Here is a 903,009-nt window from a genome sequence, read left to right on the forward strand (position 1 = left end):
TTCTTGGGGATGAAGGCGGTCGTCGGGAGCATGCGCCGCGCCGGTGGTGGCTCGATCGTCAACACCTCGTCCACAGCTGGGCTGATCGGGTCAGCGAACGGCATCGCGTACAACGCGTCGAAGTTCGCGGTCCGGGGGATGAGCAAGGCGGCTGCGGCCGAGCTTGCCGGGGACGGCATTCGCGTGAACTCCGTTCACCCAGGCTTCGTCGCCACCGATATGACTGCGGGCGCCACCAATAGCTCAGTGGAGGCCGGCAGTCTCCTGCGGCGCTTTGCAAACCCGGCCGAGGTGAGTCGCCTGGTGGTCTTCCTGGCGTCCGACGAGTCGAGCTACTGCACCGGCGCCGAGTTCATCGTCGACGGCGGGCGCAGCGCCGTCTGAGAAGAGGGCCGGCCGCCACGGATCGGCCCGCTGAGAAAGGGAGTATGCGGTGAGCCGTCTGGCTGGGAAGGTTGCCATCGTCACGGGCGCGGCTCGAGGTATGGGCGCCGAGCATGCCCGTCAGTTCGTGAAGGAAGGCGCGCGGGTCGTCCTCACCGATGTCTTGGGGGAGGGCGCGGCGGTTGCCGCGGAGTTGGGGGACAACGCCCTGTTCCTAGAGCAGGACGTGACCAATGGTGCTCGGTGGGGCGAGGTCGTGGAAGCCGCCGAGGACGCGTTCGGCCCGGTGAACGTGCTGGTCAACAACGCCGGCATCGGTCACGCGGCTCCGCTCGGCGACATCACCGAAGCCGACTATCGGCGGGTGATTGACATCAATCAGGTGTCGGTGTTCATGGGGATGAAGGCGGTCGTCGGGAGCATGCGCCGCGCCGCTGGCGGCTCGATCGTCAACATCTCCTCCACCGCGGGGCTCTACGGCGCACCGAACGGCATGGCCTACTGCGCCTCGAAGTTCGCGGTCCGGGGGATGAGCAAGGCCGCCGCCGCAGAGCTGGCCGGTGACGGGATCCGGGTCAACTCGGTGCATCCCGGGCTCGTCCGCACAGCCATGACCGATGCTTTCCTAACCCCGGAGGTCGCGGCAGGCACCCCCTTGCAGCGCTTCGGGGAGCCTGCCGAGCTCAGCCACATGGTGGTGTTCCTGGCCTCAGACGAGTCGAGCTACTGCACAGGTGCGGAGTTCATCGTCGACGGCGGCCGCAGCGCGATCTGACCGCGCGGTGCGTGGTGTTGCCAACGAATCGGATGTTGATCGAAAGGATGTGATCGGTGTGGGTCGTCTGACCGGAAAGGTCGCGATCGTCACAGGCGCGGCTCGGGGCATGGGAGCTGAACATGCCCGCCAGTTCGTCAAGGAAGGCGCCAAGGTCGTACTGACCGACGTGCTGGAGGCGGAGGGTCTGGCCGTGGCCGCGGAACTGGGTGAGGACGCCGTGTTCGTGCCGCACGATGTGACCGATGGTGCCCGGTGGGACGAGGTGGTCGCAACGGCTGAGGCGAGGTTCGGCCCCGTCAGCGTGCTGGTCAACAACGCCGGCATCGGCGGCACAGCGCCAATCGACGAGGTGACGGAGGAGTCATACCGCCGAACCATCGACATCAATCAGGTGTCGGTGTTCTTGGGCATGAAGGCGGTGCTGGGCAGCTTGCGCCGCGCGGGCGGCGGCTCCATCGTCAACATCTCCTCGTCTGCTGGCATCGTGGGCGGAGCGAACGCGGTCGCCTACTGTGCCTCGAAGTTTGCGGTGCGGGGGATGAGCAAGGCAGCCGCAGCGGAGCTGGCTGGCGACGGAATCCGGGTCAACTCGGTTCACCCGGGGCCAATCCGCACGCCCATGACAGCCAAGTGGGCAGCCGGTCAAGAGTCGGGAGCCCCTTTGAACAGGTTCGCCGAGTCGGTAGAGGTGAGTCACCTGGTCGTTTTCCTGGCATCGGATGAGGCGAGTTATTGCACCGGAGCGGAGTTTGTGGTCGATGGTGGGTGGAGTGCGGTCTGATTGGAGCCGAATCGGAAGGCAGTCCCACGAACGGGTTGTGCACCGCGTGGTGCCACCGGCATCGATCGTCGGGGAGCCGCAGCAGCGCCGGGTCCGCGACCAGAAGCATTTGGCCGCGAGGTCCGCGCCCAGTGAACCTCGCGGCCCTTTCGCCGGCGACCCGTACGACCGGGACGGCCAGTTCGACGACGTTGGCCGTCGTGTAGCAGGGGTTGTCCGGCGCGAGTTTGTGGGCCTACAACAGGCCCTGATGCGCGGGGCTGAGCGGAAGGCAGGGACCGGGCTCAGCTCAGTCTCGCTCCACCGATCCACGGCCTGTCGAGCGGCACCAGAGCGTCCGACGGCAAGGGCACGTGGCGCGGATCGGTGAAGCGTCTGAGACACCGCTGGCGAGCGTGCGCTCCCGCACGGACGCGATCGTGGGTTGGCGGGTGAGCTCGCCGAAGTCGACGTCGACGCTGTGCTCGGCGAGGGGTAGGTGGTGGGGCATCAACGCCGTGCTGCTGCTCGCGACCGGGGAGAACCTGACGGGCGCAGAGGGGGTACTCGGCATGCGGGGTGGCCACCGCCGATACCCGCGGCAGTGAACGGGGTTCGCCGGCCTGACAGCCTGCGGCCTGTCGAGCGTCCGGCTCGTCACCAGCGACGCCTCACTCCGGGCTTGGTCGAGGCAATCGGGGCGAACCAGTCCGGCGCCAGTTGGTAGCGCTGCCGCGCTCCCTACGCGTACAAGCTCATGGGCGGGGGAGGGTAGCCCAGACGATGTGGCCGGCTCAAGGCGACGCTGCACGGCGTTGTGAACCGGCCCGACGTCACCGCGGCCCGGCCCCAGTTCGGCCTGCTGTTCGACTACGTCGACCGAAAGCTGCTCGACGTACTCACCCAACTCGACCGTGTCCGTGCGGAGCCTGTTGTCGTACACCGCGTTGCAGAAGGAGTTCTGGACCCAGATCTGGTCCAACAAGACCCCGAGCGGCTCAGCAAGGAGATCCGCCGCCGCTCCCCTACGCGGTGGCAACCCTCTCCTCCCCAACCGTGAGCGCGACCGTCGTCCAGGGGGATTCTGCGCCGCTGCCGAACAAGGAGCACCTAATCGTGCGTTCGACAAGTTGCCTGATCGATCGTATAGTGACGCTCATCACTGAGCTGGTCTTGGCAAGGTGCTCGTGCCAGTTGAACTTGAGGAGAGTGCTTGCGATGGGTAGAGGATTGAGGCGCCGAATTCTGGGGGTTGGGGTTGCCTTTGCGCTAGCACTCGTTGCCGCAGGCTGCGGCTCCGACGACGGTGGAGGCAGCGGTGCCAACACGGGTTCGTGGCTCGACGATTTCGAGCCCATGACTCTCACGCACAGCAACAACACGACCGGAAAGGACGCAACGAGTCTGGGACTGATCGCGATGTTCGAGTACATCGAGGAGCAGACAGACGGCAAGATCAAGGTAGACAGCTACTGGTCCAACTCACTGATGGGGCCCGAGGAGCACCTGAAGGCGTTGGAGAGCGGCGTGGTCGACATCGCTCCCGTGGTCGCTTCGTTCGCGCCCCAGGAGGTGCCTGTCTTCAACTACACCAGCGAACTGGCGAGTCTGGTCAGTCCCAACTTTCCCTTCGGGCAGTTCCAGGGCAATGGCGCACTCCTCGAGTTCGTCACCTCGAACGAAGCCGTGACGGCGGAGTTCGAGCAGCACAACATCTTGCCGGTCGCGAACGGGTCGGCGCCGAGCAGCAGCCTGCTGTGCAAAGACCCCATCGAAAGTGCGGACGACCTGAAGGGCCTCCGGGTGCGGACCCCAGGACCCACCTTCACCGAGGCGTTCGAGGCGCTGGGCATGGTTCCGGTAACGCTGGCCTACGCAGAGCTCTACGAAGGCCTACAGCGCGGGGTGATCGACTGCGTGCCCTACCACGCGCCGTACCTCATCACCTTCGGCCTATGGGAGATCGCGGACTACTTCTATCCGGTCAACCTCCCGGGCATTGGCGGGTCGACGGTGGCGATGAACTTGGACAGGTGGAACAGTCTGCCGGTCGAGGCCCAGCGCATCTTCGCCGAAGGCGCCAAGATCTACGTCACCAAGCAGCTTGAGGTGTGGAACCAGGAGTACGCCACGTTCGCGACCGATGGACCGTCGAAGAATGGGATCATCTTCGGTGATCCGACTCCCATCAACGAGGCGCTGGACGCTCACTTCGACGAGTGGAACGCGGGCCTAGCCGAGCGTGCCCCCGACGGGGTCGACGACCCGCAAGGCGTCATTGACGACTTCGTCGCTACGGCCGACCGGTGGAGCGAAGTCGTCACCGGGTTCGGCTTCGAGGACGCGCCCGCAGCCGAAGGTGAGGGTGAGCAGTCCTACGTTGATGCCACAACGTTCGATCTCGCCAAGTTCCACGACGCGCTTGTGCTGGGGTGGGAGCCGCAGTAGACCGCGAAACGACCCGTGGCTCCTGGCGCGGGGATCGCCGGCCACGGCGATCCCCGCAGCGCAGAGCGGAGGTCGCGACCGCACGGCCGCCGCACACACAACCGGACAACGCAGGAGTAGTCTGTGAGCGAGAGCAGGACTGACCATCACAGCCCAGAGGCTGGCTTGACAGCGGATGCCGCTGGATCAGTGACACGACCGGGATGGGTTCGTGTCCTGGCAGCCGTCTCGACCAGCCTAGCGGTGCTAGCGGCCGTGGCCTGCATCGCCCTGATGATCCAGATCATCGTGGATGTGGTCGGGCGGACGCTCTTCAACCATCCGATGGTCGGGACGCTGGAGGTGACCCAGAACTGGTGGATGGTAACCATTGTCTTCGGCGCCATGGGATACACCCAGCTGCGCGGTGAGCACGTCCGGGCTACGGTGATTCCCGAACTGTTAAGCCCGAACTGGCAGCGAGCAACTGAGGTCTTCAGCCTCGTCTTGTTCTTCCTGCTCGCCCTCATGTTCGCTTACTACAGTTGGAACACGGCGGCGGCGAGCTACGAGTTGCGCGAACTCGCGGCCGGAGGGCCAGAGTGGATCCTGGTCTGGCCCTTCAAGTTCCTGATGCCCGTCGGATTCGCTGCGCTTGCACTCCAGTGCCTGACGACGATTCACGACGTGGCGCGGGGCGGCCCCGGCGAGTCCGGCGGTGACTTTATCTGAGGCCCGCCCGGTAGCGATTCGACCCAACGTCGCGCCCGATGCGGCAGCGACGCGACAGTTCGGGGCGGATGGTCAGGCACCTCATCCCGCAAGTGAGCAACGAAGACAGGACACCGACGATGGCAGAGACTGCCAGCCAAGCGACGGAGCAGGCGGAAGAGACCCACGGCATCGCTTCTGAGGTCGATGCTGGCGGCCCGCCCTCACCCCGAAATGCCCGCATCACGCGAGAGCGGATCGGTTTGGCCTTGCTCGCCCTCGCGCTAGGAGCCGCCACAGTTCTCGCCGTGCTCATCCTCTTCGCGCCCCTCTCAAGGCAGGATATCGGAGCACTCGTGCTCACGCAGACTGTCCTGCTCATGATGGCCGGCGTGCACGTCGCCGTCGCTATGGGAGTGCCGGCCGTTCTCGGGCTCTGGGCTATGGGTGGTTGGCGTGTGATCGAGTTCGCGTTCGAATCCATCCCGCACTCGAGTTCGGCGAGTTGGACGCTGAGCGTCATCCCAATGTTCATTCTCATGGGAATGGTCCTAGTTCACACCGGTATCGCCGCCATGATCTTCGACGCTGCCAAGCAGTGGATTGGCGGCCTGCCTGGAGGCCTAGGCGTCGCGACTGTCTTTGCAGGGGCTGGGATGTCTGCCGCCAGCGGCAGCACGCTCGGCGTGGCGTACGCAACGAGTCGGGTCGGTATCCCCGAGATGCTGCGCGCCGGCTATGCGCCGCGACTTGCGGTGGGCACTGTGACGATGGCTGGCGTGTTGAAGATGCTCATCCCGCCGAGCCTTACTGTCGTCATCTATGCGGGAATAGCGCAGACGCCGGTTGGCCCGCAACTATTGGCCGGCCTCGTGCCTGGGACCATTCTCGCGCTCCTCTTCGCAGTGCTCATCGTGGTGCGGGCGCGTATCAATCCCGAGCTCGCCCCGCGCGCCGATACCTCGCAATTCACCTGGTCGACACGACTGCTCGCACTGGCCCGGCTGTGGCCGGTCTACTTGCTGGCGTTCATCATCGTCGGAGGCATCTACTCTGGTGTCGCCACGACCACCGAGTCAGGCGCCGTCGCCGCGCTGGCAACCATCCTCATCGGCGCTTGGTTTGGGCGGCGCGATGGCCTCAAGAACTACCTGCGGCAGTTAGGCGAGGCCCTCATGAGCACGGTCGCCGCGGTAGCGGCGATCATGTTCCTCATCATGAGCGTCACGTTGTTGACGTTCACGATCTCCATGAGCGGCGTTGTCCAGAAGGCGTCGATGTGGGTCATCGACATTGGGCTCGACGCCACGCCATTCCTCCTCATTCTCGTCGTGATGTATGTCGTCATGGGAATGCTCATGGACGAGTTGGCGATGATGCTCCTCACCGTTCCCATCCTCATCCCCGTACTCGAGCAGCTCGACATCGATCTGATCTGGTTCGGGGTCTTCCTCGTGCTCCTGTGCGAGATCGGGATGGTCGTGCCTCCCGTCGGAATGTTGTCCTTCATCATCCACGGAATCGCGCAACGACCCGAGGTGAACTTGGGCCAGGCAATCTCGCTGATGGACGTATTCCGGGGCGTGTTCTGGTTCGTCATCGTCGCCATCGGGCTCGTCGTCACCCTCATCTTCGTTCCCGATCTCGCTCTCTGGCTTCCCGGGCTCATGGACAATTGAGGGCAATGCCTGAGCAGAGCAACTGGCGTTTTACTGAACGATCGATTAGTCTCAGGCGGTGCTCGACAGTATGAGTCAGACGGAACCGCAGAATGCGCCGATCGGGAGCATTCAAGACGTTTCGCTCACCGAGTTGCTCGATCTTGAGCGGCTTGACGACGGCCTCTTCCGCGGAACCGTGGTCTATGAAGAGCCGTTCAACCTCTATGGTGGCCAGGCCGCTGCTCAGGCGCTCATGGCGGCAGGCCTCACGGTGAAGACGGATCGCGCACCGCACTCCCTGCACGGCTACTTCTTGAGGCCCGGGGACCCATCGAGGCCGATCGTGTTCAAGGTTGAGTCCGACCACGATGGAAATTCCTACTCGGCGCGACGAGTGGTTGCCCTGCAGCGTGGCGAAGTGATTTTCAGCCTTGCCGCTTCGTTCCATCGGCCGGAGGTTGGCAAGGACCACCAAGTCGCACAGCTCCCGACCAGCATCCGGCCAGCTGAGGCCCCTTCGGGCGAGATCAAGCGGCTGGCGTCCTATGAGGTGCGCGTCCCGCCACAGCCGTTCCCCCAAACCCGCGTCTCGACGCGGGTATGGGCCAGATGCACCGCAGACCTACCCGACGCGCCGCTGTGGCATGCAGCTGCGCTCACCTACCTCTCGGACATCCGGACGGGATTGGCACCCCTGGAGGACGGCACCTTCCAGTCGATGAGCAGCCTCGACCACGCGGTCTGGTTCCATCGGCCGGCGCGGGCCGACTCCTGGATCTTGATGGACCTCACGCCCCAAACCACGGCGGGGGGCCGCGGCATGTACACCGGAACGCTGAGCTCACCAAACGGCGTCCTATGGGCGAGCCTCGTGCAGGAGGCGTTGTTCCGACGAGCGCGCACAACCCCGAAAGGACTCGAATGACAAGGATGACAAGGCTCGGACTCACCGTGCCCTTCGACCGCCGACCGCTCGCCGACCAGCAGAGTCTGCTCGAAGATGTCGTGGCCAGTGGATACACCGACCTGTGGTCGGCGGAGGCATCAGGAGCCGACGGTCTGACTCCACTGGCGGCCGCCGCGGTCAGCCATCCCTCGCTCCGGCTCGGTACTGCCATCCTGCCCGCCTATACCCGCAGCCCCGCCCTCATGGCCATGTCCGCTGCCTCCCTGGCTGACCTGGCGCGCAGCGAGGTGGCGATTGGCATTGGCACGAGCTCGAATGTGATTGTCGAGCAGTGGAACGGGGTCGAATTCCGAAATCCCGTCCAGCGTGTGCGCGATGTCGTGACCTTCGTGCGCCGGGCACTCACCGGGGAGCGGGTGGACATGACGTGCGACAGCTTCACCATCAGCGGCTTCCGTCTGGAACGCGTGCCAGCGCAGCAGCCACGGCTCCTCATCGCCGCCCTCCGCCCGGGGATGCTGCGATTGGCAGGGAGCGTGGGCGATGGCGCTATCACCAATTGGCTGGCACCCGGCGACGTGAAGCAGGTGTCCAAGACCGTTCGTGAGGTGAACGCCGATGCCGAGCTCGTGGCCCGGATCTTCGTCATCCCCAGTGAGGACGCTGCAGCAGTGCGAGCGACGGCTAAACGGGCTATTGCTGCCTACCTGAATGTGCCCGTGTACGCCGAGTTCCATCGCTGGCTTGGTCGTGCTGAGCAGTTGGAGCCTATGTGGGCAGCGTGGCAGGCGGGTGACCGCAGGGCCGCTCTTGATGCCATCCCCGACTCGTTGGTCGACGAGCTTTTTGCCTACGGCAGCATCTCCGAGATCGTCGCGAAGATCCGCGACTACGTTGACCAAGGCGTTGACACTCCGGCCCTGGCGTTCATGCCGCCGGAAGGCGAGTCATCCGTCCCCGACAGCGCGGTCGCTCAGATTGGGCGCGCCTACTTTTCCTGACGGCCCCTGTCTGTGTGCCAGAGTGCCCGGCAATCGTGGAGACCCAGCAGGGGTGTGGCGCGATCAGGGATCGACGAAGTCGGGTCGACGCTTCGCGAATCTGGCCGCGACGGCCTCGACCTGGTTGGGGCTGCCGATCAAGGTCGCGATCTCTTGCTGTTCGGCGGCGAAGCCGGAGTCCGTGTCGGCATGGCCCGCGAGACCGAGCAGACGTTTGGCGGCGCGGATGGCGTGAGGGCTCTGGCAAGCGATCGTTCGTGCCAGTTCCTCAGCGGCCGCAAGGGGGTCTTCGTCGACTCGAGTCGCGAGCCCGATGCGGACGGCTTCTTCGCCGTTGACCACCTTGCTGGTGTAGATGAGCTCCGCGGCGGTGTCGGGTCCGACCAGGCGCGGGAGCACCTGGGTGCCCGTCATGTCCGGAATCAGGCCCCACCCGACTTCGAGTGCACCGAGCCTCGCGTCGGGGTGGACGACGCGAATATCGGCGCCCAGGGCTATCTGCAATCCTCCTCCGAGGGCGTTGCCGCGGACGGCAGCGATCACAGGCACCGGGATCTCCGACCAGACGTAGGCCGCCCGCTGGCCCCGCGCCTTGGCGGGCCCGGCGGAGGGCAGAAGCTTCGAAGAGGTGTCGAGGTCCCCGCTCCGCATGGCGGAGAACGAGTCGAAGTCAAGGCCGGCGCAGAAGTCAGGCCCCTCCCCGCTGAGCACTACTGCGCGCACGCTGCTGTCGTCTTTGAGCGACTCGCCGACGACCACGAGAGTCTCGAACATCAAGGAGTCCAGTGCGTTGCGCTTCTCGGGCCTGTTCAACGCAACGGTCGCGATGCCGTCGTGCTGCGACACATGGACCCTGTCGGTGGCGTCCGTCACGTCCTGCCCTTCCCATCCGGTCGACTTAGTGACACCCTAGCCGAACGATCGATAAGGAGATACACAGGTGGACTTCGAACTGCCGGCCGACCTGGTCGCCAAGCTGACCCAACTCGACGCGTTCATCGAGCGGGAGATCGTCTCGCTGCAAGCGCAGGACGACAACGAGCGCTTCTTCGACCACCGCCGCGAGTGGGCCCGCACCGACTTCGAGAACGGTGGCGTAGCGCGACCTGAGTGGACTGAGCTGTTGTGGGAGATGCGCCGTCGTGCCGATTCTGCAGGCTGGTTGCGCTACGCGCTCCCCAACGACGTCGGTGGTCAAGACGGCACCAACCTCGACATGGCGGTGATCCGTGAGCACCTCGCACGCAAGGGTCTGGGGCTGCACAACGATCTGCAGACTGAGTCGTCGGTGGTGGGCAACTTCCCCGTCATTCACATGCTTCTGGCTTTCGGCTCAGCCGAGCAGAAGGAAGAGTTTCTCGAACCGCTGCTGGTAGGGGCGAAGCGTGTCGGGTTCGGGCTCACCGAGCCGGATCATGGCTCGGATGCGACCTGGATGGAGACGACCGCGGTCCAGCAGGGCAGTGACTGGGTCATCAGTGGGGCCAAGCGGTTCAACTCCGGCATGAACCACGCGACGCACGACATCGTGTTCGCGCGCACCAGCGGCAACCCTGGTGACGCGCGCGGCATCACGGCATTCTTCGTACCGGCACAGGCGCCCGGACTGAATGTCGAGTTCAACTGGTGGACGTTCAACATGCCGACGGACGCCTCAGAGGTCACCCTCAAGGACGTGCGCGTGCCTGGTACGGCCGTGTTCGGTGAGGTCGGCGAGGGTCTGCTGGTCGCGCAGACCTTCGTGCACGAGAACCGGATCCGTCAAGCTGCCTCCGGCGTGGGCGCCGGCCAGTACTGCGTCGACCGCAGCGTCGAGTACGCGCGGAACCGGCTGAGCTTCGGTCGGGCGCTCGCGACTCACCAGGCAATCCAGTGGCCGCTCGTCGAACTCCAAACAGAGGCCGAGATGCTGCGCTGGCTGGTTCGCAAGACCGCTTATGACTTGGACCGCGCGACCCAGCTGGAGCTGAGCGACAAGGTCTCGATGTGCAACTACCGCGCCAACCGATTCGTGTGCGAGGCCGCCGACAGGGCGATCCAGGTCCACGGCGGGATCGGCTACACCCGTCACATGCCGTTCGAGCACATCTACCGCCACCATCGGCGCTACCGCATCACCGAAGGCTCTGAGGAGATCCAGATGCGGCGCGTCGCCGCCCGGCTCTTCGGGTTCGGCGGATCGCCGACCACGGGCGCCGGCAAAGCCACGGGCTTGCCACGGACTCTGGGCTGATCATGAAGACTGTTGGAATCTCGAGGAGGAGACCTCAATGTTGAGCAACAGGGTGGCGCTGGTCACCGGAGGGAGCCGCGGGCTGGGCAAGGTGGTTGTCGAGGCCTTCGCAGCGAACGGCGCAGACGTGGTGATCGCCAGCCGCAAACTCGACAACTGCGAGGAGCTTGCCTCCTCCATCCGTGAAACCTACGGCCGCAGGGCTCTTGCCGTTGCCTGCAATGTCGGTGAATGGGACGACTGCGACCGCCTCGTCGACGCTGCGTACGCGGAGTTCGGCCACGTCGACGTACTGGTGAACAACGCCGGCCTATCGCCGCTCTACCCCAGTCTGGACCAGGTCAGCGAGGAGCTCTTCGACAAGGTCATCGGGATCAACCTCAAAGGACCGTTCCGGCTCAGCGCCTTGGTCGGAAAGCGGATGGTGGAAGGCGATGGTGGATCGATCATCAACATCAGCTCGCTGGCGGCCGTGCGCGCTGAGCCGACCGCGCTCCCGTACGCCGCGGCCAAGGCCGGCCTGAACAACATCACGCTCGGCTTTGCCCGAGCGCTCGGCCCGAAGGTGCGCGTCAACGCGATCCAGTGCGGTCCCTTCCTCACCGACATCTCCCACGCTTGGACAGACGAGATCCTCGAGCGTGTTGCGAACAACCGGCTCCTCGCACGCGCAGGCGAGCCCGAGGACATCGTCGGAGCCGCCCTCTACTTCGCCAGCAGCGCCTCGGCCTTCTGCACCGGTGCCATACTCCCTCTCGACGGGGGCACGAAGTGACTCGCGCAGTCCCCACGGCGTCGGAGCAACCGCGACCGTGAACAGATCTTGGAGATTCCAATGGCGGGCCTCGAAGGAGCCGTTGTCCGTCGAGGACGTCCGGAAGCGGGCACGTCGCCGCTTGCCTGACATGGCCTGGGCCTACATCGACGGTGGTGCCGACGACTTGGCAACGGTGAGGGCGAACGTCAATGCCTTCGACGCTTGGACGCTCGCGCCTCGCGTGCTCACAGGTAAGACCGCATCGGACCTCTCGGTCGCTATCCCGGGCGCCACCCTGGGGTTCCCGCTGCATATCGCACCAACCGGCCTGTCGGGACTCGCGGACTGGCGAGGCGAGCCTGCGATCGCGCGCGCCGCTGAGCGTGCCGGCACGGTCTCGGTGCTGAGCACCGCCGCCAGCTACACGCCCGAAGAGTTCGCTTCCTCGTGTCAGCCGCGTCACTTCTTCCAGCTCTATCCACAGCGAGTCGGGAGCGACGACGAGCGATCAGCGAGTCGGCGCTTGGTCGACCGTGCGGGTGCCGCGGGCTTCCAGGCGCTGGTGGTGACGGTCGATGTACCGACCTACGGCAACCGAGAATGGGAGCGGCGAGCCGGGGTGGGCTCGCCGCCCACCTTCACCCCCCGCCGCATGCTCAACGCCGCGCGACACCCGTCCTGGACGTACGCAATGGCGCGGCATGGCCGGATCTCCGCCCGCCTCTTCGTCGAGCACGGTGGTCTCGCAGCTGCAGTGAGGTCAGCCGCCGCGACCCAGGGGCTGTTCCGCGGCTTCGAGTGGTCGGACCTGGACTGGATCCGCGAGACATGGCCGGGTCCGCTGTACGTCAAAGGAGTGCTGCGATCCGACGACGCGGTCCGAGCACGCGACCGCGGCGCAGACGCAGTGATCGTGTCCAACCACGGGGGACGGCAACTCGACGGGGCGATCACCGCGCCTGCCGCCCTTCCGGGCATCGTCGAGGCGGTAGGGCGGGACTTCCCTGTCTTGGTCGATGGCGGCATCCGCAGGGGAACAGATGTGGTCAAGGCGCTATGCCTCGGCGCCCGAGCGGTGGGGATAGGCCGGCCGGCCGTCTACGGCCTGGCCGCGGGTGGACAGGAAGGCGTCGAGCATGTACTGCGGCTGCTTCGAGCTGAAGTCGAACGGGCGATGACACTGCTGGGCGCTGCCTCGCTTGCCGACCTCGGACCCGACCTGCTCGTGCGCGCAGACCTCGCGGAGCGTGAACGTGTCTCCCACTGAGTTGATCCTTGTCCCCCATGAGGGATACGCGCTCCACCGTCTCCCCGCACGGTACGAGTGGGCCTTCTGGACGACCATCGATAGAGAAGCCGACGGAGACCGCGTGCGGTTCGCCGCGACCGACCAGAGCGTGTATAAGGGAGTGCGCCCCGACTGGCGCCTGCTGCCCGGCCTCAAGGCGCTCCAACTACCGAGCCTGGGCTCTGAGTACCTCCGCGACCTGCCCACGCAGACAGCTGTCTACAACGCGGCGGGAGTTGTTGAGGACACCACGGCCGAGACCTGCCTGCTCGGAATTCTCGCGTCTCTGCGCGCATACGGCCGGCACGCCGCACAGATCAGGTCGGGTGCGTTCATACCCGGCTGGGTAGATCGTCCCGACTCTTGGGCCGACGAAGTGCGTGGCCTGTGGGGCAAGCACGTCGCCCTCCTTGGATACGGCGGCGTTGGCAAGGCGATCGCGCGCCGGCTGCGTGCCTTCGACGCCATGATCGACCCTTACGCGCGCTCGGCGCGGGTCGAGGACGGCGTGGTGGTCAGGCACCTGGCAGAGCTCCGGCCGCGACTCTCCTCCTACGACATCGTGGTGATCGCCCTTCCCGGTGCGCCGTCGACCATGCGACTGGTTGATCGCGACTTCCTCACAGCCATGAAGGAACACGCGCTGCTCTCCAATGTCGGCCGAGGCGCCGTCATCGACACCGACGCCCTGGTAGACGCCCTCCGCGCGGGCCGCATCGCTGCCGCTCTCGATGTCACAGATCCCGAACCGTTGCCACCGGGGCACCCGCTCTTCAACGCACCGAACCTCGTGCTCACCCCGCATGTTGGAGGAAACTCGGACTCCATTCCCCAGCGGCTTCTTGACCTGGTCGTGCGACAGATCGATGCCTTCGTCACGGGCGGCGAACTCACCAATCGCGTCCACCGGGCTTGAGCCTCCGGACGTATCCAACCCGTGACCCGACCAGTCCTTGACAGTGCTGTGACGGGTCCCACATAGTAGGCAAATCGATCGATCGTTCAGGACTCGGAGAGCGCCCGATCGCATGCGGAGGTGACTCCACTGCCGCGAAGCGGCGGCCTCACATGAGGCAGCAGCAGTTGCTAATCAGCGATCACAATGATCGATCACAATCATCCCGAAGGAGACCGGTTCGTGAAGACGCGAGTGGCGCAGAGGGCCAGGTTCATGGCTGTCGCAGGCGCATCACTGCTAGCAGCAACGACGCTGGCAGCATGTGGCGGCGACGACGAGGCTGGCAGCGCCGGCAGTTGTGGAGATACCGGAACCGCCGCCACGGGAGACCCGGTGAAGGTGGTCGTCATCATCGACGAGGATGCCGCGGGTCTGTCGCAGCAGCCGGGAGTCCACGCGGGTGCCGAGGCCCGCGTGTGCCGGATCAACGAAGAGGAGAACGGTCTGGGTGGTTCCGGCCGTCCGATCGAACTCGTCTTCTGCAAGACCGAACTGGACCCGAACGTCGCGGTCAACTGCGCCAAGGAAGCTGTCGACGACCCGGACGTGGTCGCTCTCGCTGCCACCAACGTCGGCATCGGGGACCTCGGTACCGTCGCCGAGGACGCCGGTCTGGCCAACATTCCCGCAATCGCCTACACCGACAACGACCGTACCCTGTCCAACGTCTTCCCCGTCAGCTCTGGCGTTCAGGCATCGCAGGGCGGCCGCGCGGCGATGGCCTACCTCGATCACCCCGACGCCAAGACGATCAACTTCGCCGCCGTACAGACGGCCAACAGCCAGGCCGCCGCTGAGCTCGCAACCGATGTGATCGAGTCACACGGCGGTCCGGCGATCAGCAAGCTCGTTCAGGTGCCACTGACGGCCACTGATGTCACCGCACAGGTGCGAGCTGTCAGCGACGGTGCTGACGTTGCGATCCTGTCGCTGCTTTCAGCTACCACCCAGCAGGCGCTGCTGGTGCGGGACCAACTCGGCATCGACGTGCCGTTTTACACCTCGGGCCTGGCCCTTCCCAACGACGCGATCACCAACCTCGGTGCGGCCGCGGAGGGCACGCCGCTGGCCATGATGCACCCGACCGACGATGTGGACGTGCCGGGGAACAAGGCCTACCTCGAGGACCTCGACGCGATCGGTGAATCGGGCGAGTCCGGTGACAACACCAAGGCATCCTGGCTCTCGCTCGACCTGCTGAATGTTGCCACCCAGGGGCTGGAGACCATCGACCGCACCACTGTGCTGGAGGCGCTCAAGAAGGTGAGCTCTTACGACGGCGGCGGCCTGACTCCGCCCCTTGACTTCACCAAGCCGGGTCCGGACCCGAAGTACCCAGCCCTGAAGACCATGAGCTACTTCCCGGCGATCGTCGAGGACGGAAAGGTCGTCGCTGGACGCACCAAGGAATACGAGCCGATCTTCGGCACGAACTAAACAGGCCCTCTCGAACGATTCTGCACGAGCGGAGTAAATGGTGGAGATCCTGAGCTACGCCCTGCTCGGCCTCGGCGCTGGCGGCGCGTATGTCGTCGCCGCGCTGGGGCTAGTCCAGGTCTACCGAGGCTCTGGCGTCCTGAACCTGGCGCACGGCGCGATTGCATATGCCTCGGCGACGCTGTACGTATTCTTGACAGCCAAGCAGGAGTGGCCCATGGCGCTGGCCGCCGTGGTGTCGGTGCTGCTTGCATTGGTAATCGGCGTGCTGGTGCAGCTTCTCGTGATGCATCCGCTGCGGACCGCCCCCGCGCTGGTCAAGATGATGGCAACGTTGGGGGTGCTCGCCATCGTCCAGCAGGGCATGCTTCTGACCTTCGGGGAGGAGATCTCGAGAATCGTCGTGCCGTCGTTCTATCCACGGGGTGCGCTGAGTATCGGAGACAGCCTGCAGATCCCGTACGACCGGCTGATCTTGGTGGGCTTGGCGATCCTGCTGGCCGCGGCACTGGCGGTGCTGCAGCGCCGAACCCGGCTGGGTCTGGCGACCACGGCGGTAGCGGAGAGCCCGGTCGTGGCGGGATCGTTCGGGATCGCGTCTGGCAGTGTGGCGGTCGCCAACTGGGCGGTGGGCGCCGCCCTGGCGGGCCTGGCAGGCGTGATGCTCGCTCCCATCGTCAATGTCGTTCCTCAGGCGACGTTCATCCTCCTGATCATCCCGGCTCTCGCGGCGGCCATGATCGGGCGATTCGAGTCCTACCTGTGGACGACCATCGGTGGGCTCGGGCTTGGGATAGGACAGGCGCTCGTGACCCGATACCAGTCCGACATCCTCCCGCCGAGCCTGGCCAGTGGCTGGTCGGATGCCGTCCCGCTGGCAGTCATCATCACGGTGCTGATGCTGCGCGGTTCGGCCTTCCCTGTGCGGGGCGAGTTGGCAACACGGATGCCGATGCTGGGTCGCCGCACGATCGGGATCGTGCCATTGCTCGGCCTCATCGTCGTGGGGTGCGCCGGGGTGATGTTGCTGAGCGGCAGCCTCGCCACTGGTGTAACCCGTTCGGCGGCAATGGCGCTGGTCGGTCTGTCGTTGGTGGTGCTGACCGGTCTAGCCGGCCAGACATCGCTTGCGCAGATGGTGATCGCCGGCCTCGGCGCATTGGAGGCGGCCCGGATCAGCTATGCGTTCGGATGGCCGTTCTTGGTCGTGGTGGTGCTCGGCGTCATCGCAGGCACACTGACCGGTGCTGTGTTCGCCGCGCCGGCGCTGCGGACGCGCGGACCGGTGCTGGCGATCGCCACCATCGGTCTGGCGGTTGCGTTCGAGAACGTTGTGCTCGTGAACGGGTGGTTCACCGTGGACGGCTACAGCGGTACGCCCATCGAGATGCCAGCCATCGGCCCCCTGGCGATCGACGGCGTGAATCATCCGCAGCGGTACGCGGCGTTCACACTGGTTGTGTTGGCGCTGGCCGCCTACGCGGTGGCTAATGTTCGGGGTGGACGAACGGGCCGGCGGTTGATCGCTATGCGCAGCAGCGAGCGAGCCGCGTCCGCAGTTGGGATCTCCCTGCCGCAGATGAAGTTCATCGCGTTCTGTATCTCCTCCGCTCTGGCGTCGCTAGGCGGTATCCTGATCGCCTTCTCGAGTTCTACTGCGACCTACACCCGGTTCACGCTGGTGGAGTCGCTGAACGTGGTGATGTTCACCTTGATCGGCGGTGTCGGGTACGTGCTCGGCGCTGTGGTCGGTGGCTTGATGGCCCCCAACGGCATCATCACTGTCATCTTCAGCGATGTGAGTGTTCTGGAGCGGATCTTGGTGATCGCGTCCGGGTTCTTCCTGATCTTGACGTTGGCGCTGAACCCGCATGGTCTGGTGGCCGCGGCTGACATCAAGCGATCGCGTGGCAACAAGCCGCGCCGTAAGCAGCCTCGTCGGGTGGTGCCTGCGCGTGCCGGTCGCTCGGGGGAGGAGCTGGCAATCAGTGACCTGACCGTACGCTACGGACCGGTGACTGCGGTCAAGAACCTCTCGCTGGTGGTCCGGCCGGGCGAGGTCGTCGGTCTGGTCGGACCCAATGGCGCGGGCAAGACGACGGCGCTGGATGCGATCACAGGCTTCCTGTCGCCGGCATCGGGTTCGGTACGCTTGGGAGAGCGTGACCTGACACGGATGTCTGTGCACCAGCGGGCCGGTCGGGGGATGGGCAGGTCGTTCCAAACAGTCGAGGCATTCAATGACCTCACGGTGGCCGAGAACCTGGCGGTGGCTGGCAACCGCGTCTCCTGGAAGGACTGGGTCCTGGATCCGCTCTACCACCGGTCGATCGAGCTGGATGAGCGCATCCACGACGAAGCGATCGCGCTGGGGGTGGACTTGGACGTCATGCCCGATGAGCTCAGTCAGGGCCATCAGCGTCTGCTGGGCGTGCTTCGTGCCCTCGCCTTGGAGCCGTCAGTGCTGCTGCTCGATGAGCCCGCTGCCGGCTTGGACACCAGCGAGACCGAGAGCCTGGGACGGGTGTTGCGTCAGGTGGTCGAGCAGCGGGGGATCGGAATCTTGCTGGTCGAGCACGACATGAGCCTGGTCGCGGCAGTGTGCGACCGCGTTGTCGCTCTGGACTTCGGCGCCACGATCGTCAGCGCACCGACAACCGAAGCGCTGGCCGACCCGATTCTGCGTGCCGCCTACCTGGGCGACCTCGAGTCCGATGAGGTCGAGGAAGTAGCTGCCGCTCAAGCGGGAGGAGGAGCACAGTGACTGTGACAACCACCCACGCTCTGTCCGCTCGGGGACTGACCGCCGGATACGGCGCCATCGACGTGCTCCACGGGATCGACCTGCACGTCGATCCCGGCGAACTGGTTGTGATCCTCGGCGCCAACGGCGCGGGGAAGACAACGACCCTGGCCGCACTGGCGGGGGTCATGGCATCGCGTGGGGATGTCGAGTACTTCGGGAAAGCCACGAAGGCACCCTTGCACGTTCGCGCCAAGAGCGGTTTGGCCTACCTTCCCGACTCGCGCGGCATCGTCAGAGCGTTGACAGTGCGTGACAACCTCCGCTTGGCCAAAGTCGACCCGGACGCTGCCTACGCGATCAGCCCCGAACTCGCGGCGCTGCAAGGCCGCCTCGCTGGCCACCTGTCGGGGGGCGAGCAGCAAATCCTGGCACTGACCCGTGCGATGGTCGGCAAGCCGAGACTGGTTCTGGCCGACGAGGTCTCCTTCGGCCTCGCACCGATCGTCGTCAAGCGGATGTTGTCCATGGCCCGCCAGGCTGCCGAAGCGGGCAGCGCGGTCCTGCTAGTGGAGCAGTTCGCGGCACAGGCATTGGCCGTCGCCGACCGAGCCTATGTCCTCCAACACGGCAGGGTAGTGATCGAAGGAGATGCCGCGACCCTCGCGGCGGACCTCGGCGCGGTCGAAGCAAGTTACCTGGGCGTGACGCCCAACCGACCCGATGAGACCGCTAACCACGCGGGAGTGGAGACAACCGGATGAGCATGGTCACTGTGGTCCTGGAGCTGGAGTTCAAAGAGGAAGCGTTGGACGCGGCGCGTGCCCGCATGGAGCAGTCTCTCGCCGTCACCCGCGGCTTTGACGGGTGCTCCGGCGTCGAGGTACTGATCGACGCCGACAACGAGGCTCGATGGATGATCATTGAGAGGTGGGAGTCGGCAAGCCACGATGCCGCGTACATGGCCTTCCGTGCCAGCCAGGGTGCCTCCGACCTACCGCCGCTGCTGGCAACGAAGCCACGTCGCGCCTACTACCGGAACGAGTGATACTTCTCGGCACGTCGACCCGACCGGAACTTGGCGGGGTTGTCGAACGATCGTTAAACGACTAGACTTTCCATCGGTTCGCCTCCTGTGCGTGCCGCGACGAGGAGCGTGAGAGCCCTGTCGCCAGGGTTCGAGGAAGAGAGCGAGTGTGACTGTGGTCAACGGCCGAGTGGCGATCGTGACGGGCGCTGGACGGGGGATAGGCGCCGCCACTGCGGTGCGCCTGGCGCAAGACGGCTTCTCCGTCGGTCTGCTGGATCTCGACGACACGGCAGCAAAGAACGTCGTTGAGGCTATCGAAGCATCCGGGGGCCGCGCCTTGGCAGTTCCGGCAAATGTGGCCGATGAGGCCGCGGTGACTGCGGCGGTTGAGCAGGTCGCCGTCGAACTTGGCCCCCCGGTTGTGCTAGTGAACAACGCCGGCGTCACACGGGACAACCTGTTGTTCAAGATGTCGCGAGACGACTGGGACACGGTGATGAATGTGCATCTGCGCGGTGCCTTCCTGATGTCGCGGGCCGTCCAGAAGCACATGGTCGACAGCGGTTGGGGGCGGATCGTCAACCTGTCCTCGACATCAGCGCTGGGCAATCGGGGACAAGTCAACTACTCCGCGGCTAAGGCCGGCTTGCAGGGGTTTACGAAGTCACTGGCCCTTGAGCTCGGCAAGTTCGGAGTGACAGCGAACGCCATCGCTCCGGGCTTCATCCAGACAGAGATGACCAGGATCACTGCCGAACGGATGGGAATCTCGTTCGAGGACTTCGTCGAGCGCGCCGCCGCCGCCGCCGCTGTCGGCCGAGCCGGGGTCCCAGAGGACATCGCCAACGTCGTCTCCTTCCTGGTGAGCGAGGGCGCAGGCTTCGTATCGGGGCAGGTCATCTACGTCGCGGGCGGACCCAAGGCATAGGCGGCGTTCGCCCCACGCTGAGCGACGGCCAGACCGTCTGAAAGGAACATGCACACCATGTGGAGCTTTGAGAACAATCCCGAGTGGCAGCCCGAGTTGGACTGGATCGAAACCTTCATGCGCGAGAAGGTCCAGCCCCTCGATTACGTCCTGGGTCCGACATCTGACTTCAAGAACCCCGATTTCATCCAACTGGTGCGCCCGCTCCAGGCCGAGGTGAAGGCCCGCGGGCTGTGGGCGTGCCACCTCGGCCCCGAGCTCGGCGGACAAGGTTTCGGCCAGCTCAAGCTCGCACTGATGAACGAGAAGTTCGGCATGTCCCGCTTCGGACCCGTCGTTTTCGGAGCCCAGGCACCCGACAGCGGCAATTCGGAAATCCTCGCCCACTTCGCCACCCCCGAGCAGAAGGACAAGTACCTCACCCCGCTGCTCGCCCAAGAGATCAAGTCCTGCTTCTCGATGACCGAGCCGCAAGGCGGCGCCGACCCCACCGCCTTCACCACGCTCGCGGTGCGCGACGGCGACGAATGGGTGATCAACGGCGAGAAGTGGTTCGCCTCGCACGCCGAGCATGCCGACTTCTACATCATGATGGTCGTCACCGACCCCGACGCCGCCAGCCCGTACGACAAGGCGTCGATGTTCATCATCGACGCGGGCACACCAGGCCTCGAGCTTGTGCGCAACTACGGCTTCTACGGCGAGGTCGCCCCTGACCACGCACACATGCGCCTGACCGATGTCCGGGTTCCGCACTCGGCGATGCTGGGAGAGCAGGGCAAGGCCTTCGCGATCGCCCAGACACGCCTCGGCGGTGGCCGACTGCACCACGCGATGCGCACCGTCGCTCAGGCCCAGCGCGCCTTCGAGATGATGTGCGAGCGGGTCCTGTCCCGCACGACCGCAGGAGAGTCGCTCGCGGCGAAGCAGATGGTGCAGGAGAAGATCGCCGACAGTTGGGTGCAGCTGAGGCAGTTCCGGCTACTCGTCTTGGAGACAGCCTGGCTCTTCGACCAAGGCACCGACAAGGGAGCGATTCGTAGGAACATCTCGGCGGTGAAGATGCAGATGCCGACGGTCCTGCACGACATCGCCGCAAGGGCGCTGCACCTGCACGGCTCCCTCGGAATCAGTACCGAGATGCCCTTCGCGGGCTGGGTCGTGAACTCCTTCCACGTCGGCTTGGCCGATGGGCCGACCGAAGTACACAAGATGGTCGTCGCCAAGTCCGTTCTCAAGGACTTTAAGGGGTACGACGGACACTTCCCGTCCTACATTCGCTACGAGCAGGAGCGACAGGCCCACGAGCTCTACGGCATCGAGGACTAGCGTGTCCTTCGGTAGTGAGGATCAGATCGCCGGTGCGGTCGACCTAGATTCGCTCAGCGTGTGGATGGACCGGGAGGGCCTGGGAGCCGGCGCCATTAGCGACGTCCAGCTTCTCGCGGGTGGCACACAGAACATTCTGGTGCGTTTCCGCCGAGGTGACCTCGATGTCGTGCTCCGCCGCGGACCGCGCCACCCCCGTCCCGAGACGAACAAGACCCTCCAGCGGGAGATCCGGGTGCTCGGGGCGCTCGCCTCGACCGATGTTCCGCACCCCCGCTTGATCCGCGGCTGCCTCGACCAGGATGTGCTCGGGGGGGCCGTCTTCTACCTCATGGAGCCCATCGAGGGCGTGAACCCAGCGGTGGAGGTTCCGCCGGCAGTCGCTGCCGACCAGGCCCTCCAACGCAGGCTCGGGTTCTCCGCGGTCGACGCTGCCGCGTCACTTGCGAGCGTCGACTATGAGGCGGTCGGCCTCGGTGACTTCGGCCGGCCCGAAGGCTTCCTGGAGCGTCAGGTGCCTCGTTGGATGGATCAGTTGGCCTCCTACGAGAAGTTCGAGGGCTGGGGTGGGCCCGACATCGGCGACGTCGAGGGCTTGGCGCGATGGCTTGACCTGAATCGCCCGCCCCAAGGGCGGCCCGGCATCATGCATGGCGACTTCCACTTCGCCAACCTCATGGTGAACCCGTTGGGCGACGTGGTGGGGATCGTGGACTGGGAGCTCGCCACGGTCGGAGATCCGTTGCTTGACCTTGCCTGGCTCATCATGTCGGTGCCAGATCCCGATCACCCCGGTCCACTCGCACAGACGCTCGGGCGACTCACCGGCCTGCCGACCCAGTCCGAGTTGGCAGCGAGGTATGCCGAGCGGACCGGCCGCAGCGTCGAGCATCTTCAGTGGTACATCGCGCTGGCCGGCTTCAAGCTGGCCATCATCATCGAGGGGACGTGGGCGCGAGCCTGCGCTGGACTCGCGCCGCGACCGGTCGGAGAGGCCCTCCACGCCCGCGCAGGCAAGTTGATCCAGCGCGCCCTTGAGACAGCAACAAGCCAGTGAGGAGCCAAGCCTGTGATCAGCACACGTTTCACCCAGGCATTCGGTGTCGACCACCCCGTCGTCTGCGGAGGAATGACCGGAGCCGGTACCGCGGAACTCATCTCCGCGGTGGCCAACGCAGGGGCGCTCGGATTCCTCACCGCACTCACCCAGCCCTCCCCTGAAGCGCTCGCAGCAGAGATCGGCCGCACACGGAACCTGACCGACCGACCCTTTGGGGTCAACCTGACGATCCTGCCCACTATCAAGCCAGTTCCCTACGACGAATACCGTGCTGCGATCATCGATTCCGGCGTCAGAATCGTGGAAACCGCCGGGTCGAGCCCGGAGCCGCACATGCCCGACTTCAAGGCCGCCGGCGTCAAAGTGATCCACAAGGCCACCAGCGTCCGGCACTCGCTGTCTGCCGAACGGCATGGCGTCGACGCCATCAGCATCGACGGATTCGAATGCGCCGGGCACCCAGGGGAGGACGACATTCCAGGCCTGGTCCTGATCCCCGCCGCAGCCCGCCGCCTCTCGGTACCCCTCATCGCCTCCGGCGGTATCGCCTCCGGCCGCGGACTTGCCGCCGCACTTGCGCTCGGCGCCGACGCCGTCAACATGGGCACACGGTTTCTCGCAACTACCGAGGCACCTGTCCACGACAATGTCAAGAGGCAGCTCGTGGCCAACACCGAACTCGACACGATCCTCGTGCTTCGCGAGTTCAACAACACCGTCCGCGTGGCGCGCAACAGCATTTCGGAGAAGATCGCGGAAATCTCGCGGCGCCCCGGCGCGACGTTCACCGACGTCGCCGACCTCGCTTCAGGTGTCCGGAGTCGTACCAATGTCCTGGGAAACGGAGACATGGAAGGCGGCGTCTGGACCGCAGGTCAGTCCCAAGGCCTCATCGATTCGGTCGAGACCTGCGCGCACGTCATCGAGGCTGTGGTGACTGAGGCAGAGTCCGTCATGAGCGAACGCCTGCCCTCCCTCGTCAGGGGTTAGGTGCACACCCGTGGTCGACGAGCACAAGGTCCTGCAAGCCCACCTCCCCGACCTACCCAACCTGCGCGACCTCGGCGGTCTGCGCACGGTCGACGGCGCCGCTACCGTGCATCGGCGTCTGTATCGGAGTGCGACCCCCTTCTACCTGGACGACCCGCAAGCGGCGTACTTGGTCGGTGATGTCGGTCTTCGGGTCCGCATAGACCTGCGGGGTGAGAAGGAGATTCTCACCGCGACGAGCCAGCCACTCAGCGGCCTCGAGCAGAGCGTGCTCAACGCCCCGATCGTCGCCGGTGGAACGCGCCTGGACGTCATAGAGCACCCCGTTGAGGCGATGCTCACCCACTACTTGTCTTATCTCGAGCATGCACAGGAAAGCTTCGCTCGCATCGTTGACTCATTGGCCTCGCCGACCAACGCGCCGGCGCTCATCCACTGCACCTTGGGCAAGGACCGGACCGGCGTCGTGGTTGCAGTCATTCTGTCAGCCGTGGGCGTTGTCGACGACGATGTCGTGGCCGACTACATGCGCACCGGCGGAGAGAACGACGCGCTCCTCACGCGCCTTCGCCAGCTTCCCGCATACCAGCGCAGGATCGACACTCTCCCGGCAGAGGCTTTGGGAGTGTCGCCCGAGACGATGACAAGGTTCCTGGCGGAGATGAGGCGCAGATACGGCAGCGCGGCGCACTACCTGGGGCGCATCGGCGTCGATGCCCCAACCTTGAAGGCACTGCAATCACAGTTAGTCGCGACCGGGCAGCCCGGCGCTCACCTCGATGGGAGTACGGCATGAGCGCCGACCAGAGTGCAGACGTACGCGACGTCATCATCATCGGATCGGGGCCCGCGGGCTACACCGCGGCGATCTATGCCGCCCGGGCGCAGCTCTCCCCGCTCGTCTTCGAGGGCTCGGTGACTGCCGGCGGCGCGTTGATGAACACCACCGAGGTCGAGAACTTCCCCGGCTTCCAGAACGGCATCGTCGGCCCCGCGCTCATGGACGAGATGCGCGCCCAGGCCGAGCGGTTCGGCGCCGAGCTGGTCCGCGACGACGTGGTCGCGGTGTCGCTCACGGGCGACATCAAGGAGGTCACGACCGCGGACAACGGCGTGCACCGCGCCCACGCGGTCATCCTCGCCACCGGCTCGGGCTACAAGAAGCTCGGCCTGCCCGACGAGGACCGCCTGTCGGGCCACGGCGTGAGCTGGTGCGCGACCTGCGACGGCTTCTTCTTCCGCAACCAGGCGATCGCCGTGGTCGGCGGCGGCGACTCCGCGATCGAGGAGGCCACCTTCCTCACTCGCTTCGGCGAGTCGGTGAACCTCCTGGTCCGCCGCGACACCCTGCGGGCGAGCAAGATCATGCAGGAGCGCGCGTTCGCCGACCCCAAGCTCAACATCATCTGGAACACCTCCGTCGCCGCCATCAACGGCGCGGACAAGGTGGAGAACCTCACCCTGCGGGACACCGTGACCGGGGAGGAGTCGACCCTGGAGGCGACCGGACTGTTCGTCGCGATCGGCCACGAGCCCCGCTCGGAGCTCCTGACCGGGCAGGTCGACCTCGACGAGAACGGCTACGTCGTGGTGGAGCACCCCTCCACGCGCACCAACCTCACCGGCGTCTTCGCCTGCGGGGACCTGGTCGACCACCACTACCGCCAGGCCATCACCGCCGCCGGCTCCGGCTGCGCCGCGGCTCTGGACGCCGAGCGCTACCTCGCCGTCCTCGGCCACCTCCCCGCAACAGACGAGGCGGCTTCTGCGAACCGATCTTCGCTGGACGAGCAGGCCCTGGGCGTGACCTCTCCCGGTTCGGCGCTGCTGTGAACCTAGGACCGGGGACTAGCCGTTGTGCCCGCTGGCTGTCGGTCGGTCGGCGAGTCTGCCGTCTCGCTTGCCAAGGCGTGGCCACCCTGACTCCAGGAGCGGCCCTTGCCGGCGCCACGATATTCGGCGGGGAGCAAGCGCTGCCGATCCTCTTCGGTCCCGACCAGACTCAACGCTCCGTGACCGCATCACCTGCGAGAACACTCGACGCCGAGGTCCGCGGGCACCTTGCGAAGGAGGTCAGCGAGGGGGTTCGGTCGATCGAGGCTTACCTTCGAGCCAACGTGCTTGCCGACGGCGATCGGTAGTCGTCGGAAGCGATCAGCAGTGGCACCCGGTGCTCGCTGACTCAGAACTCTGCATTACGCAACGGCAGGCAGAGAGTGCGAGCACCTCGTGCCTGGCGGTCCGAGCATGCGCGAATCCCGGCTACTTGCCAACAACTCCCGAGCGGCGTGCAGCCAGGAACAGGGCCAGCGCCCCGGCGGTCCCTGAGTAGGCGGCCCCTGGGCCTCCCCGCCCATGTTTGAGTCAGAACGCGGGTTCCTCATACGTTGTCGCACGTGCTGCGGGGAACGGAGTCGGCGACCGCGTAGCCGAGGACAGGGTCAGATTCAGCGTCTGTTGGAGAGCAGCGCGCTGTAGCGGGGTTGCTGAGCCTGGCTATGGGACCGGCTGGCGTTGGGAGGTTCACCAGGTCGGTCAACGTGGTTTCCAGCCTGGAGCGCCGACCTACACGGACCGGCCCGTCACAGTGTCGGGGGTGGGCATCGACGAGGTTGCTGTTGCCGCGCAGCGGTTCACGTGTCAATGGCCATGTTGCGGTCCCCACTGGTGGCCAACTAGAAGTCCCCACCCCTCGCTGAGTTTCAGCTGGTCTTGAGTCGGGTTCCTCCGTTCGCTCGGGCCTGTCTCATTCGGTAGGAGTCGCCGTCGGTGACGACGGTGTGGCAGTGGTGCAGGAGCCGGTCGAGCATGCTGACTGCGGTGGTGTGCTCGGGCAGGAACCTGCCCCAGGACTCGAACGGCCAGTGCGATGCGACGCCGAGCGAGCGTCTCTCGTAGGCGGCCGCGACGAACCGGAACAGCAACTGTGCGCCGGTGTCGTCCAATGGTGCGAAGCCGAGCTCGTCGACGAGTACGAGGTCGTGGCGCAGCAGGGTGTCGATGACTTTCCCGACCGAGTTGTCGGCCAGTCCTCGGTAGAGGGTCTCGACGAGGTCGGCGGCGGTGAAGTACCGCACCCGGTGCCCGTGCTCGACCGCGGCGATGCCCAGAGCGATGAGCGTGTGGGACTTGCCGGTGCCGGCCGGGCCGATCAGGCACACGTTCTCGGCCGCGCGGATCCACTCCAACGACGAGAGGTAGTCGAAGGTGGCGGGTGGGATCGAGGACGCTGCCACGTCGAACTCCTCGAGCGTCTTGGTCACAGGGAACGCGGCTTGCCGCAGCCTGGTCCGGGCATTGGACGCCTCTCGTGAGGCGATCTCGGCCTCGATGAGGGTGCGCAGGAACTCCTCTGGCTTCCACCGTTGGGTCTTGGCGGTGACCAGCAGCTCAGGTGCCAGTCGGCGCATCGCGGCCATCTTCAACCGCTTCAATCCCTCGTTCAGGTCAGCGGGCAGCGGCGGTGGCGTCGTCGCGGTCACGACACCTCACCCCCATCCGTCCCATCGATCCGGTAGGCATCCAGCGACCTGGTCGGGACGGTGGGAAGGGTCATCACCAGCGCCTGCCCGGCCGGCGTGGGCCGGGGTGCGTGGCCGTTGGTGGCCAGGATCGACCGGACGTCGTCGGCACGCCATCGTCCGAACGCGACGGCCCGCTCGAGTGCCGCGATCAGCGGCTCGCTGCCGTGCGCGGCGCCCAGGGTTAGCACCTCGGCGATCTCGCTGCCCAGCTTGGTCACACCCGCGGCGGCGGCACCGACCAGGAACTGCTCGGCGACCGGACCCAACGCGAGGAACTCCCGCTCGGCCGGCGTCCGCGGTCGGGCGCCACGGTGCGGTGTGGCCGGCCGGGGACGGTCGTAGTGCGCGTCGTCGATGCTGACCTCGCCCGGTGCGACCAGCGCGTGTTCGGCGTGGACCTCACCGGTGACCGGCTCGATGACCCGCAGCACCCGGTCCCGCTCGTCGACCAGCACCGTGACGATGGTGCCGATCAGCCGGTTCGGGACCGAGTAGCGGGCCGACCCGAACCGGATGCAGGACAGCTTGTCGACCTTCCGGGTGATCGGTGTGGGGCCGACCTCGAGTCGCAGTGACGGCAGGTCGCCGAGCAGGTCTCGCTCGGTGGCCAGTCGCTCCGCCGGGACCGCGTGGATCTCACTGTGACGACGCCCGTTGACCTCGACACCCCACGCTCGTGCCCGCTCGTTGAGCCCGGCATAGCCGCCAGCCCACGGATCCCCCTCGAGCTCCAACGGCGTGAGGAGGTCGTCCTTGGCGTAGCCGACCAGGTTCTCCACGATGCCCTTCGATTCGGGGTCCGCGGCGTGGCAGAAGTCGGGCCGGAACCGGTAGTGGCTGGCGAACCGGACGTAGTCAGGTGCCGGCACCACCACGTTCGCGACCACGTTGCCCTTCAGGCACGCCATCCGGTCGGCCAGCACGAGGGTCGGGACACCGCCGAGCTCCTCGAAGCACTGCGCCAACAGGCCCAGTGTGGTGGCCTGCTGCTCGTCGGGGGCGAAGCGGACGAACCGGTAGCGCGACCAGGCCAGCACCGCGCAGAACACATGGGTCCGACGTCCCGCGACCAGCTCGGTGCCCCAGTCGATCGCCAGCACCTCGCCCGGCGTCCAGATCGCCGGACGCCGCCCAGCGGCACGGGCCTGCCCGATGCGCCACTGACTCTTGGCGTCGGCCACCAGACGTCGGAAGTTGCGATCCGACCCCTCATAGCCAGCAGCGCGGGCGGCCGGCAGCAGCCTCTTCGCGCTGATCTTCGCCGCAGTGTCGTTGACCTTCTCGGCGACCAACTGCGCGACCGAGTCGTAGTTGCGACCACGCTCGACTCGCAGGGCTGGGAGCTCGCCGCGGCTGCTGGCCTGGTGGGCCTCGATGACCCGCCGAACTGTCTTGTGGGTCGTGCCGCACATCGCGGCCGCTCCTCGGTAGCTGCCCACCTCGCGGTAGGCCGAAATGATGTCCATCCGTTCACTCTCGTTCTTCAATGGAGACCCCTGCGTGGTGACGACGGCTGACTAGGCATCACCACCGTCGCCACGCAGGGCCTCACGAGCTGTCACGACACGCGAAGAACGAGGAGTGAGGACTTCTACATGGCCACCACCGGGGACCCGGCATGGCCACCAGCGGGGACCGCTACCTGGCCACCAGTGGGGACTTTTTCATGGCCACGGACATCACGGCGCAGCGCCTTCCCCAGGTTGTGGGTGACCTCATCGGTGGCTTGGGCAGAGAAGGAAGACCCCGACATCGGTGGCAGGGAAGGTCTGCGGAAGGTCGGCTACTCCAAGGAACGCAGGGTCGACCCCAGGTCGTGGTCGGGTTGCTGGTCGACCGGTGCGGGTTCCCCCTCGGGGTCGGCTGCTTCGAGGGCAACAAGACCGAGACGCTCACGATGATCCCGATCGTCAAGCAATTCCAAGAACGCCACGACCTGTCCGACATGGTCGTGGTCGCCGATGCCGGGATGCTGTCCGCGACCAACCTGAGGGAGCTGGATGAGGCGCACCTGCGGTTCATCGTCGGGTCCCGGGTGACCAAGGCGCCGGTCGACCTGGAATCCCACTTCCGCTGGCACGGCGATGCGTTCACCGACGGGCAAAATCCTCGACACCATCATTCCGATGAACCGCTGGGTCATCGAGAACGACTCGAAGAAGAAGCGCGAACCCGTGCGGGATCCCGAGCAGCATCCCGAGTCCTGGCGTGCGGTGTGGGCGTACTCGGCGAAACGCCCTGCTGACGGCACGAACCGCCCCGGCATGTCCGGAGACTCTGGACTCGCCGGGATGCTTCTACGTCTCCTGGGGTCAGCGGCTCCGGCCCGGATGCTGGCTCGGTGCTTGTTGTTGGGGTTGGCGATCGGCGTTGCGTCGTCCGAGGCTCGGCCAGGGCTCGATGACTTCGGCTGGCGGGGTCATGGCCAGTGCGTCCCGCAGCTGGGCGCGGTTGCTGGTGGAGAGGACTCGTGGGTCCTCGGTGATGGTGGGCTGGTGACCGGCGAGCGCGGTGAGGGCGCGCACGGCGGGCCCGTCGCGGCGGATGCGGCCGTAGATGGGCTGGTCGATGGTGCCGCGTCGCGCGACCCTCAGTGCGGTGGTCTTGCGGCCGGCCTCGCGGCGTAGCGCGGCGGCCCACGTGCCCAGCGCTGTTTCGGTGGCGGTGAGCAGGTCGCGGGCCTGGTGATCGCTGAGGTCACCGATGTATCCCTTCTTGACGGCGACGCTGATCTCTTGCTGCTGGTCCCGCACGAGGGGATGGAGGCGTGGGCCGGTGGCGTCGTGCAGCCCACGAGTGGCATAGAGGGCGTCGTCGAGCAGATCGTGCAGGTGCTCTTCCCGACGCAGCTCGGGTTGGAGATGGGGAGCGTCGGCGAATCTTGTGTGGAGCCGGGCAAGGAGGTTGACCTGGTTGTGGGCGACCGCCAGCGCGGTCTGAGCCGCCCCGCGAAATTCGGACAGTGAATTTCGGTGGTTGATTACGCGGCGCTATGCGCTGCGTACCAAGCTTCTTCGACCTCGTTCGGGGTGCGGTAACCGACCGCAGAGTGAAGCCTTCTGGCGTTATACCGTAGTTCGATATAGCGGGTAATGTCAAACCGAGCAGCATCGCGAGTGGGGTACGAGGTCCGGTGAACTCGCTCGTTCTTCAGGGTCGAGTTGAACGATTCCGCCCAAGCATTGTCATAACAGATCCCGGTGCGCCCAACGGACCGCAATATCCCGAGCCGTGTGGCGTGTTTCGCGTATTCGTCCGACGTGTATTGAGTGCCGCGATCGGTGTGCATGATGGTAATTCCGGGACGGATATGACCATTGCGTGCAGCCATATCCAACGCGGCGGTGACCAACTCGGTGCGCATGTGGTCGGCCATCGCGTAGCCCACGACCTTCTTGGTGAAGCAGTCCAGCACGGTCGCCAGGTACAACCATCCCTGCCAGGTGCGGATGTAGGTGATGTCGCCGACGAGCTTGGAAGCTGGCGCCGCAGCGGTGAAGTCGCGTCGGACGAGGTCGGGAGTCTCGCCGGCGTCGCCGGCAATCGTCGTGACCGGACGCCATGGACGGGGCTGGCAGGCCACCAGACCGAGCTCGCGCATGATCGAACGGACTGTCTCGTCATCAACGTCGTGACCCCACCGCAGCAGGTCGGCATGGACCCGTCGGTAGCCGTAGGTCTCATCAGACTCGGTGAACGAGAACCGGACCAGCACGGCAAGCTCGGCCCTTCGCACCGCCCGCGCCGACGGCGGCCTGGTCTTCCACGAGTGGTACCCCGATCGGGACACACCCGCCCAGCGGCACATCGAGATCAGCGGATAGTTGCCCTCTTCGGATTCGATGAACGCGTACTTCACGCTCACCGGTGCTTCTTCGCGAAGAAGGCCGTTGCTTTTCCCAAGAACTCGTTCTCAGCGCGCAACTCACGCACCTCGGCCTCGAGCGCCTTCAAACGGGCACGCTCCGAAACCGACAACTCCGCCTCCGGAACTGGATGCGCCTTCTTGTACGCGTTCACCCAGTTACGCAGCGTCTGCTCGACAACCCCGTTCTCGCGGGCCACCACAGCGATCGGCTGTGAAGTCCTGATCACTTCCTGGACACACGCGTCCTTGAACTCCTGAGAATACTTCTTCGCAGCCAACGGAATATTGCCTTTCAGTCAATCCCAAGAATTCTATCTTGGGGCCAACTGTCCGAGAAGCGCGGAGCGTGTCAGTCGCGGCAGAGAGCCGGTGGGGTAGTTGCAGATTGCGGTGCGCCATCGGGTGCAGGAAGGACTCCAGGGTGCGCTGGCCAGCGGCGAGGTCGGCGGGGACCTGCACCAGATGCACGGCCTGGTCGAACTCCGGCGGCCGGGTCGGTGGGGCGAAGGAGAGGTCGAGGCTCTGGTGGTCGCCCGACCACTGCGCGAGCCGTCCGATGGAGGAGGCGACGAGCCGAGCAGTGGCCACATCGGCCGGGGAGCCGTCGTCGGGGACCCGATGGTCGTCGAGGGCACCGGCGCTGAGTAGCCGCTGGTCGAGGACGGCGATGGCCTCGACGACCTGCGCGGTGTCGCCGGCCAGTGCGGCGTGCGCGGGCATGGCCGTGCGCCATGGCCGGGCCTCGGCGGTGTTGAGCACGTGGTTGGCCGCGAGGGTCTCGCGGGCCGCGTTGACCCACAGACGCGCCACGGGGTCGGAGGTGCCGGTCAGGGCGTCGCTGGGGGCCATGCGCTGTTCGGTCGGCATGCGGGGGAGCCGCTCGAGCACGTAGGCCAGCTCGATGAGTGGCTGGCGTTGCAGGGCATCGAACCTGACCGGCGTGGATGCCGCGGGGTCGGTGTTCTTGACCTGGACGGAGAACTGGTTCCACAGCCGGTCCTTCAGGGCGCCGATCACGATGTCGCGGCTGGTGAGGATGATCGGCTGCGCCGCGGGGTCGGGGGAGTGCGCCGGCCCCCGGAGTAGCCCGGTGAGCGCTTGGGCTGCCCACTCGGCGCTGTCGCCGTAGGACGGCCCGTGCTGCGACCCGCCCACCGATGGCGAGGTGGTCATTGGTGTCGCCTGGCTTCGGTGAGGAGGTCGCGGACCCGGATGACACGCAGGGTCGTGGCCAGGTCGGCAGCATCGGTCAGGAGCCGTCCGAGCAGTCCGGTCAACGCCTCGTAGGCACGCTCGGCGTCGGTGAATTCAGGAGCGGGGGACAGGACGGCAGGGGTGTGCAGCCCGCAGTCGGTGAGCTCGATGAACGCTTCGGAGAGGAGCAGGCGTGCCGGGCGGGCGATCTGGAGGTCGACGCCGGCGGCGGCGAGGTCCTCCAGCAGCACGTAGGTCTCGGCGAAGCCCGAGCTCTCGGCAAGGGACGGGGTTGAAGAGGTGGTGAACATGGTGGCTGCCTCCTGATGAGTGCGGTCGGAACTGGTCGTTGACACGAACTTGGCACCGAGAGTGGGCCGGGCGCCCGGATGCGCGCTGAAGCTGTGGAGAACCTGCCTCTGCGGCGATCCTTCGGGCAGAAGACGGCACGTGCTCATCACGCTGTGCCTCCCGCCCCACTCAGCGTCCCGGGCTGGCCGGTGTGGAAGGAGTGGGCGTACTGGGGGACCACGCCTGCTGCTCGCGGGAGGTGCCGTGTCGGGCAAGGACGACCATCTCCTCGGCCACTGCAGCGGTGCGGCGCGCTGTGCTGCCGGCTCGGTCCACAACGGTCTCCACCAGGGCGGTGGCCTCGTCGGCTCGGTGCAACTGCCCGCCGGCGGTATGCGCGGCTCGCTCGACCATGCGCGGCTCGATCTCGCGGGAGCCTGACAGGGCGGCGATGGTCATCTCCTGGCACGCCGCGCGGGCGTCGGCAGCGTGACGTCCGATCGTCTCGGCCGCCGGCCGGGCCAGGTCGACCAGCTCGCTGAGCACCGCGATCCTGGGCCGCAGCTGGGCGAGGCTCTGTGTGGTCTGGGGGTCACTGGCGGCCACGGGGTCACCGGCCAGATCGTGGACGCACCGCTCGGTGTCCACGAGCGCGTCACTGGCGCGACCCAGGTGAACGACGAGTTCGGCACCTACCTCGTCGATGGCGGAGCACCGCTTCTTCAGCCGGGTCAGATGGTCGATGGCTGCCTCCATGTGAAGCGGATTCTCACCTGACCTGGCGGCGTCCTCCTCGGCATCGGCGAGCACGGTGAGCGCAGACCGGGTGAGGTCTCGCAGCTCATCGACGTCGGCGCGGGCCTGCCGCAGTGAGTGCTCGGCGGCGAAGATCGCGCTGGTCGCATCAAGGGCTGTCTGCGCGGTCATCAGCGCCCTCCGGCCCGTGGGGAGTTGTCGGTTCTGCGGCCAGAGCCGGGGAGGATCTGGCACAGCTCATCGAGTCCGCTCAGCAGTTGCTCCAGACGCTCACGGATCTCGGCCACGGAATCAGGACTCGGCCTGGTGCCGGTTGTGCAGGCGGGGTTCATGGCTGGCTGTCCTTCGGGGTTCGGACGCGGTTCGCCTACCTAGGGCGAGCGCACGACCGCTGGGGATCAGCACGCCCTGGGCAGGTCCGTCAGGGGCCTGGCGGATTCGGGTCCACAGGCTCCGCGTCGGCTCAAGAACGTGCCGCGTCGACTTCAGGGCCCACCAAGGCCCGCCCCTGGCCGGGATGTGCCGAAAAGTGCCAGGACTTTCGGGGGGACGTGCCGCTGACCAGCGGAAACGTCCCGTGACGCAGCCCTGTCCGTCCACGTCCCCCCACCTCTGGGGACGCCGTGACGGACAGTCCGTAGGACCCCTGAGAGCGACCTTTCCGACGTGCTCGATCACGACGGAAGGAAGCGCAGAGATGAACATCGGACAGATCCTCGGCCTGGACGAGGACAGTGAACTGCTGGAGCTGGCAGGCGAACGCTGGGCCACCTGGACACGGGAGCATCCACCGCTGCGGGTGGTCGACGACTTCGCCGACCTGCGCGGCTGGCTCAGGGTCGTCGATCGTCAAGCAGCCGACGCCGTACTGCTGCCCTTGGCGATGCTCGCTGCCCCCGACGGCGGCGACGACATCGCCGCCGCAGCCGCGTTGGTCAAGTGCCTGCTGCCCGGGGCATGCGCCGAGGCCGGACGACTCAGTGACCTACTCGCCCAGGGCCAGATCCCCGGCGCCGATCTCGGGCCGCGCACCGGACTGGTCAACGAGCTGATCGCCTCCCAGCTGTGGATCGAGGTCCGCAGCTTCCCGTGGCGGCGGCTGCGGAAGGTGACCGCGAACATCCTGGTCAACACCCGGGTCGGGGTGCTGCGCGAGCTCGGCGACAACGCCCAGCTCTGGCGTACCGACCGAGCCTGGGCCAACACCAGCCTGCTCGATGACCTGGCTGGCAGCAGCGGTGACGGGCACACGCCGGGTCCGAGCATCGACCCCGCCGTGGTCGCCGCGGGGAGCCTGCTGGGCGCGGCGCCGCATTCGGAGCTCCTCGGCGACCCCGCCGTCGTGGTGACCGAGCAGACCTCACGCGATGAGCTGGTGGACCTGCTGGCGTGGGCGTGCGAGCACGAGGTGATCAGCGACGAGGACCGCGCGCTGCTGCTGTGCCTGGTCGCTGAGGCCGCCAAGGTCGAGACCAGCCGCACCAGCCGAGGCCGCGGCGGCCTAACCGGCAACGAGCTCTCCACCCGCGTCGCGCCGAAGGTCGGCGTCTCCGAGGCCACCGTGCGTCGCCGCACCTCCAAGACCATCCGCGCCCTGGCCGCCGCAGCCCCGACGAGGTTCGCCGGCCATGACTGATTCGCCGCAGCTGATCCTCAGCACCACCTCACCTGCCCTAGGCACCCGAAGGCGGTGAGAACCATGCAGCACACCATCGAAGACACCAGGTCTGCGGCGCACGAGCGCAGCGCCCACGCGACCACCCGGTCAGGCGTTCGGCCGGCGGTATCGGTCGACGAGCTCAAGCGGGCCTGGCACGCCGTGCAGGCCGGCCAGTTCCGCCGTCCCACCACGACCGCACCCAGAGCGACGAAGTCGCGCAGTGGCGCAGCGGCCGAGTTGGAGTGGGAGCCCGATCCCGGCGAGCATGTGGTCGCCCTGCTCGGTGCCACCGGCTCGGCCGGCACCAGCACGGTCGCGCTGGCACTGGCCCTGGCGACCGAGCGTCCCGCACGGGTCGTGGAATGCGGCCCCGCCATCGCCTCGGGCCTGGCCGCGGCCAGCACTGCCGAACTCGGCCTGCACACCAGCGGCTGGCGCCAGGGCAAGCGCGACGACGTCCTGATCGAGCGCACCAGCGAACTCGCCGCCGGCCCGGCTGAGGTCCCGCTCCCCAGCCCGTGCGGACCCCACCAGCTGACTCTGCTCGACATCGGCTGGGAGGCCAGCCAAGTGCTGATCGGGCCGAGCTGGATCACTACCACCATCGGCGAGGCCCCGGCGCTGGTGCTGGTCACCACCGCGACCTTCGGCGGCTTCCGGCGCCTCGACGCTCTGGCCGGACTCCTCCTGCAGAGCCACCCGTCGCTGAGGCACCGGGTGCACCTGGCCGTGATCGGCCCACCGCGCAAGAAGTGGCCGCGAGGACTCGAGCACACCGGCGGCACCCCACTACGCGACCTGCTGGCGGCAGAGCGCGTCGTGGAGATCCCCCGCGACCGCGACCTCGCCACCAACGGCCTGGACTCACGGCCCCTGCCTCCGGCCGTGCTCGCCGCTGCCGCCCGGCTGCTGCCCCTGATCGAGCCCGGCCATCACCCGGCACGCCCCACCGCCGACACCACCAACCAGCAGGTCACGGAATCGGGGCGCGTCTCGGGCGACCCCGCAGAGAGGAACCCATCATGGAGTCACTGAGCAACTCGGCGATGATCATCGCCGCCCAGGTCTGCCCCAAGGCGCCACCTGGCGCGGCCGGGCCGGTCAACGAGATCACCGGCTACGTCCTGTGGGGCGTCATCATCCTCTTCGGGCTCGGCATCGTGATCGGCATCGGCGCGGTCATCGGCGGCCGGATCTTCTCCATGCCCCATGCCTCCAAGGTCGGCGTGATCTCCATCGTGGTGGTCTTCGTGGCCGCGATCGGCTACCTGGTCCTGCCCGGCATGCTCAACGGCATCCTCGGCAAGGGCTGCATCTGACATGCGCTCTGCGACTACTGCCCGCAAGGACACGAAGGCCACCAACGCCAGGACTGGCCCCACCGGCGGCACGGGGAGCGTGGGTGCGGAGTGGGATCGTCGCCGGCTGCTGGTCATCTTGGTCGCCGCCGTGCTGGTTGCAGCGCTCCTCCTCGCCGGCCTGGCCCACGGGATCTACCTGGCCATCACCGGTGTCAAGGACCAGCACAGTCCTAGCGACGCCGGGCTCACCGTGCTCAGTGACCCGCCAATCGCCGACCGGGCGCCGACCGGCACAGCTCGTGGTGCCGCCTACCGCGACCAGATCGCCGCCGCGCCGATGCTGGAGGTGAACCAGCAGGCGATGTTCCCCGCCGACCCGGCAACCGCCACCGTTCCCGGGATCGCGGTTCCCGGCGGCCTGGCGCCGGGGCCGGCCCAGATCCAGTCCGGCTTCCCCCACACTCCCGCAGGGGCGATCGGACAGCTCGCACAGGTTGACGTGGCGGTCCTGCAGGCGATGAGCCTGCCGACCGCGCACGAGGTCTACCAGGCTTGGGCGCTGCCCGGCGGCATCGGCGCCGAGGGTTGGTGGATCAGCCAGAGCGTGACCGGGTTCTTGTCCAGCGCCTCGATGGGGGAGGTCCTCGATGCCGGCGCGTGGGTCGAGGCCGAACCGGCCGCTGCGTTGGTCAAGGGCGCAGACGGCCCGGACTGGGTCACGGCCTGCGTGCTGCTCAAGATCACCGCGACCTACCGACAAGAGGCCCAGGTCGCTTTCGGTCACTGCGAGCGGATGCAGTGGGTCGGCGGCCGCTGGATGATCGCCCCCGGTCTGCCCCCGGCACCGGCTCCCTCGACGTGGCCAGGAACCGACGCCGCCAACCGGGCCGGCTGGCAGCCATGGATCACAGCCCATGACCACACCGAGGACCAGGGCGAGGACCAGGGCGAGGACCAGGGCGATGACCAGGGCGATGACCAGGGCGATGAGTAGGGCGATGAGTAGTCCCAGGAGTGGCTACGGATCTACCCGCCGGTCGTCACGTCCCGCGCTGGTCGCGGCGATCTGCGGAGTCGCGGTCCTGTTCGGCATCGCGATCTGGCTGCTGGGCGGCGAGGACCCCAAGCCCACGAGCCCCGGCGCCGAAGCCGGCGGGGTGCCCTCTGCGGGCGCAAGCACGACCGGCGAGGGACCCGAGATCAGCCAGGACGTACCGGCGGTTCCAGGCTCCGAAGGGGTGGCGCTGCCCGAGGGCAGCGAGGTCACCGAGGGCTACCCGAGCGGGTTCCCGGCCTCCGACCTGGGGCCGGTGGCAGCACAGGCGGCGATCGCCCGGGCCCAGCTCGGCTTCGACTACGACCAGGCCGTCCAGGTCGCCGGCATCTATGCCGCACCCGAGGCCAGGGGAGTGCTCGAGGATCGTGCTCGGGCCGCTGTCGCGCTGCGCCGCGGACAGGCCGGTGTGCCCGAGCAGGGCGAGGTGCCCAGCCCGGCCTCCTACGCGCTGACCCCGATTGCGTTCACGGTCGAGAAGCTCGACAGCGGCCACTACGCGGTGAACCTGCTCAGCTACGTCTCCCTGACCGGCGTCGGCGGCGCGACCAAGGACTTCCTCTACGCCGGCACCCAGCTCTTCGACTGGACCGGAGACGAGGCGGACGGTGACTGGAAGGTCGTCCAGGGAACCCAGGCAGACCTCGACCACCTGATCACCGCCGGCCAGCCGCCGGCGGTGGCGCCCGGGACCCCGGAGTACGACCAGGCGGGCTGGATCGCCATCGGCGGTGAGCAGCAGTGAACCGAGTCTTGAATCACCTCCGCCCGCGCACGCTTCGGTTCCGGCTGACCCCCCTGCCTCTTCTGCCTGTCCTGCTGATGACCCTGCTGTTGGCCGTACTGCTCGGCACAGTGGCCGCACCCGGTGCCTCCGCTGCCAGCAGCAGCCCGCTCGCAGTGAGCACACCCGGTCAGGTATTGGGCCAGGTGTCGGTTCGGCACGGCCTTACCAGCGGTGTCACGAAGGCGACCACGGGGTTCAACGCTCGTGCTGGCCTCGCCAAGGACATGGCCCCTACCGCACTTCGGGGCGGTCTTGGGGAAGGGCTGCCGAGCGGGATTCCAGGGGTGGACGGATGCGGCCTGCTGGACGCCTTGTGCGACGTGGCTGGTGACCTGATCGGCCTGCCGGGACTCCCCGGGCTGCCCGGCCTGGGCGGACTGCTGAGCTTGGGCAACACCATCCCCGGCCTACCTGGCATCTCCAACCCGTTCGCCGCGCTGGGCGAGATCGTCGCCAAGGCTGCGGCCGATGCCTGGACCGCGGCGATGCTGGCGATCTGGCAGGCCGGCCTCTACGTGCTGAGGATCGTGCTCTCCTTCTCCGAGCTGTTCCTGACCCCTGACCTGAGCCCCGACGGCCCCGGGCGCGACGTCTACGCCTACGCCTTGTGGCTGGCCCTGGCACTGGTGGCGATCATGACGCTGATCCAGCTCGGCGCCGCCGCGTTCAAACGCGAGGGCAAGACGCTGGCCCGGGCGCTGATCGGCTCGGGCCAGTTCGTCGTGGTCTGCGCCTGCTGGTTCCTCTACTGCGCCACCGTCATCACCGCCTGCGCCGCCTTGACCAAGGCACTGATGAAGGCACTGCTCAAGGTCAACACCTGGCCAGACTTCGACCCCCTGGGCGGCATCAGCGTCCAGAGCCTGTCCGACGGCGTCGTGGCCACCGTGCTCGGTCTCCTCGGGCTGGTGCTGTGGATCGCTGCGATCGGGCACATCCTGGTCTACTTCGCCCGCGCCGCAGCCCTGCTGATCCTCACCGCCACGGGGCCGCTCGCGGCCGCCGGCCTGGTCTCCGACGCGGGCCGGTCGTGGTTCTGGAAGTCACTGAGGTGGTTCCATGCCGCCGCCTTCACCCCGGTGCTGATGGTGCTCGTGCTGGGCATCGGCATCCAGATGTCCAACGGCGTGGCCGCCCACCTGGCCGACGACACCGCCAAGTCCATCGGCACCGCCCTGCCCGCGGTGATGCTGATCTGCGTCAGCGTCGTCGCACCCCTGGCGCTGTTCAAACTGTTGGCCTTCGTCGACCCCGGTACCCCCTCGGGCGCCAGTTTCCGCCAGGGCATGGCCTTCCAGGGCGGGCTCCAAGGTCTCCTGGCCGGCGGCAGCAGCGGCGGTGGGTCGGCGGCAGCCTCGGCCAGCGACTCTCACGGCCGCTCCGCAGGCGAGCAGGGAGCCGAGGATTCCACCAGCAGCCGCTTCAGCGGCGCCTCCCAAGGGATGCTGGGCAAGCTCGGCCCCGTCGGGGCCGGTCTGGCAGCCGGGCTTGGCGCCCTCCAGAGCGCCGGCTCCAAGGCGACCTCCCTGGTCTCCGATGAGGCCAATCAGGCCGGGGTGGGTCACCACACCTACGGCCCAGACTTCTCCGCCGCCCGCGCGCGCAAGGGCAACACCAGCCGACCCGGCCACCCCCGCTCGGAGGACGGCGACGACGCCGGCAATTCAGGCGAGGACGGCGACGGTGACGGCGGTACGCCCACCGCGCCGATGCCTCCGCTGCCGCCTAGCCCCGACTTGTCGACAACCACCTCGGCACCACCCACCCCGCCTTCCCCGACCCCGGACCAGTCGAGCTCACCGAGCGGCGGTGACCCAGGCGGCCACTCAGGCGGAGGCCAGGGGCGTCCGCCAGCCGGGGGAGCTAAGAGGTTCCGCCAATAGGTATTGAGCGGTGAGGGCGTGTCGGTCACGCAGGACAGGCACGAGCCTCGGTAACAGAAGGGGTGTCTGACGCCACTTCTCTTCCCCGAGGTGCTCGTGCCTGCCCTGCCATCTTTCATCATCGAACCGCTGTGGGACCAGTTCGCCGCGCTGATCCCTGAACCCATCGACGCTCATCCCCTTGGGTGTCACCGACCGCGTATCGCGGACCGGGTTGTGTTCGACAAGCTGGTCCAGATCGCGGTGCTCGGCGCCGCCTACGACCGCATCGCCGACACCACGTGCTCGGCCACCACGATCCGTCGGCGCCGTGATGAGTGGATCGAGGTCGGGATCTTCAAGACGCTGGAGCAGATCTGTCTGGACGCCTACGACCAGATCGTCGGTCTGGACCTCTGCGATGTCACGGTCGACGGGTGCATCGTGAAGGCTCCCTGTGGTGGCGAGGCAGCGGGCAGATCCCCGGTAGATCGCGGGAAACAGGGAACCAAGCGGTCCCTGTTGGTGGAAGCTGCCGGCATCCCGCTGGGGTGTGTCGTCGCGGGCGCGCACCGCAACGACTCACCGCTCCTGCGCCCCACCTTGGAGCACCTGGGCCGCTTCGACCTGGGTTTCGGTGATGGGCTGCCCGACGACATCACGGTCCACCTCGACGCTGGCTACGACAGCCGCAAGACCCGCGACCTGCTCGACGAGCTCGGCTGCGAGGGCGTGATCAGTAAGAAGGGCTTCCCGCTCCAAGCCGGTGCCCGGTGGGTCGTGGAGCGGACCAACTCCTGGCACAACCGCGGGTTCAAGAAGCTCGCCATCTGCACCGAGCGTCGCACCCAGGTGATCGAGGCCTTCATCGCGCTGGCCAACGCCGCGATCATCATCCGACGACTCGTCCGCCAGGCCTGGATCACCCACCGCTGGGACGGTCGACCAGCACGACAACCATGACCTATTGGCGGAACCTCTAAGCCGCCGACCGGCGGTGGGGGAGGAGCCGGCGGAGCGGGCGGTGCCGGTGCCGGGGGTGCCGGTGCCGCGGGCGCGGTGCCACCCGTGGCGTGAGCACCCACCTGCCTCATCAGAGCTTTCAGCAGGAACCCCGCAAGAGGACCCGGAGCAGAGCCCTCCGGGGCAAGGACCGGATCAGGACGTGAGCAAGTGAGAGGACCGAGCGCATGGCGACGACGTATGCCGACTACTCCAAGGACCGGATCGGGTGGTTCTTCGGGATCTCCGGTGCCCAGCTCGCGATCGTGGCGGTCGGGGTCCTTCCGGTGCTGTGGGCGATGCGTGAGGGCGCCTGGGTCTCGGCGCTGCTGCTGGCGGCGATCTGGCTGGCCGTCTTCTTGGTGACGGTCGTCCCGGTCCGTGGTCGCTCGGCGACCGGCTGGATGATCGCCGCGACCGCCTACGCACTGGGCGGTCTGACCGGCTGGACCGCCTTCCGGTCCAAGGCCTCGGCGGGCCGGGTCGAGGATCTCGACGTGCCGGACCTGCCCGGCGTGCTGCAAGGAGTCCAGATCCACGACGGCCCTCCGCACGGATCGAACCTGCAGCGCGTCGCGATCATCGCCGACCACGCCACCAAGACCTGGGCGGTGACCGCCGCGATCGTCCATCCGGGCATCGGGATGGTCGACGCCGAGGCCCGGCACCGCTACGGCCAGGCTCTGACCGAGCTGATCGACGTCGCGGGACGGACCGAGAAGATCGATGAGCTCATCTTCGTGGTCCGTACCGTCCCCGAGGACGGCGCCGAACGCGACCTGTGGGTGAGCAGTCACCGCCGCCCTGCTGCTCCGCCGCTGGCCGAGCGGATCAACGCCGACCTCGCCCGGGGCCTGACCCAGGCATCAGTACGCACCGAGCAGTTCCTCACCATCGTGGTCCCCGAGACCCGCATTGCCCGCTCGGCCAAGGAGTCCGGCGGCGGCCTGGAAGGCCGCGCCCGCGAGATGTACCTGCTCATGGGCGAGATCGAGGCCCAGCTGCGCGGCCCGATGGGCATGACCTCGGTGTCCTGGCTGACCTCACCCGAGCTCGCCCTGGCCTGCCGCACCGGCTTCGCTCCCGGCGACCGGGCCGGCATCGTCGAGGCCCTGGCCCTGCGCGACCGCACCCCGGACGCCGAACCGCCGATCAACGCCCGCGTGCCGTGGGCAATGGCCGGCCCCTCGGGCGCCGACCCGCTGGTGCGCCACTACAGCCACGACGCCTGGAACTCGGTCAGCTCCACCATCAAACTCCCCGCCACCGGCGCCGTCATGGGAGCCCTGGCCCCGATCCTGACCCCGAGCGAGGCCGGCGAGCGACGCTCCTTCGCCGTGGCCTACCCGATCGTGCCCGCCTCCAAGGCCGACCGGGCCTCGGGCAACGCCGAATGGGCAGCCGACACCGCCGAGGCCCTGCGCGGCCGCCTCGGGATGAAGATGCGCGCCAAGCAGCGTCAAGACGCCGCGAAGGCCCGCGGCATGGACTACAAGCTCGCCAGGGGCAACTACCTGATCCGCCCCTACGGGGTGTGCACCGTGACCGTGCCCAAGACCCTGCGGATCGCCGAGTTCGGCCGGCGCCTCGACGTCTCGGTCCGCCGCGCCGGATTCTCCCCGCTGCGACTGGACCTGGCCCAAGACACCGCCTTCGCCGCCACCGCCGTGCCTCTGGGCATCGGCCTGACTCGCACCGGAGACGCCTGATGACCAGCCCGCGCCGCACCGGCCGGCGACGTGGTCGGGACATGACGGCACTGCTGGCCGACTTCGGCCACGACCTCCCGCGCTCGCCGGCCCCGCTCCCGCCGGTCAAGGAGCCGAAGCTGTTCAGGTACGCGCCGCGCCGCGGCACCGCCCACCGCGGTCGCGGGTGGGCGGCTGCCACCGCCCCGGTGGTGGCGTACCGGATGACCACCGACCAGGCGCCGGTCTACTGGCCCTTCATCTCCGCGCCCGCGCTGCCGCCGACCGGGGCACAGATGGGCGTCGACCAGCTCTCCGGCGGCTCCTTCTACTGCGACCCGTTCGGCTGGGTGCTGCGCGACGACGTCCCGGTCACGAACCCCAACATCTTTCAGTTCGCCAAGCCCGGCACCGGCAAGGCCGGCACCACCAAGGCCTTCTGCACCCGGATGATGCCGTTTGGCTACAAGACCCTGGTCCTGGGCGATCCCAAGGACGAGTACGAGTCCCTGTGCCGCGCCCACGGCGTGGAGCCCATCGTGATCGGCCCCGGCATGGGCGCCCGGATCAACCCGCTGACCATGGGGCCACTCGGACACGGCTGGGAGACCCTGCCCGCCGATGAGGCCCGCCAACGCGCCACGATCATCTTCGCTCACTGGCTCACCCTCATCCGTGGCCTGGTCGGCTCCATGAAGGTCGGCCACCAGCACGTCCCCTTCGGGCCCGATGAGGCCGACGTGGTCCGCAACGCCCTGCAGATCCTCACCGGCTACGCAGCCGGCGACACCCACTTGCGTGAGACCACCATCCCGCAACTGTGGCACCTGCTGCACAACCCCACCGCGGACCTCATCGCCGCGTGCGAGTACGGCTCGACCAGGCAGTTCCTCGACGAGACAAGGCTCTTGCGCAACGCGCTGGGCCAGCTCGTCACCGGCACCCTCGCCGGATTGTTCGACGACCACACCAACATCGCCATCGACTGGCGTGCCCCGATCCAATCGTTGAGTTTGTCCCGTCTCGACGACCTCGGCGACGAGGCAGTCGGCATCGCGCTGCTGTGCCTGAACTCCTGGGGCCGTGGCCTGCGCGAGATTGCGGAGCCCGGTGACCTGCGGATCGTGGTCCGCGACGAGGTGTGGAAGCAGATGCGTCTCGGCGTGACCGCGGTGATGAGCTTCGATGCCGACCTGAGGCTCTCCCGCGGCATGGCCGGCAGGGGCGGTGACATTCAGTTCGCCAACTGCCACAAGCCCTCCGATCTGCTCTCGGTCGGCGACGCCGACTCCCAGGCCGCCGACATCGCCAAGGACCTCCTCGAGCTCGCCGACATCAAGATCCTCGGCGGCCAGAAGCCCAAGGTCGCCCGCGAGCTGGACTCCATGCTCGGCCTGGGCCAGATCGCCCAAGACCTCGTCACCGGCTGGGCCATGCAGGACAAGGGCCGAGCCCTGTGGTGCGTAGGCGACTCCGTCTACAAAGTCGCCACCGTCCTCCACCCGATCGAGAAGCAGCTCTACTACACCAACGAGGCCCTCGAGGCAGCCTTGTGAATGTTCCCCGGAAATCTGACGGATCGTCAGCGAGCGTGAACCTGCACATCGGCCAGGACGGTCGCGGGGTGGGCCCGACGTGAAGAAGATTCTCCTGCTCGGCCTGCCGGTCGTGATGGTGATCGCCGGCATCCCGATCTTCGCGCTGCTGGCGATCACCACCTTGACCACCCAGGCGGCCGCCAACTGCCACGCCCCTACCTACCAAGCACAGGGCACCGGCACAGGCCCGAGTCGGGGAGCTGGTCTTGGTGCCATCGACGGACCTGTCGGAGGGCCGGTCACGGGCAGGATCGGGCTGGCCCAGGCGAACATCCCGAACCGGTCGGGGCTGGAGGGTCTGCGCTCCTCCATGCCCAAGGTGCTCTCCACCGACCCGGACTTCGTCACGCTCAACGAGATCGGTGGACGCAGCCTCACCCAGATCGAGGCCGCGGCCCCCGGCTACACCGCCTTCCGAGGCCCTCGCGAACCCGGCCCCGGCGGAGAGCAGTCCCTCGGCAACGCCGTGCTGTGGAAGAACGCAGCATGGGACAAGAAGAACGCCGGCCAGATCAAGATCGTCGAGGACGACAAGACCTACTACCAGGGCCGCAAGGTCACCTGGGACCGGTTCGCCACCTGGGTCCTGCTGCAACGCAAGAGCGACGACGCCGTGGTCTCGGTCATCGCCGTGCACCACATGACCAACCCCCACAAGATCCAGCGCCAGCACGGCAACCCACCACTGACCCGACCTGAGCAGTACGGAGCAGGGATGGACACCCTGCTTCAACTACGCGACGCCCTGGCCGAGCACGGGCCGGTCCTGATCGCCGGGGACATGAACACCCACGCCTCCTACACGAACCTGGAGTGGGCCGCGGCAGCGAAGATGAAAGCAGCCGGCTACGCCTGGGCCAATCACTCGGTCGACTTCGTCTTCTTTCCCCGCCACCAAGGCGTGCGACTGGCGAAGTCATGGACCGGCACGATGGCCTCAGACCACCAGTGGGTCGCCGCCCGCCTGACCATGAACGGCGCCGGACCCACCACCACGACCAGCACTCGCTCCGCCGCCACAACCACGGGCTCCACGACCGCGGGCGCCACAACGGGCAAGGCAGCGGCGCCGGCCCGTGCTGCCACCGCCTCCTCAGCCGGTGCGCGCGGCCGGCTGATGCAACTGCGGTTCGCCGAGGGCTACCCGACCATCACCGCCGAGCAGGCCGACAACGCGATCACCATCGCCCAAGTCTCCCGTGACCTCGGCGTACCGCGCCGAGGACTGCAGATCGCCCTGGCCACAGCTATCCAGGAATCCAAGCTCGTCAACCTGCCGGGCGGTGATCGCGACTCCATCGGCCTGTTCCAGCAACGCCCCTCCACCGGATGGGGGAGCCGTGCCCAGATCAGCGATCCGATGCTGGCCACCCGGGCGTTCTACGGCCGCGCCGACCACACCAACAACACCGGCCTGCTCGACATCGACGGCTGGCAGAGCCTCCCGCTGACCCAGGCCGCACAACAGGTCCAACGCTCCGGGTTCCCCAACGCCTACACCCAATGGGAGCAGGTCGCCGCCGACATGACCGACCTCCTCGGCGGCGACCTGCCCGAAGGTCCTGGAGACGCTGGTACGACCGGACAGTGCGCCGACGACGGGGCACCGGTCACGCTGGCGACCTTCAATATCCTCGGCGCCAGCCACACCGACGGTAAGCCCGGCACCGGCCTGGGCGGCGGGGAGAACAAGGACATGCCCGCCTGGGACGTTCGCCTACCCAAGGCGATGACCCTGTTGGAGACCTCCGGCGTCACGATCGCCGGTCTTCAGGAGGTCCACCCGCCCCAGAGCAAGGCCCTGGAACGCGACTACGCCGACCGGTGGGGGATGTACCCGACCAACAACCTGCAGAACAAGGTGGTCTGGGACCGCGCAGCCTGGACGATGACGGACGCCCGGCTCGTCGACATCCCTTACTTCGGTGACGCTGAGACCCCGATGCCGCTGGTCCAGCTCACCTCCACCACCACCAATCAGGTGCTGTGGGTCTGGAGCATCCACAACCCGATCGGCGCCAAGAAGCACCGCGTCGAGGCCCTGCGTCGCCAACTGGCGACCATGACCGACCTGAGGAGCACCGGCGCACCGGTGGTCATCGTGGGCGACTTCAACGACGCCAGCGACGGCAAGGACGCCTCCCACTGCGTGCTGGCGCCGGTCCTGGACAACGCGTTCGGCGGATCGAGTGATCCGTGTCGCCGGCCCAAGGCCGGCGCTGCGGTCGACCACATCTACGGCGCCAACCTCACCTGGGCCTCGGCCCGCGTCGACGGCTCGACCCGGGACAAGAAGATCAGCGACCACCCCTTGGTCGTCGCGACGACCGCCGGTGCTGCCAGCAGCTGTCCCGCCACCGGACTCGCGGCGGAGAAGGGCCTCACCCCGGACGCGGTGCTGGTGCTGCGCTCGATCGACGCTCGCTTCGGCACCCACACCTACCACGGCCTTGGGGAGCGAGCGAACAACGCCGGCTCGGACCACGCGACCGGCCGCGCGGTCGACATCATGATCAAGGACTGGCAGAAGCAGTCTGGGGTCGACCACGGTGACCGCATTGCCGCCTGGGTCCGCTCCAACGCCCGCGAGCTCGGCGTCACCTACGTGATCTGGCGGGCCAAGATCTGGTCGACCGGCGACAAGGACTGGCGCCCCTACTCCCATCCATCCGGGGCCACCGATCCGACCAACATGCATATGGACCACGTCCACGTCAGCGTCGCCGGCACCAAGGGAACCCTCGACTGCGGTGCGGCCGCCGGGAAGGTCGTCTACCCCGTCCCGGCCGCCTACAGAGGCAAGGACGCACACAACTGGCACGCCACCGGTCCGAACTGGAGCAGCTGGCACACCGGCACCGACTTCGGCGCCCCGTGTGGCACCGCGGTCTATGCCGCCCACGCCGGGACCATCGAGATCGACACCAGCCAAGGCTGGGCAGGCCCCTGGCTGGTCAAGGTCACCACCGGCCCCTCCTCGCTGACCACCTGGTACGCCCACATGCAACGCGTCGAGGTCAGCCGCGGTCAGAAGGTCACGCCCGGACAGCGGATCGGCCAGGTCGGTGACCGCGGCAACACCGAGGGATGCCACCTTCACTTCGAGGTCCATCTGAAGAACGGCTCCATCTACGGGCCGGACAACACGAATCCCTCGACTTGGCTCGCTCAGAACGCCACCGTCCCGTGACCGCCGAGGCCCTCGGTTTCTCCCTAGGTCCTGAGACCGAGGAGGTAGGCAGTGCAACGACAGCGCAGACCGGACCGCGTCGGCGGGGCTGGGAGCTCGCAGTCGGGATCGTCGTCATTCTGGCCCCTGGCGAAGGGGGGAGCAGGTAAGTGACAACCACACCTGGGAACGATCCCTCGACCGGAGCCCCGATCGGCACCGACCTCGGGCCCATCTCCCTAGCACGGGCGCGTCGAACCCTCTTCGTAGGGAGCCAGGTCCAGGTCGTCTACCTGCGTCCGCCGTTGAATGCCGAGCTGCCCGACCCCGACGTCCGCACCGTCACCAAGCAGACGGCCTACGAAATGATCAGCACCCGCGATGGAACCGGACGCGGTGTGCATCTGGAGTGGAAGAAGCAGCAGGCTGAGATCGACACATCGGGCAACATCGTGATCAGCGACGAGACCGGCGTCCCCTACGTCGCCTACCGCCCGCTCAGCCAGGGCGCCTCTGCGATCCCCTCACCGCTTGTGAGAGTGCCGGCGGTCGAAGCCATTGCCGCCGCGAAGAGCTCTGAGGACCCAGCGACCCTCGACCAGCTGGCACGACATGGCAAGGTCGCCGTGCGCTTGGCGGCGGCACAGAACCCGAGCCTCACACCAGAGACCCTCGACGTTCTGGCCAGCGACCAGGAGGTGCGAGTACGCCGACTGGTCGCGCACAACCCGCTGACCCCCGCGGAGGCCCTGGACCGGCTCGCGAACGACCCCGACGACGCACCCGCGCTGACCGACACCAAGGTGAGCTGGTTCGTCGCACACAATCCCAGCACCCGGCCCCAGACCCTGGACCGCCTCGCCGACCATCCGGATACCGCGGTCAAGGCACAGGTCGCCGACCACACGAACACCTCGGCCGAGACGCTGCGCCGTCTGGCGAACATGCCCTCACCGATCTACAACGGGTTCCGGCAGCACATCGGCGGCAACCCCCACACCCCGCCAGATGTCCTGGACAGACTCGCCCAGACCGACGGCTTCACCCAGATGCAGGTAGCGAACAACCCGGCAACCGCTGCTGCCACTCTGATCCGGCTCGCCGAGTCCCAGACGCCGGACGTGCGCTCGAAGGTCGGGGCGAACACGTCGACGCCCCTCGAGGTCCTGGTCCACCTCGCGGGAGACTCGAACCGGTATGTGCGTGCCGGTGTCGCGAGGAACCCCTGGTCCCCGGCCGCGGTCCTTGCCGCCCTGTCGCAGGACACCGACCCCAGCGTCCGAGCCCAGACAGCCGCGAACCCCAGCACTGACGCAGACAGCTTGAACCGCCTAGCCACCGACTCCGACACCGACGTCCGGCGCCGACTCGCAACAAACCCAAGCCTCCCGGCGCCGGCCGCTCGGGTGCTGGCAGCGGACGCAGACGTCCTGGTGATCTCCCGGCTGGAGAGGAATCCCGCCGCGAGTGACCTCGCTCTCGGCGAAGAGACGACGAGCCTCGTCGACGAGGCCCCGTCTCCGGGCGAGGCGGCAGAGCGGCTGCAACAGTCTCAGCGTCTCGGACGACCAGAAGCTCCGGTGCATCCCTCGAACGTCGCACCGCACCGCTCGGCCCCCTAGCGAGCGACATAGCGCCCGGTCCAGCCCGTGACGTGTAGCGCCGCCAGCCTCACCCCCGGCGATCCGCTCGACGGGACACGGCTCGACCAGAACGCCAGCCGCAGCTGATCGATGCAAACCAACTGCGGTCGGCCTGGGCGGCTGATCGCCTGAGCATGACGTGACGCCCTAGGTGGAGGTACGAGGCCGCGAGAAGAGGGTCGGGAGGCGACGGCGGGCATGCAGCGTGAACGACGCAGAGATCCCTATCCGTGGAGCTGGGAGATCCCGGCCGCGCTCACCCCCGGCGTAGCGATCGTGGTCGTGGCCGGTGTCCAGCTGGGACGGTCGGTGGCCAACCTGATAGCGGGCGCTGGCTGGACCTGGCCCGTCCCCGACACCGGCGGTGAGACCGGCTTGGTCTCCTCACCGATCGGTGCCGCGTTCTGGACCAGTCTGCCGGGCATCCTCGCCGGTGATGCCGGAGCCGGCCTGCCCGATGGTGCAACGAACGACCTTGCCGGCCCCGGTCTGCTCTGGACGACACTCGGTGTGAGCGAGGCGGTGTTGGTGGCCCTGGCCTGCTGGGCCGCGATCAGTGCTTACCTGCGCTGGGGACCGGGGCGGATGCGGGGCATGGCCACCGCAGCCGAGGCCGAGAAGCTGCTGGGCGTGACCCGGTTGCGCAAGGTCGCCGGGCTCGTCCGCCCCGACCTGCACGGTGGACACGGTGTGTCGACTCCAGTGCATCGGACCGCGGGCTACCCCGAGACCGAGCCCTCGGGTAGCCAGATCGGCCGGGGACTGAGCAGTCCCTGGATTCGCGACAGGCGCGGGCGATGAGGCTGCGCTTCGACCCCGCAGATGTCGGTTGGCGTGTCGGCCGGGCCCACGAGCCGCGCGGCCACGACCTGTGGGTGCCGTGGGACCGCACCGCCGGCGTGATCGGGCCACAGGGGTCGGGGAAGACCCTGGACCTGCTCACGCCGGCGTTGCTCGGCGCACCGGGCGCGGCGTTGGTGACCTTGACCAAGGTTGAGGACCTGCTGTTGAGCCTGACCGAGCGCTCCACCGGCGAGCGGCCGTGTGTGGTCCTCGACCCGTTCGGCCTAGCCCACGGTGTTGCCACCGAGCTCGTGTGGGACCCGATCGCGGGGTGTGTAGACCCCAAGATCGCCGAACGCAGGGCCAAGGCCTTCACCGCCGGCACGGTCAAGGGGGCGATCCACGGCGGCACGGGCGACGACGCGGCGCGCTTCTATGCCGCCGAGGCGTCCAAGGTCATGCAGGCCTACTTCCACGCTGCCGCGTTGAGCGGCAAGTCCCTCGACGACGTGCTCCGGTGGGTGGCCAACCCCCAGGCGGCGACCGACCCCGGCGAGATCCTGCGCCGCCATCCCCATGCCGCACCCTTCTGGCACGGCCTGCTGCATGGCGCCTTGAGCGGTGATGACCGCACGGCGGGGAACACGATCACCACCGTCCAGCAGGCCATGAGCCTCTTCTTCCAAGCCGACATCCGCCGCCGCTGCATCCCGTCACCGGGCAGGGCAGGCACCGACCTGTCCGAGGTGATCCGTCGGGGCGGCACGATCTACCTGCTGGGCCGCGAGGACCCCTACGCCAGTGCCAGTCCGTTGATGACCGCGGTCGCCGAGCATGTGCTCGACACCGGCCTGGTGCTGGCCAACAACTCACCGTGGGGCGGACGGCTGTGCCCACCACTGCTCTCGGTTCTCGACGAGCTGCCCTCGACCGCGCCGCTGCCCACGCTGCGCACCCGGATGTCCAACGAGCGCGCCCTGGGACTGTCGTTCATCTGGGCGGCCCAAACCAGGCCGCAGCTGACCAGCATCTTCGGCGAGCACGAGGCCAGGGCGCTGCTGGGCCTGACCAACGTCCTGGTCATGTTCGGCGGCTCCAAGGACGTGGCCTTCAACCAGGAGATCTCCGATCTCCTCGGCACTGTCCGCATCGCGCGGCACTCCTATCAGTCCGGCTCGATGGGTGGGCGCACCACGTCGGGCGACGACATTCCGATCCTGCGCCCCGAGGAGGTCCGCCAGCTTCCCGAACGCCAGGCACTGGTGGTCGCGGAGAACGGCAAGCCGATCATCGCCAAGCTCACGCGCTGCGTCGAGGGCAAGGCCGGCGAGCAGCTCCTGGGCCAGCAGCGAGCCCTCCGTGAACGGCTCACCGCCGACCGGGACATGGTCGTCACCACCGAGGCCCGCACGAGCGCCGCGGTCGTCGAAGCACGACGCCTGGGCCTGATCGAGGACGCCCGCCCAGTTGCCCACCGCGTCGGGGAGGACTGATCGCGATGCCCGCACCACAGGCCACCCGTGCTCCGCATCCGATGATCTATCCGTTTCCGGTCCCCGGGGCGCAGGTCCGGCTGGCCTACCGTGAGCTCCACCTCGCGGTGAACGGGAGTGATGAGCAGAAGAAGCAGATCGGGAACCCCGCTCTCCTGCCGCGACCCTGGGACCCGGCCACCTGCCTGGACCCCGAGCTGCGCTACCAGGTGTGGGCCTGGCTCGAGGACGTCGTGGTCTGGCTCAACCACGAGTACACCTGGGACGTGGGCGCGATGATCCCGACCTGCTGGCCCGCCCATCCTCACCTGGTCCACGAGGTCGCGGTCGTGGCCGACCAACGAAGACGGGCCGGTCTGGCGATGACCAGCGACGCGCTCGAAGAGTGGCATCGCTACTGCCTGCCCGCCGTCATCGACCGCCTCGGCACCCGCCTCAAGGCACACTGCGACGATGACCACGTGCCGTGGCCAGGCCGCAGCCGACACAGCCAGCACATCTCCGAACGCGACACCACCCGTCGCACGGACCTCTATGCCGCCGACCTCGACGCCCTCCCGCGCCGCGGCCGCACCCAGCAGGCGCCCGCTCCGCCGCGGCTCGGTCTGGTCGACCTGGAGACCGGGGAGATCACCACCGAGTTCGCCGGTCCCAACGAGCCCGGGAATCCCGAACGGCAAGGTGAGGACGATGAGTAAGCCCGGCCCCGACCGGCCCGGCGAGCACACCGACACGATGCGCGCCGCCGAGCGAGCAACAGCGATCAGACGGGCCCAACGCGCCCTCACCGCACTGGCCGACCATCCCGACACCACCCGAGCCCAGCTCGGCGCAGCACGAGACCAGCTCAACGACTGCTACCGGCTCGCCGACCCCGACGCCGTATGGGCAGCCGTCGAAGCCATCGAGGCCATCGCCGCCGAGGTCTACGGAGCACCCGGCGACGACGAGCCCGCCCCCCGAGCAGTCGGCCGATGGGTCTCACCCCGCGGGCGGTCCCGTCCGGCCAAACCCCGGCGTCCCCGCCACGTGCGCTGGTCCTAGCCCGGCTACCCGTGGTGAGCACGGCTGAGCTGACGTTCGAGGTGCTGGGTCAGTAACACGGCCGACTCCACCGTCAGCACCAGCCTCGGCCCGAGGTCCTCCGCTGGCTCGATGCGCAGCCACTCCAGCCGCTGGCCCACAGCGCTTACCCGCACGATGGTCAACGTCGTTGCCTCCGTGGCCGTCGGGACCGCGGCCTGCTCCGTGGAGGCCAAGACGTCGAGCCACGACGGCTCGCTTCGGTGATAGCAATCCTCCGGGTGGTCACTGGGGTGATGCTCAGAGGCGCACCACGCAGGGCAGTCATCGGTACGCCACGTCAGAGTCGGAACATTCATCGCTACCTCCTGCATCGGGGACGAAGGTGACCTCGACTGTTTGCCCGTCACAGGGTGTCGAGGAGTCGGTCGAGGCTGGCGATGAGTCGCCGGGCGCTCTCCGTGCTGATGGCAATCGTGCGCCCGGGCGGCTCGGAGGTGAGGTGGACCCAGGTGTCCGCGCCCACACCGCGGGTCGAGGCGCCCACGACCAGTTCGGTCGATGTTAGGGGACCGCCGCTGCCGTGTTGCTGGACGACGGGCACCGTCACCAGGGACGAGTCGTGCCAGCGCTCATCGGGGGGATCGTCGGGCGAGTGGGTCTTCGTGCACCAGGTCGGGCAGGGCGGCGCCTGCCACCACTGGTGAGTGTCGTCGATCATTCACACCACCTCCATAAGCGGATATTGATACTATCCGCTAGATGCGATGGCCGCGCAAGACCCGACAATGGAGGGGTGCGCGCGCTGAGCATGGACCTGCCGCCCGACGTCGCTGCTGCGGTCGAGGCCTTCGGCGTGCCGGCGCGAGTGGCGATCCTACGGTTCGTCTCGGCTCAGGAGTGGGTCACGCGAAGCGCCGTGGCGACAGCGCTCGGCATCCACCCCAAGACCGCCCAGCTGAACCTCGCGGCCCTGACCGAGCTCGGCGTGCTGGCGACCACGCCCGCCCGCTCGGTCGCTCGATCCGGCCAACGGGTCACCTACCGTGCTCGTCCGGAGCGCATACGCGAACTCCAGGCAGCACTCAGCTCCTACATCGAGGCTAGCTGAACCCGGCTGAGCGCTGCTGCTCGCGGCACCCTTGGCGGGAACCGGCTACAGCGTAGGTGGTTCGGACAGCTCGCTGGCCCGCCCGCCGATCCGCACTCCGAGGTCCTCGAGCTCATCGAGCAGGTCGCTGGCGCCCCAGATCTGGTTGCGCGTCCTGGTGGTCAACGGGCGAATCACTCCGGCCCCCGCAAGCCGGTCGATCGCACGGTAGGTGGCCGCCGTCGACAGGCCCAGCCGGGACTCGAGGTCCTCGGCGGTGAAGACTGGCACGGACGGCAACGAGGTCAGGGCCGTGGCGGGCGCGCTGCCCGCGCGTGGACGCCCGGCCAGCTCGTGCCACTGGTCGGGCATCGCCGCGACCCGGGTGCTGGTGGTCAGCGCCTCCTGAGAGGCGACGATCGCGGAGCGGGCGAAGGCGTGGACGATGGGTCCCGCATCACCGGTCCGATACTGGTTGAGCGTGTCGAAGTAGTAGTCGCGCCGGGCGACCAGAGCCGAGGCGATCGGCACGACGACATGTCGGGCCACGCCGCGCTGCCGGATGACCGCGGCGGCCAGGGCGCGGCCGATCCTTCCGTTGCCGTCGGTGAAGGGGTGGATCGACTCGAACTGCGCGTGCGCGATCGCGGCTTGAGCGATGACGGACAGGTCCGTGCGGTTGGCGAACGCCACCAGGTCGGCCATCAGTCCCGGCACGTCGGCCGGAGGGGGAGGGACATAGAGGGCGTTGCGAGGTGAGTGGTTGGACCCGCCGATCCAGTTCTGCATCTCGCGCCAGCGGCCCGCGTGCTCCTTCTCCGAGGGGTCCTCGGCCATAAGTCGTCGGTGTGCCCCGGTGATCCGCTCGACGTCGACCGGACCTTCCAAGAGCTGATCCATCGCCCCGGAGGCGGCCACCATCGAGCTAGCCGAGGAGTTCGCTCTCACCCCGTGCAACGCCCGCGCGAAGTCCTCGATGCTGGCCTCCTCGTGCTCGATCTTGGAGGAGGCCACCGATTCTGCGCGCAACAGCAGGGTCGCCAGCGGCCGCAGGTGCTCCCCACTGACCTCATCGAGCCGCGCCACCACCCGCAGCGCCTCGTCACACTCGGCCAGCAGGTCGTTGGGAACGCCCGGGTCCAGCTGGGCGATGGCGGGCGGAACTGCAACCACGACATCGCGCAGCGTTCGGTCCTCGACGCTCCCACCGCGATGGGTCTGCCGCCACGCCACCTCGCGGTAATCGTGGGGCGGCACCACGACATGCAGGCGTGCCGACCAACGAGCCCGTGGGCCCTCACTCAACTGACAACACCTCCCGCATAAGTCTCGGTTGACCACTGTAACTGAGAATAACGGCAGGCGTGTTCTCAGATGCGAGTCGGAGTGACTCGCTTCTGAAGCTGGAGCCCACCCCTTGACGAGAGATCGAACAAGTGTGCGACTGATGTCTATGGGTCCGACGGGTGAGGCTGAATGGATGAGGGGATACGCAGATGGAAGGGCACAGTGTCGTCTCGCGCTGGGGCTTGATGTGGCCCGCCGGCGCTTGCTCGCGACGGCCTCACCTGCCTACGAGAGCGGATGGGATTGGGCGGTCTTCGACTACGCGAACGGTCTTAGCCTCGATCCGTGGATCGACTCGGGGTTCGCGACATGGGTTGCGGCGGGCCTGGACGTGAAAGTGCCTCCTGGCTGGGAGAATCGTGATTGCTGAAGTCGCGAGTCGCTCGAGCCGAAGAGGCACTGGAAGTGAAACTACATCAAGAGTGGTCCCGAGCCACGCCGGTCTTCGATGAAGACCACCTCGTGTCGCATGCCGGACTGGTGCCGGTGATGGCGTTGGCCGAGCAGTCCGGACTCTCCGGGCTCCTCGCCGACCGGGTGTCGATCAAGTCCTCGCTCGTCCGCTCGGCTGGGGTGAACCCGGCGGGGAAGATCGCCACGATCATCGCGGGCATGGCCGTGGGCGCCGAGTGCATCGAGGACCTCGACATCGTCCGCGCCGGCGGGATGAAGGAACTGTTCGGCGGGGTCTACGCACCAGCGACGCTGGGCCAGTTCCTCCGCTCGTTCACCCACGGACATGTCTCCCAACTCGCCTCGGTCGCGCGCTCGCACCTGGTGAACCTGGTCGCGTCCACCGAGCTGCTGGACGGGGTCGGTGAGCAGGCGTTCATCGACATCGACTCGCTGTTGCGCCCGGTCTACGGCTACCAGAAGCAAGGAGCGAGTTACGGCCATGCCAAGATCGCGGGCCGCGCGTTGCTCCGCAAGGGTCTCTCGCCGCTGGTCACCACGATCAGCACCCCCACCAGCGCTCCTGTCGTGGCCGGTGTACGGCTACGAGCCGGGAAAGCAGGATCGGGCAAAGCAGCCGCATCCATGGTCGAAGAAGCGATCCGGACTGCCCGCGCCTGCGGCGCCGGAACGAGCACCGGAACGAGCACCGGAACGAGCACCGGAACGAGCACCGGAACGAGCACCGGAACGAGCACCGGGAAGATTCTGGTGCGGGGCGACTCCGCGTACGGCAGCAGTGCCGTGGTCAACGCCTGCATCAACGCCGGTGTGGAGTTCTCGGTCGTGCTCAGACACAACGACGCTGTTGCCGCCGCGATCTCCCGGATCCCCGACGATGCGTGGCAACCGGTGCACTATCCCGGCGCCGTGGCCGATCCCGACACCGGTGAGCTGATCTCCGATGCCGAGGTCGCCGAGACCTCCTACACCGCGTTCGCACAGAACAACCCGGTCACCGCACGGCTCATCGTGCGGCGGGTGCGCGACAAGACCAACCTCGATGCCGGCCTCGAGGAGTTGTTCCCGCTCTGGCGGCATCACCCGTTCTTCACCAACAACACCGAGCCCGTGACGGCCGCGGACATCACCCACCGTCGTCACGCGGTCATCGAGACCGTCTTCGCTGACCTGATCGACGGACCGTTCGCGCACATGCCCTCAGGCAGGTTCGCCGCGAACCACGCCTGGACCCTGTGCGCGGCCATGGCCTACAACCTGCTCCGCGCGACCGACACCCTGGCCCCACGCACCCGCAACACCGCTGGACAGAACATCCCGATCCCCGCTCGAGGCACGACCCTGCGGCGTCAGATCATCAACGTCCCAGCTCGCCTAACCAGGCCGCAGCGCCGCCCCGTCCTGCACCTGCCCGCACATTGGCCCTGGGCCGAGCGCTGGCTCCAGACATGGGACCGCGTCTTCGACACCGCCCACGGACCACCGATCACCACCTGAGCGATCCACCAGCCGCAAGGCACGACCCGAGGAACCCCGACAGTGGAAGAGCTGGGCAGACCAGCACCACACCCCTGCCCAACTGCCGCCGCCCAACCCAACCGCGTCAGCCACCACCTACCCCGACTCACCCGCCGAGTCGATCCACGGATCGAGGCTTAGGCACGAGCCCGTCGAGCGGGGAGCCTAGCCATGCCGAGCAGACCGCTCTCCTTTGAGAGGAGTGCTCTCATCGGGCTCGAGGCCAGCCCCTACCGCATGATCGCCGAGGGCGCCACGGACGAGGAGATCGTCGCGGCGCTCGTCGAAGAGGCCAGCCAGTACCCCAAGCGCACCAAGCGGGAGATCAGGCTCTATGGCCGGGGAACACCGAAGCTGCGAGCCGACCTGATCTCGATTGCGCTCGGCTCGACCCTGTGTCCGTGGCCATGAAAAAGTCCCCACTGGTGGCCAGGTCAAGGTCCCCACTGGTGGCCAGATAGAAGTCCCCACTCTTCGCGTGTCGTAGCCGACGTGAGGGCCCTGCGTGGTGACGGTGGCGGTGCCAACCAGTCACCGAGCACCACGCAGGGGCTTCCATTGAAGAACGCGAAGGAACGAATGGACGTGATTGCCGCCTACCGAGACGTAGGCACCTACCGGGGAGCCGCAGAGATCTGCGGCACGACCCATAAGACGGTGAAGCGGATCATCACCGCGCACGAGCTGGCCAGCCAGGGTGGGAGTCCGCAGGTGCGGGCGCCGCGAGCCAGGAACTACGACGGGGTCGCCGACCTGGTCGCGGAGAGTGTGAAGAAGACCGCGGGGAAGATCAGCGCGAAGCGGCTACTGCCGGCGGCGCGCGCTGCCGGCTATGCGGGGTCGGACCGCAACTTCCGGCGGCTGGTCGCCCAGGCCAAGAGCGAGTGGCGACGGGGTCATGCCCGTGCCGGTGGCCGGCGTCCGGCGGTGTGGTCGCCGGGTGAGGTCCTCGCGATCGACTGGGGCGAGGAGATCATCGGCGGGCGGAAGGTCCACGTGTTCTGTGCTGTGCTGGCGTGGTCACGGTTCCGGTTCGTCCGGTTCGCCGCCGATGAGCAGCAGGCCACGACGCTGGGGATGTTGGCGGAGTGCTTCGAGGTTCTCGGCGGGGTCCCGAAGGTCGTGCTGGCCGACCGGATGGGGTGCCTGAAGGGAGGGGTGGTCGCGAACGTCGTCGTGCCTGCACCGGACTACGTCCGGTTCGCGACCCACTACCGGTTCCGGCCCGACTTCTGTCATGGCGCGGACCCGGAGTCCAAGGGCATCGTGGAGAACCTGGTCGGCTACGCCAAGGACGACCTGCTGGTCCCGCTCGAGCTCGACCCTGTTCTTGGCGAGGACCCGTGGGCTGAGGGCATCGCGGGGCTCAACGCCCGCGCCGTGGCGTGGTGTGAGGAGGTGAATGGTCGTTGCCATAGCGAGATCCACGCGATCCCGGCCGAGCGGCTCGACACGGAGCGGGAGCTGCTCGGTGAGTTGCCGTCGCTGCGGCTGGAGGTCGGTTCGAAGCCGATCACCCGCAAGGTCGACAAGCTGTCCTGCATCCGGTTCGCCTCAGCGCGCTACTCGGTCCCGAACCGGCTGATCGGGGCCACGGTCACGGTGCTGGTCGACGAGCGGGACCGGGTGCTGCGAGTGGTCGAGCCGGTCACCGGCGAGGTCCACGCCGAACACCAGTTGGTGGCGCCGGGCGAGACCTCGGTCGTCGATGCCCACTACGACCGGCCACGCCCGGACACTCCGCGTCGCGGAGCACGCCCCAAGACGGTAGTCGAGCGGGAGTTCCTGGAGTTGGGGCCAGTCGCCGAGGCGTTCCTGACCGGCGCCGCGGCCGCGGGTGTGACCAAGCTGGGCAGCGAGATCGCCGAGATCCTCACCCTGGCCGCCGCCCATGGCACCGAACCACTGCTGGCCGCACTCGAACGGGCGGTCGCGTTCGGGCGGTGGCGTTCGGGCGGTGGCGTGCCGACGACGTCCGTTCGATCCTGGCCACCAACGGCCACGCACCCCGGCCGACCGCCGCGGGGCAGGCGCTGGTGATGACCCTGCCCACGGTGCCCACACGGTCGCTGGACGCCTACCGGATCGACGGGACGGATGGGGGTGAGGTGTCGTGACCGCGTCGACCCCACCACCGCTGCCGACGGACCTGAACGAGGGATTGAAGCGGTTGAAGATGGCCGCGATGCGCCGGCTGGCACCCGAGCTGCTGGTCACCGCGAAGACCCAACGGTGGAAGCCCGAGGAGTTCCTCCGCACCCTCATCGAGGCCGAGATCGCCTCGCGTGAGGAGTCCAACGTCCGCACCAGGATGCGGCAAGCAGCCTTCCCTGTGAGGAAGACGCTCGAGGAGTTCGACGTCGCAGCGTCCTCGATCCCACCAGCGACGTTCGACTACCTCTCCTCGTTGGAGTGGATCCGCGCAGCCGAGAACGTGTGCATGATCGGCCCGGCCGGCACCGGGAAGTCCCACACCCTCATCGCACTCGGCATCGCCGCCGTCGAGCACGGTCATCGGGTCCGGTACTTCACCGCCGCCGAGCTCGTCGAGACCCTCTACCGCGGGCTGGCCGACAACAGCGTCGGAAAGCTCATCGAGACCCTGCTGCGCAACGACCTCGTCCTCGTCGACGAGCTCGGGTTCGCGCCCCTGGACGACACCGGCGCCCAGTTGCTGTTCCGGTTCGTCGCAGCCGCCTACGAACGCAGGTCGCTCGGCATCGCGTCCCACTGGCCCTTCGAGTCCTGGGGACGGTTCCTGCCCGAGCACACCACCGCGGTCAGCATGCTCGACCGGCTCCTGCACCACTGCCACACCGTCGTCACCGACGGCGACTCCTACCGCATGCGACAGGCCCGAGCGAAGGGAGGAACCCGACTCACGACCAGCTGAACCCCGAGCGAAGGGTGGGGACCTTTAGTTGGCCACCAGCGGGGACCTCAACTTGGCCATTGACACCGATGCGGTTCTCGACGGGGTCGTTGCGAAGTCTCCGTGCTCACGTCGAACCTCGCCAGACGCTGGCAAGCAACGTCCCTTCGTCTGCACCACAGCGCAACTGTGGGCACTGCACGATGCAATGCCCGAGCACCTACGAGCGGCCATCCTGACGGGTGCCTTCCTCGGCACGCGGGATGCCGATGTATGCGGCCTACTGGTGAGCGATCTGGACTTCATGCGCGGTGTCTGGCAGCCGTTGGCGCAGTACCCGGGCGAGCCGCTCAAGACTGACAACTCGACCACGCCGGTCCCGTTCCCTCAGTCGCTGGCGCTCCGACTCGCAGCCCATATCGAGGCGTACCCCACTACCGGGCCGAGCAAGGAGAAGAAGTGGCTCTTCTCGAACCTGTGGGGCCAGCAGCTCACTCCGTGGACTCTGCAGCGGGCCATCCGGGCAGCGCGGACCAAGGTGCGAGGTCTGCCCGAAGACTTCCGTTACCACGATCTTCGGCACTACTTCGCTTCCATGCTGATCGCCTCGGGCGCCGATGTGAAGGTCGTCCAGGCGCGCCTGCGCCACGCCTCGGCCTTCACGACCTTGGTGACCTACTCGCACCTGTGGCCCGGCAGCGACGAGACCACCAAGGCTGCAGTGGATGCCATCCTCTCGGCGCGTGTGGCCGAGCTCGAGAGCGACCAGGACGACCAGGAAACCGGGGGAGCTGAGTAGGCAACTGAGGCGAGTCGAGCGGGTCTCTCTGGCTGGAGTGGTCGCTGGGGCAGCACCCACACCCGTAGGTAGCCGAGGTCGACGATCCGAAGGGAGTCAGGGCATGGATGAGGTCATCGCCGGCGGCAGCCGGCTCCGGACGCTGGAACCGGCGCCGCCACGGGCTGCGGCGGGAGTGCTGCGGGGGAGATCCGCATGATGTTCGCGGCAGACCCCGACGAGTCCGGCCGTGAGTCTGATCGGCTGGCCCGGGTCGTGTTGACCAAGTGCACCGAGGCAGGAGACTCGCACATCGCTGCGCTGGTCGACGAGCTCGGCGCCGTACCCGTGGTCGACCTCATCGGTGACGGCCTCCCGGGTGGAGCATGGAACGCACGCCATGCGCAGTCGGTCAACGAGGTCGACCCGGCGCTTGAGCTTGAACGAGCCGGGCGAGAAGGCATCCGGCTTATCGTGCCCGGTGATCCGGAGTGGCCCCGGCAGGTCGCCGGCCTACAGCGGTGCTCGCCGCAGCATGAACGCGGAGGAATGCCCATCGGCCTGTGGGTCCGGGGTGAGGGCTCGCTCGCGGAGACAACGGCCTCCGCCGTCGCGATCGTCGGTTCCCGGGCAGCCACCCCGTACGGGATGGAGCAAGCACGTTCCCTCAGCGCCGACCTCGCCACACACCGGGTGACGATCGTCAGCGGGGCAGCCTATGGCATTGATCAGGCGGCACACCGCGGCGCACTCGCCACCGGAGGTACCACGGTCGCAGTCCTGCCTTGCGGCGTCGACCGCGCCTACCCGGCGGCCCATGCCGCACTCCTGACCGCCATTGCCGAACACGGCCTGGTGGTGTCTGAGTATCCTCCCGGTGCGGCTCCCACACGGGAACGGTTCCTGGCACGCAATCGGCTCACCGCCGCGTTGAGCGAGGGAACGGTCGTGGTCGAGGCAGCCCCGCGAAGCGGGGCGCTGACCACGGCGCGATGGAGTGGCGAGCTGAACCGACCCGTGATGGCCGTCCCCGGTCCCGTCAGCAGCATCACCTCGGAGGGCGCACATCACTTGGTTCGCGCCGGTCAAGCCACCATGGTGACCCGAGCCGAGAACGTCCTCGAGGATCTCGGCGCTATCCCGGCGGCTGGGGAAGCCGGGGTCGATGCCGAGAGTCGTACCACGCACCGGCGCCCGCCACCCGAGCGCACGGCAACGCCAGGCCAGACCCAGCGACAAGCCTCACCGCCGCGATGACCAGGGAGGCAAGCCACGGGGACAAGGCGCGCCGGCACCCCGGCCGTCGCCGGCCAGCCCCCACGCAGGGCAAAGGCCCGGTGAGAGTCCGAATGACTTCCCACCGGCCCTTCTTTCCGTCTGCTCCTGAGGACAGATTGAGGACCGGGGACCTGCTCACACGGTGTTTGCGCAGGTCAGAGGCCCTCTACGTCCTAGATGTCGTAATAGAGCTCGAACTCGTGCGGGTGCGGCCGCAGCTGCACCGGTGCGATCTCGTTCTCGCGCTTGTACGACGTCCACGTCTCGATCAGGTCGGGCGTGAAGACGTTGCCGACGGTGAGGAAGTCGTGGTCGGCTTCGAGTGCCTCGAGCACGGCGCCGAGGGAGGTCGGGACCTGGGCGATCTCGGCCATCTCGTCCGGCGGGAGCTCGTAGATGTCCTTGTCGACAGGGGCGGGCGGCTCGGTCTTGTTCTGGATGCCGTCGAGGCCGGCGAGCATCAGGGCCGAGAAGGCGAGGTAGGGGTTCGCCGACGGGTCGGGGAAGCGGGCCTCGACGCGCTTGGCCTTGGGGTTGCTGCCGGTGATCGGGATGCGGATCGAGGCGGAGCGGTTGCGTGAGGAGTAGACCAGCGAGATCGGGGCCTCGTAGCCGGGAACCAGGCGGTGGAAGGAGTTCACGGTCGGGTTGGTGAACGCGAGCAGCGCCGGGGCGTGGTCGAGGATGCCGCCGATGTACCAGCGGGCGAGGTCCGAGAGGCCGCCGTACCCGGTCTCGTCGTAGAACAGCGGCGAGCCGTCCTTCCACAGCGAGGAGTGGACGTGCATGCCCGAGCCGTTGTCGCCGAAGATCGGCTTCGGCATGAAGGTGACCGACTTGCCCTGCTCCCAGGCGGTGTTCTTGATGAGGTACTTGAACTTCATCACGTCGTCCGCGGCCTTGAGCAGCGTGTCGAAGCGGTAGTTGATCTCGGCCTGGCCGGCGGTGCCGACCTCGTGGTGGGCGCGTTCGACCTGGAGGCCGCAGGCCTCGAGGTTCTTGACCATGTCGGCGCGCAGGTCGCTGTAGTGGTCGTACGGCTCGACGGGGAAGTAGCCGCCCTTGAGGCGGGTCTTGTAGCCCTTGTTCTGTCCGTCGTCCTTGCCGGAGTTCCACCAGCCCTCGACGGAGTCGATGTGGTAGTAGCCCTCGTTGACGCCGGTGGAGTAGCGCACGTTGTCGAAGATGTAGAACTCGGCCTCGGGCGCGAAGAAGGCGGTGTCGGCGATGCCGGTGGACGCCAGGTAGGCGAGCGCCTTCTTGGCGATGTTGCGCGGGTCGCGCGAGTAAGCCTCGCCTGTGATCGGGTCGTGGATGAAGAAGTTGACGTTGAGGGTCTTCGACTTCCGGAAGGGGTCGATGTACGCCGTGGTCGGGTCGGGGAACAGCGACATGTCCGACTCGTTGATCGCCTGGAAGCCGCGGATCGAGGAGCCGTCGAAGCCCAGGCCGTCGTCGAAGACGGACTGGTCGAAGGACGAGGCCGGCACGGTGAAGTGCTGCATCACACCGGGCAGGTCGCAGAAACGGACGTCGATCATCTCGACGCCCTCGTCCTTGATGTACTTGAGCAGCTCTTCGCTGTTGTTGAACATTCGGTCCTCCTCGGCTGCGGCGCCGCGGCCCAGCCATCGGTTCAGCCTATGGCGATCGGGGCACCGGTACGGCGATGTGGCCGGCACCCGCTCCCGGCAACCTACCGAATCACCTGTTGCGGTCGCAGTACCGCCTTGTTTCGTCCGTGTTAACAACGCGCCCATGCCGAACTGCCCCGACCCTCGGCGGGGGCGGGGCAGCTCGGGGAGGGTCCGGTCAGCGGATGAAGAGCATCTCCTGGTACGTCGGCAGCGACCACAGGTCGTCGGCGACGACGGCCTCGAGCGCGTCGGCGGCCTCGCGGACCGCGAGCATCGCGGGCAGGACGTCGTCGCGGTAGCGGGCCGCCTCCTCGAGGCCGTGGTGCTTCGCGGCGCCGGCCTGGGCGGCGACCAGGCCCGCGATGCCGGTGCGCAGCGCGGTCACCAGCTCGGTGACGGCGAGCAGGTCGGTGGTGTCGGAGTCGACGCCGGCCGCCTTGAGTGACGCGACGTTCGTGGCGAGCTCGGTCTGGTAGCGCACGGCGGCCGGGAGGATCGTCGTACGCGCGATCTCCTCCGTCAGGTTCGCCTCGACGTTGATGGTCATGACGTACTGCTCGACGCCCACCTCGAAGCGCGACTCGAGCTCGGCCTCGCTGAAGACGCCGTACGTCGAGAACAGCTTCTTGGCCTCTGGCGTCTGGTACTCCGGCAGCGCGTCGACCGTCGTGCGCAGGTTCTTCAGCCCCCGCTGCGCGGCCTCGGCGTGCCACTCCTCGGAGTAGCCGTTGCCGTTGAAGACGACCGCGCCGTGGTTCTCGACGACCTTCGCGAGGACCGACTGGACGGCGTCGTTGAACTCGGTGCCGGCCCTGACGGCGGCCTCCAGCTCGGTGGCCAGGTAGTCGAGCGCCTCGGCCATGATCGTGTTGATCACGACCATCGGCGCGGCGACGGTCTGGTTCGAGCCGGCGGCGCGGAACTCGAATCGGTTGCCGGTGAAGGCCATCGGCGAGGTGCGGTTGCGGTCGCCGGCGTCCTTGGTCAGGTCGGGCAGCGTGTCGACGCCGACGGACAGGACCCCCTTCTGCTTCGACGAGGTGGCGCCACCCTTGGCGATCTGCTCGAAGACGTCCTGGAGCTGGTCGCCGAGGAAGATCGAGATGATCGCCGGCGGGGCCTCGTTGGCGCCCAGGCGGTGGTCGTTGCCGGCGCTTGCGATCGAGAGTCGCAGCAGGCCGCCGTACAGGTGGACGGCCCGGATGACCGCGGCGCAGAACACGAGGAACTGCGCGTTGTCGTGGGGGTTGTCGCCGGGGTTGAGGAAGTTGCCCTGGAGCTCGTTGCCGAACGAGAAGTTGACGTGCTTGCCGGAGCCGTTGACGCCCGCGAACGGCTTCTCGTGGAAGAGGCACTCGAAGCCGTGGGTCTTCGCAACTGACTTGAACGTCGACATGATCAGCTGCTGGTGGTCCGAGGCGAGGTTGGCGCGCTCGAACACCGGCGCGATCTCGAACTGGCCCGGCGCGACCTCGTTGTGACGGGTCTTCGCCGGCACGCCGAGCTTGAACAGGGCGCGCTCGGTGTCGTGCATGAAGCCCAGCACCCGCTCCGGGATGGCGCCGAAGTAGTGGTCGTCGAACTCCTGGCCCTTCGGCGGCTTCGCCCCGAACAGGGTGCGGCCCGCGTTGAGCAGGTCGGGACGGGAGTGTACGAAGGACGAGTCGACGAGGAAGTACTCCTGCTCAGGACCGCAGTACGACACCACGTTGTCGATCTTCTCGTGCCCGAAGAGCGCCAGGATCCGCTGAGCCTGCTCCGACATGGCGTTCTGCGAGCGCAGCAGCGGGGTCTTGTGGTCGAGCGCCTCTCCGGTCATCGAGACGAAGATGGTCGGGATGCACAGGGTGTTGCCGTTGGGGTTCTCGAGGATGTACGCGGGCGACTGCACGTCCCAGCCGGTGTACCCGCGCGCCTCGAAGGTCGCCCGGATGCCGCCGTTGGGGAAGGAGCTGGCGTCCGGCTCGCCCTGAACCAGGGTCTTGCCGGAGAACTCCCAGACCGCCGTACCGTCGCCGACCGGCTCCATGAACGAGTCGTGCTTCTCGGCGGTGAGGCCGGTGAGCGGGTAGAAGACGTGGGCGTAGTGCGTGACGCCCTTCTCCATCGCCCAGTCCTTCATCGCCGAGGCGACGATGTCGGCCACGGCCGGGTCGAGCTTCTCGCCGCGCTGGATGGTCGCGGCGACCGACTTGAACACCGACTTCGGCAGGCGCTTCTGCATCACCGAGAGGGAGAAGACGTTCTCGCCGTAGATGGCGCCCGTCTTCTCGTCGACGTCGAAGAACGCCGCCGGCGCCTCGTTCGCCTCGATGGTGCGGATCGCGCCCAAGCGGGTCGGGTTCGAAGTCATGTGGAAACTCCCAGGTGGTCTCAGCAGATGCCATCGCACAGGCGACGTAACGGTGACCGTAGGGCGTCCAGATTTCGCAGGGTTGCCCTCATGTTTCGGGCGTGTAACAGGTTGCCCGAGGGCCTTCGCTAGCGTTGGGGGGTGATCGAGAACGCATCGTGGGGTCGCCGGATCCTCGCCCTGCTCGTGGACTGGCTGCTGAGCACCCTGGTCGTCATCGTGATCTTCGGGCTCGACGAGTACTCCGAGCCCGGCTCCTTCGCCTCCGGCGCGGTCCTCATCGTCTTCGTCGTCGAGTCCGGGCTGCTCACCTGGCTCGGCGGCGGCTCGGCCGGCAAGCTGCTGACCGGGCTGTGCGTCGTCCCCGCCGACGGGCACCTGCGCCGCCTCAGCCCGATCAAGGCCATCGGCCGGCAGGTCCTGGTCGCCCTCGTGATCCCGCCGCTGGTGTTCCGCCCCGACGGACGTGGCTTGCACGATCTCTTCGCCGGTACCTCGACCGTCACCTTCGCGACGTTGCGCACGCTGACCAAGTAGGTCAGTAGCCGACGAGCTTGGGTTTGGCCTCGATGGCACGAAGGGGCTGGCCGGTGCCGTCGATGGTGACAGTGCCTGGGATCGCCTGCCAGCCCCCGTCACCGACCCGGTAGCGCCCGGTGTAGGTCGTGGACAGGCTGGGCTGGTAGTCGCCCTTGCGCTGGTAGTTGTGGGTGATGGTGAGGTCCGGGTAGGCGGCCCCCGGCTTGGTCGTGCTGGTCGACTCGCCGTCGCCGAAGTGCCAGGTGAAGCTGGCCGGGGTGGCCTCGAGGGTCACGGGTTGGTCGAGGAGGGTGACGGTCGTGCTGATCGGGGTCGTGCTGGTCGTGTAGAAGTTGGTCTTGAAGTTGACCAGGGTCAGTCCGTCGGGTGGCTGGATGACGAGGGTGCCGGCGGGGAGCTTGAGCTCGGCGAAGGCCTTCTGGACGTCGGCGACGGTGAGTGTGGGCTGCTGGTCATCGGCGTTGCAGAAGACCGCCGCGTCGGTGCCGACCACTGGAGTGGCCCCGGGACATGCGGCTTGACCGATGGTGATGTGAGGACCGGCAGGAATCTGGCCTGTCGGTTGTTGCGGGCCACCTGGCGGCGGAGTATGTGACTTCGTCCCAGTGGCGAAGAGCCCACCTGTTGTGGTCCCCGCCGCGACATCTGGATCGTTGTCCGCGGCTGCGGGCGCGACCATCAGAACGAACAAAAACGTGACCAGTGCGAAAGTCATCCTCATTGTGGCTCCAAGACGTCAGTGCGCCAGGCGCCGTCGAGCCAGATCAGGTAGCTCAAGTACTCGGTGGTGCCAGGCGTCATGATCTCGCGGCTCCCGTCACCATGGACGATCGTCTGCTCCGCGTTGCGGACGTTGTAGCGCGCTTCGATGCCCTGGAGCGACTTGTCCGCAGCCTCAACCTGCTTGATCTGGGTGACGGTCAGTTCGTATTCGCCGCCTTCGGCCCGGCCACCGCTGCTGTACAGGTCGTCGACTATTGCGATGCCTTTGTCGCAGCCCTCGCAGGTCTTGCCCGACACCGCCCGCAGCGCCTTCACATCCCCTGTGACCTGCGCGTAGTTGATCAACTCCCAGTAGTACTCGATGAACGCCCGAGCTCCCGCCTCGCTCGCCTCCGTCGCTGCCCCGGGCAGCTCCGGCTCTACCGGCTCCACGGCATCCGAGGTGGGCGCCTCCATCGTTTCGGTGGGACTCCACGACGACGTCGGATCAGTCGGCGACGGTTCGTCGTCACTGCACCCGCCCAAGAGCAGCACCACGGTCGCCGCGACGGCGGCGGTGCGGATCGTCGTACCCATGGGTCCTCCCGAGATGTGCAAGCGCCCGGACCGGGGACGCGTGGTGACGCTATCCCGATCCGGGCGCTTGCGCCACTGAGAGGTGGCGAGCTGTGGAAAGCCGTTCAGCGGCCGCGCAGGTTGCCGCGCATCCCCTTCATCGACGTCGGCACCGGGCCGCGGGGCAGCGGGACCTTCGGGCGCTGGGCGTCGAGGGCGCGAAGGCGCTGGCGCAGCTCGGTGATCTCGGCGGGCTTGACCTGGCGGCCGAGCTTCTGGACGTGGCGGACCAGCTTGTTGAGCGGGACCTGGCCCTCGTCCTTGCCCACGAGGACGTCATGCACGGGGTAGTCACCGGCGACCCGCTCGTGCTTCCGGTGCTCGCTGGCCATCAGCGCCTTGAGGCGCGCGGGATTGCCCTCGCCGACGAGAACGATCCCGGGCGGGCCGACGACGCGGTGGACCATGTCCTGCTGCTTGGTGAACCCGACGACCTCCTCGATCACCCAGCCGCGTCGCAGCATGGTGAGCGCGCGGGCGGCGGCGCCGAGCTGGCCGTCGAGGCGCGCGAACGCCGCCTTCTGCGCACGGCGACCGAACACGATCATCACGGCGAGCAGGCCGATGAGGAAGGTCGCGATCCCGCCGAGGATCCAGCTGAAGACCGAGTTGTTGTGGGGGAGCACCAGCCGGAACAGCGCTAGGCCGAGGCCGCCGAACACCAGGAACGAGCCGAGCATCCACCAACGGATGGCCGGATCGACCTCCCGCGACATCTTGTAGGTCTCGAGGATCTGCCGGCGGCGGCTCAGCGTGGACGGATCGACAGGCGTGTTCGACATGGGGTGCTGCGGTCTCCTCAGGCGGAACGGCGGACGTCAGGCAGTCGCTTCGGCGCGCGCGTCACGCGCGGCCATCGCCTGACGATACAGACGACCCGCCCGGTACGACGAACGCACGAGCGGTCCGGACAGGACGCCCGCGAAGCCGATCTCCTCGGCCTCGGTGGCGAGCTCGACGAACTCCTGAGGCTTGACCCACCGTTCGACGGGGTGGTGCCGGGCCGAGGGTCGGAGGTACTGGGTGATGGTGACCAGCTCGCAGCCGGCGTCATACAGGTCCCGCAGTGCGACGGAGACCTCCTCGCGGGTCTCGCCCATGCCGAGGATGAGGTTGGACTTGGTGACCAGTCCGAAGGCCCGGGCGGCGGTGAGGACGTCGAGGGAGCGTTCGTAGCGGAACGCGGGGCGGATCCGTTTGAAGATCCGCGGCACGGTCTCGAGGTTGTGGGCCAGGACCTCGGGGCGGGACTCGAAGACCTGGGCCAGCAGGTCGGGTACGCCGTTGAAGTCGGGCACCAGGTTCTCGACGCCGGTGTCGGGGTTGAGGTCGTGGATGGCGCGTACGGTCTCGGCGTAGAGCCAGGCGCCGCCGTCGGGGAGGTCGTCGCGGGCGACGCCGGTGATGGTGGCGTACTTGAGGCCCATGGTCTGGACCGACTCGGCGACGCGTCGGGGCTCGTCGCGGTCGAGGGGTTGGGGCTTGCCGGTGTCGATCTGGCAGAAGTCGCAGCGGCGGGTGCATTGGTCGCCGCCGATGAGGAAGGTGGCCTCCTTGTCTTCCCAGCATTCGAAGATGTTGGGGCAGCCGGCTTCTTGGCACACGGTGTGGAGTCCTTCGGACTTCACGAGTTTTTGTAGGGCGGTGTATTCGGGTCCCATCTTCGCGCGGGTCTTGATCCACGACGGCTTGCGCTCGATCGGGGTCTCCGCGTTGCGGACCTCCAGGCGGAGGAGCTTGCGCCCCTCGGGTGTCGCACTCACCCGCTCAGCCTACTCGGGGATAGCTGACGACCGGCACCGCCACCTTGGCCGGGTCGGGCCGCGGCTCGTAGTCGGGGGTGGCGACGTAGTCCTTCCACTCCAGGAGCTCGGCCAGGTGCCGTCGTACCGAGTCGACGACCTCGCGCACTGGTACGTCGCGCCCGAGCTCGGCGCTCAGCGACGTGACACCCGCGTCGGCGATGCCGCAGGGCACGAAACGGTCGTACCAGCCCAGGTCGACATCGCAGTTGAGCGCGAAGCCGTGCATCGCCACGCCCTTGCGGACCCGGATCCCGATCGCGGCGATCTTGCGCTCGCCGCCCCTCTCGTCGGCCTTGAGCCACACACCGGTACGACCGGGGATCCGCGCGGTCGTCACCCCGAACTCGGCGCAGACCGCGATGATCGCCTCTTCGAGGCGGCGGACGTAGTCGACGACCTTGACGTGATCGGGCAGCCGGACGATGGGGTAGCCGACCAGCTGGCCGGGGCCGTGGAAGGTGATCTTGCCACCGCGGTCGACCTCGATGACCGGTGCGCCGCCGGGGTCGGCGGGGCGCTCGTGGGCCTCGGTACGGCGGCTGGCGGTGAAGACCGGGGGATGTTCGACGAGGAGCACGGTGTCGGTCACCTCGCCGGCCACGACCTGCGCGTGCAGCTCGCGCTGGAGGTCCCACGCCGTGACGTAGTCGATGAAGTCCGGTCCGAGTCCGTCCTCGCGGAAGGTCAGCGTCACGCCGTCGAGCCTACTCGGGGACCTGTGGATGAACGGACCCACCTGTCGGAGGTCCGGTCCAAGATCGTTCCCATGCTGATCTCGGGCCCTCGGGCCGTCCTTCTCGGAACCGCCGCGGTGGTCCTCACGGTCCTCGCCGTGGTCGTCGGCCTGGTGCTGCGTGCCGAGACCCCCTCCCCATCCCGTACGACGACCGCCACGCCGCGAGCCGTCCTCGCTCCGGCCGCGGGGCGGGTCGGCGTGGCTCGCGCCGTCGGCTCGCTGGCGGTGCTCCGCGATTGGGATCGCTCCCGGGCGCGGGCCTGGGCGGACGGGGATCTAGCGGCGCTCCGGGCCCTCTACACGCGCGGATCGCCGGTAGGGGCACGCGACGTGGCGATGCTGCGGGCGTGGGTGCGCCGGGGGCTGCGGGTCGAGGGCATGACCATGCAGGTCCACGCCGTCGAGCTGCGGCGCCGCACCGACCGACGGATCGTGCTCGTCGTGACCGATCGGCTCGCGGGCGCCGTCGGCGTGCGGCCGAGGTCCGGGGAACGGCTGGCGCTGCCTCGCGACGGACCCTCGACCCGGCGCCTGGTGTTCGTCAAGCCCGGCGACGCGTGGCTGCTCGCGTCGGCTCAGGCCGCGGAGCCGCGGAGCCCGGTCGCGAGCACCGACCCGACGTCCGGGTCGGCGAACCCGTAGCCGAGGTCGAGCAGCGCTGCCGCACGAAGGTTCAGCGAGGCGAGCACCTCGTCGGCCATCGGTCCGGCAGCCAGCCGGATCGCGGCCGCGGGCGCCGGCAGCACGGCTGGGCGTCGGACCAGCCTGGCCAGCGCCCGGGTGAACTCGGCGTTGGTCGGTGTGTTCGGCGCACACACGTTGACCGGACCCGACGCCGTCGGGTGCTCGATGAGAAACGCGACGGCGCCGACCCAGTCGCGCAGAGAGATGAGGGGGTAGTACTGATGACCGTTGCCCAGGCGACCGCCGAGACCGGCGAGGAACTGGAGACGCTGCTGACGCAGCGGCGGGTTGCGGCGGTCCTGCACGGGAGCGGTGCGCAGCAATACGACGCGCGCGCCGGCCCCGCTCGCCGGCCGAGCGGCCGCTTCCCACTCGCGGGCCACGCGGGTGAGCAGGGCGTGGCCGCGGGTGTCGGAGGACTCGGTCAGCTCGGCGGTCCCGTGATCGCCGTACCAGCTGACGCCGGAGGCGTTGACCAGCGTCGGCGGAGTCGGGGCCGCGGCGATCGTGGTCGCAAGCAGCCCGGTGGTCGTCCGTCGGCTGGCGAGGACCTCACGCGCCCACTTCTTGGAGTGGGGGTTGCCGATCAACGGTGAGCCGGCCAGGTTGACGACGACGTCGGCGGCCTGGACCAGGTCGCTGTCGACGACGCCGCCCTGCGGGTCCCAGCGGGACTCGTCCGGCCCCGGGTCGCGCCGGACCAGTCGCGTCACCCGGTGCCCCCGGTCGAGCAGCTCGCGGACGAGATGCTGACCGAGGAAACCGGAGGCCCCGGCGACCACGACGTGCATGGGGGCGTTCCTCAGACCTCGAACTGACCGGCCTCGAGGCGCTTCTTCAAGTCACGCAGGAAGCGACCGGCGTCGGCGCCGTCGACCACACGGTGGTCGTAGGTGAGCGCGAAGTAGACCATGTGGCGCACGGCGATCGTCTCGCCGAGGTCCTCGTCGTCGATCACCACGGGCCGCTTCACGACCGCGCCGGGGCCGAGAATGGCGACCTGTGGCTGGTTGATGATCGGGGTGTCCCACAGCGCACCGAAGCTGCCGAGGTTGGTGATGGTGAAGGTGCCGCCGGAGAGCTCGTCGGGACCGATCTTGTTGGTCCGGGTGCGCTCGGCGACGTCGGCGATCTTCTTGGCGAGGCCGGAGATCGACAGGTCGCCGGCGTCCTTGACGACCGGGGTCAGCAGGCCCTTGTCGGTGTCGACGGCGAACGCGACGTTCTCGCGGTCGTAGTAGGTGATCTCGCCCTTCTCGGTGTCGAGGTTGGCGTTGAGGGCCGGGTGCTGCTTGAGGGTGTCGATGGCCGCCTTGGTGAAGAACGGCAGGTACGTCAGCTTGACACCCTCTCGCGCCAGGAACTCCGCCTTCACGCTCTCGCGCAGCCGGGCGATGTTGGTGACGTCGATCTCGACCACCTGGGTGAGCTGCGCCGAGACGTGCAGCGACTCCACCATCCGCTCGGCGATGATCTTGCGCAGCCGGCTGACCTTGACGGTCTGGCCGCGCAGCGGCGACGGCGCGACCGACGCGGCGGCGGCCGTGGGTGCTGCCGCCGGAGCGGCCGGGGCAGGGGCCTTCGGCGCGGCGGCCTCGAGGACGTCCTGCTTGCGGATCCGACCGCCCACACCGGATCCGGTGACCTGGGCGAGGTCGACCCCGTGCTGGGCGGCGAGCTTGCGGACCAGCGGGGTCACGTAGCCGGGGCCGTCACCCGCCTCGGCTGCCGGAGCCGGAGCTGCCGGAGCCGGAGCGGCCGGAGCCGGAGCTGCCGGAGCCGGAGCTGCCGGAGCCGGAGCTGCCGGAGCCGGAGCGGCCGGAGCCGGAGCGGCCGGAGCGGGAGTGGGCTCAGCTGGAGCGGGAGTGGGAGTGGGCTCAGCCGGAGCGGCCGGTGCCTCAGCAGCGGGAGCGGGCTCCTCCGGCGCAGCGGGAGCAGGGGCAGCAGGGGCAGCGGCGGCCGGAGCACCCGACCCGATGATCGCGAGCTCGGCGCCGACCTCCACCGTCTCGTCCTCGGCGGCCTTGATCTCGAGCAGCGTGCCGGCGACCGGGGAGGGGATCTCGGTGTCTACCTTGTCGGTGGAGACCTCGAGCAGCGGCTCGTCGACGGCGACGGCGTCGCCGACCTGCTTGAGCCAGCGGGTGACGGTGCCCTCGGTGACCGACTCGCCCAGGGCGGGCAGGGTGACGGCGGTGCCCTCGGCGGAGCCCGACGCGGCGGGCTCGGGAGCGGCCGGGGCTGCCGGCGTTTCCGGGGCGGCGGGGGGCGCCGGAGCCTCGGCAGCCGGAGCCGGCTCGGCCGGAGCGGCCTCTGCGGCCGGAGCCGCGGGAGTCTCGGCGGCCGGAGCCTCGCCCGCGTCGCCGACGACGGCCAGGACGGCGCCGACCTCGACCGTGTCGTCCTCGTTCGCGCGGATCTCGACCAGCGTGCCGGCGACGGGGGACGGGATCTCCGTGTCCACCTTGTCGGTGCTGACCTCGAGCAGCGGCTCGTCGATCGCGATCTGGTCGCCGACCTGCTTGAGCCAGCGAGTGACAGTGCCTTCGGTGACGGACTCACCGAGCGCGGGGAGAGTGACTTCGGTCGCCATGGGGCTCATCCTTGCACCACGAGCGAGCCAACTCGCAACGGCCCACCCACGGTTCGGGCAAACTGGAACCATGGGTTTGTTCGACCGGTTCCGAGGGCGCTCGAAGGTACGCACGAGTAACCCCGCACGGGATGCTGCGCGTACCGGTTCCACACGCGTGCGCGCGTCCGACCGCGCCGACGAGGAGCACCTGCGTACTTGGCTCCAGGAGCGCCGTGGTGTCGAGGGGTTCGTCGAGCCGCGCACCGCCGTCAGTGAGATCACCTTGCTGCTCGTGGCCCACGACGGGGAGTGGACCCGGCGCCGGGTCCCGTCGATCAACTGGGCCCACGACTTCTGCAACCGCCACCAGGTCCCGTCGTACGACGCCGCGGTGGTCGGTGTGCCGCAGCGGATGCGGGACTACAACTCCCGGGTCAGGCAGGCCCAGAAGCAGCGGGAGAAGCAGCGGGACCAGCAGTCGCGCGACTCCTGAGGTACTCCAGCAGGGTCGCCACGCCGTAGCCGGTCGCCCCGGTCGTGAGATGTCCCGCCGGGCCGCCCTTGTTGAAGGTGGGGCCGGCGATGTCGAGGTGCGCCCACGGCAGGCCCCCGGTGAACTCACGCAGGAACGCTGCGGCGAACAGGCCGCCGCCCCAGCGGATGCCGTCGTACTGCGCGAGGTCGGCGACGGTCGAGCTGTGGATCCGGCCGTCCATGAACTCCGGGATCGGCATCGGCCAGCCGTCCTCACCGGCCGTGGCGCCCGCGGCGAGGACGGCGGCGACGACGTCGTCGTCGCCCATGACGCCGGCCATCTTGTCGCCGAGCGCCATCACCATGTGCCCGGTGAGGGTGGCGATGTCGAGGATGACGTCCGGCGCGGCCTCGACGGCGCGGCCCAGCGCGTCGGCGAGCACGAGCCGGCCCTCGGCGTCGGTGTTGGTGACCTCGACGGTGGTCCCGTCGTACGTCGTCAGCACGTCGCCGGGGCGCATCGACGCGGCGCCGACCATGTTCTCGGCGAGCGCGGCGTAGGCGGAGATCCGCACCGGCAGGCCGAGGCGGGCGGCGGCGAGGGTCGCCTGGACGACGGCGGCGGCGCCGGCCATGTCCTCCTTCATGGTGGCCATGGACGCGGCGGGCTTGATCCACAGCCCGCCGGAGTCGAAGGTGATCCCCTTGCCGACCAGCGCGACATGGGCGACGGCGTCCTTGGGGGCGTAGCTCAGCTCGACCAGCCTCGGGGGCGCGGCCGAGCCGGCGCCGACGCCGAGCAGGCCACCGCAACCGAGCTCGCCGAGGCGGTCCTCGTCGAGGACCTCGACCTTGACCTTGGCGACACCCTTCGCCAGCCCCTTGTTGGTGGACCTCACGACCGCGGCGATGGCGTCGGCGAAGGCCGGCGGGGTCAGGTCCCCCGGGGGCGTGTTCACCCAGTCGCGGGCGCCCACGACGGCGTCGACCAGGACCTGGGCGGGCTCGACGGCCGCCGCGACCTCGGTACGACGCGCCGCGGGCGTCAGCACCACGACCTCGGCCGGCGTGGTCGGGGTCGCGGGCTTGCTCTTGTAGGTGGTGAAGGCGTACCCGCCCAGCCGGTAGCCCTCGACGACCGCGCGCACCAGCTGCGGCGTGTCGGCGGGCAGCGCCAGCGCGACCGAGGCCGCGTTGGTGACGGCGCGGGCGGCGTTGCCGGCGGCGCGGCGTACCGCGGCGGCGTCGGGCTCGGCGCCGAGGCCGACCAGCACCAGCAGGGGCGAGGCGATGGCGCCACCGGTCGGCACCTTGGCGACCTCGCCGAGCGCGCCCTTCGCGCCGACGGTGGCGAGCAGGCCGGCGAGCTTGCGGCCGTAGGCCGCGGCCACGTCGTCGGCACCGGGCGCCAGCCTCCCGTCGGGCAGCACCCCGACGACGACCGCTTCGGCGCGGGTCTTGGCGGGGCTGGCCGTGCGGAGGGCGAAGGTCGTCACCGCCGAAGGATATCCAGCGATAGATTGCCGACCATGGCCGACGTGACCCCGTCCCCGCTGACCAGCCCCCTGCACGACCGGCACGAGGCGCTGGGCGCCAAGTTCTCGGAGTTCGGCGGCTGGCTGATGCCGCTGGAGTACCCCACCGGCGTGGTGAGGGAGCACACCGCGGTCCGCGACGGCGTCGGGATCTTCGACGTCAGCCACCTCGGCAAGCTCGTCGTCCGCGGCCCCGGCGCGGTGGAGTTCCTCAATGCCACGCTCACCAACGACCTGCGCCGGATCGGGCCGGGCCGGGCGCAGTACAGCCTGGTCGTCGACGACGCGACCGGCGGGATCGTCGACGACGTGTTCACCTACTACCGTGACGACGACCACGTGCTGGTCGTCCCGAACGCGGCCAACAACGACGAGGTACGACGCCGCCTGCTCGCCGCCGCGCCGGAGGGCGTGGAGGTGCTGGACCACCACCGCGACTACGTCGTGCTGGCGGTCCAGGGGACCAGGTCCGACGAGGTCGTGGCGGGCGTGGGCCTGCCGGTCGGCCACGACTACCTGAGCTTCGTCGAGGCGCCCTTCGCGGGCGAGCAGGTCGTGGTCTGCCGCACCGGCTACACCGGCGAGCGCGGCTACGAGCTGATCGCGCCGTCCGAGGCCGCCCCGGCGCTGTGGGACGCGCTGATGGCGGCCGGCGAGCCGTACGGCCTGGTCCCGGCCGGGCTCGGCGCCCGCGACACGCTGCGCACCGAGATGGGCTACCCGCTCCACGGCCAGGACATCTCGCCGGCCATCACCCCCAACGAGGCCCGCCTGGGCTGGGCCGTCGGCTGGAAGAAGCCGGCGTTCTGGGGCCGCGACAAGCTGCTCGCCGAGCGCGAGGAGGGCCCGCGCCGCAAGCTGGTCGGCCTGGTCTCGACCGGCCGGGCCATCCCGCGACCCCACATGAGCGTGCGGCTGCTGCGCGACGTGCCGCTCGGCGAGGTCACCTCCGGCACCTTCTCGCCGACGATGAGGAAGGGCATCGCCCTGGCCCTGGTCTCGACCGTGGTCGACGACGACGCGGAGGTGATGGTCGACGTGCGCGGACGACCCGAGGTCTTCCAGATCACCAAGCCGCCGTTCGTGCAGCCCTCCGTGCGAGAGTCGTGACCATGAGCCTTCCCGAGCAGCCCGCGCCGTACCGCCCCACCGCCCCGGCCGAGAACCCCTGGCACTGGCGTCTCGAGGACGCGTCCGGCGCCGAGGTGACGCTGAGCGGCGCCGACGCGCAGGAGTACGCCGAGGTCGCGTTCCCCAACCAGGGCGATGCCGAGTCGTGGATCGGCGAGACCTGGGGCGCGCTCGCCGACCTGGGGGTCACCCACGTGACGCTCTTCGAGGTCGACCGCGAGGTGTACGGCCCGATGTCCCTCAGCGCGTGACGCCCTGGATCTCGACATGAGCACCCACGACTTCCGCCAGGTCGACGTCTTCACCGCGGAGCCGCTGCTCGGCAACCCGGTGGCGGTCGTGCACGGCGCCGACGAGATGACGGATGAGGAGATGCAGCGGTTCGCGCGCTGGACCAACCTCAGCGAGACCACCTTCCTGCTGGGGCCCACCGACCCGGGCGCCGACTACCGGCTGCGGATCTTCACGACCGAGACCGAGCTGCCGTTCGCCGGCCACCCGACCCTGGGCTCGGCGCACGCCTGGCTCGAACACGGCGGCGTGCCGGCGGGGGAGCGGATCGTGCAGCAGTGCGGGGTCGGCCTGGTCGAGCTGCGCCGTGGCGGCGGCCGGCTCGCGTTCGCGGCCCCCGACCTGCTCCGCTCGGGACCGGTCGAGGACGCGCTCGCCGACGAGATCGCGGCCGCGCTCGGCGTCGCGCGCGCCGACCTCCTGGACCTGGCGTGGGCCGACAACGGCCCGGGCTGGGTCGGCGTCCGGCTCGCGAGCGCGGCGGCCGTGCTCGCGCTCAACCCCGACCACGCCCGGCTCCCCGTCGACGTCGGCGTGGTCGGCCCGCACCCCGAGGGCGCCGAGTGCGCGGTCGAGGTGCGCGCGTTCGTGCCCCACGCCGCCGGCATCGCCGAGGACCCGGTGACCGGATCGCTGAACGCCTCGCTCGCGCAGTGGCTCACCCGCGACGGCACCCTCCCGCCGTCGTACGTCGCCGCACAGGGCACCGCCATCGGCCGGCGCGGCCGGATCTTCGTCGACACCGACGACACCGGCACGATCTGGGTCGGCGGCGACACCCGGACGACCATTCACGGGACGCTCACCCGCTGAGCATCGTCCGCCGACTAGCCTGACCACGTGCGCGCGTACCTCGACCTCGTCCAACGCATCCTCGACGAGGGCACCGAGAAGGGCGACCGCACCGGCACCGGCACGCTCAGCGTGTTCGGGCACCAGATGCGCTTCGACCTCACCGCGGGCTTCCCGCTGGTGACCACGAAGAAGATCCACACCCGCTCCGTCTTCGGCGAGCTGCTGTGGTTCCTGCGCGGCGACACCAACGTCCGCTGGCTGCAGGAGCGCGGCATCTCCATCTGGGACGAGTGGGCCGACGAGAACGGCGACCTCGGCCCCGTCTACGGCGCCCAGTGGCGCTCCTGGCCCACCCCCGACGGGGGCCACATCGACCAGCTCGCCCAGGTGATCGCGCAGATCCGGGCCAATCCCGACAGCCGCCGCCACATCGTCTCGGCGTGGAACCCCAGCCAGGTCGACGACATGGCGCTGCCGCCGTGCCACAGCCTGTTCCAGTTCTATGTGGCCGAGGGCCGGCTCAGCTGCCAGCTCTACCAGCGCTCGGCCGACGTCTTCCTCGGCGTGCCGTTCAACATCGCGTCGTACGCCCTGCTCACCCACATGGTCGCCCAGGTGGCCGGTCTCGGGGTCGGTGACTTCGTCCACACCCTGGGCGACGCGCACCTCTACTCCAACCACCTCGAGCAGGCCCGGCTCCAGCTCACCCGCGAGCCGCGGCCGTCGCCCACGCTGGTGCTCGACCCCGCGGTGAGCGAGATCGACGCCTTCGAGCTCGAGGACATCACCGTCGAGGGCTACGACCCGCACCCCGTGATCAAGGCGCCGATCGCCGTATGAGCACACCCGCCGGGCGGCGGGTCACCATGGTGGCCGCCGTCGCCGAGAACGGTGTCATCGGCGCCGACGCGAACATCCCGTGGAAGATCTCCGAGGACTTCGCGCACTTCAAGGCCACCACGACGGGCCACGTGCTCGTCATGGGCCGCACCACCCACGAGGGCATCGGTCGCCCCCTGCCCGGCCGGACGACGATCGTGCTCACCCGCGACCCGTCGTACGCCGCCGAGGGGGTGGAGGTCGCGCATTCGATCGCCGACGCCCTCGCGCTCGCCGACCGGCTCCTCGACGGGCAGCCCGCCGACCGGCAGGTGATGATCGGTGGGGGAGCGGCGGTCTACGCCGCAGCGATGCCGTACGCCGACGAGCAGATCCTCTCCGAGATCCCGCTCTCGCCCGCGGGAGACACCCACTACCCCGAGTTCGGCGAGAAGCGCTGGCGCGAGGTGCGGCGCGAGCCGCGCGACGGCTTCACCATTGTCTGGTGGGAGCGTGTCTTCGCGTGTGGCGGCGCCTGAGAGGGTAGGGACATGGAGCTCCGTGTCTTCACCGAACCGCAGCAGGGCGCGACGTACGACGACCTGCTGGCCGTCGCCCTCGAGGCCGAGAGGCTCGGCTTCGGCGCCTTCTTCCGCAGTGACCACTACCTCCACATGAGCGGCGACGGCCTGCCCGGCTCCACCGACGCCTGGACGACGTTGGCCGGCCTGGCCCGCGACACCACCACCATCCGGCTCGGGACGCTGATGACCAGCGCCACCTTCCGCCACCCCGGCGTGCTCGCCATCCAGGTCGCCCAGGTCGACGAGATGAGCGGCGGGAGGATCGAGCTCGGCCTCGGCGCGGGTTGGTTCGCGCAGGAGCACGCGGCGTACGGCATCCCGTTCCCCGACACCCGCCAGCGCTTCGAGCGGTACGCCGAGCAGCTCGCCCTCATCACCGGCCTGTGGACCACGCCGGTCGGCGACCGGTTCGCGTTCGACGGCGCGCACTACCGCCTCGAGGACAGTCCGGCGCTGCCGAAGCCGGTGCAGACCGGCGGCCACCGCGGCGGCGTGCCGCTGCTGGTGGGCGGGCTCGGCAAGAGGCGTACGCCGGCCCTGGCCGCGGCGTACGCCGACGAGTTCAACCTGCCGTTCGTCGACGAGGAGACCACCGCGGCCCAGTTCGGCCGGGTCCGTGCCGCGGCCGAGGAGATCGGCCGCGACCCCGAGACGATCACGTGGTCGAACGCGCTCGTGCTGTGCGTCGGCCAGGACGAGGCAGAGCTCGCCCGCCGCGCCGCCGTCATCGGCCGCGAGGTCGACGAGCTGCGGGCCAACGGGCTGGGCGGCACGCCGGACGAGGTGATCGCGAAGATCAGGCGCTACGAGGCGCTGGGCGCCCAGCGGATCTACCTGCAGACCCTGGACCTGGCCGACCTCGACCAGCTGCGTCTGGTCGCGGCGGAGGTCATGCCCCACGTGTGAGCGGGTGCCGGAGTGAGGGGAAACCGGCGAGGGGCGATAGCCTTGACCCATGACTTCTGCACCCTTCGGCACCATGCTGACCGCGATGGTCACGCCGTTCCTCGAGGACGGCTCGGTCGACCTGGACGGGGTGCAGAAGGTCGCCAGGCACCTCGTCGACCACGGCAACGACGGCATCGTCGTCTCCGGCACGACCGGTGAGTCCCCGACCACCACCGGCGCCGAGGACGGCGAGACGCTCGCCGCGGTCAAGGACGCGGTCGGTGACCGCGCCAAGGTGGTCGCCGGGGTCGGCACCAACGACACGCGCCACTCCGTCGAGCTCGCCAAGCAGGCCGAGAAGGTCGGCGCCGACGGGCTGCTGCTGGTCACGCCGTACTACAACAAGCCCAGCCAGCCCGGCGTGCTCAACCACTTCCGTCAGGTGGTCGACGCGACCGCCGTGCCCGTGATGCTCTACGACGTCCCGGGCCGCACCGGCACCAAGATCGCGCTCGAGACCTACGCCGCGGCCCGGCAGTGGGACAGCGTCGTCGCGGTCAAGGACGCCACCGGCGACCTGTCCCGCACCGCCCGGCTGGTCGACCTCGGCTACGCCGTCTACTCCGGCGACGACGTCAACACCCTGGGCTATCTCGCCTACGGCGCGACCGGTCTGGTCTCGGTCGTCGGCCACGTCGCGGGCAGCCAGCTGCGCGCGATGATCGACGCCTTCCGTGCCGGCGACCACGCCGAGGCACTGCGCATCCACACCGCCCTGGTCCCCGCCTTCGAGGCGATCATGGGCGTGGCCAACTACGGCGCCACGACCGCCAAGGGCGCGCTGGAGCTGATCGGGGTGCTCGACAACCGCCTGGTCCGGCCCCCGTTGCTGGAGCTCGGCGACGCCGAGGTCGCCGACCTCCGCACGGGCCTCGCCGCGGCGGGCCTGCTCTGATGAGCCACCCGCACCCCGAGCTGTCCACGCCGCCGAAGCTGCCCAAGGGCGGTCTGCGCGTCATCCCGCTGGGCGGCCTCGGCGAGGTCGGCCGCAACATGACCGTCTTCGAGTACGACGGCCGGCTGCTCATCGTCGACTGCGGTGTGCTCTTCCCCGACGACCACCAGCCGGGCGTCGACCTGATCCTGCCCGACTTCGCGGCCATCCGGGACCGGCTCGACAAGGTCGAGGCGCTGGTGCTGACCCACGGGCACGAGGACCACATCGGCGCGACGCCGTACCTGCTGCGCGAGCGACAGGACATCCCGCTCGTCGGCTCGCAGCTGACCCTCGCGCTGGTCAACTCCAAGCTGCGCGAGCACCGGCTGCGCCAGACGCCCTTCTACACGGTCAAGGAGGGCGACCGGATCTCGTTCGGTCCCTTCGACCTGGAGTTCGTGGCGGTCAACCACTCGATCCCCGACGCGCTCGCGGTCGCGATCCGCACCGGCGCCGGCATGGCGCTCCACACCGGCGACTTCAAGATGGACCAGCTGCCGCTCGACGGCCGGATCACCGACCTGCGGGCGTTCGCCCGGCTCGGGGAGGAGGGCGTCGACCTCTTCCTCACCGACTCCACCAACGCCGAGGTGCCGGGCTTCACCACGGCCGAGCGCAAGATCACCCCGGTCCTGGAGCAGGCCTTCGCCGAGTCGAAGCAGCGGATCATCGTCGCCTGCTTCGCCTCCCACGTGCATCGGGTCCAGCAGGTGCTCGACGCGGCGGTCAAGCACAACCGCAAGGTCGCCTACGTCGGCCGCTCGATGGTCCGCAACATGGCCATCGCCCGCGACCTGGGCTACCTCACCATCCCGCCGGGCGTGATGGTCGAGGCCAAGGAGCTCGCCGAGCTCGCCCCCGAGCGCCAGGTCCTGATCTCGACCGGCTCGCAGGGCGAGCCGCTCAGCGCGCTGGCCCGGATCGCCCAGCGCACCCACAACTTCGTCCACCTCGAGGAGGGCGACACCGTCGTCCTCGCCTCGAGCCTGATCCCCGGCAACGAGAACGCCGTCTACCGGGTCATCAACGGCCTGGCCCGGCTCGGTGCCCGCGTCGTCCACAAGGGCAACGCGCTGGTCCACGTCTCCGGCCACGCCAGCGCCGGCGAGCTGCTCTACTGCTACAACATCGTCAAGCCGCGCAACGTGCTGCCGGTCCACGGCGAGGTCCGCCACATGCTCGCCAACGGCGACCTGGCCAGGCAGACCGGCGTCGAGAACGTCGTCTACGCCGAGGACGGCGTGGTCGTCGACCTGGTCGACGGTGTCGCCTCCGTGGTCGGCAAGGTCGAGTGCGGCTACGTCTTCGTCGACGGCCAGTCGGTCGGCGACGTCACCGAGTCCGAGCTCAAGGACCGCCGGATCCTCGGCGAGGAGGGCTTCATCTCGGTGATCGTGGTCGTCGACTCGGTGGCCGGCAAGGTCTCCGCCGGCCCCGAGATCCACGCCCGCGGCCACGCCTGGGCCGATTCGGACTTCGAGCCGATCAAGCAGCCGATCGTCGACGCCGTCAACCGCTCGCTCAGCGAGGGCACCACCGACACCTACCAGCTGCAGCAGAACGTGCGCCGTACCATCGGGCGCTGGGTCAGCGGCACCCACAAGCGCCGCCCGATGATCATCCCGGTGGTCGTCGAGGCCTGATCTCGCGCCCGTAGGAATCACCGCTTAAGAGGTGATTCCTGCACTTACTGACCGTTGCAACGGTCGGTAAGTGCAGGGATACCCGCTGAAGCGGGTATCCCTGCACCCCCTGGTCCACCCCTACTGCTTGCCCTTCAGCTTGATCGTGACCTTCTGCGAGAAGGGCGCGACCGTGGCGTCGCCGGGGTAGCTCACGGTTGCCTTGACCTTGCGCTTCCCCTTCTTCCACAGCTTCTTGAGCTGCTTCTTGGCCTTGACCGTCAGCACGCCGTTGACGACGGTTCCGGTGTAGGTCTTGCCCTTGATCGTGACCGTCACCGTGCCGGTGGGCGCGGTGCCGACGACCTTCATCGTGACTGTGCCCTTCTTGGCCTTGGCCGTCGGCAGCACGGCGGCGGTCCCGGGCGTCGGCGGCGTGACGACGGGCGCGGTGCAGATGCTCAGCGCGACGTTGTCGATGTACCAGCCGTCGATGCCGTTGCAGCCGTCCATGCCGAAGTCGAACCGGAACTGGACGGTGTCACCGGGCTGGGCGATGTCGGCGAGGTCGATGGTCGAGGAGCCCCAGGCGCCGGTGGGCTCGCCACCGTCGGTGCCGGTGAACGCCGTCTGGCCCTCCATCGGGTTGGTGTTGCCGCCGGACGCCGTCTCCAGCCGGCCGCCCGGGGCGTTGTAGAGCCACGCCGTGTCCGGGACCAGGTCGTACGGCGACCCGTTGACGCTCACCTTGACGTTGCCACCGTCGAACTCCACCTCCGTGGCCACGTAGTGGTCGAAGGAGAGCCGCGGCAGCTCGCCGTCGGGCACGGTCAACGTCGGTGTCGCCACGCTCACCCGCGACGAGTAGTCCTCGTTGTCGTTGTTGCAGCTGCCGTAGTTGCCGTCGTCGCCCTTGTCGTTGAAGTAGAGCACCGACGGGCCGCCCTTGTGCGGCGTACCGCCCTCGGTGACCAGCGGGAGCTGGTTGGTGACGGTCGGGTCGAAGTGGGCGTGGAGCGCGTCCACGGACGTGGTCCACGAGGCGGGCAGACCGGACTCGAAGCCCTCCGACCACAGGCTCTTGGTCACCGTGCCCTCACCGCAGCCGATCGTGCCCTTCTTGAACATCGGCCGGAAGTTGCACTGCACCGGCTCGACCCGCAGCTCCGTGGCGTCCGCCACCGCCGCGACCTGTTGGCAGTCGGCCGCGGTGATCGCCGGGAGCGCACCGCCGTCGGCCTCGCCGCCGCCGGTCTCGCTGGTGCCCACGGCGAGCTTCTTGAGCGTGGTCAGCCCGGTCAGGTCGGCGCAGGACGACTCGAGACCGTCGGCCAGCTCGGCGAAGCCGGACGTCGAGGTCAGGTAGTTCGTCTGGGTGTGCCAGAAGATGTTCGCCGCCTTGTCCAGCCCGATGCCCTCGACCGGCACGCCGTTGTAGGTCCCTCCGTCGACGAGCAGGGCGTAGGTGTGGTTGACCACGCCGGAGTTGGTGTGGACGCCGCCGCTGTCGCCCGTGTCGCAGTAGTACTCCTCGTCGCTCAGCTTGGCCGGGTCGCCGTAGCAGTTCGGGTTCCACATGTCGCGGATCGCGCCGCCGAACGCGGGGTCGCCCTCGCCGGAGAGCCAGCGGTAGGAGTCGATGATCCCGCCGGGGGAGTCCGCCGGGCCGACGTCGATGGTCACCGGCTCGTCGACCGACTTGATCGCGGTGCCTGAGTCACCGTCGATCTGGGCGGCCGGGAGAGTGAAGGTGGCACCCGGCATGTCCCACGGGTCGTAGGCGGGGTCGCCGCCGACGATGATGCCCACGGCGCCTGCATCGACCGCGTTGGCGTCGAGGCCCTCGTAGTACTCGGCGAGGCTGTCGGCGTCACACTCGGTAGTGAGGTTCTCGTCGACATAGACCCAGTTGCCGTCGATGTCGTCGGCGTTGGTGAACGGCGAGCAGCCATCGGTCGGCAGGTCGTCGTGCGGCAGGTCCGAGGCATCCTGGCCCACGACGAGGGTCACCTCGGTCGGGGCAGTCGGGAAGGCTGGGCCGCCGGACGCCTTGACGGCGACGCAGTCGCCGGCGATCTCCTCGGGAGCCACGATCGAGATCGCGATGCCGATGCTGTACTTCGAGCAGTCACCGACGGCTCGCACGACGTCGGGCGCCTCGTTGTAGCGGTCGTTGAGCATGTCGACCGTCTCGCCCCAGATGTCCGAGTACGCCTCGTTCATCGCGCCCGGCTGCCACTGGTAGAGCAGGCCGGAGGTCTTCTCGGTGTAGGCGTGACCCCACTCGTGCGCCACGGTGTCGTCGGAGGAGACGCCCGAGCAGTAGTTGGTCGAGATGCCGTTCCAGTTGGCGTTGGGGCACTGGATCGAGGGGTCGTTGTTGACCGTGATCATCTTCGCGCCGGCGCCGTCGTAGGAGTCGCGGCCGAAGGAGTTCTTGAAGAACCAGTAGGCCTCGCCGGTGCCCTGCACCTCGTTCTGCTGGTCCTCGTCGAGGTCGTCACCGGTACGGCTCACCGGCCAGTCGTCACCCTCCACCCAGATCGGGGGGCTGCTGATGGACTCCTCGTGAAGCTCGCGGTCGAGGTCGTGGGCGATCATGGAGTACCGGTTGACCGGCTTGCCCGTGGCCGCGTCCAGGACCACGGTCTCGCGGACCTGCTTGGCGTCGGTCACCTCGACCACCCAGGCGAGCAGGTTGCGACCCTCGACGCCCTGGATGGCGCCCATCCGGTAGATCGAGAGGTCGGCCTTCGACGCCGTCAGGTCACCGCTGACCTTGGCCGCGTCGCGGCCACCGGCGGGCCCGGCCTTGACCAGCTTCTTCGCCTTGGCGACCGCGGCCGCCTCGTCGAGCGCCGGCGTCGTCGCGACGTTGATGCCGGGGGCGACGTAGCCACCGACGGAGGTCAGGTCGCCCTGGCGGTCGACGTGCGCGCGCAGCTTGCTCGCGAAGACGGGCAGACCCCGGTAGGTCTGGGTGAAGTCGACGGTGTAGCCGGCCGGGGACTCGCTGACCGTTCCCGGGCTCAGCTCCATGCCCGAGCCGCCGAAGGCACGGCCGTACTTCTTCACGTAGGCCGTCGCCTTCTCGGCCGCGCCGGCCGCGGATCTGGCCGCCTTGGTCGACGGGAACAGGTCGTCGGTCGCGCGGATGAAGCTCGTCCGCTCAGTGGCGGGAGAATTGGTGACGGTGACCTTGCCGGCCGCCTCGTCGCGCATCTCCTGGACCACCGAGGGGTCCGGCGGGGCCGCCTCGACGGCTGTCGACGGGACGACCGCGAGGGCCGCTCCGACGAGGGAGAGTCCGACGCCCTTCCTCAGGGCGTCTGCCAGGTTGAGTCTCACGAATGTTCTCCTCGAGATAGAACGCGCCGTCGGCAGGTCGAGGTGAGGATCTGCTCCTCGGCACTTCTCGGCACCCTAGGGGGCCAGAATGTGGAGGGTCCAGAGGTGCAGCGCAAAGTCTTCGTCGAGATGATGTTGGAACCGGAGAACCTTCAGGCTCGCACCGACACGCGCCCCTGTGGTCCCTGGGACTGGAGTGACGATCGCCTAGGTTTGGTGTCATGGCGACCCGTACGTCTTCCCCGCCGGCGTCGCGCAGCAGGACCAGCTCTTCCTCCCGCTCGGGCGTGAAGAAGACAGCCAGCTCGCGTACCCGGAGTACGACCACCAAGAAGCGCCCGCCGGCCAAGAAGTCGGCGGCGAAGCGGCCTGCCCCGCGGGCGGTGCGCAGCGGCCCCGGACCGGTGCTGCGCGCCTTCACCGCGCTCGGCAGGGGAGTGGTCGCCCTGTGGCTCGCCTTCGCCCACGGCATCGGCGCGGTCACCCGCGGCGTGGGCCACGGCGCCCGCGACATCGACCCCGAGCAGCGTCGCGACGGATTCGGGCTGCTCCTGGTCGCGGTCGCCCTGATCATCACCGGCGCGGTCTGGTTCGAGGTGCCCGGCGGCGTCATGGACTTCACCCGCGCCGCCGTGTCCGGCTCGGTCGGCAAGATCGGCTGGCTGGTGCCGCTGCTCGTCCTGGCCGCCGGCTGGCGGGTCATGCGCGACCCGGTCGGCAACGGTCCGGCCGGACGCCAGGTGATCGGCTGGACCGCGCTGTCCTTCGGCCTGCTCGGCATCGTCCACATCGCCAACGGCAGCCCCGAGCCGGTCCAGGGCGACACCATGCCGCTGCGCGACGGCGGCGGCGCGGTCGGGTACGTCGTGTCCGCCCTGCTGCTCGACCTGCTCCGGGCGCCGGCGGTCGTCGTACCGCTGCTGGCGCTGCTCGCCGTCTTCGGCGTGCTCGTCATCACGGGCACGCCGCTGTACCGGGTGCCCGACCGGCTGCGCGAGATCGGCGACCTGCTCCTCGGCCGTCACCACGACGAGGATGCCGCGCCGCTCAGCATCGACGACACCTTCGAGCGGATGGGCGACCCGGCGTACGACTCCCCGGTGCTGGCCGAGCCGAAGCGGCGGCGCCGCAAGAAGGACGAGGAGCCGAGCCCGGCCGAGGAGTCGATGGAGCTGCTCGCGCCTATCGACGCGCCCCTCGCCGAGGCCGAGCCGGTCGACCCGGAGGCGGGCTCCAACGCCCTCATCGCGCGCCGGCTGGCCCAGTCCGCGACCACCGACGACGAGACCGGCGAGCTCGAGCCGCCGCCGCACGCCGACCTGCCGCAGCGCGTCGAGCAGCTGGCGCTGTCCGGCGACATCGTCTACACGCTGCCCGACGCCAGCGCGCTCAAGCCGGGCGACCCGCACCGCGCCCGGTCCAAGGCCAGCGACGACGTCGTCAGTCGGCTGCAGGGCGTCCTCGACGAGTTCAACGTCGACGCCCAGGTCACCGGCTACACCCGCGGCCCGACGGTCACCCGCTACGAGATCGAGCTCGGCACGGGCGTGAAGGTCGAGAAGATCCTCGGCGTCCAGCGCAACATCTCCTACGCCGTCGGCTCTGAGGACGTGCGGATCCTCAGCCCGATCCCCGGCAAGTCCGCGGTCGGCGTCGAGATCCCCAACACCGACAAGGAGATCGTCTCCCTCGGCGACGTGCTCCGCTCCAACGTCGCGCGCAACGACCACCACCCGTTGGTGGCCGGTCTCGGCAAGGACGTCGAGGGCGGCTTCGTCGTCGCCAACCTCGCGAAGATGCCGCACCTGCTCGTCGCGGGCGCCACCGGTTCGGGAAAGTCGAGCTTCATCAACTCGATGATCACCTCGGTGCTGATGCGCTCGACGCCCGACGAGGTACGGATGATCATGGTCGACCCCAAGCGGGTCGAGCTGAACGCCTACGAGGGCGTGCCGCACCTGATCACGCCGATCATCACCAACCCGAAGAAGGCCGCCGAGGCGCTCGAGTGGGTCTGCCGCGAGATGGACATGAGGTACGACGACCTCGCCAACTTCGGCTTCCGACACATCAACGACTTCAACAAGGCCGTCCGCGAGGGCAAGGTCGAGGTGCCGCCGGGCAGCGAGCGCACGCTGACGCCGTACCCGTACCTGCTGGTGATCGTCGACGAGCTCGCCGACCTGATGATGGTCGCCCCGCGCGACGTCGAGGGCTCGATCGTGCGGATCACCCAGCTCGCCCGTGCCGCCGGCATCCACCTGGTGCTCGCGACCCAGCGCCCCTCGGTCGACGTCGTGACCGGCCTGATCAAGGCGAACGTCCCGTCCCGGCTGGCGTTCGCGACCTCCAGCCTCGCCGACAGCCGGGTCATCCTCGACACCCCGGGTGCGGAGAAGCTGGTCGGTCAGGGTGACGGCCTGTTCTTGCCGATGGGCGCCTCGAAGCCGATCCGGGTGCAGGGCTCGTGGGTCAGCGAGCCCGAGATCCACCAGGTCGTCAAGCACTGCAAGGGCCAGCTCGAGCCGAGCTACCGCGAGGACGTCACCGCGCCCGCGGCCTCCAACAAGGTGCTCGACGACGACATCGGCGACGACATGGACCTGGTCGTCCAGGCGATCGAGCTCGTGGTCTCCACGCAGTTCGGGTCCACCTCGATGCTGCAGCGCAAGCTCCGCGTCGGCTTCGCGAAGGCCGGCCGGCTGATGGACATCCTCGAGAGCCGCGGCGTGGTCGGCCCCAGCGAGGGGTCCAAGGCCCGCGACGTCCTGGTCAAGCCCGACGAGATCGATGCCGTGATCATGACCATCCAGGGCGAGGGGTGAGGGAGATGACCGAGACCGTGAGCCAGCCGTCCGCGCCGCAGATCGAGGTCCGCCGCACTGTCGCGCTGTCGGCCACCGTCGGCGGCTTCGCCGGCCTGCTCGCGATCGCGTTCGGGGTGCGCGCCTTCAGCAGCGGCAGCGCCCTGGACTGGCTGGCCTTCGGCGTACTGGCGCTGGTCGCCGTCGCCCACGTCGCGGCCCTCGTCGACGGCCGGGCGCCGCTGCTGGTCGCCGACGACCACGGCGTGCGGCTGCGCCACGGCGCCGAGTGGCGCGGCATCGCCTGGCCCGAGATCGACTGCCTCGAGCACCTCCCGCGCCGCGGCCTGGTCCGCGACGGGCACATCCTCGTCGACGGGTACGACGACCAGCAGCTCGTCGTACCGCTCACGTTGGCGACGCGCGTGGTCGGCGTCGACTCCGGCTCGCTGAGCGACGCGCTCGCCGACCTCGCCGCCGGCCGTGCCGACGTCGTGGAGGTGGTGCCGGGCATGGCCGACGACGACGCCGCGCCGCGGCCCGGATCGGTGCCGAGCCTGAGCGAGCTGTACGCCGAGGACGAGCCCGCCGCCCCCGAGGAGCGCCGCGGCATCGCGGCCCGGGTGGCTGCCGGCCTGAGCGGCCGCACGGCCCCCGTCGAGGCCGTCGAGGCCGACTTCGAGGACACCGGCGAGGTGATCCTCGCCGCGGACACCGAGTCCACCGACGAGCTCGCGGCCGTACCCGCGGACGTCGAGGACGACGCGCCCGCCCCCGACCGGCCGACCACCCTCGCCGCCCGGGTCGAGCTGGACCGCCCGACCCTGGTCCGGGCATCCGTCGTGGACGAGGTCGCCGAGGTCGGCGCGACCGGCGACGTCACCGTCGTCCTCGACGACCTGGCCGTGCGCCCGGCCGCCCAGCCGGTGATCGGCCCGGAGCTGAGCGCGGCCCGTGACCGGCTCCGGCTCACCATCGACCAGCTCTCCGAGCGGACCCGGATCCGGCCCCACGTCATCGAGGCGATCGAGGTCGACGACTTCGCCCCGTGCGGCGGCGACTTCTACGCCCGCGGCCACCTGCGCACCCTCGCGCGGGTCCTCGGCATCGACGCTGGCCCCCTCGTGGCGTCGTACGACGAGACCTACGCCGACGCCCCGGTCGACCCGCGCCGCGTGTTCGAGGCCGAGCTCGCGACCGGCGCCGGCGGCTCGATCCGCAGCACCCGCGGCGGCCGCAACTGGTCGGTGCTCATCGCCGCGGTGATGGGCGCGGTGCTCATCTGGTCGGTGGCCAAGCTGGTCATGGGCGGTCCCGCGCCGGTCGGCGACACGCCCGTGCTCAACCAGAGCGGCGGCATCTCCAAGGCCGCCGCCGCCAAGGGTGACCCGATCAGGCTGACCCTGGTCGCGGCCGGCGGGGGAGCCCAGCTGGTCATCCGCGACGCGGCCGGCGAGATCGTCTTCGACGGCAACCTGGCCTTCGGCCAGACCTCCGAGCTCAAGGTGGTGCCGCCGGTGCGGATCTGGAGCTCCGACGGCTCGGTGACCTACGCGATCGGCGACAAGAAGCCGCAGGCGCTCGGCGACACCGGCGCCGAGGTCTCCAAGACGCTCGTGGCCCCCTGAACCGGCCGAGTCCGACGACACCACCGAGGAATGCCGGCGGGCCACCGTCCGCCGGTATTCTCGACCGGACATGACCAGCACACCCACGAACCCCGTCTCGGTCGCGCTGCTCACCCTCGGGTGCGCGCGCAACGACGTCGACTCCGAGGAGCTGGCCGGCCGCCTCGCCGCGGACGGCTTCACGCTCGTCGACGACCCGGAGGACGCCGACACGGTCGTGGTCAACACCTGCGGCTTCGTCGACGCGGCCAAGAAGGACTCGATCGACACCCTGCTCGCGGCCGCCGACCTCAAGTCCACCGCTGATCACGGGGGCCGCGTCCAGGCGGTCGTGGCGGTGGGCTGCCTGGCCGAGCGGTACGGCGAGGAGCTCGCCGACTCGCTGCCCGAGGCCGACGCCGTGCTGGGCTTCGACGACTACCAGGACATCTCGGGGCGGCTGCGCTCGATCCTCGCCGGCGAGCGGCCGCATCCCCACGCCCCGCGCGACCGGCGGCTGCTGTTGCCGATCAGCCCCGCCGAGCGGCAGGCCGTCGTGGAGACGCCGGCCGCCGACGTCGACATCGCGATCCCCGGCCGCTCCGCGATCCGGCGCCGACTCGACGGCGGCCCGATGGCCCCGCTCAAGCTGGCCAGCGGCTGCGACCGGCGCTGCACCTTCTGCGCGATCCCCATGTTCCGCGGCTCCTTCGTCAGCCGCCGCCCCTCCGACGTGCTGCAGGAGGCCCACTGGCTGGCCGAGCAGGGCGTCAAGGAGCTCTTCCTCGTCTCGGAGAACTCCACCTCCTACGGCAAGGACCTCGGCGACCTCGGCCTGCTCGAGACGCTGCTGCCCGAGCTCGTGGCGGTCGACGGCATCGAGCGGGTCCGGGTGTCCTACCTGCAGCCTGCCGAGACCCGCCCCGGACTGGTTCGCGCGATCGCGTGTACGCCCGGCGTGGCGCCGTACTACGACCTGTCGTTCCAGCACGCCAGCGCCACGGTGCTGCGCCGGATGCGCCGCTTCGGAGACCCGGAGAGCTTCCTCGGCCTGCTCGACCAGGTCCGCGGGCACGCACCGGAGGCCGGTGTCCGGTCGAACGTGATCGTCGGGTTCCCCGGGGAGAGCGAGGAGGAGTTCCAGACGCTGTGCGACTTCCTGGTCGCCGCGCGGATGGACGTGACCGGCGTGTTCGGCTACTCCGACGAGGACGGCACCGAGGCCGAGAGGCTGGCCGGCAAGCTGGACGACGACGAGATCGACGCTCGCGTGCGGCACCTCAACGACCTGGTCTCCGAGCTCACCGCGCAGCGCGCCGAGGAGCGGATCGGCAGCACCGTCGAGGTATTGGTCGAGGAGTTGGACCCCGACGGCACCGGCGACGGCACCGTCGAGGGCCGCGCCGCCCAGCAGGGGCCCGAGGTCGACGGCACCACCCGGATACACGGCGTACCGGATGCGCGGGTGGGCGACCTCGTGCGCGCCGTCGTCGTCGCCTCCGACGGCGTCGACCTGATCGCCGAACCGGCAGGAGGAGCCTCATGAGCGAGACCAGCACCGCACCGGCCAAGCCGAGCAACTGGAACCTCCCCAACGCGCTGACCACGCTGCGGATCATCCTGGTGCCGTTCTACGGCTGGGCGCTGCTCACCGACGGCGGCGACTCGATCACCTGGCGCACCGTCGCCTGGGCGATCTTCTTCGTCGCGATGGTCACCGACAAGATCGACGGCGACATCGCCCGCGCCCGCAACCTGATCACCGACTTCGGCAAGATCGCCGACCCGATCGCCGACAAGGCGATCACCGGCATGGCCTTCATCGGCCTGTCGATCATCATGGACACCTGGTGGATGTGGACGATCACGATCGTCGTGCTGGTCCGGGAGTGGGCGGTGACCCTGCTGCGCCTCTCGGTCCTCAAGTCGGTCGTCATCGCCGCCGCCCAGAGCGGAAAGTGGAAGACCGCCGCCCAGGCCCTCGCCCTCGGCTTCCTCACTCTGCCGCTGCTCGAGGTCGGCGACGAGGTGGGCTGGCTCGACGTCCCCGGTGAGGTGGTCTACGCCGGCGCGATCGCCCTGCTCCTCGTCGCCTTCGTGCTGACGATCTGGTCCGGCTACGAGTTCTTCCGCGACGTCTGGAAGCAGCGCCACTCGATCCGCAAGCCGTCCGCCGGCTGATCCGTCGCTGAGATCGTGCGGTCGGGTGGACCGCAAGGGCAAGATCTGACGGCTGGGCGTTGCCTTTTCGTCACTTGATTTTCCTCAGGCTCTTGCCAGGGTGGCCGGCACCCGGCCTAGGTTAAGGAGCCTTCCCCCCGTTCTCGCCGGCATCTCTCGGGCGCGCGTGATCGGCTGTCCCTGCCGCTTTGACGACCTCGGAAGTAGCTCATGCGTTCAGTGAAACAGCTCTTTTTCGGCTCTCTCGGCGCAGCGCTCGCCGTGACCGGCCTCACCGCACTGCAGGCCACGCCGGCCCACGCGAATCCGGGAGGCACCGGCCTGGTGATCTCCGAGGTCTACGGCGCGGGCGGCTTCGCCGCCAGCGGCGAGCTGCCGCCGTCGGCCTTCACCCACGACTTCGTCGAGCTCTACAACCCGACCGGGACGGCCGTCGACGTGACCGGCTGGGCCGTCTTCTACGGCAGCCCGACGCGCAACTCCGGCGCCACGATCAGCAACAAGGTCGAGCTGACCGGCTCGGTCCCAGCCCACGGGCACTACCTGGTCCAGGGCGGGGGCAACGTCGCCAACGGCGCACCGATGCCGGCGGCCGATGTCAGCGGTGGCCTGAACATGGGGTCCGCGTCCGGACTGGTCATCCTCAGCGACCAGACCGCCAACCTGGCCCTGCCGACCGGTGACATCACGAACGCGACGGGGGTCATCGACGCCGTCGGCTATGGCACCGCCAACACCTTCGAGGGCGCGGCCCAGGGAACGGCCCTCTCCGGCACCGCCGCGGCGCAGCGCGGCGCGACCGGCGCCGACACCGACACCAACAGCGCCGACCTCACCGTCGGCGAGCCCACGCCGACCAACAGCCACGAGAACGCGGTCCAGCCGCTCGAGGCCGCGTCCCAGGGCGAGGTGACCGGCTACGACGGCGTGGCACTGACCCAGGTCAACCTGTCCGCGACGGGCGGTCTCGCGCCGTACACGTGGGCGATCACGGAGGGCACGCTGCCCACCGGCGTGACGCTGAGCGCCGCCGGCGCACTGACCGGTACGCCGAGCGGTGTCGGCTCGTTCCCGGTGACCGCCACGGTCACCGACAGCACGGCGGGCACGCCCGCCACCGACACGGTCGCCTTCACGCTCACTGTCGCCGCTGCGCCCTCGACCCTGACGATCGCCGAGATCCAGGGCACGGGCGCCGCCTCGCCCAAGGTGGGGCAGGTCGTCACCACCACGGGCGTGGTGACGGCGATGTACCGGGACCCGTCGTTCGCCGACTCCAGCTTCGACGGCATGTACATCCAGACCGGTGGCACCGGCGGCGCCAGCGACACCACGCCGGGGGCCTCCGACGCGATCTTCGTGTACGGCCCCAACGCGATGCCCGCCGGCGTGGCGATCGGTGACTCGGTCGAGGTGACCGGTCCGGTGAGCGAGGCCTTCGACGCCCTCACCGAGATCACGCCCGGCGCCGGCGGAGTCGTGGAGCTCGCCGAGCCGCTCCCCGCGGTGACGCCCCTCGCGATCGCCTACCCCACGACCGAGGCGGACCGCGAGGCCCAGGAGGGCATGCTCCTCGCGCCGACGGACGACTTCACGGTCACCAACTCCTACAACATCAACACCTTCGGCGAGATCGGGCTGGCGACGGGCGAGCGCCCCCTGCGGCAGCCGACCGAGCACGCGGCCGACACGGACACCGCCGCCCTCGACGAGATCAAGGCCGACAACGCCGCCCGCGCCGTGGCCCTCGACGACGGCACCTCGCTCAACTACATGACCAACGCCGCCGCCAAGAACCAGCCGCTGCCCTGGTTGACCACGACCAACGCGGTCCGGGTGGGCGCCGCGGTGACGCTGACCGGACCGGTCGTGCTCGACTACCGCAACAGCACCTGGAAGTTCCAGCCCATCTCGCCGATCTACGACGACGGCGCGGCCACGGCGACCTTCGAGGACACCCGGGCCGGGAACCTGGCGCCGGGCGCGGTCGGTGGTGACCTGAAGATCGCGACGTTCAACGTCCTCAACTACTTCAACACCACGGGCCAGGCGTACGACGCGCTCCCCAGCACCGGCTGCGACTTCTACAACGATCGTGCCGGCAACCCGATCGCGGTCAACCGCTGCGGAACCCCGGCCGCGAGCAACGGCAACGGTCCCCGCGGTGCGGCGACCGACGTCAGCCTGGCGCGTCAGCAGGCGAAGATCGTGACCGCCATCAACGCGCTGAACGCCGACGTGGTCGGCCTCCAGGAGGTCGAGAACTCGCTCAAGCTGATCGGCGAGACCGACCGCGACGACGCGCTGCGCTCGCTGGTGACGGCGCTCAACGACGCGGCCGGCTCCCAGGTGTGGAAGTTCGTCCACAGCCCGGGCGAGGCCACCCTCGCCGGAGCGGTGGCCGAGCAGGACGTGATCCGGCCGGCGTTCATCTACCGGGCGGCCAGTGTCGAGACGGTCGGCAGCTCCGACATCCTCTTCGGCACGACCGAGTTCGCCAACGCCCGCGAGCCGCTGGCCCAGGCGTTCAAGGCCAAGGGCGCGCTCGACAGCGACGCGTTCGCCGTGATCCTCAACCACTTCAAGTCGAAGGGCGACAGCGACCCGGCGGCGACCGGCGACAACGCCAACGACGCCGACACCGGTGCCTTCAACGGCGACCGGACCCGGCAGGCGTACCGGCTGCGTCAGTTCGCGGACGACTTCGCCGCCGAACGGGGCATCGACGCGGTCTTCCTCGCGGGCGACTTCAACTCCTACTCCCAGGAGGACCCGATCCGGGTCCTGACCAAGCGCGGCTACCACCTCGTCGACTCCACCCTGGACCCCGAGGAGGAGAGCTACTCCTTCTCCGGCCTGTCGGGATCGCTCGACCACGTGCTCGCCAACGACGCCGCGCTGGCGATGGTGACCGGCGCGGACGTGTGGGACATCAACGCGGCCGAGTCGCCGGCGTACCAGTACAGCCGCTACAACTACAACGTCACCGACCTGTGGCAGCCGGACCTCCCGTTCGCGGCGTCCGACCACAACCCGGAGGTCATCGGCATCGACGTCCCGGACGTCGGTGGACCGTTCAAGCGGGTGCAGGTGCTGGGCACCAACGACTTCCACGGCCGGATCCTGCCCTCCGGCGGCGACAGCGCCGGTGCGTCGGTGCTGTCGGGCGCGGTGAAGTCGCTGCGGGCCGACAACCCGAACACGGTGTTCGCGGCGGCCGGCGACCTCGTCGGCGCGTCGACGTTCGAGTCCTTCATCCAGGACGACAACCCGACCATCGACGCCCTGAACAAGGCCGGTCTCGATGTCTCGGCGGCGGGCAACCACGAGTTCGACCGCGGGTACGCCGACTTCGTCGACCGGATCCAGGACCGGGCGAACTGGACCTACATCGCGGCCAACGTCGAGGAGCCGGCCGGCCAGCCCGACAAGCTCGCCGAGACCTGGACCAAGACCGTCGACGGCGTGAAGATCGGCTTCGTCGGGGCGGTCACCGAGGACCTGCCGTCGCTGGTCAGCCCGGCAGGCATCCAGGGCGTCACCGTGACCGACATCGTCGACGCGACCAACGCCGCCGCCGCGAAGCTCAAGAAGAACGGCGCCGACCTGGTCATCCTGCTGGTGCATGAGGGCTCGCCGACGACCGACTGCTCCTCGCCGAGCTTCACCGACCCGTCGACCGTGTGGGGCAACATCACCCAGAACACCTCGGCCGACGTGGACGCGATCATCTCGGGGCACACCCACCTGCTCTACAACTGCTCCTACACCGTCGACGAGTGGGCGAGCGAGGGCCGCGACGTGACGAAGCGCCCGGTCGTCTCCGCCGGTCAGTACGGCCAGAACCTCAACCAGCTGGTCTTCACCTATGCCGGTGACGACCTGGTGGCCGTCGCGCAGGACGTGATCGGCATCGCCGGCACCGGATACCCGAGCGACCCGAAGGTCGACCCGATCGTCGACTCCGCCGTCGCCCAGGCCGACGTGCTCGGGGCCGCCGTACTCGGTCAGATCGAGGGCCCGTTCAATCGCGCCAAGCTGCAGAACGGCACGACCGAGAACCGTGGTGGCGAGTCGACGCTCGGCAACCTGGTCGCGGAGGTGCAGCGGTGGGCCACCGAGCAGCCGGAGTCCGGCAGCGCCCAGATCGCCTTCATGAACCCCGGGGGTCTGCGCCAGGACATGACGGGCACCGGGAGCGGCAGCCCACGGGACCTGACCTACAAGCAGGCAGCGGTCGTGCAGCCCTTCGCCAACACGCTGGTCAACATGCAGTTGACCGGAGCGCAGATCGAGACCGTGCTCGAGCAGCAGTGGCAGCGCACCTCGGCGGGCGCCGTACCGTCCCGGCCGTTCCTCCGGCTGGGGGTCTCGAGCGGGTTCACCTACACCTACGTCGAGACCCCGGTGACGGTGAACGGCACGGCCACCTTCCAGGGCGAGGTGACCGGCATGTGGCTCGACGGGGTCCCGATCGACGCCGCCCAGGTCTACTCGGTGACGGTCAACTCGTTCCTCGCCTCCGGCGGTGACAACTTCTTCGAGCTGGCCAACGGCGCGAGCAAGAAGGACACCGGGAAGATCGACCTGCAGGCGATGGTCGACTACATGGCCGCCAAGGCATCCGGTGCGGCGCTGCCGGTCGACGCCAGCCAGCACGCCGTCGAGGTGGCCTTCCCCGCCGATGCGCCGGCGTCCTACGCCCCGGGCAGCCACGTGCAGTTCGCTGTGGGGTCGTGGGCGATGTCCACCGCGGCCGACGCCACGGACGCCGAGGTGCAGGTGCGCCTCGGCGACCAGGTCCTCGGCAGCGCGCCGGTCGACAACACCATCGGGGACGAGGTCTACGACCAGTACGGAACGGCCGCGGTCGACGTGGTCCTCCCGGCTACGACGCCGGGCGGGGCTGCCACGCTGACCCTGGTCGGCGCGCAGACCGGCACCGAGGTGAGGGTCCCGATCGCGGTGACCGGCGGTGGGGTCGTCACCCCACCCGCGCAGCCGCAGGCCGTGGTGCTCGCCGTCAAGGTCAAGCCGAAGAAGGTCGTCGTCGGCAAGACGAAGGCCAAGGTCGTCGTCACGGCACTCGACGCCGCGGGCGCGCCGGTCAGTGGGACGGTGAGGATCAAGGTCAAGGGTCAGAAGGCCAAGACCGTGACCCTGGTCGCCGGCAAGGCCAAGCTCAAGCTCAAGAAGTTCACCTCGACCGGCGCCCAGCGGGTCAAGGTCACCTTCCCGGGCACCGCGACGCACCTGCCGAACAAGACGGTGACCACCTTCTGGGTGGTGCGGCGCTGATCGGACACGCCTGAGCTGGCCGAGGGCCTCGGTCGGTGCCCCGTGACACGATGCGGTCATGGAGTCACCGGCCGAGGCCCTCGTCCATGCCCTGCGCGACGCGGGGGCCAGCGTCGCGACGGCCGAGTCGCTCACGGGTGGGCAGTTGGCGGCGCGGCTGACCGCCGTCCCCGGATCCTCGGTGGTGTACGCCGGCGGCGTGGTCAGCTACCAGACCCACATCAAGGTCGAGGTGCTCGGCGTACCGCAGGACGTCGTCGACGGCGCCGGCGTCGTGTCGGCCGAGTGCGCCGAGGCGATGGCCGCCGGGGCCCGCCGGCTGCTCGGGACGGCGTACGCCGTGAGCACGACCGGGGTGGCCGGCCCCGACCGGCAGGAGGGCAAGCCGGTCGGCACCGTCTTCGTCGGCGTCGCCGGTCCCGGCGGCACCCGTGCGCTGGCCCTCGAGCTGTCCGGGGACCGCGCCCGGATCCAGGCCGCGACCGTCGAGGCGGCCCTGTCCGCTCTCGCCGAGGAGCTGGCCGCGCCGCGCTCAAGGGCCGGTCAGCCAGCGGAAGATCCAGGGCTCGGGTAGCGTTGGGTCCACGACCCGACCACCCACCCCCCAACCCACGGAGAGGAGTTCGCGATGGTTCTGTTTCGCCGATCGCTCGGTGACATCCTGCGGAGTCGGCGCGCCGAGCTCGGACTGACCCTCCGTGAGGTCTCCGGGGCGGCCCGGGTGAGCCTGGGCTACATCTCGGAGATCGAGCGCGGCCAGAAGGAGGCGTCCTCCGAGTTGCTGGCCTCGCTGTGCGACGCGCTGGAGATGCCGCTGTCCGATGTGCTGCGCGAGGTCGCCGACGCGGTGGCCCTCGAGGAGGCCGCGGCCCTGGTGGCCGCCGCGCCCACCCCGATCACGCCGCGCCGGGCCCCCGTGGTCGCCTCCGCCGCCTGAGTCGCGCAGCCAGCTCTGTCGTCCAGCCTCGCGTCAGGTCGGCCGGTTCAGCGGCGCGCCATCGCCTCCAGCCGGGCGATCCGGTCCGCCATCGGCGGGTGGGTCGAGAACATCCGCTGCACGTCCGCGGCGCGGAACGGGTTGGCGATCATCATGTGACTGGCGTTCTGTAGCTGCGGTGTGGGCGCCAGGGGAGCGCGGGCCGTGCCCGTCTCCAGCTTGCGCAGCGCCGAGGCGAGGGCCAGCGGGTCGTCGGTGAGGCGGGCGCCGTCCTGGTCGGCGTCGTACTCTCGGGTGCGGCTGATCGCCATCTGGATCACCGCGGCCGCGAACGGCGCGAGCAGGGCGGTGCCGATCATCACCAGCGGGTTGGGCCGCTCGTCGTTGCTGCCGCCGCCGAAGATCGAGGAGAACGCCAGGAACTGGGCGACCGAGCTGATCACGCCCGCCACGGCGGCCGCGACCGAGCCGGTCAGGATGTCGCGGTTGTAGACGTGCATCAGCTCGTGGCCGAGCACGCCGCGCAGCTCGCGCTCGTCGAGCAGGCCCAAGATGCCCTCGGTGCAGCACACGGCGGCGTGCTGCGGGCTGCGACCGGTCGCGAACGCGTTCGGAGCCTGGGTCGGAGAGACGTACAGCGCCGGCATCGGCTGCCCGGCGCGCTCCGAGAGCTCGCGCACGATCCGGTACATCGCCGGCTGCTGCGCCTGCGAGACCGGGTAGGCGTGCATCGCCTTGATGGCGAGCTTGTCGGAGTTCCAGTAGCCGTAGGCCGTGGTGCCGACACCGATGAGCGCGAAGATCCAGATGAACGCCGAGCTCCCGGTGGCCGCGGCGATCAGTCCGCCGACGGCGAGCAGCAGCGCGAAGATGGCGCCGAACAGGCCGGCGGTCTTGAGGCCGTTGAAGTGGCGGTGCATGCCTGGTCAACGAACGGCGGTGGGTGGGACGTTCCGGCTCCTCGAGGAGACCCGGGTCACGCGATCGGCTGGCAGCGCGGGCACCAGTACGTCGTGCGCTCCCGGCCGGGCTCACCGACCGGGCCGGCCTCGATCGTGGTGCGACAGCGCAGGCACGGCCGGCGCTGGCGCCGGTAGACCCACACCGGGTTGCGTCGGTCGCCGGTGGTCAACGGCTGGCCGTGCTCGAGCCCGGAGCGCAGCAGCAGCCGGGCGCGGCGCAGCAGTCGCAGCGGGTCGGCGACCGCGCCGACCGGGGACCGGGGGTGGAGGCCCTGGACGAAGCAGACCTCGGACATCCAGATGGTGCCGAGCCCGGCCACGACCCGCTGGTCGAGCAGGGTGGTGCCGAGGGCCCGGCCGGGGCTGGCGGTGAGCCGGGCCAGCGCGTCGGCCTCGTCGTCGGCGGTCCAGGCGCCGAGCAGGTCGGGTCCGAGGTGCCCGATCACCTCCGCCTCCTCGGCGCTCGGCAGCAGCTCGACCAGGCCGAGCAGGAAGCCGACCGCCTCGGCCCGCTCGGTCGTCAGCACCACGCGGGCGTCGGCCGCGGGGCCGGGCCAGCGCGCGCCGGGCGCGACCACCCGCCAGCTGCCCTCCATCTTGAGGTGGGTGTGCAGGGTGAGCCGGACGCCGTCGGGCATCGTCAGCCGGGTCAGCAGGTGCTTGCCGTGGGTGGCGGTCCGCGCGACCGTGGCGCCGGTGAGGTCGGTCGTGGCGAGCCGGGGGACCCGGAGGTCGGAGCCGGTGAGCACCTGGCCGGCCAGCGCCCGGTCCAGCCGGTCGGCGGTACGGCGGACCGCGTCTCCCTCAGGCACGACCCGCCTCAGGCCCGGACCCGGAGCCCGCGGGGCGTGGCGACGAACCCGGCGGCCGCGAGCGCGTCGCGCAGCGGTCCGCCGCTGCCGAGCAGCGCCGTGCCGTCCGCCCTCTCGACGGTCAGCTGGCCGAGCGTGCCCCGGCGCACGGCCGTCGAGAGGGCCTCGGCTGCCGGGGCGAGCAGGTCGGGCTCCTCGGTCCAGGTGAGCAGGGTGCGCCCGCCGCGCTCGACGTAGAGCACCAGCGCCCCGTCGACCAGGACCACGAGTGCGCCGGCCTTGCGGCCCGGGCGGTGTCCGACGCCGTCCTGCTCGCGTTCGGAGGCCGGCCACGGCAGCGCCGCGCCGTAGGGATTGGCCGGGTCGGTGGCGGCCAGGGCGGCGGCGACCGGCTTGGCGTCGAGGCCCTCGCCGACCGGGGTGGTGAAGGAGCGGAGCCGGTCGACCGCGCCGGCGGTGCCGAACTGGGCGGCGCCGAGGCCCTCGACGAAGTACCCGCGGCGACAGCGGCCGGCGTCCTCGAACGCGCTGAGCACCTTGTAGACCGCCGCGAAGCCCCCGGGCACCCGCTCGTTGACGACCGCGCCGCGGGTCACCACGCCGTGGCGCTCGAGGAGCTGCTCGGCGGCGGCATGGGCGCGCCGGGTCGAGTCGGTGTCGATCGGGGGCAGCAGCGCCCAGCGCCCGGCGGTCTCGGGAGGTCCGGTGCGGGCGACCCGGCCAGGGCGAGCGGGGGCGCGTCGGGTGCGGTGGGCAGCCCGACCGGAGCGGGTCAGCGCGCGCACGGGGGTGAGTGTGTCGTTGGTGAGATGGCCGCTCCACACCAGTGCCCACAGCGCGGCGCTGAGCGTGTCGTCGCTCGGAATCTCGGTCCCTGAGGAGGCGAGGGACGAGCCGTCTCGACGGGCGCCGGCGTCGACGCAGCCGCGGGCGACCTGGTCGGCGACCTGCCGGAAGAACCAGGCGCCGCCGGGCGCCAGCACGTCCAGCACCCGCTGGTGGAGCGGGTCCTCGACCGGCCCCGGCACGGGCAGGGTCAGCTGGGCCCGGTCGGCCAGGTGGAGCGAGACCCAGCCGTCGCTGCCGGGCAGCGCGCCGTGCCCGGCCCAGACCACCTCGCCGGTCGCGGTCAGCTCGTCGAGCATGGCCGGCTCGTAGTCGCGCACCCGGGCCGGCAGCACTAGTGACTCGAGCGCACTCGCCGGCATCGGCGCTCCGGCGAGCTGCTCGATGGCGTGGAGCAGCCCGTCGACGCCGCGCGGCCCCCGTCCGGTGGTGATCTGATGCCACGCGGTCGAGAACCGGGCCAGCGTGGCCGGCTCGACCGGCTCGATCTCGTGACGCAGCCGGGCCAGCGACCGGCGCCGCAGCCGGCGCAGCACCTCGACGTCGCACCACTCCTCGCCCGCCGAGGAGTCGAGCACCGGCACCGGCCGGAACTCGCCCGACAGGACCCGTCCTTGCGCCTCCAACCGCTGGAGGGTGTGGCGCACGACGGCCACGCCGAGGCCGAGCCGGGCCGCCACCTGCTCGACGGTGAACGGCCCGTGGGTGCGGGCGTAGCGCCCCACCAGGTCGGCGAGCGGGTCGTCGACCGGCTCGGTGAAGGCGGTGGGTGTGCCGGGTGGGGCTGGGATGCCGAGGCCGTCGCGCAGCCGGGCGACGTCCTCGACGACGGCCCACGCGTCGCCGTAGGCCATCCGGACCTCGACCACCCGTCGGGCGGCGACCAGGTCCGCCAGCCAGTCGGCCACCGGTGCGTCCTCGCGGGCGCGGGTGGCGACCTCGGCGGCCGTGAGCGGCCCGAGCAGACGGAGCAGGTCGACGAGGCCTTCGGCGTCGCGGGCACGACGCTCGGGGACGGTGCGTTGGAGCTCGGCCTCGACCTCGGCCAGCACGTCGGGGTCGAGCAGCTCGCGCAGCTCGGCGCGACCGAGCAGCTCGGCCAGCAGGCCCTGGTCGAGGGTGAGCGCCGCGGCCCGGCGCTCGGCCAGGGGCGAGTCGCCCTCGTAGACGAACTGGGCGACGTAGCCGAACATCAGCGTGCGCGAGTACGGCGACGGCTGGGTCGTCTCGACCTCGGTGACGGTGACCTCGCGCTGGTCGACTCGGCGCAGCAGGGCGGTCAGGCCGGGCAGGTCGTAGACGTCGTTGAGCACCTCGCGGACCGTCTCGAGCACGATCGGGAACGCGGGGTAGCGGGCGGCGACCTCGAGCAGCGCGGCCGCCCGCTGGCGCTGCTGCCACAGTGGGGAGCGGCGGCCGGGGTCGCGGCGGGGGAGCAGCAGAGCGCGGGCGGCGCACTCGCGGAACCGAGCGGCGAAGAGCGCCGAGCCCCCGACCTCGCGGGTGACGATCTCCTCGATCTCGTCGGGCTCGAACGCGATCAGGTCGGCCCCGGGTGCTTCGGCGTCGGTGTCGGGGATCCGGATCACGATGCCGTCGTCGGCGGCCAGCGCTTGGCCGTCGACGCCGTAGCGCTCGCGCAGCCGGGCGTTGATCGCCAGCGCCCAGGGTGCGTGGACGGCGGTGCCGTAGGGGGAGTGGACGGCCAGCCGCCAGTCGCCGAGCTCGTCGCGGAACCGCTCCACGAGAACCGTGGTGTCGCTGGGCAGCACCTGGGTGGCCTCGACCTGCTCGCGGAGGTAGCCGACCAGGTTGGCGGCGGCGTTCTCATCGAGCCCGACCTCCCGGGCGCGGGCCTCGGCGGTCGCGTCGGGCAGCGCGGCGAGCTCGCGCGTGAAGGCGCCGATCGCCTCGCCGAGCTCGGTCGGGCGGCCCGTGGTGTCGCCCTTCCAGAACGGCAGCCGGCCGGGCACGCCCGGCGCCGGCGTGACGATCACCCGGTCGTGGGTGATGTCCTCGATCCGCCAGCTGGTCGCGCCGAGCGCGAACACGTCACCGACCCGGCTCTCGTAGACCATCTCCTCGTCGAGCTCGCCGACGCGTCTGTTGCCCTTCCCCGATGTCGCCGTGTCGCCCGCGAGGAAGACGCCGTAGAGCCCGCGGTCGGGGATGGTGCCGCCGCTGGTGACCGCGAGCCGCTGGGCGCCGGGGCGCCCGCTGACCAGGCCGGTGACCCGGTCCCAGGTGATCCGGGGGCGCAGCTCGGCGAACTCGTCGGAGGGGTAGCGCCCGGCGAGCAGGTCGAGCACCGCGTCGTACGCCGGCCGGGGCAGGTGGGCGTAGGGCGCGCTGCGCCGGACCAGCGTGAACAGCTCGTCGACGTCCCACTCGTCGACGGCGGTGGCGGCGACGACCTGCTGGGCGAGCACGTCGAGCGGGTTGGCCGGGACCCGCAGCGCCTCGATCCCGCCGGTGCGCATCCGGGCGACCGCGACGGCCGCCGGCGCGAGGTCGCCGCGGTGCTGGGGGAAGAACACGCCGGCCGAGGTCTCGCCGACCTGGTGGCCGGCACGGCCCACTCGTTGCAGCGCGCTCGCGACACTGGGCGGGGAGGCGATCTGGAGGACCAGGTCCACAGCGCCCATGTCGATGCCGAGCTCGAGGCTGCTCGTGGCGACCACCGCCGGCAGCCGTCCGGACTTGAGGTCGTCCTCGACCAGGGCGCGCTGCTCCTTGGAGACCGAGCCGTGGTGGGTGCGGGCCAGCACCGGTGGCGCCCCCGCGGCCGCACCCGACTGGGCCATGACCTGCGCGGGCGGGGTGATCCCCTCGGTGGTCAGCTCGGCGGCGATCTCGTTGAGGCGCGCGGTCAGCCGCTCCGCCGTACGTCGACCGTTGGTGAACACGATCGTCGAGCGGTGCTCGCCGATCAGCTCGGCGACCCGCTGCTCGACGTGGGGCCAGATGCTCGCCCGCGCGGGCGTGGCGGTCGGGTCGTCGTCCTCGATCACCTGGCCGAGCTCGGTCATGTCCTCGACCGGGACCTCCACCCGCAGGTCCCACTCCTTGTGGGTCGGCGGCGCCACGATCTCGACGGCGGCGGTGCCGCCGAGGAAGCGGGCGACCTCCTCGGTCGGCCGCACCGTCGCGGACAGCCCGACCCGTTGGGCGGGCGTGTGGAGCAGCGCGTCGAGCCGCTCCAGGCTGAGCGCGAGGTGGGCGCCGCGCTTGGTGCCGGCCACGGCGTGGACCTCGTCGACGATCACCGTCTCGATCCCGCGCAGCGTCTCGCGGGCCTGGCTGGTGAGGATGAGGAAGAGCGACTCCGGCGTCGTGATCAGCACGTCGGGTGGCCGGGTCGCGAGCCGACGGCGCTCGTTGGCGGGGGTGTCGCCGGAGCGGATGCCGACGCCGACCTCGGGCAGCGGCTGCCCGGGGTGGAGCCGTTCCGCGGTCTGGCGGATGCCGGTCAGCGGCGCCCGGAGGTTGCGCTCGACGTCGACCGCCAGCGCCTTGAGCGGGGAGACGTAGAGGACGCGGGTGCGGTGCAGCTTGTCGGCGGGCGGTGGCGTGGTGAGCAGCCGGTCGAGACCGGCGAGGAAGGCGCTGAGGGTCTTGCCCGACCCCGTGGGCGCGACGACGAGGGTGTGCTGGCCGCGCGCGATCGCGTCCCAGGCGCCCGCCTGGGCGGCGGTGGGCTCGGCGAAGGCGGCGCGGAACCAGGCGCGCGTCGCCTCGCTGAAGCGGGCCAGGGGATCGTCCATTCCGTCATCTTCGCGCACACCACCGACACGACCGCCACCATGGGCGGGTGGCTGTGGAGGAGGGAGCCCGGCGACCCCTACCTGACCGCTACGGCGGCCGCCCGCCCGTCCGCGACGAAATCGAGTGGGGTCAAACGACCTCGGTTGTGGGCGACGCCACGCCGCCGCCGTTGGCGGTGGCCGGGACGTGCCGCTCGAGCACCAGGGCCATGAGGGCGATGGCGGCGCAGCCGGCCACCATGACGGCGACGTACGCCGCCGCGAGATCGTGCTGGAGCAGGAACCCGGCGACCACCGGACCGGCGATCGCGCCGCCCTGGAAGGCCGCGGCGGTGATCGCGTTGTAGCGCCCGCGGGTGTGGTCGGTCGCGAGGTCGTTGGCCATGGCCGGCACCGTCGGCTGGAGCAGGGTCTCGCCGAGGGCGAAGACCGCCATGTAGGCGAGCACGCCGGCGATCGCGAGGCCGCCGCCCGGGACGACGCCGGCCGCGCCGAGCAGCCCCCACGCCACGGCCCAGATCGCCGCCATCACGACCATCACCCGCGTTCGCAGATGCCGCTTGATCCGGTTGAGCACCGAGAACTGCAGCACCACGATGACCACCGTGTTGACCGCGAACGCCAGGCCGACCGTGCGCGTCGACACCTCGGCGGCCTGCCGCGCGAAGCCCGGGAACCCGGCCTCGTGCTGGCCGTAGCCGATGAAGGTGCCGACGAAGGTGAGCAGGGTCAGCCAGCGCACGGCCGGCTGCCGGAGGATCGCGAGATAGCCGACTGCGGCCGGGATGGAGTCGTCCTCGGGGGCGCTCGCGCGGCCGTGGACGTGGCGCAGCGGGCCGAGCAGCAGCGCGAGCGGGACCAGTCCGGTGAGCGCGTCGCCGACGAAGATCGCGGTGAAGGTGCCCGGCCGGTCGACATCGGCGAGCAGCCCGCCGACCACGCCGCCGACGCCGATGCCGAGGTTGACCAGGGCGAAGTTGATCCCGAAGTACTGTTGGCGCAGCTCGCCGCTCACCACCGCCGCGATCAGCGCGTTGAATGCCGGCCACGAGACGCCGAAGTTGAAGCCGACCAGCACCAGCGCCGCGGCCGCGACCGCCGGCGTGGTCGCGAAGGCGAGGGTCAGGTTGCCGGCGATCATGGCCGCCAGGCCGACGAGCAGCACCGCGCGGGCGCCGTACCGGTCGACGAGGGCGCCGCCGGGACCGGTCACCAGGAAGCCGACGATCGCGATCAGCGCCATCAGGGTGCCGGACAGGCCGAGCGTGAAGCCGCGGACCTCGTGCAGATAGATCAGCGTGAACGGCAGGGTCAGGCCGCGGCCCAGGGTCTGGATCGCGACCGTCGACAGCAGCCAGCGGCCCTCGGCGGGCAGGGCTGCCCAGAACGACCTCACGTGGCCGGCAGGGACGCGGCGTACGACGCCCCGCGGTGGACCCACGCGGCCAGCGCCTCGTCGGTGGCGAGGTCGGCGAGGTCGACACGCAGCCAGCCGCTCATCGACCGGCCCCGCATCTCCATCGGGTGGGCCGGCGTCGTGGCCACCAGCTCCTCGCCCTCGACCGGGTCGACGCGCACCATCAGGCCGCCCTGTCCGCTGGCCGCGACGGCCATGTTGCCGGCGACCATGAAGCCCAGTCCACCGAACATCTTCCTCTCGGTCAGCTCGCACCCGGCCGCGCCCGGCTCCTCCGCGAGGAGGTCACGGAGCCGCCCGGCCAGCTCTTCGTCGTACGCCATGGGACGAGGCTAGAACCGGCCGCCGACGGTGGACCAGCCGATTACGGGCACCTTCGCGCCGTCTCGCCCGCCCTGCCGCACATCTCGTCCAGCGGCGCCGGCCCCCTCCGCCATCGCCCGGCCCGCTCGCCGCCCGGCCTCGGTGAGCCGGGCGGGCAGGCGGGGCGAGGGCGGCGGACCTCTCGTGGTGCAGAAACCTGCACCCCGAGCACCCCGCCGCCTCAGCCCCGCGCCATCGGCGGCGAGACGACGCTCGCGTCGCCGCGGCGGTACAGCAGCGCCCGCCGCCCGCCCGCCTCGGTCGCCTCGCCCCGCACGTCGGTGGGTACGACGAACCCGTCGGTGCCGAGCACCTTGCGGCGGAAGTTGCCGAGGTCGGGCGGGGTGCCCCAGACCGCGGCGTACACCCGGCGCAGCTCGGGAAGCGTGAACGGCTCGGCGACGAACTCGGTGGCGAGGGTGGTGTACTCCAGCTTGGCTCGGACCCGCTCGCGGGCGTCGAGCAGGATCTGGCGGTGGTCGAAGGCGAGCGTCGGGCCGTCGTCTCCCTCGAGCAGATCGTCGACCACCCACCAGCGGGCGTCGGCCGCGTTGGTGCCGGCCTGTGGCTCCGGCAGGTCGGGGGCCAGGGCGACGTGGGCGATCGACACGACGCGCTGGCGGGGGTCGCGGTCGGGTGCGGAGTAGGTCCGCAGCTGCTCGAGATGCCCGGGGAACCGCTCGACCCCGGTCTCCTCGCGCAGCTCACGCCAGGCGGCCTGCTCGGCGTCCTCGTCGGACTCGACGAAGCCCCCCGGCAGCGCCCACGAGCCGGTGAAGGGCTCCTCGCCGCGCTCGACCAGCAGCACGGCGAGCGCGCCGTCGCGGATGGTGAACACGGCCAGGTCGACCGCGACCGCGAACGGCGGGTGCTCGGTGGGGGACGTCATCGGGCCACCTCCACGCCGGCCGCGGCCAACTCCTCGAGCGCCGCCTTCGACGAGTCCGGGGCGACACCGGCGTGCAGGCCGTCGAGGAGCCGGACCCGGAAGCCCGCCCGCACGGCGTCGAGCGCGGTGGCGCGCACGCAGTAGTCCGTGGCGATGCCGGTGACGTCGACCTCGGTGACGCCGGCGTCCCGCAACACCTCGGCCAGTCGCGCTCCGTCCGACGCCACGCCCTCGAAGGCGGAGTACGCGGGCTCGCCCATGCCCTTCACGACGTGGTGGGTGACGGCCGAGGTCACCAGCTCGGGGGCGTACTCCGAGCCGGCGTCGCCCTGCACGCAGTGCACCGGCCAGGTGGTGACGAAGTCCGGCTCCTCGCCGGGGGCGTGGAAATGGCCGCCGTTGGTCTCGCCCGCGTGGTGCCAGTCGCGGGAGGCCGCGACCACGGCGTACTCGCCGGCGTGGGCGGCGAGGTGCTCGCTGATCCGACCGGCGACCTCGCGGCCGCCGGCGACGCCGAGCGAGCCGCCCTCGACGAAGTCGTTCTGGACGTCGACGACGACCAGAGCCCGGATGCTGTCCATGGCTGTCTCCTCTCGAAGCGTGGTGGTGAGGTACGCCGGACCGGCGGCGACCGTGCGCGCGTCGGCCGGCAGGGTGGCCAGGGTCGCGGCCGCGAACGCGCGGACCTCGCTGAGCGTGGGTCGGTGGACGACCTCGCCGCCGCGGATCAGCGGGACCTGGACCGGTCGGGCGCCGGGGCGAGGTGGGGGAGCGTCCTGGGCGGTGAACCACTCGGCGAGCAGGATGCCGCTGCCGTCGTACTCGCGGAAGGCCTGCTTGCGTCCGCCCACCGAGCCCTTGTCCTTGGACTTCTTGGCGACCGAGCGCAGTGGCTCGCCCGGGGCGTCGGCGATCGCGACCAGCTTGTAGACCATGCTCGCGGTGGGGTGGCCGGAGCCGGTGGCGACGCGGGTGCCGACGCCGTACCCGTCGATGGGGGCGTCGGCCAGCGCGGTGATCACGAACTCGTCCAGGTCGCTGGTCACGACGATCCGCGTCGAGGTCGCGCCCAGCGAGTCGAGCAGCACCCGCGCCTTGTGGGACTCCTCGGCCAGGTCGCCGGAGTCGATGCGGACCGCGCCGAGGTCGGTGCCGGCGACCTGGACGGCGGTGCGGATGCCCTCGGCGATGTCGTAGGTGTCGACGAGCAGCGTCGTGCCGACGCCCAGGGCCTCGACCTGGCTGCGGAAGGCGTCGGCCTCGGTGTCGTGGGCCAGGGTGAAGGCGTGCGCGGCGGTGCCGGCGGTGGGTACGCCGAAGCGGAGCCCCGCCGCGAGGTTGCTCGTCGTCGCGAAGCCCGCCAGGTAGGCGGCCCGCGCGGTTGCGACCGCCGCCTCCTCGTGGGTGCGCCGCCCGCCCATCTCGATGATCGGTCGGCCGCCGGCCGCGTCGACCATCCGCGCGGCCGCGCTGGCGATCGCCGTGTCGTGGTTGAGGATGCTCAGTGCCAGTGTCTCGAGCAGCAGGCACTCGCCGAGCGTGCCGGTGACGGTGAGGATCGGGCTGCCGGGGAAGTAGAGGTCGCCCTCGCGGTAGCCGTCGACGTCGCCGGAGAACCGGAAGTCCGCCAGCCAGCGGGCGGTCTCGGCGCCGACGACGCCCTGCTCCCGCAGCCAGGCGAGCTCGTCGGCGTCGTAGGTGAAGTGCTCGATCGCGTCCAGCAGCCGGCCCAGTCCGGCGAGCATCCCGTAGCGCCGGCCCTCGGGCAGTCGACGGGCGAACGCCTCGAACACCGCCGGGCGCCCGGCGCTGCCGTCGCGCACGAAGGCGTCGAGCATGGTGAGCTCGTAGCGGTCGGTGAGCAGTCCGGTCCGGTCCATCACAGCTCCTCGGTGTTGTAGTCATTATGACTATAACGCGGTGGTCTAGCGTTCACCAGCATGGCGGGTGCCTCTGATGCCTACGAACGGCACCTCGCCGAGCACGAGCGCGACCGGCGCCGGGCCCAGGGCTCGTTCTACACCCCGCCCGATCTCGTCGCCTGGATCCTCGACCGCGCGCTGCCCGGTGCTGCCGCGGTGCTCGATCCCGCCTGCGGGACCGGGCACTTCCTCGTCGCCGCTGCGGAGCGCCTGGGCGTCCGCGCGGTGCATGGCTCCGACCTCGACCCCGAGGCGGTGCGGATCGCCCGTGAGCGGCTGCAGGCGCTGGATCCCACCGTCTCGGCCGCCGAGATCCAGAGCAGGGTGGTCGTCGCGGACGGGCTGGTCGCCTGGGAGGGCGCCACCTTCGACGCCGTGGTCGGCAACCCGCCGTTCCTCGGGCAGCTGCGCCGCCGCTCCGCAGGGCGGAGCGAGTCGCACCGCCGCGGACTGGGCGCCTACACCGACACCAGTGCGGTGTTCCTGCGCCGGGCGCTCGACCTCGTCGTCCCGGGCGGCACGGTCGCGCTGGTCCAGCCCCTCTCCGTCCTCGCTGCCCGCGACGCCGGCCCGGTTCGCGCCGCGGTCGCCGAGCGCGGGGCCGTGACCGACCTGTGGTGCAGCGAGCGGCCGGTGTTCGACGGGACGCCGGTGCTGACCTGCGTCCCGGTCGTACGGATCGGCGCCGAGCCGGCCACCGACCCCGACGGCTGGGGCACCCTCGCCGCGCCCGGCTTCGGCATCCCTGCCGTCACCCCGTCCGGCTCCGGCACGCTCGGCGACCTCGCCACCTGCACCGCCGACTTCCGCGACCAGTACTACGGCCTCGCGCCCTTCGTCCACGACCACCTTCCCGGCGGCATCCCGCTCGTCACCACCGGCCTGATCGACCCCGCCGAGCTGCGCTGGGGGAGCGTGCCGACCCGCTTCGCCCGCCAGCGGTACGACGCTCCGTCCGTCGACCTCGCCGCCCTGCGTGCCGCCGGTGTCCTCGCCGGGTGGGCCGACACGCGGCTGGTGCCGAAGCTGCTGGTCGCCGGGCAGGGCCGGGTGATCGAGGCGGTCGCCGACGAGGAGGGCGCCTGGCTGCCGTCGGTGCCGGTCGTGAGCGTCGTGCCCCACGACCGGGCGGACCTGTGGCGGCTGCTGGCCGTGCTGCTGGCGCCACCGGTCGTCGCTCACGCCGCCGCCCGCTACCTCGGCACCGGGCTGACCCCCGGCTCGGTCAAGGTCAGCGCCCGCCAGCTCGGCGGGCTGCCGCTGCCGGGCGACGCCGACGCGTGGCGCGCGGGCGCCCGGCTCGCCGAGGCCGCCCAGGGCGGTGACGCGGCCGAGCGCGCGTCGTACCTCACCGAGGTGGCCGAGGTGATGACGACGGCCTACGGCCTGCCGGCCGACCACGAGGTGGTCGGCTGGTGGCTCGAGCGCCAGCGGCGCGCCCCGGCCGGTGTCGATGATTCCGGTCGGCGCGGCCGGTCCACCTCGGCATGAGCGCGTTTCTGGCCAACGGAGTCGAGCTGTTCGCGGGCATCTGCGTGCGAGACCACGCCCGGGCCCGGCCGTGGTACGAGGCCCTGCTGGGCGGGCCGCCGTCCTTCATGGCCCATGAGAGGGAGTCTGTGTGGGAGTTGGCGCCGCACCGGTGGTTGGTCGTCGAGGAGCGCCCGGAGCGGGCGGGGTTCGCCACCCAGACGCTGTTCGTCGCCGACCTCGACACCCGGGTGGCCGCCATCGCCGCGCGCGGCCTCGAGCCGGCCGCCCGAGAGGTGTACGGCGACGGGGCGCGCAAGGTGGTCTATCGGGACCCGGACGGCAACGAGGTCGGCTTCGGGGGTGGTCCCGGACCACTGGTGGACCACTAGGGAGTGGCTCCTTATTCGCGAAGCCAGATCGTGATGGCGCGGAGCACGACGCCGCCTCTGTAGACGGTGGCGAGCTTGTCGTAACGGGTGGCGATGCCGCGCCATTGCTTGTGGTCGTTGAAGGACCGCTCGACCACGTTGCGTCGCTTGTAGGTGATCGGATCGAAGGCGGGCGGGCGGCCACCTGCTGAGCCGCGGCGGTGGCGATGCCTGATCTCGTCGGCTCGTTGCGGGATCACGGTCTTGACCCGCTTGTTCCGCAAGATCGCGCGGTTCGCTCGCGAGGAGTAGGCCTTGTCGCCGATCAGGGCGTCGGGTCGTGTTCGCGGCCGGCCAGGTCCGATCCGCTCCACGGCGAGGTCGGCCAGCAAGAACTTCAGCATCGGAGCGTCGCCGGCCTGGCCGGCGGTCAGCCCGATCACCAGCGGCCGTTTGCGGCCGTCGACGAGTTGGTGGATCTTGGTCGACAACCCGCCCCGGGAGCGTCCGATCGCGTGATCGGGAGGCTCGTGGGCGGGGTCCGTGGCTGAATTCTTGTAGTTCGACTCAGCCCCCTGTGAGGCCGGCCGGACGCTCCTCGCGCGACAACGTCGTGGCGTGCTGGTGGGCCCGGTTGATCGTGGCGTCCACCGAAACAGTCCAGTCGACCTCGCCGGCGGCGTCGGCCTCGGCGATCAAGTGGGCATGGATACGGTCCCAGGTGCCGTCCTTGCTGAAACGACGGTGTCGCTTCGACACGGTCTGGTGCGGGCCAAAGCACTCGGGAAGATCGCGCCAACTGATCCCGGTCCGCAGCCGGTAGATGATCCCCTCGATCACTTGGCGATGGTCGCGGAAAGGGCGACCACGCTGCCCGTCCGAGGACGGCATCAACGGCTCGATCCGACTCCACTGAGCATCGGTGAGCACTGCAAGACGCGACATGTACGCAGCAAATCAGTCTTGCACCCCTGGATTAAGGAGCCGCGCCCTAGCGCAGTGACGTGCAGAGAACCTCGGGCTCGGTGACCAGCGGGTACGCCGCCGGCGGGGTTGGCAGGCCGCCGGGATTCTCCACGCGGTAGAACATCCAGAACCGGTCGAGGTTCGGGAGGCTGAACCTCACGGTCCGGGACTCGTCCTTCCCGTAGGTCCCGGAGAACACCGTCCGGTTCTCCCACCCGCTGCGCCAGATCTCGATGGTCGCCCGGCCGTCGGGAGCCGACCTGCCTGCGATACCGAACCGTGCCCGCAGGGCGATGCACTCATGGTGGACATGGAACTTGATGTAGCCGGTCTCGGGCACGGGGTCGGCGACGTAGCCGTCCTTCCGTCGCTCCCAACCGGTGTTCTGGAACACGCGTGCCTTCGCCAGGTCACGCCACGCATAGACGGCGACGCGCACCTTGGTCGACCTCGTGCGGGGGCCGTCGGTGCTCACCACGCGGTATTCGCGGACGACGGCCTTCGTCGTCCTGTCCTTCAGGCTGTAGGTCCCGTCGCGCTTCACCGTGGCGGTGCTCTGTGTCTTCCACGCCGAGCCCGTCCGCCTCTGCTGCAGCGAGACCCGGGTGATCTTCGCGCCCGTGACCGTGCCGGTGATGAGCACCCTCTTCCCGCGCCTCACCTGGGTGCTCCTGGCGAGGATCGTGATCGCCGGCTCGGTCGCGACCGTGCGGACCGTGCGGATGGCGAGTTCCGTGGATGTGGAGACGGCCGGCGTCGCCAGGGTGAGGGCGGCGGTGAGCAGCAGTGTCGACGTTCCCGCGCTCAGCAGTCGCATGAGGGGCTCCGTTCGGGAGAGGTCGGTAGGGACTGGAAGTCTCCTTGCTTTTCATCGATCCCGCGACCCGCGTCCCGCAAACACCGGCCTACCGTCCGCGCAGCCGCCGGCTGAGCAGCCCGGCGGTGGCGACCACCGCGCTCGCCAGCCGCTCGCGCTGGCGCTGGTCCAGGTCCTCGGTCGGGTAGGTGATCGCCACGCCGGCGACGGGCATCTCGTTGTGGTCGAGTACGGCGGCCGCGACGCTCGCCATCCCCTCGGTCACCTCGCTGTCCTCGACCGCGAAGCCGCGCTGGCGGGTCTCGGAGAGGACCGAGCGCAGGGCGGTGGGTGAGGTGGGGCCGACGCCGGTGCGGTCCACGAACGACGCCCGGTCGGGATAGAGGGCGCGGACCTGGCTGGGCGGCAGCCGCGCGAGGATGGCGCGGCCGCTGGCGGTCAGGTGGGAGGGCAGGCGGACGCCGACGTCGGTGATCAGGGGCGGCCGGCCGGGGGCGCGCTCCTCGACGACGTAGAGCACGTCGCGACCGTGGGGGACCGCGAGGTGGGCGCTGTGGCCGGTGCGGTCGACGAGGCTCGCGAGTGGGCGGCGGGCCAGGCGCTGCAGCGGGGCCTGGCGTGCGTAGCCGGACCCGACCTCGAACGCCGCGACCCCCAGGCCGTAGCGCCGGTCGTCGGCCAGGTGGACGACGAACCCCTCGTCGGCCATCGCCTGGAGCAGGTGGTACGTCGTGGACCGCGGGATCCCGAGCTCGCGGGCGATGCGCTCGACGGGGACCGGCTCGGGTTGGCCGGCGAGGAAGCGCAGGACCCGCAGGGCCCGGGTCGCGGCGGGTACCTGGGCCATCGGGCAGCTCCTTGACACTCGGTCGGCCGAGGTAGGGAGTCTCGGATCTGAGACCCATCATGACGCTCGACCCTGGCGGGCGCCAGCCCCGGGGCACAAGATCGTGACATGGAGAGAGTGACGGTGGGAACGGGCGCGGTCTCGTTCGACGACGTGGTCGCGGTCGCCCGTGGTGGCGCCGGTGTGGTGCTCAGTGACGAGGCCCTCGCGGCCATCGACAAGGCGCGAGCGGTCATCGAGGACCTCGCCGCGTCCCCGACGCCCCACTACGGCGTCTCCACCGGGTTCGGCGCCCTCGCCACCCGCCACATCGCCCCCGAGCTGCGTGCCCAGCTCCAGCGCTCGCTGGTCCGCTCGCACGCCGCCGGCAGCGGCCCCGAGGTCGAGCGCGAGGTCGTGCGCGGCCTGATGCTGCTGCGGCTCTCGACCCTCGCGACCGGCCACACCGGCGTACGACGGGAGACCGCCGAGCTGCTCGCCGCGCTGCTGACCCACGGCATCACCCCCGTGGTCCACGAGTACGGCTCGCTCGGCTGCTCCGGCGACCTGGCGCCCCTCGCGCATTGCGCGCTCGCGCTGATGGGCGAGGGCCCGGTCCGCACCGCCGACGGCGAGCTCACCGACGCCGCCACCGCGCTCGCCGCGGCCGGCCTGACGCCGGTCGAGCTGCAGGAGAAGGAGGGGCTGGCGCTGATCAACGGCACCGACGGCATGCTCGGCATGCTGGTGCTCGCGATCCACGACCTGACCGACCTGCTCAAGGTCGCCGACATCTCGGCGGCCATGTCGGTCGAGGGCCAGCTCGGCACCGACCGGGTCTTCGCCCCCGAGCTGCAGGCAATCCGCCCGCACCCCGGCCAGGCGGCGTCCGCCGCCAACCTCACCGCGCTGCTGCGCGACTCCGGCGTCGTCGCCTCCCACCGCGGCCCCGACTGCAACCGGGTCCAGGACGCGTACTCGCTGCGCTGCTCGCCCCAGGTCCACGGTGGCGTCCGCGACACAGTCGCCCACGCGGCGTCCGTCGCGTCGCGCGAGCTGGCCTCGGCGGTCGACAACCCCGTCGTCCTCGCCGACGAGCGCCGAGTGGAGTCGAACGGAAACTTCCACGGGGCGCCGGTCGCCTATGTGCTCGACTTCCTCGCGATCGTCACCGCCGACCTCGCCTCGATCGCGGAGCGGCGTACCGACCGCTTCCTCGACAAGGCCCGCAACCACGGACTCCCGCCGTTCCTCGCCGACGACCCGGGCGTCGACTCGGGTCTGATGATCGCGCAGTACACCCAGGCCGCGATCGTCTCCGAGCTCAAGCGCCTCGCCAACCCGGCGTCGGTCGACTCCATCCCGAGCAGTGCGATGCAGGAGGACCACGTCTCGATGGGCTGGTCGTCCGCGCGCAAGCTGCGCCGGGCCGTCGACGGCCTGACCCGGGTGCTCGCCATCGAGCTGATGACCGCCGCCCGCGCGCTGAACCTGCGTGCCCCCCTCGAGTCGAGCCCCGCCACCGGCGCCGTCGTGGACCTGCTCCGCGGCGCCGGCGTCGGCGGCCCCGGCACCGACCGCTTCCTCGCCCCCGAGATCGACACCGCCTACCAGCTCGTCGCCGACCGGTCCGTGACCACGGCCGTCGCGAGCGTGATCGGAGAACTCGCATGACCACCCAGCAGGACAACCCGCGCCTCCCCGTCCACGCCGCCACCGGCACCGAGCTCACCGCCAAGAGCTGGCAGACCGAGGCGCCGCTGCGGATGCTGATGAACAACCTCGACCCCGAGAACGCCGAGCGTCCCGAGGATCTCGTCGTCTACGGCGGCACCGGCAAGGCCGCCCGCAGCTGGGAGGCGTACGACGCGCTCGTGCGCACCCTGCGCGACCTCGAGGACGACGAGACCATGCTGGTCCAGAGCGGCAAGCCGGTCGGCGTGTGGAAGACCAACACGTGGGCCCCCCGCGTGCTCATCGCCAACTCCAACCTGGTCGGCGACTGGGCCAACTGGGAGGAGTTCCGTCGGCTCGAGGAGCTCGGCCTGACCATGTACGGCCAGATGACGGCCGGATCGTGGATCTACATCGGCACCCAGGGCATCCTGCAGGGCACCTTCGAGACCTTCGCCGCGGTCGCCGACAAGCGCTTCGGCGGCACCCTGGCCGGCACCATCACGCTGACCGCCGGCCTCGGCGGCATGGGCGGCGCCCAGCCGCTCGCCGTGACCATGAACGACGGCGTCGCGATCTGCGTCGACGTCGACGAGTCCCGCATCCAGCGCCGGATCGAGCACCGCTACCTCGACGTCCGGGCCGACGACCTCGACCACGCGCTGCGGCTGGCGATCGAGGCGCGCGACGAGCGCCGGCCGCTCTCGATCGGTCTGCTCGGCAACGCCGCCGAGGTGTTCCCGAAGCTGCTGGAGACGAGGGCGCCGATCGACATCGTCACCGACCAGACGTCCGCGCACGACCCGTTGTCGTACCTCCCCGTCGGCGTGCCCTTCGACGAGTGGCACCAGGCCGCCCAGCGTGACCCGGAGGGCTTCACCAAGGACGCGCAGGCGTCGATGGCCGCGCACGTGCGGGCGATGGTGGAGTTCCAGGACGCCGGTGCCGAGGTCTTCGACTACGGCAACTCGATCCGCGACGAGGCCAGGAAGGGCGGCTACGAGCGGGCGTTCGAGTTCCCCGGCTTCGTGCCGGCCTACATCCGACCGCTGTTCTGCGAGGGCAAGGGCCCCTTCCGCTGGGCCGCGCTCTCCGGCGACCCGGCCGACATCGCCGCCACCGATCGCGCCATCCTGGAGCTCTTCCCTGAGAACGAGCGGCTCCACAAGTGGATCGGCATGGCGCAGGAGCGGGTCCACTACCAGGGCCTGCCGGCGCGGATCTGCTGGCTCGGCTACCAGGAGCGCCACCTGGCGGGCCTGAAGTTCAACGAGATGGTCAAGAGCGGCGAGCTCAAGGCGCCGATCGTGATCGGCCGCGACCACCTCGACTGCGGGTCGGTGGCGTCGCCGTACCGCGAGACCGAGGCGATGCTCGACGGCTCCGACGCGATCGCCGACTGGCCGCTGCTCAACGCGATGACGGCCGTCGCCTCGGGCGCCACCTGGGTGTCGCTGCACCACGGCGGCGGCGTCGGGATGGGTCGCTCGATCCACTCCGGCCAGGTCTGTGTCGCCGACGGCACCGAGCTCGCGGCTGCGAAGATCGAGGCCGTGCTGACCAACGACCCGGGCATGGGCGTCATCCGCCACGTCGATGCGGGCTACCCGCGCGCGATCGAGGTCGCCGCCGAGCGTGGCGTCCGGATCCCCATGCAGGAGGGCTGAACCCGTGACCCAGGTTGCCGACTTCGAGCAGATGTGGCGCGACCTCGTGCCCGTCGGACGCTCGGCGTCCTCCGGCGGCTATTTCCGCCAACCCTGGCACTCCGCCGAGCTCGAGCTGCGGGCCTGGTTCCGCGAGGCCGCGCTCGCGCGCGGGCTGGAGGTCGAGGAGGACCCGTTCGGCAACCTGGTCGCGTGGTGGGGACCGGCCGGTCCCTCGGTCCTGACCGGCTCCCACCTCGACTCCGTCCTCGACGGCGGCGCCTACGACGGCCCGCTCGGTGTCGTCTCCTCGTTCGCGGCGCTCGACCTGATGCGCTCGCGCGGGCTCACCCCCGCCCGGCGCCTCGGTGTCGCCGCGTTCGTCGAGGAGGAGGGCTCCCGCTTCGGCCGGGCATGTCTCGGCTCCCGGCTCGCCGTGGGCGCGACGACATGGGACGTGGCGCGCGAGCTCACCGACCGCGACGGCGTCCGGCTCGGTGACGTCATCGAGGGTGGGGAGTCGAGCCTGCTCGACGGCGTCGAAACGTACGTCGAGCTGCACGTCGAGCAGGGCCGCGGGCTCATCGAGCTCGACGCGCCGGTCGGCGTCCACAGTGCGATCTGGCCGCACGGCCGCTACCGCTACGACATCGCGGGCCGCGCCGACCACGCCGGCACCACCCGGATGGAGGACCGCGCCGACCCGATGCTCACCTACGCGATGACCGCGCTCGCGGCCAACAAGCAGGCCCGGCTCTCCGGGCAGCGGGCGACCTTCGGCCGGATCGACGTCCGGCCCAACGGCACCAACGCCGTGCCCTCCCACGTCACCGCGTGGCTCGACGCCCGCGCCGAGTCCGACGACGCGCTGGCCGCGCTGGTGGCCGCCGTCGAGAAGCAGGCCGTGGAGCGCGCGGACCGTGACGGCACCACCGTCACCGTGACGCCCGAGTCGGTCAGCGGCGAGGTCGCCTTCGACGTCGCGCTCCGGGACTCGCTGGTCGCCCGGCTCGGCGGGGTTCCGGTGCTGCCCACGCAAGCCGGGCACGACGCCGGGATCCTCCAGGACGCCGGCATCCCCACGGCGATGCTCTTCGTCCGCAACCCCTCGGGCGTCTCGCACTCGCCGTACGAGTCCGCCGAGACGGCCGACTGCCTGGCCGGCGTGCAGGCGCTGGCCGACGCGCTCACCGGCCTGGTCGGCCCATGACCGCCTACCTACTGGAGCGGGCGTGGGTCGGCGGCCGGGTCCGCGACACCGTCCGGGTCGAGGTCGAGCACGGCCGGATCACCTCCGTCGAGCCCGACGCGACCCGCACCGGCGTCCCCCTGCGGGGACTGACCCTGCCGGGGCTCGCCAACACCCACAGCCACGCCTTCCATCGGGCGCTGCGCGGGCGCACCCAGACCGACCGCGGCACCTTCTGGACCTGGCGCGAGCAGATGTACGCCGTCGCCGGGCGCCTCGACCCCGACACCTACTACGAGCTGGCCAAGGCGACCTACGCCGAGATGGCGGCGGCCGGCTACACCTCGGTAGGGGAGTTCCACTACCTCCACCACCAGGCCGACGGGACGCCGTACGACGACGCCAACGCGATGGGCAACGCGCTCCTCGCCGCGGCCCGCGACGCCGGCATCCGGATCACCCTGCTCGACACGCTCTACCTGTCGAGCGGCTTCGGCGCCGCGCCCGAGGGCGTCCAGCGCCGCTTCTCCGACGGCACCGCGGAGGCCTGGCACGAGCGCGTCTCCGCACTCGCCCCGCTGACCGGCGCCGCCTCCCTGATCGGTGTCGCCGCCCACTCGGTGCGCGCGGTCCCCGCCGACGCGCTCAAGGCGTTCACCCCCTACGTCGAGGACGGCGTGCCGGTCCATGTCCACCTGTCCGAGCAGGTCAAGGAGAACGCCGACTGCGTCGCCGCCCACGGCGTCACGCCGACCCGGCTGCTCGCCGAACACGGCTTCCTCGGCCCGATGACCAGTGCCGTCCACGCCACGCACCTGACCGACGAGGACGTCAGGCTGCTCGGCGAGGCGCGGGCGTTCGCGTCCTTCTGCCCGACCACCGAGCGCGACCTCGGTGACGGCATCGGCCCGGCGCGAGCGCTGCAGGAGGCCGGTTCGGTGCTCACCCTCGGATCCGACAGCCACGCGGTCATCGACGCGTTCGAGGAGATGCGGGCGGTCGAGCTGGACGAGCGGCTCGCCACTCGGGCGCGCGGTCACTGGACCGCGGTCGAGCTGCTCCGGGCCGGTACCGCCGACGGCCACCGCAGCCTCGGCTTCGCCGACGCCGGCGACATCGCCGTCGGTCAGCGCGCCGACCTCGTCACCCTCGACCTCGCGTCCCCCCGCACCGCCGGCACCGGCGGCGACGTGTACACCGCCGTCTTCGCCGCGAGTGGCGCCGACGTCACGCACGTGCTCGTCGACGGCAAGGTCGTCTTCGAAGGAGACCACGGCCAGGTCGGCCGCGACCTCGCCGACGTCATCGGAAGGATCTGGGCGTGAGCCTGCTCATCACCAACATCAGCGAGCTGGTGACCAACGACCCCGCGGCCGCCGAGTCAGGCGATCTGCTCGGCGTCCGCACCGACGCGGCCGTCGTCCTCGCCGACGGCGTCGTCGAGTGGGTCGGCGCCGCGGCCGCCGCGCCCGCCGCCGACGAGGTCTTCGACGCGCAGGGCCGCGCCGTGCTGCCCGGCTTCGTCGACAGCCACAGCCACCTGGTGTTCGCCGGCGACCGGGCCCTGGAGTTCCAGGCCCGGATGGCGGGGGAGTCGTACGCCGCCGGAGGCATCCGCACCACCGTCGCCGCGACCCGCGCCGCCTCCGACGACCAGCTCGCCGCCGGCGTGGCGCGCCACGTCGCCGAGATGCGCCGCCAGGGCACGACCACGCTCGAGATCAAGTCCGGCTACGGACTCTCGGTCGCCGACGAGGCCCGCTCGCTGCGCGTGGCCCGCGAGTTCACCGACGAGACGACCTTCCTCGGCGCGCACGTCGTGGCGCCGGAGTACGCCGACGACCCGGCCGCGTACGTCGACCTGGTCACCGGTCCGATGCTCGCGGCGGCCGCTCCGCACGCCCGCTGGATCGACGTGTTCTGCGAGCGCGGTGCCTTCGACGAGGACCAGGCCCGCACGATCCTCGCGGCCGGTGCCGCCGCCGGCCTGAGGGGCCGGCTCCACGCCAACCAGCTCGGTGCGGGTCCCGGCGTACGTCTCGCCGCGGAGCTCGGCCTCACCGCCGTCGACCACTGCACCTATCTCACCGACGACGACGTCCACGCGCTGCGCGACGCCGGCACCGTCGCCACCCTGCTGCCCGGCGTCGAGTTCAGCACCCGCCACCCGTACCCCTCGGGCCGACGACTCGTCGACGCCGGTGTCACCGTCGCGATCGCCAGCGACTGCAACCCAGGCTCCTGCTACACGAGCTCGCTGCTGTTCTGCATTGCGCTCGCCGTCCGGGAGATGGGGATGACGCCCGCCGAGGCCGTCTGGGCCGCCACGGCCGGTGGCGCCGCCGCGCTCGGCCGTACCGACGTCGGCCGCGTCGTCCCCGGCGCCCGCGCCGACCTGGCCCTGCTCGACGCGCCCACCCACGTCCACCTCGCCTACCGGCCGGGCGTGCCGCTCGTGGCGCGCACCTGGAGCGGCTGACTCTTCTAAGGTGGGGGCGTGAGCCGCCGACGCGCGACCTGGCTGGCGATCGGGGGCGTCCTGGTCGTCGTACTCGTGGCGGCCCTGGCGCTCTTCCAACCCTGGCTGCTGTTCGTCGACACGACGGCCGACGAGGGCGACGACCCCGCTGCCGTCGTCGGTACGGCGTCCGGCGGGCTCGCCGACACCGCCGTGCCCTCGGCGTCGGGCGACGAGCGGACCCGGGTCGTGCTCGTCTCAGCCGACTTCATCGACGCCGAGCACGGCACGACCGGCCGCGCGACCGTCTATCGCCGCAGCGACGGCAGCCGGTTCCTGCGGATCGAGGACCTCGACACCTCCAACGGTCCCGACCTCCACGTGTGGCTCAGCGACCAGCCGAGCGGCGGGTCCTGCGGCGGGTGTCGGGACTCCTGGAGCAGCTACGACGACGACGCCCACGTCGACCTGGGCGAGCTGAAGGGCAACCAGGGCAGCCAGAACTACGAGATACCCGACGACGCCGACCTGTCCGCGATGCGCTCGGTCGTCATCTGGTGCGACCGGTTCAACGTCGCCTTCGGAACCGCGCCCCTCACCTGACCCGCGGCGCGTCCGGCTACCGTGCGGGCATGGACCTGCCCGAGGACCACGCCCACGCGGCGATGCCGAGCGCGCGGCGTGACCGGTCGGTCGTCGTCGACGGCTGGTTCGCCAGCCACGCCGACGCCGGCACGCCGGGCCCGCACCTGCGGCTGCGCGCCTCCGACTTCGAGGACCTCGTCATCCGCACCGACCAGGTCCCGATGCTGTGCGTCCTCCTCCAGACGGTCGCGGAGCGCATCGACGCGCGGTGGGCGGCCGAGGGAGAGGCGGCGACGCCGGCGATCCTGGCCGCGCCCGATCCCCAGGACCCCGCCGTGGAGCGGGCGACCGCTCTCGACCGGCTCCGGTTCGCCGCGGCCGTCGGCGAGCGTGTCGACGAGGTGCTCGCGCTGATCCGCGCGGCCGACAGCACCGACGAGGCCGTCGATGCCGTCGCGGCCCTCCTCGAGGTCGACCGGCCCAGGCGCTGGTCCGGCTCGCCCGGTTCAACCTCCTCGGCCTGACCCGGCCGGCCACCGAGCGTCGCTGGCAGTTGATCGACGGCGATTGACCGGATCCCCGCTCGTAGCGGGGGCTTCCGGGCCCCGAGGATGGTCGCGTGACGAACGAGACGACCGCCGAGATCACTCCCGACACCAAGGACTGGACCTGGGTGCTCGACCGAGCGTGCCCCGACTGCGGGTTCGACTCCGCCGTTGTCGACCGGGTCGGGTTCGGCGACGTCATCCGCGACAACGCGGACTTCTGGGTCTCCGTGCTCGAGGACCCGCGGGCCGGCCGGCGACCGGCGCCCGCGGTCTGGTCGCCCACCGAGTACGCCTGCCACGTCCGCGACGTCCACGGCGTCTTCCTCGGGCGCGTCGAGCAGCTGCTCGCCGAGGACGACCCGCGGTTCGCGAACTGGGACCAGGACGAGACCGCCGTCGCGCAGAGGTACGACGAGCAGCGGGCCGCGGCCGTCGTACCGGACCTGGTGGCAGCGGCCGACGCGGTCGCCGACGCCTACGACCGGGTGCCCGACGACGCGTGGGGCCGCCCCGGCCGGCGCAGCGATGGCAGCGTCTTCACCGTCGAGACCCTCGGCCGCTACCACCTGCACGACCTGGTGCACCACCGCTGGGACGTCCGGTGGATCATGGCGGAGTGAGGCACACCGAGTTCTGGGCACGCATGGACCGCAACCTCGGCGCGGCCTACGCGCGGGTGTGGGCCGACAGCTTCGTGATCGGCGCTCTCGACCACCGCACCCCGAGCGAGGCCCTCGCCGCCGGCGTCTCGCCGAAGGAGGTCTGGCGCGCGGTCTGGGAGGTGCGCGAGCTCCCGGAGAGCGAGCGGTGAGCGGGCTGGCCGAGCCCGACCTGGTCCTCGGCGGGGTGCAGCGCCGCACCGTCCGCGTCCTGGTCCTCACGCAGGCGGTCGGCGCGGTCGGCATCACCATCGGCATCGCCACCGCGTCGCTGCTCGCCCGCGACCTGTCGGGTGCGGAGTCGATGGCGGGACTGGCGCAGACCGCGCAGGTGCTCGGCGCCGCGGTCATCTCGTTCCTGCTGGCGCCGCTGATGGCACGCCGTGGGCGTCGTACGGGACTGATGACGGGGTACGTCCTCGGGGCGGTCGGCGCCGTCACCGCCGTGCTGGCGGGTGTGGCCGGGTCGATGTTGCTGCTGCTCGTCGGCGCGACGATGCTCGGCGCGACCACCTCGGCCAACAACGCGGCGCGGTACGCCGCCACCGACCTCGCCACCGACGACAATCGCGCGCGCTCGCTGTCCCTCGTCGTCTGGGCGACCACGATCGGCGCCGTCGCGGGGCCCAACCTCACCGGTCCGGCGGGATCCTTCGCCGACGTCGTCGGCATCCCGGAGCTGACCGGCCCCTTCGCGATCGGCGCGATCGGCATGCTCACCGCCGCCATCGTGGTAGGGGTGCTGCTGCGTCCCGATCCGCTGCTGACCGCGCAGGAGGCGGCCTCGCGCGCGGCCGCACCAGGCGTCGTGCGGACGGGATCGTCGTGGAGCCGGGCCGCCGCCACCGTGCGCGAGCGCCCGATCCTCGGCTACGCCATCGCCGGACTCGCGCTCACCCACGCCACGATGGTCGGTGTGATGGTGATGACACCGCTGCACATGGAGCACGGCGGGTCCGGGCTCGAGGTCATCGGCGTCGTCATCAGCGTCCACGTGCTCGGCATGTTCGCCTTCTCGCCGCTCGTCGGCATGCTCGCCGACCGGGTCGGCCGCCCGCCGGTGCTGGCTGCCGGGGGAGTCGTGCTGCTCGCCGCGCTGCTGCTCTGCGCCTCGGCTCCCAGCGGGATGTCGTGGGAGGTGACCGCCGGGCTGTTCCTGCTCGGCGTCGGCTGGTCGCTGGTCATGGTGTCGGCGTCCACGCTAGTCGCCGAGCACGCTCCGCTCGACGTACGCACCGACGTGCAGGGCGTCTCCGACCTCGTCATGGGCCTGACCGCCGCCGCTGCCGGCGCGGTCGCGGGCGTCGTCGTCGGCGGTGCGGGCTACCCCGCGCTGGCGCTGGGCAGCCTGCTTCTCGTCGTCGGCGTGCTCGGCTGCGCCGCCCGGGCCGTCGCGGAGTCGCGCGCCGCCGCGACACGCCGACTCGCCTGACCTGACTTCGAACACCTGTTCGGCTAGGTTGGTCCCACGGCAGCGGCCGGATCGATCGGGTCCCTCGGCTGTCCACAGGTACGACGTACGGCCGGATTGTCCACACCCACGACACGACTGACCAGGTTCTGTCGGGACCCCGCCCTAGCGTCGCCTTCGTACCTGGCCCACCACGACACGAAGGACTGAGGACCATGGCTGGAGACGACCGGCAGAAGGCGCTCGAGACCGCTCTGCTCAACATCGAGAAGCAGTACGGCAAGGGGTCGGTGATGCGGCTCGGCGACGACTCGCGCGCTCCCCTGGACGTGATCCCGACAGGCTCGATCGCGCTCGACGTGGCGCTCGGCATCGGCGGCCTCCCGCGGGGCCGCGTGGTGGAGATCTACGGCCCGGAGTCCAGCGGTAAGACCACGGTCTCGCTGCACGCCGTCGCCAGTGCCCAGGCCGCCGGCGGCATCGTGGCCTTCATCGACGCCGAGCACGCGCTCGACCCCGAGTACGCCAAGGCCCTGGGCGTCGACACCGACGCCCTCCTGGTCTCGCAGCCCGACTCCGGTGAGCAGGCCCTCGAGATCGCCGACATGCTGATCCGCTCCGGCGCCCTCGACCTGATCGTCATCGACTCCGTCGCCGCGCTCGTGCCCCGCGCCGAGATCGAGGGCGAGATGGGTGACAGCCACGTCGGTCTCCAGGCCCGCCTCATGTCGCAGGCCCTCCGCAAGATGACCGGTGCCCTCAACCAGTCCAAGACGACCGCCATCTTCATCAACCAGCTGCGCGAGAAGATCGGCGTCATGTTCGGCTCGCCCGAGACCACCACCGGTGGTCGCGCGCTGAAGTTCTACTCCTCGGTGCGCCTCGACGTGCGCCGCATCGAGACCCTCAAGGACGGCACCGACATGGTCGGCAACCGGACCCGGGTCAAGGTCGTCAAGAACAAGGTCGCCCCGCCGTTCAAGCAGGCCGAGTTCGACATCATGTACGGCAAGGGCATCTCCCGCGAGGGCAGCCTGATCGACGTCGGCGTCGAGGCCGGCCTGATCCGCAAGGCCGGCGCCTGGTACACCTACGAGGGCGACCAGCTCGGCCAGGGCAAGGAGAACGCCCGCACCTTCCTCAAGGACAACCCCGACCTGGCCAACGAGTTGGAGAAGAAGATCCTCGAGAAGCTCGGCGTCACCCCCACCGTCGACGGCGACGTCAACGACCTCTCCGACGAGCCCATCGGCGTCGACTCCTTCTGACGCGATCGGGTTCCGTAGGTTCCGCCTTCGCGTGGCGGCAACACGGCGGCACGACGGGAACGGCGAAGGCGGCGCCGGCACCCGCCCGAGCCACCATGACCACGAGGAGGCGACCGATGCGCAACGAGGAACCCCCCGAGGGCGACGGCTGGACCGAGGACGCCGACCCCGAGTCCGTCGCGCGCAAGATCCTCCTCGACCAGCTCAGCCTCAAGGCCCGCAGCCGCCACGAGCTCGAGGACCGGCTGGCCCGGCGCAACGTCCCGGCCGAGGTGGTGACCCGCCTGCTCGACCGCTTCGAGGAGGTCGGCCTGGTCGATGACGAGGCCTTCGCCCGCGCCTGGGTGGAGGGCCGGCAGCGCAGCCGCGGCCTGGCCCGCACCGCCTTGGCGGCCGAGCTGCGCCGCAAGGGCGTGGCCGACGAGACCACGAAGACGGTGCTGGCCGAGGTCGACCCGGACGACGAGGCGCAGACGGCGGCGGTGCTGGTCCGCAAGAGGCTGCGGGGCATGCGCGGTCTCGACCCGCAGGTCGCGACCCGGCGCCTGGTCGCGATGCTGGCTCGCAAGGGCTACGGGCCGGGGGTGGCCTACGCCGTCGTGCGACGCGAGCTCGGGGCAGCGGCGGAGCTGGACGACGCCGATGCACAATGGGCGCGTGACGACTGACGCGGCGCCGGCGCTCGAGCGCGAGATCTTGACCTACGACCTGTTCGGCACCGCGGTGCGCGACCTGGCACAGCAGGTCGTCGACGACGGCTTCGAGCCGGACATCGTGCTGGCGATCGCCCGGGGCGGGCTCGGGCTGGCGATGGGCCTGGGGTACGCGCTGGACGTGAAGAACCTGTCGGCGGTCAACGTCGAGTTCTACACCGGCGTCGACGAGCGCCTCGACGTGCCCATGATGCTGCCGCCGACGCCGGCCGCGATCGACCTGACCGGCATGAAGGTGCTCATCGCCGACGACGTCGCCGACACCGGCAAGACGCTCGAGGTGGTGCGCGACTTCTTCGCCGACCACGTGGCGGAGGCGCGGACGGCGGTGGTCTACGAGAAGCCGTGGACGGTGATCCGCCCGGAGTACGTCTGGCGTCGTACCGAGGCCTGGATCGACTTCCCCTGGTCGTCGACGCCACCCTTGGTCGACCGTCGCGGCGGGCAGGCGCACTGACATGGGCTTCCCTCTCTCCGACCTGACCTCCGCGCTGCGCGTCGCGCCGGGCCCGATCGCCCTGGGTGAGATCGACACCGACGCCGCCCCCGGCTTCGACGGCGACAAGAAGGACGGCGAGGCGGCGCTGGCCGACCTCGGGCCGGACCTGGCCGAGCTGCAGGAGCGGCTGTTCGCCGACGGCAAGTCAGGCGGTCGGCGCAGCATCCTGCTGGTGCTGCAGGGCATGGACACCTCCGGCAAGGGCGGCACGCTGCGCTCGACGGTCGGCCTGGTCGACCCGCAGGGCGTGCGGATCACCTCGTTCAAGGCGCCGACGCCAGAGGAGCGCGCCCACGACTTCCTGTGGCGGATCACCAAGGCGCTCCCGCCGGTGGGCCTGATCGGCGTGTTCGACCGCTCCCACTACGAGGACGTCCTGATCGCGCGCGTGCGCGGGCTCGCGCCGCCGGAGGAGATCGAGCGGCGCTACGACGCCATCAACGCCTGGGAGGCCGAGCTCGCCGCCGAGGGCACCACGATCATCAAGTGCATGCTGCACATCTCGGCGGCCGAGCAGAAGGAGCGCCTGCTGGCGCGGCTCGACGACGAGACCAAGCACTGGAAGTACAACCCGGGCGACGTCGACGAGCGGGAGCTGTGGCCGGCCTACCAGGAGGCATACGAGATCGCGATCGCGCGCACCAGCACCGACGTCGCGCCGTGGCACGTGATCCCGGCCGACAAGAAGTGGTACCGGAACCTGGCGATCGGCGCCCTGCTCCACGACGCGCTGCAGGCCTTCGACCTGGGTTGGCCGAAGGCCGACTTCGACGTGGCGCACGAGAGGCAGCGGCTCCTCGACGAGTCGGCGCTGTGACCGGCGGGCGGATGGAGCAGGTCAAGGTCACCCGGTACGTCACGCCGCTGCGCGAGGGCGGCAGCCTGCCCGGCATCGTGGAGGCCGACGACCTCGGCACCTACGTCTGCAAGTTCCGCGGCGCCGGCCAGGGCACGCGGGTGCTGGTGGCCGAGGTGGTGGTCGCGGGGATCGCCCGGCTGCTCGACGTACCCACGCCCGACCAGGTGGTGCTCGACCTCGACCCGCAGATCGCGCGCTACGAGGCCGACGAGGAGGTGCAGGACCTGATCAACGCCAGCACCGGTCTCAACCTCGGCATCGACTTCCTGCCCGGCTCCTTCGGCTACGACCCGACGACCGGTCCGGACGCCGACCTGGCCGGACGCGTGCTCTGGCTCGACGCCTTCACCACGAACGTCGACCGCAGCTGGCGCAACCCCAACCTGCTGGTCTGGCGAGGCACCCTGCAGGCGATCGACCATGGTGCGTCGCTGTACTTCCACCACTCGTGGTCCGGCGGCCCTGGCGACCCGGCGCGCTTCGCGGCGCAGCCGTACGACGCCTCCGAGCACATCCTGCGTGGTTTCGCAGCGCAGGCGGTGACCCAGGACGCCCACCTCGCGGCCCGGCTGACCGACGCGTCGCTGGCCGAGGTGCTGGCCGAGGTGTGCGACGACTGGCTGGAGCCGGTCCCGGGCGCGGAGACGCCCGAGCTGCTCCGCGAGCGCTACGTCGCCTTCCTGACCGCCCGCCGCGACGGCGGCCGGGCCTGGCTCCCGGCGCCGGAGCTGGCGTCGTGAAGCCGTACCAGTACGTCACCCTGCGCTGCGTCCCGCGCGTCGAGCGCGAGGAGTTCGTCAACGTGGGCGTGGTTCTCCACTGCCCGGCCGAGGACTACCTCGGCGTCCGCTCATCGGTGGACCCCGAGCGGATCCGTGCCCTCGACGCCGAGGTCGACGTGGCGGCGGTCCGGACCGCGCTCGACGCGGTCGAGCGGGTGTGCCGCGGCGAGGCCCATGCGGGCTTCGGCGTGGGCGTGCGCGCGACGGCGTACGGCTCCCGCACCCAGAAGGACGACGCCGGCACCCGTTTCGGGTTCCTGAAGGCGCCGAGGAGCACGGTGCTCCAGCCCGGCCCGGTCCACGGCGGCGTCACCGCCGACCCGGCCCGGACGCTCGAGCATCTCCTGGAGCAGCTGGTCCTCTAGCGCGACCCGGCGCAAATCAACCCTGGAATGACGTCGACCCGGCGCAAAGCGAACTTCTTCGGGAGTTCGCTTTGCGCCGGGTCGACGACGTCTACGGGGCAGTTTGCGCCGGGTCGGCTCAGACCGGAACCAGCTCGACCGCGCCGACGGCGTACCGGGCGAGGATGGTGCGGGCGATCTCCGGGTGGGCGCCGAGCGGCTCGGACACGGCGACGGCACCGGCTTCGAGGGCCAGCTCGGCGGCCCGGTCGACCAGGTTGCCGGGCGCCAGGAACAGCGAGGCGACGGCGATGTGGCGGCGGCCCTCGGCGCGGAAGGCGCGCACGGCCTCGCCGGTGGCCGGGGGAGCGCTGGTGGCGTACGCCGCGGTGACGGGCAGCTTGTGGTGCGCGCCCCACAGCCGGGCGAGCCGGGCGACGGCCTGGTTGGCCAGCGGATCGGAGGTGCCGGCGGCGGCGAGGACCAGCGCGTCGAGCTCACGGACCCGGGCGGCGCGCAGCGCCTCGCGGAGCCGCTCGTCGAGCACCTCGAGGAAGCGCGCCTCGAGACCGAGCACGTCGGTAGCGCGGATCTGCAGACCCGGGTGGCGTGTCGTCGCCTCGGCGATCACCTCGGGTACGTCGACCCGGGCGTGGAAGGCCTCGACCAGCAGCAGCGGTACGACGACGATCTCGTCGTACCCCGCCTTCACCAGCCGGTCCACGACGGTGTGGAAGCTCGGCTTGGCGAGGTCGAGGAACGCCTTCTCGATGCGCAGGTCGGGACGCAACGCCTTCGTCGCGTCGACGAGCGCGGAAACGGTGGCGGCCGAGCGCGGGTCGCGGCTGCCGTGGGCAAGGGCGATGAGTGCCGGAGCGGTCATCGTCGGTTCCCTCCCTCTTCGAAGGTGCGGTCCTCCGGGATGCGGGCGGTCATGAGTGGATCCCGCATTCGGTCTTGTTGGTGCCGGCCCAACGGCCGCTGCGCGGGTCCTCGCCGGGGGCGACCCGGCGGGTGCAGGGCGCGCAGCCGATGGACGGGTAGCCGTCGTAGACGAGCGGGTTGACGAGCACGCCGTTCTCGGCGATGTAGCGCTCGACCTGCTCGTCGCTCCACCGGGCGATGGGGGACACCTTGACCTTCTGCTTCTTGGCGTCCCAGCCGATCACCGGTGCGATCACCCGGTTGTGGGTCTCGGCCCGGCGCAGGCCGGTGGCCCACGCGTCGTACCCGGCCAGCGAGTCGGCCAGCGGCTTGACCTTGCGCAGGGCGCAGCACAGGTCGGGGTCGCGCTTGTAGAGCTCGGGGCCGTACTCGGCGTCCTGCTCGGCGACCGACTGGCTCGGGGTGATCGAGATCAGGTTGACCTTCATGGTGGCCGCGACGGCGTCACGGGTCCCGACGGTCTCGACGAAGTGGTAGCCGGTGTCGAGGAAGACGACGTCGACGCCGGGGACGACCTTCTCGGCGAGGTGCGCCAGGACGGCGTCGCCCATCGAGGAGGTGATGCAGAACCGGTCGCCGAAGGTGGCGGCGGCCCACTCGATGATGACCTCGGCGGGGGCCAGCTCGAGCTCGGCGCCCCAGTGGGACACGAGCTCGCGCAGCTCCTCGGGGGAGCGGCCCGCGGTGTGCGACCCGCGGAACTCGCGGGCGGCACGAGTGGTGGCGGTCGTCATGACGCACCCCCCTCTCTGGATGAACTGGTTCCGGGCGGGGTCCGGGGGACCACGCCCAGCATCTTCAGCTGGAACGCGCGCAGGCACGAGCGGCACTCCCACGCCCCGTGGCCCGCCTCGTGGGGCCACAGGTCCTCACCGCCGCAGTAGGGGCAGTGGAAGGGCTGTGCTCGCTCGGACATGGTGCGGAGTCGATCAGGCCGTCGCCAGCGACTTGTCGCCGCGCAGCAGGTCCTCGTCGGTGCGCGCCACCCACTGGGCGAAGCTCTCCTGGGGACCCTCGCGGTCGACGAGGTAGTTCGACACGATGGTCGTGACGTAGTCGTCGAGGCCCTTGCTGGTCACCTTGTGGGCGCGCAGCTTCTTGCCGATCGTGGTGTGCAGACCGATGCCGCCGCCCAGGTGGACCTGGAAGCCCTCGACCTGGTTGCCGTCGTCGTCGAGCACCAGCTGGCCCTTGAGGCCGATGTCGGCGATCTGGGTGCGGGCGCAGGCGTTCGGGCAGCCGTTGACGTTGATGCTGATCGGGGTGTCGAGGTCCGGGAAGCGCTTCTCCAGCTCGCCCACCAGATCGATCGCGCGCTGCTTGGTGTCGACGATCGCCAGCTTGCAGAACTCGATGCCGGTGCAGGCCATCGTCGAGCGACGCCAGTGCGACGGCTTGGCCGAGAAGCCGATCGCGTCGAGGTCGGCGACGATCGCGTCGACCTGCTCGGGAGCGACCCCCAGCACGACGACCTTCTGGTACGCCGTGAGCCGGGCACCGGCGACGCCGTACTTCTCGACGATGTCACCGAGGGCGGTCAGCGCCTCGCCGTTGATCCGACCGACGGTCGGCGTGATGCCGATGTAGAAGCTGCCGTCCTTCTGCTCGTGGATCCCGATGTGGTCGCCGTTGTGGGTGGCGTAGGCGGGCGACTCGTTGCGGACCAGCTTGTGCCCGAGGTACTCGTTCTCGAGGACCTCGCGGAACTTGTCGGCGCCCCAGTCGGCGACGAGGAACTTCAGCCGGGCGCGCGAGCGCAGCCGGCGGTAGCCGTAGTCGCGGAAGATCGAGACCACGCCCTCCCAGGCGTCGGCGACCTCGTCGAGCGGGATCCACACGCCGAGGCGGGTGGCCAGCATCGGGTTGGTCGACAGGCCGCCGCCGACCCACAGGTCGAAGCCGGGACCGTGCTCGGGGTGGACCACGCCGACGAAGGACACGTCGTTGATCTCGGGCGCGGCGTCCAGGCTCGGGTGCCCGGAGATCGAGGTCTTGAACTTGCGGGGCAGGTTCGAGTAGTCGGGGTTGCCGATGTAGCGCCGGCGGATCTCGTCGAGGGCGGGGGTGCCGTCGATGATCTCGTCCTTGGCGACGCCGGCGACCGGCGAGCCCAGGAAGCCGCGGGGGCAGTCGCCGCACGCCTCGAGGGTGTCGAGCCCGACGGCGGCCAGCCGCTCCCAGATCTCGGGCACGTTGGCGATGTCGATCCAGTGGTACTGGATGTTCTGCCGGTCGGTGATGTCGGCGGTGCTGCGGGCGAAGTCGGTGGAGATGCCCCCGAGGGTGCGCAGCGCGTCGGCGCCGAGCAGCTTGCCGTCGGAGCGGACCCGCATCATGAAGAAGCGGTCGTCGAGCTCCTCCTCCTCCATCGAGCCGGTCTTGCCGCCGTCGATGCCGGGCTTGCGCTGGGTGTAGAGACCCATCCAACGGAACCTGCCGCGCAGGTCGGCGGGGTCGATGGAGTCGAAGCCGCGCTTGGAGTAGATGAACCGGATCCGGTTCTCGACGTTGAGCGGGTCGTCGTCCTTCTTGGACTGCTCGTTCTTGTTCAGCGGCTCGGAGTAGCCGAACGACCACTGACCCTCGGCACGACGGGGGCGCGGGACGTCGGTGTGACGGGGCGGCTGGGACTGGAAGCGCAGGTCAGGCATGCGGAGAGGAGGTCCTTCGCTGATGGGCGCCCGGCGGTGAGGGGGCGCGGCTCGGGTGGATGCGGCGGCGACGTCAGCGGGGCCAACACATCATGCTGCGCGTGCGCCCGAAGTCCACGTGGCGTCGAACCACGAGGTGCGCATGAGTGGCAGCAGTGACCATGTCAACGAGTCTCATCCCTCGGACGCCCGGTCCACAAATCTGAATCTCATTATCTGGATGCCATTCTCATTATGCGGACAGATCGACCCGTCTGCCCCGAGGGTTCGGGCCGCGCCTGCGACGCATGTCACACCAGGCGCTGCCTGCCAGCGCGCCAGCGCACCCGCGGCACTACGCTGTGCGCCATGAGCGACAACTCCCTCGACGCCGGCCTTGTCAGCAGCGCCTACAACCAGGCCCTGGAGGTCATCGCCTCCGTCGAGCCGCGCATCGCGGACGCGACCCGCCAGGAGCTCGCCGACCAGCGGGCGTCGCTCAAGCTGATCGCGAGCGAGAACTACGCCTCGCCGGCCGTGCTGCTCACCATGGGCACCTGGTTCAGCGACAAGTACGCCGAGGGCACGGTCGGGCACCGCTTCTATGCCGGCTGCCAGAACGTCGACACCGTCGAGTCGCTCGCCGCCGAGCACGCCCGCGAGCTGTTCGGCGCCGAGTACGCCTACGTCCAGCCGCACTCCGGCATCGACGCCAACCTGACGGCGTACTGGGCGATCCTCGCCCACCGCGTGGAGGGCCCGTGGCTGCAGGACGCCGGCGTGAAGAACATGAACGACCTCTCCGACGCCGACTGGGAGAGACTGCGCCACGAGCTCGGCAACCAGCGTCTGCTCGGCATGAGCCTCGACACCGGCGGCCACCTCACCCACGGCTTCCGCCCGAACATCAGCGGCAAGATGTTCCACCAGCAGCAGTACGGCACCGACCCCGCGACCGGGCTGATCGACTACGACGCCCTGCGTGCCAAGGCCCAGGAGTTCAAGCCGCTCATCCTGGTCGCCGGCTACTCGGCGTACCCGCGGAGGGTGAACTTCGCCAAGATGCGCGAGATCGCCGACGAGGTCGGCGCCACCTTGATGGTCGACATGGCGCACTTCGCCGGACTGGTCGCGGGCAAGGTCTTCACCGGCGACGAGGATCCGGTCCCGCACGCCCACGTCGTCACCAGCACCTCGCACAAGTCGCTGCGCGGCCCGCGCGGTGGCTTCATCCTGGCGACCGAGGAGTACGCCCCGAGCGTCGACCGCGGCTGCCCGATGGTGCTCGGCGGCCCGCTCTCGCACGTGATGGCCGCGAAGGCCGTCGCCTTCGCCGAGGCCCGCACGCCCGACTTCCAGACCTACGCCCAGGCGGTCGCCGACAACGCGAAGTCGCTCGCCGAGGGCCTGCAGATCCGCGGCACCAAGCTGGTCACCGACGGCACCGACAACCACCTCGTGCTGCTCGACGTGTCCTCCTTCGGACTGACCGGGCGACAGGCCGAGTCGGCGCTGCTCGACGCCGGCGTGGTCACCAACCGCAACTCGGTGCCGGCCGACCCCAACGGGGCCTGGTACACCTCCGGCATCCGGGTCGGCACCCCCGCGCTCACCAGCCGCGGCTTCGGTGCATCCGAGTTCGACGCGGTCGCCGACCTGATCGTCGAGGTCCTCACGAGCACCACGCCCGGCACGACGTCGGCAGGCGCGCCGTCGAAGGCGTCGTACGTGCTCGCCGACGGGGTGGCCGACAAGGTCCGCGCGGCGTCGGCGGAGCTGCTCGACAAGCACCCGCTGTACCCGGGTCTCGACCTGGCCTGACCCACCGGGTGGGTCAGCGCCAGGAGTAGCTGACCTCGGGACGCCCGCCGCCCGCGCCGTACCTCAGGCCGCGGGCGGCGAGCCCCTGGTCGGCGAGATGCTCGAGGTAGCGCCGCGCGGTGACCCGCGAGCTGCCGACGGCCGCCGCGACCTCGCTCGCGGACAGGTCGCCGTCGGCCTCGCGGAGCGCGGCGGTGACCGTGCGCAGGGTCTCGGCGCTCATCCCCTTGGGCAGCGGCGCGGTGGCGCTCGGGCGCAGCGAGCCGAGCAGCCGGTCGACCTCGTCCTGCACCACCTCGGCGGGGGCGGCGTCGAGCTCGGCCCGGTAGGCGGCGTACTGCTCGAGCTTGGCGCGGAAGGTCGCGAACGTGAACGGCTTGAGCAGGTAGAGCACGACCCCCTGACCGACCGCCTGGCGCACCACCTGGGTGTCGCGGGCGGCGGTCACCGCGATGATGTCGCACAGGTGGCCGGCGCCGCGCAGGCCGGCCAGCAACCCGAGGCCGTGGGTGTCGGGCAGGTTCATGTCGAGCAGCACCAGGTCGACGGGGGAGCCGTCGTTGCGGGCGGCGTCGAGCGCGCGGACCGCCTCGCGGGCCGAGCGGGCGATGCCGGCGAGCGCGAATCCCGGCACCCGGGCGACGTACGACGCGTGCGCCTCGGCCGCCAGCTCCTCGTCCTCGACGACGAGCACCCGCACGGTCACGAGACCGCGTCCGGGTGCAGCGAGACGGTGAACTCCGCGCCGCCGAGTGAGGAGCGGCCGACCACGACGTCGCCGCCGTGCTTGCGCGCGACCTGGACCACGAGCGCCAGGCCGAGGCCGCGGCCGGTGCCAGGCTCGGCCTTGGTGGTCCAGCCGCGGTCGAGCGCCCGCTCGGCCGCCGCCGCGTCGAGACCCGGGCCGCTGTCGCCGACCCGGACGACGAGCGGCCCGGCGTCCCCCTCGAAGGTGACCGCGACCCGGCGCGGGTCGGAGAGGGCGACCGCGTCGAAGGCGTTGTCGACCAGGTTGCCGACGACGGTGACCAGGTCGCGGGCGGGGATGGTGGTGCCGGCGGGGACGGTGCCGGTGATGGTGAGGTCGATGCCGCGCTCGGCGCCCTCGGCGGTCTTGCCGAGCAGCAGCGCGGCCAGGACCGGGTCCTCGACGGCGCCGACGACCTGGTCGGTGAGCAGCTGGGCGACGTGCAGCTCGGACGTCGCGAACTCGACCGCGTCGTCGGGGCGGCCCATCTCGATCAGGGAGACCACGGTGTGCAGCCGGTTGGCGGATTCGTGGTTCTGCGAGCGCAGCGACTCGGTGAGCCGTCGGACGACCTCGAGCTCGCCGGTGACCGAGCGGAGCTCGGTGTGGTCGCGCAGAGTGACGACGGAGCCGACGTCGCGGCCGTCCCAGCGGGCCGGGGCCGCGGAGACGACGAGCATCCGCTCGCCCGCGAGATAGAGGTCGTCGGACTCGGCGGTGCGGCCGCGCGCGGCGGCGACCAGGCCCGGCGCGAGGCCGAGCTCCTCGACGGGCTGTCCGACGACGTCGTCGGGAAGGGCGAGCAGCCGCCGGGCCTCGTCGTTGATCAGCTGGACCCGGCCCGTCCCGTCGAGGAGCAGCAGTCCCTCGCGGACGGAGTGCAGGACGGCCGAGTAGTACTCGTACATCCGGGCCAGCTCCTGCTCGCCCATCCCGTGGGTGACCCGGTGCAGCCGCCGGCCGAGCAGCCCGGCGCCGGTGAGGCCGAGCAGCAGCACGAGCAGGCCGCAGAGCACCACGATCGTCACGTCGCGGCGCAGCCCGCGGTTGATGTCGCTGACGGTGATGCCGACCGACACCAGCGCCACCACCCGGCCGTCCTCCTCGACGGGTACGACGGAGCGCACCGATGGGCCGAGCGTGCCGGTGTACTGCTGGGTGAAGACGCTGCCCTCGGGCGCGTCGCCGAGGTCGCCGACGAACCTCCCGCCGATCTGGGCCGGGTCGGGGTGGGTGTAGCGGGTCCGGTCCAGACCCATGACCACGACGAAGTCGGTGTCGGTGTCGCGCCGGACCTGCTCGGCCCACGGCTGCAGCTCGGCGGTCGGGTCCGGGCCGCGCAGCGCCTCGCGGACGGCGGGGGAGTCGGCCACGGTCTGCGCCACGGCCACCGCGCGCTGGGTCGCCCGGCTGCGGGAGTCGCGCCGGGCGTCGTACGACGCCATCGCGATGCCGACCACGACGAGCAGGAGCACGGTGCCGACCTGCAGCACCAGCACCTGGCGGGCGACCGGGCGGTCGCGGAGCAGGCGGGGTCGGGGCACGTCGTCATTCTCGCCCAGGCGAGGGCCGTTGATGTGACCTGCGCCACGAACACAACGAACACAACGGTGACGGTCGTCACGACCGGTCGCAGAGTGGCGGAGAACCCCGACCCAGCGACATCCGGAGGAACCATGACCAGCACGGCGCGCGGCGCGCGGACGCACTACCTCTACCTGGCGGTGATCGGCGCGGTGCTGCTCGGCATCGCCACCGGCCTGCTGTTCCCGGCCTTCGCGGTCGAGCTCAAGCCGCTCGGCGAGGGCTTCGTGAACCTGATCAAGATGATGATCCAGCCGGTCATCTTCTGCACCATCGTGCTCGGTGTCGGCTCCGTGGCCAGTGCCGCGAAGGTGGGCCGCGTCGGTGGTCTCGCGCTCGGCTACTTCCTGGTGATGTCGACGGTGGCGCTGTCGATCGGCATGCTGGTCGGCAACCTGCTGCAGCCCGGCGACGGCCTGCACCTGACCGCCGAGGCCGCGGCCACCGCGCAGGAGAAGGCGGCCGAGGGACACGCCGACACCACGGCGTTCCTGCTCGGCATCATCCCGACCTCGATGTTCAGCGCGCTCACCAGCGGGAGCGTGCTGCAGACCCTGCTGGTCGCGTTGCTCGTCGGGTTCGCGCTGCAGCGGATGGGCGCCACCAGTGCGCCGATCATCACCGCTGTCGGCCACCTGCAGCGTTTGGTGTTCCGGCTGCTGGCGATGATCATGTGGGCCGCTCCGGTCGGCGCGTTCGGCGCGATGGCCGCCGTCACCGGGCAGGGCGGCGTGGACGCGCTGAAGAGCCTGGCCGTGCTGATGGTCGGCTTCTACCTCACCTGCGTGCTGTTCGTCGTCGTCGTCCTCGGCGCCCTGCTCAAGGTCATCACCGGCATCAACATCTTCGCGCTGCTGCGCTACCTGGGCCGCGAGTTCCTGCTGATCCTCGCCACCTCGTCGTCGGAGTCCGCGCTGCCCCGGGCGATCGCCAAGCTGGAGCACGCCGGCGTCGACAAGACCACCGTGGGCGTCGTCGTGCCGACGGGCTACTCGTTCAACCTCGATGGCACCGCGATCTACCTGACCATGGCCTCGATCTTCATCGCCGAGGCCCTCGGCACGCCGCTCGCACTGGGCGAGCAGGTCTCGCTGCTGCTGTTCATGATGATCGCCGCGAAGGGCGCGGCCGGCGTCACCGGCTCCGGCATGGCCGTGCTGGCCGGCGGCCTGCAGTCGCACCGGCCCGAGCTGGTCGACGGCGTCGGCCTGATCGTCGGCATCGACCGGTTCATGTCCGAGGCCCGGGCGCTGACCAACTTCGCCGGCAACGCCGTCGGCACCGTCCTGGTCGGACACTGGACCGGCAGCCTCGACCGCGCCCGGCTGGACCGGGTGCTCGCCGGCGCCGACCCGTTCGACGAGACCACGATGATCGACGACCATGTCGCGCCGGAGCCCGAGCCGGAGCGGGTGCCCCTGCCGGTCTGATCCGGAAGATCGAGGCGGTGGCCGGGCGGATCCCCGGGGCAGGGCCGGCCGCCGGATAGCGTGAGGCCCATGGCGGCGGACTCGGGCACCCAGGTCGGGGCGCCGTGGCTCCGCCGCCTCGCCCGCCTGCTGTGGCGCCTGGTCGTGACCACGGTGGGCTCGTGCCTGCGGTACCGCGTCACCGGGCTGGCCGCCGAGGCGGCCTTCTTCGCCGTCGTGTCGGTCCCGCCGCTGATCTTCGCCCTCGCCGGCGGCGTCGGCTACGTCACCGAGCACTTCACCGCGGCCCAGATCGACGACGTACGCCGCGCCGTCGTCGACCTGTTCTCGCGGTTCCTGACCGACACGGCCGTCAACAAGGTGATCAAGCCGACCATGAACGACGTGCTGCGCGGTGGCCGGTTCGACGTGATCTCGCTCGGGTTCGTGCTCGCGCTCTGGTCCGGCTCGCGGGCCCTCAACGTCTTCGTCGACGCCATCACGATCATGCACGGGCTCGGCGGGCACCGGGGGATCGTGCGCACCCGGGTGCTCTCGTTCGTGCTCTACATCCTGGCCGTGATCTCCGGCGCGATCACGCTGCCGCTCGTGGTCGCCGGCCCCAAGCTGGTCCGCTCGTGGCTGCCCAACCGGGCCGAGTTCCTCATGCAGTTCTACTGGCCGCTGATCATCGTGATGTGCGTGTGCTTCCTCGCCACCCTCTACCACCTCTCGGTGCCGGTGCGGACCAGCTGGAGCTTCAACCTGCCGGGCGCGGTGTTCTCTCTGTCGACCTGGATCGTCGGGTCCTACCTGCTGCGCTGGGTGCTCACCGTGACCGCCGAGGACTCCCACTCCATCTACGGGCCGCTCGCCGCGCCGATCGCGATCCTGGTCTGGCTCTACATCGCGGCGCTGGCGGTGCTGATCGGCGCCGGCGTCAACGCCGCCTTCGACGAGGTGTTCCCCCAGGAGACGACGCAACGGGCGCGCCGCGAGCTGCTGGACCGCCTGTTGCGTCGTACGCCGGACCCGGTGGAGTAGGTTCCGGCCGTGGGCGTGCTGAGCGGAGGACCGGCGGAGACCCCCTTGACGGGGAAGGTCGCACTGCCCGAGCGGATCCGCTCCCCGTGGTGGCAGCTGGGGCGCCGGCTGCTGCTCGCCCTCGGCATCCTCGTCGGCACCGTGCTGCTGGTCTACTTCGACCGGGAGGGCTACCGCGACACCGGCGACGCGACCGCGGCCGACCCCAACGGCACCATCTCCCTGGTCGACTCGCTCTACTACACGACCGTCACCCTGAGCACGACCGGGTACGGCGACATCTCGCCGATCAGCGACGGCGCCCGGCTGGTCAACGCGTTCATCATCACCCCGGCCCGCATCGGCTTCCTGGTGCTGTTGATCGGCACCACGCTCGAGGTGCTCGCGCAGCGCAGCCGCGAGCTCTTCCGGATCTCTCGTTGGAGGAAGAACATGGGACACCACGTCGTGGTGATCGGCTACGGCACCAAGGGCCGCAGCGCCGTCGAGACGCTCGTCGGCAACGGACTGGACCGCGAGCGCGTCGTGGTGGTCGACCCGAGCCCGGTCGCGTTGGCGGACGCGCACGCCGACCAGCTCGCGGTCGTCACCGGCGACGCCACCCGCCGCGGGGTCCTCCAGCGCGCCGGCGTCGCGGAGGCCGATCAGGTCATCATCACCACCGGCCGTGACGACTCCAACGTGCTCGCCGCCCTGACGGTCCGGCAGCTCAACCCCGACGCCTGGATCGTCGCCGCCGTCAGCGAGCAGGAGAACGCGCCGCTGATGCGCCAGTCCGGCGCCGACTCGGTGATCACCTCCTCCGACGCGGTCGGCCGTCTGCTCGGCCTCTCCACCCTCTCGCCCACGCTCGGCACGGTGATGGAGGACCTGCTCACCTACGGCGAGGGGCTGGAGGTCGCCGAGCGCGAGCTGCTGGTCAACGAGGTCGGCATGCCGCCCCAGTCCCTGCCCGACCAGGTGATCGCGGTGATCCGCGACGAGAAGGTGTACCGCTACTTCGACCCGGTGGTGACCCTGCTCGCCCGCGGGGACCGGCTGGTCGTCGTACGTCCGGCCAAGGAGCTGCCCTGGGCGCCGCGCCCCGGCACCCACGACGAGGACTTCGCCGCCGACGAGGACTGACCCGTCCGGGGTTGCCCCGCGCAGATCGGGTACTGCGCGTGCGAAGTCCGTATCCGAGGAGGAGGCACCCATGCACCGCAAGAGCACGGCCGAACAGCTGAGGGACGACCTGCGCGACCTCGTCGACGCCGTCGTGCCCGACGTCGAGTCCGCCGTCCACACCGTGGCGGAGAAGACCCCACCCCTACTGCACCAGGGGCGCGCCATCGCGGCCGAGAAGGGCGCCCAGGCGGCTACGTCACTCGCCGGCCGGATCCCCGACCAGGTCCGTGACCGGCTGCCCGACCAGGTCACGGACCGCCTGCCGGCGCAGCCGCGACGTCGGGGACGGGTGCTGCTCGTCGTCGGCGCCCTCGGGCTGCTGGGAGCGGCGGTCGCGGTGCTCGCGCGACGCGGCCAGCTCACGCACGCGGGCGGCCCGGCGTCGTATCCGAGGGCGGTGGCGGAGGACCTCGATCCCACCGACCCGCCGGCCGAGCCGAGGATCGACGGCACCCAGCTCTGACTCCCGGAGGTCATCCGGCGTCATCTCGCCGATTTCGCCACATGTGGCGGTCGCGGCCACTACTCTCGGTCCCGGTTCCCAACCACAGCGTGCCCGACGAACCCCACACTCGCCGGGCACCAGGTGCCCTGTCCGGCCATGCCGGGCAGGGCGCTGCTGGTCGTGGCCGCGACCGCTGGGTAAAGCCTTCGGGAAGTGTGCTCCGGACGCCCTGGGACGGTCCTAGGGTGAGCCAGGACCAGGCGAGTCTCGGGATCGGCCCGGTCGCGACGACGAAGGGATCCGCGCATGTCGATCGTGCGACGTCCGCAGCTCGGCGCTGGCCCCTGCGTCCCCCGCTCCCCGGCTCGTGGCTGTTCCCTGCATCGGGCCGGCCGTGGTGAGGCATCCCCACTCTGCCTGACCACGGGCGGGTGCTCGCCGGGAGACCGCTGAGCGCCTGCCGGACCCGGCTACCCGGGTGTCTGCTCCGTCGCGGGAAGAGCGCACCCGCGACGGAGCAGATGACGCACTTTGGCCGCGGGCCCGATGACGGTCCCGTGGACACCGAGACCCGGACCAACCGCACGGGCGACCGCGACGTCGTCGTGGACCTGACCCGCGACTGCGCGGCCTTCGTGGCCGGTCGCGGCGACGGCCTGCTCCACGTCTTCGTCCCGCACGCGACCTGCGGGCTCGCGACGAGGTCCGGTTCAGCTTCCTGGTCGGGTGAGGTGGGCTACCGGTCGAGCCCGAGCAGCCCGGCCTCGTGCTCGCGCCAGGCCGCGGCGGCCCGTCGCGTGAGGGGGCCGGGGGCCGGCAGCTCACGGTCGTCCCAGCGATGCACACCCTGCACGTCGCGGGTCGTCGAGACCAGGAAGACCTCGTCGGCCCCCGCCGCCACCTCGATCGGCTCATCGACCTCGCGCGCCCCGAACCACTCCAGCACCAGGGCCCGGGTCACTCCGCCGAGGCAGCCACTGGCCAGCGTCGGCGTGCGCACCTGGCCATCGACCACGTAGAAGACGTTGGTCCCCGTCCCCTCGCACAGGTTCCCCGCCAGGTTGGCGAAGATCGCCTCGCTCGCCCCCTTCTCCCGCGCCGCCGCCAGGGCGACCACGTTCTCGGCGTACGACGTCGTCTTCAGCCCCGCCAGCGGTCCCCGCTCGTTGCGCGGCCACGGCACCGTGACCACCGCGGTCGTCTCCGGCGCCGGATCCATCGGGGCCGCCACCACGATCGCCGTCAGCGGGTCGTCACCACGCCCACTGCCCAGCGGCGCATTGCCGCCCGTGACGGTGATCCGCAGCCGACCCAGCGGCAGCGCGTCACCCTCGAGGACGGCGGCCACGCCGCGTCGTACCTCATCGATGTCGAGGCCCACCAGCCCCAGACCCGCCGCCGACCGCTCGAGCCGGTCGAGGTGGCGCTGCAGCGCGAACGGCTGCCCGCCGACGACCTTGACCGCCTCGAACACCGCGTCGCCGACGGTGAGTCCGTGATCGGTCACCGGCACCGCCGGCGCCGTCGGGTCGGACAGGACTCGGCCGTTGATCCACACGCGCATGGAGCCAGCGTAGAAGGGGGCGGACAACGACCGCGCGGGCGTCGACATGCCGGCGGTGGACCCCGTTTTGGCGCGGTTCACGCAATCGGCTACTGTTCTCAACGCACCGCAGGGCGGGCCGAGAGGCAAGCAAGGCAGTGCGATGCGGACGTAGCTCAGTTGGTAGAGCGCAACCTTGCCAAGGTTGAGGTCGCGAGTTCGAGCCTCGTCGTCCGCTCGGAGTGGTCAGACCCACTGCCTGACCAGGCCAGTGTGTGGGGCCGCCGCGGTGGGTTGGCCGAGAGGCGAGGCAACGGACTGCAAATCCGTGTACACGGGTTCAAATCCCGTACCCACCTCACAGACAACTCCACAGGGGCGATTGGCGCAGCGGTAGCGCGCTTCCTTGACACGGAAGAGGTCACTGGTTCAAACCCAGTATCGCCCACCAGATAACCGCAGGTCAGAGGCCCTCTCGGGGGTCTCTTTCCGTTTTCGGGAAAAAAACGGGATCGAAGCGCTGTGTTCGTGGCACCTCCGGATCCCGTGCGATTCACCCGCGCTCGCATCCTGGCCTGCCGATTCGAGAACTGGGATGCACTGAGGGAGATGAGCAACCTCGTCTCCCTGGAGGTCATCGACTGGCACGCCGCGACCCTGGATGCCCTGCGCCCTCTCAAGCGACTCGAACAGTGGAAGATCACGCACCTGCCCAAGATCACGAGCATCGAACCTCTGGCCGAACTCGTCTCGTTGCGCCGCCTGGTCCTGGAGACCATCCCGAGCTGGGACTCGTCCGGCAAGGTCACCCAGGTCGAGTCGCTCCGTTCAACGCAGTGGTTCCCAATGAGTACATGGGTGTCTGAACGACGAGGGCAGGGCGGAGATCCTCGATCCGGATCGACCTGCTGGCTGAACCACTGCTCACGGGGTGGAGTTCGTCGAGGTACCCGGCCAGTACGGACTGCACCTGTTCTGGCTCGCCCGCCAACTGTGGCGGCTGGATCCAGAACGAGCGTTCGCGACCGTTCTGTTTCCCGGGCCTCACCACGACTGGCCCGTGCCGCATCAGCAGGACCACCTCGGCGACCGCACAGACCGGGCGCGAGCCACGGACCGGAGGCGTCCGATCCAGAAATCACCGGCCCACCTGGCGCGCTCATCCGACTCCGCCCCAGCGAGCGCGCCAGACATCTGCAGCAGACGCAGCACGGTGGTGAGGATGAGCCCATCGGCTGAGCGCCATACGAAAGCGGCTACGCGCCGACGCTGAGGGCAAATACTTCGCCGTGGTCCTCGGCGTCGACGGCATCACGCTCGCCCGGAGGCAGTACGAACTGGATCTGCGCGCCGAGCGCGTCGGCGAGCTTGATGAGGGTCGGGGCGGTCGGCGCGATCTGTCCCCGCTCGATGCGGCTGATGTCCGCTTGCGCGATTCCACTCAGCTCCGCTAGGTCCGACTGGCGAAGGTTGCGTGCCTTGCGGGCGGAGTAGATGACATGGCCGAAGGCGTAGGCAACACGGAAGACGCGCTCAGCCTCGCGCCCCTCTGCGCTCTGGTCGGCACGGCGCTCGCGCGCGTACCCGGAGAACTTCTTAGCCATGGTGACTCCTCTCGTCGACCAGTGTATGGGTGATAGCCCATACGAACAATGCTTGCGTCAGCGTCTGCGTCGTGACTTGTCGCGCGGCTGCGCCTTCGCCTGACTCGCTTGGGTGATACGCCACGCGCGAAGCCTCTTGCGCGCTTCCTCGATTTCCTTGTCCTGGCGCCGCGGGCTGTCGTCGCTGCCCTTGTCGTAGCCGTGAAGCAAGAGGATGACCTTCTGCCCGTGGAAGTGTACGAACAGGCGGAGCAGGATCTTCGCGGGCTTCGTCGGCTTGCTGGCTCCCGAGTTGGTGTAGAGGGCCTTGATGGTTGCTGCGTCATGCCTGACCCGGAACTCGTGAAGACCTTCACCGAGGGCCTTCAACCAAGGCGTGCTGGCGAGTGCGACGCCGTCCTTCTCGAGGATCTCCTCGATCGCAGTCGCCAGCGCCTCGAACTCGACTCGCCAAGATCACCCATCCAGACCTCAACGGGACGCCGGCCATCGGCGTCCTCGTAGAACTCGGCGGTCCACGTGCTCACTCGGCCACCGTGCCATTCGGCTCCGACACGAGCGCGGAGAGACGTCGCGCGATCTCGGCGCCACGATCCGCGGCGACGTGCCGGTAGCGCATCGCAGCGCCCGGCGTGGAATGACCAAGGCGACCCATCAACTCGGCAAGCGTCGCCCCAGTCTGGGCGGCAAGCACTGCGCCGGTGTGGTTCTTCAGGTGCGCCTTCACGACTGGGACCAGGTGCGGTGGGATGGCGACATCGCGGACGCCGGCGTCGGACTTGGGCGACCCGTCGACGAATGTCCCGCCGACCCGGACCACGCCGCGGGTGATCGAGACCCGGTTGGCGCGAAGGTCGATGTCGCTGCGGCGCAACTCAGCCAGCTCGCCGAACCGCATCGCACACCAGGCGGCGAGCAGCGCCATCAGCTTGTAGCGATCAGGCAGCGCCCCGACGATCGACTCCAGTTCCTGGAGCGACGCGGGTCGGACCTTGTGCGCACGTTTGACATTGCCGGCGCCCCGGATGTGCGCTGGGTTGTACGTAATCAACGGCTTCGGCGTCGCCGCGGCAGCGGACCCGAGGATGGTGCGCAGCAGGCTGTAGGCCTGCGCCCGGATCGTCTCCCCGGCGATTGGTGAGCCAGGCAACGGCGTCCTTCCTGGCTTCGAAGGTCGTCGGTGCTCGGAGGAGCCGACCATCGGGACCGGTGTAGGCAGATCAGGGGCGGTTTCGCGTCAGCGGGCCGCGGCGTCGACCACGCTCAACGAGACTCCCTCGCCGAGCCGGTACGGGTTGGTGGCCAGCAGCGCGCCGAGCACCCGCCGCATCCGCGAGATCTCGGCCCGCACGGTCACCTGGCGCTCGCTGTCGCCGTACAGCGCCTGGCTGAGCCGGCCCGCCGACACCCCGGCGGGGCCGGCGGTGGCGATGGCGGCGAGCAGCTCGGCATGGCGTGGGGTGAGGGCCACCCGCCAGGGGGAGTCGCCGCCGCGGACCTCGAGGGTGGCGGGGGAGGCGCCCAGGTCCAGGCGGGCCACCAGGGTCTGCGACGAGGTCGAGGGCCGGATCAGCCAGCCGCCGCGCAGGCGTTCGGGCAGGCACAGCCCGAGACCCGGTACGGCGAGCGCCCGGTCGGGTCGAGGGGTCTCCACCCGATCGCGTACGGCGACGCCGTGGTGGGCCGCGACCCAGCCGTGGTCGTCGACCACGAGCAGCGGACCGTTGGCGCCGGAGAGCAGCGGCTCGGCAGTACGCCGCAGCTGGTCGAGGCGCTCCTCGTGGTGGCGCCACAGCCGGGCCTCGGCGAGCCGGACCGACGCGGTGACCAGCGCCTCGATCGCGGGATGCAGGCTCAGTGCGGGTCCACTGACGTCGACGATGCCGAGGAGGGAGCCGTCGATCGGGTCGTGGATGGGGGAGGCGGTGCAGTACCAGGGCACCTGCGCGTTCTCGAAGTGCTCGGCCGAGAAGAGCTGCACTGGCGCGGCCTCGGCGAGCGCGGTGCCGATCGCGTTGGTGCCGACGCTCGCCTCGGTCCAGGTCGCGCCGTCGGTGAACCCGAGCCCGTCGGCCTGTCGCTTGACGCGCGGGGACCCACTGCGCCACAGCACCACGCCGTCGGCGTCGGTGACCACGACCAGGTAGTTCGACGCATCGGCGGCGCTGAGCAGCAGCTCGCGGATCTCGTCGATGACCAATGCCAGGCGCGAGGTGCGCCGGCGCTCCTCGACCTCGGCGGGTGTGAGCGGGTCGCGGCCGTTGCGCCCGTCCGGGTCGATCCCGAGGTTGAGCACCCGGGTCCATGACCGCGCGACGACGGCCCGCGGCCGCTCGGGCGGCGCGGAGCCGGAGAGCACCGCGTCGTGGATCCGGACCAGGTCGCGGGCCCGCATCGCGAGGTCGTGCGTGGCCATGGCACCACCGTAGGCCGTCCAGTGTGATCGAGGCCACATGCAACAACGTGCAACGGTTCCCGGGACGAGGCTCGTGGCGGTCGACTTCTCGGCATGACCCAGCTCGACGACCGGCCCGTCACCACGGCCGACACCGACCCCGCCACCGCCTGGTTCGCGGCCTTCGAGGACGCCCTCACCGCCCGCGACATCGACCGCGCCGCCGGTCTGTTCGCCGCGACCAGCTTCTGGCGCGACCTGATCGCCTTCTCCTGGAACCTCACCACCGTCGAGAACCCCGACGGTGTCGCCGACCTGCTCGCCGCGACCCTGGACCGGGTCGATCCGCGCGGCTTCCGGCTCACCGAGCCGGCCGACACCGCCGACGGCGTCACCACCGCCTGGTTCGAGTTCGAGACGTCCGTGGGCCGCGGCCGCGGTCTGCTCCGGGTCGTCGACGAGGACGGCCCGAAGGCGTGGACGTTCCTCACCACCCTCTACGAGCTCACGGGGCACGAGGAGGCCAAGGGCGTACGACGTCCGATGGGCGCCGAGCACGGCGCCACCAAGGAGCGGGTGACCTGGCTGGAGAGGCGCCAGGCCGAGGACGCCGCCCTCGGCGTCGACACCCAGCCCTACGTGCTCGTCGTGGGCGGCGGCCAGGGCGGCATCGCCCTCGGCGCGCGGCTGCGTCAGCTCGGCGTACCGGCGCTCGTCATCGACAAGCACCCGCGCCCCGGCGACCAGTGGCGCAACCGCTACAAGTCGCTGTGCCTGCACGACCCGGTCTGGTACGACCACCTGCCCTACCTCAAGTTCCCCGACAACTGGCCGGTCTTCGCACCCAAGGACAAGGTCGGCGACTGGCTGGAGTTCTACACGCGGGTGATGGAGGTGCCGTACTGGTCGAACACGGTCGCCACCTCGGCCGCCTACGACGAGAGCGCGGGGGAGTGGACCGTCCACCTCGAGCGCGAGGGCAGGCCGCTGGTCCTCAAGCCGACCCATCTGGTGATGGCGACCGGCATGTCGGGCAAGGCCAACGTGCCGTCGTACCCGGGGGCCGAGGTCTTCCAGGGCGAGCAGCACCACTCCTCGCAGCACCCCGGACCGGACGCGTACGCCGGAAAGCGGGTCGTCGTCATCGGCAGCAACAACTCGGCCTTCGACATCTGCGGGGCCCTGTGGGAGACCGGCGCCGACGTGACCATGGTGCAGCGCTCCTCGACGCACATCGTCAAGAGCGACACCCTGATGGACATCGGCCTCGGCGACCTCTACTCCGAGCGGGCCCTCGAGGCCGGCATGACCACGGAGAAGGCCGACCTGGTCTTCGCGTCGCTGCCGTACAAGATCATGCACGAGTTCCAGATCCCGCTGTACGACAAGATGCGCGAGCGAGACAAGGACTTCTACGACCGGATGACCGCCGCCGGGTTCGACCTCGACTGGGGCGACGACGGGTCGGGCCTGTTCATGAAGTACCTGCGCCGCGGCTCGGGCTACTACATCGACGTCGGCGCCGCCGAGCTGGTGGCGAGCGGCGACGTCAAGCTGGCGCACGGCCAGGTCGACCACCTGACCGAGACGGCCGTCGTCCTGGCCGACGGGACGGAGCTGCCCGCCGACCTCGTCGTCTACGCCACCGGCTACGGCTCGATGAACGGCTGGGCCGCGGACCTGATCAGCCAGGAGGTCGCCGACCGGGTGGGCAAAGTGTGGGGTCTGGGCTCGGACACCACCAAGGACCCCGGCCCGTGGGAGGGCGAGCAGCGCAACATGTGGAAGCCGACCCAGCAGCAGAACCTCTGGTTCCACGGCGGCAACCTGCACCAGTCGCGTCACTACTCCCTCTACCTGGCGCTGCAGCTCAAGGCGCGACACGTCGGCATCGACACCCCCGTGCATCGGCTGCAGGAGGTCCACCACCTCGGCTGAGGTCCCCGATGTGAACCGCGGTCGCGAGATGCGTTAGAGTCTCCGACCGCGGTTCCTATCGGTCCGCGTCCGGGCGATTGGCGCAGTGGTAGCGCGCTTCGTTCACACCGAAGAGGTCACTGGTTCGAACCCAGTATCGCCCACCGGACACCCGAGAGCCGCGCTCACCGAGCGCGGCTCTTCTCGTTGCGGCGGGGCTCAGGCGTCCGCGGCCGCGTCCTTCTCCGTGGCGTCACCGGCGGTGCTCAGCCGGCCGCCGGTGTCCTCCAGGTGGGCGCGGACGAACCAGTGGAAGAGCTCGAGCTGCTCGGTCTGGGAGATGAACATGTCCTGGGTGACCAGGTCGAGCTCGTCGAGCTCCTGGATGCCGTCGCGGTACGTCGAGATGACGCCCTGGTAGACGACGTCGAGGGCGGCGAGGTGCTGCTGGGTGGTGGCGCGGCCGATGTCGTAGTCGTCCCACGGCCGGCGCTCGACGAGGCCGCCGGGCGTGCCCTGGGGCGAGCCGCCGAGGGTGGCGATCCGCTCGGCGAGGGCGTCGGCGAAGCCGCGGACCGTGTCGACCTGGGGGTCGAGCATCTCGTGGACGGCGATGAAGTGCGGGCCGACCACGTTCCAATGCACGTGCTTGAGCGTGAGGTGCAGGTCGGTGCAGGCGTCGAGGCGGCTCTGGAGGAGCTCGACGACGCGGACGGCCGCCTTCTCGTCGAGGCCGGGCGTGGTGAAGTGCAGGGTCTGGTTACGGGCCATGCCCTGTTCAGTACGCCGTCCCGGCCGGATCACACGGGTCCGGAGAACTGCCGCGCGGCAGGCGCGGTCCGCTCGGTACGATCGGGACCCGGCGCGCCGACCGGTCACGCCGACAGTCACGATCCACTCGAGGGAGTCCTTCCGTGCCCGACATCAAGGTCGCCGTACTCAGTCCTGACGCGCGCCAGGAGGAGACGGTCACCACGGGCACGAAGGCCTGGGAGCTGTTCCGCGACGACGCCGACGTCATCGCCGCCCGGGTCGGCGGCGTGCTCAAGGACCTGTCCTACGAGCTGGTCGACGGCGACGAGGTCGAGGGCGTGGCGATCGACAGCCCCGACGGTCTCGACATCCTGCGCCACTCCACCGCCCACGTCCTGGCACAGGCCGTGCAGCAGGTCTTCCCCGAGGCGAAGCTCGGCATCGGCCCGCCGATCCAGGACGGCTTCTACTACGACTTCGACGTCGAGACCCCGTTCGTGCCGGAGGACCTCGCGAAGCTCGAGACCACGATGCGCAAGATCGTCAAGGAGAACCAGCGCTTCGAGCGCCGGGTCACCAGCGACGAGGACGCCCTGGTCGAGCTGGCCGACGAGCCGTACAAGGTCGAGCTGATCGGGCTCAAGGGCAGCGCGGGCGAGGCCGCCGAGGGAGCGTCCGCCGAGGTCGGCGCCGGCGAGCTCACCATCTACGACAACCTCAACCGCAACGGCGAGGTCGCCTGGAAGGACCTGTGCCGGGGCCCGCACCTGCCGACCACCAAGCGGATCCCCGCGTTCAAGCTGATGCGCAGCGCGGCGGCGTACTGGCGCGGCGACGAGAAGAACAAGCAGCTGCAGCGCATCTACGGCACCGCCTGGCCGAGCAAGGACGACCTCGACGCCCACCTGCACCGGCTGGAGGAGGCCGAGCGCCGCGACCACCGCAAGCTCGGGCGCGAGCTGGACCTGTTCTCGTTCCCCGACGAGATCGGCTCCGGCCTGCCAGTCTTCCACCCCAAGGGCGGTGTGATCAAGCGGGCGATGGAGGACTACGTCCGCGAGCGCCACATCGCCGAGGGCTTCGAGTACGTCGGCACGCCCCACATCGCCAAGGAGGGGCTGTTCTACACCTCCGGGCACCTGCCGTACTACGGCGAGGGGATGTACCCGGCCCTCGACGTCGACGGCATGGAGTACCGCCTCAAGGCGATGAACTGCCCGATGCACAACCTGATCTACCGCTCCCGGCAGCGCTCCTACCGCGAGCTGCCGCTGCGCCTGTTCGAGTTCGGCCACGTCTACCGGCACGAGAAGTCCGGCGTGATCCACGGCCTGACCCGCGTACGCGGCTTCGCCCAGGACGACTCGCACTCCTACGTCACCCCGGAGCAGGCGCCGGCCGAGGTCGAGCACCTGCTCGACTTCATGCTCTCGCTCCTGCGCGACTTCGGGATCGACGACTTCTACCTCGAGCTGTCGACTCGCGACGAGTCCAAGGACAAGTTCATCGGCTCCGACGAGGACTGGGCGAAGGCGACCCAGGTGCTCGAGGACGTCGCCCGCGCGACCGGGCTCGAGCTGGTCCCCGACCCGGGCGGCGCGGCGTACTACGGCCCGAAGATCTCGGTGCAGGCCAAGGACGCGATCGGCCGCACCTGGCAGATGGGGACCGTCCAGTACGACTTCAACCAGCCCTCGGCCGACCGCTTCAACCTCGAGTACGTCGCCGCGGACGGCAGCCGTCAGCAGCCGGTGATGATCCACTCGGCCAAGTTCGGCTCGATCGAGCGGTTCATGGGCGTCCTCGTCGAGCACTACGCCGGCGCCTTCCCTCCGTGGCTCGCCCCGGTCCAGGTCCAGGGCATCCCGATCGCCGAGCGGCACGTCGACTACCTCCACGAGGTGGCCGCCGAGCTGAAGAAGCACGGGATCCGGGTCGAGGTCGACGAGTCCGACGACCGGATGCAGAAGAAGATCCGCAACGCCCAGCTGCAGAAGGTGCCGTTCATGGTCATCGCCGGTGACCAGGACGTCGAGGCCGGGGCGGTCAGCTTCCGCTACCGCGACGGGCGCCAGGACAACGGCGTGCCGATCGCCGAGGCCGTCGCCCGGGTCGTGGCGGCGGTCGACGCGCGCGAGCAGGTCTGAGCCATGGGCGGCGGCGGTCGCCGGGTGGCGCTCGCCTGCGCCACCACGGCGTTGGCCGGCGTACTCACGGGCTGCGGCGGATCCACGCCCACGGGTGCGCCCCCGCGCCCGCCCGTCACCACACCGACCGCCACCGAGACCGCGGTCGACGGCGCTCCCGCCGGTGACGCGGGCGATCCCGGGGCCGACGCGAGCGACCTGGCCAAGCTGGCCGAGGAGGCCGCCCGCAACGCCGGCCAGGGCCCGACGAGCGACATCGCCCCGCGCGACGGCGAGGTGCTCGGCGGCGACGTGAGCTGGCCGCAGTGCCCGCCCGGGACGGGCATCCCCGAGAAGCAGGGCAAGGGGCTGCCGATGCCGCTGCCCGAGGCCCAGTACGTCGTCCTCGGGCTCACCAACGGCCCCGGCTTCACGCCCAACCCGTGCCTCGCCGACCAGGTCGCGTGGGCCAGGGACAACGACGTGCTGGTCTCGGTGTACGCCGTGTCGAGCTACCCGAGCGCGGCCACGCTGAAGAGGTACGGCGCCGACGGGCCCTACGAGGCGACCGACCGGCTGGGGAGGCTGCGCAACGTCGGCTACCAGCAGGCCCGGTTCAACATCGGCACGATGGGCCAGGTCGGCGTGGTCAGCCCGATCGTGTGGATCGACATCGAGCCGGTGCCGAACTTCGACTGGAGCGCGGACCTGAAGGAGAACGCCGCGGTGATCGAGGGCGTCGCGCGCGGCTACACCGACGCCGGCTTCGCGATCGGCGTCTACTCCACGCCGGCTCTCTACCGCCGCGTCGTCGGCGACCTGAGCCTCGGTGGCGTCCCCGAGTGGCGCGCCGCCGGTCAGACCTCCCGCGCGGAGGCGCTCAACCGGTGCGGAGCCGACTGGTCGATCCAGGGCGGCACCGCCGTCATGGGACAGTGGGTGGCGCAGGAGCGCGACCTGAACCTGACCTGTCCGGGGATCGCGGCCGACCTCGGCCGCTGGTTCCACCGGTTCGCGTGAGGGTGAGCGGCAGCGTGGACGTGGGGCGACGTGAGAGGGTTCGGCAATGACCTCGGAGAGTGCGGAGACCGAGCCGCTCGACGGGCGTCGGCGGCGCTGGCAGGAGCACAACCAGGTGCGCCGTCAGGTGATCATCGACGCGGCGATCGCCGTCCTCGAGCGCCAGGCGCCGGGTGAGGAGGTCCAGGTCCAGGCCGTCGCCGACCAGGCGGGCATGAGCCGAACCGTCATCTACCGCCACTTCGAGGACCGCTCCGACCTCGACCGCGCCGTCCAGCGGGCGATCTGCGAGCAGGTCGGCAACCAGCTGCTCCCCGCCCTGTCGTACGACGGCACGCCGGACCAGATCATCCACCGCATCGTCGGCAACTTCATCCGCTGGGCCGAGGCGCACCCCACCCTGTACTGGTTCGCCGAGCGCGACCTGGCCGGCTGGGGCCCGAGCCCGCTCAGCCAGGCCGTCCAGCAGGTCGCCGAGGGCATCGAGGGGATCATGGCGATCGTCGTCGCGGCGCTCGGCGTCGAGCTCACCGACGACGACCGCGCCGCCCTCGACCCGTGGGTGTTCGGCATGATCGGCGCCGTCTTCGCCGCGGTCCGCCGCTGGCTGGAGCGTGACGTCCGCGAGCCCGGGATCGAGGCCTGCATCGCGATCCTGTCCGAGTCGATCTGGCTGCAGATCAACGGCATGGCGCTCTCGCGCGGCCTCAATCTGCCCGACCTCCCGGTCGCCGAGCTGCTCCAGGCGCTCGGTCCGGCCGACTCCGACACCGGCTCCGAGGGCGGCGCATGACCCCCGTCACCGGTCCCGACGGGCTCGACCGGCTGTGGACGCCGCACCGGATGGCCTATGTCCGCGGCGAGGCCGACCCGGCCGAGGAGCCGACCCACGCCGACCCACGCCCGACCTGCCCGTTCTGCCGGATCACCCCCGACCCGGCAGCCTCCACCGACGACGAGCTCGTCGTGTTCCGCGGGCGCACGGCGTACGTCGTGCTCAACCTGTACCCCTACAACCCCGGCCACCTGATGGTGCTGCCCTACCGTCACGTCGCCGACTACCTCGACCTCACCGACGAGGAGACCGACGAGGTCACCGCGCTGACCAAGACGGCGCTGCGCACCATCCGCGCGGTCTCGCAGCCGCACGCCTTCAACGTCGGGCTCAACCTCGGCGGCGCCGCGGGCGGGTCGCTGTCGGGGCACCTGCACCAGCACGTCGTGCCGCGGTGGTCGGGTGATGCGAACTTCATGACCGTGATCGGCGGCACGAAGACGCTGCCCCAGCTGCTGGGGGACACCCGGGATCTGCTCGCCGGCGCCTGGCCCGCGACGGGCTCAGGGTAGGTTCTCGACCCGTGTTGGAGCGCTTCAAGGAGTTCTGGGCCGGGACCGTGCTGCATCCGGTGGTGCGGCTGTTCATCCGGCTGGGCATCAGCCCCGACGCGGTGACCCTGGTCGGCACGCTCGGCGTCAGCGCCGGAGCCCTGATCTTCTTCCCGCAGGGCGAGCTGCTCATCGGCGTCTTGTTCATCACCGCCTTCGTGTTCAGCGACCTGATCGACGGCCGGATGGCCCGCGAGACCGGCCGGGTCTCGAAGTTCGGCGCCTTCTGGGACTCCACCCTCGACCGGATCGGCGACGGCGCGATCTTCGGCGGCCTCGCGCTCTACTTCGCCGGCACCGGCAAGGACCAGGGCGACAGCTACCTCTACCTCTGCGTGACCCTGTGGTGCCTGGTGATGGGCTCGGTCACCTCGTATGCCCGGGCCCGCGCGGAGTCCCTCGGCATGGACGCCAAGGGCGGCCTGGCCGAGCGGGCCGACCGGCTGGTCTCGATCCTCGTGATGACCGGCCTGGGGGCGCTGTTCGACCTCCCGATCCTGATGTACGTCACCTTGTGGGCCCTGGCCCTGGCGAGCACCTACACGGTCGTCTTCCGGGTGCTGAAGGTACGTCGCCAGGCACTCGCGTCCGAAGGCCAGCCCCCCGCGTAGCGGAGCCGGCCGCCGCCGTACGATTGGTCACATGAGCGAGCAGCAGGAGCACGGCACCACCCGGGTCAAGCGCGGCATGGCCGAGATGCTCAAGGGTGGCGTCATCATGGACGTGGTGACCCCGGAGCAGGCGAAGATCGCCGAGGACGCCGGCGCGGTGGCCGTGATGGCGTTGGAGCGGGTCCCCGCGGACATCCGGGCCCAGGGCGGGGTGTCGCGGATGAGCGACCCCGACATGATCGACGGCATCATCGCCACGGTCTCGATCCCGGTGATGGCCAAGGCCCGGATCGGGCACTTCGCCGAGGCCCAGGTGCTGCAGTCGCTGGGTGTGGACTACATCGACGAGTCCGAGGTGCTGACCCCGGCCGACTACGCCAACCACATCGACAAGTGGGCGTTCACGGTGCCGTTCGTGTGTGGTGCGACCAACCTGGGTGAGGCGCTGCGCCGGATCACCGAGGGCGCGGCGATGATCCGCTCCAAGGGCGAGGCGGGCACGGGTGACGTGTCCAACGCGGTGACCCACATGCGCACCATCCGCGCCGAGATCCGCCGGTTGGGCTCGCTGGCCGACGACGAGCTGTACGTCGCGGCGAAGGAGCTCCAGGCGCCCTACGACCTGGTCGTCGAGGTCGCCCGCACCGGCAAGCTGCCGGTGGTGCTGTTCACCGCGGGTGGGATCGCGACCCCGGCGGATGCGGCGATGATGATGCAGCTGGGTGCCGAGGGCGTGTTCGTCGGCTCCGGCATCTTCAAGTCCGGCAACCCGGCCCAGCGGGCCGAGGCGATCGTGAAGGCCACGACCTTCCACGACGACCCCGACGTCGTGGCGAAGGTGTCGCGGGGGCTGGGCGAGGCCATGGTCGGCATCAACGTCGAGGAGATCCCCCAGCCCCACCGGTTGGCCGAGCGCGGCTGGTGACGCGGCGCTCCATCGGCGTCTTCGCGCTGCAAGGTGACGTGCGCGAGCACCTCCAGACCCTCACGGCGCTGGGGGCCGACGCGTTCGCCGTACGACGCCCGGCCGAGCTCGAGCGCTGCGACGGCCTCGTGCTCCCCGGCGGGGAGTCGACCACCATGGCCAAGCTGGCGCGGACCTTCGAGCTGCTCGAGCCGCTGCGCGCGCGGGTCCGCGACGGCATGCCGACCTTCGGCACCTGCGCCGGGATGATCCTGCTGGCCGACCGGATCGAGGGCGGCACCGCCGACCAGGAGACGATCGGCGGGCTCGACGTGACCGTGCGGCGCAACGCCTTCGGCCGCCAGGTCGACTCCTTCGAGGCGGACCTGCCCTTCGCCGGGCTGGCCGACCCGGTGCATGCCGTCTTCATCCGCGCGCCCTGGGTCGAGCGGACCGGCCCCGACGTCGAGGTGCTGGCCGAGGCCCAGGGCCACCCGGTCGCCGTACGGCAGGGACACCTGATGGCGACCTCCTTCCACCCGGAGGTCGACGGCGACGGCCGGGTACACCGGGTGTTCCTCGACCTCGTCGGGTAGGTCAGCCGTCGTCAGCGGCGTCGTCGCCGCGACGACGCCGTGGCCCGCCGTCGTCGGCGCGTGCGCCACCAGTGGGTCGACGGAGTGCGTGGCCTGACGGTCGTCGCGGTGGTGCCCTTCCACGCCGAGCCGGTCGCCGGGCCGACGTGCTGTTCGTGTGGCCACGGGTAGACTCCACGGCCGGCACCGAGCAGAGCGGTGCGCCGGTTCCCTCTTAGGCACCGGCGCTGCCTAAGAAAACGACACTGTGACCAAGAGGGACGGGTATGTCTGGCCACTCCAAGTGGGCGACCACGAAGCACAAGAAGGCCGTGATCGACGCCAAGCGCGGCAAGCTCTTCGCGAAGCTGATCAAGAACATCGAGATCGCCGCGAAGATGGGTGGCCCTGACCCCTCCGGCAACCCCACGCTCTTCGACGCCATCCAGAAGGCGAAGAAGCAGTCGGTGCCCAACAAGAACATCGACTCCGCGGTCAAGCGCGGCGGCGGCCTCGAGGGCGGCGGCGTCGACTACGAGACCATCATGTACGAGGTCTACGGTCCCCAGGGCGTCGCGCTCCTCGTCGAGTGCCTCACCGACAACCGCAACCGGGCCGCGATGGAGGTCCGCACGGCGGTCACCCGCAACGGCGGCACCATGGCCGACCCCGGCTCGGTCTCGCGGCTGTTCACCCGCAAGGGCGTGGTCGTGGTCGCCAAGAGCCAGGAGGCCAAGCAGGTCTCCGAGGACGACCTGCTCGAGGCGACGCTCGACGCCGGCGCCGAGGACGTCAACGACCTGGGCGAGAGCTTCGAGGTCCAGTCCGAGGCCACCGACGTCGTCGCGGTCCGCACGGCGCTGCAGGACGCCGGCATCGACTATGACTCGGCCGAGGTCCAGTTCGTCGCGACCATGGACATCCCCGTCGCCGACCCCACCGCCGCCGGCAAGGTGTTCAAGCTGGTCGACGCCGTCGACGACCTCGACGACGTGCAGAACGTGTTCACCAACGCCGACATCCCCGACGAGATCCTCGACCAGCTCGAGGACTGATCAGTCGTCCGGGCGTGTCTTTCCGTGCTGACCACGGAAAGCGTCTACCTTGGGTCCGAACACATGTTCGGACGAAAGGTGCTGACGTGCGCGTGCTCGGGATCGACCCGGGGCTGACCCGCTGCGGCCTCGGCGTGGTCGAGGGCTCGATCGGGCGCCCGCTGGCGCTGGTCGACGTGAGCGTGATCCGTACGTCGAGCGACCTGGCCATCCCGGAGCGGCTGGTGACCATCGAGCGGGGCATCGACGCCCGGCTCGACGAGTACCGGCCCGACGCGGTCGCGATCGAGCGGATCTTCGCCCGCTCCGACGTCAGCACGATCATGGGCACCGCCCAGGCTGCCGGCATCGCCATGGTGTGCGCCGCGCGGCGCGGGCTGCCGGTCGCGCTGCACACCCCGAGTGAGGTCAAGGCGGCCGTGTCCGGCAACGGCCGCGCCGACAAGGCCCAGGTCGGCTCCATGGTGGCCCGGATCCTGCGCCTCGACGCTCCACCGAAGCCCGCCGACGCCGCCGACGCCCTCGCCCTGGCCATCACCCACATCTGGCGCGGGGGCTCCCAGGCCCGGATCGATGCGGCCCTGGCGGCTGCAGGAAAGAGGACGCGATGATCGCCTTCGTCCGCGGCCAGGTGGCCGCCCTGACCCTCACCAGTGCCGTCGTCGAGGTCGGGGGGGTCGGCCTGGAGCTGATGTGTACCCCCGGCACCCTCGCCCAGTTGCGCACCGGTGCCTCGGCCACGCTGCCGACCAGCATGATCGTGCGCGAGGACTCGCTGACCCTCTACGGCTTCGCCGACGAGGAGGAGAAGACGATCTTCGAGCTCGTCCAGACCGCCTCCGGCGTGGGGCCCAAGCTCGCCCAGGCGATCGTGGCGGTGCTCTCGCCCGACGGCGTGCGCAACGCGATCGCCTCCGACGACGTGCGCACCCTCACCAGGGTCCCCGGCATCGGCCAGAAGGGCGCGCAGCGGATCATCCTCGAGCTCAAGGACCGCATCGGCGTGGCCCCCGGCACGACGAGCACCGGCTCGGTGGCCGACGGGGCCTGGCGCGACCAGGTCCACCAGGGCCTGGTCGGCCTCGGCTACAACGCCAAGGACGCCGACAAGGCCGTCGACGCGGTCGCCGGCGAGGCGGGGGCGGCGCCCGACGTACGTGCGCTGCTGAGGGCCGCGCTGCGCTCCTTGTCGAAGGCCTGAAAGGCTGCGTAGATGCCCTTCCACGAGGACGACCTGGAGGCGGCGGAGGACGTCCACCTCCGCTCGCTGACCGCCGCCGAGGCCGAGGGCGACGAGCGGGCGGTCGAGGCCGCCCTGCGTCCGCGCAGCCTCGACGAGGTGGTCGGCCAGGCCCGGGTCCGCGACCAGCTCGGCCTGGTGCTCGAGGCCGCGCGGCAGCGGGGGCGGGCGCCCGACCACGTGCTGCTGTCGGGTCCGCCGGGACTCGGCAAGACCACGCTGGCGATGATCATCTCCCACGAGATGAACGCGCCGCTGCGGATCACCAGCGGCCCGGCGATCACCCACGCCGGCGACCTCGCGGCGATCCTGTCCGGGCTCAACGAGGGCGAGGTGCTCTTCGTCGACGAGATCCACCGGATGTCGCGGCCGGCCGAGGAGATGCTCTACCTCGCGATGGAGGACTTCCGGGTCGACGTCGTGATCGGCAAGGGACCCGGCGCGACCGCGATCCCGCTCGAGCTGCCGCCGTTCACCCTGGTCGGCGCCACCACCCGGGCCGGGCTGTTGCCGGGACCGCTGCGCGACCGGTTCGGGTTCACCGCCCACCTCGAGTTCTACGAGCCCGACGAGCTGGACCGGATCGTGCGGCGCTCCGCCGACCTGCTCGGCGTCGACCTCGCCTCCGACGGCTCCTCCGAGATCGCCGGCCGCTCACGGGGCACGCCCCGCATCGCCAACCGGCTGCTGCGCCGGGTGCGCGACTATGCCCAGGTCCGCGCGGACGGCGTGGTCACCCGCCCGGTGGCCCAGGCGGCGCTCGACCTGTACGAGGTCGACGAGCTCGGCCTCGACCGTCTCGACCGGGCGGTCCTCGAGGCGCTGTGCCGCCGCTTCGGCGGGGGACCGGTCGGTGTCTCGACGCTCGCCGTCGCGGTGGGCGAGGAGCGCGAGACCGTCGAGGAGGTCGCCGAGCCGTTCCTGGTCCGCAACGGCTTCCTCGCCCGCACCCCCCGCGGCCGGATCGCGACCCCGGCCGCGTGGAGCCATCTCGGGCTCGCCCCGCCCGCGCTGCCCTACGACGCCGTGGGGCCCACCCTCTTCGAGGACTGACCCCGGTTATCCACACCGAATCCGCCGTCGATCCGTGTCGTGCCAGGGTCCGTGGCTACACTGACCGGCGGTCCCGGGGACGGCTTCGTCCTGCGGTGTCCGTCCGTGCCCTTTGGAGAGGTTTGTCTGTGAAAGACGCTGCGTCCCTGCTGCCGATCGTGGCGATCGCGGCCATCTTCTGGCTGCTGATCATCCGCCCCGCCTCGCGCCAGCGCAAGCAGGCTGCCTCGCTGCAGGCGGGCCTGAGAGTCGGTGACGACGTGATGCTGACCTCCGGCATCTTCGGCACCATCACGGGAGAGGCGGACGACCACCTCGAGGTCGAGCTCGCCCCCGGCATCGTGATCCGGGTGGTGCGGGGCGCGGTCGCGTCCGTGCGCCGCGACGCCGAGCCGGAGACCTCCGATGACCTGACCGACCGTCCCGACGACGAAGAGGAGCGCTGAGCATGGCATCCCGCCGTCCGCGCCCTGGGCGCCACCTGATCGTCTTCTTCCTCGGCCTGGCCGTGCTCTACGGTCTCACCGCGCTCTCGCAGGCCGGCGTGAAGGACCCCGACACCCCCTGGCGCCCCGCGCTCGGGCTCGACCTCCAGGGCGGCACCCGGATCACGCTGACCGCCGAGAAGGCTCCGTCGAAGGAGAACCTCGACGAGGCGCGCCGGATCATCGACCAGCGCGTCAACGGCTCCGGTGTCGCCGAGGCCGCGGTCACCACCCAGGGCGGCCGCAACATCGTGGTCGAGGTCCCGGGCAAGACCAAGAACCGCAACCAGCTCGAGGAGACGGTCAAGCGCCAGGCGCAGCTGCGCTTCCGCCTGGTGGCGTGCTCCGACGTACGCCCGGCCTCCTGCGACACCGGCGCCGGCACCGGAGGCATGGGTCTGGGCCGAGCGCCGCTCTCGCTCGCCGAGGACGACCCGACCGACGCTCCCACCGACGCCGCGACGGAGACCCCGACCGACGGCGCCACGGACACCCCGACCGACGCCCCGACCGGCACGCCCACCGACGGCGCGACCGAGACCCCGACCGCGGGCGACCCGGGCGGCGACGGCAAGGCATGGACCGTCAAGGACGACATCGCCTGGTCCCGCAGCCCCGACCAGGCCGCGATCGCGCTGTTCAACAGCTACACCTGTGACGCCAAGGGCGTGGTCGTCGACGCCGAGGGCAAGCCCGCCGAGCAGGTCGACGACCCCGACCGGCCGCTCGTGGCGTGCTCGACGCCCGACAGGGACAACGGTGTCATCAAGTTCCTGCTGAGCCGCTCGGTCGTCGAGGGAACCGAGCTCGACGACGCCAGCGCCCAGACTCCGCAGAACGGCGTCGGCTGGGTCGTCGCCATCGAGATGGGCAACAGCAAGGACCGCGCCCACCCGAAGGGCTCCGCCGGCGCCTCCTCGGACTTCGAGGCCGTCTCGCGGGCCTTCGCCGGCACCGACGAGCAGTTCGCGGTCGTCCTCGACGGCCAGGTGCTGACCTACCCGGTGATGAACAGCGTCATCACCGACGGCCGCTCGCAGATCGAGGGCGACTTCACCGAGCAGGAGGCGCTCGACCTCGCCAACAGCCTCAAGTTCGGCGCGCTGCCGATCAAGTTCAACGACAAGCAGACCTCGGTCGAGGAGATCGGCCCGTCCCTGGCCGGAAACCAGCTCTCCGCCGGTCTGACCGCGGGCGCCATCGGCCTGGTCCTGGTGATGCTCTACTGCCTCTTCTACTACCGAGGCCTGGGCCTGGTGGTCGTCAGCTCGCTGTTCGTGGCGGCGGCGATCACGTACGCGTTGGTGCTGCTGCTGAGCAAGACCGCCGGCTTCACGCTGACCCTGCCCGGCATCGCCGGCCTGGTCATCGCGGTCGGCATCACCGCGGACTCGTTCGTCATCTTCTTCGAACGCATCCGAGACGAGATGCGCGAGGGCAAGTCGATGCGGGTCGCGGTCGAGACCGGCTGGGCCCGCGCCCGGGTCACCCGGGTCGCGGCCAACACGGTCCAGATCCTCTCGGCGCTGGTGCTCTACATCTTCGCCACCGGCGCGGTGAAGGGCTTCGGCTTCGCGCTCGGTCTCACCACGCTCATCGACCTCGCGGTGCTGTTCTGGTTCACCAAGCCGATGGTGTCCTGGCTCGCGCAGTTCAAGGCGTTCAACTCCGGGCACAAGCTGTCCGGCCTCAGCAAGGAGACGCTGGGCATGGACATCACGCCCTCCCGCCCTCGTCGTACCGCCGTCGCCGGAGGTGACGCCTGATGGGCAAGATGTCCCGCCTGGGCAACGAGCTGTACCAGGGCCGCAAGTCGATCGACTTCATCGCCAAGCCGTGGCTCTTCTACGCCATCTCCGGCTTCCTGGTCGCCGCCGCGGTGCTGGTGCTGTTCCTCAAGCCGCTCAACATGGGCGTCGAGTTCACCGGCGGCACGACGGTGTCGGTCCCGGTCGGCTCCGGCAACGCCACCCAGTCGACGGCCGACGACCTGCGCACGAAGGTCGCGGACTCGGGGATCCAGAACGCCGAGAACCCCACCGTCACCACCGAGGGCGACTCCTCCCTGGTGATCCAGGTCGAGAACCTCAGCGAGAAGCAGCGCGGCGAGATCTCGGCGCTGGTCCACGAGGAGTTCCCGAGCGTCGACGAGGGCGACCTGTCCGTTCAGGACATCGGCCCCAGCTGGGGCCAGGAGGTCGCCAAGCGCGCCGGGATCGGCGTCGCGATCTTCCTGCTGCTCGTGGTCCTGTTCATCTGGGGCTACTTCCGCGAGTGGCGGATGTCGGTCGCCGCGCTCATCGCGCTGATCCACGACGTCATGCTGACCGTCGGCGTCTACGCGCTGTCCGGCTTCCAGGTGACGCCCGCCGCGGTCACCGGTGTGCTCGCGATCCTCGGCTTCTCGCTCTACGACACCGTCGTCGTGTTCGACAAGATCAAGGAGAACACCACCGTTCTCCGCAAGAACACCCAGTCGTACGCCGACGCGGCCAACCTCGCGGTCAACCAGACCCTGGTGCGCTCGATCAACACCTCGATCGTCGCGCTCATCCCGATCGGCGCGATCCTCTACGTCTCCGCCGTCCAGCTGGGCGCCAGCTCGCTGCAGGACCTCGCGCTCGCGCAGTTCGTCGGCATGGGCGTCGGCGTCTACTCCTCGGTCATGCTCGCCCCCCGGGTGCTGGTCCACCTGAAGATGCAGGAGACCGAGATGCAGATCCAGGCGCGCCGGGCCAAGGCCAAGCAGCGCGCCCTCGCCGACCGCTACGCCTCGGTGCCCGTCGGCACCGACGACGACGCGCCGCTCCCCGGTCGCCGCCTCGACGACCCCGACGCGATCCCGGACGAGCTCCTCGAGGAGGAGTTCGAGTTCGAGGTCGAGGAGGACCCGGCCCCGCGTCGTACCGCTCCCAGCGCCGATGCCCTCGGCAAGGGCCGCGTGGTCCCCAGCAGCAGCCGGCCGGTCAACGAGAGCGGCAGCTCGGGCCGCAAGCAGCCGGTGCGCCAGGCGCGGTCCAAGCGCGGCAAGAAGTAGCGCGGTGACCGTCCGCGAGCGCGCGGCCGACGCCTTGGCCCGGCTGGTCCGCGACATCGCGGACTTCCCGGAGCCGGGCATCGTCTTCAAGGACATCACGCCGCTGCTGGCCGACCCGGCCGGCTTCGCCGCGGTCGTCGAGGCGATCGCGGAGATCGGGCGCGACGAGAGCGGCGCGGTCGTCGTCGACAAGGTCGTCGGCATGGAGGCCCGTGGGTTCATCCTCGCGGCTCCGGTCGCGCTGGCGCTCGGTGTGGGCTTCGCCCCGGTCCGCAAGGCCGGCAAGCTGCCGTACTCCACCCACCGCGTGGACTACGCCCTCGAGTACGGCGAGGCGGTGCTCGAGCTGCATCAGGACGCCGTCACGCCGGGGGAGCGGGTGCTGCTCGTCGACGACGTGCTCGCCACCGGCGGCACCGCCGGCGCCACCTGTGAGCTGGTGCGGCGCTGCGGCGCGGAGCCGGTCGGCTTCGCCGTCCTGATGGAGCTGGGCTTCCTCGAGGGCCGCTCGGCTCTCGGCGACGTCGCGGTGCATGCCCTGCAGACCGTCTGAGGCCGACACGAGTGGCCCGCCCACGGGCGACTCGGGTTCCGCGCCGCACTACTAGACTGGCGCCATGACCGAGGAGCGCACGACGCCACGGGTGCCGACGGCGCCCGCCCCGGTCGCCAGCGAGCCCGGCGGCGGGCGCGGTGTCCGCGCCCGCCTGGCCCGGATGGGCAGCCGCAGCCAGGTCTCGAGCCCGGTCCTCGAGCCGCTCTTCCGTGCGGTCCGCACCAACCACCCCAAGGCTGATCTTCAGCTGCTGGAGCGCGCCTATCTCACCGCCGAACGGCTGCACGCCGAGCAGAAGCGCAAGAGCGGCGACCCGTACATCACCCACCCGCTCGCGGTGACCACGATCCTCGCCGGCATCGGCATGACCGAGCCGACGCTGGTGGCCGCGCTGCTGCACGACACGGTCGAGGACACGCCGTACACCCTGGAGGAGTGTCGCCGCGACTTCGGTGACGAGGTCGCGCTGCTCGTCGACGGCGTGACCAAGCTCGACAAGGTCGTCTACGGCGACTCGGCCAACGCCGAGACGATCCGCAAGATGATCGTCGCGATGTCGCGCGACATCCGGGTGCTGGTCATCAAGCTCGCCGACCGGCTCCACAACATGCGCACGCTGCGCTTCGTCAAGCAGTCCACGCAGGAGCGCAAGGCCCGCGAGACGCTCGACATCTACGCCCCGCTGGCCCACCGGCTCGGCATGAACACGATCAAGTGGGAGCTCGAGGACCTCGCCTTCGCGACCCTGCACCCCAAGATCTACGACGAGATCGTGCGCCTGGTCGCCGAGCGCGCGCCGTCACGCGACTCGTTCCTCGCCGAGGTCATCTCCCAGGTCGAGAAGGACCTGCGCGAGGCGAAGATCAAGGCGACCGTCACCGGCCGGCCGAAGCACTACTACTCGATCTACCAGAAGATGATCGTCGGTGGCCGCGACTTCTCCGACATCTACGACCTCGTCGGCATCCGCATCCTCGTCGAGGAGGACCGCGACTGCTACGGCGTCCTCGGCGTGCTGCACTCGCGCTGGAACCCGGTCCTGGGCCGGTTCAAGGACTACGTCGCGATGCCGAAGTTCAACATGTACCAGTCGCTGCACACCTCGGTCATCGGCCCGCAGGGCAAGCCGGTGGAGATGCAGATCCGCACCTTCGCCATGCACCGCCGCGCGGAGTACGGCGTCGCGGCGCACTGGAAGTACAAGGAGGACGGGCGCGCCGGCCACGACACCGATCAACGAGGCCCCGGCGGCCCCATTCCTTCTGGGGACGACATGAGCTGGGTGCGCCAGCTGCTCGACTGGCAGAGCGAGGTCGAGGACCCCGGCGAGTTCCTGGAGTCGCTGCGCTTCGAGATCAACCAGGCCGAGACCTACGTGTTCACCCCCCGCGGCGACGTGATCGCGCTGCCGTCCGGCTCCACCCCGGTCGACTTCGCGTACGCCGTCCACACCGAGGTCGGCAACCGCACCATCGGCGCCCGCGTCAACGGCCGCCTCGTCCCCCTCGAGTCGACGCTCGAGAACGGCGACGTGGTCGAGGTCTTCACCTCCAAGGCCGAGGGCGCCGGCCCGTCGCGGGACTGGCTGAGCTTCGTGAAGTCCCCGCGCGCCCGCTCCAAGATCCGCCAGTGGTTCACCAAGGAGCGCCGCGAGGAGGCCATCGAGCGCGGCAAGGACGAGATCGCCAAGCTGATGCGCAAGGAGGGCCTGCCTCTCAAGCGACTGCTGTCCCACGACTCGCTCACCCTGGTCGCCACCGCGTTCCGGCTCACCGACGTCACCGCGCTCTACGCCGCCGTCGGCGAGGGGAACCTCGGTGCGCAGACCGTCGTACGCAAGGTGATCGAGCTGCACGGCGGCGACGAGGGCGCCCAGGAGGACCTGGCCGAGGCGGTCACCATCACCGGGCGCCGCGGTCGCCCCCGCCGTGCCACGAGCGGCGACGCCGGCGTGATCGTCACCGGCTCACCCGACGTATGGGTCAAGCTCGCCAAGTGCTGCACCCCCGTCCCGCCCGACGCGATCCTCGGCTTCGTCACCAAGGGCGGCGGAGTCTCGGTCCACCGCAAGGACTGCACCAACGCCGCCAGCCTGCTCGCCCAGCCCGAGAAGCTCGTCGACGTCGAGTGGGCGCCCACCGGCCAGTCGACCTTCCTGGTCAACATCCAGGTCGAGGCCCTCGACCGCTCCCGGCTGCTCTCCGACATCACCATGGTGCTCTCGGACGCCCACGTGAACATCCTGTCGGCCAACCTCACCACCTCCCGGGACCGGACGGCGAAGTCGCGCTTCACCTTCGAGATGGCCGACGCCAAGCACCTCGACACCGTCCTCAACGCGGTCCGCTCCGTCCCCGGCGTCTTCGACGCGTACCGCGTCACCCAGTAGTCGCGGGTGCGGGTTTCCCCGCTGAGGCGGGTATCCCCGCGCTTCCGGCCTGTTGCAACGGGCAGGAAGCGTAAGGACAAGTCAGGGAGTGGAGCACTGGCCGCGAAGCTATCCACAGCCGAAGAACCTGTCCGTCCCAACCGCACGAATTGCGGGCAGGGTGGGACGCATGATGTTGGCGAGCGACGATCCACGGCTGCTTCCCGTCCACCTGCGGCGAGAGCTACTGATGACGGGTCACAACGACCGTTCGCTTGCCCGAGACCTTCGAAGTGGCGCCCGTGAACGACCTCGTCGGGGCGCCTATGTCGACGGACCGGCCTGGCGAGCGTTGACTCCGGACCAGCAGTACGCCGTGCGGTGCCGCGCGGCGTACCAGCAGGCGAACACAGGGGTCGTGCTCAGCCACGTCTCTGCGTTGCCGTTTCACGACGGCCCGCTGTGGGGCTTCGACCTCTCGGACGTGCATCTGACGCGCGCGGACGGGTTCTCCGGGCGGCGTGAGGCCGGCGTGAGGCGTCACTGCGGACTCCTCGAGGAGGGTGACGTGGTCGAGACCAACGGCATCTTGATCACCTCGGCGGCCCGCTCGGTTCTCGAGGCATGCCTCGTGGGCTCGGTGGAGTCGGGCGTGGTTGTTGCCAACCACCTACTCCACAGCGGAGCTGTCACGGCCGGCCAACTGCGCGCACGCTACGAGCGCTCGATGGACCATTGGCCCGACTCGCTCGGAACCGAACTGGTCCTGCGCTTGGCAGACCCGCGATTGGAATCGGTCGGAGAGTCCCGGCTGTTCTATCTGTTCTTCCGACGGCACCTCCCGCTGCCCGTGCCTCAGTACGAGGTGTACGACGGCGACGTGTTGGTGGCACGTCTCGACTTCGCCTTGCCCGATCTCGGCGTCTGGATCGAGTTCGACGGGCGGGTGAAGTACGAGCGGCATCTCCGCTCCGGAGAGTCGACGGTGGACGCGGTGTTGCGCGAGAAGCGCCGCGAGGAGGTCGTGGCGGAGCTGACCGGCTGGCGGTGCCTGCGAGTCACGTGGGCCGATCTTGCTGATCCGGCTGCCTTGGAGCGCCGCATCCGGCGGTTGATCGACGCGTGTCGAACCGCTGGCCGCCCTGGGCGGTACTCGGCCTGACAGGCGAGCGGGCGACTTCCTGACCACTACAGGCACTTCCTGACCGTTGCAGCAGTCAGGAAGTGCAGGGATACCCGCTGGAGCGGGTATCCCTGCAGACGGCCTCAGCTGAAGTCGGCCGACGCCTTCTTGGCCATCTCCAGGAACGACCGCCGTCCCTCGAGGTTCTCCTCCAGCTCACGGACCTTCTTCTCGTCCCCACGCGAGCGGGCGGCGTCGAGCTTGGCCTCGGTCTCGGCGATGGCGGCCTCGAGCTTGGAGACCATGTCGTCGGCGCGGGCCGACTTCTCGGGGTCGGTACGACGCCACTGGTCGTCCTCGGCGCGGCGCAGGACCTGCTCGACGGCGCGCATCCGGCCCTCGAGGTCCTTGATCCGGTCACGGGGCACCTTGCCGGCCTCGTCCCACTTGTCGGCGACGACGCGGAAGGCCGTCTTCGCGGCGGCGAGGTCTCCGGACGACTCCAGGGCGGCGGCGATGGCCTCGGCCTCGACCAGCAGCCCCTCCTTGACGACGGCGTTCGCGGCGAACTCCGTGTCGAGGGCGGCGTTGGCGGCGTCGCGGGCACCGAAGAAGGTGTCCTGGGCGCCGCGGAAGCGACGCCAGAGCTCGTCGTCGACGGCCTTGGGGGCCGGGCCCGCGGCCTTCCAGTCGCGCATCAGGTCGCGGTAGCGGCCGGAGGTCGGACCCCACTCGGTCGAGGAGGACAGCGCCTCGGCCTCGACGACCAGGCGCTCCTTGACGACCCGCGCGCCCTCGCGCTTCTCGTCCTGCTCGGCGAAGTGCGACTTGCGCGCCTTGGTGTACGCCGAGCGCGCGGAGGAGAACCGGCGCCACAGCTCGTCGTCGGCGGCCTTGTCGATGCGGGGGAGCTTCTTCCACTCCTCGAGGAGCTCGCGCAGCCGGTTGGCGCCGTTGCGCCAGTCGCGCCCGCCGGCGATCTTCTCGGCCTCACCGGCGAGGCGTTCCTTCTCGGCGCGCGCGTCGGCGACCCGCTGGGCCTTGGCGGCGCGGCGGGCGTCGCGCTGGGTGGCGATGACCGGGCCGAGCTCGTCGAGCTTGCGCACCAGGGCGGCGATGTCTCCGACCGCGTGGACGTCGACGAGCTGCTCGCGCACGAGCTTGACCGACGCTGTCGCCTCCTCGGGCGAGAGCACGCCGGTCAGCACCCGTTGGTGGAGCAGGTCCACCTCGAGCGAGAGGTTGTCGTACCGCTTGGTGTAGAAGGCCAGGGCCTCCTCGGGTGTCGCGTCGGGCATCTGCCCGACCGCCCGCTCGCCATCGGTCGTCTTCACGTAGACGGTGCCGTCGTCGTCGACGCGGCCCCAGTCGGAGGTAGTCACAGTGGCCCATGCTAATCAAAGCCCCAGCCCTCGATAGGCTGGCCCGGTGCTGATCGCCGCTTTCCCTGCCGGACCGTGGGGTACCAACTGCTATGTCGCGGCCACGGCACCCGGTGCCGAGTGCGTGGTCGTCGACCCCGGCAAGGATGCCGCGGCCGGTGTCGCCGAGGTCGTCCGCGAGCACCGGCTCAAGCCCGTGGCCGTGCTGCTGACCCATGGTCACATCGACCACATGTGGTCGGTGACCCCCGTCGCCGGCGCGTACGACGCCACCGCGTGGATCCACCCGCACGACCGACACCTGCTCGCCGACCCGATGGCCGGCATCTCACGCGAGTCGGCCGGGATGCTGCTCGGGGGCGACTACGAGTTCACCGAGCCCGACGACGTGGCCGAGCTCGCCGACGGCGCCAGCCTGGAGCTGGCCGGCCTGAGGTTCCTCGTCGACCACACGCCCGGCCACACCGAGGGCTCGGTCACCTTCCGTACGCCGTGGGATCAGGGGCCGGACATCTCCGAGGTGATGTTCTCCGGGGACCTGCTCTTCCAGGGCTCGATCGGCCGCACCGACCTGCCCGGGGGCGACCACGCGAAGATGCTCGCCTCGCTGAGCGCCAAGGTGCTGCCGCTGGCCGACGACGTCGCCGTGCTGCCCGGCCACGGCGAGCAGACCTCGATCGGCCGCGAGCGCGCCACCAACCCGTTCCTGCTCGACCTCCTCGACGCGGGCGCCGCCGGTCGAGCTACCCGAGGACTGTGATCCCTGATGGCCAAGCCGACCCCGCTCAGCGGGTTCCCCGAGCTGCTCCCCGCCCAGCGCTACGTCGAGCAGCAGGTCGTCGCGAGCCTCGCGCGCACCTTCGAGCTGCACGGGTTCGCCAACGTCGAGACCCGGGCCGTCGAGCCGCTCGACCAGCTCCTTCGCAAGGGCGACACCTCGAAGGAGGTCTACGTCCTGCGCCGCCTCCAGGAGGGCGATGAGGGCAAGGACAAGGGGATCGGGCTGCACTTCGACCTGACCGTCCCGTTCGCGCGCTACGTCCTCGAGAACGCCGGCAGGCTGGAGTTCCCGTTCCGCCGCTACCAGATCCAGAAGGTGTGGCGCGGCGAGCGGCCCCAGGAGGGCCGGTTCCGCGAGTTCACCCAGGCCGACATCGACATCGTGGGGCGCGACACGCTGCCCTTCCACCACGACGTCGAGGTCGCCCGGGTGATGCTGGAGGCGCTGGCCGGGCTGACCTTCCTGCCCGGCTTCCGGCTCCAGGCCAACAACCGCAAGCTGATCCAGGGCTTCTACGCCGGCCTCGGGCTCGACGCGAATGCCATCGACGAGGTGATGCGCCTGGTCGACAAGCTCGACAAGCTGGCGCCCGAGAGGGTCCGGGAGCTGCTCCTGGCCGAGGCCGGCGTCAGCGAGGAGCAGGCCGACCAGGCGCTCGCCCTCGCGACGATCCGGACCACCGACGACTCCTTCGTCGACCAGGTCAGGGCCCTCGGCGTCGAGAGCGAGCTGCTCGACGAGGGCCTCGACGAGCTCGCCACGCTGGTCCGGGCCTGCGCCCCGCTCGCCACCGGCCGCACCCGGATCGAGGCCGACCTCTCGATCGCCCGCGGCCTCGACTACTACACCGGCACGGTCTTCGAGACCCGTCTCGACGGCTACGAGTCGCTCGGGTCGATCTGCTCCGGCGGTCGGTACGACGCCCTCGCCTCCGACGGCCGCACGACGTACCCGGGGGTCGGCATCTCGCTCGGCCTGAGCCGGGTGCTGGTGCCGCTCGTGCAGCGCGGCGTGCTCGCCGCCGACCGCTCGGTGCCGAGCGTGGTCCTGGTCGCGGTCACCGCCGAGGAGACCCGCGCCGAGGCCGACGCCGTCGCGAGCGCGCTGCGGGCCCGCGCCATCTCGTGCGAGGTCGCGCCGAGCGCGGCCAGGTTCGGCAAGCAGATCCGCCACGCGGAGCGCCGCGGCATCCCCTACGTCTGGTTCCCGGACCAGGGCGAGGTGAAGGACATCCGCGACGGGAACCAGGTCGCGGCCGATCCCGCGACCTGGCAGCCTCCTACCCACGACCTGCGACCGCAGGTCCTCACCACCGATGAAGAGGAATCCAAGTGACCCGCACCCTCCCGATGAGGACGCACCGTGCCGGCACCCTGCGTGCCGAGCACGTCGGCCAGAACGTCACCCTTGCCGGGTGGGTGGCCAACCGGCGCGATCACGGCGGCGTGGCCTTCATCGACCTGCGCGACGCCAGCGGTGTGGTCCAGGTGGTCATCCGCGACGAGCAGGTGGCCCACAGTCTGCGCGCGGAGTACTGCCTCAAGGTCACCGGCGAGGTCGTCGCGCGCCTCGAGGGCAACACCAACCCGAACCTCCCCACGGGCGCGATCGAGGTCGTCGCGAGCGACGTCGAGGTGCTCAGTGCGGCCGCGCCGCTGCCGTTCCCGATCAGCGACCACGTCGACGTGGGGGAGGAGGTGCGCCTCAAGCACCGCTACCTCGACCTGCGCCGCAGTGCGCCGGGCGACACGATCCGGCTGCGCAGCCGGGTCAACAAGGCCGCCCGCGGCGTGCTCGACGCCCACGACTTCGTGGAGATCGAGACGCCGACGCTGACCCGCAGCACGCCCGAGGGGGCCCGTGACTTCCTGGTCCCGGCCCGCCTGCAGCCCGGCAGCTGGTACGCCCTGCCGCAGAGCCCGCAGCTGTTCAAGCAGCTGCTGATGGTCGCCGGCATGGAGCGCTACTACCAGATCGCGCGCTGCTACCGCGACGAGGACTTCCGCGCCGACCGCCAGCCGGAGTTCACCCAGCTCGACGTCGAGATGAGCTTCGTGACCCAAGACGACGTGATCGCGTTGGGCGAGCAGATCGTCGTCGCGCTGTGGAAGCTGATCGGCTACGACATCCCGCTGCCCCTGCCGCGGATGACCTACGCCGAGGCGATGGCCCGCTACGGCTCCGACAAGCCCGACCTGCGGATGGGCCTGGAGCTGGTGGAGTGCACCGACTACTTCAAGGACACCCCGTTCCGGGTCTTCCAGGCGCCCTACGTCGGCGCCGTGGTGATGCCGGGCGGCGCCAGCCAGCCCCGCAAGCAGCTGGACGCCTGGCAGGAGTGGGCCAAGCAGCGCGGCGCGCGCGGCCTGGCCTACGTCCTGGTCACCGACGACGGCGAGCTCGGCGGCCCGGTCGCCAAGAACCTCTCCGACCAGGAGCGGGCCGGCCTGGCCGCCCATGTCGGCGCCCAGCCGGGCGACTGCGTCTTCTTCGCCGCCGGAGCCGTCAAGAGCAGCCGCGCCCTCCTGGGCGCCGCGCGCCTCGAGATCGGCCGCCGCGGCGGGCTCCTCGACGAGAGCGCGTGGAGCTTCCTGTGGGTCGTCGACGCGCCGCTGTTCGAGCCGGCCGACGAGGCCACCGCGGCCGGTGACGTCGCGGTCGGTGGGGGAGCGTGGACCGCGGTCCACCACGCCTTCACCAGCCCGCAGGACCTCGAGTCCTTCGACACCGACCCCGGCAGCGCGCTGGCGTGGGCCTACGACATCGTGTGCAACGGCAACGAGATCGGCGGCGGGTCGATCCGTATCCACCGCGAGGACATCCAGAAGCGGGTCTTCGAGGTGATGGGGATCGGCGAGGCCGAGGCCGAGGAGAAGTTCGGCTTCCTGCTCGAGGCGTTCAAGTACGGCGCGCCCCCGCACGGCGGCATCGCGTTCGGCTGGGACCGGGTGGTCGCGCTGCTGGCCGGCACGGACTCCATCCGCGACGTGATCGCGTTCCCGAAGACGGGCGGCGGCTACGACCCGCTCACCGCGGCACCGGCGCCGATCACGCCGGAGCAGCGGAAGGAAGCCGGTGTGGACGCCCGTCCGGCGGAGGAAGACAAGGCCTGAGGCCTGTCCGCCGGACGGTTTGCCGGGGGTCGAGACCAAACCGTTACCGCGTCGCTATCGCCTTGACGCACCAGGTGCGCCTAGTGTCGCGGACGGTGCGTGGCCATGGTGGCCCGCGTCGCATCCGTGACTCACGGCGACGAGGTGAAGATGACGATCCCGGGCTCCGAACTGGAGGTCCACGAGACCGACGCCCCGGTCGGGGACGACTCCGTCGTGTCGGTGGCCGGCCGGTCCCCGACGCAGCTGGCCATCGCCCGGTTCCGGGCCGACAAGCTGTCGATGATCTCGTTCTCGGTGACGGTCTTCATCATCCTGTGCGCGATCGCGGCGCCGATCCTGGTGGCCGTGGGCGTCTTGCACCCCAACGAGTTCCACCAGGAGCTGCTCTCCGACGACGGCGTGGCTCCGGCCGGCCGCTTCGGCGGCATCAGCTGGTCCCACCCGTTCGGCGTCGACCCGGGGGCGGGGCGCGACCTGCTCGCCCGGCTGATGCTGGCGATCACCTCGTCGCTGACGATCGCGCTGACCGGCACCATCTTGACCGTGATCATCGGCTCGGTGCTCGGCATCGTCGCCGGCTTCTCGGGCGGCTTCGTCGACGCCGTGATCGGCCGGATCATCGACCTGACGCTGTCGTTCCCGCAGACGCTGATGCTGCTGGCGCTGTCCGGCCCGGTGGTGTTGATGTTCCGCAAGCAGATCGCGGATCTTCCAGGTCTCGGCTTCTTCCACAGCGCGGACCTGTCCAACGGCTTCTACGTGATCCTCATCCTGGCCGTCTTCGGCTGGCCGCCGGTGGCCCGTGTCGTGCGCGGCCAGGTGCTCTCCATCCGTGAGCGCGAGTTCATCGAGGCCGCGCGTCTGCTGGGCGCCTCACGGCGCCGGCTGTACTTCAAGGAGGTGCTGCCCAACGTCTGGGCGCCCGTCCTGGTCTACGTCACGCTGCTCGTGCCGGCCTACATCTCGGCCGAGGCGGCGTTCAACTTCCTCGGGGTCGGCATCAAGCCGCCGACGCCGACGTTGGGCAACATCCTCGGCGACTCGGTCAGCTACACCAGCGCCGACCCGATGTACTTCTTCCTGCCCGGCGCCCTGCTCGCCCTCATCGTCGTGGCGTTCAACCTCGTTGGCGACGGCGCCCGCGATGCGCTCGATCCCAAGTCACATCGATAACACAAGGACCCGGTGCTCCGCCGAACACGGGACCCGGAGCACCGCGGCGTCGGCCGAGCCGGCGTCACTACCGAAAAGGAGATAGTTGGATGGCCTTCAAGAAGCCATTGGCTGCCGTGGCCGCCACGGCGCTCGCGGCGACACTCGCCGCGTGCGGCGGTGGCAGTGACGACGGCGACAACAGCGGGAGCAGTGGAGGCAAGGCCGAGAAGGGTGGCAACGCCATCTTCCTGGTCGGCGTCCGCAACGTCGAGCACTGGGACCCCCAGCGCATGTACATCGGTCGTGACCTCAACAACGCGGGCCGGCTGTTCTACCGCAGCCTGGTGGCGCTGCCCGCCTCCGACGACCCGGTCGAGGGCACCACGCCGATCGCCGACCTCGCGACCGACACCGGCACCACCACCGACGGTGGCAAGTCCTGGAGCTTCACCGTCAGGGACGGCGTGAAGTGGGAGGACGGCAAGGACATCACGTGTGAGGACTTCAAGTACGGCGCGTCGCGCAACTTCGCGACCGACGTGATCATCGGTGGTCCCGCCAACTACCTGTTCACCTACCTGGACATCCCCACCGGCGACGACGAGCTGCCGCAGTACAAGGGCCCGTACACCAAGAAGGGCCAGGACCTCTACGACAAGGCCGTGACCTGCGACGGCAAGACGATCACGTACCGCTTCAAGAAGGCGTGGCCGGACTTCCCGAACTCGATCGCCCAGCTGCGGTACATGGACCCGTACCGCGAGGACCTCGACAAGGGTGACGCGAACAACTTCACGATCATCTCCAACGGTCCCTACAAGCTCGACGGCGCCTGGAAGGAGGGCACCGGCGGCAAGTTCGTCCGCAACGAGAACTGGGACGCGTCGACCGACCCGATCCGCAAGGCCTACCCGGACACCTGGGACTTCCGCGAGGGTGACACCGACGAGGCGATCTACGAGCAGCTGCTCGCCGACTCCGGTGACGCGCAGTACTCCGTGACCGAGCGTCGTCTCCCGCCGGCGCTGTTCAGCCGCAAGGACGAGGCGGGCGACCGCTACACGCACGTCGAGTCGCCGTACGTCGACTACGTGCTGCCGAACTTCAACTCGGAGGTCTTCAAGGACGCCAACTGCCGCGAGGCGCTGAAGCTCGCGACCGACCGCGCCGCCTGGATCAAGGCCGGCGGTGGCCCGGAGTACTTCAAGCAGGCCGACTCGGTCGTCAACCCGGGTGTGCCCGGCTACAAGCCCAACCCGGCGTTCGACGCCATGGGCGAGTCCGGTGACGTCGACGCCGCCAAGGCCGCGCTCGACAAGTGCGCCGCCCCGAAGCCGGTGAAGATCAAGTTCACCTACTCGGGTGGCACGCCCACCTCCGACAAGCAGGCCTCCGCGCTGAAGGCCGGCTGGGACAAGGCCGGCTTCGACACCGAGCTGGACCCGCTGGAGGACACCTACTACTCCGTGATCCAGAAGCCGGACGCCGACTTCGACGTCACCTGGGGCGGCTGGGGCGCTGACTGGGCCTCGGTCGGCACCGTCATCCCGCCGCTGTTCGACAGCCGGATCAACATCACGCCCGACTCGAACGGCAACGACTACGGCAACTACAAGGGTGGCCCGGAGGTCAACCAGCTGATCGACGACGCCTACGCCGAGCCGGACCTCGACGCTGCCGCCACCAAGTGGGCCGCGGTCGACGCCAAGCTGGGTGCGGACGTCGCCTACATCCCGCTGGAGATCACGCTGTTCAACTTCGTGCATGGAGGCAAGATCACCGGTTACGCCAACAACGTCTCGGTGAACGGCTACGCCGACCTCGCCGTGCTCGGCGTGGAGAAGTGATTCTCCGCTAACCACAAGACAGTCGGGGGTCGCCCCCAGGGCGGCCCCCGACTGTCGGTGCCCACCGGCCGTCTCCTCCCACACCGAGGTCCCCTGTGCTCGCGTACGTCATCCGCCGGCTCTTCGCCGGCGTGATCATGCTCATCGTGATGAGCATCGTCACCTTCGCCCTGTTCTTCGCCTCCCCGATCGACGAGGCGTCCTTCATCTGCGGCAAGAACTGCTCGGCCGCGCAGAAGAAGCAGACCTCCGCCGCGATGGGCTACGACGACCCGTTCGCCGAGCAGTGGTGGAAGTTCGCCAAGGGCGTGGTCAACGGCCGCGACTACCCCGACGACCCGAAGCTGCGCGAGACCGCCCCGGACACGATCGTCCACTGCGACGCGCCCTGCCTGGGCTACTCCCGCGAGCGCGGCGACACGGTCACCAACCTGATCAAGGACACCTTCCCGGTCTCCTTCTCCCTCGCGGTCGCCGCCTTCATCTTGTGGATGGTCGGGGGCATCGTCCTCGGCGTCACAGCGGCCCTGAAGAAGGGCACCATCGTCGACCGCGGTCTGGTCGGCCTGTCCCTGATCGCCTACGCCTTCCCGACGTTCTTCGTCGGTCTCGTGCTCTACAAGTTCGTGGCGATCAAGTGGGGGCTCACCGACATCCCGCGCTACACCTCGATCGCCGACGGCGGCGTCGGCGGCTGGCTGTCCAGCCTGACCCTGCCCGCGATCACCCTCGCCGTGTTCTTCATGGCCGCCTACGTCCGGATGACGCGCTCCTACGTGATCGAGTCGTTCCAGGAGGACTACGTGCGCACGGCCCGGTCCAAGGGCCTGCCCGAGCGCACCGTGACCTACAAGCACGCCCTGCGTGCGGCTCTCACCCCGATCGTCACCATGGCGGGCCTCGACTTCGCCGGCCTGATGGGCGGCGCGATCATCACCGAGTCGGTCTTCAACTACCCCGGCATGGGCAAGCTGGCCGTACGCGCGAGCTCGGACTTCGACCTGCCGACCACCGTCGGGCTGGTCCTGCTGCTGGCGAGCTTCGTCATCGTGGCCAACATCATCGTGGACCTGCTGTACGCCGTCATCGACCCGCGCGTGCGGTTGGGCTGAGAGGAGCTCCCCGAATGTCCACCACCTCCCCGTCCGCCTCCATCACGACGGACACGGCCACCGGCCCGCTCCTCTCCGTGCGTGAGCTGCAGGTCCACTTCCCGACCCAGGACGGCCTGGTCAAGGCCGTCAACGGCCTCACCTTCGATCTCGACCGGGGCAAGACGCTCGGCATCGTCGGCGAGTCGGGATCCGGCAAGTCGGTCTCGAGCATGGCGATCATGGGCCTGCACCGCGGCACGAACGCGAGGCTCGACGGCGAGATCGTCCTCGACGGCGTCAACCTCCTCGACATCGGCGCCGAGGAGATGCGCAAGAAGCGCGGACGCGAGGTCTCGATGATCTTCCAGGACCCGCTCTCGGCGATGCACCCCTACTACACGGTCGGCAACCAGATCGGCGAGGCGTACCGGGTCCACCACGACGTGTCCCGCAAGGTGGCCAAGCAGCGCGCGATCGAGATGCTCGACCGGGTCGGCATCCCCAACCCCGACAAGCGCGTCAACGACTACCCGCACCAGTTCTCCGGCGGCATGCGGCAGCGCGCCATGATCGCGATGGGGCTGATCAACGACCCCAACCTGCTCATCGCCGACGAGCCCACCACGGCGCTCGACGTGACGGTCCAGGCCCAGATCCTCGACCTGTTGCAGGACCTGCAGCGCGAGTTCAACTCGGCGGTCATCATCATCACCCACGACCTCGGCGTCGTGGCGGAGATGGCCGACGACGTGCTCGTGATGTACGCCGGCCGGGCGGTCGAGTACGGCCCGTGCAAGGAGATCCTCACCCACCCGGAGATGCCCTACACCTGGGGGCTGCTCTCCAGCGTGCCGGACCTCACCGGTGACACGGACGCGCGGCTGGTCCCGATCCCCGGCAACCCGCCGAGCCTGCTCAACCCGCCCTCCGGCTGCGCCTTCCACCCGCGGTGCCCCCACCGCGACAAGGTGCCCGGCGACCTGTGCCGCACCGAGCTGCCGTTGCTCGTCCCCGGTCAGCGTGGCGCGGCGCACACCAAGCGCTGCCACCTGCCCAACCCCGACGCGATCTACGCGGCCGAGATGCTTCCGGTCATCGCACCGGACCTGGCCGAGGAGCTGTGATGACGAACGAGACGATCACCCCGGGCCACGGCGCGTCGGTCGCGCCCGCTGACGCGAAGCCGATCCTCGAGGTCGACCAGCTGCGGATGTACTTCCCGGTCAAGTCGCCCGGCCTGATCCGCCGTACCGTCGGCCAGGTCCAGGCCGTCGACGGCGTCTCCTTCCAGGTCGCCGAGGCCACCTCGCTCGGCCTGGTCGGCGAGTCGGGCTGCGGCAAGTCGACGACCGGGCGGCTGATCACCCGGCTCTACAAGCCGACCGCGGGCGCGATCCGGTTCGAGGGCCAGGACATCGCGCAGGCGAACGCAGCGGAGCTCAAGCCGCTGCGCCGCGAGATCCAGATGATCTTCCAGGACCCCTACACCTCGCTGAACCCGCGCCAGACGGTCGGCTCGATCGTCGGGGCGCCGCTGGCGATCCACAAGGTCCTGCCCAAGGACAAGGTGCTGCCGCGGGTCCAGGAGCTGCTCGAGATCGTCGGCCTCAACCCGGAGCACTACAACCGCTACCCCCACGAGTTCTCCGGCGGCCAGCGTCAGCGCATCGGCATCGCCCGGGCGCTGACCCTGCAGCCCAAGCTGCTGGTCGCCGACGAGCCGGTCTCGGCGCTGGACGTCTCGATCCAGGCGCAGGTCATCAACCTGCTCCAGGACATCCAGAACGAGTTCGGCGTCGCGTTCCTCTTCATCGCCCACGACCTCGCCATCGTCCGGCACTTCTGCCCGGAGATCGCGGTCATGTACCTCGGCAAGATCGTCGAGATCGGCGACCGCGACTCGATCTACAACAACGCCCACCACCCCTACACCCAGGCACTCCTGTCGGCCGTCCCCGACGTCAAGCAGGCTGCCACGGGGGGCCGCATCGAGCGGATCCGGCTGCAGGGCGACGTACCGAGCCCGATCGACCCGCCCTCGGGCTGCCGGTTCCGCACCCGCTGCCCGATCGCCCAGGAGATCTGCGCCCGGCACGAGCCGCCGCTGCTCCAGATCGGCCGCAAGCACAAGGTGGCCTGCCACTTCCCGGGGCGCCTCGGCCAGGCGCCTCACGAGCCGCTGACCGCCGGCCTGCTCGGCGTCGACGCCGAGGGCCGGCCCGACCCGGGCGCCAGCCCGAGCACGGACCTGGTCGAGCAGCCCGGGTACGCCGACACCTGGTTCGACCTCGACAACAAGTCGATCGGCCGCGCGTAGTCGGCTGTTCATCGAGTAGCCTCGAGCGCTGGCGAGCGGCGTAGCGAGACGCCTCACCAGCGGGCGCTGGCGCTTCCGTAGGCTTCGTACCGTGGATGACGAGCCCCAGCTGTTCGACACCCCCGGGTCCCGGGGGGCGGCCTCGGGCGGCTCGCTGGCCGACGCCACCCACGCCTCGGCGCCGCTGGCGGTGCGGATGCGTCCGCGCACGCTCGAGGAGCTGGTCGGGCAGGAGCAGCTGCGGGCCCCCGGCTCGCCGCTGCGGCAGCTGGTCGAGGGCGACCAGTCGCTCTCGCTGCTGCTGTGGGGTCCGCCGGGCACCGGGAAGACCACGATCGCCTCGATCATCAGCCAGCAGACCGGCCGGCGCTTCGTCGAGGTCTCGGCGGTCTCCGCCGGGGTCAAGGAGGTCCGGGCGGCGATCGACTCCGCGCGGCGTCAGCTGGTGGCCACGGGGGAGGAGACGGTCCTCTTCGTCGACGAGGTCCACCGGTTCAGCAAGGCGCAGCAGGACGCGCTGCTGCCGGGCGTGGAGAACCGGTGGGTCACCCTGGTCGCCGCGACCACCGAGAACCCCTCGTTCAGCGTGATCTCGCCGCTGCTCTCGCGCAGCCTGCTGCTGCGCCTGCAGTCGCTGACCGACGACGACATCGCGGCCGTGCTCGACCTGGCGGTCGCCGACGAACGCGGCCTCGGCGGCGACCTGGTGCTCGACGAGGCCGCCCGCGACCACATCGTCCGTCTGGCCGGCGGCGACGCCCGCCGCTCGCTGACCTACCTCGAGGCCGCGGCCGGCGCCGCCCGCAGCAAGGGGGTCTCGACAGGATCGACCACCAAACCGGTGATCGACGTCGAGACCGCCGAGACGGCCGCCGACCAGGCGGCGGTGCGCTACGACCGCGACGGCGACCAGCACTACGACGTCGTCAGCGCCTTCATCAAGTCGGTCCGGGGCTCCGACGCCGACGCCGCGTTGCACTACCTCGCCCGGATGATCGAGGCGGGAGAGGACCCGCGCTTCATCACCCGGCGACTGATGATCCTGGCCAGCGAGGACATCGGGCTGGCCGACCCGACCGCGCTGACCACCGCGGTGGCCGCCGCCCAGGTGGTCCAGCTGATCGGCATGCCCGAGGCCCAGCTCACCTTGGCGCACGCCACCATCGCGCTCGCGGTGGCGCCGAAGTCCAACGCCGTGACCACGGCGATCGGGGCCGCGATCGGCGACGTGCGGGCCGGCAAGATCGGCCAGGTCCCGCCCCACCTGCGCGACGCGCACTACTCCGGTGCCAAGGATCTGGGCCACGGCGTCGGCTACGTCTACAGCCACGACGCGCCCTTCGGGGTCGCCGAGCAGCAGTACGCGCCCGACGTGGTCCTCGACGCGGCCTACTACCGCCCGACCGAGCACGGCGCCGAGGCGGCGGTCAAGCAGCGGTGGGAGCGGGTACGCCGCCTCATCCGCGGCAAGTAGGCTACTTCGTCGTGACCTCCGACATCGCCGTCCCGACCTGGCTGGTCGTGGTGACCCTCGTCGCCGTCGTGGCGCTCGCGGTCGCGGCGTACCGGCTGTCCCGGGCCGTGCGCCGGGCGCGCAGCCACACCGAGGCGCTGCTGGAGGCGGCGGCCCAGGACGCCGAGGCGCTGCGCGAGCAGCTGGCCGGCATCGAGACCGAGCTGCGGGCCAGGCAGGAGTCCACACGGCGCCGCGAGCGGACACCGGTCGCGGTGGTGGACGACCGGGAGTACGTCATCACCGACCTCGGCCAGGAGCACGGCCCCCGGGTCCCCGCGCGCGTCGTACCCGCGCCGATGTTCGCCGACATCGTGCTGCGCGAGAGCGTGATCAAGACCGCGGCGCTCGCCGCGGGGCTGCGCCGGGCGCTCTCGCCCGAGGTCCGCAACCGGATCCGGTTCGAGATGAGGCGCGAGGTCAAGCGCTCGCGCAAGGAGCGCCGGCTGATGCTCAAGGCGGCGCGCCGCGACCTGGAGACGCGTCACCGAGCGACCCTGCGCCCCGACGTGGAGGTGTCGTCGTGAGGGCGGGGGTCTGGTTCGCGGCCGGTGCGGCCGCCGGTGTCTACGGCATGGTCCGGGTCCGCCGCCTCGCCGAGGCGTTCACCCCCGACGGCATGCGGGACCGGATCGGCGCCGCGGTCCTCGGCGCCCGGCTGTTCGGCGAGGAGGTCGCCCGGGGCCAGGCCGCGGCCGAGATCCACCTGCGCCAGCGCTTCGACGGCGCGGACGCCGGTCCGCCCCAGCTCATCAATCCCACCACCACACCCAGCAGAGAAGGCACCCGTTGAGCGAGCAGTACCTGAGCAGCGCGGAGATCCGCAACCGGTTCCTCGCCCACTTCGAGGGGCGCGGCCACACCGTCGTACCGTCGGCGTCGCTGCTGCTCGATGACCCCAACCTGCTCTTCGTCAACGCCGGCATGGTGCCGTTCAAGCCCTACTTCCTGGGCCAGGAGACGCCGCCGTTCCAGCGGGCGACCAGCGTGCAGAAGTGCGTGCGGACCCTCGACATCGAGGAGGTCGGCAAGACCACCCGGCACGGCACGTTCTTCCAGATGAACGGCAACTTCTCCTTCGGTGACTACTTCAAGCAGGGCGCCGTCCAGTACGCCTGGGAGCTGATCACCAACGCCCAGGCCGACGGCGGCTTCGGCTTCGACCCCGAGCGGATCTGGGTCACCGTGCTGCCCGAGGACGACGAGGCGCGCGACGCCTGGAAGCGGATCGCGGGCCTGCCCGACGAGCGGATCCAGCCGCGCGGGCTCAAGGACAACTACTGGAACATGGGCGTCCCCGGTCCCGGCGGCCCGTGCAGCGAGATCTACATCGACCGCGGCCCCGAGTTCGGCCCCGACGGCGGCCCCGAGGCCGACGAGGACCGGTTCCTGGAGATCTGGAACCTGGTCTTCATGCAGGAGGAGCTCAGCGCCGTCCGCGCGAAGGACGACTTCGACATCGCGGGCCCGCTGCCGAGCAAGAACATCGACACCGGCATGGGCCTGGAGCGGGTCGCGTACCTGCTCCAGGGCAAGCACAACATGTACGAGATCGACACGGTCTTCCCCGTGATCGAGAAGGCCATGGAGCTCTCCGGCAAGAAGTACGGCGCACCCGGTGGCGACGCTCACGTCGACGACGTCCGCTTCCGGGTCGTCGCCGATCACGTCCGCAGCTCGCTGATGCTCATCGGCGACGGCGTGACCCCCGGCAACGAGGGCCGCGGCTACGTGCTGCGCCGCCTGTTGCGCCGCGCGGTGCGCAACATGCGCCTGCTCGGCTACCAGGACCCCTCGCTGCCCGAGCTGCTGCCGGTCTCCCGCGACAAGATGGGGGAGAGCTATCCCGAGCTGGTCTCCGGCTGGGACCGGATCGCCCAGGTGGCCTACGCGGAGGAGGAGGCGTTCCGCAAGACGCTCCAGGCAGGCACCCAGATCTTCGACCTGGCCGCGGGCGACGTGAGGCAGTCCGGCGCCACCACCATCCCCGGTGACAAGGCGTTCGCGCTCCACGACACCTACGGCTTCCCGATCGACCTGACCCTCGAGATGGCCGCCGAGGCGGGTCTGAGCGTCGACGAGCCGGGCTTCCGGCAGCTGATGGCCGAGCAGCGCGAGCGGGCCAAGGCCGACGCGCGCGCCAAGAAGGGCCAGCACGCCGACACCGGCGTCTACCGCGCCATCCTCGACGCCAACGGCCCGACCGAGTGGCTGGCCTACGAGACGCTCGAGACCGAGTCCCGGCCGTTGGCACTGCTGCGCGAGGGGGCCGCGGTCGGCAGCCTCGGCAACGGCGAGATCGGCGAGCTGGTCCTCGACCGCACTCCGTTCTACGCCGAGTCGGGCGGCCAGGTCGCCGACGCCGGCATCATCGAGTTCGAGGGCGGCGCGCTCGAGGTGCTCGACGTCCAGCGCCCGGTCCGCGGGCTGGTGGTCCACCAGGTCCGCGTCGTCGACGGCGAGCTGCCCGCCGACGCGTCGGTGCTGCACGCGAAGGTCGACCCGCAGTGGCGCATCGGCGCCCGCCAGGCGCACTCCGGCACCCACGTCATCCACGCCGCGCTGCGCGAGGTGCTCGGCCCCACGGCGCTGCAGTCCGGCTCCTACAACCGGCCCGGATACCTGCGTCTCGACTTCGGCTGGCTCAGCGCGCTCTCGTCCGAGCAGGTCCACGACATCGAGCAGGTCGCCAACAACGCGTTGCGCGCGGACCTTCCGGTCGGGTGGCAGTACATGACGCTGAGCGAGGCCAAGGACTGGGGCGCGCTGGCCCTCTTCGGCGAGACGTACGACGACACCAAGGTCCGCGTCGTCGAGATCGGCGGCCCGTGGTCGCGCGAGCTCTGCGGTGGCACGCACGTCGACCACTCCAGCCAGATCGGCACCATCGTGGTGACCGGCGAGGCCAGCGTCGGCTCCGGCAACCGCCGCATCGAGGCGCTCACCGGAGTCGAGGGCTTCTCCTATCTCGCCAGGGAGCGGGACGTGGTCGGCCAGCTCTCCACCCTGCTCAAGACCCAGCCCGGCGACATCGTCGGCCGGGTGGGCGATCTGATGGACCGCCTCAAGCACACGGAGAAGGAGATCGACAGGATCCGCCTCGCCCAGCTGCTCTCCGGCGGGGCCGCGCTCGCCGAGGGTGCGAGCGACGTCAACGGCGTGCGCCTGGTCGCCCAGCGGCTCGACGGCGCCGCGGGCGGCGACGTGCGCACCCTCGCGACCGACGTCCGGGCCCGGCTCGCCGGCGACGCCCCGGCGGCCGTCGTGCTGATCGGCGCGGCCGACGGCAAGGCGGCGATCGTGGCCGCGCTCAACGACGCGGCCCAGGCCCGCGGCCTCGCGGCCGGCGACCTGGTCCGCGCGGCGGCGCCCTTCCTCGACGGCAAGGGCGGCGGCAAGGCCGACCTGGCGCAGGGCGGTGGCACCGACGTGTCCCGGATCGACGAGGCCCTGGCTGCCGTGACCGCGGCGGTCGCGTCGGCGTGAGACACGGCGTCCGCCTCGGCGTCGACCCGGGCGACGCCCGGATCGGCGTCGCTCGCAGCGACCCGTCCGGCGTGCTCGCCACGCCGGTCGAGACGGTGCGCCGAGGCAAGGGCGACCTGCGCCGGATCCACCAGATCCTCGCCGAGGAGAACGCCGTCGAGGTCGTGATGGGGCTGCCCCGCTCGCTCGGCGGCGGGGAGGGGCCGGCGGCCCTCAAGACCCGCGAGTTCGCCGTACGGCTCGCGCGTCGGATCGACCCCGTCCCGGTGCGCCTGGTCGACGAGCGACTCACCACGGTGACGGCTGAGGCTATGCTGCGCGACCAGCGCAAGGGAGCGAAGCGCCGAGCCGTGGTCGACCAGGTCGCGGCCGTCGTCATCCTCCAGCAGGCGCTGGATGCAGAACGCGCGACCGGCACCCCTGCGGGGGAGCTGGTGAGCCCCACGCACGAGGAGACGCATGACTGAGCCGCTGCCCGAGCAGGTCGAGGACACAGGTCACGACCTGCTCCCCGGTACGTCGGCCGGCGGCCGGCGGCGGGCGGAGAGGCGTCGTCGGGGCGGGTGCCTGCCGATGCTGCTCGTCGTGGTGCTGTTCTGCGGCATCGTCGCCTGGTTCGCGCGCGGCGCGATCTCGGACGTGAAGGACATGTTCGCCGGGCCCGAGGACTTCGCCGGGCCGGGCAGCGGCGAGGTCACCTTCGTCATCGACCCCGGCCAGTCGGTCTCCTCGATGGGTGCCGAGCTCGAGGACCTCGGCGTCGTCGCCTCCTCGGAGGCCTTCGTGGATGCCGCGGCCAAGGACGGCCGGTCCACCAAGATCCAGGCCGGCACCTACCTGCTCAAGAGCGAGATGAAGGCCGCCGACGTCGTCGCGATCCTGGTCGACCCCTCGCAGATCGCGCAGGACACGGTGACCATCCCCGAGGGCAAGCGCACCTCCGACATCGTCAAGATCCTGGCCAAGAACACCGACTTCAAGGCCAAGCAGTTCCAGGCGGTGCTGGCCGACCCGGCCGCCCTCGGCCTGCCCGCCTCCGCGGCCGGCAACCCGGAGGGCTACCTGTTCCCGGCGACGTACACGATCACCCCGACCGACACCCCGCAGTCGATCCTGGCCGCGATGGTCGCCAAGGGGCAGTCGGTCATGGAGGACCTCGACCTCGATGCCCAGGCGCAGGACGTCGGCCTGACGGCCCACGAGGTGCTCACCGTCGCGAGCATGCTGGAGTTCGAGGCCAACCGCACCGAGGACTACCCGAAGGTCGCCCGCGCGATCTACAACCGGCTCGAACGGGGCATGGCGTTGCAGTCGGACGCCACGGTCGCGTACGCCAACGGGCTCTCCGGCGAGGTGTGGACCACCTCGACGCAGCGCGACATCGACTCGCCGTACAACACCTATGCCCGCACCGGCCTGCCGCCGGGCCCGATCGGCAACCCGGGCGAGGCGACCATCGACGCCGCGCTGCACCCGGCCGACGGACCGTGGCTGTACTGGGTCGTGGTCAACCTGAAGACCGGCGAGACCGTCTTCTCGACGACCCTGGCCGAGCACAACGCCGCCACCGAGCGGCTGCGTGAGTACTGCAAGACCTCCGACGCCTGCTGATGGTCGTCTGATGCGCTGCGCGGTCCTGGGCGACCCGATCGCCCACTCGCTCTCGCCCGCCCTGCACGGCGCCGGGTACGCCGCGCTCGGCATCGACGCGACGTACGACGCCGTCCGAGTGCCCGCCGGTGGACTGGCCGGCTTCGTGGCCGGCCTCGGTCCCGAGTGGCGCGGCCTGTCCGTGACCGCGCCGCTCAAGCGGGAGGCGCTGGCGCTGGCCGAGGAGGTCTCCGAGCTCGCCGTGCTGGCGGGCGGCGCCAACACCCTGGTTCGCCGGGGGAAGGGCTGGTTCGCCGACAACACCGACGTGCCGGGTGCGGCGGCGGCGATCCGGGAGCGCTTCACCGGGACCCTGTCGGTCGCCACGATCCTCGGCGGCGGGGCGACGGCCGCGAGCGTCGGGCTCGCCCTCGTGGACCTGGGGATCGGCGCGATCACCGTCGCGGCCCGCAACCCCGCCAACGCGGCCGAGGCGGTCGAGGCGATCCGCCGCCACCCCGCGGCGCCGTCGGTCGACGTCGTATCACTCGGCGCCGTTGGTGCGGGCGGTGACGTCGTGGTGTCGACCGTGCCCGTCGGTGCCCAGACGCCCGAGCTGGTCGGGCGCGTGCTCCCGGCGGATGTGGTGTTCGAGGTGACCTACAACGAGTGGCCCACGCCCCTGGTCGCGGCTGCCCTGCACACGGGGGCCACTGTCGTCTCCGGCCTGGACCTGCTCATCCACCAGGCGGTGCTCCAGTTCGGCATGTTCACTGGGCAGGACGGGCCACTCGACGCCATGCGCTCGGCGGGCGAAGCGGCGCTCGCGGCTCGGTAGGTTTCGGCCATGGAATGGGTGCCGGCACTGGTCGGCGTGTTGATCGGCGCGGCGAGCGGGCTGCTCGTCCCCACCCTGATCGCGCTGTGCCCCGAGCCGGAGCACGACCCGGCCGAGAACCCGGAGGACTACCCGGACCATGTCCCGTTCGCCGAGCTCGCCGCCCGGCCCGGCCTGCGGCTGCGCAGCGCCGTCGGGTGCGGGCTCGCGGGCGGCGTGCTGGGTCTGGTGATCGGGTGGGGCTGGGCGCTGCTGTGGCTGCTCGCCCTGGTCCCGGTGTGCTGTGCGCTGACCGTGATCGACTATGTCACCTGGTACCTCCCGTCCCGCCTGATCCGCCCCTCCTGGCTCGGTGCCGGGCTCCTGGTCGGCGTGGTCGCGCTGATCGTCGGCGAGCCGCGGGTGGCGCTGTGGGGGCTGATCGGGTTCGTCGGGCTGGGCGGCTACTACGGGCTGATGAGGCTGATCAGCCCACGCGCCATGGCCGGCGGCGACGTGCGCCTCGGCGCGCTGCTCGGCATCGCGCTCGGCCCCTTCGGCGCCGGTGTCCTGGTCGTGTCCGTCGTGGCGGCCGCGGTCCTCGGCGTCGTGGGGATGGTGCCGCTGCGGCGCCGTGGCACGATGATCGGCCGGCGGGTGCCGTACGGGCCGTTCCTCGTGCTGGGTGGGTTGGTCGCTGTCGTCGTGGGACAGGTCCTCGGCGGCTGAACCCACCGTGGGAGACTGGTGCCCATGTTGCGCTGGCTGACCGCGGGGGAGTCCCACGGCCCCTCCCTGGTCGCGATCCTCGAGGGCCTGCCGGCCCACGTCGAGGTCACGACCGATGACATCTCCGACTCGCTCGCCCGTCGTCGTCTCGGCTACGGCCGCGGCGCCCGGATGAAGTTCGAGGCCGACGAGGTCACCATCACCGGCGGCGTCCGGCACGGTCGCACCCAGGGCGGCCCGGTCGCGATCCAGGTCGGCAACACCGAGTGGCCGAAGTGGGAGACGGTGATGGCGGCGGACCCCGTCGACCCCGCCGTGCTCGAGGCGCAGGCCCGCAACGCCCCGCTCACCCGCCCGCGGCCCGGCCACGCCGACCTCGCGGGCATGCAGAAGTACGACTTCGCCGACGCCCGCCCGATCCTGGAGCGCGCCTCCGCGCGCGAGACCGCGGCCCGGGTGGCGCTGGGCCGGGTGGCCAGCAACTTCCTCGAGCAGGCCACGGGCGCGCGGATCGTCAGCCACGTGCTCGAGATCGGCGGCGTCCGTACGCCGTCGCGCGAGCTCCCGACGCCCGACGACGTCGTCCACCTCGACGCCGACCCGGTGCGCTGCCTCGACGCCGACGGCTCCAAGCTCATGGTCGAGCGGATCGACCAGGCCCACAAGGACGGCGACACCCTCGGCGGCGTCGTCGAGGTCGTGGTCCACGGCCTGCCGCCGGGCCTCGGCTCCCACGTCCACTGGGACCGCCGCCTCGACGCGCGCCTGGCCGGCGCGCTGATGGGCATCCAGGCGATCAAGGGCGTGGAGGTCGGCGACGGCTTCGAGCTCGCCGCGACGCCGGGCTCGCTCGCGCACGACGAGATCGTCCCGACCGAGGAGGGCCTGCGCCGGGTGTCGGGTCGCTCCGGCGGCACCGAGGGCGGCATGACCACCGGCGAGATCCTCCGCGTCCGCGCGGCGATGAAGCCGATCGCGACCGTCCCGCGGGCGCTGCGCACGGTCGACCTCGCCACCGGCGAGGAGGCGGTCGCCCACCACCAGCGCTCCGACGTCTGCGCGGTCCCCGCATCCGGCATCGTCGCCGAGGCGATGGTCGCGCTGGTGCTCGCCGAGGCGGTGCTGGAGAAGTTCGGCGGCGACTCCGTGCAGGAGACCCGGCGCAACGTGCAGTCGTACCTCGACACCCTGCGGTTCAAGTGACGGGACCGCGTGCGGTCCTGATCGGCACCATGGGCGCCGGCAAGACCACCGTCGGCCGGTTGCTGGCCGAGCGGCTCGGCGTCGACTTCGCCGACACCGACGAGCTGATCGAGGCCCAGCACGGCAAGTCCGTCCAGGACATCTTCGTCGAGGACGGCGAGGCGAGCTTCCGGGCGCTCGAGCGGGTCGCGGTCGCGCAGGCGCTGGCCGACCACGACGGCGTGCTGTCCCTGGGCGGCGGCGCGGTCCTCGACCCGGCCACGCGGGCGCTGCTCGCCGACCACCGGGTCGTGTTCCTGCGTGTCGGTCTCTCCGACGCCGTCAAGCGGGTCGGACTGGGCTCCGGGCGCCCGCTGCTGCTCGGCAACGTGCGCGCCCGGGTCAAGCAGCTCCTCGACGAGCGCGCCCCGGTCTACGCCGGCCTGGCCCGGATCACCGTCGACACCGACGGGCGCGAGCCCGTCGAGATCACCGCCGAGATCGTCACCGCCCTCCAGGGAGATGCCGCGTGAGCGAGCCCACCGTGATCCCGGTGCCCACCGCGGCGCCGTACGACGTCGTGGTCGGCCACGGCGTCCTCGACCGCCTCCGTGGCCTGCTGCCCACCGGCGTCCAGCGGGTCGCGGTGATCACGCCCGAGTCGCTGGAGGATCTGCTGGAGCCGTTCGCGGACCTGCTCGACGGCCTCGACGTGATCGTGCTCCAGGTGCCCGACGGCGAGGAGGCGAAGGGCTGGGAGGTCGCCGCGGCCTGCTGGGAGTCGCTCGGCGAGGAAGGCTTCACCCGCTCCGACGCCGTGGTCACGCTCGGCGGCGGCGCGACCACGGACCTCGGCGGGTTCGTCGCGGCCACCTGGCTGCGCGGCGTCGCGGTCGTCCACGTCCCCACCACGGTGCTCGCGATGGTCGACGCCGCCGTCGGTGGCAAGACCGGGATCAACACGCCGGCCGGCAAGAACCTGGTCGGCTCCTTCCACGAGCCGGCCGGCGTCCTGTGCGACCTGGCGCTGCTCGACACGCTGCCGCGCGCCGAGCTCGTCGCCGGCCTCGGCGAGGTCGTCAAGTGCGGCTTCATCGCCGACCCGCGGATCCTCGAGCTGGTGGAGCAGACCGATCCCGACACGCTGACCCCCCACTCGCCGGTGCTGCGCGAGCTCGTCGAGCGCGCGATCCGGGTCAAGGCCGCGGTCGTCGCCGGTGACCTCAAGGAGACCGGGGGAGTCGACGGTCACCCCGGCCGCGAGGTCCTCAACTACGGTCACACCCTGGCCCACGCGATCGAGAAGGCCACCGACTACTCGATCCGGCACGGCGAGGCGGTCGCGATCGGGTGCGTCTTCGTCGCCGAGCTCGCGGCCCGGGCCGGAGGGTTGGCGCCCGACGTCGTCGCGCGCCACCGCGCCGCCTTCGGCCGGGTCGGGCTGCCGACCTCGTGGAGTGGCGCCGACTTCGACACCCTGCTCGCCACCATGCGCGTCGACAAGAAGGCCCGCGGCAACCAGCTGCGCTTCGTCGTGCTGGCCGACCTCGCCCGGCCCGTCGTGCTGGCCGGGCCGGCGGAGGACGACCTGCGCGCGGCGTACGACGCGCTGTCGGGAGGTGCCGCATGACCCGGGTCCCTGAGGAGATCGCGCAGCGATCGTCTCGCAGGGTCCTGGTGCTCAACGGCCCCAACCTCGGGCGCCTGGGTCGTCGCCAGCCCGAGATCTACGGTCACACCACCCACGCGGAGCTCGCCCAGCTGTGCGTCGGCTGGGGCCGCGACCTGGGGCTCGAGGTCGAGGTGCGCCAGACCAACCACGAGGGCGAGCTGCTCGACTGGCTCAACGGCGCGGCCGACGACGACATCCCCGTGGTACTCAACGCCGCCGCCTGGACCCACTACTCGCTCGCGATCTACGACGCCTGCGCCCAGCTGAGCGCACCCCTGGTGGAGGTCCACATCTCCGAGCCCAAGGAGCGTCCCGAGGAGTTCCGGCACACCTCGTACGTCGAGCCGTACGCCGCGACCACCGTCTCCGGGAAGGGCATCGACGGCTACCGGCAGGCACTCGAATTCATCGCAGCCCGGGGTGCCCACTAGAATCGAGTGCTGGCCCTGTGCTTGGGGCCTCGATCTTTGGACATCTCGACAGAAGGCTGGCGCATGGCAACCACGAACGACCTCAAGAACGGCATGGTGCTGAACCTGGAGGGCCAGCTCTGGCAGGTGGTCGAGTTCCAGCACGTGAAGCCGGGCAAGGGACCCGCGTTCGTCCGCACCAAGCTCAAGCACGTCGAGTCCGGCAAGAACGTCGACAAGACCTTCAACGCCGGCACCAAGGTCGAGACCGCCACGGTCGACCGCCGCTCGTTCCAGTACCTCTACAACGACGGCACCAACTTCGTCTTCATGGACGTGCAGGACTACGACCAGCTCGAGGTCGATCCCGCCATCGTCGGCACCGCCGCGGGCTTCCTCCTGGAGAACCAGGAGGTCATCTTGGCCACCAACGAGGGCCGTGTGCTCTTCATCGAGATGCCGGCCTCGGTCGAGCTCGTCGTGTCCTACACCGAGCCCGGCGTCGTCGGTGACTCCGCCACCGGCCGCACCAAGCCCGCCACGCTCGAGACCGGCGCCGAGATCCAGGTCCCGCTGTTCATCGAGCAGGGCGAGAGGATCAAGGTCGACACCCGCGAGGGCGGCTCCTACCTGAGCCGTGTGAAGGGCTGATGGGAGCCCGGACCAAGGCTCGCAAGCGCGCCCTCGACGTCCTGTACGCCGCCGACCTGCGCGGCGAGACGGGCGCCGAGGCGCTCGCGCGGGTGATCGCCGAGGGCGAGCCCCCGGCGAACCCCTACACCTCCGAGCTGGTGCGCGGCGTCAGCGAGCGCTGCGCGCGGATCGACGAGGTGCTCGAGGAGTTCTCCACCGACTGGAGCCTGGCCCGGATGCCGGCGGTCGACCGCAACGTGCTCCGGATCGGTGTCTGGGAGCTGCTGTGGGCCGACGACGTCCCCGACACCGTCGCCGTGACCGAGGCCATGGGCCTGGTCCGCGAGCTGTCGACCGACGACTCGCCGGCGTTCGTCAACGGCGTGCTCGGCGCGATCCAGCGCAAGAAGGCGACGCTGGTCTGACGACCACCCTCGTGCCAGTGTGGGGGCCATGCCGGACACGCTGGACGCCCTGGAAGCCGACGTCGTCGTCATCGGGCTCGGGCCCGGCGGTGAGCACCTCGCCGCGTCGCTCGCCCGAGCCGGGCTCGCCGTGGTCGGGGTGGACCGACGCCTCGTCGGCGGCGAGTGCCCCTACTTCGGGTGCATCCCGTCGAAGATGATGATCCGCGCCGCCGACGCGCTCGCCGAGGCGCGCCGGGTGGCCGCCCTGGCCGGTACCGCGGACGTCCACGCGGACTGGGCGGTGGTCGCCGACCGGATCCGCGACGAGGCCACCGACGACTGGGACGACACCGTCGCGGTCGAGCGGCTGGAGCAGGCCGGCGCGCGGTTCGTGCGCGGGCACGGCCGGCTCGCCGGGCCCGGCCGGGTCGTGGTGGCCACCGCTGATGGCGAGGTCGCCGTCAGCGCTCGACGGGGCGTGGTGCTCAACACCGGCACCGAGCCGGCCGTCCCGCCGATCGAGGGCCTCGCCGACACGCCGTACTGGACCAACCGGGACGCCGTCCGGCTGCGCGAGCTGCCGTCCTCGCTGGTCGTGCTCGGCGGCGGCGCCATCGGATGCGAGCTGGCGCAGGCCTTCTCGCGGTTCGGGGTCGAGGTCACCGTCGTCGAGGCCGGCGAGCGGATCCTCGGTCCGGAGGAGCCCGAGGCCAGTGGTGTCGTGGCCGCGGCCCTCGGCGCGGAGGGGATCGCCGTCCGGGCCGGGGTGGGCGTCACCGCGGTCAGCCATGAGGGCGCGTTCAGCATCGGCCTCGCGGACGGTACGTCGATCGGCGCCCAGGCGCTGCTGGTCGCCGCGGGGCGTCGTACCAATCTCGGCGACGTGGGCCTCGACACCGTCGGGCTCGACGCCGGCGCACGGGTGATCGACGTCGACGAGCGGATGCGGGTCGCGGGCGCCGAGGGCCTGTGGGCGATCGGCGACATCACCGGCGAGGGCGCCTTCACCCACATGTCGATGTACCAGGCGAACGTCGCGATCCGCGACCTCACCGGCGAGGACGGACCGTGGGCCGACTACCGCGCCGTCTCGCGTGCCACCTTCACCGACCCGGAGGTCGGCTCGGTCGGGATGACCGAGGATCAGGCTCGGCAGGCGGGCATCCGCGTGGGCGTCGGCACCGCTCCGCTGCCCGAGTCCAGCCGGGGCTGGCTGCACAAGATCGGCAACGACGGGCTGGTCAAGGTGGTCGTCGACCTCGACCGCGGCGTCCTGGTCGGCGCGACCGCCGTCGGACCGGCCGGTGGCGAGATCATCGGGATGCTGGTGACCGCGGTGCATGCCGAGGTGCCGCTCGTGACACTGCGCGGGATGCACTTCGCCTACCCGACCTTCCACCGGGTCATCGAGACCGCGCTGTCGGCCGTGTCCTGACCGCGGCGCCGCCGGGGTAGGTTGGCGGGCGAGCGCTGCCTATCTCGGAGGTACCCGTGAGTCACTCGTCGACCGACCCCCTCTTCGACCCGCTGACCGACCCGCTCGGGCCGCCGCCCGTCGGACCGCCGCCGTCGCCGGGTCCGCCGCCGGCAGCTCCTCCTGCCGCACCCCCTTCGGTCGTGCCTCCTCCGGTCGCGCCTCCTCCGCCCCCGGCCGCTCCGCCGGTCGCCGTACCTGTGCCGGAGCCACGGCGTTTCATGACCGCCACCGACTTCCTCGACCGCCGCGACCGAGAGACCACGGCCGGGCCGGCGACGTGGGGCTGGCGCGGGCGGGTGCGCCGCTGGAGCGGTGGGCTGGTGAAGCCGGCGATGGGGGCGGCCGAGCGGTCCTACGAGGCCGACCGCGCCGCGATCCAGAAGGACTTCGACGGCCCGCGGACCATCGCCTTCGTCAACCCGAAGGGCGGCGCGGCCAAGACGACCGGGGTACTGGCGGCCGGCTACACCTTCGGCACGGTGCGCGGCGGCGGCGTCGTGGCGTGGGACAACAACGAGACGCGCGGCACCTTGGGGATGCGCGGCGCGCGCGGCTCGCACCGCAACACCACGCGCGAGCTGCTCGAGGACCTCGGCCGGTTCAAGGACGTCTACCAGTCGCGGATCGGCGACCTGGGCGCGTTCGTGCGCTCCCAGGGCGACGCGCACTTCGACGTCCTCGCCTCCGACGAGCGGCCTGACGTCACCGGCGTCATCCATGCCGACGACTTCGCCGAGGTCCATGCGCTGCTCGAGCGCTTCTACCGGGTGCTGCTGGTCGACACCGGCAACAACCTGAGGGCCGAGAACTGGCTGGCGGCGGCCGGCGCCGCCGACCTCCTCGTCGTCACCAGCACGGTCCGCGAGGACACCGGCTACAGCGGTCTGTGGATGCTCGACGCGCTGCAGGACGCCGGCCACGAGAACCTCAAGTACAAGACCATCACCGTGCTCTCGGACCCGAGCCCGCAGGTCGACGCGGCGCTCGCGCGCGACCTGGTGCAGGTCTACGAGCAGCGCACCCGCGGCGTCTACCGTGTGCCCTACGACCCGGCGCTGGTCTCCGGCTCGGTCGTGCCCTACGCCCAGCTCTCCGCCGACACCCGGCGGTCGTGGTTGCGGGCGTGTGCGGCGATGGCGACGGCGTTGTGAGAGGTCGGGTCAGTCCTGGGTGAATCCCTGCTGCCAGGCGGTCGCATGGATCCGCGTGGTGTTGAAGTCGCGCAGCCTGGCCACGAACGGCTCGATGGCCGCAGCCGCATAGTGGTGGGCTGGCCAGCACGCATGAAGGGGAAGCGTCAGGGGCGTGGCTGACGACTGGATCAGGAGTGGGTGTGCCCCGAACCGGGGTAGGTCGGTGACCACGGCGACCCCGAACTGGGCCGAGGCCAGCGACAGCGAGACGCGGCTGTTCATCGGCGCCACGCGCTGTTCTCGGTGTCGAAGTCGCTTCTGGGCACCGCGGCCGGAGAGCTGGTGGGCGACGGCACGGTGGATCTCGCCGCCCGGGTGTCGGACTACGTTCCCGAGCTGAGTGCCTCCGGGTTCGAGACGGCGACCGTCCGGGACCTCCTCGACATGAGGGTGTCCCTCCGGTTCAGCCACGACTACGTCGATCCGGGGTCGCAGGTGCATCAGATGGACCGTGCCGCCGGCTGGCGGCCGCGTCGAGACCAGGACCCGCGTGGCGTGCGCGACTTCCTGACGCGCGTGCGTGGCGACGGTCGTCACGGGGAGCGCTTCTTCTACTGTTCGGCCACGACCGACGTGCTGGCGTGGGTCCTCGAGCGAGCCAGCGGCTCCAGCTACGTGGACCTGATCTCGCAGCGGCTCTGGTCACGCATCGGCGCCGAGCACGACGCCGTCGTGACCGTGGACGAACGAGGTGTGCCCTACGCGTGCGCCGGCGTGAGCGCGACCGCTCGTGACCTCGCCCGGTTCGGGCGCTCCATGCTCGAGAGCGGTGCCAGCTCGGGACGGCGTGTCGTGCCGTCGCCCTGGCTGGGCGACATCCACGACGGCGATCCGTCGACCGGTCTCGACGACGAGATCGGCCGCGAGTTCAGGAGCCACTACGCCCGCGGCACCTACCGCAACCAGTGGTGGGTCACCGGCGATCACAGCGGCAGCTCCTTCGCCCTCGGGATCCACGGCCAGTGCCTCTGGCTCGATCCCACGCGCGACCTCGTGGTCGTCAAGCTCTCCAGCCTGCCCCAGCCGCGCATGCGTCCGGGCGAGCACGCCACTGCGCTGGCCGGCATCGCCGATGCCGTCGCTCCTTCCTCCACCCGCCATCATGAGAAGCACTGAGGTCAACCATGTCGAACAGAAGTGAGCTGCCGCCGACCGTGGAGACCCGGTCGATCGAGCACGTGCCGGAGAGCGAGCGACACGGGCGACCGTGGCACCTGGCGACCATCTGGTTCATGGCCAATGCGCACATCGCGACACTGGCGGTGGGCCTCATCGGTCCGTTGATCGGTGCGAACTTCCTCACCTCCGCGGCCGGCATCGTGAGCGGGGTCCTCTTCGGGACGTTCTTCATGGCGTTCCACTCCGCGCAGGGACCTCGGCTGGGCCTGCCGCAGATGATCCAGTCCCGCGCCCAGTTCGGCTACCTGGGAGTGATGCTCCCCATGGCGCTGGTCGTCGTCATGGTCTTGGGATTCAACGTCTTCAACCTCAAGATCTTCGGTCAGGCACTGTCGATGACCACGGCTGCCTCCGACCGAGTGGGGTACGTGCTGGCCGCGGCCGGGGCTTTGACTCTGGCGAGCGTCGGCTATCGGTGGATCCACGCCGCCGAGAGGTACATGTCGTTCCTCTTCATCGCGCTGTTCGCTCTCCTGACGCTGGGGGCAGCCACCGGTCTCGACCTTCCGGCAGGCTCCTACGAGTCCGTCGCGTGGACGCCGTTCCTGGTGATGTTCGGCATCTCGGCGGGATACCAGCTCGCCTGGGCACCGTACGTGTCCGACTACTCACGCTACCTGCCGGTCGATGTCGGGCACCGCGCGCCGCTGTGGTGGTCCTACCTCGGGTCGGCGGCCGGAGCCGTCTGGCTGATGCTGCTCGGCGCCTATCTCGGTGCCTCAGCGCCCGGCGGCTCCCTCGAGGGCGTGCGCCTGGCCGGGGACCAGCTCTTCAGCGGCTTCGGCGGTATCGCCCTCTTCGTGGCGCTTCTCGGGCTGGTCGGGGTCTGCACCATCAACCTGTACACCGGAAGCCTGACGCTGCTGTCGATGGCCGACGGGATTGCGCGGGTGGGCACGCGGCCGGGCCTGCGGGTCGTCGTGATGCTGGCGGCCAGCGCCGCGGTCCTCGCCGCTGCCTTCGCCAGCTCGGACGATTTCCTGCTGGACTTCCACAACTTCCTCCTGATGCTGCTGTACACGATGATCCCGTGGACCGCCGTCAACCTGACCGACTACTACCTGGTGCGCCGCGGCCACTACGACCTCGCGGGCCTGACCGACCCGTCTGGGCCGTACGGCAACTGGAAGGTGAGCGGTCTGGCGGCGTACGTCGCGGGCTTCGCGGCGTCCATCCCGTTCTTCAGCGTTCCGGGCCTGTACGTGGGACCGGTGGCCGAGCGGCTGGGTGAGGCGGACGTCGCCATGTTCGTCGGCCTCCCGGTCTCGGCGGCGGTGTACCTCGCGTCCGCGGCGATGCGACGGCGCTCCGGCCCGGATCGTCGGTACGGCGGCGGGTACCTCGCAGAGGTCAGCAACCGACGACGAGAGGAGCCCCTGATGGGTCTCGACGACAAGCTGAGCAACAAGGCCGAGGAGATGACCGGCAAGGCCAAGGAGGCGGTGGGCAAGGCCACCGACGACGAGGACCTGGAGAACGAGGGCAAGCTCGACAAGGCCAAGGGCAGCCTGAAGCAGGCCGGCGAGAAGGTGAAGGACGCCTTCAAGTAGGCCGGATGTGCCTCTCCGGGCCCGGCGTGGCGCGAGCCACGCCGGGCCCGGTTCGCGTCGGTGCAGACCCGGTTTGTAAGGTAGGTCCGCAGCAACATCCTTTAACGATCCGTCCTGTGAGGCGGAGAAGGAGGTTCCGTCAGTCGTGCCTGCACAGCAGACCCCGGACACGCCCGTCAGCACGGGTCGCGTCGTCCTCGACGCCGGCGACATCAGCCGGGCGTTGACCCGCATCTCCCACGAGATCCTCGAGCGCAACAAGGGCGCCGAGGATCTTCTTCTTCTCGGCCTCCACACCCGCGGCGTCCCGCTCGCGCGGCGCTTGGCCGAGAACATCGCAGCCGTCGAGGGTACGACGGTCGCCACCGGCGAGCTCGACGTGACGATGTACCGCGACGACCTGCGCTCCAACCCGACCCGCGCGCCGCACCGCACCCAGGTGCCGGCCGGCGGCATCGACGCGAAGACGGTCGTCCTGGTCGACGACGTGCTCTACTCGGGCCGCACGATCCGCGCGGCGCTGGACGCGCTCTCGGACCTGGGCCGGCCCGCCGTCGTACGGCTGGCGGTGCTGGTGGACCGCGGGCACCGCGAGCTGCCGATCCGCGCCGACCACGTCGGCAAGAACCTGCCGACCGCGCGCAGCGAGCGGGTGAGCCTGCGGCTGGTCGAGACCGACGGTGAGGACGAGGTGCGGATCAAGTGAACAAGCACCTCCTCAGCATCGACGACCTGGGCATCGACGACATCGAGCAGATCCTCACGACCGCCGCGGAGATGCACGACGTGCAGAAGCGCCAGGTCAAGAAGCTGCCCGCGCTGCGTGGCCGCACTGTCATCAACCTCTTCTTCGAGGACTCCACCCGCACCCGCTCCAGCTTCGAGATCGCCGGCAAGTGGCTCTCGGCCGACGTGATCAACCTGTCGGCGAAGGGCAGCAGCGCGAGCAAGGGGGAGTCCCTGCGCGACACCGTGCTGACCGTGACCGCGATGGGCATCGACGGCCTGGTGGTGCGCCACGGCGCCAGCGGCGCGGCCGAGCAGATCAGCCGGTGGATCGACGTACCGGTGATCAACGCCGGCGACGGCACCCACGAGCACCCCACCCAGGCGCTGCTCGACGGCTACACCCTCTCCCGCCGGCTCGGCACCCTCGAGGGCAAGCACGTCGCGATCGTCGGCGACCTGACCCACAGCCGGGTCTTCCGCAGCAACGTCAAGAGCCTCACCAAGCTCGGCGCGAGCGTCACCGCCGTCGCGCCGCCCACGCTGATGCCCTCGGGCGTGGGGGACTGGTCGAAGGCCGCGGGCTTCTCTGTGTCGTACGACCTCGACGAGGTGCTGCCGCAGGCGGATGCCGTGATGATGCTCCGCGTCCAGCGGGAGCGGATGAGCGGTGGGTTCTTCCCGACGGCGCGCGAGTACACCGTCGGCTACGGCCTGACCCGCGACCGGCTCGCGCTGCTGAAGCCGGGTACGCCGATCCTGCATCCCGGCCCGATGAACCGCGGCCTGGAGATCTCCCCGGACGCCGCCGACGCCGCCGACAGCCTGGTCCTCGACCAGGTCTCCGCGGGCGTCGCGGTCCGGATGTCCGTGCTGTACCACCTGCTCGCCGGCGAGGAGACCAGCGCATGAGCATCCTGATCAAGGGCGCCACCCTGCCCGACGGCACGACGAGCGACGTCCTCGTCGAGGACGGCGCCATCGCCGAGCTGGGCACGATCACCACCAAGGCCGAGCGCACCATCGACGCCGACGGCCTGCGTCTGCTGCCCGGCCTGGTGGACCTGCACACCCACCTGCGCGAGCCCGGCCGCGAGGACGCCGAGACGGTGCTCACCGGCTCGCGCGCCGCCGCGGTCGGCGGCTACACCGCGGTGCTGGCGATGGCCAACACCCACCCGGTGACCGACACCGCCGAGGCCGCCGAGCGGGTCCTCGACCTCGGCCGAGCCGCCGGTCTGGTCGACGTCCAGCCGGTCGGCGCGGTCACCAAGGGGCTGGCCGGCGAGGAGCTCGCCGAGCTCGGCCTGATGGCCCGTTCGCGCGCGAAGGTGCGCGTCTTCTCCGACGACGGCAAGTGCGTCCACGACGCGCGGGTGATGCGGCGGGCGCTGGAGTACGTGAAGGCGTTCGGCGGCGTGGTCAGCCAGCACAGCCAGGACCCGGCGCTCGCCGGCCCGACGGCCTGCTGCCACGAGGGTGAGCTGTCCGGTCGGCTCGGCCTGCCCGGCTGGCCCGGTGTCGCCGAGGAGGTCATCGTCGCGCGCGACGTGATGCTGGCCCGCCACACCGGCAGCCGGGTCCACGTCGCGCACGTCTCCACCGCGGGCTCGGTCGAGGTGATCCGCTGGGCGAAGGCGCAATCGATCGACGTGACCGCCGAGGTCACGCCCCACCACCTGCTGCTCACCACCGAGCTGCTGAGCGGCTACGACCCGACGTTCAAGGTGAACCCGCCGCTGCGTCCCGACGAGGACGTGCGGGCGCTGCGCGAGGCGCTCGCCGACGGCACCATCGACGCCGTCGCCACCGACCACGCGCCGCACGCGCGCCACGACAAGGAGCACGCCTTCGTCGACGCCGCCTTCGGGATGCTCGGCCTGGAGACCGCGCTGCCGGTCCTCACCACGGTGATGGTGGAGAACGGCCTGCTCGACTGGGCCGGCGTGGCCCGGGTGATGAGCACCAGCCCCGCCCGGATCGCCGGGCTGGGCGACCACGGCCGCCCCATCGCCGTCGGGGAGCCCGCCAACCTGACCCTGGTCGACCCGGCGGCGCAGGTCGTCGTCGACCGCGCGGCCAGCGTCTCGCTGAGCCGCAACAACCCCTGGCACGACCGCAAGCTGACCGGCAAGGTGATCGCCACGCTGCTGCGCGGCACGCCGACCGTCCTGGAAGGAGCGCTCGCATGAGCACACCCGCCCTGCTCGTCCTCGAGGACGGCCGCACGTTCCACGGCGAGGCCTACGGCGCCGAGGGGGAGACCTTCGGCGAGGCCGTCTTCAACACCGGCATGACCGGCTACCAGGAGACGCTGACCGACCCGTCGTACCACCGCCAGGTCGTCGTGATGACGGCTCCCCACATCGGCAACACCGGCGTCAACGACGAGGACCCGGAGTCGAAGCGGATCTGGGTCGCCGGGTACGTCGTGCGCGAGCCCGCCCGGGTCCCGAGCAACTGGCGCTCCCGGCGCAGCCTCGACGACGAGCTGAAGGCGCAGGACGTCGTCGGCATCTCCGGCATCGACACCCGCGCGCTCACCCGCCACCTGCGCGAGCGCGGCGCGATGCGGGTCGGCATCTCCACCGTCGAGACCGACCCGGAGGCCCTCCTCGCCAAGGTCAAGGCGTCCGCCGAGATGGCCGGCGCCAACCTGTCCGAGGCCGTCTCCACCAGCGAGGCGTACGTCGTGCCGGCCCAGGGGGAGAAGAGGTTCACCGTGGCCGCGCTCGACCTCGGCATCAAGGACATGACGCCCCAGCGGATGAGCGAGCGCGGCATCGAGGTCCACGTGCTGCCCGCCACCGCGACCATCGACGAGGTGCTCGCGGTCGAGCCGGACGGCCTGTTCTTCTCCAACGGGCCCGGCGACCCGGCGGCGACCACCGGCCAGGTCGAGCTGCTCCAGGCCGCGCTGAGCAGGGACCTGCCCTACTTCGGCATCTGCTTCGGCAACCAGCTCTTCGGCCGCGCGCTCGGCTTCGGCACCTACAAGCTGAAGTACGGCCACCGTGGGATCAACCAGCCGGTGATGGACCTGACCACCCGCAAGGTCGAGGTCACCGCCCACAACCACGGGTTCGCGGTCGACGCTCCCGTCGGTGAGTCCACCGCGACGCCGTACGGCGTCGCGACGGTCAGCCACGTGTGTCTCAACGACGACGTGGTCGAAGGCCTGGAGCTGCGCGACGCGGCCGGGAGGCTCAAGAGCTTCTCGGTCCAGTACCACCCGGAGGCCGCCGCCGGCCCGCACGACGCGGCGTACCTCTTCGACCGCTTCCTGTCGCTGATGGAGCGCAGCGAGGAACGAGCGGAGCGACTGAAGCGACCATCGAGCACAGTGCTCCTGGAGCAGGAAGGCACGAACTGATGCCGAAGCGCGAAGACATCAAGTCCGTCCTGGTCATCGGCTCCGGCCCGATCGTCATCGGCCAGGCCTGCGAGTTCGACTACTCCGGCACCCAGGCCTGCCGCGTGCTCAAGGAGGAGGGCCTGCGGGTCATCCTGATCAACTCCAACCCGGCCACGATCATGACCGACCCGGAGTTCGCCGACGCGACCTACGTCGAGCCGATCACCCCGGAGTTCGTCGAGAAGGTCATCGCCAAGGAGCGCCCCGACGCGATCCTGCCGACCCTCGGCGGCCAGACCGCCCTCAACGCGGCCATCGCCGCCCACGAGAGCGGCGTCCTGGCCCGGTACGGCGTCGAGATGATCGGCGCCAGCTTCGAGGCGATCCACCGCGGCGAGAACCGCGAGCTGTTCAACGCCATCGTCGAGAAGGTCGGCGGCGAGGTCGCCCGCTCCTTCGTGTGCCACACGATGGACGAGGTCGAGAAGGCCGCCGGCGAGCTGGGCTTCCCGGTCGTGGTGCGCCCGTCCTTCACGATGGGCGGCCTCGGCTCCGGCATCGCCTACGACGAGGCCGACATGCACCGCATCGCCGGCGCCGGCCTCTCCGCCAGCCCCACCACCGAGGTGCTGATCGAGGAGTCGATCATCGGCTGGAAGGAGTACGAGCTGGAGGTGATGCGCGACAAGGCCGACAACGTCGTGATCATCTGCTCCATCGAGAACTTCGACCCGATGGGCGTCCACACCGGCGACTCGATCACGGTCGCGCCGGCGATGACCTTGACCGACCGCGAGTACCAGCACCTGCGCGACCTCGCGATCGGCATCATCCGCGAGGTCGGCGTCGACACCGGCGGCTGCAACATCCAGTACGCCGTGAACCCCGCCGACGGCCGGGTGATCGTGATCGAGATGAACCCCCGCGTCTCGCGCTCCTCCGCGCTCGCCTCGAAGGCGACCGGCTTCCCGATCGCCAAGATCGCCGCGAAGGTCGCCGTCGGCTACACCCTCGACGAGATCCCCAACGACATCACGAAGGAGACGCCGGCCTCCTTCGAGCCGAGCCTCGACTACGTCGTGGTGAAGGTGCCGCGGTTCGCGTTCGAGAAGTTCCCGACCGCCGACCCGACGCTGACCACCCACATGAAGTCGGTCGGCGAGGCGATGGCCATCGGCCGCAGCTTCACCGAGGCCCTCAACAAGGCGCTGCGCTCGCTGGAGAACAAGCACGCGCCCTTCGACTGGGCGTCGCCGCTGGGCGACAGGGCCGCGCTGCTCGAGGCCGTGAAGGTGCCGCACGACGGCCGGCTGCAGAAGGTGATGCAGGCGATCCGCGCCGGTGCCACCCAGGACGAGGTCCACGCCGCGACGAAGATCGACCCGTGGTTCGTCGACCAGCTGTTCTTGATCGACGAGGTCGCCCAGCAGGTCGCCGCGACCGAGTCCCTGGACGCTGGTGCGCTCCGCCTCGCGAAGCGCCACGGCCTCTCCGACGCCCAGATCGCCGCTCTGCGCTCGACTGGTGGGGCGAGCCTGCAGGAGTCCGAGGTCCGCATCGCCCGGCAGACGCTCGGTGTCCGGCCGGTCTTCAAGACCGTCGACACCTGCGCCGCCGAGTTCGCCGCGGCCACGCCGTACTACTACTCCTCCTACGACGAGGAGACCGAGGTCCAGCCGCGGGCCGAGGGCAAGCAGGCCGTGATCATCCTCGGCTCGGGCCCGAACCGGATCGGCCAGGGCATCGAGTTCGACTACTCGTGCGTCCACGCCAGCCTCGCGCTGGCCGAGGCCGGCTACGAGACGATCATGGTCAACTGCAACCCCGAGACGGTCTCGACCGACTACGACACCTCCGACCGGCTCTACTTCGAGCCGCTCACGCTGGAGGACGTGCTCGAGATCTACGAGGCGGAGAAGGCCGCCGGCCCGATCGCGGGCGTCATCGCGACCCTCGGCGGCCAGACGCCGCTCGGTCTCGCCCAGGGCCTGCAGGACGCCGGCGTCCCGATCGTCGGCACCAGCCCCGAGGCGATCGACCTCGCCGAGGAGCGCGGCGCCTTCGGCCGGGTGCTCGCCGACGCCGGCCTCGTCGCGCCCAAGCACGGCACCGCGGTGTCGTACGACGACGCGCAGGCCATCGCCCACGAGATCGGCTACCCGGTGCTGGTGCGGCCGTCGTACGTCCTCGGCGGACGCGGCATGCAGATCGTCTACAGCGACCAGGCGCTCGAGGCCTACATCAACGCCGCGACCGAGATCAGCCCCGACCGCCCGGTCCTGGTCGACCGGTTCATCGACGACGCGGTCGAGATCGACGTCGACGCGCTCTACGACGGCACCGACCTCTTCCTCGGCGGCGTGATGGAGCACATCGAGGAGGCCGGCATCCACTCCGGCGACTCCTCGTGCGCGCTGCCGCCGATCACCCTCGGCAACGCCGAGATCGCCCGGATCCGCGAGGCCACCACGGCCATCGCGAAGGGTGTCGGGGTGCGCGGTCTGATCAACATCCAGTTCGCGCTGGGCGCCGACGTGCTCTACGTGATCGAGGCCAACCCGCGCGCCTCGCGCACCGTCCCGTTCGTCTCCAAGGCGACCGGGACCCAGCTGGCCAAGGCGGCCGCCCGGCTGATGCTGGGGGAGTCGATCGCCGAGCTGCGCGCCGCCGGCGTGCTCCCCGCCGAGGGCGACGGCGGCACGCTGCCCGCCGACTCGCCGATCGCGGTCAAGGAGGCGGTGCTGCCGTTCAACCGGTTCCGCACCAAGGACGGCCAGTTCGTCGACACCGTGCTCGGCCCGGAGATGAAGTCGACCGGCGAGGTGATGGGCTTCGACGCCGACTTCGGGACCGCGTTCAGCAAGTCGCAGGCCGCGGCGTACGGCCCGCTGCCGACGTCCGGCAAGGTGTTCATCTCGATCGCCGACCGCGACAAGCGGACCATGGTGTTCCCGGCCCGGGTGCTCGTCGACTACGGCTTCGAGATCCTCGCCACCCAGGGCACCGCCGAGGTGCTGCGCCGCAACGGCGTCCAGGCCACCGTCGTGCGCAAGCACTTCGAGGGCAAGGGGCCCAACGGCGAGCCCACCGTCGTCGACATGATCCTGGCCGGCGACATCGACCTGATCGTCAACACCCCGCACGGCTCGACCGGCGGCGGCGACTCCCGCATCGACGGCTACGAGATCCGCTCGTCCGCCGTGCTGACCGGTACGCCGTGCATCACCACCGTGCAGGGCCTGGCCGCCGCGGTCCAGGGGATCGCCGCGGTCCGGGGCGGCGAGATCGGCGTGCGCTCCCTGCAGGAGTGGAACGCCGCCGCCGAGGCGGCCCGGTGACGCTCTACGACAAGGTCTTCGAGCACGTCCTGGTCAAGATGGACGCCGAGCGGGCGCACCACCTGACCTACGACGCGCTGCGGGCCGGCGGCCCGGTGCTGTCCCGCGTGCCGATCCCCGGGGCCGCGCCGGTGCGGGCGATGGGCCTCACCTTCCCGAACCGGCTGGGCCTCGCGCCCGGCTTCGACAAGAACGCCCGGGTCTACGACCGGATGGGCGCCTTCGGCTTCGGGCACGTCGAGATCGGCACCGTCACCGCGCTGGCCCAGCCCGGCAACCCGCGCCCGCGCCTGTTCCGGCTGCCGCAGGACCGCGCGATCGTCAACCGGATGGGCTTCAACAACGACGGAGCGACCGCGGTCGCGGCCCGGCTGGCGAAGCGGAAGCGCACGTCCGGTGGGCTGGTGCTGGGCGTCAACATCGGCAAGTCCAAGGTCGTCCCCGACGACGACCAGGCCGCGGTCGAGGCCGACTACGAGACCTCGACCCGGCTGCTCGCCCCCCACGCCGACTACCTCGTGGTCAACGTCAGCTCGCCCAACACCCCCGGGCTGCGCAACCTGCAGGCGGTCGAGAAGCTCGCCCCGCTGCTGGCCCACGTGCGTCGTACCGCCGACGAGGTGACCTCCGCGCCGCTGCCGCTGCTGGTCAAGATCGCGCCCGACCTGTCCGACGACGACGTGCATGCCGTCGCCGACATGGCGCTCGACCTCCGCCTCGCCGGGATCATCGCGACCAACACCACGATCTCCCGCGAGGGCCTGCGCACACCCGCCGCGAAGGTCGAGGAGATCGGTGCCGGCGGCCTGTCCGGGGCGCCGCTCACCGAGCGCTCCACCGAGGTGCTGCGGCTGCTGCGCGGTCGGGTCGGTCCCGAGGTGACCCTGATCGGCGTCGGCGGGATCGGCACAGCCGAGCAGGCCCGGGAGCGGGTCGCGGCCGGCGCGGACCTGGTGCAGGCCTACAGCGCGCTGATCTACGGTGGACCGACGTGGCCGCGCCGGATCTTGAGAGGCCTGTGAGATGAGCTTCGGGGACTACCAGATCGAGCTCTACCTCGGTGCGCTCGGCGGAGTGCTCCCCGCTCACCCGTTCGACTACGCCGACCTGGAGGCCCGGGCGCTGGCCGCGCTGCCGCCCGAGCTGCGCACCTACGTCGCAGGGGGAGCCGGTGACGAGGCGACCCAGCGCGCCAACGTAGCGGCGTTCGAGCGGTACGCGGTCGTGCCGCGGATGCTCCGCGCGCCGGCCGAGCGAGACCTCTCGGTCGAGCTGTTCGGCCGTACGCTCACCAGCCCGCTGCTGCTCGCACCGGTCGGGGTGGTCGGCATCTGCACGCCCGACCAGCACGGCGACGTCCACGCCGCCGAGGTGGCGGCGGCGACCGGCGTACCGCTCATCGGCTCCACGCTGATGAGCGATCCGCTCGAGCAGGTCGCCGCCGCGGCCGGTGAGGCGGGGAAGTGGTTCCAGCTCTACACCCCGAAGAACCGTGACCTCGCCGCGAGCCTGGTCGGCCGTGCTGAGAAGGCGGGCTACGAGGCGATCGTGGTCACCCTCGACACCTGGGTGCCCGGCTGGCGGCCGCGCGACCTGGCGAGTGGGAACTTCCCGCAGCTGCGCGGCAAGGCGCTGGCCAACTACACCTCGGATCCCGTGTTCCAGCAGATGACCGGCCCGAACCCCGACCCCGGCACCGTCGTGATGACCTGGGTCGGCACCTTCGGGCACCCCGTCACCTGGGACGACCTGCCTTGGCTGCGGTCGCTGACCGACCTGCCGATCGTGCTGAAGGGGATCTGCCACCCCGACGACGCGCGCCGGGCGCTCGACGAGGGCGCCGACGGCATCTACTGCTCCAACCACGGCGGCCGGCAGGCCAACGGCGGGGGAGCGGCGCTCGACTGGCTGCCCGACGTCGTCACCGCGGTCGACGGCCGGGCGCCGGTGGTCTTCGACTCCGGGGTCCGCACCGGCGCCGACGTCGTCAAGGCGCTCGCCCTCGGTGCCGACGCGGTCGCGATCGGCCGGCCCTACGTCTACGCCCTCGCCCTCGGCGGCGTACCCGGCGCGGTCCACCAGATCCGTGCCCTGCAGGCCGAGGCCGACCTGATCATGGCCGTCGACGGCTATCCCACCCTGGCCGACCTCGGCCCCGAGGCCCTGCGGAGGCTCTCATGACGTTCGGCGCCCGCCTGCACGCCGCGATGGCGGACCGCGGTCCCTTCTGCGTCGGCATCGACCCCCACGCGAGTCTGCTCCAGGCCTGGGGGTACGACGACGACGTCGCCGGGCTCGAGCGGTTCGCCCTGGGCGCGGTGGCGGCGGTCGCGCCGTACTGCAGCATCGTCAAGCCGCAGTCCGCCTTCTACGAGCGCTTCGGCAGCCGCGGCGTCGCCGTGCTGGAGCGGGTGATCGCCGAGTCCCGCGCCGCCGGCGCGCTGGTGCTGCTCGACATCAAGCGCGGCGACATCGGCTCCACCTCCCAGGCCTACGCCGACGCGTACCTCGACCCTGCCTCGCCCCTCGCCTCCGACGCGGTCACGGTCAGCCCGTTCCTCGGCTTCGGCTCGCTGCAGCCCTTCGTCGACACCGCCGTGAAGTTCGACGCCGGCCTGTTCGTGCTGGCCGCCACGTCCAACAAGGAGGGCCCCGAGGTCCAGGAGGCCGTCACCGGCGGCCGCAGTGTGTCGGGCACCATGCTCGAGCACCTGCGCCGCCTCAACGCCGACGCGACCCCGCTCGGCTCCTTCGGTGCCGTCGTCGGCGCCACCCTCGAGGACGACCGCGGCCTCGACCTGGCGTTCAACGGCCCGATCCTCGCCCCCGGGTACGGCGAGCAGGGCGGCACCACCGCCGACGTCCGCCGGATCTTCGGGGCGAGTGCCGGCAACGTGCTGGCCAGCTCCTCGCGCGGCGTGCTGCGGCTCGGCCCCGACGTCGCGGCGATGCGCGACGTCGTGCTGCGCACCAACGACGAGCTGCGCGCCCTGCGGGGCTGAGCGTGCGCCGTACCCTGCTCGTCGCGGCGGCCGTCCTGGCCGCGGTCGTGGTCTTCCTGCTGGTCCGCGGCAGGGGCGAGGACGACGCGTTCGCGGCGTACTGCTCCGCGGTCGCCGACCACCGCGAGGAGGTCGGCGCCGCGCTCGGTGCAGGTCCGACCACCGGCCTGCTGCGCGCGCTGCCCAGCTTCGAGGCGCTGGCGGACATGTCGCCCGACGACATCGCGGGGGACTGGAGGCTCGTCGTCGAGCGGATCACCGCGTTGAAGAAGGCGCTCGACGCCGCCGAGGTCGACCCGGCGACGTACAGCTTCGACCAGCCGCCCGACGGCCTGCCCGCCGCCGACAAGTCGGCGATCGACGCCGCCGCGGCAGCGCTGGGCGCGGCGGACACCGCCACCGCGCTGGCGCATGTCGAGCAGCAGGCGCGCGATGTCTGCAAGACGCCGCTGAGCATGTAGGAGAGCAGGCCGCCCCGCATTGCCCGTCACGTCCGGCAATGGCTAGATTGACGCTGCTGCCCCCGTTGACCGAAGGACATCTCTCTCGTGGCCCTGCCCCCGCTCACCCCCGAACAGCGCCAGGCTGCCCTCGAGAAGGCCGCCGCCGCCCGCCGGGAGCGGGCCGAGGTCAAGAACCGGCTCAAGAACTCCGGCGCCTCCATCCAGGACGTGCTTCAGCAGGGCCAGGTCAACGAGGTCATCGGCAAGATGAAGGTGCTCGACCTGCTGCAGTCGGTGCCCGGCCTCGGCAAGGTGCGCGCCCGCCAGGTCATGGAGCGGCTCGGGATCGCGGAGTCGCGCCGCGTGCGCGGGCTCGGGGCCAAGCAGGTCGCCGCGCTCGAGCGCGAGTTCGCCCCCGAGGCATGAGGACCCTGTGACGGCGAAGCTCTTCGTGCTCGCCGGACCCACCGCGGTCGGCAAGGGCACCGTCGCTGCTGCGATGCGCGAGCAGCACCCCGAGATCTACCTGTCCGTCTCGGCCACCACACGTCGGCCGCGGCCGGGCGAGGTCGACGGCGTCCACTACCACTTCGTGTCCGCCGAGGAGTTCGACCGCCTGGTCGCCGAGGGCCAGATGCTGGAGTGGGCCGTCGTCCACGGCGTCAACCGGTACGGCACCCCGCGCGGTCCCGTCGACGAGGCCCTGGCGGCCGGCCGGCCCGCGCTGCTCGAGATCGACCTCCAGGGCGCCCGCCAGGTGCGGGAGTCCGCGCCGGACGCCGTGTTCGTCTTCCTCAAGCCCCCGTCGTGGGACGAGCTGGTCCGCCGGCTGGTCGGTCGCGGCACCGAGGACGAGGAGGAGCGGGAGCGCCGGCTGGCGACCGCGCGCGAGGAGCTCGCCGCCGAGGAGGAGTTCGACGTGACGATCGTCAACCGCGAAGTTCATGCTGCCGTCGAGGAGTTGGTATGCTTAATGGTTGATTCCGCCCACAACCAGTGAGGACCTACGTGTCTGCACCGAACATCGCCGCCGAGGGTGTCACCAACCCCCCGATCGACGACCTGCTGTCCAAGACCGACAGCAAGTACAAGCTGGTCCTCTACAGCGCCAAGCGCGCCCGGCAGATCAACGCCTACTACTCCCAGCTGGGCGAGGGCCTGCTCGAGTACGTCGGTCCGCTCGTGGAGACCCACGTGCAGGAGAAGCCCCTCTCGATCGCGCTGCGCGAGATCAACGAGGACCTGCTGACCTGCGAGGACATCGACCCGGCCGAGCTCGCTGCCGAGCAGGCCGCCGCGGCCGAGGCCCCGTCCGCCGCCGCCGAGTGATCTGACGATCGCCATGTCCCGGCCCAGCGCGGTCCCTGAGGAGGTCGCGCAGCGACCGTCTCGAAGGGTGGTGCTCGGCGTCGCGGGTGGCATCGCCGCCTACAAGGCGTGCGAGCTGCTGCGACGGCTCACCGAGTCCGGCCACGACGTGAGCGTCGTACCGACCGCGGCGGCACTGGAGTTCGTCGGCGCGCCCACCTGGGCCGCGCTGTCGGGCAAGCCGGTGTCCGCCGAGGTCTGGGACGGCGTCCACGACGTGCCCCACGTCCGGCTGGGGCAGACGGCCGACCTGGTCGTCGTCGCGCCGGCGACGGCCGACCTGCTGGCCAAGGCCGCCCACGGGCTGGCCGACGACCTGCTCACCAACACCCTGCTCACCGCGCGCTGCCCGGTGGTGCTCGCCCCGGCGATGCACACCGAGATGTGGGAGCACCCGGCCACCGCCGCCAACGTCGCCACGCTGCGCTCACGCGGCGTGATCGTCATCGAGCCCGCCGAGGGCCGGCTCACCGGCGCCGACACCGGCAAGGGCCGGCTGCCCGAGCCGGCCGAGATCTTCGAGATCGCCCGCGACGTGCTGGCCCGCTCCGTGGATGCCGGCGCCCTCGACCTGGCCGGACGCCACGTCGTCGTCTCCGCCGGCGGCACCCGCGAGCGGCTCGACCCGGTCCGCTTCCTCGGCAACCGCTCCTCGGGTCGCCAGGGCTACGCCCTCGCCCGCGCCGCCGTCGCCCGCGGCGCCGAGGTCACCCTCGTCGCCGCCAACGTCGACCTGCCCGACCCGGCCGGCGTCAAGGTGGTGCGCGTCGAGTCGACCGCCGAGTTGCGCGACGCCGTGGTCGGCGCGACGGCCGGCGCCGACGCCGTCGTGATGGCCGCCGCGCCCGCCGACTTCCGCCCGACCGAGCTGTCGGACGTGAAGATCAAGAAGGCCGACGACGGATCGGCTCCGTCGATCACGCTGCAGCAGAATCCCGACATCCTCAAGGAGATCTCGACGCACCGGGCCCGACCGGAGGCCGTGATCGTCGGGTTCGCCGCCGAGACCGGCGACGCCACCGGCAGCGTGCTCGACCTGGCCCGAGCCAAGCTGGCCCGCAAGGGCTGTGACCTGCTCGTCGTCAACGACGTGAGCGGGGGAGCGGTCTTCGGGAGCATCGACAACGAAGCGGTGATCCTCGGTGCCGACGGGTCCGCGGTCGACGTACCGCACGGCTCGAAGGCAGCCCTCGCCCACCTGATCTGGGACCAGGTCGTCTCACGACTCTCCTGAGACTGCCCGGCATCACCTCGACCGGCCCGTATCGTTGGACCACCGCCCACCCCGCCCCCCAGCCAGGAGTTCTCCCCACCATGACCGGACGTCTGTTCACGTCGGAGTCGGTGACCGAGGGTCACCCGGACAAGATCGCCGACCAGATCAGCGACACCGTGCTCGACTACCTGATCGAGCACGACCCCAAGAGCCGGGTCGCCGTCGAGACGCTGCTCACCACCGGCCTGGTCGTCGTGGCCGGCGAGGTGACCACCGAGGCGTACGCCCCGGTCGCCCAGCTGGTGCGTGAGAAGATCCTCGAGATCGGCTACGACTCGTCGGACAAGGGCTTCGACGGCAACTCCTGCGGCGTGCAGGTCGCGATCGGCGCGCAGTCGCCCGACATCGCGCAGGGTGTCGACACCGCCGAGGACGTGCGCCTCGGCGGCTCGTCCGACGAGCTCGACAAGCAGGGCGCGGGCGACCAGGGCCTGATGTTCGGCTACGCCTGCGACGACACCCCCGAGCTGTTCCCGCTGCCGATCAAGATCGCGCAGACCCTCGCGGAGAAGCTCACCGAGGTCCGCAAGGACGGCACGCTGGCCTACCTCCGGCCCGACGGCAAGACCCAGGTCACCATCGAGTACGACGAGGACGACCGCGCGGTCCGCGTCGACACCGTCGTGCTGTCCACGCAGCACGCCGAGGACGTCACCCAGGAGCAGCTCAAGGCCGACATCACGGCGCACGTCATCGAGCCGGTCCTCGAGCAGTTCAAGACCAGCGTCCCGTTCGACGGCTACAAGCTGCACATCAACCCGACCGGCAAGTTCGTCGTCGGCGGCCCGATGGGCGACGCCGGCCTGACCGGCCGCAAGATCATCGTCGACACCTACGGCGGCATGGCCCGCCACGGTGGCGGCGCGTTCTCCGGCAAGGATCCGTCCAAGGTCGACCGCTCCGCCGCCTACGCCATGCGCTGGGTCGCCAAGAACATCGTCGCCGCAGGCCTGGCGCGTCGTGCCGAGGTCCAGGTCGCCTACGCCATCGGCGTCGCCAAGCCGGTCGGCGTCTTCGTGGAGACCTTCGGCACCGGCGTCGTCGCGGACGAGAAGATCCAGGAGGCCGTGCTCGAGGTCTTCGACCTGCGCCCCGCCGCCATCCTGCGCGACCTCGATCTGCGCCGGCCGATCTACGCCAAGACGGCCGCCTACGGCCACTTCGGTCGTGAGCTGCCCGAGTTCACCTGGGAGCGCACCGACCGCGCCGACGCCCTCAAGGCCGCCGCGGGCATCTGATTTCACCGACCCGGCTCAAACTGGCCCGGGAATTGCGCCGACCCGGCGCGAAAGTGACACTTTCGCGCCGGGTCGGCCTGGTTTGAGGAGCCTGTTTGCGGCGGGTCGGCGATGGGTCGGATGTCGCTGGTAGAACTGCCGCCATGACCCCCACTCCCGACGAGCCGGCGCTGGAGCTGCCCGGTCTCGTCCGGGACCGGGTCGCCGAGGGGCGGGCCAAGGCGGCGGCGACCAGGGCGCGGCGGGTGGCCGAGGCCGAGATCGCCGAGGTGGACCCGGTGGCGCGGGTGGTGCTCGACCTGCCGCTGGCCCATCTCGACCGCACCTTCGACTACGCCGTGCCCGCCGCGATGACCGACGGCGCGGTGGCCGGCACCCGGGTCAAGGTCCGCTTCGGCGGCCAGGACGTCGACGGGTTCGTCCTCGCCCGGGCGGCGGCGTCCGACCACGACGGCCGGCTGGCGCCGCTGCGGCGACTCGTCAGCGCCGAGCCGGTGCTCAGCCCCGCGGTGGCGGCGCTGTGCGAGCGGGTGGCCGAGAGGTACGCCGGGGTGAGCGCCGACGTACGCCGCCTGGGGGTCCCGCCGCGGCATGCCACGACCGAGAGGGAGCAGACGCCGCCGGAGCCGCCCCTGGCCTACGACGGCGCCGCGGCCGAGCGTGCCTGGGCCGCCTACCCGGCGGCGGCGTCGTTCCTGGCCCACCTGCGTGAGGGTCACCCACCCCGCGCGGTGTGGTCGGCCGGACCCGGCGAGGACTGGCCCGACCTCCTGGCCCACCTGGCCGGTGCGGGGCTCGCCGCGGGCCGGGGGAGCGTGGTGTGCCTGCCCGACCACCGCGACGTCGCCCGCCTCGACGCCGCGCTCACCGCGCTGCTCGGCGAGGGGCACCACGTCGCGCTGCACGCCGACCCCGGCCCGGCCGCCCGCTACCGGGAGTTCCTCGCGGTGGCCCGGGGCGAGCGACGGATCGTGGTCGGCACCCGCTCCGCGGCGTTCGCCCCGGTGCGCGACCTCGGCCTGGTCGTGGTGTGGGACGACGGCGACGACCTGCACGCCGAGCCGCGGGCGCCGTACCCCCACGTGCGGGAGGTGCTGCTGCTGCGTGCCGAGCAGGAGCGCACCGCCGCGCTGGTCGGCGGCTTCGCCCGCACCGTCGAGGCGCAGCACCTGCTGCGCACCGGCTGGGCGCGGGAGATCGCGCTGCCGCGCGCCACGGTCCGGGAGCGAGCCCTGATCGGCGTGAGCGGGGCCAGCGACATCGCGCTCGACCGCGACCCGACCGCGGGTGCGGCCCGGGTGCCGAAGGAGGCCCACGACGCGCTGCGCTGGGGGCTGGAGCGGGGGCCGGTGCTGGTGCAGACGCCGCGGGCGGGCTACGCCCTCCGGCTGGCCTGCGAGCGCTGTCGTACGCCGGCCCGCTGTCAGGCCTGCGCCGGACCGCTCGAGCTCACCGGCCCGACCACGCCACCACGGTGCCGCTGGTGCGCGACCGAGGCGCCGGCGTGGTCCTGCCCGGAGTGCGGCGCCACCGGCCTGCGGGCGCCGGTCGTCGGCGACGCCCGCACCGCCGACGAGCTCGGCCGCAGCTTCCCCAAGGTGGCGGTCGTGTCGTCCTCGGGCGACAAGATCCGCTCGCAGGTCGGTCCGGAGCCGCGGATCGTGGTCGCCACGCCCGGGGCGGAGCCGGTCGCGGAGGGCGGGTACGCCGTCGTCGTGCTGCTCGACACCTGGTGGGCGCTGGGCCGCGACACTCTGCGCGCACCCGAGGAGGCGCTGCGTCGGTGGTGCAATGCGGTCGGCCTGGTCGGCCGCGGCGGTCGGGCGCTCGCGGTGGGGGACCCGGGGGTCCCCGCGCTGCAGGCGCTGGTGCGCTGGGACGCGGCCGGGTTCGCCGCCCGTGAGGCGGAGGAGCGGCGCGAGGCCCGGCTGCCCCCCGCCGCCCGGATCGCCACGGTCACCGGACCACCGGGTGCTCTCGACGACCTGCGGGCGCTGCTCGACCTGCCTGCGGCGACCGAGGTGCTCGGACCGGTCCCGACCCGCGACCCGGAGACGGAGCGACTGGTGCTGCGCGTGCCGCGCGCCGACGGGGTCGCGCTGGCTCGGGCGCTGGGGGAGGCGCAGCGGCTGCGCTCGGCGCGCAAGCTGGAGCCGGTGCGGATCCAGGTGGACCCCTGGGAACTCTGAGCCCGCGATGGGCAGCCACTAGGCTGACGCGGTGGCGATCCGACCCATCCGACTCTTCGGCGACCCCGTCCTGCGCAAGCCCGCGATCGAGGTCGTCCACTTCGACGCCGAGCTGCGCCAGCTGGTCACCGACCTGACCGACACCATGCTCGACGCGCCCGGCGCCGGCCTGGCCGCGCCCCAGATCGGTGTGGGCCTGCGGGTGTTCACCTGGTACGTCGACGGCGAGGTCGGGCACCTCGTCAACCCGAGCCTGCGGTTGTCGGACGAGACCCAGGACGGCCCCGAGGGCTGCCTGTCGCTGCCCGAGCTGACCTACGACTGCCTGCGCGCGCTGTCCGTGGTCGCGAGCGGCTTCGACATGCAGGGCGAGCCGGTGACGATCGAGGGCTCCGACCTGCTCGCGCGGGCGATCCAGCACGAGACCGATCACCTCGACGGGATCCTGTTCATCGACCGGCTCGACGACGCGGGCCGCAAGGCCGCGATGAGGGAGATCCGCGAGTCGGAGTGGTTCGGCCTGGACAAGCCGACGATCAGGGTCTCCCCGCATGCGACGGGAGGCTTCGGTCGATGAGGGTGGTCTTCGCCGGCACCCCCGAGGTCGCCGTCCCTGCGCTCGACGCGGTCGCCGCGTCCGGCCACGAGCTGGTCGGCGTCGTCACCCGTCCCGACGCGCCTGCCGGCCGCGGCCGCAAGCTGACGCCGAGCCCGGTGGCGCAGCGAGCCGAGGAGCTCGGCGTACCCGTGCTCAAGCCGGCGCATCCGCGCGACCCCGAGTTCCAAGACGCGCTGAAGGCGCTGGAGCCGGACTGCTGCCCCGTGGTGGCGTACGGCGCCCTCATCCCGCGCAGTGCCCTCGACATCCCGGTCCACGGCTGGGTCAACCTGCACTTCTCGGTGCTGCCGGCCTGGCGCGGCGCGGCGCCGGTGCAGCACTCGATCTGGGGTGGCGACGAGTACACCGGCGCCACCACCTTCCGCATCGTCGAGGCGCTCGACGCCGGCCCGACCTTCGGTGTGATGACCGAGCGGATCCGGCCCACCGACACCGCCGGCGACCTGCTCGGCCGACTGGCCGAGGGCGGCGCGAGCCTGCTGGTCGCCACCCTCGACGGCATCGCCGACGGCTCCCTCGAGGCCCGTGAGCAGCCGGCCGACGGGATCAGCCTGGCGCCGAAGATCAGCGTCGACGACGCCCGGGTGGACTGGAAGGAGCCGGCGGTCGGCGTCGACCGCAGGATCCGTGCCTGCACCCCCGGCCCCGGCGCCTGGACCATCCTCGACGGCGAGCGGGTCAAGCTCGGCCGGGTCGAGATCGTCACCGGCGGTCCCTCGCTCGCGCCGGGCTCGATCCAGGTGGGCAAGAACGAGGTCCTGGTCGGTACGGCGACCGACCCGGTCCGGCTCACCGAGGTGAAGGCGTTCGGGAAGAGGCAGATGGGAGCGGCCGACTGGGCGCGCGGCGTACGACTGCCGGAGACCGCGGCCTTTGAGTAGGCAGCGGCGCCGGGCGGTCGACCCGGCCCGGCTGGCGGCCTTCGAGGTGCTGAAGGCGGTGCGGGTCGACGACGGCTACACCAACCTGCTGCTCCCCGCGGCCCTCGCCCGGCACGGCCTGACCGGCCGCGACGCCGCCTTCACCACCGAGCTGGCCTCAGGCACGATCCGTCGGCAGGGCACCTACGACGCCGTGCTGGCCGCGTGCATCGACCGGCCGCTGCGCAAGGTCGAGGCGAAGGTGCTCGACGCGCTGCGGCTGGGCGTCCATCAGCTGCTCGCGATGCGGGTCCCGACCCACGCCGCGATCGACACGACGGTGACGCTGGTGCGCGAGCAGGCGAGCCAGGGTGCGGCCGGGTTCAGCAACGCCGTGCTGCGCAAGGTGGCCGCCCGGGACCTGCCGACCTGGCTCGCCGAGATCGCACCGGACGATCTGGCACTCGCCCACAGCCACCCGGCCTGGGTGGTCGACGAGCTGCGCCGCGCGCTCGGCGACCGCGACGACGAGCTGCCCGCGCTGCTGGCCGCCGACAACGACACGCCGAGGGTCACCCTGGTCGCCCGGCCGGGCCTGGCGTCGCGCGAGGAGCTCCCCGGTACGCCGACCCCGTACTCGCCGTACGGCGTCGTGCTGGACGGCGGCGACCCCGCGGGCATCGCGGCGGTGGCCGAGGGTCGCGCCGGGGTTCAGGACGAGGGCTCCCAGCTGGTCGCGCTGGCCCTGGCCGGAGCGCCGGTCGAGGGCCGCGACGAGCGCTGGGTCGACCTGTGCGCGGGGCCGGGCGGCAAGGCGTCGCTCCTCGCGGCGCTGGCCGCCGGGCGGGGAGCGAGCCTGACCGGCGTGGAGCTGCACCACCACCGGGCTCGGCTGGTCGCGCGGGCCGCCGCGTCGAGTGGCGGCCTGGCCGGCGTCGTGCGGGCCGACGCCACCCGCGCGCCGTTCGGCGACGCGAGCGCCGACCGGATCCTGCTCGACGCGCCCTGCACCGGGCTCGGCGCCCTGCGTCGCCGTCCCGAGGCCCGCTGGCGACGTCGCCCCGCCGACGTGACCGAGCTGGCCGGCCTGCAGCGGGCCATGCTGGCCGAGGCGGTCCGGGTGCTGCGGCCCGGTGGCGCGCTGCTGTACGCGACCTGCTCGCCGGTGCTCGCCGAGACCGCCGACGTCGTCACCGCGGCGCTGGCGGCCGACCCGGGGCTGCGGCTCGACGACGTGACCGCCGCGCTGCCCGCCGTACCGGACGCGGAGGGGCCGCTGCCCGGCACGGTCCAGCTCTGGCCGCACCGGCACGGCACCGACGCGATGTTCCTCGCGCTGCTGCGCCGGGATTGATCCCGGAATAGCCGAGAGTGGTTGACGGTTCAACCACCTGTGACATCTGCCAAGAAGATCGGGTTCCTCTCGTTCGGCCACTGGACGCCGAGCCCGCACTCCCAGACCCGGACCGCCGCGGACACCCTGGTGCAGTCCATCGACCTCGCCGTCGCGGCGGAGGAGCTGGGCGCGGACGGCGCGTACTTCCGGGTCCACCACTTCGCCCGCCAGCTCGCGAGCCCGTTCCCGCTGCTCGCGGCCATCGGTGCCCGCACCAGCCGGATCGAGATCGGCACGGGTGTCATCGACATGCGCTACGAGAACCCGATGTACATGGTCGAGGACGCGAGCGCCGCCGATCTCATCTCCGGCGGGCGGCTGCAGCTCGGCATCTCCCGCGGATCACCGGAGCAGGTCGTCGACGGCTGGCGGTACTTCGGCTACGCGCCCGCCGAGGGCGAGACCGAGGCCGACATGGCGCGCCGGCACACCGAGGTGTTCCTGGAGGCGCTGCGCGGTGAGGGCTTCGCCGAGCCGAGCCCGCGCCCGATGTTCGCCAACCCGCCCGGCCTGCTCCGCCTCGAGCCGCACTCCGAGGGCCTGCGTGACCGGATCTGGTGGGGCGCCGCCTCCAACGGCACCGCCCGCTGGGCCGCCGAGCTCGGCATGAACCTGATGAGCTCCACGCTCAAGGAGGACGAGAGCGGCCAGCCGTTCCACGTCCAGCAGGCCGAGCAGATCCGGGTCTTCCGCGAGGCCTGGGCGTCGGCCGGGCGCGCGGGTGAGCCGCGGGTCTCGGTCAGCCGGTCGATCTTCCCGCTCGTCTCCGACGAGGACCGGATGTACTTCGGCGGCCGTCCCGACGACGACCAGGTCGGCCAGATCGACAACATGCGCGCGATCTTCGGTCGCTCGTACGCCGCCGAGCCGGACCAGCTGATCGAGCAGCTGCGCGGCGACGAGGCCATCGCCGAGGCGGACACGCTGCTTCTCACCGTCCCCAACCAGCTCGGCGTCGACTACAACGCACACGTGCTCGAGTCGATCCTCACCCACGTCGCGCCGGAGCTGGGCTGGCGCTGACCTGCGCCAGGTGCTCACTCGACCCAGACCAGTCCCTTGCCGAGCTCCTGGACCTCGGCGTCGGCGGTGCCCCGGCCGCCCTGGACGCTGATGAAGATCCCGTCGTGGACCTCGGTCACGTAGACGCCCGGCTCGGCGCCCTTGTCGGGGGACGAGAGCCACTCGTCGCGCTCGGCTGCGTCGCGGATCACCAGGCTGGCCACGCCGCCGTCGTCGGCGGCGCAGGCGGCCTTGTCGTCGATCAGGAACCACTCACAGGTCCAGCCGGACGGCACGGTGACCGGCGCCTCGTCGAGCCGGCCGAGCATGCCGAGGGCGTCCGCGTCGGCCATGGAGACGGCGACGGTGATCCCGGGCCAGTCCTCGCTCAGCGTGCCGAAGCCGTCGGACCACCACGCCTCGATCCGGTCGGTGGGCCCGGAGACGACGGCGACGAAACCGCTGCCGGCGCCGGGCAGCGTGCTCGCGCCCAGCTCGTAGAGGCCGTCCTCGTCGGACCGGATGGTCGCGACGAGGCCGTCGCCGAGGTCGAGCACCTGGCCGACCTGCAGCCCGGCGACAGGAGCGGTCGTGGGGGCCGTGGCGACCGAGCGGTCCCGCGCCGCCGTACCGCCGCCCGACAGGACGCCTGCCGCCACCGAGACGCCGGCGACCACGGCCACGCCGGCCACGGCGCCGGAGAAGGCGAGGCGCCGACGCCGGCGCAGCCGCTCCCCGGAGGCCAGGGAGGTCGCCGCGAGGTGCTCGAGGTCGGGGCGCTCGTCGCGCAGCCGCTCGCGCAGCGCCGCGGCGATGAGGGGGTCGAGGGAGTCGAGATCGGTCATGGGTGGGTCCTCTCGGAGATCGGGTCGATCAGGGGGCGCAGCCGCAGCAGGGCGCGGCGGGCGCGGGTGCGCACCGCCGACTCGCTGATCCCGAGGCCGGCGGCGGTGTCGGCGACGCTGTGGTCCTCCCAGTAGCGGAGCACCACGACGGCGCGGTCGAGCGGGGCGAGGCCGGCCAGCGCGGCGAGCAGGTCGACTCGCAGGTCCGGGTCGGGACCGGTCTCCGGCGGGCCCAGGTCGGCGTCGGTGAGGTCGCTCGGCCGCTCGCCGCTGCGGCGCAGCCGCCGGTGCGACAGGAAGGTGTTGAGCAGCGTCGTACGGGCGTACGCCATCGGGCTGTCCGTCGTGCGCACCCGCCGCCAGCGAACGAAGACCTTGGCGTAGGTCGCCTGGGTGAGGTCCTCCGCAAGGTGATGGTCGCCCGTCAGCAGCATCGCCGCATGGTGGAGCTGGGTGCCGGTCTCGCGCACGAACGCGGAGAACTCCTCGGCCTGCCGGTCTGCCTTCACACCCACCTGACGCTCCAGACCCCGGGCCGCGTGACAGGTCAGACCAGCACGTGGCGCGGGTAGCCCCGCGCGTCGAGCCGGTCGAAGTCCACCCGCTCACGATAGGCCCCGTCTAGGTTGGTCGGATGCAGCCCTGGCAGCAGCGGACGACCCGGATCGCGTACGAGAACCCGTGGATCCGGGTCCGCGAGGACGAGGTGGTCCGTCCCGACGGCAGCGAGGGCATCTACGGTGTCGTGGAGGTGCGCAACCCGGCGGTGTTCGTCGTGCCGCTCACCGAGGACGACGAGGTCGTGCTCGTCGAGATCGACCGCTACACGACCGGTGAGCGGGCGTCGCTCGAGCTGCCGGCGGGCGGGTCCGACGGCGAGGATCCGCTCGTGGCCGCGCAGCGCGAGCTGCGCGAGGAGACCGGGCTGGTCGCCGAGCAGTGGCAGGAGATCGGCCGGATGAACGCGCTGATCGGCGTCGCGCATGCGCCGGAGGTGGTCTACCTCGCCCGCGGCCTGCGGCACGTCGGCGACGACGCCATGCTCGAGGACGGCATCCGCGCCGTTCACCGGGTGCCCCTCGCCGACCTGCTCGCCCGGGTCGGCCGCGGCGAGATCGCCGACGGCGAGAGCCTGGCCTGCCTGCTGCTCGCGTTGGTCGCCCTGGGCCGGGTCGGCTGACGGTACCCTCGCGCCATGGCGTCCCCCGCGGTCGAGATCGAGGTCGAGAGCCGCGTGGTCCGGGTGAGCAACCCGGACCGGGTCTACTTCCCCGAGATCGGCGCCACGAAGCTCGACCTCGTCGAGTACTACCTCGCCGTCGGCGAGGGGATCGTCAATGCCCTGTGGGAGCGCCCGTGCATGCTGCACCGGTTCCCGAAGGGCCTCGACGGGGACAAGGTGCATCAGAAGCGGCTCCCTGCCGGCGCGCCCGACTGGGTCGAGACGGTGCAGCTGTTCTTCCCGCGCTGGAAGCGCACCGCCGACGAGCTGTGCGTGACCGAGCTGGCCTCGGTGATCTGGGCGGTGCAGATGTCGACCGTCGAGTTCCACCCGTGGAACAGCCGCCGCGGCGCCACCGAGATGCCCGACGAGTGGCGGATCGACCTCGACCCGGGCCCGGCCTCGACGTACGACGACGTCCGCAGGGTCGCCCACGTGGCCCACGAGGTGCTCGACGAGCTCGGCGCCGTCGGCTATCCCAAGACCAGCGGCAGCAAGGGCCTGCACGTCTACGTGCGGATCAGGCCCGAGCACGACCACAAGGGCGTACGTCGCGCCGCGCTCGCCTTCGCCCGCGAGGTCGAGCGGCGGGCTCCCGAGCTGGTCACCACGACCTGGTGGAAGAAGGACCGCGACCCGGCGGCGGTGTTCGTCGACTACAACCAGAACGCGCGCGACCACACCATCGCGGCGGCGTACTCCGTGCGCGGCCTGCCCGACGCCCGGGTGTCGACCCCGATCCGCTGGGACGAGGTCGACGACGCCGACCCGCGCGAGTTCACCATCCGCACGGTCCCCGCGCGGTTCGCCGAGCTCGGCGACCTGCATCACGACATCGACGACCACGTCTTCGACATCAGCCCGCTGCTGGAGTGGGCCGAGCGCGACGCGACCGGCGACGAGGAGGAGCCCGATGACTGACCTCCACGGCCCGGCGCTCGATGCCGCACCCGGACAGACGACGATGGGCGACGCCGCCACGGTGCTGCCGGGCGTGGTCGCGATCGGTCAGGCGCTGAGCTGACCCGGTCGGTCGGCGCTCAGGCCGCTGTCGGCGGTGTCCTCGGGCTCGGCGTCGCCGTCGCGCCCGTCACCGTCCACGGCTCCCGGGTCGGGCATCGTCTCGCGCTCGACGGCCCGTTTGCGGGCCTCACTGTTCATCATGGGCATCGGGTGCCTCCCCCCAAGAGGTGCTGGTCCTCCCATGATCGACCCATCTCGGCCAGAGGCAAGGGATATCCGCGCGAGCCGCGGGGATCGGGCTCAGGGGCGCCGCCGCCTCGATCAGGCCCGACGTACCGCACGTCCTAGACTGGCCGCCCGTGGGCCACATCCAGATCACTCCGTCGATCCTCAACTCCGACTTCGCCCGACTCGGTGAGGAGGTCGCCCGGATCCCGGGCGCCGACTGGGTGCATGTCGACGTCATGGACAACCACTTCGTCCCGAACCTGACCTTCGGGCCGGCGATGGTCGAGGCGCTGGCCCGGGTGAGCCCGGCGCCGCTCGACGCGCACCTGATGATCGAGGACGCCGACCGCAACGCACCGGCGTACGTCGAGGCCGGCTGTGGCTCGGTCACCTTCCACGTCGAGGCGGCGAAGGCCCCGGTGCGGCTCGCGCGCGAGATCCGGGCGGCCGGCGCGCGGGCGTCGATGGCGCTCAAGCCGGCGACCCCGATCGAGCCCTACGAGGACCTGCTCCCCGAGCTCGACATGGTCCTGATCATGACCGTCGAGCCCGGCTTCGGCGGCCAGCGGTTCCTCGACCTGTGCCTGCCCAAGATCCGCCGTGCCCGCGCGCTGATGGAGCGGCACGGCCTCCAGACCTGGCTGCAGGTCGACGGCGGCGTCTCGCTGGAGACCATCGAGCGCTGCGCGGAGGCGGGCGCCGACGTGTTCGTCGCCGGCTCGGCGGTCTACTCGGCCGAGGACCCCGACGCGATGGTCGCCGCGCTGCGCGCCCAGGCCGAGAGCGCGGCGTCCCAGCGACGCTAGATCTCGGGCGGCGCGCCGACCTCGAGCGCCACGTCGGGCCGGTTGCCCTCGACCCAGGCGAGCACCTGCTGCAGCGCACCCAGCGCCTCCGGTCCGACCACGACGCTCAGCGCCGCGGCCGACGGTGTGATCGCGAAGGCGTGGGCCAGGTCGGCGCTGATCCCCGGGGTGCCGCTCACGGTGACGTCGCCGTCGTGGCGGGCGACGAAGCGCAGCACCGGCAGATGGCGGGCCTCCTCGACGTACGGCGGCACGATCTGCCACCAGCGCACCTCGACCAGGGCGACGTCGGGCCAGGCGAGCAGGGCCGCGACGTCGGCGCCGCGCACGGTGACGCCGACGCCGTCGAGCTGCACGTCGGTCGCATGGCGCAGGCGCGCGCGGCGTCCGGCGAGGCGATAGCCGCCCCAGCCGAGGATCACCAGCCCGGCGAGGGCGAGCATCACCGCATCGAGGCGGTCGAGCGACTCCAGACCCCGGCCGAGGATCGCGACGAGGGGAGCGACGATCAGCACGCCGCCGACGGCGAGTGCGACGAAGGCGATGAGCGGGCGGCCGCCCGCGGGGGCGGGCAGGCGGACTTCCATGCCCCGGACCCTAGCCGTGGGTCCAGACTCAGCTCTCCAGCGCCGCGTCCAGCGTGATCGGAACGGCGCTCAGTGCCTTGCTCACCGGGCAGCCGACCTTGGCCGCGCCCGCGGCGGCGTCGAAGCCCGCGGCGTCGAGCCCCTCGACCTCGGCGCGCACGGTCAGCACGATCCCGGCGATCTGGAAGCCGCCGGCCGGGTCCGGGCCGAGGGTGACGGCGGCGGTGACGTCGAGCGCGATCGGCGTACCGCCGGCCTGGGCGATCTCGTTCGACAGCGACATGGCGTAGCAGGCCGAGTGTGCGGCGCCGATCAGCTCCTCGGGGCTGGTGGTGCCGTCGGCGTCGTCGGCGGCGCGCTTCGGGAAGGAGACGTCGAAGGTGCCGGCGCCCGAGGAGGTCAGCTCGACCTGGCCGGTGCCGTCCTGCAGGCCGCCGTTCCAGGCGGTGCGTCCGGTGCGAGTGGGCATGGAGAACACCTTTCGTCGGGGTTGTCGGTTTCCCAAGGTATGTCGGGAAACCTGCACTTCCCAGCTCGAATTTGGACTGGGAAGCGTCGGGCTGGCTGCATCCCTTGAGAAACCGACGCCCGGCGCTACCCCACTGACAGCACGCAGTCCGCGAGCACCGGCGACCCGTCCCGCTCGCCGCCCGCGATGCTCGCCGAGCCGATGATCGAGGAGCCCTCCCGCCAGCCCGCGACCCGGATCGTCTCGCCCGGGAACACGACGCCGGCGAACCGCCCGGTGAAGCCGCCGACCTGGGTGGCGTCGCCGCCGAGCAGGCCGTCGGTGAGCTCGCGCAGCACGATGCCGTAGGAGCACAGTCCGTGCAGGATCGGGGCGGGGAAGCCGGCGCCCTTCGCGAAGCCGGGGTCGGCGTGCAGGGGGTTGCGGTCGCCGCACAGGCGGTAGAGCAGGGCCTGGTGCGGAGTCACGGCGTACGACGACACGTGGTCCGCGTCCCGGTCGGGCACCATGACCGGGGCAGCAGCGCCCCGGTCGCCGCCCCAGCCTCCCTCGCCTCGCACGTAGATCGACGAGCGCACCCGCCACAGCTCCTCGCCGGAGCCGTCCGCGCCGGCGGTGGCGACGCCCTCCTGCCAGATCACCGCGGCCTTGCCCTTGTCCCAGACATCGGTGATCGAGGTCCGCACGGTCGCGGTGCCGGACGTGGGCAGTGGCCCGGACACGGAGATGGACTGCGAGCCGTGGACCACCTGGGCCAGGTTGATGTCGCACCCGGGCAGGTCGAGCGGCGGCGGGTCGGTCTCGTGGAAGGTCGGGGCGACGACGCCGAAGGAGGGCAGCACCTGCAGTGCCGCGTCGTCGAGGGTGTAGCGCAGCGCGGCGGGGGACAGGTTGTCCCCGGGCCGCGAGCCCGCGCCGATGCCGAGGTGGTAGAGCAGGACGTCGGACTCGGTCCACGAGAAGGTGCGGGCGCCGAGGTCGGCGCCGATCGCGATGGACGGGTCAATCGGCATGGGCGATGTCCTCTGCGGCGAGATATCCGAACACGATGGCTGGCCCGATCGTGCCACCCGGGCCGGGATAGGTGTTGCCCATGACGGCCGACGAGACGTTGCCGGCGGCGTACAGGCCGGGGATCACCGAGCCGTCCTCGCGCAGCACCCGCGCCCGCTCGTCGGTGACCAGGCCGCCTTTGGTGCCGAGGTCGCCGGGGACGATCTTCACGGCGTAGAAGGGGCTCCTCTCGATCGGCGCGAGCGAGCAGTTCGGCTTCACGGTCGGGTCGGAGTAGTACTTGTCGTACGCCGACTCGCCGCGGTGGAAGTCCTCGTCGACGCCGGAGCGGGCGAAGCCGTTGAACCGCGCCACCGTCGCGTCGAGCGAGCCCTCGGGCAGGCCGACTCGAGCGGCCAGCGCGGCGAGCGTGTCGGCCCGGACGATCACGCCCTCCTTGTACCAACGCCCCGGGAACGGCTGCCGCCCGGGGACCCCGGCGAAGAGGTAGTGGTTGCGGTAGGTCTGGTCGAAGACCAGGTACGACGGCACGTGGTCGACGCCGGTGGCCTGCCCCCGGTAGATCTCGTGGGTGGCCTCGACGTAGGGGAGGGCCTCGTTCATGTAGCGCGCGCCCGCGGAGTTCACGATGATCGAGCCGGGCAGGTTGCGCTCGGCCAGGCAGAACCATGCGCGGCCGGGGAGCGGGATGGTCGGTCCCCACCAGGCGTCGTCGAGCAGGTCGGTGGCGGCACCGGCCGCCGTACCGGCGAGCAGGCCGGCGCCGGTGTTGGACGCGGCACCGGTCGACCATGCCGACGAGGTCGGCTGGGGGAGGAACTTCTCGCGCAGTTCCTGGCTGTGCTCGAAGCCGCCGGAGCCGAGGATCACGCCGCGCCGCGCCCGGATCTCGCGCCGCTGCCCGGCGGACTCCACGACCACGCCGACCACCCGGTCGTCCTCGACGAGCAGGTCGAGCAGCGCGGTGTCGTACGCGACGGGCACCCCGGCGTCGACCAGGCCCTTGCGCAGGCCGATGGCGATCGCGTTGCCCATCGCGAACATCCGCTTGCCGGTGAGGATCGCCAGCAGCCGCTTGACCATCACCTTGACCATGGTCAGCGGGCCGCGCAGGGTGCGCAGACCGAGGCTGATCTTGCGGAAGTCGGCCTGGGTGACGATCAGGTTGGCCGGCGCCTTGGTGTACGGCGGGTGCAGCCGGTCGAGCTCGTCGCCGAGAAAGCGGGCGTCCATCGGCACGGGTTCGACGCTGCGCCCGCGCGCTCGCCCACCCGGCTGCTCGGGCAGGTAGTCGGCGTACTCGGGGACCCAGGTGAACCGCAGCGGGGTCTGCTCGCGCAGGAAGTCGAGGACCTCGGGACCGCGGTCGAGGTAGGTGTCGCGGCGCGCCTTCGGCACGACGTCGCCGACGATCGAGTCGAGGTAGGTCCTCGCGGCCTCGTGGTCGTCCGGGTCGACCTGGCCGGCCGCCCGGAGCGCGTAGTTGCCGGGGATCCATACGCCGCCGCCCGAGCGGGCGGTGGAGCCGCCGAAGTGTCCGCTCTTCTCGACCAGGACGGTGTCGAGACCCTGGTGGGCAGCGGCGAGCGCGGCCGACATGCCGGCGCCACCGGCGCCGACCACGACGACGTCGTAGGAGTCCTTCATGGCAAAACTGTAACAGGTTCTAGTTCACGGCCGGGGTGGACGGGGTTTCGACTCCTGTCCTACGGGCACCTGCCGAAGAGCATCATTCGTCCACGACTCCGTCTGGGAGAGATACATGAAGAAGCTGAATGCACTCGGGTGCGCCTTCGCGGCGACGCTCGTCGTCGGTACGGCGGCACCGGCCCTGGCGGCGGATCTCGTCGGCACGCCGAAGAAGGACAAGATCGTCGGCACCGCCGACGCCGACCGGATCCTCGGCATGGGTGGCAACGACAAGCTCTGGGGCGGCGAGGGCAACGACCGCATCGAGGGCGGGCCGGGCAAGGACAAGATCCACGGCGGCAACGGCAACGACTACCCGCTGCTCGGCGGCGACGGCAACGACAAGATCTTCGGCGAGGGCGGCAACGACAGCATCGAGGGCGGTCTGGGCAACGACAAGATCAACACCGGCGACGGAGCCGACTCCGCCAGCGGCGGCGCGGGCAACGACAAGATCCGTGCCGGCAACGGCGACCCGACCCAGGTCGACGCCGACCAGGGCGGCTATCGCGGCAGCTACCTCAGCGGCGACGAGGGCAGGGACAAGCTGTGGGGCGGCTTCGGCAACGACGACCTCTACGGTGGCGACGACAACGACAAGCTGAGCGGCTCGGAGGGGCAGGACTACCTCGGCGGCGGCCAGGGCAACGACAAGCTCCTCGCCGGCGGCGGCAACGACAGCCTCTACGGCGACACCGGCGACGACAAGCTCAAGGGCGGCCCGGGCAACGACAACCTCTCCGGCGGTCCGGGCAAGGACAAGATCATCGGCGGTGCCGGTGACGACCGGTTCTGGGAGGAGGCCGGCGAGGGCGACCTGATCAAGGGCGGTGCCGGCAACGACCTGCTCGGCGACCCCGAGGGTGGCTACCTGCACGGCGAGGTCAAGGCCTTCGGTGGCGCCGGCGACGACACCATCGTGATCGCCGACCCGGTCGAGGGGACGGTCGTCAAGCCCGGTCCCGGCAACGACAAGGTGTACGTGAAGAACGCCTACAAGGGGATGCGGATCAGCTGCGGCCCCGGCCTCGACACGATCTACTTCAACGTCAAGGTCAAGAAGGTCAAGACCAAGGGCTGCGAGACCGTCGTCTACGGCAAGGACGCCTTCCACTGGGACGCCGAGGGCGCCCAGGACGTCTGGTGGCGCCACATCGCGCGCTGAGCTCAGGCTGAGCGACACGCGGGGCGTCGGGCCTTCGGGCCCGGCGCCCCGTCCACGCGCCGGGTCGTCCGGGATGGGGCCGCGCGGGCTGGGTAGGTTGACGGGGCGCCGGGCGCTCGTCGTCCCGGCGCGAGCAGATCCTCTCGCTATGTCTTGGGAGTTCACATGAGGAAGATCAATGCGGTGGGATGCGCCCTCGCGGCCACCCTCGCGCTCGGGGCGAGCGCTCCTGCTGTCGCGTCGGACCTCGCCGGCACGCCGAAGGGGGACAAGATCGTCGGCACTCCCGGCGACGACCAGATCCTGGGGCTCGGCGGCAAGGACCGGCTGTGGGGCGGGGACGGCAACGACCGGATCGAGGGCGGTCTCGGCAACGACCGGATCTACGGCGGCAACGGCAATGACTACCTGCTGCTCGGCGGTGGGGGCAACGACCGCATCCACGGCGAGGGTGGTGCCGACGTCATCTACGGCGGCCTCGGCAACGACCGGATCGACACCGGCGACGGCGCCGACGAGGCCCACGGCGGCGAGGGCAACGACCGGATGCGGTCGGGCAACGGCGACCCGACCCGGGTGCTCACCAACTACCTCGGTGTCGTCGTCGGGTACGAGGGCGCTGACCTGTACGGCGACTCCGGCCGCGACCGGCTCGTCGGCGGGACCGGCAACGACTCCCTCTACGGTGGCGCCGACGACGACCGGATCAGGGGCGGCGCCGGGGCCGACTACCTCGTGGGCGGCACGGGGGACGACCGACTGGTCGGCGGCGGCGGCAACGACTCGCTGGTCGACGACGACGACATCGAGGGCACCGGCGGCGGGGACGACCGGCTCAAGGGCGGCGCCGGTGACGACTCGTTCCAGCTCAGCGCGGGTCGCGACCGGGCCGTCGGCGGCGTCGGCAACGACCGCTTCGAGTCGGTGCATGAGGGCGAGGGCGACCTGATGAAGGGTGGCGCCGGCAACGACACCTTCGGCTACTACAGCAAGACGCAGTACGGCGAGTACGTCTCGGTGCTGACCGGCCTGTTCAGGGCGCTCGGCGGCGCCGGCGACGACATCTTCTACGTCGGCGACCTCGCGCCCGGCGCCGTGGTCAGGCCCGGGGCGGGCAATGACACGGTGTACGTCAAGAACCCGGTCAAGGGGATGCGCCTGTCCTGCGGCAAGGGGGCCGACACCGTCTACTTCAACATCAAGGTGAAGAAGGTCCGGACCAAGGGCTGCGAGAACGTGGTCTACGGCAGCGACCCGTTCCACTTCGACCCCGACGGCACGGTCGGCCTGCGCGGCTGACGCCCGCACGAGAATCCTGGGAGAGCAGATGAGGAAGACCAACGTGGTGGGCTGCGCGCTCGTGGCCAGCCTGGCGACCGGGCTCGCCGCGCCTGCCGTGGCGCAGGACTTCGTGGGCACGCCGAAGGGGAACAGGATCGTCGGCACCCCCGCCGCCGATCGGGTCCTGGCGCTGGGCGGCAGGGACCGGGTCTGGGGCGGCGACGGCGACGACCGGATCGAGGGCGGCGCCGGCAGCGACCGCCTGTTCGGCGGGAACGGCGCCGACCAGGTCTCCGGCGGGGCGGGCAACGACCGGCTGTTCGGCGAGGCCGGCGCCGACTACCTCGAGGGCGGGACCGGCAACGACCGGATCGACACCGGCGACGGGCGGGACCAGGCCTGGGGCGGAGCCGGCGATGACCGGATCCGGGCCGGCAACGGCGACCCGACCATCGTCGACGACGACCGTCCGGGCTACCGCGGCGCGGGCTTGGCCGGCGACGCGGGCAGGGACCGGCTGACCGGCGGCGCAGGGAACGACGAGCTGAGCGGCGGCGCCGGCAACGACCGGCTCAAGGGCGGTCTCGGCAACGACGTGGTCGTGGGCGGTGACGATGACGACCGGGCGCTCGGCGGCGTCGGCGACGACGTGGTCGATGGCCAGGCCGGGGACGACAAGGTCAAGGGCGGTCCCGGCAACGACCTGGTCGTCGGCGGTGCGGGGCGCGACCGGATCCTCGGCGGTCCCGGCGACGACAGCCTGCGCAACGGCATCGACTCCGACTTCGACTGGCGCTACTTCAGCTACGGCGACTCCCGACTGGTCGCCGGCGAGGGCGACGTCCTCAAGGGCGGGCCCGGCAACGACGCCTTCGGCGACGACGAGCCGGGCGCCCTGCTGACCGGCCTGTTCAAGGCGCTCGGCGGTGCGGGTGACGACACGATGTGGCTCGGCGACCTCGACACCCGCTCCGTGATCAAGGGCGGGGCCGGCAACGACACGTTCTACGTCAAGGACCCGGCTCGGGGCCTGCGGATCAGCTGCGGCGCCGGCGTCGACACCGTCTACTTCAACGTGAGGGCGAAGAAGGTGCGCACCCGGGGCTGCGAGAGCGTGCAGTACGGCGCCACGCCGTTCTACTACGACCCGGGCGCCGCGCACCCGGTGTGGTGGCGCGCGATCGTCGACTGATCGTCGACTGATCGCGGCCGATCGCCAGCGACTCCCGCCACGGGGCGTCGGACCCGCCGGTCCGGCGCCCCGCTCGCGTCGAGGGCCTCCGCTTGTGCCAAAAGTAGAACCTGTTCTAATCTGGTGGGGCACAGACTGTCGCAGACACAGGAGCTCCCATGAACCAGGACTTCGCCCCCGAGGTGACCGCCGTCCTCGACGGCGTGCGTGACCTTCTCCCGACGATCCGCGAGCGGGCCGAGGAGGGCGAGCGCCTCCGGGTGATCCCGGACGCCTCGATCAAGGAGCTCGAGGAGACCGGCTTCTTCCGGCTGCTCCAGCCGAAGCGGTACGGCGGCATCGAGGCCGACCCGGTCGCCTTCTACACCGCGGTGCGCGACATCGCCTCGGCCGACGGCGCCACCGGCTGGGTCTCCAGCGTGGTCGGCGTCCATCCCTGGCAGGTCGCCCTGTTCGCCGACGAGGCGCAGCAGGCCGTGTGGGGCGACGACCAGGGCGTGCGGCTGTCGTCGTCGTACGCCCCGACCGGCAAGGCCGTCATCACCAAGGGCGGCTTCACGCTGTCCGGGAAGTGGAGCTTCTCGTCCGGCTGCGACCACTGCAGCTGGGTCCTGCTGGGCGGCCTGGTGTTCAACGAGGAGGGCCAGGTCGTCGACTTCCGCACCTTCTTGGTGCCGCGGGAGAAGTACCAGGTCGTCGACGTCTGGAATGTCGTCGGCCTGCGCGGCACCGGCTCCAACGACATCGTGGTCGAGGAGACCTTCATCCCCGAGGCGTTCACCCTCTCGATGGGGGAGACCGGCGCCTGCCGCGGCCCGGGCCAGGCGGTCAACACCAGCGACCTCTACAAGCTGCCGTTCCACTCGATCTTCACCTCGACCATCGCGACGCCGATCATCGGCATGGCGCGGGGCGCGTACGCCGAGCACGTCGAGATGCAGCAGAAGCGGGTGCGCGCGGCGTACCTCGGCGAGAAGGCGTCCCTCGACCCGTTCGCCGCGGTCCGGATCGCCCGCGCCTCCTCGGAGATCGACGCCGCCTGGGCGCTGCTGATCAACAACATCCGCGAGGAGCAGGCCCACGTCGCGAAGGGCGAGCAGATCCCGCTCGAGCTGCGACTGCGGGTGCGTCGCGACCAGGTGCTCGGCACCGCCCGCGCGATCGAGGCGATCGACACGCTCTTCGAGGCCTCCGGCGGCCGGGCGCTCGCGGAGGGCACCTACCTCCAGCGCGCCTGGCGCGACGCCCACGCCGGCCGGGTCCACGCCGCCAACGACCCCGAGCGCGCGCTGCAGATGTACGGCGGCCAGCAGTTCGGCCACAAGGTCGACCCGGGGATGTACTGATGAGCGACGTCACCAAGGAGACGACCCGCCGTACCGCCCAGGTCAAGACCGAGGCGACCGGCGAGATCACCCTCAACTACTACGAGGCGGGGGAGGGCGCCGGGCTGCCGCTGGTGATGCTGCACGGCGGCGGCCCCGGCGCCTCGTCCTGGTCGAACTTCGGTCCGGCTCTCGAGGGCTTCGCCGCGCACTACCGCACGATCCTGGTCGACCAGCCGGGCTTCGGCGGGTCCGACAAGCCGCCGGTGGTCGGCAACTTCTACCGGTTCGCGGCCGACGCGGTCGTCGCGCTGCTCGACCAGCTCGGCATCGAGAAGGTGCATCTGCTCGGCAACAGCCTCGGCGGCGGTACGGCGATGCGGCTTGCGCTGACCTACCCGGACCGGGTGGGCCGGCTGGTCCTGATGGGGCCGGGCGGGCTCTCGCTGAACCTCTTCCACGCCGACCCGACCGAGGGCGTGCAGCGGCTGATGGACTTCGGCGCCGACCCCAGCCGTGAGTCGCTGCGCGCCTTCATCTCCAGCATGGTCGTCAACCAGGCGCTGGTCACCGACGAGCTGGTCGAGGAGCGCTTCGCCGACGCGACCGCGCCCGGCGCGCAGGACGCGATGCGGTCGATGGGCATGTCGTTCTGGAACCCGGAGACCGCCGAGGACGGCATGCTCTGGCGCGAGGCGCACCGCCTGCGCAAGCACACCCTGCTCACCTGGGGGCGCGAGGACCGGGTCAACCCGCTCGACGGCGCGTTCGTGGCGCTCAAGCTGATCCCGAAGGCCCAGCTGCACGTCTTCCCGAACTGCGGTCACTGGGCGCAGATCGAGGCCGCCGACGAGTTCCGCGAGATCACGGTCAACTTCCTCAACCGTCACAAGGAGCGCTCCTGATGTCGATCGACATCAAGTCCATGGGCTACATCCGGGTCGCCAGCACCGACCTCGCCGCCTGGCGGACCTTCGCCGGCAAGGTCCTCGGCCTGGCCGAGGGGCGCGGCCCGAACCCCGAGCACCAGTACTGGCGCATCGACGAGGTCTCCGCCCGCGTCGTCGTGTTCCCCTCCGACGTCGACCAGCTGGACTGCACCGGTTGGGAGCTCGCCGACCACCAGGCGCTGCAGGCCGCCCGTGAGCACCTGCAGAAGGCCGGGGTGGAGATCGAGGAGGGCACGAAGGAGGAGCTCGACGAGCGCCGGGTGCAGGAGCTGGTCCGGTTCCGCGACCCGTGGGACAACGTCTTCGAGCTGTTCCACGGCATCACCTACGAGGCGCGGCCTGTCGTCACGCCGTACGCCGCCACCTTCGTCACCGGCGAGCAGGGCATGGGCCACATCGTGGTGCCGGTGCTCGACGACGTCGAGGCGCTGCGGTTCTACACCGACGTGCTCGGCTTCCGGCTGCGCGACTCGATGAGCATGCCGGGCGAGTTCGTCGGCAAGGAGGCGGGCAGCAAGGTCTGGTTGCGCTTCCTCGGCGTCAACCCGCGGCACCACTCGCTGGCGTTCTTGCCGATGCCGAACCCGAGCAAGTGCGTCCACGTGATGCTCGAGGTCGACAAGCTCGACCACGTGGGCCGCGCGCTGGAGCGGGTCCGCAAGCACGGCGCGCCGCTGTCCGCGACCCTGGGCCGACACATGAACGACGAGATGATCTCGTTCTACGTGAGATCGCCCGGGGGCTTCGACGTCGAGTTCGGCACCGAGGGGATGACGGTGGACGACGCCCGCTGGGTGGCCCGCGAGTCGACCGCCGTCTCGTACTGGGGCCACGTGTTCGGCGGGCAGTGAGTGGTCACTAACGTGAGTGACGTGAGCGAGATCCCCGAGGGCATCAGCCCCGACGCCCGGGAGACCTGGCCGCACCCCGAGCTGATCCAGTCCTGGCTCGGGGACGCGGAGGTCGACTTCGAGCTGCGCCCCGGCGAGGAGGTCGCGGTCCACGACGACCCGGAGGCCCAGGCGGCGGCGCGCCGGTTCCGCGACACGCTCGGGTGCTTCGCGTCGGGGATCACCGTGATCACCACGATGAGCGGCGACGAGCCGGTCGGCATGACCTGCCAGTCGTTCTCCAGCGTCTCGCTCGACCCACCGCTGATCACCTTCATCCCGGCGCGCAGCTCGCGTGCGTGGCCGGCGATCCAGCGCTCCGGCCGCTTCTGCGTCAACGTCCTCGCCGCAGACCAGGAACAGGTCTCCGGCCAGATGGCGACCAAGGGCGTCGACAAGTTCGCCGGGATCTCGTGGCAGCCCGCCGCGGCGACCGGCTCACCCGTCATCGAGGGCACCCTGGCCCACCTCGACTGCACCATCCACGCCGTCTACGAGGGCGGCGACCACTTCATCGTGGTCGGCCGGGTCGAGCACCTCGAGGCGCACCCTCACGACGCCGCGGTCACCGAGCCGCTGCTCTACTTCCGGGGCCGGTACCGCACCACCGGCTCGTGACCCGGCCCGGCTCCGGGCGTTGAGTCCTTGTTCGAGTACGACGAGCCGGTCTGGGGGGATCGATGAGGATGCGCGGGCCACTCGGCGTGCTGGTGGTGGCCGCGATCCTGCTCGCCACCAGCCTGTCGGGCACCGCGACCGCGGCTCCGGCCGGCCCGGGCGAACCGGTGGCGCCCGCCGTCGACGCGCGCCCGGTGCCACACACCGGCGTCCGCGACTTCTGGACGCCGAGGCGGATGCGCGAGGCCGTCCCGCTCGACCTCGACCCCTCCGGCGACCGGGTCCCGGGCCCGGGACCGGCGGTGGCCGGACGAGCCGCCGCGCCGAGCGGGCTGCGCAGCACCGGCAAGCTGTTCTTCAGCGACTCCGGCGGCACCGCCGTGTGCTCGGCATCATCGGTCAACACGCCCGAGCGCAACCTGGTCATCACCGCGGGGCACTGCGTCCACGGACTGCGGCTCGGCTGCGCGGTGCTGTGCGGCGCGCGGCACTACTACGGCAACTTCCTGTTCGTGCCCGGCTACGACCACGGGACCGCGCCCTACGGCAGCTGGGTGGGCGTCCAGGTCGTGGCACAGCCGACCTGGGTCGGATCCGAGGACGAGACGCACGACCAGGCGCTGATCCAGGTGGCACCCCAGGGCGGCGCGAACCTGGTGGACGTGGTCGGCGGCAACGGGCTGGCCTGGAACTACCCGGGGCGCGAGGACGGGGTACGCGTCGTCGGGTGGCCCGCCCAGGTGCCGTACGACGGCGAGAGCCGGCAGGAGTGCGGTGGGTCGACGCTGGCGTCGCAGTACACCTCCACCCCGGGCGACGCCCAGATCGCGTGCCCGATGACCGGGGGTGCCAGCGGCGGCCCGTGGTTCCTGCGGATGGCCAGCGCCGACACCGGGTTCATCTTCGCGGTGACCTCGCGTCGGCCCAAGGACGGCACCCCGGTCCTGTTCGCGGTGCCCTTCGACTCCTCGATCGAGACGCTGCTCGCCGCCGCTCGGGTCTCCGCCCGCCCGGTGGCCGCGCGGCCGGCGGCGCGGGCGGCGGCCCGGCCGAAGCGCCGGCTGCGGCTGGTCGCCACGGCCGCCTCGGTCGGCTACGGCGAGTCCTATCAGCTGGTCGCCGAGACCCGTCGGGTGCGCCGGATCGTGCTCCAGGTGCGGGCCGCCCCGGGCACGCCCTGGCAACGGGTCGCGCGCGCCCGGGTGCGAGCCGGAGTCAGGGTCTTCACGCAGGCGCCGCCGCCCGGCACCCGCTGGTACCGGGTCAAGGAGCGGGGCACCAAGCGGCACAGCAAGCCGGTCGCGGTGAGCGTCGGCGCCTGCCCGCTGCCCCTGGACCGAGCTCCGAGCGTGGTCGCCGCGGTCCGCTGCACCAGCCCCGTCGGCTGATCAGAGCTCGACGGCGGCCCGGTGCCGGTGTGGCGCGCCGTAGAGCTGGCCGAGCGCGTGTGCCCGCTTGAACACCAGGTGGGCGTCGTGCTCCCAGGTGATCGCGATGCCGCCGTGCAGCTGGACGCACTCGCCGGCAGCCAGGGTCGCTGTCTCGAGGGCGTACGACGACGCGGAGTGGGTCAGGAAGGCCGCCTCGGCCGGGTCCGACTCCGGGTCCGCGAGCGCGTACGACGCCGCCCAGCTCGCCGAGCGCGCCATCTCGACCCGCGCCAGCACGTCGGCCATCCGGTGCTTGAGGGCCTGGAAGGAGCCGATCGGGCGGCCGAACTGGACCCGCTCCCCGAGGTAGGCGACCGTCATCCGCAGCGCCCGCTCGGACAGGCCCACGGCGAGGGCCGCCGTGGCCGCGGCGCCGACGAGCCCGGCCCGGGCGCGGGCGGCGGCGCCGTCACCGATCACGGTCAGCTCGGCCCCGGTGAGGTCGAGCCGGGCGAGCCGGACGCTCTGGTCCATCGACTCCGCCCAGGTCGCGGTCGCGCCGGTCACCTCCACCAGGTCGGCGCCCCGAACGGCGAGCACCACCGCGGCCCGGTCGCCGTCGAGCACCGGTCCGTCGTCGAGCGCGACCGTGGCGATCTCGCCGGCGGCGAGCCGGGGGAGCAGGCGCCGCTTGGCCTCCTCGGTGCCGCCGGCCAGGAGTGCCTCGGTGGCGACCGTGGTGGCGAGCAGCGGGCTCGGCGCGATGGTGCGACCGAGCTCCTCCAGGACGACCGCGGTCTCGAAGAAGGAGGCTCCGACGCCGTCGTACGCCTCGGGGACGGCGAGCGCCGCCACGCCGATCTGCTCGCACAGGGTCGCCCAGAGCGCCTCGTCGTACCCGCTGGGGGAGGTCGACGCGGCGCGGACCGCGGCCGAGTCGGCGCGCTTGTCGAGCAGTCCGCGGACCGTCGCCGCGAGCTCGGCCTGCTCCTCGCTGAGCTCGAACCTCATCTGGTGCTCCGCAGCGTCGCGAGGATCCGGGCGCGGTGCTCGGCGGGCGTGCCCCAGGCCGTGACCAGCGCTCGGATCTTGGTGAGCCACACGCTGAGGTCGAACTCCTGCGTGTAGCCGATCGCGCCGTGGACCTGCAGGCCGGTGCGGGAGGCGAGGTACGCCGCGTCGGCGCAGCCGACCTTGGCCGCCGAGACCGCACGCGGCGTCGGCTCGATCGCGGCGCCGTAGACCAGCGGACGGGCGAAGTCGAGCGCGATCCGCACGTCCGCGAGCTGGTGCTTGACGGCCTGGTAGGAGCCGATCTCGCGGCCGAACTGCCGGCGCTGCTTGACGTAGGTGACCGCGTCGGCCAGCACCCGCTCGCCGGCGCCGAGGAGCTGCGCCGCGGTGGCGAGGACGGCGAGGTCGTACGCCGCGGCGAGGTCGCCGTGCTCGACGGCCTCACCCGGGGTGACGTCGAAGAGGTGCCGGGTGCGGTCGACGGAGGTCAGCCGGGCGCCGGCGGTGGCGGTGTGCAGCGCGTCGTCGACGACGGCGTACACCTCGTCGGCGACGTCGGCATCCAGTGCGCGCGGCATGGCGACGGTGGCGATGGACTCGACCTCGCGGCCGAGCGCGAGCGGCAGGTAGGCGGCCGCCTCGGCCCACGGACCCGGCACGGCGTGCCGGCCGAGAGCCTCGAACGCGACGCAGACCTCGACCGGGGAGGCCTCCGTGGCCAGCATGGTCACGCCCTGCTCGGCCAGCCGCTGCCACAGCTTCAGGCCGGGGGCGTGGTCGCCCTCGGCCCAGGCGCGGGCGGCGGCGACCGGGTCCGCCGCGGCGAGCAGCGACTCGAGGGACGCGGCGAAGTCCCGCTGGTCGGTGGTGAGCTCGAACCTCATCGCTGGGCTCCCTTCGGCTCGCGCGGGAGTCCCAGGATCCGCTCGGCGATGATGTTGCGCTGGATCTCGTTGGTGCCGGCGTAGATCGGGCCGGACAGCGAGAAGGTGTAGCCGTCGAGCCACCGCGACTCCAGCTCGGCGTCGGGGCCGAGCAGGTCGAGGGCGGTCTCGTGGAGGGCGATGTCGAGCTCGCTCCACCAGACCTTGTTGACCGAGCCCGCCGCGCCGACGTCGCCGCCATCGCGCAGCCTCGTCACCGTGCCCCAGGTGTAGAGGCGGTAGGCCTCGGCCCTGAGCCAGGCGTCGACGACCCGGTCGGCGACGCGCGGGTCCGGGCGCTCGTCGTACAGCGCCACGAGGCGGTCGGCGGCGGCGGTGAACCGGCCGGGGGAGCGCAGCGACAGGCCGCGCTCGTTGCCCGCGGTGCTCATCGCGACCCGCCAGCCGTCGCCGGGCGCACCGACGACGTCGGCGTCGGGGACGAAGACGTCGTCGAAGAAGACCTCGGCGAAGCCGGCCTCGCCGTCGAGCTGCGCGATCGGCCGGACGCTCACGCCGTCGGCGTCGAGCGGGAACAGGAAGTAGGTCAGCCCCGCGTGCTTCTGGGCCTCCGGGTCGCTGCGGAACAGGCCGAAGCCCCACTGGGCCAGAGCCGCGCGAGAGCACCAGATCTTCTGGCCGTTGAGCACCCAGCCGCCGCGCTCGTCGTCGCGACGCGCCGTGGACGTGAGCGAGGCGAGGTCGGAGCCGGCCTCGGGCTCGCTCCAGCACTGCGCCCAGACCCGCTCGCCGGTCGCCATCGACGGCAGGAAGCGGTCCCGCTGCTCAGGCGTGCCGTGCTCGAAGATGATCGGCGCGAGCAGGAAGATCCCGTTCTGCGACACCCGCAGGGGAGCGCCGGCGCGGTAGTACTCCTCCTCGAAGACGACCCACTCCACGAGGGACGCCTCGCGGCCGTGGTACTCCGTCGGCCACGACACGACCGACCAGCGGTCGGCCGCGAGCTTCGCCTCCCAGGCCTGGTGCAGGACGAAGCCCTCCGCGGTGTCCAGCGAGGGAAGCGGCTCGGCCGGCACATGGGCGGCCAGCCAGGCCCGGGCCTCGGCCTGGAAGGCCAGCTCGGACTCGCTCAGTTCGAGATCCATGTCAGTCGGTGTTCCTCATCGGCGTGGAGGTCGTCACAGTCGAAATGTAGGCCCCGGCGCTGCCCGAACCAAGCATTTGCTTGGTAGACTAGCAGCCATGAACCTCACCGAGGGGCCCGAGGACCGTGCGTTCCGCGCCGAGATCCGGGAGTGGCTCGGCGACCACCTGAGCGGCGAGTGGTCGGCGCTGCGCGGACTCGGCGGTCCCGGCCGTGAGCACGAGGCCCACGACGAGCGCCTGGCCTGGAACCGCCACCTCGCCGAGCACGGCTGGACCGCCGTCGGCTGGCCGACCGAGCACGGCGGCCGCGGGCTGTCGCTGTGGCAGCAGGTGATCTTCCACGAGGAGTACGCGCGGTCCGACGCGCCCGCCGGCGTCAACCATCTGGGCGAGCAGCTGCTCGGCCCGACCCTGATCGCGTTCGGCACGCCCGAGCAGCAGCAGCGCTTCCTGCCCGAGATCGTCGGCGTGCGCGAGCTGTGGGCGCAGGGCTACTCCGAGCCCGGCGCCGGCTCCGACCTGGCCAACGTGCAGACCCGCGCCGGGCTCGACGAGTCCACCGGCGAGTGGGTGATCGACGGGCAGAAGGTGTGGACCTCACTGGCCCACCTCTCCGACTGGTGCTTCGTCGTGGTCCGCACCTCGCCGGGCTCGGTGCGACACCAGGGGCTCTCGTTCCTGCTGGTGCCGCTGCGCCAGGACGGCGTCGAGGTCCGGCCGATCGAGCAGCTCACCAGCGGCTCGGAGTTCAACGAGGTCTTCTTCACCGGTGCCCGCACCGCCGGGGACCTGGTCGTCGGCGAGCCCGGCCAGGGCTGGGGCGTCGCGATGGGCCTGCTCGGCTTCGAGCGCGGCGTCTCGACGCTCGGCCAGACCGTCGGCTTCGCCCGTGAGCTCGACAGTGTCGTCGCGCGGGCCAAGGAGAACGGCTCGATCGACGATCCCGTGCTCCGCGACCGGCTTGCCGCCCTCAAGACCGAGCTCGCCGTGATCCGCAGCTTCGCGCTGCGCGCGCTCGCGCTCGTCGAGGGTGGGCAGGACTCGGCCGCCGGAGGCGGCGCGGGCTCGATCTTCAAGCTGGCCTGGGCGAACTGGCACCGCACCCTCGGCGAGGTGGCCATGGACGTCGCCGGGCCCGAGGGCCTGCTCGCGCGCGGCGGGTCGTCGTACGACCTCGACGACCACCAGCGTCTCTTCCTCTTCTCGCGGGCCGACACGATCTACGGCGGCAGCGACGAGATCCAGCGAAACATCCTCGCCGAGCGCGTGCTCGGCCTTCCCCGCGAACCCAAGGGAGCCTGAACCTCATGACCGCGATGCGACCGGAGCAGTCCACCCCCGACTACGTCCCGGGCCACGACCTGCTCGCCGGCAAGGTGGTCGTCGTGACCGCGGCGGCGGGTGCCGGGATCGGGGCGGCCGTCGTCCGCCGGGCGCTGGAGGAGGGCGCCAGGGCCGTCGTCTTCAGCGACACCCACGAGCGGCGGCTCGCCGAGGCCGAGGAGGCGCTCGCCACGGAGTTCGGCGCCGACCGGGTGCGTCAGCTGGTCTGCGACGTGACGAAGGAGGCCGACGTCACCGCCCTCCTCGACGCCGCCGAGGAGGTCGGCGGCGTCGACGTGATGATCAACAACGCCGGCCTGGGCGGCACCGACTCGATCCTCGAGGTCACCGACGAGACCTGGAACCGGGTCATCGACATCACCCTGACCGGAACCATGCGGGCCACGCGCGCGGTCGGCCGGCGGTTCGTCGCCGCGGGCAAGAAGGGCGTCATCGTCAACAACGCCTCCGTCATCGGCTGGCGCGCCCAGGAGGGCCAGGCTCACTATGCGGCGGCGAAGGCCGGCGTGATGGCGCTGACCCGCTGCTCGGCGCTCGACCTCGCGCCCCACGGCATCCGGGTCAACGCGGTCTCGCCCTCGCTGGCCATGCACCCGTTCCTGGAGAAGGTGACCTCCCCCGAGCTGCTCGTCGAGCTCAAGCAGCGCGAGGCGTTCGGCCGCGCCGCCGCCCCGTGGGAGGTGGCCAACGTGATGGTGTTCCTCGCCAGCGACTACTCGTCGTACCTCACGGGCGAGGTCATCTCCGTCAGCAGCCAGCACGCCTGATCCCTCACCCCCCTACGCTCTCTCAGCAAGGAGTCCTGTCATGGCCGAGGCCTATCTCGTCGACGCGGTCCGCACCGCCGTGGGCAAGCGCGGCGGGGCGCTCGCCGGCGTCCACTCCGCCGACCTCGGCGCCCACGCGCTGGCCGCCCTCGTCGAGCGCACCGGCATCGACCCGGGCGCGGTCGACGACGTCATCCTCGGCTGCTGCGACACCATCGGCTCGCAGGCCGGCGACATCGCCCGTACGGCGTGGCTCGTCGCGGGCCTGCCCGACCACGTCCCCGGCGTGACCATCGACCGGCAGTGCGGCTCCTCGCAGCAGGCGGTCCACTTCGCCGCCCAGGGGGTGATGTCCGGCACGCAGGACCTCGTCGTCGCCGGTGGCGTGCAGAACATGAGCGCCATCCCGATCTCGGCCGCCATGCTCGCCGGCCAGCAGTACGGCTTCACCACGCCCTTCGCCGAGTCGCCCGGCTGGCTCAAGCGGTACGGCGACCAGGAGGTCAGCCAGTTCCGCTCCGCGGAGATGATCGCGGAGAGGTGGGACATCTCGCGCGAGGACATGGAGCGCTTCGCACTGTCCTCGCACGAGCGGGCCCGCGCCGCGATCGACGCCGGCCGGTTCGCGAGCCAGATCGCGCCGTACCAGCTCGAGGACGGCACCGTCTTCGACACCGACCAGTGCCCGCGTGACACCTCGCTGGAGAAGATGGCCGGCCTCGAGCCGCTCGCCCCCGGCGGCCGGATCACCGCCGGCGTCGCCTCGCAGATCTGCGACGGCTCCGCCGCGATCCTGGTCGCCTCCGAGCAGGCGGTCCGCGACCACGGGCTCACCCCGCGGGCCCGGATCGTGCATCTCTCGGTGCGCGGTGACGACCCGGTCTGGATGCTCACCGGCCCGATCCCGGCGACCAAGCACGCGCTCGCGAAGTCCGGCCTGAGCATCGACGACATCGACGTGTTCGAGTGCAACGAGGCCTTCGCGTCGGTCGCGCTGGCCTGGATGAAGGAGACCGGCGCGCCCCACGAGAAGGTCAACGTCAACGGCGGCGGCATCGCGCTGGGCCACCCGATCGGCGCCACCGGCGCCCGCCTGATGACCACGCTGCTCAACGAGCTCGAGCGCACCGGAGGGCGCTACGGCCTGCAGACCATGTGCGAGGGCGGCGGCCAGGCCAACGTCACCGTCATCGAGCGGCTCGGCTGATCTCGCCGGCCGCCGGGGTCAGCGGCGGCGCCGGCGGCGCTCGGTCTCGAACACCAGGCGCCTGATCCGGTCGCCGTGCATGGCCGGGTCGACGAAGGTGATCGCGACACCGAGGCCGCCGCTGGCGAACCGGATGTGGCGCACCACCCGTGCCGCCTGGACCAGGTTGTCGCCGTCGACCCGCACCGTGGCCTCCACGCTGGTGCCGACGGGCGGCGGCTCGATACGGACGGTCGCCATCAGGCCGCCCTCGCTGACGTCGACGACCACACCGAGCAGCTCGACCTGGTCGGCCCGGTCGGCCTGGTCGTCGTCGTCGGGGGTCCAGCGGAGCAGCACCGGCATCGAGATCCGGGCGCGGAAGTAGGCGCGCTGCTGCAGCCGGGCGACCGGTGAGCTCGGGCGGAGCAGCCACACGTCGCCGTACGCCCGGCGCCCGGGACGGGTGCTCACCGGGCACTCCATCCGCCCGAGCGGGTAGGTCCAGGCCAAGGTGACGTCGAAGTGGTGCTCGCGCGGGTCCAGCCCGCTCGGGCAGGCGACGACCAGCGTCGTGGAGCCGTCCGGCTGCGGCTCGAGGTCGAGAACCCGGGTCTCCAGCGCCAGCGGCTCACCGGCCGTGGGGCGCAGCGTGAGCGCGACCGTCTGCAGCACTCCGGGATGCACGTCCGGCGGTACGTCGCGTGCCGTCTGCTGCATGTCGTCCCGATCGGCAGCAGGGCCGCCGAGCTGAGGGACTCAGAGCACCGTCCACCAGATGCCGACGATGCCGGGGACCAGGCCGAGCAGCAGCCAGGGCGACTTCCAGGAGCGCCCGTTGATGACCAGCGTGGCCGCGATGCCGCCGACCATGAAGGCGGCCGCGATCACGTTGAGCCCGATCCGGGCATCGAGCCGGTCCTGCGCCACGTGGTCGGCGGCGATCACGAAGCCCACGGACAGGTGGAGGATGGTGGTGACCACCAGCACCGACACGACCCGGCGCTGCACCCGCTGGAGGCGCTCGACGTCCTTCGGGTCCGGTGCCTTGCGCGGTGCGTCGGGGTCCATCAGGTGACGCCGCCGGGGTGCTGCGGCGCCCTCGCCGGTGGTCGGCCGCGACGTCTGGTTCATGCCTCCAGGATATCCAGTGGCACCGGCGGGCCCGGCACCGGATGCTGCTGCCATGGAGCTCCGGTCCTTCGGTGCCGACGACCTCGAGGACGTCGCCGCCTGGACGGCGCTGGTCAACGCGATCAGCGAGGTCGACCCGCCCTGGGAGCGGCGCCACACGCCGGCACTGGGTGCCGCGCGGCGTGCATCCCCGCTGTGACGCAGGCTAGCGGCCTGTCGCGGACGGCCGGCGACGACGGCCCGGGCCGTCGTCGTACGGATCCGCCCGGTGCGGTCACGGCTGGTTGCAGAGGTACGTCAGGGCCTGGTCGACCTGGGAACGCTCGGCCGTGGCCTTGCGGTTCTTGCGCTTCAGCTTCCTGACGCGCTTGTCCTTGTCGGCCTTCTTGGCCCTCTTGATCTTCTTCTTCAGCTTGGTCATCTTCTTGGTCAGCGTGTCGGACCGGTCCTGGAGCTGGACGTGCTCCGGCGACCCCACGCACCCACCCGGCGCCGAGGCGACCCAGCCGACATTGCCCCACGTGGTGCAGTTGTTGGTGGGATCGTCGTAGGTGAAGCGGCCGATCATCCGGCCCGGATCGATGGATCCGTCGATCTCGAGTGCGTTCACCTGCTCGAGACCGGGGGACATGTTCGAGAAGAACAGGGAGTCGTCCTCGTAGCCCGCAGGTGTGCTGATGGGAATCGGACCGTTGAGGGTGTAGCTGTAGGTGGTGCCGGCGCACGCGGAAGCGGCCGGGAAGACCGCGTCGGTGACGCTGAACCGGCTGATCGACCGGCCGTCGGCCGAGACGGTGACCTCGACGCGCCCGGCGCCCGGGGGGCTGTCGTACAGCACCTTGCCCGGCAGCGGGTAGCCCACGTAGGTGACTCCTGCTTGGGCGTACGTCGGCCCCGGCAGCAGCGCGGCCTCGGTGGCCTCAGCGCGCACCGGGGTGGCCACCGCGAGGGACGCCAGTGCCAGCGCCGCCGTGGCGGCGGACGCGACGAACACGTGGCCCGACTTCTTGCCTGTACGGATCATGGCCATACCCTCAGCTGTCGGTGAGTGAGCTGAGCCGCACGCTAGCCCCCCGTCCGGCCCGCACGCAGCCGATCGGCAGAACTCGCTGCCTGACGGGGTCAGTGCGGAGAGCTCGATCTCGGCGATGTCGAGCCAGGACCCGTGTTCGGAGGTGAGCTGTTGCCGCGACGCGCCCTAGGAGTAGCGGTGGCTCTTCGCGGCGTGCCCGCGCTCGCGCGTGCAGGTGCGGCCGCTCATGTTGCGGTGGCCGCACAGGCCGTCGTCGGCGTCGTCGTCCGGTGCGGCCGACGCGGCGGGGGCGAGCGGCGCTGCGCTCGCCGGCTTCGCACGCTTCGCCGCCGGGTCGGGCCGGCCGGCGCGGGCCTGGGTCTCGGCGTACCGGGCTTCGCGCATCGCGCGCACTGCGTCCATCTTGCTCATCGGCGACTCACGTGACCGACCCTAGGGGAGCGGTCCGACAGTTCCCACGGGGGGCCGGGCGAGGGGCACGCGCTCGGGCACGAGGGCACGTCGAGTTCACCCGACGTACGACGACGCCCGCCTCAGCGCCGCGGCCGCCTCGGCCACGATCCGCTCGATCAGCTCCTCGCACGACGGCAGGTCGTCGATCACGCCGACCACCTGACCGCTGGCCAAGACGCCGGCCGAGGTGTCGCCCTCGACCAGGCCGGCGCGCAGCATGGTGGGGGTGTTGGCGGCGAGCGCCAGCTGGCCGAGGGTGCGCCCCTGGGCCTTCTTCATGGCCCGCCCGTCCTTGAGCAGCTGGACCCACGACATCTCGGAGGACCTCTTGAACTCCAGCGTCCGCCGGGCGGTCGGGCCGAGCCGGCGCACCGCGGAGGTCTCCTCGAGCGACTCGACGAGGTCGGTGCGCAGCATCCGGTGCGGCATGCCGTCGACCTTGCTGGTGACGACGGTGTCGGAGAGCCCCTTGGACAGGTAGAGCTCCTTGACCGCCTGCGGGACCGCGGAGTCGCGGGTCAGCAGGAAGCGGGTGCCCATGCCGACGCCGGCGGCGCCGTACGACAGGGCCGCGGCGAGGCCGCGGCCGTCGAAGAAGCCACCCGCGGCGATGACCGGTATGTCGACGGCGTCGAGGACGGTCGGGAGCAGCAGGGTCGTCGGGATGGCGCCGGTGTGGCCGCCGCCCTCGCCGCCCTGGACCATGACCGCGTCGGCGCCCCAGCCGGCGACCTTCCTGGCGTGCTTGGCCGCGCCGATGGACGGCATCACGACGATGTCGTGCTCCTTGAGCCTGGCGATCAGCTCCGGCTTGGGGGCCAGGGCGAAGGACGCGACCTTCACGCCGTGGTCGATGAGCAGCCGGCAGCGGTCGGCGGCGTCACCGGCGTCGGCACGCAGGTTGACGCCGAACGGTCTGTCGGTGCGGCCCTTGACCTCGATGATCGCCTGCTCCAGCTCGGCGAAGGTCATCGTCGCGGACGCGAGGATGCCGAGGCCGCCGGCGTTGGCGGTGCCGGATACCAGGCGCGGGCCGGAGACCCAGCCCATGCCGGTCTGCACGACCGGGTGCGGTACGCCGACCAGGTCGGTGAACGGGGTGCGGATCTGCTGGTCAGTCATGGGGGATCTCCTTGAAGCGAAGGCCCCTCGGGTCCAGCATCTCGCGGATGAGGAGCAGCTCCTCGGACGACGGCTCGCGGGTCGTCGCGACATCGGCCGGGACCTCGAGCGCGAACCCGGTCGCGTCGACGACCTCGTCGACGGTGACGCCCGGATGCACCGAGCGGAGCCGCACCGTGTCGTCCGTGCCGCCCAGGTCGAAGACCGCGAGGTTGCTGACGATGCGGTGGATGTCGTTGAAGCGGGACGCGGCGGGACCGGCCTCGCGGGCCCGGCGCGGGCCGACGCCCGACACCGTGTCGACGCGCTCGACGAAGACCCGGGGGGAGTGCCGCGGAACCCAGTACGACGTCCGGTGGCCGACCGTGTTGCCGGGAGCGCCGCGGGAGCCGAGCAGCTGGCGCTTCGGCTGCGCGAACGGGCCGATCGCGGAGATGTTCTGGTTGCCCTCCCGGTCGACCTGGGTGGCACCCATCATCACGTGCCGGCGACCGTAGGCGATCACGTCGAACACGCGCCGGAACGGGATCCAGCCCTCGACGACGTCCGCGCCGCCCAGCGGCGGGGTGCCGCCCAGGAGGACCGACTCGCCGTCGCTGATCACCAGGTCGGGGTTGGATGTCAGCTTGGCCAGCCGGACGCCGAGCGTGGGCAGCAGGCCCATCGGACTGGCGAAGATCTCGCCGTCCTCGCTGAAGGCGTCCGCGATCGCGGTGGCGCACACGTCGGCGCGCGTGAGGTCGTTGTCGCTCATCGGGCGCTCTGCGCTCGCTGCGCTCGCGCCGCTCCCGCGCTCGCGGCCAGCGCCGCTGAGCTCGTTCCTCGCTCCGTCGCTGCCGCTCACTTGGTCGCCTCCTCGGTGAAGGCACGGACCGCGGCCTGGTAGGCCACCTCGTCCCCGGCCAGGAAGCGGTCGTGGAACGCCTGCCAGTCCTCGTCGGAGCCGGACGCCGCCGCGGCGTACGCCCGCTGGAACCTCTCGTCGCGCTCGTAGTCGGGTGTGCAGGTGGAGAAGTGCGCACCGTTGGGGGTCTCGACGACGCCGGTGACCATCATCCGGCTGAGCAGCAGCCGCTGGACGGGCGCCTCGACGGTGAGGCCGGCGGTGTCGACGACCCGCTCGGTGCTCACGTAGGTCTTGTCGGCGGCCATCGCGAACAGGTCGTCGAAGTACGGGTCCGGCCCGAGGTAGGACGCGTTGCCGTGCCTGTCGGCGCGGTTGAGGTGGACCAGCGCGGCGTCCAGCCGGAGCGCGGGGACGGCGACCAGCTCCTCGGGACCGTGGCCCTCGTCGTACGGGCTGGTGACGGTCCTGATCCAGGGGTTGTTGACCAGGACGTCGGAGCCCAGGCCGGCGCGCATCGGCAGGAACGGCAGCCGCTGGGCCGCGGCCTTGAGCCCGGTCTGGAACATGCCCTCGTCGAGCTCGACGATCTCCGGGATCGACGCGGCCTGGCGGGCACGCTGGAAGTTCGGCTCGAGCGGGACCGTGTCGAGCGAGACGAACGCATAGACCAGCCTGCGGATCTTGCCGGCGCGGGCGAGCAGGCCCACGTCGGCGCCGCCCCAGCTGACGATCGCCAGGTCGGTGAGGTCGGAGTTGTAGATCGCGCGGACCAGCGCCATCGGCTTGCGCCGCGGGCCCCAGCCGCCGATGCCGATGGTCATCCCGCTCTCGAGGGAGCCGACCACCTCGGCGATGGTCATCTGCTTGTCCCGTGGCTTGCGGCTCACTGCTTGCTCTTCTCCGTTCCCGCGAACTCGTCGCGGAGCTCGTCGCTGACGCCCATCAGGTTCAGCTCGAAGGTGAACCCCTGCTCCCAGCGGTAGGACTTGTTGACGTCGATCGGGTCGATCCCGTTGAGTGCCTCCTTGGCGGCCCGGATCACCCGCGTGTCCTTGGCGGCGATCTCGCCGGCGACCTTGAGCGCGGCGTCGTCGAGCTGGTCGCGGGGGACCACCTCGAGGACGGAGCCGAACCGGACCAGGTCGCTCGCGGGGATGGTGCGCGCGGTGAAGTAGAGGGCGCGCATCAGGTGCTGGGGGACCAGGCGCGCCATGTGGGTGGCGGCACCGAGAGCGCCCTGGTCGACCTCGGGCACGCCGAAGTAGGCGTCGTCGCTGGCGACCACGACGTCGGCGTTGCCGACCAGTCCCACGCCGCCGCCGACGCAGAAGCCGTTGACCGCCGCCACGACCGGGACCGAGCACTCGTAGACGGCCTTGAAGGCGGCGAAGCAGCCCTTGTTCGCGCCGAGGAGGGCGTCGAAGCCGGTGGTGCTCTGCATCTCCTTGATGTCGACGCCCGCGTTGAAGCCCTTGCCCTCCGCGCGGAGCACGACGACCTTGGTCGCCAGGTCGGCACCGGCCTCGTCGAGGGCGGCGGCCACGTCGAACCAGCCCTGGACGGTGAGGGCGTTGACCGGGGGCGCGTTCATCGTGATGACGCGGATCCCGTCGGGCCGCAGCTCGCTGGTGACTGTCATGCCGGCATGCTACCAAGCATTTGCTTGGTATCGTGTCGTCTGTCCCGAGTTCGGGTGGACGAACCGACGTCGCAGAGGAGACCGAAGTGAGCAGGTTGCTGGAGGGCCGGGTCGCGATCGTGACCGGCGCCGGACGGGGCATCGGACGCGCCCACGCGCTGGAGCTGGCGCGCCACGGCGCGAAGGTGGTCGTCAACGACTTCGGCGTGTCGGCCGCGGGCGAGGGCACCGACGAGTCGCCCGCCCACCAGGTCGTCGCCGAGATCGAGACGATGGGCGGAGAGGCCGTGGTCAACGGCGCCGACGTCGCCGACTTCGCCGCCGCCGAGGCTCTCGTCCAGCAGGCGATCGACGCCTTCGGTGGCCTCGACATCCTGGTCAACAACGCGGGCTTCCTGCGCGACCGGATGCTGGTCAACACCAGCGAGGAGGAGTGGGACGCCGTCGTCCGGGTCCACCTCAAGGGCCACTTCGCCCCGCTGCGCCACGCCGGCGCCTACTGGCGGACCGAGGCCAAGGAGGGCCGCCGGCGCGCGGCGCGCGTGATCAACACCTCGTCCGGTGCCGGCCTGCAGGGCTCGCTCGGTCAGGCGACGTACTCCGCCGCGAAGGCGGGCATCGCCGGCATGACGCTGGTCGCCGCCGTCGAGATGGGCCGGTACGGCGTCACCGTCAACGCGATCGCCCCGGTCGCCAGGACCCGGATGACCGAGGGGGCCTTCGACACCTCCGCGATGGCCCTGCCCGAGGACAACTCGCCCGTCGTGGCGTGGCTGGCCTCCGCGGAGGCCGGTGACGTGACCGGTCGGGTCATCGAGATCGACGGCTCGGTGATCACGGTCGAGAACGGCTGGACGCACGGCCCCTCGCGCGACAACGGTGCGCGCTGGGAGGCGGAGAGAGTCGGTCCCGCCCTCCGGGGTCTGCTCGGCGAGGCGCCGACGCCGGAGCCGGTGTACGGCACCGCCTGAGGTGCCAGTTTCGCCGGCCGGCCGGCGAAGCTCCCGACCAGCGCAGACCAGTGCGGGCGCCACTTGCTTTGTTCGAACATCTGTTCGAACATGGGCCGATGAGCACCCGCCCCCTCGAGATCGACGACCCGCGGGCGGTCGTCGACCGGCTGCGCGGCCGGATCGCTGCCCTCGAGGGCGGTCCGGCCCGGCTGCCGGTGCCGGTCGAGCCCATGCTCGCCGGGCTGGTCCGGCTGCGCACGGGTGGGGTGTACGGCGTCGACTCCGCGACCCTCGGCCTGGCGCTGGCGGCCGGCGCCTCGCAGGCCGGGGAATGGGTGGGGTTCGCGGGCTGGGACGACTTCGGCGCCGAGGCTGCCCAGCAGCGTGGGATCGTGCTCGGCCGCACGGTCCTGGTGCCCACGCCCGGGGAGCACTGGCTCGAGGTGACCGCGGCCCTGGTCGACGTGCTCAAGGTGGTGGTGCTGCGCCCGCCCGGTGGCGTCGACGCCACGTCCGCCTCGCTGCTCGAGGCCCGGCTGCGCGCCCGGTCGGCGGTGCTGGTCGTCCAGGGGGAGTGGCCGCGCTGTGAGGCCCGGCTCAGCGCCGAGCGGGTCGCGTGGGAGGGCATCGGCCACGGTCACGGGCGGCTGCGAGAACGCCGGGCCACCCTCGTCGCGCGCGGTGGCGGGCGAGTGCCGGTGCGGGCGGAGGTGGTGCTGTGACGCGGACGATGGTGCTCTGGTGCCCCGACTGGTCGGTGACCGCGGCGTTGCTCGAGTGCGCCGACGGGCTGCCCGACGACGCCCCACGCCCCGACGTGGCGGCCCCGGCCGTCGTGCTGGCCAACAACAAGGTGGTGGCCAGCAATGCCGCCGCCCGCGCCGAGGGCGTACGACACGGCCACCGGCGCCGTGACGCCCAGGCGCGCTGTCCCGAGGTGGTGCTGCTCGACGCCAATGCCGACCGTGACGCCCGGTGGTTCGAGCCGGTGCTGGCGATGGTCGAGACGGTGCGGCCGGGGGTGGCGCCGCTGCAGCCCGGGCTGCTCGCCGTCCCCGCCCCGGGGCGCTACTTCGCCCGGCGCAGGCTCGGCGGCCGGATCGCCGACCAGATCGACGGCGAGGAGGCCGCGGCCGCGGTCCTCGCCGAGCACCTCGTGGCGGCGGGGGTGTGGGACAGCCGGTTCGGTGCGGCCGACGACCTCTACACCGCCGAGCGGGCCGCGCGCGAGGCGCCGCCGCAGGCCTGTCTCTCGATCCCCTCGGGGTCCTCGGCGGAGTTCCTGCGCGGCCTGCCGGTCACCGTGCTCGCCGACGACGGGCCGGAGGGCGCCGAGCTCGCCGACCTGCTGCGCAGGCTGGGGCTGGCGCTGCTCGGCGACTTCGCCCGGCTCGGGGCCGGTGAGGTCGCCAACCGGTTCGGCAGCTACGGCACTGACGTGTGGCGGCGGGTGCAGGCCCGGGAGGTGACCCGGCTCGCCTCGCGCACCCCACCGCCCGAGCTGGCCCGCGAGATCGCCTTCGAGCCCCCGCTCGACTCCGCCGAGGCGGTCACCTTCAGCGTCCGCACCACCGCTGAGCGCTTCGTCGCCGGCCTGGCCGAGCGCCAGCTGGTGGCGACCTCGGTGCGGATCGAGGCGGAGTTCGAGGAGGGGGTCTCCGCCCGGACCTGGCTGCACCCCCGCTGCTTCGGCTCCCGTGACCTCGTCGACCGGGTCCACTGGCAGCTCCAGGCCGGGATGACGGCCTCGGGGCTACGCAGCCGCAAGACCACCGGCGAGCCGATCACCTCCGCGGTCACTCTCGTCCGCTTCCTGCCCGACGTCGTCGAGCCCGCCGGGGACCACGCCGACGGGCTGTGGGGCGGGGGTGCCGAGGAGCAGGTGGTGCGCGGCGTCGCCCGGGTCCAGGCGATGGTCGGGTACGACGCCGTCCGGGTCCCCGTGCTCCAGGGCGGGCGCGGTGCCGCCGACCGCCAGTCGCTGGTGCCCTGGGGCGAACGGCCGATCGGGCTGCGCCCGGTCGATCGGCCCTGGCCCGGCCGGATCCCGGGGCCTGCGCCGAGCCGGGTGTTCGCCGCGCCGCTCGCGGCCGAGGTCGTCGACGAGGCGGGCGTCTCCATCGCGGTCACCTCGCGCGGGCTGGTGACCGGCGCGCCCGGGCGGATCCGGGTCGGGCGGCACTGGTGCCCGGTCGCCTCGTGGGCGGGGCCGTGGCCGGTCGACGAGGGCTGGTGGCTGGCGTCGTCCGGCTCGGCCGGTCCGGAGGAGCCGTCCTGCGGACCGGGGCGGGCCGCCCGGTTCCAGGTGGTCGGCGTCGACGGTCGGGCCTGGCTGCTGTGCTGGCGCGAGCTCGGCGGCTGGGAGGTGGAGGCCGCCTATGACTGAGGCGCTGGATATCCGGGAGGGTGCCGCCTACCCTGCTGGAGGGAGGTGGCGACGTCTGGAGGAAGTCATGGGACGGACCGGGAAGCCGGCTGACCTCGTCGGGCGCAACCTGCGTGCGCTGCACGGTGCGCTCGAGCACAGCGTGACGATCCAGATGACCCGACTGCAGAGCCTGATGGACGACCTCGTCGCCCGTGGCTCCCTGACCCGGGCCGAGGCCGACAACCTGCTCGGCCAGCTGGTCAGCACCGGCAAGGCCTACTCCCAGGCGCTGCTGCAGGTGCTCGACACCGTGCGCCAGCCGCCGAGGCTGCCCGTCCCGAAGCTGCCGATCCCGCCCCAGCTGCGTCCCGGCCGCCGGCGCGCCGACCTCGCCCCGGCTCCCGCGACCGCCGTACCCGACAACGTCGAGTCCCTCGTCGTCCCCGACCTCGCGACCCTCACCGTCGCGCAGGTCAAGCCCCGGCTGGCCGGTCTCGGTCCTGACGACCTGCGGCGGGTCCGCGAGCGTGAGATCGCCGGCAAGAGCCGCAAGGGCGTGCTCGGTGAGATCGACCGGCTGTTGAAGGGTTAGTGGTCGTCCCCGGAAGTTCTCCAGACGGCCCCGTTCTGGCCCGCCTGTAACGGATCCGCGAGCCGCTCCGCTGTGAGGGAGGGAAGATCTTCGGGACATCAGGAGTGTGGGAATCGTGCAGTTGGCATGGGCTCGGTCGGTCGTCAGTACGACGCGGGGGCTGGTGGCGATGGCGGTCGCGGTGCTGCTCGCGGCGGCTCTGCTGGTCGCCGGGCCGGACCGCACCGAGGCGGCGGGCGCGAACGCGGCGGCAGTGAGGCGCGCCCCGAACCCGGCGTACGTCGTGACGCCGGGCATCGTGTTCAACCACCCGTTCCGCAGCACGAAGAAGAAGACCAAGATCCAGCGCAAGATCATCAAGACCGTCAAGAACGTCCCGGCGGGGGAGACGATCCGGCTGATGACGTGGAACTTCGACTCGCCCAAGCTGGTGCGCAAGTTCATCAAGGCACACCAGCGCGGCGTCTCGGTGCAGATCATCATGGCCCGCGGGCTCGCGAAGTCGCAGGGACCCGGTCGCTCGTACCCGACCCTGCGCAACGCGCTGAAGAAGGGCAACGCGGACCGGCCGAAGGCGCTGCGCAGCTGGATCCGCACCTGTGCCTCGACCTGTCGCGGCAAGGGCGGCGCGATGCACGACAAGCTGATGCTGGTGAGCCGCTCGGGCGCGACCAGCTGGATCGCGATGCAGGGGTCCGGCAACTTCACCGGCGCCGCGGCGGTGCAGCAGTTCAACGACTGGACCACCATCACCGAGAACCAGCCGCTCTACGACGGCTGGATGGCGATGTGGAAGCAGGCGAAGAAGGACAAGGTGGCCAAGGTGCTGCGGTTCACGGTGCCCAGCACCACCACTCCGGGCTCGACCATCACGACGATGTTCGCGCCCCACAAGAAGAAGACCGACCCGGCGCTGAAGGTGCTCAACCAGGTCCAGTGCACCGGCGCGACCAACGTCCCGGGCGGTCGGACCAAGGTGCGGATCGCGAACGCGGTCTGGGGTGACGCGCGGGGGGTGAAGGTCGCTCGCAAGGTGCGCGCCCTGGCCAACGCGGGTTGCGACGTCCACATCGTCTTCATGATGATGCCGCTCAAGATCCGCAACATCCTGCGCGGCCTGCCGGCGAAGCAGATGGTCTACATCACCGGCGCGACGGCCAACAAGTTCAAGGACCGCTACGTCCACCTGAAGGGCCTGTCGGTGCAGGGCAACGTCGCCGGCCGTCCTGACGGCAACGCGGTGCTGTCCAGCAGCGAGAACTGGACCCAGCTCGGCTGGCACTCCGACGAGCAGAACGTCATCTTCTGGAACGACGCCGCGCTGGCGGCGAAGTACGCCGACTGGGTGGACCTGATCTATCGGCAGGCACCGCGCAATCTCAACAACTACGTGAACTCCGCCGACCCGAACGGCCGGATCGTGCCGGGAACCGAGTTCCTCGCTCCGAAGGACTACCCGTTCACGGAGCTCGAGCTCGACTGAGCCACGTCCCAGCGGTTGGCGATCAGCTTGAAGCTGGGCGTGTCGTCGAGCGAGGTCATCGCCTCGTAGATGCGCTCGTACTGCGTCGACGCGATCCGCCACACCCCGTCCGGGTCGCGGCGGTAGGTGTCGAGGTAGTAGCCGCCGCCGCGGATCTGGACCTGGAAGTCCGGCACGATCACCGTGTCCTCGAACGCCCACGACCCGGTCGCGGTGTCGCTGTCGACATCGATCTCGGGGTGGTTGGCGATGTGAACGGTGATGACGCCGGGGCCGAGGTTCTTGGTCATGTAGGCGACGACCGCATCCCGACTGTCGAAGTGCAGCGGCTCGCCCATCGCCTGCGTGCCGTACCGCGCGCGGACGTCCTCGGCGAGGCAGTCGGCGTACTCGTCCCACTGCTTCAGGTCGAGGGTGCGGAAGTAGCGGTGCTTGAGGCGCTTGATCTCCTCGATCGCGACAAGGTCCATGACCGCACTCTAGAACGTGTTCTAGGTGTGAGCCACTCGCTAGGTTGACCCGGTGAGCGACGCGCTGGATGACGGACCCTTCTTCCACGGCACGAAGGCCGACCTGCGCGTGGGGGACCTGCTCACCGCGGGCTTCCGGTCCAACTACCGGCCCGAGGTCGTGATGAACCACGTCTACTTCACCGCGCTCCCCGACGGTGCGGGCCTGGCCGCCGAGCTCGCTCCCGGCGACGCGGAGCCCCGGGTGTACGCCGTGGAGCCGACCGGGGCGTTCGAGAACGACCCGAACGTCACCGACAAGAAGTTCCCCGGCAACCCCACCCGGTCCTACCGCAGCCGGGATCCGCTGAGGGTGGTCGGCGAGGTGCATGACTGGACGCGACTGACGCCCGAGGCGCTCCAGGGGTGGCGGGACCGGCTGGCGCAGCTGCGCGACAGCGAGCGGGGCGAGATCATCAACTGACCGGTGGCGCCCGACTCAGGTGCCGTCGTACGCCGCCTCCAGCTGCCCCACGTCGATCTTGCCCATCGTCAGCATCGCCCGGCACACCCGCTGGTTGGCCTCGCTGGTGTAGTCGCCGCTGAGGTCCTCGAGCTCGACGGGCACGACCTGCCAGGAGACGCCGTACCTGTCCTTGCACCAGCCGCACGCGCCGGGCTCGCCGCCGTCGGCGGTGAGGAGGTCCCAGTAGTGGTCGACCTCGGCCTGGCCCTGGACGCGGAGGTAGAAGGAGAAGGCCTCGTCGAGGTGGAACTCCGGGCCGGCGTTGAGGCCGATGACCTCGTGGCCGGCGACGGTGAACTCGACGACCTCGGCGACGGAGGTGCCGGGCTCGGTCCACGCGGTGACGACGCGGCCGACGGACGAGCCGGGGATGTGCTCGGCGTAGAACCGAGCGGCCTCGACGGCCTTGTCGTTGCCGAACCACAGGTGGGTGCGTACCGAAACCATGGTGATCTCCTCGTGAGGACCCTCCGGGCGAGGGTCGCTGCCAGGATCGACCGGGCGGCGGTCCGAGAGTCATCGGCTCAGGGTGCGGTCGGCCGCAGGGATCTCGGAGGCGAAAGGTCCTGCGGCAGGCCCTGTGGAGAAATTGCGTTCGAACACCTGTTCGACTAGAGTGGACTCATGGACGCACCCCTCACCGCTGCCGAGGTCCGGTCGTACGCCGACCGGCTGCTGGCGTCGCGCCGTGAGGGATCGACTGCGGAGCAGGTCGACCTCATCGCTGCGCTCGAGGAGCTGAAGTCGGCGTCCTGTGCGGTCCAGGCCGAGATGGCGGTGACCTTCGACGCCCAGCGCCGGGCCGAGCAGGCGAGAGCGGGGATCCCGGCCAGCAGGCAGGGGCGGGGGATCGCGGCCGAGCTCGGGCTCGCTCGGCGTGAGTCACCCCATCGCGGCCAGTCCCTGCTCGGCCTGGCGAAGATCCTCGTTGCCGAGATGCCGCACACCCTGGCGCGGCTCCGCGACGGTTCGCTCAACGAGTTCCGCGCAACGCTGCTGGCGCGGGAGACCGGCTGCCTGAGCGCCGAGCAGCGTGCCTTCGTCGACGAGGAGCTGTGCGCCGACCCGCGCGCCTTCGACGGCGTCGGCACCCGTGAGCTTCTGGGTCGGGTACGACGGATGGCCGCCGAGCTCGATCCTGCCGCCGTCGCGCGCCGGGCGCGCAAGGCCGAGGCCGACCGCAATGTCACCATCCGCCCGGCGCCGGACACGATGGCCTACCTGACCGGGCTGATGCCGGTCGCGCAGGCAGTCGCGGTCTATGCGGCCCTGCGCAAGGAGGCGACGAGTGCCCGGGCGGCGGGCGACCCGCGATCGGTCGGCCAGCTGATGTCCGACCTGCTGCTGGCCAAGGTCACCGGGCTGCCCGACACCGGCGACGAGGACCAGGCGCCCGCCGTGCCGATCACGATCAACCTGACCATGTCCGAGGAGACCCTGGCCGGTGGTCACGCACCTGCGGTCCTGTCCGGTGAAGGAGCTCAGGGCGAGGTGATCCCCGCCGAGGTGGCCCGTCACCTGGCCGGGCGGACGTACGAGACGGGAGCAGCGGCCTGGTTCCGTCGGCTCTACCGCAACCCCCTCGGACAGCTGGTGGCGATGACCAGCCGGCAGAGGTTCTTTCCCGAAGGTCTCGCCGAGCTCCTCGCCCTGCAGGGGCTGGGGATCTGCGCGAGCCCCTACTGCGACGCCCCGGTGCGACACGCCGACCACGTCGTGCCCGTCGACGAGGGCGGTGCGACCAGCGTCGCCAACGGCCAGGGACTGTGCGAGGCCTGCAACCACGCCAAGCAGGCTCCGGGATGGCGACAACAGGTGGTCTCGCACCCACGTGAACGCACCGCGGTCGAGACCGTCACACCGACGGGCCACCGCTACCTCGCGACCGCGCCCGCCCCACCCGGGTGGCGAGAGCCACGCTTCGTGCGGGTCGGACCCGGCCGCTACGAGCTCGTCGCCTGAGCCACGCCATGGGCTGGAACAACCCACCGGTCCCGTGGCGCGAGCTCGAGCGGGGGCTCTCCGGGCGCGCGTCGGGGCTCGAGGCGCCGGTGTCACGCAGGAAGCGACCGCGAGACGAGCCCGAGCGGGTCGTCAGGCCGGACCGCGCGACGCCGTACGCCGAGCTCCACTGTCACAGTCACTTCAGCTTCCTCGACGGCGCCAGCTCGCCCGGCGACCTGATCAGGGAGGCGGTGCGACTCGGCCTCGACGGGCTGGCACTGACCGATCACGACGGCTTCGCGGGGGCACCGCTGTTCGCGGAGGCCGGCACCGACTACGGCCTGGCCACGGTGTACGGCGCCGAGCTGACCCTCGACGTGCATCGCGCCCAGAACGGCGTCGCCGATCCCGAGGGCACTCACCTGCTGGTCCTCGCGCGCGGAGTGGAGGGCTACCACCGGCTGTCGGGGGCGATCACCGAGGCGGGGCTGCGGGCGCCGGAGAAGGGCAGTCCCGCCCACGACCTCGACGAGCTCGCCGAGCAGGGGCGCGGGCACTGGGTGGTGCTGACCGGGTGCCGCAAGGGAGCGGTGCGCCAGGCCCTCGCCCACGGGGGGCCGGCCGCGGCCGTCCGGGCGCTCGACGAGCTGACCGACCGGTTCGGTCGTGAGCACGTCGTCGTGGAGCTGATGGCCAGCGACCATCCCGGTGGCGAGGAGGTCAACGACCTGCTGGCCCGGATCGCCGACGACCGGCGAGTGCCGGTCGTGGCCACGGGCAACGTCCACTTCGCGGTCCCCGGGAAGCGGCGGCTGGCAGCGGCGATGGCGGCGGTGCGGGCCCGGCGCAGCATCGCCGAGCTCGACGGCTGGCTCGACCTGTCCGGTGGCGCGCACCTGCGCAGCGGGGAGGAGATGCTGCGGCGCTTCGCCCATCGTCCGGACGCGGTGTACCGCTCCGTCGTCCTCGCGGGGGAGCTGGCCTTCGACCTGCGCAAGGCCTCGCCACGGCTGCCGAAGCAGGGCATCCCGGAGGGGCTGACGCCGGCCGCGCACCTGCGCGACCTGGTGGAGAAGGGCTTCGCCCGGCGCTATGGAGGCAAGGACTGGGAGGCCGAGGCGCGGGAGCGGATCGAGAGGGAGATGGAGGTGATCCTCGAGAAGGACTTCGCCGGCTACTTCATCATCGTCCACGACATCGTCGCCTTCGCCCGCGAGGAGAGGATCCTGTGTCAGGGCCGGGGGTCGGCGGCCAGCTCCGCGGTCTGCTATGCGCTCGGCATCACCGCCATCGACTCGGTCGAGTACAACCTGCCCTTCGAGCGGTTCATCTCCGCCCACCGCGAGGAGGAGCCGGACATCGACGTCGACTTCGACTCCGAGCGGCGCGAGGAGGTGATCCAGTGGGTCTACGACACCTACGGCCGGCGCAACGCCGCCCAGGTGTGCAACGTGATCAGCTACCGGCCGCGGATGGCGATCCGCGACGCGGCCAAGGCGCTGGGCTACTCCCAGGGCCAGCAGGACGCCTGGTCCAAGCAGGTCGACGGCTGGGGCCGGGAGATCGACGCGGAGGTCGGCCTACCGGCGCAGGTGCGGTCGCTGGCCGAGGAGCTGATGGGGGCACCCCGCCACCTCGGCATCCACTCCGGCGGGATGGTGCTCACCGAGCGTCCCATCGGCGAGGTCTGCCCGATCGAGAAGGCCCGGATGGACAAGCGGACCGTGCTGCAGTGGGACAAGGACGGCTGCGAGTCGATGGGCCTGGTCAAGTTCGACCTGCTCGGTCTCGGCATGCTCGGCGCCCTCGACCACATGATCCGGCTGGTCGAGGAGCACCTCGGGGAGCGCTGGGAGCTCGACACCATCCCGAAGGAGGAGCCGGCGGTCTACGAGATGCTCGGGCGCGCCGACTCGATCGGCGTCTTCCAGGTCGAGTCCCGCGCCCAGATCGGCACCTTGCCGCGGCTGCGCCCCCGCAAGTTCTACGAGCTGGCCATCGAGATCGCGCTGATCCGGCCGGGGCCGATCCAAGGCGGCGCCGTCCACCCGTACATCCGGCGCAAGACCGAGCGGGAGACGGACTGGGAGTACGACCACCCGTCGCTGGAGCCGATCTTGGAGCGGACGCTCGGCGTACCCCTGTTCCAGGAGCAGCTGATGCAGATGGCCAAGACGCTCGGTGACTGCACCGCCGACGAGGCCGACCTGCTGCGCCGGGCGATGGGCTCCAAGCGCGGGATCGAGCGGATCGAGAGGGTCAAGGACAAGCTCTACAAGGGGATGCGGAAGCGCGGGATCACCGGCAAGAAGGCGGACGCGATCTATCTCCGGATCCTCTCCTTCGCCGACTTCGGGTTCGCCGAGTCCCACGCCCTCAGCTTCGCGCTGCTCGTCTACGCCTCGTCGTGGTTCAAGCTCCACTATCCGGCGGCCTTCCTGGCCGGGCTGCTGCGCAACCAGCCGATGGGCTTCTACTCGCCCCAGTCCCTGGTCGCCGACGCCCGGCGCCATGGTGTCGTCGTGCTTCGCCCCGACCTCTTCCACTCGGCGGCGCAGGCCGGTCTCGAGCCCTGCTCGCCGTCCGGGACCGACCCGCTCAGGGAAGACGACGCGCTGGCCGTGCGCCTCGGGCTCGACGAGGTGAAGGGGATCGGGAAGCAGGTCGCGGCTCGGATCGTCGCCGAGCGCGACCAGGCGCCGTACGCCGACATCCCTGATCTCTCCCGTCGCGCCGGACTGACCCGTGCCCAGGTCGAGGCACTCGCCACGGCCGGCGCCCTCGACGGCTTCGGGGGCGACCGGCGCCAGGCGCTGTGGATGTCGGGGTTCATCGAGAGCAGGGGGCAGCTGCCGGGAAGCACACCGGCACCGGCTGCTCCGCTGCTCCCGGAGATGTCCGCGTGGGAGGTCACGTTGGCCGATCTCTGGGCGACCCGCATCTCCACCGACCTCCATCCGATGGCGCACTTTCGCGAGACCCTGGCACGTCTGGGGATCCACGCCATCGGCGGCATGGAGAGCGTCGAGGCGAGGCGACGCATCCATGTGGCGGGCCTGATCACGCACCGGCAACGGCCTGGTACGGCCGGAGGCATCACCTTCCTCAACCTCGAGGACGAGACGGGGATGCTCAACGTCGTCTGCTCCGAAGGGGTGATGAAGGCGCACAAGACGGCGGCAAGGAACAAGATCGCCGTCGTGATCCGCGGTCTCGTCGAGCGCCAGGACGGCGTCACCAACCTGGTCGCGGACCGGGTCGAGCCGCTCGACGTCGTCCTGCCCGGTGCGGGCGCCGCGCTGCAGGCGCGGCAGTCGTCACGAGACTTCCGGTGAGGCCGATTCGGGAGAGTCCGACGGCCTGCGGTAGTGTTCCGTTCGCCTCGGAAGGTGATCCTGAACGGGGCATCGGGCTGTAGCGCAGCTTGGTAGCGCATCTGACTGGGGGTCAGAGGGTCGCAGGTTCAAATCCTGTCAGCCCGACCGAAGAGAACGGCTCCGACCAGCGAAGACGCGGGTCGGAGCCGTTCCACGTCAGGACGATCCGGCAGCACGCCGATGCGGCGGATGTCGCGACGCGGGCTGCGACCCGTCGTATCCTTGGACCCTCTCGGGACCCCCACCCCCCATTTGTTGAAGGCTGCTCGAGACATGCTCCCCTCTGCCGCCCTGCTTCGCGTCCTCTCGATCGAGTACGGGAACTGGTGAGACCGATGCGATTCACCGACATCGTCGACTGGTACGAGGGTCGGCTCGACCCGGTGGCCGCACAGAGGGTCCAACAGGCGCTCGACGCGGGTGACGAGCGGACCTGGAACGCGGTGCGGTGGCTGCAGGGGTTCAACGCGGCCGCGGCGTCGCTCCAGCTCTCGTCCCCGCCGCCGATCGTGCGGCAGAACCTGCGCCAGGCCTTCCGCGACTGGGCGGCATCCCGGCCGGTCGAGCGCACCTCGCCGCGCTGCGTGGTCGCCGCGCTGGTCTTCGACAGCCGGCAGGGCCCGGCCCGCACCGGCACCCGCTCCGGCGCCGACGAGGCCTTCCACCTCGCCTTCGGCAGCGACGACGTCGACGTCATGCTCGACGTGACCCCGCTGGGTGAGGACCGGGTCCGGGTCGAGGGACAGGTGCTTCCGGCCGACACCGAGGCCTCACCGGTCTTCGAGGCCACCGTCGTCGCCGGCGGCGAGACCTTCCGGACGGTGGAGGGCGACCGGCTCGGCCGGTTCTCCTTCGCGTCGGTCCCCGACGACCTCGCCGAGCTGGTGGCGCAGAACCACGAGCTGCGGATCAGCGTCCGGCTGCAACCCCAGCCGTGACCCCGATCTCGACCCCGATCGACACGCCCCGCCGGACCCGCTGAACTTTCTCACGTCCGCACGGATCTTTTGGAGCCGACCGGCGCACTGGTGTGTCGACAAGGCCGGTCCGCGACCGGCAGGGCGGGTGCGAGGTAGAGGTGACTGGTGGGCGCTGAGCAGATCCGCTGGAGTTCCGGCTCCGAGGCGACGCGCGGGCTGCGGGACGCACTGCAGGCGGCCGTGCTGCCGCTCGGGCTGCCCGGCAGCGCGCCGGTGCGCGAGCGTCGCGAGATCCTGCTCCACCAGCTCGACGACTACCTGCTGCCGCGCCTGGCCGAGCCCGACCGTCCTCTGCTGATCGTGGTCGGCGGGCCGACGGGCGTCGGCAAGTCGACCATCGTCAACACGCTGGTGGGGGAGCGGGTCACCCAGTCCGGGCTGATCCGGCCCACGACCCGCTCGCCCGTCCTCATCCACCACCCCGACGACGCCGCGTGGTTCGCCCACGACGGGATCCTCGCCGCCTTCGACCGGGTCGACCATGCCACCGACGACCCCCACGTCCTTCAGCTGGTGTCGACCACGGCGGTGCCGCGCGGCACGGCACTGCTCGACGCGCCCGACTTCGACTCGATCGACGACGCCAACCGGCGACTCGCCACCCGGCTGCTCGCGGCGGCCGACATGTGGCTCTTCGTCACCTCCGCGAACCGCTATGCCGACCAGGTCCCGTGGCACCAGCTCGACGTCGCGCGCCAGCGCGACACGCCCCTGATGGTGGTCCTCAACCGGATCCAGCCCGAGGACCTCGAGGTCGTCTCGACCGATCTGGTCCGCCAGCTCGACCGGCGCGGCATCGGCCGCGGCAAGGTCGTGGTCGTCGAGCACGGCCGGATCGAGGACGGCCTGCTGCGGACCGACCAGGTCGACGCCATCCGCGGCGCGATCGAGGAGCTCTCGGACGCGCCCTGGATCCGCCGCGAGATCGCCGCCCAGTGCGTGGCCGGCGCGCTCCGCGAGGCGGGCAAGATCGCCGGCCAGGTGGCGACGGCGGCCGACGAGCAGGTGCGCGCGATCGGCGAGCTGCTCCGCGTCGCCGACCAGACGTACGACGCCGCGCAGACCGCCCTGGTCCGCGCCGCCACCGACGGCTCGGTGCTGCGCGGGACCCTGCTGGCACGCTGGCAGGACCTGGTCGGCACCGACGAGCGGCTCTCGACCGCCGAGCTCATGCAGCGGGTCCGCGACCGCGGGGTCGCCGTCGCTCCCGAGCAGCTGGACGCGATCGAGCTCGCGCTGGACCTGGCGCTGGAGGCGCTCGTGCTCGAGCACGCCGAGCGGACCGCCGACGCGACCGGTCGCGAGCTGCGCGCGACGCCGTACGGCGCGCCGCTGCTGGACTGGTCCGACGACGACCTCACCCGGCCCGGCCGGACGCTCGCGTCCCGCAGCCGGTCCGCCGTGGCCGCCTGGCGCCGGGCCCTCGGGAGCGGCGCCGCCGGTGCCGACCCGAACGGGACGGCCGCCCGGCTGCTGTCGGTCGCCCTGGCCGTCGGCGCGCTGACCGGGCCCGGCTCGGTCGCCGCGGCACGCAGCAGCCTGGACGCGATGCTCCACGGCCTGATGGCGCTCGAGCGCGACCGCTACCTGCAGCCCGTCATGACCTGGGGGCTCACGCCCGACGCGCCCCGGCGCCTGCGCGCGGCGCGGAGCGCGATCGAGCAGATCGGCGCACGACCGATGGAGAGGAAGGTGCCGGCATGACCGGTGGACTGGGTGCCGTGTTCCGGGACGCGCCCGCGTCGTTGGTGCGCCGCGACTCGTCGCTCGAGCGCCGGCTCGACGGCCTGCGGACGGCGGTGAAGGAGGCGCGCGGCCGGCTCGACGACTCCCTGCTCGACGAGATCGAGGCGACCGCGGCCCGCGCGGACGGCCGTCTGGGCCTGTCCGGGCGGCACACCGTGGTCGCCATCGCCGGCGCGACCGGCTCGGGCAAGTCGACCACCTTCAACGCGCTCGCCGGCGTGCCGCTCTCCGAGTCCAGCGCCCAGCGACCCACGACCGCCGTGGCCAAGGCCCTGGTCTGGGGCGAGCCCGACGACGAGGTGCGCGACCTGCTCGCCTGGCTCGGCGTGCCGGCCATCAACCAGCACTTCCGCTCGACGCTGCTCGAGTCGCCGCCACGCGGGATCCTGCCCGAGGGCCTGATCCTGCTCGACCTGCCCGACCACGACTCGGTCGAGACCGCCCACCACCGCGAGGCGGAGCGGGTCATCCAGCTGGCCGACGCGATGATCTGGGTGGTCGACCCGCAGAAGTACGCCGACGCGGCGATCCACCAGCGCTTCCTGCGTCCCCTGGCCGGGCACCGCGCGGTCACGATGGTCGTCATGAACCAGGTCGACACCGTCGCCGAGGACGAGCGGGCCGGACTGCTGCGCGACCTGCGCAAGGTGCTGGTGGCCGACGGCATGCGGGACCCGCGGGTGCTCGGCATCAGCGCGCGCCGCGGCGTCGGGGTCGACGAGCTGCGCGCCGCGGTCCGCCGCCGCGTCGAGGACAACCAGCACGCCGAGGAGCGGATGGCAGCCGATGTCGCCGCCGCCGCGACCACGCTCGCCCGCGCCGCCGGTGACGCGCCGCGCACCGTCCCGGACGTGTGGGTCGACGACCTGGTCCGCCGGGTCACCGACGCCGGGGGCGTCCCCGGGGCCGCGGCCCGGATCGAGCGGGTCGAGCCTCGCGACCGCACCGAGGTCCGGGTCGGCCCGGTCGACGGTGCGGCCGTGAGCGCGGCGGTCCGCTCGTTCGCCGACCAGGTCGCGCGCGACCTCACCGACGTCTGGGGGGCGCCGGTGAGGTCGGCCGCGACCGGGCAGCTGCCCAGGCTCACCGAGCGGCTCGACGCCGAGCTCGGCGCGATCCGCCCCGGGCCCGGCTCGGCCGCCGGCCGGGGCAGCCTCGCCGCGGCGGCCACGGCGGCGCTCGTGGCGCTGGCCGGCGCGGGCATACTCGCCGCGAGTGGCCGGCCGGCCATCGCGGGCGTGCTCGCGGTGCTGGCGGTGCTGATCGGAGTCGGTGGCCGGCTCGCCGCCCGCTCGGCGCTCCGGCGCCGCGCGGTCGAGGACGGCCGGGCGGTGAGCGCCGAGTGCGAGCGGGTGATCGGCCGCGTCGTGCGTGCGCACGTCGTCGATCCGGTGCAGGCCGAGCTCGCGTCGTACCACCGGTTCCGGGCGGGGCTCGACGCCGCGGATGTGACCCGCACGACACGCTGAGCGGCGTTTCGCGAACGGGGGTATCAGGTGTGAGAACGCCGGAGCCGAATGTCGTGACGGGGCGTCCGAGCACCCGTTGGATCGAACGTCGGAGTGGGGGCTCGGGGCCCGTTTCCGCGAGACACCCACCAGACGTCGGACGTGTGACCCACGACCCGACGCCTCGACCGAAGTGAAGGACCATGGCCATCCCCTCCTATGGCGTACCCGCCGCTCCTGAGAACGACGACCCGGACGCCCCCGTGGCCAAGGTCATCCCGCTGCGAACGCTGCGGCGTCCGACGGAGGCCGAGCCGACCGACGCCGAGCTGCTCGAGCGCTGCCGGCAACGGGACCCGGAGGCGTGGGATCTGCTCGTCGGGCGCTACGAGCGGCTGGTCTACTCCGTCGCCCGGCGCAACGGCCTCTCGGCCGACGACGCCGCCGACATCACGCAGGGGACCTTCCTGACCCTGATCGACTCGCTCGACCGGATCAAGGACGAGGAGCGCCTCGCGTCGTGGCTGATGACGGTGACCCGCCGTCAGTCCTGGCGGGTGCGCAACCTCAGCCGCCGCGACGTGCAGCTCGAGGTCGCGCCCGAGGAGGTCGACGAGTCCCAGGAGGACTGGGCCTCGACCCTGGCGCTCCACGACGCGCTCGCCGAGCTCGGCGGGACCTGCAAGGACCTGCTCGAGGCGCTGTACCTCGACCCCGAGTCGCCCAGCTACGCCGAGATCGCGCAGCGCTTCGGGCGCTCCATCGGCGGCATCGGCCCGCTGCGGGGACGCTGCCTGGAGAAGCTGCGCGGCATCCTGACCGAGGAAGGTGCCTGGTGAGCCGCCGGACGTCGTTCACCGAGATCGTCGACTGGATCGAGGGACGCCTGCCCGCCGAGCGCGCCCGGACCGTCGCCGAAGCCGTCGGCCGCGACGACCAGGCCGCCGAGGCCGCGGCCTGGGTCGAGGAGTTCCTCGCGACCGCCGGCCGCCTCAAGCTGGAGGCGCCGCCGACCGACGTGCGCGACCGGCTGCGCGGCATGTTCCGCGAGCCCGCGAACTTCCCGGCCGACCAGGGCTGGAGTCGCGCCCGGCTCCTCTACGACACCCGTGGGGCCCAGGTCGCCGGGGTGCGCGGGGCCGACGGTCCCGGGCAGTCGCACCTCGCCTTCGAGAGCGACGCCGGCCGGTTCGTGCTGGAGGCCGGGCCCGAGTCCGACGGTCACCTGGAGCTGCGCGGGCTGCTGCTCGCGGAGCGGAACCCGGTGGCTGCCGAGGTCACCCTGCTCGAGGACGGCGTCGTACGCCGCCGCGCCGTCTCGACGGCCGACGGCCGCTTCGAGTTCGCCGAGGTCCCGGTGTCGGTCGACGAGCTGCGGATCGCCGTCGACGGCGTCCGGGTCGCGGCACCGCTCGAGCTGACCAGATCCTGACGTGAACCGCACGGACGAGGTGACCCGCCTGCTCGACGAGGCGGAGCGGATCCAGCACCAGGACCTGCCCCGGTGCGCCGAGATGCTCGACAAGATCGCCGGGCTGCTCGCCGGCCACGACGATCCGGCGAGCCGGGCCCGCCTGGGGCTGCTGCGCGGCGAACTCGAGCTCGACCGCGGCAGCCTGATCGGTGCCATCACCGCCTTCCAGCTCGCCCGGATGGACTGGCTCGCGGCCGGCCGGGCGCTCGAGGCACGGGAGGCCATGCTGGGGCGGACCGCCGTCATGCTGGCGGCGGGGGAGTACGCCGACGTCGTGCTCGTCGTCGGCCGGATCCTCACCGGCATCGAGCGGGGCAGCGCCGGCGACGAGGAGATCGCCACCCGGCTGCACGTCCGCGCCCACCAGCAGCTCGGCTCCGCGCACGCCGCGGTCGGCGACCTCGCCGCCGCCGTACGCCACTTCGATCTCGCCGACGACCTCGCCCGCCGGATCGGCGATCGGCACTCGGTCGCCAAGATCGGGCTCCAGCGGGGCCGGGTGCTCGTGGCCGACGGCCTGGTCCACCGGGCCCTCGACGTGCTCTGCGACGCCCGGCGCGAGCTGCTCCGCGAAGGAGCCACCCTCGACGCCGCGAAGGCCGTGATCCCGATCGCCGAGGCCCTCGCCGCCGCCGGAACGCCGGTCTCGGCGATGGAGCTGCTGGAGCGGATCGCGCCCACGCTCGAGGCCCAGGGCGTCGGGCTGGCCGAGCGTGACCGGGTCCTGGCCGAGGCGCTGCTCAGCGCGGGACTCGCGGAGGAGGCCCTCAGCAAGGGCGCCTCCGCGCGTGACGCGTTCCGCGACTCCGGGCGGATCGCCGACCTCGGTCGCACCGAGCTGGTCTGCGCGGCGGCCGCCCTGCGGCTGGGACGCACCGACGCCGCCGAGCGCGCACTCGACGCGGCGGAGCGGCTCAGCGAGGAGTGCGGCGACGTCGTGACCCGCGACGAGGCGCGGCTGCTGCTCACCCGCATCGCCCATCTCGAGGGCAACCAGGCCACCGTCGGCCTGCGACTGGCCCGGATCCAGGGCGACGACACCACGCTCGAGGTGAACCGGGTCCGAGCGATGGTGCTGGCGGCCTGGGTCGCGACCGACCCGTACGACGCAGAGGTGCGGATCGCGCGTGCCTCCGCCGAGGTCGACCGGCTCGCGCGACCCGAGCTGCGCATGGAGCTGCGCCTGGCGCGGGCCCGCTTCCTGCGGCGTGCCGGCCGGTCCAGCGACGCGGCCGACGAGCTCCGGGCGGCGTGCGCCATGCAGCCGCTGCTCGCCCAGCGACCGCGCGCGACGTCGAGCCGCGGCGGCCTGCTCGCCGAGGCGAGCGACGAGCTGATCGACCTGCTCGTCGCCGACGGTCGGCACTCGACGGTGATCGAGGCCTGGCAGCGGGTCCGCGCGTCGAAGGCCTCGGCGTTCTCGACGCTGCGTGAGCACACGGCCGGCTGGCACGTCGACGACGCCGCCGGCGCGATCGCCGACACCGACGACCTGATCGACGCGGCGCGCAGCCGGACCACCGATCGGGGACGGGCCGACGCGCCCGACCTGCCGGCGGTTCCGGAGGGCCCCGCCGTCGACTACTACGTCATCGGCAACGACGTCATCGCCTTCGTGATCCGCGAAGCCCAGGTCTTCGTGCGCAGGCTGACCGGGATCAGCTCGGAGACGGCGCGGCTGGTGGACGGGTGGCGTCACGAGTGCCACATGGTCGCGGCGCTCGGCGCCACCGGCCCGACCTCCTCGCGACTGGACGCGCTCTACGAGGTGCTGGTCGCGCCGCTCGCCGACCTGCTCAGCGACATCGAGGTCGAGCCGCTCTCGGTCGCCGGTCACCGGCACCTGCTCGGAGTGCCCTTCGACGCGATGCTCGACGTCGGCGCGCCCTGGCGCGAGCGATTCGCACCCGCGCCGGACCTGGTCGAGGAGCCGTTCGAGGCATCCGTCACCGGCACGTCGGTGCTGGTGCTCGCGCTGCCCGACGACGACGCCCCGGAGATCGCGGCGGAGGCGGAGATGATCGCCACCGTCCTCCCCGACGCCGAGGTCCACCGCGGCGACGCCGCCACCTCGAAGGTGCTCGCCGAGCGCGTGGTGGACGCGGACGTCGTCCACCTCGCGACCCACGGGCGCTTCCACGCCGGCAACCCGCTCTTCTCCGCGCTGCGGCTGGCCGACGGCTGGCTGACGGCCGCCGAGCTGGTCGAGGGCGGCTTCGCGATGCACGACCGGGTCGTGGTGCTCAGCGCCTGCGGCTCCGGTCGTGCTGCCGGGAACCTGGTCAGGCCGATCGGCCTGGCCTGGGCCTGCCTGAACGCCGGTGCCGCCGGCGTCGTCGCCTCCCTGTGGGTGGTCGACGACGCGGTCACCGTCGAGCTGATGACGGAGTTCTACCGCCACCTGGCTGCCGGCGCGGCGCCTCGGCACGCGCTGGGCATGGCTCGCCGGCGGGTCGCGGCGGCGTACCCGCATCCGTACTACTGGGCCGCCTTCCGCTACTTCACGCCGGCGTCGTAGCCCGGCGCATGCACGCCCAGGTCGTGGTAGCACGGGTGGCAGCGGCAGGTCGGCTCGGTGGCCGGGGGCGTCGTCCTCACCCCCCACCAGTGCGCCGCGGGGTCCGCTCTGATCCATCGGACGTCGGCCCCGCGAGGTGACCTGGGCCACGCCCCGGGAAAATCTAGCCTCACCGGGATCAGGGCGCCCGGCTCGCGGCACCAGTGCGAGGTGAGCATGCAGCAAGCGCCGAGGACCGTTCGTGCCGACGTCCTGCAGGACTGGCGGGCCAACCGGTCCGACCATCGCGGCCGGCTGGTCATGGCCGCCTTCCGGCTGGCCCATCTGGCCAGCCGGAGGAGGTACGGCGCGGGGCGGCTCCCCGCGACGGCGTACGGCCTGCTCTACCGGGTCGTCGTCGAGTGGGTGCTCGGCATCGAGATCCCGTGGAAGACCTCGATCGGGCCCGAGGCCCGGCTGCGGCACGGTGTCGGTCTGGTCATCAACGACCACTCGGTGATCGGGGCGCGGGTGCTGCTGCGCCACGGGGTGACGATCGGCAACTCCTCTCCGGGCGGCGCCTGCCCGGTGATCGGCGACGACGTCGAGATCGGTGCCGGTGCGGTCGTGATCGGGGGCATCACCGTCGGCGACGGGGCCAGGATCGGCGCCAACGCCGTCGTGACCAAGGACGTGCCGGCGGGAGCGGTCGCGGTCGGCAACCCGATGCGCCTGCTGTGAGCGGTCTGCGAGATCGGTGAAAGAAATCCGCGATCACTGGATCAGGACCGGCGCGGGGACGCACTGGTGAGGGGACACCACCCCCCAGCAGAAGGCCCGACCCACCGATGAACGTGCGCATGCACCCCTCCAGCCAGGCGCCCAGCCGGCCGGACGGATCGGTGCGCTCGGCCGCCGACCTGCCCACCTGGCCGGTCGCGGTGCTGTTCGGCGGGCTGCCGCTGTGGTGGGTCAGCGGCGTGCTGGACGTCGTGACCATCCCGTTCGCGCTGCTGATGGCCTGGCTGCTGACCCGCGCCGACGGCGTCCGGGTGCCGCGGGGGTTCGGCTGGTGGCTGCTCTACTGCGCCTGGGCGCTTGCGTCGGTCGTGATGCTCGACCGGGCCGCCGGGATCGTGCTCTTCGGCTACCGCTGGCTGCTGTGCGTGGCGGCCGGCGTGATCTTCGCCTACGTCTTCAACGCCCGCGCCACGCTGACCTCGCGCTACCTCTCGGGCACGCTGACCCTCTGGTTCCTCTACGTCACGCTCGGCGGCTACCTCGGGCTGGCGCTCCCGACCGGGTCGCTGCGCACCCCGGCCAGCCACCTGCTGCCGGGGGCCGCGCGCGCCAATGAGCTGATCGGCCAGATGACCGTGCGGCCGTTCGCGCAATACAACCCCAACGGCTTCCTCGAGGTGTCGCCGCGGCCCACCGCGCCCTTCCTCTACACCAACAACTGGGGCAGCGTCTACTCGCTGCTCGCACCGTTCGTGGTCGTCTACCTGCTGCACACCTGGCGCACCCGCCGCGGTGCCGCGGTCGCCGTCCTCCTCCTCGTCTCGACGATCCCGGCCTTCCTCACCCTCAACCGCGGCATGTTCATCAGCCTCGGCATCGCGGTGACCTACCTGGCCGTCCGGGCCGCGCTGGCCCGCAAGCTGCGGATCGTCGCCGTGGTCGCGCTGACCGCGGTGCTGGGCGTCGTGCTGTTCAACGTGCTGCCCGTCAGCGAGCGGATGGGGCTGCGGCTCAACGAGGAGGCCGAGGGGACCAGCAACACCGCCCGGATCTCGCTCTACGAGCAGTCGGCGGCCGCGGTCATGTCCTCCCCGCTGCTCGGTCACGCGACGCCGATCCCGTCGGCCAACCCCGAGGAGCCGAGCGTCGGCACCCAGGGCCAGCTGTGGATGCTGCTCGTCTCCCACGGGCCGGTCGCGGCGCTCGCGTGGGTCACCTTCTTCCTCGCGATGTACGCCCGGGGTCGCCGCCGCGGCGACCCGATAGGCGTCGCGGCCTGCACCACGCTCCTCGTCGGCACCGTCCAGCTGCTCTTCTACGGCATGTTGCCCTACGGCCTGCCGCTGCTCATGGTCGCCGCCGCCGTCGCGGCCCGCGGTCGTGAGCTCCCCGCCACCACCGAAGGAGACCTTCCATGATCGCGACGGCCTGGCCCCGCGTCGGCGTGGTGATCCCCACGCGCAACCGTCCCGAGCTGCTCCGCCGGGCGATCGCCTCGGTCGCCGCGCAGGACTACCCGGGCGTCGTGGAGACCGTCGTGGTGTTCGACGGCACGACGCCCGACGCCGACCTGGCGTCGTACGACAGCGCTCGGCCGGTCCGCGTCGTCGCCAACGACCGCACCGCGGGGCTGTCGGGCGCCCGCAACACGGGGATCGTGGCCCTCGACACCGAGTACGTCGCGTTCTGCGACGACGACGACCACTGGCTGCCGTCGAAGGTGGGGCGCCAGGTCGCGCGCGCCGAGCAGCCGGACCGTCCCGAGATGGTGACCTGCTCGATCACCGTCGACTACGACGGCACCCGCACCGACCGCTTCGCGGGGACCGACACGGTCACCCACGCCGAGCTCACGCGGTCGATCTACGCGATGCTGCACTCGTCGTGCTTCTTCTTCGACCGCCGCGTGCTGGTCGAGGAGATCGGCCTGATCAACGAGGAGCTGCCGCAGAGCCAGCTCGAGGACTGGGACATCAAGCTGCGCGCCGCCCAACGCCGCCCGATCGCTCACATCGACGAGCCGCTGACGGTGGTGCAGTGGGGCCGGACCTCGATGTTCGCGCGTCGCTGGGACTCCAAGAACGCCGCCCTGCGGGCGATCCTGCAGCTGCACCCGGCGATCGCCGACGACACCCGGGGCGCCGCGCGCGTCTACGGCCAGCTCGCCTTCGGCACGGCCGCGGCCGGTGAGCGCGCCGAGTCGTGGCAGTGGATCCGGCGCACGGTCCGCACCGATCCGCGTCAGTGGCGGGCCGCCGTCGCGCTGGCGGTCCTGCCCCACCCGCCCAATGCGGAGCGCGTGCTCAACACGCTGCACCGGTTCGGGAGGGGCGTGTGAGCACGCCGACTCGCCACGACCCCGACACCTCGACCCCGACCGCCTCCAGCAGACAAGGAACCCGGACAGTGAGCGCAGACCTGCAATCCACGGTGGAGATGGGACGCCTCGTCCTGCTCCTCCGGCGCCGCTGGGCGGTGGTGGCGCTGGTGACGGCCGGGCTGATCGCCGCCGCCTGCCTGTGGCTGGTGGTCGCGCCGAGCTCGGCGACCGCGTCGACCCAGGTCAACGTCAACGTGATCTCGACCGACCCGTTCGCGGCCCAGCGCACCTCCTCGGACCTGATCGACGCGGCGACCGAGCGGCAGATCGTGCTGTCCTCCGAGGTGATGGACCGGGCGGCGGCCGATCTGGGCAAGGGCACCACGGCCGGCTCCGTGCGCGGCGGTCTCGACGCCCAGATGGTCACCGGCTCCACCGTGATGCGGATCAGCTGGACCGGCGCGAGCCCGCGCCACGCGCAGGCCGTAGCCGACGCGGTCGCCACGGAGTACCTCGCCTACCGCGGCGAGCAGGCCGCCGCCCGCCAGCAGGACGCCCTCGAGCCGCTCCTCGCCCGCCGCGACGCGCTCACCGCGCAGCTGCAGCAGACCGAGGACGGTCGGACCGCGATCCTCAGCGAGCTCAACCTGGTCCTCAGCCAGATCACCAAGGTCTCCGGCCTGGCGACCTCCGGCGGCACCGTCCTGGTGAAGGCCGCTGACGCCACTCCGACCACCGGCACCAAGGCGTCGACGCTGCTGCTCGGCGCCGGCGTGCTCGGTCTGATCCTCGGCGCGGTCGCGGTCGTGCTCGACGACATGGTGCGCCGCCGGGTCTACGACGGCGGCGACGTCGCGGCCGGCAACGGAGGTCCACTGCTCGCCCGGCTGCAGGCGCGCGGCATGGCCGAGCTCGACGACCCGACCGACGCCGACGCCCTGCGCTCGGTCTGGCACCGGCTGCGGATCCAGATCGCCGACGACATCCCGGTGATCTTGGTGATCGGGGCGTCCGTCGGCGCGCCGGTCACCGAGGTGGCCCGGGCGCTCGAGCTGGCGGCGGCCGCCGTCGACGACGCGAGCCCGCAGGTGTCGCGCCGGGTGCGCGCGCTGGCCGTGCCCGCCGAGGAGGGCTACGCCGTGGCGCTCTCGCTCGCACCGCGCGCGACGGTCGTCGTCCTCGTGGCCGAGGACGGGCGGACCACCGTGCGGTCCCTGGCCACCCTGGCCGACCACCTGCGCGCCGTGGGCGTCGAGCCCGCCGGCACCATGGTGGCGCACCGGCTCGGCGAGGCCACCGCCTCCGCGGAGCCGGCCCCGGCCGCCCCGGCGCCTCAGAGCGCCCCGGCCGCCGAGCTGCGAACAGAGGACGCACGATGAGCATGCTCGCCGAGCGTCGCGAGGCCGCGCCGCGCTGGATGAAGGACGTCGCCAACCTGACCACCCGCGGCTACGCCCTCGGGACGTCGGGCGCACGACCGGGGCCGGACTTCCTGGTCGTCGGCACGAAGCGTGGCGGCACGACCTCGCTGTACAACTACCTCCAGCAGCACCCGTCCCTGCTCGGGCTGTTCCCGCAGCCCCGGGGCCGCAAGAGCACCGACCACTTCTTCGCCTCGGGGCAGCGCAGCGACCGCTGGTACCGCTCGCACTTCCACACCCAGGCCTACCGGGCGCGCGTCGCACGTCGCGAGGGCGAGCGGCCGCTCGGCGGCGAGGCGTCGCCCTACTACCTGTGGGACCCGAGGATCGCCCGGCGGGTGCATGCGGCCTACCCGCAGGTCAAGGCGATCGCCCTGGTCCGCGACCCCGTCGAGCGGGCCTGGTCCCACTACCAGGAGCGCACCGAGAACGGCGTGGAGCCACTCGCCTTCGCCGACGCCCTGATCGCGGAGGAGTCCCGCACGGCCGGTGAGCTGGAGCGGATGCTCGCGGACCCGGCCTACCACAGCACGGCGCACGACTGGTACGCCTACCGTGCCCGCGGCGTCTACCTGCCCCAGCTGCGGAACTGGCTCTCGGTGTTCCCGGCCGAGCAGCTGCTGGTGCTGCGCAGCGAGGACATGTACGACGACGTGCAGTCGGTCTTCGACCGGATCTGCGCCTTCCTCGGGGTCCGGGAGTTCGCGCTGCCCGACGTGCGAGCGCGCAACGCCAGTCGCACCAAGTCCTCGGTGCCGGAGCCGTGCCGCCGCGAGCTGGCCGAGTTCTTCGAGCCCCACAACCGCGCCCTCGAGGAGTTCCTCGGCCGCGACCTGGGCTGGACCACGCCGGGTTCGCTGCGGTGAGCGGCCTTCATCCTCAGCCCGGATCCACCGACCTGGGCGCGCTCGCGCACCTCGTCGAGCAGCTGTGGGCGCCGGCGTTCGCCACGGGCGACCTGCGCCTCGAGCTCGGCCGGGGCGCGACCCCGGGCTGGGAGGACGTCGAGACCTACCGGGCGCTGCCGTCGATCGCGGCCGCGACCATGCTGCTGCCCGCCGCGGACCGCCGGGTGCTGGCCGGCTCGCTGCTCAACTTCCGGCGGCTCCGCGACGCCCGCACCCAGGTCCAGCGCCGAGTGCTCGGCTCGGTGGTGGGCGGCGGCCTGCCGCTGCCGTTCCCGCACGTCCGGGTGCAGGCACGCGCCGGCGCCGACCGGGTGCCGCTGCTGACCGAGCAGGTCGCGGCCGACCTCGGGCTGCCGCGCGTGCATGCGTCGATCGGGGTGCGCACCGGCTCCAACCGCAAGGCGACGCTGCAGCTCGTCGACGACACCGGCGCGGCCGTGGGCTTCGTCAAGCTCGCCTGGGACCGGGCCAGCACCGAGGCCGTGGCCCGGGAGGCCGCGGCCCTGGGCGAGCTCGACGGCGGCGCCGGCGGGGTCCGGGCGCCGCGCCTGCTGGCGCGGGGGACCTGGCTGGAGCGGCCCTACCTGGTGACCGCGCCGCTGCCGGCGGCAAGCCGCCGCCCGGACCCCGCCCGGCTGCCCAGCGCGGAGGAGATCTTCGCGCTGTGCCCGGTCGAGCGCCGCGACCGGGCCGGCCGGACCACCCAGCTCAACGACCTGCGAGACCGGCTCGACGCGCTGCGCGACGCCGGGGCCGACATCGAGCTGGTCGACGCCGTCACCGACCTGCTGCTGCGGATCGCCGACGTCGAGGTGCCGGTGGCGGCCCGCTGGCACGGCGACCTCACCGCCTGGAACACCGCCCGCGACGAGCAGGACCGGCTGTGGTGCTGGGACTGGGAGTCGTCCGAGGCCGACGCGGTGGCCGGGCTGGACGCGATCCACTGGGTCGCCGGCGGCGCGACGCTGACGGGTAGCCGCTACGACGGCGCGCTGCTCGACACCGCGCTCGCCGAGGCCCGGCCCGCGCTCACCGCCGCCGGTCACTCGCGGGACACGGCGCTCGTCGTGCCACTGCTCTATGTCGCCACGCTCGTCGAGCGCGCCGTCTCGCTGGCCGCCGGGAACGGTCGCTGGGACGACGCCTGGCTGCGTCGCGACGAGGCGGTCGCGCTCGTCGCCCACGCCCGCTCGCTGGCGCCGGAACGGGCCGGGGCCGATGTCGGCCGTTGAGACCACCCGACCGGAGGTCGGCGCCGAGCTCCGCTCGGCCGCCCGCGGCGGCGTGGTCACCGTGGCCGGCGCGGCCACCAGCACCGCGATGGGCTTCGTGCTCACGATGGTCCTGGCCCGGCAGTTCGGCGCCACCGGCGCCGGCGTCGTCCAACAGGTGATCGCGGTCGCGACCCTGGCCCTGGCCCTCGGTCGGGTCGGGACCGACACCACCGCGGTCTGGCTGCTGCCGCGGCTGCGGACCCAGCAGCCGGCCCACCTCCGCGCGGCCTGCGCGACCCTGCTGGTCGTCGCCGCCCTCGGCGGTACCGCCGTGGCGCTCGTGTGGCTCGCCGTCGACACGCTCGGCGGCGGAGCGGTCCTGGGCGATGCCCGGGTCGACGACGGGTTCTCCGCGGTCGCCTGGGCGCTGCCCTTCGGTGCCGTGATGATGACCGCGCTCGCGGCGACCCGCGGCTTCGGCGGCGTGCTGCCGTTCAACCTGATCGGCAACATCGCCGTCCCGGGTCTGCGTCCGCTCATCGTGATCGTGATCGGCGCACTCGGCGGCTCAGCCGTCGCCGCCGCCACCGGGTGGGCGGTCGTCCTGGTCCCGGGCGCCGTCCTCGCGGTGCTGGTGCTCGCTCGTCGTCTGCGCGGCGCCGAGCGCGCGCTCGGCACGCCCGGCACCGCGCGACCGCCCCGGGCGCTCGTGCGCCAGATCTTCGGCTTCGGGCTGCCGCGCACGGTCTCGACGCTGCTCGAGCAGGCGCTCGGCTGGCTCGACGTCGTCCTCGTCGGCATCCTGCTCGGGCCGGCGGCCGCCGGTGTGTACGGCGTCGCGTCCCGCTTCGTCGCGGGCGGCCTGGTCATGATGACCGCGCTGCGCATCGTGGTCGCCCCGCAGTTCAGCGCCCGGCTCGCGGCCGGTGAGAACGCCGAGGCCGGGCGGCTGTACGCGATCACCTCGACCTGGATCGTCTTCTTCGGCGTGCCGGTCTACGTGTTGCTCGCCTGCTTCGCCCCCTTCGTGCTCTCCATCCCCGGCCCCGAGTTCGCCAGCGGCCGCATCGCGATGGTCGTCCTCTGCGTCGGCGGTGTCGCGCTGCTCGCCGCCGGCAATCTGCAGTCGCTGCTGCTGATGACCGGCCGCAGCGGCCGGGCCCTGGTCAACAAGGTCGTCGTCGTCGCCACCAGCATCGGCTGCAACCTGCTCCTCATCCCGGCCTGGGGGATCGCCGGCGCCGCCGCCACCTGGGCGCTGTGCTGGATCCTCGACGGCCTGCTGTCGGCGGTCCAGGTCAGCCGGCTGACGGGGATCCGTCCCTCGGCCGGCCGGATCGCGATGGGGGTGGGTGCCGGCGCGGCCGTCGCCGGCCCCGCGGCGCTGGTCGGCATCGCGGTCGGCGGGCAGTCGCTCGCCGGCTTCGGCGTCGCGCTGCTGCTCACCGGCGTCGGCATCGTCGTCGCCGCGCGAGTGGGCCGCGGCTTCTTGCACCTCGACCAGTTCTCGGGCATCGTGCGCCGGCGCAGCGGGCGGTCAGGAGGGTGACGGCGAGGAGGACGGAGAGGCGATGCCGTCCCGTCACGCGCTCCTCCGCACCCAGGTGCGCATCGAGTCGACGAGCAGCGTCGACCGGCCGCCGGACCAGTCGTCGCCGAGCCGGGGCTGGCCGCCCCAGCCGCCGACCTGGAGGTTGATCCGCAGGTTCCAGCGCTTGCCGGCGTCGTAGTAGTCCTCATACCAGCTGGGGGAGCCCGCGCAGAAGGCCGAGGTGACCTTGCCGTCGATCCACATCACGATCAGGCCGGGAGTCTTGCGGATGACGTAGTCGTGCCAGCCGGTGCCGGTGCGGTCGCCGAGTCCGGCGAGGTCGAAGCGGCGGGCGGAGACCTGGTGGCGGGCGCCGTAGGCGGTGTGGATGCTCTGGCTGATCCGGGCGGGCTCGCCGGGCCGGCGGGTGGTCTCGGCGAGGTCGATCTCGCCGCCGCTGCGGTCGGTGGGGCGCAGCCACAGCGGCGCGGCCCACAGGCCCTGGCGGGAGGGCGCCTTGGCCCGGATGCTGACCTGGAACGTCGTGGGGAGCGAGTAGCGGCCGTTGGTGTCGACGAACCCGGAGGTGAAGCTCCGTCCGCCCGCGGACTCCTGGCGAGCGGTGATCGCGAGCCGGCCGCGACGGGTGGAGACGTTGCGCCCGAGCAGGTACGACGACTCGTGGTCGAGTCGGGTCCGGTCGCGGACGTTCCAGATCTCGGGTCGGAGCCGGTCGAAGCCCTCGTTGAGGTCGGTGCGCCACTTCGCGGACCTCCTCGGCAGGTCGACGCGGAGGGTCGAGCGCGAGCGGCCGAGCAGGCAGCCGCGGCTGGCGGCGGGGACCTGCTGCAGGTCGGCGAGGGTGAGCGGGCCCGAGGGCGTCGGCGCGGCGCTGGGCGTGGGCGCGGCGGCGCCGTGCGCCGCCGCGTCGGAGCCTTCGAGGCCCTCGAGGCCCTCGAGGCCCTCGGAGCGCAGACCCGCGTCGTCGAGCCGCACCACGACCACGGCGACCGAGAGCACGGCCACCAGCGCCAGCCCGAGCCACACCCGGCGGCGGCGACGGGGAGGGGCGGGCATCGGCCGGAGTCCCTCCCATGTCGGAGCCGGGGTCAGCGAGGTCATCCCGCGCCGGTCGCGAGTGCCTGCAGCCGGAACGTGATGTCCGGGGTCGCTCGGTAGTTGAGATGCGTCTCGACGGCGATCTCGTTCGCCCCCGGACGCAGCAGCGCCAACGGTACCTCGACCACGACCGGATCCGCCTGCGCCACGGCATCGCGGATGGCCGCGGTGGCATAGGTGGTGGAGGTCAGCGGACCCGCGGGCAGGTTCTTGCGGGCGACCTCGACGCCGTTGACATAGACCGCCGCACCGTCGTTGGCGACCGCTATCAGCTTCAGCGAGGCCAGCGCCGAGGGGTCGGCGACCTCGACGGTGTGCCGGAAGTAGGCGGCGAGCGGGCGCTCCTGGGTGGTCGCGAAGGTGTCGATCGGGGTCGCGATCGAGGTGGTGCCCCAGCCCAGGGTGGCGGAGCCGGTGGACCAGGCACTGTCGTCGAACTCCGGTTGTGCCCAGCCCTCGCCGGGCGCCGCGGCCCGGTACCACCAGGACCAGGCGGCGTCGACCGGGACCAGCTCGCTGACCTGGGCGACGGTGAGCACCGGCGTGCTCGCCGAGACGTTCCCGGCGCGATCGGCGGCACGGACGAAGTAGCGGGCGGTGCCGTCGTAGGGAAGCGTGACGGTGGTGGCGGTCGTGGTCGCGATCGGGCGGTCGCCGCGCAGCACCTGGTAGCGCACCGCGCTGGGGTCGCTGCTCGCGTCCCAGCCGAGGGTCACCGTGTCGCTGGTCTGGCCGACGACGCGCAGGTTGCCGGGCCGGGAGGGCGCGGTGACGTCGCGCGGACTGAACCGGGCGAACCCGCCCGAGGGGTCCTTGGCGCTGCGTGCGGAGGAGGCGGTGACGAGGTCGCCGCCCATCCAGACCCGGCCGTTGGAGTCGGCCGTGATCGCCCAGATGCCGCTGCCGATCCGCGACTTGAAGGTGGGCGTGAAGCCGGGGATCCGCTCACCGGTGGCGGCGTCGAAGGCTCCGGCCCAGTGGATGGTGTCGGCCTGGCTCCACGGGCTGGAGTTCAGCGGCCACGTGACCGCGTCGGTGTAGGAGTTGGAGTTGCAGTGGCACCCGGCGTACATGACGTCGCCGTTGCGGCCGAAGGCCTGCAGGTCGCCGTGCGGGTCGAAGATGGTGGTCTTCTGTCGCGCGAAGGTCGTGGGCGAGAAGCCGAACATGCTGTGCTCCGAGCCGCCGACCCAGATCTGGCCGGGGCCGGTCGCGACCGCGCGCTGGTAGTCGTTGCTGCTGCTCCAGGTCGGGTTCCAGGCCGGGGTGGCCAGCGAGCCCGTGCCGGCCACCAGCACGGCCGCCGCGCGCCGCGCGGCGACGGTGCCGCCCTTGGCCTGGGAGAAGAACCCGACCGCGTAGACCTGCGCGGAGTTCTCCGACCCGGCGACGCTGGCCACGGTCCCGTTGAGCTCGGGGTTCCAGCCGGCGACGGCCGAGCCGTCGGCGACCCGCAGCAGGCCGAGGTTGCGCATATAGGCCCAGTTCGACTGGCTGCCGCCCTTGAGGTGGGTGAAGCCGCCGCCGACGACCAGGTTGTCGCCGACCACGGCGAGCGAGCGCACGGACGCGACGCCGCCGGTGAGGCGGTTCTCGACCTCCGTCGACCAGCCGGTCGCGGTCTCGCCGGTCAGCGGGTCGAGCGCGACGATCGCCGTGGCCGGCGCTCCGTTCACCCGGCTGAACAGGCCACCGGCCACGATCCGGCCGTCGGGCAGGGTGGCCAGGGTGCGGATCTGCTGGTCGAAGGTGGGACGGAACGACGAGATCCACTCGCCGGTCGCGACGTCGAAGGCGGCCAGGTAGGGCTGCTCCCACTGGCTGCCGTCGTCGGCCGTGACATAGCGGAAGTTGCCCGCGACGAACATCCGGTTGCCGGACTGGGTGAAGGCCTGGACCTCGACGTCGCCCTCGGCCGAGGCCGGCGACGCGACGCCGGTGACGCCCCAGTTGAGCGAGTCGGCCAGCGAGGCGGCCTGCGCCGGCTGCGTGACGGCTGCCGTGCCGGTGTCGGGGATCGCGGTGAACGCGGTCGAGGTGACGTGAGGGCGCAGGTAGACCTGGGTCACCGGCAGGGCGCTGCCGCCGTTGGTGGGGGAGTAGAGGTAGGCCGAGTTCGCGCTGGACCCGATCGCCTTGGTGCCGTAGCCGAAGCCGTAGTTCCATCCGGTGATCTCGCGACTGCGGGTGTCGACCCACGTCCAGGTGCTGTCGGTGCCGAAGGTGTTGCTCGTGCCGCCGGTCCTGGTCGTGCCGGCGATCGTGTACGACGTCAGCGGATGCACGGCGTCGAAGCTCCACACCCACCGGTCGCGCTTGGCCAGCTTGAAGCGGGTCTCCTGCCAGCTCGAGCCGGCGTTGTTGGCCGCGCGGCGCAGCCGGATGCCGTCGCCGAGCGCGTCGACCCGGCCGCCGTCGAGCAGCTGGTCGATCGTCGTGCTCGCCATCTGGTGGACGTCCTGGCCGCCGGCGTACCCCGGGTCGAGCAGACCCGCGTCGGCGTTGCGGCCGTCGTAGTCGGTGGTCCACCCGTTGCGGCCCTTGCCGACCAGCACCCAGCCGCCGCCGTCGGTCGTCTGGTCGCAGTAGGCCTGCATCGGCTCGGCCATGGCGGGGGTGAGCAGCCAGTAGGCGCCGCTCGGGGCGCTGGACCGCTTCTGCTTGATCTCCCAGCAGGAGCCGGCTGCGGTCTCGGGCGCATTGCCGAGCTGGGCGGGTGCGATCGTCTGGCTCGCCACCGAGACTGCTGCCGCGGCGGAGGTCGGGTCACCGAGCCCGACGAGGCCGGCGCCGAGGGCGAGGGTGCTGAGGATCGCGGCAGGGACGCGAAGGTTGGGCAACGGGGGATCCTGACGTGTCGGGCATGGGAAGGTGTGGCCCATGCGGGGACGAGTCTGCTCGGCGCGGGCGCTCGAGGTCCTCAGCAACTTTGTTGAAGAAGAGACGGGGGCACGGTGAGACAGGTCACATCGCGAGTCGGGCTGGTGCTGGTGACGGTGGTCCTGGCGGCGGGCTGCTCGGGCGGCGAGGATCCGGGCGGAAGCGCTGCCTCGAGTGCGCCGGCCGAGGGAACCGACGCGACCCCGAGCGGCGGCGCCACCCCGGGCGGCCCCTCGAGCGGTCCGCCCTCCGCAGGCCCCCAGGTCCGCGGCAAGGGCGTGCCGGCCGCGACCGCGTCGGAGGCGACGGACACGGTGGGCAAGGCGATCATCTCGCTGAACGACGCCTTGGGCACTCCGGCCGAGGCGTCCTCGATCCTCGACGACGCGGTCGTCACCGGCGCGGCCCGCGAGGCGCTGCTGGCCCAGGCCGCCGAGTACGAGGAGAACGGCTGGACGGTGAGCGGCCAGCCGAGCATCGTGCGCACGGTCGTGCGGGGGCAGGGCACCCGGGTCCGGGTCAAGGCCTGCGTCGACCAGTCGGCGGTGGTGGTCACCGACGGTGCCGGCAACCGTCTGCCGACCGGCACGGGTGCGGCGCGGACCTGGATGATCTTCACCCTGGTCCAGGCCGGCTCCGGCTGGCAGGTGGTCGAGCAGACCTTCCCGGCGGACCCGGACTGCTGATCGGGAGGCTCAGGCGACGTGCGGCATGGCCAGCGGCGCGCCGTCGAGGACCCGCCCGCTGCGCCGGATGACCCTGAGCGCGGCCGCCTCCAGGAGGTGCTCCAGCGCCAGCTCGCCCGGCTCCGGTACGGCGACCACGAGCCCGCGCTCGGCCAGGCCCTGGACCATCCGCACCTGGTGGTCGTCGACGTGCTCGCCGTGCTCGGCACGCCGCGGCAGCACCACGGGGACCTTGCCCGCGTCGAGCGCGGTGAGGATCGAGCCCGCGCCGCCGTGGGTGATCACCACGTCGGCGGCCCGCATCGAGGTCGTCATCTGCTTGGCGGTGAGCCACTGGTTGCGCTCGGCGCCGTCGCTGCCGAGCGTCTCGCCGACCTGCCAGGTGACCTCGACGCCGGCGGGGACCGCGGCGACGATGGCGTCCACCGCGCGGGGGAAGGGGAAGTGCTCGCTGCCGAGGGCGACCATGGCGCTGCGCAGCGACACCTCCTCGAGGTCGTCGGCCAGCTCGAAGGCGCTGAAGGCGTCGAGGCCGTGCTCCCAGGGAGCGGGCCAGCCCGGCTGGGGGGCCAGCAGCCGCGCCTTCGGCAGCATCGCGGCCAGCCGACCGGTGACCGAGGGGCTGTCCATCCGGGCCACGGACTCGACGTACAGGATCGGTGTGCGCAGCAGCGCGGCGGCCAGCAGGTGCGGCGTCGACTGGGCGGCGCCGGTCGAGACGACGACGCAGGGCCGCAGCCGGCGGTGCAGCGCGACGGCGAAGCGCAGGTTGCGCAGGGCCTTGAGGTACTCGCCGGAGCGGACGAGCGGCGACCACGTGACGCTCTCGCGAGCCAGGCGCTCGTCGGTCTGGATGTGCCGCGGCACGACCCAGTGCCGGCCCGCCCGCGGGACCTCGAGCGCGTCGACGACGAACTCGAGCTCGTTGAAGTGACCACCGACCGACGACGTCAGCAGGACCGGCCCCTGCCGGTGGGCACGGTCCGGGCGGACCAGGTCGGGTGCAGTCGTGGCCATGCTCCGAAGCAACCCCAGCAGGGCGCCGCGGTGGTGCTGGATGGGAAACCTTCAACAATCTTGCCGAAAGCGATGGATCAGACGCCGCAGATTCCTGCACTGGAGAGGGGAGCACCGGGAGCCCGGGGCTCGGTGAGACCAGCTCGACAGTGAGGAACCACGATGACGACACGCCAGGCCCCGCCGCGTCCAGCACCGCACGCGAGGCCCGCCCGTCATCTCGGGCACGTCGCCGCCGACGCGCAGGTCCGCCGCTACCAGGCGCAGCTGCACGAGATCAACGCCACCGTCGCCGGCCTCGCGTCGGCCGCCGAGCTGTTGCCGATGCTGCCGGCCGGGGAGCGCGACCGCTTCGAGGCGATGATGCTCAGCGAGCTGCGCCGCCTCCAGCGGGTGGTCGCCGGCGAGCCCGAGACCACCGGGGGCGAGATCGCGGTCGACGAGGTCGTCGCGCCCCTGGTCGCCGCCCACACCGCCCGCGCCCGCCGGGTCCGGTGGCACGGCTCCGGCCTGCACGCGGCCGGCAGCGCCGACGTGCTGAGCGAGGCGGTCAACGTGCTCCTCGACAACGCCGCCCACCACGGCGCGGCCGACGACATCCGGGTCGAGGCCCGCCAGCAGGCCGACCGGGTCGAGCTGCGGGTCCGCGACAGCGGCCCCGGCGTCCCGCCCGAGCTGCGTGCCGGCCTCTTCGGCTGGGGCCGGCAGCGCGAGGGCTCGACCGGACAGGGCATCGGCCTGGCCGTGGCCCGCGGCCGGCTGCGCGAGTGGAACGCCGACCTGCGCCTCGAGGACGTGGCGCCGACCACCTTCGTCATCGACCTGCCAGGCGCGTGCCGGTGAGCGCGGTCGGCACCGTGGAGCGCCGGGTCGCGATCCTCGACGACCACGAGCTGCTCGCCGAGTCGCTCGAGATCGCCCTCTCCGTCCACGGGTACGACGTGCGCCGGGTTCCCGTCCCGGCCGACGGCGGTGCGCCGCGGACCCTGGTGGACGCGCTGGTGCGGCTGCGCCCGCGGGTGCTGCTGCTCGACCTCGACCTCGGCAGCTTCGGCGACGGCGTCTCGCTGATCGCTCCGCTGCGCGAGGCCGGGGTGCGGGTCGTCGTACTGACGGGGGAGATGGACCGGGCCCGCTGGGGCCGGGCCCTCGCCGAGGGCGCGCACACCGTGCTGTCCAAGGCGAGCGCGCTGATCGAGGTGATCTCGACGGTGCGCCGGGTCGACGACGGCCACGCCGTGCTGACCCCGCAGGCGCGGGCCGAGCTCGTCGCGGCCTGGCGCGACCGGGTCGCCGAGCGCGGCGCCGACGAGGTCCGGCTGGCGCGGCTCAGCCCCCGCGAGGCCCGCGTCCTGGCCCTGCTGATGAAGGGCATGCACGTGCGTGACATCGCGACCGACCGCGTGGTCTCCGAGGCCACGATCCGCTCCCAGGTCCACGCCATCTTGACCAAGCTCGACGTGTCGTCGCAGCTGGCCGCCGTGAGCCTCGCGCACCGCAGCGACTGGCGCCCGCCGGCGCATGCGTAGCCCGATTCCGAGAAATCTCGGCGCGGGTGGATCAACCCGCGCCGCAGCCCGCACTGGAGAGGTGTCAGGTCGTTCGACCCCACCTCGCGGGCGACCTGACACCCCATCCATGACCGACACAGGGAGCAACTCCGTTGGCCAACCCGACTGATGACGCCGCCACGAACGCCGGCGACCCCGCGCCGGCCGAGAGGCCGAGCTGGCCGGCGTTCATCCCGCACCGCGAGATCGACGGCCTGCTCGAGCGCGTCGAGAACGCCGCGAGCCTGGAGCCGGCCGAGGCGGCGCGCCTGCTGCGCATGATCTCCAAGGAGGCGCAGCGGCTGCGCGCCATGGCGCTGCGGATGACCACGGAGAAGCTCGCGCAGGCCGACCGGGAGGCCAGCGGGATCCTCAGCGAGGCGCTCAACCACGCCGACTCGATGCGGAGCATCGGGCTCGCGACGCTCAACTCCCGGCTCGACGAGGCGGACCAGCTGATGGCGACGGTCCGCGAGGCCTTCCGCCTGGAGCTGCGCGCCACCGATCTCAAGGACGCCTGACCGGCGCCCTCGCTGACACCACCCGACGACCCCCTTCCCCTGGAGGAACCCGATGTTCAACCGCACGCGCAACCAGAGCGGACAGCAGTCCGCGATCGCCTCGGCCTTCGACGACGTGCTCGCCGAGCTCGGCTCGAAGTCCGAGGAGCCGGCTGCCGCCGATCTCCCCGAGACCACCGAGACCGCCGAGACCGTCGAGTCCACCCCGGCGGCGTCCGCGCCTGCCCCCTCGGTGACCGACCGGATCACCGAGCACGCCGACACCCTGCGCGCGACCCGCGACGCCCAGCACAAGGCCGAGGAGATGCTGGCCCTGGCCGCCACGGCGCGCAGCGAGGCGACCGACCAGGCCGAGCAGATCGTGCTCGAGGCCAAGACGGCCGCCGAGCAGGTCCGCGCCGCGGCCGACGAGGAGGCTGAGCGCACCCGCCGCGAGGCCGTCGACTGGGTCAAGGAGCAGCGCACCCGGGTCGAGAGCGCGACCGCGCTGCTGACCCGCAACGCCGAGCGCGACGCCGAGAACATCCGCACCGAGGCGATGCGCTCGGCGATGATCGAGGCCGAGCAGACCGCGCGCCTGTACGTCGGCGAGGCCGCCGCCCGCGGTGCCCGCGACGCCGAGGAGATCCGGGGCACCGCCCGGGAGGTGCTGCACCGCGCCGCCGAGCTCGGCGCCGACCTGCAGTCCTCCCTCGGCGAGCTGGTCCAGGTGCTCCAGCTGGCCACCGGCGCGGTCAGCGACCAGCTGCGGGCGATCGACGACCTGCTCGACGAGGTGCGCCGCGACTCGTCCCCCGCCGCGCCCGCCGCGCCCGAGCCGCAGGCCGAGGAGCCCGCCGCGGCGGCCGAGAGGGACCAGCCCGACGACGAGGCCGACCAGACCGAGAAGGCCGAGAAGGCCGAGAGGACCGGGGCGGAGGAGTCGGCCGACGGCTCCCGCACCCTCGGCGCGATCTTCCGCGACCAGGCGAGCTGACCGCTCTCCGCGCGCTTCCCCGCCACCGCACGACCCCGTACTTCCAGTGAGGACCAGCAATGACCACGACTCACCTTGACCCCACCGACCAGTCCTCGGTGTCGTCGGTGGCCCGAGGCGGCTTCCGGGCGCTCGGCGCCCTGATCTGGCGCCGTCGCTGGGTCGTCCTGCTGGTCTTCGCCATCGTCATCAACGCGGTGGCGGCCGGTCTGGTGATCGCTCCGCGGGAGTACACCGCCTCGGCCCGCGTGGCCGCGACGCCGCCCGCGACCGCGACCACGGGCTCGCCGGCCAGCTACACCGACCTGCTCGGCACCGTCGCGGACGTCGCCCGGTCCCGCCCACTCCTCGAGGACGTCGCCGCCAAGGTCTCGCACCGCTCGGTCGCCCAGCTGCGCGACGAGGTCGAGGGCAAGGTCATCCCCGGGACGGTCATCATCCAGGTCTCGGTCCACGACACCGACCCGGACCGGGCCGCCGAGATCGCGAACCTGGTCGTCGCGGCGCTGCCCGAGCACGACCCGAGCAGCGGCTCCTTCGAGTTCAAGGTGACCGAGGACGCCGTCGCGCCCGACCGGTTCAGCTCGCCGAACGTGCCCCTGACCGCGCTCGCCGGCGTGCTCCTCTCGCTCCTGCTCGCCATCGCGGCCGCGGCCGTCGTCGACCGGCTGTTCCGCACCGTCACCGACGTCGAGGAGGTGGGCGAGATCACCCAGACCGCCGTGCTCGGCGTCATCCCGAGGCCCGACGACCTCGACAGCGTGCCGGCCATCGAGCCGCGCGCCGACGAGTTCCAGGCGCTGCGGGCGCTGCGGATCGCGATCGAGTTCGCCAGCGTCGAGGACCCGAGCCGCCTGCTCGTGGTGTCCTCGGCCAGCACCACCGAGCCCGACGCGGGCTGGCTCGAGGTCAACGTCGCCGCCGCGCTCGCCGACGTGGGCCACCGGGTCCTGGTCATCAACGCCGACCGCGACGCCAAGGTCCACCCCGCGCTGGAGAACCCCGGTGAGCCCGGCCTGTACGACGTGCTCGCAGGCTCGTGCGACCTGCGCGACGTCGTCATCGACGGCCCGGCGCCGCGCATCGACGTGCTGCCGCTCGGCCAGGCCCACCTGGCCGCGCCCAGCCTGCTCGAGATGCGCTTTCGCGGGATGCTCGACGACACCGAGGGCCTCTACGACGTGGTGATCGTCCACGCCGCCTCCGTCGCGAGCTCCGAGGACGCCCGGATCATGGCGATCCACGGCGCGATGGTGCTCACCGTGCCCTCCGGCCGGGTCCACCCGCGCTCGGTCCAACGCGCCGTCGAGCACCTGCGCACGATCCGGCTCCGGGTCCTCGGCACCGTCCTCGTCGGCGCGCGTCCCGGTCGCCGCAGGCGTCGCCCCCGCTCGTGACCTCTCGGACCGACATCCCCGAGGAGGGGCATCGATGAGTACCACCGCCCAGGCTCCCCCCGACCGGTCGGAGCACCCCGAGACCTTCGCCGGCATGGACGGCTTCCTGGCCCATCTCGAGTACGCCCTCACCGTCGACCCCGACGAGGCCCCGCAGGTCCTGCGCTCGCTGGCCGACCATGCCCGCAGGGTGCGTGGCAGCACCTTCCACCGGACCACCGAGATGCTCGACGAGGGCAGCCGTGAGGCCGACCGGATCGTGGCCCGGTCGACCGCCCACGCGGCGCAGATCCTGCGCTCGGGGCTGGTCGCGCTCGACAGCCGGGTCGATGAGGCCGAGCAGCTCGGCGCCGCCGCCCGCGCGGCCGTCGAGGTCGAGCTGCGGGCCGGCCGGCTCGCCCCCGAGACCACGCGATGAGCGCCCAGCAGAGCTCGCCGGAGCTGGTCGGCCTCACCGCCGCGCCCGTCCCGCCCGTCCCGCCCGTCTCGAGCGACCAGGGCGAGGTGCCGTTCTTCGAGGTGCAGCGGCACAACCGCCTCCGCGGCGCCACGGAGGCGGTCGCCGCCGCGTCGCTGCTCCTGATGCTGCTGCCCGTGGTGACCCTGATCGCCGTACTCGTGGTCGGCACCAGCCGGGGGCCGCTGCTGTTTCGGCAGCAGCGGGTCGGCCACGGTGGCCGGGTGTTCGAGGTGCTCAAGTTCCGCACCATGTACGCCGACGCCGAGGCCCGCGCCGCCGAGGTGTTCGCCCAGCACAACGACGGCTCCGGCCCGTTGACCAAGCTGCGGGTCGATCCACGGGTCACACCGGTCGGGCACTGGCTGCGCCGGCTCTCCCTCGACGAGCTGCCCCAGCTGTGGAATGTCGTCAACGGCACCATGGCACTGGTCGGCCCGCGCCCGAACACCCCGACGGAGGTCGCCCGGTTCGCGCCCACCGAGCACCGCCGCCACGCGGTGCGGCCCGGCATGACCGGCCTGGCCCAGATCAACGGGCGCAGCGACCTGGACTGGGACGAGGCGATCCTCCTCGACCTCGAGTACGTCGACCACCGCTCCTTGCGGATGGACCTGCGCATCCTGCTGCGCACCCTGCCGGCCGTGTTCGGCGGCCGCGGAGCCTACTGAGATGCGGGTGCTGCACGTCGTCGAGGCCCTCGGCGGGGGAGTGCTGAGCTCGGTGCTCAGCATGGTCGACGCCACCTCCGACATCGAGCACCACCTGGCGATCTGGCACCGCCGCGACCACGCCGACACCGGCGACCAGCGGGCGGCCTTCGCCGGCGTCCACGATCTGCCCGGCCCGCCGCACCGCGCCGCCCGCTCCCTGCGCGAGCGGGTCGCCGAGCTGGCGCCGGACCTGGTCCACGCGCACTCGTCGTACGCCGGGGTGCTGGCCCGCTCCTCCGACCTCGGCGCCGCGGTCGCCTACAGCCCGCACTGCTTCGCCTTCGAGCGCACCGACCTGGGCACGGTGAGCCGGGCGGCGCTTCGCGAGGTCGAGCGGTCGCTGGTGCGGCGTACCGACGTCCTGGTGGCGTGCTCGCCCCACGAGGGAGCCCTCGCGGCCGAGCTGGGCTTCCGGCGGGTGGTGACCGTCCCGAACCGAGCCCTCCGGCCACCCGACGTGCGGGTCCGCCGCGGCGAGCCCTTCCAGGTGGTCGCGGTCGGCCGGGTCACCGGGCAGAAGGACTGGCGGCACCTGATCGAGGTCAAGCGCGAGGCCGACCGCCAGGCCGCCGTCGCGGGCTCCGGCCCGCTGCGCTGGGCGTGGCTGGGCAGCGGTGACGCCGACGGCGAGGCCGCGTTGCGCGCGGCGGGCGTCGCGGTGTCGGGCTGGCTGCCGCGCACCGACGTCGTGGCACGCCTCGGCGCCTCGCACGCCTACCTGCACACGGCGGCCTGGGAGGGCGCACCGGTCAGCATCCTCGAGGCCGCGGCGGTCGGCCTGCCGATCGTGGCGCGGGCGATCCCGCCGCTGGTCAGCGACGACGTCCCCGGCCTGGAGCCGACCGTGGAGGGGCTGGCCGAGCGGCTGCTCGACCTGCGCGATCCGCTCGCCTGGACCCGGGCGCACCGCCGGTCGCTGGCGTTCTCCGCCGAGCACTCGGTGTCGGTCCAGCGCTACCGCCTCCACGCCGCCTATCGGCACGTGCCGGCCACCGCTCGCCCGGAGATTCGTCGGGCCCGGATGGATCAGGACCGGCTCCCCGACGCACTGGTGCGGTGAAGGCAGGCCCCGACGGGGGTCATCCCCCCTGACCAGAGCGGAGCACGACGATGACGCAGGCTCTCGATCCCGCGGCCGTGCCCGGGACCGATCTGTCGCAGCGGCTCCGGGTCACCGTGGTCCAGCAGGGCGGTGTCCTGGGCGGGGCCGAGCGCTGGCAGCTCGCGCTCGCCGAGGCGACCGACCGCCTGGACCTCGACGTGATCGCGCTCGGCGGCGGCCCCACCGCCGAGACCTGGCAGCGTCGCGGCGTCCGCGTGTCCACCGTGCGCTCGGAGCGGCGGGCCGCGCGGATCCCGCGGCTCGCCGCGCGGGTGGGCGCGGTACTGCGCTCCTCAGGGCCCGACGTCGTCGTCGCCCACGGGGTGAAGGCGGCGCTCGCCACCGCGCCGGCAGCTCGGGTCCACGGCATCCCCGTCGTCTGGGTGCGCCACGACGGCTCCTTCGCCGGTTGGCCGACCGCCCTCCTGGACCGGGCCACCGACGGGCAGATCGCCACCGGTGCCTGGCTCCTCGAGGGACGCCGGCTGAGCAGGTCCCTGCTGCTCAACCCGCCCCGGACCACCGGCCACCTGACCCGTGAGGAGGCCCGCATCGCGCTCGGCCTCGACGTCCCCCGTGGTCGGCTGGTCGCCGCGATGGGCACACGGATCGTCCACGGCAAGGGCATCGACGACGCCGTCCGGGCGCTCGCCGATCCCGCCACCGCCGCGTGGGATCTCGCGATCGCCGGCATCCACGACCCCGACGACCCCGGCGAGCAGGACCGGCTGACCGCGCTGGCGGCCGAGCTCGGCGTGGGGGAGCGGGTCCGCTTCCTCGGTGAGGTGCCGGGCTTCGGGCGCCTGGCCCGGGCCTTCGACGCCGTCCTGGTCCTCACCAAGCCCACCGAGGCCATGCCCTGGCATCGCGAGGCCTTCGGCATGGCCGCCTTCGAGGCGCTCACCGCCGGGGTGCCCGTCGTGGTCACCCCGCCGCTGGGCGCGATGGCCCAGGAGGGCGGCGTCGAGGTCCGGCCCGGCGCGCCGGCCGACGTCGCCGCTGCCCTGCGGGCGCTCGCGGACCCCGACACCCGTGCCCGACGCGGTACGACGGGCGCGCGGATCGCCGCGGCGTACCCCGACGCCCCGAGCGCGGCGAGCGCGCTCGTCGACTTCCTCGCCGCCCTCGCCCATCGTCCCGGCGTCGGCCTGACCTCGAACAGGCCCGCGATCAGCGTGGTCACGACGGTGCTCGACGACGAGGCCGCCGCCAAGGAGCTGCTGTCGGCGCTGGTGCCCCAGCTGGGTCCCCACGACGAGGTCGTCGTGGTCGACGGCGGCTCCACCGACGAGACCGTCGGCGTCGTGCGCGCCTTCGCCGCGTTCGACGACCGGATCCGCCTGCTCGTCGCGCCGGGCGCCGGGATCTCCCAGGGCCGCAACATCGGAATCCGCGCGGCCACCCACGACCGGATCGCCTGCACCGACGCGGGCTGCGTGCCCGCCCCGGGCTGGCTCGCCGCCTTCCGGCGCGCCTTCGCGCGGCACCCCGAGGTCGACCTGTGGACCGGCACCTACCGGGTCGAGGCGCGCCACCCCTGGGAGCACGCCCTCGCCGCCGTCGGCTACCCGAGCGTCGAGGAGCTGGCCCGACCGACGCTGCTCGCCCGCACCTACGGCCGCCTGTTCGGGCGCGCGTTCGACGCGTCCATGCCCACCGGGCGCTCGGTGGCCTTCGCCCGGGTCGCCTGGGCGGGCGTCGGCGGGTTCCCCGAGCACCTGCAGACCGGCGAGGACGTCCTGTTCGGCCGCAGCATCGTCGCCTCCGGTGGCACCGCCCGGATGGCGCGCGACGCCGAGGTGAGCTGGGCGCAGCGGCCGACCTTCCGCGCCAACCTGACCATGTACCGCCGCTACGGCGAGGGCAGCGGCAACTCGCTCGACCCCCGCCTCCTCGGTCGCGACCTCGCGCGGGTCGCCGCCTACACCGCGGCCGCGGGCATCGCGGTCCGGGGCTCGACGAGCGCGCGGGCGGCCGCCGGCGCCGGGCTGGCGGCGTACCTCTCCCTTCCGCTCGCCCGGGCCCTGCGGGGACCCGATCCGGTCCGCTCGGTCCCGTTGGTGCCGCTCGTCGCGGCGGCCCGCGACCTGGTCAAGGCGTACGGCGCGCTGTCGGCGGCCGTGCGGCGGGGGGACCGTTCGCGATGACGCCTCCGGCCCGCCTCCCGGTGCCCGCGCTGGCGGTCGTCGCCGCCCTCGCGGTGCTGCCGTTCGGCGGTGCCTTCTCGGTCGGGCTGAGCGTCGCCTTCGTCGCGATGAGCCTGCCGGCCGCGATCGCTGCCTGGCTCCTGATCACCGACCAGCGCCCGGTGCCGGCGTCGCTGCTGCTGCTGGGCCTGGCCCTGGGGATCGTGACCAGCGTGGTCGCGGCCGCCGGCGGAGTGAACCCGGCTGACGCGATCACCCGGGTCGTCATCGCCTGCATCGGCCTCGGCTACGCCGTCGGCCTGGTCATGGCCTACCGGCCCGGCTTCGAGCGCGGTGGCCTCGACCTGCTGGTCGTGATGGGCGGCTGTGTGGGTGCCGACGCGCTCCTCGGCGCGGGCGCGCTGCAGGCGGCCGCCGGGGGCTGGGTCGTCGACGGCCGGCTGACCGGTCCGTTCGCGCAGCCCAACGAGCTCGGCATCTTCTGCGCGGGACTGCTGCCCGTGGCGGTGACCTGTCTGGTGAGCGCCGGGTCGCGGGCGCGGACCGCCGTCCTGGCCGTGGCCACCTCCTGCATCGTCTCGGCCTGGGTGCTGAGCATGTCCCGCGGCGCCTGGATCGGCGGGAGCGTCGCACTGGTCTGCCTCGCCGTCGGGGTCCCGCGGACCCGTCGGCTGCTGCGGCGGGCGGGAGCGGCGGCGGTCGCCGTGTGCGCGCTGGCGCTCGTCCTGCCCCCGAGCCTCCCCCTGCTCGGCATCCTCGGCACCAGGCTGCGCTCGATGGGCGACACCGGAGCCAACGAGTACGACGCCCGGCCGCTGATCTGGGGCGAGGCGTGGCGGCAGATCTCGGACCGCCCGTGGCTCGGGGTCGGCCCCGACGGCTACCGGGTGGCCGCGACCGACTCCGTCAGCACCGTCTCGGCGTACGGCGCCGACCATGCCCACGACCTCTATCTCACCGTGCTGGTCGAGCGCGGTGTGCTCGGCATGAGCGCCGGGATCATCGTCCTGGCCGGCTGCCTGCTCGCCGCCCGGCGCCACCTGCTCTCCCGAGCCGGCGCCGACGAGGAGTCCGCGGTCCTCTCGGCCCGCAGCCTGGCCGTGCTGGCCGGGCTGCTGGCGATCGCGGTCCACGGGGTGTTCGACATGCCGCTGTGGAACCCGATCGTCTACGGACTCACCTGGACCCTCCTCGGCATGGCCGTGCTGGCCGAGACCGTGCCGCTCGTCCGCGCCGTCCCCACCCCCAAGCAAGAAGCGAGGACCACCCCATGACCACCGCAGGACAGGCCCAGCGACAGCGCGAGCGCTGGCGACACATCGGCATCCTGGTCGGTGGGCTCACGCTGGCGGTCGCCTTCGGGATCCAGCTGATCCTGCTGATCCCGACGACCTACACCGCCACCAGCGCGGTCGCGCTGCGTCCGCTCTCCGCGGACGTCCCGGCCGACACCGTCGAGATGCTGGCCCACGAGTACGGCGTCTCGCTCAGCTCCGCGGAGACCGCCGACCTCGCCCGCGCCGCCTCGGGCCGGGGGGCCGGCTCCAGCGACGCGGACGTGTCGGTGAGCACCGTGCAGGACCCGGGCACCGCCACGCTGCGGATCGTCGTCTCCTCGACCAGCCGCACAGCGGCCATCGAGGCGGCCAACGAGCTCGCGTCGTACGCCGTCGCGCAGGGCGACGACGACACCACCACCCACGTGGTGCCGGTGGTCGAGGCGGGCGTCGCCGGCGTGACCTCGGTGCCCCCGCGCAAGCTCTACATCGCCGCCCTGCTCTGTCTCGCGGCGCTCGTGCTCGCGGGCGGGCTGTACCGGATCCGGGAGCGGACATGAGGATCCGGCCGCCGGCCCGGGTGCTCATGTACCACGGCGTCGACCACCTGGCCCGGGAGCGCGACCCCCACGGCATGTTCGTGACCCCCGCCAACTTCCGCGCCCAGATGGAGCATCTGCTCGACGCCGGCTTCGTCCCGGTGACCGAGCCGGCCTATCTCGCCGCGCTGGCGGGCGCCCCGCTTCCGCGCAAGGCGGTGCTGATCACCTTCGACGACGGCTACCAGGGTGTGGGGGAGCACGCCGCGCCGATCTTGGAGGCCCTCGGGATCCCCAGCGTCCTCTACGTCCCGGTCGACCTGCTGGGCGGCCGGGCCGAGTGGCTGGACGAGGGGCTGCGCTACCCGCTGCTGTCGGCGGAGGAGGTGCGGGAGCTCCGTGCCCGGGGGATGGCGATCGGGGCCCACGGCCTCGACCACGCCGACCTGACCCGGATGGACGACGCCGCGCTGCGTCACCAGGCCCGCGAGACCCGCACGGCCCTGGCCGACCTGCTCGGCGAGGAGGTCGCGAGCTTCGCGTTCCCCTTCGGCGCGCACGACGAGAGGGTGCGGGCCGCGGTCGAGGCGGCCGGCTACCGGGCGGCGTTCTCCGTCCACGAGCCCGCGGGCCGCTTCGGCATCCAGCGCGTCGACGTCAACGCCACCGACACCCTGCGCACGCTGCGGGTCAAGCTGCACGGCCTCTACCCGGCGGCGCGGCGCACCTCGCGGCACGTGCCGCGCGCCCGGCGCCTGGTCCACGACCTCCTCGGCAGCGCGTACGACGCGCCGGGCGCCGCCGTCGGCACCGGCCGGCTCGAGGCGGCGACATCATGAGACGGCTGCTGCGCCGTGCGCTCGTCGTGCTCGCCGTCGTCGTGCTGTGGGTCGCCGGCACCCTGGTCCTGCAGTGGACCACGGCGCAGTCCGCCGACCGCGCGGCCGCGCCCCGGCCGGCTGCCGCGCCCCGTGCCCAGCCCGCGGAGCCGACACCGACACCCGCCGCCGCTCCCGATCCCGAGCTGGGCGTGCAGCTCTCCGCTCACCACCGCCCCGGCCCCGGCTACGCCCGCAAGGTGCTGGCCCGCCTGGCGAGGTCGGGTGCGGGCTGGGTCCGGGTCGACGTCGGCTGGGCGACCCTCCAGCCGACCCGCTCGGGTCCCTTCGAGCGGTGGTACGCCGAGCTGATCGACGACGTGCTGGCGAGCGCGCGCGACCACGACCTGCGGGTGATCCTCGAGTTCTGGCAGACCCCGAGCTGGACCAGCCCCAACGGGAGCCTGTACGCCCCGCCCAGCGACCCCCGCGCCTACGCGCGCGCCATCGGCCGCGCCGCCCAGCGGTGGGGCCACCTCGTGGACGCCTGGGAGATCTGGAACGAGCCGAACTTCGAGGGCTTCTTCGAGGGCGCCGACCCGCAGACCTACACGGACCTGCTCTGCGCGGCCTATCCCGCCGTCACGGAGTACGACGACGCGCCGGTCCTCTTCGGCGGCATCATGTACAACGACGCGCCGTGGCTCACCCGGGCCTACGAGGCCGGCGCCGCGGGCTGCTTCGACGCCGTGGCGGTCCATCCCTACATCGGGCCCAGCGACGCGGCGCCCGAGACCGCGTCGGTCGGCGCGGTCTGGCGGCTCACCAGCACCCCCATGCTCCACGACGTCATGGAGCAGTGGGGCGACGGCGGCAAGCAGATCTGGATCACCGAGCTCGGCTGGTCGACCGGCACCGAGAACGACGGCAACGCCTGGGACCGTCCGGTCTCGGTCCCGCAGCAGGCCGACTTCCTGCGCCGGGCCGTGCGGCTGGTCCGCACCGAGTACCCCTATGTCGGCCCGATCATCTGGTACCGCGACGTCGACGGGTCGAGCAGCCGCTACCAGGACGGGTTCGGGCTGATGCGCGCCGACCTGACGGCCAAGCCCGCGCTGCGGGCCTTCGAGGCCGCCGTCCGCGGAGACTGAGTCTGCCCCGGGCTCCGAGCGTTCTGGCCCTCCTGGCGCCCCATCGTCAGGAGGGCCAGAACTTTTCCAGCTCGATGGATCACCGGGGCGCCCTGCGCGCACTGGTGAGATGCCATGGTCGAGTCCGGACGTTCCCGCGCGCCCTCCCCGGGGGAGGGCCCTCTCGGCCTGCCCGGCCCCGCCGAGGGACCGGTCGAGCAGATCACCGGCTGGGACCAGGGCCTGGCCTACGTCGAGACGGTCCTGGCCCAGCTGGTCGCCGACCGCACCGAGGCCGCCGACCTGATCCGGGCCGCCGCCCGGGTCGCCGCCGTCGACGAGGCGCACGCGCGGGCGCTGGCGCACGTCGTCGGCGAGGCGGTCCGCGCGGCGCTGCAGGCCGACACGGACCGGGCCGCCGCGCGACTCGAGGTCGCCGAGCGGATCCGGGAGGTGCTGTCGCTGCGCGCCGTCGCCGCCGAGGTACACGAGCGACTCACCGACGCGCTCACCGCCGTGCGGTCCGGCGAGCGCGAGCTCGCCGAGGTGCTCCCCGAGGGGAGCAGGTCATGACCGCCGTCGTCACCGCGGAGCCCACGGTGAGCGCCGTGGCGGGTTCCGGCTGGCTCGGGCTCGGCGCCGTCGCGGCCAAGACCTGCCAGACCGCGGTGCTGCTGGTGTTCGCCGCCGTCCTGGCCCCCGACGAGTTCGGCATCGTCTCGCTGGCGGCCGTGCTGCTGAACGTCTGCGTGGTCGTCGCGGACCTCGGCACGAGCACGGCGCTGGTCCCGTTCCGCGGCGACGCCGAGCGCGCCGCCCGCAGCGCCCTGTCCCTCGCCCTCGCGCTGTCGCTCGCCCTGGTCGCCGTGGTGTGGACCGCGGCGCCCTGGCTGGCCACGACCCTGCAGATCGGCGACCAGGGCGCCGCGGTGCTGCGCGGTGTCGTGCTCTGCCTCCCGTTCGCGGCCGCGTCCGGGGTCAGCGCCGAGCTGCTGCGCCGCTCCCTCGACTTCCGGCGCCGGGTCCTCCCCGACATCGGCGGCAATGTCGTCGGGGCCCTCGTCACGGTCGCCGCGCTCGCGGCCGGCCAGGGCGTCTCCGCCCTCGTGATGGGCCAGCTCACGCAGGCGGTGCTGATCCTCGTCCTGTTCTGGGCGCTGCGCCGTCCGGTGCTCCCGGGCTGGTCCGGCGGCGACGTCCGGGCGCTGCTCGCCTTCGGCGGAGGTTGGGCCGGCAGCGGCCTGCTGACGCTGCTGATCCTCAACCTCGACTTCCTCCTCGTCGCGCATCGACTCGGCGCTCACGATGTCGGCACCTACTCGATGGCGTTCCGGCTCGCCTACATGCCCTACCTGCTCATCGCGATGGTGATCGGCGGCAGCCTGTTCGCCCACCTCAGCCGGATGCGCGGCGCCGCCGTGGGCCGCGCCGCCGTCGACGCGGCGATCCTGGTCCAGGCCCTCGTGGTGCCGCTGTACGCCGGCCTGCTGGTCCTCGCCCCCGGCCTGACCCTGCTCGGGGAGCAGTGGGCGCCGGCCGTTCCCGCGCTGCGGTGGCTCGCCGTCTACGGTCTCGCGCTGAGCGCGCTCGAGGTGCTGGTCGTGGTGCTCAAGGCCGCGGGCCGGACGACCGACGTCCTGGTGCTGACCGCGCTCCATCTCCTCCTCGTGCTCGTCCTGCTGCTCCTGGTGGTGGACCGTGGCATCACCGCCGTCGCCGCCGCGCAGGTCGTGGCCGTGGCGCTGACCGTCCTCGCCGCCGGGGTCCTGGTCGCCCACCGGGTCCCCACGATCGCGTGGCGCGGCCTCGCCGGCGGACTGCTCCCGGTGAGCGCCGGCGGTCTCGTGCTCGGGCTGACCGCTCTCGGCGTCGGCACCCTCGTGCCGGTGGCGCGCGGCTCGCTGATCGGCGTCCTGGCGGCGGGCTCGGCGTCCCTGGCCGGCTACCTGGTGACGGTCGTGGTCCTCGACCCGGCCGACCGCACGGGCCTGGCCCGCACGCTGCGGCTGCGCCGGGCGCCGCGCCGGGTCGGTGCCACCCTGGTCCTGGCCGCGGGCGTCGCGCTGTGTCTCGGCACCGCCGCCCTGGCCGTGCTGGCGCCGGTCCCCGTGCTCGCGGCGCTGGCCGGGGGTGCGGTGGTCGCCGCGGCGGCGTACCGCCTCGAGTGGGCGGCCCTACTCCTGGTGGTCGCGGAGCCGTTCGGCGACCTGCTGCGCGAGGTCCATCCGGCGGCGGTCAAGGCGGTCGGCCTGCTCCTGTTCGGCTCCTGGCTGCTGCGGCTGCTCGCCGGGGCCCGGTCGTCGCTGCCCCGGCACCCGGCCGGCGGCGCGCTCGGCGTCGTCGTGCTGGCGCTGCTCGCGTCGTTCGTGGTGCGCGGCATGGATCTCGCGGTCGGTCTCGACCACGCGGTCAGCTACGCGTCGTACGCGCTGGTCGTGGTGGCGCTCGTCGACGCCGTGCGCGGCGGACGGCCGGGTGCCGAGGCGGTGGCCCGGCGCCTGGTCATCTGCTTCTTCCTGTCCTGTACCGCGGCCGGCGCGGTCGCGACCCTCGGCTTCCTCACGACGGGCGGTCGCGCCGCCGGCCCGCTGGAGGACGCGAACGACCTGGCCTTCTTCCTCGTGGCCGCGCTGCCGTTCGCGTTCGTGCTCGCCCACCGGCGCTCGCCGGCGGCGGTGGCCGGCGCGACCGGCTGCGCCGCGATCCTGGTCGTGGCGACCTGCGCGACGTTCTCCCGGGGAGCCCTGCTGGCGATCGTGGTCATGCTGCTCGCCGCGCTGGCCCTGCGGACGCTGCGACCGACCACCGTCGTGGGCGTCGCGCTCGCCGCGTCGATCGCGCTCGGACTGCTGTGGGCGACCCACGCCGATGTCGTCGCGCGCAGCATCGCCGAGAAGGAGCACGTCGCCGCCGCCAACGTCGACTCCCGCTACACCACCTGGACCATGGCCGCCGAGATGACGGCCGACAGCCCGCTGCTCGGCCAGGGGCCCGGCGGCTTCGCGGCGGCGACGCCCGGGTACGTCCCCGGCGACGTCGGCGCCGTACCGCAGACGGTCGTCCACAACATGTACCTCGACGTCGCCTCCGAGCTGGGCCTGCTCGGGCTGGCAGCCTTCCTCGCCCTGCTGGCGTACGCCGTCCGGGGCGCCGCCCGTGCCCGGCGCGTCACCGAGCGGCGGCTGCTGGCCGACGCCGTCCTCGTAGCGTTCGCCGGCACCCTCACCGCGGCCTGCTTCTTGAGCGAGCAGTTCTACCTGCCGATCTGGCTGCTCATCGCCCTCGGCGTCGCCCTCGACCCCGGCTCCTCCGCTCCCGAGAGGCGGACCTGAGCATGCGCGTCCTCCAGCTGATCACCCAGGACCGCGGCGGCCCGGTCGACCACGCCGTCGACGTGGCCGCCGAGCTCGCCCGGCAGGGTCACGACAGCCATCTGGTCAGCCCGCCCGGCCCCCATCTCGCCCCGCTGGCGGCCCGGGGCGTGACGGTCCACGTCGCCGGCATCGACCGGGCCGCCGACCTGCGCGGCGCGCGGGACGTGAGCCGGATCGTCGCCGCGGTCGCCCCCGACGTCATGCACCTGCAGGACCGCCGCGCCGGGCTGGTCGGGCGCGCCCTCGCCGGAGCGCGCTCGCTGCCGTCGGTCTACACGCTGCACGGCGTGCCCGACCAGCTGGCCGGCCTGGTGCCCGGCAACCTCCCGATCGCCGCGACGCGGCGGCGCGACCGGCTGCGCTACCTCCGTCTCGAGGGCCTGCTCGCGCGTGCCCCGCGCTCCGCGGTGGTCACGCCCTGCCGGGCGCTGGCGGCCTACGCCCGCGACCACGTCGGCATCGCCGGGGCGCGCGTCCACACCGTCCCCAACGGCGTCGGCCGGACCTGGCTCGACCAGCCCGCGCGCCCGGCGGTGGCGCCCGCCGCGGTCCGGGTCACGTGGCTCGGTCTGATGCAGCCCGTCAAACGGGTACCCGACCTGGTCGCCGCGGTCGACCGAGTACCCGGCGTCCGGCTCCGGCTGGTCGGCGACGGCCCCGAGCGAGCGCGGGTCGAGGCGGCCGTCGCCCGCGCCGGCCACCCGGAGCGGGTCTCGTTCGCCGGCTTCCACGACGACCCCGCGGCCGTGCTGCGCGACGCCGACATCGTGGCGCTGCCCTCCGCCGCGGAGGCCTGTCCGATGGCCCTGCTCCAGGCGATGGCCCTGGGTGTCCCGGTCCTTGCCACCCGCGTCGGCGGCGTCCCCGAGGTGGTCCGCGACGGGCTGGACGGCGTGCTCGTCAAGCCCGGCGACGTCGACCAGCTCGCCCGCGCCCTCGCCGACCTCGCCGGGGACGCCGACCTCCGTCGCCGGCTCGGCGCGCAGGCCCGCCAGCGGGTCCACGACCACTATCTGGTCGACCGCACCACCCGGGCGCTGGTCGACGTCTACCAGGGCGTGGCCGGATGAGGATCCTGACCGTCATCCCCGAGCTCGGCGCCGGCGGTGCCGAGGTCGTCGCCGTGACCCTGGCCCGGGCCGCGGCCGAGGACGGGCACCAGGCCCGGATCGCCAGCGCTCCCGGGTTCCGGGTCGCGGAGGTCCGGGCCGCCGGCATCGCGCACACCGCCCTGCCCTCGGTCGGGCGGCGCCCCTGGGCCCTGGCCCGCACGGTCGCCCGGCTGCGCGGACTCCCGGTGCCCGACCTGGTCCACGCCCACAACCCGAAGGCCGCGCTGCTGTGCCGCCTCGCCTTCGGGCGCCGGGTGCCGCTCCTCGTCACGCTGCACGGCGTCGCCGACCACGAGCTCGGCGCCGCCGCCCGGATCCTGCGCCGGGCCGCGGACCACGTCGTCGTGGTCTCCCCGCACCTGCGCGAGCAGCTGACCGGCCGGGGCTTCCCACCGGGCCGGGTCACGGTCGTCCCCAACGGCGTGGACCGGCTGCCGCCGTACCCGCGGCTCCGGGCGCGCGCCGAGCTCGGCATCGACCCCGACGAGGTCGTGGCCCTGTGCCCGGCCCGGCTGGTCGACCAGAAGCGCCACGACCTGCTGATCGAGGCCTGGGCCGCGCTGGAGCGACCGCCCCTGCTGCTCCTCGCCGGCGACGGTCCCAACCGGTCCGGCATCGCCGCGGCCGTCGCCCGGCGCGGCCTGGGCGACCGGGTCCGGATGCTCGGGGAGCGCTCCGACATGCCACGCCTGCTCGGCGCGAGCGACCTGCTCGCCCTGGCCACCGACTGGGAGGGCCTGCCGATCGCGGTGCTCGAGGCGCTGGGCGCCGGCCTGCCGGTCGTGGCCTCCGACGTGCCCGGCATCACCCACCAGTTCGGGGCCGCGGTCCATGCCGTCGCGCCGGGCTCTGCCGCCGAGCTCGCCGCCGGGCTGCGGGACGTGCTGGCCGACCCGGCGCTTCGCGCCCGGCTGTCGACCGCCGCCACCGCGCTCTTCGACCAGCGCTTCGGCGCGGACCCGATGATCGCCCGCTACCGCGACCTCCATCTCACCATGACCGGGAGTCCGGTCCGGATCCCCACCACGACGGGAGTTTCACCATGAGTCCCAGCAGGAACCGCCAGAGCCGCTGGCTGCTCTACCTCGGCGCCGGCTGCATCGCGACGGGGCTGGTCACCGGGCCGCTGCTCATGTCGGGCGTCATCGGCGGCGACGGAGGCTCCGACGGCGACAGCCCGCGGCCCGCGGCTCCCGCCGTACCCGCGACGCCGACCGACGGGGGAGCCACCGCCGGCACGGCCGGCGTGGGTCCCGAGATCGTGTCCTGGGGCCAGGAGGGCCGCCAGCTCGCCGTCGTCTTGCGCAACGACTCCGACCAGGTCCTCGACGAGGCCCGGGTGCGGATCACCGGCCGCAATGCCGCGGGGCGTGCGGTCGTGGCGACGGCCGGCCCCGAGAACGACGTGTGCTGCACGGTGTTCGGCCTGCCGCCGGGCGAGGAGTTCGCCGTCTACGCCCCGATCGACCCGGCCGCGGCCGAGATCACCGACGTCGCCGTCGAGTACGTCTCCACCGACTTCCGCGCGGTGCTCCCCGAGGAGGGCCGGGTCGTGGCGAGCAAGGGCAGGCTCCGGCGCAGCGCCGACAACACCGTCGTGACCGCCACGCTGAGCGCCGAGGGCCCGGTCGGCGACCACGTCGCGGCCCAGGCGATCCTGGTCGACGCCGAGGGCAACCTCGCCCAGGTGATCTCGGGGCGCTACTGGTGCTACGAGCCCGGGACCCGGCGCCGGATCCGGCTCGAGCTCTACCGTCCGGTGCCCGCGGGCCTGCGCCTCGACAAGGTGATCGCCCACTCCATCCCCGACGGCGTGCCCCACGGCTCGAAGGGCCGGTGCTGACCGGTGGAGGTGCTCGTCACCGGTGGCGCCGGCTACATCGGCAGCACGGTCGTCTCCGCGCTCCTCGACGCCGGGCACCAGCCGGTCATCCTCGACGACCTGTCCTCGGGCCGCGAGGAGTTCGTCCGCGGCCTGCCGTTCCACCGCGGTGACATCGCGGACCGCGAGCTGGTGCGGGCCGTGCTCGCGGCCCACCCCGGCCTCCGGTCCGTGGTGCACTGCGCGGCCCGGGTCGTCGTACCCGAGTCGGTGGCCGACCCGGTCGGCTACTACCGCACCAACGTCTCCGGCACCCTGGACCTCGTCGCCGCCCTGGCCGAGGAGGGCGTGACCGACCTGGTGTTCAGCAGCTCGGCCGCGGTCTACGCCGCCGGCGACGACCCCGGCGTCGACGAGACCGCCCCGCTGGGTCCGGGCAGCCCCTACGCTCGCACCAAGGCCATGATGGAGGCGATCCTCGCCGACGTCAGCGCGGTGACCGGTCTGCGCAGCCTGGCGCTGCGCTACTTCAACCCGATGGGGGCCGATCCGGCTCTGCGCACCGGCCCCCAGCAGGCGGTGCCCCAGCACGTCCTCGGGCGACTGGTGGAGTGCAGCCGCCGGGGCGAGGCCTTCCATCTCACCGGCGTGGACTACCCGACGCCCGACGGGACCGGCATCCGCGACTACGTCCACGTGTGGGACCTGGCCCGAGCTCACGTCGCCGCCGTCGAGCAGTTCGACCGCGCGCTCGACGGGCGCCGGCACCAGGCGATCAACCTCGGCACCGGCCGCGGCACCAGCGTCCGGCAGCTGGTCGACGTCTTCGCCGCGGTCACGCACCGGTGCGTCGAGGTCCTCGAGGCGCCCCGCCGGGACGGCGATGCCGTCGGCGCCTACGCCCGGTGCGAGCGAGCCGCCGAGCTGCTCGACTGGAAGGCCGAGCTGGACCTCGCGGCCGGCGTCCGCGACGCGCTGGCATGGTCGGCCCGGCGGGCCGAGCTGCTGCCCGACCTCGCGGAGACCGGGCGATGAGCACGCGTCTGCTCGACGAGCTGCGTGCCAACCCGGCGCTGGTGGTCGACGAGGCCACCCGGACCGCGGACCGGGTGCGGATCCTGCGCGAGGTCGAGGGCCGGCTGTGGGCGACGGCGAACGGGATCCCGACCGCCGAGACGGTCGCGGTGGGCCGCTCCGGCGCCTGGCTGGTCAGCCGTCGCCTCGATGACCGGCCCGGCGTGAGCCTGGCCTACCTGCAGGCGGCGCTCGAGGTCGCCCAGCGGATCCAGCAGGCCCCGTGGCCGCGGCTGGAGCCGGTGGCCGACGCCTGGAGGGCGCCGCGGTCCGCGGCACTCGCCAACGCCGCGCGGATGCTGACCGGACGGGTCAGTCCTCGGGAGTACGTCGCGACCCGCGCCGCCGCGCAGGGCCTGCCCCGCACGGCGATGATCCACAACGACTTCCACCGCAACAACGTGCTCGACCAGGGTGCCGGCGCGGGCGTCGCGGTGATCGACTGGGAGTACCTCACGCCCGGACCGCCGCACCGCGACTTCCTCCAGCTGCTCGTCAACGTGCGCGACGATCACCTCGCCCACGACGGCTGGGAGCTGCTGCTGCGCTCCGTCCCGCGCGCCGAGCATCCCATCATCGCCCGGCAGTTCCCCTGGCTCGCACTGCGCACCTACGCCTCGCAGCTCAGTGCCACCGAGCCGGACCGCGACGCCGACCAGCGTGCCCACAACCGGCGGCGCTGGCACCAGGCCAAGGAGTGGTCGGCATGTCTTTCCTGACCGCGCCGCGGACCTGGACCGCCCGGGTCGCCCTGGCCGATGCGGCCCGGGCCCGGATCCGGGACCTGGCCGGGTACGTCGACGCGCGCAGCACGGCGTACTGCACGACGGCAGCCTGGCTCGCCGCCGCCGCGGCACACCTGCCCGGCGAGCCGGTCGTGCTCACCGTCGGCCCCGACGACGACTCCGTCGCGGGACTGGTCGCCCTCAGCCGGTCGCGGCGCCGGGGGATCTGGCGCATCGAGCTGCTCGGCGGCGAGCTCAACGACTACGGGCAGCTCCACCACGACGGCGAGGAGGCCGGCCTCGCCCTGACGGGCGCCCTCGTGGACTGGGTGGAGCGCGAGCACGCCGCCTGGTCCCTCGACCTCGCGCAGCTCCCGGAGGACGACCCCGTGGTCGCGGCCCTGGCCGCCCGCCTGCCGCGGGCGCGGATCGAGCCGGGCCCTCCGATCCCGCAGATCAGCGGCATCGGCAGCGACTACGTCGTCAGCCGCAACCGGCGCCGCAAGGCCAACAACGCCCTGAACCGGATCGCGGCCGACGGGCGCCACGCCGAGCAGCTCGTGGTCCGCGACCCCGACAGCCTCGAGCGCTGGCTGCCCGTCGTGATCGACGTACGGCGCCGGCGCGACCACGCCTGCGGTCGGCGCAGCCACCTCGACGACCCCGCGGTCCGCGCCTTCCACGAGACCTTCGTGCGCGACCTGTGCGCCGCGGGCGCACTCACCCTCGACCTGCTCCTCGTCGACGGCACGGTGGCCGGCTACGGCATGGTCGTCGAGGAGCCCGGCGTCCACCGTGTGTTCGACGGCCGCGTCGCCGACGGGCTGGAGCACTATCGGGGCGCCGTCGTCTGCGACCTCGCGGCGACCGCGCGCGCCTCCGCCGACCCGAGCGTGACGACCTTCGACTGGCTGCGCGGGCGCACCGACGGCAAGTTCGGCAACCACGAGGTCCGGCGGGTCGGCGTCGTCGCGACGTCCGGGGCGGCCCTCGAACGGCTGGAGCGGTGGGAGCGCAGCGCCCGCACCCGGCTCAAGGCCGCGCTGCCCACCGCCGCACGGCGCAGGATCGTCGAGCGATGAGCAGCACCACGACGGCCCCGCCGGACTCGAGCCTGCGCCGCACCGGCACGACGGTCGCGGCGCTCGCGGCGTCCGAGCTGCTCGGCAAGGTCGCCACCTTCGTGATGTTCCTCCTGCTGGCCCGCATCCTCGGGCTGGCGGAGTTCGGCGTGCTGTCGCTGGGCTTCGGGCTCGGCCTGCTGCTCGCCGTGCTGTCGTCGTCGGGCCTCGACTCCCGGCTGATCCAGCTCGGCAGCGCGCAGCCCGAGCTGCTGGACCGCTGCTACGGAGCGCTGGTCGCGATCCGGGTGGTGCTCAGCGCGGCGATCACGGTGGTCACCGGTGGGATCCTGCTGCTCACGATGCCGGTCACCGAGGCGGTGACGGTCGGCCTGATCGTGGTCGCCTGCCTGGCCGACACCTTCATCGACGCCTCCCGGGGCTGCTGCGGCGCGCGCCAACAGCAGCACCTGTCCGCGGTGGTCCTGGTCATCCAGCGGTTCCTCTCGCTGGCCCTGGTGGCCGGCGCCCTGGTCGTGGCGCCGCGCGCCGAGGTGGCCGCCCTCGCCTACCTCGGCGGCACCCTCGGGGGCGTGGTCGCCATGCACCTCGCCGCGCGGCGCGCCGGGGTGCGGCTGCGGCTGCAGGGGAGCCGGCCGCAGGTCCGGCAGCTGCTCCAGGCCGTGCCCGTGATGGGTCTCAACGCCTTCGCCTCGATGGGCCTGTTCCGCATCGACACGGCCCTCGTCGGCGTCATGCTCGGCACCACCGCGGTCGGTGTCTACGCCGCCAACTACCGGATCTTCGAGACGGTGACCTTCGTGACCTGGACCCTGTCCCGCGGGGTCGTCCCCGTGATGGCCAGCCGGCCCCACGACCTGGCCCACGTACGACGCTGGGGACAGCTGTCGATGCTGGCCATGCTGACGGTCTACCTGCCCTACGGCGTGCTGATGGCGCTGCGCGGCGACGACATCGTCACCGCTCTCCTCGGCGCCGAGTACGCCGACCCCGGGCTGCTCGTCGCCCTCGCCCTCGCCCCGGCGTTCTTCGGCATCGCGCACCAGTGCGCGTCCTTGCTGCTCGCGCTGCGCCCGGACCCCATGGTGCTCGTCGCGAGCGTCGTCGCGCTGGTGGCCAATGTCGGCCTCAACCTGGTGCTCATCCCGTGGTGGGGCCTGATGGGCGCCGCGGTCGCCACCACCGTCTCGTTCGCGATCCAGGCCGGGGTGCTCCTGGTCGTCGTCCATCGGCGGATCGGCTCGGTCGTCCCGCGCCGGCACCTGCTCGGCATCGGTGTCGGGTGCGCGGCTGCGGCCTGGTGCTCGACGGTCCCGCCCCTGCTGCTCGCGGTGCTGGCCGCCGGGGCGGCGTACCTGATCGCGACGGCGGTGGTGAGCCTGGCCGCCGACCCGGCGCTGCGTCGGGAGACTCAGAGGTTGCGGCGCCACTGACGCAGGCACCACGCCATGCACACCGCCCAGGCGGCCACGACGAGCAGGTCGTCGAGGTGGACGCCGTGGGTGGCGCTCAGGCTCACGACGATCGGGCCCGAGAGTCGTGAGCTGCCGGCCAGCGCCTGGACGCTGATCGCGCTGATGAGAACGGCGAGCAGGGCCAGCTGCGTGCGTTGCGACATGGTCGGGTCATCGTAGTTCGGGCCCGCCGCGGCCCCGCCGAGCGCCCCGGGTGATGTCAGATCCGATATCGCCGCTCGTGAAATGCACACGAGTGTTGGCGCCACCGGGCATGGTTGACGGCGCACCGGTCCGCAGATGTGGCCGGCTGAGGGGGACGCACGGCATGTGGGGGATCGTCGCGTCGTTCGAACGACGGGCGGACGGCGACGCGGAGCTGTTGGACACGTGGTGGCGGGCGGCCGGCCGGCTCGGCGCCCGCCGGGTGGCGGCGGTGCCGATGGCACGCACCGTGCTGGCCAACTCCCTCGCGATCGTCCACTTCGGCGAGGTGTCCGACATCGAGCACCTCGCGCAGCTGATGCGCCAGCTCGGCGGGCGGGAGGTCGCGCAGCTCCAGGACGACGCGCTGAGCGTGGTCGACGGGCCGGACCGCACGCTGACCACGGCGCTGACCCGCGCCCTCGGCGAGCGGGCCTGGGGTCTGTCCCCGACCTCCGCCGGCGCCCTCGACCTCGCAGACCGCCCCGAGCTGGTCCAGGTGTGCTCCACCGCGATGACGTGGTTGATGACCGTCGGGGTCGCGGACCCCGCGCTGCCCCAGGTGGCCGGCCGGGAGGACGTGCTCGCCCTCTTCCGGGCCGGTGGCGTGCTCCAGTGGCGCGCGTTCGTCGCGGCCGCGATGGCGGCACCGTGGTCCGGAGCCGTCGACGACCTTCTCGCGATGCTCGACCCGGAGCTGCATGCCGCCGAGATGCGCGCGTTGCGCGCGGTCAGCGACCTGGTCCGCCGCATCGTCGAGGACGACGAGCGCTCGGCCGTCGCCGCCCACATCCGCAACGCCATCGCCGAGACCGGCCTCACCCAGCGGGAGTTCGCCGCCCTGATCGGGACCTCGTCGTCGCGGCTGTCGACATACGCGACCGGCGCGGTGACGCCGTCGGCGGCGATGCTGCTGCGCATCAACCGGGCGGCCCGGCGCGCACGCCGGGGTGAGGCTGTCGACTGAGGGCGCTCGGATTTTCTTTACCAACTCTTCGTGAGAATCGCGTCATGAACCGGCCCCTGGTCCGTCCAGGTGGATGTCGGCTCCGGTCGGCGCCCCCCTGTGGACCTCCCAGAAGGCGACTCAGCGATGACCCTCTCCCCAGACCTGCCCCGTGCGCTCCCGACCCGCCCGCTGCTGGACGACCTGGTCGACAGCCTGCGTGAGCGCGAGGCGGAGGTGGCACGGCGATCGTCGGCGGCCTGGGAGCGGTGGCACCGCTGGGAGACCGAGCGCGGCAACGGCAGTGGACCGACGCACTTCAGCGCGGTCCTGGCGAGCTTCGTCGCGCTGGCGGTGCTCGACGACGCCGCGGACGTCGGCCGGGTCGCCGACCTCGGCCGCGAGCTGGGGCACGAGCGCGTGGCGTCACTCCAGCACCGCGCCAGCCGGCTCGTCGACACCGACGTCGACCGTCCCCTGACCACGGCTGTCGTCCACCGACTGCTGGCCCACGACTGCAGCCGTGACCTCGGGCGCGCCCTGGTCTTCGCCGACATCGACGTCGACGCCGCGCCCCGGATCGGGCTGGACGCCGTCCGGGCGGCGCTGGTCGCGTTCGGCCGGGGCGGATCGGTCGTCGAGGGCCGCCACGCGCTCGGGCTGATCGCGGCCGAGCCATGGGGTCCCCACGCGCAGGGCCTCGTCGACCGGGCCGACGAGAGCGACCGGGAGCTCGTGGCCACCCTGCTCACCTGGTGTCGCGAATGGCGCACCGACCACGACCGCCGGCTGGTCGGGCGGCAGGTCCAGCGGCTGGTGGCGCTGAGCGGGGTGACCCAGCGCCAGTTCGCCGCGCGGATCGGCACCTCGCCCTCCCGACTGTCGAGCTACGTGACCGGCTCGGTCACGCCCTCGGCGACCCTGCTGCTGCGGATGCAGCGCTCCGCCCGCGCCTTCCAGCACGAGCTGACCGGGGCCGCGCCCGTGCGGGTGTGAGGCCGGCCGCGACCGGTCGCGCCGGGACCTGGCCTGAATCCAGGCGCTACGACAGGTACCAGTCCGGCAGCGGCCCGGGCGCCAGGTCCGTGTCGTCGCCGGGGCGGGTGAGGGTGAGCACCGCCCGGACGATCTCGGGGCGGTCGTGGAGCGCGTCGGCGATCGCGCCGAGGCGCTCGGCGACGTCCGACTCGGGTGCGTCGCCGACCAGGTCGACGGCGGCGACGAGGAAGATCCGGTCCGCGCCGACCCACTCCATGTGCAGGTAGCTGATCCGCGCGATCTCGGGGTGCTCCAGCAGTGCGTGCAGCGCCATGTTGCGCGCGAGCGGCGTGACCGCCTCGCCGGTGAGGAAGTCCATGTTGCGGCGGATCAGGAAGAGCGCCACCACCCCGAGGAGCACCCCGACCAGGATCGAGCCGAGCGCGTCCCAGATCGGGTCGCCGGTGAGCTGGTGGAGCAGGATGCCGACGAAGGCGACGGCCAGGCCGACCAGAGCGGCGAAGTCCTCGGCGAAGACCGCGCGCAGCATCGGGTTCGAGGTGATCGTGAGGTAGCGCAGCGGGTGCAGCCGACGCGGTACGGCGGCGTCCCGGGCCTGACTCAGTGCCTGGAGGAAGGAGGTCCCCTCGAGCACGAAGGCGAGGCCGAGCACGGCGTACGCCCAGGTGTACGCCGGCGCCTCCTCCTCGGCGTGCAGCGACTGGACGCCGTGCCAGATCGACACCGCGGAGCCGACCGCGAACAGGCCGAACGCCGCGAACATGGACCACACGTAGCCGACCCGGCCGTAGCCGAGGGAGTGCTCGTCGTCGGGCGGCCGGGCGGCCTTGCGCTCGCCGACGAGCAGGAACACCTCGTTGCCGGTGTCGGCCCACGAGTGGGCGGCCTCGGCGGTCATCGACGCGGAGCCGGTGAGGCCGGCGGCCACGGACTTCGCGACGGCGATCAGCGCGTTCGCGGTGAGCGCGACGAGAACCGTCACCAGGCTCTCGCCGCCGGCCGACTCCTCGGTGGTCCTCACCCGGCCCATTGTGCTGGCTCAGTCCATGCTGCGCGGGTCATGGCGCGAACTCGCGCGGCGCGTCCCTGCGGGATCGGTACCCGATGCGCACCGCGGCAGTAGTGTGCGTACATGGACCGTCGGATCTTCGGGATCGAGAACGAGTACGGCGTCACGTGCACGTTTCGCGGACAGCGGCGGCTCAGCCCCGACGAGGTCGCGCGCTACCTGTTCCGCAAGGTCGTGAGCTGGGGCCGATCGAGCAACGTCTTCTTGCGCAACGGCGCCCGGCTCTATCTCGATGTCGGCAGCCACCCCGAGTACGCCACGCCGGAGTGCGACGACATCGCCGAGCTGGTGACGCACGACAAGGCGGGGGAGCGGGTCCTCGAGGGACTGCTGCTGGACGCCGAGCAGCGGCTGCACGACGAGGGCATCGCGGGCGAGATCTACCTGTTCAAGAACAACACCGACTCGGCCGGCAACTCCTACGGCTGCCACGAGAACTACCTCGTCAGCCGGGCCGGCGAGTTCAGCAGGCTGGCCGACGTCCTCATCCCGTTCCTGGTGACGCGGCAGATCGTCGTGGGGGCCGGCAAGGTCACCCAGACGCCGAGGGGCACGAGCTACTCGGTGAGCCAGCGCGCCGAGCACATCTGGGAGGGCGTCAGCAGCGCGACCACCCGCAGCCGGCCGATCATCAACACCCGCGACGAGCCGCACGCCGACGCCGAGAAGTACCGCCGCCTGCATGTCATCGTCGGGGACTCGAACATGAGCGAGACGACGACGATGCTCAAGGTCGCCTCCTGCGACCTGGTGCTGCGGATGATCGAGGAGGGCGTGGTGATGCGCGACCTCACCATGGAGAACCCGATCCGGGCGATCCGGGAGATCTCCCACGACATGAGCGGCCGGCGCAAGATCCGCCTGGCCAACGGCCGCGAGGCGAGCGCCCTCGACATCCAGGGCGAGTACCTCGCCAAGGCCCGCGACTTCGTCGACCGCCGCGGCATCTCGACCCCGGTCCTCGAGCGGGCCCTCGACCTGTGGGAGCGCGGCCTGAAGGCCGTCGAGTCCGATGACCTCAGCCTGGTCGACCGGGAGATCGACTGGGTGATCAAGTGGAAGCTGATCGACCGCTACCGCGCCAAGCACGGCATCCCGCTCAGCCACCCCCGCGTCGCCCAGCTCGACCTGGCCTACCACGACATCCACCGGGGCCGCGGCCTCTACTACCTGCTGGAGAAGCGGGGCGCCGTGGCGCGGGTGACCAGCGACCTCAAGATCTTCGAGGCCAAGTCGGTCCCGCCGCAGAACACCCGCGCCCGCCTGCGCGGCGAGTTCATCCGCCGCGCCCAGGAGCGCCGCCGCGACTTCACCGTCGACTGGGTCCATCTCAAGCTCAACGACCAGGCTCAGCGCACGGTCCTGTGCAAGGACCCGTTCCGGGCCCACGACGAGCGGGTGCAGCGCCTGATCGACGGCATGTGACACCCGCCTTCGTGTACTCGGTAGGGTTTGCGCGTGCTGATGCGCCTGCGACGTCCTTCGATGCTCCTCCTCTCGACCCTCCTGCCCGCGAGCCTCGCGCTCGCGGCGTGCGGCGGGTCGGACTCCGACCAGGCCAAGGGCCTCGACGCCGTCACGATCAGTGGCCAGGTCGGCGAGTCGCCGAAGCTGGACTGGACGTCGATCATGACGGCCGGGAAGCCGGTCACGAAGGTGCTCACCGAGGGTGACGGCGCGGCGCTGAAGAAGGGCGACGTGGTCCGGGTGGAGTTCACGCTGGCCGACGGCTGGACCCACAAGGTCCCGTTCGACAGCTACGCCGCCGAGTCGCTCAGCACGCTGGTCAAGGTCGGCGCGGAGAAGGAGCCGCAGACCCTCACCGACCTGCTCTCCCTCGGCTTCGCCGACCAGATCAAGGCCGGCCAGAAGGTCGGCAGCCGGATCGCGGTGACCGTCGGCAGCGACGTCGCCTTCGGCGGCTACCTCGGCAGCCAGGCCGCCAGCCTCCTCGCGGGCCTCGACATCGGCAACGAGGACGGCCTGCTGTTCGTGGCCGACATCGCCCAGATCGCCGGCCCCGAGGGCAGCGAGGAGGCGGCTCCCGCCTGGGCGCCGAAGATCGTGGAGGACGCCGGCCTGCCGGCCGGCCTCGACTTCACGGGCGTGCCCAAGCCGAGCGGTGACCTGAGGGTCGCGACGCTGACCAAGGGCACCGGCCCGGTGGTCGCCAAGGGCCAGACCATCCTGGTCAGCTACCTCGGCCAGATCCCGGGCGCCGAGAAGCCGTTCGACGCCAGCTACGCCGACGGCCGCGGCCTGGAGGCCGTCGTCGGCGGCAAGGGCGCGTCCGTGGTCAAGGGCTGGTCCAAGGCTCTCGTGGGGCTTCCCGTCGGGAGCCGGGTGATGATCGAGATCCCGCCGAAGCTCGGGTACGGCGACAAGGCCCAGGGCGACGACATCCCCGCCAACTCGACGCTGTACTTCGTCGTCGACATCCTCGACGCCGCCGACACCCCGCCGGAGCCTGAGCCGGAGCCGAGCACCGACGCCAGCCCGACCGACGGCGCCACCGACCCCAGCGCCGAGCCGAGCACGGATGCCAGCCCCGAAGAGTGAGCGTCTCCTCAACCTGCTGATCATGCTCCTGGTGCAGCGCCGGCCGATCGCCAAGGAGCGGATCCGCGAGCTGCTGTACCCGGACTCGCGCCCGGACGCCTTCGAGAAGATGTTCGAGCGCGACAAGGACGAGCTGCGCAGTCTCGGCGTACCCGTCGAGGTCGCGACGATCGACCCGCTCTTCGAGGACGAGGTCGGGTACCGCATCCCGCCGGAGGCGTTCGCGCTCCCCGACGTCGAGCTCACCCCCGAGGAGGCCGCCGTCGTCGGCATCGCCTCCCGGGTGTGGCAGCACGCCACCATGGCCCAGGCGACCACCGACGCCGTCCGCAAGCTCACGGCGGCCGGCATCGACGTCGACCTCGACGCCCTCGAGATCGCCCGGCCGCTGCTGACCGCCGAGGAGCCGGCGTTCGAGAGATGCTGGGTCGCGGTCTGCGAGCGCACCGCCATCGAGTTCGACTACCAGCGGCCCGACGCCGACGCCCCGATGCGGCGCCGGGTCCAGCCGTGGGGCGTCGTGCGCTACTCGGGGCGCTGGTACCTCGTCGGGTACGACGCCGACCGCGCCGCCGAGCGTGTCTTCCGGCTGTCCCGGGTCCACGGGGAGGTCGCGCTGGTCGGCCCGGCCGGGGCCTACGACGTCCCGCCGGAGACCGACGTACGCGAGATCGCCCGCCGGATGGCGCCGCCGGTGCCGAGCACGACCGCCGTGCTCCTCGTCCGGGAGGGTGCCGGCCACGGCCTGCGCCGCGCGGCCCAGCGGGTCGAGGTCGGCGTCGCCGGGCCCGACGACCGCACCGCGTGGGACCGCGTCGTCCTCGTGCGCCCCACCCAGGGGCTCGCCGACGAGGTGCTCTCGCACGGACCCGATGTGGTCCTGCTCGAGCCTGCCGCCACGCGCGAGCAGGTCGTCGCGCGGCTCGCCCAGGTGGTGCGATGACCCGCACCCCGGCGCCCGGAGCCCGCGACCAGGTCGCGCGGCTGCTGACCCTGGTGCCGTTCCTCCACCATCGCGACGGGGTCCGGCTGGAGGAGGCGGCCCAGCTCCTCGGTACGACGCCGAAACAGGTCGTGCAGGACCTCAGGGTGCTGTTCATGTGCGGCCTGCCCGGGGGGATGCCGGACGACCTGATCGACGTCGACCTCGACGCCATCGTGACCGAGGAGGGCAGCCCGGTCAGCGAGGGCGTGATCCGGGTCGAGAACGCCGACTACCTGGCACGGCCGCTGCGGCTGAGCGCGACCGAGGCCTCCGCGATGATCGTCGCGCTCCGGATGCTGCGCGACACGGCGCCGACCGGCGCCAGCCCCGAGCTGGTCGACCGGGTCCTGGCCAAGCTCGAGGCGGCCGCCGGCGCGCCCCACGTCGAGATCACCCCGTCGCCGCGAGACGCCCAGCAGGTCGTCGCCGCCCAGCTCACCGCCCTCGTCGACGAGGCGGTGACGAGCGGGCGGCAGCTGCGGCTGCTGTACTTCGTGCCGTCGCGCGACGAGGAGTCGGAGCGGGTGGTGGACCCCTACGGCGTGGTCACGCACGGCGTGTTCTCCTACCTCGACGCCCACTGCCACCGTGCCGGGGACGATCGGCTGTTCCGCCTCGACCGGATCACCAAGGCCGAGCTGCTCCCGACGGCCAGGCAGGCCCCACCGCGAGGACCGCGCGACCTCAGCGACGGCCTGTTCACCGACGACGCGGTCCCGGACGCGACGGTGGTGACGCTGCGTCTCGAGCCACCGGCGCGGTGGGCCACCGACTACTACCCGGTCCGCGACGTGCGCGTCCACGACGACGGATCGGCCGACGTCGACCTGGTCGTGGTCGACCGGCGCTGGCTGACCCGACTGCTGCTGCGGCTCGCGCCGCACGCCAGCGTCGTCCAGCCCACCGAGCTCACCGGCATCCTCACCGCTCGCGCACAGGAGACCCTCAGCCTGTATCGCTGAGGGCAGCGTAGGATGGACGCGTCAGCACAACCCCGACGATCGAGAGTTGGTCCCCGCCGATGTTTCCCCTGATCGGAATGCCCCAGGGAGCCGAGTGGCTCGTCATCCTGGCGATCGTGGTGCTGGTCTTCGGCGCCGCCAAGCTCCCGGACCTGGCCCGCGGCACGGGTCAGGCGCTGCGGATCTTCAAGGCCGAGACGAAGGGGCTGCGCGACGACGAGGACGAGAAGAAGCCCACGCCGCCGGCCGCCGAGCTGCCTGCCGCCGAGGCGCCTCGGCTCGATGACGTGGCCGAGGGCGAGATCGTCGAGGACCGCCGCGAGAACAACGCCTGACCTTGGCGTTCACGGGTCTTCTCAAGCTCTTCATCGGAAAGCCCGTCCATCCCGTCGGTGACGACGGGCGGATGGCGCTGTCCGACCATCTCCGGGAGCTGCGCGCGCGCATCCTCAAGGCGGGCTTCGCGGTCCTGCTGGCGTTCATCGTCGCGCTGTTCTTCTTCGGCCCGCTCTTCGATCTGGTCTGGGAGCCGTACCGCTCGGCGCAGGAGACGTTGCCGGAGGGCTCCAGCCTCGGCACCAGCTCCGGCCCGGCAGCCGGCTTCCTGCTGCACCTCAAGCTCTGCGGCCTGGCCGGACTGATCGGCTCGAGCCCGGTCTGGCTCTACCAGATCTGGGCGTTCATCGTCCCCGGCCTGCACCCGAGCGAGAAGCGCTGGACCGGCATCTTCGCGGTCATCGCCGGACCGCTCTTCCTCGTCGGCGTGGTGCTGGGCTACGTCACCTTGCCAAAGGGCCTGGAGATCCTGATCGGCCTCAACCCCGACGGCCTGACCAACCTGGTCGACTTCGACGACTACCTCACGTTCTTCAGCCGCACCCTGCTCGGCTTCGGCATCGCCTTCGAGATCCCGATCTTCGTGGTGCTGCTCAACATGGCCGGCATCCTCAAGGGCAAGACCCTCGGCGCGCACCGGCCCTGGATGATCGTCGGGACCTTCCTCTTCGCCGCCGTGATGACGCCGTCGGGTGACCCGTTCACGATGACCTTCATGGCCGCGCCCATGGTGGTGCTCTTCCTCGTCTCGGAGGTCATCGCCCGCCTCAACGACCGCCGCCGCGCCGGCAGGACCATCAACGCGGGTCTCTCGCCCGACGAGGCCAGCCCGCTGGACCTGTGACCCGGCGCTAGCCTTCACCCGTGCCCCGCGCGATCGTCTTGACCAACCCCACCTCGGGGAAGGGGCGCGGCGCCCGGATGCGCGACGAGGCGCTGCCGCGGTTCCACGGCGCCGGCTGGCGTACGACGGCCCTCACCGGCCGCGACGCCGACGAGGCCCTCGACCTGGCCCGGGTCGCCGCGGCCGAGGAGCCGGACGTGCTGGTCGTCTGCGGCGGCGACGGGATGGTCAACCTGGCGATCCAGGCGGTGGCCGGCACCCACGTCCCGCTGGGGATCCTGCCCGCCGGGACCGGCAACGACTTCGCCCGCTACTTCGACCTGCCGCGCGGCGACGGGGCCGCGGCCGCCGTACGGATCATCCACGGCGTCCCCCGGACCGTCGACCTGGCGCGGATCGGCGAGCGGTACTTCGGCGGCGTGCTCGCCGCCGGCTTCGACGCGGTCGTCAACGAGCGCGCCAACCGGATGCGCTGGCCCAAGGGGCAGATGCGCTACAACCTCGCCACCGTCGCGGAGCTGCGGACCTTCCGGCCGCTGCGCTACCTCCTGGAGCTCGACGGCACGGAGCGACAGGTGGACGCGATGCTGGTCGCGGTCGGCAACGGTCCGTCCTTCGGCGGCGGGCTGCGCATCACCCACGGTGCCGAGCTCGACGACGGCCTGCTCGACGTGGTGCTGATCAAGCCGGTCAGCCGGGTCGAGCTGCTCCGGACCTTCCCCAAGCTCTTCGACGGGAGTCACGTGACCCATCCGCAGTACGAGCGCCACCGGGTACGACGGGTGACCGTCGCCTGCTCCGGCATCGTCGGGTACGCCGACGGCGAGCGCTTCGGCCCGCTGCCCCTGACCGTCGAGTGCGTGCCCGCCGCGCTGCAGGTGATCTCATGAGTGAGCACGACGAGGACCTCAGCCCGGCGCAGCGCTACGCGTCGTACCGCAAGGACCGGGGGCACCCCGTCTTCCGGGACTTCGCCGCCGGCTACTCCTTCCCGCTCGACGACTTCCAGGTCGAGGGCTGCAAGGCGGTCGAGGACGGGGACGGCGTGCTCGTCGCCGCGCCCACCGGCGCCGGCAAGACGGTGGTGGGGGAGTTCGCGGTCCATCTGGCCCTGGAGACCGGGCGCAAGTGCTTCTACACGACGCCGATCAAGGCGCTGTCGAACCAGAAGTACGCCGACCTGGCCGCCCGCTACGGCAAGGACAAGGTCGGCCTGCTGACCGGCGACACGACCGTCAACGGTGAGGCTCCGGTGGTCGTGATGACGACCGAGGTGCTGCGCAACATGCTCTACGCGCGCTCCCGCACCCTGGTCGGGCTCGGCTTCGTGGTGATGGACGAGGTGCACTACCTCGCCGATCGCTCCCGCGGCGCTGTCTGGGAGGAGGTGATCATCCACCTGCCCGAGTCGGTGTCGGTGATCTCCCTGTCGGCGACGGTCTCGAACGCCGAGGAGTTCGGCGAGTGGCTGGAGACGGTGCGCGGCTCGACCCGCACCATCGTCGCCGAGCGGCGCCCGGTGCCGCTGTTCCAGCACGTGATGGTGGGCCGGCGGCTGCTGGACCTGTTCGCCTCCACCGACGTCGACGCCGCCGCGGGCTTCGTCCGCGAGGGCGCGCCGGTCAACGACGAGCTGGTGAAGCTGGCCCGCGACGACTGGGCCTCGACCCGGCTCAAGGGCCACCGCCAGCCCCGCGGCTCGCGCCAGGGTGGGCCCGGCAGTCGCAACGTCGGCAACGGCCGCCGGATCTGGATCCCCGGGCGCCTCGACGTCGTCGAGCGGCTCCGGCGCGACAACCTGCTCCCGGCCATCGACTTCATCTTCAGCCGCGCCGGCTGCGACGCCGCCGTGCAGCAGTGCCTCGACGCCAACCTGCGACTGACCTCGCCGGAGGAGCGCGACGAGGCGATCGCGTACGTCGAGCGCACCCTCGGTGGGCTGCCGTCCGACGACCTGCACGTGCTCGGCTACCACGACTTCCTCGACGCGGCCTCGCGCGGCGTCGCGGCCCACCACGCCGGGATGCTGCCCGCGTTCAAGGAGTGCGTGGAGGAGCTCTACCTGCGCGGCCTGGTGAAGATCGTGTTCGCGACCGAGACCCTCGCGCTCGGCATCAACATGCCCGCGCGCACCGTGGTGCTGGAGAAGCTGAGCAAGTGGAACGGCGAGACCCACGCCGACATCACGCCGGGGGAGTACACCCAGCTCACCGGCCGCGCCGGGCGCCGCGGGCTCGACGTCGAGGGCCACGCGGTCGTGCTCTGGCAGCCGGGGATGAACCCGCGCGAGCTCGCCGGCCTCGCCTCGACGCGGACCTACCCGCTGCGGAGCAGCTTCCGGCCGTCCTACAACATGGCGGTCAACCTGGTCCACGCCTACGGCCGTCATCAGGCCCGGGAGCTGCTCGAGCAGTCCTTCGCCCAGTTCCAGGCCGACCGCGCCGTCGTCGGACTGGCCCGCCAGCTGCGCAAGGCCGAGGACGCGCTGGCCGGGTACGCCGAGGCGGCGCAGTGCCACCTCGGCGACTTCATGGAGTACTCCGGCCTGCGCCGCAGGATCTCCGAGCTGGAGAAGGAGTCCAGCAAGGTGCGCCGGCAGGACCGCCGCGGCGAGGCGATGGCCTCCCTCGAGAGGCTCCGGCCCGGCGACGTGATCGTCGTACCCGTCGGGAAGTTCGCGGGCCCGGCCGTCGTCGTCGACCCCGGCCTGTCCGAGCACGGCCACCGCCCGCTGGTGATCACCGCCGAGCGGCAGGGCCGCCGGCTCGCGATGATGGACTTCCCGACGCCGGTCGAGCCGGTCGCCCGGATCAAGCTGCCCAAGCGGGTCGACGCCCGCAACCCGCAGCAGCGCAAGGACATCGCCCAGGCGGTGCGAGAGGCGGTGCGGGCGCTGCCGCTGTCGGTCAGCCGTCCGCGCGCCGAGCGCGGCCCGGTGGACGAGGACGTCGCCCGCCAGATCCAGGCGCTGCGCGCGCAGGTGCGCGAGCACCCCTGCCACGGCTGCGCCGAGCGCGAGGACCACGCCCGCTGGGCCGAGCGCTACGCCAAGCTCCAGAAGGACGCCGGGCTGCTCTCGCAGCGCATCGAGCGGCGCACCAACACCGTCGCGCGGACCTTCGACCGGGTCTGCGAGGTGCTCGAGGCGCTCGACTACCTGCGCGAGGACGAGGTCACCGAGCGCGGCCGCGGCCTGATGCGGATCTACTCCGAGCTCGACCTGGTCGCCGCCGAGTCGCTGCGCACCGGCCTGTGGGACGACCTGTCCGCCTCCCAGCTCGGCGCCGTGCTGTCCGCGCTGGTCTACGAGGCCCGCCGCCCCGAGGACGGCCCGGCCCCGGTGCCCGGCGGCGCCATCGCGGTGACCATCGAGGCGATGACCCGGCTGTGGGGCGAGCTCGAGCGCCTCGAGCGCGAGCACCGACTCGACTTCCTGCGCAAGCCGGACGCCGGCTTCGCATGGACGGCGTGGCGCTGGGCCGAGGGCCAGGAGCTCGACGAGATCATCACCCGCAACGACCAGACCGCGGGCGACTTCGTGCGCCAGATGAAGCAGCTCATCGACTTCGCCGGCCAGATCGCCGACGCCGCCGCCGGCACGCCGGTCCGCGACACCGCGCGCCAACTGGTCAAGCTGCTGCGGCGCGGGATCGTGGCCACCGAGTGACGCTCCTCGCCGTGCCCTGAGGCGCTGCCCCGGCGCGGCTCGCGGCTCAGCTGGCCGTCGTGGCGGCCAGCACCCCGGTGAGCCGCTCGACGGGCGAGCTCAGCGACCACCGTTCGACCAGGGCCGCGAGCCCGTCCGGGTCGACCGGCGTGCGCGGCAGCGCGAGGTGCTCGCGCGGCAGGTCGATGTCGCGAGCGACCGCGACCACCCGCGGCGCCACGGCGAGGTAGGCGGCGGCGTCGCGGATCTTGGCGCGCGGCCCCGGCCCGAGGTCGCTGGCGGGGTCCTCGACGGCGGCGAGGATGCCGGCCAGGTCGTCGTACTTCTGGAGCATCGAGGCCGCCGTCTTCTCGCCGACGCCCTTGACGCCGGGCAGCCCGTCGGAGGCGTCGCCGCGCAGGGTGGCGAAGTCGGCGTACTGGTCGGCGCGCACGCCGTACTTGTCGAGCACCCAGGCCTCGTCGACCCGCTCGTGCCGGCCGACCCCCTTGCCGACGTAGAGCACGCGGACGGCGGCCGCGTCGTCGACGAGCTGGAACAGGTCGCGGTCGCCGGTGACCACGTCGACCGGCATCCCGGCCCCGGTGGCGAGGGTGCCGATGACGTCGTCGGCCTCGTAGCCCGGCGCCCCGACGACGGCGATGCCGAAGGCGTCGAGCACGTCGCGGATCACCGGGACCTGCAGCTCGAGGGGGTCGGGGACCTCCTCGACGTCGGGGGCGCCGGCGACCTCCTCGACCACGCGGTGCGCCTTGTACGTCGCGATCAGGTCGACGCGCCACTGCGGCCGCCAGTCGTCGTCCCAGCAGCAGACCAGGTGGGTCGGCCGGTACTGCTCGGTCAACTGGGAGATGTAGCCCAGCAGGCCGCGCACCGCGTTCACATTGGTGCCGTCCGGCGCGAGGATCTCCGGGGAGCCGAAGTAGGCCCGGAAGTACAGGCTGGCCGTATCGAGGAGTAGAAGGCGCTCAGTCATCGAGGTGCAGCCTATTAGGGTGAGCCCCGTGAGTCAGAGTGGCAACCCAGCGGTCGAGGCGACGGACCGGCAGATCCTGGAGCTCCTGGCCAAGGACGGACGGATGTCGTACACCGACCTCGGGCGGGCCACGGGACTGTCCACCTCGGCGGTGCATCAGCGGGTCAAGCGCCTCGAGCAGCGCGGCCTGATCCTCGGGTACGGCGCGACGGTCAACTACGCCGAGATCGGCGTCCCGCTGACCTCCTTCATCGCGATCCGCCCGATCGACCCGTCCCAGCCCGACGACTGCCCGGAGCGGTTGGTCGGCATTCCCGAGATCGAGTCTTGCTGGTCGGTCGCGGGGGAGGAGTCCTACCTCCTCAAGGTCCGCACCACCACGCCCGTCGAGCTCGAGCTGCTGCTCGGCCGGATCCGCTCCGCGGCCAACGTCTCGACCCGTACGACCATCGTGCTCTCGACCTACTACGAGAACCGTCCCGTCGGTCACTGATCCGGCTGAGCGCGCCGCCACGGCGTGTCGCGTCGCGACACGCCGTCGATCGGCGGATTTATCGGGGGATTCTGCGGTTCCGGCGGGCCCTGCTGACCTGCGAGAACGCATATCACCGCAGGTCAGGCGACGGTTGACAGGAGAGGTAAGGGTCACCAGAGTGTGGTGACGTTCGCTCGTGCAGGTCGTGGCCGGCGGACCGGCGTCCGAGTGGCCGTATGTCGGCGGAGTAGCACCAGCTCCGCACGGGACGGTTCGCGGAGGTCGGTTCGCTCCTCGAGAGCGAGCCGGAAGGACCCGGGTCTCCCTAGACAACGTCGCGTGCGTCGGCAGCCAGTCGGGAGCCGGGACGGTCCGAAGGTGGCCCGGGTCCTTCCGCCGCCTGCAGAGCGCCGTAGGCTCTCGCCGTGGTGCAGCGCCCCCTTCTTCCTGCTGTCGGCCTGGCAGCCGTCGGCGGCGTGCTGCTCACCGCCTCCTTCGAGCCGGTCGCCGTGCCCTGGCTGCTGCCGCTGGGCGTGGCCTGCTACGCCCTCGCGACCCGCGGTCTGGCCCCACGCCGCTCCGGCCTGGTGGGCCTGGTGTTCGGGGTGGCCTTCTACTTCAGCCACATCTCCTGGATGAAGGACTCGATCGGCGCCGACGCCTGGCTCGCGCTGGCGAGCGTGGAGGCCCTCTTCTACGGCCTGCTCGGCCTGGTCGTGCCGCTGCTGCGCCGACTGCCGGCCTGGCCGCTGTGGCTGGCCGCCGCCTGGACCGCGATGGAGACCGTGCGCAGCGGCTGGCCGTTCAGCGGGATGCCGTGGGGCCGGCTGGCGTTCGCGGCGATCGACACCCCCACCGCCCCCGCGGTGGCGTACGTCGGGATGACCGGCCTCTCCTTCCTGCTGGCCCTGTCCGGCTTCTGCCTGGCCCGGCTCGCCGAGGCGGCGCTGGCCGGCGAGCGCCGCCGGCTGTGGGCCGCGGCGGCGGTCGGCGTGCTGGCGGTCCTGGTGACACCCGCCGTGGTGCCGTACGACGTCCCCGAGACCGGCTCCACCACCGTGGCCGTCGTCCAGGGCGACGTCCCCGGCCCGGGCAACGACATCCTCTGGGACCACCTCGGCGTCACGCGCAACCACGTCGACGCGACCGTGCGCCTGGCCGCCGACGTCGACGCGGGGCGGGTGCCGCGGCCGGACTTCGTGCTCTGGCCGGAGAACTCCACCGCCGTCGACCCGTTCGAGCCGGGTGAGGTCAACACCGGGATCCGCGAGGCCGTCGCCGCCGTCCGGGTGCCCGTCGTGGTCGGCGGGATCGTCGACGGCGGGCCGAAGTACGTGCTCAACCAGGGCATCGTGTGGGACCCGGAGACCGGGCCGGGGGACCGCTACACCAAGCACCATCCGGTGCCCTACGGCGAGTACATCCCGTTCCGCGACATCTGGAACCCGACGTTCGGCCAGCTCGCCCTCATCACCCGGGACATGAGGAGCGGCACCCGCACCGAGCCGCTGCGAGTGGCCGGCGCGAAGGTCGGTGACGCGATCTGCTTCGACGTGGCCTACGACGACGTGATGCCCCCGCAGGTGCGCGACGGCGCCGAGCTGCTCACGGTGCAGACCAGCAACGCCAGCTTCATCTTCACCCACCAGATCGAGCAGCAGTTCGCGATCACCCGGCTGCGGGCGATCGAGGCCGGTCGCTGGCTGGCGGTCGCCTCGACGAACGGGCAGAGCGGCGTGATCGCACCCGACGGCAGCGTCGTGGCCTCGGCGCGGCCGCGGACCACGAGCGTGCTCGTGGAGAGGGTAGGGCTCAGCACCGCCCTCACCCCGGCGATGCGGCTGGGCTCCTGGCCGTCACGGATGTTCACCCTGCTGACGCTCGGTGCTCTCGTGTCAGGTGCCGTGACGTACCGTCGAGGGAGACAGTTCGACGGTCCCCGACAGGAGGCTGTGACCGGCGAGCCGACTGCCGATTCCCCGACCCCGAGTGAGGCACCCGTTGTCTGAGCAGCACTCCACCCTGGGCCGCACGGTGATGGTCGTCCCGACCTACGACGAGGCCGCCAACATCGCGTGGATCGTCGAGCGCGTCCGTACCGCGCAGCCGCACGTCGACGTCCTCGTCGTCGACGACGGCTCGCCCGACGGCACCGGCGCGATCGCCGACGGCCTCGCCCGGACCGACCCGCAGGTCCACGTCCTGCACCGCACCGCCAAGGGCGGCCTGGGGGCGGCGTACCTCGCCGGCTTCGCGTGGGCCCTCGACGCCGGCTACGACGTGATCGGCGAGATGGACGCCGACGGCTCCCACCAGCCCGAGCAGCTGCAGCGGCTGCTCACCGGGCTGCGCGACGCCGACCTGGTCATCGGGTCGCGGTGGATCCCCGGCGGCTCGGTCGTGAACTGGCCCTGGCAGCGCGAGCTGCTCTCGCGCGGCGGCAACCTCTACGTCCGGATGCTGCTCGGCATCCGGGTGCGCGACGCGACCGCCGGCTTCCGGCTGTTCCGCCGCTCCACGCTGGAGCGGATCCGCCTCGACGAGGTGCGCTCCACCGGCTACGTCTTCCAGACCGACCTGGTCACCCGGACCCTGCAGGCCGGGCTGGTCGTGCGCGAGGTCCCGATCGAGTTCGTCGAGCGGGTCCGCGGCGAGTCCAAGATGAGCGGTCAGGTCGCCCTGGAGTCGCTCAAGCGGATCACCTGGTGGGGCCTGCAGCAGCGCTGGCAGCGACTGAAGGCCCCCGCGACGTCGACGAGGGAGCTGCAGCGCAGCACCCGATGAGAGGCAGGACGCAGTGAGCAGGAGGAGCATGCGGAGCCGGCGCGCGGCAGCGCTGCTGTTCCTCGTCTTCGTGGTGATGCCGATCCTCGAGATCGTCGTGCTCATCGAGGTCGGTCAGGTGATCGGCCCGTGGTGGACGATCCTGCTCCTCGTCCTCGACAGCCTCCTCGGCGCCTGGCTGATGAAGCGCGAGGGCCGGCGCGCCTGGCTGGCGCTGCGTGAGCGGGCCGAGACCGGCCGGATGCCCCACAAGGAGCTCGCCGACGGCGCGCTCGTGATGCTCGGCGGCGCCTTCCTGCTCAGCCCGGGCTTCGTCTCCGACGTGCTCGGCCTGCTGCTGATCCTGCCCGTCACCCGGCCGCTGTTCCGCGGCCTGCTGGTGTCGTACGCCGGGCGCCAGGTCGCGCGGCGCGCAAATGTCACTCGCCCCGGACCGACCGTGGTCCGGGGCGAGGTCATCGACGAGCAGTAGTCGAGCCGGTCAGGCCTTCGCCGGCTTCTTCTTGCGGGCGTTGGCGCGGTGCAGGTGCGCCGGACCGATCTCGCCGCCGCGGAGCAGCTCCAGACGCTCGGTGAGGATCTCCTCCAGCTCCTTCTCGGAGCGGCGCTCGAGCAGCATGTCCCAGTGCGTGCGCTGGGGCTTCTCGGCCTTCACCTCACGCTCGATGCCGGCGGTCGACTCGGCCTCCAGCCCGCAGCGCGGGCACTCCCAGACGGCAGGCACCTCGGCCTCGATGGACATGGTGATCTCGAACTCGTGGCCCTGGGGACACTTGTAGCCGACCTGCTGCCGGGCTGCGAACTCGATACCCCGCTCGTCCTCGAAGGACTGGCCCCCCAGTCGGGCACCGCGCAGTGTGCGCTCAGCCATCAGACTTCACCTCCCATGTTTCGTCTATCCACTCAACGCTACCCAGCGGGAAAAGGTTCCAACCCGGATCGGACCAGACCAGGACCCTGGTCCAGACCAGTCGGGACCCGGGGCCCACCTCAGATGACCGCGGGTCGGGCGTTGCCTGCCTGGCGGATGCCCCGCTCGGTGTCGACCCGGAGCAGCAGCAGGCCGCCGAGGACGAAGAAGGCGATGAGCGCGAAGATCGCGGGCCGGTAGGAGTCGGTGAGCTGGTAGACGAGGCCGAAGGTGAGGGTGCCGAACCACGAGGTGCCGCGGTCCATGGCGTGGTAGAGGCTGAAGTACTCCGCCTCCTTGCCGCGCGGGATGAACAGCGAGAAGTACGACCGGGCCAGCGCCTGGGTGCCGCCCAGCACGATGCCGATGGCGACGCCGAGCACCAAGAACGGCACCAGCTGCCCCTCGGGCACGACGAGCGCGACACTCACGATGCCCATCCACCCGACGATGCCGGCCAGGATCACCCTCTTGGCGCCGTAGCGGGCCGCCGCCCGGCCGAACCCGACGGCACCGAACATCGCCACGAACTGCACGAGCAGGTAGGTGCCGAGCACCGTGCCCTCGCCGAAGTCGAGCTCCTCGATGCCGAAGGTCGACGCCGAGGCGATCACGGTCTGGATGCCGTCGTTGAAGAACAGGTAGGCGAGCAGGAAGGTGAGCGCGACGGGATAGTTGCGCAGGTCCTTGAGGGTGGCGCCCAGCTGGCCGAACGAGCGGCCCAGCAGGCCGCCCCCGACGTCCACCACGGCGACCGGCTGGTGCTTCTTGATGCCGCGCCACGGGATGACCATGAAGGCCGCCCACCACACGGCCGCCGAGAGCAGGGAGAGGCGGACCGCCATCTCCTTGTCGAGGCCGAGCGCGTCGTGGAAGGTCACGACGGCGAAGTTCACGGCGAGCAGCAGCCCGCCGCCGGCGTACCCGTAGGCCCAGCCGACCGACGAGGTGCGATCGCGCTCGGCCTCGGTGGAGATCAGCGGCAGGATCGAGTCGCTGACCACGATCGCCGCTCCGCTCGCGAGGTTGGCGACCATGAACGCGATGCTGCCGAACAGCCAGCTCTCGCCGCTCATGAAGAACAGCAGGGCGGCGGCCGCCGCGCCGAGCCAGGACAGGCCGACCAGCAGGTCCGGCTTGCGCTCGGTGCGATCGGCCAGAGCACCGATGATCGGGAAGATGAGCGCGCTGAGCAGCGTCGAGAAGGTGATGACGTACGACGGCAGCGAGCCCGGCGCGATGGAGAGCCCGAGCACGTGCAGCCGGCCGTGCTCGCCCACGGCGTTCTCGGCCACCGAGATCAGGTACGGCGCGAAGAGCACGCCCGCCACGGTGGTCTGGAACGCGGACGCGGCCCAGTCGGTGAAGTACCACGCCCGCTGCTCGCGTGCGCGGTTGAGCGGCCCCAGGTCCGCGATGCTCATGTCGTCCCTCCCCGCGCGGACCACCACTGGCCGCGTCCCTGGAGGACATCCTTGAGCAGATCGGTACGGTCCGTGAAGAGCCCGTCGACACCGCGGTCGAGCAGGGCGGTCATCTCGGCCGGATCGTCGATGGTCCACACGTGGACCTGGTGGCCCGCGGCGTGGGCGCGCCGGACGAAGCCCGGCGTGGTGACGGTGAGCCCGCGCTGTCGGTGGGGGACCTGGAAGGCCGCGAAGCCGCTGCCCGCGAGCAGCCGGGCCAGCCGGGTGCTGGGGGAGAGCCGGAAGGCCACGATCTGCCACGGGTCGGCCGCGGTCGGGACGCGACCGTCGGTCAGCGCCCGGAACCGGCGGATCCGCCCGCGCGAGAACGACGCCACCAAGAGCCGGTCCCATAGGTCGCGCTCGCGCACCAGCCGGGCCAGGGCGTCGACCGCGCCGTCGGACTTGAGGTCGATGTTGAACCGCGCCGCCGGGAAGGCCTCGAGCAGCTCGACCAGCGTCGGGACCTGCTCGCGCCCGCCGATCCGGGCCCGCCGTACCTCGGCCAGGGTGAGGTCGCGGACCGCTCCCCGCTGGTCGGTGACCCGATCCAGCACCTCGTCGTGGAAGGCCAGCAGCACGCCGTCGGCGGTCAGGTGGACATCGGTCTCGAGGTAGTCGTAGCCGAGCGCGGCGGCGTGCCGGAACGCGGCGAGGGTGTTCTCGAGGCCCTCGATCTCGGGGTGGTAGGCGCCGCCGCGGTGGGCGAAGGCCAGCACCCGGCCGGACTGGAGGTACATCCTCAGATGTCGCGGAAGGTCTCGATCTCGGCGCCGAGCGAGCTGAGCCGCTCGGCCAGGTCCTCGTAGCCCCGATGGATGACGTAGGTGCTGCGCAGCACCGAGGTGCCCTTGCTGGCGAGCATCGCGAGCAGGACGACGACCGCCGGGCGCAGCGCGGGCGGGCAGATCAGCTCGGTGCCGGTCCACGACGTCGGACCTTCGATCTGCACCCGGTGGGGGTCGAGCAGGGTGACCCGGCCACCGAGCTTGTTGAGCTCGGTGAGGTAGATCGCCCGGTTGTCGTAGACCCAGTCGTGCAGGTACGTCGTGCCCTCGGCCACCGCCGCGATCACCGCGAAGAACGGCAGGTTGTCGATGTTGAGGCCGGGGAACGGCATCGGGTGGATCTTGTCGCCGGGCGCGACCAGGTCGGAGGGGTGCGTGGTGATGTCGACCAGCCGGGTGCGGCCGTTGGCGGCGAGGTACTCCTCGGACAGGTCGTAGCGGAAGCCCATCCCCTCGAGCACCGCGAGCTCGATCTCGAGGAACTCGATCGGCGCGCGCCGTACGGTGATCTCCGAGCGGGTCACGATCGCGGCGGCCAGCAGCGACATGGCCTCGATCGGGTCCTCGCTGGGGGAGTAGTCGACGTCGACGTCGATGGACTCGCGGCCGGTCACCGTGAGCGTGGTCGTGCCGATGCCCTCGACCTCGACCCCGAGCGCCTGCAGGTAGAAGCAGAGGTCCTGGACCATGTAGTTGGACGAGGCGTTGCGGATCACGGTCGTGCCCGGATGCAGGGCGGCGGCCATGAGGGCGTTCTCGGTCACCGTGTCGCCGCGCTCGGTGAGCACGATCGGGCGGGCGGGGACGATCGCCCGGTTGAGCTGGGCGTGGTACCAGCCGTCGGTCGCCTTCACCTCCAGGCCGAAGGGCCGCAGCGCCGACATGTGCGGCTCGACGGTGCGGGTGCCGAGGTTGCAGCCGCCGGCGTACGGCAGCTCGAAGGTGTCGGTGCGGTGCAGCAGCGGGCCGAGGAACATGATGACCGAGCGAGTACGGCGCGCGGCCTCCTCGTCGATCCGGGTCAGGTCGAGATCCTTGGGCGGGACGATCTCGAGGTCGTTGTCGGCGTTGATCCACCGGGTCTGCACGCCGATGCTGTCGAGCACCTCCAGCAGCCGGTTGACCTCCTCGATCCGGGCCACCTTGCGCAGGGTGGTGCGCCCCCGGTTGAGCAGCGAGGCGCACAGCAGCGCGACACCGGCGTTCTTGGAGGTCTTGACGTCGATGCTGCCCGAGAGCGTGGTGGGGCCCTTGACCCGCAGGTGGGTGGGGCCGGCGCCGAGCGCGACGATCTCGGAGTCGAGGGCGGCCCCGATCCGCGCCAGCATCTCCAGGGACAGGTTCTGGTGTCCCTTCTCGATCCGGTTGATCGCGCTCTGGCTGGTGCCGAGGCGTTCGGCGAGCTGGGCCTGGGTCAGGCCACGGTGCTTGCGGGCGTCGCGGATGAGGTTGCCGATCCGGCCCTTGTAGTCCTCGTGGGACGGGTCCAAGGTCATGCCACGACGGTAACTCACATGTGAGATAACGCAAGACGCCACGACGATCTGGAAGGATCCTCCCATGCGTGCCACGACCATCCACGGCGCCCGGGACATCCGGGTCGACGAGGTGCCCGACCCGACCGTGCGCAAGCCCACGGACGCCATCGTCCGGGTGAGCGCGGGCTGCATCTGCGGCTCCGACCTGTGGCCGTACCGCGGCGAGAACCCGATCCGGCCCGGCACCACGATCGGCCACGAGTGCATCGGCGTCGTGGAGGAGATCGGCAGCGAGGTGCGCGAGGTGCGGGTCGGCGACTTCGTGGTCGTCCCGTTCTGCCACTGCGACAACACCTGCGCCCACTGCCGCAACGGCGCCCAGTCGGTCTGCACGAACCTCGGCTTCACGGCGAGCGGCCAGGCCGAGTACACCCGGGTCAACCAGGCCGACGGCAGCCTGGTCCGCACCGGCGGCGTCCCCGACGCCGAGCTGGTGCCGTCGCTGCTCGCCCTGTCCGACGTGATGCCGACCGGCTGGCACGCCGCCGTGTCGGCCGGCGTGAAGGCCGGCGACACGGTCGTCGTGGTCGGCGACGGCGCGGTCGGGCTCTGCGGTGTCCTGGCCGCCTCGGTCATGGGCGCCGAGCGGGTGATCGCGATGTCACGTCACGAGCCCCGCCAGGTGGTGGCCCGCTCGTTCGGCGCCACCCACGTCATCGCGGCCCGCGGTGAGGAGGCCGTGGCCGAGGTGCTCGAGCTGACCGGCGGAGTCGGCGTCGACGCGGCGCTGGAGTGCGTCGGCACGGACGACGCGATGACCACCGCGATCGAGGTCACCCGCCCCGGTGGCGGCGTCGGCTTCGTCGGGGCGCCCCACGGCGTCGAGCTGTCCGCGCGCCGGCTCTTCGACAAGAACGTCGGCCTCCGCGGCGGCATGGCGCCGGTGCGCCGCTACCTGCCCGAGCTGCTCCCCATGGTGCTCGAGCGCCGGATCGACCCGGGCCGGGTGTTCGACCTGACCCTGCCGCTCGAGCAGTCGCCGGACGGCTACCGCGCGATGGACGAGCGCCGCGCGATCAAGGTACTGCTGCAGCCCTGAGCGGCGGCCAGGTGGCCCGGGTCCCGGTGCCGGCTCAGGCGACCGACCGGCCCCGCGGCTCGGGAGCGGCCGCGGCCTGGGCCCGGCGGCCCGTTCGGCCGGCGACGAAGACGACACCGAACAGGGCGCCGATGGCGAGCACGAACAGCAGCACGAGCGCCAGCAGGACGACGATGGCGAGGAGACTCATGAGGCCCACCCTCGCATGGCCTAGGTCACAGCCCAAGGGTGATGCGGGTCACATCTACGTCGAGGCGAGGATGAGCACGGCGGGCAGCCCGACCGCGAGCACGAGCACGGCGACCAGGATCAGCACGAGAGCCAGCAGCCCGGGGGAGCGCTGTCGCCGGAAGCCGATCGCGCCCTTGAGGAAGGTCAGCGCGGGCGCGGCGTAGTAGACGTCGACGACCTGGCCCGGCCCGACCTGGAACTGCTGGGCCGCCTGCCCGTAGGTCCACATCCACTGGGCGTGTCCGGACACGGTGTGGACGCCCGGCGGCACCGGATAGACGTTCTCGCCGTAGCGCGCCGGCACCGGCCAGCCGTTGATCTGCACGCTCGGCGTGATCATGCTCAGCATCCGGTTGCCCTGCAGGTGCAGGCGGAGGTGGCCGGGCGGCGGGGGAGGCGGCTGGCTCATGGGCACCGACCCTATGCGCGACCGACCAGGTCCGTGAGCGCCGCCCAGGCGGCCGCGCCGAGCCGGCGGTCGGCGTGCTCGGTGCCGCCGCGCCGCATCCTCTGACCCGCCACCACGACCTCCTCGCCGGGCAGCACGGCCCGGTGCCCGGCCTCGGCGTCCGCGACGAGCGCGGTCGGGCGGCCGTGCCGGGCACGACGGAGCACGATCTCCTCGGCCTGCTCCCGCGCGGGCCAGACCTGGTCGTCGTCGCCCGCCACCAGGACCACCTCGGGGATCCGCTCCACGGGCAGGGTCGCGGCCGCCACCTCCTCCGGCGCGGCGGCCCGCGAGCGGGCATAGAGGTCGCGGTACGCGGGCGGGTCGGTCGGCGGCTCCCACGGGACGAAGCGCACGAAGGGCACCGGGGTGCCGTCCAGTGTCCAGTGGGAGGTCTGTCGCCCGTCGTCGGTGACGCCGGCCCAGACCACGTCGGACGGCGCGAACGCCGCCACCCCGTCGACCGGCGCGCCGGTGAGCGAGGCGGTCGCGAGGGCGGCCTCGGCGCCGAAGGAGAGGCCGACGAGCAGTACCCGGTCGCACTCCGCGGCGAGCGCCTCGGCTCGGGCCGCGAAGGTCTCCAGCGGGATCTCCCATGGGCCGTCGTGCTGCCCCGGACCGCCGAACCAGCGGATCGACTCCGCCAGCACGCCCTGCTCGGCGAGCACCCGGGCCCGCTGCTCGTCGACCCGGCCACTGGAGCCGCCGAGCACCAGGGCTCCCACTCCGAGAGGGTCGTCAGGCTCCCAGCGGACGCCGACGGGTGCGGACAGCTCGATCCGGCGGGCCATGGACGCGACCCTACTCACTGCCGTGGCCGCCGTCCGGTTTGCGAAGATGGTGCCGTGGCGATCGATCCGGAGCGGCTGCGCACCCTCACCCTGCTGCGGCGGGTGCGGGACCGGATCGACCGGGAGTACGCCCGTCCGCTCGACGTGGAGGCGCTGGCCCGCGACGTCCACCTGTCGGCCGGACACCTGAGCCGGGAGTTCAAGCGGGCGTACGGCGAGCCGCCGTACTCCTACCTGATGACCCGCCGGATCGAGCGGGCGATGGCGCTGCTGCGCCGCGGCGACCTCAGCGTCACCGACGTCTGCTTCGCGGTGGGCTTCACCTCCCTCGGCACGTTCAGCACCCGGTTCACCGAGCTGGTGGGCGTGCCGCCGAGCGCCTATCGCGACGACATGCCGCCGCCCGAGGAGGGCGTGGCCGAGCCGCCGTCGTGCGTGACGAAGAAGGTGACCCGGCCGGTGCGGCGCGGTGGCGCGCAGACCAGCCCGGACCTGCCTGCGTCATCGGTCAGGAATCGAGAAGCCCCGCGCTTCGAGTCGCCGTTAGCGTGAGCGGCATGGACATCAGCATTCAGCACAGCTTCCTCCCGCAGACCGACCCCGAGGCGTCGCTGGCCTTCTACCGCGACGTGCTGGGCTTCGAGATCCTCAACGACGTCGGCTACGGCGAGATGCGGTGGATCACCGTCGCCCCCAAGGGCGCAGCCGGCCCCTCGCTCGTGCTCGCCCCGCCCGCCGCCGACCCCGGCATCACCGAGGACGAGAAGCGCGTCATCGCCGAGATGATGGCCAAGGGCACCTACGCCACCATCGTGCTGCGCACGGACGACCTCGACGCGACCTTCGAGCGGATCCAGGCCACCGGCGCCGAGGTGATCCAGGAGCCGATCGACCAGCCGTACGGCGTGCGCGACTGCGCGTTCCGCGACCCGGCGGGCAACCACGTCCGCATCAACCAGGCAGGCTGAGCCCGGGCCGGCTCAGGTCACGATCACCAGCCGCTGGGTGGCGCGGGTCATCGCGACGTACCTGTCGACGGCGCCCTCGATCCCGGTGCCGAGGCGGTCCGGCTCGACCAGGACGACGAGGTCGAACTCGAGCCCCTTCGCATGCTCGGGGCTCAGCGAGCGGATCCGGGCGGTGGCGGAGAAGTCCAGGGCGCCGATGACGCAGGCGACGCCCTCGGCGTGGCTCCGCTCCCACTCGGCCAGGATCGCGTCGAGCTCGGCGCGGCCGACCCACTCGACGGGGACACCGGTGCTGCGGACCGACGTCGGCACGTTGGCGTCGGGGAGCACCTGCCTGATCACCGGCTCCGCGGCCGCCATCACCTCGGCGGGCGTGCGGTAGTTGATGGTGAGCGTGGCGAGGTCGATGTCGTGCAGTCCGGCGCGCTCGAGCCGCTCGGTCCACGACTCGGCGAAGCCGTGTCGGGCCTGAGCGCGGTCGCCGACGACGGTGAGGCTGCGTGACGGGCAGCGGCGCAGGAGCATCTGCCACTCGGCGTCGGTGAGCTCCTGGGCCTCGTCGACGATCACGTGGGCGAAGGGGCCGGCGTACCGGTCCGGGGCGTGCTGCTCGTCGGGCGCCAGCGCGCCGCGCAGATCGGCGCCGCGGAGCATCGACATGATCATCATGTCGGAGTCGTCGGTCGCGATCAGGTGGTCGACGACGCGGTCCATCTCCGCCCTCTCCCGGGCCGCGGTGGCCTCGCTCCGCCTCCTCTCGCGCGCCGTGTCGGGGTCGCCGAGGCGGGCCCGGGCGGCGTCGAGGAGCGGCAGGTCGGCGGTCGTCCAGACCTGGGGGCCGTTGCGCCGCAGCGCGCGCACCTGGTCGGGGGAGAGCCAGGGAGCGCAGTGCCGCAGGTACGCCGGCACCTCCCACAGGTCGCCGACCAGGTCGCTCGCCGCCAGCATCGGCCACGCTCTGGTGACGGCGTCGACCAGCCCGTCGTTGCGGCGCAACGAGCGACGCAGCTGCTCCTCGGTCGCATCGACGTCGTCGTGCTTGTCGACGAGGATGTCGAGCAGCGCCTCCCAGACCTGGTCGCGTGCCTCGTTGTGGGGCGTGCCCGGGTCGGGCGCGCCGAACGCCTCGGCCCAGTCGCTCGGGCTCAGCCATGCCTGCGACCACTCGGTCTCGACGACCATGCCCTCGCTCGGCGGCTCCTCGTAGAGCCGGACGGCGGGCTCGACCGCTCCCACCATCGCGGCGTCCGCCTTGAGGCGGGCCACCTCGGGATCGCGCTCCTCGGTCGCTGTCCGACCTTCGTCGACGAGGTCACGCAGGGTGCAGGTGCGCACGCCCTCCTCGCCGAGGCTGGGCAGCACGTCGGCGACGTACGCGAGATAGGGCTCGTGGGGTCCGACGAAGAGCACACCGCCGCGGCCCGGGCCGAGCCGCGGGTCGGCGTAGAGGAGATAGGCCGCGCGGTGCAGGGCGACCACGGTCTTGCCGGTGCCGGGACCGCCGTCGACGACGAGGGTGCCGCGCGAGTCGGCCCGGATGATCGCGTCCTGGTCGGCCTGGATCGTGGCGAGCACGTCGCGCATCCGCTCCGAGCGGCTGCTGCCGAGGCTGGCCACGAAGGCGGACTGGTCGTCGAGCGCGGCGCCACCCGCGGCCAGGCCGGCGGGGCTGAACACCTCGTCCCAGTAGTCGGTGACCCGGCCCTTGGTCCATCGGTAGCGGCGGCGGCTGGCCAGGCCCATCGGGTGGGCATGGGTGGCGCCGAAGAAGGGCTCGGCGGCGGGGGAGCGCCAGTCCACCAGCAGCCGGAGGCCGTCGGCGTCGGTCAGCCCGAACCGGCCGACGTACACCGTCTCGCCGTCGGTGCTCACCATCCGGCCCAGACACAGGTCGAGCCGGTAGCGGCGCAGCGCCCTGAGCCGGGCGCCGAGGCGATGCACCTCGAGGTCGCGGTCCATCGCCTCCTGGCCGGTGCCGCCCGGCTGGCGTCGTACGTCGGCCAGACGGTCCTCGAGGTCGGCGACGTTCTGCTCGAGGCTGGCCTCGACGGCGGCGAAGTGGGCCCGGTCGGCGGCGACGAGCGCCGGGTCGGCCTTGGCGGGGTGGTCGTGCAGGTCGAACGCGTCGGTCAAATCCTCAGCTCCCATGGGGTCTTGGGGTTGTCTCCGCTCGGCGGAGACCGGGATTCTGCCCGCTCCCGGGGGCCTTGCCGCAAGCCCCCCTGTGCGCTATATGTTGATAAGGGAGGGGAGATGTCGGAGCCGCCCGGTAGAACCGTGACCATGAGCAGACACCTCCAGATCACCTTCGACTGCCACGACCCGCGGGCGCTCTCGACCTTCTGGCGCGAGGTCCTCGACTACGTCATCCCCGGGCCACCGGGCGTGCCTCTCGCCGCGGGTGAGGACCCGCTGGCCGCATGGGACGTCTTCCTCGAACAGGTGGGGGTCCCACCCGCAGAGCGCAACGCCCGGTCGGCGATCGAGGACCCCGCCGGCGTCGGCCCCCGGGTCTTCTTCCAACAGGTCCCGGAGGACAAGGTCGTCAAGAACCGGGTTCACCTCGACGTCAGAGCGGCGCCGGGGCTGGCGGGAGCGGAGCGGATGGCGGCGCTCGAGGCGGAGTGCGAGCGACTGGTCGGTCTGGGCGGGCGTCGGCTCGAGCGACACGAGCCGGCGCCGCCGATGGCCGGCGGACACATCGTGATGGCGGATCCGGAGGGCAATGAGTTCTGCCTCGACTAGGGGTGTCTCCCCAATCGCCGCCGTCGCGACCGGCGGCCGATCTGGTAAAGCGGCGGAGCGATGTCGTGCCGGATCGCCCTTCGAGCGACCCGATAGCGTCGGCGCATGGAGCGACGACTGGCGGTGGTGACGGGCGGCAGCCGGGGGATCGGTGCGACCACGGCTCGGATGCTGGCCGCGTCGGGCTGGAGCGTGCTGCTGACCTACCGCTCGGAGCGCGCCGCGGCCGAAGCGGTCGTGGCCGACTGCGCCGCAGCCGGCGCGTGGGCCGAGGCGGCGCGGCTCGACGTCGGCGACGAGGCCGCCGTCGAGCGGGTCTTCCGGGCACTGCCGGCTGAGGCGGGTCCGCTGCGGGGACTGGTCAACAATGCCGGGATCGTGGCGCCGACCTCCCGCGTCGCCGACCTGTCCGCCGAGAGGGTGCGCCGGGTGCTGGCGGTCAACGTGCTCGGGACCCTGCTGTGCGCCCGCGAGGCCGTGCGGCTGATGGCGCAGCCGTCCGGCCCCGGGGGAGCGATCGTGAACGTGTCGTCGCGGGCCGCGGAGCTGGGGTCACCGGGGGAGTACGTCGACTACGCCGCCTCGAAGGCCGCCGTCGACACGATCACCCGCGGCCTGGCGCTCGAGGTGGCCGAGCAGGGGATCCGGGTCAACAGCGTGCGGCTGGGGCTGGTCGAGACCGAGATCCACGCCCGCAACGGCGAGCCGGGGCGCCTGGAGCGGGTCGCGCCGTCGGTGCCGATGGGACGTCCCGGCACGCCCGCCGAGGCCGCGGCGGCGATCTGCTGGCTGCTCGACGACGGGGCGTCGTACACGACGGGCGCGGTGCTCGACGTGTCCGGCGGGCGCTGACCGGGACCGGCGGCCGGACCTCACCCGACGGGCGCCACGCTGACCTTGGTTCCGAGTATCTGCCCCGTGGCGTCGCGGAAGGTCAGGGTCACCTGGCGTACGCCGACCGCCTCCGGCAGCGCTGCGCCGTAGCCGTGGGAGTCGGGCCGCACGGGCAGGGTGCGGTCGACCCCGGCCGCCTGGACGCGGACCTGGGTGGCGGTGGGCCACGGCGAGACGCCGTAGACGAGCGGCTCACTGTCGGTGAAGTAGCCGCCCAGCTGCTCGGGTGAGGTGAGCTCCTGGGGCGGCACGTCGTCGCCGGCCCAGATCTCGCCGCCGCACCCGTACTCGAGCTCCTGCTTCGTCGGCGCCCCGATGCCGTCCCAGACGCCGTCGCTCATCGCGTAACAGACCTTCCCGCTCGACGAGGTCGCCAGCCAGAACGCGAAGACACCGTGGTCGGTGTCGAACTGGGCGACCAGTGCCGGCTCGTCGAGCTCGCCGAGCCCGTTCCCGGTGGTGTTGGGCTGGCGGGCGAAGTCCTTGATCACGCTCGACACGACCTCGGTCGGCCCGCCGATCGCCACGGCCGTCGCGGTGCCGATGGTGGACAGGGCCAGGCCGAGCCCGATCGCGGTCCGCCGCCGGGTCCGCCGGCGTCGTACCTGGTCGTGGGCAGTGACGGCGCGCTCCTCGGCGAGGATCCGCGCGAGAGTCGCCTCGACCCAGACCGGGTCGAGCGGCGGGGGAGTCGGGGCAAGTGCGGTGACGAGGTCCGTGGTCATCGGAGTCCACCTTCGGTGAGAGGTCGGTTGCGGGCGGCGGTGCGGGGGTCCGCCGGCAGGTCGGGTGCGCTGAGCGCCGCGCGGGCGCGGTGGGCGCGGACCCGGAAGGTCCCGGGCCGGACGCCGAGAACAGCGGCGGCGGCGTCGGGCGAGAGTCCGTCCCAAGCCACGAGCAGCAGCGCCTCGCGCTGGCTCTCCGGCAGGGCTGCCAACGCCTCGAGCGCGGCCATCCGCTCGGTCGCGAGCATCGCCGCGTCCCGCTCCGGCCGGGCCGCCCCGTCGAGCAGGGCGAGCCGGTCGGTGAGCGCCGTACGACGACGGGCCGAGCGCCGGCTGTTGCCGATCACCTTGCGAGCCGTCGCGATCAGCCACCCGATCGGCGGGTCCGGCACGTCTCCCCAGCGCCGCCAGGCCTGCACGAAAGTGTCGGCCACGATGTCCTGCACGTCGTCGGTGGCTACGTGCCGGCGCACGTAGGCGGCGACGCGCGGGCCGTCACGGCGCCATGCCTCGCTGAACTCGGCTTCCTCGGAAGTACTCATGTCCTCGTAGTGTCCGGCTCGGTGCCGGTGTTACACCCGACCGTGTCGTCGCCATGATCGCGATCCGCGCCATGCCACCATCCTGACTGTGCGCAACGAGCAGCGGATCCCCACCCGAACCCCCGAGTCCCGCGCGTTCGCTGAGCGCGTTGCCGTCGTCATGGACCTCACCGCCCGCCTCAACGCCCTGCCGTTCACCGACCTTGGCGAGCGCCGCCGGCTCCTCACCCAGATCCTCGGCCCCGACCTCCCCGCCGACCTCACGATCCTGCCGCCGTTCTACTGCGACCACGGCCTCGCCGCGTCCTTCGGCGAGCGCGTGTTCATCAACCAGGGCTGCTACTTCCTCGACCTCGGCGGCATCACCATCGGCAGCCGCGTCCTCATCGGCCCCCACGTCACCCTCAGCACCGCCGGCCACCCCGTCGCGCCCGCCGAGCGCTTCGACTTCCTCACCCACGCTCCGATCACCATCGAGGATGACGTCTGGATCGGCGCCGGCGCGACCATCACCCCCGGCGTCACCATCGGCCGCGGCTCGGTCGTCGGCGCCGGCACCACGGTGGCGGCCGACGTACCGCCGATGTGCGTGGTCACCGGGACCAGTGTCGTCGTACGCAAGGTGCTGGGGGAGTAGACCTCGGCGTGGCAGGCTGCTGGGCATGAGCGACAGGTCCGCGGAGGCAACCACCCATCCGGAGTCCGGCCTGGCGGACGACGCCTTCGCGCCTCGCTGGGCCGACGACGACCGTCCGCGGATCCCGCGCGTGGCCGGCGAGCGTGAGGCGCTCACGGCGTACCTGGACTACTACCGGGCGACCGTGGAGATGAAGTGCCGCGGGCTGACCGCAGAGCAGGCGCGGACGAGGTCCATGCCGCCCTCGACGATGTCGCTCCACGGGTTGGTCCGCCACCTGGCCGGGTGCGAGCGCTGGTGGTTCCAGCAGAACTTCGAGCGCCGCGAGGTGCCGTACCTCTTCTTCACCGAGGAGAATCCGTCGCTCGACTTCGACCTGCCCACGGACGCGGACTTCGCCGCCGACCTGGCGACCTGGCGCGACGAGTGCGCCGTCTCCCGCGAGATCGTCGCCGCCCATGAGCTCGACGACACCGCGCGCCCGCTGGACTGGCATGAGGACGTCGACCTGCGCTGGCTGGTGCTCCGGATGATCACCGAGTACGCCCAGCACTGCGGACACGCAGACCTGCTTCGTGAGGGCGTCGACGGGAGGACCGGAACCTGAGCGAGCTGGGCCCTGGGCCGGTGACTACGCCTTGCTCGCCACCATCAGGTAGGTCTGCGCCTTCAGGTCGAACGTGTTCCAGCGCCGGTCTTGAACACCTCCCGGATTTCTGGTCATACTTATGACTATGAATGAAACGCTGTCGATCGCAGAAGCGAAGGCGCATCTCTCCGAACTGGTCGGCCGCGTCGACCGACAGCACGAGCGGGTCACCGTCACCGTGCATGGGCGCCCGTCCGCAGTTCTGCTTTCCCCTGACGACCTCGAAGCTCTCGAGGAGACGATCGCAGTCCTGTCGGACGAGGCAGCGGTACGACAGTTGGCAGCCTCTGACGCCGAGCTTGCGCGCGGTGAGGGGGAGTCCGAGCAGAACCTGGCTGACGCCATGCGCCGTCGCGGACATGTTGCGTGACGGCGGAGCGCTTCGAGCTCATCATCTCGCCGACCGCGCGACGACAACTGACCGAAAGACTTCCTGAGTCAGTCGCGTTCGCAGCTTATGACTTCATCGTCGGGCCATTGCTCGACAACCCTCACAGAGTCGGAAAGCAGCTGCGTCCACCACTTGAGGATCGCCACAGTGCTCGGCGCGGCACCTATCGCGTGATCTATCGGATCGATGACGGACGGCGCCGAGTGACGGTCGTCGGCGTCGTGCATAGATCTGCCGCCTACCGATGATCCAAGGCCCACGCCGCCGCAGTTCCGGGCCCGCGGCCGCAGCGGCCGCGCCGATGGCGACCTGCCCCCCGGTTGCCGGCGAGCACGTGTGCGGTCGTGACGGCTGTGGTCGTGTTGCGGCGTCGGCGTTCGTCGAGGCTAATCTGCTGCGATACGCCATGAACACGCCGACACCGGGGCGACGTCTCGGAAGCCATCTGCGCGCTGATGACCTGCGGGAACGGTGCGATCGTCCCGAAGCGGGAGTTCTCGCACGTAATGCAACTCCCGATACTTGAGTGCCGATAAGTGACACAGAGTTCCGCGTTATGTTCGCACCGCTGCAAGCGGAACTGCTGAGAGCGGCGGAAACAGGTGCGATCGAGGGATTCCTCACTCAAATGCGGGCAAACGCAGCCAAACGCGACAACCGTAGTTGTCGCTTCCGAGACGGGAAACGGCGCACGGGGCGACAACTTGAGTTGTCGCTACAGCGGTCCCGGACGTAGGCCGATGGGCGCTCGGACATGAGTACCGAGCATGGATCACACGCAAGGCAGTTGGCGCGGCGACTCGCCGGAGTCCTCGACCGCATGGCGACCGGCCCTGAGCGGCCAATCGCCCATCTGGAGGGGGTCCGCCACGTGCGCGAACTCCTCGAACTGGTAGAGCAGGGCCTCATCACGGCAGCACTGACCGAGGGTCACGACTTCGGGGCCGTTGGACGCGCTCTCGGCATCTCCAGACAGGGCGCGAGGAAGCGCTACCAAGGCCGGCAGCTGCCCGACGACCCGTTCGACCGCTGGATCGCGCTACAGAAACGACAGCAGGGCAGACACAAGCCACGCCGCAAGGCAGCCTGAACCCTCTAGAACGGCCCCGGAGCACCGATCCGGGGCCGTTTCGGCGTCCGAGAGGGCGCCCGGGGAGCGCGGTGGAGCCGCGCCTTGGTCCCCTGCGAATAGTTCTCCCGCATTGCTGCTCGTGGGCCGCCCGCGTCAACGAAAGTCGGCGCCGAGGCATTTCGTTGAAGTCGACCTCAACGAAAGTCGAGCGCGGCCTATTTCGTTGGATAGCGAGCGCAATTCAACGAAAGTCCGTGGTTGCGACAACTGGGGTTGTCGATTTTCAACGAATTATTGACTTCTGGAATTCGGGGCCGCGAGGGTTCTGTCAGCCGGTGAACTACATCGGCGTAATTCGGAAGGGTGGTGATCGGCCATGGGTGTGGTGATCACGGGTGATGTGCTGGGGGAGCGCTCTCGGTCGGGGACGTTCGATGACGGCAAGGGCTGGTCGGTCCGGGAACTGCTGGTGCTCGACGGTCTGGAGACGGTCTCGGTTCGTCTGGAGGACTATTTCGGGGAGGTTCCGGCTCGCGGTGAGCGGGTGGCGATCGACTGCGAGTTCCGCTCGGGCAAGTTCCGGGGGCGCGTCCGCCTTCCTGCTGTCGAGGCTGCGTTGGCTGCGCCTGCTGGCAAGTAGTCGGGTGTCGTCGTGCGGGTGCTGTGGTCGGTGCTGCGGGGTGCCGCGTGCCTGACCTTCTGCGCCTTGCTCGTGCTGCTGGTGCCGTCCTCCGCTTGGTCGGCTACCGGCGCGCATGGGTCGTCGGTGCCGTCACGACTGTCGTCGGATCACTGTGGTACTTCGGGCGATGAGCCGCCCGGCGAGGAGCCGCACGTGTGCGTGCCGGGGCCTACGGAGACGGCGACGGTGACCGTCACGGAGACGGTTGTTGAGCAGGGTGAGGCGACGTGCGGGAGCGGCGATCTTCCGGCGTGTCGTGTTGATCTTCCGCCAGGTACCGAAGCGTGGGCGCTTCTGGCTGGCGGGCTCACTGTGGCGCTTCTCGGGGCGCTGCTGGTGACCACCTGGGGGTCCTCGGGTGATTGAGAACGTATGGCTGCTCTTGGTCCAGGCGCTCGTGATTGTGCGGGCGTGGCAGCTGCTGCTCCATCTGGCGAGGGGATGACGTGGAATCAGTGGAACTGATCCTCGAATGCCTCGTCGGGGGGCTCTCTGTCGGGCTGCTGGGTGCCTTGATCAAGGGAAGGGGGTGAATGACGCATGAGTGCTCCGACTCCGACGAGCATCGTGAGCGATGCCGTTGACGGCCTCGGTGACGACCTGCTCACCATCGCGGGTGTGGGTCTCGGCATCGGTGCCGTGATCTTCGCGGTCCGCAAGGGCTGGAAGGTCGTCAAGGGCTTCATCGGCTGACCGACGCGTAGCGGGTCAGTGGCGGGCCGGTGCGTCCTTCTCGGGGGGATGTACCGGCCCGGTCGCTGTCTCGGCTGCGATTCGGCAGTCAGAACACGGGCGCGACTTGCCCCACGCAAACGCTGTCATTGCTGCGGCGATCACTCCGAGAGGCCCCGGCAATACGAGGGCAAACGCGGCGATGACGAGAACGGAGAGGACCGCATGCGTAGTTGGGGATCTCATGGTTGAGCACGTTAGCGGTCGGGTGCTGCTTCGGCTGCTGGTTGTCGTGCTCGCCGGGACTTTGGTCCTTGCCGGTCCGGTCGGGAGGGCATCTGCCGAAGGCGGTGTTGTCGTTGGCCCTACAGTTGGGCAAGCGCATTTCGAGAAGTGGTCCAGATTCAATGTCACGGGCTGGGAGTGCGACCTAGTCGCGTATTGGTCAACGGACGAGACCGGCGGGAACTTTATCCGCGGAAGTTATTCGTGTCGGACCGGGTATGCGCAGGGTGATCTGCACATTGATATTGACGTCGATCCTGAGCCGATACCGGGGCAGCCTGATTGCGCTGGGCGAACCGTCATTGTGGGTTCAAAGAATATCGATGAGGCTGATGAGCGTGCTGGTGCTTTCGGTCCGGTGTTCGTTGGTGAGAACTGCGGACCCGTGACGCAGGCGTGCTTCGTACGGCTCTCAGGCGGTGGAATTGCGGATGGGTGGAGTAACGAGAGCGAGCGCAACTGCGTTGGTTTCGAGCTGGGTGCTCCACCGACGATCGATCCGCCTGTCGAGGCGCCGGGCGGTTGTCCTGTTGGGCGTCCCGCTGATGTCGCGGTCGGGCCGTGGGTGGAGCAGCCGTATCCGGGTTCCACGTGGCAGGACTGGGGCCACTATGACGTGACGGTGACGTGGGATGGGCCGGGAGTCGGCAGTCCGTCGAGTGGCGACGTTCGGTTCTATCTGTTGGTCAGGCCCGCGGCGTCGGGTTTCATCGGCTGGGGTACCACGTATCCCACGCAGACTGTCAACGCGTATACGAGTTCGTTGGAGGGCTCTCTAGTCCGGTTACAGCAGTCCAAGTTTGCGACCGGTGGCATGTTGTCGAGCCCGATGACGTTCCAGTTCGGATCGAAGGGCACGAACAATCACACCACTCCGGTGGGTCCGCCTGGCCAGGTCGTCGGGTTCGGTATCGCGTTCGGCGATGTCAACGGGGGGCTTGCTGATTATCAGGTGCCCGTTCTCGGCACGTTGGATTCGAATACGACGTACCGGGCCGGTTATACGAGCGGCGCGGCCTGTCACTGGTACTGGGGTGCCAAGGTTGTCACCTCCGGTAGTCCTTCGGCGGACCCGATTAGTCCTGTTCCCGGGCCGCCTGGCGAGGAAGTTGACCCGCCTGTTGTGCATGTGGGTCCGCCCGGGTCTTGTCCTCCGGAGGCTTCGGTCTGCGTTGAGCAGGATCCGCTCCCTGGCCCGCCGTCGTCGGTGCCGGACCCGGAGAGCGAGTCCTGTGAGTTTTCGATCACTGACCCGTCCACGTGGGGCGGTCAAGTGATCTGTGCGATCGTTTGGCTCGGCAAGCGTCTCCTTGGGATGTTGGGTGACCTGCTCGACGGCATCGCCGGTCTTGTGGGGGCTCTGCTATCGGGCCTTCTCAACCTCCTTCAAACGCTGTTCGTGCCGAACGGTGACTTGTTGTCGGCGCGTATTGAGGGGATCAAGGATGCGCTGACGGATGGTCCGGTGGGGGATTGGACTGGGGCGTTTGAGGGCGCGTTCGGGTTGTCTGGGTCTCCTGGGGGTTGTGAGGGTCCGGCGGTGGATCTGACGGCGCTTGGTGTGCCGAATGTCGAGGAGATTCGGCCCTTCGCGGCGTGCTCGGGCAAGGCTGCTGATGCTGCTGGGATCGTGCGGATGGTCGCGTCGGTAGGTATCGGCATCACCGGGGGTATGGCGATCGCGCGGATGGTGCTCGCTGCCCTGGGTATCCGGGTCGGGGCGCCGGGCGCTGGTCGGGGTGGTGACGGCGGATGATCTTGGACGCGATCTTCGCGGTGGTGCTCGGGGTGATCGAGCTCGTGATCAGTCTGTTCACGACGCTGGTGCCTGCGGTGCCGGGCTGGTTCGTGACCGCGCTCGGTCAGGTCGACGGGCTCATGGGGTACGTGTGGGCGCTCGACACGTGGCTGCCTGTCGGGCTGCTGCTGACGATCGCGGCTGCTGTCGCTGCGGCCTGGGCGGTCGCCGTGGTGATCGGCGGGATCCGGTGGGTCGTCTCCTACTTCCTCGGCGGCGGGGGTACGACGTGACGCCGGACTGGGTGGCGGAGTGGATGGTCGGCCTCGCTGTGCTGGGCGTGACGTTCATCGCGGGGTGCTGGTGGGGGCTGTGGCTGGCGGCGACCCGGTGGGCGCGGATGGAGCGGTTCGCGACGTGGGCGCATGACGCGCAGATGCGTTTGAACGAGGTCGATTACGAGATGAGGGGTGTGAAGCGGTGAGCATGCTGACGGTGGGTCTGATCGGCGGGTGGCTGGTCACGGGGCTCTGTGACTGGTTCGCGACGCGGAAGGCCGTGAGGCGGGCGTACGAGCGGGGCTGTGACGACGCGATTCGGCAGGTGTCGGCGTGGTAGCGGTGCTCGTGGTCGTCGGCCTCGTCGTGGGGCTCTTCGTCGCTCGGTCGCGCCGCAAGGCAACCCTGGCTGGCCTCAACGGGGAGCGGCCTACGTTCCATGTCGAACCGCCTTCTCGGCGGGTCGCGAAGCGGAAGCACGAAGCATTGTGAGGCGGGATCCGGGGCCAGGGTGTGCCTGGGAGTGTCCGACCCATGGGCGGGAGTACCTGTGCGTGATCGAGCGCGGGCATGTCCGGTGTCCTCCCTGCGGGGCCTGGTGCTGCTCGGGGAAGGGAGACGAGTGATGGACCTGACGTACGTGTGCCCGGCCTGCGGCTGGTGTCAGGAGCCTCACCCGGACTACGGGTGGCAGCCGCACGACGCGCGCGCCGTCGAGGTGCACCGTGAGCAGTTGTGCCCGGGTTGGAAGGAGCGCTGATGTTCGCTAACGAGCGGAAGCGGGCGATTCGTCGTGGGTGGCCGATCATGGGGTATGTCGGGCCGAATGGGTCGGGCAAGTCGGCGGCGATGGTCTGGGACACGTTGCCGTCGTTGCTCGCTGGTCGTCCGGTGCTGGCGACTGTGCGTCTGCTGGATTTCGAGCGGCCTCGGGAGTGCGAGGGCTGTGACGAGTCTGGGCATGAGATCCCGGTGTACGAGCCGGTGCCGTGTCCTGAGGGGATGACGGTCGCTGACTGGGTCCGCGCAACGACGTTGGACGAGCGGCGGCGGTTGGTGGGCTACCGGGTCCACGGTGCGGCGCACCCGTTGTACGTGCCGCTGACCGACTGGGGACAGGTCCTCGACGGTCGCGGGATGGATGTCCTGATGGACGAGGTCACGGGTGTGGGGTCGTCGCGTGAGTCGATGTCGATGCCCGCGCCGGTGGCGAACATGCTTGTGCAGCTGCGGCGTCGCGACATGGTGTTGCGGTGGTCGTCGCCGGCGTGGGCGCGGGCGGACAAGATCATTCGTGAGTGCTCGCAGGCGGTGACGTACTGCACCGGGCATCTGCCGAAGAGGTCGGGTGATTCGGACCGGATGTGGCGGCAGCGGAGGCTCTATCGGTGGCGGACGTTCGATGCCACGGTGTTCGAAGACTTCACCGCTGGGAAGCGGGATCAACTCGACACGATGCTGGGGGACTGGCATTGGGGTCCGTCCTCGGGTGTGTTCGATGCGTACGACACGTTCGATGCGGTGTCGACGATCGGCACGGTGACTGAGGGCGGGACTTGCTATCGGTGTGGTGGTCGTCGTCGGGCTCCGTCGTGCTCGTGCCCGGATCATCGTGGTGAGGCTCGGGGTGCCGGGTCGGGCAGGGGGAGCGGTGGGGTCCCCGCGGAGCGGGGTGCCGCGTCCCTGCCCGGTCCCGGTCTCGATGGTCACGCGGGTGGTGGGGCAAAGCACCGGGCTGGTCTCGACGTGCTCGCGACCGCGTCAACGAATGTTGACGGCTGAGCGGTCGGCGGACGGGTCACGCGGGTGGGTTGGTCACTGGGTCTGTCCCTTGTTCATGCTGCTCTTGGTGCGTTTCGTCGGTGTCGATCGGCGGTGGGCGCCGGATCGGCAGGATGGGCCGCAGTAGCGCGGCGGTCGGCCTTTGGCGTGTTGTACGAGTTGGGCTCCGCAGTAGGCGCACAGTCCGGGGTCGATCGCCGCGACCGGGGTTTCGTACGGGGCTCCGTCCTCGCGGGTTCGTCGTCGTGCGCCGGCCATTACTGGTCCTCCTGGCGGTCGTGTCGCTGGAGACGGCGACCGACTTCCAGTGACAGGGCGATGACGACAGCGCACGTGAGGATGAGGGCCAGGTATGCGACGGCTAGTGTCACGAGGAGCGCGATGGGCGCGCTTGTCATCACAGGTCCCTGACGGCTTCGGCGTTGTTGACCTGGGCGCGGATCTTGTGGAGTCGCGAGGCGAGTACGTCGGTCGACTCGACGCCCTCGCGTCTCCCGCCGACGATCCCGGCGTGCTCGACGTGGGCGGCGATGTCGTCGCAGGTCTCGCAGTCCTCGAGGTCGCATCCTCGTGCGGCATGCAACGCGCGGACGGTCTGGGCGAACGCACGCACGCCGTCGTTCGGCAGGGCCGCGCAGGTCTCGCATCGGCAGATACGGGGGGCGGTGAACACGATGGGCTGGGAGTCGATCATCGTTCACGCCTCCTGTCCGTAGATGGTGCGCTCGGCGTCTCCCAGGCGGGCGATGATGACGGCGAGCACGGCGAGGTCGTCGTACTCGCTGAGCCGGTCGAGGGCCTTGATTGCGTCCTTGGCGTCGGTGTTGCCGACTGTGTCGAGCCATGCGGCGGTGTCGCGGATGGTCTTCAGTGCGGCGGCGGTGCGGGCGTCGGTGGGGATCTTCATGGTGTTTCTCCTGGTGCTGTGATCGGTGCCCTGGTCCGGTTGGCCGGGGCGGCTGACCATCCGCGGAGCTTGCGGAGCGGGTGGCCTGCCGCGAGGCGCAGCGATCACGGCCCGTGGAGGCTCGCGATCAAGGGAGAATTCCCGGAGGCATCGGCAGAGACCGGGCGAGCAAGGTCGAGGCGTCCGACAGCCGGTTGTGCTGGCGCTGGTCCCTACGCGGGTCAGTGGGCCGGAGGGACGCGAAGCGCCCTTGATCGTGAGTGGGCCGTGATAGCGGAAGGCGGGTGGCCTACGGCGGTTCAGGTCTATGGGGCTGGTGCCGGATCGGCCCGCAGGGTCGATAGGCGTGTCGGTCCCACACTCGGCTTGCCGGGTCCGGTTGGGTGGTGCCCGTGACTTCCCCGGCCCTCGACGTGCCCATGACGGCGCGCCAGGTCGAGCGGATCGAGGAGCGGGCCGCGCAGGCTCTCTCTGATGAGAAGTACGTGACCCGGCGCGGTGCCCGTTACGCGGCCTTGCGGACCATCTGGCGCGTCTCTGAGGTCACTCGTCTCGCGACCTGCCGCCGGGTAGGTACCGGCGACGGGATCGAGGTCCGAGTCAAGGGCACGCCCGGTCAGCCTGGTGCGCGGGCCGCGATCGCCGGTATCCAGACCTGCGGATCGGTGTGGGCCTGCCCTGTCTGCTCGGAGATCGTCAACGCTGACCGTCAGGCCGATATCGACGCTGCCGGTAGTGCGTGGCTGGAGGCCGGGAACTCGATCTCGTTCGTGACCTTGACGCTGCGTCATCGGACCTGTGGCCGGGGGACCGGCTGCGAGTTCCGGGAGGTCTCCAAGCGCGGGCGCGTCCTGTTCCGGGAGTGCATGGTCCACGGCCTCGCGGCGTTGTGGGATGACCTGTCGGGCGCGTGGGCTGATGTGACGGGTGGCCGGTCGTGGCACGGGTCGCCGGTCAAGCGGCTCGGTGCTCGGGCGGCGAAGGTGATGACCGATGGTCTGCACAATCACCGGGCGATGGGCGTCACGATGGATGACTGCGGCGGCATCTGCTCGCAGCCGGTCCACGGGCCGCGCACTGCGGACGCGGCCGGGTTCGCCGCGCATCACTCGATCGTGGGTTATGTCAGGCTGGCGGAGGTCAAGCACGGTCGCAACGGCTGGCACCCGCACCTGCACGTGCTGGTGTTCCACCACGGGAAGACCACCGACGCGGACCGGGAACGACTCCGTGGCGACCTGTTCTCGGAGTGGTCGGCGGCACTGGAGGCACGGGGTCGCTCGGCGGTCGAGCACGACGCTGAGGGCAACGCGGTCTCGATCGACGTTCGCCCGGTCGAGTCGGCGGCGTACATCGCGGACTACATGACGAAGACTGGGTACCAGCCGAACGTGACGGCGATGCGCGCGGCAGCGTTTGAGGTCACCGGCTCGCACGCGAAGACGGCTGGCAAGGGCGGCATGACGCCGTTCCAGATCCTCGCCGGGATCGTCTCGCATGAAGCGAACGTGACCGTGCTACCTGACGGTGAGACCTGGGTGGACAAGCGCACCGGCCAGCTGCTCACTGAAGACGAGGTCGAGACGTCCACGCGCAACCTGCTGCGCTGGCGCGAGTGGGAGCACGCCTCGGCTGGTCGCCGTCAACTGACGTGGTCCCACGGACTGAGGGCGCTGCTCGGCCTTGGTGCCGAGGAATCAGACGAGTCGGTCGTTGACAATCACGCCCTCGGCGGGGAACCTGTGGACCTAGGGTGCGAACTGCCGATAAGTGACATTATGACATTGTGCAGAAGAACGAGACCCGCTTTCTGGCGCTTCACCTGTGGCCCCCGCGCCCGTTCGCCGGCTCGCAGCACACCTGACCTCCGAACACCGTCGACGTGGTCGACGCGGCGATCGGTGCTGCCGCTCAGTTCTGTCAGCGCCATCCTGAGCGATCCGCCCACGAAACGATCCCGGCAAGAACGCGTTCGGTGATCTCGTCGGCCGGCGAGATCACGGCAAACTGACATAACGTCACCCACAACCGAGGCGATGCCCGGACCGCGGACGCCGTCTGCGGCGCGACCGACGAGAGGATCGCCTCGACCTCGGCCACAGGTGAGTTCCAGCCCGTTCACCTACTGCCCGACCCGGCCGTCGACGCACTCGCGCAGCAGGTCCGCGTGTCCGCAGTGCCGGGCGTACTCCTCGACCCGATGCACCATCAGGTCCCGTACGACGACCTGGGCGCGTCCCAGCGTCGACGACAGGTCGCCGACACCGGCGAGCACCGCGTCGGTGGCGGCCTGCTCGCGCGCCAGGTCGGCCCAGGCCGCGTCGACGACCTCGACCTCACCGACGGCGCCGTCGAAGTCGCCGTCAGGCTCGCCGTACAGGCCGGGCAGTGCCGGGCCGTCGGTGACCCAGTTGTGCCAGTCGCGCTCGACCTCGGCGAGGTGGCGGACCAGGCCGAGCAGCGACATGGTCGACGGTGGGACCGAGCGGCGAGCGAGCTGGGTGGGGTCGAGGCCCTCGCACTTGAGACGGAGGGTGAGGCGGTAGTGGTGGAGATAGTCCTCAAGGGTGGCCCGCTCCCCCTCGGCGGCCGGGCCGTCGCTCTCGCGAGGATCGTCGGCGGCGTCGAGCCACATGTCCGGGTGGACGGTGGCCTGGGTCCAGCGGGTGGTCACGGCCGGATCCAGCCCCGGCGCAGGCCCTCGTCGACGAGCAGTCCGGTGACCTCGCCCAGGGAGGTGGATGCGGCGACGACGCCGGCCTCGCGGGCGCGGACGGTGGCCTCGGAGGCGCCGGCCATGCCCCAGGTGCCGCCGCCGTTGAGCCAGTTCAGCAACATCGGCTCGAGGCGGTCCATCGCCTTGCCGAACCGGGCCTCGGGGGTGGCGGCGGACTCGAACTCGTCCCACAGCGCCCGCATCGAGGCGGCCTGGTCGGGCGGCAGCAGGCCGAACAGCCGTTCGGCGGCCGCGAGCTCGCGCTCCTGCTGGTCGTCGGCGGCGCCGGGGACGAACACCGGACTGTCCCCCGCGTAGATCTCGACCAGGTCGTGGACGACGACGAGCTTGACCGCGTGGCCGACGTCGATCGGCTCGTCGGCGTACTCCGCGAGCAGGACGACCATCAGCGCGAGGTGCCAGGAGTGCTCGGCGTCGTTCTCGCGACGGTCCGCGGCGGCGAGGGGCGAGGCACGCAGGACGGTCTTGAGCTTGTCGGCCTCGGCGAGGAACCTCAGCTGAGCGGCCAGGCGATCGGGTACGCCGGCCGGGAGGGGCTGGCGGTCGATGAGCAGGGCGTCGTCGTCCATGTCCCCCACCCTGCCACGGTCCGGTCTCAGAGCTCGACGTCGGCGAAGTGCTCGACCACCGGGAAGGGCTCGTAGAAGCGATGCAGCAGACCGCGCCACGTGCCGTACTCGGCCGAGCCTCGGAAGCCGACGGTGTGGTCCTCGAGCGTGTCCCACTCGACCAGCAGCAGGTAGTGGCTGGGCGTCTCGAGCGAGCGACGAAGCGCGAGGCTGCGGAACCCGGGCATGGCGGAGATGATCGACCTCGCCTGGCCGAACGCCTTCTCGAAGTCGGTCTCCTGGCCGGGTCGGACGGGCAGGACGGCGTGCTCGAGGATCATGGCCCGATCCTGTCAGCCGACCCGCGGCACCGCCTGCTCGACCAGCGCGCTCGCCCACCGCTCGGGATCGTCGGCGGGCGGCATCAGGGCGGCCAGCGAGATCCCGAGGCCGGCGTACTCCTCCATCTCGCGGGCGAACCGGTCCGGTTCGGCGACCGGGTCGCCGAACCACAAGACGGTCTTGCGGATCTCGTCGTAGTCCCGGCCCACGTCGTCGCAGTGGCGGCGCAGCACGTCGAGCTTGGCGGCCACGCCGGCGGGTCCCTCGCCGGTGAAGAGGTTGCACGCGTCGCCGTACTGCGCAACCAGGCGCAAGGTCTTGCGCTCCCCCGACCCGCCGATCAGGATCGGCACCCGGCCGCGCGCGGGCTGCGGAACGCTGATCGTCTCGGCCAGGCGGTAGTGGGCGCCCTCGAACGGACCGTCGTCGTCGCTCCACATCTGGCGACAGATCCGCAGGGTCTCCTCCAGCCGCTCGAAGCGCTCGGCGACCGGCGGGTACGGCACACCGAGGCCGGCATGCTCGCGCTCGTACCAGGCGGCTCCGATCCCGAGCCAGGCCCGCCCACCCGAGAGCACGTCGAGGGTGGTCGCGATCTTGGCGAGCAGGCCCGGGTGGCGGTAGGTCACCCCGGTCACGAGCAGGCCGAGCTCGATCCGCTCGGTGCGACCGGCCAGGAAGCCGAGTGTCGTGTAGCCCTCCAGCATCGGCTCGGCGGGTCCGCCCGAGACCTCCATCTGGAAGTAGTGGTCCATCACCGTGAACAGGGCGATCCCGCCCTGGTCGGCGATCTGTGCGGTGCCGGCGAGCCGCTCGGCAAGGCGGCGGTCCCACTCGGGGTGGCTGAAGCTCGCGTAGTGGATACCCAGGTCCATGCCGCCAACCTACGCCCGGACACCCCGCCGGCGGGCTCAGGTTCGCTGCGTACCATGCGCCCCATGCGCTCTCGCCTGCTCGCCGGAGTCCCGGCCCTGCTGCTCCTCGCGTCGCTGTCCGCCTGCGGCGACGACTCCTCCGACTCCTCCGCCTCCGACCCCGAGCAGGCCGAGACGACCACGCCGTCGGCCGCCGCGACCACCACCGCGGGTGCGCCGGACGCCGCCGGCCAGTGCGACTGGGAGCAGGACGGCGAGGCCGCCCGGAAGGTCGACCTCCCCCCGACCACCCCCGAGTACACCGGCGACGTCACGGCGGTGCTGACCACCTCGATCGGCAAGCTGACCGCGACCCTCGACGCGACGAAGGCCCCCTGCACCGTCGAGTCGTTCGCCTCGCTCGCGAAGCAGGGCTACTTCGACGACACCTCCTGCCACCGCCAGGGCAACGACCCGGGCTTCGAGTTCCTGCAGTGCGGCGACCCGTACTTCGACCCGACGGCCGCCGACGCCGACCCGAGCACGGGCACCGGCGGTCCGGGATACACCATCCCCGACGAGGTCGACGGCACCGAGACCTACCCGGCCGGCACCCTCGCCATGGCCAACACCGGCCAGCCCCACAGCGGCGGCGGCCAGTTCTTCATCGTCTTCGGCGACTCCCAGTTCCCGCCCGACTACACGGTGTGGGGCCACCTCGACGCCGCGTCCCTGAAGACGCTGACGAAGGCCACCGCCAGCGGCAACGACGGCTACTGGGCACAGAGCGGCGGCGGGCGGCCGAACACCCCGGTCACCTTCGAGAGCATCAAGGTCGGCTGAGCCGGGCTCAACCCGCGGTCAGCGCGACCGATCGCTCCCACAGCGCCCGGGCCAGCGCCTCGTCGTCGGCCTTGCGCGACATCCGGGCCGGCGCCGGCCAGCCCCACAGCTCGGTGCGCCCGTGCGGACCGACGTAGCTGCCGCCGGCGACGTCCATGGTCGCGGCGTAGACGATGCACAGTGCGCCGCGCCAGGCGGGCATGCCGACCAGCTTCTGTCCGTAGTGGCCGATCGCGGTGACGACAGGATGGCCGGAGCCGCTGGTGATCGCCGTGGCGGAGGCACCGGGGTGGGCGGCGACGGCCCGGACCGGTGAGCCCTCGGCGCGCAGCCGGCGGTCGAGCTCGCGCATGAGGAGCAGGTCGGCGAGCTTCGAGTCGCCGTACGCCTGGAAGGGGCGGTAGGGACGGCGCTGCCAGCCGAGGTCGTCGAGGTCGATGCGACCCGAGCGGTGCTCGCGCGAGCTGACCACGACGACGCGGTCGGTCAGCAACGGCAGCAGCAGCCGGGTCAGCAGGAAGTGACCGAGGTAGTTGGTGGCGAAGTGCAGCTCCACGCCCTGCGGCGTCACGGCGTGCGGTACGCCGAGCACGCCGGCGTTGTTGACCAGGACGTCGACCGGCCGGCCGTCCTCCACGAGCCCGGCCGCGAAGGCGCGCACCGAGTCGAGCGAGCTCACGTCGACCTGGCGCACCTCGACCCGCCCCTTGTCATGGCCGGGCACGGTCCGCGCCGCGGCCGAGGCCTTCGCGACGCTGCGGCAGGCCATCACGATCTCGGCGCCGCGGGAACCGAGGATGCGGGCGGTCTCGAGCCCGAGGCCTCCGTTCGAACCGGTGATGACGAACCGCCGGCCCCGCTGGGGCGGCACCTGGGTCCACGCACGCATGGCCCGAACCCTCCCACATCCTCGCTGCAGCCGGTTGAGTTCTAGGCTGGCCGGATGAGCCTGACCCGCGCCGAAGCCGAGCACCGCGCGAGCGTGCTCACCGTGACGTCGTACGACGTCGAGCTGGACCTCGCGCGCAGCGAGGAGACCTTCGGGTCGGTGACCACGATCCGGTTCCGCAGCGAGCGGGCGCAGACCTTCGTGGACGTGAAGCCACGGGCGCTGCACGTCGTCCGGCTCGACGGTCAGTCGCTCGACGTCGACGACGTGAAGGACGGCCGGGTCCCCCTCGACCTCACCGCCGGTGAGCACGAGCTGGTGGTCGAGGCGACTATGGGCTTCCGCAACGACGGCGAGGGCCTGCACCGCTCGGTCGACCCGGCCGACGGCGAGGCCTACGTCTACGGCATGTCCTTCATGGACGCGGCGCCCTCGGTGTTCACGTGCTTCGACCAGCCCGACCTCAAGGCGCCCTACTCGATGCGGGTCACCGCGCCCGCCGACTGGCTGGTCGTCGGAAACGCCCCCGCGGTCGATGCGGGCTCCGACGGTGCCACGAGGCAGTGGACGCTCGGCCCGACGCCCCCGCTGGCGACGTACTTCGTCACGCTGGTCGCCGGTCCGTACCACCTGATCCGCGACGAGCACGACGGCATCCCGTTGGGGCTCAGTGCGCGGCAGAGCCTCGCCGCGACGCTGGACCGTGAGGCCGACGAGCTGTTCACGCTGACCCGGCAGTCGTTCGACGAGCTGCACCGGCTGTTCGGGGTGCGCTACCCGTTCGGCGACTACCACCAGGCGTTCGTGCCCGAGTTCAACGCGGGCGCGATGGAGAACCCCGGTTGCGTCACGATCCGCGACCCACTGCTCTTCGAGGGCAGCAGCACGCGCGCCGACCGCAGCTTCCGCGCCGCGCTGGTCGCCCACGAGATGGCGCACCAGTGGTTCGGCAACATCGTCACCCCGACGTGGTGGGACGACCTGTGGCTCAACGAGTCCTTCGCCGAGTACATGGGCTACCGGGTCATCGCCGACGCGACGGAGTACGCCGACGGCTGGCTGCACCAGTCCTACGCCCGCCGCACGTGGGGCATCACCGCGGACCAGCGCCCGACCACGCACCCGGTCGCCGGCAACGCCGCACCGGACGCCCTCTCGGCGCTGCAGAACTTCGACGGCATCTCCTACGCCCGCGGCTCCAACGTGCTGCGCCAGCTGGCCCACCGGCTGGGCGACGAGGCCTTCCTCGGCGGCGTGCGCGAGCACTTCGCCCTCCACCGGTTCGGCAACGCGACCATGCACGACCTGTTCGCGAGCTGGGAGCGGGCCGCAGGCGGCGCCAGCCTCGACGGCTTCGTGAAGGACTGGCTGCTCACCCCCGGCGCGGATCGGCTCGACGTCGACCGCGCGGCCGGGGTCGTGCGGCGTACCTCTCCCCCGGCGCATCCCGCCGAGCGTCGCCACGAGCTGGTCGTGGCCACCCATGGCCCGGACGGGTGGACCCAGCGGCCGATCGTCGTCGACGGCCCCGCGACGCCGTTCGAGGCCGGCGACGCCCCGGTGCTGCTCGACGCGACCGAGACCACCTGGGCGGTCAGCCCGCCGGACGCGCTGACGATGGCGGCGCTGCCCGCGCTCGCGCCGGCGATGACCGACCCACAGCTGCGCGCGACCATGTGGAACAGCGTCCGGCTCGGCCTGTTCGAGGGGGCGCTCTCCCCCGCCGACGTGGCCGAGCTGCTCGCCACCGCGCCGCCCGTCGAGGACACCGCCGACGGAGTCCGCAACCTGCTGCCGTGGGTGCTGGAGACGGTGCTCCCGATCGCGCCGGCCGGGACGACGGAGCGGTTCCATGCCGCCGTACGCCGGGCGGCCGAGGCCGCGGAGGCCGGCTCGGAGCTCCAGCTGTCGGCGTTCCGGGCCACCGTGCTGTCGGCTGCCGAGGCCGGTGAGCTGGAGCGCTGGGCGTGCGGCGAGGACCTGCCCGAGGGGATCGATGGCGACAGCGACCTGCGCTGGAAGGCCCGGCGCCGGCTCGCGGAGCTGGGCGCGACCGACCGGGCCACGCTCGACGCCGCGCTCGAGGCCGAGCGCAGCGGCGCGGCCACCGTCCACCACGCGCGGGCGGTGTCGTCGCTGCCCACGACGGAGGCCAAGGAGTTCGCCTGGGCGCGGGCCACCGGCGAGGTCTCGGTCCCCAACTACGAGGTCAAGGCCGCCGGCAACGGCCTCTGGCAGGCCGGGCAGCTCGACGTCACCGCGCCCTTCGCGGCCGCCTACTTCGACCAGCTCGCCATCATCGTCGGCGCCCACCAGGGCTGGGTGCAGGGCGAGGTCGTCGAGGCGTACTTCCCGATCACCCACCTCGACGACGCGACCGCGGCCGCGGCCGTGGCAGCGCTGGAGCAGGACCTCCCCGGTGCCGTACGCCGGCGGCTGACCGACCGGCTCGACGAGCTGCGGCGGCGCCGGGCCGTGCTGTGACCGGGGTGAGGGCGCGGCGCCCAGGTCCCACGACCCGGCTGCGGGTCCAGGAGCACCGCGGCGACGACACACGACGGCACGAGGACCGGGTGCTCACCGAGGAGCCGCTCGAGATCCGGCTCGCGTGGCCCGGCGGGCCGGCACGACGGGTGTGGACCACGCTGCGCACGCCCGGGCACGACTTCGAGCTGGCCGCCGGCTGGGTGCATCACGAGGGCCTCGGGCGGGCCGCCGGGGTCGCCTACTGCACCGACGTCGAGCTGCGCCCCGAGCAGGAGTTCAACGTCGTCACGGTCACCCTCGAGACCGTCCCGACCCGGGTGCCGAGCCAGCTCGACGCACTCAGCGCCGGATCAGCCGCGTGCGGCGTGTGCGGCACCGACGAGGTCGACGAGGTGCTCGCCCGCCGGCCCGCGCCGCCCTGGTCCGGTCCGCTCCCCTCCCCCGAGCTGGTCCGGCGCCTGCCCGACCTGATGCGGCCCCAGCAGCGGCTCTTCGAGCGGACGGGCAGCGCCCACGCGGCCGGATTGTTCACCGCCGACGGCACCCTGGTCGCCACACGCGAGGACGTGGGGCGGCACAACGCCGTCGACAAGGTGGTCGGGGCGCGGCTCCTGGCCGGCGCTCCGCCGGCCGAGGCGGTCCTGGTCATCAGCGGGCGGGCCGGCTTCGAGCTGGTGCAGAAGGCCGTCGCCAGCGGCATCGGCACCCTGGTCGCGGTCGGCGCGCCCACGGGGCTGTCGGTCCGGCTGGCCGAGGCCGGCGGGCTCGCGCTCTACGGCTGGACCAAGGGCGACCGGACCGTCCGATACGCCTGATCCGGCGTGCCCCGAGGGGTTCTGTCGGGCCCTCCTGTTTGACTGAGTCCATGGCCATCCTCCTCGCTCTCCTCGTCGGTCTCCTGCTCGGTGCGGGTGTCGGCTGGATGGTGCGCCACGCCACGACCCCGACCATCCCTCAGGGCGAGGCTCCCGAGGTCGTGGCGGCTCGTCACGATGCGGTCGTCGCAGGCCTGCGCGCCGATCACGAGACCGCGCTGGCCGCGCTGCGCCATGACGTCCAGCGGGCCCAGCTCCAGGGCGAGTCCCGCACGGCCGAGGCCCGCGCTGAGGAGGCGGCCGCCCGGGCCGCCGTGCAGGCCGAGCTGACCGGCGCGCTGGCCACGGTCGACGAGCTGCGCGACGCCGTCGACGACGCCCGGGCGCGCTACCGCGCCCTCGTCGAGCAGCAGCGCCAGGCCCAGCAGGAGCGTGAGCGCGGCGAGTCCGGCCAGACCCAGGTCCTCAAGACGCTCACCCCGGTCGTCGAGCACCTCCGCTCGATGCAGCAGAAGGTCGACGAGCTCGAGAAGGCCCGGGTGCGCCAGCACACCGAGCTCGCCACCCAGATCCAGCACACCCAACGCTCCGTCGAGGACTCCCGCAAGGCCGCCGACACCCTCGCCTCGGTCCTCAAGAACAACGCCGTCCGCGGTGCCTGGGGCGAGACCCAGCTGCGCACCCTCGTCGAGACCGCCGGCCTGCTGAACCGGGTCGACTTCGAGCTGCAGCACTCCGTCGAGGCCGACTCCGGCGCCCGCCGCCCCGACATGGTGATCAACCTGCCCGGCGGCAAGCAGATGGCGATCGACGCCAAGGCTCCCTACAACGCGTTCATGGGCGCCCAGCGCGAGGGCCTCGAGCCCGAGGCGCGTCAGCGCCTGCTCGACGACCACGCCCGCAAGGTCCGCGGCCACGTCGACGTCCTCGCCCAGAAGGGGTACTGGACCGGCCTCGCCGTCAGCCCCGAGTTCACCGTCGCCTTCATCCCCAACGAGCAGCTGCTCAACGCCGCCCTCGAGGTCGATCCGTCGCTCATGGAGCACGCCTTCAAGCAGGGCATCGTCCTGGCCACCCCGACCAACCTGTGGGGCATGCTCAAGACCGTCGCCTTCACCTGGAAGCAGGAGGCGCTCACCGAGGACGCCCAGGTGCTCTTCGAGCTCGGCCAGGTGCTCTACCGCCGCATCCTCAGGCTCTCCGAGCACGTCGACAAGCTCGGCCGCTCGATCCAGCGCAGCGTGAAGGACTTCAACAGCTTCACCGGCTCCCTCGAGCGCTCCGTCCTGCCCGCCGCCCGCAAGCTCAACGCCGCCGACCCGGTCGCCACCATCCCCGCCCCGAGCGAGATCGAGGAGACGCCCAAGGCGCTCACGTCGGGCGAGTTCGCCGCCCTCGCCGACCTCGACCGCGAGGAGCTCACCTTCGACTTCGACGTGGCCGTCGACGCCGAGATCGTGGACGACGCGCAGGCCGGCTGAGGACCTGCCTCCACGACCGTCCGTCCGCGCGACACCGGGGCCGGCCGTCCCTCCGGCCGCCGCAGGCGCCGGACGGGACACCCCGCGCGGCGATGTCGGGGTGCCGTCGGCGTGTGCAGGACATGCGGTGCCCGAAGCTGAGAGGCGCCGACGGCGGGGTCCTCGCTTCGAGCCGTGCGGGGTGTCTCGGTAGGTGCCGGAGGCGGCCGGAGGGACGGCCTCAGGCGGTGGCGGCCGGAGGGACGGCCTCAGGCGGTGGCGGCCGGAGGGACGGCCTCAGGCGGTGCCGCGCGGCTCCACCCCGCCGGACAGGTCGACGGTGCGGCGGGCGTTGGCGAGCGAGGTGACCGTGGCGGTGCCGATCGTCCCGGTGCTGTCGAACACCTCCGCGGCGCCGACCGCGATCCCGTCGGCTGCCATGTGGTCGGTGGCACGCAGTCCGAGCCGGGTGCTGTCCGGGAGCCGGCACAGCGCCAGGTCGATGTCGGTGTTGATGTGCTCGACGCCGCGGCTGCCCCAGTTGGTGACCATGCTGGTGGCGTCGGCGATCGAGGCGACGGCCTGGAACGGCGTGCAGTCCTCGCCCTGCACGATGGGGATCGCGGTCTGCCAGGTCTGGTGCCGGCCGGCGTTCTGGTGGTCGCCGAAGTCGTCGGACCACGCGGCCGCGCTGGCGAACCAGGGCACATGGTGCTCGCCGGGCTCGGGCAGCAGATCGGTGGGCGGCGGGGTGGGCCGCTGCCCCGGTGCCGTCCAGACCTCGCCGGCGACGTCGGTCGAGGGGGCGAGGAAGGTCGCGCCGGCACGGGCGACGATCTCGCCCTCCTGCTCGACGACGGCATCGAGCAGCACCAGCCGCGGGCCCTCGCGGACGATCCGGGCCGACGCGGTGGTGGTGATCATCCGGGCGGGACGGAACAGGTCGACGTGGTACCGCGCGGGCACCAGTCCGCCCCGGCCGGCGTCGGTGACGGCATGCTCGAGTGCCCGGGCGAGCAGGCCGCTCACGGCGACGCCGTGCATCTGGTCGTCGCGCCACAGGCTCTGCGCGAGCGGCAGCGGGTCGAAGCCGGCGGTGGACTGCTGGAACCAGGCGAACTGGAACGCGTTCTCGTTCACGGGGAGCATCATGCCCCCTCAGGTCACAGCCGCGGAGCAGGACCCCCGGGGATCGGCGCCCGTGGGTCGTACGGCGTGCGCGTCCAGATGAACGTGGCGCACTCCAGATGCCCGACGGTGCCGTCCGCGCGGCGCACGACACGGAGGGTCTCGCCGCGGTGGTAGCCCGCAAGGCCGCGGAACCCGTCGCCGGCGGGCTCGAAGCGCTCCTCGGTCTCCCCGGAGCGCAGGTCGTGCATCCGCAGCTCACCGTCGGCCCACTCGATGCCGAAGCCGGTGTTGCCCCAGAACCAGACCCCGAGCACCTCCGTGACGAGCTCGGGGACCGGCCGCGGCGACGGCCGCCACGGCATCACCGTCCCGGACGCGGGCCCCGGCTCGGCGGCGAGGAGCAGCCCCGGTACCCGCTCGGCGCCGAGGCCGGTGGTGGCGTCGGTGAGGGCCACCACGGCGTCGCGGGTCGACCGGTCGACGAACAGCGAGGCCATGAAGCCGGGCATGGAGCCGGTGTGACCGACCAGGGTGCGGCCGTCGACGGAGAGCAGCCGCAGCCCGAGTCCGTACGCCTCGGCGGGAGTGGCGCGCTCGGCCATCTCGGCGAGCGTCGCCGCGGCGAGCACCTCGGGGTGCCCGGTGACGAGGAAGTCCGCCCACCGCAGCAGGTCGCCGACGGTGCTCCACAGCTGTCCGGCCGGCGCCATCGCGCCGGTGTCGGAGTGCGGCTCGGCGGACAGGGTGTGGGCGAAGTGGTCGACGCTGCGGCCGGGCGCGTGGTCGTCCGGCGGGTGGTACGACGTCGCGCTCATCCCGAGCGGCTCGAGCAGCCGCGACCGCACGACCGACCACCACGACGCGTCCCGCAGCCGGGCGACCGCCTCGCCGAGGAGGGCGAAGCCGAGGTTGGAGTAGTGGTAGCACTCCCCTGCCGCGGCGACCCGACCGGAGCCGTCGTTGGCGGCGAGCAGGTCGGAGACGGAGCCGCCGTCGACGCGCTCCCACCACGCGCCGGCGGGCTCGCTCTGCAGGCCCGCGGTGTGGGCGAGCAGCTCACCCACCGTGGCCGAGCCGTAGCCGCCGGGCACGAACCGTCCGATCGGGTCGTCGAGCCCGAGCCTCCCCTCGTCACGGAGCTGGAGCACCAGCACCGCGGTGAGGGTCTTGGTGATCGACCCGATCCGGTACGACGACGCGCTGGTCACCTCACGCCCCGCCAGCACGCTCACCCAGCCCTGCCACACCGGCGTGCCGCCGCGGGCGACTGCTGCCGAGACGGAGGGCAGCCGGCCCGCGGCCTGCAGCGACGCCAGCGCGTCGTCGTACGAGGTCACTCGACGTAGGCGTCCATCGGCGGGCACGCGCAGACCAGGTTGCGGTCGCCGTAGGCCTGGTCGATGCGGGCGACCGGGGGCCAGTACTTGTCGGGCGAGATGCCTGCCGGGAAGACGGCCACCTCGCGGGAGTAGGAGCGGTCCCAGTCGCCGACGAGCGCGCGGGCGGTGTGGGGCGCGTGGTGCAGCGGCGAGTCGTCGACCGCCCACTCCCCCGAGCCGACCTTGTCGATCTCGCCCTTGATCGCGATCATCGCGTCGCAGAACCGGTCCAGCTCGGCCAGGTCCTCGGACTCGGTGGGCTCGACCATGAGCGTGCCGGCGACCGGGAAGGACATGGTCGGGGCGTGGAAGCCGTAGTCGACGAGCCGCTTGGCGACGTCGTCGACCGAGACGCCGGTCTCGGCGGTGATCGGGCGCAGGTCGAGGATGCACTCGTGGGCGACCAGGCCGGACTCGCCGCGGTAGAGAACCGGGAAGTGCTCGCCGAGACGGGCGGCGACGTAGTTGGCCGAGAGCACCGCGACGGCGGTCGCGCGGGTCAGGCCCGCGCCGCCCATCATCCGGATGTAGGCCCACGAGATGGGCAGGATGCCGGCGGAGCCGAACGGCGCCGCGCTGATCGCGCCGGTGCCCTCACGCCGAGTGGCGTCGGGGTGCAGCGGGTGCGTGGGCAGGTACGGCGCCAGGTGGGCGCGCACCGCGACCGGGCCGACGCCGGGGCCACCGCCGCCGTGGGGGATGCAGAACGTCTTGTGCAGGTTGAGGTGCGAGACGTCGCCGCCGAACCTGCCAGGGGCGGCGTAGCCGAGCAGCGCGTTGAAGTTCGCCCCGTCGATGTAGACCTGGCCGCCGTGCTCGTGGACCAGGTCGCACAGCTCGGTGATGGTCTCCTCGTAGACGCCGTGGGTCGAGGGGTAGGTGACCATGATCGCGGCGAGCGTCTCGGCGTGCTGCTCGCACTTCGCGCGCAGGTCGGCGAGATCGACGGTGCCGTCGTCGGCGGCCTTGACCACCACGACCTTCATGCCGGCCATCACCGCGGAGGCCGGGTTGGTGCCATGGGCCGAGGACGGGATCAGGCAGACGTCGCGCTGGCCCTGGCCGTTGGCCCGGTGGTAGTTGCGGATGGCGAGCATGCCGGCGTACTCGCCCTGGGCGCCGGCGTTGGGCTGGATCGAGACCCGGTCGTAGCCGGTCACCTCGGCGAGCCAGCCCTCGAGCTGGTCGATCAGCTGTCGATAGCCGTCGGCGTCCGCGGCCGGCGCGAACGGGTGCAGGTTGGCGAACCCGGCCAGCGAGATCGGCTCCATCTCGGTGGTCGCGTTGAGCTTCATCGTGCAGGAGCCGAGCGGGATCATGCCGCGGTCGAGCGCGTAGTCGCGATTCGAGAGCCGCGCCAGGTAGCGCAGCATCGAGGTCTCGTTGTGATGGGTGTTGAACACCGGGTGGGTGAGGAACCCGGTGGTGCGCTCGAGGTCCTCGGGCAGCCCCGCGTCCCCCTCCGCCGACACGGCGGACACGCCGAAGGCGCCGAGCACGGCGACCAGGGTGGCCTCCCCCGCGGTCTCGCCGAAGGCGACGGCGACCGTGTCGGCGTCGACGATGCGCAGGTGGATCGACGCCTCGCGGGCGGCGGCCACGACGGCCTCCGCGCGCCCCGGCACCCGGACGGTGAGGGTGTCGAAGAAGGAGTCGTTGACGACCTCGACGCCCGCGGCCGCGAGCGAGGCGGCGGCGCGGCGGGCCAGGTCGTGGATGTCCCCTGCGATCGCTCGCAGTCCCTCGGGACCGTGGTAGACGGCGTACATGCCCGCGGTGACGGCGAGCAGAACCTGGGCGGTGCAGATGTTGGACGTCGCCTTGTCGCGGCGGATGTGCTGCTCGCGGGTCTGCAGTGCCAGACGGTACGCCGGACGGCCCTCCGCGTCGACCGAGACGCCGACCAGGCGCCCGGGCAGCTGGCGCTCGAGACCCTCGCGCACCGCCATGAAGCCGGCGTGCGGGCCGCCGTAGAACAGCGGGACGCCGAGGCGCTGGGCCGAGCCGACGACGACGTCGGCGCCGAGGGTGCCGGGGGCCTCGAGCAGGGTGAGCGCGAGCAGGTCGGCCGCGACGACGGCCAGGCCGCCGCGCTCGTGGACGGCGTCGACGAGCGGCTTCAGGTCGGCGACCCGGCCGGAGGCGCCCGGGTACTGGACCAGCACTCCGCAGACGTCGCCGTCGGGCAGCCCCGCGGAGAGGTCGGCGACCAGGATCTCGATGCCGAGGCCCTCGCAACGGGTGGCGACCACGTCGATGGTCTGCGGCAGCGCGTCGGCGTCGACGACGAACGGGCCGTGCGCCTTCGCCCCCTTGTTCCTGGGGAGTGCGCGGTGCGCCAGGGCCACGGCCTCAGCCGCGGCGGTGCCCTCGTCGAGCAGCGACGACCCGGCGGTGTGGAGGCCCGTCAGGTCCGCGACCATGGTCTGGAAGTTGATGAGGGCCTCGAGCCGGCCCTGGGAGATCTCCGGCTGGTAGGGCGTGTAGGCGGTGTACCAGCTCGGGTCCTCGAGCACGTTGCGCCGGATCACCGCCGGGGTCACGGTGGCGTGGTAGCCCAGACCGATCATCGACTCACCGGGGACGTTCGCGCCGGCCAGCGCCCGCAGCTCGGCCGCGGCCGTCTCCTCGTCGACGCCGGCGGGCAGTCCCAGCGGGTCGGTGGACCGGATCGACTTCGGGACGGCCGCGTCCATCAGCGCATCGAGGGAGGCGTGGCCGAGACGGTCGAGCATGGTCTCGACCTGGGTGTCGTCCGGGCCGATGTGACGGGTGACGAAGGGGGCGCTCATGGCTAGGCGTGCTCCTGGGGTGGGGTCGACATCGATCGAGCCCTCCCCCTCTGTCAGCGCATCACTGCACCTTCAGAGTCGCCTGCTCCACACGGTCCTGGCGCCTGAGAGGTTCCGGGGAGGGATTGCCCCTTCGGCGCAGGCACGGGACCTGACTCTCCCGTGCGGCATCAACAGCGGCTACAGCCTACAGGTACGACGACCCGTCAGCCGACGTTGCGCGCCGCACGACGGGCGGCGAGCTCGTCTCCGGTGATCGGCGTGGCCGGGGCCGACTCGTTGGCGTGCTCGCTCGGGAGCTCGGCCAGCGTGCCCTCGATCTCGCGCCACACACCGCCGATCGCGATGCCGAACACGCCCTGTCCGCCCTGCAGCAGGTCGATGACCTCGTCGTTGCTCGTGCATTCGTAGACCGAGGCGCCGTCGCTCATCAAGGTGACCTGGGTGAGGTCGTCGGTGCCGCGCTCGCGCAGGTGGCTGACCGCGGTGCGGATGTTCTGCAGCGAGATGCCGGCATCGAGGAGCCGCTTGATGATCTTGAGGATCAAGATGTCGCGGAAGCTGTAGAGACGCTGCGAGCCGGAGCCCTTGGCTCCGCGCACGCTCGGCTCGATCAGGCCGGTGCGGGCCCAGTAGTCGAGCTGGCGGTAGGTGATGCCGGCGGCGTTGCAGGCGGTGGGGCCGCGGTAGCCGAGGTCGCTCGGCAGAGGCGAGACGTCATCGGTGAACAGCAGACCCTGCTCCTGCGCGGCAGCGGTCGCCGCGGTCACGTCCTGGCCGACCTTCTCGGGCTGCTGCTCGTTCACGGATCCTCCAGGTCGGGCGCTTCAGGCAAGGGGGGATTGCACTGCTGTCATTTCGACTCTCTCACGGTACGGCCGGGGTGTCGGGCCGGTCAAAGACGTGACCGGGCGTGTCGCCGAAAACCCTCACCCTGAGGCTGAGACTCACCCCTCGGCGCCGAAGTCCTCGGGCGAGACGTGGTCGAGGAACTCGCGGAACGCCTCGACCTCGTCCTCCTCCTCGGCCGGCGCGGCGAGCCCGGCCTCGGCGAGTACGTCGTCGGAGCAGTAGATGGTCGTGCCGGTGCGCAGCGCGAGCGCGATCGAGTCGGAGGGTCGGGCGCTGACCTCGACGCCGGAGGCGAAGACCAGGGTCGCGTAGAAGACGTTGTCGCGCACGTCGGTGATCCGGACCTCGCTCAGCTCGTTCCCGGTCGCGGTGAGCACGTCCTTCATCAGGTCGTGGGTCAACGGCCGCGGGGGGACGACGCCCTGCTGCGCGAAGGCGATCGCCGTCGCCTCCACGGCGCCGATCCAGATCGGCAGGTAGCGCTCACCGCCCACCTCCCGCAGCAGCACGATCGGCTGGTTGGAGGGCATCTCCACCCGGACACCCATCACGTCGACCTCGCGCATGCGTCCAGCCTACTGCGTCGGGGGTGCGGACTCAGATGCGGCGCAGGCCCGCCTTCACCAAGGTGGCGTGCAGTCGCACCGACAGCGCGGCGATCTCGCTGACCGCCTCCTCGGCACGCGCGCTCGCCCCGGCGTCGCGGCCCTTGCGGGGCGTGACGACCTGCTGAATCAGCCCGACCTCGCGATCGGCGGCGGAGCGGAAGGCGCGCAGGTGTCGCGGCTCGATGCCGTAGTCGGCCAGCTCGCGCGCGGTCTGGGCGATCACCAGCGCGTCGGTGTCGTAGTGCCCGGTCGGCGACGGGCTGATCAGCGCGAAGGACTCGAGCTGCGCGAGCAGGTCCTCGTCGATCTCGGCGACCTTGACCAGCTCCTTGCGCGAGAGCCGCAGCCGGTCGGTGCGGCGGAACGACTCGGGCGCGGGCAGCCCGTCGGCCCCGAGCGCGACGGTCGGCACGGTCGGGACGACCGGCTCCGGCTCCGGCGGGGTCAGGCCCCGGTCGATGGCGTCGAGATGCTCGCCGATCACCTTGAGCGGCAGGTAGTGGTCGCGCTGCATCCGCAGGATGTAGCGCAGCCGCTCGATGTCGGCCTCGGAGAACTTGCGGTAGCCCGCGGGCGTGCGCTCCGGCTTCACGAGCCCCTCGGCCTCGAGGAAGCGGATCTTGGGGATGCTGATGTCCTCGAAGTCGGCGCGCAGTCGGTCGAGCACCTGGCCGATGTTGAGCCGTGGCTCCCGCTCGCCCCGAGCGACGGCAGCAGTCATCCTGCGACCGTCCTCAGACGCTCTCGTGGCCCGCGAAGAAGACCAGTCGGTACTTGCCGACCTGGACCTCGTCGCTGTCCTTGAGCTGGACCTTCTCGATCCGGTCGCGGTTGACGTAGGTGCCGTTGAGGCTGCCGGCGTCCTCGACCGTGAAGCTGTCGCCGTCGCGACGGAAGACCGCGTGCCGGCGAGAGACGGTGACGTCGTCGAGGAAGATGCCGCTCTCCGGGTGGCGACCGGCGCTGACCTCGTCGGCGTCGAGCAGGAACCGGCTGCCCGAGCCCGGTCCCTTCTGGACGACGAGCAGCGCGTGGCCGACCGGCAGCGCGTCGACGGCCGCGGCGTCGACCGGGCTCAGGGCCCGGTCGGACGTCTCGACGCCGGCGGCTCCGCCGCCGAACTGGATCGTCGCCGTGGCGTCGGTCACAGGCGCCGGCTCAGGGGCGACCAGGCGGTTCCCGCACTGCGAGCAGAAGCGGGCGTCATCGGGGTTCTGCCGACCACAGGCGGTGCAGAACGGCATCAGTTGCTCCTCACGGTGGGTCTGCTACGAACCTACCGGATCAGTTGTCGAGCTGGGCCTCATATGCGGCAGCGTCGAGCAGCCCCTCGAGGGCGCCGGCGTCGGCGGGGACGACCTCGAAGAGCCAGCCCGCGCCGTACGGGTCGTTGTTGACCAGCTCGGGCGTGGCGTCGAGCGCCTCGTTGACGGCGACGACCTCGCCGCTCACCGGGGCGTAGACGTCGCTGACGGACTTGGTCGACTCGAGCTCGCCGCAGGACTCACCGGCGGTGACGGCGGCACCTACCTCCGGGAGCGAGACGTAGACGATGTCGCCGAGGGCGTCCTGGGCGTAGTCGGTGATCCCGACCCGCACCGAGCCGGCGCTCTCGCCCGGCTGCCGCAGCCACTCGTGCTCGACGGTGTACTTCAGGTCCGCGGGGTTCGTCATGGCCCGAAGGCTACTGCCCCTGGTCCGGAACGGCATACGAAGGCTCGTCGCGTCGCACCACGGACTCGATGTCCACCGTGCGCAGCTGCTGGACGGCCACCACGGCGCCGTCCTCCTCGAGCTGCTTCTTGGGGCCGAGCGCGAAGGTCATCGCGTTGGCCAGGGCGCCCGGCTCGCCGATCGCCACCACGACGTACGGCGCCTCGATCCGCTCCCCGTCGACGACGAACCCGCCGTCGGACTCCGTGAACGAGGTCTGCGCCACGACCCGCACGGCGCCGTTGATCTCGATCGCCTCGGCACCGACGGTGCGCAGCTCCTGGATGGTGTCGAGCAGGGAGCCGAGCCGCACCCGGCCGTCCTGCTCCTCGATGGTGACCCGCAGGCCCGGGCCGGTGACCGGTACCAGGCCGGCCAGGATGTTGAGGTCGTCGACCTCGGCGTCGGCCTGGTCGATGGCGGTCTGCCGCTTCGAGGAATCGTCGCGCAGTCCGCCGGCGACCTCCTCGAGCCGGTCGATCTCGGTCTCGGTCCGCTGGCGGGTCCCGGCGAGGCCGTTGAGCAGGTCGATCAGCTCCTGCTCGCGCAGGCCGGCATAGGTGTCGTCGGTGCCGGCGGTGCGCACCTGGGTCACGGCGCCGAAGCCGAGCAGGGCCAGCAGCGCCGCGGCGACCAGCTGCCGGCGCGAGGGGCGCAGCAGCGCCGCCCGGAGCCGGTCGACGGGACCCTGGTCGACGGGGCTCCGCTCGGCGTCCTGGTCAGGCATGGAAGATGTGCCTGCGGATGGCGGCGACGTTGGTGAAGATCCGGATGCCGAGGACGACGATGACGCCGGTCGAGAGCTGGCCGCCGACGCCGAGCCGGTCGCCGAGGTAGACGATGCCGGCGGCGATCACGACGTTGCTGAGGAACGAGACGACGAAGACCTTGTCGTCGAAGATCCCGTCGAGGTAGGCGCGCAGCGCGCCGAAGACGGCGTCGAGGGCGGCGACCACCGCGATCGGGAGGTACGGCTCGATCGTGCGCGGCACGTCGGGCTGGAACACGAAGCCGAGGACGACGCCCACCACGAGTCCGAGAACCGCGATCACGGCCCGTCACCTCCCTGCTGCCCCTGGGGCTTGGTCTGCTTCTGCTCGGCCGACCGTAGCCGCTGCAGCGCGCCGGGCGCGGCAGGCAGATGCAGGTCGTCCACATTGTCCATCTTCTGCTCGAAGCCGTACTGCCGGGCCAGGTTCAAGAACCGCAGCCCGGCCTGGCTGTCGGCGAACCCGGACGCGAGGCTCTGGCGCTCGCCGATGGCGAGCACCGTGAACGGCGGCGCCACCCCGACGCCGTTCACCTCGATCGCCTCGCCGACGTTGGTGATCCCGCCGTGGGCGTTGAGCCGCTGGCCGTTGACGGAGATCGCCTCGGCGCCGGCCTCCCACAGCCCGTCGACGAGCAGGGCGAGGTCGGAGGCGCGCAGCTGCTCCTCGGCGCCGGCGTACGGCGGGTCGTCGACGGTGACCCGGACGCCGGGGCCGGTCACCGGGCCGAACCCGGTCAGCGCGGCGAGCCGGGTGCGCCTGGCCTGGAGGTCGCTGTAGCGCGTCCCGAGCGAGCGCAGCGCGTCCTCGGCCGCGGCGTTGGCCGCCCGCAGCTCGGCCAGCTCGTTCTGCATCCGGCGCACAGTGGCGCGCCGGGACTCGATCCGCTCGATCAGGCTGGCCCGGCTCGCGTCGTCGACGTCGGCGTTCTGGGAGGTCTGCACGGCGGCCACGGTCACCAGCATCGCGAACAGGCCGACCACGACGACGACCGCGACCCGGTAGCCGCGGCGGGGGGCGGCCTCGGTCCGGGCCGCGCCCGCCTTGGACGCCGCGACCTGGTAGTCGCGGTCCAGTGCCTCCTGCGTGATCAGGGTCAGCAGGGGCGTTCGAGACCGGTCGAGGGTGTCAGGCATGGGTGCGTCGCTCGGTCGTCGCGAGCAGCCTGCGCACCTGCCAGGCGTAGAGCACGCCGGCCCACCAGTACAGCCCGATCCCCCACAGTGCGAAGGCCCACCCGAACACCTGGGCCAGGGTCGCGAACCGCCCGTCGCCGTCGCCGAGCAGGAGCAGCGGGAAGGCGTAGAGCAGGTTGAAGGTGGCGGCCTTGCCGAGGAAGTGGACCGGGAGCGCGCTGTAGCCGCGGGTGCGCAGCAGCGGCACCAGGCCCCACAGCAGCAGGTCACGCAGCGGCAGCGAGAGCGCGACCCACCACGGGATGATGTCGCGCATCGCGAGCCCGACGACGACGGCGAGGATGTAGAGCCGGTCGGCGATCGGGTCGAGCAGCCGGCCGAGCTCGGAGGTCTGGTTCAGCTTGCGGGCCAGCCAGCCGTCGAGGAAGTCGGTGACGCCGGAGACCATGAGGACGACGAGGGCCAGCACGTCGGCCTCCGGGCCGAGCACCAGCCACAGGAACAGCGGGACGCCCAGCAGCCGCAGCAGGCTGATCAGGTTGGGCAGCGTCAGCACGGTCACGATGATGACTCCTCCGAGTGCGCCGCGTCGCGGATCTCCCCGACGAGCTCCTCGATCACGTCCTCGAGGGCGGCCACGCCGAGCGTCGTGCCGACCGGGTCGACGACCCGGGCCATGTGGGCGCCGCGGCGCTGGAGGACCTCGAGCGCGTCGTGCAGCAGGGTCTCCTCGGTGACCGTCGCGAACGGCCGGATCCAGCGGTCGGCCACGGGGCGCTCGCGGCGCTCCTCGTCGGGCTCGAGCACGTCCTTGATGTGGAGGTAGCCGAGCAGGTCGAGCTCCTCGCCCGCGGCGACGACCGGGAACCGGCTGAAGCCGGTGGCCGCGCACAGCGCCTCGACGTCGGCGCCGGTGGAGCCGCGGACCACGGTGGCCAGCGAGTCGGGTCGCATCATGACCTCGGCGACGGTCTTCTCGGTGAAGCCGAGCGCGCCGGAGAGCCGGTCGTACTCGTCCTCGGCCAGCAGGCCCTCGCCGTGGGACTCCTCGACCAGCGCGGCGACCTCCTCGCGCGTGAAGGTGCTGCCGATCTCGTCCTTGGGCTCGATCCGCAGCAGCCGCAAGATGCCGTTGGCGATCGCGTTGATCGAGGCGATGATCGGCCGCAGCACGGTCACGATGCCGAGCATCGGCGGGCCCAGGATCAGCGCCGCCCGGTCGGGGCCGGCGATCGCGATGTTCTTCGGCACCATCTCGCCGAGCACGACATGGAGGAAGACCACGATCGTCATCGCGATCACGAACGCGACCGGGTGCAGCCAGTCCTCAGGCACGTGCAGCTCGTGGAAGACCGGCTCGATCAGGTGCGCGAGCGCCGGCTCGCCGACCGCGCCGAGACCGAGCGAGCAGATCGTGATGCCCAGCTGGGCGCCCGCCATCATCTCCGAGACCCGCTCCATGGCGGTCATCGTGATCCGCGCCATCCGGGAGCCGGCCTGCGCGCGTGGCTCGATCTGGCTGCGGCGCGCGGAGATGAGCGCGAACTCCGCGCCGACGAAGAAGGCGTTGGCGGCCAGCAGCACGACCGCGAGCAGCACGCCGCCGAGGTCACCCATCGGTCGCGACCTCCTCGACGCGCAGCGAGATCCGGTCGACCCGCAGGCCGTCCATGTGGTCGACGCTCAGCACGGCCTGCCGGTCCGGCTCGTCGTCGTCCTCCCCCGCCGTCGGCAGCGGTACGACGACCGCGTCACCCGGCTGCGGGATCCGGCCGAGCAGCTTGAGCACGAGCCCCGCCACCGTGTCGTAGTCCTCGCTCTCGGGCAGCTCGATCCCGGTGAGGTCCTCGACCTCGTCGGGGCGCAGCAGGCCGGAGAGCGACCAGGTGCCGTCACGGCGCAGCCGGCCACGGCTGCCGAGCCGGTCGTGCTCGTCGGCGATGTCGCCGACGATCTCCTCGATGACGTCCTCGAGGGTGACGATGCCGGCGTGGTCGCCGTACTCGTCGAGGACGATGGCCATCTGGAAGCCGTCGGCGCGCAGCAGCGCGAGCAGCGGGTCGAGGCGCAGCGAGTCGGGCACCAGGATCGGCTTGGCCATCAGGTGCTTGACCTTGGTGGTGGCCCGCTCGTGGAGCGGCAGCGCGACGGCGTTCTTGACGTGGACGGTGCCGACGACGGCGTCGGTGTCGTCGAGGACGGGGAAGCGGGAGTTGCCGGACTCGCGGGCCAGCGTGATCACCGCGCTCGCGCGGTCGTTGGCGTCGAGCGAGCGGGTCCGCACCCGCGGCGTCATGATCTCGCCGGCGCTGCGGGTGCCGAACTCGACGGAGCGCTCCATCAGCTCGGCGGTGTCGGCATCGAGCGTGCCCTCGTCGGCGGAGTGCTGGATCAGCGAGGCCAGCTCGGTGGAGCTGCGGGCGGAGCGCAGCTCCTCCTGGGGCTCCACGCCGAGGCGGCGCACGATCGCGTTGGCGCTGCCGTTGAGCACCTTGATCGGGCCGCGGCACACGGCGGTGAAGGCGCGCATGGGACGCTGGGTCAGCCGGGCGGTGGTCAGCGGCAGCGCGATGGCGACGTTCTTGGGGACCAGCTCGCCGATCAGCATCGTCAGCAACGTGCTGAGGGTCAGGCCGAGCGCGACGCCGACGGGGCGGACCGCGCTCTCCGCGACGCCCGCGGACGCCAGCGGCCCGCGCAGCAGCTCGGCTATCGCGGGCTCGGCGAGGAAGCCGATGGCCAGGTTGGTGATGGTGATGCCGACCTGGGCTCCGGAGAGCTGGGTCGACAGGGAGCGCAGCGCCTTCTGCAGGCCGACGGCCGACGCGTCGCCGCCGGCGGCGGCCCGGTCGACCTGGCCGCGGTCGACGGTGACGAAGGCGAACTCGGCCGCGACGAACAGGCCGCACGCGAACACCAGGAGGATGGCGAGTCCCAGCAACAGCCAGGCGGTCATCGGGTTCTGCGGCTCCTGCCCACGGTTCGGTACCAGTCGATCGGCTCTGGGCCGCCCACCCTACCGGGTGGCGGGCAGCTCCTCGCCCACCCGCGCCCAGCTGCCGTCGGCCTCGAGCCGGCGGATCAGCCGGGCCGGCACGCCGCCGACGACGGCGTGGTCGGGCACCTCGCCGCGGACCACGGAGCCGGCGGCGACCACGGCGTTGCGCCCGATGGTGGTGCCGGGCAGGATCATCGCGCCGTGTCCGATCCAGGTGCCGGAGCCGATGGACACCGGCTGGTGGGTGCCGAACTGCAGCCCGACCGGGACGTCGGGGTCGGCGTAGCCGTGGCTGGCGTCGGAGACGAAGACGTCCTGCCCGAACCACACGTCGTCGCCGATCGAGATCGACTCGTGGGCGGTGATCGTGATCCGGGCGCCGAGGACGCAGCGCTCGCCGATCACCAGGCCGCGCTCGGGCAGCACCTCCTGGGTAGGCCCGTAGCCGACGCTGAGGGTGGCGTACTTGCCGATCAGCGTGTCCCGTCCCACGTGGATGGCACGCGCGTTGACGACGTCGGCGAGGGGGAAGGCCAGGCACGCGCCGGGGCCGAACGTCGCGAAGGTCTCGGCCAGGGCGGAGTCGGGCGAGACGTCGCCCATCCGCTCGGCCCACCGCCAGGCGGAGTGGACGGAGCGGTTCACGAGGCGGCGGAGCGGGCGCCGGAGATCGAGCACCGGCAGAGGTTACCGAAACGCAACATCCGAGCGGGTCGCCACGTTCGTCGACCGAACGTTCGTAGCCGTAGTATCTGGCAGTGCAGAAGCCCCACGTCATCGCCTACTTCGCCGACGACCCGACCCGGGTCTACCAGCTCCTCCAGTGGCTCCCGGTGCTGGAACGGCTCGATGACACCCATCCCGTGGGCATCGTGACCCGCGACCCGCAGACCCACTCCGTGGTCGAGGAGCGCACCTGGCTGCCGGTCCATCTCGCGCCGGGCTTCGCCGACCTCGCGGCGACGTACGACGAGCTGGACGCCAAGGTCGTCGTCTACTGCAACAACTCGATGCTCAACTTCAACTCGCTGCTCGACGGGCGGATGCTGCACGTCCACATCAACCACGGGGAGAGCGACAAGCAGTCGATGGTGTCGAACAACGCCAAGTCCTACGACCGGGTGTTCGTGGCCGGCGAGGCCGCCGTGCAGCGGCACCGGGCGGCGTTGATGGAGCTCGACGAGCAGCTGCTGGTGCGTGTCGGCCGGCCGCAGCTGGACCTGCGCCCCGCTCCGCTGCTGCCCGCGAGCGAGCGTCGTACCGTCCTCTACGCACCCACCTGGGAGGGCGACGCGGACTACAACGCCTACACCTCGGTCGACGTGTTCGGCGCCGACATCGTGCGCTCGATCCTGGCCGTGCCCGACGTCCGGCTCGTCTACAAGCCGCACCCCAAGGTCACGACCAGCCTGACGCCCGCGATCCGCGAGGCGCACCAGGCGATCCTCGAGCTGGTCGAGCGGGCCGCGGAGCGCGAGCCGGAGGCCGGGCACGCGGCGATCTGGCAGGGCGACATCCTGGCGGTGTTCCCCGGCTGCGACGCGATGGTCACCGACGTCTCCTCGGTCGGCCTGGACTGGCTCTACCTGCAGACCGACAAGCCGATCCTGATCACCGACCGGCACCACGACGCCGAGCGGCTGCGCCACGAGGTGCCGGTCAGCCGCTGCGCGGACGTCATCGACACCGACGGCCTGCCCGGCCTGACCGAGCTGCTCGCCGACCGGCTCGAGCACGACGAGCACCGGATGGCCCGCGCGGCCATGCGCCACCACTACTTCGACGACAACGGTGTCGGCGACAGCACGGTGCGCTTCGTCGAGGCGCTCACCGAGCTCGTGGAGCTGCGTGACCGGCTCCAGGGCGAGCTGCAGACCGGGCCGGTCGGTTCTGTCGGGGCCGCCTGACAGGCTGGGGTCCATGCCCGACACCCCCGAGGTCTACGCCGCCGAGGACCTGTTCGCCGGCTGGCTCGACGAGGCGTCCCGCGCCCCGGGCGAGCCGCTGCGGGTCCAGGTCGGCTCCGCGCTGCAGTCCTTCGAGCCCGAGACGGAGCCGCGGTTCACCGATCCGGCCCACGTCCAGGAGTTCGTCGACCGGGTGCTGGGCCATCTGGTCGCCACCGGGAGCCGCTACGACGACGGCGCCGGCCTGGACCTCGCCGGGGTGCCGGTCGTGGTGCGGGCGCGCCGGGGCCACACCCGCGCCCACTACGAGTACGACGAGCTGCCCACCCGCGGCGTGATGGCGATCCCGCCCCGCGAGGTCGGCGGCGCCTGGTCGCTGCGCGCCGCCGTGGTGCTCCACGAGGTCGCCCACCACCTGGCCGGGGCGCTCGGGCACGGGCCGGAGTTCCGCACGACCTACCTCCGGCTGCTCGAGGACGTCGGCCTGCCGGTGCTGGCCGACCTGCTCCACACCGCCTACCGGCTGCACGGCCTCGACACCGGCGTCGACGGCGAGGACCGCACCCTGCTGCGGATCGGCCGGCTGCTGCGCCAGGCCGAGCGCACGTCCAACGCCGCCGAGCGCGAGGCCTTCTTCGCGAAGGCCCAGTCGCTCGCCACCCGCCACCAGATCGCCCTCGCGGTCGCCCGGGCCACGGCCGGCGCCGAGGAGAGGCGGGAGGAGCCGACCTGGGAGACGGTGCTGATCGGTGAGACCGGCAAGCGCTCGCTGGCCCGCTACGTCCGGCTGATCTTGGAGGTCGCACGCGCCAACGACGTCCGGGTGGCGATCTACACGAGCAACACGCGGGTCACGCTCTACGGCTTCCCCTCCGACATCGCGGTGGTCCAGGCGCTCTACGCCACGCTGGTCACCCAGATGGTCGCCGACGGCGACGCCCACCTGCGCTCGGGTGCCCACAAGGCCGACCAGCGCGAGGTGTGGAACGCCCGGCGCCGACGCTGGGAGCTCAAGCCCGTGCATGGCGCCACCGCCCGGGCGGCGTTCTACGAGGCCTGGGCCGACCACGTCGGCGAGCGGCTGGCCGCCGCCCGCGCCGCCGCCCGCGCCGCGGCGGTCGCGGCCGACGCGCCGGTCGCCGAGGGGCCGACGTCGACCGAGCTCGCGATCCGGGCCCGGGAGGTCGAGATCGTCGACTACTTCGGCCGGATGCAGCGCGACCACGGCATCCGCGGCACCTGGAAGGGCACCGCCCACGCCGGTCACGCCGCCCCGGGCTCCCGCGACGCCGGCACGCGCGCCGCCGCGCGGGCCAGCCTCGGCACCGAACGGGCGATCACGGGCCGAGGCTGAGCCGGGGCTGCTTGCGGGAGGACCGGGCCGGCCGCTACAGCGGCGGAGCGACCGGCGGCTCGCCGGAGGGCGGCTCGCCGGTGGTGGGGCTCTCGAGCGGCGCGACGTTGCCGGACACCTGGTCGGTGGGGTCGCTCGGGTCGTCCGTGCTCGCCCCGGAGGCGCCGGCTCCGGGAGCGCCGTCGTCGGGCAGCGGGGCGGCGTGCTCGGGGGTGCCTCGCGGGCCGAGGAGCTCGGCGACCCGGGCGGGGCGCAGGCGGGAGAACTTCCGCGGCTGGGAACGGGTCCGGTCGAGGACGGCGACCTCGAGATCCTCGACGGGGATCACCCGGTCGTCGTCACCGGTGTGCCCGAGGGCGGCGACGGCCACCGAGAGCGCCGCGTCCAGCGTCGCGCCCGGCGTGTAGTGCTCGGTGAGGTACGCCGCGACGGTCTCGCTGTCGCCGCCCATCACCGCGAACCCGTGCTCGTCGGCGACTCGGCCCTCGTAGGTGAGCCGGTAGATCTGGTCGTCGGCGGCCGTGGCGCCGACCTCGGCCACGAAGATCTCGACCTCGTAGGGCTTCTCGCCGCCGGAGGAGAAGATGGTGCCGAGGGTCTGGGCGTAGGCGTTGGCCAGCCCGCGGCCGGTGACGTCGCGGCGGTCGTAGGCGTAGCCGCGCATGTCGGCGAGCCGGACCCCGGCGATGCGGAGGTTCTCGAACTCGTTGTAGCGGCCGACGGCGGCGAACGCGAGCCGGTCGTAGAGCTCGGAGACCTTGTGCAGGGCCTGCGAGGGGTTCTCGGTGACGAGGAGGACGCCGTCGGCGTACTGCACCGCGGCCAGGGACCGGCCGCGGGCGATGCCCTTGCGGGCGAAGTCCGCCCGGTCCTTCATCAGCTGCTCGGGCGAGACGTAGAACGGGGTGCTCATCTCAGGCCTCCTCCCCCGCGCCGGGCAGGGGTGCGAGCGGTCCGTCGGGGCGGTCGAAGCGGGCGCCCACGACCTGGTCGGCGAGGGCGCCGATGGTGGTCTCGTCGAGCTGGACGGCGCCGTCGGCGGTGACGACCCACACGATCGGGAAGATCCGCCGGGTCAGGTCGGGACCGCCGGTCGCGGAGTCGTCGTCGGCGGCGTCGTACAGGGCCTGCAGGCAGACCCGGACGGCGTCGTCGGACGACAGGTCGTCGCGATAGAGCTTCTTCAGCGCGCCGCGGGCGAACAGCGAGCCCGAGCCGACCGTGAAGAAGGAGGCCTCCTCGTGGCGCCCGCCCGTGACGTCGTAGCCGAAGATCCGGCCGATGCCGCTGTCGAGGTCGAAGCCCGCGAACATGGGGACGACGGCCAGGCCCTGCATCGCCATGCCGAGGTTGGCGCGGATCAGCGCGGAGAGGCGGTTGGCCTTGCCGTCGAGGGAGAGGATCGAGCCCTCGATCTTCTCGTAGTGCTCGAGCTCGACCTGGAACAGCCGGACCATCTCGACCGCGAGACCGGCGGTGCCGGCGATGCCGACCACGGAGTACTCGTCGGCCGGGAACACCTTCTGGATGTCGCGCTGGGCGATCACGTTGCCCATCGTCGCGCGCCGGTCGCCGGCCATCACCAGGCCGCCGGGGAAGGTGACCGCGACGATGGTGGTGCCGTGGGGAGCGAGCTCGGCGGCGCTGCCGGCGGGCAGCGAGCGCCGGGCCGGCAGCAGGTCGGGGGCGTTCTCGGCCAGGAAGTCGCTGAAGGAGGAGGTCCCGGGGCGCAGGAAGGAGCCCGGGATGCGCGCGTCGCTCATTCGCCGCCCTTCTGGATGAACGACTTCACGAAGTCCTCGGCGTTGGTCTCCAAGACGTCGTCGATCTCGTCGAGGATCGCGTCGACGTCGTCGTCGAGGGCCTCCTTGCGCTCGGCCACGTCGGACTCGGGAGCGACCTCCGTCGTCTCCTCCGCCTCGTCGGACCTGCGCGGCTGCTTCTGCTCCTGGGCCATGACACCAGCCTAGCCACTCAACGGCTGAGCGCGCGGACCAACTCCTCAGCAGTGGCACAACGGTCGATCAGCTCGCCGACGTGGGCCTTGCTGCCGCGCAGCGGGTCGATGGTCGGCACCCGCTGCAGCGACTCGCGTCCGGGCAGGTCGAAGATCACCGAGTCCCACGAGGCGGCGGCGATATCGGGGGCGTACTTCTCCAGACAGCGGCCGCGGAAGTACGCGCGGGTCTCGGCGGGCGGGTTCGTCATCGCCGAGTCGACCTCGGCGTCGGTCAGCAGCCGCTGGATCCGGCCGGCGCCGACGAGACGGTGGTAGAGCCCCTTCTCGGGCCGGATGTCGGAGTACTGGTAGTCGATCAGCTGGAGCTTCGCGTCGTCCCAGGCCAGGCCGTCGCGGGAGCGGTACTGCTCGATCAGCTTCAGCTTCGCGACCCAGTCGAGCTGGTCGGCCAGCGACATCGGGTCGGACTCCAGGCGGGCGAGGACGTCCTCCCAGCGCGCGAGCACGTCGACCGTCTGGGGGTCGGCGTCGGCGCCGTAGCGGTCCTCGACGTACTTCTTGGCCAGGTCGAGGTACTCCAGCTGGAGCTGGATGCCGGTCAGCTTGCGGCCGTCGGCCATGGTCACGGTACGACGCAGCGAAGGGTCATGGGAGACGGCGCGCAGCGCCGCGACCGGTGTGTCGACGACCAGGTCGCGGGTGATGAACCGGTCCTCGATCATCGCGAGGACCAGCGAGGTGGTGCCGACCTTGAGGTAGGTCGCGATCTCGGACAGGTTGGCGTCGCCGATGATGACGTGCAGCCGCCGGTAGCGCTCCGGGTCGGCGTGGGGCTCGTCGCGGGTGTTGATGATCGGCCGCTTGAGGGTCGTCTCCAGCCCGACCTCGACCTCGAAGAAGTCGGCGCGCTGGCTGATCTGGTAGCCGTGGTCGCGCCCGTCCTGTCCCTTGCCGACCCGGCCGGCGCCGCAGAACACCTGGCGGCTGACGAAGAAGGGCGTCAGGTGCCGGACGATGTCGGCGAAGGGGGTCGAGCGGCGCATCAGGTAGTTCTCGTGCGCGCCGTACGACGCACCCTTGTTGTCGGTGTTGTTCTTGTAGAGCACGATCGCCGGGTTGCCGGGCAGCTGCTGGGCGCGCCGGGCGGCGTCGAGCATGACCTGCTCCCCCGCCTTGTCCCACCGCACGATGTCGAGCGGGGTGACGACCTCGGGCGTGGAGTACTCCGGGTGCGCGTGGTCGACGTAGAGCCGGGCGCCGTTGGTGAGGATGACGTTGGCGAGGCCGAGGTCCTCGTCGGTGAGCTGGGTCGGGTCCGCGATCTGGCGCGACATGTCGAAGCCCCGCGCGTCGCGCAGCGGCGACTCCTCCTCGAAGTCCCAGCGCGCCCGGCGCGCCCGCACGGTCGCCGTCGCATAGGCGTTGACGACCTGCGACGAGGCCACCATCGGGTTGGCGGTCGGCTGGCCCTGGACCGAGATGCCGTACTCCACCTCGGTGCCCATCACGCGGCGCACGCTCATGCCACCCAGCCTACGGGTACGCACGACGCCCCGGCACGGGTCCGTGCCGGGGCGTCGTGCGTCAGAGCGGGCTCAGCGGCTCTTCGCGACCTTGACGGCGGCGGTGACGCCGAGCGCGACGAGGGCGACGATGATGAGCTTCTTCATGGGATGGCTCCTTCAGGAGTCGGCGGGTGGTCGGGACCATCATGACAAGCCCGTGGGAATCCGCACAGGGCGACGCGCGGCGCGGGCGTCGAGCCGGACCCCGCCGGTCCCGGGCCCGACGGTGCTGCTGTACGCCCACCACGACGTGCAGCCGACCGGTGAGGCCGGCGCGTGGACCAGCCCGCCGTTCGAGGCGACGCGGCGCGGCGAGCGGCTCTTCGGCCGGGGCGCCGCCGACGACAAGGCCGGCATCGGCGTCCACCTGGCCGCGCTGGCCGTGCTCGGCCGCGAGCTGGGCTGCAACGTCCGGATCCTGGTCGAGGGCGAGGAGGAGATCGGCTCCCCCAGCCTCCCCCAGCTCCTGGTCGAGCACCGGGACGCGCTGGCCGCCGACGTCGTCGTGGTCGCCGACTCGGTCAACTGGGCCGTCGGCACGCCCTCGCTCACCACGTCGCTGCGCGGCATCCTCGACCTCGAGGTCACCGTCGGCGTGCTGGACCACGACCTGCACTCCGGGGCGTGGGGCGGCGCCGTACCGGACGCCGCCGGCGCGCTGGTGCGCACCGTGGCCAGCCTCCACGACGCCGACGGGGCCGTCGCCGTCGAGGGTCTCCACGGGGAGGTCCTCACCCCCGGCGTCGAGTACGACGAGCAGGTGCTCCGCGCCGACGCCGGTGTCCTCCCGGCCTCGTCCCTGCCGGGCCGCGGCTCGCTCACCGCGCGCCTGTGGCGCCAGCCGTCGATCACCCTCATCGGCACCGACCTGCCGCCCGTCGGCGACGGGGCCCACGTGCTGCGCGCCCGCGCGACGGCTCGTCTCTCGGTGCGGATCCCGCCGGGCGTCGTACCCGAGGCGGCGGTCGAGGCGGTCACCGCCCACCTGCGCGCGCACGTGCCGCACGGCGCCGAGGTCGCCACGACGCTGCGCGCCTCGGCGCACCCGGTGGACCTGGGCGACGACAGCGTCGCCCACGCCGTGATGACCGGCGCCCTGCGCGACGCGTGGGACGCCGAGCCGGTCGACATCGGCGTCGGCGGCTCGATCCCGCTCATCCACCTGCTCGCCGAGACCTTCCCCGAGGCCACCGTCCTGGTGAGCGCCGTCGAGGACCCGGACACGCGCGCGCACGGCATCGACGAGAGCCTGCACCTCGGCGAGTTCCGCAAGGCGTGCCTCGCCGAGGCACTGCTGCTCGACCGGATCGCGTCCGGTCTCGCCGCCACCTAGAGGTACTGACCCGTGTCGTTGACCGTGTCGATGGACCGGCCCGGCTCGGTGCCCTGCTTGCCGGTGATGAGCGTGCGGATGAACACGATCCGCTCGCCCTTCTTGCCCGAGATCCGCGCCCAGTCATCGGGGTTGGTCGTGTTGGGCAGGTCCTCGTTCTCCTTGAACTCGTCGACGCACGCCTGGAGCAGGTGGGAGACCCTTAGCCCCTTCTGGTCGTGCTCGAGGAAGTCCTTGATCGCCATCTTCTTGGCGCGGTCGACGATGTTCTGGATCATCGCGCCGGAGTTGAAGTCCTTGAAGTACAAGACCTCCTTGTCGCCGTTGGCGTAGGTGACCTCCAGGAAGCGGTTCTCCTCGGTCTCGGAGTACATCCGCTCCACCGTCGCCCGGATCATCCCGCCCACGGTGGCCTTGCGGTCGCCGCTGAACTCGGCGAGGTCCTCGGCGTGCAGCGGCAGGCTCTGGGTGAGGTACTTGCTGAAGATGTCGCGCGCCGACTCGGCGTCGGGGCGCTCGATCTTGATCTTCACGTCGAGCCGGCCGGGCCGCAGGATCGCCGGGTCGATCATGTCCTCACGGTTCGAGGCGCCGATGACCAGCACGTTCTCGAGCAGCTCGACGCCGTCGATCTCACTGAGCAGCTGCGGGACGATGGTGTTCTCGACGTCCGAGGAGACGCCGGAGCCGCGGGTGCGGAACAGCGAGTCCATCTCGTCGAAGAACACGATGACCGGCGTACCGGTGCTGGCCTTCTCGCGGGCCCGCTGGAACACCAGCCGGATGTGGCGCTCGGTCTCGCCGACGTACTTGTTGAGCAGCTCAGGACCCTTGATGTTGAGGAAGTAGGACTTCCCCTCCTGGCCGGTCTTCGCGGCGACCTTCTTGGCCAGCGAGTTGGCCACGGCCTTCGCGATCAGCGTCTTGCCGCAGCCGGGAGGGCCGTAGAGCAGGATGCCCTTGGGCGGCTTGAGCTCGTGCTCGGCGAACAGCTCCGGGTAGAGGTAGGGCAGCTCGACGGCGTCCTGGATCGCCTCGATCTGGTTGCCGAGGCCACCGATCGTGTCGTAGGTGATGTCGGGGACCTCTTCGAGGACCAGCTCCTCGACCTCCGACTTCGGGACCTTCTCGTAGACGTACCCGGCGCGGGAGTCGAGCAGCAGCGAGTCGCCGGCGCGCAGCGTCTCGGCGAGCAGCGGCTCGGCGAGGCGCACGACGCGCTCCTCGTCGGCGTTCGCGATGACCAGGACGCGCTCGCCGTCGGCCAGCACCTCCTTGAGCATGACGACCTCGCCGACCGTCTCGTAGTCGAACGCCGCGACCACGTTGAGCGACTCGTTGAGCATCACCTCCTGGCCACGCCGCAGCGTGTCGAGCTCGACGCTCGGGCTCACCGTCACCCGCAGCTTGCGACCACCGGTGAACACGTCGACCGTGTCGTCCTCGTTGCGCTGGAGGAAGGTGCCGAAGCCTGCCGGCGGCTGGGCCAGCCGGTCGACCTCCTCCTTGAGCTTGAGGATCTGGTCGCGGGCCTCGCGCAGCGTCCCGGCCAGCCGCTCGTTCTGGGCCGTCACCGCCGCCAGCGACCGCTGGGCCTCCGCGAGCCTCGCCTCGATGGAGCGGGCCGCGCCGGACGGGCTGTCGACCAGGCGACGCCGCAGGTCGCCGACCTCCTCCTCGAGGTAGCGCACCTGGTCCTCGAGCTCCTCACGGCTCGGGGAGCGGTGTCCGCCGCTCGTGCCTTCTCCCATGCTCGTCATGGCACACCTCCTTGGTCCGACACTACTCGGGCGAGTGTTACAAGGAAGTGATTAACGGCGTTTGGGCACGAACACCGCGTCTCGGGGCGGAATCGTCGCGGTTTGCGACCACACCGCAACGTCCGCGGGCTCAGTCGTCCGCCGACATCTCCGCTACGCCGGGCGGCCGGGGCCCGGCGTAGTCCGGGCCGTACGCCCCCGGTGCCGGGCGGCGCTTCTTGAGCGGCGCCCGCTCGCCGGGAGCCATCCGGCGGGCGGTGACGAGGAAGGCGGTGTGCCCGATCATCTTGTGGCCCGGGCGCACGGCCAGCCCCTCGACGTGCCAGTCGCGCACCAGCGACTCCCAGGGCGCGGGCTCGGTGAACCCGCCATGCACCCGCACCGCCTCCACGAACTTCGACAGCTGGGTGGTGGTGGCGACGTACGCGCACACGATGCCGCCGGGCAGCAGCGCATCGGCGGCGGCGTCGAGGCAGTCCCACGGGGCCAGCATGTCGAGGATGATCCGGTCGCAGCGCTCACCCGACGCGGGCAGCGCCTCGGCGAGGTCGCCGAGAGTCAGGCTCCAGGCCGGATGGTCGCCGCCGAAGAACTGCGTGACGTTGCGGCGCGCCACGTCGGCGAACTCCTCGCGACGCTCGTACGACGACACCCGGCCGTGGGGCCCGACCGCCCGCAGCAGCGAGCAGGTGAGCGCGCCGGAGCCGACGCCGGCCTCGACGACGTGCGCGCCGGGGAAGATGTCGGCCATCGCCACGATCTGGGCGGAGTCCTTCGGGTAGACCACGGCCGCGCCGCGCGGCATCGACACGACGAACTCCGAGAGCAGCGGGCGGAAGACGAGGTACTCCCCGCCGACCGACGAGGTGACCGCGAAGCCCTCCTCGCGACCGATCAGCTCGTCGTGCTCGAGGTGGCCCTTGTTGGAGAAGAACCGCTTGCCGGGCACGAGCTCGAAGTTGTGCTTGCGGCCCTTGCCGTCGACCAGCCGGACCCACTCGCCGGCCCGCAGGGGGCCGCGGTGGACTCCGGACCAGGCCTCGGGAGGGACGTCGCCAGTGGGGCTGGGGGGCGCATCGGTCACCGGCGCAATCTACCGGCTCCGGGACCGGCCTCTAACGTCGGACAGCGCGGATCAGGTCGGCGGCGGCGAGCACGCCGTACACCCGGCCCTCGTCGTCGAGCAGGACGTACTCCGACGCGGGGGTGGACCGGACCTTGTCGAGCAGGGCGGCGCCGGTGATCCGCACCGGCAGGGCCAGGCCCGGCTCGAGGGTGCGGGCGACGCTGGAGACGGCGACCCAGGGCGCGCGCTCCGGGGGCACGGCTCGCGCGGCAGTCTCGTCGACGACGCCGACCGGGCGCCCGTCGGCGGTCGTGGTGACGATGCTGCCGGCGCCGGCCTCGCGCGCCTGGCGCATCGCCTCGGCCAGCGGGAGGTCGGCGGCGACGGTGAGGGCGCGCCGCGCGAGGTCGCTGGCCACCACGCCGTTGAACTGGCGGGTGATCCCGGCGACCGCGAGCGCCCGGCTGGCACCGGACCACAGGAACAGGGCGACGACGAGGAGCACGAGCGGGTTGACGAGAGAGCCGTCGCGCGAGGACCACAGGGCCCACACCGCGACGAGGACGGCGGTGCCCCGACCGGTCCAGGCCGCGACGGCGGTGCCGGTGTGGACTCGACCGGTGATCGCCCAGACGCCGGCCTTGAGCACCCGGCCGCCGTCGAGGGGCAGCCCCGGGACCAGGTTGAGGACGCCGATCATCAGGTTGGCGCCGGCCAGACCCTCGATCACGAGCCGGAGCAGCCCGTCGGGGGTGACGAACCAGGCGGCCAGCGCGGCGGCACCGACCGCGATCGAGGTGATCGGGCCGACCACGGCGATCCAGAACTCCTGGCGCGGTCGCCGCGCCTCGCCCTCGATGGACGTGGCGCCGCCGAGGAAGTGCAGCGTGATCGAATGGACCGTGAAGCCGAACCGGCGGGCCACCACCGCGTGCGAGGCCTCGTGGAGCAGCACCGCGAGGTAGAGCGCGATCGCGAAGGCGATCCCGACGACGTAGGTCCACGCGCCGAGGCCCGGCTGCACCTGCTCGACCCGCGGGCTCATCACCACCGCGATCAGGCCCGCGATCAGGAACCATGAGCTCGACACGAGTACGTCGCTGCCGGCGATCCGGCCGATCCGGAACATGCCCCGGGGCAGGGGCGCACGCTCCTGGGCGGATCGCTGGTCTCCGGACACATGACGAGGCTATCCGGCCAGCGGCTGCCGGACGTCCTCGGCGCTGGTTCCTCGCGCCCGGTCGCGTGGCGATGTCGGAGGGCTGGCCTAGTGTCGAGCGCATGACCAGCACCGCAGCTCCCGGCATCGAGCCGGCCGACCCCTCGGAGCGGGGCGGCACCCGCGTCGACGGGGTCGAGGTGCTCGGCGCGCTCTCCCCCTCGCGGGTCGGCGACTTCCTCAACTGCCCGCTGCTCTACCGCTTCCGCAGCATCGACCGGCTCCCCGAGCCCGCCTCGCCCGCCGCGGTGCGCGGCACCGTCGTCCACCGGGTCCTCGAGCAGCTCTACGACCTGCCCGCCCCCGACCGCACCCCCGAGCAGGCCGACCGGATGCTCGCTCCCGCCTGGGCCGAGCTCCAGGAGCTCGAGCCCGCCGTCACCTCGATGTTCCCCGAGGACGGCCCGGAGATCACGGAGTGGCTCGCCTCCTGTCACGACACGCTCGCGAAGTACTTCGACCTCGAGGACCCCACCCGCCTCGAGCCCGCCGAGCGGGAGCTGTACGTCGAGACGCTCACCGACGCCAAGCTCCTGCTACGGGGGGTCATCGACCGGGTCGACGTCGCGCCCGACGGCTCCATCCGGGTGGTGGACTACAAGACAGGCCCCTCGCCCAACGAGATGTTCGAGGGCAAGGCGCTGTTCCAGCTCAAGTTCTACGCGCTGGTGCTCTGGCGGATGCGCGGGGTCGTGCCGAAGATGCTCCAGCTGGTCTACCTCGGCAACAGCGAGGTGCTGCGCTACGAGCCGGACGAGCAGGACCTCCTCGCCACCGAGCGCAAGGTGCTGGCCGTCTGGGACGCGATCAGCGCGGCGACCGAGAAGAAGGTGTTCGAGGCCCGCAAGGGAGCCGGCTGTCGCTGGTGCGCCCACCAGGCGATCTGCCCGGCGTACGGCGGCACGCCGCCGCCGTACCCGCCGCCGCGGGTCAGCGAAGCGAGCCCAGCTCCGCCGGAGTGACGTCCTCGAGGGTCTCGCGGAAGACGCGCCCCGGACCGGGCAGCACGGGGACGTGGTTGGGCACCACGAGCACCTGGCATCCGGCGGCCGCGGCCGAGGTGGCGCCGGTCGGCGAGTCCTCGATCGCGACGCAGTCGGCGGGGTCGACGCCGAGCGCGGCGGCCGCGGTGAGGTAGGCCTCGGGGTGCGGCTTCCCGTTGTCGACCATGTCGCCGGTGACGATCACGCGGAAGGTCTCCGGCGGGAGGTGCTCGAGGATCGGGGCGACGAACCGCTGGTAGGACATGGTCACCAGGGCACACGGCACGCCGGCTTCGTGCAGCGCGAGGAGCAGCTCCCGGGCGCCCGCGCACCACGGCACGGCGTGCCGTACCTGCGCGACCACGCCGTCGAGCAGCATCTCGACGACCTCCCCGGCCGACTGCGCCAGGCCGAGCTTGGCCTTGATGTACTCCCCCGACGCCATCAGCTCGTTGCCCACGAGCCGCATCGCGTCCTCGTGGGTCCAGGTGCCGCCGTGCTCGGCGGCGATGGCCTCCTCGGTGGCCATCCAGTAGGGCTCGGTGTCGACGAGGGTGCCGTCCATGTCCCACAGGACCGCAGCAGGCAGGTTCACGACACCAGCCTAGGAGATTGAGCGTCGGCTCGGCGACGGGATCCGGGCGCTCTCCGAGGGATCTCAGTCCTCCGGGTCGTACCCCAGGTTCGGCGAGAGCCACCGCTCGGTCTCCTGCACGGTCCAGCCCTTGCGCTCGGCGTAGTCGGCGATCTGGTCGCGGCCCAGCCGCCCGACGACGAAGTACTGCGCGTCGGGGTGGCTGTAGTAGATGCCGGACACCGACGCGCCAGGCCACATCGCCATCGACTCGGTGAGCTCGATGCCGGTGTTGGCGTGGACGTCGAGCAGCTCCCAGATGGTGCGCTTCTCGGTGTGGTCCGGGCAGGCGGGGTAGCCGGGGGCGGGCCGGATGCCGGTGTACTTCTCGGCGATCAGGTCCTCGTTGCTCAGCTGCTCCTGCGGGACGTGCGCCCAGAACTCGGTACGCACCCGCTGGTGCAGTCGCTCGGCGAACGCCTCGGCCAGGCGGTCGGCCAGCGCCTCGAGCAGGATCGCGGAGTAGTCGTCGAGCTCCTCCTTGAACGCCATGATCCGCTCGGTGGTGCCGATGCCGGCCGTGACGGCGAACGCGCCGACCCAGTCGCCGCCGCCGGACAGCTCGCTCCCGATCGGGGCGACGTAGTCGGCGAGCGACCGGTTCGGGACGCCGGCGCGGTGCTGGCCCTGCTGGCGCAGCTGGTGCAGCGTGGCGCGTACGGCGGCGCGCGACTCGTCGGCGTACACGACGACGTCCTCGCCCGTGCTCGCGGCCGGGAACAGGCCGTAGACCCCGTTGGCCGTCAGCCACTTCTCCGTGACCAGCTTGTCGAGCATGGCCTGCGCGTCGTCGTACAGCTTGCGGGCGGTCTCGCCGTGGGTCGGGCTGTTGAGGATGTCGGGGAACTTGCCCTTCATCTCCCAGGCGTTGAAGAACGGCTGCCAGTCGATGTAGTCGCGCAGCTCGGTGAGGTCGTAGTCGGCGAGGACGTGGACGCCGGGGGCGCGCGGCTGCGGCGGGGCGTAGCCGTCCCAGTCGATCGGCGACTTGTTGTCCTGGGCGTCGGCGAACGACAGCTGGGGGCGCTCGGACTTCTGGGAGTGCCGGGCGCGCAGCGAGTCGTAGTCGGCCTTCGTGGCCTCCAGCAGCGCCGGGCGCTGCCGGTCGTCGAGCAGCGCGGCGGCGGTCGGGACCGACCGGGAGGCGTCCTTGACCCAGACGACCGGACCGTCGTACTTCCGGTCGATCTTCACCGCCGTGTGGGCGCGCGAGGTCGTCGCACCGCCGATGAGCAACGGGATCTCGAGTCCGACGCGCTGCATCTCGGCCGCGAAGCCGACCATCTCGTCGAGGCTGGGGGTGATCAGGCCGGACAGGCCGATGATGTCGGCCCCGACCTCCTTGGCCGTGTCGAGGATCTTCTGGGCCGGCACCATCACGCCGAGGTCGATGACCTCGTAGTTGTTGCACGACAGCACCACGCCGACGATGTTCTTGCCGATGTCGTGCACGTCGCCCTTGACGGTCGCGAGCACGATCGTGCCGTTGGTGTCCTTGGCCTGGGCGAGCTCCGGGTTGGCCGCCTTCTCCTCCTCGATGAAGGGGATCAGGTAGGCGACGGCCTTCTTCATCACCCGGGCCGACTTCACGACCTGCGGGAGGAACATCTTGCCGGCGCCGAACAGGTCGCCGACGACGTTCATGCCGTCCATCAGCGGGCCCTCGATCACCTCGATCGGGCGGCCGCCGCGGGCGGCGATCTCCTGCCGCAGCTCCTCGGTGTCGCCCTCGACGAAGCCGTCGAGGCCCTTCACCAGCGCATGCGTGATCCGCTCCCCCACGGGCAGCGCGCGCCATTCCTCCTCGGCGGCCTCGACCTTCTCGCCGCTGCCGCGGTACGCCTCGGCGAGCCCGAGCAGGCGCTCGGTGGCCGCGAGCGTGTCGTCGGTGCGGTTGAGGATGACGTCCTCGATCGCGTCGCGCAGGTCGGGGTCGATCGTGTCGTACGGCACCAGCGCGCCCGCGTTGACGATGCCCATGTCGAGGCCCGCCTCGATGGCGTGGAACAAGAACACCGCGTGGATCGCCTCGCGCACCGCGTTGTTGCCGCGGAAGCTGAACGAGACGTTCGAGATGCCGCCGGAGACCTTGGCGCCGGGCAGGTTCTGCTTGATCCACCGGGTCGCCTCGATGAAGTCGACGCCGTAGCCGGCGTGCTCCTCGATGCCGGTCGCGACCGCGAACACGTTCGGGTCGAAGATGATGTCCTCGGCCGGGAAGCCGACCTTGTCCACCAGCACTCGGTAGGCACGCTCGCAGATCGCCTTGCGGCGCTCGAGGTTGTCGGCCTGGCCGTCCTCGTCGAAGGCCATCACGACCGCGGCCGCGCCGTACTTCTTGCACAGGTTGGCCTGCTCGACGAACTTCTCCTCGCCCTCCTTCATGGAGATCGAGTTGACGATGGGCTTGCCCTGGACGCAGCGCAGGCCGGCCTCGATGACCTCCCACTTGGAGGAGTCGATCATCAGCGGGACCCGGCTGATGTCGGGCTCGCTCGCGATCAGCTTGACGAAGCGGTCCATCGCGGCGACGCCGTCGATCATGCCCTCGTCCATGTTGACGTCGATGACCTGGGCGCCGGCCTCGACCTGCTGCGCGGCCACCGAGAGGGCGGTGTCGTAGTCGCCGTCCTTGATCAGGTTGCGGAACCGGGCCGAGCCGGTGATGTTGGTGCGCTCGCCGACGTTCACGAACAGGCTCTCGTCGGTGATCGTGAACGGCTCCAGGCCGGACAGGCGCATCGCGGGCTCGTGGGTCACCGGGCGGCGGACCGCACGGCCCTCCATCACCCGGGCGATCTCGGCGATGTGGTCCGGCGTCGTGCCGCAGCAGCCGCCGACGATGTTGAGGAAGCCCGCGTCGGCGAACTCGACGAGCACCTTGGCGGTGTCGGCCGGTGCCTCGTCGTACTCGCCGAAGGCGTTGGGCAGGCCGGCGTTCGGGTAGACCGAGACGAAGGAGTCGGCCAGCCGGGAGAGCTCGGCGACGTACGGACGCATCTCCGCGGCGCCGAGGGCGCAGTTCAGGCCGACCGCCAGCGGGCGGGCGTGACGGATCGAGTCCCAGAACGCCTCGGTCACCTGACCGGACAGCGTGCGGCCGGACGCGTCGGTGATCGTCCCGGAGACGATGACCGGCCAGCGGCGGCCGGTCTCCTCGAAGAGGGTCTCGACGGCGAAGATCGCCGCCTTGGCGTTGAGAGTGTCGAAGATGGTCTCGATCATCAGCAGGTCGGCGCCGCCGTCGACCAGTCCGCGCGCGCAGGTCAGGTAGGCCTCGGCGAGCTGCTCGTAGGAGACGTTGCGGGCGCCCGGGTCGTTGACGTCGGGGCTGATGGACGCGGTGCGCGTGGTCGGGCCGATCGCACCGGCGACGTACCGCTTGCGGCCGGTCTCCGCGGCGACCTCGTCGGCCACGCCGCGGGCCAGTCGCGCCGACTCGAGACTGAGCTCGTAGGCGAGCTCCTCCATGCCGTAGTCGGCCAGCGCGATGGCGTTGGAGCTGAACGTGTTGGTCTCGATGATGTCGGCGCCGGCCTCGAGGTACTCGCGGTGGATGCCGCCGATGATGTCGGGCTGGGTGATCGAGAGCAGGTCGTTGTTGCCGATCAGGTCGGACTCCCAGCCGGCGAACCGCTCCCCGCGGTAGCCCGCCTCGTCCGGCCGGTCCCGCTGGATCGCGGTGCCCATCGCGCCGTCGAGAATGACGATGCGCTCCGCGAGCAGCGCCGTGAGCTCGTCGGTCGCGTCGGGCTGCCACGCCGCGTCGTGCGGCTGGTACTGAGCCATGAACCCATCCTTCCAGAGTGTGGAAGGCGCCCTTGGTGTCTCGGCCGAGCGTGGCGGACGGAGCACTCGGTGGCCCGTCCGTTGCAACGCCTCTCGGCTGGTGCCGATGCTACCCGTGTTCTCGTGACTAGGCTGGTGCAGTGATGGAGATCGAGACGGTCCCCGAGCTGGTCCGGCCCGTGGTGCTCGCGGCCTTCGAGGGATGGAACGACGCCGCGGAGTCGGCGACCGCCGTGGTGGACCACCTGATGAGGGCCTGGGACGCGCGGGTCGTGGCCGCGATCGACCCCGACGACTACTACGACTTCCAGGTCAACCGTCCCACCGTCGGCATCGACGAGAACGGCTTCCGCAAGCTGACCTGGCCCAGCACCCACGTCGCCGTCGCCTCTCCCCCCGGCCTGGACCGCGACGTGATCCTGGTCCGCGGGATCGAGCCGAACATGCGCTGGCGACAGTTCACCGCGGAGATCCTCGCCACCATCGACGATCTCGGCGGGGAGCTGTTCGTGACCCTGGGGGCGCTGCTCTCCGACAGCCCCCACACCCGCCCGATCCCCGTCTCCGGCTCCACCACCGAGGCGGACCTGATGGACCGGCTGGTGCTGGAGCAGTCGACGTACGAGGGACCGACCGGGATCGTCGGCGTGCTGCAGGACGCGTGCGCCCGGGTCGACATCCCGGCGGTGTCGTACTGGGCCGCGGTCCCCCACTACGTCGCCCAGCCGCCCTGCCCCAAGGCCACCTTGGCCCTGCTCACCCGGCTCGAGGACCTGCTCGAGATCCCCATGCCCCTCGGCGACCTGCCCGACGAGGCCCGGGCCTGGGAACGGGGCGTCGACGAGCTGGCCGAGGAGGACGAGGACATCGCCGACTACGTCCGGTCGCTGGAGGAGTCGCGCGACACCGCCGACCTGCCGGAGGCGTCGGGTGAGGCGATCGCCCGGGAGTTCGAGAGGTATCTCAAGCGGCGGGGCGAGGAGAGGTAGCCGGGGTGTCGGTTTCTCAAGGGATGCAGACGAAACTGCACTTCCCCGTTCGAATTTGAACGGGGAAGTGTCGGTATCTATGCATCCCTTGAGAAACCTGCCGCCAGTCCGCTAGAGCGCCAGTCCGCTAGAGCGCCAGCCCGAGCGCGGCGTCGAGCACCGGAAGCAGCGCCACCGCCGCCTCGGCGTCGCTGGTGTCGGCGAGACCGTCGGTGCCGAGCGTGGCGGCCACCCAGGCATCGACCGCGGCGCTCGCGCGGGGCGCGTCCAGGTCGTCGGCCAGCGCTGCCAGGATCTCCTCGACGACCGGCGCGGCGGGCGCACCCGCGCCGAGGGCGAGGGCGCGGCGCCAGGCGGCGATGTCGTCCACGGCCTGCCACAGGTGGGCATCGGTCCACTCCCAGTCGGTGCGGTAGTGGTGGCGCAGCAGTGCGAGCCGGATCGCCATCGGGTCGATGTCGCTGTTGCGAAGCGCGGAGACGAAGACCAGGTTGCCGAGCGACTTGGACATCTTCGCGCCGTCGTAGGCGACCATCCCGGCGTGGCTGTAGACCTTCGCGAACGGCTCGCCGGTCACGACCTGGACGTGGCCCGCGCACATCTCGTGGTGCGGGAAGACCAGGTCGCTGCCGCCGGCCTGCACCTCGAAGGCGCCGCCGAGGTGCTGCAGCGCGATCGCCGCGCACTCGACGTGCCAGCCGGGCCGGCCGCGGCCGAACGGGCTCTCCCACGAGGGCTCCCCCTCGCGCTCGCCGCGCCACACGACGCAGTCCAGCGGGTCCTTCTTGCCGTCGCGATCCGGGTCGCCGCCGCGCTCGGCGAAGAACCGGAGCATGGTCTCGCGGTCGTAGTTCGACTCCTCGCCGAAGGCGGGGTCCGCGGCGACGGAGAAGTAGAGGTCCTGCTCGACCCGGTAGACCGAGCCGGCGGCCTCGAGCCGCTCGATCAGCTCGATCACCAGCGGGATCGACTCGACCGCGCCGACGTACTCCGCCGGCGGGAGGACGCGCAGCGCCTCCATGTCCTTGCGGAACAGCTCGGTCTCGCGCTCGGCCAGCTCGACCCAGTCGACCCCGACCTTGTCGGCCCGCTCGAGCAGCGGGTCGTCGACGTCGGTGACGTTCTGGACGTAGCGGACGTCGTGACCGGCCGTGCGCCAGGCCCGGTTGAGCAGGTCGAAGGCGACATAGGTGTTGGCGTGGCCGATGTGCGTGGCGTCGTACGGCGTGATGCCGCAGACGTAGAGACGCGCGGTGCCGTCGGGACGGCTCTCGACCTTCCCGCCGGTGGCGGTGTCGTGGAGGACGACCTGGGGTCCGGTGACCGGGAGCACCGGGAGGCCCGGTGCGTTCCATGCGCGCATGCCTTGATGTTAGGGGTTGGCTCTAGAACGGCGGCCACGGGATCGCCGGCCAGCTCCCCGAGGGGCCGGGAAGGACGCCGGCTGCCAGCAGTCGTTCGGTACGACGCTCCAGCGCCCGGATCTCGTGCTCGGCGAGATGCGTCGTCAGCCGCTCGCCCAGCTCCCCCCGGACCGCGCCGAGCACGACGGTGACCACCTCGACCTCCTCGGTGCTCAGCGGCCGTCCGGCCCAGCCCCACAGAACGGTGCGCAGCTTGGGCTCGTGGTGGAAGGCGACGCCGTGGTCGACGCCGTACCGGTGGCCGCCGGGCATGGCGAGGACGTGGCCGCCCTTGCGGTCGGCGTTGTTGACCAGGACGTCGTAGACGGCGAGGCGGCGCAGGGCCGGTGAGTCCTCGTGGACGAGGGTGACCGGGTGGTCGCGCTCGTCGAGCCCCTCCACGACCTCCAGCCAGCCCTCCGGCACGTCGCCGGAGCGGACCAGGGTGACCGCGTCGTCGTCGGGGTCGACCTCCTGCCACTCCTGGAGCATGCCGGGACCGTGCGGGCCCTCGCCCCACCAGGTGCGCGGGACCAGGTCCCAGCCGGTGGCCGCGGAGACGGCGTACGCCGCGATCTCGCGGTCGGCCAGCGTCCCGTCGGGGAAGTCCCACAGCGGCCGCTCCCCCGCGACCGGCTTGTAGACGACCTCGCGCCCGTCGAGCTCAGCCAGGAAGGTCGCATTCGAGGCCGGCATGATCCGGCCGCGGATCTCCAGGCTCACTGCTCGGTGGTGGGCTCGCGCCGCTTGAAGCCGTTGGCGCGCACGCACAGGTGACCCTCGGGGTCGATCGGCTGGCCACAGAACGGGCAGGTCGGGCGGCCGGCGCCGACGACGTTCTCGGCGCGGCGGACGAACGCCCGGGCCTGGCCGGGCTCCAGCCGCACCAGCAGCAGCTCGGCGGGGTCCTCGCCGTCGGTGAGCTCCACCGGCTCCTCGCCCACGGGGAACACCTCGACCACCACCCGCTCGTCGTCGGGGTCCCAGGACAGGGTCATGGTGCCGGCGCGGAACTCCTCCTCGATCGGCAGCTCCAGGGGCTGGTCGTCGGCGAGCCCGAACGGCGCCATCGCGGGTACGACGCCCTGGGCCCGCCCGTCGGCGATCACCTCGTCGAGCAGCTCGTCGATCCGCTCCGCGAGCGCGATCACCTGCTGCTTCTCCAGGGCCACCGACACCAGCCGGCCGCCGGCGCGCGCCTGCAGGAAGAAGGTGCGGCTGCCGGGCTCGCCGACGGTGCCGGCGACGAAGCGCTCGGGCGGGTCGAATCCGTGGACGATCGGCATGCTCCGAGCCTAGTGGTCAGCCGCGTCCGGGCCCGCGCCGCCACCGACGACCGCACCCTGAGCGCGGGAGCGCCGCTTGCGCCCCGGCTTCGGCGCGAGCCAGGACAGGTCGCCGTCGTGGGTGTTGCTGGCGAGCACGTACGGCCGATCGGGCGCGTACCGGATCACGGACACCGAGGCCGGGTCGACGTTGATCCGCTGGAACAGGTCGAGGTGCATGCCGAGCGCGTCGGCGAGCACCGCCTTGATGATGTCGCCGTGGCTGACCGCCACCCACACCGCGTCGGCCCCGTGCTCGCGGACGACGGCCGCGTCGAGGCGTCGTACGGCGGCCACCGCGCGGTGCTGCATCGTGACCATCGACTCGCCGCCGGGGAACACGACCGCCGAGGGCTGGCGCTGCACGGTCTGCCACAGCGGCTCGCGCAGCAGCTCCTTGATCGGCCGGCCCTGCCACTCGCCGTAGTCGCACTCGGCGAGCGCCTTCTCGGTCACCGCCTTCGTCACGGCGTGGCCGCGGTCGCGCTGGGCGGTCGCGATCGCCCGGGCGGTCTGCCGGCACCGCTCCTGCGGGCTGGTGACCAGGGCAGCGACCGGGACCGTGCCGATCCGGGCGCCCGCGCGGGCCGCCTGCTGGGCGCCGAGGTCGTCGAGCCGGACGCCCGGCGTACGGCCGGCGAGGACGCCCGAGGCGTTCGCGGTGGTCCGGCCGTGGCGGACGAGCAGCAAGGTGGCCATGGCGGGGAGCCTAGCCATAGCGTTGGTGCGTGATCGTCGACAGCGCCGTCTACCGCCAAGGCGTCCGCCTCCCGGTGGACTGCCACCTCCACGACTATGCCGCCCTGCGGGCCGCCGCCAGCGCCGAGCACGACTTCGTCTGGGTCGGGCTCTACGAGCCCAGCCACATCGAGCTCGGCGAGATCGCGAAGGCTTTCGACCTCCATCCGCTCGCCGTCGAGGACGCGGTCGTCGCGCACCAGCGACCGAAGCTCGACCGGTACGAGAACAACCTCTTCCTCGTCCTCAAGACGCTCTGGTACGTCGATGAGGACGACGCCGTGGAGACCGGCGAGATCAACGTCTTCATCGGCGCCGACTTCGTGATCACCGTCCGCCACGGTCGCGGCTCGGCGCTCAGCGACGCCCGCCACGATCTCGAGCGCAAGCAGACCGTCCTCGACCACGGGCCCTCGGCGGTGATCTACGCCGTGTGCGATGCCGTCGTCGACGGATACACCGCGGTCGTCGCCGAGCTGCAGGTCGACGTCGACGAGGTCGAGGCCTCCGTCTTCTCCGACCGGCGCACCCAGGACGGCGACCGGATCTACATCCTCAAGCGCGAGCTGTCCGAGGTACGCCGCGCGGTGCTCCCCCTGCGCGAGCCGATGCGGCGCTTCGCCACCGGCACCGTCGACCTCGTCGAGGCCGAGGCGGCGCCCTTCTTCCGCGACGTCAGCGACCACCTCGCCCAGGCCGCCGAGGAGATCGACACCCTCGACTCGCTGCTGTCGTCGGCGTTCGACGCGCACGTGTCCCGCATCGCCATGCAGCAGAACGACGACATGCGCAAGATCTCCGCGGGCGCCGCGCTGGTCGTCGTACCGACGCTGATCGCCGGGGTCTACGGCATGAACTTCACGCACATGCCGGAGCTGGACTGGACCTTCGGCTACCCGTTCGCCCTGCTGCTGATGGCCTCGACGATGGCGGGACTGTGGATCTTCTTCAAGAAGTCCGGGTGGTTCTAGCTGTGCAGCACCCCGGTGCCGAGCAGGACCAGCACGGCCGCGCCGAGCATCACCCGGTAGACGACGAACGGCGTGTAGGACTTCGTGGTGACCCACCTCAGCAGCCACGCGATGGCGGCGTACCCGACCACGAAGGACACGACCGTGGCCACGGCGGTGGGCCCCCACCCGTAGTCGGCCTCCCCGGCGTGCGCGACCCCGACATCGCCGATCTCCTTCAGCTCGAACACCCCCGCGCCGACGACGGCCGGGATGGCCAGGAGGAAGGCGAACCGGGTGGCCGCCTCCCGCTCGTAGCCCAGGAACCGCCCCATCGACAGGGTCGCGCCGGAGCGGGAGACACCGGGCACGAGCGCGAGCGCCTGGGCACCGCCCATCAGCGCGGCGTCGCGCAGGCGCATCTGCTTGATCGCCTTCTCGTTGCGTCCGATCCGGTCGGCGAGGCCGAGGACCAGGCCGAGCACGATCAGGGTGCAGCCGATGATCCACAGGTTGCGGAAGTCGCGCTCGATGACGTCCTTGAGCAGCACGCCGAGGATCACGATCGGCAGTGAGCCGACGATGATGTACCAGCCCATCCGGGCGTCGAGGGCGCCGCGGTACTCCGGCTTGAACAGCGACAGCACCCAGGCGCGGGCGATGCGCCAGATGTCCTTGCGGAAGAACACCAGCACGGCCAGCTCGGTGCCGATCTGGATGACCGCGGTGAACGCCGCGCCGGGGTCGCCCCAGCCGAACAGGTCGGGGAAGATCCGCAGGTGTGCGCTGCTGGAGATCGGGAGGAACTCGGTGAGTCCCTGGAGCACGCCGAGGAACACTGCCTGCAGGTAGTCCGCCACGACGCGCCATCCTAGGGACTGCCCGGTCACGACCGTCATCGGCGTGCCCGGCGCGTCCCGCTCGGCCGGGCGGATACCTTGTGCCCCATGCAGCAGCGGTACGTCGGCGCCAGCGGCCTCCGGGTCTCGCGCCTCGCCCTCGGCACGATGACCTGGGGCAAGGACACCGACGAGCACGAGGCGCGCGACCAGCTGGCCGCGTTCGTCGAGGCCGGCGGTACGACGGTCGACACCGCCGCGGGCTACACCGACGGCCGCTCCGAGGCTCTTCTCGGGTCCCTGCTGGGCGACGTCGTCCGGCGTGAGGAGGTGGTGCTGGCGACCAAGGCCGGCATCTGGCGGCGCGGCAGCGAGCGGCTCACCGACACCTCCCGCGGCGCGATGCTGCGCGGGCTCGACAGCTCGCTGAAGCGGCTCGGCACTGATCACGTCGACCTGTGGCAGGTCCACATCTGGAGCGACGACGTCCCGCTCGAGGAGACGCTGGGGGCGCTCGACCTCGCGGTGAGCAGCGGCCGGGCGACGTACGTCGGCATCTCCAACTTCACCGGCTGGCAGACCGCCCGCGCGGCCACTCTGCAGGAGGCTGTCGCCGGACGGGCCCGGATCACGTCGACCCAGATGGAGTACTCCCTGGTCAACCGCCGCGTCGAGCGGGAGGTGCTGCCGGCGGTCGAGGCGCTGGGCCTGGGCCTGTTCCCGTGGTCGCCGCTGGGTCGGGGGGTGCTGACCGGCAAGTACCGCACCGGCACGCCGTCGGACTCCCGGGCGGCCTCACCCGTGTTCGCGGGCTTCGTCGACGCCTATCTCGACGAGCACAGCCGCGGCATCGTCGAGGCGGTCGCCCGCGCGGCCGACGGCCTCGGCTGGACCCCGCTCGAGGTCGCCCTGGTCTGGGTGCGCGACTCCCCCGGCGTCACCGCGCCGGTCGTCGGCGCCCGGACCGCCGCCCAGCTCGGGGGCGCGCTCGGCTCGGAGGCGAAGGTGCTGCCTCCCGAGATCCGGGCCGCCCTCGACGACGTCTCCGGAGGTGCCGCATGACCGTCTCCCTGCTCCGTCCCGGCGTGATGCGCGGCCTGGGCCGCGGCGTCGAGTGGGAGTTCGACCGGGTCACCTTCGACCGCGAGTTCTCGCGCAACATGGTCGCCAAGCTGCTCGTCGAGCGCGCCGAGCACGGCGGCTGGGAGCTCGACCGGGTGCAGATCGGCCCGGACGGGCGGCGCCGCGTGGTGCTGCGGCGCAAGATCATCCGGGCCGTCCGCACGGCCTGATCCCCGATTCCCCCCCGGGTCGGCGGATCTGCCGCAGCAGCCCGCCACGCGCCGGGCGAGCCGAGGGTTCAGGCCTGGTCGAGGAACCGGTCCAGGACGCGCGCCCCGAACTCCAGCGCGTCGACGGGGACCCGCTCGTCCACGCCGTGGAAGAGCGCGGTGAAGTCGAGCTCCCCGGGCAGGCGCAGCGGCGCGAACCCGAACGAGCGCATCCCGAGCTTGGTGAAGTGCTTGGCGTCGGTGCCGCCGCTCATCAGGTACGGCGCGACCAGCGCCTCGGGGTCCTCCGCCAGCAGGCTGCGGGTCATCGCGTCGACCAGCGCGCCGTCGTACGGCGTCTCCCAGGGCGCCTGGCGCGACACGAAGTCGACGTCGACCCCCTCGCCGGTCAGCTCGGCCAGGGTCGCGAAGAACTCGTCCTCGAAGCCCGGCAGGAACCGCCCGTCGACGTGGGCGGTGGCGTCGGTGGGGATCACGTTGACCTTGTAGCCGGCCTCGAGCATGGTCGGGTTCGTCGAGTTGCGCAGCACGGCGCCGAGCATCCGGGCCGCGCCGCCGAACTCCTCGACCAACGCGGGCGCGTTCTCCGGCGTGGCCTCGACGCCGGCGAGCTCGCCGACGGTGGCGAGCAGGGTGCGCATGGTCGGCGTGAGCCGGACCGGCCAGTCGTGGGCGCCGATCCGGGCCACCGCCGCGGCCAGCCGGGTGACCGCGTTGTCGTCGTTCAGCATCGAGCCGTGGCCCGCGCGACCGCGGGCGCTCAACCGCATCCAGGCCATGCCCTTCTCGGCGGCCTCGATCAGGTACAGCCGCCGACCGCGCACCGTGGTGCTGAAGCCGCCGACCTCGCCGACCGCCTCGGTGCAGCCCTCGAACCACTCGGCGTGGTTCTCGACCAGCAGCTGCGCCCCGTCGTGGCCACCCGCCTCCTCGTCGGCGGTGAAGCAGAGCACCACCTCGCGCTCGGGCACCCGCCCCGCGCGCTGGCGGGCCCGGACCACCGAGAGCAGCATCGCGTCGAAGTCCTTCATGTCGACCGCGCCGCGCCCCCAGACGCTGAGCCCACCTTGAGGGCAGTCCCGCACCTCCCCGCTGAACGGGTGGACGGCCCAGTCCTCCGCCGCCGCCGGTACGACGTCGAGGTGGCCGTGCAGCAGCAGCGCCCCCCGCTCGGCCGTCGCCGAGGTCGCGGAGCCGCCCCAGCGGGCCACGACGTTCGCCCGGCCCGGCTTCGTCTCGATCACCTCGGCGGCGATCCCGACCTCGTCGAGCAGGGTCGCGACGTGCTCGGCGGCCTTCCGCTCGCCGGTCGACTCCCCGCCGCCGTAGTTGGACGTGTCGATCCGGATCAGGTCGCGGCACAGCTCGACGACCTCGGCCGCGACGTCGTGGTCGGGCGCCGGCGTGGGAGTCGTCGATTCGGCCATGCGACCATCGTCGCACGGCCTCGGCGGCTAGCGTTCTGCCGTGGCCCCCCGCACATGGAAGCAGTACCGGACCCCCAAGGAGCCGAAGCCGGTCCGCAGCCTCGAGGAACGCACGATCCGGCGGACCGGCGGTCCCCCGGTGCGGCTGATCGTCGGCGGCGTGGTCGCGGTCGTCGCCGTGACGACGCTGATCTTCGTCCTCGCCGCCGGGGACGACGGCGCCGACAAGCCGCAGACCGACAGGGGCTTCGACGCGCTGGTGGCGGCGCTGCAGGAGGAGCGGGGCTCGTCGCTGGTGCGCAACGCCATCATCTATCCGGACTACGCCGTGGTGGACGTGCCCTACAAGCTGGACGACACGTCGGACGAGCGCGAGATCAGCTACTACTGGAACGGCGAGCTCAGCGAGTCCACCAAGGGCACGGGACACGAGGAGGCCTTCGACCTCGCCGACGTCGACAGCGCCATCCTGGACGGCCTGTGCCCCCACGCGCAGAAGCTGATCGAGGACCCGAAGGACTGCTCGATCTACATCTCGAAGCCGGATCCCGAGGACCCGACGCCCGAGTGGATCACGGCCTCGACGAGCAACGAGTTCAACCAGAGCGCGTCCGTCGACTTCGCCCTGGACGGGACGGTCGTCGAGGAGCGGCCGCCGTCCTGACCCTCAGCCGGCCGGTCGGTGACGTCAGGTGCGGGCGATCCGGTACGCCCCGGGCGCGCCCTCCGGCACCGCGGGCCGGGCCGGCGCCACCGGCTCGACCCGCCGGTACGACGCGCCCCGGGCCGGGCGTGGGTCCGCCTCGCCCTTGTTGGGCCACAGCGCCACGGCCCGCTCCGCCATCGCGGTGATGGTCAGCGACGGGTTCACCCCCAGGTTGGCCGCGACGGTGGAGCCGTCGATGACGTGGAGGCCGTCGTACCCGTGCAGACGGTGGTACGGGTCGACGACGCCGTTCCGCGCGGACTCGCCGATCGGGCAGCCGCCGATCAGGTGGCCGGTCGCGGGGACGTTGACCAGGTCGGCCCAGGTGCCGCCGGGGATGCCGTCGACCTCCTCGGCGACCTTGCGCGCGACCGCGTGGCCCTGCGGGATCCAGACCGGGTTGGTCGCCCCGGTCCCCTGCCTGGTGGTGAGGGTGCGACCCCACGGCCGACGGCGCAGGTACGTCGTCAGCGAGTTGTCGAGGCTCTGCATGACGAGCAGCACGATGGTCTGCTCGGACCAGCCGCGCGGGTCGTGCAGGCGGGGCAGGTCGCGGCGCCGGCGCCACATCTCCCGCAGCCCAGCGAGCGCCCGGTTGCGGCCGTCGGCGGGCACGTCGGTCAGGGTGGCCATCAGCAGGCCGAGCAGGTTGCTGCCGCGCCCATAGCGGACCGGCTCGACGTGCGTGTGCTCGTCGACGTGCAGCGAGGAGGTGATCGCCACGCCGCGGGAGTAGTCGACCTCGTCGCCGCGGGCCCGGACCCCGAGGATCGCCTCGGAGTTGGTGCGGGTCAGCTCGCCGAGGCGCGGCGAGACGGCGGGCAGGCTGCCGTGGTCGCGAAGCCGGTGGAGCAGCCGCTGGGTGCCGAGCGACGCCGCGGCGAACACCACCTGGTCGGCGGTGAAGGCCCGCCGGCCGCGGCGGAGCTTGCCGTCGGTGCGGCGGGTCGTGACGTCGTACCCACCTCCGGGGCGGGGCCGCACGTCGGTGACCGTCGTCATCGGATGCACGACGGCGCCGGCCGCCTCGGCGAGATGGAGGTAGTTCTTGACCGTCGTGTTCTTGGCCCCGACCCGGCAGCCGGTCATGCAGGCACCGCAGTCGGTACAGGTCGTGCGCTCCGGGCCCGCGCCACCGAAGAACGGGTCCGCGACCCGCTCGCCCGGACGCTCCCCGAACAGCACGCCCACCGGCGTCGGCCCGAAGCTGTCGCCGACACCGAGGTCCTTCGCCACCGCCTTCATCACCAGGTCGGACGGCGAGCGGCGCGGGTACGGCGTCATGCCGAGCATCCGCCGCGCCTGGTCGTAGTAGGGCGCCAGCTCGTCGGCCCAGTCGGTGATCCCCGCCCAGTGCGGGTCGTCGAAGAACGCCCGGGGCGGCTCGTAGAGCGTGTTGGCGTAGACGAGCGAGCCACCCCCGACGCCCGCGCCGGTGAGCACCAGGACGTCCTTGAGCAGGGTCATCCGGAGCAGGCCGTAGCAGCCGAGCGCCGGGTTGAAGACGTAGTCGCGCACCTTCCACGACGTGGTCGGCAGCTCGTCGTCGCCGAAGCGGCGGCCGGCCTCGAGCACGCCGACCCGGTAGCCCTTCTCGGCCAGCCGCAGCGCCGTGACGCTCCCCCCGAAGCCGGAGCCGACCACCAGGACGTCGTAGTGGGTCATCGCAGCGCTCCCTCGGCGACCCGGAAGTCAGCCGCGTCGACCTGAGCCGTGCGCCGCTGGTATTCGCGCACGGTGCCGGGCCAGTTGGTCGTGATCCGCCCGCTCGGGTCGCGGTACCAGCTGTGGCACGAGCTCCACACGCTCTGCCCCAGCCGGCGCTGCATCTCGGCGTCGTACGCCGCGGCCCGGTCCGCGCGCACCTCGACCGGGCCGCGCTGCCCGACCTCGGCGACCGCCCGGGCGACGTACCCGGCCTGCGCCTCGAGCATCGCGATGATCGAGCTGCCGCCGAGATTGGTGTTGGGACCGTAGAGGACGAACAGGTTGGGGAACTCGGGGACCGTGATCCCCAGGTGGGCGCGGGCGCCGTCTTGCCACGCGTCGGCGAGCAGCCGGCCGTCGCGGCCGCGGATCTCCATCGGCGCCAGGAAGTCGGTGGCCGCGAAGCCGGTGCCGAAGACGATCGCTTCGGCCTCGTGCAGCACCCCGTCGGCCGTCCGGATGCCGCCGGTCTCGACGGCCTCGATCCGGTCGGTCACGACGTCGACGTGGGGGCGGGTGAGTGCCGGGTACCAGTCGTTGGAGAACAGCAGCCGCTTGCAGCCCAGCGGGTAGTCAGGCACCAGCCGGGCTCGGAGCCCGGGATCGGGGACCTGGCGGCGCAGGTGCAGCTGCCAGGCCCGGTGCAGCACGTCGGCGAGGCGGCCGTCGGAGTCGAGGGTCCGGTTCAGCTGCTCGGTCAGGCGGAAGACGCCCTCCCGGGTGAGGTGGTGCAGGCGCGGGTGGCGGCCGAACCGGCGCCGCTGGCGGACGGAGTAGGCGCCGTCGGGCTTCGGGACGACGTACGGCGCCGAGCGTTGGAACACCGTGAGCCGGGCCACCCGGTCCACGATCGCCGGCACCAGCTGGACCGCGCTGGCGCCGGTGCCGACGATGGCGACCCGCTTGCCGGTCAGGTCGACGTCGTGGTCCCAGGTGGCGGTGTGGCAGACGGAGCCCGGGAAGTTGTCGAGGCCGGGCAGGGCCGGGAGCACCGGACGGGACAGCTGGCCGACCGCGGAGACGAGGACGTCGGCGCGCAGCTCCTCGCCGCCGGCGAGCCGGACCGTCCACTGCTCGCGGCCGTCGTCCCAGGTCGCGCCGCGCACCTCGGCGCTGGTGCGCACCAGGTCGCGCAGGCCGCTGCGAGCGGCGTGGTCGCGGATGTAGTCGAGGATCTCGGGCTGGCGGGCGTAGCGGTGCGACCAGTCGTGCTTGGGGGCGAAGGACCACGAGTAGAGCACCGACGGTACGTCGCAGGCCGCGCCCGGGTAGCTGTTGTCCCGCCACACCCCGCCGACCTCGGCGGCCCGCTCCAGCACCGTGATGTCGGCCACGCCCGCCGCGCGCAGGTGGTGGGCGGCGGCCAGGCCGCCGAAGCCGGCGCCGACGACGATCACGGAGGTGTCCATGACGGCACGCTAGGGACCCCGGCGGGTCGGTGCCAGCGACCTCCGGCCAGCCGATCCATAATTCCGGCCATGATCTCCGCGCCCTTCGAACCCGCCGCCGCCCGCGACTGGCAGTTCCCGCGTCATGTCGCCGGGACGGCGCTGCTGGTCGCGGTGGGCGCGGACGCCGGCGTGCCCGCCTCCGTGCTGCTGCGTGGCAGCGGACTCGGCGCACGCGACGTCGCCGACCCCCAGCGCGAGGTGACCGCGGAGCAGGAGCTCCGCGTCGTCCGCAACCTGCTCGCCGCCGCCCCCGGCGTCACCGGCGCGCGGGTGGGTGCGGCGTACCACGCCTCGACCTTCGGCCCCCTCGGCTTCGCCCTGCTCAGCAGCCCCACCCTCGGCGAGGCCGCGAACCTGGCGCTGCGCTTCCTCGACCTCAGCTTCACCTTCACCATCCCGTCGGCCAGGGTCGAGGACGATCAGGTGGTCGTGCGGGCCGACGACCGCGGCGTCCCCGACGACGTACGACGCTTCCTGGTCGAGCGGGATCTCACCGCGATCTGGACGGTGCTCCGCGAGATCTGCGGTGACGTGCCGGGCCTCGACGCCGTCTGGGACCCGTCCGGAAGCACCCTGCGCTTCGCCACCCGCTGGCTCGACCACCCGCTCCCCCAGGCCAACACCCACGCCTGCGCGCTCGCCGAGGCCCTGTGTCGCGACCTCGTCTCACCGCGCCGCGGCCGGGACGCCTTCACCGGCCAGGTCCGTGTCCTGGTCGCCCAGCACCTCGAGTCGGGCGCGCCCATGGCCGAGGTCGCCGCGGCGCTCGGGCTCAGCGAGCGCTCGCTGCGCCGCCGCCTCGCCGAGGCCGGCGCGTCGTACCGCAGCGTGCTGGACGACGTCCGCTCGACCGCCGCCGAGGACCTGCTGGCCGAGGGGCTGCTGCTCGACGACGTCGCCCTGCGACTGGGCTACGCCGAGGCGTCCAGCCTGGTCGTGGCGTACCGCCGCTGGACCGGGCGCACCCCGCGCGGGCGAGGCTAGTGCTCAGCCGAGGAGAGCCTTCGGCGTCCAGGTCGGCCACGACGTCTCGCCGACGACGAGGCCACGCTGATACCTCGCCACGACGCGGAAAGGGGTCAGGCGGTCGGTGTTGTCGTAGAACGCCGCCCGATCGGTGATGTCACGGGCAGCAGCGACGAGATCCCAGAGTCGCTCGTACCGCTCGCGGATCTTCTGCTCGGGCACGTCGTGGCCGCCCTTGCGCACCCGATGACCGACACGGGCGATGCTGGTCCCCAGCGGCACCATGATCACGTGCAGGTTCACTCGGTAGCCGACGCCGACCGCACGGGCCACGAGATCGACCTTCGAGAGATGGCTGAAGACGGTCTCGGTGATGAAGGACCGTCGAGATGCCATGAGCCAATCGCGCTGCTCGGCAGCCACCCGGGACGCCTCGTAGGCATGCTCCAGCTGAGCCTCGGGCCACCGCTCCGCGGCGAGGACGTCCGCGTTGACGAACGGCAGACCGGTCGTCGGGCAGAGGACGGAGGTGGCGAGCGTGGACTTGCCTGCACCGTTGGGGCCGGCGAGGACGTGCAGAACCGGGGCGCTCACGCCCTCTATTTCTTCGCGACCGGCGTGCGGGCGCCGTCAGCGGCCTCGACGAAGGTCTCGCCGTGCTCGTCTGCGACCACCCAGCTCCCGTCCGGAGCCGCGAACTGCTCGTCGATCACGAGGTTGGCGATGCCGTCGGCGATGCGGTCGTCCCACTCGACGCGGACGATGGCCTGCTCGCGGTCGTTGAGCCCGTCATAGGACCCCTTGCCGGCGAGGACCAGCTCGATGTCGCGCTGGCTCACGCCGGGAGCGTCCTCGAACTCGCGGCCGATGCGCGCCCAGTAGTCGATCTGCTGGGCTGCCGAGCGGGAGTTGAGCGCACCCTTCGCCTTTGCCGCGGCGAACAGGTCGCCGTCGATCCGGGTCGGCATCGTCGCCATGCGTCCACTGTAGCACTCTGCTACTGCCGAGCCGGGCTACTGCCGAGCCGGGCTACTGCCGAGCCGGGCTACTGCCGAGCCGGCGGGCCGGACGACAAAGGCCCCGCGTCTCTGACCTGCAGAGACCCGGGGCCTTGGTGGTGTCCGAGGGGGGACTTGAACCCCCACGCCCTAATACGGGCACTAGCACCTCAAGCTAGCGCGTCTGCCAATTCCGCCACCCGGACGAGTGCGGTGAAACCGTAGCAAAGCCTGGCCGCAGACGCGGAATCGCCACCCCGATTCCGAGCAGGCGCGTGCGACATCTGCAAGGAGCTGTGCGGCGGTTGGCGCGGTGCGCGTGGCACCGACACGCCGGGCGCCCTTGAACCAGGTCCCGGGAGATGCCACGGTGGGAAAGGTCTCTGACCTCGAACCGAGAAGGCAAGCCATGCTCACCCTCACCGAGAATGCCTGCACGATCGTCAAGCAGATGACCGACGCCCCCGATGTCCCCGACTCCGCGGGACTGCGCATCACCCAGGCCGAGGCCGGCTTCGCCGTGTCCGCGGCCGAGCAGGCCGAACCCGGCGACCAGGTCGTCGAGCAGGGCGGCGCCACCGTCTACCTCGACCCGGGCTCCGCCACCCAGCTCGACGCGATGGTGCTCGACGCCGGCATCGACGAGGCCGGCACGTTGCAGTTCGGGCTGCTGGCCCAGATGCACGACTGACGGGGTCGCTCTGGGATCGTGGGGCCATGCAGGACCTGCGCATCGCCTTCGCTCCCGGAGTGACCCCCGACAAGTGGGCGCGGGTCTGGCGGGAGCGCAACCCGCGCACCCGGCTCCACCTCCTCCCCGTCGAGGAGGACCGGCAGCGCACGGTTCTCGACGACGGCGCCGCCGACCTGGCACTGGTGCGGCTGCCGGTCGACCTCGAGTCGCCGGCACCCCTGCACTGCGTGCGCCTGTACGACGAGCTGCCGGTCGTCGTCGCCGGCCGCGAGCACTTCGTGGCGGCCGCCGACCCGGAGACGCCGATCCCGCTGACCGAGCTGGCCGAGGAGCAGCTCGTGCTGCCGCACCCGTCGGGCTGGACGCCCTCCGTGGCTCAGCTGCCCTTCCCCGAGATGAGCGTCAAGGACGCGATCGAGGTCGTGGCCTCGGGCACCGGGATCGTCATCGTCCCGATGTCCGTCGCGCGGCTGCACCACCGCAAGGACGTCGTGCAGCGCCCGGTCGACCTCGCCCCGACCACGGTCGCCCTCGTCTGGCTGCGGTCCGCCGACAGCCCGGTCCACCAGGACTTCGTCGGCGTCGTACGCGGCCGACGGGCCGGCAGCAGTCGCTGAGCCTGCTCAGCTCCATCGCGGTGTTGTGGACAGCGCGTCCCCTTTGTGTCGGACCCTCTTGATCTGATGTCGGCATGGTCATTGATCGGGCGATGGCGGACCTGACGGGTCTGCCGGCGGAGGGGGTTCTCGGCTTCGTCGAGGCTGCTCATGCTGCTCGCCTGGAGGCCGAGCGGCAGGTGGTGGTGGCGGCCTATCAGTGGGCGGTGCTCCATCATCCTGACCGGCTGGCGCCGGGCGATCGGCGTGGCCGACAACGTGCCCGGCGTCTGGGTGGCGCCGGGACTCCGTTGGTCACCGAGCATGCGGCAGCGGCGTTCGGTGCGCGGATCCAGACCAGTCCCTATGGTGCGCGGCGGTTGATCGCGGACGCGGTCGACCTTCATATGCGCCTCCCGAGGCTGTGGGCGGGGCTGCGGGCCGGCACCGTGCGGGTCTCTCATGCCCGGTGGGTGGCCGCCGCGACGCGTGAGCTGTCGGTCGAGGAGGCCGGCTGGGTGGATGCGGAGGTCGTCGAGACCGCGGATGGCCGGTTGGCGTGGTCACGGTTCGAGGCACTGGTCGAGGGCAAGGTCGCCGTCGCCGCTCCCGAGCTGGCCCGGGCTCGGGAGGAGGCCGCGGCCAAGGAGCGGTGCGCGCGAATGTCGCGGGTCAACAGACACGGGATGGCGACCTTCACGATCAGGGCGGACGCGGTGACCATCGCGGGGATCGATGCCGCCGTGTCGGCGGTCGCCGAGGGGTTGAAGAGCCAGTTGCCCGACGCAAGCGTGAACGACCGCCGGGTCGCGGCGGCCGTCGTGTTGCTGAACCCGGCCGCTCATCACGATCTCGACGGGATCGATGTCGCTGCCGGGCCGGTCAAGGTCCGGGCGAAGGTCTATCTGCACCTGTACGCCGATTCACCGATCGTGCGGATGGAGGGCCACGGCCCGCTCACGGTCGGTCGGGTGATGGAGATGCTGGCCGGCACGGCCGCGCGGGTGCAGGTCACGCCGGTGCTGGACCTGGCGGGGATGGCGCCGGTCGATGCCTACGAGATCCCGGCCCGGCTGCGTGAGGCGGTGCATCTGATCCATCCCGCGGACGTGTTCCCGTTCGCGGCGAACACGAGTCGTCGGATGGACCTGGACCACGCCGTGCCCCACAGCGAGGGCGGGCCCACCGGCCTCGGCAACCTGGGGCCGTTGACCCGGACCCATCACCGGATCAAGACCCATGCGGGCTGGCAGGTGCGACATCCCTTCCCCGGGATCGTGATCTGGCGCGATCCCTACGGGGCCCACTACCTGGTCGACCCGACCGGCACGAGACGCGTCACCACCCCACCGGCCGGTGAGGAGCTGACGCGTGCCGACATCATGGTCACGGAGCTGCTGCTCAACCACGCCGCCTGACTCAGCCGAGGTGGGTCGCGGCCCACTCCCCCAGGACTCGGGCGCTGCGGTCGACGAGCGCGGCCCACTCGCGGGCGCCCTCGTCGGCGTTGTCGGAGACATGCTTGACCAGCCGGACCGGCACGCCGAGCTCCTGGGCGACGTACGCGACCGCGTAGCCCTCCATGTCGACCAGCTGGGCCTGCTCGGCCAGCCGGCTCCGGACGGCGGGGTCGGTGACGAAGACGTCGCCGGTCGCCAGCACGGTCTCCCCCGGCCCGACGACGAGGCGCTCGCGCGGGTCGTAGCCGAGCGCCCGGATCGCGTCGGCGTTGATGTCGTGGTTGAGGACGGTGCCGACCTCGTGTAGCCCGTGCTCGGCGCCGAGCCCGTCGTGCAGGCCCCCGGCGGTGCCGAGGTTGACGATCTCGAGGTCGGCGAGGTCGCTGCGGATCGCCAGGTGCCGGGCCAGGGCGGTGGCGGCGGCGGTCTTGCCGATGCCGGTCACCAGCACCTCGAGGCCGACGGGGACGTACGCGACCTCGGCGCGGGTGGCGGCGACGATGAGGGGGCGGGGCACGGCGGTCACCCTAGCCCGACCCGGCAGGATGGCGCCGTGGTCACTGTCGTCGCGCGCGCCCCCGGCCGGGTCAACCTGATCGGCGAGCACACCGACTACAACGGCGGGCTCTGCCTGCCGTTCGCGATCCAGCTCGCCACCACCGCGACGGTCACCGCCCGCGCCGACGACCTGCTCCGGGTCACCAGCGCCGAGGCCGACCCGGACGACCCCCACTGGCAGGAGTACGTCGTCGGCGTGGTCGCCGAGCTCCGCCGCGCCGGCTGGCAGGTTCCCGGCCTCGACGTCACCCTCACCTCGACCGTGCCGCTCGGCGGCGGGCTGTCCAGCTCGGCCGCCCTCGAGTGCGCGGTGGCGACCGCGGTCGCCGGGCTGCTGCGGCTCCCCCTCGACGACGCCCGACGACGCGAGGTCGCCGCGGCCTGCCGCCGCGCCGAGACCGACCAGGTCGGCGCACCGACCGGCGGGATGGACCAGCTCGCCAGCATGCTCGGGTCGGCGGACCACGCGCTGCTCATCGACTTCGCCGACGCCACCGCACCCGTCACCACCCCCGTGCCTCTCCCCCTGGCGAGCGACGGACTGGCGCTGCTGGTCACCGACACCCGGGTGCGCCACGCGCTGCGGGCCGGCGACGGCGGGTACGCCCAGCGCCGCCGCGAGTGCGCGGCCGGGGACCCGCGGCGGTTGCGCCACGTCGCCACCGAGAACGACCGGGTGCGCGCGGCCGTGCGGGCCATCGGCGACCGCGACTGGGCCGGCCTCGGCACCCTGATGACCGCATCGCACGCCTCGCTGCGCGACGACTACGAGGTCTCGGTCCCCCAGCTCGACCTGGTCGTCGACACCGCCCTCGGCGCCGCGGCGTTGGGCTCGCGGATGACCGGCGGCGGCTTCGGCGGCTGCGCGATCACCCTGACGCACGAAGACCGCGCCGGCGCCGTACGAGACGACATCGACGCGGCCTTCGCCGACGCCGGGTGGCCACGGCCGGTGCATCACGAGGTGCGACCGGCCGCGGGGGCCCGGCTCCGCAGCTAGCTCATTTGAGCTCGGCGCTCGACAGACCGAGCACCCGGCGCGCCACGATCAGCTGCTGGATCTGCTGGGTGCCCTCGAAGATGTCGAGGATCTTGGAGTCGCGCGCCCACTTCTCGAGCAGCTCCTCCTCGCTGTAGCCGACCGACGCGCACAGCTCGACGCACGAGAGCGTCACGTCCGAGCCGACCCGGCCGGCCTTGGCCTTGGCCATCGACGCCTCGAGCGAGTTGGGCTTGCGGTTGTCGGCCATCCACGCGGCCTGGAGGGTGAGCAGGCGGCCCGCCTCCCAATCGGCCTCGAGCTGCAGGAACTTCGCGGCGGCCGCGCTCTGCAGGAGAGCCGGGCGGTCGTAGTCGACCTCGATGCCCGCCTCCTTGAGCAGGTCGCGGGTCAGGTCGAGCGAGGCGCGGGCGCAGCCCACGGCCATCGCGGCGACCAGCGGCCGGGTGTTGTCGAAGGTCGCCATCGCGCCGGCGAAGCCCTGCTCGACGTTGACCTCCGGCGAGCCGAGGAGGTTCTCCTTCGGCACCCGCGCGTCGGTGAAGGTGATCACCGCCGTGTCGGAGGCCCGGATGCCGAGCTTCTCCTCGAGCCGCTCGACCTTGACACCGGGCGTGCCCTTCTCGACCACGAACGACTTGATCGCCGCCCGGCCCAGGGACTTGTCGAGGGTCGCCCACACGACGATGCAGTCGGAGCGCTCGCCGGAGGTGACGAAGATCTTCTCGCCGTTGATGACGTACTCGTCGCCATCGAGGACGGCGGTGGTCGAGATGGCGGCGGAGTCGGAGCCGAACGACGGCTCGGTGATCGCCATCGAGGCCCAGCGGCCCTTGAACCGCTCGAGCTGCTCGTCGTTGGCGACCGAGGCGATCGCGGAGTTGCCGAGGCCTTGGCGGGGCATCGACAGCAGGAGGCCGGTGTCACCCCAGCACATCTCGGCGACCGAGGTCACCGAGGCCAGGTTGGCTCCGTTCTTGACGGTCTTCTTGTCCGAGTCGTCGGCGTCGCGACGTACGCCGGTCGCGCCGGCACCCTCGCTCGCACCGGACTCGGAGAGCCCGTCGATCATCGCCGCGAGCATGTCGAGCTCCTTGGGGTACTCGTGCTCGGCGATGTCGTACTTGCGCGAGATCGGTCGCAGCATGTTCATCGCGACCTGGTGGGCCTGGTCGACCAGCGCCCGATGCTTCTTCGGAACCTCCAGGTTGATGGCCATCAGACCAGCACCGTCCCTTCCATGATGCCGACGGCACGCAGGTCGCGGTACCACCGCTCGACTGGGTGCTCCTTGACGAACCCGTGGCCACCGAGCAGCTGGACGCCGTCGAGGCCGATCTGCATGCCCTTGTCGGTGCATGCCTTGCGGGCCAGGGCGACCTCGCGGGAGAAGTCCTTGCCTGCCGCGGCGCGCGACGCGGCGCGGTAGGTCAGCAGGCGCATGCCCTGCAGCTCGATCGCGATGTTGGCGACCATGAACGCCACCGACTGGCGGTTGGCGATCGGCTCGCCGAACGCCTCGCGCTCCTTGACGTACGGCGTCACGTAGTCGAGCACGGCCTGGCCGGTGCCGACCGCGAGCGCGCACCAGGCCAGACGGGAGAGCCGCACGCACTCGGTGTACGTCGACCCGTCGGTCTCCCCGAGCACGGCGTCGGCCGGGACCCTCACGTCCTCGAGGACCAGCTTGGTCATCGACGCGGCCCGCACGCCCATCGCCGGGTCGCCCTCGACGGCGAGGCCCTCGGTCGAGGACTCGACGAGGAACAGCACCGGCGTGCCCTCGAGGCTGGCGCCGACCACGAAGAGCTCGGCGCCGTCACCGCGGGCGACCAGGCTCTTGGTGCCGTTGAGGACGTAGCCGTCGGCGGTCTTCCGGGCGGTGGTCGCCGGGCTGAGCACGTCGAAGAGCACGGTGGGCTCGGTGAGCGCGAGCGCGGCGGCGGGCACGGTGCCGTCCTCGGCGCTGAACGCCGGGAGGTAGGTCTGCTGCTGGGCGTCGGTGCCCCACAGGCCGATCGCGGTGGCGACCGAGCCGGGCGCGAGGGTCGCGACGGCCAGACCCATGTCGCCCTTGGCGAGAGCCTCGGCGACCAGCGTGCCGGCCATCGCCGAGCGCTCCTCGGAGACGCCGCCGAGCGCCTCGGGCAGGCCCAGGATCGGCAGCCCGATCTCGAGGCTCGCCTTGAGCACGTCGTCGGGCGCGGCGCAGGCCTTGTCGGCCTCGAACGCGGCGGCCCGGACGACCTCGGCGAACTCGGTCACGACGTCGACCAGCATCTGCTCGTCCTCACCGGGAGTGAGGTCGAAGACGCCGCTGGCGGCCGCGTTCGTCGGCCGGGCCCCGGGCTGGCCCTTCTTGCCGGCCTTGGCGAAGGTCCGGCTGGCGTTGGTCATCGTCTTGAACCCGGTGCGGGTGACGGAGAACACCGCCTGCTCGGCCGGCTTGCGGAGGCGGACCTTGTCGAGGAGGTCGGTCTGGGCGAGCCGGTTGAGACCGGCGACGAGGTAGCCGATCGGGTCACGGCTCTCGCTGCTCGGGACCCCGTGCTTGCCACCCGGCTTGAGGTTGCTGATCAAGGACATGACGCTAAATGTAACTGTGAGTTACACATTGCGCTACAGATAGCCGGAAATCACCGGGTGTGATCTGGGCGTCAGTCGAACCCGACCGGGATCGTGGTCCGCGGGAGCGTGAGCAGCACGCTGCCCGTGCCGCCGGTGCTGGTGCGCGTGGTGACCCGCCGGGTGCCGGCGATCACCAGCGTGCCGCCCCGGAACGACGCCGGTACGACGAACGCCACGTCGGGCGCCGGGGTGTCCGGGGTGAGGTCGCGCCGCGGGTACTCGCTCCCGTCGACCGCCTCCAGGTGCAGCTCGGTGAGCTCGAAGCCCCGGGGCGCCGGGTCGTCCGGTGTCGTGTAGGTGACCTCGACCGTCAGGTATGCGCGACCGGGGTCTCGCAGGCCGCGTGGTCCGTTGAAGAAGAACAGCCGCGCGGCGCCGACGTGGACCGAGCGGACCGCGTCGGCGCCCAACGGAGCGTTCGCGGTCGGGCGCAGCACGAGGTCGGCGTCGATGCTCGTCCTCAGCCGCGGTCGGGCGAGGACCTCGATGTTGCGGCCGGTCGCGGTGCCGTCGGTCAGCGAGACCCGCTGGTCGTAGCCGTCGGCATCGAGCCGCAGCTCGGCCGTGGCACCGTCCGGCACCGCCACGACGTACGTCGGCCCGCCGGCCGGCACCGGGACCGGGGTGCCGCCGCCGACCACGACCTGCAGCCCCACCGCGGACCAGGGCGGGCAGGGCTCCTCCTGACAGGGACCGTCGGCGAGCGTGAACGCGCGCAGTCGGCTGCCGGGCGCGGCGACCAGCATCCCGGTCTCGCCGTCGGCCTGGTCGGGAGCGCCCAGGCCGCTCACCCGCACCCCGCCGGTGCGACCGGCCATGGTCGCGGTCGTGACGCCGGCGCCGTCCGCGGCTCCGGTGGCCACGACGGTGCCGTCCGGGACGATGCGCGGCTCCTGGCTCTGCGGAGTACCGGGCCGGCCGGCACCGGGCGACCCGGCACCGTCGCCGCGTGAGACGACGATCGCGCCGACCGTGAGGGCGGCGACGACCACGACCGCCAGGCAGAGGAATCCCGCGACCTCGAGTCCGGAGCGCGACCGACCGACCCGGCCCGCGGGAGCCGGCACCGGCAGCAGCGGCAGCGGCAGCGGAGGCACCGGTTGTAGCGTGCCGCTGCGGACCGTGCGGTCGGCGGGAAGCACGGTCCGGGCCTGCGGGCCGACCACCTCGTGCTCCGGGACCTTGCCGAGCGCGAACAGCAGCGCCGCCAGCGCCCAGCGGGCGTTGACGACGTCCGCACCGCCCCGCAGGCGGGCCAGCCGGAACGCCTGGGCGTCGAGGGTGTGCGCGGGCTGCGCGCCGTCGGCCAGCTGGGTGAGTGCCCGGGCGAGCGTGCCGAGCCGGATGGCGTCGGTGAGCAGGTTGACCTGGCCGTCGGTCGTCGGGCCGTCCGGGGCGTAGTCGTCGAAGGCGGCACGGAAGTCCTGCGGGTCCTCGAGCACCACCGGTCCCAGCCGGGCCACCAGAGCCGCCAGCTCGTGGTGGGTCTCCACCGCAGCACCATGACACCGGCGGCCGCCGGTCGCCCGTGCTCGCGCGATCTATACCGAGTTCGGGGGACGGCAGGACCCGGCACGCGACCGTACGTTCGAGGGCACGGACGATCACCGGTGGCGGACACCGGTGGCGGACAGCTGGGGGCGACAATGCGAAGGATCCTCGTGGCGACCGCGGCGGCCCTGATGACCGTGGTCGGCCTGGCTCCACCGCCCGCGGTCGCGGCGAGCCAGACGGTGGTCGTCGACGGCTACGCCTTCCCGCCCGGACTGCGCTACGTCGCCGGCGCCTGCTCGGGCACCGGACCGGCGTCGCCGTATGCGGCGTACCGGAAGGGCAGCGTGCTCGGCGACCACGCCATCGGGCTGGCCTTCTCCGGGAGGACCGGCACGATGGGCGGCGTCGCCGCGTGGGTGCCGAACCCGAGCGACCTGCTGGACGCCGCGCTCGCGACGTACCACCCGAGCCCGCTCCCGGGCGCCGGGGTCGACGGCCACATCGTCATCCAGTTCGACGTGCTCGGCGACGGGTTCGACTCGTACTGGCTGGAGGGCCGCTACGACGTGTCGAGCCTGACCGGCTGGCACGCCGGCGACGACGTCGCCGACATCCCGACGGACTGGTACTGGTCGGACGACGCCACCTTGTCGGACGAGGACCTGACCCTCGCCGAGCTCGCCGACGACTGGGGTCCCGGCTCCGGTGGCGCCTGGCTCAACTTCGACTTCGGCTGCCGCGGTCGCGACTTCTACTTCGACGACCTGCGCCTGCGCACCCCCGCCGGCACGACCACCTACGACTTCGAGGGCGTGCCGACGCAGGCGTTCATCTCGGCCGCGCCCACCCACCACAGCACCGCGCTCGAGCGCGGCATCACCCGACTCGACCTGGTCAACGGCCAGGACCACTTCCTGCTGGCGGACGCGAACACGCCCGGCGACGGCGTGTGGTCGCCGGGCTACGTCCCGGGCACGGCGACCCTGTGGGCCCGGCCCTGGGGCGCACCGGACTTCTCCCCCGTGGCCAGTGCCGGCTTCCAGAGCGGCTCCTACGCCCACTTCCACATCCAGCCGGCCCGGCAGACCGAGTACCAGGTGCGCACGACGGGCGACGACACCTTCGAGGCCGGCACCTCGGCGACCCTGCTGGTCACCGTGGCCCGCCAGGTACACGCCCGTGCGCCGGCCACCCGGGTCCGCCAGGGCCAGCGGATCCGGGTCAAGGGCCGGATCGTGCCGGGCGACGCGGGCGTCCGGGTGACCCTGCAGCGCAAGGTGGGCAAGCACTGGCGTGCCGTGGACCGGGCGAAGACCCGCCGGGGCGGCCGGTTCGTCCTCGCGGTCCCCGCGAGGACGACCGGCCGATGGACAGTCCGGGTCGCGGTGGCCGGGGCCGGCGGCAACCTCCCGAGCGTCACGTCGAACACCCTGATCAAGGTGCTGCCCCGGCCCAGGCCCAAGCCCCAGCCGGTCCCGCAGCCGGTGCGGGTTCCCATTCCGGTGACCCACGTGCCGACCGACGAGCCCAAGGGCACGGTGCCGCCGTCGGCGCACCACCGGGTGCCGCAGGCCGCCGCCCCGGCGAGCGCCGTGGCCGCCCTCCCCGAGCGGAGTCCCGAGCGTCGCTCGCCCTAGACACGGCCTAGCATGAGCCCATGCCCGACGACCTCGACGACACCGCACCGGAGGCGGTGCTGGCGCCGTACGGACCGCTGCCGCGCAACGGCCGGGTGCGCCCGATGACCCGCTGGGGAACGCCGGTGATGCACCGCCCCCAGGCCAAGGTCGAGGCCTACGACGAGGCGCTGCGCGCGCTGGCCGCCGACATGGTCGCGAGCATGTACGCCGCCGACGGGGTCGGCCTGGCCGCGTGCCAGATCGGCGAGGACGTCGCGATGTTCGTCTTCGACTGCCCCGACGCCGAGGGGCAGCGCGTGGCCGGCGTGGTCTGCAACCCGGTCCTGGTCGAGCCCGAGGGGGTCTCCCGGCGGCTGGACGACAGCGCCGAGGGCTGCCTGTCGTACCCCGGCGCCTTCGTCGACTGCGCCCGGCCCGACTACGCCGTGGTCGAGGGCACCGGGCTCGACGGGGCGCCGGTGCGCTTCGAGGGCGACGGCCTGCTCGCGAAGTGCCTGCAGCACGAGACCGACCACACCCTCGGCACCGTGTTCGGCGACCGGATCTCGGCCAAGGCGATGAAGAGGCTGCGCAAGCAGCACGACGCGGCCGCCGAGGACTACCCGCCGGAGTGGCCCACCTGAGCCCCGCCCTCGGATAGCGTCTGGCCATGCCCGTCGATCCCTCCCTGGCCGGCCTCCTCGAGGCGATCGCGGCCGGCACGCCCCTGTCCGAGCTCTCCCCCGTCGACGCCCGCGCGGTGTTCCGGGCGATGACCGTCGACACCCGCCCGCCCGGGAGCCTGGTCCCGGTCGCCTCGGTCGAGGACGACAAGGTCGCCGGCGCCGACGGCCCGCTGGCCGCGCGCGTCTACCGCCCGGAGGGCTCGGGTCCGTTCCCGACGGTGGTGCTGCTGCACGGCGGCGGCTGGGTGATCGGCGACCTCGACACCCACGCCCCGATGGCCCACGCGATCTGCGCCGGCGCCGGCGCGGTCGTCGTCGCGGTCGACTACCGGCTCGGCCCGGAGGCCCGGTTCCCCGCGGCCGCCGAGGACGCGATCGCCGCGGTGCGCGACGTGCAGTCCCGGCTGGCGTCGTACGGCGGCAACGCAGTGCTCGCCGTCGCCGGCGACTCCGCCGGCGGCAACCTGTCAGCAGTCGTCACCCAGCACGTGCCGGGCCTGGCCGCGCAGCTGCTCGTCTATCCGGCCACCGACATCCTCGGCGAGTTCGCCTCGCGCACCGAGAACGCCCACGGCTACTTCCTCGACGAGCCCACCATGGCCTGGTTCCTCGGCTGCTACGCCGACGCCGACACCGACCTCCTCGACCCCCGGCTGTCCCCGCTGCGCGGCGAGCTCGCCGGGCTGCCGCCGGCCGTGGTCGTCACGGCGGAGTTCGACCCGCTGCGCGACGAGGGCATCGCGTACGCCGACGCGCTGGCCGCGGCCGGCGTGCCGGTGCGGCAGACGACCTACCCCGGCCTGATCCACGGGTTCTTCGACATGGGGCCGTGGTCCCCGGCCTGCCAGGACGCGGTCGACGACACCATCACGCGGTTCGCGCAGCTGCTCCGGGACGCTCAGGCCTGAGCGGCGTGGCTCGGCAGGACGCAGGCGGCGTCCAGGCCGAGCACCCGGTTCAGCCGGCCGAAGGAGAGCCAGGAGCCCAGGCACATCGACAGCTCGACGATCTCGCGGTCGGTGTAGTGGGTGCGCATCCGCTGCCAGAAGCCGTCGTCGATGCCGTGGTGGTCGAGGGCGTAGCGCTCGGCGTACTCCGCGGCGAGACGGGTCCGGTCGTCGAAGTCCCGGGTGGTGCGCCAGTCCTGAACCGCCCGGGCGAAGCTCTCCTCGACCTGCTGCCCGTCGCGCTCGGTGCGCCAGTCCTGGCAGAACAGGCAGCCGTTGAGCTGCGCGATCCGCAGCCGCGCCGCCTCGAACTCGCGCAGGCCGAGCGTGCTGTGCTCGTAGACGCTCATCGCGAGCGTCGCGGCGGCCGGGCCGATGCCGGGGACCAGCTCGCCCCAGACGTAGTCGATCGGGTCCTTGCCGTCGGGGATCTCGAGGAACATCAGGCCTCCTCGCCGATCGTGCGCAGGTAGGTCGACGGCGCCAGCGGCACGTCGAGACCGTCGTACAGGCCCGGAGCGGCGGTGCGCAGCCACGGGATCGCGTTGACCAGCCGGTTGGCGGCCGTGGCGTTGCCGCCCGCGGCGCGGTTGCCGCCCTCGTCGGTCGCCTCGACGTTGATCTCGATCCGCGGCCGGCCCTCGATGACCACCCGGTGCGCGCCGTCGCCACCGTCGGGCGGCAGCGGCCAGTCGGTCGCGCAGGCGGCACTGATCCGGGTGACATGTTCGACCACGATCCTCGGCTCGCCGCCGACGATGCCCTGCACCTCGAACCGCAGGCCGCCCTGGGTGCCGGCCTCGAAGTCGCCGAGCGCAGTGGTCACCGACGCGTCCAGCGCCCGGCGCTCCACCGTCTCGCGCAGCTCGTCGACCTCGACGCCCAGCGCTCGCGCGATCAGCCGGATCTGGCCACCCCACACCATCGACGGGATGCCCTCGGCCACCATCGGCGGCTCGTAGTCCATCGGCTGGCCCATGCCGACGATGGAGCGGACCGAGTCCTCAGCGTCGTAGGTCGAGTAGTCGAAGATCTCCTGGCAGCGGACCTGTTCGATCTCCGAGGCCAGGCCGCTGACCAGCGCGGGCAGCAGGTCGTTGCCCCAGCCCGGGTCGATGCCGCTGACGAACAGCGCGCTGCCGCCGTCGGCGCACGCCTTGGCGAGGGGGTCGGTCAGCTCGGCGGGCGCACTGCGGTGGTCGTAGAGCGCGTAGACCGACGGCGTCACGACCACCGCGCCGTTGCTCAGCGCCCGGGCGATGTCGACGACCGCCTCGTCGGGCCGCAGCTCGCCGGACGCCGTGTAGGTCACCGCGCCGCCGTCGTCGAGCGTCGCCAGCGCCGCGTCGACGTCAGTGGTCGCGGCGACCCCGAGGGGGCGCCCCAGGTCGGCGAGGTCGCCGGCGTCGCGGCCCACCTTGGCCGGGTCGCTGACGATCACCGCCGACAGGCTCAGCCCCGGATGCGCCGCGACCGCCCGGATCGACGCGCGACCCATGTTGCCGGTCCCCCACACCACGACCGGAAGTGCTCGGTAGAACGTGTTCTCATCCGCCATGGACGGGACCCTAGGCCGCCCGGGGGCCGAGCGGTAGTGCGACAGCGTGTCAGTTTTTGAGAAACCTCACCGACGAGCGGTGACGTAGCAGGCCACGGCCGTCGCGGCGGCCACGTTGAGCGAGTCGACGCCGTGCTCGATGGTGCGCGCCATCGGGATGATCGCCCGCCGGTCGGCCGCCTGCTCCCAGCGCCCGGACAGCCCGTGGCCCTCGGAGCCGAGCACCAGCGCGACCTTGTCCCGGCCGGTCACCGCCTCCTCGATCGGCACGGCGTCCGACGCCAGTGTGAGCGCCACGGTGGTGAAGCCGCGCTCGCTGAGGCCCGGCAGGGCGTCGTACCAGTCCGGGAGGCGGGTCCAGGGCAGCGCGAACACGGCGCCCATGGCGACCTTGATCGCGCGACGGTAGAGCGGGTCGGCGCAGCGGGGCGCGAGGAGGACGGCGTCGAAGCCGAGGGCCGCTCCGCTGCGCAGGATGGCGCCGACATTGGTGTGGTCGACGATGTCCTCGAGGACCAGGACCGAGCGCGCGCCGGCCAGCACCTCGTCGAGCGTGGGCAGCGGGCGGCGCTCGAGGGACGCGAGGGCGCCACGGTGGACGTGGAACCCGGTGACCTGCTCGGCGAGGGCCTCGGTGAGGACGTAGCAGGGCGCGTCCGTGCGGTCGAGGACGTCGGCGAGACCGTCGAGCCAGCGCGGCGCCATCAGGAAGGAGCGAGGGGTGTAGCCGGCCTCGACGGCGCGCCGGACGACCTTCTCCCCCTCGGCGAGGAACAGCCCGTGCTCGGCCTCGAGGTGCTTGCGGAGCTCGACGTCGCGCAGGTCGCGGTAGTCGCCCAGCCGCGGGTCGGCGGGGTCGGTGACGTCGACGAGCTCGGCCATCGGGCAGCCCTCAGAAGGCGTCGGGGTGGGCCACCGCGACGACGTCGCCGACCACGATGATCGCGGGCGGCTTCACCGCCTCCTCGGCGAGCCGGTCGGCGAGGGTGCCCAGGGTGGCCAGGACGGTGCGCTGGGTCGGCATGGTGCCGTCGCAGACGACGGCGACGGGTGTGGCGGCCGGGCGGCCACCGGCGACGAGCGCGTGGGCGATGTGGGGGGCGTTCTCGACGCCCATCATCACCACGACGGTGCCCCGCATCCGCGCGAGCGCCTCGTAGTTGACCAGCGACTCGGGGTGGCCGGGCGGCAGGTGGCCGGAGACGACGGTGAACTCGTGGGTGACGCCGCGGTGGGTGACCGGGATCCCGGCGATGCCCGGGACCGACACGGGTGAGGTGAGACCCGGGATCACGGTCACGGGTACGCCGGCCGCCCGGCAGGCGATGATCTCCTCGAAGCCGCGGCCGAAGACGAAGTTGTCGCCGCCCTTGAACCGGACGACGCGCTTGCCTGCCTGCGCACGCTCGACGATGATCCGGTTGATCTCCTCCTGCTGCGCCGAGCGGCCGCGCGGCAGCTTGGCGACGTCGACCAGCTCGACGTCGCTGGGCAGGTCGCCGAGGAGCTCACGCGGGGCGAGCCGGTCGGCCACGACCACGTCCGCCGCCATCAGCGCCTTGCGCCCGGCGATCGAGATCAGCTCCGGATCGCCCGGACCGCCGCCGACCAGGGTCACCCCCGGCGCGCGCTCCGGTGTACCGGCGCGGTGGTGGGGCGCCGCGATGGTGCCGTCGCGCAGACCGGCGAGGATCTCGTCGCGCACCGACGCCGAGCGCCGCGGGTCGCGGTTGCCGACGACGGCGACGGTGATCCCGGCCTCGCGGCCCACGGCGGGCGTCCACGCCGTACCGAGGGTGGCGTCGTCGGAGCGCACGCAGAACACCCGCTGCGCCTCGCACAGCGCGGACACGTGGTCGTTGACGGCACGGTCGTCGGTGACCGCGATCACGTACCACACCCCGTCGAGGTCGGCGTCCGCGAAGGCCCGCTCGTGCCAGGTGATCTCGCCCGAGCCGACCAGGCCCTCGATCGCCGGGGTCACCGACGGCGACACGACGTGGACGTCGGCGCCGACGGCGATCAGCTGCGGCACCCGGCGCTGGGCGACGTGCCCTCCACCGACGACGAGGACGCGGCGCCCGGCGAGGCGCAGACCGGAGGGGTACGGCGGGAAGTCGCTCACGCGGCCATTCTCCCGGCTGTCGGCGACCGACCGTTGGCCCGGGCCAGCCACCGGACTACCGTCGGGTGACATGAGTCTCGATCGCCCGGTCGCCCCGGACCCCTACACCCTGCTTCCCGTCGTCTCGTCGTTCACCGTCACCAGCCAGGACGTCACCGACGGCCAGCCGCTGAAGGACGATCAGGTCGCCGCCCACGGCAACACCTCGCCCCAGCTGTCCTGGTCGGGCGCGCCGGAGGGCACCAGGTCGTACGTCGTGACCTGCTTCGACCCCGACGCCCCCACCCCGAGCGGCTTTTGGCACTGGGTCCTCGTCGACCTGCCCGCCGACGTGACCTCCCTCGACGCCGGCGCGGGCGCGGAGGGTGCCGCCCTGCCCGGCAGCGCATTCATGTGCCGCAACGACGGCGGGCCGAAGGCATTCATGGGCGCCGCGCCGCCGCAGGGCGACCAGGTCCACCGCTACTGCTTCGTGGTCCATGCCGTCGGCGAGGAGACGCTCGGCGTCGACTCCGACACCTCGGCCGCGGTGGTGTCGTTCAACCTGGCGTTCAAGACGCTCGGCCGGGCCATCGTCACGGGCACCTACCAGCACTGAGTGCCTCGGAGGTCGCGCGCAACCTCCTCGACGTCCGAGCTCTACAACCCCATCGACTTGGCGATGATCAGCTTCATCACCTCGGACGTCCCGCCGTAGATCCGGGTGACCCGGGTGTCGGCGTAGAGCCGGGCGATGGGGTACTCGTTCATGTAGCCGTACCCGCCGTGCAGCTGCAGGCAGCGGTCGATGACCCGGCCGGCGACCTCGGTGCAGAACAGCTTGGCGGAGGCGGCGTCGACAGCGGTGAGCTCACCGAGGTCGTGCGCCTCGAGCGCGCGGTCGCAGACGGCCTGGGCGGCGTCCACGTCGCTCTGGCAGGCGGCCAGCTCGAACTTGGTGTTCTGGAAGGACGCCACGGTGGTGCCGAAGACCTTGCGCTCCTCGACGTAGGCCTGGGTGAAGCGGATCGCGGCGGCGGCCTGGGCGTAGGCGCCGTAGGCGATGCCGAGACGCTCCTGGGGCAGGTTCTGGCCGAGGTAGGAGAAGCCCTCGTTCTCCTCGCCGAGCAAGTCGGCGGCCGGGACCATGACGTCGGTGAAGGACAGCTCGGCGGTGTCGGAGGTGCGCAGGCCGAGCTTGTCGAGCTTGCGGCCGACCGCCCAGCCCTCCGACGTGGTGTCGACGCAGAACAGCGAGATGCCGAAGCGTCGGTTGCTCTCCAGCGGCGGCGAGGTGCGGGCGCAGACGATGACGCGGTCGGCGAGGACGCCGCCGGTGATGAACGTCTTCGCCCCGTTGAGGACGTAGTGGTCGCCGTCGCGCTTCGCCGTGGTCTGCATCCCGGCGAGGTCGGAGCCGGTGCCGGGCTCGGTCATCGCGATCGCCCACATCTGCGTGCCGGCGACGTAGCCCGGCATCCAGCGCTCGAGCTGCTCGGGGGTGCCGAGCTTGAGGAGGTACGGCAGGCACAGCTCCACGTGGACGCCGGAGCCGCCGAGGTTGACGCCCGCGCGAGCACACTCCTCGGTGAGGATCGCGGAGAACTTGAACGAGTGGATCCCCGCCCCGCCGTACTCCTCGGGCACCTCGATCCCGAACACACCCAGCTCGCCGAGCCTGGTGTAGAGATCGCGCGAGACCTGGCCCGCGTCGTACCACTCCTGGTAGTGGGGGACGACCTCCGACTCCAGAAAGCTCCGGATGGTCCTGCGGTAGTCCTCATGGTCCTCGTTGAACACTGTGCGGCGCATGGCCTCATGCTGCCACCGGGGTCAACGCACCGAGGTGCCTCCCGCCTCGCGGAGCAGCTGCTCGAAGGGCGTGGGCGCCGCGAACTCGTCCTCGACCGTACGACGCCGCGCAGCCGCCGCCGGCGTCGCCCCGGGCCCGAGCAGCGCGGCCAGCTCGCCGGCCGCCCGCTCGACCCGCTTGTCGAGCGAGCCGTCGTCGGTGGCGCCGAAGTCCTCGCTGGCCGCGAAGACGCCGGTGGGCACCACGACGGCCCGCAGGTAGGCGAACAGCGGACGCAGCGCGTGGTCCAGGACCAGGCTGTGCCGCGCGGTCCCCGCCGTGGCGGCGATGACGACCGGCTTGCCGTCGAGCAGGCCGTTGTCGAGAACGTCGAAGAAGGTCTTGAACAGCCCTGCGTACGACGCCGAGAACACCGGAGTCACCACGACCAGGCCGTCGGCGTGGCGCACCGCCTCGATCGCCTCGGCGAGCTCGCCGGTCGCGAACCCGGTCAACAGGTGGTCGGCCAGCGCATGGGCCAGCGGCCGGAGCTCGACGTGGCGGACCGCGACCTCCTGGCCGCGGGCGGTCACGGCCTGCTCGACCGCGTCGCCGAGCTTGCCGGCGAGCAGCCTCGTGGACGACGGGACGGAGAGTCCCCCGGAGACGACGACGATGGTCCGGCTCATGCCCGAGCCTCCTCTCGGTCGCTGGTCCCGGTCATGGTGTCCTCGGCATGGACGGCGAGGTCCTTCGCGCCACCGGCCGCGGCGACGAGCGAGGCGTGGGTGGGCGCGTCAGGGATGTCGGCGGGCCGGCCCTCGGCGAAGCCCTTGCGCATCTCGGGCAGGATCTCGCCGAGCAGGTCGAGCTGCTCGAGCACGGTCTTCAGCGGCAGTCCGGCGTGGTCGACGAGGAACAGCTGCCGCTGGTAGTGCCCGGCGTACTCCCGGAAGGACAGGGTCCGCTCCAGCACCTGCTGGGGTGAGCCGACGGTCAGCGGGGTGTGCTCGGTGAACTCCTCCAGCGAGGGGCCGTGGCCGTAGACCGGGGCGTTGTCGAAGTAGGGCCGGAATCGCCGGACGGCCTCCTGGCTGTCCTTGTTCATGAAGATCTGTCCGCCGAGGCCGACGATCGCCTGGTCCGCGCGGCCGTGGCCGTAGTGCTCGAACCGCTCGCGGTAGAGGCCGACCATCTGCGCGGCGTGCGAGGCCGGCCAGAAGATGTGGTTGTGGAAGTAGCCGTCGCCGTAGTACGCCGCCTGCTCGGCGATCTCGGGGCTGCGGATCGAGCCGTGCCACACGAACGGCGCGACGCCGTCGAGCGGTCGCGGGGTCGAGGTGTAGCCCTGCAGCGGGGTGCGGAACCGGCCCTCCCAGTCCACGACGTCCTCGCGCCACAGCCGACGCAGCAGCGCGTAGTTCTCGACGGCCAGGTTGATGCCCTGGCGGATGTCCTTGCCGAACCACGGGTACACCGGGCCGGTGTTGCCGCGGCCCATCATCAGGTCGACGCGGCCGTCGGTGAGGTGCTGGATCTTGGCGTAGTCCTCGGCGATGAGCACCGGGTCGGTCGTGGTGATCAGCGTCGTGGCGGTGGACAGGATGATGCGCTCGGTCTGCGCGCCGATGTAGGCGAGCGTCGCGGTCGGGTTGGACGCGATGAACGGCGGGTTGTGGTGCTCGCCGGTGGCGAACACGTCGAGCCCGATCTCCTCGGCCTTCTTCGCGATCGCGACGGTGGCCTTGATCCGCTCGTGCTCCGACGGGCTCTGCCCTGTCGTCGGGTCCGTGGTGACGTCGCCGACGGTGAAGATGCCGATCTGCATGGTCCGCTCCTGGCTGGATGGTAGTCAGTCACCCGCCCAAACAGGTGACATGTCAACTATATTCCCCGGGCCAGCACCAGCACCGCCCGGTCGTCGTCACCACGCTGGACCTGGTCGATGATCCGCTGGGCCGCGCCCTCCCACCCGGTGAGGTAGGACACCCGCGCGGTCTCCTGCAGCCAGGCGATCCCCACGTCGATGTCGGCCGAGCGGGACTCGACCACCCCGTCGGTGTAGAACAGCAGCGCGTCGCCCGGCGCCAGCACCCCCGCGCTCTCCAGCACCTCGGGCGTCTCGCTCACCCCGAGCGCCGTCCCGCGCGCGTTGTCGATGCGCCACGCCCGCTCCCCCGCCGCCCAGATCAGCGCGGGCGGGTGACCGGCGCTGCGGATCAGGTACGCGCCGGTCCTCAGGTCGAGGTCGAGCTGCACCGCCGTCGCGATCGCCTCCTCGGAGGGCTGGCACAGCAGGTAGGCGTTGGCATCGCCCAGCAGCTCCGCTCCCGGCACCACGCGGATCAGACTCTCCAGTGCTCCCGCGAACTGCAGCGCGGCCGGTACCGCCGTCTCCCCACTCCCGCACACGTCGACCAGGACCGTGCGCAACAGGTCCCCGGACTCCTGCAGGTCGCCGACGATGAAGTCGCCGCCGTACGCGTGGCCCTGGGCCGACAGCATCGCGGACTGGTGCCGCCAGCCGTCGGGGAGCGCCGGCATCCGGCCCCGGGCGAGCAGTCGCTCGCGGAGCCGGGCCCAGTCGGCAGCATCGTCCATCGGCTCAGCGTAGGGCGCACGGGGTCACCTCCTTAGACTTTCTCCGTGACCGACACGAGAACCGTCGACATCCTGGGCGAGCCGTGGACGGCGGAGACCATCTCGCTCGAGGACGACTTCGAGGGCGAGGTCGTCGCCACCCTGGTCAGCCGCCCCGCCGCGGAGCCGACCGAGCTGGCCACCCTGCACGTCCACGGGTTCTCCGACTACTTCTTCCACACCGAGTACGGCGAGTGGTGGCTCGAGCGCGGACACGCGATGTACGGCCTCGACCTGCGCAAGTACGGCCGCTCGCTGCGCGCGCACCAGTCGCCGACGTACGTCGGCGACCTGAGCGACTACTTCGCCGAGCTGGACGCGGCCTGGCAGCGGATCACCGTGCGCGACGGGCACCGGCACGTCGTCCTCTCCGGGCACTCCACCGGCGGCCTGGTCGTCGCGCTGTGGGCCGACGAGCGCCGCCCGCCCGAGCTGGCCGGGCTGCTGCTCAACGCGCCGTGGCTCGACCTGCAGGGCAAGGCCTGGATGCGCTCCCCCGTCGCCAACCGGATCATCGCCGAGGTCGGCCACCGACAGCCGCTGCGGGAGATGTCGCGCGACGTCAGCGGCTACTACGCCCGCAGCCTGCACCGCGACCACGAGGGCGAGTGGGACTTCGACCTGACCTGGAAGCCGGTCGAGTCGTTCCCGGTGCGCTTCGGCTGGCTGCGCGCGGTCCGGCAGGGCCACGCCCGGCTGCAGGCCGGGCTCGACGTCCCCGCACCGGTGCTGGTGCTCTCCTCGGACCGCACGGGGCACCCCACCGCGATGGGCGAGGAGGTCTTCTCCACCGACATCGTGCTCGACGTCGAGCAGATCCGGCGCTGGTCGGTCGCCGTCGGCCGCCACGTGACGTACGCCGCCGTGCCCGGCGCCGTCCACGACGTGGTGCTCTCCCGCAGCGGGCCGCGGGCCCGGGCCTACGCCGAGATCGAGCGCTGGCTGAGCGCCTACGTCCGGACCTGACGCCGCGCTCAGCTGCAGCGGTAGACGCCGTCCGAGCGGGTGTAGCAGTCGTCGAGGTTGCTCTCGGCCCACACCCCGAAGACGATGATGGCGGCGACGCCGAGCAGGAAGAGGCCGAAGCCGATCCAGCCGATGATGATGCCGGCCATCGCCAGCCCGCCGCCCTGCTCGTTGGTGCGCCGGATCTGGCCCCGGGCCACGTGGCCGAGGATCGCGCCCACGATGCCGGTCGCGCCGAGGCAGGCGGTGAGCGAGATGATGCTGACCACCAGCGACCCGATCGCCATGCCGTTGGTCGACGCCGGCGCCGGGTATCCGTACGGCGCCGAGGGCTGGCCGGCGGGCTGGCCGTAGGGCTGACCGTAGGGCTGGTACGGGTCGTTCCCGGGAGGCGGAGTCGTCATGGCGGAAGGATCCCACGCGGCCCCTTCCTCGACCACTAGGGTCTCCCCCATGGATCCCGTGACCGGACTCTCCCTGGGCCGCATCGCCATCGGCGTCGGCGCCCTCGCCGCCCCCTCCTCGACCGCGCGCGTGTTCGGCCTCGACCCGGCCGCGAACCCGCAGCTGGGCTACATGGGACGGATGTTCGGCGCCCGGGAGATCGCCCTCGGCGCGGTCACGCTGGTGTCTCGCGGGCCGCTGCGCCGCAACCTCACCGCCGTCGGCATCGCCGTCGACGGGGCCGACCTCGCCAACGGCGTGATCGAGCTGGGCCGGCGCAACGTGTCCAAGCTGGCGAGCGGGCTGCTCATCGGCGCCGCCGCGGGCGCGGTGGGCTCCGGCGTCCTCGCCCTGGTCCGCGGACGCCGTACGACGCCGGCCGGCTGACTCACCACACCATCGTGACCACGGCCACCAGGCCGACGACCACGATCGCCGCGCGCAGCGCGCTCGGCGGCAGCTTGCGGCCGACCGCGGAGCCGAGCAGGCCGCCGCACACCGCGCCGACGCCGACGAGCAGCACGAGCAGCCAGTCGACCTTCGCCTCGCTGCCGAGCAGGCCGAGCTCGGCCACCACCACGAAGACCAGACCCGCGACGCCGTTGACCACGGCGACGAGCACGTTCTTGACGCCGTTGAGGCGCTGCAGCGACTCGTTGACGCCGATCCCGAGCAGGCCCATGAGCAGCACGCCCTGCGCGGCGCCGAAGTAGCCGCCGTACACACCGGTCCCGAAGACGGCCAGCGGCACCCACCAGGAGCGCTCGACGGCGCCCTCCTCGCGGTTCGCGGCGCGGGCGGCGACCATGCGGGACAGCCGCGGCTGGACGATGACCAGCACGATCCCGAGCAGGATCAGCGCCGGTACGGCGGCCTTGAACGCGCCGGGCGGCAGCACGAGCAGCAGCACGGCGCCCAGCACGCCACCGGTGGTGGAGAAGACGAGCAGGCGCAGCACCCGCTCGCGCTGGCCGGCCAGCTCACGGCGGTAGCCGACCGCGCCCGCGATCGAGCCGGGCACCAGACCCAGGCTATTGGACATGTTGGCAGTCACCGGTGGCACGCCGATCGCCAACAGCGTGGGGAAGGTGATCAGGGTGCCCGAGCCGACCACCGCGTTGATCGTGCCGGCCCCCACCCCGGCGAGCAGGACCGCCGCGATCTCGAGGAGGGTCACTCGGTGGCGGGATCCTTCTGCCCGGGGTGGGCCGCGCTCTCGGCCTCGGCGATCGCCTCCTGGACCGCCTCGCTGGTCCCGGCGTCCGGGAGGACCGGATCGGTCGGGCCCATGTCGACCCGCTTCGCCGGCCCCGGCGTGGACCGCGGGATCCCCGCGACCTCGTGGATCGAGGAGCCGAGACCCTCGAGCGCCTTGGTGATCTCCGAGGGGATCACCCACACCTTGTTGGCGTCGCCCTCGGCGATCTTCGGCATCATCTGGAGGTACTGGTAGGCCAGCAGCGACTGGTCCGGGCGGCCGTCGTGGATCGCCTGGAAGACCGTCTGGATGGCCTGGCCCTCACCCTGAGCGCGCAGGATCTGCGCCTCGCGCTCGGCCTGGGCACGCAGGATCTGCGACTCCCGCTCGCCCTCGGCGTTGAGGATCGCGGACTGCTTGTTGCCCTCGGCGGTCAGGATCGCGGACTGGCGCTGACCCTCGGCCGTGAGCACGAGCGCTCGCTTGTCGCGCTCGGCGCGCATCTGCTTCTCCATCGCGTCCTTGATGGACGGCGGCGGGTCGATGCCCTTGATCTCGACCCGCTTGACCTTGATGCCCCAGCGGCCGGTCGTCTCGTCGAGCACGGCGGACAGGCCGCTGTTGATCGACTCGCGGCTGGTCAGCGTCTGCTCGAGGTCCATGCCGCCGACGACATTGCGCAGCGTGGTCATGGTGAGCTGCTCGATGGCCTGGATGTAGTTGGAGATCTCGTACGTCGCCGCGATCGGGTCGGTCACCTGGAAGTAGATGACGGTGTCGACGTCGACGGTGAGGTTGTCCTCGGTGATCGCGGCCTGGGGCGGGAAGCTGACGACCTGCTCGCGCAGGTCGATGACGTAGCGGACCTTGTCGACGAACGGCACCACGAAGTTGAGGCCGGCCGGCAGGGTCTCCTTGTACTTGCCGAACCGCTCCACGATGCCGTTATAGGCCTGTGGGATGACTCGGATCGACTTCGCGATCACGGTGATCACCAGCAGGAGCAGGAGAATGAGCAGGACCAGGACGGTCATCGGGGCTCCTCGAGTCGGAGGTCGGACACGGGACGGACGTGGGCCGTGGCGCCCGCGATGGAGACGACCTCCACCGCCTGGCCGACGGCGATGCTGGACGCCGGGGGCTCGGCCACCGCGAGCCAGGACTCGCCGCCGATCTTGACCCGGCCGGGGCGGTGGTCGGCGACCGGCTCGGTGACGATCCCGCGACTGCCGACCAGGCTGGCGGGCCCCAGCACCAGGTCGGGGCCGCCGTGCAGGCGGCGCAGCAGCGGCGGGCGGACGGCGGCGAGCAGCAGCACCGAGGCGGCTGAGGCGACCAGCACGCTCACCACGACGTTGTCGGTGACCAGCGCGGTCGCGACGCCGGCCAGGGCGCCACCGGCGAGCATCAGCAAGAACAGGTCCAGGCTCACCAGCTCGGCCAGCGCCAGCACGATGCCGACGCCCAGCCAGGTCTCCCACAGGTGGTCCCGCAGCCAGTCCATGAGGGGAGCCTAGCCGCGATGGTGTTGCTTGCGGCGGGCGGCGTAGCGACCGTCGTGGTGCTCGAGCACCAGGGGCATGCCGAACGTCGCCGAGAGCGCCTCGGCGGTGAGGGTGTCCTCGACCGGTCCCTGCGTGACGACCCGGCCGTCGCGGAGCATGAGCACGTGGGTGAAGCCGGGAGGGATCTCCTCGACGTGGTGGGAGACCAGCACGGTCGCGGGCGAGAGCGGGTCGTAGGCGAGCACCGACAGGGTGGAGACCAGGTCCTCGCGACCGCCCAGGTCCAGGCCCGCCGCCGGCTCGTCGAGCAGCAGCAGCTCGGGGTCGGTCATCAGCGCCCGGGCGATCTGGACCCGCTTGCGCTCGCCCTCGCTCAGGGTGCCGTAGGTGCGCTCGGCCAGCGCGGCGACGCCGACCTCGCGGAGCAGGGCGTCGGCGCGGTCGTGGTCGACGGCGTCGTACGACTCGTTCCAGCGGCCGAGCACGGCGTACGACGCCGTGAGCACCAGGTCGCGGACGGTCTCGTTGCGTGGGATCTGCTCGGCGACGGCCGCGCTCGAGACGCCGATGCGCGGGCGCAGCTCGAAGATGTCGACGGTGCCGAGCAGCTCGCCGAGCAGCCCGACGGCGCCGGAGGTGGGGTGCAGCTGGGCGCCGGCGATCTGCATCAGGGTGGTCTTCCCGGCGCCGTTGGCGCCGAGCACGATCCACCGCTCGCCCTCGCGGACCACCCAGCTGACCCGGTCGAGCAAGGTCGCCTGCCCACGACGCACGGACACCTCGGCGAGCTCCAGCACGGCGGACATGCGAGCCACCTTAACCAGTGCGCCGGCAGTAAGGTCGGCGGGTGAGCGCACTCCCCGTCTCTGCCCGGCTGGCCTGGTGGGGAACGGCCTGGCTGCGCGGGCGGGTCGGCCCCGACGAGGTCCTCGACGCCGTCCACGGCGACGACGTGACCCATGTCGTGACCGGGTCATCCTCCCTCCTGGTCGAGCTGGCCGCCGCGCGCAACGCGGGGGCCGACGGGGTCGCCGCGGCGTTCCCCGCGCCCGGCGACCCCGCGGGCCTGCGCGGTCCGCGGGAGCTGACGACCGCGGCGGTCGAGGCCGGCGAGGTGGTGCTGCTCCCCGGTGCGGGACTGGTGCCGCGCCAGGTGGGCCGGGCCGTCGAGTGGACGGTGCTCCCGGCCGAGCGGCGTCCGCCGCCCGACCTCGGCGAGGCGGACCGGCAGCTGCGCTCGGTGCTGCTCACGACGGCCGACCTGCTGGCCGACCTCGACGTCGCCCGCTGGCAGCCGCTGGTCGCCGACGAGCTGCACAACCTGCGGACCGGCACGCCGCTCACCGCCCCACCGGGCACCCCCGGCCGCTGCGTCGACGTCGCCGGGCGCGCCCTGCACCTGGAGGCGGTCGTCGAGCTGGCCCTCCGCGACGACGGCGGAGCGCTGTCGGCGAGCGCGGTCGCCGCGCGCCGGCAGGCCCTGGAGCCGCTGGAGCGCGCCGCGCGGCATGCGCTGACCGCGGCCTGCTCGCCCGACGGCTGGCCACCGGCGTCCGACGACGCCGGTCACCGGTAGCCTGCACCCCGCGATGAGCCCTCACGACGACACCCTGCTGATCACCGTCACCGGCGCCGACCGGCCCGGCGTCACCTCCGCGGTGCTGGAGAGTCTCGCCGGCTCCGGTGTCACCGTCGTCGACCTGGAGCAGATCCTGATGCGGGGGCGGCTCGTCCTCGGCGTACTCGTCACCGCGCCCCGCGACCGCAAGCGGCTGCGCCGGCAGCTGGAGTCGAGCGTCGAGGCGCTCGGCATGAGCGTCGAGATCGAGAAGGGATCCGGCGACAACCGCTCCCGCCACGAGGACCGCGCCCACGTCACCGTCATCGGCGCGCCGCTCAAGGCCTCCGCCATGGCCGCCATCGCCGGCCGCATCGCCGACTGCGGCGGCAACATCGACCGGATCGAGCGGATGGCCCGCTACCCCGTCACCGCCCTCGAGCTCGACGTCTCCGGTGCCCGCCCCGACCGACTGCGCCAGCTGCTCTCCGTCGACGCGGCCGCCCACGGCATCGACGTGGCCGTCCAGTCCGCCAACCTGCTGCGCCACGGCGTCCGGCTGATCGTGATGGACGTCGACTCGACCCTGATCCAGGGCGAGGTGATCGAGATGCTCGCCCAGCACGCCGGCTTCGGCGCCGAGGTCGCCGACGTCACCGAGCGCGCCATGCGCGGCGAGCTCGACTTCGAGCAGTCCCTGCGTGCCCGGGTCAAGCTGCTCGCCGGGCTCGACGCCTCGGTCCTCGACCAGGTGTACGACGCCATCGTCGTCAACCCCGGCGCCCGCACCATGGTCCGCACCCTGCGCCGCCTCGGCTACCGCTTCGCCATCGTCTCCGGCGGCTTCAGCCAGATCACCGACCGCCTCGCCCAGGACCTCGGCATCCACCGCGCCCGCGCCAACACCCTCGAGATCGTCGACGGCAAGCTGACCGGCGAGGTCGTCGGCGCCGTCGTCGACCGGGCCGGCAAGGCCGCCGCGCTGCGGGAGTTCGCTGCCGACCTCGGCGTCCCCGAGGACGCCACCATCGCCATCGGCGACGGCGCCAACGACCTCGACATGCTCGCCGCCGCCGGCCTCGGCATCGCCTACAACGCCCGCGCCGTCGTCCGGGAGGCCGCCGACACGGCGCTGAACGTGCCGTACCTCGACGCGATCATGTACCTGCTCGGCATCACCCGCGAGGAGATCGAGGCCGCCGACGCGGCGGCCGGGATCGTCACCCCCGCACCCCCGGTGTGACTGTGGCCGTCGCTTCGCTCCGGCATGTCGGGCGCCGAGAAGCGCTCAGCCCCGCCCCACGTGAAATGACACCAACCGGCACCCGACCGGGACGACGTCGTCCCAGGTGCCGTCCACGGTGAACAACGCGGCCGCGCTGGTGGGGAACGCGCCGAGCTCGACCTCACCTGACGCCTCGCCCTCGCCGTCGTCGAGGAGCTGCACGAGCATCGCCACGGTCGGGTTGTGGCCGACGACCACGACGGTCGAGGCGTCGGTGGGGGTGGTGCGGACCAGCTCGAGGACGCCGTCCTCGTCGGTGCCGTAGAGGCTGCCGTCGATCTGCGGGGCGAGGTCCCAGCCGGCACCGGCGGCGGCGACCTGCCAGGTCTCGCGGGTGCGGGCGGCGTACGACACGTAGGCGACGTCGGGCCGGACCCCCGCTCCGGCGAGCCAGGCGCCCAGCGCACGGCCGTCGTCGCGGCCGCGGGGGCTCAGCACCCGGTCGACGTCAGAGGGGGCGAACTGCTCGGCCTTGGCGTGTCGGACGACGACGAGCAGCCGTTGCTTCTCCACCCGGGCATCGTAGACCCCGTGACGCCGTACGGAATCACCCATCTGGTGCCGCTGGGCGTGTTCGCCGTGGGGCTGGTGGTGGCCGTGGTGCTGGGGCGCCGGGAGGTGGCGTACGACGGACCGAGCCGGTTCAGCCGGATCGGTGCCCTGCTGATCCCGGTCGCGACGGTGCCGCTCCAACTGGTGGACCTGGTCTGGAACTTCGACCTCGACGTGACCCTGCCGCTGCACCTGTGCGACCTGGCGTGGATCGCGGCGACCTGGGCGCTGTGGACGCACCGGCCGCTGCCGGTGGCGCTCACCTACCTCTGGGGCCTGACCCTCACCGTCCAGGGCGTCGTGACGCCGTCGCTCAACGAGGACTTCCCGCACCCGCGCTACGTCGCGTTCTGGGCGCTGCACCTGCTGATCGTGTGGGCGGCGGTCTACCTGGTGGTCGGACTGCGCAAGGCGCCGCGCTGGCGCGACTACCGGGCAGCCGTGCTGACGACGCTGGTGTGGGCGGTGGAGACGTACGCGTTCAACGTCGTGGCCGACACCAACTACGGCTACCTGATGCGCAAGCCGGGGACGTCGATCCTCGATCTCCTCGGGCCGTGGCCGTGGTATGTGCTCGAGGAGATCGGGATCGTCGTGGTGGTGTGGGCGCTGCTCACCGTGCTCGCGCAGTGGTGGGCGCGCCGTCAGGGGTAGCTCAGGCGCCCATCGCGTGGAAGCCGCCGTCGACGTGGACGATCTCGCCGGTGGTGGCGGGGAACAGGTCCGAGAGCAGCGCGCAGACCGCCTTGGCGGTGGGCTCCTGGTCGGTGTTGTCCCACCCGAGCGGCGACTTGGTCGACCACATCGACTCGAGGTCCGCGAAGCCGGGGATCGCCTTGGCCGCGAGGGTGCGCAGCGGGCCGGCCGAGACCAGGTTGACCCGGATGCCCTCGCCGCCGAGGTCGCGGGCCAGGTAGCGGGCACACGACTCGAGGCCGGCCTTGGCGACGCCCATCCAGTCGTAGACCGGCCAGGCGACGCTGGCGTCGAAGGTCAGGCCGACGACCGAGCCGCCGTTCGTCATCAGCGGTCGGCAGGCCACGGCGAGCGACTTGAGGGAGTACGCCGAGACCTGGACGGCCTGCGCGACGTCCTCCCACGGGCCCTCGAGGAACTTGCCGCCGAGCAGGGTCTCGGGGTTGCCGTAGGCGATGGAGTGGACGACGCCGTCCAGGGTCGCGTCCGGGCCGAGGGCCTCGCGCACGGCGTCGGGCAGGGCCGCGAGGTGCTCGGCGTCGGTGACGTCGAGCTCGATGACGGCCGGCAGCTCCGGGAGCCGCTTGACGATGCGGCGGGTGATCCGCAGCGCCTGGCCGAAGTTGGAGACCAGGACGGTCGCCCCCTGCTCCTGCGCGAACTTCGCCACCGCGAAGCCGATCGAGGTGTCGAGGGTGACACCCGCGACGAGGATGCTCTTGCCCGCAAGGATTCCGCTCATGCTCAGTGCCCCATTCCCAGTCCGCCGTCCACGGGGATCACCGCGCCGGTCACGTACGCCGCCTCCGGGCTGGCGAGCCACAGCACCGCCCCGGCGATCTCGGTCGGGTCGGCGTACCGACCCAGCGGGACCTGGTTGCGGATCCCTTCCTTCTGCTCGTCGGTCAGCACCGCGGTCATGTCGGTGTCGACGTAGCCGGGCGCCACGACGTTGGCCGTGATCGAGCGCGGCCCGAGCTCGCGCGCCATCGAGCGCGCCATGCCGACCAGGCCGGCCTTCGAGGCGGCGTAGTTGACCTGGCCCGGCGAGCCGAGCAGGCCCACCACGCTGGAGATGAAGATGATCCGGCCCCTCCTCTGCCGCAGCATGCCCTTGGCGGCGCGCTTGGCCAGACGGAAGGAGGCGGTGAGGTTGGTGTCGATGACCGAGGCCCAGTCGTCCTCGGACATCCGCAGCAGCAGCGTGTCCTTGGTGATGCCGGCGTTGGCGACCAGCACCTCGATCGGGCCGTGGGCCTCCTCCGCGGCGGCGAAGGCCGCCTCGACGGCCGCGGCGTCGGTGATGTCGGCGGTGAGCTCGAGCGCACCCTGCGGCGCACCTCCGCTCCGGGTCGTGACGGCGACCTTGTCGCCCGCGGCGAGGAAGGCCTCGGCGATGGCGCGGCCGATGCCGCGGTTGCCGCCGGTGACGAGGACGGAACGTGGTTGGCTCACGCTCTGTGACGCTAGTGGCGCGGGTGCTCCGGGCTCACCGGCGGCAGACACCAAGTTCCCTGCGGTCCCTTGTAGGGGTCCTACAAGGGACCGGTTCGGGACTACTCGTCGTCCTCCAGCCGGAACCCGATCTTCATCGTGACCTGGAAGTGCTCGACGGTGCCGTCCTTGACCTGGCCACGAACCTGCGTGACCTCGAACCAGTCGAGGTGGCGCAGGGTCTGGCCGGCACGCTCGATGCCGTTGCGGACGGCCTGGTCGATGCCGTCGGGGGACGTGCCGACGATCTCGCTGACGCGGTAGGTGCGGTTCGACATGCCAGCAGCGTACTCAGCAGGCGCCGGGCGTAGGGTGGGGGCATGGACGCCATCCGCATCACCACGGCCGGCTCCAGCCCGCGAGACGACCTGGCCCGCCGCCAGCGCAGGTATGTCATCGCGATGTCGATCCGCACGCTGTGCTTCGTCGGCGCGGCGATCAGCGGCGCCGCCGGCATCCACTGGCTGTGGCCGATCCTGATCGCGGGCGCGATCGTGCTGCCGTACGTCGCCGTGGTGATGGCCAACGCCGAGGACAGCCGCAGCAGCGCGCTCCCCCTCACCGGCGGCGGCGACGCCCAGCGCCAGCTGGGCGCGGGCGAGGACACCGACCAGGGCGGGCATGGAGCCTGACGTCTGCTCGGCCCGGGGCTGCCGCGCGCCGGCCGTGTGGCAGCTGCTGTGGAACAACCCGAAGCTGCACACCCCCGAGCGCCGCAAGACCTGGCTGGCCTGTGCCGACCACCGGGAGTCGCTCGAGGCCTTCCTCGGCGCGCGCGGGTTCCTGAAGGACACCGTCCCCCACGACCAGGGCTGATCAGCCGCCGATCGCCGACATCGGGCGGTCCGGCTGGAGGAAGGTGGGGTCGTCGATGCCGTGGCCGGGGAGCTTGCCCCACATGGCCGCCCGCCACCGGGCGGCCAGCTCGGCGTCCGAGGCGCCCGCGCGCAGGGCCGAGCGCAGGTCGGACTCGGAGCGGGCGAACAGGCAGTTGCGGACCTGGCCGTCGGCGGTGAGCCGGACCCGGTCGCAGTCGCCGCAGAACGGGCGGGTGACCGACGCGATCACGCCCACGGTGGCGGGGCCGCCGCCGACGCGGAAGAGCTCGGCGGGGGCGCTCCCCCGCGGCTCGGCGGCGGGCGAGAGCCGGAACGCCGAGGACAGCGACGCGAGGATCTCGTCGGCCGTCACCATCGAGGCGCGGTCCCAGCCGTGCTGGGCGTCGAGGGGCATCTGCTCGATGAAGCGCAGCTGGTAGCCGCGCTCGAGGCACCAGGTGAGCAGTTCGGGAGCCTCGTCGTCGTTGACCCCGCGCAGCAGCACCGCGTTGACCTTCACCGGCCCCAGGCCCGCAGCCTCGGCGGCGGCCAGGCCCTCGACGACGTCGGCGAACCGGTCGCGCCGAGTGATCTGGTGGAAGGTGGCGCTGCGGACCGTGTCGAGGCTGACGTTCGCGCGATCCAGGCCGGCGTCGGCGAGCGCCTGGGCGGTCCTCGCCAACCCCAGCGCGTTGGTGGTGATCGACATCTCGACGTCGGCGTCAAGGGCGCGGACCTGGCGCACGATGTCGACCAGGCCGCGACGTACCAGCGGCTCGCCTCCGGTGAACCGGACCTCGCTGACCCCGAGCTCCCGGACCGCGACGCCGATCAGCCGGACCACCTCGGCGTCGGTGAGCTGCTCGTCGGTCGGCATCCAGTCCAGGCCCTCGGGCGGCATGCAGTAGGTGCAGCGCAGGTTGCAGCGGTCGGTCAGCGAGACCCGGAGGTCCGTCGCGATCCGTCCGTGCTGGTCGAGGAGTGGCTGCACACCCCCAGTCTAGGTGCAATGCCGTCAACTTAGAGGTTCCGCCAATAGGTCATGGTTGTCGTGCTGGTCGACCGTCCCAGCGGTGGGTGATCCAGGCCTGGCGGACGAGTCGTCGGATGATGATCGCGGCGTTGGCCAGCGCGATGAAGGCCTCGATCACCTGGGTGCGACGCTCGGTGCAGATGGCGAGCTTCTTGAACCCGCGGTTGTGCCAGGAGTTGGTCCGCTCCACGACCCACCGGGCACCGGCTTGGAGCGGGAAGCCCTTCTTACTGATCACGCCCTCGCAGCCGAGCTCGTCGAGCAGGTCGCGGGTCTTGCGGCTGTCGTAGCCAGCGTCGAGGTGGACCGTGATGTCGTCGGGCAGCCCATCACCGAAACCCAGGTCGAAGCGGCCCAGGTGCTCCAAGGTGGGGCGCAGGAGCGGTGAGTCGTTGCGGTGCGCGCCCGCGACGACACACCCCAGCGGGATGCCGGCAGCTTCCACCAACAGGGACCGCTTGGTTCCCTGTTTCCCGCGATCTACCGGGGATCTGCCCGCTGCCTCGCCACCACAGGGAGCCTTCACGATGCACCCGTCGACCGTGACATCGCAGAGGTCCAGACCGACGATCTGGTCGTAGGCGTCCAGACAGATCTGCTCCAGCGTCTTGAAGATCCCGACCTCGATCCACTCATCACGGCGCCGACGGATCGTGGTGGCCGAGCACGTGGTGTCGGCGATGCGGTCGTAGGCGGCGCCGAGCACCGCGATCTGGACCAGCTTGTCGAACACAACCCGGTCCGCGATACGCGGTCGGTGACACCCAAGGGGATGAGCGTCGATGGGTTCAGGGATCAGCGCGGCGAACTGGTCCCACAGCGGTTCGATGATGAAAGATGGCAGGGCAGGCACGAGCACCTCGGGGAAGAGAAGTGGCGTCAGACACCCCTTCTGTTACCGAGGCTCGTGCCTGTCCTGCGTGACCGACACGCCCTCACCGCTCAATACCTATTGGCGGAACCTCTTAAGCCGACATGGTGGTTGTCACGGTGGCGCGCCGGTGAGGATGTTGATTCTGGTGTCGGTGTGGTGGCTGGGGCCGCGGAGCCGTCCTCTGGCGGTGTGTGGGGCGTAGTTTGAGATCGCTCGTTTCACCACCCGTGGGGCGGTACGGGCTCGGCGTTGGGGCAGAAGGTCGGCCAGGATCTGGCGTCCGATGGCGCCGACGATGTCGGTGACAGCGCCGGCGATGATCCCGGCCGCTTTGATGATCTGGTCACGTGCGGCGTTGAACGCCACGGTGAAGCTGGCCCGGTCAGGGTCGAGCTCGGGGCGGGCGATCGCGGTGTCAGCGATCGCGATCCTGATGGCCTGGTAGGCCACCAACAGTGCGTAGACCTCTTGCTCGATACCGGTCGGGGTGCGGGCGCGGAGCACTCGCCCGCCCAGGATGGTGGACTTGAGTTCGCAGTAGGTGGTCTCGATCTCCCACCGCTGGTGGTAGAGCCGCACGATCTCCTCGGCCCTGCAGGACTGATCGATGACGGTGGTGATCAGCCGGTAGGACGCCTCGCGCTGGCCTGCGGGAGTGGTGATCGTGATCGTTGCATCGATCACGCGGACTTGGACCGGACCGATCCGCGACAGGTAGGACCCGTCGCCCAGACGGTGGCACACTGGGAGCTTGCGAGCACCACGGCCGTTCTTGGCTCTCATGAGCACGTCGGCACCGGTTGCGGCGATCTGGGTGATGAGGTCGCCGGCCGCGAAGTTGCGGTCGCCCAGCACGATCATCCCCGGGCCCATCGCACCGAGCAGGTCGAGTGCGAACCGGGTCTCGCCACGGCTGGTCGGGCCGAACGTCGCGGCCAGCAGGGTCCGGGTGCCGCACGCGACCAACGCGAGCAGCCGGATCATCGGGTATCCGGTGCCGCCGTGATAGCCCCGGCCCTTGCGGTGCACCCTCAGGTTCGCTTCGGTGTCGGGGCAGCACATCATGGTGCCGTCGATCGCGCACACCAGCCGCCCGCGCCACCACGTGCCCTTCGTGCCAGGGGCCGCGGCCGACGTCGTCAGCAGAGCGAACAACTCTCGCAACGGTGCCGGGCCGACACGGCGGCGTGCTGCGGCCAGCGCCGCGGCGGACGGCCTGGCGAGGGGCCCGAGCGCCGGATCCAGACCCGTGACCAGCCGGGCCCATACCTGCCGGTAGCCGCACTCGGCGAACAGTGCACCGGCAAGGAGGAGGTAGACCACGACCCGGGAGGGAAGGTCACGGGTGCGTTGCTGGACCCTGCGGGTCTGGGCAAGGACCGCGTCGACCATCTCGAACGACACGATCTGGGTCAACTCGCCCAGATGACCCGGTGCGTACACGCTTCGCGAGCGCTCCTCACGTCCAGCGGCGTGGGAACTGACGCGGGAACTGATGTTGGGGATGACATGATGAACAGGCAACGGAGCTCCCGGGGAAGGAGAAGCTTCTTGGTCGTTGCATCTCTAACCCGGGCTCCGTTGCACCCCACGCCGACACGCCGCACTCGGTCCTTGACCCACCCGCCCCGTCCTTAAGTTGACGGCATTGAGTCTACGTGCCGCCCCGGTTGGCTCCCGGCTGGTGCCGACACCGCAACCGGCCGTGGCTACGGTTGTCCCGTGTTCTCCTGGCTGTCCTCGTGGCGATTCCTGCTCAGTCGCCGCTGGGTGCTGTTCTTCCTCGCGATCATCCTGGTCGGCTGGGCCACCTGGTGGCTCGGCGAGTGGCAGTTCGGGCGCCTCGACGACCGCAAGGAGCACAACGCCGTCGTCCGCGCCAACGAGCACCGCGACCCCATCGACGTCGCCGAGGTCCTCGCTCCTGGCCGCAGGGTCGCCGAGGACGACGAGTGGCGGCTGGTGACGGCGAGTGGCGAGTACGCCCGCGACGACACCGTCGTGGTCCGCTACCGCACCCGCAACGGCTACCCGGGGGTCGAGGTCATCGTCCCCCTCGTCACCGCCGACGGTACGACGCTCCTCGTCGACCGCGGCTGGTACGGCACCGACAACCCCGTGATCAAGGGCGCCGAGCTGCCCGCGCCCCCGGCCGGTGAGGTGACCGTGACCGGGTGGGTCCGGGCCGACGGCACCGGCGGCAGCACCGAGGTCGACGACCACTCCACCCGCGCGATCGCCAGCGGCCCGATCGGGAAGGCGATCGGCCACACCGTCTACACCGGCTTCGTCGCGCTGAAGTCGGAGGACCCGAAGCCCGCCACGGCGCTCGCGGCCGTCGAGCTCCCCGACCTCGGCGAGGGACCGCACTTCTTCTACGGCCTGCAGTGGTGGTTCTTCGGGGTGCTCGCCGTCGGCGGCTTCGGGTACCTCGCCTGGGACGAGCGCAGGCTCGGGCCGCGCGGCCAGCGGGTCGGCACCAAGCGCCGCTCCGGCGGCCCCTTCTCGCGTCAGAGGGAGCGCAGCATCCCACCGTCGACGGGCAGCATCACGCCGGACACGTACGACGCCGCCGGCGACAGCACGAACGCCGCCGCCCGCCCGAACTCCTCCGGCAGCCCGTAGCGCCGCAGCGGGATCTGCGCCGACGCCGCCTCCCGCGCCGCGTCGGCGTCCCCGCCGGCCGCGTCCAGCTCGGCGACCCGCTCGGTCGCCAGCCGGCCCGGCAACAGTCCGTTGACCCGGATCCCGCGCGGACCGAGCTCGTCGGCGAGCGTCTTGGCGGCCATGGCCAGGCCGGGGCGAAGGCCGTTGGAGATGGCGAGGTCGAGGATCGGCTGGCGCACGCTGCTCGACAGCACGAAGGCGATCGAGCCGCCGTCGCCGAGGACCGCGCCGACCTCGCGGGCCAGCCGGACCGCGCCGAGGAACACCGAGTCGAAGGCGGAGCGCCACTGCTCGTCGGTCATCTGGGTGAGCAGTCCCGCCGGCGGTCCGCCCACGCTGATCAGCACCCCGTCGACCCGGCCCCAGGCCTCCCGCGCGGTCGCGACCAGCCGGCCCGGGGTGTCCGGATCGGCATTGTCGGCGACCACCCCGCGGGCGGACCCACCGAGCTGCGCGGCCGCGGCCCGCACCGACTCCTCGTGTCGGCCCGAGATCACCACGCGCGCGCCGTCGGCGACCAGCGCATCGGCGGTGGCCCGGCCCAGGCCCCGGGTGCCGCCCGTGACCAGGTAGACGCGGTCTGTCAGCTGCAGGTCCATCAGGAAGACTCCATCGACTCGATCTCCTCGGCGATCCGCGACACCGGTACGACGTCCGGGGCGCCCTTGCGCGCGGCGTCGGCCGTGTGGTCGTCGGGCTGCCGCTGGCTCTCGCGCTCCGCCTCCACCCGCTTGAGATAGTGCTGGAGCTCACGGGCGTGCTGGTCGGCGTCCCAGCGCAGGTGCCCGCGGACCAGGTCGGCGACGTACGGCGCCGCCGCGACCCCGCGGTCGAAGGTCTCGAACGAGACCCGCAGTCGCCGGGTCAAGATGTCGTCGAGGTGCCGGGCGCCCTCGTGAGTGACGGCGTACACCGCCTCGGCCATCAGGTAGTCCTCGGCGCCGGGCAGCGGCTCGCCGAGGTCGGGCTCGGCGGCGATCAGGTCCAGCACCTCCAGCACCAGGGAGCCGTAGCGCTCCAGCAGGTGCTCGACCCGGTTGATCGCGAGCCCGGACTGGGTGGCGAGCGCGCGGCGCTGGTTCCACAGCGCCTGGTAGCCGTCGGCGCCGACCAGCGGCACCGTCTCGGTCACGCACTCCCCCGCCTTGCGGCCCAGCACCGTCTCCAGGCCATGCACCGCCTCGTCGACGGCGTCGGCGGCCATCACCCGGTAGGTGGTGTACTTCCCGCCCGCGACCACCACGAGCCCCGGGACGCTGTGGGCGACGGCGTGCTCCCGGGAGAGCTTGGACGTCGCCTCGGACTCGCCCGCGAGGAGCGGGCGCAGGCCGGCGTAGACACCCTCGACGTCGTCGCGGGTCAGCGGTACCTCGAGCACCCGGTTGACGTGCTCCAGGAGGTAGTCGATGTCGCTCGAGCTCGCCGCCGGGTGGTCCTTGGAGAGCTCCCAGTCGGTGTCGGTGGTGCCGATGATCCAGTGCCGCTTCCACGGGATCACGAACAGCACCGACTTCTCGGTGCGCAGGATCAACCCGGTCTCGCCGCGGATCCGGTCGCGGGGCACGACCAGGTGGATGCCCTTGCTGGCGCGGACCTTGAACTGGCCGCGCTCCCTGGCCATCGCCTGGGTCTCGTCGGTCCACACACCGGTCGCGTTGATCACCTGGGAGGCGCGGATGTCGAAGCGGTGGCCGGTCTCCAGGTCGATCACCTCGGCACCGACGACCCGCTCGCTCTCCTTGATCAGCCCGAGCACGCGGGTGCGGGAGGCGACCGCGGCGCCGTACGTCGCGGCGGTGCGGGCCAGGAACATGGTGTGCCGGGCGTCGTCGACCTGGGCGTCGTAGTAGCGGATCGCGCCGACCAGGGCGTCCTTGCGCAGCGACGGGAACGCCTTGCGCGCGCCGCGGCGGGTGAGGTGCTGGTGGACCGGCATCCCGGCGCCGTACCCGCTCGCCTTGGACATCGCGTCGTACATCGCGACGCCGGTGCCGGCGTACCAGCGCTCCCAGCCGAGCCCGGTCAGCGGGTAGAGGAAGGGCACCGGGCGCACCAGGTGCGGCGCCAGGCGCTGCATCAGCAGGCCGCGCTCCTTGAGCGCCTCCGCGACGAGGCGGAAGTCGAGCATCTCCAGGTAGCGCAGGCCGCCGTGGACCAGCTTGGAGCTGCGGCTCGACGTGCCGGAGGCGAAGTCACGGGCCTCGACCAGGCCCACGGACAGGCCGCGGGTGGCGGCATCGAGCGCGGCGCCGGAGCCGACGACCCCGCCGCCGACGACGAGGACGTCGAGCTGCTGGGTCGCCAGCCGCTTGAGGGCCGCGGTACGGGCGCGGGGAGAGAGTGCTGCGGGACTCATCCGTCGACCTCCACCCAGTCGAGGGTTCGCTGGACCGCCTTCTGCCACTGCGCGTACCCCGCCGCCCGCCGTTCCTCGTCCCACTGGGGCTCCCAGCGGGTGTCCTCACGCCAGTTCTCGCGCAGCTCGTCCGTCGAGGACCAGTAGCCGACCGACAGCCCGGCCGCGTACGCCGCGCCGAGGGCCGTCGTCTCGGGCACCACCGGCCGCGACACCGGTACGCCGAGCACGTCGGCCTGGATCTGCATGCACAGGCCGTTCAGGGTCACCCCACCGTCCACCTTGAGCACCTCCAGCTCGACGCCGGAGTCGGCGCACATCGCCTCGACGACGTCGCGCGACTGGTAGCAGATCGCCTCCAGCGTGGCCCGCGCGACGTGCGCGTTGGTGTTGAACCGCGAGAGACCGACGATCGCGCCGCGCGCATCGGAGCGCCAGTAGGGCGCGAACAGGCCCGAGAACGCCGGGACGAAGTAGACCCCGCCGTTGTCGTCGACCTGCCGCGCCAGCGACTCCGACTCGGCGGCGCCGCTGATGATCCCGAGCTGGTCGCGCAGCCACTGCACCGCCGAGCCGGTGACCGCGATCGAGCCCTCCAGCGCGTACACGCACGGCTGGTCGCCCAGCTGGTAGGCCGGCGTCGTCAGCAGGCCGGACTTCGAGCGGACGATCTCGGTGCCGGTGTTGAGCAGCATGAAGTTGCCGGTGCCGTAGGTGTTCTTCGCCTCGCCCGGCGCGAAGCAGACCTGGCCGACCGTCGCCGCCTGCTGGTCGCCCAGGATCCCGGTGATCGGCACCTCTCCGCCGAACGGGCCACGCGTGCGCGTGACGCCGTACGGCGTGGTCGCGGACGACTCGCGGATCCGCGGCAGCATCGCTCGCGGGATCCCGAAGAACCCGAGCAGCTCGTCGTCCCAGTCCAGGGTCTCCAGGTCCATCAGCATGGTGCGGCTCGCGTTGGTGACGTCGGTGACGTGGACGCCCCCGTCGGGGCCGCCGGTGAGGTTCCACAGCACCCAGGTGTCCGGCGTGCCGAACAGCGCGTCGCCGCGCTCGGCCGCATCTCTCAAGCCGACGACTTCCTGCAAGAGCCACTGCAGCTTGCCGCCGGAGAAGTACGTCGCCGGCGGCAGCCCCGCGCGCTGCCGGATCACGTCGCCGCGACCGTCGCGGTCGAGCGCCGCGGCGATCGCGTCGGTGCGGGTGTCTTGCCACACGATGGCGTTGGAGAGCGGCCGACCGGTGCGCCGGTCCCACACGATCGTGGTCTCGCGCTGGTTGGTGATGCCGACCGCCGCCAGGTCCTCGGTCCCGAGCCGGGCCCGGCCGAGCGCCGTCTGCACCACCGCCGAGGTCCGCTCCCAGATCTCCACCGGGTTGTGCTCCACCCAGCCGGCCCGGGGCAGCACCTGGGTGTGCTCGAGCTGGTGGCGGGCCACCTCGGCGCCGTCGTGGTCGAACACCATGAACCGGGTGCTCGTCGTACCTTGGTCGATCGCCCCCACGAACCGTGCCTCCGCCATGACCTGAAGCCTACGGACTCCCCGGGACGGGTCAGGGACATTCCGGATGCGGGTCGCCGATGCCCTCTGTCAGGGTGGACACATGACGACGCCAGTCGCGGCCCGGGCCATCGACCTCTACAAGCGCTATGGATCGGGCGACTCCGAGGTCCGGGCGCTCGACGGGGTCTCGCTCGACATCGGGGCCCGCGAGTTCACCGCGATCATGGGGCCGTCCGGCTCGGGCAAGTCGACGCTGATGCACTGCCTCGCGGCGCTGGACACCCCGACGGCCGGTGAGGTGCAGGTCGGCGACGTCGTCTTGTCGCGGCTGCGCGACAAGGCGCTGACCGCGCTGCGGCGCGAGCAGATCGGGTTCGTGTTCCAGTCGTTCAACCTGGTCCCGACGCTCACCGCGCGCGAGAACATCCTGCTCCCCCTCAGCCTGGCGGGGCGCAAGCCGGACCAGGCCTGGTTCGACACCGTCATCGACACCATCGGCCTGCGCGATCGGCTCGGGCACCGGCCGTCGCAGATGTCCGGCGGCCAGCAGCAGCGGGTCGCCTGTGCCCGAGCACTGGTCAGCAAGCCCTCGATCGTGTTCGCCGACGAGCCGACCGGCAACCTCGACAGCGCCTCGGGGGCCGAGGTCCTCGGCTTCCTGCGCCGCAGCGTCGACGACTTCGGGCAGACCATCGTGATGGTCACCCACGACGCCGTCGCGGCGTCGTACTGCGACCGCGTGGTGTTCCTCACCGACGGGCAGGTCGTCGACGAGCTGCTCGAGCCCAACCGCGAGCTGATCCTGGAGCGGATGACGTGCTTCGGCTGACCCTGCGCAACCTGTTCGCCCGCAAGGTGCGGCTCGTGATGAGCGGGCTGTCGGTCGTCTTGGGAGTGGCCTTCCTCTCCGGCGTGCTGGTGTTCAGCAACGGGCTGTCCACCACGTTCGACGGGATCATCCACGGCTCGACGCCCGACGGCGTGGTGCGCGCCGTCGACACCGAGTCCTTCGACGGCGGCGTCTCCGGCCAGACCAGCCGGGCGCTCACCCCTGACGACGTGGCCCGGCTCGCGGACCTGCCCCAGGTCGCCCGCGCCGACGGCGACGTGGCCGGGTTCGGCATGAGCCTGCTCGCCGGCGACGGCACCCTGGTCGGCGGCACCGGCGCGCCGACGCTCGCCTTCAACCACACCGACGGCCCGAACATGGACGGCGAGCGCGCGCTGCTCCTCACCTCCGGCCGCTGGCCGGAGGGCCCCGGCGAGATCGTCCTCGACGAGGCCGCCGCCAAGGCCGGCGACTACCGGGTCGGCGACCAGGTCGGGCTGCTCGCGCCGTTCGGCACCCTGGAGCGCACCGCCGAGCTGGTCGGCACCGCCGAGTTCAACGGCGGCGGCACGGCGGGCGCGACCCTGCTGATCTTCACGACCCAGGAGGCCCAGGAGCTGTTCCTGGGCGGCAAGGACGTCTACAACCAGATCAGCCTGACGGCAGCCGACGGGGTGTCGCAGGAGCAGCTCGCCACCGCGGCGGCGACGGCGCTGCCCGACGGCTTCGAGGCGGTCACCGGCGACCAGGTGGCCGAGGAGTCGCAGGACGCCGTCGGCACCTTCCTGGGCATCATCAGCACCTTCTTGCTGGTGTTCGCGATCATCGCCGTCATCGTCGGCGGCTTCATCATCGTCAACACCTTCTCGATCCTGGTCGCCCAGCGCACCCGCGAGCTCGCCCTGCTCCGCGCCCTCGGCGCGGGACGCGGCCAGGTGACCCGCTCGGTCCTGCTCGAGGCGCTCGTGCTCGCCCTGGTCGCCACGACGCTCGGGATCGGGCTCGGCCTGGTGCTGGCTCGCGGCCTGGCCGCGCTGTTCCGCTCCGTCGGCCTCGACATCGCCAGCGCCGCTCTCGACCTCACCCCGGGCGCGGTCGTCACCAGCTATGTCGTCGGCGTCGGCGTGACCATGGCGGCGGCGTACCTGCCCGCCCGGCGCGGCGCGCGGGTGGCCCCCGTGGCGGCGATGCGCACCGACGTCGTACCGGAGCGGGGGTCGCTGCGGCGTCGTACCCTCGTCGGCGGGGTGCTGCTGCTCATCGGCGCCGGCTTCGCCGCCGTCGGCGTGGCCGGCGGGCCGGGCTCGGACGCCGCATGGATCGGCGTCGGCGCGGTGATCTGGATCCTCACCGTCGCCGCGATCAGCCCGGTGGTCGGCAAGCCGGTGCTCGCCCTGTGCCGCGCGCTGTTCGGCGCGGTCTTCGGCACCACCGGTCGGCTGGCCGGCGAGAACGCCCTGCGCGACCCGCGTCGTACCGGCGCCACCGCCTCGGCACTCATGATCGGCCTGGCCCTCGTCTCGACCATCGGCGTCCTCGCGGCCTCGCTCAACGCCTCGGTCGACGACGTGGTCGACGAGCAGTTCACCGCCGACCTCCTCGTGCAGAACTCGAACTTCCTGCCCTTCTCGACCGAGATCGGCGACCAGGTCGCGAAGGTGCCGGGCGTCGCCGTCGTCAGCCGCCAGCAGTGGACCGGCGCCCACGTCGCGTCCGGCAGCCACGAGGGCGAGACGGTCGGCGTGGCGGGGAACGACGCCGAGTACGCCCGGATCTACCACCAGGACGTGGTCTCCGGCGTCGCGTCCCCGACCGGCGCGCAGGCCGTGCTGTTCCGGTCCCTCGCGCGGTCGCTGGGCCTCGAGGTCGGCGATCCGCTCGACCTCGGCTTCCAAGGCGGTACGACGCTGCACCTCACCGTCGCCGGCATCGTCGAGTCCGGCGAGACCACCTCCGAGGTCAGCATCCCGCTCGACCAGCTGGTGGCGGCCGGCGTACTGCGCCAGGACTCCACCCTCAGCGTGCTCATCGCCCCGGGGGCCGACAAGGCGGAGGTGCGCGACGCGGTCGACGCCGCCGCGGCCTCGGCCCCCATCGTCGGCGTCTTCGACAAGGAGGGCTTCGCCGACCAGATCCGCGACCAGGTCAACCAGCTGCTGTACATCATCTACGGCCTGCTGACCCTGGCGATCGTGATCGCCGTCATCGGCATCGTCAACACCCTCGGTCTCAGCGTCATCGAGCGGACCCGCGAGATCGGCCTGCTGCGCGCCGTCGGCATGAGCCGGGCCAAGCTGCGCCGGATGATCACCCTCGAGTCGGTCGCCATCGCCGTCCTCGGAGCCGTTCTCGGCATGGTCCTCGGCCTGCTGATCGGCATCCTGCTCCAGCGCTCGCTCTCCGACGACCTGAGCAGCCTCGGCCTGCCCCTCGGCCAGCTCGTGGCGTTCCTCGTCGTGGCGGTCGTGGTCGGCGTGCTCGCCGCCGTCGTCCCCGCGATCCGGGCGAGCCGGCTGGACGTGCTGGAGGCGATCGCGAGCGAGTGAGCCCGAGTGACACCTCAGGCCAACGCCACCAGGTCCGCGTAGTCCGGGCTCCACAGGTCCTCGACCCCGTCGGGGAGGATGAGCACCCGGTCCGGCTCGAGCGCGTGGACGGCGCCCTCGTCGTGGGTGACCAGCACGATGGCGCCCTCGTAGCGGCGGATCGCGTTGAGGACCTCCTCCCGCGAGGCGGGGTCGAGGTTGTTGGTGGGCTCGTCGAGGAGCAGCACGTTGGCAGCGGAGACGACGAGCGAGGCCAGCGCGAGCCGGGTCTTCTCACCGCCGGACAGGACGCCCGCCGGCTTGTGGACATCGTCGCCGGAGAAGAGGAACGAGCCGAGGACCGAGCGGGCCTCGGTGTCGGTGAGCTGGGGCGCGGAGGACTGCATGTTCTCGAGCACCGTGCGGGAGACGTCGAGCGTCTCGTGCTCCTGGGCGTAGTAGCCCACCTTGAGGCCGTGCCCGGCGACGACCTCGCCGGTGTCGGGCTTGTCGACGCCGGCGAGGATGCGCAGCATCGTGGTCTTGCCGGCACCGTTGAGACCGAGGATGACCACGCGCGAACCCTTGTCGATGGCCAGGTCGACGGCGGTGAAGATCTCCAGGGCGCCGTAGGACTTGGACAGGTCGTGCGCCGAGAGCGGCGTCTTGCCGCAGGCGGCCGGGGTGGGGAACTTGATCGCCGCGACCTTGTCGGACTGCCGCTCCCCCTCGACGCCCTCCATCAGCCTCTCGGCGCGCTTGAGCATCTGCTGGGCGGCCGACGCCTTGGTCGCCTTGGCGCGCATCTTGTTGGCCTGGTCGGTGAGCGTCTTCGCCTTGTTCTGGGCGTTCATCAGCTCGCGCTTGCGGCGCGCCTCGTCGGTCTCGCGCTGGGTGAGGTAGTTCCTCCAGCCCATGTTGTAGACGTCGATGACCGAGCGGTTGGCGTCGAGGTGGAAGACCTTGTTGACGGTCTCCTCGAGCAGCGCGTTGTCGTGGGAGATCACGATGAAGCCGCCCTTGTAGGACTTCATCCAGTCGCGCAGCCAGGTGATCGAGTCGGCGTCGAGGTGGTTGGTCGGCTCGTCGAGCACGAGCACCTCGGCGCTGGAGAACAGGATCCGGGCCAGCTCGACCCGACGTCGCTGGCCGCCCGAGAGGGTGCCGAGCGGCTGGTCCATCAGCCGGTCGGGGATGCCGAGGCTCTGCGCGATCTGGAGCGCCTCGGTCTCGGCGGCGTACCCGCCCCCGGCGTCGAGCTCGTCCTGCGCGCGCTGGAACCTGCGGAACGCCTTGTCGCGCTCGTTCGGGTCCTCGGAGGCCATCGCGATCTCGGCGGCCCGCATCCGGCGTACGGCGTCGTCGAGCCCGCGCGCGGACAGGATCCGGTCGCGGACGATGATCTCGGGATCACCCACCCGCGGGTCCTGCGGGAGGTAGCCGAGCTCGCCACTGTTGCTGACCGATCCGCCGGCGGGGAGGGCGTCGCCGGCGAGCACCTTGGTGAGGGTGGTCTTGCCGGCGCCGTTGCGGCCGACGAGACCGACCTTGTCGCCGGGGCCGACGCGGAAGCTGACGTTCTCCATGAGGAGCCGCGCACCGACGCGTACCTCGAGCTGGTGCACCGTGATCATGACGTGGTCCAGTCTCCCACGACGGTTCGGCACCCCCTAAACGGCGCGGGCGTCCTCTAGGGTGCTGCCGTGGTGCGATTCAATCCGAAGGCCCGCCTCGACCAGTCCCGGGTCCGTGACGCGGGCGCCGGGAGCGGCGGTGGCATGGGTGGCGGTCTCGGGGGCGGCGGCATGCGCCTCCCGATCCCGGGCGGCAAGGGCGGCATCGGCGGCCTGATCGGCGTGATCCTGGTCGTGGTCGTCACCCTGCTCCTGGGCGGCAACCCGCTCAGCGGCGGGGGCGGCACCGGCGGGCTCGGCAGCGTCTACTCGCCGTCGCGGTTCAGCGACGCCCAGCAGGGCACCGATCGGTACGCCGGGTGCAAGACCGGCGAGGACGCCAACGAGAGCCAGGACTGCGCCCGGGTCGCGATCGAGAACTCGCTGACCGACTACTGGGGCGCCGAGCTCGGAGGCAAGTTCCGCCCCGAGCGAGCGGTGGTCACCTTCACCGGCTCGGTCGACACCGGCTGCGGCGCGGCGTCATCGGCGGTCGGGCCGTTCTACTGCCCCAGCGACGAGACGATCTACCTCGACACCACCTTCTTCGACGACGTCCTCGAGGGCCAGCTCGGCGGCCCCGACGGCAGCTTCGTGGAGTTCTACGTGCTCGCCCACGAGTACGGCCACCACGTCTCCAATCTGCTCGGCTACATGGGCCAGGTCCGCAGCCAGCAGACCGGGCCGCAGAGCGACGGCGTCCGCCTCGAGCTGCAGGCCGACTGCTACGCCGGGATGTGGGCCAAGCACGCGACCACCACCGAGGACGCGTCGGGCGAGAAGCTGATCCTCGACCTCACCCAGGACGACATCAACCAGGCCATCGACGCCGCCAAGTCGGTCGGCGACGACTACATCCAAAAGCGCGCCGGCGGCCGGGTCGACGAGGAGGCGTGGACCCACGGCTCCTCCGCGCAGCGGCAGAAGTGGTTCATGGTCGGCTTCCAGGAGGGGACCCTCGACGCCTGCGACACCTTCGCGGCGAGCAAGGTCTGATCCCTACAGCTCCAGCAGGGCCTCCATGTGCCCGAAGGTGCGCTGCAGCGCGCGCAGGTGCGGCGCGACGGCCGGATGCCGGTACTTGCCGGCCAGCGCCCCCTCGCCGCCCGCGACCCGGGCCAGCGCCCACTCGGCGCGGTTGAGCGCGGTGTAGACGGCGACGACCTGGGCGCCGAGGACGACGCTGTCGCGGTCGGCGACGCCGTCGGGCAGGCCGAGCAGGTAGGCGTCGAGCAGTGGCTCGAACTCCTCGCGCGAGGACAGCGAGAGATAGCCCAGGTCGCCGCCGACCGGGCCGTGGCCCAACGTGCCCCAGTCGATGGCGACCGCGTCGTCGTCGGCTCGGCCGGGGACGTTGAGCGCGGTCGGGTCGCCGTGCTGCGGAACCTGCGGCAGCCCGTCGAGCAGGGTGAGCAGCCGCTCCCGGTGGCTCCACAGGTGCATGGCGACGTCGGCGACGGTGGTCCGGGCGAGCGTGGTCCAGCCGCCGCGGCGCGCCACCCGGGCCAGCCGGTCGCGCAGCAGGGCGGTCGCGAGGAAGGTCGGGTGGCCGAGGTCCGCGCCCGAGAACCGGCCCAGGGACAGGGCCAGGAACAGCCCGCTCGACGCGGCGTCCTCGACCCAGTCCCGGACGATGGTGACGCCCTCGTCGTCCTCCTCGACCGAGGCGCCCGCCGAGCGCAGCCCCGGCGTCGCCGAGGTGAGGCCGGTGAGCAGGACGTCGGCCTCGCGTCGCCAGTACCCGGCGTGGGTCCGCTCGGAGAGCACGGCCGGATCGCCCGCCGCGGGCGCGCCGAGCCGCTTGATCACCACGGGCCGCCCGCCGAGTGCGGTCCGCCACACGCCCACGGTGGAGGTCCCCGTGCCTCCGGGGAGCGCCACCCAGTCGGGCTCGGGCTGCCACATGCGGCTGAAACTAGCCGATGTCGCGCTCCCGGAACCGCCACCACGCCACGCTGAGCAGCACGGCCGCCACGACGCTCAGCCCCGAGACGCTCCCCCAGCTCCACGCGTCGGCGGGCAGCGACGGCACGTGGGAGTACGGCGACAGCCCGGTCAACCAGCCCGGCAGCCGCAGCAGGTCACCGAGCAGGCTGAGGGTCACGAAGGCCGCCGGCCAGACCCAGACCAGGACCGACCAGCGCAGCCCGGCCGCCAGCGAGAGCACCGCCAGCGCGCCGACCACCCAGGCGGCGGGCACCCAGGCGAGGGCGGCGAGGAGCAGGAAGGCGAGCGCCGCCAGGGCGCCGGCCACGAGCAGGTAGCAGGGCAGCAGCCACCAGCGCACCTCGCCGTACGCCCGGACCTGGGTGTTCCATCCCAGCGGCGAGAGCCAGCTCAGCCAGCCCGGACCCGTGTCTCCTGCGGCGCGGAGCACGAAGAGCACGGCGAGCGTCCCGGCGGCGTACGCCGCGCAGGTGCGCGCGCTCGCGGAGAGCTGGGCACTCACCGCGGCGATGCCCGCGGCCACCAGGGCGGTGCCGGCCCACAGCGCGCCGAAGGCGAGGGAGCCGACGAGACCGAGGCCGGAGAGGGTGTTGCCCAGCGCGGTGAGCAGGCCGAGCACGACCGCCAGCGCCGCGGCCCCGAGCAGGGTCGCGACGAGCGGCGCGTGCCGTCCGACTGCGGTGCCGCCGACCAGCTCGGTGCGGCCGGTCTCCTCCTCCACCCGGGTGTGGCGACGCACGACCACGACGAACAGGGCCGCCACGAACACGGCGTACAGCACGGTCATCTTGGTCATCGCCAGCTCGCCCTCGCTGGTGACGTCGAGGATCGGGCCGTAGAGCGCGACGATGGCGGGGCTGGCGTTGATGGCCTCGGCGGCGCGCACCCGGTCGGCCTGGTCGGTGTACAGGCCCGGAGTCGCGGCGGCCGACGCGACACTCATCACGACGAGCACGGCGAGTGCCACCGGCGCGAGGATCCGGTCCTGGCGCAGGCCCAGCCGCAGCAGCAGGGACCAGCCGGTCACCGCCCGGCTCCGGCGCGATCCCGGTAGGCGTCGAGGAACAGCTCCTCGAGGCTGGGCGGCGTGCTGGTCAGCGCCGTCACTCCGGCCGCGGTCAGCGCGGACAGCACCGCGGCAGGCCATCCTCCCCCTGCGAGAGACTCGATCCATGCAGATCGCGACCGACGACCCACGCCGGCCCGACGTCTTGGGCCTGCTCGAGGAGCACCTGGCCGACATGTACGCCACCTCGCCGGCCGAGAGCGTGCATGCCCTCGACCCCGACGCCCTCGCGGCGCCGTCGATCACCCTGTGGACCGCCCGCGACGCCGACCTGCTGCTCGGCTGCGTCGCCCTCAAGCGGCTCTCCGTCGAGCACGCCGAGCTCAAGTCCATGCGGACGGCGACCGCGGCCCGCCGCCGCGGGGTGGCCGGCCTGCTGCTCGACCACGTGCTGACCGTGGCTCGCGACCGCGGACACGCCCGGGTCAGTCTGGAGACCGGCATCGAGGACTACTTCGCACCCGCCCGGGCGCTGTACCTCACCCGCGGATTCACCGAGTGCGCCCCCTTCGAGGGCTACGTCTCGGACCCGAACAGCGTGTTCCTCACCCTGACGCTCTGAGCCCGGCGTTCTCCACGCTCACCACCAGCGCCTGGGCATCGCGCAGAGCCTGCTCGAGCACCGCCCGCCGCGGATCCGGTACGGCGAGCCACGGGCCGACCACCGCGAGCGAGCGCAGCCGCGGGTCGGCGAGGACCTCCTCCACCGCGCCCCGGTCGCCGCCGGTCACCACCTCGGGGACCCCGGCCAGGATCGCGGCGGCATGGTCCGCGGCCGCCTCGTAGGCGACCCGGGCCTGGTTGGCGCGGCGCCGGGCGAAGCGCTGCTGCGACTGCCCGCCCGCCTTGGTCCGGCCCTGGACGTGCCGCTGGCCGACCTTGCTCGACGCCAGCGCCCCGGCCTCGACCCGCGCGAGCGCGAAGCCGCCCTTGCGCACCAGCAGCACGCCCCAGACGGGCGGCGGCACGGCGTGCTCGGCCACCTCGTCCGGCGGGCCGTCGTACGCGAGCGAGAAGGGCAGCCGGGCGGTGAAGGTCGAGCCGTCCGTACCGGCGCCCTGCACGCCGCCGTCGACCGTGGCCAGGACCGCGCCACCGTGGGACGCCGCGAAGTTGGCGAGCCAGCGCGGCCAGCGCGCGGGCGGGACCAGGACCTCGGGCATGTCCGGACCCTATCGAGAACAACGTGTGGGATTTCCGGGGATGGTGATCGACCACCGGCGCCAGCGGCTCCGGGCCTGAGGCTCTCAGACGTTGAAGCCGAGGGCGCGCAGCTGCTCGCGGCCGTCGGGGGTGATCTTGTCGGGGCCCCACGGCGGCATCCAGACCCAGTTGATGGCGACGTCGTTGACCAGGCCCTCGAGCGCGGACTCGGTCTGGTCGGTGATCACGTCGGTCAGCGGACACGCGGCCGAGGTGAGAGTCATGTCGAGGACGAGGTTCGAGCCCTCGTCGACATGCATGCCGTAGACGAGGCCGAGGTCGACGACGTTGATGCCGAGCTCGGGGTCGACGACGTCCTTCATCGCCTCCTCGATGTCGGCGAGCGCCACGTTGGAGGAGGCGTTGGACGAGCCGCCGGCCTCGGGGACCTCGGGCAGGTCGCTGTTGTCGATGGACTCGCTCATCAGTTGTCTCCGTCTCCCGCGAGGGCCTGCGCCGTCGCGTCCTTCCACGCCATCCATGACAGCAGGGCACACTTCACCCGGGCCGGGAACTTCGCCACACCGGCGAACGCGATCCCGTCCTCCAAGACGTCCTCGTCGGGCTCCACGGCACCCTTGCCCTGCATCAGGGTGAGGAACTCGTGGTGGATCGTCATCGCCTCGTCGACGCTCTTGCCGACCACCAGGTCGTAGAGCACCGAGGCGGAGGCCTGCGAGATCGAGCAGCCGAGCGCGTCGTAGGACACGTCGTCGACGACACCGTCGGCCAGGTGGACCCGCAGGGTCACCTCGTCGCCACAGGTCGGGTTGACGTGGTGCACCTCGGCCGTGTGGTCGGCGTGCTCACGAAGCCCCTTGCCGTGGGGGTTCTTGTAGTGGTCGAGGATGATCTCCTGATACAGGGCATCCAGGTCGGTCGCAGACATCGCTCAGTCCAACTTGAAGTAGGAACGGGTGTATTCCAGCGCCTCGACCAGGGCGTCGATCTCGCGCGGCTCCGTGTAGAGGTACGACGACATCCGCGTCGAGCTCTGCACCCCGAAGCGGGCGTGGGCCGGCTTCGCGCAGTGGTGGCCGGCGCGGACCGCGACGCCGCGGCTGTCGAGCACCTGCGCGATGTCGTGCGGATGCACGCCGTCGAGCTCGAAGGAGATCGCGCCACCGCGCTCGGCCGCGTCGAGCGGGCCGAGCACGGTCAGACCCCTCACCGACTGCAGGCCCTCGAGGGCGTAGCCGGTGATCGCCTTCTCGTGCGCGTGGATCGCGTCGAGCCCGATGTGGCCGAGGTACTCCACCGCGGCCCCGAGGCCGATCGCCTCGACGATCGGCGGAGTGCCGGCCTCGAACTTGTGCGGGATGCCGGCGTAGGTCGAGCCCTCCATCCGCACCGTCTCGATCATCTCGCCACCGCCGAGGAACGGCGGCAGCGCGTCGAGCACCGCGCGGGAGCCCCAGAGCACGCCGATGCCGGTCGGGCCGACGACCTTGTGGCCGGTGAAGGCGAGCAGGTCGGGCCGCTCCTCGGCCGGCATCGCGGCCAGGTCGATCGGCAGCTGCGGCGCGGCCTGCGAGGCGTCGACGACGACGATCGCACCCACGGCGTGCGCGCGACGGGCGATCTCCGCGACCGGGTTGATCGTGCCGAGCATGTTGGAGACCCAGGTCAGCGAGACGACCTTGGTGCGCTCGGTGATCAGCTCGTCGATCCTCGTCAGGTCCAGGCGGCCGTCGTCGGTGATCCCGAACCAGCGCAGGGTCGCGCCGCTGCGCTGGGTGAGCAGCTGCCACGGGACGATGTTGGAGTGGTGCTCCATCTCGGTGATGACCACCTCGTCGCCCGCACCGACCTGCAGCGGGCCCGCCCAGGCCAGCGTGTTGGCGACCAGGTTGAGCGCCTCGGAGGCGTTCTTGGTGAAGATCACCTCGTCGCGGTCGGGCGCGCCGAGGAACGCCGCCACCTTGTCGCGCGCGGCCTCGAACGCCTCGGTCGACTCGGCGCCGAGCTGGTGCATGGCGCGGGCGATGTTGGCGTTGTGGCGCTCCAGGTGGTCGACCATGGTGTCGATCACCACCTGAGGCTTCTGCGAGGTGTTGGCGCTGTCGAGGTAGACCAGCGGCAGCCCGCCCGCGAGCGTGCGCTCGAGGATCGGGAAGTCCTTGCGGATGACCGCCAGCTCCGGGAGGAGCCCCTCCAGGGTCACGGTCAGACCCCGGCGGTGGTGAAGCGCTCGTAGCCGTTGGCCTCCAGCTCGTCGGCCAGCTCCGGGCCGCCCGACTCGGCGATCCGGCCGTCGACGAACACATGCACGACGTCGGGCTTCACGTAGCGCAGGATCCGCGTGTAGTGCGTGATCAGCAGCAGGCCCTTGCCCTCGCGACCGGCGTAGGCGTTGATGCCGTCGGAGACGACCTTCAGCGCGTCGATGTCGAGCCCGGAGTCGATCTCGTCGAGGATCGCGAACTTCGGGTCGAGCAGGTCGAGCTGGGCGATCTCGGCGCGCTTCTTCTCGCCGCCGGAGAAGCCCTCGTTGACCGAGCGGCTGGAGAACGCGGGGTCGAGGTTCATCCGGTCCAGGGCGCCGTTGACGTCCTTGACCCAGGTGCGCAGCTTGGGCGCCTCGCCGTCGATGGCGGTCTTGGCGGTGCGCAGGAAGTTGGCCATCGAGACGCCGGGCACCTCGACGGGGTACTGCATCGCCAGGAACAGGCCGGCGCGGGCCCGCTCGTCGGGGCTCATCTCGAGCAGGTTCTCACCGTCGAGGAGGACCTCGCCGCCGGTGATCGTGTACTTCGGGTGACCCGCGATGGAGTACGCCGTCGTGGACTTGCCCGAGCCGTTGGGACCCATGATCGCGTGGGTCTCGCCGTCCTTGATGGTCAGCGTGACGCCCTTGAGGATCTCCTTGGCTCCATCCTCGGTGTCGACCGACACCTGCAGGTTCTTGATCTCGAGGGTGCTCATGCGGGGGTGACTCCGTTCAGGGTCGTGGTGACGTCGACGTAGATCTCGCCGTCACGCACTTCGACAGGGAAGGTGGCGACGGGCTCGGTCGCCGGGAAGGTGGTGGGCTTGCCGGTGCGCAGGTCGAAGGTCGACCCGTGCAGCCAGCACTCGATGGTGCAGTCGGCGACCTCGCCCTCGCTCAGCTGGACCGCGGCGTGGGAGCACAGGTCCTGCAGGGCGAAGACCTCGTCGCCGTCACGGGCGATCGCGACGTCGTAGCTGTCGACGGTGACGGCGAGGGCCTCATCGGTGGGGACCTCGCTCAGCGACGCGACACGTTCGAAGCTCACAGCGCACCTGCGTGGACGTTCTTGGCGAGCTCCGCCTCCACGGTCGCCGCGAGGCTCTCCTCGAGCTCCGGTACGCCGATCTGGCGGATCAGGTCGTTGAAGAAGCCATGCACGACCAGGCGCTGCGCCTCCTTCTCGGAGATGCCGCGCGAGCGCAGGTAGAACAGCTGCTCGTCGTCGAAGCGGGCGGTCGCCGACGCGTGGCCGGCGCCCTCGATCTCGCCGGTCTCGATCTCCAGGTTGGGGACCGAGTCGGCCTGACAGCCGTCGGTGAGGACGAGGTTGCGGTTCTCCTCGTAGGTCTCGATGCCCTCGGCGACCTTGCGGATCAGCACGTTGCCGATCCACACGGTGTGCGCCTTCTCGCCCTGCAGCGCGCCCTTGTAGACCACGTGGGACTTGGTCCGCGGGGCGGTGTGGTCGACGAAGAGCCGGTGCTCGATGTGCTGGCCGGCGTCGGCGAAGTACAGGCCGAGCATCTCGACCGCGCCGCCCGGGCCGGCGTAGTCGGCGGTGGTGTCGTGACGCACCACGTCGCCGCCGAAGGTGATGTCGACGTGCTTGAACTGCGCGTCACGTCCCACCCGGATGTGGCGGTGCCCGACGTGGACGGCGTCGTCGGCCCAGTCGTCGATCGAGACGACGGCCAGCTGGGCGCCGTCCTCGACCACGATCTCGACGTTGTCGGCCAGCGTCATCGAACCCTCGAAGCGCAGCACGACGGTCGCCTTGCTGAACTTCTCGGCCCGGATGACCAGGTGCGCCGCGGTCGCCTCGTCGGTGCCGGTGCCCTTGATGGTCACGAACACCGGGCGCTCGAGCACGGCCTCGGCCGGGATCGTGACGGCGAGGCTCGACTTCGCCTCGGCCAGCGCACGGGCCGAGATCCGGTCCCACGGCACCAGGCCGGACACGCCCTTGAGCGAGTCGTCGTCGAGCCGGTCGGCCCGCACGTTGCCCGGAGCGTCGAAGGACGCCTCGAACGACGTGCCGGCCAGCGGCGCGTCCGCGTGGATGCCACGCAGCCGCTTGAGCGGGGTGAACCGCCAGATCTCCTCACGACCGGTCGGCACCTCGTGGGCCTCGACGTCGAAGGATCCTTCGGGGTGGAGGTGGCTCTCGATCTTCTCGAGGGCACCTTCGAGAACTTCGGCGGTCATCAGCCGACGGCACCTTCCATCTGCAGCTCGATCAGTCGGTTCAGCTCGAGGGCGTACTCCATCGGGAGCTCCTTGGCGATCGGCTCGACGAAGCCGCGCACGATCATCGCCATCGCCTCGTCCTGCTCCATGCCACGGGACATGAGGTAGAAGAGCTGGTCGTCGGAGACCTTGGAGACCGACGCCTCGTGGCCCATGGACACGTCGTCCTCGCGGATGTCGACGTAGGGGTAGGTGTCGGAGCGGCTGATCTGGTCGACCAGGAGCGCGTCGCACAGCACGTTCGACTTGGAGCCGTGGGCACCCTCGTTGACCTGGATCAGGCCGCGGTACGACGTCCGGCCGCCACCGCGGGCCACCGACTTCGACAGGATCGAGGAGGAGGTGTTGGGCGCCGCGTGGACCATCTTGGCGCCGGCGTCCTGGTGCTGGCCCTCGCCGGCGAAGGCGATCGACAGCGTCTCGCCCTTGGCGTGCTCGCCCATCAGGTAGACGGCCGGGTACTTCATCGTGACCTTGGAGCCGATGTTGCCGTCGACCCACTCCATCGTCGCGCCGGCCTCGCAGACCGCGCGCTTGGTGACGAGGTTGTAGACGTTGTTGGACCAGTTCTGGATGGTCGTGTAGCGGCAGCGGCCGCCCTTCTTGACGATGATCTCGACGACCGCGGAGTGCAGCGAGTCGCTGCTGTAGATCGGCGCGGTGCAGCCCTCGACGTAGTGGACGTAGGCGTCCTCGTCGACGATGATCAGCGTCCGCTCGAACTGGCCCATGTTCTCGGTGTTGATCCGGAAGTAGGCCTGCAGCGGGATGTCGACATGGACACCCTTGGGGACGTAGATGAACGAGCCGCCCGACCACACCGCGGTGTTGAGCGCGGCGAACTTGTTGTCGCCGACCGGGATGACCGTGCCGAAGTACTCCTTGAAGAGCTCCGGCTGCTCGCGCAGCGCGGTGTCGGTGTCGAGGAAGAGCACGCCCTGGGCCTCGAGGTCCTCACGGATCGAGTGGTAGACGACCTCGGACTCGTACTGCGCGGCGACACCCGAGACCAGACGCTGCTTCTCCGCCTCCGGGATGCCGAGCTTGTCGTAGGTGTTCTTGATGTCCTCGGGCAGGTCGTCCCAGGTCGCGGCCTGCTTCTCGCTCGAGCGCACGAAGTACTTGATGTTGTCGAAGTCGATCGCGGAGAGGTCCGAGCCCCACGTGGGCATGGGCTTGCGGTCGAAGAGCTTGAGGCCCTTGAGGCGCAGGTCCAGCATCCACGACGGCTCGTTCTTCTTCGAGGAGATGTCGCGGACGACGTCCTCGTTGAGACCGCGCTTCGCGTTGGCGCCGACGTCGTTCTTGTCGGACCAGCCGAACTCGTAGCGTCCGATCCCCTTCAGCTCCGGGTTGAGCTCTTCGATCGAGGTCATGACGTGACCTGCTCCTTCTGTGTTGAGGGGATGCACGTGGTGCAGACCCCGTCACCGTGGGCGATGGTGGCCAGGCGCTGGACGTGGGTGCCGAGGACCCGGCTGATCGCCTCGGTCTCGGCCTCGCACAGCTGGGGGAACTCGTGGGCGACGTGGGAGACCGGGCAGTGCTGCTGGCACAGCTGCTCCCCCACGCTGTTTCCATTGATCGGGGCGAGCTCGCGGACGGTGGCGGCGTAGCCCTCGTCGGAGAACACCAGCGCCAGCACCTGCGCGGGCGAGGCACCCGGGTTGGCGGCCGCGACCACCGGGAACTTCTTCTCGATGAACGACGCCCGCCGCTCGGCGAACGCCCGGACGGCCTCGTCGCCGCCGGTCTCGGCCAGGAAGCGGATCGCCTCGGTGGCCAGGTCGTCGTACTGCTGGTCGAAGGCGTCGCGGCCACGCTCGGTCAGCGCGAACACCTTGGCCGGGCGGCCCCGGCCCCGGGAGCCGACCGGACGGGGGTCGCGCGCGACGACCGCGCCCTCGGCGAGCAGCTGGTCGAGGTGACGGCGCACCGCGGCCGGCGTCAGCTCCAGGCGCTCGGCGAGCGCCGCCGCGGTCGACGGACCGTTGACGAGGATGGACCGCGCGACGCGCTGACGCGTCGGCTGGTCGCCTTCCTCGGGGGTCCGCACGAATTCCACAACGCCAGTGTGCCGTTATTGATTCCGCCCCATCAAGCAAGGCGAGGCTTACTGAGGCAGGCCTAAGTGGAATGGGTCACAAGGCGCGGGGCGGGCTGGTGTGCCGCAGCCACGCCAGCCCCGCGAACGGCAGCACCAGCGGCAGGAAGCCGTAGCCCTGGCCGAAGTGCGACCAGACCGTCTTGTCGGGGAACAGGTCGGTGGCGACATAGCTCAGGGTGCCGACCGAGAGCACGCCGAGCAGCTCGATGGTCACCGCGATCCCGGCCACCCGCCAGCCGGTGCTGCCGCCGAGCAGGAGACAGGTCGTGGCGACCAAGTAGAGGACCGCGGCGAGCAGCGAGAGGGAGTAGGCCAACGGCGCCTTGCCGGGCTCCATGCCGAGCTGGACGGCGGAGCGGCCGGTGGCGGCGACGGCGAACAGGCCGTAGACGAAGACCAGGGCACGACCCCAGCCCTGCGAGAGGACGTACGTCGGCTCAGGCACCACGACCACCCCACACGTCCCACAGCCGCACCTCGAGGCCGGCGACCGTGGCGACGCCGAGCAGCAGGATCGTGGTGCCGACCCGGGAGCGCTCGGCGAGCGCGAAGAAGGCGGCGACCACCGGCACCAGCAGGTTGGTGACCAGGTAGCTGACGAACACCGCCCCCTCGATGTCGCGGTCGGTGCGGGCCAGGGCGACGACTCCCCCGACCAGCTGGACGAGCATCACCACCTCGACGACGGCCAGCCCGATGAGGTGGGAGTCCTGCGCGGCCCGGTCGCGGACCAGGTCGACGACGAGGAGGACGGCGAGAGCGCCGGCGAGGGCCAGCGCGACGCCGTACAGCCAGGGATTCACGGCGGTCAGCGTAGACCGGGAGGGGTCGGCGACAATGACCCGCATGCAGCTCGACCAGCTCGACCAGCTCGACCGCCTGATCGTCGGCACCCTCCTGGAGGACGGCCGCGCCACGTTCGCCCAGATCGGGCACCGGGTCGCGCTGTCCGCGCCGGCGGTCAGCTGGTCGACCGAGGGCGATGTCTCGATCTACTGCCAGGGCTCGACGACGCCGGGCGAGATCCTCCCCGCAGTCGACCCGCTGCCCGAGATGGTCGAGATCGACGCCATGGATCGCCGCTGGCGAGCAACGCACGCCCCTCGATCTTGGGCCGCCGGGTTCCTAGTCTGGTCCGCGTGACCGACATCACCCGCGCCGACGCACTGGTCGTCGCCGCCTGGCAGCCCGCCGGGCCGCTGCTCGACGTACCCGCCGCCCTGGACGCCCTCGACGCCACCGCCGCCGAGGCGGCGGCCCGCGGCGCGCGGCTGCTCGTGTGCCCCGAGCTGACCCTGACCGGATACGACATCGCCCTGCAGGCCGCCGACCTGGCCGAGCCCGCGGGCGGGCCGATGGCGCGGGCCGTGGCGGGGATCGCCCGCAGCCACGGGCTGGCGATCGCGTGGAGCTGGCCCGAGCGCGACGGCGAGCAGGTCCACATCGCCGCCGAGCTGGTCGACCGCGACGGCAGCGTGCTCGCCCGGCACCGCAAGGCCCACCTCTACGGACCGGACGAGGCGGGCGCCTATGCCCCCGGCGACGGCACACCCGCGGTGGGCGAGGTCGACGGCTACCGGGTCGGTCTCCTCGTCTGCTACGACATCGAGTTCCCCGAGCAGGTGCGACTGGTGGCCCTCGCCGGCGCCGACCTGCTGGCCTGCCCGACCGCCCTGATGACGCCGTACGACGCCGTGAGCACGCTCGTCGTCCCGGCCCGCGCCTTCGAGAACCAGATGGCGGTCGCCTACGCCAACCGCGCCGGCACCGAGCACGACCTGACCTACACCGGCCTGAGCTGCGTCGTCGGCCCCGACGGCGTCGACCTGGCCCGCGCCGACGACCGGCCCGGCCTCGTGGTCGGCACCCTCACCGCCGACGCCCTCGACGCGGCCCGCCGCGCCAACACCCACCTGGTCGACCGCCGGCCCGAGGTCTACGGGGGCCTGACCCGATGACGACCGGACAGACCACCCCGGACCCGGCCCACGTCGTGCCCGCTCCGGTGACGATGCTCGGCCCCGACTTCCCGTTCGGGTACGACCTGTACCTGGCCCACCCCGCCGGCCTCGGCTCGGTCCCCGCCGAGCAGCACGGCCGCGAGGTGGCGATCGTCGGCGGCGGGCTCTCCGGGATGGTCACCGCCTACGAGCTGATGCGCCTGGGCCTGAAGCCGGTCGTCTACGAGGCGGACCGGATCGGCGGCCGGCTGCGCTCCCAGCCGTTCGGCGGCCCGCACGGCCCGATCGCCGAGCTCGGCGGGATGCGCTTCCCGCTCTCCTCACGGGCCCTGTTCCACTACATCGACCACCTCGGCCTGCGCACCTCGCCGTTCCCGAACCCGCTCTCGGAGGCGACGCCGAGCACCGTCGTGGAGCTCGGCGGCGAGTCCTTCTACGCCCGCGCGTACGACGACCTGCCGGCCTTCCTCAAGGACGTCGCCGACGCCTGGCACGAGGCGCTCGGCGAGGTCGGCTTCACCGCGGCCCAGCGCGCGATCGCCGAGCGCGACGTACCCGCGCTCAAGGAGCTGTGGAACCGGCTGGTCCTCACCCTCGACGAGGAGACGTTCTCCGGCTTCCTCGCCAGCTCCAAGGCGTTCGGCGCACGCTCCTTCCGGCACCGCGAGGTGTTCGGGCAGGTCGGCTTCGGCACCGGCGGCTGGGACACCGACTTCCCGAACTCGATGCTGGAGATCCTGCGGGTGATCTTCACCAACGCCGACGAGGACCACCAGCTCATCCACGGCGGCGCCCAGCAGCTCCCGGTCGGGCTCTGGCGGGACGCGCCGGAGTGCGCGCACTGGCCGGCCGGCACCTCGCTGGCGAGCCTGCACGGCGGATCGCCGCTGCCGGGGGCCGCCCGGATCGCGCGCGGCGAGGACGAGCGGCTCGAGGTCACCGACCGCTGGGGCACCACCCGCGCGTACGACGCCGTCGTGGTCACCTGCCAGGTCTGGCTGCTCTCCGCGCGGATCGACGTCGACGAGGCGCTGTTCTCCCCCGACCTGTGGATGGCGATGGAGCGCACCCACTACATGCAGTCCTCGAAGACGTTCGTGCGCGTCGACCGGCCGTTCTGGAAGGACGTCGACCCGGCCACCGGGCGCGACGTGATGAGCATGACCCTCACCGACCGGCTGAACCGGGCGACGTACCTGCTCGAGGACGACGGCGCCGCCTCGATCTGCCTGTCCTACACCTGGAACGACGACGCGCTGAAGTGGCTGGCGCTGCCGGTCGAGGAGCGGGTCCGGCTGCAGCTGCACTCGCTGCGCAAGATCTACCCCGGCGTCGACATCGCCTCGCACATCGTGGGCGACCCGATCACGGTGTCGTGGGAGTCGGACCCCAACTTCATGGGCGCGTTCAAGGCGAACCTGCCCGGCCACTACCGCTACCAGCGCCGGCTCTTCTCGCACTTCGTGCAGGACGACCTGCCGGCCCACCGGCGCGGCGTCTTCCTCGCCGGCGACGACATCTCCTGGACCGCCGGGTGGGCCGAGGGAGCGGTCACGACCGCCCTCAACGCGGTGTGGGGTGTCGTGCGCCACTTCGGCGGCAGCAGTGCCTCCGGGAACCCCGGGCCGGGCGACCGGTTCGCCGAGCTCGCCCCGCTGGCCCTGCCCGACGGCCTCTGATCGGGCGTTCCTAGACTGTCGCCGTGCCTCAGCCCGCGGATCCTGCTGTCGAGGTCGACGGACTGGTGATGAGGTACGGCGACACGGTCGCCGTCGACGGCCTCTCGCTCACCGTCGAGCGCGGCACCATCACCGCCGTCCTCGGTCCCAACGGAGCCGGGAAGACGACCACGCTGGAGACCTGCGAGGGCTACCGGCGCCCACAGGGCGGCGCGGTCCGGGTGCTCGGCCTGGACCCGGTCCGGCAACGGGCCGAGCTGCTGCCGCGGATCGGTGTGATGCTGCAGTCCGGAGGCGCCTGGAGCGGGGCCCGGGCCGACGAGATGCTGCGGCACTTCGCTCGGCTGCACGCCCACCCGCAGGACGTCGGGCTGCTGATGGAGCGGCTCGCGCTGCATGAGTGCGGGCGCACGCCGTACCGCAGGCTCTCGGGCGGCCAGCAGCAGCGCCTGGGCCTGGCCCTGGCCCTGATCGGGCGCCCGGAGCTGGTGTTCGTCGACGAGCCGACCGCCGGCATGGACCCGCAGATCCGGCGGGCGGTGTGGGACCTGCTCGAGGAGCTGCGCGCCGACGGCGTGAGCGTCGTGCTGACCACGCACTACCTCGAGGAGGCCGAGCGGCTCGCCGACCGGGTCCACATCCTCGACCGCGGCCGCCTGGTCGCCAGCGGCACGCCGCTCGAGCTGACCCGCGGCGGCACCGTCGCCACGATCCGGATCGTCGTCACCCAGCCGTTCCCTCCGGGGGCTCCCGAGGAGCTGGTCCACGCGTTGGGCGACGGCACCGAGCTGACCGTGCTCGACCCGCTCAGCCTGCAGCTCTCCGGCCCCGCCGACAGCACCACGCTGGCCACCGTCGCCGCCTGGTGCGCGGGCCACGACGTGCTGCCTGAGTCGCTGTCGCTGGGGCAGCGCAACCTGGAGGACGTCTTCCTCGAGCTCACCGGCCGGGAGTCGCTGTGAACATCCCTGGGAGCACCTTCGCGCCCGCGCCGGGCGCCGCGCCCGTCGTCCGTCAGCTGCTCACGCAGGCCGGCATGGAGGCGCGGCTGATGCTGCGCAACGGCGAGCAGCTGCTGCTCGCCGTCGTGATCCCGGTGATCGTGCTGGTCGGTGCCGTCCGCGGCGCGGAGAAGGTCGGGCTCGATCTCGGCGGCGAGCCGATCGACGTGCTGACGCCCGGGGTGCTCGCGCTGGCCGTGATGTCGACCGCGTTCACCTCGCTGGCGATCGCGACCGGCTTCGAGCGGCGCTACGGCGTGCTCAAGCGGCTCGGCACCGCTCCCCTGTCCCGCGCGACCCTGCTCGGCGGCAAGGTGCTGGCCCTGGTGCTGGTCGAGGTGCTCCAGTTCGCGGTGATCGGCGGGGTCGGACTCGCGCTCGGCTGGTCCGGCCCGTCCGGTCTCGGCGGTGTCCTTCTCCTGGTCGTGGTGGCGCTCTTCGGCACCACCGCCTTCGCCTCCCTCGGCATGCTCCTCGCCGGCTCGCTGCGCGCCGAGGCCACCCTCGCCGCCGCCAACCTGGTCTATCTGCTGCTGCTCGCCGGCGGCGCGGTCGTCCTGCCCGCCGACCAGTACGGCGGCCTCGGCGACGTCGTGCGCTGGCTGCCGTCCGGAGCCCTCGGTGAGGCGGTCCGCTCCGCGTGCGCCGGGGCGCTCGCCACCCGCGACCTCGTGGTGCTGCTCGCCTGGACCGTCCTGGGCTCCGCCCTGACCGCCCGAACCTTCAAGTGGGAGTGACCGTGAGCACCGCGACCCGACTGACCGACCTCCAGCGCGGGCTGGGGGCGCGGCTGGTGCCGCTGGCCTGGGCGAACCTGGTCGCCAACATCGGGATCGTCGTGACCGGCGGCGCCGTCCGGCTCACCGGCTCCGGCCTGGGCTGCCCGACCTGGCCGAAATGCACCGAGGAGTCCTACACGACCCACGCGGCGCTCGGCATCAACGGCGTCATCGAGTTCGGCAACCGGCTGCTCACCTACGTGCTGCTGTTCATCGCGCTGGCCGTCGTGGTCGCCGCGTGGCGGCGAGGCGGGCGGGTGCGGGTGCTGGCGCTGGTCGTGCTCGCCGGCATCCCCGCCCAGGCGATCGTCGGCGGCATCACCGTGCTCACCGACCTCAACCCCTGGGTCGTCGCCGGCCACCTGCTGGTCTCGATGGCGATGGTCGGCGTGTGCGTGTGGGCCCTCGACGACCTGGCCGGGCCCTCGCGTGGCCTCGCGTCGGCGCCGGTCCGGCGGCTCGCCTGGGCGACCTTCGCCGTCGGCTGGGTGGTGCTCTGGCTCGGCACCGTCGTCACCGGCTCCGGACCCCACTCCGGCGACCTGGACTCGCGTCGTACCGGACTCGACCCGGAGGTGGTCTCCCACCTCCACGGGATCTCCGTGGGCGTGCTGGTGGCGCTGACGGTCGTGCTCGCGCTGGTCGCGCGGGGCCGCGGGGACCGCTGGGTCGCCCTCTTCGCCGGGGTGCTGCTGGGCGTCGAGCTGGCCCAGGGTCTGGTCGGGTACGTCCAGTTCTTCACCGACCTGCCCGAGGTCCTCGTGGGCCTGCACATGCTCGGTGCCGCGGTCGTGGCCGCCGGGCTGGCTCGGGTGGTCGTCACCGGCTATCCACGGGGCTGAGGCCGCGGGTCGTTCCGCTGACTGACACGTTCCCCGGAACGACGCCTCTGCCGGCAGCGCGACGCAGTTCATGCGCGCCGAGCTCAGTGCAGCAACGGGTCGATCGCGACGGCCACGAAGAGCAGCGAGAGGTACAGGTTCGAGGAGTGGAACAGCCGCATCGGCTGGAGCACGCTCAGCTCGTCGGAGGTCCGCGCCCGCCGGTGCAGCCCGTGCGCCTGCACCAGGAACACGGCGCCCAGGACACCGGCCGCGATCGGGTACGCCGGCCCGGTGGACGCGACCGGCCACAGGGCCAGCGACGTCGCCACCATCACCCACGAGTAGACGACGATCTGCAGCGCGACCGAGCGGGCCGGCTTGACCACGGGGAGCATCGGGACGTCGACCTGGGCGTAGTCCTCGCGGTAGCGCAGCGCCAGCGCCCAGGTGTGCGGCGGCGTCCAGAAGAAGACGACGAGGAAGAGCACGACCGGCACCCAGGACAGCTCGCCGGTGACGGCGGTCCAGCCGATCAGGGCCGGGAAGCAGCCGGCGATCCCGCCCCAGACGATGTTCTGGGTCGTACGCCGCTTGAGCAGCATCGTGTAGACGAACACGTAGAACGCGTTGGCCGTGACCGACAGCACGGCCGAGAGCGGGTTCACCCACAGCGCCAGCACCACCGTCGAGAGCACGCCGAGCACCACGCCGAAGACCAGCGCGGCGCCCGGCGAGACGATGTGGCGCGGCAGCGCCCGGCGGCGGGTACGGCGCATCTGCTCGTCGATGTCGCGGTCGTAGACGCAGTTGAAGACGGATGCGGATCCGGCCGACAGCGTCCCGCCGATCACGGTCGCCACGACCAGGCCGAGCGCCGGCACCCCGCGCGCGGCGAAGAACATGACCGGCACGGTGGTGAGGAGCAGCAGCTCGATGACCCGCGGCTTGGTCAGCCCGACGTAGGCCATCACGACGTCGCGGAAGGTCGCCTTCTGCGGTCCCTCGTCACCGGACAGCAGCTCGGGGCTGGTCGGGTCGACGTAGGTCACGGCAATGTTCCTCGGAGGGGCCTCGCGAACAGGGGTAGAAGCGGTCCGAGTGTAGCCCGAGCGCGTCGCGGGCCCGGCACCGAGCCGGTGTCGTGCTCGACACGGTCCTCGGTAGGCTCGACACCATGATCCCGGACCTGGACTGGACCGACCTCGACCGCTTGGCCGTCGACACCGCGCGGGTGCTCGCCATGGACGCCGTCCAGAAGGTCGGCAACGGCCACCCCGGTACGGCGATGAGCCTGGCGCCCGCCGCGTATCTGCTGTTCCAGAAGGTGATGCGGCACGACCCCGCCGACCCGGCCTGGATCGCCCGAGACCGGTTCGTGCTGTCCTGTGGACACTCCTCGATCACGCTCTACACCCAGCTCTTCCTCGGCGGCTTCGGCCTCGAGCTCGGCGACCTCGAGGCGCTGCGCACCTGGGGCAGCAAGACTCCCGGCCACCCCGAGTTCGGCCACACGGCCGGCGTCGAGGTCACCACGGGCCCGCTGGGCCAGGGCGTCGCCAACGCGGTCGGCATGGCGATGGCGGCCCGTCGCGAGAAGGGCCTGCTCGACCCCGAGGCCGGTGACGGCCCGTCGCTCTTCGACCACCACGTCTACGTGCTCGCCTCCGACGGCGACCTCGAGGAGGGCGTGAGCAGCGAGGCGTCGTCCGTCGCCGGCACCCAGGAGCTCGGCAACCTCACCGTCATCTACGACGCCAACCGGATCTCGATCGAGGGCGACACCCACATCGCCTTCAACGAGGACGTCGCGAAGCGCTACGAGGCCTACGGCTGGCACGTCCAGGTCGTCGACTGGACCGGCACCGACCACAACGACCTCGCCGGCTACGCAGAGGACGTCCCCGCGCTCCATGCCGCCCTGAAGGCCGCCGACGAGGTCACCGACCAGCCGTCGCTGATCGTCCTCAAGACGGTCATCGCGTGGCCGGCACCCAACGCGCAGAACACCGAGGCCGCCCACGGCTCGGCGCTCGGCGCCGACGAGGTCGCCGCCACCAAGCAGGTGCTCGGCTTCGATCCCGACCAGACCTTCGAGGTCCCGGCCGACGTGCTGGCCCACACCCGCGGCCTGATCGAGCGCGGCAAGGCCTGGCAGGCCGAGTGGCTGACGGCGTACGACGCCTGGGCCGGCGCCAACCCGGAGCAGGCCGCGCTGCTGCACCGGCTGAAGGACCGCCGCGTGCCCGACGGCATCGAGGACGCGCTGCCGGTCTTCGAGGCCGACGCCAAGGGTGTCGCCACCCGCGCGGCCTCCGGCAAGGTGATCAACGCGCTCGCGCCGGTCATGCCCGAGCTGTGGGGCGGCTCCGCCGACCTCGCCGGCTCCAACAACACGACCATCAAGGGCGCCAGCTCCTTCCTCCCGCTCGACCGCGGCGTCGAGGAGTGGCCGGCCGACCCCTACCAGGGCCGGGTGCTCCACTTCGGCATCCGCGAGCACGCCATGGGCGCGATCATGAACGGCATCGCCGTCCACGGCGGCACCCGCGTCTTCGGCGGCACCTTCCTCACCTTCTCCGACTACATGCGCGGCGCGGTCCGCGTCGGCGCGCTGATGGGCGCCCCCGTCGTCCACGTCTGGACCCACGACTCGATCGGCCTCGGCGAGGACGGCCCGACCCACCAGCCGATCGAGCACCTCGCCGCCCTGCGCGCGATCCCGGGCCTCGACGTCGTACGACCGGCCGACGCCAACGAGACCGCCGCCGCGTGGCTGCAGGTGCTGCGCAACAGCGACCGCCCCGCCGGCCTGGTGCTGAGCCGCCAGAACGTGCCGACCTTCCCGCGCGGCACCGAGGGCTACGCCAGCACCGACGACGTTGCCAAGGGCGGGTACGTCCTGCTCGACGCCGAGGGCGGCCAGCCCGACGTCGTGCTCCTGGCGACCGGCTCCGAGGTGCAGTACGCCGTCGCGGCCCGCGCCCAGCTCGCCGCGGAAGGTGTCCGGGCCCGCGTGGTCTCGCTGCCGTGCCTGGAGTGGTTCGACGCCCAGACGCAGGCCTACCGCGACAGCGTGATCCCGCCGACGGTCAAGGCCCGGGTGTCGGTCGAGGCCGGCATCAAGCAGGGCTGGCGCGAGTACGTCGGCGACAAGGGCCGGATCGTCAGCATCGACCACTACGGCGCGAGCGCGGACGCCGGAACCCTGTTCCGAGAGTTCGGCTTCACGCCGGAGGCCGTCGTCCAGGCGGCCCGGGAGAGCATCGCAGCGGCTGCCCGCGACTGAACCGGGCACCGTCCACCGCAGAAGGAGGAACCGATGACTGATCGACTGAAGGCCCTCGCGGACGCGGGGGTGTCCATCTGGCTCGACGACCTGTCCCGCGAGCGGATCGAGACCGGCAACCTCGCCGACCTCGTCCGGGAGCGCTCGGTCGTCGGCGTGACGACCAACCCGACCATCTTCGCCGGGGCGATCGCCGACGGCGAGCGGTACGACGCCCAGGTGCGTCAGCTCGTCGAGGACGGCTCCGGCGTCGACCAGGTGATCTTCGCGCTCACCACCGACGACGTCCGCAACGCGTGCGACGTGCTCGCCCCCGTGGCCGCCGCGCACCCGGCCGACGGCCGGGTGTCCATCGAGGTCGAGCCGACCCTGGCCAACGACACCGACGCCACCATCGCCTCCGCGAAGGCGCTCTGGGGGGCGGTCGACCGGCCGAACGCGCTGATCAAGATCCCCGCCACCCTCGAGGGGCTTGCGGCGATCACCGCGACCATCGCGGCCGGGATCAGCGTCAACGTGACCCTGATCTTCTCCGTCGAGCGCTACCGGGCCGTCATGGACGCCTACCTCACGGGCCTCGAGCAGGCCCGCGACGCCGGCGTCGACCTCGCCACGATCCAGTCGGTCGCCTCCTTCTTCGTGTCCCGCGTGGACACCGAGATCGACGCCCGCCTGGACGAGATCGGAACCGACGAGGCGCTCGCGCTGCGCGGCCGGGCCGCGGTCGCCAACGCCCGGCTCGCCTACGCCGCCTTCGAGGAGGTCCTCGCCTCGCCGCGCTGGCAGGCGCTGGCGGAGGCCGGGGCCCAGCCGCAGCGGCCGCTGTGGGCCTCGACGGGCGTGAAGAACCCGGCGTACCCCGACACGCTCTATGTCACCGACCTGGTCGTGGCCGACACGGTCAACACGATGCCGGAGAAGACGCTGCTCGCGTTCGCCGACCACGGCGAGGTCACGGGTGACCAGGTCACCGGCAAGGGCGCCGACGCCCAGGCCGTGTTCGACCGGCTGGCGGAAGTGGGCATCGACCTCGACGACGTGTTCGTCGTCCTCGAGACCGAGGGCGTCGACAAGTTCAAGGTGTCCTGGACCGAGCTGGTCGCCACGGTCCGGGCACAGATGGACAAGGCCGAGGACTGACCGTGGCGGCGGCTCCCGTCGACCCGACCGCGACCACGGCCTGGGCCCGGCTCACCGAGCTGGCCGCCGGCCACCGGCCGGACCTGCGCCGGATGCTCGCCGACCCCGCCTGGGTCGCGCGCTCGACCGTGCAGGCCGCCGACCTGCGTGTCGACCTCTCCAAGAACCTGGTCACCCCCGAGATCTGGAAGGCACTGCAGGCCCTGGCGATCGAGGTCGGCCTCCCGGCGCGGCGCGACGCCATGTTCCGCGGCGAGCACATCAACGTCACCGAGGACCGGGCCGTCCTCCACACCGCCCTGCGGCGGGCGGCGGGCTCCGGCCTCGAGGTCGGCGGCGCCGACGTGGTGGAGCAGGTGCGGGCGGTCCTCGACCGGGTGTACGCCTTCGCCGACGACGTCCGCTCCGGCGCCTGGCGCGGGTACACCGGCCAGCCGATCCGCACGGTCGTCAACATCGGCATCGGCGGCTCCGACCTCGGCCCGGTGATGGCCTACGAGGCGCTGAAGCCGTACGCCCAGGCCGGCCTCGAGTGCCGCTTCATCAGCAACATCGACCCGACCGACGCCGCCCAGGAGCTGGCCGGCCTCGACCCGGCCACCACCTTGTTCATCGTCTCCAGCAAGACCTTCGGGACCCTGGAGACGCTGACCAACGCCCGGCTGTGCCGCGCCTGGCTGCTCGACGGACTCGGTGCCGGCGACGAGGCCGTCTCGCGCCACTTCGTCGCCGTCTCCACGGCTCTCGACAGGGTCGAGGCCTTCGGCATCGACCCGGCGAACGCCTTCGGGTTCTGGGACTGGGTCGGCGGGCGGTACTCCGTCGACTCCGCGATCGGCACGTCCCTCGCCGTGGCGATCGGGCCCGACCGGTTCGAGGAGTTCCTCGCCGGGTTCCGCGCCGTCGACGAGCACTTCGGCTCCGCGCCGATCGAGCAGAACGTGCCGGTCCTGATGGGCCTGCTCAACGTCTGGTACACCGACTTCCTCGGCGCCCAGTCCCACGCCGTGCTGCCCTACTCCCAGCTGCTGCACCGGTTCCCGGCCTACCTCCAGCAGCTCACCATGGAGTCCAACGGCAAGAGCGTGCGCTGGGACGGCACGCCGGTCACCACCGACACCGGCGAGGTGTTCTGGGGCGAGCCCGGCACCAACGGCCAGCACGCGTTCTACCAGCTCCTGCACCAGGGCACTCGTCTCGTCCCCAGCGACTTCATCGGGTTCGCCAACCCGGCGTACCCGCTCATCGATCTCGCCGGCGACACCGACGGCGGCACCGATCCTCATGAGCTGCTGCTGGCCAACTTCTTGGCTCAGACGAAGGCGCTGGCGTTCGGCAAGACCGCCGAGGAGGTCCGCGCCGAGGGTACGACGGAGAAGACCGTCCCGGCCCGGGTCTTCTCCGGCAACCGGCCGACCACCTCGATCATGGCGCCGGCGCTCACGCCATCCGTGCTCGGCCAGCTGATCGCGCTCTACGAGCACATCACCTTCACCCAGGGCGCCGTGTGGGGCATCGACAGCTTCGACCAGTGGGGCGTCGAGCTCGGCAAGCAGCTCGCGCTGCAGATCGCCCCCGGCCTCGCCGGCGACGCCGCCGTCCTGGCCGAGCAGGACGCCTCCACCCGGGCGATGATCGACTACTACCGGGAGCACCGCGCACGATGACCGAGACCCCGCCGCCCCTCGTCGAGGTCCACCCCGACGCCGACGTCCTCGCGACCGCCGTCGCCGGCGAGCTCCTCAACCGGATCGCCGACGCCCAGGCCGCCGGCCACGTCCCTCAGGTGGGGCTCACCGGCGGCACCGTCGCCGATGCCGTCCACCGCGAGATCGCCCGCCTGGCGCCGGCCTCCGGCGTCGACTGGGGGGCCGTGGTGCTCTGGTTCGGCGACGAGCGCTTCGTGCCCGCCGACTCCCCCGACCGCAACCTCAACCAGGCCCGGGACGCCTTCCTCGACGAGGTGGGCGCGTTCCGCGTCCACACCGCGCCCGCCTCCTCCGAGGTCGGCACCGTCGAGGAGTCCGCGGCGGCGTACGCCGACACGATCCGGGCCGAGGGCAGCGGCGACTTCGACGTCCTCATGCTCGGTGTCGGCCCCGACGGGCACGTCGCCTCGCTCTTCCCCGACCACCCGGGCCTGGACGCGGCCGACGCGGTCACGGTCGCCGTCCACGACTCCCCCAAGCCGCCGCCCGAGCGGGTCAGCCTCACCTTCGAGGCGCTCAATCGGGCGCAGTCGGTCTGGTTCCTGGTCAGCGGCGAGGCCAAGGCCGACGCCGTACGCCGCGCCCTCGCCGAGGTCACCCCCGGCGACGAGGCCACGGCCCTGCGTGCGACCCCTGCCCGCGGCGTGGCCGGCAGCGCCGAGACGATCTGGTTCCTCGACGCCGCCGCGGCCGCACTCGTCTGACGCGCGACCCGGCGCAAACTGACTCACCTTGTCGGCCGACCCGGCGCAAAGCATCAGCGCGAGCCCGCCCGACCCGGCGCAAACCTGCACCGATTCAGGCGGCCATCCACAGGTCGGCATACCCGATGATTCGTCCACAGGCCACCGGGGGCACCCGGTCGGCCATGAGACGCAAAGACCTCGAGGGCCTGGCCCTCCTCCCGAACGGCTTTCCCCTTCCACTCGATGTCCCGTTCACGACGACGACCGCACGGACCGAGGCCGGGCTCTGGCCCAGGGACCTGACCTGGCTCGTCGACCAGGGCTTCCTGCGTCGGCTCCTCCAGGGCGTGTACGTCGCCAACCCCGTGCCGGACGGTCTGGACCTTCGCTGCGCGGCGCTCCGGCTCGTCGTACCCGTGGACGCGGTGATCTGCGACCGCCACGCCGGCTGGCTGCACGGCGCCGAGATGGTCCTCGCCCCGAACGAGCACATCAACGTCGCGCCCGTGCGCGTGTTCCTTCCTTCACCCGGTCGGCGGCTGCGCAACGGTCTCGCGGACAGTGGCGAGCGATCCTTCGTCCGTGGTGACGTCGTCGAGGTGAACGGGCTGCGGGTCACCTCGCCACTGCGTACGACGTGGGACCTCGGCCGTCAGCGCTACGTCGAGCCGTCACTCGCCGCGATGGACCAGATGCTCCGTCTCGGCGCGTTCTCGAAGCAGGAGCTCGTCGCCGGCGTACCACGATTTCGCGGCATGCGTTGGGTCACGACGCTGCGCGTCATGGTCGGGTACGTCGACGGCCGCGCCGAGTCGCCTCCCGAGTCGATCCTGCGACTGCGTTGGATCGAGGCGCACCTGCCGGCGCCGACCCCTCAGCTGGAGGTGTTCGACGCGGCCGGCGAGTTCCTGGCCCGCCTCGACCTCGGCAATGAGGAGCTCTGCCTCGCTGCCGAGTACGACGGCGCCGAGTGGCACTCCGATCCCGACCGGCTGCGCCACGATCGCGAGCGCCGGGCCAAGGTCGCGGCTCAGACGCCGTTCATCGTCAAGGCGCTGCGCAAGGAGAACCTGTTCGGGCACCGCGCCGACGCGGAGTCCATCCTCCGCAGGGGCGTCATCGAGGCCCGTCGGCGCTCAGGCAGGTCTCGATGATCGAAACATGTTCCTTTGCGCCGGGTCGGCGACTTCGCGAGTTCGTTTTGCGCCGGGTCGGCGGAAAACCAGAGTCAGCCTGCGCCGGGTCGCGCTAGAAGATGATCTCGCCGGACTTGCGGCGCGAGCGGAGCAGCTGGATGGCCTCGTCGAGGATGACCTCGGCCTCCTTGTCGGAGCGGCGCTCCTTCACGTAGGCGAGGTGCGTCTTGTAGGGCTCGATCTTGGGCGCCGGGGGCGCGTTCTCCGAGTCGAGGCCGGCGGGCAGGCCGCACTTGGGGCAGTCCCACGAGTCCGGGACGGACGCCTCGACCGAGAAGGTGATCACCGAGCGGTGGTCGTTCGCACAGAAGTACGTGACCGCCTGGCGAGGAGCGGCCTCGCCGCGCTCGGCCTCCCCCATCGGACCCGCACCGACGCGACTACCGCGGATCGCGTTCCCACCACCAGCCAACGGATTCTCTCCTCAAGCCCTCGGACGACCCGGGGCGCCCGGGTCGGTTGCAAAGCGATCTGTGCTGTCAGTTCTGATAGGCGAGCAGGAGGCCCAGCGCGATCACGCAGGCGAACCAGATCACGCCGACCCCGACCGTGAACCGGTCGAGATTGCGCTCGGCGACGGAGGATCCGCCGAGCGAGCTCGACACACCGCCACCGAACATGTCCGAGAGACCGCCACCCCGACCCTTGTGCAGCAGCACGAGCAGGATCATGATCAGGCTCGTCAAGATGAGCAGCACAGTCAGAAGCGTCGACACGCCAGGAATCCTACGTCAGGCCCGGTGCTAGGACAGCACCGGCATGTCGTAGAACCGGCAGATCCCGCCGAACTCGTCGGCCGCCAGGCTCGCCCCGCCCACGAGCGCGCCGTCGACGTCGGCCTTGGCCATGATGCCGGCGACATTGGCGGCCTTCACCGAGCCGCCGTAGAGGATCCGTACGGCGTCCGCGGCCTCGTCGCCGAACAGCTCGCGCACCTTCGTGCGGATCGCCGCACAGACCTCCTGCGCGTCGTCGGGGGTCGCGACCTCACCGGTGCCGATCGCCCAGACCGGCTCGTAGGCGATGACCAGACCGGCGACCTGCTTCTTCGACAGCCCGGCCAGGGAGCCCTCGACCTGGGCGTTGGCGAAGGCGACGTGCTCGCCGGCCTGGCGGATCTCGAGGCCCTCGCCGACGCAGACGATCGGCGTGATCCTCTCCCCCAGCGCGGCCTTGGCCTTGGCGTTGACGACCGCGTCGGTCTCGGCGTGGTACTGGCGGCGCTCGGAGTGGCCGACCACGACGTACGCGCAGCCCAGCTTGGCGAGCATGGCCGCCGAGATCTCGCCGGTGTAGGCGCCGGCGGCGTGCGGGGAGACGTCCTGGGCGCCGTACCGGATGGAGAGGCGGTCGCCGTCGACGAGCGTCTGCACCGAGCGGATGTCGGTGAACGGCGGGATCACCGCGACCTCGACCTTGCCGTAGTCGTGCCGCTTGTCGGACAGCGTCCAGGCGAGCTTCTGCACGAGGACGACCGCCTCGGCGTGGTTCAGGTTCATCTTCCAGTTGCCCGCCATCAGCGGGGTGCGGGTCGTGCTGGCCATCAGTCCTCCAGAACCGTGATGCCGGGCAGTTCCTTGCCCTCGAGGTACTCGAGGCTGGCACCGCCGCCGGTCGAGATGTGGCCGAACGCGGCCTCGTCGAACCCGAGGGTACGCACGGCGGCGGCCGAGTCGCCGCCACCGACGACGGACAGGCCGTCGACCTTCGTCAACGCCGCCGCGACGGCACGGGTGCCCTCGGCGAAGGCGGGCTGCTCGAAGACGCCCATCGGGCCGTTCCAGAACACGGTCTTGGCGTCGGCCAGCGCGGCGGCGAAGGCCCGGCCGGACGCGGGTCCGATGTCGAGCCCGAGGGTGTCGGCCGGAATCGCGTCGGCCGCGACGACGCGCGCCGAGGCCTCGTCGCCGAAGCTGTCGGCGACCACGATGTCGGTGGGCAGCACGATCTCGACGCCGAGCTCGCGCGCGCGGGACCGGTAGGCGCGGACCGTGTCGAGCTGGTCCTCCTCGAGCAGGCTGTTGCCGACCTCGAGGCCGTCGGCGTGCAAGAAGGTGAAGACCATGCCGCCGCCGATGAGCAGCTTGTCGGCCTTGTCGAGCAGGTTGTCGATCACGCCGAGCTTGTCGGAGACCTTGGAGCCGCCGAGGACGACGACGTAGGGACGCTCCGGCGCGACGGTCAGACGGCGCAGCACCTCCACCTCGGTCGCGACCAGGCCGCCCATGGCGTGCGGGAGCCGCTGGGCGACGTCGTACACGCTGGCCTGCTTGCGGTGGACGACGCCGAAGCCGTCGGACACGAAGACGTCGGCGAGCGCGGCGAGCCGGTCGGCGAAGGCGCCGCGCTCGGCGTCGTCCCTGCTGGTCTCGCCGGCGTCGAACCGGACGTTCTCCAGCAGCGCGACCTCACCGTCCCCGAGCGCCGCCACGGTCTCCTGCGCCGAGGCTCCGACGGTGTCCGTCGCGAACGCGACCGGCACCCCGAGCAGCTCGCCGAGGCGGGCGGCGACCGGCGCCAGGGAGTACGCCGGGTCCGGCGCTCCCTCCGGCCGACCGAGGTGCGCGGTGACGACCACGCGGGCGCCGGCGCCGGCCAGCGCCTTGATGGTCGGCACGCTCGCGCGGATCCGGCCGTCGTCAGTGATCCGGCTGCCGTCGAGCGGCACGTTCAGGTCGGAGCGGACGAGGACGCGCTTGCCGCGGACACTCTGCAAGAACTCCGGGGCGAGGCCGTTGAAGTCAGTCACAAGCGTCAGAGCGTAGCGCCGACGTGGACGATGAGGTCGGCGAGGCGGTTGGAGTAGCCCCACTCGTTGTCGTACCAGCCCGCGACCTTGACCTGGTTGTCGATCACCTTCGTCAACGGCGCATCGAAGACGCACGAGGCGGGGTTCGTGACGATGTCCGAGGACACGATCGGGTCGGTGGAGTAGACGAGGTAGCGCCCGTCGGCGGCCGCCTTCACGATCGCGTTGACCTCCTCGACGCTGGTCTCGCGCGCGGCCTCGAAGGAGAGGTCGGTCAGCGAGCCGGTCGGGGTCGGCACCCGCAGGGCATAGCCGTCGAGGCGGCCCTTGAGCTCGGGCAGGACGAGACCGATCGCCTTCGCGGCACCGGTCGAGGTCGGGATGATGTTGAGCGCCGCGGCACGCGCCCGACGCAGATCCTTGTGGATGTTGTCCTGCAGGTTCTGGTCCGCCGTATAGGCATGCACCGTGGTCATCAGGCCCTTGACGATCCCGAGGCCGTCGTTGAGCGCCTTGGCCATCGGCCCCAGACAGTTCGTCGTACACGACGCGTTCGAGATCACCGTGTGCGCCGCCGGGTCGTAGACCTGGTCGTTGACACCCATCACGATCGTGACGTCCTCGTTCGACGCCGGGGCGGAGATGATCACCTTCCGCGCTCCCCCACCATCCACATGCGCACGCGCCTTCGCCGCGTCGGTGAAGAAGCCCGTCGACTCCACCACCACATCGACCCCCAGGTCGCCCCAGCGCAGGGCAGCCGGGTCACGCTCCGCGGAGACCTTGATCTCGGTGTCACCCACCACGATCACGCCCTCGGCCGCCTGCACCTGCGCGTCGAGAGGCCCCAGGATCGAGTCGTACTTCAACAGATGCGCCAGCGTCGCGGTGTCCGTCAGGTCGTTCACACCCACGATCTCGATGTCCGCCCCTCCCGCACGCACCGCGCGGAAGAAGTTGCGGCCGATCCGACCGAATCCGTTGATGCCTACGCGAACAGTCACTGCGAACCTCCTGGGAGAGCGGGACCTTGCCGGTCCTCCGACCCTATCCCGGAGGCGTCAACCGCGTCAGGCGTCGCCGGCGAGCATCTCGGGCGTCAGCGACGCCTCGGTGTCCGGTACGCCGAGCTCCTCGGCCCGCTTGTCGGCCATGGCGAGCAGCCGCCGGATCCGCCCGGCGATGGCGTCCTTGGTGAGGACCGGCTCGTGCAGCTGGCCGAGCTCCTCGAGCGAGGCCTGCTTGTGCTCGAGACGCAGCTCGCCGGCCATCTTCAGGTGGTCGGGGACCTCGTCGCCGAGGATCTCCATGGCGCGATGCACCCGGGCGCCGGCGGTCACGGCGGCGCGCGCGGAGCGGCGCAGGTTGGCGTCGTCGAAGTTGGCGAGCCGGTTGGCGGTGGCCCGGACCTCGCGCCGCATCCGGCGCTCCTCCCATGCCATCAGCGTCTCGTGGGCGCCGAGCCGCGCGAGCAGCTGACCGATCGCGTCGCCGTCGCGGATCACGACCCGGTCGACGCCGCGGACCTCGCGGGCCTTGGCCTGGATCCCGAGCCGGCGGGCGACTCCGACGAGGGCGAGCGCGGCCTCGGAGCCGGGGCAGGTGACCTCGAGGGACGAGGAGCGGCCGGGCTCGGTGAGCGAGCCGTGGGCGAGGAAGGCGCCACGCCAGGCGGCGACCGCGTCGCAGGCGCCACCGGAGACCACGGCCGGCGGCAGCCCGCGGACCGGACGGCCGCGCTGGTCGAGCAGCCCGGTCTGGCGGGCCAGCGCCTCGCCGTCCTTGACCACCCGGACGATGTAGCGGCTGCCCTTGCGCAGGCCGTTGCCCTGCACCATGACGACCTCGGAGCCCTGTCCGTAGATCTCGGAGATGTCCTTGCGCAGCCGGCGCGCGGCGGCACCGGTGTCGAGCTCGGCCTCGACGACGATCCGGCCACCGACGATGTGGAGTCCGCCGGCGAAGCGCAGCATCGAGGCGACCTCGGCCTTGCGGCAGCAGACCTTCGTCACCGAGATGTTGGCGAGCTCCGCCTTGACCTGTGCCGTCATCGCCATAGGGGCGATCCTATGGCGGGGGTCAACAACCCTCGAAGATGCGGGCGTACGCCGTGGCCAGCTTCACCGGATCGTGCCGTGGCGTGCCGTCCCCGGCGGCGACGTCGTCGACGACCAGCCGTGCCCCGAGCGCGGCGACGGTCTCCTCGAGCTCGCCCAGGCCGTCGGCGACGGAGGTGCGGTCGGCCAGCACGACGTCGATGCGCAGGTCGGGGGCGTGCTCGGCGAGGACGGCGAGGTGGTCGGCCGGCCCGAAGCCGCCGGTCTCGCCTGCCTGCTCCTCGAGGTTGAGGACGACGACCACGCGCGCGCCGGTCTCCACCAGCGACTCCCGCAGCCGGGGGACGAGCAGGTGCGGGAGCACGCTGCTGAACCACGAGCCCGGCCCGAGGACCACCCAGTCGGCCGCGGCGATCGCGTCGACGACGGCCGGGCTGACCTCGGGGTCGGCGGGCTCCAGCGCGATCTCGGCGATCACGCCGTCGGTGGTGGCGACCTCCACCTGCCCCCGTACCGAGGTCAGGGCGTCGGGATCGCCGGGGGCCAGGCCGCGCACCTCGGCGGTGATGTCCATGGGCGTCATCGCCATCGGCAGCACCCGGCCCTTGGCGCCGAGCAGCCGACCGACCCAGTCGAGGGCGTCGACGTGGTCGCCGAGCAGCTCCCACAGGCCGACGATGAGCAGGTTGCCGACCACGTGGCCGCGCATCTCGCCGTCGCCCGCGAAGCGGTGCTGCAGCACCTTGGCCCAGGTGTCGCCCCACTCGTCGGCGCCGCACAGCGCGGCCAGCGCCATCCGCAGGTCGCCGGGCGGCAGCACCCCGAACTCACCGCGCAGTCGACCGGACGAGCCGCCGTTGTCGGCCACCGTGACGACTGCGGTCAGCTCGTCGACCGTGAGGTCGTCGACCAGGTGGCGCAGGGCGCTCAGCGAGGCGTGCAGGCCGTGGCCACCGCCCAGCGCCACGACCGCCTGGGCGCGCTCACTCACGGCCGAGGTCACGGTGGATCGCGCGGGCGACGTACCCCTGCTCCCCGAGCCGGCGGGCGATCTCCTCGGTCATCGCCACGCTGCGGTGCTTGCCGCCGGTGCAGCCGATCGCGACCCGCATGAACCTCTTGCCCTCACGCAGGTAGCCCTCGGCGACGCCGGACAGCAGCGGCACGTAGCCGTCGAGGAACTCGGCGGCACCCTGCCGGCCCAGGACGTACGCCGACACCTCGGCGTCCTGTCCGGTGCGGGGCCGCAGCTCGGGCACCCAGTGGGGGTTGGGCAGGAAGCGCATGTCGGCCATGTGATCGGCGTCGACGGGGATGCCGTACTTGAACCCGAAGCTGATCACCGAGACCCGCAGCCGGGTGCTCTCGAGAGTGCCGAAGGACTCGGCGATCCGGTCGGTGAGCTGATGGACGTTGAGGCCGCTGGTGTCGATCACCAGGTCGGCCTCGGAGCGGAGGTCGGCCAGGACGCGACGCTCGCGCTGCAGTCCGTCGAGCAGGCGGCCTCCCTGCTGGAGCGGGTGCGGCCGCCGGGCGGCCTCCTGGCGGCGGACCAGCACCTCGTCGGTGGCGTCGAGGAAGACCAGGGTGGTGACGCGACCCGCGACGCCGTGGGCGATCGCGCTGCGCAGGCCCTGGAAGAAGGACCCCGACCGGACGTCGACGACCACCGCGACCGGCTGGGCCGGGCCGTGGCTCTCGTCCACCAGGCGGACCACCTCGGGCAGCAGGCTGGGAGGGAGGTTGTCGACGACGAAGAAGCCGAGGTCCTCGAGCTCCTTGGCCGCGGTGCTGCGGCCGGCGCCGGTCATCCCGGTGACGACCACGAGCTGTCCGTGCGTCTCATCCATGGGCGTCATTGTGCCCAGTGCCCGGTTCCAGGGCCTCCTTGATGGCGGTCGCGGTCCGCGGGCCCACCCCCGGCACCGCCGCGATCTCCTCGACGGTGGCGGCGCGCAGCTTGCGCAGCGAGCCGAAGTGGCGCAGCAGGGTCTTGCGGCGTACCTCACCCAGGCCCGGTACGTCGTCGAGCAGGCTCTCGACCATCGACTTGGAGCGCCGGTTGCGGTGGTGCGTGATCGCGAAGCGGTGCGCCTCGTCGCGGACGCGCTGCAGCAGGTACAGCCCCTCGGACGTGCGCGGCAGGATGACCGGGTCCTCCTCGCCGGGCACCCACACCTCCTCCAGCCGCTTGGCCAGGCCGCAGACCGGGATGTCGTCGATCCCGAGCTCGTCGAGCGCCCGCTGCGCCGCCGCGACCTGGGGCGCGCCGCCGTCGACGACGACCAGGCCCGGCGCGTAGGCGAACTTCCGCGGCCGGCCGGTGTCGGGGTCGACCAGCATCGGACCGGTGCCGGCGTCGGGGTCGCCCGGCCGCAGCTCGGAGCGCGCCTGCTCGTCGAGCAGCCGCCGGAAGCGTCGCGTGATCACCTCGTGCATCGCCCGGACGTCGTCGGAGCCATCCTGGTCCTTGATCACGAACCGGCGGTACTCCCCCTTGCGCGCCAGCCCGTCCTCGAACACCACCATCGACGCCACGATCTCGGTGCCCTGGATGTGGGAGACGTCGTAGCACTCGATGCGCAGCGGCGCCTCCTCCAGCTCGAGCGCCTCCGCGATCTCGGCGAGCGCGAGGTTGCGGGTGGTCAGGTCGCTCGCGCGCCTGGTCTTGTGGAGCGCCAGCGACTCGGTGGCGTTGCGCGCCACCGTCTCCTGCAGCGTCCGCTTGTCGCCGCGCTGCGGGACCCGGATCTCCACCTTGGCGCCGCGCAGGTCGGAGAGCAGCTGCTCGAAGGTGGCGTGCTCGGCCGGGAGGGCCGGCACCAGGATCTCCCGGGGCACGGCGTCGCGCACGTCCTCGGGCGCCACCCCGGCGTACAGCTGGAGCAGGAAGTCCTCGACCAACGCCGCGGTGTCGCCGTCGTCGGTGCGGTCGGCGACCCAGCCGCGCTGGCCGCGGATCCGTCCGCCGCGCACGTAGAACACCTGCACCGCCACCTCGAGCGGGTCCTCCGCCAGCGCGATCACGTCGGCGTCCGAGCCGTCGCCGAACACCACCGCCTGCTTCTCGAGTGCCTTGTTCATCGCGCCGAGGTCGTCGCGCAGCCGGGCGGCCTTCTCGAAGTCGAGCGCGTCGGAGGCGGCGTACATCTCCTGCTCGATGCGCCTCATGAACGGCCGGGTCCGCCCGGCCATGAACTCACAGAAGTCGTCGACGATCGCGCGGTGGTCCTCCGCCGAGATGTTGCCGACGCAGGGCGCGGAGCACTTGTCGATGTAGCCGAGCAGGCAGGGCCGCCCGATCTGGCTGGAGCGCTTGAACACGCCGTTGCTGCACGAGCGCATCGGGAACACCCGCAGCAGGATGTCGACGGTCTCGCGGATCGCCCACGCATGGCCGTAGGGACCGAAGTAGCGGGTGCCCTTGCGCTTGGCGCCACGCCCGACCATCACCCGGGGGAAGTCCTCCGACACGGTGACCGCGAGCCACGGGTAGGACTTGTCGTCGCGGTACTTCACGTTGAACCGGGGGTCGTACTCCTTGATCCAGGAGTACTCCAGCTGCAGGGCCTCCACCTCGGTCCCCACCACGGTCCACTCGACCGAGGTCGCGGTGGTGACCATGGTGGCGGTGCGCGGATGGAGGTTGGCGATGTCCTGGAAGTACGACGACAGCCGCGAGCGCAGGTTCTTCGCCTTGCCGACGTAGACGACCCGTCCGGTGCGGTCACGGAACCGGTAGACGCCCGGCTGGGTGGGGATCGAGCCTGGCTTGGGCCGGTAGCTCAGCGCGGGTGACACGACATGAACCTTACGGAGCAGTGCCGACATCGCTTTATTCGAGTTGGTCGCGTGCTTTACTAGAGTTATGCGCTGTCGGGATGCCTACGGCTACCAGCTCACCACCAGCCCCCTGGCCGCCGACGCCTATGTCGCCGGCATTCGCGACCTGCTGCGGCTGCGCAGCGGTGCCGCCGGCCGGATCGCCACCGCGATCGCCCTCGACCCGACCTTCGCGCTCGGGCACGCGGCACTCGCCCTGCTCGGCCACGAGATGTGCGTCGAGGTCGACCTCGCGGCCCGGCTCGCCGATGCCCGGCTGCACGCCCGCCGCGCGAGCGAGCGCGAGCGCAGCCACGTCCATGCGATCGAGCGGCACCTGGTCGGCGACTCCGCGCCGCTGGTGGCCCACCTGGCGTCGTACCCGAGGGACGCGCTGCTGCTCTCCGTCGCCATGCCGACGATCGCGTTCGCGGGCGTCACCGACGTCCCGGAGCAGGCCTGGCGGATCGTGGAGGCCGCGGTGCCGGCGTACGGCGACGACCCCTGGATCACCGGCCTGCTGGCGTTCGTGCGCCAGGAGCAGCGCCGCTTCGACGACGCGATGGAGCTGTCCTGTCGCTCGCTGGCGGTCGAGCCGTCGGGCGGGCACGCCGCGCATGCGCGGGCGCACGCCCACTACGAGACCGGCGACCACGCCGCGGGCCTGGCCTGGATGGACGGCTGGATCGACGGCGCCGGCGCCGCGACCGACAGCCTCACCCACTTCTCCTGGCACGCCGCCCTCCACGAGCTCTCGATCGGCGACCTCGCGGCCGTCCGGGCCCGCTACGAGCGCCAGCTCCATCCGCGCTCGGCCGTCGGCTGCCGGGCACTGGTCGACAGCGGCTCACTGCTGTTCCGCTGGGCGATCACGCCGGATGCGACCGACGTACCGCCGATCGAGGAGGTCGTCGCGGTGACCGGCCGCGGGGTCCTCGAGCACCCCGGTACGGCCTTCCTCGGCCTGCACGCCGCGGTGGCGCTGCTCGCCACCGGGGACCGGGCTGGACTCCGCGACCTGGCCGTCTGGTGCGCCGGCCACCCGAACGCCACGCACCGCGAGGTCGTCGCGCCGCTCGCGACCGCCCTCGGCCTGCTCGCCGCGGGTCAGTACTCGTCCGCGGCCGACCGGCTCGCCCGGCTCGCGTCGTCGACCTGGCGGCTCGGCGGGTCCGACGCGCAGCGCGAGATCGTCGAGGAGGCCCGGATCGCGGCCCTGCTCCGGGCCGAGCGGTACGACGAGGCGCGGCTGGTCCTCGACACCCGGCTGGACCGGCGGGCGTCGCCGCGCGACCAGCGGTGGCGCGCGGGGGCCGGCGTCGCGATCCGCACCGGCTGACCGGGCTCGACGCTAGGCGGCCAGGATCCTGTCGCCTCGGACATCGATCTCGACCTCGGCCAGGGCGGACGGCGCGGGGCCGCCCTCGACCTGGCCGGTGCTCGCGGAGTACGACGAGCCGTGGTTGGCGCACCGGATGGTGCCGTCCTCGACCGAGGTCACCAGCAGGCCCTGGTGGGTACACACCGCGGTGAACGCGACGTAGCTGCCGGCACTCGGCTGGGTGATCACGATCTTCTGGTCGGCCAGGATGATGCCGCCGCCGACGGGCACCTCGGAGGTCGCCGCGAGCTCGGTCCCGGTCGCGACCTTCGTCGTCGATGAGCCACCGCCGCTGCCGGCACAGCCGGCCAGGGCGGCGGCGACGCCGAGGGCGCCGAGCCCCGAGAAGACGATCCGCCGGCTGGCCCGGACCTCACCGAGGGTCATGCGCGCCGCACCTGCCCGTCGAGGACCGTGACCGCGATCTCAGCCAGGGGGCTCGACGCCGGGCCGCCCTCCACCGAGCCGTCCACGGCCGAGAACGAGCTGTTGTGGCACGGGCAGTGGATGGAGCCGTCGGACACCGAGCCGACCAGACAGCTCTGGTGGGTGCACAGGGCGGTGAAGGCCTTGAACTCGCCGGCACTCGGCTGGGTCACGACGACCTCGTCGGTCTTGAGGATCACGCCCCCGCCGACCGGTACGTCCGCCGTCGCGACCAGACCGCCGCCGGTGGCCTCCGCACCCGCGGTCGCCGTCTGGGTCGCCGTCTGAGTGGGCGTCTGGGTGGGCGACGTGGGCGCCGCGGCGGTCGGGTCGCCGGTCGCGGGGTCCGTCGCGGCGGTCGAGTCGTCGCCGCAGGCTGCCAGCAGGGGGACACCGAGACCGAGCGTCGCGGCACCCGTGAGGGCTCGCCTCCTGCTCACCGTGGAAGTCATGGGCGTCAGGCTACGGTCCGCCCCTGAGAGCGACCTATGAGCCTGCTCTGGCTGCGCTCTTCTTGGCCGCGGTCCGCTTGGCGGGAGCCTTCTTCGCCGCCGTCCGCTTCGCGGCGGGCTTCTTGGCCGGCGCCTTCGTCGCCGCGGCCGGAGCCCGCTTCAATCCCGTCGGCTGGCGGGCCGAGCGGCCCTCGAGCAGCGGCTTGAGGAAGGCTCCGGTGTAGCTGCCGGGCGTCGCGGCGATGTCCTCGGGCGTGCCCTCGGCCACGACGGTGCCGCCCCGGGAGCCGCCCTCGGGGCCCATGTCGATGAGCCAGTCGGCGGTCTTGATGACGTCGAGGTTGTGCTCGATCACCAAGACGGTGTTGCCCTTGTCGACCAGGCCGGAGAGCACGCCGAGCAGCTTGCGGATGTCCTCGAAGTGCAGGCCGGTGGTGGGCTCGTCGAGGACGTAGACCGTGCGGCCGGTGGAGCGCTTCTGCAGCTCGGCGGCGAGCTTGACCCGCTGCGCCTCACCGCCCGAGAGGGTGGTCGCCGGCTGGCCGAGCCGGACGTAGCCCAGCCCGACCTCGGTCAGCGTCTTCATGTGCCGCGCGATCGGCGGGACGGCCGCGAAGAACTCCTGGGCCTCCTCGATCGGCATGTCGAGGACCTCGGCGATGGTCTTGCCCTTGTAGTGGACCTCGAGCGTCTCGCGGTTGTAGCGGGCGCCGTGGCACACCTCGCACGGGACGTAGACGTCGGGCAGGAAGTTCATCTCGATCTTGATCGTGCCGTCGCCGGCGCACGCCTCGCAGCGCCCGCCCTTGACGTTGAACGAGAACCGACCCTGCTGGTAGCCGCGCATCTTCGCCTCGGGCGTCTGCGCGAACAGCTTGCGGACGTGGTCGAACACCCCGGTGTAGGTCGCCGGGTTGGACCGCGGCGTGCGCCCGATCGGCGACTGGTCGACGTGGATCACCTTGTCGACGTGCTCGAGGCCCGTGATCCGCTGGTGCCGCCCGGGGATGGCGCGGGCGTTGTAGATCTGCTTGGCCAGCGAGGTGTAGAGGATGTCGTTGACCAGGGTCGACTTGCCGGACCCGGAGACGCCGGTGACGGCGGTGAACACGCCCAGGGGGAACGCGACGTCGACGTTCTCCAGGTTGTGCTCGCGGGCGCCGATCACCTTGAGCTCGCGGCCCTTGGTGCGCGGGCGGCGGACAGCGGGCACGGGGATCTCGCGGCGACCGGAGAGGTACTGCCCGGTCATCGAGTCGGGATGCTCGAGCAGGTCCTTGACCGTGCCGGAGTGGACCACCTGGCCACCGTGCTCGCCGGCGCCCGGCCCGATGTCGACGATCCAGTCGGCGACCCGGATGGTGTCCTCGTCGTGCTCGACCACGATCAGTGTGTTGCCGAGGTCCTTGAGCCGCACCAGGGTCTCGATCAGCTTCTGGTTGTCGCGCTGGTGCAGTCCGATGGACGGCTCGTCGAGGACGTAGAGGACGCCGACCAGACCCGCGCCGATCTGGGTCGCGAGCCGGATCCGCTGCGCCTCACCGCCCGACAGCGAGCCCGAGGGCCGGTCGAGGGAGAGGTAGTCGAGGCCGACGTCGAGCAGGAAGTTGAGCCGCTCCTGGATCTCCTTGAGCACCCGCTCACCGATCTGCCGCTCACGGGCGGACAGGTCGAGCTCACGCAGGTAGGCGGCCGCCTCGTTGATCGGCAGCGCGCAGACCTCGGCGATGTTCTTGCCGCCGGTCCCGGTGACGCTGTCGCGGGCACCGAGGGTCACCGACATCGACACCGGCTTGAGCCGGCTGCCGGCGCACACCGGGCACGGCACCTCGCGCATGAAGCCTTCGAACCGCTCGCGGCTGGTGTCGCTCTCGGCCTCGCGGTGGCGGCGCTCGACGTAGGTGCGCACGCCCTCGAAGTCGGCGTAGTAGGAGCGCTCGCGACCGTAGCGGTTGCGGGTGACGACGTGGACCTTGGTCGGGTGGCCCTCGAGGATCGCCTTGCGGGCCTTGGGCGCGAGCTGCTCCCACGGGGTGTCGACGTCGAAGCCGAGCTCCTCGCCGAGCGCGATCAGCAGGCGACCGAAGTAGTCGGCGACATGGGCGTGGCTCCACGGCTGCAGCGCGCCCTCGGCCAGGGTCGCGGTCGGGTCGGGCACGACCAGCTCGGGGTCGACCTCCATCCGGGTGCCGAGGCCGGTGCAGGCCGGGCAGGCGCCGAAGGGCGAGTTGAACGAGAAGGAGCGCGGCTCGAGGTCGTCGGTCTCGATCGGGTGCTCGTTGGGGCAGGCCATCTTCTCGGAGAACTTCAGCTCCTGGCCGGAGTCGACGAGGTCGAACACGACCAGGCCGCCGGCCAGGCCGAGCGCGGTCTCGACCGAGTCGGTGAGCCGGCGCTTGGCCGACTCCTTGACCGCGAGCCGGTCCACGACGACCTCGATGGTGTGCTTGTACTTCTTGTCGAGCGTGGGCGGGCTGTCGAGGTTGTGGGTCTCGCCGTCGACCCGGGCCCGGGAGAAGCCCTGGGCCTGCAGCTGGCGGAACAGCTCGACGAACTCGCCCTTGCGGCCGCGCACCACCGGCGCGAGCACCTGGAACCGGATGCCCTCCTCGAGCGCCAGCATCCGGTCGACGATCTGCTGGGGGGTCTGTCGCTCGATCGGGGCGCCGCAGGTCGGGCAGTGGGCGCGGCCGGCGCGGGCGTAGAGCAGGCGGAGGTAGTCGTAGACCTCGGTGATCGTGCCGACCGTGGAGCGCGGGTTCTTGCTCGTCGACTTCTGGTCGATGCTCACCGCCGGCGAGAGGCCCTCGATGAAGTCGACGTCGGGCTTGTCCATCTGGCCGAGGAACTGGCGGGCGTACGCCGAGAGCGACTCGACGTAGCGGCGCTGGCCCTCGGCGAAGATCGTGTCGAACGCGAGGCTCGACTTGCCGGAGCCGGACAGGCCCGTGAACACGATGAGGGAGTCGCGCGGGAGGTCGATCGAGACGTCCTTGAGGTTGTGCTCGCGTGCCCCACGGATGATCAGCTGATCGGTCACTACCGGTCCCTCTTGAGAGTCTCGACGTCTTCGAACAAGTGTTCGCCATCGTACGCCGACGGACAAGCCGCCGCGCACAGGGAACAGCCTCTCACCCACCACCGACACCGGCCCTGTCCCTGCTCGCCGGGATGTGCATGATGGGGTCGTGACCTCCCCCACCGCCGCCCTTGCGGCCGCCACCGAGCGCCTCCTCGCCACCGCCCGCGTCCTCCCTGCGGCCGACTGGGCCGCCCCGTCGCTGTGCGCCGGCTGGAGCCGCGGCCACGTCCTCGCCCACCTCGCGCTCAACGCCGAGGGCCTCGCCGGCGTGCTCCGCGGGATCCGCGACGGTGCGCCCGTGACCATGTACTCCTCCGACGAGGCCCGCGACGGCGACATCGACGTCCTCGCCGCCGCCGCTCCCGAGGTCGTGCTCGAGCGGCTGGTCGCCGGCTGCGCCGCTCTCGCCTCGGTGCTGGACGTCTCCGCCGGCCTGCCCGCCGGCAGCACCTTCGAGCGGACCCCCGGCGGGCGGCTGATGCCCGCGGACGGCGTACCCCGGCTTCGGCTGCGGGAGGTCGAGATCCACCACGCCGACCTCGGCTCCGGCTACTCCGCCGCCGACTGGCCGCCCACCACGGCGATGGCCTTCCTCCACGCCGACGCCGAGCAGTACGACGGCCCCGGCTTCCACGTCGTCGCCACCGACGAGCCGGCCCGCTGGGCCTTCGGCTCCCCCGCCGCCGACGCCCCGACCGTCAGCGGACCCCTCGGCGCCCTGGCCTGGTGGGCGACCGGCCGCGAGCCGGGGTCGGTACTGTCGAGCACGACCGGAACGCTGCCGAGCCTGGAGGGACGATGAGCTACACCGGAGAGGTCACGGTCGGTGGCCCCGCCGACGTGCGCGAGCTGGCCGCGCTGACCATCACCAAGGTCGCCGTCGACGAGACGATGTCGAACAACTGCTACCTGCTGCGCTGCGCCGACACCGGCGAGCAGGTGCTGATCGACGCCGCCGCGGCGCCCGAGGTGCTGCTGCCGCTCATCGGCTCCGCCGGCCTGGCCGCCGTCGTCACCACCCACCAGCACTGGGACCACCACCGGGCCCTGGCGGACGTCGTACGCGAGACGGGGGCGAGCGTCGTCGCCGGCGAGCCCGACGCCGACGCCGTCACCGAGCAGACCGGCGTCCCGGTCGACCGCCGGGTCACCGACGGCGACACCGTCGCCGTCGGCTCCTGCGAGCTCGAGGTGATCCGGATCACCGGCCACACCCCCGGCTCGATCTGCCTGCTCTACCGCGACCCCGCCGGCCACCCCCACCTGTTCACCGGCGACTCGCTGTTCCCCGGCGGCGTCGGCAACACCTTCGGCGACGCCGCCGCCTTCGCCACGCTCGTCGACGACGTCGAGACCAAGCTGTTCGGCACGCTGCCCGACGACACCTGGTTCTACCCGGGACACGGCAACGACTCGCAGCTCGGCGTCGAGCGACCGCACGTCGCGGAGTGGCGCGAGCGGGGTTGGTGAACGGCTCCGTGGAGGAGCAGGTCGCCCTGTACGGCGCCGACGGGCGCCCGACCGGCGAGGCGGTGCCGCGCTCGGCGATGCGGGCCCGCAACCTCCGCCACGCGGCGACCCTGGTCGTCGTACGCAACAGCGCGGGCGAGGTCTACGTCCACCGCCGCACCGACACCAAGGACGTGTTCCCGGGCCGCCACGACTTCGCGGCGGGCGGGGTGCTGCAGGCCGGCGAGGACCCGTACGACGCCGCGGTGCGCGAGGCGGCCGAGGAACTGGGCGTGACGGGGGTGGAGCTGCACCCGCTCGGGGAGGCGGACTACGCCGACGACGACACCGACTACCACGCGTTCGCCTACACCTGCGTGTACGACGGCCCGATCACCTGGCAGCCCGAGGAGGTCGCCTGGGGCGCGTGGGTGAGCGTGGCCCGGCTGCGCGAGATGGTGACGAGCGAGGACTTCGTGCCGGACACCCTCGCCGTTCTCGGCGAGCGCCTTCTCGGGGAGCCGCCGTCGTGGGACTCTCGGGAGGTGACCACCGTGACGTCGCTCGCCACCGCCATGTTCACCGTCGCCGACCAGGACGCGGCCGTCGCCTTCTACACCGGCACGCTCGGCTGGGACCTGCGCTCCGACGTCGCGTTCGGCGAGGACGACGCGGCCGGCCGCTGGGTCGAGGTCGCACCGCCGGGCTCGGTCGCCGTGCTCGCGGTCAACCTCGCCTGGGACGGCTCGGCGCCGGGTGGCGGCGCGATCGGCGTGGAGGCCACCGACGTCCGCGCCGAGCATGCGCGGCTGACCGCGGCCGGCGTGGAGGTCGGTGACTTCCTGGGCGGCGACGGCTCGGTGCCGCTGATGTTCTCGGTCGCCGATCCCGACGGCAACACGATCTGGGTCGTGCAGACCCCGCCGATCACCGCGGAGGTGTGAAGGACGCGCGCGCCCGCGCCACCTCCTCCCGGGTCACGCACCCGACGACGTGGTCGTTGACCAGCCCCATCGCCTGCATGAACGCGAACGCGGTGGTGGGCCCGACGAACCGCCAGCCCCGCTTCTTCAGGTCCTTGGCCATCGCGACCGCGGCCGGCGAGGTGGTGAGCGTCTGCGGCTCGCCCAGCTCCGAGACCGAGGGCTCGAACCCCCAGAAGTAGGCCGCCAGGGAGCCCCGCTCCTCGATCAGCTCGATCGCCCGGCCGGCGTTGTTGATCACCGCCTCGATCTTGCCGCGGTGGCGCACGATGCCGGCGTCGGCGAGCAGCCGGTCGACGTCGCGGTCGTCGTACCCTGCCACCTCCTCGCAGGAGAAGCCGGAGAAGGCCGCCCGGAAGGCGGGGCGCTTGACCAAGATGGTGCGCCAGCTCAGGCCGGACTGGAAGCCCTCGAGGCTGACCTTCTCGAACAGCCGCCGGTCGTCGACGACCGGGAAGCCCCACTCGGTGTCGTGGTAGGCGGGGAACTCCGGCGCGGTGACCGCCCAGGGGCAGCGGGGCAGGCCGTCGGGGCCGGGTACGGCGCGCGCAGCGTTCATGGCGCGAGCCTGCCACGGCCCACCGACGCATGTAACGCAGGCCACCCCCGACGACATGTACCGGGTGGGACCGGCAGCCCCCACGACCGACGGCCGCCGGCTGCATCCTCGGGGGGTGCAGCCGGCGGCCGTTGTCGTGGCCGCCGCGCGGGAGGTGGGTCAGCTGTAGCTGACCTTGACCGTGTCGGTCAGCGGCACGGACTGGCAGCCCAGCCGGATGCCGTCCGCGAGGTCGTCCTTGTCGAGCACGTCGTTGTGGAGCATCTTCACGTCGCCGTCGACCAGCCGGATGGCGCAGGCCGAGCACTCCCCCTCGCGGCAGGAGTACGGCGCCTTGACGCCCTTGGACTCCAAGAAGTCGAGGAGCCTGGTGCGCGGGTCCCAGTCGTCGAAGGTGTACTCCTGGCCGTCCAGCTCGACCTCGAGCTTGACCGGGCCGGCCGGAGCGTCGGCGAAGACATCGGCTCCCGGGCCGTCGTCGTCGGACTCGGCCAGCGCGATCTCGGCCTCGACCTCCTGCAGCTCGGCGAGGTCCCCGAACGGGTTGCCGCCCAGCGAGACGAACTTCTCCTGGTGGCGCAGGCTGCGCGGGACCTCGAGCTCCTTGAGCACCGTGGTGACCATCTTCATGAACGGCGCCGGGCCGCACACGAAGGAGTCGTAGCCGCCGTACGACGACGCGAAGGCCCGCATCTGCGCCTCGGTCGGCAGCCCCTGCACGGACTCCAGCCAGTGGATGACCTGCAGGCGGTCGGGGTGCTCGGCGGCCAGGCGGGCGAGCTCGGAGGCGAAGATGACCGAGCTCTCGTCGCGGTTGGCGTAGAAGACCACGATCCGGCCCTTGCCGTGGGCCAGGGCGGTGCGGGTGATCGACATGACCGGAGTGACCCCGGAGCCGCCCGCGAACAGCAGCAGGTCGGCGTCGAGCGAGGCCGGGGTGAAGATGCCGGACGGCGGCAGCACCCGCAGCGTGTCGCCGACCGCGAGGTTGTCGCAGATCCAGTTGGACGCGTAGCCGTCGGCGGTGCGCTTGACGGTGACGGTGAGGGGTCCGCCGTCGTGGGGGCTGCTGGAGAGCGAGTAGCACCGCGCCGCGACGCCGGTCCGGGTGCTCGGCACCGCCACGGTCAGGAACTGGCCGGGCTTGTAGTCGAACCTCTCCTCCGCGCCCGCGGGCACGGCGAAGCTGATCGACTTCGCGTCGGCGGTCTCCTCGACCACGCCGACGACGTCCAGCACGAAGGACTCGATGTCCACGGAACTCCCTACTACCTACGAAAGAGATGGCTCAGTAGCCGTCGTACGCGCCGACCGGAACCTCTCCGGCCCGGACGGCGTCGTCGATGCTAGCCATCAGCCGCGCGCATGGCTTGTGCACGTCCCGTCCGCCGGGATGCTGATCTCGTCGCACGAACTCCTGACACGCGGCCCGTGCCTCTGCGCTCCATTGCACGGAGGTCTGGTGGTCGCTGTTCTTCTTCACCCGGACCTGCGCCAGGCAGTCCAGGCAGGCCACGTCGACCAGCCGGTCCTCGGTGTAGCGGCGGAGGTCCTCGAGGGTCTCCTCGCTGGTCGGGACGAAGGATGCCATCGCGTCGCCGGTCTCAGGCGTCCGCGGGCGCGGCGGCGTCGGCCGCCGCCCGCCTGGCGAGGTTCTCGGCGACCTCGGCGTGCCAGTACTCGTTGGCCTTGGTGGTGTCGACCTCGAACTCGAAGCGGTCGGTCATCTCCGGCGCGATGTCGGCGACGTCGACGTAGAACTGCTCGTACCAGCGGCGCAGCTGGTAGACCGGGCCGTCCTCCTCGCACAGCAGCGGGTTCTGGACGGCCACCTTGTTCTCCCAGATCGCCACGTCCTGCAAGAAGCCGTCGCCGAAGGACTCGGTGTAGCGCTCGGCGATGTAGGCGCAGGTCTTCTCGTCGAGGCCCTCGGGCTTCTTGACCGTGATGCCGTACTGCAGCAGGAACGAGTCAGGGCCGGTCGGGATGTGGCAGTTGATCAGGATGACCTCGGTGATGAAGCCCTTGTAGTCGACCTCCAGCCAGTTGATCATGTACGACGGCCCGTAGTAGGTCGCCACCGACTTGAGGGTCGAGTTCTCGTCGCCGTACCCGCCGCCCATCGTGTCGGGCCGGCCCTTCGACTCCATGAACTGGGTCGCGGTGTGCCCGTCGAAGATGTTGCGGAAGCTGGTCGGGAACGCGAAGTGGACGTAGTAGAAGTGCGCCATGTCCGCGACGTTGTCGATCAGCTCGCGGCAGTGCGAGCCGTTGATCTCCTTGGTGTGCCACGACCACGGCGTGTAGGCGTCCGACATCACGTCCGGCAGCTCGGGCGGCAGGATGTCGTGGTCGGCCGCGGAGCCCTCCGGGTCGTGCCAGATGAGCAGCTGGCCGTTGCGCACGGTCGTCTCGTAGCGCTGGGTCCGCGCCCGCAGCGGCACCCGCCGCGCGTACGGGATCTCCTTGCACTTGCCGTCGCCGCCCCAACGCCAGTCGTGGAACGGGCAGGCGACGTTGTCGCCCTTGACCTCGCCCTGGGTCAGGTCGCCGCCCATGTGGCGGCAGAAGCCGTCGAGGACGTTGAGCCCGCCGTCGCTGCCCTGCCACACGACCAGCTTGGTACCGAACCCGTGAACGGCGTGCGGCCTGCCGTCGGCGAAGTCCGAGGCCAGCCCCAGGCAGTGCCAGCCGCGAGCGAAGCGGATCGGCGTGGTCCCCTGGTCGAGGCTGCGCGCAGCAGAGATGGCGGTGTCGCTCATGTAGAACACGTTACAGTTTTCGCGTTAGGGTGACAACATGCACATCGACCTGGAGCCGCAGCAGGCAGCGCTGCGCGAGGAGCTCCGCGACTACTTCGCGCAGCTCGTCACCCCTGAGATCCGTGCCGGTCTGGCCTCGGCCACCGGCGAGTTCGGCGAGGCGGGCGTCTACAAGGACGTCATCCGCCAGATCGGCAAGGACGGCTGGCTCGGCATCGGCTGGCCCAAGGAGTACGGCGGCCAGGCCCGCTCCATGGTGGAGCAGCTGATCTTCACCGACGTCGCGGCGATCGCCGGCGTACCGATCCCGTACCTCACGCTCAACACGGTCGGCCCGACGATCATGCGCTTCGGCAGCGAGGAGCAGAAGGAGCACTTCCTCCCGAAGATCCTGGCCGGCGAGCTGCACTTCTCGATCGGCTACTCCGAGCCCGGCTCCGGCACCGACCTCGCCTCGCTCCAGACCAAGGCGACGCTCGAGGGCGACGAGTGGGTGATCAACGGGCAGAAGATGTGGACCTCCCTCATCCAGTACGCCGACTGGCTCTGGCTGGCCTGCCGCACCGAGCCGGACGCCCCGCGCCACCGGGGGCTGTCGATGATCCTGGTGCCGGCCGACGCGCCGGGCGTGTCGTACACGCCGGTGCATACCGTCGCGGGCGTCGGCACGTCGGCGACGTACTACTCCGAGGTGCGGGTGCCCGCGTCCAACCTGGTCAGCGAGCGCGGCGGCGGCTGGGCGCTGATGACCAACCAGCTCAACCACGAGCGGGTCGCGCTGACGTCGGCCGCGCCGCTGCAGCACTCGCTGACCCTGGTCAAGGACTGGGCCCGTGAGACCCACAACCCCGATGGCAGCCGCGTCATCGACACCGAGTGGGTGCAGATCGCGCTCGGCCGCGCGCACGCCCGGGTCGAGGCGCTCTCGCTCATCAACTGGAAGCTCGCGGCCGACGCCGACCACGGTGTCGCGCTCTCGCCCGCCGAGGCGTCGGCGACCAAGATCTACGGATCGGAGCTGGCGACCGAGGTCTACCGCTCGCTGATGGAGGTCGTCGGCCCGCACGCCGGCGTCACCGGCGACTCCCCCGGCGCCGTGCTCGCCGGGCGCCTCGAGCGCTTCCACCGCTCGTCGCTGGTGATGACCTTCGGCGGCGGCACCAACGAGATCCAGCGCGACATCATCGGGTACGTCGGCCTCGGCCTGCCCGCCGCCAAGCGAGCCTGAGGACGAGGACCATGGACTTTCTCTTCACCCCCGAGCAGGACGAGGCCGCGGAGCTCGCCGCCCAGATCCTCGAGGACAAGACCACCAACGCGCGCCTGAAGGAGGTCGAGGCCGGCGGCGACCGGTTCGACCGCGAGCTGTGGGCGACCCTCGGCGACGCCTTCGACTGGACCGAGCTCGACCTGGTCACCCTCGCGCGGGTGCTGGTCGAGGTCGGCCGCCACGTCGCACCGGTCCCGCTGGCCACCCACGCCGCCTGCACCACGCTGCTGACCGGCGCGGGCCTCCCGGCCGACCGGGGGCTCTACGCCGCGGCCGTGGCCGAGGAGCGCGCCCACCTGCCCGCCTCACCGGTCGTCACCGCGACCGACGACGGCGCGCTGACCGGCGTGAAGACGCTCGTCCGGGCCGGTCTGGCGGCCGACGCCTTCCTGGTCACCGCCACCGGTGCGGACGGCGGGGGCGTCTACCTGGTCGAGGCCGGCGCGACCGGGGTCGAGCGAGTGGCGCAGAGGACCAGCGACGGCGACGCCGCGGCCCTGGTGACCTTCTCCGGCGCCGCGGGCACCCGGGTGGGCGGCGCGGAGACGGCCGAGCGCCTGGGCCAGCTCCTCGTCACGCTCGCCGCGGCCGAGCAGCTCGGCGTGACCCAGGGCGCGCTGCGGCTGACCGCCGAGTACGCGAAGACCCGCGAGCAGTTCGGCCGCCCGATCGGCACCTTCCAGGCGGTCTCGCAGCGCCTGGCCGACGGGTTCATCGACGTCCTCGGCCAGCGGCTCACCCTGTGGCAGGCGGTCTGGCGCCTCGAGGAGGGCCTGCCGGCCGCGACCGAGGTCGCCACCGCGAAGCTCTGGGCGGCCGACGCGGGACACCGGATCGCGCACACGACCGTGCATGTCCACGGCGGCGTCGGCATCGACCTCGACGGCGAGGCGCATCGCTACTTCACCTCGGGCAAGCGGTTCGAGTTCCTCTTCGGCGGGGCCACCGAGCAGGCGCTGGCGATCGGCCGCTCCTTCGCGTGACGATCCGCGACCAACGCGGCGACGGCGGGGTGAGCGGCACGTCGTACGCCTGATCAGGGCAGCAGCCAGGCTGCTCAGCCCTCGTACGGGATCTCCGTGCGCCAGTCGGCCTCGTCCTGCTCGATCGCCGCCCGCAGCGCCCGCGCGACGTTGTCGGGGGCGAACGGGCCCTCCTTCTTCAGCAGCCCGCGGACGGTGACCGACACCGCCCGGATCCCGTCGCCCTTGAGGCTGGCATCGATGCTGTGGACCAGGTTCTGCACGCCCGCCTTCTGCACGCCCAGCGAGGCGGCGCCGAACCAGGGCGAGTCGGCCGCCATGCTGCCGGTGACGGTCAACCGGCCGCCGGGGCCGAGGAACGGGCGGGCCGCCTGCAGCACCGAGAGCAGCGCGCCGACGCCGAGCCGCACGTCCTCGAGCAGCTCGTCGGGAGTCAGGCTGAGCGGGTCCTTCTCGCGGTAGGCCGAGGGGTTGAAGTGGACGACGTCGAGGTGGCCGACGTACTCGCCCAGGCGGGTCACGGCGGCCCGGGTGGCGACGTCGTCGGTGAGGTCGACGACGGTGGAGCCGGCCACGGCGCCCGCCGCCTCGACATCGGCGCGCAGCGCGGCGAGGATGTCGTCGTCGGCGCCGAGCAGACCCACCGAGCCGCCCTCCGCGGCGTAGAGGCGGGCGAGCGATCCGCTCACCCCGGGTCCGGCTCCGGCGATCAGCACGTTGCGAGTCATGGGACCAAACCTACGGCTCACCAGCCTCAGCCGAGCGAGCCCACCCCCGAGCCGACCGTGGGGTCGACGACGAAGCTCGGTCGCGGCCCTCGCCGCCGACCGGGCTCCAGCACGCCGATGCGCCGACCGACCCGCATCGCGGCCACCTTGGCCGCCGGGACCAGGCCCTGCTCCCGGGCCGACCGCGGCACGCGGCCCAACCGGCTGCGCAGGTAGTAGTTGGCCGTCCACAGGTGCTCGCGGCGCACCGAGCCGGCCGTCCAGTGCTCGGTGGACAGCGAGACGTTCATCCCGCCGACGTTCTCGACCCGGTGGGGGCTGTTCTGCGGCCACCAGGCGACCTGTCCGGGCGCGAGGTCGAGGACGGCCGCCTGCTCGTCGTACCCGAGGTCGAAGGGCAGCTCCTCCTCGGTCTCGCCGGCGACCAGCCGCTCGAGGTTCTCGTCGCTGACGAAGCGCTGGGCCCGCGGGTAGACATAGGCGCGCTTGCGCCCGCGCAGGTGCCACAGCAGGTTCGGCTGGTTGTCGGCGTGGTAGTAGACCATCGCGGTCGGCGACGACAGGAGCAGCGTCGCCGAGGTGCGGATCGGGGTGAAGCCGGGCACGAGCGCGCGGATCTCGGCGTACAGCCGATCGACCAGGCGGGCGATCTCGGGGTCGTGGCGGTCGACGCCGACCAGGTTGAGCCACAGGTGGCCGCGGGCGACGACCTCGAGGAGGTCCTGGCCGGGCAGGTCGGTCTCGGCGCCGCGGCGCCACTCCTGCGGCCGGGCCGGGTCGTCGCCCATCGTGTACGGATGGACGACCGACCGCGGCAGCCGGTCCAGCAGGTCGGCCAGGGCGTCATCGGTGAACGCCGGCTGCTCGTGCAGCCGGTGCGTGGCCAGGTGCGGACGAGCGCCGAACGCGGCGATGTCGTCGAAGGCCCAGGGCAGCAGGGAGGAGTCGGTCACGCCATACTGGTGCGTCCGGCGTGACCAAAAGATCCGGTCAGATCCCGGCGATCCCGTCCAGCCTCTTCACGGTCGCCTCGAATTCCGCGACCAGGTCGGCCACCACCTCGGCGACCGGGCGCACCTCGTTCATCCGCCCGACGATCTGGCCGATCGGCATCGAGATCACGTCGGGGTCGCCGGAGGCGTTGATCCGGTTGTGGGCGTCGGCGACGAGCAGGTTCTGCAGCGGCATCGGCAGGGGCGCCGGCGCGTCCTCGGACGACCAGGCCTCGGTCCACCTCGTCTTGAGCAGCCGCGCCGGCTTGCCGGTGTAGATCCGGGTGCGCACGGTGTCGGACGAGGTGGCGCGCAGGAAGGCGGTCTCCCAGCCCCTGTTGCCGGCGAGATTGCGGTACTCCTCGGTGCCGAGCCAGATCGAGCCGGTCCACACGCCCTGGGCGCCGAGCGCGAGCGACGCGGCGATCTGGCGGCCCGACCCGATGCCGCCGGCACCGAGGACGGGCACGTCGGGTCCCACCGCGTCGACGATGTCGGGGGTCAGCACCATGCTGGCGATCTCTCCGGTGTGGCCGCCGGCCTCGTAGCCCTGCGCGATGATGATGTCGACCCCGTTGGCGACGTGGCTCAGGGCGTGCTTCGGGGCACCGGCCAGGGCAGCGACCTTGAGGCCCGCGTCGTGGCACTGCGCGATGACGTCCACCGGCGGCGACCCGAGGGCGTTGGCGATCAGCACCGGACGATGCTGCAGCGCGACGTCCACGTGGGAGCGCGCCACCGAGTGCAGCCAGCCGAGGACGCCCTCGCGGCCCTCGCCCTCCGGCAGCGGCGGGACGCCGAGCTCGAGCAGCGTCTTGTCGACGAACGCCTTGTGCCCCTCGGGGATGTACGACGACAGGTCGGCCGAGCTGCCCTCGGTGGGGATCTTCATCGGCATGACCACGTCGACGCCGTACGGCCGGCCGTCGGTGTTCTCGTCCATCCACGTGAGCACCCGGTCGAGCTCGTCGGTGCCGTTGAACCGGACGCAGCCCAGCACGCCCAGGCCGCCGGCGCGCGACACGGCGGCCGCGACGTGCTCGGAGGGGGTGAAGGCGAAGATCGGGTACTCGATGCCGAAGGCATCGCACAGGGCGGTGTGCATCAGGCGCTCACTCCCTCGCTCCGGTCGCGCGAGGCGAGCGCGAGCTCCTTGGCCCGCGGGTACTGCGCCTTGCCCGTCGCGTTGCGCGGGATCTCCTCGACGATCGTCAGTGCCCGGGGCAGCTTGTAGCCCGACAGGTGGGCGCGCAGGAAGGTGCGCAGCTCCTCCAGCTCGAGCTCGTGGCCAGGGCGCGGCTCGACGACGGCGGCCACGCTCTGGCCGTAGGTGTCGTCGGGCAGGCCGACCACCAGCACGTCGTAGACGCCCGGGTGGGCCTTGATCGCCTGCTCGACCTCCTCCGGGTAGACCTTCTCGCCGCCGGTGTTGATGCAGTTGGAGCCGCGGCCGAGCAGGGTGATCCGGTTGCCCTCCTCGATCCGGGCGTTGTCGCCGGGGATCGAGTAGCGCACGCCGCCGATCTCGACGAAGGTCCTCGCCGACTTCTCGGGATCCTTGTAGTAGCCGACCGGCACGTTGCCCGACCGGGCGGTGCGGCCGATCTTCCCGATGTCCGTGGCGGGGTCGAGGATCTCGTTGTCGTCGCCGATGATCACCGTCGTCGGCGGCAGCGAGATGACCGGGCCGTCGGTGGACAGCGCGCTCGCGTCCTGCAGGCCGGTGCCCTGGAAGCCGGTCTCCGAGGAGCCGACCGAGTCGGTGAAGACGGCGTTCGGGAAGTGCTTCATCCAGCGCTCCTTGACCGACTTGGAGAAGATCGCGGCACTGGAGGCGATGGCGAACAGGGTCTGGCCGTCGTACCCACCGGCCTCGTAGGCGTCGATGAGCGGCACCGCCATCGCGTCGCCGGTCATGAACAGCATCTGCACGCCGTGCTGGTCGACCAGGTCCCAGGTGCGCACCGGGTCGAACCTCGGCTCGAGGATGGTGACCTGGCCGGCGAACAGGTGCATGAGCAGCGAGGCCTGCGCGCCGCCGTGCATCAGCGGGCTCAGCGGCAGCGTGACGAGGCTGTCCTGCAGCGCCTTCTTGGACTGGTCGTACTCCTCGAGCGGCTCGGAGGTCATGAAGTCGATGCCGCCGCCGAGCACCCGCCAGAAGTCCTCATGGCGCCACATGACGCCCTTCGGGAAGCCGGTGGTGCCGCCGGTGTAGATGATGTGGATGTCGTCGGGGCTGCGCTCGCCGAAGTCGCGGGCGTCCGACTGGCCGGCCAGCGCCTCCTCGAGCGTGACCCCGCCGTACGACGCGATGTCGCTCGCGTCGCCGGGCTCCAGCGGGTTCGGCACGGCGATGACGGCCTTCATCGTGGCGACCTTGGGCAGCACCTCCGCGACCAGCGGCGCGTAGACGCGGTCGTGGACCAGGCCGACCAGGTCGGCGTTGTCGAAGAGGTACTCCAGCTCGCCGGCGACGTAGCGGTAGTTGACGTTGATCGCGACCGCGCGGACCTTGAGGATCGCGATCAGCGCGATGACGTGCTCGATGCTGTTCTTCGCGTAGAGCCCGACGTGGTCGCCGGTCCCGATGCCCTGCGCCTGCAGGTAGTGGGCCAGCCGGTTGGACTCGGCCTCCAGCTCGGCGAAGGAGATGACGTCGTCGCCCACCTGGACGGCGGGCTTGTCGGGAACGGCGTCGACGGCGTGTTCGAAGAGATCGGCGATGTTCAGGGCCACGACGCGAGACTAGAACACGTTTCACTTTTTCGCTAGCGTTGTTCACATGACCGATTGCCTCGTCGAGCAGGACGGCCACAAGCTGGTCGTCACCATGAACCGCCCCGAGCGCCGCAACGCGCTGTCGGGCGAGATGCTGCGGATCATGGAGGCCGCCTGGGACCGGGTCAACGAGGACCCGGAGATCCGGGTCTGCATCCTCACCGGCGCCGGCGGCTACTTCTGCGCCGGCATGGACCTCAAGGCCGCCGACGACACGCCCCCGTCGGAGAGCTTCGAGTCCGGCGCCTACGACCCGACCACGATCAAGGGCCTGCTCAAGGGCTTCCGGCTCACCAAGCCATTGATCGCGGCGGTCGAGGGCCCGGCCATCGCCGGCGGCACCGAGATCCTGCAGGGCACCGACATCCGGGTCGCCGGGGAGTCGGCGAGGTTCGGTGTCGCCGAGGCCCGCTGGTCGCTGTACCCGCTCGGCGGGTCCGCCGTCCGGCTCCCCCGCCAGATCCCCTACACGGTGGCGGCCGAGCTGCTGCTCACCGGCCGCACCCTGGGCGCCCCGGAGGCCAAGGAGCTGGGCCTGATCGGCCACGTGGTCCCCGACGGCGCGGCGCTCGCGAAGGCGCACGAGATCGCCGACAAGGTCGCCGCCAACGGCCCGCTCGCCGTCCAGGCGATCTTGAAGACCATGCGCGACTCGGAGGGCCGGCACGAGGAGGACTGCTGGGCCGACGACGCCCGGATCGGCGCCGCGGTGTTCTCGTCCGAGGACGCCAAGGAGGGCCCCCGGGCGTTCCTGGAGAAGCGGGCGCCGCGGTTCCAGGGGCGCTGAGGTCGGCGAACAAGCCCCAAGGGCCACCTGAACGGGCGTCGGCTCTGGCCTCAGCGCCAGACGCCACTTTTTCAGGCCCTCCTGACTGATCCGTGGGTCAGATCCGACCGGGGAGGGCTGGCTTGTGGCCTCCGAGGTTGAGCATCGCCAAGGCGATGAGTGCTCCAGGTGAGGCGAACCCGAAGGCCATGCGGGTGATGAGCCGGATCTTGGTGTTGACCGACTCGATCAGGCCGTTGGACAGTCCGTGCTCGATCGCGGCGAGGATCGCGGCCTTCTGATCGATGACGGTGCGTTGGAGCTTGACGAAGATCGGGATGCGGGATCGACGGGCCCAGCCGATCCAGGCATCGAGGGCAGCCGGCGCCTCGTCCGGCGGGAGCTGGAACACCAACCTGAGCGCTTCCTTGAGGAGGTAGGCGCGGTGCAGCCTGGGCTCGGCCTTGGCGATCCAGGCGAGCTTGGCCCGCTGCCGGGTGGTGAGGTTCTCGGGGTTCTTCCACAACGCGAACCGGGAGTCCTTGACCGCCTTGGCGTGGCCGGTGGCCTGCACGTCCTTGCCGTGGGCGCGGCGGGCACGGTGAGCGCGGACGTCGCCGCGAGCAGCGTTCCAGGCCTCGCGGCGGACCTCGTCGAGGGCATCGGTGGCCCACTTCACGACGTGGAACGGGTCCGCGCAGCGCACGGCGTTCGGACATCGTTCGGCGACGACCTGGGCGATCCAGCTCGCCCCGTCGGCGGAGACGTGGGTGATCTCAGCGCAGCGACCTTCGCCGGAAGCCTCCAGCGCGTCGAAGAACGTGCGCAGGGTGGCCTGGTCCTTCCCCGGCGCGGCCCACACCAGCCGGCCGGTGTCATGGCAGACCACCACGGTGAGGTACTTATGGCCGCGCTTGTAGGAGATCTCGTCGATCCCGATCCGACGCAGCCCGGCGAACAGGTCGACCTCTGCCGACGCATCGGCCCACACCCGGTCCACGATCGAGCCGACGGTGCGCCACGCGACCCGCATCAACTCGACCACCGCGGTCTTGGAGCACCTGGTCGCCAGCCACGCCGCCTGTTGGTCGAAGGCACGGGTATGTCCCGCGCCGTGACGAGCCCACGGGACAGCCCGGACCGTGGGGCCGTGTGTGCGGCAGTTAACCCGCGGCGCATCGGCCTCGAGCCACACTCGGATCGTGCCCAGGTCGAGCGCCCGCCAGCGCCGGCGACCCTCGCCGCGGTCGTACCAGGGCGAACGGCGACCGCACCGTCCGCATCTGCCTGCTGACCGCCGGGTGGGCCGCACCGCGGCCACCACGACGCCCTCGTCCTCATCGAACTCGATGCTCTCGATGACCGTCTTCTCGACCCCCAGAAGGGCGCGCCATAGGCTGGCGTTCCGCACGCCGTTCTCCGCTCAGTGGTTCCTGTTCTTCGACAGCTCAGAAACCTAGGCAGGGAACGGCGTGTTCAGTTCTCAGGCGCGCTCAAACCACCCACGGAAGAGTCAGGAGAGCCCTTTTTCAGCGGAACCCCCCAGCCCGGAGCTGCTCAAGGGCGATGGTGTCCACTTCTTCTCAGAAACCTGCTGGCCCGATCCTCAACCGCGCGTGGCCACGTGGGCGTCGAGCCAGGCCGGGAAATCCTCGAGCCCCGGCAAGACGGCGTCCGTGCCGGCGGCGCGCAGCTCCTCGGCCGTGCTCCCGCCGGTGAGCACCGAGACGCTGGTGACACCGGCGGCCCGCGCGCCCTCGACGTCGTGGACGTGGTCGCCGACGTAGATCGACGCGCCCTCGCGGCGCAGCGCGTCGGCCTTGCCGACGCCCCACACCCAGCCCTCGAGCAGGTCGACGTCGAGGCCGGTGTGGTCGAGGTGCAGCTGCGCGTTGGCGGGGTACTTCCCGGTCACGACGACCACCCGCCCGCCGTGCCGACGTACGGCGGCCAGGGCGTCGTGCGCGCCCGGCAGCACCGGCACGCTGGTGATCGCGTGCTCCGGGTAGAGCGCCCGGAACCGGTCGCCGGCGGCCGGGATCGCCTCGGCCGGCAGGTACGGCGCGAGCAGCAGGTCGAGCGGTGGGCCCAGCCGGGCCACCAGCTCGTCGACCGGGAACTCCACGCCCAGCTCGGCGCCGAGCGCGAGGAGCACGTCACGGAAACCGGGCGCGGTGTCGATGAGGGTCAGGTCGAGGTCGAACCCGACGACGAGATCCGGCACGCGCCCACCCTAGGCCAGCCGCGGGTCAGCCGACCGAGCGCTCCCCCGTCCAGAACCGCGCGCGGAGCGCCTTCTTGTCCGGCTTGCCGAGCGCAGTGAGCGGCAGCGCGTCGACGGCGAGCACGTCCTTCGGCGCCTGCACCGAGCCCTTGCGCTCCTTGACCGCGTCCTTGATCTCGGCGACCACCTCGTCGGTCAGCTCGAAGCCCTCGCGCAGCACCACCACCGCGGTCACCGCCTCGCCGAACTTCTCGTGCGGGGTGCCGATCACGCCCACCTGGGCGATCGCGGGGTGCTCGGCGATGACGTCCTCCACCTCACGTGGGAAGACGTTGAAGCCGCCGGTGACGATCATGTCCTTGGTGCGGTCGACGATGTACCAGAAGCCGTCCTCGTCCTCCCGCGCGACGTCGCCGGTGTGCATCCAGCCGTCGCGGAAGGTCTCGGCGGTGGCCTCGGGCAGCTGCCAGTAGCCCGCTGAGAGCAGTGGACCGGCCACGCAGATCTCGCCCGGCTCACCCGGCGCAACGGGATCGCCGGCCTCGTCGAGCAGCGCCGCGCGCAGGTACGCCGACGGCCGGCCGCAGGAGGTGAGCCGGGACTCGACGGGCGCACCCGAGGAGTCGACGTGGTCGCCCTTCGGGAAGTAGCTGATCACCATCGGCGCCTCGGACTGCCCGTAGTACTGGGCGAAGATCGGGCCGAACCGCTCGATGGCCTCCTTGAGCCGGACCGGGTTGATCGCGGACGCGCCGTAGTAGACGGTCTCGAGCGAGGACAGGTCGCGGGTGCGCGAGTCGGGGTGGTCCAGCAGCGCGTAGAGCATCGTCGGCACGAGCATCAGGGAGTTGATCCGCTTCTCCTCGATCGTCCGGAGCACCTCGGCCGGGTCGAACCGGGAGGAGACGAACAGGGTGCCGCCCTTGAGCACCACCGGGACGAAGAAGGCCGCGCCGGCGTGCGAGAGTGGCGTGCACATGAGGAAGCGCGGCTCCTCGGGCCACTCCCACTCCGCCATCTGGATCTGCGCCATCGTCGAGAAGGCGCGCACGGTGCCGATCACGCCCTTGGGCTTGCCGGTCGTGCCGCCGGTGTAGGTGATCGAGGTGATGTGGTCGGGCTCGAGCAGTGCGGCCTGCAGCGGCTGCGGCGCGAAGGTCGCGGCGACCTCGGTCAGGTCGGTGCCGACCTCGGCGAGCTCCTCAGGCACCGGTCCGATCGTCAGCACCTGCTTGAGGCCCGGGCACGTGCCGAGCAGTTCGACGGCACGGCCGGCGAAGTAGGGGTCGACGACGAGCGTGGTGATCCCCGCGTCGTTGATGACGTAGGCGTGGTCGTCGGCCGAGCCGAGCGGGTGCAGCGAGGTGCGCTGGAAGCCCTGGGTCTGCCCCGCGCCGAGGACGAAGAGCACCTCGGGCCGGTTGAGCGCGAGCAGCGCGCCCGGCGTGCCACGGCCGGCGCCGAGGGACTCGAAGGCCTGGATGTACTGCGAGATCCGCTCCGCCGTCTCGCTGCCGGTCAGCGTCACGTCGCCGAGGTGCATGATCGGGCGGTTCGCGTGCCGCTTGAGGGCCGCGACCATCAGGTGGCCGTTGTGGGCAGGAGTGCGGAGCGTGTCGGTCACCCCTGCACACTAGAACGTGTTCTATTCGGTGGGCAAGGACCCCTACCTTGGTCGTGGTCGCCTCCTGCTCGCGACCGATGCGCCGCCTACGCGCCCGGCCTACCGTCGCCCCATGGCGTACGACGACCTGGGCTCCACCCGCGAGGACAAGATCTGGACCTACCTGATCTTCGCCGCCGGCGGGATCCTGCTCCTCACCCTCGGCCCGCTGGTCATGCGCTGGCTCGCCGACGTGCCGTTCGTGCCGTTCAAGGAGCCACTGCGCTGGGTCGGCGACTTCGACGACCCGTGGGCCTGGGCGGCGCGGCCCGCGCTGGGCCTGGCGGCCGGCCTGGTCGTGGCCTTCCTGGTGCTCGTCGACGAGTGGCGACTCGAGGTCCATGACGACGCCGTGGTGGTCGTCCACGACCAGGACCGGCGCCGCCTGGCCCGGGAGGCGGTCGTCGGCGTCCACCTGGACGGCAAGAAGGTGGTCATCGACGGCACCGGCGGGCGCCGGCTCTTCGACAAGCCGGTCGAGGCCGAGCGCGACGTCGTCAAGGCGGCGTTCGCCTCGCGGGGCTACCCACTCGAGTCGGAGTAGGCGTCCGGCTCAGCCGGCCCGCCGCTCGATCGGCGCGACCAGCGGCCGCACCCCACCGAGCCGACGGTGGAACCGGACCTGCTCGGCGTGGGCGTCGAGCAGGTCCCACAGCGCGCGGTGCGCGGCCCACGGCAGCGGGTCGTCCCCACTCGCCCAGCGCTCACCGAAGCTGATCCACACCGGCGTCCACGCCGCCGCGCAGTCCCACGCCCCGCGCTGCGCCTCGACCAGCCGCCGACGCACCTGGAACTCCGTGCGCGGCCCGTCGACGCAGATCGGCGCCGTGCGCACCGGCCACACCCACAGGTCGAGCTCGACCAGCTCCAGCTCGAGGTCCGGCAGCAGGGCAGGATCGACCAGCACCGTGGCGACGTTCTCGTGCGGCTCGCGCCTCATGCGACAGGACGGTAGCCCGCGCCGCCGACAACGGCCAGGGATGGTTCCGGGCTCAGCCCGAATCCACTGATCCGGAATCAGGCCAGCAGCTCGGCGATCCCGCGGACCTCCGCAGCGCTGCGGCACGACAGCAGCAGCGTGGTGACCCCGGTCTCCTCCCACTGCGCGACCCGCTCCTTCACCTCACCGGGCGTGCCGATGATGTGCATGTCGTCGACCAGCTCGTCGGGGATCAGCGCGGTGGCCTTGTCCTTCTCACCGGACAGGTACAGCTCCTGCACCTCGTCGGCCAGCTCGCCGTACCCCATCCGCGTGAAGACCTGGTGGTGGAAGTTCTGCTCCTTGGCGCCCATCCCGCCCATGTAGAGCGACACGAACGGCTTCATCGCGTCGACGACCGCCTGCTTCCCCGCGGCGTCCTCGACGATCTGCAGGTGGCAGGTGGCGGCGATCTCGAAGTCCGCCCGGGTACGACGCGCGCCCGGTCGCGCGAAGCCCTCGTCGAGCCACGGCTGGTACATCCCCGCACTCGCGGGCGTGTAGAAGATCGGGATCCAGCCGTCGGCGATCTCGGCGGTCTGCGCGACGTTCTTGGGGCCTTCGGCGCCCAGCCAGATCGGCAGGTCGGCGCGCAGCGGGTGGACGATCGGCTTGAGCGGCTTGCCGAGGCCGACCGCGCCGGGGCCGGCGTACGGCAACGGGTGGTGGGGGCCGGCGTTGGTCACCGGAGCCTCGCGGGCCAGGACCTGGCGGATGATCGAGACCACCTCGCGGGTCCGGGCCAGCGGCTTGGAGAACGGGACGCCGTACCAGCCCTCGACCACCTGCGGGCCGCTGACGCCCATGCCGAGGATCACCCGGCCACCGGTGAGGTGGTCGAGGGTGAGGGCGTGCATGGCGATCGAGGTCGGGGTGCGGCCCGACATCTGCACGATCGAGGTGCCGAGGCGGACCCGGGAGGTCTCGCGGCCCCACCAGGCCAGCGGGGTGAACGCGTCGCTCCCCCAGGCCTCGGCGGTGAAGATCGCGTCGAAGCCCGCGTCCTCCGCCGCGGCGACGAGCTCGCCGACGCCCTGCGGCGGTTGCGCGGACCAGTACCCCAGCTGCAAGCCCAGTTTCATGGTCCGCATCATGACGGATCGACCAGATCCATTTCTAGAACGTGTTTCACTTTCTGCCGGAACATGTTTCACTTTGGCTCATGAGTCGCACCCTCTCGGCACCGGTGACGGTGTCCTTCGACTACACCCGATCGGTCGGCCCGGTCCTCGGCCGCTTCCTCACCGGTGTCCGCGACGGGCAGCTCGTCGGCGCCCGGCTCAGCGACGGCCGCGTCGTCGTACCGCCGCCCGAGTTCGACCCGGTCACCCACCGCGCCACCGAGGACTTCGTCGACCTGCCGGACACCGGCACCGTCACCTCCTGGACCTGGGTCAGCGAGCCGGTCGCCGGGCAGCCGTTCGACCGGCCGTTCGCCTTCGCGCTGGTCACCCTCGACGGCGCCGACGCCCCGCTGCTGCACGCCGTCGACGTCGCGAGCCCCGACGAGATCAGCACCGGGATGAAGGTCCGCGCCCGCTGGGCCGCCGAGCGCACCGGCGCGATCACCGACCTGGTCTTCGAGCCCGACACGGGAGCGCCGGTCGCCGCCACCGACAGCGGCGCCACCGGCGAGGTCACCGGCATCGTCACGCCGGTCAGCCTCGACTACACCTACGCCGCCTCCCCCGAGGAGTCGGCGTTCTTCCGCGGTCTCGCCGAGGGCCGGATCGTCGGCCAGCGCTGCCCGAGGTGCCAGAAGGTCTACGTCCCGCCGCGGCCGGCCTGCCCGGTCGACGGCGTGCCGACGGTCGAGGAGATCGAGCTCTCCGACACCGGCACCGTGACCACGTTCTGCATCGTCAACGTGCCCTTCCTGGGGCAGAGGATCACGCCGCCCTACGTCTCGGCGTACATCCTGCTCGACGGCGCGGACATCGCGCTGCAGCACCTGATCCTCGACATCCCGGTCGAGGAGATCCGGATGGGCCTGCGGGTCAAGGCGGTCTGGAAGCCCCGCGAGGAGTGGGGCACGACGATCGAGAACATCAGCCACTTCGCGCCGACCGGCGAGCCCGACGCGGACTTCGACAGCTACAAGCACCACCTCTGAGCGGGCGGAAGGACAACCATGCGTGACGTTGCCGTCGTCGGGTTCGCCCAGCGACAGATGCAGGACTACGACGGGTCGCCGACCTGTGCCGAGCTGCTCGTGCCGATCTTCGGCGAGTGCTACGAGCAGACCGGCTGGACCAAGAAGGACATCGGCTTTTGGTGCTCCGGCTCCTCGGACTACCTGGCCGGCCGGTCGTTCTCCTTCGTGAGCGCGATCGACGCGATCGGCGTGCTCCCGCCGGTCAACGAGTCGCACGTCGAGATGGACGCCGCCTGGGCGCTCTACGAGGCCTGGCTGAAGATCCAGACCGGCGAGGTCGACACCGCGCTGGTGTTCGGCTTCGGCAAGGCCTCGGCCGGCGTGCTGCGTCGTACCCTCAGCCTCCAGCTGGACCCCTACACGCTCACTCCACTGTGGCCCGACACCGTCTCCATCGCGGCGCTGCAGGCCCGCCTCGGCATCGACGCCGGCGCGTGGGACGAGGCCGCGATGGCCGAGGTCGTCAACCGGTCGCTGAGCGACGCCGAGAAGAACGAGTACGCCGTCCGCTCGGGCGGCTCGTCCGTCGCGGACCTGCTCGCCCGGCCGATGTTCGCCGACCCGCTGCGCAAGCACGACGCGTCGCCGGTCACCGACGGCGCGGCCGCGATCGTGCTCGCCGCCGGCGACAAGGCGCGCGAGGTCCGGGAGCGCCCGGCCTGGATCACCGGCCTGGCGCACTACACCGACGGGCTCCACCTCGGCACCCGCGACCTGACCGGCTCGGAGTCGGCGTCCCGCGCCGCCGCGGCGGCCGGCGTCCAGGGCGTCGAGATCGCCGAGCTGCACGCGCCGTTCAGCCACCAGGAGCTGATCCTGCGCCGCGAGCTGGGGCTGGCCGACGACACGCGGATCAACCCCAGTGGCGGCGCGCTCGCGGGGAACCCGATGTTCACCGGCGGGGCGATCCGGATCGGCGAGGCCGCTCGCCGGATCTGGGACGGCACCGCCGACAAGGTGCTCGGCCACGCCACCAGCGGACCGGCGCTGCAGCAGAACCTCGTCTGCGTGATGGCCGCCACCACCGAGAAGGGACAGATCTGATGGGCAAGACCCCCGCAGCCGTGATCGGCGTGGGCCAGACCCACCACCGCGCCAAGCGCGAGGACGTCTCCATGGCGGGCCTGTGTCGCGAGGCCATGGACCGCGCGCTCGCCGACGCCGGGATGACCCTCGACGAGGTCGACGCGATCGTCGTCGGCAAGGCGCCCGACCTGTTCGAGGGCGTGATGATGCCCGAGCTGTACCTCGCCGAGGCGCTCGGCGCGGCCGGCAAGCCGCTGCTGCGCGTCCACACGGCCGGCTCGGTCGGCGGCTCCACCGCCATCGTCGCGGCCTCGCTCGTGCAGTCCGGCGTCCACCGCAAGGTGCTCACCGTGGCCTTCGAGAAGCAGTCGGAGTCCAATGCGATGTGGGCGCTCTCGGTGCCCGTGCCGTTCGTGATGCCCGTCCACGCCGGCGCCGGCGGCTACTTCGCCCCGCACGTGCGCTCCTACATCCGCCGCTCCGGCGCGCCCGCCCACATCGGGGCGATCGTCGCCGCGAAGGACCGCACCAACGCGCTCAAGAACCCCTACGCGCACCTGCACAACGAGGGCACCACCGTCGAGTCGGTCCTGGCGTCGCAGATGCTCTGGGACCCGATCCGGTACGACGAGACCTGCCCCTCCTCCGACGGCGCCTGCGCCCTGGTCATCGCCGCCGAGGACGTCGCCGCCGCCTCCCCGAACCCGGCATGGATCCACGGCACGGCGATGCGTTCGGAGCCCACCACGGCCGCCGAGCGCGACCAGGTCAACCCGCAGGCCGGCCGCGACGCCGCCGCCGCCCTCTGGAAGCAGGCCGGCGTCACCTCGCCGATCGACGAGATCGACGCGGCCGAGATCTACGTGCCGTTCTCCTGGTTCGAGCCGATGTGGCTGGAGAACCTCGGCTTCGCCGCCGAGGGCGAGGGCTGGAGGCTCACCGAGGCCGGCGAGACCGCCATGACCGGCACGATCCCGGTCAACTGCTCCGGCGGCGTCCTCTCCTCCAACCCGATCGGCGCCTCCGGCATGCTCCGCTTCGGCGAGGCCGCCCTCCAGGTCCGCGGCGCGGCGGGCGAGCACCAGGTGGACGGGGCGCGCAAGGCCCTCGGCCACGCGTACGGCGGCGGGTCGCAGTTCTTCGCGATGTGGGTGGTCGGCGCCGACAAGCCGGGCAACTGACGGTTTGCCGGAAGGCGGCGGGGGCTAGGGTCACGGCGTGAGCGCGCCGTACCCACCCCCGACGCCACCGTTCCCACCCCAGCCCCGCCCGGCGACCAACGGCGTGGCGGTCGCGGCGCTGGTGGTCGGGATCATCGCCCTGGTCACCGCGCCGATCCCGCTGGTCAACTTCCTGGGCGCGCTGCTCGCGCTGGTCGGCGCCGGCCTCGGCGTGGCCGGGATGATCCGGGGGCGGCGGGTCGGGCGGCGTACCGGGATGGCGGCCTGGGGGCTCGGGCTCTCGGCGGTCGCGCTCGCGGTCGCGTCGGTGGTCGGGTTCGTGACCCTGCGCTACCTGGGTGACCTGTTCGACACCGTCGACCCGCCCGAGCCGAGCGCGAAGATCGGCGAGCGGTTCCGGACCGACGACGGGGACCTCGAGATCACGGTCACCTCGCTGACCTGCGCCGACGGCGACTGCACCTTCGCCTACGACGCCCGCAACCGCAGCGACCGGACCATCTACCTCGACCACATCCGGGTCAAGGCCGTCGTCGACGGGGCGTGGGTCGACCCGAGCCTCGACGGCGGGCTGAGCCTGGCCGCGGGCGAGTCCGGCACGGGCAGCGGGTCGGTCTACCTGGTCGGCGGTCACCTCGACGGGCTGGCCTTCGACGCCGACGACGCGTCGAGCCACAGCGCGGTCGTCGTCGATGCCGGGGACGCCTCGTCCGGTCAGTAGGCTCGACCCCGTGATCGAGCTGCGCACCCCCACTCAGATCGAGCAGATGCGTCCGGCCGGGCGCTTCGTCGCCTCGGTGATCCAGGCCCTCTCCGAGAAGGCCGCGGTCGGCGTCAACCTGCTCGAGCTCGACGCGCTGGCGCACCAGATGATCAAGGACGCCGGCGCGGAGTCGTGCTACATCGACTACCACCCGTCGTTCGGCGCCAGCCCGTTCGGCAAGGTGCTATGCACCTCGGTCAACGACGCAGTGCTCCACGGCCTGCCCCACGACTACACGCTGCGGGACGGCGACCTGCTCTCGGTCGACTTCGCGGCCTCCGTCGACGGCTGGGTCTCCGACTCCGCACTGTCGGTCGTCGTCGGCGCGGCCCGGGAGGAGGACCTGCGACTGATCGAGGTCACCCAGCAGGCCCTCGACGCCGGCATCGCCGCCGCCCGCGCCGGCAACCGGCTCGGCGACATCTCCGCAGCGATCGGCGACGTCGCCCATGCGGCCGGCCTCAAGGTCAACCTCCAGTTCGGCGGGCACGGCGTCGGCCGGACCATGCACGGCGAGCCGCACGTCGCCAACGACGGCCGCCCCGGACGCGGTCTCAAGCTCCGTCCGGGCCTGGTCATCGCGATCGAGCCGTGGTTCCTGCACACCACCGACGAGATCGTGTTCGACCCCGACGGCTGGACCATCCGCAGCGCCGACGGCTCGCGCGGCGCGCACTCCGAGCACACCGTCGCCATCACGTCGGGCGACCCCCTGGTGCTCACCGCCCGCGACTGAGGCGCGGGCCGGCCACTCAGTGGCTGATGCCCCAGATGAACCCGAAGATGCCGGCAGCCACGCCCAGCCCGACGATCAGCCACAGCGAGATCCAGGCGAGGGAGTGCATCCCGTGCTGGTAGTGGTTCTCGGAGAAACCGGGGAACTGCTCGGCGTTGACGTCGCTCATCGCAACCTCCTGGAGATCGGCCTGCTTGCACCCAGAACGCTACTGCATCCCCGGCGTACGACGCGGCCCGCTCCCGCCGGGAGCGGGCCGCGTGCCGACCTGGTGGTGACGCTCAGGAGTAGCTGACCCGCATCTCCTTGATCGCGTTGAGCCAGCCCGAGCGCAGCCGGCGCGGCTCGGCCGCGAGTGTGATGTCGGGGGCCAGGTCGGCGATCGCGTTGAAGATCAGGTTGATCTGCAGCCGGGCCAGGTTGGCGCCGAGACAGTAGTGCGCGCCGTGACCGCCGAAGGCGACGTGCGGGTTGTTCTCGCGCAGGATGTTGAACGTGAACGGCTCGTCGAAGACGGTCTCGTCGAAGTTGGCGGACGCGTAGAACATGGCCACGCGGTCACCCTTCTTGATCGCCTGGCCGGCCAGCTCGGTGTCCTTCTTGGCGGTGCGCTGGAAGACGGTCACCGGGGTGGCCCAGCGGACGATCTCGTCGATCGCCGTCTCCGGACGCTCCTTCTTCCACAGCTCCCACTGGTCGGGGTGCTCGAAGAAGGCATGCATGCCGTGGCTGGTGGCGTTGCGGGTGGTCTCGTTGCCGGCGACGGTGAGCAGGATGACGAAGAAGCCGAACTCGTCGTTGGTCAGCGCGCCGTGGTCGTCGTCGAGGCCGACGCTGATCAGCTTGGTGACGATGTCGTCCTGCGGGTTCGCGCGGCGCTCGTTGGCGAGCTGGTCGAAGTAGACGAGGATCTCCATGGACGCGACCGCCGGGTCGGCATCGATGTCCGGGTCGTCGTACCCCATCATCTGGTTGGACCACTCGAAGAGCTTCTTGCGGTCCTCCTGCGGCACGCCGAGGAAGTCGGCGATCGCCTGGAGCGGGAGCTCGGCGGCGATGTCCTCGACGAAGTCGCCGCTGCCCTTGGCGACAGCCTCCCTGACGATCTCGTACGCCCGGTCCCGGAGGACCTGCTTCAGCGAGGCGATCACGCGCGGAGTGAAGCCGCGGGAGACGATGCCGCGCATCTGCGTGTGGTCGGGCGGGTCGTGGTGGATCAGCATGGCGCGCTGGACCTCGACCTGGTCGCGGGTCATGTCGGGCGCGAACCGGATGATGACGCCGTTCTCCATGGCGGACCAGTTCTCGTTGTCCTTGGAGACCTGGCGGACCTCGGCGTGCCGGGTCAGCGCCCAGTAGCCGGTGTCGAGGAAGCCGGCACGGGCCTCCGGGATCTGCTCGATCCAGCGGATCGGCTCGCTCTCGCGCAGGGCGCGGAACTGCTCGTGCGGCAGGGCCACTTCGTTGATGTCGGGATCGGTGGGATCCCAGTGCGTCGGAATGAGGAGCTCGGTCACGCCCTGAACCTTTCAGTGCTGGACAGCCACGGGGTGGAACACGTTCTAGGGCAACCGTACAAAGCATCACGGCAATACGAAAGGGTTTCGTGAAAGGACTTTCTCCTCGGCCCGCCACAGGTGGGACGAAAGATAGAACGTGTTCTAATCCGGTGCTACCGTGCGGGCATGGGCAACCCTGTGATCGTCGAAGCAGTCCGCACTCCCCTGGGCAAGCGGAAGGGCTGGCTGGCCGGCCTGCACCCGGCCCAGACCCTGGGCTTCGTGCAGGCCGAGGTGCTCCGCCGCGCGGGCGTCGACCCCGCTCTGGTGGAGCAGGTCGTCGGCGGCTGCGTGACCCAGGCGGGCGAGCAGTCCAATGACGCCGTACGCCGGGCCTGGCTCTACGCCGGGCTCCCCCAGGCCACCGCCGGCACCGCCCTCGACGCGCAGTGCGGCTCGGGCCAGCAGGCCACCCACCTGGTCAACGACATGGTCGCCGCCGGCACCATCGACGTCGGCATCGCCTGCGGGGTCGAGATGATGTCGCGGATCCCGCTCGGCGCGAACGTCCCGCCGGGGCTGGGCGACCCGCGCCCCGCCGACTGGTCCATCGACATGCCGAACCAGTTCGAGGCCGCCGACCGGATCGCGAGGAACCGCGGCCTCACCCGCGCCGATCTCGAGGCGCTCGGCCTGGCCTCGCAGGCCAAGGCCAAGGTCGCCGTCGAGGAGGGCCGCTTCAAGCGCGAGATCGCGCCGATCACCGCGCCCGTGCTCGACGCCGACGGCAACCCGACCGGCCAGACCCGCGTCGTCGATGCCGACCAGGGCCTGCGGGAGACCACCGCCGCGGGCCTGGCCGGCCTGAGGAGCGTGCTCGAGGGCGGCCTGCACACCGCCGGCACGTCGTCGCAGATCTCCGACGGCGCCGCCGCGCTGCTCATCATGGACGAGGACAGGGCGCGGGCGCTGGGCCTGACCCCGCGGGCCCGGATCAAGGCCCAGTGCCTGGTCGGCTCCGACCCGTACTACCACCTGGACGGCCCGATCGACGCCACCCAGCGGCTGCTCGACAAGACCGGCATGGCGATCGGCGACGTCGACCTGTTCGAGGTCAACGAGGCCTTCGCCTCGGTCGTGCTGTCCTGGGCCGGCGTCCACGGCGTCGACCTCGACAAGGTCAACGTCAACGGCGGCGCGATCGCGCTCGGTCACCCGGTCGGCGCCACCGGCGTCCGGCTGATCACCACCGCGCTGCACGAGCTGGAGCGGCGCGACCGAAGCACCGCGCTGATCTCGATGTGCGCCGGCGGCGCGATGGCCACCGGCACCGTCATCGAGCGGATCTGACCCGGGCCACGCTGACCCGGGCCGGCACCCGGGTCAGCCCGGCTCAGCGTCGGCCGCGCTTCTCGCGCGGCTGCACCTTGATCTCGATCGGCGTGCCGACGAAGCCGAACTCCTCGCGCAGTCGGCGCTCGATGAACCGCTCGTAGCCCTGGTCGAGCTTGCCGGTGGTGAACAGCTTGAACACCGGCGGCGCGCTCTGCACCTGGCTGCCGAACAGGATCCGCGGCTGCTTGCCGCCGCGCACCGGGTGGGGGTGCTCGGCGACGATCCGGCCGAGGAAGGCGTTGAGCGCGCCGGTGGAGATCCGGGTCTCCCAGCCCTCGATGGCGCGGTCCAGCGCGGGCACCAGCCGGTCGACGTGCCAGCCGGTCTTCGCGGTGATGTTGATCCGCGGCGCCCACTGCACCTGCACCAGGTCGCGGTCGATCTCGCGGTCCAGGTAGTAGCGGCGCTCGGCGTCGACGAGGTCCCACTTGTTGAAGGCGATCACGAGCGCCTTGCCGGCCTCGCGCACCTCCTGCAGGATCCGCATGTCCTGCTCGGCGATAGACTCGTTGCCGGCGAGCACCAGCACGCACACCTCGGCGCGCTCGATGGCGGTGGAGGTGCGCAGCCACGCGTAGTACTCGTGGCCCGAGGCCTCCTTGACCCGCTTGCGGATGCCGGCGGTGTCGATGAAGCGCCAGTCCCGCCCGCCCAGCGAGACCAGCTCGTCGACCGGGTCGACCGTCGTGCCGGCGACATTGTCGACGACGACGCGCTCCTCGCCGGCGAGCTTGTTGAGCAGCGAGGACTTGCCGACGTTGGGGCGCCCGACGATGGCGATCCGGCGCGGTCCGCCGAGCTCCTCCCCCACGCGGTCGAGCGCCTCCGGCAGCACCGCCAGTACGGCGTCGAGCAGGTCGCCCGAGCCGCGGCCGTGCAGCGCGGAGACCGGGAAGGGCTCGCCGAGGCCGAGGTTCCACAGGCCGTAGGCCTCGGCCTCGGCCCGCTCGTCGTCGACCTTGTTGGCGGCGAGCACGACCGGCTTGCCCGACTTGCGCAGCACCCGGACGACGGCCTCGTCGGCGTCGGTGATGCCGACCGAGGCGTCGACGACGAAGAGCACGGCGTCGGCCAGGGTCACGGCCACCTCGGCCTGGGCCCTGATCCGCTCCGCCATGCCGCGCGCGTCCGGGTCCCAGCCGCCGGTGTCGACGAGCGTGAACGCCCGCCCGGCCCACTCGGCGTCGTACGACACCCGGTCGCGAGTCACGCCGGGAATGTCCTCGACGACGGCCTCGCGGCGCCCGAGGATCCGGTTCACCAGGGTCGACTTGCCGACGTTCGGGCGGCCGACGACGGCCAGCACCGGGACCACCCCGGCCGGGGTGTCTTCACTCATCACGCTCTCCTTGCGGGAGCGGGCCGGGCAGGCGCCGCCCCGTCTCGTCCAGGGCTTCGGCCAGCTGCTGCTGCATGTGGGCGCGCAGCGCGGCCGAGGTCATCCGGACATTCTCCCGCGTCCGGGGCCAGGGAGCCGCATCGACGGCGTACGGCTCCCCCACCACGATGTCGATCCGGGCCCCCGGGTGCGGCAGCGAGCTGCTCGATCCACCCGGGTCGCGGGAGCCCACGAAGCTCAGCGGTACGACGGGCGCCCCCGTCACCAACGCGAGATAGGCCGCCCCACCGTGGAACCGCTCCAGGTCGCCTGGCCCGCGGGTGCCCTCCGGGAAGACCCCCACCGCATGACCCTCCCGGAGCACCCGCAGCGCGATCCGCACGGCAGCCGGATCGGTGTGCGTGCGGTCGAGCGGGATCTGCCCCGAGGCCCGCAGGAACGCCCCGAGCGGCCCGGAGAACATCTCGACCTTGGTCAGCGCGTGGACCGGCCGAGGCGCGAAGATCGCCATCAGCGGCCCGTCGACGAACCCGATGTGGTTGCCCGCCACCACCGCCGGGCCGGTCCCGGGGAACCGCTCGGCGTGATGCACCCGGACGTCGTACCGGCGCCGGATCAGCCAGCGCGAGGTCGGCCGGCCACGGACGAGCAGCCCGCGCGCCGGGGTGCGGACCCCGTCGCTGCGGGGACGCTGGGTGTGCGCGCTCACACGCGCTTCGCCACCAGGCCCACCACGACGTCGACGACCTCGTCGAGGCTCAGCTCGGTCGAGTCCACATGGACCGCGCCGTCGGCCATGGTCAGCGGAGCCACCGCGCGGCCGGAGTCGATCCGGTCCCGGGCGAGCAGGGACTCCTGGGTCGCGGTGACGTCCGCGCCGCCGTTCTCCAGGGCCCTGCGGGCCGCGCGGGCGGCCGGGTCGGCGGTGAGGTAGACCTTGAGCTCGGCCCGGGGCCAGACCACGGAGCCGATGTCGCGGCCCTCGACGACGATCCCGCCGCCGCCGATGATCGCGCGCTGGAGCTCCACCAGCCGCGCGCGGACCTCGGGGACCGCGCTGACCGGCGAGACGGCGGCATTGACCTCGTCGCTGCGGATCTCGACAGAGACGTCGCGACCGTCGACGGTGATGGCCGGGGCGAGGGGGTCGGTGCCGGACTCGAGCACCGGCTCCCCCGCGCGCGCGGCGACGGCAGCCGGGTCGTGGACGTCGACGCCCCGGTCGAGCATCCACCAGGTGACCGCACGGTACTGCGCACCGGTGTCGAGATAGCGCAGCCCGAGCCGGTCGGCGACGGCGCGGCAGGTGCTGGACTTGCCCGAGCCGGAGGTTCCGTCCACTGCTACGACCACGTTCACCGGCACATTCACGGGCGGCACCTTACCGGTGGGTCAGCCAGCCCCTCGACTCCAGAGCGGCCCGCAGCTCCTCGGCCCGGCCCTCCACCACGTCGAGCTCGACGAGGCCGACCGGGCGGCCGGGGTCGTGGTCGATCCGGACGTCCTCGATGTTGACGCCGCTGTCGCCGGCGTCGGCGAACAGCCGCGCCAGCCCGCCCGGCTGGTCGGGCAGGGCCACCCGGACCGCCTCCATCGGCAGCGGCGCGGCGCCGTGCTTGCCGGGGATGGCACGGGTGCCGGCCTGGCCGTAGGCGAGCAGCGACTCCAGGCCGACCCGGTCGCCGCCGGCGACCGCCTCCAGGGCGAGGTCGAGTCGGGCGCGGACCTCGGCCAGCAGCGCGGCGACCGCGGTCGCGTTGCCGCTGATGATCTGGCTGTACAGCCGCGGGTCGCCCCCGGCGACCCGGGTGACGTCGCGCACGCCGGTGCCCGACAGCGCGAGGTGCTCGGCCGAGGCGCCCGCGAGGGTGCCGGCGACGAGCGAGGCGATCAGGTGCGGGACGTGCGAGGTGCGGGCGACGGCGCGGTCGTGCTCGACGGGGCTGAGATGGACCGGCACCGCGCCGCACACCAGCGCCAGCGCCTCGACCACGCGGGTCGCCGACGGCGTCGCGTCCGGCCCGGGTGTGATCGCCCACGGCCGGCCGTCGAAGAGCTCGGCGTTGGCCGCCAGCGGCCCGGAGTGCTCGGTGCCCGCCATCGGGTGGCTGCCGACGTACCGGCTCACCGCGGGGTGTCCCGACACCGCCGCCAGCGGACCGGCCTTGACGCTGCCGACATCGGTCACGACCGTCTCGGGCCCGACCGTGTCGAGCACCTGGGTGATGACGGCGCCGAGCGCGTCCGGCGGCACGGCGACCACGACCAGCTGCGGAACATCCTCGGGCGTGCGGGCCCGGCCGGCGCCGAGTCCGGTCGCCGTGCGCACGTGGTCCGGCGTGGTGTCGGTGAGCAGCACCTCGAGCCCGGCGCGACGGCAGGCCAGCGCGATCGAGGTGCCGATCAGGCCGGTCCCGACGATCTCGACCGGCCCCACGAGCACACTCGTCTCAGACACGCAGGCAAGGCTAGTGGTCATCTCCGGAAGTTCTTCGGGTGTCCCGCACCCCGGGCGCGCGCCTCGCGGCGTTGCCGACGCTGGCGAGACGACCCGGTATGGCTGCGCGCCGGCGCCTTGCGATGCACGCACCCGGAGCGCGGGCCACCCCCGCACAACTTCCGGAGATGACCACTAGTGGTCATGCTCAGGCGCCGGTCGTCGCGCCCGGCTGGTAGGACCCGAACGACCAGTGGTTGCCCTCCGGGTCGCGCACGCTGCCGCCGCGCCCGCCGTAGTCCTGGTCGACCATCGCCCGCTCCACGGCCGCGCCGGCCGCGACCGCGGCGTCGAACACCGCGTCGGGGTCGTCGGTCACCAGGTAGACCGCGCCGGTGCCTGCCGGCTGGAGCGGCGCGCCGGGGCGCACGGCGCCGAACATGATCCCGCCGCCCGCGGGCCACAGCCACTCGGCATGGACCACGAGGCCGGACTCGTCGCGGTAGGTGCCGTGCTCGACGAACCCGATCGCCCGCAGCCAGGCGGTCATCACGTCGACGTCGCGGAACTGCAAGGCGGGCCAGAGCCGCACGGTCGCTGCCTTCTCGTCAGTACCCATGCGCCGAGCCTGCTCCCTCGTCGCCCTCGTGGTCTTGAAGGAACGGGAACTCCTCGCGCAGCCAGGTGGTCGGCGTACACCCGGCGAGCGCGGTCCACTCGCGGGTCAGGTGCGCCTGGTCGGCGTAGCCACAGGCGCTCGCCACCTCGGCGAGCGGCCGCCGCCCCAGCAGGCCTCGTGCGGTCTCGACCCGCGCGACCCGCTGGAACGCCTTGGGCGCCAGTCCGCACTCCGCCCGCACCAGCGTGCCGAGCCGGCGGCGGCTGTAGCCGACCTCCTCGGCCACGTCGGCCACCCGGGCCCCCGCCGTCAGCAGCGCCAGCGCACGCGCCACCTCGGCCCGCGGTGCCGGGTCGCCCCCGCGCGCGGCCAGGACGGCCAGGGTCCGGTCGACCAGCGCCACCCGCGCGGGCCAGGACGCCAGCGCGTGCAGCCGCTCGGGCAGCTCCCGCAACGCCGGTGGTACGACGGCCTCGTCCAGGTCGGTCAGCGCCCCGGACAGGTCCGCCGCGGGCCGCCCGAGCAGCACCCGCACGCCCTCGACGCTCAGTGCCAGCTGCACCCCGCGCTGCGACCCGCCGTGATGGATCGCCGCCGGCTCGGTGTGCAGCCCCGAGAGCGACGCCCACGCGGAGTGCAGGCTCGCCGGCCGTCCCGCCCAGGAGACCCGGAGCGGCTCCTCGAGCGGAAGCACCAGGGTGATCGTGGTCGACGGCAGGCCCCGGTGGACGCCGGGCGCGCCGAAGTCGACGTCGTACGGCATCCGTGCGACGACATGTCTCCGCAGGGCGGCGGGCACCGGTGGGACCGGGTTCACCCGACCCACGGTAGGGCTACCGACCGACCAGCTCCAGCAGCTGGCCGAGCTCGTCGTCGGACAGCTCGCGCAGCGTCCCGCCGCGCAGCGTCCCGAGCTCGATCGGCCCGAACCTGGTCCGGCTCAGCTGGCGCACCGGGTGCCCGACCTGGTCGAGCAGCCGGCGCACGATCCGGTTGCGGCCCTCGTGGATGACCAGCTCGATGATCGACTTCTCGGCCGAGGTGTCGATGACCCGCGCCCGGCGCACCTCCACCGGGCCGTCCTCCAGGGTCACCCCGGCGAGCAGCTCGGCGAGCGTGCCCTTGGCGAGCCGCCCGGCCACCTCGGCGACGTAGGTCTTCTCCACCTCGAACGACGGGTGCGCCATCCGGTGCGCGAAGTCGCCGTCGTTGGTCAGCAGCAGCAGGCCCGAGGTGTCGGTGTCGAGCCGGCCCACATGGAAGAGCCGCTCAGGACGGTCGGCCACCAGGTCGGACAGGGTACGGCGGCCCTGCGGGTCGGACATGGTGGACACCACGCCGCGCGGCTTGTTGAGCACCAGGTAGACGTGGTCGGAGATCGGCGGCAGCCGCCTGCCCGACACCTTGATCACCGCGGTGCGCGGGTCGACCTTGGTGCCGAGCCGGGTGACGACCTCGCCGTCCACCTCGACCTCGCCCTCCAGCATCAGCTCCTCGCACCGGCGCCGCGAGGCGACGCCGGACTGCGCGAGCAGCTTCTGCAGCCGGATCTGGCCGTCGTCGTCGACCGCGATGTCACGCGTCATCGCCGGCCTCCTCGGCGACCGGTGCGGGCTCGTCGGCCGCGACCGCGACGCTCTCGCGCAGCTCCTCCTCGACCTCGGCGAGCTCCGGCAGGTGCGGGGCCAGGTCGGGCAGCTCGTCGAGGGACACGATGCCGATCCGCTCCAGGAAGTAGCTGGTGGTGCGGTACAGCGTGGCGCCGTGCTCGCCGTCGCGACCGGCCTCCTCGACCAGCCCGCGGCTGAGCAGGGTCCGCATCACGCCGTCGACGTTGACGCCACGCACCGCCGACACCCGGGCCCGGGAGACCGGCTGCTGGTAGGCGACGACGGCGAGGGTCTCCAGCGCGGCCTGGGTGAGCCGGGCCTGCTGGCCCTCCAGCACGAACGCCTCCACGACCGGAGCGAGCTCCTCGCGGGTGTAGTAGCGCCAGCCGCCCGCGACATTGCGCAGCTCGAAGCCGCGACCCTGCTCGTCGTACTCCGCCGCGAGGGCGGCCAGCGCCTCGACCACCTCGGGCTCCGGGTAGCCGACGACGGTCGCGAGGGCCACCGCGTCCAGCGGCTGGTCGGCGACCATCAGCACCGCCTCCAGCGCGGGCCGCAGCTCGGCCACCGGCCCGGCGGGGGCCTCGACCTCGTCGGTCTGTTCGGTCATCGCTGGCTGGTCAGTCATCGCTCGGACTCTCCTCAGCGGGCGCGTCGTCGGCCGGCGCCGCCCCGTCGAACTCGTCGGTGATCAGGTCCTCCACGTCGACCGCCTCGTCGCCGGTCCAGCGCACCGTCAGCTCCCCCAGCGGCGTCACCTGGTCGAAGGCGACGGCCCCCTCGCGGAACAGCTCGAGCAGGGAGAGGAAGCGCGCCACGGTCGTCAGCGTGTCCGGCGAGTCGCCGCACAGCGCGCGGAAGGTCAGCGTGCCGCTGCGCCGCAGCCGGTCGACCACGATCGCGGCCTGCTCGCGCACGCTGACCGTCGGCGCGTGGATGTGGTGCAGGGTCAGCTGCAGCTCCGGCTTGGGCGTCATCGCCTTGGCCGCCAGGGCCGCGAACGCCTCGAGGCCGATCCCGATCAGCACCTCGGGCAGCAGGCCGGCGTACCGCTCCTCCAGGCCGACCGCCCGTGGGAAGCGGCGCGCCTCGGCCTGCAGCCGCCCGTCGAGGACCGCCGCGACCTGCTTGTAGGCCTTGTACTGCAGCAGCCGCGCGAACAGCAGGTCCCGTGCCTCCAGCAGGGCGAGGTCCTCCTCGTCCTCCACGTCGCCGGCCGGCAGCAGCCGGGCGGCCTTGAGGTCGAGCAGGGTCGCCGCGACCAGCAGGAAGGACGTCGTCTCCTCGAGGGCGTCGTCGGGGAGCTGCTTGATGTGCGCGATGAACTCGTCGGTGACCTTGGAGAGCGCGACCTCGGTGACGTCGAGCTTGTGCTTGGAGATCAAGCTCAGCAGCAGGTCGAACGGGCCCTCGAAGTTCACCAGGTGCACGGCGAACCCGCCGTGTCCCTGCGCGGGCTCGGCGCCCGCCTCGACCTCGCTCACACCTGCATCATGACTCACGCAGGCGCCTGACCAGCGCGGAGCTCTCCCCCTCGGCCTCGAGCTCGCCCAGGACCAGGTGCAGCGCCTCGCGGACCAGGCGACCGCGGTCGACGGCCATGCCGTGCTCCCCGCGCAGGGTGAGCCGGGCCCGCTCCAGCTCCATCAGCTCCGCCGAGGAGACGTAGACCGTGATCTTCTCCTCGTGGCGGACCCGTCCGGTCGGGCCCTTCGGCGCCTTCTCGGGTACGTCGGCCGGCGGGTCCGGAACAGCGCGGACGGCAGGCCCCGACGACTCCGTGGTCGGCCGGAACAGGTCGTCCGCGGCCGGCATGCTCACACGTCGAGGCACCGTACCGCCACCTCCTTCGCGAGCTGGCGGTACGCCTCCGCCCCGCTCGATCCGGAGGCGTACGACGTGATCGGCTCGCCGGCGACGGTGGAGTCGGAGAACTTCACGGTGCGGCGGATGACGGTGTGGAAGACCTTGTCGCCCCACGCCTGGACCAGGCGCTCGAGCACCTCGCGGCCGTGCAGCGTGCGGCCGTCGTACATGGTGCCGAGGACGCCGTCGACCTCCAGGCCCGGGTTGAGGCGCTGCTTGACCTTGTCGATGGTGGCCTTGAGCAGCGCGACGCCGCGCAGCGCGAAGTACTCGCACTCCAGCGGCACGATCACGCCGTCGGAGGCGGTGAGCGCGTTGACCGTCAGCAGGCCGAGCGAGGGCTGGCAGTCGATGAGGATGACGTCGTACTCCGCGATCGCGGGGGCCAGCACGCGCTGCAGGGTCTGCTCGCGGGCGACCTCGTGGACCAGCTGCACCTCGGCGGCCGACAGGTCGATGTTGGACGGCAGCAGGTCCATCCCCGGCACCCCGGAGGGCACGACGACCTCGTCGAGCGTGGCCTCCGGGTCCATGAGCAGGTTGTAGACCGTGCTCTCCATCTCGTGCGGGTTCAGTCCGAGCCCGACCGAGAGCGAGCCCTGCGGGTCGAAGTCGACGAGCAGCACCTTGCGACCACACTCCGCCAGCGCGGCGCCCAGGTTGATCGTCGTCGTGGTCTTGCCGACGCCGCCCTTCTGGTTGCACATCGAGATCACTCGCGCGTGCCCGTGCGCGGTCACCGGCCTCGGGTCCGGCAGCACCGGCATCGGGCGACCGGTCGGGCCCAGCTCCCCGGTCGGGGTCTGCACCGAGGCGGGCTCGGGAGCGTGGCGGTCCGGCAGCGGGAACTGCAGGGTCATGGCGTCCTCGCTCACGGCCGCGTCCTCCGTGCCGAGCGGTACGTCGCTGCCGGGCGCCGGGATCGGCGTCCTCGGCGGCATGTCGGGTGCACTGGATCCTCCGTAGAAGCCGGCCATCGCCCTCACCTTTGTCTGGAGTGGTTGCGGGCTCCTTCCCCAGAGCCCGGGACTGCTCCATCCAACAATGTCGACACGGAGACATTCGGGAGGCGCGCCGCGAGCCAGGGGACGACTCGACTCCGCGCCCCTCCGGTCGCCTCCGCAACCGGTCGTCCACAGGCCCCGATCAGCCGGTCAGGCTCACCATCTCCAGCGTCCGTACGACGGCCTCGCCGGCCTCGTCGCTGGCCGCGAGGTCGACCTCGGCGCGGATCACCCAGTCGTGGTGGCCGTCCGGGTCGTGCAGGGTCTGGGTGACGACCCACCGGCCGGCCTCCTTCTCCACCTCCAGCAGCACGGGCCCGCGCGCGTCGGCGTCGGTGAGCAGCCGGTCGTGCTCGGCGTAGTAGTCCTCGATCGCCCCGTCCCAGTCGGCCTCGCTCCACGCGGCCTCCGCGTCGAGCGCGGCCAGCGCCGGCACGTCGTCGCGGGCGACCAGCTCGACCCGGCGCCACAGCGCGTTGCGGACCATGACGTCGAAGACCCGGCCCTGCTGGCTGAGCGGGCGCGGCGGGGGCGGCGGCTCGTGGTGGCTGACCGCCGCGCTCGCGTGCGACGGGTCGGCGAGCGCCTCCCACTCGTCGAGCAGCGAGGAGTCGACCTGGCGGACCGTCTCCCCCAGCCACTCGACGAGGAGCTCGAGCTCCTCGGTGCGGTACGACGCCGGCACCGTCTGCCGCAGCGCCCGGTAGGCGTCGGTGAGATAGCGCAGCACCAGCCCCTCGGAGCGGGCCACCTGGTAGCGGGAGACCAGGTCGGTGAACCCCATCCCCTGCTCCCACATCTGCCGCACCACCGACTTGGGCGCCAGCGCGTCGGGCGCCAGCCACGGGTGCCGCTCGCGGTAGGTCTCGAAGAGCGGCTCGAGCAGCTCGGCCAGCGGCTCGGGCCAGGTGATGTCCTCGACCAGGGCCATCCGCTCGTCGTACTCGACGCCGTCGGCCTTGAGTGCCGCGATCGCCTCGCCGCGCGCGGCGTGCCGTTGCGCCATCAGCAGCGGGCGCGGCGCCTCCAGGGTCGCCTCGACGACGGAGACGACGTCGAGCATGAGGTCCGGACTGCCGGGGTCGAGCACGTCGAGCACCGCCAGCGCGAAGTGCGAGAGCGGCTGGTTGAGCGCGAAGTCCTCGGGCAGCGCCTCGGTGAGCACGTAGCGCCGGCCGAGCTCGTCGGCCTGGTCGAGCCGGGTCAGCACCTCGGAGGCGACCAGGCTGCGAGCCAGTCGGACCGCCCGCTTGGCCAGGCGCAGCTGGCTGCGCCGCTCCTCGTGGTTGTCCATGAGCAGCCGGCGCAGCACCGGGAACGCGTCCTCCTCGCGGGAGAGCACGTTGACCAGCATCGCGTTGTCGACCTTCATCTGCGACTTCAGCGGCTCCGGCTTCCCCTCGACCAGCTTGTCGAAGGTCTGCTCGGTCCAGACCACGGTGCCCGGCGGCGGCTTCTTGAGCTGCGCCTTGGAGCCGCGCTTGGCCTGCTTCTCCGCGCTCATCGCGGCGTTCTTGGCCGCGGCCTTCGCCTTGGCCAACTCGTTCTCGATGACGTGCTCCGGCGCCTGGACGACGACGTAGCCCGCCGTGTCGAAGCCCGCCCGGCCGGCCCGTCCGGCGATCTGCAGGAACTCGCGGGTGCGCAGCACCCGCTGCCGCGAGCCGTCGAACTTGGCGAGTCCGGTGAACAGCACCGTGCGGATCGGCACGTTGATGCCGACACCCAGGGTGTCGGTGCCGCAGATGACGGTCAGCAGCCCGCCTTGGGCGAGCTGCTCGACCAGGCGCCGGTAGCGCGGCAGCATGCCGGCGTGGTGGACGCCGATCCCCTGCCGCAGCAGCTTGTTGAGGGTCTTGCCGAAGCCGGCGGCGAAGCGGACACCCGCGATCCGCTCGGCGATCTGCTCCTTGCGCTCCTTGGGTACGGCGGTGTCGAGCCGGCCCGGCCCGCTCAGCAGCGACACGGCGTGCTCGACCGCGGCGGCCTGGGTGAAGTGGACGACGTACACCGGGCCCTGGCCGGTGGTGACCAGCTCGGTGAGCTTGTCCCCCATCGGCTCCAGCGACCAGGAGAAGTCCAGCGGAACCGGGCGCTCGGCGTGGTCGACGACCGTCGTGTCCCGCCCGTTGCGCCGCGTCAGGTCGGCCGCGAGGTCGGTGGTGTCGCCGAGCGTGGCCGACATGAGCAGGAGCTGGGCCTGGGGCAGCTCGATGAGCGGGACCTGCCAGGCCCAGCCGCGCCCCGGCTCGCCGTAGAAGTGGAACTCGTCCATCACGACCATGCCGACGTCGGCCCGGTCGCCCTCGCGCAGCGCGATGTTGGCGAGGACCTCGGCCGTGCAGCAGATGATCGGCGCATCGGCGTTGACCGCGACGTCACCGGTGAGCATGCCGACGTCGGCGGCACCGAAGACCTCGACCAGGTCGAAGAACTTCTCGCTCACCAGCGCCTTGATCGGCGCGGTGTAGAAGGTGACCCGGTCGTCGGCGAGCGCACCCATCGCGGCCGCCATCGCGACCAGCGACTTGCCGGAACCGGTCGGCGTGGCCAGCACCACGTTGTCGCCGGCCAGCAGCGCCAGGATCGCGTCCTCCTGATGCGGGTACAGCTCCAGGCCGCGCCCCTCGGCGTACTCGAGGATCCGGTCGTACGCGCCGTCACTCGACTCAGCCATGGCGGGCCCTCGGATGCGCGGTGGCGAAGACCTCGCGCAGGTTGTCGACGGTGACGAGCGTGTAGACCTGCGTCGTGGTGACCGACGCGTGCCCGAGCAGCTCCTGGACCACCCGCACGTCGGCGCCGCCGTCGAGGAGGTGGGTCGCGAACGAGTGCCGCAGCGTGTGGGGCGAGACGTCGCGGGTCACCCCGGCCCGCTCGGCGGCCTTGACCAGCACCGCCCACGCCGACTGCCGCGACAGCCGGCCCCCGCGCGCGTTGAGGAGGAGCGCCGGCGTCGCCGCCGAGACCAGCGCCGGCCGAGCCCGCACCAGGTACGCCGACAGCGCGGCCCGCGCGTAGGAACCCACCGGCACCAGCCGCTCCTTGCCGCCCTTGCCGCGCAGCAGCAGGGTCGCGTCGGCCGGGTCGAGGTCGGGCTCGGCGAGATGGCTGACGTCGTCGACGTCGAGCCCGACCGCCTCCGAGATCCGGGCGCCGGTGCCGTAGAGGATCTCCAGCAGCGCCCGGTCGCGCAGCGCGAGCGGGGTGTCCGGTGCCCCGGCCGCCTCGAGGATCGCCTCGACGTCGGACAGCGGCAGCGCCTTCGGCAGCCGCTTGGCCGGGCTCGGCGGCTTCACGCCCGCTGCCGGGTCGACTCGGGCCAGCCCGTCGGCGACCGCGAACCGGTGGAAGCCGCGCACCGCCACGACCGTGCGGGCCGCGCTCGACGCCCTGAGCGGCGGGTGATCGCCGTCGCCCTCGCGCAGTCGCATGAGGAACTCGGTGACCGTCGTCTCGGTGATGCCGTCGAGCGAGTCGATGCCTGCCGCCGCCAGGTGGGCGCGGTAGCGCCGCAGGTCCCTGCGATAGGAGGTCAGTGTGTTGACCGCGAGGCCCTTCTCCACGGCCAGATGGTCGAGATAGGTGCGGACTGCCCGATCCACCGCTCCCGTCCCGCTCACGCGGTCAGGCTAGCGCCTCCTCCAGCGCGACCGACGCGATGCCCGTGGCCTCGCCGACCGGCGCGTTGGCGAGCAGGCCCGCGTGGGTGTTCAGACCCAGCGCCAGGCTGGCGTCCGCGCGGCACGCGTCGCCCCAGCCCTTGTCGGCCAGCGCGACGGCGTACGGCAGGGTCGCGTTGGTCAGGGCGTAGGTCGAGGTGTTCGGCACCGCGCCCGGCATGTTCGCCACGCAGTAGAACGTCGAGTCATGCACCTGGAAGGTCGGGGCGGCGTGCGTGGTGGGCCGGGTGTCCTCGAAGCAGCCACCCTGGTCGACCGCGATGTCGACGAGCACCGAGCCCGGCTTCATCCGCGAGACCAGGTCGTTGGACACCAGCTTGGGCGCCGCCGCGCCCGGGATCAGCACGGCGCCGATCACCAGGTCGGCCTCCATCACCTGCTGCTCCAGGGTCAGCTTGGACGACGCGAGACCGTGGACCCGGTTGTTGTAGCGCCAAAACGACATCCGCAGCTTGTCGAGATCGGTGTCGAGCAGCGTGACGTCGGCCCCCATGCCGAGCGCGATGTTCGCGGCGTTCTGGCCCGAGACGCCGGCGCCGATGATGACGACCTTGGCGTTCGCGACGCCACCGACACCGCCCATCAGCACACCCCGGCCACCCTGCGCCTTCATCAGCGAGTACGCGCCGACCTGGGGCGCGAGGCAGCCCGCGACCTCCGACATCGGGTACAGCAGAGGCAGCGAACCGGAGGGCAGCTGCACGGTCTCATAGGCGATCGCGGTGACCTTGCGGGCGATCAGCTCCTCGGTGAGCGCCTTGTCGGCGGCGAGGTGGAGGTAGGTGAACAGCACCTGCCCCTCGCGCATCCGGGCGTACTCCTCCGCGATCGGCTCCTTGACCTTGAGGACCATCTCCGCGGTGCCCCACACCGCGTCGGCGTCCGGGAGGATGGTGGCGCCGGCGGCGACGTAGTCGGCGTCGCGGATCGAGGAGCCCTCGCCGGCGCCCGTCTCGACGACGACCTCGTGGCCGTGGGCGACCAGCTCGTGGACCCCGATCGGCGTGATGGCCACCCGGTACTCGTGGTTCTTGACTTCCTTGGGCACACCGACGCGCATGTGGATCTCCTCCCGGTCGCGGAATCCGTCGCGGATTCCCTCATGGAGAGAAATGATGAAGATCAGTCGACCCGCCCGCTAGAGGTACGAGCCGAAATTCGCGCCTGGCGCGGAAACTCGGATCGGATCGTCGACGTTCAGGCCTGTGACGTACGTCGCGCCGAAGCCTGTTCGGCAGGCCGGCCGCGCAGGTGCTCGAAGATCAGGCTGGTCTCGGTCATGGCGACGTCACGGGTGCCGCTGAGGTGGTTCAGCACGAACTCCCGCAGCTCCTCCGAGCCCGCCGTCGCGACGTGGATGAGGAAGTCGTCGGCCCCGGCCAGGAAGTAGACGTTGAGCACCTCGGGCAGGGTCGCCATCGCCTGGGCGAAGGCGCTCAGCTCGCCGCGTGCATGGGGGCGGAGCCGGACCGAGATCATCGCCTGCAGCGGGCGGCCGATGCTGGCCTGGTCCACCTCGGCGTGCGCGCCGCGGATCACGCCCCGCTCGAACAGGGAGCGGACCCGGCCGTGGCAGGTGGACGGCGCGATGCCGATCCGCGCGGCCAGCACGTTGTTGGCCAGCCGGGCGTCGTCCTGCAGCTCGCGGACGATCGCCGCGTCGATCGGGTCCAGCTCAACCACGCGCCGCCTCCCGGTCGCGGCGGACCTGGACGGCGAGCACCGCCTGCACCACCGGTCCGTCGGTCACGTCGCCGGCGAGGATCGCGTCGACCAGGTCGGCGAACGGCACCCAGAGGACCTCGAGGTCGGCCTCCTCGTGGCGCAGCTCGAAGTCGCCCCGGTCGGCCGGCGAGAGGTCCTCGGCGAGGTAGTAGTGGATGCGCTCCGCGGAGTAGCCCGGCGAGCTGAGGGTCGAGAGCAGGTGGGTCCACCGCTCGGCGGCCAGCGCCGCCTCCTCGCGCAGCTCGCGCCGGGCGACGTCCTCCGGGTCCTCGCCCGGGTGGTCGATCACGCCCGCGGGCAGCTCGACCAGTCGGGCCTGCGCCGGATGCCGGTACTGCTTGAGGCACAGCACCCGGTCCTCGGCGTCGATGGCCAAGATCACCGCCGCGCCCGGGTGCTCGAGGACCAGCCGCCGGAACGGCGCCTCGTCGTCGGCGCCCGGCCGGCGGATCCGGTCGGAGCGGAACGCCACGACCCAGTCGTCGCGATGCAGGTCGACGCTGTCCTCGACCGGCCAGGACTCGGGGACGTCGCGCAGCTGCGTCATTCCGCGTCGACGGGCTCGGCGTGCAGGTGGGTGTCGTCGATCTCGAGCCGGGTCTCGCGCTGGCGCCTGATGGCCGCGCCGACCAGCCCCGCGAACAGTGGGTGCGGGCGGGTCGGCCGCGAGCGCAGCTCCGGGTGGGCCTGGGTGCCGATGTAGTAGGGGTGGACCTCGCGCGGCAGCTCGACGAACTCGACCAGGTCGAGGTCGGGGTTGACCCCGGAGAAGACCAGGCCGGCCTCCTCGAGCTGCGTGCGGTAGGCGTTGTTGACCTCGTAGCGGTGGCGGTGCCGCTCCTCGATCACCTCGGCGCCGTAGACCTCGCGGGCGATCGTCCCGGACTTGAGCTGCGCCGGGTACAGGCCCAGACGCATGGTGCCGCCCAGGTCGCCGGCGCCCTCGACGATGGACTTCTGCTCCTCCATCGTCGCGATGACCGGCTCCGGAGTGTCCGGGTCGAACTCGGTCGAGCCGGCCTTGGCGAGACCGAGCTCGGTCCGGGCGTACTCGATCACCATGGACTGCAGGCCCAGGCACAGACCGAGGGTCGGAATGGCGTGGGCGCGAGCATAGGTCAGCGCCCCGAGCTTGCCCTCGAGGCCGCGGATGCCGAAGCCGCCGGGGACGCAGATCGCGTCGACGTCGGAGAGGTGCTTGGCCGCGCCGGCCGGCGTCTCGCAGTCGTCGGAGGCGACCCAGCGGATCTCGACCTTGGCCTCGTGGGCGAAGCCGCCGGCGCGCAGGGCCTCGCTCACCGACAGGTAGGCGTCGTGCAGGTCGACGTACTTGCCGACCAGCGCGATCGTGACGTCCTCCTTCGGGTGGTGGACCCGGCGCAGCAGGTCGTCCCACACCGTCCAGTCGACGTCACGGAAGGGAAGGTTGAGCCGGCGCACGACGTAGGCGTCGAGGCCCTGACGGTGCAGCACCTTCGGGATGTCGTAGATCGACGGCGCGTCGGCGGCCGTGACGACGGCCTCCTGGTCGACGTCGCACATCAGCGAGATCTTCTTCTTGATGCTCTCCGGGAGCTCCCGGTCCGCGCGGCAGACCACCGCGTCGGGCTGGATGCCGACCTGGCGCAGGGCGGCGACGGAGTGCTGGGTCGGCTTGGTCTTCAGCTCCCCCGAGGGACCGATGAACGGCACCAGCGAGACATGCAGGAAGAAGCAGTTGTCGCGGCCGATGTCGTGGCGGACCTGGCGCGCGGCCTCGAGGAAGGGCAGCGACTCGATGTCGCCCACGGTGCCACCGATCTCGGTGATCACCACGTCAACCTGGTCCTCGCCGTACCCCATGGCGAGGATCCGGTCCTTGATCTCGTTGGTGATGTGCGGGATCACCTGGACCGTGTCGCCGAGGTAGTCGCCGCGGCGCTCCTTGGCGATCACCGACGAGTAGACCTGCCCGGTCGTCACGTTGGCGATCTGGTTGAGGTCGGTGTCGAGGAAGCGCTCGTAGTGACCGATGTCGAGGTCGGTCTCGGCGCCGTCGTTGGTGACGAACACCTCGCCGTGCTGGAACGGGTTCATCGTCCCGGGATCGACGTTGAGGTACGGATCGAGCTTCTGCATCGTGACCCGCAGCCCGCGCGAGCGCAACAGCCGGCCGAGGCTGGAGGCGGTCAGTCCCTTGCCCAGCGAGGAGGCGACGCCCCCGGTGACGAAGACGTGCTTTGCCTGTCGAATCGAACCACTACCCGGCGCCATGTTCACGGGATTCCATCCTACTACTCGACGACCTCAACCGTTGCCTCGCCGCGCCAGCTCGAGCAGCTCGCGGGCATGGGCCAGGGCCGTGTCGGACTCGGCGAGGCCGGCCAGCATCCGCGACAGCTCGCGCTCCCGGCCCGCGTCGTCGAGCGTGACCAGGCCCGAGCTGGTCACCGACCCGTCGCTGGACTTCTCCACCAGCACATGCCGGTCGGCGAAGGCCGCGACCTGGGGCAGGTGGGTCACCACCAGCACCTGGGCGTCGGCGGCCAGCCTGGCCAGCCGCCGCCCGATCTCGACCGCCGCCGCGCCGCCCACCCCGGAGTCGACCTCGTCGAACACGAAGGTCGGCACCGGACTGGTGCCCGCCAGGCAGACCTCGACCGCCAGCATCACCCGTGAGAGCTCACCGCCCGAGGCGCCCTTGTGGAGCGGACGCGGCTCCGATCCGGTGTTGGCGGCGAGCAGGAACTCGACCTCGTCGAGACCGCTGCGCCCGAACCGCACCCACCGCCCGTCCAGCTGCAGCAGGTCGGCCGGCGGGTGCGCCGGGTCCGCCGGCGCCTCGGCCGCGCGCGGCGAGACCCGGATGGTCACCACGGCGTGCGGCATCGCCAGCAGGGTCAGCTCGTCGGACACCGCCGTCCCGAGCCGGCCGGCCGCCTTCACCCGCGCCTCGCTCAGCTTGCTGCCGGCGGACGCCAGCTCGCCGCGCAGCCGCGCCGACTCCGCACTCAGCTCGGCGATCCGGTCCTCGGTCGAGTCGAGGTCGAGCAGCCGCATCGCGGACTCCTCGGCCCAGGCGAGCACCTCGTCGACGGTGTCGCCGTACTTGCGGGTCAGCGCGGTCAGCGCCGCCCGTCGCTCGGAGACCGACGCCAGCCGGGCCGGGTCGGTGTCGATGCGGGTGGCGTACGACGCCACGTCGGCCGCGACGTCGGACAGCAGATAGCTCACCTCGGCGACCCGGTCGGCCAGCGTCGCCGCCTCGGTGTCGTGGTCGCGCACACCCTCCAACAGTCCGCGCGCCGCCGCCACCGCGCCGAGGGCGTCGGGCGAGCCGTGCTCGCTGGACAGCGCCTCGCGGGCCTGCTCGGCCGCGCCGCGCAGGGTGTCGGCGTGCCCCAGCCGCGCCTCCTCGGTCGCCAGCTCGGCGTCCTCGCCCGGCTGCGGCGCGAGCGCCGCGACCTCCTCGACCCCGAAGCGCAGCAGGTCTGCCTCCCGGGCCCGCTCGCGGGCGGTCGCGACGACCTCGGCCAGCTCCTTCTCGGTGGCGACCAACCGGTCATGCACCTTGCCGTACGCCGCGAGCAGCTTCTCGAGCGCCCCGAACCGGTCGAGCGCCTGGCGCTGGGTCTGCGCCTTGAGCAGCCGGTGCTGGTCGGACTGGCCATGCACTGCGACCAGCGCCTCGGCCAGCCCGGCGAGCGTGGCGACCGGCACGGCCGCGCCACCCGCGAAGGCCCGGGAACGGCCCTCCGCGCTCACGTTGCGCGCCAGCACCACGCCGTCGTCCTCAGCCTCGCCGCCGGCCTCCTCGACCGCGCTCAGCAGGTCCGGGAGTGCCTTCGCGGCCACCAGCCCCTCGACCCGGGCCTGCTTCGCCCCCGCCCGCACCGCACCGCTGTCGGCGCGCCCGCCCAGCAGCAGGCCGAGCGCGGTCACCACCATGGTCTTGCCGGCGCCGGTCTCACCGGTGATCACCGTCAGGCCGGGTCCCAGCTCGAGCGTCGAGGAGTCGATGACCCCGAGCGAGCTGATCCGGATCTCCTCGATCATGCGTCCTCCCCCCGGGCGCGCGCCTCACGGCGCTGCTCCGCGGCCCCCCGCCAGCCCTCGACGGACAGTCCGAACTTCGCCACCAGCCGGTCGGTGAACGGCGCCGAGTGCAGTCGTACCAGCCGCACCGGTCGCTGCCCACGGCTCACCTCGATCCGGGCCCCCGGCGGCAGGTCGACGCTGCGCCGACCGTCGCACCACAGCACACCGGAGCCCTGGTTGCCCTCGAGCACCTCGATCGCGATGACCGACGACGGCGCCACCACCATCGGCCGCGCGAACAGCGCATGCGCACTGAGCGGCACGATGCACAGCGCCTCCACCTGCGGCCACACGATCGGGCCGCCCGCGCTGAAGTTGTAGGCCGTCGATCCGGTCGGCGTCGCGCACACCACTCCGTCGCAGCCCCACCGCGACAGCGGCCGGTCGTCGATCTCGACGACCACCTCGAGCATCCGCTCGCGGGCCGCCTTCTCCACGCTCGCCTCGTTGACCGCGAAGGTCGAGTAGACGAGCTCGCCCGCGACGTACGCCTTCACGTCCAGCGTGAGCCGGTCCTCGGTGGTGTAGTGCTGCTCGACGATCGCCTCGATCGTCGCTGCGACGTCCTCGTGCTCGGCCTCGGCGAGGAACCCGACATGCCCCAGGTTGACGCCCAGCACCGGCGTCGAGCGCTGGTGGGTCACCTCCGCGGCTCGCAGGATGCTCCCGTCGCCGCCGATCACCACGGTCAGCTCGCACCCGTGGCTCGCGTCGGACTCGGAGTCGGTCAGCTCCACCTCCGGGACGTACTCCCCCGGCGCCAGGTCGAGATCGTCGGCCTCGTGGCTCAGCAACCGCACCACGATGCCGTGCCCGGTCAGCTCCTTGACGAAGGCGCGTGCGACGTCGCGGGCCTCGGCCCGGCCGGTGTGGGCGAGCACGAGCACCCGGCGCTCGATGTCGCTGGTCGCGGACGTCATGGGGTCACCCTCTCATCCGGGCGCGACGTACCGCGCCGCACGACCGCCGCCATCGACTCCTCGTCCACCGTCGCCGGCCCGTGGCGCAGCCACAAGAAGAACTCCACATTGCCCGAGGGCCCCGGCAGCGGGCTCACCGTCACCGCCCGCGCACCCCACCCGCGCTCGGCCGCGGCTCTCGCGACACCCAGCACCGTCTCCACCCACAGCTCCGGGTCGCGGACCACGCCGCCCTTCCCCAGCCGGTCCTTGCCGACCTCGAACTGCGGCTTCACCATCAGCGCCAGGTCGCCGTCCGGCTGGGTCACCCCCAGCAGCGCGTCCAGCACCAGGGTCAACGAGATGAAGGACAGGTCGCCCACCACGAGGTCGACCGGACCGCCGATGTCGTCGGTCGTCAACGTGCGGACGTTCGTGCGGTCGTGGACCACCACCCTCTCGTGCTGTTGCAGCGACCAGTGCAGCTGTCCATAGCCCACGTCCACGGCGACCACCTCGGCCGCCCCGGAGCGCAGCAGCACGTCGGTGAACCCGCCCGTCGACGCCCCCGCGTCCAGACAGCGCCGCCCCTCGACCTGCAGACCGAGCGGCACGAACGCCGCCAGCGCACCCACCAGCTTGTGGGCGCCCCGCGAGACGTAGTCGGGCCCGTGCTCGCCCTCCTTGACCACGATCGCCACGTCGGTCGTGACACCCGTCGCCGGCTTGGCCGCCACCACTCCGGCCACCTTCACCCGCCCCTCGGCGATCAGTTGGGCGGCGCGCTCGCGCGACGGCGCCAGCCCTCGACGGACCAGCTCGGCGTCGAGGCGCAGTCGGCGCGGCGGCACTACGGGACGGCCGGTGCGGCCGGCGGGTCGTCAAGGGTGCGCCGCAACTCGCCGTGCGCCTCCTCCAGCGCGCCCGCATGCTCCTCGAGCGGGCGCTCGGCCAAGCCCGCCACGAGGTCGAGCACCCGGTCGACGGCATCGATCCCGGTCGGCGTCGGCGCCGGAACTGGTACCTCGGTCATGGGTCGAGGCTACCGCGCCCCCGACTCCGTCCCGGGGACCCTTGCCGCACTGATGTCCGCCACCGCACCCTCCTCGTCCCGGTAGGCCCACGCCGTCACCGCCGCCACCCGCCACCAGTCGTCCGCGCTCGCCCCCTCACCTGTCCGCGCCACCTCCAACCGACCACCCACCACGCGTCCGGTCCATCCGCCCAGCCGCCAGCCGCCCGGCGCCTGCTCGGGTGCCCGGTGCGCGACCAGCAGCCCGCCGAGATCCGCTGCCAGGTACGACGGTCGCTCCCTCCGCTGCGCCGCCACCAGCTCGGCCAGCCCGGTCACCCCGGTCAGCACCAGCAACGAGTCGACTCCCGCGTTCCGGGCGCCCTCGATGTCGGTGTCGAGCCGGTCGCCGACCATCAGCGGCCGCCGCCCGCCCACGCGTCGTACCGTCTCATCGAGCAGCGGCCGTGCCGGCTTCCCCGCCACCTGCGGCGTGACCCCGGTGAACCGCTCCATCATCTCGACGAGCACACCGTGCCCGGGCGCCGCGCCGTACGCCGTCGGGATGGTCAGGTCGGTGTTGCTCGTCACCCACGGCAGGCCGTCGCGCACCCGCACCGCCGCCCGCATGATCTCGTGCCAGCGCAGCTGCGGCCCGTACCCGCTCACCACGGCCACCGCGTCCGCCTCCACGTCGACCGGCACCAGCCCCGCCTCCGCCAACGCGCTCTCCAGCCCCGGCCCGCCCAGGCACACCACCCTCGCCCCGGCGTCGAACCGCTCGACCAGCAGCCGCGCGGCCGCCTGTGCGCTCGTCACGACGTCCTCGGTCCGCGCCGCCACCCCCAGCTCCCGCAGGTGCTCGGCGACCACCGCTGCCGGCCGCGACGCGTTGTTGGTGATGAACGCGACCCGCATCCCCTCCTCCCGCGCCCGCCCGATGTGTTCGGCCGCGCCGTCGACCGCCTCCTGCCCGATGTAGACGACGCCGTCGAGGTCGAGCATCGCCAGGTCGTAGGCGTCGGTCAGCGGGTCCGCGGATGTGAGCAACACGAGCCCCACCTTGCCAGCCCGCACCACCACCGGCTCCGTACGATGCCCTGATGGACGCAACCGCCCTCGTGACCCCGCCCTACGTGGCCGGTCCGTTGCGTCTGGAGCCTTTTCCCGCGCTCATGCTGGTGCCCGCCCGCGTCGGCAACCCGACCACCGGTCGTGCCTTCGCCCGCCCCTACAAGGACGTCTCCGCGCGCCTCCTGCGCTGGCAGGCCCGCGGCCTGGTCACCGCCGACGCGGAGCCAGCGCTCTATCTCCACGAGTACAGCTCCAACGGGATGACCGTCCGCGGCCTGGTCGGCGCCCTCGACGTCTCCCGCCGAGCCGCCCACGCCGCGGACCGCGCGGTGCTGCCCCACGAGGGCATCCACCCCATCCAGGCCGACGAGCTCGCCGACCGGATGGACGAGATGCAGCTCAACCCCGCACCCATCCTTCTCGTCCACCAGGGCAGCCCCCGGCTGCGCGAGCTGCTCGCCGCCGTCGCCGGCCGCGAGCCGGACCACGCCTTCACCGACCGCGGTGGCCAGGAGCACCGGATCTGGGCAGAGCGCGCCCCCGACACGCTCGCGGCGATCGCCGCCGAGCTGGCCGGCAGCCGCGCCCTCATCGCCGACGGCCACCACCGCTACGCGGCGTACCTCCGGCTGCAGCGCCGCCGCGTCAGCGACCCCACCGGCCCCCGCCCCACCGACCACGGCCTCGCGATGCTGGTCGACCAGACCGACACCCCGCTCTTCCTCGGCCCGATCCACCGCACGCTCACCGGCACCTCACTCGAGGACCTGCGCGACGCCGCCGAGACCCTCGGCCTCGACTACGACGAGCAGGCTCAGGCTGACGCGGTCCACGCCCTCTCCGCAGCCCGCCTCGCCGCCACCGACGGGGAGCGCTGGGCGGTGATCGGACTCGGGATCGGACCCGACGAGGCCGCGGTCGAGGTCCTTCACCATCGGATCGTCCCGGCGCTCCCGCACGGGCCCGCCGCCGTCGCCTACCACCACACGGTCGACGACGCCCTCGGCGGCGCCCGTCCGGACGCCATCGCCGTGTTGATGCCCGCGCCGTCGGTCGACCTGGTCCTCCGGGTCGCCGAGGCGGACCGGCTGCTCCCCGAGAAGGCGACCTCCTTCCAGCCCAAGCCGAGCCTCGGCGTCCTCATCCGATCGCTGCGCGACGCAGCACCCGGGCCGTCGTGACCTCGACCTCCATCCGCGACGCCGTCTGACCGCCGGTTCGGTAGAAGCGACGGCGCAGAGCGCCCTCCACGCCCACCACGTCGCCGGCATGCCAGGTCCGCATGGTCCGGCGGACCTTCGACGACCAGCCGGCGAGATCGACCACGTCGACCGAAGGCCCCTTGCGTCCCGACGGGCGTACCCGCACGTCGGTCCGAGGCACGATCAGCCGGCAGGTCCACAGCCGGTCGCCACTCGGCAGCACCCGCTCCACCGGCTCTGCGGCCAGCCGCCCACTCAGCTGGACCGTGTTCGCCGTCACCGACGCCTTGACCTCCGTGTCCGCCGACATCCCTCCGAGCACCTCCACAGATCACCGGCGAGCCCCGATGACTCGCCACCCGACGATCCTGCGCCACCCCCTCGACACGGCCGCCCCACGACGCCGCTACCTGTGGAAGGAGCCAGCGACAGGCTGGGCTGTGGACGATCAACGGCACACGGCAGAACCAGAGGAACGAATGATTCTCGCGTGAATCCCCGAAGCATCCCAAAAAGCACTCAGGGCCAGCACACGAGGTGCTGGCCCTGAGCCAATGCTTGTCCGGCGGCGTCCTACTCTCCCACATCCTCTCGGTTGCAGTACCATCGGCGCTGGCAGGCTTAACTTCCGGGTTCGGGATGGGACCGGGTGTTTCCCTGCCGCTATGGCCGCCGTAACTCTATGAACCCCGATATACCCAGCAACGGGTTCCCACACAACAATCATGTGGTCGGGGTTGGATCTTCAATGTGGACGCGCGCACCAACATGTTCAACAGAACAATGTGTTTGTTTGGTGTTGTTGAGTGTGTTGGGGGTTTGTTGTGGCAAGTCTTCGGCCTATTAGTACCGGTCGGCTGGGCATTACTGCTGTACACCTCCGGCCTATCAACCCAGTGTTCTGCTGGGGGCCTTAACCCACAAAAGGGGTGGGAAACCTCATCTTGAAACGTGCTTCCCGCTTAGATGCGTTCAGCGGTTATCACTTCCGAACGTAGCCAACCAGCCATGCACCTGGCGGTACAACTGGCACACCAGAGGTTCGTCCATCCCGGTCCTCTCGTACTAGGGACAGCCTTTCTCAAGTTTCCTACGCGCGCGGCGGATAGGGACCGAACTGTCTCACGACGTTCTAAACCCAGCTCGCGTGCCGCTTTAATGGGCGAACAGCCCAACCCTTGGGACCTACTCCAGCCCCAGGATGCGACGAGCCGACATCGAGGTGCCAAACCATCCCGTCGATATGGACTCTTGGGGAAGATCAGCCTGTTATCCCCGGGGTACCTTTTATCCGTTGAGCGACCACGCTTCCACTCGCAGTGGCCGGATCACTAGTTCCGACTTTCGTCCCTGCTCGACATGTCTGTCTCACAGTCAAGCTCCCTTGTGCACTTACACTCAACACCTGATTGCCAACCAGGCTGAGGGAACCTTTGAGCGCCTCCGTTACATTTTGGGAGGCAACCGCCCCAGTTAAACTACCCATCAGGCACTGTCCCTGAACCAGATCATGGCCCTAGGTTAGACATCTAGTACGACCAGAGTGGTATTTCAACGATGACTCCACAACCACTGGCGTGGCCACTTCACAGTCTCCCACCTATCCTACACAAGCCGAACCAAACACCAATGCCAAACTATAGTAAAGGTCCCGGGGTCTTTCCGTCCTGCCGCGCGTAACGAGCATCTTTACTCGTAGTGCAATTTCGCCGAGTCCATGGTTGAGACAGTAGGAAAGTCGTTACTCCATTCGTGCAGGTCGGAACTTACCCGACAAGGAATTTCGCTACCTTAGGATGGTTATAGTTACCACCGCCGTTTACTGGGGCTTAAATTCTCAGCTTCGACACACAAGTGCGTCTAACCGGTCCTCTTAACCTTCCAGCACCGGGCAGGAGTCAGTCCGTATACATCGTCTTACAACTTCGCACGGACCTGTGTTTTTAGTAAACAGTCGCTTTCCCCTGGTCTCTGCGGCCTCCGGCGCTTCCCCAGCACGTGGGTACACACCTCGGGCCCCCCTTATCCCTAAGTTACGGGGGCATTTTGCCGAGTTCCTTAACCATGGTTGTCTCGATCGCCTCGGTATTCTCTACCTGATCACCTGAGTCGGTTTCGGGTACGGGCGGCTCATGGCTCGCTAGAGGTTTTTCTCGACAGCATAGGATCACCCACTTCCCCCCTACGGGGTCGGCATCACATCTCAGACTCACCCACCAAAGGGCTGGGACCCGGATTTGCCTAAGCCCCGTCCTACATGCTTACCCGCCGTCTACCATCGCGGCGGTTGGGCTACCTTCCTGTGTCACCCCATCGCTTGACTACTACCGGATCGGATCCCACGCTCCACACCAAGCCCTCACCCCGAAGGGATCAGTACCAAGTGCTTCGGGTGGTTAGCATCACCGGGCTCATCATGGGCGCCAATTCGCCGGTACGGGAATATCAACCCGTTGTCCATCGACTACGCCTGTCGGCCTCGCCTTAGGTCCCGACTTACCCAGGGCAGATTAGCTTGACCCTGGAACCCTTGATCAATCGGCGCACGGGTTTCTCACCCGTGATTCGCTACTCATGCCTGCATTCTCACTCGTGTCACATCCACACCTACATCACTGTGGCGCTTCACCCGTGACACGACGCTCCCCTACCCAGCCCCACCCCTGGACGCCCCTCAAGGAGACGCCTGGGTCCTGTCTTCAAACAGATGGAACTGCCATGGCTTCGGCGGATGGCTTGAGCCCCGCTACATTGTCGGCGCGGAATCACTTGACCAGTGAGCTATTACGCACTCTTTCAAGGGTGGCTGCTTCCAAGCCAACCTCCTGGTTGTCACTGCGACTCCACATCCTTTTCCACTTAGCCACCTCTTAGGGGCCTTAGCCGATGGTCTGGGCTGTTTCCCTCTCGACTATGAAGCTTATCCCCCACAGTCTCACTGCCACGCTCTCACTTACCGGCATTCGGAGTTTGGCTAACGTCAGTAACCTGGTAGGGCCCATCGGCTATCCAGTGCTCTACCTCCGGCAAGAAACACGCAACGCTGCACCTAAATGCATTTCGGGGAGAACCAGCTATCACGGAGTTTGATTGGCCTTTCACCCCTATCCACAGGTCATCCCCTCCATTTTCAACTGAAGTGGGTTCGGTCCTCCACGCCGTCTTACCGGCGCTTCAACCTGCCCATGGATAGATCACTCCGCTTCGGGTCTAGAACACGCGACTCAAACGCCCTATTCGGACTCGCTTTCGCTACGGCTACCCCACACGGGTTAACCTCGCCACATATCGCTAACTCGCAGGCTCATTCTTCAAAAGGCACGCTGTCACCCCGGCACAAGTACACAAGGCTCCAACGGATTGTAGGCACATGGTTTCAGGTACTATTTCACTCCCCGCCAGGGGTACTTTTCACCTTTCCCTCACGGTACTGGTCCGCTATCGGTCATCGAGGAGTATTTAGGCTTAACGGGTGGTCCCGCCAGATTCACACACCATTTCAGGAGTAGCGTGTTACTTGGGAAATGCTGAACACAGCCAAACACTATCGTCTACGGGGCTATCACCCGCTACGGCACCGCTTTCCAACGGACTTCGACCTCGCCTTTGGTTTCTCACTGCGCTCCACCCCGGCAGAGGCAGAAACAACACTCCCACAACCCCCACACCGCAACGCCTGCCGGCTATCACACGACATGGGTTTAGCCTCATCCGATTTCGCTCGCCACTACTCTCGGAATCACTTTTGTTTTCTCTTCCTACGGGTACTGAGATGTTTCACTTCCCCGTGTTCCCTCCACACACCCTATTTCATTCAGATGCGGGTAACTGGACATGACTCCAGCTGGGTTTCCCCATTCGGACATCCCCGGATCAACGCTCGGTTGCCAACTCCCCAGGGCATATCGCAGGCTCCAACGTCCTTCATCGGCTCTCGATGCCAAGGCATCCACCATGTGCCCTTAACAACTTGCCCACAACAAACCACCAACACACACAACAACCCCACCCCCACCATGAACAAACACGGTCGAAGTCGAGCAGTCACATCATGCCAGCGGCTCCCTGCAGAACAAACCTCATTAAGAGAACACACAAAACAATCACGAAACAAACACTAATATTAATGCTCGCGTCCACTATGAAGAAATCAAACAACCAGAAGCCAAACCAGCCCCAACCAAGCCCCCCACCCCACCGACAAACAGTGGAGAAGAGTTACCAGCCTGGCGGCGTCTGATGCCTCAGACACCCAACAGCGTGCCATACCTACCGAACGGCTAATACCGTCCAACGATTGTTGTGTTCCACTATCCGAACACCCCTATAGACCAACAACACATTCGGCTGTCAAGAACGGTGTGCTCCTTAGAAAGGAGGTGATCCAGCCGCACCTTCCGGTACGGCTACCTTGTTACGACTTCGTCCCAATCGCCAGCCCCACCTTCGACGGCTCCCCCCACAAGGGTTAGGCCACCGGCTTCGGGTGTTGCCGACTTTCGTGACGTGACGGGCGGTGTGTACAAGGCCCGGGAACGTATTCACCGCAGCGTTGCTGATCTGCGATTACTAGCGACTCCGACTTCATGGGGTCGAGTTGCAGACCCCAATCCGAACTGAGACCGGCTTTTTGGGATTCGCTCCCCCTCACGGGATCGCAGCCCTTTGTACCGGCCATTGTAGCATGCGTGAAGCCCTGGACATAAGGGGCATGATGACTTGACGTCATCCCCACCTTCCTCCGAGTTGACCCCGGCAGTCTCCCATGAGTCCCCGGCATAACCCGCTGGCAACATGGAACGAGGGTTGCGCTCGTTGCGGGACTTAACCCAACATCTCACGACACGAGCTGACGACAGCCATGCACCACCTGTACACCAGTATCAAAGAGACCCCCATCTCTGGAGGCTTCCGGTGTATGTCAAACCCAGGTAAGGTTCTTCGCGTTGCATCGAATTAATCCGCATGCTCCGCCGCTTGTGCGGGCCCCCGTCAATTCCTTTGAGTTTTAGCCTTGCGGCCGTACTCCCCAGGCGGGGCGCTTAATGCGTTAGCTACGGCACGGAACCCATGGAATAGGTCCCACACCTAGCGCCCAACGTTTACGGTGTGGACTACCAGGGTATCTAATCCTGTTCGCTCCCCACACTTTCGCTCCTCAGCGTCAGGTAATGCCCAGAGAACCGCCTTCGCCACCGGTGTTCCTCCTGATATCTGCGCATTTCACCGCTACACCAGGAATTCCATTCTCCCCTGCATACCTCTAGTCTGCCCGTATCGAAAGCAAGCAACCAGTTAAGCTGGCTGTTTTCACTCCCGACGCGACAAACCGCCTACGAGCCCTTTACGCCCAATAATTCCGGACAACGCTCGGACCCTACGTATTACCGCGGCTGCTGGCACGTAGTTGGCCGGTCCTTCTTCTGTACCTACCGTCACTCCCCACAAAAGATCGCTTCGTCGGTACTGAAAGAGGTTTACAACCCGAAGGCCGTCATCCCTCACGCGGCGTTGCTGGATCAGGCTTCCGCCCATTGTCCAATATTCCCCACTGCTGCCTCCCGTAGGAGTCTGGGCCGTGTCTCAGTCCCAGTGTGACCGGTCACCCTCTCAGGCCGGCTACCCGTCAAAGCCTTGGTGAGCCATTACCTCACCAACAAGCTGATAGGCCGCGAGCACATCCTGCGCCGAAAAACTTTCCACCACCACCCATGCGGGCAACAGTCATATCCGGTATTAATCACCGTTTCCGGTGGCTATCCCAGAGCACAGGGCAGATTACTCACGTGTTACTCACCCGTTCGCCGCTCGAGTACCCCCAAAAGGGCCTTTCCGCTCGACTTGCATGTGTTAAGCACGCCGCCAGCGTTCGTCCTGAGCCAGGATCAAACTCTCCATAAGAAAACTCAATACCTGACAAACAGACCTGCTGACAAAATCGTCCACAGAATCATCATTGCCGAAAACACACACCCAACCCCCAAAGGGACCAGATGCACACAAACATCACAACAATCTATGCATGACACACTGTTGAGTTCTCAAACATCACACGCACTCGCGCTTCGACCCTCTCGGGCCTCGGTCGCGGGGCAACCTGTGAAACATTAGTGGTTCGTGTCCTGCTCGTCAACTCCGGGCTTCCGGAGTGTCAGACCGGAGTCTGAACCGTGCTGCGGGCGTAGCGAAATCCTCTTGTTTGGGGCCTTGCCCCGGAGGTTTTCGCTGCGTTCCCCGCAACGAGAAGAACATTAACAGCACACGTCCCCCTCGTTGCAAATCGGGGTGCCCCTCAACCTTCAGAGCGTGCCTCCAGAACGCGTTTGCGCAGGTCAGCGAGCTGTTCGACAACGCGAACGGGTGCGGTGCCGCCGCGGCCGTCGCGCGAGGCGACCGAGCCCTCGACGGTCAGGACGGTGCGTACGTCGGGGGTCAGGTGGGGCGAGATCGCCGCGAACTGCTCGTCGGTGAGCTGGTCGAGCTCGATGCCGAGCCCCTCGCACTCGCGCACGCACGCGCCGGCGAGCTCATGGGCGATCCGGAACGGGACGCCCTGCTTGACCAGCCACTCGGCGATGTCGGTGGCGAGCGAGAAGCCCTGGGGCGCCAGCTCCCCCATCCGGTCGGTGTCGAAGACGAGGGTCGCGATCTGGCCGGTGAAGGCCGGGAGCAGCACCTCGAGGGTGTCGACGGAGTCGAAGACCGGCTCCTTGTCCTCCTGCAGGTCGCGGTTGTAGGCGAGCGGGAGGGCCTTGAGCGTGGTGAGCAGCCCGGTCAGGTTGCCGACGAGGCGGCCGGCCTTGCCGCGAGCCAGCTCGGAGATGTCGGGGTTCTTCTTCTGCGGCATGATGCTCGACCCCGTCGACCAGGAGTCGTGGAGCGTGGCGAAGCCGAACTCCTTGGTCGCCCAGAGGATGACCTCCTCGGCGATCCGGCTGACGTCGATGCCGGTCTGGGCGGCGACGTAGGCGAACTCGGCGACGAAGTCGCGGGAGGCCGTGCCGTCGATCGAGTTCGCGGTGGAGCCGGTGAAGCCGAGCTCGCGGGCGACCAGTTCGGGGTCGAGGCCGAGGCTCTGGCCGGCCAGCGCCCCGGAGCCGTACGGCGAGTCACCCGCCACCCGGCGTCGCCAGTCGCCGAGCCGCTCGACGTCACGCAGCAGCGCCCAGGCGTGGGCGAGCAGGTGGTGGGAGAGCAGCACCGGCTGGGCGTGCTGCAGGTGGGTGCGGCCCGGCATGATCGCCGGTCCCCCGGCGACCGAGCTGAGGTGCCGCTCGGCCTGGCCGGCGAGGGCGTCGACCAGGTCGAGGACCAAGTCGGCGACGGTGAGCGCGTGGTCGAGCAGGTAGCACCGGAAGAGCGTGGCGATCTGGTCGTTGCGCGACCGGCCGGCACGCAGCTTGCCGCCGACGTCGGGGCCGACCTCCTCGATGAGGAGCCGCTCGAGAGCCCCGTGGACGTCCTCGTCGGAGGGGTCGGGCCGCAGCGAGCCGTCGGTGAACCGGGAGGCGAGCGCGTCGAGGCCGCGGTGCAGCTCGGCCTCCTCGTCCGTGGTGAGCAGGCCCGCGGCACCGAGCGCCTTGGCGTGGGCGTGGGAGCCGGCGATGTCGTACAGACCGAGGCGCCAGTCGAAGTGGGTGGAGCGCGACAGGGCGTCCAGCTCCGGCGAGGGTCCGCCCTCGAAGCGTCCGCCCCACAGCTTGCCGGTGTTGGTGCTCATTGCGCTGTTCCGCTCCTGTCAGTCGCGCCGGGCGTGCGCGATCGCCGCCCGCATCTGGTCGATGAGCCGCGGGTCCACCGCGCGGCCGTCATGGTCGAGGTCGTCGGGGGTCCACCAGGCCGCGTCGAAGATCGACTGCGACTCCAACAGGTCGAGCCCGGCGAAGCTGATGGGGGTCTCGTCGAGGACGAGCGCGAACAGCGTCGACTCGTTGACGTAGTCGCGCCCGTTCCAGGAGAACTCCACCTCGAAGGTGCCGAAGGGCTCACCGAGCGCAGCCACGGGTACGGCGATGCCGGTCTCCTCGCGCAGCTCGCGGGCACCGGCCTCAGCGTGGGTCTCCCCCGCTTCCAGACCGCCGCCGATGCTGGACCAGTAGCGCACGTCCGGCAGCGCGGGATCGCAGCCGAGCAGCAGCAGGACCCTGCCCTCGCTGCTGACCGGAAGTACCCGTGCCACTTTGCGCCGGGTCGGCACAATCTCCGGAGCCATTTCGCGCCGGGTCGGCATCAGTCGGTCCCGAGCTCCATCGCGACGTCCTCGAGGAGCGCCTCGCCCTCGTCGCCGCCCTCGGGGTTGGCGGTGATCTGGTCGTAGCCGCCGGCCGGGAGCTCGCCGAAGAGGGTGCCGTGCTCGACGAGGACGGTGCCCTGGTCGAGCGGCTGGCCGGCGTACGCCTCGAGCTTCGCGCGACTGTCGGCGATGTCGAGGTTGCGCATGGTCAGCTGGCCGATCCGGTCGGTCGGGCCGAACGCGGCGTTCTCGACGCGCTCCATGGAGAGCTTCTCCGGGTGGTAGGAGAAGTTCTCCCCCTCGGTGCGCAAGATCGTGTAGTCGTCGCCGCGACGCAGCCGCAGGGTGACCGTGCCGGTGACCAGCGAGGCGATCCAGCGCTGGATGGACTCGCGCAGCATCAGCGCCTGCGGGTCGAGCCAGCGCCCCTCGTAGAGCAGCCGGCCGAGCTTGCGGCCCTCGAGGTGGTAGTTGGCGAGGGTGTCCTCGTTGTGGATCGCGTTGAGCAGGCGCTCGTAGGCCGTGAACAGCAGCGCCATGCCGGGCGCCTCGTAGATGCCGCGGGACTTGGCCTCGATGATCCGGTTCTCGATCTGGTCGGACATGCCGAGTCCGTGGCGACCGCCGATGGCGTTGGCCTCGTTGACGAGAGCCACCGCGTCGTCGTAGCGCCGGCCGTTGATGGCGACCGGGCGCCCCGCCTCGAAGCCGATCGAGACGTCCTCGGTCTCGATGGCCACGGACGGGTCCCAGAACTTCACGCCCATGATCGGCTCGACCGTCTCGAGCGAGACGTCGAGGTGCTCGAGGGTCTTGGCCTCGTGGGTGGCGCCCCAGATGTTGGCGTCGGTGGAGTACGCCTTCTCGGTGGCGTCGCGGTAGGGCAGGTCGTGGGCGACCAGCCACTCGCTCATCTCGTGGCGCCCGCCGAGCTCGTCGACGAAGGCCGCGTCGAGCCACGGCTTGTAGATCCGCAGCTCCGGGTTGGCCATCAGCCCGTAGCGGTAGAAGCGCTCGATGTCGTTCCCCTTGTACGTCGAGCCGTCGCCCCAGATGTTGACGTCGTCGGCCTGCATGGCGCGCACCAGCATGGTGCCGGTGACGGCGCGGCCGAGCGGGGTGGTGTTGAAGTACGCCTTGGCGCCGGAGCGGATGTGGAAGGCGCCGCACGCCAGCGCCGCGAGGCCCTCCTCGACCAGCTGGGGCTTGATGTCGACGGCGCGGGCGATCTCGGCGCCGTACTGCTTCGCACGGGCGGGCACGCCGGCGATGTCGGGCTCGTCGGGCTGACCGATGTCGGCGGTGTAGGTACACGGGATCGCGCCCTTGTCGCGCATCCAGGCCACCGCGACGGAGGTGTCGAGGCCGCCGGAGAAGGCGATACCGACGCGCTCTCCCTGGGGAAGGGAGGTCAGGACCTTGCTCAACTCTGTGCATCCTTTCGGGTGTCGCCCTCGGCGAGTGCGGTGAACTTGTGGGCCAGGGCGTCTCCCCCGGCAGGGTCGCGCCCGATCACGAGCACAGTGTCGTCGCCCGCGATGGTTCCGAGCACGTCGGCGAGCTCGACCTTGTCGATCGCGCTGGCCAGGAACTGCGCGGCGCCCGGCGGCGTGCGCAGGACGACGAGGTTGGCGCTGGCCTCGGCGCTGACCAGCAGCTCGGACGCCAGGCGGGACAGCCGGTGCTGGGAGGCGGCGCTCTCCCCCGTGCCCGTGACCGGGGACCGGTTGCCGCCCTCGGCGGGGACGGCGTACACGAGGGTGCCGGAGGCCGAGCGGACCTTGACCGCGTCCAGCTCGACCAGGTCGCGGCTCAGCGTGGCCTGGGTGACATGCACGCCCCGACCGCCCAGCAGGTCGGCGAGCTCAGGCTGGGAGCGCACCTCGCGGGTCTCCAGGAGCTCGACGACGATCGCCTGCCGGGCGCTCTTCGTCATCGGGGTCAGGGCGTGCTCGCTCATCTCAGGACCGCTTGCCGTCGAGCCAGGTCAGGATCGCCTTCTGGGCGTGGCGCCGGTTCTCGGCCTCGTCCCACACCACGCTCTGCGGGCCGTCGAGAACCTCGGCGGCGATCTCCATGCCGCGGTACGCCGGCAGGCAGTGCATCACGATGGCGTCCGCCTTCGCCGCGGCGACGAGCTCGGGCGTGACCGACCACGGGCCGAACACCGCGCGGCGGGCGTCGCGCTCGTCCTCCTTGCCCATCGAGACCCAGGTGTCGGTGATGACGACGTCGGCGCCGGCGACGGCCTCGCGCGGATCGGCCACCGTGGCCCCCGAGCCGCCGGTGGCGGCGCCGATCTCGTTGGCACGCGCGAACATGGCGTCGTCGGGGACATAGCCCTCGGGTCCGCTGATCCGCACGTGCAGACCGGCGGTCGCGCCGGCGAGCAGCCACGAGTTGCCCATGTTGCAGGCCCCGTCGCCGAGGAAGGCGGCGGTCAGACCGGCCAGGTCGCCCTTGCGCTCGCGGATGGTGAGCAGGTCGGCGAGCAGCTGGCAGGGGTGGAAGTCGTCGGTGAGCGCGTTGACGACCGGGACGCCGGCGTAGGCCGCCATCTCGTCGAGGTTCGCCTGGGCGTAGGTGCGCCAGACGATCTGCGACGCCTGGCGCCCGAGCACCCGGGCGACGTCGGCGACCGACTCGCGCTTGCCGATGCCGGCGAGGGTGCCGTCGACGAGCATCGGGTGACCGCCGAGCTCGGCGATGCCGGCCGCGAAGGAGGCCTGGGTGCGCAGCGTCGGCTTGTCGAAGATCATCGCGACGGTGCGGGGTCCGGCCAGCGGCTGATGGTCGTAGGGCTCGGCCTTGAGCCTCGCCGCGAGGTCGAGGACCTCGGCCTGCTCGGCCGGGGTGAGGTCGTCGTCGCGGAGGAACGAGCGGGTCATGCAGTCACTCCTGCCTGGTCGAGGATGGCGGGCCAGGCCGCCGCGAAGACGGCGACGTCGGCGTCGGCGAGGTTGAGCGGCGGAGCCATCCGGACCCGGTCGGGGGTGGGGGCGTTGAGGAGGAAGCCGGCGTCCTGGGCAGCCGTGACCACCTCGGCGGCCTTCGGCTCGGCGAGGGTCAGCCCGATCAGCAGGCCCTCGCCGCGGGTCTCGACGACACGGGGGTCGGCGGCAGCCGCCTGCCGCAGCGCGGCGCCCTGGAGGCTCGCGTGGGCGAGCAGGTCGTCCTCGGCGATCACGTCGAGGACGGCGAGCGCCGCCGCCGCGGCGACCGGGTTGCCGCCGAAGGTGGTGCCGTGGTTGCCCGGGTCGAAGAGCTTGCCGGCGCCGTGGGTGGCGAGGCAGGCGCCGATCGGGATGCCGCCGGCGAGGCCCTTCGCGAGCGTCACGATGTCGGGGGTCACCGGGGCGTCGACCAGGGCGGGGTTCTGATGGGCGAACCAGCTGCCGGTGCGGCCGACGCCGGTCTGGATCTCGTCGAGCCAGAGCAGCGCGCCGTTCTCGTGGGCGATCCGCTGGGCGGTCGGCAGGTAGTCGCGCGGCGGCACGATGACGCCCGCCTCCCCCTGCACCGGCTCGACCAGCACGGCCGCGGTGTCGCGGTCGACGGCGGCCTCGAGCGCGGCCGCGTCGCCGTACGGGACGAAGACGACGTCGCCGGGCAGCGGCTCGAACGGCTCGCGGTAGGCGAGCTTGGAGGTCAGCGCGAGGGCGCCCATGGTGCGGCCGTGGAAGGAGCCCTCGGTGGCGACGATCCTGGTGCGTCCGGTGCGCCGGGTCAGCTTGAACGCGGCCTCGTTGGCCTCGGCGCCCGAGTTGGTGAAGAACACCCGGGCCTCGGCGCCGAGCAGCGTGACGAGCCGCTCGGCGAGGGTGATCTGCGGCGCGCTGGCGAAGAAGTTGGAGATGTGGCCGAGGGTCTGCAGCTGCTCGGTGACGGCGGCGACCAGGCGCGGGTGGCCGTGACCGAGCGCGTTGACGGCGATGCCGCCGAGCAGGTCGACGTACTCGCGGCCGTCGGCGTCCCAGACGTGGGCGCCCTCGCCGCGCACCAGCACGGTCTTGGGCGGGCCGAAGGTGTTCATCAGCGCGCCGGTGTAGCGCTCGGTCCACTCCCTGTTGCCGGAGTCCGTGGTGGTCACTGCTGCGCCTCCCTCGCCTTGCGGGTCTTGGTCGTGACGCCGGGCAGCACCTGGGTGCCGACGCCCTCGTCGGTGAACAGCTCGAGCAGCACGGCGTGCGCCTGGCGCCCGTCGACGACGGTCGCGCGCTTCACGCCGTCGCGCACCGCCTGCAGGCAGGCGCTCATCTTGGGGATCATCCCGCTGGCCAGCGACGGGAGGATCTCCTCCAGCGCCTCCGGGCTGATCTCGCCGATGACCTCCTCGGGGTCGGGCCAGTCGAGGTAGAGGCCCTCGACGTCGGTGAGGACGAGCAGCTTCTCGGCGCCGAGCGCGGCGGCCAGCGAGGCGGCAGCGGAGTCGGCGTTGACGTTGTGGACGACGCCGTCGATGTCAGGCGCGACGCTGGACACGACCGGGATCCGGCCGGCCTCGATCAGGTCGAGGACCGCCTCGGGCCGGACCTGCGCGACCTCGCCGACCAGGCCGAGGTCGACCTCCTCGCCGTCGACGACGGTGCCGGTCTGCTCGGCGGTGAACAGGCCGGCGTCCTCACCGGACAGGCCGACCGCGAGCGGGCCGTGCTCGTTGATCAGGCCGACCAGCTCGCGCTGGACCTGGCCGACGAGCACCATCCGGACCACGTCCATCGCCTCGGGCGTGGTCACCCGCAGGCCGCCGCGGAACTCGGACTCGATGCCGAGCCGGTTCAGCATGGTGGAGATCTGCGGGCCGCCGCCGTGGACGACCACCGGGCGGAAGCCGGCGAAGCGGAGGAACGCGATGTCCTCGGCGAACGCGCGCTTGAGCGCCTCGTCGGTCATCGCGTTGCCGCCGTACTTCACCACGACGACCTTGCCGTGGTAGGCCTTCAGCCAGGGCAGCGCGCCGGCGAGGGTCTCGGCCTTGAACGGGTCGGGCTTCCCGGGGGCTTCGTTGTTCATGAGGAGTAGGCGCTGTTCTCGTGGACGTAGGCGTGGGTGAGGTCGTTGGTCCAGACGGTCGCCTCGGCGTCGCCGGACTTGAGATCGATGGTGACGGTGACCGACCGACCGGACAGGTCGACGAGCGACGGGTCCTCGGCGGGAGTGCTGTTGCGGCACACCCAGATGTCATTCATCGCGACGTCGAGGTCCGCCGGGTCGAAGACGGCGGCCGTCGTGCCGACGGAGGCGAGCACCCGGCCCCAGTTGGGGTCCTTGCCGAAGACGGCGGCCTTGAACAGGTTGCTGCGGGCCACGCTGCGGCCGACCTCGACCGCGTCCTCCTCGGAGGCGGCGTTGACGGTGGTGATCGCGATCTCGTGGTCGGCGCCCTCGGCGTCGGCGAGCAGCTGGATCGCCAGCGAGCGGCAGGCCTCGGTCAGCGCGGCGGCGAAGTCGGCCGCGCTCGGGGTCACGCCGGAGGCGCCGCTGGCCATCAGCGTGACGGTGTCGTTGGTCGACTGGCAGCCGTCGGAGTCGAGCCGGTCGAAGCTGACCCGGGTGGCGGCGCGGAGCGCGGCGTCGAGGTCGGCGGCGGGTACGACGGCATCGGTCGTGATGACCACGAGCATCGTGGCCAGCGCCGGGGCGAGCATCCCGGCGCCCTTGGCCATCCCGCCGATCGACCAGCCGTCGCCTTGCACGACGACCTGCTTGGCGACGGTGTCGGTGGTCATGATCGCCTCGGCCGCGTCGTTGCCGCCGGCGGCGGACAGCTGCTCGTGGAGGGCGCCGACGCCGTCGAGCAGCCGCTGCCGGTCGTTGACCAGGCCGATCAGGCCGGTGGAGCAGACGACGACGTCGCCGGCGGCGATGCCGACCAGCTCACCGACCCTCTCCGCGACCTGGTGGGTGGTCTGGAAGCCCTCGGGGCCGGTGTAGCAGTTGGCGCCGCCGGAGTTGAGGACGACGGCCCGCACGACGCCGTCCTTGACGACCTGCTCGCTCCACAGCACCGGGTTGGCCTTGCAGCGGTTGCTGGTGAAGACCGAGGCGGAGTCGAACGTGGGGCCCTGGTTGACGACGAGGGCGAAGTCCTTGTTGCCGGTCGACTTCAGGCCGATCGCGGCGCCGGCGGCGACGAAGCCGGCGGGGTGGGTGACGCTCATGGGTTTCCTTCGAGATGGTTCAGACAGGGACGGCGGGGGCGACGGTGTGCCCCGATCGTCGCCAGGCCTCCTCGGCCCGGTCGGCCATCCCGGTCGGGACCAGGATCCAGTCGGTGTCGAAGGTGGAGAGCGTGAAGACCGGGATCTCGGCCTCGGCCAGCGGGGTGAGCAGGCCGACCAGGATGCCGACCGCGGACAGGTCGAGCTGACCGTCGACGCAGAAGGCGGTGAGCGGCTTGTGGTGGGGTGCCTTCTTCGGCACGCTGCGTCCGGCGCAGACCAGCGAGGTCTCGGTGGCCGTGGCCGTGATCGAGAAGACCGAGGACGACTCGGCCCACAGCGGGATCTCGGCGCCGGGGCCGAGGCGGACGACCGCGAGGGTCTCGGGGTAGCGGGACAGGGAGTACGCCTGCTCGGTCTGATCGGTCACGGGGCCAGTCCTACCGTGGTCAGGCCCGTGGTCTCGTCGAGACCGAGGGCGAGGTTCATGCACTGCACGGCGGCGCCGGCGGTGCCCTTGGCGAGGTTGTCGATGGCGCCGACGGCGACCAGCCGGCCGGCGGTCTCGTCGACGGTGACCTGGAGGTGGACGGCGTTGGAGCCCAGCACCGCCTGGGTCTGCGGCCACTGGCCCGCGGGGAGGACGTGGACGAACGGCTCGTCGGCGTACGCCTTCACGTAGGCGGCATGGGCCTCCTCGGCGGTGACCGGGCCGGCCAGCGGCGCCGAGCAGGTGGCCAGGATGCCGCGCGACATCGGCACGAGCAGCGGCGTGAAGCTGACCCGCACCTCGGCGTCGGTCAGTCGGCCGAGGCTCTGGGTGATCTCGGGGGTGTGGCGATGCACGCCGCCGACGCCGTACGCGCTGGTGTTGCCCATCACCTCAGCTCCGAGCAGATGGGGCTTCGCGGCCTTGCCTGCGCCGCTGGTGCCGGAGGCGGCCACCACCACCACGTCCGGTACGACGAGTCCCGCCGCCACCGCGGGAGCCAGCGTCAGCGAGGAGATGGTCGGGTAGCAACCCGGGACGGCGACCCGCTTGGCACCGTGGAGCGCCTCGCGGTTGCCGGGGATCTCGGGCAGGCCGTAGGGCCAGGTGCCGGCGTGGGGGCTGCCGTAGAACCGCTCCCACTCGCCGGCGTCCTCGAGCCGGAAGTCGGCGCCGCAGTCGATGACGACGACAGCGGGGTTGTGCGCGGTGAGCTCCTCGGCCAGCGCGCCGGACTGGCCGTGGGGCAGGCCGAGGAAGACGACGTCGTGGCCGGCGAGCACCTCGACGGTGGTCGGCTCGAGCACCCGGTCGGCGAGCGGCACCAGGTGGGGCTGCAGGGCGCCGAGGCGCTCCCCCGCGTTGCTGCCCGCGGTGACCGCACCGATCTCGACGCCGGGGTGGCCGAGCAGCAGCCGCAGCACCTCACCCCCGGCGTACCCACTGGCGCCGGCGACGGCGATCCTGACCTTGCTCATGTGCATGAACATACAGGGTTGTGCATGAAACCGCGACACCGGTCCGTTGAAACCGGAGTGAAAGCGGGACCCGGCACGCTCGGCGCCATGAACGACATCCTCCACCCTCCCACCGGGGGGCGCGACCTCGCGGTCGACGCCAGCGGTCTCGTGAAGACCTTCGGCACCTTCCGCGCGGTCGACGGCATCGACCTCCAGGTCGCCCGCGGCGAGGTCTTCGGCGTGCTGGGCCCCAACGGCGCCGGCAAGACCACCACCTTGTCCATGCTCGCGACACTGCTGCCCATCGACAGCGGCCGCGCCTCGATCTTCGGCGTCGACGTCGCCGAGCATCCCCACCAGATCCGGCAGCTCGTCGGCGTCACCGGCCAGTACGCCTCCGTCGACGAGAACCTGACCGCCACCGAGAACCTGATCCTCTTCGGTCGCCTGCTCGGCCAGCGCACCCCGCAGGCTCGTCGTACGGCGGGCGAGCTGCTCGAGCGCTTCGGCCTCACCGAGGCGGCGGACCGGCAGATCCAGAACTTCTCCGGCGGGATGCGCCGGCGCCTGGACCTGGCCGCCTCGCTGATCGCCCAGCCGCCCTTGATCTTCCTCGACGAGCCGACCACGGGCCTCGACCCGCGCACCCGCGGCCAGATGTGGGACACGATCCGCGAGCTGGTCGCCCAGGGCTCGACGATCCTGCTCACCACGCAGTACCTCGACGAGGCCGACCAGCTGGCCGACCGGATCGCGGTCATCGACCAGGGCCGCAAGGTGGCCGAGGGCACCCCCGAGCAGCTCAAGACCAGCGTCGGCGACTCGACGCTGCACCTGCGGCTCAGCGAGCGCTCCCACACGGCCGAGGCCGCCGCGATCGTCGAGCGGCTGCTCGGCGAGGCGCCGGTGCTCACTCCCGAGGCGGGCGGGCTCAACATCGCCCTGCCCGACGCCGACCGCGCCGGCGACGTGCTGATCGCGCTGCGCCAGGCCGAGCTGTCCATCACCACCGCCACGGTGCGCCAGCCGACGCTCGACGAGGTGTTCCTCGCGCTGACCGGCCACCACAGCGACACCGACGACCACGAGCTCCACGACGAGGAGGTGGCCTGATGACCACACAAACCCTGCTCCCCGAGACGACCGCCACGCTCGACCGCCCGCTCGCCGACCGGCCGAGCATCCAGGACACGCTGTCCCAGACCTTCGCGATGGCGTGGCGTGCACTGAAGAAGATGCGCCGCAACCCCGAGCAGTTCTTCGACGTGACGCTGCAGCCGATCCTGTTCACCGCGATGTTCGCCTACGTCTTCGGCGGCGCGGTGTCCGGCTCGGTCACCGACTACCTGCCGCTGATGATCCCCGGCATCCTCGCCCAGACCGCGCTGACGGCCTGCATGGCGACCGGGACGCAGATGCGCGAGGACATGGACAAGGGCGTCTTCGACCGGTTCAAGTCGCTGCCGATCGCGCGCATCGCGCCGCTCGCGGGCCCGATGCTGGCCGACCTGCTGCGCTACGGCATCGCCGCGACGATCACCATCGTGGTCGGTCTGGCGATGGGCTATCGCCCCGGTGGCGGTGTCGCCGGCGTGGTCGCCGGCTGGCTGCTCACCGTCGTCGCCGGCTGGTCGCTGGCATGGATCTTCGCGCTGCTCGGCACCGTGGCGCGCTCGGCGCAGGCGGTCCAGGGCATCGGCATGATGATCATGTTCCCGCTGACCTTCCTGTCCAACGCCTACGTCCCGGCGGGCACCATGCCGGACTGGCTGCAGACCTTCGTCAAGATCAACCCGGTCTCGCACGTCGTCACCGCCGTCCGCGACCTGATGAACGACGGCGCCGTCACCGGTGAGGTCGGCTGGGCGCTCCTCGCGTGCGCCCTGGTCGTCGCGATCTTCGCGCCGCTGGCCGTGCGGTCCTACTCCCGGAAGATGTGAACCACGACGTCGCGGGCCTCGTCCATGAGGGCGGGCCCGCGGCGTTCGTCGTACTCGGCGTCGATCCGGGACAGCCCACCGGGCAGCCGCTCCTCGGCGAGGGCGACGGCCCGCGCCCAGGACAGGGTCGGGACGAAGCGCGGGTAGGCGCAGCGGTCGGCGATCACGAGCAGGCGGACGGCGTCGGCAGCGGGCATCGTCGCGAAGCGCAGGCCCCAGGTGCCGAGGGCGAACAGCAGCAGCCCGACGACCGGTATGTCGACGAACCGCCGGTCGCGCTGGACCACCCGAGGCGCCACGGCGGCCAGCCAGCGGTGGAGCGCAGCCCCCTCGTCCTCCCGGTCGTGGACGGCGTGGGCGACCACCGCGACGGTGGTGCCGTAGATCGCCCACGGCGCGATGTCGGCGTCGGCGCCCATCCCCGGGAACCGGACGGCGCTCATCGCCGCGGCGGCCTCGCGGGCCAGCCGGCACCCCTCTTCGACCTCACCGCGCGCGAGGGCGATCTCCGCGCGGGTGACCAGGAGGGTGCCGCGGGCGCTGAAGGCGCCACCGGTGGTGAGGCCGGCCAACACCTCGACCTCGTCGAGGGCGCGCTCGGCGGCGTCCGGGTCGCCGCGCTCCACCGAGGCGATCGCGCCGGTCGCCATCGCCTGGAGGGCGTCCTCGCGGGCGCCGAGCCGGAGCAGGACCGGCACCGCCGCCCGGGCGTGCGGCTCGGCCCTGGCGATCTCGCCCGCCTGGCTGTAGAGGCCGGCGAGCTGGGTGTGCAGCACCGCCCGGCTCCACGGCCCGGAAGAGTCGGTCGCGACGGAGAGGGCCTCCTCGGCGGCCGCGATCGCGGCGGCGACGTCGCCGGCGTTCTCCCGCTCGTGGCTGCGCCACTGCAACGCGAGCTCCCGCACGATCGGGTCGCCCGAGTCGAGCAGGTCGTCGGTCGGGGACAGGAACGGGTTGTCGTCCGGCGCGCCGGCGCCCAGGACGACCAGGGTCATCGCCGCGATTCGCGGGCTCGACGTACCCGGGCCGAGGGCGGCCAGCCGGGCGTGCAGGTCGCCGACCACGTCGAGCTGGGCGATCCAGGAGTTGACCAGGGTCAGGCACAGCGCGGCCCGGGTCTGGTCGTCGCGCTCGCCGGACGGAGAGGTGGCGGCGAACACCTCCGCCGTCGGCTCGCAGAGCATGATGACCCGGGCGTGCTCGCCGCGGATGCTCCAGAAGGAGCCGAGGGCGGCGAGCAGCGAGACCACCGCGTCGGCGTCGGTCGCGGCGAGCGCCTTGCGCAGCGCGTCGGCGAGGTTGTTCTCCTCGGCCGCGATCGCGTCGATCGTGGCGACCTGCTCGCCGGAGAAGATCCTCGGGCCCAGCGTGTCGGCGAGAGCGAGCGCCCAGGCCCGGTGGTCGGCGTGGGCCGCGACCTCCTCACCCGCGTCGACCAGCTGCATCCGGCCGAACTCGCGCACCGTCTCGAGCATCCGGTAGCGCACCGGCGACCCGGTGCCGGTGTCGAGCACGGTGAGGAGGGACTGCGCGGCCAGCTCCTCGACCGAGTCCAGTGCGTCCGGCCCCAGCATCGCCTCGGCGCCCGGGAGGGTGAAGCCGTCGTGGAACACCGACAGGCGGCGCAGGGCGAGGCGGTCGCGCTCACCGAGGAGGTTCCAGGACCAGTCGATGACCGCCAGCAGGGTCTGGTGCCGGTCGGGCGCGCTGCGGTCGCCGCCGCGCAGGAGCGCGAACCGGTTCTCGAGGCGTGTCGCGATGTCGTCGACCGACATGGCCCGCACCTTCGCCGCCGCGAGCTCGATGGCCAGCGGCAGGCCGTCGAGCCGCTCGGCGATCTCCCAGACCGCCTCCTCCGGGAGCACGAGCCCGGGTCGCGCGGCCAGCGCCCGCTGCCGGAACAGGTCGGCCGCGTCCGCGGGCCCGAGCCGGCTGAGCTCGAAGACGTGCTCGGCGGCGATCGAGAGCGGAGCGCGGGTGGTGGTGAGCACCCGGAGCGTCGGGGTCACCGCCACCAGGAAGGCCACCAGGTCCGCGGCCGCCTCGACGAGGTGCTCGCAGTTGTCGAGCACCAGCAGGGTCGGGGCCTGGTCGAGCTGCTGGGCGATGCGGGAGCGTACGTCGCGGCGCTGCTCCGCGCTCAGCACCTGCCGTCCCGCGACCGAGTCACGGACGCCGAGGACCGAGCCGACCTCGCCGACGAGGTCGTCGGGGTCGACGACGCCGACCAGCTCCACGACGTACACCACCGGCTGCTCGGCCTCGGCCGCCACCAGCTGGGCGAGCCGGGTCTTCCCGAGGCCCCCCGGGCCCAGGATCGACACGACCCGGTGGGAGCCGACCAGCGCTCGGAGCCGGGCCAGGTCGTCGGTGCGCCCGACCAGACTGCTGGCGTAGTGGCTCAGGCCGGACCGGACCGGCCGGTCGAGCAGCAGCAGCTCGTGGTGCAGTGCCTGCAGCTCCGGCGCGGGATCGACGCCGAGGCGCTCGGCCAGCCGGGCGCGGTGCTCCTCGTACCGGGTCAGGGCCGCGGGCACGCCGCGGACGGCGGCCTCGCTGCGCAGCAGCGCGGCCAACGCCAGGTCGTCGCCGTCAGTGCCGGCCGCGTCGAGCAGCACGAGCGCCTCGTCGTGGCGACCCAGCGCGGCGAGGATCCGGCCCGCGAGCAGGGCGTGCCCCTCGAGCTGGGGGAGGTACGCCGCCGCCTCGCTCCAGGCGCCCGCGGCGACGGCTCGGCGGGCGGCCTCGACCGCCTGGTCGCTGGCCCACACGTCGACGTCGCCGGTGTCGAGGGCGAGCCGGTAGCCGTGGCCGGCGCGCTCGACGACGCCGGGCGCAGTCGCGGCCCGCGCGCGGGACACGACGACCTGCAGCGCCTTGGTCGGACTGGCCGGCGGCTCATCGCCCCAGATCGCCTCGATCAGAGGCTCCTCGCCCACGGTCTTGCCGCGAGCCTCGGCCAGGGCCGCGAGCAGCGTGCGCGTCCGCTCGCCCGGCACGGCGACGCCGTCCCAGGTCACCTCGTCGGCCAGCCGCAGCCGCGGCCCCGGCTCGCCGGGGCTCAGCGTTGCACCGCTCCCGTCAGCTCGGTGGCGCGGGCCACGGCGGCGTCGCGCGCGGCGCCGGTCTCGGCCTCGGTGAGCGTGCGGTCCGGGGCGCGGAAGCGCAGGGCGAACGCGAGCGACTTGCGGCCCTCGTCGATCTGCTCGCCGGTGTAGACGTCGAACAGCCGGATCGACTCCAGCAGCTCGCCGGCCCCCTCGCGCAGCGCGGCCTCGACGGCCGCCACGGTGACGTCGGCGTCGACGACCAGCGCAACGTCCTCCTTGGCCAGCGGCATCGTGGAGAACTCCGGTCCCGGGAGGACCTCGGTGGCCGCGGCCATCAGCGCGTCGAGGTCGAGCTCGACGGCGGCACTGCGCGCGGGCAGGCCGTAGGCGCGGCACACGTTGGGGTGCAGCTCGCCGGCATGGCCGATCTCGACGCCGTCGATGCCGATCAGCGCGCAGCGGCCCGGGTGCCACGGCATCCGGGCCGCCGAGGCGACCTCGACGGTGACGCCGAGGTCGGCCGCCAGGCGTCGTACGACGGCCAGCGCGTCGGTCCAGCCGGCCTCGGTCCCGGCCCCCCACCAGCCGGCGCGGCGCCGCTCGCCCGCGAGGACGACGGCGAGGTGCTGGGGCTGCACGGGCAGGGCCTCGACCAGCTTCTCGAGCTCGGCCTCGGACGGGCGGGTGTGGACGCCGTAGATGGGTGCGGGACCGTTGTCGGCGGGGAAGGCGACGGTGCCGGTCTCGAACAGCGCGACGCCGGGAGCACCGCGCCCGACGTTGCGGGCGGCGGCCTCGAGCAGTCCCGGCAGCAGCGTGGTGGTGTAGGCCGGCTCCTCGCTGGAGAGCGGGTTGGCCAGGCCGACGGTGGCGCGCAGCGGGTCGTCGGCGGGCAGGCCGAGCTTGTCGAAGGTCGCCTCGCCGACGAACGGGAAGCTGACCACCTCGACCAGGCCGGCGCCGGCGAGGGTGCGGCCGATCCGGCGGCGCAGGCGCTGGGTGCGGGTCAGGCCGCGTCCGGTCGCCCGCCGCGGGAGCACGCTCGGCACCTGGTCGTAGCCGACGATCCGGACGACCTCCTCGACCAGGTCGTAGGGGTCGTTGATGTCGGGGCGCCAGGTCGGCGGGACCACCTCGATGGTGTCGGCGTCCTGCTCGGTGACCGTCGCGCCGATCGCCCGGAGGCTCTCGACGGTGGTCATCGCGGTGATGTCGATGCCGCTGAGTCGTGCGGGCAGGTCGGTGGCGATGGTGACCGTGGGCCGCTCGGGGGCGGTGCCGACCAGGGTGTAGCCGGGCTCGGCGCTCGCGCCGCCGTGGGCGACGAGCAGCTCGACCACGCGGTCGGCCGCGATGCCGGGCAGCAGTGGGTCGACGCCGCGCTCGTTGCGCTTGCCGGCCTCGGACGTCAGCTTGTGGCGCTTGCCGGTGCGGAACATGGAGACGGCGTCCCAGTGCGCCGCCTCGATGAGGATCCGGGTCGTGGTGTCCGACATCTCGGTGGTGGCCCCGCCCATCACGCCGGCCAGACCGATCGGGCCGGAGTCGTCGGTGATGACGAGGTCACCCCCGTTGTCCGCGGAGAGGACGCGGACGGCACCATCGAGCGTGGTGAGTCTCTCGCCCTCCCGGGCCCGGCGGACGCCGAGGGCGCCGGCGACCTTGTCGGCGTCGTAGCCGTGGATGGGCTGGCCCAGCTCGAGCATGACGTAGTTGGTGACGTCGACCGCGAGCGAGATCGAGCGCATGCCGGCCTGCTCGACGCGGCGCTTGATGAACTCCGGCGTCGGCCTGGCCGGGTCGAAGCCGCTGACCAGCCGCGCGGCGAACACCGGGCAGCCGGCGGGGTCGTCGACGACGACCTCCCAGGCCTTGCCGTCGACCTCGGGGAGCTCACGCTCGGCCGGGTCGGTGAACGGCACGTCGCTGTATCCCATCTGATGGAGGGCGAGCACCGCCTCGCGGGCGACGCCGCGCAGCGAGAGCGCATAGGCGCGGTCGGGGTTGATCTCGAACTCGATGATCTCCTCGTCGAGCCCGAGCAGGCCGAGGACGTCGTCGCCGGGCTCTCCCGCATCTGCCGGGAGCACGATGATGCCGTCGTGGTCCTCGCCGATGCCGAGCTCGCGGGCCGAGCAGATCATGCCGGCCGAGACGTGGCCGTAGGTCTTGCGGGCGGAGATCTCGAAGTTCCCGGGCAGCACACCGCCCGGGAGGATGACGACCACGAGGTCGCCCGGAGCGAAGTTGTGCGCGCCGCACACGATCCCCTGCGGCTCGCCCGTGCCGTTGGCGTCACCGACGTCGACGGTGCACCAGTTGATGGTCTTGCCGTTCTTCTGCGGCTCCTTGTCCTGGGTGAGGACGCGGCCGATGACGAGCGGACCGGTGATGTCGGCGGAGTCGATCGCCTCGAGCTTGAGACCGAGCGCGGTGAGCCGGTCGGTCAGCACCTCGGTGGTGACCGACGCGGGCAGGTCGACGAGCTCCCGGATCCAGGAGACAGGGGCCTTCATCCGGGGTCCCCGTTCAAACCGGAACGAAGTGAGGATTTGAATGGGGTGGTCATAGTTCACTCCCGAATGCCGTGGTGAAGCGCACGTCGCCCTCGAACAGGGTGCGCAGGTCCTCGAGGCCGTGCCGGAACATCAGGGTCCGGTCGATGCCCATGCCGAAGGCGAAGCCGGAGTAGCGCTCCGAGTCGACGCCGCAGGCCTGGAGCACGCGCGGGTTCACGATGCCGCAGCCGCCCCACTCGATCCAGCCCTCGCCACGGCAGGTGCGGCAGGCAGTCCCCGTGTCGTCGTGTCCGACGCCCAGGCAGACGAAACAGATGAGGTCGACCTCGGCGGACGGCTCGGTGAAGGGGAAGTACGACGGCCGGAACCGGGTGGTGATCCCCTCGCCGAACATCTGGCTCGCGAAGTGGTCGAGGGTGCCCTTGAGGTGGGCCATCGAGATGCCCTCGTCGATGGCGAGGCCCTCGACCTGGTGGAACATCGGCGAGTGGGTGGCGTCGTACTCGTCGGTGCGGAAGACCCGTCCCGGGCACACGACGTAGATGGGGGCCCCCTCGGTGACACCGCGGGTCAGCATGGTGCGCGCCTGGACCGGACTGGTGTGGGTGCGCAGCACGACGTGGTTGTCGGCGGGCTCGGTCCAGAAGGTGTCCTGCATGGTGCGCGCAGGGTGGTCCGGGCCCAGGTTGAGCGCGTCGAAGTTGAGCCACTCGGCCTCGATCACCGGTCCCTCGGCGACCTCCCAGCCCATCGCGACGAAGATGTCGGCGATCAGCTCGGCGCCGGTGGTGAGCGGGTGGCGGCCGCCGAGCGGGAGCTCGTCGGTCGGCAGCGTCACGTCGACGGCCTCCTCGACCAGGATCCGCGCCTCGTGCTCCGCCTCGAGCACCTCCTGCCGCGCGGCGAGCGCCTTGCCCACGGCGCCGCGGGCCTGGCCGACGCGCTGGCCGGCCTCCTTGCGGGCCTGGGGCGGCAGGGCGCCGATCTCGCGGTTGGCGAGGGCCAGCGGCGAGCGGTCGCCGGCGTGCTCGCCGCGCACCGCCTTGAGCTGCTCCAGGTCGGCCGCGGCGGCGATCGCGGCGAGGGCGGCGTCGCGCGCCGTCTCGAGCTCGGCAGGGCTCACGGCGGCGACCTCCACAGGGTCGTAGTCAGTGTTCGGGCCAGACATATCCAGGCAAGTCTAGGAAGCCGGACCCGCTGCCCGCGAACCGGTATCAGCGGGCGGCGTCGTCGGGGAACCGCTGAGCGATCACGGTCAGCCGGTCGACGTACGACGGCCAGTCGACGCCGTCGGGGACGTTGCTCACGGCGGGGCGCAGCCCGGCCGCGCCGTCGAGCTGCTCGCGGAGGATGTCGAGCTGGCCGGCGTGCCGCTGGAGGTCGCACAGGACGTGGACGGCGATGTGGCGCAGCGTGGTCGAGGCGCGGTCCTCCGGCCACCACGAGACCCTGCCGGGCGCGTCGAGCGGGAGCTCGGTGAGGGCGGCGTCGGCGAAGGCGCCGACCCGGCCGTAGAGGGCGACCAGCTCGGCGGCCGGGATCTCCGCGGGCACGGTCCAGTCGGCCTGGGGGTCGGTGTCGTAGGCGTCGAGCGGGATGACCGCGGGGTGGTCGGGCTCGGGCCAGACCCGTCCGAAGGTCGGGCCGAAGTAGCCGATCTCCACGTTGGCGCAGTGCAGGACCGTGCCGAGGAGGCTGGTGCCGGTGGGCGTGCGGGGCAGCCGGAGCTGCCGCTCCCCCAGGCGCTCGAGCTTCCACAGCAGTGCCTCGCGGGCGCCGGTGAGGTAGCGGCGGAGCACGTCGACGGGCTGGTCGGCCTCGGTCATGGGCTCATGCTGCCATGGTGCGCGCGACCGGCCAGGTCGTGACGATCCGCGCGCCGCCGCCGGGGCGGTCGTCGACGACGATGCTGCCGCCGTGGGCGCGGACCAGGCCGCGGACGATGTAGAGGCCGAGGCCGGAGCCGCCGCCGGTGCCCTCGGTCCAGAACTTCGTGAAGATCCGCTGGCGCAGCTCCGGGGCGATGCCGGAGCCCTCGTCGGTGACGGTGACGGCGACGTGGTCGTCGTCCTCGCGCTAGCGTCCGACGTGGACGCGGACGGTGCCGCTGCCGTGCCGCACGGCGTTCTCGACGACATTGGTGAGCACCTGCATCACCTTGTCGGGGTCGGCGTCGACCGGCGGCAGGTCCGGCTCGACCTCGAGCTCGATGGGGGTCGAGGTGACGACGCTGATCGACTGGCGGACCAGCTCGGTCCTGCCGCCCAGGTCCGTGGGCCGGCGGTGCAGCTGGAGCCGGCCGGTGTCGATCCGGGCGACGTCGAGCAGCTCGGTGATCAGCCGGCTGAGCCGGTCCGCGTCGGCGCTCGCCGTGGTCAGCATCAGCCTCTTCTGCTCGTCGTTGAGCTTCTCCCAGCGGTTGAGCAGCGCCTGCACGAAGCCCTTGACGCCGGTCAGCGGCGAGCGCAGCTCGTGGGCGAGGGTGGCGACCAGGTCGGAGCGGTCGCGGTCGAGTCGCGCCCGGCCGCGACCCGAGCGGAGGTCGACGGCGACGGCGCTCACCGGGCCGGTGCGCGCCTCGCGGTGCAGGCGCGCGGTGACCAGCACCTCGGTGCCGTCGGGCAGCAGCCAGGACTGCTCGGGGATGCCACTGCGCGTCGACAGCCCGCGGTAGGGCGCGTTCGCGTCGGTCCAGGTCCGCGCGTCATGGTCGGTGAGAGCGAGCACCTCGCCCAGCGGGCGACCGACGGCGGCGGCCGGGTCGACGGCGAGCATGGCGGCCGCGATCGCGTTGACCGCGCTCACCGTGCCGTCGGCGCCGGCGACGACGACGCCGTCGGGCAGCAGGTCGAGGGGGTCGGTCACGACCTCATCATGGCGCGGGCGCTGGCGTAGAGACAGACCGCGGCCGCCGTGGCGAGGTTGAGCGACTCGGCGCCGCCGAGGATCGGGATGCGGACGCGGTGGTCGGCCAGCGACGCCAGCTCCTCGGGCAGGCCCCAGGCCTCGTTGCCGAACAGCCAGGCGGTGGGGCCGGCGAGCAGGTCGGCGGCGGCGAACAGGTCGACCTCGCCCGCGCCGTCGGCGGCGAGCACGGTGAGGCCGGCGGCCTGCGCCCGTCGTACGGCGGTCGCGGGATCGCGCTCGACGACCACCGGGAGGTGGAACAGGCTGCCGACGGTGGCCCGGACGGTCTTCGGGTTGTAGGCGTCGACCGAGTCGCCCGCGAGCACGACCGCGTCGGCGCCGGCGGCGTCGCTGGTGCGGATCACGGTGCCGGCGTTGCCGGGGTCGCGCACGTCGGCGCAGATCGAGAGCAGCCTCGGGGCGGGCGGCAGCTCACCGTCGAGGAACCGGCACACGGCGACCAGGCCGGCCGGGTGGACGCTGTCGCTGAGACCGCCCATCGCCCGGTCGTCGACCAGGGTGACCGGGGCGCCGGCCAGCAGGTCGGCGTACTGGTGGGCGGCGGCGGGGGTCGCGAAGACCTCGACGACGACGCCGGCGCCGAGGGCGCCCTCGACGGCCTTCGGACCGTCGGCAAGGAAACACCGCCGCCCGGATCGCTCCGGACGGCGGTGCAGCCTGCGTGCTTCCTTGACGCGGACGTTGCCCGCGCTCAGAGGCGTCATGCTCAGTGCCCGAGGATCAAGCGGAGACCTTCGGCGCGTTGACGTCCTCGGGCAGCGCGGCCTTGGCCTGCGCGACGAGCGCCGCGAAGGCGGGCGCGTCGTTGACGGCGAGGTCGGCGAGGATCTTGCGGTCGACCTCGATGCCGGCCAGGTTGAGCCCCTGGATGAACCGGTTGTAGGTCAGGCCCTCGGCGCGGGCGGCCGCGTTGATCCGCTGGATCCACAGGCGGCGGAAGTTGCCCTTGTTCTTCTTGCGGTCGTTGTAGCTGTAGACCAGCGAGTGGGTGACCTGCTCCTTGGCCTTGCGGTACAGCCGCGAGCGCTGGCCGCGGTAGCCGCTGGCCCGGTCGAGGGTGGTACGACGCTTCTTCGCCGCGTTCACTGCGCGCTTGACGCGTGCCATCTTCTTACTCCTTGTTGCTTAGTTCAGGGGCGGACGACGGCCGGTCAGAGACCGAGCATCTTCTTCGCGCGCGGGACGTCGTTCTTGGCGACCTCGACCGTGCCGGTGAGGCGACGGGTGACCTTGGAGGCCTTCTTCTCGAGGTTGTGGCGCTTGCCGGCCTTCTCGCGGAGGATCTTGCCGCTGCCCGTGACCTTGAACCGCTTGCTGGCACCGGAGTGCGTCTTGTTCTTCGGCATCTCGTCTCTTCCTATCTTCGAGTCAGTCTCAGGCGTCGATCTCGGGGTCGAGGTTCTCGGAGCGACCCCGCTCCTTCTTCTGGGCGGCCGGCTTCTGGGCGACCCGCTCGGCCTGCGCAGCGGCGTCGGCCGCGGCCTCGGCCTCGCGCTCGGCGCGGCGCTCCTCCTTGGCCGCCTTCACCTCGGCCTTGGCCTCGGCCTTCTTCTTGTGCGGCCCGATGACCATCGTCATGTTGCGGCCGTCCTGCTTGGGGTTGGACTCCACGAAGCCCAGCTCCTGGACGTCCTCGGCCAGCTTCTGCAGCAGCCGGTAGCCCAGCTCGGGGCGGTGCTGCTCGCGGCCGCGGAACATGATCGTGATCTTGACCTTGTCGCCGGCCTTGAGGAAGCGAACGACGTGACCCTTCTTGGTCTCGTAGTCGTGCGCGTCGATCTTGGGCCGGAGCTTCATCTCCTTGATGATGACGTTGGTCTGGTTCCGTCGCGCCTCACGGGCCTTCTGGGCGTTCTCGTACTTGAACTTCCCGTAGTCCATGAGCTTGCAGACAGGGGGCTTCCCCATCGGCGCGATCTCCACCAGGTCCAGGTCGGCCTCCTGCGCGAGCTTGAGGGCCTGGTCGGTGGGGACGATGCCGACGGTCTCTCCGTTGGGTCCCACGAGACGGACCTCGGGAACCCGGATCCGCTCGTTGATGCGCAGCTCGGTGCTGATGTGTCCTCCAAACTAGGTGTGTCGGGAGGTCTTCGGCCTGCAAATGAGAAGAGGCTCCCGCTGGTACAAGCGGAAGCCAGTCACGGGCCCCGGGACTCCGGTGTCGTCGTACGACGGCCCCGGCAGGGCTTTCCACGGACCGGACCCGACGACCTGGCGGCCGCTGCGGGTGGGAGACGATGGTGCTGGTCCCCGCTTGTGGATCCGTCACCCCCACTCGCGCAGGCATGACGGATCGGTCAACGCCCGATGCTATCCCGTTTGTTCCGCGCGACGCCAATCCGCGGTCCTTCGGGGGGAGCGCTCCCCCAGCCAGGCCCACTCGCCGTCCTCGAGCCGGACCGGGGTCCAGCGGGCGGCGACCCGGTGCAGGTCGTCGTCGGCGAGCACGAAGGTGTGCGGGCCCGCGACGTCGACGACCAGGGCGTGGGCACCCTCCTGGACCGCGGTGGCGGCAGCGAGGTGGGCGGCGACCGGCACCGGTCGTGCCTGCGGGTCCCAGGCAGCGAGCGCCGCGAGGTCGCTGAACGCGAGCAGCGCGAGCCGCCCGTCGGCCCCGGTGAGCAGCACGGCGGCCATGTCGCTGGACTTGTCGCGGGCCAGGCCGTCCTCGCCGATCTCGGCCTCGCCGAGGATCGCGACGACCGGAACGAGCAGCCGGGAGACAGCGAGGGCCGCGAGCACCTCGGGGTACGACGCCGTGCCGGCCCCGTGGCCCGCGAGCGCCCCGGCGAGCGCCGCGTCCGCGGCGCCGTCGTCGTCGACGTACGCCGAGCCCTGCAGACGGCGGGCGTCGGGACGCTCGTTCGGAGATGCGCTCACCTGACCATCCTTTCACTCCGGCTTCCCACCCGTGGAACGATGACCGGATGCAGCACCAGTCGTCGATCGCGCGCAACCGGCTCGCCGCGCGCCTGCGCGAGGCGGTCACCGCCTGGCGCGAGCCCCTGTCCTCCCCGGTGTTCGTCGTCGACCTCGACGCGTTCGACGCCAATGCGGCCGATCTGGCCCGCCGGGCGGGCGGCACGCCGATCCGGGTCGCGTCGAAGTCGATCCGGGTGCCGTCGCTGGTGAGCCGCGCGCTGGCGGCGGACGGCTTCGCCGGCGTGCTCGCCTACACGCTCGCCGAGGCGCTGTGGCTGGCCGACGCGGACGTGTGCGACGACATCATGGTCGCCTACCCGAGCGTCGACCGGGCCGCGCTGGCCGCCCTGGTCGCCTCGCCGCGGGCGGCCTCCCGGGTGACGATCATGGTCGACGACGTCGCCCACCTCGACCTCGTCGACAGCCTGCGCTCCTCGACGGCGGTGCCGGTGCGGGTGGCGCTCGACATCGACGCCGGGCTGCGCTGGGGCGGCCAGGCGGTCGGTCCCAAGCGCTCGCCGCTCTACGACGTCGGCGCCGTCGCCGCGCTCGCCCGGACCGTGATCGACCGGCCCGGCTTCCACCTGGTCGGGGTGATGACCTACGAGGGCCAGGTGGCCGGCGTACCCGACACGGTGCCGCACCAGCGGGCGAAGTCGGCGATCGTGCGCAAGCTCAAGCAGCTCTCGGTCGCCCAGCTGCAGGTGCGTCGTACCGCGATCCTCGAGGGGCTCGACGCGCTCAAGGGGTACGGCGACTTCGCCGGCATCGAGCTGTGGAACGCCGGCGGCTCGGGCTCGATCGAGTCGTCGGCCGCCGACCCGGTGGTGACCGAGGTGACCGCCGGCTCGGGGCTGCTCGCGCCCACGCTGTTCGACCACTACGCGTCCTTCTCCCCCACCCCGGCGGCGTTCTTCGGCCTCCCGGTCACCCGGCGCCCCTCGGCCGAGGTCGCGACCGTGCATGGCGGCGGGCTGATCGCGTCCGGCCCCACCGGCGCCGACCGGGCGCCGACACCGTGGGCACCGGCCGGGCTGAGCCTGACCGGGCTGGAGGGCGCCGGCGAGGTGCAGACCCCGCTGGTGGGCACCAACGCCGGGACGCTCGCGATCGGCGACCTGGTCTGGTTCCGGCACGCGAAGTCCGGCGAGCCGTTCGAGCACGGGCGGAGCGTGCTGCTGCTGCAGGGCGACCGGTTCGTCGAGGAGGTCTCGACCTACCGTGGCCACGGCCTCGCCTTCTGACGTCCTCGCCGCCGCCCTCTCCCGGCCGCCGACCCTCGGCAACGGTCGGCTGATCTGCATCGACGGGCTGGCCGGCTCGGGCAAGACCACCCTGGCCCGCGGGATCGCCGCGCTCGCTCCGGAGGCGGTGGTGCTCGGCACCGACGAGATGCTCGAGGGCTGGCGCGGCCTGCCGGGGCTGGGCGCGTCGGTCGACGCGCTGCTGCGGCCGCTGTCGCTCGGGCGGCCCGGGCGGTGGCGGCGGTGGGACTGGCACGCCGGCGCCTGGGACGGGACGGCCGTCGTCGAGCCCGGCCCGCTGCTCGTGCTCGAGGGCGTCGGGAGCGCCGCCGCCTCCTACGCCTCGCTCGTGACGCTCGCGGTGTGGGTCGAGGCGGACCTCGACGTGCGGCTGGCCCGGTGGCTGGCGCGCGACGGCGAGGAGATGCGGCCGCACTGGGATGCGTGGCTGGCCGACGAGGAGGCGCTGCACGCCCGGGAGGGGACCCGGGACCGGGCGGACCTGGTGATCCGCACCCGCTGAGACAGCCGCGGGCGCTCAGCCCTGGTGGGCGGCGACGACCGCGCGCAGCTCGCGGATCGCGGTGGCGGCGCGCGCGCCGTCGGAGGCCTGGATGCCGAGCAGCGAGATCCGCTGGTCGTCGCCCAGGTCGAGGTGCGGCCAGGGGGCGCCCTGCGGGAACCGGACGGTGCCGACCTCGGCCCAGCCCAGCCGGCGGGTGCGGTAGCCGTTGACGACCGTGAGTCCGTCCTCGCGCGCGACGACCCGGGACCGGGCCAGGGCGTTGAGCAGCGCCAGGCCGAGCAGGATGAACACGATGACCGTCGCCTTCTCCAGGCTGTTGACCGCGGCCTTGGTCTGGTCGTCGAACTGCACCCACAGCCAGGCGAAGGCGCCGACCAGGACCACCGCGAACACGGCCGCGGCCAGCCGTGGGCCGAGGGGGCGCCAGGTGCGCGGCAGGGCGGGCACGTCGGTGGCCATCCTCAGAGCCGGCAGGCGTGGATGTCGGTGGTGAGGATCGCCCGCGCGCCGAGCGCGAACAGCTCGTCCATCACCCGCTGGGCGGTGGCCCGCGGCACCATCGAGCGGACCGCGACCCAGCCCTCCCGATGAAGCGGGCTGACCGTGGGGCTCTCGATCCCGGGGGTCAGGGCGATGGCCTGCTCGACCTTCTCGGCGCGGATGTCGTAGTCCATCATCACGTACGCGCGAGCCACCAGGACGCCCTGCAGGCGGCGGGTGAACACCTCCAGCGCGCCGGGGTCGGCGCCCTCGCGGGTGATCATCACGCCCTCGGACTCGAGGATGACGTCGCCGAAGACCTCCAGGCCGGCGTTGCGCAAGGTGGAGCCGGTCTCGACGACGTCGGCGATCACGTCGGCCACGCCGAGCTGGATGCTGGTCTCGACCGCGCCGTCGAGCCGGACGACGGCGGCCTCGACGCCCCGCTCGGCAAGGTAGCGCCTCACCACGCCGTCGTACGACGTCGCGATCCGCTTGCCGGCCAGGTCCTCGACCTTCTCGGCGGTACCGGGGCGCGCCGCGAAGCGGAACTTCGATCGACCGAAGCCGAGCTGGAGGGCCTCGGCGGCGGTCGAGTGCGAGTCGAGGAGCAGGTCGCGACCGGTGATGCCGGCGTCGAGGGTGCCCTCGCCGACGTACAGCGCGATGTCGCGCGGACGCAGGTAGAAGAACTCGACGTCGTTGTCGGGGTCGAGCTTGGTGAGCTGCTTGGAGTCCGAGCGCTGGGCGTAGCCCGCCTCGCGGAGCATGCCGGAGGCAGCCTCGGACAGGGCCCCCTTGTTGGGGACGGCGATCTTGAGCATGGGATTCCTAGAGGTGTGCGTAGACGTCGTCGAGCGAGAGTCCGCTCGCGATCATGAGGACCTGGGCGTGGTACAGCAGCTGGCTGATCTCCAACGCAGTGGCGTCCCTGCCCTCATGCTCGGCGGCCATCCAGGACTCAGCGGCCTCCTCGATCAGCTTCTTGCCGATCGCATGGACGCCGGCGTCGAGCTGCCGGACGGTGCCGGATCCCTCGGGCCGCGTCTGTGCCTTCTCGCTGAGCTCTGCGAACAGCTCGTCGAACGTCTTCACGGGAGGTCAGCCTACGGCGTGGCCGTGGCCCGACCTGCGTCGGTCTCAGCCCGTGTAGCCACGGCTGCGGATCTTCTTCAGCGTGGCGGCGGTCTGCAGGGCCGCGGCCGCCGCCTCGTAGCCCTTGTCCTCGCGCGAGCCCTCGATGCCGGCGCGGTCGAGCGCCTGCGCCTCGTCGTCGCAGGTGAGCACGCCGAAGCCGATCGGCGTGTGGTGGTCGACGGAGACCCGGGTGAGGCCGTCGGTGGCGGCACTGCACACGTACTCGAAGTGCGGGGTGCCGCCCCGGATCACGACGCCGAGCGCGATCACGGCGTCGTACGAGGGCGCGAGGGTGTCCGCGGTGACGGGCAGCTCGAAGACTCCCGGAACCCGGACCACGACGGGAGCCTCGACCTTGTGGTCGGCGAACGCCCGCTGCGCCCCGGCGATCAGGCCGTCCATGACCTGGGTGTGCCAGCTCGCCGCCACGACCGCGACCCGGAGGTCGTGACAGTCGGTGGGGGCGATGTCGGGGGCGCCGTGTCCGGCCATGTCAGTTGACTCCTTCGAGATCGAGGTCCGGCAGGTCGTGGCCCATCCGGTCGCGCTTGGTCACCAGGTAGGCGAGGTTGTGGCCGTTGGGGTGCGGCGTGAGCGGCACGCGCTCGCTGACCGTGATGCCGTAGTCCTCCAGCGAGGCGACCTTGTCGGGGTTGTTGGTCAGCAGCCGCACCTCGGCGACGCCGAGGTCCTTGAGGATCTGCGTGGCCGCGCCGTAGTGACGGGCATCGGCCGGCAGGCCGAGGTCGAGGTTGGCGTCGACGGTGTCGCGGCCGCCGTCTTGCAGCTGGTAGGCCTGCAGCTTGGCGACCAGGCCGATCCCCCGGCCCTCGTGGCCGCGCAGGTAGATGACGACACCGCGGCCCTCCTGCACGATGCGGTCCATCGCCTCGTTGAGCTGGGGGCCGCAGTCGCAGCGGCTGGAGCCGAACACGTCACCGGTGAGGCACTCGGAGTGGACGCGGGTGAGCACCGGGCCGCCCTCGGCGAGGGCCGCCGGGTCGCCGTAGACGAGCGCGACGTGCTCGCTGCCGTCGACGGTGATGGTGTAGCCGATCGCGGTGAAGTCGCCATGGCTGGTGGGCAGGCTGGTCTCCGCCTCGCGGACCACGTGGGTCTCGACGCGGCGGCGGTAGCGGACCAGGTCCTCGATCGAGATCATCGCCAGGCCGTGCTCGTCGGCGAAGGCGCGCAGCTCGGGCGCGCGCTTCATGGTGCCGTCGTCGTTGACGACCTCGACCAGGACGCCGGTCGGGGTCAGGCCGGCGAGGCGGCACAGGTCGACGGCGGCCTCGGTGTGGCCACGGCGGACCAGCACGCCGCCCTCGCGGTAGCGCAGCGGGAACACGTGGCCGGGGCGGGTCAGCTCCCACGGCTCGGTCGCGGAGTCCGCGAGCACCCGCACCGTGTGGGCGCGGTCGGCGGCGGAGATGCCGGTGCTGACGCCGTCGCGGGCGTCGACCGAGAGGGTGTACGCCGTGCGGTAGGCGTCCTTGTTGTGGGGCGTCATCAGCGGGATCTCCAGCCGGTCGAGCATCGCGCCCGGCATCGGGGCGCAGATGACGCCGCTGGAGTAGCGGATCGTGAACGCCATCAGCTCCGGGGTCGCCTTGCTGGCGGCGAAGATGATGTCGCCCTCGTTCTCGCGGTCCTCGTCGTCGACGACCACGACGGCCCTGCCCGCCGCGATGTCGGCGATCGCGCGCTCGACCGGGTCCAGTCGCACCGACATGTCAGTTCTCCTTGCTGCTGGGGGTGCTGGTGTAGGCGCGCACGAGCTTCTCGACGTGCTTCGCGATGATGTCGACCTCGAGGTTGACCCGGTCGCCGACGGCACGGAAGCCGAGCGTCGTGCGGGCCAGGGTCTCGGGGATGAGGCTGACGGTGAAGGTGTCCTCGCCGGCCTCGACGACGGTCAGCGAGGTGCCGTCGACGGTGATCGAGCCCTTGTCGACGAGGTAGCGGCCGAGGTCGTCGGGCATCGTGATCTCGACGAGCTCCCAGTGCTCGCTGGGGGTGCGGGCGACCACCTCGCCGACGGCGTCGACGTGGCCCTGGACCACGTGCCCGCCGAGCCGCTTCTCGGCGGTGACGGCGCGCTCGAGGTTGACCCGGTCGCCGGCGCTCAGCCGACCGGTCGTGGTCTTGGCGAGCGTCTCCGCCATCACATCGGCGGTCCAGGTGGTGTCGGTGCGCTCGGCCACCGTCAGGCAGCACCCGTTGACCGCGATCGAGTCACCGAGGCCGGCGTCGGACAGGGTCACGTCGGAGGCGATGGTGAGCCGGATGGCGTCCCCCTGGTCCTCGACGGCGGTGACGGTGCCGAGCTCCTCGACGATGCCGGTGAACATCAGGCGGTTCCTCCCATGGTCGGTCCTCTCATGATCATGCGGACGTTGGCTTCGGCGCCCTCGCCGACGACGGTGGCGTCGGCGAGCCGCAGGTGCAACGCGTCGGCGATCGTGCCGATTCCGAGGTCGCCGACGGCGGCGCGGCCGGCGCCGAGCAGCATCGGGGCGACGTACGTGACGACCTCGTCGACCAGGCCGGCCCGCAGGAAGGCGGCGGCCAGGGTCGGCCCGCCCTCCAGGAAGACGTGGTGGCGGTCGTGCTCGGCGTACAGGGTGCGCAGGGCCTGCTCGGGGTCGCGGGTGCGCAGGTGCAGGGTGGGCGCGGCGTCGTCGAAGACCCGGCGGTCCTCGGGGAGGTCGCGCTCCCCCAGCACGACCCGCAGCGGCTGCTCGCCGACCGGCTGGTCGTCGTCGCCGCGCACGGTCAGCTGCGGGTCGTCGACCTCGACCGTGTTCGCGCCGACCAGCATGGTGTCGCACAGGCCGCGCAGCAGGTGGGTGTCGCGACGCGCGGCCGGCGAGGACACCCAGCGCGACGTGCCGTCGGCGGCGGCGCTGCGTCCGTCGAGCGTGGTCGCGAACTTCCAGGTGACGAACGGACGGCCGTGGGTGTGGGCGAAGGTCCAGGCCCGGTTGACCTCGGCGGCCTCGTCGGCGAGCAGGCCGGCGTCGACCTCGACCCCCGCCTCCCGCAGCGTCTCCATGCCACCCGCGGCCTGCGGGTTCGGGTCACGCTGCGCGATCACCACCCGAGCCACCCCGGCGGCGATCAGCGCCTGCGCACAGGGGCCGGTCCGACCGGTGTGGTTGCACGGCTCCAGGGTCACCACCGCGGTCGCGCCCAGGGCCCGGTCACCGGCGACCTGCAGCGCCTCGACCTCCGCGTGCGGGGTGCCCGCGCCGTGGTGGAGGCCCTCCCCGACGATGGTGCCGTCGGGAGCGAGGAGCACGCAGCCCACCCGCGGGTTGGGGTGCAGCGGCACCCCGGGGGTCGCTGCCAGCGCGAGCGCACGACGCATCGCGTCGTACTCACGGGTGAACGTCTCCGCCACCGGCCACCGCCTCTCGTCGTCCTGGACGCGGACTCCGGGGCTTGCCTGGCGTACGTCGGTCGGCCGCGCTCGGCCGTCCGTCGAACACTCGTGCGTGCACTTCCCATCCGGACTTTGACCGTCGGTCCAGGAATTCCACCTGGTCAACCGATCACTGGCTGCGATCGGGTCGCGGACTGTCACCGCCGGTTCGGATTTTCACCGACCCCAGAGCACGCGAGCTCTTGTGACCATGGTGGCACACCGCGACACGCCGTGGGCAGTGGGTCCGGTCACTGAGAGTCGGTGACGTCGTAGCGTCGCCGCATGTCGTATCCCCCACCGCTCTACGACGGCGACGGCGAGGTCTCGGCGTGGGTGCGCCCCGGCGGCGCGCCGGCGGACCTCGTCCACCCCAACGGCAACCAGGTCCACTACCTGGCGCGCGGCGAGGCGACCGGCGGCCTGTTCGGGCTCTACCGCTGGGAGTTCTCCGAGGCGGTCAGCGGCCCGAGCCCCCACTTCCACCGCCGGATGGCCGAGTCGTTCTACGTCCTGGACGGCGAGGTGCGCATCCAGACCGGCGAGGAGTGGGTCACCGCGCGGCCTGGCGACTTCCTGCACGTGCCGCCCGGCGGCATCCACGGGTTCCGCAACGAGTCCGGCGCCCCGGCGTCGATGCTGTTGCACTTCGCCCCGGGGGCGCCGCGCGAGCCGTACTTCGAGGGGCTGGACCGGCTGGCGCGGGGCGAGGAGTGGACTGCGGAGGAGTACGACGCGTTCATGCGCGAGCACGACAACGTGTGGGTCGAGGAGTAGGTCCGGCCGGTTCAGGCCGACAGGATCAGGCCGCTCGTCGGCACTCCGGTACCGGCGGTGACCAGCACGTGGTGGGCATCGGGGACCGGGTTGACCGAGCTGCCGCGGATCTGGCGCACGCCCTCGGCGATGCCGTTCATGCCGTGGATGTAGGCCTCGCCGAGCTGGCCGCCGTGAGTGTTGACGGGCAGCCGGCCGCCGACCTCGATGGCGCCGTCCTTGACGAAGTCCTTGGCCTCGCCGCGCCGGCAGAAGCCGAGCTCCTCCAGCTGCATGAGCACGTAGGGCGTGAAGTGGTCGTAGAGCACGGCCATCGCCAGGTCGGCGGGAGTGAGGCCGGACTGCTGCCACAGCGCGCGACCGACGACGCCGATCTCGGGGATGCCGATGTCGTCGCGGTAGTACGACGTCATCACGAACTGGTCGCGGCCGGAGCCCTGCGCCGCGGCGGCGATGTACGCCGGCTTCTGGGCCAGGTCGCGGGCCCGCTCGGCGGACACGATGACGAGGGCGACGGCGCCGTCGGACTCCTGGCAGCAGTCGAGCAGGTGCAGCGGGTCGGCGATCATCCGGGAGGCCTGGTGGTCCTCGAGGGTGATCGGCTTGCCGTAGAAGAACGCGGCCGGGTTGGTGGCGGCGTGCCTGCGGTCGGCGACCGCGACCCGGCCGAAGTCCGCGGACGTGGCGCCACACTCGTGCATGTAGCGGCGCGCCTGCAGGGCGACGGTGGCGGCGGGTGTGGACAGGCCGAGCGGATAGGTCCAGGCGTTGTCGAGGCCGTTGGTGTTGACCTGCGCGGCGGCCCAGTTGGAGACCTGGCCGAAGCGGTCGCCGGAGCGCTCGTTGAAGCCGCGGTAGGCGACGACGACATCGGCGACGCCGGTGGCGACCGCCATCGCGGCCTGCTGGACGGTCGCGCAGGCCGCGCCGCCGCCGTAGTTGATCCGGCTGAAGAAGCGCAGCTCGGGGACGCCGAGCTCGCGGGCCACGGCGATCTCGGACGAGGTGTCCATGGTGAAGGTGACCAGGCCGTCGACGTCGGCGGGAGTCAGGCCGCAGTCGGCGAGGGCGTGCCGCACCGCCTCGACCGAGAGCTGGAGCTCGGAGCGGCCGGACTCCTTGGAGAACTCGGTCGCGCCGATGCCGGCGATGGCGGCCTTGCCGGAGAGGGTGCGGGTGCTCACGCGGCCACCGTGACCGTTCCGACGACGTGGTCGCCGAGGGAGACCGCGCCGACCACCTCGATGGTGGCGACGCCGCCCTCGACGGAGGCGACCTCGCCGGTGAAGGTGAAGGTGTCGTAGGGGTACGCCGGCGCGCCGAGCCGGATCGCGATGCCCTTGATCTGCACGTCGGGCCCCGCCCAGTCGGTGACATAGCGCTCGCACAGCGCCGTGGAGGTCAAGATGTTGACGAAGATGTCCTTCGAGCCCGCCGCCTGGGCGATGTCACGGTCGTGGTGGACGTCTTGGAAGTCGCGGGTCGCGATCGCCGTGGAGACGACCAGGGTCGGGGTGATGGGGAGGCTCCACTCGGGAAGCTTGTCTCCGGGCTTCATCGGTCCACCTTCGTCCAGATCGGGAGGGTCAGCTCGTCGTCGACCACGTTCCAGCCCACGGCGACGCGGTCGCCGATCTCGACCGGGCCGGTCATCTCGGCCACCATCCGCACGCCCTCGTCGAGGTCGAGCAGCGCGATGACCAGCGGCAGCTCCTTGCCGGGGACCTGCGGGGCGTGGTGGACCAGGTAGGAGAAGACCGTCCCCTGCCCGGCGGCGACCACGTAGCCGCGGTCGAAGGCGCCGCAGTCCGGGCAGGCCGGGCCGGGCGGGTGGCGCAGCACGCCGCAGGCGTTGCACCTCTGGATGCGCAGCTCGCGGTTCGCCGTACCCTCGAAGAAGTAGGCGTTGTCCCGGTTGACGACCGGGCGCACCGGGCCGCTCACACGTCTGCCTTCGCGCGCGGGATGAACTTCAGGACGCGGAAGAGCATGGTCGCCACCCGCTCGTCGCCGACGTACCAGGTGTTGCGCGAGGTCACGAAGTAGCCGACGCCCATGCCGGTCGCCTTCGGCCCGACGACGGAGTCGAGCGCGGTGGTGACCCGCACCCGCTCCCCGAGCGTCAGGTAGCGGTCGTAGGACTGCTCGCAGTTGGTGCCGAGAACGGCCGTGAAGCCGACGTCGGTGAGCACCCGCATCATGGAGTGCAGCGGGTCGTTCTCGGCGGGCCTGCCACCCAGCCCGTACATGGTCCAGACCTGGGCCATGGATGGCGGCGCCTCACCCTGCCGGAAGCGCGGGTTGTCGACACCCGTCGCCTCGAGCCAGTCGTTGATCGTCGGCTGGTTGACCTCGTCGCGGGCGAACCGCTCGGCGGCCTCGCCCCAGCCCTTGATCCGCTCCGCCTCGGCCAGCACCTTCTCGTGGACGGCGGGGTCCACCAGCTCCTGCGGCGCGCTCATCGCGGCACCCGCGGCAGGCCGAGGCCGAACATCGAGATCAGCTCGCGCTGGACCTCCTGGACGCCACCACCGAAGGTGAGCACCAGGTTCCGCTTGGCCTGCGCGTCGAGGTAGTCGAGCAGGTCCTTCGTCTCCGCTTCCCCCGCGTCACCGTGTCGGTGGACGAGCGCGATGAGGTCGGCGAGCAGGTGCTGGACCTGGTCGGAGGCGAACACCTTCGACGAGGACGCGTCGGCCACCTCGATCTCGCCGGCGGCCGCGGCGCGCGCGACCTCCCAGTTGAGCAGCTCGTTGATCCGGAACACCGCCGTGGCCTTGCCGAGCAGGTCCCGTACGTCGGGCTCGCCGCGGACGCCGGCGGCATCGGCCCAGCGCACGACGCGGTCGCGCAGGCCCTCGATCCGGCCGGCCGGGCCGAGCATGACCCGCTCGTGGTTGAGCTGCGTGGTGATCAGCCGCCAGCCCTGGTTCTCCTCGCCGACCAGCATGTCGACGGGGACCCGGACGTCGTTGAAGTAGGTGGCGTTGACGTGGTGCGAGCCGTCGGCGGTGATGATCGGCGTCCAGGAGTAGCCGGGGTCCTTGGTGTCCACGATCAGGATCGAGATGCCCTTGTGCTTGGGAGCGTCCGGGTCGGTGCGCACCGCGAGCCACAGGTAGTCGGCGTGGTGGCCGCCGGTGGTCCACATCTTCTGGCCGTTGACGACGTAGTACGGGTCGCCGTCACCCTCGACCAAGCGCGCGGTGGTGCGCAGCGACGCCAGGTCGGTGCCGGCGTCGGGCTCGCTGTAGCCGATCGCGAAGTGCACGTCGCCCTCGAGGATCCGCTTGAGGAAGAGGTCCTTCTGCTTCTGCGTGCCGTAGCGGATCAGGGTCGGCCCGACGGTCTGCAGCGTGACCGACGGCAGATGCACGTCGGCGTACTGTGCCTCGTTGGCGAAGATCGTCTGCTCGATCTCGCCGAGCCCGTGACCGCCGTACTCCGTGGGCCAGCCGACGCCCATCCAGCCGTCGGTGCCGAGCCGGCGGACCAGGCGGGAGTACGTCGGGCCGTGGCGGTCCCACGCGCCCTCGACCGGGTCCGGGTCGTGCTGGCCCTCGAACTCCGCGGCGACGCCGCCGAAGTACGCGCGCAGCCGGGCCTTGAGGGAGCGCTGCTCCTCGGTGAGCTCGAGGTTCTTGCTGTCCGCGGACTCGACCGGGACCTGCGCGGCCGTGGTGTCGAGCGCGTGCGCGAGGTCGGTGCCCCACGTCGTGTAGCCGACCAGCGGGTAGGTGATGTCGACGCCCATGCCGCCGTGCAGGTGGTGACAGGTGCGGAAGGCGTACGGCGCGACCCGGCTCGCCCAGTAGCCGGCGACGGCGAGGTCGTCGGCGGCCGGCAGGCCCTCGGCGACCCGCCACACGGCGTTGTCGGCCGCCAGGTCGAGGGTGCGCGAGACGACGTACACGTCGGCCATCTGCAACGAGACGGCCTGGAACTCGGCCAGGGCGCGGCCGAACTGCCGGCGGCCCTTGACGTAGTCGGCGGTCAGGTCGCGCGCGCCGGCGAGCACGCCGGCCGCGGTGACGGCGAGGCCCGCACGGGCCAGGTCGCGCAGCCGCGCGGCGGCGCCGTCGGCGAGCGGCTCGGCGGGGGCCCCCTCCAGGACCACGGTGTGCTGCGGGACGGCGCTGGCCGCGCCGGCCGGAAGCAGGGTGACGCCGGGCGCGGTGGGGTCGACCAGCACGACGACCTCGCGGTCGCCGTCGATCGCGGTCACCAGGAGGCGGGCGGCCCGCTCGGCGAAGGTGACGGCGAGCTTGCGACCGAAGACCGCGCCGTCGACGTAGGTCGCCTCGCCGCGCAGCGCCGGCGCGACGACCAGCTCGCCGGCGGCGATCGCGGGCAGCAGCTCCTTGCGCTGGGTGTCGGTGCCGTGGCCACCGAGGGTGAGCGCGCCGCAGCACAGCGTCTCCCACACCGGCACCCGGACGCCGGCCCGGCCGGCCTCGCGCAGCAGGACGGCGACCTCGGCGAGGCCGAGGCCCTCGCCGCCGTGCTCCTCCGGGACCGGCAGCGCGGTCAGGCCCGCGCCGGCCCAGGCCGCCCAGTCCCGAGCGTCGGACTCGCGCTCGAGCACCTCGCCGAGGACGGCACGTACTGCGTTGATCGCCTCTGCATCCACGGAGAAACTGTAACGTGTTCTAGTGTGGCTCGCATGGGTGCCGTCTCACTGATCGACGTGGCGCGTCGCCGGGTGGCGCTGCCGCCGACCCGGATCCCGCCGGGACGGATGGTCGCGCTGCCGGGACGGGGCGGGTCGACGTACGTCACCGACACGCCGGGCCCGCATCCGGAGTCGCCGACGATCGTGCTGCTGCACGCACTCGGCACGACCGGCCTGCTGACCTGGTTCCCCACCATCGAGTCGCTCTCCCAGCGATTCCGGGTGGTGACCCTCGACCAGCGCTGGCACGGGCGCGGCATCCAGAGCGCGGAGCTCTCGCTCTCGGACTGCGCCGACGACGTGGCCGCGCTGGTCGGCGCACTCGGACTGGGCGAGGTGATCGTCGGCGGCTACTCGATGGGCTCGATCGTGGCGCAGCGGGTGTGGCGCCAGCACCCCTCTCTCGTCGCGGGGCTGGTGCTCGGCGCGACGACCGACCGGTTCCAGCTCACCGCGGCCGAGCGTGGCTTCTTCCTGGGGATGGGCTCCACGATGGTCGCGCTGCGCGGCGTGTCGCGCTCCCGTACGGCGGTGCGCGCCGCGCGGGCCGCCGCGCGTGGGGTCGACCTCGAGGTCTCCGACCTGCACACGTGGGCACTGCGAGAGTTCCGCTCGACCAGCCCGTGGGCGGTGGGGCAGGCGCTCGCCGCGCTCGGGCGGCACCACTCGCGGCCCTGGCTGGGCCGGATCGACGTACCGACCGCCGTCGTGGTCATGATGCGCGACCGGGTGATCCCGACGGACCGGCAGATCGCGCTGGCCCGGGCGATCCCGGGGGCGACCATCCACGAGGTCGACGACGGGCACGCGGGGTGCGTCCTCGGCGCGGAGCGGTTCGTGCCGCGCTTCGTCGAGGCGGCCGCCACCGTCAACGCGCGGCGGCGGGATCTCCGTCGACCGCTGCGCTGAGCCGGGCCAGCTCGGCCGGGAAGTGACGGACCAGGGCGTCGGCGTCGGGCATCGACTCGCGGCAGGCGATGGCGCCGACGTGCATCTGCCCGGCGTTCGACATCACGGTGATGTTGAGGCCGGCGCCGTGGAAGACCGGGCCCAGCGGGCACAGCGCGTCGATCCGCGCTCCCATGAAGTAGAGCGGGATCGGCGGTCCGGGGACGTTGGAGATCACCAGGTTGTGGACGACCGGGTGGCGCTCGGCGAGGCGCAGGCTGGCGTAGGCGCGCACCGCCAGACCGAAGGTCCGGGGCGCGGCGAACTCCGCCCAGTCCTGGAGCGCGTCGGCGCTGATCGCGTTGTGGTGCTCCTTGGCGTGACGGTTGCGCTCGGCCAGCATCGCCAGCCGCTCCAGCGGGTCGCCGACGTCGGTGCCGAGCCTGGTGAACAGCGCTGAGACCTTGTTGGCGCCGGTCGCGCGCCGCGAGCTGTCGCGCACGCTCACCGGAACCGTGGCCAGCAGCGAGGACTCGGGCAGCTCGTCGCGCTCGGCGAGGTAGGCCCGCAGCGCGCCGCCGGAGACGGCGAGCACGACATCGTTGACCGTCGTGGCGGTGAGCTTCTTGATCCGGCGGATCTCCTCGAGGTCGAGGTCGGCCATCGCGATCGAGCGGTGCGAGGTGATGGTGCCGTTGAAGGAGGTCCTCGGCGCGGAGAAGGGTGCGGCCATGGCGGTGCCCTGGCGCGCGCGGCCGATGCTCCTGGTGACCAGCTGGGCCGAGGGCTTGAGCACCTTGACCAGGGTGACCGGGCGGGTCGCCGTACCGATGACGGCACGGCCGAGCAGTTCGCCCCGACCGGGGTCACGGGGATGTGCGGCGTTCTCGGAGACCAGCGGCGGGGAGTCCGGCTCGAGCGAGCACAGGTGGGAGATCAGGTTGGAGCCCGAGACGCCGTCGACGGTCGCATGGTGCATCTTGGCGAACACGACGACCTTCTCGCCCTCGTCGCCGTCGGGCCGGTAGCCCTCGATCACCCACATCTCCCACAGCGGGCGGGAGCGGTCGAGCGGCAGCGAGGCGAGATGGGCGCACAGATCCATCAGCTCGGCGTACCCGCCGGGTGTCGGCAGGGCCAGCCGGTGGACGTGGCGCTCGATGTCGAAGCCCCGGTCCCGCACCCAGACCGGGTGGTCGAGACCGAGCGGGACGCCGCGGATCTTGCGGGTGAAGCCCGGCACGTCGCGGACCCGGACCTCGATCTCACGCCGCATCGCGGCGAACGCGTACGGCGCGGTCATCGTCGCCTGGTCGAGCACCATCACCGCACACACGTGCATCAGCTGGGCGGGCGTCTCCAGGTAGAGGAAGCTCGCATCCAGTCCCGACAGCCGATCCATCCGCCGACCCCCCATGACAACTAGAACGGGTACCAGTTTCTCACAACGACCCGGATACTCTCGGGTCATGGGATTCGTCCGGCGCCAGCTCCTCACCGCCGCACTGACCGCCAACGCCGTCCGGCCCGTCCCCGGCTTCCGCACCGGCATCCCGGCGTTCTTCGCCGGCTGGCTGACCGGTGAGCTCGCGCCCCACCTCCTGGGACTGACCGTCGCCGACGCCGCGGCCCACACCACCGGATCGCGGCGCTCCTGGCGCGGACTCGCGCTGGCCGGTCTGTCGAGCGCGGGGCTCGCGTACCTGGTCCGGCAGAGCCGACAGGCTGTCGACGACGCCGAGGACGCGCTGGTCGAGGGACTCGGCGTCGACTACGTCGAGCAGCTCGACGCCCGCCCGACCCCCGCGGACCTCGCGACGCCGTGGCGACGCCTGGCCAACCCCTTCGCATTCGGCCGGGCGGGGCGCCGCGCTGGGGTCGAGGTACATCGCGACATCCCCTTCGCACCGTACGGGCGGCGGGGGTTCTTGGACATCTACACCTCGGAGGTGACACCGGCCTCGGGCGCACCGGTGCTGCTGCAGGTCCACGGCGGCGGCTGGACGATCGGCACCAAGGAGCAGCAGGGCCTGCCGCTGATGCAGCACCTGGCCGCGCGCGGGTGGGTCTGCGTCGCGATCAACTACCGGCTCGCACCGCGCGACCCGTGGCCGGCACAGATCGTGGACGTGAAGGCGGCACTGGCGTGGATCCGCGCGCACATCGCCGAGTGGGGCGGTGATCCGTCGTACGTCGCGATCACGGGCGGCTCGGCCGGAGGGCACCTCAGCGCACTGGCGGCGGTGACACCGAACGCGCCCGAGTTCCAGCCCGGCTTCGAGTCGGCCGACACCACGGTCCAGGCCGCGATCCCCTACTACGGCGTCTACGACCTCGCCGGCGCGAGCGGGCTGCGCACCGCCGAGCTGATGCGCGACAGGTTCCTCGCGCCGATCGTCTTCAAGAGGTCGCCGCGCTCCGAGCTCGCGGTCTTCGAGGAGGCCAGCCCGCTGCTGCGGGTCACCGCCGACGCACCGGACTTCTTCGTGATCCACGGCTCGCGGGACACCCTGGTCGACGTCAGGCAGGCGCGGGCGTTCGTCGCCGCACTGCGGGCGACGTCGAAGCGGACGATCACCTACGCCGAGCTCCCGGGCGCGCAGCACGCCTTCGACGTCTTCCCCTCGATCCGCTCCCAGCACCTCGTCCGCGCCACCGACCGGTTCCTGCACTGGCACTGGAACGGGTGGCGGCGCGAGCGGTTGTCCACAGGTGCTGGGGACGCATCGGCCTGAGCCCTGATCGAGGTCCACTCTCGCGGCACCCCACCACCTCGTCCCGTCTCGGACGAACCGTGCCCGCGGGAGGCAAGCCGAGCGGAGCAGGCTCCGGGTGGAGCATGAGCAGCTGCTGACGTCCGTCGCCGAGGTCGAGCGACGCCTGCGGGAGCGGGGAACCAGTGGATCCCGACTCAGCGCGGCAGACCCAGGATCCGCTCGCCGGCGACATTGCGCAGGATCTGCGTGGTGCCGCCGGCGATGGACAGACAACGGGTGTTGAGCTGCTCCCAGACGTCGGCGGCGAGCGGGTCACCGGTCTCCTTGCCGATACCGTCCAGCAGGGCGAGGGCCTCGCCCTGCAGGCGGACGACCAGCTCGGACGAGTCCTGGCGGCTGCGAACGCCGAGCAGCTTGGCGACGCTGGACTCCGCGCCGGGGCCGTGGCCGCCGAGGGTGCGCAGGGTGGCGCGGACACCGAGGAGGGCACACACCGTGGCCAGGGCGACCTGACGGCCGACCTCGACCCGTTCGGTCGGAGCCAGGTCGCGCACGGCAGCCAGCTCGACGGCGCGCTCGACGCTCTTGGTGAGGCGGGCGCCGGCCATGGCGACGCGCTCGTTGGCGAGGGTGGTGCGGGCCAGGCGCCAGCCGTCGCCGGGCTCGGCGACCACACACTCGTCGGGGACGAAGACGTCGTCGAGGAAGACCTCGTTGAACAGCGCCTGGCCGGTGATCTCGCGCAGCGGGCGGACCTCGATGCCGGCGGCGCGCATGTCGACGAGGAAGTAGGTGATCCCCTTGTGCCGAGGAGCCTCGATGTCGGTGCGGGCCAGGCAGATGCCCCAGTCGGCCCGCTCGGCGACCGAGGTCCACACCTTCTGGCCGGTCAGCGACCAGCCGCCCTCGACGCGCACCGCGCGGGTGCGCAGCGACGCCAGGTCGGAGCCCGAGCCGGGCTCGGAGAACAGCTGGCACCAGGTCAGCTCGCCGAGCAGCGAGGGCCGTACGAAGCGCTCGCGCTGGGCGTCGGTGCCGTGGGCCAGGATCGTCGGGACCGCCCAGCCGGCGATCACCAGGTCCGGCCGTACGACGCCCGCCCGGCCGAGCTCCTGGTCGATCACGATCTGCGTGGTGGGGTCGGCGCCCAGGCCGTGGGGCGCGGGCCAGTGCGGCGTCAGGTAGCCCGCGTCGACCAGGGCGGGGCGCTGCTCCCCCGCCGGCAGCCCGGCGATCCGCTCGGCGATCGCACGGACCTCGGGGCGCAGGACGACGTCGCGACCCGCGAGGTCGACGTCGACCCGGCGGCGGACGCCGGCGACAGCGGCCGCGGTCACCCGCTCGGCCGCGGCGTCGGCCGAGCCGACGAGAGCGCGCAGGGTGAGCGCGCGGCGCAGGTACAGATGGGCATCGTGCTCATAGGTGAAGCCGATGCCGCCGAGGACCTGGATGCAGGCCTTGGCGACCTCGACGGCACCCTCGAAGCAGGTCACATGGGCGACCTCGGCGGCGAACGCCCACTGCGCCGGATCACCGGAGTCAGCCGCCGCGGCCGCGTCCCAGGCGGCGGCGGTGACGGCCTCGGCGGTCTCGAGCATCTCGGCACACAGATGCTTGATCGCCTGGAAGGCGCCGATCCGCTGGCCGAACTGCTCGCGCACCTTGGCGTAGTCGACCGCGGTCTCCAGACACCAGCGGGTCACGCCCGCCGCCTCGGCAGCCGCCAGCGTGACGGCGAGCAGCCGGCGCCGGTCGTCGGGGCGCCCGCCGCCTCCCGACGCCGATCCGTGCCGGGCGCTCAGGTCGAGCCCGGTCGCGGCCGCGACCTCGCCGTCGTCGAGGAGGAGGTGCGCGTCGGCCGCGCCGCCGTCCCACACCACGCCGCCGGGATGCACCTGCACGCCGTACCGCCCCGGACGGCCGGTCAGCAGGGCCCCGATCGCGGAGCCGAGCAGCCCGCCGGGCACCAGCTCGTGGGCGCATGCCTCCAGGGCAACGGCCTGGTCGAGGACGGTCCCGCCCCCACCGCCGTCCGCCTCGGGTACGGCGATCGCGGCGATCCCCATCGCGTCGGCCGCGGCGCGGACCGCAGCGAAGTCGGCGGACACGTCGCCCTCGGCGGCGCGGACCGCCTCCAGCGGCGACAGGCTGGCCGCCCACTTGCGCAGGCTGTCGGCGAGCTCGACCTGCTCGTCACTGATACCGAGGGACATTCGGACTCCCGCTCTCCAACTAGAACCTGTTCTAACTCTACTAGAGTGACCGGGTGACCGACACCATGCCGTCCGACCTGCTGGACCACGCCCGCAGTGCGAAGGGCTTCATGCCCGAGGACGAGGGCACCCTGCTGCACCGGATCGCGCTCGAGCGACTCCCCCACGGCCCCGCGCTCGAGGTCGGGACCTACTGCGGCAAGTCCGCGATCTATCTCGGCGCGGCCGCCCGCCAGGTGGGCGGGATCGTCTTCACCGTCGACCACCACCGCGGCTCCGAGGAGAACCAGGCCGGCTGGGAGCACCACGACGCCAGCGTCGTCGACCCCGAGCTCGGGCTGATGGACACCCTGGGCCAGTTCCGCAAGAACATCGCGCGCGCCGGCCTCGAGGACCAGGTCGTCGCCGTCGTCGGCCAGTCCACCACCGTCGCCGCCCACTGGCACACGCCGCTCTCACTGCTCTTCATCGACGGCGGGCACGGCGAGGAGCCGGCTCGCGCCGACTACCGAGGCTGGGCGCACTGGGTCGAGGCCGGCGGCCACCTCGCCATCCACGACGTCTTCCCCGACCCCGCCGACGGCGGGCGGCCGCCGTACGAGCAGATCTACCTGCCCGCGCTGGCCTCCGGCGCCTTCACCGAGGTCACCCACACGGGTTCGCTCCGCGTCCTCCAGCGCACCTCAGGAACGGCCGGAGATCCGCTCGGCTGACGAGCACTCGCACTCCAACGCCAGCTCCTCGAAGTGCGGGGCGAGCGACGTGCCGCGCATGATCCCCGAGCCGGGGGTGGCCTGACCGTAGGTCTCCCCGAGCGCGTCGACGGCGAGGATCACCGCGGCGGCGGTGTACGTCGTGTGCTCGTGCGGCCAGTACACGTCGCGCGGCTCGTCGATGACATGGTCGGGGACCGGGCGGGTCCCCTTGAGCTTGCGCTCGTCATAGACCCAGCCGGTCCAATAGCGCCCGTCGGGCTCGCGCAGGTGCTGCATGTCGCCGACCAGGGCGAGCGCGCGGGCGTGGTCGCCCAGGACGTCGAGGGCCATGGCCAGCTCGCAGGTCTCGGCCCCGGTGACCCAGGGGTTGGTGTCGACGCAGTGGATCCCCAGCCCGGGCACCACGAAGTCGTCCCAGCGGCGCGCGAGCAGCGCCCGGGCCGCGTCGCCGCGCACGGCGCCGCCGAGGACCGGGTAGTACCAGTCCATCGAGTACGTCGACTTGTCGGCGAACCGGTCGGGATGGGTGCGCACGGCGTGGCCGAGCCGGCCACCGGCGAGCTCCCACTCGGGCTGCGGGTCGTCCATCAGGTCCGCGAGGGCGACGCCGGCGCGCAGCGAGTGGTAGATCGAGGAGCTGCCGGTGAGCAGGCAGAAGTCGTCGATCGGCGTCCAGCGGATGCCGCCGAAGGGCTCCTGCAGCGAGACCACGAAGTCCAGGCCCGCGCGGACCGAGGACCAGTAGCGCTCGACGAAGCGGATGTCACGGCGCACCAGCCAGTGGTGCCACAGGCCGACGGCGAAGTACGCCGACATGTTGACCTCGCCGCGCTCGTCGTCCGCGACGCCGCCCACGATCTTCATCGGCCACGAGCCGTCGGCGCGCTGCATGGTCGGGATCCAGGCGTAGGCACGCTCGGCCGCCTCGACCTGGCCGCCGACGAGCATCGCCATGGCGGCCTCGACATGGTTCCAGATGTCGACGTGCTCGCCGGTGGTCCACGGCACGGCGCCCCACGGCTCCTGCATCGCCGCGATCGCCGCGGCGGTGTCGGCGACCTGCTGGGCGCTGAGCACGCCGTCGAGGGACGGCAGCCGCGAGAGCGCGACCTCGGGCGTCGCCGTCACTCGGGCTTCCGGAAGTAGAGGACCATCGACTTGCCGATCATCGGATCGAGCACCTTGCCGGCGAGCTGGAGCGTCTTGGGCTGCTTCATGATCTCCCAGACCAGCAGCCGGTGGTACGCCTTGGCGAGCGGGTGGCCGTCGTTCTCGACACCGACGGCGCACTTGATCCACCAGTACGGCGCGTGCAGGCCGTGGGTGTAGGACTTCCCGTCGAACACCATGGCGTCGCCGGGGGTGCCGTCGTTGAGGCGGCCGCCCTTGGTGACCTTGTCGACCAGCTCGAGGTCTGTGTAGATCCTGATGTGCCCGCCGGCAGCGTTGTGGTAGGCCTCTGACAGGCGCCAGTTGATCACCTCGGGCAGCCACCGGGGCACGGTGACGGCAAGGGTGCCGCCAGGGCGCAGGACACGGATCAGCTCGCGGATCGCCGCAACGTCGTCGTGGATGTGCTCGAGCACCTCGGAGCACACGATCCGGTCGAACTCGCCGTCGGCGAAGGGCAGCGCGAGCGCGTCGCCCTGCTTGACGTCGGCCTCGGCGCCCGCGGGCACCTCACCGGCCTCCTTCATGGCGACGAACAGGTTGCGGACGTTCTCGAGCTCCTCGGCGTCGAGGTCGAAGGCGATCACGTCGGCGCCGCGGCGGTACATCTCGAAGCTGTGACGCCCGGCGCCGGCGCCCATGTCGAGGACGCGGTCACCGGCCTGCAGGCCCAGGCGGTCGAAGTCAACGGTCAGCATGTCAGTCTCCTCAGGCCCTCTTCTCGGCCTTCTCGGTCCGGTACTCGGCGATCACGTCCTCCAGCACGGCGGCCGTGCCCGCGGCGACGGCACTCCAGCTGAACAGCTCCTTGACCCGACGGCGGCCGGCGGCGCCCATCTCGGCCCGGCGCGCCGGGTCGTCGAGCAGGCCGGCGAGGGCGGTGGTCAGCGCGCCGACGTCACCGGGCTCCACGACGTCGGCGCACAGGCCGTCGGGGCCGACGACCTCGGGGATGGCGCCGGCGCGCGAGACCACGAGCGGTGTCTCGCAGGCCATCAGCTCGGCGGTCGGGAGCGAGAAGCCCTCGTAGAGCGAGGGCACGCAGGCCAGCTCGGCCGAGCCCATCAGCGCGACGAGCTCGTCGTCGGTGAGGCCGCTGGCGAAGGAGACCCGGTCGACGATGCCGAGCTGGTCGATCAGCCTCTCGGTGACGCCGCCCTCCTTGGGCTTGGTCACCAAGACGAGCTCGAGGTCGCGCTCGACGACGAGCTTCGCGAACGCCTCGAGCAGCACCGAGATGCCCTTGAGCGGCGCGTCGGCGCTGGCCATCGCGAGGATGCGGCCGGGTACGCGGGGCTCGGTGGGCGGCACGAAGCGGTCGTCGACGCCGAGCAGGATGGTCTCGATCCGGGCCGGGTCGACCTTGAACTCGCGAACGACGTCGCGCTTGGACGACTCGGACGGCACGATCACCCGGCGCAGCCTGGGCGCGGTGCGCTTCTGCTGGGCCAGGAAGGAGTACCAGCGCCACACGCCGATCTTCGGCAGCTCGAGGCGCCATCTGGAGCCCTGCTTGCGCTTGGCCCACACGGCGGCGGCGAGCTCGATGCGGCGGTCCATCGTGATCGGGTGGTGGATCGTCGCGGCCAGCGGCAGGCCGACCGTCGAGGGGTCCTCGATGCCGAGCAGCGGCGTCGCCAGGGTCTGGTTGTCGAAGACGATGTCGAAGTCGTCGCGACGCTCCCTGAGCACCTTCACCACGCGCTTGCTGAAGGTCAGCGGCTCCGGGAAGGCGCCGCTGCGCATGGTCAGCCACTCCTCGACGTCGATCAGGTCGCGGTATTCGCTCGGGCGCGGGTTGCGGAACTCGTCGCCGGGCCGGTAGAGGTCCAGGCTCGGCACCTTGGTGAGGGCCACCCCTTCGTCGAGCTCCGGGTACGGCTGCCCGGAGAACACCTCGACGGTGTGACCGAGCGCGACCAGCTCCCGGGTGAGCCGGCGGATGTAGATCCCCTGCCCGCCGACATGGGGCTTGCTGCGGTAGGACAGCATCGCGATTCGCATCAGGTACTTCTCCCCTTTTTCGAGCTCCCGGGGAGCAGGGCCGAAACAGAAACGTAGTGGAACGTGTTCCAAATTATGCGCTACTTGCCGGTAGCCTATCGACTGGGTCCACATCGACCCGTCCGTCACACCAGAGCAGGGGGACCTCTCCGTGAGCATCGCGAACCCGTCCACGTCCGATGACCTCGGATCGGCCGCGCAGCGGGAGCGCCGCAAGCGAATCCTCGACGCGACCTACGAGCTGGCCAAGTCGGGCGGCTTCGACGCCGTGCAGATGCGCGCGGTGGCCGAGCAGGCCGACGTGGCCCTCGGCACGCTGTACCGCTACTTCCCGTCCAAGATCCACCTGCTGGTCTCCGCCCTGGGCCGCCAGTTCGAGGACGCCTCGGCGCGCCTCAACGAGCGCGAGATCCCGGGCGACACCCAGGCCGAGCGGGTGCTCTACGTGCTCAAGCGGATGGCCCGCGGCATGCAGGGCGACCCCAAGCTCACCGAGGCGCTCACCCGCGCCTTCATGTTCGCCGACAGCAGCGTGACCAACGAGATCCACGTCGTCGGCATGGCGATGACCTCGATCGTCACCCACGCGATGCACGGCGGCGTCCCCGCCGAGGACGCGCTCACCGACGACGACGTCGCCATCGCGCGCGTCATCGGCGACGTGTGGCTCTCCGCCCTGGTGGCCTGGGTGACCGGCCGCTCCACGGCCGCGGAGACCGCGGCGCACATGGAGAAGGCCGTTCACCTCATCCTCCGCGACTGACCCCCGGCGGGGCCGTCAGGCCCCGAACGCGTGCGTCGAGGTCACGCCGCCGTCGACCGCGATCTCCGCGCCGTTGATGTACGACGACTCGTCGCTCGCGAGGAAGACGTAGACCGGCGCGATGTCCTCCGGGGTGCCGACCCGGCGCAGCGGCACCTTGCTGGCGCCGTACTCCATGGCGGCGTCGCCCCCATGGACCCGGGTCATCGGGGTGTCGATCATCCCGGGGTGGACCGAGTTGACCCGGATCCCCTTCGGGCCCAGCTCCATCGCCGCGCACTTGGTCATGCCGCGGATCGCCCACTTGGTGGCGGCGTACGCCGTGCATGACGGCATGCCGGCCAGGCCCTCGACGGACGAGGCGTTGATGATCGAGCCGCCACCGTTCTTGCGCATGGTGCGGCTGACCGCCTGCATGCCGAGGAAGACGCCGAGCTGGTTGACCCGCCAGAGCAGCTCGACCTCCTCGGCGGGCATCCGCTCGATGTCGCCGAAGCGCAGGATGCCGGCGTTGTTGGCGAGCACGTTCACCGCGCCGAAGCGGGCGTTGGCGTCCTCGACGAGCGAGGCCCAGGAGGTCGCGTCGCTGACGTCGTGGTGCGCGAAGTGGGCGCTCTCACCCAACGCGTCGGCCAGTGCCTGACCCTGCTCCTCGGCGACGTCGGCGATCACGACCTTCGCGCCCTCGGTCACGTAGGCACGGGCGATCTCGGCGCCCTGCCCCATCGCGGCACCGGTGACGATGGCGATCTTGCTGTCGAGACGTCCCATCAGACGGTGATCCTCATGATCGAGTCGGCGGCGAAGCCGACATTCGGGTCACGGTCGGCGAAGAAGCCGCCGAGCTGCTTGTCGAGGTCGTCGGCTGTCCACAGGTCGCCGGAGGCGTCGAAGCGCTCCTCGACGACCGGGGCGGCGACGACGGCCACCATCCCGCCGTACACCACCATCACCTGGCCGGTGATCCGCTCCGCGGCCGGCGAGGCCAGGTAGGCGACGAGCGGCGCGACGTGCTCGGGCGAGTACGGGTCGACGGCTCTGCCGGACCGGTCCTCGCCGAAGACCTCGGCGGTCATCGCGGTGCGGGCCCGCGGGCAGATCGCGTTGGCGCGCACGCCGATCCGCGACAGGCCGCGGGCGCTCGACAGGGTGAGCGCCGCGATGCCGGCCTTGGCGGCGGCGTAGTTGGCCTGGCCGGGCGAGCCGCCCAGGAACGCCTCGGAGGCGGTGTTGACGATGCTGCCGTAGACCGTGCCGGTCTCGCTCTGCTTGGCCCGGCCGCGCCAGTAGGCCGCGGCGTTGCGCGAGAGCAGGAAGTGACCGCGCAGGTGGACCGCGATCACCGCGTCCCACTCGTCGTCGCCGAGGTTGAAGAGCATCTTGTCGCGGGTCATGCCGGCGTTGTTGACCACGATGTCGAGGCCGCCGAGCCCGTCGACGGCGGCCGCCACCATGGCGTCGGCCGTGGCCCGCTCGCTCACGTCACCGGGTACGACGACCGCCTCGCCGCCGAGCGAGCGGATCTCCTCCGCGGCCTCGTCCCCGGCGCCCGGCAGGTCGTTGACCACGACCCGGGCACCGGCCCGGGCGAGGGCGAGCGCCTCGACGCGGCCGAGACCCGCGCCGGCGCCGGTGACGACGGCGACCTTGCCGTCCAGGCTGGTGCTGGTCACGCTTCGTCCTCCACCAGGGTGATGGCGGCGCGCGGGCAGGCCGCGACGGCGCGCTTGACGTTCTCGACGTTCTCGTCGGTGGTGTGCTCGGTGTGCAGCTGGAGGAAGTCGTCGTCGTCCAGCTCGAACACCTCCGGAGCCATGGCCTCGCACAGGCCGTTGGACTCACACAGGTCGAAGTCGACCTTGATCTTCATGACGGTGCCTTTCAGGTCATCTTCCGGTGGTCCCACGACGCGACCCGCTCGGGGTGGATGATCACGCCCACCCGCTTGGTCGCCTGCTTCTGCACGGCCTGCATCCCGATCTCGCCGAGCGACTCGAACGCGTCGGCCCCGACCATCCGGGTCGCGACCGCCGAGCCGATCTCGAGGATGGTCGCCGGGTCGCGCACGATCTCGGCGCGGCCCTCGATGGAGACGCCGCGCAGCTCGACGTAGTCGGTGCCGTCCTCGACCAGCGCGCTCACCCGCGGGTCGCGCTCGAGGTTGCGGACCTTCTGGCTGCGGCCGTAGGTCCAGAACGCGATCCGGCCCTCGCGCACGACGTAGAAGAGCGTGGTGAGGTGCGGGAGCCCGTCGCGGCCGTTGGCCGCCACCTGCACCTTGAGGTTCTCGCCGAGCAGGGCCTGGATCTCGTCCTCGCTCAGCCTGACCCGGTCGCGTCCGGAGCTCATCAGCTGCCCTCCGAGGAGTGGCCGGGGAACACGTGGGCGCTCGGGTCGACGACCACGGCGGCGTTGTTGACGGCGGTCGCGGCCTCGCCGAAGCCGACGGCGATCAGCCGGACCTTGCCGGGGTACTCGGTGATGTCGCCGGCCGCGAACACCCGCGGCAGCGAGGTACGCATCGACGAGTCGACCACCACGTGGCGCCGCCGGGTCTCGAGGCCCCACTGCTGCAGCGGGCCGAGGTCGGCCACGAAGCCGAGCGCGGCGACCACGGCCTGCGCGGGCAGCACCCGGGACTCGCCGTCGACGACCAGCTCGAGCTCGGCGAGCGGGCCCGCCGTACCGCCGCCGGCGTCGCGGAGCGCGGCCACCTCGGCCCTGGTGACGACCTGGACCGACGAGGCGAGAACCTGGTCGACGGTGCGCTGGTGGGCCCGGAAGGCGTCGCGGCGGTGGACCAGGGTGACCGAGCGCGCGATCGGCTCGAGGTGGATCGCCCAGTCGAAGGCGCTGTCGCCGCCGCCGACGATGACGACGTCCTGGTCGCGATAGGGCTCGAAGCCGGGCACGAAGAACTCGACGCCCCGGCCGATCCAGCCCTCGGCCGCCGGGAGCGGGCGCGGGCTGAACTTGCCGATGCCGGCGGTGATGACCATCGCCTTGGCGCGCACGGCGGTGCCGTCGTCGAGGGTCAGGGTGAGGCCGTCGTCGTCGGTGACCAGGTCGGTCGCCGTCCGACCGAGGAGCTGCTCGGGCTTCGCGGTCAGCGCCTGGGCGACCAGGCCCTCCACCAGGTCCCGGCCCTTGACGTCGGGGAAGCCGGCGACGTCGAGGATCGCCTTCTCCGGGTACATCGCCGTGATCTGGCCGCCGAGCTCGGGCAGCGAGTCGATCAGCGCGACGCGCATCCCGCGGAAGCCGGCGTAGTAGGTGGCGAACAGGCCCGTCGGGCCCGCGCCGACCACGGCCAGGTCACAGTCCATGGTTACTTCCTCCTGGGGTGGCCACGTCAGAACTGTAACGTGTTCTAGTTTGTTTTGTCGTGGGTCGGCGTGTCCTGGCTCGGCGCGTCCTGCTTCGCGGCCCCGGACGGGTCGTCGGTGTCGAGCCGGTCGACCAGCCAGCCGTGGTCGGTGTGGACCATCGTCACGAGCACGCGGTACGGCGTCACGACGGTCTCCTTCTTGCCGTCGCGCACCCGCTCCACGACCTGGTTGAGGAAGACCAGCGCCTCGAGCCGGGTGCGGTTGGCCCGCACCACACCCTGGGCGACGACGCTCGCCTGGACCTTGAGCTGCTGGGCGATGCCCTGCTCCTTCACGTCCCCGATCGTCTTGAGATAGTCCTTCTCGTAGCGCGAGGTCGTCAGCGCGACGGCGGCCTTCACCTCCTCGTCGTACCTGCCGTAGTCGACCGACACCAGCTCCTGGGCGGCCTTCGCCGCGGCCTCGACGCCGTCGCGCCACTGCAGCACGGAGGCCACGACCGGGCGGCCCTTCGGCACGACCAGGCCGGCGCCGTCGACGGCCCGGGCCGGCTCGTCGTCGTCGCCGAGGCGGTCGACGGCGAGCAGCACGAACTCCGCGACCAGCGCGATGGTGACCAGGGCGAGCACCGCGATCAGGATCCGGGTGGTGCGCGGCCGGGCCAGGAGGCCGGGCCGGTCGTCGGCCGAGACGTCGACCGGACCGTCGACCGGACCGTCGGCCGAGACGTCGACCGCGTCGACCGGCGGCTCGTCGGCGGCCGGGCGCGGCGCACCGGCCTGGCCGGCGATCCGCCGCGGGCGGGGGGTCTGTCCGCGCGAGCTGGCGGGCTTGCGGGGGGTGGGGCGGCTCATCTGCTCCTCGTCCTGCGCGCCATCAGCCCAGCGCGACGTACTGGAGGTCCTTGGTCAGCCAGCGACCGCCCTCCCGCACGAGCTCGAGCTGGATGCGGTAGTTGCGCGCCTCCGGCTGGAAGTCCGTCGTCTTGTTCTTCACCGTGCCGCTGGTGGCGACGATGGCCGTCGCGGTGTCCTCGTCGCCGGCGACCAGGCCGGTCCAGACGACCTCGGCGACCATGTTCGACTGCGCCTCGGTGGCGAGCTTCTCGAGGTCCTTGGCGCCCTTGGTGTACTGCGACAGGAAGGTGCCGGTCGCCATCGACTTGACCGCCTCGATGGTGCGCTGGGGGTCCTGGTAGTCGAAGTTCACGAAGGCCGTGACCATCTTGCTCGCGGCGTCGAGCTGCTCGGCGGTGCGGGTCTGCTCGGCGTCGTCGGCCAGCGGGACGGCCTCGACCAGGCCGCGGCCGACGTCCTGGCCCGCGCCGGGGACGACGTCGGTGCCGTTGACCTCGTTGTCGGAGGTGCTGACGTGGAGGTAGAGCAGCAGCAGCGCGACGCAGCCGCAGACGACCGTGGCGGCGTACAGCGCGATGTTGAGGCGCACGCGGCTCCTGTCCTGTGTCACCGGCGGGGTCACCTGCTCGCCACCGGACCGACCAACAGCCACTTCCACGCATCCCCTCCCAGGACGGAGAGGTCCTCCGGCTGCCGCAGCTCGACCGGAGTCCCCTGGTTGTCGACCAGCCCGGGCACCTCACCGGTGGACGGGTCGTAGGTGCCACTGTAGACGCGCCCGGGCGAGGCCCGGTTCTTCCGGTACGCCGGCGCGTACCTGCTCCCACGCATGGAGTACGGCGCACCCGCGGCGCAGCTGACGTCGGCCGGCTTGCGGTCGGTCAGATCCTGGGTCGAGCGCCACTCGGACGGCGGGACGTAGCCCTTCGTGCAGGGCGGGACGCTGTAGTCGAACTGCAGGTTGACGTGCCCCCAGCCGTCGGCGGTGCTGCCGGTCGGGCCACCCGCGATGAGAACCGGGTAGGTGACGAGCAGCTGCTCGATGCCGTCGAGCTCGGTGACCAGCACCTGGTCGACGGTGACCAGGTCGCCGAGCAGCACCGGGATGGTCGGCTCGAGCTCCTCGAGCAGCCGGGTGAGCGCCTTCGCGGCCCCGGGCGTCGCGCTGAGCACCGTGCGCAGGTCGCCGTCGCTGCCCCGCAGCGCCGTGGTGATCGTGTTGAGGTCGCCGGCGAACCGGCGGATGTTCTCCTTCTGGCCCTGCTGGGTCTTCAGCACGGCGAGCCCGCTGTCGAGCAGCTGGATCGTCTCGTCGGTGTGGGCGCTGGCCTCGGCGATGAACGCCGAGCCGCCGTCGAGCAGCCTCTGGAGATCGTCGCCGGTGTCGGCGAACATGGTGCCGAGCTCCTCGACCACCTTCGCGAGGCTGTCCTTGTCGACCGAGCCGACGAACCTGTTGAGATCGACGAGCAGGTCGCCCTCGTCGACGGGCAGCGACTTCTCGTCGCCGACGAAGCGCGCGCCGTCGGCGGCGTAGGGGCCCTTCTCGTCGGGCGGCTGGAAGTCGAGGTACTGCTCGCCGACGGCCGAGAGGTTGTGGACGAAGACCCGCGAGTCGAGCGGTAGCCGGGTGTCCTCCTCGAGGTCGAGGGTGACGTCGACGCCCTTCTCGGTGGTGTCCATCCGCGAGACCCGCCCGATCTTCACGCCGCGGTAGGTCACCTCGCTGCCCTCGAAGAGACCGCCGGAGCCGGGCAGGCTGGCGGTGACGGTGATCCCCCGGCCGGTGATCCGGTCGACGATGCCCAGATAGCCGGCCGCGATGTAGGTGATGCCGACGGCGCTGAGGACCACGAAGGCCATCAGCCGGATCCGCACTCCCCTGCTCATGCCGTCCCCCCGCCCAGCAGGCTCTCCGTCGAGGTCGGGTACGACGAGCGCTGCGCCCCGGTGAGCCCCTTGACCAGCCCACCGAGCAGCCCGTCGGGGCCGAGGACGCCGTTGGAGCCGGTGAGCAGTCCGCCGAGGTCGAGGTTCGGCAGCGAGGTGAGCAGCTTGCAGACCGGGCTCGAGCTGATCGTGGGGTCCTTGCACTTGTTCTGCAGGTCCAGCAGCAGGTTGACGTCGCTGAGCACCTTGAGGCAGGACACACTGGTGAGGCTGCCGCTGCGCAGGCACTTGGTCACCGAGTCGAGGACCTGACCGAGGTCGGGCAGCTCGATCTCGGGCAGCCCGAGCGTCTTGTAGAGGTTCTCGAGGTTGAGGTCCGCACGGATGATCGTGTCGGCGTAGTCGCCCTGGACGATGTTGTTGGCCGCCTGCGGGAACGGGAAGCTCACCAGCAGGTTGAGGCCGGGGGCCAGCTGCTCGTCGGCCTCGGTGAGCCGGCGCAGGATCGGGCTGAGGTCCGCGAGGATCTTCAGCACGTCCTCCTTGCTGGCGTTGATCACCCGGGTGCCGACGACGCCGAGCTTGTCGAGTGAGCGGAGCATCGCGACCAGCTCGTCGTGCTGCGCGGCCAGCACCTCGACGGCCGGGCCGACCGCGTCGAGCGCGTCACCGATCGTCTTCTTCTCGGCGTTGAGGGTCGAGGTCAGGTTGTCGAGCGACTCGAGGGCCGAGATGATGTCGAGCTTCTGCTGGTCGATGGTCCCGACGACCGAGTCGAGCGAGGACAGCAGCGCCCGCAGCCGGTCCTCGCGCCCCGACATGACCAGGTTGGCCTCGCGGGTGATGGTGCCGAGCTGCGCGACGCCGCCCCCGCTGAGCAGGAAGGACAGCGCGCCGAGCACCTCCTCGACCTCCGGATTGCGGCCGGTCTGCGCGAGCGCGATCTCGTCGCCCTGGCCGAGCCGGCCGGTCGGGGCCTCCTGCTGCGGGGCCTGCAGCGAGACGTACTTCTCCCCGAGCAGCGAGACCTGCCGGATGTCGGCGATCGCGTTGTCGGGCAGCTTGACGTCGTCGCGCACCCGCAAGGTGACCTTGGCGTTCCAGCCGGACCGCTCGACCTCGGTGACCTCGCCGACCACGACGTCGTCGACCATCACCGGCGAGCGCGGGACCACGTTGAGCACGTCGCGGAAGTACGCCGTCACCTCGAACGCCTCGTCGGCGTCGACCGGGTGGCCGGGCAGCGGCAGGTCGTAGGCACCGTCGAAGCTGCTGCAGCCGGTGAGCAGGGCGGTGCCGAGCAGCAGGGCCACCAGGACCCGCCAGCGCCGGGCCGCGGGAGAACGCCGGGTCGTGCTCACGAGCCGCCTCCCAGCAGGTTCCGCACCGAGACGTCGTCGCCGGTGGAGTAGGACACGTCGGAGATCTCCGGCACCTTGACGCCCTTCTTCGAGGCCGCCTGCTTGGGCAGGTAGGTCTTGTACTCGGGCGGCAGCCACGGAAGCTGGGTGACGATCGGCTCGATCAGCTTCTCGATCAGCTCGCAGGCCGTGTCCTTGAGGGCGGGCGGCATCGAGGGGTGCTGCTGGATCACACCGCAGATGAAGCCGTCGGCGTCCCACACATTGCCGCCGATGGCGAAGCGGGAGTTCTGGCTGCCGCTGACGTGGTCGAAGCCCATCGCCAGGTTGCCCATCGCGACCGGCGCCACCTCGACGGCGGTCTGCAGGTTGTCCTTCTCGGAGGCGATCGTCGTCATCACCTCGGTGAGCTTCTCGATGTCGGCCACGAAGGCGTCACGGTTGTTCCGCACGAAGCCCTTGACGCTGCCGACCGCCTTCGCGACGGCGGCGACGGCCTTCTGCAGCTCGTCGCTCTCGTCGGCGAGCATCGCCGAGACGCCGGTGAGGTCCTGCATGAACGCACGCACCAGCGTGTCGTTCTCGGCGAGCGTGGTGGTGAACTTGGCGAGCTGCGTGACCGACTCGAACAGCGGGCCGGCGCCGTCGCCGAAGGTCTGCGCCGCGTCGGCGAGGTCCTGGATCATCTGGTTGCCGCGGGCGCCCTGACCGCTGAACGCCTTCGTGCCGGCCTCGAGCAGGTGGTCGAGGGTGCCGTCGGCGTTGACACCGTTGGGCCCGAGCGCCTGGGTCAGCGACTGCAGGCTGGCGTAGATCCGGTCCAGCTCGACGGGCACCGCGGTCTCGGGCAGCGCGATGTCGGCGCCGTCGGCCATCACGTCGCCGCCCTGGAAGACCGGGGTGAGCTGGACGAAGCGGTCCGCGACCAGGGTCGGGGTGACGATGACGGCCTGCGCCTTCGCCGGGACCTGGTACGACGCGTCGTACTCCATGTCGACGCGGACCGAGTTGCCCTCGGGGATCACCGCGGTCACCTTGCCGACGTTGACGCCGAGGATCCGCACGTCGGTGCCCTTGTAGACGCTGACGGCGCGGGGGAAGTGGGCGGTGACGGTCTTCATCTCGGCCGGCGAGCGGACCAGGTTGACCGTCACGGCGACCAGCAGGACGACGGCGACGAGCGCGAGCACGCGCCGGTCGATGCGCTTGAGCACGGTGGACACCATCGCGATCACCCGTCGAACCCGGGGACGAACTCACCGGTGGGCAGGGCCAGCACGTTCGCGGCGTACGCGTCGAACCACGGCCCGGTCCCGATGATGTTGCTGAGGATGGACACGTAGGGACCGAGGGCGTTGAGCGTCGCCTTCAGCTTGTCCTTCTTGGAGACGAGGAAGGACACCAGACCGTCGACCTCCTGCAGCGCGGGACCGATCTGCAACTCGTTGTCCTTGACCACGCCGCGCAGCTCCTTGGCGAGGGTGCGGGCGTTGACGAGCAGCGCATGCACCGCGTCCTTGCGCTTGGTCAGCTCCTGGAACACCAGGTCGCTGTTCTTCATCAGCTCGACGATGTCGTCGCTGCGGTCGGCGAGGACCTTGGTGACCTCCTTGGAGCTGTCGAGGAGGGTCTTGATCTCCGCGTCGCGCGAGGCGATGCTCCGCGAGAGCCGGGAGATGCCGTCGAAGGACGCCTGGATCTCGGGCGCCGACTCGTCGAGGGTGTCGGCCACGGTGTCCAGCGCCCGCGCGAGCTGCTGGGTGTCGATCTCCTCGGTCGTGGTGGTGAGGTCGCCGAACACCCCGACGATGTCGTAGGCGGCCTGGGTGCGCTCGACCGGGATGGTGCCACCCTCGGCGAGCTGGCCCTTGCCCCCGGGCTGGAGGTCGAGGAACTTCTCGCCGAGCAGGTTGAGCACCTCGATCGAGGCGCTGCTGTCCTTGCCGAACTCGACGTCGCCGTCGATCTCGAACCTCACCTTGACCCGGTCCCCGTCGAGGGTGACCGCGGCGACCCGGCCGGCCCGGATTCCGCCGACCTGCACGATGTTGCCCTTGTGGATGCCGCTGGCGTCGCTGAACTCGGCGTAGTAGGTGGTGCCGCGGAAGCCCGGGAACCTGCCGAGGTTGAAGGTCGCGGCGGAGACCACGGCCATGATCACCAGGGTGATCACGCCGAGGCGCAGGACGCGGGCGTCGCGGGCGCGCTGGTGCTTGTTCATCGGTCCTGACACCTCGGCGCCTTGGACTTGAAGGAGAACGTGGTCAGGTAGTCCTGGATCTCCCTGAGGATCGGCAGGTCCTTGATGATCGGGAGCACGATCCGCGCGGAGACGCCGCAGACGTAGTACTGGTACCAGGAGCCGTAGGTGCCGGTGCGGGTCTGGTCGGTCATCGTCTCGGGCATCCGGTCCAGCAGGCTGGCCAGGTTGTCCCGGTTCTCCTTCTTGTTGAGCAGCTTGGCCAGCTCGCGCAGCGCGGCGATGTCCTCCTTGACCAGCGGCCGGCCGCGGCGCAGCAGGTCGGCCACGGCCACGGTCAGCTCGGAGATGTTGTCGAGCGAGGAGCCGATGGTGTCGCGGTCCTCGGCGAGGTCGCTCATCCAGTCCTTGAGCTCGACGATCAGCGAGCTCAGCTGCTGGTGCCTGTCGTCGACCGTCTCGAGCGTCTGGGACAGGTTGGTGATCACGTCGCCGATCAGCTGGTCGCGGTCAGCGAGCGTCGAGGTCAGCGAAGCGGTGTGGTCGAGCAGGCTCTTGACCGTGCCGCCCTCGCCCTGGAGCACCTGGACCAGGTTCATGCTCAGCTCGTTGACCTGGTCGGGGGTGAGCGCCGCGAACAGCGGCTTGAAGCCGTCGAAGAGCACGGTCAGGTCGAGCGCCGGCTCGGTGTTGCCCACCGGGATGGTGGCGCCGTCGGCCAGGGCCGTCGCCTCCTCGGCGCCGGTGCCCTGCTCGAGACTCAGGTAGCGGTCGCCGACCAGGTTGAGGAACCTGATGGTGGCCCGCGAGGCGGTCGTCAGCCTGACCCCCGCGTCGACCTTGAAGGTCACCTTGGCCATCGAGCGCTGGTAGTGCTCGACCTTCTTCACCTCGCCGACGTTGACGCCCGCCACCCGGACGTCGTCGCCCTTCTCCAGCATGGTGGCGTTGGTGAAGATCGCGTCGTACTGGTGGCGCTCGCCGAAGCCGACGTTGCCCATGATCACGGCCAGCAGGCCGGTCACGAACACCGACACCAGCGTGAAGACGCCGAGCTTGATCGCCGCGGCGGTGGTCGCCGCGTTGCGCTGGTTGCCCCCGGGCCTCATCCGACCGCCTTCCCCTCGCGGACGACCGGACCGTAGAGCAGCGAGCCGAGGGCGCCGTACGACGCCGGGTCGTGGCCGGTCTCGCCGGCGAGCATCGCGTTGACCACGCGCTGCTCGGCCGCGCTGCCGGCGTACCCGCTGTCGATGGCGGCGGGCCGGCCGAGCAGGCCCTGCAGCGGCAGCGGCGAGAAGCCGCCCACCTCGTCGATGTCGGAGCCCTGGTCCAGCGCGTACTTCTTGCCCGGCACCGTGAAGTTCGGCAGGCCGACACACCACGGGCCGTGGCCGACCTCGCCGTACGTCGGCAGGTCCCGCTCGTCGTAGGGCCGGAACTGCGGCTGGAAGAACTCGATGTACTGCTTGACCACGTTGCCCTCGAAGGTCTTGGACAGGATCGGCGCGTAGTTGGCGGCCCCGCGGATCAGGCAGGGGAACTCCGGGGAGTACTCAGCGAGCAGGTCGACGAGCGGCGCGGTGACCTGGCCCATCCGGATCAGGTTCTGCTCGTTGTCGGCCAGGAACCTGGTCGCGGTGTCGGACAGGCCGGTGAGGTCGGAGAAGAAGACGTCGAGGTCGGCGGCCTTCTCGGTGACCGTCTTGCTGGTGACCGTGACGTTGTCGAGCACGTCGAGCAGGTCGGGCGCGGCGACGTCGTAGGCGTCGGCGACGTCGGCCAGGGCGACCAGGTCCTTGCGCAGCGTCGGCAGGTGCTCGGAGATGGCGCCGATGTAGTCGCCGAGCTGGTCCATGGTGGCGCCGAGCTGGTCGCCGCGGCCCTCGAGCGCGGTGGCGAGGGCGTGCAGCGTGGCGTTGAGATCGGCGGGACGTACGGCGCGCAGCAGCGGGAACAGGTCGGCGAGCACCTGGCTCAGCTCGACATTGGTCTCCACACGGTCCGAGGAGATGACGTCGCCGTCGCGGATCGTCCCGCTCGCCGCCTCGGGGCGGACCAGCGCGACGAACTTCTGTCCGAACAGCGTGGTCGGCAGGATCCGCACGCCGATGTTGGCCGGGATCCTCTTGGCCGCGTCCTTGTCGAGCGCGAGGGTGATCTCGGCCTGCTCGCCGTCCTGGTCGATCTTGTCGACCCGGCCGACCAGCACGCCGTTGATCCGCACGTCGCCGAACTTGGCGAGCTGCAGGCCGGCCCGGTCGGCCTTGACCGTGATCGTCGTGGAGCTGTCGAAGGTCTTGTTGTAGATCGCGATCGAGAGCCAGATCAGCAGCGCGATGACCGACAGGAAGGCGACACCGGCCACCAGGAGCCGGTTGTGCTCCTTGGCGCTGTCGTGATGGATGTTCACCAGCATCGGCGGCTCACCCCGTGATCCGGACGGTCGTGGTCGAGCCCCAGATGGCGAAGGTGAGGAAGAAGTCGGCCATCACGATGGTCACGATGCTGGTGCGGATCGCCTTGCCGACGGCGCGGCCGACACCGGCCGGCCCGCCCGAGGCGGTGTAGCCGTAGTAGCAGTGGATGAGGATCACCGCGACGGCGAGGAAGAGCAGCTTGAAGAACGACCAGATCATGTCGATCGGCGGCAGGAACTGCAGGAAGTAGTGGTCGTAGGTGCCGCCGGACTGGCCGTAGATCATGGTGACGATCAGCCGCGGCGAGAGGTACGACGCGCACAGGGCCACGATGTAGAGCGGGATCACCGCGATGAACGCGGCGACCATCCGGGTCGTGACCAGGAACGGCAGCGACGGGATGCCCATCACCTCGAGGGCGTCGATCTCCTCCGAGATCCGCATCGCGCCCAGGCGGGCGGTGTAGCCGCAACCGACCGTCGCGGCGAGCGCGATCGCGGACACCAGCGGCGCGACCTCCCGGGTGTTGAAGTAGGCGGAGATGAAGGCGCTGAACTTGGCCACGCCGATCTGGCTCAGCGAGGCGTAGCCCTGGATGCCGACCTCGGTGCCGGCGAAGAAGGCCATGAACGCGATGACGCCCACCGAGCCCAGGATCAGGCTCAGGCCGCCCGCGCCGAAGGCGACCTCGGCGAGGGTGTTGAGGATCTCGCGCGGGTAGCGCTTGATCGCGCGCGGCACCCAGGCGAGCGCCTTGACGTAGAAGAGCAGCTGGTCGCCGTACCCCTCGAGGGTGGAGCGACCGCTCTTGTAGGCGTCGGTGACGAGATCTCCGGCAGCAGCCATCACAGCCCCACCGGCGGAGCGACCTGGAAGTAGATCGCGGTGATCACGGCGTTGAGGAAGAACAGCGCCATGAAGGCGATGATCACCGACTCGTTGACCGCCCGGCCGACGCCGCTCGGCCCGCCGCCCGCGTTGAGGCCCTTGTAGGCACCGATGATCGCGGCCAGCCAGCCGAAGATGATGGCCTTGATCATCGCGATGTAGAGGTCCGGCAGCGACGCGAGGGCGGTGAACGACGACAAGAACGCGCCCGCGGAGCCGCCCTGGACGATCACGGTGAAGAAGTAGCCGCCGCCGATGCCGGTGCCGATGACGATGCCGTTGATCATGAACGCCACGAACATGGTCGCGACCACGCGGGGCGCGACCAGGCGCTCGAGCGGGTCGATGCCGAGGACCTCCATGGCGTCGATCTCCTCGCGGATCTTGCGCGCGCCGAGGTCCGAGCAGATCGCCGATCCGGCCGCGCCGGCGATGATCATCGCCGCCGCCATCGGCGCCGCCTCGCGCACGGTGGCGAGCACGGCGGTCGCGCCCGCGAAGGACTGGGCACCGAGCTGACCGGTCAGGTTGCCGACCTGGAGGGAGATGACCGCGCCGAACGGGATCGAGACCATGATCGTCGGCATCAGCGTCACGCTGGTGACGAACCAGGCCTGCTCGAGGAACTCGCGGAACTGGAAGGGCCGGGTGAGGATCCGCTTGGTCACCTCGACGACCATCAGCGCGATCTCGCCGGGGCCACGCACGACCGCCATGGCATTGAAGGCCACGCCCCGACTCCTCTCCCCCACGATGTTCCCACCGGCCCCGCTCCAGGGACTCGGCGATATTAGAACACGTTCTCGTTGTGACCAAGGTGACATGGCCGCCCCGGTCGCTTTTCGCTCCTCCACCGGCTCAACGCCCGCACTGTGGCCTGAGTCACGCGTGAGGCTTCCGGGGCTCCCCGGGGAGACGCTGCCTAGGATCGGCAGGGTGCACAGCCCCGCGCCCCGGTCGTTCCATCCACTGGAGGTCGTCGGTCGCCACCCCTCCGCCGTCCTCCTGGCCGCCCAGCTGGTCGTCGTTCTCGCCTACCCCGCGCTCTCCGGCTCGGCGACCGGTCGTGCCGTGGTCGGGGTGTTCCAGATGGTGGTCGTGCTCAGCGCCGTGTGGGCGGTGCGCCGGACTCCGACGCTGACCTGGGTCGGTCTGCTCCTCGGTGCCCCGGCGGTGCTCCTGGCGGTGCTCGAGGCGGTCCGGCCGCACGCCGACGGCATCGTGCTGGCCTCCGCGGCCTTCCACGTGCCCTTCTACCTGTTCGTGTCGTACGCGATGATCCGCTACCTGTTCCATGACGACCGGGTCACCGTGGACGAGATCTTCGCGACCGGCGCCGCGTTCACCGTCGTGGCCTGGGCCTTCGCCTACCTGTACGCCGCCGCCCAGGTGCTGTGGCCCGGCTCGTTCGTGGGCTTCAACAGCCCCGACGGCAGCTCGCCCCTGAGCTGGTTCGAGCTGCTCTTCCTCTCCTTCACGACGCTCACCAGCGTCGGGCTGTCCGACGTGTACCCCGTCGTGAACCAGGCGCGCTCGTTCGTGATGGTCGAGCAGGTCGCCGGCGTCTTCTACGTCGCGCTCGTCGTGGCACGCCTGGTCGGCCTCAGCGCTCGCCGCCGCTGAGCAGGTCCCCGACCATCGAGGAGCCCCCGGCGACCTGCTCGCGGGTGGTCAGCGCGCGCACCCGGCGCCGATAGCGCACGACCTGGACCAGGCCGAGGGCCCACAGGACGTACTGGGTCGCCATCGCCCACCGGAACGCCTCCGGCGTGGCGGGCTGCGATCCCGGCGTCAGCACGTCCAGCACCGCGCCGACCGCCAGCACCGCCAACAGCCCCGAGGTGAAGCCGCCCACGTTGATGATCCCGCTGGCACTCGCCGTGCGGTGGTCGGGGTTGCTGGTGCGGGCGACGTCGAAGCCGATCATCGAGCCCGGCCCGCCCGCGCCCACCACGACGATGAGCAGCACCAACAGCGGCAGCGGGGCGTCGCCCGGCCACAGCAGCACCAGCCCCCACACCGTCGCGAGCGCGCCCATGATCATCAGCGCGGTCGTCGAACGGTGCCACGGGTGCCGCCCGACCAGCCAGCCGAACAGCGGGCCGTAGCCCACCGAGGTCGCGACGAGCAGGGAGAGCAGCGCGCTCGCCGTGCCCGCGGAGACGTGCTCGGCCGTCACCAGGAACGGGAAGCCCCACAGCAGGGCCATCAGGGTCGTGCTGAACGGCGTCGAGAAGTGGACCCACAGACCCAGCCGGGTCCCGGGCTGCGCCCACGAGGCGGCCAGGCTGCCGGCCAGCGCCCGCGCCGTCATCGGCACGCCGCGCAGGTGCGGCTGGGTGGGCGTGCCGTGGAGCAGCACCCGCAGCAGGACGAGCACGACGAGACCCGCGAGCGCGCCGCCGAGGTAGGCCCGGGGCCAGCCGACATGGCCGAGCGCCCAGGTCATCGGCGCGGCCGCCGCGAGCGCGCCGAGCTGACCGAGGTTGCCGGTCAGCTGGCTGATCAACGGAACCTGCCCGCGCGGGAACCAGGAGGTCACCAGCCGCAGCACGCAGATGAAGGTCATCGCGTCCCCCGCTCCGACCAGGACCCGGGCGCCCAGCGCCAGCGCATAGCTGTCGGCGAAGGCGAAGGCCGTCTGACCGGCGCTGACCACGACGACCGCGGCGGTGAGCACGGTCCGCGAGCCGTAGCGGTCGACCAGCAGGCCGACCGGGATCTGCATCGAGGCGTAGACCAGCAGCTGCAGCACCGTGAACGACGCCAGCTGGCTGGCCGAGATGTCGAAGCGCTCGGTCGCGGCGAGGCCGGCGACGGCGAGGCTGCTGCGGTGGAAGACCGCCAGGGCGTAGACGAGGAGGCCGACGATCCAGACGACGTAGCGGCGACCCGGGGCAGTCCCAGGCGCAGCGCTCACTCCGCCAGGCTACCGGCGCCCGCCGGCACGGACGGCCTCGACGAGCACGTGCGCCCGCTCACTACCTGCTCGCCGGCGCTCCTTCCTCACTTGGTCGCCTCCATCATCTGCCGCAGCTCCTTCTTGAGCTCCCCGATCTCGTCACGCAGCCGCGCGGCCAGCTCGAACTGCAGCTCCGCCGCCGCCGCCTTCATCTGGTCGGTGAGGTCCTGGATCAGCTGGGCGAGGTCGGAGCTCGGCAGCCCGGCCAGCTCGGCGGCGTGCCCACCGATGTCGGTGCTGCGCAGCTGGGGGGTGGGCGACTTCTTCGGCTTCACTCCCCCGGCGCGGCCCTTCTGGCCGACGTCGGCCCAGGTCTGCAGCAGCTCCTGGGTGGTCTCGTCCTCGCGCGCGAGCATCTCGGTGATGTCGGCGATCTTCTTGCGCAGCGGCTGGGGGTCGATGCCGTGGGCCTCGTTGTAGGCGACCTGCTTGGCCCGGCGCCGGTTGGTCTCGTCGATGGCCGACTCCATGGACGGGGTGATCCGGTCGGCGTACATGTGGACCTCGCCGGAGACGTTGCGCGCCGCGCGGCCGATGGTCTGGATGAGCGACTTGTCGGAGCGCAGGAAGCCCTCCTTGTCGGCATCGAGGATCGAGACCAGGGACACCTCGGGCAGGTCGAGTCCCTCGCGGAGCAGGTTGATGCCGACCAGGACGTCGTAGGTGCCGAGACGCAGGTCGCGCAGCAGCTCGATCCGCTTGAGGGTGTCGACCTCGGAGTGCAGGTAGCGGGTGCGGATGCCGGCGTCGAGGAGGTAGTCGGTGAGGTCCTCGGACATCTTCTTGGTCAGCGTGGTGACCAGGACCCGCTCCTGCTTCTCGGCGCGCAGCCGGATCTCGTGGATCAGGTCGTCGATCTGGCCCTTCGTCGGCTTGACCACGACCTCGGGGTCGACCAGGCCGGTGGGGCGGATGATCTGCTCGACGACGTCGCCCTGCACCTTGTCGAGCTCGTAGTCGCCCGGCGTCGCCGACAGGTAGATCGTCTGCCCGATCCGCTCGAGGAACTCCTCCCAGCGCAGCGGCCGGTTGTCCATCGCGCTGGGCAGCCGGAAGCCGTGCTCGACCAGGTTGCGCTTGCGGGACATGTCGCCCTCGTACATGCCGCCGATCTGCGGGACGGCGACGTGGGACTCGTCGACCACGAGCACGAAGTCCTCGGGGAAGTAGTCGAGCAGCGTGTTGGGCGCGCTCCCGCGCTCACGGCCGTCCATGTGCATCGAGTAGTTCTCGATGCCCGAGCAGGAGCCGACCTGGCGCATCATCTCGATGTCGTAGGTCGTGCGCATCCGCAGCCGCTGCGCCTCGAGCATCTTGCCCTGCCGCTCGAAGGTGGTCAGCTGCTCGCCGAGCTCGGCCTCGATCCCGTTGATCGCCCGCTCCATCCGCTCCGGGCCGGCGATGTAGTGGCTCGCGGGGAAGACGTAGAGCTCCTGGTCCTCGGTGAGCACCTCGCCGGTGACCGGGTGCAGCGTCATCAGCCGCTCGATCTCGTCGCCGAAGAACTCGATCCGCACGGCCAGCTCCTCGTAGACCGGGAAGATCTCGAGGGTGTCGCCGCGGACCCGGAAGGTGCCGCGGGTGAACGCCAGGTCGTTGCGGGTGTACTGGATCTCGACCAGCCGGCGCAGCACCGAGTCGCGGTCGTGCTCCTCGCCGACGCGCAGCCGGACCATGCGGTCGACGTACTCCTGCGGGGTGCCGAGGCCGTAGATGCACGACACGGTCGACACCACGATCACGTCGCGGCGGGTCAGCAGGCTGTTGGTCGCCGAGTGCCGCAGCCGCTCGACCTCCTCGTTGATCGAGGAGTCCTTCTCGATGTAGGTGTCGGTCTGGGGGACGTAGGCCTCGGGCTGGTAGTAGTCGTAGTAGGAGACGAAGTACTCGACCGCGTTGTCGGGGAACAGCTGGCGCAGCTCGTTGGCGAACTGCGCGGCGAGCGTCTTGTTGGGCTGCAGCACCAGCAGCGGCCGCTGCACCTGCTCGGCCACCCAGGCCACCGTCGCGGTCTTTCCGGTTCCGGTCGCACCCAGCAGCACGACGTCGTCGACGCCGGCGTTGAGGCGCTTGGTGATCTCCGCGATCGCCGCCGGCTGGTCACCCGAGGGCGAGTAGTCGGACTGGACGTGGAAGGGCGCGACGCGACGCTCGAGATCGGTGACCGGACGCATGTTGCCAGCGTACGAGGCAGCGCCGACATCGGCTCGGCCGGTGGTTCGGCCGGTGGGCCCGCCCCGAGGTACGCGAGCCGGCCCACCGCCGCACGGACGCCGGTCAGCAGCCGAGCAGGCCGCCGAGCAGGGCGACCACGCCCGTGCTCACGATCAGCCGTCGTACGGTGCTCATGAATGTCCCTCCTGGACTCCGTGCTCGGACCGCCGCGCACAGCGGCGGCCACGTCGGCCCGAGGACGCACTGCTCGGGTCGGCCGCTCGACGGTGGAATCCAGTGCAACGAGGGATCAGTCGAGAGCAGCGTCCCGGCCCCGGGTCGCCCGGTCGGGCCGGACCCGGAGCGCGTGCAGCGCGGTGGCGAGCATCGCGTAGTGCCCGACCAGCATCAGGATCTCGATCCGCTCGCGGTCGTCGAAGTGCTGCTCGAGCGCGGCCCACAGCGCGTCGCCGAGGTCGTCGGTGGCCAGCAGCTCGTCGGTGGCGCGCAGCAGCAGCCGCTCGCGCTCGCTGAGCCCCGGGCGCTCCCCGAAGGACTCGATCGCCGCGATCTCGTCACCACAAAGCCCGGCCCGGCGCGCCAGGCGGCGGTGCTGCACGAGCTCGTACGCCGACCCGCGGCGCGCCGCGACCCGCACGATGACCAGCTCGGACTCCCGCCGCGAGAGCCGGCCGCCGGGCATCAGCCGGCCCGCGAAGTGCAGCCAGCCCCAAAACAGCCGCCGGTGGCGGCCGAGAGTGAGGAAGACCGCGGGTGGCTCGGTGCCCTGCACCCGGCCCGCTACCCGGGCGAAGGCCGCCACGAGCGGGCCGACCTCGCGCCAGCCCCCGGGAGTGATCCGCGGCTGGCTCATGCGGCCCGCCGGGCCTGCTCGACGGCAGGCAGCACCCGGTTGGCGCCGTAGTTGAAGACCCGCATCGCGAGGGCGTAGCCGGGCGGGAACCAGCGCTGCAGCCGGTGCGCCAGCCGGATGTCGGCCGAGGTGTAGACCCAGTACCGGTTGCGCAGCGCGCCCCGCCAGATCGCGGCGGCGGCCTGGTCGGGCGAGACCGCGCGCTTCTGGAAGTGCCGCCGGGCCCGGACGAACGCCCTGCTCTGCTGGTCGATGCCCGCGATCTTGATGGTCTCGACCAGACCGGTGTCCACGCCGCCGGGGCAGACCAGGCTGACGCCGATCCGGTGCTTGCGCAGGTCGTAGCGCAGCACCTCCGAGACGCCGCGCAGCCCGAACTTGCTCGCGCTGTACGCCGCGTGCCACGGCATCGCGATGATGCCCGCGGCCGAGGAGACGTTGACCAGCTGGCCACCGCGGCCGGCGTCGATCATGGGCGGCACGAACTCCTCGATCACGTGGATCGGACCCATCAGGTTGACGTCGACCAGGCGCTGCCAGTGCTCGGGCTCCAGGCTGCGCACGGTGCCCCAGATCGCGATGCCGGCGACGTTGAGCACCACGTCCATCGCACCGGCCCGCTCGGTGATCGACGCCGCGAGCCGGCGTACCTGCTCGTGCTCGGAGACGTCGGCCACCTCGGCCGTGCCGACCCGGGCGCCGCGCGCCCGGATCGCGTCGGCGACCTCGGCCAGCCGCTCGGGCTGGACGTCGGTGAGGTGCAGCACGGCGCCGCGGTCGGCGGCCTGCTCGGCCACGGCCCGGCCGATGCCGCTGGCGGCGCCGGTGACCAGGACCTGCTTGCCGGCCAGGTCGCGGACGGGAGCACGGAACCACATGGACTTCTCCTCAGGTCGGGAACAGCGTCGCCGCGAGGGCGACGAGAGGGTGATGCAGATCGGCCAGTGCGTCGACCTGGTCGAGGGTGATCCGTGCCGTCACCAGCTGGACGATCGCGGCGAGCAGGGCCTCGCAGGCGAACCGCTCCTGCTCGGTGCGCGCCGAGAAGACCTCGGCGAGCGCGACGGCCGCCTCCTGCTGGACCTCGAGCCGGCGGCGCATCATCTCGGGACCGGCGGCGTACACCTCGACGAGGAACAGCCGCGCCCGGCCGGGATCCTCGGCCAGGGCCGCGAGATAGCGCTCGAGCAGCGTGGCGAAGCGCTCCAGCGGCGGGCCGCTCGCCGCCAGCCCGGCCGCGAAGCCGGCCCGGAGAGCATCGGTCGCCCCGTCGTACGCCGCGAGGAAGCACTCCTGCTTGGAGCCGAAGTGCTGGTAGAAGGTCTCGCGCGAGACGCCCGCTCGCTTGATCACCTCGGCGACCGGGGTGGCGACGTATCCGCGCTCGGTCATCGCCTCGGCCAGCGCATGGAACATCCGCGCGCGCTGGTCCGCGGCCACCTCGGCGCGGCTCAGCCCGTGCCGGCCGCGGGGCAGGGTCGCCATGCCCGGGAGACTTTCACGAACACCAGTGTTCGTCAATGCAATTGGCTCGCTGCGCTCGCATGTCGCGCGCGCTTTGACGCGTTGCCTTCCTCCGCTGCGCTCGCTGGCGCTCGCTCCGCTTCGTCCAGGCAACGCGGCGCGCGCGACCAAGCTCAGCTGACCGTCGTGCGCGGCGAGCGTCATTCGCCTGAATGTCGTCGAGTGCAGCGAGGGCGGCCAGCTACAGCAGCGGGCGCAGCGGGGCCAGCACCGCCTCGGTGAACTTGCGATGCACGTCGCGGGCCTCCCACTCGCCACTGGTCAGCTCCAGGCAGTTCGACTGGTCGACCTCGAAGATCGCCTCGAGCTCGCGGGCGAAGGCCTCGTCGATGATCTCGACGTTGATCTCGAAGTTGCCCGTCAGACTGAGCCGGTCGATGTTGGCCGTGCCGACGGTCGCCCAGGTGCCGTCGACGGTGGCCGTCTTGGCATGCACCATCGCGTCGCGGTAGCGCAGGATCCGCACGCCCGCGTCGAGCAGCTGGGTGAAGTGGCCGCGGGAGATCCAGTCGGCCACGATGTGGTTGGACTTGAGCGGCAGCAGCAGCCGGACGTCGACCCCCCGCCGGGCGGCCGCCTTGACCGCGTCGATGAAGTCCTCGTCGGGCAGGAAGTAGGCCTGGGTCATCCACACGTTGCGGCTGGCCCGGTTGATCGCCTCGATGTACATCGCCCGGATCGGGAACATCCACAGTCGCGGCACGTTGCGCTGCACCCGCACCCGCGGCTCCCACGTCGAGGCGGTCTCGAGCAGCAGCGGCCGCTCCGAGGAGCGCAGCCGGCGACGCCGGTTGAGGTTCCAGAAGTCGGCGAACGCCCGCTTGAGGTCCCACACCGCCGGGCCGGTGATCCGCACGTGGGTGTCGCGCCACTCCGACTCGTAGGCCGAGCCGATGTTGTAGCCGCCCACGAAGCCCACGTTGTCGTCGACCACCAGGATCTTGCGGTGGTCGCGCCCGTAGCGCCGCAGGTCGAAGAACCGCCAGCCGGCCGTGTAGACCGGGTAGCGCAGCACCTTCACGCTCGGGGGGAAGCGCTGGAAGGCCGGCGAGACCACGAGGTTCGCGAAGCCGTCGTAGATGCAGTAGACGTCGACGCCGCGCTCGGCGGCGTCGATCAGCGCATGCTTGAACCGCTCCCCCGTCGCGTCGCCCTTCCAGATGTAGGTCTCGAACAGGACCTGGCGCTGGGCACCCCCGATCGCGGCGAGCATGTCGTCGTACAGGTCCCGGCCGAAGGTGTACGTCGTCACGTCCCCGTCACCGACCGCGACCGTGCGCGGGTCGGTGGTCGGGAACGGCTTGGGCCGCTTGCCCCGGCGCCGGTAGGAGTCGACGAGCGACATCGCGATGGCGACGACGAACGGGACGCCGACCAGGGTCAGCAGGACCCGCCGCAGCACGGTCCGCAGACCGGCCAGCGCGTCCCCGTCGTCGTTCGTCACGCGGGTCAATCTAGTGGTTGGGGTTCGGGGCTACGGAGTGCCCTCGCCGCTGTTGGTCCCGCTGAGCAGGTCGAGCCGGTCGACCAGCCACGCGCCCTTGACGAGCTTCATGGTCATGCTGACTCGTTGCTCCTCGATCTTGACGTCGGCGTTCTCCTCGTCGGTGATCGCCTGGTCGACGAAGGCCAGTACCTCGACCTGGGTGTCGTCGACGACCCGTCCCGCCGCGTCGACGACCTGCCCCTTGGCGGTGACCTTCCCGTCGACGATCGCCTGCTGCAGGTCGCCGACGTTGGGCGCCAGCTTGTCCTTGAGCTCGGCGTTGGCGATCTTGTCGACCCAGGCGAAGTCGTGCTCGCCCTCCTTGTAGGAGTACGACGTGATCTGGACCAGCAGCTCCTTGGCCGCGTCCAGCGCTGCCCTCTCGGCGTCCTCGCGCGCGGTGAGCTCGTCGACCTTGGCCAGCGCGTCCTTCAGCGCCTTGTCGTCGCCTCCCGAGCCACAGCCCCCGGCCAGCAGCCCGACCGCGAGCAGCGCGGCGCACAGCAGCGCCAGCGGCGCGCGTCTCGTCCGGCTCACCGCACCGGTCCCGGGGCGTGGGCCGCACCGCGCTGCAGCGTCGCGAACGACGCCGCGCAGCGCCCGTCCTTCTGCAGGGCCCGGCGCTCGGTCCGCTTCGGGTCCAGGCGGGTGGTGCCGTAGTCGCAGCGCGGGTCCATGTCGGGGATCAGCTCGATGCGCAGCTCGCCGTCGCGGACCTTGGACAGCAGGGAGCGCAGGCCCGGCGAGTAGTTCTGCAGCAGCGCGCGCAGGTGGGGCTCGTAGGAACGGAACACGTCGGTGAAACTTACGCCCGTCGACAAGAACCCGGGCAGCACCTGGTCGGCGTCCTTGACCAGCTTGAGCAGCTCGTCGACCTGCCCCGGCCCGCGCTTGAGCAGGTCGCGCAGCTCCGGGTCGTAGTTGCGCAGGAACCTGGCGAACTGCTTGGCGGAGGTCGCGAGCCGGCGCAGCGAGTCGGCGTTGTCGGTCGCGATGGACAGCACGCTGCCGGAGTTGGCGATGATCCGGTCGGTCTCGGGCCACACCTCGTCGAGGGTCTGCAGGATGGCGGTGCCCTGGTCGAGGATCTGGCCGAGGTCGTCGCCGGTGCCCTTGAGGCCGGTGCTGAGCTCGCCGAGCACGATCCGCAGCTTCTTGTCGTCGATCTGGCGCAGCACGTTGTTGACCGCGACGACCGTCGAGCTCAGGCTCTTCGGCAGGTCGGTCGACTCGGCGGGCACGACGTCGCCGGACGCGAGATACGGGCCCTTGACCTGCTGGGGCTGGAAGTCGAGGTACTGCTCACCGACCGGTGAGAGGCTGCGCACCCGGGCCAGCGAGTTCTTCGGGATCTCGGTGCCCGTGGTGATCGCGATGGTGGCCTCGACGCCCGTCGCCGTCGGGACGATCGAGCGGACCTTGCCGACCTTGATCCCGCGGTAGGTGACCACCGAGCCCTCGAAGAGGCCGCCCGTCTGCGCGAGCTGCACCTTGACCTCGACCGGTCGCGAGGTCAGCGGCTGGTCGAGAACGGCCGCGAAGATGTAGGCGGTCGTCACGATGAGCACCACGATGATGCCCGCGAGGCTCAGGTAGAGCCTGTTGCCCAGGAGCTTCAGCATCTCAGGCCCCCCGTCCGAACAGGGCCCCGAGGAGGCCGTTGAGTCCGAGCGGGTCGGGAGTCGTGGTTCCCGTCTCGTCGATCGTCGCGCCGGTCGTCGGCGTACCGCCGCTCTTCGCGCCGGCCTTGGCACCGTTGGTCTTGTTGCCGCCGAGCAGCGGCAGGTTCGGCAGCAGCTTGTCGAGCCCGATCAGGCCGAGCAGGTCGGTCACCACGCCGCTCACGGCGCCGGTGAGCAGGCCGTTGACGTTGAGGTTGTCGACGTGCAGCTCCAGCGCGATGTTGAGGTAGTCGGTGCCGATCACCGCGTCGGCCGAGCCGGCCGCCTTGATCACGGCCTGCAGCGACTTCTCGAAGGTGCCGTTGTTGGCCGCGAACTCGGCCAGCACCGGCTCGAGCTCGCTGAGCATGGTGAGCAGCTGCTGGCGGGTCTTGGTGACCGTGTCGTTGGCCGCGCCGCTGAACTTCTCGACCTCGGCGAGCAGCTCGGTGAACGCGGGGGTCTTCTCGCGCAGCACCTTGGCCGCCGGACGGATGTCCTTGAGCGCCCGGTTGATCGTCTTCTTGCGTCCGTTGAGCGTGGTCGACAGCGAGTTCATCGAGGTGAGCACGCTGTCGATGGCCTGGGTCGTCGAGTTGGCCTGGGTGAGGAACACCGAGGCCTTGTCGAGCAGCGCGCGGTAGTCGGCCTCGTTGCCGTTGAGGGCGGTGTTGAGCTCCTCGGTGACCGTCTGGAGCTGGTCGAGGCCACCGCCGTTGATCAGCAGCGAGGCCTGGGCCAGCGCGTCCTCGACCGACGGCGCGGTCGTGGTGCTCTCCCGGGCGAGCACCGCCTCGTCGGCCAGCACCGTTCCCGACGCCGGGTTGGTGACGTCGACGAAGAGCTCGCCGAGCGGCGTGGTGTAGCGCAGCCGGGCCTGGGCGCCCTCGCGGACCTCGGCGTCCTTCTTCACCGTCAGCGTCGCGTTGGCCGTGAAGTCGGCGGCCTCGATCGACTTGACCTTGCCCATGTCGACGCCGTTGACCTTGACCGGCGCCCCGACGGCGAGGTTGAGCGCGTCGTCGAACTGGGCCTTGATCTCGATCGTGTCGCCGGAGACGCCCGTCCCGGGGATCGGCAGGTCGCGCATGGTCGTGCTGCACGCGGACAGGGTGCCGAGCACCAGCGCCACCAGCACGACCAGGGCGGTCCGCGCCGCCGTGGTCCGGACCGTCCTCGCCGTCAGCCTCATCGCCGTCATCGCTCCCCTCACGATCCCGGCTGCGTGCCGTTGACGAAGTTGCACAGCGGGCCGAGCAGGCCCTTGCACAGCTGCTGCAGGAGCCCACCCAGCGGGTCGAGGATCAGCGGGTCGATCCGGACCGGGAGCCGGTCGCCCTGGATCAGCTGCAGGTTCTGCAGCGCCAGCGGCATCACGCGCAGGATCTCGGCGAGCTGGTCCTGCTTGGTCAGCAGGGTCTTCATCAGCTTGGTCGAGCCGTCCAGGCTGTCCACGATGGACTGGCGGTTGTCGACGGCGAACCTCGCGACCGTGGTCACCGCCTCGTCGAGCGAGCGCAGCGCCTGCTGGAAGTTGCCCCGCTCGTCGGCGAGCAGCTGGGAGGCCTGCGAGACCTGCTGGACGAAGGTGCGCGCGGTGTCCTCGTTGCCGGCGATCGTCGTGAGCAGGACGTCGAGCGACCTCAAGGTCGCGGCGATGTCCTCGCGGTGGGCGGCGATGCCGTCGACGCCGTTGGCGAGGGAGTGGATCGTCTGGTTCAGCAGCGGGCCCCGGCCCTGCAGGGCCTGGGTGCCGGCGTCGATGAACCGTTGCACCGCCTTGGTCGTCTCGGCGTTGCCGCCGATGCCGGTCGCGAAGTCGTTGAGGGACTCCAGCACCTGGTCGAAGTCGACCGGGGTCTGGGTCTTGTCGAGCGCGATCGTCGCATTGTCGACGAGCCTCTGGTCTCCCTTGTGGAACACGGGCGTGAGCTCGACGTAGCGGTCGGTGGCGACCGAGCGCGCCACCACGACGGCGCCGGCGTCGGCCGGCACCGGCTGGTCGGCGTCGACCTCCATGGTCACGAGCACCTTGTCGCCGTCGGGCTCGATCGAGGTGACCGAGCCGACCGTGACGCCCAGGACGCCGACGTCGTTGCCGACGAACAGGCCCGCGGAGTCGGCGAAGTACGCCTTGACGGTGATCTTGTCCGAGCCGCCGACGACGCCGCACCCGGTGGCGAGCAGCACGGCGAGGGCGGCGAACGCGGCCGCGGCGGCGCGCAGGACACGGCCTGGTGCTCCGGTCATCGCTGGCACGTCCCTTCCAGCTTGCAGGTGGTGTCGTCGGCGGGGATGGCCGGCGGCTTGACGTAGAGCGGGAGGTAGGGGCCGCTGCCGGTCGCGTTGGCGACGTACCGGATGGCGGGTGCCATGTTCTCGAGGAGGCTGGTCAGCTGCTTGTCCTGGCTGTTGAGCGTGTCGAGGACCGCCTTGACGTCCTTGAGCGCCGGCTCCAGCTTGCCGTTGGTCGACTTGACGATCGCGGTGAGCGCCTTCGACAGGTCGGTGGTCTCCACGAGCAGCCGGTGGATCGCCTGACGCCGCGCGGTGATCTCGCCGACGACCAGGTTGGTCTGCTTCATCAGCCCGACGATGTCCTGGCTGCTGGCCGAGAGCTGGTCGGTGACCTTGCGGGTCGACGCGAGCAGGTCGCCGACCTGGTCGGAGCGCTTCGAGACGACCTCGGAGAGACGGGCGACACCCTCGAGCGCCGGCCCGATCTCGTCCTGGCTCGCGCCCAGGGTGCCGGCCATCGCGGTCAGCGCCTTGGCGAGGAGCTCGGGGTCGAGCTCGTCGAGAGCGTCGGTGCCCTTCTCGATGACGTCTTGCAGGTTGTAGGGCACCGAGGTCCGCTCGAGCGGAATCTGGCCGCCCGCCAGGCTGCCGGTGCCGTTGGGGTCGACCTCGAGGTAGTGGGTGCCGAGCAGCGTCGCCACCTTGACGGTCGCGGTGGACCGATCGCCCAGCCCGATGTCGGAGTCGAGGGCGAAGGTCACCCGGACGTGGTCGTCCTGGATCTCGATGCCCGTGACCTTGCCGGAGATGACGCCGTGGACCTGGACGTCCTCGCCCTTGCGGAGGCCGGCGGTGTGCTCGAGCAGCGCGGTGTACTTCGTCGTGCCGAAGGTGCTGACGCTGAGGAAGATGACCAGCCCGGCCACCAGTGCGATGACGACCAGGGTCACGATGCCGACGCGCAGCGGGTTGCGCTCGTTCATGGGCTTCATCGGCACGCCGCCGACCACGGGCCGTTGTTGCCGACCGGGTTGATGCCCGTGCTGTCCGCCGTCAGTGCCACGGAGAGCGAGCAGACGTAGACGTTGAGCGCGTTCTCGTACGACGTCGCGCGGCCCAGCGACTCGAAGACCGTCGTGAACGCGGGGATCGCGTCCACCAGGCTGGATCGGGACCGCTCGAACATGTCCGCGACGGTGACCAGGCGGTCGGTCGTCTTCGTCAGGGGCACCTTGACCTCCTTGAGCAGCGAGCTGGTCGCGCCGACGAGCCGGCTGACGCCGTCGATCGACGCCCCGATGGACTTGCGGTCCTCGGCCAGCCCGGTCATCAGCTTGCGCAGCTCGACGACGGTCTGGGAGAGCTCGTCGCCCCGGCCGGCGATGTTGTCGAGGACGGGCTTGAGGTTGGTCATCACCTCGCCGATGACGGTGTCGCGGTCGGCGAGGAAGTTGCTGAGCTGGCCGGTCTGGGCGAGCAGCTGCTCGACCGTCCCGCCCTCGCCCTGGAGCACCTTGACCAGTGAGGTCGCGAGCTTGTTGACGTCACCGGGCTGGAGCACCTTGAACAGCGGCCGGAAGCCGTTGAGCAGGCCGGTCAGGTCGAAGCCGGGGTCGGTGCGCGCGATCGGCACCGTGGCGCCGTCCTCGAGCTCGGCACCGCGCTGCGCGCCCTGGACCAGGGAGATGTAGCGCTGGCCGAGGAGGTTCTGGTAGCGCATGACCAGCTTGGTGGTGTCGAGCAGCGGCTGGTCCTTGACCAGCTCGACCTTGATCTCGGCACCGTCGGTGGTGGCCTTGATGTCCTTGACCTGGCCGACCCGGACGCCGGCCGCCTTGACGTCGTCGCCGACGCGCAGGCCGCTGACGTCGGCGAACTCCGCCTTGAACTCATGGGTCCCGCCGGCGACCCCGTTCTGCATGGTGTTGACCAGCAGGAGCAGCATCAGCCCGCTGACCACCGCGAACGCGGCGAACTTGATCGCGATCGAGCGCAGCCCGGTCATCGGTCCTCCCTCCAGAGCCGCCCGACGCCCGCGGGGTCGGTGCTGCCCGTGCGGTACACGGGCCGCTGGCCACTGCCGTAGTACGGCGGCGGCGAGAGGCGCAGCGTGCCGTCGGTCCTCACGAAGCCGCCGCGGACCGCCTGGGGCAGGTTGGTCCCGAGGAGGATGTTGACGGCCAGCGCGTCGGTGATGCCGGCCCTGCGGTTGTCGTAGACCGCGTCGAGGAGGACCGCCGAGCCGTTGATGAAGTCCACCAGGCTCTTCTCGTTCTTGTCCAGGAAGGCGCGCGACGTCGTCGCCAGGTTGGTCCCGCCGCTGATCAGGGCGGTGATCGCGGCCTCCTGGGTGACGATGGTGTGCAGCGTGACCAGGACGTCGTCGGTCGCGTCGAGCAGGTCGGGCGCGATCTGGTTGACCAGCTGGGCGGTGGAGGCCAGTGCCTGCAGGTCGGCGCGGACCTGCGGCATCCGCGGGTTGATCCGGTCGAGGTAGGCGTTGAGGGTGCGCACGGTCTGCCCGATCTGGCCACCGCGGCCGTCGAGCGCCTCCGCCGCCGAGCCGATGGCCGAGGCCAGCTCGGCCGGGCCGAGCGCCTTGACCAGGCGGTCGATGTCGTCGAGGGCCTGCTGCAGCTCCAGGGTCTCCTGGGTGCCGTCGGCGGAGACCTTCGCGCCCGCCTTGAGCTCACCGGCCGGCGTACCGTGGACGACGAGGTCCACGAAGGTCGTGCCGAACACCGTGGCGGGCAGGATCCGCGCCACGACGTTGCCGGGGACGACGTCGAGGTCCTGCTTCGACATCTCCATGTCGACGGTGACGCCGCCCGAGGCGGCGCGGCTGATCTGGGTGACCTTGCCGACGATGACGCCGTTCATCTTGACGTCGGAGCCGGCGCGCAGCGCGCCGCCGGCGTTGGCGACCTCGGCGCTGACGTGCGGCCGGGAGCCGAACGTGCCGTTGCTGCGCAGGGTGATGAAGGCGCCGATGACGGCGAGCGCGACGATCGCGATCAGGCCGCGGCGGGCCAGCTGGTTGCGGGAGATCTCACGTGCCATGTCCTCACCTCACCCGGAGATCCGGAAGCCCGGGTCGCCGCCCCAGAACACCAGGGTGAGGACCATGTCGAGCAGGACGATCGAGACGATGCTGGCCCGGATGCCGGTGCCGGTCGCCTCGCCGACCGCCTGGGGACCGCCGCCGACGCGCATGCCGTACCAGCAGTGGATCAGTGCCACCGTCAGGGAGAAGATCAGGATCTTGATGATCGAGAAGACGATGTCCCTGCCCTGGATGAACGTCGAGAAGTAGTGGTCGTACTGACCTGGTGACTGCCCGAACAAGATCACGACCGAGGCCTGGGAGGCGAGGTAGCTGCCGATCAGGCCGATCAGGTAGAGCGGCAAGATGGCGACCATGCAGGCGATCACCCGGGTGGTGCAGACGTAGCGCACCGCGCTGACCGCCATCACCTCGAGGGCGTCGATCTCCTCGTGGATCTTCATCGAGCCGATCTGGGCGGTGAACCGGCAGCCGACCTGGGCGCCGAGCGCCAGGGCCGCGATGAGCGGGGCGAGCTCGCGGGTGTTGACGCTCGCGGAGATGAAGCCGGTCAGTGGCGCCAGGCCGACGATCTCGAGGCCGTTGAAGCCCTCGATGCCGATCGACGTACCGGCGGCGACCGAGAGCAGGATCATCACGCCGACGGTGCCGCCACCGACAAGCAGGGCGCCGCTGCCCCAGGCGATGTCCTTGATCTGGCGCAGCACCTCCTTGGGGTAGAGGGCGATCGTCGCGGGGATCTCGCGGAAGACCTTGCCGGAGAAGCTCACGAAGGACCCGAGCATCGCGAGCGTGCTCATCACCGAGTCGGCGAGGCCGACGAGCGCATCGGAGAGCCGGGCGCCGATGCCGCGGCCGAGCTGGACCTCGGACATCAGGCACCTCCGGGGAAGAGCATCACGTAGGCCTGGGTCAGCCCGACGTTGATCACCGCGAGGATGATCACGCTGAGCACGACGGCCTGGTTGACGGCGTCGGCCACGGCCTTCGGGCCGCCGTGGGCGCTCAGACCCTTGTGGGCGCACACGATGATCGCGACGAACCCGAAGAGCAGGCCCTTGAACTCGGCGAGGATGAGGTCACCGGGTTGGGCGAGGCCGACGAACGAGTCGAGGTAGGTGCCCGAGGAGATCTGGCCGCCGCCGACGACGATCACGAACGCGGTCGTCATCGCCGTCATCGCGACGATGATGGTCAGCAGCACCGAGACCAGCAGCGCGGCCAGGATGCGCGGCGCGACCAGCCGCTGGATCGGCGAGATGCCCATGACCTTGAGGGCGTCGATCTCCTCACGCACGGTGCGGGCGCCGAGGTCGGCGCACACCGCGGAGCCGACCGCGCCGGCGATCATCAGGGAGGTCACGAGTGGCGCACCCTGCCGGAGCACGCCGATGCCGTTGACCGCGCCGATGAAGGACTGCGCGCCGATCTGGTTGGCCGCCGCGCCGATCTGCACGGAGGTGATCACGCCGAACGGGATCGCGACCAGGATCGTCGGGAGCAGCGAGACCCGGGTCATGAACCAGCACTGCAGGAGGAACTCGGACCACGAGAACCTGCGGGCGACGATGTCGGAGAAGCCCCACTGGATGGACTCCACGGCGAGCTTGACCAGCTCCCCGGTGGTGATCACCCCAGCCTTGAACCGGCCGGTCAGGTTGTCGAGGACGGACCGTCCTCCGGCGACCACGGCGCTCATCCGGGCAACCGCCTCTCGTGCATAACCACCCCTGCCTGTCTCGCCGGTCGCGAACAGCCCCCCGCGACTGCCTGTTGCTCGATGTAACAGTTATCACGCAATTTGGTCACGGCTCCTGAGGTGTTCACGTGGCGCCATCCGCGGGCCGTGGCGTGGCCGGCGCAGTCCGGCGGCGGCCACGAGGAACGGCACCCGGCCCCGCTGCCCCTGCCACGGGCGGAGGCAGCGAGCCAGCTCCGCGTCGTCGAACGGCCGGCCCGTGAGCGCCCAGCCGACGTCCTTGGCCACGTGGTAGTCGCCGAACGAGACCGCGTCCGGGTCGCCGAGCGCCCGCTGCCGCACCTCGGCGGCGGTCCACACGCCGACGCCGGGCAGCGCGCGCAGCCGCCGCTCCGCCTCCTCCCCCGGCAGGCCGGCGGCCCGCTCCAAGGCCTCGGCGTGCCGGGCGGCGCTCACCACGGTCCGGCTGCGGGCCGGGTCGACGTGGAGCCGCAGCCACTCCCACGACGGGACCTGCCGCAGGGTCGCGGCGTCCGGCTGGACCATCAGCCCGAGCGCGGCACCGGGGCCGGGCGCGGGGACGCCGTGGCGTCGTACGAGAGCGCGGAAGCCGGCGAAGGCCTCCTGGCCGGTGACCTTCTGCTCGATGATCGCCGGCACCAGCGCCTCCAGGACCAGACCGGTCCGGCCCAGCCGCAGATGGGGGTGCCGGCGGCGGGCCTCCTCCAGGACCGGGTGCCGCGGCTCGAAGCCGGTCCAGTCGTCGAGGTCGCCGAGCAGCGCCGGCAGCTGGGCGAGCGCCCAGTCGGCGCCGGGCCCCCAGGCCTGCGCGGTCACCGTGCCCTCGGGGTCCGGCTCGGTGACGGCGAGGGTGGCCACGCCGTCCGGCGTGCGGGAGGCGCGCCAGTGCCGGCCGGCACACGCCAGGCGATGGGTGGGGTCGCCCCGGCCGCGGCGCTGCTGGCCCAGCAGCGCGCCGACCGGAACCGGCCGGCCGGGGTGCCACACGCGCGCCGCGTCCGGGGCGACCGGCTCGTCCGGGGAGGTCACGGGAGCACTGTAGAGCGACGGCAGCTCGCTGCGCTTCGAGTCGCGAGAGACTAGGCTCTGTCACCCAACGACGAATACCTTTCGTTCACCACCGACATTCTTCCTCAGGCTCCGGAGGGCAGTTGAGCATCGACACGACCCGAAGCCGCCGGGCGCGCCTCGACCAGGAGGCGGTGCTCCAGGCGGCCGAGGCGCTCGTCGACCGCGACGGGTACGACGCCCTCACCATGACCTCGCTCGCCGCCGAGCTCGAGGCCCGGGTCTCCTCGCTGTACAACCACGTCGCGAACCTCGAGGACCTGCGCGCGCTCATCCAGGTGCGCGCCATGCGCCTGCTCGGCGACCACGTCCGCGGCGCCGCGATGGGCCACGCCGGCGTCGCCGGACTGCGCGCCCTCAGCCACGCGCTGCGCGCCTTCGCCCGCACCCACCCCCAGCGCTACGCCGCCCTCACCCGGCCCCCGATCGACCGCGAGGCGTTCTACGCCGCCGCACTCGACGCGATCGAGGCGCTCGCCATCATGGGCCGCTCCGCCGGGCTCCCCGACGAGCGGCTGCTGCAGAACGCGATGGCCCTGTTCGCCTGCCTGCACGGCTTCGTCTCGCTGGAGGTAGCCGGCTACTTCGGCGACCTGTCCGGCACGAATGCCGAGCTCGACCTCGACGAGGTCTACGAGCACGTCATCGACGGCGGCGTCACCGCCGCCTCCCTGGACGCCACCGGATGAGTCATGGCGCGACCTCGACATGACTCATCCGGCTGACACCATGCTGCTCCACGACCTCGTCGACGTCTCGCGCCAGGTCGCCGCGACCCGCTCGCGAAAGGAGAAGTCCCAGCTGATCGGTGGGCTGCTGCTGGCTGCTCCAGCCGGCGAGCGGGCGCTGGTCGCCCACCTCCTCAGCGGGCGGCTCCGGCAGCGTCGTACCGGACTCGGGTGGCGGGGCCTCCAGTCCCTGCCCTCCCCCGCCCTCGCGCCGTCGTTGGAGGTCGGCGAGGTGGACGCCGCCTTCGAGGCGATGTCGCTGCTGGCGGGGCCGGGCTCGGCCGGGCTGCGCGCGACCGCGGTGGCCGACCTGTTCGGCCGGGCTACCGCCGCCGAGCAGGAGTGGCTGCGCGCCGTCGCCGTCGGCGAGGTCCGCCAGGGCGCGCTCGAGGCGGTCGTCACCGAGGCGCTCGCCGCGGCCGCCGAGGTCCCGCTGGCGGCCGTCCGGCGGGCGGCGATGCTGGCCGGCGGGGCGACGTACGTCGTGGACGCGGCGTTCCGCGGGCCTGAAGCCCTCGCCGAGGTGGGCCTGACCGTCGGTCGCCCGGTGCTGCCCATGCTCGCCTCCTCCGCCCCCGACGTCGCCGCCGCGGTCGTGAAGGCCGGCGCGGGGGTCGTCGGCGTCGATGCCAAGCTCGACGGCATCCGGATCCAGGTCCACCGCGACGGCGACGACGTCGTGGTCGCCACCCGCAGCCTCGATGACATCACCCACCGCCTCCCCGAGGTCGTCGCCGTCGTCCGCGCCCTGCCCGCCACCCGCGTCGTCCTCGACGGCGAGGCGCTGTGGCTGGCCGCCGACGGCCGCCCGCGTCCCTTCCAGGAGACCGCCTCCCGCACCGCCTCGGCGGCCGCGGCCGAGTCGGTCGTGTCGCCCCACTTCTTCGACGTGCTGCACCTCGACGGCACCGACCTCATCGACCGCCCCGCCCACGAGCGCTGGCAGGTCCTCGAGGACCTGGTCCCCGCCGAGCACCGGGTCCAGCGCTGGATCGGCTCCGACGTCGCCGAGGCCACCGCCTTCACCACCTCGGTGCTGGCCTCGGGCCACGAGGGCGTCGTCGTGAAGTCCCTCGACGCGCCGTACGACGCCGGTCGCCGCGGCTCCGCCTGGGTCAAGGTCAAGCCCGTCCACACCCTCGACCTCGTCGTCCTCGCCGTCGAGCACGGCTCCGGCAGGCGTCGCGGCTGGCTCTCCAACATCCACCTCGGCGCCCGCGACCCGTCCTCCCCCACCGGTTTCGTGATGCTCGGCAAGACGTTCAAGGGGATGACCGACGAGATGCTCGCCTGGCAGACCGCCCGCTTCCGCTCCCTGGAGGTCGCCGACGACGGGTGGGTGGTCACCGTCCGGCCGGAGCAGGTCGTCGAGATCGCGTTCGACGGGCTGCAGCGCTCGACCCGCTACCCGGGTGGGCTGGCACTGCGGTTCGCCCGGGTCGTGCGCTACCGGGACGACAAGTCCGCGGACGAGGCGGACACGATCGAGACCGTGCGGGGGCTCGCCGCGCCTTGACCGGCGACGCCCTCCCGAGATGTTGCAACACCGAGTTGCACGTCTCGTACACTTCCTCCATGGCGACCAACGCACCAGCCACCGACGGACGCCGCAGGGCGGCAGCAGCGCGTCGGAAGGCGCGGCAGGCGGAGATCATCACCGCCACGCGGCAGATCTTCGACTCCAAGGGCGTGCGCGACGTCCAGATCGAGGAGATCGCGAGTGCGGTGGGCATCAACCGGGCGATCGTCTACCGGCACTTCACCGGCAAGGAGGAGCTGTTCGCGCTCACCCTGGTCGGCTACCTCGAGGAGCTGCACGACGCGATGGCGACGGCCGCGGCGAGCAGTGAGCGCCCCGGGGAGCAGCTGGAGCGCATCGTGGGGTCGTTCGTGGACTACGGCGTCGCGCACCCGGCGTTCGTGGACTGCGCGCAGGCGCTCATGGTGCGGCCCGGGGACGAGCTGCTCGACGAGATCGCCGAGGGGCCGCTGTTCCGGCTGGGGCGCGGCATCACCTCGTGCCTGACGGTGCTGTCCGACACGCTCAGCCACGGCGTCGACGAGGGCGCGTTCACGCTCAGCGACGACCCGGTGCTGCTCGCCAACGCTCTCTACGCCAGCGGGCTCGGCGCGCTGCAGCTGGCCCGTCTCGGGATCCTGGTCAGTGAGGCGGCGCCCGGCATCCCGACGGTGGGACAGATCTCGGCGGCGCAGGTGCGCTCGTACCTGGTGCGCTCGGCGCTCGCCCTGGTCACCACCTGACCGCCCCCACCTACGAAGAAGCGGCCCGTCCCCCACGCGGAGGGACGGGCCGTTCGGGCGCGTCTCGTGACGGGCGCTGCGCGACCTCCTCGACGTCCGGGAAGTGCTCAGCGCTCCATGATGGCGACGACGCCCTGGCCGCCGGCCGCGCAGACCGAGATCAGCGCCCGGCCGCCGCCGTTGGCCTTGAGCAGCTTGGCCGTGTTGGCCACGATCCGGCCGCCGGTGGCGGCGAACGGGTGTCCGGCGGCGAGCGAGGAGCCCTTGACGTTGAGCTTGGCGCGGTCGATCGAGCCGAGCGGCGCGTCGAGGCCGAGGCGCTCCTTGCAGAACACCGGGCTCTCCCACGCGGCGAGGGTGGAGAGCACCTGCGAGGCGAACGCCTCGTGGATCTCGTAGAAGTCGAAGTCCTGCAGGCTCAGGCCGTTGCGCTCGAGCATCCGCGGGACGGCGTACGCCGGCGCCATCAGCAGCCCCTCGGCGCCGTTGACGAAGTCGACGGCGGCGACCTCGGAGTCGACGAAGTAGGCCAGCACCTCGAGGCCGTGGGCCTCGGCCCACTCGTCCGAGCCCAGCAGCACGGCGGACGCGCCGTCGGTCAGCGGCGTCGAGTTGGCGGCGGTCATGGTGGCCGCCTCGCCCTTGCCGAACACCGGCTTGAGCGTGGCGAGCTTCTCCAGCGAGGAGTCCGCGCGCAGGTTGTTGTCGCGCTCGAGGCCGCGGAACGGGGTGATCAGGTCGTCCTGCCAGCCCTCGTCGTACGCCGCGGCGAGCTTGTGGTGCGAGGCCACGGCCAGCTCGTCCTGGGCCTCGCGGGCGATCTGCCACTCCAGCGCCGTGAGCGCCTGGTGCTCGCCCATGGAGAGCTTGGTGCGCGGCTCGCCGTTGGACGGGATCGCCAGGCCGATGTCGCCGGGGCGGATGGTGGCGAGGATCGCGAGGCGGTCCTTGGCGGAGCGCGCGTTGTTGAGCTGGATCAGCTTCTTGCGCAGCTTCTCGGAGATCGCGATCGGCGCGTCGGAGGTGGTGTCGACACCGCCGCCGATGCCGGAGTCGATCTGGCCGAGCTTGATCTTGTTGGCGATGTAGTTGATCGCCTGCAGGCCGGTGCCGCACGCCTGCTGCAGGTCGACGGCGGGGGTCTCGGGGGCGAGGCGGGTGCTGAGCACCGACTCGCGGACCAGGTTGAAGTCGCGGCTGTGCTTGAGGACCGCGCCGCCGGCGACCTCACCCAGACGTTCACCCTCCAGCCCGAAGCGCGCCACGAGGCCGTCGAGAGCAGCGGTCAGCATCTCCTGGTTGGAGGCGGTGGCGTAGGCGCCGTTGGAGCGGGCGAACGGGATCCGGTTACCGCCCAGTACGGCGGCCCGGCGAACAGTCTCGGTCATGGGATCAATCCTCACTCAGCGGGGCCCTCCGGAGAACCGATTGAGGGCGAGATCACGAAATGTGGACTCAGAGTTACACATCTAGTTACATGGTGTCATGACTGACAAGTACCAGGGCTTCGTGAGCTCCCCGATCGGCAAGCTCCTCGTCAAGAACCTCGGACTGCCGAACCCCACCAAGCTGGACCGCTACACGGCCGGCGAACCGCTGGTCGACGGCACGGTCCTCGTCGGCGGCCGCGGTCGCCTCATCGAGTCGCTGCCCGGCCTGCTCGACGTGCTCGGCATCGCCTCGGCGAGCGCCCAGGCCGAGGGCGAGAGGTACAAGGGCCTGGTCTTCGACGCCACCGCGATCTCCACCGTCGAGGAGCTCATCGAGCTCCAGGCCTTCTTCACCCCGGTGCTGCGCAGCCTCAAGAGCTGCGCCCGCGTCGTCGTCCTCGGTACGCCGCCCGCCCTGGTCGAGGGCAGCGAGCGGATCGCCCAGCGGGCGCTCGAGGGCTTCACCCGCAGCCTCGGCAAGGAGATCGGCAAGGGCGGCACCGTCCAGCTGGTCTACGTCGCCGACGGCTACGAGGACTCGGTGCTCTCCACGCTCGGCTTCCTGCTCAGCCCGAAGTCGGCCTACGTCTCCGGCCAGGTGGTCCGGATCGGCGCCCATGAGGAGACCCACGGCTCCGCGCTCGCCGACTGGACCCGGCCGCTGGCCGGCAAGGTCGCCTTCGTCACCGGCGCCAGTCGCGGCATCGGCGAGGAGATCGCCCGCGTGCTGCACCGCGACGGCGCGAAGGTCGTCGGCCTCGACGTACCGCAGGCCGCCGACGAGCTGGTCACGGTGATGAACGAGCTCGACGGCGACTGGCTGACGCTCGACATCACCGCGGCCGACGCCCCGCAGCGGATCGCGCACCACCTCCAGGAGAAGCACGGCGGCGTCGACATCGTCGTCCACAACGCGGGCGTGACCCTCGACAAGAAGCTCGCCAACCAGACGCCGGAGCGCTTCGGCAAGGTGCTGCAGATCAACCTGGAGGCGCCCGAGAAGATCACCGCCGAGCTGCTGGAGCAGAAGGTGATCAACGCCAACGGCCGGATCGTCGGCGTCGCCTCGATCGCGGGCATCGCCGGCAACCTGGGCCAGACGTCGTACGCCGCCTCGAAGGCCGGCGTCATCGGCTTCGTCGACTCGCTGGCCGACAGGCTCGAGGACGGCATCACCGTCAACGCCGTCGCGCCGGGCTTCATCATCACCCAGATGACCGCCGCGGTGCCGTTCGCGACCCGCGAGGTCGGCCAGCGGCTCAACGCGATGTCGCAGGGCGGGCTGCCGGTCGACGTCGCCGAGACCATCGCCTGGTACGCCTCCCCCGCCTCGACCGCCGTCAACGGCAACGTCGTGCGGGTCTGCGGCCAGATGATGCTGGGTGCCTGACCATGCCTGACTTCGCTCTTCCCGTGATGCTGAAGGCCGCGCTGCCCGCGGTCCCCGGCGTGAACCAGCTGCCCGGCATCAAGAAGTCAGGCGGCGCGCTGCCCGAGCTGACGCTCGAACGCAACGACGTGCTGGTGGAGCGCTCTGCCGTGGAGCGGTACGCCGCCGTATGCGGCTTCCCGAACCGCGACGTCGCGCCGGTGCCGTACCTGCACATGCTGGCGTTTCCGCTGCACCTGCAGCTGATGACCGACGCGAGGTTCCCCTTCCCGGCGATCGGCTCGGTGCACCTGGAGAACACCATCGTCCAGCACCGCCCGGTCGCGATCGGCGAGACCGTCTCGCTGTCGTTGAGGGCCGACAACCTGCGCGCCAGCACCAAGGGCCGGGCCTGGGACATGAACGTCACCAGCACCGTGGGTGAGGAGGTCGTGTGGGAGTCGGTGTCGACGTACCTGCGCGTCGGCAAGGGCGACAAGGACAAGGGCGACCCGGGCATGGCGCTCGACGCGATCACGGCCAAGGGCCCGGTGTGGTCGCTGCCCGACAACCTCGGCCGCCGCTACGGCGCGGTGTCGGGCGACCGGAACCCGATCCACCTGCACCCGCTGACCGCGAAGGCGCTGGGCTTCCCGCGCCACATCGCGCACGGCATGTGGAGCAAGGCCCGCTGCATCGCGGCGCTGGAGAACCGGCTGCCCGACGCGGTCAAGGTCGAGGTCGCGTTCAAGAAGCCGATCTTCCTGCCCGGCAAGGCGCAGTTCGGCGCCGAGGCCGACGCCGCGGGCTACGACTTCACGCTCGTGAACCCGAAGACCGGAGCGCCCCATCTGCTGGGTCGCACCACGGCTCCGTAGGTCCGTCAGTGGTGCAGGCGCGCCGTCACCTGCCGCGCCTGCTCCTCGGGCATCGGCTCGTAGTGCGCGAAGGCGCGGGTGAAGGTGCCCGCGCCTCGCGTCGCGGCCCGCAGGTCCACGGCGTACCGCACCAGCTCGCGCTGGGGGACGTGGGCTCGCACCAGGGTCCGGCCGCCGGCGACGTTCTCGTTGCCGAGCAGCCGGGCCCTTCGTGCGCTCAGGTCGCTCATCACCGGGCCGACCAGGTCGTCGGGGACGACGACGGTGACGTCGTCGTACGGCTCCAGCATGGAGACGCCCGCCGCCTCGGCCGCCTCGCGCAGGGCGAGGGCGCCGGCGCTCTGGAAGGCCAGGTCGGAGGAGTCGACGCTGTGGGCCTTGCCGTCGGTGAGGGTGACGCGCAGGTCGACGACCGGGTAGCCGGCCCGGAGGCCGCGCTCCAGCTGGGCGCGCACGCCCTTCTCGACGCTGGGGATGTAGCTGCGCGGCACCGCGCCACCCACGACCTTGTCGACGAACTCGACGCCGCTGCCCTCGGGGAGCGGCTCGATCTCGAGGTCGCAGATCGCGTACTGGCCGTGCCCGCCGGACTGCTTGACGTGCCGGCCGTGCCCCTTCGCGGGCCCGGCGACGCACTCGCGCAGTGGGACCAGCAGCTCACGCTGCTCGACGGCGACGCCGTGGCGGTCGGCCAGGCGCTCCAGTACGACGTCGGCGTGCGCCTCCCCCATCAGCCACAGCACCAGCTGACCGGTCTCGGCGTTGTGCTCGACGCGCAGGCTCGGGTCCTCGGCGGCGAGCCGGGCCAGCGCCTGGGAGAGCTTGTCCTCGTCGGAGCGGGTGGCGGCCTCGATCGCGACCGGGAGCAGCGGGTCGGGCATCGACCACGGCTTGAGCACCAGGGGCCGGTCGACGTCGGAGAGGGTGTCGCCGGTCTCCGCCCGGGAGAGTCGCGCGACCGTGCCCAGGTCGCCGGCCAGCACCCGCCCGGCCGGCACCTGGGCGGCTCCGAACGGGTGGCCGAGGGCGCCGATCCGCTCGTCCTCGTCGTGGTCCTCGTGGCCGGCGTCGGCGGCGAAGAAGGACGAGAAGTGCCCCGACACGTGAACGGCGGTGTCCGGCTCGAGGGTGCCGGAGAAGACCCGGACCAGGCTGATCCGGCCGACATACGGATCACCGGCGGTCTTGACCACCTCGGCGACCAGCGGCCCGGCCGGGTCGCAGGACACCCGGCCCACGGTGGCGCCGGCCGGGGTGAAGACCTCCGGCGAGGCGTGCTCCAACGGCGAGGGGAAGCCGTCGACGCACAGGTCGAGCAGCTCGCCCAGCCCGACCCCGGTGGCCCCGCAGACCGGGATCACCGGATGGAGGCCGGCTCGGGCCACCGCGGTCTCCAGGTCGCCGATGAGTACGCCGAGAGCGACCTCCTCGCCGCCGACGTAGCGGTCCATCAGGTCCTCGTCCTCGGACTCCTCGATGATCGCCTCGATCAGCTCGCCGCGGCGCGGGTCGTCGGCGCCGCCGGTCAGCAGCCCGGTCAGGCCGTCGGCGCCGACGAGGTAGACCGGCAGCACCTTCTCGCCGAACGCGTCCCGGGCCTGCGTGACGACGGCGTCGACGTCGGCGCGTGGATGGTCGAGCTTGCTGACCACGACGGCGCGCGGCATCGCGACCTGGTCGCACTCCCGCCACAGCTGCCGGGTGCCGTCGTCGACCTCCTCGTTGGCCGCGACCACGAACAACGCGCAGTCGGCGGCCCGCAGCCCGGCGCGCAGGTCACCGACGAAGTCGGCGTACCCGGGGGTGTCGACCAGGTTGACCTTCACACCGCGATGGACGAGCGGCGCGACCGCCAGCGAGACGGAGCGGCCGTGGCTGCGCTCCGTGTCCTCGGTGTCGCACACCGTCGTGCCGTCGACGGTGCTGCCGGCCCGGCCGATCGCCCCTGCGTGCAGTAGGAGGGCCTCCACGAGGGAGGTCTTGCCCGAGTGGGAGGGCCCGACCAGGACCACATTGCGTACCTGGTCGGGCCCAGTCGCCGCGAGGTCGTGCTCGCCCCGCCTCTCCGCGCGCTTGTCCGCCATGGACCCACGTAACTCCTGTGGCGGCCCGGAGACAACCCCCGAAGCAGGGACGCTCAGCGCGCCGGGCGGATCAGCCCCTCCTGGGCAACCGTGGCGACCAGGGTGCCGTCCTGGGTGAAGATCCGGCCCAGCGCGAGGCCGCGGGCGCCGCTGGCCGACGGGGACCACTGGTCGTAGAGCCACCACTCGTCGGCGCGGAACGGCCGGTGGAACCAGATCGTGTGGTCGAGGGAGGCCATCTGCACCTTGTGGGGACCGTGCTCCGGGTGCGCGGCCAAGGTGGCGCCGAGCAGGGACACGTCGCTGGCGTAGGTGAAGGTCGCGAGGTGCTCCATGGGGTCGTCGCTGAGCCGGCCGTCGACGCGGATCCACACCTGCGTCCGTGCGGGGTGCATCGGGTCCGGGTCCAGACCGAACGCCGAGCTGCCGAGCCAGCGCACGTCGAGCGCCGCCCACTCCTTGCTCAGCCCGTCGTCGCTGCCGCGCTCGGCCATCAGCGTCATCAGGTCCAGGCCGTCCTCGGGCGGCCTCACCTCCGGCATCACGTCCTGGTGCTCGAGGCCCTCCTCGGCGCGCTGGAAGTTGAGCGACTGGTAGTAGATCGGGCGGCCGTGCTGGCGCGCGAGCACCCGGCGGGTGGCGAACGACTTGCCGTCGCGGATCCGCTCGACGTCGTAGATGATCGGGACGTTGTAGTCGCCGGGCAGCAGGAAGTAGGAGTGCAGCGAGTGGACATGCATGCCCTCGTCGACCGTCCGCGACCCGGCGATCAGGGCCTGCGCAGCCACCTGGCCGCCGTAGACGCGCTGGCGGATCGTCTCGGGCTGCTGGCCGCGGAACAGGTCGGTGTCGAGCTGCTCGAGGTCGAGCAGTGCGACCAGCCGCTGGGTCGCCTCCCCCATCACCCGCTCGGTCACGGCGTGTCTCCGGTGTCGTCGGGCCCCTCGAGGCCGGCCAGGAACTGCTCGAACTGCCGGCCGATCTCCTCGCCGGTCGGCAGCGGCTCGTCCTCGGCGAGCAGGCTGTTGCCCTCCTTCTCCGCACGCGCGAAGGTGTCGTACTGCCGCTCCAGCGCCATGACGACGTCGCGGACCTCGTCGTTGGCGGAGAGGTAGCGACCGATCTCGTCCTCGCGTTCGTCGGCGGCGGTGCGCATCTCGGACAGGTCGACGGTGATCCGGGCGGCCAGCTCGACGTGCTCCAGAAGGGACAGCGCGGCGCTCGGGTAGTCGAGCTGGGCCAGATAGTGGGGTACGTGGGCGACGAAGCCCTGGGCGTCGTGGCCCCACTCGCCCAGCCGGACCTCGAGCAGCGCCTGCGCGCTGCTGGGCACCCGGAGCTCGCCACGCCAGGGGCTGGTCCCGGTGAGCAGACCGGGGTCGTTGGCGTGGTGGGTGATCGCGATCGGCCGGGTGTGGGGCACCGCCATCGGCACCGCGCCCATCGACACCACCAGGGAGACGTTGAAGCGCTCGACGACCTCGCGCACGCCGCGGCAGAACGCCTCCCAGCGGACGTCGGGCTCGGGCCCGTGCAGCAGCAGGTACGGCGTGTCGCCGGCGTCGTGCAGCATCCTGACCACCAGCCGCGGCGCCTCGTAGCCCTCGTAGTGGTCGCGCGCGAAGGTCATCGGCGGGCGCCGGGCGCGGTAGTCGTGGAGCTGGTCGGCGTCGAAGGTCGCGACGACGACTCCCCCGCCGTCGACGGAGAGCGCACCCGCCCGGATCAGGTGGCGAGCGCCGAGCGCACCGGCATTGCCGGCGTCGAGGAAGCCGTCGAGCGCGACCACGAGGGAGAGGCTCTCGACGTCCTCCAGCTCGGGCACCTCGTCGACGATGTGGACGAGACGGGGCGATGAGGTCACACCGAGAGCCTAATGGGCACCCGAGTAGGTGCGTTCCATCAGTCCTACCCCCCGTTGCGCCAGCTGCGCGGGAGTGACACCGAGCACGTCGGGCAGCACCTGGGCCTGGTCCGCGCCGTCGGCGAGCCGGTCGAGGAGCAGGAAGAGCATCGGGCGGCCGTAGACGCTGGCGACGTACTCACAGGCCCACCAGGCCACGGCATACCACGCCTCGGCGTCGGGGCCGGCGAACTGCGCGGCGCCGGGCAGGCCGGTGACCGACCCGGCCAGGTCGAGCGCCCGGGAGGGAAGCCGGCGGCGGGACGGCGCCATCGGCTGGACCGAGACGTACTCCGCGACCCCCTCGCTGAGCCACAGCGGCGCGCCCCGCCCCCGCGAGCCGAGGGTGGCATGGGTGAGCTCGTGGCGGACCAGCCGGCCGAGCACGGCGGCGGGCTGGTCGAGGACCCGCGGGTTGAGGAAGATCCGGTACGACGCGACGCCCTGGCGCGCGTCCATCCCGTCGACCGGCACCGCGATGGTCAGGCCGTCCGCGCGGTCGGGGTCGCCGACGGTCTGGTCGGCGAGACCGCGCAGGAACGCCGGGTCGCGCAGTGAGTAGACGACCACACCCGACGGCGTGCCCACGGCGGTCGTGCCGATCACGCCGCGCACGTCGGAGCGACCGCTGCTGGCCGCGTCGAGGACCTTGCCGGCGTTGCGCACGGTGGTGTCGTCGAAGACGCCGAGCACCCCCACGGCCTGCTCGACGCGGATCGGGCCGAGGTCCCAGGGCTGGACGTTTCCCGGATGCGCGGTCTCCCACGAGTAGTCGGTGGTCGAGGTGATCACCAGCCGGCGGCCGTCGGGCGAGGGGGTGAACAGGAACCGGTCCCGGGTACGGGCCGGGGCGGCGTCGTACCCGTCGAGGCCGAGGCTGAGCACCACCTCGACCCAGTAGTCCTCGCTGCCCTCGACCGGGGTGATCGTGTCGGCGGCGACCTCGTAGTGGAGCTCGCCGACCGGCAGCTGGGCCAGGTTGTCGAAGTAGGTCTGCTGCTCCTCGACCAAGCCCGGGTCGGAGCGGTCCAGCGCCTTGCGGAACCGGGCGACGTCGTGGGTGCGCAGCCCGCGCGCCCGCTTGTCCAGCGTCTTCTGCATCAAGGTGGCGACGTCGTCGTACCCGGCGCCGGAGTAGGTCGGCGGGGGCGGGTCGTCGGAGCAGGCGGTGAGCGGGAGCAGGAGCAGGGCCAGGGCCGGGAGGAAGGCCCTAGCGCGAACCGTCGACATCGAGGAGCGCCCGTCCTTCCGGGGCGGGATCCTCGGCGCTGTCCCGAGCGATGTCGTGGAGCACCTCGAGCGCGATCGCCGAGGGAGTCAGCCCGATCCGCTCGAGGATCGCCGCCCGCTTGGCGTGGTCGAGGAACTCCTGGGGGATGCCGTGGACGCGCACCGGGGTGCGGACGTCGGCGGCCACGAGGGTCTGCAGCAGCACCGCGCCGACGCCGCCGATCACGCCGTTGTCCTCGAGCGTGACGACCCGGCGGTGGGTGCGGGCCAGCTCGACCAGGGCGGGGTCGACCGGCTTGACCCAGCGCGGGTCGACGACGGTGACACCGATGCCCTGGGCGACCAGCCGCTGCGCGACGTCGACCGCGGTCTCGGCCATCGAGCCGACCGCGACGACCAGCACGTCGCGGGCGCCGGCGCGGACCAGGACGTCGCAGCCGCCGGCCTTGCCGACCGCCTCGATGTCGGCAGGGGGCGGGCCCTTGGGGAACCGGACGACGGTGGGGGCGTCGGCGACCTCGACCGCCTCGTCGAGCAGCTCGCGCATCCGGGTGGCGTCGCGCGGCGCGGCCAGACGCAGGCCGGGGACGACCTGGAGCAGGGACATGTCCCACATGCCGTTGTGGCTGGCGCCGTCGTCGCCGGTGACCCCCGAGCGGTCGAGGACGAAGGTGACCCCGCACCTGTGCAGCGCGACGTCCATCAGCACCTGGTCGAAGGCGCGGTTGAGGAAGGTCGCGTAGACCGCGAAGACCGGGTGCAGGCCGCCCATCGCGAGGCCGGCCGCGGAGGTCGCGGCGTGCTGCTCGGCGATGCCGACGTCGAAGGTGCGCTCGGGGAAGCGGGCCTGGAACTTGTCGAGGCCGACCGGGTGCATCATCGCCGCGGTGATCGCCACGACGTCGGGCCGGCGCTCGCCGATGGACACGATGTGCTCGGCGAAGTGGTCGGTCCAGATCGGGCCCTTGGGCTTCTCGGCGCCGGTCTGGACATCGAACGGCCCGGGCGAGTGGAACTGGTCGGCCTCGTGACGCTCGGCCGGGTCGTAGCCGAAGCCCTTGCGGGTGATCGCATGCACGATGACCGGGCCGCCGAACCGCTTGGCCTGCCCGAGCGCCTGCTCCACGGCGGCGCGGTCGTGGCCGTCGACAGGGCCGACGTACTTGAGCCCGAGGTCCTCGAACAGGCCCTGGGGAGCCAGCGCGTCCTTGAGCCCCTTCTTCATGGCGTGCAGGGCGTCGTACGCCGCCGCGCCGACGCCGGGCACCGCGGTCAGCCGGCGCTTGACGATGTCGAGGACGTGCTCGTAGCGCGGGTTGGTGCGCAGGCTGGTCAGCGCGGTCGCGAGCCCGCCGATGGTCGGTGTGTAGGAGCGCCCGTTGTCGTTGACCACGATCACGAGCCTGGAGTCGTGCTGGATGGCGATGTTGTTGAGCGCCTCCCAGGCCATGCCGCCGGTGAGCGCACCGTCGCCGATGACGGCCACGGTGTGGCGGTCCTCGCCACGGACCCGGAACGCCTTGGCGATGCCGTCGGCGTAGCTCAGCGCGGTCGAGGCGTGGGAGTTCTCGACCAGGTCGTGCTCGGACTCGGCCTGGCTCGGGTACCCGCTCAGCCCGCCCTCGCGGCGCAGCGTGCCGAACTCGCCGGCCCGCCCGGTCACCAGCTTGTGGACGTAGGACTGGTGGCCGGTGTCGAAGACGATCTTGTCGCGCGGGGAGTCGAAGACGCGGTGGATCGCGAGGGTCAGCTCGACCACGCCGAGGTTGGGCCCGAGGTGGCCGGTGTTGGTGGCGACGGTGCGGATCATCAGGTCGCGGATCTCGGCCGCCAGCTGGGTCAGCTCGTCCTCGGACAGGGCCCGCAGGTCGCGCGGGTCGGCGATGCTCTCGAGGACGGACATGAGGGCCAGTCTAGGCGGTCACAGATCGGTGAACGCGATCGCGGGCTCGTGCAGGCTGCCCAGCCAGACCCGGCCCTCGTGCTCCCGGACACCGGTGACCATGTGGTACGCCGCACCGTGGTCCGCGGGGTCGAGGTCGAGGTCGTGGACGAGGGTGCCGCGGTCGTCGTACGCGACCACGCGGACGGTCCGCTTCGGCTGCGGCTGGAGCGCGGCGGGCAGCCGAGTGGCGAGCTTGCGCAGCGCCATCGGCCCGCGCTGCAGTCGTTCGACGAGCGGATCGACGGGGCTGGCGATGGTGACCCAGATCAGGCCGTCCGAGCCGCGGGCGATGTTGTCGGGGTAGCCCGGCAGGTCGGCGGTGAGGAAGTCACGCGTGCCTTGCCGGTCGCCGCCGAGCCAGTGCCGGACGACGGTGCGGGCGCCGGTCTCGGCGACACAGACGAAGTCGCCGGCGGCGGAGAGCGCCACCCCGTTCGCGAACGCCAGCCCGTCGAGGACGACGGCGACCGTGCCACCGGGGTCGCGGCGCAGCAGCCGGCCGGTGCGGGTGTTGCGGACGAAGTCGTCCTTCCAGCGGGCGATCCCGAACTCGGTCGACGAGTCGGACCACCAGATGGTGCCGTCCTCGGCGAGCGCGGCGTTGTTGCAGAACACCATGGTCGTGCCGCCGACCTCCCCGGTGATCAGCTCGACCTCGCCCGTGCTGGGGTCGACCCAGAGCAGGCCGCGCCGGGCATCGCACACCAGCAGCCGCCCGTCGGGCGCGAACTCGATGCCCAGCGGCCGCCCGCCGGTGTGCGCGACCCGGTCGACCCTCGCGCCGTCGGGACTGACCCGGAAGATCGCGCCGTCCTCGGTGCCGGTGAACACGCAGCCGCGGTCGGGACCGGACGTCGCCACGACGACATCCTCCGCGCCGTGGCCGGGGACGGGGAGCACGGTGAGGGAGGTCACGTGGCGACCCTACTCAGACGACCGGGCCTCCGGGCGGCGGCAGGTCCGCCGGGTCGACTCCCCCGTGACAGGAGGCGAACGGCTCCGGCGCGGTGTCGCCGGAGCCGAACTCCGCCACGAACAGCGCGATCCGCGGGTCGTCCGGGCCGGTCAGCGCGAGCTGGCGACCCCAGACCGTGATCACGACCGGCGCCTCCTGGTCGTCGTACGGCGACAGCATGCCGTTGTCCGGCAGCTGGTCGGCGAGGATCTGGACGTCCGCGGCATCGACCGCGTCGCGGCGGTAGGTCAGCCAGACGGTGCCGTGCTCGAGGTCGTGGACCGCGTTGACGTCCGGCACCGGCTCGTCGTAGACCCCGCACTCCAGCCAGGCCGGCGCGTGGTCGCCGCCCACCGGCGGCTTCTGCGGGTACTCGAGCTCCTCGCCCGGCGCCAGGTGCTGGTTGGTGAGGCCGCCGTACTCCTCGACGGCGGCGAGGGTGCTCGTGTCGACCGCCTCGGCCGTGTCGTCTCCCGCGGAGGCGCCCTCGTCGTCGTCTCGGATCAGCACGAGCGGCACCAGGATCGCGGCCGCCAGCACCAGCACGGCGGCCAGCACGGCGAGCACGATCGGCAGCGGCGAGCGCTTGCGCGGCGGGGGCGGGGGCAGGAAGCCGGGTGGCGGACCGTACGGCGGCGGGCCGTACGGCGGCGGGGGCGGGAAGGGCGGCTGGGTCACCGCTCGAGCGCTCGCTCGACCCGCTCCACCTTGGCGGTGAGCTCACCGGTGAAGCCCGGCCGGATGTCGGCCTTGAGCACCAGCCCGACCCGCGGCGACACCTCGGCGACCACGTCGACGGCCCGCTTGACGACCGCCATCACCTCGTCCCACTCACCCTCGATCGTCGTGAACATCGACGTCGTCTCGTTGGGCAGCCCGGACTCGCGGACCACCCGGACCGCGGCGGCCACCGCCTCGGACACGCCGCCGGTGTCGTCGGCGGCGGAGGGACTGATGCTGAACGCGACGAGCATGCACCCACCGTAGCCAGTCGGGGGGACACAACGTCATTCGTTCCGTGGGCGATCGCCCACGGAACGAATGACGTTACGCCGGGAAAGGCGGCGTCAGCCGCGCAGCAGGTTCCGCAGCACGTACTGCATGATGCCGCCGTTGCGGTAGTAGTTCGCCTCGCCGGGGGTGTCGATGCGGACGACCGCGTCGAACTCGACGCCGGTGTCGGTGGTGACCTTGACCGTCGAGGGGGTGGTGCCCTCGTTGAGCCCGGTGATGCCGGCGATGGAGAAGGTCTCCTCGCCGCTCAGGCCGAGCGACTCGGCGTTCTCACCCTCGGGGAACTGCAGCGGGATGACGCCCATGCCGATGAGGTTGGAGCGGTGGATGCGCTCGTAGCTCTCGGCGATGACCGCCTTGACGCCCAGCAGCGAGGTGCCCTTGGCGGCCCAGTCGCGCGAGGAGCCGGAGCCGTACTCCTTGCCGGCCAGGACGACGAGCGGGATGCCCGCGGCCTGGTAGTTGACCGACGCGTCGTAGACGGTGGTCACCGGGGCGTCGCCCAGCGTGAAGTCGCGGGTGAAGCCGCCCTCGGTGCCGGGTGCGATCTGGTTGCGCAGGCGGATGTTGGCGAACGTGCCGCGGATCATCACCTCGTGGTTGCCGCGGCGCGAGCCGTAGGAGTTGAAGTCGCGGGGCGCGACGCCGTTCTCCGTGAGGTACCTGCCCGCGGGCGAGTCGGCCTTGATCGAGCCGGCCGGCGAGATGTGGTCGGTGGTGACCGAGTCGCCGAGCTTGAGCAGCACGCGGGCGCCGTCGATGTCGGCGACCGGGGCCGGCTGGTCGGGCATGCCGTCGAAGTACGGCGCCTTGCGGACGTACGTCGACGCCTCGTCCCAGGTGAAGGTGTTGCCCTCGGGAGTGGGCAGCGAGCGCCAGCGCTCGTCTCCCTTGAAGACGTCGGCGTAGGAGTCGGCGAACATCTGCGAGTTGATCGCCCCGGCGATGGTCGACTCCACCTCGGCCGGCGAGGGCCAGATGTCCTTGAGGTAGACCGGGTTGCCTTCGGTGTCGGTGCCGAGCGGGTCGTTGAACAGGTCGACGTCCATCGAGCCGGCCAGCGCGTAGGCGACGACCAGCGGCGGGGAGGCCAGGTAGTTCATCTTGATGTCGGGGCTGATCCGGCCCTCGAAGTTCCGGTTGCCGGAGAGCACCGAGACGACGGCGAGGTCGTGCTCGTTGACGGCGGCGGACACCTCGGGGATGAGCGGGCCGGAGTTGCCGATGCAGGTGACGCAGCCGTAGCCGACCAGGTTGAAGCCCAGCTTGTCGAGGTACGGCGTCAGGCCGGCCTTCTCGTAGTAGTCGCTGACGACCTGCGAGCCGGGCGCGAGGGTGGTCTTGACCCACGGCTTGCGGGTCAGGCCCTTCTCGACGGCCTTCTTGGCGAGCAGCGCGGCGCCGATCATGACCGACGGGTTGGAGGTGTTGGTGCAGGAGGTGATCGAGGCGATCGTGACCGCACCGTGGTCGAGCGTGAACTTCGTGCCGTCCTCGAGGGTCACCTCGACGGGGCTGCTCGGCCGACCGCCGTCCTCGGGCGCGCAGCTGAGGTAGTCCACGGCCGGGGTCTGTCCGTCGGCGCCCACCGTCGCCGGCGGGTCGGAGGCGGGGAAGCTCTCCTCGAGCGCCTCGTCGTAGGCGCCCTCGGCGGTGTGGCCGTTGGTGACGTAGTCGGTGAGGGCGCCGCGGAAGGACGGCTTCGCCTCGGACACCAGGACGCGGTCCTGCGGACGCTTGGGGCCGGCGATCGAGGGCACGACGGTCGCCAGGTCGAGCTCGAGCTTCTCGGAGTAGCGCGGCTCGGCGTCGGGGTCGAGCCAGAGGCCCTGCTCCTTGGCGTACTTCTCGACGAGCGCGATCTGCTCCTCGGAGCGCCCGGTCAGGCGCAGGTAGGTCGTGGTCTCCTCGTCGATCGGGAAGACCGCGATCGTGGAGCCGAACTCCGGCGACATGTTGCCGATGGTGGCGCGGTTGGCCAGTGGCAGCGCGGAGACGCCGGGACCGTAGAACTCGACGAACTTGCCGACGACGCCGTGCTTGCGGACCATCTCGGTGATGGTGAGCACCAGGTCGGTGGCGGTGGAGCCCTCGGGCAGCTCGCCCGACAGCTTGAAGCCGACCACGCGCGGGATCAGCATGGAGACGGGCTGGCCGAGCATCGCGGCCTCGGCCTCGATGCCGCCGACGCCCCAGCCGACGACGCCGATGCCGTTGACCATGGTGGTGTGGGAGTCGGTGCCGACGCAGGTGTCGGGGTAGGCCAGCAGCTCACCGTCGACCTCACGGGTGAAGGTGACCCGGGCAAGGTGCTCGATGTTGACCTGGTGGACGATGCCGGTGCCCGGCGGGACGACCTTGAAGTCGTCGAAGGCGCCCTGGCCCCAGCGCAGGAACTGATAGCGCTCGCGGTTGCGCTCGTACTCGATCTCGACGTTGCGCTGGAACGCCTCGGGCGTGCCGAAGACGTCGGCCATGACGGAGTGGTCGATGACCATCTCGGCCGGCGCGAGCGGGTTGATCTTGGTCGCGTCGCCGCCCAGGTCGGCCATCGCCTCGCGCATGGTGGCGAGGTCGACGACACAGGGGACGCCGGTGAAGTCCTGCATGATCACGCGCGCGGGCGTGAACTGGATCTCCTTGTCGGGCTGGGCGGTCTCGTCCCAGCCGGCGAGGGCCTTGATGTCCTCGGCCGTGATGTCCGCGCCGTCCTCGGTACGGAGCAGGTTCTCGAGCAGCACCTTCAGCGAGAAGGGCAGGCTCTCGACGTCGAGGCCCTCTCCCTTGACCGCGTCGAGGCGGAAGATCTCGTAGGACGTGCCGTCCACGTCCAGGGTGCTCTTGGCGCCGAAGCTGTTCTTGCTGGCCATCGCGTCTCCGTCCACATCGACTTCATCGTTGTCGGTAGGTCTGCTGTTCATCCTGCCGCCGCGAGTGGCGGATCGGATAGTGAGGCTGACCTAAGTCTGCAGCGACATCGGAACCCCGATATCTCTTGATATCAAGATACACGATCGGCGGGCACATCACCACGGGCACCCGCCTCGTCCGGCGCGTCCTGCGCGAACTGGGTCCGGTGCAGCTCCTCGTAGCGGCCCCCGGCCGCGAGCAGCGCGGCGTGCGTGCCGCGCTCCACGATCCGGCCGTCCTCGACGACGGCGATCAGGTCGGCGGCCCGGATCGTGGAGAGCCGGTGCGCGATCACCAGCGCGGTCCGGCCGGCCAGCGCCTCGGCGAGCGCGGCCTGCACCGCCGCCTCCGAGGTGGAGTCCAGGGACGCGGTCGCCTCGTCGAGGATGACCACCCGCGGCTGCTTGAGCAGCAGCCGGGCGATGGTCAGCCGCTGCCGCTCACCGCCGGAGAGCCGGTAGCCGCGCTCCCCCACCACCGTGTCGAGCCCGTCGGGCAGCGCGCGCACCAGGCCGGCCAGCCGGGCCCGGGTCAGCGCGTCCCACAGCTCCTCCTCGGCGGCCGAGGGCCGGGCCAGCAGCAGGTTGCCGCGGATGGTGTCGTGGAACAGGTGGCCGTCCTGGGTGACCATGCCGACCGCGGCGCGGATCGAGGCGGCGGTGAGGTCGCGCACGTCCACCCCCGCCAGGCGGACGGCGCCCGCGTCGACGTCGTACAGCCGGGACACCAGCTGCGCGATGGTCGACTTCCCCGCGCCCGAGGAGCCGACCAGGGCCACGACCTGACCGGGCTCGGCACGCAGCGAGATGCCGTGCAGCACCTCCTCGCCGCCGCGGGTGTCGAGCGTGGCGACCGCCTCCAGCGAGGCGAGCGAGACCTTGTCGGCCGCCGGGTAGGCGAACCGGACGTCGTCGAGCTCGACCGCGACCGGCCCGTCCGGCACCACCCCAGCGTCCGGCCGGTCGGTGATCAGCGGCTCGAGGTCGAGGACCTCGAAGACCCGCTCGAAGCTGACCAGCGCGCTCATCACCTCCACGCGGGCGCTGGCCAGCGCGGTCAGCGGCGCATAGAGCCGGGTCAGCAGCAGGGACAGGGCGACCACGTCTCCGGCGTCGAGCGTGCCCTGGAGGGCCAGAGCGCCGCCGAGCCCGTAGACGACGGCGACCGCGAGCGCGGAGACGAGCGTCAGCGCGGTGACGAAGGTGGTCTGCACCATCGCCGTCCGGACGCCGATCTGGGCGACCCGCTCGGCGCGCGCCGCGAACTCCGCCGACTCCTGCTCGGGCCGTCCGAACAGCTTGACCAAGGTGGCGCCCGGCGCCGAGAACCGCTCCGTCATCTGGTTGCCCATGGCCGCGTTGTGGTCGGCCGCCTCGCGCTGGATGCCGGCCAGCCGGTGGCCCATCCGCCGCGCCGGTACGACGAACACCGGCAGCAGCACCAGTGCGAGCAGGGTGACCTGCCAGGAGATGCCGAGCATCACGACCAGGGTCAGCACCAGGGTCACCAGGTTGCCGACCACACCGGACAGGGTCTGGCTGAACGCGCGCTGCGCCCCGATCACGTCGTTGTTGAGCCGACTGACCAGCGCGCCGGTGCGGGTCCGGCTGAAGAAGGCGACCGGCATCCGCTGCACGTGGTCGAACACAGCGGTGCGCAGATGGAGGATCAGGCCCTCGCCGATGCTCGACGACAGCCAGCGCGCCACCAGCCCGAGCCCGGCGTCCAGCACCGCCAGCACCGCGATCGCCAGCGCCAGCCGGACGACGACCGAGCGGGCATCGCCCGCCACGATCGCGTTGACGACGCGGCCCGCCAGCACCGGGGTCGCCACCGCGAGCCCCGCCGTGACGACGCTGAGCACCACGAACCCGACCAGCTTGCGGCGGTGCGGACGGGCGAAGCGCCAGATCCGCCTTGCCGTCGCGGCGCTGAACTCCCGCTCCTCGTCCGGGCCGTTCATTCCCCGGTACACCTGATTCCAGGCGATCGACTCCATGCTCATGTCGGCGACCGTAGAACCTCAAGCCGACATGAGGACAAGTCCGCGCCCTACAGCACCACGGTGGGCTTCACCCGGCTCGGCGTCCACACGCGGTGCCGGCGCGCGACCAGCGAGGTGAGGACCAGCGCACCGAGGAGGTACGCCGCCAGCACCAGCACGGCCGTGGACGCCCGGGCCGGGTCGCCGCCGTACATCAGCTGGCGCAGGCCGTCGACGGCGTAGCTCATCGGCAGCACCTGGTGCAGCCAGTGCAGTGGCTCGGGGATGGTCTGCCACGGGAAGGTGCCCCCGGCGGTCACCAGCTGGAGCACCATCAAGACCAGCGCGAGGAACTGGCCGGGGGTGCCGAGCAGGGCGTTCATCAGATGCACGATCGCGACGAAGGTCGCCGAGATGAGGATCATGAACAGCCAGGTCCGCAGGCTCTCGACGATGCCGACGTCGAGGGTGAGCGCCACCACGGCGAAGGCGAGGGTCATCTGCGCGGCGCCGATCAGGGCGGGCGGCAGCCAGCCGCCGACGGCGATCCGCAGCGGGTGCTGGTTGGCGGCCAGGGCCCGGCTGGAGAGCGGCCGGACCAGCAAGAAGAGCACGTAGCCGCCGATCCACGCCGCCAGGGCCAGGAAGAACGGCGCCAGGCCGGCGCCGTAATTGCGCGCCGCCGCGTCGCTGCGGGCCCGGACGTCGATCGGGTTCGCGATGGTCTCGGCGATCCGCTCGCGCGACTCCGCGGTGGTGGCGGGCACCTTCTGCACTCCGGCGGCCAGGCCGTCGCGCAGGGTGCCGGCGCCGGTGGTCAGCTGGCGCAGCCCCTGGCGCAGCTCGACGGTGCCGTCGTGCAGGGCGCCGGCCCCCTTGTCGAGTCGCGCGGCTCCCGTCCGCAGCTCGCCGGCGCCGTCACGGGCCTGACGGATCCCGGCGACCAGCGCCGGGGCGGAGCGGGCCAGCTGGTCGGCCCCGTCGGCCACCTGGTCGGCGCCGTCCGCGAGCTGGTCGAGCTGCTTGCGCACCTCGCCCGCCTTCGTGTCGGCGCCATGCACCTTCGCGCCGACCCGGTCGTAGACCGCGAGCAGCCGGTCCTGGGCGCCCGGGTCGATCCCGAGCTGGGTCATCTGGGCCACGAGGTCGGCCCGGCCGCCGTCGTACGCCTTGCGGGCCTCGTGGACCGCGCCGGCGATCTTGGTGCCCGCGTCGGCGACCTTCCGGTCGCCGGCGGCCACCTGGCGCGCGCCCGCGGCCAGCTGGCGGGCCTGCTGCGGCAGCGCCGCGGTCCGCGTGGTGAGGGTGGTCAGCCCGTCGTGCAGCCGGGTGGCGCCACCGTTCAGCTGCCGGGTGCCGTCGGCGAGCCGGGCGCTGCCGTCGACGAGCCTGCGGGAGCCCTTCCGGGCCTGCTTGAGGCCGTCTTGGAGCTGGCCGGCGCCGTCGGCGCCCTGCTGGAGCCCCTGGCGCACGTCGGCGATGCCGAGCAGGAAGGTGCCGACCGCCTCCTGGGAGACCTTCTGGCCGATCGCGTCGCGCACCTTGGTGGCGACCGTGGTGGCGATGGTGGTCGACAGGTAGGAGTTGGCGTCGTTGGTGAGCATCGTGATCCGCGCCTGCTCGGGATCCCCGCCCGAGCTGCTGGTCAGGGCGGCGGAGAAGTCGCGCGGGATCAGCAGCGCGAAGTCGTAGGTCCCGTCGTCGACCCCGGCCTTCGCCGTGGTCCGGTCGACCTCGTGCCAGCCGAAGTCGGCCGACTCCAGCAGCTGGTCGGCCACCTCGCGGCCGGCCTCGAGCCGGTTCCCGTCGAGAGCGGTCGCGCCCGCGTCCTCGACGACCAGAGCCGTCGGCACCCGGTTCAGCGCGGCGTAGGGGTCGTGGTTGGCGTAGAGGTAGAGGCCGGCGTAGATCGTCGGCACGGTGACCAGCGCCAGCACGGTGATCCGGCCCATCCGGATGCTCAGCAGCCGGGACAGCTCGCTCCAGGCGATGCGCAGGGTGTTCACGCCGCACCCCCGATCGCCGCCGTGCGGACGACCTCGCCGGCCAGGTCGACCGCCTCGCTGACCGTGACCAGGACCCCGAGGCCGTCGTCCGCGGCGGCTCGCACGGGCGGCCACCAGTCCCGCCGGTGCAGGCCGTGCCGGTCGGGAGAGACCAGCACCAGGAACCGCGCGCCGGGCCGGGCCGCCCCCAGCTCGGTGAGGGAGCGGACCCGGTCGGCGGGCGGCACGTCCTCGGTCCGCAGTCCCGGCCCGGTGGCCAGTCGGTGCGCGCGCAGCCACGACGACGCCGCCCGCGGGCCGGCCGGACGCCCGGCCAGGGCGAGCTCCTCGGCGACCACCACCCGGAACGGCATGCTGTCGTCCGGCTCGGTCACGCCCGGTACGTCGACCAGAGCCACCGCCCGCTGCAGCGCTCCGGGCGACGGGTCCTCCCCGACGACCACCGTGCCGCCGGTCAGGCGCAGCCGCCCGGCCAGCGCGAGCGCCAGCGCCACGTTGCCGTGGCCTGGTCTGCCCACCGCAACGACCACCTCGCCGGGGACCAGCTCCACCGAGGTCGCCTCCAGCAGTCCCGCGACCGCACCGTTCGTCATGACCAGGTTCGCCATGACGGCCAGTCTGCCGCGAGCCCTGCGCCACTCCGGGGAGGTGGGCGTCAGCAGCGCGACGCAGTCGACGTGGTGCGTCGTCGCGAAGGCGCCGACGGCATCGACGTGAACGCGATCGTTCGCGTCCCCGGCGCGCAGTCCCGGCCCTACGCTGAGGCCATGCCTGCGCTGGAGGCCAAGCTTCGGATACCGGCCGCTCGTCGAGCGCTGGTCTCCCGCCCGCGCCTCGTCGACCAACTGCCCCGCGACGCTCAACCCGGTGAAGCGTCGCCGCGGCTGGTGCTGGTCGCGGCACCAGCCGGGTTCGGCAAGACCACGCTCCTCACCCAATGGCTCCGCGCCACCGCCGACTCGGGCACGAGCCACGCTCTGCCGCGCATCGCCTGGCTGTCCCTGGATGCCGAAGACTCCGACCCCCGTCGCTTCCTCGGCCACCTCATCGCAGCGCTGCAGACAACCAGTCCGCCCGCGACCGTGTCCGGCGAGCTCGAGCTCGGCGCCGAGGCAGTCCACCTGCTCGAGGCTGACACCGGACCGTTCGAAGACGTGCTGGTCAGCCTCATCAACGACCTCGACACCCAGGACGGACGGATGGTCATCGCCCTGGACGACTACCACCTCATCGAGAAGGCAGAGGTCCATCAAGCGGTCGGGTTCCTGCTCGACAACCTGCCGCCGCAGGTCACCATCGCCATGACCACCCGCGCCGACCCGCCGCTCCCCGTCGCCCGCCTCCGCGCCCGCGGAGAGCTGGTCGAGCTCCGCGCGGGCGAGCTTCGCTTCACCCACCACGAGACCAGCCAGTTCCTCAACGACACCATGGGCCTTCACCTCGCCCCAGCCTTGGTGACCGCGCTCGGCGAGCGAACCGAGGGGTGGGCTGCCGGCCTGCAGCTCGCGGCGCTCTCCGCCCGCACGCGCGGCGACGACACAGCCGAGGTGACGAGGTTCGTCGAGTCGTTCTCCGGCAGCCACCGCTTCGTCCTGGACTACCTCCTCGACGAGGTTCTCAGTCGTCAGCCCGATGAAATCCGCACGTTCCTGCTTGCCACGTCCGTCCTCACCCAGCTCACCGCCGGTCTCTGCGACGCCGTCACGGGCCGCACCGACAGCCAAGACCTCCTCGAACAGCTGGAAGCACACGGCCTGTTCGTCATCGCCCTCGACGAGGAACGCCGCTGGTTCCGCTATCACCACCTCTTCGCCGACGCTCTGCGAGCCAGAGTGCCCAGCGACCTTCCCGGCCGCGCCGATGCCCTCAACGCCGCGGCCGCCCGCTGGCTGACCGATGCCGGGCTCCTGGCCGACGCCATCCACCACGCCCTCGTCGCGAACGACCACGACTACGCGGCCGACCTGATCGAACTCGCACTCGGCGACCAGCGACGACGACGCCAGGACACCACCCTGCGCGGATGGGCCACCTGCCTCGACCTCGACGTCGTCCGCGACCGACCGCTCCTGGCCACATTCGTCGCCTGGAGCCGCCTGGCCCACGGAGATGTCGACGGCGTCGAACCGTGGCTCGACGCGGCCGACGCCCGCATGGACACCTACCGGCCCGCCCCGTTCCCGTCGCACGGGCCGCTCGCGACCGCAGTCGCCGATCGTGACGCCGAACTACGTGAATTGCCGGCGACGGTGTCGGTGTACCGAGCCGCGGTCGCCCAGGCCCGCGGCGACACCGACGGCACCGTCGCCCAGGCTCGCCGCGCCCTGACCCTTGCCGGGCCGGCCGACCACTTCGCCCGCGGCGCCGCCTTCGGGTTCCTCGGCCTGGCCGCGTGGGCCGCCGGCGACCTCGAGACAGGTGTCGACACCTTCAACGACGCCATCGCCAGCCTCGAGGCGGCCGGCATGCGTGCCGACGCGCTCGGCTCCACCGTCGTCCTCGCCCAGATGTGGCTCGGCCGCGGCCAACCGCACCGGGCACGCGGTCTGTACGAGCGCGCCATCGCGGAGGCGGAGAAGGAGTCCGGGCCGTGGCTGTCCACGACCGGTGACCTGTACGTCGGTCTTGCCTGCGTCCTCTGCGAGGAAGGCGACCTCGACGCAGCCGAACAACACCTCCATACGGCCCGCAGCCTCGGCGACCGAGCCTCGCTGCCGGAGAACCGGCACCGCTGGTTCACCACGGCCGCAGCCGTGCGTCGCGCCCGTGGTGACCTCGACGGCGCCGACGCGCTTCTCGGCCAGGCTGAAGCGCTGTACCTGCCGGGCTACTTCCCCGACGTACGCCCCGTCGCGGCAGCCCGGGCGCGGGTGTGGGTGATGATCGACCGGCTCGAGGACGCCCGCGGCTGGGCCCGCGGCCGAGGGCTCTCGGACTCACCGGGGACGGCCGGCGCCGACGGCCCCGTGCCGTACCTGCGTGAGTACGAGCTCCTCACCCTCGTGCGGCTGCGGTCGGCACAGGGTGCCCACGCCGACGCCAAGGCAATCGCCGGCCGGGTCCTCGACGCAGCCGCGCGCGCGGCACGGAACGGGAGCATTCTCGAAGCCCACCTCGCCCGTGCCCTCGCCCACCACGCCGCCGGAGACCTCGATGCGGCAGCCGTCGACATGGCCGCAGCCCTCACCCTCGGCGTTGCCGCCGGATACCGCCGGCTGTTCCTCGACGAAGGTCCCGCCGCTCACGAGCTCCTCGCTCACGTGGCTGGTCAAGGCCCACCCGAGGCGGGCGACTACGCCCGGCAGCTCCTCACCACCCCATCAGGACCCGATGCACCCACCCCCCGAGATGCCCCCGGACTTGCCGGTCCCTCAGCCGGCGCGCCGGGACTGAGCGACCGAGAGCTCGACGTGCTCCGGCTTCTCGCCTCGGAGCTCACCGGTCCCGAAATCGCTCGGCACCTGTTCGTGTCGGTGAACACGCTGCGCACCCACACCAAGCACGTCTTCACCAAGCTCGACGTCAACACCCGCCGCGCCGCAGTTCGACGAGCGAGCGAACTGGGCCTCCTCTGACCCGCCTGCACACATCACCCACCCGGTCACATCACATGGTGATGTGCGCTCACCACGTCGATTCCTAGCGTTCTCGACATCGCCAGGCAGCCGCCTGGGACCCGATACCAAGGACTCGACATGACCCTCACAAGCAGCCGTCTCACCGCCGCCGCCGGTGCGTGCGCCGTCGTCGCCGGCGCCCTGTACGCCGTCGTCCAGATCAATCACCCGCCCGCCGATCTCGCCCACATCACCAGCCTCGACTTCCGGGTCCGCGAGATCGCGAAGATGACCATGGCGGCCCTCACCATCGCCGGGCTCACCGGGATGCTCGTCCGCAACCGTCACCAGCTCGGCGTCCTCGGCGCCGTCAGCTACGTGCTCGTCGTCATCGGCTACCTCGCCATGTTCGCCAACCAGGTCATCGTCGCCTGCGTCCTCCCCACCCTGTCGGAGACCGACCCCCGCTACGTCCAGGCCTACCTCGACGCAGCCCTCGCCAAGACCTCGGGAGCCGAGCTCGGCGCCGTTCAGACCCTCTTCATGGTCACCGGCATGGGGTACTCCATCGGCGGCCTCCTGTTCGGCATCGCCCTCTTCCGCGCCGGCATTCTGCCCCGCTGGGCGTCGCTCCTGTTCTCCTACGGCACCGTCTCCGCCCTCGCCCTGGCCGTCCTTCCGGAGTCCTTCAACCGGCCGTTCGCCATCCCGGTCGGCCTTGCGCTCGTCGGCCTCGGGTCCTCGCTGTGGCGCAACCGGGTCGACACCCCCACAACCGTCGCCGCTCGGGGCGTCGCGACCGGTGCGGGCTGCGACGAGCCCGTGGGCCGGTGACCGGCCCCACCACCGCGACGACACGCACCAGGCGGCCCTCGGGGGCCGGCTGGCCTGTCGCGGTCGCCTTGGGGGCCATCCGCCGCGCCACCCACGACGGCGGGGGCCGGTCCGGTGTCGACCTGCGTGCCGGTGCCCGATGAGGGCCCCCGACACCGTCGCATACGAGATGACGGTGCGAGGCCACCTTGACGATCACTGGAGCGGACGGCTCGGCGGCTTCTCCATCACGCGGGCTGCCGACGGGACCAGCACCCTTGCCGGCACGGCCGACCAGGCCCAGCTGCACGGAGTCCTCACGGGACTGCGCGATATCGGAGTCGAGCTTCTCCGCCTGAACACCGTCGACCCTGCCAGCCGCGTGTGTGCGCTGTCCCGACCCCTGCGCACCGACCGGCTCACCTTGCGTCCCGCCACCATCGCAGACGTCGAAGCCACCTGGAGCTACCGCCGGCTGGACGAAGTCAACGAATGGCTCACCGGCTGCCCCGACACCCTTGACGGCTACCGCGATCTGTTCACCCGGCCCGCCCGGCTCGCCACCACCGTCATGGTGGAGCTCCACGACGGCACCACCGTCGGCGACGTCGTGTTCCGCCGTCACGACGCGTGGTCCCAGACCGTCGTCGCCGACCGTGCCTCCGGAAGGCAGGTCGAGCTCGGTTGGGTCCTCGACCCCGTCCACACCGGCCGCGGGCACGCCACTGAAGCCGTCCGCGAACTCCTCCGCCACAGCTTCGAAGACCTCGGCGTCCACCGCGTCACCGCTGACTGCTTCGCCGCCAACGAAGCGTCCTGGCGCCTCATGGAACGTCTCGGTATGCGTCGAGAAGCCCACGCCCGCCGCGATGCGCTGCACCGCACCGGGCACTGGCTGGACTCCCTGACCTACGCGCTCCTCGCCGACGAATGGCCCACCGAGCCGCGCCGGGACGTCCTCGGGAGCCGGACATCCGGAGCAGAGCATCACCCACCACAGGAGATGTCATGACCGCCACGGCCGAGCCGCGCACCACAACGACACCCGCGCTGTCCCTGCGCCGCCTGCACGCGATGCGCGGCCAAGCGATCATCGGTGTGCGGTCGCGACCCGGGATGCAATGGGCTCCAGCGCGACGACCTACGACTCTCCCGATGCGGACGCGGCTCGGCTGCGCGCCGCCGTCGAATCCGTCGCCACGCATGATCGGCCGATTCTCAGGACCGACCGCGAGGACCCCATGCGCATCAGCGCAGATCAGGGCCACTTCTTGTCAGCAGGGCGACGCACTCGACGTGGTGTGTCATCGGGAACAGGTCGAAGGCACGCAGCGACGCGAGCCGATAGCCGTGCTCGGCGAAGATCGCGACGTCCCGCGCCAAGGCGGAGGGGTCGCAGGCGACGTACACCACCGCGCGCGGGCCGCGCGCGACGACCTGCTCCACCACGGCCCGCTTGGCCCCTGCCCGCGGCGGGTCGAGCACCACCAGGTCGGCGTGGCCCCAGACAGCGGGAAGTCCCGCTGCCAGCACGGACGCCACATCGCCGGGCACCGCGGTGATCCCCGGGCAGTTGCGCTCCGAGAGCGCGGAGGCGGCCCGATCGCCCTCGACCGCGGCCACCCGGCCGGTGGGTCCGACGGCGTCGGAGAGGAACCGGCAGAACAACCCGACACCGGCATACAGGTCGAGCGCGCTCTCCCCCGGTCGCGGGTCGAGGGCCTCGAGCACGGCGCCGACCAGGGCCTCCGGGGCGCCCGGGTGGACCTGCCAGAAGCTCGCCCCCTGATCCGGCGCGGTGGCGACCTCGAACGCCCTCCCCCGGACCTGGTACGACGGACCGGCGGGCGCCTCGAGCAGGCACGCCTCGACCGGGATCACGTCGTGGGAGCGGTGCTTGCGCATCCCGCGGCCGCCGTCGGGAAGCGGAACGTAGCGCTGGCGGGTGCGCCAGTGCAGCCCGTCGTGGTCACCGGGCACGGCCTCGACCGTCACCTCGACGTCGAGCCGGGCCAGGCGGCGCAGCTGCTCACGGACGACGTCGGCCTTCAGCAGGCGCTGGGCCGGGACCGCGACGTGCTGGAGGTCGCAGCCGCCGCACAGCCCGGGGCCGGCGTACGGACAGGGGGCGTGTACCCGGTCAGGCGAGGGCGTGAGCACCTCGACGGCGTCGCCACGCCAGAACCGGTCGCCCTCGGTGCCCTCGGTGATCTCGACGACGACCCGCTCGCCGGGCAGCGCGTGCCGGACGAAGATCACCCGGTCTCGGGACGGTCGCTGCGCGACCTCCTCGACCTCCTCGACCTCCGGCGCGACCCGCGCGACGCAGTGGCCGCCGTGGGCGACCGGGCCGACCTCGGCCTCGAACCGGCGTCCGACCACCGAGTCGCCACGCGCGGTCCGGGCCCGCGGCCGCCGCGGGGGGCGCCGGGCGGGCCGGCTCATCTCCGGCCCCGCCGGTCGTTGCCGCGGACCCGTCCGCGCCGCAGGTCGCCGGCGTGGATGCGGTGCTCCTCGCGCTCCTCGCGTTCCAGCGCGATCTCGGAGGACCGCAGCTGGTAGGGCACGGAGATGACCATGACGCCGGGGCTGAACAGCAGCCGGCCCTTGAGCCGCAGCGCGGTCTGGTTGTGCAGGAACTGCTCCCACCAGCGGCCCACGACGTACTCGGGGATGAAGACCGCCACGACGCCGCGCGGGTTGGCGCGGCGGATCGCGGAGGCGTACTCGACGATCGGCTTGGCCACCTCGCGGTACGGCGAGTGGAGCACCTTGAGAGGGATGCCGGTGTTGCGCTCGTCCCACTCCTCCAACAGCCGCGCGGTCTCCGACTGGTCGACCGACACGTAGACGCCCTCGAGCGCGTTGGGCCGGGTCGCCTTCGCGAACGCCAACGCGCGCAGGGTCGGCTTGTGCAGCTTGGAGACGAGCACCATCGCGTGGACCCGGGTCGGCAGCGCCTTGTCGGTCTCGTCGGCGGCGAGCTCGCGCTCGACGTTGTCGTAGTGCCGCTTGATGCCCTTCATCACGGCGAAGAAGAAGCCCATCGCGAGCACGGTGATCCAGGCGCCGGCGAGGAACTTGGTCAGCAGCACCACGACCAGGACGACGGCGGTGAAGGACAGGCCGACCGCGTTGATGGTCCGCGAGCGGTAGATCCGCCGACGCTCGGCCACGTCGCGCTCGGTGGTGAGCACGCGGGTCCAGTGCCGGATCATGCCGAGCTGGCTGAGGTTGAAGGAGACGAAGACGCCGACGATGTAGAGCTGGATCAGCTTCGTGGTCTCGGCGTCGAAGGCGATGATCAGCATGATCGCCATCAGGGCCAAGAAGACGATGCCGTTGCTGTAGGCGAGCCGGTCACCGCGGGCGCCGAGCGCGCGCGGGGCCAGGCCGTCCTTGGCGAGGATCGAGCCGAGCACCGGGAAGCCGTTGAAGGCGGTGTTCGCGGCGAGCACCAAGATGACGCCGGTGACCGCGACGACGAAGTAGAAGCCGGGGCTGAAGTCGGAGAACACCGCACGCGCGATCTGCGCGATCACCGCGTGCTGGTCGAAGCCGGCGGGCACCGGACTGCCGTCGCGGGTCAGCCGCTCGAACTCGTGGGGATCCACGAAGCGGACACCCATCTGCTTGGCCAGCACGATGACGCTGATCATCATGGTGATCGCGATCAGGCCGAGCAGCAGCAGCGTCGAGGCGGCGTTCTTGCTCTTGGGACGCCGGAACGCCGGGACGCCGTTGGAGATCGCCTCCACACCCGTCAGGGCCGCGCACCCCGACGAGAATGCGCGAGCCAGCAGGACCACCAGCCCGAACGTCGTGATCGGGTCCTCCCAGCCCTCCTTCGGGGTGATCTCGAGGTCGGCGCTCTCGGCCAACGGCAGCGAGCCGGCCGCCATCTCGAAGAAGCCGAACGCGCACATGCCGAGGATCGCGAACATGAACAGGTAGGTCGGCACCGCGAAGAAGGTGCCCGACTCGCGGATCCCGCGCAGGTTCATCGCCATCAGCAGCAGGACCAGGACCACCGCGACACTCGCCTCGTGGTGCTGGAACGCGGGCAGCGCCGACGCGGCGTAGTTGGCGCCCGAGGAGATCGACACCGCGACCGTGAGGACGTAGTCGACCAGCAGCGCGCTCCCGACCGTCATGCCCGCCGTGGGCCCGAGGTTGACCTTCGCCACCTCGTAGTCGCCGCCGCCGGAGGGGTAGGCATGCACCGTCTGGCGGTAGGAGGCGATCACCGCCGCCATCACGATCGCGACGGCGATGCCGATCTTCCACGACCAGATGTACTGCGAGGCGCCGGCGATGGCCAGCATGATGAAGATCTCGTCCGGGGCGTAGGCCACCGACGACAGCGCGTCACTCGCGAACACCGGGAGCGCGATCCGCTTGGGCAGCAGGGTCTCCCCGAGCTGGGCGCTGCGGAGCTTGCGTCCGAGGAGGATGCGCTTCGATACGTCTCCGACACCCACGAGCGACAACGGTAGGGCATCGCCGCCGGCCGTGCCGCCGCGCATGGTGCGTGGGATAGCGTGCTCACCGTGCATGTCGTGATCATGGGCTGCGGCCGGGTCGGCTCGACCCTGGCCCGCAGTCTCGAGGACCGTAACCACACGGTGTCGATCATCGACTCCGAGCCCGATGCGTTCCGCCGCCTCGGCCCGGGGTTCAACGGGGACAAGATCCCCGGGATCGGCTTCGACCAGGAGGTCCTGGAGAAGGCCGGCATCCGGCGGGCGGACGCGTTCGCGGCCGTGTCGAGCGGTGACAACTCCAACATCATCGCGGCGCGGGTGGCCCGGGAGACCTTCGGGATCCAGCAGGTCGTCGCCCGGATCTACGACCCGGGCCGGGCCGAGGTCTATCAGCGACTCGGCATCACGACGGTCGCGACGGTCAAGTGGACCGCCGACCAGGTGCTGCGCCGGATCCTGCCGGCCGGCGCCGAGCCGGACTTCCGCGACCCGTCGGGCACCATCCGGGTCGACCACATCCCGGCCCCGGAGGTCTGGGTGGGCGCTCGGGTGGGCCAGCTCCAGGAGCAGGCCCGGTGCCGGGTCGCCTGGATCGACCGGCTCGGCGAGGGCCTGCTGCCGGACCGCGACAGCGTCATCCAGGAGGGCGACATGCTCCACCTGGTCACCCGCGAGGAGTCCGCGGACCACGCCTACGAGGTGCTCGGCCGTGGGCCCGAGCACGGTGACTGAAGCAGCCCGAGGGAGCCACGAACACATGAGAGTCGCCATCGCCGGAGCAGGTGCCGTGGGTCGCTCGATCGCCCGCGAGCTGATCGAGAACGGCCACGAGGTCCTGCTCATCGACAAGTCCCCGTCCTCGATCCGGCCCGAGCGCGTGCCCGACGCCGAATGGCTGCTGGCCGACTCCTGCGAGCTGTCGTCGCTGGAGGAGGCCCGCCTCGACAAGTGCGACGTGGTCATCGCCGCCACCGGCGACGACAAGGCCAACCTGGTCACCGCGCTGCTCGCCAAGACCGAGTTCGGCGTGCCGCGCACCGTCGGCCGGGTCAACCACCCCAACAACGAGTGGCTGTTCACCGAGGCGTGGGGCGTCGACGTGAACGTGTCGACCCCGCGGATCATGTCCGCGCTGGTCGAGGAGGCCGTGAGCGTCGGCGACCTGGTGCGCCTGTTCACCTTCCGCAAGGGCAACGCGAACCTGGTCGAGATGGTGCTGCCGGCCGACTCGCCGTACGTCGGCAAGGAGTCCGGTCTGATCCCGCTGCCGGAGAACTGCGCGCTGGTGTCGATCCTGCGCGACGGCCAGGTCTACGTGCCGACCCCGGAGCAGCCCGTCGAGTCCGGCGACGAGCTGCTGTTCGTCGTGCCGGCCGAGGCCGAGGACGAGCTCGAGCGGCTGCTGGCCCCGGGCTCGCACCCGGAGAAGTAGCTCACGGCACCCGGTAGGTCTCCCCGGTCTCCACCGAGGCCAGGAAGACCTGCGGGTACCAGCCCGTGCTTGCGGGCAGGTCGTTCGAGCTGTGCACGAACGCCGCCCACCGGCCGTCGCCGCCGATGCTGAGCGACGTGCCGTCGAAGGTGGCCGGGCTGCCGTCACCGGCCCGCGGCAGGAAGGTCAGCGGGAGGCCGTCCGGGTCGTACGACGCGTCGCGGTCCCACACCACGGGAGCCCCGTCGCAGCCCACCAGGCGCCCGTCGCCGCTGAGCGTGGGCTGCGCGACGACGGGTCCGGCGGCCTGGCACGGGTTGGCCGGCGCGTGGGTCATCGTGCGGACGTCGCGGTCCCACACGTAGAGCGCGGGTGCGGTGGACGCCGCGGGCTCGACCAGGTTCGCCGCGTCCGACAAGAAGGCCACCGTGGTCCCGTCGTCGCTGATCGCCGGGTGGCTGGAGTCGGGATAGTCGGGCTCGCCGCCGCTCGGCGTGCGGCTGATCCGCGTCGCGGTGCCGGACCTCGCGTCCCACAGGCACGCGGCCATCAGGCTGGAGCCGTCCTCGGTGGCGTACCCGCGGAAGACGACATAGCGGCCGTCGGCGCTGATCGCCTCGGCACCGCTCGAGGCCTGGTCGTAGCCACCGGGACAGGCGTCGACCACGTCGGGCTCGGAGGGCGCGAACCGGTCGACCCGATGCACCTCATGGTGCCCGGCGACGGTGGCGGTGTAGGTGAGGTACCGCCCGTCCCCGCTGAGCGAGAGACGGGTACCGGGCGCGAGCTCGCCGGACACCGACAGCCGGGTCAGCCCGTTGCCGGTGCGGGCCAGGAGCCGGTCCCAGAGGAAGACGTCCGCCTTGCCATTGCCGTCGCCCGGCACCAGGTCGTCGGCCTCGGAGACGAAGGCGACGAACCGGCCGTCGGCGTTGGTCGCCGCCGCCGACGAGGCACCCTCCGGCAGCGTGCCGTCGGGACGGACCGACACCCACGCGAAGTCGCCGGTCGTGTCCCAGGTCGCGATGACCCCGCGCGCCGGCTCAGGCGTGACCATGGTGTAGGCGAGGTAGCGGCCCGTCCGGTCGAGCGACGGCTCGACCGACATCGCGACCTGCGGGAAGAGACTGAGCCGGAAGGTGCGCTGGGCGGTCCGCTGGGCCTCGTCGAGGAAGCTGACCGTCACCGGGTAGACACCCGGGACGGCCTCCGGCGCTGGGATGCCCGAGACGTGTGCGCCGGCGAGCTCCAGGCCGGCCGGCAGCCCCACGGCCGACCAGGTGCCGACCCGGACGTCGGCGAGCGCCAGGGGCACGTCGTACGACATCCCGATCCGGGCGCCGGGCAACGCCGCGGTCGTGATGAAGGGCGAGGTCGCCGGAGCGAGATCGGTGGTGACCGCCAGGGTGTTCGCCGGGTAGGCCAGGGTCGTGGCGACGTCGGAGCCGGTCTGGAAGAGGGTGAAGACGGTCAGCAGCCCGTTGATCCGCTTCATCGCCTTGGCCCACACGCTGAGATCCTGGAAGACCCCGGCGTCGTAGAACGCGTCGCCGAGCTCGGCGCGCAGGATGCGGCCGATCGCGCGGCCGTCGCCCAGACAGGTCATCGCCCCGCCGACGGAGGACAGCAGCTCCGCGACCGATCCGGACAGGCCACCGGGCGGCAGGCAGTGCGCGACCGCGACGGCCGCGATCAGGGTGCTGTGCACCGACCCGGCACCGAGCACCGCTGACAGCGCGACCTCCATGCCCTGCGCGGCGAGCCCGTAGAGGAAGGCGCTGGCGTCGAGTGAGCCCTGGATCGTGAACTGTCCGTCAGCGCCGGCCACGTCGTCCACGCTGAAGGTGAACGCCGCCTGCTGGCCGGGAAGGAGCAGCACCGTGTGCTCGCCGGCGAGACCGGAGAGGTCCATGGCCTGGAGGAGCTGCTCCTCGAAGCCCTCGGCCCCGGACAGGGCGAGGGCCGACCAGGGCACCGGCACCGTCAGCAGCAGGCCGTGGCCGCGGTTGTTGGTCACCTTGACGACGTACCGCTCGGAGTCCTGCGGGTCGTGCCCGGTGCAGACGAGGAGCGGGTAGTCGAGCTCCTGGTCCTCGTCGAGATAGGTGCTGCCGGTGACCCACGCAGGCGGGTCGCCGACACAGGTCGGCCGCTCGCCCCGGGTGCTGAACAGCTGGCCCGCGGCCCGGGCCACGTCTCCGCCGACCCAGGTGGCGAACGACTTCGGGCTCAGGTGGGTGACCTGAGCGGTGGCGCTGCGCCGGTCGGCGGAGATCTGGGTCGCCAGCGGGACGAGGGCCTCGCTCTCAGGGTCGCCGGAGAAGAACGAGGCGTCCTGGCCGGACGGCAGCGGCGTCGCGAAGTGCCAGGTCATCGTCAGTGGGGAGCGCGGCTGGCCCGAGCTGAGGTCGAGGTCCCCGAAGTCGACGACGTCCAGGTCGTCGGTCAGCGGGCCGCGGCGGGCGGGGGCCGGCGTCCAGGTGAGCGTGGCCGGGACCGCGCCCGCGGCGCCGGCCGGCACCCGCACCTCCAGGGCCGACCGGCCCCACAGCACGGCGTCCTCAGTCGCCGAGATCGGCACCGACACCGCGGCGTCGCCGCTGTCGTTCGGCTCGGGATCCGGGTCGGAGTCCGGGTCCGGAGTCGGTGGGGTCGGGATGGTCGGCGGGGTCGGTGTCGGCAGTCCCACGCCCCGATAGGTGAAGCGGGCCTTGCGTGAGCGGGCGCTGCTGCGGGACCCGTTGACCACCCGGATCCGGACCGTGCCTGGCTGGGCCGCCGCGGGCGCTCGCGCGACGAGGAGGCGCGAGGACCTCATCCGCACCTTCGCCCGGGTCGTGCCGAAATAGACCTTGGTGCGGCGCGTGAAGCCCCGGCCGCGGATCCGCACCTGCGTACCGCCGGCCTGCGCGCCCTGGGCGGGCGTCACCTTGGTCACGACCGGGCGCGCACCGGCCGCGGACTGCGCGGGCGGCGCTGCCGCCAGCGCTCCGAGCACGACGAGCAGCGAGATCGCCGCTCCCAGCCACCGGCTCCGAGCCGCGTCCATCCCCATGTGCCTGTCCCCCATCGACCGAGCCGTCCCGTGGACGGCCGGGACCGCCGTGTCCCGACGGGAGACTACGGGCTGACGTCGGCCGCCGGGGACGCTTTCTCCAACGGCGTGGCGTTGCGGGCCAACAGCCAGACCATCACCGACCACGAGCCGATCCGCAGCACCCAGCCCAGGCCGGTGCGCAGGATCAAGATGAGCACGACGGCCTGGTCGGCGTCGATGCGTCCGCTGTGGCCGAGCAGCCAGACGGGTCCCTGCAGCAGCACCCCGATCGCGCCGGGCAGCAGCATCACCCAGGTCAGCCGGCTGCACAGCCGCACGACCTGGGAGTCGGCGTGCCAGGCGGTCGGGTCGCCGGTGACGCTGCCGAGCATGAAGCCGAGCATCGGCCAGCCGACCAGGCAGGTGAAGCCGAGCACGACCGTGTAGCCGAGACTGATCAGGATGCCGGGCAGGAAGAAGGCCAGCGCCTGATCGGACTCCGAGCCGCCGGAGCTCTGCGCCCAGCGGACGAACACCCAGCCGATGCCGATGCCGAACACCGCGTTGAGGACGTACTGGGTGCTCGAGCGCTGCACGAGCCGGGCCGCCAGGGCCACGCCGGCGACCACGAGGCTGCCGACCAGGGCCCATTGGAGCTCCTTGGTGGACAGCCACACGGCGGTGAACACGACGCCCGGGATGGCGGCCTCCGCCATCCCGCGCCGCCCGCCGAGCGCGGACGCGAGCTGCCGGCGGACCAGCGCCTCGACGGTGTCGATCCCGATCGCGGCGTTCACAGCAGCTCGTATCGGGGGTTGTAGAGGATCCGGTGGCCGTCCTGGCTGCCGGTCCGGCCCCGGACCTCGAGGGCCCGCCCGGGCTCGATGCCGGCGATCCGGCGGCGGCCGAGCCAGATCACGGTGACGACGCCGGTGCCGTCGTACAGCTCCGCCTCGAGGGCCGGGACGCCGCCGCGGGGGCGGAGGGTGACGGTGCGCAGCGTGCCGCGCAGCCGGACGGGCGCGCGGTCGGGGGCGTCGCCGATGCACACCACGCCGCTGCCGCTGAACGTCTTGCGGAGATCACGGGCCTCGGCCTCGTCAGGGTTGGCCCACTTGCTGATCGTGCGCCGCAGCCGGCTCTTGGTGCGCATGGCGGGGCTAGCTGGTGGGTACGGCGCGCGGGGTGGCGCCCTCGGGCAGTGAGAGCGGGAGCTGCTCGCCGACAGGCATGGCGTGGGCGCCGCGGCGCACCGCGACCTGGGCGATCGCCGCCTCCCAGGTCTGCGCCGAGTCGGGGTCGCGGGCCGGGTCGCCGAGCAGGGTGGCGCGCAGCAGCCATCGCGGGCCGTTGATGCCGATCACCCGCGAGGTCTGGGTGCCGGTGGCGCCGTCGGGACGGGTCATCCGCACCTCGCACACCAGCTCGGTGCCGAACCGACCCTCGCGCTCGGTGGCGGTGCCGCCCCGGCGCGCGGCGTCGGCCGCGATCTGCGGACGGATCTCGCTCCACAGGTCGCCGTTGCGCGGGGCCGCGAAGGCCCGCAGCTCGAGCGCCCCGGCGTCGGTCGCCAGCAGCACCGCACGCACCGCGCCGGACTGCTCGTCGACCTGCACGCGCAGCTCGCGGTCCTCGGTGGGGGCGACCAGCAACGAGCCCAGGTCGAGCCGGGCCACGCCGTCGTCGGGGATGTCGTCGGCGTCGAACGGGCCGGCGCTCGGGTCGCTCGCGCCGACCTCGGAGGCCTCGTCGACCTCGGTGGTCTCCGCCCCCGCGTCCTCGACGGCCTCGTCGGCAGCCTTGCGCCGCAGCCTCACTGTGTCCTCCTCACGACTGGAACCCTCCGGTTGAACCGTAGCCGCCACTGCCACGCACGCTGTCCGGAAGGGCGGTCACCACCTCGAACCGGGCCCGCTCCACCCGCTGGACGACCAGCTGGGCGATGCGGTCTCCCCGGCGCAGCGTGATCGCCTCGACCGGGTCATGGTTGATCAGCAGCACCTTGATCTCTCCACGGTAGCCCGCGTCGACGGTTCCCGGGGTGTTCACGATGGACAGTCCGTGCTTCGCGGCCAGGCCCGAGCGCGGGTGGACGAGCGCGACGTACCCCTCGGGCAGCGCGATCGCGATCCCCGTCGGCACCAGTGCCCGCTCGCCGGGCTTCAGGTCGACGTCGACGCCGCTCACCAGGTCGGCGCCCGCGTCGCCCGGGTGGGCGTAGGCCGGCAACGGCAGCCCGGGGTCGAGCTGCTCGACGGCGATCACCAGGTCAGGGGCGGAGCGGTCGGGCACGGGGAGACCCTAGGGCACGCGTGTCTGGGGCGGGATGGGATCATCCTCCCCGTGAGCGAGAGTGCGAGCTACCAGGAGCGGCTGCGGGTCCCGCTGCGCTGGTGGGCCCAGGGCACGATGCTCGTGGCGACCCTCTGGCTGACCCTGATCGTCGCGCTGATCGGCCACGCCGCCTGGCTCGCCTGGGTGGTGACCGGCGTGGTGCTGGCCGGCATGGCCGCCTGGCTGCGGTCCTACGGCGGAGCCCGGGTCGTCGTGTCCGACGGCTGGTTCCGCGCCGGCCGGGCCCGGATCGAGATGACGTACGTCGGCGCCGCCGAGGCTCTCGACGCCGACCGCACCCGGCGGGTGTCGGGCCCCGAGGCCGACGCGCGCGCGTACCTGCTGCTGCGCCCCTATCTGCGCCAGTCGGTCAAGGTGGAGATCACCGACCCGGCCGACCCGGCGCCGTACTGGCTGGTCAGCTCCCGCCACCCCCGCGCCCTCGCCGGCGCCCTCAACGCCGTCCGGACGGGCGGGTCGGTCGACCAGTAGGCTCGGCCCCATGGCAAAGGACAGCTCCAAGGTCTGGTCGACGTTCTCCCTGGTCGCGGCGCTCGGCGCCGCCGCGGTCGCCAAGAAGGGGCTGGACACCAGCTGGCGGGCCGCCACCGGGAAGAAGCCGCCGGTGAACCCGGCCGACCCCGACGTCGACGTCTGGGAGGCGATCGCGTGGGCGGCCGTGAGCGGAACCTTCGTCGCGCTCGCCAAGATGCTCGCCCAGCGACGGGCGGCCGGCTACTACCTGAAGTCGACCGGTCAGCTGCCGCCCGGGCTGCGCAAGGGCGACACCTGAGTCATCCGTGCGTGAGCGCGCGAACGCGCGAACGCGCCGATGACGGGCGACGATCGAGGAGCGCCGACGACCTCGCGCTGCGAGCGGGCGAGGTCGTGGCGCGAGGTCACCTGAGGTGCTGCACCCAACGCGGATGGCACCGGCCGGGCAGCACACTCGGGCGTCTCGAGAGGGTCGCTGCGCGACCTCCTCGACGACCGGTCAGGCGCAGTCCTTGCAGATCATCTTCTTGGGATCCGCGAGCTGGCTGCGGTGGTGGACCAGGAAACAGCTCATGCAGGTGAACTCGTCATCCTGCTTGGGCTTCACCTCGACGGCGAGCTCCTCGTGGGACAGGTCGGCGCCAGGCAGCTCGAAGGACTCGGCCGCCTCGGTCTCGTCCTCGTCGACCTTGCCCGAGTTCTTGTCGTGGCGGCGCGCCTTGAGCTCTTCGATGCTCTCCTCGGACTGTTCATCCTCGTTCTTGCGCGGTGCGTCGTAGTCAGTCGCCATGACTGGTTGCTCTCTCCCCTCAGCTGGCCGCCATCCGCGGAAGCGTGCGGACGGGCGCGGCAGATTGTGCACCATGGGAGCCACTTCGCGACACCCGGGGCGGTGCGAGTCGGCAGAACAGTCCCCGGCGCGGTCCTATTCCCGCAGGAATCCGGCGGTCCGGACGGCCTCCAGGAACTCGTCGAAACCGTGCTCGGGAGCGCAGACGACGGCTTCCTGGCCGCCGGCCCCGAGGGTCACCAGGAGGCGGGCGCCGGCGAGCCGGGCGATGAGTCCACCGGCGGCGTGGTCCCACAGGTGGACGCCCTCCTCGACGTACCCGTCCAGGGCGCCCTCGGCCACCCGGCACAGGTCGAGCGCGCAGGAGCCGGTCCGCCGGATGTCGCGGATGCGAGGCAGCAGCCGGGCGGCCGCCGCGGCCTGGATCTCGCGCACCGGCCGGGTGTAGTTGAAGCCGGTGGCGACCAGACGGTGGGCGAGCGGCGCGGGTCCGCGCACCGCGAGCGGTACGCCGTCGCGGGTGGGCACTCCCCCGGCGTGGCCGGTGTAGAGCACGTCCTTGGCGACGTCGAGCACCACGCCGGCGACCACCTCGCCGGCGACCTCGGCGGCGATCGAGACGGCGTACTCGGGGATGCCGTAGAGGAAGTTCACGGTGCCGTCGATCGGGTCGACCACCCAGCGCACGCCGGAGCTGCCGACGACGTCGTCGCCCTCCTCGCCGAGGAAGCCGTCGTCGGGGCGGGCCGCGAGGACCAGGCGGCGGATCAGCTCCTCGCTGGCGCGGTCGGCGGCGGTGACCACGTCGATGTCGCTGGACTTCGTGGCGGCCACCGAGACGCCGCGGGTCGCGTGCTCGCGGACCAGGACGGCGGCCGACCGGGCCACCTCCTCGGCCAGGGCCCGGAGCGCGGCGGGCTCGGCCTCGGTCATCGACCGCCCCCGCAGCAGCCCAGCGGGCAGTGGTCGCGCGGCACCGGCGTCAGCGCGCGCTCGCGGGAGGCCCGGGCCAGGACCAGGTCGCGGATCGCCGCCACGAACGCGGGGTGGGTGCCGGCGGACGCCGCCCGGCGGGCAGGGAGGCCGAGCCGCTCGGCGGTCGCGAGCGCCTCGGTGTCGAGGTCGTAGACGACCTCCATGTGGTCGGACACGAAGCCGACCGGGATCAGCACGACGGCCGCGACGCCCTCGGCCGCCAGCTCCTCGAGCCGGTCGTTGACGTCGGGCTCGAGCCACGGGACGTGGGGCGCGCCGGAGCGCGAGCAGTAGACCAGCTCGTGCGCGCGCTCGACACCGGTGGAGGCGGCGACCTGCGCGGCGACGGCGGCGGCGACCTCGAGGTGCTGGGCGACGTACGCGCCCCCCTCCGGACCACTGGACTCGCTCATCGAGATCGGGATCGAGTGCGTGACGAACACCAGCCGGGCATCGTCGCGGACCTCGTCGGGCAGCTCGGCCAGGGCCGTCAGCACGCCGTCGGCGTTCGCGGTGACGAAGCCGGGGTGGTCGTAGTAGGCGCCGATCTTGTCGATCTCCGGCGCCACCAGGTCCTCGGGCACGGCGGCGAGCGCGTCGGCCAGGTTGTCGCGGTACTGGCGACAGCTCGACCACGAGGAGTACGCCGACGTGGCCAGGCACAGCACCCGGCGGACGCCGTCGCGGGCCATCCGCTCGACGGCGTCGGCGAGGTAGGGCTCCCAGTTCCGGTTGCCCCAGTAGACGGGGAGGTCCAGCCCGTGCTCGGCCAGGTCCTTCTCGACGGCGGTGATCAGCGCCCGGTTCTGGTCGTTGATCGGCGAGCGGCCGCCGAACAGGAAGTAGTGCTCCCCCACCACCTCCAGTCGCTCGCGCGGGATGCCGCGGCCACGGGTGACGTTCTCCAGGAACGGGACGACGTCCTCGGGCCGCTCGGGCCCGCCGAAGGACAGCAGCAGGAGCGCGTCGTAGGGAGCCTGTTCGGGATTGGGCACCCGCCCATCGTAGGGAGGACGATGGGCGCGCAATGCTGCAGACCTACCGCCGGATCTTCACGCCCGCCACCGCACGCTTCAGCCTGACCGGGCTGGTCGCCCGCCTGCCCATCTCGATGGTCGGGCTCGGTCTCGTCCTGCTCGCCGAGCACGAGACCGGCTCCTACGGGTTCGCGGGCTCGGTCTCCGGGGTCGCCGTGATCGCCAACGCCGTGTTCGCGATCCCGCAGGGCCGCCTGATCGACCGTCTCGGCCAGGGCCGGGTGCTGCCGGTCGTCATCACGCTGTGGGGCGTCGGCCTGGCGCTGGCCATGGGCTCGCTGTCCTGGGACTGGCCGACCTGGTCGACGTACGCGTTCGCGATGCTGGCGGGCGCCTCGCTGCCCTCGGTCGGCACCTGCGTGCGGGCCCGATGGTCCCATACGCTGGCCGACCGGCCGGCGCTGCTGCACACCGCGTTCTCCTTCGAGGCGGTGGGCGACGAGGCGGTGTTCATCGCCGGGCCGGTCGCGGTCACCCTGCTCGCCACCGCGGTCCACCCGGCAGCGGGACTGGGGACGGCGCTGGTCGTCGGCCTGGCCGGCACCTGGGCCTTCGCGCTCCAGCGCGCGACCCAGCCGCCCGCCCACCCGCGCGCCGACCTGCGCGCCGCCCGACCGCCGATGCCCTGGGCCGCGATCGCGCCGCTCACCCTCGTCGCCGCCGCGCTCGGCGTGGTGTTCGGCGCGGCCGAGGTGGTCACCGTCGCGTTCGCCGACGAGCAGGGCCACCAGTCGCTGGCCGGTCTCCTCCTCGCGGTGTGGGCCTTCGGCAGCCTGCTCGCCGGCGTGGTGTCGGGCGCGATCACCTGGCAGCGCGGCCCGCTCGCCCGGCTGCGCGTCGGCGCGGTCGCGATGGCGTTCGCCACCCTGCCTCTCGCCTTCGTGCCGAACCTGGCCGTGATGGCGCCCGTGCTGCTGCTCAGCGGCCTGGCCATCTCCCCCACGCTGATCGCCACGATGTCGCTGGCCGAGCAGGTGCTCCCGGCGCCCCGGCTGACCGAGGGGATGGCGTTCATCCAGACCGGCCTGGCCGTGGGACTCGCGCCCGGCGCGGCCGTCGCCGGACTCGTCATCGACGACGCGGGCGCCTCCCCGGCGTACCTCGTCTGCCTGGTCGGCGGCATCCTGGTCCTCGTCGGCGCGCTGCTGATCCGGGTCACGCGCCGGCCGGATAGCGTGCCTCCCCATGAGCACACCCCCAACCGGACCGACGGGGCAGAGCGCGCCGGCGAGCTGGCGTAGCTGGTCCGGTCTCGAGTCGGCCGGAGGGCTCGAGGCCGTCGAGCCGGCCGGCTCCGCCGAGGTGGCCGAGGTCGTCCGTCGTGCCCGGGCCGCCGGCCGCACGGTCAAGAGCACGGGCACCGGCCACAGCTTCACCGGCATCGCGACCCCGCGCCACGTCCACCTGCGACCCGAGCGGATGCGCGGGATCGTCGCCGTCGACCGCGACGAGATGACCGTCACGGCGCTGGCCGGCACCCAGCTCAAGGTGCTCAACGCCGAGCTCGCCCGGCTCGGCCTGAGCCTGCACAACATGGGCGACATCGCCGAGCAGACCCTCGCCGGCGCGATCTCGACCGGTACCCACGGCACCGGCGGCCGCACCGCCGGCCTCGCCGCCCAGGTCGTCGGCCTCGAGCTGGTCACCGGCACCGGCGAGGTGCTGCGGGCCACGACCGCCGAGAACCCCGACGTCCTCGACCTGGCGCGGGTCGGCCTCGGCGCGCTCGGCGTGCTGACCACGATCACCTTCGCCGTCGAGCCGCTGTTCCTGCTGCGGGCCGAGGAGCGGCCGATGACGTGGCGCGACGCACTGGCCGCCTTCGACGACCTCACCGCGGCCCACGACCACGTCGACATGTACTGGTTCCCGCACTCCGACCGGATGCTCACCAAGCGCAACACCCGGATGGGCACCGACCTCGCCGCCGCCGAGCCGCTCCCGCGCTGGCGGGCCTGGCTCGACGACGACCTGCTGTCCAACACCGTGTTCGGCGCCCAGACCGCGGCCCTCAACCTGGCGCCGCGCGCCATCCCGGCCGCGAACCGGCTCGCCTCGCGGCTGCTCGGGCCACGCACCTACACCGACATCGCGCACCGGGTCTTCACCACCGAGCGCCGGGTCGTCTTCCGCGAGATGGAGTACGCCGTCCCCCGCGCGGTCGGCCTCGACACGCTGCGGGAGTGCCGCGCGGCGTTCGAGCGCTCCGGGCTGACCGTCTCCTTCCCGGTCGAGATCCGGGTCGCACCGGCCGACGACGTGCCGCTGTCGACGTCGTACGACCGCGATTCGCTCTACCTCGCCTTCCACACCCATCGGCGCGCCGACCACCGCGCCTACTTCGCCGTGATGGAGCCGATCATGCGCGCCCACGGCGGCCGGCCGCACTGGGGCAAGCTGCACACCCTCGCCGCCGACGACGTCGCCGGGCTGTACCCGCGGCTCCCCGACTTCGTGGCCCTGCGCGACCGGCTCGACCCCGACCGGGTCTTCACCAACGCCTACCTCGAGCGGGTGCTCGGTGGCTGAGCCTCCCGCCCGCCCGGCCTGCCCGTGCGACTCCGGCCGCACGTACGACGACTGCTGCCGCCCCTACCACCGCGACCCCGGCACGGCGCCGACCGCCGAGGCACTGATGCGCTCGCGGTACTCCGCGTTCGCCAAGGGGCTCGCGTCCTACCTGCTGCACACCTGGCATCCCGCCACCCAGCCGCCGGCGCTGCAGCTCGACGACCGGATCGAGTGGACCGGCCTCGAGGTCCTCGCCGCCCAGGCCGGCGGCCCCGCCGACAAGCGCGGCATGGTCGAGTTCGTGGCCCGCTTCGCCCGCGACGGCCAGCCCGGCTCGCTGCACGAGATCAGCCGGTTCCGGAGGCAGGGCGACACCTGGCTCTACGTCCGCGGACGGGCCCGCTGGAGGGCGTAGGCTCGACCGATAGCCTGAGCAACCAGACCAGCCCCACCCGATCAGCACCGACGACCAGCACCGACGACCCGAGGGCAGCATGACCGACACGGCGGACCAGGGCGGCACCGGCCGCCCCGTGCGCCTGAGCCTCGCCACTGGCCAGTCCGCCGGGTCCGACCGGCGGCGCCTGCTGCTCGTGGACGACCAGGGCGGTGAGTTCACGCTCGACATCACCCCCGACCTGCGCGCAGCCGTGCGCGGCGACTCACCGCGTCGATTGGAGACACCGATGAGCAGCAGCATCCGGCCCCGCGAGATCCAGACCCGGATCCGATCCGGCGAGTCCGCGGAGGCGGTGGCCGAGGCCGCCGGCACCTCCGTCGAGGCGATCATGCCCTACGTCGCCCCCGTGCTCGCCGAGCGCGAGCACATCGCCGAGCGGGCCCAGAAGGCGTCGGTGCGGCGCACACCCGGCGAGGGGCAGAGCGGTCCGGCCCACAGCCGGGTGCTCGGCGACGCCGTGGCCGCCCACCTGCGCGGGCGCGGCGGCAGTCCCGAGGCCGTGACCTGGGACGCCTACCGCCGCGACACCGGCCGCTGGGTGCTCACCGGCACCTTCGAGACCTCCGAGCGCGGCGGCGTCGCGCGGTTCACCTACGACGCCCCCGGCAACTACGTCCTCTCCGACAACGACGACGCCCGCTGGCTGATCGGCGAGGTGGCCGCGCCTGCCGCCCCACCGGCCCGCGACGACCTCCAGCAGGCCCGGGAGCGCCGGCTCGTCGCCGTACCTGAGGAGCTTCCGCTGGGCGGAGCGGCCCTCGACTCCGTCGACGACGCACTGCCGCTCGGCGACTCCGTCGACCAGGCCCTGGACCTGGTGTCCGGCGAGGCCGCGCAGCCGCTCGCCGACGAGCCGATCCGCGCGACGGCCGAGGAGCCGGACGACGCCGAGGAGGCCCGGTCGGACACCGAGGCGGAGCGGGCCAAGCACCGCCGCCCGGTGCAGAAGAAGCGTGGCCGCGCGTCCGTCCCGAGCTGGGACGAGATCATGTTCGGCGGCGGGGACCAGTAGCAGGTGACCGGCCGGTAACGGAGCCGGGCAAAAGCGCGTAGCGTTCGCGCATGGCCTACTTCGTGACCGGCGCCACCGGGTTCATCGGGCGTCACCTCATCGCCGAGCTCGTCGACCACCGCGAGGGCCCGGTCTTCGTCCTCGTGCGCGCGTCCTCGCTCCCGCGCATGGAGGCACTGATCCGGCAGTGGGGCTCGGACCGGGTGCAGCCGGTCGTCGGCGACCTCGCCCAACCCGGGCTCGGCGTCGACCCCGCCTGGGTCGCCGAGCACGAGGGGAGGATCGACCACTTCTTCCACCTCGCGGCGATCTACGACATCACCGCCGACGACGCGACCAACGACGCGATGAACATCGACGGCACCCGCAACGCGCTCGACCTCGCCGAGTCACTGCGGGCCGGGGTGTTCCACCAGGTGTCGTCGGTGGCCGCGGCCGGCGACTACCACGGCCGGTTCGACGAGACCATGTTCGAGGAGGGTCAACCGCTGCCCTCGCCCTACCACCGCACGAAGTACGAGTCGGAGAAGATCGTCCGCGACGAGGCCACCATCCCGTGGCGGGTCTACCGTCCCGCGATCGTCGTGGGTCACTCCGAGACCGGCGCGATGGACAAGATCGACGGGCCCTACTACTTCTTCCCGCTGATCAAGCGGCTGCGCGACTCGCTGCCCGCCTGGCTGCCGCTCGTCGGAGTCGACCTCGGCGACACCAACCTGGTGCCGGTCGACTACGTCGCCAAGGCGATGGACCACCTCGGCCACCTGCCCGACCGCGACGGCGAGGCCTTCCACCTGGTCAACCCCGAGCCGCAGCCGGTGATCGAGATGATCAACGCGTTCTGCTCGGCCGCCGGCGCGCCGCGCTTCGCCACGCCCGTCGACCGGTCGCTGACCACCGCGGGCCCGCTCGGCCTGATCCCGCGCGCGCTGCGTCCGATCAACCTGATGAACGCCGTCGTCCGCTCCGCCCCGGCCCAGCGGGTCCTCGACCAGACCATCGGGCGGCTCGGTGTCCCGGCCGAGGTGCTCGCCCACTCGTCGTTCCCCTCGGTCTTCGACTCACGGATCACCGAGCGGGCGCTCGCCGGGTCCGGCATCAGCGTGCCGCCGCTGGAGACCTACGTCCGCGCGCTGTGGGGCTACTGGGAGGAGAACCTCGACGACGCCACCGGCCGCGACCCGAAGGCCGTGGCCGCGCTCAAGGACAAGTACGTCGTCATCACCGGCGCCTCCTCCGGCATCGGCCAGGTCGTGGCGCTCAAGGTCGCCCAGGCCGGCGGCATCCCCGTCCTCGTCGCCCGCGGCAAGGAGAAGCTCGAGGCGACGCGCGACATCATCGAGCTGCGCGGCGGTCGGGCCGAGGTATTCCCCTGCGACCTGTCCGACCTCGAGGCGATCGACCGACTGTGCGAGCAGCTGAGCGCCGACCTGCCCAGCGTCGACTACGTCATCAACAACGCCGGCCGCTCGATCCGCCGCTCGCTGAAGCTGTCGCAGGGCCGGTTCCACGACTTCGAGCGCACCATGCAGCTCAACTACTTCGGCGCGATCCGGCTCGTGATGGGCCTGATGCCCCGGCTGCACGAGCAGCGCTCGGGTCACATCGTCAACATCTCCTCGATCGGCGTGCAGACCAACCCGCCGCGGTTCTCGGCGTACGTCGCCTCCAAGGCCGCCCTCGACGCGTGGAGCAATGTCGTCTCCTCCGAGGTCGTCGGGCACGGCATCAGCTTCACCAACGTCCACATGCCGCTGGTGCGCACGCCGATGATCGCCCCGACGAAGATCTACGACAAGTTCCCCACCATCTCCCCCGCGCAGGCTGCCGACGTGGTGGTCAAGGCGATGGTCGACAAGCCCCACGAGATCAACACCGCGCTCGGCACCGCCGGCGAGCTGGCCCACACGATCGCGCCGCGCACCGCCTTCCGGGTGCTCAACCTGGCCTATCAGGTGTTCCCGGACTCCGCCGCCGCCAAGGGCCACAAGCCCGCGTCACAGGCGGCCGCCGCGGCCGAGGAGGCGCCCGCCTCCAACCGGCGCGAGACCGAGCAGATGCTGATGGCCCAGCTGTTCAGGGGCGTCCACTGGTAGCGACGGGCCGGCTCGGGTCGCCCACCCACTCGCTCCAACTGCCCGGATAGAGGGCGGCGCGGACCCCGGCGAGCTCCAGCGCGAGCACGTCGTGGGCCGCCGTCACGCCCGACCCGCAGTAGACGGCGACGTCGGCGCCGGGCACGGCCCCGACCTCGGCGTACGTCGCCGCCAGGGCCGCCGGTCCCGGAACCGGCCGCCCGCGTCCAGGTTGCGGCTGGTCGGCAGGTTGACCGCGCCCGGGATGTGCCCGGCCACCGGGTCGACCGGCTCCACCTCGCCGCGGTACCGCTCGGCCGCGCGGGCGTCGACCAGGACCCGCGCCCCCTGGACGGTCGTCACGTCGACCACCGGCAACGCTCCCGGGACCGCATCGAAGTCGCCAGGCTCCGGCGCCGCGCCGGCGCCGGTCGCGACCCCGCCGCCCGCCTCGCGCCACGCCGTCCAGCCGCCGTCGAGCACCCGGACCTCGGCGTGCCCGTGATGGCGCAGCAGCCACCAGCACCGCGCCGCCGCATGCCCCGACCAGTCGTCGTAGACCACCACCGGCCGATCCGCCCGCACCCCGGCCCGTCGCATCGCCGCCTCGAAGACCGCGACGTCGGGCAACGGGTGCCGGCCGCGCACCCCCGGCTCGGCGGCGAGATCGGTGTCGAGATCGACGTACGCCGCCCCGGGGACGTGGCCCGCGGCGTACTCCTCCGGGCCGCCCGGTCCGCCCATCCGGTACCGGACGTCGAGCACGGTCACCTCCTCCAGCGTGGCGCGGAGCACGTCGACGCTGACCAGGCCTGACCTCATGGCCCGAGCCTAGTGCCGTGTCGTTGCTGGGCGGTGACGTCATCGACCGCGAGCCCTGTGGAGGACGCTCGCGCCGCCGGCCCGGATCGGGCAGGCTCCCCCGCATGATCCAGGAGCCGGTCCCGACCCTGCTCGAGCGCGTGCTCCTGCGCGCGGTACGCGGGTACGCCGCCGCCGAGGGTCGCCGTCAGCTGCCGCCGACCCTCCATGTCGGCATCCCCGGCGCGGAGGTCCGCTCCTTCGAGGTCCGCCCCGACGAGCCGCTCGACCTCGCCCTGCGCACCGAGGTGCTCGAGGCGATGTGCCGCGACCATCTCGACCGCGACGTGGTCCCCCTCGTCTGGCTGACCCGCACCCCCGACGGGCACGATGTCGAGGACCTCGCCTGGGCGGCCGCCGTCGGCTGTGCCGGCCCCGAGCTCGGCGTACGACTCGACCTGGTCGTGGTCACCCGGCGCTCGTGGCGCGACCCTCGCTCGGGCGTCGGGCGGCGGTGGACCCGGCTGAGGCGTACCTGACGCCCGTGTCCCGACTTCCGGAAATGGCCCTCAGCGGTCCCAGGTGTGCACCGGCTCGTTGCCGTGCATCCGCTGCCGGTACTCGCCCAGCACCGCCCGCAGCGCGTCGTAGCGGTCGGCGTCGTCGCGCGCCCCCACCCGCCGGGAGAACCAGTCCGCGGCATTGGTGCCGGCCAGGCAGCGCTGCTCGATCACGTCGAGATAGCGGTGCGCCTCCTCGGACGACACTCCCCACGCCGCCAGGCCCTCACGGGCCAGGGGCAGCAGCCGGCGCACGACCAGCTCGGTGGCCCGCACCCGGCCCAGCTGCGGCCAGTAGACCTCGGCGTCGATGCCGTACCGCGCCGCACTGTGGAAGTTCTCCTCCGCCGCGCTGAACGACATCTGCGACCACAGCGGCCGGTCGTTCTCGGCCAGCGCCCGGACCAGGCCGAAGTAGAACGCCGCGTTGGCGACCGTGTCGAGCACCGTCGGGCCGGCCGCGAGGATCCGGTTCTCCACCCGCAGGTGCGGCAGGCCGCCGGTGATGTCGTAGACCGGCCGGTTCCAGCGATAGATCGTCCCGTTGTGCAGCCGCAGCTCGGACAGGTTGGGCGTGCCGCCCGCCTCCAGGACGGTGAGTGGGTCCTCCTCGTCGATCACCGGCAGCAGCGGCGAGAAGTAGCGGACGTTCTCCTCGAACAGGTCGAACACCGAGGTGATCCAGCGCTCGCCGAACCACACCCGGGGCCGCACGCCCTGCGCCTTCAGCTCCTCGCCGCGGGTGTCGGTGGCCTGCTCGAACAGCGGGATCCGGGTCTCCGACCACAGCTGCCTGCCGAGGAGGTACGGCGAGTTGGCCGCGACCGCGAGCTGGATGCCGGCGATCGCCTGGGACGCGTTCCAGTACGACGCGAACTGGTCCGGGCTCACCTGCACGTGGAACTGGGTGCTGGTGCAGGCCGCCTCCGGCATGATCGTGTCGACGGTGGCGTTGAGCCGCTCCACCCCGCGGATGTCGATGAGAATGTCCTCGCCGCGCGCCCGCAGGATCTGCTCGCTGAGCAGCCGGTAGCGCGGGTTGGCGCTGATCACCTCGGCCCGCAGGTGCTCGGGCGCGAGCGTCGGGAGGATCCCGATCATCACCAGGTGGGCCCCGAGCGCCGCCGCGCTCTCCTCGGCATGGTTGAGGCTGGCCCGCAGCTGCTTCTCGTAGCCCTCGAGCCCGCCGCCCGCCAGCGGTCCCGGCGCCAGGTTGAGCTCGATGTTGAACTGGCCGAGCTCGGTCTGGAAGTCGGGGTCCGCGATCGCCTCGAGCACCTCGGCATTGCGCAGCGCCGGGTCCCCGGCAGCGTCGACCAGGTTGAGCTCGACCTCGACACCCGTCCACGGGTCGTCGGTGTCGAACGCCGACTCGCGCAGCATCCGCTCGAACACATCGAGGCAGCGCCGGACCTTCTCCCGATAGCGGGTCCGATCGCCGGGGGTGAACTCCTGGGCCGCGACGTCGTCTCCCATGCACCGACCTTAGCCTCGATCGGCGGACGGGCGCCGTAGCGAGCGGCAGATCGGTGGATCCAGGCTCAGCCTCAAATCACCTCCGTCAGCCCCTCGTCCCATGCGAACCCGGGTTGCCAGCTCTGCGGCGGCACCGCACCCTGGAGGATCGTGGCCAGCAGCTCGGCCATCCGGTAGCCGGGCTCGGCGCGAACGCACCGGTCGACGGCGACCCAGGCGAGAGCGCCGTCGCCGGCCTGCCAGGCCGCCCAGCCGAGGAGCGCGGCCGGCGCGGCCACGAGGGTGTCGGGAGCCCGCCGGACGGCGTCGGCCCACAGCCGGACATGGGCCCGGGCGGTGGGGCGGGCGATGGCGGCCCAGGCCGCGTCGCGCACTCGGCCGGCCTGCATCACCCACAGCAGGTGGGCCAGATCGGCGTCGCACGGCAGCACCTGGTCCACCACCAGGTCGTGGACCGCGTGGCTCACCCATTCGCCCGCGTCGCGGATCGCCCGCCCGTCGGCCGGCACACCGGCGTCGGCGTAGCGGCCGGCGACGAGGGCCGAGCTGACGGCGGTGGCGGCCGCCGGATCGGGGTCGAGCGAGGAGACCAGGTCGGCTCGGGAGCGGTGGGCGAGCCGACCCGACACCTGGGCGTCGAGGACCAAGGGGTGGGTGGAGAGGTCGTAGGGGTGTCGCCGGGCCGGCTCGGGGCACGCGAGGTCGCGGTAGTGGGAGCGGTCGACGAGCAGCGCGGCGGCGACGACCAGGCCCCAGCGCCGGCAGAGCCGGCGCAGAGCGCGGTGCGCGGCCTCGCCCGCTGCCGGCTCGTCGGTGTAGTAGAGCAGCACGAGATGGGTGGCGCCGTGGCGCCGCGCGGGCTCGAGCAGCACGTGCGCGAGGTCGCGGCGAGCCGCGGGCCGCCGCTCGAGCAGTGGGGGCAGGTCGACGCGGGCGTGGAAGGGGTGGTGGGCGCCGAAGGTCATCAAGACGACGGACTGCTCGGGCCAGAAGCCGAGCACGACCGGAACGGCGGCGAGGAGGTCCGCGGGCTCGCGGACGGTCAGGGCGGTGGCGAGACGGGGTGTCGTGGTCATGGCGAGGACCCTCGCCGGGAGGTCCGACGCGACCTGGGTGCGCGGGGAGGGCCTGTGGAGGAGGGCGTCCGGAGGACCGCTTGTGGAGAGGCGAGGGATCGCGATGTCCGCCGTGAGCACTAACGTGACGTCGGTGCGCCCCCACGCCTCGGTCCTCCACCTGGACCTCGATGCGTTCTTTGCGGCCGTCGAGCAGCGCGACAAGCCCTCGCTGCGCGGGAAGCCGGTGGTCGTGGGCGGCACCGGCGGGCGTGGGGTGGTGTCGACGGCGTCCTACGAGGCTCGCGCGTACGGCATCCGGTCGGCCATGTCGACCCGTGAGGCGCGCGCCCGCTGCCCGCACGCGGCGTACCTCTCCGGCCGGTTCGAGGCCTACCGCGCCAGCAGCGCCGCGGTGATGGCGGTGCTGCGCGACTGCTCGCCCCTGGTCGAGCCACTGTCCCTCGACGAGGCGTTCGTCGACCTCGCCGCCGCCGACCTGCCCGATCTCGAGGTGCCGACGGTGACCGCGCTCGCCGACGACCTCCGCCGGCGCGTCCGCGAGGTCACCGGTGGGCTGAGCGCCTCGGTGGGCGTCGCGTCGTCGAAGTTCCTCGCCAAGATCGCCAGCGACCTGCGCAAGCCGGACGGGCTGGTGGTGATCGAGCCGGGCACCGAGCTGGAGCTGCTGCGTCCCCTCCACGTCTCGGTGATCCCCGGGGTCGGGCCCGCGACGGTCGAGCGGCTGCGCCGCGCGGGCGTGCATACGGTCGCGGAGCTGGAGCGGGTCGGCCTCGAGGAGCTGGTCCGGCTGGTCGGCAGGGCCCAAGGGCAGGGTCTGTTCCACCTGGCGCGCGCGGAGGACGACCGGGCCGTCGTACCCGACCGCGAGACCAAGTCGGTGAGCGTGGAGGGCACCTACGAGACCGACCTCACCGACCGTCAGCAGATGAGCGCCATCGTCACCCGCCAGGCCGGCGAGGTCGCCAAGCGGCTGCGCAAGAGCGGGCTGTCGGGCCGTACGGTCACGATCAAGGTCCGCCTCTACGACTTCACCACGCTGAGCCGCTCCTCGACACTCCCCGCCCCGACCGACGACCCCGCGACCGTCGCCCGGCTGGCGCGGACCCTGCTGGAGGACCTGGACACCTCGGCCGGCGTCCGGCTGCTCGGCGTCGGCGTCTCCGGCCTGGCCGACTGGATCCAGGAGGACCTCTTCGCCACCGAGTCCGAGGAGACCGACGAGGAGACGGACGAGGACGAAGCGGCGGAGCCCGACCAGGCCGGCGCCCGCTGGCGCAGCGCGACCTGGGCGCCGGGCATGGACGTCGTCCACGCCGAGCACGGCCGCGGCTGGGTGTGGGGCTCGGGCAGGGGCGTGGTGACGGTGCGCTTCGAGACGGCCGAGACCCCGCCGGGCCCGGTCCGCTCCTTCCCTGCCGACGACCCCGCGTTGACCCGGTGGCAGTAGCGTTCCGGGCATGCCCGTCCCGCCGAGCGCCCCGCGCCACCCCGTCACCACGACGCACCACGGCCACACCCGCACCGACGAGTACGAGTGGCTGCGCGACAAGGAGGACCCGGCGGTCATCGCGCACCTCGAGGCCGAGAACGCCTACACCCAGGAGCGCACCGCCCACCTCGCCGACCTGCGCGCCCGGATCTTCGACGAGATCAAGGCCCGCACCCTGGAGACCGACCTGTCGGTGCCGACGCGGGTGCGCGGGTTCTGGTACTACGGCCGCTCCTTCGAGGGCCGTCAGTACGGCGCCAGCTGTCGCGTCCCCGTGAGCGACCCGGACGACTGGACTCCCCCGCAGCCCGCCGCCGACGCGCGTCCCGACGAGCCGGCGCTGCCCGGCGAGGAGACGCTGCTCGACCTCGACGCGCTCGCCGAGGGCCACGACTTCTTCTCGCTGGGCGGCTCGTCGGTCAGTCCCGACGACCGCCTCCTGGCGTACGCCGTCGACGTGGTCGGCGACGAGCGCTACACCGTCCGGGTCCTCGACCTGGCCACCCGCGAGCTGCACGACGACGTGCTCACCGACGTGCTCGGCGGCGTCACCTGGGGCGGCTCGCCGGAGCACTTCTACTACACGACCGTCGACGAGGCCTGGCGTCCCGACAAGGTCTGGCGGCACCGCCTCGGCACCGCCCAGGCCGACGACGAGCTGGTGTTCCACGAGCCCGACGGCCGCTACTTCGTGGGCGTCGGTCGCACCCGCAGCCGCCGCTACGTGATGATCGCGGCCAGCTCGAAGACGACCTCGGAGTTCCACGTCCTCGACGCCGCGGACCCGCAGGCGCAGCCGGTCTGCTTCGCCGCGCGCACCGACGGCGTGGAGTACTCCCTCGAGCACGCCGTGGTCGGCGGGCAGGACCGGTTCCTGGTGCTGCACAACGCGACCGGGCCGGAGTTCGAGCTGGGCCACGCGCCCGCGATGCCCACGAAGCCCGCGGACTGGCAGCCGCTGCTCCCCCACGACCTCGCGGTCCGGCTGGAGGACGTCGACGCCTTCGAGAGCCACCTGGTCGTCCAGCAGCGCAGCAGCGGCACCAGCCAGGTCCGCATCCTCGACCTCGGCGAGGATCCCGAGAGCCCGGTCACGGGCGACCGCTTCGTCGAGTTCCCCGGCGAGCTCGCGACCGTGGGCGCCGGCAGCAACCCGGCGTTCGAGCAGCCCACGATCCGGGTGGGGATGACCAGCCTCGCGCGCCCCTCGGCCGTCTACGACCACGACCTGCGCACCGGCGAGCTGGTGCTGCGCAAGCAGGCTCCCGTGCTCGGGGGCTACGACCCCGACGACTACGAGGAGCACCGGCTGTGGGCCAGCTCGGTCGACGGCGTCCAGGTGCCGATCTCGCTGGTGGTCCGCAAGGGCGTGCGGACGACGGACCCGGTTCCCGTCCACCTCTACGGGTACGGCGCCTACGAGGCCTCGATCGACCCCTACTTCGCGGTCGCCCGCCTCTCCCTGCTCGACCGGGGCGCGGCGTTCGCGATCGCCCACGTGCGCGGCGGCGGCGAGATGGGCCGGCACTGGTACGACGACGGCAAGCTCGAGCACAAGCAGCACACCTTCGACGACTTCGTCGCCGCCGCCCGCCACCTGGTCGAGACGGGCTGGACCACGTCCGGGCAGATCGTCGCGGAGGGCGCCAGCGCCGGCGGCCTGCTGATCGGCGCGGTCGCCAACCAGGCGCCCGAGGCGTTCGGCGGCTTCGTGGCGGGCGTCCCGTTCGTCGACACCCTCACCACGATGCTCGACGCGACGCTCCCCCTGACCGTCCCCGAGTACGACGAGTGGGGCAACCCGAGCGACGACCCGGTCGCCTACGAGCGGATCGCCGGCTACGCGCCGTACGAGAACGTCGCCGACCTGCCCTACCCGCCGATCCTGGCCGAGACCTCCCTCAACGACACCCGGGTGCTCTACGTGGAGCCGGCCAAGTGGGTCGCGCGGCTGCGTGAGCGGGCGCCGCGGGCCGACGTGCTGCTCCGCACCGAGATGGCCGCCGGCCACGGCGGCGTCTCGGGTCGGTACCGCGCCTGGGAGGACCGGGCGTTCTCGCTCGCGTGGATCCTGGACCGCCTCGGCCTGGCCGAGGTGGAGCCCGCAAGTTGAGAACTCCCTGAGATTCGTCCTCAGGCGCAACTTCCGGGGTTTCTCGGACGTCAAAGCCGGTGAGAGCAACACCGAAGGTCTCCGGGAATCCCGGGTACCTCCCCGGTGTTGGGAACCACAGGTGCGGATGGGCTCCAGCCGCACGGGCAAGGAGGGACGCCATGGCAGCGACGATGACGAGGACGCGCAACACCGGACGCGAGATCGAGGGACGCGACAGCGTCGGGCTGTACCTCGACGAGATCGCGCGCACCCCCCTGCTCGACGCGGCACGGGAGGTCGAGCTCGCCAAGGCGATCGAGGCCGGCCTGTACGCCGAGCACCTGCTCGCCGAGGGCAGGGTCGGCCGCCGCAAGGGCGGTGCCCCCAAGCAGGCCTCCGAGGCCGAGCTGGAGTGGATCGCCGAGGAGGGCCGCAAGGCCGTCACGGAGTTCATCAACGCCAACCTGCGCCTCGTGGTGTCCATCGCCCGCAAGTACGGCCGGGCGCAGATGCCGATGCTGGACCTGATCCAGGAGGGCAACACCGGCCTGATCCGCGCGGTCGAGAAGTTCGACTACGCCAAGGGCTACAAGTTCTCCACCTACGCCACCTGGTGGGTCCGTCAGGCCATCACCCGCGGCATCGCGCAGCAGGCCCGCGTGGTCCGGCTGCCCGTCCATGTGGTCGAGGAGCTCAACCAGGTCGGTGGCGCTCGCCGTACCCTCGAGCGCCAGCTGGGCCGCGACCCCGAGCCGGCGGAGATCGCCGCCGAGCTCGGCCTCGAGGTCGACCGGGTCCTCGACCTGATGGCGTGGGGCCGCGAGCACGTCAGCCTCGACACCCCGGTCGACGAGGACGGCGACACCTCGCTCGGTGACCTGATGGCCCAGGAGACCGCCCCCGGCCCGGACCTGACGGTGCTCGACGTGGAGGCCCGCGACCGCCTCAACACGCTGGTCGACCAGCTGGACCCGCGCGCGGCCGACATCATCCGCTCGCGCTACGGCCTCACCGACGGCCGCCAGCACAAGCTCGCCGACATCGGCGTCAAGCACGGCATCTCGGCCGAGCGGGTGCGCCAGCTCGAGCGGGAGGCGCTGCAGAAGCTGCGCCGGCTCGGCGACCCCGACATGGCGGCCTAAGCCACACCCGCCAGAGCGTCGAAGACCTCCGTCACACGCTGGCGGAGGTCTTCGCGCGTCCCGGTGTTCTCGATCAGGTACGTCGCCACGGCGCGCCGCCGCTCCCGGCTCGCCTGGGCGGCGATCCGGGCGCGCCCGTCCTCCTCGGTCCAGCCCCGGTCGCGCACCATCCGCTCGACCTGCAGCTCCTCGGGGGCGTCGACGACGATCACGGCGTCGAACTCCCCCGCCCGGCCGGACTCGACGAGCAAAGGGATGTCGTGAACGACGATCGCGCCGGCGGGGGCGGCGGCCTCCTGCTCGGCGTACCTCTCGAAGACGAGCGGATGCACGATCCCCTCGAGACGGCGCCGCTCGGCCTCGTCACCGAAGACCAGGGCGCCCATCCGGGGCCGGTCCAGCTCACCCTCGGGGGTCAGCATCTCGGGGCCGAAGGCCTCGACCACGGCCGCGAGGCCGGGCGTGCCCTTGGCGACCACCTCGCGGGCGATGAGGTCGGCGTCGATGACCACGGCGCCCAGCTCCCGCAGGATCGACGAGACAGTGCTCTTCCCCGAGGCGATCCCCCCGGTCAGTCCGACGCGCACATCCGGACCCTACTGTGATCCCGTGGAGAACGAACGGGTCGCCCTGCTCCTGCCCGGGTCCCACGCGTACGTCGACGCGGTGCTGCGGATGCTCACCGCCGGGGTCTTCCCGATCCCCCTCGACCCGCGGCTCACGCCTACCGAGCAGGAGCGGATCCTGGCCGGACTGGAGCCGTCGGCGGTCGTCCGGACCGACGCGGAGCTGGCCGCGCTCATCGCCGGTCTCCCCGAGCCGGGACTGCCGCTGGGCCGGCCGATGCACTGCACGAGCGGCACGACCGGGGTGCCGAAGGGCGTCTACTCCGGGCTGCTGTCGCCGGAGGACGCCGCCGCGCTGGTCGCCGAGGAGCGCGACCTGTGGGGCTTCTCCCCCGACGACGTGAACCTGGTGCTCAGTCCGCTGTACCACTCCGCGCCGCTGCGCTTCGCGATGGGAACCCGCCTCGCCGGCGGCCGGATCGTGATCCCCGGACCGTTCGACCCGGCCGCGGTGACGGCGGCGATCGAGGCCGAGCGGCCGACCACGATGTTCTGCGTGCCGACCCACCTGCAGCGGCTGTTCGCGCACTGGGACGAGCGCGGCATGCCCGACCTGTCGTCGTTCCGGCTGGTCGCGCACGCCGGCGCGCCGTGCCCGACCGACCTCAAGCACCGCCTCGTCGACGCCTTCGCGGCGGGCTCGACGTGGGAGTTCTACGGCTCCACCGAGGGCCAGTTCACGGCCTGCCGCAGCGAGGAGTGGCTGGCTCGCCCCGGCACCGTCGGCCGCGCCCGCCCCGGCCGCACGCTCCGCACCGATCCCGACGGGACGATCTGGTGCAGCGTGCCGGACTTCGCCCGGTTCAGCTACTTCGGGGCGCCTGAGAAGACCGCCGCCGCCTGGCGCGAGACCCCCGAGGGCCCGGCGTTCTCGGTCGGCGACCTGGGCCGGCTCGACGCCGACGGCTACCTCTACCTCGACGGCCGCCGCGAGGACCTGGTCATCAGCGGCGGCGTCAACGTCTACCCCGCCGAGGTCGAGCAGGTGCTCGGCACCTGCCCCGGCGTCGTCGACGTCGCGGTCCACGGCGTCGATGACCCACAATGGGGCCAGCGGGTGTGCGCGGCCGTGGTCGTCGGCCCGGACGGGCCCGGCGAGGACGAGCTGCGGGCCTTCGCTCGCGAGCGGCTGGCGCCGCCGAAGCGGCCCAAGGAGTACGCCTTCCTGGCCGAGCTGCCGCGCACGCTCACGGGGAAGGTACGACGCAGCGAGCTCCGTCAGGACTGATCCGCGGCCAGCTCCAGCGCGAGCCAGGCGCCGACCCGGGCGGCGGGGTCGTCGAGGTCGAGGCCGGTGAGCCGCTCGATCTCGGCGAGCCGGTTGCGCACGGTGTTGCGGTGGACGCCGAGATCGTCGGCGACGGCTCCGCGGGAGCCGTGGTGGCGCAGGAAGGCGGCCAGGGTGGTGCGGTGCTCGGGGTCGAGGGGCGCGAGGAAGGCGGCGGCGTACTCCCGGCCGAGGGGCTCGGGCACCAGGGCCAGCGGCCCCGCGTCGGCGACCTCCTCCCAGCGCCGGACCGGGCTCGCGGCAGTGGTGCGGTCGAGCGCGTGCCCGGCGGTCTCGGCACCGCGGCGGGCGTCGGCAGCGGACACCGCCCGACCGATCCCGGCTCGCAGCCCACGGTCGGCGACGGCGGCCAGCACGGCCGCGAGCCGGGCCGGAGGCGCGACCGCGACCAGCTCGTCGTCGACCCGGCCGGCGAGGACCCCGTCATCGGCGAGGTCGTCCTCGAGCCGCTCGAGCAGGTCGCCGAGCGCCTCCTCGGGCCCGGCCATCCGGACGACGCGGAGCCGCTCGGGCACCGACCGGCCCCCCTCGGCGGCATCGAGGAGCACCTCCGCCGAGCGCAGGTCGCCGACGCAGAGCAACTCCAGCGCGCGGCCGCGCAGCCGACGCTCGGCGGCGCGGCGCTCGGCCCGGCGCTCGACCGCGAGGCTGAGCAGGACGGCGGCGGTGCTGACCGCCGAGCGCTGCGGGTCGCCGAGCGGACCGGCCAGCCGGACGGCGAGGTACAGCTCCGGGCGCCCGGCCAGGCCGATCGGGCGGACCACCGTGGTGTCGCCGTCGCGGGCGGTGGTGGAGACGGCGCCGAGACCCTGGCCCTTGATCCGGGCGACCTCGGCGGCGACCAGCGCGAGGTCGAGGGTCTCCGGGTGGGTGCCGAGCGGCCCCTCGGCCGGCTCGCCGTCGCGCTGCACGAGCGCGACGCTGGCGTCGAGCAGCTGAGCCAGCCGCTCGACGAGCGGGCGCAGGTCCAGGCCGAGCGCCGCCCGGGTGAGCCGGCGCTGGAGGTCGAGCGCCAGCCGGGTCGTCGCCGCCTCCTGGTCCTGGAGCAGCTCGGCCGCGGCGCGCGACACCGCGACGAAGGGGGTCGCGCGCGGGACCTCCAGCAGTACCAGGCCCCGGTGCGCGCACGCGGTCACCAGGGCGTCCGGCAGCCGCTCGTGGGTGAGACCGGTGCCGAGGCCCAGCGCGGCCGCGCCGGCGTCGGCCAGCCGGTCGACGTAGGCCGCCCACTCCTGGCTCCAGCCGCGGGTGCCGAGGCCGGTGGTGAGCAGCAGCTCGCCGCCCTCGAGGTACGGCGTCGGGTCGGCCAGCTCGCTCGTGGCGACCCAGCGCAGCACCGGTCCGTCGAGCGGCGGGGCGCCCGCGGCCGGGCGCAGGCCGAGCCCGGACCTCGCCACCAGGTCGGCCACGGTCACCATGGTGCCATTCTTGCACAACATGACGATCCAGATTGTGCAGTAGGGACATGGTGGCCGACACGGTCGGCGGCCTACCGTCGTCCCCATGACCGACACCACCTCCGGGCACACCTCCGGCGGCCCTGGCATCACCCAGGAGCGACGCCTCGTCACCGCCATCCCCGGCCCGCGCTCGCAGGAGCTCGCGGCCCGCAAGGCGAAGGCGGTCGCCTCGGGCGTCGCGGTCGGCCTGCCCGTCCAGGTCGTGGCCGCCGGCGGCGGCATCCTCGTCGACGCGGACGGCAACCAGCTCATCGACCTCGGCTCCGGCATCGCCGTGACCACCGTCGGCAACAGCGCGCCGCGCGTCGTCGAGGCGGTGACCCGCCAGGTCGCCGAGTTCACCCACACCTGCTTCATGGTCACCCCCTACGAGGGCTACGTGGCGGTCGCCGAGAAGCTCAACGAGCTCACCCCCGGCACCCACGAGAAGCGCTCCGCGCTCTTCAACGCCGGCGCCGAGGCCGTCGAGAACGCCGTGAAGATCGCCCGCTCGGCCACCGGCAAGCAGGCCGTCGTCGTCTTCGACCACGCCTACCACGGCCGCACCAACCTCACCATGGCGATGACGGCGAAGAGCATGCCGTACAAGAGCGGCTTCGGCCCGTTCGCCTCCGAGGTCTACCGCGCCCCGCTGTCCTACCCGTTCCGCGACGGCGGTCTCGACGGCGTCACCGCGGCCCGCACGGCGATCGACGTCATCGAGAAGCAGGTCGGCGCCGCCAACCTGGCCGCGGTCGTGATCGAGCCGATCCAGGGCGAGGGCGGCTTCATCGTCCCGGCCGAGGGCTTCTTGCCGACCCTGGTGGCCTGGTGCCGCGAGAACGGCGTCGTCTTCGTCGCCGACGAGGTCCAGACCGGCTTCGCCCGCACCGGCGAGCTGTTCGCCTGCGACCACGAGGGCGTCGTCCCCGACCTGATCGTGACCGCCAAGGGCATCGCCGGTGGCCTCCCGCTCGCCGCCGTCACCGGCCGCGCCGAGCTGATGGACGCCGCCCACGCCGGGGGCCTCGGCGGCACCTACGGCGGCAACCCGCTCGCCTGCGCCGCCGCGCTCGCCGTCTTCGAGACGATCGAGGCCGAGGGCCTGGTCGACCGCGCCCGCACCATCGGCAAGACCATGACCGAGCGGCTCGCCGCGCTGCAGGAGAGCGACCCGCGCATCGGCGAGGTCCGCGGCCGGGGCGCCATGATCGCCGTCGAGCTGGTCGAGCCCGGCACGACCGAGCCGGACGCCGACCTCACCAAGCGGGTCGCCGCCGCCGCCAACGCCAAGGGCCTGGTCGTGCTGACGTGTGGCACCTACGGCAACGTGCTGCGCTTCCTGCCGCCGCTCTCCATGCCCGACCACCTGCTCGACGAGGCGCTCGACCTCCTCACGGACGTCTTCCAGGAGAGCTGATGACCACGCTCCACCAGCCCGTCGCCGAGGCGACCGGGCCGCTGGCCGACGCCCGCGAACAGCTGCGGGAGGCCACCACGCTGCTCGGCTACGACGAGGGTCTGCACCAGATGCTCGCGACTCCGCGCCGCGAGGTCACCGTCAGCATCCCGCTGCGCCGCGACGACGGCAGCACCGAGCTGTTCGTGGGCCACCGGGTCCAGCACAACTTCTCCCGCGGCCCGGCCAAGGGCGGGCTGCGCTACTCCCCCGACGTCGACCTCGACGAGGTCCGCGCGCTGGCGATGTGGATGACCTGGAAGTGCGCGCTGCTCGATGTCCCCTACGGCGGCGCCAAGGGCGGCGTCCGGATCGACCCGCGCAACTACTCGCAGGCCGAGCTGGAGCGGGTGACCCGCCGCTACACCAGCGAGATCAGCCCGCTGATCGGCCCCGAGCGCGACATCCCGGCGCCCGACATCGGCACCGACGAGAAGACCATGGCCTGGCTGATGGACACCTACTCCGTCCAGCAGGGCCACACCGTCCTCGGCGTCACCACCGGCAAGCCGATCAGCCTCGGTGGCTCCCGTGGCCGGGCCACCGCCACCTCGCGCGGGGTCGTCCACGTCGCGCTGGCGGCGCTGCGCTCGCGCGGCATCGACCCGAACGGCGCCACGGCGTCCGTGCAGGGCTTCGGCAAGGTGGGCCGGTACGCCGCCCGCTTCCTCGCCGAGGCCGGCACCCGGGTGCTCGCGGTGTCCGACCAGTACGGCGCGATCTTCGCGTCGGCCGGTCTCGACATCGTCGCGCTGGAGGCGCACGTCGACGCCACCGGCTCGGTCGTCGGCTTCGCCGGCGGCGAGCCGGTCCCCGCCGACACCGTGCTCGAGGCCGAGGTCGACCTGCTCGTCCCCGCCGCCGTCGAGGGCGTGCTCCGCGCCGACAACGCCGGCCGGGTGCGGGCGACGGTGATCGTGGAGGGCGCGAACGGCCCGACCACGCCCGAGGCGGACCGGATCCTGCAGCAGGCCGGCCGCCTCGTCGTACCGGACATCCTGGCCAATGCCGGCGGCGTGATCGTGTCCTACTTCGAGTGGGTGCAGGCCAACCAGGCCTACTGGTGGAGCGAGGTCGAGGTCGAGGCCCGCCTCGCCGAGCGGATGCTCGACGCGTGGGACTCGGTCAACGCGGCCGCCACCCGGCTCGACGTCCCCCTGCGCACCGCGGCCACCTGCCTCGCCGTCGAGCGCGTCGCCCAGGCACACCAGCTGCGCGGCCTCTACCCGTGACCCTCACCCCCGACCTGGAGACGACCATGACGAACACCTTCGAGGTCCACGACCCCGCCACCGGCGCGGTCATCGAGACCGTCGTGGACGGCACCGTCGCCGACGCGACCGCCGCCGTCGACGCCGCCGCCGCCGCTTTCCCGGCCTGGGCCGCGACACCGGCCCGCGTCCGTGCCGAGACCCTGCGCCGCTGCTACGACCTGATGATCCGCGACGCCGACCTGCTCACCGGCCTGATCGCCGCCGAGAACGGCAAGTCCGTCGCCGATGCCCGCGCCGAGGTCACCTACGCCGCCGAGTTCTTCCGCTGGTTCAGCGAGGAGGCGGTCCGCGGCGAGGGGACCTACGGCGACGCGCCGGCCGGCAACGCCAAGACCCTGGTGACCTACGCCCCCGTCGGCGTCGCCGCTCTCATCACGCCGTGGAACTTCCCGGCCGCGATGGCGACCCGCAAGATCGCCCCGGCCCTGGCCGCCGGCTGCACGGTGGTCGTCAAGCCGGCCGCGGAGACCCCGCTCACCGCACTGGCCATCGCGCGGATCCTGCTCGAGGCGGGCGTGCCGGCCGGCGTGGTGAACCTGGTCCCGACCACCGACGCCGCCGGCGTCGTGACGGCCTGGCTCGAGGACCCGCGGGTCCGCAAGGTCAGCTTCACCGGCTCCACCGGCGTCGGCCGCACCCTGCTGCGCCAGGCCGCCGACCGAGTCCTCAACGCCAGCATGGAGCTCGGCGGCAACGCGCCGTTCGTCGTCACCGCCGACGCCGACGTCGACGCGGCCGTCGCCGGCGCGATGATCGCCAAGTTCCGCGGCGGCGGCCAGGCCTGCACCGCCGCCAACCGGTTCTACGTCCACGCGGACGTGGCCGACGAGTTCGTGACGAAGCTCTCGACCGCCGTCTCGGCGCTGAAGGTCGGCCCGTCCGCGGACGAGACCAACCAGATCGGCCCGGTCATCAGCGAGAAGGCCCTCACCGGCATCACCAAGCTCGTCGACGCCGCCGTCGCCGACGGCGCGCGCGTGGCGGTCCAGGGCACGGTGCCGGAGACCGGCTGGTTCTTCCCGCCGACGATCCTGGTCGACGTGCCCATGGGCGCGCCGATCCTGTCCGAGGAGATCTTCGGCCCGGTCGCGCCGATCGTCACCTGGACCGACCAGGAGGAGCTGCTGGCGTCGGTCAACGACACCGAGTTCGGCCTGGCGGCCTACGTCTTCGCCGGCCGGCTGCAGGACGCGCTGCGCCTCGGTGAGCGGATCGACGCCGGCATGGTCGGCATCAACCGCGGCATCGTCTCGGACCCCTCCGCACCGTTCGGCGGGGTCAAGCAGAGCGGCATCGGCCGCGAGGGCGCCCACGAGGGCATCCGCGAGTACCAGGAGACGCGCTACTTCAGCGTCGACTGGAGCTGAGTCAGTCACGAGAGTCAGCTCACGGAACCGCCCCTCACCGTCCGCGGCGAGGGGCGGTTCCGCCTTTTCGGGCCCCTTGGACAGAGGTGGTCCCCTGCAACGACGTACTCGTGGCGGACGCCGGACTCACCGGCCCGTTCGCGACTTTCCACGGGTGTCCACGGCAGCGGCCTGACACCGGGCGGGCACCGCCGCGCCGGTAGGATTCCGCTGTGAAGGCCCTGCTGCTCGAGAACATCCATCCGGCCGCCGTCGAGACGCTGGAGGCCCGCGGCTACGACGTGGACCTGCGTGCGGGCTCCCTGTCCGAGGGCGAGCTGATCGCCGCCCTCCCCGGCGTCCACCTGCTCGGCGTGCGGTCCAACACCAACGTGACGACCAAGGTCCTCGAGTCCGCCGGCGACCTCGTGGCCGTCGGCTGCTTCTGCATCGGCACCAACCAGGTCGACCTCAAGACCGCGGCCGCGACGGGCATCGGCGTGTTCAACGCGCCGTACTCCAACACGCGCAGCGTGGTCGAGCTGGTCATCGCCGAGATCATCGCGCTCGCCCGCCGGCTGCCGGAGAAGACCCAGCGGATGCACGAGGGCGTGTGGGACAAGTCGGCCAAGGGCAGCCACGAGGTACGCGGGCGCACGCTCGGCATCGTCGGGTACGGCAACATCGGCACCCAGCTCTCGACCGTCGCCGAGGCACTCGGCCTCAACGTCGTCTTCTATGACACCGCGGACCGCCCGGCCCACGGCACCGCGCGGCGCGTGCGGTCGCTGCGCGAGCTCCTCGAGGTCTCCGACGTGGTCAGCCTGCACGTCGACGGCCGCCCCGGCAACGCCGGCTTCTTCGGTGCCGCCGAGTTCGCGCAGATGAAGCCGAGGGCGCTGTTCATCAACGCCTCCCGCGGCATGGTCGTCGACTACGAGGCACTGCGCGACTGCCTGCAGTCGGGCCACGTCGCCGGCGCCGCCGTCGACGTCTTCCCCGCCGAGCCCAAGGCCCAGGGCGACCCGTTCGACTCGGTCCTGCGCGGTCTCGACAACGTCATCCTGACGCCCCACATCGGCGGCTCCACACAGGAGGCGCAGGAGGAGATCGGCTGGTTCGTCGCCGAGAAGCTCGCCCGGTTCGCCCTCGAGGGCAGCACCGCCCTGTCGGTCAACCTGCCCGCCGTCCAGCCCCCCGAGCTGCCCGCCGGCCGCCGCCTGGGCCTGCTGCACCGCAACGTCCCCGGCGTCCTGGCCGATCTCAACGCCACCTTCGCCGAGGCCGGCGACAACGTCGTCGACCAGCTGCTCTCCACCAAGGACGGGCTCGGCTACGTCGTCATCGACGCCGCCGAGCCGCTCTCCACCGCCGCCCTCGACCGGCTCCGCGCCGCCGAGTACGCCGTGTGGGCGCGCACCTGGTGAGCCACTCGGCTCAGGCCGAGCCGCCCGGCAGCACCGACAGCAGCTCATAGGCCACGTGCGCGGCGGCGATGCCGGTGACCTCGGCGTGGTCGTACGCCGGCGCCACCTCCACGATGTCGGCGCCGACGACATGGAGCCCCTCGAGCCCCCGCAGCACCTCGAGCAACTGGGCGCTGGAGAGGCCGCCGGCCTCGGGGGTGCCGGTGCCGGGGGCGAAGGCGGGGTCGAGGACGTCGATGTCGAGCGAGACGTAGACGGGGCGGTCGCCGAGGCGCTCGCGCATCCGGTTGACGATGTCGTCGATGGGCGAGCGGACGAAGTCGCGGGCGTGGACGGCGGAGAAGCCGAGCGCCTCGGACTCGTCGAGGTCGAGCTTGCTGTAGAGCGGCCCGCGGATGCCCACGTGCATCGCGTGGGTGAAGTCGATCAGGCCCTCCTCGGACGCGCGGCGGAAGGGCGTGCCGTGCGTGTACGGCGCCCCGAAGTAGGTGTCCCAGGTGTCGAGGTGCGCGTCGAAGTGGAGGACGGCGATCGGCCCGTGCCGCTCCGCCTGCACGCGCAGCAGCGGCAGGGCGATGGTGTGGTCGCCGCCGATGGTGAGCAGGGTGCGCGAGGTGCCGGACAGGTCGCGGGCGCCGGCCTCGATGGAGGCGATCGCCTCGTCGAGGGAGAACGGGTTGGCGCCGAGGTCGCCGGCGTCGGCGACCTGCGCCCGGGCGAAGGGCTCGCTGTCCTGGGCCGGGTTGTAGGGCCGCAGCAGCCGCGAGGACTGGCGGATGTGGTTGGGACCGAAGCGGGCCCCGGGACGGTAGGAGACGCCGCCGTCGAAGGGCACGCCCCAGATGACGGTGTCGGCGTCCTCGACGTCGCTGAGCCGCGGCAGCCGGGCGAAGGTGGTGTCTCCCGCGTAGCGCGGGATCCGGGTCGCGTCGACGGGTCCGACGGTCATGCTGTGCCTCCTGGCTGACGGTAGATCGGGCTGGTCCAGGGTGCGCCACGCCGGACACGAACGGGAGGAACGGATCCTCCCATGTCGCCGAGGGTCGTTGGAGGATCAGCCAAGGGCACGCAGCGCGAGGAACAGGTCGACCCGGTCGGCGGTCGAGGCCAGCGAGCGACCGGTCAGCTCCTCGACGCGCCTCATCCGGTGCCGCAGCGTGTTGATGTGGACGTGCAGCACCTCGGCGGTCTCCTGCCACCGTCCGCCGCCGTCGAGGAAGGCGCGCAGGCTGGTGACCAGCGCGGTCCCTCGGTCCCGGTCGCTGTCGAGCACCCCGCCGAGCACGGTCCGGGCCAGCGCCCGCAGCACGTCCGGGTCCTGGGCGGCGAGCAGCAGCGCCGGACTTGCGAGCTCCTCGTGGGTCAGCCAGCCCTCCACCCCACGGGCCACCAGCGCGTCCGCGGCGTGACGGGCCTGCAGCAGGCTCACCCTCAGCTCGCCGACCTCGGCGGCCTGCCCGACACCGACATACCCGGCGAGCGGTGCCCGGGCGACCTCCTCCCCGACCAGGCAGACGACGTCGTCGACCCGCTCCACCACCAGGTACGGCGCCAGCACGCTCGCCACCGTCTCCAGGCCCGCGCCGCGGACGACCAGGCAGCGCAGCGTGCGCCCGACCGGCACGCCGAGCAGCTCGAGGCGCGCGCTCACCGCCGGGGCGGGCACGCCGGTGGCGATCCACTCGACCACCTCCCACGCGTAGCGCTGCTCGGTGGCGCGCACCGCCCGCTCGCGCTCCAACTCCAGGGCGAGGAAGGGCATCGCGCTGGAGACGGCGGCCTGGACGTCGACGTCGAGCGCGGCGAGCGGACGCGGCAGCACCAGCGACGCGTCGGCGAGGCCCTCGCCGATCAGCGCGACCGGGCAGCCGTGCTCGGGGACCGGGCCGTGGGTCGTCGTACCGGCCACCACGGCGACCTCGATGCCGAGCCGGCGGCGCAGCACCCCCAGCACCGAGTCGACGCCGCGCTCGGCGCGCAGCGCGGCCACGATCGCACCGTGGTGCTCGAGCTGCCGGCGCAGCGGGGCCTCCCACTCGACCCGCTTGGCGGCGACGAAGGCCTCCGCGAGCTGGACGAAGGGCACCGCGACGGGCACCACGAAGCAGGTCAGGCCGCGGGCCGCGGCAGCGGCGACCAGGTCGTCCGGCGGCTCGTCGTCCGCGGCCAGCCGGCCGAAGCCGATCGCGATCGCCCCGGCGGTCTCGACCTCCTCGACCCAGGCCGCAGGCGTCTGCCCGAGCCGCTGCCAGGCGCCGGTGGTGAGCACGAGGTCGCCGCCCCGGAGGAACTCCCCCGGGTCGGCGACCTCGATGCTGTGCACCCAGCGCACGGCACGGCCGACAGGACCGCGGACCAGCACCTCGAGGCCGAGCGCCGGGTCGTCGAGCAGCTCGTGGAGCAGCACCGCTGCCCGCTCAGCAGGCGAACTGGCGGCGGTAGTGCTGCGGGCTGACCCCGCGCACCCGGACGAAGTGGTGGCGCAGCGTCGCGGCATTGCCGAAGCCGACCTCGCCCGCGATCCACTCGACGGGCTGGTCGGTGCGCTCGAGCAGCTCCTCGGCGGCGTTGACCCGCTGCCGGGTGACCCAGTGATGGGGCGTCGTGCCGGTCTCGTCGCGGAACCGACGGGCGAAGGTGCGCGGGGACATCAGCGCCCGCTTGGCCAGCGCCTCGACCGAGTGGTCCTCGCCGAGGTTCTCCAGGATCCAGGTGAGCAGCGGGCGCAGGGTGTCGGCGTCGCAGTCGGGCACGGCCCGGGCGATGTACTGCGCCTGTCCCCCGTCCCGGTACGGCGGCACCACGGCCCGCCGCGCGATGATGTTGGCGATGCCGGCGCCGTGCTCCTGGCGCCAGATGTGCAGTGCGGCATCGAGCCCGGCGGCGCTGCCGGCGCCGGTCACCACCTGGCCCGCGTCGACGTAGAGCACCTCGGGGACGACCTTGGCGAGCGGGTACTCCCGCTGCAGGCGCTCGGTGTACATCCAGTGCGTGGTGCATTCACGGCCGTCGAGCAGCCCGGCCTGGCCCAGGACGAAGGAGCCGCTGCACACCGACATCAGCCGGGCACCCCGCTCGGCGGCGGCGCGGATGGTGTCGACGACCGCGTCGGATGCGACGCCGCCCTTGATCGCGGGGATGGCCACCAGGTCGGCCTCCGCGACCCGGTCGAGGCCGTGCGCGGCCTGCATCGTGAAGCCCATCGAGGTGCGCATCGGCCGGTCGTCCTCGGCGCACACCGCGAAGTCGACGGCCGGCACGCCGTCGTCGGTGCGATCGATCCCGAACGCCTCGCAGAGGATCCCGAGCTCGAAGGGGGCGACGCCGTCGAAGGCGATCACGGCCACGTTGGTCAGCACCCGACCACTGTCGCAGCCGGCTGGCAGAAAATCAACGCATGTCGGCTTTTCTGCCACTGGTGGCAGGAAGTCACCAAGAGCATGATTTCTGCCATGGCCACCACACTGATCCTGCTCCTCCTCCTCGTCATGCTGATCGCGGGCTCCGCCGCCCTCGTCACCTGGGCCCGCCATGACCGACTGCTCACCCACGAGCAGCCGACCTGGTTCGACTGACCGCTCCCGGCCGACCTCCCCTCGAAATCACATCGACCCGTCGCGTTCAAACGCGACGGGTCGATGTGATTTCAGCGGGTCAGTTGCCGCCGGTCAGCTTCTCGCGGAGCGCCTGCAGCGCCTCGTCGGAGGCGAGCGAACCGCCGCCGTTGCCGCTCTCCTCGGCCGGGGCCGAGGAGTACGAGCTGGACTCGCCGGCCTCGATCTCGGCCTGCTTGGCGTCGGCCTGCTGCTTGACGTGGGCCTCCCAACGAGCGTGCGCCTTGGCGTACTGCTCCTCCCACTTCGCACGCTGCTCGTCGAAGCCCTCGAGCCACTCGCCCGTCTCCGGGTCGAAGCCCTCCGGGTAGATGTAGTTGCCCTGGTCGTCGTAGGTGGCCTCCATGCCGTACAGCGTGGGGTCGAACTCCTCGACGTCCGCCGCGGCAGCGGTCTCGTTGGCCTGCTTGAGCGAGAGGGAGATCCGGCGACGCTCGAGGTCGATGTCGATGATCTTGACCATGACGTCGTCGCCGACCTGGACGACCTGCTCCGGGATCTCCACGTGGCGCTCGGCCAGCTCGGAGATGTGGACCAGGCCCTCGATGCCCTCCTCGACGCGGACGAACGAGCCGAAGGGCACCAGCTTGGTGACCTTTCCGGGCACGATCTGACCGATCTGGTGGGTCCGGGCGAAGTGCTGCCACGGGTCCTCCTGGGTCGCCTTCAGCGACAGGGAGACACGCTCGCGGTCCATGTCGACGTCGAGGACCTCGACGGTGACCTCGTCGCCCACGGTGACGACCTCGGACGGGTGGTCGATGTGCTTCCAGGACAGCTCCGAGACGTGGACGAGACCGTCGACGCCGCCGAGGTCCACGAACGCACCGAAGTTGACGATCGAGGACACGACACCCTTGCGGATCTGGCCCTTCTGGAGCTGGGTGAGGAAGCCGTGGCGGACCTCGGACTGGGTCTGCTCGAGCCAGGCACGGCGCGACAGGACCACGTTGTTGCGGTTCTTGTCGAGCTCGATGATCTTCGCCTCGAGCGTCTGGCCGACGTAGGGCTGCAGGTCGCGGACCCGGCGCATCTCGACGAGCGACGCCGGGAGGAAGCCCCGGAGGCCGATGTCGATGATGAGGCCGCCCTTGACGACCTCGATGACGGTGCCCTCGACGACGCCGTCGGCCTCCTTGATCTCCTCGATCGTGCCCCAGGCGCGCTCGTACTGGGCGCGCTTCTTTGACAGGATCAGGCGACCCTCCTTGTCCTCCTTCTGGAGGACGAGAGCCTCGACCTTGTCGCCCACCTGGACGACCTCGGACGGGTCGACGTCGTGCTTGATCGACAGCTCGCGCGAGGGGATGACGCCCTCGGTCTTGTAGCCGATGTCGAGCAGGACCTCGTCACGGTCCACCTTGACGATGGTGCCGTCGACGATGTCGCCGTCGTTGAAGTACTTGATGGTCTGGTCGATGGCGGCCAGGAAGTCCGCCTCGGAGCCGATGTCGTTGATCGCGACCTGGGGCGCGTTGTCGTCGTAGCTCGCGAGGGGGGTCGAGAGGGTGCTCGTCATGTAGTCGGTCAGTCCTTGAGGTGGGCAGATGTAGTCGGGATGATGCGGCTGTGCATCGCCGCCCGCAGGGCAGGCCAGAACACAGACGTTCCAGGGTACGCGCCGCCCGCCGTGGGAGTCCAACCGGCGACGACTATCCTCGATCAGCGTGCAGGAGGTCGAGGGCGCTGCGGGCGTCGAGACATGGCCACATCCCCCCGTGACCGCCCATCGGCGCGCGGCCGACGAGCAGGAGTCCCGGCGCGCCAACGGCGCCGACTGGGACCGGTACGCCGACGAGTACCAGGCCACGCACGGCGGCTTCCTCGGCGACATCGGCTTCGTCTGGGGCCCCGAGGGACTGACCGAGGAGGCGGCCGGGATCCTCGGCCAGGTGGCCGGGCGCGACGTGCTCGAGGTCGGCTCGGGCGCGGGCCAGTGCTCGCGCTGGGTGCGCAGCCGAGGCGGGCGCGCGATCGGCCTCGACCTCTCCCACCGTCAGCTGCAGCACTCCCGCCGCATCGACGAGGCGAGTGCCGTCGTCGTCCCCAGCGTGCTGGGCACCGCCACCGCACTCCCCTTCGCCGACGCCAGCTTCGACGTCGTGTTCTCCTCGTTCGGCGCACTGCAGTTCGTCGCCGACATCGACCTCGCCGTCACCGAGACCGCCCGGGTGCTGCGTCCGGGCGGCCGGTTCGCGTTCTCGATCACGCACCCGACGCGGTGGATGTTCCCCGACGACCCCAGCGAGGAGGGGCTGACCGCGACCCAGTCCTACTGGGACCGCACGCCCTACGTCGAGGTCGACGACGCGACCGGCGCGACGTCGTACGTCGAGCATCACCGCACCCTCGGCGACTGGGTCGCGCTGCTCTCCGGGGCAGGCTTCCGGCTGACCACGCTGCTCGAGCCCGAGTGGCCCGAAGGACACGAGCGGCTGTGGGGCGGCTGGTCCGGGACCCGCGGCCGGCTCACGCCCGGCACGGCGATCTTCGGCGCCGACCTCTCCTAGGCTGCACCCGTGGACGCGGAGGAGATCGCCAAGTCGGCCGCGCTCGAGCACCGGCACTGGTGGTACGCCGCCCGCCGGGCCCTGGTGCGTCGTACCGTCCGCGACTGGCCGGCCGGCCGCGCGGTCGACGTCGGCTGCGGGATGGGCGGCAACACCGCGGTGCTGCGCGAGCTGGGCTGGCAGGCGATCGGCGTCGAGTACACCGACGTCGGCGCCCGCATCGCCGCGGCCCGCGGCATCCCGGTGGTGCAGGGCGACGGCCGGCACCTGCCGGTCGCCGCCGCCTCGGTCGACCTGGTCATGTCCACCGACGCGTGGGAGCACATCGACGACGACGTCGCCGTCGCCCGCGAGACCGCCCGGGTGCTGCGTCCCGGCGGCCGGGCCCTGGTCGCGGTCCCGGCGGGGATGGCGCTGTGGAGCGGGCACGACGTCGCACTGGGCCACGTCCGGCGCTACGAGCGCCAGCAGCTGGCCGACCTGGTCAGCGGTGCCGGCCTGGTGATCGACGACCTCCGGTCCTGGAACGTGCTGCTGCGACCGGTCGTCCGGGCCCGCCGGCGCAACAAGCACGTCGCCGAGAGCGAGATGGAGGCGGTGCATCCGGTCCTCAACGCCGGCCTGCGCGCCACCCTCGCCGTCGAGCGCGCGCTGCCGGTCAAGGGGCTGCCGGGCGTCAGCCTGGTGGTCCTCGCCCACAAGCCGTGACGGCTCAGAAACGGTAGATCCGCGGCTCCAGCACGGCGCCGTCGCCGCGACGCAGCTCGGGACGCACGACGTCGTCGTAGGCGATCGGCGTGCGTCGGCGCGGCTTGCCCACGGTGAGCGCGGAGGTCAGCACCCGGGCTACGACGGCCTCGCCCCCGCGGGTGTGGTGGGCCTCGGCATTGACGGTGCGCTCGACGAAGGCGGGGTCGTGGATACCGACGGTGCGGACCGGCTGGGTCCCGGTCCAGCGCAGAGCGATGACGTTGTGATGGTGGCGGCTGTCGATCAGCCGCTTGACCGGGTCGGCGAGGCCGGAGCGCCGCAGGTAGGCGTCGATCTCGGGATCGAACGCCGACGCCTGCTTGGCCTCCATGACCAGCGTCGGCGGCTCCGTCGAGCGGTCGAGCCGGCACCACCACAGGTGGCTGGGGAAGTCGACGATCTTGGCCGCCGACGCCTCGGGCACCTCGATGTAGCCGGCGCGGGCCACCCGGGTCAGCTCGCGGACCACGCCGACCGGGTCGGGGACGTGCTCGAGGACGTGGGAGCAGATGGCGTAGTCGAAGACGCCGTCGGCGAAGGGCATCGCCGCGGCGTCGGCGTCGAAGAGCGGGCGGTCGATGCGGGTGTGCCCGGTGCCGGAGCGCTGGCCGGCATGGGCCTCGCCGGGATAGCGGTCGAGCAGGACGTCGGCACGCCACGACGGCTTGTCGCCGCTGCCCACGTCGAGGACCAGGCCGTCGTCGGAGACCGGAAGGCCGATCCGGCTGTCGTAGAAGGCCCGCAGCCGGTCCTTGATCTCCATGTCACCCCAACCTAGTGGTCGTCGTCGCGTCGCGAACGGACCGGGACGAGACAACGGTCTCGAGCGGCTGCCCGAGACCGTCGTCTCCCTCCTCTGAGAGGAGTCCTCGGGATCAGGCGCCGACGAGCGCCTTCTCGTCGCGGTGGGCCGAGCGCTCCTGCCGGGCGCTCCGGCCGAGGAGGATGCCGGCCGCCACGAGCACCAGGCCGAGCAGCAGGAGCAGGCCGGGGAACATCAGCCTCATCCCGCCCAGCAGCATGCTGTTGGACTTGGCTTCGCTGACCAGCTCGTCGACCTGGGCCTGGGTGTACTCCACCGTGCCGGTGAAGGCGGGGACGCTGACGCCGCCGTAGCGCAGCTCCTGGACGCGGTCCTCGACGCGGTCGACCGGCGAGCCGGTCGCGGGCTCGACGTAGAAGGTGCGGGTCATGGCGTACCACATCTCGGCGTCGACGGACGCCTCGGTGGAGCCGAACACCGAGCCCGGGACCTCCCGGGTCTCGATGACGGTCGGCTCGATGCGCTGCACGAACTTGTAGACGGTGAGCCCGTCGACCTTCTGCTCGCCCTCGAACTTCGCGTCGACGGCCTTGCCGACGTTGTCGTCCCAGACCGGGTAGGCCTTCTTCTTGGTGTCGAAGGGGAACTTGTAGATCAGGCCCTTGCGCACCGTGGGCTCCCGGTCGCCGGCGGCGACCTCGGTCCACGAGTCGCAGGCCTTGCAGTCGACGGCCGCGCCGGAGGTACCGTCGAACGGCGCCCGTTCACGCGACTGCTGGAAGATGCTGCCGTCGGCGCGCTTCACGGTGGTGGAGTTGACCCACACCACGACGCCGTCGGGCGTCTTGGCACCGCTGTCGGCGATGGTGCGCGAGCTGATGTCGAGGTCGGTGGTCTCGGGTGCCAGCACCTCCGGGTCGGAGTTGAAGACCTCGGCGCCCTTCGCCTCCAGCTTGGTGACGCCCTCGTAGTCGGGCGGCACGGTGGCGAGCACCGGGTAGGCGTAGAAGCGGACCAGGGCGGCCGCGACGATCAGGAAGACACCGAGTCCGACGGACACGGCGGCGAGCTTGCTGCGCATGGGCGAGCCTCTCTCAGACGGCCACGCGAGCGTCGCGTGGGTGGTGACGGTCGGGCGGCGCGGCCGCGGGCCCGAGGAGCTGGGTGGTCAGGTCGCACGCCTGCAGGCGCATCTGCGACCAGTCGAACTTGCGGGCCCAGGCCCGGCACGCCTCGGCGCGCAGGGCTCGGGTCTCGGGTCGGGCGGCGTCGACCAGCGCACCGGTCAGCGCCGGGGCGATCCGGGCGACGACGGTGGCCGGGTCCTCGCTGTCGGGAACCAGCCAGCCGCTCTCCCCCTGCCGGATCGAGTCGCGCAGCCCGGGGACGTCGCGGGCCACGGTGGGCACGCCGTGGGCGGCCGCATCGATGACGGCCTGGCCCCAGCCCTCGGCGTCGGACGCGCACACCTGCACCGCCGCCCGCGCGAGGAGGGCGTCCTTCTCGGCGGTCGGCACGAAGCCGTGGAAGCTCACCTGCGCGGCGAGGCCGAGCTCGGCGGCCCGGGCACGCAGCCGATCGCGCTCGGGTCCGCGGCCGATGACGTCGACGTGGAGCGTGCGCCCGGCGAGCTCCGCGCTGTCCTGCGCCTGCCGTACGGCCTCGAGCGCGAGGTCGACCCGCTTGTGGGTGACCAGCCGGCCGAGGACGACGACCCGGTCAGGGTCCTTCGCGGTGACGCCGGCGAGGCCGGAGGCCGGCAGGTCCGCGCCGTTCTCGAGGATCCGGATGTCGCCGGTCCAGCCGAGCTGCTCGCGCATCTCGGCCACGGTCGACGCGGACACCGCCGCGGTGACGTGGTCCCGGTAGACGCGACGCATCGCGACCCGCTCCATCCAGCGGCCGAACGCCGCCACCGGAGCCGGGAAGTGAACGGCGAACTGGGCCTGATGGACGTGATGGACGACGAGCAGGGCCGGCGTACCGCGGCGCAGGACCAGCGGCGAGAACGACGGCAGGCCGCAGGCCGGGTCGATCACCGCGTCGATGTGGCGCCGGTGGCGCAGCAGCCAGGCCAGCGCGAACAGGTAGAAGGAGAGCGCGCCGCCGCCGCGGCGCACCTCGATCCCGTCGCGGACCTCGCGCGCGGCCTGGCCCTCGTCGCGGGCGGTCACCAGACGTACCCGCGCGCCGGCCTCGTGCAACGCCCGGGCGAACTGCCAGGCGTAGATCTCCGCGCCCCCGGCGAGCGAGTGGTCGAGGTCGCGCCAGTTGACGACGACGATGCGCTTCCCGGCCAGCGCCGGAGCCGCCATGTCGCGCGTCATCCCTGGCTCCCCGCGAGCAGGGCGGCCGTGGCCGCTGCCGGCGCCGGGCGGTCGATCGCCCGGCAGCGCCAGGCGATCCGGGCCAGCTCGGCGAAGGACGCGGCTCCGTGGCGCGACGGCACGAAGGTCGACCCAGGTACGTCGGTCCAGGTCACCGGGATCTCCTGGACGACCGCGCCGAGCGCACGCACACGCACCAGCAGCTCGACGTCGAACGAGAAGCCCACCGTCTCCAGGTCCCGCGCCGCCGCCCGGGCCAGGTCGCCGCGCAGGACCTTGAAGCCGCACTGGGTGTCGGCGACGCCCGGCACCAGCCGGCCGGCGAGTCGCCGGTACGCCGCCGCGCCGACCGAGCGCGTGCGGCAGTGCCGGGCCTCGGTCCGGCTCCCGGCGATGGCTCGTGACCCGATGACGACGTCGGTGCCGAGCAGCACCTGGCGCCAGGCGACCTCGAGCGCGTCGAGGCCGGTCGCCCCGTCGGCGTCCATGAAGCACACCAGGTCGGCGTCGGTGGCGAGCAGTCCGACCCGGACCGCGGCGCCCTTGCCACGCCGGACGCACCGGAGCACCCGCACGGGCAGCGCGGCCGAGTCGGCGGCGCGAGCGACCTCGGCGGTGCGGTCGGTGCTTGCGTTGTCGATGACGAGCACCTCCACGCGGCCGAGCACCCCGCGGTGCGCCGTCACGTGACGGCGCAGCTCGCGCAAGGTGCGCGGCAGCCGGCGTTCCTCGTCGTACGCCGGAATGACGATCTGCAGCATCGGACCCTCCCAAGCCGTCTGCTCAACCCACCCCCTCCCGGGTGGGGGTACGACCAACCGCGCTCCGGGCGACCTCAGGTCGCGGGAGCTGCGGCGAAGGGCGCCCTACTTGCTGGCGTAGCTGTAGAGCTTCTCGTTGCTGACAGGCTTGTGCTCGCCCTGAGCGGCGTTGACGCCGGCGACGAGCACGACCGTCGAGGCGAGCGCCCCGACGACAGCGGCGATGATCGTGTTCATGCGACGGCCCCCTCCCAAAGGCCGGCACAGAGCATCACTCCCCATGGCCTTCATGACTGTGATGCTCGTTACTCCCAGTCCGGAGTATCCATGCGACGCCGGCCAAAAGCAAAAGAATCGCGGAACCGTGGCCGATCGACACCAGAATGTGACGCAGGGGACCGATCTCGGCGCCAACAGGCGCGACCGGACCACCGGCGGAGAGGTCGACGAGCAGCAGTCCTCCGCCGTCGTACGCCACCCGTCCGATGGGGATCCCGGGCGCTCCGATCCCCCGCTCGACCAGCACCCAGCGCACTCCTCGGGCGCGCAGCGCCGCCGCCGGGTCGGAGTCCGCGAGGGCCCGCGTGATCGCGACGACCCGGGGGTCCTCGGCCGGCACGACCCGGTCGGCCAGCAGCACGCGGTCGTCGACCAGCACGGTGCCGGGCAGCAGCCGGGGCGCGGGGTCGAGCACGGCTCGCCGACGGTTCCAGGCGTAGCCCCGGTAGGAGCCCTCCCACGGCAGCACGACGGTGGTGTCGTCGGTGCCGACCAGGGCGGCGACGTCCGCCCACGCCCGCGGGTACGACGAGCGCGACAGGTCACCGAGCGCACCCCAGGCCAGGCTCGGCAGGAGCAGGAGCGGGGCCACGACGAGCAGGGCGACGGCGCTCCACAGCGCCCCGACACCGGGCCGGATGCGCGCCCGCAGCGCCGTCACCGCGTGCGCCGACCCGACCGCCAGCACCAGGCCGAGCGGTGCCAGGAAGCGGTGGGAGTCGCGCAGCAGGGCCAGGCCCGGCACCCGGGCGGCGAGGCCCTCCAGCAGGTCGGCACCCCCGGGAAGCGCCGGCACGAGCGCGAGCACGACCGCCGCCGCGCCGAGCGTGGCCCACCGGCGACGGTCCGCACCGCTGCGCGCCAGGCCCACGCACGCGGCGAGCGTCAACAGGCAGGACAGCAGCACGAGCACGGCGCTGGTGCGCTCCTCGGGCACGATCGAGGTCTTCCAGATGCCGCCGAGCGAGAGCACGCTGGCCGCCACACCGGCCGCGGACTCGGCGCGGGCCGCGAAGGCGTCGAAGACGCCCTGGGTCGACACCCGGGCGGTCGTGGCCGTGAGCGCGGGCATCGCCCAGGTGAGGTTCGCGGCGACGGCCAGGACGGCGACCCGCCACCAGGCCCGGCGCTCGCGGCCCAGACCGAGCACGGCCAGCACGCCGACGGCCAGCACACCGCTCGACGGACTGCAGAGCGCCGACAGCGCCAGGGCGATGGCCGCCGGCCCCCCGTCGCGCGGATCGGCGCGCAGCCGGAGCGCGGCCCGCGCCACCCAGGGCAGCAGCAGGTAGCCGAGCAGGATCGCCCACTGGCCGATCAGCAGCCGTTCGCAGACCCACGGGTTCCAGCAGAACAGGGTGATCGCGGCGCCGCGGGCATACCACCGCTGGTCCCCCACCAGGCGGGCGATCCCGAGACCGCCGGCGAGGAAGCCGCCGACGAGCAGCAGCCGCTGGACCACACTGCCCGGCACCAGCTGGGTGGCGACCGACACCAGCGCATCCATCGGGACGGCGCGGGGCAGCGACCCGTCCAGGCCGAGCCAGGCGCTCTTCCAGGGCTGGCGCGGGACGAAGACCATGTCGCCGACCAGCCAGTAGCCGCCGCCGACGAGCAGCGGACCCAGCACCAGCACGGTGATCCCCGCGGTCACCGCGAGGTCCGGGCCGCGCACCGCGCGGCTCACCCCGGTGTCCTGCGCGCGAACCCGGCCGCGAAGCCGAGCGCGAGCGCGGCGCCGGTAGCGAGGTCGACGGCCCGCGACGGCAGTGCCGGGCCGTCCGACAGGGTGAGCACGAAGGCGACCAGGGCGCCCAACAGCACGGTGCCGACGACGGCCTGGACCACCCGCGGCCACCGCGCGAGCAGGACGCCGAGGACTCCGCCGAGCGCCACCACGGGACCGCCGACCAGCCCGGCCACGAGGCCGCCGCCGACCGCGGAGAGGACGGTACGCCGGCGCGACCACGGCGTCGCGGGCGCCGCGAGATCGGCGGCGGCCGTCCCCGCCGGGGGGCGGTGCCGGCGCACGGCACCGCTCACCAGGATCCCGAGCGCGGCGAGCAGCACGAGGCCGAGGACGCCCAGGCCGGCGACGAGCACGACGAGGTAGCCCCGCTGCGGGGCGTAGACGAGCTCGATCTCACCGTCGGTCCCGGCCGGGAGCAGCCAGCCCTGGGCCCAGCCGTCGACCGTGATCGGCTCCAGCCGGTGCCCGTCGACCGTGGCCACCCAGCCCACGTTGACGTTGTGCGGCGAGGAGAGCACGCCGTCCTTTCCGGGACCGACGTCGAGCCGGACCCGGGTGTCGTCGGCCGACAGCAGCCGGATCGAGCGCGAGCGCGGGCGCACCCGCCCCGGCTCCGCGCCGGAGCCGACGGAGTCGAGCGTCAGCCCGACCGGCTGGAACTGCTCGGTCGAGCGCAGCGCCACCCGGTGCGTCCCAGCCGCCAGCTGCAGCGGGCCCGCGTCGTCACACGGCTCGACCGCGAGCTGCCCCGCGGCGACGACGTCGCCGAGGAAGCCGTGGACCCGGGTGTCGACGACCCGACCGTCGACGACCAGCTGAGGGCCGTACCCGCACACCGAGCCGGTCGGCCCACCACCGTCCAGCGGTACGGCGACCCGGGCGCCGCCCAGCCGCAGCTCGCCGATGCCCAGCGGCGCACCGTCGACCCGGCCCGCCGAGCGGCTGAAGGTGATCGTCAGCTCACGGGCCCGGACCGGCTCGAAGCCGCCGAACCCGCGCAGGTCGACCTCGCGGACCACCTCGCCGTCGGTCGTCCGCGCGCGGATGACCGCGTGGTCCGGGAGGACCGCGACTCCGGCGGGCGGGCTGACGGCGATCCGGCGCAGGGTCCGCTCTCGGCCGAGGTCGACGGTGAGGACCGGCGCGTCGTCGCGCGGGTCCGCGACCCATGAGGTCGCGCCGTCGCCGTCGTACGCCATCCGCGGGGAGACGGCGGGGTCCACGGCCAGCCACGACGAGCCGGACATGGTCACGCCGACGGTCGGCTGGAGCAGAGCCAGGGTGCCGGGGCGGCTGCGCGCCACGACCAGGCCGCGGACGTCGAAGCGGCCCGCCTGGTCGAGGGTGAACGTGCGGTCGATGCCGGTGGCCTCCTCGGCCGCCCGGGCGCGGTAGCGATCGCAGTCGGCGCCGAAGACGGTGAGCACACAGGCCCGGCTCTCCGGGGTCGCGGCGAACACCAGGTCGGGCGCCGCGTCGGTCGGCGCGTCCGGCACGACGAGGGTGCGGCTCGGACGCACGCCGTCGATCACGAGCTCGGCGATGCCGATGGCGGCCTGCTTGCTGGTGCCGCCGAGTGCCTCGACTCGGACCCGGTCGGCGTGGACGCCGAGACGCACCGAGCCCTCCCCGGTGAACGGGTCGGCCTCGAGCACGCGGCTGCGCCCGCCCGCGCTCACCCGCCACCGGGTCACCCGCTCGACGTCCTCGACCGTGGGCTGGCTGAGCGTGACCTCGCCGATCGTCCGCGCCCGCCCGAGATCGACCTCGAGCCACTGACCGGCCGCGTCGCGGTAGGGGCTGGGACGCCAAGAGGTCGACGGGTCGCCGTCGAGCGCCGACCACGGCGCGTTCTCCGGGTGTACCGGCCCCAGCGAGCTGGTCCAGGCCCGGGAGCTCGACGCGTCGACGCCGGCGATGCCGACGTACTTCGCCACGACCGGCTTCGCGCCCGCCGAGCCCGGGTAGTTCGGCACCACCCGGTCGCCGTGGAAGCGGTCGGTCGGCGTCATCACGTTGCTCTCCGCGTCCTGGATGCGACCGAAGGAGCGCTCCCGCAGCCGGTAGCCGTCGCCGACCACCTGCGCGCCGGGCCTCCAGTCGTCCTCGCCCTCGAGCACCATGGCCTGCGCGGGGCCGACCAGACCGGAGCCCACCGCGGCGACCGCCGCCTCGACCGAGCCCGCCACGGTCACCGCGCCGTCGACGTCGCGGACGTCGTAGCCACCGGTCCCGGTCTGGGCGCCCTCGGCCGGCTCGACGTCGAACACCTCGATCGCCGGACCGAACTCCAGCTCGCCGAAGGTGGCGACCGAGCGCAGCCCCGGCGAGCGGCCGAGCGCCACGCCGACCAGGCTCGCGGACGTCGCCTGGGAGACGTTGACGTCGAGGTCGTGGCGGACCAGGACGGTGTCGATCCCGAGCCGGTTGAGCAGGTGCCGCAGGTACGGCGAGCCCGACCCGGTCTCGAGGTAGCCCTCCAGCGCGGAGAACAGCCGGATCGTCGCCGGTGGGGTGAGCGGCACCTGGGACCGGGTGATCCACGGGCTGCGCGCGACCGCCTCCATCGGCTCCTCCATGGTCCAGCCCCACTGCTGGATGCCGAAGCCCGAGCCCGGGATCACCCAGGTCGCGCCGCCGCTCCGCCCGGCTTCGCTCGACCGCTTCTCCAGGTAGGCGGCCGCCTCGGTCCAGTACGACGGGATGGCCTTCCACCCGGGTGTGCGGGTGTCGGCCGTGATGATCGGCTGCGCCATGGCGATCAGACCGCCGGCGAGGGCGACGACGAGGCCGCCCGCCGCCCAGCGGCGCACCGCGACCCGGCCGCGACCGGCCCCTGGCCGACGCAGCAGCTGACGGACCAGGTCGTCGACCAGCACGCCGAGTCCCAGCGCGATCGGCACCCGCAGCACCGGGTCGACCTTCGGGACGTTGCGCAGCGGTGCGAGCGGGCCGTCGAGCAGGTCGCGCAGCGCCTGGCTGAGCGGACCGTCGAGGGCGCCGGTGTGGGCGATCACCTGGCAGACCAGGCCGAAGCCGGCGGCGACGAGCAGCGGGGTGCGCCAGGCGCTGCGCATCCGCAGCAGCCCGATGAATCCGGCGACGGCGACGACCCCGGAGCCGAGCACGAGCCACGGCGCGTAGGCCAGGTCGTAGCCGGCCGGCCACCAGCGCTCACCGCCGACCGAGATGTAGCCCACCCAGTTGCTCGCGCCGCGCAGCACCGCGGCGAAGCCCGAGGTCGAGGTCGTCGCACGGGCGTCCTCGACGAAGTCGTAGAACGGCGGGCTGTAGGCGCCCAGCCGCAGGAGCGAGAGGACCCACCAAGCGCTCACCGCTCCGACGAGCGCGAACCAGCCGACGCCGAACCGCCAGCTCAGCCGCCTGCTGAGCAGTGCCCACCCGACGACGATGGCCAGCAAGGCGGCCGGAGCAGCGGTCGCCGTGCCGTTGACGCCGCCGGAGCAGGCGAACGCCGCCGCCGACAGGACCGCTGCGTTCCGCGGCCGGAGCCGGCCCTGAGTCGCCAGGACCACGGGCAGCAGGGCCCACGGCAGCACCGCGCCCGGCAGGATCTCCGCGCTGCGCGTGCCGATCTCCGTGACATGCCTCGGCGTCAGGCCGTAGGCCAGGCCCGCGACGGCGGCAGCCGTCGGCGACGTGTCGAGGACCCGGGCCAGGCGTCGGGCGCCCTCACAGGCCACGATCAGCACCAGCACCGACCACCCGCGCTGCGCGACCCAGCCCGGGATCCCGGCCAGCTCGACGAGCCAGAAGAAGGACCCGTGGGGGAAGAGGTAGCCGTAGGCCTGGTTCTGCATCTCCCCGAGCGAGACCTCGGGGTTCCACAGGTGGAGGGTGCCGGCGAGATGCGGGCCGGGCACCTCGGTGAGCTCGAAGCGCGTGTCGCTGGTCGCCTGCCCCCACTTCTCGGTGAACACGAAGAGCGCGAGAGCGGCGTACACGGTCCACAGCAGGACCCGACCGCGTCGCTCGTCTCCCATCCTCACCCCTCCCCGGGCGCCACGCCTCCGGCGCGTGGCCGGGGTCACTGTATGCCGAGGGGACCGCGGCTTCCCGGATCGGCCGGGCCACCCCCTAACCTGCTCTGGTGACGACGATCTCCCACCCTGCGGGCTCACGCCTCGCCCGGCTGCTGCGCAGCAGCGCCGGCATCGCCATCGCGATGGCCGTGATGAACGTCGGCACCTACGGCTTCCAGCTGGTCTCCGCCCGACTGCTCGGCCCGGGCCAGTACGGCGCCCTCGCCGGCGTGATGGCGCTGATGCTGGTGCTCTCCGTGCTCCAGCTCGGCCTGCAGGCCACCTCCGCGCGCCGGATCGCCGCCGATCCCGAGCACGTCGCCGCCGTCGAGGCGGCCGTGCTGCGCACCGGCTGGCGCACGGCGCTGGTCCTCGGCGCCGTGACCGTGCTGGCCGCGCCGCTGGTGACCGAGCTGCTGCGCCTCGACGGGCTGCTGCCCGCCGTGCTGCTCGGCCTGGCGGTCGTTCCGGCGACGGTGATGGGCGCCCAGGCGGGGGTCCTGCAGGGCGAGCGCCGCTGGCTGCCGCTGAGCCTGGTGTACCTCTCCGTCGGCGTCCCGCGGGTGCTCCTCGGGATCGCCTTCCTGCTGGTGTGGCGCTCCGAGAGCAGCGCGATGCTCGCCATCTTGGTCTCGACCTGGGTGCCGGTCCTGGTCGGTGCCTGGGCGCTCGGCCGCCACCCGCGACGCGAGAGCAGCGTCACCGAGGCGGAGATCCGCCGCGACGTGCTGCGCGAGACGCTCGGCAGCTCGGTCGCTCTGCTGGCGTTCTTCGCCATGGCGAACCTCGACATCGTGGTCGCGCGCAGCATCCTGGACGAGCACGACGCCGGCCTCTACGCCGGCGGCCTGATCGTGACCAAGGCGGTGCTGTTCCTTCCCCAGTTCGCCGTGGTGGTGCTGTTCCCGTCGATGTCGACCGACGGCGAGAGCCGCGCCGCGGTCGTCAAGGGGCTGGTCTTCCTGGGCACGCTCGGCGCGGCCGGGGTCGCGGCGACGTACCTGCTGTCCGGGATCGCGCTGGTCTTCGTCGGCGGCGCCGAGTACGCCGGCGTCCAGGACCGGCTGTGGCTCTTCGCCACCCTGGGCGCGCTGCTCTCGCTGCTCCAGCTCCTGGTGTACGCCGGCCTGGCCAGCCGCGGGGTCTCGACGAAGTACCTCGTCGGCCTCGGCGCGCTGGCGCTCGTCGGCCTCGGCGCGACCGCCTCCAGCGTGACCGGACTGGCCGTCACCGTCGGCTGCGTCGACCTCACCGTGCTGGTCGTCCTGGTCGCCCTGCAGGTGGTCCGGCACCGCCGCGACTGAGCGAGGTTCAGTGCGCGGCCTCGTGCCAGGACCGGCCAGTGCCGACGGAGACGTCGAGCGGGACGGTGAGGTCGGCGGCGCCGGCCATCTGCTCGCGCACCAGTGCCTCGAGCGACTCCCGCTCGCCGTCGGCGACCTCGAAGACGAGCTCGTCGTGGACCTGCAGCAGCATCCGTGAGGCCAGGCCGGCCGCCTTCAGGGCGGCGTCGGTGCGCAGCATCGCGACCTTGATCAGGTCGGCCGCCGAGCCCTGGATGGGGGCGTTGAGCGCCATCCGCTCGGCGCCCTCACGGCGCATCCGGTTGTCGCTGGTGAGGTCGGGCAGGTAGCGGCGCCGGCCCATGATGGTCTCGGTGAAGCCGGTGCGGCGGGCCTCCTCGACGACGCCGGCGAGGTAGTCGCGGATGCCGCCGAAGGTCTCGAAGTAGTCGTCCATCAACGCGCTGGCCTCACGCGGCTCGATGCCGAGCTGCTGGGACAGGCCGAAGGCGGACAGGCCGTAGGCGAGGCCGTAGTTCATCGCCTTGATCTTGGCCCGCATCTGCGGGGTGACGGCGTCGGAGGCGACGTCGAAGACCCGCGAGGCGGTCTCGGCGTGGAAGTCGCGCCCGGAGCGGAACGCCTCGATGAGCAGCTCGTCCTCGGAGAGATGGGCCATGATCCGCATCTCGATCTGGCTGTAGTCGGCGGTCATCAGCGCGGCGTACCCGCTGCCGACGACGAAGCTCTCGCGGATCCGGCGCCCCTCCTCGGTGCGGACCGGGATGTTCTGCAGGTTCGGCTCGGTGCTGGAGAGCCGGCCGGTGGCGGCGATGGTCTGGTGGAAGGTGGTGTGGATCCGGCCGTCGGGCTGGACGGTCTTGAGCAGACCCTCGATGGTCTGCCGCAGCCGGATCACCTCGCGGTGGCGCAGCAGGTGCAGCAGGAATGGGTGCTCGGTCTGGGCGAACAGCCACTGGAGCGCGTCGGCGTCGGTGGTGTAGCCGGTCTTGGTGCGCTTGGTCTTCGGCATGTCGAGCTCGTCGAAGAGCACGACCTGCAGCTGCTTGGGCGAGCCGAGGTTGATCTCCTGGCCGATCACGTCGTAGGCCTTCTGTGCCTCGCCGCGCACCTCTTCGCCGAAGTGCGCCTCCAGGCCCTCGAGGTGGTCGACGTCGATGGCGATGCCGGTCTGCTCCATGCCCGCCAGCACACCGACGAGAGGCATCTCGACGTCGGTGAGCAGGCCGCGGCCGCCGGCCTTCTCGACCTGGTCAGCCAGCTCGGCGGACAGGTCGAGGGCGGCCCGCGCCTGCACCATCGACGCCTTCGCGAGGTTGGCGTCCTCGTCGAACAGCATCCCCTGGTCGTCGTCCTCGGCGAGCGCCAGCTCGCGGTGGAGATAGCGCAGGGACAGGTCGGCGAGGTCGTAGGAGCGCTGGTCGGGCGCGACGAGGTACGCCGCCAGCGCGGTGTCCTCCACCACGCCCGCCAGCGGCCAGCCCTGGGCGGCCAGCGCGTGCAGCGGGCCCTTGGCGTCGTGGAGCACCTTGGGCCGAGCGGGATCGGCCAGCCAGGCCGCGACCGCGGCGTCGTCGGCGGGGGTCAGCGCCGCCACGTCGACATAGGCCGCCCGGCCGTCGGCCAGCGCCAGGGCGAGGCCGTCGACGCGGCCGGTGCCGCTGCCCCAGGCGCCGCGGACCGACAGGCCGACCGTCGCGTCGCCGATCTCGGCGAGCCAGGCGGTCACGGCGTCGGGCGCGAGGGTCGCGCCGTCGAGCTCGACGCCGGTCTCGACCTGGACGTCCTCGCCCGGCGCGACCACGTCGAGGATCCGGGTGCGCAGCTCGCCGCGGAACTCCAGCTCGTCGAGCAGCTCGAGCGCCGCGGCACGGTCCCACTCCCGCAGCACCAGGTCGTCCATCACGACGCCGAGGTCGAGGTCGCGCACCAGGGCGTTGAGGCGGCGGTTGCGGATCACGTCGCCGAGGTGCTCGCGGAACGCCTCGCCCTTCTTGCCGGTGATCTTGTCGGCCTGGGCGATGACGTTGTCGAGGCCGTCGTAGGTGTTGATCCACTTCGCCGCGAAGCCGGCACCGACACCGGGGACGCCGGGCAGGTTGTCGGACTGCTCCCCCACGATGGCGGCCAGCTCGGGGTAGCGGTGCGGCGGGACGCCGTACTTGTCCTCGACGAAGGCGGGCGTCATCCTCGACAGGTCGGAGACGCCCCGCATCGGGTAGAGCACCGTGGAGCGGTCGGTGACCAGCTGGATGGAGTCGCGGTCGCCGGTGAGGATCAGCACCTCCAGACCAGCGGTCTCGTCGGCCAGGGCCTGGGTCACCAGGGTCGCGATGATGTCGTCGGCCTCGTAGCCGGGAACCTTGAGGAACGGGATCGAGAACGACGTCAGCATCCGCTCGATCAGCGGCAGCTGACTGCTGAACTCGCCCGGGGTCTTGTTGCGCTTGGCCTTGTAGTCGGCGTACTCCTCGGTGCGGAAGGTCTGCCGCGAGACGTCGAAGGCCACCGCGACGTGGGTGGGCTGCTCGTCGCGCAGCACGTTGACCAGCATCGAGGTGAACCCGTAGACGGCGTTGGTGTTCTGGCCGGTCGCCGTCGAGAAGTTCTCGACCGGCAGGGCGAAGAAGGCGCGGTAGGCCAGTGAGTGGCCGTCGAGGAGAAGGAGTCGCGGGCGGGTCGTCTCCGTCATGAGCTGGGGCACCCGGCGACTCTACCGAGCCCCGCCGACTATCGTTTCGGGCCATGACGACCATCGACGAGATCGCCGACTTCATGCGCACCCACCTGGGTGCGCTCAACGAGCGGATGGGCATCGAGCTCGTGGAGATCACCGCGGACCGCGTGGTCGCGACGATGCCGGTCGAGGGCAACACCCAGCCCTACGGCCTGCTCCACGGCGGCGCCTCGGTGGTGCTCGCGGAGACCCTCGGCTCGGTGGCGGCCGCGATCCATGCCGGACCGGACCGGTTCGCCGTCGGCACCGACATCAACGCCACCCACCACCGCTCGGCGACCTCGGGCGTGGTCACCGGCGTCGCGACGCCGCTGCACCGCGGCCGGACCATGGCCAGCTTCGAGATCGTCGTCAGCGACGACGCCGGCCGACGGGTCTGCACCTCGCGGATCACCTGCGCGCTGCTGGAGCGCGACCCGAGCCCCACGGCCTGATCGCGCTCCCGCTTACTCCGGCAGGGCGAGTCGCTCCGCGCGGGCCCGGCGCAGCGAGCGGCGGGCCGCCAGCACCCGGCTGCGGCTGCCCTCGGCCCCGCCCTGCTGGCGCTGCGGCGAGACCCGGCTGCGCAGCAGCGTGGTCGGCGCGATCCGGTACATCACGACCGGCGCCAGGCCGAGGCGGGCCATGAACCGGTTGGACTCGCGCGAGGAGTGCGGCACGGCGGTGACGACGTGCAGGATGCCGTTGTCCTCCGCGAACGCGGTGGCGGCCTCCATCAGCGCGTGCCCGACGCCGTGGCGGCGGCACGCGTCGAAGACCCGCGGGTGGATCGACTGGACGCAGGGCTCGAGGTTGAGCGGTGAGAGCGTCGTGATCCGCAGGTAGACCGCGCCGGCCAGCTGGCCGGCGTACTCCACGACGACGAGACGCTGCTCCGGCGACGCGGCCGCGGCCTTGACGATCAGCTCGATGTCGGCGACCTGCTCGGCCGGGTCGGCGCGGCGCACGGCGTCGCTCCACAGGTCGGCCAGCGCAGGGGCGTCCTCGCGCGTGGCCATGCGCGTCGTGAGCGAGTAGCGACTCATCCGGACCTGCCCTTCTCGACCCCCGACGCGGACCCGCCCCGTGCGGGGCGGTCAGGCGGAACCTTACGCTCACCGGGCCGCACCGCACAGGGGGATGCCCACTCCTCGTTTTCAACAAGACTTCAATCTCGGATCCGAGAAATGTGCTCTGCGCCACGCCTTCTGGACCCGTTCGTCGCGGCCTAGAGTGCCGACCATGCAGAAGTCGCGCATCACCGCCCTGGCCCTGACCGCCCTTGCCACCTTCGCGCTCGCCGCGTGCGGCTCGGAGGACAGCGCCACGTCCGCCACCGGCGCCGACCTGGTCAAGAAGGACACGCTCACCGTCTGCTCCGACGTGCCGTACCCGCCGTTCGAGGACTTCGACAAGTCCAGCGACACCGGCTTCAAGGGCTTCGACGTCGACATCGTCTCCGAGGTCGCCCAGCGGCTCGACCTCGACCTGGCCATCAAGGACTCCTCCTTCGACGCCCTCCAGAGCGGTCAGGCCCTCAACGCGAAGCAGTGCGACCTGGCCGCCTCGGCGATGACGATCACCGACGACCGCAAGAAGAACCTCGACTTCTCCGACGGCTACTACGACTCCAAGCAGTCGCTGCTCGTCCCCACCGACAGCAAGATCGCCTCGATCGCCGACCTCGAGGGCGTCAAGGTCGGTGTCCAGCAGGGCACCACCGGCAAGACCTACACCGAGGAGAACGCCAAGGGCGCCGAGGTCGTGACCTTCCCGAGCGACGCCGAGATGTTCCAGGCGATCAAGGCCGGCCAGGTGAAGGCCCTCCTGCAGGACCTCCCGGTCAACCTCGACCACACCACCGACGGCGCGTTCAAGGTCGTCGAGACCTACGACACCGACGAGCAGTACGGCTTCGCCATCAAGAAGGGCAACAGCCAGCTGGTGAAGGACGTCAACGGCGCCCTCGAGGAGATGCACTCCGACGGCACCTACGACGAGATCTACGACAAGTACTTCTCGACCGACGACTGAGCCGGGACCGAGCCGCAGGACAGGGCTGATCCGACCCCTCGCGGAGAGGAACAACTGGGGTGACCCGCAGACAACGCGCGCTCCTGGTCCAGGTGTCGCTGTACGTCGTCCTCGTGGCGGCGGCGATCGCACTGGCGCTGGTGGCCGACTGGTCCACGATCAGGCAGAACTTCTGGAACCCGGACGGCGTCAGCTGGGCTGACGGCAACTGGGGCGACCTGATCGCCATCGGCCTGGTCAACACGGTCAAGTACACCGCCATCGCCTTCGCCGGCGGCCTGACGCTCGGGCTCGTGCTGGCGCTGATGCGCCTCTCGCCGGTCGCGCCGTACCGCTGGCTGGCGACGGCCTACATCGAGTTCTTCCGGGGGCTCCCGGCACTGGTGGTCATGATCTTCATGTCGACCGGCCTGCCGATCGCCTTCGGCTGGACGCCGCCGGGCGGCACCATCGGCGCCGGCCTGATCGGCCTGATCATGGTGGCCGGCGCGTACATGGCCGAGACGCTGCGCGCCGGCATCCAGGCCGTGCCGAAGGGCCAGACCGAGGCCGCCCGGTCCCTGGGCATGCGCCCGGGGGCGACGACCGTCAAGGTCGTGCTCCCCCAGGCGTTCCGCATCGTCATCCCGCCGCTCACCAACGAGTTCGTGCTGCTGATCAAGGACACGGCGCTGCTGTTCCTGCTCGGTGCCGCGGCCGACCAGCGCGAGCTGACCTCGGTGGCCCGGGACTTCCTGTCCAGCGGCCCGTCGTCCGGCACGGCGACCAGCCTGATCCAGGCCGCCCTGCTCTACCTGATCATCACGCTGCCGCTCACCCAGCTCGTGGCCTGGCTGGAGCGTCGCCAGAGGAAGGCCGTCCGATGACCGCGTCCGCCCAGCCCGCCGCCGTGCCCGCGATCGAGGTCCGCGGCCTGCACAAGCACTACGGCCGCCACGAGGTCCTCAAGGGCATCGACTTCCACGTCGACGCCGGCCAGGTGGTCTGCGTGATCGGCCCCTCGGGCTCCGGGAAGTCGACGCTGCTGCGCTGCGTCAACCGGCTCGAGGAGCCGTCGGCCGGCGAGATCCTGATCGAGGGCCTCGACATCTGCGACCGCAGGATCGACCTCGACGAGGTCCGCTCGCGCATCGGCATGGTGTTCCAGCAGTTCAACCTGTTCCCGCACCTGTCGGTCCTCAAGAACCTGACCCTCGCCCAGCGCAACGTGCGCGGACGCGGACGGGACGAGGCCGTCCAGACCGCCCGGCAGAACCTCGCGAAGGTCGGCCTGTCGGACAAGGAGTCGGCCTACCCGGCACACCTGTCCGGCGGCCAGCAGCAGCGCGTCGCGATCGCCCGGGCACTGTCGATGAACCCGGACATGATGCTCTTCGACGAGCCCACCAGCGCCCTCGACCCGGAGCTGGTCGGCGACGTCCTCGGCGTCATGAAGGAGCTCGCCCAGGAGGGGATGACGATGATGGTCGTCACCCACGAGATGGGCTTCGCCCGCGAGGTCGGCGACAAGCTGGTCTTCATGGACGGCGGGGTCGTCGTCGAGGAGGGCCTGCCGGTCGACGTACTGGCCCACCCGCAGCACGAGCGGACCCAGTCCTTCCTCTCCAAGGTCTTGTAGAGGTCGTTCGTCGAGTAGCCCGCGAGGGACGAGCGGCGTGTCGAGACGCCGGGAGCGTCTCGACACGCCGCTCGCCAGCCAGCCCTCGCGGCTACTCGACGAACGATGCCGGCCTACACGTCGCCGCCGAGGTAGGCGGCCTTGACCGCCGGGTCGACGGCGAGGTCCGCACCCTTGCCCGACCGGACGATCTCGCCGGTCTCGAGGATGTGGGCGTCGTGCGAGCGCTTCAGTGCCTGGGCGGCGTTCTGCTCCACGAGCAGCACCGTGGTGCCCTGCTGGTTGATCTCCGTGACGATCGTGAAGATCTGCTGGATCAGCTTGGGCGCCAGGCCCATCGACGGCTCGTCGAGCAGCAACAGCCGGGGCCGGGACATCAGCGCCCGGCCGATGGCCAGCATCTGCTGCTCGCCGCCGGACATCGTGCCCGACACCTGGTCGATGCGCTCCTGGAGGCGCGGGAACAGGGTGAGCACCCGCTCCATGTCCTCCCGGTAGGCCGCGGACTTGCGGTCGTTGCGGGTGAACGCTCCCATCTCCAGGTTCTCCCGGACGGTCATGCCCACGAAGCAGCGCCGGCCCTCCGGGGACTGGCCGATGCCGAGCTTGACCCGGTCGTACGGCTCGACCGAGGTGATGTCCTTGCCGTCGAACCGGATCGCCCCGGCCCGGACCTTGCGCAGCCCGGAGATGGTCTTCAGCGTCGTCGTCTTGCCGGCACCGTTGGCGCCGATCAGGGTCGTGACGGTCCCCTCGGGGACGCTGAAGCTGATGTCACGGATCGCCTCGATGTGTCCGTAGTTGACACAGAGGCCCTCGACCTCAAGAAGCATCTTCTTCGTCCACTCCCAGGTAGGCGGCGATGACCGCCGGGTTGTCACGGATGTCGGCAGGGCTGCCCTCGGCGATCTTGCGCCCGAACTCCAGCACGACGATCCGGTCGGTCACGCCCATGACGAGCTTCATGTCGTGCTCGATGAGCAGCACGGTGAAGCCCTGGTCGCGGACCCGGCGGATGAGGTTCATCAGCTCGACCTTCTCGGCCGGGTTGAAGCCCGCGGCCGGCTCGTCGAGGCAGATGAGCTTCGGGTTGGTCGCCATCGCCCGCGCGATCTCCAGGCGCCGCTGGTCGCCGTACGACAGGTTGGCGGCCAGCTCGTCGGCCTTGCGATGGATGCCCATGAAGCGCAGCAGCTCCATCGCCCGCGCGTGGCCGTCCTCCTCCTCGCGCCGGTGCTTCGGCAGTCGGAACAGGGCCGAGAGCATGCCCGTGCTGTGCTGCGCGTCCGCGCCCACGAGCACGTTCTCCAGCGCCGTCATGGTCGGGAACAGTCGGATGTTCTGGAAGGTGCGCGCGATCCCGGCCTGCGTGATCTTGTGCTTCTTCAGCCCGACGATCGAACGTCCCTGGAAGCTGATCCCCCCGCTGGTGGGCCGGTAGACGCCGGTGACCGCGTTGAAGCAGGTCGTCTTCCCGGCGCCGTTGGGCCCGATCAGGCCGAGGATCTCGCCCTCCTCGATGTGGAACGACACGTCGTCGAGAGCCGTGAGGCCGCCGAACTTCAAGGTGACGTTCTGGACCTCGAGAATCGCCTCAGGCATGTGCGTTCTCCTCTCCCCCGGCGCCTTCCTCGATCTCCTCGAGCTCCTGTTCCAGGTGTTTGGCCCGCACCGTGCGTCTGGGCGGCAGCAGGCCCTCCGGGCGCAGGGTCGCGAGCAGTACCAGGGCGAACCCGAACAGCAGCACCCGGAAGTCCTCGACGAACCGGAACCGCTCGGGCAGGTAGGCCACCAGGAAGGCGCCCAGCAGGACACCCCACCGGTTGCCCTGGCCGCCGACGACGACCGCCGCGAGGTAGAGGATCGAGTAGAGCAGCAGGAACGACTGTGGGTTGATGAAGCTCTGCCGGCTGGCGTAGAGGCCACCGGCCAGGCCGCCGACGAACGCGCCGGTCGCGAAGGCGAGCAGCTTGAACTTGAAGGTCGGGACTCCCATCAGCTCGGCGGCGTCCTCGTCCTCACGGGTCGCCTCCCAGGCCCGGCCCACCCTGCTGTTCTTGATCAGGATGTCCGCGAACAGGATCACGATCACCGCCGTCAGGCCAACCCAGTAGTAGGGGACGGCGTCGGCGTACCCGAAGATCAGGAACTTCGTCGGGTGCTCGGTGTCGAGCAGGACCGTGCCGTCGCCCCAGAACAGGTGGGGTACGCCGAACAGCCCGGTGCTCTCGTCACCGATGTTCGGCGGCCGGCCGATGTTGTTGATGCCCTTCGAGGCGCCCAACCAGTCGGTGTTGACCGCGACCAGCCGAATGATCTCGCCGAAACCGAGCGTCACGATCGCGAGGTAGTCGCCTCGCACCCGCAGCGTCGGCGCGCCCAGGATGACGCCGGAGATCATCGCCGCCGCCACGGCGACCGGGATCGCCAGCAGCAGCGGCCAGCTCGCGTGGAACGAGGTCAAGATCGCGACGGTGTAGGCGCCGATGGCGTAGAAGCCGACGTAGCCGAGGTCCAGCAGGCCGGCGTACCCGACGACGATGTTGAGGCCGAGGGCCACCAGGCAGTAGATGCTGACCGTGAACAGCACACCGGCGAAGTCGGTGCCGGAGGGCGAGAGCAGCGGCGGCTCGAGCAGTGGCAGCGCATAGGCGAGGAGCGCCAGCAGGACCCAGATCAGGATCTTGACCGGCTTGGGAAGGGCGTTCAGCTTCGTCTTCATGCCCGTGCCTTTCCGAGGGACTCACCCAGCAGGCCGGTGGGCCGCACGAGCAGGATCAAGACGAGGAGCACGAACGCGATGACGTCGCGCCACTCGCTGCCGAGGATCGCCTGGCCCCAGTTCTCGGCGACGCCGAGGACCAGGCCGCCGAGCAACGCGCCGCGCAGGTTGCCGATGCCGCCGAGGACGGCCGCGGTGAAGGCCTTGACGCCGAGCAGGAAGCCGACGTCGAACTTCGTCGTCTCGATCTTCAGCATGTAGAGGAAGGCCGCGACGCCGGCCATCAGACCACCGATGAGGAAGGTCATCTGGATCGTCCGCGTCGGGTTCACGCCCATCAACGCGGCGGTCTCGGGGTCCTGGGCGGTGGCCCGGATGCCCTTGCCGAGCCGCGATCGGCGGACGAACTGGTCGAGCAGGATCATCATGGCGAGCGCCGCGACCACGACCAGGACGTCGATCGAGGAGATCCGCACTCCGGCGACGTCCCAGCGCGGCGCGTCGATGACGCCGGCCATGGAGTTGTTGATCTTGGCCTTGCCGACGTACTCGCGCAGGTTGTCGTCGAGGCCGAACCAGCCCGCGATCTTGTCGCGCAGGCCCATCAGCTCGGCAAGGAAGAACGAGCAGCCGATCGCCGAGATCAGTGCGATCAGGCGCGGCGCGTCGCGCTTGATGAGCGGGCGGTAGGCGATCCGCTCCAGGGCGACGGCGACCAGCGCCGACATCGCCATCGCCGCGAACAGCGCGGCGATCAGGATCGCGATCAGCTGGAGTCCGTTGGCATCACGGCCGCCGAGCGCCATGACCACCCACAGCATCGCGAAGGTGCCGTACATGAACACCTCGGAGTGGGCGAAGTTGATCAGCTGCAGGACGCCGTAGACCATCGTGTAGCCGAGCGCGATCAGCGCGTAGATGGCTCCGAACGCGAGCCCGGTGATGGTGAGCTCGGGCAGGTTGTTGAAGAAGAATTCGAAGTTCAGGTTCACCCAGGCCTCCTGGCCTCAAGGTCCGGACACTGACGCGGCCGGGGAGATGTGGTCCCCGGCCGCGCCGTCGTCGTGTGGTCAGATCCGACCGACGGTCACTTGATCTCGCCCTCGGGGACGATCGCCCCGTCCTTGACGGTGTAGGCGTAGACGTGGACGTCGGACGGCTCGCCCTTGTCGTCGAACTTCAGCTGCTTGGTGATGCCCTTCTCGTCGTAGTCGTTGACGAAAGTGAGCATGTCCTCGCGGTTGTCGATGCCGTCCTTGATGCCGGCGAGGAAGATGCTCGCGGCGTCGTAGGACTCGGCGGCGTAGGTGCCAGGCGCCTCACCGAACTCCGCCTGGTAGTCCTTGGCGAAGGCGGCGACGGCCGGGTCGGTGTCCGGGATGCAGGGGCAGGTGATGATGGTGCCCTCGGCGGCCTTGCCGGCGTCGAGGTAGGCCGGGTCCTTCACACCGTCCGCGACGACGAACTTGCCCTCGTAGCCGCCGTTGCGCAGCTGGCCGATGAGGATCGTCGCCTCGGCGTAGTAGCCACCGAAGAAGACCGCGTCCGGCTTGGCGGCGGTCACCTTGGTGACGGTCGCCGAGAAGTCGGTCTGCTTCTGCTGGATGGTGTCGGTGCCCTTGACCGCGTCGCCCAGGTCGTCCTTGACGATGCCGGCCAGGCCGGCGCCGTACTCGGAGGCGTCGTCGATGACGAACACCGACGAGGCCTTCAGGGTGTCCTTGATGTAGCGCGCGGCGGCCGGGCCCTGGGTGGCGTCGTTGCCGAGCGCGCGGTGGAAGGTCTCCCAGCCGTTCTCGGAGAGCGCCGGGTTGGTGGCGGACGGGCTGATCGTCGGGACGCCGACCTCGGCGAAGATCGGGCCGGCGGCGGCCGACTCACCGGAGAACGACGGGCCCACGACGCCGATGATGGAGTCGTCGCCGGCGACCTCGGTCGCCAGGGCGGGGGCCGCGTCGGGGCTGCCCTGCGAGTCGTACTTGACGTACTCGACCTTGCAGTCCGCGTCGTCGTTGTACTGGTCGATGGCCAGCTGGGCACCCTGGATGATCGGCTTGCCAAGACCCGCTGCGTCACCGGTCTCCGGTCCGAAGAAGGCGAGCTTCAGGTCACACGCCGCATCGCCGCCACCGCCGCCACCGCCGCTGCCCTTGTCCTCCGTCGTGCCACATGCCGTCAGGCTCAGACCGAGCGCCAGCGTCGCAACGCCGGCCGCGAATACCTTGTTAGGCCTCAAGACAGTCCCGCTTCCTTGTTCGAGCCGGCAGGCAGCGGTCGCCACCCACCGGGATGTCCTGCCGCGGGAACCTACACCGGCACAGGGTCGGGTGGAAGCAACTCCGTGGTCCAGGTCACAAATCATGACGAATCTGTTACCTGAACGACGCGAACGTCGGACGATTTACGCCGAAGGACCGCCCGGGACGCCGTGGGCGACCACTCCGTCGGCCACCTCGCGCATCGACATGCGCAGGTCCATGGCCGTCTTCTGGATCCACCGGAACGCCTCGGACTCCGAGAGCGAGAGCTGCTCCTGCAAGATCCCCTTGGCCCGGTCGACCGCCTTGCGCGTCTCCAGCCGCTCGGTGAGGTCGCTGACCTCGTGCTCGAGCTGGCGGATCTCCGCGAACCGGCTCACCGCCATCTCGATCGCCGGCACCAGGTCCGACTGCGAGAACGGCTTGACGAGGTACGACATCGCTCCCGCCTCCCGGGCCCGCTCCACCAGGTCGCGCTGCGAGAACGCCGTCAGCATCACCACCGGCGCGATCCGCTGACCCGCGATCGCCTCGGCCGCCGCGATCCCGTCGAGCACCGGCATCTTCACGTCGAGGATCACCAGGTCGGGCCGCAGTTCCTCTGCCAGCTCGATGGCCTTCTGCCCGTCGCCGGCCTGGCCCACGACGTCGTACCCCTCCTCGGCCAGCATCTCCGCGAGGTCCATCCGGATCAGCGTCTCGTCCTCGGCGATGACCACGGTGCGGTGCTGAGGGGTGGGCTGCTCGGTCGGGGCGGTCTCGGTCACGGGGTCAGGCTATCGGGCCGGGCGGTGCGGGGTCCGGCGAGTGCCTCGGCTACGGTTTTCCAGGCGCCCCGGTATCCCAACGGCAGAGGAAATGTGCTCAAACCACATCAAGTGTGGGTTCGAATCCCACCCGGGGCACTCACCACGGACATGTTTGTGTCGACCCCGTCTCCGATCATCAATGTATGTACTCGGAGGACATCCGCGACGAGGCGGCCAGGCTGAGGACGTCGGGCATGACCTGGGCGTCGGTCTCGGCCGCGCTCGACGTCAGCGTGTCCGCCTTGCTTGAGTGGAAGAGGGATCCGGATGCCCATGTCCGACGGCGTGCTGCCTGCCCGCGGTGCGGCACCGCCCCGCTCGACGGCGCCGCCTATGCCGCGCTGCTCGGCTACTACCTCGGCGACGGCCACATCGCGCGGGCTGCGCGGTACTACGCGCTCCGCATCGCCTGCGACGAGACTTACCCAGGGATCATTGCCGACGTTGCGACCTGTGTCACCGCGGTGCGGCCCGGAATCAGGGTGTTCCTCCCGCGACGCCCCGGATGCGTCAACGTTCAGGCGCACTGGCAGCACTGGCCGTGCCTCTTTCCACAACACGGAGCAGGCCCGAAGCACGAGCGCCCGATCGTGCTGGAGGACTGGCAGCGCGCGATCGTCGAGGACAACCCCGGCCCGTTCCTCCGCGGCCTGTTCCACTCCGACGGATGCCGGGCCAACAACTGGACGCGACGCACGGTCGCGGGGCAGCCGAAGGTCTACCGCTACCCGAGGTGGCAGTTCAGCAATGCCTCGACCGAGATCCGTGAGCTGTGCTGCTGGGCGCTCGACCTGGTCGAGATCCCGTGGCGGCAATCCAACACGCGCGTGATCAGTGTGTCCCGGCGCGAGGCGGTCGCCCGGCTGGACGCGCTCATCGGGTTGAAGTCGTGAGCCTCAGCGCCGCCGGTACGCCGGGGCGACCTCGTTGATCGCGTCGCCCATCCGATGCACCCGCAGCGCGTTGGTGGACCCGGGGATGCCCGGGGGGCTGCCGGCGACGATGACGACGCGGTCGCCCTCCTTGACCCGGCCGATGCGGAGCAGCTCCTCGTCGACCTGGCGGACCATCTCGTCGGTGTGCTCGACGGTGGAGGTCTGGAAGGCCTCGACGCCCCAGCTGACCGCGAGCTGGGAGCGGGAGCGAGCCTCGGGGGTGAAGGCGAGGACGGGGATCGAGCTGCGCAGGCGGGCCAGGCGGCGGGCGGAGTCGCCGGACTGGGTGAAGGCGACGACGTACTTCGCACCGACCCGCTGAGCGACCTCCTCGGCGGCCTTGGTGATCACGCCGGAGGCGGTGTGGGGGTCCCACTCGATGCGGCCGAAGCGACTGAAGCTCTCGTCGACGAGGGCATGCTCCTCGGTGGCGGTGATGATCCGGGCCATCGTCTCGACGGTGTGGACGGGGTGCTCCCCCACGCTGGTCTCGCCCGACAGCATGACGGCGTCGGCGCCGTCGAGGACGGCGTTCGCGACGTCGCTGGCCTCCGCCCGGGTGGGGGCCGGGTTGGTGACCATCGACTCCAGCATCTGGGTGGCCACGATGACCGGCTTCGCATTGCGGCGGGCGGCGACGATGATCTTCTTCTGCAAGAAGGGCACCTCCTCCAGCGGGCACTCCACCCCGAGGTCGCCGCGGGCGACCATGAAGGCGTCGAAGGCGTCGACGACCTCGGCGAGGTTCTCGATGGCCTGCGGCTTCTCGATCTTCGCGATGACGGGGACCACGACGCCCTCCTCGCGCATGATCACGCGCACGTCCTCCGCGTCGGCGGCGTTGCGCACGAAGCTGAGCGCGATGAAGTCGACGCCGAGCCGCAGCGCGAAGCGCAGGTCCTCGGTGTCCTTCTCCGACAGCGCCGGCACGGACACCGCGACACCGGGCAGGTTGATGCCCTTGTGGTTGCTGACCTTGCCGCCGACGAGCACCTCGGTGACGACGTCGGTGTTGGTGACCTCGGTGACGCGCAGCCGGATCTTGCCGTCGTCGATGAGGATCGGGTCGCCGGGGGCGACGTCACCCGGCAGGCCCTTGTACGTCGTGCCACAGACCGTCGCGTCGCCGGCGACGTCGCGCGTGGTGATCGTCCACTGCTGGCCACGGACGAGGGTGACCGGACCGTCGGGGAAGGTCTCGAGCCGGATCTTGGGGCCCTGGAGGTCGGCGAGGATGCCGACGCCGTGGCCGGAGGCGTCCGACGCCGCGCGGACCAGGCGGTAGGCCTCGGCGTGCTGCTCGTGGCTGCCGTGGCTCATGTTCAGCCGGGCGACGTCCATGCCGGCGTACACGAGCTCACGGATCCTCCGCTCCGAGCTGGTGGCCGGACCCAGGGTGCATACGATCTTGGCTCTCCGCACGAGGAGAGCCTATCGGGCTATTGGAACGTGAAAAGCCGACCCGTCGCATACGAACCCTCATCGATGCGTCGACCCGGCGCGTTCTTACCTGGCCTGAGGTAAGAACGCGCCGGGTCGGCGAGAAATCCGGGTAAAGATGAGCCGGGTCGGCGGACGTCAGACCACCAGCGGGCGCGCGGTCGGCGGGATCGGCGCCGGCAGCTGGGTGCTGCCGGTGAGGAAGGCGTCCACCCCGGCGGCGGCCGCCCGGCCCTCGGCGATCGCCCACACGATCAGCGACTGGCCGCGACCGGCGTCACCGGCGACGAAGACGCCCTCGACGTTGGTCGCGTAGTCGTCGTCGCGCTTGATGTTGCCGCGCTCGTCGAGCTCCAGCCCCAGCTGCTCGACCAGGCCGGGCTGCTCGGGACCGAGGAAGCCCATCGCGAACAGGACCAGGTCGGCCGGGATCTCGCGCTCGGTGCCCGCGTGCTCGACCAGCTTGCCACCCTCGAAGGAGACCTCGACCAGGCGCAGTGCCCGGACGTTGCCGTCCTCGTCGCCGAGGAACTCCTGGGTGGACACGGCATACACCCGCTCGCCACCCTCCTCGTGCGCCGAGGAGACCCGGTAGATCATCGGGTACGTCGGCCACGGCTGCCCGTTCGGACGGTCCTCGGTCGGCTGGGGCATGATCTCGAGCTGGGTGATCGAGGCCGCGCCCTGGCGGATCGAGGTGCCCAGGCAGTCGGCGCCGGTGTCGCCGCCGCCGATGATGACGACGTGCTTGCCGTCGGCGCGGATCTGGCTCTCCACCTCCTCGCCGAGAGCGACCCGGTTGGCCTGCGGGAGGAACTCCATCGCCTGGTGGATGCCGCCCAGCTCTCGGCCCGGAACCGGGAGGTCGCGCGGGACGGTGGAGCCGATGGCCACGACGACGGCGTCGAAGCGGTCGATGAGCGCGTCGCCCGTGAGCTTGCCGGTGCCGACCTCGACGCCCGAGCGGAAGACCGTGCCCTCGCGGCGCATCTGGTCCAGCCGGCGCTCGACGTGCTTCTTCTCCATCTTGAACTCGGGGATGCCGTAGCGCAGCAGGCCACCGGGCTGGTCGGCCCGCTCGTAGACCGCCACGGTGTGACCGGCCCGCGTGAGCTGCTGGGCGGCGGCCAGGCCCGCGGGACCGGAGCCGACGACGGCGACGGTCTTGCCGGTCAGCCACTCGGGCGGCTGCGGCCGCACGAAGCCCGACTCGTAGGCCCGGTCGATGATCGAGACCTCGATGTTCTTGATCGTGACCGCCGGCTGGTTGATGCCGAGCACGCAGGCCGTCTCGCAGGGAGCCGGGCAGAGGCGACCGGTGAACTCCGGGAAGTTGTTGGTCGCGTGCAGGCGCTCGATGGCACCGTCCCAGTCATCGCGCCAGACCAGGTCGTTCCACTCCGGGATGATGTTGCCCAGCGGGCAGCCGGAGTGGCAGAACGGGATCCCGCAGTCCATGCAGCGGCTGGCCTGGACGTTGATGATCGGCAGCAGCGCGCGGCCGATCCCGCCCGGGTAGACCTCGTCCCAGTCACCGACCCGCTCCTCGACCGGACGACGCCCGGCCACCTCGCGGGTGTTCTTCAAGAAGCCCTTCGGGTCAGCCATGCTGTGCCCCCTTCTTCATGGACTGACGCCCAATGCGGGAAAGGAATGGAAGGCATCGGACCTCAGCCATGAAGTGCCCCCTTCTTCATGGACTGACGCCCAATGCGGGAAAGGAATGGAAGGCATCGGACCTCAGCCATGAAGTACCTCCATCACTCGTGCAGCGGCAGCGTCGGCGTCGAGGCCCTCGGCCTCGGCGTCGGCCTGGACCGCCAGGACCTTCGCGTAGTCGCGCGGCATGACCTCGGTGAACCGCGGCAGTGCGGCCTCCCAGTCGGCCAGCAGCGCCTCGGCGACCGCGGAGCCGGTCTCCTCGAGGTGCGCGCGGACGATCTGCTCGAGCTCCGCGGCGTAGGTCTCGGACACGGGACGCAGGTCGACCAGTTCGGCGTTGACCCGGAAGTCCTTGAGGTCCAGGACCCAGGCGATGCCGCCCGACATGCCGGCCGCGAAGTTGCGGCCGGTCTTGCCGAGGACGACCACGCGGCCGCCGGTCATGTACTCGCAGCCGTGGTCGCCCACGCCCTCGGTCACGATCGTCGCGCCCGAGTTGCGCACGCAGCACCGTTCGCCCACGCCGCCGCGGATGAAGATCTCACCCGAGGTCGCGCCGTAGGCGATGGTGTTGCCGGCGATGATGTGCTCCTCGGCCCGGAACGTGGCGCTCCGGTCGGGCCGGATCGCGATCCGGCCGCCCGAGAGGCCCTTGCCGACGTAGTCGTTGGCGTCGCCCTCGAGCCGCAGCGTGATGCCGCGGGGCACGAACGCACCGAACGACTGGCCGGCCGAGCCGAGGAACGTCAGGTCGATCGTCCCGTCGGGCAGGCCCGCGCCGCCGTACTTCTTGGTGACCTCGTGGCCGAGGATCGTGCCGACGGTGCGGTTGACGTTGCGGATCGACAGCTGGGCCCGGACCGGCTCGCCGTTCTCGATCGCCGGAGCCGCCAGGGGCAGGATCTCCGTGACGTCGAGCGACTTCTCCAGACCATGCTCCTGACCGCCGGTGTTGCGCAGGTCCTGGTCGGGGAAGTGCGTCTCGGCGATCTCGACCTTGTGCAGGATCGGCGCGAGGTCGAGACCCTTCGCCTTCCAGTGCCGCTCGGCGTCGACCGTGTCGAGCACCTCGACCTGGCCGATGGCCTCCTCGATCGACCGGAAGCCCAGCTGCGCGAGCAGCTCACGGACCTCCTCGGCGATGAACTCGAAGAAGTTCACGACGTACTCGGCCTTGCCGCTGAACCGCGAGCGCAGCGTCGGGTTCTGCGTCGCCACGCCGACCGGACAGGTGTCGAGGTGGCAGACCCGCATCAGGATGCAGCCCGAGACCACCAGCGGGGCGGTCGCGAAGCCGAACTCCTCGGCGCCGAGCAGGGCGGCGATGACCACGTCGCGGCCGGTCTTGAGCTGACCGTCGGTCTGCACGACGATCCGGTCGCGCAGGCCGTTGAGCAGCAGGGTCTGCTGGGTCTCGGCCAGGCCGAGCTCCCAGGGACCGCCGGCGTGCTTGAGCGAGGTCAGCGGCGAGGCACCCGTGCCGCCGTCGTGACCGGAGATCAGTACGACGTCCGCGTGCGCCTTGGACACACCGGCCGCGACCGTGCCGACGCCGACCTCGGAGACCAGCTTCACGTGGACGCGGGCCGACGGGTTGGCGTTCTTGAGGTCGTGGATCAGCTGCGCCAGGTCCTCGATCGAGTAGATGTCGTGGTGCGGCGGCGGGCTGATCAGGCCGACGCCCGGTGTGGAGTGCCGGGTCTTGGCGACCCACGGGTAGACCTTGTTGCCGGGCAGCTGGCCACCCTCACCGGGCTTTGCGCCCTGCGCCATCTTGATCTGGATGTCGTCGGCGTTGGTGAGGTACTCCGAGGTGACGCCGAAGCGGCCGGAGGCGACCTGCTTGATCGAGCTGCGCCGCTCCGGGTCGTACAGCCGCTCGGAGTCCTCGCCGCCCTCGCCGGTGTTGGACTTGGCGCCCAGCCGGTTCATGGCGATGGCCAGGGTCTCGTGCGCCTCGCGCGAGATCGAGCCGTAGGACATGGCGCCGGTCGAGAACCTCGTGACGATGTCGGCCACCGGCTCGACCTCGTCGATCGGGATCGGGGTGCGGCCGAACGCACCGGCGTCCTTGAACCGGAACAGCCCGCGCAGCGTCATCAGCTTCTCGGACTGGTCGTCGACGGCCTTCGTGTACTGCTTGAAGATGTCGTAGCGACCGGTCCGGGTGGAGTGCTGCAGCCGGAACACCGTCTCGGGGTTGAACAGGTGCGGCTCGCCCTCGCGGCGCCACTGGTACTCGCCGCCGATCTCGAGCGCGCGGTGCGCCGGCGCGATGCCGGCCGGCGGGTAGGCCTTGGCGTGCCGCGCGGCGACCTCCTGGGCCACGACGTCGAGCTCGACGCCGCCCAGCTTGGAGGTGGTGCCGGTGAAGTACCGGTCGACGACCGCCTGCGAGAGCCCGATGCACTCGAAGATCTGCGCGCCGGTGTACGACGCCACGGTGCTCACGCCGATCTTGGACATCACCTTCACGACGCCCTTGCCGAGCGCCTTGACGAGGTTCTTGACCGCCTGCTCGGGGTCGGCCTTGACGTAGTAGCCCTCGCGGGCCAGGTCCTCGACGCTCTCCATGGCGAGGTACGGGTTGACCGCCGCCGCGCCGTAGCCGACGAGGAGTGCGACGTGGTGGACCTCGCGGACGTCACCGGCCTCGACGAGCAGACCGACCTGGGTCCGGGTCTTCTCGCGGACCAGGTGGTGGTGGACGGCGCCGGTGAGCAGCAGCGACGGGATCGGCGCGAGGTCGGCCGTGGCGTGCCGGTCGGAGAGCACGATGATCCGCGCGCCGGTCTCGATCGCGGCCGACACCTCCCGGCAGATCTCCTCGAGCCGGGCCGCCATCGCGGCACCGCCGCCGTTGACGTCGTACAGGCCGCGGGCGACGTGGGTCGAGAACCCGGGGTGGTCGCCGTCGCGGTTGATGTGGCGGATCTTGACCAGGTCGTCGTTGGAGATGACCGGGAAGGGCACCACGATCTGGCGACACGACGCCGGGCCGGGCTCGAGCAGGTTGGCCTCAGGGCCGATGGTGCCGTTGAGCGAGGTGACCAGCTCCTCGCGGATGGCGTCCAACGGCGGGTTGGTGACCTGCGCGAACAGCTGGCTGAAGTAGTCGAACAGCAGGCGCGGCTTGTCGCTGAGCGCCGCGATCGGCGTGTCGGTGCCCATCGAGCCGAGCGGCTCGCCGCCGGTGTTGGCCATCGGCGTGAGGATGACCCGCAGCTCCTCCTCGGTGTAGCCGAAGATCTGCTGGCGCCGGGTCACCGAGGCGTGGGTGTGGACGATGTGCTCGCGCTCGGGGATGTCGTCGAGGTGGATGATCCCGCCGTGCAGCCACTCGCCGTACGGACGCTCGGTGGCGAGCTGGTCCTTGACCTCCTCGTCCTCGATGATCCGGTGCTCCTCGGTGTCGACGAGGAACATCCGGCCCGGCTGGAGGCGACCCTTGCGGACCACGGTGGCCGGGTCGAGGTCGAGTACGCCGACCTCGGAGGCGAGGACGACCAGGCCGTCCTCGGTCACCCAGAAGCGCGAGGGGCGCAGGCCGTTGCGGTCGAGGACCGCGCCGATCTGGGTGCCGTCGGTGAACACGACGCACGCCGGGCCGTCCCACGGCTCCATGGTGGCGGAGTGGAAGCGGTAGAAGTCGCGCCGCTTCGCGTCCATCTCGGTGTGGTTCTCCCACGCCTCCGGGATCATCATCAGCACGGCGTGCGGCAGGCTGCGACCACCCATGTGGAGCAGCTCGAGCACCTCGTCGAAGGACGCCGAGTCGGACGCGCCCGGGGTGCAGATCGGGAACAGCCGCTCGAGGTCGCCGGGGATGGCCTCGGAGGCCAGCAGCGCCTCGCGGGCCCGCATCCAGTTGCGGTTGCCCATCACGGTGTTGATCTCACCGTTGTGGGCGATGAACCGGAACGGGTGCGACAGCGGCCAGCTCGGGAAGGTGTTCGTGGAGAACCGCGAGTGGACGACGCCGATCGCCGAGGCCATCCGCTCGTCGCGCAGGTCGGGGAAGAAGTCGTCGAGCTGGTCGGTCGTGAGCATGCCCTTGTAGACCAGGGTGCGCGACGACAGCGACGGGAAGTAGACCTCGGTCTCGTGCTCGGCCCGCTTGCGCAGGCAGAAGGCGAGGCGCTCGAGGTCCATGCCTGCCAGGAGACCAGCACCGTCGGCGCCGCCGGGAGCCTGCACGAACAGCTGGGCGAACGTCGGCATGACGCTGAGCGCCATGGTGCCGAGGATGCTCGGGTTGACCGGGACCTCGCGCCAGCCGAGGACGACGAGGCCCTCCTCGGCGGCGATCTCCTCGATCCGGGTCCGGGTCTTGGCGACCTGGCCCTCGTCGCCGGGCAGGAAGGCCGTGCCCACGGCGTACGTGCCGGCGGCCGGCAGCGCGATCCCCGCCTCGGCGGCGACCGCGCGCAGGAACGCGTCGGGCACCTGCAGCAGGATCCCGGCGCCGTCTCCGGAGTTGGCCTCGGCACCCGCGGCACCGCGGTGGTCCAGGTTGCGAAGGGCTGTCAGGGCCTTCGCCACGATGTCGTGGCTGGCCGTACCGGTCAGCGTCGCGACGAAGGCGACGCCACAGGCGTCGCGCTCGTGACGCGGGTCGTAGAGACCCTCCGGCGGCGGGAACGCGTTGTGCGAAGAGGGCACCAGGGTTCTCCCGTCGACTACGTCTGCGTCCCCGTGGGCCCGCGGGCCGGTGAGGGACGAACAGAAGGTGGGGCGCAAGGGACGGCATTGGCCCACGCGGCGGAGGCTTCAGGTTAGCAGCATGTCAACGCCCTGTGTCCCACCGTTTTCGTCGCCGGACATCCCGGCGCCTGTCAGCCGAATCGTCCGTTGACGTAGTCAGCCGTGCGGGGGTCCTGCGGATTGTCGAAGATCACATCCGTGGGGCCCTGCTCGACGATGACTCCCGGCGTGCCGTGGGCGGCCAGGAAGAAGGCGCACCGGTCGGAGACCCGGGCGGCCTGCTGCATGTTGTGGGTGACGATCACGATGGTCACCTGGGAGCCGATCTCGCGGATCGTCTCCTCCACGACCCGGGTGGAGGTCGGGTCCAGTGCCGAGCACGGCTCGTCCATGAGCAGCACCCGAGGCCGTACGGCGAGCGAGCGGGCGATGCACAGCCGCTGCTGCTGGCCGCCGGAGAGCGCCGAGCCGGGCTGCTTGAGCCGGTCGCGCACCTCGGCCCACAGGCCGGCCCGGGTCAGCGACTCCTCGACCAGCGCGTCCTTGTCGCCGCGGGAGATCTTGGCGCCGGTCAGGCTGAGCCCGGCGAGCACGTTGTCGCGGATGGACATCGCCGGGAACGGGTTCGGCTTCTGGAACACCATCCCGATCGCCTTGCGGGCGTCGGTGAGCCGGCGGTACGGGTCGTAGATGTCCTCGCCGTCGAGGCGGACCTCACCGGCGAGCGCGGCGCTCGGCACCAGCTCGTGCATCCGGTTGAGGATCCGCAGGAAGGTGGACTTGCCGCACCCCGACGGCCCGATCAGCGCGGTGACCTGCCCGGCGGGCATGTCGATGCTGACCCGGTCGAGCACCTTGCGCTGCCCGAACCACGCCGAGACCCGGTCGGCGTCGAGCCGGCCGGGCTGCGCCGCCTTCCCCGCGCCGGCGAGGTGCCGGGCGTCGTCGGTGACCTCCGAGATGACCATGGTGGTGGTGTCGGACACGGTCCGCTCCTTCTCCGGGCGACCGGACCTGCCGCGGGGCAGGTCCGGTCGCCCGGCTTGCTGGTTGCTACTTGACCTTGATCTTGACCTTGGTGCTCGTGCTCGGGTTGACGGTGGCGCTGCCGCCGTAGGCCGCGGTGAGCTTGTGCTTGCCCTTCTTGAGCTTCGGCAGCTTCACGCTCACCGTGCCGCCCGCGCCGAGCGCGACCTGCTTGAGCACCTTGCCCTTGTCGTAGATCGTCACGGTGCCGGCCGGGGTGGCACCGGTCGCCTTGACGCTCACGGTGACCTTGACCTTCTTCGACTTCTTGGCCGTCTTCGGCGCGACCAGGCTCGTCGTCGAGGCCACCGCCGACGGGGCGGGCGCGGGCGCCGTGACCGTCACCGTGCGCGTCGTCGAGCTCGGCTGGGCCTGGCTGGTGCCGCCGTAGGCGATCCTCAGCGTGTGCGCACCCGGCGCGAGCTGGGTGCCGCCGATCGGAAGCGTCGCCGAGCCCCCGGCGCTGAGCGTGCCGGTGGCGAGCGTGGTCGCCCCCTCCGTGACGGTGACCGTGCCGCCGCTGCCGCCCGTGCCGGTGACCGAGGCGACGACCGAGAACGGCGTGCCGTAGGCCACCGTCGCCGGGACGGTCGCGGTGGTCTGGGTCGGCTCCGGGTCGGTCTCGCCGAGCACCGGCGGGGAGGTGAGCGCCCAGGTGCTGCCGGTGACCTTCACGAACGCCGAGGCGTAGGCGTCGCCGACCCCGGCGGCCGTCGACGACGTGCGGAGCCGGATCTCGTAGACGCCGGCCAGGCCCTGCGCGCTCGAGGTGTTCTCGAAGGCCGCGATGTAGTCGGCCAGGCTCTGGTCGCCCGCCGTACTGCCCTTCTGGTACGCCGTGCCGCTCAGGGCGCCCGGCGCGCCCGCGGCCGGGTACGCCGTGGTCGCCGAGAGCTGCTGGCCCGGCCAGGCGCCCTGGTTGGTGGTGGCCTGCGGGGTATGCACGAAGAGGGTCGCGAAGCCGTCGCCCGCACGCAGTGGCGTGGCGGTCGAGGCGTAGGCGACGAACGGGTCGGCGGTGACCGAGCCGGAGGTGACCGGACTGCCGGCCGCGTCGCGCAGCACGAGGTCGGCGACCCGGAGCGGGTCGGCGATGGTCACGTTGTCGCCGTCGTACCAGGCGGCTTCGGGTGGGTCGTCGGCCCGGGCGGCGGTGATGCCGGTCGCGGCCGAGGCCACGAGGGCCGCGCCGAGCAGGCCCACCCACGCCTTTCTGGATCGGATTCTCATGATGTCTCCTCGAAGGTTCGTCGATGATCGCGAGCGGTCAGGAAGGGGTGGGTGCCAGGGCCGCGGCAGCGTCGTCGCACGACGCGTGAGCGCCGTCGACGAGCTCCCAGCGCGAGCCGTCGATCCGCACGTCGGCGGCGTCGTAGCTCGCGGTGTCGGTGCCGACGCCGGGTGCGCCCACCAGGAGGCGGAGCTGGACGTGGCCGGCCCAGGCGGCCGGGAAGGCGGCCGTGAAGGACGCCAGGGTCGTGGACTCCCCGCTCACCCGGGCCGCCGGCCGACCGGGGTCGGCGAGGACGGCGGCCGCCGTCAGGGGCGTCCCGCTGAACTCCTCGGGCAGCACCCCCTCGCGCGGCTGGTAGGCGAACAGGGTCGCGACCGCGCCCGGGACGTCGTAGCCGTCCGGACTGGAGGTCCCGAGCGCGAAGGCCGCGATCGGCTCGTCCACCGCTCCCCCGGTCACCACGCCGCCGTCGGCGTCGCACAGGGTCAGCCGACCGTGCGCGCCCGGGTCGTCGTACGGCGCCGCGGTGGCATGTCCCGTCCACGGCCGCCACACCAGGGCGACGACCACCGCGACCGCCACGACCACCACGACGACCGCGGGCCGGGTGGCCCGTCGCTCCAGCACCGTCGTCATGCTCAGCTCACTGCGTGCCGCGCGACGGGTCGTACGCCGGCTCGACACCGGCAGCGCGCAGCAGCGCCTTGCCGGCCTCGGTGTTGACGAACGGCTCGGGGCCACCGGGGTTGTAGAACAGCGCCTGCACCCAGTTCAGCGTGCTGCCGGGCTGCCAGGGCTCGTCGCTCTGGTAGTCGGACTCGCGGAACACGGCGTTGTAGGCGAAGTCGGTGCCGAAGGGCTGGGCGAGGCTCTTCACCCCGGTGCTGTCGGGGTCGAGCAGCTTGATGCCGGCGGCGGTGAGGGCGGTGCGGTCCTCGGTGGAGGAGTAGGTGTTGATGCCGCCGTTGGGCGAGTCGGCGTAGTAGCCGGCCCCGAGCAGCCGGAACCGACCGCGCGGGAACGGGACGATCGCGTTCTTGCGCTCGGCCTCGCTCAGGCCGGTGATGGCGGTCGGGTCGTTCTGCTGGACGATCCGCAGGCCGGCGGCCGGGACGAAGTTCGAGCCCTTGAGCCGGGTCAGCTCCTTGGTGAAGATGCTGAGCATGCCCGCGGTCGAGGGCAGGTAGAGCGGGATGATGTCCGCGGTCGGGGCGGCGCCCGCGTAGCCGGGGATGTCGCCCCACTTCTTGTAGGTGCCCTCGTAGATCTTGACCACGTCGTCGCCGCTCAGCGTGGCCGGGGCGTTGGTCACCGTGGCGGTCGCGATCAGGTCGCGGTCGAGGGCCACCCGGACGGTACGCAGCCGGGTGTGGATGTTGCTCTCGGCGGCGGTCTGCTGGTCGGTGGTGGGGTTGTTGGGGCTGCGGGCGACGTCGATCCAGCCGGGCTCGTCGCGCGTCAGGTTGTTGAGTCCGCCGTTGCCGCCGCTGGGGCGGGTGACGTTGTCGGCGCCCGCGCGCAGCACGATCGTCGGGTTGGCCACGGTCTCCGAGCCCGACAGGTAGGCACTGCGGCCGTTGGCGTCACCCGACGAGTCGAAGTTGATGAACCGCCACTTGTTGCCGGCCGTGTTGTAGCCGGGCAGCTCGTGATAGCCGTCCGCCAGGAAGTTGAACGCGTTCTGCTGGATGTCGGAGCCGACCGAGACGACGTCCTTGGGCTGCGGCCCGAGGTCGGCTTCGGCAGGGGCGAGCGCAAGGACGAGCGAGCCGGCGGTCGTCAGACCGATCAGCGCCGTCGCCGCAGCATGCCGTCTGGTGAACATGAGTGGCCTTTCTGTAGTAACTAACTTGAGTTACCCGAGTAGAGGGACGATAGGACTCCGGACAGGCCCCGCGCAGCGTGTCCCGTGATCCGGACGCGAGGCTTCACCTGGCACCGGTGACAGGCTGGTCAGATCAGTCCCGGGGTGAGTCGGGTCGCGATCGACGAGACCAGCCACAGGGCGGCCACGACGACCGGTACGCCGGCGATCCAGGCCGCCGTCGTCGACCACCGCCGCCAGGCCCACAGCAGGCCCGCGAGCGAGACCGCGAGGACCTGCAGGGACAGCGCCAGCAGGCCGAGCGTGCCGGCGTCGAGCCGCCCGCTCATGCCCGTGGTCTCCGGATCGGCCGGACCGACCGGGCCGCCGACCACGGCCGTGCCCTGCAGCAGGGCGTCGACGTAGACGGTGTCGGCCGGCCGCAGCGCGCCGAGACCGGCCCGGCCGCCGGCGGTGACCAGGATCAGCCGCGACTGGCCCTCGCCCGGTGGCGCGGGCACGGGGTCGCCCTTGTGACGCACCCGCTCGACGGCGTAGTGGAAGGTGCCCTGCGCGGTCGTGACGGTGACGACCTCGCCGGGACGCAGGGAGCCGATCTGCGCGAAGGGCGCGCCGAACGAGATCGACCGTCCGCGCAGCACGCTGACGCCGGCCTGGCCGGGCAGCACGGTGCCCTGGAGATGGCCCGGGCCGTCCTGCAGCTGCTCGTTGCGGGTGCCCTCCACGACGACCACGGAGTCCAGGCCCAGCGCGGGCAGGTCCAGCAGCGCGACCGGTGCGCCGAGGGCGACGGGCGCGCCGGTGGGCGCGGTGCCCTCGGCCAGCTGGGTGCGCAGCTCGCCGTACAGGCCACGCTGGGCGTGGGCCTGCTCGAACCCGCTGAGCAGCGTGAAGTAGACCAGGAGCCAGCCCGCGAGCAGCGCGAGCAGGAACAGCCCCGAGGAGCCCGCCAGGCGGTGGTCCGGCCCGGTGGACCGGGGCGGCGGCGAGGCGTCGACCGGCTCGCTGCGCAGCAGGGTCAGCTCGCTCATGGCGCCGCCCTGCGCCGGACCAGGCCCCACGCGCCGCGGGCCAGCCCGCGGATCTCGGCCGACCAGCGCACCACCACGCCGGCCAGGGCGGCCAGCAGCACCAGCACGGGCAGGGTGAGCACGCCGTAGCTGCCGAACGGCGAGTACTCCCCCGCCGTCGGCACCACGGCCGCGTCGACCACCGCGGGCGCCGCCGCCGGAGCCGCCGCGGCCGGTTCGGCGGCCGGCACCGCCGCCGGGGGTACGACGACCGCCGGCCCGGCCGCGGCCGGCGGCTGCTTCTTGCCCCCGGACGCCTCCTCCTTCACCTTCGTGGGCGCGGCGCAGGCGGTCTTCACCTTCGGCGCGGCCGCGTCCAGGGCCGGCAGCTCTCCCGACTGCGCCGCCACGACGGCGGCCACGGTGAGCGTGCGCGCCCGCAAGGTCCCCAGCCCGTGGGCGGCGTTGAGCGGGAGGTAGCCCTCGGGCAGCTCCCCGTTGGCCGAGCCCCTGGTCTGACCGTCGGTCATCGCGTAGCACAGCAGCTTCTGCAGGCGCCGCGCCGTGGGCGCGGCCAGGCCGCTGGTCGGCACGTCGACATAGACCGGCATCGCGCCCGGATAGGCCGCCTTGCCGGTCGTCGCGAGCTCGTGGTAGGCCAGCTCCCAGTCGGAGGCGGTCTCGTCGGGTCGCAGCAGCGCCGCGGCGGCGTCCAGGCCGGCGTCGTCGGCGGTGACGAAGGTGTCGTCGGCGGTCTCGAGTCGCGCGGCCCGCAGGCTGTAGCGAGACACCGCCGAGAGCGGCACGATCCCGAGCACGAAGCGGTGCCCGACCTGCTGGCGTCCCTGCTGCTTGAGCGCGAGCTGGCTCAGGTCGCCCGCGTCGTCGGCGTTGCACCGGGTCCGGGCGCCGGAGACGGCGTACTGCAGGTTCTGCAGGATGGTGCCGACATTCGCGACCGGGTTGGCCACCAGCGCGAGGTACGGCGCGGGGCTGCGGTTGTAGCAGATGTTGACCGGGCTGCTGGTGATCTTGTCGAGCGCGGTCTGGTCGTCGAGCGGCCAGTTGTCGAGCAGCGGCCAGGACTCCACCGGCAGCTCGATGCCGCGGTAGGCCGGGTTGACCTTCATCCCCCACGGGTCCGCCTCGCCGTCCAGCCAGGCCCGGGCGTCCGGGTCGGCGTCGACGTACCGGGTCAGCGCCCACATCAGGTCGGCATCGGTGGCCAGGCTCTGCAGGGTCGCCTCCGCCTCGACCACCGACGACGACGGGAGCCCCGGGTTGAGGGTCGTGAACTCCGGGTCGGCGAGCAGGTTGAGCGGGTTGCCCTTCAGGCCGGGGTGGCCGTCCTTGATGACCGGGAGCGCGGAGTACGACTGGGAGAGCAGCTTCGCGATCAGCCGGGCGTCGAGCCGGAGGTCGTCGTACGGGCGGCCGTCGGCGCCGTCGACCGCGTACCCGATCGCCCAGCCGGTGAGGGTGAGCGGCGCCCGCGCGACCGAGCGCGTGTAGCCGCCGGAGCGGGGCGCGGTGCCGAGCGCGGCGTCGATGTCGCCGTTGTCGAGCAGGTTGCGCGCCGCGCCGTCGGCGGCCTGGACGTGGTTGAACGCGAAGAGCGACTTGTCGGTGCAGAACCTCGGCTGCCACGACGCGGTGAGCTCGTTGAGCGCGACCGAGCCGTACAGCGGCTGCGGCTCGGCGCCGCCGACGACGTCGCAGACGTCGCCCGTGGCGGCGAAGTGCAGCGGGACGGTGATCCGGTTGCGCCAGTTCGACGCCGACCACCACATCGACCCGGCGGCCGCCGGGTTGGCCGCCTCGACGCCGATGGACTGCCCGGCCTCGTACCTGTCCGGGGCGCGGCACGCCGCGTCGGCGCTGGCCGCCTTGGTCTCGCTCAGCCGGCGCTCGGCCGGCAGGGCGGTGCCGTAGGCGTCGCAGCTGATGCCGACGACGGGGACGGCGACGAGGGCGCACTCGACGGTGGCCGAGCAGCCCAGCGAGGCGTTCTCGTCCTTGGTCCAGACCGCGAACTGCGCGCTGCCCTTCCCCTCCGTCCCGGTGATCCCGTACACGGTGTTGGTGGGCAGGCCGCCGCTCCCGCTCTCGTCGGACTCGGGCGCGGTCTTGATGCAGCCCAGCCCCGGGCTGGGCCCGCCGTAGTACACCGTGCCGTCGGCCGCGCGGAACGGCAGCCAGCGCTCGGCGGGCGGCAGCCGCCGCGGGCAGGAGGCGGGGCGGTCGGCGGGGGCGCTCACGATCGCCTCGCGGTCGTCGGCCGCGGCGTACAGGTCCGAGCGCCAGGGCGGTACGCCGAGGGCGTCGTCGGGGAAGTACCGCTCCGCGGCCGTCTGCGTCCAGCAGGTCTCCGGCGTGAGCCGCTCCTGGCCCGCGGCCAGGCCGGCCTCGCGGTCGACCCCGCGGCACTGCAGCAGCACGAACGGGTACTCCTGCAGCCGGCCCGACGCCGAGTTCGGGTCGCTCACGACACCGCCGGTGGGCTGGGCGCCCTCCCACGTGACGCGCACCTCCTGGCGCCCGCGCAGGTTCTCGGTCTCGGAGACGCGCAGGGTCACGTCGCGGCTGGCGACCTGCTCCTCGGTCCCGTCGGCGGCGACGAGGACACGCTTCGCGGTCACGCTCGCGCTGACTCCGGCCGCCTCGGCGGCGGGGACCCCGAGTCCCACCGGTACGCCGACCACCGCCGAGGCGGCGACGAGGATCGCGGCGAACGCGACCCGGATCCGGGCCCTCACCGGCGTGCCCGTCCGACCAGCGCGCCGACCGCGCCCGGGATGACGAGCACTCCGAGGAACAGGCCGATCACCAAGGCGGTGAGCACCCGGGGCGGACCGGCATGCGCGTCCGCCGCCAGCGTCACCGGTACGACGGCCCCCGCCTCACCTCCACCGGTCGTGCTCGTCGCGGGCAGCCCGAGGTCGCCCTGGGCCCCCTCGACCGGCGCGGCGACGACATCGGTCGTCGGCCCCGGGTCGGTGGGTGCGGCCGTGGCGCTGGGGGGCGCCGTACCGGAGGACTTGTCACCCTTCGTGCCCTTGCCGCCGGGGTTCTCGTTGAACGAGCCCTCGGCGCCCGTGCAGGGATCGTTGCCGACCTTGTCGCACTCCGGCGGGTTGGGGGCGATCTGCGCGAGGTGGTTCACGGCCGGCTGGTCCTTGATGAAGGTCGGGTTGTTGCAGGTGCTCACGTCGCGCTGGGTGAGGTCGACCGCCGGGTCGGCGGTCTTGAGCTTCCCGATCTGCTCGAAGCCGGCCTGGACCAGGTTGATCGGCAGCGGGGAGTAGCCGATCGGCCCGATCTCGGACTGGCCCTGGCAGATGGAGTGGTAGAGGAAGTCGGCGATGGTCTGCCGCTTCGCGGTCGTCATCCGGCTGTCACTCGCCGAGGTCGGGACGATCGCGTAGACGTACGACGACAGCGGGTAGGTCCGCTTGTCCGGGTTGACGTAGACACCGTCGAGCTTCTGGGTGAGGTAGTCGATCGACGTCTTGTCGCCGTTGATCTCGGCCTTGGTCAGGGCCACCGCGACGTTGTACTGCGTCGGCAGCGTGAAGTAGCCCGCCGCGTTGAGCATCTTGGCGACCGGGAAGTTCGCCATCAGCGGGTAGGAGTACTCCTCCATCGCGATCGCGCCGTTGGCGTTGGCCGACTTCACGTAGTTCATCACGCCGTCCGATCCGGCCTGGGCCTTCTGCGAGCCGTGCGCCTGCCCACAGTTGAGCGGGAAGTAGTCGGTGGGCGCGGCCTTGCCGTTGCAGGCCTGCCAGATCGAGGGGTACGCCGCGGTCAGCCAGGTCGTGAACTGGTTGGTCACACCGGCGCCGTCGGCCCGCACCACCGGGATGATCGGGATCGAGGGCAGCGCCTTGCCGTTGTTGTCCTTGGTGATCGCGGCGTCGTTCCAGTTGGTGATCTGGTTGGTGAAGATCTTCGCGATGCTCTCGCCCGACAGCCGGATGTTGCGGACCAGCTTGCCGCCGACCTCGACGTGGTAGGGGAACGAGGTGCCGCCCGAGACGATCGGCAGGTAGGCGTACTCGCGCCCCAGCGAGGTGTCCGGCTGGCCGGTCGTCGGGTCCTTGCCGCGGTACGGCGAGTCGGTGACCCCGAAGTCCGTGGACTTGTTGGCGTAGTCCTTGCGCCCCTGGGCCGCGCCGTTGGCCGTGTAGACCACCTTCATGCCCTGGTTGGCGACGTCGGCCACCCACTGGTTGACGGCGTTGGCGGCCCAGGAGGAGCCCGAGCCCTGGATCAGGGCGTGCGGGGCGAGGGCACTCGCCGCGCCGGGGCCGGCGAGCACTCCGAGCAGGAGCGCGATCGCGCCGGCGAGGAGCCGGACCACACGGGTCGGGCGGAGTCGGAGGTTCATCGGTTCTTCCTTCCCCTGGCCGCCAGCCGGGCGAGCAGGAACAGCGAGAGGACGACCGCGAGCAGGACCGTCGCCGCGGCGTACGCGCGCTGCTCCATCTGCGGGCTGCCGGTGCTCACGGCCGCGTAGACGAAGAGCGGCAGCGAGTTCATCGGGTTGTGGGTGGGGTCGGCGTTGAGGAAGGTCGAGGCGCCGGAGGTCAGCAGCAGCGGCGAGGTCTCGCCGACGGCGCGGGCGACACCGAGGATGAGGGCGGTCGCGAGCCCGGGCCGGGCCGTCGGCAGCACGACCTTCCACACCGTCTGCCACCGCCCCGCGCCGAGGGCGTAGGACGCCTCACGCAGTCCGTTCGGCACCACCCGGAGGACGACCTCGCTGGCGCGCGCCATGATCGGCAGCGCCATCACGGCCAGCGCCAGGGCGGCCGCGAGGCCGCTGGTGGGCATGCCGAGCTTGACGATGCACACCGTGTAGACGAACAGGCCGGCGACGATCGAGGGCAGCGCGGTCATCGCCTCGACGACCGTGCGCACCAGCACCGCGCCGCGACCACCGACCTCCGAGACGTAGACGGCGGTGGCGAGCCCGAGTGGCATCGCGATGGCGACCGCGATCGCCACCTCGATGACGGTGCCGAGGATGGCGTGGCCGATGCCGCCGAGCGTGAACGGGTCGTCGGCCCGCACACCGGACATGTCGTCGAAGAGGAAGTTGAGGTGACTCAGCGCGGGCAGGCCCTTGAGCACGGTCGTCACCACCGTGCTCAGCACGGCCAGGCCGACCAGGGTCGGCGCCGCGATCACCACCGCGCTGACCACCCGGTCGAGGACGACCTGGCGGGGCTGGGCCAAGCCGGTCAGCGCGGCATAGAAGGCCACGAAGACGCCGAACCAGACCAGCACGAAGCCGACCGTCCCCGAGAACGGGAGGATCTGGGTGTAGAGCAGCCAGGTGGTCGCCGTACCGCCGGCGAGAGCGCCGAGCAGCGTCCACCGGTCCTCCGGCGTACGACGGCCGGCCCGGCGCAGCTCCTCCTCGATCCCGGCGCTCACAGCTCGGTCACCCCGCCCCCGCGCGAGCGGGCGACGACGACCGCGGCCAGGCTGTTGACGGCCAGCGTCATCACGAACAGCACGAAGCCGGCGCTCAGCAGCGCCGAGAGCTGGGCGGGCGAGGCCTCCTTGAAGCCGGAGGCGATCAGCGCCGAGATGGTCGAGGTCCCGGACTCCAGGACGTACGGCTTGATCTCGTAGGCCTGCGAGATCACCAGCACCACGGAGATGGTCTCGCCGAGCGCCCGGCCGAGGGCGAGCATGGTGCCGCCGATGATCCCGCCGCGACCGAACGGCAGCACCACCGTGCGCACCATCGCCCAGCGGGTGGCGCCGAGCGCGAGCGCGGCCTCCTTCTCCCCCACCGGCGCCTCGGAGAACACCTCGCGCATCACCGAGGTCGCCATCGGGAAGATCATCATCGTCACGGCGAGGGCGGCGATGGCCGCGGAGCCGGCGTACGACGGGTAGCCCGGGGCCTGGTTCCAGATCGGGTAGTCGACGTCGGTGCGGACGTGGAAGATCGGGATCCAGCCGAAGTGCTTGCTGATCCAGTGGTTGACCTGCGCGGCGTGCGGCTGCACGACGAGCAGCACCCACAGTCCGAACACGATGCCCGGCACCGCGGCCATCAGGTCGACCAGCCGCACCAGCAGCGGTCGCAGCCGGGCCGGCGCCCAGTCCGTGATGAACAGCGCGGTGAGCAGCGAGAGCGGGAAGGCCAGCGCGAGCGCGATCAGCGCGACCTGGAGCGTGCCGACCACGACCGCGGCGATGCCGACGATGTCCTGGCTCGGCAGCCAGCGGTACTCGGTGAGGAAGGACAGCCCGTAGTGCTCGAGTGTCGGGATCGACTGCAGACCGAGGAAGACGCCGATGCCGGAGGTGATGGCCAGCACCACGAAGGCCAGCGCCCGGGTGGCCTGCAAGAACACCCGGTCCTGGACCGAGTGGCGCACCGGCAGTGCCCGGGGCATGTCTTCGGAGGGGTCCGGATCCGGATGCTCCGGAGGTGACGCCGGGGGCGTCGGGACGACGACGTGCGACATGAAGGGGGCACCCCTACCCGCTCATGGCCCCCGATGGCCGATCCAATGACGTACTAAGTCTAGTGGATCGACTGGATTAAGTTGTTAGGTTCGGATCAGATGGTGGACGAGTCCTCGTCGCCGGTCTCGGCCGGCTCGGTCTCGGCCGGCTCGGTCTCGGCCGGCTCCCGCCCGTCGACGTACACCTGCTCCTCGCGCCCGGGCCGGTTCCTGGTGGCCCACACGAAGTACCCGGCGGCGGCCACGAACAGCACGATCGAGGTCCACACGTTGAACCGCAGGCCGAAGACGTTCTCGAGCTGGACGTTGTCGACGCGGAGGTACTCGATCCAGCCGCGGCCCAGGGTGTAGGCCATGACGTAGACCGCCATCACCCGGCCGTGGCCGAGGCGGAAGCGGCGCTCGAGCCACACGATGACGGCGAAGGCGGCGAGGTTCCACAGGCACTCGTAGAGGAAGGTCGGGTGGAAGACGACGCCGTCGGCGTAGGGTCCGCCGAGCGCGGTCCCACAGCCGGCGCCGCTGGTCTGCACGCCGTCGACGAGGCACTGCCAGTGCTTCTCCTGGATCTCCAGGCCCCACGGCAGGTCGGTCGGGCGGCCGTAGAGCTCCTGGTTGAACCAGTTGCCCCAGCGGCCGATCGCCTGCGCGACCAGGACGCCCGGCGCGAGCGCGTCGAGCAGCGGCAGCACCTTGATGCCGCGGCGGCGGGCACCGATCCAGGCGCCGAGGGCGCCGAGGGCGACGCCGCCCCAGATGCCGAGACCGCCCTCCCAGACGTAGAGGGCCTTGACCGGCTCGCCCCCGGAGCCGAAGTACTTCTCCCAGTCCGTGGCGACGTGGTAGGCGCGGGCGCCGACCAGGCCGAACGGGACCGCCCAGATCGCGACGTCCTGGACCTCGCCGAGGGTGCCGCCACGGGCCTGCCAGCGCTTCTCCCCGATCCAGATCGCGACGACGATGCCGAGGATGATGCACAGGGCGTAGCCGCGCAGCGGGAACGGCCCGAGATGCCACACGCCCTGCGACGGGCTGGGGATCGTGGCAGCGATGAGGGCGGGAAGCACGGCGACTCCTGGTCGGGTCTTAGTCGTCGGTCAGCAGCGTGTGGATGTCCGAGGCGAACTCCGCGCTGGAGGTCTCCTGGTTCCACAGGGCGACGGCATGGTGGCTGGGGTCGATGGCAAGCGTGCTCGTGGTGTGGCCGCCCAGGTCGTAGCCGCCGGTCGGCAGCAACGTGCCGTCGCTGACGTAGACCTTCAGCGAGTCACCGGCTTCCATGACCTGCTCGATGCCGCCGGTGAGCCCGATGAAGGACTTGTCGTAGCGGTCGAGGTAGGCGCGCAGCGTCGCCGCGTCGTCGCGCGCGGGGTCGGTGGTCACGAAGACCACGTCGACCTTCTTGCGGTCCGCGGCGTCGAGCCGGTTCATCGCCGCGGCCAGGTTGTTCATGACCAGCGGACAGTAGTCCGGGCAGTTGGTGTAGCCGAAGAACACCAGAGTCAGCGGCTTCGTCGTGTCCGTCGCGAGGGAGTACGACGCTCCGCTGGTGTCGCTCATCGCGACGTCCGCCGCCTTGAACGGGTTCGTCAGCCGAGTGCCGGTGAACGTGTCGGGCTCGCCGCTGCAGGCCGACAGGGCCAGCCCGAGCAGCGCGACCAGGGCCGCCAGCCTACGCACGGACGCCTCCGGCGAGCTCCTCGGTGAGAGCGGCCAGGGCGGCCAGTCCCGCGGCCCGGTCGCCGGGATGGTCGAGCAGGGTGCGCACGAAGGCAGAGCCGACGATCACCCCGTCGGCGTGGGCGGCCAGGCCGGCGGCCTGCGCCCCGGTGCTGACGCCGACGCCGACGCCGACGGGGAGCTCGGCGCCACCGTTCGGGCTCAGCGCCTTGGTCCGGGCGATCAGCGGGGCCACGCCCGCGGCGGTGGCCTGCTTGGTGCCGGTGACGCCCATGATGCCGGTGGCGTAGACGAAGCCCCGCGAGGCCGCCGTGGTCAGCGCGATCCGCTCGTCGGTCGAGGAGGGCGCGACGAGGAAGACCTTGTCCAGGTCGCGCGCATCGGCGGCGGCGATCCACTCGGGGGCGAAGTCCGGCGTGAGGTCGGGCGTGATCAGGCCCGCTCCCCCGGCGTCGGCGAGGTCCTGCGCGAACCGCTCGACGCCGTACCTCTCCACCGGGTTCCAGTAGGTCATCACGAGGGTCGGCGTGCCGGTGGCGGCGACCGCCTCGACGACCCGCAGCACGTCGGTGGTGCGGACGCCGGCGTCGAGCGCCCGCTGCGCGGCGGCCTGGATGATCGGGCCGTCCATGACCGGGTCGCTGTAGGGCAGGCCGATCTCGATGACGTCGCAGCCGGACTCGACCATCACCGTCAGCGCGGCGATGCTGCCCTCGACGTCGGGGAAGCCCGCGGGCAGGTAGCCGACCAGCGTCGCGCGCCCCTCGGCCCGCGCGGTCGCGAACGCGGAGCTGCTGCTCACCGGCCCTCCCCCGCCTCGCCCAGCCGGAACCACTCCATCGCGGTGCCCATGTCCTTGTCGCCGCGCCCGGACAGGTTGACCAGGATGGTCTGGCCCGGGCGCTCCTTCGCGATCCGCAGCGCGCCCGCGACGGCATGCGCGGACTCGATGGCCGAGATGATCCCCTCCGTGCGGGCGAGCAGGGCCATCGCGTCCATCGCCTCGGTGTCGGTCACGGGCAGATACGTCGCCCGCCCGGCCGCCGAGAGCGCGGAGTGCTGCGGGCCGACGCCCGGGTAGTCGAGGCCCGCCGAGATGGAGTGCGACTCGATGGTCTGGCCGTCGTCGTCCTGCAGGACGTAGGTCCGCGCACCGTGCAGCACACCGATCGTCCCCGCGAAGATCGTCGCGGCGTGGCGGCCGGTCTCGACGCCGTCCCCGCCCGCCTCGAAGCCGTAGATCGCGACCTCCGGGTCGTCCACGAAGCCCGCGAACAGGCCGATCGCGTTGGAGCCACCGCCGACACAGGCGGCGACCGCGTCCGGCAGCGCGCCGTACTGGTCGAGGCACTGGCGGCGCGCCTCGTCACCGATGCCGCGCACGAAGCTGAGCACCAGGCTCGGGAAGGGGTGCGGGCCGGCGGCGGTGCCGAACAGGTAGGCCGTCTCGTCGACGCTCGCGACCCAGTCGCGCAGCGCCTCGTTGATGGCGTCCTTGAGCGTGCGCGAGCCGCTCGTGACGGGCACCACCTCGGCGCCGAGCAGCTGCATCCGGGCCACGTTGAGTGCCTGACGCTCGGTGTCGACCTCGCCCATGTAGACGGTGCAGTCGAGGCCGAGGTACGCCGCGGCGGTGGCCGAGGCGACGCCGTGCTGGCCGGCACCGGTCTCGGCGATCACCCGGGACTTGCCCATCCGCTTGGTGAGCAGGGCCTGGCCGAGCACGTTGCGGATCTTGTGGGCGCCGGTGTGGTTGAGGTCCTCGCGCTTGAGCAGGATCCGGGCACCGGCGGCCTCGGACAGCCGGGTCGCGTCGTACAGCATGCTCGGGACGCCGGCGTAGTCGGTGAGCAGTCGCTCGAACTCGCCCGTGAACGCCGCGTCGGCCATGGCCTCGCGCCAGGCCACGTCGAGCTCGTCGAGCGCCGCCATCAGCGCCTCCGGCATGAATCGGCCGCCGAACGCGCCCGCGCCACCGAACCAGCCGAGTGCATCGGCTTCGTACGTACTCATCGACCAATCCCTGTCATTGCCGCGACTGCCTGGCGCGGAGCGCCGTCCTTCACGAGCGCCTCGCCGACGAGCACCACGCGGGCGCCCTCGCCGACGAACCGCTCGACGTCTCGGGGTCCGAAGATGCCGGACTCGGCGACCTTGACCCGGTCCTCGGGGATGAGGGGCGCCAGCCGGCCGAAGACGTCGAGGTCGACCTCGAGCGTCTTGAGGTTGCGCGCGTTGACGCCGATCAGCTCGGCGCCGACCTCCACCGCGCGGGCGGTCTCCTCCTCGTCGTGGACCTCGAGGAGGACGGTGAGGCCGAGCTCGCGCGCGAAGTCGTGGAGCCGGCGCAGTCGCTCGCCGGGCAGCGAGACCGCCATCAGCAGCGCCAGGTCGGCACCGGCCGCGCGGGCCTCGAGCAACTGGTACTCGGTGACGATGAAGTCCTTGCGCAGCACCGCGATGTCGACGCTCGCGCGCACCGCGCGCAGGTCGTCGAGGCTGCCGCCGAACCGGCGCCGCTCGGTCAGCACGCTGATCGCGCCCGCGCCGCCGGCGGCGTACTCGGCGGCCAGCGCGGCCGGGTCGGGGATGTCGGCGAGCGCGCCCTTGCTCGGGCTCTTGCGCTTCACCTCGGCGATCACGCTCGAGCCGGGCGCCCGGAAGCGGGGCATCGGGTCGCGCGGCGGGTCGACGTCGGCGAGCGCGGCCCGCAGGTCCGCCTCCGAGGTGAGCGCCTGGCGGGCGGCGAGGTCCTCGAGCACTCCGGCGACGATCCCGTCCAGCACCGTGGGCTGGGAGGCCTGGGGGGCCGACATCTGACGCCTCCGTGACGTTTCTGTGGTGGGCTTGGTTCGCCGCGCAGGTTTGGTGGGCGGCTCGCGCGGGGGAAGGTCCGACGGCACCGACACTCCGACACGTGGTGTCGAGTGTGGCACGCGGCCGTTAGGGTTCCACACACCGCCCGGAACTCGGTCGGGCCGCACGGGACATCTGCACACCTGAGAAGGGACCTCAACGTGAGCTACAACGAGCCGCCGAACTACGGCACCCCGCCCCCTCCGCCCGCCGGCGGCTACGGCTACGGCGGCCCCGTCGGTGGAGGCGACCACCCGCAGGGCACCACCATCTTGATCCTCGGCATCCTCAGCCTCGTGTGCTGTGGTCTGTTCACCGGCATCCCGGCGATCATCATGGGCAAGAAGGCGCTCGACGAGAGCCGCACGGCCAACTACAACAACGCGGGCGTCATCAAGGCCGGCTGGATCTGCGGCATCATCGGCACGGCCCTGTCCGCCCTCGGCATCATCCTCAACATCATCCTGATCGCGGCCGGCGCCTCGCTCTACTGAGCGAGCCCACCACAGCGACACCGCCGACGGGGTCGGGCACCTGCCCGGCCCCGTCCGCGCGTCCGGACCGAGGAGCACCATGAGCAACGACGAGTCCCCGCCGTACGGAGCCCCGCCCCCGGGCGGCTACAGCCCCTACGGCGGGCAGGGCGGTGGGTACGGCGGCTACAGCCCGCCGCAGCCCGGCTACGGCTACCAGCCGCCGCCCGCCCAGTCCGGGATGGCGATCGCCTCGCTCGTCACCGGGATCGTCGGCATCGTGCTGGGCTGCTGCTGCGGCCTGTTCGGCCTGGTCGGCATCGCCGGCATCGTGTGCGGCGTGCTGGCGCGCAAGGACATCCGCGAGTCCCGCGGCGCCAAGACCGGCGAGGGCCTCGCGCTGGCCGGCATCATCACCGGCGGCGTCGCCGTGGCCCTCGGCGTCCTCAGCATCGCGCTGCTGTTCGTCTACGGAGGGATCGGCCTCTTCAGCGAGCTGGACGGCGCTCCCTGAGCGAGCCGGTCAGGGAGCGAGCCACGCCCCGGCCGGGGTGTTGCGCACCACCGCGAAGACCAGCATCGCGGCCAGCAGCACGCCGGTGAGCGCGAGCATCCGCCGCTCCGAGACCACCCAGGCGTTCCCGGTCCACCGGCCGGCGGTCCAGCGGGCCAGGGCGTAGACCACGAACGGCAGCACGAGCACGAGCAGCAGGTTGCTCGACGCGGCGGCGCCGAGCTGCAGATTGCCGAGGTCGTTGACCGCGCGCAGGCCGCCGCAGCCGGGACAGGAGAACCCGGCCAGCGAGAAGGGGCAGGCGCCCCAGCTGCCCTGCTGGTGCGGGTCACGCAGGTGCAGGGCGAGGGTCGCGGCGGCGAGGCCGCCGACGACCAGGACGGGCGGCACCATGCGGCGCCGCCGGGTCTCCACGGTCAGTGGCCGGCCTCGTGGAAGCCCATCTTGGCCATCACCAGGAACACGACACCCCCGGCGATCACGACCGCGGTGCCGACCCAGAACAGGATCCAGTTCAGCGGGTGCAGGGACATGCCGATCGCGCCCACGACGAAGCCGACGAGCGCGACGAGGACGGCGGTCCAGGCCGCGGGGGTGTTGCCGTGGTTGTCGGCCATGAGAGGGGACTCCTCGCTCGTTCGGGTGGATCGGGTGTGATTCTAGGGGGTGGAGGGGTTCAGTCCTCGGCCGGGCCGTCGGTCGGGTCGCGGCCCTCGTCGAGGGACTTCCACAGGTCGAGGTTCGACTGGTCGGCGGTGCCCTGGCCGGCGGCGGGGATGCTGCCGGACCCGGCGGTCGTGGGGGCGTCGTATCGGCTGCCCATCTCGGGCCACGACGGCACCAGGCGCACGGCGGCGCCCGCCGCGACGAGCGCGACCAGCGAGCAGCCGAGCGCGATCCACAGCCAGCCGCTGCGCTCCACGTCGACGGCGTCGAGGTTGAGGCCGAGCCGGGTGGCGAGGTCGGCCGCTGCGTCCTGGTCCTGCACGAAGCCTCCGACGACCACCACGGCGATGATGCCGGCCGCGGCGAGCAGTGCGAGCGCCGCGGCGCCGCGGCGCACGACCCCGCGGGTCACCAGAAGCACGCCCCAGGCGGCCAGGGCGACCAGAGCCAGGGCACCGGCGAGCGGGAACTCCACCGAGCGCTCCTGCACGGTCGGCGCGATCCCGCCGGCCGCGGTGAGCGTCGCCTCGGGGATGGCGAGCATGGCCTGGTGGCCGGCGACCGCCGCGAAGCCGCTGCCGGCGAGGCCGAGGAGCACGACCGGCCCGAAGGTACGACGCGCCGGGTCGGTGGCCTCATCAGCCACCGAGCAGCCCTCCCCCTTCGAGCAGACCATGGTCGAAGCAGGTGCGGGCGCCGGTGTGGCAGGCCACGCCGACCTGGTCGACCTTGACCAGCAAGGTGTCGCCGTCGCAGTCGAGCCGGACCTCCCTGACCAGCTGGGGGTTGCCGGAGGTCTCGCCCTTGACCCAGTACTCGCCCCGCGAGCGGCTCCAGTACGTCGCCCGCCCGGTGGTCAGGGTGCGGTGCAGCGCCTCGTCGTCCATCCACGCCAGCATCAGCACCTCGCCGGTGTCGTGCTGCTGCACGATCGCGGGCACCAGTCCGTCGGGGGTGCGCTTGAGGCGGTCGGCGACGTCGGAGGGAAGGCTCACGGGCTCCATTATCCCGATCGACCGTGTTGAGCCACCCACGAGGCGTGCAGTCTCGCGTAGGGGGTGTCCGGCTGGCGCACCAGCTCGGCGTGCGGACCGTGCTGGACGATCCGTCCCCTGTCGACGACCACGACCACGTCGGCCGCCTCGGCGGTGGAGAGCCGGTGGGCGATGGTGACCGAGGTGCGACCGCTCATCAGCCGCTCCAGCGCCCGGCCGATCCGGGTCTCCAGCTCGGGGTCGACCGCGCTGGTGGCCTCGTCGAGGACGAGCAGGTCGGGGTCGGCGAGCTGGGCGCGGAGCAGCGCGACCAGCTGACGCTCCCCCGCGGACAGCGACTCGCCGCGCTGGCCGACCCGGGTCTCGACGCCGTCGGGCAGGGCGGCCAGCCAGTCGCCGAGCCCGATGGCCTCGGCCGCCGCGTGGATCTCGTCCTCGGTGGCACCGAGCCGCCCGTAGCGGACGTTGGCGGCCAGGGTGTCGTCGAACAGGAAGCCCTCCTGCGGCACCAGCACCACGCTGCGGCGCAGCGCGCTCTCGGCGACCTCGCGCAGGTCGATGCCGTCGAGGAGCACCCGGCCGCGGCCGGGATCCATCAGCCGGGTCAGCAGCTTGGCGATGGTGGACTTGCCGGAGCCGGTCTCGCCGACGACGGCGACCCGCTGGCCGGCCGGGACGACGAGGTCGATGTCGCTCAGCACCGCGGCGCCGCCCGGGTAGGCGAACGAGACGCCGTCGAAGCGGACGTCGATCGCGCCCTTCGGCAGGCTCCGCCCCTCGGGCCCCGGGTCGACGAGGTCGGCCGGGGTGTCGAGGATGCCGATGACGCGGCGCCAGCCGGCGATGGCGTTCTGGGCGTCGGTGAGGATCTGGGTGCCCATCTGGACCGGACCGACGAAGAGGGTCACCAGGAACGCGAAGGCGAGGACCTCACCGGCCGTGATCCCCCCACCCCAGGCGAGGCCCTGGCCGAGCCAGATGCCGATGATCAGCACCCCGGCGTTCGCCAGGCCCGCGGAGATGCCGCCGAGGCTGAACGAGAACGCGGTGAAGCCCTGCGCGCGGGTGCTGGCCGCCTTGTGGGTGTCGATCGCGGTGTCGATCCGCTCCTGGGTGCGCGCCTCGATCGCATACGACTTCACGACCGCCGCGCCCACCACCGGCTCCGAGACCGCGGACAACAGCACGCCGACCTGGCGTCGTACGGTGCCGTAGGCGGCGGCCAGCTTGCGCTGGAAGTAGCGCAGGCTCAAGAAGAGCGGCGCGAAGCAGACCCAGACGACGACGGCGAGCTGCCAGCTGTAGACGACCATGACGACGGTCGCGATGAGCATCTGCCCGATGCTGACCACGAAGATCAGGCCGCCGAAGACGAGGAACTGGCTGACCTGGTCGACGTCGCTGGTGACCCGGGAGACCAGGGCGCCGCGGCGCTCGGTGCTCTGCGTGAGCAGGGGCAGGTCGTGGACGTGGCGGAACGCCTTGACCCGCAGCGTCGCCAGGCCGCGCTCGGCGGAGGAGAACAGCCGCGCCGTCATGGCGTACGACGCCCAGCTGGTCACCACGATCGCCACGGTCGCGGCGAGGGCCAGCCAGGCCGTGAACGACGGGTCGGGCCCGTCGGGTCCGCGCAGGCCCTTGTCGATGGTCTGCTGGACCGCGACCGGGACGACGACCTGGCCGACCGAGGCGAGCACGGCGAGGACCAGGGTCCAGCCGATCCCCTCGACCAGCTCGGGCGAGTGCCGGATGCCGCGGCGGATGGTCTCCCAGGCGCCGATGTCCTCACCGGTCGCGAGCCGGGTGTGCTCGGGGGCCCGCAGGGTGGTGCTCACGCGGTCACCTCCTCGTGCTCGGTCTCGTAGGCGTTGACCAGCCGGGCGTAGTCGGCGTTGCGGGCCACCAGCTCCTCGTGGGGACCGCGATCGGCGATCCGGCCATCGACGAGGTAGAGCACCTCGTCGGCCAGCCCGATCGTGGCCTTGCGGTAGGCGACCACGACCAGCGTGGTGTCGGTCTCGCCGAGGCCGGCCAGGATCCGGGCCTCGACCTCCGGGTCGACGGCCGACGTGGCGTCGTCGAGGACGAGCAGGCGCGGGCGGCGCACCAGGGCGCGGGCGAGCGAGAGCCGCTGCCGCTGGCCGCCGGACAGGGAGGTGCCGCGCTCCCCCAGCCGGGTGTCGAGGCCGTCGGGCAGAGCGGCGACGAAGCCGTCGGCCTGGGCGGTGCGCAGCGCGGCCCACACCTCCTCGTCGGGCACCTCGATGCCGAGCGTGACATTGCCGCGGACCGTGTCGTCGAACAGGAACGCGCTCTGCGGTACGACGGCCAGCACCTCCGCGAGCCCACCGGGCCGCAGCTCGCGCAGGTCGGTGCCGTCGACCCGGATCGCGCCGGCGTCGACGTCGACCAGCCGGGCCAGCAGACCGGTGAGCGTGCTCTTGCCGGACGCGGTGGCGCCGACGAGGGCGACGGTGCGGCCCGGCTCGACGTCGAAGCTCAGCTCGCGCAGCAGCGGCCGGTCGGGGACGTAGCCGAAGGCGGCGCCGGCGACCTCCAGCCGCGCGCCGCCCGCGCTGGTCGGCGCCTCACGGTCGCCGTACTCCATGGCTCCGGTGGCGGCGATCACCGCGGCGACCCGGCGGTACCCGACGACGCTGCGCGGGAAGTCGCCCAGCAGCCAGCCGATCGAGCGGATCGGGAACGCGACCACCGTGAGCAGGTAGGCGACGGTCACCACGTCGCCGGCCACCGTCGCTCCGGACAGCACCCGGTGGACGCCGATGACCAGGACGACGAGCACCGCGATGTTGGGCAGCGCGGCGAGCGTGGGGTCGAAGGCCGCGCGGATCCGGCCGACCCGGATGTTGGCCTCCCGCAGCTCCTCGGCCTTCGCCTTGAACCGCCGGGTCTCCTCGGGCTCACGGCCGAGCGTCTTGACGACGAGCGCGCCGTCGAAGGACTCGTGGGCGATCTCGGACAGCTCGGCGCGCAGCTCCTGGGCGCGCGTGGCCCAGCCCTGGGCCAGGCGCTGGTAGACGACGTTGACCGCGATCACGAGCGGGAAGACGAGCAGCCCCACCGCCGCCAGGACCAGGTCGGTCAGCAGCATCTGCACTACCGCGATCACCATCATCGCGACCGTCCCGACCGCCATGGGCAGCGGCGCGATCGGCCCCCAGGCGGCCTCGACGTCGGCGTTCGCGTTGGACAGCAGCTCGCCCGTGGGGTGCCGCTGGTGCCACTCCATGGGCAGGCGCAGGTACTGGCGGGTCACGGCGCGGCGGCTGTGGGCCTGCATCCGGTACTGCATCACGCCCGCACCGAGCCGGCGCGCCACGATGCCGACCGCACGCAGGATCGCGACGCCCACGAACAGCCCGAGCACCGCCCACAGCAGGCCGGCACCGATCTCGCCGTCCTTGAAGGCCGGCAGCACCACATGGTCCGTCGACCAGCCCAGCACCCAGGCGTCGGCCACCGTCAACGCCCCGAAGAGCACGCTGCCGATCGTCGACACCGCGAAGATCCACGGCTCCCGCTTGATGGCCACCCAGAGCACGCCGAACCCGGCGGACGTCGTACGGCTTCTGGTGCTCACTTCACCCCGCAACCCGACACCGCGCAAGCCTATTCCGTCCTACTCCGTCCCCCGCATCCAGACGTCCGCCCCGACGCCGCCCGCCGCCTGTGGATGACCGGACGCACCGGCGCACGGACCCGCGGACTCCCCCGGCGTGTAAGACCCCCGTCGACCCACCTCGGCGATCTGGCCGGCCAGGGCGCCGGGGGCGTGGGCTGTCCGGCTACTGAGCCTCGCCCGGGCTGACCGGACTGACGATCCGCACGCTCATGTGAAAGGTCGAGGTGGCGCCCTCGATGATGACGAGGAAGGCGTGGCGGCCGTCGCGGAAGATCTGCCGGCCCTGCTCGGACCAGGGATCCGGCGGGTTGAACTCACGGGCGGCACGGGCGGCGGCCCGCATGGCGGTGTCGCGGTCGGCGTGCTCGGTGCTGCCGACCTGGACGATGGTGGACGGCTTGGCCTGGCCCTGGTTGGAGTACTCGATCGCCACCCGCCAGGGGCCGTGGCTGCCCAGGCCGTCGTCGCGTGGGCCGGTGGGGCTCTCGCCGGCCTCGGGAACGCCGCCGGGCCGGTACCTGTCGTAGCTCATGGCCGCACCCTCCCCGCTCACCGCACGGGCACACCCGCAGCGGCCAGCGAGGCCTTCACGTCGGCGATGCGCAGGGTGCCGAAGTGGAACACGGTCGCCGCGAGGACGGCGTCCGCGCCGGCGTCGACGGCGGGCGGGAAGTGCTCGACCGCGCCCGCGCCGCCGGAGGCGATGACGGGAATCGAGACCTCGGCGCGGACCGTGCGGATCAGCTCGAGGTCGAAGCCGTCGGTGGTGCCGTCGGCGTCCATCGCGTTGAGGAGGATCTCGCCGGCGCCGAGCTCGGCGGCGCGCACGGCCCACTCGATCGCGTCGATGCCGGCGGACTGGCGGCCGCCGTGGGTGGTCACCTCGAAGCCGGAGTCCCCCACCGGGGCGGCATCGGCGCCGACCCGGCGGGCGTCGACGGAGAGCACGAGCACCTGGTTGCCGAACCGGTCGGCGATCTCGGAGATCAGCTCGGGTCGCCGGATCGCGGCGGTGTTGACGGCGATCTTGTCCGCTCCGGCGCGCAGCAGCCGGTCGACGTCCTCGACCGAGGACACGCCGCCGCCGACGGTGAGCGGGATGAAGACCTGCTCGGCAGTGGCCGAGACGATGTCCATCGTGGTCGCGCGTCCCTCGTGGGAGGCGGAGATGTCGAGGAACGTGAGCTCGTCGGCGCCCTCGGCGTCGTACAGCCGGGCCAGCTCGACCGGGTCACCGGCGTCGCGGAGCTCTTGGAAGTTGACGCCCTTGACCACGCGGCCGGCGTCGACGTCGAGGCACGGGATGACCCGCACCGACAGGCTCATACGAGCCCGCCCCTGGTCAGCGCGAGCGCGTCCTCGAGGGTGAACTGCCCGGTGTAGAGGGCGGTTCCGGCGATCGCGCCCTCGACGCCGACGGGGACCAGCTTCATCAGCGCGCGGATGTCGTCGAGGGTGGTGACCCCGCCGGAGGCGACGACGGGGCGCGCCGTGGCGGCGCAGACGTCCTCGAGCAGTTGGAGGTTCGGGCCCTGCAACATGCCGTCCTTGTTGACGTCGGTGACGACATAGCGGGCACAGCCCTCGGCGTCGAGCCGGGCGAGGGTCTCGTAGAGGTCGCCGCCCTCCTTGGTCCAGCCGCGCGCGGCCAGGGTGCGGCCGCGGACGTCGAGGCCGACGGCCACCCGGTCGCCGTACGTCGCGATGGCGCGGGCGCACCACTCCGGCTGCTCCAGGGCGGCGGTGCCGATGTTGACCCGGCGGCAGCCCGCGGTCATCGCGGCCTCCAGCGACTCGTCGTCACGGATGCCGCCGCTCATCTCGACCTGGATGTCGAGGCGGCCGACGATCTCGGCCTGCAGCTCGCGGTTGTTGCCGTGGCCGAACGCCGCGTCGAGGTCGACGAGGTGGATCCACTCGGCGCCGGCCTCCTGCCAGCGCAGGGCAGCCTCGATCGGGTCGCCGAACCGCTTCTCCGAGCCGTCGACGCCCTGCACCAGCTGGACGGCCTGACCACCCTTGATGTCGACGGCGGGCAGCAGCTCGAGGTAGCCGGTCATGGGCGCGATCCTAGAGGAGCCCCGAGCGGCACCCCGCGCCGGTCTCGCCGCCTCGGGAACAGCCCGAGCACAAGTAGAACTTGTTCTCGTTTTGTGATGGGGTGACGCGACGGCCGCCACTTTGGGAGGGGTGGCGGCCGTCACCTCAGCGACGTGACCCAGTTGCGCAGCAGCTGGGCGCCGGCGTCGCCCGACTTCTCGGGGTGGAACTGGGTCGCGCACAGCGGCCCGTTCTCGACGGCCGCGACGAAGCTGTCGCCGCCGTGCTCGGCCCAGGTCACCAGCGGCTGGTGGCTGTCGGGGGTGCGGTCGTTGGTGACCAGCGTCCAGTCGCGCACGCCGTAGGAGTGCACGAAGTAGAAGCGCTCGTCCTCGATGCCCGCGAACAGCCGGGTCTGCTCCGGGACGGACACCGTGTTCCAGCCCATGTGCGGCACGATCGGCGCCTGCAGCCGCTCGACCACACCGGGCCACTCGCCGCAGCCCTCGGTCTCGACGCCGTGCTCGATGCCCCGCTCGAACAGGATCTGCATGCCCACGCAGATGCCGAGCACCGGGCGGCCGCCGGAGAGTCGGCGGGCGATGATCCGCTCGCCGCGGATCGCCCGCAGCCCGCGCATGCAGGCCTCGTACGCGCCGACGCCCGGTACGAGCAGCCCGTCGGCGGCCATCGCCGCGTCCAGGTCGCCGGTGAGGGTCACGTCGGCGCCGGCCCGCTCGACCGCGCGTACCGCGGAGCGCAGGTTGCCGGAGCCGTAGTCGAGGACGACGACGGACGGAGCGCTCACAAAGCGCCCTTCGTGGACGGGACGCCGGTCTCGCGCGGGTCGAGCGCGACCGCGTCGCGGAAGGCCCGGGCGAACGCCTTGAACTGGGTCTCGACGATGTGGTGCGGCTCGCGGCCCGCGAGCACCCGCACGTGCAGCGCGAAGTGGCCGTGGAAGGCGATCGACTCGAAGACGTGCTGGGTCAGCGAGCCGAGGTAGGACACCCCGGAGCCGCCGAGCTGGACGTACTGCTGGCCCTCGGGCTCGCCGGTGTGGACGCAGTAGGGCCGCCCCGACACGTCGACGACCGCCTGCACCAGCGCCTCGTCGAGCGGGACGGTCGCGTCGCCGAAGCGGCGGATGCCCACCTTGTCCCCCAGCGCCTGGCGCAGCGCCTGGCCGAGCGCGATCGCGGTGTCCTCGGTGGTGTGGTGGGCGTCGATGTGGACGTCGCCCTCGGTCTGCACGGTGAGGTCGACCAGCGCGTGACGCGCGAACGCGGTGAGCATGTGGTCGTAGAAGCCGACGCCGGTGGAGATGTCGTGACGACCGGTGCCGTCGATGTCCACCTCGACGAGGACCTTCGACTCGCTCGTCTGCCGCTCGACGCGGGCGGTCCTGGCACTCATGCGCGCTCTCCCTCTACTTCGGTCAGGGCGGCGCGGAAGGCCGCCATCTCCTCGGGGGTGCCGACCGAGACCCGCAACCATCCCTCAGGCCCGGTCTCCCGGATCAGGACTCCCCGGTCGAGGAGACCCTGCCAGACAGCATGACGGTCGGCGAATCGCCCGAACAACACGAAATTGGCGTCCGAGTCGGCGACGTCGTAGCCCTCGGCGCGCAGCCACTCGACCAGCACGTCCCGCTCACGACGCAGGTCGTCGACCCTGCCGAGCAGCTCGGGCGCGTGGCCCAGGGCCGCCAGCGCGACCGCCTGGGTGACGGCGGAGAGGTGGTAGGGCAGCCGCACGACCCGGATCGCGTCGCAGATCTCCGGCGCCGCGGCGAGGTAGCCCAGCCGCAGGCCCGCGCCCGCGAAGGCCTTGCTCATGGTGCGCGACACCACCAGGTTGCGGTACGTCGGCAGCAGCTCGAGCGCGCTCGGCACGCCCGAGCGACGGAACTCGCCGTAGGCCTCGTCGACCACGACGATCCCGCCCCCGTGATCGGACACCGCGCCCGCCGCCTCGCACAGCACCCCGACCGCCTCCTGCGGCAGGGCGGTGCCCGTCGGATTGTTGGGGCTCGGCAGCAGGATCACGCTCGGCTGCTCGGTCTTGACCAGGTCGCGCGCGGCGTCGAGGTCGAGCGCGAAGTCCTCGGCCCGCCGGCCGGCGACCCAGCGGGTGTTGGTGTCGCGGGCGTACTCCGGGTACATCGAGTACGTCGGCGCGAAGCTCACCGCGGTCCGCCCCGGCCCTCCGAAGGCCTGCAGCAGCTGCAGCATCACCTCGTTGGAGCCGTTGGCCGCCCACACCTGCTCGGGGACGATGCCGGCCGGGGTGTCCTTCGAGAGGTACGCCGCCAGGGCGGTACGCAGGTCGACGAACTCGCGGTCGGGGTAGCGGTTGAGCGTGCCGGCCGCGGCCGCGGCCGCGGCCGCGATGTCGGCGACGCACGCCTCGGACGGGCCGTAGGGGTTCTCGTTGACGTTGAGCTGGACGGGTACGTCGAGCTGCGGGGCGCCGTACGGCTCGATCCCGCGCAGCTCCTCGCGGAGCGGGGGCCAGGTCATCGACGCACCCGCACCGCGACCGCGGCGCCGTGGCCGGGCAGGTCCTCGGCCTCGGCGAGGGTGACCACGTGGCCCGCGACCTCGGCGAGGGCTTCGGCGGAGTAGTCGATGACATGCACCGACTTGGTGAACGCGCGCACCGAGAGCCCCGAGGAGTGGCAGGCGCAGCCGGCCGTCGGGAGCACGTGGTTGGACCCGGCGCAGTAGTCGCCGAGGCTGACCGGGGCGTGTGGACCGACGAAGATCGCGCCCGCATTGCGCACCCGGGCGGCCCAGCCGGCGGCGTCCTCGGTGTGGATCTCGAGGTGCTCGGCGGCGTACGCGTTGACCACGTCGAGGCCCTGCTCGAGGTCGCGGACCAGCACGATGCCGGACTGCTTCCCCCCGAGCGAGGTGGTGATCCGCTCGCTGTGCTTGGTCGCGGCGACCTGCTGGTCGAGCTCGGCCTCCACCTCGGCGGCGAGCCGCTCCGAGGTCGTCACCAGGACCGACGCGGCCAGCGGGTCGTGCTCGGCCTGGCTGATCAGGTCCGCGGCGACGTACGCCGCGTCGCCGGTGTCGTCGGCAAGGATCGCGATCTCGGTCGGGCCGGCCTCGGAGTCGATCCCGACCTGGCCCTTGAGGATGCGCTTCGCGGTGACCACCCAGATGTTGCCGGGGCCGGTGACCAGATCGACGCGCCGGCAGGGTCCGGTGCCGTAGGCGAACATCGCGATCGCCTGGGCGCCGCCGACCGCGTACACCTCCTCGACGCCGAGCAGCGCGCAGGCCGCCAGGATCGTCGGATGCACGGACCCACCGAACTCCTTCTGCGGCGGACTCGCCAGCGCGATCGACTCGACGCCCGCGGTCTGCGCCGGGACGACGTTCATCAGCACGCTGGACACGAGCGGCGCGAGGCCGCCGGGGACGTAGAGGCCGACCCGGCCCACCGGCAGCTTGCGGTGGGTGACCCGGGCGCCGGGACCGAGGTCGGTGACGGCGTCCTGCTCGAGCTCGTTGGCGCAGGTGGCCCGCAGCCGCCGGATCGACTCCTCCAGGCCCGCCCGGATGTCGGGGTCGAGGTGGTCGAGGGCCGCCCGGATCGCGTCGGGCGCGACCCTGATGTCGTCGACCCGCACCCCGTCGAACCTCTCCCCGAACTCCACGATCGCGTCCAGTCCGCGGGTGCGGACCTCCTCGCAGATCGCCTGCACCGCCGGCACCGCCGCCTCGATGTCGAAGTCGGCACGAGGCACTGCTGCGCGGTAGTCGGGCTGGGACTCGCCGGAGTCGGACATCGTGCGCAGGTCGATGCGACGGATCAGGGACATGTCCCGATTCTACGGTCGCGGCTCGGCCGCCCTGACCGAGCAGGTCTGCGATGAGAAGCGCCGATCAGTCGGCACGCAGCCGACCGACCAGCTCGGCGATGCCGATCGCGGTCACGCCCTCACCGAGGGAGTACGCCGGAGCATCGCCCGGGTGGACCACGAAGCCACCGGCCAGACCGAGATCGACCAACCCACGCCGGAATCCGGCTCCGACGCTCGGCGCTGTCGAGAGCTTGATCTCGACAGCGACCTCGGGGCGGCCACCCCGTACCAGTACCAGGTCGATCTCGTCACCACGTGCCGTTCGGTAGTGATGGGGAACCGCGTCGGGCGCGGCCGTGACGAGACACTCGACCGCGAACGACTCGAAGCTGGAGCCGACCGACGGGTGCCCACGCAGAGCGGTGATCGTCTCGAGCTCCAGCAGGGCATGGATCAGTCCACTGTCGCGCACGAAGACCTTGGGCGCCTTCGTCATCCGCTTGCCCGTGTTGACGTGCCACGACGGCAGCCGACGGACCAGCCCGAGGTCGGCCAGCAGGTCGGCGTACCGGTCCACCGAAGGACCGCTGACGCCGAGAGCGGTCGCCAGCCTGCTGGCGTTGAAGAGTCCCCCACTCTGGTGGGCGAGCATCGTCCAGAGACGGCCGATGGTCTCGGCCGGAAGGCGGGGCCCGAACATCGGGACGTCTCGCTCGAGATAGGACCGGACCAGGTCGGTCCGCCAGCGCAGCGATGAGGCGTCAGTGGGCGCCAGGAGGCTGTCGGGGAACCCGCCGCGCAGCCAGAGCTCCGGTGTGCCGATGCCACTGCCCGCAGCCTCGTCGACATTGATCCCCGACATCTCCAGGTGGCCGATCCGGCCCGCCAGGGACTCGGCAGAGAGGTTGACGAGGTCGAGCGAAGCGGACCCGAGGAGGAGGAACTGGCCGTGACGGAACCCGGCCCGCCTGTTGTCGTCGATCACGCCGCGCAGGACGGGAAACAGGTGGGGCACCCGGTGAACCTCGTCGAGCACGACCAGTCGGCCTTGTTGAGCTCGCAGGAAGGCGTCGGCATCGTCGAGACGGCGGCGGTCGGCCGGTCGCTCCAGGTCGAGATAGAGGGCATCGGGATGGAGGTCGTCGACCACATCACGAGCCAACGTCGTCTTGCCGACCTGACGCGCCCCCAGCAGGACGACGGCGGCCTGCTCAGCGAGCCGATCCCGGAGGACGGGGCCTAGGCGACGCTCGATCATGTGCAAATCTTACGCGAGTTTTTAGATTTGCACATGGCCAAGGCGGCCTTGAGGTCGCCGACGTTGTCGCCGGTAGGTTGGACACGTGACGGACCAGCTCCCGATGTTCCCGCTCAACGCGGTGCTCTTCCCGGGGGTCAGCGTGCCGCTGCACGTGTTCGAGGACCGCTACCGGGCGCTGGTCCACCACCTGCTGCGCACCGAGGACCCGTCGCAGCGGCTGTTCGGGTCGGTCGCGATCCGCGAGGGGTACGAGGTCGGCGACCACGGCACCCAGTCGCTGTACCGGGTCGGGGTGCGGCTCCAGGTCACCGACGTGGAGGCGCGCGGCGACGGCAGCTTCGACATCGTGGCGGTCGGCCGCGACCGGATCCAGCTGGACCGCCTGCTCACGACCGGGGAGTACCCCGTCGGCGAGGTCACGCCACTGCCGAGCCGCGAGGCGGAGGTGCCCGAGGAGGTCGTGCAGCGGGCGCGGGCCACGTTCACGGCGTACCGGCACGTGCTGCGCTCGATCGCGGGCGACCCGCTGCAGGGCGAGCTGCCCAAGGACCCGGGCTACCTGTCGTGGACGCTCGCCGCCTGCACACCGCTGCCGATGGGCGAGCGCCAGCAGCTGCTCGAGGCGGGCGACGCCACCGAGCGGCTGGTGCTGGTGACCGACCTGCTCCGCGCGGAGCTGCGCGCGATCAATGTGATCACCTCGCTGCCGGCGACCGAGGTCGCCCGCACCCGTTGGAGCCCCAATTGACCCCCGCGATCGGCACCCTCAAGAAGGCCGGCGTGGCGTTCACGGTCCACGAGTACGCCCACGACGCCGGCGCGGAGTCGTACGGCGACGAGGCCGCCGAGGCGATGGGGATCACGCCCGACCGGGTGTTCAAGACGCTGTTCGCGGACGTCGACGGAGCCCTCGTGGTCGGCGTCGTCCCGGTCTCGGGTCAACTCGACCTCAAGGCGCTGGCCCGCGCCGTCGACGGACGCAAGGCCGCGATGGCCGACCCGAAGGCGGCCGAGCGAGCCACGGGGTATGTCGTGGGCGGGATCTCGCCGCTCGGGCAGCGCAAGGCGCACCCGACCGTGGTCGACGACTCCGCGCTCACCCACGACACGGTCTTCGTGTCCGCTGGCCGGCGTGGGACGGAGATCGAGCTCAGCCCTGCGGAGCTGGTGCGGCTGACGGCTGCTCGGGTCGCACCGATCCGGCGGTAGCGCCGGCCGGGTTGAGCGAGAGCATCAGCACCAGGTAGGCGAGCATCGCGCCCACCGGCCAGGAGAGGTAGGGCGTCCAGCCCGCGATGTCGAGATGACCCGGCAGCGTGTCGCCGGCCTGGTGCGCGGCCAGCAGGGTCGTCGGGTCGGGCGGGCTGAACGACTCCCCCAGCAGGGTCATCGCCACGACGCCGAGCCCGGCGCCCACCAGGACCGCGATCAACCCCGCCACCGCCTGGTTGCGGGCGAGCCAGCCGCCGACGACACCGAGCAGCACGGCGAGGCCGAAGGCGACGAGCACGTAGGTCGCCGTACCGCTGAAGTCGCGGGTGATCCCGGGGTCGAACGGGTCGGGGTACCAGGCCTTGCCGGCCGCGGTGTCGAAGATCGTCCCCTCCGGGGCCGGCCCCCACCACGCCCACCACAGCCAGCCGCCGGCAGCACCCAGCAGGGCGCCGAGCGAGATGGTGACCACGAGAGGCACGACGGCCAGTCGCCTCATCCGGCCAGGCACCCGGGGCCGAGGAGCTGCTTGAGGTCGGCGAACAGCGCAGACGAGGGAGTCACCCTCAGATTGTCCCCCAGGCGCATGAGCTTGGTGGAGTCACGGCTCAGCAGCTGCAGGCGCACCTCGGTCAGCCCGGCGTGGCTGGTCAGCACCTCGCGCAGCTGGGCCACCACCGGGCCGGTGCATCGGGTCGAGGGCAGGCTGATCACGACCGGGCCGTCGCTGCCCTTCTCCAGGTCCGGGACGGTGACCTCCTGGCCACGCAGCTGGGCGGGCTCACGGTCGGTGTCGAGCTGGCCGCGGACCCGGATGATCGCGTCCTCGGTGAGGTACGGCGCGGCGAGCCGGTAGCTGCTCGGGAAGAGCAGCACGTCGATCGCGCCCTCGAGGTCCTCCAGCGTCACGGTCGCCCACGGGTCGCCGTTCTTGGTGATCTTGCGCTGGATCGAGGTGACCAGGCCGGCCACGGTGACCGTCGAGTTGTGCGGGCGGCCCTCGTCGGTCATCAGCTGGCCGATGGTGCAGTCGGTGCCGTTGGACAAGACGTGCTCGAGGCCGAGCAGCGGGTGATCGGACACGTAGAGGCCGAGCATCTCGCGCTCATGGCCCAACAGCGTCATCTTGTCCCACTCGTCGATCTCGGGGATCGCGACGCTCACGCCGAACCCGCCGTCGCTGCCGCCGTCGTCGTCGCCGAGGCCGGCGAAGAGCGAGTCCTGGCCGATCGCCTCGTTGCGCTTGATGTCGACGTACTGGTCGACCGCGGTCTCGTGGATCGCGACCAGGGCCCGGCGCAGGTGCTTCATGTCGTCGAAGGCGCCGGCCTTGATGAGCGAGTCGATCACCCGCTTGTTGCAGACCGTGGCGGGCACCTTCGACAAGAAGTCGTTGAAGTCGCCGAACCGGCCGTTCTCGGTGCGGGCCTCGACGATGCCGTCGACCACGTTGGAGCCGACGTTGCGCACGGCGGTGAGACCGAAGCGGATGTCACGGCCGACGGCGGTGAAGTTGTGGGCCGACTCGTTGACGTCGGGCGGGAGCACCTGGATCTTCATCCGGCGGCACTCGTTGAGATAGATCGCCATCTTGTCCTTGTCGTCCTTGACGGACGTCAGGAGGGCTGCCATGTACTCGGTCGGGTAGTTGGCCTTGAGGTAGGCGGTCCAGTAGGTGATGACGCCGTAGGCCGCGGAGTGCGACTTGTTGAACGCATAGTCGGCGAACGGGACCAGGATCTCCCAGAGCGTCTTGACCGCGTCCTTCGGGTAGCCGCGCTCGAGCATGCCGGCCTCGAAGCCGGCGTACTGCTTGTCGAGCTCCTCCTTCTTCTTCTTGCCCATCGCGCGGCGCATGTTGTCGGCGGCGCCCAGGGAGAAGCCGGCGAGCACCTGGGCGATCGCCATCACCTGCTCCTGGTAGACGATCAGGCCGTAGGTCTCCCCCAGCACCGGCTCCAACGCCTCGGCGAGCGCCGGGTGGATCGGCTCGATCGGCTGACGCCCGTTCTTGCGATGGGCGTACTTGTTGTGGGAGTCGGCGCCCATCGGGCCCGGTCGGTAGAGCGCGGAGACCGCGGTGATGTCGGCGAACTTGTCGGGCAGCATCGAGCGCAGCAGGGCGCGCATGCCGCCGCCATCGAGCTGGAACACGCCCAGGGTGTCGCCCCGGCCCATCAGCTCGTAGGTCGCCCGGTCGTCGAACCCGAGCTCCTCGAGGACGACGTCCTCGTCCTTGTTGGCCTTGATGTTGATCAGCGCGTCCTCGAGGATGCGCAGGTTGGACAGGCCCAGGAAGTCCATCTTGACCAGGCCCAGCGACTCGCACATGGGATAGTCGAACTGGGTGATCACCGCGCCGTCCTGCGGGCGGGCCATGATCGGCACGATGTCGATCAGCGGCTCGCTGGACATGATCACGCCGGCGGCATGCACGCCCCAGTTGCGGATCTGGCCCTCGAGGCCCACGGCCGTCTGGTAGATCGTGCGCACGTCGGAGTCGGACTCGTAGAGCGCCCGGAACTCGCCGCCGTCGTTGTAGCGCTTGTGCTCGGGGTTGAAGATCTCCTTGAGCGGCACGCCCTTGCCCATGACGTCGGGCGGCATCGCCTTGGTGATCTTGTCGCCGATCGCGAAGCCGTGGTCGAGCACGCGCGCGGCGTCCTTGATCGCGGCCTTGGCCTTGAGCCGGCCGAAGGTGGCGATCTGCGCGACCCGCTCGGCGCCGTACTTCTCGCTGACGTACGCGATGACCTCGCCGCGGCGGGCGTCGTCGAAGTCGATGTCGAAGTCGGGCATCGAGGGACGCTCGGGGTTGAGGAAGCGCTCGAAGAACAGGCCGTGCTCGAGCGGGCACAGGTCGGTGATGCTCAGCGCGTACGCCGCGATCGAGCCCGCGCCCGAGCCACGGCCCGGCCCGACCCGGATGCCGTTGCGCTTGGACCACTGGATGAAGTCGGCGACCACGAGGTAGTAGCCGCAGTAGCCCTTCTGGGAGACGACGCCGAGCTCCATCTCGACGCGGTCCTTGACCTCCTGGTTCAGCTTGTCGCCCGGGTAGCGCGCCTCGATGCCGCGCCAGACCTCCTTGCGGAACCAGGACTCCTCGGTCTCGCCGGCCGGGATGTCGGCGCGGGCCATGTAGCCGCCGGTCGACTCGGTGAACTCGACCGAGCACCGCTCGGCGATCTCGACGGTGTTGTCGCACGCCTGGGGCATCCCGAACTTGCCCGCCCACAGCTCGCGCATCTCGGCCGCGGACTTGATGTAGTAGCCGCCGCCGTCGAACTTGAGCCGGTTGGTGTCGGAGAGCCGCTTGCCGGACGCGACGCAGATGAGGGCGTCGTGGGCGTCGGCGTCGTCGGGGTTGTTGTAGTGGGAGTCGTTGGTGGCGATCGGCCGGATGCCGAGCTCCTTGCCGAGGCGCAGCAGGTCGTCGCGGACCCGCTTCTCGATGGAGATGCCGTGGTCCATCAGCTCCAGGAACACGGAGTCCTTGCCGTAGATCTCCTGCAGCTCGGCCGCCTCACGGACCGCCTCGTCCCACTGGCCCAGCCTCAACCGGGTCTGGATCGCACCGCTGGGGCAGCCGGTGCTGACGATGATGCCCTCGCTGTGCTCGGCGAGGATCTCCTTGTCCATCCGGGGCTTGAAGTAGTAGCCCTCGAGGCTGGAGCGCGAGGAGAGCCGGAACAGGTTGTGCATCCCGGTGGTGGACTCGGCCCACATCGTCATATGGGTGTAGGCGCCACCGCCGGCGACGTCGTCACCGCCCTCCTCGGCGGCGTCGCCCTTGCCCCACCGCACCCGCCGTCGCTCACCCCGCTGGGTGCCGGGGGTGATGTAGGCCTCGATGCCGATGATGGGCTGGACGCCGTACTTCTTGGCCTTGGAGTAGAAGTCGTAGGCGCCGTGGAGGTTGCCGTGGTCGGTCATCGCGATCGCCGGCATGCCGAGGTCGCTGACCCGCGTGAACAGCCCGTCGAGCAGCGACGCTCCGTCGAGCATGGAGTACTCGGTGTGGACGTGCAGGTGGACGAAGTCCCCGGCGTCAGCAGCCATCGGTGGTTCGGCGCTCCTCAGTGATCAAAGGGTGGTCGCTCGGGGAAGAGGGCCAGCCTACGTGACGGACGAGGAGACTCTAGGACGACCCTCCGACAGATCCGGCCGGCCACTCCATGCGCAGGTCGGGTGCGCGCTCCTCGTTCTCCGAGCCGTCGGTGTGCTCCCGCTCGACCAGGCCGCGGGCCGCGTAGAAGGCCCGCGCGGGGGCGTTCTGCTCGAAGACCCACAGGCTGAAGCCGTCGGGGTGGCGGGCCTTGACCAGGTCCAGCAGGGCACCGCCGACGCCGGTGCCCTGGTGGGCCGGATCGACGTACAGGTCGTTGAGCCAGACCCGGGTGAACCGGGCGTAGCCGACGACGCGGCCGGCCACCTCCGCGACCCAGCTCTCGGCCGTCCCGAAGTAGACGGTCAGGTAGGCCCGGATCTCGTCGGGGGTGTGGATCGCGGACGGCATCGCGGCCACCGCGCGGGCCGCCACCTGGACCGCCGCGATCCGGGGCACGTCGGCCGGGACCGCCGGGCGGAGCAGCAAGCCCGGGGGGCCCGACGGATCAGTGCGCGTCACGGATGACCTCGAGCGCGTGCGCGAGGTCGGCGGGGTAGGTCGACTCGTACTCGACGTACGCGTTGGTCTCCGGGTGCTCGAAACCCAGCTTCACGGCGTGCAGCCACTGGCGCTCGAGCCCGACACGACGGGCCAGGACGGGGTCGGCGCCGTAGGTGATGTCGCCGACGCAGGGGTGCTTGAGCGCGCTCATGTGGACCCGGATCTGATGGGTGCGGCCGGTCTCGAGGTGGATCTCGAGCAGGCTGGCGAACCGGTGCGCCTCGAGCGTCTCGTAGTGGGTGACGCTGTGCCGCCCGTCCTCCATCACCGCGAACTTGTAGTCGAACCGCGGGTGCCGGCCGATCGGGGCGTCGATCGTGCCCTCGAGCGGGTCCGGGTGCCCCTGGACCAGCGCGTGGTACGTCTTGTCGACGGTACGGCGGCGGAAGGCGTTCTTCAGCACCGAGTAGGCGTACTCGGACTTGGCGATCACCATCACGCCCGACGTGCCGACGTCGAGGCGCTGGACGATGCCCTCGCGCTCCTTGGCGCCGGAGGTGGAGATCCGGAAGCCGGCTCCGGCCAGGTGGCCGACGACCGTCGGCCCGCGCCAGCCCGGGGACGGATGCACGGCGACGCCGACCGGCTTGTCTATCACGACGATCGCGTCGTCGTCGTGGATGATCTTGATCCCCTCGACCAGCTCGGGGACCACCTCGAGCGGGTCGGCCTCGGCCGGGATGGAGACGTCGAGGACGGAGCCGCCGAGGACCCGCTCACTCTTGCCCCCGACCGGGGCGCCGTCGAGGACGACGAGTTCCTGGGCGATCAGCTCGGCCGCGCGGGTCCGCGAGACGCCGAACAGCTGGGCCATGGCCACGTCGACGCGCTCGCCGTCGAGACTGTCGGGCACCGGCAGGCTGCGGTGGTCGACCGTGGTCACGCGGCCTCCTCGCCCTCGGCCCGGTCCTCGTCTCGATCCTTGGCGGCGGCGCGGCTGCCGTCGAGGCTCACCCCGCGCAGCACCTGGATCAAGATCAGCCCGACACCGACGTTGATGCAGATGTCGGCGACATTGAAGACCGGCCAGTTCGGCAGCATCAGGAAGTCGACGACGTGTCCCTTGAACGGACCGGGCTCGCGGATCATCCGGTCGACCAGGTTGCCGTCGATGCCGGCCAGCAGCAGGCCCAGGCCCACGGCCCACACCTTGCTGACCACCCGGCGGCTGACCCACAGCACGACCAGGGTCGCGGCCCAGGCCAGGCAGGCGATGACGACCGTGAACCGGGTGCCGAGGCTGAATGCCGCGCCCGGGTTGTAGGTCAGGTGCAGCTGCAGCAGCTCGCCGACGACCTCGCGGTCCGGCTCCCCGGCCAGGTGGCGCACCGCCAGCACCTTCGCGACCTGGTCGATCGCGACCATGACCGCGGCGACCGCGGCGAAGAGCAGCCAGCTGCGGGGCTGGGCGAGGAGACGCTGTCCGGGTCCGTCGTCGCGGTGGTCTACCGGCGTTCCTCGCGCTGCTTGCATGTCATGCACAGTGTGGCACGCGGAAAGGCCATCAGCCGCATCTTGCCGATCGGGTTCCCGCACGACTCGCACACGCCGTAGGTGCCGTCGTCGATGCGCGCCAGGGCCCGGTCGATCTGGGCCACCTTCTCCCGCTCGTGGTTGAGGACGGTGAGCTCGTGGTCGCGCTCGAAGCTGGTCGCGCCGAGGTCGGCCTGGTCCTGGCCGGCACCATCGCCGGAGTCGCGCAGCAGGCCGCTCAGATCGGCCTCCTGCTCCTCGAGGATCCGGGCGCTCGCCTCACGCTGGTCGTGGAGCTCGGCCAGCACCTCGGCGAGCTCGCCAGCCGACCATGCCTCCTCGTGATCGAGGACGACCAGGGACGCGGGGGTGGCCTTCTTCACGGGTGCCGCCTTCTTCACGGGTGCCGCCTTCTTCACGGGGGTCGCCTTCTTCGCGGGGGTCGCCTTCTTGGCCGGGGCCGCCTTCTTGGCCGGGGCCGCCTTCTTGGCCGGGGCCGCCTTCTTGGCCGGGGCCGCCTTCTTGGCCGGGGCCGCCTTCTTGGCCGGGGCCGCCTTCTTGGCCGGAGCCGCCTTCTTGGCCGGAGCCGCCTTCTTGGCCGGAGCCGCCTTCTTGGCCGGAGCCGCCTTCTTGGCCGGAGCCGCCTTCTTCGCCGGAGCCGCCTTCTTCGCCGGAGCCGCCTTCTTCGCCGGAGCCGCCTTCTTCGCCGGAGCCGCCTTCTTCGCCGGAGCCGCCTTCTTCGCCGGAGCCGCCTTCTTCGCCGGCGTCTCGATGCTCGCCGCGGCCTTCCTCGGGCGGATCATCTTCCGGGCGGCGGAAGCGGCCTGACCGGCCAACGACTTCTTCGTGCTGCGGGCCATGAAGGACTCCTCGGAGGCGGCGACCCACGCGCCAGCGAGCGGTGGGCGTGCTGCGGAGGGTAGCGGGTACGGCGAAGCCGTCCAAGGAGGCGCGCAGGGATCGAGATCGGCCGGAGACGACGAACCGGCCGGCCCCGTGGTGCGGGCCGACCGGTCCGGTCGAGCTGTCAGGAGGAGCGAGCGCGCAGGCTCAGCCCTCTTCCTCGCCGAGGATGGAGCGCAGCCGCTTGGGGGCCGGGGCCTCCTCGACCGGCGCCAGGGTGTCGCCCGGCGCCTGCAGCGACTCGAGCTGCTGGGTGAAGTAGCTCTTGAGACGCGAGCGGTACTCGCGCTCGAAGGAGCGCAGCGTCTCGACCTCGGCGGAGAGCTTGTCGCGCTCCTTCTCGAGGTCGCCGAAGAGCTGGGTACGACGCTCGGCGGTCTCGGCGTCGAGCATCTCGGCGCGGGTGCGGGCGTCGGACTCGAGGCGGTCGGCCTTGACCTTGGCCTCGGAGGCGAGGCGGTCGGACTTGGTGCGGGCCTCACCGACGATCTTGTCGGCCTCGTTCTTGGCGTCCTCGACGAGCTCGTCGGCATTGCGCGTGGCGATCTCGAGGAGACGCGCCGCGGCGTTGGAGGCCTCGGGCACGGTCTCGACCCGGATCGTCTGGACGCCACCGGTGGCGGCGGGGGCCGCGACGGGGGCCGCCTGGACGGGCTCGACGGGCACGGGGGCCGCGACGGGCGCGGGAGCCGGGGGCTCGGGGAGGCTCTCGGGCACCGGCGCCAGCTGGGTCGGAGCGTCGAAGGTCGCCGACGACGATCCGGCCTGCGCGGCGGCGAGCTTCGCGCGGAGGTCGTCGTTCTCCTGGGTCAGGCGGGCGAGCTCAGCCTCGACCTCGTCGAGGAACTGGTCGACCTCGCCCATGTCGTAGCCCTCGCGCAGCCGAACCGGCGTAAAGCGCTTGTTGCTCACGTCCTCAGGCGTCAGGGGCATGACCTCACCAATCTATAAGAAAGAATGTCGACGGTATGTCTTCACGAACCATAGCGCCTGAACGGACGAAGACGGCATCCGCGGTCCGCCACTGGCGTCACAGCAGTATCACGGGGTCGATCACAGAAGCAGGGTGCGGCGGTTCACCTCGAGCAGGACGTAGGCCAGGATCATCACGAGGATGAAGCTGATGTCCAGCGCGAAGTTTCCGATCCGGATCGGCTTGATCACCTTGCGCAGACCTTTGATCGGCGGATCGGTCGCGGTGTAGGCCAGCTCCAGGAAGACCAGGACCGGACCCCGCGGCTCCCAGGCCCGAGCGAACACCTGCACCCAGTCGGTGATGAAGCGCACCCACAGGAACGCGATGAAGGCGAACAGCACGCCTTCGATGATCCAGCCGACGATCGTCACGGCATCAACCTATCGCCCGTCCACCAGCCACGCGCCCGCGCCCACGGCGATCGTCTTGCCGCCAGGCCGACGCAACCACCTACGGGACTCGACGGCGTGCGCGGCAGCGTGTCAAGCGAAGCGCCGACACGCTCGCGCCATCCGACTCAGCTCTGGTTGAAGAAGCCGTCGGCCGCGATGGCCTGCTTGTCCTCGGCCGCGACGGTGACGTTGGGCGGCGAGAGCAGGAACACCTTGTTGGTCACCCGCTCGATGCTGCCCCGAGTGGCGAAGATCAGCCCCGCCGCGAAGTCGACCAGGCGCTTGGCGTCGGCGTCGTCCATCTCGGTGAGATTCATGATCACCGGCGTGCCCTCGCGGTACTCCTCGCCGATCGAGCGCGCCTCGTTGTAGGTGGTCGGGTGCAGGGTCGTGATCCGGGAGAGCTCGGCGACGACGGGCTGCGGAGCGACCGCGACGGGTCGGCGACGCTCCTCGAGGTCGGCGACGGTGCCGGACGGCACGGCGCGCACGGGGCGCTCCTGGCGCGGCTCGCGGGCCTCCCGGCCGCGCGCGGGCTCGGCCGCCTCGTCGCCGTACTCGTCGTAGCCGGCCTCGTCATAGCCGGTGTCCTCCAGCAGGCCGAGGTACTCACCGATCCTGCGCATCGCACCGCTCATGACTGTTGCCTCCGTGATCCGCGTCCCCGACGGGGAACGACTGGTGGTGTTGTGGACATTACTGGACCGCGGGCCTGGTTCCGAGGACCGCGGAGCCGATGCGTACGTGTGTCGCGCCGACCGTGATCGCGGCCTCCAGGTCGCCGCTCATCCCGGCCGACAGGAGCGTCGCGTCGGGGTGGCGGGACAGGAAGTCGGCGCGGATCCCGGCCAGCCGGGCGAAGGCCAGCGCCGGGTCGTCGTCGAGCGGCGCGACGGCCATCAGGCCTCGCAGCCGCAGCTCCGGAGTGCGCGCGACCTCGTCGGCGAGGGCCGCCAGGGCGGCGGGGTCGGCGCCGGCGCGGTGGTCGCGTCCCGGCGGGTCGAGGCTGGCCTGGAGCAGGACGTCGACGACGCGTCCCGCGTCCGCGGCGCCGCGGGCCAGCCGCGGGACCAGGGCGAGCCGGTCGACCGACTCGACCACGTCGGCGTACCGCGCCACGGCGGCGGCCTTGTTGGACTGCAGCCCGCCGATGAAGTGCCAGCGCAAGCCGAGATCGGCGCACGCGGCCGCCTTGGCCTCCGCCTCCTGGTGGCGGTTCTCCCCCACGTCGGTGACCCCGAGGCCGGCGAGCAGGCGGACGTCGGAGGCTGGGAAGTACTTGGTGACCACGACCAGCGCGATGTCGTCGGCGGACCGCCCGGCATCGGCTGCGGCGCGCGCGATCCGGTCGTGGACGGCGGCCAGGCCGGTGCGCAGCTGGTCGGCGCGCTCGGTGCTCATGAGAGCCACACCAGCCCGGCGAAGCGACCGGCGGCGGCGCCGTCGCGACGGTACGACGGGAACCGCTCGTCCTCGCGGGTGCAGCCTCCCACCGTGGTGAGCGCAACGCCCGCCGCGGCGAGCTGGGCGACGACACCGGCCCCCAGGTCGAGCGCGGGGGTGCCCCAGCCGGTCTCGGCGTACGTCTGCGGGACGCGGGCGGCGACCTCGTCGCGCATCGCGGCGGGGACCTCGTAGCACCGCCCGCAGATGTGGGGGCCGACCCAGGCGCGCAGGTCGGTGGCGCCGAGCGCGCGCAGCTGCTCGACGGTGCGGGTGACGACGTCGAGCTCGACCCCGCGGCGGCCGGCGTGGGCGACGCCCACGACACCGGCGCCGGGGTCGGCGAGGACCACCGGGACGCAGTCGGCGACCCGGACCATCAGCGCGACCCCGCGTGCGGCGGTGACCAGGCCGTCGGCCTCCGGCGCACCCCCGTCGGCGGACTCGACGGTCGCGACCTCGTCGCCGTGGACCTGGTGCGCCCAGGCGACGGGCATGTCGAGCGCGTCGGTGAGCCCGGCCACCGCGTCGGCGAAGCCGGCACCGTCCTTCAGGTCGAGCGAGGCGTCCGTGAACGCGACCGCGACCCGGCCGCCGCGGGTGCGGGCCGGGTCGAGGTCGGTCGTCTCACGGAAGGCGAACACGGTCACTTCAGGAAGTCGGGCACGTCCAGGTCGTCGCCGTCGTCGAACTGCATCGGCGCCGGCGTGGTGCGGGCACCCACGGGCTGCGGCTCGGCGGGCGTCGCGGGCGCCTCCCGGGTCTGGGCGGGCTGGGCGGGCTGGGTCGGGGCCTGCTGCGTGTGCTGGGCGGGCGCCGTACGCGCGGGAGCCGGGGTGGCCGGCGCCTGCTGGGCCGGCCGGCGTACCGCCGTCTCGTCGCGACGCTTGGGCAGGCCGCCGTCGAAGCCGGCGGCGATGACGGTCACCCGGACCTCGTCGCCGAGCGCGTCGTCGATGATCGTGCCGAAGATGATGTTGGCGTCCTCGTGCACCGCGTCGGCCACCATCGCGGCGGCCTCGTTGATCTCGAAGATGCCGAGGTCGGAGCCACCGGCGATCGAGAGCAGGACCCCGTGGGCACCGTCGATCGAGGCCTCGAGCAGCGGGCTGCTGATCGCCATCTCGGCGGCGGCCAGCGCACGGTCCTCGCCGCGGGCCGAGCCGATGCCCATGAGGGCGGACCCGGCGTTGCTCATGACCGCCTTGACGTCGGCGAAGTCGACGTTGATCAGGCCCGGGGTGGTGATCAGGTCGGTGATGCCGGAGACACCCTGCAGCAGTACCTGGTCGGCCTGCTTGAACGCGTCGAGCATCGACACGTTGCGGTCCGAGATCTGCAGCAGCCGGTCGTTCGGGATGACGATGAGGGTGTCGACCTCCTCGCGGAGACGCTCGATGCCCTCGTCGGCGGACTTCTTGCGGCGGGCGCCCTCGAAGGTGAACGGACGGGTCACCACACCGATGGTCAGCGCGCCGAGCGAGCGGGCGATCCGGGCGACGACGGGCGCGCCGCCCGTACCGGTGCCACCGCCCTCGCCCGCGGTCACGAAGACCATGTCGGCGCCCTTGAGCACCTCCTCGATCTCCTCCGCGTGGTCCTCGGCGGCCTTGCCACCCACGTCGGGGTTCGCGCCGGCGCCGAGGCCGCGGGTCAGCTCGCGGCCGATGTCGAGCTTCACGTCGGCGTCGCTCATCAGCAGCGCCTGGGCGTCGGTGTTGATGGCGATGAACTCGACGCCCTTGAGGCCGACCTCGATCATCCGGTTGACGGCGTTGACGCCGCCCCCGCCGATCCCGACGACCTTGATGATGGCCAGGTAGTTCTGTGCAGCTGCCACGGCGATGCGCCTCCTATAGGCGTGAGGTCCGTTTCGAATGTGTCCGTTCACCGACGAAGGCGGCCGGACCGCTTCCCCGTGGCCAGCCGGCGTGTCGCCACAACCCTTACCCTCAACCTGAGGGTTATAGTTATGTCAACCTCGTCGTGGTCATGACAGTAGGTACCTCGGCGTACGCGATCGTGGAGACACGCCGGACCCCGGGTTGGAATCGCCGCTGAGGAGGCGAAACTTGCGCCTACTGACCGTTGCGACAGTCAGTAGGTGCATGAACCACCGCTGAGGAGGTGATTCCCGCAGGCCGATCAGCTGGTGGTCGGAGCCCCGGGGACGGAGACGTCGTAGACCTGGGCCTTGCGGTTGAGCAGCCCGAGCAGCACCGCGGCCTTGTCCTCGGCCTGCTCGGCGCTCCCCCACCGCACCAGCCGCCCGTCACGCAGGTGGAGGTCGATCTCGTCGACGGTGCGGACCTCGACGTAGTCGACCAGCTCGGTGACCGCGGGGTCGAGGGCCACGACGACGGCCGCGCCCTCGGCGAGGGCGTCGCCGTCGGCGCCGGGGCCGACCTTGACCCGCGGCAGGCCGTCGGGGGCCTTGGTGAGGGTGCCGAAGGCGACGCCGCCGGCGTCGAGGTTGGTGAGCCGGTCACCGCGGTCGAGGACGGCGACGGGGGTGCGCTCGACGATCTCGATCCGGACGTCGTGGGGCCAGGTGCGGGACACGTCGACGGTCTTGACCGTCGCCAGGGACCTCAGGCGCAGCTCGATCCGGTGCAGGTCGACGGTCGCGAGCGGCCCGCCGAGGGGGACGTCGGCGGTGGCGAGCACCTGCTTCTCGGTGAGCTGCGCGTTGCCGACCACCTGCACCCCGTCGGCGCGCAGCCAGGAGGAGAAGTAGATCGCGTACACGCCGAAGCCGACCGCGCCGACGAGCAGCACGGCGGCCAGGAGGTAGCGCCAGGTCAGCCGGCGGCGGGCGCGCTGGCGCCGGGCGAAGGCGCGGCGCATCCGGTCCTGCGGGCTCGGCGCCGTGCCCCTACCCCTCGCCATCGCCCCGCGTCCGGTCGGTCGCTTCGCTCCCCCGTGGCGTCGCCTCCGCGAGCGCGGCGACCACCTGGGGCGCCAGCGTGGTCACGTCTCCGGCACCGAGGGTGAGCACCAGGTCGCCGGGGCGGGCCACCCCCACCAGCGCCGGTACGACGTCGGCGCGGTCGGCCGCGAACCGGACCCGGTCGGCGGCGAGCGGCACGGCGCCGGCCACCAGCGCGCCGGTGACCTCCGGGTCGGGATCCTCGCGGGCGACGTACACGTCCATCACGACGACCTCGTCGGCGGCGCCGAGCTCGCGGCCCATCTCCACGCCGAAGATGCGGGTGCGGGAGACGAGATGGGGCTGGAAGCACACGATCAGCCGGCCGGAGCCGACCAGGGAGCGCGCCGCCTCGAGGTCGCCGCGGATCTCGCTGGGGTGGTGGGCGTAGGAGTCGTAGACCCGCACTCCCCCGGCCGAGCCGATCGGCTCCATCCGACGCTTGGCGCCTTGATGCTGGGCGAGACCGCGGACCAGGGCGGCGGGGTCGAGGCCGAGCTCGAGGCCGACGGCGAGGGCGAGCAGGGCGTCCTGGGCGTAGTGGCGGCCGGGGACGGCGAGCTCGACGGCGCCGAGGTCCACGCCGTCGTACGACACCCGGAACCGGGTGCGCCCGCCGTCGACGACCAGGTCGTGACCGCGCAGCCGGGCCCCGTCGGAGAAGCCGACGGTGCGGGTGGCGAGGTCGGCGCGGTCGGTGAGGGTGACCGAGGCGCGCGCGGCGAACTCGGCGAAGGCGGCCTCGTAGGCCGCCGCGGTGCCCCAGTGGTCGAGGTGGTCGGCGTCGACATTGGTGACCACGGCGATCCGAGGGGTGTAGACGAGGAAGGCGCCGTCGGACTCGTCGGCCTCGACGACGGCGACCGGGCTGGTGCCGAGACGGGCGTTGGTGCCGAGCGCGTCGACCTCGGCGCCGATCGCGAAGGTGAGGTCGAGGCCGGCCTCGCGCAGGGCCATCACGGTCATCGCGGTGGTCGTGGTCTTGCCGTGGGTGCCGGCGACGGCCACCACGTCGCGCCCCGCCAGCACCGACTGCAGCCCGGCGGAGCGGGGCCACAGCCGCAGGCCGCGCGCGAGCGCCGCGACGATCTCCGGGTTGTCCTCGCGCGCCGCGGTGGTGGCGATGACGGTGTCGACGTCGTCGAGGTGGGCGGCGTCGTGGCCGACGTGGACGGTGATGCCCTCGGCCCGCAGCGCGCGGACGACGGCCGAGTCGTGGGCGTCACTGCCGCTGACGGGTACGCCGGCCTGGTGCATCAGCCGCGCGATGCCGGACAGCCCGGCACCGCCGATGCCCACGAGGTGGACGCGACCGAGCCGGTCGGCCGGAAGGATCTCGTCGGGGACGGGGATCTTCACCGGGGCGCCCCGGCCGCCTCGACGATGATCCGGGCCAGCCGGTCGTCGGCGTCGCGCGGGACCAGATCGGACGCCGCGGCCCCCATCCGGGCGAGCCGGCGGGCGTCGGTGGCCAGGGCGGGCACCGCGTCGGCGACGTAGTCGGCGGTGAAGGCGGCGTCGTCCACCAGCAGCGCTCCCCCGGCGTCGACGACGGGGCGCGCGTTGAGCGCCTGCTCGCCGTTGCCGATCGGCAACGGGACGAAGATCGCGGGCGTGCCGGTCGCCGCGGCCTCGACGACGCTGGAGGCACCGGAGCGGCAGACCATCACGTCGGCGGCGGCGAGGGCGAGGTCCATCCGCTCGACGAACGGCACCGCGACGTACGGCACGCCGGTCGGGACCGGCTCGCTCCAGCTCGGGTCGCTCGCGCCGTTGGGGCCGATCACGTGCAGCACCTGGACGCCCGCCGAGGCGAGCGCCGCGGCGGCACCGCTGACCGCCTGGTTGAGCCGGCGCGCGCCCTGCGAGCCGCCGGTGACGACGAGCGTCGGCAGGTCGGGGTCGAGGCCGAAGAAGGCGCGGGCCTCCGCGCGCAGGGCCGCCCGGTCGAGGGTGGAGATCATCCGGCGGATCGGCAGGCCGACGTACTCCGCCTTCCGCAGCGGGGTGTCGGGGAAGCTCACCGCGACCCGGCCGGCGATCCGGGCGCCGACCTTGTTGGCGATGCCGGGCAGGGCGTTCTGCTCATGCACGACGAGGGGCAGCTTCCTCCGGCGCGCGGCGACGTACGCCGGCATGGACACGTAGCCGCCGTAGCCGACGACCACGTCGGGGCGGACCTCGTCGACCACCTCGAGCGCGGCCTTGACCGCGCCGCGCAACCGCGACGGCACGAGCGCCAGGTCCTTGCCGGGCCGGCGCGGCAGCGGGACGGGCGGGACCAGGCGCAGCGGGTAGCCGGCCGCGGGCACGACCTTGTTCTCCAGGCCGCGCGGCGTGCCGAGGCAGGTGATCTCGGCGTCCGGGTCGAGGCGGCGCAGGGCGTCCGCGGTCGCGAGCAGCGGAGAGGTGTGCCCCGCCGTGCCCCCGCCGGCCAGAAGAATCCTCACGCGGCAGAACCTATCGCGCGGCCACTCAGGCGCTCAGCCCGGCCGAACGGGCCCGCCGGCGCTGGGCGAGCGCGCGGGCTGCCGCGGGCTCGCGGCGCGCGAACCCGATCACCAGGCCGAGAGCGCTCAGCGTCGGCAGCAGGCTGGAGCCGCCGTAGGACACGAGCGGCAGCGGGATGCCGATGACGGGCAGCAGAGCCAGCACCATGCCGACGTTGATGATCATCTGGCACAGCAGCCAGACCACGATGCCGAAGGTGCAGTAGCGCACGAAGGGCCGCTGGGTCTCGCGTGCGACCCGGACGCCGGCGTACGCCAGCACCAGGAACAGGCCGATCACGAGCAGGGTGCCGACCAGGCCGAGCTCCTCGCCGAGCACGGCGAAGATGAAGTCGGTGTGGGCCTCCGGCAGCTGGCCCCACTTCTGCTGGCTGGCGCCGATGCCCTCGCCGAGCACGCCGCCGCTGGCCATGGCGTAGAGGCCGTGGGCGGGCTGCCAGCCGGTGCCGTGGTAGTCCTTGAACGGGTCGGCGAAGTTGGCGATGCGGGCCAGGCGCGTGGGCGAGGTCGCGGCCAGCCCGAGGGCGGCCACGCTGACCACGGCGAAGACCATGCCGAACAGCCGCGCGGGGGCGCCGACCACCCAGAGCATGGCGACGAGCAGCGCGAAGAAGACGAGCGCCGTGCCGAGGTCCTTGCCGAGCACGACCAGGCCGGTGGCCACCGCCATGCCCGGGACGACCGGCACCAGCATCTGGTGCAGGTTGCCGAGACGGCGCTCCTTGTTGGCATAGATGTTGCTGGCCCAGATGATCAGCGAGAGCTTGGCGATCTCCGAGGGCTGGATCTGCAGCGGCCCGAGCACCAGCCAGTTCGTGTTGCCGTTGACCTCCTTGCCGGCGAAGGCGGTCACGAAGAGCAGCGCCAGCGATACGGCGAAGGCGGGGTACGACAGCCGGCGCACCCAGCGCTCGGAGACCCGCGAGGCGATGAAGGCGCACGGGACGCCGATCAGCACCCACATCATCTGGCGGCGCACGATCGTGTAGGAGTCGCCGGTCTCGCGGTAGGCCCGCACGCTGGACGCGCTCAGCACCATGATCAGGCCGATGACGAGCAGCAGCGCGGTGGCGCCGAGCAGCAGGTAGTACGTCGTCAGCGGGCGGTCCAGCGCCTCCTTGAGGGCACTCAGCCAGCCCGGCCGCCGGGTCCGGGCGCGGAAGCCCAGACGGAGCCGCAGACGCTCGGGGTTGGCGGTGGTGATGTCGCTCCCCCTTGCTCTGCTCAGCCGCTGACGTGTTCCCGCACCGCCGTGGCGAACGCGTCGCCCCGCGCGGCGTAGTCGGTGAACTGGTCCATGGACGCGCATCCCGGCGCCAGCAGGACGGTGTCGCCCGGCTGGGCGGCCTCGGCTGCTGCTGCGACGACGCGCCTCATCAGGTCGAGCTCTCCGACGGCTCCAGTCTCAGGGGTGTCCACCTCGATCACCGGCACATCGGGTGCGTGTCGCGAAAGCGCCTGCGCGATCACCGCGCGGTCGCGGCCGATCAGGACGACGGCCCGCAGCTGCGAGCCGACCGAGGTGACCAGGTCGTCGAAGGCCGCGCCCTTCGCGAGCCCGCCGGCGACCCATACGACCGGCGCGAAGGCGGCCAGCGACGAGGCGGCGGCGTGCGGGTTGGTCGCCTTGGAGTCGTCGACCCAGGTCCGCTCGTCGTGCTCGGCGACCACGGCGATCCGGTGGCCGTCGGGACGGAAGGCCCGCAGCCCGTCGCGTACGGCGGCCTGGCTGATGCCGTGCGCCCGCGCGAGCGCCGCGGCGGCGAGCGCGTTGGCCACGAAGTGCGGCGCGCGCGAGGCGAGGTCCTCGAGCGTGCACAGCTCGGCGGCGCTGGTGGCGCGCTCCTCGATGAACGCCCGGTCGACGAGGATGTCCTCGACCACGCCGAGCATCCCGGCGGCCGGCGTACCGAGGGTGAAGCCGATCGCCCGGGCGCCCTCGACCACGTCGGCCTCGCGGACCAGCTCCTCGGTGCGCGGATCCGCGACGTTGTAGACGCACGCGCGCTGGACGTTCTCGTAGACCCGGCCCTTGTCGCGGGCGTAGTCGTCCATCGAGTCGTACCAGTCGAGGTGGTCCTCGGCGACGTTGAGCACGACCGCGCTCTCGGCCGAGAGGGAGTCGGTGTAGTGCAGCTGGAAGCTGGACAGCTCGACCGCGATGACGTCGTACGGCTCGGGGTCCATGACCGCCTCGGTCAGTGGCAGACCGACGTTGCCGGCCGCGACGCTGCGCAGGCCCGCGGCGCGCAGGATGCTGTCGAGCATCTGCACGGTGGTGGTCTTGCCGTTGGTGCCGGTGACGCACAGCCAGGGCGCCGGATGCGCGGGGTCGCGCAGCCGCCAGGCCAGCTCGACCTCGCCCCAGACCGGGATCCCCCGCTCGCGCGCCGCCAGGATGATCGGGGCGTCGGGCCGGAAGCCGGGCGAGACGACGAGCACGTCGGCCGGGTCGGGCAGGGTCGCGGTCGCGCCCTCGTGGACCTCGATGGTCGCGCCGAGCACCTCGAGCAGCTCGGCGCGCTCCAGGATCCTCGGGCTCACCGACTCGGCGACGGCATGCACGCACGCGCCGAGGTGGAGCAGGTTGTCGACGGCCGCGGCGCCGCTGGTGCCGAAGCCGGCGACGACGGCCCGCACGCCCTCCCAGGAGTCGGCGCGGCCCAGCTGGTTGACATCAGACATTACAGGCGGGAGACCCATTCGGCATAGAAGATCCCGAGGCCGGTGGCGACGAAGAGGCCGGTGATGATCCAGAACCGGATCACGACGGTCACCTGCTCCCAGCCGAGCATCTCGAAGTGGTGGTGGATGGGCGCCATCCGGAAGATCCGGCGGCCCTTGGTGAGCTTGAAGAAGCCGACCTGCATCATCACCGACACCGTCTCGAGCACGAACAGGCCGCCGAGGATGACCAGGAGCAGCTCGGTGCGGGTGAGGATCGCGAACCCGGCCAGCGCGCTGCCGAGCGCGAGCGAGCCGGTGTCGCCCATGAAGATCTTGGCCGGCGAGGCGTTCCACCACAAGAAGCCGAAGCAGGCGCCGGTGATCGCCGCGGCGATGATCGCCAGGTCGAGGGGGTCGCGCACGTTGTAGCAGGTGGCACTGGGCTCCTCCTGGCAGAACTGGTTGCTCTGCCAGATGTTGACCAGCGTGTAGGCGCCGAAGACCATCACCGAGGCGCCCGCGGCCAGGCCGTCGAGCCCGTCGGTGAGGTTGACCGCGTTGCTGAAGCCCGCCACGAACAGCCAGATCAGCAGGATCGCGAGGATCATCGGCAGCGCGAACCAGTCGAGCTCGCGCAGGAAGGAGACCTTCTCGCTGGCCGGGGTACGGCCGTGGGAGTCCTCGAGCATCGGCGAGAGCGCGAGCCAGCCGAAGGCCAGGGCGATCACGGTCTGACCGGCCATCTTGGCCTTGCTGCGCAGGCCCAGGCTGCGCTGCTTGTAGATCTTGATGAAGTCGTCGAGGAAGCCGACCAGGCCCATGCCGACGAACAGGAACAGCAGCAGCAGCGCCGAGGCGCTCGGGGCGGTGAGCGTGATCGCCTTGGCCGCGAAGTAGCCGATCACCGCGGCCAGGATGATGACCACCCCGCCCATGGTCGGCGTGCCGCGCTTGGTGTGGTGGCTGGTCGGGCCGTCCTCGCGGATCTCCTGGCCGTAGCCCAGCTTGGTGAACGCGTTGATCGCCACCCGGGTGCCGAGCAGCGAGATCAGCAGGGCGATGCCACCGCCGAGCAGGATCGCTCTCACGACGTCGCCTCCTCCAAGATCGCCTCCGCCACGACTTCCAAGGCGGCGCCGCGCGACGCCTTGACGAGGACGACGTCCTCCGCCCCGGCATTCTGCCGCACCCAGGCCGCCGCTTCCTGCCGCCCTGCCGTGACGATCACCTCACCGGCGCCGGTTCGGGCGCCCTCGGCGATCCCGGAGGCGGCCGCGCCGACCACCACGACCACGTCGACGCCGAGGCGGGCGGCGTCCGCGCCGACGGCGCGATGTCCGGAGTCGTGCTCGTCGCCCAGCTCGCGCATCTCCCCCAGGACCGCGACGGTACGCCGAGCGCGGGACCCGCCGACGGCCACGAGCGCCTCCAGGGCGGCCCGCATGGAGTCCGGGTTGGCGTTGTAGGCGTCGTTGATCACGGTCAGCCCGTCGGCCCGCCTGGTCACCTCCATCCGCCACCGCGACGCGGGGATCGCCGCCGACAGCGCCCGGGCGACGTCGGCGAGCGGGAAGCCGACGGCCAGCGCCATCGCGGCCGCCGCGGCGGCGTTGAGGACCTGGTGCGGGCCGGTCTGGAGCAGCTGCACGGCCGCCGACTCGCCGTCGTGCTCCAGCAGGAGACCCGGCCGGCCCAGCTCGTCGAGGCGGACGTCGCGCCAGCGCAGGTCGGCGGACTCCCCGAAGGTGACGACCTGCGCTCGGGTGCGTGCGGCCATGGCGGCGACCAGCGGGTCGTCGGCGTTGAGCACGGCGGTGCCCTCGACCGGGAGCGCCTCGACCAGCTCGCCCTTGGCCCGCGCGATCTGGTCTCGGCCGCCGAACTCGCCGACGTGGGCGGTGCCGACGTTGAGCACGGCCGCGACCGACGGCGGCGCGATGTCACACAGGTAGGACAGGTGGCCGACGCCGCGCGCGCCCATCTCGACGACGAGGAAGCGGGTGCCGGCGTCGGCGCGCAGCACGGTGAGGGGCACGCCGAGCTCGTTGTTGTTGTTGGCGGCGGTCGCCACCACCGCGGCATCGCCGGCGAGGGTGCGCAGCACGGCGGCGAGGTAGTCCTTGGTGCCGGTCTTGCCCTGCGAGCCGGTCATCGCGAGCACGGCGACGTCGAGCCGGTCGAGCACGTGGCGGGCCAGCCGGCCCAGCGCGGCCACCGGGTCGGCCACCACCACCGTCGGTGCCGTCGTCGGGCGGCTGCCCAGCACGGCATGGGCGCCGTCCGCGTAGTCGTGGCCGTCGACCCGCTCCCCCACCACCGCGACGAAGAGCCCGTCGGCGAGGGGGGCGCGGCTGTCGACGTACGCCGGCGCGGCCACGGTGACGTCGGCGCCGTGGAGGGTGCCGCCGACGACGTCGGCGAGCACCGAGAGCGGGAGCGGGATCACCCGTCACCACCCGGCAGCTCCGCGAGCAGTGCCCGGACCACCTCGCGGTCGTCGAACGGATGGACCACACCGGCGACCTCCTGGCCGGCCTCGTGTCCCTTGCCCGCGACCAGGACGACGTCGCCCGGCCCGGCGGTGCGCAGCGCGGTGGCGATGGCCTCGCGCCGGTCGCCGATCTCGGCGACCTCGGCCGTGCCGGCGCGGGCACCCGCGAGCACCTCGGCCCGGATCGCGGCCGGGTCCTCGGTGCGCGGGTTGTCGTCGGTCACGACCACCAGGTCGGCCAGCTCGCCGGCGATCGCGCCCATGACGGGGCGCTTCCCGCGGTCGCGATCCCCTCCGGCGCCGATCACGACGACCAGCCTGCCACGGGTGAGCGGGCGCAGGGTCCGCAGCACGGCGTCGACGGCATCGGGCTTGTGGGCGTAGTCGACCACGACGGTCAGGTCGCGGCCCGTCTCGATCCGCTCCAGCCGGCCCGGTACGCCGCCCGCGCGGCCGAGTCCGTCGGCGACCTGCCGCGGGTCGAAGCCCGCCTCGGCCGCCGCGGCGATCGCGGCCAGCGCGTTGGCGACGTTGAACTCTCCCGCCAGCGGCACCGCGGCACCGATGGTGACTCCGTCAGGACCGCGGACCGTGAACGTCGAGCCGTCAGGACGCTGCTCGACGTCGGAGACGGTCCAGTCGGCGTCGCCCCGCACCGCGTAGGTGCGCACCGGGATCGGTGCCTGCGCCACCAGCCGCCGGCCATGCTCGTCGTCGACGCAGACCAGGCCCAGCCGGGCGTGCTCGGGGGTGAACAGCATGGCCTTGGCGGCGAAGTAGCCCTCGACGTCGGCGTGGAAGTCGAGGTGGTCGCGGCCCAGGTTCGTGAAGACCGCGACGTCGAAGACCACGCCGTCGACGCGGCCCATGACCAGCGCATGGCTGGAGACCTCCATCGCGCAGGCGGTGACGTCGAGCTCGCGCATCCGCGCGAACAGGCCGTGTAGGTCGGGCGCCTCCGGAGTGGTGAGGGCGGTCTTGACCTCCTCGCCGGCGATCCGGGTGCCGACGGTGCCGATCACGGCGCTGCGCACCCCGGCGGCGAGCAGGCCGCCGTCGAGCAGCCGGGTCACCGTGGTCTTGCCCTGGGTGCCGGTGACGCCGATGGTGCGCAGCGCGGCCGCCGGGTGCCCGTAGACGATCGCGGCGACCGCCCCCAGGACCTGGCGCGGGTCCGCCACCACGAGGGCCGGCAGCCCGGTCGCCGCGCCCAGGGCCGCGCCCTCGGCGTCGGTGAGCAGCGCGACCGCGCCGGACGCCGCGGCCTGCTCGGCGAAGGTGGCGCCGTGGGCGCGCGAGCCCGGCAGCGCGGCGTACAGGTCGCCGGGTCGCACCCGGCGCGAGTCGAGGGTCATCCCGCGCACCTCGACGCCGGGAGCCGCCGGAGCCAGGCCCAGCGCCCGGGCGACGGTGTCGAGGGACGTCAGCGGCGGGTGGTCGGGGCGGGTGGTCGGGGTGCTCACCACTCGACCGGCGTCTGGTTGGGCTTCGTGCCCGTGGGAGCGACGCCGTAGCGGCGCAGGGCGTGGCTCATCAGCTTGGCGAACGCCGGACCGGCCACGCTGCCACCGCCGCTGCCGGCGCGCGGGTTGTGGACCACCACGTAGATGGTGAACCGCGGGTCGTCGGCCGGCGCGAAGCCCGCGAACGACACGGTCAGGCTGCCGTCGTAGCGGCCGTCGACGACCCGCTGCGCGGTGCCGGTCTTGCCGGCGACGCGGTAGCCCGGGACCGCCGCCTTCGGCGCGACGCCGGCGTCGGGGTCGACCACGCGCTCCATCATCAGCATCGTCTCGTGGGCGGCGTCGGCGCTGATCACCCGCTCGCTGGTGGCCACGTCGGTGCCGACCGCGGTGCCGTCGTCGGTGAGCGCCTGGCCCTTGACCAGGCTCGGGGCGACCCGGACCCCGCCGTTGGCGATGGTGTTGACGGCGGCGACCATCTGCACCGCGTTGACCGACAGGGACTGGCCGAACGCGATGCGGTCGTCGACCTGCGAGGTCCAGGCTGCGCCCTGCGGCAGCAGGCCGCGGGTCTCGCCGCCCAGGCCGATCCCGGTCCGGGAGCCGAGGCCGAACCGGGTGAGGTAGCCGCGCAGCTGGCCGGGCTTGAACTGGTCGGCGGCGAGCACGGTGCCGACGTTCGAGGACTTGGCCAGGATGCCGGCCAGGGTGAGCTTGAGGGTGCCGTGGTCCCAGTAGTCGCCGATCGGCCGGTCCTGCCGGTTCAGCTGGCCGGGCACCTTGAAGCGCTGCTCCTTGAAGGCCAGCCCCGCGTCGACCAGGGAGCTGATCGTGAGCACCTTCTCCACCGAGCCGGGCTCGTAGACGTCGGTGAGCGCCGAGGACTTGTAGAGCTCCTTCGGGTAGCTGCCCGGGTCGGAGGCGTCGTACGTCGGGTAGTCGGCCAGCGCCAGCAGCTCCCCGGTCTTGGTGTCCTCGATCACCGCGATGCCGGACTCGCCGCCCGACTTCTGCACGGTCTGCTGGAGCACCCGCTGCGTGTAGTACTGCAGGTCGCGGTCGATGGTCAGGGTCAGGTTCTTGCCGTCGACCGCCGGGGTGACGGTGTTGTCGCCGAGGGGGATCTGGTTGCCGGCGCCGACCTCGTAGCGGGCCTCGCCGTCCTTGCCCGACAGGTAGGTGTTGAAGGAGTCCTCGAGCCCGGCGAGGCCGATGATCGCGGCGTCCTTGCCCTTCTTGCCGTTCTCGCCGAGGAAGCCGACCAGGTTGGCCGCCACGGTGTGGTTCGGGTAGACCCGCAGCGGGTCCCGCTCGGTCATCAGGCCGGCGAAGGGGCGGCCCTTGTCGTCCTGGAACCTCTCCTGGATGTCGGCGACGACCTTCTCGGCCTTGCTCGCGGGCACCTGGCGGGCGATGTACTGGAACCGGCTGCCCTCAACCCGCAGCTTGCGCAGCGTCTCGAAGTAGTCGACGCCGAGCCGCTTCGACAAGATCGTGGCCAGCTCGGGCGCCACCCGCGCGGTCACCTTGGGGTCGGCGACGATCATCCGGCCGTCGACGGTGTCGGCCATCGACTCGCCGTTGCGGTCCACGATCTCCCCACGGGTCGCGGGCAGGGTGACGCGCACCTGGCCCTCGGCGGCGGCCATCTGGGCGTACGACTGCGGGTCGATGCCCTGCAGCTGCACCAGTCGCGCGGCGAACACCGAGAGCACGATCGCGATGAGCACGAACCCGATCTGCATCCGGCGGTGCGGCAGACGGTCCGGGACGGGGCGGCTCACGGATCGAGGCTACGGCGCGAGGGTCACTGAACCGTGGCGGGCACGCCGTCGGTGGCCGGCTTGACCTTCTGCTTGACCGGCGGCGGGTCGAGGTCGGCCGGGCGCTTCGGTCCGGGCGGCTGCAGCGGCAGCCGGTCCGCACCCAGGGCGGGCTGCGGGTCGCCGCTGATCTTGCCGGAGCCGAGGTGCAGGACGCCGGCGCCGGTCGTCGGCATCACCATGCCCAGCCTCTCGGCGGCGGCGGCGACGTGGGCCGGGTCGTTGAGCGACTGCAGGTCCATCTCGAGCGCCTCCTGCTGCGCGCCGAGGTCGGTGGCCTGCTTGCGCAGCGCGGTCTCCCGGAAGGAGGCCTGCTGCATCGAGGTGTTGAACATGAGCAGGCCGATCACCCCACCGAGGAGGATCACGCTCACGAAGGTCACGAAGGGCACGCGCGGCGCGCGGGTGCGCCGGCGCGGCACGACGCTCAGCCGGGCCCGCTCGAGGGCCGCCTGGGCGACCCGCGGGGCGACGTACGGGAGCCGGTTGCGCAGCGGAGAGGTGGCGGACATGTCTATTCGGCTCCCTTGCCAGACGACGTGCTCGGACGGGTGTTCTCATCGATGCGCTCGATCGCGCGGAGTCGGACGGAGGCGGCGCGAGGGTTCTCCTCGACCTCCTGCTCGGTGGCCTGCTCGGCGCCCCGGGTGACCAGCCGGTACGACGGCTCGGCCCCCTCGGGCACGAACGGCAGGTCGTCGGGGACGTCGAGCCGGGTCGCGGCGGCGAAGGTCCGCTTGACCAGCCGGTCCTCGAGGGAGTGATAGGACTCGACGACCACGCGGCCGCCGACGCCGATCGCCTCGACCGCGGCAGGCATCGCCCGCTGCAGCACCCGCAGCTCGTCGTTGACCTCCATCCGCAGCGCCTGGAAGGTGCGCTTGGCGGGGTGGCCGCCGGTGCGCCGGGCGGGCGCCGGGATGACGTCGTAGAGCAGCTCGACGAGACGCGCCGAGCTCGTGAACGGCTCGACCTCGCGCTCGCGGACGACCGCGTCGGCGATCCGGCGGGCCATCCTCTCCTCGCCGTACTCCTTGAGGACCCGGGCCAGCTCGGCCGCGCTGTAGCTGTTGAGGACGTCGGCCGCGGTCGGCCCGGTGTCCCCCATCCGCATGTCGAGGGGCGCGTCGACGGCGTAGGCGAAGCCGCGCTCGGGCCGGTCGAGCTGCATCGAGGAGACGCCGAGGTCGAAGAGGACACCGGCCACCTTCCGCAGACCCTGGTCGGCGACGACGTCGGCGATCTCGTCGTAGACCGCCTGCACGCCGGTGAACCGGTCGCCGTACGGCGCCAGCCGCTCGCGGCTCATCGCCAGGGCGCGCGGGTCGCGGTCGATGCCGATCACCCGGGCCCGCGGACAGCGCTCGAGCACGGCCTCGCTGTGACCGCCGAGGCCGAGGGTGCAGTCGACGAGGACCGCGCCGTCGTGGTCGAGCGCGGGCGCGAGGAGGGCGACGACCCGGTCCAGCAGGACGGGGACGTGAACGGCGCTCATACTGCCCCCTCGACCCTGGGAAATGGCTCTGCTCGGAAATGCGCGGATCCGCAGAGCCAGGTCCCGGCCCGCTCCCGTCCCGGTGTTCGGGGTGCCGTCTGGTGCCGGGGAAGGTGCCCCAGAAGGCGGGGTTCGGCTGGTCGCCTGTGGCCGGGGAAGGTGCTACAGGTGAGGGCCTGGGGAGCGGGAACGGGCTGAGACCTCGTCCTGCGGATCCGCTGTTGTGTTGTGGCTGTCTGTCTGTCGGTGGCGGCTAGTCGTCGTCCTCGTCGAGGTCGGCGAACTCGTCCAGGGCCTCGAGCTGGAACTCGCGCCAGGCGGCGGGGTTCCAGATCTCCAGGCGGTCCCGGACACCGATCACGACGACGTCGCGCTCGAGTCCGGCGTACTCGCGCAGGTGGGCCGGGATGCCGATCCGGCCCTGCTTGTCGGGGGTGCTCTCGTCGCCGCCGGCGAAGAGCACCCGGGCGTAGCGCCGGGCGGCGCGGTTGGTCATCGGCCGGGCGGCTTGCCGCTCGGCCTCCTCGGCGAAGACATCGGTCGGCCAGACGACGAGGCACTTGTCCTGTCCCTGTGTGACCACGAGGCCCTCCGCCAGTCGATCCCTGAACTTCGCCGGGAGGAAGAGGCGGCCCTTGTCGTCGAGCTTCGGGGTGTAGGTGCCCATGAAGAGCATCGGGCCACCCCCAGCCGTCCCACCGGACTCCGCCGTTCCTCCACTTTGCCCCACACTACTCCACTTTCCCCCACCGTCAACCACCCACACCCCACTTCCGGACGCGTGGGGCCCCACCGCGCGCTCGGTCGTGGTGATGCCGCGGTTCCCACGGCGGCCGTAGGGTTGCTCCACCGCAGCGAGGTGGCTGCTGAGAGAGGGAGAGCACGCCGTGGAGTCGCCGAGCACCGATGTCGACACCGTTGCCCGGGTCGCCGGCCGGATCCAGGCCAACGTCGAGAAGGTGATCGAGGGCAAGGGCGAGGTGGTCTCGGCCGCGATCGTCGTCCTGCTGGCCGAGGGCCACCTGCTCCTCGAGGACGTCCCCGGGGTCGGCAAGACCATGCTGAGCAAGGCGCTGGCCCGCAGCATCGACTCGACGGTGCGCAGGATCCAGTTCACGCCGGACCTGCTGCCGTCCGACATCACCGGCGTCTCGGTCTACAACCAGTCGACGCGGGAGTTCGAGTTCCGGCCGGGCGGGGTGTTCGCCAACGTGGTGATCGGCGACGAGATCAACCGCGCCTCCCCCAAGACCCAGTCCGCCCTGCTGGAGTGCATGGCCGAGCGACAGGTCACGGTCGACAACATCACCTACCAGCTGGAGTCGCCGTTCATGGTGATCGCGACCCAGAACCCGGTCGAGATGGAGGGCACCTACCCCCTCCCCGAGGCCCAGCGCGACCGGTTCCTCGCCCGGGTCTCGATCGGCTACCCCGTGCCGGCCGCCGAGATCGCGATGCTCTCCAACCACGGCGCGGTCAACCCGCTCGACGACCTGGAGCCGGTGACCGACAGCGCCGAGATCCGCAAGATGTGCGCGATCGTCAGCCAGGTCCACGTGTCCGACACGGTGCAGCGGTACGCCGTCGCGCTCACCGCCGCCACCCGCAACAGCCCCGAGCTGGTGCTCGGCGCCTCCCCACGGGCCACGCTCCACCTGGTCCGCGCCGCCAAGGCGCGAGCGGCGCTGCACCGCCGCGACTACGTCCTGCCCGACGACCTGCGGGCGCTGATCCAGCCGGTGCTCGCCCACCGCCTGCTGCCCAGCGCCGAGGCGGCGATCGGCGGGCGGACCGTGGCGGCCATCCTGGAGGGCATCGCGGCGCAGGTCCCGGTGCCCGAGCCCACCTCCTGACGAGCATGCGCGGTCAGCCCATGCGCCGGCACCTCTCCTCCCTGACTCTGCGCGGACGCGCGTTCGTCGCAGCCGGGGCGACCGCGGTCGTGTGCGCCGTCGGCTTCGGCCAGCCCGCGCTCACCCGGGTCGGCGTGCTCGTCTTGGCCCTGCCGCTGCTGGCGGCGCTCGTGGTGAGCCGGCGCAAGCACGACCCGACGGTGACCCGCACCGTGTGGCCGCGGCTGCTCCGCGCCGGCGAGACCGCGCGGATCGACCTCACCATCGCCAGCGACCGCAAGCGCTCCGACGGCGCCCTGCTGGTCGAGGACACCCTCCCCTACGCCCTCGGCGGACGCGCCCGGTTCGTGCTCCAGGGCCTCGGCGGGGTCTGGGAGCGCACCGTGTCCTATCCGGTCCGCTCCGACATCCGGGGCCGGTACGTCGTCGGGCCGGTCGTCGCCCGCCTCGCCGACCCGTTCGGGCTGGTCGAGCGCCGGCGGCCGATCGGCGGCACCGCCCAGCTCACGGTGACCCCGCGCGTCGTACCGCTCCCGTCGATCCCGCTGACCGGCGGCTGGCAGGGCGCCGGCGAGCACCGCCCGCAGGCCTTCGCCTCCGGGTCGGCGGAGGACGCCAGCGTCCGCGAGTACCGCCGCGGCGACGACCTGCGCCGGGTCCACTGGCGCAGCTCGGCCCGGATCGGCGAGCTGATGGTGCGCCGCGAGGAGCAGCCCTGGGAGGCGCACGCCACCGTGCTGCTCGACAACCGGCTGCTCGCCCACCGCGGCCAGGGACCGGCGTCCAGTCTCGAGGCGGCGGTGATCGCGGCCGCCTCGATCACGGTCCACCTCGAGCAGCACGGGTACGCCGTCCAGCTCTGCACCGCCGACGGCATCGGCGGCGGGCTCGTCCGGCCCACGGACTCCAGCACCGCGACTCTCGGCGCGGAGCGGGCCCTCGAGCACCTCGCCGTGCTGGAGATGACGCACCGCGCCACGCTCGACGTGACCTGGTCCGGCGAGCAGGCCCGCGGCGGCGTCGTGGTCGCGGTCCTCGGCGGCTTCCTCGCCGAGGACAACGCGGCCCTGCGCCGGATCCGGCACGACGCCGGGGCCGCCCTCGCCCTGGTGCTCGACGTCGACCAGTGGTCGCCCAGCCGCGCCGGCCTCGGCCCGGCCGCGGCGGCCCCGGTGACCTCGCTCGCCTGGCGGGCCACTCCGCTCGGCCCCCGCGACCACCTCGACGCGGCCTGGCGCGAGCTCGGCCGGGCCCCCGTGCGGGGAGGTGCGCGCGGATGAGCGGCGCCGGCCCCACGATCACCGACCGCCGTGGCGCCTTCGGCCCGGTCCTGCTGCTCGGCGTGGTCGCCGTGCTCACCACCTGGGCCGCGCTGACCGCCTGGCGCGGCTTCGTCGAGATGCCGGGCAGCTACCTGCGCCCGCTCGCCGTGCTCGGCGGGCTGCTCGCGCTGAGCGGCGCGACCCTGCGCTGGTCCGGTACGCCGCGCTGGCTCACCGCACTGGCGCAGGTGCTGCTGGCCACCGTCTTCGTGTCCCACCAGATCACCGGCTCCCTGATCCCGGTCGGCGGCACCGCCGCCGAGATCTGGCAGGCGCTCGAGACGTCGGTGCGCAGCGCCCGCCAGTACGCCGCGCCGATCGGCGAGCGGGTCCCGCCGGTGTGGCCGCTGCTCGTCGTCGTCGGCGCCGCCGTCCTGGTCCTCGTCGAGACCCTCGCCTGCACCCTGCGCCGGGTCCCGGTCGCGGGGCTCGGCCTGCTCGCCGTCTACGCCCTGCCCAGCGGCGTGCTCGACGGCGGCCCGGACGCCACCAGCTTCCTCGCCGCGGCCGCCGGCTTCCTCGTCCTGCTCCACCTGGAGTCGCGCGAGCACCTGCTGCGCTGGGGGCGCACGGTCGGGCCGGAGGAGGACACCCGGTGGCGCGGCAACCCGCTGCGTGAGGCGATGCGGGCCGGTGCCGGCCGGATCGGCGTCACCGCGACCGCGCTGGCCCTCGTCGTACCGCTGTTCCTGCCGACCGCCGGCGTCAACGTCCTCGACCTCGGCAGCGGCAGCGGCAACGGCGACATCCGGATCCGCAAGCCGGTCGCCGACATGCGCCGCGACCTGGAGCGCGGCGAGGACCTGCCGCTGGTCCGGGTGCGCACCGACGACCCCGCGCCGTCGTACCTGCGGATCTCGGTGCTCAACCGCTACACCGGCGAGGAGTGGAGCAGCGGCGACCGCGACGTGGCCCGCGACGACCGCGCCGACGGGTCGGTCCCGCTCCCCTCCGGGCTCTCCGACGACGTGCCGCGCACCACCTACGACTACGACGTCTTCGTCACCCGCGACCTCGACTCCACCTGGCTGCCGACGCAGTACCCGGTCTCCGAGGTCGACGCACCCGGCGACTGGCGCTTCGACCCGTCCACGATGGACTTCCTCGCCGCCGACAACGACCTCGACACCCGCGGCATCAGCTACTCGATGACCGGCGTCGACCTCGACTTCGGCACCGACCGCGCCTTCTTCGCCAACTCCCGCACCGGCGACGTCTCCGAGGAGGTCCTCCACCTCCCGGGCACGGTGCCCCCGCTGGTGCGCAACCTGGCGCGCGACGTCACCTCCGGCGCGACCACCGACTACGAGCGCGCGCTGCTCCTGCAACGCTGGTTCCGGCTGGACGGCGGGTTCACCTACGACCTGCAGAAGGCGCCGAAGGGAACCGGCAACCAGACCCTCGAGGGGTTCTTGTCCCGCGACGGCCGGGTGGGCTACTGCGAGCAGTTCGCCTCCGCGATGGCGGTGATGGCCCGGATCCTCGGCATCCCCGCCCGGGTCGCCGTCGGCTTCCTCCAGCCCGATCAGGTCGACGACGGCACCTGGGAGTACAGCAGCCACGACCTGCACGCCTGGCCCGAGCTGTACTTCGCCGGCTCCGGCTGGGTGCGCTTCGAGCCGACCCCCTCCGGAAGGGTCCAGAACGTCCCTGCCTACACCCGGGTGCCGGTCGACGGCGGCAGCGACGACCCGCGCGGCGGGCCGACCGGCGCCACCTCCGCCGCCCCCGGCGCCACCACCACCGTCGCTCCCAGCGGCCGGCCGAACAACCGCCCCGAGATCGACCGCGACCCCGGCGCCGCCGCCGGTGCCGACCAGGGCGGCCCGCCGCTGCCGGTGCTGATCGGCGGTGCGGTCCTGCTCGTGCTGCTGCTCGCCGCCGCGGCCGCTCTCGGCGGGCCGACGACCGTGCGCTCCCGCGGGCGTCGTACCCGGCTCGCGGGAGCGCCCGATGACGTCTGGGCCGAGATCCGGGCCACGGCCCTCGACCTGGGCCTGGCCTGGCCTGCCGGCCGCTCCCCCCGCGAGGCCGGCGGCTTCCTGCTCGGCCACCTCGCCGCCCCCACCGACCGCCCCGCCGAGCGACCCCGCACCGGACCGGACGCCGCCCCCGAGGCCGCCGACGCCCTGGAGCGGCTGGTCCACGCCGTCGAGCGGTCGCGCTACGCCCGGCCCGGCGCGGTCGCCACGCTGGAGCGCAGCTCACTCGCCGCGGACGGGGCGCTGGTCGTGGCCGCGCTGGAGGCCGGCGTCACGCCGCGGGCGCGGCGACGGGCGCGGTGGGTGCCCCTCTCGGTTTGGCGACGCTGACCCGTCGAGCCTCCCCGTTCTCCGGTTGAGCCTCCCGTTCTCCCGTCGCGTCCTGACGTCGACGGGAGGGGGAGGTCGACCGCTGGACATGACACAGCCCCCGGGTGGCGAGCCGAGGGCTGACGGTGGTGTGGTCGGCGGGAGCCGGATCAGGTCAGAAGCCGCCGCGGTCGCGGCGGCGGCGCCAGCGGGCCTGGAGGGTGTCCATGAAGCCGGAGGAGCGGCCGTGGCCCCGGCTGTGGTGACCGCGGCGACCTCCGTCGACGACGCCGAAGCCGGACGGGTGGTTCGTGACGTTGGCGGCGGCGCCGCCGCGCTGGCTGCGCAGCGAGCCGAGCAGGATGGTGGCCGAGGCGAGCATGATCAGGAAGCCGGCGACGCCGACGGGCCAGTAGCCGCTGACGGCCCCGCCCATCATCACGGCGACGCCGGCGGCGAACACCACGCCGGCGAGGATGGCACGGCGACGGGCTGCCTGGCGGAGGGTCGTGCCCCGGAGGGTGGACGCGAACTTCGGGTCCTCCTCGCTGAGGGCGCGCTCCATCTGCTCCAGCAGTCGCAGCTCCTCTTCCGAGAGTGGCACCGAATCCTCCGACACGTGTGAGGCGGGTCTCCGCCGATGACTCTTCCTCCAAGTGTAGGCAGGCATCTCCAGCGGTGGTAGGGCTGCCCCGAAATTGTGGCCTCGAGATCACAGCAGGCTGGCCCGGCGCACCGCCGCGGAGCCGAACCGGTCGACCGCGCGGTCCACGGCGCGGTCGGCGTCGGGCCAGCCGAGGTCGCGCTCGCCGAGGACCAGTTGGCGGGTGTCGGCGGGGCGCAGGTGGCGCAGCCCCTCGACCCGGACACCGACCAGGCGGACCGCGAGCGGGCGGGGGCGGCGGGCCTCGAGGAGGCCGTCGAGGAGGGCGACCGCGACGGCGTACACCTCCTGGGTGACGTCGGTGGGCTCCGGCAGGGTGCGCGAGCGCTGGACGGTGGCGAAGTCGGCGAACCGGACCGTGACCGTGACGGTGCGGCCCGTGCGGCCGGCACCGCGGACCCGGGCGGTGACGCGGGCGGTCAGCCGGAGCAGCTCACGGCGCAGCGCCGTCCGGTCGCGGACGTCGACCGCCAGCGTGTGCTGCGCGCCCATGCTGCTCTCGGGCTCACCCTCCCCGAAGCCGAAGACGCCGGCGCCGCCCGGCACCAGCTCGGTGCGGTCGCTCCCCCACACCAGGGCGTGCAGGTGGCCGCCGAGGTGGTGGCCGAGCATCCGCCGCAGCAGGCCGACCTCGATCGCGGCGACGTCGCCGACGGTGACCAGCCCGAGGCGGTGGAGGCGCTGGCGAGTGGCCTCGCCGACGCCGTACAGGACGCCGACGTCGAGCGGGTGGACCTCCGCGACGAACCGGTCGGGCGCGATCACCCGCACGCCGTCGGGCTTGGCCTGTCGGCTGGCGAGCTTGGCGACCGAGATCGAGGCGGCGATGCCGACCGAGCAGGTGATGCCGTGCTCGGCGCGGATCCGGGAGCGCAGCCGCTCGGCGATCGCCTCGGGCGGCCCGAACAGCCTGACCGCGCCGCGTACGTCGAGGAAGGCCTCGTCGAGCGAGGTCACCTCGACCAGCGGGGTGACCGTGCGGAAGGTCTCCATGATCGCCTTCGACACCGGCGTGAGCAGGCCGAAGTCGGGCGGCATGGTGACGGCGTGGGGGCACAGCCGAGCGGCCTCGACGCCGGGCATGCCGGAGCGGATGCCGTAGCGCCGGGCCGGGTAGTTGGCCGACAGCACCACCCCGCGGTGCCCACCCCCGACGACCACGGGGACGTCGTGGAGCTCGGGACGGTCGCGGATCATCACCGACGCGTAGAACGCGTCCATGTCGACGTGCAGGATCGGGTACGCGATGGTCACGACCCGTCCCCGGGCCGAGCGGGTCCTGTCGGGCCCGGGTCAGGAGGCGGTGTGCGCCAGGGCGTGGAGCTGGGTGGCCAGCGGGAGGTACTCCGGGCGCTGGGCGACGGCTCGCTCCAGCTCGACGAGGGCCGCGGCGGCACCGGGCTCCTGGTCGACCAGGGCCGCGGGGACCAGGTCGGCGAAGACCCGGACGGCGTGGACCGAGACCGCGCCGAAGCCGTGGGCGGCGAGCAGCTCGCGGACCTCCTCGGCCGTGAACCGGCGCCCGGTGCGGGTGTCAACCGGCTGCTGGTCGTCGAGCAGCTCGCGCGCCAGCTGGAAGTGGCCGGCCATCGCCCGGGTGATGACGGAGGCGTGCCGCTGGCCGACGACCAGGCTGAGCAGGCCGCCGGGCCGCAGCACCTCGGCGACCCGCGCCAGCGCGAGAGACGGGTCGACCACCTCGAGCACGCCGTGGCACAGCACCACGTCGGCGCTCCCCGCCCCGACGACGTCGACGAGATCGGTGACGTCGCCCTGCAGGCCGGACACCTCGAGGTCGACCTCGCGCGCCCGGCGGGCCAGCGCCGCCAGGGCGTCGGGGCTGGGGTCGACCACGCGCACCCGGTGGCCCGACTCCGCCAGCCGTACGGCAAAGCCGCCGGTGCCGCCGCCGAGGTCCACGACATCGCGGGGTCCACCCACGAGCGCGGACTCCAGGGCGTCCCATACGACCGCGGTGCGGACCGATCCACGCTGCTCGCGAGAAGCCATGGCCCGAACACTAGTGGTCATCTCCGGAAGTTGTGCGGGGGTGGCCCGTGCTCCGGGTGCGTGCATCGCAAGGCGCCGGCGCGCAGCCATACCGGGTCGTCTCGCCAGCGTCGGCAACGCCGCGAGGTGCGTGCCCGGGGTGCGGGACACCCGAAGAACTTCCGGAGATGACCACTAGCCGCTTCCCGAGACGACCGATCTCGACCACCACCGCCAAGCCACCGTCCGCCTCGACTCCGTCAGCCGACCGCCAGGCCGGCGAGCTGCTCGCCGAGCGAGACGTGCGGCGTCAGGCCGAGGGCCTGCTCCACCAGAGCGAGGAAGCGGTCGGCGTCGCGGACCAGGTCGTCGGCCTCCCGCTCGGTGGCGGCCCGGACCGAGCCGGCCTCGGCGGCCGCACGCTTGCCCGCGCCGGCCGCGAAGAAGGACGCCCACTCGGCGAGCTCGGGCACGACCTCGGCCAGCAGCACCCACGCGTTGCGCTGCGCTCGGCGCCGGCCCGTCTCGGGGCGGGCCCGCGCGGCGAGCAGCGCCGCCGCGGCGCGCAGCGCCGCGACATGGGCGCAGGCGTAGCGGGTGGCGACGTCACGGGCGGCGACCGCCTCGCTCAGCGACTCCGCCGACCGGATCAGGTAGTTGTGGGTGGTCGCCGGCAGGGCGTGCGGGCTGACCGGGCGAGGGGCGAACTGCTGGGCCACGGCGTCTTCTCCTCAGAATCTGTTCGAACAGGTGTTCGAACAGTCCGAAGGTACACCTCGGGTCCGACACAGCTCAAGAGGCGGCTCGGCGGGCGGCGGTGCGCATATACTCCCGGCTCTGGGGATGCCACAGGAAGACCAGCGTCACGGCGCTGATCACGGCGGCGGCGATGGCCATTCCGTCGACCATGGTGGGCGGGTCGGTGCGCACCGTGGCGACCGCGACGACGATCACACCGGCGACGATCGCGGCCAGCGCGTGGCGGGCCCAGTTGTAGCCGACCCGGAAGAGGGCGATCAGAGTGGCGGAGAGCACCGCCGTGACGCCGTACAGGACCAGGATGACGGGGACGAACTCGACCGGCTGGACGGTGCTGTCACCGACCTGCATCGGCGACCAGACGCTGCCGAGGTCCTCACGCTGGGTGACGACGAGCACGCACACCAGCAGCCCGGCCGCGACCAGGATCCACAGCAGCCAGCACGCGATCACGACCGCGGGCGGGCGGACCGTCGGCCCGGTCTGCTGCTCGACGTCGGTCTCGGGCATGGTTCCTCCAGTCCGTGGGTGGGTCGTGCTCGATAGGGTCACCCCATGTCGGCCGAGCATCCCTCGATCACCCGGTTCCGCGACGAGCACCAGCGCCGGGGCGGAACCGGCGAGATCGTCATTCTGCCCGACTCGGTCCACACCGCCGCACTGGCCGCCGAGGCACTGGGCTGCGAGGTGGGCGCGATCGCCAACAGCCTGCTCTTCGACGCCGACGGCACGCCGGTGCTGATCCTCACCTCCGGCGCGCACCGGGTCGACACCGACCTGGCACGGGCCACGATCGGCGGTCCCGCGCTGCGTCGCGCGAAGCCGGAGTTCGTCCGCACCCACACCGGCCAGGTGATCGGCGGGGTCTCCCCCATCGGCCACCCGGCGCCGGTGCGCACCTATCTCGACCCGTGGCTGCAGCGCCACGAGGTGGTCTGGGCGGCGGCCGGGCACCCGGCCGCGGTCTTCTCGACGACGTACGACGAGCTGCTCGACCTCACCGGGGGCACTCCCCTCGACGTCGCGAAGGACTGAGCCGGTGCGCATCGTCGTGATCGGCGGCGGTCTCGGCGGCCTGGCCGCGGCCGCGCGGCTGGCCAAGCTCGGCCACGAGGTCGCCCTGCTGGAGGCGTCCGGCCGGCTCGGCGGTGCGCTGGCGCCGGTCGAGCAGGACGGCTACCGGTGGGACGCCGGCCCGGCACGTACCCTGCTGCCGGCCGCGCTGCGCGACCTGTTCCGCAAGTCCGGGCGCCCGCTGGAGAAGGAGCTCGGCACCGACCTGGAGCCGCTGCCGGTGCTGCGCGAGCACCGGTTCGCCGACCGCACCTCGGTGCTGCTGCCCGGCGGCTCCCGGGCCGACCAGATCGCCGCCTTCGACGAGCTCGCCCCGGGGCTCGGCGAGAAGTGGGCGGCCCACGTCGACGTCTACGGGCCGGTGTGGGACGTGCTGCGCCGCCACTACGTCGAGGTGCCCTGGGACCCGCGCACGAAGGGCGCGGTCCCCAAGGAGCTGGACGCGATGTTCGACATCCGCGAGACGCTCCACAAGCGGCTGCGCCACGCGCTGCGCGACGAGCGGCTGGCGCTGGTCGCCGGCTACCCCGCCGTGGCCGAGGGGCACGACCTGCGCAACGCGCCCTCGTGGGTGGGCGTCACCGCCTACCTCGAGCAGTGCTTCGGCGGCTGGCGGGTCCCCGGTGGGATGGGCCGGGTCGCCGAACTGCTCACCGCGCGCCTGGAGACCCGCGGCGTGCGCGTGCGCACCGGACTCGAGGTCGAGGACCTGGTCGTGCGCGAGGGCCGCGTGGTCGCCGTACGCACCGCCGAGGGCGAGGCCGACGCCGACGCCGTCGTGGTGGCGATCGACCCGCGCCGGCTGCCCACGCTGGCGCCCCACGTCGAGCGCACCATGCCCTCGATCCCGCCGGTCGTGACCCATGTCGGACTGGCCGGCGACGTCCCCGAGCTGGCCCACGAGCTGGTCATCCACGAGGAGCCGCTGCTGGCGGTGCGCCCGGGCGGCGCCGCCCCCGACGGCGGCACCGCCTGGACCGTCCACGGGCGCGGCAAGATCGCCGAGGACCTCCTCGACGCGCTGGCCCGCCACCGGATCGACGTCCGCGAGAACGTCGTCACCCGGGTCGACCTGTCCCCGCGCGACCAGGTCGAGCAGTGGCGCGGCTCGCCGATGGGCGTGCTGTGGCAGGGCCGCGGCACGGTACGTCGCCGGCTCGGTCCCGCCACGCCCGTCGCGGGCGTGTACGCCGCCGGCGCCCACGCCGCCCCGGGCGCGGGCGTGCCGTTCGTGACCCAGTCGGCCGCGCTGGTCGCCCAGCTGATCGGCCCGGCCTGATCAGACCGTGATCTGCAGCGCCTCGAAGATCTCCAGCGTCGCCCGGGACCGGTTCAGCGTGTAGAAGTGCAAGCCGGGCGCGCCGCCGGCGAGCAGCTCGTCGCACAGCTCCGCCGCGATCCGGATGCCCTCGGCGCGCACGGCGGCCGCGTCGCCGTCGTACGCGCTGATCCGCTCGACGATGTCGTCGGGGACGCTGGTGCCGATCAGCTCGCCCTGGCGACGGATGGCCGACAGGTTCAGGATCGGCATGATGCCGGGCAGGATCGGGATGTCGACGCCGCGGGCACGGACCCGCTCGACCAGCGCGAAGTAGTCGGCCGCGCGGAAGAACATCTGGGTGACCGCGAACTCGGCGCCCGCCTTGGCCTTGGCGACCAGCACATCGGCGTCGACGTCGAGCGAGTCCGCCGAGGGGTGGCCCTCGGGGAAGGCGGCGATGCCGACCCGGAAGTCACCGCGCGAGCGGGCCAGCTCGACCAGCTCGACGGCGTAGTTGAGCCCACCCTCGGTCGGCGTCCAGTCGGCGCGCGGGCCCTCCTGCGGGTCGCCGCGCAGCGCCATCACGTGGCTGACGCCCTCGGCGACGTAGGCGTCGAGGATCCCCTCGAGCTCGTCGCGGGTGTGCCCGACGCAGGTGAGGTGCGCCATCGGGACCATCGAGGTCTCGCGCGCGATCCGGCCGGTGATGGCGACCGTCTTGTCGCGGGTGCTGCCGCCGGCGCCGTAGGTCACCGACACGAAGCTCGGGCGGTAGGGCTCCAGCGCCCGGATCGCGTCCCACAGCTGCGCCTCCCCCGCCTCGTCCTTGGGGGGGAAGAACTCGAAGGAGAACGAGCGCCCGCCCTCACGGAGGATCTCGCCGAGGGAGCGCCCAGCACCGGTGGTCATGAGCCGCAGTGTAGGTGGCCCGCGCGGGCCGGGGCCGGGCATCTCGCCGTTCGCCCCAGTCACTGGTGGTCACTAGGCTCACACCGTGACCAGCCAGGCATGGGACCCGACGCCCTTCCGGACCGAGGTCCAGGCCACCCTCGACGCCTTCCTCGCCGACCAGGCGACCCGGCTCGCGCCGCTCGGCGGCGACGCGTCGCGGCTGCTGTCCGAGGCGCGGGTGACCGTGTCGGGCGGCAAGCGGTTCCGCGCGGCGTTCTGCCACTGGGGCTTCGCCGCGCTCGCGGGGGCGCCGACGGGTGCCGACGCCGAGGCCGTACGTCGCGCCGCCGCCGCCCTCGAGCTGCTCCACGCCAGCGCGCTGGTCCACGACGACCTGATGGACGCCTCCGACACCCGCCGCGGCCGCTCGGCCACCCACCGCACCTTCGAGCGCGCCCACCGCGCCGACGGCTGGCGGGGCGACCCGGAGCAGTACGGCGCCGCGGCGGCGATCCTGCTCGGCGACCTGCTGCTGTCGTGGTCCGACGAGCTGCTGCGCCGCTGCGGCCTGGGCTGGGACCGGGTCGGCCCCGCCCTCGACGTGCTCGACCTGTGCCGCTCGGAGGTGATCGCCGGCCAGTTCCTCGACGTGTCGGTCCAGGCCCGCGGCCGCGCCGACGTCGCGCAGGCGATGACCGTGCTGCGCTACAAGTCCGCGAAGTACTCCATCGAGCGCCCGCTCCACGTGGGCGCCGCCCTCGCCGGCGCCGACGCGGCCACCCTGGGGCTGCTGACCGCCTTCGGCCTCCCCCTCGGCGAGGCCTTCCAGCTGCGCGACGACCTGCTCGGCGTCTTCGGCGACCCGGCCACCACCGGCAAGCCGGCCGGCGACGACCTGGTCGAGGGCAAGCGGACCGTGCTGGTCGCGCTGGCGCTCGAGAAGGCCTCCCCCGGCGACGCCGAGCGCCTCGACGGCGCGCTCGGCACCACGCTGACCGAGGCCGAGGTCGCCGACCTGCGGGCCGTCATCGACGACTGCGGAGCCCGCGCCGAGGTCGAGTCGATGATCGACGACCTCGCCCGCCAGGCTGTCGACGCGCTGCGCCGCGGCCAGGCCGAGGCCGGCTGGGACGTCGAGGCGTGCCGGGTGCTCGAACAGCTGGCCGCCGCGGCGACCCGTCGCACCCGTTGACTCGGCTCCGGGCCGCCCGCTCCGCGTGAACCCGAACGACCGGCTCCCCGAGTCCCGACCAGCCCGCGTGCTCGCCCTCGACGGGCTCCGCGGCGTGGCCGTGCTCGCCGTCGTCGGCTACCACCTGTTCCCGCACCGGCTGCCCGGCGGCTTCCTGGGCGTCGACATGTTCTTCGTCCTGTCCGGGTTCCTGATCACCTCGGAGCTGGTGCGCGAGGCCGACGGATCGGGGCGACCGCGCTTCGCGCGGTTCTGGGTACGACGAGCCCGCCGGATCCTGCCCGCGCTGGTCGCGGTGCTGCTGGTGGTGACCGCGACCACCGGACTGCTCGGCGGCGCGCTGGAGGTGCGGCTGCGGCAGCAGGTGCTCGCGGCGCTGACCTTCAGCAGCAACTGGTACCAGGCCGGCGGGCCGGCGTCGTACGCGGACCGGTTCGAGGCGCCGGTGTTGCAGCACCTGTGGTCGCTGGCCGTCGAGGAGCAGTTCTACCTGGTCTGGCCGGTGCTGCTGTGGCTGATCCTGTCCGCCACCCGGCGCTTCGGCGAGGAGCGGCGCGGGCAGGTCGTGGCGGTGCTCGCCGCGCTCGGCGTCGTCGCCATGGCCGTGGGACAGCTGAGCGGCGCGTCGCTGGACCGGCTCTACTTCGGCACCGACACCCACGGCTTCGCGCTGCTGATCGGCGCGACCGCCGCCCTGTGGGTGGTCGAGGTGCGGCTGCGGACAGCGGTCGCGGCAGCGGCCGGCAGCCTGCTCGCGATCGCGCTGCTGCCCTGGGACGCGCCGCTCACCTACCTCGGCGCCACGGCGGTGGTCGCGATCGCCACGGCGCTGGTCGTGCTCCACGTGACGGGTGACGCCCGGCGCCTGGACTGCGGCCGTTCGCCGGTCGCGCTCGCGCTGTCCGCGCCGCTGCTGCGCTGGGCGGGCCGACGCAGCTACGGGATCTACCTGTGGCACTGGCCCGTGATCGTGGTGCTGCTGCAGGTGGCGCCCGGCGTGCCGCTCGCCGTGGGCGCCGTACCGATCACGCTGGCACTCGCGGCGCTGTCGTGGCGTCATCTCGAGCAGCCGGTGCTGCGGAACGGCTACCGGGCCTCGGCGCGCCGGGTGGTGGCGCTCGGCGAGCGGACCGGACTGGTCGGCATCGCCGTCAGCACCGTCGTCGCCGCGCTGGTCTCAGGCACCGTCACCGCGGGGATCGGGAACTCCCGTGACCACAGCGCCCTCCGGGTGAGTCTCGACACCGGCGAGGCCGCGATCGAGGCGCACCGGCAGGCGGCACCGCCCGCGCCGCCCGTACCTGTGCCGCCCCCCGGCCCGGCTCCGGCGGCATCGCCGTGGGCCTCGCCGGGCCCGGACGACGGCCGCGACCTCACCGTCATCGGCGACTCGGTCACCGTGGCCGCCGCGCCGGCGCTCTACGAGCTGCTGCCCCACGCCGATGTCCGCGCCCACGTGGGCATGCAGATGTGGAGCCTGGAGAAGCGGATCCGCGGGCTGCGCAAGGCCGGCGCGCTGCGCCCCGTGGTCGTCATCGCCCTGGGCACGAACGGCGACTTCGCCCCCCACCAGCTCACCGACGCCATCGGCGCGGCCGGGCCCGGTCACCGGTTCGTGCTGGTCACGGCGAGTGGGCCGCGGTCCTGGATCGGGCCGGCGAACGCCAAGCTGCGCCGCTACGCCCGGACACACGCCGACGCGCGGATCGCGGACTGGGCGGCGCTGCGCTCCCGTGTCCCGGACTTCGCCGGCGACCGCATCCACCCCGGCCCGCGCGGCGGCGCCGTCCTCGCCCGGCTGATGTACCGCACGGCCACGTCCTTCTACGGCGAGCCCGCGACCGGGTGAGGACCGGTCTCAGTCCAGCAGGGGCACGGCGTCCGCGGGCCCCTCGCCCCGCAGCAGCACCTCGATCGCCGGGTCGTCCGGGCCCCGCCGCGCCAGCACGTCGGTGACGACGCCGAACCACCGCGGCTCGGCGCGGGCGAACCAGGACCAGGCGTCCCACAGCAGCACCGTGGGGCCGGGCAGGTCGCGCAGGCAGTCGTTGAGGGCGTCGAGGTTGGCGCCGTAGTGGCCCGGGAACGCGAGCGCGCCCCCGATCGCCCGCAGCACGTCGGGGCGGGTCTCCAGGCCGACGCCGTCGACGTACCCGAAGCCCCAGCCGGCCCGCTCCACCGCGTGGCGCACGTCGGCGACGTCGAGCGCCGAGGCCCACCGATGGACGCCCGGGGCGTGCCGGCCGGCCAGCACGGCGGCGAGCCCGCTCACTGGCCCCACCTCATCGCCGCAGCCTCTCGAACGACTCGTAGTGGTCGGCGGTCCAGTAGAGCTCTCCCCCGTCGCCGGCGATGATCCGCCGCGCGCCGCGGTGGTCGAGACCGGGCGTGGCGACGGTGTACTCCGCGTAGTAGCCGCGCGGCCGGTCCGGCAGCACGCCCTCGAAGTTGCCGAAGGTGGAGCCGTCCTTGCCGGGGTACGGGAAGGGCCCGCCGGCGTCGATCAGCTCGACGGTCTCGGCCGCCTCCGGCGGCAGGTCCGCCAGATCGACGTACGCGATGCCGTCGTCGTCGCGCGCCGCCGCGGCGCTCGGCGAGGAGGCGATGCTCGGGGCCTCGCCGGCCCGAGAGGGCTCCTCGTCGCCGCCGCGTGACTGCAGCCACCACACGCCGACCAGCAGGACGACGGTGATGACCGAGGAGACGACCTTGGTCGTACGCCGGCTCATGCTCAGAAGGCGAGCGCCTGGGCGCGACGCTTCACCTCGGAGCCACGGTTCTCGTGGAGCGCGTCGATCGGGCGCCCGGGCAGGTCGGCGTCGAGGAAGATCCAGGCGATGCACTCGCGGTCGTCGAAGCCGTTGTCGTGCAGCACGGTCAGCAGCCCGGGCAGTCCCTTGACCGGCTCGCCGTCGACGAGGAAGAGCGTCGGGATCGCCTGCCGACGCCCGGGCGCGGGCACGGCGGCGGCGAGCTGGTGCTCGCGGACCATGGTGCGCACCTTGGCGGGCGTGACCCCGATCAGATCGGCGGCCTGGTCCCAGTCCAGCCACTCGTCGACGAGGGCGGCGAGGTCGTGGTCGGCCAGTCGCGGTTCGCTCATGGGGTCCATCCTCCCTCACCGGGCCCGTCGGCGTGGCTTCGGGCGGGTGGGGCCCCGCCCCGTACCATGGTCGCTCCGGTCACTTCCCCGGCCGGTTCAGCAGAACATGCACAGGAGGGTCGCTGTGCACGAAGACCAGCGCGCTCGCGGCGGCCCCGCCGCGCGCCCCGGCGACCCTCCGGCCGGATCGAAGCGGGTCGAGGACCACCAGTTCGGGCGGCTGCTCGACGCGCGCTACCGGATCGGCATCCGGATCGCGCGCGGTGGCATGGCCAGCGTCTACGAGGCCGTCGACACCCGACTGGACCGCACCGTGGCGGTCAAGATCATGCACCCCGGGCTCGGGGATGCGACGACCCACGACGACGACTCGTTCGCCCGCCGCTTCGTCAGCGAGGCCAAGGCCGCGGCCCGGCTCTCGCACCCGAACGTGGTGGCGGTCTTCGACCAGGGGCGCGACGAGAGCGACGGGACCGTCTACCTGGTCATGGAGTACGTCCCGGGGCACACCCTGCGCGACACCCTCGTCAAGGACGCCCCGATGTCGCCGGAGCGGGCGCTGGCGCTGCTCGACCCCGTGCTCTCCGCGCTCGGCGCCGCCCACCGCGCGGGCCTGATCCACCGCGACGTGAAGCCCGAGAACGTCCTCATCGCCGACGACGGGAGGGTCAAGGTCGCCGACTTCGGCCTGGCCAAGGCGGTCAGCGCCGACACCCAGCACACCGCGACCAACGGCGTCCTCATCGGCACCGTCTCCTATCTCGCCCCCGAGCTGGTCGTCGAGCAGCGGGCCGACGCCCGCGCGGACGTGTACGCCGCCGGCGTGATCCTGTTCGAGCTGCTGACCGGCACCAAGCCCCACACCGGCGAGACCCCGATCGCGGTCGCCTACCGCCACGTCCACGAGGACGTGCCGGCGCCCTCGAGCGTCGTCCCCGGCATCCCCGACTACGTCGACGCGCTCGCCGCTCGGGCCACGACCCGCGACCCGAGCCTGCGCCCGGCCGACGCCACGGTGCTGCTTCACCACGTGCGCCGGGTCGTCCAGGCCCTCCACGACGGCGTCCGCACCGACCCCGAGCTGGTCGCCGACCTGCTGCCGGCGACCCGTGCGGCCGCGCCCGCCGAGATCGACGGCGACACCACGCCCGACCCGGTGAGCTCGCTGTGGGAGGGCATGCCCGACCTGGTCGCGCCCGACCACGAGCGCACCTCCGTCATCGTCGATCGGCCGCAGCCGCCGGTCCCGGGGCCTCCGGCACCGCCGGCCCCGCCGAAGGAGCGCCGCCCCGCGCGCCAGCGCAGGCCCGGACGGGCCAAGCGGATCGCGGTGGCGCTGGTCCTCGTCGTCCTCGTCGCCGCCGTCGGGGGCACCGCCTGGTGGGTCGCCTGGGGCCGCTACACCACCACCCCCGGCGTGATCGGGCTGGAGCAGGCCGCGGCCTCGACCAGGCTCGACGAGGCCGGGCTGGGCGTCGTTGTCAAGGAGGTCTACTCCGAGAGCGTCGCCAAGGGGCTGGTCATCTCCACCGATCCGCGCCCCGGGGCCCGGATCCTGCCCGACGGCGAGGTGAGCCTGACGGTGTCCCTCGGCAAGGAGCGGTACGACGTCCCCGACCTCGCCGGCAAGACCGTCGACGAGGCGACCGCGGCCCTGGCCGGGGTGAAGTTCGTCGCCGGCCAGCCGGTCGAGGAGTGGTCCGAGACCGTCGAGGCCGGCCGGGTGATCCGTTCCACGCCCGCCTTCGGGACCCCCGAGGCGCAGGCCCTGCCGGTCGGCACCTCCGTCACGCTCGTCGTCTCCAAGGGCCGCAAGCCGCTCAAGGTCCGCAGCTTCGTCGGCAAGGACGCCGACAAGGCGAAGCAGGTGCTGGGCAAGAAGGGCCTCGACGTCGAGGTCGAGGAGAAGTACAGCGACGACGTCGCCGAGGGCGACGTGATCAGCCAGTCCCCCGAGACCGGCACGCTCCACAAGGGCGACCGCGTCGAGCTCGTCGTCTCGAAGGGCCCGGAGCTGGTCGTGGTGCCGGGGGTGCGCCTCAAGTCGACCGACGACGCCATCGACATGCTCGAGGGCCTCGGCCTCGTCGTCCGGGTCGAGCACGCCGAGATCTACCTCAACGGCGCCACCGCCTGGAGCACCGCTCCCGGCGGCGGCACCAAGGTGCGCAAGGGCAGCACGGTGATCCTCTACGTCGTGTGACCCGGGGGGTAGCCAGAGCGCGCCCGCGGGCGCACCATGGGAGACGGACCAACCCTTGGGAGCGCACATGGCCGGTCACATCATCCACGTCCACAGCACCATCCCCGCCCCGCCCGCCCAGGTCTGGGACGTCATCACCGACGTCGCCCACGCCGACGACGTGCTGCGCAGCGTCAGCGAGAGCGAGCTGCTCACCGAGGGCGGATACGACGTCGGCACCACCTGGCGCGAGCGACGCACCCTGTTCGGGCACCACGGACCCGAGCGGCTCCAGGTCGTCGAGTCCGAGCCGCAGCGGCGTACCGTCGTCGAGGCGGAGGTCGGCAACGACATCATCCGCACCGCCTACCGCCTCACCCCGTCCGGCCCGGAGGCGACCGGGACCCGGCTGGCGATGACCACCACGGTGGAGATGAGCCACCGATCGGTGCTCTCGCGGGGGATGTGGGCGATGTTCGGCGGCTTCAGCTACGACCGCACCCGCAAGCTGCTCGAGCACGACCTGGAGGACATCGAGGCGGAGGCCTGCCGGCGTGCGCTGACGGGCTGACACCCCCCGAGCAGTCACACCTGGAGGTGGCGTCGGGGTACGGTGAGCCCCGCGATGACCACCCCGACGCACTGCACCAGCTGCGGGCACGCGCTCGGGGTCGGCCGGTTCTGCACGAACTGCGGACAGCCCGTCCCCGGCCGGCACCCGGAGGCGGCGCCCGACACGAGCGCGCCCGTGGTGCCCCCGCCGACCGGCCAGCTGCCGCCCGCCGCCCGCTACCCGCTGTACGCCGACGCCCCCACCTCGCCGCCCGGCCCGCCGCCGGCGGCGGCGCTGCCCGCCGTCGTCACCCAGGTCGCTCCCGCTGCCGTGCCGGGTCCGGGACGCGAGCCGTCGGGAACGCCGTGGCTGCCCTGGCTGCTCGGCATCGTGGTGCTGGCGCTGGTCGCCGGCGTCGGGGCCTTCCTGCTGGTCAGCGCCGGCGGCACCGACGACGGTGACGCCACGGACGGCTCGTCGCGGACCACCGACGACACCCCGGCCACCCCGCGCGGTCCCGACGACACCGACCAGCCCCAGCCCGACAGCGCGGGCACCGGCGGACCGGTCGAGGCGCCCGCGCCGGGCGACGTACGCGATCTGACCTCGACCGCGCGGGCCCAGGTGCCCGCGACGGCACCCGAGTCCCGGGACCGGCAGAACCGCCCGGTCACCTATGCGGCTGCCAACATGCTCGACGGCAAGCCGCGCACCGCCTGGCGGATGCCCGGCGACGGCACCGGCGCGAGCCTGGTCTTCGACCTCGGCGAGGAGGTCGTGCTGACCGAGGTGGGCCTGGTCAACGGCTACGCCAAGGTCGACGGCGCCGACGACTGGTACCGCGGCAACCGGCGCATCCGCGCCGTGCAGTGGGAGTTCGACGACGGCACCCGGATCACCCAGCAGCTCGGCGAGCGACGGCGCGTGCAGCTGCAGCCGGTCGGCCCGGTCGCGACCCGGCGGGTGGTGCTCCATCTGGTCGAGGTGACCGCGCCCGGCAAGGGCCCGAACGGCCGGGACTTCACCGCGATCAGCGACGTGCGCCTCCGCGGGGCTCCGGCCTAGATCACGCGCGCAGCATGCTCGCGACCTGGAAGGCCAGCTCGAGGGACTGCACCCGGTTGAGCCTCGGGTCGACGACCGACTCGTAGCGGTGGGCCAGGCCCTGCTCGTCGAGCTCCTCGCCGCCGCCGACGATCTCGGTGACGTCGTCGCCGGTGTTCTCGACGAGGATGCCGGCGGGGACGGTGCCGAGCGCGCGGTGGACGTCGAAGAAGCCCTGCACCTCGTCGAGGACGTCCTCGAAGCGGCGGGTCTTGTAGCCGTTGGAGGCCTCGAAGGTGTTGCCGTGCATCGCGTCGCACACCCAGGCGACGTCGACGCCCTCGGCCGTGACCTTCTCGACCAGCGCGGGCAGGCCGTCGCGGATCTTGCCGGCGCCGAAGCGGGTGATGAAGGTCAGCCGGCCCGGCTCGTTGGTCGGGTTGAGCCGGGCAGCCAGCGCGAGCGCGTCGTCGGCGGTCGCGGTCGGGCCGAGCTTGCAGCCGATCGGGTTGCTGATGTGGCTGAAGTACTCGACGTGGGCGCCGTCGAGCTGGCGGGTGCGCTCGCCGATCCACACCATGTGGCCCGAGACGTTGTAGGGCCGCTCGGTGCGCGAGTCGATCCGGGTCATGGCGTGCTCGTACTCCAGCAGCAGCGCCTCGTGGGAGGAGTAGAAGTCCACCCGGTGGAACTCCTCGGGGTCGGCGCCGATCGCCTTCATGAAGGTCAGCGCGCGGTCGATCTCGGCCGCCATCGCCTCGTAGTGCTGGCCCACGGGGCTGTTGCGGACGAACTCGGAGTTCCAGGTGTGGACCTGGCGCAGATCGGCGTAGCCACCGGTGGTGAAGGCGCGCACCAGGTTCAGCGTCGAGGCCGACGCGTGGTAGACGTCGAGCAGCCGCTGCGGGTCGGGGCGGCGCGACTCCGGGGTGAAGTCGAAGCCGTTGACCGCGTCGCCGCGGTAGGCCGGCAGCGTCAGCGTCGTACCGTCGGGCAGGCCGCGGGTCTCGGTGTCCGACGAGCGGGGCTTGGCGTACTGGCCCGCCAGCCGCCCGACCTTCACGACCGGCACGGACGCGGCGTAGGTCAGCACCACCGCCATCTGCAGCAGCACCCGCAGCTTGTTGCGGGTGTTGTCGGCCGTCGCGTCGACGAAGGTCTCGGCGCAGTCTCCGCCCTGGAGCAGGAACGCCTCGCCCCGGCTGGCCGCCGCGATCTTCGCCTTCAGCTCGTCGCACTCGCCCGCAAACACCAGCGGCGGCAGCGTGCGCAGTCGCGTGACGGCCGCGGCCAGGGCCGCGGGGTCGTCGTACGACGGCTGCTGCTTCGCTCCGATGGCGTGCAACTGCTCGAGGGACGGAAGGCTGGTCACCCCCCAAGGGTACGGCGCGGCACCGGCGCCCGCCGACTCGGCGGCCGCTCGTGGGACACGGGCTCAGCCGGGAGGCTCAGACCGGGTCGTCGCTCGGGTCGATGTCCATGTGCTCGATGTCGGCGAAGTGGCCGCCCTCCGGCTTGTAGAAGAGCCGGGTCAGCAGCCACAGCACGATGCCGAGGCCGAGGAGGCCGGCGGCGATCTTGTACTGGATCATGTCGGCCTCGAGCCGGGCCCACGGGCCGAGCAGGTAGGCGCACAGGACCGCGCCGATGATCGGCACCACCGTCGGGGCCCGGAAGGCGTGTGGCCGGCTCGGCTCGCGACGCAGGATCAGGCAGGCGATGTTGACGATGGTGAAGACCGCGAGGAGCAGCAGTGCCGTCGTACCGGACAGCGAGCCGACGATGGTGCTCTCCGAGCCGAGCCGGACGTAGGCGATCAGGGCGAAGGCGAGCAGGGTGGTGAAGGCGATCGCGACGTACGGCGAGCGGCGGCCCGGCAGCACCTTGCCGAGCACCGGCGGCAGCACCCGCTGCTGGGCCATGCCGTAGATCAGCCGGCTGGCCATCAGCATGTTGATCAGCGCTGTGTTGGCGACCGCGAACACCGTCATGAACGGGAAGAAGTCGTCGATCGGCAGGTCCGGGGCGCCGATCTTGACGACGTCGATGAGGATCCCCGCCTCGGCGTTGGTGGGCGCGCCGATCTTGTCGATGGGGATCACCGCGACGACGGAGACCGCGACCAGCATGTAGATGATCACCGCGATGCCGAGGCCGGTGAGCATCATCCGCGGGAAGATCCGCTCGGGGTCCTTGGTCTCCTCGACCATGTTGACCGAGTCCTCGAAGCCGACCATCGAGAAGAACGCGATGGCGGTCGCGACCGTGACCGCCATGAACAGGCCCTTGTCGTCGGGGCTCTCGAAGACGGTGATCCGGTCCAGGTTGCCGTCGCCCTTGCCGATCACCCAGATGCCGATCCCGATCACGATCGCCAGCGCGGCCATCTCGACCAGCGTGAGCACGACGTTGAACTTCACGCTCTCCCCCACGCCGCGCAGGTTGATCAGCGCGAGCAGCAGCATGAACGCCAGGGCCACGAACAGCACCAGGCCGTTGCCCGGGTCGTCGTTGCCGAGCCCGATCAGCAGGTTGGAGGCCAGCAGGCCCGAGGACGTCGAGGCGCTGGTGATCCCGGAGCACACGACCGTGAACGCGACCAGGAAGGTGACGAAGTGCAGCCCGAACGCCTTGTGGGCGTAGAGCGCCGCACCGGCCGCCTGTGGGTACTTCGTGACCAGCTCCAGATAGGAGAAGGCCGTCAGCGTGGCGATCGCGAACGCCACCAGGAACGGCAGCCACGCGATGCCGCCGACCTGCCCGGCGAGCCGCCCGGTGACGGCGTACACGCCCGCACCGAGAATGTCTCCGACGATGAACAGGAGCAGCAGCCCGGGCCCCAGGACCCGCCTCAGCTCCGGTTGGCCCTGCTGTCCCGGCGCCGCGGCGCCCGTGGTCTCCGTGGTCATGTGGTGTCGTCCCTTCCCCGAGTTGGAAGTACCGCTGTCTCACCTTCGCGCAGGGCGCGACGAAACGGAAGCATTTGCGGCCCGCGGCGGCATGTCGGCGGGCGAGATCAGCCGAAGAAGACCTGGGCCTCGGCGTACTCCGCCGGACTGACCAGCTTGAGCGCGCCGGTGCCCTCGACGAGCGGCACCCGCACGATGGAGGTGCCGCGCAGGGCCACCATCACGCCGTACTCGCCGTCGGCCACCGCGTCGACGGCCTGCAGTCCGAACCTGGTCGCCAGCCAGCGGTCGAACGCCGACGGGGTGCCGCCGCGCTGGATGTGGCCGAGGACGACGGCGCGCGCCTCCTTGCCGGTGCGCTGCTCGATCTCGTGGGCGAGGCGGTCACCGATGCCGCCGAGGCGGACGTGGCCGAAGGCGTCCCTCTCGCCGCTGACCAGGGTCATGCCGGTGCCGTCGGCGGGGACGGCACCCTCGGAGACCACGATGATCGGCGCGTACTCGCTGCGGAACCGGGTCTCGACGTGCGCGCAGACCGCCTCGATGTCGAACGGCACCTCGGGGATGAGCACGGCGCTGGCACCGCCCGCCAGGCCGGCGTGCAGCGCGATCCAGCCCGCGTGGCGGCCCATTACCTCGACCACGATGGCGCGGTGGTGGGACTCGGCGGTCGTGTGGAGCCGGTCGATGGCCTCGGTCGCGATGTTGACCGCCGTGTCGAAGCCGAAGGTGAAGTCGGTGCCGGACAGGTCGTTGTCGATCGTCTTGGGCACGCCGACGACCGCCACGCCCAGGTCCGCGAGCCTGGTCGCGACGCCGAGCGTGTCCTCGCCCCCGATCGCGACGAGGGCGTCGACTCCCGTGGCGGCGAGGTTCTCCCGGATCCGCTCGACCCCGCCCTCGACGGCGAACGGGTTGGTCCGCGAGGAGCCGAGGATGGTGCCGCCGCGCGGCAGGATGCCGCGGCACTGCTCGATCCCGAGCGGCATGGTCACGCCCTCGAGCGGGCCTCGCCAGCCGTCGCGGAAGCCGACGAACCCGAAGCCGTGCTCGTTCACCCCCTTGCGCACCACGGCCCGGATCACGGCATTGAGCCCCGGGCAGTCACCGCCTCCGGTCAGCACTCCGACGCGCATGGCTACCAACGTACGTCCGCACCTAGGCTCGGGGCCATGACCTTCTCGATCGTGGCCCGTTCCGCCGACGGCGAGACCTGGGGCGTCGCCGTCGCGTCCAGGTTCTTGGCGGTCGGCTCCGCGGTGCCGGCCGCCGTCGCCGGCGTCGGCGCGCTCGCGACCCAGGCCGACGCCAACGTCGCCTACAAGGGCCTCGCCCTCTCGCACCTCGACGAGGGCGCGACCGCGCCGGTCGCGCTGCAGCGGCTGCTCGAGGAGGACGAGGGTCGCGCGCACCGCCAGGTCGGCATCGTCGACCTCGACGGCACCGCCGCCTCCCACACCGGGGCCGAGTGCATCCCGTGGGCGGGTGGGCGCACGGGCGACGGCTACGCCATCCAGGGCAACTGCCTGGCAGGTGAGGAGGTCGTCGCGGCCATGGAGACGGCCTGGCTCGACAGCTCGCCGGACGCTGCCCTGCAGGACCGGCTGGTGAGCGCCCTCGCCGCCGGCGACGAGAGCGGCGGCGACCGCCGCGGCCGCCAGTCGGCCGCGATCCTCGTGGTCCGCGAGGGCGCCGGGTACGGCGGCCTCGACGACGTCGCGGTCGACCTGCGCGTCGACGACCACCCCGCGCCGATCGACGAGCTGGTCCGGCTGCTCGACCTCCACGACCTCTACCTGACCGCCTCGACCGACGACGAGAAGGTGGACGTCGACGCCGCTCTTCGAGAGGAGCTGGAAGCGTTCGCCGTCACCGCCGGGCACCGGGACTTCCACACCTGGGTCGGCACCGAGAACCACGAGATGCGCGTCGCCCCCGATCTCGCCTGGGTCGACCGGCGGGTGCTGGCGATCGTGCGTGGGGACGGCTGATCGCGCGGGCTGCTGCTGGGGCTCGTGGGATCAGCCGAGCCGGTCCAGGGCGGCTTGCGCCGCGTCCCGCTCGGCGGTGGCGGTGCGCAGGTCGGCGCCGGTGCCGTCGCGGACCTCCTCCGCCTCGGCCAGCTCCTCCTCCAGCGCGTCGGCCTGCTCCTCGAGATCGGCGAGCCGGCGGCGCAGCTCGTCGGTCTCGGCCTCCAGCTGCAACGAGCGCGCGGAGAGCCGGACGACCTCGCCGGACGCGTCGTCGTGGGCGGCCCGGGCGGCGTCGTACTCCTCCTCGGCGGCGGTCAGCCGCTCCTGCGCTGCGGCGATCGCCTTGGCCGCCTTGTCCGGGTCGGGTACGACGTGCAGGTCGGGCGGGCCCGGACGCGGGGCCTCGCGCGGGGTGGCGCTGAAGCCCAGCGCCTCGGGGACGGCGACCGCGCCGGCGAGGTCGTCGGGCTCCATCGGCTCGAGGCCGGTGGTGCGCAGCGCGCTGACGAGCAGGCCGCTGCGTACGGCGCGGCCGCACTCGGCGTCGACCATCGCGGCGGTGAGGGTGGCCTCGATCTGCTCGGCGACCGCCTCGGTGACCCGCACGCCCTCCTCCGCGGCGATCCGGCGGGCCTGGGTGGTGACGGCGGCGGTGACCTGGCGGCGCTGTCTGGTCAGCGCCCGCAGCTCGCCGGCCGACATCGCCTGCTGGGCCTCGCGCAGCGCGGCCCCGACGCTGAGCACCTGGTCGACCTGGGCCGCCTCGCGCCGGACCAGCAGGTCGACGACCCAGGCGGCGGTGCTGGGCTTGCGCAGGGCCTTGACCCGAGCGGCGAGCGGGGTGCCCTTGAGCGCCTTGGCCCGCGCGTCGCGCGCCGGCGTGAACTCCGGCAGGGGCAGGGCGTAGAGCTCGTCGGCGATCTCCAGCAGGTCAGCCACGCTCGGAGTCTCCGCCATGCCGCTGCGCTCAGTCCTCGTCCTGGTCGAGGCCGTGCTCGATGACGTACCGCGTGAGCTCGACCCGGTTGTGCATCTGCAGCTTGCGCAGCGAGTTCTGCACGTGGTTCTGCGCGGTGCGGTGCGAGATCACCAGCCGCTCGGCGATGTCCTTGTACGACATCCCCTTCGCGACCATCCGCAGGATCTCGGTCTCCCGGTCGGTCAGCCGCTCGCCGGGCGGGGTGGCCGGCTCGTTCATCCGCCGGAACTCCCCCAGCACCAGCGCCGCCAGGCCGGGCGTGAAGACGGTGTCCCCCCTCGCGACCCGGCGTACGGCGCTCAGCAGGTCCTCGCGCGAGGCGGACTTGACCAGGTATCCGGTCGCACCGGCCTTCACCGCCGCGAGCACGTCGTCCTGCTCGCCGGACGCCGAGAGGATGAGCACCCGCGAGGACGGCTCGGCGGCCAAGACCTGCGCGGTCACCTCGACGCCGCTGGGCTCGGGGATCTGCAGGTCGAGGACGACCACCTGCGGCCGACTCGCCTGGAACCGGGCGAGCGCCTCGGCACCCGTCGCCGCCACGGCGACCACGTCGAAGCCGGCGGCCTGCAGGTCGCGCTCGACGGCGTCGCGCCACATCGGGTGGTCGTCGACGACCATCACCCGGATCGGGTCCGTCATGAGCAGCACCCTAGTCCGAAGGGACCCGGAGGAAGCGGCCACGGCGGTGGAGCAGCGGGTCGTCCCCGTCACCGACCTCGACCCGCTCGAGGACCGCGGTGACCTCGACCGACCAGCCGACCTCGCGCTCCTCCACCAGCCGGACGCCGGCCCAGGTGGTGGCGGAGGCGAGCCGGGGGCCGTGCGCCTCGGCGACGAAGGCGGCCTGGCGGAACGGGCCGCCGGGGGCGGGCGCCGTACCGGCGAAGGCCTCGGCGAGCTGCCGGTCGGCCCAGGTCAGCGGCTGGACGACGCCCTGCCCCGAGGCGCGCAGCACGCCCAGCAGGTCGGAGTCGGGGTCGAGCAGCGCGAGCACCGCCGGGGACGGGCCGAGGGCGACCATGAGCGAGGTGACGGTGAGGCCGGCCCGGTCGTGCTCGTCGCCCGCGGTCCACAGCGTCACGGCGCCGCCCATCCGGCCGCGGAAGCGCCGCGCGGGGTCGGGGTCGGCATCGGCGAACGGGTGCGTGCTGTGGATGGTCATCGAGCCTCCCGCGGTACGACGAAGGTCCATTCGGTCCCGTAGGAGCCGGTGTCGAGCGTGGCGGTCCCGCCGAGATCGCGGATCCGGCCCCGGATCGACTCGACGACCCCGAGCCGGCCCTCCTGCTCGGCGGCGTCGAGCCGGCCGGGGGCGATGCCGGGGCCGTCGTCGCGCACACTCACCTCGACCCGGTCGCCGAGGTCCTCGACGAGCACCCACGTCCGGGCGTCCGGGCCGGCGTGGCGCACGACGTTGTCGAGGCAGGCGCGGACCACGGCCACCAGCTCGGTGATGGTGGGGGCGGGCAGCACGACGGCGCCCGGGGGCAGGCCCACCTCGGTGCCGGGACGCGAGCCCAGCACGCCCAGCGCCCGCGCCAGGTCGGCCTGCCCGCCATCGCTCTGTGGGGCCCCGGTGAGCGCGTCCTGCGAGCGGATCAGGGTGCGCAGCGCCTGCTCCTGGGCGCCGGCCGCGCGGCCGAGCTCGCCGCCCTGGCGCTGGACCAGGGCCAGCACCTGCAGTACGCCGTCGTGGACGGCGCGGGCCAGCCGGGCCCGCTCCGCGGCGGCGGCCGCCTCACGTTGGGCCACGTCGCGCTCGGCGGCCATCGCCTTGAGCGACTCGCACACGAAGCCCACCATCGAGCCGCCGAGGAGGACGAGGAAGACGTTGCCCCAGTCCTTCTGGGCGACGTGCGCGCGGGTCAGCAGGTCGACCGCGCCGAGCAGCACGGCGGCGGCCGTGCCACCGCGCCAGCCGAAGCGCACCGCCCACGCCAGCAGCGCGCCGACGATCCAGTAGCCGGGGATGGTCGCCTGGAACCACGGCCCCTTGACGACCGGCGTGGCGAGCAGCAGCCCGACCGCGAGGGCGAGGTCGGCCAGCAGCACGGCCGGGACCCGCCGCTCGGGGGCGGCGTACACGACGGTCGCGGCGAGGGTCGCGACCACCATCACCGCGACGCACACCCACCCGAGGACCGGGTGGTCGAAGTTGCTGCGGTAGGCGTTGAGGACGACGGCGTAGCCGAGCACCACGACCCGCAGCACCGCCAGGGCCCGGAACATCCGGTCCTCGACGGCCAGCGCGGCGTGGTTCAGGACGCGAGCCTGCGCTGCTCGCCGCCGTCGGCCTTGCCGTCCTTGCGGGACTCGGCCTTGGCGCGGGTGGCGTACATGTCGACGTACTCCTGCTGGGAGAGCCGCATGATCTCGTACATGATCTCGTCGGTGATCGAGCGCAGGATGAAGCGGTCGTTCTCCATGCCGGCGTAGCGCGAGAAGTCGAGCGGCTTGCCGAAGCGCACGGTCGGGCGCGTGATCCGGCCGAACTTCTTGCCCGGGGGCGCCACCAGGTCGGTGCCGACGACGGCGACCGGGATGACGGGGACGCCGGTCTCCAGCGTCAGCCGCGCGATGCCCGTCTTGCCGCGGTACAGCCGGCCGTCGTGGGAGCGAGTGCCCTCGGGGTAGATGCCGAACAGCTCGCCCTCGGCCAGCACCCGCTTGGCGGACACCAGCGCGCCGGAGGCGGCGTCACCGCTGGTGCGGTCGATCGGGATGTTGCCGGTGCCGCTGAAGAAGTTCTTCTGCAGCCAGCCCTTGATGCCGGGCGAGGTGAAGTACTCCGCCTTCGCGACGAAGCGCACCATCCGCGGGATCACCAGCGGCATGAACAGCCAGTCGGCATAGGAGAGATGGTTGCTGGCGAGGATCGCCGGCCCCGTGGCGGGAACGTTCTCGACGCCCTCGGCCCGCGGGCGGAAGACGACCTTGAGCAGCGGCCCGAGGGCGACGAACTTCAGGAACCAGTAGAACAACGTCTTCGGACCTTTCCCCAGGGACCTGGCGCCCGCCCGGACCGACGCCACTGCCACGGATCCTAGTGGGTCTGCGGCACAATCCCGTCATGCCTCCGAGCACCCCGGCCCCCGAGACCGACCAGACCGCCCCGCTGACCATCGCGGCCCGTCCGGAGCTGACGGGCGGACGCCGGATCGGCGTGCTGCTCAGCCACGGCTTCACCGGCTCGCCGGCCTCGATGCGGCCGTGGGGCGAGCACCTCGGCGCACTCGGGTACGGCGTCGCCGTACCTCTGCTCCCGGGGCACGGCACCACCTGGCGCGACCTCGACACCCACCGCTGGCCGGACTGGTACGCCGCGCTCACCTCCGCCTTCGACGCCCTGCGGGCCGAGCACGACGCGGTCGTGGTCGGCGGGCTGTCGATGGGCGGCGCGCTGGTGCTGCGGCTGGCCGCGGACCGGCCCGACGAGGTCGCCGGCATCGTGGTCGTCAACCCGGCGGTCGCCACGAAGCGGCTCGACGTGAGGCTGCTGCCGGTGCTCAAGCACCTGGTGCCGTCGTTCCCGGCCATCGCCAACGACATCAAGAAGCCGGGCGGCGACGAGAACGGCTACGACCGCACCCCGCTCAAGGCGATCCACTCGTTGATCCGGGCCTGGCCCGCGCTGCGCGCCGACCTGCCACGGATCACCGCTCCCCTGCTCTACCTCCGCTCCGCCGACGACCACGTCGTCGACGAGGCCTCCGAGCCGCTGGTGCTCGGCGGCATCTCCTCGACCGACGTCACCCGGGTCGCGCTGCCCGACAGCTTCCACGTCGCCACGCTCGACAACGATGCCCCGACGATCTTCGAGGAGTCGGCGGCGTTCGTCGCGCGGGTCGCTGGAGCGCAGCCACCGATCGTCGGGGCGTAGCCTGAGGGCGTGCAACGGGACGACCCGGACTACGACGACGCCGCCTGGCAGGCGATCGTCGACAACTACGGCGAGCGCGTCGAGCTCGAGACGCCCGACGAGGACGAGGACGAGGACGGGTACGACCCCGGTCCCGCACCCGAGGCGGGGGCCGAGGACGATCGCTACGACGACCCCTACGACGACGCGTACGACGAGATCGACCTCGTCGACGACGACCGGTTCGTGCCCGACCAGGCACCGCCGGTGCCCGTGCCGCCGGCCGACCGGCTGCTCGCGTGGCTGGGCGTGTTCGGCTCGCCGACGGTGCTGCTGGTCTTCCTGGTCCTCGGGATCGGCATGCCGGCCTGGCTGGGCTGGCTGCTCGTGGGCGGCTTCGTGGGCGGCTTCTGCTATCTGGTGATCAGGACGCCGGGCTCGCCGCGCGATCCCTGGGACGACGGGGCACGCATCTGATCGCGTCCCACGCGGCGACGAGCGCGGACACGCACAGGCCGGCGAGGAGCAGGTTGCGCAGCGCGAGCACCGCGACCGTGGCGACGCTGGCGCCGTCGTGCCGCAGGAGCGCGCCGTAGGCGTGCGGGAAGACGACGTGGGACAGCGCCGCGGCGAGCAGCAGCCCGACGGTCCAGCGGACCAGCCGGCGGTGGTCGTCGCCGTCGAGGAGGGCCAGTCCGGCGCAGGCGGCGGGGAGCAGCCAGAGCAGGTACTGCGGGCTGAGCACCTTGCTGCTGACGACGAAGGCACTGATCGCGCCGAGGGTGAGCCAGACGACGGCGGGCAGCCCGGTACGGGCGTCGGGCAGCCGCAGCCAGGCCAGTGCCCACAAGGCGACCAGCGCGAGGACGAGCAGTGCGGTGACGACGGCCGAGACCGCGAGGAGGGCATCGGTCCACGGGCCCTCGATCTCCCAGGCCAGCGAGCGGGCGAAGAAGATCCGGTGGTCGCCGGGGTCGAGCGCCCAGCGCACCACGGCCGGCGTCGCGGCCACCGACTCCAGCTGCAGGCCCCGGTCGCCCTGGTACGACAGCGGGGAGAGGATCCGGTCCCAGCCGCCGACGGCGACGGACACCGCCAGGAGCCCGATGCCGGCCAGGGCACCGGAGGCGACGACCCGGACTCGGCCCGCCGCCGGGGCGGCGAGTCCCGGGAGGACCAGGGCCGGGCTGTACTTGAGCCCGGTGGCCAGCACGGCCAGGACGGCGGCGAGGCGAGGCGAGGCGACCAGGTGGAGCAGGGCGAGCGCGACGAGGACGCCGGGCAGCAGGTCGAACCGGGCGTAGCTGATCGCCCCCAGGGCCGGCGTGGCCGCGAGCCACGCCCAGATCGCCGTCGGCGCACGGGTCCGGCCGAGCAGGGCATGCAGGAAGCCGGCGTCCAGCGCGACGACGAGGACCAGGACGACCGCCTGGTAGGAGTCGGTCGGCCCGGCCAGCGAGAGCAGGCCGTAGGGCGCGGCCAGCACCAGGAAGGCCGGCAGCGGGTACTCCGCCAGGGTGTCGCCGACGCCGGCGGTCCCGAGGTCGTCGAGGCTGTAGCGGTAGTAGTTGAGATCGGTGAACGAGCCGGACTCCCCGGTCGCCAGGAGCGCGACGAGGACCAGCCGGGTCAGCGCCCACAGCGCCCACACGCGCACCCGGTCCGGCGCGCCGGTCACGGCCGGTCGTCCCGGGCGAGCAGCGCGGCGCCGATCGCCCCGGCCTCCGGGCCGAGCTGCGCCGGCACCAGGTCGGGTACGGCGCGGTAGGCGGTGCCTTGCAGCGAGCCGGCGAGCGCGGCGCGGGCCGGGCCGAGCAGCAGCTCGCCCACCGCGGACACGCCGCCGCCGACGACCACCAGCTCGGGGTCGAACGCCGAGACCAGCCCTGCCGCGCCCACGCCCAGCCAGGTGCCGACCGACCCGAACGAGCTCAGCGCGACCCGGTCGCCGGCCCGGGCTAGGGCGGTGACCTCGGGTCCGTCGAGGTGACGGCCCAGCGCGACCCGGGTCACCCGCTCGAGGGCGCGGCCGCTGCAGTACTGCTCCCAGCAGCCACGCAGGCCGCACTCGCAGGCCAGGCCGCCGGGGACGACCTGCATGTGCCCGAACTCCCCCGCCAGGCCGTGCGCCCCGCGCACCACCCGGCCGTCGAGGACGACCGCGCCGCCGATGCCGGTGCCGATGGTGATGAGCAGCGCCGAGCGGGACCCACGCGCGGCACCCCCGACCAGCTCGGCGTGGGCCGCGCAGTTGGCGTCGTTGTCGAGGACGACGGGCAGTCCGGTGCGCTCGGCGAGCGCACGACGCACCGGCGCGTCGCGCCACGGCAGGTGCGCGCCGAACAGGAACCGCTCCCCCGCCGCGTCGACCAGGCCGGCGGCCGAGACGCCGAGCGCGCGGGGCTCCCGGCCGGCGTACACGTCGCGGGCGGCGAGGGCGACCGCCTCCTCGACCTCCTCGGCGCCCGCCGCACGGCCCGGCATCGGCCGGGTGGCGCTCGCCTCGACCGTGCCGGCGGCGTCGATGCGGACAGCGAGCACCTTGGTGCCGCCGACGTCGACGCCGACCCAGGTCATCAACCGCGGGCCAGATCCGCGGCGCCGACGACGCCGGCGCGGTTGCCCATCGCGGCCAGCCGGATCTCGGCCTCGGGCCGGAACCCCCGGCCGGTGAGCTCACGCTCGAAGGCGGTCCGGATCGAGTCGAGCAGCAGCTCCCGGGCCTCGCTGACCCCGCCACCGATCACCACGACCCCGGGGTCGAGCACCGCGGCCAGGGACGCGATCCCCTGGCCGAGCGCGTCGCCGAGCATCGCGAGCCGGCCGACGGCGAAGGCGTCACCGTCCTGCGCGGCCGCCGTGATCAGCGGCCCGTCGATCGCCTCGACGTCCCCGCCTGCCCGCGCGAGCAGCCCGCTGGCCGCGGCCGGGTCGGCGAGCACGGCCTCGCGGGTGTCGCGCACGAGTGCGGAGCCGCTGGCGTACTGCTCCAGGCAGCCGTGGTTCCCGCAACCGCACAGGCGTCCGTCGGGCACCAGACGCAGGTGGCCGATCTCCCCGGCGACGCCGTGGGCGCCGCGCAGCAGCCGGCCGTCGGCGATCACGCCGCCACCCACGCCGGTGCCGACGGTCACCATCAGCTGGTCGTCATGGTCGCGGCCGGCGCCGTACCGGAACTCGCCCCAGGCCGCGACGTTGCCGTCGTTCTCGACGACGACCGGCAGCCCCACCAGCCGGCCGAGGTCGGCGCCGAGCGGCTCGTTGCGCCAGGCGATGTTGGGGGCGAAGAGCACGGTGGAGCGGTCGGAGGCGATGTAGCCGGCGGCGCCGACGCCGACGGCGGTCACCGGGTGCTCGGCGACCAGCTGGGCGACCAGGCCCGCGACCGCGGTCTCGATGGCGGCCGGGTCGGTCGCGGGCGAGACCACCCGCGCCTCGGCCAGCACGGCGCCGTCCTCGTCGACCACCGCGCCGGCGATCTTGGTGCCGCCGATGTCGATGCCACAGGTCAGGCTGCCGGTCACGGCGTCGGCTCCTCGGGGTCGTCGAGGTCGATCCGCTGCACCTCGGAGGCCCGGGCCGGACCCTGGTCCGGCGTCTCCATCAGCTTCGCCGCCGCCTGCAGCAGCGAGGAGGCGGCCACCATGAGGTGCGCCTTGACCTCCGGAGAGGTCTGCCGCACGGCGTGGACGACGCGGCACACCGGGCAGTACCTGCACTCGACGGCATCGGTCGCGACGTGCTCGCCGACCTCGTGCGCCATGGCCGCGGCCTGACCGGCCAGGTCGCCGATGCCGCCGGCGGCATCGCCGGTGTGCTGGCGGGCCAGGTCGGCGAAGGCGCCCAGGAGCTTCATCGCCTCCTCACCGACGCTGCCGATGTCGTCGGGCCTCTCGCCCCGGTGCCTGTCGTCGGTCTTGTCGTCGGACTCGTCGGTCATCGGGCCTCCACCGGATCGGGCTCGGTGAACCGGACCCGGAGCTCGCCCTCGACCACGCTCGCGCCCGCCACCCGCAGCCGGGCGAGGCCGGGCGGCAGGGTCAGCAGGCGGCGGTACGAGCCGACGGTCATCACGAGCTCGTCGCCGTTGCGGGCCAGGTCGACCTCCGAGCGGGTCACGAACGGAAGGGACAGCTGGGCGACGGCACCCCCGTCGTCGCCGCGGGAGACCCGGAACGGGCCCTCCCCCGCGGGTGCGGCGAGTGGGTCCGCGGCGTCGTACAGGTCAGCGGCGAGGGCGCTCAGGGCAGGCACCCCGACCGGCTCGGCGGCCTGGTACTCCGAGATCCACACCGGCAGCCCGCCGAAGGACTGGGCCACCTCGCGCAGCACACCCGCCTGGGCCGCCACCCAGCCGGCCCGCCACGGGTCGTCGTCACCGGCGGGGAACACCCGGTTGGCGACGACCCCGTCGACGCGGTACCCGAACAGGCACAGGCTGGTGTAGGCCCGGCGCGCCTCCGCGAGGACGACCTGCTCGGGTGTGAGGACCAGCCGCACCGTGCTCTCCGGACCGGACAGCAGCGCGTGGACGTCGTCGAGCTCGCCGTGCAGGCGGGTGATCGCGTCGAAGACGGCGTCGCCCGGCATCGGCACGCCCGCGGCCCGGTTGAGCACCGGCCGCAGCGCCTTGACCAGCCGACGCTGGATCGGCAGCAGCCGCTCGAGATACCAGCCCAGCGCCTCCGGCAGCGCCAGCAGACGCAGCGTCTCGGCGGTCGGCGCGCAGTCGACGACGATCACGTCCCAGGCACCGGAGCGGGCGTGCTGGCGCAGCTCCAGCAGCGCGAGCACCTCCTCCGCGCCGGGGATCACGGTCATCTCCTCGGCCGCGACCGGGTCCATGCCGACGGCGTCGAGGACGGAGAGAAGGTAGCGCTGGATGTCGGCCCAGGACTGCTCGAAGCGGAGCTGGGCGTCGACCTGCTGGAGATGGAGCCCGGGCGCCACCTCGGTCGGCTCGGCTCCGGTGGGCTCGGCGCCACACGCGTCGGCCAGGGAGTGCGCGGCGTCCGTCGAGATCACCAGGGTGCGCAGGCCCCGCGCCGCGGCGAGCGCGGCCGTGCCGGCGGCCACGGTGGACTTGCCGACACCGCCCTTGCCGGTGAAGAGAACGATCCGCACGGCTCGAGCAGACCCTCAGGCGCCGGACTCGACGCGCTTCTTCAGGCCTTTGAGCGCGGTGTCGATGAGGATCTTCTCGCCCTTGCGCTTGAGCATGCCGATCAGCGGGATGGAGACGTCGAGCGCCAGCCGGTAGGTCACCTCGGTCGAGCCGCCGGTCTCCCGCAGCACGTAGGCACCCTCGAGCGCCTTGAGCATCTTGCCCTCGACGAGGGTCCAGGTGACCTGGCGGTCGCCGTCCCACAGGTAGGACAGCGTGTACTCGTCCTTGATCGGGGAGACGTCGAGCGCGAAGAACACCTCGCGGGCCCGGCCGTCCTGCGTCGGGTCGGACGCGTCGTACGACGAGCGCACGTCGGCCACGGTGACGCCCTTGGCCCACTGGGGGTAGGCCGCGAAGTCGGCGATGACGGCCATCACCTCCGCGGCAGGGGCGTCGACGACGATCGACGAGGACGTCTGTTCGGCCATGGCCGGAAGGCTACCGGACCCGGCGGCGGTAACCTTCGCTGGTGCGCGAGTACTCCACCCCGCAGACCGTCGAGATCCCGCAGACGGGCAACCTCACCGACGACGTGGTCCGCAACGCGGCCGAGGCGCCGCAGGCCGTCCAGTTCAGCCGCGCGAACGCCGACGGAGGCTGGGACGACGTGTCCTGCGCCACCTTCCTCGCCGAGGTCTCCGCGGTCGCGAAGGGCTTGCTGGCGGCGGGCGTCCAGGCCGGCGACCGGGTGGCCGTGATCTCGCGCACCCGCTACGAGTGGACCCTGCTCGACTACGCGATCTGGTTCGCGGGCGCGGCGACCGTGCCGATCTACGAGTCCTCCTCCGAGGAGCAGGTCAACTGGATCCTGTCGGACTCCGGCGCCCGCGCGGTGGTCTGCGAGGACGCCGGCCACCGCGGTCGGGTCGAGGCCACCCGCGCCACGCTGCCCGCGCTGGAGCATCTGTGGACCATCGAGGACGGCGCGATCGCGACCCTGACCGAGCTCGGCAAGGACGTCGGCGACGCCGACCTGGAGACCCGTCGGCAGGCGGCCGGGCCGGCCGACCTCGCGACGCTGATCTACACCTCGGGCACGACCGGGCGCCCCAAGGGCTGCATGCTCACCCACGACAACTTCCAGACCGAGCTCGGCGTCGCGGTGGCCGAGCTGGAGCGACTCTTCGACGCCGAGGGCGCCTCGACGCTGCTGTTCTTGCCGCTGGCCCACGTGTTCGCCCGGATCATCCAGGTGGGCTGCGTGAAGTCGCGGACCCGGCTGGGCCACAGCGCCGACATCAAGAACCTGCTGCCGCAGCTGGCGACCTTCCAGCCGACCTTCATCCTCGCCGTCCCCCGCGTCTTCGAGAAGGTCTTCAACACCGCGTCCCAGAAGGCCACGGCCGACGGCAAGGGCAAGATCTTCGACCGGGCCGCGGAGACGGCGATCGCCTACTCCCGCGCACTCGAGGGCGGGCGGGTGCCGATCCGGGTGCGGGCCCAACACGCCCTGTTCTCGCGCCTGGTCTACGGCAGGCTGCGCGCCGCCCTCGGTGGCCGGTGCGAGTACGCCGTCTCGGGCGGGGCGCCGCTGGGCGACCGGCTGGGCCACTTCTACCGCGGCATCGGGGTGACCGTGCTCGAGGGCTACGGCCTCACCGAGACCACCGCGGCGCTGACGGTGAACCTCCCCGACGCCCAGAAGGTCGGCACCGTGGGGCGCCCGATCCCCGGCACCGCCGTACGGATCGCCGACGACGGCGAGCTGCTGTTCCGCGGGGGCCAGGTCTTCACCGGCTACTGGAACAACCCCGACGCCACGACGGAGGCGATCGACGCCGACGGCTGGTTCCACACCGGCGACGTCGGCGAGGTCGACGACGAGGGCTTCGTGCGGATCACCGGGCGCAAGAAGGAGATCCTGGTGACCGCGGGCGGCAAGAACGTGGCACCCGCGGTCCTCGAGGACCGGGTCCGGGCCTCGGCCCTGGTCAGCCAGTGCCTGGTGGTCGGCGACGGCCAGCCGTTCATCGCCGCGCTGGTCACCATCGACGAGGAGGCCTTCCCCGCCTGGGCCGAGCAGCACGGCAAGACCGGCAAGGTCGCCGACCTGGTCGACGACGAGGACCTGCGCGCCGCGGTCCAGGCCGCGGTCGACGAGGCCAACAAGGCGGTCTCGAAGGCCGAGTCGATCAGGAAGTTCGCGATCCTGCCGGCGGACTGGACCGAGGAGGCCGGCCAGGTGACGCCCAGCCTCAAGCTCAAGCGCAACGTCGTGATGCGCGAGTGCCGCGACGAGATCGCCGCGCTCTACTCCTGATCGCCCTCACCCGACGGGTGCTTGGGCGGGACATAGTCCCAACGGGCCATCCACCGGGTTGCGATCGGGCATCATTCTCCCCTATTTGGGGGTTTCGCTCACATCGTGAGCGCCCTCTTCGCTAGCCTCGCGGTGCGCTGCAGCGGGGAGCAGCGACCATGCACATGGGGGAGCGGGAGGGCTCTGAAGTGGACCGTCGCAGGTTGTTGCTCGTCGTCGCCGCGGTGATCGCCGCGCTCGGCGTCGGGCTCGTGTTCGTCTTCGCCCGGGGCGCCGAGTCCCGCGCCGCGGAGAAGTACCAGACGACGAAGGTCGTCACCGTCGCGGCCGGCAAGACCGTGCTGCCGGGCGAGAGCATCAAGGCGGCGCTCGACACCAACAAGCTCGCCGAGACCGACGTACCGCGCGGCCAGGTCCTCGAGAACGCGCTGCGCCAGAGCGATCTGGGCGACCTCGACGGCAAGGTCGCGCTGACCACGCTGTACGCCGGCGAGCAGCTGCTGTCGACCAAGTTCGGCGGCGTGGGCGACCCGGTCGACGTGGCCTCGCTGCCGTTGCCGAAGGGCATGATCGCGAAACCCGAGTCCTTCGACCTCCCGGTAGGCTCCTTCATCGAGCCCGGCTCGCAGCTCGCGGTCTTCTTGACCGTCAACCCGAGCACGCCGACCTGCCTGCTCATCGACCGGGTCACCGTGATCTCGAAGGGGGCGCAGACCGAGACCGCCGCCGCCAGCAGCGACCCCGCCGAGAAGACCCCGGCACTGCACCTCGCCGTGACCCAGAAGCAGTTCGAATGGCTCCAGGACGGCCGCGAGCGCGGCGAGCTGTCCGTCGCCCTGCTCAATGCCGAGAGCGACGTCCAGCTCGACAAGTCCGGCCCCTGCGCCACCATCCGCGGCAGCGAGTGAGGTCGACATGCCGGTTCTCGTCGAACAGGATCCGTCGCTCGTCGACAGCCTGGTGCGTGCCATGCCCACCGGCTCCCACGCGGTCGCCTCGACAGAGCGGGCCCTGGCCTGGCTCGACCAGCACCCGGACGAGTACGTCGTGGCCCTCGGTCCGAGCGTCGACCTCGGCGCGGCCCTGGCCACCGCCGAGGAGCTGCGCATCAAGCGCCCCACCGTCAGCGTCGTCCTGGTCCGCGACCACTTCGACACCGAGGTCCTGACCAGGGCGATGCACGCCGGCGTCCGCGACGTCGTCGTGGAGGGTGGCGACGAGAAGGCGCTCACCAGCGCCGTCGAGCGCGCCCACCAGCTCTACCAGGCCCTGCGCGGCCCGGGCGGCGCCCGCCAGCTCGGGCGGGTCGTCACCGTGTTCTCCCCCAAGGGCGGCGTCGGCAAGACGACCTCCTCGGTCAACCTGGCGCTCGCGCTGACCGAGCGCGGGGCCCGGAAGGTGTGCCTGGTCGACCTCGACCTGGCCTTCGGCGACGTCGCGATCACGATGCAGCTCTTCCCGACCCACTCGATCGAGCAGGCGGTCGGCTCGGAGGACTCGATCGACCTCGGGATGCTCGAGGGCCTGCTCACCCGGCACCAGGACTCGCTGACCGTCCTGGCCGCTCCGGCCCACCCCGACGTGCGCGAGCGGGTCACTCCCCTGCTCATCTCGCGGATCCTGCGGGCGCTGCGCGACGGCTTCGACTACATCGTCGTCGACACCTCGCCGTCCTTCGACGACGCCACCCTGACCGCCCTGGACGAGACCGACGAGTGCGTGATCGTCGCGACGCTCGACGTGCCGACCCTGAAGAACGTCAAGGTCGCCCTCGAGACCATGGACATGCTGTCCATCGCCCGCGGTCACCGGCACCTGCTGCTCAACCGGGCCGACGACGAGGTCGGCATCAGCGTCGAGAAGGTCGAGAGCATCCTCGGCATGCCGGTCAGCGCCCAGGTCGCCACCGCGGTCGACATCGCCGCCGCCACCAACGCCGGCACGCCGATCGTCTCCCACAAGCCCGGCCACCCGGCGAGCCTCGCCTACGCGCACCTCGCGGCGTCGGTCACCGGCGAGCCGGTCCCGGCCCCGGCCTCCACGGCCCCCGAGCAGCCCGAGCCGACCCGCTCGCGCGGCCTGTTCCGTCGCGGAAGGGGCTGACATGTCGAGCCTCTCCGAGCGTCTCGCCGCCGCGCGCCGTGAGGCCGCCGCGCAGGGCCGTCACGCCGCCACCCCGGCCGCCGACGCCGACCTGCTCGCCGACGTGGTGAGCGCCACCGAGCCGGCGGCGGAGGCCGCGCCGGCGCTCCACCACGACGTCGAGGCCCCGGCCGCCGGGCAGAGGACGCCGGGCCCGCTCTCGTCGCGGGCCGCGGCCGCAGCGACCGACGGCAAGCCGGGCCGCCGGATGGCCGGCACCGAGACCGACCGTCTCGAGGACCTGAAGTCGAGCGTGCACACCGAGCTGATCAAGCAGCTCGGCCCGCACCTGTACGACGCCGAGATGGACCAGGAGGAGCTCGACCAGACCGTCCGCACGGTGCTCTCCGACGTCCTCGGCGCCCAGGACCGCCCGCTCAGCGCGGCCGACCGGGTCCGGGTCACCCAGGAGATCACCGACGACATCCTCGGCTACGGCCCGATCGATCCCTACCTGCGCGACCCCGAGGTCTCGGAGGTCATGGTCAACGGCCACGACGACGTCTGGCTGGAGAAGGACGGCCGGCTGGTCAAGGCAGAGGCGCACTTCGCCGACGAGGCGCACCTGCGCCGTACGATCGACAAGATCGTGTCGCGGATCGGCCGCCGCGTCGACGAGTCCTCCCCCATGGTCGACGCCCGCCTGCCCGACGGCAGCCGCGTCAACGCGATCGTCCCGCCGCTGGCGATCGACGGCTCCGCGCTGACCATCCGGAAGTTCTCCACCGACCCGCTGACCGTGCAGGACCTGATCAACTTCGGGTCGCTGACGCCGCAGACCGCCGACTTCCTCGACGCCTGCGTGCGCGGCCGGCTCAACGTCATCGTCTCCGGCGGCACCGGCGCCGGCAAGACGACCACGCTCAACGTGCTCTCGTCGTTCATCCCGACCGACGAGCGGATCGTCACCATCGAGGACGCCGCGGAGCTCCAGCTCAAGCAGGACCACGTGGTCCGGCTCGAGTCGCGCCCGGCCAACATCGAGGGCAAGGGTGCGGTGAGCATCCGCGACCTGGTCCGCAACAGCCTGCGCATGCGCCCGGACCGGATCGTCGTCGGCGAGGTTCGCGACGCCTCCGCGCTCGACATGCTCCAGGCGATGAACACCGGCCACGACGGCTCGATCTGCACGCTGCACTCCAACGGCCCGCGCGACACCCTCGCCCGCATGGAGACGATGGTGCTGATGGCGGGCATGGACCTGCCGATCCGCGCGATCCGCGAGCAGGTGGCCTCCGCCGTGGACCTGATCGTCCACCAGACCCGGTTCAAGGACGGCTCGCGCCGGATCACCCACCTCACCGAGGTGGAGCGGATGGAGGGCGACATCATCACCCTCCAGGACATCTTCGTCTTCGACAACTCGGCCGGCTTCGACGAGAACGGCCGGATCCTCGGTCGGCTGCGCTCGACCGGCCTGCGGCCGAAGTTCCTGGAGAAGCTGGCCTACGCCAACGTCGCCGTCGACCCCACGATCTTCCGGACGGAACGCATCTGATGCGCGGGCAGCGCACCGTCCGCCGCGGGGCCGCGGTGCTGGTCGCCCTCCTCGCGGTCCTGGTCGGCTCCCCCGCGTACGCCGCCGACGGCGGCATCGCCCATGTCGAGTCGACCGGTGACGGGATCCGGATCCTGGTCGACGTCCCGGCCGGCAGCCAGGTCGACCTGTCCGGTGTCACCGCGACGCTCGACGACGCGCTGCTGGACGCGACCGCGAGCGACACCACCAGCGGCTCGGCCGTCAAGCGGACCACGGTGCTGGTGATCGACACCAGCAACTCGATGCGCAAGCAGGGGCGCTTCGAGGCCGCCCAGCGGGCCGCGACGACCTATCTCGACGCCGTCCCCGACGACGTCGAGGTCGGCATCGTGACGTTCGACAGCACCGTCGACGTGGCGCTCGAGCCGACGACCGACCGGGGCGCCGCCCGCACCGTGATCGACGGGCTGAGCCTGCAGCGCAACACCCTGCTGTACGACGGCATCATCGCCGCCACCGACCTCGTCGGCGAGACCGGGCAGCGCTCCCTGCTGCTGCTGTCCGACGGCGCCGACGCCGGCAGCAACGCGTCCCTCGAGGACGCGACCGCCGCGATCAAGGACGCCGGCACCCGGGTCAGCATCGTCGGCCTCGACCTCGCCGAGAGCCAGCTCATCCCGCTGCGCACCGTGGCGAGCGCCGGCAAGGGCGAGGTGATCACCTCGAGCGGGTCCGCCCTCGCCGCCGCCTTCGCCGAGCAGGCCGAGGCGCTGGCCGACCAGGTCCTGGTGACCGCCCCTCTCCCGTCGGGCTTCTCCGCCAAGGTCGCGACCGTCGAGGTGACCTTGCCGACGAGCGGCGGCGAGCCGGTCGTCGCCCGCAGCCTCGCCACCATCGAGGCGGCCAGCACGCCGGGCGCCGCGGCCCCGCTGCCCACGATCTCCGAGGAGGACGGCGGGTTCACCGCCCCCGACTGGCTGCTGTGGGTGGGCGTCGCCGTGTTCGCCGTCGGCCTGCTGTCGGTGGCCGTGCTGCTGGTGCCGGCCAAGCCGGCCCCGATGAGCATCGCGGACCGCGTCACGGCGTACAGCACCCGGGTGAGCGGCGTCGAGGAGCGCGCCCACAAGCCGCAGGCCGACCCCGTGCTCGACCAGGCGAAGGCCGCGGCAGCCGAGATCCTCGAGCGCAACAGCGCCCTCAACGACCGGATGACCCGGCGGCTCGCGGCCGCCGGCAGCGAGTTCAAGCCGTCGGAGTGGCTGCTGCTGCACATCGCCTCGGTGCTGGCCGGCGGCGTGATCGGACTCCTGCTCGGCCAGGGCAACATCATCCTCGGCCTGCTGTTCATGCTCGTCGGCTTCGTGTTGCCGCCGTTCTACCTGCGGTTCATGGCCGGTCGGCGCAAGCGCGCCTTCGACGCGGCGCTGCCCGAGGTGCTGCAGCTGCTGTCCGGCGCCCTCAGCGCGGGCCTCTCGCTCGCCCAGGCCGTCGACACCGTCGTTCGCGAGGGGCCCGAGCCGATCGCCTCGGAGTTCAAGCGGGTGCTGGTCGAGGCCCGGATCGGCGTGTCCATCGAAGACGCCTTCGAGGGGGTGGCCCACCGGTTCGCGAGCAAGGACTTCGGCTGGGCGGTCATGGCCATCCGGATCCAGCGCCAGGTCGGCGGGAACCTGGCCGAGCTGCTCACCACGGTCGCCGCGACCATGCGGGAGCGGCAGTACCTGCGCCGGCACGTGCAGGCCCTGTCCGCCGAGGGCCGGCTGTCCGCGATCATCCTGTGCGCGCTTCCGGTCCTGTTCCTCCTCTTCCTCTTCGTGGCCAACCGGGCCTTCCTCGATCCCCTGCTGCACGACCCGCGCGGCTGGATCCTCTCGGGCTTCGGAGTGATCTGGATGGCCATCGGCTCCTTCTGGATGTCGCGCATGGTGAAGGTGGAGGCGTGATGCTGCTCCTGCTTGCGTTCCTGCTCCTCGTGGGCGCCATCGCCACGGTCGGCGCCGCCTTCGCCCGGGAGCAGCCCACCGGGCTCGCCCGCGCGCTCGACGCCCTCGAGCGCTCCGGCCACGCGGGCCACGAGCTGGCTCAGGAGGCCGACCAGCCGTTCGCCGACCGGATCCTCGCCCCCTTCCAGGCCCGGGCGCTGGCGCTCGGCCGCCGGATCACCGGCGCGGACAAGGCCGAGCGGATCCGGCGCCGCCTCGACTTCGCCGGCAATCCCCGGGGCTGGACGATCGACCGCGTGCTGACCATGAAGGTGCTGTGCGCCGTCGTGCTCCCCGTGGTGGTGCTGGCCTACGGCCTGCTCCTCGGCGGCTCGGTCACCACGCTCGTGGTCATCGCCGTCGTGGCAGCCGTCGTCGGCTTCTTCGGTCCTGATCTCTATCTCTACAACAAGGCCGCCCACCGCGCCGACCAGATCAAGCGCACGCTCGCGGACGCCGTCGACCTGCTCACCATCAGCGTGGAGGCGGGTCTGGGCTTCGACGCCGCCGTGCAGCAGGTCGCCCGCAACACCACCGGCCCGGTCGCCGAGGAGTTCTCCCGGGTGCTCCGGGAGATGCAGCTCGGCATGAGCCGCTCGAACGCGCTCAAGGCGATGGGGGCCCGGAGCAATGTCGAGGACCTCAACACCTTCGTCGGCTCGATGGTGCAGGCCGACGCCTTCGGCATCCCGATCGGCCAGGTGCTGCGGGTCCAGTCCGGCGAGATCCGGGTCAAGCGCCGGCAGTACGCCGAGGAGAAGGCCCAGCAGGTGCCGGTCAAGATCATGATCCCGCTGATCCTGTTCATCCTCCCCTGCCTGTTCATCGTCGTCATGGGGCCTGCCGTGCTGAACGCGCTCGATGCGTTCAACGGCAAGTGAGCAGGCGGCTGCGGCACCAGTGTCCTGTCCGGTTGAAGCGCTGACGTGGTCGGTGGCCCTGGTGCGTCCATCGGAGGGCGGCCGGGCGAGGGCATACCGGGTCGTCTGTCGAGTGCGGCCAACGCCGCGAGGTGCGTGCCAGGGCCGTCGAACGTGGCGGCGAATCAGCCGGACGGGACACTAGGGTGGAGACCATGCCGAGCAGCCAGACCTACGCGGTGGTGGGCGCGGCACGCCTGTTCGCGCTGCTGGCGATCGGCGGGCCGATCGTCTGGTTCCACCAGGAGCAGGGCCTGCTCGCCCTCGCTGCCGTGGGCGGCGTGTGGGTCTACCAGGCCGTGACGGCCACCCGGCGCGAGCTGGAGCTGTCGCTCAGCCCGGTGACCGAGGCCGCCGCGATCGGCGTCGTCTGTGCCCTCGGGATGGACAACTCACCCGTCATCCTGGCTGCACTGGTCGTTCCTCCCCTCTATGCCACCGCGATCACCGGCGTGCGCACGATGATCCGCACCGTGCTGGTCGAGCTGATCGCCCTGGTGGCGCTGGGCCTGATGTGGTGGGAGAAGATCACCGCCGACCAGGCGGTCGCGATCTTCACCTGGACCATGGCCGGTCTCGGCCTGAGCCTGATCGCGGCGGTCACCTTCTCCTCCGACCGGGTCCCCGACCCGGTGGCGCCCTACCGCGACGCGCAGGAGCATCTCAAGCAGCTGATCGACCTGGCCGGCAGCCTCAACTCGGGACTCGACGTCGGAGCGCTGGGCGGCGAGCTGCTCAGCCAGGTCGGCGACGGCATCCCCAACCGGGCGCTGGTGCTCTACGTCCCGCGCGGCGAGGCGCTGGCCCCCGTCGCCTCGACCGTCGAGCTCGAGACCTCCGATGCCGTCGCGGCGGAGACCCTGGCCGGCGACGTACGGCTGCAGGATCCGGCTGCCGCGCGCCCGATCGAGATCGGCGAGGGCTTCGCGTTCCGGGTCAGCGACCAGGCGATCGTCGCGGGCCTGCGGCCCGTCGGGTCCGACGTCACCCGGGCGTTGCCACTGACCGCCGTGGCCCGCGACCTCTCCGACACCGCGGTGAAGCTGGACGCCGCGCTGCTCTTCGCGCAGTTCCGTGACGCTGCCACCGCCGACGAGCGCAACCGGCTGGCTCGCGAGATGCACGACGGGGTCGCGCAGGACATCGCCTCGCTCGGCTACATCATCGACGCGCTGGCCGCCCGGCCGGCCGACGAGCAGCAGGCCAAGGCACTCGGGATGCTGCGCGAACGGGTATCGAAGGTCGTCGCGGAGGTACGGCAGTCGGTGATGAACCTGCGCACCAGCATCGGCGAGAGCGAGAGCCTCGGCGCCGCGATCAGCAATGTCGCGCGGCACCTCTCCGAGTCCTCGGGCATCCCGATCCGGGTCCGCCTCGACGAGCAGCCGACCCGGCTGCGGCCCGAGGTGGAGGCCGAGCTGTTCCGGATCGCCCAGGAGGCGATCAACAACGCGGTCAAGCATGCCCGCGCCACCTCGATCGACGTCCGGTGCCAGGTCTACGCGCCGGAGGCGATCATCACGGTCACCGACGACGGCGTCGGCCTGCAGGCGGCGCGCGCGGACTCGCACGGCCTGAAGATCATGCGCGAACGTGCCAGACTGGTCGGCGCGGAGCTCGTGGTCCGTGACAACGCCAGCAGGGGACTCACCGTCTCGGTGGCCCTCAAGATCTCCCGGAGCGCGGCCGCGAGCGACGACTCCCCGATCCTCACGGAGCAGCGATGAATCACCCCCCGAAGTCCTCCGCCTCCCCCGCTTGGCTCCTCCGCCGGACAACGTCGCGGGGACCCCGATGAGCGACCCGACGACCGTCCTCCTGATCGACGACCACGAGCTGATCCGCGACGGCCTCGGCGCCGTCATCGATCTCGAACCGGACCTGAGCGTCGTGGCGACGGCGGGATCGGTGCAGGAGGGCATCCAGCGCTACCGCGAGGTGCGCCCGGACGTCGTGATCACCGACCTCCAGATGCAGGACGGCACCGGTCTCGACGTGGTCCGCACGCTGCGCAAGGAGAACGACGAGGTCGGCCTGATCGTGCTCACCATGCACTCCGGGGACGAGCAGATCTTCGCCTCCATGCAGGCCGGCGCGTCCGGCTTCGTCGGCAAGGACGCGCCCTCGACCGAGGTGATCAAGGCGGCCCGCCACGCCGCGGTGTCTCCGAAGGCCTTCGTGTGCGCCGGCCTCGTGGGCGCGATGATGCGGCGCCAGTCCGCCGAGTCGACCGCCCTGACCGAGCGCGAGCACGACGTGCTGCTGCTGCTCGCCGAGGGCCTCAACGCCGCCGCGATCGGCGCCAAACTGTACCTCTCCGAGTCGACCACGAAGTCCCACATCGCCCGGATCTACCAGAAGCTCGGCGCCGTCAACCGCGCCCAGGCACTGGTCACCGCGATGCGGATCGGGCTGCTCTCGACCGTGCAGCCCTCAGCCCGCTGAGCCGCCGCCGGCACGTCGTTCGCTGCTAGTCCGAAGTGACTAGCAGCGAGGAGACGAACTCCCGATCCGCCTCCGGCCCCGTTCCGGCAGAGTTCTGGTCATCGGGGAAAGCACTCCCCGGGGACACAGTACGAACCAGTGCACAGGGAGACCCGATGATCCAGTACCTGAACATCCTGCTCAACGCCCGCCTCGCCAAGATGGAGGAGCGTGGCGCGACCGCCGTCGAGTACGGCCTGCTCGTCGCCCTCATCGCCGCCGTCATCGTCGGGGTCGTCTTCACCCTCGGCGGCAAGCTCAAGGGCGCGTTCACGACCGTCAACGACAGCCTCGGCTGAGCCTGACCGAACCTCAGCATCGGCCGCGTCATCGTCACGGAGACGCGGCCGATGCCCGTTTCAGGCACAGGACAACCCGAAGGAATGTCATGACCACGCCGAGCACACCCGAGCAGCGCGGTGCCACCGCTGTCGAGTACGGCCTACTGGTGGCCCTGCTCGCCGCGGTGATCGTCTTCGCCGTCGTGATGCTCGGCGGCGGCGTCAACGGACTCTTCGAGAAGACCAACGCCAGCTTCGACAGCGCACTCAGTCCGTAGCGCGCGCCTCGTACTGGTTGGCCAGCCCGATCCGCTGCAGCACCGTCGGGTGCGAGCCGAACCACCACTGCGACCACGCCGGAGGTGTGGGGTCGGCGTGGGACCGCAGGGCCAACCGGCGCTGGAGGTCGACGAACGCCTGGGGGGCGTTGGTGACCTCCAGCGCCGTCTGGTCCGCCCGGGTCTCGAGCGCCCGGCTGACCCCGTTGTGGACCGGCGCCACCAGGAGGGTCGCGATCGCGACCAGCGCCAGCACCCGCGGTACGACGGACACCTCGTCGGCCTGACCCGCACGCTCACGGCGCGGGACCGCCAGCAGGAGGCCCAGCAGCCCGACGCCGAGCGCGGCGCCCGCGGCGCCGAGCAGGGTCCCGGTCAGCACGTCGTCGTAGGTGGCGTGCGCGAGCTCGTGCGCGACGACCGAGAGCGTCTCGTCGGTGGGCGTGCCGGTGACCAGGTTGTCGTAGAGCACCACCCGACGACTGTCACCGAAGCCCGAGACGTAGGCGTTCAGCGTGGTGGTGCGCCGGGACGCGTCGGCGACCAGCACGTCGTCGACGCGGACCCCCTCCGCGTCGGCGAGGGCGAGCACCTGGGTGCGCAGCGCGCCGTCCGGCAGCGACTCGAACCTGTTGAAGACCGGCTCCACCACCACCGGGTAGGCGAACGAGCCGAGCACGACGAGCGCGGCCGCCGCGAGCCCCGCCACCGCCGGCCACAGTCGGGGCGCTCGCCGCATGCAGCCGACGAGCGCGATCACGGCGATCGACGTACCGACGACGGTGACGAGGTAGCCCTTGACCTGGTCGGTGCCCCAGGCCGCCCAGGAACCGGCGACCAGGCCCTCGTGGAGGCCGAGGCGGCGCAGGGCGATCCCGAACGGCAGCGTCACCAGGGTGCCGACCAGGCTCAGACCGGCCACCACGACGAGGGCCCGGATCCACCACCAGCCGCGCAGCCGGGCCGCCCAGCGGCGACCGACCGGTCCGAAGCCCAGCCAGACGGCGACGGCCAGCGAGACCGCGAGCCGCGACCAGCTCCAGATCCGACCCCACAGCGCGTAGTGCTCGCCACGGTCGATCTGCGCCTGGGTGAAGACCGAGGAGGCCGTCACCGGGTCGGGCAGTCCGCCGGGGACCGGATGCCACGGGACCCTGGTGGCCGCGACCAGGACGAAGGCGGCCGCGCCCAGCAGGACGGTGCCGAGCGCGACCCTGCGCACCGCCGGTCGGTCGTCCACAGCCTCAGTGGCCATCCCCGGACCTCCTTCGTGTGTCCCGCGCGCCGGGCACGCACCCGGAGCACGGGCCACCCCCGAACGCGGCCCGGGCATGGCCACTAGCCTGCCACGCCGGGCAATGCCGTCAGGCGGGTCTGCCAGGCGGCGGTCAGCTCGGGCTCGGTCCAGCCGGCGTGCTCCCGCAGCGCGGCGGCCAGCTCGCCACCGGCGCGCACCTGCTCGTAGAGGTCGACGAGCGCCCGCTCGCCGGCGTGGTCGGCGAGGGTGACGCACACCAGCCAGGCGGCCTCGTAGACGCCGCCGAGATGGCTCGCCGACGGGTCGAACTCGCCGTCCTTGGGCAATGTCTCGGGGACGCCGTCCTTGCGCACCGCGGCCGCGATCTGCCCGGCCGTCGTGGTGAGCGGCAGGCCGACGTCGCGCAGCGCGACGTAGTCGGCGAAGCCCTCGACCAGCCACAGCGGCGCCTGCCGGGCGCTGATCGCGTCGGTGAGCGCGTGGACGGCCTCGTGGGTCATCACCACCTGGGCGGCGACGGGGTCGAGGTCGTCGTACACGGTGCGGTTGAGGAACACGTGGACCGGGCTCCCCGCGGCCTGGGAGCCGTCGACCGGGGCGGTGACGGCGGCGATCGCGGCGTACTGCCCGGGCCCGGTGTCGAGCGTGCGCCGCAGGCCCTCGGGGTCGGCCGGTACCTCGACGACCAGCCCGCCGCGGCCGGGAACGACGGCGCGGACCTGGGTGACGGCTCGGCGCGCGGCCGCGAGGTACGCCGGTGCCTGCGTCGGGTCGCCGGCCACCGCGACCAGCACGTCGCCGGCGCGCTCGACGGTGAGCGGACCGGACAGCCACAGCGGCAACCGGGCCCGGGCGCCGCCGATCGCGGCGATGGTGGCACCCCGCCCGGCGAAGGAGACCGGCAGCTCGGCGCGCGCCGGCGCGTCGTCTTGGCCCTCGATCCGCCAGGTCACCGCGACCTGGCCGTCCCAGGCGTCGCTGCCGACGGTGCGGCCGGTCTCGGTGACGTAGCGCAGGGTGACATCGGTGAGGCGGAGGGCCTCCGCATTGGCGACGACCGCGCTCAGCAGGTTCCTACGGGCCGGGTCGGCGCCGAGCTCGGCGGCCGCGGTCGCGTCACCGTCGTGGATCGCGGCCTCCAGCGCGGCCAGGGTGTCGGCGGCCGCCACGGGGTCGGCGACGTCGCTGGTGGTCGTCGCCGGGGGCGGCGCGACGTAGTCGTCCTTCGAGCAGCCGCCCGCGCCGAGCGCGACGACCAGGAGCGCCGCCGCGAGAGCGTGCCCTCGGGGGGTCACCCAGGCCGGACCGCTCCGGCATAGGGCATCTCGTCGAGGTCGGAGACCTTGACGCCGGCGCCCGGGTTGGCGGCATGCACGATCAGGCCGTTGCCGAGGTAGATCCCCACGTGGCTGATCGGGCTGTAGTAGAAGACGAGGTCGCCGGGCTGCAGGTCGCTCTTCGCGACGTGGGCGCCGCTGCCGTACTGGGCGCGCGAGGAGTGCGGCAGGCTCACGTTGGCCTGGGCGTAGGCCATCATCGTCAGGCCGGAGCAGTCGAAGGCGTTGGGCCCGGCCGCACCCCACACGTAGGCGTCGCCGACCTGGGCGAGGGCGTACTTGATCGCCGCGGCCGCGCGGCCGGTGGCCGGGATGGTGTCGGCGTCGATCGGGCGCCCGGCGTTGCGGGAGAGGAACTCCGCGCGCTGCTCGGCCTCGAGCTGCGAGAGCAGGTCCTTGGCCTCGGCGAGCTTGGCGTCGGCGGTCTTCTTCTCCTCCGCGAGCGTCGCCTTGAGCTCGTTGATGTCGGAGCGGCGCTTCTCGGTCTGCTCCTTGCGGATGTCGTAGGCCTCGAGCTCGTCGCCGTAGTCGGCGAGGAGCGAGTCCTGGAGCCCCTGCACCGTCGAGATGGTGGAGAGCTCGTCGAGGAAGCCCTGGGAGTCGGAGGACAGCAGCTCGCCGGTGGGGCCGAGGCTGCCGGACTGGTACTGCTGGATCAGCGAGTCGCGCACGTCGGAACGGACCCCGGCGAGGGCGTCGCCCTGGCGGGACTGGTCGGCCTCGAGGGAGGACAGGTCGCTGTCGAGCTCGGCGAGCTCGAGCTCGGCGTCGTTGTAGCGCTCCGCAGCCTGCTCGGACTCGTGGAAGAGCCGGTCGACCCGGGCCTTGACGGTCTCGATGTCGGGCTCGGCCTGCGCGGGGCTGCCGCTGATCGACAGCGTGATCGCGCCGGTGACGGCGAGTGCCGCGAGCGCGGCGGTAGTGCGTTTCCGGCCGTTCAGCACGAGCTGGCGGTCCCCTCTTGGTGTCGTACGCCTACCGGGTGAGCTGACGGGTTCGGGCACGACTCGCCCTACCCGCACTCCTCGCTCCGGCGCCGGCCCGGTCGGGCCCCCTCGCCTTCGCGCCTCGTGCGGGATTCACCCCAGAGTGGTTGGTTCCCCGGCTCCGGACCCCCGAGTGGGTCCGAACTCAGCGCGGCGTCCGCGCGGGTCGGTCGACCCACTTCCTCGGACACCTGAGGGTGCAGCCTAGTCCCGGCCCACGGCCGCACCAAACCGGTCCGGGGCGTGTTGGGGACGATCCTGCGCACCAGCAGTCACGTGGGTCACATCAGCCTCTGTGGTCTCAGGCCGACTCGACCTGCGGACCGTCGACGGGCTGGACCAGCCGCAGCGGCGGCACCAGCCCTCCGTCGGCCAGCGCCTCGAGGGCGGCCATCTCGTCGTCACCGATCACCAGCTCGGGTGGTGGCCCCAGCAGCACCGTCACCACGCAGTCGTGGCAGGCCAGGCCCCGCACCACACAGGTGTCGCAGTCGATCCTCGTCATGTCCCGGAGGGTGGCAGGAGCCTCCGACACAAACCTCGCAGCCGGCTGTGGACTCACTCCTGCAGGACCTGCTCGACCCGCTCGGCACTCGCCGCACGGACCAGCCACCGGTCCAGGGTCGTCTCGTCGCGCTGGGTCAGGATCAGCGACCGCTCGGCGTCACTGATCGCGATGCCCCGCGCGTCGAGGACGGTGACCACGCTCTCGGCCCTGGCCCGGCCGAAGCTGTCGTCCCAGAGCCTGCGGAACTTCTCGCTGTAGTAGGGGTTCTTCGTCGTCGTCATCATCAGTTCCTCCCACGTCCGGCGCAGGCCCGCCGGGAGCCCCGCGAGCACAAGGTCATAGTAAGGACTCCACCGGGCCGGCCCCAGCCCTGTCACCGCGCTGGCCAGCGCCTCCAGTGCCGGGTACACCTCCGGCTCCGCGCGGTGGGCCAGCACCCCCAGCAGCGCCATCGCGACCCCACCCGCCGCGGCGTCGGGATCGATCACCAGCGGCACATCGGGCGGCGTCACGAAGAACGGCCGCAGCGGAGCCGACCTGCTGCCCGCCTCCAGCAGTGCCCGGTAGCGCGCGGCCAGCCGGCGCGACGGACAGAACACCACCAGCTCGGCCGTCACCTCCAACTCGCTCTCCAGGTGGGCCAGGTAGGCCCGCCAGGTGCGCTGCTTGCGCGAGTCCCACCGCCGTTGCACCTCCCACACCACGGCCAGCACCGGACGGTCCTCGGCGTCGCGGAGGACCAGGACCGCGTCGGCGTGGTAGGTGCGGGGCACCACCGTCCGCGCCTCGGTCGCGTGCGACCGCACCGAGGCGTGCTCCGGCACCGGATAGTCGAAGACGTCGGCCAGCAACGACGCCACCAGTCCCGGCTCGAGTCGCACCAGCCCGATCGGGGTCTCGTGCTGCGGCGACGGCATGCGCCCACCCTCGCCGCAGGACCGGCCGATCGGGTGCGGCGAGCGACCCGGCTGTGGACGAGCCACCGGGAACCACCGCCTGGGGACAGCCGAGGGACGTCCCGGACACGCGTGTGCCGCAAGGGATGGTCGAGCGCGTCTCCCGCATTGCGTCGGAGGTGACGCCTACCGTCGCTCCCATGACCGCAGCACCCGTCACACCTCGGTGGGACGCGCAGCGCAGCTTCGACGAGCTCGGGCGCCCGCTCCACGACGTGACCTTCTGCGTCGTGGACCTGGAGACCACCGGCGGCTCGGTGGGCGACGGCGACATGATCACCGAGATCGGCGCGGTGAAGGTCCGCGGCGGCGAGGTGCTGGGCGAGTTCCAGACCCTGGTCAACCCCGACACCGCGATCCCCGCGTTCATCGCGGTGCTCACCGGGATCACCAACGGCATGGTCGCCGACGCCCCGCCGGTCCGAGCGGCGCTGCCGGCGTTCCTCGAGTTCGCGGCCGGCTCGGTGCTGGTCGCCCACAACGCCCGCTTCGACGTGGGCTTCCTGCGTCACTTCACCCACGAGCTCGACATCGTGTGGCCCGACTTCGAGGTGCTCGACACGGTCAAGCTGGCGCGCCACGTCGTGACCCGCGACGAGGCGCCCAACCACAAGCTCTCCTCGCTGGCCCGGGTCTTCCGGGCCGGCACGACCCCCAACCACCGGGCCCTGGCCGACGCCCGGGCCACGGTCGACGTGCTCCACGGCCTGCTGGAGCGCCTCGGCGGGCTCGGCGTGCAGACGCTCGAGGAGCTGCAGGGCTACTCCAGCAAGGTCGCGAGCACCACCCGGCGCAAGCGCCACCTCGCCGAGCACCTCCCCCACGCGCCCGGCGTCTACCTGTTCCGCGACGACAGCTCTCGCGTCCTCTACATCGGTACGTCGCGCGATCTGCGCCGCCGGGTCCGCAGCTACTTCACCGCCTCCGAGAAGCGCACCCGGATCGGCGAGATGGTCCAGATCGCCTCGTCGGTGAGCGGGGTCGAGTGCGCCACGCCGCTCGAGGCCTCGGTGCGGGAGCTGCGCCTGATCGCCGAGCACAAGCCGCCCTACAACCGTCGCTCCCGCCATCCCGAGAAGGTCACCTGGCTCAAGCTGACCCGGGAGCCGTGGCCGCGGCTCTCGCTGGTCAAGCGGGTGCTCGACGACGACGCCGACTACCTCGGGCCGTTCTCCTCCCGCGCGGCGGCGGAGAGCTCCCTCGCGGCGCTGCACGAGGTGTTCCCGATCCGACAGTGCAACGACCGCTTCGGCCGGCAGCCGCGGCGCAGCGCCTGCGTGCTGGCGCAGATGGACCGCTGCCTGGCGCCGTGCGACGGCAGTGTCGACCCACAGACCTACGCCGCCGTCGTCCGCCAGCTCCGCGACACCCTGCTCACCCGGCCCGACGACGTCGTCGACCTGGTCCATGCCCGGATGTCCGCACTGGCCGAGCAGGAGCGCTTCGAGGAGGCGGCCCACCACCGCGACCGGCTGGCCGACTTCGTGCGCGCGGCGGCGCGCACCCAGCGGCTGACCGCGCTGACCGGCTGCCCCGAGGTGGTCGCGGCCCGCCGTGAGGACGACGGTCGCTGGGCGGTCCACGTCGTGCGCCACGGCCGGCTCGCGGCCGCCGGCGTGATCCCGGCCGGCGCCGACGCCGTCGCGTACGTCGAGGGCCTGCGCGCCTCGGCCGAGACCGTGCTGCCGGCGATCGGCCCCACGCCCGCCGCGACCGCGGAGGAGTCCGAGCGGATCCTGCGCTGGCTGGAGTCCCCCGGCGTCCGGTTGGTCGAGGTGGTCGGCGAGTGGGCCTGTCCGGTGCGGGGCGCGGGGCGCCACGCGACGATGCTGGCGACCACTACTGTGACCCCATGATCACCGCCATCGTCTTCATCCAGGCCGAGACCGCCCGGATCCCGGAGGTCGCCGAGGCGATCGCGGCGCTCGAAGGTGTCAGCGAGGTCTACTCCGTGACCGGCCAGATCGACCTCATCGCACTGGTCCGGGTGAGCTCCCACGACGACATCGCCGCGGTGGTCGCCGACCGTCTCAACAAGGTCGAGGGCGTCGTGGACACCGAGACCCACATCGCCTACCGCGCCTACTCGCGCCACGATCTCGAGGCGGCGTTCTCGCTGGGCCTCGACTGAGGATGACCGGCCTGGCGCCGGGCGAGCCCCGGTTCCCGCTGCTCGTCCGCGCCTACCCGCTGGCCGGCGCCCTCCTGCTCGCCGCTCTCCTGACCGCCCTGGCCCGCCGCCCGTTCCGCGCCTTCGACACCTACTTCCACCTGCGCTTCGGCGAGGAGTTCCTCGGCGGCTGGTCGCTCGCCCATCCAGGCCAGCTCAGCCCTGCGTCGACCAACGACTGGGCGCCGACCCAGTGGCTGCCGCAGATCGTCCTGGCCCGGCTCGACGACGCGTTCGGAACCACCGGTCTGATCCTCGCCTTCGCGGTGGTCGTGGTCGGCCTCGCCGGCGCGACTTACCTTCTGCTCCGCCGCCACGCAGGCCCGGGGTGCGCGATCACGTTGACCGTCGTCGTGGTCGTCGGCTGCCTGCCCAGCCTGTCCCTGCGCCCCCAGGTGCTGAGCTACCTCTTCCTGGTGGTCGTGCTGGCCGCCTGGGACCGCGCCCGCGCCTCCGGTCGGCCGCCCTGGCTGCTGATCCCGCTCGGCTGGCTGTGGGCGACCTGCCACGGGATGTGGATCATCGGGGTGGCGGCCTGCGTGCTGCTCGCCGTGCTGGTGATCGTGGAGCGCCGCCCCCAGCGTCGCCAGATGCTCGCGCTGCTGGCGGTGCCGGGCGGCATGCTGCTCACCACGCTGGTCACCCCGGTCGGGCCGCGGCTGCTGACCGCCGTGCTGCAGGTCAACTCCCGGGCGGACTTCTTCGCCGAGTGGTCCGCGCCCGAGCTGATCTCGCTGCGAGCCGCCCCGGTGACGGCACTGGCCGCGCTGGCGGTGCTGCTGCTGGTCCGACGTAGCGATGTTCGCCCCTACGACCTCGGCCTCCTCGCGATGGGCGGCGCCTTCGCCCTCTACTCCGGCCGCACGCTGCCACTGGCCCTGATCACCCTCGCGGCCGTCGTCGCCGCCGAGCTCGGCCGGCGTCGGGAGCACCCCAAGGTGAGCCGACCCGAGCTGCTGGTCGTGCTCGCCCTGGCCGCCGCGGTCCTCGCCGTCACGCCGGCCCAGCGTCTCGTCGACGACCCCGCCGTCCGGATCCGGCCGTTCGCCGAGCGCCTCGACGCCCTGCCGTCGGGCACCCGAGTCCTCACGGACTGGCCGACCGGCGGCGTCCTGCTGTGGCTGACGCCCCAGCTCGACGTCCCCCTCCATGGCTACGGCGACGTCTACACCGACGCCGAGCTGCAGCGGTACGCCGACCTCGACCACCTCGAGCCGGGCTGGGACCACACCCTCGCCGAGCTCGCGCCGCAGCTCGCCCTGCTGCCCGACGACTCGGCGCTCGCCTACGCCCTCGAGCACGACGGCTGGGCGGTCGAGCAGCGCACCAAGGAGCTGGTGCTGCTCGCTCCCCGGAGCTCCTAGTAGCGTGTCGTGGCTAAGACGTGGAGTTGGGAGGTGCCCGGGTGCGTGCATCGCAAGGCGGCGCAGCGCTGGCATACCGGGTTGTCTGTCGAGCTGCGTCAACGTGGCGAGGTGCGTGCCTGGGCGACTCCCAGCCCGCGTTCTAGCTGCGACGCGCTACTAGGCCTGGGCCGCCGCCACCCAGCGGTCGAGTGTGGCCCGCGCGGCGCCGGAGTCGATCGCCTCGCCCGCTCGGGCGATGCCGGCGGCCAGCGCGTCGTCGTACGCCGTGCCGGGGGCGTCGTAGACGGCGAGCGCCGCGCCCGCGTTGAGCAGCACGGCGTCGCGCACCGGACCGGTCTTCCCGCCGAGCAGGTCGCGGACGACGCCGGCGTTGTGCTGTGCGTCGCCGCCGCGCAGGTCCGCGGCGGTCGCGGGGGCGATGCCGAAGGCGGTCGGGTCGACCACGACCTCGGCGACCTCACCGTCGTGGACCCGCCACAACCGCGACGTGGTGGTCGTGGTCAGCTCGTCGAGCCCGTCGTCGCCGCGGAAGACCCAGGCGTCGACGCCGCGGCGGGCGAACACACCGGCCATCACCGGGGCGAGCCGCACGTCGGCGCACCCGATCGCCTGCGCGGCCGGGCGGGTGGGATTGGCGAGCGGGCCGAGCGCGTTGAACGCGGTGCCGATGCCGAGCTCCTTGCGGGGCACGGCGGCGTGCCGCATCGCCGGATGGAAGGCGGCGGCGAAGCAGAAGGTGATCCCCGCCTCGTCGACGACCTCGGCCACCCGGGCCACGGGCAGGTCGAGCCGGACCCCGAGCGCCTCGAGTACGTCGGCGGTGCCGGCCTGCGAGGAGGCCGAGCGGTTGCCGTGCTTGACCACGCGCGCACCGGCGCCGGCGGCCACGATCGCGGACATCGTGGAGATGTTGACCGAGAACGAGCGGTCGCCGCCGGTCCCGACCACGTCGAGCAGCCGTCCGGGGACGGAGATCGGGGTCATCACGGCGTACATCGCGTCGACGAGCCCGGTGAGCTCGTCGATCGACTCTCCCTTGGCGCGCAGGGCGACCACGAAGCCCGCGATCTGCGCGGGACTCGCCTCGCCGGCGAGGATCTCGCCCATCGCCCACGCCGACTGGGCAGGCGTGAGATCCTCCCCGGCGACCAGCGCGCCGAGGACGTCGGGCCAGTTGGTCATCGCACGTCCCGCTGCGACAGCCGGGGTCCCCGCGGAGTCATGCGCTGGAGGAGCAAAGCGGGGGAGGCGCAGAACTCCGTGGGGTGGCTCATGCCGGGACGCGGGCGCGGAGCAGCGAGACCACGGCCTCCGCGAGCTGGATCGGGTCGAGCGGGTGCGGTACGGCGGCGTCCGCCCGCGACCAGGTCGCCAGCCAGGCGTCCTGGGGCCGCCCGGTGAGCACGACGAGCGGCGGGCAGTCGAGGATCTCGTCCTTGAGCTGCTTGGCGATGCCCATCCCGCCGGCGGGAACCGCCTCGCCGTCGAGGATCGCGAGGGCCAGCCCACCGGCGTCCATGTTCTGGATGACCACGGGCTCGGTCGCCACCTCGACGTACTCGAGCTCCGGCAGGTCGGGGTGGGGACGGCGCCCCAGCGCCAGGATGACCTGCTCACGGGTGTGTACGTCGTCGCTGTAGACGAGCACCTTCAGGGTCTTGGGGGACGTCACCCGCGCGATGCTACTCGGACCGTGACGGGTCCGCGGCCGCGGCTTGCCGTTCCAGCCGGTCCAGCCGGCGGTCCTCCCGCTCGGCCTCCTTCATCGACGAGCGCACCCACTGGGCGAAGAGCACGACGAAGAACACCAGCCCGACCAGGTCGCCGGCACCCCACAGGATGCCGCCGGCGAGCTTCTGGTCCTCGTAGGGGTCGGGCAGCCAGGCGCCGAGCGGGCCGTCGTGCAGGGCGGGGTACCAGTCCCCTCCGAGCAGCGTCTTCTGGCCCATGATCGTGACGCCGAGGAAGGCGTGGAAGGGCAGCGTCAGCACGGTCAGCAGCACCCGGAACGGGTGTCCGACCCGGCCGGGCAGCGGGTCCACCCCGACGATCGGCCAGAAGAAGAGTGCGCCGACCACGACCAGGTGGACGTGCATCAGCTCGTGGACGTACGTCGAGCGCAGCGAGGCGTCGTACCAGCCGGAGAAGTACAGCGCCCACGGCGAGATGACGTAGAGCCCGAAGGTCAGCGGCGGGAAGCCCAGCACCTGGGCGAGCCGGGAGTGCAGCAGGGCGAGCAGCCAGCCCCGCGGGTGCCGCGGCAGGGTGCGCAGCGCGAGGGTGACCGGGGCGCCGAGCGCCAGCGAGAGCGGCACGACCATCGACAGGATCATGTGCTGGACCATGTGGACGCTGACCAGCACGGTGTCGTACGCCGCGAGGCCGGACGACGTCGCGAGGTAGAAGGCGAGCATCCCGATGCCCCAGGCGATGCTGCGCCCGACCGGCCAGGCGTCGCCCCGGCGGCGCAGTGTGAGGACGCCCACGGCGTACAGGCCGGTTGCCCAGACGGTGATGACGAGAGGCAGCGGCGCGATGCCCCACTGGGAGAGCAGGGCGCCGGCGTCGAAGGGCGGGAGGTTCGTGACTCCCGGGCCTCCTGCTGACACCACCAGTCCCACGCGTCACCTCTCCACCGATCGGTCCGTCGTTTCGGGACCCGTTCGAGCGTAGGTCGTGGGTGGTGAACCGCTAGAACGGGGGGTCGGGATGCCGATGGGAAGCGTTACCGCCATAATGGCGCCCGTGGCGATCTCAGCTTCGGCATCTCTCCCGGCCTCGCGCCTGCACGGCCAGCACGACCGACCCAGCATGGTCGCGGTCGGCACCATCATCTGGCTGTCCAGCGAGCTCATGTTCTTCGCGGCGCTCTTCGCGTCGTACTTCACGATCCGCTCGGTCTCGCCCGAGATGTGGGCGGACAACACGCAGCTGCTGAACGTGCCGTTCGCCTCGATCAACACCACGATCCTCGTGCTGTCGTCGTTCAGCTGCCAGCTGGGCGTGTTCGCCGCCGAGCGCGGCCAGGTCTCGCGCGCCGGCTCGCTGCTCCAGGTCGGCAAGTGGGGCCTGCGCGAGTGGTTCATCCTGACCTACGTCATGGGTGCCGTCTTCGTCGGCGGCCAGGCGCTCGAGTACGCCGAGCTGATCCACGAGGGCGTCACCATCCCCCACGACGCCTACGGCACGATGTTCTACCTGACCACCGGCTTCCACGGCATCCACGTGACCGGCGGTCTCATCGCCTTCCTCTTCGTCCTCGGTCGCACGTACGTCGCCAGGCGCTTCACGCACGAGCAGGCGGTCAGCGCGATCGTCGTCTCGTACTACTGGCACTTCGTCGACGTCGTGTGGATCGGGCTGTTCGCGACGATCTACCTGATCAAGTGAGGCGGCGGGCCCGTTGACGAAGAGCTGTTGGATCCTCCGGACTGACAAGGACTGAATGTGCGCCTTCTGAACCGTTCCGCCGGTCGACTCTCGCGGCATCGCCGCGGTCCGATCGCCGGACTCCTGGTGCTCGTGTGCGGCCTTCTGCTGACAGGTGGCCTCTACGCAGCGCTCGCGCCGGCCCAGGCCGACAACAACCAGGACGAGGCGGCGCTGGTCAAGGAGGGGCGTGAGCTCTTCCTGGTCGGCTGCGCGTTCTGCCACGGCCAGAACGGCGAGGGCGTCCTCACCCAGGGCGGCTCGCAGTACGGCCCGGCCCTGACCGACGTGGGCGCGGCCGCCGTCGACTTCCAGGTCGGCACCGGCCGCATGCCCATGGCCCAGCCCGGCGTCCAGGCGCCGCGCAAGGAGGTCGTCTACACCAAGGAGGAGACGGCTGCCCTCGCGGCGTACGTCGCCTCGCTCGGCACCGGTCCGGCCATCCCTGACAAGGAGCTCTACTCCACCGAGGGCATGAGCGACAAGGAGATCGAGGAGCTCGTCGTCCGCGGCGGCCAGATCTTCCTCGCCAACTGCACGGCCTGCCACAACTTCGAGGGCTCCGGCGGCGCCATGCCGCGCGGCGGCTTCGCGCCGAAGATCCGCAACGTCGACGGCAAGCACATCTACGAGGCGATGCTGACCGGTCCCCAGTCGATGGACACCTTCTCCGACGGCAACATCCCGCCGGAGGACAAGAAGGCCGTCATCGCCTACCTCAACGAGCTGAACAAGGCGCCGAGCTACAGCGGCTTCACGCTGGGCAGCCTCGGGCCGGTCAGTGAGGGCATCATCGCGTGGGTCGGTGGCATCGGCATCCTGGTCGGCTTCGCCGTCTGGATCGCGGCCCACACCACCCGCTCGAGCAAGAAGAAGGACGAGGCGGCAGCGTGACCGACGCACACGACAACCACTCCGACGCGAGCGGAGGCGAGCTCGTGGGTCCGATCGCGGACCCGGGCCTGCCCGAGCACCAGTGGCGGCCGACCGACGTCGACCCCGCCAAGGAGAAGCGCGCCGAGCGCCAGGTGGCCACGCTCTTCGGCCTCTCCGCGCTCGCGACCCTCGGCTTCCTGGTCTCGTACTTCACCCTCGACATCGGCGACGACTGGCACGTCATCGGCGGCTTCGGCGCCTCGACGATGGCGCTGGGCTTCTTCCTCGGTCTCGCGCTGCTGTTCATCGGCGTCGGCATCATCCACTGGGCCCGCAAGCTGATGGCCGACCACGAGATGGTCGAGCTGCGGCACCCGGCGAAGTCGTCCGACGACGACCGCGAGGTCGCCGTCCAGGCGATCAACGACGGCATCGCGGAGTCGGGCATCGGCCGTCGGCCGCTGATCCGCAACTCCCTGCTGGGTGCGGTCGGCCTGCTCGGCCTCCCGGCCGTCGTGCTGTTGCGCGACCTCGGTCCGCTGCCGGGCGACAAGCTCTACCACACGATCTGGGGCGAGGGGACCAAGGACAAGCCGATGCGCATCGTCCGCGACGGCATCTGGACCCCGATCCTCGCCTCGGACCTCGAGGTCGGCGACCTGGTCAACTGCCAGCCCGACGCCCTCCACAACCCGGAGCGCTACGACATCGACCCGACCGAGGTCGAGGGCGTGAACCTCCAGATCCACAAGTCCAAGGCGTCGCTGATCCTGCTGCGGATGAACCCGGGCGACATCAAGCCGGGCAAGGACGCCAAGGGCGAGAGCCGGGCCAACTGGACGGTCAACGGCATCGTCGCCTACTCCAAGATCTGCACCCATGTCGGCTGCCCGATCTCGCTGAACGAGCGGACGACCCACCACCTGCTCTGCCCCTGCCACCAGTCGACCTTCGACCTCGCCGACTCCGGCAAGGTGGTGTTCGGTCCAGCCGGCCGACCGCTGCCGCAGCTGCCGATCGCGATCGACGACGAGGGGTACCTGGTCGCACAGAGTGACTTCGACGAGCCCGTCGGCCCGAGCTTCTGGGAGCGTGACTACTATGACCGTTGGTGACATGAGCAAGGTCGCCACGACGAATGGCACGACGCCCGCCACCGCCAAGGGTGGCAAGGCCGCCGGAGCCATCGCCAACTGGGCCGACGAGCGCCTCGGCCTCGGCTCGGCGATGAAGAAGAACATCCGCAAGGTCTTCCCGGACCACTGGTCGTTCATGCTGGGCGAGATCGCCTTGTGGAGCTTCGTCGTCGTCCTGCTGACCGGTGTCTTCCTGACCCTGTGGTTCGACCCGAGCATGACCGAGATCCAGTACGACGGCGCCTACGACCCGCTGCGCGGCGTCCACATGTCGTCGGCGTACGCCTCCTCGCTCGACATCTCCTTCGACGTCCGTGGCGGTCTGCTCATGCGGCAGATGCACCACTGGGGCGCGATGATCTTCATCGCCTCGATGATGATCCACATGCTCCGCGTCTACCTGACCGGCGCGTTCCGCAAGCCGCGCGAGCTGAACTGGGTCATCGGCTGCCTGCTCCTGCTGCTCGGCACGATCGAGGGCTTCACCGGCTACTCCCTGCCCGACGACCTGCTCTCCGGCACCGGCGTGCGGGCCGCGGACGGCTTCATGAAGGCCTCGCCGGTCATCGGCTCCTACATGTCGTTCTTCCTGTTCGGCGGCGAGTTCCCCGGTGACGCGATCATCCCGCGTTTCTACGCCATGCACATCCTGCTCATCCCGGGCCTGCTGCTCGCCCTGGTGGCTGCCCACATGCTGCTGCTCGTCTACCACAAGCACACGCAGTGGCCTGGTCCCGGCCGCACCGAGCAGAACGTCGTCGGCTACCCGATGCTCCCGGTCTACGCGGCCAAGGCGGGCGGCTTCTTCTTCATCGTGTTCGGCACCATCGCCACGATGGGTGGCCTGTTCTCGATCAACGCGGTCTGGAAGTACGGCCCCTACGACCCGTCCAAGGTGACCGCGGGCTCCCAGCCCGACTGGTACATGGGCTGGCCCGACGGCCTGCTGCGCATCATCCCGGCCTGGGAGACCCACATCTGGGGCATCACCCTGTCCTGGAACGTGATGATCCCGATCCTCGTGATGCCGCCGCTGATGCTGATGGTCCTGATGGCGCTGCCGTTCATCGAGGCCTGGATCACCGGCGACAAGCGGGAGCATCACCTGCTCCAGCGGCCGCGCAACGCACCGACCCGGACCGCGATCATGGTCGCCCTGATGACCTTCTACGGCCTCTCCTGGGCCGCGGGCGGCAACGACATCATCGCGATCAAGCTCCACCTGAGCATCAACGAGATCACGTACTTCATGCGTGGCGCGGTGTTCATCGGACCGGTCATCGCCTTCATCATCACGCGGCGCTGGTGCATCTCGCTCCAGCGTCACGACGAGGGCAAGCTGCTCCACGGCTACGAGACCGGTGTCCTGGTCCGCTCCCCCGAGGGCGGGTACGCCGAGAAGCACCTCCCCCTCCCCGAGGGCAATGCCTACACGCTCGCGGCCCGCGACGACGACCCGACGCCGGAGACGGTCGAGGAGATCGAGGCCTCCGGCGCCACGGGTCGCAGCGCGCGGCTGCGCAAGCTGCGGGCCAAGCTGGCCACGGTGTTCTTCGCGGACAACGTCCAAAAGCCCACGGCCGAGGAGCTCCACGAGGCCGAGCACCACGCCGAGCACGAGCTCCACGAGCTCGAGTCGCAGATCGCCGCCGGCCCCAACCGGCACGGTCCGTCCGAGCACTGATCCCGTCCGACTCGGCGGCCGTAGTCCCTAGGGACTACGGCCGCCGAGTCATTTCGACCGGGTCGGACGATCCGGACCTGCTGCCGTCCGGCTAGCGTGCTCACCGTGACCTCCCCTGCCGCCACGACGCTGTCGAAGAGCCACAGGGCCCCCGGGCCCGGCCGGCCGCCGCGACGCCGCGAGAACGCGCTCTGGGCGCTGTGCTGGCTGCTCTTGGCAACCGTCTACGGCCTGACGATCTCGACAGGTTGGCGCACACCCGACGTCGCCTCCACCGAAGCCGCGTCCTGGCGGATCGCCCACACCGGCGCACCATGGGTGGACGGCCTCGAGAGCGACAGGTACATCCTGAGAGTGGACGTCGACGAGACGCACGAACCGGGGTCCAAGCTGATCCTGTTCTCCGTGTTCAACCACGACAACGGCCACGCGGTGATCACGAGGACCCCGGGCGTCATCGCCGCCGGCATCCCTGCCTACTGGATCCAAGCGCGCCTCGACCCGGGATCCGATGCCTCCCTGTCTGCTGTCCCGGGCGCATTGACCGGGGCAGCTCTGGCCGCCACGGCGGTACTGCTCCTGCTCTTGTCGATCCGTGACCTCGTCCCCCGCCACGCACTGATCGCGACCGGGCTGACCCTGGCGTTCGCCACCCCCTACTGGTCGGTGCTCGCCGACGCCCTCTGGACCCACGGTGTGACGAGCCTCGGCATCGCGGGCATGGCGTGGGCGGCTCGACACGAGCGATGGTGGCTGGTCGGAGTCTTCGGCGGGATCGGCCTCTGGGGACGGCTGCATGTCACCGTCATCGTGGCTCTCCTCGGCCTCGGCCTCGCCCTGTGGCGGCGGCGGCCGTCGATCGCCCTCACCGTGGCCGCCACGAGCCTTCCCTTCCTGGCAGCGGCCTTCGTCTGGGGACGATGGATGTATGGCGCCTGGGAGCTCAACGCAGCGACCGGTGGCTACGGCGGTGTCGAGCGCCTGACGACCGAGCGCACGATCGGGATCACCAACCTCCTGGGCTACCTGGTCTCCCCCGGCGCTGGTCTGCTCGTCTGGACGCCCGTGCTGCTGGTCCTGGCGCCCGCCGTCGTGCGGGGCTGGCGTGCCTCACCGGACTGGACCCGCGCCCTTGCCACATCGGGCGTGGTCTACCTCGTCGTCCAGGCGATGCTCAACCAGTTCCACGGCGGCACCGGCTTCTGGGGCAACCGCCTGGGTCTCGAGACGCTCACCTGCCTCGTACCCCTTCTCGCCTGCTGCCTTCCGCACGTGCGGCCGCTCGAACGGAAGGTCGCGATCGTCGCCGTCGGCTACCAGGCCGCTCTGATCCTTCCCGGCGCGATCTACAACATCGCCCACAACCACGGCTTCGCATGGCGGGAGAACGACTTCTACCTGGCCACCCGCGACAACCCGGGCGCGATGGTCGTCGGCGCAGCCGTCGGTGTGCTTCTGGTCGCCTCGGTCGCGCGGGTCCTCCGCGACTATCGGGTCGACGGTCCGGGCGACGTCAGCTGAGGGCGGATCCTGCGACGTAGTCGCTCCAGGAGACGTTCCAGTCGCCCCAGCCGTTGCCGGGCTCCATCTGACGGTCGGTGCCGGCATACTCGACGACGTCGCCGCGGCGGGTCATCGAGTAGAGCCAGGCGGCGTTGTCGGTGCTCATGCCGGTGCAGCCGTGCGAGACGTTGGCGTGACCCTGGGAGCCGACGGACCAGGGGGCGGCGTGGATGAACTCGCCGGAGCTGGTCAGGCGCATGGCCCACTTGACGTCGTCGATGTCGTAGGCCTCGGCGGAGCCGCGGGCGATGCCGACGGTCTCGGAGTTCATCCGCTTCTGGGCGTACTTCTCCATGATGACCTTGACCCCGGAGCGGGTCGTGAAGCCGGGCTTGCCGGTGGTGATCGGGATGGTGCGCAGCAGCTTGCCGTTCTCGACGACCTTCATCTGGTGGGTGCGCGCGTTGACCTTGTAGACGTGGGCGGCGCCGATCTCGAAGTCGACCTTGCGGTCCTCCTGGCCGTAGATGCCGCCGCCGGCGCTGACGCCGTTGACGCCGACGTCGACGCTGACCTTGGTGCCGGCCTGCCAGTAGGTCTCGGGGCGCCAGTGCGCCTCCTTGCTGCTGACCCAGTGCCACGAGCCCGGCTGCGCGGGCGTGGAGGTGACGGTCATGTGCTTCTCGAAGCTCGCCTGGTCGGTGACCGGGACGTCGAAGGTGACGATGACCGGCATGCCGACGCCGACCGTCTCGCCCTGCAGGGGCGCGATCGAGGCGTAGGTCTGCTGGCTCAGGCTCAGCGCCTGGGTGGTGAACGTCGAGACGCTCTCGGCCTCCTTGCCGTCGCCGTTGCGGGCCACGGCGCGCACCCGGTAGCGGGTGCCGGGCTCGAGTCCGCCCGAGGACACCCAGCGGGTGCCGTCGGCGCGGAGCTCACCCTCGACCCGGCCGGACTTGGACTTCACGACCACCGTGGTGAGCGTGCCCTTCTCGGCCTTGACCCGGACCACCTTGTCGACGGGTACGCCGGAGGCGTCGTCCTTCACGTTGGTCGTCACGATCGCCTCGGAGGCGGCCGCCGCCGTGGTCTCGTCGGCAGCGGGGTCGTCGACGCCGGGGACGAATCCCGAGCCGTCGCAGGCAGCGGCGACGAGCGCGACGGCAGCCAGGACGGCGGCGGCGCGCAGGGCGCGCGATCGGGAGCGTGTCAGCGGGGAAGGCACCCCACGAGGGTACCTGCCGGCACCGACGATTCTCGGTTGGGAAGCACGTCGGCGGTGTCACACCGTGAGGTGCGACACCGCCGACGAGAGCGCTGAGCGGGGCTCGGCCTGGGCCGATCAGTGGGCGTAGACGCCGCGGTAGTACTCGAAGACCCAGCCGCTGAGCGCGACCGCGCCGAGCACGAACCCGATGATCAGCAGCCACCAGGCCAGCACGGCCAGCGCGAAGACGATCAGGCCGAGGCACCCGGCGCACCACAGCGGCCACCAGGAGTACGGCGGGAAGAAGCCCAGCTCACCGGCGCCGTCGGCGATCTCGCCGTCCTTGAGGTCCTCCGGACGGGCGTCCATCCGGTTGGCGTGGAAGCCGAGGTAGAGCGTGACCATCGCGCACAGCAGCGTGGTCATCACCAGGGCGGAGGTGCCGGTCCAGTCGGCGCCGTGGTCACTGCCGTCGGTGATGAACCAGTAGGCGGGGCTGACCAGGACCAGGAAGACCGTCGTCACGCCGAAGATCCATGCTTCGACCCTCATCAGGCGTCGACCTCCTTGGCACCGGCACCCGAGGCGACCGGCTCGTCGTACATCTCGATGGCGGCGATCTCCGGGTGGTGCAGGTCGAAGGCCGGCGACTCCGAGCGGATCCGCGGGATGGTGTGGAAGTTGTGGCGCGGCGGCGGGCAGCTCGTGGCCCATTCCAGCGACCGGCCCCAGCCCCACGGGTCGTCGGTGTTGACCAGCGGGCCCTTGCGGGAGACGTAGACGTTGTAGAAGAACGGCAGCATCGAGGAGGCGAGGATGAACGCGCCGATCGTCGATACCTGATTGAGCGTGGTGAAGCCGTCCCGGGGCAGGTAGTCGGCGTAGCGGCGGGACATGCCCTCGATGCCGAGCCAGTGCTGGACCAGGAAGGTGGTGTGGAAGCCGATGAACAGCAGCCAGAAGTGGATCTTGCCGAGGCGCTCGTCGAGCATCCGTCCGGTGAGCTTGGGCCACCAGAAGTAGAAGCCGGCGAACATCGCGAACACGACCGTGCCGAACACCGTGTAGTGGAAGTGCGCCACCACGAAGTAGGAGTCGGAGACGTGGAAGTCCAGCGGCGGGCTGGCCAGGATGATGCCGGTCAGACCACCGAAGAGGAAGGTCGTGAGGAAGCCGATCGACCAGAGCATGGGAGTGTCCATGCGCACGGATCCGCCCCACATCGTGCCGATCCAGTTGAAGAACTTCACGCCTGTCGGCACGGCGATGAGGAAGGTCATGCCGGAGAAGAACGGCAGGTTGACCGCTCCGGTCACGAACATGTGGTGCGCCCACACCGCCACCGAGAGGATCGCGATGCCGAGCGTCGCGCCGACCAGGCCGACGTAGCCGAAGATCGGCTTGCGGCTGAAGACCGGGAGGATCTCGGAGATGATGCCGAAGAACGGCAGGGCGATGATGTAGACCTCTGGGTGCCCGAAGAACCAGAACAGGTGCTGCCACAGGATCGCTCCACCATGGGAGGAGTCGAAGACGTGGGCGCCGATCTGACGATCGGCCTCGAGCGAGAGCAGCGCGCCGGCGAGGATCGGGAACGCGATCAGCACCAGGATCGCCGTGATCAGCACGGTCCAGACGAAGATCGGCATCCGGAACATGGTCATGCCGGGGACGCGCATGCAGATGATCGTGGTGATGAAGTTGACCGCGCCCAGGATGGTGCCGAGACCCGCCATCCACAGACCCATGATCCACAGGTCGCCGCCGACGCCGGGGCTGTTGACCGAGTCGGACAGTGGGGTGTAGGCGAACCAGCCGAACGACGCGGCGCCCTGCGGGGTGAGGAAGCCGGCGCCGGCGATCAGGCCGCCGAACAGGTACAGCCAGTAGCTGAACATGTTCAGGCGCGGGAACGCGACGTCGGGCGCGCCGATCTGCAGCGGCATGATCGCGTTGCCGAAGCCGAAGAACAGCGGCGTCGCGAACAGCAGCAGCATGATCGTGCCGTGCATCGTGAAGAGCTGGTTGTAGAGCTCCTCGTTGACGATCTGGCTGCCCGGGTAGGCGAGCTCGGACCGGATGAGGAGCGCCATGATGCCGCCGGCCATGAACCAGGCGAGCGCCGTGCCGAAATACAGGTTGCCGATCAGCTTGTGGTCGGTCGTGGTCAGCGCGCGGACGATCTGCTGGCCGAGCGGCTTGCGCTCGGGGAAGTCCGCGGAACGCGCGAGAGTGGTCACTCGTGCTCTCCCTCGTCGTCGTTGATGGGCTGCTTGGCGTACTTGCCGCCCTCGACGGGCTCGTCCGACACGTGGTCGGGGTTCTTGGCGAGCTGGGCGAGGTAGGTCTCGTAGTCGGCCTCGGAGACGACCTTCACGTTGAAGAGCATCCGCGAGTGGTAGACGCCGCACAGCTCGTAGCACTTGCCGTCGTAGTCGCCGATCTCGGTCGGCGTGACCTGGTAGGAGTTCTTGTTGCCGGGGACGACGTCCATGCGCATCGCGAAGGCCGGGATGCCGAAGTTGTGGATGACGTCGGGGCTGCGCAGCTGGAACTCGATCGTCTTGTCGACCGGGATCACGAGGTCCGGGATGTCCTCGCCGGTGCCCGACACGAAGACGTTCTTTCCCTCGTAGGGCTGGTTGAACGTCCACTGCCACTTCTGGCCCACGACGGTCACGACCACGTCGGGGTTCGGGTCGTGCTCGAGCGCGATGTTCTGCACCCGAACGGTCTGCGAGAAGAACGCGATGACCATGATGACCGGGAAGATCGTGTAGAAGATCTCGATCGGCAGGTTGTAGCGCGTCTGCACCGGGACCTCGTCGTCGCTGCGGCGACGGAACCAGAGCGGGACGCCGATGATCAGCGCCCACGTGATGACGCCGACGACCAGCGCGGCGATCCAGGCGCCCTGCCACAGGTGCAGGATGTGCTCACCTTGCACCGTCGTGATCTCCGGCATGCCGAACCGCTCCCACTGGGTATCGGTCGAGCAGCCGGACAGCGCGAGCGCGAGTACGACGAATCCGGCGAGCGGGGTCGCGCGACGGAGTCGTCGCTGCGCGCCACGCGTGCGCTCGGGGTGCCACCAGCCCACGAACGAGCCTTCCTCTCGAGGGTCAGAACCACTGCGAACACTAGCGGAGAGCGACCCTGGCATGGGCGGCGGGTGGGTCATCCGGGACGTGTGGGGCGTCGTACGAAGGTACGGACCCGACTCAACTAGGGTCGGAGGGTGAGCAGCACCTCCGAGGTCTACCTCGACTCGGCCTCGTCGGCCCCGCTCCACCCGGCGGCGCGCACCACCCTGCTGGCCGCTCTCGACCGCGGGTACGGCGACCCGCGGCGCCTCCACGCCGCCGGGCGCGACGCGCGGCTGCTCCTCGACAACGCCCGGGCGGTGGTGGCCGAGGCGCTCGGCGCCCGGCCGGACGAGGTGGGCTTCGCCGCGTCGGGGACCGACGCCGTCCACCGCGGCCTGCTCGGGCTGACGGCGGCGACGGGACGCGACGGGATCGTCCACGGAGCGATCGAGCACTCCTCGGTGCTGCACGCGGTCCAGTGGCGCGCCTCCCCCGGCCACGCGAGCGTCGGGGTCGACGCGACCGGGCGGGTCGACCTCGCCGCGATGGCCGTCGCCGCGCGCGAGCCCGGGGTGGGCGCGGTCGCGCTGCAGGCGGCCAACCAGGAGGTCGGGACGCTGCAGCCCGTCGACGAGCTCGACCTGCCGGCCGGCGTACCGCTGCTGGTGGACGCGGCTGCCGCCGTCGGACACGTGGCACTGCCCCGCCGCTGGGACGCGCTGACGGCGTCGGCGCACAAGTGGGGCGGGCCCGCCGGCATCGGCGTCCTCGTGGTGCGCCGCGGCACTCGGTGGACCAACCCGTTCCCCGGCGACGACGGCCTGGACCAGCTGGGCGGATTCCCCGACGTGCCGGCCGCGCTGGCCGCCGCCGCCGCGCTGCAGGCGGTGCTCGCCGAGCGCGAGGAGGTGGCGGCGCGCCAGCACGCCCTGGTCGACCGGATCCGGGCGGCCGCGGCGGCGCTGCCCGACACCGAGGTCGTGGGCGATCCGGTGGCCCGGCTCCCCCACCTGGTGACCTTCTCCTGCCTCTACGTGGGCGGCGACGAGATCGTCTCGGCGCTCGCCCGCCGGGGCTTCGGCGTCGCCAGCGGCTCGGCCTGCACGGCCTCGACCCTCGAGCCGAGCCACGTGCTGGCCGCGATGGGCGCACTCACCCACGGCAACGTCCGGATCTCCCTGGGCCGCGACACCACGGGCGAGGAGGTCGAGGCGCTGTGCGCCGCGCTGGCCGACGAGGTCGGCCGGATCCGCTCGGAGGCCGGCCTGTGACGACCGAGATCGACTGCCGCGACCTGCCCTGCCCCCGCCCGATCATCGAGCTGGCCAAGGCGCTGCCGTCGGTGGCGGTCGGCGAGCTGCTCGCCGTCGTCGCCCGCGATCCGGCGGCCCGGCACGACGTGCCGGCGTGGTGCCGGATGCGCGGGCAGGAGTACGTCGGCGAGGAGGCCGCGGAGGACGGCGCGCCCCGTTACGTGGTGCGCCGGCTCGGCTGACCTGTGGATAGTCGGCTGCCGGCCGTCAGCGGCTGCTCGACGCTCCTCGGCACGGATGCGTGTCATCATGCGAGGAGCACGGATGTGTCGATGTCGGGAGTCCCCGACCGACACCGTGACCGTGGGCGACTGGGGCGAGGTCGAGCTCGACCTCGACGCGCTGCTGCGGCCCTAGCGATCCTTGGTCGCCAGGTCGTGTCTCCCAAGTCCCCACCTGCTGCGTTGGGGGACACTAGGCGCCGAGGTGCTTGCCGACCTCGTCGGCCGCCTCGTCGCCGTACGACTCGCGGATCCGGCCCACGAACTGCTCGTGGGTGAAGTCGTACTCCTGGGTGCCGACCGTCTCGACGACGTAGGCGGCGAGCACGCAGCCGACCTGGGCGGCCCGCTCGAGCGAGCTGCCCCACGACAGCGCGGCGAGGAAGCCGCCGCGGAAGGCGTCGCCGACACCGGTCGGCTCGACCGCGGCGACGTCCTTGGCGGCGGGGACCTCGAACGACGTGCCGTCCTTGGAGGTGACCCGGACGCCGTCCTTGCCGAGCGTGGTGACCTGCAGACCGACCTTCGCGAGGACCTCCTCGGCGCTCCAGCCGGTCTTCTTCTCGATGACGTGCGACTCGTACTCGTTGGAGAACAGGATCGCCGCGCCGTCGATCAGGTCACGGATCAGCTCGCCCTCGGCGAACGCGAGCTGCTGGGAGCAGTCGGCGATGAAGGCGTAGCCGCGCTGGCGGCACTCCTCGGTGTGCCGCTTCATGGCGTCGGGGTCGTCGGCGCCGATGAGGACGTAGGTCGGCGGGCCGACGCGCTGCACGATCGGGAGCAGCTCGATCTGGCTGGCCTCGCTCATCGCCCCGGGGTAGAAGGAGGCGAACTGGGCCATCGTGGTGTCGGTGGTGCAGACGAAGCGGGCGGTGTGCTTGCTCTCGGAGATGTGGACCGAGTCGCAGTCGACACCGTTGCGCTCGAGCCACGAGCGGTAGTCGGCGAAGTCCTCGCCCGCGGCGCCGACGAGGACCGGCCGCAGGCCGAGCCGGGCCAGGCCGAAGCACATGTTGGGCGCCACGCCACCGCGGCGGATCTCGAGGTCGTTGACCAGGAAGGAGACCGACAGCTTGTCGAGCTGCTCGACGACCAGCGAGTCGGCGAACCGGCCGCCGAAGGTCATCAGGTGGTCGGTGGCGATCGAGCCGGCGATCAGGAGGGAGCCCGTGGGTGCAGTCACGGTACGGAAGGCTAGCCCAGCCGACGGCGCTCCCTCTGGGTCTACCGGGAAGTAACGCCTAGCGTCGATGACATGCCGTCGTACGAAGAGTTCGCCAGCCTCGCCGAGCTGCACGCCGACTGTCAGGCCGTGAGCCGCCGCCTCCAGGACGCCGCCGTCCAGGCCACGCGCCCCGCCCCGAGCATCCACTTCGACGCCCTGCCGCGCGAGGTGCCGAAGCGCGACATCCAGATCTCCGAGGCCGCCCAGCGCCTCGCCAACGCGCTGCACCTCCACCTGGACTGACGTCCCGCGTACGCCGCGGGAACGACGAAGGCCCCAGCCGATCGGCTGGGGCCTTCGTCGTCGCGAGGCGATGACTCAGTGGAACGAGTCGCCGCAGGCGCAGGAGCCCGTGGCGTTCGGGTTGTCGATCGTGAAGCCCTGCTTCTCGATGGTGTCGACGAAGTCGATGACCGCGCCGTTGAGGTAGGGCACGCTCATCCGGTCGACGACGACGCCCACGCCGTCGAAGTCGGTCACGACGTCGCCGTCGAGGGTGCGCTCGTCGAAGAAGAGCTGGTAGCGCAGACCCGAGCAGCCTCCGGGCTGCACCGAGATCCGCAGGGAGAGGTCGTCGCGCCCCTCCTGCTCGAGCAGGCTCTTGACCTTCGTGGCCGCCACCGGGCTCAGGTTGATCTGGTCCTCACGGCGGTCGAGGTCCACCGGGGCCGCGACGGTCGTGGTCGCGCCGGGGGCCTCGTGGCTGTGGCCGCCTCCGCAGCAGCTGTCGCTCATGCTCACTCCAGGTGTGTCGGGTCGGTGTTCGACTAGCCCAATGGTCGCACAGTCCTGGTTATTCCCCCCACACGAGGACCGGCTTGACGACCGCGCCGGACCTCGAGTCCGCCACGGCGTCCGCGATCCTCCCGAACGGGTACGTCGTGACCAGGTGGTCGACGTCGAACCTCCCGGCCTCGCGCAACGCGATCAGCTCGGGGATCGTGGCCAGCGGGTCGGCCTCCCCCTCGATCGAGGAGCGCACGATCTTGCCGGACTGGAGCAGGTCGATGGCGTCGATGGTGTACTCCGGCGCGCCCAGCCCGAGCGCGACCAGCATGCCGCGGGAGCGCAGCGAGCGCTGCGCCTGCAAGACGACGGCCGGGATCGCCGTGGTGTCGATCGCGTACGCCGCTCCGCCGCCGGTCAGCGCCTTGACCCGCTCCTCGACCGGTCCTGAGGTCTCGTCGGCGGGGTCGACCGCGTGGGCGCCGTACTCCTCGGCGAGGGTGCGACGGCTCGCCACCGGGTCGACCGCGACGACCGTCTCCACCCCGGCGCCCCGCCCGGCGGCGACCGCGGCGAGCCCGACCGCGCCGGCGCCGAACACGACGATCGGCTCGCCGGGCGCGGGATCGAGCACATGGAGCACGGTCCCGGCGCCGGTCTGGAAGCCGCAGGCGAACGGCGCCAGCCGGGTCAGGTCGAGGGACTTGTCGACGACGACGCAGTTGTCGGCGTACGCCAGGGCGTGGCGGGCGAGGCTGGACTGACCGAAGAAGCTCCCGAAGACGGTCTGCTCGCCTCGCCTCATGGTGGTCGAGCCGTCGGCCCGCATGCCCATGTAGTTGAGCAGCAGGGACTGCTCGCAGTAGCCGACGTCGCCCGCCCGGCACGGCCCGCACCGACGACAGGAGCGAAAGCTGAGCACGACGTGGTCGCCGACCTCGATGCCGCTCACCGCGGCGCCGACCCTCTCGACGACGCCGGTGCCCTCGTGGCCGACGACGGTCGGCAGCATCTCCCGCGGCAGCATGGCCGGCACGGTCAGGTCGGTGTGGCACAACCCGGTGGCGACGATGCGAACCAGGACCTCGTCGTCCCGGGGCTCGTCGAGCTCGACCTCGGCGGCGACGAAGTCGCCTCCGGGCTCCTCGACGAGGTAGGCCGTCGTCCTCACGCGTCACGCTCCAGCCAGTAGTAGAGGTCGTCGAAGCGGGTTCTGAGGTCTGTCACCCGAGCAATCTAGAACACGTTCCAGTCCGAGGGCGAGGGGTTCAGCTCGACCAGGTGCGCGCGACCCGCGAGGCGAGCTCGCTCAGCGCGCCCGAGGGGTCGGCGAAGGCCCGCTCCTCCCCCACGGCGTCGACGAGCGAGTACGCCGCGTCCATGCCCAGAGCCCGCATCTCCCGGGAGCCGACCAGGACCTGGCCCGCCAGTACGACGCACGGGCGCAGCGCGTCGGCCGCGACCGCCGCCACGCCGGCCGGCACCTTGCCGGCCCGGCTGCTGAAGTCGAAGGCGCCCTCGCCCGTGACGACCAGGTCGGCGTCACGCGCCTGCCGGGCGAGACCCACCGCCTCGGCGACCAGCTCGATCCCGGAGACCCGGGTGCCGCCGAGCAGCATGAGGGCGAAGCCGAGGCCGCCGGCCGCGCCCGCGCCCGGCTCCAGCGCGACCCGCCGGTCGGTCGCCGCCGCGAACCCCTCCAGGAAGCCGTCGAGCAGGACCTGGGCCTCCTCGTCGAGCCCCTTCTGCGGGCCGAAGGTCTTGCTCGCCCCGAACAGCCCCGTCAGCGGGTTGTCGACGTCGGTCGCGACGACGATCTCGACACCGTCCACCAGACCGCGCGGAATGCTCAGGTCGACGCGGCTCACCCCGTCCAGGAAGATCCCGCCGACGTCGAGGGCGACATCCGCATCCGCGCCCAGAGCCGCGAGGAACCCGGCGCCCCCGTCGTTGGTCCCCGAGCCGCCCAGCCCGACCACCACCCGTCGCGCCCCGGCGTTGACGGCCTCCAGGAGCAGGCGGCCGACGCCGACCGTCGTACCGAACTCGCCGAGCCTGCCTCCGGTCAGGTGGACGCCACAGACCTGGGCGCTCTCGATGTAGACCGTCTCGCCGACCTGCAGGATCGTGGCCGGCACCTCGTGGCCCTGCGGCGCCTCCCCCACCACGGCCAGCAGCTCGCCGCCGAGGGTCGCGTGCAGGACGTCGACGAAGCCCGGCCCGCCGTCCGACATGGGCGCGAGCACCAGCTCGTCGTCCGGCGCGTGCCGGCGCCAGCCGGCCGCGATCGCCTCGGCGGCCTCGACCGCCGTGAGGGTGCCCGCGAACTTGTCGGGGGCGACCAGAATCCGCATGCGCCCCATCATGGTGGACGTCGACAGTCGCCGGCGTGCGGGACCTGCCGATCCGCCCCGGACAGGCCGGGTCGCCGAGCAGGACGGCGAGCTGATCGCCTTCGCCACCAGCCCGTGCCGCGAGGAGATCTGGTGTCTGGCGACCTTCGGGCGCGGCCCGCGCTGCGCGGCAGGGTCCCGCCCGCGCCGTACGTCCACCACGGGGCGCTGCTGTCGCGCTGTCGGACCAAACTAGAATGTGGCCATGACCACCGTGGACCTCCCGCTGCTGCCCCTGGGCCGCGGCACGGACGCGCTCTCCGAACGCGGCGTCGACTGCCCCGGCGACCTGCCGGCACCCTCGGACCCGGACCTGGTGGCACGCGCCCGCGCGGCCAAGGAGAGGCTCGGCGAGCGGCTGTTCGTGCTCGGGCACCACTACCAACGCGACGAGGTCATCCAGTTCGCCGACGTCACCGGCGACTCCTTCAAGCTCGCCCGCGACGCGGCGGCGCGCCCGGACGCGGAGTACATCGTCTTCTGCGGCGTCCACTTCATGGCCGAGTCCGCCGACATCCTCACCGGGCCCGACCAGAAGGTGATCCTGCCCGACCTCGCGGCCGGCTGCTCGATGGCCGACATGGCGCGGATCGCCCAGGTCGAGAAGGCGTGGGAGGCGCTGGCCGCGGCTGGCGTCCAGGACGTCGTCGTACCGGTCACCTACATGAACTCCAGCGCCGACATCAAGGCGTTCTGCGGCCGCAACGGTGGCGTCGTATGCACCTCGTCCAACGCCGAGGTCGCGCTCGACTGGGCCTTCCAGCGGAAGGGCGCGGACACCAAGGTCCTGTTCCTGCCCGACCAGCACCTCGGCCGCAACACCGCGGTCCTGCAGCTCGGCTACTCCCTCGACGAGTGCGTCGTGTGGAACCCGCTGCTCCCGGGCGGCGGCCTCACCGCCGAGGAGCTCGCCGGCGCCCGGATGATCCTGTGGAAGGGCCACTGCTCGGTCCACGGCCGGTTCTCCGCCGACGTCATCGACGAGCTGCGCGCGAAGGTGCCGGACCTCAACGTCCTGGTCCACCCCGAGTGCCAGCACGAGGTCGTGCTCAAGGCCGACCTGGTCGGCTCCACCGAGTTCATCATCAAGACCATCGAGGCGGCGCCGGCCGGCTCGAGCTGGGCGATCGGCACCGAGCTCAACCTCGTGCAGCGCCTCGCCAACGCCCACCCGGACAAGAACATCATGTTCTTGGACCGCAACGTCTGCTACTGCTCGACGATGAACCGGATCGACCTGCCCCACTTCGTGTGGGCGCTGGAGAACCTCGTCGAGGGCGTCGTCGTCAACCAGATCGAGGTCGACCCGCAGACCGAGGCCGACGCGCTGACCGCGCTCCAGCGGATGCTCGACCTGCCCGGGAAGTCCCACCGTGACTGACGCCGGGTCCATCGACCGCCCACTGGTCCGGAAGGCCTGATCGTGTTCAAGCGCACCAAGTCCCCCACCGCCTCCGAGCCGGCCACCCCGGCCGGCGAGGGCAAGGTCGGCGGCAAGGGTCGGCCGACGCCCACCCGCAAGGAGGCCGAGGCCGCCGCGAAGGCGCGCGCCAAGGCCCCCTCCGACCGCCGTGCGGCCGGACGGCGGTCGCGCGCGTTCCGCGCCGAGGAGAGCCGCAAGATCCGGCAGGGCATGAAGAACGGCGACGAGCGCTACTTCCTGCCCCGCGACAAGGGCCGGGTGCGTCGGTTCATCCGCGACTACGTCGACCGTCGCTTCTCCATCGTCGAGATGGTCATTCCGCTGATGATCGTCGGCCTGATGCTCGGCTACACCGGCAGCTCCGCGCTCGTGCAGGCCAGCAGCATGGTGCTGCTCGCCACGGTGCTGTTCGTCGTGACCGACATGCTGGTGCTCCGCTTCCGCCTGCGCCGCGAGCTGAGGACCCGCTTCCCGGACGAGCCGCTCAAGGGCACGACCTACTACGCCCTGACCCGGTCGATGCAGATGAAGTTCATGCGGCTGCCGAAGGCTCGTGTGAAGATCGGCCAGCCGCTGCCGGAGGACTACGACCGGTAGCCCCTAGCCGAGGATCTCCGAGCGGCGCGGGGAGCGGGTGCGCGACGGGTCGGAGGTGACGACGCCGTCGAGGGCCTGGTCGATCGCGGCGAGGGTGTCGGCATCCAGCCGGACCCCGGCGGCCTTGACGTTCTCGGTGACCTGATCGGGCCGGCTGGCGCCGATGATCGCGGCCGAGACGTTGTCGTTCTGCAGCACCCAGGCGACCGCCAGCTGGGCGAGCGACAGCCCGGCCTCCTCGGCGATCGGTCGCAGCAGCTGCACCCGCTCGAGCACGTCGTCGCGCAGCCACCGGCCGATGTCGTTGGCCCCGCCCTTCTCGTCGGTCGCACGCGAGCCGGCGGGTGGGGCCTGCCCCGGGAGGTACTTGCCGGTCAGCACGCCCTGGGCGATCGGCGACCAGACGATCTGCCCGATGCCGAGCTCCTGACAGGTCGGCAACACCTCGGCCTCGATGACCCGCCACAGCATGGAGTACTGCGGCTGGTTGGAGACCAGCGGCACCCGCAGCTCGCGCGCCAGCCCGGCGGCCGCGCGGATCTCCTCGGCGCGCCACTCCGAGACGCCGATGTAGAGCGCCTTGCCCGAGCGCACGACGTCCGCGAAGGCGATCATGGTCTCCTCCAGCGGTGTCTCGTGGTCGTAGCGGTGCGCCTGGTAGAGGTCGACGTAGTCGGTGCCGAGCCGGCGCAGCGAGCCGTCGATCGACTCCAGGATGTGCTTGCGCGAGAGCCCGTGGTCGTTGTGCTTGCCGGGGCCGGTCGGCCAGAACACCTTCGTGAAGATCTCCAGGCCCTCGCGCCGCTCCCCCGCCAGGGCCCGGCCGAGGACGGTCTCGGCGGCGGTGTTGGCGTAGACGTCGGCGGTGTCGAAGGTGGTGATCCCCTCGTCGAGCGCGCGGCGTACGCACGCGAGCGCGCCGTCCTCCTCGACCTGCGAGCCGTGGGTGATCCAGTTGCCGTAGGCGATGGCCGAGATGCGGAGCCCACTCGCCCCAAGGTTGCGAATCTCCATGCCCCGACCCTAGGTCGTGTTGTGAAACTCCCAGCGGACGCCGGCGTCGTCCAGCGCGTGGGATGGCAAGGGCGCCGGGTCGTCTCGCCAGCGTCTGCAACGCCGCGAGGTGCGGACACGGGGTGCGGGACACCCCGAAGAACCTCCGAAATGACCACGAGTGCCCGGGCCACACCGGCGCCCTGACAAGATGGCCGGCATGGTCGTAGCTGACGTCTCCGTACGGGTCGCGTGGCCGGCCGACGCCGCCGGGATCGCGGCGGTCCAGCTCCGCGCCTGGCAGCAGCGCTACGACGGCGGCGCGGCGCTCGACGCGGTGACCCTCGCCGAGGCCTGGCGCCAGTCCCTGTCCCGCCCGCCCGAGGCCCGGCACCGCGCGCTCGTCGCGCTGGCCGGCGACCAGGTGATCGGCTTCGCGCTGACCGGCCCCAACCCCGACCCCGACGCCGACCCGGCCGCGGACGGGGAGATGGCCGAGTTCACGATCGCGCCCGACGCGACCCGCGCCGGCCACGGCTCCCGGCTGCTGCAGGCCTGCGCCGACACCCTGGGCGCCGACGGCTTCACGCGCGCGGTGTGCTGGGTCGGCGCGACCGACGATGTGCTGCGCGCGTTCCTGACCAGCGCCGGCTGGGCGGCCGACGGCGCGAGCCGGGAGCTCGCCGACGAGGCCGGTACGACGGTCAAGCAGATCCGGCTGCACACCGCCCTGGCCTAGCCGATGAGCGAGCCGACCAGGCGGACCGTCGTTCGCGACAGCCTCGGCGTCGCGATCGCGACCGGGACCTACGGACTGAGCTTCGGCGCGGTCGGCGTCGCGTCCGGACTGAGCCTGGCCCAGACCTGTGCGCTGTCGCTGGTGATGTTCACCGGCGCCTCCCAGTTCGCCCTGGCCGGCGTCCTCGGCTCGGGCGGGACGCCGCTGGCCGGCGCCCTCACCGCACTCCTGCTCGGCACCCGCAACACGCTCTACGGCCTGCGGATGGCCCCGCTGCTGGGCTACCGCGGCTGGCGCCGGTACGCCGCGGCCCAGGTCCTCATCGACGAGTCGACCGCGATGGCGGTGACCCGGCCGAGCCGGGAGCTGGCACGGACCGGGTTCCTCACGACCGGGCTGACCATCTTCGTGCTCTGGAACCTCACGACGTTCGCCGGCGCGCTCGCCGGCGAACAGCTCGGCGACCCCCGTGACCTGGGCCTGGACGCCGCCGTGGGCGCCGCCTTCGTGGCCCTGCTGTGGCCGCGGCTCACGACGCCCGTGCTGAAGGCGACCGCGGCGCTCGCGGCGCTGGTGGCCGCCGGCGCGGTGACGGTGACCCCCGCCGGCGTACCCGTGCTGGTCGCCGCCGGCGTGGCCGTGCTCGTGGGAGCGCTGACGCGATGATCTGGTGGGCCGTGCTCGGCGCCGGCGTCGGCTGCTACCTGCTCAAGCTGGCGGGGCTCTCGGTGCCCGCTCGCGTGCTCGGCAACCCGCTGGTGGCCCGGATCGCCGACCTGATCCCGGTCGCGCTCCTCGCTGCGCTGGTCACGGTGCAGGTGCTGGCCGCCCCCGAGGGACGTGCCCTCGTGCTCGACGCGCGGGTACTCGCCCTCGGGGTGGCCGTGCTGCTGCTCCTCGCCCGCGCGCCGTTCCTCGTCGTGGTGTTCGGCTCGGCTGCCGCGGCCGCGCTGGTGCGCCTGCTCTGAGGTTTTCCCGGCGTAACGTCATTCGTTCCGTGGGCGATCGCCCACGGAACGAATGACGTTACGCCGGGAAAACCTCAGCCCAGGTCGAGGAAGTGCTCGAGCCCGACGGTGAGCCCCGGGAACGAGCCGATCCTGCGTACGCCGGTCAACACGCCGGGCGTGAACGAAACCCGGTCGAGCGAGTCGTGCCGGATGGTGAGGGTCTCCCCCAAGCCACCGAGGATGACCTCCTGGTGGGCGACCAGACCGCGCACCCGGACGCTGTGGACCCGCACCCCGTCCACATCGGCGCCCCGGGCCCCGTCGAGGCCGGTGCTGGTCGCGTCGGGGATGGGCGCGCTGCCGGCCTCGCGGCGGGCCGCCGCGATCAGCTCGGCGGTGCGGCCGGCGGTACCGCTCGGGGCGTCGGCCTTGGTCGGGTGGTGCAGCTCGACGACCTCGACCGACTCGAAGAAGGGCGCGGCGACGGCGGCGAAGCGCATCATCAAGATCGCCCCGATGGAGAAGTTGGGGGCGATCAGGACGCCGGTGCCGGGGCGCTCGGCCAGCCAGCCGCGCAGCGTGCCGAGGCGGGCGTCGTCGAAGCCCGTCGTACCGACGACGGCGTGGATGCCGTGCTCGACACAGAAGCGCAGGTTGTCCATCACCACGTCGGGGTGGGTGAAGTCGACGATCACCTGGGTGCCGGTGTCGATCAGCGAGGAGATCGGGTCACCCTGGTCGACACCCACGGTGAAGTCCAGGTCGTCGGCACCCTCGACCGCCTTGACGACCTCGGCACCGACCTTGCCCCGAGCTCCGAGGACACCCACCTGGAGGCGCTCTGCGGCGCCCTGATCCGCGACACGTACACTCACGGCACCAAGGTAGTGCGTCGCGCCGGCCCGCGTTCTGGCAGGCTGACCCCCATGGTGAACAAGATCCCGGCCCGGATCCGGTGGGCGGTGGACTTCATGGACGTCCAGCCCAACGACCACGTGCTGGAGATCGGCTGCGGGAACGGCGCGGCCGCGGACCTCATCTGCCGACGCCTCGAGGGCAAGGGCAAGATGTTCGCGATCGACCGCTCGGAGGCCGGGGTGGACCGCACCAAGGCCCGCTGCGCCGAGCACATCGCCGCCGGCAGGCTCACCGTGCGCCAGATCGACCTGGCCACGCTGCGGGTGCCGGTCAAGCGCCTCACCAAGGTGTTCGCCTTCGACGTCAACCTGTTCTGGGTGCGCGACGCCCACGAGGAGATCGCGCTGCTCCACGAGCGGCTGATGCCCGGCGGCTCGGTCAACCTCTTCTTCGACACCACGCGTCCCGAGCAGGTGTCCGACATCCTCGCGAAGGCGTCCGATCAGCTGCGCGACGGCGGCTTCCGGGTCTACATCGTGGACTCCAAGATGCCGCCCGTGATCGGCATCATCGGCCGCCGCTGACTGCCCTGCGCCCCGGCACCGGCCCGCCGTCGATTCGACGGTTCGCCGTCACCTCTTGTTAGCCTGCCAAGGCAGCACGCCCGTTTCGGGCTGGCCTGTCTCTCGGCAGTACTCGAACCTGACGTGAATGCGTGGCGCGCGCTCCACGCCGTCACGTCGGGCCCGCGCCTTCCGGGAACCCGCCGGGAACGGACGCCTGCGTCCTGACCGGCGAGACCCTGGAGCGACGTGACCCAGACATCCAGCACCACCCCGAGCAACCCTCCGAACGACCATCCGGGCAAGAACCGGGCCACCGAGCTGGCCGACGCGCTGTCCACGCCGGCGGCGGACGTCGTACCGCACCCGGCGCTGGACCAGGCCGTCGAGGTCGACGAGCCCACCCGGCGCGGCCTCGACCCCGTCGTCTTCGGTGTCGCAGCCGCCGTGAGCGTCGCCTTCGTGGTCTGGGGCCTGGCGAGCACGACCTCACTCGGCACCGCCTCCGGCAAGGCGCTGGACTGGGTGATGACCAACACCGGCTGGCTGTTCGTGCTGACGTCCAGCGGCTTCGTGGTGTTCGTGATCTGGCTGGCGGTGAGCAAGTACGGCACCATCCCGCTGGGCCGCGACGACGAGGAGCCGGAGTTCCGTACGACGTCGTGGATCGCGATGATGTTCAGCGCCGGCATGGGCATCGGCCTGATGTTCTACGGCGTCAGCGAGCCGCTCTCCCACTTCGTGAACCCGCCGCCCGGCACCGGCGGCGCCCCGGATTCCGCGGCGCAGACCGCGATGGCGACCACGATGTTCCACTGGACGCTGCACCCGTGGGCGATCTACGCCGTCGTCGGGCTCGCGATCGCCTACGGCGTCTACCGCAAGGGCCGGGTGCAGCTGATCTCCGCGGCGTTCGTGCCGCTGCTCGGCAAGCGCGCGTCGGGCGGCGCCGGCAAGGTGATCGACATGTTCGCGATCTTCGCGACCCTGTTCGGCTCCGCCACCTCGCTGGGCCTGGGCGCGCTGCAGATCAGCAGCGGCCTGGAGATCGTCGGCGACATCGGCCCGCTCGGCAACGGCGTACTCGTCGGCATCATCAGCGTGCTGACCGTGGCCTTCGTGCTCTCGGCCGTCTCGGGCGTCGCCAAGGGCATCCAGTGGCTGTCCAACATCAACATGGTGCTGGCCGTCGTGCTGGCCCTGTTCCTGTTCGTGGTCGGCCCGACCGTCTTCATCCTCAACCTGGTGCCGACCTCGCTCGGCAGCTACGTGCAGGACCTGGCCATGATGGCCGCCCGCACCGGCGCGGAGGGCGCCGACACCGAGGCCTGGCTGAGCGGCTGGACCGTCTTCTACTGGGCCTGGTGGCTGTCGTGGACCCCGTTCGTCGGCATGTTCATCGCCCGCATCTCGCGTGGGCGCACCATCCGCCAGTTCGTCACCGGCGTGCTGCTGGTGCCCAGCGTGGTCAGCGTGATCTGGTTCTGCATCCTCGGCGGCACCGCCATCGACCTGCAGGACTCCGGCACCGACATCGCGAACGCCGGCGGCCTGGAGGCCCAGCTGTTCGGCACCCTCGACGCGCTCCCCCTGGCCACCATCGCCAGCGTCCTGGTCATGCTGTTGGTGGCGATCTTCTTCGTCTCGGGCGCCGACGCCGCGTCGATCGTGATGGGCAGTCTCTCCGAGCGCGGTACGACGGAGCCGCGGCGCACCGTCGTGATCTTCTGGGGCGTCGCCACCGGGGCCGTCGCCGCGGTGATGCTGCTCGCGGGCGGTGAGGACGCGCTGACCGGCCTGCAGACGATCACCATCGTGGCGGCGCTGCCGTTCGTGCTGATCATGGTCGGCCTCGCCGCCGCTCTCGTCCGCGAGCTGCGCACCGACCCGATGGTGGTGCGCCGCCGCTACGGCGAGGAGGCGGTCGAGCAGGCCGTCATCACCGGTGTCACCGAGCACGGCGACGACTTCGTGCTCTCCATCGAGCCGGCCGACCCGGAGCCCGAGGGCATTTCCCCGCGGTAACGTCATTCGTTCCGTGGGCGATCGCCCACGGAACGAATGACGTTACGCCGGACCGACCAGCGCGAGGAGCTCGGGCCGGCCGAAGACCTCCGCCGCGACCTCGCGCACCTCCTCGAGGGTGACCGCCTCGATCCGGGCGATCACCTCGTCGATGCCGAGCACTTCTCCGTTGACCAGCTCGTTCTTGCCCAGACGCATCATCCGCGAGCCGGAGTCCTCGAGGCCGAGGATCATCCCACCGACCAGCTGACCCTTGCCACGGACCAGCTCGTCCTCGGTGATCCCCTCGGCCGCGATGGTGTCGAGCAGCTCGCGGACCACCGCCAGCACCTCGTCGGTGCGGTCGGGCAGGCAGCCCACGGCGACGCCGACGATGCCGGAGTCGGCGTAGTGGCTGGCGAAGGAGTAGACCGAGTAGGCCAGCCCGCGCACCTCGCGGACCTCCTGGAACAGCCGGCTGGACGTGCCGCCGCCGAGCGCGGTGTTGAGTACGCCGAGTGCGTAGCGCCGCTCGTCATCGCGGACCAGGCCCTCGCGGCCGAGGACCAGGTTGACCTGCTCGAAGGGTCTGTCGACCCGGGCGTCGCCGGCGCGCGTCGGGGGACGGCGCCGGGCGTCGCCGGCGCGCGTCGGGGGACGGCGCCGGGCGGTCGTCGTGCGAGGGGCGGCAGGGGCGGCCGACGCCGCCAGCCAGTCGTGGCGGCCGAACGCCTTCTTGACCGCGCGTACGACGGCCGCGTGGTCGAGCGCGCCGGCGACCGAGATGACGGTGTTGGCCGGCGTGTAGTGGCGCCGGTAGAAGCGCTTGATCTGCGCGGGGGTCATCGCCTCGATCGAGGCGGTGGTGCCGGCGATCGGGCGGCCCAGGGCCGAGTCCGCACCCCAGGTGAGCTCGGCGAGGAGGTTCTGGACGACGTCGTCGGGGTCGTCGTCGTGCATCGCGATCTCGTCGAGGATCACGTCACGCTCGGCGTCGACGTCGTGGCTCGCGATGACCGAGCCGGTGATCATGTCGCCGAGCACGTCGACCGCGAGCGGCAGGTCGTCGGAGAGCACCCGGGCGTGGAAGCAGGTGTACTCCTTGGCGGTGAACGCGTTGAACTCACCGCCCACCGCGTCGAGCTCGATGGAGATGTCGAGCGCCGAGCGCTCGGTGGTGCCCTTGAAGAGCAGGTGCTCGAGGAAGTGCGAGGCGCCGTGGGTCTTCACGGTCTCGTCGCGGGAGCCGACGCCGACCCAGACGCCGACCGACGCGGAGCGGGCGCCGGCCATCTGCTCGGTGACGATCCGCAGTCCGGAGGGCAGCCGGGTGCGGCGTACCAACGAGGTCACCTGGCCGGCCTGGTCGCGGACCGTCTCGAGGGTCCGGGTGGACGCCGCGGCACGGGAGACGGCCGACGGCCGGCCAGCGGAGCGCTGGCCGGCCGTCGTGGAGCTGGTGGTGCTCACTCGGAGTCAGACTCCTCGCCCTCGGCGGTCTCGGCGGCCGCCGACTCCTCGACCACCGGGATGAGGGACAGCTTGCCGCGGTCGTCGATCTCGGCGATCTCGACCTGCAGCTTCTGGCCCACCGCGACGACGTCCTCGACGTTCTCGACGCGCTTGCCGCCGGCGAGGCCACGCAGCTTGCTGATGTGCAGCAGGCCGTCCTTGCCCGGCATGAGCGCGATGAACGCACCGAAGTTGGTCGTCTTGACGACCGTGCCGAGGTAGCGCTCGCCGACCTCGGGCATGGTCGGGTTCGCGATCGCGTTGATCGCGGCCCGGGCCGCCTCGGCGGCCTCGCCGTTGGTCGCACCGATGTAGACCGTGCCGTCGTCCTCGATGGAGATCGAGGCGCCGGTGTCGTCCTGCAGCTGGTTGATGACCTTGCCCTTGGGCCCGATGACCTCGCCGATCTTGTCCACGGGCACCTTGACGGTGATGATCCGCGGGGCGTGGACCGACATCTCCTCGGGAGCGTCGATGGCCTCGCCCATGACCTCGAGGATCGTCAGGCGGGCGTCGCGGGCCTGGGTCAGCGCCGCGGCCAGGACCTCGGCGGGGATGCCGTCGAGCTTGGTGTCGAGCTGGAGCGCGGTGACGAACTCCTTGGTGCCGGCGACCTTGAAGTCCATGTCGCCGAACGCGTCCTCGGCGCCGAGGATGTCGGTCAGCGCGACGTACTCGGTCTTGCCGTCGACCTCACCGGAGATGAGGCCCATGGCGATACCGGCGACCGGAGCCTTCAGCGGAACGCCGGCCTGCAGCAGCGACAGGGTCGAGGCGCAGACCGAGCCCATCGAGGTGGAGCCGTTGGAGCCCATCGCCTCGGAGAGCTGGCGGATCGCGTAGGGGAACTCCTCGCGGGTCGGCAGGACCGGCAGCAGCGCGCGGCGCGCGAGCGCGCCGTGGCCGACCTCGCGGCGCTTCGGCGAGCCGACCCGGCCGGTCTCGCCGGTGGAGAACGGCGGGAAGATGTACTTGTGCATGTAGCGCCGGTGCGACTCCGGCGACAGGGTGTCGATCTGCTGCTCCATCTTGAGCATGTCGAGGGTGGTCACGCCCAGGATCTGGGTCTCGCCACGCTCGAACAGCGCGGAGCCGTGGACGCGCGGGATCACGTCGACCTCGGCGTGCAGCGGACGGATGTCGGCGAGACCGCGGCCGTCGATGCGGACCTTGTCGCGCAGCACCTGGGTGCGGATGGCCTGCTTGGTGACGGCCTTGTACGCCGCGCCGATCTCCTTCTCGCGGCCCTCGAACTGGCCGGCGAGCTGGTCCAGCAGGGCGACCTTGATCCGGTCGCCCTCGGCCTCGCGCTCCTGCTTGGACAGCACCCGCTCGCGGTCGCCGCCGACGCTGTAGAGGTCGGTGACGTCCTTGCCGACAGCGGCTTCGACGGCGGCGTACACGTCGTCCTCGTAGTCGAGGAAGATCGGGAACTCCTGGACCGGCTTGGCGGCCACGTTGGCGAGCTCGACCTGGGCCTCGACCAGCTGCTTGATGAACGGCTTGGCGGCCTCGAGGCCACCGGCCACGACCTCCTCGGTCGGCGCCTGGGCACCGCCGCGGACCAGCTCGATGGTCTCCTCGGTGGCCTCGGCCTCGACCATCATGATCGCGACGTCACCGGTCTCGGTGACCCGGCCGGCGACGACCATGTCGAACACGGCCTTCTCCAGCTGGCTGTGGGTCGGGAACGCGACCCACTGGCCGTCGATGAGGGCGACGCGGGTGGCGCCGACCGGGCCGCTGAACGGCAGGCCGGAGAGCTGGGTCGACAGCGACGCGGCGTTGATCGCGAGCACGTCGTAGGGCGTGTCGGGGTTGAGCGCCATCACGGTGATGACGACCTGGACCTCGTTGCGCAGGCCCTTCTTGAAGGTGGGGCGCAGCGGGCGGTCGATCAGGCGGCAGGCCAGGATCGCGTCCTCGCCCGGGCGGCCCTCGGAGCGGAAGAACGAGCCGGGGATCCGGCCCGCGGCGTACATCCGCTCCTCGACGTCGATGGTGAGGGGGAAGAAGTCGAAGTGGTCCTTCGGGTGCTTGCCGGCGGTGGTCGCCGACAGCAACATGGTGTCGCCGTCGAGGTAGGCGCTCACCGAACCGGCGGCCTGGCGGGCGAGGACGCCCGTCTCGAACTTGACGGTGCGGGTGCCGAACTTGCCGTTGTCGAGAACAGTCTCGACCTCGGAGATCACGGGCTCAGTCAATGTTTTCTCTTGTTCGTACGGTGCGGGACGCGCTGCCCCGCGGAATCGGACTTGAATGACGCCTGCCACTTTATCGATCGGCGGGCAAATTGCAGAACGGGCGACCCGGAGTGGGTCACCCGTTCTGGCAGAGCATCAGTGCGTCGAGATCAGCGGCGCAGGCCGAGGCGCTCGACGATAGAGCGGTAGCGCTCGATCTCGGTCTTCTTCAGGTAGTTGAGAAGACGGCGGCGCTGGCCGACGAGCAGGAGCAGGCCACGACGGCTGTGGTGGTCGTGCTTGTGCTGCTTGAGGTGCTCGGTCAGGTGGCTGATCCGGTGCGAGAGCAGCGCGATCTGCACCTCGGGCGAACCGGTGTCGCCCTCGGTCGTGGCGTACTCGGCGATGATCTTCTTCTTGGTCTCAGCGTCGGTACCGACTGCCATGTGAACTCCCCTTCTTCGCCCCTGCGGGCACAGTGCTCGTTGCGCGGCGCCCCAGCCTGAAATCCTGGAGCTCTCTTGGTCCGCGGCCGTTCTGACGGCAACCGCACTAGGCTAACAGCGAGGTCGGCACGCGACCGAATCGCTGTGCGACGATGCCGGCGTGGAGACGTGGACCGGCAGGTGCAAGCTGTGCGAGGCCGCCTGGGGCCCGCTGCCGAGCGGTGTCCCGTGAGGGACCTCCACGTTCCTGCCGGCCCCGGCCTGCCGGCCGGCCTGGTCATCCCCGACGCCGAGCTGGTCGAGCGGTTCTCCCGCTCCCCCGGCCCCGGCGGGCAGTCGGTCAACACCACCGACAGCCGGGTCGAGCTGGTCTGGGACCCGGCCGCCTCCACCGCGCTCTCCAGCCCCCAACGCGACCGGCTGCTGGCCCGCACCGACGGGCCGATCGGCGTCGTCGCCCACGAGCACCGCTCCCAGCACCGCAACCGGGTCGCGGCCCGCGAGCGGCTCGCCGCTCGGGTCCGCGAGCTGCTCGCACCGTCTCCGCCGGCCCGGCGGGCCACCAGGCCCACCCGCGGCTCCCAGGAGCGGCGGCTGGAGGCCAAGCGGCAGCGCGGGCGGACCAAGCAGCTGCGCGGCCGGGTCGAGGACTAGCTTCGCTAGGTCGACCTGGGCCCACCGGCAGCGACCGGTCACGCCGGCCCCTCGTCGCGCAGCGAGCGGTACGCCGCCCGAGCGCTGACCGCGCGCTCGAGCTCACGCAGCACCACGGAGAAGAACTGGGTGCGGTACATCTCGTCGGTGACGGCGTACACGGTGAAGTAGAGCCCGCTGAACGCCGCGAGAAAGGTCGAGACCCGCAGCAGCTCGAGGCTGAGCCGCTCGCCGAGCAGCTCGCCCACCGGCCCGTCGGGCTGGTGGAGGTCGCCGCCGGTCCACTGGACCACCACCGACGGCTCCATCGCGACGACGCCGAAGACGATGAAGAACGCGAACACCGCGAGCGCCAGCAGCAGCACCTGAACGGCCTGGGCGACGAGCAGCACCAGCAGCAGGTTGACCCGCTCCAGGCCGCGCAGCCCGGCGTCGACCTTGTCGAGCTCCTCGGGCAGCCGGGTCAGCAGGAAGCCGACGGCGATCGCCGCGAAGAGCAGTACCGCGACCCACAGCACGCCGCCGTCGAGGCTGGCCGCGACCTGCCACACCTCGGCGTTGATGAACAGGAAGGTCATGAACAGCAGGAGCAGCGGCAGCGCGCGCGTCACCAGCGGCAGGACCAGGCCGAAGGAGCGCAGGGTGCGTCGTACCGCCCAGCCCACGATCAGCCGGGCGCGCAGCGTGGCGAGGGCGTACGCCGCGAGCACCACGCCGCCGACGCTCATCCCGCCGCCGAGCCCGGCGGCGGCACCGAGTCTCGCACCGACCCCGCAGCCGCCCGCGACGCCCAGCACGACGGCCACGACCAGCACCGCGACCAGCCGGCTGCGGCCCAGGCCGCGCGCCACGCCGGCGCGGACGTCGTCGACGAAGTACGGCAGGCCGTGCTCGACGAACCACCGCTCGGCAGCGGCGAGATCCTCGCGCGGCCCAGGCATGTCAGTCGGCGAGGATCGCCCGGGCCCGGTCGACGTCGTCGGCCATGGCAATCAGCAGAGCGTCGATCGAGTCGAAGCGGACCATGCCGCGCAGCCGCTCGACGAAGGTGACCTCGACCTCGTTCCCGTACAGGTACAGATCGGTGCGGTCGAGCACATAGGACTCGACCCGGCGCTCGCGCTCGCCGGCGAAGGTCGGGTTGGTGCCGACGCTGATCGCGGCGGGGTACGTCGTCCCGGCGTCGGCCCCGTCGAGGACCGTGAGCAGCCCGGCGTACACCCCGTCGGCCGGCGCCGCCGCGCCCGCGCGGACCGGCACGTTGGCGGTCGGGAAGCCGAGCTCGCGGCCCCGCTTGTCGCCCTCGACCACGACGCCGGTGACGGTGAAGGCCCGGCCCAGCGCCTCCGCGGCGCCGGTGACGTCGCCGGCCGCCAGGCAGGTCCGCACATAGGTCGACGACCACACCTGCGGTCCGCCGTCGAGGCTGACCTCCTCGAGGACGAAGTCGTGGTCGAGACCCGCGCTGCGCAGCAGGTTGCAGTCGCCAGCGGCGCGGTTGCCGAAGCGGAAGTTCGCCCCGACGACCACCGCCTTCACGTGCAGCGTGTCGATGAGGATCCGGTCGATGAACTCCCTGGGCGTCCAGGCCGCGATCTCGCGGGAGAACGGGATCACGAGCACGTCGTCGACGCCCGCCTCTCCCAGCAGCCGCAGCCGCTGGTCGATGGTCGTCAGGGTCGGCGGGGCGTGCTCGGGCCGCAGCACCGCGATCGGGTGCGGGTCGAAGGTCACCGCCACCACGCCGTCGACCGCCGCATCGGCGCCGACCTCGGCCGCCACCTCCCGCGCCCGTCGTACGACGTGCTGGTGGCCCAGGTGCATGCCGTCGAAGTTCCCGATCGTCGCCACCGTGCGACCGAGGTCGCCGGGCACGTCGGAGAGGTCACGCCACACTCGCACGGCCGCAACTCTCCCACATCGGTCGTCGGCCGGCCCCACACGGGCCCTCAGCCGACGAAGACGGCCGCCGGTCGCGCGGCGCCGCCCTCGGGGCGGTAGAGCGCCAGGAACTCGCCGTCGGGGGCGAACACCGCGCTCAGCGTGTCGATCGTGAGCGGCAGCGGCCGGCCGTAGCGGACCGCCTGGGCCTGCTCGGCGTCGAGGTCGAGCGCCGGGAAGGTCGCGCGCGCCGCGTCGGCCAGCGGCGTGACCGTGACCTGGTCGAGGTCGGTGACCGCGCCGGCGAGGGTGAACGGACCGACGGCGGTGCGACGCAGCGCGGTGAGGTGCCCACCGACGCCGAGTGCGGCGCCGACGTCGCGGGCGATCGCCCGGATGTAGGTGCCGCTGGAGCAGCGGACCGTGAGGTCGACGTCGACGAAGTCGCCGACGACCCGCTGCTCGTGGATCGTCAGCTCGTGGACCGTGACCGGCCGGGCCTTGAGCTCGACCTCCTCGCCGTCGCGCACCCGCTGGTAGGCGCGCTTGCCGTCGACCTTGATCGCGCTGACCGCGGTCGGCACCTGGAGGATCTCGCCGACCTGGGTCGCGAACACGTCCCGCAGGGCCGCGGCGTCGAGGTGGCCCGCCGGTGTCGCCGCGACGAGCTCACCCTCGGCGTCGTCGGTGGTGGTCGAGGCGCCGAGGCGGACCGTGGCGTCGTACGCCTTCTCGGTGAGCATCAGGTGCCCGAGCAGCCGGGTGGCGCGCTCGACGCCCAGCACCAGCACCCCGGTCGCCATCGGGTCGAGGGTGCCGGCATGGCCGACCTTGCGGGTGCCGACCGCGCGGCGTACCCGCGAGACGACGGCGTGGGACGTCATGCCGGCGGGCTTGTCGACGACGACCAGGCCCGACGGCACGCCGGACCGGGTCACTCGACGTCCTCGGCCTCTTCGTCGAGTACCTCGCGCGGCTTCTTGTACGGGTCGGCCTCGCCGGCCGGCTGCGCGCCCTCGCGGGCCGCGGCGACGGCGGCGTCGGCCTCGCGGGCCCGGGCCAGCACCTCGTCGAGGTGACGCGCGGTCTCGGGGACGCCGTCGAACTCGAAGGCGAGCGACGGGACGTGGCGCATGCCGAGCTGCTTGCCGACCTCGGAGCGCAGCAGGCCCTTGGCCGACTCCAGGGCGACGGCCGTCGCCTGCTGGTCGGCGTCCTCGCCCAGCACCGTGTAGTAGACGGTCGCGTTCTGCGCGTCACCGGTGAGCCGGACCTCGGTCACGGTGACGAGGTGCCCATTCTCGTGGCGAAGCCGCGGGTCCTTGATCCGGTGCTCGAGCATCTCGGCGACGATCACCTGGATCCGGTCGGCGATCTTGCGTACCCGCGGGCTGGCCATGGTCTGTTTCCTATCAGTTGGAACGGGGCGGCGGTTTCTCAAGGTATGTCGCCGAACCGGCACTTCCCCGTCCGAATACGGACGGGGAAGTGCCGGTCGACCTGCATACCTTGAGAAACCGACAGCAGCAGGCCGCCGCCCATCAGGCGCGCGGGATCTCCCGCATCTCGAAGGCCTCGACGACGTCGCCCTCCTTGATGTCCTGGAAGTTGCGGAGCACGAGACCGCACTCGAAGCCCTCCCGGACCTCGGCCGCGTCGTCCTTCTCCCGCTTGAGGGAGGCCAGGTCGAGGTTGTCGGCCACCACGGCGCCGTCGCGCAGGACGCGGACCTTGGCGTTGCGGCGGATGACACCACTGGTGACCATGCAACCGGCGATGTTGCCGATCTTGGACGAGCGGAAGATCGCACGGATCTCCGCCTGGCCGAGAGCGTGCTCCTCGTACTCCGGCTTGAGCATTCCCTTGAGGGCCGCCTCGATCTCCTCGATCGCCTGGTAGATGACCGAGTAGTAGCGGATCTCGACGCCCTCCTTCTCGGCCATCTGCCCCGCCTTGCCCTGCGGACGGACGTTGAAGCCGATGATGATCGCGTCGGAGGCGGCGGCGAGGTCGACGTTGGTCTCGGTGATCGCACCGACACCACGGTCGATGACCCGCAGGCTGACCTCCTCGCCCACGTCGATCTGGGCGAGAGCGTCCTCGAGGGCCTCGACCGAACCGGACACGTCGCCCTTGAGGATGAGGTTGAGCTCCTGGCTCTCGCCCTTCTCCATGGAGGCCATGAAGTCCTCGAGGGTACGACGCACGCGGCGCTTGGCCTGCATGGCCGCCCGCTCGCGCGCCTCGCGCTTCTCGGCGATCTGACGGGCCATCCGGTCGTCCTCGACCACGATGAAGTTCTGGCCGGCGCCCGGGACGGACGAGAGGCCGAGGACCATCGCGGGCCGGGCCGGGTCGGCCTCGGTCAGCTCGTTGCCGTGCTCGTCGAGCATGGCGCGGACACGACCGTGGGCCGGACCGGCGACGATCGAGTCGCCGACGCGCAGGGTGCCGCGCTGGACGAGGATCGTGGCCACCGGGCCGCGACCGCGGTCGAGGTGCGCCTCGACCACGAGGCCCTGGGCGTCCTGGACCGGGTTGGCCCGCAGGTCCAAGGACGCGTCGGCGGTGAGCACGATCGCCTCGAGCAGCTTGTCGAGGTTGAGCCCGGCCTTGGCAGAGACGTCGACGAACATCGCGTCGCCGCCGTACTCCTCGGGGATCAGGCCGTACTCGGAGAGCTGGCCCCGGACCTTGGTCGGGTCCGCGGACTCCTTGTCGATCTTGTTGACCGCGACCACGATCGGCACGTTGGCCGCCTTGGCGTGGTTGAGCGCCTCGACCGTCTGCGGCATCACGCCGTCGTCGGCCGCGACCACCAGGACGGCGATGTCGGTCGCCTGGGCACCACGGGCACGCATGGCGGTGAACGCCTCGTGACCCGGGGTGTCGATGAAGGTGATCCGGCGGTCGTCGCCGTCGACATCGGTGTGGACCTGGTAGGCACCGATGTGCTGGGTGATGCCACCGGCCTCGCCCTCGACGACGTTGGCGTTGCGCAGCGCGTCGAGGAGCTTGGTCTTTCCGTGGTCGACGTGACCCATGACGGTCACGACCGGCGGGCGGACGACCAGGTCGTCCTCGCTGCCCTCGTCGGCGCCGAACTCGATGTCGAACGACTCGAGCAGCTCACGGTCCTCGTCCTCCGGGGAGACGACCTCGACGACGTAGTTGAGCTCGTCACCGAGCAGCTCCAGCGTCTCGTCGCCCACCGACTGGGTGGCGGTGACCATCTCGCCGAGGTGGAACAGCATCTGCACCAGCGAGGCCGCGTCGACGCCGATCTTCTCGGCGAAGTCGGTCAGCGACGAGCCCCGAGCGAGACGCACCGTCTCGCCGTTGCCCTTGCGGACCCGCATGCCGCCGATCGTCGGGGCCTCCATGGCCTCGAACTCCTGGCGACGCGCCCGCTTCGACTTGCGGCCGCGACGCGCGGGACCGCCCGGGCGACCGAAGGCGCCCTGGGTCTGGCCACGCTGCCCGGGACGACCGCCGCCACCGGGACGACCGCCGCCACCGGGACCGAAGCCACCGGGACCGCGACCGCCGGGAGCGCCCGCACCGGCGCCGGCGCCGGGACGACCCGGGGCACCGGCACGACCGGGACCACCCGGGCCACGGCCACCGGGGCCGGGACGACCCCCGCCACCGGGACCACGGCCACCGGGCCCGCCCTGCCCGAAGGCAGCGGCGGACTTCGGCATCATCGCCGGGTTCGGACGCGGCATGCCGGGACGGCCACCGCCACCACCGGCGCCGGCCGGCGGGCGGGGGCCGGCCGGACCGGCCTCGCCCTCACGCGGCGGCGGGGCGGGACGACGGCCCATGCCCTGGCTGGGCGCGAACGGGTTGTTTCCGGGACGAGGCGTGCCACCGGGCTTGCCGACCGGCCGCGGGCAGAGCCGGCGCCTTGGGCGTCGGCGGCCTCGGGGCACCGGGCTTGGCACTCCGAGCACCGGCGCAGCCGCGCGGCGGGGCCTCCCGGGGCGGCCGGGGCCTCGGGGGGCCTCGGGCGCGACCGGGCCTCGGCGGCGGCCGGCTTCTCCTCGACCACCGGCGCCTCGGGGGTGGCGGGGGCCTTGGGGCCCGGACGCGGGCCCGGACGGGGACCGCCGGGCCTGGGCGCGAGAGCAGCCGGAGCCTCGGCCGCGGGGGCCTCGGCGGCGGGAGCCGGCGCGGCAGCGGCCGGTGCCTCGGGCGCGGCAGCGGCCTTCTTGGCCGGAGCCTCGGGAGCCGGCTTGGCGGCCGCACCGGCGGAGTCGCCGGCAGGCTTCATCTTGGCGAGGAGCTCGGCTCCATAGGTCGCCTCGAACTTCTTCACGGCGGGGAGCTCGATGCTCGACGACGCCGTCTTGGCGAACTCGCCGATGTCACTGAGCATCTTGAGCGCGTCGGCGCTCTTGATGCCGTACTGCTTCGCGAGTTCGGAAACTCGGGTCTTGGCCACGGTTCTCCTTCTGGCCCAAGACCCGGTGAGGATCTCTAGACCGTTGGTGGGTGGTGCAGAACGAACTGGCTCATCGCGAGGTACTCATCGAGTGCTCATGAGCTGTTGCTCCAGTCTCTGTCGGTCGGATCGGTCCGAGCTGCGGCCGCCTGGGCGACGTACTCCCCCACCGGCACGCTGGAGATCCCACCCGCACCCGGAGCGATCCGGAGCGCACGGGAGAAGGCCTTCCGCCGTACCGCGAGGTCGTAGCAACCGGTCGTGGGGTGCAGGTGCGCTCCACGGCCCGGCGCGGTGCCACCAGGATCCGGGACGACGACCGGTCGGCCGTCGGCTCCCGAGCCGGCGGTCACCCGCAACAACTCGCTCTTGGTGGCGCGTGTCCGGCATCCGATGCAGGTCCGGACAGGCCCCGCGATGCGGGGTTCGTCCGGTCGAGCAGGGGAATTCAGTCGGCGTGCCACCGAGGGTTGAGTCTAGCCCCTGGAGTGTCCAGTCAACGAACCGGGAGGCCTGTGGGCGCCAGCCGACGCAGGCCGTCCTCCCCCGCCTCGCTCCTCCGGGCCGTTGCGGCGCCAGCCACCCGGACTTCGTCAGCTTCCCTCGGAAGCCTCCTCGTCCGAGTGGATGTCGATGCGCCAGCCGGTCAGGCGGGCGGCGAGGCGAGCGTTCTGGCCCTCCTTGCCGATCGCGAGCGACAGCTGGAAGTCGGGGACGACGACCCGCGCCGAGCGGGCGGCGGCGTCGACCACGGTGACCGACTGGACCTGCGCCGGCGAGAGCGCGTTGGCCACCAGCCGCGCGGGGTCGTCGGACCAGTCGACGATGTCGATCTTCTCGCCGCCGAGCTCGGCCATCACGTTGCGCACCCGCTGGCCCATCGGGCCGATGCAGGCGCCCTTGGGGTTGACGCCGGAGACCGTGGACTTCACCGCGATCTTGGTGCGGTGACCGGCCTCGCGGGCGATGGCCGCGATCTCGACGGTGCCGTCGGCGATCTCGGGGACCTCGAGCGCGAAGAGCTTCTTGACCAGGCTCGGGTGGGAGCGGGACAGGGTGACCTGCGGGCCGCGCATGCCCTTGCGGACCGAGACGACCAGGCACTTGATCCGGGTGCCGTGCCGATAGTCCTCACCCGGAACCCGCTCGCTGGCCGGCAGCTGCGCCTCGATCCGGCCGAGGTCGACGAGCACGTCGTCGGGGTTGCGGCCCTGCTGGATGACGCCGGAGATGATGTCGCCCTCCTTGCCGGAGAACTCGCCGAACTTGATCTCGTCCTCGGCGTCGCGCAGCCGCTGCAGCATGATCTGCTTGGCGGTCGTCGCGGCGATCCGGCCGAAGCCGTCGGGGGTGTCGTCGTACTCGCCGACCTTGTTGCCCTCGGCGTCGACCTCGGCGGCCAGCACGGTGACGTGCCCGGTCTTGCGGTTGAGCTCGACCCGCGCCGGGGAGACCGAGCCCTCGGTCTTGTGGTACGCCGTGAGCAGCGCCTGTTCGATCGCCTCGACGAGGACGTCGAACTTGATCTCCTTCTCGCGCTCCAGCGTCCGGAGGATGCTGAGGTCGATGTCCATCAGTCGGCGTCCTTGTCGTTCTTGTCGTTCGTCGGGTCTTTGCGGTTGAACTCGATCTGCACCAGCGCCTTGCGGACCTCGGCGTACGCCACCCGGCGCTCGGCGCCGGCGACCTCGAGAGTCACGCCCTCGTCGTCGGAGGCGGCGATCCGGCCGGTCACGGTCTCGTCGTCGGCGAGCGAGGCCTTGACCAGGCGGCCCGCGTTGCGGCGCCAGTGGCGCGGCAGCTCGAGCGGCCGGTCCACCCCGCGGGAGGTGACCTCCAGGGTGTAGGGCAGCTCGCCGAGCGCCTTCGCGCCCCCGTCGGGGCCGTCGTCCTCCAGGACCCGGTCGATCACCTTGGTCGCGGCCGCGACGTCGTCGAGGGTGAGCCCCCCGTCGGTGTCGACGGCGATCCGCAGCACGCGGCGCTTCCCGGCCGGGGTGAGCTCCACCGCCTCGAGATCGAGGCCCAGCTCGGCGAGCGGAGCGACGAGGACGTGCTCGATCCGCTCTGCTGTCGCTCCCTGAGCGGAATGAGTGCCCATGGTGAGCCTCCCCGTGTCCTGTTGTGGCTGTGCGTGGCACACGATACCCGGCCGAGCGCCGCCCGATAGGGTCGCCGGGTGCCCGTGCGTCCCCGTCCCGTCGCCCGACGGCTCGTCCTCGTGGGCGGGATCGGCGGCGCCGCGCTGGCGTTGACCGGCTGCGACCCGATCGACGATCTGCTCGGGTCCGGCGACGACCCGGGCGTGTCGGGCGCGGTCACCCCGACCGCTCCTCCGGCCGACGCCGACAGCACCCTCGTCGAAGGCGTGCTGGCCGCGATCTCGACCACGGGCGCGCTCGCCGCGGCCACCGCCACCGCCTTTCCCGGTCTCAAGGTCGCCGCCCGGCTGGCGCGGACCCACGACGCCCATGCCGCCGAGCTCGGCGGCTCGGTCTCCGCGCCCGACCCGGCGGTCGTCGCCGACCGGGCCTCGGCGCGCGCCGTCCTGGTCGCCGCCGAGACCGACCTGCGCGACCGCCTCGTCCACGCCGCCCGGCAAGCCGGCAGCGGCGGACTGGCCCAGGTGCTGGCGGCGATGGCCGCCGCGCTCGCCCAGGCCCTGGTCGGCCGCGGAGGTCACCCGCTCACGGCGCTGCCCGCCGCCCCCGGCGACACCCCGCCGGCCGTCGCCGCGCTGCAGACCACGCTGGCCGCCGAGCACGCCGCCGTCTTCGTGTACGGCGTCCTCGGCGGGCAGACCTCCGTGTCCGGCTCCGCGGCGCTGTACGCCGCCCTCACCTCGGCGTACACGACCCACCGGACGCGCCGCGACGACCTGATGGCCCGGCTGCACGCCGCCGGCGCGGAGCCGGTCGCGGCCGAGCCCGGCTACGGCCTGCCCGCCGACCTCGGCACCCCGGCGGCCGTCACCGACCGCGCCCGCGCGCTCGAGGAGTCCGCGACCGCGACCTATGCCTACCTCGTCGCCAGCACCACCGACGACGCCCGGGCGTGGGCGATCGACGCGCTGGTCGACGCCGCGGTGCGGAGCACGGCCTTCGGCGCCCGGCCGGACCGGCTGCCCGGCTTGTAGGCTGCCCGGCTTGTAGCTCGTCGAGTGGGCCCGAGCCCTGGCCGGCTGATCACCGCCGCTCGTTCCTCGCAACGCTGCGGGCCGGCAAAAACGCCAGCGGCTCGCGACCTCGACATCCGGGGAACTCCCGAGACGTCCCCCGAAGCCGGGGTCGCGAACCACTGGTGACCGGGGACAACGGTCATCGGCGACTGGGAGAGGTGGGGCTCACCGATCGCCGTGCACAATCATGCAACACAACGCCGCTCAGGGCCCGCAATAGCGATCCTCATAAATATGCACTGCACAAACCTGCAGTCGAGGGAGCCCGAGGCCCGCCGGGCTCCCGAGGCCCGGAACCCGGCTCAGCGCCAGGGCGCGAGCAGGTCCGGGATGTCGGCGAGGCGGCGGGCGACGGCGTCCGGCTCGCCCTCCGTGTGACCGACCTGGTCGGCCGGGATGGTGCTGTGCGGCACGTGGATGGCCCGCATCCCGGCGTTCTGCGCGCCCCACACGTCGTCGAAGAGCCGGTCGCCGACATACACGCAGGCTCCCGGATCGGTGACGCCGACGGCGTCCATGGCGGCCCGGAAGGCGTCGGGCGAGGGCTTCGTCCACGGCACCTCGCTGGTGTAGACGTCGCCGTCGACGAGGTCGAGGACGCCGTCGCGCTCGAAGTACCCGCGGTGCCAGGCGCGCGGCCAGATCGTGTTGGACAGCACGCCGACCTTGATCCCCTCGGCCCGCAGCCAGGCCCACAAGGGGCCGACCTCCGGGTCGGTCAGCGTGTGCGGCTCCCAGAACGCGTGGTAGGCGTCCAGCAGCTCCGGGTCGTGGTCGAGCCCGGCGGCGTCGAAGAGGTCGCCGATCGTCGCGCTCCGCTGGTGGTCGCGGCTGCGCCCCCAGATCACGCTGCCGGCGTCGTGGAGGCGGGCGGCGTGGGCGTGGTGGTCGTCGGAGGTGTCCGGCGTGGTCAGCACGGCCTGCGCGAGCGCCAGCGACTCCGCGTGGAAGTCGATGTCGTGCCAGGCGGTGAGCGTGCCGCCCCAGTCGAAGATGACCGCCTCGACCGCCACCGGGCTCAGCCCCGGACGGTCGCGCTGAGCACGCTGACGGCGTCGCCGAGCGCGACCTCCTGGCGCTCACCGGTACGACGGTCCTTGATCTCGATCACCTTGTTGTCCGGGTCGGCCACGCCGCGGCCGACCGTGACGATGGTCGGGACCCCGATCAGCTCGGCGTCCTTGAACTTCACGCCGGGGCTGATCTTGCCCGCGCGGTCGTCGTAGATGACGTCGAGGCCGGCGGCGGTGAGCCCGGCGACGAGCTCCTCGGCCGCCGCGAACACGGCCTCGTCCTTGCCGGCGGCGACGACGTGGACGTCGGCGGGAGCGACGTGGCGGGGCCAGCACAGGCCGAACTCGTCGAGGGTGTTCTCGGCGATGGCGGCGACCGCGCGGGTGACCCCGATGCCGTAGGAGCCCATGGTGACGGTGACCAGCTTGCCGAACTCGTCGAGGACCCTGAGGTCGAGCGCCTCGGCGTACTTGCGGCCGAGCTGGAAGACGTGCCCCATCTCGATGCCGCGCGCCGACTCCAGGACGCCGCCGGCGCAGTTGGGGCAGGGGTCGCCGTCGCGGACCTCGGCGGCCTCGATGGTGCCGTCGGCGGTGAAGTCGCGCCCGGCGACGAGGTCGATGACGTGGGAGCCGGGGACGTCCGCGCCGGTCACCCAGCGGGTGCCCTCGGCGACGCGGGGGTCGAGCAGGTAGCGGATGCCGCTCCGGTTCTCCTCTCCCAGCACGCCGGGCCCGATGTAGCCCTTGACCAGCGCCGGGTGCTTGGCGAACTCGGCCTCGTCCATGGGCTCGACCTCGATCGGCTCGAGCTGGCCCTCGAGCCGCTTCTGGTCGACCTCTCGGTCGCCGGGCAGGCCGATGGCGAGCGGCTCGCGGGTGCCGTCGGGGTGCTTGAGCAGCACCAGCACGTTCTTGAGCGTGTCCCCGGCCGCCCACGGACGGTCCTCGCGCGCGAAGGCCGCGTTGAGGTGGTCGACCAGCGAGTCGATGGTCGGGGTGTCGGGGGTCGCCTCCGCGTGGGCGGCCGGCACCCCGTCGTACGACGCGGGGGCGGGCGGGCGGACCTGGACCGCCTCGACGTTGGCGGCGTAGTCGCAGGACGTGCAGCGCACGTAGGTGTCCTCGCCGACCGCGGCCTTGGCGAGGAACTCCTCGGACTTCGAGCCGCCCATCGCGCCGGCCGTCGCCTTGACGATGGCGTAGTCGAAGCCGAGCCGGTCGAAGATCCGCACGTACGCGTCGCGGTGTCTCTGGTACGACGCCTCGAGCCCCTCGTCGCTGACGTCGAAGGAGTAGGAGTCCTTCATCGTGAACTCGCGGCCGCGGAGCAGACCGGCGCGCGGCCGCGCCTCGTCGCGGTACTTGGTCTGGATCTGGTACAGGCTCAGCGGCAGGTCCTTGTAGGAGCCGTACATGTCCTTGACCAGGAGCGTGAACATCTCCTCGTGGGTGGGGCCGAGCAGGTAGTCGGCACCCTTGCGGTCGTGGAGCCGGAAGATGTTGTCGCCGTACTCGGTCCAGCGACCGGTGGCCTCGTAGGGTTCGCGCGGGAGCAGCGCGGGGAAGGACACCTCCTGCGCGCCGATGGCGTTCATCTCGTCACGGATGATGCCCTCGATCCTGCGCAGCACGGCGAGGCCGAGCGGGAGCCAGGTGTAGATGCCCGGCGCGGCGCGGCGGATGTAGCCGGCGCGCAGGAGCAGCCGGTGGCTCGGGACCTCGGCGTCGGAGGGGTCCTCCCGCAGGGTCCGCACGAACAGGGTCGACATCCGCAGGAGCTTCGGGGTCCCCGCGGAAAGCGGAGCGAAGCGAGCATTTCCGTGGGGTGAACTCACGGGCCGAAGCCTACGGCGGAGCCCGGGGGCGCCGCGAACCAGTCACCCTCAGGCCGTGCGGGCGGCCTCGAGCATGCCCCGGATCATCGGGACCTGGAGCGGGAGGCGGGCGAGCGTGGCGGCCTTCAGGGCGGTGTTGTCGCCGCGCTGTGCGTCGAGCGCCATCTTCACGTTGCCGGGGAAGACCCCGGCGAGCAGCGCCGCGCTCGTGTACGCCGCCACCCGGCGGGTGCGCGGGTGCAGCATGCCGGCGGCGCAGGCCAGCTCGGCCACCCCGCTCCACAGCACGAGCTGACGCGGCGCCGGGAGCTGCTCGGGGATCAACGGCTCGAACACCTCGGGCTTGACGAGATGCACGAGACCGCTGACGACGAACGCACCGGTGACCGCCTTGGCGGTGAGGGGAACGGGCATGTCTCCACTCTCTCAGCCCGGGGCGGGCGCGTTGCGCATGCCCGGGCCAGGTCAGAACATGACGGTCGCGAAGCGGGCGGTCTCGGTGAACCCGACCCGCTCGTAGGCCTTGCGGGCCGGATGGTTCCAGTCGTTGACGTAGAGCGAGACGGTCGGCGCGATCCGGGCCCGCACGTGCCGGACCACGGCGGCCATGCCGGTGGTGGCGAGCCCCTCGCCGCGCCGGTGCGGAGCCACCCACACGCCCTGGATCTGCGCCGCGTCGGGGGTCGCGCAGGCCACCTCGGCCTTGAACACCAGCTCGTCACCGTCGTACCTGACGAACGACCAGGCCCGGCTGACCAGCTGCGCCACCCGGGCGCGGTAGAGGTCGCCTCCCCCGCCGAGCTCGGGCGAGACGCCGACCTCCTCGGTGTACATCGCCACGCATGCCGGGTAGAGCGTCGCGACGTCCTCGGGCGTGCCGTGCCGTACGCCGTGGTCGGGCACCACCCGCGGGTCGGTGTCGATGACGAGGTGTCGCTGGTCCCAGCGCACGTCGCGCGGCTGCCCCCACTCGGGGCCGACGTGGTCCCAGAACGCGCGGACGGCGTCTTGCGGGCCCACGATCGTCGAGGCGGTACGACGGCGGGCCAGCGCCCGGCCGGCGAACACCTCGGCGTCCTCCGCAGTGGCCTGCACCGGCACCAGGTTCGCGGCGACGTGGCACGCGGCGACCAGGTGGCCGCCGTCGAAGCGGCCCCACATCTCGCCGCCGAGCCAGCGCGGCTCGAGGTTGGTGGTATGAGCGCGGTGGATCGCGAACACATTGACGACCGGGTCGCGGCCGGCGAGGGCCACGAAGGCGGGGAGGTCGGCCTGCGCGAGGACACGCACGCCGTGCCGGGTGGTCAACACGGCCCCGAGCCTAGTGCTCATCCGGGACGCACGGCACGTAGCCGCGGTGCGGATCGTCAGCCGACGGAGACGGAGGGCTCGGCGCCCTCGACCGGCTCCATCGACTCGGCGATCTTCATCGCCTCCTCGATCAGCGTCTCGACGATCTCGGACTCGGGGACGGTCTTGATGACCTCGCCCTTGACGAAGATCTGGCCCTTGCCGTTGCCGGACGCGACGCCGAGGTCGGCCTCGCGCGCCTCGCCCGGGCCGTTGACGACGCAGCCCATGACGGCGACGCGCAGCGGGACCTCGAGGCCGTCGAGGCCGGCGGTCACCCGCTCGGCGAGCGTGTAGACGTCGACCTGGGCACGGCCGCAGGACGGACAGGAGACGATCTCCAGCTTGCGCGGGCGCAGGTTGAGCGACTGCAGGATCTGCAGGCCGACCTTGACCTCCTCGACCGGCGGCGCGGAGAGCGAGACCCGGATGGTGTCGCCGATGCCCCGGCTGAGCAGGGCGCCGAACGCGGTGGCCGACTTGATGGTGCCCTGGAACGCCGGCCCGGCCTCGGTGACACCGAGGTGCAGCGGCCAGTCGCCCTGCTCGGCGAGCAGCTCGTAGGCGCGGACCATGACGACCGGGTCGTTGTGCTTGACCGAGATCTTGAAGTCGCGGAAGCCGTGCTCCTCGAAGAGGCCGGCCTCCCACACGGCGGACTCGACGAGCGCCTCGGGCGTGGCCTTGCCGTACTTCTCCAGCAGCCGCTTGTCGAGCGAGCCGGCGTTGACGCCGATCCGGATCGACGTGCCGTGGTCCTGGGCCGCCTTCGCGATCTCCTTGACCTGGTCGTCGAACTTCTTGATGTTGCCGGGGTTGACCCGGACAGCGGCGCAGCCGGCCTCGATCGCGGCGAAGACGTACTTCGGCTGGAAGTGGATGTCGGCGATCACCGGGATCTGGCTGTGCTGCGCGATCTCCGGCAGGGCCTCGGCGTCGTCCTGGCTGGGACACGCGACGCGGACGATGTCGCAGCCCGCGGCGGTGAGCTCGGCGATCTGCTGGAGCGTGCTGTTGACGTCGGAGGTCAGCGTCGTGGTCATCGACTGCACCGAGATCGGGTGGTCGCTGCCGACCCCGACCTTGCCGACCCGGATCTGGCGGGTCCGGCGGCGGGGAGCGAGCACCGGCGGGGGCGCCTCGGGCATGCCCAGGCTGATGGACGTCATGGCGTCAAGACTACTTTCCGGAGCGGGCGGATCAGGATTCGAGGTGAACCGGCACGACGATGTCGCCGACGATGAGCACGATGCCCATCACGAGGATGGCCAGGCCCACGACGTAGGCGATCGGCAGCAGCTTGGCCACGTCGACGTACCCGGGGTCGGGACGGCGCCGCAGCCGGGCCCAGCCGCGGCGGACGGCCTCCCAGAGGGCACCGGCGATGTGGCCGCCGTCGAGTGGCAGCAGCGGCACGAAGTTGAACATCCCGATGAAGAAGTTGAAGCCGGCGACGAGCATCAGCAGCGACACGATCTTGGCCTGGACGGGGATCTCGTCGTGGGAGGCCGTCTCGCCGGCCAGCCGGCCGCCGCCCACGATGCTGACCGGTCCCATCGGGTCGCGCTTCTCGACGCCGACGATCGCCTTCGCGACGCCCCAGACCTTGCCGGGCAGGGTGGCGAGCGACTTCACGACCTCGACGGTCATCGTGCCCATCTGGTCGACGGTGTAGACCGGGCCGCCGGTCGTGGGGTGCGTGCGCGGGACGACCCCGAGGAAGCCCACCGTCCGGTCGACCTCCTCGCCGGCCTTCAGCGGCGGCTTCACGACGGTCTGGGTGTGGAAGGTGAGCTGCCTGCCGTCGCGCTCGACGACGACCTCGGCCTGGCCGGTGCCGTTGGCCTTGACCAGGCTTTGGACCTGCGCCCATGCGCTGACCTCGGTGCCGTTGAAGGACACGATCCGGTCGCCGGCCTCGATCCCGGCGGCGTGGGCCGGCGTCGGGCTCTCGGCGAGCTCCTCGGGGGTGCAGACGCGGCCCGACTCCTCGGCCGGCAGCACACAGGCGTTGACCTCGGCGATGGTGGTCTCGACGGTCTGGTCACCGGGGTTGCCGTAGGTCGCGAACACGCCGGCGAACAGGAAGAAGGCGATCAGGATGTTCACCGTCGGACCGCCGCCCATCACGACGACCTTCTGCCACCAGGGAAAGCGGTAGAAGAGGCGGTCGGCGTCCTCGGGCCCGATCGTCTCCCACTCGGCCGCCCGGGCGTCCGAGATGAGCTGGGTGAACATGCCGGTGTTGGACTTGCGGACCCGGACCACCTGCCCGATGACACGGCCGTCGGCGTCGACCTCGTCACTCGACTCGTCGGCGAGCTCGACCGCACCGGGCGGGAGCATGCCGACGATCTTGACGTAGCCGCCCAGGGGGATCGCCTTGACGCCGTACTCCGTCTCGCCGACCTGCCTGCTCCACACCGTCGGCCCGAAGCCGATGAAGTACTGGGTGACCTTCCCGCCGAACGCCTTGGCCGGAATCATGTGGCCGAGCTCGTGGAGCCCGATCGAGGCGAGGATCGCGACGACGAAGACGAGGACGCCGAGCAGGTAGAGCAGTGCGGTCATGGGCGGGGCGCGGTCCTCGGTTCGATGAGCTGGGTGGCCGCCTCCCGCGCCCACGCGTCGGCCGCGAGGACGTCGTCGAGGGAGAGCTGCTCCTTCGAGGGTACGTCGTGGGCGGCTAGCACGCCCGCGATCACCTCGACGATTCCGGTGAACCCGAGGCGCCCGGCCCGGAAGGCGTCGACGGCGACCTCGTTGGCCGCGTTGTAGACGGCCGGCGCGGTCCCGCCCCGCGCCCCGGCCGCGCGTGCCAGCGCGACCGAGGGGAAGGCCTCGTCGTCGAGCGGGAGGAACTCCCAGGTCTCGGCCCTCGTCCAGTCGACCGCGGGCGCCGCGTCCGGCACCCGGTCCGGCCAGGCCAGGCCGAGCGCGATCGGGATCAGCATGGTCGGCGGGCTGGCCTGCACCAGCGTGGAGCCGTCGACGAACTCGACCATGGAGTGGACCACGCTCGTGGGATGCACCACGACCTCGATCCGGTCGAAGGGGATGCCGAAGAGCAGGTGCGCCTCGATCACCTCGAGGCCCTTGTTGACCAGGGTCGCGGAGTTGATGGTGATCACCGGCCCCATGTCCCAGGTCGGGTGGTTGCCCGCCTGCTCGGGGGTGACATCGGCGAGCTCCGCGCGGGTGCGGCCGCGGAAGGGCCCCCCGCTCGCGGTCAGCACCAGTCGTCGTACCTCGTCGGGGGCGCCGCCGCGCAGGCACTGCGCGAGCGCGCTGTGCTCGGAGTCGACCGGCACGATCTGACCGGGTCTCGCCTTGTCCAGCACGAGCGGGCCGCCCATCACCAGCGACTCCTTGTTGGCCAGCGCGAGCGTCGTACCGGTCTCGAGCGCGGCCAGCGTCGGGAGCAGGCCGACGGCCCCGGTGATGGCGTTGAGCACGACATCGCACTCCTGCCGCGCGGCCTCGACGCTCGCCTGCTCGCCGAGCCCGTGGAACCGGGGCGCGAACTCCGCCACCTGCCGGTCGAACAGGTCCCGGTTGCCGCCGCCGGCGGTCAGCCCGACCACCCGGAACCGGTCGGGATTGGCGCGGACCAGGTCGAGCGCCTGGGTCCCGACGGAGCCGGTCGAGCCGAGGATGACGACGTCCTTCACGCCGCCATCCTCGCAGGAGCGACGCCACAGCCCGGAATCCGCCGAAATGCCGGAACCTGGTGCCCCGACCGTTCATGCTGTGCCCGTGCTCCGTCCCGTCCCCGCTCTCCTCGTCGTCCTGCTGACTCTCGCGGGCGTGACGGTCGCCTCCCCCGCCGAGGCGATGCCGCCCGAGCGCGCGAAGGGCTGCACGGGTCACGTGGCGCTGACCTTCGACGACGGACCGGCCCGCGGTACGACGCACCGGCTGCTGCAGGTGCTGCGCCGCAACCAGGTGCCGGCGACCTTCTTCATGGTGGGCCAGCGCGTCGCCGCCAACCCGGGCGCGGCACTCGAGGTCGAGCGAGCCGGGTTCCTCACGGCCAACCACAGCTGGGCGCACCGCGACATGAGCCGGCAGTCCTACCGCGACGTGCGCCGTTCGCTGCGGGCGACCCGGCGCGCGATGAAGGACGCCGGGCTGCACCCCACCGACCTGATGCGCCCGCCGTACGGCGCCCTCGCGAAGCCGGCGCGCCGGGCGATCCGCGACGCCGGCTACGTCCCGGTGCTGTGGACCGACGACTCGCTGGACTGGAAGTCGGGCGACTCGCAGCAGATCGCGCGGCGGATCCTGGCCGGCCTGCGCCCGGGCAGGAATATCGTGCTCCAGCACGACGGGGTGAACCGCTCGCCGATCTCGGTCGCCGCCGTGGAGCGCGTGATCCGGGTCGCCGAGCGCCGCGGCTACTGCTTCACCGCGCTCGACGAGAAGGGCCGCCCCGGGTTCCCGACCCCGGTCCTCACCGCGGTCGCCAAGGACGCCGTCGAGGGCACCGACGCGGTCCTCACCCTCCGTCTCTCCCAGCCGGCGGGACGCGCCACCGCGGTGGTCCTCGAGGCCGCATCGGGCGTGGCGGCCGTCGGCATCGACCTGCCCCCGTTCCGCGCCCGCGTCGAGATTCCCGCCGGCAGGATGCGCGTCAAGGTGCGGATCCCGGTCGGCACCGACGCCGTGCTCGAGCCGGCGGAGACGTTCGCGGTCGTGCTGCGCGACCCCGAGGGGCTGACGGTCGCTCAGGAGTCGACGCCGGTCACCATCGTCGACGCCGCCGCCGCGCCGCGCGCCGACCTCCCGGGCCCGCCGTTCCTGCCGATGGGGCCGAAGTTCAGCTGAGGGCCGCGTCGACGCTCAGCTGGGCCGCGGCGGTGTGGGAGTCGATCTCGCCCGCGACGACGGCGGCGGCCAGCTCGTCGAGCCGGGCGCCCTCGCCGACACTCCCCCAGCGCTTGCGCAGGGCGGTGAGCGCGAGGGCCTCGATCTCGTCGCGGGCCCGGCGGACCCGGCGGCTGCGGAGCTCGCCGCTCTGGTGCAGCCAGGCGGCGTGCTCGTCGATCGCGTCGACGACGTCGCTCACGCCCTCGCCGGTGGACGCGGTGGTCTTGAGGACCGGCGGGCGCCAGACGCCCTCGCGGCGCTCGGCGAGGCCGAGCATGGAGCGCAGGTCGCGGCGTACCTTGTCGGCGCCGTCGCGGTCGGACTTGTTGACGACGTAGAGGTCACCGATCTCGAGGATGCCGGCCTTCGCGGCCTGGATCCCGTCACCCATCCCGGGGGCGAGCAGCACGATGGTGGTGTCGGCGTGGCCGGCGACCTCGACCTCGCTCTGGCCGACGCCGACCGTCTCGACGAGCACGACGTCGAAGCCGGCGCCGTCGAGCACCCGCAGCGCCTGCGGCGTCGTCCAGGCCAGACCGCCGAGGTGACCACGCGCGGCCATCGAGCGGATGAAGACCCCAGGGTCGAGGACGTGGTCGCCCATCCGGATCCGGTCGCCGAGCAGGGCGCCGCCGGAGAACGGCGAGGACGGGTCGACGGCGAGGACGGCGACCCGCCGGCCGCGCCGGCGCAGCTCACCGATCAGCGCGTTGGTCGACGTCGACTTGCCGACGCCCGGCGAGCCGGTGAGCCCGACGACGTGGGTGTGCCCGGCGTACGTCGCCAGCGCCCGCATCAGCTCGGGCAGCAGCGGCGACTCGTCCTCGACGAGCGACACCAGCCGGCCCACGGAGCGCGGGTCGCCCTCGCGCGCCGCGGCCACCAGGTCGGGAACGGCCGCCGCGGTGATCCCGCGGCGGCCGCCCTGGGTTGCTTCAGACAAGACGGTCCGATCAGGCGGACGGAACCCGGAGGACCAGCGCGTCGCCCTGGCCACCGCCACCGCACAGGGCGGCCGCGCCCAGGCCACCGCCACGGCGCTTGAGCTCGAGCGCGAGGTGCAGCGTGATCCGCGCACCCGAGGCACCCAGCGGGTGGCCGATGGCGATGGCACCACCGTTGACGTTGACCTTGTCCTCGTCGATGCCGAGGGCGCGGGCGGACTCGATGCCGACCGCGGCGAAGGCCTCGTTGAACTCGACCAGGTCGAGGTCGGCGGCGCTGAGACCGGCCTTGTCGAGCGCCTTCTTGGTGGCGTTGGCCGGCTGCAGCTGCAGCGTCGAGTCGGGGCCGGCGACCTGGCCGTGGCTGACGATCTCGGCGAGGATCGGCAGGCCCAGCTCCTCGGCCTTCCGCTTGCTCGTCACGACGACCGCGGCCGCACCGTCGGAGATCTGCGAGGAGGAGGCGGCGGTGATGGTGCCGTCCTTCGCGAACGCCGGGCGCAGGCCCGCGAGACCCTCGGCGCTGGTGTCGCCCCGCACGCCCTCGTCCTGGCTGACGACGACCGGGTCGCCCTTGCGCTGCGGGATGCTCACCGGGACGATCTCGTCGTCGAAGACGCCGTTCTTCTGCGCGGCGGCCGCGAGCTGGTGCGAGCGGGCGGAGAACGCGTCCTGCTCCTCACGGCTCAGCGGCGTGGCGCGGCAGGCGTTGGTCGCCTCGGTCAGGTTGCCCATGCCCTGCTGGGTGGCCTGGTCGAAGAGCGCGTCGTAGGCCAGCGAGTCGACGAGGGTGGTGTCGCCGTACTTGAAGCCGTCACGGCTCTTCGGGAGCAGGTGGGGCGCCTGGGTCATCGACTCGGTGCCGCCGGCGACCACGATGTCGGCCTCGCCCGCACGGATCAGCTGGTCGGCCTGGGCGATCGCGTTGATGCCCGACAGGCACACCTTGTTGATGGTGATCGACGGAACGCTGGCCGGCAGGCCGGCGGCGAGACCGGCGGTGCGGGCGGGGTTCTGGCCGGCACCGGCCTGGAGCACCTGGCCCACGATCAGGTAGTCGACCTGGTCGCCGGAGACGCCGGCCTTCTCCAGCGCGCCCTTGATCGCGACACCGGCGAGGTCAGCGGCCGACAGGGTCTTGAGGGCGCCGAGGTGGCGACCGATCGGCGTACGGGCGCCGGCGACGATGACGCTGGGGTTGTCGGACATGAATCCTCCGTGCAGACGTGTGGTCGGAACATTTCGACTCTACTCGCGGGTATCCGGGGCGGGCGAGGGGTCCATCGTGCGGTCCGTGAGGCACTCGTCACACCCCTCCGGACAGCGCGCGACGGCACAATGACGCACATGAGCATCACTGACGGCGTCCCCGCCCATCTGTTCACCGCCATCGACCACGTCGGCATCGCGGTGCCCGACCTCGACGAGGCGATCGCCTTCTACCGCGACAACTTCGGCATGCACGTCACGCACGAGGAGACCAACGAGGAGCAGGGCGTGCGCGAGGCGATGGTCGCGGTCGGCGACACCGACTCCAAGATCCAGCTGCTCGCCCCGCTCAACGCGGACTCGACGATCACCAAGTTCCTCGACCGCAGCGGCCCGGGCCTGCAGCAGCTCGCCTACCGGGTCACCGACCTCGACCAGGTCTCCGCGATCCTGCGCGAGCGCGGCCTGCGGCTGCTCTACCCCGAGGCCCGGCGCGGTACGGCGGACAGCCGGATCAACTTCGTCCACCCCAAGGACGCCGGCGGGGTCCTCGTCGAGCTGGTCGAGCCCGCGGCCGACGCTCACTGATCCGGGCCGGAGGTCGAGGAGCTCGCGCAGCGAGCGTCACGAGACCCAGCGGAACCTGAGCTCCTCGCCCGGGCGCAGCTGGGCCAGCCGGTCGGTGTCGGCATCGACGACCACACCGACCACCGGATAGCCGCCCGTGACCGGGTGGTCCGGGCCGAACACGACCGGCCCGCCGCCCGGCGGGACCTGGATCGCGCCACGCAGGGCCCCCTCGCTCGGCAGCTCGCCCTTGTCCTGTCGGACCGCCAGGGGGTCTCCCTCGAGCCGCAGCCCCACGCGATCGCTCGCGGCGCCCACGCGCCAGACCCGCTCCACGAGTCGGTCCGCGTCGCTCACCCAGTCGGCGCGGGGACCGGGGACGACCCGGAGAACCGGGCGGTCGTCGTACGCCATCGGGGGGACGGCGTCGACGAGCATCTCCCCTGTCACCTCGCGCCCGATCCGCAGCCGCTGGCCGGCGCGCACCGGCTCCGGGCCGAGGCCGGCCAGGGTGTCGCGGGACCGGGAGCCGAGCAGTGCCGGCACGTCGAGGCCGCCGCGGACCGCGAGAAAGCTGCGCAGCCCGGTGGCCGGGACCCCGAGCCGGAGCCGCTGTCCCGGGCGCAGCGCCAGCACCGCGCCGGTCGGCTCGGCGCGGCCCTCGAGGCTGAGCGGGACCGGGGCGCCGGTCACACACACCCAGGCCACGCCGACCGCCTCGACCTCGAGACCGCCGAGGGCGACCTCGAGGGCCGCGGCGCCCGGGGCGTTGCCGAGCAGCCGGTTCGCCAGGTCGTACGACGCCCGGTCGGCCGCCCCGCTCACCCCGACCCCGATCCCGGCGTACCCCGGCCGGCCGGCGTCCTGCACCAGGCACGGCCCGCCGACCGCGCGGACGAGCAGCGCGCTCACCGCGCCTCCTCGAAGAGGACGGTGGCCCCCGGCGCGAGCAGGGCCGGCGGATCGCGGTCGAGGTCCCACAGCGACAGCTGGGTGCGCCCGATCAGCTGCCACCCACCGGGCGAGGCGCGCGGGTAGACGCCACTGAACTCGCCGGCCAGGCCGACCGACCCGGCCGGCACGCTGGTCCGCGGCTCGTCGTGTCGCGGCACCCGCAGCCGCGGGTCGCCACCCACCAGGTAGGCGAAGCCCGGCGCGAACCCGCCGAACGCCACCCGCCACGGCGTCCCCGTGTGCGCTGCCACCACCTCCCGCTCGCCCAGCCCGGTCAGGGTGGCCACCGCCGCCAGGTCCGGGCCGTCGTACACGACCGGGATGACCGTCTCCCGCCGCGATGGTCCCTGCCCCAAAGCACCGAGACTCGGCTCGTGACGGTGCTCGTGGGCAGGGACCATCGCGCGGAGCCGGTCGACCTGGACCCCCGGACGAGCGACGAGCAGGACCGTGCGGGCGCCGGGTACGACATCGGCGACCAGCTCCGCGGCAGCCGGATGGGCGCGGACCAGCTCGGCGACGGCCACCGCGGCGGACGTGTCGGCGAGCTCGATCAGGAGCCCGCGGTCGCCGTACGGCAGCAGTCTCATGCGGGCGCGAAGGCGCCGACCGGCAGCCCCGCCTCCTCCAGCGCCGAGCGCACCGCCGCCGCCAGCTCCGGCGCGCCGGGCGAGTCGCCGTGGACGCACAGCGAGCGCACGTCGCCCGAGCGGGCCAGCTCGATCGCCTGGGCCGCGACCTCCACCGGGTCGCTGAGCACGGCGCCCGGCTCCGAGCGCGGCACCAGTCCACCGTCGGGCAGGTAGGCCCGGTCGGCGAAGCCCTCGCCGACCGCCTCGAGCCCGGCATCCGCCGCCGCCGAGAGGAAGGCCGAGCCGGCGAGGCCGAGGACCGGCAGCCCGCCGCCGTACGCGCGCACCGCGTCGATCACGGCGGCAGCCTGCTCGGGGTGCCGCGAGACCGCGTGGTAGAGCGCGCCGTGGGGCTTGAGGTAGGCGACCCGGCCGCCGGCCGCGCGCGCCATCGCGTCGAGGGCGCCGATCTGGTAGAGCACGTCGGCGGCGAGCTCGGGCGCCGGTACGTCGACGTACCGGCGCCCGAAGCCGGCGAGGTCGCGATAGCCGACCTGGGCGCCGATGGCGACGCCGAGGGACACCGCGAGCTCGCAGGTGTGCCGCAGCGTGAGCGGGTCCCCCGCGTGGAAGCCGCACGCCACGTTGGCGCTGGTGAGGTGCGGGAGCAGCGCGCCGTCATCGCCGAGCCGCCAGCGTCCGAAGGACTCGCCGACGTCCGCGTTGAGGTCGACCACCCCGGCCGAGCGATCGGCCGTGGACACCGAACCCGGATGCAACGTCATGGCCCTATCGTGGCCCATCGAAGCGCCGCCGAGCCCAGGACGGTGCAGCCGCCGCGGACCCCGTCTCGGGTGAGACGAGTGTCACGAACCCACCACCCGGAGGTTACCGACGGGTATCTTCGCGGCGGCCGTATTGCCACCCAGCCCATCTGGGCCCAGCTGGCTCGCAACGATTCCCAGGGAGACGACGACCGTGCAGCACATCCTCGACGCCATCCAGGCGGAGGCCTCCGCGGAGGACTTCGCCAACCTCGAGCTTCCCGAGTCCTACCGGGCCGTGACGGTCCACAAGGACGAGGTCGACATGTTCGAGGGCATCGACTCTCGCGACAAGGACCCCCGCAAGTCCCTGCACGTCGACCAGGTGCCCCTGCCCGAGCTCGGCCCCGGCGAGGCGTTCGTCGCGGTCATGGCCTCCGCGATCAACTACAACACCGTGTGGACCTCGATCTTCGAGCCCGTGTCCACCTTCGGGTTCCTCGAGCGCTACGGCCGCGAGTCCGACCTCGGCGCCCGCCACAACCTCGACTACCACATCGTCGGCTCCGACCTGTCCGGCGTCGTGCTCGCCGTCGGCGCCGGCGTGACCAAGTGGAAGCCCGGCGACCGCGTCGTCGCGCACTGCCTCTCCGTCGAGCTCGAGGCCCCCGACGGCCACAACGACACGATGATGGACCCCTCCCAGCGGATCTGGGGCTTCGAGACCAACTTCGGCGGCCTCGCCGACGTCGCGATGGTCAAGGCCAACCAGCTCATGCCCAAGCCCGAGCACCTCACCTGGGAAGAGGCCGCCTCCCCGGGCCTGGTCAACTGCACCGCCTACCGCCAGCTCGTCTCGGCCAACGGCGGCAACATGAAGCAGGGCGACAACGTCCTCATCTGGGGCGCCTCCGGTGGCCTGGGCGGCTTCGCGACCCAGTACGCCCTCAACGGCGGCGCGAACCCGGTCTGCGTGGTCTCCAACGAGGAACGCGCCCAGATCGTGCGCAACATGGGCGCCGAGATGGTCATCAACCGCTCCGAGCTCGCCCCCAAGTTCTGGAACGAGGAGGGCACCCAGCAGAACCCCAAGGAGTGGCAGCGCTTCGGCAAGGCCATCCGCGAGCTCACCGGCGGCGAGGACATCGACATCGTCTTCGAGCACCCCGGCCGCGAGACCTTCGGCGCATCCGTGTACGTCACCCGCAAGGGCGGCACCATCACCACCTGCGCCTCCACCAGTGGCTACATGCACGAGTACGACAACCGCTACCTGTGGATGAACCTCAAGAAGATCATCTCCAGCCACTTCGCCAACTACCGCGAGTCGTGGGAGGCCAACCGCCTCATCGCCCAAGCCAAGATCCACCCCACCCTCTCGCGCACCTACACCCTCGAGAACACCGGCCAGGCCGCCCTCGACGTCCACCACAACAAGCACCAGGGCAAGGTCGGCGTGCTGTGCCTGTCCCCCGAGGAGGGCCTCGGCGTCAAGAACACCGAGCTCCGCGCCCAACACCTCGACAAGATCAACCTGTTCCGCGGCATCTGAGCCGTCGGTACGACGACCCGGGCGGGTCCGCGCGCGAGCGCGGGTCCGCCCGGTTCCGTCTCCGGGATGTGAGGGCCGTCCGATCCGGCGAGGCGGGGTGGGAATCGTTGGGGCGATCAGGGATCATGGGCCGAGTTCACGCACGTACCCCCCATGACCGCAGCGAGAGCCAGGGAGGCTCAGTTCCCATGAGCGACGAGGGTCTGTCCATCTTCGACGACGAGCCCACCCCGACCGAGGAGTCCAGGACCGTGACCGCCAAGGCCACCGACGACGAGCCCACCCAGGTCATCCCGGCGGTGAAGACGGCCGAGACCCCCGCGGCACAGCCCGCGCCTCCCGCGACCCCCGCGGCGTCCCGGACCACCCCCTCCCCCCGGCCCGCCGCCCCGCCGGTGAGCGCGCCGGCCGCGCGTCCGGTGGGCTTCAACGCTCCCGGCGCGACCGGCGGCCTGCCGATCGTCCGCAAGGGCGGCTACGACCGCGACGCCGTCGACGCCCAGATCCGCCAGCTCGCCAGCGAGAAGGCCACCCTCGGCGCCAGCCTGTCCGACTCCGAGCAGCGTGTGATCGACCTCGAGCAGGAGGTGGCGCGGCTCCGGTCCGAGCTCGACGAGACCGACAACCCGTCGTACGCGGGGCTCGGCGGCCGTGCCAGCGCCATGCTGCGCCTCGCCGAGGAGGAGGCCGCGGAGATCCGGTCCACCGCCGAGACCGACGCCGCCGAGATCCGCGACCAGGCGACTCGCGACGCCAAGGCGATCCGGGCCGAGGCGGCCCGCGAGGCCGACGACATGCGGGCGGTCCAGCTGCGCGAGCTCGAGGAGAACCGCACCCGCCTGCTGACCGACGCCGAGCAGGAGCGCGCGCTGGCCCAGAGCGAGGCGGCCGACACGCTGGCCGGCGCCCGCCGCGAGTCCGACCAGCTCCGGCTCGCCACGCAGCAGGAGACGACCGAGCAGCGCGCCCAGGCGCAGCGCGAGGTCGAGCAGGCCCGAGCCGCCGTCGATCGCGAGGTCCAGGAGGCGCGGCGCGCGCTGGCCATGGAGAAGGAGCGGCTGGCCCGCGAGGCCACCGACCACCACAACACGGCCGTCGCCGAGACCCGCCGCCTGGTCCAGGAGGCCGAGGAGCGCGCCAACGCGGCCGAGGCCAGGGCCGCCGAGGCCAGCAAGCAGTCGGCCGCCAACCGGACCGCCGCGCAGACCGAGGCCGAGGGCGTGCTCACCCGCGCCCGTCGCGAGGCCGAGCAGGTCATCGCCTCGGCGCGCGCCCAGGCCGAGGCGATCACCGCCAGCGGCGACGCCGAGCTGCAGCGCGAGATCGCGGCCAAGCGCGCCGAGCTCGACCGCCTCACCAAGCGCCGCGCGTCGATCACCGCCCAGCTCTCCTCGCTCGCCGACCTGGTCGCCGGCTTCGGCGAGGACGAGAGTTGAGCGGGTCCGGCACGGGGGTCGGAGGCGCCGACGGTGTGAGCGAGCACGCCGGGGTCGACCCGGCAGCCGCCGCGCCCGCGCCCGCCGCCGCTTCGCCCTACGGCGAGCCCGGCAAGCCGTTCAGCCGCCGTTCGCCGTTCTTCGTCGGCTTCGTGGGCGCGCTGGGCGCGCTGACCGCCTTCTGGCTGTTCCAGGCGGTGCTCGGCATCGGCTCGACGCTGATGCTGATCGTGGTCGCCTTCTTCCTCGCCGCGGGACTGAACCCGGCGGTGGAGTTCCTGGAGCGCCGCGGCCTGCGCCGATCGTTCGCGGTCGTGGTGGTCATCGTGATCGCGCTCGCCGCGCTCGGCCTGTTCCTGGTCGCGATCGTCCCGGTCATCACTGACCAGGTCACCGCGTTGAGCAAGAACGTCCCGGTGTGGCTCGACGAGTTGGAGCGCAACCAGAAGATCCAGGACCTCAACGAGGAGTACGGCGTCCTCGACAAGGTCACTGACTTCGTCACCGACGGCGACTTCATCTCCACGCTGTTCGGCGGCGCGCTCGGTGTCGGCCTCAAGGTGCTCGGCGCACTGTTCAACGCCTTCGTCATCTTCGTGCTGACCCTCTACTTCCTCGCGTCGCTGAAGACGACCACCGGCGCGGTCTACAAGCTCGCCCCCGCCTCGCGCCGGGAGCGCTTCTCCTCCCTGGGCGACAAGGTGATCGCCAATATCGGCGGATACGTCTCCGGAGCCTTCCTGGTCGCGCTCTGCGCGGGCGTGAGCTCGTTGGTGTTCCTCTACTTCACCGACGTGCGCGAGTACGCCGTCGCGCTGGCCTTCGTCGTCGCGCTGCTCGACGTGATCCCGATGATCGGCGCGACCATCGGGGCTGTGCTGGTGTCGGCGATCGCGTTCGCGACCGATCTCAAGACCGGCATCGCCTGCGTCATCTTCTTCGTCATCTACCAGCAGTTCGAGAACTACGTCGTCTACCCGCGGGTGATGAGCAAGTCGGTCGACCTTCCGGGCGCAGTCATCGTGATCGCGGCCCTGATCGGCGCCGGGCTGCTCGGCGTCGTCGGCGCGTTGCTGGCGATCCCCACCGCTGCCGCGGTGCTGTTGGTCTTCAGAGAGGTCGTGGTCCGCCGCCAGGACCTGCGCTGACCTGCGCCGGGAGAAGGCTCAGACGAGGACCGGCTCCTCCGACTCGACCACGACGCTGCGCTCCCCCAGCTTGACCCCGATCACACCGACGAGGATCAGCGCGCCGCCGACGAACTGGATCGGGGCGGGCAGCTGGTCGAGCAGCAGCCAGGCCCACACCACGGCGGCGACGACCTCGCTGAGCGCCACGAAGGACGCCAGCCGCGAGCCGAGGCGCCGGCTGGCGGCGATCCCGGTCGTGTAGGCGAGGGCGGCGGTGACCAGGCCCAGGAGCAGCAGCACCACCCACGGTGCCACGTCGACGCCGGCGTAGCCCACCCTCGCCGCGGCGGACGTCATCGGCATCAGCCCGACCAGCCCGAGGAAACCGAGCAGCACGCCGCCGACGACCAGGCCCCCGGCAGCGAGCGTGATCGGCGGGATCCCGCTGCGCTCGTCGGCCGAGATGACGAAGTACGCCGCCGCGCCCACCATCGCCGCCAGCGCCCAGGCGGCGCCGCGGAGGTCGACGTCCGCGCCGGCGAAGAGATCGAGGACGAGCACCAGACCGAGGGCTGCCACGAGCGCGCCGGCCACGGTGAGCCGGCCAGGACGCTGGCCGTGGGTGAGCCACATCCACACCACGACCGCGGCGGGCGCGGTGTACTCGATGAGCAGCGCCGGCCCGACCTCCATGGTCCGCACGGCCGAGAAGTAGCAGTACTGGGCACCGGCGACCGCGAGGCCGCCGTACAGCACGATGGTGGGGGCCGCGCGGCGCAGCAGGCGCCAGCGGCCGCGCAGGGCGACCAGGCCGAAGGGCAGGACGACGACGGCACCGATCGCGATGCGCAGCAGCACGATGCTGCCGGCGGTCCAGCCGCTGTCGAGCAGCGGCCGCGCGAGGGCGCCGGAGAGCGCGAAGGTGACCGCGGAGGTGAGCGCGAGCAGCACGCCCGCGCGGGATCCGTCACGAGTCAACGTCGTCATGACTCATGACAGTACGGGCGGGTGCGGTAACCTGTCAAAGTGGTTTTCGCCCATGACACCTCGCTGTCCCTGCAGGCGGCGGTCGCCCTGGTCAACGGCAGCCTGGAGCCGGTGACCATCCGCACCCCCGACGACCTCGACGCCTTCTTCGCCGACAACGGCTACACCGGGCGGCACGACGGCGACCAGGCCGAGGTGGACGCCGTCCTCGCGATCGCGCCGCGGCTGCGAGACCTGCTCACCGCCGGGCGCGACGAGGCCGCCGGCATCGTGAACACCATGCTCCGCGAGGCCTCCGCGCTCCCACAACTGCGCCGCCACAACGGCCACGACTGGCACCTGCACGCCGTCGACAACGGGGCCCCGTTCGCCGAGCGGATCCTCGTCGAGACCGCGATGGCCATGATCGACGTGATCCGTGCCGACGAGCTGTCCCGACTGTCGGTGTGCGCCGACGACGCCTGCGAGGGCATCGTCCTCGACCTGTCTCGCAACCGCTCGAAGCGGTTCTGCTCGCTCACGTGCGGCAATCGCAACGCGGTCGCCGCCTACCGCGCCCGGCAGGCCGACGGCTGAGCAGGCCCTCAGTCTCCCAGGAATCGCTGGAGGACCTCGAGGAACAGCTCGGGGCGCTCGGAGTGCAGCCAGTGCCCGGTGTCCTTGAGCGTCACCTTGCGGTTGCGCGGGAACCAGCGGTCCATCGCGGCGTCGTACGCCGGCTGGACGTAGCTCGACCGGCCTCCGGCGAGCCACAGCACCGGTCCGTCGTACGGCGGCGCGTCGGCCAGCTCCGCCTCCGGCCAGCCGCTGATGGCCCCGAGATCGCGACCGAGCACCTCGAGGTTGGCCTGCCAGCTCCAGCCCTGGGGCGCGGCGGGGTCGCGGCGCAGGTTCTGCAGCAGGAAGGAGCGCACCGTCGGGTCCGGCACGGCCGGCTCCAGCAGCCGCTCGGCGTCCTCCCGGCGGACCACCCGGCTCAGGTCCATGCCGCGCATGGCGGCGATGTAGCCGGGGAACTCCCGGCCCTCGGGGTAGGTCACCGGCGAGATGTCGGCGACGCACAGCCGCTCGACCCGCTCGGGGTGCAGCAGCGCGAGCACCATCGCGACCTTGCCGCCCAGCGAGTGGCCGACCAGGGCGACCGGCTCGTCGGCCGGGATGACGTCGCCGACCAGCGCCGCGGTCTCGGCGAAGTCGAAGCGCTCCGGCCAGGCCGAGCGGCCGTGGTGGGGCAGGTCGACGAGCAGGACCCGATGCCGCTCGGCGAGCCGCTTGGCGATGCCGGTCCAGTTCTTGCCCTGGCCGAACAGTCCGTGCAGGAAGACCACACGGCTCCCGGTGGCACCGAGAGCCGTGTGGTGAAGAGTCACGCCGTCATTGTGTCAGGCGTACTCGTGGAAGCCCCTGCCGGTCTTGCGGCCGAGCTCGCCGGCCTCGACCTTGGCGACCAGGGTGGCGGCCGGCTCGAAGCCCGGCTCGCCGAACTCGCCGTGCAGCTCCCTCTGGATGGCCAGCGACACGTCGTTGCCGACCACGTCGAGCAGCTCGAACGGACCCATCGGGAAGGCCGCGGTCTCCTTGATCGCGGCGTCGATGGTGGCCAGGTCCTCGCCGCCCTCGGCGAGCCTGATCGCGTCGTTGAGGTACGGGAACAGCAGCAGGTTGACGATGAAGCCCGCGCGGTCGCCGGCACACACGCCGACCTTGCCGACATTGGCGGTCAGCGCGCGGACGGTCTCGTCGACGTCGGCGGAGGTGGCGGAGGTCGTGATGACCTCGACCAGCCTCATGACCGGGGCCGGGTTGAAGAAGTGCATGCCGATGACGTCCTGCGGGCGGCCGGTGGCCTCGCCGAGCTTGGTGATCGGCAGCGAGGAGGTGGTCGTCGCGAGGATGGCGCCCGGCTTGACGATCCTGTCGAGGTCGCGGAACAGCTCGAGCTTGATCTCGAGGTCCTCGGCGATCGCCTCGATGACGATGTCCACGCCGCCCAGCGCCTCGCGCTCGGTCGAGCCGGTGAGCCGGCCGAGCAGCGCGTCCTTGTCGCCCTCGGTGTCCTTGCCCTTGGCGATGGCACGATCGAGGTTCTTGGTGATGTAGTCGAGGACGCCGTCGAACTTGTCCTGGCCGCGGCCCACGAAGATCACGTCGTAGCCGGCCTGGGCGAAGACCTGGACGATGCCCGAGGCCATGGTGCCGGTGCCGACGACGCCGACCTTGCCGATGTCGTGCTTGAACTGCGGCGCGGCGGCCTCGCCCGCGGCGGCGGCCTCGTCGGCGAAGGTGCGGCCCTCGGCGACCAGCTTGTCGAACAGGCCCGCCGGCTCGTGCAGGTGGTCGCCGGTCTCGGCGTACCGCGCGGCGAGCAGATCGCGGACCTCGGCGGCGCCGATCTCGTCCACGACGCTCAGCGGGCCCTTGGGGTAGCCGCAGCCGAAGCGCATGGCCGCTTCGATGTCACTCACCGACGCATAGCCCGACTCGTAGGTGCGCACCGCGTGGTTGAGGTACGGCAGCACCAGCGTGTTGAAGATCTGCTCGCTCGAAGTCATGGGCCGGATTCTGACACCCGGGGAAGGCCTTGACTACCCGTCGGTAACCCCCGATCGGCGATCGAGACAGACGTCACAGAGACTCAGTCCCGCGGCCCCGGTACGGCGATCCGGACCACCTTCGAGCGCGAGGTCCGACCGCGCGCGAGCGTCACCGCCGCCTTCGGCACGCCGAGCTCCTTGGCGAGCCACCGGAGCAGCTCGGCGTTGGCCCGCCCGTCGACCGGCGGCGAGGCCAGCCGGATCTTGAGCTCGGCCCCGTCGACGCCCGCCGGCCCGGCCGCGCCGGTGCGGGAGGCGCCGGGCTGGACCCGGACGGCCAGCAGCCAGGTCGTCGTACCGCTCCGCTCGTCGGTCTGCTCGCGGCGCCACCACGGCTGGTCGTCGATCTCCACGCACAGACTGTAGATTCGTCGCCCGTGAGACTCGTCGTTGCGCGCTGCCAGGTGGACTATGCCGGCCGACTGACCGCCCACCTCCCGATGGCGACCCGGGTGCTCATGCTCAAGGCCGACGGCTCGGTGCTCGTCCACTCCGACGGCGGGTCCTACAAGCCGCTCAACTGGATGTCGCCGCCCTGCACCGTCCGCGAGGGCGAGGCGGAGGACGGCCGGGTCGAGTGGACCGTCACCGCCCGAGCCGCGAAGGGGCAGGCCCCCGACACGCTGCGGATCCTGATCGAGGAGATCCACCACGACACGCAGCACGAGCTCGGGATCGACCCGGGCCTGCAGAAGGACGGGGTCGAGAAGCACCTCCAAGAGCTGCTCGCCGAGCACCCGGCCACCCTCGCCACCGGCCTGACCCTGGTCCGCCGCGAGTTCCCCACCGCCATCGGCCCGGTCGACCTGATGTGTCGCGACGGCGACGGAGTCTCGGTCGCCGTCGAGATCAAGCGTCGCGGCGAGATCGACGGCGTCGAGCAGCTCACCCGCTATCTCGACCTCCTCAACCGCGACCCGCTGCTCACCGGCAGGGGCGCCGTGCGCGGCATCTTCGCCGCCCAGGAGATCAAGCCCCAGGCGCGGGTCCTCGCCGAGGACCGCGGCATCACCTGCGCCGTCGTCGACTACGACGCCCTGCGCGGTCTCGACAACGCCGAGGACCGGCTCTTCTGAGCCGCGACGCCATGGCCCCGATCTTCCACCTCGCCCTGCTCCGCGACTGGGAGCAGGCGCAGCGCGCCGGCGCCTACACGGTCTCGACCCGGGGCCGCAGCCTCGCCGAGGAGGGGTTCATCCACGCCAGCCGGGCCGACCAGTGGACCGGCGTACGGGATCGGTTCTACGCCGACGTCACCGAGGCGATGGTGCTGCTGCAGATCGACCCGGCACTGCTCGACGTACCCGTGGTCGAGGAGCCTGCGATGCCGGGCGCGACCGAGACCTTCCCCCACGTCTACGGGCCGCTGCCCGTGGCCGCGGTGATCAAGGCGATCCCGCTGGACCGGGCGGCCGCCCCGACGCCTGCTGCCGCTCCCACCCCGGCGGCCGCGACACCGGCCCGGCCCGAGCCTGCGCAGGAGAGCTTCTCGCGGGTCTACTTCCGCGAGGTCTTCTTCAACCTCGCCGTGTGCTGCATCGTGCTGCTGGTCGCCGTGGCGGGTCTGGCCGTGGGCAGCACCCTCGGCGAGGCGGGCCCGGCGATCGGCGGACTGCTGGGCGTCGCTGTGGGCGCGGTGCTGGCGGTGCGCGTCTACCGGCACCGACACCCGCGCACCGGCCGCTGAGCGTGCGTTCAGGCCGGGACCGAGCGCTCAGCCACCGGCGGCCGGGGGCGCGGTCGGGTCGGTGGCGCCGCCGCCCTGCTCGCGGGCGACCCAGTCCTCGATGGCGTTGACGTCGTCCTTGCTGCGGGCGACCACGGCGAGCAGGTCGTTCATGGTCGCGACCTCCTCGACCTGCTCCTTGATGAACCACTGCATGAACTGCTCGGAGGCGAAGTCGTTCTCCTCACGCGCGATCCGCAGCAGCCCGTTGATCTGCTCGGTGACCCGCCTCTCCTGCTCCAGGGCCAGCGCGATCGGCGCGATGACGTCCTCGAACGCCGCCACCGGCGCCTCGACGCCCTGGATCTGCACGGACGCGTCGGTGTCGAGGAGGTACTGCACCATCATCATCGCGTGCTGGCGCTCCTCGAGCGCCTGGGAGTAGAAGAACGCGGCCAGCTGGGGCATCGTCAGCGCGTCGTAGTGGACCGCGCACGCGAGGTACTGGTGGTGGGCGGCGAACTCGTTGCCGATCTGGACGTTGAGCTGGTCGGTGAAGCGCGGTGCGGCCATGGGCGTCAGCCTAGTGTCCTGTCCGGTTGAAGCGCTGACATCGTCGGTGGTCCAGGTGCGTCATCGCAACGCGGCCGGGCGAGGGCACACCGGGTCATCTGTCGAGTGCGGTCAACGCCGCGAGGTGCGGGCTGGGCGCCCGCCAGGGAGGGGGAGACACGGCCTCGCCGGGACCGGTGAAGGCTCAGGCAGCCTTCTGCAGGGCCTTCTTGGTGACCTTCTTGCCGTCGGCACGCACCAGCACGCGCTTCTTGACGGTGTAGCCCTCGGGGAGCGTTCCCTCCTTGAGCATCCGGATGGGACAGCGACCGCAGCGCGACTTCGACACGCAGCACTTCGTCTTGGGGAGCTTGCGCACCTTCCCCTTCGACTTCCTCTTGTCCTTGCCCACGACCCGAGGATAAGGGATTCAGGGTAGGCAGACCTAACCGGCGTGACGCGCGTCACACATGACAGGCTCGAGTCGTGATCGAGATCTGGCTCAACCCCGCCTGCTCCAAGTGCCGCACCGCCGAGAGCGAGCTCGAGGCCGCCGGCGTCGAGTACGTCGTGCGCCGCTACCTCGACGACCCGCCCACCGTCGCCGAGCTCGAGGACGTGCTGGCCCGGCTCGCCCTCGAGCCCTGGGACATCGCCCGCACGGCCGACGCGAGCAAGCTCGGCGTCACCCTGCCCGCGAGGTCCGCCGAGCACCGCGCCGAGTGGCTCGCGGCGATGGTGGCGCACCCGAAGCTCATCCAGCGGCCGATCCTCACCGCCTCCGACGGTACGACGGTCGTCGGCCGCGACCCCGAGTCGGTCGCCCGTGTCATCGACGCGGGCTGATCGGCCCCGCAGCGGCTGCGCATGGGATTGAGCTGAGCCCGTCGCGCAGCGCCGGCAGGCGGCGCGACCTGCGCGAGCGAAGCGAGCGTCAAGTGACTCAGATCAAACCGTTGGCCTTGCGGATCACCTCGACGATGCCGCCCATGATCTCGGTGAGCCCGAAGTCCTTGGGCGTGTAGACCGCGGCGACGCCGAGCTCGACCAGCGCCTTGCCGTCGGACTCGGGGATGATCCCACCGACGATGACGGGGACCTCGCCCATCCCCGCGGCACGCAGGCCGTCCAGTACCGCCGGCACCAGCTCCATGTGGGAGCCGGACAGGATCGACAGGCCGACGCAGTGGACGTCCTCGGCGACGGCTGCGGCGACGATCTGCTCCGGGGTGAGCCGGATGCCCTGGTAGATGACCTCGAAGCCCGCGTCGCGGGCCCGGACGGCGACCTGCTCGGCACCGTTGGAGTGGCCGTCGAGGCCGGGCTTGCCGACGAGCAGGCGCAGCCGGCCGCCGAGCTCCTCGCCCGTGACGCGTACGGCCTCGCGTACGGCGCTCAGCTCGGCGCCCGCGGCGGCGACACCGACCGCGCCGGCGACACCGGTGGGGGCGCGGAACTCGCCGAAGACCTCGCGCAGGACACCGGCCCACTCCCCCGTGGTCGCGCCCGCGCGGGCGGCGGCGAGCGTGGCCTGCATCAGGTTCTCGCCGGACTTGGCGACCTCGGCGACCTGGGCGAGCGCGGCGGCGACCTCGGCCTCGTCGCGCTGGGCCTTCCACGCCTCGACCGAGGCGCGGGCGGCCTCCTCGGCCTTGGGGTCGGCGGTCATGATCGCGTCGTCGAGGTTCGCGGTCAGCGGCGAGGGCTCGGTGGTCTCGAACCTGTTGACCCCGACGATGGTCTCCTCGCCGGCCTCGATCCGCGCGCGGCGGCGGGCGTGGGAGGAGACCAGCTCGCCCTTCATGTAGTCGACCGCGCCCATCGCGCCGCCCATGGCCTGGACCCGGTCCATCTCGGCCCGAGCGCCGGCCTTGAGCTCGGCGACCTTGGCCTCGATGACGTGCGAGCCGTCGAAGATGTCGTCGTACTCCAGCAGGTCGGACTCGAACGCGAGCACCTGCTGCAGCCGCAGCGACCACTGCTGGTCCCACGGACGGGGCAGGCCGAGCGCCTCGTTCCACGCGGGCAGCTGGACCGCGCGGGCCCGCGCGCGCTTCGACAGCGTCACGCCGAGCATCTCGAGCACGATCCGCTGCACGTTGTTCTCGGGCTGCGCCTCGGTCAGGCCCAGGCTGTTGACCTGCACGCCGTAGCGGAAGCGGCGCATCTTCGGGTCCTGGACGCCGTAGCGCTCCTGGGCGATCTCGTCCCACAGCTCGGTGAAGGCGCGCATCTTGCACGTCTCCTCGATGAATCGCACACCCGCGTTGACGAAGAAGGAGATCCGGCCGACGACCTTCTCGAAGTCGTCGTCGCCGACCTGGCCGGAGCTCTTGACCTGGTCGAGCACCGCGATCGACGTACACAGGGCGTAGGCCAGCTCCTGCGTCGGAGTGGCGCCCGCCTCCTGCAGGTGATAGCTGCAGATGTTGATCGGGTTCCACTTCGGGATGTAGTTGACCGTGTAGGCGATCATGTCGGCGATCAGCCGCAGGGAGGCCTCGGGCGGGAAGACGTAGGTCCCGCGGGAGAGGTACTCCTTGATGATGTCGTTCTGGGTCGTCCCCGCCAGGAGCTTGGCGACCTCGGCCGGCTCCATCTCCGGGTTCTGCTCCTCGGCGACCACCTGGTACATCGCGAGCATCCACATCGCGACCGCGTTGATCGTCATCGACGTGTTCATGTCGGTGAGCGGGATGTCCTTGAAGAGCTTGCGCATCTCGCCGAGGTGCGGGATCGGTACGCCGACCTTGCCGACCTCGCCGCGCGCCATCGGGCTGTCCGGGTCGTAGCCGGTCTGGGTGACCAGGTCGAAGGCCACCGACAGTCCGGTCTGGCCCTTCGCGAGGTTGGTCCGGTAGAGCGCGTTGGACGCCTCCGCCGTGGAGTGGCCGGCGTAGGTCCGCATCACCCAGGGACGGTCCTTGGGCTGGGCAGCCTTCGCGGCGCCGGTGGTTGCGTCAGGCGTGGTGCTCATAGAGCGAAGACTAGGCCGATCGCTACCTGTTGGTAACCGCCGTCCGTGTGGGGTTCTCCACAACGCCGCGCGGGTCAGGCGGGGACCGACTCCCGCTCGAGCTCGATCAGCCGGATCAGGTGGGTGAGGTGGAGCATCCGCCGCACGGCCGGGCGGGCGCCGCGGAGCACCACGCGCACGCCGTAGCGCTGGGCCTGGCGGCTCGCCGCGGCGATCACCTTGAGCGCCGTCGCGTCGACCGAGCGGACCGCGCTGATGTCGATCACGACCGGGCTGATCCGGTCGGTGCCGCAGGCGCGGATGTGGTCGTGGACCGCGGCGCGCAGCTCTCCCGTGCTGCGGACGTCGAGATCGCCCGCCAGGACCAGGACGGGCTCGCCGAGAACGTGCTCGACGCAGATGACGGTGTGCCGTGCTCCCATGGTTCCCTCCCGAGATCGCGATCCGGACAGACGCCCCACACGCCTGTTACCCACCATGACGCTCCGGCAGTCCGATCGGTTGCATCCCGGGCGGAAGTTTTTCGCGGCGCCACCACGACTACCCTCCGAGGCATGGTCAACCTCACCCGCATCTACACCCGCACCGGCGACGCCGGAGAGACCCGTCTCGGCGACATGAGCGTGACGACCAAGACCGACCTGCGGCTGCAGGCCTACGCCGACGTCGACGAGGCCAACGCGGTGATCGGCGTCGCGGTCGCGACCGGCGGGCTCGAGGACGACGTCGCGCAGGTGCTCTTCCGCGTCCAGAACGATCTCTTCGACGTCGGCGCCGACCTGTGTACGCCGGTCGTGCCGGACCCGGAGTACCCGCCGCTGCGCATCGAGCAGGACTACGTCGACCGCCTCGAAGGCTGGTGCGACCACTACAACGAACCGCTGCCCAAGCTGCGCTCGTTCATCCTCAACGGCGGCACCCCCGCCGCGGCCCAGCTCCACGTCGCCCGCACGGTGGTGCGCCGCGCGGAGCGGGCCGCCTGGGCGGCCCACGAGGTGCATGGCGAGGTGATGAACCCGCTGGCGATCACCTACCTCAACCGGCTCTCCGACCTGGTCTTCATCCTCGCCCGGCACGCCAACCGCGAGCAGGGCGACGTGCTCTGGGTGCCCGGGGGCGAGCGATAGCCCGTTGCGTCGCGCGGGTCGCGCTGCCGACGATGCATCGGCGGACGTGACCGTCACGAAGCTCGCCGGGCGCTGAGAGATCGCCGTCGACGCTCGGTCGGCGCGGCCCTGGCGACGCCCGCTGGTCGGCCGTGGCCGCCGGCGGGATCGGTGATTCGTCGGAGGACCGTGCCACGATGAGGGAACCGTGGACGTCCTCGCCGAGCTGACCGACGACTTCCTGGCTCGCCACTTCGATGCCGGGACGCTGGAGCGCGCCCGCGGGATCGTCGCCACGGGCGGTGTCCGGCGCCCGGAGATCGGGATGCGCTCGGCGGCGTCGGTGACCGCGACGGCGGAGGTGCTCGGGAGCCGGGAGACGCCGTACCAGGTCCAGCTGCACGTCGAGGCGCCCAACGCGAGCTACGCCGGCTGGGTCTTCACGGTCTGCACCTGTCCGGTGCGCTCGGTCTGCAAGCACGGTGCCGCCCTGGCGCTGACCCTGCGCCAGACGTTCACGCGGCCGGCCGGCGAGGCGGCCTGGCGGCGCTCGGTCGAGCGGCTGGTGGGCGAGCTGGAGCGACAGCAGCCGGCGGTGCCCGACACGGTCCCCCTCGCGCTCGAGATCACGCTCGACCGCGGCCGCGGCAGCTACCACGCGGCCGGGCCGACCCTGCGGGTGCGCCCACTGCGCCAGGGCAAGAGCAAGCCCTGGATCAAGAGCGGCGCGGAGTGGAGCGACGTGAGCGGCAGCCCGCGCGGCTTCGTGCCGCGGCAGGCCGACGCCCTGGCCGCGCTGCACACCCACTGGGCGGGGCCCCGCGGCTACTACTCCGCCGGCGTGTCCCCCGCGCTCGACGAGTTCGGCGACCAGGTGGTCCGCGCCCTGCGCCACGCGCGCGACGCCGGCGTCACCCTGCTGGCCGCCCGCCCCCTGGTGTCGGTCGAGGTCGCTGACGAGCCGGCCGAGGTCGTGGCCGAGCTCGGCGACATCGAGGGCGGCACGACGATGCGCGCGGTGGTCACCCTCGGCGAGCGCACCTGGCGCGACGAGTCCGTGGTGCTGGTCGGCTCCCCGGCGTCGGTCGTCGGCCTGCTCGACGACGCCGGACACCTCGTCGTCGCCGCGACCACCGCGCCGGTGCCGCCCGCGCTGCGTCACCTGGTCGACGGGCCGCCGATCCTGGTCCCGCCGGCCGACCTCGCCGACTTCCGCGAGACGCTGCCCGGGCTGATGCGGCTGGTGCCGGTGCGCGCCGACGCCTCCACCGTCGAGCTGCCCGAGCCGCTGGCGCCGACGCTGGTGCTCACCGTCTCGTGGCACACCTCCACCAAGGCGGGGCTGGCCTGGCACTGGCAGTACGGCGACGCCCCGGAGCGGAGCTGCCCCCTGAGCAGCCGCGACTCCCTCGGCGGCGTCCGCGACAGCACGGCCGAGCAGGCCCTGCTCGCGACGGTCCCGCCGGCCCTGCTGGCGGCCTCCACCGTCGCCGACGGCGACGCGTTGAGCCTCGCCATCCACGACCTGCCCCACCTGCGCGAGATCGAGGGCGTCCGAGTGGTCGAGGAGGAGCGGCCCGACTTCCGCGAGGCCGACGCGGCGCCCGAGATCCGGTTCGACCTGGTCGAGCCCGATGCCACGGCCACCGACTGGCTCGACCTGGCCGTCACGGTCAGCGTCGACGAGGAGCAGATCCCGCTGCCCGACGTGCTCGCGGCGCTCACCCTCGACCTGGAGTTCCTGGTGCTGCCGAGCGGACTCTACGTCACGACCGACCGGCCCGAGTTCGACCGGCTGCGCGAGGTGGTGACCGCGGCCGCCGAGCTGCGCGAGCGCGACGGCGACCGGATCGGCGTCGGCCACCACGACCTCGGCCTGTGGGCCCAGCTCGCCGAGACGGGCCTCGTCGACGCCCAGGTCGCCGAGTGGGTGGCGCGCGCCCAGGCGCTGCGCGATCTCACCGACATCCCCCGCCCCGAGCCGCGCGGCCTGGTCACCGACCTGCGCAGCTACCAGCGCGAGGGCTTCTGGTGGCTGGCGTTCCTGTGGCAGCACGACCTCGGTGGCGTGCTCGCCGACGACATGGGGCTCGGCAAGACCCTCCAGGTGCTCGCCCTGATCACCCACGCCCGCGCCGAGCGTCCCTTCGACGCGCCCTTCCTCGTCGTCGCCCCGACCAGCGTCGTCACCGCCTGGGCCACCGAGGCCGCCCGGCACGCGCCCGGCCTGCGGGTGGCGGTCGCCTCGCGTCGTACCGACGACGTGGCCGGCCTGGCCCGCGACCACGACGTCGTGGTCACCACCTACACCCTGCTGCGCCTGGCCCACGAGGAGTACGCCGGCCTCGACTGGTCCGGGCTGGTGCTCGACGAGGCGCAGCAGGCCAAGAACCACCAGAGCAAGACCTACCAGGCGATCCGCACCATCGCCGCGCCGTTCCGCCTCGCCGTCACCGGCACGCCGTTCGAGAACCGGCTGATGGAGCTGTGGTCGCTGCTCTCGATCACCGTCCCCGGCCTCTACCCGTGGCCGCGGACCTTCGCCGAGAAGGTCGTGCGGCCGGTCGAGCGCGACGGCGACAAGGTGGTCCTCGACCGGTTCCGCGCGCGGATCAAGCCGTTCCTGCTGCGGCGTACGAAGGAGCTGGTCGCCGGTGACCTGCCGCCGAAGCAGGAGCAGGTGCTCCAGGTCGACCTCGAGGCCGCCCACCGCAAGATCTACGACACCCACCTGGCCAAGGAGCGGCAGCGGATCCTCGGCCTGGTCGAGGACTTCGACCGCAACCGGGTCGCGATCTTCAGCGCGCTGACCAAGCTGCGCCAGCTCGCCCTCGACCCCGCGCTGGTCGACGACGCGCACGAGACCGTCGGCTCCGCCAAGCTCGACGTCCTCGTCGAGCACCTCGCCGAGCTCACCGCCGAGGGCCACCGGGCTCTGGTGTTCAGCCAGTTCACCTCCTTCCTCACCCGGGTCCGCTCCCGCCTCGACGACGTCGGCATCGCCACGACGTACCTCGACGGGACGACCCGCGACCGCGCCGGCGTCATCGACAGGTTCCGCTCCGGAGCCTCCCCCGTCTTCCTGATCTCGCTCAAGGCCGGCGGCACCGGCCTGACCCTCACCGAGGCCGACTATGTCTTCGTGCTCGACCCGTGGTGGAACCCCGCCGCCGAGGCCCAGGCCGTCGACCGCGCCCACCGGATCGGCCAGACCCGCCACGTCCACGTCTACCGGCTGGTCGCCACCGACACCATCGAGGAGAAGGTGATGGAGCTCAAGGCCCGCAAGGCCGAGCTGTTCGCCCAGGTCATCGACGGTGACGGCGCGATGAGCACGTCGATCGGCGCCGACGACATCCGGGGCCTGTTCGCCGACTGACACCTTTCTCCGGGTTGTCGACCCCTGAAAGTCCAGCCGGCGATGACCTGACCCCCGCCAGCCCCGGTCCGGCGAGGAGCAGCTCTCCATCCTGGTTCAGGCCGCGCCCCGCTCCGGGTTGCGGATCAGCAGCCAAGACAGCGCTCCCCCGGCGACCAGCAGCCCCGCGCAGCACAGCATCGCGGTGCGGTAGCCGGCGGCGAAGACATCCGGGCGCTGGTAGTCGGCGCCCGAGAGCCCGACCACGAGCGGCAGCGCGGCGACCGCCAGCAGCGAACCGGCCCGGGCCACGGCGTTGTTGACGCCGGAGGCGACTCCCGCGTGCTCGTCAGGTACGGCGGCCAGCACGGCCGCGGTGAGCGGTGCCACGAGGCAGGCCAGGCCCAGCCCGAAGACGGTGAGCGGCAGCGCGACCTCGGTCCCGTAGTCGAGGTCGGCGCCGACCCGGCTGAGCAGCAGGGTGCCGGCGGCGCACAGCAGCGGCCCGACGGTCATCGGCAGCCGCGGTCCGATCCGGCCGGCGAGCGCGCCGCCGCGCCCGGCGAGCAGCAGCATCACGATCGTGATCGGCAGGGTGGACAGCCCAGCCTCGAGCGGACCGAGGCCGGCGACGGTCTGCAGCTGCAGGACGAGGAAGAAGAGCACGCCGCCGAGCGCGGCATAGGTCAGCAGGGTCATCGCGTTGGCGGCG

Annotated in this window: 859 protein-coding genes, 7 tRNA genes, 3 rRNA genes, 4 pseudogenes and 4 riboswitches (2 of these 877 only partly in view); of the genes and pseudogenes, 409 read left to right on the forward strand and 464 right to left on the reverse strand. The window is 71.7% G+C overall.

The genetic code is table 11. The features are described 5' to 3' along the window. From ACUP6Y_RS10080 to ACUP6Y_RS10115, 8 genes are all read left to right on the forward strand, one after another. Positions 1–384 carry the 3' portion of a glucose 1-dehydrogenase gene (locus tag ACUP6Y_RS10080; protein WP_462555859.1) on the forward strand. Its footprint begins 345 nt before the window's first position, so only the last 384 of its 729 coding nucleotides appear in the window; its start codon lies off the left edge, out of view; it ends in the stop codon at positions 382–384. 49 nt (positions 385–433) lie between these two features. Then, positions 434–1,159: a glucose 1-dehydrogenase gene (locus ACUP6Y_RS10085; protein WP_462555861.1), complete on the forward strand. Its 726-nt coding sequence runs from the start codon at positions 434–436 to the stop codon at positions 1,157–1,159. Positions 1,160–1,166: 7 nt separating this feature from the next. Beyond that, positions 1,167–1,943: a glucose 1-dehydrogenase gene (locus ACUP6Y_RS10090; protein WP_462555863.1), complete on the forward strand. Its 777-nt coding sequence runs from the start codon at positions 1,167–1,169 to the stop codon at positions 1,941–1,943. A 1,035-nt stretch (positions 1,944–2,978) separates the two neighbouring features. Continuing rightward, complete coding sequence (locus ACUP6Y_RS10095; RefSeq protein ID WP_462555865.1) at positions 2,979–4,370, forward strand: C4-dicarboxylate TRAP transporter substrate-binding protein; 1,392 nt, start codon at positions 2,979–2,981, stop codon at positions 4,368–4,370. A gap of 273 nt (positions 4,371–4,643) precedes the next feature. Further along, a complete protein-coding gene (locus tag ACUP6Y_RS10100) occupies positions 4,644–5,081 on the forward strand; it encodes a TRAP transporter small permease subunit (RefSeq protein WP_462555867.1) in 438 nt (145 codons plus the stop codon). 92 nt (positions 5,082–5,173) lie between these two features. Next, positions 5,174–6,739, forward strand: a complete 1,566-nt coding sequence (locus ACUP6Y_RS10105) for a TRAP transporter large permease (protein ID WP_462555869.1) — start codon at positions 5,174–5,176, stop codon at positions 6,737–6,739. A gap of 58 nt (positions 6,740–6,797) precedes the next feature. Then, positions 6,798–7,646 carry an acyl-CoA thioesterase gene (locus ACUP6Y_RS10110; protein WP_462555871.1) on the forward strand — a complete coding sequence of 283 codons (849 nt, stop codon included), beginning with the start codon at positions 6,798–6,800 and terminating at the stop codon, positions 7,644–7,646. A 5-nt stretch (positions 7,647–7,651) separates the two neighbouring features. Beyond that, a complete protein-coding gene (locus ACUP6Y_RS10115; RefSeq protein WP_462555874.1) occupies positions 7,652–8,629 on the forward strand; it encodes an LLM class F420-dependent oxidoreductase in 978 nt (325 codons plus the stop codon). 63 nt (positions 8,630–8,692) lie between these two features. Here the strand turns inward: ACUP6Y_RS10115 and ACUP6Y_RS10120 are convergent, their stop codons facing one another. Beyond that, positions 8,693–9,502: a crotonase/enoyl-CoA hydratase family protein gene (locus tag ACUP6Y_RS10120; RefSeq protein ID WP_462555876.1), complete on the reverse strand. Its 810-nt coding sequence runs from the start codon at positions 9,500–9,502 to the stop codon at positions 8,693–8,695. Between the two features lie 67 nt (positions 9,503–9,569). Between ACUP6Y_RS10120 and ACUP6Y_RS10125 the strand changes: the two genes are divergently transcribed. From ACUP6Y_RS10125 to trxB, 14 genes are all read left to right on the forward strand, one after another. Next, the gene (locus tag ACUP6Y_RS10125; protein WP_462555878.1) at positions 9,570–10,862 is read left to right on the forward strand and encodes an acyl-CoA dehydrogenase family protein; all 1,293 of its coding nucleotides are present in this window, start codon (positions 9,570–9,572) and stop codon (positions 10,860–10,862) included. 37 nt (positions 10,863–10,899) lie between these two features. Continuing rightward, positions 10,900–11,637 carry an SDR family NAD(P)-dependent oxidoreductase gene (locus tag ACUP6Y_RS10130; RefSeq protein WP_462555880.1) on the forward strand — a complete coding sequence of 246 codons (738 nt, stop codon included), beginning with the start codon at positions 10,900–10,902 and terminating at the stop codon, positions 11,635–11,637. A gap of 37 nt (positions 11,638–11,674) precedes the next feature. Next, on the forward strand, positions 11,675–12,886 hold the full coding sequence (locus ACUP6Y_RS10135; RefSeq protein ID WP_462555882.1) for an alpha-hydroxy acid oxidase: 1,212 nt from the start codon (positions 11,675–11,677) through the stop codon (positions 12,884–12,886). Continuing rightward, positions 12,873–13,823: an NAD(P)-dependent oxidoreductase gene (locus tag ACUP6Y_RS10140; RefSeq protein WP_462555884.1), complete on the forward strand. Its 951-nt coding sequence runs from the start codon at positions 12,873–12,875 to the stop codon at positions 13,821–13,823. The genes ACUP6Y_RS10135 and ACUP6Y_RS10140 overlap by 14 nt, the downstream gene beginning before the upstream one ends. A 255-nt stretch (positions 13,824–14,078) precedes the next feature. Further along, positions 14,079–15,302, forward strand: a complete 1,224-nt coding sequence (locus ACUP6Y_RS10145; RefSeq protein WP_462555886.1) for an ABC transporter substrate-binding protein — start codon at positions 14,079–14,081, stop codon at positions 15,300–15,302. Positions 15,303–15,339: 37 nt separating this feature from the next. Next, a complete protein-coding gene (locus tag ACUP6Y_RS10150; RefSeq protein WP_462555889.1) occupies positions 15,340–18,066 on the forward strand; it encodes an ABC transporter permease subunit in 2,727 nt (908 codons plus the stop codon). Further along, a complete protein-coding gene (locus ACUP6Y_RS10155) occupies positions 18,063–18,809 on the forward strand; it encodes an ABC transporter ATP-binding protein (protein WP_462555891.1) in 747 nt (248 codons plus the stop codon). Before ACUP6Y_RS10150 ends, ACUP6Y_RS10155 begins: the two co-directional genes overlap by 4 nt. Beyond that, complete coding sequence (locus ACUP6Y_RS10160) at positions 18,806–19,093, forward strand: putative quinol monooxygenase (protein ID WP_462555893.1); 288 nt, start codon at positions 18,806–18,808, stop codon at positions 19,091–19,093. Before ACUP6Y_RS10155 ends, ACUP6Y_RS10160 begins: the two co-directional genes overlap by 4 nt. A gap of 154 nt (positions 19,094–19,247) precedes the next feature. Next, positions 19,248–20,003 carry a 3-oxoacyl-ACP reductase FabG gene (gene fabG / locus ACUP6Y_RS10165; protein WP_462556697.1) on the forward strand — a complete coding sequence of 252 codons (756 nt, stop codon included), beginning with the start codon at positions 19,248–19,250 and terminating at the stop codon, positions 20,001–20,003. 57 nt (positions 20,004–20,060) lie between these two features. Next, positions 20,061–21,332, forward strand: a complete 1,272-nt coding sequence (locus tag ACUP6Y_RS10170) for an acyl-CoA dehydrogenase family protein (protein ID WP_462555895.1) — start codon at positions 20,061–20,063, stop codon at positions 21,330–21,332. Between the two features lies 1 nt (position 21,333). Continuing rightward, entirely contained in the window at positions 21,334–22,389 is a 1,056-nt protein-coding gene (locus tag ACUP6Y_RS10175) for a phosphotransferase family protein (RefSeq protein WP_462555897.1), read from the forward strand. Between the two features lie 12 nt (positions 22,390–22,401). Continuing rightward, positions 22,402–23,382 carry an NAD(P)H-dependent flavin oxidoreductase gene (locus ACUP6Y_RS10180; RefSeq protein WP_462555899.1) on the forward strand — a complete coding sequence of 327 codons (981 nt, stop codon included), beginning with the start codon at positions 22,402–22,404 and terminating at the stop codon, positions 23,380–23,382. 10 nt (positions 23,383–23,392) lie between these two features. Next, entirely contained in the window at positions 23,393–24,178 is a 786-nt protein-coding gene (locus tag ACUP6Y_RS10185; RefSeq protein ID WP_462555901.1) for a tyrosine-protein phosphatase, read from the forward strand. Next, positions 24,175–25,215, forward strand: coding sequence for a thioredoxin-disulfide reductase (trxB, locus tag ACUP6Y_RS10190; RefSeq protein WP_462555903.1), 1,041 nt, complete (start codon positions 24,175–24,177; stop codon positions 25,213–25,215). Before ACUP6Y_RS10185 ends, trxB begins: the two co-directional genes overlap by 4 nt. Positions 25,216–26,084: 869 nt before the next feature. Here trxB and istB (ACUP6Y_RS10195) read toward each other — a convergent pair. Both istB (ACUP6Y_RS10195) and istA (ACUP6Y_RS10200) read right to left on the reverse strand, forming a co-directional pair. Beyond that, on the reverse strand, positions 26,085–26,864 hold the full coding sequence (gene istB / locus ACUP6Y_RS10195; protein WP_462552498.1) for an IS21-like element helper ATPase IstB: 780 nt from the start codon (positions 26,862–26,864) through the stop codon (positions 26,085–26,087). Next, the gene (istA, locus tag ACUP6Y_RS10200; RefSeq protein ID WP_462552497.1) at positions 26,861–28,393 is read right to left on the reverse strand and encodes an IS21 family transposase; all 1,533 of its coding nucleotides are present in this window, start codon (positions 28,391–28,393) and stop codon (positions 26,861–26,863) included. Before istA (ACUP6Y_RS10200) ends, istB (ACUP6Y_RS10195) begins: the two co-directional genes overlap by 4 nt. A 222-nt stretch (positions 28,394–28,615) precedes the next feature. Here istA (ACUP6Y_RS10200) and ACUP6Y_RS10205 point away from each other — a divergent pair. After that, positions 28,616–29,143, forward strand: a pseudogene (locus tag ACUP6Y_RS10205) (IS1634 family transposase); the annotation flags it as partial. Between the two features lie 75 nt (positions 29,144–29,218). Here ACUP6Y_RS10205 and ACUP6Y_RS10210 read toward each other — a convergent pair. After that, positions 29,219–29,659, reverse strand: coding sequence for a hypothetical protein (locus ACUP6Y_RS10210; protein ID WP_462556845.1), 441 nt, complete (start codon positions 29,657–29,659; stop codon positions 29,219–29,221). Between ACUP6Y_RS10210 and ACUP6Y_RS10215 the strand changes: the two genes are divergently transcribed. Beyond that, positions 29,591–29,872: a hypothetical protein gene (locus tag ACUP6Y_RS10215; protein ID WP_462555905.1), complete on the forward strand. Its 282-nt coding sequence runs from the start codon at positions 29,591–29,593 to the stop codon at positions 29,870–29,872. The genes ACUP6Y_RS10210 and ACUP6Y_RS10215 overlap by 69 nt on opposite strands. A 14-nt stretch (positions 29,873–29,886) precedes the next feature. On the opposite strand, the gene ACUP6Y_RS10220 is transcribed toward ACUP6Y_RS10215, so the two are convergent. The 4 genes from ACUP6Y_RS10220 to ACUP6Y_RS10235 form a co-directional block, all read right to left on the reverse strand. Beyond that, a protein-coding gene (locus ACUP6Y_RS10220; protein WP_462556699.1) for an IS3 family transposase occupies positions 29,887–31,001 on the reverse strand; the annotation gives its coding sequence in 2 pieces (ribosomal slippage) (positions 29,887–30,806 and positions 30,806–31,001; 1,116 coding nt in all). Continuing rightward, entirely contained in the window at positions 30,931–31,947 is a 1,017-nt protein-coding gene (locus ACUP6Y_RS10225; RefSeq protein WP_462555907.1) for a hypothetical protein, read from the reverse strand. Before ACUP6Y_RS10225 ends, ACUP6Y_RS10220 begins: the two co-directional genes overlap by 71 nt. Beyond that, positions 31,944–32,279, reverse strand: a complete 336-nt coding sequence (locus tag ACUP6Y_RS10230; RefSeq protein WP_462555909.1) for a hypothetical protein — start codon at positions 32,277–32,279, stop codon at positions 31,944–31,946. The genes ACUP6Y_RS10225 and ACUP6Y_RS10230 overlap by 4 nt, the downstream gene beginning before the upstream one ends. Positions 32,280–32,448: 169 nt before the next feature. Beyond that, positions 32,449–33,186, reverse strand: coding sequence for a hypothetical protein (locus tag ACUP6Y_RS10235; protein ID WP_462555911.1), 738 nt, complete (start codon positions 33,184–33,186; stop codon positions 32,449–32,451). Positions 33,187–33,712: 526 nt separating this feature from the next. On the opposite strand from ACUP6Y_RS10235, the gene ACUP6Y_RS10240 reads away from it, so the two are divergent. The 15 genes from ACUP6Y_RS10240 (at position 33,713) to ACUP6Y_RS10310 (ending at position 52,099) form a co-directional block, all read left to right on the forward strand. Then, positions 33,713–34,651 (forward strand): hypothetical protein, encoded by a 939-nt coding sequence (locus tag ACUP6Y_RS10240; RefSeq protein WP_462555913.1) that lies wholly within the window; start codon positions 33,713–33,715, stop codon positions 34,649–34,651. A gap of 63 nt (positions 34,652–34,714) precedes the next feature. Continuing rightward, a complete protein-coding gene (locus ACUP6Y_RS10245) occupies positions 34,715–35,710 on the forward strand; it encodes a hypothetical protein (RefSeq protein WP_462555915.1) in 996 nt (331 codons plus the stop codon). Continuing rightward, entirely contained in the window at positions 35,698–35,994 is a 297-nt protein-coding gene (locus ACUP6Y_RS10250) for a hypothetical protein (RefSeq protein WP_462555917.1), read from the forward strand. The genes ACUP6Y_RS10245 and ACUP6Y_RS10250 overlap by 13 nt, the downstream gene beginning before the upstream one ends. Position 35,995: 1 nt before the next feature. Beyond that, positions 35,996–36,970 (forward strand): hypothetical protein, encoded by a 975-nt coding sequence (locus tag ACUP6Y_RS10255; RefSeq protein WP_462555919.1) that lies wholly within the window; start codon positions 35,996–35,998, stop codon positions 36,968–36,970. Between the two features lie 4 nt (positions 36,971–36,974). Next, positions 36,975–37,775 (forward strand): hypothetical protein, encoded by an 801-nt coding sequence (locus ACUP6Y_RS10260; protein ID WP_462555921.1) that lies wholly within the window; start codon positions 36,975–36,977, stop codon positions 37,773–37,775. 77 nt (positions 37,776–37,852) lie between these two features. Continuing rightward, positions 37,853–39,700, forward strand: a complete 1,848-nt coding sequence (locus tag ACUP6Y_RS10265; RefSeq protein ID WP_462555923.1) for a type IV secretion system protein — start codon at positions 37,853–37,855, stop codon at positions 39,698–39,700. A gap of 96 nt (positions 39,701–39,796) precedes the next feature. Further along, entirely contained in the window at positions 39,797–40,642 is an 846-nt protein-coding gene (locus ACUP6Y_RS10270; RefSeq protein ID WP_462553709.1) for an IS5 family transposase, read from the forward strand. A gap of 227 nt (positions 40,643–40,869) precedes the next feature. Further along, a complete protein-coding gene (locus ACUP6Y_RS10275) occupies positions 40,870–42,390 on the forward strand; it encodes an SCO6880 family protein (RefSeq protein WP_462555925.1) in 1,521 nt (506 codons plus the stop codon). Further along, positions 42,390–43,925: an ATP-binding protein gene (locus tag ACUP6Y_RS10280; RefSeq protein WP_462555927.1), complete on the forward strand. Its 1,536-nt coding sequence runs from the start codon at positions 42,390–42,392 to the stop codon at positions 43,923–43,925. The genes ACUP6Y_RS10275 and ACUP6Y_RS10280 overlap by 1 nt, the downstream gene beginning before the upstream one ends. Before the next feature lie 79 nt (positions 43,926–44,004). Continuing rightward, positions 44,005–47,157, forward strand: a complete 3,153-nt coding sequence (locus tag ACUP6Y_RS10285; protein WP_462555929.1) for a peptidoglycan DD-metalloendopeptidase family protein — start codon at positions 44,005–44,007, stop codon at positions 47,155–47,157. A 149-nt stretch (positions 47,158–47,306) separates the two neighbouring features. Then, on the forward strand, positions 47,307–48,758 hold the full coding sequence (locus tag ACUP6Y_RS10290) for a hypothetical protein (RefSeq protein WP_462555931.1): 1,452 nt from the start codon (positions 47,307–47,309) through the stop codon (positions 48,756–48,758). A 303-nt stretch (positions 48,759–49,061) separates the two neighbouring features. After that, the gene (locus tag ACUP6Y_RS10295) at positions 49,062–49,580 is read left to right on the forward strand and encodes a hypothetical protein (RefSeq protein ID WP_462555933.1); all 519 of its coding nucleotides are present in this window, start codon (positions 49,062–49,064) and stop codon (positions 49,578–49,580) included. Beyond that, a complete protein-coding gene (locus ACUP6Y_RS10300) occupies positions 49,577–51,055 on the forward strand; it encodes a type IV secretory system conjugative DNA transfer family protein (RefSeq protein ID WP_462555935.1) in 1,479 nt (492 codons plus the stop codon). The genes ACUP6Y_RS10295 and ACUP6Y_RS10300 overlap by 4 nt, the downstream gene beginning before the upstream one ends. Positions 51,056–51,060: 5 nt before the next feature. After that, positions 51,061–51,753, forward strand: coding sequence for a hypothetical protein (locus tag ACUP6Y_RS10305; protein WP_462555937.1), 693 nt, complete (start codon positions 51,061–51,063; stop codon positions 51,751–51,753). Next, entirely contained in the window at positions 51,746–52,099 is a 354-nt protein-coding gene (locus ACUP6Y_RS10310; RefSeq protein WP_462555940.1) for a hypothetical protein, read from the forward strand. Before ACUP6Y_RS10305 ends, ACUP6Y_RS10310 begins: the two co-directional genes overlap by 8 nt. Positions 52,100–52,104: 5 nt before the next feature. Here ACUP6Y_RS10310 and ACUP6Y_RS10315 read toward each other — a convergent pair whose 3' ends face one another. Both ACUP6Y_RS10315 and ACUP6Y_RS10320 read right to left on the reverse strand, forming a co-directional pair. Further along, a complete protein-coding gene (locus tag ACUP6Y_RS10315) occupies positions 52,105–52,452 on the reverse strand; it encodes a DUF6907 domain-containing protein (protein WP_462555942.1) in 348 nt (115 codons plus the stop codon). Between the two features lie 32 nt (positions 52,453–52,484). Continuing rightward, entirely contained in the window at positions 52,485–52,799 is a 315-nt protein-coding gene (locus tag ACUP6Y_RS10320) for a DUF6907 domain-containing protein (RefSeq protein WP_462555944.1), read from the reverse strand. Positions 52,800–52,874: 75 nt separating this feature from the next. On the opposite strand from ACUP6Y_RS10320, the gene ACUP6Y_RS10325 reads away from it, so the two are divergent. Beyond that, positions 52,875–53,189 carry an ArsR/SmtB family transcription factor gene (locus ACUP6Y_RS10325; protein WP_462555946.1) on the forward strand — a complete coding sequence of 105 codons (315 nt, stop codon included), beginning with the start codon at positions 52,875–52,877 and terminating at the stop codon, positions 53,187–53,189. A gap of 45 nt (positions 53,190–53,234) precedes the next feature. Here ACUP6Y_RS10325 and ACUP6Y_RS10330 read toward each other — a convergent pair whose 3' ends face one another. Continuing rightward, entirely contained in the window at positions 53,235–54,509 is a 1,275-nt protein-coding gene (locus ACUP6Y_RS10330) for a Fic family protein (protein WP_462555948.1), read from the reverse strand. Between the two features lie 411 nt (positions 54,510–54,920). Here ACUP6Y_RS10330 and ACUP6Y_RS10335 point away from each other — a divergent pair, with 411 nt between their 5' ends. The 6 genes and pseudogenes from ACUP6Y_RS10335 (at position 54,921) to dprA (ending at position 61,354) form a co-directional block, all read left to right on the forward strand. Beyond that, positions 54,921–56,426, forward strand: coding sequence for an IS1380 family transposase (locus ACUP6Y_RS10335; RefSeq protein ID WP_462552199.1), 1,506 nt, complete (start codon positions 54,921–54,923; stop codon positions 56,424–56,426). A gap of 258 nt (positions 56,427–56,684) precedes the next feature. Continuing rightward, on the forward strand, positions 56,685–56,858 hold the full coding sequence (locus tag ACUP6Y_RS10340) for a hypothetical protein (RefSeq protein WP_462555950.1): 174 nt from the start codon (positions 56,685–56,687) through the stop codon (positions 56,856–56,858). A 147-nt stretch (positions 56,859–57,005) separates the two neighbouring features. Continuing rightward, positions 57,006–58,564: pseudogene (istA, locus tag ACUP6Y_RS10345) on the forward strand (IS21 family transposase). Next, on the forward strand, positions 58,561–59,340 hold the full coding sequence (istB, locus tag ACUP6Y_RS10350) for an IS21-like element helper ATPase IstB (RefSeq protein ID WP_462551617.1): 780 nt from the start codon (positions 58,561–58,563) through the stop codon (positions 59,338–59,340). The pseudogene istA (ACUP6Y_RS10345) and the gene istB (ACUP6Y_RS10350) overlap by 4 nt, the downstream one beginning before the upstream one ends. Positions 59,341–59,527: 187 nt before the next feature. Next, the gene (locus ACUP6Y_RS10355) at positions 59,528–60,118 is read left to right on the forward strand and encodes a tyrosine-type recombinase/integrase (RefSeq protein ID WP_462556701.1); all 591 of its coding nucleotides are present in this window, start codon (positions 59,528–59,530) and stop codon (positions 60,116–60,118) included. 195 nt (positions 60,119–60,313) lie between these two features. Continuing rightward, the gene (gene dprA, locus ACUP6Y_RS10360; protein ID WP_462555952.1) at positions 60,314–61,354 is read left to right on the forward strand and encodes a DNA-processing protein DprA; all 1,041 of its coding nucleotides are present in this window, start codon (positions 60,314–60,316) and stop codon (positions 61,352–61,354) included. A 194-nt stretch (positions 61,355–61,548) separates the two neighbouring features. Here dprA and glnA read toward each other — a convergent pair whose 3' ends face one another. Together glnA and ACUP6Y_RS10370 are read right to left on the reverse strand one after the other, a co-directional pair. Continuing rightward, complete coding sequence (gene glnA, locus ACUP6Y_RS10365) at positions 61,549–62,970, reverse strand: type I glutamate--ammonia ligase (RefSeq protein WP_462555954.1); 1,422 nt, start codon at positions 62,968–62,970, stop codon at positions 61,549–61,551. Between the two features lie 217 nt (positions 62,971–63,187). Next, positions 63,188–65,365, reverse strand: a complete 2,178-nt coding sequence (locus ACUP6Y_RS10370) for a glutamine synthetase III family protein (protein ID WP_462555956.1) — start codon at positions 65,363–65,365, stop codon at positions 63,188–63,190. Positions 65,366–65,506: 141 nt separating this feature from the next. Between ACUP6Y_RS10370 and ACUP6Y_RS10375 the strand changes: the two genes are divergently transcribed. Continuing rightward, positions 65,507–65,902, forward strand: coding sequence for an RDD family protein (locus ACUP6Y_RS10375; protein ID WP_462555958.1), 396 nt, complete (start codon positions 65,507–65,509; stop codon positions 65,900–65,902). A gap of 1 nt (position 65,903) precedes the next feature. On the opposite strand, the gene ACUP6Y_RS10380 is transcribed toward ACUP6Y_RS10375, so the two are convergent. The 5 genes from ACUP6Y_RS10380 to lipB all read right to left on the reverse strand — a co-directional run bounded on the left by ACUP6Y_RS10380 (position 65,904) and on the right by lipB (position 69,742). Continuing rightward, positions 65,904–66,398, reverse strand: coding sequence for a PKD domain-containing protein (locus ACUP6Y_RS10380; protein WP_462555960.1), 495 nt, complete (start codon positions 66,396–66,398; stop codon positions 65,904–65,906). Positions 66,399–66,622: 224 nt separating this feature from the next. Further along, positions 66,623–67,204, reverse strand: a complete 582-nt coding sequence (locus ACUP6Y_RS10385) for a DUF6318 family protein (protein ID WP_462555962.1) — start codon at positions 67,202–67,204, stop codon at positions 66,623–66,625. Between the two features lie 104 nt (positions 67,205–67,308). Then, positions 67,309–68,025, reverse strand: coding sequence for a DUF4191 domain-containing protein (locus ACUP6Y_RS10390; RefSeq protein ID WP_462555964.1), 717 nt, complete (start codon positions 68,023–68,025; stop codon positions 67,309–67,311). Positions 68,026–68,061: 36 nt separating this feature from the next. Continuing rightward, positions 68,062–69,006 (reverse strand): lipoyl synthase, encoded by a 945-nt coding sequence (lipA, locus tag ACUP6Y_RS10395; protein ID WP_462555966.1) that lies wholly within the window; start codon positions 69,004–69,006, stop codon positions 68,062–68,064. Positions 69,007–69,010: 4 nt separating this feature from the next. Then, positions 69,011–69,742: a lipoyl(octanoyl) transferase LipB gene (gene lipB / locus ACUP6Y_RS10400; RefSeq protein WP_462555968.1), complete on the reverse strand. Its 732-nt coding sequence runs from the start codon at positions 69,740–69,742 to the stop codon at positions 69,011–69,013. 72 nt (positions 69,743–69,814) lie between these two features. Between lipB and ACUP6Y_RS10405 the strand changes: the two genes are divergently transcribed. Beyond that, complete coding sequence (locus ACUP6Y_RS10405; protein ID WP_462555970.1) at positions 69,815–70,426, forward strand: hypothetical protein; 612 nt, start codon at positions 69,815–69,817, stop codon at positions 70,424–70,426. On the opposite strand, the gene ACUP6Y_RS10410 is transcribed toward ACUP6Y_RS10405, so the two are convergent. After that, entirely contained in the window at positions 70,360–71,259 is a 900-nt protein-coding gene (locus tag ACUP6Y_RS10410; RefSeq protein WP_462555972.1) for a TIGR01777 family oxidoreductase, read from the reverse strand. The two genes, ACUP6Y_RS10405 and ACUP6Y_RS10410, sit on opposite strands and share 67 nt — an antisense overlap. Before the next feature lie 11 nt (positions 71,260–71,270). Beyond that, positions 71,271–73,061 (reverse strand): 2-oxoglutarate dehydrogenase, E2 component, dihydrolipoamide succinyltransferase, encoded by a 1,791-nt coding sequence (gene sucB, locus ACUP6Y_RS10415; protein ID WP_462555975.1) that lies wholly within the window; start codon positions 73,059–73,061, stop codon positions 71,271–71,273. Between the two features lie 157 nt (positions 73,062–73,218). Between sucB and ACUP6Y_RS10420 the strand changes: the two genes are divergently transcribed. Then, complete coding sequence (locus tag ACUP6Y_RS10420; RefSeq protein ID WP_462555977.1) at positions 73,219–73,536, forward strand: hypothetical protein; 318 nt, start codon at positions 73,219–73,221, stop codon at positions 73,534–73,536. Here ACUP6Y_RS10420 and ACUP6Y_RS10425 read toward each other — a convergent pair. Continuing rightward, on the reverse strand, positions 73,478–75,013 hold the full coding sequence (locus ACUP6Y_RS10425; RefSeq protein WP_462555979.1) for a leucyl aminopeptidase: 1,536 nt from the start codon (positions 75,011–75,013) through the stop codon (positions 73,478–73,480). The genes ACUP6Y_RS10420 and ACUP6Y_RS10425 overlap by 59 nt on opposite strands. A 33-nt stretch (positions 75,014–75,046) precedes the next feature. Between ACUP6Y_RS10425 and gcvT the strand changes: the two genes are divergently transcribed. Genes gcvT through ACUP6Y_RS10465 form a run of 8 tightly spaced genes read left to right on the forward strand, consistent with a single transcriptional unit; the run spans position 75,047 to position 82,200 of the window. Further along, complete coding sequence (gene gcvT, locus ACUP6Y_RS10430) at positions 75,047–76,162, forward strand: glycine cleavage system aminomethyltransferase GcvT (RefSeq protein ID WP_462555982.1); 1,116 nt, start codon at positions 75,047–75,049, stop codon at positions 76,160–76,162. A 2-nt stretch (positions 76,163–76,164) separates the two neighbouring features. After that, the gene (locus tag ACUP6Y_RS10435) at positions 76,165–76,434 is read left to right on the forward strand and encodes a hypothetical protein (RefSeq protein ID WP_462555985.1); all 270 of its coding nucleotides are present in this window, start codon (positions 76,165–76,167) and stop codon (positions 76,432–76,434) included. A 16-nt stretch (positions 76,435–76,450) separates the two neighbouring features. Beyond that, positions 76,451–77,287, forward strand: coding sequence for a PhzF family phenazine biosynthesis protein (locus ACUP6Y_RS10440; protein WP_462555987.1), 837 nt, complete (start codon positions 76,451–76,453; stop codon positions 77,285–77,287). Positions 77,288–77,314: 27 nt separating this feature from the next. Then, positions 77,315–78,109: a thymidylate synthase gene (locus tag ACUP6Y_RS10445; protein WP_462555989.1), complete on the forward strand. Its 795-nt coding sequence runs from the start codon at positions 77,315–77,317 to the stop codon at positions 78,107–78,109. Then, a complete protein-coding gene (locus tag ACUP6Y_RS10450) occupies positions 78,106–78,627 on the forward strand; it encodes a dihydrofolate reductase (protein WP_462555991.1) in 522 nt (173 codons plus the stop codon). Before ACUP6Y_RS10445 ends, ACUP6Y_RS10450 begins: the two co-directional genes overlap by 4 nt. Positions 78,628–78,639: 12 nt before the next feature. Next, positions 78,640–79,578, forward strand: a complete 939-nt coding sequence (locus ACUP6Y_RS10455; RefSeq protein WP_462555994.1) for an LLM class F420-dependent oxidoreductase — start codon at positions 78,640–78,642, stop codon at positions 79,576–79,578. A gap of 49 nt (positions 79,579–79,627) precedes the next feature. Beyond that, positions 79,628–80,515, forward strand: coding sequence for a 4-hydroxy-tetrahydrodipicolinate synthase (gene dapA, locus ACUP6Y_RS10460; protein WP_462555996.1), 888 nt, complete (start codon positions 79,628–79,630; stop codon positions 80,513–80,515). Continuing rightward, entirely contained in the window at positions 80,515–82,200 is a 1,686-nt protein-coding gene (locus ACUP6Y_RS10465; RefSeq protein WP_462555998.1) for a ribonuclease J, read from the forward strand. Before dapA ends, ACUP6Y_RS10465 begins: the two co-directional genes overlap by 1 nt. A gap of 120 nt (positions 82,201–82,320) precedes the next feature. Here ACUP6Y_RS10465 and ACUP6Y_RS10470 read toward each other — a convergent pair whose 3' ends face one another. Further along, complete coding sequence (locus tag ACUP6Y_RS10470; protein WP_462556001.1) at positions 82,321–85,527, reverse strand: M4 family metallopeptidase; 3,207 nt, start codon at positions 85,525–85,527, stop codon at positions 82,321–82,323. A 221-nt stretch (positions 85,528–85,748) separates the two neighbouring features. Here ACUP6Y_RS10470 and ACUP6Y_RS10475 point away from each other — a divergent pair, with 221 nt between their 5' ends. From ACUP6Y_RS10475 to ACUP6Y_RS10505, 7 genes are all read left to right on the forward strand, one after another. After that, positions 85,749–88,352, forward strand: coding sequence for an FtsK/SpoIIIE family DNA translocase (locus ACUP6Y_RS10475; protein ID WP_462556004.1), 2,604 nt, complete (start codon positions 85,749–85,751; stop codon positions 88,350–88,352). Positions 88,353–88,357: 5 nt separating this feature from the next. Then, the gene (locus ACUP6Y_RS10480) at positions 88,358–89,959 is read left to right on the forward strand and encodes a helix-turn-helix domain-containing protein (protein ID WP_462556008.1); all 1,602 of its coding nucleotides are present in this window, start codon (positions 88,358–88,360) and stop codon (positions 89,957–89,959) included. Between the two features lie 70 nt (positions 89,960–90,029). Continuing rightward, complete coding sequence (gene rimO, locus ACUP6Y_RS10485; protein WP_462556011.1) at positions 90,030–91,484, forward strand: 30S ribosomal protein S12 methylthiotransferase RimO; 1,455 nt, start codon at positions 90,030–90,032, stop codon at positions 91,482–91,484. Beyond that, positions 91,481–92,119: a CDP-diacylglycerol--glycerol-3-phosphate 3-phosphatidyltransferase gene (gene pgsA, locus ACUP6Y_RS10490; protein ID WP_462556014.1), complete on the forward strand. Its 639-nt coding sequence runs from the start codon at positions 91,481–91,483 to the stop codon at positions 92,117–92,119. Before rimO ends, pgsA (ACUP6Y_RS10490) begins: the two co-directional genes overlap by 4 nt. Positions 92,120–92,338: 219 nt before the next feature. Next, positions 92,339–97,417 carry an ExeM/NucH family extracellular endonuclease gene (locus tag ACUP6Y_RS10495; protein ID WP_462556017.1) on the forward strand — a complete coding sequence of 1,693 codons (5,079 nt, stop codon included), beginning with the start codon at positions 92,339–92,341 and terminating at the stop codon, positions 97,415–97,417. Between the two features lie 58 nt (positions 97,418–97,475). Further along, positions 97,476–97,991, forward strand: coding sequence for a CinA family protein (locus ACUP6Y_RS10500; RefSeq protein ID WP_462556020.1), 516 nt, complete (start codon positions 97,476–97,478; stop codon positions 97,989–97,991). 54 nt (positions 97,992–98,045) lie between these two features. After that, complete coding sequence (locus ACUP6Y_RS10505) at positions 98,046–98,354, forward strand: helix-turn-helix domain-containing protein (protein WP_462556023.1); 309 nt, start codon at positions 98,046–98,048, stop codon at positions 98,352–98,354. 47 nt (positions 98,355–98,401) lie between these two features. Here the strand turns inward: ACUP6Y_RS10505 and htpX are convergent, their stop codons facing one another. From htpX to ACUP6Y_RS10545, 8 genes and pseudogenes are all read right to left on the reverse strand, one after another. After that, the gene (htpX, locus tag ACUP6Y_RS10510) at positions 98,402–99,274 is read right to left on the reverse strand and encodes a zinc metalloprotease HtpX (protein ID WP_462556026.1); all 873 of its coding nucleotides are present in this window, start codon (positions 99,272–99,274) and stop codon (positions 98,402–98,404) included. Between the two features lie 56 nt (positions 99,275–99,330). Beyond that, positions 99,331–100,128: a DNA-formamidopyrimidine glycosylase family protein gene (locus ACUP6Y_RS10515; protein ID WP_462556029.1), complete on the reverse strand. Its 798-nt coding sequence runs from the start codon at positions 100,126–100,128 to the stop codon at positions 99,331–99,333. A gap of 8 nt (positions 100,129–100,136) precedes the next feature. After that, a complete protein-coding gene (locus ACUP6Y_RS10520; protein ID WP_462556032.1) occupies positions 100,137–104,738 on the reverse strand; it encodes an ATP-dependent helicase in 4,602 nt (1,533 codons plus the stop codon). A gap of 130 nt (positions 104,739–104,868) precedes the next feature. Then, positions 104,869–106,179: an MFS transporter gene (locus tag ACUP6Y_RS10525; RefSeq protein ID WP_462556035.1), complete on the reverse strand. Its 1,311-nt coding sequence runs from the start codon at positions 106,177–106,179 to the stop codon at positions 104,869–104,871. Beyond that, complete coding sequence (locus tag ACUP6Y_RS10530; RefSeq protein WP_462556038.1) at positions 106,131–106,478, reverse strand: TfoX/Sxy family protein; 348 nt, start codon at positions 106,476–106,478, stop codon at positions 106,131–106,133. Before ACUP6Y_RS10530 ends, ACUP6Y_RS10525 begins: the two co-directional genes overlap by 49 nt. 221 nt (positions 106,479–106,699) lie before the next feature. Next, complete coding sequence (locus ACUP6Y_RS10535) at positions 106,700–107,407, reverse strand: NUDIX hydrolase (RefSeq protein ID WP_462556041.1); 708 nt, start codon at positions 107,405–107,407, stop codon at positions 106,700–106,702. After that, positions 107,404–107,988, reverse strand: a complete 585-nt coding sequence (locus ACUP6Y_RS10540; protein WP_462556703.1) for an isochorismatase family protein — start codon at positions 107,986–107,988, stop codon at positions 107,404–107,406. The genes ACUP6Y_RS10535 and ACUP6Y_RS10540 overlap by 4 nt, the downstream gene beginning before the upstream one ends. Positions 107,989–108,000: 12 nt before the next feature. After that, positions 108,001–109,287 (reverse strand): annotated as a pseudogene (locus ACUP6Y_RS10545) (nicotinate phosphoribosyltransferase); the annotation flags it as partial. A 60-nt stretch (positions 109,288–109,347) separates the two neighbouring features. On the opposite strand from ACUP6Y_RS10545, the gene ACUP6Y_RS10550 reads away from it, so the two are divergent. Next, positions 109,348–110,820 carry an HsdM family class I SAM-dependent methyltransferase gene (locus ACUP6Y_RS10550; protein ID WP_462556044.1) on the forward strand — a complete coding sequence of 491 codons (1,473 nt, stop codon included), beginning with the start codon at positions 109,348–109,350 and terminating at the stop codon, positions 110,818–110,820. Then, positions 110,817–111,191, forward strand: coding sequence for a VOC family protein (locus tag ACUP6Y_RS10555; RefSeq protein WP_462556047.1), 375 nt, complete (start codon positions 110,817–110,819; stop codon positions 111,189–111,191). Before ACUP6Y_RS10550 ends, ACUP6Y_RS10555 begins: the two co-directional genes overlap by 4 nt. An 11-nt stretch (positions 111,192–111,202) precedes the next feature. Here ACUP6Y_RS10555 and ACUP6Y_RS10560 read toward each other — a convergent pair. The 3 genes from ACUP6Y_RS10560 to ACUP6Y_RS10570 form a co-directional block, all read right to left on the reverse strand. Beyond that, a protein-coding gene (locus ACUP6Y_RS10560) for an IS5 family transposase (protein WP_462556051.1) occupies positions 111,203–112,115 on the reverse strand; the annotation gives its coding sequence in 2 pieces (ribosomal slippage) (positions 111,203–111,781 and positions 111,783–112,115; 912 coding nt in all). A gap of 46 nt (positions 112,116–112,161) precedes the next feature. After that, positions 112,162–112,953 (reverse strand): hypothetical protein, encoded by a 792-nt coding sequence (locus ACUP6Y_RS10565; RefSeq protein ID WP_462556054.1) that lies wholly within the window; start codon positions 112,951–112,953, stop codon positions 112,162–112,164. Between the two features lie 88 nt (positions 112,954–113,041). After that, on the reverse strand, positions 113,042–113,800 hold the full coding sequence (locus tag ACUP6Y_RS10570; protein WP_462556057.1) for an IclR family transcriptional regulator: 759 nt from the start codon (positions 113,798–113,800) through the stop codon (positions 113,042–113,044). Positions 113,801–113,908: 108 nt separating this feature from the next. Between ACUP6Y_RS10570 and hutH the strand changes: the two genes are divergently transcribed. The 16 genes from hutH (at position 113,909) to ACUP6Y_RS10650 (ending at position 128,435) form a co-directional block, all read left to right on the forward strand. Then, entirely contained in the window at positions 113,909–115,453 is a 1,545-nt protein-coding gene (gene hutH / locus ACUP6Y_RS10575; protein ID WP_462556059.1) for a histidine ammonia-lyase, read from the forward strand. Then, on the forward strand, positions 115,450–117,120 hold the full coding sequence (gene hutU / locus ACUP6Y_RS10580) for a urocanate hydratase (RefSeq protein WP_462556062.1): 1,671 nt from the start codon (positions 115,450–115,452) through the stop codon (positions 117,118–117,120). Before hutH ends, hutU begins: the two co-directional genes overlap by 4 nt. 4 nt (positions 117,121–117,124) lie before the next feature. Further along, complete coding sequence (locus ACUP6Y_RS10585) at positions 117,125–118,309, forward strand: allantoate amidohydrolase (RefSeq protein ID WP_462556065.1); 1,185 nt, start codon at positions 117,125–117,127, stop codon at positions 118,307–118,309. Next, a complete protein-coding gene (locus tag ACUP6Y_RS10590; RefSeq protein WP_462556068.1) occupies positions 118,306–119,613 on the forward strand; it encodes a formimidoylglutamate deiminase in 1,308 nt (435 codons plus the stop codon). The genes ACUP6Y_RS10585 and ACUP6Y_RS10590 overlap by 4 nt, the downstream gene beginning before the upstream one ends. After that, positions 119,610–120,767: an imidazolonepropionase gene (gene hutI / locus ACUP6Y_RS10595; RefSeq protein WP_462556071.1), complete on the forward strand. Its 1,158-nt coding sequence runs from the start codon at positions 119,610–119,612 to the stop codon at positions 120,765–120,767. The genes ACUP6Y_RS10590 and hutI overlap by 4 nt, the downstream gene beginning before the upstream one ends. 18 nt (positions 120,768–120,785) lie before the next feature. Next, a complete protein-coding gene (locus ACUP6Y_RS10600; protein WP_462556073.1) occupies positions 120,786–121,349 on the forward strand; it encodes a DM13 domain-containing protein in 564 nt (187 codons plus the stop codon). Positions 121,350–121,378: 29 nt separating this feature from the next. Beyond that, positions 121,379–121,855 carry a hypothetical protein gene (locus ACUP6Y_RS10605; RefSeq protein ID WP_462556076.1) on the forward strand — a complete coding sequence of 159 codons (477 nt, stop codon included), beginning with the start codon at positions 121,379–121,381 and terminating at the stop codon, positions 121,853–121,855. Between the two features lie 95 nt (positions 121,856–121,950). Beyond that, on the forward strand, positions 121,951–122,499 hold the full coding sequence (locus ACUP6Y_RS10610) for a DinB family protein (protein ID WP_462556079.1): 549 nt from the start codon (positions 121,951–121,953) through the stop codon (positions 122,497–122,499). After that, positions 122,496–122,690: a DUF3046 domain-containing protein gene (locus ACUP6Y_RS10615; protein WP_462556082.1), complete on the forward strand. Its 195-nt coding sequence runs from the start codon at positions 122,496–122,498 to the stop codon at positions 122,688–122,690. Before ACUP6Y_RS10610 ends, ACUP6Y_RS10615 begins: the two co-directional genes overlap by 4 nt. After that, positions 122,687–123,970 carry an MFS transporter gene (locus tag ACUP6Y_RS10620; RefSeq protein WP_462556085.1) on the forward strand — a complete coding sequence of 428 codons (1,284 nt, stop codon included), beginning with the start codon at positions 122,687–122,689 and terminating at the stop codon, positions 123,968–123,970. The genes ACUP6Y_RS10615 and ACUP6Y_RS10620 overlap by 4 nt, the downstream gene beginning before the upstream one ends. Positions 123,971–124,164: 194 nt before the next feature. Continuing rightward, on the forward strand, positions 124,165–125,217 hold the full coding sequence (recA, locus tag ACUP6Y_RS10625) for a recombinase RecA (protein WP_462556088.1): 1,053 nt from the start codon (positions 124,165–124,167) through the stop codon (positions 125,215–125,217). Positions 125,218–125,333: 116 nt separating this feature from the next. Beyond that, complete coding sequence (locus ACUP6Y_RS10630; RefSeq protein WP_462556091.1) at positions 125,334–125,885, forward strand: regulatory protein RecX; 552 nt, start codon at positions 125,334–125,336, stop codon at positions 125,883–125,885. After that, positions 125,875–126,387, forward strand: coding sequence for a phosphoribosyltransferase (locus ACUP6Y_RS10635; protein ID WP_462556093.1), 513 nt, complete (start codon positions 125,875–125,877; stop codon positions 126,385–126,387). The genes ACUP6Y_RS10630 and ACUP6Y_RS10635 overlap by 11 nt, the downstream gene beginning before the upstream one ends. A 1-nt stretch (position 126,388) precedes the next feature. Next, complete coding sequence (locus tag ACUP6Y_RS10640) at positions 126,389–127,246, forward strand: polyphosphate kinase 2 family protein (RefSeq protein WP_462556096.1); 858 nt, start codon at positions 126,389–126,391, stop codon at positions 127,244–127,246. Continuing rightward, positions 127,243–128,028: a HipA family kinase gene (locus tag ACUP6Y_RS10645; RefSeq protein WP_462556099.1), complete on the forward strand. Its 786-nt coding sequence runs from the start codon at positions 127,243–127,245 to the stop codon at positions 128,026–128,028. Before ACUP6Y_RS10640 ends, ACUP6Y_RS10645 begins: the two co-directional genes overlap by 4 nt. Then, positions 128,025–128,435: a DUF3037 domain-containing protein gene (locus tag ACUP6Y_RS10650; protein WP_462556101.1), complete on the forward strand. Its 411-nt coding sequence runs from the start codon at positions 128,025–128,027 to the stop codon at positions 128,433–128,435. The genes ACUP6Y_RS10645 and ACUP6Y_RS10650 overlap by 4 nt, the downstream gene beginning before the upstream one ends. A 118-nt stretch (positions 128,436–128,553) precedes the next feature. On the opposite strand, the gene ACUP6Y_RS10655 is transcribed toward ACUP6Y_RS10650, so the two are convergent. The 3 genes from ACUP6Y_RS10655 to ACUP6Y_RS10665 all read right to left on the reverse strand — a co-directional run bounded on the left by ACUP6Y_RS10655 (position 128,554) and on the right by ACUP6Y_RS10665 (position 132,010). Then, a complete protein-coding gene (locus ACUP6Y_RS10655; protein ID WP_462556103.1) occupies positions 128,554–129,297 on the reverse strand; it encodes a sirohydrochlorin chelatase in 744 nt (247 codons plus the stop codon). A gap of 49 nt (positions 129,298–129,346) precedes the next feature. After that, the gene (locus tag ACUP6Y_RS10660) at positions 129,347–130,093 is read right to left on the reverse strand and encodes a phosphoadenylyl-sulfate reductase (RefSeq protein ID WP_462556106.1); all 747 of its coding nucleotides are present in this window, start codon (positions 130,091–130,093) and stop codon (positions 129,347–129,349) included. A gap of 195 nt (positions 130,094–130,288) precedes the next feature. Further along, complete coding sequence (locus ACUP6Y_RS10665; protein ID WP_462556108.1) at positions 130,289–132,010, reverse strand: nitrite/sulfite reductase; 1,722 nt, start codon at positions 132,008–132,010, stop codon at positions 130,289–130,291. 348 nt (positions 132,011–132,358) lie between these two features. Here ACUP6Y_RS10665 and ACUP6Y_RS10670 point away from each other — a divergent pair, with 348 nt between their 5' ends. Beyond that, on the forward strand, positions 132,359–133,810 hold the full coding sequence (locus tag ACUP6Y_RS10670) for a glycine hydroxymethyltransferase (protein WP_462556111.1): 1,452 nt from the start codon (positions 132,359–132,361) through the stop codon (positions 133,808–133,810). A 13-nt stretch (positions 133,811–133,823) separates the two neighbouring features. Here the strand turns inward: ACUP6Y_RS10670 and ACUP6Y_RS10675 are convergent, their stop codons facing one another. Together ACUP6Y_RS10675 and ACUP6Y_RS10680 are read right to left on the reverse strand one after the other, a co-directional pair. Continuing rightward, positions 133,824–134,516 (reverse strand): response regulator, encoded by a 693-nt coding sequence (locus tag ACUP6Y_RS10675; RefSeq protein ID WP_462556113.1) that lies wholly within the window; start codon positions 134,514–134,516, stop codon positions 133,824–133,826. Further along, complete coding sequence (locus ACUP6Y_RS10680) at positions 134,513–136,102, reverse strand: sensor histidine kinase (protein WP_462556116.1); 1,590 nt, start codon at positions 136,100–136,102, stop codon at positions 134,513–134,515. The genes ACUP6Y_RS10675 and ACUP6Y_RS10680 overlap by 4 nt, the downstream gene beginning before the upstream one ends. A 132-nt stretch (positions 136,103–136,234) precedes the next feature. On the opposite strand from ACUP6Y_RS10680, the gene ACUP6Y_RS10685 reads away from it, so the two are divergent. The 4 genes from ACUP6Y_RS10685 (at position 136,235) to ACUP6Y_RS10700 (ending at position 140,225) form a co-directional block, all read left to right on the forward strand. After that, on the forward strand, positions 136,235–137,572 hold the full coding sequence (locus ACUP6Y_RS10685) for a cation:dicarboxylate symporter family transporter (protein ID WP_462556119.1): 1,338 nt from the start codon (positions 136,235–136,237) through the stop codon (positions 137,570–137,572). A 69-nt stretch (positions 137,573–137,641) separates the two neighbouring features. Further along, a complete protein-coding gene (locus tag ACUP6Y_RS10690; RefSeq protein WP_462556122.1) occupies positions 137,642–138,595 on the forward strand; it encodes a YihY/virulence factor BrkB family protein in 954 nt (317 codons plus the stop codon). A 45-nt stretch (positions 138,596–138,640) separates the two neighbouring features. After that, complete coding sequence (locus ACUP6Y_RS10695) at positions 138,641–139,720, forward strand: potassium channel family protein (protein ID WP_462556124.1); 1,080 nt, start codon at positions 138,641–138,643, stop codon at positions 139,718–139,720. Positions 139,721–139,790: 70 nt separating this feature from the next. Beyond that, the gene (locus ACUP6Y_RS10700) at positions 139,791–140,225 is read left to right on the forward strand and encodes a hypothetical protein (RefSeq protein ID WP_462556128.1); all 435 of its coding nucleotides are present in this window, start codon (positions 139,791–139,793) and stop codon (positions 140,223–140,225) included. A gap of 718 nt (positions 140,226–140,943) precedes the next feature. On the opposite strand, the gene ACUP6Y_RS10705 is transcribed toward ACUP6Y_RS10700, so the two are convergent. Then, positions 140,944–141,771: an aminotransferase class IV gene (locus ACUP6Y_RS10705; protein WP_462556130.1), complete on the reverse strand. Its 828-nt coding sequence runs from the start codon at positions 141,769–141,771 to the stop codon at positions 140,944–140,946. A gap of 144 nt (positions 141,772–141,915) precedes the next feature. Between ACUP6Y_RS10705 and ACUP6Y_RS10710 the strand changes: the two genes are divergently transcribed. The 3 genes from ACUP6Y_RS10710 to ACUP6Y_RS10720 all read left to right on the forward strand — a co-directional run bounded on the left by ACUP6Y_RS10710 (position 141,916) and on the right by ACUP6Y_RS10720 (position 142,201). Then, positions 141,916–141,988: transfer RNA gene (locus ACUP6Y_RS10710), tRNA-Gly, on the forward strand. Between the two features lie 50 nt (positions 141,989–142,038). After that, a tRNA-Cys gene (locus tag ACUP6Y_RS10715) sits at positions 142,039–142,109 on the forward strand. Positions 142,110–142,126: 17 nt separating this feature from the next. Then, a tRNA-Val gene (locus ACUP6Y_RS10720) sits at positions 142,127–142,201 on the forward strand. An 805-nt stretch (positions 142,202–143,006) separates the two neighbouring features. On the opposite strand, the gene ACUP6Y_RS10725 is transcribed toward ACUP6Y_RS10720, so the two are convergent. From ACUP6Y_RS10725 to ACUP6Y_RS10740, 4 genes are all read right to left on the reverse strand, one after another. After that, positions 143,007–143,354, reverse strand: a complete 348-nt coding sequence (locus ACUP6Y_RS10725; RefSeq protein WP_462556132.1) for a helix-turn-helix domain-containing protein — start codon at positions 143,352–143,354, stop codon at positions 143,007–143,009. A 57-nt stretch (positions 143,355–143,411) separates the two neighbouring features. Next, entirely contained in the window at positions 143,412–143,723 is a 312-nt protein-coding gene (locus ACUP6Y_RS10730) for a hypothetical protein (protein ID WP_462556134.1), read from the reverse strand. Positions 143,724–143,877: 154 nt separating this feature from the next. Continuing rightward, positions 143,878–144,555, reverse strand: coding sequence for a site-specific integrase (locus ACUP6Y_RS10735; RefSeq protein ID WP_462556136.1), 678 nt, complete (start codon positions 144,553–144,555; stop codon positions 143,878–143,880). A 36-nt stretch (positions 144,556–144,591) separates the two neighbouring features. Then, positions 144,592–145,770, reverse strand: a complete 1,179-nt coding sequence (locus ACUP6Y_RS10740; protein ID WP_462556139.1) for a GAF domain-containing protein — start codon at positions 145,768–145,770, stop codon at positions 144,592–144,594. A 93-nt stretch (positions 145,771–145,863) separates the two neighbouring features. On the opposite strand from ACUP6Y_RS10740, the gene ACUP6Y_RS10745 reads away from it, so the two are divergent. Both ACUP6Y_RS10745 and ACUP6Y_RS10750 read left to right on the forward strand, forming a co-directional pair. Continuing rightward, on the forward strand, positions 145,864–147,687 hold the full coding sequence (locus ACUP6Y_RS10745) for a flavin-containing monooxygenase (protein WP_462556142.1): 1,824 nt from the start codon (positions 145,864–145,866) through the stop codon (positions 147,685–147,687). Positions 147,688–147,758: 71 nt separating this feature from the next. After that, positions 147,759–147,830, forward strand: a tRNA-Val gene (locus ACUP6Y_RS10750). 55 nt (positions 147,831–147,885) lie between these two features. Here ACUP6Y_RS10750 and ACUP6Y_RS10755 read toward each other — a convergent pair. After that, the gene (locus tag ACUP6Y_RS10755) at positions 147,886–148,437 is read right to left on the reverse strand and encodes a Dps family protein (protein WP_462556144.1); all 552 of its coding nucleotides are present in this window, start codon (positions 148,435–148,437) and stop codon (positions 147,886–147,888) included. 143 nt (positions 148,438–148,580) lie between these two features. On the opposite strand from ACUP6Y_RS10755, the gene thrS reads away from it, so the two are divergent. From thrS to ACUP6Y_RS10840, 17 genes are all read left to right on the forward strand, one after another. Then, positions 148,581–150,566 carry a threonine--tRNA ligase gene (gene thrS / locus ACUP6Y_RS10760; protein WP_462556147.1) on the forward strand — a complete coding sequence of 662 codons (1,986 nt, stop codon included), beginning with the start codon at positions 148,581–148,583 and terminating at the stop codon, positions 150,564–150,566. A gap of 3 nt (positions 150,567–150,569) precedes the next feature. Further along, complete coding sequence (locus tag ACUP6Y_RS10765; protein ID WP_462556150.1) at positions 150,570–151,565, forward strand: hypothetical protein; 996 nt, start codon at positions 150,570–150,572, stop codon at positions 151,563–151,565. A 46-nt stretch (positions 151,566–151,611) separates the two neighbouring features. Continuing rightward, positions 151,612–152,358 (forward strand): TetR/AcrR family transcriptional regulator, encoded by a 747-nt coding sequence (locus ACUP6Y_RS10770; RefSeq protein ID WP_462556152.1) that lies wholly within the window; start codon positions 151,612–151,614, stop codon positions 152,356–152,358. Continuing rightward, positions 152,355–152,912 carry an HIT family protein gene (locus ACUP6Y_RS10775; RefSeq protein ID WP_462556155.1) on the forward strand — a complete coding sequence of 186 codons (558 nt, stop codon included), beginning with the start codon at positions 152,355–152,357 and terminating at the stop codon, positions 152,910–152,912. The genes ACUP6Y_RS10770 and ACUP6Y_RS10775 overlap by 4 nt, the downstream gene beginning before the upstream one ends. Positions 152,913–152,923: 11 nt before the next feature. Then, positions 152,924–153,562: a phosphatidylinositol phosphate synthase gene (pgsA, locus tag ACUP6Y_RS10780; protein WP_462556157.1), complete on the forward strand. Its 639-nt coding sequence runs from the start codon at positions 152,924–152,926 to the stop codon at positions 153,560–153,562. Between the two features lie 31 nt (positions 153,563–153,593). Then, on the forward strand, positions 153,594–154,487 hold the full coding sequence (gene pdxS / locus ACUP6Y_RS10785) for a pyridoxal 5'-phosphate synthase lyase subunit PdxS (RefSeq protein ID WP_462556160.1): 894 nt from the start codon (positions 153,594–153,596) through the stop codon (positions 154,485–154,487). After that, positions 154,484–155,062, forward strand: a complete 579-nt coding sequence (gene pdxT, locus ACUP6Y_RS10790; protein WP_462556162.1) for a pyridoxal 5'-phosphate synthase glutaminase subunit PdxT — start codon at positions 154,484–154,486, stop codon at positions 155,060–155,062. The genes pdxS and pdxT overlap by 4 nt, the downstream gene beginning before the upstream one ends. Before the next feature lie 266 nt (positions 155,063–155,328). Then, positions 155,329–156,096, forward strand: a complete 768-nt coding sequence (locus ACUP6Y_RS10795; protein ID WP_462556164.1) for a YebC/PmpR family DNA-binding transcriptional regulator — start codon at positions 155,329–155,331, stop codon at positions 156,094–156,096. Positions 156,097–156,182: 86 nt separating this feature from the next. After that, positions 156,183–156,707, forward strand: a complete 525-nt coding sequence (gene ruvC, locus ACUP6Y_RS10800) for a crossover junction endodeoxyribonuclease RuvC (protein ID WP_462556166.1) — start codon at positions 156,183–156,185, stop codon at positions 156,705–156,707. After that, a complete protein-coding gene (gene ruvA, locus ACUP6Y_RS10805; protein ID WP_462556169.1) occupies positions 156,704–157,297 on the forward strand; it encodes a Holliday junction branch migration protein RuvA in 594 nt (197 codons plus the stop codon). The genes ruvC and ruvA overlap by 4 nt, the downstream gene beginning before the upstream one ends. Positions 157,298–157,309: 12 nt before the next feature. Then, positions 157,310–158,389, forward strand: coding sequence for a Holliday junction branch migration DNA helicase RuvB (ruvB, locus tag ACUP6Y_RS10810; RefSeq protein WP_462556172.1), 1,080 nt, complete (start codon positions 157,310–157,312; stop codon positions 158,387–158,389). A 128-nt stretch (positions 158,390–158,517) separates the two neighbouring features. Then, the gene (gene yajC / locus ACUP6Y_RS10815; protein ID WP_462556175.1) at positions 158,518–158,835 is read left to right on the forward strand and encodes a preprotein translocase subunit YajC; all 318 of its coding nucleotides are present in this window, start codon (positions 158,518–158,520) and stop codon (positions 158,833–158,835) included. A 2-nt stretch (positions 158,836–158,837) separates the two neighbouring features. Continuing rightward, on the forward strand, positions 158,838–160,640 hold the full coding sequence (gene secD / locus ACUP6Y_RS10820) for a protein translocase subunit SecD (RefSeq protein WP_462556177.1): 1,803 nt from the start codon (positions 158,838–158,840) through the stop codon (positions 160,638–160,640). Then, positions 160,640–161,911, forward strand: coding sequence for a protein translocase subunit SecF (secF, locus tag ACUP6Y_RS10825; RefSeq protein ID WP_462556179.1), 1,272 nt, complete (start codon positions 160,640–160,642; stop codon positions 161,909–161,911). The genes secD and secF overlap by 1 nt, the downstream gene beginning before the upstream one ends. Positions 161,912–161,915: 4 nt before the next feature. After that, positions 161,916–162,464 carry an adenine phosphoribosyltransferase gene (locus tag ACUP6Y_RS10830; RefSeq protein ID WP_462556181.1) on the forward strand — a complete coding sequence of 183 codons (549 nt, stop codon included), beginning with the start codon at positions 161,916–161,918 and terminating at the stop codon, positions 162,462–162,464. Positions 162,465–162,528: 64 nt separating this feature from the next. After that, entirely contained in the window at positions 162,529–164,856 is a 2,328-nt protein-coding gene (locus tag ACUP6Y_RS10835; RefSeq protein WP_462556183.1) for a RelA/SpoT family protein, read from the forward strand. Between the two features lie 397 nt (positions 164,857–165,253). After that, a complete protein-coding gene (locus ACUP6Y_RS10840) occupies positions 165,254–165,997 on the forward strand; it encodes a hypothetical protein (RefSeq protein ID WP_462556186.1) in 744 nt (247 codons plus the stop codon). Positions 165,998–166,101: 104 nt separating this feature from the next. Here ACUP6Y_RS10840 and ACUP6Y_RS10845 read toward each other — a convergent pair whose 3' ends face one another. Further along, a complete protein-coding gene (locus ACUP6Y_RS10845; RefSeq protein WP_462556188.1) occupies positions 166,102–167,340 on the reverse strand; it encodes a DUF349 domain-containing protein in 1,239 nt (412 codons plus the stop codon). 46 nt (positions 167,341–167,386) lie between these two features. Between ACUP6Y_RS10845 and ACUP6Y_RS10850 the strand changes: the two genes are divergently transcribed. The 24 genes from ACUP6Y_RS10850 to ACUP6Y_RS10965 all read left to right on the forward strand — a co-directional run bounded on the left by ACUP6Y_RS10850 (position 167,387) and on the right by ACUP6Y_RS10965 (position 192,717). Beyond that, entirely contained in the window at positions 167,387–168,100 is a 714-nt protein-coding gene (locus ACUP6Y_RS10850; protein WP_462556190.1) for an MBL fold metallo-hydrolase, read from the forward strand. 6 nt (positions 168,101–168,106) lie between these two features. Beyond that, complete coding sequence (gene hisS, locus ACUP6Y_RS10855) at positions 168,107–169,456, forward strand: histidine--tRNA ligase (RefSeq protein WP_462556192.1); 1,350 nt, start codon at positions 168,107–168,109, stop codon at positions 169,454–169,456. Between the two features lie 14 nt (positions 169,457–169,470). Next, positions 169,471–171,234, forward strand: coding sequence for an aspartate--tRNA ligase (gene aspS, locus ACUP6Y_RS10860; protein WP_462556705.1), 1,764 nt, complete (start codon positions 169,471–169,473; stop codon positions 171,232–171,234). Between the two features lie 150 nt (positions 171,235–171,384). Beyond that, positions 171,385–172,410: an ABC transporter permease gene (locus ACUP6Y_RS10865; protein WP_462556194.1), complete on the forward strand. Its 1,026-nt coding sequence runs from the start codon at positions 171,385–171,387 to the stop codon at positions 172,408–172,410. An 89-nt stretch (positions 172,411–172,499) separates the two neighbouring features. Next, a complete protein-coding gene (locus ACUP6Y_RS10870; RefSeq protein WP_462556197.1) occupies positions 172,500–174,239 on the forward strand; it encodes an ABC transporter substrate-binding protein in 1,740 nt (579 codons plus the stop codon). A gap of 95 nt (positions 174,240–174,334) precedes the next feature. Further along, the gene (locus ACUP6Y_RS10875) at positions 174,335–175,351 is read left to right on the forward strand and encodes an ABC transporter permease (protein ID WP_462556199.1); all 1,017 of its coding nucleotides are present in this window, start codon (positions 174,335–174,337) and stop codon (positions 175,349–175,351) included. A 14-nt stretch (positions 175,352–175,365) separates the two neighbouring features. Then, positions 175,366–176,457, forward strand: a complete 1,092-nt coding sequence (locus ACUP6Y_RS10880; protein WP_462556201.1) for an ABC transporter ATP-binding protein — start codon at positions 175,366–175,368, stop codon at positions 176,455–176,457. Beyond that, positions 176,457–177,650: an ABC transporter ATP-binding protein gene (locus tag ACUP6Y_RS10885; RefSeq protein ID WP_462556203.1), complete on the forward strand. Its 1,194-nt coding sequence runs from the start codon at positions 176,457–176,459 to the stop codon at positions 177,648–177,650. The genes ACUP6Y_RS10880 and ACUP6Y_RS10885 overlap by 1 nt, the downstream gene beginning before the upstream one ends. A gap of 91 nt (positions 177,651–177,741) precedes the next feature. Beyond that, positions 177,742–179,124 carry a replication-associated recombination protein A gene (locus tag ACUP6Y_RS10890; RefSeq protein ID WP_462556206.1) on the forward strand — a complete coding sequence of 461 codons (1,383 nt, stop codon included), beginning with the start codon at positions 177,742–177,744 and terminating at the stop codon, positions 179,122–179,124. Between the two features lie 11 nt (positions 179,125–179,135). Then, on the forward strand, positions 179,136–179,690 hold the full coding sequence (locus tag ACUP6Y_RS10895; protein ID WP_462556209.1) for a hypothetical protein: 555 nt from the start codon (positions 179,136–179,138) through the stop codon (positions 179,688–179,690). Continuing rightward, positions 179,687–179,956 carry a DUF6167 family protein gene (locus ACUP6Y_RS10900; RefSeq protein WP_462556212.1) on the forward strand — a complete coding sequence of 90 codons (270 nt, stop codon included), beginning with the start codon at positions 179,687–179,689 and terminating at the stop codon, positions 179,954–179,956. The genes ACUP6Y_RS10895 and ACUP6Y_RS10900 overlap by 4 nt, the downstream gene beginning before the upstream one ends. Before the next feature lie 11 nt (positions 179,957–179,967). Then, on the forward strand, positions 179,968–182,649 hold the full coding sequence (gene alaS / locus ACUP6Y_RS10905; protein ID WP_462556708.1) for an alanine--tRNA ligase: 2,682 nt from the start codon (positions 179,968–179,970) through the stop codon (positions 182,647–182,649). After that, complete coding sequence (gene ruvX / locus ACUP6Y_RS10910; protein ID WP_462556214.1) at positions 182,646–183,116, forward strand: Holliday junction resolvase RuvX; 471 nt, start codon at positions 182,646–182,648, stop codon at positions 183,114–183,116. The genes alaS and ruvX overlap by 4 nt, the downstream gene beginning before the upstream one ends. Further along, positions 183,109–184,260, forward strand: coding sequence for an endolytic transglycosylase MltG (gene mltG, locus ACUP6Y_RS10915; RefSeq protein WP_462556216.1), 1,152 nt, complete (start codon positions 183,109–183,111; stop codon positions 184,258–184,260). The genes ruvX and mltG overlap by 8 nt, the downstream gene beginning before the upstream one ends. A 10-nt stretch (positions 184,261–184,270) precedes the next feature. Continuing rightward, positions 184,271–185,077 carry a shikimate dehydrogenase gene (locus ACUP6Y_RS10920; protein ID WP_462556219.1) on the forward strand — a complete coding sequence of 269 codons (807 nt, stop codon included), beginning with the start codon at positions 184,271–184,273 and terminating at the stop codon, positions 185,075–185,077. A gap of 9 nt (positions 185,078–185,086) precedes the next feature. Continuing rightward, entirely contained in the window at positions 185,087–185,785 is a 699-nt protein-coding gene (locus tag ACUP6Y_RS10925; RefSeq protein WP_462556221.1) for an A24 family peptidase, read from the forward strand. Between the two features lie 24 nt (positions 185,786–185,809). Beyond that, positions 185,810–186,988, forward strand: coding sequence for a chorismate synthase (gene aroC / locus ACUP6Y_RS10930; protein WP_462556223.1), 1,179 nt, complete (start codon positions 185,810–185,812; stop codon positions 186,986–186,988). Next, a complete protein-coding gene (locus ACUP6Y_RS10935; RefSeq protein ID WP_462556225.1) occupies positions 186,985–187,500 on the forward strand; it encodes a shikimate kinase in 516 nt (171 codons plus the stop codon). Before aroC ends, ACUP6Y_RS10935 begins: the two co-directional genes overlap by 4 nt. Next, complete coding sequence (aroB, locus tag ACUP6Y_RS10940; RefSeq protein ID WP_462556227.1) at positions 187,497–188,597, forward strand: 3-dehydroquinate synthase; 1,101 nt, start codon at positions 187,497–187,499, stop codon at positions 188,595–188,597. Before ACUP6Y_RS10935 ends, aroB begins: the two co-directional genes overlap by 4 nt. Next, a complete protein-coding gene (locus tag ACUP6Y_RS10945) occupies positions 188,594–189,070 on the forward strand; it encodes a type II 3-dehydroquinate dehydratase (protein ID WP_462556229.1) in 477 nt (158 codons plus the stop codon). Before aroB ends, ACUP6Y_RS10945 begins: the two co-directional genes overlap by 4 nt. Before the next feature lie 63 nt (positions 189,071–189,133). After that, on the forward strand, positions 189,134–189,700 hold the full coding sequence (efp, locus tag ACUP6Y_RS10950; protein ID WP_462556231.1) for an elongation factor P: 567 nt from the start codon (positions 189,134–189,136) through the stop codon (positions 189,698–189,700). After that, the gene (gene nusB, locus ACUP6Y_RS10955) at positions 189,700–190,107 is read left to right on the forward strand and encodes a transcription antitermination factor NusB (protein WP_462556233.1); all 408 of its coding nucleotides are present in this window, start codon (positions 189,700–189,702) and stop codon (positions 190,105–190,107) included. The genes efp and nusB overlap by 1 nt, the downstream gene beginning before the upstream one ends. Before the next feature lie 28 nt (positions 190,108–190,135). Then, positions 190,136–191,524 carry a dihydrolipoyl dehydrogenase family protein gene (locus ACUP6Y_RS10960; protein ID WP_462556235.1) on the forward strand — a complete coding sequence of 463 codons (1,389 nt, stop codon included), beginning with the start codon at positions 190,136–190,138 and terminating at the stop codon, positions 191,522–191,524. A gap of 260 nt (positions 191,525–191,784) precedes the next feature. Continuing rightward, positions 191,785–192,717, forward strand: a complete 933-nt coding sequence (locus ACUP6Y_RS10965) for a MinD/ParA family ATP-binding protein (protein ID WP_462556237.1) — start codon at positions 191,785–191,787, stop codon at positions 192,715–192,717. Positions 192,718–192,726: 9 nt separating this feature from the next. On the opposite strand, the gene ACUP6Y_RS10970 is transcribed toward ACUP6Y_RS10965, so the two are convergent. Further along, positions 192,727–192,990: a hypothetical protein gene (locus tag ACUP6Y_RS10970; protein WP_462556239.1), complete on the reverse strand. Its 264-nt coding sequence runs from the start codon at positions 192,988–192,990 to the stop codon at positions 192,727–192,729. A gap of 12 nt (positions 192,991–193,002) precedes the next feature. Between ACUP6Y_RS10970 and ACUP6Y_RS10975 the strand changes: the two genes are divergently transcribed. From ACUP6Y_RS10975 to ACUP6Y_RS11075, 21 genes are all read left to right on the forward strand, one after another. Continuing rightward, positions 193,003–193,875: a serine hydrolase domain-containing protein gene (locus ACUP6Y_RS10975; RefSeq protein WP_462556241.1), complete on the forward strand. Its 873-nt coding sequence runs from the start codon at positions 193,003–193,005 to the stop codon at positions 193,873–193,875. A gap of 8 nt (positions 193,876–193,883) precedes the next feature. After that, a complete protein-coding gene (locus ACUP6Y_RS10980; protein ID WP_462556243.1) occupies positions 193,884–195,488 on the forward strand; it encodes a cytosine permease in 1,605 nt (534 codons plus the stop codon). Between the two features lie 145 nt (positions 195,489–195,633). Further along, complete coding sequence (gene pyrR / locus ACUP6Y_RS10985) at positions 195,634–196,194, forward strand: bifunctional pyr operon transcriptional regulator/uracil phosphoribosyltransferase PyrR (RefSeq protein ID WP_462556245.1); 561 nt, start codon at positions 195,634–195,636, stop codon at positions 196,192–196,194. Then, positions 196,191–197,126, forward strand: coding sequence for an aspartate carbamoyltransferase catalytic subunit (locus tag ACUP6Y_RS10990; RefSeq protein ID WP_462556247.1), 936 nt, complete (start codon positions 196,191–196,193; stop codon positions 197,124–197,126). Before pyrR ends, ACUP6Y_RS10990 begins: the two co-directional genes overlap by 4 nt. Continuing rightward, a complete protein-coding gene (locus tag ACUP6Y_RS10995) occupies positions 197,123–198,406 on the forward strand; it encodes a dihydroorotase (protein ID WP_462556249.1) in 1,284 nt (427 codons plus the stop codon). Before ACUP6Y_RS10990 ends, ACUP6Y_RS10995 begins: the two co-directional genes overlap by 4 nt. Further along, positions 198,403–199,587 carry a glutamine-hydrolyzing carbamoyl-phosphate synthase small subunit gene (carA, locus tag ACUP6Y_RS11000; RefSeq protein ID WP_462556251.1) on the forward strand — a complete coding sequence of 395 codons (1,185 nt, stop codon included), beginning with the start codon at positions 198,403–198,405 and terminating at the stop codon, positions 199,585–199,587. The genes ACUP6Y_RS10995 and carA overlap by 4 nt, the downstream gene beginning before the upstream one ends. Next, positions 199,587–202,907, forward strand: coding sequence for a carbamoyl-phosphate synthase large subunit (gene carB, locus ACUP6Y_RS11005; RefSeq protein ID WP_462556254.1), 3,321 nt, complete (start codon positions 199,587–199,589; stop codon positions 202,905–202,907). The genes carA and carB overlap by 1 nt, the downstream gene beginning before the upstream one ends. Beyond that, positions 202,904–203,929, forward strand: a complete 1,026-nt coding sequence (locus ACUP6Y_RS11010; protein WP_462556256.1) for a quinone-dependent dihydroorotate dehydrogenase — start codon at positions 202,904–202,906, stop codon at positions 203,927–203,929. Before carB ends, ACUP6Y_RS11010 begins: the two co-directional genes overlap by 4 nt. 1 nt (position 203,930) lies before the next feature. Further along, a complete protein-coding gene (locus ACUP6Y_RS11015; RefSeq protein ID WP_462556259.1) occupies positions 203,931–205,088 on the forward strand; it encodes an alpha-hydroxy-acid oxidizing protein in 1,158 nt (385 codons plus the stop codon). Further along, on the forward strand, positions 205,085–205,909 hold the full coding sequence (pyrF, locus tag ACUP6Y_RS11020; protein WP_462556262.1) for an orotidine-5'-phosphate decarboxylase: 825 nt from the start codon (positions 205,085–205,087) through the stop codon (positions 205,907–205,909). Before ACUP6Y_RS11015 ends, pyrF begins: the two co-directional genes overlap by 4 nt. A 2-nt stretch (positions 205,910–205,911) precedes the next feature. Continuing rightward, positions 205,912–206,370, forward strand: coding sequence for a hypothetical protein (locus ACUP6Y_RS11025; protein ID WP_462556265.1), 459 nt, complete (start codon positions 205,912–205,914; stop codon positions 206,368–206,370). Positions 206,371–206,457: 87 nt separating this feature from the next. Continuing rightward, positions 206,458–206,778 carry an integration host factor, actinobacterial type gene (gene mihF, locus ACUP6Y_RS11030; protein ID WP_141799028.1) on the forward strand — a complete coding sequence of 107 codons (321 nt, stop codon included), beginning with the start codon at positions 206,458–206,460 and terminating at the stop codon, positions 206,776–206,778. 7 nt (positions 206,779–206,785) lie between these two features. Continuing rightward, the gene (gmk, locus tag ACUP6Y_RS11035) at positions 206,786–207,352 is read left to right on the forward strand and encodes a guanylate kinase (RefSeq protein ID WP_462556268.1); all 567 of its coding nucleotides are present in this window, start codon (positions 206,786–206,788) and stop codon (positions 207,350–207,352) included. A gap of 8 nt (positions 207,353–207,360) precedes the next feature. After that, entirely contained in the window at positions 207,361–207,681 is a 321-nt protein-coding gene (gene rpoZ, locus ACUP6Y_RS11040) for a DNA-directed RNA polymerase subunit omega (protein ID WP_462556270.1), read from the forward strand. Between the two features lie 13 nt (positions 207,682–207,694). Then, the gene (coaBC, locus tag ACUP6Y_RS11045) at positions 207,695–208,954 is read left to right on the forward strand and encodes a bifunctional phosphopantothenoylcysteine decarboxylase/phosphopantothenate--cysteine ligase CoaBC (RefSeq protein ID WP_462556272.1); all 1,260 of its coding nucleotides are present in this window, start codon (positions 207,695–207,697) and stop codon (positions 208,952–208,954) included. Positions 208,955–209,034: 80 nt separating this feature from the next. Continuing rightward, positions 209,035–210,234, forward strand: a complete 1,200-nt coding sequence (gene metK / locus ACUP6Y_RS11050) for a methionine adenosyltransferase (RefSeq protein ID WP_462556275.1) — start codon at positions 209,035–209,037, stop codon at positions 210,232–210,234. A 143-nt stretch (positions 210,235–210,377) separates the two neighbouring features. Next, the gene (locus ACUP6Y_RS11055) at positions 210,378–212,423 is read left to right on the forward strand and encodes a primosomal protein N' (RefSeq protein WP_462556277.1); all 2,046 of its coding nucleotides are present in this window, start codon (positions 210,378–210,380) and stop codon (positions 212,421–212,423) included. A gap of 31 nt (positions 212,424–212,454) precedes the next feature. Further along, positions 212,455–213,000, forward strand: a complete 546-nt coding sequence (def, locus tag ACUP6Y_RS11060) for a peptide deformylase (protein WP_462556279.1) — start codon at positions 212,455–212,457, stop codon at positions 212,998–213,000. Further along, positions 212,997–213,923, forward strand: a complete 927-nt coding sequence (fmt, locus tag ACUP6Y_RS11065; RefSeq protein ID WP_462556281.1) for a methionyl-tRNA formyltransferase — start codon at positions 212,997–212,999, stop codon at positions 213,921–213,923. The genes def (ACUP6Y_RS11060) and fmt overlap by 4 nt, the downstream gene beginning before the upstream one ends. Then, positions 213,916–215,256 (forward strand): RsmB/NOP family class I SAM-dependent RNA methyltransferase, encoded by a 1,341-nt coding sequence (locus ACUP6Y_RS11070; RefSeq protein WP_462556283.1) that lies wholly within the window; start codon positions 213,916–213,918, stop codon positions 215,254–215,256. The genes fmt and ACUP6Y_RS11070 overlap by 8 nt, the downstream gene beginning before the upstream one ends. Before the next feature lie 39 nt (positions 215,257–215,295). Continuing rightward, positions 215,296–216,321 carry an LLM class flavin-dependent oxidoreductase gene (locus tag ACUP6Y_RS11075; protein WP_462556285.1) on the forward strand — a complete coding sequence of 342 codons (1,026 nt, stop codon included), beginning with the start codon at positions 215,296–215,298 and terminating at the stop codon, positions 216,319–216,321. A gap of 14 nt (positions 216,322–216,335) precedes the next feature. On the opposite strand, the gene ACUP6Y_RS11080 is transcribed toward ACUP6Y_RS11075, so the two are convergent. Next, entirely contained in the window at positions 216,336–217,145 is an 810-nt protein-coding gene (locus tag ACUP6Y_RS11080) for a hypothetical protein (RefSeq protein ID WP_462556287.1), read from the reverse strand. Beyond that, positions 217,142–217,660: a SigE family RNA polymerase sigma factor gene (locus tag ACUP6Y_RS11085; protein ID WP_462556289.1), complete on the reverse strand. Its 519-nt coding sequence runs from the start codon at positions 217,658–217,660 to the stop codon at positions 217,142–217,144. Before ACUP6Y_RS11085 ends, ACUP6Y_RS11080 begins: the two co-directional genes overlap by 4 nt. 119 nt (positions 217,661–217,779) lie before the next feature. On the opposite strand from ACUP6Y_RS11085, the gene ACUP6Y_RS11090 reads away from it, so the two are divergent. Continuing rightward, complete coding sequence (locus ACUP6Y_RS11090; protein WP_462556291.1) at positions 217,780–218,325, forward strand: NUDIX domain-containing protein; 546 nt, start codon at positions 217,780–217,782, stop codon at positions 218,323–218,325. 15 nt (positions 218,326–218,340) lie between these two features. Further along, entirely contained in the window at positions 218,341–219,288 is a 948-nt protein-coding gene (gene ligD, locus ACUP6Y_RS11095; protein WP_462556293.1) for a non-homologous end-joining DNA ligase, read from the forward strand. Between the two features lie 87 nt (positions 219,289–219,375). Here ligD and ACUP6Y_RS11100 read toward each other — a convergent pair whose 3' ends face one another. Further along, positions 219,376–219,537 (reverse strand): hypothetical protein, encoded by a 162-nt coding sequence (locus tag ACUP6Y_RS11100; RefSeq protein ID WP_462556295.1) that lies wholly within the window; start codon positions 219,535–219,537, stop codon positions 219,376–219,378. A 152-nt stretch (positions 219,538–219,689) separates the two neighbouring features. On the opposite strand from ACUP6Y_RS11100, the gene rpe reads away from it, so the two are divergent. Further along, positions 219,690–220,364, forward strand: a complete 675-nt coding sequence (rpe, locus tag ACUP6Y_RS11105) for a ribulose-phosphate 3-epimerase (protein WP_462556297.1) — start codon at positions 219,690–219,692, stop codon at positions 220,362–220,364. On the opposite strand, the gene ACUP6Y_RS11110 is transcribed toward rpe, so the two are convergent. From ACUP6Y_RS11110 to kstD, 4 genes are all read right to left on the reverse strand, one after another. After that, positions 220,361–220,951, reverse strand: a complete 591-nt coding sequence (locus tag ACUP6Y_RS11110; RefSeq protein WP_462556299.1) for a hypothetical protein — start codon at positions 220,949–220,951, stop codon at positions 220,361–220,363. The two genes, rpe and ACUP6Y_RS11110, sit on opposite strands and share 4 nt — an antisense overlap. 28 nt (positions 220,952–220,979) lie before the next feature. Further along, positions 220,980–221,420, reverse strand: a complete 441-nt coding sequence (locus ACUP6Y_RS11115) for an OsmC family peroxiredoxin (protein WP_462556301.1) — start codon at positions 221,418–221,420, stop codon at positions 220,980–220,982. A 125-nt stretch (positions 221,421–221,545) separates the two neighbouring features. Continuing rightward, entirely contained in the window at positions 221,546–222,433 is an 888-nt protein-coding gene (locus ACUP6Y_RS11120) for a MaoC/PaaZ C-terminal domain-containing protein (RefSeq protein WP_462556303.1), read from the reverse strand. Then, positions 222,423–224,081 carry a 3-oxosteroid 1-dehydrogenase gene (kstD, locus tag ACUP6Y_RS11125; RefSeq protein WP_462556305.1) on the reverse strand — a complete coding sequence of 553 codons (1,659 nt, stop codon included), beginning with the start codon at positions 224,079–224,081 and terminating at the stop codon, positions 222,423–222,425. The genes ACUP6Y_RS11120 and kstD overlap by 11 nt, the downstream gene beginning before the upstream one ends. A 115-nt stretch (positions 224,082–224,196) precedes the next feature. Between kstD and ACUP6Y_RS11130 the strand changes: the two genes are divergently transcribed. The 8 genes from ACUP6Y_RS11130 to ACUP6Y_RS11165 all read left to right on the forward strand — a co-directional run bounded on the left by ACUP6Y_RS11130 (position 224,197) and on the right by ACUP6Y_RS11165 (position 232,932). Further along, complete coding sequence (locus ACUP6Y_RS11130; RefSeq protein WP_462556307.1) at positions 224,197–225,288, forward strand: calcium-binding protein; 1,092 nt, start codon at positions 224,197–224,199, stop codon at positions 225,286–225,288. Positions 225,289–225,453: 165 nt separating this feature from the next. Next, complete coding sequence (locus tag ACUP6Y_RS11135) at positions 225,454–226,587, forward strand: calcium-binding protein (RefSeq protein ID WP_462556310.1); 1,134 nt, start codon at positions 225,454–225,456, stop codon at positions 226,585–226,587. 28 nt (positions 226,588–226,615) lie between these two features. Beyond that, on the forward strand, positions 226,616–227,761 hold the full coding sequence (locus ACUP6Y_RS11140; protein ID WP_462556312.1) for a calcium-binding protein: 1,146 nt from the start codon (positions 226,616–226,618) through the stop codon (positions 227,759–227,761). A 158-nt stretch (positions 227,762–227,919) separates the two neighbouring features. Further along, complete coding sequence (gene hsaA / locus ACUP6Y_RS11145; RefSeq protein WP_462556314.1) at positions 227,920–229,107, forward strand: 3-hydroxy-9,10-secoandrosta-1,3,5(10)-triene-9,17-dione monooxygenase oxygenase subunit; 1,188 nt, start codon at positions 227,920–227,922, stop codon at positions 229,105–229,107. Continuing rightward, positions 229,107–229,991 (forward strand): 4,5:9,10-diseco-3-hydroxy-5,9,17-trioxoandrosta-1(10),2-diene-4-oate hydrolase, encoded by an 885-nt coding sequence (gene hsaD / locus ACUP6Y_RS11150; protein WP_462556316.1) that lies wholly within the window; start codon positions 229,107–229,109, stop codon positions 229,989–229,991. The genes hsaA and hsaD overlap by 1 nt, the downstream gene beginning before the upstream one ends. After that, a complete protein-coding gene (gene hsaC / locus ACUP6Y_RS11155) occupies positions 229,991–230,887 on the forward strand; it encodes an iron-dependent extradiol dioxygenase HsaC (RefSeq protein ID WP_462556320.1) in 897 nt (298 codons plus the stop codon). Before hsaD ends, hsaC begins: the two co-directional genes overlap by 1 nt. A 21-nt stretch (positions 230,888–230,908) precedes the next feature. Beyond that, a complete protein-coding gene (locus tag ACUP6Y_RS11160) occupies positions 230,909–231,544 on the forward strand; it encodes a flavin reductase family protein (protein WP_462556322.1) in 636 nt (211 codons plus the stop codon). 68 nt (positions 231,545–231,612) lie between these two features. Further along, positions 231,613–232,932 carry a trypsin-like serine peptidase gene (locus ACUP6Y_RS11165; protein ID WP_462556325.1) on the forward strand — a complete coding sequence of 440 codons (1,320 nt, stop codon included), beginning with the start codon at positions 231,613–231,615 and terminating at the stop codon, positions 232,930–232,932. Here ACUP6Y_RS11165 and ACUP6Y_RS11170 read toward each other — a convergent pair whose 3' ends face one another. Genes ACUP6Y_RS11170 through ACUP6Y_RS11180 form a run of 3 tightly spaced genes read right to left on the reverse strand, consistent with a single transcriptional unit; the run spans position 232,933 to position 235,957 of the window. Next, positions 232,933–233,925: an acyl-CoA dehydrogenase family protein gene (locus ACUP6Y_RS11170; RefSeq protein ID WP_462556328.1), complete on the reverse strand. Its 993-nt coding sequence runs from the start codon at positions 233,923–233,925 to the stop codon at positions 232,933–232,935. Then, entirely contained in the window at positions 233,922–234,812 is an 891-nt protein-coding gene (locus ACUP6Y_RS11175) for an acyl-CoA dehydrogenase family protein (protein ID WP_462556331.1), read from the reverse strand. Before ACUP6Y_RS11175 ends, ACUP6Y_RS11170 begins: the two co-directional genes overlap by 4 nt. Further along, positions 234,809–235,957 (reverse strand): acyl-CoA dehydrogenase family protein, encoded by a 1,149-nt coding sequence (locus tag ACUP6Y_RS11180; RefSeq protein WP_462556335.1) that lies wholly within the window; start codon positions 235,955–235,957, stop codon positions 234,809–234,811. The genes ACUP6Y_RS11175 and ACUP6Y_RS11180 overlap by 4 nt, the downstream gene beginning before the upstream one ends. 97 nt (positions 235,958–236,054) lie before the next feature. Here ACUP6Y_RS11180 and ACUP6Y_RS11185 point away from each other — a divergent pair, with 97 nt between their 5' ends. From ACUP6Y_RS11185 to ACUP6Y_RS11195, 3 genes are read left to right on the forward strand one after another with little or no spacing between them, the layout of a single operon-like run. After that, positions 236,055–237,260 (forward strand): acyl-CoA dehydrogenase family protein, encoded by a 1,206-nt coding sequence (locus ACUP6Y_RS11185; protein ID WP_462556338.1) that lies wholly within the window; start codon positions 236,055–236,057, stop codon positions 237,258–237,260. 5 nt (positions 237,261–237,265) lie between these two features. Continuing rightward, on the forward strand, positions 237,266–238,069 hold the full coding sequence (locus ACUP6Y_RS11190) for an SDR family oxidoreductase (RefSeq protein ID WP_462556341.1): 804 nt from the start codon (positions 237,266–237,268) through the stop codon (positions 238,067–238,069). Between the two features lie 40 nt (positions 238,070–238,109). Beyond that, positions 238,110–239,276, forward strand: coding sequence for an acetyl-CoA C-acetyltransferase (locus tag ACUP6Y_RS11195; RefSeq protein ID WP_462556343.1), 1,167 nt, complete (start codon positions 238,110–238,112; stop codon positions 239,274–239,276). An 18-nt stretch (positions 239,277–239,294) separates the two neighbouring features. Here ACUP6Y_RS11195 and ACUP6Y_RS11200 read toward each other — a convergent pair whose 3' ends face one another. Beyond that, the gene (locus tag ACUP6Y_RS11200) at positions 239,295–239,975 is read right to left on the reverse strand and encodes a PilZ domain-containing protein (RefSeq protein WP_462556346.1); all 681 of its coding nucleotides are present in this window, start codon (positions 239,973–239,975) and stop codon (positions 239,295–239,297) included. A 39-nt stretch (positions 239,976–240,014) separates the two neighbouring features. Next, entirely contained in the window at positions 240,015–240,389 is a 375-nt protein-coding gene (locus tag ACUP6Y_RS11205; RefSeq protein WP_462556350.1) for a hypothetical protein, read from the reverse strand. 52 nt (positions 240,390–240,441) lie between these two features. On the opposite strand from ACUP6Y_RS11205, the gene ACUP6Y_RS11210 reads away from it, so the two are divergent. Beyond that, positions 240,442–240,588, forward strand: a complete 147-nt coding sequence (locus ACUP6Y_RS11210) for a hypothetical protein (protein WP_462556353.1) — start codon at positions 240,442–240,444, stop codon at positions 240,586–240,588. 75 nt (positions 240,589–240,663) lie between these two features. Here ACUP6Y_RS11210 and ACUP6Y_RS11215 read toward each other — a convergent pair whose 3' ends face one another. The 6 genes from ACUP6Y_RS11215 to ACUP6Y_RS11240 form a co-directional block, all read right to left on the reverse strand. After that, entirely contained in the window at positions 240,664–241,413 is a 750-nt protein-coding gene (locus ACUP6Y_RS11215; RefSeq protein ID WP_462556355.1) for a hypothetical protein, read from the reverse strand. A 174-nt stretch (positions 241,414–241,587) separates the two neighbouring features. Further along, positions 241,588–241,833 (reverse strand): hypothetical protein, encoded by a 246-nt coding sequence (locus ACUP6Y_RS11220; protein WP_462556358.1) that lies wholly within the window; start codon positions 241,831–241,833, stop codon positions 241,588–241,590. Between the two features lie 96 nt (positions 241,834–241,929). Then, positions 241,930–242,997, reverse strand: coding sequence for an NAD(P)H-dependent flavin oxidoreductase (locus ACUP6Y_RS11225; protein WP_462556361.1), 1,068 nt, complete (start codon positions 242,995–242,997; stop codon positions 241,930–241,932). Continuing rightward, positions 242,990–243,841 carry a CoA-transferase subunit beta gene (locus tag ACUP6Y_RS11230; protein WP_462556364.1) on the reverse strand — a complete coding sequence of 284 codons (852 nt, stop codon included), beginning with the start codon at positions 243,839–243,841 and terminating at the stop codon, positions 242,990–242,992. The genes ACUP6Y_RS11225 and ACUP6Y_RS11230 overlap by 8 nt, the downstream gene beginning before the upstream one ends. Beyond that, the gene (locus ACUP6Y_RS11235; RefSeq protein WP_462556368.1) at positions 243,838–244,731 is read right to left on the reverse strand and encodes a CoA transferase subunit A; all 894 of its coding nucleotides are present in this window, start codon (positions 244,729–244,731) and stop codon (positions 243,838–243,840) included. Before ACUP6Y_RS11235 ends, ACUP6Y_RS11230 begins: the two co-directional genes overlap by 4 nt. Next, a complete protein-coding gene (locus ACUP6Y_RS11240; protein ID WP_462556371.1) occupies positions 244,728–245,483 on the reverse strand; it encodes an enoyl-CoA hydratase family protein in 756 nt (251 codons plus the stop codon). Before ACUP6Y_RS11240 ends, ACUP6Y_RS11235 begins: the two co-directional genes overlap by 4 nt. Positions 245,484–245,569: 86 nt before the next feature. Here ACUP6Y_RS11240 and ACUP6Y_RS11245 point away from each other — a divergent pair, with 86 nt between their 5' ends. The 5 genes from ACUP6Y_RS11245 (at position 245,570) to ACUP6Y_RS11265 (ending at position 250,879) form a co-directional block, all read left to right on the forward strand. Next, the gene (locus tag ACUP6Y_RS11245; RefSeq protein WP_462556374.1) at positions 245,570–246,454 is read left to right on the forward strand and encodes an SDR family oxidoreductase; all 885 of its coding nucleotides are present in this window, start codon (positions 245,570–245,572) and stop codon (positions 246,452–246,454) included. A gap of 98 nt (positions 246,455–246,552) precedes the next feature. After that, on the forward strand, positions 246,553–247,158 hold the full coding sequence (locus ACUP6Y_RS11250; protein ID WP_462556377.1) for a hypothetical protein: 606 nt from the start codon (positions 246,553–246,555) through the stop codon (positions 247,156–247,158). Then, positions 247,155–248,822 (forward strand): Y-family DNA polymerase, encoded by a 1,668-nt coding sequence (locus ACUP6Y_RS11255; RefSeq protein ID WP_462556381.1) that lies wholly within the window; start codon positions 247,155–247,157, stop codon positions 248,820–248,822. The genes ACUP6Y_RS11250 and ACUP6Y_RS11255 overlap by 4 nt, the downstream gene beginning before the upstream one ends. 67 nt (positions 248,823–248,889) lie before the next feature. Then, positions 248,890–249,396, forward strand: a complete 507-nt coding sequence (locus ACUP6Y_RS11260; protein WP_462556384.1) for a hypothetical protein — start codon at positions 248,890–248,892, stop codon at positions 249,394–249,396. A 115-nt stretch (positions 249,397–249,511) separates the two neighbouring features. Beyond that, positions 249,512–250,879 carry a phospholipase D-like domain-containing protein gene (locus tag ACUP6Y_RS11265; RefSeq protein ID WP_462556386.1) on the forward strand — a complete coding sequence of 456 codons (1,368 nt, stop codon included), beginning with the start codon at positions 249,512–249,514 and terminating at the stop codon, positions 250,877–250,879. Here ACUP6Y_RS11265 and ACUP6Y_RS11270 read toward each other — a convergent pair. Beyond that, positions 250,849–251,349 (reverse strand): nuclear transport factor 2 family protein, encoded by a 501-nt coding sequence (locus tag ACUP6Y_RS11270; RefSeq protein WP_462556389.1) that lies wholly within the window; start codon positions 251,347–251,349, stop codon positions 250,849–250,851. The genes ACUP6Y_RS11265 and ACUP6Y_RS11270 overlap by 31 nt on opposite strands. 52 nt (positions 251,350–251,401) lie before the next feature. Between ACUP6Y_RS11270 and arr the strand changes: the two genes are divergently transcribed. After that, positions 251,402–251,812, forward strand: coding sequence for an NAD(+)--rifampin ADP-ribosyltransferase (gene arr, locus ACUP6Y_RS11275; RefSeq protein WP_462556392.1), 411 nt, complete (start codon positions 251,402–251,404; stop codon positions 251,810–251,812). Between the two features lie 15 nt (positions 251,813–251,827). On the opposite strand, the gene ACUP6Y_RS11280 is transcribed toward arr, so the two are convergent. Beyond that, positions 251,828–252,301: a VOC family protein gene (locus tag ACUP6Y_RS11280; RefSeq protein ID WP_462556394.1), complete on the reverse strand. Its 474-nt coding sequence runs from the start codon at positions 252,299–252,301 to the stop codon at positions 251,828–251,830. A gap of 177 nt (positions 252,302–252,478) precedes the next feature. Between ACUP6Y_RS11280 and ACUP6Y_RS11285 the strand changes: the two genes are divergently transcribed. The 16 genes from ACUP6Y_RS11285 to ACUP6Y_RS11360 all read left to right on the forward strand — a co-directional run bounded on the left by ACUP6Y_RS11285 (position 252,479) and on the right by ACUP6Y_RS11360 (position 273,473). Continuing rightward, a complete protein-coding gene (locus ACUP6Y_RS11285) occupies positions 252,479–253,816 on the forward strand; it encodes an HNH endonuclease (protein WP_462556397.1) in 1,338 nt (445 codons plus the stop codon). Between the two features lie 8 nt (positions 253,817–253,824). Further along, complete coding sequence (locus ACUP6Y_RS11290; RefSeq protein ID WP_462556400.1) at positions 253,825–257,133, forward strand: error-prone DNA polymerase; 3,309 nt, start codon at positions 253,825–253,827, stop codon at positions 257,131–257,133. Positions 257,134–257,206: 73 nt separating this feature from the next. After that, positions 257,207–257,280 (forward strand) — tRNA-Pro (locus tag ACUP6Y_RS11295). Positions 257,281–257,510: 230 nt separating this feature from the next. Next, positions 257,511–258,113 carry a hypothetical protein gene (locus tag ACUP6Y_RS11300; protein WP_462556403.1) on the forward strand — a complete coding sequence of 201 codons (603 nt, stop codon included), beginning with the start codon at positions 257,511–257,513 and terminating at the stop codon, positions 258,111–258,113. 147 nt (positions 258,114–258,260) lie between these two features. Further along, positions 258,261–259,859 carry a GTPase gene (locus tag ACUP6Y_RS11305; RefSeq protein ID WP_462556406.1) on the forward strand — a complete coding sequence of 533 codons (1,599 nt, stop codon included), beginning with the start codon at positions 258,261–258,263 and terminating at the stop codon, positions 259,857–259,859. Beyond that, complete coding sequence (locus tag ACUP6Y_RS11310) at positions 259,856–261,370, forward strand: GTPase (protein ID WP_462556408.1); 1,515 nt, start codon at positions 259,856–259,858, stop codon at positions 261,368–261,370. Before ACUP6Y_RS11305 ends, ACUP6Y_RS11310 begins: the two co-directional genes overlap by 4 nt. A 182-nt stretch (positions 261,371–261,552) precedes the next feature. After that, positions 261,553–262,188, forward strand: coding sequence for an RNA polymerase sigma factor (locus ACUP6Y_RS11315; RefSeq protein ID WP_462556411.1), 636 nt, complete (start codon positions 261,553–261,555; stop codon positions 262,186–262,188). Next, entirely contained in the window at positions 262,185–262,781 is a 597-nt protein-coding gene (locus ACUP6Y_RS11320) for a hypothetical protein (RefSeq protein WP_462556413.1), read from the forward strand. The genes ACUP6Y_RS11315 and ACUP6Y_RS11320 overlap by 4 nt, the downstream gene beginning before the upstream one ends. A gap of 1 nt (position 262,782) precedes the next feature. Next, positions 262,783–265,341 (forward strand): CHAT domain-containing protein, encoded by a 2,559-nt coding sequence (locus tag ACUP6Y_RS11325; protein WP_462556416.1) that lies wholly within the window; start codon positions 262,783–262,785, stop codon positions 265,339–265,341. Positions 265,342–265,557: 216 nt separating this feature from the next. After that, positions 265,558–266,061 carry a serine acetyltransferase gene (locus tag ACUP6Y_RS11330; protein WP_462556710.1) on the forward strand — a complete coding sequence of 168 codons (504 nt, stop codon included), beginning with the start codon at positions 265,558–265,560 and terminating at the stop codon, positions 266,059–266,061. Between the two features lie 119 nt (positions 266,062–266,180). After that, positions 266,181–267,479 (forward strand): O-antigen ligase family protein, encoded by a 1,299-nt coding sequence (locus ACUP6Y_RS11335; protein WP_462556418.1) that lies wholly within the window; start codon positions 266,181–266,183, stop codon positions 267,477–267,479. After that, on the forward strand, positions 267,476–268,399 hold the full coding sequence (locus ACUP6Y_RS11340; protein WP_462556420.1) for a glycosyltransferase family 2 protein: 924 nt from the start codon (positions 267,476–267,478) through the stop codon (positions 268,397–268,399). The genes ACUP6Y_RS11335 and ACUP6Y_RS11340 overlap by 4 nt, the downstream gene beginning before the upstream one ends. A gap of 68 nt (positions 268,400–268,467) precedes the next feature. Then, positions 268,468–269,760, forward strand: coding sequence for a Wzz/FepE/Etk N-terminal domain-containing protein (locus tag ACUP6Y_RS11345; RefSeq protein ID WP_462556422.1), 1,293 nt, complete (start codon positions 268,468–268,470; stop codon positions 269,758–269,760). Further along, positions 269,757–270,668: a sulfotransferase family protein gene (locus ACUP6Y_RS11350; protein WP_462556424.1), complete on the forward strand. Its 912-nt coding sequence runs from the start codon at positions 269,757–269,759 to the stop codon at positions 270,666–270,668. The genes ACUP6Y_RS11345 and ACUP6Y_RS11350 overlap by 4 nt, the downstream gene beginning before the upstream one ends. Then, positions 270,665–271,942, forward strand: a complete 1,278-nt coding sequence (locus ACUP6Y_RS11355) for a hypothetical protein (protein ID WP_462556427.1) — start codon at positions 270,665–270,667, stop codon at positions 271,940–271,942. Before ACUP6Y_RS11350 ends, ACUP6Y_RS11355 begins: the two co-directional genes overlap by 4 nt. After that, a complete protein-coding gene (locus tag ACUP6Y_RS11360; protein ID WP_462556430.1) occupies positions 271,929–273,473 on the forward strand; it encodes an oligosaccharide flippase family protein in 1,545 nt (514 codons plus the stop codon). The genes ACUP6Y_RS11355 and ACUP6Y_RS11360 overlap by 14 nt, the downstream gene beginning before the upstream one ends. 33 nt (positions 273,474–273,506) lie before the next feature. Here the strand turns inward: ACUP6Y_RS11360 and ACUP6Y_RS11365 are convergent, their stop codons facing one another. Then, positions 273,507–274,532 carry a glycoside hydrolase family 16 protein gene (locus ACUP6Y_RS11365; RefSeq protein WP_462556432.1) on the reverse strand — a complete coding sequence of 342 codons (1,026 nt, stop codon included), beginning with the start codon at positions 274,530–274,532 and terminating at the stop codon, positions 273,507–273,509. A 41-nt stretch (positions 274,533–274,573) separates the two neighbouring features. Continuing rightward, positions 274,574–277,414, reverse strand: coding sequence for a fibrinogen-like YCDxxxxGGGW domain-containing protein (locus ACUP6Y_RS11370; protein WP_462556435.1), 2,841 nt, complete (start codon positions 277,412–277,414; stop codon positions 274,574–274,576). A gap of 114 nt (positions 277,415–277,528) precedes the next feature. On the opposite strand from ACUP6Y_RS11370, the gene ACUP6Y_RS11375 reads away from it, so the two are divergent. Beyond that, positions 277,529–278,140 (forward strand): hypothetical protein, encoded by a 612-nt coding sequence (locus tag ACUP6Y_RS11375; protein WP_462556437.1) that lies wholly within the window; start codon positions 277,529–277,531, stop codon positions 278,138–278,140. A 9-nt stretch (positions 278,141–278,149) separates the two neighbouring features. Here ACUP6Y_RS11375 and ACUP6Y_RS11380 read toward each other — a convergent pair whose 3' ends face one another. Further along, positions 278,150–279,157 carry a glycosyltransferase gene (locus ACUP6Y_RS11380; protein WP_462556440.1) on the reverse strand — a complete coding sequence of 336 codons (1,008 nt, stop codon included), beginning with the start codon at positions 279,155–279,157 and terminating at the stop codon, positions 278,150–278,152. Between the two features lie 162 nt (positions 279,158–279,319). On the opposite strand from ACUP6Y_RS11380, the gene ACUP6Y_RS11385 reads away from it, so the two are divergent. From ACUP6Y_RS11385 to ACUP6Y_RS11490, 22 genes are all read left to right on the forward strand, one after another. Continuing rightward, positions 279,320–280,000, forward strand: coding sequence for a sensor histidine kinase (locus ACUP6Y_RS11385; RefSeq protein ID WP_462556443.1), 681 nt, complete (start codon positions 279,320–279,322; stop codon positions 279,998–280,000). Next, entirely contained in the window at positions 279,997–280,686 is a 690-nt protein-coding gene (locus ACUP6Y_RS11390; protein ID WP_462556446.1) for a LuxR C-terminal-related transcriptional regulator, read from the forward strand. Before ACUP6Y_RS11385 ends, ACUP6Y_RS11390 begins: the two co-directional genes overlap by 4 nt. 134 nt (positions 280,687–280,820) lie before the next feature. Further along, complete coding sequence (locus ACUP6Y_RS11395) at positions 280,821–281,228, forward strand: hypothetical protein (protein WP_462556449.1); 408 nt, start codon at positions 280,821–280,823, stop codon at positions 281,226–281,228. Between the two features lie 52 nt (positions 281,229–281,280). After that, positions 281,281–282,204 carry a hypothetical protein gene (locus ACUP6Y_RS11400; protein ID WP_462556451.1) on the forward strand — a complete coding sequence of 308 codons (924 nt, stop codon included), beginning with the start codon at positions 281,281–281,283 and terminating at the stop codon, positions 282,202–282,204. Positions 282,205–282,263: 59 nt separating this feature from the next. Beyond that, positions 282,264–283,601 (forward strand): tyrosine-protein kinase domain-containing protein, encoded by a 1,338-nt coding sequence (locus tag ACUP6Y_RS11405; RefSeq protein ID WP_462556454.1) that lies wholly within the window; start codon positions 282,264–282,266, stop codon positions 283,599–283,601. Positions 283,602–283,635: 34 nt separating this feature from the next. Beyond that, the gene (locus ACUP6Y_RS11410; RefSeq protein ID WP_462556457.1) at positions 283,636–284,019 is read left to right on the forward strand and encodes a hypothetical protein; all 384 of its coding nucleotides are present in this window, start codon (positions 283,636–283,638) and stop codon (positions 284,017–284,019) included. Continuing rightward, entirely contained in the window at positions 284,016–284,729 is a 714-nt protein-coding gene (locus ACUP6Y_RS11415) for a sugar transferase (protein WP_462556459.1), read from the forward strand. Before ACUP6Y_RS11410 ends, ACUP6Y_RS11415 begins: the two co-directional genes overlap by 4 nt. 1 nt (position 284,730) lies before the next feature. After that, positions 284,731–285,831 (forward strand): glycosyltransferase, encoded by a 1,101-nt coding sequence (locus ACUP6Y_RS11420; protein ID WP_462556462.1) that lies wholly within the window; start codon positions 284,731–284,733, stop codon positions 285,829–285,831. A 50-nt stretch (positions 285,832–285,881) separates the two neighbouring features. Then, entirely contained in the window at positions 285,882–288,020 is a 2,139-nt protein-coding gene (locus ACUP6Y_RS11425) for a glycosyltransferase (protein ID WP_462556465.1), read from the forward strand. Next, a complete protein-coding gene (locus tag ACUP6Y_RS11430; RefSeq protein ID WP_462556467.1) occupies positions 288,017–289,294 on the forward strand; it encodes an O-antigen ligase family protein in 1,278 nt (425 codons plus the stop codon). The genes ACUP6Y_RS11425 and ACUP6Y_RS11430 overlap by 4 nt, the downstream gene beginning before the upstream one ends. Then, a complete protein-coding gene (locus tag ACUP6Y_RS11435) occupies positions 289,291–289,857 on the forward strand; it encodes a YveK family protein (protein ID WP_462556469.1) in 567 nt (188 codons plus the stop codon). The genes ACUP6Y_RS11430 and ACUP6Y_RS11435 overlap by 4 nt, the downstream gene beginning before the upstream one ends. Further along, complete coding sequence (locus ACUP6Y_RS11440; RefSeq protein WP_462556472.1) at positions 289,854–290,675, forward strand: polysaccharide deacetylase family protein; 822 nt, start codon at positions 289,854–289,856, stop codon at positions 290,673–290,675. The genes ACUP6Y_RS11435 and ACUP6Y_RS11440 overlap by 4 nt, the downstream gene beginning before the upstream one ends. Beyond that, complete coding sequence (locus ACUP6Y_RS11445; protein WP_462556474.1) at positions 290,672–291,805, forward strand: cellulase family glycosylhydrolase; 1,134 nt, start codon at positions 290,672–290,674, stop codon at positions 291,803–291,805. The genes ACUP6Y_RS11440 and ACUP6Y_RS11445 overlap by 4 nt, the downstream gene beginning before the upstream one ends. Positions 291,806–291,919: 114 nt before the next feature. Beyond that, entirely contained in the window at positions 291,920–292,357 is a 438-nt protein-coding gene (locus ACUP6Y_RS11450) for a hypothetical protein (RefSeq protein ID WP_462556476.1), read from the forward strand. Beyond that, positions 292,354–295,116 carry an oligosaccharide flippase family protein gene (locus tag ACUP6Y_RS11455; RefSeq protein ID WP_462556478.1) on the forward strand — a complete coding sequence of 921 codons (2,763 nt, stop codon included), beginning with the start codon at positions 292,354–292,356 and terminating at the stop codon, positions 295,114–295,116. The genes ACUP6Y_RS11450 and ACUP6Y_RS11455 overlap by 4 nt, the downstream gene beginning before the upstream one ends. Positions 295,117–295,118: 2 nt before the next feature. Then, positions 295,119–296,228 carry a glycosyltransferase family 4 protein gene (locus ACUP6Y_RS11460; RefSeq protein ID WP_462556480.1) on the forward strand — a complete coding sequence of 370 codons (1,110 nt, stop codon included), beginning with the start codon at positions 295,119–295,121 and terminating at the stop codon, positions 296,226–296,228. Next, positions 296,225–297,316 carry a glycosyltransferase family 4 protein gene (locus ACUP6Y_RS11465; RefSeq protein WP_462556483.1) on the forward strand — a complete coding sequence of 364 codons (1,092 nt, stop codon included), beginning with the start codon at positions 296,225–296,227 and terminating at the stop codon, positions 297,314–297,316. Before ACUP6Y_RS11460 ends, ACUP6Y_RS11465 begins: the two co-directional genes overlap by 4 nt. Further along, complete coding sequence (locus ACUP6Y_RS11470) at positions 297,313–298,113, forward strand: hypothetical protein (RefSeq protein ID WP_462556485.1); 801 nt, start codon at positions 297,313–297,315, stop codon at positions 298,111–298,113. The genes ACUP6Y_RS11465 and ACUP6Y_RS11470 overlap by 4 nt, the downstream gene beginning before the upstream one ends. Positions 298,114–298,116: 3 nt before the next feature. After that, complete coding sequence (galE, locus tag ACUP6Y_RS11475) at positions 298,117–299,127, forward strand: UDP-glucose 4-epimerase GalE (RefSeq protein ID WP_462556487.1); 1,011 nt, start codon at positions 298,117–298,119, stop codon at positions 299,125–299,127. Next, positions 299,124–299,885: a phosphotransferase family protein gene (locus ACUP6Y_RS11480; RefSeq protein WP_462556489.1), complete on the forward strand. Its 762-nt coding sequence runs from the start codon at positions 299,124–299,126 to the stop codon at positions 299,883–299,885. The genes galE and ACUP6Y_RS11480 overlap by 4 nt, the downstream gene beginning before the upstream one ends. Beyond that, positions 299,873–300,973 (forward strand): GNAT family N-acetyltransferase, encoded by a 1,101-nt coding sequence (locus ACUP6Y_RS11485; protein ID WP_462556491.1) that lies wholly within the window; start codon positions 299,873–299,875, stop codon positions 300,971–300,973. The genes ACUP6Y_RS11480 and ACUP6Y_RS11485 overlap by 13 nt, the downstream gene beginning before the upstream one ends. Then, positions 300,970–302,406 carry an oligosaccharide flippase family protein gene (locus ACUP6Y_RS11490; RefSeq protein WP_462556493.1) on the forward strand — a complete coding sequence of 479 codons (1,437 nt, stop codon included), beginning with the start codon at positions 300,970–300,972 and terminating at the stop codon, positions 302,404–302,406. Before ACUP6Y_RS11485 ends, ACUP6Y_RS11490 begins: the two co-directional genes overlap by 4 nt. Here the strand turns inward: ACUP6Y_RS11490 and ACUP6Y_RS11495 are convergent. Then, on the reverse strand, positions 302,385–302,591 hold the full coding sequence (locus ACUP6Y_RS11495; protein ID WP_462556495.1) for a hypothetical protein: 207 nt from the start codon (positions 302,589–302,591) through the stop codon (positions 302,385–302,387). The genes ACUP6Y_RS11490 and ACUP6Y_RS11495 overlap by 22 nt on opposite strands. Before the next feature lie 164 nt (positions 302,592–302,755). Here ACUP6Y_RS11495 and ACUP6Y_RS11500 point away from each other — a divergent pair, with 164 nt between their 5' ends. Beyond that, positions 302,756–303,598, forward strand: a complete 843-nt coding sequence (locus tag ACUP6Y_RS11500) for a helix-turn-helix domain-containing protein (protein WP_462556497.1) — start codon at positions 302,756–302,758, stop codon at positions 303,596–303,598. A gap of 126 nt (positions 303,599–303,724) precedes the next feature. Beyond that, positions 303,725–304,573 carry a helix-turn-helix domain-containing protein gene (locus ACUP6Y_RS11505; RefSeq protein WP_462556499.1) on the forward strand — a complete coding sequence of 283 codons (849 nt, stop codon included), beginning with the start codon at positions 303,725–303,727 and terminating at the stop codon, positions 304,571–304,573. A gap of 46 nt (positions 304,574–304,619) precedes the next feature. Here ACUP6Y_RS11505 and ACUP6Y_RS11510 read toward each other — a convergent pair whose 3' ends face one another. After that, the gene (locus tag ACUP6Y_RS11510) at positions 304,620–305,597 is read right to left on the reverse strand and encodes a cation diffusion facilitator family transporter (RefSeq protein WP_462556501.1); all 978 of its coding nucleotides are present in this window, start codon (positions 305,595–305,597) and stop codon (positions 304,620–304,622) included. Positions 305,598–305,708: 111 nt separating this feature from the next. Here ACUP6Y_RS11510 and pafA point away from each other — a divergent pair, with 111 nt between their 5' ends. The 8 genes from pafA (at position 305,709) to ACUP6Y_RS11550 (ending at position 314,998) form a co-directional block, all read left to right on the forward strand. Further along, entirely contained in the window at positions 305,709–307,070 is a 1,362-nt protein-coding gene (gene pafA / locus ACUP6Y_RS11515; protein ID WP_462556503.1) for a Pup--protein ligase, read from the forward strand. Between the two features lie 39 nt (positions 307,071–307,109). Continuing rightward, positions 307,110–308,204: an FKBP-type peptidyl-prolyl cis-trans isomerase gene (locus ACUP6Y_RS11520; RefSeq protein WP_462556713.1), complete on the forward strand. Its 1,095-nt coding sequence runs from the start codon at positions 307,110–307,112 to the stop codon at positions 308,202–308,204. Beyond that, positions 308,185–309,147, forward strand: a complete 963-nt coding sequence (locus ACUP6Y_RS11525) for a helix-turn-helix transcriptional regulator (protein ID WP_462556506.1) — start codon at positions 308,185–308,187, stop codon at positions 309,145–309,147. The genes ACUP6Y_RS11520 and ACUP6Y_RS11525 overlap by 20 nt, the downstream gene beginning before the upstream one ends. Further along, positions 309,144–310,151 carry a helix-turn-helix transcriptional regulator gene (locus tag ACUP6Y_RS11530; RefSeq protein WP_462556508.1) on the forward strand — a complete coding sequence of 336 codons (1,008 nt, stop codon included), beginning with the start codon at positions 309,144–309,146 and terminating at the stop codon, positions 310,149–310,151. Before ACUP6Y_RS11525 ends, ACUP6Y_RS11530 begins: the two co-directional genes overlap by 4 nt. Positions 310,152–310,228: 77 nt before the next feature. After that, entirely contained in the window at positions 310,229–310,486 is a 258-nt protein-coding gene (gene tatA / locus ACUP6Y_RS11535; RefSeq protein ID WP_462556511.1) for a twin-arginine translocase TatA/TatE family subunit, read from the forward strand. A gap of 71 nt (positions 310,487–310,557) precedes the next feature. Further along, the gene (tatC, locus tag ACUP6Y_RS11540) at positions 310,558–311,331 is read left to right on the forward strand and encodes a twin-arginine translocase subunit TatC (protein ID WP_462556513.1); all 774 of its coding nucleotides are present in this window, start codon (positions 310,558–310,560) and stop codon (positions 311,329–311,331) included. Positions 311,332–311,351: 20 nt separating this feature from the next. Continuing rightward, on the forward strand, positions 311,352–312,221 hold the full coding sequence (locus tag ACUP6Y_RS11545) for a diacylglycerol kinase (protein WP_462556515.1): 870 nt from the start codon (positions 311,352–311,354) through the stop codon (positions 312,219–312,221). Further along, on the forward strand, positions 312,218–314,998 hold the full coding sequence (locus ACUP6Y_RS11550) for a DEAD/DEAH box helicase (RefSeq protein WP_462556517.1): 2,781 nt from the start codon (positions 312,218–312,220) through the stop codon (positions 314,996–314,998). Before ACUP6Y_RS11545 ends, ACUP6Y_RS11550 begins: the two co-directional genes overlap by 4 nt. A gap of 46 nt (positions 314,999–315,044) precedes the next feature. On the opposite strand, the gene ACUP6Y_RS11555 is transcribed toward ACUP6Y_RS11550, so the two are convergent. Next, positions 315,045–315,974, reverse strand: a complete 930-nt coding sequence (locus ACUP6Y_RS11555) for a 5'-3' exonuclease (RefSeq protein WP_462556519.1) — start codon at positions 315,972–315,974, stop codon at positions 315,045–315,047. Between the two features lie 28 nt (positions 315,975–316,002). On the opposite strand from ACUP6Y_RS11555, the gene ACUP6Y_RS11560 reads away from it, so the two are divergent. The 4 genes from ACUP6Y_RS11560 (at position 316,003) to ACUP6Y_RS11575 (ending at position 319,705) form a co-directional block, all read left to right on the forward strand. Continuing rightward, positions 316,003–316,467 carry an Lrp/AsnC family transcriptional regulator gene (locus tag ACUP6Y_RS11560; RefSeq protein ID WP_462556521.1) on the forward strand — a complete coding sequence of 155 codons (465 nt, stop codon included), beginning with the start codon at positions 316,003–316,005 and terminating at the stop codon, positions 316,465–316,467. 407 nt (positions 316,468–316,874) lie between these two features. Continuing rightward, positions 316,875–318,458 carry an apolipoprotein N-acyltransferase gene (lnt, locus tag ACUP6Y_RS11565; RefSeq protein WP_462556523.1) on the forward strand — a complete coding sequence of 528 codons (1,584 nt, stop codon included), beginning with the start codon at positions 316,875–316,877 and terminating at the stop codon, positions 318,456–318,458. Beyond that, the gene (locus ACUP6Y_RS11570; RefSeq protein ID WP_462556525.1) at positions 318,451–319,233 is read left to right on the forward strand and encodes a polyprenol monophosphomannose synthase; all 783 of its coding nucleotides are present in this window, start codon (positions 318,451–318,453) and stop codon (positions 319,231–319,233) included. The genes lnt and ACUP6Y_RS11570 overlap by 8 nt, the downstream gene beginning before the upstream one ends. Positions 319,234–319,261: 28 nt before the next feature. Then, positions 319,262–319,705: an FxsA family protein gene (locus ACUP6Y_RS11575; protein WP_462556527.1), complete on the forward strand. Its 444-nt coding sequence runs from the start codon at positions 319,262–319,264 to the stop codon at positions 319,703–319,705. Positions 319,706–319,714: 9 nt separating this feature from the next. On the opposite strand, the gene ACUP6Y_RS11580 is transcribed toward ACUP6Y_RS11575, so the two are convergent. From ACUP6Y_RS11580 to ACUP6Y_RS11595, 4 genes are all read right to left on the reverse strand, one after another. Then, a complete protein-coding gene (locus tag ACUP6Y_RS11580) occupies positions 319,715–320,104 on the reverse strand; it encodes an RNA polymerase-binding protein RbpA (protein WP_141007454.1) in 390 nt (129 codons plus the stop codon). A gap of 119 nt (positions 320,105–320,223) precedes the next feature. Further along, a complete protein-coding gene (locus tag ACUP6Y_RS11585; protein ID WP_462556529.1) occupies positions 320,224–321,567 on the reverse strand; it encodes an MFS transporter in 1,344 nt (447 codons plus the stop codon). After that, positions 321,564–322,349, reverse strand: a complete 786-nt coding sequence (locus tag ACUP6Y_RS11590; RefSeq protein ID WP_462556531.1) for a glycerophosphodiester phosphodiesterase — start codon at positions 322,347–322,349, stop codon at positions 321,564–321,566. The genes ACUP6Y_RS11585 and ACUP6Y_RS11590 overlap by 4 nt, the downstream gene beginning before the upstream one ends. Positions 322,350–322,351: 2 nt before the next feature. Continuing rightward, positions 322,352–323,893, reverse strand: a complete 1,542-nt coding sequence (locus ACUP6Y_RS11595; RefSeq protein WP_462556534.1) for a UDP-N-acetylglucosamine 1-carboxyvinyltransferase — start codon at positions 323,891–323,893, stop codon at positions 322,352–322,354. A gap of 64 nt (positions 323,894–323,957) precedes the next feature. On the opposite strand from ACUP6Y_RS11595, the gene ACUP6Y_RS11600 reads away from it, so the two are divergent. Next, entirely contained in the window at positions 323,958–324,974 is a 1,017-nt protein-coding gene (locus ACUP6Y_RS11600) for a zinc-dependent alcohol dehydrogenase family protein (RefSeq protein WP_462556536.1), read from the forward strand. A gap of 34 nt (positions 324,975–325,008) precedes the next feature. Here ACUP6Y_RS11600 and ACUP6Y_RS11605 read toward each other — a convergent pair whose 3' ends face one another. Genes ACUP6Y_RS11605 through ACUP6Y_RS11615 form a run of 3 tightly spaced genes read right to left on the reverse strand, consistent with a single transcriptional unit; the run spans position 325,009 to position 326,444 of the window. Then, positions 325,009–325,164, reverse strand: coding sequence for a hypothetical protein (locus tag ACUP6Y_RS11605; RefSeq protein ID WP_462556539.1), 156 nt, complete (start codon positions 325,162–325,164; stop codon positions 325,009–325,011). 54 nt (positions 325,165–325,218) lie between these two features. Next, positions 325,219–325,614: a hypothetical protein gene (locus tag ACUP6Y_RS11610; protein ID WP_462556542.1), complete on the reverse strand. Its 396-nt coding sequence runs from the start codon at positions 325,612–325,614 to the stop codon at positions 325,219–325,221. A gap of 11 nt (positions 325,615–325,625) precedes the next feature. Next, complete coding sequence (locus ACUP6Y_RS11615) at positions 325,626–326,444, reverse strand: alpha/beta fold hydrolase (RefSeq protein ID WP_462556544.1); 819 nt, start codon at positions 326,442–326,444, stop codon at positions 325,626–325,628. 54 nt (positions 326,445–326,498) lie between these two features. On the opposite strand from ACUP6Y_RS11615, the gene ACUP6Y_RS11620 reads away from it, so the two are divergent. Together ACUP6Y_RS11620 and ACUP6Y_RS11625 are read left to right on the forward strand one after the other, a co-directional pair. Further along, positions 326,499–326,996 (forward strand): helix-turn-helix transcriptional regulator, encoded by a 498-nt coding sequence (locus ACUP6Y_RS11620; RefSeq protein ID WP_462556546.1) that lies wholly within the window; start codon positions 326,499–326,501, stop codon positions 326,994–326,996. Positions 326,997–327,001: 5 nt separating this feature from the next. Then, positions 327,002–327,412, forward strand: coding sequence for a VOC family protein (locus ACUP6Y_RS11625; RefSeq protein ID WP_462556549.1), 411 nt, complete (start codon positions 327,002–327,004; stop codon positions 327,410–327,412). A gap of 12 nt (positions 327,413–327,424) precedes the next feature. On the opposite strand, the gene helR is transcribed toward ACUP6Y_RS11625, so the two are convergent. Continuing rightward, positions 327,425–329,545 carry an RNA polymerase recycling motor ATPase HelR gene (gene helR, locus ACUP6Y_RS11630; RefSeq protein ID WP_462556552.1) on the reverse strand — a complete coding sequence of 707 codons (2,121 nt, stop codon included), beginning with the start codon at positions 329,543–329,545 and terminating at the stop codon, positions 327,425–327,427. Between the two features lie 150 nt (positions 329,546–329,695). Between helR and ACUP6Y_RS11635 the strand changes: the two genes are divergently transcribed. Together ACUP6Y_RS11635 and ACUP6Y_RS11640 are read left to right on the forward strand one after the other, a co-directional pair. Then, on the forward strand, positions 329,696–330,157 hold the full coding sequence (locus ACUP6Y_RS11635) for a VOC family protein (RefSeq protein WP_462556555.1): 462 nt from the start codon (positions 329,696–329,698) through the stop codon (positions 330,155–330,157). Between the two features lie 105 nt (positions 330,158–330,262). Further along, complete coding sequence (locus ACUP6Y_RS11640; RefSeq protein WP_462556558.1) at positions 330,263–331,009, forward strand: SDR family oxidoreductase; 747 nt, start codon at positions 330,263–330,265, stop codon at positions 331,007–331,009. Between the two features lie 20 nt (positions 331,010–331,029). Here ACUP6Y_RS11640 and ACUP6Y_RS11645 read toward each other — a convergent pair whose 3' ends face one another. Together ACUP6Y_RS11645 and ACUP6Y_RS11650 are read right to left on the reverse strand one after the other, a co-directional pair. Beyond that, positions 331,030–331,776 (reverse strand): hypothetical protein, encoded by a 747-nt coding sequence (locus tag ACUP6Y_RS11645; protein ID WP_462556561.1) that lies wholly within the window; start codon positions 331,774–331,776, stop codon positions 331,030–331,032. Beyond that, positions 331,773–332,318 (reverse strand): RNA polymerase sigma factor, encoded by a 546-nt coding sequence (locus ACUP6Y_RS11650; protein ID WP_462556563.1) that lies wholly within the window; start codon positions 332,316–332,318, stop codon positions 331,773–331,775. Before ACUP6Y_RS11650 ends, ACUP6Y_RS11645 begins: the two co-directional genes overlap by 4 nt. Positions 332,319–332,406: 88 nt before the next feature. Here ACUP6Y_RS11650 and ACUP6Y_RS11655 point away from each other — a divergent pair, with 88 nt between their 5' ends. The 11 genes from ACUP6Y_RS11655 to ACUP6Y_RS11705 all read left to right on the forward strand — a co-directional run bounded on the left by ACUP6Y_RS11655 (position 332,407) and on the right by ACUP6Y_RS11705 (position 340,504). Then, positions 332,407–332,955 carry a sugar O-acetyltransferase gene (locus ACUP6Y_RS11655; RefSeq protein ID WP_462556566.1) on the forward strand — a complete coding sequence of 183 codons (549 nt, stop codon included), beginning with the start codon at positions 332,407–332,409 and terminating at the stop codon, positions 332,953–332,955. A gap of 25 nt (positions 332,956–332,980) precedes the next feature. Further along, complete coding sequence (locus ACUP6Y_RS11660; RefSeq protein ID WP_462556569.1) at positions 332,981–333,562, forward strand: DinB family protein; 582 nt, start codon at positions 332,981–332,983, stop codon at positions 333,560–333,562. Between the two features lie 127 nt (positions 333,563–333,689). Further along, entirely contained in the window at positions 333,690–333,974 is a 285-nt protein-coding gene (locus tag ACUP6Y_RS11665) for a type II toxin-antitoxin system Phd/YefM family antitoxin (protein ID WP_462556572.1), read from the forward strand. Beyond that, a complete protein-coding gene (locus ACUP6Y_RS11670; RefSeq protein WP_462556574.1) occupies positions 333,971–334,243 on the forward strand; it encodes a type II toxin-antitoxin system RelE family toxin in 273 nt (90 codons plus the stop codon). The genes ACUP6Y_RS11665 and ACUP6Y_RS11670 overlap by 4 nt, the downstream gene beginning before the upstream one ends. Positions 334,244–334,749: 506 nt before the next feature. Continuing rightward, positions 334,750–335,085, forward strand: coding sequence for a hypothetical protein (locus ACUP6Y_RS11675; RefSeq protein WP_462556576.1), 336 nt, complete (start codon positions 334,750–334,752; stop codon positions 335,083–335,085). Positions 335,086–335,443: 358 nt separating this feature from the next. After that, entirely contained in the window at positions 335,444–335,707 is a 264-nt protein-coding gene (locus ACUP6Y_RS11680) for a hypothetical protein (protein WP_462556577.1), read from the forward strand. A gap of 609 nt (positions 335,708–336,316) precedes the next feature. Then, positions 336,317–336,442 carry a hypothetical protein gene (locus tag ACUP6Y_RS11685; protein WP_462556578.1) on the forward strand — a complete coding sequence of 42 codons (126 nt, stop codon included), beginning with the start codon at positions 336,317–336,319 and terminating at the stop codon, positions 336,440–336,442. Positions 336,443–336,689: 247 nt separating this feature from the next. Continuing rightward, positions 336,690–338,462 (forward strand): hypothetical protein, encoded by a 1,773-nt coding sequence (locus tag ACUP6Y_RS11690; protein ID WP_462556579.1) that lies wholly within the window; start codon positions 336,690–336,692, stop codon positions 338,460–338,462. After that, positions 338,459–338,737: a hypothetical protein gene (locus ACUP6Y_RS11695; protein WP_462550871.1), complete on the forward strand. Its 279-nt coding sequence runs from the start codon at positions 338,459–338,461 to the stop codon at positions 338,735–338,737. The genes ACUP6Y_RS11690 and ACUP6Y_RS11695 overlap by 4 nt, the downstream gene beginning before the upstream one ends. Next, a complete protein-coding gene (locus tag ACUP6Y_RS11700; RefSeq protein WP_462550872.1) occupies positions 338,734–338,928 on the forward strand; it encodes a hypothetical protein in 195 nt (64 codons plus the stop codon). The genes ACUP6Y_RS11695 and ACUP6Y_RS11700 overlap by 4 nt, the downstream gene beginning before the upstream one ends. 553 nt (positions 338,929–339,481) lie before the next feature. Continuing rightward, positions 339,482–340,504: a hypothetical protein gene (locus tag ACUP6Y_RS11705; RefSeq protein WP_462550873.1), complete on the forward strand. Its 1,023-nt coding sequence runs from the start codon at positions 339,482–339,484 to the stop codon at positions 340,502–340,504. 397 nt (positions 340,505–340,901) lie between these two features. Here ACUP6Y_RS11705 and ACUP6Y_RS11710 read toward each other — a convergent pair whose 3' ends face one another. Together ACUP6Y_RS11710 and ACUP6Y_RS11715 are read right to left on the reverse strand one after the other, a co-directional pair. Beyond that, complete coding sequence (locus ACUP6Y_RS11710; protein ID WP_462550874.1) at positions 340,902–341,198, reverse strand: hypothetical protein; 297 nt, start codon at positions 341,196–341,198, stop codon at positions 340,902–340,904. Between the two features lie 3 nt (positions 341,199–341,201). After that, positions 341,202–341,411 (reverse strand): hypothetical protein, encoded by a 210-nt coding sequence (locus tag ACUP6Y_RS11715; protein ID WP_462550875.1) that lies wholly within the window; start codon positions 341,409–341,411, stop codon positions 341,202–341,204. A gap of 392 nt (positions 341,412–341,803) precedes the next feature. Between ACUP6Y_RS11715 and ACUP6Y_RS11720 the strand changes: the two genes are divergently transcribed. Further along, positions 341,804–343,390 (forward strand): hypothetical protein, encoded by a 1,587-nt coding sequence (locus ACUP6Y_RS11720; protein ID WP_462550877.1) that lies wholly within the window; start codon positions 341,804–341,806, stop codon positions 343,388–343,390. Between the two features lie 143 nt (positions 343,391–343,533). On the opposite strand, the gene ACUP6Y_RS11725 is transcribed toward ACUP6Y_RS11720, so the two are convergent. From ACUP6Y_RS11725 to ACUP6Y_RS11740, 4 genes are read right to left on the reverse strand one after another with little or no spacing between them, the layout of a single operon-like run. Continuing rightward, on the reverse strand, positions 343,534–344,085 hold the full coding sequence (locus tag ACUP6Y_RS11725; RefSeq protein WP_462550879.1) for a DinB family protein: 552 nt from the start codon (positions 344,083–344,085) through the stop codon (positions 343,534–343,536). Next, positions 344,082–344,717, reverse strand: coding sequence for an HD domain-containing protein (locus ACUP6Y_RS11730; RefSeq protein ID WP_462550880.1), 636 nt, complete (start codon positions 344,715–344,717; stop codon positions 344,082–344,084). Before ACUP6Y_RS11730 ends, ACUP6Y_RS11725 begins: the two co-directional genes overlap by 4 nt. A 26-nt stretch (positions 344,718–344,743) precedes the next feature. Further along, the gene (locus ACUP6Y_RS11735) at positions 344,744–345,037 is read right to left on the reverse strand and encodes an antibiotic biosynthesis monooxygenase family protein (protein WP_462550881.1); all 294 of its coding nucleotides are present in this window, start codon (positions 345,035–345,037) and stop codon (positions 344,744–344,746) included. A gap of 12 nt (positions 345,038–345,049) precedes the next feature. Continuing rightward, complete coding sequence (locus ACUP6Y_RS11740; protein WP_462550882.1) at positions 345,050–345,913, reverse strand: LLM class F420-dependent oxidoreductase; 864 nt, start codon at positions 345,911–345,913, stop codon at positions 345,050–345,052. Between the two features lie 63 nt (positions 345,914–345,976). On the opposite strand from ACUP6Y_RS11740, the gene ACUP6Y_RS11745 reads away from it, so the two are divergent. Beyond that, on the forward strand, positions 345,977–346,735 hold the full coding sequence (locus tag ACUP6Y_RS11745) for a peptidylprolyl isomerase (RefSeq protein WP_462550883.1): 759 nt from the start codon (positions 345,977–345,979) through the stop codon (positions 346,733–346,735). Positions 346,736–346,742: 7 nt separating this feature from the next. Here the strand turns inward: ACUP6Y_RS11745 and ACUP6Y_RS11750 are convergent, their stop codons facing one another. Further along, positions 346,743–347,624, reverse strand: a complete 882-nt coding sequence (locus ACUP6Y_RS11750; protein ID WP_462550884.1) for an oxidoreductase — start codon at positions 347,622–347,624, stop codon at positions 346,743–346,745. A 54-nt stretch (positions 347,625–347,678) separates the two neighbouring features. Here ACUP6Y_RS11750 and pepN point away from each other — a divergent pair, with 54 nt between their 5' ends. From pepN to ACUP6Y_RS11765, 3 genes are read left to right on the forward strand one after another with little or no spacing between them, the layout of a single operon-like run. Beyond that, on the forward strand, positions 347,679–350,108 hold the full coding sequence (gene pepN / locus ACUP6Y_RS11755) for an aminopeptidase N (protein WP_462550885.1): 2,430 nt from the start codon (positions 347,679–347,681) through the stop codon (positions 350,106–350,108). A 5-nt stretch (positions 350,109–350,113) separates the two neighbouring features. After that, positions 350,114–350,926, forward strand: a complete 813-nt coding sequence (locus ACUP6Y_RS11760; protein ID WP_462550886.1) for a formate dehydrogenase accessory sulfurtransferase FdhD — start codon at positions 350,114–350,116, stop codon at positions 350,924–350,926. A gap of 50 nt (positions 350,927–350,976) precedes the next feature. Beyond that, positions 350,977–352,407: a DNA recombination protein RmuC gene (locus ACUP6Y_RS11765; RefSeq protein WP_462550887.1), complete on the forward strand. Its 1,431-nt coding sequence runs from the start codon at positions 350,977–350,979 to the stop codon at positions 352,405–352,407. Between the two features lie 276 nt (positions 352,408–352,683). Here ACUP6Y_RS11765 and ACUP6Y_RS11770 read toward each other — a convergent pair whose 3' ends face one another. The 15 genes from ACUP6Y_RS11770 to ACUP6Y_RS11840 all read right to left on the reverse strand — a co-directional run bounded on the left by ACUP6Y_RS11770 (position 352,684) and on the right by ACUP6Y_RS11840 (position 366,443). After that, the gene (locus ACUP6Y_RS11770; RefSeq protein ID WP_462550888.1) at positions 352,684–353,526 is read right to left on the reverse strand and encodes an acyl-CoA thioesterase domain-containing protein; all 843 of its coding nucleotides are present in this window, start codon (positions 353,524–353,526) and stop codon (positions 352,684–352,686) included. A gap of 23 nt (positions 353,527–353,549) precedes the next feature. Beyond that, positions 353,550–354,854, reverse strand: a complete 1,305-nt coding sequence (locus tag ACUP6Y_RS11775) for a serine hydrolase domain-containing protein (protein WP_462550889.1) — start codon at positions 354,852–354,854, stop codon at positions 353,550–353,552. Then, positions 354,851–357,688, reverse strand: coding sequence for an aminomethyl-transferring glycine dehydrogenase (gene gcvP, locus ACUP6Y_RS11780; protein WP_462550891.1), 2,838 nt, complete (start codon positions 357,686–357,688; stop codon positions 354,851–354,853). Before gcvP ends, ACUP6Y_RS11775 begins: the two co-directional genes overlap by 4 nt. Before the next feature lie 82 nt (positions 357,689–357,770). Beyond that, a riboswitch (glycine riboswitch) is annotated at positions 357,771–357,861 on the reverse strand. Positions 357,862–357,894: 33 nt separating this feature from the next. Next, positions 357,895–358,494, reverse strand: a complete 600-nt coding sequence (locus tag ACUP6Y_RS11785) for a MerR family transcriptional regulator (RefSeq protein ID WP_462550892.1) — start codon at positions 358,492–358,494, stop codon at positions 357,895–357,897. Between the two features lie 141 nt (positions 358,495–358,635). Then, complete coding sequence (locus ACUP6Y_RS11790) at positions 358,636–359,106, reverse strand: bifunctional nuclease family protein (protein WP_462550894.1); 471 nt, start codon at positions 359,104–359,106, stop codon at positions 358,636–358,638. Positions 359,107–359,137: 31 nt separating this feature from the next. Next, positions 359,138–359,869: a transcriptional regulator FtsR gene (ftsR, locus tag ACUP6Y_RS11795; RefSeq protein ID WP_462550895.1), complete on the reverse strand. Its 732-nt coding sequence runs from the start codon at positions 359,867–359,869 to the stop codon at positions 359,138–359,140. Positions 359,870–359,882: 13 nt separating this feature from the next. After that, on the reverse strand, positions 359,883–360,392 hold the full coding sequence (locus tag ACUP6Y_RS11800) for an FHA domain-containing protein (RefSeq protein ID WP_462550896.1): 510 nt from the start codon (positions 360,390–360,392) through the stop codon (positions 359,883–359,885). A 40-nt stretch (positions 360,393–360,432) separates the two neighbouring features. Next, a complete protein-coding gene (gcvH, locus tag ACUP6Y_RS11805; protein WP_462550897.1) occupies positions 360,433–360,822 on the reverse strand; it encodes a glycine cleavage system protein GcvH in 390 nt (129 codons plus the stop codon). 10 nt (positions 360,823–360,832) lie between these two features. Beyond that, the gene (locus ACUP6Y_RS11810; protein ID WP_462550898.1) at positions 360,833–361,588 is read right to left on the reverse strand and encodes a DUF881 domain-containing protein; all 756 of its coding nucleotides are present in this window, start codon (positions 361,586–361,588) and stop codon (positions 360,833–360,835) included. Beyond that, the gene (locus ACUP6Y_RS11815; RefSeq protein WP_204839808.1) at positions 361,581–361,913 is read right to left on the reverse strand and encodes a small basic family protein; all 333 of its coding nucleotides are present in this window, start codon (positions 361,911–361,913) and stop codon (positions 361,581–361,583) included. Before ACUP6Y_RS11815 ends, ACUP6Y_RS11810 begins: the two co-directional genes overlap by 8 nt. Beyond that, positions 361,910–362,767, reverse strand: a complete 858-nt coding sequence (locus ACUP6Y_RS11820) for a DUF881 domain-containing protein (RefSeq protein ID WP_462550899.1) — start codon at positions 362,765–362,767, stop codon at positions 361,910–361,912. Before ACUP6Y_RS11820 ends, ACUP6Y_RS11815 begins: the two co-directional genes overlap by 4 nt. Beyond that, positions 362,760–363,329 (reverse strand): CDP-alcohol phosphatidyltransferase family protein, encoded by a 570-nt coding sequence (locus ACUP6Y_RS11825; protein WP_462550900.1) that lies wholly within the window; start codon positions 363,327–363,329, stop codon positions 362,760–362,762. Before ACUP6Y_RS11825 ends, ACUP6Y_RS11820 begins: the two co-directional genes overlap by 8 nt. Then, a complete protein-coding gene (locus ACUP6Y_RS11830) occupies positions 363,326–364,384 on the reverse strand; it encodes a hemolysin family protein (RefSeq protein WP_462550901.1) in 1,059 nt (352 codons plus the stop codon). The genes ACUP6Y_RS11825 and ACUP6Y_RS11830 overlap by 4 nt, the downstream gene beginning before the upstream one ends. Then, positions 364,377–365,723, reverse strand: coding sequence for a hemolysin family protein (locus ACUP6Y_RS11835; protein WP_462550902.1), 1,347 nt, complete (start codon positions 365,721–365,723; stop codon positions 364,377–364,379). Before ACUP6Y_RS11835 ends, ACUP6Y_RS11830 begins: the two co-directional genes overlap by 8 nt. A gap of 60 nt (positions 365,724–365,783) precedes the next feature. Continuing rightward, entirely contained in the window at positions 365,784–366,443 is a 660-nt protein-coding gene (locus ACUP6Y_RS11840) for an acyltransferase (protein ID WP_462550903.1), read from the reverse strand. 80 nt (positions 366,444–366,523) lie between these two features. On the opposite strand from ACUP6Y_RS11840, the gene ACUP6Y_RS11845 reads away from it, so the two are divergent. Next, positions 366,524–367,672: a CDP-glycerol glycerophosphotransferase family protein gene (locus ACUP6Y_RS11845; protein ID WP_462550904.1), complete on the forward strand. Its 1,149-nt coding sequence runs from the start codon at positions 366,524–366,526 to the stop codon at positions 367,670–367,672. Between the two features lie 13 nt (positions 367,673–367,685). Then, on the forward strand, positions 367,686–369,026 hold the full coding sequence (locus tag ACUP6Y_RS11850; protein WP_462550905.1) for a DUF7168 domain-containing protein: 1,341 nt from the start codon (positions 367,686–367,688) through the stop codon (positions 369,024–369,026). 34 nt (positions 369,027–369,060) lie between these two features. Here the strand turns inward: ACUP6Y_RS11850 and prcA are convergent, their stop codons facing one another. The 4 genes from prcA to dop are packed head-to-tail and all read right to left on the reverse strand — an operon-like array spanning position 369,061 to position 372,509. After that, on the reverse strand, positions 369,061–369,939 hold the full coding sequence (prcA, locus tag ACUP6Y_RS11855; RefSeq protein ID WP_462550906.1) for a proteasome subunit alpha: 879 nt from the start codon (positions 369,937–369,939) through the stop codon (positions 369,061–369,063). 1 nt (position 369,940) lies between these two features. Then, positions 369,941–370,789, reverse strand: coding sequence for a proteasome subunit beta (gene prcB / locus ACUP6Y_RS11860; RefSeq protein WP_462550907.1), 849 nt, complete (start codon positions 370,787–370,789; stop codon positions 369,941–369,943). Next, the gene (locus ACUP6Y_RS11865) at positions 370,786–370,983 is read right to left on the reverse strand and encodes a ubiquitin-like protein Pup (RefSeq protein ID WP_205126013.1); all 198 of its coding nucleotides are present in this window, start codon (positions 370,981–370,983) and stop codon (positions 370,786–370,788) included. The genes prcB and ACUP6Y_RS11865 overlap by 4 nt, the downstream gene beginning before the upstream one ends. Before the next feature lie 17 nt (positions 370,984–371,000). After that, complete coding sequence (dop, locus tag ACUP6Y_RS11870; protein WP_462550908.1) at positions 371,001–372,509, reverse strand: depupylase/deamidase Dop; 1,509 nt, start codon at positions 372,507–372,509, stop codon at positions 371,001–371,003. A gap of 199 nt (positions 372,510–372,708) precedes the next feature. On the opposite strand from dop, the gene ACUP6Y_RS11875 reads away from it, so the two are divergent. Next, complete coding sequence (locus ACUP6Y_RS11875; RefSeq protein WP_462550909.1) at positions 372,709–373,884, forward strand: M20/M25/M40 family metallo-hydrolase; 1,176 nt, start codon at positions 372,709–372,711, stop codon at positions 373,882–373,884. On the opposite strand, the gene arc is transcribed toward ACUP6Y_RS11875, so the two are convergent. From arc to ACUP6Y_RS11890, 3 genes are all read right to left on the reverse strand, one after another. Beyond that, positions 373,881–375,644 (reverse strand): proteasome ATPase, encoded by a 1,764-nt coding sequence (gene arc, locus ACUP6Y_RS11880; RefSeq protein WP_462550910.1) that lies wholly within the window; start codon positions 375,642–375,644, stop codon positions 373,881–373,883. The two genes, ACUP6Y_RS11875 and arc, sit on opposite strands and share 4 nt — an antisense overlap. Positions 375,645–375,774: 130 nt before the next feature. After that, on the reverse strand, positions 375,775–376,728 hold the full coding sequence (locus ACUP6Y_RS11885) for a tRNA (adenine-N1)-methyltransferase (RefSeq protein WP_462550911.1): 954 nt from the start codon (positions 376,726–376,728) through the stop codon (positions 375,775–375,777). A 31-nt stretch (positions 376,729–376,759) separates the two neighbouring features. Continuing rightward, on the reverse strand, positions 376,760–377,890 hold the full coding sequence (locus ACUP6Y_RS11890) for a site-2 protease family protein (protein WP_462550912.1): 1,131 nt from the start codon (positions 377,888–377,890) through the stop codon (positions 376,760–376,762). Between the two features lie 101 nt (positions 377,891–377,991). On the opposite strand from ACUP6Y_RS11890, the gene ACUP6Y_RS11895 reads away from it, so the two are divergent. Continuing rightward, positions 377,992–378,891 (forward strand): RecB family exonuclease, encoded by a 900-nt coding sequence (locus ACUP6Y_RS11895; protein ID WP_462550913.1) that lies wholly within the window; start codon positions 377,992–377,994, stop codon positions 378,889–378,891. Here the strand turns inward: ACUP6Y_RS11895 and ACUP6Y_RS11900 are convergent. Continuing rightward, positions 378,860–379,507, reverse strand: coding sequence for an HAD family hydrolase (locus ACUP6Y_RS11900; protein WP_462550914.1), 648 nt, complete (start codon positions 379,505–379,507; stop codon positions 378,860–378,862). The genes ACUP6Y_RS11895 and ACUP6Y_RS11900 overlap by 32 nt on opposite strands. A 63-nt stretch (positions 379,508–379,570) precedes the next feature. Continuing rightward, positions 379,571–383,335 (reverse strand): methionine synthase, encoded by a 3,765-nt coding sequence (metH, locus tag ACUP6Y_RS11905; protein WP_462550915.1) that lies wholly within the window; start codon positions 383,333–383,335, stop codon positions 379,571–379,573. Positions 383,336–383,352: 17 nt separating this feature from the next. Beyond that, positions 383,353–383,436, reverse strand: a riboswitch (S-adenosyl-L-homocysteine riboswitch). Between the two features lie 42 nt (positions 383,437–383,478). Between metH and ACUP6Y_RS11910 the strand changes: the two genes are divergently transcribed. Next, positions 383,479–384,324, forward strand: a complete 846-nt coding sequence (locus ACUP6Y_RS11910; RefSeq protein ID WP_462550916.1) for a PAC2 family protein — start codon at positions 383,479–383,481, stop codon at positions 384,322–384,324. Positions 384,325–384,451: 127 nt separating this feature from the next. Here ACUP6Y_RS11910 and mshC read toward each other — a convergent pair whose 3' ends face one another. The 4 genes from mshC to ACUP6Y_RS11930 are packed head-to-tail and all read right to left on the reverse strand — an operon-like array spanning position 384,452 to position 387,751. Further along, a complete protein-coding gene (gene mshC / locus ACUP6Y_RS11915) occupies positions 384,452–385,687 on the reverse strand; it encodes a cysteine--1-D-myo-inosityl 2-amino-2-deoxy-alpha-D-glucopyranoside ligase (protein WP_462550917.1) in 1,236 nt (411 codons plus the stop codon). A gap of 22 nt (positions 385,688–385,709) precedes the next feature. Continuing rightward, the gene (locus tag ACUP6Y_RS11920; RefSeq protein WP_462550918.1) at positions 385,710–386,450 is read right to left on the reverse strand and encodes an SCO1664 family protein; all 741 of its coding nucleotides are present in this window, start codon (positions 386,448–386,450) and stop codon (positions 385,710–385,712) included. After that, complete coding sequence (locus tag ACUP6Y_RS11925) at positions 386,447–387,013, reverse strand: DUF3090 domain-containing protein (RefSeq protein WP_462550920.1); 567 nt, start codon at positions 387,011–387,013, stop codon at positions 386,447–386,449. The genes ACUP6Y_RS11920 and ACUP6Y_RS11925 overlap by 4 nt, the downstream gene beginning before the upstream one ends. A 9-nt stretch (positions 387,014–387,022) precedes the next feature. After that, positions 387,023–387,751, reverse strand: coding sequence for an MSMEG_4193 family putative phosphomutase (locus tag ACUP6Y_RS11930; protein ID WP_462550921.1), 729 nt, complete (start codon positions 387,749–387,751; stop codon positions 387,023–387,025). 29 nt (positions 387,752–387,780) lie between these two features. Between ACUP6Y_RS11930 and corA the strand changes: the two genes are divergently transcribed. Continuing rightward, positions 387,781–388,761, forward strand: a complete 981-nt coding sequence (gene corA, locus ACUP6Y_RS11935; RefSeq protein ID WP_462550922.1) for a magnesium/cobalt transporter CorA — start codon at positions 387,781–387,783, stop codon at positions 388,759–388,761. Here corA and ACUP6Y_RS11940 read toward each other — a convergent pair. Next, positions 388,758–389,600: an undecaprenyl-diphosphate phosphatase gene (locus ACUP6Y_RS11940; protein WP_462550923.1), complete on the reverse strand. Its 843-nt coding sequence runs from the start codon at positions 389,598–389,600 to the stop codon at positions 388,758–388,760. The genes corA and ACUP6Y_RS11940 overlap by 4 nt on opposite strands. An 87-nt stretch (positions 389,601–389,687) precedes the next feature. Here ACUP6Y_RS11940 and ACUP6Y_RS11945 point away from each other — a divergent pair, with 87 nt between their 5' ends. Further along, positions 389,688–390,641: an aldo/keto reductase gene (locus ACUP6Y_RS11945; RefSeq protein WP_462550924.1), complete on the forward strand. Its 954-nt coding sequence runs from the start codon at positions 389,688–389,690 to the stop codon at positions 390,639–390,641. Continuing rightward, positions 390,638–390,871: a DUF5703 family protein gene (locus tag ACUP6Y_RS11950; protein ID WP_462550925.1), complete on the forward strand. Its 234-nt coding sequence runs from the start codon at positions 390,638–390,640 to the stop codon at positions 390,869–390,871. The genes ACUP6Y_RS11945 and ACUP6Y_RS11950 overlap by 4 nt, the downstream gene beginning before the upstream one ends. Positions 390,872–390,939: 68 nt before the next feature. On the opposite strand, the gene ACUP6Y_RS11955 is transcribed toward ACUP6Y_RS11950, so the two are convergent. Continuing rightward, positions 390,940–392,298 (reverse strand): M20/M25/M40 family metallo-hydrolase, encoded by a 1,359-nt coding sequence (locus tag ACUP6Y_RS11955; RefSeq protein ID WP_462550926.1) that lies wholly within the window; start codon positions 392,296–392,298, stop codon positions 390,940–390,942. A gap of 40 nt (positions 392,299–392,338) precedes the next feature. Between ACUP6Y_RS11955 and ACUP6Y_RS11960 the strand changes: the two genes are divergently transcribed. Beyond that, positions 392,339–392,962, forward strand: coding sequence for a hypothetical protein (locus ACUP6Y_RS11960; RefSeq protein ID WP_462550927.1), 624 nt, complete (start codon positions 392,339–392,341; stop codon positions 392,960–392,962). A 24-nt stretch (positions 392,963–392,986) separates the two neighbouring features. On the opposite strand, the gene ACUP6Y_RS11965 is transcribed toward ACUP6Y_RS11960, so the two are convergent. Together ACUP6Y_RS11965 and ACUP6Y_RS11970 are read right to left on the reverse strand one after the other, a co-directional pair. Next, a complete protein-coding gene (locus tag ACUP6Y_RS11965; RefSeq protein ID WP_462550928.1) occupies positions 392,987–394,669 on the reverse strand; it encodes a GMC oxidoreductase in 1,683 nt (560 codons plus the stop codon). After that, positions 394,666–396,120, reverse strand: a complete 1,455-nt coding sequence (locus ACUP6Y_RS11970) for a flavin-containing monooxygenase (RefSeq protein ID WP_462550929.1) — start codon at positions 396,118–396,120, stop codon at positions 394,666–394,668. The genes ACUP6Y_RS11965 and ACUP6Y_RS11970 overlap by 4 nt, the downstream gene beginning before the upstream one ends. Positions 396,121–396,189: 69 nt before the next feature. On the opposite strand from ACUP6Y_RS11970, the gene ACUP6Y_RS11975 reads away from it, so the two are divergent. Then, a complete protein-coding gene (locus tag ACUP6Y_RS11975; RefSeq protein ID WP_462550930.1) occupies positions 396,190–397,146 on the forward strand; it encodes an AraC family transcriptional regulator in 957 nt (318 codons plus the stop codon). Between the two features lie 3 nt (positions 397,147–397,149). On the opposite strand, the gene ACUP6Y_RS11980 is transcribed toward ACUP6Y_RS11975, so the two are convergent. The 3 genes from ACUP6Y_RS11980 to ACUP6Y_RS11990 all read right to left on the reverse strand — a co-directional run bounded on the left by ACUP6Y_RS11980 (position 397,150) and on the right by ACUP6Y_RS11990 (position 398,332). Next, positions 397,150–397,722: a zeta toxin family protein gene (locus tag ACUP6Y_RS11980; RefSeq protein ID WP_462550931.1), complete on the reverse strand. Its 573-nt coding sequence runs from the start codon at positions 397,720–397,722 to the stop codon at positions 397,150–397,152. Between the two features lie 5 nt (positions 397,723–397,727). Then, positions 397,728–398,105 carry a TA system antitoxin ParD family protein gene (locus ACUP6Y_RS11985; protein ID WP_462550932.1) on the reverse strand — a complete coding sequence of 126 codons (378 nt, stop codon included), beginning with the start codon at positions 398,103–398,105 and terminating at the stop codon, positions 397,728–397,730. Positions 398,106–398,243: 138 nt separating this feature from the next. Then, positions 398,244–398,332 (reverse strand) — tRNA-Leu (locus ACUP6Y_RS11990). 203 nt (positions 398,333–398,535) lie between these two features. Between ACUP6Y_RS11990 and ACUP6Y_RS11995 the strand changes: the two genes are divergently transcribed. From ACUP6Y_RS11995 to ACUP6Y_RS12005, 3 genes are all read left to right on the forward strand, one after another. Then, positions 398,536–398,817 (forward strand): Fe-S cluster assembly protein HesB, encoded by a 282-nt coding sequence (locus ACUP6Y_RS11995; RefSeq protein ID WP_462550933.1) that lies wholly within the window; start codon positions 398,536–398,538, stop codon positions 398,815–398,817. A 26-nt stretch (positions 398,818–398,843) separates the two neighbouring features. Next, complete coding sequence (locus ACUP6Y_RS12000; RefSeq protein WP_462550934.1) at positions 398,844–399,437, forward strand: LysR family transcriptional regulator substrate-binding protein; 594 nt, start codon at positions 398,844–398,846, stop codon at positions 399,435–399,437. Positions 399,438–399,511: 74 nt separating this feature from the next. Then, positions 399,512–400,834 (forward strand): HNH endonuclease signature motif containing protein, encoded by a 1,323-nt coding sequence (locus ACUP6Y_RS12005; RefSeq protein WP_462550935.1) that lies wholly within the window; start codon positions 399,512–399,514, stop codon positions 400,832–400,834. Position 400,835: 1 nt separating this feature from the next. On the opposite strand, the gene ACUP6Y_RS12010 is transcribed toward ACUP6Y_RS12005, so the two are convergent. Beyond that, the gene (locus tag ACUP6Y_RS12010) at positions 400,836–401,393 is read right to left on the reverse strand and encodes a nucleosidase (protein WP_462550936.1); all 558 of its coding nucleotides are present in this window, start codon (positions 401,391–401,393) and stop codon (positions 400,836–400,838) included. 36 nt (positions 401,394–401,429) lie between these two features. Between ACUP6Y_RS12010 and ACUP6Y_RS12015 the strand changes: the two genes are divergently transcribed. Further along, on the forward strand, positions 401,430–402,434 hold the full coding sequence (locus ACUP6Y_RS12015) for a galactokinase (RefSeq protein ID WP_462550937.1): 1,005 nt from the start codon (positions 401,430–401,432) through the stop codon (positions 402,432–402,434). A gap of 1 nt (position 402,435) precedes the next feature. Here ACUP6Y_RS12015 and ACUP6Y_RS12020 read toward each other — a convergent pair whose 3' ends face one another. The 3 genes from ACUP6Y_RS12020 to ACUP6Y_RS12030 all read right to left on the reverse strand — a co-directional run bounded on the left by ACUP6Y_RS12020 (position 402,436) and on the right by ACUP6Y_RS12030 (position 406,555). Continuing rightward, a complete protein-coding gene (locus ACUP6Y_RS12020; RefSeq protein WP_462550938.1) occupies positions 402,436–403,653 on the reverse strand; it encodes an acyl-CoA dehydrogenase family protein in 1,218 nt (405 codons plus the stop codon). Continuing rightward, entirely contained in the window at positions 403,653–405,020 is a 1,368-nt protein-coding gene (locus ACUP6Y_RS12025) for an acyl-CoA dehydrogenase family protein (protein ID WP_462550939.1), read from the reverse strand. Before ACUP6Y_RS12025 ends, ACUP6Y_RS12020 begins: the two co-directional genes overlap by 1 nt. A 71-nt stretch (positions 405,021–405,091) precedes the next feature. After that, positions 405,092–406,555, reverse strand: coding sequence for a hypothetical protein (locus tag ACUP6Y_RS12030; protein ID WP_462550941.1), 1,464 nt, complete (start codon positions 406,553–406,555; stop codon positions 405,092–405,094). 168 nt (positions 406,556–406,723) lie between these two features. Here ACUP6Y_RS12030 and ACUP6Y_RS12035 point away from each other — a divergent pair, with 168 nt between their 5' ends. From ACUP6Y_RS12035 to ACUP6Y_RS12045, 3 genes are read left to right on the forward strand one after another with little or no spacing between them, the layout of a single operon-like run. Beyond that, positions 406,724–408,193: a hypothetical protein gene (locus tag ACUP6Y_RS12035; protein ID WP_462550942.1), complete on the forward strand. Its 1,470-nt coding sequence runs from the start codon at positions 406,724–406,726 to the stop codon at positions 408,191–408,193. 20 nt (positions 408,194–408,213) lie between these two features. After that, positions 408,214–408,819: a peptide deformylase gene (gene def, locus ACUP6Y_RS12040; RefSeq protein WP_462550943.1), complete on the forward strand. Its 606-nt coding sequence runs from the start codon at positions 408,214–408,216 to the stop codon at positions 408,817–408,819. A gap of 26 nt (positions 408,820–408,845) precedes the next feature. Next, entirely contained in the window at positions 408,846–409,769 is a 924-nt protein-coding gene (locus ACUP6Y_RS12045) for an alpha/beta hydrolase (protein ID WP_462550944.1), read from the forward strand. On the opposite strand, the gene ACUP6Y_RS12050 is transcribed toward ACUP6Y_RS12045, so the two are convergent. From ACUP6Y_RS12050 to cobA, 4 genes are all read right to left on the reverse strand, one after another. Then, positions 409,760–410,251 carry a carboxymuconolactone decarboxylase family protein gene (locus ACUP6Y_RS12050; protein WP_462550945.1) on the reverse strand — a complete coding sequence of 164 codons (492 nt, stop codon included), beginning with the start codon at positions 410,249–410,251 and terminating at the stop codon, positions 409,760–409,762. The two genes, ACUP6Y_RS12045 and ACUP6Y_RS12050, sit on opposite strands and share 10 nt — an antisense overlap. Then, positions 410,251–411,366, reverse strand: coding sequence for an NAD(P)H-dependent amine dehydrogenase family protein (locus tag ACUP6Y_RS12055; RefSeq protein ID WP_462550946.1), 1,116 nt, complete (start codon positions 411,364–411,366; stop codon positions 410,251–410,253). Before ACUP6Y_RS12055 ends, ACUP6Y_RS12050 begins: the two co-directional genes overlap by 1 nt. Before the next feature lie 66 nt (positions 411,367–411,432). Next, positions 411,433–412,248, reverse strand: coding sequence for a TrmH family RNA methyltransferase (locus ACUP6Y_RS12060; RefSeq protein WP_462550948.1), 816 nt, complete (start codon positions 412,246–412,248; stop codon positions 411,433–411,435). A 10-nt stretch (positions 412,249–412,258) separates the two neighbouring features. Then, complete coding sequence (gene cobA, locus ACUP6Y_RS12065; RefSeq protein ID WP_462550949.1) at positions 412,259–413,491, reverse strand: uroporphyrinogen-III C-methyltransferase; 1,233 nt, start codon at positions 413,489–413,491, stop codon at positions 412,259–412,261. Positions 413,492–413,561: 70 nt separating this feature from the next. Here cobA and ACUP6Y_RS12070 point away from each other — a divergent pair, with 70 nt between their 5' ends. Next, the gene (locus tag ACUP6Y_RS12070) at positions 413,562–414,089 is read left to right on the forward strand and encodes a YbhB/YbcL family Raf kinase inhibitor-like protein (RefSeq protein WP_462550950.1); all 528 of its coding nucleotides are present in this window, start codon (positions 413,562–413,564) and stop codon (positions 414,087–414,089) included. 41 nt (positions 414,090–414,130) lie between these two features. Here the strand turns inward: ACUP6Y_RS12070 and ACUP6Y_RS12075 are convergent, their stop codons facing one another. Genes ACUP6Y_RS12075 through ACUP6Y_RS12090 form a run of 4 tightly spaced genes read right to left on the reverse strand, consistent with a single transcriptional unit; the run spans position 414,131 to position 417,863 of the window. Continuing rightward, a complete protein-coding gene (locus tag ACUP6Y_RS12075; RefSeq protein WP_462550952.1) occupies positions 414,131–415,282 on the reverse strand; it encodes an acyl-CoA dehydrogenase family protein in 1,152 nt (383 codons plus the stop codon). Positions 415,283–415,303: 21 nt separating this feature from the next. Continuing rightward, positions 415,304–415,951 carry an FMN reductase gene (locus tag ACUP6Y_RS12080; RefSeq protein WP_462550953.1) on the reverse strand — a complete coding sequence of 216 codons (648 nt, stop codon included), beginning with the start codon at positions 415,949–415,951 and terminating at the stop codon, positions 415,304–415,306. Further along, the gene (locus tag ACUP6Y_RS12085; RefSeq protein WP_462550954.1) at positions 415,948–417,090 is read right to left on the reverse strand and encodes an LLM class flavin-dependent oxidoreductase; all 1,143 of its coding nucleotides are present in this window, start codon (positions 417,088–417,090) and stop codon (positions 415,948–415,950) included. Before ACUP6Y_RS12085 ends, ACUP6Y_RS12080 begins: the two co-directional genes overlap by 4 nt. 56 nt (positions 417,091–417,146) lie before the next feature. Further along, on the reverse strand, positions 417,147–417,863 hold the full coding sequence (locus ACUP6Y_RS12090; RefSeq protein ID WP_462550955.1) for a PP2C family protein-serine/threonine phosphatase: 717 nt from the start codon (positions 417,861–417,863) through the stop codon (positions 417,147–417,149). Between the two features lie 45 nt (positions 417,864–417,908). Between ACUP6Y_RS12090 and ACUP6Y_RS12095 the strand changes: the two genes are divergently transcribed. Next, on the forward strand, positions 417,909–418,868 hold the full coding sequence (locus ACUP6Y_RS12095) for an alpha/beta hydrolase (RefSeq protein ID WP_462550956.1): 960 nt from the start codon (positions 417,909–417,911) through the stop codon (positions 418,866–418,868). 8 nt (positions 418,869–418,876) lie between these two features. On the opposite strand, the gene ACUP6Y_RS12100 is transcribed toward ACUP6Y_RS12095, so the two are convergent. After that, positions 418,877–419,272: a DUF4190 domain-containing protein gene (locus ACUP6Y_RS12100; RefSeq protein ID WP_462550957.1), complete on the reverse strand. Its 396-nt coding sequence runs from the start codon at positions 419,270–419,272 to the stop codon at positions 418,877–418,879. A gap of 49 nt (positions 419,273–419,321) precedes the next feature. Between ACUP6Y_RS12100 and ACUP6Y_RS12105 the strand changes: the two genes are divergently transcribed. Continuing rightward, the gene (locus ACUP6Y_RS12105) at positions 419,322–419,699 is read left to right on the forward strand and encodes a hypothetical protein (RefSeq protein WP_462550958.1); all 378 of its coding nucleotides are present in this window, start codon (positions 419,322–419,324) and stop codon (positions 419,697–419,699) included. Between the two features lies 1 nt (position 419,700). On the opposite strand, the gene ACUP6Y_RS12110 is transcribed toward ACUP6Y_RS12105, so the two are convergent. The 4 genes from ACUP6Y_RS12110 to ACUP6Y_RS12125 are packed head-to-tail and all read right to left on the reverse strand — an operon-like array spanning position 419,701 to position 422,821. Then, positions 419,701–420,489, reverse strand: coding sequence for a sulfite exporter TauE/SafE family protein (locus ACUP6Y_RS12110; RefSeq protein WP_462550959.1), 789 nt, complete (start codon positions 420,487–420,489; stop codon positions 419,701–419,703). Beyond that, positions 420,486–421,544, reverse strand: a complete 1,059-nt coding sequence (locus ACUP6Y_RS12115; protein ID WP_462550960.1) for an SPFH domain-containing protein — start codon at positions 421,542–421,544, stop codon at positions 420,486–420,488. Before ACUP6Y_RS12115 ends, ACUP6Y_RS12110 begins: the two co-directional genes overlap by 4 nt. Next, positions 421,541–422,014: an NfeD family protein gene (locus ACUP6Y_RS12120; protein ID WP_462550961.1), complete on the reverse strand. Its 474-nt coding sequence runs from the start codon at positions 422,012–422,014 to the stop codon at positions 421,541–421,543. The genes ACUP6Y_RS12115 and ACUP6Y_RS12120 overlap by 4 nt, the downstream gene beginning before the upstream one ends. 9 nt (positions 422,015–422,023) lie before the next feature. After that, positions 422,024–422,821, reverse strand: a complete 798-nt coding sequence (locus ACUP6Y_RS12125; protein ID WP_462550962.1) for an ABC transporter ATP-binding protein — start codon at positions 422,819–422,821, stop codon at positions 422,024–422,026. Positions 422,822–422,862: 41 nt separating this feature from the next. Between ACUP6Y_RS12125 and ACUP6Y_RS12130 the strand changes: the two genes are divergently transcribed. Both ACUP6Y_RS12130 and serB read left to right on the forward strand, forming a co-directional pair. Further along, positions 422,863–423,591 carry a hypothetical protein gene (locus ACUP6Y_RS12130; protein WP_462550963.1) on the forward strand — a complete coding sequence of 243 codons (729 nt, stop codon included), beginning with the start codon at positions 422,863–422,865 and terminating at the stop codon, positions 423,589–423,591. Between the two features lie 13 nt (positions 423,592–423,604). Then, positions 423,605–424,816 carry a phosphoserine phosphatase SerB gene (gene serB, locus ACUP6Y_RS12135; protein ID WP_462550964.1) on the forward strand — a complete coding sequence of 404 codons (1,212 nt, stop codon included), beginning with the start codon at positions 423,605–423,607 and terminating at the stop codon, positions 424,814–424,816. Between the two features lie 45 nt (positions 424,817–424,861). Here the strand turns inward: serB and ACUP6Y_RS12140 are convergent, their stop codons facing one another. Continuing rightward, entirely contained in the window at positions 424,862–425,371 is a 510-nt protein-coding gene (locus tag ACUP6Y_RS12140) for a SixA phosphatase family protein (protein WP_462550965.1), read from the reverse strand. A gap of 18 nt (positions 425,372–425,389) precedes the next feature. On the opposite strand from ACUP6Y_RS12140, the gene ACUP6Y_RS12145 reads away from it, so the two are divergent. Further along, positions 425,390–426,064 (forward strand): YwaF family protein, encoded by a 675-nt coding sequence (locus ACUP6Y_RS12145; RefSeq protein ID WP_462550966.1) that lies wholly within the window; start codon positions 425,390–425,392, stop codon positions 426,062–426,064. A gap of 1 nt (position 426,065) precedes the next feature. Here ACUP6Y_RS12145 and fabI read toward each other — a convergent pair whose 3' ends face one another. The 3 genes from fabI to ACUP6Y_RS12160 all read right to left on the reverse strand — a co-directional run bounded on the left by fabI (position 426,066) and on the right by ACUP6Y_RS12160 (position 427,878). Further along, positions 426,066–426,848 (reverse strand): enoyl-ACP reductase FabI, encoded by a 783-nt coding sequence (fabI, locus tag ACUP6Y_RS12150; RefSeq protein ID WP_462550967.1) that lies wholly within the window; start codon positions 426,846–426,848, stop codon positions 426,066–426,068. A gap of 2 nt (positions 426,849–426,850) precedes the next feature. Further along, positions 426,851–427,561, reverse strand: a complete 711-nt coding sequence (fabG, locus tag ACUP6Y_RS12155) for a 3-oxoacyl-ACP reductase FabG (RefSeq protein ID WP_462550968.1) — start codon at positions 427,559–427,561, stop codon at positions 426,851–426,853. Positions 427,562–427,662: 101 nt separating this feature from the next. Then, entirely contained in the window at positions 427,663–427,878 is a 216-nt protein-coding gene (locus tag ACUP6Y_RS12160) for a dodecin (protein ID WP_462550969.1), read from the reverse strand. Between the two features lie 42 nt (positions 427,879–427,920). Between ACUP6Y_RS12160 and ACUP6Y_RS12165 the strand changes: the two genes are divergently transcribed. Both ACUP6Y_RS12165 and ACUP6Y_RS12170 read left to right on the forward strand, forming a co-directional pair. Further along, positions 427,921–428,232: a DUF3099 domain-containing protein gene (locus tag ACUP6Y_RS12165; protein WP_462550970.1), complete on the forward strand. Its 312-nt coding sequence runs from the start codon at positions 427,921–427,923 to the stop codon at positions 428,230–428,232. Beyond that, positions 428,222–428,416, forward strand: coding sequence for an acetone carboxylase (locus ACUP6Y_RS12170; protein ID WP_462550971.1), 195 nt, complete (start codon positions 428,222–428,224; stop codon positions 428,414–428,416). Before ACUP6Y_RS12165 ends, ACUP6Y_RS12170 begins: the two co-directional genes overlap by 11 nt. Here ACUP6Y_RS12170 and moaA read toward each other — a convergent pair whose 3' ends face one another. From moaA to ACUP6Y_RS12185, 3 genes are all read right to left on the reverse strand, one after another. Beyond that, complete coding sequence (gene moaA / locus ACUP6Y_RS12175) at positions 428,417–429,409, reverse strand: GTP 3',8-cyclase MoaA (protein ID WP_462550972.1); 993 nt, start codon at positions 429,407–429,409, stop codon at positions 428,417–428,419. Between the two features lie 49 nt (positions 429,410–429,458). Next, positions 429,459–430,304, reverse strand: coding sequence for an IS5 family transposase (locus ACUP6Y_RS12180; RefSeq protein WP_462553709.1), 846 nt, complete (start codon positions 430,302–430,304; stop codon positions 429,459–429,461). A gap of 132 nt (positions 430,305–430,436) precedes the next feature. After that, on the reverse strand, positions 430,437–431,768 hold the full coding sequence (locus ACUP6Y_RS12185) for an IS4 family transposase (RefSeq protein ID WP_462550973.1): 1,332 nt from the start codon (positions 431,766–431,768) through the stop codon (positions 430,437–430,439). 279 nt (positions 431,769–432,047) lie between these two features. Between ACUP6Y_RS12185 and ACUP6Y_RS12190 the strand changes: the two genes are divergently transcribed. Beyond that, complete coding sequence (locus ACUP6Y_RS12190) at positions 432,048–432,950, forward strand: SURF1 family cytochrome oxidase biogenesis protein (protein ID WP_462550974.1); 903 nt, start codon at positions 432,048–432,050, stop codon at positions 432,948–432,950. On the opposite strand, the gene ACUP6Y_RS12195 is transcribed toward ACUP6Y_RS12190, so the two are convergent. Genes ACUP6Y_RS12195 through glpK form a run of 3 tightly spaced genes read right to left on the reverse strand, consistent with a single transcriptional unit; the run spans position 432,836 to position 436,871 of the window. Beyond that, on the reverse strand, positions 432,836–433,591 hold the full coding sequence (locus ACUP6Y_RS12195) for an SDR family oxidoreductase (protein WP_462550975.1): 756 nt from the start codon (positions 433,589–433,591) through the stop codon (positions 432,836–432,838). The two genes, ACUP6Y_RS12190 and ACUP6Y_RS12195, sit on opposite strands and share 115 nt — an antisense overlap. Further along, a complete protein-coding gene (locus ACUP6Y_RS12200; protein WP_462550976.1) occupies positions 433,591–435,348 on the reverse strand; it encodes a glycerol-3-phosphate dehydrogenase/oxidase in 1,758 nt (585 codons plus the stop codon). The genes ACUP6Y_RS12195 and ACUP6Y_RS12200 overlap by 1 nt, the downstream gene beginning before the upstream one ends. Continuing rightward, the gene (gene glpK / locus ACUP6Y_RS12205) at positions 435,345–436,871 is read right to left on the reverse strand and encodes a glycerol kinase GlpK (protein WP_462550977.1); all 1,527 of its coding nucleotides are present in this window, start codon (positions 436,869–436,871) and stop codon (positions 435,345–435,347) included. The genes ACUP6Y_RS12200 and glpK overlap by 4 nt, the downstream gene beginning before the upstream one ends. An 82-nt stretch (positions 436,872–436,953) precedes the next feature. Between glpK and ACUP6Y_RS12210 the strand changes: the two genes are divergently transcribed. Continuing rightward, positions 436,954–437,682 carry an ABC transporter ATP-binding protein gene (locus tag ACUP6Y_RS12210; protein WP_462550978.1) on the forward strand — a complete coding sequence of 243 codons (729 nt, stop codon included), beginning with the start codon at positions 436,954–436,956 and terminating at the stop codon, positions 437,680–437,682. Further along, a complete protein-coding gene (locus ACUP6Y_RS12215; RefSeq protein ID WP_462550979.1) occupies positions 437,670–440,228 on the forward strand; it encodes an ABC transporter permease in 2,559 nt (852 codons plus the stop codon). The genes ACUP6Y_RS12210 and ACUP6Y_RS12215 overlap by 13 nt, the downstream gene beginning before the upstream one ends. Before the next feature lie 14 nt (positions 440,229–440,242). On the opposite strand, the gene ACUP6Y_RS12220 is transcribed toward ACUP6Y_RS12215, so the two are convergent. Further along, positions 440,243–441,841 carry an ABC-F family ATP-binding cassette domain-containing protein gene (locus ACUP6Y_RS12220; protein ID WP_462550980.1) on the reverse strand — a complete coding sequence of 533 codons (1,599 nt, stop codon included), beginning with the start codon at positions 441,839–441,841 and terminating at the stop codon, positions 440,243–440,245. Between the two features lie 72 nt (positions 441,842–441,913). Between ACUP6Y_RS12220 and ypfJ the strand changes: the two genes are divergently transcribed. Then, a complete protein-coding gene (gene ypfJ / locus ACUP6Y_RS12225) occupies positions 441,914–442,876 on the forward strand; it encodes a KPN_02809 family neutral zinc metallopeptidase (RefSeq protein WP_462556715.1) in 963 nt (320 codons plus the stop codon). Between the two features lie 3 nt (positions 442,877–442,879). Here the strand turns inward: ypfJ and ACUP6Y_RS12230 are convergent, their stop codons facing one another. Then, positions 442,880–443,785 carry a phosphotransferase gene (locus tag ACUP6Y_RS12230; protein WP_462550981.1) on the reverse strand — a complete coding sequence of 302 codons (906 nt, stop codon included), beginning with the start codon at positions 443,783–443,785 and terminating at the stop codon, positions 442,880–442,882. A 10-nt stretch (positions 443,786–443,795) separates the two neighbouring features. Next, a complete protein-coding gene (locus tag ACUP6Y_RS12235) occupies positions 443,796–444,854 on the reverse strand; it encodes a hypothetical protein (protein ID WP_462550982.1) in 1,059 nt (352 codons plus the stop codon). 145 nt (positions 444,855–444,999) lie between these two features. On the opposite strand from ACUP6Y_RS12235, the gene ACUP6Y_RS12240 reads away from it, so the two are divergent. Then, a complete protein-coding gene (locus ACUP6Y_RS12240) occupies positions 445,000–445,455 on the forward strand; it encodes a GNAT family N-acetyltransferase (RefSeq protein ID WP_462550983.1) in 456 nt (151 codons plus the stop codon). Here ACUP6Y_RS12240 and ACUP6Y_RS12245 read toward each other — a convergent pair. The 11 genes from ACUP6Y_RS12245 to ACUP6Y_RS12295 all read right to left on the reverse strand — a co-directional run bounded on the left by ACUP6Y_RS12245 (position 445,439) and on the right by ACUP6Y_RS12295 (position 453,465). Next, positions 445,439–446,056, reverse strand: a complete 618-nt coding sequence (locus tag ACUP6Y_RS12245) for an acVLRF1 family peptidyl-tRNA hydrolase (RefSeq protein WP_462550984.1) — start codon at positions 446,054–446,056, stop codon at positions 445,439–445,441. The two genes, ACUP6Y_RS12240 and ACUP6Y_RS12245, sit on opposite strands and share 17 nt — an antisense overlap. An 84-nt stretch (positions 446,057–446,140) precedes the next feature. Beyond that, positions 446,141–446,521, reverse strand: coding sequence for a metal-sulfur cluster assembly factor (locus ACUP6Y_RS12250; protein ID WP_462550985.1), 381 nt, complete (start codon positions 446,519–446,521; stop codon positions 446,141–446,143). Continuing rightward, positions 446,521–446,985, reverse strand: coding sequence for a Fe-S cluster assembly sulfur transfer protein SufU (gene sufU / locus ACUP6Y_RS12255; RefSeq protein ID WP_462550987.1), 465 nt, complete (start codon positions 446,983–446,985; stop codon positions 446,521–446,523). The genes ACUP6Y_RS12250 and sufU overlap by 1 nt, the downstream gene beginning before the upstream one ends. A gap of 3 nt (positions 446,986–446,988) precedes the next feature. Then, on the reverse strand, positions 446,989–448,254 hold the full coding sequence (locus ACUP6Y_RS12260; RefSeq protein ID WP_462556717.1) for a cysteine desulfurase: 1,266 nt from the start codon (positions 448,252–448,254) through the stop codon (positions 446,989–446,991). Positions 448,255–448,262: 8 nt separating this feature from the next. After that, entirely contained in the window at positions 448,263–449,021 is a 759-nt protein-coding gene (gene sufC, locus ACUP6Y_RS12265; protein WP_462550988.1) for a Fe-S cluster assembly ATPase SufC, read from the reverse strand. After that, positions 449,018–449,353, reverse strand: a complete 336-nt coding sequence (locus ACUP6Y_RS12270) for a non-heme iron oxygenase ferredoxin subunit (RefSeq protein ID WP_462550989.1) — start codon at positions 449,351–449,353, stop codon at positions 449,018–449,020. The genes sufC and ACUP6Y_RS12270 overlap by 4 nt, the downstream gene beginning before the upstream one ends. Further along, positions 449,350–450,513, reverse strand: a complete 1,164-nt coding sequence (gene sufD, locus ACUP6Y_RS12275) for a Fe-S cluster assembly protein SufD (protein ID WP_462550990.1) — start codon at positions 450,511–450,513, stop codon at positions 449,350–449,352. The genes ACUP6Y_RS12270 and sufD overlap by 4 nt, the downstream gene beginning before the upstream one ends. Beyond that, a complete protein-coding gene (gene sufB / locus ACUP6Y_RS12280; protein ID WP_462550991.1) occupies positions 450,513–451,931 on the reverse strand; it encodes a Fe-S cluster assembly protein SufB in 1,419 nt (472 codons plus the stop codon). Before sufB ends, sufD begins: the two co-directional genes overlap by 1 nt. Next, positions 451,928–452,620 carry a helix-turn-helix transcriptional regulator gene (locus tag ACUP6Y_RS12285; protein WP_462550993.1) on the reverse strand — a complete coding sequence of 231 codons (693 nt, stop codon included), beginning with the start codon at positions 452,618–452,620 and terminating at the stop codon, positions 451,928–451,930. The genes sufB and ACUP6Y_RS12285 overlap by 4 nt, the downstream gene beginning before the upstream one ends. Before the next feature lie 76 nt (positions 452,621–452,696). Beyond that, positions 452,697–453,107: a hypothetical protein gene (locus ACUP6Y_RS12290; protein ID WP_462550994.1), complete on the reverse strand. Its 411-nt coding sequence runs from the start codon at positions 453,105–453,107 to the stop codon at positions 452,697–452,699. After that, positions 453,100–453,465 carry a hypothetical protein gene (locus tag ACUP6Y_RS12295; protein ID WP_462550995.1) on the reverse strand — a complete coding sequence of 122 codons (366 nt, stop codon included), beginning with the start codon at positions 453,463–453,465 and terminating at the stop codon, positions 453,100–453,102. The genes ACUP6Y_RS12290 and ACUP6Y_RS12295 overlap by 8 nt, the downstream gene beginning before the upstream one ends. 43 nt (positions 453,466–453,508) lie before the next feature. Here ACUP6Y_RS12295 and ACUP6Y_RS12300 point away from each other — a divergent pair, with 43 nt between their 5' ends. From ACUP6Y_RS12300 to ACUP6Y_RS12325, 6 genes are read left to right on the forward strand one after another with little or no spacing between them, the layout of a single operon-like run. Further along, positions 453,509–453,805, forward strand: coding sequence for an AsnC family transcriptional regulator (locus tag ACUP6Y_RS12300; protein ID WP_462550996.1), 297 nt, complete (start codon positions 453,509–453,511; stop codon positions 453,803–453,805). Then, positions 453,802–454,620 carry a carbon-nitrogen hydrolase family protein gene (locus ACUP6Y_RS12305; RefSeq protein ID WP_462550997.1) on the forward strand — a complete coding sequence of 273 codons (819 nt, stop codon included), beginning with the start codon at positions 453,802–453,804 and terminating at the stop codon, positions 454,618–454,620. Before ACUP6Y_RS12300 ends, ACUP6Y_RS12305 begins: the two co-directional genes overlap by 4 nt. Next, positions 454,617–456,302 carry a flavin monoamine oxidase family protein gene (locus ACUP6Y_RS12310; protein ID WP_462550998.1) on the forward strand — a complete coding sequence of 562 codons (1,686 nt, stop codon included), beginning with the start codon at positions 454,617–454,619 and terminating at the stop codon, positions 456,300–456,302. Before ACUP6Y_RS12305 ends, ACUP6Y_RS12310 begins: the two co-directional genes overlap by 4 nt. Before the next feature lie 23 nt (positions 456,303–456,325). Next, the gene (locus tag ACUP6Y_RS12315; RefSeq protein ID WP_462550999.1) at positions 456,326–457,264 is read left to right on the forward strand and encodes an ABC transporter ATP-binding protein; all 939 of its coding nucleotides are present in this window, start codon (positions 456,326–456,328) and stop codon (positions 457,262–457,264) included. Then, a complete protein-coding gene (locus ACUP6Y_RS12320) occupies positions 457,261–458,040 on the forward strand; it encodes an ABC transporter permease (RefSeq protein ID WP_462551001.1) in 780 nt (259 codons plus the stop codon). The genes ACUP6Y_RS12315 and ACUP6Y_RS12320 overlap by 4 nt, the downstream gene beginning before the upstream one ends. A gap of 2 nt (positions 458,041–458,042) precedes the next feature. Continuing rightward, a complete protein-coding gene (locus ACUP6Y_RS12325; RefSeq protein ID WP_462551002.1) occupies positions 458,043–458,924 on the forward strand; it encodes a COX15/CtaA family protein in 882 nt (293 codons plus the stop codon). Between the two features lie 83 nt (positions 458,925–459,007). Here the strand turns inward: ACUP6Y_RS12325 and ACUP6Y_RS12330 are convergent, their stop codons facing one another. Further along, positions 459,008–459,955: a heme o synthase gene (locus ACUP6Y_RS12330; protein ID WP_462551003.1), complete on the reverse strand. Its 948-nt coding sequence runs from the start codon at positions 459,953–459,955 to the stop codon at positions 459,008–459,010. A 125-nt stretch (positions 459,956–460,080) separates the two neighbouring features. Here ACUP6Y_RS12330 and tkt point away from each other — a divergent pair, with 125 nt between their 5' ends. From tkt to ACUP6Y_RS12355, 5 genes are all read left to right on the forward strand, one after another. Further along, entirely contained in the window at positions 460,081–462,192 is a 2,112-nt protein-coding gene (gene tkt / locus ACUP6Y_RS12335; protein WP_462551004.1) for a transketolase, read from the forward strand. A gap of 33 nt (positions 462,193–462,225) precedes the next feature. Then, on the forward strand, positions 462,226–463,332 hold the full coding sequence (gene tal, locus ACUP6Y_RS12340) for a transaldolase (RefSeq protein ID WP_462551005.1): 1,107 nt from the start codon (positions 462,226–462,228) through the stop codon (positions 463,330–463,332). 2 nt (positions 463,333–463,334) lie between these two features. Then, positions 463,335–464,999, forward strand: coding sequence for a glucose-6-phosphate isomerase (gene pgi, locus ACUP6Y_RS12345; protein WP_462551006.1), 1,665 nt, complete (start codon positions 463,335–463,337; stop codon positions 464,997–464,999). Beyond that, the gene (gene pgl, locus ACUP6Y_RS12350; RefSeq protein WP_462551007.1) at positions 464,996–465,745 is read left to right on the forward strand and encodes a 6-phosphogluconolactonase; all 750 of its coding nucleotides are present in this window, start codon (positions 464,996–464,998) and stop codon (positions 465,743–465,745) included. The genes pgi and pgl overlap by 4 nt, the downstream gene beginning before the upstream one ends. A gap of 164 nt (positions 465,746–465,909) precedes the next feature. After that, entirely contained in the window at positions 465,910–466,881 is a 972-nt protein-coding gene (locus ACUP6Y_RS12355; protein WP_462551008.1) for a type IV toxin-antitoxin system AbiEi family antitoxin domain-containing protein, read from the forward strand. A gap of 94 nt (positions 466,882–466,975) precedes the next feature. On the opposite strand, the gene ACUP6Y_RS12360 is transcribed toward ACUP6Y_RS12355, so the two are convergent. From ACUP6Y_RS12360 to uvrC, 9 genes are all read right to left on the reverse strand, one after another. Then, positions 466,976–467,335 carry an RNA polymerase-binding protein RbpA gene (locus ACUP6Y_RS12360; protein ID WP_141007576.1) on the reverse strand — a complete coding sequence of 120 codons (360 nt, stop codon included), beginning with the start codon at positions 467,333–467,335 and terminating at the stop codon, positions 466,976–466,978. 67 nt (positions 467,336–467,402) lie between these two features. Continuing rightward, a complete protein-coding gene (secG, locus tag ACUP6Y_RS12365) occupies positions 467,403–467,639 on the reverse strand; it encodes a preprotein translocase subunit SecG (RefSeq protein ID WP_308091226.1) in 237 nt (78 codons plus the stop codon). 27 nt (positions 467,640–467,666) lie between these two features. Continuing rightward, on the reverse strand, positions 467,667–468,467 hold the full coding sequence (gene tpiA, locus ACUP6Y_RS12370) for a triose-phosphate isomerase (RefSeq protein ID WP_462551009.1): 801 nt from the start codon (positions 468,465–468,467) through the stop codon (positions 467,667–467,669). Next, a complete protein-coding gene (locus tag ACUP6Y_RS12375; RefSeq protein WP_462551010.1) occupies positions 468,467–469,672 on the reverse strand; it encodes a phosphoglycerate kinase in 1,206 nt (401 codons plus the stop codon). Before ACUP6Y_RS12375 ends, tpiA begins: the two co-directional genes overlap by 1 nt. 5 nt (positions 469,673–469,677) lie before the next feature. Next, positions 469,678–470,676, reverse strand: a complete 999-nt coding sequence (gap, locus tag ACUP6Y_RS12380) for a type I glyceraldehyde-3-phosphate dehydrogenase (protein ID WP_462551011.1) — start codon at positions 470,674–470,676, stop codon at positions 469,678–469,680. A gap of 66 nt (positions 470,677–470,742) precedes the next feature. After that, positions 470,743–471,729 carry a DNA-binding protein WhiA gene (gene whiA, locus ACUP6Y_RS12385; RefSeq protein ID WP_462551013.1) on the reverse strand — a complete coding sequence of 329 codons (987 nt, stop codon included), beginning with the start codon at positions 471,727–471,729 and terminating at the stop codon, positions 470,743–470,745. A 22-nt stretch (positions 471,730–471,751) separates the two neighbouring features. Beyond that, the gene (locus ACUP6Y_RS12390) at positions 471,752–472,720 is read right to left on the reverse strand and encodes a gluconeogenesis factor YvcK family protein (protein ID WP_462551014.1); all 969 of its coding nucleotides are present in this window, start codon (positions 472,718–472,720) and stop codon (positions 471,752–471,754) included. Continuing rightward, on the reverse strand, positions 472,713–473,579 hold the full coding sequence (gene rapZ, locus ACUP6Y_RS12395; RefSeq protein ID WP_462551015.1) for an RNase adapter RapZ: 867 nt from the start codon (positions 473,577–473,579) through the stop codon (positions 472,713–472,715). Before rapZ ends, ACUP6Y_RS12390 begins: the two co-directional genes overlap by 8 nt. After that, entirely contained in the window at positions 473,572–475,560 is a 1,989-nt protein-coding gene (gene uvrC / locus ACUP6Y_RS12400) for an excinuclease ABC subunit UvrC (protein WP_462551016.1), read from the reverse strand. The genes rapZ and uvrC overlap by 8 nt, the downstream gene beginning before the upstream one ends. 37 nt (positions 475,561–475,597) lie before the next feature. Between uvrC and ACUP6Y_RS12405 the strand changes: the two genes are divergently transcribed. Further along, the gene (locus tag ACUP6Y_RS12405; RefSeq protein ID WP_462551018.1) at positions 475,598–476,890 is read left to right on the forward strand and encodes a tetratricopeptide repeat protein; all 1,293 of its coding nucleotides are present in this window, start codon (positions 475,598–475,600) and stop codon (positions 476,888–476,890) included. Between the two features lie 12 nt (positions 476,891–476,902). Here ACUP6Y_RS12405 and ACUP6Y_RS12410 read toward each other — a convergent pair whose 3' ends face one another. From ACUP6Y_RS12410 to uvrA, 3 genes are read right to left on the reverse strand one after another with little or no spacing between them, the layout of a single operon-like run. Continuing rightward, a complete protein-coding gene (locus ACUP6Y_RS12410) occupies positions 476,903–477,319 on the reverse strand; it encodes a Rieske (2Fe-2S) protein (RefSeq protein ID WP_462551019.1) in 417 nt (138 codons plus the stop codon). Next, on the reverse strand, positions 477,316–477,810 hold the full coding sequence (locus tag ACUP6Y_RS12415; protein WP_462551021.1) for a Rieske (2Fe-2S) protein: 495 nt from the start codon (positions 477,808–477,810) through the stop codon (positions 477,316–477,318). The genes ACUP6Y_RS12410 and ACUP6Y_RS12415 overlap by 4 nt, the downstream gene beginning before the upstream one ends. A gap of 34 nt (positions 477,811–477,844) precedes the next feature. Then, positions 477,845–480,850 (reverse strand): excinuclease ABC subunit UvrA, encoded by a 3,006-nt coding sequence (gene uvrA, locus ACUP6Y_RS12420; protein ID WP_462551022.1) that lies wholly within the window; start codon positions 480,848–480,850, stop codon positions 477,845–477,847. A gap of 148 nt (positions 480,851–480,998) precedes the next feature. Between uvrA and ACUP6Y_RS12425 the strand changes: the two genes are divergently transcribed. From ACUP6Y_RS12425 to ACUP6Y_RS12435, 3 genes are read left to right on the forward strand one after another with little or no spacing between them, the layout of a single operon-like run. Further along, positions 480,999–481,694 carry a maleylpyruvate isomerase family mycothiol-dependent enzyme gene (locus ACUP6Y_RS12425; protein ID WP_462551023.1) on the forward strand — a complete coding sequence of 232 codons (696 nt, stop codon included), beginning with the start codon at positions 480,999–481,001 and terminating at the stop codon, positions 481,692–481,694. Then, entirely contained in the window at positions 481,691–482,362 is a 672-nt protein-coding gene (locus ACUP6Y_RS12430) for an MBL fold metallo-hydrolase (RefSeq protein ID WP_462551024.1), read from the forward strand. The genes ACUP6Y_RS12425 and ACUP6Y_RS12430 overlap by 4 nt, the downstream gene beginning before the upstream one ends. Then, positions 482,359–483,285, forward strand: a complete 927-nt coding sequence (locus ACUP6Y_RS12435) for an NUDIX domain-containing protein (protein WP_462551026.1) — start codon at positions 482,359–482,361, stop codon at positions 483,283–483,285. The genes ACUP6Y_RS12430 and ACUP6Y_RS12435 overlap by 4 nt, the downstream gene beginning before the upstream one ends. Here ACUP6Y_RS12435 and ACUP6Y_RS12440 read toward each other — a convergent pair. From ACUP6Y_RS12440 to ACUP6Y_RS12455, 4 genes are all read right to left on the reverse strand, one after another. Continuing rightward, positions 483,269–483,883 carry a DNA-3-methyladenine glycosylase I gene (locus tag ACUP6Y_RS12440; RefSeq protein WP_462551027.1) on the reverse strand — a complete coding sequence of 205 codons (615 nt, stop codon included), beginning with the start codon at positions 483,881–483,883 and terminating at the stop codon, positions 483,269–483,271. The two genes, ACUP6Y_RS12435 and ACUP6Y_RS12440, sit on opposite strands and share 17 nt — an antisense overlap. 159 nt (positions 483,884–484,042) lie before the next feature. Next, on the reverse strand, positions 484,043–485,140 hold the full coding sequence (locus tag ACUP6Y_RS12445; protein WP_462551029.1) for a 2Fe-2S iron-sulfur cluster-binding protein: 1,098 nt from the start codon (positions 485,138–485,140) through the stop codon (positions 484,043–484,045). Between the two features lie 31 nt (positions 485,141–485,171). Beyond that, positions 485,172–485,474 (reverse strand): hypothetical protein, encoded by a 303-nt coding sequence (locus tag ACUP6Y_RS12450; RefSeq protein ID WP_462551030.1) that lies wholly within the window; start codon positions 485,472–485,474, stop codon positions 485,172–485,174. Positions 485,475–485,487: 13 nt separating this feature from the next. Continuing rightward, positions 485,488–486,645 (reverse strand): Rieske 2Fe-2S domain-containing protein, encoded by a 1,158-nt coding sequence (locus ACUP6Y_RS12455; protein ID WP_462551031.1) that lies wholly within the window; start codon positions 486,643–486,645, stop codon positions 485,488–485,490. Between the two features lie 37 nt (positions 486,646–486,682). Between ACUP6Y_RS12455 and ACUP6Y_RS12460 the strand changes: the two genes are divergently transcribed. Together ACUP6Y_RS12460 and ACUP6Y_RS12465 are read left to right on the forward strand one after the other, a co-directional pair. Next, on the forward strand, positions 486,683–487,873 hold the full coding sequence (locus ACUP6Y_RS12460) for an acyl-CoA dehydrogenase family protein (protein WP_462551032.1): 1,191 nt from the start codon (positions 486,683–486,685) through the stop codon (positions 487,871–487,873). A gap of 11 nt (positions 487,874–487,884) precedes the next feature. Continuing rightward, positions 487,885–488,898 carry an acyl-CoA dehydrogenase family protein gene (locus ACUP6Y_RS12465; protein ID WP_462551033.1) on the forward strand — a complete coding sequence of 338 codons (1,014 nt, stop codon included), beginning with the start codon at positions 487,885–487,887 and terminating at the stop codon, positions 488,896–488,898. A 74-nt stretch (positions 488,899–488,972) separates the two neighbouring features. On the opposite strand, the gene ACUP6Y_RS12470 is transcribed toward ACUP6Y_RS12465, so the two are convergent. Genes ACUP6Y_RS12470 through ACUP6Y_RS12485 form a run of 4 tightly spaced genes read right to left on the reverse strand, consistent with a single transcriptional unit; the run spans position 488,973 to position 493,357 of the window. Then, positions 488,973–489,626 carry an SDR family oxidoreductase gene (locus ACUP6Y_RS12470; protein WP_462551034.1) on the reverse strand — a complete coding sequence of 218 codons (654 nt, stop codon included), beginning with the start codon at positions 489,624–489,626 and terminating at the stop codon, positions 488,973–488,975. A gap of 26 nt (positions 489,627–489,652) precedes the next feature. Beyond that, a complete protein-coding gene (locus tag ACUP6Y_RS12475) occupies positions 489,653–490,579 on the reverse strand; it encodes a hypothetical protein (protein ID WP_462551035.1) in 927 nt (308 codons plus the stop codon). Positions 490,580–490,616: 37 nt separating this feature from the next. Next, positions 490,617–491,723 (reverse strand): NAD(P)H-dependent flavin oxidoreductase, encoded by a 1,107-nt coding sequence (locus tag ACUP6Y_RS12480; RefSeq protein WP_462551036.1) that lies wholly within the window; start codon positions 491,721–491,723, stop codon positions 490,617–490,619. Next, positions 491,723–493,357, reverse strand: a complete 1,635-nt coding sequence (locus ACUP6Y_RS12485; RefSeq protein WP_462551037.1) for an acyl-CoA synthetase — start codon at positions 493,355–493,357, stop codon at positions 491,723–491,725. Before ACUP6Y_RS12485 ends, ACUP6Y_RS12480 begins: the two co-directional genes overlap by 1 nt. A 46-nt stretch (positions 493,358–493,403) precedes the next feature. On the opposite strand from ACUP6Y_RS12485, the gene ACUP6Y_RS12490 reads away from it, so the two are divergent. After that, a complete protein-coding gene (locus ACUP6Y_RS12490) occupies positions 493,404–494,186 on the forward strand; it encodes a crotonase/enoyl-CoA hydratase family protein (protein ID WP_462551038.1) in 783 nt (260 codons plus the stop codon). A gap of 97 nt (positions 494,187–494,283) precedes the next feature. On the opposite strand, the gene ACUP6Y_RS12495 is transcribed toward ACUP6Y_RS12490, so the two are convergent. The 3 genes from ACUP6Y_RS12495 to fadD8 form a co-directional block, all read right to left on the reverse strand. Beyond that, the gene (locus ACUP6Y_RS12495; RefSeq protein WP_462551039.1) at positions 494,284–495,576 is read right to left on the reverse strand and encodes an ISL3 family transposase; all 1,293 of its coding nucleotides are present in this window, start codon (positions 495,574–495,576) and stop codon (positions 494,284–494,286) included. 195 nt (positions 495,577–495,771) lie between these two features. Next, positions 495,772–496,389, reverse strand: a complete 618-nt coding sequence (locus tag ACUP6Y_RS12500; RefSeq protein WP_462551041.1) for an HAD family hydrolase — start codon at positions 496,387–496,389, stop codon at positions 495,772–495,774. A gap of 25 nt (positions 496,390–496,414) precedes the next feature. Then, positions 496,415–498,013 carry a fatty-acid--CoA ligase FadD8 gene (gene fadD8 / locus ACUP6Y_RS12505; protein WP_462551042.1) on the reverse strand — a complete coding sequence of 533 codons (1,599 nt, stop codon included), beginning with the start codon at positions 498,011–498,013 and terminating at the stop codon, positions 496,415–496,417. Between the two features lie 112 nt (positions 498,014–498,125). Here fadD8 and ACUP6Y_RS12510 point away from each other — a divergent pair, with 112 nt between their 5' ends. Next, the gene (locus ACUP6Y_RS12510; protein ID WP_462551043.1) at positions 498,126–498,596 is read left to right on the forward strand and encodes a YqeB family protein; all 471 of its coding nucleotides are present in this window, start codon (positions 498,126–498,128) and stop codon (positions 498,594–498,596) included. Positions 498,597–498,605: 9 nt separating this feature from the next. Here the strand turns inward: ACUP6Y_RS12510 and ACUP6Y_RS12515 are convergent, their stop codons facing one another. Together ACUP6Y_RS12515 and ACUP6Y_RS12520 are read right to left on the reverse strand one after the other, a co-directional pair. Next, positions 498,606–498,992, reverse strand: coding sequence for a hypothetical protein (locus ACUP6Y_RS12515; protein WP_462551044.1), 387 nt, complete (start codon positions 498,990–498,992; stop codon positions 498,606–498,608). A 77-nt stretch (positions 498,993–499,069) separates the two neighbouring features. Then, positions 499,070–500,113 carry an LLM class F420-dependent oxidoreductase gene (locus ACUP6Y_RS12520; protein WP_462551045.1) on the reverse strand — a complete coding sequence of 348 codons (1,044 nt, stop codon included), beginning with the start codon at positions 500,111–500,113 and terminating at the stop codon, positions 499,070–499,072. Positions 500,114–500,193: 80 nt separating this feature from the next. Between ACUP6Y_RS12520 and ACUP6Y_RS12525 the strand changes: the two genes are divergently transcribed. From ACUP6Y_RS12525 to map, 5 genes are read left to right on the forward strand one after another with little or no spacing between them, the layout of a single operon-like run. Then, positions 500,194–501,144 (forward strand): Zn-ribbon domain-containing OB-fold protein, encoded by a 951-nt coding sequence (locus tag ACUP6Y_RS12525; protein ID WP_462551046.1) that lies wholly within the window; start codon positions 500,194–500,196, stop codon positions 501,142–501,144. Positions 501,145–501,162: 18 nt separating this feature from the next. Then, complete coding sequence (locus ACUP6Y_RS12530; RefSeq protein WP_462551047.1) at positions 501,163–502,230, forward strand: thiolase domain-containing protein; 1,068 nt, start codon at positions 501,163–501,165, stop codon at positions 502,228–502,230. Then, the gene (locus tag ACUP6Y_RS12535) at positions 502,230–503,393 is read left to right on the forward strand and encodes a thiolase domain-containing protein (RefSeq protein WP_462551048.1); all 1,164 of its coding nucleotides are present in this window, start codon (positions 502,230–502,232) and stop codon (positions 503,391–503,393) included. The genes ACUP6Y_RS12530 and ACUP6Y_RS12535 overlap by 1 nt, the downstream gene beginning before the upstream one ends. Before the next feature lie 37 nt (positions 503,394–503,430). Then, positions 503,431–504,114 carry a hypothetical protein gene (locus tag ACUP6Y_RS12540; protein ID WP_462551049.1) on the forward strand — a complete coding sequence of 228 codons (684 nt, stop codon included), beginning with the start codon at positions 503,431–503,433 and terminating at the stop codon, positions 504,112–504,114. Positions 504,115–504,124: 10 nt separating this feature from the next. Next, positions 504,125–504,892, forward strand: a complete 768-nt coding sequence (gene map / locus ACUP6Y_RS12545; protein WP_462551050.1) for a type I methionyl aminopeptidase — start codon at positions 504,125–504,127, stop codon at positions 504,890–504,892. Between the two features lie 16 nt (positions 504,893–504,908). On the opposite strand, the gene ACUP6Y_RS12550 is transcribed toward map, so the two are convergent. Further along, a complete protein-coding gene (locus ACUP6Y_RS12550) occupies positions 504,909–505,061 on the reverse strand; it encodes a hypothetical protein (RefSeq protein WP_462551051.1) in 153 nt (50 codons plus the stop codon). A 112-nt stretch (positions 505,062–505,173) separates the two neighbouring features. Then, entirely contained in the window at positions 505,174–506,409 is a 1,236-nt protein-coding gene (locus tag ACUP6Y_RS12555) for a cytochrome P450 (RefSeq protein ID WP_462551052.1), read from the reverse strand. A 168-nt stretch (positions 506,410–506,577) separates the two neighbouring features. Here ACUP6Y_RS12555 and ACUP6Y_RS12560 point away from each other — a divergent pair, with 168 nt between their 5' ends. Continuing rightward, positions 506,578–507,741, forward strand: a complete 1,164-nt coding sequence (locus ACUP6Y_RS12560) for a steroid 3-ketoacyl-CoA thiolase (RefSeq protein ID WP_462551053.1) — start codon at positions 506,578–506,580, stop codon at positions 507,739–507,741. Positions 507,742–507,784: 43 nt separating this feature from the next. Here the strand turns inward: ACUP6Y_RS12560 and der are convergent, their stop codons facing one another. From der to ACUP6Y_RS12670, 22 genes are all read right to left on the reverse strand, one after another. Then, entirely contained in the window at positions 507,785–509,125 is a 1,341-nt protein-coding gene (der, locus tag ACUP6Y_RS12565) for a ribosome biogenesis GTPase Der (protein WP_462551054.1), read from the reverse strand. Continuing rightward, a complete protein-coding gene (locus ACUP6Y_RS12570; protein ID WP_462551055.1) occupies positions 509,118–509,834 on the reverse strand; it encodes a lysophospholipid acyltransferase family protein in 717 nt (238 codons plus the stop codon). Before ACUP6Y_RS12570 ends, der begins: the two co-directional genes overlap by 8 nt. Next, the gene (gene cmk, locus ACUP6Y_RS12575; protein WP_462551056.1) at positions 509,831–510,496 is read right to left on the reverse strand and encodes a (d)CMP kinase; all 666 of its coding nucleotides are present in this window, start codon (positions 510,494–510,496) and stop codon (positions 509,831–509,833) included. Before cmk ends, ACUP6Y_RS12570 begins: the two co-directional genes overlap by 4 nt. Positions 510,497–510,506: 10 nt before the next feature. After that, positions 510,507–511,583 (reverse strand): prephenate dehydrogenase, encoded by a 1,077-nt coding sequence (locus ACUP6Y_RS12580; protein WP_462551057.1) that lies wholly within the window; start codon positions 511,581–511,583, stop codon positions 510,507–510,509. Between the two features lie 187 nt (positions 511,584–511,770). Further along, positions 511,771–512,181 (reverse strand): VOC family protein, encoded by a 411-nt coding sequence (locus tag ACUP6Y_RS12585; protein ID WP_462551058.1) that lies wholly within the window; start codon positions 512,179–512,181, stop codon positions 511,771–511,773. Next, on the reverse strand, positions 512,171–512,944 hold the full coding sequence (locus tag ACUP6Y_RS12590; RefSeq protein ID WP_462551059.1) for a helix-turn-helix domain-containing protein: 774 nt from the start codon (positions 512,942–512,944) through the stop codon (positions 512,171–512,173). Before ACUP6Y_RS12590 ends, ACUP6Y_RS12585 begins: the two co-directional genes overlap by 11 nt. Positions 512,945–513,014: 70 nt before the next feature. Then, positions 513,015–513,767: a pseudouridine synthase gene (locus tag ACUP6Y_RS12595; protein ID WP_462551060.1), complete on the reverse strand. Its 753-nt coding sequence runs from the start codon at positions 513,765–513,767 to the stop codon at positions 513,015–513,017. Then, positions 513,757–514,419, reverse strand: a complete 663-nt coding sequence (gene scpB / locus ACUP6Y_RS12600; RefSeq protein WP_462551061.1) for an SMC-Scp complex subunit ScpB — start codon at positions 514,417–514,419, stop codon at positions 513,757–513,759. Before scpB ends, ACUP6Y_RS12595 begins: the two co-directional genes overlap by 11 nt. Continuing rightward, complete coding sequence (locus ACUP6Y_RS12605) at positions 514,412–515,275, reverse strand: segregation and condensation protein A (RefSeq protein WP_462551063.1); 864 nt, start codon at positions 515,273–515,275, stop codon at positions 514,412–514,414. Before ACUP6Y_RS12605 ends, scpB begins: the two co-directional genes overlap by 8 nt. Positions 515,276–515,282: 7 nt before the next feature. Further along, positions 515,283–515,624: a hypothetical protein gene (locus ACUP6Y_RS12610; protein ID WP_462551064.1), complete on the reverse strand. Its 342-nt coding sequence runs from the start codon at positions 515,622–515,624 to the stop codon at positions 515,283–515,285. Next, complete coding sequence (locus ACUP6Y_RS12615; protein WP_462551065.1) at positions 515,609–516,634, reverse strand: ParA family protein; 1,026 nt, start codon at positions 516,632–516,634, stop codon at positions 515,609–515,611. The genes ACUP6Y_RS12610 and ACUP6Y_RS12615 overlap by 16 nt, the downstream gene beginning before the upstream one ends. Positions 516,635–516,803: 169 nt before the next feature. Beyond that, on the reverse strand, positions 516,804–519,338 hold the full coding sequence (locus ACUP6Y_RS12620; RefSeq protein ID WP_462551066.1) for a DEAD/DEAH box helicase: 2,535 nt from the start codon (positions 519,336–519,338) through the stop codon (positions 516,804–516,806). Further along, positions 519,331–520,284, reverse strand: coding sequence for a site-specific tyrosine recombinase XerD (locus ACUP6Y_RS12625; RefSeq protein WP_462551067.1), 954 nt, complete (start codon positions 520,282–520,284; stop codon positions 519,331–519,333). The genes ACUP6Y_RS12620 and ACUP6Y_RS12625 overlap by 8 nt, the downstream gene beginning before the upstream one ends. Positions 520,285–520,288: 4 nt before the next feature. Continuing rightward, on the reverse strand, positions 520,289–521,404 hold the full coding sequence (gene ald / locus ACUP6Y_RS12630) for an alanine dehydrogenase (protein ID WP_462551068.1): 1,116 nt from the start codon (positions 521,402–521,404) through the stop codon (positions 520,289–520,291). 137 nt (positions 521,405–521,541) lie between these two features. Further along, positions 521,542–522,027, reverse strand: a complete 486-nt coding sequence (locus tag ACUP6Y_RS12635; protein WP_462551069.1) for an Lrp/AsnC family transcriptional regulator — start codon at positions 522,025–522,027, stop codon at positions 521,542–521,544. Beyond that, positions 522,020–522,616: an NUDIX domain-containing protein gene (locus ACUP6Y_RS12640; protein ID WP_462551070.1), complete on the reverse strand. Its 597-nt coding sequence runs from the start codon at positions 522,614–522,616 to the stop codon at positions 522,020–522,022. Before ACUP6Y_RS12640 ends, ACUP6Y_RS12635 begins: the two co-directional genes overlap by 8 nt. Further along, positions 522,613–524,322, reverse strand: a complete 1,710-nt coding sequence (locus ACUP6Y_RS12645; protein WP_462556720.1) for a CTP synthase — start codon at positions 524,320–524,322, stop codon at positions 522,613–522,615. Before ACUP6Y_RS12645 ends, ACUP6Y_RS12640 begins: the two co-directional genes overlap by 4 nt. Before the next feature lie 33 nt (positions 524,323–524,355). Next, the gene (gene recN / locus ACUP6Y_RS12650) at positions 524,356–526,104 is read right to left on the reverse strand and encodes a DNA repair protein RecN (protein WP_462551071.1); all 1,749 of its coding nucleotides are present in this window, start codon (positions 526,102–526,104) and stop codon (positions 524,356–524,358) included. Continuing rightward, positions 526,101–527,066: an NAD kinase gene (locus ACUP6Y_RS12655; RefSeq protein WP_462551072.1), complete on the reverse strand. Its 966-nt coding sequence runs from the start codon at positions 527,064–527,066 to the stop codon at positions 526,101–526,103. The genes recN and ACUP6Y_RS12655 overlap by 4 nt, the downstream gene beginning before the upstream one ends. After that, complete coding sequence (locus ACUP6Y_RS12660) at positions 527,063–527,896, reverse strand: TlyA family RNA methyltransferase (RefSeq protein WP_462551073.1); 834 nt, start codon at positions 527,894–527,896, stop codon at positions 527,063–527,065. Before ACUP6Y_RS12660 ends, ACUP6Y_RS12655 begins: the two co-directional genes overlap by 4 nt. Then, positions 527,896–528,078 (reverse strand): hypothetical protein, encoded by a 183-nt coding sequence (locus ACUP6Y_RS12665; RefSeq protein WP_462551074.1) that lies wholly within the window; start codon positions 528,076–528,078, stop codon positions 527,896–527,898. Before ACUP6Y_RS12665 ends, ACUP6Y_RS12660 begins: the two co-directional genes overlap by 1 nt. 9 nt (positions 528,079–528,087) lie before the next feature. After that, complete coding sequence (locus ACUP6Y_RS12670; protein ID WP_462551075.1) at positions 528,088–529,110, reverse strand: HAD-IIA family hydrolase; 1,023 nt, start codon at positions 529,108–529,110, stop codon at positions 528,088–528,090. 50 nt (positions 529,111–529,160) lie between these two features. Here ACUP6Y_RS12670 and ACUP6Y_RS12675 point away from each other — a divergent pair, with 50 nt between their 5' ends. Further along, the gene (locus tag ACUP6Y_RS12675) at positions 529,161–530,312 is read left to right on the forward strand and encodes a DUF1015 family protein (RefSeq protein WP_462551076.1); all 1,152 of its coding nucleotides are present in this window, start codon (positions 529,161–529,163) and stop codon (positions 530,310–530,312) included. Here ACUP6Y_RS12675 and ACUP6Y_RS12680 read toward each other — a convergent pair. From ACUP6Y_RS12680 to argC, 14 genes are all read right to left on the reverse strand, one after another. Then, positions 530,272–530,643, reverse strand: a complete 372-nt coding sequence (locus ACUP6Y_RS12680) for a single-stranded DNA-binding protein (protein WP_462551077.1) — start codon at positions 530,641–530,643, stop codon at positions 530,272–530,274. The two genes, ACUP6Y_RS12675 and ACUP6Y_RS12680, sit on opposite strands and share 41 nt — an antisense overlap. Before the next feature lie 250 nt (positions 530,644–530,893). Further along, positions 530,894–531,010, reverse strand: a 5S ribosomal RNA gene (rrf, locus tag ACUP6Y_RS12685). A 146-nt stretch (positions 531,011–531,156) separates the two neighbouring features. Further along, positions 531,157–534,309 (reverse strand): 23S ribosomal RNA (locus ACUP6Y_RS12690). A 396-nt stretch (positions 534,310–534,705) separates the two neighbouring features. Next, positions 534,706–536,234 (reverse strand): 16S ribosomal RNA (locus ACUP6Y_RS12695). Together the 16S, 23S and 5S rRNA genes form the textbook arrangement of a ribosomal RNA operon. A gap of 391 nt (positions 536,235–536,625) precedes the next feature. Beyond that, positions 536,626–538,053 (reverse strand): argininosuccinate lyase, encoded by a 1,428-nt coding sequence (gene argH / locus ACUP6Y_RS12700; protein WP_462551078.1) that lies wholly within the window; start codon positions 538,051–538,053, stop codon positions 536,626–536,628. 18 nt (positions 538,054–538,071) lie between these two features. Continuing rightward, positions 538,072–538,512 carry an NUDIX hydrolase gene (locus ACUP6Y_RS12705; protein ID WP_462551079.1) on the reverse strand — a complete coding sequence of 147 codons (441 nt, stop codon included), beginning with the start codon at positions 538,510–538,512 and terminating at the stop codon, positions 538,072–538,074. A 50-nt stretch (positions 538,513–538,562) separates the two neighbouring features. Beyond that, the gene (gene argG / locus ACUP6Y_RS12710) at positions 538,563–539,993 is read right to left on the reverse strand and encodes an argininosuccinate synthase (RefSeq protein WP_462551080.1); all 1,431 of its coding nucleotides are present in this window, start codon (positions 539,991–539,993) and stop codon (positions 538,563–538,565) included. Beyond that, positions 539,990–540,526 carry an arginine repressor gene (locus ACUP6Y_RS12715; protein ID WP_462551081.1) on the reverse strand — a complete coding sequence of 179 codons (537 nt, stop codon included), beginning with the start codon at positions 540,524–540,526 and terminating at the stop codon, positions 539,990–539,992. Before ACUP6Y_RS12715 ends, argG begins: the two co-directional genes overlap by 4 nt. A gap of 1 nt (position 540,527) precedes the next feature. Beyond that, complete coding sequence (argF, locus tag ACUP6Y_RS12720) at positions 540,528–541,454, reverse strand: ornithine carbamoyltransferase (RefSeq protein ID WP_462551082.1); 927 nt, start codon at positions 541,452–541,454, stop codon at positions 540,528–540,530. After that, on the reverse strand, positions 541,451–542,656 hold the full coding sequence (locus ACUP6Y_RS12725) for an acetylornithine transaminase (RefSeq protein ID WP_462551083.1): 1,206 nt from the start codon (positions 542,654–542,656) through the stop codon (positions 541,451–541,453). Before ACUP6Y_RS12725 ends, argF begins: the two co-directional genes overlap by 4 nt. After that, entirely contained in the window at positions 542,653–543,579 is a 927-nt protein-coding gene (gene argB, locus ACUP6Y_RS12730; RefSeq protein ID WP_462551084.1) for an acetylglutamate kinase, read from the reverse strand. The genes ACUP6Y_RS12725 and argB overlap by 4 nt, the downstream gene beginning before the upstream one ends. Then, positions 543,576–544,727 (reverse strand): bifunctional glutamate N-acetyltransferase/amino-acid acetyltransferase ArgJ, encoded by a 1,152-nt coding sequence (argJ, locus tag ACUP6Y_RS12735; RefSeq protein WP_462551085.1) that lies wholly within the window; start codon positions 544,725–544,727, stop codon positions 543,576–543,578. Before argJ ends, argB begins: the two co-directional genes overlap by 4 nt. Before the next feature lie 19 nt (positions 544,728–544,746). Then, a complete protein-coding gene (locus ACUP6Y_RS12740) occupies positions 544,747–545,157 on the reverse strand; it encodes an ACT domain-containing protein (RefSeq protein WP_462551086.1) in 411 nt (136 codons plus the stop codon). Further along, entirely contained in the window at positions 545,154–546,200 is a 1,047-nt protein-coding gene (argC, locus tag ACUP6Y_RS12745; protein ID WP_462551087.1) for an N-acetyl-gamma-glutamyl-phosphate reductase, read from the reverse strand. The genes ACUP6Y_RS12740 and argC overlap by 4 nt, the downstream gene beginning before the upstream one ends. A gap of 81 nt (positions 546,201–546,281) precedes the next feature. On the opposite strand from argC, the gene ACUP6Y_RS12750 reads away from it, so the two are divergent. Further along, complete coding sequence (locus tag ACUP6Y_RS12750) at positions 546,282–547,289, forward strand: ATP-binding cassette domain-containing protein (protein ID WP_462551088.1); 1,008 nt, start codon at positions 546,282–546,284, stop codon at positions 547,287–547,289. Continuing rightward, positions 547,289–548,116, forward strand: coding sequence for an ABC transporter permease (locus ACUP6Y_RS12755; RefSeq protein WP_462551089.1), 828 nt, complete (start codon positions 547,289–547,291; stop codon positions 548,114–548,116). Before ACUP6Y_RS12750 ends, ACUP6Y_RS12755 begins: the two co-directional genes overlap by 1 nt. On the opposite strand, the gene ACUP6Y_RS12760 is transcribed toward ACUP6Y_RS12755, so the two are convergent. The 11 genes and pseudogenes from ACUP6Y_RS12760 to ACUP6Y_RS12810 form a co-directional block, all read right to left on the reverse strand. Continuing rightward, positions 548,098–551,136, reverse strand: a complete 3,039-nt coding sequence (locus ACUP6Y_RS12760; RefSeq protein WP_462551090.1) for an NB-ARC domain-containing protein — start codon at positions 551,134–551,136, stop codon at positions 548,098–548,100. The genes ACUP6Y_RS12755 and ACUP6Y_RS12760 overlap by 19 nt on opposite strands. A gap of 41 nt (positions 551,137–551,177) precedes the next feature. Beyond that, entirely contained in the window at positions 551,178–553,682 is a 2,505-nt protein-coding gene (gene pheT / locus ACUP6Y_RS12765) for a phenylalanine--tRNA ligase subunit beta (RefSeq protein ID WP_462551091.1), read from the reverse strand. A gap of 49 nt (positions 553,683–553,731) precedes the next feature. Further along, complete coding sequence (pheS, locus tag ACUP6Y_RS12770; RefSeq protein ID WP_462551092.1) at positions 553,732–554,853, reverse strand: phenylalanine--tRNA ligase subunit alpha; 1,122 nt, start codon at positions 554,851–554,853, stop codon at positions 553,732–553,734. A 46-nt stretch (positions 554,854–554,899) separates the two neighbouring features. Beyond that, positions 554,900–555,511 (reverse strand): DinB family protein, encoded by a 612-nt coding sequence (locus ACUP6Y_RS12775; RefSeq protein ID WP_462551093.1) that lies wholly within the window; start codon positions 555,509–555,511, stop codon positions 554,900–554,902. A gap of 4 nt (positions 555,512–555,515) precedes the next feature. After that, positions 555,516–555,743: pseudogene (locus ACUP6Y_RS12780) on the reverse strand (sensor histidine kinase); the annotation flags it as partial. A gap of 18 nt (positions 555,744–555,761) precedes the next feature. Then, complete coding sequence (locus ACUP6Y_RS12785) at positions 555,762–556,550, reverse strand: sensor histidine kinase (RefSeq protein ID WP_462551094.1); 789 nt, start codon at positions 556,548–556,550, stop codon at positions 555,762–555,764. Next, positions 556,547–557,317 (reverse strand): TrmH family RNA methyltransferase, encoded by a 771-nt coding sequence (locus tag ACUP6Y_RS12790; protein ID WP_462551096.1) that lies wholly within the window; start codon positions 557,315–557,317, stop codon positions 556,547–556,549. The genes ACUP6Y_RS12785 and ACUP6Y_RS12790 overlap by 4 nt, the downstream gene beginning before the upstream one ends. Before the next feature lie 16 nt (positions 557,318–557,333). Further along, positions 557,334–557,720 carry a 50S ribosomal protein L20 gene (gene rplT, locus ACUP6Y_RS12795; RefSeq protein WP_141798554.1) on the reverse strand — a complete coding sequence of 129 codons (387 nt, stop codon included), beginning with the start codon at positions 557,718–557,720 and terminating at the stop codon, positions 557,334–557,336. 44 nt (positions 557,721–557,764) lie between these two features. Continuing rightward, the gene (gene rpmI / locus ACUP6Y_RS12800; protein WP_028654205.1) at positions 557,765–557,959 is read right to left on the reverse strand and encodes a 50S ribosomal protein L35; all 195 of its coding nucleotides are present in this window, start codon (positions 557,957–557,959) and stop codon (positions 557,765–557,767) included. 28 nt (positions 557,960–557,987) lie between these two features. Beyond that, entirely contained in the window at positions 557,988–558,671 is a 684-nt protein-coding gene (gene infC / locus ACUP6Y_RS12805; RefSeq protein ID WP_282404666.1) for a translation initiation factor IF-3, read from the reverse strand. Between the two features lie 252 nt (positions 558,672–558,923). After that, positions 558,924–559,493: an SseB family protein gene (locus tag ACUP6Y_RS12810; RefSeq protein WP_462551097.1), complete on the reverse strand. Its 570-nt coding sequence runs from the start codon at positions 559,491–559,493 to the stop codon at positions 558,924–558,926. Between the two features lie 47 nt (positions 559,494–559,540). Here ACUP6Y_RS12810 and ACUP6Y_RS12815 point away from each other — a divergent pair, with 47 nt between their 5' ends. Together ACUP6Y_RS12815 and ACUP6Y_RS12820 are read left to right on the forward strand one after the other, a co-directional pair. Continuing rightward, on the forward strand, positions 559,541–560,779 hold the full coding sequence (locus tag ACUP6Y_RS12815) for an amino acid deaminase/aldolase (RefSeq protein WP_462551098.1): 1,239 nt from the start codon (positions 559,541–559,543) through the stop codon (positions 560,777–560,779). Further along, positions 560,757–561,302 carry a uridine kinase family protein gene (locus ACUP6Y_RS12820; protein ID WP_462551099.1) on the forward strand — a complete coding sequence of 182 codons (546 nt, stop codon included), beginning with the start codon at positions 560,757–560,759 and terminating at the stop codon, positions 561,300–561,302. The genes ACUP6Y_RS12815 and ACUP6Y_RS12820 overlap by 23 nt, the downstream gene beginning before the upstream one ends. A 15-nt stretch (positions 561,303–561,317) precedes the next feature. Here the strand turns inward: ACUP6Y_RS12820 and ACUP6Y_RS12825 are convergent, their stop codons facing one another. From ACUP6Y_RS12825 to ribD, 7 genes are read right to left on the reverse strand one after another with little or no spacing between them, the layout of a single operon-like run. After that, a complete protein-coding gene (locus ACUP6Y_RS12825; RefSeq protein WP_462551100.1) occupies positions 561,318–561,764 on the reverse strand; it encodes a PH domain-containing protein in 447 nt (148 codons plus the stop codon). Between the two features lie 2 nt (positions 561,765–561,766). Then, the gene (gene hisG / locus ACUP6Y_RS12830; RefSeq protein ID WP_462551101.1) at positions 561,767–562,609 is read right to left on the reverse strand and encodes an ATP phosphoribosyltransferase; all 843 of its coding nucleotides are present in this window, start codon (positions 562,607–562,609) and stop codon (positions 561,767–561,769) included. 7 nt (positions 562,610–562,616) lie between these two features. Then, positions 562,617–562,880 (reverse strand): phosphoribosyl-ATP diphosphatase, encoded by a 264-nt coding sequence (locus ACUP6Y_RS12835; protein WP_462551102.1) that lies wholly within the window; start codon positions 562,878–562,880, stop codon positions 562,617–562,619. A 45-nt stretch (positions 562,881–562,925) separates the two neighbouring features. Then, on the reverse strand, positions 562,926–563,414 hold the full coding sequence (gene ribH / locus ACUP6Y_RS12840) for a 6,7-dimethyl-8-ribityllumazine synthase (RefSeq protein ID WP_462551103.1): 489 nt from the start codon (positions 563,412–563,414) through the stop codon (positions 562,926–562,928). A gap of 1 nt (position 563,415) precedes the next feature. Next, complete coding sequence (locus tag ACUP6Y_RS12845; protein WP_462551104.1) at positions 563,416–564,654, reverse strand: bifunctional 3,4-dihydroxy-2-butanone-4-phosphate synthase/GTP cyclohydrolase II; 1,239 nt, start codon at positions 564,652–564,654, stop codon at positions 563,416–563,418. 1 nt (position 564,655) lies between these two features. After that, positions 564,656–565,273, reverse strand: a complete 618-nt coding sequence (locus ACUP6Y_RS12850) for a riboflavin synthase (RefSeq protein WP_462551105.1) — start codon at positions 565,271–565,273, stop codon at positions 564,656–564,658. Beyond that, a complete protein-coding gene (ribD, locus tag ACUP6Y_RS12855) occupies positions 565,273–566,292 on the reverse strand; it encodes a bifunctional diaminohydroxyphosphoribosylaminopyrimidine deaminase/5-amino-6-(5-phosphoribosylamino)uracil reductase RibD (protein WP_462556724.1) in 1,020 nt (339 codons plus the stop codon). The genes ACUP6Y_RS12850 and ribD overlap by 1 nt, the downstream gene beginning before the upstream one ends. Before the next feature lie 123 nt (positions 566,293–566,415). Beyond that, a riboswitch (FMN riboswitch) is annotated at positions 566,416–566,545 on the reverse strand. Positions 566,546–566,631: 86 nt separating this feature from the next. Between ribD and ACUP6Y_RS12860 the strand changes: the two genes are divergently transcribed. Continuing rightward, entirely contained in the window at positions 566,632–567,123 is a 492-nt protein-coding gene (locus ACUP6Y_RS12860) for a cupin domain-containing protein (protein ID WP_462551106.1), read from the forward strand. A gap of 11 nt (positions 567,124–567,134) precedes the next feature. Here ACUP6Y_RS12860 and ACUP6Y_RS12865 read toward each other — a convergent pair whose 3' ends face one another. From ACUP6Y_RS12865 to ACUP6Y_RS12885, 5 genes are read right to left on the reverse strand one after another with little or no spacing between them, the layout of a single operon-like run. Further along, entirely contained in the window at positions 567,135–568,307 is a 1,173-nt protein-coding gene (locus ACUP6Y_RS12865; RefSeq protein WP_462551107.1) for a lipid-transfer protein, read from the reverse strand. Continuing rightward, complete coding sequence (locus ACUP6Y_RS12870; RefSeq protein ID WP_462551108.1) at positions 568,304–568,681, reverse strand: MaoC family dehydratase; 378 nt, start codon at positions 568,679–568,681, stop codon at positions 568,304–568,306. The genes ACUP6Y_RS12865 and ACUP6Y_RS12870 overlap by 4 nt, the downstream gene beginning before the upstream one ends. Beyond that, entirely contained in the window at positions 568,678–569,067 is a 390-nt protein-coding gene (locus tag ACUP6Y_RS12875; protein WP_462551109.1) for a Zn-ribbon domain-containing OB-fold protein, read from the reverse strand. Before ACUP6Y_RS12875 ends, ACUP6Y_RS12870 begins: the two co-directional genes overlap by 4 nt. Further along, positions 569,064–569,585 carry an FAS1-like dehydratase domain-containing protein gene (locus ACUP6Y_RS12880; RefSeq protein WP_462551110.1) on the reverse strand — a complete coding sequence of 174 codons (522 nt, stop codon included), beginning with the start codon at positions 569,583–569,585 and terminating at the stop codon, positions 569,064–569,066. The genes ACUP6Y_RS12875 and ACUP6Y_RS12880 overlap by 4 nt, the downstream gene beginning before the upstream one ends. Further along, on the reverse strand, positions 569,582–571,753 hold the full coding sequence (locus ACUP6Y_RS12885) for an acyl-CoA dehydrogenase (protein WP_462551111.1): 2,172 nt from the start codon (positions 571,751–571,753) through the stop codon (positions 569,582–569,584). Before ACUP6Y_RS12885 ends, ACUP6Y_RS12880 begins: the two co-directional genes overlap by 4 nt. Before the next feature lie 33 nt (positions 571,754–571,786). Between ACUP6Y_RS12885 and ACUP6Y_RS12890 the strand changes: the two genes are divergently transcribed. After that, positions 571,787–572,704: an alpha/beta fold hydrolase gene (locus ACUP6Y_RS12890; protein WP_462551112.1), complete on the forward strand. Its 918-nt coding sequence runs from the start codon at positions 571,787–571,789 to the stop codon at positions 572,702–572,704. Here the strand turns inward: ACUP6Y_RS12890 and ACUP6Y_RS12895 are convergent. Continuing rightward, positions 572,664–574,085, reverse strand: a complete 1,422-nt coding sequence (locus tag ACUP6Y_RS12895) for a WS/DGAT/MGAT family O-acyltransferase (protein WP_462551113.1) — start codon at positions 574,083–574,085, stop codon at positions 572,664–572,666. The genes ACUP6Y_RS12890 and ACUP6Y_RS12895 overlap by 41 nt on opposite strands. Positions 574,086–574,152: 67 nt before the next feature. Between ACUP6Y_RS12895 and ACUP6Y_RS12900 the strand changes: the two genes are divergently transcribed. Next, complete coding sequence (locus ACUP6Y_RS12900; protein WP_462551114.1) at positions 574,153–575,418, forward strand: alpha/beta hydrolase fold domain-containing protein; 1,266 nt, start codon at positions 574,153–574,155, stop codon at positions 575,416–575,418. Positions 575,419–575,594: 176 nt separating this feature from the next. On the opposite strand, the gene ACUP6Y_RS12905 is transcribed toward ACUP6Y_RS12900, so the two are convergent. Next, a complete protein-coding gene (locus ACUP6Y_RS12905) occupies positions 575,595–577,613 on the reverse strand; it encodes an acyl-CoA dehydrogenase family protein (protein ID WP_462551116.1) in 2,019 nt (672 codons plus the stop codon). Between the two features lie 53 nt (positions 577,614–577,666). Between ACUP6Y_RS12905 and ACUP6Y_RS12910 the strand changes: the two genes are divergently transcribed. Then, the gene (locus ACUP6Y_RS12910) at positions 577,667–578,326 is read left to right on the forward strand and encodes a class I SAM-dependent methyltransferase (protein WP_462551117.1); all 660 of its coding nucleotides are present in this window, start codon (positions 577,667–577,669) and stop codon (positions 578,324–578,326) included. On the opposite strand, the gene ACUP6Y_RS12915 is transcribed toward ACUP6Y_RS12910, so the two are convergent. The 3 genes from ACUP6Y_RS12915 to ACUP6Y_RS12925 are packed head-to-tail and all read right to left on the reverse strand — an operon-like array spanning position 578,297 to position 581,503. Then, positions 578,297–579,457 (reverse strand): prenyltransferase, encoded by a 1,161-nt coding sequence (locus tag ACUP6Y_RS12915; RefSeq protein ID WP_462551118.1) that lies wholly within the window; start codon positions 579,455–579,457, stop codon positions 578,297–578,299. The genes ACUP6Y_RS12910 and ACUP6Y_RS12915 overlap by 30 nt on opposite strands. Further along, complete coding sequence (locus tag ACUP6Y_RS12920; protein WP_462551119.1) at positions 579,454–580,197, reverse strand: class I SAM-dependent methyltransferase; 744 nt, start codon at positions 580,195–580,197, stop codon at positions 579,454–579,456. The genes ACUP6Y_RS12915 and ACUP6Y_RS12920 overlap by 4 nt, the downstream gene beginning before the upstream one ends. 10 nt (positions 580,198–580,207) lie before the next feature. Continuing rightward, positions 580,208–581,503 carry a glycosyltransferase family 4 protein gene (locus ACUP6Y_RS12925; protein ID WP_462551120.1) on the reverse strand — a complete coding sequence of 432 codons (1,296 nt, stop codon included), beginning with the start codon at positions 581,501–581,503 and terminating at the stop codon, positions 580,208–580,210. Positions 581,504–581,654: 151 nt separating this feature from the next. Here ACUP6Y_RS12925 and ACUP6Y_RS12930 point away from each other — a divergent pair, with 151 nt between their 5' ends. Further along, on the forward strand, positions 581,655–582,266 hold the full coding sequence (locus ACUP6Y_RS12930; RefSeq protein WP_462551122.1) for a TetR family transcriptional regulator: 612 nt from the start codon (positions 581,655–581,657) through the stop codon (positions 582,264–582,266). Between the two features lie 15 nt (positions 582,267–582,281). Here the strand turns inward: ACUP6Y_RS12930 and ACUP6Y_RS12935 are convergent, their stop codons facing one another. The 15 genes from ACUP6Y_RS12935 to ACUP6Y_RS13005 are packed head-to-tail and all read right to left on the reverse strand — an operon-like array spanning position 582,282 to position 595,942. Further along, on the reverse strand, positions 582,282–583,037 hold the full coding sequence (locus tag ACUP6Y_RS12935; protein ID WP_462551123.1) for a glucose 1-dehydrogenase: 756 nt from the start codon (positions 583,035–583,037) through the stop codon (positions 582,282–582,284). Next, positions 583,037–583,939 (reverse strand): 3-oxoacyl-ACP reductase, encoded by a 903-nt coding sequence (locus ACUP6Y_RS12940; protein WP_462551124.1) that lies wholly within the window; start codon positions 583,937–583,939, stop codon positions 583,037–583,039. The genes ACUP6Y_RS12935 and ACUP6Y_RS12940 overlap by 1 nt, the downstream gene beginning before the upstream one ends. After that, entirely contained in the window at positions 583,936–584,136 is a 201-nt protein-coding gene (locus ACUP6Y_RS12945) for a ferredoxin (protein ID WP_462551125.1), read from the reverse strand. Before ACUP6Y_RS12945 ends, ACUP6Y_RS12940 begins: the two co-directional genes overlap by 4 nt. An 11-nt stretch (positions 584,137–584,147) precedes the next feature. Continuing rightward, positions 584,148–584,615, reverse strand: coding sequence for a pyridoxamine 5'-phosphate oxidase family protein (locus tag ACUP6Y_RS12950; RefSeq protein ID WP_462551126.1), 468 nt, complete (start codon positions 584,613–584,615; stop codon positions 584,148–584,150). Further along, positions 584,615–585,592, reverse strand: coding sequence for an NAD(P)/FAD-dependent oxidoreductase (locus ACUP6Y_RS12955; RefSeq protein WP_462551127.1), 978 nt, complete (start codon positions 585,590–585,592; stop codon positions 584,615–584,617). Before ACUP6Y_RS12955 ends, ACUP6Y_RS12950 begins: the two co-directional genes overlap by 1 nt. Positions 585,593–585,636: 44 nt before the next feature. Continuing rightward, positions 585,637–586,449 (reverse strand): hypothetical protein, encoded by an 813-nt coding sequence (locus ACUP6Y_RS12960; RefSeq protein WP_462551128.1) that lies wholly within the window; start codon positions 586,447–586,449, stop codon positions 585,637–585,639. A gap of 22 nt (positions 586,450–586,471) precedes the next feature. Beyond that, complete coding sequence (locus tag ACUP6Y_RS12965; RefSeq protein ID WP_462551129.1) at positions 586,472–587,041, reverse strand: hypothetical protein; 570 nt, start codon at positions 587,039–587,041, stop codon at positions 586,472–586,474. Between the two features lie 29 nt (positions 587,042–587,070). Next, on the reverse strand, positions 587,071–588,342 hold the full coding sequence (locus ACUP6Y_RS12970; RefSeq protein ID WP_462551130.1) for an MCE family protein: 1,272 nt from the start codon (positions 588,340–588,342) through the stop codon (positions 587,071–587,073). Then, positions 588,339–589,703 (reverse strand): MCE family protein, encoded by a 1,365-nt coding sequence (locus tag ACUP6Y_RS12975; protein WP_462551131.1) that lies wholly within the window; start codon positions 589,701–589,703, stop codon positions 588,339–588,341. The genes ACUP6Y_RS12970 and ACUP6Y_RS12975 overlap by 4 nt, the downstream gene beginning before the upstream one ends. Further along, the gene (locus tag ACUP6Y_RS12980; RefSeq protein ID WP_462551132.1) at positions 589,700–590,929 is read right to left on the reverse strand and encodes an MCE family protein; all 1,230 of its coding nucleotides are present in this window, start codon (positions 590,927–590,929) and stop codon (positions 589,700–589,702) included. Before ACUP6Y_RS12980 ends, ACUP6Y_RS12975 begins: the two co-directional genes overlap by 4 nt. Before the next feature lie 5 nt (positions 590,930–590,934). Next, positions 590,935–591,924 (reverse strand): MCE family protein, encoded by a 990-nt coding sequence (locus ACUP6Y_RS12985; protein WP_462551133.1) that lies wholly within the window; start codon positions 591,922–591,924, stop codon positions 590,935–590,937. Further along, positions 591,921–593,012: an MCE family protein gene (locus ACUP6Y_RS12990; protein ID WP_462551134.1), complete on the reverse strand. Its 1,092-nt coding sequence runs from the start codon at positions 593,010–593,012 to the stop codon at positions 591,921–591,923. The genes ACUP6Y_RS12985 and ACUP6Y_RS12990 overlap by 4 nt, the downstream gene beginning before the upstream one ends. After that, on the reverse strand, positions 593,009–594,322 hold the full coding sequence (locus ACUP6Y_RS12995; protein WP_462551135.1) for an MCE family protein: 1,314 nt from the start codon (positions 594,320–594,322) through the stop codon (positions 593,009–593,011). The genes ACUP6Y_RS12990 and ACUP6Y_RS12995 overlap by 4 nt, the downstream gene beginning before the upstream one ends. 7 nt (positions 594,323–594,329) lie before the next feature. Beyond that, the gene (locus ACUP6Y_RS13000; protein ID WP_462551136.1) at positions 594,330–595,169 is read right to left on the reverse strand and encodes an MlaE family ABC transporter permease; all 840 of its coding nucleotides are present in this window, start codon (positions 595,167–595,169) and stop codon (positions 594,330–594,332) included. Continuing rightward, complete coding sequence (locus ACUP6Y_RS13005) at positions 595,169–595,942, reverse strand: MlaE family ABC transporter permease (RefSeq protein WP_462551137.1); 774 nt, start codon at positions 595,940–595,942, stop codon at positions 595,169–595,171. The genes ACUP6Y_RS13000 and ACUP6Y_RS13005 overlap by 1 nt, the downstream gene beginning before the upstream one ends. Before the next feature lie 205 nt (positions 595,943–596,147). Between ACUP6Y_RS13005 and ACUP6Y_RS13010 the strand changes: the two genes are divergently transcribed. Next, positions 596,148–596,834: an ion channel gene (locus ACUP6Y_RS13010; RefSeq protein WP_462551138.1), complete on the forward strand. Its 687-nt coding sequence runs from the start codon at positions 596,148–596,150 to the stop codon at positions 596,832–596,834. On the opposite strand, the gene ACUP6Y_RS13015 is transcribed toward ACUP6Y_RS13010, so the two are convergent. The 16 genes from ACUP6Y_RS13015 to ACUP6Y_RS13090 form a co-directional block, all read right to left on the reverse strand. Further along, positions 596,815–598,131, reverse strand: coding sequence for an MFS transporter (locus tag ACUP6Y_RS13015; protein WP_462551139.1), 1,317 nt, complete (start codon positions 598,129–598,131; stop codon positions 596,815–596,817). The two genes, ACUP6Y_RS13010 and ACUP6Y_RS13015, sit on opposite strands and share 20 nt — an antisense overlap. 86 nt (positions 598,132–598,217) lie before the next feature. Then, positions 598,218–600,347, reverse strand: a complete 2,130-nt coding sequence (uvrB, locus tag ACUP6Y_RS13020) for an excinuclease ABC subunit UvrB (protein WP_462551140.1) — start codon at positions 600,345–600,347, stop codon at positions 598,218–598,220. A gap of 290 nt (positions 600,348–600,637) precedes the next feature. Continuing rightward, positions 600,638–601,201 carry a carboxymuconolactone decarboxylase family protein gene (locus ACUP6Y_RS13025; protein WP_462551141.1) on the reverse strand — a complete coding sequence of 188 codons (564 nt, stop codon included), beginning with the start codon at positions 601,199–601,201 and terminating at the stop codon, positions 600,638–600,640. Further along, positions 601,198–602,079, reverse strand: coding sequence for an SDR family oxidoreductase (locus ACUP6Y_RS13030; RefSeq protein WP_462551142.1), 882 nt, complete (start codon positions 602,077–602,079; stop codon positions 601,198–601,200). The genes ACUP6Y_RS13025 and ACUP6Y_RS13030 overlap by 4 nt, the downstream gene beginning before the upstream one ends. A gap of 10 nt (positions 602,080–602,089) precedes the next feature. Beyond that, positions 602,090–602,686 carry a TetR/AcrR family transcriptional regulator gene (locus ACUP6Y_RS13035; RefSeq protein ID WP_462551143.1) on the reverse strand — a complete coding sequence of 199 codons (597 nt, stop codon included), beginning with the start codon at positions 602,684–602,686 and terminating at the stop codon, positions 602,090–602,092. A gap of 220 nt (positions 602,687–602,906) precedes the next feature. Continuing rightward, positions 602,907–604,169: a phospholipase D-like domain-containing protein gene (locus tag ACUP6Y_RS13040; protein ID WP_462551144.1), complete on the reverse strand. Its 1,263-nt coding sequence runs from the start codon at positions 604,167–604,169 to the stop codon at positions 602,907–602,909. 30 nt (positions 604,170–604,199) lie between these two features. After that, entirely contained in the window at positions 604,200–604,748 is a 549-nt protein-coding gene (locus tag ACUP6Y_RS13045; protein WP_462551145.1) for a hypothetical protein, read from the reverse strand. Beyond that, the gene (locus ACUP6Y_RS13050) at positions 604,745–605,833 is read right to left on the reverse strand and encodes an MCE family protein (protein ID WP_462551146.1); all 1,089 of its coding nucleotides are present in this window, start codon (positions 605,831–605,833) and stop codon (positions 604,745–604,747) included. Before ACUP6Y_RS13050 ends, ACUP6Y_RS13045 begins: the two co-directional genes overlap by 4 nt. Position 605,834: 1 nt before the next feature. After that, positions 605,835–607,073 (reverse strand): MCE family protein, encoded by a 1,239-nt coding sequence (locus ACUP6Y_RS13055; RefSeq protein ID WP_462551147.1) that lies wholly within the window; start codon positions 607,071–607,073, stop codon positions 605,835–605,837. Positions 607,074–607,081: 8 nt separating this feature from the next. After that, on the reverse strand, positions 607,082–608,122 hold the full coding sequence (locus tag ACUP6Y_RS13060) for an MCE family protein (protein WP_462551148.1): 1,041 nt from the start codon (positions 608,120–608,122) through the stop codon (positions 607,082–607,084). Then, entirely contained in the window at positions 608,119–609,093 is a 975-nt protein-coding gene (locus tag ACUP6Y_RS13065) for an MCE family protein (RefSeq protein WP_462551149.1), read from the reverse strand. Before ACUP6Y_RS13065 ends, ACUP6Y_RS13060 begins: the two co-directional genes overlap by 4 nt. Positions 609,094–609,098: 5 nt before the next feature. Next, positions 609,099–610,115: an MCE family protein gene (locus ACUP6Y_RS13070; protein WP_462551150.1), complete on the reverse strand. Its 1,017-nt coding sequence runs from the start codon at positions 610,113–610,115 to the stop codon at positions 609,099–609,101. Next, complete coding sequence (locus tag ACUP6Y_RS13075) at positions 610,112–611,170, reverse strand: MCE family protein (RefSeq protein ID WP_462551151.1); 1,059 nt, start codon at positions 611,168–611,170, stop codon at positions 610,112–610,114. The genes ACUP6Y_RS13070 and ACUP6Y_RS13075 overlap by 4 nt, the downstream gene beginning before the upstream one ends. Positions 611,171–611,179: 9 nt before the next feature. Further along, positions 611,180–612,049, reverse strand: coding sequence for an MlaE family ABC transporter permease (locus ACUP6Y_RS13080; RefSeq protein ID WP_462551152.1), 870 nt, complete (start codon positions 612,047–612,049; stop codon positions 611,180–611,182). Further along, positions 612,049–612,873, reverse strand: a complete 825-nt coding sequence (locus ACUP6Y_RS13085) for an MlaE family ABC transporter permease (protein WP_462551153.1) — start codon at positions 612,871–612,873, stop codon at positions 612,049–612,051. Before ACUP6Y_RS13085 ends, ACUP6Y_RS13080 begins: the two co-directional genes overlap by 1 nt. 93 nt (positions 612,874–612,966) lie before the next feature. Next, positions 612,967–613,923, reverse strand: a complete 957-nt coding sequence (locus ACUP6Y_RS13090) for a DNA-3-methyladenine glycosylase family protein (RefSeq protein ID WP_462551154.1) — start codon at positions 613,921–613,923, stop codon at positions 612,967–612,969. Positions 613,924–614,045: 122 nt separating this feature from the next. Between ACUP6Y_RS13090 and ACUP6Y_RS13095 the strand changes: the two genes are divergently transcribed. The 3 genes from ACUP6Y_RS13095 to ACUP6Y_RS13105 are packed head-to-tail and all read left to right on the forward strand — an operon-like array spanning position 614,046 to position 616,952. Continuing rightward, positions 614,046–614,651: a TetR/AcrR family transcriptional regulator gene (locus ACUP6Y_RS13095; RefSeq protein WP_462551155.1), complete on the forward strand. Its 606-nt coding sequence runs from the start codon at positions 614,046–614,048 to the stop codon at positions 614,649–614,651. A 40-nt stretch (positions 614,652–614,691) separates the two neighbouring features. Beyond that, positions 614,692–616,206 (forward strand): ATP-dependent DNA ligase, encoded by a 1,515-nt coding sequence (locus tag ACUP6Y_RS13100; RefSeq protein ID WP_462551157.1) that lies wholly within the window; start codon positions 614,692–614,694, stop codon positions 616,204–616,206. 59 nt (positions 616,207–616,265) lie between these two features. After that, positions 616,266–616,952 (forward strand): TetR/AcrR family transcriptional regulator, encoded by a 687-nt coding sequence (locus ACUP6Y_RS13105; protein ID WP_462551158.1) that lies wholly within the window; start codon positions 616,266–616,268, stop codon positions 616,950–616,952. 107 nt (positions 616,953–617,059) lie between these two features. On the opposite strand, the gene ACUP6Y_RS13110 is transcribed toward ACUP6Y_RS13105, so the two are convergent. Beyond that, a complete protein-coding gene (locus ACUP6Y_RS13110) occupies positions 617,060–618,340 on the reverse strand; it encodes an acetyl-CoA C-acetyltransferase (protein WP_462551159.1) in 1,281 nt (426 codons plus the stop codon). A gap of 97 nt (positions 618,341–618,437) precedes the next feature. On the opposite strand from ACUP6Y_RS13110, the gene ACUP6Y_RS13115 reads away from it, so the two are divergent. Further along, positions 618,438–619,772: a 3-oxoacyl-ACP reductase gene (locus ACUP6Y_RS13115; RefSeq protein WP_462551160.1), complete on the forward strand. Its 1,335-nt coding sequence runs from the start codon at positions 618,438–618,440 to the stop codon at positions 619,770–619,772. A gap of 2 nt (positions 619,773–619,774) precedes the next feature. Beyond that, a complete protein-coding gene (locus tag ACUP6Y_RS13120) occupies positions 619,775–620,629 on the forward strand; it encodes a MaoC family dehydratase (RefSeq protein ID WP_462551161.1) in 855 nt (284 codons plus the stop codon). Between the two features lie 5 nt (positions 620,630–620,634). Here the strand turns inward: ACUP6Y_RS13120 and ACUP6Y_RS13125 are convergent, their stop codons facing one another. The 12 genes from ACUP6Y_RS13125 to ACUP6Y_RS13180 all read right to left on the reverse strand — a co-directional run bounded on the left by ACUP6Y_RS13125 (position 620,635) and on the right by ACUP6Y_RS13180 (position 637,268). Continuing rightward, positions 620,635–622,713 (reverse strand): elongation factor G, encoded by a 2,079-nt coding sequence (locus ACUP6Y_RS13125; protein ID WP_462551162.1) that lies wholly within the window; start codon positions 622,711–622,713, stop codon positions 620,635–620,637. A 53-nt stretch (positions 622,714–622,766) separates the two neighbouring features. After that, a complete protein-coding gene (locus ACUP6Y_RS13130; protein WP_462551164.1) occupies positions 622,767–623,630 on the reverse strand; it encodes an acyl-CoA thioesterase in 864 nt (287 codons plus the stop codon). Beyond that, the gene (locus ACUP6Y_RS13135) at positions 623,627–624,577 is read right to left on the reverse strand and encodes a proteasome assembly chaperone family protein (RefSeq protein ID WP_462551165.1); all 951 of its coding nucleotides are present in this window, start codon (positions 624,575–624,577) and stop codon (positions 623,627–623,629) included. The genes ACUP6Y_RS13130 and ACUP6Y_RS13135 overlap by 4 nt, the downstream gene beginning before the upstream one ends. A gap of 9 nt (positions 624,578–624,586) precedes the next feature. After that, positions 624,587–625,846 (reverse strand): hypothetical protein, encoded by a 1,260-nt coding sequence (locus tag ACUP6Y_RS13140; protein WP_462551166.1) that lies wholly within the window; start codon positions 625,844–625,846, stop codon positions 624,587–624,589. After that, positions 625,827–627,749 (reverse strand): 1-deoxy-D-xylulose-5-phosphate synthase, encoded by a 1,923-nt coding sequence (gene dxs, locus ACUP6Y_RS13145; RefSeq protein WP_462551167.1) that lies wholly within the window; start codon positions 627,747–627,749, stop codon positions 625,827–625,829. The genes ACUP6Y_RS13140 and dxs overlap by 20 nt, the downstream gene beginning before the upstream one ends. 18 nt (positions 627,750–627,767) lie before the next feature. Beyond that, positions 627,768–628,706, reverse strand: a complete 939-nt coding sequence (locus ACUP6Y_RS13150) for an SMP-30/gluconolactonase/LRE family protein (protein WP_462551168.1) — start codon at positions 628,704–628,706, stop codon at positions 627,768–627,770. Positions 628,707–628,719: 13 nt separating this feature from the next. Next, entirely contained in the window at positions 628,720–629,424 is a 705-nt protein-coding gene (locus ACUP6Y_RS13155; protein ID WP_462551169.1) for a DUF3105 domain-containing protein, read from the reverse strand. After that, complete coding sequence (locus ACUP6Y_RS13160; protein WP_462551170.1) at positions 629,421–629,720, reverse strand: thiamine-binding protein; 300 nt, start codon at positions 629,718–629,720, stop codon at positions 629,421–629,423. Before ACUP6Y_RS13160 ends, ACUP6Y_RS13155 begins: the two co-directional genes overlap by 4 nt. A gap of 93 nt (positions 629,721–629,813) precedes the next feature. Beyond that, positions 629,814–632,630, reverse strand: coding sequence for an aconitate hydratase (locus ACUP6Y_RS13165; RefSeq protein WP_462551171.1), 2,817 nt, complete (start codon positions 632,628–632,630; stop codon positions 629,814–629,816). Positions 632,631–632,761: 131 nt separating this feature from the next. Beyond that, on the reverse strand, positions 632,762–634,675 hold the full coding sequence (locus ACUP6Y_RS13170) for an ABC transporter ATP-binding protein (RefSeq protein WP_462551172.1): 1,914 nt from the start codon (positions 634,673–634,675) through the stop codon (positions 632,762–632,764). A gap of 47 nt (positions 634,676–634,722) precedes the next feature. Beyond that, complete coding sequence (locus tag ACUP6Y_RS13175; RefSeq protein WP_462551173.1) at positions 634,723–636,660, reverse strand: YhgE/Pip domain-containing protein; 1,938 nt, start codon at positions 636,658–636,660, stop codon at positions 634,723–634,725. Next, entirely contained in the window at positions 636,657–637,268 is a 612-nt protein-coding gene (locus ACUP6Y_RS13180) for a hypothetical protein (protein ID WP_462551174.1), read from the reverse strand. Before ACUP6Y_RS13180 ends, ACUP6Y_RS13175 begins: the two co-directional genes overlap by 4 nt. Positions 637,269–637,427: 159 nt before the next feature. Between ACUP6Y_RS13180 and ACUP6Y_RS13185 the strand changes: the two genes are divergently transcribed. From ACUP6Y_RS13185 to ACUP6Y_RS13195, 3 genes are all read left to right on the forward strand, one after another. Then, complete coding sequence (locus tag ACUP6Y_RS13185) at positions 637,428–640,235, forward strand: LuxR C-terminal-related transcriptional regulator (RefSeq protein WP_462551175.1); 2,808 nt, start codon at positions 637,428–637,430, stop codon at positions 640,233–640,235. Between the two features lie 120 nt (positions 640,236–640,355). Further along, entirely contained in the window at positions 640,356–641,051 is a 696-nt protein-coding gene (locus tag ACUP6Y_RS13190) for a hypothetical protein (protein ID WP_462551176.1), read from the forward strand. A gap of 139 nt (positions 641,052–641,190) precedes the next feature. Beyond that, positions 641,191–642,042 carry a GNAT family N-acetyltransferase gene (locus ACUP6Y_RS13195; RefSeq protein WP_462551178.1) on the forward strand — a complete coding sequence of 284 codons (852 nt, stop codon included), beginning with the start codon at positions 641,191–641,193 and terminating at the stop codon, positions 642,040–642,042. A 236-nt stretch (positions 642,043–642,278) separates the two neighbouring features. On the opposite strand, the gene ACUP6Y_RS13200 is transcribed toward ACUP6Y_RS13195, so the two are convergent. Both ACUP6Y_RS13200 and ACUP6Y_RS13205 read right to left on the reverse strand, forming a co-directional pair. Beyond that, on the reverse strand, positions 642,279–643,475 hold the full coding sequence (locus ACUP6Y_RS13200) for a class I SAM-dependent RNA methyltransferase (protein ID WP_462551179.1): 1,197 nt from the start codon (positions 643,473–643,475) through the stop codon (positions 642,279–642,281). Then, positions 643,472–645,511 (reverse strand): APC family permease, encoded by a 2,040-nt coding sequence (locus tag ACUP6Y_RS13205; RefSeq protein WP_462551180.1) that lies wholly within the window; start codon positions 645,509–645,511, stop codon positions 643,472–643,474. The genes ACUP6Y_RS13200 and ACUP6Y_RS13205 overlap by 4 nt, the downstream gene beginning before the upstream one ends. Positions 645,512–645,580: 69 nt before the next feature. Between ACUP6Y_RS13205 and ACUP6Y_RS13210 the strand changes: the two genes are divergently transcribed. Next, a complete protein-coding gene (locus ACUP6Y_RS13210; RefSeq protein WP_462551181.1) occupies positions 645,581–646,246 on the forward strand; it encodes a potassium channel family protein in 666 nt (221 codons plus the stop codon). 25 nt (positions 646,247–646,271) lie between these two features. Continuing rightward, positions 646,272–646,946: a potassium channel family protein gene (locus ACUP6Y_RS13215; RefSeq protein ID WP_462551182.1), complete on the forward strand. Its 675-nt coding sequence runs from the start codon at positions 646,272–646,274 to the stop codon at positions 646,944–646,946. Between the two features lies 1 nt (position 646,947). Here ACUP6Y_RS13215 and ACUP6Y_RS13220 read toward each other — a convergent pair whose 3' ends face one another. The 5 genes from ACUP6Y_RS13220 to dut form a co-directional block, all read right to left on the reverse strand. Beyond that, a complete protein-coding gene (locus ACUP6Y_RS13220; RefSeq protein WP_462551183.1) occupies positions 646,948–649,995 on the reverse strand; it encodes an IPT/TIG domain-containing protein in 3,048 nt (1,015 codons plus the stop codon). A gap of 71 nt (positions 649,996–650,066) precedes the next feature. Then, entirely contained in the window at positions 650,067–650,780 is a 714-nt protein-coding gene (locus ACUP6Y_RS13225) for a DUF3159 domain-containing protein (protein WP_462551184.1), read from the reverse strand. After that, positions 650,777–651,136 carry an OB-fold nucleic acid binding domain-containing protein gene (locus ACUP6Y_RS13230; RefSeq protein WP_462551185.1) on the reverse strand — a complete coding sequence of 120 codons (360 nt, stop codon included), beginning with the start codon at positions 651,134–651,136 and terminating at the stop codon, positions 650,777–650,779. Before ACUP6Y_RS13230 ends, ACUP6Y_RS13225 begins: the two co-directional genes overlap by 4 nt. A gap of 7 nt (positions 651,137–651,143) precedes the next feature. Continuing rightward, positions 651,144–651,800, reverse strand: coding sequence for a DUF3710 domain-containing protein (locus ACUP6Y_RS13235; protein ID WP_462551186.1), 657 nt, complete (start codon positions 651,798–651,800; stop codon positions 651,144–651,146). A 10-nt stretch (positions 651,801–651,810) separates the two neighbouring features. Next, complete coding sequence (gene dut, locus ACUP6Y_RS13240) at positions 651,811–652,275, reverse strand: dUTP diphosphatase (protein WP_462551187.1); 465 nt, start codon at positions 652,273–652,275, stop codon at positions 651,811–651,813. A gap of 51 nt (positions 652,276–652,326) precedes the next feature. Here dut and ACUP6Y_RS13245 point away from each other — a divergent pair, with 51 nt between their 5' ends. After that, positions 652,327–652,809 (forward strand): DUF3093 domain-containing protein, encoded by a 483-nt coding sequence (locus ACUP6Y_RS13245; RefSeq protein ID WP_462551188.1) that lies wholly within the window; start codon positions 652,327–652,329, stop codon positions 652,807–652,809. 10 nt (positions 652,810–652,819) lie between these two features. Beyond that, positions 652,820–653,110 carry a DUF4235 domain-containing protein gene (locus ACUP6Y_RS13250; RefSeq protein WP_462551189.1) on the forward strand — a complete coding sequence of 97 codons (291 nt, stop codon included), beginning with the start codon at positions 652,820–652,822 and terminating at the stop codon, positions 653,108–653,110. A gap of 201 nt (positions 653,111–653,311) precedes the next feature. Here the strand turns inward: ACUP6Y_RS13250 and ACUP6Y_RS13255 are convergent, their stop codons facing one another. The 3 genes from ACUP6Y_RS13255 to ACUP6Y_RS13265 form a co-directional block, all read right to left on the reverse strand. Beyond that, positions 653,312–653,602 (reverse strand): DUF4193 domain-containing protein, encoded by a 291-nt coding sequence (locus ACUP6Y_RS13255; RefSeq protein WP_462551191.1) that lies wholly within the window; start codon positions 653,600–653,602, stop codon positions 653,312–653,314. Positions 653,603–653,737: 135 nt separating this feature from the next. Then, positions 653,738–654,535, reverse strand: a complete 798-nt coding sequence (locus ACUP6Y_RS13260) for an inositol monophosphatase family protein (RefSeq protein WP_462551192.1) — start codon at positions 654,533–654,535, stop codon at positions 653,738–653,740. Beyond that, positions 654,532–655,572: a ferrochelatase gene (locus ACUP6Y_RS13265; RefSeq protein WP_462551193.1), complete on the reverse strand. Its 1,041-nt coding sequence runs from the start codon at positions 655,570–655,572 to the stop codon at positions 654,532–654,534. The genes ACUP6Y_RS13260 and ACUP6Y_RS13265 overlap by 4 nt, the downstream gene beginning before the upstream one ends. A gap of 32 nt (positions 655,573–655,604) precedes the next feature. Here ACUP6Y_RS13265 and ACUP6Y_RS13270 point away from each other — a divergent pair, with 32 nt between their 5' ends. From ACUP6Y_RS13270 to ACUP6Y_RS13290, 5 genes are all read left to right on the forward strand, one after another. Continuing rightward, positions 655,605–656,855, forward strand: coding sequence for an MFS transporter (locus tag ACUP6Y_RS13270; protein WP_462551194.1), 1,251 nt, complete (start codon positions 655,605–655,607; stop codon positions 656,853–656,855). Beyond that, on the forward strand, positions 656,800–658,143 hold the full coding sequence (locus ACUP6Y_RS13275; protein WP_462551195.1) for a D-arabinono-1,4-lactone oxidase: 1,344 nt from the start codon (positions 656,800–656,802) through the stop codon (positions 658,141–658,143). Before ACUP6Y_RS13270 ends, ACUP6Y_RS13275 begins: the two co-directional genes overlap by 56 nt. Beyond that, positions 658,136–658,540 (forward strand): YchJ family protein, encoded by a 405-nt coding sequence (locus ACUP6Y_RS13280; protein ID WP_462551196.1) that lies wholly within the window; start codon positions 658,136–658,138, stop codon positions 658,538–658,540. Before ACUP6Y_RS13275 ends, ACUP6Y_RS13280 begins: the two co-directional genes overlap by 8 nt. Positions 658,541–658,619: 79 nt before the next feature. Next, the gene (sepH, locus tag ACUP6Y_RS13285) at positions 658,620–659,597 is read left to right on the forward strand and encodes a septation protein SepH (RefSeq protein WP_462551197.1); all 978 of its coding nucleotides are present in this window, start codon (positions 658,620–658,622) and stop codon (positions 659,595–659,597) included. Positions 659,598–659,647: 50 nt separating this feature from the next. Then, positions 659,648–661,693 carry an SDR family oxidoreductase gene (locus ACUP6Y_RS13290; protein WP_462551198.1) on the forward strand — a complete coding sequence of 682 codons (2,046 nt, stop codon included), beginning with the start codon at positions 659,648–659,650 and terminating at the stop codon, positions 661,691–661,693. 102 nt (positions 661,694–661,795) lie between these two features. Here the strand turns inward: ACUP6Y_RS13290 and ACUP6Y_RS13295 are convergent, their stop codons facing one another. Further along, positions 661,796–662,494, reverse strand: coding sequence for a sulfurtransferase (locus ACUP6Y_RS13295; protein WP_462551199.1), 699 nt, complete (start codon positions 662,492–662,494; stop codon positions 661,796–661,798). Between the two features lie 104 nt (positions 662,495–662,598). On the opposite strand from ACUP6Y_RS13295, the gene ACUP6Y_RS13300 reads away from it, so the two are divergent. Next, positions 662,599–663,012: a hypothetical protein gene (locus ACUP6Y_RS13300; RefSeq protein ID WP_462551201.1), complete on the forward strand. Its 414-nt coding sequence runs from the start codon at positions 662,599–662,601 to the stop codon at positions 663,010–663,012. 30 nt (positions 663,013–663,042) lie between these two features. Here ACUP6Y_RS13300 and ACUP6Y_RS13305 read toward each other — a convergent pair whose 3' ends face one another. After that, positions 663,043–664,509: a glutamate-cysteine ligase family protein gene (locus tag ACUP6Y_RS13305; protein WP_462551202.1), complete on the reverse strand. Its 1,467-nt coding sequence runs from the start codon at positions 664,507–664,509 to the stop codon at positions 663,043–663,045. 71 nt (positions 664,510–664,580) lie between these two features. After that, positions 664,581–665,585 (reverse strand): DUF4192 domain-containing protein, encoded by a 1,005-nt coding sequence (locus ACUP6Y_RS13310; protein WP_462551203.1) that lies wholly within the window; start codon positions 665,583–665,585, stop codon positions 664,581–664,583. A gap of 133 nt (positions 665,586–665,718) precedes the next feature. Here ACUP6Y_RS13310 and ACUP6Y_RS13315 point away from each other — a divergent pair, with 133 nt between their 5' ends. From ACUP6Y_RS13315 to ACUP6Y_RS13325, 3 genes are all read left to right on the forward strand, one after another. Continuing rightward, entirely contained in the window at positions 665,719–667,035 is a 1,317-nt protein-coding gene (locus tag ACUP6Y_RS13315) for a DNA polymerase IV (protein ID WP_462556726.1), read from the forward strand. A gap of 10 nt (positions 667,036–667,045) precedes the next feature. Beyond that, complete coding sequence (locus ACUP6Y_RS13320) at positions 667,046–669,190, forward strand: S9 family peptidase (protein WP_462551204.1); 2,145 nt, start codon at positions 667,046–667,048, stop codon at positions 669,188–669,190. A 161-nt stretch (positions 669,191–669,351) separates the two neighbouring features. Next, positions 669,352–670,314, forward strand: a complete 963-nt coding sequence (locus ACUP6Y_RS13325) for a sigma-70 family RNA polymerase sigma factor (RefSeq protein ID WP_462551206.1) — start codon at positions 669,352–669,354, stop codon at positions 670,312–670,314. Here ACUP6Y_RS13325 and coaE read toward each other — a convergent pair. Next, on the reverse strand, positions 670,311–670,901 hold the full coding sequence (gene coaE, locus ACUP6Y_RS13330; protein WP_462551207.1) for a dephospho-CoA kinase: 591 nt from the start codon (positions 670,899–670,901) through the stop codon (positions 670,311–670,313). The genes ACUP6Y_RS13325 and coaE overlap by 4 nt on opposite strands. A gap of 22 nt (positions 670,902–670,923) precedes the next feature. On the opposite strand from coaE, the gene ACUP6Y_RS13335 reads away from it, so the two are divergent. Further along, a complete protein-coding gene (locus tag ACUP6Y_RS13335; RefSeq protein WP_462551208.1) occupies positions 670,924–672,168 on the forward strand; it encodes a class I adenylate-forming enzyme family protein in 1,245 nt (414 codons plus the stop codon). Here the strand turns inward: ACUP6Y_RS13335 and ACUP6Y_RS13340 are convergent. Next, positions 672,159–673,646, reverse strand: coding sequence for a helix-turn-helix domain-containing protein (locus tag ACUP6Y_RS13340; protein ID WP_462551209.1), 1,488 nt, complete (start codon positions 673,644–673,646; stop codon positions 672,159–672,161). The two genes, ACUP6Y_RS13335 and ACUP6Y_RS13340, sit on opposite strands and share 10 nt — an antisense overlap. An 85-nt stretch (positions 673,647–673,731) precedes the next feature. Between ACUP6Y_RS13340 and gabT the strand changes: the two genes are divergently transcribed. The 4 genes from gabT (at position 673,732) to serA (ending at position 679,173) form a co-directional block, all read left to right on the forward strand. Beyond that, positions 673,732–675,087, forward strand: coding sequence for a 4-aminobutyrate--2-oxoglutarate transaminase (gabT, locus tag ACUP6Y_RS13345; protein ID WP_462551210.1), 1,356 nt, complete (start codon positions 673,732–673,734; stop codon positions 675,085–675,087). Continuing rightward, entirely contained in the window at positions 675,087–676,358 is a 1,272-nt protein-coding gene (locus ACUP6Y_RS13350; RefSeq protein ID WP_462551211.1) for a Glu/Leu/Phe/Val family dehydrogenase, read from the forward strand. The genes gabT and ACUP6Y_RS13350 overlap by 1 nt, the downstream gene beginning before the upstream one ends. Positions 676,359–676,384: 26 nt before the next feature. Then, on the forward strand, positions 676,385–677,767 hold the full coding sequence (locus ACUP6Y_RS13355) for an NAD-dependent succinate-semialdehyde dehydrogenase (protein WP_462551212.1): 1,383 nt from the start codon (positions 676,385–676,387) through the stop codon (positions 677,765–677,767). 212 nt (positions 677,768–677,979) lie between these two features. Further along, positions 677,980–679,173 carry a phosphoglycerate dehydrogenase gene (gene serA / locus ACUP6Y_RS13360; RefSeq protein WP_462551213.1) on the forward strand — a complete coding sequence of 398 codons (1,194 nt, stop codon included), beginning with the start codon at positions 677,980–677,982 and terminating at the stop codon, positions 679,171–679,173. A 10-nt stretch (positions 679,174–679,183) separates the two neighbouring features. On the opposite strand, the gene speB is transcribed toward serA, so the two are convergent. The 3 genes from speB to ACUP6Y_RS13375 form a co-directional block, all read right to left on the reverse strand. Then, positions 679,184–680,122, reverse strand: a complete 939-nt coding sequence (gene speB / locus ACUP6Y_RS13365) for an agmatinase (protein ID WP_462551214.1) — start codon at positions 680,120–680,122, stop codon at positions 679,184–679,186. A gap of 105 nt (positions 680,123–680,227) precedes the next feature. Beyond that, positions 680,228–681,580, reverse strand: a complete 1,353-nt coding sequence (locus tag ACUP6Y_RS13370; protein ID WP_462551215.1) for a helix-turn-helix domain-containing protein — start codon at positions 681,578–681,580, stop codon at positions 680,228–680,230. Positions 681,581–681,590: 10 nt separating this feature from the next. Continuing rightward, entirely contained in the window at positions 681,591–682,532 is a 942-nt protein-coding gene (locus ACUP6Y_RS13375; protein ID WP_462551216.1) for a GlxA family transcriptional regulator, read from the reverse strand. A gap of 93 nt (positions 682,533–682,625) precedes the next feature. Between ACUP6Y_RS13375 and ACUP6Y_RS13380 the strand changes: the two genes are divergently transcribed. Next, a complete protein-coding gene (locus ACUP6Y_RS13380; RefSeq protein WP_462551217.1) occupies positions 682,626–682,748 on the forward strand; it encodes a hypothetical protein in 123 nt (40 codons plus the stop codon). A 79-nt stretch (positions 682,749–682,827) separates the two neighbouring features. On the opposite strand, the gene rpsA is transcribed toward ACUP6Y_RS13380, so the two are convergent. Beyond that, the gene (gene rpsA, locus ACUP6Y_RS13385) at positions 682,828–684,306 is read right to left on the reverse strand and encodes a 30S ribosomal protein S1 (protein WP_462551218.1); all 1,479 of its coding nucleotides are present in this window, start codon (positions 684,304–684,306) and stop codon (positions 682,828–682,830) included. A gap of 199 nt (positions 684,307–684,505) precedes the next feature. On the opposite strand from rpsA, the gene ACUP6Y_RS13390 reads away from it, so the two are divergent. Continuing rightward, a complete protein-coding gene (locus ACUP6Y_RS13390; protein WP_462551219.1) occupies positions 684,506–685,297 on the forward strand; it encodes a class I SAM-dependent methyltransferase in 792 nt (263 codons plus the stop codon). Between the two features lie 9 nt (positions 685,298–685,306). Beyond that, the gene (locus ACUP6Y_RS13395; RefSeq protein ID WP_462551220.1) at positions 685,307–686,005 is read left to right on the forward strand and encodes a class I SAM-dependent methyltransferase; all 699 of its coding nucleotides are present in this window, start codon (positions 685,307–685,309) and stop codon (positions 686,003–686,005) included. A gap of 4 nt (positions 686,006–686,009) precedes the next feature. Here the strand turns inward: ACUP6Y_RS13395 and ACUP6Y_RS13400 are convergent, their stop codons facing one another. The 7 genes from ACUP6Y_RS13400 to ACUP6Y_RS13430 all read right to left on the reverse strand — a co-directional run bounded on the left by ACUP6Y_RS13400 (position 686,010) and on the right by ACUP6Y_RS13430 (position 695,931). After that, on the reverse strand, positions 686,010–686,810 hold the full coding sequence (locus ACUP6Y_RS13400) for a class I SAM-dependent methyltransferase (protein WP_462551221.1): 801 nt from the start codon (positions 686,808–686,810) through the stop codon (positions 686,010–686,012). 112 nt (positions 686,811–686,922) lie between these two features. Continuing rightward, entirely contained in the window at positions 686,923–687,891 is a 969-nt protein-coding gene (locus ACUP6Y_RS13405) for a PorA family protein (RefSeq protein ID WP_462551223.1), read from the reverse strand. A 13-nt stretch (positions 687,892–687,904) separates the two neighbouring features. Continuing rightward, positions 687,905–689,137, reverse strand: a complete 1,233-nt coding sequence (locus ACUP6Y_RS13410) for a glycosyltransferase family 4 protein (protein WP_462551224.1) — start codon at positions 689,135–689,137, stop codon at positions 687,905–687,907. Next, the gene (locus tag ACUP6Y_RS13415; RefSeq protein WP_462551225.1) at positions 689,134–689,898 is read right to left on the reverse strand and encodes a glycosyltransferase; all 765 of its coding nucleotides are present in this window, start codon (positions 689,896–689,898) and stop codon (positions 689,134–689,136) included. Before ACUP6Y_RS13415 ends, ACUP6Y_RS13410 begins: the two co-directional genes overlap by 4 nt. Before the next feature lie 105 nt (positions 689,899–690,003). Next, the gene (locus tag ACUP6Y_RS13420) at positions 690,004–690,135 is read right to left on the reverse strand and encodes a hypothetical protein (protein ID WP_462551226.1); all 132 of its coding nucleotides are present in this window, start codon (positions 690,133–690,135) and stop codon (positions 690,004–690,006) included. 34 nt (positions 690,136–690,169) lie between these two features. Continuing rightward, positions 690,170–691,864: a hypothetical protein gene (locus ACUP6Y_RS13425; RefSeq protein ID WP_462551228.1), complete on the reverse strand. Its 1,695-nt coding sequence runs from the start codon at positions 691,862–691,864 to the stop codon at positions 690,170–690,172. Beyond that, positions 691,861–695,931 carry an alpha-(1->3)-arabinofuranosyltransferase domain-containing protein gene (locus tag ACUP6Y_RS13430; RefSeq protein WP_462551229.1) on the reverse strand — a complete coding sequence of 1,357 codons (4,071 nt, stop codon included), beginning with the start codon at positions 695,929–695,931 and terminating at the stop codon, positions 691,861–691,863. The genes ACUP6Y_RS13425 and ACUP6Y_RS13430 overlap by 4 nt, the downstream gene beginning before the upstream one ends. A 107-nt stretch (positions 695,932–696,038) precedes the next feature. On the opposite strand from ACUP6Y_RS13430, the gene ACUP6Y_RS13435 reads away from it, so the two are divergent. Then, a complete protein-coding gene (locus ACUP6Y_RS13435) occupies positions 696,039–697,274 on the forward strand; it encodes an oligosaccharide flippase family protein (protein ID WP_462551230.1) in 1,236 nt (411 codons plus the stop codon). Positions 697,275–697,281: 7 nt separating this feature from the next. Here ACUP6Y_RS13435 and polA read toward each other — a convergent pair whose 3' ends face one another. Further along, entirely contained in the window at positions 697,282–699,966 is a 2,685-nt protein-coding gene (polA, locus tag ACUP6Y_RS13440; protein WP_462556728.1) for a DNA polymerase I, read from the reverse strand. 53 nt (positions 699,967–700,019) lie between these two features. Between polA and ACUP6Y_RS13445 the strand changes: the two genes are divergently transcribed. Continuing rightward, entirely contained in the window at positions 700,020–700,445 is a 426-nt protein-coding gene (locus tag ACUP6Y_RS13445; protein ID WP_462551231.1) for a hotdog fold thioesterase, read from the forward strand. Between the two features lie 12 nt (positions 700,446–700,457). On the opposite strand, the gene ACUP6Y_RS13450 is transcribed toward ACUP6Y_RS13445, so the two are convergent. Then, entirely contained in the window at positions 700,458–701,036 is a 579-nt protein-coding gene (locus tag ACUP6Y_RS13450) for an N-acetyltransferase family protein (RefSeq protein WP_462551232.1), read from the reverse strand. Positions 701,037–701,232: 196 nt separating this feature from the next. Between ACUP6Y_RS13450 and ACUP6Y_RS13455 the strand changes: the two genes are divergently transcribed. The 3 genes from ACUP6Y_RS13455 to ACUP6Y_RS13465 are packed head-to-tail and all read left to right on the forward strand — an operon-like array spanning position 701,233 to position 703,642. Next, on the forward strand, positions 701,233–702,024 hold the full coding sequence (locus ACUP6Y_RS13455; RefSeq protein ID WP_462551233.1) for an ABC transporter substrate-binding protein: 792 nt from the start codon (positions 701,233–701,235) through the stop codon (positions 702,022–702,024). Positions 702,025–702,083: 59 nt separating this feature from the next. Continuing rightward, positions 702,084–702,890: an amino acid ABC transporter permease gene (locus ACUP6Y_RS13460; protein ID WP_462551234.1), complete on the forward strand. Its 807-nt coding sequence runs from the start codon at positions 702,084–702,086 to the stop codon at positions 702,888–702,890. Next, on the forward strand, positions 702,887–703,642 hold the full coding sequence (locus ACUP6Y_RS13465; RefSeq protein ID WP_462551235.1) for an amino acid ABC transporter ATP-binding protein: 756 nt from the start codon (positions 702,887–702,889) through the stop codon (positions 703,640–703,642). Before ACUP6Y_RS13460 ends, ACUP6Y_RS13465 begins: the two co-directional genes overlap by 4 nt. A 113-nt stretch (positions 703,643–703,755) precedes the next feature. On the opposite strand, the gene ACUP6Y_RS13470 is transcribed toward ACUP6Y_RS13465, so the two are convergent. From ACUP6Y_RS13470 to ACUP6Y_RS13495, 6 genes are all read right to left on the reverse strand, one after another. Further along, positions 703,756–704,475: an ABC transporter ATP-binding protein gene (locus ACUP6Y_RS13470; RefSeq protein ID WP_462551236.1), complete on the reverse strand. Its 720-nt coding sequence runs from the start codon at positions 704,473–704,475 to the stop codon at positions 703,756–703,758. Continuing rightward, the gene (locus tag ACUP6Y_RS13475; protein ID WP_462551237.1) at positions 704,465–705,244 is read right to left on the reverse strand and encodes an ABC transporter ATP-binding protein; all 780 of its coding nucleotides are present in this window, start codon (positions 705,242–705,244) and stop codon (positions 704,465–704,467) included. The genes ACUP6Y_RS13470 and ACUP6Y_RS13475 overlap by 11 nt, the downstream gene beginning before the upstream one ends. After that, entirely contained in the window at positions 705,237–706,364 is a 1,128-nt protein-coding gene (locus ACUP6Y_RS13480; RefSeq protein WP_462551238.1) for a branched-chain amino acid ABC transporter permease, read from the reverse strand. Before ACUP6Y_RS13480 ends, ACUP6Y_RS13475 begins: the two co-directional genes overlap by 8 nt. Next, positions 706,361–707,356 carry a branched-chain amino acid ABC transporter permease gene (locus tag ACUP6Y_RS13485; RefSeq protein ID WP_462551239.1) on the reverse strand — a complete coding sequence of 332 codons (996 nt, stop codon included), beginning with the start codon at positions 707,354–707,356 and terminating at the stop codon, positions 706,361–706,363. Before ACUP6Y_RS13485 ends, ACUP6Y_RS13480 begins: the two co-directional genes overlap by 4 nt. Positions 707,357–707,451: 95 nt before the next feature. Beyond that, positions 707,452–708,600 carry a branched-chain amino acid ABC transporter substrate-binding protein gene (locus ACUP6Y_RS13490; RefSeq protein ID WP_462551241.1) on the reverse strand — a complete coding sequence of 383 codons (1,149 nt, stop codon included), beginning with the start codon at positions 708,598–708,600 and terminating at the stop codon, positions 707,452–707,454. 165 nt (positions 708,601–708,765) lie between these two features. Then, a complete protein-coding gene (locus ACUP6Y_RS13495) occupies positions 708,766–709,389 on the reverse strand; it encodes an ANTAR domain-containing response regulator (protein WP_462551242.1) in 624 nt (207 codons plus the stop codon). Between the two features lie 65 nt (positions 709,390–709,454). On the opposite strand from ACUP6Y_RS13495, the gene ACUP6Y_RS13500 reads away from it, so the two are divergent. Then, positions 709,455–709,527, forward strand: a tRNA-Leu gene (locus tag ACUP6Y_RS13500). Then, positions 709,503–710,324, forward strand: coding sequence for a transcriptional regulator (locus tag ACUP6Y_RS13505; protein ID WP_462551243.1), 822 nt, complete (start codon positions 709,503–709,505; stop codon positions 710,322–710,324). The genes ACUP6Y_RS13500 and ACUP6Y_RS13505 overlap by 25 nt, the downstream gene beginning before the upstream one ends. Before the next feature lie 3 nt (positions 710,325–710,327). Here the strand turns inward: ACUP6Y_RS13505 and pyk are convergent, their stop codons facing one another. The 17 genes from pyk to trpC form a co-directional block, all read right to left on the reverse strand. Further along, a complete protein-coding gene (gene pyk / locus ACUP6Y_RS13510) occupies positions 710,328–711,788 on the reverse strand; it encodes a pyruvate kinase (RefSeq protein ID WP_462551244.1) in 1,461 nt (486 codons plus the stop codon). Positions 711,789–711,944: 156 nt separating this feature from the next. Then, positions 711,945–713,414, reverse strand: coding sequence for a glutamate synthase subunit beta (locus ACUP6Y_RS13515; protein WP_462551245.1), 1,470 nt, complete (start codon positions 713,412–713,414; stop codon positions 711,945–711,947). A 132-nt stretch (positions 713,415–713,546) separates the two neighbouring features. Then, complete coding sequence (gene gltB / locus ACUP6Y_RS13520) at positions 713,547–718,130, reverse strand: glutamate synthase large subunit (protein ID WP_462551246.1); 4,584 nt, start codon at positions 718,128–718,130, stop codon at positions 713,547–713,549. A 173-nt stretch (positions 718,131–718,303) separates the two neighbouring features. Next, complete coding sequence (locus ACUP6Y_RS13525; RefSeq protein WP_462551248.1) at positions 718,304–719,158, reverse strand: phosphate ABC transporter ATP-binding protein; 855 nt, start codon at positions 719,156–719,158, stop codon at positions 718,304–718,306. Positions 719,159–719,225: 67 nt separating this feature from the next. Beyond that, a complete protein-coding gene (locus ACUP6Y_RS13530) occupies positions 719,226–720,428 on the reverse strand; it encodes an Ig-like domain-containing protein (protein ID WP_462551249.1) in 1,203 nt (400 codons plus the stop codon). A 37-nt stretch (positions 720,429–720,465) separates the two neighbouring features. Further along, positions 720,466–721,068: a hypothetical protein gene (locus ACUP6Y_RS13535; RefSeq protein WP_462551250.1), complete on the reverse strand. Its 603-nt coding sequence runs from the start codon at positions 721,066–721,068 to the stop codon at positions 720,466–720,468. A gap of 7 nt (positions 721,069–721,075) precedes the next feature. Continuing rightward, a complete protein-coding gene (locus ACUP6Y_RS13540; RefSeq protein WP_462551251.1) occupies positions 721,076–722,257 on the reverse strand; it encodes a substrate-binding domain-containing protein in 1,182 nt (393 codons plus the stop codon). 128 nt (positions 722,258–722,385) lie between these two features. Next, positions 722,386–723,288 carry a sortase domain-containing protein gene (locus ACUP6Y_RS13545; RefSeq protein WP_462551252.1) on the reverse strand — a complete coding sequence of 301 codons (903 nt, stop codon included), beginning with the start codon at positions 723,286–723,288 and terminating at the stop codon, positions 722,386–722,388. Next, positions 723,285–726,023, reverse strand: a complete 2,739-nt coding sequence (locus ACUP6Y_RS13550; protein ID WP_462551253.1) for a hypothetical protein — start codon at positions 726,021–726,023, stop codon at positions 723,285–723,287. Before ACUP6Y_RS13550 ends, ACUP6Y_RS13545 begins: the two co-directional genes overlap by 4 nt. Next, complete coding sequence (locus ACUP6Y_RS13555; RefSeq protein ID WP_462551254.1) at positions 726,020–727,657, reverse strand: substrate-binding domain-containing protein; 1,638 nt, start codon at positions 727,655–727,657, stop codon at positions 726,020–726,022. The genes ACUP6Y_RS13550 and ACUP6Y_RS13555 overlap by 4 nt, the downstream gene beginning before the upstream one ends. Then, positions 727,654–728,709, reverse strand: coding sequence for a phosphate ABC transporter permease PstA (pstA, locus tag ACUP6Y_RS13560; protein ID WP_462551256.1), 1,056 nt, complete (start codon positions 728,707–728,709; stop codon positions 727,654–727,656). Before pstA ends, ACUP6Y_RS13555 begins: the two co-directional genes overlap by 4 nt. Next, positions 728,706–729,686 carry a phosphate ABC transporter permease subunit PstC gene (gene pstC / locus ACUP6Y_RS13565; RefSeq protein WP_462551257.1) on the reverse strand — a complete coding sequence of 327 codons (981 nt, stop codon included), beginning with the start codon at positions 729,684–729,686 and terminating at the stop codon, positions 728,706–728,708. Before pstC ends, pstA begins: the two co-directional genes overlap by 4 nt. Before the next feature lie 167 nt (positions 729,687–729,853). Next, the gene (gene lgt / locus ACUP6Y_RS13570; protein WP_462551258.1) at positions 729,854–730,825 is read right to left on the reverse strand and encodes a prolipoprotein diacylglyceryl transferase; all 972 of its coding nucleotides are present in this window, start codon (positions 730,823–730,825) and stop codon (positions 729,854–729,856) included. A 19-nt stretch (positions 730,826–730,844) separates the two neighbouring features. Further along, a complete protein-coding gene (locus ACUP6Y_RS13575) occupies positions 730,845–731,438 on the reverse strand; it encodes an SCO family protein (protein WP_462551259.1) in 594 nt (197 codons plus the stop codon). After that, on the reverse strand, positions 731,431–732,240 hold the full coding sequence (gene trpA / locus ACUP6Y_RS13580) for a tryptophan synthase subunit alpha (RefSeq protein WP_462551260.1): 810 nt from the start codon (positions 732,238–732,240) through the stop codon (positions 731,431–731,433). Before trpA ends, ACUP6Y_RS13575 begins: the two co-directional genes overlap by 8 nt. Further along, positions 732,237–733,451, reverse strand: a complete 1,215-nt coding sequence (gene trpB / locus ACUP6Y_RS13585) for a tryptophan synthase subunit beta (protein WP_462551261.1) — start codon at positions 733,449–733,451, stop codon at positions 732,237–732,239. Before trpB ends, trpA begins: the two co-directional genes overlap by 4 nt. After that, positions 733,448–734,254: an indole-3-glycerol phosphate synthase TrpC gene (trpC, locus tag ACUP6Y_RS13590; protein ID WP_462551262.1), complete on the reverse strand. Its 807-nt coding sequence runs from the start codon at positions 734,252–734,254 to the stop codon at positions 733,448–733,450. Before trpC ends, trpB begins: the two co-directional genes overlap by 4 nt. A 201-nt stretch (positions 734,255–734,455) precedes the next feature. Between trpC and ACUP6Y_RS13595 the strand changes: the two genes are divergently transcribed. Both ACUP6Y_RS13595 and ACUP6Y_RS13600 read left to right on the forward strand, forming a co-directional pair. Then, positions 734,456–734,788, forward strand: a complete 333-nt coding sequence (locus ACUP6Y_RS13595; protein ID WP_462551263.1) for a DUF4190 domain-containing protein — start codon at positions 734,456–734,458, stop codon at positions 734,786–734,788. A 79-nt stretch (positions 734,789–734,867) separates the two neighbouring features. Beyond that, complete coding sequence (locus ACUP6Y_RS13600; RefSeq protein WP_462551264.1) at positions 734,868–735,281, forward strand: DUF4190 domain-containing protein; 414 nt, start codon at positions 734,868–734,870, stop codon at positions 735,279–735,281. A 9-nt stretch (positions 735,282–735,290) separates the two neighbouring features. Here the strand turns inward: ACUP6Y_RS13600 and ACUP6Y_RS13605 are convergent, their stop codons facing one another. From ACUP6Y_RS13605 to ACUP6Y_RS13670, 14 genes are all read right to left on the reverse strand, one after another. Then, positions 735,291–735,695, reverse strand: a complete 405-nt coding sequence (locus ACUP6Y_RS13605) for a DUF2752 domain-containing protein (RefSeq protein WP_462551265.1) — start codon at positions 735,693–735,695, stop codon at positions 735,291–735,293. A gap of 2 nt (positions 735,696–735,697) precedes the next feature. Further along, positions 735,698–735,898 (reverse strand): HGxxPAAW family protein, encoded by a 201-nt coding sequence (locus tag ACUP6Y_RS13610; RefSeq protein ID WP_462551266.1) that lies wholly within the window; start codon positions 735,896–735,898, stop codon positions 735,698–735,700. A gap of 59 nt (positions 735,899–735,957) precedes the next feature. Further along, positions 735,958–736,593 (reverse strand): Trp biosynthesis-associated membrane protein, encoded by a 636-nt coding sequence (locus ACUP6Y_RS13615; protein ID WP_462551267.1) that lies wholly within the window; start codon positions 736,591–736,593, stop codon positions 735,958–735,960. Then, a complete protein-coding gene (gene hisI, locus ACUP6Y_RS13620) occupies positions 736,586–736,951 on the reverse strand; it encodes a phosphoribosyl-AMP cyclohydrolase (RefSeq protein WP_462551268.1) in 366 nt (121 codons plus the stop codon). The genes ACUP6Y_RS13615 and hisI overlap by 8 nt, the downstream gene beginning before the upstream one ends. Then, a complete protein-coding gene (locus ACUP6Y_RS13625; protein ID WP_462551269.1) occupies positions 736,951–738,777 on the reverse strand; it encodes an ABC transporter ATP-binding protein in 1,827 nt (608 codons plus the stop codon). Before ACUP6Y_RS13625 ends, hisI begins: the two co-directional genes overlap by 1 nt. Further along, positions 738,774–740,543: an ABC transporter ATP-binding protein gene (locus ACUP6Y_RS13630; protein ID WP_462551270.1), complete on the reverse strand. Its 1,770-nt coding sequence runs from the start codon at positions 740,541–740,543 to the stop codon at positions 738,774–738,776. Before ACUP6Y_RS13630 ends, ACUP6Y_RS13625 begins: the two co-directional genes overlap by 4 nt. A 205-nt stretch (positions 740,544–740,748) precedes the next feature. Then, complete coding sequence (locus ACUP6Y_RS13635; RefSeq protein WP_462551271.1) at positions 740,749–741,117, reverse strand: hypothetical protein; 369 nt, start codon at positions 741,115–741,117, stop codon at positions 740,749–740,751. Between the two features lie 17 nt (positions 741,118–741,134). Continuing rightward, positions 741,135–741,911 (reverse strand): imidazole glycerol phosphate synthase subunit HisF, encoded by a 777-nt coding sequence (gene hisF, locus ACUP6Y_RS13640; protein WP_462551272.1) that lies wholly within the window; start codon positions 741,909–741,911, stop codon positions 741,135–741,137. Then, on the reverse strand, positions 741,908–742,645 hold the full coding sequence (priA, locus tag ACUP6Y_RS13645; protein WP_462551273.1) for a bifunctional 1-(5-phosphoribosyl)-5-((5-phosphoribosylamino)methylideneamino)imidazole-4-carboxamide isomerase/phosphoribosylanthranilate isomerase PriA: 738 nt from the start codon (positions 742,643–742,645) through the stop codon (positions 741,908–741,910). Before priA ends, hisF begins: the two co-directional genes overlap by 4 nt. Before the next feature lie 140 nt (positions 742,646–742,785). Then, the gene (gene hisH / locus ACUP6Y_RS13650) at positions 742,786–743,433 is read right to left on the reverse strand and encodes an imidazole glycerol phosphate synthase subunit HisH (RefSeq protein WP_462551274.1); all 648 of its coding nucleotides are present in this window, start codon (positions 743,431–743,433) and stop codon (positions 742,786–742,788) included. Further along, a complete protein-coding gene (hisB, locus tag ACUP6Y_RS13655) occupies positions 743,430–744,041 on the reverse strand; it encodes an imidazoleglycerol-phosphate dehydratase HisB (RefSeq protein ID WP_462551275.1) in 612 nt (203 codons plus the stop codon). Before hisB ends, hisH begins: the two co-directional genes overlap by 4 nt. Continuing rightward, complete coding sequence (locus tag ACUP6Y_RS13660; protein WP_462551276.1) at positions 744,038–745,147, reverse strand: histidinol-phosphate transaminase; 1,110 nt, start codon at positions 745,145–745,147, stop codon at positions 744,038–744,040. Before ACUP6Y_RS13660 ends, hisB begins: the two co-directional genes overlap by 4 nt. Continuing rightward, positions 745,144–746,460 carry a histidinol dehydrogenase gene (gene hisD / locus ACUP6Y_RS13665; RefSeq protein WP_462551278.1) on the reverse strand — a complete coding sequence of 439 codons (1,317 nt, stop codon included), beginning with the start codon at positions 746,458–746,460 and terminating at the stop codon, positions 745,144–745,146. Before hisD ends, ACUP6Y_RS13660 begins: the two co-directional genes overlap by 4 nt. A gap of 64 nt (positions 746,461–746,524) precedes the next feature. Then, positions 746,525–747,700: an ATP-binding protein gene (locus ACUP6Y_RS13670; protein ID WP_462551279.1), complete on the reverse strand. Its 1,176-nt coding sequence runs from the start codon at positions 747,698–747,700 to the stop codon at positions 746,525–746,527. An 85-nt stretch (positions 747,701–747,785) separates the two neighbouring features. Here ACUP6Y_RS13670 and ACUP6Y_RS13675 point away from each other — a divergent pair, with 85 nt between their 5' ends. Beyond that, positions 747,786–748,451 (forward strand): LON peptidase substrate-binding domain-containing protein, encoded by a 666-nt coding sequence (locus ACUP6Y_RS13675; protein ID WP_462551280.1) that lies wholly within the window; start codon positions 747,786–747,788, stop codon positions 748,449–748,451. After that, on the forward strand, positions 748,448–748,912 hold the full coding sequence (gene ybaK, locus ACUP6Y_RS13680) for a Cys-tRNA(Pro) deacylase (RefSeq protein ID WP_462551281.1): 465 nt from the start codon (positions 748,448–748,450) through the stop codon (positions 748,910–748,912). Before ACUP6Y_RS13675 ends, ybaK begins: the two co-directional genes overlap by 4 nt. Here ybaK and ACUP6Y_RS13685 read toward each other — a convergent pair. The 24 genes from ACUP6Y_RS13685 to mraZ form a co-directional block, all read right to left on the reverse strand. Next, positions 748,854–749,414 carry a hypothetical protein gene (locus ACUP6Y_RS13685; RefSeq protein ID WP_462551282.1) on the reverse strand — a complete coding sequence of 187 codons (561 nt, stop codon included), beginning with the start codon at positions 749,412–749,414 and terminating at the stop codon, positions 748,854–748,856. The two genes, ybaK and ACUP6Y_RS13685, sit on opposite strands and share 59 nt — an antisense overlap. Next, positions 749,411–752,977, reverse strand: coding sequence for a DNA polymerase III subunit alpha (gene dnaE, locus ACUP6Y_RS13690; RefSeq protein ID WP_462551283.1), 3,567 nt, complete (start codon positions 752,975–752,977; stop codon positions 749,411–749,413). The genes ACUP6Y_RS13685 and dnaE overlap by 4 nt, the downstream gene beginning before the upstream one ends. Before the next feature lie 79 nt (positions 752,978–753,056). After that, positions 753,057–753,545, reverse strand: coding sequence for an N-acetyltransferase family protein (locus tag ACUP6Y_RS13695; RefSeq protein WP_462551284.1), 489 nt, complete (start codon positions 753,543–753,545; stop codon positions 753,057–753,059). Beyond that, a complete protein-coding gene (locus tag ACUP6Y_RS13700; protein ID WP_462551285.1) occupies positions 753,532–754,470 on the reverse strand; it encodes an RluA family pseudouridine synthase in 939 nt (312 codons plus the stop codon). Before ACUP6Y_RS13700 ends, ACUP6Y_RS13695 begins: the two co-directional genes overlap by 14 nt. Then, a complete protein-coding gene (lspA, locus tag ACUP6Y_RS13705) occupies positions 754,467–755,060 on the reverse strand; it encodes a signal peptidase II (protein WP_462551286.1) in 594 nt (197 codons plus the stop codon). The genes ACUP6Y_RS13700 and lspA overlap by 4 nt, the downstream gene beginning before the upstream one ends. Further along, complete coding sequence (locus tag ACUP6Y_RS13710) at positions 755,033–755,920, reverse strand: TraR/DksA family transcriptional regulator (protein WP_462551287.1); 888 nt, start codon at positions 755,918–755,920, stop codon at positions 755,033–755,035. The genes lspA and ACUP6Y_RS13710 overlap by 28 nt, the downstream gene beginning before the upstream one ends. A 190-nt stretch (positions 755,921–756,110) precedes the next feature. After that, complete coding sequence (locus ACUP6Y_RS13715; protein ID WP_462551288.1) at positions 756,111–756,896, reverse strand: DivIVA domain-containing protein; 786 nt, start codon at positions 756,894–756,896, stop codon at positions 756,111–756,113. Positions 756,897–757,016: 120 nt separating this feature from the next. Further along, positions 757,017–757,310 (reverse strand): YggT family protein, encoded by a 294-nt coding sequence (locus tag ACUP6Y_RS13720; protein WP_462551289.1) that lies wholly within the window; start codon positions 757,308–757,310, stop codon positions 757,017–757,019. A 146-nt stretch (positions 757,311–757,456) separates the two neighbouring features. Further along, positions 757,457–757,969: a cell division protein SepF gene (locus ACUP6Y_RS13725; RefSeq protein ID WP_462551290.1), complete on the reverse strand. Its 513-nt coding sequence runs from the start codon at positions 757,967–757,969 to the stop codon at positions 757,457–757,459. Positions 757,970–758,027: 58 nt separating this feature from the next. Further along, positions 758,028–758,732 (reverse strand): YggS family pyridoxal phosphate-dependent enzyme, encoded by a 705-nt coding sequence (locus tag ACUP6Y_RS13730; protein ID WP_462551291.1) that lies wholly within the window; start codon positions 758,730–758,732, stop codon positions 758,028–758,030. Further along, positions 758,729–759,271, reverse strand: coding sequence for a peptidoglycan editing factor PgeF (pgeF, locus tag ACUP6Y_RS13735; protein WP_462556730.1), 543 nt, complete (start codon positions 759,269–759,271; stop codon positions 758,729–758,731). Before pgeF ends, ACUP6Y_RS13730 begins: the two co-directional genes overlap by 4 nt. Before the next feature lie 149 nt (positions 759,272–759,420). Then, on the reverse strand, positions 759,421–760,614 hold the full coding sequence (ftsZ, locus tag ACUP6Y_RS13740; RefSeq protein ID WP_462551292.1) for a cell division protein FtsZ: 1,194 nt from the start codon (positions 760,612–760,614) through the stop codon (positions 759,421–759,423). Between the two features lie 305 nt (positions 760,615–760,919). Continuing rightward, the gene (locus tag ACUP6Y_RS13745) at positions 760,920–761,663 is read right to left on the reverse strand and encodes a cell division protein FtsQ/DivIB (protein ID WP_462551293.1); all 744 of its coding nucleotides are present in this window, start codon (positions 761,661–761,663) and stop codon (positions 760,920–760,922) included. Next, positions 761,650–763,062 carry a UDP-N-acetylmuramate--L-alanine ligase gene (gene murC / locus ACUP6Y_RS13750; protein WP_462551294.1) on the reverse strand — a complete coding sequence of 471 codons (1,413 nt, stop codon included), beginning with the start codon at positions 763,060–763,062 and terminating at the stop codon, positions 761,650–761,652. The genes ACUP6Y_RS13745 and murC overlap by 14 nt, the downstream gene beginning before the upstream one ends. Further along, positions 763,059–764,153, reverse strand: coding sequence for an undecaprenyldiphospho-muramoylpentapeptide beta-N-acetylglucosaminyltransferase (gene murG, locus ACUP6Y_RS13755; RefSeq protein ID WP_462551295.1), 1,095 nt, complete (start codon positions 764,151–764,153; stop codon positions 763,059–763,061). Before murG ends, murC begins: the two co-directional genes overlap by 4 nt. Before the next feature lie 25 nt (positions 764,154–764,178). Beyond that, on the reverse strand, positions 764,179–765,522 hold the full coding sequence (gene ftsW / locus ACUP6Y_RS13760; protein ID WP_462551296.1) for a putative lipid II flippase FtsW: 1,344 nt from the start codon (positions 765,520–765,522) through the stop codon (positions 764,179–764,181). After that, complete coding sequence (gene murD / locus ACUP6Y_RS13765; protein ID WP_462551297.1) at positions 765,438–766,898, reverse strand: UDP-N-acetylmuramoyl-L-alanine--D-glutamate ligase; 1,461 nt, start codon at positions 766,896–766,898, stop codon at positions 765,438–765,440. Before murD ends, ftsW begins: the two co-directional genes overlap by 85 nt. Continuing rightward, positions 766,898–767,968, reverse strand: coding sequence for a phospho-N-acetylmuramoyl-pentapeptide-transferase (gene mraY / locus ACUP6Y_RS13770; protein ID WP_462551298.1), 1,071 nt, complete (start codon positions 767,966–767,968; stop codon positions 766,898–766,900). Before mraY ends, murD begins: the two co-directional genes overlap by 1 nt. Then, complete coding sequence (locus ACUP6Y_RS13775; RefSeq protein WP_462551299.1) at positions 767,965–769,326, reverse strand: UDP-N-acetylmuramoyl-tripeptide--D-alanyl-D-alanine ligase; 1,362 nt, start codon at positions 769,324–769,326, stop codon at positions 767,965–767,967. Before ACUP6Y_RS13775 ends, mraY begins: the two co-directional genes overlap by 4 nt. Beyond that, positions 769,323–770,834 carry a UDP-N-acetylmuramoyl-L-alanyl-D-glutamate--2,6-diaminopimelate ligase gene (locus tag ACUP6Y_RS13780; protein ID WP_462551300.1) on the reverse strand — a complete coding sequence of 504 codons (1,512 nt, stop codon included), beginning with the start codon at positions 770,832–770,834 and terminating at the stop codon, positions 769,323–769,325. Before ACUP6Y_RS13780 ends, ACUP6Y_RS13775 begins: the two co-directional genes overlap by 4 nt. After that, positions 770,831–772,618, reverse strand: a complete 1,788-nt coding sequence (locus ACUP6Y_RS13785; RefSeq protein WP_462551301.1) for a peptidoglycan D,D-transpeptidase FtsI family protein — start codon at positions 772,616–772,618, stop codon at positions 770,831–770,833. The genes ACUP6Y_RS13780 and ACUP6Y_RS13785 overlap by 4 nt, the downstream gene beginning before the upstream one ends. 23 nt (positions 772,619–772,641) lie before the next feature. Then, positions 772,642–773,169 carry a cell division protein FtsL gene (gene ftsL, locus ACUP6Y_RS13790; RefSeq protein WP_462551302.1) on the reverse strand — a complete coding sequence of 176 codons (528 nt, stop codon included), beginning with the start codon at positions 773,167–773,169 and terminating at the stop codon, positions 772,642–772,644. Between the two features lie 2 nt (positions 773,170–773,171). Further along, entirely contained in the window at positions 773,172–774,152 is a 981-nt protein-coding gene (gene rsmH, locus ACUP6Y_RS13795; RefSeq protein WP_462551303.1) for a 16S rRNA (cytosine(1402)-N(4))-methyltransferase RsmH, read from the reverse strand. Between the two features lie 253 nt (positions 774,153–774,405). Further along, entirely contained in the window at positions 774,406–774,828 is a 423-nt protein-coding gene (gene mraZ / locus ACUP6Y_RS13800) for a division/cell wall cluster transcriptional repressor MraZ (RefSeq protein WP_462551304.1), read from the reverse strand. Between the two features lie 262 nt (positions 774,829–775,090). Between mraZ and ACUP6Y_RS13805 the strand changes: the two genes are divergently transcribed. Genes ACUP6Y_RS13805 through ACUP6Y_RS13815 form a run of 3 tightly spaced genes read left to right on the forward strand, consistent with a single transcriptional unit; the run spans position 775,091 to position 779,639 of the window. Next, positions 775,091–776,005: an AAA family ATPase gene (locus tag ACUP6Y_RS13805; protein WP_462556732.1), complete on the forward strand. Its 915-nt coding sequence runs from the start codon at positions 775,091–775,093 to the stop codon at positions 776,003–776,005. Between the two features lie 5 nt (positions 776,006–776,010). Further along, positions 776,011–777,285 carry a DUF58 domain-containing protein gene (locus ACUP6Y_RS13810; RefSeq protein WP_462551305.1) on the forward strand — a complete coding sequence of 425 codons (1,275 nt, stop codon included), beginning with the start codon at positions 776,011–776,013 and terminating at the stop codon, positions 777,283–777,285. Next, complete coding sequence (locus ACUP6Y_RS13815; protein ID WP_462551306.1) at positions 777,282–779,639, forward strand: transglutaminase TgpA family protein; 2,358 nt, start codon at positions 777,282–777,284, stop codon at positions 779,637–779,639. Before ACUP6Y_RS13810 ends, ACUP6Y_RS13815 begins: the two co-directional genes overlap by 4 nt. A gap of 154 nt (positions 779,640–779,793) precedes the next feature. On the opposite strand, the gene ACUP6Y_RS13820 is transcribed toward ACUP6Y_RS13815, so the two are convergent. The 5 genes from ACUP6Y_RS13820 to ACUP6Y_RS13840 all read right to left on the reverse strand — a co-directional run bounded on the left by ACUP6Y_RS13820 (position 779,794) and on the right by ACUP6Y_RS13840 (position 783,540). Continuing rightward, a complete protein-coding gene (locus ACUP6Y_RS13820) occupies positions 779,794–780,222 on the reverse strand; it encodes a DUF3040 domain-containing protein (RefSeq protein ID WP_462551307.1) in 429 nt (142 codons plus the stop codon). 108 nt (positions 780,223–780,330) lie between these two features. Then, positions 780,331–781,536, reverse strand: coding sequence for a DNA polymerase IV (gene dinB / locus ACUP6Y_RS13825; RefSeq protein ID WP_462551308.1), 1,206 nt, complete (start codon positions 781,534–781,536; stop codon positions 780,331–780,333). A gap of 39 nt (positions 781,537–781,575) precedes the next feature. Then, positions 781,576–782,292: a methyltransferase domain-containing protein gene (locus ACUP6Y_RS13830; protein ID WP_462551309.1), complete on the reverse strand. Its 717-nt coding sequence runs from the start codon at positions 782,290–782,292 to the stop codon at positions 781,576–781,578. A 239-nt stretch (positions 782,293–782,531) separates the two neighbouring features. Continuing rightward, the gene (locus ACUP6Y_RS13835) at positions 782,532–782,990 is read right to left on the reverse strand and encodes an SAV_6107 family HEPN domain-containing protein (RefSeq protein ID WP_462551310.1); all 459 of its coding nucleotides are present in this window, start codon (positions 782,988–782,990) and stop codon (positions 782,532–782,534) included. A 73-nt stretch (positions 782,991–783,063) separates the two neighbouring features. Then, entirely contained in the window at positions 783,064–783,540 is a 477-nt protein-coding gene (locus tag ACUP6Y_RS13840; RefSeq protein WP_462551311.1) for a hypothetical protein, read from the reverse strand. 45 nt (positions 783,541–783,585) lie between these two features. Here ACUP6Y_RS13840 and ACUP6Y_RS13845 point away from each other — a divergent pair, with 45 nt between their 5' ends. Then, positions 783,586–784,065 (forward strand): YbaK/EbsC family protein, encoded by a 480-nt coding sequence (locus tag ACUP6Y_RS13845; RefSeq protein ID WP_462551312.1) that lies wholly within the window; start codon positions 783,586–783,588, stop codon positions 784,063–784,065. Positions 784,066–784,069: 4 nt separating this feature from the next. Then, positions 784,070–785,383 carry a phytoene desaturase family protein gene (locus tag ACUP6Y_RS13850; protein WP_462551313.1) on the forward strand — a complete coding sequence of 438 codons (1,314 nt, stop codon included), beginning with the start codon at positions 784,070–784,072 and terminating at the stop codon, positions 785,381–785,383. Here the strand turns inward: ACUP6Y_RS13850 and metF are convergent, their stop codons facing one another. Then, positions 785,384–786,274 (reverse strand): methylenetetrahydrofolate reductase [NAD(P)H], encoded by an 891-nt coding sequence (metF, locus tag ACUP6Y_RS13855; RefSeq protein WP_462551314.1) that lies wholly within the window; start codon positions 786,272–786,274, stop codon positions 785,384–785,386. A gap of 85 nt (positions 786,275–786,359) precedes the next feature. Between metF and ACUP6Y_RS13860 the strand changes: the two genes are divergently transcribed. Together ACUP6Y_RS13860 and ACUP6Y_RS13865 are read left to right on the forward strand one after the other, a co-directional pair. Beyond that, entirely contained in the window at positions 786,360–787,448 is a 1,089-nt protein-coding gene (locus tag ACUP6Y_RS13860; RefSeq protein WP_462551315.1) for a polyprenyl synthetase family protein, read from the forward strand. 25 nt (positions 787,449–787,473) lie between these two features. Continuing rightward, on the forward strand, positions 787,474–789,297 hold the full coding sequence (locus ACUP6Y_RS13865) for an acyltransferase family protein (protein WP_462551316.1): 1,824 nt from the start codon (positions 787,474–787,476) through the stop codon (positions 789,295–789,297). A gap of 9 nt (positions 789,298–789,306) precedes the next feature. Here ACUP6Y_RS13865 and ACUP6Y_RS13870 read toward each other — a convergent pair whose 3' ends face one another. The 3 genes from ACUP6Y_RS13870 to ACUP6Y_RS13880 are packed head-to-tail and all read right to left on the reverse strand — an operon-like array spanning position 789,307 to position 790,551. Then, positions 789,307–789,720: a barstar family protein gene (locus tag ACUP6Y_RS13870; RefSeq protein WP_462551317.1), complete on the reverse strand. Its 414-nt coding sequence runs from the start codon at positions 789,718–789,720 to the stop codon at positions 789,307–789,309. A gap of 10 nt (positions 789,721–789,730) precedes the next feature. Beyond that, positions 789,731–790,177, reverse strand: coding sequence for a guanyl-specific ribonuclease (locus tag ACUP6Y_RS13875; protein WP_462551318.1), 447 nt, complete (start codon positions 790,175–790,177; stop codon positions 789,731–789,733). A 2-nt stretch (positions 790,178–790,179) separates the two neighbouring features. Further along, complete coding sequence (locus ACUP6Y_RS13880; protein WP_462551319.1) at positions 790,180–790,551, reverse strand: Rv2175c family DNA-binding protein; 372 nt, start codon at positions 790,549–790,551, stop codon at positions 790,180–790,182. Positions 790,552–790,675: 124 nt separating this feature from the next. On the opposite strand from ACUP6Y_RS13880, the gene pknB reads away from it, so the two are divergent. The 3 genes from pknB to ACUP6Y_RS13895 all read left to right on the forward strand — a co-directional run bounded on the left by pknB (position 790,676) and on the right by ACUP6Y_RS13895 (position 794,351). After that, positions 790,676–792,754: a Stk1 family PASTA domain-containing Ser/Thr kinase gene (gene pknB, locus ACUP6Y_RS13885; RefSeq protein ID WP_462551321.1), complete on the forward strand. Its 2,079-nt coding sequence runs from the start codon at positions 790,676–790,678 to the stop codon at positions 792,752–792,754. A 67-nt stretch (positions 792,755–792,821) separates the two neighbouring features. Beyond that, positions 792,822–793,304 carry an SRPBCC family protein gene (locus ACUP6Y_RS13890; RefSeq protein WP_462551322.1) on the forward strand — a complete coding sequence of 161 codons (483 nt, stop codon included), beginning with the start codon at positions 792,822–792,824 and terminating at the stop codon, positions 793,302–793,304. A gap of 54 nt (positions 793,305–793,358) precedes the next feature. Then, complete coding sequence (locus tag ACUP6Y_RS13895) at positions 793,359–794,351, forward strand: discoidin domain-containing protein (protein ID WP_462551323.1); 993 nt, start codon at positions 793,359–793,361, stop codon at positions 794,349–794,351. 1 nt (position 794,352) lies between these two features. Here the strand turns inward: ACUP6Y_RS13895 and ACUP6Y_RS13900 are convergent, their stop codons facing one another. From ACUP6Y_RS13900 to ACUP6Y_RS13910, 3 genes are all read right to left on the reverse strand, one after another. Continuing rightward, positions 794,353–795,702: a class II 3-deoxy-7-phosphoheptulonate synthase gene (locus ACUP6Y_RS13900; protein ID WP_462551324.1), complete on the reverse strand. Its 1,350-nt coding sequence runs from the start codon at positions 795,700–795,702 to the stop codon at positions 794,353–794,355. Positions 795,703–795,778: 76 nt separating this feature from the next. Next, positions 795,779–797,239 carry an APC family permease gene (locus tag ACUP6Y_RS13905; protein ID WP_462551325.1) on the reverse strand — a complete coding sequence of 487 codons (1,461 nt, stop codon included), beginning with the start codon at positions 797,237–797,239 and terminating at the stop codon, positions 795,779–795,781. Positions 797,240–797,346: 107 nt separating this feature from the next. Further along, the gene (locus ACUP6Y_RS13910; protein WP_462551326.1) at positions 797,347–798,375 is read right to left on the reverse strand and encodes a 6-phosphofructokinase; all 1,029 of its coding nucleotides are present in this window, start codon (positions 798,373–798,375) and stop codon (positions 797,347–797,349) included. Between the two features lie 36 nt (positions 798,376–798,411). Here ACUP6Y_RS13910 and ACUP6Y_RS13915 point away from each other — a divergent pair, with 36 nt between their 5' ends. Beyond that, complete coding sequence (locus ACUP6Y_RS13915; RefSeq protein ID WP_462551327.1) at positions 798,412–799,230, forward strand: DUF1028 domain-containing protein; 819 nt, start codon at positions 798,412–798,414, stop codon at positions 799,228–799,230. A 30-nt stretch (positions 799,231–799,260) separates the two neighbouring features. Here the strand turns inward: ACUP6Y_RS13915 and ACUP6Y_RS13920 are convergent, their stop codons facing one another. From ACUP6Y_RS13920 to ACUP6Y_RS13940, 5 genes are read right to left on the reverse strand one after another with little or no spacing between them, the layout of a single operon-like run. After that, positions 799,261–800,151 (reverse strand): hypothetical protein, encoded by an 891-nt coding sequence (locus ACUP6Y_RS13920; protein WP_462551328.1) that lies wholly within the window; start codon positions 800,149–800,151, stop codon positions 799,261–799,263. Positions 800,152–800,179: 28 nt separating this feature from the next. After that, positions 800,180–800,833: a response regulator gene (locus tag ACUP6Y_RS13925; protein ID WP_462551329.1), complete on the reverse strand. Its 654-nt coding sequence runs from the start codon at positions 800,831–800,833 to the stop codon at positions 800,180–800,182. A 10-nt stretch (positions 800,834–800,843) separates the two neighbouring features. Further along, entirely contained in the window at positions 800,844–801,356 is a 513-nt protein-coding gene (locus ACUP6Y_RS13930) for a flavin reductase family protein (RefSeq protein ID WP_462551330.1), read from the reverse strand. Continuing rightward, complete coding sequence (gene macS, locus ACUP6Y_RS13935) at positions 801,353–802,423, reverse strand: MacS family sensor histidine kinase (protein WP_462551331.1); 1,071 nt, start codon at positions 802,421–802,423, stop codon at positions 801,353–801,355. The genes ACUP6Y_RS13930 and macS overlap by 4 nt, the downstream gene beginning before the upstream one ends. A 29-nt stretch (positions 802,424–802,452) precedes the next feature. After that, a complete protein-coding gene (locus ACUP6Y_RS13940; protein WP_462551332.1) occupies positions 802,453–803,232 on the reverse strand; it encodes a lysophospholipid acyltransferase family protein in 780 nt (259 codons plus the stop codon). A gap of 32 nt (positions 803,233–803,264) precedes the next feature. On the opposite strand from ACUP6Y_RS13940, the gene ACUP6Y_RS13945 reads away from it, so the two are divergent. Beyond that, complete coding sequence (locus ACUP6Y_RS13945; protein WP_462551333.1) at positions 803,265–804,074, forward strand: alpha/beta hydrolase; 810 nt, start codon at positions 803,265–803,267, stop codon at positions 804,072–804,074. A gap of 9 nt (positions 804,075–804,083) precedes the next feature. Next, positions 804,084–804,530, forward strand: coding sequence for a hypothetical protein (locus ACUP6Y_RS13950; RefSeq protein WP_462551334.1), 447 nt, complete (start codon positions 804,084–804,086; stop codon positions 804,528–804,530). On the opposite strand, the gene ACUP6Y_RS13955 is transcribed toward ACUP6Y_RS13950, so the two are convergent. Genes ACUP6Y_RS13955 through ACUP6Y_RS13980 form a run of 6 tightly spaced genes read right to left on the reverse strand, consistent with a single transcriptional unit; the run spans position 804,478 to position 809,648 of the window. Beyond that, complete coding sequence (locus ACUP6Y_RS13955; RefSeq protein WP_462551335.1) at positions 804,478–805,731, reverse strand: hypothetical protein; 1,254 nt, start codon at positions 805,729–805,731, stop codon at positions 804,478–804,480. The two genes, ACUP6Y_RS13950 and ACUP6Y_RS13955, sit on opposite strands and share 53 nt — an antisense overlap. Next, on the reverse strand, positions 805,728–806,630 hold the full coding sequence (locus tag ACUP6Y_RS13960) for an ROK family protein (protein WP_462551336.1): 903 nt from the start codon (positions 806,628–806,630) through the stop codon (positions 805,728–805,730). Before ACUP6Y_RS13960 ends, ACUP6Y_RS13955 begins: the two co-directional genes overlap by 4 nt. Next, positions 806,630–807,577, reverse strand: a complete 948-nt coding sequence (locus ACUP6Y_RS13965) for an ROK family glucokinase (RefSeq protein ID WP_462551337.1) — start codon at positions 807,575–807,577, stop codon at positions 806,630–806,632. The genes ACUP6Y_RS13960 and ACUP6Y_RS13965 overlap by 1 nt, the downstream gene beginning before the upstream one ends. Next, on the reverse strand, positions 807,574–807,993 hold the full coding sequence (locus ACUP6Y_RS13970; RefSeq protein WP_462551338.1) for a hypothetical protein: 420 nt from the start codon (positions 807,991–807,993) through the stop codon (positions 807,574–807,576). The genes ACUP6Y_RS13965 and ACUP6Y_RS13970 overlap by 4 nt, the downstream gene beginning before the upstream one ends. Continuing rightward, positions 807,990–809,177, reverse strand: a complete 1,188-nt coding sequence (locus ACUP6Y_RS13975) for an ArsA family ATPase (protein ID WP_462551339.1) — start codon at positions 809,175–809,177, stop codon at positions 807,990–807,992. The genes ACUP6Y_RS13970 and ACUP6Y_RS13975 overlap by 4 nt, the downstream gene beginning before the upstream one ends. Before the next feature lie 15 nt (positions 809,178–809,192). Continuing rightward, a complete protein-coding gene (locus tag ACUP6Y_RS13980; protein ID WP_462551340.1) occupies positions 809,193–809,648 on the reverse strand; it encodes an SRPBCC family protein in 456 nt (151 codons plus the stop codon). Positions 809,649–809,689: 41 nt separating this feature from the next. Here ACUP6Y_RS13980 and ACUP6Y_RS13985 point away from each other — a divergent pair, with 41 nt between their 5' ends. From ACUP6Y_RS13985 to ACUP6Y_RS14030, 10 genes are all read left to right on the forward strand, one after another. Next, positions 809,690–811,480 carry an AMP-dependent synthetase/ligase gene (locus ACUP6Y_RS13985; protein ID WP_462551341.1) on the forward strand — a complete coding sequence of 597 codons (1,791 nt, stop codon included), beginning with the start codon at positions 809,690–809,692 and terminating at the stop codon, positions 811,478–811,480. Positions 811,481–811,683: 203 nt separating this feature from the next. After that, positions 811,684–812,388, forward strand: coding sequence for a Flp pilus assembly protein CpaB (cpaB, locus tag ACUP6Y_RS13990; protein WP_462551342.1), 705 nt, complete (start codon positions 811,684–811,686; stop codon positions 812,386–812,388). A 7-nt stretch (positions 812,389–812,395) separates the two neighbouring features. After that, positions 812,396–813,583, forward strand: a complete 1,188-nt coding sequence (locus ACUP6Y_RS13995) for an AAA family ATPase (protein WP_462551343.1) — start codon at positions 812,396–812,398, stop codon at positions 813,581–813,583. Position 813,584: 1 nt separating this feature from the next. Further along, positions 813,585–815,120 carry a CpaF family protein gene (locus tag ACUP6Y_RS14000; protein WP_462551345.1) on the forward strand — a complete coding sequence of 512 codons (1,536 nt, stop codon included), beginning with the start codon at positions 813,585–813,587 and terminating at the stop codon, positions 815,118–815,120. Next, complete coding sequence (locus ACUP6Y_RS14005) at positions 815,120–817,045, forward strand: type II secretion system F family protein (protein WP_462551346.1); 1,926 nt, start codon at positions 815,120–815,122, stop codon at positions 817,043–817,045. The genes ACUP6Y_RS14000 and ACUP6Y_RS14005 overlap by 1 nt, the downstream gene beginning before the upstream one ends. Next, the gene (locus ACUP6Y_RS14010) at positions 817,045–817,965 is read left to right on the forward strand and encodes a type II secretion system F family protein (protein ID WP_462551347.1); all 921 of its coding nucleotides are present in this window, start codon (positions 817,045–817,047) and stop codon (positions 817,963–817,965) included. Before ACUP6Y_RS14005 ends, ACUP6Y_RS14010 begins: the two co-directional genes overlap by 1 nt. A 194-nt stretch (positions 817,966–818,159) precedes the next feature. Further along, positions 818,160–819,731, forward strand: coding sequence for a sensor histidine kinase (locus ACUP6Y_RS14015; RefSeq protein ID WP_462551348.1), 1,572 nt, complete (start codon positions 818,160–818,162; stop codon positions 819,729–819,731). Between the two features lie 67 nt (positions 819,732–819,798). Continuing rightward, positions 819,799–820,449 carry a response regulator gene (locus ACUP6Y_RS14020; RefSeq protein ID WP_462551349.1) on the forward strand — a complete coding sequence of 217 codons (651 nt, stop codon included), beginning with the start codon at positions 819,799–819,801 and terminating at the stop codon, positions 820,447–820,449. Between the two features lie 155 nt (positions 820,450–820,604). Beyond that, the gene (locus tag ACUP6Y_RS14025; protein ID WP_462551350.1) at positions 820,605–820,787 is read left to right on the forward strand and encodes a Flp family type IVb pilin; all 183 of its coding nucleotides are present in this window, start codon (positions 820,605–820,607) and stop codon (positions 820,785–820,787) included. Between the two features lie 89 nt (positions 820,788–820,876). Continuing rightward, complete coding sequence (locus ACUP6Y_RS14030; RefSeq protein ID WP_462551351.1) at positions 820,877–821,047, forward strand: Flp family type IVb pilin; 171 nt, start codon at positions 820,877–820,879, stop codon at positions 821,045–821,047. Here the strand turns inward: ACUP6Y_RS14030 and ACUP6Y_RS14035 are convergent. From ACUP6Y_RS14035 to ACUP6Y_RS14055, 5 genes are all read right to left on the reverse strand, one after another. Beyond that, the gene (locus ACUP6Y_RS14035) at positions 821,037–822,302 is read right to left on the reverse strand and encodes a M48 family metallopeptidase (protein WP_462551352.1); all 1,266 of its coding nucleotides are present in this window, start codon (positions 822,300–822,302) and stop codon (positions 821,037–821,039) included. The genes ACUP6Y_RS14030 and ACUP6Y_RS14035 overlap by 11 nt on opposite strands. A gap of 83 nt (positions 822,303–822,385) precedes the next feature. Continuing rightward, positions 822,386–823,600 (reverse strand): hypothetical protein, encoded by a 1,215-nt coding sequence (locus ACUP6Y_RS14040; protein ID WP_462551353.1) that lies wholly within the window; start codon positions 823,598–823,600, stop codon positions 822,386–822,388. Next, positions 823,597–824,586, reverse strand: a complete 990-nt coding sequence (locus ACUP6Y_RS14045; protein ID WP_462551354.1) for a C40 family peptidase — start codon at positions 824,584–824,586, stop codon at positions 823,597–823,599. Before ACUP6Y_RS14045 ends, ACUP6Y_RS14040 begins: the two co-directional genes overlap by 4 nt. A 26-nt stretch (positions 824,587–824,612) precedes the next feature. After that, positions 824,613–824,779: riboswitch (cyclic di-AMP (ydaO/yuaA leader) on the reverse strand. A gap of 150 nt (positions 824,780–824,929) precedes the next feature. Next, the gene (locus tag ACUP6Y_RS14050; protein WP_141798321.1) at positions 824,930–825,133 is read right to left on the reverse strand and encodes a hypothetical protein; all 204 of its coding nucleotides are present in this window, start codon (positions 825,131–825,133) and stop codon (positions 824,930–824,932) included. Positions 825,134–825,186: 53 nt separating this feature from the next. Further along, positions 825,187–826,053, reverse strand: a complete 867-nt coding sequence (locus ACUP6Y_RS14055) for a hypothetical protein (protein ID WP_462551357.1) — start codon at positions 826,051–826,053, stop codon at positions 825,187–825,189. A 179-nt stretch (positions 826,054–826,232) separates the two neighbouring features. Here ACUP6Y_RS14055 and ACUP6Y_RS14060 point away from each other — a divergent pair, with 179 nt between their 5' ends. From ACUP6Y_RS14060 to ACUP6Y_RS14070, 3 genes are read left to right on the forward strand one after another with little or no spacing between them, the layout of a single operon-like run. Next, positions 826,233–827,948 carry a DEDD exonuclease domain-containing protein gene (locus ACUP6Y_RS14060; protein ID WP_462551359.1) on the forward strand — a complete coding sequence of 572 codons (1,716 nt, stop codon included), beginning with the start codon at positions 826,233–826,235 and terminating at the stop codon, positions 827,946–827,948. Further along, positions 827,945–828,223 carry an Lrp/AsnC family transcriptional regulator gene (locus ACUP6Y_RS14065; RefSeq protein WP_462551360.1) on the forward strand — a complete coding sequence of 93 codons (279 nt, stop codon included), beginning with the start codon at positions 827,945–827,947 and terminating at the stop codon, positions 828,221–828,223. The genes ACUP6Y_RS14060 and ACUP6Y_RS14065 overlap by 4 nt, the downstream gene beginning before the upstream one ends. Positions 828,224–828,225: 2 nt before the next feature. Beyond that, positions 828,226–829,626 (forward strand): hypothetical protein, encoded by a 1,401-nt coding sequence (locus ACUP6Y_RS14070; protein ID WP_462551361.1) that lies wholly within the window; start codon positions 828,226–828,228, stop codon positions 829,624–829,626. A gap of 159 nt (positions 829,627–829,785) precedes the next feature. Here the strand turns inward: ACUP6Y_RS14070 and trpD are convergent, their stop codons facing one another. From trpD to ACUP6Y_RS14085, 3 genes are all read right to left on the reverse strand, one after another. After that, positions 829,786–830,811, reverse strand: coding sequence for an anthranilate phosphoribosyltransferase (trpD, locus tag ACUP6Y_RS14075; protein ID WP_462551362.1), 1,026 nt, complete (start codon positions 830,809–830,811; stop codon positions 829,786–829,788). A gap of 88 nt (positions 830,812–830,899) precedes the next feature. Next, the gene (locus ACUP6Y_RS14080; RefSeq protein WP_204835246.1) at positions 830,900–831,301 is read right to left on the reverse strand and encodes an Rv3143 family two-component system response regulator; all 402 of its coding nucleotides are present in this window, start codon (positions 831,299–831,301) and stop codon (positions 830,900–830,902) included. 10 nt (positions 831,302–831,311) lie between these two features. Next, positions 831,312–832,250, reverse strand: coding sequence for a cytochrome c oxidase assembly protein (locus ACUP6Y_RS14085; protein ID WP_462551363.1), 939 nt, complete (start codon positions 832,248–832,250; stop codon positions 831,312–831,314). Positions 832,251–832,365: 115 nt separating this feature from the next. On the opposite strand from ACUP6Y_RS14085, the gene ctaE reads away from it, so the two are divergent. From ctaE to ACUP6Y_RS14110, 5 genes are all read left to right on the forward strand, one after another. Beyond that, positions 832,366–833,019 (forward strand): aa3-type cytochrome oxidase subunit III, encoded by a 654-nt coding sequence (gene ctaE, locus ACUP6Y_RS14090; RefSeq protein ID WP_462551364.1) that lies wholly within the window; start codon positions 832,366–832,368, stop codon positions 833,017–833,019. Positions 833,020–833,076: 57 nt separating this feature from the next. Next, complete coding sequence (gene qcrC, locus ACUP6Y_RS14095; protein WP_462551365.1) at positions 833,077–833,952, forward strand: cytochrome bc1 complex diheme cytochrome c subunit; 876 nt, start codon at positions 833,077–833,079, stop codon at positions 833,950–833,952. Next, complete coding sequence (gene qcrA, locus ACUP6Y_RS14100; RefSeq protein WP_462551366.1) at positions 833,949–835,049, forward strand: cytochrome bc1 complex Rieske iron-sulfur subunit; 1,101 nt, start codon at positions 833,949–833,951, stop codon at positions 835,047–835,049. Before qcrC ends, qcrA begins: the two co-directional genes overlap by 4 nt. 1 nt (position 835,050) lies before the next feature. Continuing rightward, on the forward strand, positions 835,051–836,754 hold the full coding sequence (qcrB, locus tag ACUP6Y_RS14105) for a cytochrome bc1 complex cytochrome b subunit (protein ID WP_462551367.1): 1,704 nt from the start codon (positions 835,051–835,053) through the stop codon (positions 836,752–836,754). A 105-nt stretch (positions 836,755–836,859) separates the two neighbouring features. Next, a complete protein-coding gene (locus tag ACUP6Y_RS14110; RefSeq protein WP_462551368.1) occupies positions 836,860–838,275 on the forward strand; it encodes a hypothetical protein in 1,416 nt (471 codons plus the stop codon). Here ACUP6Y_RS14110 and ACUP6Y_RS14115 read toward each other — a convergent pair. The 4 genes from ACUP6Y_RS14115 to ctaC all read right to left on the reverse strand — a co-directional run bounded on the left by ACUP6Y_RS14115 (position 838,268) and on the right by ctaC (position 842,564). Beyond that, positions 838,268–839,482: a L,D-transpeptidase gene (locus ACUP6Y_RS14115; RefSeq protein ID WP_462551369.1), complete on the reverse strand. Its 1,215-nt coding sequence runs from the start codon at positions 839,480–839,482 to the stop codon at positions 838,268–838,270. The two genes, ACUP6Y_RS14110 and ACUP6Y_RS14115, sit on opposite strands and share 8 nt — an antisense overlap. Positions 839,483–839,599: 117 nt before the next feature. Then, the gene (locus ACUP6Y_RS14120; RefSeq protein WP_462551370.1) at positions 839,600–840,016 is read right to left on the reverse strand and encodes a cytochrome c oxidase subunit 4; all 417 of its coding nucleotides are present in this window, start codon (positions 840,014–840,016) and stop codon (positions 839,600–839,602) included. Continuing rightward, positions 840,016–841,704 (reverse strand): aa3-type cytochrome oxidase subunit I, encoded by a 1,689-nt coding sequence (gene ctaD, locus ACUP6Y_RS14125; protein WP_462551371.1) that lies wholly within the window; start codon positions 841,702–841,704, stop codon positions 840,016–840,018. Before ctaD ends, ACUP6Y_RS14120 begins: the two co-directional genes overlap by 1 nt. Then, positions 841,701–842,564 carry an aa3-type cytochrome oxidase subunit II gene (gene ctaC, locus ACUP6Y_RS14130; protein ID WP_462551372.1) on the reverse strand — a complete coding sequence of 288 codons (864 nt, stop codon included), beginning with the start codon at positions 842,562–842,564 and terminating at the stop codon, positions 841,701–841,703. Before ctaC ends, ctaD begins: the two co-directional genes overlap by 4 nt. A 138-nt stretch (positions 842,565–842,702) precedes the next feature. Here ctaC and ACUP6Y_RS14135 point away from each other — a divergent pair, with 138 nt between their 5' ends. Then, the gene (locus ACUP6Y_RS14135; RefSeq protein ID WP_462551373.1) at positions 842,703–843,821 is read left to right on the forward strand and encodes a cysteine desulfurase family protein; all 1,119 of its coding nucleotides are present in this window, start codon (positions 842,703–842,705) and stop codon (positions 843,819–843,821) included. Beyond that, positions 843,818–844,045 (forward strand): sulfurtransferase TusA family protein, encoded by a 228-nt coding sequence (locus ACUP6Y_RS14140; protein WP_462551374.1) that lies wholly within the window; start codon positions 843,818–843,820, stop codon positions 844,043–844,045. The genes ACUP6Y_RS14135 and ACUP6Y_RS14140 overlap by 4 nt, the downstream gene beginning before the upstream one ends. Before the next feature lie 232 nt (positions 844,046–844,277). Here ACUP6Y_RS14140 and ACUP6Y_RS14145 read toward each other — a convergent pair whose 3' ends face one another. Continuing rightward, positions 844,278–845,213: a carbohydrate kinase family protein gene (locus ACUP6Y_RS14145; RefSeq protein WP_462556734.1), complete on the reverse strand. Its 936-nt coding sequence runs from the start codon at positions 845,211–845,213 to the stop codon at positions 844,278–844,280. 129 nt (positions 845,214–845,342) lie between these two features. Between ACUP6Y_RS14145 and ACUP6Y_RS14150 the strand changes: the two genes are divergently transcribed. Then, the gene (locus ACUP6Y_RS14150) at positions 845,343–845,555 is read left to right on the forward strand and encodes a hypothetical protein (protein ID WP_462551375.1); all 213 of its coding nucleotides are present in this window, start codon (positions 845,343–845,345) and stop codon (positions 845,553–845,555) included. Between the two features lie 75 nt (positions 845,556–845,630). Here ACUP6Y_RS14150 and erpA read toward each other — a convergent pair whose 3' ends face one another. From erpA to ACUP6Y_RS14165, 3 genes are all read right to left on the reverse strand, one after another. Beyond that, positions 845,631–846,047: an iron-sulfur cluster insertion protein ErpA gene (gene erpA, locus ACUP6Y_RS14155; protein ID WP_462551376.1), complete on the reverse strand. Its 417-nt coding sequence runs from the start codon at positions 846,045–846,047 to the stop codon at positions 845,631–845,633. 58 nt (positions 846,048–846,105) lie between these two features. Next, positions 846,106–847,209 carry an NAD(P)-dependent alcohol dehydrogenase gene (locus ACUP6Y_RS14160; protein WP_462551377.1) on the reverse strand — a complete coding sequence of 368 codons (1,104 nt, stop codon included), beginning with the start codon at positions 847,207–847,209 and terminating at the stop codon, positions 846,106–846,108. Positions 847,210–847,306: 97 nt separating this feature from the next. Continuing rightward, the gene (locus ACUP6Y_RS14165) at positions 847,307–848,392 is read right to left on the reverse strand and encodes a glycerate kinase family protein (protein ID WP_462551378.1); all 1,086 of its coding nucleotides are present in this window, start codon (positions 848,390–848,392) and stop codon (positions 847,307–847,309) included. A gap of 244 nt (positions 848,393–848,636) precedes the next feature. On the opposite strand from ACUP6Y_RS14165, the gene nadA reads away from it, so the two are divergent. Beyond that, positions 848,637–849,812 (forward strand): quinolinate synthase NadA, encoded by a 1,176-nt coding sequence (gene nadA / locus ACUP6Y_RS14170; protein WP_462551379.1) that lies wholly within the window; start codon positions 848,637–848,639, stop codon positions 849,810–849,812. Between the two features lie 42 nt (positions 849,813–849,854). After that, on the forward strand, positions 849,855–850,451 hold the full coding sequence (locus tag ACUP6Y_RS14175; RefSeq protein WP_462551380.1) for a DUF3043 domain-containing protein: 597 nt from the start codon (positions 849,855–849,857) through the stop codon (positions 850,449–850,451). A gap of 3 nt (positions 850,452–850,454) precedes the next feature. On the opposite strand, the gene ACUP6Y_RS14180 is transcribed toward ACUP6Y_RS14175, so the two are convergent. Next, on the reverse strand, positions 850,455–851,465 hold the full coding sequence (locus tag ACUP6Y_RS14180) for an aldo/keto reductase family protein (protein ID WP_462551381.1): 1,011 nt from the start codon (positions 851,463–851,465) through the stop codon (positions 850,455–850,457). 199 nt (positions 851,466–851,664) lie between these two features. Between ACUP6Y_RS14180 and ACUP6Y_RS14185 the strand changes: the two genes are divergently transcribed. The 3 genes from ACUP6Y_RS14185 to ACUP6Y_RS14195 are packed head-to-tail and all read left to right on the forward strand — an operon-like array spanning position 851,665 to position 853,151. Continuing rightward, positions 851,665–852,183, forward strand: coding sequence for an N-acetyltransferase family protein (locus ACUP6Y_RS14185; RefSeq protein WP_462551382.1), 519 nt, complete (start codon positions 851,665–851,667; stop codon positions 852,181–852,183). A 3-nt stretch (positions 852,184–852,186) separates the two neighbouring features. Then, the gene (locus ACUP6Y_RS14190) at positions 852,187–852,849 is read left to right on the forward strand and encodes an AzlC family ABC transporter permease (RefSeq protein ID WP_462551384.1); all 663 of its coding nucleotides are present in this window, start codon (positions 852,187–852,189) and stop codon (positions 852,847–852,849) included. After that, complete coding sequence (locus tag ACUP6Y_RS14195; protein ID WP_462551385.1) at positions 852,846–853,151, forward strand: AzlD domain-containing protein; 306 nt, start codon at positions 852,846–852,848, stop codon at positions 853,149–853,151. The genes ACUP6Y_RS14190 and ACUP6Y_RS14195 overlap by 4 nt, the downstream gene beginning before the upstream one ends. Before the next feature lie 74 nt (positions 853,152–853,225). Here ACUP6Y_RS14195 and dapB read toward each other — a convergent pair whose 3' ends face one another. Then, positions 853,226–854,008, reverse strand: a complete 783-nt coding sequence (dapB, locus tag ACUP6Y_RS14200) for a 4-hydroxy-tetrahydrodipicolinate reductase (protein WP_462551386.1) — start codon at positions 854,006–854,008, stop codon at positions 853,226–853,228. Positions 854,009–854,059: 51 nt separating this feature from the next. Between dapB and ACUP6Y_RS14205 the strand changes: the two genes are divergently transcribed. Both ACUP6Y_RS14205 and ACUP6Y_RS14210 read left to right on the forward strand, forming a co-directional pair. Next, on the forward strand, positions 854,060–854,575 hold the full coding sequence (locus ACUP6Y_RS14205) for a class I SAM-dependent methyltransferase (protein WP_462551388.1): 516 nt from the start codon (positions 854,060–854,062) through the stop codon (positions 854,573–854,575). A 228-nt stretch (positions 854,576–854,803) separates the two neighbouring features. Beyond that, the gene (locus tag ACUP6Y_RS14210; protein WP_462551389.1) at positions 854,804–856,579 is read left to right on the forward strand and encodes a BCCT family transporter; all 1,776 of its coding nucleotides are present in this window, start codon (positions 854,804–854,806) and stop codon (positions 856,577–856,579) included. Positions 856,580–856,621: 42 nt separating this feature from the next. Here ACUP6Y_RS14210 and ACUP6Y_RS14215 read toward each other — a convergent pair whose 3' ends face one another. The 3 genes from ACUP6Y_RS14215 to rpsO all read right to left on the reverse strand — a co-directional run bounded on the left by ACUP6Y_RS14215 (position 856,622) and on the right by rpsO (position 860,699). Continuing rightward, complete coding sequence (locus ACUP6Y_RS14215) at positions 856,622–858,028, reverse strand: M16 family metallopeptidase (RefSeq protein WP_462551390.1); 1,407 nt, start codon at positions 858,026–858,028, stop codon at positions 856,622–856,624. Then, positions 858,025–860,262, reverse strand: a complete 2,238-nt coding sequence (locus ACUP6Y_RS14220) for a polyribonucleotide nucleotidyltransferase (protein ID WP_462551391.1) — start codon at positions 860,260–860,262, stop codon at positions 858,025–858,027. Before ACUP6Y_RS14220 ends, ACUP6Y_RS14215 begins: the two co-directional genes overlap by 4 nt. A 161-nt stretch (positions 860,263–860,423) precedes the next feature. Next, entirely contained in the window at positions 860,424–860,699 is a 276-nt protein-coding gene (gene rpsO / locus ACUP6Y_RS14225) for a 30S ribosomal protein S15 (RefSeq protein ID WP_036542197.1), read from the reverse strand. 228 nt (positions 860,700–860,927) lie between these two features. On the opposite strand from rpsO, the gene arfB reads away from it, so the two are divergent. Further along, positions 860,928–861,353, forward strand: a complete 426-nt coding sequence (gene arfB / locus ACUP6Y_RS14230; RefSeq protein ID WP_462551392.1) for an alternative ribosome rescue aminoacyl-tRNA hydrolase ArfB — start codon at positions 860,928–860,930, stop codon at positions 861,351–861,353. 38 nt (positions 861,354–861,391) lie between these two features. Here arfB and ACUP6Y_RS14235 read toward each other — a convergent pair whose 3' ends face one another. The 9 genes from ACUP6Y_RS14235 to rimP form a co-directional block, all read right to left on the reverse strand. After that, positions 861,392–862,294, reverse strand: coding sequence for a hypothetical protein (locus ACUP6Y_RS14235; protein WP_462551393.1), 903 nt, complete (start codon positions 862,292–862,294; stop codon positions 861,392–861,394). A 1-nt stretch (position 862,295) separates the two neighbouring features. After that, positions 862,296–863,255 (reverse strand): bifunctional riboflavin kinase/FAD synthetase, encoded by a 960-nt coding sequence (locus ACUP6Y_RS14240; protein ID WP_462551394.1) that lies wholly within the window; start codon positions 863,253–863,255, stop codon positions 862,296–862,298. 47 nt (positions 863,256–863,302) lie between these two features. Further along, on the reverse strand, positions 863,303–864,172 hold the full coding sequence (gene truB / locus ACUP6Y_RS14245) for a tRNA pseudouridine(55) synthase TruB (RefSeq protein WP_462551395.1): 870 nt from the start codon (positions 864,170–864,172) through the stop codon (positions 863,303–863,305). Beyond that, positions 864,169–864,633: a 30S ribosome-binding factor RbfA gene (gene rbfA, locus ACUP6Y_RS14250; protein WP_462551396.1), complete on the reverse strand. Its 465-nt coding sequence runs from the start codon at positions 864,631–864,633 to the stop codon at positions 864,169–864,171. The genes truB and rbfA overlap by 4 nt, the downstream gene beginning before the upstream one ends. Before the next feature lie 142 nt (positions 864,634–864,775). Then, positions 864,776–866,962 carry a translation initiation factor IF-2 gene (gene infB / locus ACUP6Y_RS14255; RefSeq protein ID WP_462551397.1) on the reverse strand — a complete coding sequence of 729 codons (2,187 nt, stop codon included), beginning with the start codon at positions 866,960–866,962 and terminating at the stop codon, positions 864,776–864,778. Further along, positions 866,938–867,681: a translation initiation factor IF-2 N-terminal domain-containing protein gene (locus tag ACUP6Y_RS14260; protein WP_462551398.1), complete on the reverse strand. Its 744-nt coding sequence runs from the start codon at positions 867,679–867,681 to the stop codon at positions 866,938–866,940. The genes infB and ACUP6Y_RS14260 overlap by 25 nt, the downstream gene beginning before the upstream one ends. Before the next feature lie 95 nt (positions 867,682–867,776). After that, on the reverse strand, positions 867,777–868,145 hold the full coding sequence (locus ACUP6Y_RS14265) for a YlxR family protein (RefSeq protein ID WP_462551400.1): 369 nt from the start codon (positions 868,143–868,145) through the stop codon (positions 867,777–867,779). 129 nt (positions 868,146–868,274) lie between these two features. Further along, positions 868,275–869,255, reverse strand: coding sequence for a transcription termination factor NusA (gene nusA / locus ACUP6Y_RS14270; protein WP_462551401.1), 981 nt, complete (start codon positions 869,253–869,255; stop codon positions 868,275–868,277). Then, entirely contained in the window at positions 869,255–869,782 is a 528-nt protein-coding gene (rimP, locus tag ACUP6Y_RS14275; protein WP_462551402.1) for a ribosome maturation factor RimP, read from the reverse strand. The genes nusA and rimP overlap by 1 nt, the downstream gene beginning before the upstream one ends. A gap of 78 nt (positions 869,783–869,860) precedes the next feature. On the opposite strand from rimP, the gene ACUP6Y_RS14280 reads away from it, so the two are divergent. After that, a complete protein-coding gene (locus ACUP6Y_RS14280; protein WP_462551403.1) occupies positions 869,861–870,817 on the forward strand; it encodes a ferritin-like domain-containing protein in 957 nt (318 codons plus the stop codon). Between the two features lie 344 nt (positions 870,818–871,161). Here the strand turns inward: ACUP6Y_RS14280 and ACUP6Y_RS14285 are convergent, their stop codons facing one another. The 7 genes from ACUP6Y_RS14285 to dxr all read right to left on the reverse strand — a co-directional run bounded on the left by ACUP6Y_RS14285 (position 871,162) and on the right by dxr (position 878,731). Next, positions 871,162–871,872: an HAD family hydrolase gene (locus ACUP6Y_RS14285; RefSeq protein WP_462551405.1), complete on the reverse strand. Its 711-nt coding sequence runs from the start codon at positions 871,870–871,872 to the stop codon at positions 871,162–871,164. Between the two features lie 5 nt (positions 871,873–871,877). Beyond that, on the reverse strand, positions 871,878–873,644 hold the full coding sequence (locus tag ACUP6Y_RS14290; protein WP_462551406.1) for a proline--tRNA ligase: 1,767 nt from the start codon (positions 873,642–873,644) through the stop codon (positions 871,878–871,880). Positions 873,645–873,758: 114 nt separating this feature from the next. Next, on the reverse strand, positions 873,759–874,124 hold the full coding sequence (locus ACUP6Y_RS14295) for a DoxX family protein (RefSeq protein WP_462551407.1): 366 nt from the start codon (positions 874,122–874,124) through the stop codon (positions 873,759–873,761). Between the two features lie 51 nt (positions 874,125–874,175). After that, positions 874,176–875,021, reverse strand: a complete 846-nt coding sequence (locus ACUP6Y_RS14300) for a GNAT family N-acetyltransferase (RefSeq protein ID WP_462551408.1) — start codon at positions 875,019–875,021, stop codon at positions 874,176–874,178. Between the two features lie 56 nt (positions 875,022–875,077). Then, complete coding sequence (gene ispG, locus ACUP6Y_RS14305; RefSeq protein ID WP_462551410.1) at positions 875,078–876,229, reverse strand: flavodoxin-dependent (E)-4-hydroxy-3-methylbut-2-enyl-diphosphate synthase; 1,152 nt, start codon at positions 876,227–876,229, stop codon at positions 875,078–875,080. 31 nt (positions 876,230–876,260) lie between these two features. Further along, entirely contained in the window at positions 876,261–877,631 is a 1,371-nt protein-coding gene (locus ACUP6Y_RS14310; protein WP_462551411.1) for a M50 family metallopeptidase, read from the reverse strand. Further along, complete coding sequence (gene dxr, locus ACUP6Y_RS14315) at positions 877,628–878,731, reverse strand: 1-deoxy-D-xylulose-5-phosphate reductoisomerase (RefSeq protein WP_462551412.1); 1,104 nt, start codon at positions 878,729–878,731, stop codon at positions 877,628–877,630. The genes ACUP6Y_RS14310 and dxr overlap by 4 nt, the downstream gene beginning before the upstream one ends. An 85-nt stretch (positions 878,732–878,816) precedes the next feature. On the opposite strand from dxr, the gene ACUP6Y_RS14320 reads away from it, so the two are divergent. After that, entirely contained in the window at positions 878,817–879,887 is a 1,071-nt protein-coding gene (locus ACUP6Y_RS14320; RefSeq protein ID WP_462551413.1) for a polysaccharide deacetylase family protein, read from the forward strand. On the opposite strand, the gene meaB is transcribed toward ACUP6Y_RS14320, so the two are convergent. Continuing rightward, positions 879,880–880,872, reverse strand: coding sequence for a methylmalonyl Co-A mutase-associated GTPase MeaB (gene meaB, locus ACUP6Y_RS14325; protein WP_462551414.1), 993 nt, complete (start codon positions 880,870–880,872; stop codon positions 879,880–879,882). The two genes, ACUP6Y_RS14320 and meaB, sit on opposite strands and share 8 nt — an antisense overlap. A 10-nt stretch (positions 880,873–880,882) precedes the next feature. After that, positions 880,883–882,082 carry an acetyl-CoA C-acetyltransferase gene (locus tag ACUP6Y_RS14330; RefSeq protein WP_462551415.1) on the reverse strand — a complete coding sequence of 400 codons (1,200 nt, stop codon included), beginning with the start codon at positions 882,080–882,082 and terminating at the stop codon, positions 880,883–880,885. A 138-nt stretch (positions 882,083–882,220) separates the two neighbouring features. Between ACUP6Y_RS14330 and mce the strand changes: the two genes are divergently transcribed. Then, positions 882,221–882,670 (forward strand): methylmalonyl-CoA epimerase, encoded by a 450-nt coding sequence (gene mce / locus ACUP6Y_RS14335; protein ID WP_462551416.1) that lies wholly within the window; start codon positions 882,221–882,223, stop codon positions 882,668–882,670. 36 nt (positions 882,671–882,706) lie between these two features. Here mce and ACUP6Y_RS14340 read toward each other — a convergent pair whose 3' ends face one another. Genes ACUP6Y_RS14340 through ACUP6Y_RS14350 form a run of 3 tightly spaced genes read right to left on the reverse strand, consistent with a single transcriptional unit; the run spans position 882,707 to position 884,960 of the window. After that, positions 882,707–883,561 (reverse strand): 5-oxoprolinase subunit C family protein, encoded by an 855-nt coding sequence (locus ACUP6Y_RS14340; RefSeq protein WP_462551417.1) that lies wholly within the window; start codon positions 883,559–883,561, stop codon positions 882,707–882,709. Further along, complete coding sequence (locus tag ACUP6Y_RS14345) at positions 883,558–884,193, reverse strand: 5-oxoprolinase subunit B family protein (RefSeq protein ID WP_462551418.1); 636 nt, start codon at positions 884,191–884,193, stop codon at positions 883,558–883,560. The genes ACUP6Y_RS14340 and ACUP6Y_RS14345 overlap by 4 nt, the downstream gene beginning before the upstream one ends. Next, a complete protein-coding gene (locus ACUP6Y_RS14350) occupies positions 884,190–884,960 on the reverse strand; it encodes a LamB/YcsF family protein (RefSeq protein WP_462551419.1) in 771 nt (256 codons plus the stop codon). Before ACUP6Y_RS14350 ends, ACUP6Y_RS14345 begins: the two co-directional genes overlap by 4 nt. Before the next feature lie 193 nt (positions 884,961–885,153). Here ACUP6Y_RS14350 and ccrA point away from each other — a divergent pair, with 193 nt between their 5' ends. From ccrA to ACUP6Y_RS14365, 3 genes are all read left to right on the forward strand, one after another. Further along, entirely contained in the window at positions 885,154–886,491 is a 1,338-nt protein-coding gene (ccrA, locus tag ACUP6Y_RS14355; protein ID WP_462551420.1) for a crotonyl-CoA carboxylase/reductase, read from the forward strand. Between the two features lie 188 nt (positions 886,492–886,679). Then, positions 886,680–887,927, forward strand: a complete 1,248-nt coding sequence (locus ACUP6Y_RS14360) for a hypothetical protein (protein ID WP_462551421.1) — start codon at positions 886,680–886,682, stop codon at positions 887,925–887,927. A gap of 35 nt (positions 887,928–887,962) precedes the next feature. Further along, complete coding sequence (locus tag ACUP6Y_RS14365) at positions 887,963–889,075, forward strand: AI-2E family transporter (RefSeq protein WP_462551422.1); 1,113 nt, start codon at positions 887,963–887,965, stop codon at positions 889,073–889,075. Between the two features lie 18 nt (positions 889,076–889,093). Here ACUP6Y_RS14365 and ACUP6Y_RS14370 read toward each other — a convergent pair whose 3' ends face one another. Next, entirely contained in the window at positions 889,094–890,044 is a 951-nt protein-coding gene (locus ACUP6Y_RS14370) for an EamA family transporter (protein ID WP_462551423.1), read from the reverse strand. Between the two features lie 39 nt (positions 890,045–890,083). Between ACUP6Y_RS14370 and ACUP6Y_RS14375 the strand changes: the two genes are divergently transcribed. Then, entirely contained in the window at positions 890,084–890,620 is a 537-nt protein-coding gene (locus ACUP6Y_RS14375) for a CGNR zinc finger domain-containing protein (RefSeq protein ID WP_462551424.1), read from the forward strand. An 8-nt stretch (positions 890,621–890,628) separates the two neighbouring features. Here the strand turns inward: ACUP6Y_RS14375 and ACUP6Y_RS14380 are convergent, their stop codons facing one another. From ACUP6Y_RS14380 to ACUP6Y_RS14390, 3 genes are all read right to left on the reverse strand, one after another. Continuing rightward, positions 890,629–891,414 carry an alpha/beta fold hydrolase gene (locus ACUP6Y_RS14380; protein WP_462551425.1) on the reverse strand — a complete coding sequence of 262 codons (786 nt, stop codon included), beginning with the start codon at positions 891,412–891,414 and terminating at the stop codon, positions 890,629–890,631. 12 nt (positions 891,415–891,426) lie between these two features. Next, positions 891,427–892,596: a 3-hydroxyacyl-CoA dehydrogenase family protein gene (locus ACUP6Y_RS14385; protein ID WP_462551427.1), complete on the reverse strand. Its 1,170-nt coding sequence runs from the start codon at positions 892,594–892,596 to the stop codon at positions 891,427–891,429. An 83-nt stretch (positions 892,597–892,679) separates the two neighbouring features. Continuing rightward, positions 892,680–892,991, reverse strand: a complete 312-nt coding sequence (locus ACUP6Y_RS14390; protein ID WP_462551428.1) for a DUF167 domain-containing protein — start codon at positions 892,989–892,991, stop codon at positions 892,680–892,682. Between the two features lie 24 nt (positions 892,992–893,015). Between ACUP6Y_RS14390 and nucS the strand changes: the two genes are divergently transcribed. Continuing rightward, on the forward strand, positions 893,016–893,714 hold the full coding sequence (gene nucS, locus ACUP6Y_RS14395; protein WP_462551429.1) for an endonuclease NucS: 699 nt from the start codon (positions 893,016–893,018) through the stop codon (positions 893,712–893,714). 11 nt (positions 893,715–893,725) lie between these two features. After that, on the forward strand, positions 893,726–894,325 hold the full coding sequence (locus ACUP6Y_RS14400) for a DUF952 domain-containing protein (RefSeq protein WP_462551430.1): 600 nt from the start codon (positions 893,726–893,728) through the stop codon (positions 894,323–894,325). A 27-nt stretch (positions 894,326–894,352) separates the two neighbouring features. On the opposite strand, the gene ACUP6Y_RS14405 is transcribed toward ACUP6Y_RS14400, so the two are convergent. Both ACUP6Y_RS14405 and ACUP6Y_RS14410 read right to left on the reverse strand, forming a co-directional pair. Next, positions 894,353–894,877, reverse strand: a complete 525-nt coding sequence (locus ACUP6Y_RS14405; RefSeq protein ID WP_462551431.1) for a ferritin — start codon at positions 894,875–894,877, stop codon at positions 894,353–894,355. Positions 894,878–895,061: 184 nt separating this feature from the next. Beyond that, positions 895,062–895,268, reverse strand: a complete 207-nt coding sequence (locus ACUP6Y_RS14410; RefSeq protein WP_462551432.1) for a hypothetical protein — start codon at positions 895,266–895,268, stop codon at positions 895,062–895,064. Between the two features lie 74 nt (positions 895,269–895,342). Here ACUP6Y_RS14410 and ACUP6Y_RS14415 point away from each other — a divergent pair, with 74 nt between their 5' ends. After that, complete coding sequence (locus ACUP6Y_RS14415; protein ID WP_462551433.1) at positions 895,343–895,702, forward strand: ArsC/Spx/MgsR family protein; 360 nt, start codon at positions 895,343–895,345, stop codon at positions 895,700–895,702. 97 nt (positions 895,703–895,799) lie between these two features. Here the strand turns inward: ACUP6Y_RS14415 and ACUP6Y_RS14420 are convergent, their stop codons facing one another. Further along, on the reverse strand, positions 895,800–897,833 hold the full coding sequence (locus ACUP6Y_RS14420) for a protein meaA (RefSeq protein ID WP_462551434.1): 2,034 nt from the start codon (positions 897,831–897,833) through the stop codon (positions 895,800–895,802). A gap of 74 nt (positions 897,834–897,907) precedes the next feature. After that, positions 897,908–898,255, reverse strand: a complete 348-nt coding sequence (locus ACUP6Y_RS14425; protein ID WP_462551435.1) for an STAS domain-containing protein — start codon at positions 898,253–898,255, stop codon at positions 897,908–897,910. Positions 898,256–898,387: 132 nt separating this feature from the next. Here ACUP6Y_RS14425 and ACUP6Y_RS14430 point away from each other — a divergent pair, with 132 nt between their 5' ends. Next, entirely contained in the window at positions 898,388–898,960 is a 573-nt protein-coding gene (locus ACUP6Y_RS14430; RefSeq protein WP_462551436.1) for a cob(I)yrinic acid a,c-diamide adenosyltransferase, read from the forward strand. A 187-nt stretch (positions 898,961–899,147) separates the two neighbouring features. Further along, positions 899,148–902,318 carry a DEAD/DEAH box helicase gene (locus ACUP6Y_RS14435; protein WP_462551437.1) on the forward strand — a complete coding sequence of 1,057 codons (3,171 nt, stop codon included), beginning with the start codon at positions 899,148–899,150 and terminating at the stop codon, positions 902,316–902,318. A gap of 96 nt (positions 902,319–902,414) precedes the next feature. Here the strand turns inward: ACUP6Y_RS14435 and ACUP6Y_RS14440 are convergent, their stop codons facing one another. Continuing rightward, on the reverse strand, positions 902,415–903,009 hold the final stretch of the coding sequence (locus ACUP6Y_RS14440; RefSeq protein ID WP_462551438.1) for an MFS transporter. 806 nt of this gene lie beyond the right edge of the window; only the last 595 of its 1,401 coding nucleotides appear in the window; its start codon lies off the right edge, out of view; the stop codon is at positions 902,415–902,417.

Source organism: Nocardioides sp. S5-5, assembly GCF_054954065.1.

What these genes read in the sequence shown, in the direction of transcription:
- pgsA (WP_462556014.1), top strand. Translation starts at nt 91,481, where the DNA reads ATGAGCGAGACCAGCACCGCACCGGCCAAGCCGAGCAACTGGAACCTC.
- ACUP6Y_RS11710 (WP_462550874.1), bottom strand. Translation starts at nt 341,198, where the DNA reads ATGATCGACTCCCAGCCCATCGTGTTCACCGCCCCCCGTATCTGCCGA.
- ACUP6Y_RS13960 (WP_462551336.1), bottom strand. Translation starts at nt 806,630, where the DNA reads ATGACCTGGGTCGGCGTCGACGTCGGCGGCACCAAGGTGCTCGCTGTC.
- ACUP6Y_RS10450 (WP_462555991.1), top strand. Translation starts at nt 78,106, where the DNA reads ATGAGCACACCCGCCGGGCGGCGGGTCACCATGGTGGCCGCCGTCGCC.
- ACUP6Y_RS12870 (WP_462551108.1), bottom strand. Translation starts at nt 568,681, where the DNA reads ATGAAGCCCGGAGACAAGCTTCCCGAGTGGAGCCTCCCCATCACCCCG.
- ACUP6Y_RS11800 (WP_462550896.1), bottom strand. Translation starts at nt 360,392, where the DNA reads ATGCCGTTCTGCACCGCCTGTGGTCGGCAGAACCCCGATGACGCCCGC.
- der (WP_462551054.1), bottom strand. Translation starts at nt 509,125, where the DNA reads ATGAGTGAAGACACCCCGGCCGGGGTGGTCCCGGTGCTGGCCGTCGTC.
- ACUP6Y_RS10440 (WP_462555987.1), top strand. Translation starts at nt 76,451, where the DNA reads ATGAGCACCCACGACTTCCGCCAGGTCGACGTCTTCACCGCGGAGCCG.
- ACUP6Y_RS10755 (WP_462556144.1), bottom strand. Translation starts at nt 148,437, where the DNA reads ATGGCCCGTAACCAGACCCTGCACTTCACCACGCCCGGCCTCGACGAG.
- ligD (WP_462556293.1), top strand. Translation starts at nt 218,341, where the DNA reads ATGGCGTCCCCCGCGGTCGAGATCGAGGTCGAGAGCCGCGTGGTCCGG.
- rpsA (WP_462551218.1), bottom strand. Translation starts at nt 684,306, where the DNA reads ATGACGAGCACCCTCTCGACCCCCCTCGCGAGCTACGACGACAACGCG.
- ald (WP_462551068.1), bottom strand. Translation starts at nt 521,404, where the DNA reads ATGCGCGTCGGTGTGCCCAAGGAAGTCAAGAACCACGAGTACCGGGTG.
- ACUP6Y_RS11290 (WP_462556400.1), top strand. Translation starts at nt 253,825, where the DNA reads ATGGGCTGGAACAACCCACCGGTCCCGTGGCGCGAGCTCGAGCGGGGG.
- ACUP6Y_RS13715 (WP_462551288.1), bottom strand. Translation starts at nt 756,896, where the DNA reads ATGCCCCTGACGCCTGAGGACGTGAGCAACAAGCGCTTTACGCCGGTT.
- pgl (WP_462551007.1), top strand. Translation starts at nt 464,996, where the DNA reads ATGACCGAGACCCCGCCGCCCCTCGTCGAGGTCCACCCCGACGCCGAC.
- ftsL (WP_462551302.1), bottom strand. Translation starts at nt 773,169, where the DNA reads ATGTCCGCCACCTCTCCGCTGCGCAACCGGCTCCCGTACGTCGCCCCG.
- ACUP6Y_RS14360 (WP_462551421.1), top strand. Translation starts at nt 886,680, where the DNA reads ATGAGCGACGAGGGTCTGTCCATCTTCGACGACGAGCCCACCCCGACC.
- mshC (WP_462550917.1), bottom strand. Translation starts at nt 385,687, where the DNA reads ATGCGCGCATGGAACGCACCGGGCCTCCCGGTGCTCCCGGTCACCGGA.
- ACUP6Y_RS14350 (WP_462551419.1), bottom strand. Translation starts at nt 884,960, where the DNA reads ATGACGTTGCATCCGGGTTCGGTGTCCACGGCCGATCGCTCGGCCGGG.
- ACUP6Y_RS10865 (WP_462556194.1), top strand. Translation starts at nt 171,385, where the DNA reads ATGACGATCCCGGGCTCCGAACTGGAGGTCCACGAGACCGACGCCCCG.
- ACUP6Y_RS13600 (WP_462551264.1), top strand. Translation starts at nt 734,868, where the DNA reads ATGAGCAACGACGAGTCCCCGCCGTACGGAGCCCCGCCCCCGGGCGGC.
- ACUP6Y_RS11605 (WP_462556539.1), bottom strand. Translation starts at nt 325,164, where the DNA reads ATGAGTCTCCTCGCCATCGTCGTCCTGCTGGCGCTCGTGCTGCTGTTC.
- ACUP6Y_RS11185 (WP_462556338.1), top strand. Translation starts at nt 236,055, where the DNA reads ATGAACCTCACCGAGGGGCCCGAGGACCGTGCGTTCCGCGCCGAGATC.
- ACUP6Y_RS10565 (WP_462556054.1), bottom strand. Translation starts at nt 112,953, where the DNA reads ATGCGACTGCTGAGCGCGGGAACGTCGACACTGCTGCTCACCGCCGCC.
- hsaA (WP_462556314.1), top strand. Translation starts at nt 227,920, where the DNA reads ATGAACCAGGACTTCGCCCCCGAGGTGACCGCCGTCCTCGACGGCGTG.
- ACUP6Y_RS14385 (WP_462551427.1), bottom strand. Translation starts at nt 892,596, where the DNA reads ATGACTTCGAGCGAGCAGATCTTCAACACGCTGGTGCTGCCGTACCTC.
- ACUP6Y_RS11015 (WP_462556259.1), top strand. Translation starts at nt 203,931, where the DNA reads ATGAGCTTCGGGGACTACCAGATCGAGCTCTACCTCGGTGCGCTCGGC.
- ACUP6Y_RS13070 (WP_462551150.1), bottom strand. Translation starts at nt 610,115, where the DNA reads ATGACCGGGCTGCGCTCGATCGCGATCAAGTTCGCCGCGTTCGCGGTG.
- ACUP6Y_RS13450 (WP_462551232.1), bottom strand. Translation starts at nt 701,036, where the DNA reads ATGAGTCGCTACTCGCTCACGACGCGCATGGCCACGCGCGAGGACGCC.
- ACUP6Y_RS13810 (WP_462551305.1), top strand. Translation starts at nt 776,011, where the DNA reads ATGCGCGGTCAGCCCATGCGCCGGCACCTCTCCTCCCTGACTCTGCGC.
- ACUP6Y_RS14370 (WP_462551423.1), bottom strand. Translation starts at nt 890,044, where the DNA reads ATGACGACGTTGACTCGTGACGGATCCCGCGCGGGCGTGCTGCTCGCG.
- ftsR (WP_462550895.1), bottom strand. Translation starts at nt 359,869, where the DNA reads ATGACTGCTGCCGTCGCTCGGGGCGAGCGGGAGCCACGGCTCAACATC.
- ACUP6Y_RS13995 (WP_462551343.1), top strand. Translation starts at nt 812,396, where the DNA reads ATGCCGGTTCTCGTCGAACAGGATCCGTCGCTCGTCGACAGCCTGGTG.
- ACUP6Y_RS12245 (WP_462550984.1), bottom strand. Translation starts at nt 446,056, where the DNA reads ATGCCCGAGGTCCTGGTCCCGCCCGCGCGCTGGCCGCGCTGGCTCGCC.
- ACUP6Y_RS12590 (WP_462551059.1), bottom strand. Translation starts at nt 512,944, where the DNA reads ATGCCGTACGACGTCGACTTCGGCGCGCCCGGCGTCCACCGGGGCCTG.
- ACUP6Y_RS13055 (WP_462551147.1), bottom strand. Translation starts at nt 607,073, where the DNA reads ATGACGGCGATGAGGCTGACGGCGAGGACGGTCCGGACCACGGCGGCG.
- ACUP6Y_RS10505 (WP_462556023.1), top strand. Translation starts at nt 98,046, where the DNA reads ATGGTTCTGTTTCGCCGATCGCTCGGTGACATCCTGCGGAGTCGGCGC.
- ACUP6Y_RS13305 (WP_462551202.1), bottom strand. Translation starts at nt 664,509, where the DNA reads ATGGGAGACGACGTCGCGGCCCAGGAGTTCACCCCCGGCGATCGGACC.
- rimP (WP_462551402.1), bottom strand. Translation starts at nt 869,782, where the DNA reads ATGGGCACTCATTCCGCTCAGGGAGCGACAGCAGAGCGGATCGAGCAC.
- ACUP6Y_RS11865 (WP_205126013.1), bottom strand. Translation starts at nt 370,983, where the DNA reads ATGGCCCAGGAGCAGAAGCAGCCGCGCAGGTCCGACGAGGCGGAGGAG.
- hisS (WP_462556192.1), top strand. Translation starts at nt 168,107, where the DNA reads ATGGCCAAGCCGACCCCGCTCAGCGGGTTCCCCGAGCTGCTCCCCGCC.
- ACUP6Y_RS11240 (WP_462556371.1), bottom strand. Translation starts at nt 245,483, where the DNA reads ATGACAGTCACCAGCGAGCTGCGGCCCGACGGGATCCGCGTCATCACG.
- nadA (WP_462551379.1), top strand. Translation starts at nt 848,637, where the DNA reads ATGACCACCGTGGACCTCCCGCTGCTGCCCCTGGGCCGCGGCACGGAC.
- ACUP6Y_RS10995 (WP_462556249.1), top strand. Translation starts at nt 197,123, where the DNA reads ATGAGCATCCTGATCAAGGGCGCCACCCTGCCCGACGGCACGACGAGC.
- ACUP6Y_RS10880 (WP_462556201.1), top strand. Translation starts at nt 175,366, where the DNA reads ATGTCCACCACCTCCCCGTCCGCCTCCATCACGACGGACACGGCCACC.
- ACUP6Y_RS14165 (WP_462551378.1), bottom strand. Translation starts at nt 848,392, where the DNA reads ATGCGGATTCTGGTCGCCCCCGACAAGTTCGCGGGCACCCTCACGGCG.
- ACUP6Y_RS11580 (WP_141007454.1), bottom strand. Translation starts at nt 320,104, where the DNA reads ATGGCTGAGCGCACACTGCGCGGTGCCCGACTGGGGGGCCAGTCCTTC.
- ACUP6Y_RS10475 (WP_462556004.1), top strand. Translation starts at nt 85,749, where the DNA reads ATGGCGACCCGTACGTCTTCCCCGCCGGCGTCGCGCAGCAGGACCAGC.
- ACUP6Y_RS14065 (WP_462551360.1), top strand. Translation starts at nt 827,945, where the DNA reads ATGATCACCGCCATCGTCTTCATCCAGGCCGAGACCGCCCGGATCCCG.
- ACUP6Y_RS13845 (WP_462551312.1), top strand. Translation starts at nt 783,586, where the DNA reads ATGTCGGCCGAGCATCCCTCGATCACCCGGTTCCGCGACGAGCACCAG.
- ACUP6Y_RS10535 (WP_462556041.1), bottom strand. Translation starts at nt 107,407, where the DNA reads ATGACGTCCCCCACCGAGCACCCGCCGTTCGCGGTCGCGGTCGACCTG.
- rbfA (WP_462551396.1), bottom strand. Translation starts at nt 864,633, where the DNA reads ATGGCCAGCCCGCGGGTACGCAAGATCGCCGACCGGATCCAGGTGATC.
- lspA (WP_462551286.1), bottom strand. Translation starts at nt 755,060, where the DNA reads ATGCAAGCAGCGCGAGGAACGCCGGTAGACCACCGCGACGACGGACCC.
- tatC (WP_462556513.1), top strand. Translation starts at nt 310,558, where the DNA reads ATGGCGCTGTCCGACCATCTCCGGGAGCTGCGCGCGCGCATCCTCAAG.
- ACUP6Y_RS13545 (WP_462551252.1), bottom strand. Translation starts at nt 723,288, where the DNA reads ATGAGCGAGCTGACCCTGCTGCGCAGCGAGCCGGTCGACGCCTCGCCG.
- ACUP6Y_RS12960 (WP_462551128.1), bottom strand. Translation starts at nt 586,449, where the DNA reads ATGAGCCGCCCCACCCCCCGCAAGCCCGCCAGCTCGCGCGGACAGACC.
- ACUP6Y_RS10555 (WP_462556047.1), top strand. Translation starts at nt 110,817, where the DNA reads ATGAGCGCGTTTCTGGCCAACGGAGTCGAGCTGTTCGCGGGCATCTGC.
- pstC (WP_462551257.1), bottom strand. Translation starts at nt 729,686, where the DNA reads ATGCCCCGGGCACTGCCGGTGCGCCACTCGGTCCAGGACCGGGTGTTC.
- polA (WP_462556728.1), bottom strand. Translation starts at nt 699,966, where the DNA reads ATGACGGAGACGACCCGCCCGCGACTCCTTCTCCTCGACGGCCACTCA.
- ACUP6Y_RS11925 (WP_462550920.1), bottom strand. Translation starts at nt 387,013, where the DNA reads ATGCCGATCGTCCACGGATTCGACCCGCCCGAGCGCTTCGTCGCCGGC.
- ACUP6Y_RS10725 (WP_462556132.1), bottom strand. Translation starts at nt 143,354, where the DNA reads ATGGCTAAGAAGTTCTCCGGGTACGCGCGCGAGCGCCGTGCCGACCAG.
- ACUP6Y_RS12790 (WP_462551096.1), bottom strand. Translation starts at nt 557,317, where the DNA reads ATGACGCCTCTGAGCGCGGGCAACGTCCGCGTCAAGGAAGCACGCAGG.
- ACUP6Y_RS13250 (WP_462551189.1), top strand. Translation starts at nt 652,820, where the DNA reads ATGGCAAAGGACAGCTCCAAGGTCTGGTCGACGTTCTCCCTGGTCGCG.
- ACUP6Y_RS12020 (WP_462550938.1), bottom strand. Translation starts at nt 403,653, where the DNA reads ATGGCCATCAACCTGGAGGTTCCGAAGAAGCATCGGGCGCTGGTCGAC.
- ACUP6Y_RS14345 (WP_462551418.1), bottom strand. Translation starts at nt 884,193, where the DNA reads ATGAGACTGCTGCCGTACGGCGACCGCGGGCTCCTGATCGAGCTCGCC.
- ACUP6Y_RS13165 (WP_462551171.1), bottom strand. Translation starts at nt 632,630, where the DNA reads ATGGCCAGCAAGAACAGCTTCGGCGCCAAGAGCACCCTGGACGTGGAC.
- fmt (WP_462556281.1), top strand. Translation starts at nt 212,997, where the DNA reads ATGAGGGTGGTCTTCGCCGGCACCCCCGAGGTCGCCGTCCCTGCGCTC.
- ACUP6Y_RS11930 (WP_462550921.1), bottom strand. Translation starts at nt 387,751, where the DNA reads ATGGCCACCTTGCTGCTCGTCCGCCACGGCCGGACCACCGCGAACGCC.
- ACUP6Y_RS12220 (WP_462550980.1), bottom strand. Translation starts at nt 441,841, where the DNA reads ATGATCACGGTGCACCAGCTCGAGGTACGCGTCGGTGCGCGGCTCCTC.
- ACUP6Y_RS14205 (WP_462551388.1), top strand. Translation starts at nt 854,060, where the DNA reads ATGGTGAACAAGATCCCGGCCCGGATCCGGTGGGCGGTGGACTTCATG.
- ACUP6Y_RS12825 (WP_462551100.1), bottom strand. Translation starts at nt 561,764, where the DNA reads ATGGCCACCGACGTGCCCGCCCTGCCGCGCACCTGGCGCCCCCTCGGC.
- glpK (WP_462550977.1), bottom strand. Translation starts at nt 436,871, where the DNA reads ATGGCGGAGGCACGGTTCGTGGGGGCGATCGACCAAGGTACGACGAGC.
- ACUP6Y_RS13190 (WP_462551176.1), top strand. Translation starts at nt 640,356, where the DNA reads ATGACCCTCACAAGCAGCCGTCTCACCGCCGCCGCCGGTGCGTGCGCC.
- ACUP6Y_RS10925 (WP_462556221.1), top strand. Translation starts at nt 185,087, where the DNA reads ATGGAATGGGTGCCGGCACTGGTCGGCGTGTTGATCGGCGCGGCGAGC.
- ACUP6Y_RS10550 (WP_462556044.1), top strand. Translation starts at nt 109,348, where the DNA reads ATGGCGGGTGCCTCTGATGCCTACGAACGGCACCTCGCCGAGCACGAG.
- ACUP6Y_RS12045 (WP_462550944.1), top strand. Translation starts at nt 408,846, where the DNA reads ATGCCCGTCGATCCCTCCCTGGCCGGCCTCCTCGAGGCGATCGCGGCC.
- ACUP6Y_RS13905 (WP_462551325.1), bottom strand. Translation starts at nt 797,239, where the DNA reads ATGACCACGGAGACCACGGGCGCCGCGGCGCCGGGACAGCAGGGCCAA.
- ACUP6Y_RS13880 (WP_462551319.1), bottom strand. Translation starts at nt 790,551, where the DNA reads ATGAGCGAACCGCGACTGGCCGACCACGACCTCGCCGCCCTCGTCGAC.
- ACUP6Y_RS12310 (WP_462550998.1), top strand. Translation starts at nt 454,617, where the DNA reads ATGACGACCGGACAGACCACCCCGGACCCGGCCCACGTCGTGCCCGCT.
- ACUP6Y_RS11400 (WP_462556451.1), top strand. Translation starts at nt 281,281, where the DNA reads ATGTTCAACCGCACGCGCAACCAGAGCGGACAGCAGTCCGCGATCGCC.
- ACUP6Y_RS11585 (WP_462556529.1), bottom strand. Translation starts at nt 321,567, where the DNA reads ATGAGCATCGCGGACCTGGGGCCGCTCAACCGCGCACGCGAGCAGCGG.
- argF (WP_462551082.1), bottom strand. Translation starts at nt 541,454, where the DNA reads ATGACCCGCTCGTTCCTCCGCGACGACGACCTCACCCCGGCCGAGCAG.
- ACUP6Y_RS11455 (WP_462556478.1), top strand. Translation starts at nt 292,354, where the DNA reads ATGACCGCCGTCGTCACCGCGGAGCCCACGGTGAGCGCCGTGGCGGGT.
- ACUP6Y_RS11550 (WP_462556517.1), top strand. Translation starts at nt 312,218, where the DNA reads ATGAGTGAGCACGACGAGGACCTCAGCCCGGCGCAGCGCTACGCGTCG.
- ACUP6Y_RS11430 (WP_462556467.1), top strand. Translation starts at nt 288,017, where the DNA reads ATGACGCCTCCGGCCCGCCTCCCGGTGCCCGCGCTGGCGGTCGTCGCC.
- ACUP6Y_RS12665 (WP_462551074.1), bottom strand. Translation starts at nt 528,078, where the DNA reads ATGACCGAGGTACCAGTTCCGGCGCCGACGCCGACCGGGATCGATGCC.
- ACUP6Y_RS13185 (WP_462551175.1), top strand. Translation starts at nt 637,428, where the DNA reads ATGCCTGCGCTGGAGGCCAAGCTTCGGATACCGGCCGCTCGTCGAGCG.
- ACUP6Y_RS10435 (WP_462555985.1), top strand. Translation starts at nt 76,165, where the DNA reads ATGAGCCTTCCCGAGCAGCCCGCGCCGTACCGCCCCACCGCCCCGGCC.
- ACUP6Y_RS13430 (WP_462551229.1), bottom strand. Translation starts at nt 695,931, where the DNA reads ATGGGAGACGAGCGACGCGGTCGGGTCCTGCTGTGGACCGTGTACGCC.
- ACUP6Y_RS12100 (WP_462550957.1), bottom strand. Translation starts at nt 419,272, where the DNA reads ATGACGACTCCGCCTCCCGGGAACGACCCGTACCAGCCCTACGGTCAG.
- ACUP6Y_RS11810 (WP_462550898.1), bottom strand. Translation starts at nt 361,588, where the DNA reads ATGCCTGACCAGGACGCCGAGCGGAGCCCCGTCGACCAGGGTCCCGTC.
- trpD (WP_462551362.1), bottom strand. Translation starts at nt 830,811, where the DNA reads ATGACCAACTGGCCCGACGTCCTCGGCGCGCTGGTCGCCGGGGAGGAT.
- ACUP6Y_RS11200 (WP_462556346.1), bottom strand. Translation starts at nt 239,975, where the DNA reads ATGCAGCAGACGGCACGCGACGTACCGCCGGACGTGCATCCCGGAGTG.
- ACUP6Y_RS12090 (WP_462550955.1), bottom strand. Translation starts at nt 417,863, where the DNA reads ATGGACGATGCTGCCGACTGGGCCCGGCTCCGCGAGCGACTGCTCGCC.
- ACUP6Y_RS13255 (WP_462551191.1), bottom strand. Translation starts at nt 653,602, where the DNA reads ATGGCGACTGACTACGACGCACCGCGCAAGAACGAGGATGAACAGTCC.
- ACUP6Y_RS13515 (WP_462551245.1), bottom strand. Translation starts at nt 713,414, where the DNA reads ATGGCTGACCCGAAGGGCTTCTTGAAGAACACCCGCGAGGTGGCCGGG.
- ACUP6Y_RS12860 (WP_462551106.1), top strand. Translation starts at nt 566,632, where the DNA reads ATGTCGTATCCCCCACCGCTCTACGACGGCGACGGCGAGGTCTCGGCG.
- ACUP6Y_RS11115 (WP_462556301.1), bottom strand. Translation starts at nt 221,420, where the DNA reads ATGCCCACTCGCACCGGACGCACCGCCTGGAACGGCGGCCTGCAGGAC.
- ACUP6Y_RS14015 (WP_462551348.1), top strand. Translation starts at nt 818,160, where the DNA reads ATGCCGAGCAGCCAGACCTACGCGGTGGTGGGCGCGGCACGCCTGTTC.
- ACUP6Y_RS12995 (WP_462551135.1), bottom strand. Translation starts at nt 594,322, where the DNA reads ATGCTGGTGAACATCCATCACGACAGCGCCAAGGAGCACAACCGGCTC.
- ACUP6Y_RS13325 (WP_462551206.1), top strand. Translation starts at nt 669,352, where the DNA reads ATGGCAGCGACGATGACGAGGACGCGCAACACCGGACGCGAGATCGAG.
- ACUP6Y_RS11660 (WP_462556569.1), top strand. Translation starts at nt 332,981, where the DNA reads ATGAGCGACAGGTCCGCGGAGGCAACCACCCATCCGGAGTCCGGCCTG.
- ACUP6Y_RS12775 (WP_462551093.1), bottom strand. Translation starts at nt 555,511, where the DNA reads ATGACCGAGGCCGACCAGCCCGTCGACGTGCTCCGCCGCTACCTCACC.
- ACUP6Y_RS11610 (WP_462556542.1), bottom strand. Translation starts at nt 325,614, where the DNA reads ATGAGCCAGCCGCCTCCCCCGCCGCCCGGCCACCTCCGCCTGCACCTG.
- qcrB (WP_462551367.1), top strand. Translation starts at nt 835,051, where the DNA reads ATGAGCAAGGTCGCCACGACGAATGGCACGACGCCCGCCACCGCCAAG.
- ACUP6Y_RS13710 (WP_462551287.1), bottom strand. Translation starts at nt 755,920, where the DNA reads ATGGCCCGCAGCACGAAGAAGTCGTTGGCCGGTCAGGCCGCTTCCGCC.
- ACUP6Y_RS11665 (WP_462556572.1), top strand. Translation starts at nt 333,690, where the DNA reads ATGAATGAAACGCTGTCGATCGCAGAAGCGAAGGCGCATCTCTCCGAA.
- ACUP6Y_RS13910 (WP_462551326.1), bottom strand. Translation starts at nt 798,375, where the DNA reads ATGCGCGTCGGAGTGCTGACCGGAGGCGGTGACTGCCCGGGGCTCAAT.
- ACUP6Y_RS12950 (WP_462551126.1), bottom strand. Translation starts at nt 584,615, where the DNA reads ATGAGCTCCGGACGCGACCGGGTCAGGCTGAGCGAGGACGAGATCCAG.
- ACUP6Y_RS13890 (WP_462551322.1), top strand. Translation starts at nt 792,822, where the DNA reads ATGGCCGGTCACATCATCCACGTCCACAGCACCATCCCCGCCCCGCCC.
- ACUP6Y_RS11625 (WP_462556549.1), top strand. Translation starts at nt 327,002, where the DNA reads ATGGACATCAGCATTCAGCACAGCTTCCTCCCGCAGACCGACCCCGAG.
- ACUP6Y_RS11350 (WP_462556424.1), top strand. Translation starts at nt 269,757, where the DNA reads ATGAGCATGCTCGCCGAGCGTCGCGAGGCCGCGCCGCGCTGGATGAAG.
- recN (WP_462551071.1), bottom strand. Translation starts at nt 526,104, where the DNA reads ATGATCGAGGAGATCCGGATCAGCTCGCTCGGGGTCATCGACTCCTCG.
- ACUP6Y_RS13540 (WP_462551251.1), bottom strand. Translation starts at nt 722,257, where the DNA reads ATGTTCACCAGACGGCATGCTGCGGCGACGGCGCTGATCGGTCTGACG.
- ACUP6Y_RS10410 (WP_462555972.1), bottom strand. Translation starts at nt 71,259, where the DNA reads ATGCACGTCGTGGTCGCCGGGGCCTCCGGTTTCCTCGGTCAGCATCTC.
- ACUP6Y_RS13340 (WP_462551209.1), bottom strand. Translation starts at nt 673,646, where the DNA reads ATGGTGACCGTGGCCGACCTGGTGGCGAGGTCCGGGCTCGGCCTGCGC.
- ACUP6Y_RS11250 (WP_462556377.1), top strand. Translation starts at nt 246,553, where the DNA reads ATGAGCACCCGCCCCCTCGAGATCGACGACCCGCGGGCGGTCGTCGAC.
- ACUP6Y_RS10605 (WP_462556076.1), top strand. Translation starts at nt 121,379, where the DNA reads ATGGACCTGCCCGAGGACCACGCCCACGCGGCGATGCCGAGCGCGCGG.
- dop (WP_462550908.1), bottom strand. Translation starts at nt 372,509, where the DNA reads ATGAGCGTGCGCCGCGTGATGGGCACCGAGGTGGAGTACGGCATCTCG.
- ACUP6Y_RS12985 (WP_462551133.1), bottom strand. Translation starts at nt 591,924, where the DNA reads ATGAACAAGCACCAGCGCGCCCGCGACGCCCGCGTCCTGCGCCTCGGC.
- ACUP6Y_RS11735 (WP_462550881.1), bottom strand. Translation starts at nt 345,037, where the DNA reads ATGATCCTCGAGCACGCCGTCCTGCCCGTCCGACCCGGCCAGGAGACC.
- argJ (WP_462551085.1), bottom strand. Translation starts at nt 544,727, where the DNA reads ATGAGCGTCACCCACCCCGCCGGCTTCGTCGCCGCCGGCGCCGCGATC.
- ACUP6Y_RS11410 (WP_462556457.1), top strand. Translation starts at nt 283,636, where the DNA reads ATGAGTACCACCGCCCAGGCTCCCCCCGACCGGTCGGAGCACCCCGAG.
- kstD (WP_462556305.1), bottom strand. Translation starts at nt 224,081, where the DNA reads ATGAAGGACTCCTACGACGTCGTCGTGGTCGGCGCCGGTGGCGCCGGC.
- ACUP6Y_RS11180 (WP_462556335.1), bottom strand. Translation starts at nt 235,957, where the DNA reads ATGGATCTCGAACTGAGCGAGTCCGAGCTGGCCTTCCAGGCCGAGGCC.
- ACUP6Y_RS12525 (WP_462551046.1), top strand. Translation starts at nt 500,194, where the DNA reads ATGAGTCGCACCCTCTCGGCACCGGTGACGGTGTCCTTCGACTACACC.
- ACUP6Y_RS11280 (WP_462556394.1), bottom strand. Translation starts at nt 252,301, where the DNA reads ATGGTTTCGGTACGCACCCACCTGTGGTTCGGCAACGACAAGGCCGTC.
- ACUP6Y_RS11470 (WP_462556485.1), top strand. Translation starts at nt 297,313, where the DNA reads ATGAGTCCCAGCAGGAACCGCCAGAGCCGCTGGCTGCTCTACCTCGGC.
- ACUP6Y_RS13535 (WP_462551250.1), bottom strand. Translation starts at nt 721,068, where the DNA reads ATGACGACGGTGCTGGAGCGACGGGCCACCCGGCCCGCGGTCGTCGTG.
- carA (WP_462556251.1), top strand. Translation starts at nt 198,403, where the DNA reads ATGAGCACACCCGCCCTGCTCGTCCTCGAGGACGGCCGCACGTTCCAC.
- uvrB (WP_462551140.1), bottom strand. Translation starts at nt 600,347, where the DNA reads ATGCGTCCGGTCACCGATCTCGAGCGTCGCGTCGCGCCCTTCCACGTC.
- ACUP6Y_RS13380 (WP_462551217.1), top strand. Translation starts at nt 682,626, where the DNA reads ATGGCCACCACACTGATCCTGCTCCTCCTCCTCGTCATGCTGATCGCG.
- ACUP6Y_RS12680 (WP_462551077.1), bottom strand. Translation starts at nt 530,643, where the DNA reads ATGTCGGCGGACACGGAGGTCAAGGCGTCGGTGACGGCGAACACGGTC.
- ACUP6Y_RS12945 (WP_462551125.1), bottom strand. Translation starts at nt 584,136, where the DNA reads ATGAAGATCAAGGTCGACTTCGACCTGTGTGAGTCCAACGGCCTGTGC.
- ACUP6Y_RS11730 (WP_462550880.1), bottom strand. Translation starts at nt 344,717, where the DNA reads ATGGACGACGACGCCCTGCTCATCGACCGCCAGCCCCTCCCGGCCGGC.
- priA (WP_462551273.1), bottom strand. Translation starts at nt 742,645, where the DNA reads ATGACCGGCTACCTCGAGCTGCTGCCCGCCGTCGACATCAAGGGTGGT.
- ruvB (WP_462556172.1), top strand. Translation starts at nt 157,310, where the DNA reads ATGCCCTTCCACGAGGACGACCTGGAGGCGGCGGAGGACGTCCACCTC.
- dprA (WP_462555952.1), top strand. Translation starts at nt 60,314, where the DNA reads ATGATGTTCGCGGCAGACCCCGACGAGTCCGGCCGTGAGTCTGATCGG.
- ACUP6Y_RS12615 (WP_462551065.1), bottom strand. Translation starts at nt 516,634, where the DNA reads ATGGCCGGCTTCTACGGAGGATCCAGTGCACCCGACATGCCGCCGAGG.
- ACUP6Y_RS11170 (WP_462556328.1), bottom strand. Translation starts at nt 233,925, where the DNA reads ATGAGGTTCGAGCTCAGCGAGGAGCAGGCCGAGCTCGCGGCGACGGTC.
- ACUP6Y_RS12440 (WP_462551027.1), bottom strand. Translation starts at nt 483,883, where the DNA reads ATGAACGCTGCGCGCGCCGTACCCGGCCCCGACGGCCTGCCCCGCTGC.
- hisF (WP_462551272.1), bottom strand. Translation starts at nt 741,911, where the DNA reads ATGAGCCTGTCGGTGCGGGTCATCCCGTGCCTCGACGTCGACGCCGGC.
- ACUP6Y_RS13200 (WP_462551179.1), bottom strand. Translation starts at nt 643,475, where the DNA reads ATGAGCCGGCCCGCCCGGCGCCCCCCGCGGCGGCCGCGGGCCCGGACC.
- ACUP6Y_RS10835 (WP_462556183.1), top strand. Translation starts at nt 162,529, where the DNA reads ATGACCGAGGAGCGCACGACGCCACGGGTGCCGACGGCGCCCGCCCCG.
- ACUP6Y_RS11190 (WP_462556341.1), top strand. Translation starts at nt 237,266, where the DNA reads ATGACCGCGATGCGACCGGAGCAGTCCACCCCCGACTACGTCCCGGGC.
- ACUP6Y_RS11210 (WP_462556353.1), top strand. Translation starts at nt 240,442, where the DNA reads ATGGAGCTCCGGTCCTTCGGTGCCGACGACCTCGAGGACGTCGCCGCC.
- ACUP6Y_RS13465 (WP_462551235.1), top strand. Translation starts at nt 702,887, where the DNA reads ATGACCGCGTCCGCCCAGCCCGCCGCCGTGCCCGCGATCGAGGTCCGC.
- ACUP6Y_RS11110 (WP_462556299.1), bottom strand. Translation starts at nt 220,951, where the DNA reads ATGGAAGTCCGCCTGCCCGCCCCCGCGGGCGGCCGCCCGCTCATCGCC.
- ACUP6Y_RS10705 (WP_462556130.1), bottom strand. Translation starts at nt 141,771, where the DNA reads ATGCGCGTGTGGATCAACGGCCGAGTCCTGTCCGACCCGACGGCGCCG.
- ACUP6Y_RS13840 (WP_462551311.1), bottom strand. Translation starts at nt 783,540, where the DNA reads ATGCCCGAGACCGACGTCGAGCAGCAGACCGGGCCGACGGTCCGCCCG.
- ACUP6Y_RS14235 (WP_462551393.1), bottom strand. Translation starts at nt 862,294, where the DNA reads ATGCCTGGGCCGCGCGAGGATCTCGCCGCTGCCGAGCGGTGGTTCGTC.
- ACUP6Y_RS14180 (WP_462551381.1), bottom strand. Translation starts at nt 851,465, where the DNA reads ATGGAGATTCGCAACCTTGGGGCGAGTGGGCTCCGCATCTCGGCCATC.
- hsaC (WP_462556320.1), top strand. Translation starts at nt 229,991, where the DNA reads ATGTCGATCGACATCAAGTCCATGGGCTACATCCGGGTCGCCAGCACC.
- ACUP6Y_RS11465 (WP_462556483.1), top strand. Translation starts at nt 296,225, where the DNA reads ATGAGGATCCTGACCGTCATCCCCGAGCTCGGCGCCGGCGGTGCCGAG.
- ACUP6Y_RS13290 (WP_462551198.1), top strand. Translation starts at nt 659,648, where the DNA reads ATGGCCTACTTCGTGACCGGCGCCACCGGGTTCATCGGGCGTCACCTC.
- ACUP6Y_RS13610 (WP_462551266.1), bottom strand. Translation starts at nt 735,898, where the DNA reads ATGGCCGACAACCACGGCAACACCCCCGCGGCCTGGACCGCCGTCCTC.
- recA (WP_462556088.1), top strand. Translation starts at nt 124,165, where the DNA reads ATGGCTGGAGACGACCGGCAGAAGGCGCTCGAGACCGCTCTGCTCAAC.
- ACUP6Y_RS11490 (WP_462556493.1), top strand. Translation starts at nt 300,970, where the DNA reads ATGAGCAGCACCACGACGGCCCCGCCGGACTCGAGCCTGCGCCGCACC.
- ACUP6Y_RS13110 (WP_462551159.1), bottom strand. Translation starts at nt 618,340, where the DNA reads ATGACCGAGACTGTTCGCCGGGCCGCCGTACTGGGCGGTAACCGGATC.
- dxs (WP_462551167.1), bottom strand. Translation starts at nt 627,749, where the DNA reads ATGTCCGTCCTCGAGAGCATCGCCGACCCGCGCGACCTGCGGGCCCTG.
- carB (WP_462556254.1), top strand. Translation starts at nt 199,587, where the DNA reads ATGCCGAAGCGCGAAGACATCAAGTCCGTCCTGGTCATCGGCTCCGGC.
- aspS (WP_462556705.1), top strand. Translation starts at nt 169,471, where the DNA reads ATGAGGACGCACCGTGCCGGCACCCTGCGTGCCGAGCACGTCGGCCAG.
- ruvA (WP_462556169.1), top strand. Translation starts at nt 156,704, where the DNA reads ATGATCGCCTTCGTCCGCGGCCAGGTGGCCGCCCTGACCCTCACCAGT.
- ACUP6Y_RS10735 (WP_462556136.1), bottom strand. Translation starts at nt 144,555, where the DNA reads ATGGTCGGCTCCTCCGAGCACCGACGACCTTCGAAGCCAGGAAGGACG.
- ACUP6Y_RS14330 (WP_462551415.1), bottom strand. Translation starts at nt 882,082, where the DNA reads ATGTCCGACAACCCCAGCGTCATCGTCGCCGGCGCCCGTACGCCGATC.
- ACUP6Y_RS13455 (WP_462551233.1), top strand. Translation starts at nt 701,233, where the DNA reads ATGCAGAAGTCGCGCATCACCGCCCTGGCCCTGACCGCCCTTGCCACC.
- ACUP6Y_RS10920 (WP_462556219.1), top strand. Translation starts at nt 184,271, where the DNA reads ATGCGCTGCGCGGTCCTGGGCGACCCGATCGCCCACTCGCTCTCGCCC.
- pheS (WP_462551092.1), bottom strand. Translation starts at nt 554,853, where the DNA reads ATGTCTGGCCCGAACACTGACTACGACCCTGTGGAGGTCGCCGCCGTG.
- ACUP6Y_RS12560 (WP_462551053.1), top strand. Translation starts at nt 506,578, where the DNA reads ATGGGCAACCCTGTGATCGTCGAAGCAGTCCGCACTCCCCTGGGCAAG.
- ACUP6Y_RS13660 (WP_462551276.1), bottom strand. Translation starts at nt 745,147, where the DNA reads ATGACCTGGCCCCCGCTCCGCGAGGAGCTGCGCGGGATCGAGCCGTAC.
- ACUP6Y_RS12075 (WP_462550952.1), bottom strand. Translation starts at nt 415,282, where the DNA reads ATGCGCCGCACAGTGTTCAACGAGGACCATGAGGACTACCGCAGGACC.
- infB (WP_462551397.1), bottom strand. Translation starts at nt 866,962, where the DNA reads ATGCCGCGTCCGAACCCGGCGATGATGCCGAAGTCCGCCGCTGCCTTC.
- ACUP6Y_RS11595 (WP_462556534.1), bottom strand. Translation starts at nt 323,893, where the DNA reads ATGACCTTGGACCCGTCCCACGAGGACTACAAGGGCCGGATCGGCAAC.
- def (WP_462550943.1), top strand. Translation starts at nt 408,214, where the DNA reads ATGCCCGACGACCTCGACGACACCGCACCGGAGGCGGTGCTGGCGCCG.
- ACUP6Y_RS11530 (WP_462556508.1), top strand. Translation starts at nt 309,144, where the DNA reads ATGACCCGCACCCCGGCGCCCGGAGCCCGCGACCAGGTCGCGCGGCTG.
- ACUP6Y_RS10520 (WP_462556032.1), bottom strand. Translation starts at nt 104,738, where the DNA reads ATGGACGATCCCCTGGCCCGCTTCAGCGAGGCGACGCGCGCCTGGTTC.
- ACUP6Y_RS14070 (WP_462551361.1), top strand. Translation starts at nt 828,226, where the DNA reads ATGACCGGCCTGGCGCCGGGCGAGCCCCGGTTCCCGCTGCTCGTCCGC.
- ACUP6Y_RS13105 (WP_462551158.1), top strand. Translation starts at nt 616,266, where the DNA reads ATGGCGACCAACGCACCAGCCACCGACGGACGCCGCAGGGCGGCAGCA.
- ACUP6Y_RS11945 (WP_462550924.1), top strand. Translation starts at nt 389,688, where the DNA reads ATGCAGCAGCGGTACGTCGGCGCCAGCGGCCTCCGGGTCTCGCGCCTC.
- ACUP6Y_RS10500 (WP_462556020.1), top strand. Translation starts at nt 97,476, where the DNA reads ATGGAGTCACCGGCCGAGGCCCTCGTCCATGCCCTGCGCGACGCGGGG.
- ACUP6Y_RS11315 (WP_462556411.1), top strand. Translation starts at nt 261,553, where the DNA reads ATGGCCATCCCCTCCTATGGCGTACCCGCCGCTCCTGAGAACGACGAC.
- ACUP6Y_RS13400 (WP_462551221.1), bottom strand. Translation starts at nt 686,810, where the DNA reads ATGGAGATCAAGGACCGGCTGCGGGCCTTCTACGACAGCCGGATCGGC.
- mltG (WP_462556216.1), top strand. Translation starts at nt 183,109, where the DNA reads ATGACTGAGCCGCTGCCCGAGCAGGTCGAGGACACAGGTCACGACCTG.
- ACUP6Y_RS10170 (WP_462555895.1), top strand. Translation starts at nt 20,061, where the DNA reads ATGTGGAGCTTTGAGAACAATCCCGAGTGGCAGCCCGAGTTGGACTGG.
- ACUP6Y_RS13220 (WP_462551183.1), bottom strand. Translation starts at nt 649,995, where the DNA reads ATGGACGCGGCTCGGAGCCGGTGGCTGGGAGCGGCGATCTCGCTGCTC.
- ACUP6Y_RS11640 (WP_462556558.1), top strand. Translation starts at nt 330,263, where the DNA reads ATGGAGCGACGACTGGCGGTGGTGACGGGCGGCAGCCGGGGGATCGGT.
- ACUP6Y_RS10685 (WP_462556119.1), top strand. Translation starts at nt 136,235, where the DNA reads ATGACCAGCACGGCGCGCGGCGCGCGGACGCACTACCTCTACCTGGCG.
- ACUP6Y_RS10640 (WP_462556096.1), top strand. Translation starts at nt 126,389, where the DNA reads ATGGGCTTCCCTCTCTCCGACCTGACCTCCGCGCTGCGCGTCGCGCCG.
- ACUP6Y_RS11740 (WP_462550882.1), bottom strand. Translation starts at nt 345,913, where the DNA reads ATGGACCTGGGTATCCACTACGCGAGCTTCAGCCACCCCGAGTGGGAC.
- ACUP6Y_RS13025 (WP_462551141.1), bottom strand. Translation starts at nt 601,201, where the DNA reads ATGAGCCAGCCGCGGATCACTCCCGGGGGCTGGCGCGAGGTCGGCCCG.
- rpmI (WP_028654205.1), bottom strand. Translation starts at nt 557,959, where the DNA reads ATGCCGAAGAACAAGACGCACTCCGGTGCCAGCAAGCGGTTCAAGGTC.
- ACUP6Y_RS13815 (WP_462551306.1), top strand. Translation starts at nt 777,282, where the DNA reads ATGAGCGGCGCCGGCCCCACGATCACCGACCGCCGTGGCGCCTTCGGC.
- ACUP6Y_RS10770 (WP_462556152.1), top strand. Translation starts at nt 151,612, where the DNA reads ATGACCTCGGAGAGTGCGGAGACCGAGCCGCTCGACGGGCGTCGGCGG.
- ACUP6Y_RS10280 (WP_462555927.1), top strand. Translation starts at nt 42,390, where the DNA reads ATGACCAGCCCGCGCCGCACCGGCCGGCGACGTGGTCGGGACATGACG.
- pafA (WP_462556503.1), top strand. Translation starts at nt 305,709, where the DNA reads ATGGACCGTCGGATCTTCGGGATCGAGAACGAGTACGGCGTCACGTGC.
- ACUP6Y_RS11675 (WP_462556576.1), top strand. Translation starts at nt 334,750, where the DNA reads ATGAGTACCGAGCATGGATCACACGCAAGGCAGTTGGCGCGGCGACTC.
- ACUP6Y_RS12085 (WP_462550954.1), bottom strand. Translation starts at nt 417,090, where the DNA reads ATGCAGATCGGCATCTTCACCGTCGGCGACGTCACCACGGACCCGACG.
- ACUP6Y_RS10965 (WP_462556237.1), top strand. Translation starts at nt 191,785, where the DNA reads ATGACCGCCACCGACTTCCTCGACCGCCGCGACCGAGAGACCACGGCC.
- ribD (WP_462556724.1), bottom strand. Translation starts at nt 566,292, where the DNA reads ATGCGTCGTGCGCTCGCGCTGGCAGCGACCCCCGGGGTGCCGCTGCAC.
- ACUP6Y_RS13355 (WP_462551212.1), top strand. Translation starts at nt 676,385, where the DNA reads ATGACGAACACCTTCGAGGTCCACGACCCCGCCACCGGCGCGGTCATC.
- ACUP6Y_RS11130 (WP_462556307.1), top strand. Translation starts at nt 224,197, where the DNA reads ATGAAGAAGCTGAATGCACTCGGGTGCGCCTTCGCGGCGACGCTCGTC.
- hisD (WP_462551278.1), bottom strand. Translation starts at nt 746,460, where the DNA reads ATGTCCCTGATCCGTCGCATCGACCTGCGCACGATGTCCGACTCCGGC.
- tkt (WP_462551004.1), top strand. Translation starts at nt 460,081, where the DNA reads ATGATCCCGGACCTGGACTGGACCGACCTCGACCGCTTGGCCGTCGAC.
- ACUP6Y_RS11635 (WP_462556555.1), top strand. Translation starts at nt 329,696, where the DNA reads ATGAGCAGACACCTCCAGATCACCTTCGACTGCCACGACCCGCGGGCG.
- ACUP6Y_RS12515 (WP_462551044.1), bottom strand. Translation starts at nt 498,992, where the DNA reads ATGAGGCGCGAGCCGCACGAGAACGTCGCCACGGTGCTGGTCGATCCT.
- ACUP6Y_RS14430 (WP_462551436.1), top strand. Translation starts at nt 898,388, where the DNA reads ATGGTCAACCTCACCCGCATCTACACCCGCACCGGCGACGCCGGAGAG.
- ACUP6Y_RS14145 (WP_462556734.1), bottom strand. Translation starts at nt 845,213, where the DNA reads ATGACCTTCGGCGGCCGGTTCGCCGACTCGCTGGTCGTCGAGCAGCTC.
- ACUP6Y_RS12465 (WP_462551033.1), top strand. Translation starts at nt 487,885, where the DNA reads ATGGACTTTCTCTTCACCCCCGAGCAGGACGAGGCCGCGGAGCTCGCC.
- ACUP6Y_RS13350 (WP_462551211.1), top strand. Translation starts at nt 675,087, where the DNA reads ATGACCACGCTCCACCAGCCCGTCGCCGAGGCGACCGGGCCGCTGGCC.
- ACUP6Y_RS10145 (WP_462555886.1), top strand. Translation starts at nt 14,079, where the DNA reads ATGGCTGTCGCAGGCGCATCACTGCTAGCAGCAACGACGCTGGCAGCA.
- ACUP6Y_RS12750 (WP_462551088.1), top strand. Translation starts at nt 546,282, where the DNA reads ATGAACGACATCCTCCACCCTCCCACCGGGGGGCGCGACCTCGCGGTC.
- ACUP6Y_RS11205 (WP_462556350.1), bottom strand. Translation starts at nt 240,389, where the DNA reads ATGAACCAGACGTCGCGGCCGACCACCGGCGAGGGCGCCGCAGCACCC.
- efp (WP_462556231.1), top strand. Translation starts at nt 189,134, where the DNA reads ATGGCAACCACGAACGACCTCAAGAACGGCATGGTGCTGAACCTGGAG.
- ACUP6Y_RS14425 (WP_462551435.1), bottom strand. Translation starts at nt 898,255, where the DNA reads ATGGGAGCACGGCACACCGTCATCTGCGTCGAGCACGTTCTCGGCGAG.
- ACUP6Y_RS11385 (WP_462556443.1), top strand. Translation starts at nt 279,320, where the DNA reads ATGACGACACGCCAGGCCCCGCCGCGTCCAGCACCGCACGCGAGGCCC.
- hutH (WP_462556059.1), top strand. Translation starts at nt 113,909, where the DNA reads ATGGAGAGAGTGACGGTGGGAACGGGCGCGGTCTCGTTCGACGACGTG.
- ACUP6Y_RS10665 (WP_462556108.1), bottom strand. Translation starts at nt 132,010, where the DNA reads ATGCCTGACCTGCGCTTCCAGTCCCAGCCGCCCCGTCACACCGACGTC.
- ACUP6Y_RS10590 (WP_462556068.1), top strand. Translation starts at nt 118,306, where the DNA reads ATGACCGCCTACCTACTGGAGCGGGCGTGGGTCGGCGGCCGGGTCCGC.
- ACUP6Y_RS10690 (WP_462556122.1), top strand. Translation starts at nt 137,642, where the DNA reads ATGGCGGCGGACTCGGGCACCCAGGTCGGGGCGCCGTGGCTCCGCCGC.
- pdxS (WP_462556160.1), top strand. Translation starts at nt 153,594, where the DNA reads ATGAGCGAGCAGCAGGAGCACGGCACCACCCGGGTCAAGCGCGGCATG.
- ACUP6Y_RS11955 (WP_462550926.1), bottom strand. Translation starts at nt 392,298, where the DNA reads ATGGCCGAATCGACGACTCCCACGCCGGCGCCCGACCACGACGTCGCG.
- scpB (WP_462551061.1), bottom strand. Translation starts at nt 514,419, where the DNA reads ATGACTGACCAGCCAGCGATGACCGAACAGACCGACGAGGTCGAGGCC.
- ACUP6Y_RS12455 (WP_462551031.1), bottom strand. Translation starts at nt 486,645, where the DNA reads ATGAGCGACACCGCCATCTCTGCTGCGCGCAGCCTCGACCAGGGGACC.
- ACUP6Y_RS10250 (WP_462555917.1), top strand. Translation starts at nt 35,698, where the DNA reads ATGGAGTCACTGAGCAACTCGGCGATGATCATCGCCGCCCAGGTCTGC.
- aroC (WP_462556223.1), top strand. Translation starts at nt 185,810, where the DNA reads ATGTTGCGCTGGCTGACCGCGGGGGAGTCCCACGGCCCCTCCCTGGTC.
- ACUP6Y_RS12000 (WP_462550934.1), top strand. Translation starts at nt 398,844, where the DNA reads ATGCAGGACCTGCGCATCGCCTTCGCTCCCGGAGTGACCCCCGACAAG.
- ACUP6Y_RS11790 (WP_462550894.1), bottom strand. Translation starts at nt 359,106, where the DNA reads ATGCGCGAGGTCGACGTGATGGGTGTCCGGGTGGAGATGCCCTCCAAC.
- ACUP6Y_RS14050 (WP_141798321.1), bottom strand. Translation starts at nt 825,133, where the DNA reads ATGACGAGGATCGACTGCGACACCTGTGTGGTGCGGGGCCTGGCCTGC.
- ACUP6Y_RS10355 (WP_462556701.1), top strand. Translation starts at nt 59,528, where the DNA reads ATGCCCGAGCACCTACGAGCGGCCATCCTGACGGGTGCCTTCCTCGGC.
- ACUP6Y_RS11830 (WP_462550901.1), bottom strand. Translation starts at nt 364,384, where the DNA reads ATGGGTGACCTCGGCGGCGTGCTGCTCGCGGTCGTGCTGCTGGCCGCC.
- ACUP6Y_RS12120 (WP_462550961.1), bottom strand. Translation starts at nt 422,014, where the DNA reads ATGGACTGGCTGCGGGACCACCTGTGGGAGACCTGGCTGGGCGTCGGC.
- ACUP6Y_RS13475 (WP_462551237.1), bottom strand. Translation starts at nt 705,244, where the DNA reads ATGCCTGAGGCGATTCTCGAGGTCCAGAACGTCACCTTGAAGTTCGGC.
- ACUP6Y_RS10100 (WP_462555867.1), top strand. Translation starts at nt 4,644, where the DNA reads ATGATCCAGATCATCGTGGATGTGGTCGGGCGGACGCTCTTCAACCAT.
- ACUP6Y_RS11340 (WP_462556420.1), top strand. Translation starts at nt 267,476, where the DNA reads ATGATCGCGACGGCCTGGCCCCGCGTCGGCGTGGTGATCCCCACGCGC.
- pheT (WP_462551091.1), bottom strand. Translation starts at nt 553,682, where the DNA reads ATGAAGGCCCCTGTCTCCTGGATCCGGGAGCTCGTCGACCTGCCCGCG.
- ACUP6Y_RS14185 (WP_462551382.1), top strand. Translation starts at nt 851,665, where the DNA reads ATGGTCGTAGCTGACGTCTCCGTACGGGTCGCGTGGCCGGCCGACGCC.
- ACUP6Y_RS13160 (WP_462551170.1), bottom strand. Translation starts at nt 629,720, where the DNA reads ATGCTCGTCGCGTTCAGCATCAGTCCCTCCGCCGCCGACGACACCGGC.
- ACUP6Y_RS13555 (WP_462551254.1), bottom strand. Translation starts at nt 727,657, where the DNA reads ATGAACCTCCGACTCCGCCCGACCCGTGTGGTCCGGCTCCTCGCCGGC.
- hisB (WP_462551275.1), bottom strand. Translation starts at nt 744,041, where the DNA reads ATGAGTGCCAGGACCGCCCGCGTCGAGCGGCAGACGAGCGAGTCGAAG.
- ACUP6Y_RS12300 (WP_462550996.1), top strand. Translation starts at nt 453,509, where the DNA reads ATGCAGCTCGACCAGCTCGACCAGCTCGACCGCCTGATCGTCGGCACC.
- ACUP6Y_RS13270 (WP_462551194.1), top strand. Translation starts at nt 655,605, where the DNA reads ATGCTGCAGACCTACCGCCGGATCTTCACGCCCGCCACCGCACGCTTC.
- ACUP6Y_RS11445 (WP_462556474.1), top strand. Translation starts at nt 290,672, where the DNA reads ATGAGACGGCTGCTGCGCCGTGCGCTCGTCGTGCTCGCCGTCGTCGTG.
- ACUP6Y_RS11415 (WP_462556459.1), top strand. Translation starts at nt 284,016, where the DNA reads ATGAGCGCCCAGCAGAGCTCGCCGGAGCTGGTCGGCCTCACCGCCGCG.
- ACUP6Y_RS11225 (WP_462556361.1), bottom strand. Translation starts at nt 242,997, where the DNA reads ATGACTGACCAGCAGATCCGCACCCCGTTCACCGACCTGGTCGGCGTA.
- ACUP6Y_RS10660 (WP_462556106.1), bottom strand. Translation starts at nt 130,093, where the DNA reads ATGACGACCGCCACCACTCGTGCCGCCCGCGAGTTCCGCGGGTCGCAC.
- ACUP6Y_RS14195 (WP_462551385.1), top strand. Translation starts at nt 852,846, where the DNA reads ATGATCTGGTGGGCCGTGCTCGGCGCCGGCGTCGGCTGCTACCTGCTC.
- ACUP6Y_RS10570 (WP_462556057.1), bottom strand. Translation starts at nt 113,800, where the DNA reads ATGGCCCAGGTACCCGCCGCGACCCGGGCCCTGCGGGTCCTGCGCTTC.
- hisI (WP_462551268.1), bottom strand. Translation starts at nt 736,951, where the DNA reads ATGGAGCCCGTGAGCCTTCCCTCCGACGTCGCCGACCGCCTCAAGCGC.
- ACUP6Y_RS11970 (WP_462550929.1), bottom strand. Translation starts at nt 396,120, where the DNA reads ATGGACACCTCCGTGATCGTCGTCGGCGCCGGCTTCGGCGGCCTGGCC.
- ACUP6Y_RS11440 (WP_462556472.1), top strand. Translation starts at nt 289,854, where the DNA reads ATGAGGATCCGGCCGCCGGCCCGGGTGCTCATGTACCACGGCGTCGAC.
- ACUP6Y_RS14405 (WP_462551431.1), bottom strand. Translation starts at nt 894,877, where the DNA reads ATGGCCGCACCGCGCTTCACCGACCAGCTCAACGTCCAGATCGGCAAC.
- ACUP6Y_RS12410 (WP_462551019.1), bottom strand. Translation starts at nt 477,319, where the DNA reads ATGACCCTCGGTGAGGTCCGGGCCAGCCGGCGGATCGTCTTCTCGGGG.
- ribH (WP_462551103.1), bottom strand. Translation starts at nt 563,414, where the DNA reads ATGGCCGGACACGGCGCCCCCGACATCGCCCCCACCGACTGTCACGAC.
- hutU (WP_462556062.1), top strand. Translation starts at nt 115,450, where the DNA reads ATGACCACCCAGCAGGACAACCCGCGCCTCCCCGTCCACGCCGCCACC.
- ACUP6Y_RS14030 (WP_462551351.1), top strand. Translation starts at nt 820,877, where the DNA reads ATGACCACGCCGAGCACACCCGAGCAGCGCGGTGCCACCGCTGTCGAG.
- ACUP6Y_RS13195 (WP_462551178.1), top strand. Translation starts at nt 641,191, where the DNA reads ATGAGGGCCCCCGACACCGTCGCATACGAGATGACGGTGCGAGGCCAC.
- nusB (WP_462556233.1), top strand. Translation starts at nt 189,700, where the DNA reads ATGGGAGCCCGGACCAAGGCTCGCAAGCGCGCCCTCGACGTCCTGTAC.
- ACUP6Y_RS11215 (WP_462556355.1), bottom strand. Translation starts at nt 241,413, where the DNA reads ATGATCCGTACAGGCAAGAAGTCGGGCCACGTGTTCGTCGCGTCCGCC.
- ACUP6Y_RS13945 (WP_462551333.1), top strand. Translation starts at nt 803,265, where the DNA reads ATGCCTCCGAGCACCCCGGCCCCCGAGACCGACCAGACCGCCCCGCTG.
- ACUP6Y_RS11330 (WP_462556710.1), top strand. Translation starts at nt 265,558, where the DNA reads ATGCAGCAAGCGCCGAGGACCGTTCGTGCCGACGTCCTGCAGGACTGG.
- ACUP6Y_RS12355 (WP_462551008.1), top strand. Translation starts at nt 465,910, where the DNA reads ATGAGACGCAAAGACCTCGAGGGCCTGGCCCTCCTCCCGAACGGCTTT.
- ACUP6Y_RS11405 (WP_462556454.1), top strand. Translation starts at nt 282,264, where the DNA reads ATGACCACGACTCACCTTGACCCCACCGACCAGTCCTCGGTGTCGTCG.
- ACUP6Y_RS10305 (WP_462555937.1), top strand. Translation starts at nt 51,061, where the DNA reads ATGCCCGCACCACAGGCCACCCGTGCTCCGCATCCGATGATCTATCCG.
- ACUP6Y_RS10260 (WP_462555921.1), top strand. Translation starts at nt 36,975, where the DNA reads ATGAGTAGTCCCAGGAGTGGCTACGGATCTACCCGCCGGTCGTCACGT.
- ACUP6Y_RS11165 (WP_462556325.1), top strand. Translation starts at nt 231,613, where the DNA reads ATGCGCGGGCCACTCGGCGTGCTGGTGGTGGCCGCGATCCTGCTCGCC.
- ACUP6Y_RS10540 (WP_462556703.1), bottom strand. Translation starts at nt 107,988, where the DNA reads ATGGACAGCATCCGGGCTCTGGTCGTCGTCGACGTCCAGAACGACTTC.
- ACUP6Y_RS10225 (WP_462555907.1), bottom strand. Translation starts at nt 31,947, where the DNA reads ATGACCACCTCGCCATCGGTGGGCGGGTCGCAGCACGGGCCGTCCTAC.
- ACUP6Y_RS11765 (WP_462550887.1), top strand. Translation starts at nt 350,977, where the DNA reads ATGGCCATCCTCCTCGCTCTCCTCGTCGGTCTCCTGCTCGGTGCGGGT.
- ACUP6Y_RS11705 (WP_462550873.1), top strand. Translation starts at nt 339,482, where the DNA reads ATGTTCGCTAACGAGCGGAAGCGGGCGATTCGTCGTGGGTGGCCGATC.
- ACUP6Y_RS12850 (WP_462551105.1), bottom strand. Translation starts at nt 565,273, where the DNA reads ATGTTCACCGGCATCGTCGAGGAGCTCGGCACCGTCACCGCCGTCGAG.
- ACUP6Y_RS10630 (WP_462556091.1), top strand. Translation starts at nt 125,334, where the DNA reads ATGCGCAACGAGGAACCCCCCGAGGGCGACGGCTGGACCGAGGACGCC.
- ACUP6Y_RS12050 (WP_462550945.1), bottom strand. Translation starts at nt 410,251, where the DNA reads ATGTTCCTCGAGATCCCCGACGGCAAGGACCCGATCGACTACGTCTGG.
- ACUP6Y_RS13745 (WP_462551293.1), bottom strand. Translation starts at nt 761,663, where the DNA reads ATGGCGAGGGGTAGGGGCACGGCGCCGAGCCCGCAGGACCGGATGCGC.
- ACUP6Y_RS10945 (WP_462556229.1), top strand. Translation starts at nt 188,594, where the DNA reads ATGACCCGGGTCCCTGAGGAGATCGCGCAGCGATCGTCTCGCAGGGTC.
- ACUP6Y_RS12415 (WP_462551021.1), bottom strand. Translation starts at nt 477,810, where the DNA reads ATGACTTCCACGGTGAGCAGGAGGCGAGCCCTCACGGGTGCCGCGACG.
- ACUP6Y_RS13060 (WP_462551148.1), bottom strand. Translation starts at nt 608,122, where the DNA reads ATGACCGGAGCACCAGGCCGTGTCCTGCGCGCCGCCGCGGCCGCGTTC.
- ACUP6Y_RS10885 (WP_462556203.1), top strand. Translation starts at nt 176,457, where the DNA reads ATGACGAACGAGACGATCACCCCGGGCCACGGCGCGTCGGTCGCGCCC.
- ACUP6Y_RS14120 (WP_462551370.1), bottom strand. Translation starts at nt 840,016, where the DNA reads ATGAGGGTCGAAGCATGGATCTTCGGCGTGACGACGGTCTTCCTGGTC.
- ACUP6Y_RS13310 (WP_462551203.1), bottom strand. Translation starts at nt 665,585, where the DNA reads ATGACCACGACACCCCGTCTCGCCACCGCCCTGACCGTCCGCGAGCCC.
- ACUP6Y_RS12070 (WP_462550950.1), top strand. Translation starts at nt 413,562, where the DNA reads ATGAGTCTCGATCGCCCGGTCGCCCCGGACCCCTACACCCTGCTTCCC.
- ACUP6Y_RS13115 (WP_462551160.1), top strand. Translation starts at nt 618,438, where the DNA reads ATGACTGACAAGTACCAGGGCTTCGTGAGCTCCCCGATCGGCAAGCTC.
- ACUP6Y_RS11055 (WP_462556277.1), top strand. Translation starts at nt 210,378, where the DNA reads ATGACCCCCACTCCCGACGAGCCGGCGCTGGAGCTGCCCGGTCTCGTC.
- gcvH (WP_462550897.1), bottom strand. Translation starts at nt 360,822, where the DNA reads ATGACGAACCCCGCGGACCTGAAGTACACCGTCGAGCACGAGTGGCTG.
- ACUP6Y_RS11285 (WP_462556397.1), top strand. Translation starts at nt 252,479, where the DNA reads ATGGACGCACCCCTCACCGCTGCCGAGGTCCGGTCGTACGCCGACCGG.
- ACUP6Y_RS12620 (WP_462551066.1), bottom strand. Translation starts at nt 519,338, where the DNA reads ATGGCTGAGTCGAGTGACGGCGCGTACGACCGGATCCTCGAGTACGCC.
- ACUP6Y_RS11985 (WP_462550932.1), bottom strand. Translation starts at nt 398,105, where the DNA reads ATGGCGACGATGCCGACCCGGATCGACGGCGACCTGTTCGCCGCGGCA.
- ACUP6Y_RS10300 (WP_462555935.1), top strand. Translation starts at nt 49,577, where the DNA reads ATGAGGCTGCGCTTCGACCCCGCAGATGTCGGTTGGCGTGTCGGCCGG.
- ACUP6Y_RS12405 (WP_462551018.1), top strand. Translation starts at nt 475,598, where the DNA reads ATGCGCTGTCGGGATGCCTACGGCTACCAGCTCACCACCAGCCCCCTG.
- serB (WP_462550964.1), top strand. Translation starts at nt 423,605, where the DNA reads ATGAGCCCTCACGACGACACCCTGCTGATCACCGTCACCGGCGCCGAC.
- ACUP6Y_RS13930 (WP_462551330.1), bottom strand. Translation starts at nt 801,356, where the DNA reads ATGACCATCCACAGCACGCACCCGTTCGCCGATGCCGACCCCGACCCC.
- ACUP6Y_RS12920 (WP_462551119.1), bottom strand. Translation starts at nt 580,197, where the DNA reads ATGCTGACCGTTGACTTCGACCGCCTGGGCCTGCAGGCCGGTGACCGC.
- metF (WP_462551314.1), bottom strand. Translation starts at nt 786,274, where the DNA reads ATGACCACCGGTGCTGGGCGCTCCCTCGGCGAGATCCTCCGTGAGGGC.
- ACUP6Y_RS13405 (WP_462551223.1), bottom strand. Translation starts at nt 687,891, where the DNA reads ATGCGCAGCAAGCTCGCCGCCGTGTCCGTCGGACTCGGTGTCTTCCTG.
- ACUP6Y_RS14000 (WP_462551345.1), top strand. Translation starts at nt 813,585, where the DNA reads ATGTCGAGCCTCTCCGAGCGTCTCGCCGCCGCGCGCCGTGAGGCCGCC.
- ACUP6Y_RS14310 (WP_462551411.1), bottom strand. Translation starts at nt 877,631, where the DNA reads ATGACCGCACTGCTCTACCTGCTCGGCGTCCTCGTCTTCGTCGTCGCG.
- ACUP6Y_RS11975 (WP_462550930.1), top strand. Translation starts at nt 396,190, where the DNA reads ATGATCTCCGCGCCCTTCGAACCCGCCGCCGCCCGCGACTGGCAGTTC.
- mraZ (WP_462551304.1), bottom strand. Translation starts at nt 774,828, where the DNA reads ATGCTCTTCATGGGCACCTACACCCCGAAGCTCGACGACAAGGGCCGC.
- ACUP6Y_RS11745 (WP_462550883.1), top strand. Translation starts at nt 345,977, where the DNA reads ATGCGCTCTCGCCTGCTCGCCGGAGTCCCGGCCCTGCTGCTCCTCGCG.
- ACUP6Y_RS12900 (WP_462551114.1), top strand. Translation starts at nt 574,153, where the DNA reads ATGGGATTCGTCCGGCGCCAGCTCCTCACCGCCGCACTGACCGCCAAC.
- ACUP6Y_RS10115 (WP_462555874.1), top strand. Translation starts at nt 7,652, where the DNA reads ATGACAAGGCTCGGACTCACCGTGCCCTTCGACCGCCGACCGCTCGCC.
- ACUP6Y_RS11220 (WP_462556358.1), bottom strand. Translation starts at nt 241,833, where the DNA reads ATGAGCAAGATGGACGCAGTGCGCGCGATGCGCGAAGCCCGGTACGCC.
- trpC (WP_462551262.1), bottom strand. Translation starts at nt 734,254, where the DNA reads ATGTCGGCCCCCCAGGCCTCCCAGCCCACGGTGCTGGACGGGATCGTC.
- ACUP6Y_RS11140 (WP_462556312.1), top strand. Translation starts at nt 226,616, where the DNA reads ATGAGGAAGACCAACGTGGTGGGCTGCGCGCTCGTGGCCAGCCTGGCG.
- hsaD (WP_462556316.1), top strand. Translation starts at nt 229,107, where the DNA reads ATGAGCGACGTCACCAAGGAGACGACCCGCCGTACCGCCCAGGTCAAG.
- ACUP6Y_RS11175 (WP_462556331.1), bottom strand. Translation starts at nt 234,812, where the DNA reads ATGAGGTTCGAGCTCACCACCGACCAGCGGGACTTCGCCGCGTCCCTC.
- ACUP6Y_RS12550 (WP_462551051.1), bottom strand. Translation starts at nt 505,061, where the DNA reads ATGAGCGACGTCAACGCCGAGCAGTTCCCCGGTTTCTCCGAGAACCAC.
- ACUP6Y_RS10655 (WP_462556103.1), bottom strand. Translation starts at nt 129,297, where the DNA reads ATGACCGCTCCGGCACTCATCGCCCTTGCCCACGGCAGCCGCGACCCG.
- rimO (WP_462556011.1), top strand. Translation starts at nt 90,030, where the DNA reads ATGACCAGCACACCCACGAACCCCGTCTCGGTCGCGCTGCTCACCCTC.
- ACUP6Y_RS11680 (WP_462556577.1), top strand. Translation starts at nt 335,444, where the DNA reads ATGGGTGTGGTGATCACGGGTGATGTGCTGGGGGAGCGCTCTCGGTCG.
- ACUP6Y_RS10245 (WP_462555915.1), top strand. Translation starts at nt 34,715, where the DNA reads ATGCAGCACACCATCGAAGACACCAGGTCTGCGGCGCACGAGCGCAGC.
- ACUP6Y_RS13730 (WP_462551291.1), bottom strand. Translation starts at nt 758,732, where the DNA reads ATGAGCACCGAGCGCGCCGACCAGCTGCGCACCGGCCTGGCCGCCGTC.
- ACUP6Y_RS14055 (WP_462551357.1), bottom strand. Translation starts at nt 826,053, where the DNA reads ATGCCGTCGCCGCAGCACGAGACCCCGATCGGGCTGGTGCGACTCGAG.
- ACUP6Y_RS10235 (WP_462555911.1), bottom strand. Translation starts at nt 33,186, where the DNA reads ATGACCGCGCAGACAGCCCTTGATGCGACCAGCGCGATCTTCGCCGCC.
- ACUP6Y_RS13100 (WP_462551157.1), top strand. Translation starts at nt 614,692, where the DNA reads ATGCTGCTCCACGACCTCGTCGACGTCTCGCGCCAGGTCGCCGCGACC.
- gcvP (WP_462550891.1), bottom strand. Translation starts at nt 357,688, where the DNA reads ATGAGCGCCCCCTTCGTCACCCGTCACATCGGCCCGGACGACACCCAG.
- ACUP6Y_RS11270 (WP_462556389.1), bottom strand. Translation starts at nt 251,349, where the DNA reads ATGGACCTTGTCGCGATCGAGGAGATCAAGCGCCTCAAGCACCGCTAC.
- ACUP6Y_RS10700 (WP_462556128.1), top strand. Translation starts at nt 139,791, where the DNA reads ATGCACCGCAAGAGCACGGCCGAACAGCTGAGGGACGACCTGCGCGAC.
- ACUP6Y_RS13065 (WP_462551149.1), bottom strand. Translation starts at nt 609,093, where the DNA reads ATGAACGAGCGCAACCCGCTGCGCGTCGGCATCGTGACCCTGGTCGTC.
- ACUP6Y_RS12845 (WP_462551104.1), bottom strand. Translation starts at nt 564,654, where the DNA reads ATGTCGGTGCGACTGGACCCGGTCGAGCGCGCGATCGCCGACATCGCG.
- ACUP6Y_RS13050 (WP_462551146.1), bottom strand. Translation starts at nt 605,833, where the DNA reads ATGCTGAAGCTCCTGGGCAACAGGCTCTACCTGAGCCTCGCGGGCATC.
- ACUP6Y_RS12675 (WP_462551076.1), top strand. Translation starts at nt 529,161, where the DNA reads ATGGACGCAACCGCCCTCGTGACCCCGCCCTACGTGGCCGGTCCGTTG.
- ACUP6Y_RS11820 (WP_462550899.1), bottom strand. Translation starts at nt 362,767, where the DNA reads ATGCCTGACACCCTCGACCGGTCTCGAACGCCCCTGCTGACCCTGATC.
- ACUP6Y_RS12025 (WP_462550939.1), bottom strand. Translation starts at nt 405,020, where the DNA reads ATGTCCTTGATCAGCAACCTCAAGCCGGGTGGCAAGCACGGGGTCCCG.
- ACUP6Y_RS11120 (WP_462556303.1), bottom strand. Translation starts at nt 222,433, where the DNA reads ATGCCGATTGACCCGTCCATCGCGATCGGCGCCGACCTCGGCGCCCGC.
- ACUP6Y_RS10455 (WP_462555994.1), top strand. Translation starts at nt 78,640, where the DNA reads ATGGAGCTCCGTGTCTTCACCGAACCGCAGCAGGGCGCGACGTACGAC.
- ACUP6Y_RS13085 (WP_462551153.1), bottom strand. Translation starts at nt 612,873, where the DNA reads ATGAGCGCCGTGGTCGCCGGAGGACGGTCCGTCCTCGACAACCTGACC.
- ACUP6Y_RS11090 (WP_462556291.1), top strand. Translation starts at nt 217,780, where the DNA reads ATGCAGCCCTGGCAGCAGCGGACGACCCGGATCGCGTACGAGAACCCG.
- ACUP6Y_RS11895 (WP_462550913.1), top strand. Translation starts at nt 377,992, where the DNA reads ATGACCAGCACCGCAGCTCCCGGCATCGAGCCGGCCGACCCCTCGGAG.
- ACUP6Y_RS10745 (WP_462556142.1), top strand. Translation starts at nt 145,864, where the DNA reads ATGACCCAGCTCGACGACCGGCCCGTCACCACGGCCGACACCGACCCC.
- secD (WP_462556177.1), top strand. Translation starts at nt 158,838, where the DNA reads ATGGCATCCCGCCGTCCGCGCCCTGGGCGCCACCTGATCGTCTTCTTC.
- tatA (WP_462556511.1), top strand. Translation starts at nt 310,229, where the DNA reads ATGCCCCAGGGAGCCGAGTGGCTCGTCATCCTGGCGATCGTGGTGCTG.
- ACUP6Y_RS12160 (WP_462550969.1), bottom strand. Translation starts at nt 427,878, where the DNA reads ATGTCGAACCGCACCTACCGCGTCAGCGAGATCGTCGGCACGTCCCCC.
- ACUP6Y_RS14190 (WP_462551384.1), top strand. Translation starts at nt 852,187, where the DNA reads ATGAGCGAGCCGACCAGGCGGACCGTCGTTCGCGACAGCCTCGGCGTC.
- ACUP6Y_RS14035 (WP_462551352.1), bottom strand. Translation starts at nt 822,302, where the DNA reads ATGGCCACTGAGGCTGTGGACGACCGACCGGCGGTGCGCAGGGTCGCG.
- ACUP6Y_RS13480 (WP_462551238.1), bottom strand. Translation starts at nt 706,364, where the DNA reads ATGAAGACGAAGCTGAACGCCCTTCCCAAGCCGGTCAAGATCCTGATC.
- ACUP6Y_RS10310 (WP_462555940.1), top strand. Translation starts at nt 51,746, where the DNA reads ATGAGTAAGCCCGGCCCCGACCGGCCCGGCGAGCACACCGACACGATG.
- ACUP6Y_RS12480 (WP_462551036.1), bottom strand. Translation starts at nt 491,723, where the DNA reads ATGCACACCGCCCTGTGCGATGCCTTCGGCATCGAGTACCCGATCTTC.
- ACUP6Y_RS13030 (WP_462551142.1), bottom strand. Translation starts at nt 602,079, where the DNA reads ATGTGGTTCCGTGCTCCCGTCCGCGACCTGGCCGGCAAGCAGGTCCTG.
- prcA (WP_462550906.1), bottom strand. Translation starts at nt 369,939, where the DNA reads ATGAGCACCCCGTTCTACGTCTCGCCCGAGCAGCTGATGAAGGACCGG.
- rplT (WP_141798554.1), bottom strand. Translation starts at nt 557,720, where the DNA reads ATGGCACGCGTCAAGCGCGCAGTGAACGCGGCGAAGAAGCGTCGTACC.
- ACUP6Y_RS10255 (WP_462555919.1), top strand. Translation starts at nt 35,996, where the DNA reads ATGCGCTCTGCGACTACTGCCCGCAAGGACACGAAGGCCACCAACGCC.
- ACUP6Y_RS14060 (WP_462551359.1), top strand. Translation starts at nt 826,233, where the DNA reads ATGACCGCAGCACCCGTCACACCTCGGTGGGACGCGCAGCGCAGCTTC.
- ACUP6Y_RS11080 (WP_462556287.1), bottom strand. Translation starts at nt 217,145, where the DNA reads ATGACCGATCTCGACTCCCTCGACCCCCTCATCGCCGCGGCGCTGCGC.
- ACUP6Y_RS11435 (WP_462556469.1), top strand. Translation starts at nt 289,291, where the DNA reads ATGACCACCGCAGGACAGGCCCAGCGACAGCGCGAGCGCTGGCGACAC.
- argH (WP_462551078.1), bottom strand. Translation starts at nt 538,053, where the DNA reads ATGAGCACCAACACCGGCAAGCTGTGGGGCGGACGCTTCGAGGGCGGA.
- ACUP6Y_RS12990 (WP_462551134.1), bottom strand. Translation starts at nt 593,012, where the DNA reads ATGAGGCCCGGGGGCAACCAGCGCAACGCGGCGACCACCGCCGCGGCG.
- sufB (WP_462550991.1), bottom strand. Translation starts at nt 451,931, where the DNA reads ATGACCTCGATCGAAGAGCTCAACCCGGAGCTGAAGGGGATCGGACGC.
- ACUP6Y_RS10130 (WP_462555880.1), top strand. Translation starts at nt 10,900, where the DNA reads ATGTTGAGCAACAGGGTGGCGCTGGTCACCGGAGGGAGCCGCGGGCTG.
- glnA (WP_462555954.1), bottom strand. Translation starts at nt 62,970, where the DNA reads ATGTTCAACAACAGCGAAGAGCTGCTCAAGTACATCAAGGACGAGGGC.
- ACUP6Y_RS13120 (WP_462551161.1), top strand. Translation starts at nt 619,775, where the DNA reads ATGCCTGACTTCGCTCTTCCCGTGATGCTGAAGGCCGCGCTGCCCGCG.
- ACUP6Y_RS13170 (WP_462551172.1), bottom strand. Translation starts at nt 634,675, where the DNA reads ATGAGCATGGAGTCGATCGCCTGGAATCAGGTGTACCGGGGAATGAAC.
- ACUP6Y_RS11135 (WP_462556310.1), top strand. Translation starts at nt 225,454, where the DNA reads ATGAGGAAGATCAATGCGGTGGGATGCGCCCTCGCGGCCACCCTCGCG.
- ACUP6Y_RS12210 (WP_462550978.1), top strand. Translation starts at nt 436,954, where the DNA reads ATGACGACGCCAGTCGCGGCCCGGGCCATCGACCTCTACAAGCGCTAT.
- ACUP6Y_RS11525 (WP_462556506.1), top strand. Translation starts at nt 308,185, where the DNA reads ATGCCAGCCCCGAAGAGTGAGCGTCTCCTCAACCTGCTGATCATGCTC.
- ACUP6Y_RS11520 (WP_462556713.1), top strand. Translation starts at nt 307,110, where the DNA reads ATGCGCCTGCGACGTCCTTCGATGCTCCTCCTCTCGACCCTCCTGCCC.
- ACUP6Y_RS11360 (WP_462556430.1), top strand. Translation starts at nt 271,929, where the DNA reads ATGTCGGCCGTTGAGACCACCCGACCGGAGGTCGGCGCCGAGCTCCGC.
- ACUP6Y_RS10150 (WP_462555889.1), top strand. Translation starts at nt 15,340, where the DNA reads ATGGTGGAGATCCTGAGCTACGCCCTGCTCGGCCTCGGCGCTGGCGGC.
- erpA (WP_462551376.1), bottom strand. Translation starts at nt 846,047, where the DNA reads ATGAGCGACAGCTGCTGCGGAGGCGGCCACAGCCACGAGGCCCCCGGC.
- ACUP6Y_RS14020 (WP_462551349.1), top strand. Translation starts at nt 819,799, where the DNA reads ATGAGCGACCCGACGACCGTCCTCCTGATCGACGACCACGAGCTGATC.
- metH (WP_462550915.1), bottom strand. Translation starts at nt 383,335, where the DNA reads ATGGCTCAGTACCAGCCGCACGACGCGGCGTGGCAGCCCGACGCGACC.
- ACUP6Y_RS11420 (WP_462556462.1), top strand. Translation starts at nt 284,731, where the DNA reads ATGCGGGTGCTGCACGTCGTCGAGGCCCTCGGCGGGGGAGTGCTGAGC.
- ACUP6Y_RS14010 (WP_462551347.1), top strand. Translation starts at nt 817,045, where the DNA reads ATGCTGCTCCTGCTTGCGTTCCTGCTCCTCGTGGGCGCCATCGCCACG.
- ACUP6Y_RS11615 (WP_462556544.1), bottom strand. Translation starts at nt 326,444, where the DNA reads ATGGCCCGCCGGATCGAGCTGTCCGCACCCGTCGGCGTCCGCTGGGAG.
- ACUP6Y_RS13415 (WP_462551225.1), bottom strand. Translation starts at nt 689,898, where the DNA reads ATGCTGCAGATCGTCATTCCGGCGTACGACGAGGAACGCCGGCTGCCG.
- ACUP6Y_RS13470 (WP_462551236.1), bottom strand. Translation starts at nt 704,475, where the DNA reads ATGCTTCTTGAGGTCGAGGGCCTCTGTGTCAACTACGGACACATCGAG.
- arc (WP_462550910.1), bottom strand. Translation starts at nt 375,644, where the DNA reads ATGACGAGCATGGGAGAAGGCACGAGCGGCGGACACCGCTCCCCGAGC.
- ACUP6Y_RS12880 (WP_462551110.1), bottom strand. Translation starts at nt 569,585, where the DNA reads ATGAGCGCGCCGCAGGAGCTGGTGGACCCCGCCGTCCACGAGAAGGTG.
- trpB (WP_462551261.1), bottom strand. Translation starts at nt 733,451, where the DNA reads ATGAGTACGTACGAAGCCGATGCACTCGGCTGGTTCGGTGGCGCGGGC.
- ACUP6Y_RS12105 (WP_462550958.1), top strand. Translation starts at nt 419,322, where the DNA reads ATGGATCCCGTGACCGGACTCTCCCTGGGCCGCATCGCCATCGGCGTC.
- ACUP6Y_RS13260 (WP_462551192.1), bottom strand. Translation starts at nt 654,535, where the DNA reads ATGACCGAGGCCGAGCCCGCCGCGCTCCGGGCCCTGGCCGAGGAGGTG.
- ACUP6Y_RS10275 (WP_462555925.1), top strand. Translation starts at nt 40,870, where the DNA reads ATGGCGACGACGTATGCCGACTACTCCAAGGACCGGATCGGGTGGTTC.
- ACUP6Y_RS11500 (WP_462556497.1), top strand. Translation starts at nt 302,756, where the DNA reads ATGTGGGGGATCGTCGCGTCGTTCGAACGACGGGCGGACGGCGACGCG.
- ftsW (WP_462551296.1), bottom strand. Translation starts at nt 765,522, where the DNA reads ATGCGCGTCCATGGACCAGTTCACCGACTACGCCGCGCGGGGCGACGC.
- ACUP6Y_RS12430 (WP_462551024.1), top strand. Translation starts at nt 481,691, where the DNA reads ATGAGCTACACCGGAGAGGTCACGGTCGGTGGCCCCGCCGACGTGCGC.
- murD (WP_462551297.1), bottom strand. Translation starts at nt 766,898, where the DNA reads ATGTCTGATGTCAACCAGCTGGGCCGCGCCGACTCCTGGGAGGGCGTG.
- ACUP6Y_RS13685 (WP_462551282.1), bottom strand. Translation starts at nt 749,414, where the DNA reads ATGAGGCGACTGGCCGTCGTGCCTCTCGTGGTCACCATCTCGCTCGGC.
- ACUP6Y_RS11850 (WP_462550905.1), top strand. Translation starts at nt 367,686, where the DNA reads ATGCCCGACACCCCCGAGGTCTACGCCGCCGAGGACCTGTTCGCCGGC.
- ACUP6Y_RS11750 (WP_462550884.1), bottom strand. Translation starts at nt 347,624, where the DNA reads ATGCGTGCGTGGACCCAGGTGCCGCCCCAGCGGGGCCGGCGGTTCGTC.
- ACUP6Y_RS12005 (WP_462550935.1), top strand. Translation starts at nt 399,512, where the DNA reads ATGGTCATTGATCGGGCGATGGCGGACCTGACGGGTCTGCCGGCGGAG.
- ACUP6Y_RS13420 (WP_462551226.1), bottom strand. Translation starts at nt 690,135, where the DNA reads ATGAACACGATCATCGCCGCTGTCGTCGGGGCGCTCGCCTCGACGGTC.
- ACUP6Y_RS13080 (WP_462551152.1), bottom strand. Translation starts at nt 612,049, where the DNA reads ATGTCCGAGGTCCAGCTCGGCCGCGGCATCGGCGCCCGGCTCTCCGAT.
- ACUP6Y_RS12060 (WP_462550948.1), bottom strand. Translation starts at nt 412,248, where the DNA reads ATGGCCGAGCTCGTCGACGTCACCGACCCCGCCGACCCGCGGCTGGGC.
- ACUP6Y_RS10670 (WP_462556111.1), top strand. Translation starts at nt 132,359, where the DNA reads ATGAGCGACAACTCCCTCGACGCCGGCCTTGTCAGCAGCGCCTACAAC.
- ACUP6Y_RS12055 (WP_462550946.1), bottom strand. Translation starts at nt 411,366, where the DNA reads ATGGCGGATGAGAACACGTTCTACCGAGCACTTCCGGTCGTGGTGTGG.
- ACUP6Y_RS14420 (WP_462551434.1), bottom strand. Translation starts at nt 897,833, where the DNA reads ATGAGCACCACGCCTGACGCAACCACCGGCGCCGCGAAGGCTGCCCAG.
- ACUP6Y_RS12755 (WP_462551089.1), top strand. Translation starts at nt 547,289, where the DNA reads ATGACCACACAAACCCTGCTCCCCGAGACGACCGCCACGCTCGACCGC.
- ACUP6Y_RS11260 (WP_462556384.1), top strand. Translation starts at nt 248,890, where the DNA reads ATGGGACGGACCGGGAAGCCGGCTGACCTCGTCGGGCGCAACCTGCGT.
- ACUP6Y_RS11425 (WP_462556465.1), top strand. Translation starts at nt 285,882, where the DNA reads ATGACGCAGGCTCTCGATCCCGCGGCCGTGCCCGGGACCGATCTGTCG.
- tal (WP_462551005.1), top strand. Translation starts at nt 462,226, where the DNA reads ATGACTGATCGACTGAAGGCCCTCGCGGACGCGGGGGTGTCCATCTGG.
- ACUP6Y_RS11485 (WP_462556491.1), top strand. Translation starts at nt 299,873, where the DNA reads ATGTCTTTCCTGACCGCGCCGCGGACCTGGACCGCCCGGGTCGCCCTG.
- dapA (WP_462555996.1), top strand. Translation starts at nt 79,628, where the DNA reads ATGACTTCTGCACCCTTCGGCACCATGCTGACCGCGATGGTCACGCCG.
- ACUP6Y_RS11480 (WP_462556489.1), top strand. Translation starts at nt 299,124, where the DNA reads ATGAGCACGCGTCTGCTCGACGAGCTGCGTGCCAACCCGGCGCTGGTG.
- ACUP6Y_RS12595 (WP_462551060.1), bottom strand. Translation starts at nt 513,767, where the DNA reads ATGACGCGTGACATCGCGGTCGACGACGACGGCCAGATCCGGCTGCAG.
- rapZ (WP_462551015.1), bottom strand. Translation starts at nt 473,579, where the DNA reads ATGGATGAGACGCACGGACAGCTCGTGGTCGTCACCGGGATGACCGGC.
- ACUP6Y_RS11300 (WP_462556403.1), top strand. Translation starts at nt 257,511, where the DNA reads ATGCGATTCACCGACATCGTCGACTGGTACGAGGGTCGGCTCGACCCG.
- ACUP6Y_RS11650 (WP_462556563.1), bottom strand. Translation starts at nt 332,318, where the DNA reads ATGAGTACTTCCGAGGAAGCCGAGTTCAGCGAGGCATGGCGCCGTGAC.
- ACUP6Y_RS12520 (WP_462551045.1), bottom strand. Translation starts at nt 500,113, where the DNA reads ATGAAACTGGGCTTGCAGCTGGGGTACTGGTCCGCGCAACCGCCGCAG.
- ACUP6Y_RS10980 (WP_462556243.1), top strand. Translation starts at nt 193,884, where the DNA reads ATGTCGAACAGAAGTGAGCTGCCGCCGACCGTGGAGACCCGGTCGATC.
- ACUP6Y_RS13215 (WP_462551182.1), top strand. Translation starts at nt 646,272, where the DNA reads ATGAGAGTCGCCATCGCCGGAGCAGGTGCCGTGGGTCGCTCGATCGCC.
- ACUP6Y_RS13320 (WP_462551204.1), top strand. Translation starts at nt 667,046, where the DNA reads ATGCCCGTCCCGCCGAGCGCCCCGCGCCACCCCGTCACCACGACGCAC.
- sepH (WP_462551197.1), top strand. Translation starts at nt 658,620, where the DNA reads ATGACCGACACGGCGGACCAGGGCGGCACCGGCCGCCCCGTGCGCCTG.
- ACUP6Y_RS11645 (WP_462556561.1), bottom strand. Translation starts at nt 331,776, where the DNA reads ATGACCACGGACCTCGTCACCGCACTTGCCCCGACTCCCCCGCCGCTC.
- ACUP6Y_RS10530 (WP_462556038.1), bottom strand. Translation starts at nt 106,478, where the DNA reads ATGGCGTACGACGAAGAGCTGGCCGGGCGGCTCCGTGACCTCCTCGCG.
- pgeF (WP_462556730.1), bottom strand. Translation starts at nt 759,271, where the DNA reads ATGCCCGTCGCCTGGGCGCACCAGGTCCACGGCGACGAGGTCGCGACC.
- ACUP6Y_RS12815 (WP_462551098.1), top strand. Translation starts at nt 559,541, where the DNA reads ATGCAGCACCAGTCGTCGATCGCGCGCAACCGGCTCGCCGCGCGCCTG.
- ACUP6Y_RS13915 (WP_462551327.1), top strand. Translation starts at nt 798,412, where the DNA reads ATGACCTTCTCGATCGTGGCCCGTTCCGCCGACGGCGAGACCTGGGGC.
- ACUP6Y_RS13140 (WP_462551166.1), bottom strand. Translation starts at nt 625,846, where the DNA reads ATGTCGACGGTTCGCGCTAGGGCCTTCCTCCCGGCCCTGGCCCTGCTC.
- ACUP6Y_RS11460 (WP_462556480.1), top strand. Translation starts at nt 295,119, where the DNA reads ATGCGCGTCCTCCAGCTGATCACCCAGGACCGCGGCGGCCCGGTCGAC.
- ACUP6Y_RS13075 (WP_462551151.1), bottom strand. Translation starts at nt 611,170, where the DNA reads ATGGCACGTGAGATCTCCCGCAACCAGCTGGCCCGCCGCGGCCTGATC.
- ACUP6Y_RS12170 (WP_462550971.1), top strand. Translation starts at nt 428,222, where the DNA reads ATGGAGCCTGACGTCTGCTCGGCCCGGGGCTGCCGCGCGCCGGCCGTG.
- ACUP6Y_RS12955 (WP_462551127.1), bottom strand. Translation starts at nt 585,592, where the DNA reads ATGGACTGTGACCTGGCCGTGGTCGGCGCGGGCCCGACGGGCCTGTTC.
- ACUP6Y_RS13530 (WP_462551249.1), bottom strand. Translation starts at nt 720,428, where the DNA reads ATGAGAATCCGATCCAGAAAGGCGTGGGTGGGCCTGCTCGGCGCGGCC.
- ACUP6Y_RS10340 (WP_462555950.1), top strand. Translation starts at nt 56,685, where the DNA reads ATGATCGCCGAGGGCGCCACGGACGAGGAGATCGTCGCGGCGCTCGTC.
- ACUP6Y_RS11335 (WP_462556418.1), top strand. Translation starts at nt 266,181, where the DNA reads ATGCACCCCTCCAGCCAGGCGCCCAGCCGGCCGGACGGATCGGTGCGC.
- ACUP6Y_RS12470 (WP_462551034.1), bottom strand. Translation starts at nt 489,626, where the DNA reads ATGACTCGCAACGTGCTGATCGCCGGAGCCGGACCCGGGGTGAGCGGA.
- ACUP6Y_RS12250 (WP_462550985.1), bottom strand. Translation starts at nt 446,521, where the DNA reads ATGAGCGAGTCCATCGACAACAGCGACCTGCCCGAGGTCCCCGAGGCC.
- ACUP6Y_RS13000 (WP_462551136.1), bottom strand. Translation starts at nt 595,169, where the DNA reads ATGGCTGCTGCCGGAGATCTCGTCACCGACGCCTACAAGAGCGGTCGC.
- ACUP6Y_RS10740 (WP_462556139.1), bottom strand. Translation starts at nt 145,770, where the DNA reads ATGGCCACGCACGACCTCGCGATGCGGGCCCGCGACCTGGTCCGGATC.
- ACUP6Y_RS13445 (WP_462551231.1), top strand. Translation starts at nt 700,020, where the DNA reads ATGACGACCATCGACGAGATCGCCGACTTCATGCGCACCCACCTGGGT.
- ACUP6Y_RS12585 (WP_462551058.1), bottom strand. Translation starts at nt 512,181, where the DNA reads ATGGGTACTGACGAGAAGGCAGCGACCGTGCGGCTCTGGCCCGCCTTG.
- sucB (WP_462555975.1), bottom strand. Translation starts at nt 73,061, where the DNA reads ATGGCGACCGAAGTCACTCTCCCCGCGCTCGGTGAGTCCGTCACCGAA.
- ACUP6Y_RS11910 (WP_462550916.1), top strand. Translation starts at nt 383,479, where the DNA reads ATGGAGATCGAGACGGTCCCCGAGCTGGTCCGGCCCGTGGTGCTCGCG.
- ACUP6Y_RS10320 (WP_462555944.1), bottom strand. Translation starts at nt 52,799, where the DNA reads ATGATCGACGACACTCACCAGTGGTGGCAGGCGCCGCCCTGCCCGACC.
- ACUP6Y_RS12905 (WP_462551116.1), bottom strand. Translation starts at nt 577,613, where the DNA reads ATGTCCCTCGGTATCAGTGACGAGCAGGTCGAGCTCGCCGACAGCCTG.
- ACUP6Y_RS11835 (WP_462550902.1), bottom strand. Translation starts at nt 365,723, where the DNA reads ATGACCGCCTGGCTGTTGCTGGGACTCGCCATCCTCCTGGTGTTCGCG.
- ACUP6Y_RS13275 (WP_462551195.1), top strand. Translation starts at nt 656,800, where the DNA reads ATGAGCACACCCCCAACCGGACCGACGGGGCAGAGCGCGCCGGCGAGC.
- ACUP6Y_RS10370 (WP_462555956.1), bottom strand. Translation starts at nt 65,365, where the DNA reads ATGACTTCGAACCCGACCCGCTTGGGCGCGATCCGCACCATCGAGGCG.
- ACUP6Y_RS11715 (WP_462550875.1), bottom strand. Translation starts at nt 341,411, where the DNA reads ATGAAGATCCCCACCGACGCCCGCACCGCCGCCGCACTGAAGACCATC.
- ACUP6Y_RS13300 (WP_462551201.1), top strand. Translation starts at nt 662,599, where the DNA reads ATGATCCAGGAGCCGGTCCCGACCCTGCTCGAGCGCGTGCTCCTGCGC.
- ACUP6Y_RS11495 (WP_462556495.1), bottom strand. Translation starts at nt 302,591, where the DNA reads ATGTCGCAACGCACGCAGCTGGCCCTGCTCGCCGTTCTCATCAGCGCG.
- ACUP6Y_RS12230 (WP_462550981.1), bottom strand. Translation starts at nt 443,785, where the DNA reads ATGTGGCAGCCCGAGCCCGACTGGGTGGCGCTCCCCGGAGGCACGGGG.
- ACUP6Y_RS10390 (WP_462555964.1), bottom strand. Translation starts at nt 68,025, where the DNA reads ATGTCGAACACGCCTGTCGATCCGTCCACGCTGAGCCGCCGCCGGCAG.
- pepN (WP_462550885.1), top strand. Translation starts at nt 347,679, where the DNA reads ATGAGCCTGACCCGCGCCGAAGCCGAGCACCGCGCGAGCGTGCTCACC.
- gcvT (WP_462555982.1), top strand. Translation starts at nt 75,047, where the DNA reads ATGGCCGACGTGACCCCGTCCCCGCTGACCAGCCCCCTGCACGACCGG.
- whiA (WP_462551013.1), bottom strand. Translation starts at nt 471,729, where the DNA reads ATGGCGATGACGGCACAGGTCAAGGCGGAGCTCGCCAACATCTCGGTG.
- htpX (WP_462556026.1), bottom strand. Translation starts at nt 99,274, where the DNA reads ATGCACCGCCACTTCAACGGCCTCAAGACCGCCGGCCTGTTCGGCGCC.
- uvrC (WP_462551016.1), bottom strand. Translation starts at nt 475,560, where the DNA reads ATGTCGGCACTGCTCCGTAAGGTTCATGTCGTGTCACCCGCGCTGAGC.
- ACUP6Y_RS13925 (WP_462551329.1), bottom strand. Translation starts at nt 800,833, where the DNA reads ATGACGGACCCGATCCGGGTGATGGTCGTCGACGACCACCCGATGTGG.
- ACUP6Y_RS12980 (WP_462551132.1), bottom strand. Translation starts at nt 590,929, where the DNA reads ATGGTGTCCACCGTGCTCAAGCGCATCGACCGGCGCGTGCTCGCGCTC.
- ACUP6Y_RS13830 (WP_462551309.1), bottom strand. Translation starts at nt 782,292, where the DNA reads ATGGCTTCTCGCGAGCAGCGTGGATCGGTCCGCACCGCGGTCGTATGG.
- gabT (WP_462551210.1), top strand. Translation starts at nt 673,732, where the DNA reads ATGACCGACACCACCTCCGGGCACACCTCCGGCGGCCCTGGCATCACC.
- rsmH (WP_462551303.1), bottom strand. Translation starts at nt 774,152, where the DNA reads ATGAGCGCCGTTCACGTCCCCGTCCTGCTGGACCGGGTCGTCGCCCTC.
- ACUP6Y_RS10795 (WP_462556164.1), top strand. Translation starts at nt 155,329, where the DNA reads ATGTCTGGCCACTCCAAGTGGGCGACCACGAAGCACAAGAAGGCCGTG.
- ACUP6Y_RS13410 (WP_462551224.1), bottom strand. Translation starts at nt 689,137, where the DNA reads ATGACGCGCGACATGGCGGCTCCGGCGCTGGCCGGGAAGCGCATCGTC.
- tpiA (WP_462551009.1), bottom strand. Translation starts at nt 468,467, where the DNA reads ATGGCCAGCACGACCCGCACCCCGCTGATGGCGGGCAACTGGAAGATG.
- speB (WP_462551214.1), bottom strand. Translation starts at nt 680,122, where the DNA reads ATGACCGTCGGACCCGTCGACGCGACCCGGATCCCGCGCTACGCGGGA.
- ACUP6Y_RS13180 (WP_462551174.1), bottom strand. Translation starts at nt 637,268, where the DNA reads ATGGCGAACCTGGTCATGACGAACGGTGCGGTCGCGGGACTGCTGGAG.
- ACUP6Y_RS10315 (WP_462555942.1), bottom strand. Translation starts at nt 52,452, where the DNA reads ATGCAGGAGGTAGCGATGAATGTTCCGACTCTGACGTGGCGTACCGAT.
- ACUP6Y_RS12535 (WP_462551048.1), top strand. Translation starts at nt 502,230, where the DNA reads ATGGGCAAGACCCCCGCAGCCGTGATCGGCGTGGGCCAGACCCACCAC.
- ACUP6Y_RS13725 (WP_462551290.1), bottom strand. Translation starts at nt 757,969, where the DNA reads ATGAGCGGTGCGATGCGCAGGATCGGTGAGTACCTCGGCCTGCTGGAG.
- argC (WP_462551087.1), bottom strand. Translation starts at nt 546,200, where the DNA reads ATGCACATGAGCAAGGTCAGGATCGCCGTCGCCGGCGCCAGTGGGTAC.
- ACUP6Y_RS12935 (WP_462551123.1), bottom strand. Translation starts at nt 583,037, where the DNA reads ATGGGACGTCTCGACAGCAAGATCGCCATCGTCACCGGTGCCGCGATG.
- ACUP6Y_RS10480 (WP_462556008.1), top strand. Translation starts at nt 88,358, where the DNA reads ATGACCGAGACCGTGAGCCAGCCGTCCGCGCCGCAGATCGAGGTCCGC.
- ACUP6Y_RS11695 (WP_462550871.1), top strand. Translation starts at nt 338,459, where the DNA reads ATGATCTTGGACGCGATCTTCGCGGTGGTGCTCGGGGTGATCGAGCTC.
- ACUP6Y_RS13035 (WP_462551143.1), bottom strand. Translation starts at nt 602,686, where the DNA reads ATGGCGACCCTGCCCCGCGGCCGGCACGGGCTGAGCCGCGCCGAGGTG.
- sufU (WP_462550987.1), bottom strand. Translation starts at nt 446,985, where the DNA reads ATGTCTGCGACCGACCTGGATGCCCTGTATCAGGAGATCATCCTCGAC.
- ACUP6Y_RS11965 (WP_462550928.1), bottom strand. Translation starts at nt 394,669, where the DNA reads ATGACCCACTACGACGTCCTGGTGGTCGGCTCCGGCTTCGGGGGGAGC.
- ACUP6Y_RS12240 (WP_462550983.1), top strand. Translation starts at nt 445,000, where the DNA reads ATGCAGATCGCGACCGACGACCCACGCCGGCCCGACGTCTTGGGCCTG.
- ACUP6Y_RS11555 (WP_462556519.1), bottom strand. Translation starts at nt 315,974, where the DNA reads ATGACTGAGCGCCTTCTACTCCTCGATACGGCCAGCCTGTACTTCCGG.
- ACUP6Y_RS14400 (WP_462551430.1), top strand. Translation starts at nt 893,726, where the DNA reads ATGGCCCCGATCTTCCACCTCGCCCTGCTCCGCGACTGGGAGCAGGCG.
- fabI (WP_462550967.1), bottom strand. Translation starts at nt 426,848, where the DNA reads ATGAGCGGAATCCTTGCGGGCAAGAGCATCCTCGTCGCGGGTGTCACC.
- ACUP6Y_RS12460 (WP_462551032.1), top strand. Translation starts at nt 486,683, where the DNA reads ATGCACATCGACCTGGAGCCGCAGCAGGCAGCGCTGCGCGAGGAGCTC.
- ispG (WP_462551410.1), bottom strand. Translation starts at nt 876,229, where the DNA reads ATGACGTCCATCAGCCTGGGCATGCCCGAGGCGCCCCCGCCGGTGCTC.
- metK (WP_462556275.1), top strand. Translation starts at nt 209,035, where the DNA reads ATGACCGGACGTCTGTTCACGTCGGAGTCGGTGACCGAGGGTCACCCG.
- ACUP6Y_RS14025 (WP_462551350.1), top strand. Translation starts at nt 820,605, where the DNA reads ATGATCCAGTACCTGAACATCCTGCTCAACGCCCGCCTCGCCAAGATG.
- ACUP6Y_RS10465 (WP_462555998.1), top strand. Translation starts at nt 80,515, where the DNA reads ATGAGCCACCCGCACCCCGAGCTGTCCACGCCGCCGAAGCTGCCCAAG.
- ACUP6Y_RS14295 (WP_462551407.1), bottom strand. Translation starts at nt 874,124, where the DNA reads ATGCCCGTTCCCCTCACCGCCAAGGCGGTCACCGGTGCGTTCGTCGTC.
- ACUP6Y_RS12925 (WP_462551120.1), bottom strand. Translation starts at nt 581,503, where the DNA reads ATGCGAATCGCGATGCTGTCCTACCGCAGCAAGCCCCATGTCGGCGGG.
- ACUP6Y_RS13980 (WP_462551340.1), bottom strand. Translation starts at nt 809,648, where the DNA reads ATGGCCGAACAGACGTCCTCGTCGATCGTCGTCGACGCCCCTGCCGCG.
- hisG (WP_462551101.1), bottom strand. Translation starts at nt 562,609, where the DNA reads ATGCTCAAGATCGCCGTCCCCAACAAGGGGGCCCTGTCCGAGGCTGCC.
- ACUP6Y_RS13970 (WP_462551338.1), bottom strand. Translation starts at nt 807,993, where the DNA reads ATGACCGACGAGTCCGACGACAAGACCGACGACAGGCACCGGGGCGAG.
- ACUP6Y_RS11310 (WP_462556408.1), top strand. Translation starts at nt 259,856, where the DNA reads ATGACCGGTGGACTGGGTGCCGTGTTCCGGGACGCGCCCGCGTCGTTG.
- ACUP6Y_RS10240 (WP_462555913.1), top strand. Translation starts at nt 33,713, where the DNA reads ATGAACATCGGACAGATCCTCGGCCTGGACGAGGACAGTGAACTGCTG.
- ACUP6Y_RS13875 (WP_462551318.1), bottom strand. Translation starts at nt 790,177, where the DNA reads ATGAGCCGGCGTACGACCAAGGTCGTCTCCTCGGTCATCACCGTCGTC.
- ACUP6Y_RS13670 (WP_462551279.1), bottom strand. Translation starts at nt 747,700, where the DNA reads ATGATCGAGCGTCGCCTAGGCCCCGTCCTCCGGGATCGGCTCGCTGAG.
- ACUP6Y_RS11600 (WP_462556536.1), top strand. Translation starts at nt 323,958, where the DNA reads ATGCGTGCCACGACCATCCACGGCGCCCGGGACATCCGGGTCGACGAG.
- ACUP6Y_RS11950 (WP_462550925.1), top strand. Translation starts at nt 390,638, where the DNA reads ATGACCGTCTCCCTGCTCCGTCCCGGCGTGATGCGCGGCCTGGGCCGC.
- ACUP6Y_RS11380 (WP_462556440.1), bottom strand. Translation starts at nt 279,157, where the DNA reads ATGGCCACGACTGCACCCGACCTGGTCCGCCCGGACCGTGCCCACCGG.
- ctaE (WP_462551364.1), top strand. Translation starts at nt 832,366, where the DNA reads ATGGCGCCCGTGGCGATCTCAGCTTCGGCATCTCTCCCGGCCTCGCGC.
- ACUP6Y_RS11590 (WP_462556531.1), bottom strand. Translation starts at nt 322,349, where the DNA reads ATGTACCTCCAGTCCGGCCGGGTGCTGGCCTTCGCCCACCGCGGCGGC.
- ACUP6Y_RS10775 (WP_462556155.1), top strand. Translation starts at nt 152,355, where the DNA reads ATGACCCCCGTCACCGGTCCCGACGGGCTCGACCGGCTGTGGACGCCG.
- ACUP6Y_RS12890 (WP_462551112.1), top strand. Translation starts at nt 571,787, where the DNA reads ATGGGTGCCGTCTCACTGATCGACGTGGCGCGTCGCCGGGTGGCGCTG.
- ACUP6Y_RS12715 (WP_462551081.1), bottom strand. Translation starts at nt 540,526, where the DNA reads ATGAGCGAGCACGCCCTGACCCCGATGACGAAGAGCGCCCGGCAGGCG.
- ACUP6Y_RS11195 (WP_462556343.1), top strand. Translation starts at nt 238,110, where the DNA reads ATGGCCGAGGCCTATCTCGTCGACGCGGTCCGCACCGCCGTGGGCAAG.
- ACUP6Y_RS12450 (WP_462551030.1), bottom strand. Translation starts at nt 485,474, where the DNA reads ATGGCATCCTTCGTCCCGACCAGCGAGGAGACCCTCGAGGACCTCCGC.
- ACUP6Y_RS13125 (WP_462551162.1), bottom strand. Translation starts at nt 622,713, where the DNA reads ATGGCGGACAAGCGCGCGGAGAGGCGGGGCGAGCACGACCTCGCGGCG.
- ACUP6Y_RS11575 (WP_462556527.1), top strand. Translation starts at nt 319,262, where the DNA reads ATGCGGAGCCGGCGCGCGGCAGCGCTGCTGTTCCTCGTCTTCGTGGTG.
- ACUP6Y_RS14290 (WP_462551406.1), bottom strand. Translation starts at nt 873,644, where the DNA reads ATGTCGACCCTGTTCGTGCGGACCCTGCGGGAGGACCCCTCCGACGCC.
- ACUP6Y_RS12200 (WP_462550976.1), bottom strand. Translation starts at nt 435,348, where the DNA reads ATGAGTCCCGCAGCACTCTCTCCCCGCGCCCGTACCGCGGCCCTCAAG.
- ACUP6Y_RS12125 (WP_462550962.1), bottom strand. Translation starts at nt 422,821, where the DNA reads ATGTCCGCCGTGCTGGAGCTCGCCGAGGTGTCCGTGCGTCGTGGGCAG.
- ACUP6Y_RS12640 (WP_462551070.1), bottom strand. Translation starts at nt 522,616, where the DNA reads ATGACGCAGCTGCGCGACGTCCCCGAGTCCTGGCCGGTCGAGGACAGC.
- ACUP6Y_RS11365 (WP_462556432.1), bottom strand. Translation starts at nt 274,532, where the DNA reads ATGCCCGCCCCTCCCCGTCGCCGCCGCCGGGTGTGGCTCGGGCTGGCG.
- ACUP6Y_RS12165 (WP_462550970.1), top strand. Translation starts at nt 427,921, where the DNA reads ATGGACGCCATCCGCATCACCACGGCCGGCTCCAGCCCGCGAGACGAC.
- ACUP6Y_RS14150 (WP_462551375.1), top strand. Translation starts at nt 845,343, where the DNA reads ATGCCGTCGTACGAAGAGTTCGCCAGCCTCGCCGAGCTGCACGCCGAC.
- ACUP6Y_RS10160 (WP_462555893.1), top strand. Translation starts at nt 18,806, where the DNA reads ATGAGCATGGTCACTGTGGTCCTGGAGCTGGAGTTCAAAGAGGAAGCG.
- sufD (WP_462550990.1), bottom strand. Translation starts at nt 450,513, where the DNA reads ATGACCGCCGAAGTTCTCGAAGGTGCCCTCGAGAAGATCGAGAGCCAC.
- ACUP6Y_RS11505 (WP_462556499.1), top strand. Translation starts at nt 303,725, where the DNA reads ATGACCCTCTCCCCAGACCTGCCCCGTGCGCTCCCGACCCGCCCGCTG.
- ACUP6Y_RS12970 (WP_462551130.1), bottom strand. Translation starts at nt 588,342, where the DNA reads ATGAGCAGGGGAGTGCGGATCCGGCTGATGGCCTTCGTGGTCCTCAGC.
- secF (WP_462556179.1), top strand. Translation starts at nt 160,640, where the DNA reads ATGGGCAAGATGTCCCGCCTGGGCAACGAGCTGTACCAGGGCCGCAAG.
- ACUP6Y_RS10960 (WP_462556235.1), top strand. Translation starts at nt 190,136, where the DNA reads ATGCCGGACACGCTGGACGCCCTGGAAGCCGACGTCGTCGTCATCGGG.
- macS (WP_462551331.1), bottom strand. Translation starts at nt 802,423, where the DNA reads ATGTTCCGGGCCCTGGCGGTGCTGCGGGTCGTGGTGCTCGGCTACGCC.
- ACUP6Y_RS11450 (WP_462556476.1), top strand. Translation starts at nt 291,920, where the DNA reads ATGGTCGAGTCCGGACGTTCCCGCGCGCCCTCCCCGGGGGAGGGCCCT.
- ACUP6Y_RS11100 (WP_462556295.1), bottom strand. Translation starts at nt 219,537, where the DNA reads ATGCCCATGATGAACAGTGAGGCCCGCAAACGGGCCGTCGAGCGCGAG.
- dnaE (WP_462551283.1), bottom strand. Translation starts at nt 752,977, where the DNA reads ATGGCTGCTGACGCCGGGGACTTCGTCCACCTGCACGTCCACACCGAG.
- ACUP6Y_RS13635 (WP_462551271.1), bottom strand. Translation starts at nt 741,117, where the DNA reads ATGAGCTACGACAGGTACCGGCCCGGCGGCGTTCCCGAGGCCGGCGAG.
- ACUP6Y_RS12645 (WP_462556720.1), bottom strand. Translation starts at nt 524,322, where the DNA reads ATGGCGCCGGGTAGTGGTTCGATTCGACAGGCAAAGCACGTCTTCGTC.
- ACUP6Y_RS14005 (WP_462551346.1), top strand. Translation starts at nt 815,120, where the DNA reads ATGCGCGGGCAGCGCACCGTCCGCCGCGGGGCCGCGGTGCTGGTCGCC.
- ACUP6Y_RS10230 (WP_462555909.1), bottom strand. Translation starts at nt 32,279, where the DNA reads ATGTTCACCACCTCTTCAACCCCGTCCCTTGCCGAGAGCTCGGGCTTC.
- ACUP6Y_RS12195 (WP_462550975.1), bottom strand. Translation starts at nt 433,591, where the DNA reads ATGGACCTGCAGCTGACAGACCGCGTCTACCTGGTCACGGGCGGCACC.
- sufC (WP_462550988.1), bottom strand. Translation starts at nt 449,021, where the DNA reads ATGAGCACCCTCGAGATCAAGAACCTGCAGGTGTCGGTCGACACCGAG.
- pyrF (WP_462556262.1), top strand. Translation starts at nt 205,085, where the DNA reads ATGACGTTCGGCGCCCGCCTGCACGCCGCGATGGCGGACCGCGGTCCC.
- trxB (WP_462555903.1), top strand. Translation starts at nt 24,175, where the DNA reads ATGAGCGCCGACCAGAGTGCAGACGTACGCGACGTCATCATCATCGGA.
- ACUP6Y_RS10765 (WP_462556150.1), top strand. Translation starts at nt 150,570, where the DNA reads ATGGGCGGCGGCGGTCGCCGGGTGGCGCTCGCCTGCGCCACCACGGCG.
- ACUP6Y_RS13295 (WP_462551199.1), bottom strand. Translation starts at nt 662,494, where the DNA reads ATGAGGTCAGGCCTGGTCAGCGTCGACGTGCTCCGCGCCACGCTGGAG.
- coaBC (WP_462556272.1), top strand. Translation starts at nt 207,695, where the DNA reads ATGTCCCGGCCCAGCGCGGTCCCTGAGGAGGTCGCGCAGCGACCGTCT.
- ACUP6Y_RS12080 (WP_462550953.1), bottom strand. Translation starts at nt 415,951, where the DNA reads ATGAGCCGGACCATCGTCGTCGTCTCCGGGGGACTCTCCGTCCCGTCG.
- ACUP6Y_RS12510 (WP_462551043.1), top strand. Translation starts at nt 498,126, where the DNA reads ATGGCGTACGACGACCTGGGCTCCACCCGCGAGGACAAGATCTGGACC.
- nusA (WP_462551401.1), bottom strand. Translation starts at nt 869,255, where the DNA reads ATGGACATCGACCTCAGCATCCTCCGGACGCTGGAGCGCGAGAAGGAG.
- ACUP6Y_RS11995 (WP_462550933.1), top strand. Translation starts at nt 398,536, where the DNA reads ATGCTCACCCTCACCGAGAATGCCTGCACGATCGTCAAGCAGATGACC.
- ACUP6Y_RS10870 (WP_462556197.1), top strand. Translation starts at nt 172,500, where the DNA reads ATGGCCTTCAAGAAGCCATTGGCTGCCGTGGCCGCCACGGCGCTCGCG.
- ACUP6Y_RS12490 (WP_462551038.1), top strand. Translation starts at nt 493,404, where the DNA reads ATGACCGATTGCCTCGTCGAGCAGGACGGCCACAAGCTGGTCGTCACC.
- ACUP6Y_RS13895 (WP_462551323.1), top strand. Translation starts at nt 793,359, where the DNA reads ATGACCACCCCGACGCACTGCACCAGCTGCGGGCACGCGCTCGGGGTC.
- mce (WP_462551416.1), top strand. Translation starts at nt 882,221, where the DNA reads ATGAGCATCACTGACGGCGTCCCCGCCCATCTGTTCACCGCCATCGAC.
- argB (WP_462551084.1), bottom strand. Translation starts at nt 543,579, where the DNA reads ATGAACAACGAAGCCCCCGGGAAGCCCGACCCGTTCAAGGCCGAGACC.
- ACUP6Y_RS10265 (WP_462555923.1), top strand. Translation starts at nt 37,853, where the DNA reads ATGACCCTGCTGTTGGCCGTACTGCTCGGCACAGTGGCCGCACCCGGT.
- prcB (WP_462550907.1), bottom strand. Translation starts at nt 370,789, where the DNA reads ATGAGCGACGCGCGCATCCCGGGCTCCTTCCTGCGCCCCGGGACCTCC.
- ACUP6Y_RS13230 (WP_462551185.1), bottom strand. Translation starts at nt 651,136, where the DNA reads ATGCGCACCAAGAGCCGGCTGCGGCGCACGATCAGCAAGTGGGCCAAC.
- ACUP6Y_RS12655 (WP_462551072.1), bottom strand. Translation starts at nt 527,066, where the DNA reads ATGACGTCCGCGACCAGCGACATCGAGCGCCGGGTGCTCGTGCTCGCC.
- ACUP6Y_RS12530 (WP_462551047.1), top strand. Translation starts at nt 501,163, where the DNA reads ATGCGTGACGTTGCCGTCGTCGGGTTCGCCCAGCGACAGATGCAGGAC.
- rpsO (WP_036542197.1), bottom strand. Translation starts at nt 860,699, where the DNA reads ATGGCAGTCGGTACCGACGCTGAGACCAAGAAGAAGATCATCGCCGAG.
- ACUP6Y_RS10385 (WP_462555962.1), bottom strand. Translation starts at nt 67,204, where the DNA reads ATGGGTACGACGATCCGCACCGCCGCCGTCGCGGCGACCGTGGTGCTG.
- ACUP6Y_RS10405 (WP_462555970.1), top strand. Translation starts at nt 69,815, where the DNA reads ATGCTGATCTCGGGCCCTCGGGCCGTCCTTCTCGGAACCGCCGCGGTG.
- ACUP6Y_RS12895 (WP_462551113.1), bottom strand. Translation starts at nt 574,085, where the DNA reads ATGGATCGGCTGTCGGGACTGGATGCGAGCTTCCTCTACCTGGAGACG.
- ACUP6Y_RS12115 (WP_462550960.1), bottom strand. Translation starts at nt 421,544, where the DNA reads ATGACCGTCCTGGTCCTGCTCATTCTCCTGCTCCTGCTGGTGATCACC.